Origin of the sequence: Streptomyces sp. NBC_01450 (assembly GCF_036227505.1) — a bacterium.
Lineage (GTDB): Bacteria > Actinomycetota > Actinomycetes > Streptomycetales > Streptomycetaceae > Streptomyces.
Window position 1 is genome coordinate 5,360,770 of record NZ_CP109480.1, and the last position, 913,457, is coordinate 6,274,226.

General features: G+C 69.7%; 792 protein-coding genes, 21 tRNA genes, 6 rRNA genes, 1 other RNA gene, 30 pseudogenes and 1 riboswitch (2 of these 851 only partly in view). Of the genes and pseudogenes, 397 read left to right on the forward strand and 453 right to left on the reverse strand.

Features of this window, described 5'->3' with window-relative positions; translation table 11 throughout:
• From topA to bldG, 8 genes and pseudogenes are all read right to left on the reverse strand, one after another.
• Nucleotides 1-154, reverse strand: partial view of a type I DNA topoisomerase gene (gene topA / locus OG568_RS23795; protein ID WP_266627117.1) — the 5' end (the start) only. Its footprint begins 2,660 nt before the window's first position; the window shows 154 of its 2,814 coding nt (coding positions 1-154); it begins with the start codon at nt 152-154; its stop codon lies off the left edge, out of view.
• 237 nt (nt 155-391) lie between these two features.
• Nucleotides 392-589 carry a hypothetical protein gene (locus tag OG568_RS23800; protein WP_266627115.1) on the reverse strand — a complete coding sequence of 66 codons (198 nt, stop codon included), beginning with the start codon at nt 587-589 and terminating at the stop codon, nt 392-394.
• A 461-nt stretch (nt 590-1,050) separates the two neighbouring features.
• Nucleotides 1,051-1,578 (reverse strand): annotated as a pseudogene (locus OG568_RS23810) (serine/threonine-protein kinase); the annotation flags it as partial.
• An 81-nt stretch (nt 1,579-1,659) separates the two neighbouring features.
• Entirely contained in the window at nt 1,660-3,189 is a 1,530-nt protein-coding gene (locus tag OG568_RS23815) for a DUF7059 domain-containing protein (RefSeq protein ID WP_443077737.1), read from the reverse strand.
• A gap of 274 nt (nt 3,190-3,463) precedes the next feature.
• The gene (locus OG568_RS23820; RefSeq protein WP_329533028.1) at nt 3,464-4,048 is read right to left on the reverse strand and encodes a small secreted protein; all 585 of its coding nucleotides are present in this window, start codon (nt 4,046-4,048) and stop codon (nt 3,464-3,466) included.
• 211 nt (nt 4,049-4,259) lie between these two features.
• Nucleotides 4,260-6,665, reverse strand: a complete 2,406-nt coding sequence (locus OG568_RS23825) for a sodium-translocating pyrophosphatase (RefSeq protein ID WP_329533029.1) — start codon at nt 6,663-6,665, stop codon at nt 4,260-4,262.
• 299 nt (nt 6,666-6,964) lie between these two features.
• Nucleotides 6,965-7,399 carry an ATP-binding protein gene (locus tag OG568_RS23830; protein WP_266438019.1) on the reverse strand — a complete coding sequence of 145 codons (435 nt, stop codon included), beginning with the start codon at nt 7,397-7,399 and terminating at the stop codon, nt 6,965-6,967.
• A 115-nt stretch (nt 7,400-7,514) separates the two neighbouring features.
• A complete protein-coding gene (bldG, locus tag OG568_RS23835) occupies nt 7,515-7,856 on the reverse strand; it encodes an anti-sigma factor antagonist BldG (RefSeq protein ID WP_010986038.1) in 342 nt (113 codons plus the stop codon).
• Between the two features lie 80 nt (nt 7,857-7,936).
• Here bldG and OG568_RS23840 point away from each other — a divergent pair, with 80 nt between their 5' ends.
• Entirely contained in the window at nt 7,937-10,390 is a 2,454-nt protein-coding gene (locus tag OG568_RS23840; protein WP_329533030.1) for a DEAD/DEAH box helicase, read from the forward strand.
• On the opposite strand, the gene OG568_RS23845 is transcribed toward OG568_RS23840, so the two are convergent.
• The 7 genes from OG568_RS23845 to ssd form a co-directional block, all read right to left on the reverse strand.
• Nucleotides 10,356-10,778, reverse strand: coding sequence for an Rv3654c family TadE-like protein (locus OG568_RS23845; RefSeq protein ID WP_443077880.1), 423 nt, complete (start codon nt 10,776-10,778; stop codon nt 10,356-10,358). The genes OG568_RS23840 and OG568_RS23845 overlap by 35 nt on opposite strands.
• A 62-nt stretch (nt 10,779-10,840) precedes the next feature.
• A complete protein-coding gene (locus tag OG568_RS23850; protein WP_329533031.1) occupies nt 10,841-11,278 on the reverse strand; it encodes a TadE family type IV pilus minor pilin in 438 nt (145 codons plus the stop codon).
• Nucleotides 11,265-11,471 carry a DUF4244 domain-containing protein gene (locus OG568_RS23855; protein WP_266438038.1) on the reverse strand — a complete coding sequence of 69 codons (207 nt, stop codon included), beginning with the start codon at nt 11,469-11,471 and terminating at the stop codon, nt 11,265-11,267. Before OG568_RS23855 ends, OG568_RS23850 begins: the two co-directional genes overlap by 14 nt.
• Nucleotides 11,472-11,532: 61 nt before the next feature.
• A complete protein-coding gene (locus tag OG568_RS23860; protein WP_329533032.1) occupies nt 11,533-12,315 on the reverse strand; it encodes a type II secretion system F family protein in 783 nt (260 codons plus the stop codon).
• Nucleotides 12,312-13,181 carry a type II secretion system F family protein gene (locus tag OG568_RS23865; protein WP_329533033.1) on the reverse strand — a complete coding sequence of 290 codons (870 nt, stop codon included), beginning with the start codon at nt 13,179-13,181 and terminating at the stop codon, nt 12,312-12,314. Before OG568_RS23865 ends, OG568_RS23860 begins: the two co-directional genes overlap by 4 nt.
• A complete protein-coding gene (locus OG568_RS23870; RefSeq protein WP_266627098.1) occupies nt 13,181-14,374 on the reverse strand; it encodes a TadA family conjugal transfer-associated ATPase in 1,194 nt (397 codons plus the stop codon). The genes OG568_RS23865 and OG568_RS23870 overlap by 1 nt, the downstream gene beginning before the upstream one ends.
• The gene (gene ssd / locus OG568_RS23875; RefSeq protein ID WP_329533034.1) at nt 14,371-15,465 is read right to left on the reverse strand and encodes a septum site-determining protein Ssd; all 1,095 of its coding nucleotides are present in this window, start codon (nt 15,463-15,465) and stop codon (nt 14,371-14,373) included. The genes OG568_RS23870 and ssd overlap by 4 nt, the downstream gene beginning before the upstream one ends.
• Nucleotides 15,466-16,061: 596 nt before the next feature.
• Here ssd and OG568_RS23880 point away from each other — a divergent pair.
• Nucleotides 16,062-16,895 carry an HAD family hydrolase gene (locus tag OG568_RS23880; RefSeq protein ID WP_266584432.1) on the forward strand — a complete coding sequence of 278 codons (834 nt, stop codon included), beginning with the start codon at nt 16,062-16,064 and terminating at the stop codon, nt 16,893-16,895.
• A 389-nt stretch (nt 16,896-17,284) separates the two neighbouring features.
• Here OG568_RS23880 and OG568_RS23885 read toward each other — a convergent pair whose 3' ends face one another.
• On the reverse strand, nt 17,285-18,109 hold the full coding sequence (locus OG568_RS23885) for an oxidoreductase (RefSeq protein WP_329533035.1): 825 nt from the start codon (nt 18,107-18,109) through the stop codon (nt 17,285-17,287).
• Between the two features lie 101 nt (nt 18,110-18,210).
• On the opposite strand from OG568_RS23885, the gene OG568_RS23890 reads away from it, so the two are divergent.
• On the forward strand, nt 18,211-19,191 hold the full coding sequence (locus tag OG568_RS23890) for an ATP-binding protein (protein WP_329533036.1): 981 nt from the start codon (nt 18,211-18,213) through the stop codon (nt 19,189-19,191).
• Here the strand turns inward: OG568_RS23890 and OG568_RS23895 are convergent.
• Nucleotides 19,181-20,443: a hypothetical protein gene (locus OG568_RS23895; protein WP_329533037.1), complete on the reverse strand. Its 1,263-nt coding sequence runs from the start codon at nt 20,441-20,443 to the stop codon at nt 19,181-19,183. The two genes, OG568_RS23890 and OG568_RS23895, sit on opposite strands and share 11 nt — an antisense overlap.
• Nucleotides 20,444-20,777: 334 nt before the next feature.
• Between OG568_RS23895 and OG568_RS23900 the strand changes: the two genes are divergently transcribed.
• The 6 genes from OG568_RS23900 to OG568_RS23925 all read left to right on the forward strand — a co-directional run bounded on the left by OG568_RS23900 (nt 20,778) and on the right by OG568_RS23925 (nt 29,156).
• Nucleotides 20,778-23,201 (forward strand): bifunctional SulP family inorganic anion transporter/carbonic anhydrase, encoded by a 2,424-nt coding sequence (locus OG568_RS23900; RefSeq protein ID WP_329533038.1) that lies wholly within the window; start codon nt 20,778-20,780, stop codon nt 23,199-23,201.
• Between the two features lie 342 nt (nt 23,202-23,543).
• Entirely contained in the window at nt 23,544-25,544 is a 2,001-nt protein-coding gene (acs, locus tag OG568_RS23905; protein ID WP_329533039.1) for an acetate--CoA ligase, read from the forward strand.
• A 315-nt stretch (nt 25,545-25,859) separates the two neighbouring features.
• Complete coding sequence (gene nhaA / locus OG568_RS23910) at nt 25,860-27,257, forward strand: Na+/H+ antiporter NhaA (protein WP_329533040.1); 1,398 nt, start codon at nt 25,860-25,862, stop codon at nt 27,255-27,257.
• A 145-nt stretch (nt 27,258-27,402) separates the two neighbouring features.
• Nucleotides 27,403-27,879 (forward strand): phage holin family protein, encoded by a 477-nt coding sequence (locus tag OG568_RS23915; RefSeq protein ID WP_266431966.1) that lies wholly within the window; start codon nt 27,403-27,405, stop codon nt 27,877-27,879.
• On the forward strand, nt 27,876-28,826 hold the full coding sequence (locus OG568_RS23920; protein WP_329533041.1) for an alpha/beta fold hydrolase: 951 nt from the start codon (nt 27,876-27,878) through the stop codon (nt 28,824-28,826). Before OG568_RS23915 ends, OG568_RS23920 begins: the two co-directional genes overlap by 4 nt.
• 150 nt (nt 28,827-28,976) lie before the next feature.
• Nucleotides 28,977-29,156 (forward strand): hypothetical protein, encoded by a 180-nt coding sequence (locus OG568_RS23925; protein WP_075033566.1) that lies wholly within the window; start codon nt 28,977-28,979, stop codon nt 29,154-29,156.
• Between the two features lie 27 nt (nt 29,157-29,183).
• Here the strand turns inward: OG568_RS23925 and OG568_RS23930 are convergent, their stop codons facing one another.
• From OG568_RS23930 to nth, 3 genes are all read right to left on the reverse strand, one after another.
• Nucleotides 29,184-30,383, reverse strand: a complete 1,200-nt coding sequence (locus OG568_RS23930; protein WP_266584417.1) for a MarP family serine protease — start codon at nt 30,381-30,383, stop codon at nt 29,184-29,186.
• A 13-nt stretch (nt 30,384-30,396) separates the two neighbouring features.
• Nucleotides 30,397-31,056 carry an NUDIX hydrolase gene (locus OG568_RS23935; protein ID WP_443077881.1) on the reverse strand — a complete coding sequence of 220 codons (660 nt, stop codon included), beginning with the start codon at nt 31,054-31,056 and terminating at the stop codon, nt 30,397-30,399.
• A 253-nt stretch (nt 31,057-31,309) separates the two neighbouring features.
• Nucleotides 31,310-32,362: an endonuclease III gene (gene nth, locus OG568_RS23940; protein WP_329536426.1), complete on the reverse strand. Its 1,053-nt coding sequence runs from the start codon at nt 32,360-32,362 to the stop codon at nt 31,310-31,312.
• A 369-nt stretch (nt 32,363-32,731) separates the two neighbouring features.
• On the opposite strand from nth, the gene OG568_RS23945 reads away from it, so the two are divergent.
• Nucleotides 32,732-33,406: a Crp/Fnr family transcriptional regulator gene (locus OG568_RS23945; RefSeq protein WP_006382668.1), complete on the forward strand. Its 675-nt coding sequence runs from the start codon at nt 32,732-32,734 to the stop codon at nt 33,404-33,406.
• Between the two features lie 135 nt (nt 33,407-33,541).
• Here the strand turns inward: OG568_RS23945 and OG568_RS23950 are convergent, their stop codons facing one another.
• From OG568_RS23950 to OG568_RS23965, 4 genes are all read right to left on the reverse strand, one after another.
• Entirely contained in the window at nt 33,542-34,372 is an 831-nt protein-coding gene (locus OG568_RS23950) for an MBL fold metallo-hydrolase (protein ID WP_329533043.1), read from the reverse strand.
• A complete protein-coding gene (locus tag OG568_RS23955; protein WP_266431974.1) occupies nt 34,369-35,238 on the reverse strand; it encodes an NUDIX hydrolase in 870 nt (289 codons plus the stop codon). The genes OG568_RS23950 and OG568_RS23955 overlap by 4 nt, the downstream gene beginning before the upstream one ends.
• Before the next feature lie 110 nt (nt 35,239-35,348).
• Nucleotides 35,349-35,819, reverse strand: a complete 471-nt coding sequence (locus tag OG568_RS23960; RefSeq protein WP_266584411.1) for a RidA family protein — start codon at nt 35,817-35,819, stop codon at nt 35,349-35,351.
• Complete coding sequence (locus OG568_RS23965) at nt 35,816-35,977, reverse strand: DUF4177 domain-containing protein (protein ID WP_075033571.1); 162 nt, start codon at nt 35,975-35,977, stop codon at nt 35,816-35,818. The genes OG568_RS23960 and OG568_RS23965 overlap by 4 nt, the downstream gene beginning before the upstream one ends.
• Nucleotides 35,978-36,072: 95 nt before the next feature.
• Here OG568_RS23965 and OG568_RS23970 point away from each other — a divergent pair, with 95 nt between their 5' ends.
• Together OG568_RS23970 and OG568_RS23975 are read left to right on the forward strand one after the other, a co-directional pair.
• Entirely contained in the window at nt 36,073-37,050 is a 978-nt protein-coding gene (locus OG568_RS23970) for an ArsA family ATPase (protein ID WP_329365863.1), read from the forward strand.
• Nucleotides 37,047-38,456 carry an ArsA family ATPase gene (locus OG568_RS23975; RefSeq protein WP_329533044.1) on the forward strand — a complete coding sequence of 470 codons (1,410 nt, stop codon included), beginning with the start codon at nt 37,047-37,049 and terminating at the stop codon, nt 38,454-38,456. The genes OG568_RS23970 and OG568_RS23975 overlap by 4 nt, the downstream gene beginning before the upstream one ends.
• Nucleotides 38,457-38,673: 217 nt before the next feature.
• Here OG568_RS23975 and wblA read toward each other — a convergent pair whose 3' ends face one another.
• Nucleotides 38,674-39,012, reverse strand: coding sequence for a transcriptional regulator WblA (wblA, locus tag OG568_RS23980; protein ID WP_028799159.1), 339 nt, complete (start codon nt 39,010-39,012; stop codon nt 38,674-38,676).
• Between the two features lie 408 nt (nt 39,013-39,420).
• Here wblA and OG568_RS23985 point away from each other — a divergent pair, with 408 nt between their 5' ends.
• Complete coding sequence (locus OG568_RS23985; protein WP_329533045.1) at nt 39,421-41,718, forward strand: transglycosylase domain-containing protein; 2,298 nt, start codon at nt 39,421-39,423, stop codon at nt 41,716-41,718.
• Nucleotides 41,719-41,913: 195 nt separating this feature from the next.
• Here OG568_RS23985 and OG568_RS23990 read toward each other — a convergent pair whose 3' ends face one another.
• Nucleotides 41,914-42,378, reverse strand: a complete 465-nt coding sequence (locus OG568_RS23990; protein ID WP_266627063.1) for a GatB/YqeY domain-containing protein — start codon at nt 42,376-42,378, stop codon at nt 41,914-41,916.
• Nucleotides 42,379-42,531: 153 nt separating this feature from the next.
• Between OG568_RS23990 and OG568_RS23995 the strand changes: the two genes are divergently transcribed.
• From OG568_RS23995 to OG568_RS24015, 5 genes are all read left to right on the forward strand, one after another.
• On the forward strand, nt 42,532-43,458 hold the full coding sequence (locus OG568_RS23995) for a metallophosphoesterase (protein ID WP_329533046.1): 927 nt from the start codon (nt 42,532-42,534) through the stop codon (nt 43,456-43,458).
• Between the two features lie 270 nt (nt 43,459-43,728).
• Nucleotides 43,729-44,529, forward strand: coding sequence for a Pr6Pr family membrane protein (locus OG568_RS24000; protein ID WP_329533047.1), 801 nt, complete (start codon nt 43,729-43,731; stop codon nt 44,527-44,529).
• 28 nt (nt 44,530-44,557) lie between these two features.
• A tRNA-Pro gene (locus OG568_RS24005) sits at nt 44,558-44,631 on the forward strand.
• A 584-nt stretch (nt 44,632-45,215) separates the two neighbouring features.
• Complete coding sequence (locus OG568_RS24010) at nt 45,216-46,013, forward strand: pentapeptide repeat-containing protein (protein WP_266627059.1); 798 nt, start codon at nt 45,216-45,218, stop codon at nt 46,011-46,013.
• Between the two features lie 758 nt (nt 46,014-46,771).
• Nucleotides 46,772-47,749, forward strand: a complete 978-nt coding sequence (locus tag OG568_RS24015) for an XRE family transcriptional regulator (RefSeq protein WP_266627057.1) — start codon at nt 46,772-46,774, stop codon at nt 47,747-47,749.
• A gap of 78 nt (nt 47,750-47,827) precedes the next feature.
• On the opposite strand, the gene OG568_RS24020 is transcribed toward OG568_RS24015, so the two are convergent.
• The 6 genes from OG568_RS24020 to OG568_RS24045 all read right to left on the reverse strand — a co-directional run bounded on the left by OG568_RS24020 (nt 47,828) and on the right by OG568_RS24045 (nt 54,053).
• Entirely contained in the window at nt 47,828-48,451 is a 624-nt protein-coding gene (locus OG568_RS24020) for a hypothetical protein (RefSeq protein WP_266627055.1), read from the reverse strand.
• A 40-nt stretch (nt 48,452-48,491) separates the two neighbouring features.
• Nucleotides 48,492-48,911 carry a hypothetical protein gene (locus OG568_RS24025; protein WP_266627053.1) on the reverse strand — a complete coding sequence of 140 codons (420 nt, stop codon included), beginning with the start codon at nt 48,909-48,911 and terminating at the stop codon, nt 48,492-48,494.
• A gap of 105 nt (nt 48,912-49,016) precedes the next feature.
• A complete protein-coding gene (locus OG568_RS24030) occupies nt 49,017-49,418 on the reverse strand; it encodes a hypothetical protein (protein ID WP_266627051.1) in 402 nt (133 codons plus the stop codon).
• On the reverse strand, nt 49,418-51,049 hold the full coding sequence (locus OG568_RS24035; RefSeq protein WP_329533048.1) for a hypothetical protein: 1,632 nt from the start codon (nt 51,047-51,049) through the stop codon (nt 49,418-49,420). Before OG568_RS24035 ends, OG568_RS24030 begins: the two co-directional genes overlap by 1 nt.
• Nucleotides 51,050-51,452: 403 nt before the next feature.
• Nucleotides 51,453-52,970 carry a LacI family DNA-binding transcriptional regulator gene (locus OG568_RS24040; protein ID WP_329533049.1) on the reverse strand — a complete coding sequence of 506 codons (1,518 nt, stop codon included), beginning with the start codon at nt 52,968-52,970 and terminating at the stop codon, nt 51,453-51,455.
• A 528-nt stretch (nt 52,971-53,498) separates the two neighbouring features.
• Nucleotides 53,499-54,053, reverse strand: a complete 555-nt coding sequence (locus OG568_RS24045) for a helix-turn-helix domain-containing protein (protein ID WP_329533050.1) — start codon at nt 54,051-54,053, stop codon at nt 53,499-53,501.
• Between the two features lie 256 nt (nt 54,054-54,309).
• On the opposite strand from OG568_RS24045, the gene OG568_RS24050 reads away from it, so the two are divergent.
• The 4 genes from OG568_RS24050 (at nt 54,310) to OG568_RS24065 (ending at nt 59,393) form a co-directional block, all read left to right on the forward strand.
• A complete protein-coding gene (locus OG568_RS24050; protein ID WP_443077739.1) occupies nt 54,310-55,842 on the forward strand; it encodes a DnaB-like helicase N-terminal domain-containing protein in 1,533 nt (510 codons plus the stop codon).
• Between the two features lie 253 nt (nt 55,843-56,095).
• Complete coding sequence (locus OG568_RS24055) at nt 56,096-56,935, forward strand: DUF2637 domain-containing protein (RefSeq protein WP_443077740.1); 840 nt, start codon at nt 56,096-56,098, stop codon at nt 56,933-56,935.
• A gap of 308 nt (nt 56,936-57,243) precedes the next feature.
• Entirely contained in the window at nt 57,244-57,684 is a 441-nt protein-coding gene (locus OG568_RS24060; RefSeq protein ID WP_329533052.1) for a plasmid mobilization protein, read from the forward strand.
• Nucleotides 57,685-57,689: 5 nt separating this feature from the next.
• Nucleotides 57,690-59,393 (forward strand): relaxase/mobilization nuclease domain-containing protein, encoded by a 1,704-nt coding sequence (locus OG568_RS24065; RefSeq protein ID WP_329533053.1) that lies wholly within the window; start codon nt 57,690-57,692, stop codon nt 59,391-59,393.
• Here OG568_RS24065 and OG568_RS24070 read toward each other — a convergent pair whose 3' ends face one another.
• Both OG568_RS24070 and OG568_RS24075 read right to left on the reverse strand, forming a co-directional pair.
• On the reverse strand, nt 59,394-59,948 hold the full coding sequence (locus OG568_RS24070; protein WP_329533054.1) for a flavoprotein: 555 nt from the start codon (nt 59,946-59,948) through the stop codon (nt 59,394-59,396).
• A complete protein-coding gene (locus OG568_RS24075) occupies nt 59,945-61,216 on the reverse strand; it encodes a helix-turn-helix domain-containing protein (protein ID WP_329533055.1) in 1,272 nt (423 codons plus the stop codon). The genes OG568_RS24070 and OG568_RS24075 overlap by 4 nt, the downstream gene beginning before the upstream one ends.
• 175 nt (nt 61,217-61,391) lie before the next feature.
• Here OG568_RS24075 and OG568_RS24080 point away from each other — a divergent pair, with 175 nt between their 5' ends.
• From OG568_RS24080 to OG568_RS24120, 9 genes are all read left to right on the forward strand, one after another.
• Entirely contained in the window at nt 61,392-61,829 is a 438-nt protein-coding gene (locus OG568_RS24080; RefSeq protein WP_329533056.1) for an ATP-binding protein, read from the forward strand.
• Nucleotides 61,830-61,831: 2 nt separating this feature from the next.
• Nucleotides 61,832-63,154 (forward strand): UDP-N-acetylglucosamine 1-carboxyvinyltransferase, encoded by a 1,323-nt coding sequence (locus OG568_RS24085; protein WP_443077741.1) that lies wholly within the window; start codon nt 61,832-61,834, stop codon nt 63,152-63,154.
• Nucleotides 63,151-64,392 (forward strand): metallophosphoesterase, encoded by a 1,242-nt coding sequence (locus OG568_RS24090; protein WP_329533057.1) that lies wholly within the window; start codon nt 63,151-63,153, stop codon nt 64,390-64,392. Before OG568_RS24085 ends, OG568_RS24090 begins: the two co-directional genes overlap by 4 nt.
• Nucleotides 64,389-64,928 (forward strand): dCTP deaminase, encoded by a 540-nt coding sequence (gene dcd / locus OG568_RS24095; RefSeq protein WP_329533058.1) that lies wholly within the window; start codon nt 64,389-64,391, stop codon nt 64,926-64,928. The genes OG568_RS24090 and dcd (OG568_RS24095) overlap by 4 nt, the downstream gene beginning before the upstream one ends.
• Complete coding sequence (locus OG568_RS24100) at nt 64,925-65,461, forward strand: dCTP deaminase (RefSeq protein WP_329533059.1); 537 nt, start codon at nt 64,925-64,927, stop codon at nt 65,459-65,461. The genes dcd (OG568_RS24095) and OG568_RS24100 overlap by 4 nt, the downstream gene beginning before the upstream one ends.
• Nucleotides 65,458-66,576: a glycosyltransferase family 4 protein gene (locus OG568_RS24105; RefSeq protein WP_329533060.1), complete on the forward strand. Its 1,119-nt coding sequence runs from the start codon at nt 65,458-65,460 to the stop codon at nt 66,574-66,576. The genes OG568_RS24100 and OG568_RS24105 overlap by 4 nt, the downstream gene beginning before the upstream one ends.
• Before the next feature lie 95 nt (nt 66,577-66,671).
• Nucleotides 66,672-67,715 carry a serine hydrolase domain-containing protein gene (locus OG568_RS24110; protein WP_329536429.1) on the forward strand — a complete coding sequence of 348 codons (1,044 nt, stop codon included), beginning with the start codon at nt 66,672-66,674 and terminating at the stop codon, nt 67,713-67,715.
• Between the two features lie 110 nt (nt 67,716-67,825).
• Nucleotides 67,826-68,719: a phosphorothioated DNA-binding restriction endonuclease gene (locus tag OG568_RS24115; RefSeq protein WP_329533061.1), complete on the forward strand. Its 894-nt coding sequence runs from the start codon at nt 67,826-67,828 to the stop codon at nt 68,717-68,719.
• 241 nt (nt 68,720-68,960) lie between these two features.
• Nucleotides 68,961-72,866: a P-loop NTPase fold protein gene (locus OG568_RS24120; protein WP_329533062.1), complete on the forward strand. Its 3,906-nt coding sequence runs from the start codon at nt 68,961-68,963 to the stop codon at nt 72,864-72,866.
• Between the two features lie 305 nt (nt 72,867-73,171).
• On the opposite strand, the gene OG568_RS24125 is transcribed toward OG568_RS24120, so the two are convergent.
• The 4 genes and pseudogenes from OG568_RS24125 to OG568_RS24140 form a co-directional block, all read right to left on the reverse strand.
• Complete coding sequence (locus OG568_RS24125; RefSeq protein ID WP_329533063.1) at nt 73,172-73,324, reverse strand: hypothetical protein; 153 nt, start codon at nt 73,322-73,324, stop codon at nt 73,172-73,174.
• Complete coding sequence (locus OG568_RS24130; protein WP_329533064.1) at nt 73,325-74,467, reverse strand: hypothetical protein; 1,143 nt, start codon at nt 74,465-74,467, stop codon at nt 73,325-73,327.
• Nucleotides 74,468-75,051: 584 nt separating this feature from the next.
• A complete protein-coding gene (locus OG568_RS24135; protein WP_329533065.1) occupies nt 75,052-75,261 on the reverse strand; it encodes a hypothetical protein in 210 nt (69 codons plus the stop codon).
• A gap of 187 nt (nt 75,262-75,448) precedes the next feature.
• A pseudogene (locus OG568_RS24140) lies at nt 75,449-76,054 on the reverse strand (LacI family DNA-binding transcriptional regulator); the annotation flags it as partial.
• A 287-nt stretch (nt 76,055-76,341) separates the two neighbouring features.
• Between OG568_RS24140 and OG568_RS24145 the strand changes: the two are divergent.
• Nucleotides 76,342-77,235: an IS982 family transposase gene (locus tag OG568_RS24145; protein WP_329532835.1), complete on the forward strand. Its 894-nt coding sequence runs from the start codon at nt 76,342-76,344 to the stop codon at nt 77,233-77,235.
• Nucleotides 77,236-77,611: 376 nt separating this feature from the next.
• Here OG568_RS24145 and OG568_RS24150 read toward each other — a convergent pair whose 3' ends face one another.
• Entirely contained in the window at nt 77,612-79,144 is a 1,533-nt protein-coding gene (locus OG568_RS24150; protein WP_329533066.1) for a beta-propeller fold lactonase family protein, read from the reverse strand.
• 721 nt (nt 79,145-79,865) lie between these two features.
• Between OG568_RS24150 and OG568_RS24155 the strand changes: the two genes are divergently transcribed.
• The 3 genes from OG568_RS24155 (at nt 79,866) to OG568_RS24165 (ending at nt 83,496) form a co-directional block, all read left to right on the forward strand.
• On the forward strand, nt 79,866-80,282 hold the full coding sequence (locus OG568_RS24155) for a hypothetical protein (protein ID WP_329533067.1): 417 nt from the start codon (nt 79,866-79,868) through the stop codon (nt 80,280-80,282).
• A 741-nt stretch (nt 80,283-81,023) separates the two neighbouring features.
• Nucleotides 81,024-82,571, forward strand: coding sequence for a DUF4041 domain-containing protein (locus OG568_RS24160; protein WP_329533068.1), 1,548 nt, complete (start codon nt 81,024-81,026; stop codon nt 82,569-82,571).
• Nucleotides 82,572-82,602: 31 nt separating this feature from the next.
• Nucleotides 82,603-83,496, forward strand: a complete 894-nt coding sequence (locus tag OG568_RS24165; RefSeq protein ID WP_329533069.1) for a phosphorothioated DNA-binding restriction endonuclease — start codon at nt 82,603-82,605, stop codon at nt 83,494-83,496.
• A gap of 182 nt (nt 83,497-83,678) precedes the next feature.
• Here the strand turns inward: OG568_RS24165 and OG568_RS24170 are convergent, their stop codons facing one another.
• Nucleotides 83,679-83,984, reverse strand: a complete 306-nt coding sequence (locus OG568_RS24170; RefSeq protein ID WP_329533070.1) for a hypothetical protein — start codon at nt 83,982-83,984, stop codon at nt 83,679-83,681.
• Nucleotides 83,985-84,425: 441 nt separating this feature from the next.
• Here OG568_RS24170 and OG568_RS24175 point away from each other — a divergent pair.
• Nucleotides 84,426-84,577 (forward strand): annotated as a pseudogene (locus tag OG568_RS24175) (IS3-like element ISRhosp5 family transposase); the annotation flags it as partial.
• A 105-nt stretch (nt 84,578-84,682) separates the two neighbouring features.
• On the opposite strand, the gene OG568_RS24180 reads toward OG568_RS24175, so the two are convergent.
• The 5 genes from OG568_RS24180 to OG568_RS24200 all read right to left on the reverse strand — a co-directional run bounded on the left by OG568_RS24180 (nt 84,683) and on the right by OG568_RS24200 (nt 90,187).
• Entirely contained in the window at nt 84,683-85,288 is a 606-nt protein-coding gene (locus OG568_RS24180; RefSeq protein ID WP_329533071.1) for a hypothetical protein, read from the reverse strand.
• Entirely contained in the window at nt 85,285-85,860 is a 576-nt protein-coding gene (locus OG568_RS24185) for an RNA polymerase sigma factor (protein WP_329536430.1), read from the reverse strand. Before OG568_RS24185 ends, OG568_RS24180 begins: the two co-directional genes overlap by 4 nt.
• 374 nt (nt 85,861-86,234) lie before the next feature.
• Nucleotides 86,235-88,229: an Ig-like domain repeat protein gene (locus OG568_RS24190; RefSeq protein WP_329533072.1), complete on the reverse strand. Its 1,995-nt coding sequence runs from the start codon at nt 88,227-88,229 to the stop codon at nt 86,235-86,237.
• 354 nt (nt 88,230-88,583) lie between these two features.
• Entirely contained in the window at nt 88,584-89,615 is a 1,032-nt protein-coding gene (locus OG568_RS24195) for a hypothetical protein (RefSeq protein ID WP_329533073.1), read from the reverse strand.
• 44 nt (nt 89,616-89,659) lie between these two features.
• Complete coding sequence (locus OG568_RS24200) at nt 89,660-90,187, reverse strand: hypothetical protein (RefSeq protein WP_329533074.1); 528 nt, start codon at nt 90,185-90,187, stop codon at nt 89,660-89,662.
• Nucleotides 90,188-90,715: 528 nt separating this feature from the next.
• On the opposite strand from OG568_RS24200, the gene OG568_RS24205 reads away from it, so the two are divergent.
• The 3 genes from OG568_RS24205 (at nt 90,716) to OG568_RS24215 (ending at nt 94,507) form a co-directional block, all read left to right on the forward strand.
• Complete coding sequence (locus OG568_RS24205; protein ID WP_329533075.1) at nt 90,716-90,850, forward strand: hypothetical protein; 135 nt, start codon at nt 90,716-90,718, stop codon at nt 90,848-90,850.
• Between the two features lie 111 nt (nt 90,851-90,961).
• Entirely contained in the window at nt 90,962-92,917 is a 1,956-nt protein-coding gene (locus OG568_RS24210) for an NAD-binding protein (protein WP_329536431.1), read from the forward strand.
• A 378-nt stretch (nt 92,918-93,295) separates the two neighbouring features.
• Nucleotides 93,296-94,507 carry an IS110 family transposase gene (locus tag OG568_RS24215; protein WP_329533076.1) on the forward strand — a complete coding sequence of 404 codons (1,212 nt, stop codon included), beginning with the start codon at nt 93,296-93,298 and terminating at the stop codon, nt 94,505-94,507.
• 27 nt (nt 94,508-94,534) lie between these two features.
• Here the strand turns inward: OG568_RS24215 and OG568_RS24220 are convergent, their stop codons facing one another.
• Together OG568_RS24220 and OG568_RS24225 are read right to left on the reverse strand one after the other, a co-directional pair.
• On the reverse strand, nt 94,535-94,942 hold the full coding sequence (locus tag OG568_RS24220; RefSeq protein WP_329536432.1) for a hypothetical protein: 408 nt from the start codon (nt 94,940-94,942) through the stop codon (nt 94,535-94,537).
• A gap of 158 nt (nt 94,943-95,100) precedes the next feature.
• Nucleotides 95,101-96,948, reverse strand: coding sequence for a S9 family peptidase (locus tag OG568_RS24225; RefSeq protein WP_329533077.1), 1,848 nt, complete (start codon nt 96,946-96,948; stop codon nt 95,101-95,103).
• A gap of 132 nt (nt 96,949-97,080) precedes the next feature.
• Here OG568_RS24225 and OG568_RS24230 point away from each other — a divergent pair, with 132 nt between their 5' ends.
• Nucleotides 97,081-97,923: an SURF1 family protein gene (locus OG568_RS24230; RefSeq protein WP_329533078.1), complete on the forward strand. Its 843-nt coding sequence runs from the start codon at nt 97,081-97,083 to the stop codon at nt 97,921-97,923.
• A 6-nt stretch (nt 97,924-97,929) separates the two neighbouring features.
• On the opposite strand, the gene OG568_RS24235 is transcribed toward OG568_RS24230, so the two are convergent.
• The 4 genes from OG568_RS24235 to OG568_RS24250 all read right to left on the reverse strand — a co-directional run bounded on the left by OG568_RS24235 (nt 97,930) and on the right by OG568_RS24250 (nt 102,757).
• Complete coding sequence (locus OG568_RS24235) at nt 97,930-99,009, reverse strand: hypothetical protein (protein ID WP_329533079.1); 1,080 nt, start codon at nt 99,007-99,009, stop codon at nt 97,930-97,932.
• 116 nt (nt 99,010-99,125) lie between these two features.
• The gene (locus tag OG568_RS24240; protein ID WP_266432016.1) at nt 99,126-99,794 is read right to left on the reverse strand and encodes a SigE family RNA polymerase sigma factor; all 669 of its coding nucleotides are present in this window, start codon (nt 99,792-99,794) and stop codon (nt 99,126-99,128) included.
• Between the two features lie 595 nt (nt 99,795-100,389).
• The gene (locus tag OG568_RS24245; RefSeq protein ID WP_266584339.1) at nt 100,390-101,445 is read right to left on the reverse strand and encodes an aspartate-semialdehyde dehydrogenase; all 1,056 of its coding nucleotides are present in this window, start codon (nt 101,443-101,445) and stop codon (nt 100,390-100,392) included.
• 34 nt (nt 101,446-101,479) lie between these two features.
• Nucleotides 101,480-102,757 carry an aspartate kinase gene (locus OG568_RS24250; RefSeq protein ID WP_101399547.1) on the reverse strand — a complete coding sequence of 426 codons (1,278 nt, stop codon included), beginning with the start codon at nt 102,755-102,757 and terminating at the stop codon, nt 101,480-101,482.
• Nucleotides 102,758-103,148: 391 nt separating this feature from the next.
• Between OG568_RS24250 and OG568_RS24255 the strand changes: the two genes are divergently transcribed.
• Complete coding sequence (locus tag OG568_RS24255) at nt 103,149-103,856, forward strand: sulfite exporter TauE/SafE family protein (protein WP_329536434.1); 708 nt, start codon at nt 103,149-103,151, stop codon at nt 103,854-103,856.
• A 417-nt stretch (nt 103,857-104,273) separates the two neighbouring features.
• On the opposite strand, the gene OG568_RS24260 is transcribed toward OG568_RS24255, so the two are convergent.
• From OG568_RS24260 to OG568_RS24270, 3 genes are read right to left on the reverse strand one after another with little or no spacing between them, the layout of a single operon-like run.
• Complete coding sequence (locus OG568_RS24260; RefSeq protein ID WP_266432021.1) at nt 104,274-104,933, reverse strand: DUF5063 domain-containing protein; 660 nt, start codon at nt 104,931-104,933, stop codon at nt 104,274-104,276.
• The gene (recR, locus tag OG568_RS24265; protein ID WP_329533080.1) at nt 104,926-105,525 is read right to left on the reverse strand and encodes a recombination mediator RecR; all 600 of its coding nucleotides are present in this window, start codon (nt 105,523-105,525) and stop codon (nt 104,926-104,928) included. Before recR ends, OG568_RS24260 begins: the two co-directional genes overlap by 8 nt.
• Before the next feature lie 57 nt (nt 105,526-105,582).
• Entirely contained in the window at nt 105,583-105,924 is a 342-nt protein-coding gene (locus OG568_RS24270; RefSeq protein ID WP_266432024.1) for a YbaB/EbfC family nucleoid-associated protein, read from the reverse strand.
• A gap of 309 nt (nt 105,925-106,233) precedes the next feature.
• On the opposite strand from OG568_RS24270, the gene OG568_RS24275 reads away from it, so the two are divergent.
• Nucleotides 106,234-106,974, forward strand: a complete 741-nt coding sequence (locus OG568_RS24275) for an SLATT domain-containing protein (protein ID WP_266432025.1) — start codon at nt 106,234-106,236, stop codon at nt 106,972-106,974.
• A gap of 183 nt (nt 106,975-107,157) precedes the next feature.
• On the opposite strand, the gene OG568_RS24280 is transcribed toward OG568_RS24275, so the two are convergent.
• Both OG568_RS24280 and OG568_RS24285 read right to left on the reverse strand, forming a co-directional pair.
• Complete coding sequence (locus OG568_RS24280) at nt 107,158-108,690, reverse strand: substrate-binding domain-containing protein (RefSeq protein ID WP_266584333.1); 1,533 nt, start codon at nt 108,688-108,690, stop codon at nt 107,158-107,160.
• Between the two features lie 110 nt (nt 108,691-108,800).
• Nucleotides 108,801-110,765 carry a serine/threonine-protein kinase gene (locus OG568_RS24285; protein WP_329533081.1) on the reverse strand — a complete coding sequence of 655 codons (1,965 nt, stop codon included), beginning with the start codon at nt 110,763-110,765 and terminating at the stop codon, nt 108,801-108,803.
• A gap of 258 nt (nt 110,766-111,023) precedes the next feature.
• On the opposite strand from OG568_RS24285, the gene OG568_RS24290 reads away from it, so the two are divergent.
• The 3 genes from OG568_RS24290 to OG568_RS24300 all read left to right on the forward strand — a co-directional run bounded on the left by OG568_RS24290 (nt 111,024) and on the right by OG568_RS24300 (nt 114,192).
• A complete protein-coding gene (locus tag OG568_RS24290) occupies nt 111,024-112,379 on the forward strand; it encodes an aspartate aminotransferase family protein (RefSeq protein ID WP_329533082.1) in 1,356 nt (451 codons plus the stop codon).
• 307 nt (nt 112,380-112,686) lie between these two features.
• Entirely contained in the window at nt 112,687-113,382 is a 696-nt protein-coding gene (locus tag OG568_RS24295; RefSeq protein ID WP_266591294.1) for a GntR family transcriptional regulator, read from the forward strand.
• A gap of 159 nt (nt 113,383-113,541) precedes the next feature.
• A complete protein-coding gene (locus OG568_RS24300; RefSeq protein ID WP_266584327.1) occupies nt 113,542-114,192 on the forward strand; it encodes a hypothetical protein in 651 nt (216 codons plus the stop codon).
• 93 nt (nt 114,193-114,285) lie between these two features.
• On the opposite strand, the gene OG568_RS24305 is transcribed toward OG568_RS24300, so the two are convergent.
• Both OG568_RS24305 and OG568_RS24310 read right to left on the reverse strand, forming a co-directional pair.
• Entirely contained in the window at nt 114,286-116,109 is a 1,824-nt protein-coding gene (locus tag OG568_RS24305) for a bifunctional metallophosphatase/5'-nucleotidase (RefSeq protein ID WP_329533083.1), read from the reverse strand.
• A 208-nt stretch (nt 116,110-116,317) separates the two neighbouring features.
• Nucleotides 116,318-117,601 (reverse strand): adenylosuccinate synthase, encoded by a 1,284-nt coding sequence (locus OG568_RS24310; RefSeq protein ID WP_266432034.1) that lies wholly within the window; start codon nt 117,599-117,601, stop codon nt 116,318-116,320.
• Between the two features lie 191 nt (nt 117,602-117,792).
• Here OG568_RS24310 and OG568_RS24315 point away from each other — a divergent pair, with 191 nt between their 5' ends.
• On the forward strand, nt 117,793-118,707 hold the full coding sequence (locus OG568_RS24315; RefSeq protein WP_329533084.1) for a diacylglycerol kinase: 915 nt from the start codon (nt 117,793-117,795) through the stop codon (nt 118,705-118,707).
• 138 nt (nt 118,708-118,845) lie between these two features.
• Here OG568_RS24315 and eutC read toward each other — a convergent pair whose 3' ends face one another.
• Both eutC and eutB read right to left on the reverse strand, forming a co-directional pair.
• Nucleotides 118,846-119,610 carry an ethanolamine ammonia-lyase subunit EutC gene (gene eutC, locus OG568_RS24320; protein WP_329533085.1) on the reverse strand — a complete coding sequence of 255 codons (765 nt, stop codon included), beginning with the start codon at nt 119,608-119,610 and terminating at the stop codon, nt 118,846-118,848.
• Complete coding sequence (gene eutB / locus OG568_RS24325) at nt 119,607-121,001, reverse strand: ethanolamine ammonia-lyase subunit EutB (protein ID WP_266432037.1); 1,395 nt, start codon at nt 120,999-121,001, stop codon at nt 119,607-119,609. Before eutB ends, eutC begins: the two co-directional genes overlap by 4 nt.
• Nucleotides 121,002-121,217: 216 nt before the next feature.
• Between eutB and OG568_RS24330 the strand changes: the two genes are divergently transcribed.
• Nucleotides 121,218-122,738 carry an APC family permease gene (locus tag OG568_RS24330; protein WP_329533086.1) on the forward strand — a complete coding sequence of 507 codons (1,521 nt, stop codon included), beginning with the start codon at nt 121,218-121,220 and terminating at the stop codon, nt 122,736-122,738.
• Between the two features lie 32 nt (nt 122,739-122,770).
• Here OG568_RS24330 and OG568_RS24335 read toward each other — a convergent pair whose 3' ends face one another.
• Nucleotides 122,771-123,277 (reverse strand): GbsR/MarR family transcriptional regulator, encoded by a 507-nt coding sequence (locus tag OG568_RS24335; protein ID WP_266432039.1) that lies wholly within the window; start codon nt 123,275-123,277, stop codon nt 122,771-122,773.
• A 74-nt stretch (nt 123,278-123,351) separates the two neighbouring features.
• Here OG568_RS24335 and OG568_RS24340 point away from each other — a divergent pair, with 74 nt between their 5' ends.
• The 3 genes from OG568_RS24340 to OG568_RS24350 all read left to right on the forward strand — a co-directional run bounded on the left by OG568_RS24340 (nt 123,352) and on the right by OG568_RS24350 (nt 126,213).
• Entirely contained in the window at nt 123,352-124,305 is a 954-nt protein-coding gene (locus OG568_RS24340) for an ABC transporter ATP-binding protein (RefSeq protein WP_329533087.1), read from the forward strand.
• Nucleotides 124,302-125,918 (forward strand): ABC transporter permease, encoded by a 1,617-nt coding sequence (locus tag OG568_RS24345; protein WP_329533088.1) that lies wholly within the window; start codon nt 124,302-124,304, stop codon nt 125,916-125,918. Before OG568_RS24340 ends, OG568_RS24345 begins: the two co-directional genes overlap by 4 nt.
• Nucleotides 125,919-125,988: 70 nt before the next feature.
• The gene (locus OG568_RS24350) at nt 125,989-126,213 is read left to right on the forward strand and encodes a hypothetical protein (RefSeq protein WP_329533089.1); all 225 of its coding nucleotides are present in this window, start codon (nt 125,989-125,991) and stop codon (nt 126,211-126,213) included.
• On the opposite strand, the gene OG568_RS24355 is transcribed toward OG568_RS24350, so the two are convergent.
• From OG568_RS24355 to OG568_RS24445, 19 genes are all read right to left on the reverse strand, one after another.
• Nucleotides 126,197-127,453 carry a cytochrome P450 gene (locus OG568_RS24355; RefSeq protein ID WP_329533090.1) on the reverse strand — a complete coding sequence of 419 codons (1,257 nt, stop codon included), beginning with the start codon at nt 127,451-127,453 and terminating at the stop codon, nt 126,197-126,199. The two genes, OG568_RS24350 and OG568_RS24355, sit on opposite strands and share 17 nt — an antisense overlap.
• Before the next feature lie 105 nt (nt 127,454-127,558).
• Nucleotides 127,559-128,233: a response regulator gene (locus OG568_RS24360; protein WP_266584297.1), complete on the reverse strand. Its 675-nt coding sequence runs from the start codon at nt 128,231-128,233 to the stop codon at nt 127,559-127,561.
• Complete coding sequence (locus OG568_RS24365) at nt 128,230-129,579, reverse strand: sensor histidine kinase (protein ID WP_329533091.1); 1,350 nt, start codon at nt 129,577-129,579, stop codon at nt 128,230-128,232. The genes OG568_RS24360 and OG568_RS24365 overlap by 4 nt, the downstream gene beginning before the upstream one ends.
• A 112-nt stretch (nt 129,580-129,691) precedes the next feature.
• A complete protein-coding gene (locus tag OG568_RS24370; protein WP_054231356.1) occupies nt 129,692-130,366 on the reverse strand; it encodes a response regulator in 675 nt (224 codons plus the stop codon).
• Nucleotides 130,363-131,769 carry a sensor histidine kinase gene (locus tag OG568_RS24375; protein ID WP_443077746.1) on the reverse strand — a complete coding sequence of 469 codons (1,407 nt, stop codon included), beginning with the start codon at nt 131,767-131,769 and terminating at the stop codon, nt 130,363-130,365. Before OG568_RS24375 ends, OG568_RS24370 begins: the two co-directional genes overlap by 4 nt.
• Nucleotides 131,770-131,779: 10 nt before the next feature.
• The gene (locus tag OG568_RS24380; protein WP_329533092.1) at nt 131,780-132,985 is read right to left on the reverse strand and encodes an acyltransferase family protein; all 1,206 of its coding nucleotides are present in this window, start codon (nt 132,983-132,985) and stop codon (nt 131,780-131,782) included.
• Nucleotides 132,986-133,130: 145 nt separating this feature from the next.
• Nucleotides 133,131-134,198, reverse strand: coding sequence for an alpha/beta hydrolase (locus tag OG568_RS24385; RefSeq protein ID WP_329533093.1), 1,068 nt, complete (start codon nt 134,196-134,198; stop codon nt 133,131-133,133).
• A gap of 197 nt (nt 134,199-134,395) precedes the next feature.
• On the reverse strand, nt 134,396-135,274 hold the full coding sequence (locus OG568_RS24390) for an alpha/beta hydrolase (protein WP_329533094.1): 879 nt from the start codon (nt 135,272-135,274) through the stop codon (nt 134,396-134,398).
• 279 nt (nt 135,275-135,553) lie between these two features.
• Entirely contained in the window at nt 135,554-136,792 is a 1,239-nt protein-coding gene (gene kynU / locus OG568_RS24395; protein ID WP_329533095.1) for a kynureninase, read from the reverse strand.
• Nucleotides 136,785-137,633, reverse strand: a complete 849-nt coding sequence (locus OG568_RS24400; protein WP_266584287.1) for a tryptophan 2,3-dioxygenase family protein — start codon at nt 137,631-137,633, stop codon at nt 136,785-136,787. Before OG568_RS24400 ends, kynU begins: the two co-directional genes overlap by 8 nt.
• Before the next feature lie 185 nt (nt 137,634-137,818).
• The gene (locus OG568_RS24405; protein WP_095853459.1) at nt 137,819-138,232 is read right to left on the reverse strand and encodes a DUF3151 domain-containing protein; all 414 of its coding nucleotides are present in this window, start codon (nt 138,230-138,232) and stop codon (nt 137,819-137,821) included.
• A gap of 101 nt (nt 138,233-138,333) precedes the next feature.
• Nucleotides 138,334-139,737 carry an MFS transporter gene (locus OG568_RS24410; protein ID WP_443077748.1) on the reverse strand — a complete coding sequence of 468 codons (1,404 nt, stop codon included), beginning with the start codon at nt 139,735-139,737 and terminating at the stop codon, nt 138,334-138,336.
• 260 nt (nt 139,738-139,997) lie between these two features.
• Nucleotides 139,998-141,020 (reverse strand): class II fructose-bisphosphate aldolase, encoded by a 1,023-nt coding sequence (fbaA, locus tag OG568_RS24415; protein WP_266432050.1) that lies wholly within the window; start codon nt 141,018-141,020, stop codon nt 139,998-140,000.
• 184 nt (nt 141,021-141,204) lie between these two features.
• Entirely contained in the window at nt 141,205-141,753 is a 549-nt protein-coding gene (pyrE, locus tag OG568_RS24420) for an orotate phosphoribosyltransferase (RefSeq protein WP_329533097.1), read from the reverse strand.
• Between the two features lie 10 nt (nt 141,754-141,763).
• Nucleotides 141,764-142,552 carry an aldose epimerase family protein gene (locus OG568_RS24425; protein ID WP_329533098.1) on the reverse strand — a complete coding sequence of 263 codons (789 nt, stop codon included), beginning with the start codon at nt 142,550-142,552 and terminating at the stop codon, nt 141,764-141,766.
• A gap of 50 nt (nt 142,553-142,602) precedes the next feature.
• Entirely contained in the window at nt 142,603-143,436 is an 834-nt protein-coding gene (locus OG568_RS24430) for an SRPBCC family protein (protein ID WP_329533099.1), read from the reverse strand.
• A gap of 68 nt (nt 143,437-143,504) precedes the next feature.
• Nucleotides 143,505-145,148 (reverse strand): polyamine aminopropyltransferase, encoded by a 1,644-nt coding sequence (locus tag OG568_RS24435; RefSeq protein WP_329533100.1) that lies wholly within the window; start codon nt 145,146-145,148, stop codon nt 143,505-143,507.
• Between the two features lie 94 nt (nt 145,149-145,242).
• Nucleotides 145,243-145,764, reverse strand: a complete 522-nt coding sequence (locus OG568_RS24440; protein WP_266584274.1) for a DUF2617 family protein — start codon at nt 145,762-145,764, stop codon at nt 145,243-145,245.
• Nucleotides 145,765-146,174: 410 nt separating this feature from the next.
• Nucleotides 146,175-146,495 (reverse strand): hypothetical protein, encoded by a 321-nt coding sequence (locus tag OG568_RS24445; RefSeq protein WP_266432056.1) that lies wholly within the window; start codon nt 146,493-146,495, stop codon nt 146,175-146,177.
• A 128-nt stretch (nt 146,496-146,623) separates the two neighbouring features.
• On the opposite strand from OG568_RS24445, the gene OG568_RS24450 reads away from it, so the two are divergent.
• Together OG568_RS24450 and OG568_RS24455 are read left to right on the forward strand one after the other, a co-directional pair.
• The gene (locus OG568_RS24450; RefSeq protein WP_329533101.1) at nt 146,624-147,838 is read left to right on the forward strand and encodes a pyridoxal phosphate-dependent aminotransferase; all 1,215 of its coding nucleotides are present in this window, start codon (nt 146,624-146,626) and stop codon (nt 147,836-147,838) included.
• Between the two features lie 105 nt (nt 147,839-147,943).
• Nucleotides 147,944-149,143 carry a hypothetical protein gene (locus OG568_RS24455; protein WP_443077749.1) on the forward strand — a complete coding sequence of 400 codons (1,200 nt, stop codon included), beginning with the start codon at nt 147,944-147,946 and terminating at the stop codon, nt 149,141-149,143.
• 15 nt (nt 149,144-149,158) lie between these two features.
• On the opposite strand, the gene OG568_RS24460 is transcribed toward OG568_RS24455, so the two are convergent.
• Both OG568_RS24460 and clpB read right to left on the reverse strand, forming a co-directional pair.
• Complete coding sequence (locus tag OG568_RS24460) at nt 149,159-149,695, reverse strand: YbjN domain-containing protein (RefSeq protein WP_067374173.1); 537 nt, start codon at nt 149,693-149,695, stop codon at nt 149,159-149,161.
• A gap of 173 nt (nt 149,696-149,868) precedes the next feature.
• On the reverse strand, nt 149,869-152,454 hold the full coding sequence (gene clpB, locus OG568_RS24465) for an ATP-dependent chaperone ClpB (protein WP_329533102.1): 2,586 nt from the start codon (nt 152,452-152,454) through the stop codon (nt 149,869-149,871).
• A 132-nt stretch (nt 152,455-152,586) separates the two neighbouring features.
• Between clpB and OG568_RS24470 the strand changes: the two genes are divergently transcribed.
• On the forward strand, nt 152,587-153,000 hold the full coding sequence (locus tag OG568_RS24470) for a pyridoxamine 5'-phosphate oxidase family protein (protein WP_329533103.1): 414 nt from the start codon (nt 152,587-152,589) through the stop codon (nt 152,998-153,000).
• A 199-nt stretch (nt 153,001-153,199) separates the two neighbouring features.
• Here OG568_RS24470 and OG568_RS24475 read toward each other — a convergent pair whose 3' ends face one another.
• Nucleotides 153,200-153,496 carry a (2Fe-2S)-binding protein gene (locus tag OG568_RS24475; protein WP_266433989.1) on the reverse strand — a complete coding sequence of 99 codons (297 nt, stop codon included), beginning with the start codon at nt 153,494-153,496 and terminating at the stop codon, nt 153,200-153,202.
• A gap of 405 nt (nt 153,497-153,901) precedes the next feature.
• Between OG568_RS24475 and OG568_RS24485 the strand changes: the two genes are divergently transcribed.
• On the forward strand, nt 153,902-154,855 hold the full coding sequence (locus OG568_RS24485; protein WP_443077751.1) for a helix-turn-helix transcriptional regulator: 954 nt from the start codon (nt 153,902-153,904) through the stop codon (nt 154,853-154,855).
• Entirely contained in the window at nt 154,852-155,841 is a 990-nt protein-coding gene (locus OG568_RS24490; RefSeq protein ID WP_329533105.1) for a helix-turn-helix transcriptional regulator, read from the forward strand. The genes OG568_RS24485 and OG568_RS24490 overlap by 4 nt, the downstream gene beginning before the upstream one ends.
• On the opposite strand, the gene OG568_RS24495 is transcribed toward OG568_RS24490, so the two are convergent.
• Both OG568_RS24495 and OG568_RS24500 read right to left on the reverse strand, forming a co-directional pair.
• A complete protein-coding gene (locus OG568_RS24495) occupies nt 155,804-156,838 on the reverse strand; it encodes a helix-turn-helix transcriptional regulator (RefSeq protein WP_329533106.1) in 1,035 nt (344 codons plus the stop codon). The genes OG568_RS24490 and OG568_RS24495 overlap by 38 nt on opposite strands.
• Nucleotides 156,839-157,121: 283 nt before the next feature.
• Nucleotides 157,122-157,652 (reverse strand): hypothetical protein, encoded by a 531-nt coding sequence (locus tag OG568_RS24500; RefSeq protein WP_266584256.1) that lies wholly within the window; start codon nt 157,650-157,652, stop codon nt 157,122-157,124.
• 107 nt (nt 157,653-157,759) lie between these two features.
• Here OG568_RS24500 and OG568_RS24505 point away from each other — a divergent pair, with 107 nt between their 5' ends.
• Nucleotides 157,760-158,611: a hypothetical protein gene (locus OG568_RS24505; protein WP_329533107.1), complete on the forward strand. Its 852-nt coding sequence runs from the start codon at nt 157,760-157,762 to the stop codon at nt 158,609-158,611.
• A 28-nt stretch (nt 158,612-158,639) separates the two neighbouring features.
• Here OG568_RS24505 and OG568_RS24510 read toward each other — a convergent pair whose 3' ends face one another.
• Together OG568_RS24510 and OG568_RS24515 are read right to left on the reverse strand one after the other, a co-directional pair.
• Nucleotides 158,640-159,116: a hypothetical protein gene (locus OG568_RS24510; RefSeq protein ID WP_329533108.1), complete on the reverse strand. Its 477-nt coding sequence runs from the start codon at nt 159,114-159,116 to the stop codon at nt 158,640-158,642.
• Between the two features lie 187 nt (nt 159,117-159,303).
• The gene (locus tag OG568_RS24515) at nt 159,304-159,672 is read right to left on the reverse strand and encodes a helix-turn-helix domain-containing protein (protein ID WP_266433990.1); all 369 of its coding nucleotides are present in this window, start codon (nt 159,670-159,672) and stop codon (nt 159,304-159,306) included.
• A 413-nt stretch (nt 159,673-160,085) separates the two neighbouring features.
• On the opposite strand from OG568_RS24515, the gene OG568_RS24520 reads away from it, so the two are divergent.
• The 17 genes from OG568_RS24520 to OG568_RS24600 all read left to right on the forward strand — a co-directional run bounded on the left by OG568_RS24520 (nt 160,086) and on the right by OG568_RS24600 (nt 171,063).
• Nucleotides 160,086-160,397, forward strand: a complete 312-nt coding sequence (locus OG568_RS24520) for a hypothetical protein (RefSeq protein ID WP_329533109.1) — start codon at nt 160,086-160,088, stop codon at nt 160,395-160,397.
• Entirely contained in the window at nt 160,394-160,936 is a 543-nt protein-coding gene (locus tag OG568_RS24525; protein ID WP_329533110.1) for a hypothetical protein, read from the forward strand. Before OG568_RS24520 ends, OG568_RS24525 begins: the two co-directional genes overlap by 4 nt.
• Entirely contained in the window at nt 160,933-161,124 is a 192-nt protein-coding gene (locus OG568_RS24530; protein ID WP_443077752.1) for a helix-turn-helix domain-containing protein, read from the forward strand. The genes OG568_RS24525 and OG568_RS24530 overlap by 4 nt, the downstream gene beginning before the upstream one ends.
• A gap of 248 nt (nt 161,125-161,372) precedes the next feature.
• Entirely contained in the window at nt 161,373-161,774 is a 402-nt protein-coding gene (locus OG568_RS24535; protein ID WP_329533111.1) for a hypothetical protein, read from the forward strand.
• Nucleotides 161,775-161,812: 38 nt separating this feature from the next.
• Nucleotides 161,813-162,406, forward strand: coding sequence for a phage tail tube protein (locus OG568_RS24540; protein WP_266626866.1), 594 nt, complete (start codon nt 161,813-161,815; stop codon nt 162,404-162,406).
• Between the two features lie 95 nt (nt 162,407-162,501).
• Nucleotides 162,502-162,792, forward strand: a complete 291-nt coding sequence (locus OG568_RS24545) for a hypothetical protein (protein WP_266432072.1) — start codon at nt 162,502-162,504, stop codon at nt 162,790-162,792.
• Between the two features lie 65 nt (nt 162,793-162,857).
• On the forward strand, nt 162,858-163,178 hold the full coding sequence (locus OG568_RS24550) for a hypothetical protein (protein WP_329536439.1): 321 nt from the start codon (nt 162,858-162,860) through the stop codon (nt 163,176-163,178).
• Between the two features lie 249 nt (nt 163,179-163,427).
• On the forward strand, nt 163,428-163,850 hold the full coding sequence (locus OG568_RS24555) for a DUF3592 domain-containing protein (RefSeq protein ID WP_329533112.1): 423 nt from the start codon (nt 163,428-163,430) through the stop codon (nt 163,848-163,850).
• A 106-nt stretch (nt 163,851-163,956) separates the two neighbouring features.
• Nucleotides 163,957-164,571 (forward strand): hypothetical protein, encoded by a 615-nt coding sequence (locus OG568_RS24560; RefSeq protein WP_329533113.1) that lies wholly within the window; start codon nt 163,957-163,959, stop codon nt 164,569-164,571.
• A 41-nt stretch (nt 164,572-164,612) separates the two neighbouring features.
• Nucleotides 164,613-165,632: a hypothetical protein gene (locus tag OG568_RS24565; RefSeq protein WP_329533114.1), complete on the forward strand. Its 1,020-nt coding sequence runs from the start codon at nt 164,613-164,615 to the stop codon at nt 165,630-165,632.
• A gap of 9 nt (nt 165,633-165,641) precedes the next feature.
• A complete protein-coding gene (locus OG568_RS24570) occupies nt 165,642-166,484 on the forward strand; it encodes a hypothetical protein (RefSeq protein ID WP_329533115.1) in 843 nt (280 codons plus the stop codon).
• Complete coding sequence (locus OG568_RS24575) at nt 166,471-168,852, forward strand: hypothetical protein (RefSeq protein ID WP_329533116.1); 2,382 nt, start codon at nt 166,471-166,473, stop codon at nt 168,850-168,852. Before OG568_RS24570 ends, OG568_RS24575 begins: the two co-directional genes overlap by 14 nt.
• A complete protein-coding gene (locus tag OG568_RS24580) occupies nt 168,849-168,992 on the forward strand; it encodes a hypothetical protein (protein WP_266432078.1) in 144 nt (47 codons plus the stop codon). Before OG568_RS24575 ends, OG568_RS24580 begins: the two co-directional genes overlap by 4 nt.
• Nucleotides 168,993-169,040: 48 nt before the next feature.
• Nucleotides 169,041-169,685, forward strand: coding sequence for a hypothetical protein (locus tag OG568_RS24585; RefSeq protein WP_329533117.1), 645 nt, complete (start codon nt 169,041-169,043; stop codon nt 169,683-169,685).
• A 10-nt stretch (nt 169,686-169,695) separates the two neighbouring features.
• Nucleotides 169,696-170,535 (forward strand): peptidoglycan-binding protein, encoded by an 840-nt coding sequence (locus OG568_RS24590; protein ID WP_329533118.1) that lies wholly within the window; start codon nt 169,696-169,698, stop codon nt 170,533-170,535.
• A gap of 50 nt (nt 170,536-170,585) precedes the next feature.
• On the forward strand, nt 170,586-170,822 hold the full coding sequence (locus OG568_RS24595; RefSeq protein ID WP_097225262.1) for a hypothetical protein: 237 nt from the start codon (nt 170,586-170,588) through the stop codon (nt 170,820-170,822).
• Nucleotides 170,809-171,063, forward strand: a complete 255-nt coding sequence (locus OG568_RS24600) for a hypothetical protein (protein ID WP_095853492.1) — start codon at nt 170,809-170,811, stop codon at nt 171,061-171,063. Before OG568_RS24595 ends, OG568_RS24600 begins: the two co-directional genes overlap by 14 nt.
• Before the next feature lie 136 nt (nt 171,064-171,199).
• Here the strand turns inward: OG568_RS24600 and OG568_RS24605 are convergent, their stop codons facing one another.
• Nucleotides 171,200-172,327: a sugar ABC transporter substrate-binding protein gene (locus OG568_RS24605; protein ID WP_329533119.1), complete on the reverse strand. Its 1,128-nt coding sequence runs from the start codon at nt 172,325-172,327 to the stop codon at nt 171,200-171,202.
• Nucleotides 172,328-172,602: 275 nt separating this feature from the next.
• Here OG568_RS24605 and OG568_RS24610 point away from each other — a divergent pair, with 275 nt between their 5' ends.
• The 3 genes from OG568_RS24610 to OG568_RS24620 all read left to right on the forward strand — a co-directional run bounded on the left by OG568_RS24610 (nt 172,603) and on the right by OG568_RS24620 (nt 178,422).
• Nucleotides 172,603-174,552, forward strand: a complete 1,950-nt coding sequence (locus tag OG568_RS24610; RefSeq protein ID WP_329533120.1) for a fibronectin type III domain-containing protein — start codon at nt 172,603-172,605, stop codon at nt 174,550-174,552.
• A gap of 119 nt (nt 174,553-174,671) precedes the next feature.
• On the forward strand, nt 174,672-176,699 hold the full coding sequence (locus OG568_RS24615) for a PA14 domain-containing protein (RefSeq protein ID WP_329533121.1): 2,028 nt from the start codon (nt 174,672-174,674) through the stop codon (nt 176,697-176,699).
• A 7-nt stretch (nt 176,700-176,706) separates the two neighbouring features.
• Complete coding sequence (locus OG568_RS24620; RefSeq protein WP_329533122.1) at nt 176,707-178,422, forward strand: fibronectin type III domain-containing protein; 1,716 nt, start codon at nt 176,707-176,709, stop codon at nt 178,420-178,422.
• A gap of 64 nt (nt 178,423-178,486) precedes the next feature.
• Here the strand turns inward: OG568_RS24620 and OG568_RS24625 are convergent, their stop codons facing one another.
• The 5 genes from OG568_RS24625 to OG568_RS24645 form a co-directional block, all read right to left on the reverse strand.
• Complete coding sequence (locus tag OG568_RS24625) at nt 178,487-178,933, reverse strand: heat shock protein transcriptional repressor HspR (protein ID WP_266432085.1); 447 nt, start codon at nt 178,931-178,933, stop codon at nt 178,487-178,489.
• 4 nt (nt 178,934-178,937) lie between these two features.
• The gene (gene dnaJ / locus OG568_RS24630) at nt 178,938-180,122 is read right to left on the reverse strand and encodes a molecular chaperone DnaJ (RefSeq protein WP_329533123.1); all 1,185 of its coding nucleotides are present in this window, start codon (nt 180,120-180,122) and stop codon (nt 178,938-178,940) included.
• 33 nt (nt 180,123-180,155) lie between these two features.
• A complete protein-coding gene (gene grpE / locus OG568_RS24635; RefSeq protein WP_266432087.1) occupies nt 180,156-180,818 on the reverse strand; it encodes a nucleotide exchange factor GrpE in 663 nt (220 codons plus the stop codon).
• Complete coding sequence (gene dnaK / locus OG568_RS24640; protein WP_266432088.1) at nt 180,815-182,665, reverse strand: molecular chaperone DnaK; 1,851 nt, start codon at nt 182,663-182,665, stop codon at nt 180,815-180,817. The genes grpE and dnaK overlap by 4 nt, the downstream gene beginning before the upstream one ends.
• A 95-nt stretch (nt 182,666-182,760) precedes the next feature.
• Nucleotides 182,761-183,828 carry an MraY family glycosyltransferase gene (locus tag OG568_RS24645; RefSeq protein ID WP_329533124.1) on the reverse strand — a complete coding sequence of 356 codons (1,068 nt, stop codon included), beginning with the start codon at nt 183,826-183,828 and terminating at the stop codon, nt 182,761-182,763.
• A 280-nt stretch (nt 183,829-184,108) separates the two neighbouring features.
• Between OG568_RS24645 and OG568_RS24650 the strand changes: the two genes are divergently transcribed.
• Nucleotides 184,109-186,391 carry a (Fe-S)-binding protein gene (locus OG568_RS24650; protein WP_329533125.1) on the forward strand — a complete coding sequence of 761 codons (2,283 nt, stop codon included), beginning with the start codon at nt 184,109-184,111 and terminating at the stop codon, nt 186,389-186,391.
• Nucleotides 186,392-187,482: 1,091 nt separating this feature from the next.
• On the opposite strand, the gene OG568_RS24655 is transcribed toward OG568_RS24650, so the two are convergent.
• Nucleotides 187,483-189,102 carry a subtype B tannase gene (locus OG568_RS24655; protein WP_329536440.1) on the reverse strand — a complete coding sequence of 540 codons (1,620 nt, stop codon included), beginning with the start codon at nt 189,100-189,102 and terminating at the stop codon, nt 187,483-187,485.
• A 458-nt stretch (nt 189,103-189,560) separates the two neighbouring features.
• Here OG568_RS24655 and OG568_RS61480 point away from each other — a divergent pair, with 458 nt between their 5' ends.
• The 7 genes from OG568_RS61480 (at nt 189,561) to OG568_RS24685 (ending at nt 196,885) form a co-directional block, all read left to right on the forward strand.
• Complete coding sequence (locus OG568_RS61480; RefSeq protein WP_443077754.1) at nt 189,561-189,785, forward strand: hypothetical protein; 225 nt, start codon at nt 189,561-189,563, stop codon at nt 189,783-189,785.
• On the forward strand, nt 189,786-190,778 hold the full coding sequence (locus tag OG568_RS24660) for an FG-GAP repeat domain-containing protein (protein WP_443077755.1): 993 nt from the start codon (nt 189,786-189,788) through the stop codon (nt 190,776-190,778). It abuts the gene before it with no gap.
• A gap of 236 nt (nt 190,779-191,014) precedes the next feature.
• Nucleotides 191,015-192,517 carry an FG-GAP and VCBS repeat-containing protein gene (locus tag OG568_RS24665; RefSeq protein ID WP_329533126.1) on the forward strand — a complete coding sequence of 501 codons (1,503 nt, stop codon included), beginning with the start codon at nt 191,015-191,017 and terminating at the stop codon, nt 192,515-192,517.
• Between the two features lie 189 nt (nt 192,518-192,706).
• A complete protein-coding gene (locus tag OG568_RS24670) occupies nt 192,707-193,615 on the forward strand; it encodes a Yip1 family protein (RefSeq protein ID WP_329533127.1) in 909 nt (302 codons plus the stop codon).
• A gap of 65 nt (nt 193,616-193,680) precedes the next feature.
• Nucleotides 193,681-194,946: an IS701 family transposase gene (locus tag OG568_RS24675; RefSeq protein ID WP_329533128.1), complete on the forward strand. Its 1,266-nt coding sequence runs from the start codon at nt 193,681-193,683 to the stop codon at nt 194,944-194,946.
• A 1,165-nt stretch (nt 194,947-196,111) separates the two neighbouring features.
• The gene (locus OG568_RS24680) at nt 196,112-196,327 is read left to right on the forward strand and encodes a hypothetical protein (RefSeq protein WP_329533129.1); all 216 of its coding nucleotides are present in this window, start codon (nt 196,112-196,114) and stop codon (nt 196,325-196,327) included.
• Nucleotides 196,328-196,399: 72 nt separating this feature from the next.
• Nucleotides 196,400-196,885: a hypothetical protein gene (locus OG568_RS24685; RefSeq protein WP_329533130.1), complete on the forward strand. Its 486-nt coding sequence runs from the start codon at nt 196,400-196,402 to the stop codon at nt 196,883-196,885.
• A 217-nt stretch (nt 196,886-197,102) separates the two neighbouring features.
• Here OG568_RS24685 and OG568_RS24690 read toward each other — a convergent pair whose 3' ends face one another.
• On the reverse strand, nt 197,103-197,618 hold the full coding sequence (locus tag OG568_RS24690) for a phosphoribosyltransferase (RefSeq protein ID WP_329533131.1): 516 nt from the start codon (nt 197,616-197,618) through the stop codon (nt 197,103-197,105).
• A 47-nt stretch (nt 197,619-197,665) separates the two neighbouring features.
• Nucleotides 197,666-198,241 carry a dCTP deaminase gene (dcd, locus tag OG568_RS24695; protein ID WP_266432096.1) on the reverse strand — a complete coding sequence of 192 codons (576 nt, stop codon included), beginning with the start codon at nt 198,239-198,241 and terminating at the stop codon, nt 197,666-197,668.
• A gap of 514 nt (nt 198,242-198,755) precedes the next feature.
• On the opposite strand from dcd (OG568_RS24695), the gene OG568_RS24700 reads away from it, so the two are divergent.
• A tRNA-Gly gene (locus OG568_RS24700) sits at nt 198,756-198,829 on the forward strand.
• Nucleotides 198,830-199,219: 390 nt separating this feature from the next.
• On the opposite strand, the gene OG568_RS24705 is transcribed toward OG568_RS24700, so the two are convergent.
• From OG568_RS24705 to OG568_RS24725, 5 genes are all read right to left on the reverse strand, one after another.
• Nucleotides 199,220-199,660 (reverse strand): DUF5615 family PIN-like protein, encoded by a 441-nt coding sequence (locus OG568_RS24705; RefSeq protein ID WP_329533132.1) that lies wholly within the window; start codon nt 199,658-199,660, stop codon nt 199,220-199,222.
• A complete protein-coding gene (locus OG568_RS24710; RefSeq protein WP_329533133.1) occupies nt 199,660-200,301 on the reverse strand; it encodes a DUF433 domain-containing protein in 642 nt (213 codons plus the stop codon). Before OG568_RS24710 ends, OG568_RS24705 begins: the two co-directional genes overlap by 1 nt.
• A gap of 333 nt (nt 200,302-200,634) precedes the next feature.
• Complete coding sequence (locus OG568_RS24715) at nt 200,635-201,789, reverse strand: tyrosine-type recombinase/integrase (protein WP_329533134.1); 1,155 nt, start codon at nt 201,787-201,789, stop codon at nt 200,635-200,637.
• Nucleotides 201,789-202,001, reverse strand: coding sequence for a helix-turn-helix domain-containing protein (locus tag OG568_RS24720; RefSeq protein ID WP_329533135.1), 213 nt, complete (start codon nt 201,999-202,001; stop codon nt 201,789-201,791). Before OG568_RS24720 ends, OG568_RS24715 begins: the two co-directional genes overlap by 1 nt.
• 130 nt (nt 202,002-202,131) lie before the next feature.
• Nucleotides 202,132-202,389: a helix-turn-helix domain-containing protein gene (locus OG568_RS24725; protein WP_329533136.1), complete on the reverse strand. Its 258-nt coding sequence runs from the start codon at nt 202,387-202,389 to the stop codon at nt 202,132-202,134.
• Between the two features lie 473 nt (nt 202,390-202,862).
• Between OG568_RS24725 and OG568_RS24730 the strand changes: the two genes are divergently transcribed.
• The 7 genes and pseudogenes from OG568_RS24730 to OG568_RS24760 all read left to right on the forward strand — a co-directional run.
• A complete protein-coding gene (locus tag OG568_RS24730; RefSeq protein WP_329533137.1) occupies nt 202,863-203,696 on the forward strand; it encodes a helix-turn-helix domain-containing protein in 834 nt (277 codons plus the stop codon).
• A 23-nt stretch (nt 203,697-203,719) separates the two neighbouring features.
• A pseudogene (locus OG568_RS24735) lies at nt 203,720-204,404 on the forward strand (zinc finger domain-containing protein).
• Between the two features lie 316 nt (nt 204,405-204,720).
• Nucleotides 204,721-205,653 (forward strand): DUF2637 domain-containing protein, encoded by a 933-nt coding sequence (locus OG568_RS24740; RefSeq protein WP_329533138.1) that lies wholly within the window; start codon nt 204,721-204,723, stop codon nt 205,651-205,653.
• A gap of 398 nt (nt 205,654-206,051) precedes the next feature.
• Nucleotides 206,052-206,393, forward strand: a complete 342-nt coding sequence (locus OG568_RS24745) for a plasmid mobilization relaxosome protein MobC (RefSeq protein WP_329533139.1) — start codon at nt 206,052-206,054, stop codon at nt 206,391-206,393.
• The gene (locus OG568_RS24750) at nt 206,390-208,117 is read left to right on the forward strand and encodes a relaxase/mobilization nuclease domain-containing protein (RefSeq protein ID WP_329533140.1); all 1,728 of its coding nucleotides are present in this window, start codon (nt 206,390-206,392) and stop codon (nt 208,115-208,117) included. Before OG568_RS24745 ends, OG568_RS24750 begins: the two co-directional genes overlap by 4 nt.
• Nucleotides 208,118-208,351: 234 nt before the next feature.
• Nucleotides 208,352-208,636, forward strand: a complete 285-nt coding sequence (locus OG568_RS24755; RefSeq protein ID WP_329533141.1) for a hypothetical protein — start codon at nt 208,352-208,354, stop codon at nt 208,634-208,636.
• Between the two features lie 661 nt (nt 208,637-209,297).
• Nucleotides 209,298-209,546 (forward strand): annotated as a pseudogene (locus OG568_RS24760) (SDR family oxidoreductase); the annotation flags it as partial.
• A 51-nt stretch (nt 209,547-209,597) separates the two neighbouring features.
• Here OG568_RS24760 and OG568_RS24765 read toward each other — a convergent pair.
• The 7 genes from OG568_RS24765 to OG568_RS24795 form a co-directional block, all read right to left on the reverse strand.
• Complete coding sequence (locus OG568_RS24765) at nt 209,598-210,089, reverse strand: MaoC family dehydratase (RefSeq protein ID WP_329533142.1); 492 nt, start codon at nt 210,087-210,089, stop codon at nt 209,598-209,600.
• A 151-nt stretch (nt 210,090-210,240) separates the two neighbouring features.
• Nucleotides 210,241-211,002 (reverse strand): class I SAM-dependent methyltransferase, encoded by a 762-nt coding sequence (locus OG568_RS24770; RefSeq protein WP_329533143.1) that lies wholly within the window; start codon nt 211,000-211,002, stop codon nt 210,241-210,243.
• Between the two features lie 165 nt (nt 211,003-211,167).
• A complete protein-coding gene (locus OG568_RS24775; protein WP_329533144.1) occupies nt 211,168-211,479 on the reverse strand; it encodes an ArsR/SmtB family transcription factor in 312 nt (103 codons plus the stop codon).
• 549 nt (nt 211,480-212,028) lie between these two features.
• Nucleotides 212,029-212,211 (reverse strand): DUF397 domain-containing protein, encoded by a 183-nt coding sequence (locus OG568_RS24780; protein ID WP_329533145.1) that lies wholly within the window; start codon nt 212,209-212,211, stop codon nt 212,029-212,031.
• A gap of 9 nt (nt 212,212-212,220) precedes the next feature.
• Nucleotides 212,221-213,075 (reverse strand): helix-turn-helix domain-containing protein, encoded by an 855-nt coding sequence (locus OG568_RS24785; RefSeq protein WP_329533146.1) that lies wholly within the window; start codon nt 213,073-213,075, stop codon nt 212,221-212,223.
• A gap of 7 nt (nt 213,076-213,082) precedes the next feature.
• Entirely contained in the window at nt 213,083-213,607 is a 525-nt protein-coding gene (locus OG568_RS24790; protein WP_329533147.1) for a DUF6879 family protein, read from the reverse strand.
• Entirely contained in the window at nt 213,579-213,986 is a 408-nt protein-coding gene (locus OG568_RS24795) for a hypothetical protein (RefSeq protein ID WP_329533148.1), read from the reverse strand. Before OG568_RS24795 ends, OG568_RS24790 begins: the two co-directional genes overlap by 29 nt.
• Nucleotides 213,987-214,349: 363 nt before the next feature.
• Between OG568_RS24795 and OG568_RS24800 the strand changes: the two genes are divergently transcribed.
• Complete coding sequence (locus tag OG568_RS24800; RefSeq protein WP_329533149.1) at nt 214,350-215,075, forward strand: ATP-binding protein; 726 nt, start codon at nt 214,350-214,352, stop codon at nt 215,073-215,075.
• Nucleotides 215,066-215,209: a hypothetical protein gene (locus OG568_RS24805; RefSeq protein ID WP_329533150.1), complete on the forward strand. Its 144-nt coding sequence runs from the start codon at nt 215,066-215,068 to the stop codon at nt 215,207-215,209. Before OG568_RS24800 ends, OG568_RS24805 begins: the two co-directional genes overlap by 10 nt.
• Nucleotides 215,210-215,340: 131 nt before the next feature.
• On the opposite strand, the gene OG568_RS24810 is transcribed toward OG568_RS24805, so the two are convergent.
• Nucleotides 215,341-216,168 carry a hypothetical protein gene (locus tag OG568_RS24810; RefSeq protein WP_329533152.1) on the reverse strand — a complete coding sequence of 276 codons (828 nt, stop codon included), beginning with the start codon at nt 216,166-216,168 and terminating at the stop codon, nt 215,341-215,343.
• Between the two features lie 301 nt (nt 216,169-216,469).
• On the opposite strand from OG568_RS24810, the gene OG568_RS24815 reads away from it, so the two are divergent.
• Entirely contained in the window at nt 216,470-216,862 is a 393-nt protein-coding gene (locus OG568_RS24815; protein WP_329533153.1) for a hypothetical protein, read from the forward strand.
• A 372-nt stretch (nt 216,863-217,234) separates the two neighbouring features.
• Here OG568_RS24815 and OG568_RS24820 read toward each other — a convergent pair whose 3' ends face one another.
• Nucleotides 217,235-218,521 (reverse strand): FAD-dependent monooxygenase, encoded by a 1,287-nt coding sequence (locus OG568_RS24820; RefSeq protein WP_329533154.1) that lies wholly within the window; start codon nt 218,519-218,521, stop codon nt 217,235-217,237.
• A gap of 342 nt (nt 218,522-218,863) precedes the next feature.
• Between OG568_RS24820 and OG568_RS24825 the strand changes: the two genes are divergently transcribed.
• The 3 genes from OG568_RS24825 (at nt 218,864) to OG568_RS24835 (ending at nt 222,220) form a co-directional block, all read left to right on the forward strand.
• Entirely contained in the window at nt 218,864-220,264 is a 1,401-nt protein-coding gene (locus tag OG568_RS24825) for an amino acid permease (RefSeq protein ID WP_329533155.1), read from the forward strand.
• Nucleotides 220,265-220,600: 336 nt separating this feature from the next.
• A complete protein-coding gene (locus tag OG568_RS24830; RefSeq protein WP_329533156.1) occupies nt 220,601-221,365 on the forward strand; it encodes a DUF4142 domain-containing protein in 765 nt (254 codons plus the stop codon).
• A gap of 114 nt (nt 221,366-221,479) precedes the next feature.
• A complete protein-coding gene (locus OG568_RS24835; RefSeq protein WP_329533157.1) occupies nt 221,480-222,220 on the forward strand; it encodes a DUF4142 domain-containing protein in 741 nt (246 codons plus the stop codon).
• 35 nt (nt 222,221-222,255) lie between these two features.
• Here OG568_RS24835 and OG568_RS24840 read toward each other — a convergent pair whose 3' ends face one another.
• Complete coding sequence (locus OG568_RS24840) at nt 222,256-222,510, reverse strand: hypothetical protein (protein WP_329533158.1); 255 nt, start codon at nt 222,508-222,510, stop codon at nt 222,256-222,258.
• 321 nt (nt 222,511-222,831) lie between these two features.
• The gene (locus tag OG568_RS24845; protein WP_329533159.1) at nt 222,832-223,371 is read right to left on the reverse strand and encodes a MarR family winged helix-turn-helix transcriptional regulator; all 540 of its coding nucleotides are present in this window, start codon (nt 223,369-223,371) and stop codon (nt 222,832-222,834) included.
• A 240-nt stretch (nt 223,372-223,611) separates the two neighbouring features.
• Here OG568_RS24845 and OG568_RS24850 point away from each other — a divergent pair, with 240 nt between their 5' ends.
• Nucleotides 223,612-223,767 (forward strand): hypothetical protein, encoded by a 156-nt coding sequence (locus OG568_RS24850; RefSeq protein WP_329533160.1) that lies wholly within the window; start codon nt 223,612-223,614, stop codon nt 223,765-223,767.
• Nucleotides 223,768-223,974: 207 nt separating this feature from the next.
• On the opposite strand, the gene OG568_RS24855 is transcribed toward OG568_RS24850, so the two are convergent.
• The 3 genes from OG568_RS24855 to OG568_RS24865 all read right to left on the reverse strand — a co-directional run bounded on the left by OG568_RS24855 (nt 223,975) and on the right by OG568_RS24865 (nt 225,835).
• Nucleotides 223,975-224,589 carry a TerD family protein gene (locus OG568_RS24855; protein WP_329536441.1) on the reverse strand — a complete coding sequence of 205 codons (615 nt, stop codon included), beginning with the start codon at nt 224,587-224,589 and terminating at the stop codon, nt 223,975-223,977.
• 62 nt (nt 224,590-224,651) lie between these two features.
• Complete coding sequence (locus OG568_RS24860) at nt 224,652-225,146, reverse strand: AMP-binding protein (RefSeq protein WP_329536442.1); 495 nt, start codon at nt 225,144-225,146, stop codon at nt 224,652-224,654.
• Nucleotides 225,050-225,835 carry an AMP-binding protein gene (locus OG568_RS24865; protein ID WP_329533161.1) on the reverse strand — a complete coding sequence of 262 codons (786 nt, stop codon included), beginning with the start codon at nt 225,833-225,835 and terminating at the stop codon, nt 225,050-225,052. The genes OG568_RS24860 and OG568_RS24865 overlap by 97 nt, the downstream gene beginning before the upstream one ends.
• 391 nt (nt 225,836-226,226) lie before the next feature.
• On the opposite strand from OG568_RS24865, the pseudogene OG568_RS24870 reads away from it, so the two are divergent.
• A pseudogene (locus OG568_RS24870) lies at nt 226,227-226,523 on the forward strand (NAD-dependent epimerase/dehydratase family protein); the annotation flags it as partial.
• 148 nt (nt 226,524-226,671) lie between these two features.
• On the opposite strand, the gene OG568_RS24875 reads toward OG568_RS24870, so the two are convergent.
• A complete protein-coding gene (locus OG568_RS24875) occupies nt 226,672-227,970 on the reverse strand; it encodes an ArsB/NhaD family transporter (protein ID WP_329533162.1) in 1,299 nt (432 codons plus the stop codon).
• Entirely contained in the window at nt 227,967-229,217 is a 1,251-nt protein-coding gene (locus OG568_RS24880) for a cation:proton antiporter (RefSeq protein ID WP_329533163.1), read from the reverse strand. Before OG568_RS24880 ends, OG568_RS24875 begins: the two co-directional genes overlap by 4 nt.
• Nucleotides 229,218-229,511: 294 nt before the next feature.
• Between OG568_RS24880 and OG568_RS24885 the strand changes: the two genes are divergently transcribed.
• Complete coding sequence (locus OG568_RS24885) at nt 229,512-229,925, forward strand: STAS domain-containing protein (RefSeq protein ID WP_329533164.1); 414 nt, start codon at nt 229,512-229,514, stop codon at nt 229,923-229,925.
• 9 nt (nt 229,926-229,934) lie between these two features.
• On the opposite strand, the gene OG568_RS24890 is transcribed toward OG568_RS24885, so the two are convergent.
• The 4 genes and pseudogenes from OG568_RS24890 to OG568_RS24905 form a co-directional block, all read right to left on the reverse strand.
• A complete protein-coding gene (locus OG568_RS24890; protein ID WP_329533165.1) occupies nt 229,935-230,399 on the reverse strand; it encodes a CBS domain-containing protein in 465 nt (154 codons plus the stop codon).
• Between the two features lie 153 nt (nt 230,400-230,552).
• A pseudogene (locus OG568_RS24895) lies at nt 230,553-231,035 on the reverse strand (AAA family ATPase); the annotation flags it as partial.
• A 665-nt stretch (nt 231,036-231,700) separates the two neighbouring features.
• Nucleotides 231,701-232,137: pseudogene (locus tag OG568_RS24900) on the reverse strand (AAA family ATPase); the annotation flags it as partial.
• A gap of 792 nt (nt 232,138-232,929) precedes the next feature.
• Nucleotides 232,930-235,296 (reverse strand): N-6 DNA methylase, encoded by a 2,367-nt coding sequence (locus OG568_RS24905; RefSeq protein ID WP_329533166.1) that lies wholly within the window; start codon nt 235,294-235,296, stop codon nt 232,930-232,932.
• A 302-nt stretch (nt 235,297-235,598) separates the two neighbouring features.
• Between OG568_RS24905 and OG568_RS24910 the strand changes: the two genes are divergently transcribed.
• The 4 genes and pseudogenes from OG568_RS24910 to OG568_RS24925 all read left to right on the forward strand — a co-directional run.
• The gene (locus tag OG568_RS24910; RefSeq protein ID WP_329533167.1) at nt 235,599-235,946 is read left to right on the forward strand and encodes a transcriptional regulator; all 348 of its coding nucleotides are present in this window, start codon (nt 235,599-235,601) and stop codon (nt 235,944-235,946) included.
• Between the two features lie 399 nt (nt 235,947-236,345).
• Nucleotides 236,346-238,490, forward strand: coding sequence for a protein kinase domain-containing protein (locus tag OG568_RS24915; RefSeq protein ID WP_266584190.1), 2,145 nt, complete (start codon nt 236,346-236,348; stop codon nt 238,488-238,490).
• Between the two features lie 649 nt (nt 238,491-239,139).
• Complete coding sequence (locus OG568_RS24920) at nt 239,140-239,913, forward strand: polysaccharide deacetylase family protein (protein ID WP_329536443.1); 774 nt, start codon at nt 239,140-239,142, stop codon at nt 239,911-239,913.
• A pseudogene (locus OG568_RS24925) lies at nt 239,910-240,173 on the forward strand (RNA polymerase sigma factor); the annotation flags it as partial. The gene OG568_RS24920 and the pseudogene OG568_RS24925, both read left to right, overlap by 4 nt.
• Nucleotides 240,174-240,257: 84 nt before the next feature.
• Here the strand turns inward: OG568_RS24925 and OG568_RS24930 are convergent.
• Nucleotides 240,258-242,780 (reverse strand): hypothetical protein, encoded by a 2,523-nt coding sequence (locus tag OG568_RS24930; protein ID WP_329533168.1) that lies wholly within the window; start codon nt 242,778-242,780, stop codon nt 240,258-240,260.
• 213 nt (nt 242,781-242,993) lie between these two features.
• Here OG568_RS24930 and OG568_RS24935 point away from each other — a divergent pair.
• The 3 genes and pseudogenes from OG568_RS24935 to OG568_RS24945 all read left to right on the forward strand — a co-directional run.
• Nucleotides 242,994-243,255 (forward strand): annotated as a pseudogene (locus OG568_RS24935) (PIN domain nuclease); the annotation flags it as partial.
• 793 nt (nt 243,256-244,048) lie between these two features.
• On the forward strand, nt 244,049-247,993 hold the full coding sequence (locus tag OG568_RS24940) for a CHAT domain-containing protein (RefSeq protein ID WP_329533169.1): 3,945 nt from the start codon (nt 244,049-244,051) through the stop codon (nt 247,991-247,993).
• 9 nt (nt 247,994-248,002) lie between these two features.
• Nucleotides 248,003-248,992 (forward strand): hypothetical protein, encoded by a 990-nt coding sequence (locus OG568_RS24945; protein ID WP_329533170.1) that lies wholly within the window; start codon nt 248,003-248,005, stop codon nt 248,990-248,992.
• Nucleotides 248,993-249,102: 110 nt separating this feature from the next.
• On the opposite strand, the gene OG568_RS24950 is transcribed toward OG568_RS24945, so the two are convergent.
• From OG568_RS24950 to OG568_RS24965, 4 genes are all read right to left on the reverse strand, one after another.
• Nucleotides 249,103-249,513, reverse strand: coding sequence for a PIN domain-containing protein (locus tag OG568_RS24950; protein ID WP_329533171.1), 411 nt, complete (start codon nt 249,511-249,513; stop codon nt 249,103-249,105).
• Entirely contained in the window at nt 249,510-249,731 is a 222-nt protein-coding gene (locus OG568_RS24955) for a type II toxin-antitoxin system VapB family antitoxin (protein ID WP_329533172.1), read from the reverse strand. Before OG568_RS24955 ends, OG568_RS24950 begins: the two co-directional genes overlap by 4 nt.
• Before the next feature lie 675 nt (nt 249,732-250,406).
• Entirely contained in the window at nt 250,407-250,970 is a 564-nt protein-coding gene (locus OG568_RS24960) for a TetR/AcrR family transcriptional regulator (protein ID WP_329533173.1), read from the reverse strand.
• Nucleotides 250,963-251,799: an alpha/beta fold hydrolase gene (locus OG568_RS24965; RefSeq protein ID WP_329533174.1), complete on the reverse strand. Its 837-nt coding sequence runs from the start codon at nt 251,797-251,799 to the stop codon at nt 250,963-250,965. The genes OG568_RS24960 and OG568_RS24965 overlap by 8 nt, the downstream gene beginning before the upstream one ends.
• Here OG568_RS24965 and OG568_RS24970 point away from each other — a divergent pair.
• Nucleotides 251,798-252,064: a hypothetical protein gene (locus tag OG568_RS24970; RefSeq protein ID WP_329533175.1), complete on the forward strand. Its 267-nt coding sequence runs from the start codon at nt 251,798-251,800 to the stop codon at nt 252,062-252,064. The two genes, OG568_RS24965 and OG568_RS24970, sit on opposite strands and share 2 nt — an antisense overlap.
• A 387-nt stretch (nt 252,065-252,451) precedes the next feature.
• Here the strand turns inward: OG568_RS24970 and OG568_RS24975 are convergent, their stop codons facing one another.
• Nucleotides 252,452-253,090 (reverse strand): TetR family transcriptional regulator, encoded by a 639-nt coding sequence (locus OG568_RS24975; RefSeq protein WP_329533176.1) that lies wholly within the window; start codon nt 253,088-253,090, stop codon nt 252,452-252,454.
• A gap of 323 nt (nt 253,091-253,413) precedes the next feature.
• On the opposite strand from OG568_RS24975, the gene OG568_RS24980 reads away from it, so the two are divergent.
• The 3 genes from OG568_RS24980 (at nt 253,414) to OG568_RS24990 (ending at nt 258,629) form a co-directional block, all read left to right on the forward strand.
• Nucleotides 253,414-254,067 (forward strand): nuclear transport factor 2 family protein, encoded by a 654-nt coding sequence (locus OG568_RS24980; RefSeq protein ID WP_329533177.1) that lies wholly within the window; start codon nt 253,414-253,416, stop codon nt 254,065-254,067.
• Between the two features lie 288 nt (nt 254,068-254,355).
• On the forward strand, nt 254,356-255,288 hold the full coding sequence (locus OG568_RS24985; RefSeq protein ID WP_329533178.1) for an LLM class F420-dependent oxidoreductase: 933 nt from the start codon (nt 254,356-254,358) through the stop codon (nt 255,286-255,288).
• Between the two features lie 287 nt (nt 255,289-255,575).
• Nucleotides 255,576-258,629 (forward strand): FG-GAP-like repeat-containing protein, encoded by a 3,054-nt coding sequence (locus OG568_RS24990; RefSeq protein ID WP_329533179.1) that lies wholly within the window; start codon nt 255,576-255,578, stop codon nt 258,627-258,629.
• Nucleotides 258,630-258,739: 110 nt separating this feature from the next.
• Here the strand turns inward: OG568_RS24990 and OG568_RS24995 are convergent, their stop codons facing one another.
• Nucleotides 258,740-260,113 carry a phosphatase PAP2 family protein gene (locus OG568_RS24995; protein ID WP_329533180.1) on the reverse strand — a complete coding sequence of 458 codons (1,374 nt, stop codon included), beginning with the start codon at nt 260,111-260,113 and terminating at the stop codon, nt 258,740-258,742.
• Nucleotides 260,114-260,644: 531 nt separating this feature from the next.
• On the opposite strand from OG568_RS24995, the gene OG568_RS25000 reads away from it, so the two are divergent.
• The gene (locus OG568_RS25000) at nt 260,645-263,662 is read left to right on the forward strand and encodes an FG-GAP-like repeat-containing protein (protein WP_329533181.1); all 3,018 of its coding nucleotides are present in this window, start codon (nt 260,645-260,647) and stop codon (nt 263,660-263,662) included.
• 345 nt (nt 263,663-264,007) lie between these two features.
• On the opposite strand, the gene OG568_RS25005 is transcribed toward OG568_RS25000, so the two are convergent.
• Nucleotides 264,008-264,586 (reverse strand): TetR/AcrR family transcriptional regulator, encoded by a 579-nt coding sequence (locus OG568_RS25005; RefSeq protein WP_329533182.1) that lies wholly within the window; start codon nt 264,584-264,586, stop codon nt 264,008-264,010.
• A 226-nt stretch (nt 264,587-264,812) separates the two neighbouring features.
• Between OG568_RS25005 and OG568_RS25010 the strand changes: the two genes are divergently transcribed.
• From OG568_RS25010 to OG568_RS25030, 5 genes are all read left to right on the forward strand, one after another.
• Nucleotides 264,813-266,330, forward strand: a complete 1,518-nt coding sequence (locus OG568_RS25010; RefSeq protein WP_329533183.1) for an MFS transporter — start codon at nt 264,813-264,815, stop codon at nt 266,328-266,330.
• A gap of 111 nt (nt 266,331-266,441) precedes the next feature.
• The gene (locus OG568_RS25015; RefSeq protein WP_266584170.1) at nt 266,442-267,020 is read left to right on the forward strand and encodes a carboxymuconolactone decarboxylase family protein; all 579 of its coding nucleotides are present in this window, start codon (nt 266,442-266,444) and stop codon (nt 267,018-267,020) included.
• A gap of 324 nt (nt 267,021-267,344) precedes the next feature.
• Nucleotides 267,345-269,543: an MMPL family transporter gene (locus tag OG568_RS25020; protein WP_329533184.1), complete on the forward strand. Its 2,199-nt coding sequence runs from the start codon at nt 267,345-267,347 to the stop codon at nt 269,541-269,543.
• A gap of 5 nt (nt 269,544-269,548) precedes the next feature.
• Nucleotides 269,549-270,748: a sensor histidine kinase gene (locus tag OG568_RS25025; protein WP_329533185.1), complete on the forward strand. Its 1,200-nt coding sequence runs from the start codon at nt 269,549-269,551 to the stop codon at nt 270,746-270,748.
• Entirely contained in the window at nt 270,745-271,380 is a 636-nt protein-coding gene (locus tag OG568_RS25030; RefSeq protein ID WP_329533186.1) for a response regulator transcription factor, read from the forward strand. The genes OG568_RS25025 and OG568_RS25030 overlap by 4 nt, the downstream gene beginning before the upstream one ends.
• A 192-nt stretch (nt 271,381-271,572) precedes the next feature.
• On the opposite strand, the gene OG568_RS25035 is transcribed toward OG568_RS25030, so the two are convergent.
• From OG568_RS25035 to OG568_RS25065, 6 genes and pseudogenes are all read right to left on the reverse strand, one after another.
• Nucleotides 271,573-272,916 carry an N-acetylmuramoyl-L-alanine amidase gene (locus OG568_RS25035; RefSeq protein ID WP_443077760.1) on the reverse strand — a complete coding sequence of 448 codons (1,344 nt, stop codon included), beginning with the start codon at nt 272,914-272,916 and terminating at the stop codon, nt 271,573-271,575.
• A gap of 78 nt (nt 272,917-272,994) precedes the next feature.
• On the reverse strand, nt 272,995-274,332 hold the full coding sequence (locus tag OG568_RS25040; protein ID WP_329532552.1) for an IS110 family transposase: 1,338 nt from the start codon (nt 274,330-274,332) through the stop codon (nt 272,995-272,997).
• A 323-nt stretch (nt 274,333-274,655) separates the two neighbouring features.
• Complete coding sequence (locus OG568_RS25045) at nt 274,656-275,993, reverse strand: IS110 family transposase (RefSeq protein ID WP_329532552.1); 1,338 nt, start codon at nt 275,991-275,993, stop codon at nt 274,656-274,658.
• Nucleotides 275,994-276,223: 230 nt separating this feature from the next.
• Nucleotides 276,224-277,213: pseudogene (locus tag OG568_RS25050) on the reverse strand (N-acetylmuramoyl-L-alanine amidase); the annotation flags it as partial.
• A 217-nt stretch (nt 277,214-277,430) separates the two neighbouring features.
• Nucleotides 277,431-279,743 (reverse strand): transglycosylase domain-containing protein, encoded by a 2,313-nt coding sequence (locus tag OG568_RS25055; protein WP_329533188.1) that lies wholly within the window; start codon nt 279,741-279,743, stop codon nt 277,431-277,433.
• Nucleotides 279,744-279,995: 252 nt separating this feature from the next.
• Complete coding sequence (locus OG568_RS25065; protein ID WP_329533189.1) at nt 279,996-280,580, reverse strand: DUF1877 family protein; 585 nt, start codon at nt 280,578-280,580, stop codon at nt 279,996-279,998.
• A 169-nt stretch (nt 280,581-280,749) separates the two neighbouring features.
• Between OG568_RS25065 and OG568_RS25070 the strand changes: the two genes are divergently transcribed.
• From OG568_RS25070 to OG568_RS25080, 3 genes are all read left to right on the forward strand, one after another.
• Complete coding sequence (locus OG568_RS25070) at nt 280,750-281,163, forward strand: hypothetical protein (protein WP_329533190.1); 414 nt, start codon at nt 280,750-280,752, stop codon at nt 281,161-281,163.
• Nucleotides 281,164-281,368: 205 nt separating this feature from the next.
• Nucleotides 281,369-282,001 (forward strand): RNA polymerase sigma factor, encoded by a 633-nt coding sequence (locus OG568_RS25075; RefSeq protein WP_266432176.1) that lies wholly within the window; start codon nt 281,369-281,371, stop codon nt 281,999-282,001.
• A gap of 87 nt (nt 282,002-282,088) precedes the next feature.
• Complete coding sequence (locus OG568_RS25080) at nt 282,089-282,862, forward strand: hypothetical protein (protein WP_329533191.1); 774 nt, start codon at nt 282,089-282,091, stop codon at nt 282,860-282,862.
• A 193-nt stretch (nt 282,863-283,055) separates the two neighbouring features.
• Here the strand turns inward: OG568_RS25080 and rrf (OG568_RS25085) are convergent.
• From rrf (OG568_RS25085) to OG568_RS25105, 5 genes and pseudogenes are all read right to left on the reverse strand, one after another.
• Nucleotides 283,056-283,172, reverse strand: a 5S ribosomal RNA gene (gene rrf / locus OG568_RS25085).
• A 95-nt stretch (nt 283,173-283,267) separates the two neighbouring features.
• Nucleotides 283,268-286,390: ribosomal RNA gene (locus OG568_RS25090) — 23S ribosomal RNA — on the reverse strand.
• A 318-nt stretch (nt 286,391-286,708) separates the two neighbouring features.
• A 16S ribosomal RNA gene (locus OG568_RS25095) occupies nt 286,709-288,234 on the reverse strand.
• A gap of 601 nt (nt 288,235-288,835) precedes the next feature.
• Nucleotides 288,836-289,036: pseudogene (locus tag OG568_RS25100) on the reverse strand (DNA-binding response regulator); the annotation flags it as partial.
• Between the two features lie 295 nt (nt 289,037-289,331).
• A complete protein-coding gene (locus OG568_RS25105; RefSeq protein WP_329533192.1) occupies nt 289,332-290,744 on the reverse strand; it encodes a helix-turn-helix domain-containing protein in 1,413 nt (470 codons plus the stop codon).
• A 336-nt stretch (nt 290,745-291,080) separates the two neighbouring features.
• On the opposite strand from OG568_RS25105, the gene OG568_RS25110 reads away from it, so the two are divergent.
• The 3 genes from OG568_RS25110 to OG568_RS25120 all read left to right on the forward strand — a co-directional run bounded on the left by OG568_RS25110 (nt 291,081) and on the right by OG568_RS25120 (nt 293,965).
• On the forward strand, nt 291,081-291,626 hold the full coding sequence (locus OG568_RS25110; RefSeq protein ID WP_329533193.1) for a DUF4232 domain-containing protein: 546 nt from the start codon (nt 291,081-291,083) through the stop codon (nt 291,624-291,626).
• 188 nt (nt 291,627-291,814) lie between these two features.
• Entirely contained in the window at nt 291,815-292,912 is a 1,098-nt protein-coding gene (locus OG568_RS25115) for a LacI family DNA-binding transcriptional regulator (RefSeq protein ID WP_329533194.1), read from the forward strand.
• 195 nt (nt 292,913-293,107) lie between these two features.
• Nucleotides 293,108-293,965, forward strand: coding sequence for a hypothetical protein (locus OG568_RS25120; protein ID WP_329533195.1), 858 nt, complete (start codon nt 293,108-293,110; stop codon nt 293,963-293,965).
• 73 nt (nt 293,966-294,038) lie between these two features.
• On the opposite strand, the gene OG568_RS25125 is transcribed toward OG568_RS25120, so the two are convergent.
• The 5 genes from OG568_RS25125 to sigJ form a co-directional block, all read right to left on the reverse strand.
• Entirely contained in the window at nt 294,039-295,808 is a 1,770-nt protein-coding gene (locus OG568_RS25125; RefSeq protein WP_329533196.1) for a trypsin-like serine protease, read from the reverse strand.
• A 296-nt stretch (nt 295,809-296,104) separates the two neighbouring features.
• Nucleotides 296,105-297,799, reverse strand: a complete 1,695-nt coding sequence (locus OG568_RS25130; RefSeq protein ID WP_329533197.1) for a hypothetical protein — start codon at nt 297,797-297,799, stop codon at nt 296,105-296,107.
• A gap of 104 nt (nt 297,800-297,903) precedes the next feature.
• Complete coding sequence (locus OG568_RS25135) at nt 297,904-298,944, reverse strand: MASE1 domain-containing protein (RefSeq protein WP_329533198.1); 1,041 nt, start codon at nt 298,942-298,944, stop codon at nt 297,904-297,906.
• The gene (locus OG568_RS25140) at nt 298,941-299,810 is read right to left on the reverse strand and encodes a PP2C family protein-serine/threonine phosphatase (RefSeq protein ID WP_329533199.1); all 870 of its coding nucleotides are present in this window, start codon (nt 299,808-299,810) and stop codon (nt 298,941-298,943) included. Before OG568_RS25140 ends, OG568_RS25135 begins: the two co-directional genes overlap by 4 nt.
• Nucleotides 299,811-299,912: 102 nt before the next feature.
• On the reverse strand, nt 299,913-300,866 hold the full coding sequence (gene sigJ / locus OG568_RS25145) for an RNA polymerase sigma factor SigJ (RefSeq protein ID WP_329533200.1): 954 nt from the start codon (nt 300,864-300,866) through the stop codon (nt 299,913-299,915).
• A gap of 150 nt (nt 300,867-301,016) precedes the next feature.
• Between sigJ and OG568_RS25150 the strand changes: the two genes are divergently transcribed.
• Nucleotides 301,017-302,117 carry a nuclear transport factor 2 family protein gene (locus OG568_RS25150; RefSeq protein ID WP_329533201.1) on the forward strand — a complete coding sequence of 367 codons (1,101 nt, stop codon included), beginning with the start codon at nt 301,017-301,019 and terminating at the stop codon, nt 302,115-302,117.
• A 127-nt stretch (nt 302,118-302,244) separates the two neighbouring features.
• Here OG568_RS25150 and OG568_RS25155 read toward each other — a convergent pair whose 3' ends face one another.
• Both OG568_RS25155 and OG568_RS25160 read right to left on the reverse strand, forming a co-directional pair.
• The gene (locus OG568_RS25155) at nt 302,245-302,484 is read right to left on the reverse strand and encodes a hypothetical protein (protein ID WP_329533202.1); all 240 of its coding nucleotides are present in this window, start codon (nt 302,482-302,484) and stop codon (nt 302,245-302,247) included.
• Nucleotides 302,485-302,777: 293 nt separating this feature from the next.
• Nucleotides 302,778-304,289, reverse strand: coding sequence for an FAD-dependent monooxygenase (locus OG568_RS25160; protein ID WP_329533203.1), 1,512 nt, complete (start codon nt 304,287-304,289; stop codon nt 302,778-302,780).
• A 107-nt stretch (nt 304,290-304,396) separates the two neighbouring features.
• Between OG568_RS25160 and OG568_RS25165 the strand changes: the two genes are divergently transcribed.
• Nucleotides 304,397-305,029, forward strand: a complete 633-nt coding sequence (locus OG568_RS25165; protein WP_329533204.1) for a TetR/AcrR family transcriptional regulator — start codon at nt 304,397-304,399, stop codon at nt 305,027-305,029.
• Nucleotides 305,030-305,038: 9 nt separating this feature from the next.
• On the forward strand, nt 305,039-308,257 hold the full coding sequence (locus tag OG568_RS25170; RefSeq protein WP_329533205.1) for an ATP-binding protein: 3,219 nt from the start codon (nt 305,039-305,041) through the stop codon (nt 308,255-308,257).
• Here OG568_RS25170 and OG568_RS25175 read toward each other — a convergent pair.
• From OG568_RS25175 to OG568_RS25205, 7 genes are all read right to left on the reverse strand, one after another.
• On the reverse strand, nt 308,235-309,029 hold the full coding sequence (locus OG568_RS25175) for an ABC transporter permease (protein WP_266584148.1): 795 nt from the start codon (nt 309,027-309,029) through the stop codon (nt 308,235-308,237). The two genes, OG568_RS25170 and OG568_RS25175, sit on opposite strands and share 23 nt — an antisense overlap.
• On the reverse strand, nt 309,026-309,994 hold the full coding sequence (locus tag OG568_RS25180; protein WP_329533206.1) for an ATP-binding cassette domain-containing protein: 969 nt from the start codon (nt 309,992-309,994) through the stop codon (nt 309,026-309,028). Before OG568_RS25180 ends, OG568_RS25175 begins: the two co-directional genes overlap by 4 nt.
• 90 nt (nt 309,995-310,084) lie before the next feature.
• Nucleotides 310,085-310,723 carry a GTP-binding protein gene (locus tag OG568_RS25185; RefSeq protein WP_329533207.1) on the reverse strand — a complete coding sequence of 213 codons (639 nt, stop codon included), beginning with the start codon at nt 310,721-310,723 and terminating at the stop codon, nt 310,085-310,087.
• The gene (locus tag OG568_RS25190) at nt 310,704-311,096 is read right to left on the reverse strand and encodes a DUF742 domain-containing protein (protein ID WP_329533208.1); all 393 of its coding nucleotides are present in this window, start codon (nt 311,094-311,096) and stop codon (nt 310,704-310,706) included. Before OG568_RS25190 ends, OG568_RS25185 begins: the two co-directional genes overlap by 20 nt.
• Nucleotides 311,093-311,563, reverse strand: coding sequence for a roadblock/LC7 domain-containing protein (locus OG568_RS25195; RefSeq protein WP_329533209.1), 471 nt, complete (start codon nt 311,561-311,563; stop codon nt 311,093-311,095). Before OG568_RS25195 ends, OG568_RS25190 begins: the two co-directional genes overlap by 4 nt.
• Entirely contained in the window at nt 311,560-313,932 is a 2,373-nt protein-coding gene (locus OG568_RS25200; protein ID WP_329533210.1) for a sensor histidine kinase, read from the reverse strand. Before OG568_RS25200 ends, OG568_RS25195 begins: the two co-directional genes overlap by 4 nt.
• A 315-nt stretch (nt 313,933-314,247) precedes the next feature.
• Nucleotides 314,248-315,453 (reverse strand): L,D-transpeptidase, encoded by a 1,206-nt coding sequence (locus tag OG568_RS25205; protein ID WP_329533211.1) that lies wholly within the window; start codon nt 315,451-315,453, stop codon nt 314,248-314,250.
• Between the two features lie 403 nt (nt 315,454-315,856).
• Here OG568_RS25205 and OG568_RS25210 point away from each other — a divergent pair, with 403 nt between their 5' ends.
• Both OG568_RS25210 and OG568_RS25215 read left to right on the forward strand, forming a co-directional pair.
• Nucleotides 315,857-317,245 carry a hypothetical protein gene (locus OG568_RS25210; protein WP_329533212.1) on the forward strand — a complete coding sequence of 463 codons (1,389 nt, stop codon included), beginning with the start codon at nt 315,857-315,859 and terminating at the stop codon, nt 317,243-317,245.
• Between the two features lie 47 nt (nt 317,246-317,292).
• A complete protein-coding gene (locus OG568_RS25215) occupies nt 317,293-317,511 on the forward strand; it encodes an ABC transporter permease (protein WP_329533213.1) in 219 nt (72 codons plus the stop codon).
• Nucleotides 317,512-317,571: 60 nt separating this feature from the next.
• Here the strand turns inward: OG568_RS25215 and OG568_RS25220 are convergent, their stop codons facing one another.
• The 3 genes from OG568_RS25220 to OG568_RS25230 form a co-directional block, all read right to left on the reverse strand.
• Nucleotides 317,572-318,327 (reverse strand): SDR family oxidoreductase, encoded by a 756-nt coding sequence (locus OG568_RS25220; protein ID WP_329533214.1) that lies wholly within the window; start codon nt 318,325-318,327, stop codon nt 317,572-317,574.
• 48 nt (nt 318,328-318,375) lie between these two features.
• Complete coding sequence (locus OG568_RS25225) at nt 318,376-318,849, reverse strand: VOC family protein (protein WP_329533215.1); 474 nt, start codon at nt 318,847-318,849, stop codon at nt 318,376-318,378.
• Nucleotides 318,850-319,029: 180 nt separating this feature from the next.
• On the reverse strand, nt 319,030-319,626 hold the full coding sequence (locus OG568_RS25230) for a TetR/AcrR family transcriptional regulator (RefSeq protein ID WP_329533216.1): 597 nt from the start codon (nt 319,624-319,626) through the stop codon (nt 319,030-319,032).
• Between the two features lie 221 nt (nt 319,627-319,847).
• Between OG568_RS25230 and OG568_RS25235 the strand changes: the two genes are divergently transcribed.
• The 3 genes from OG568_RS25235 to OG568_RS25245 all read left to right on the forward strand — a co-directional run bounded on the left by OG568_RS25235 (nt 319,848) and on the right by OG568_RS25245 (nt 321,597).
• Nucleotides 319,848-320,441, forward strand: a complete 594-nt coding sequence (locus tag OG568_RS25235; protein ID WP_329533217.1) for an ATP-binding protein — start codon at nt 319,848-319,850, stop codon at nt 320,439-320,441.
• 89 nt (nt 320,442-320,530) lie between these two features.
• Complete coding sequence (locus OG568_RS25240) at nt 320,531-321,076, forward strand: hypothetical protein (RefSeq protein ID WP_266432231.1); 546 nt, start codon at nt 320,531-320,533, stop codon at nt 321,074-321,076.
• A 53-nt stretch (nt 321,077-321,129) separates the two neighbouring features.
• Nucleotides 321,130-321,597 carry a DUF5990 family protein gene (locus tag OG568_RS25245; RefSeq protein ID WP_329533218.1) on the forward strand — a complete coding sequence of 156 codons (468 nt, stop codon included), beginning with the start codon at nt 321,130-321,132 and terminating at the stop codon, nt 321,595-321,597.
• Between the two features lie 51 nt (nt 321,598-321,648).
• Here OG568_RS25245 and OG568_RS25250 read toward each other — a convergent pair whose 3' ends face one another.
• The 5 genes from OG568_RS25250 to OG568_RS25270 form a co-directional block, all read right to left on the reverse strand.
• Nucleotides 321,649-321,870 carry a hypothetical protein gene (locus OG568_RS25250; protein ID WP_329533219.1) on the reverse strand — a complete coding sequence of 74 codons (222 nt, stop codon included), beginning with the start codon at nt 321,868-321,870 and terminating at the stop codon, nt 321,649-321,651.
• 72 nt (nt 321,871-321,942) lie between these two features.
• Complete coding sequence (gene mgtA, locus OG568_RS25255) at nt 321,943-324,687, reverse strand: magnesium-translocating P-type ATPase (RefSeq protein ID WP_329533220.1); 2,745 nt, start codon at nt 324,685-324,687, stop codon at nt 321,943-321,945.
• Nucleotides 324,680-325,042: an ArsR/SmtB family transcription factor gene (locus OG568_RS25260; protein ID WP_329366149.1), complete on the reverse strand. Its 363-nt coding sequence runs from the start codon at nt 325,040-325,042 to the stop codon at nt 324,680-324,682. Before OG568_RS25260 ends, mgtA begins: the two co-directional genes overlap by 8 nt.
• A gap of 155 nt (nt 325,043-325,197) precedes the next feature.
• Nucleotides 325,198-325,743 carry a hypothetical protein gene (locus OG568_RS25265; RefSeq protein WP_329533221.1) on the reverse strand — a complete coding sequence of 182 codons (546 nt, stop codon included), beginning with the start codon at nt 325,741-325,743 and terminating at the stop codon, nt 325,198-325,200.
• A gap of 154 nt (nt 325,744-325,897) precedes the next feature.
• Nucleotides 325,898-327,637: an LCP family protein gene (locus OG568_RS25270; RefSeq protein ID WP_329533222.1), complete on the reverse strand. Its 1,740-nt coding sequence runs from the start codon at nt 327,635-327,637 to the stop codon at nt 325,898-325,900.
• A gap of 281 nt (nt 327,638-327,918) precedes the next feature.
• Here OG568_RS25270 and OG568_RS25275 point away from each other — a divergent pair, with 281 nt between their 5' ends.
• Both OG568_RS25275 and OG568_RS25280 read left to right on the forward strand, forming a co-directional pair.
• The gene (locus OG568_RS25275) at nt 327,919-328,986 is read left to right on the forward strand and encodes a permease (RefSeq protein WP_329533223.1); all 1,068 of its coding nucleotides are present in this window, start codon (nt 327,919-327,921) and stop codon (nt 328,984-328,986) included.
• Nucleotides 328,983-329,726 carry a TIGR03943 family putative permease subunit gene (locus OG568_RS25280; protein WP_329533224.1) on the forward strand — a complete coding sequence of 248 codons (744 nt, stop codon included), beginning with the start codon at nt 328,983-328,985 and terminating at the stop codon, nt 329,724-329,726. The genes OG568_RS25275 and OG568_RS25280 overlap by 4 nt, the downstream gene beginning before the upstream one ends.
• 30 nt (nt 329,727-329,756) lie before the next feature.
• Here the strand turns inward: OG568_RS25280 and OG568_RS25285 are convergent.
• A pseudogene (locus tag OG568_RS25285) lies at nt 329,757-330,358 on the reverse strand (response regulator).
• A gap of 16 nt (nt 330,359-330,374) precedes the next feature.
• Nucleotides 330,375-331,613 (reverse strand): RNA-guided endonuclease InsQ/TnpB family protein, encoded by a 1,239-nt coding sequence (locus OG568_RS25290; RefSeq protein ID WP_329533225.1) that lies wholly within the window; start codon nt 331,611-331,613, stop codon nt 330,375-330,377.
• A 422-nt stretch (nt 331,614-332,035) separates the two neighbouring features.
• Between OG568_RS25290 and OG568_RS25295 the strand changes: the two genes are divergently transcribed.
• Nucleotides 332,036-333,031: an NAD-dependent epimerase/dehydratase family protein gene (locus tag OG568_RS25295; protein WP_329533226.1), complete on the forward strand. Its 996-nt coding sequence runs from the start codon at nt 332,036-332,038 to the stop codon at nt 333,029-333,031.
• 18 nt (nt 333,032-333,049) lie between these two features.
• On the opposite strand, the gene OG568_RS25300 is transcribed toward OG568_RS25295, so the two are convergent.
• Complete coding sequence (locus OG568_RS25300) at nt 333,050-334,162, reverse strand: sensor histidine kinase (protein WP_329536444.1); 1,113 nt, start codon at nt 334,160-334,162, stop codon at nt 333,050-333,052.
• Nucleotides 334,163-334,227: 65 nt separating this feature from the next.
• Entirely contained in the window at nt 334,228-334,998 is a 771-nt protein-coding gene (locus tag OG568_RS25305) for a response regulator transcription factor (protein WP_329533227.1), read from the reverse strand.
• A gap of 235 nt (nt 334,999-335,233) precedes the next feature.
• On the opposite strand from OG568_RS25305, the gene OG568_RS25310 reads away from it, so the two are divergent.
• From OG568_RS25310 to OG568_RS25320, 3 genes are read left to right on the forward strand one after another with little or no spacing between them, the layout of a single operon-like run.
• A complete protein-coding gene (locus OG568_RS25310; protein ID WP_329536445.1) occupies nt 335,234-335,959 on the forward strand; it encodes a glycosyltransferase family 2 protein in 726 nt (241 codons plus the stop codon).
• Nucleotides 335,956-336,576 carry a TIGR04282 family arsenosugar biosynthesis glycosyltransferase gene (locus tag OG568_RS25315; protein WP_329533228.1) on the forward strand — a complete coding sequence of 207 codons (621 nt, stop codon included), beginning with the start codon at nt 335,956-335,958 and terminating at the stop codon, nt 336,574-336,576. Before OG568_RS25310 ends, OG568_RS25315 begins: the two co-directional genes overlap by 4 nt.
• Nucleotides 336,573-337,397: a class I SAM-dependent methyltransferase gene (locus tag OG568_RS25320; protein ID WP_329533229.1), complete on the forward strand. Its 825-nt coding sequence runs from the start codon at nt 336,573-336,575 to the stop codon at nt 337,395-337,397. The genes OG568_RS25315 and OG568_RS25320 overlap by 4 nt, the downstream gene beginning before the upstream one ends.
• Nucleotides 337,398-337,797: 400 nt before the next feature.
• Here the strand turns inward: OG568_RS25320 and OG568_RS25325 are convergent.
• Nucleotides 337,798-339,037, reverse strand: a pseudogene (locus OG568_RS25325) (molybdopterin-dependent oxidoreductase).
• A gap of 112 nt (nt 339,038-339,149) precedes the next feature.
• Here OG568_RS25325 and OG568_RS25330 point away from each other — a divergent pair.
• The gene (locus OG568_RS25330) at nt 339,150-340,598 is read left to right on the forward strand and encodes a hypothetical protein (protein WP_443077764.1); all 1,449 of its coding nucleotides are present in this window, start codon (nt 339,150-339,152) and stop codon (nt 340,596-340,598) included.
• 234 nt (nt 340,599-340,832) lie between these two features.
• Nucleotides 340,833-341,333 (forward strand): hypothetical protein, encoded by a 501-nt coding sequence (locus OG568_RS25335; RefSeq protein ID WP_329533230.1) that lies wholly within the window; start codon nt 340,833-340,835, stop codon nt 341,331-341,333.
• 25 nt (nt 341,334-341,358) lie between these two features.
• Here the strand turns inward: OG568_RS25335 and OG568_RS25340 are convergent, their stop codons facing one another.
• A complete protein-coding gene (locus OG568_RS25340; RefSeq protein WP_329533231.1) occupies nt 341,359-342,168 on the reverse strand; it encodes a L,D-transpeptidase family protein in 810 nt (269 codons plus the stop codon).
• A gap of 331 nt (nt 342,169-342,499) precedes the next feature.
• Here OG568_RS25340 and OG568_RS25345 point away from each other — a divergent pair, with 331 nt between their 5' ends.
• The 4 genes from OG568_RS25345 (at nt 342,500) to OG568_RS25360 (ending at nt 345,390) form a co-directional block, all read left to right on the forward strand.
• The gene (locus OG568_RS25345; RefSeq protein ID WP_329533232.1) at nt 342,500-343,396 is read left to right on the forward strand and encodes a Cof-type HAD-IIB family hydrolase; all 897 of its coding nucleotides are present in this window, start codon (nt 342,500-342,502) and stop codon (nt 343,394-343,396) included.
• A gap of 138 nt (nt 343,397-343,534) precedes the next feature.
• Nucleotides 343,535-344,107 (forward strand): SigE family RNA polymerase sigma factor, encoded by a 573-nt coding sequence (locus OG568_RS25350; RefSeq protein WP_443077765.1) that lies wholly within the window; start codon nt 343,535-343,537, stop codon nt 344,105-344,107.
• A gap of 68 nt (nt 344,108-344,175) precedes the next feature.
• The gene (locus tag OG568_RS25355; protein WP_329533233.1) at nt 344,176-344,610 is read left to right on the forward strand and encodes a hypothetical protein; all 435 of its coding nucleotides are present in this window, start codon (nt 344,176-344,178) and stop codon (nt 344,608-344,610) included.
• Between the two features lie 243 nt (nt 344,611-344,853).
• A complete protein-coding gene (locus OG568_RS25360) occupies nt 344,854-345,390 on the forward strand; it encodes a universal stress protein (RefSeq protein WP_266432283.1) in 537 nt (178 codons plus the stop codon).
• A gap of 35 nt (nt 345,391-345,425) precedes the next feature.
• Here OG568_RS25360 and OG568_RS25365 read toward each other — a convergent pair whose 3' ends face one another.
• Both OG568_RS25365 and OG568_RS25370 read right to left on the reverse strand, forming a co-directional pair.
• Nucleotides 345,426-346,973 carry a serine/threonine-protein kinase gene (locus OG568_RS25365; RefSeq protein ID WP_329533234.1) on the reverse strand — a complete coding sequence of 516 codons (1,548 nt, stop codon included), beginning with the start codon at nt 346,971-346,973 and terminating at the stop codon, nt 345,426-345,428.
• A 108-nt stretch (nt 346,974-347,081) separates the two neighbouring features.
• Nucleotides 347,082-348,572, reverse strand: a complete 1,491-nt coding sequence (locus OG568_RS25370; RefSeq protein WP_443077766.1) for a lipase/acyltransferase domain-containing protein — start codon at nt 348,570-348,572, stop codon at nt 347,082-347,084.
• Nucleotides 348,573-348,678: 106 nt separating this feature from the next.
• On the opposite strand from OG568_RS25370, the gene OG568_RS25375 reads away from it, so the two are divergent.
• The 5 genes from OG568_RS25375 to OG568_RS25395 all read left to right on the forward strand — a co-directional run bounded on the left by OG568_RS25375 (nt 348,679) and on the right by OG568_RS25395 (nt 355,349).
• Complete coding sequence (locus OG568_RS25375; RefSeq protein ID WP_329533235.1) at nt 348,679-350,754, forward strand: ATP-binding protein; 2,076 nt, start codon at nt 348,679-348,681, stop codon at nt 350,752-350,754.
• Nucleotides 350,751-353,144 (forward strand): WD40 repeat domain-containing protein, encoded by a 2,394-nt coding sequence (locus tag OG568_RS25380; RefSeq protein WP_329533236.1) that lies wholly within the window; start codon nt 350,751-350,753, stop codon nt 353,142-353,144. The genes OG568_RS25375 and OG568_RS25380 overlap by 4 nt, the downstream gene beginning before the upstream one ends.
• Nucleotides 353,145-353,402: 258 nt before the next feature.
• The gene (locus tag OG568_RS25385) at nt 353,403-354,122 is read left to right on the forward strand and encodes an RES domain-containing protein (protein WP_329536449.1); all 720 of its coding nucleotides are present in this window, start codon (nt 353,403-353,405) and stop codon (nt 354,120-354,122) included.
• A 356-nt stretch (nt 354,123-354,478) separates the two neighbouring features.
• Nucleotides 354,479-354,898, forward strand: coding sequence for an XRE family transcriptional regulator (locus OG568_RS25390; protein WP_266432294.1), 420 nt, complete (start codon nt 354,479-354,481; stop codon nt 354,896-354,898).
• A 55-nt stretch (nt 354,899-354,953) separates the two neighbouring features.
• A complete protein-coding gene (locus tag OG568_RS25395; RefSeq protein WP_266584086.1) occupies nt 354,954-355,349 on the forward strand; it encodes a TOBE domain-containing protein in 396 nt (131 codons plus the stop codon).
• A 67-nt stretch (nt 355,350-355,416) separates the two neighbouring features.
• Here OG568_RS25395 and OG568_RS25400 read toward each other — a convergent pair whose 3' ends face one another.
• From OG568_RS25400 to OG568_RS25410, 3 genes are all read right to left on the reverse strand, one after another.
• Entirely contained in the window at nt 355,417-356,577 is a 1,161-nt protein-coding gene (locus tag OG568_RS25400) for an NAD-dependent formate dehydrogenase (protein WP_329533237.1), read from the reverse strand.
• 135 nt (nt 356,578-356,712) lie between these two features.
• Nucleotides 356,713-357,645: a LysR family transcriptional regulator gene (locus tag OG568_RS25405; protein WP_329533238.1), complete on the reverse strand. Its 933-nt coding sequence runs from the start codon at nt 357,643-357,645 to the stop codon at nt 356,713-356,715.
• Nucleotides 357,646-357,708: 63 nt separating this feature from the next.
• The gene (locus OG568_RS25410; protein WP_329533239.1) at nt 357,709-358,185 is read right to left on the reverse strand and encodes a molybdopterin-dependent oxidoreductase; all 477 of its coding nucleotides are present in this window, start codon (nt 358,183-358,185) and stop codon (nt 357,709-357,711) included.
• Nucleotides 358,186-358,360: 175 nt separating this feature from the next.
• On the opposite strand from OG568_RS25410, the gene modA reads away from it, so the two are divergent.
• The 3 genes from modA to OG568_RS25425 are packed head-to-tail and all read left to right on the forward strand — an operon-like array spanning nt 358,361 to nt 361,142.
• Nucleotides 358,361-359,197, forward strand: a complete 837-nt coding sequence (gene modA, locus OG568_RS25415; protein ID WP_329533240.1) for a molybdate ABC transporter substrate-binding protein — start codon at nt 358,361-358,363, stop codon at nt 359,195-359,197.
• Complete coding sequence (gene modB / locus OG568_RS25420; RefSeq protein WP_329533241.1) at nt 359,194-360,060, forward strand: molybdate ABC transporter permease subunit; 867 nt, start codon at nt 359,194-359,196, stop codon at nt 360,058-360,060. The genes modA and modB overlap by 4 nt, the downstream gene beginning before the upstream one ends.
• Nucleotides 360,057-361,142, forward strand: a complete 1,086-nt coding sequence (locus tag OG568_RS25425) for an ABC transporter ATP-binding protein (protein WP_329533242.1) — start codon at nt 360,057-360,059, stop codon at nt 361,140-361,142. Before modB ends, OG568_RS25425 begins: the two co-directional genes overlap by 4 nt.
• Before the next feature lie 33 nt (nt 361,143-361,175).
• On the opposite strand, the gene OG568_RS25430 is transcribed toward OG568_RS25425, so the two are convergent.
• Nucleotides 361,176-362,186: an FkbM family methyltransferase gene (locus OG568_RS25430; protein WP_266584074.1), complete on the reverse strand. Its 1,011-nt coding sequence runs from the start codon at nt 362,184-362,186 to the stop codon at nt 361,176-361,178.
• A gap of 69 nt (nt 362,187-362,255) precedes the next feature.
• On the opposite strand from OG568_RS25430, the gene OG568_RS25435 reads away from it, so the two are divergent.
• From OG568_RS25435 to OG568_RS25445, 3 genes are all read left to right on the forward strand, one after another.
• Nucleotides 362,256-362,717, forward strand: coding sequence for a cupin domain-containing protein (locus OG568_RS25435; RefSeq protein WP_266584072.1), 462 nt, complete (start codon nt 362,256-362,258; stop codon nt 362,715-362,717).
• A gap of 196 nt (nt 362,718-362,913) precedes the next feature.
• Complete coding sequence (locus tag OG568_RS25440) at nt 362,914-363,336, forward strand: ATP-binding protein (RefSeq protein ID WP_266432316.1); 423 nt, start codon at nt 362,914-362,916, stop codon at nt 363,334-363,336.
• 85 nt (nt 363,337-363,421) lie between these two features.
• Nucleotides 363,422-364,273, forward strand: coding sequence for a hypothetical protein (locus tag OG568_RS25445; RefSeq protein WP_329533243.1), 852 nt, complete (start codon nt 363,422-363,424; stop codon nt 364,271-364,273).
• A gap of 62 nt (nt 364,274-364,335) precedes the next feature.
• Here OG568_RS25445 and OG568_RS25450 read toward each other — a convergent pair whose 3' ends face one another.
• Together OG568_RS25450 and OG568_RS25455 are read right to left on the reverse strand one after the other, a co-directional pair.
• Nucleotides 364,336-364,614, reverse strand: a complete 279-nt coding sequence (locus tag OG568_RS25450) for an SCO5918 family protein (protein WP_329533244.1) — start codon at nt 364,612-364,614, stop codon at nt 364,336-364,338.
• A 244-nt stretch (nt 364,615-364,858) separates the two neighbouring features.
• A complete protein-coding gene (locus OG568_RS25455; protein WP_010986199.1) occupies nt 364,859-365,062 on the reverse strand; it encodes a cold-shock protein in 204 nt (67 codons plus the stop codon).
• A gap of 391 nt (nt 365,063-365,453) precedes the next feature.
• On the opposite strand from OG568_RS25455, the gene OG568_RS25460 reads away from it, so the two are divergent.
• Nucleotides 365,454-366,752, forward strand: coding sequence for a hypothetical protein (locus OG568_RS25460; protein WP_329533245.1), 1,299 nt, complete (start codon nt 365,454-365,456; stop codon nt 366,750-366,752).
• A gap of 40 nt (nt 366,753-366,792) precedes the next feature.
• Here the strand turns inward: OG568_RS25460 and OG568_RS25465 are convergent, their stop codons facing one another.
• Nucleotides 366,793-367,266, reverse strand: coding sequence for a MarR family winged helix-turn-helix transcriptional regulator (locus OG568_RS25465; protein WP_329533246.1), 474 nt, complete (start codon nt 367,264-367,266; stop codon nt 366,793-366,795).
• 63 nt (nt 367,267-367,329) lie between these two features.
• Between OG568_RS25465 and OG568_RS25470 the strand changes: the two genes are divergently transcribed.
• Nucleotides 367,330-368,196 (forward strand): alpha/beta fold hydrolase, encoded by an 867-nt coding sequence (locus tag OG568_RS25470; RefSeq protein ID WP_329533247.1) that lies wholly within the window; start codon nt 367,330-367,332, stop codon nt 368,194-368,196.
• On the opposite strand, the gene OG568_RS25475 is transcribed toward OG568_RS25470, so the two are convergent.
• On the reverse strand, nt 368,127-368,915 hold the full coding sequence (locus tag OG568_RS25475) for a L,D-transpeptidase (RefSeq protein WP_329533248.1): 789 nt from the start codon (nt 368,913-368,915) through the stop codon (nt 368,127-368,129). The two genes, OG568_RS25470 and OG568_RS25475, sit on opposite strands and share 70 nt — an antisense overlap.
• 115 nt (nt 368,916-369,030) lie before the next feature.
• Nucleotides 369,031-369,525 (reverse strand): annotated as a pseudogene (locus tag OG568_RS25480) (SigE family RNA polymerase sigma factor); the annotation flags it as partial.
• A 134-nt stretch (nt 369,526-369,659) separates the two neighbouring features.
• Between OG568_RS25480 and OG568_RS25485 the strand changes: the two are divergent.
• The 7 genes from OG568_RS25485 to OG568_RS25515 all read left to right on the forward strand — a co-directional run bounded on the left by OG568_RS25485 (nt 369,660) and on the right by OG568_RS25515 (nt 376,542).
• Nucleotides 369,660-370,598, forward strand: a complete 939-nt coding sequence (locus OG568_RS25485) for a L,D-transpeptidase (RefSeq protein WP_329533249.1) — start codon at nt 369,660-369,662, stop codon at nt 370,596-370,598.
• Nucleotides 370,599-370,612: 14 nt separating this feature from the next.
• Nucleotides 370,613-371,176: a SigE family RNA polymerase sigma factor gene (locus tag OG568_RS25490; RefSeq protein WP_329533250.1), complete on the forward strand. Its 564-nt coding sequence runs from the start codon at nt 370,613-370,615 to the stop codon at nt 371,174-371,176.
• A complete protein-coding gene (locus tag OG568_RS25495; protein WP_329533251.1) occupies nt 371,173-371,883 on the forward strand; it encodes a hypothetical protein in 711 nt (236 codons plus the stop codon). Before OG568_RS25490 ends, OG568_RS25495 begins: the two co-directional genes overlap by 4 nt.
• The gene (locus OG568_RS25500; RefSeq protein WP_329533252.1) at nt 371,880-373,727 is read left to right on the forward strand and encodes a transglycosylase domain-containing protein; all 1,848 of its coding nucleotides are present in this window, start codon (nt 371,880-371,882) and stop codon (nt 373,725-373,727) included. Before OG568_RS25495 ends, OG568_RS25500 begins: the two co-directional genes overlap by 4 nt.
• Nucleotides 373,724-373,945 carry a hypothetical protein gene (locus OG568_RS25505; protein WP_168493761.1) on the forward strand — a complete coding sequence of 74 codons (222 nt, stop codon included), beginning with the start codon at nt 373,724-373,726 and terminating at the stop codon, nt 373,943-373,945. The genes OG568_RS25500 and OG568_RS25505 overlap by 4 nt, the downstream gene beginning before the upstream one ends.
• 91 nt (nt 373,946-374,036) lie before the next feature.
• Complete coding sequence (locus OG568_RS25510) at nt 374,037-375,875, forward strand: alkyl/aryl-sulfatase (protein WP_329533253.1); 1,839 nt, start codon at nt 374,037-374,039, stop codon at nt 375,873-375,875.
• A gap of 46 nt (nt 375,876-375,921) precedes the next feature.
• Nucleotides 375,922-376,542, forward strand: coding sequence for a GNAT family N-acetyltransferase (locus OG568_RS25515; protein ID WP_329533254.1), 621 nt, complete (start codon nt 375,922-375,924; stop codon nt 376,540-376,542).
• Between the two features lie 121 nt (nt 376,543-376,663).
• On the opposite strand, the gene OG568_RS25520 is transcribed toward OG568_RS25515, so the two are convergent.
• Nucleotides 376,664-378,007, reverse strand: coding sequence for a helix-turn-helix domain-containing protein (locus OG568_RS25520; RefSeq protein ID WP_266584048.1), 1,344 nt, complete (start codon nt 378,005-378,007; stop codon nt 376,664-376,666).
• A 152-nt stretch (nt 378,008-378,159) separates the two neighbouring features.
• Here OG568_RS25520 and OG568_RS25525 point away from each other — a divergent pair, with 152 nt between their 5' ends.
• Both OG568_RS25525 and OG568_RS25530 read left to right on the forward strand, forming a co-directional pair.
• Nucleotides 378,160-378,321 carry a hypothetical protein gene (locus OG568_RS25525; protein WP_266432355.1) on the forward strand — a complete coding sequence of 54 codons (162 nt, stop codon included), beginning with the start codon at nt 378,160-378,162 and terminating at the stop codon, nt 378,319-378,321.
• A 54-nt stretch (nt 378,322-378,375) separates the two neighbouring features.
• Nucleotides 378,376-379,629 (forward strand): amidohydrolase, encoded by a 1,254-nt coding sequence (locus tag OG568_RS25530; protein WP_329533255.1) that lies wholly within the window; start codon nt 378,376-378,378, stop codon nt 379,627-379,629.
• Here OG568_RS25530 and OG568_RS25535 read toward each other — a convergent pair.
• Genes OG568_RS25535 through OG568_RS25545 form a run of 3 tightly spaced genes read right to left on the reverse strand, consistent with a single transcriptional unit; the run spans nt 379,607 to nt 384,226 of the window.
• A complete protein-coding gene (locus OG568_RS25535) occupies nt 379,607-381,037 on the reverse strand; it encodes an extracellular solute-binding protein (protein ID WP_329533256.1) in 1,431 nt (476 codons plus the stop codon). The two genes, OG568_RS25530 and OG568_RS25535, sit on opposite strands and share 23 nt — an antisense overlap.
• Nucleotides 381,037-383,856, reverse strand: a complete 2,820-nt coding sequence (locus OG568_RS25540) for a caspase family protein (protein WP_329533257.1) — start codon at nt 383,854-383,856, stop codon at nt 381,037-381,039. Before OG568_RS25540 ends, OG568_RS25535 begins: the two co-directional genes overlap by 1 nt.
• A gap of 4 nt (nt 383,857-383,860) precedes the next feature.
• A complete protein-coding gene (locus OG568_RS25545; protein ID WP_266432364.1) occupies nt 383,861-384,226 on the reverse strand; it encodes a hypothetical protein in 366 nt (121 codons plus the stop codon).
• Between the two features lie 245 nt (nt 384,227-384,471).
• Between OG568_RS25545 and OG568_RS25550 the strand changes: the two genes are divergently transcribed.
• A complete protein-coding gene (locus tag OG568_RS25550) occupies nt 384,472-386,430 on the forward strand; it encodes an Ig-like domain repeat protein (RefSeq protein WP_443077767.1) in 1,959 nt (652 codons plus the stop codon).
• 121 nt (nt 386,431-386,551) lie between these two features.
• Here OG568_RS25550 and OG568_RS25555 read toward each other — a convergent pair whose 3' ends face one another.
• From OG568_RS25555 to OG568_RS25565, 3 genes are all read right to left on the reverse strand, one after another.
• Complete coding sequence (locus tag OG568_RS25555; RefSeq protein WP_329533259.1) at nt 386,552-387,619, reverse strand: hypothetical protein; 1,068 nt, start codon at nt 387,617-387,619, stop codon at nt 386,552-386,554.
• A gap of 87 nt (nt 387,620-387,706) precedes the next feature.
• Nucleotides 387,707-388,942: a PP2C family protein-serine/threonine phosphatase gene (locus tag OG568_RS25560; protein ID WP_443077882.1), complete on the reverse strand. Its 1,236-nt coding sequence runs from the start codon at nt 388,940-388,942 to the stop codon at nt 387,707-387,709.
• Nucleotides 388,943-388,974: 32 nt separating this feature from the next.
• Nucleotides 388,975-389,610, reverse strand: coding sequence for an NAD(P)-dependent oxidoreductase (locus tag OG568_RS25565; RefSeq protein WP_329533260.1), 636 nt, complete (start codon nt 389,608-389,610; stop codon nt 388,975-388,977).
• A 154-nt stretch (nt 389,611-389,764) separates the two neighbouring features.
• Between OG568_RS25565 and OG568_RS25570 the strand changes: the two genes are divergently transcribed.
• Nucleotides 389,765-390,223 carry a hypothetical protein gene (locus OG568_RS25570; protein WP_329533261.1) on the forward strand — a complete coding sequence of 153 codons (459 nt, stop codon included), beginning with the start codon at nt 389,765-389,767 and terminating at the stop codon, nt 390,221-390,223.
• Nucleotides 390,224-390,464: 241 nt separating this feature from the next.
• The gene (locus OG568_RS25575) at nt 390,465-391,364 is read left to right on the forward strand and encodes a hypothetical protein (protein ID WP_329533262.1); all 900 of its coding nucleotides are present in this window, start codon (nt 390,465-390,467) and stop codon (nt 391,362-391,364) included.
• On the opposite strand, the gene OG568_RS25580 is transcribed toward OG568_RS25575, so the two are convergent.
• A complete protein-coding gene (locus OG568_RS25580) occupies nt 391,279-392,619 on the reverse strand; it encodes an aminotransferase-like domain-containing protein (RefSeq protein WP_329536451.1) in 1,341 nt (446 codons plus the stop codon). The two genes, OG568_RS25575 and OG568_RS25580, sit on opposite strands and share 86 nt — an antisense overlap.
• 114 nt (nt 392,620-392,733) lie before the next feature.
• Here OG568_RS25580 and OG568_RS25585 point away from each other — a divergent pair, with 114 nt between their 5' ends.
• From OG568_RS25585 to OG568_RS25595, 3 genes are all read left to right on the forward strand, one after another.
• Entirely contained in the window at nt 392,734-393,519 is a 786-nt protein-coding gene (locus tag OG568_RS25585) for an alpha/beta fold hydrolase (protein WP_329533263.1), read from the forward strand.
• 71 nt (nt 393,520-393,590) lie between these two features.
• Nucleotides 393,591-394,598: an endonuclease/exonuclease/phosphatase family protein gene (locus tag OG568_RS25590; RefSeq protein ID WP_443077768.1), complete on the forward strand. Its 1,008-nt coding sequence runs from the start codon at nt 393,591-393,593 to the stop codon at nt 394,596-394,598.
• Nucleotides 394,599-394,636: 38 nt separating this feature from the next.
• Nucleotides 394,637-396,580: an FUSC family protein gene (locus OG568_RS25595; protein ID WP_329533264.1), complete on the forward strand. Its 1,944-nt coding sequence runs from the start codon at nt 394,637-394,639 to the stop codon at nt 396,578-396,580.
• A gap of 123 nt (nt 396,581-396,703) precedes the next feature.
• Here OG568_RS25595 and snpA read toward each other — a convergent pair whose 3' ends face one another.
• A complete protein-coding gene (gene snpA, locus OG568_RS25600; protein WP_266432380.1) occupies nt 396,704-397,378 on the reverse strand; it encodes a snapalysin in 675 nt (224 codons plus the stop codon).
• A gap of 200 nt (nt 397,379-397,578) precedes the next feature.
• On the opposite strand from snpA, the gene OG568_RS25605 reads away from it, so the two are divergent.
• Nucleotides 397,579-398,520, forward strand: coding sequence for a LysR family transcriptional regulator (locus tag OG568_RS25605; protein ID WP_329533265.1), 942 nt, complete (start codon nt 397,579-397,581; stop codon nt 398,518-398,520).
• A gap of 13 nt (nt 398,521-398,533) precedes the next feature.
• On the opposite strand, the gene OG568_RS25610 is transcribed toward OG568_RS25605, so the two are convergent.
• Nucleotides 398,534-400,609, reverse strand: coding sequence for a PhoX family protein (locus OG568_RS25610; protein ID WP_329533266.1), 2,076 nt, complete (start codon nt 400,607-400,609; stop codon nt 398,534-398,536).
• 242 nt (nt 400,610-400,851) lie between these two features.
• On the opposite strand from OG568_RS25610, the gene OG568_RS25615 reads away from it, so the two are divergent.
• The 3 genes from OG568_RS25615 (at nt 400,852) to OG568_RS25625 (ending at nt 405,097) form a co-directional block, all read left to right on the forward strand.
• Entirely contained in the window at nt 400,852-402,603 is a 1,752-nt protein-coding gene (locus OG568_RS25615; protein WP_329533267.1) for a VWA domain-containing protein, read from the forward strand.
• Between the two features lie 162 nt (nt 402,604-402,765).
• Nucleotides 402,766-404,490 (forward strand): methionine--tRNA ligase, encoded by a 1,725-nt coding sequence (metG, locus tag OG568_RS25620; protein WP_329533268.1) that lies wholly within the window; start codon nt 402,766-402,768, stop codon nt 404,488-404,490.
• Between the two features lie 130 nt (nt 404,491-404,620).
• Nucleotides 404,621-405,097, forward strand: a complete 477-nt coding sequence (locus OG568_RS25625; RefSeq protein ID WP_266626612.1) for a hypothetical protein — start codon at nt 404,621-404,623, stop codon at nt 405,095-405,097.
• 71 nt (nt 405,098-405,168) lie between these two features.
• On the opposite strand, the gene OG568_RS25630 is transcribed toward OG568_RS25625, so the two are convergent.
• The gene (locus tag OG568_RS25630; protein WP_329533269.1) at nt 405,169-406,515 is read right to left on the reverse strand and encodes a pectate lyase family protein; all 1,347 of its coding nucleotides are present in this window, start codon (nt 406,513-406,515) and stop codon (nt 405,169-405,171) included.
• Between the two features lie 153 nt (nt 406,516-406,668).
• On the opposite strand from OG568_RS25630, the gene OG568_RS25635 reads away from it, so the two are divergent.
• Nucleotides 406,669-407,232: a cysteine hydrolase family protein gene (locus OG568_RS25635; RefSeq protein WP_329533270.1), complete on the forward strand. Its 564-nt coding sequence runs from the start codon at nt 406,669-406,671 to the stop codon at nt 407,230-407,232.
• Nucleotides 407,233-407,281: 49 nt separating this feature from the next.
• Nucleotides 407,282-407,464 (forward strand): hypothetical protein, encoded by a 183-nt coding sequence (locus OG568_RS25640; protein ID WP_329533271.1) that lies wholly within the window; start codon nt 407,282-407,284, stop codon nt 407,462-407,464.
• A gap of 3 nt (nt 407,465-407,467) precedes the next feature.
• On the opposite strand, the gene OG568_RS25645 is transcribed toward OG568_RS25640, so the two are convergent.
• The 3 genes from OG568_RS25645 to aspS all read right to left on the reverse strand — a co-directional run bounded on the left by OG568_RS25645 (nt 407,468) and on the right by aspS (nt 411,167).
• The gene (locus OG568_RS25645) at nt 407,468-408,121 is read right to left on the reverse strand and encodes a hypothetical protein (protein ID WP_329533272.1); all 654 of its coding nucleotides are present in this window, start codon (nt 408,119-408,121) and stop codon (nt 407,468-407,470) included.
• Between the two features lie 207 nt (nt 408,122-408,328).
• Nucleotides 408,329-409,273: an intradiol ring-cleavage dioxygenase gene (locus OG568_RS25650; protein ID WP_329533273.1), complete on the reverse strand. Its 945-nt coding sequence runs from the start codon at nt 409,271-409,273 to the stop codon at nt 408,329-408,331.
• Between the two features lie 130 nt (nt 409,274-409,403).
• Nucleotides 409,404-411,167, reverse strand: a complete 1,764-nt coding sequence (aspS, locus tag OG568_RS25655) for an aspartate--tRNA ligase (protein WP_266432407.1) — start codon at nt 411,165-411,167, stop codon at nt 409,404-409,406.
• A 173-nt stretch (nt 411,168-411,340) separates the two neighbouring features.
• Between aspS and OG568_RS25660 the strand changes: the two genes are divergently transcribed.
• Nucleotides 411,341-413,617: a SpoIIE family protein phosphatase gene (locus tag OG568_RS25660; protein ID WP_329533274.1), complete on the forward strand. Its 2,277-nt coding sequence runs from the start codon at nt 411,341-411,343 to the stop codon at nt 413,615-413,617.
• Here the strand turns inward: OG568_RS25660 and OG568_RS25665 are convergent.
• From OG568_RS25665 to OG568_RS25675, 3 genes are all read right to left on the reverse strand, one after another.
• The gene (locus OG568_RS25665) at nt 413,566-414,633 is read right to left on the reverse strand and encodes an AI-2E family transporter (RefSeq protein ID WP_329533275.1); all 1,068 of its coding nucleotides are present in this window, start codon (nt 414,631-414,633) and stop codon (nt 413,566-413,568) included. The genes OG568_RS25660 and OG568_RS25665 overlap by 52 nt on opposite strands.
• Nucleotides 414,634-414,770: 137 nt before the next feature.
• The gene (locus tag OG568_RS25670) at nt 414,771-415,742 is read right to left on the reverse strand and encodes a pirin family protein (protein ID WP_266432414.1); all 972 of its coding nucleotides are present in this window, start codon (nt 415,740-415,742) and stop codon (nt 414,771-414,773) included.
• A gap of 123 nt (nt 415,743-415,865) precedes the next feature.
• Complete coding sequence (locus OG568_RS25675) at nt 415,866-416,327, reverse strand: SseB family protein (protein ID WP_266432416.1); 462 nt, start codon at nt 416,325-416,327, stop codon at nt 415,866-415,868.
• A gap of 143 nt (nt 416,328-416,470) precedes the next feature.
• Between OG568_RS25675 and OG568_RS25680 the strand changes: the two genes are divergently transcribed.
• Both OG568_RS25680 and OG568_RS25685 read left to right on the forward strand, forming a co-directional pair.
• Nucleotides 416,471-418,297, forward strand: coding sequence for an acyl-CoA dehydrogenase (locus OG568_RS25680; RefSeq protein ID WP_329533276.1), 1,827 nt, complete (start codon nt 416,471-416,473; stop codon nt 418,295-418,297).
• A 209-nt stretch (nt 418,298-418,506) separates the two neighbouring features.
• On the forward strand, nt 418,507-419,871 hold the full coding sequence (locus tag OG568_RS25685; RefSeq protein ID WP_329533277.1) for a M18 family aminopeptidase: 1,365 nt from the start codon (nt 418,507-418,509) through the stop codon (nt 419,869-419,871).
• Between the two features lie 109 nt (nt 419,872-419,980).
• Here OG568_RS25685 and OG568_RS25690 read toward each other — a convergent pair whose 3' ends face one another.
• From OG568_RS25690 to OG568_RS25705, 4 genes and pseudogenes are all read right to left on the reverse strand, one after another.
• On the reverse strand, nt 419,981-421,786 hold the full coding sequence (locus tag OG568_RS25690; RefSeq protein WP_329533278.1) for an NHL domain-containing thioredoxin family protein: 1,806 nt from the start codon (nt 421,784-421,786) through the stop codon (nt 419,981-419,983).
• Nucleotides 421,750-423,093 (reverse strand): recombinase family protein, encoded by a 1,344-nt coding sequence (locus OG568_RS25695; RefSeq protein WP_329536453.1) that lies wholly within the window; start codon nt 423,091-423,093, stop codon nt 421,750-421,752. Before OG568_RS25695 ends, OG568_RS25690 begins: the two co-directional genes overlap by 37 nt.
• A gap of 111 nt (nt 423,094-423,204) precedes the next feature.
• Nucleotides 423,205-423,348, reverse strand: a pseudogene (locus OG568_RS25700) (cupin domain-containing protein); the annotation flags it as partial.
• Between the two features lie 120 nt (nt 423,349-423,468).
• A complete protein-coding gene (locus tag OG568_RS25705; protein WP_329533280.1) occupies nt 423,469-423,942 on the reverse strand; it encodes a hypothetical protein in 474 nt (157 codons plus the stop codon).
• Nucleotides 423,943-424,008: 66 nt separating this feature from the next.
• On the opposite strand from OG568_RS25705, the gene OG568_RS25710 reads away from it, so the two are divergent.
• Nucleotides 424,009-424,503 (forward strand): LURP-one-related/scramblase family protein, encoded by a 495-nt coding sequence (locus tag OG568_RS25710; RefSeq protein WP_329533281.1) that lies wholly within the window; start codon nt 424,009-424,011, stop codon nt 424,501-424,503.
• A gap of 1 nt (nt 424,504) precedes the next feature.
• On the opposite strand, the gene OG568_RS25715 is transcribed toward OG568_RS25710, so the two are convergent.
• Nucleotides 424,505-425,299: a carbon-nitrogen family hydrolase gene (locus tag OG568_RS25715; protein ID WP_329533282.1), complete on the reverse strand. Its 795-nt coding sequence runs from the start codon at nt 425,297-425,299 to the stop codon at nt 424,505-424,507.
• A gap of 154 nt (nt 425,300-425,453) precedes the next feature.
• On the opposite strand from OG568_RS25715, the gene OG568_RS25720 reads away from it, so the two are divergent.
• Complete coding sequence (locus OG568_RS25720) at nt 425,454-426,278, forward strand: maleylpyruvate isomerase family mycothiol-dependent enzyme (RefSeq protein WP_329366296.1); 825 nt, start codon at nt 425,454-425,456, stop codon at nt 426,276-426,278.
• A 175-nt stretch (nt 426,279-426,453) separates the two neighbouring features.
• Here the strand turns inward: OG568_RS25720 and OG568_RS25725 are convergent, their stop codons facing one another.
• Both OG568_RS25725 and OG568_RS25730 read right to left on the reverse strand, forming a co-directional pair.
• On the reverse strand, nt 426,454-427,758 hold the full coding sequence (locus OG568_RS25725; RefSeq protein ID WP_266432434.1) for an MFS transporter: 1,305 nt from the start codon (nt 427,756-427,758) through the stop codon (nt 426,454-426,456).
• The gene (locus tag OG568_RS25730) at nt 427,755-428,429 is read right to left on the reverse strand and encodes a GntR family transcriptional regulator (protein ID WP_266583987.1); all 675 of its coding nucleotides are present in this window, start codon (nt 428,427-428,429) and stop codon (nt 427,755-427,757) included. The genes OG568_RS25725 and OG568_RS25730 overlap by 4 nt, the downstream gene beginning before the upstream one ends.
• 220 nt (nt 428,430-428,649) lie before the next feature.
• Here OG568_RS25730 and OG568_RS25735 point away from each other — a divergent pair, with 220 nt between their 5' ends.
• The gene (locus tag OG568_RS25735) at nt 428,650-429,549 is read left to right on the forward strand and encodes a D-alanyl-D-alanine carboxypeptidase family protein (RefSeq protein WP_329533283.1); all 900 of its coding nucleotides are present in this window, start codon (nt 428,650-428,652) and stop codon (nt 429,547-429,549) included.
• Between the two features lie 84 nt (nt 429,550-429,633).
• Here the strand turns inward: OG568_RS25735 and OG568_RS25740 are convergent, their stop codons facing one another.
• The 3 genes from OG568_RS25740 to pdhA (OG568_RS25750) are packed head-to-tail and all read right to left on the reverse strand — an operon-like array spanning nt 429,634 to nt 433,314.
• Entirely contained in the window at nt 429,634-431,067 is a 1,434-nt protein-coding gene (locus OG568_RS25740) for a dihydrolipoamide acetyltransferase family protein (protein ID WP_329533284.1), read from the reverse strand.
• A gap of 10 nt (nt 431,068-431,077) precedes the next feature.
• Entirely contained in the window at nt 431,078-432,058 is a 981-nt protein-coding gene (locus OG568_RS25745; RefSeq protein ID WP_266432444.1) for an alpha-ketoacid dehydrogenase subunit beta, read from the reverse strand.
• Between the two features lie 2 nt (nt 432,059-432,060).
• The gene (pdhA, locus tag OG568_RS25750) at nt 432,061-433,314 is read right to left on the reverse strand and encodes a pyruvate dehydrogenase (acetyl-transferring) E1 component subunit alpha (RefSeq protein WP_266432446.1); all 1,254 of its coding nucleotides are present in this window, start codon (nt 433,312-433,314) and stop codon (nt 432,061-432,063) included.
• 380 nt (nt 433,315-433,694) lie between these two features.
• Between pdhA (OG568_RS25750) and OG568_RS25755 the strand changes: the two genes are divergently transcribed.
• The 3 genes from OG568_RS25755 to OG568_RS25765 all read left to right on the forward strand — a co-directional run bounded on the left by OG568_RS25755 (nt 433,695) and on the right by OG568_RS25765 (nt 436,078).
• The gene (locus OG568_RS25755; protein WP_329533285.1) at nt 433,695-434,360 is read left to right on the forward strand and encodes a response regulator transcription factor; all 666 of its coding nucleotides are present in this window, start codon (nt 433,695-433,697) and stop codon (nt 434,358-434,360) included.
• A 79-nt stretch (nt 434,361-434,439) separates the two neighbouring features.
• Nucleotides 434,440-434,862, forward strand: a complete 423-nt coding sequence (locus tag OG568_RS25760) for a pyridoxamine 5'-phosphate oxidase family protein (RefSeq protein ID WP_329533286.1) — start codon at nt 434,440-434,442, stop codon at nt 434,860-434,862.
• Between the two features lie 76 nt (nt 434,863-434,938).
• Nucleotides 434,939-436,078, forward strand: coding sequence for a phosphotransferase (locus OG568_RS25765; RefSeq protein WP_329533287.1), 1,140 nt, complete (start codon nt 434,939-434,941; stop codon nt 436,076-436,078).
• 110 nt (nt 436,079-436,188) lie between these two features.
• Here the strand turns inward: OG568_RS25765 and OG568_RS25770 are convergent, their stop codons facing one another.
• Nucleotides 436,189-437,760, reverse strand: a complete 1,572-nt coding sequence (locus tag OG568_RS25770) for a protein kinase domain-containing protein (RefSeq protein WP_329533288.1) — start codon at nt 437,758-437,760, stop codon at nt 436,189-436,191.
• Nucleotides 437,761-438,183: 423 nt separating this feature from the next.
• Between OG568_RS25770 and OG568_RS25775 the strand changes: the two genes are divergently transcribed.
• Nucleotides 438,184-439,812 carry a protein kinase domain-containing protein gene (locus OG568_RS25775; protein WP_329533289.1) on the forward strand — a complete coding sequence of 543 codons (1,629 nt, stop codon included), beginning with the start codon at nt 438,184-438,186 and terminating at the stop codon, nt 439,810-439,812.
• A gap of 89 nt (nt 439,813-439,901) precedes the next feature.
• Here OG568_RS25775 and OG568_RS25780 read toward each other — a convergent pair whose 3' ends face one another.
• Nucleotides 439,902-440,444, reverse strand: coding sequence for a bacterial proteasome activator family protein (locus OG568_RS25780; RefSeq protein WP_266432459.1), 543 nt, complete (start codon nt 440,442-440,444; stop codon nt 439,902-439,904).
• A 156-nt stretch (nt 440,445-440,600) separates the two neighbouring features.
• On the opposite strand from OG568_RS25780, the gene OG568_RS25785 reads away from it, so the two are divergent.
• On the forward strand, nt 440,601-441,056 hold the full coding sequence (locus tag OG568_RS25785; protein WP_329533290.1) for a hypothetical protein: 456 nt from the start codon (nt 440,601-440,603) through the stop codon (nt 441,054-441,056).
• Nucleotides 441,057-441,102: 46 nt separating this feature from the next.
• Here OG568_RS25785 and OG568_RS25790 read toward each other — a convergent pair whose 3' ends face one another.
• The 8 genes from OG568_RS25790 to pdhA (OG568_RS25825) all read right to left on the reverse strand — a co-directional run bounded on the left by OG568_RS25790 (nt 441,103) and on the right by pdhA (OG568_RS25825) (nt 450,540).
• Nucleotides 441,103-442,092, reverse strand: coding sequence for an NAD(P)H-quinone oxidoreductase (locus tag OG568_RS25790; RefSeq protein ID WP_329533291.1), 990 nt, complete (start codon nt 442,090-442,092; stop codon nt 441,103-441,105).
• Between the two features lie 19 nt (nt 442,093-442,111).
• The gene (locus OG568_RS25795) at nt 442,112-443,335 is read right to left on the reverse strand and encodes an MFS transporter (RefSeq protein ID WP_329533292.1); all 1,224 of its coding nucleotides are present in this window, start codon (nt 443,333-443,335) and stop codon (nt 442,112-442,114) included.
• 193 nt (nt 443,336-443,528) lie between these two features.
• Nucleotides 443,529-444,626, reverse strand: coding sequence for a potassium channel family protein (locus tag OG568_RS25800; protein WP_329533293.1), 1,098 nt, complete (start codon nt 444,624-444,626; stop codon nt 443,529-443,531).
• 51 nt (nt 444,627-444,677) lie between these two features.
• Nucleotides 444,678-446,066, reverse strand: a complete 1,389-nt coding sequence (locus OG568_RS25805; protein WP_329533294.1) for a molybdopterin molybdotransferase MoeA — start codon at nt 446,064-446,066, stop codon at nt 444,678-444,680.
• Complete coding sequence (locus tag OG568_RS25810; RefSeq protein WP_329533295.1) at nt 446,063-446,980, reverse strand: NTP transferase domain-containing protein; 918 nt, start codon at nt 446,978-446,980, stop codon at nt 446,063-446,065. Before OG568_RS25810 ends, OG568_RS25805 begins: the two co-directional genes overlap by 4 nt.
• 25 nt (nt 446,981-447,005) lie before the next feature.
• On the reverse strand, nt 447,006-448,397 hold the full coding sequence (locus OG568_RS25815; protein ID WP_329533296.1) for a dihydrolipoamide acetyltransferase family protein: 1,392 nt from the start codon (nt 448,395-448,397) through the stop codon (nt 447,006-447,008).
• A complete protein-coding gene (locus tag OG568_RS25820; protein ID WP_329533297.1) occupies nt 448,397-449,401 on the reverse strand; it encodes an alpha-ketoacid dehydrogenase subunit beta in 1,005 nt (334 codons plus the stop codon). Before OG568_RS25820 ends, OG568_RS25815 begins: the two co-directional genes overlap by 1 nt.
• Entirely contained in the window at nt 449,398-450,540 is a 1,143-nt protein-coding gene (gene pdhA / locus OG568_RS25825) for a pyruvate dehydrogenase (acetyl-transferring) E1 component subunit alpha (RefSeq protein ID WP_266583959.1), read from the reverse strand. Before pdhA (OG568_RS25825) ends, OG568_RS25820 begins: the two co-directional genes overlap by 4 nt.
• A gap of 174 nt (nt 450,541-450,714) precedes the next feature.
• Here pdhA (OG568_RS25825) and OG568_RS25830 point away from each other — a divergent pair, with 174 nt between their 5' ends.
• The gene (locus OG568_RS25830) at nt 450,715-451,215 is read left to right on the forward strand and encodes an Lrp/AsnC family transcriptional regulator (protein WP_373306538.1); all 501 of its coding nucleotides are present in this window, start codon (nt 450,715-450,717) and stop codon (nt 451,213-451,215) included.
• A 33-nt stretch (nt 451,216-451,248) separates the two neighbouring features.
• On the opposite strand, the gene OG568_RS25835 is transcribed toward OG568_RS25830, so the two are convergent.
• Together OG568_RS25835 and OG568_RS25840 are read right to left on the reverse strand one after the other, a co-directional pair.
• A complete protein-coding gene (locus tag OG568_RS25835; protein ID WP_266432479.1) occupies nt 451,249-451,839 on the reverse strand; it encodes a TetR/AcrR family transcriptional regulator in 591 nt (196 codons plus the stop codon).
• Nucleotides 451,836-453,350, reverse strand: coding sequence for a 3-hydroxyacyl-CoA dehydrogenase (locus tag OG568_RS25840; RefSeq protein ID WP_329533298.1), 1,515 nt, complete (start codon nt 453,348-453,350; stop codon nt 451,836-451,838). The genes OG568_RS25835 and OG568_RS25840 overlap by 4 nt, the downstream gene beginning before the upstream one ends.
• A gap of 148 nt (nt 453,351-453,498) precedes the next feature.
• Between OG568_RS25840 and paaN the strand changes: the two genes are divergently transcribed.
• The gene (gene paaN / locus OG568_RS25845; RefSeq protein ID WP_329533299.1) at nt 453,499-455,199 is read left to right on the forward strand and encodes a phenylacetic acid degradation protein PaaN; all 1,701 of its coding nucleotides are present in this window, start codon (nt 453,499-453,501) and stop codon (nt 455,197-455,199) included.
• Nucleotides 455,200-455,280: 81 nt separating this feature from the next.
• On the opposite strand, the gene OG568_RS25850 is transcribed toward paaN, so the two are convergent.
• From OG568_RS25850 to OG568_RS25860, 3 genes are read right to left on the reverse strand one after another with little or no spacing between them, the layout of a single operon-like run.
• Nucleotides 455,281-456,024 (reverse strand): TrmH family RNA methyltransferase, encoded by a 744-nt coding sequence (locus OG568_RS25850; RefSeq protein WP_266626537.1) that lies wholly within the window; start codon nt 456,022-456,024, stop codon nt 455,281-455,283.
• Complete coding sequence (locus tag OG568_RS25855; protein WP_329533300.1) at nt 456,021-457,250, reverse strand: HTTM domain-containing protein; 1,230 nt, start codon at nt 457,248-457,250, stop codon at nt 456,021-456,023. Before OG568_RS25855 ends, OG568_RS25850 begins: the two co-directional genes overlap by 4 nt.
• A complete protein-coding gene (locus OG568_RS25860; protein ID WP_329533301.1) occupies nt 457,247-458,062 on the reverse strand; it encodes a DUF5819 family protein in 816 nt (271 codons plus the stop codon). Before OG568_RS25860 ends, OG568_RS25855 begins: the two co-directional genes overlap by 4 nt.
• 364 nt (nt 458,063-458,426) lie before the next feature.
• Here OG568_RS25860 and OG568_RS25865 point away from each other — a divergent pair, with 364 nt between their 5' ends.
• A complete protein-coding gene (locus OG568_RS25865; protein ID WP_329533302.1) occupies nt 458,427-459,560 on the forward strand; it encodes an acyl-CoA dehydrogenase family protein in 1,134 nt (377 codons plus the stop codon).
• 80 nt (nt 459,561-459,640) lie between these two features.
• On the opposite strand, the gene OG568_RS25870 is transcribed toward OG568_RS25865, so the two are convergent.
• From OG568_RS25870 to OG568_RS25885, 4 genes are all read right to left on the reverse strand, one after another.
• Nucleotides 459,641-459,970, reverse strand: a complete 330-nt coding sequence (locus OG568_RS25870) for a rhodanese-like domain-containing protein (protein WP_266434028.1) — start codon at nt 459,968-459,970, stop codon at nt 459,641-459,643.
• Nucleotides 459,971-460,026: 56 nt separating this feature from the next.
• Nucleotides 460,027-460,938 (reverse strand): hypothetical protein, encoded by a 912-nt coding sequence (locus OG568_RS25875; protein WP_329533303.1) that lies wholly within the window; start codon nt 460,936-460,938, stop codon nt 460,027-460,029.
• 94 nt (nt 460,939-461,032) lie between these two features.
• Nucleotides 461,033-462,427, reverse strand: coding sequence for a DUF2252 domain-containing protein (locus tag OG568_RS25880; protein WP_329536454.1), 1,395 nt, complete (start codon nt 462,425-462,427; stop codon nt 461,033-461,035).
• 250 nt (nt 462,428-462,677) lie between these two features.
• On the reverse strand, nt 462,678-463,055 hold the full coding sequence (locus OG568_RS25885) for a winged helix-turn-helix transcriptional regulator (protein WP_329533304.1): 378 nt from the start codon (nt 463,053-463,055) through the stop codon (nt 462,678-462,680).
• A 104-nt stretch (nt 463,056-463,159) separates the two neighbouring features.
• On the opposite strand from OG568_RS25885, the gene OG568_RS25890 reads away from it, so the two are divergent.
• On the forward strand, nt 463,160-463,813 hold the full coding sequence (locus OG568_RS25890) for an FMN-dependent NADH-azoreductase (protein WP_329533305.1): 654 nt from the start codon (nt 463,160-463,162) through the stop codon (nt 463,811-463,813).
• 195 nt (nt 463,814-464,008) lie between these two features.
• Here OG568_RS25890 and OG568_RS25895 read toward each other — a convergent pair whose 3' ends face one another.
• Together OG568_RS25895 and OG568_RS25900 are read right to left on the reverse strand one after the other, a co-directional pair.
• The gene (locus OG568_RS25895; RefSeq protein ID WP_329533306.1) at nt 464,009-464,851 is read right to left on the reverse strand and encodes an NAD(P)H-binding protein; all 843 of its coding nucleotides are present in this window, start codon (nt 464,849-464,851) and stop codon (nt 464,009-464,011) included.
• A gap of 110 nt (nt 464,852-464,961) precedes the next feature.
• Nucleotides 464,962-465,996 (reverse strand): helix-turn-helix transcriptional regulator, encoded by a 1,035-nt coding sequence (locus OG568_RS25900; RefSeq protein ID WP_329533307.1) that lies wholly within the window; start codon nt 465,994-465,996, stop codon nt 464,962-464,964.
• Between the two features lie 121 nt (nt 465,997-466,117).
• Here OG568_RS25900 and OG568_RS25905 point away from each other — a divergent pair, with 121 nt between their 5' ends.
• A complete protein-coding gene (locus tag OG568_RS25905; protein WP_329366350.1) occupies nt 466,118-466,732 on the forward strand; it encodes a TIGR03086 family metal-binding protein in 615 nt (204 codons plus the stop codon).
• Between the two features lie 84 nt (nt 466,733-466,816).
• Here OG568_RS25905 and OG568_RS25910 read toward each other — a convergent pair whose 3' ends face one another.
• The 5 genes from OG568_RS25910 to OG568_RS25930 form a co-directional block, all read right to left on the reverse strand.
• Nucleotides 466,817-468,328: an FAD-binding oxidoreductase gene (locus tag OG568_RS25910; RefSeq protein ID WP_329533308.1), complete on the reverse strand. Its 1,512-nt coding sequence runs from the start codon at nt 468,326-468,328 to the stop codon at nt 466,817-466,819.
• A 239-nt stretch (nt 468,329-468,567) separates the two neighbouring features.
• On the reverse strand, nt 468,568-470,268 hold the full coding sequence (locus tag OG568_RS25915) for an NAD(P)/FAD-dependent oxidoreductase (protein WP_060900219.1): 1,701 nt from the start codon (nt 470,266-470,268) through the stop codon (nt 468,568-468,570).
• A gap of 85 nt (nt 470,269-470,353) precedes the next feature.
• Complete coding sequence (locus OG568_RS25920) at nt 470,354-471,829, reverse strand: FAD-dependent monooxygenase (protein ID WP_329533309.1); 1,476 nt, start codon at nt 471,827-471,829, stop codon at nt 470,354-470,356.
• Between the two features lie 252 nt (nt 471,830-472,081).
• Nucleotides 472,082-472,477, reverse strand: coding sequence for a pyridoxamine 5'-phosphate oxidase family protein (locus tag OG568_RS25925; RefSeq protein WP_054237224.1), 396 nt, complete (start codon nt 472,475-472,477; stop codon nt 472,082-472,084).
• Nucleotides 472,478-472,525: 48 nt separating this feature from the next.
• Nucleotides 472,526-474,019 carry an MFS transporter gene (locus OG568_RS25930; protein ID WP_329533310.1) on the reverse strand — a complete coding sequence of 498 codons (1,494 nt, stop codon included), beginning with the start codon at nt 474,017-474,019 and terminating at the stop codon, nt 472,526-472,528.
• 137 nt (nt 474,020-474,156) lie between these two features.
• On the opposite strand from OG568_RS25930, the gene OG568_RS25935 reads away from it, so the two are divergent.
• Entirely contained in the window at nt 474,157-474,627 is a 471-nt protein-coding gene (locus OG568_RS25935) for a winged helix-turn-helix transcriptional regulator (protein ID WP_329533311.1), read from the forward strand.
• Between the two features lie 14 nt (nt 474,628-474,641).
• Here OG568_RS25935 and OG568_RS25940 read toward each other — a convergent pair whose 3' ends face one another.
• The 3 genes from OG568_RS25940 to OG568_RS25950 form a co-directional block, all read right to left on the reverse strand.
• Complete coding sequence (locus tag OG568_RS25940; protein WP_266432518.1) at nt 474,642-475,166, reverse strand: flavin reductase family protein; 525 nt, start codon at nt 475,164-475,166, stop codon at nt 474,642-474,644.
• 113 nt (nt 475,167-475,279) lie between these two features.
• Nucleotides 475,280-476,590: a cation:proton antiporter gene (locus tag OG568_RS25945; protein ID WP_329533312.1), complete on the reverse strand. Its 1,311-nt coding sequence runs from the start codon at nt 476,588-476,590 to the stop codon at nt 475,280-475,282.
• Complete coding sequence (locus OG568_RS25950) at nt 476,587-477,033, reverse strand: nuclear transport factor 2 family protein (protein WP_329533313.1); 447 nt, start codon at nt 477,031-477,033, stop codon at nt 476,587-476,589. Before OG568_RS25950 ends, OG568_RS25945 begins: the two co-directional genes overlap by 4 nt.
• A gap of 236 nt (nt 477,034-477,269) precedes the next feature.
• Here OG568_RS25950 and OG568_RS25955 point away from each other — a divergent pair, with 236 nt between their 5' ends.
• The 3 genes from OG568_RS25955 (at nt 477,270) to OG568_RS25965 (ending at nt 480,005) form a co-directional block, all read left to right on the forward strand.
• A complete protein-coding gene (locus OG568_RS25955) occupies nt 477,270-477,965 on the forward strand; it encodes an antibiotic biosynthesis monooxygenase family protein (RefSeq protein ID WP_266583926.1) in 696 nt (231 codons plus the stop codon).
• Between the two features lie 283 nt (nt 477,966-478,248).
• Nucleotides 478,249-479,202, forward strand: coding sequence for an aromatase/cyclase (locus OG568_RS25960; RefSeq protein ID WP_329533314.1), 954 nt, complete (start codon nt 478,249-478,251; stop codon nt 479,200-479,202).
• Entirely contained in the window at nt 479,199-480,005 is an 807-nt protein-coding gene (locus tag OG568_RS25965; protein ID WP_329533315.1) for a 4'-phosphopantetheinyl transferase family protein, read from the forward strand. The genes OG568_RS25960 and OG568_RS25965 overlap by 4 nt, the downstream gene beginning before the upstream one ends.
• A gap of 171 nt (nt 480,006-480,176) precedes the next feature.
• Here OG568_RS25965 and OG568_RS25970 read toward each other — a convergent pair whose 3' ends face one another.
• The 16 genes from OG568_RS25970 to OG568_RS26045 form a co-directional block, all read right to left on the reverse strand.
• Nucleotides 480,177-480,449, reverse strand: a complete 273-nt coding sequence (locus OG568_RS25970) for an acyl-CoA carboxylase subunit epsilon (RefSeq protein ID WP_329533316.1) — start codon at nt 480,447-480,449, stop codon at nt 480,177-480,179.
• Between the two features lie 14 nt (nt 480,450-480,463).
• Entirely contained in the window at nt 480,464-482,032 is a 1,569-nt protein-coding gene (locus OG568_RS25975; RefSeq protein ID WP_443075239.1) for an acyl-CoA carboxylase subunit beta, read from the reverse strand.
• Between the two features lie 55 nt (nt 482,033-482,087).
• Nucleotides 482,088-482,402 carry an acyl carrier protein gene (locus OG568_RS25980; protein ID WP_329533317.1) on the reverse strand — a complete coding sequence of 105 codons (315 nt, stop codon included), beginning with the start codon at nt 482,400-482,402 and terminating at the stop codon, nt 482,088-482,090.
• Nucleotides 482,386-483,678, reverse strand: a complete 1,293-nt coding sequence (locus tag OG568_RS25985; protein ID WP_329533318.1) for an MFS transporter — start codon at nt 483,676-483,678, stop codon at nt 482,386-482,388. The genes OG568_RS25980 and OG568_RS25985 overlap by 17 nt, the downstream gene beginning before the upstream one ends.
• 103 nt (nt 483,679-483,781) lie before the next feature.
• The gene (locus tag OG568_RS25990) at nt 483,782-484,678 is read right to left on the reverse strand and encodes an alpha/beta hydrolase (protein ID WP_266434034.1); all 897 of its coding nucleotides are present in this window, start codon (nt 484,676-484,678) and stop codon (nt 483,782-483,784) included.
• Nucleotides 484,679-484,814: 136 nt separating this feature from the next.
• Complete coding sequence (locus OG568_RS25995; protein ID WP_443077883.1) at nt 484,815-486,278, reverse strand: FAD-dependent monooxygenase; 1,464 nt, start codon at nt 486,276-486,278, stop codon at nt 484,815-484,817.
• A 135-nt stretch (nt 486,279-486,413) separates the two neighbouring features.
• Nucleotides 486,414-487,940, reverse strand: a complete 1,527-nt coding sequence (locus OG568_RS26000) for an FAD-dependent monooxygenase (RefSeq protein WP_329533320.1) — start codon at nt 487,938-487,940, stop codon at nt 486,414-486,416.
• A 2-nt stretch (nt 487,941-487,942) separates the two neighbouring features.
• Entirely contained in the window at nt 487,943-488,878 is a 936-nt protein-coding gene (locus tag OG568_RS26005) for an aromatase/cyclase (RefSeq protein ID WP_329533321.1), read from the reverse strand.
• A gap of 50 nt (nt 488,879-488,928) precedes the next feature.
• On the reverse strand, nt 488,929-489,714 hold the full coding sequence (gene fabG, locus OG568_RS26010; protein WP_266583910.1) for a 3-oxoacyl-ACP reductase FabG: 786 nt from the start codon (nt 489,712-489,714) through the stop codon (nt 488,929-488,931).
• Between the two features lie 125 nt (nt 489,715-489,839).
• Nucleotides 489,840-490,115: an acyl carrier protein gene (locus tag OG568_RS26015; RefSeq protein WP_054237212.1), complete on the reverse strand. Its 276-nt coding sequence runs from the start codon at nt 490,113-490,115 to the stop codon at nt 489,840-489,842.
• A gap of 75 nt (nt 490,116-490,190) precedes the next feature.
• Nucleotides 490,191-491,405, reverse strand: coding sequence for a ketosynthase chain-length factor (locus OG568_RS26020; RefSeq protein ID WP_329533322.1), 1,215 nt, complete (start codon nt 491,403-491,405; stop codon nt 490,191-490,193).
• Entirely contained in the window at nt 491,402-492,673 is a 1,272-nt protein-coding gene (locus tag OG568_RS26025) for a beta-ketoacyl-[acyl-carrier-protein] synthase family protein (protein WP_101399151.1), read from the reverse strand. The genes OG568_RS26020 and OG568_RS26025 overlap by 4 nt, the downstream gene beginning before the upstream one ends.
• The gene (locus OG568_RS26030; RefSeq protein WP_266432549.1) at nt 492,670-492,999 is read right to left on the reverse strand and encodes a TcmI family type II polyketide cyclase; all 330 of its coding nucleotides are present in this window, start codon (nt 492,997-492,999) and stop codon (nt 492,670-492,672) included. The genes OG568_RS26025 and OG568_RS26030 overlap by 4 nt, the downstream gene beginning before the upstream one ends.
• Nucleotides 493,000-493,184: 185 nt before the next feature.
• On the reverse strand, nt 493,185-494,960 hold the full coding sequence (locus tag OG568_RS26035; protein ID WP_329533323.1) for an acetyl/propionyl/methylcrotonyl-CoA carboxylase subunit alpha: 1,776 nt from the start codon (nt 494,958-494,960) through the stop codon (nt 493,185-493,187).
• A gap of 475 nt (nt 494,961-495,435) precedes the next feature.
• A complete protein-coding gene (locus OG568_RS26040; RefSeq protein WP_329533324.1) occupies nt 495,436-496,395 on the reverse strand; it encodes an NAD-dependent epimerase/dehydratase family protein in 960 nt (319 codons plus the stop codon).
• Between the two features lie 103 nt (nt 496,396-496,498).
• Nucleotides 496,499-497,554: a ScbA/BarX family gamma-butyrolactone biosynthesis protein gene (locus OG568_RS26045; protein WP_329533325.1), complete on the reverse strand. Its 1,056-nt coding sequence runs from the start codon at nt 497,552-497,554 to the stop codon at nt 496,499-496,501.
• 474 nt (nt 497,555-498,028) lie between these two features.
• Between OG568_RS26045 and OG568_RS26050 the strand changes: the two genes are divergently transcribed.
• Together OG568_RS26050 and OG568_RS26055 are read left to right on the forward strand one after the other, a co-directional pair.
• A complete protein-coding gene (locus OG568_RS26050; protein WP_266432557.1) occupies nt 498,029-498,823 on the forward strand; it encodes a response regulator transcription factor in 795 nt (264 codons plus the stop codon).
• Nucleotides 498,824-499,034: 211 nt separating this feature from the next.
• Nucleotides 499,035-499,655 carry a ScbR family autoregulator-binding transcription factor gene (locus tag OG568_RS26055; protein ID WP_266432559.1) on the forward strand — a complete coding sequence of 207 codons (621 nt, stop codon included), beginning with the start codon at nt 499,035-499,037 and terminating at the stop codon, nt 499,653-499,655.
• A 305-nt stretch (nt 499,656-499,960) separates the two neighbouring features.
• On the opposite strand, the gene OG568_RS26060 is transcribed toward OG568_RS26055, so the two are convergent.
• Nucleotides 499,961-500,557 carry a TetR/AcrR family transcriptional regulator gene (locus tag OG568_RS26060; RefSeq protein WP_329533326.1) on the reverse strand — a complete coding sequence of 199 codons (597 nt, stop codon included), beginning with the start codon at nt 500,555-500,557 and terminating at the stop codon, nt 499,961-499,963.
• 312 nt (nt 500,558-500,869) lie between these two features.
• On the opposite strand from OG568_RS26060, the gene OG568_RS26065 reads away from it, so the two are divergent.
• Entirely contained in the window at nt 500,870-502,171 is a 1,302-nt protein-coding gene (locus OG568_RS26065; RefSeq protein WP_329533327.1) for a sensor histidine kinase, read from the forward strand.
• Between the two features lie 63 nt (nt 502,172-502,234).
• Here the strand turns inward: OG568_RS26065 and OG568_RS26070 are convergent, their stop codons facing one another.
• Together OG568_RS26070 and OG568_RS26075 are read right to left on the reverse strand one after the other, a co-directional pair.
• Nucleotides 502,235-502,492: a hypothetical protein gene (locus OG568_RS26070; protein WP_266583898.1), complete on the reverse strand. Its 258-nt coding sequence runs from the start codon at nt 502,490-502,492 to the stop codon at nt 502,235-502,237.
• Nucleotides 502,489-502,803 (reverse strand): hypothetical protein, encoded by a 315-nt coding sequence (locus OG568_RS26075; protein ID WP_266583897.1) that lies wholly within the window; start codon nt 502,801-502,803, stop codon nt 502,489-502,491. The genes OG568_RS26070 and OG568_RS26075 overlap by 4 nt, the downstream gene beginning before the upstream one ends.
• Before the next feature lie 158 nt (nt 502,804-502,961).
• Here OG568_RS26075 and OG568_RS26080 point away from each other — a divergent pair, with 158 nt between their 5' ends.
• Nucleotides 502,962-503,234 (forward strand): GntR family transcriptional regulator, encoded by a 273-nt coding sequence (locus OG568_RS26080; RefSeq protein ID WP_266583895.1) that lies wholly within the window; start codon nt 502,962-502,964, stop codon nt 503,232-503,234.
• Nucleotides 503,235-503,421: 187 nt separating this feature from the next.
• On the opposite strand, the gene OG568_RS26085 is transcribed toward OG568_RS26080, so the two are convergent.
• A tRNA-Leu gene (locus OG568_RS26085) sits at nt 503,422-503,508 on the reverse strand.
• A gap of 368 nt (nt 503,509-503,876) precedes the next feature.
• On the opposite strand from OG568_RS26085, the gene OG568_RS26090 reads away from it, so the two are divergent.
• From OG568_RS26090 to OG568_RS26125, 8 genes are all read left to right on the forward strand, one after another.
• Nucleotides 503,877-504,020, forward strand: coding sequence for a hypothetical protein (locus OG568_RS26090; protein WP_329533328.1), 144 nt, complete (start codon nt 503,877-503,879; stop codon nt 504,018-504,020).
• The gene (locus tag OG568_RS26095) at nt 504,008-504,865 is read left to right on the forward strand and encodes an FhaA domain-containing protein (RefSeq protein WP_266583893.1); all 858 of its coding nucleotides are present in this window, start codon (nt 504,008-504,010) and stop codon (nt 504,863-504,865) included. The genes OG568_RS26090 and OG568_RS26095 overlap by 13 nt, the downstream gene beginning before the upstream one ends.
• A gap of 10 nt (nt 504,866-504,875) precedes the next feature.
• Nucleotides 504,876-505,403: an FHA domain-containing protein FhaB/FipA gene (locus OG568_RS26100; RefSeq protein WP_266432575.1), complete on the forward strand. Its 528-nt coding sequence runs from the start codon at nt 504,876-504,878 to the stop codon at nt 505,401-505,403.
• A gap of 128 nt (nt 505,404-505,531) precedes the next feature.
• Nucleotides 505,532-507,082, forward strand: coding sequence for a Stp1/IreP family PP2C-type Ser/Thr phosphatase (locus OG568_RS26105; protein WP_266583891.1), 1,551 nt, complete (start codon nt 505,532-505,534; stop codon nt 507,080-507,082).
• A gap of 26 nt (nt 507,083-507,108) precedes the next feature.
• Nucleotides 507,109-508,557, forward strand: coding sequence for an FtsW/RodA/SpoVE family cell cycle protein (locus OG568_RS26110; RefSeq protein WP_266689096.1), 1,449 nt, complete (start codon nt 507,109-507,111; stop codon nt 508,555-508,557).
• Entirely contained in the window at nt 508,554-510,038 is a 1,485-nt protein-coding gene (locus OG568_RS26115; protein ID WP_329533329.1) for a peptidoglycan D,D-transpeptidase FtsI family protein, read from the forward strand. The genes OG568_RS26110 and OG568_RS26115 overlap by 4 nt, the downstream gene beginning before the upstream one ends.
• A 170-nt stretch (nt 510,039-510,208) precedes the next feature.
• Nucleotides 510,209-512,224: a Stk1 family PASTA domain-containing Ser/Thr kinase gene (gene pknB / locus OG568_RS26120; RefSeq protein WP_329533330.1), complete on the forward strand. Its 2,016-nt coding sequence runs from the start codon at nt 510,209-510,211 to the stop codon at nt 512,222-512,224.
• A 227-nt stretch (nt 512,225-512,451) separates the two neighbouring features.
• A complete protein-coding gene (locus OG568_RS26125) occupies nt 512,452-513,501 on the forward strand; it encodes a restriction endonuclease (RefSeq protein ID WP_266432586.1) in 1,050 nt (349 codons plus the stop codon).
• Nucleotides 513,502-513,669: 168 nt separating this feature from the next.
• Here OG568_RS26125 and OG568_RS26130 read toward each other — a convergent pair whose 3' ends face one another.
• The 6 genes from OG568_RS26130 to OG568_RS26155 form a co-directional block, all read right to left on the reverse strand.
• On the reverse strand, nt 513,670-514,419 hold the full coding sequence (locus OG568_RS26130) for a class E sortase (protein WP_266432588.1): 750 nt from the start codon (nt 514,417-514,419) through the stop codon (nt 513,670-513,672).
• A 62-nt stretch (nt 514,420-514,481) separates the two neighbouring features.
• The gene (locus OG568_RS26135; protein ID WP_329533331.1) at nt 514,482-515,963 is read right to left on the reverse strand and encodes a class E sortase; all 1,482 of its coding nucleotides are present in this window, start codon (nt 515,961-515,963) and stop codon (nt 514,482-514,484) included.
• On the reverse strand, nt 515,960-516,598 hold the full coding sequence (locus tag OG568_RS26140) for an aminodeoxychorismate/anthranilate synthase component II (RefSeq protein WP_266432593.1): 639 nt from the start codon (nt 516,596-516,598) through the stop codon (nt 515,960-515,962). Before OG568_RS26140 ends, OG568_RS26135 begins: the two co-directional genes overlap by 4 nt.
• Entirely contained in the window at nt 516,595-516,756 is a 162-nt protein-coding gene (locus tag OG568_RS26145; protein WP_266432595.1) for a hypothetical protein, read from the reverse strand. Before OG568_RS26145 ends, OG568_RS26140 begins: the two co-directional genes overlap by 4 nt.
• 73 nt (nt 516,757-516,829) lie before the next feature.
• Nucleotides 516,830-517,576, reverse strand: a complete 747-nt coding sequence (locus tag OG568_RS26150) for a class E sortase (RefSeq protein ID WP_329536455.1) — start codon at nt 517,574-517,576, stop codon at nt 516,830-516,832.
• A gap of 36 nt (nt 517,577-517,612) precedes the next feature.
• A complete protein-coding gene (locus OG568_RS26155; protein ID WP_266583877.1) occupies nt 517,613-518,392 on the reverse strand; it encodes a DUF881 domain-containing protein in 780 nt (259 codons plus the stop codon).
• 142 nt (nt 518,393-518,534) lie between these two features.
• On the opposite strand from OG568_RS26155, the gene crgA reads away from it, so the two are divergent.
• The gene (crgA, locus tag OG568_RS26160) at nt 518,535-518,789 is read left to right on the forward strand and encodes a cell division protein CrgA (RefSeq protein WP_266432598.1); all 255 of its coding nucleotides are present in this window, start codon (nt 518,535-518,537) and stop codon (nt 518,787-518,789) included.
• Nucleotides 518,790-519,054: 265 nt separating this feature from the next.
• Here the strand turns inward: crgA and OG568_RS26165 are convergent, their stop codons facing one another.
• Both OG568_RS26165 and OG568_RS26170 read right to left on the reverse strand, forming a co-directional pair.
• Complete coding sequence (locus tag OG568_RS26165; protein ID WP_329533332.1) at nt 519,055-519,969, reverse strand: rhomboid family intramembrane serine protease; 915 nt, start codon at nt 519,967-519,969, stop codon at nt 519,055-519,057.
• Between the two features lie 144 nt (nt 519,970-520,113).
• The gene (locus tag OG568_RS26170; RefSeq protein ID WP_329366423.1) at nt 520,114-520,647 is read right to left on the reverse strand and encodes a peptidylprolyl isomerase; all 534 of its coding nucleotides are present in this window, start codon (nt 520,645-520,647) and stop codon (nt 520,114-520,116) included.
• A 311-nt stretch (nt 520,648-520,958) separates the two neighbouring features.
• Between OG568_RS26170 and OG568_RS26175 the strand changes: the two genes are divergently transcribed.
• Nucleotides 520,959-521,660: a DUF5324 family protein gene (locus OG568_RS26175; protein WP_329533333.1), complete on the forward strand. Its 702-nt coding sequence runs from the start codon at nt 520,959-520,961 to the stop codon at nt 521,658-521,660.
• Nucleotides 521,661-522,135: 475 nt separating this feature from the next.
• Here the strand turns inward: OG568_RS26175 and OG568_RS26180 are convergent.
• A tRNA-Ala gene (locus tag OG568_RS26180) sits at nt 522,136-522,208 on the reverse strand.
• Between the two features lie 181 nt (nt 522,209-522,389).
• On the opposite strand from OG568_RS26180, the gene OG568_RS26185 reads away from it, so the two are divergent.
• Both OG568_RS26185 and OG568_RS26190 read left to right on the forward strand, forming a co-directional pair.
• Nucleotides 522,390-522,938, forward strand: a complete 549-nt coding sequence (locus OG568_RS26185; protein WP_067376635.1) for a DNA-binding protein — start codon at nt 522,390-522,392, stop codon at nt 522,936-522,938.
• A 127-nt stretch (nt 522,939-523,065) separates the two neighbouring features.
• On the forward strand, nt 523,066-524,673 hold the full coding sequence (locus tag OG568_RS26190) for a serine/threonine-protein kinase (RefSeq protein ID WP_329533334.1): 1,608 nt from the start codon (nt 523,066-523,068) through the stop codon (nt 524,671-524,673).
• A 120-nt stretch (nt 524,674-524,793) separates the two neighbouring features.
• Here OG568_RS26190 and OG568_RS26195 read toward each other — a convergent pair whose 3' ends face one another.
• Entirely contained in the window at nt 524,794-526,137 is a 1,344-nt protein-coding gene (locus tag OG568_RS26195) for a hypothetical protein (protein ID WP_443077884.1), read from the reverse strand.
• 260 nt (nt 526,138-526,397) lie between these two features.
• Nucleotides 526,398-526,526, reverse strand: a complete 129-nt coding sequence (locus OG568_RS26200; RefSeq protein WP_003999697.1) for a DLW-39 family protein — start codon at nt 526,524-526,526, stop codon at nt 526,398-526,400.
• Between the two features lie 349 nt (nt 526,527-526,875).
• Here OG568_RS26200 and OG568_RS26205 point away from each other — a divergent pair, with 349 nt between their 5' ends.
• On the forward strand, nt 526,876-527,220 hold the full coding sequence (locus tag OG568_RS26205; protein WP_329533336.1) for a DUF6344 domain-containing protein: 345 nt from the start codon (nt 526,876-526,878) through the stop codon (nt 527,218-527,220).
• 185 nt (nt 527,221-527,405) lie between these two features.
• On the opposite strand, the pseudogene OG568_RS26210 reads toward OG568_RS26205, so the two are convergent.
• The 10 genes and pseudogenes from OG568_RS26210 to dnaA form a co-directional block, all read right to left on the reverse strand.
• Nucleotides 527,406-527,639, reverse strand: a pseudogene (locus OG568_RS26210) (VOC family protein); the annotation flags it as partial.
• Nucleotides 527,640-527,731: 92 nt separating this feature from the next.
• Nucleotides 527,732-527,808: transfer RNA gene (locus OG568_RS26215), tRNA-Ile, on the reverse strand.
• 112 nt (nt 527,809-527,920) lie between these two features.
• A complete protein-coding gene (locus OG568_RS26220; RefSeq protein WP_329533337.1) occupies nt 527,921-528,730 on the reverse strand; it encodes a DUF3566 domain-containing protein in 810 nt (269 codons plus the stop codon).
• Nucleotides 528,731-528,749: 19 nt separating this feature from the next.
• Entirely contained in the window at nt 528,750-531,344 is a 2,595-nt protein-coding gene (gene gyrA, locus OG568_RS26225) for a DNA gyrase subunit A (RefSeq protein ID WP_329533338.1), read from the reverse strand.
• A 42-nt stretch (nt 531,345-531,386) separates the two neighbouring features.
• The gene (gyrB, locus tag OG568_RS26230) at nt 531,387-533,471 is read right to left on the reverse strand and encodes a DNA topoisomerase (ATP-hydrolyzing) subunit B (RefSeq protein ID WP_329533339.1); all 2,085 of its coding nucleotides are present in this window, start codon (nt 533,469-533,471) and stop codon (nt 531,387-531,389) included.
• A gap of 341 nt (nt 533,472-533,812) precedes the next feature.
• A complete protein-coding gene (locus OG568_RS26235) occupies nt 533,813-534,418 on the reverse strand; it encodes a DUF721 domain-containing protein (RefSeq protein WP_266583869.1) in 606 nt (201 codons plus the stop codon).
• Nucleotides 534,415-535,536 (reverse strand): DNA replication/repair protein RecF, encoded by a 1,122-nt coding sequence (gene recF / locus OG568_RS26240; RefSeq protein ID WP_266432618.1) that lies wholly within the window; start codon nt 535,534-535,536, stop codon nt 534,415-534,417. Before recF ends, OG568_RS26235 begins: the two co-directional genes overlap by 4 nt.
• A gap of 63 nt (nt 535,537-535,599) precedes the next feature.
• Nucleotides 535,600-536,475: a phosphogluconate dehydrogenase (NAD(+)-dependent, decarboxylating) gene (gene gnd, locus OG568_RS26245; protein ID WP_266432620.1), complete on the reverse strand. Its 876-nt coding sequence runs from the start codon at nt 536,473-536,475 to the stop codon at nt 535,600-535,602.
• Between the two features lie 179 nt (nt 536,476-536,654).
• Nucleotides 536,655-537,785, reverse strand: coding sequence for a DNA polymerase III subunit beta (gene dnaN / locus OG568_RS26250; protein ID WP_266432623.1), 1,131 nt, complete (start codon nt 537,783-537,785; stop codon nt 536,655-536,657).
• Nucleotides 537,786-538,817: 1,032 nt separating this feature from the next.
• Nucleotides 538,818-540,944, reverse strand: coding sequence for a chromosomal replication initiator protein DnaA (gene dnaA / locus OG568_RS26255; protein ID WP_329533340.1), 2,127 nt, complete (start codon nt 540,942-540,944; stop codon nt 538,818-538,820).
• 398 nt (nt 540,945-541,342) lie between these two features.
• Between dnaA and rpmH the strand changes: the two genes are divergently transcribed.
• From rpmH to OG568_RS26300, 9 genes are all read left to right on the forward strand, one after another.
• Nucleotides 541,343-541,480, forward strand: coding sequence for a 50S ribosomal protein L34 (gene rpmH, locus OG568_RS26260; RefSeq protein WP_006381191.1), 138 nt, complete (start codon nt 541,343-541,345; stop codon nt 541,478-541,480).
• A 21-nt stretch (nt 541,481-541,501) separates the two neighbouring features.
• On the forward strand, nt 541,502-541,873 hold the full coding sequence (gene rnpA, locus OG568_RS26265) for a ribonuclease P protein component (protein WP_266432637.1): 372 nt from the start codon (nt 541,502-541,504) through the stop codon (nt 541,871-541,873).
• Entirely contained in the window at nt 541,870-542,235 is a 366-nt protein-coding gene (yidD, locus tag OG568_RS26270; protein WP_054236429.1) for a membrane protein insertion efficiency factor YidD, read from the forward strand. Before rnpA ends, yidD begins: the two co-directional genes overlap by 4 nt.
• Nucleotides 542,236-542,238: 3 nt before the next feature.
• Nucleotides 542,239-543,549, forward strand: coding sequence for a membrane protein insertase YidC (gene yidC / locus OG568_RS26275; RefSeq protein WP_329533341.1), 1,311 nt, complete (start codon nt 542,239-542,241; stop codon nt 543,547-543,549).
• A 15-nt stretch (nt 543,550-543,564) separates the two neighbouring features.
• A complete protein-coding gene (locus tag OG568_RS26280; RefSeq protein ID WP_329533342.1) occupies nt 543,565-544,077 on the forward strand; it encodes a Jag family protein in 513 nt (170 codons plus the stop codon).
• Between the two features lie 137 nt (nt 544,078-544,214).
• On the forward strand, nt 544,215-544,931 hold the full coding sequence (gene rsmG, locus OG568_RS26285) for a 16S rRNA (guanine(527)-N(7))-methyltransferase RsmG (protein ID WP_329533343.1): 717 nt from the start codon (nt 544,215-544,217) through the stop codon (nt 544,929-544,931).
• Between the two features lie 339 nt (nt 544,932-545,270).
• Nucleotides 545,271-546,344: a ParA family protein gene (locus OG568_RS26290; protein ID WP_329536457.1), complete on the forward strand. Its 1,074-nt coding sequence runs from the start codon at nt 545,271-545,273 to the stop codon at nt 546,342-546,344.
• The gene (locus tag OG568_RS26295; protein WP_329533344.1) at nt 546,341-547,432 is read left to right on the forward strand and encodes a ParB/RepB/Spo0J family partition protein; all 1,092 of its coding nucleotides are present in this window, start codon (nt 546,341-546,343) and stop codon (nt 547,430-547,432) included. The genes OG568_RS26290 and OG568_RS26295 overlap by 4 nt, the downstream gene beginning before the upstream one ends.
• 326 nt (nt 547,433-547,758) lie before the next feature.
• Nucleotides 547,759-548,376, forward strand: a complete 618-nt coding sequence (locus OG568_RS26300; RefSeq protein ID WP_266583863.1) for a GNAT family N-acetyltransferase — start codon at nt 547,759-547,761, stop codon at nt 548,374-548,376.
• A gap of 120 nt (nt 548,377-548,496) precedes the next feature.
• On the opposite strand, the gene trxA is transcribed toward OG568_RS26300, so the two are convergent.
• The 7 genes from trxA to OG568_RS26335 all read right to left on the reverse strand — a co-directional run bounded on the left by trxA (nt 548,497) and on the right by OG568_RS26335 (nt 558,342).
• On the reverse strand, nt 548,497-548,847 hold the full coding sequence (gene trxA, locus OG568_RS26305; protein WP_329533345.1) for a thioredoxin: 351 nt from the start codon (nt 548,845-548,847) through the stop codon (nt 548,497-548,499).
• Between the two features lie 42 nt (nt 548,848-548,889).
• The gene (gene trxB / locus OG568_RS26310) at nt 548,890-549,852 is read right to left on the reverse strand and encodes a thioredoxin-disulfide reductase (protein ID WP_329533346.1); all 963 of its coding nucleotides are present in this window, start codon (nt 549,850-549,852) and stop codon (nt 548,890-548,892) included.
• Between the two features lie 184 nt (nt 549,853-550,036).
• The gene (locus tag OG568_RS26315) at nt 550,037-550,981 is read right to left on the reverse strand and encodes a hypothetical protein (RefSeq protein WP_329533347.1); all 945 of its coding nucleotides are present in this window, start codon (nt 550,979-550,981) and stop codon (nt 550,037-550,039) included.
• Nucleotides 550,978-551,709 (reverse strand): RNA polymerase sigma factor SigM, encoded by a 732-nt coding sequence (gene sigM / locus OG568_RS26320; protein WP_266626421.1) that lies wholly within the window; start codon nt 551,707-551,709, stop codon nt 550,978-550,980. Before sigM ends, OG568_RS26315 begins: the two co-directional genes overlap by 4 nt.
• A gap of 28 nt (nt 551,710-551,737) precedes the next feature.
• Entirely contained in the window at nt 551,738-553,456 is a 1,719-nt protein-coding gene (locus OG568_RS26325) for a protein kinase family protein (RefSeq protein WP_329533348.1), read from the reverse strand.
• Nucleotides 553,457-553,574: 118 nt separating this feature from the next.
• Nucleotides 553,575-555,857, reverse strand: coding sequence for a murein biosynthesis integral membrane protein MurJ (gene murJ, locus OG568_RS26330; RefSeq protein WP_329533349.1), 2,283 nt, complete (start codon nt 555,855-555,857; stop codon nt 553,575-553,577).
• Between the two features lie 46 nt (nt 555,858-555,903).
• Entirely contained in the window at nt 555,904-558,342 is a 2,439-nt protein-coding gene (locus OG568_RS26335; protein WP_329533350.1) for a DUF6049 family protein, read from the reverse strand.
• 222 nt (nt 558,343-558,564) lie between these two features.
• Here OG568_RS26335 and OG568_RS26340 point away from each other — a divergent pair, with 222 nt between their 5' ends.
• Nucleotides 558,565-560,031 carry a CCA tRNA nucleotidyltransferase gene (locus tag OG568_RS26340; RefSeq protein WP_266432666.1) on the forward strand — a complete coding sequence of 489 codons (1,467 nt, stop codon included), beginning with the start codon at nt 558,565-558,567 and terminating at the stop codon, nt 560,029-560,031.
• A gap of 125 nt (nt 560,032-560,156) precedes the next feature.
• On the opposite strand, the gene OG568_RS26345 is transcribed toward OG568_RS26340, so the two are convergent.
• The 4 genes from OG568_RS26345 to OG568_RS26360 all read right to left on the reverse strand — a co-directional run bounded on the left by OG568_RS26345 (nt 560,157) and on the right by OG568_RS26360 (nt 564,009).
• Entirely contained in the window at nt 560,157-560,651 is a 495-nt protein-coding gene (locus OG568_RS26345; RefSeq protein WP_329533351.1) for an LppU/SCO3897 family protein, read from the reverse strand.
• A 112-nt stretch (nt 560,652-560,763) separates the two neighbouring features.
• Nucleotides 560,764-562,026 carry an MFS transporter gene (locus OG568_RS26350; RefSeq protein WP_329533352.1) on the reverse strand — a complete coding sequence of 421 codons (1,263 nt, stop codon included), beginning with the start codon at nt 562,024-562,026 and terminating at the stop codon, nt 560,764-560,766.
• Between the two features lie 124 nt (nt 562,027-562,150).
• Nucleotides 562,151-563,233 (reverse strand): inositol-3-phosphate synthase, encoded by a 1,083-nt coding sequence (locus tag OG568_RS26355; protein ID WP_266583851.1) that lies wholly within the window; start codon nt 563,231-563,233, stop codon nt 562,151-562,153.
• A gap of 44 nt (nt 563,234-563,277) precedes the next feature.
• On the reverse strand, nt 563,278-564,009 hold the full coding sequence (locus tag OG568_RS26360; RefSeq protein WP_266432674.1) for a PadR family transcriptional regulator: 732 nt from the start codon (nt 564,007-564,009) through the stop codon (nt 563,278-563,280).
• Nucleotides 564,010-564,384: 375 nt separating this feature from the next.
• Here OG568_RS26360 and OG568_RS26365 point away from each other — a divergent pair, with 375 nt between their 5' ends.
• Nucleotides 564,385-567,012, forward strand: coding sequence for a transglycosylase domain-containing protein (locus OG568_RS26365; RefSeq protein ID WP_329533353.1), 2,628 nt, complete (start codon nt 564,385-564,387; stop codon nt 567,010-567,012).
• 71 nt (nt 567,013-567,083) lie between these two features.
• Here OG568_RS26365 and OG568_RS26370 read toward each other — a convergent pair whose 3' ends face one another.
• Nucleotides 567,084-567,524, reverse strand: coding sequence for a DUF2690 domain-containing protein (locus OG568_RS26370; RefSeq protein ID WP_266583846.1), 441 nt, complete (start codon nt 567,522-567,524; stop codon nt 567,084-567,086).
• 590 nt (nt 567,525-568,114) lie between these two features.
• Between OG568_RS26370 and OG568_RS26375 the strand changes: the two genes are divergently transcribed.
• Nucleotides 568,115-569,623, forward strand: a complete 1,509-nt coding sequence (locus OG568_RS26375; protein ID WP_329533354.1) for a glycosyltransferase family 87 protein — start codon at nt 568,115-568,117, stop codon at nt 569,621-569,623.
• A gap of 108 nt (nt 569,624-569,731) precedes the next feature.
• Here the strand turns inward: OG568_RS26375 and OG568_RS26380 are convergent, their stop codons facing one another.
• The 3 genes from OG568_RS26380 to OG568_RS26390 form a co-directional block, all read right to left on the reverse strand.
• Nucleotides 569,732-570,763 carry an alanine racemase gene (locus OG568_RS26380; protein WP_266626388.1) on the reverse strand — a complete coding sequence of 344 codons (1,032 nt, stop codon included), beginning with the start codon at nt 570,761-570,763 and terminating at the stop codon, nt 569,732-569,734.
• A gap of 124 nt (nt 570,764-570,887) precedes the next feature.
• Nucleotides 570,888-572,009: a peptidoglycan bridge formation glycyltransferase FemX gene (gene femX / locus OG568_RS26385; RefSeq protein WP_060901662.1), complete on the reverse strand. Its 1,122-nt coding sequence runs from the start codon at nt 572,007-572,009 to the stop codon at nt 570,888-570,890.
• Between the two features lie 237 nt (nt 572,010-572,246).
• Nucleotides 572,247-572,558, reverse strand: coding sequence for a hypothetical protein (locus tag OG568_RS26390; RefSeq protein ID WP_329533355.1), 312 nt, complete (start codon nt 572,556-572,558; stop codon nt 572,247-572,249).
• Between the two features lie 301 nt (nt 572,559-572,859).
• Here OG568_RS26390 and rpsF point away from each other — a divergent pair, with 301 nt between their 5' ends.
• From rpsF to rplI, 4 genes are all read left to right on the forward strand, one after another.
• Complete coding sequence (rpsF, locus tag OG568_RS26395) at nt 572,860-573,150, forward strand: 30S ribosomal protein S6 (protein ID WP_004950685.1); 291 nt, start codon at nt 572,860-572,862, stop codon at nt 573,148-573,150.
• Nucleotides 573,151-573,227: 77 nt separating this feature from the next.
• Entirely contained in the window at nt 573,228-573,836 is a 609-nt protein-coding gene (locus tag OG568_RS26400; protein ID WP_329533356.1) for a single-stranded DNA-binding protein, read from the forward strand.
• A 57-nt stretch (nt 573,837-573,893) separates the two neighbouring features.
• Entirely contained in the window at nt 573,894-574,130 is a 237-nt protein-coding gene (gene rpsR, locus OG568_RS26405; protein WP_003949403.1) for a 30S ribosomal protein S18, read from the forward strand.
• An 18-nt stretch (nt 574,131-574,148) separates the two neighbouring features.
• Nucleotides 574,149-574,595 carry a 50S ribosomal protein L9 gene (gene rplI, locus OG568_RS26410; RefSeq protein WP_054236454.1) on the forward strand — a complete coding sequence of 149 codons (447 nt, stop codon included), beginning with the start codon at nt 574,149-574,151 and terminating at the stop codon, nt 574,593-574,595.
• A 133-nt stretch (nt 574,596-574,728) separates the two neighbouring features.
• Here rplI and OG568_RS26415 read toward each other — a convergent pair whose 3' ends face one another.
• Complete coding sequence (locus tag OG568_RS26415) at nt 574,729-576,066, reverse strand: MATE family efflux transporter (protein ID WP_329533357.1); 1,338 nt, start codon at nt 576,064-576,066, stop codon at nt 574,729-574,731.
• Nucleotides 576,067-576,525: 459 nt separating this feature from the next.
• Here OG568_RS26415 and dnaB point away from each other — a divergent pair, with 459 nt between their 5' ends.
• Nucleotides 576,526-578,001 (forward strand): replicative DNA helicase, encoded by a 1,476-nt coding sequence (dnaB, locus tag OG568_RS26420; RefSeq protein ID WP_266432692.1) that lies wholly within the window; start codon nt 576,526-576,528, stop codon nt 577,999-578,001.
• Nucleotides 578,002-578,311: 310 nt separating this feature from the next.
• A complete protein-coding gene (locus OG568_RS26425) occupies nt 578,312-579,697 on the forward strand; it encodes a serine hydrolase domain-containing protein (RefSeq protein WP_329533358.1) in 1,386 nt (461 codons plus the stop codon).
• Between the two features lie 61 nt (nt 579,698-579,758).
• On the opposite strand, the gene OG568_RS26430 is transcribed toward OG568_RS26425, so the two are convergent.
• Complete coding sequence (locus OG568_RS26430) at nt 579,759-580,211, reverse strand: GNAT family N-acetyltransferase (protein ID WP_266583834.1); 453 nt, start codon at nt 580,209-580,211, stop codon at nt 579,759-579,761.
• A gap of 57 nt (nt 580,212-580,268) precedes the next feature.
• The gene (locus OG568_RS26435) at nt 580,269-580,727 is read right to left on the reverse strand and encodes a MarR family winged helix-turn-helix transcriptional regulator (protein ID WP_266626377.1); all 459 of its coding nucleotides are present in this window, start codon (nt 580,725-580,727) and stop codon (nt 580,269-580,271) included.
• 141 nt (nt 580,728-580,868) lie between these two features.
• Here OG568_RS26435 and OG568_RS26440 point away from each other — a divergent pair, with 141 nt between their 5' ends.
• Together OG568_RS26440 and OG568_RS26445 are read left to right on the forward strand one after the other, a co-directional pair.
• Nucleotides 580,869-582,071, forward strand: coding sequence for an MFS transporter (locus OG568_RS26440; protein ID WP_329533359.1), 1,203 nt, complete (start codon nt 580,869-580,871; stop codon nt 582,069-582,071).
• Between the two features lie 93 nt (nt 582,072-582,164).
• The gene (locus tag OG568_RS26445) at nt 582,165-582,584 is read left to right on the forward strand and encodes a GlcG/HbpS family heme-binding protein (protein WP_329533360.1); all 420 of its coding nucleotides are present in this window, start codon (nt 582,165-582,167) and stop codon (nt 582,582-582,584) included.
• A 110-nt stretch (nt 582,585-582,694) separates the two neighbouring features.
• Here the strand turns inward: OG568_RS26445 and OG568_RS26450 are convergent, their stop codons facing one another.
• Entirely contained in the window at nt 582,695-583,561 is an 867-nt protein-coding gene (locus OG568_RS26450; protein ID WP_329533361.1) for a GNAT family N-acetyltransferase, read from the reverse strand.
• Nucleotides 583,562-583,746: 185 nt separating this feature from the next.
• On the opposite strand from OG568_RS26450, the gene OG568_RS26455 reads away from it, so the two are divergent.
• Nucleotides 583,747-584,379 (forward strand): HAD family hydrolase, encoded by a 633-nt coding sequence (locus tag OG568_RS26455; protein WP_266432706.1) that lies wholly within the window; start codon nt 583,747-583,749, stop codon nt 584,377-584,379.
• Nucleotides 584,380-584,775: 396 nt separating this feature from the next.
• Nucleotides 584,776-586,362, forward strand: a complete 1,587-nt coding sequence (locus tag OG568_RS26460) for a globin domain-containing protein (RefSeq protein ID WP_266583822.1) — start codon at nt 584,776-584,778, stop codon at nt 586,360-586,362.
• 46 nt (nt 586,363-586,408) lie between these two features.
• Here OG568_RS26460 and OG568_RS26465 read toward each other — a convergent pair whose 3' ends face one another.
• From OG568_RS26465 to OG568_RS26485, 5 genes are all read right to left on the reverse strand, one after another.
• Nucleotides 586,409-586,891, reverse strand: a complete 483-nt coding sequence (locus OG568_RS26465) for an NUDIX domain-containing protein (RefSeq protein WP_266432712.1) — start codon at nt 586,889-586,891, stop codon at nt 586,409-586,411.
• A gap of 145 nt (nt 586,892-587,036) precedes the next feature.
• On the reverse strand, nt 587,037-587,942 hold the full coding sequence (locus tag OG568_RS26470) for a LysR family transcriptional regulator (protein ID WP_266583820.1): 906 nt from the start codon (nt 587,940-587,942) through the stop codon (nt 587,037-587,039).
• Nucleotides 587,943-588,191: 249 nt separating this feature from the next.
• Nucleotides 588,192-589,337, reverse strand: coding sequence for a cystathionine gamma-lyase (locus OG568_RS26475; RefSeq protein WP_329533362.1), 1,146 nt, complete (start codon nt 589,335-589,337; stop codon nt 588,192-588,194).
• Nucleotides 589,334-589,825: a low molecular weight protein-tyrosine-phosphatase gene (locus OG568_RS26480; RefSeq protein WP_329533363.1), complete on the reverse strand. Its 492-nt coding sequence runs from the start codon at nt 589,823-589,825 to the stop codon at nt 589,334-589,336. The genes OG568_RS26475 and OG568_RS26480 overlap by 4 nt, the downstream gene beginning before the upstream one ends.
• Before the next feature lie 9 nt (nt 589,826-589,834).
• Nucleotides 589,835-590,215: a phage holin family protein gene (locus OG568_RS26485; RefSeq protein WP_266432723.1), complete on the reverse strand. Its 381-nt coding sequence runs from the start codon at nt 590,213-590,215 to the stop codon at nt 589,835-589,837.
• Between the two features lie 81 nt (nt 590,216-590,296).
• Between OG568_RS26485 and OG568_RS26490 the strand changes: the two genes are divergently transcribed.
• The 4 genes from OG568_RS26490 to OG568_RS26505 all read left to right on the forward strand — a co-directional run bounded on the left by OG568_RS26490 (nt 590,297) and on the right by OG568_RS26505 (nt 592,668).
• Nucleotides 590,297-590,614 (forward strand): cupin domain-containing protein, encoded by a 318-nt coding sequence (locus tag OG568_RS26490; protein WP_095853716.1) that lies wholly within the window; start codon nt 590,297-590,299, stop codon nt 590,612-590,614.
• 165 nt (nt 590,615-590,779) lie between these two features.
• Entirely contained in the window at nt 590,780-590,992 is a 213-nt protein-coding gene (locus OG568_RS26495) for a DUF5326 family protein (protein ID WP_054236469.1), read from the forward strand.
• 374 nt (nt 590,993-591,366) lie between these two features.
• On the forward strand, nt 591,367-592,131 hold the full coding sequence (locus OG568_RS26500) for an IclR family transcriptional regulator (RefSeq protein ID WP_329533364.1): 765 nt from the start codon (nt 591,367-591,369) through the stop codon (nt 592,129-592,131).
• Nucleotides 592,132-592,230: 99 nt separating this feature from the next.
• The gene (locus tag OG568_RS26505; protein WP_266432731.1) at nt 592,231-592,668 is read left to right on the forward strand and encodes an SsgA family sporulation/cell division regulator; all 438 of its coding nucleotides are present in this window, start codon (nt 592,231-592,233) and stop codon (nt 592,666-592,668) included.
• Between the two features lie 63 nt (nt 592,669-592,731).
• Here OG568_RS26505 and OG568_RS26510 read toward each other — a convergent pair whose 3' ends face one another.
• A complete protein-coding gene (locus OG568_RS26510) occupies nt 592,732-594,306 on the reverse strand; it encodes a YibE/F family protein (RefSeq protein WP_329533365.1) in 1,575 nt (524 codons plus the stop codon).
• Between the two features lie 241 nt (nt 594,307-594,547).
• Here OG568_RS26510 and thiC point away from each other — a divergent pair, with 241 nt between their 5' ends.
• Nucleotides 594,548-596,377 carry a phosphomethylpyrimidine synthase ThiC gene (gene thiC / locus OG568_RS26515; RefSeq protein ID WP_329533366.1) on the forward strand — a complete coding sequence of 610 codons (1,830 nt, stop codon included), beginning with the start codon at nt 594,548-594,550 and terminating at the stop codon, nt 596,375-596,377.
• Nucleotides 596,378-596,419: 42 nt separating this feature from the next.
• Here the strand turns inward: thiC and OG568_RS26520 are convergent, their stop codons facing one another.
• Nucleotides 596,420-596,596, reverse strand: coding sequence for a hypothetical protein (locus tag OG568_RS26520; RefSeq protein WP_329533367.1), 177 nt, complete (start codon nt 596,594-596,596; stop codon nt 596,420-596,422).
• A 461-nt stretch (nt 596,597-597,057) separates the two neighbouring features.
• On the opposite strand from OG568_RS26520, the gene OG568_RS26525 reads away from it, so the two are divergent.
• A complete protein-coding gene (locus OG568_RS26525) occupies nt 597,058-597,579 on the forward strand; it encodes an ATP-binding protein (protein ID WP_329533368.1) in 522 nt (173 codons plus the stop codon).
• Nucleotides 597,580-597,683: 104 nt separating this feature from the next.
• Here OG568_RS26525 and OG568_RS26530 read toward each other — a convergent pair whose 3' ends face one another.
• Complete coding sequence (locus tag OG568_RS26530; RefSeq protein ID WP_329533369.1) at nt 597,684-599,036, reverse strand: tetratricopeptide repeat protein; 1,353 nt, start codon at nt 599,034-599,036, stop codon at nt 597,684-597,686.
• Between the two features lie 174 nt (nt 599,037-599,210).
• Here OG568_RS26530 and OG568_RS26535 point away from each other — a divergent pair, with 174 nt between their 5' ends.
• Both OG568_RS26535 and OG568_RS26540 read left to right on the forward strand, forming a co-directional pair.
• Nucleotides 599,211-599,777: an ATP-binding protein gene (locus OG568_RS26535; RefSeq protein WP_329536458.1), complete on the forward strand. Its 567-nt coding sequence runs from the start codon at nt 599,211-599,213 to the stop codon at nt 599,775-599,777.
• A gap of 324 nt (nt 599,778-600,101) precedes the next feature.
• The gene (locus OG568_RS26540) at nt 600,102-600,398 is read left to right on the forward strand and encodes a hypothetical protein (RefSeq protein ID WP_329533370.1); all 297 of its coding nucleotides are present in this window, start codon (nt 600,102-600,104) and stop codon (nt 600,396-600,398) included.
• A 407-nt stretch (nt 600,399-600,805) separates the two neighbouring features.
• Here OG568_RS26540 and OG568_RS26545 read toward each other — a convergent pair whose 3' ends face one another.
• Nucleotides 600,806-601,582: a GntR family transcriptional regulator gene (locus tag OG568_RS26545; RefSeq protein WP_329533371.1), complete on the reverse strand. Its 777-nt coding sequence runs from the start codon at nt 601,580-601,582 to the stop codon at nt 600,806-600,808.
• A gap of 163 nt (nt 601,583-601,745) precedes the next feature.
• Here OG568_RS26545 and OG568_RS26550 point away from each other — a divergent pair, with 163 nt between their 5' ends.
• From OG568_RS26550 to OG568_RS26565, 4 genes are all read left to right on the forward strand, one after another.
• The gene (locus OG568_RS26550; RefSeq protein WP_329533372.1) at nt 601,746-602,093 is read left to right on the forward strand and encodes an SCO3933 family regulatory protein; all 348 of its coding nucleotides are present in this window, start codon (nt 601,746-601,748) and stop codon (nt 602,091-602,093) included.
• Entirely contained in the window at nt 602,093-603,394 is a 1,302-nt protein-coding gene (locus tag OG568_RS26555; RefSeq protein ID WP_329533373.1) for an FtsK/SpoIIIE domain-containing protein, read from the forward strand. The genes OG568_RS26550 and OG568_RS26555 overlap by 1 nt, the downstream gene beginning before the upstream one ends.
• Nucleotides 603,391-603,588 (forward strand): hypothetical protein, encoded by a 198-nt coding sequence (locus tag OG568_RS26560; protein WP_329533374.1) that lies wholly within the window; start codon nt 603,391-603,393, stop codon nt 603,586-603,588. Before OG568_RS26555 ends, OG568_RS26560 begins: the two co-directional genes overlap by 4 nt.
• Nucleotides 603,589-603,887: 299 nt before the next feature.
• Entirely contained in the window at nt 603,888-605,249 is a 1,362-nt protein-coding gene (locus OG568_RS26565) for a replication initiator (RefSeq protein ID WP_329536459.1), read from the forward strand.
• 138 nt (nt 605,250-605,387) lie between these two features.
• Here the strand turns inward: OG568_RS26565 and OG568_RS26570 are convergent, their stop codons facing one another.
• Nucleotides 605,388-606,773, reverse strand: coding sequence for a recombinase family protein (locus tag OG568_RS26570; RefSeq protein WP_443077769.1), 1,386 nt, complete (start codon nt 606,771-606,773; stop codon nt 605,388-605,390).
• A 257-nt stretch (nt 606,774-607,030) separates the two neighbouring features.
• Between OG568_RS26570 and OG568_RS26575 the strand changes: the two are divergent.
• Nucleotides 607,031-607,162 (forward strand): annotated as a pseudogene (locus OG568_RS26575) (thiamine biosynthesis protein ThiC); the annotation flags it as partial.
• A gap of 96 nt (nt 607,163-607,258) precedes the next feature.
• A complete protein-coding gene (locus OG568_RS26580; RefSeq protein WP_329533375.1) occupies nt 607,259-608,719 on the forward strand; it encodes a VWA domain-containing protein in 1,461 nt (486 codons plus the stop codon).
• A 149-nt stretch (nt 608,720-608,868) separates the two neighbouring features.
• Here the strand turns inward: OG568_RS26580 and OG568_RS26585 are convergent, their stop codons facing one another.
• From OG568_RS26585 to OG568_RS26595, 3 genes are all read right to left on the reverse strand, one after another.
• Complete coding sequence (locus tag OG568_RS26585) at nt 608,869-609,738, reverse strand: hypothetical protein (protein WP_266583805.1); 870 nt, start codon at nt 609,736-609,738, stop codon at nt 608,869-608,871.
• Nucleotides 609,739-609,920: 182 nt separating this feature from the next.
• A complete protein-coding gene (locus OG568_RS26590; RefSeq protein WP_323186842.1) occupies nt 609,921-610,991 on the reverse strand; it encodes a metallophosphoesterase in 1,071 nt (356 codons plus the stop codon).
• Nucleotides 610,992-611,250: 259 nt separating this feature from the next.
• Complete coding sequence (locus tag OG568_RS26595; RefSeq protein WP_266626344.1) at nt 611,251-612,363, reverse strand: LacI family DNA-binding transcriptional regulator; 1,113 nt, start codon at nt 612,361-612,363, stop codon at nt 611,251-611,253.
• 489 nt (nt 612,364-612,852) lie between these two features.
• Between OG568_RS26595 and hisC the strand changes: the two genes are divergently transcribed.
• The 5 genes from hisC (at nt 612,853) to OG568_RS26620 (ending at nt 622,164) form a co-directional block, all read left to right on the forward strand.
• Nucleotides 612,853-613,929, forward strand: coding sequence for a histidinol-phosphate transaminase (gene hisC / locus OG568_RS26600; protein WP_329533376.1), 1,077 nt, complete (start codon nt 612,853-612,855; stop codon nt 613,927-613,929).
• Nucleotides 613,930-614,240: 311 nt separating this feature from the next.
• Nucleotides 614,241-615,758: a cytochrome ubiquinol oxidase subunit I gene (locus tag OG568_RS26605; protein ID WP_266583802.1), complete on the forward strand. Its 1,518-nt coding sequence runs from the start codon at nt 614,241-614,243 to the stop codon at nt 615,756-615,758.
• A gap of 20 nt (nt 615,759-615,778) precedes the next feature.
• Nucleotides 615,779-616,786, forward strand: a complete 1,008-nt coding sequence (cydB, locus tag OG568_RS26610) for a cytochrome d ubiquinol oxidase subunit II (protein WP_329533377.1) — start codon at nt 615,779-615,781, stop codon at nt 616,784-616,786.
• Nucleotides 616,787-616,884: 98 nt separating this feature from the next.
• On the forward strand, nt 616,885-620,391 hold the full coding sequence (cydD, locus tag OG568_RS26615) for a thiol reductant ABC exporter subunit CydD (RefSeq protein ID WP_329533378.1): 3,507 nt from the start codon (nt 616,885-616,887) through the stop codon (nt 620,389-620,391).
• Between the two features lie 90 nt (nt 620,392-620,481).
• Complete coding sequence (locus tag OG568_RS26620) at nt 620,482-622,164, forward strand: GAF domain-containing sensor histidine kinase (protein ID WP_329533379.1); 1,683 nt, start codon at nt 620,482-620,484, stop codon at nt 622,162-622,164.
• Nucleotides 622,165-622,189: 25 nt separating this feature from the next.
• Here the strand turns inward: OG568_RS26620 and OG568_RS26625 are convergent, their stop codons facing one another.
• From OG568_RS26625 to OG568_RS26650, 6 genes and pseudogenes are all read right to left on the reverse strand, one after another.
• A complete protein-coding gene (locus OG568_RS26625; RefSeq protein ID WP_266432758.1) occupies nt 622,190-623,077 on the reverse strand; it encodes a Cof-type HAD-IIB family hydrolase in 888 nt (295 codons plus the stop codon).
• A gap of 99 nt (nt 623,078-623,176) precedes the next feature.
• Entirely contained in the window at nt 623,177-624,088 is a 912-nt protein-coding gene (locus tag OG568_RS26630; protein ID WP_329533380.1) for an LLM class flavin-dependent oxidoreductase, read from the reverse strand.
• Between the two features lie 77 nt (nt 624,089-624,165).
• Nucleotides 624,166-624,714 carry an RNA 2'-phosphotransferase gene (locus OG568_RS26635; protein ID WP_329533381.1) on the reverse strand — a complete coding sequence of 183 codons (549 nt, stop codon included), beginning with the start codon at nt 624,712-624,714 and terminating at the stop codon, nt 624,166-624,168.
• 134 nt (nt 624,715-624,848) lie between these two features.
• Nucleotides 624,849-625,793: a MerR family transcriptional regulator gene (locus tag OG568_RS26640; RefSeq protein ID WP_329533382.1), complete on the reverse strand. Its 945-nt coding sequence runs from the start codon at nt 625,791-625,793 to the stop codon at nt 624,849-624,851.
• Nucleotides 625,794-625,820: 27 nt separating this feature from the next.
• Nucleotides 625,821-625,943, reverse strand: a pseudogene (locus OG568_RS26645) (metal-dependent hydrolase); the annotation flags it as partial.
• Nucleotides 625,944-625,960: 17 nt separating this feature from the next.
• Nucleotides 625,961-627,721 carry an SDR family oxidoreductase gene (locus OG568_RS26650; protein WP_329533383.1) on the reverse strand — a complete coding sequence of 587 codons (1,761 nt, stop codon included), beginning with the start codon at nt 627,719-627,721 and terminating at the stop codon, nt 625,961-625,963.
• A 258-nt stretch (nt 627,722-627,979) separates the two neighbouring features.
• Between OG568_RS26650 and OG568_RS26655 the strand changes: the two genes are divergently transcribed.
• The 6 genes from OG568_RS26655 to OG568_RS26680 all read left to right on the forward strand — a co-directional run bounded on the left by OG568_RS26655 (nt 627,980) and on the right by OG568_RS26680 (nt 632,293).
• Nucleotides 627,980-628,972 (forward strand): ABC transporter ATP-binding protein, encoded by a 993-nt coding sequence (locus tag OG568_RS26655; RefSeq protein WP_329536461.1) that lies wholly within the window; start codon nt 627,980-627,982, stop codon nt 628,970-628,972.
• Entirely contained in the window at nt 628,962-629,867 is a 906-nt protein-coding gene (locus tag OG568_RS26660; RefSeq protein WP_266432768.1) for an ABC transporter permease, read from the forward strand. Before OG568_RS26655 ends, OG568_RS26660 begins: the two co-directional genes overlap by 11 nt.
• The gene (locus tag OG568_RS26665; RefSeq protein ID WP_266583785.1) at nt 629,864-630,775 is read left to right on the forward strand and encodes an ABC transporter ATP-binding protein; all 912 of its coding nucleotides are present in this window, start codon (nt 629,864-629,866) and stop codon (nt 630,773-630,775) included. Before OG568_RS26660 ends, OG568_RS26665 begins: the two co-directional genes overlap by 4 nt.
• Nucleotides 630,776-630,785: 10 nt before the next feature.
• Nucleotides 630,786-631,505: an ABC transporter permease gene (locus tag OG568_RS26670; RefSeq protein WP_266626304.1), complete on the forward strand. Its 720-nt coding sequence runs from the start codon at nt 630,786-630,788 to the stop codon at nt 631,503-631,505.
• A 208-nt stretch (nt 631,506-631,713) separates the two neighbouring features.
• Nucleotides 631,714-631,947, forward strand: coding sequence for an SGM_3592 family protein (locus tag OG568_RS26675; RefSeq protein ID WP_095853733.1), 234 nt, complete (start codon nt 631,714-631,716; stop codon nt 631,945-631,947).
• 261 nt (nt 631,948-632,208) lie between these two features.
• Nucleotides 632,209-632,293: transfer RNA gene (locus OG568_RS26680), tRNA-Ser, on the forward strand.
• A 78-nt stretch (nt 632,294-632,371) separates the two neighbouring features.
• Here the strand turns inward: OG568_RS26680 and OG568_RS26685 are convergent.
• From OG568_RS26685 to OG568_RS26725, 9 genes are all read right to left on the reverse strand, one after another.
• Nucleotides 632,372-633,196 carry an HAD family hydrolase gene (locus OG568_RS26685; RefSeq protein ID WP_329533384.1) on the reverse strand — a complete coding sequence of 275 codons (825 nt, stop codon included), beginning with the start codon at nt 633,194-633,196 and terminating at the stop codon, nt 632,372-632,374.
• Nucleotides 633,193-634,470, reverse strand: coding sequence for a serine--tRNA ligase (gene serS / locus OG568_RS26690; RefSeq protein WP_329533385.1), 1,278 nt, complete (start codon nt 634,468-634,470; stop codon nt 633,193-633,195). Before serS ends, OG568_RS26685 begins: the two co-directional genes overlap by 4 nt.
• A 619-nt stretch (nt 634,471-635,089) precedes the next feature.
• Nucleotides 635,090-636,025, reverse strand: a complete 936-nt coding sequence (gene pheA / locus OG568_RS26695; RefSeq protein ID WP_266432783.1) for a prephenate dehydratase — start codon at nt 636,023-636,025, stop codon at nt 635,090-635,092.
• A gap of 35 nt (nt 636,026-636,060) precedes the next feature.
• Complete coding sequence (gene efeB, locus OG568_RS26700) at nt 636,061-637,380, reverse strand: iron uptake transporter deferrochelatase/peroxidase subunit (RefSeq protein WP_329533386.1); 1,320 nt, start codon at nt 637,378-637,380, stop codon at nt 636,061-636,063.
• An 8-nt stretch (nt 637,381-637,388) separates the two neighbouring features.
• A complete protein-coding gene (locus tag OG568_RS26705) occupies nt 637,389-639,509 on the reverse strand; it encodes a copper resistance CopC/CopD family protein (protein ID WP_329533387.1) in 2,121 nt (706 codons plus the stop codon).
• 13 nt (nt 639,510-639,522) lie between these two features.
• A complete protein-coding gene (locus tag OG568_RS26710) occupies nt 639,523-640,008 on the reverse strand; it encodes a copper chaperone PCu(A)C (protein ID WP_329533388.1) in 486 nt (161 codons plus the stop codon).
• Entirely contained in the window at nt 640,005-640,658 is a 654-nt protein-coding gene (locus OG568_RS26715; RefSeq protein ID WP_329533389.1) for an SCO family protein, read from the reverse strand. The genes OG568_RS26710 and OG568_RS26715 overlap by 4 nt, the downstream gene beginning before the upstream one ends.
• A 107-nt stretch (nt 640,659-640,765) precedes the next feature.
• The gene (locus tag OG568_RS26720) at nt 640,766-641,503 is read right to left on the reverse strand and encodes a YcnI family copper-binding membrane protein (RefSeq protein WP_329533390.1); all 738 of its coding nucleotides are present in this window, start codon (nt 641,501-641,503) and stop codon (nt 640,766-640,768) included.
• A 148-nt stretch (nt 641,504-641,651) separates the two neighbouring features.
• Nucleotides 641,652-642,470 (reverse strand): hypothetical protein, encoded by an 819-nt coding sequence (locus OG568_RS26725; protein ID WP_329533391.1) that lies wholly within the window; start codon nt 642,468-642,470, stop codon nt 641,652-641,654.
• Between the two features lie 234 nt (nt 642,471-642,704).
• Between OG568_RS26725 and OG568_RS26730 the strand changes: the two genes are divergently transcribed.
• Complete coding sequence (locus OG568_RS26730; RefSeq protein WP_266432798.1) at nt 642,705-643,160, forward strand: ATP-binding protein; 456 nt, start codon at nt 642,705-642,707, stop codon at nt 643,158-643,160.
• A 41-nt stretch (nt 643,161-643,201) separates the two neighbouring features.
• Here OG568_RS26730 and OG568_RS26735 read toward each other — a convergent pair whose 3' ends face one another.
• On the reverse strand, nt 643,202-645,412 hold the full coding sequence (locus OG568_RS26735) for an MMPL family transporter (protein ID WP_329533392.1): 2,211 nt from the start codon (nt 645,410-645,412) through the stop codon (nt 643,202-643,204).
• 74 nt (nt 645,413-645,486) lie between these two features.
• Nucleotides 645,487-645,636: a hypothetical protein gene (locus OG568_RS26740; protein WP_329533393.1), complete on the reverse strand. Its 150-nt coding sequence runs from the start codon at nt 645,634-645,636 to the stop codon at nt 645,487-645,489.
• 178 nt (nt 645,637-645,814) lie between these two features.
• Here OG568_RS26740 and OG568_RS26745 point away from each other — a divergent pair, with 178 nt between their 5' ends.
• From OG568_RS26745 to OG568_RS26755, 3 genes are all read left to right on the forward strand, one after another.
• Nucleotides 645,815-647,008, forward strand: coding sequence for a sensor histidine kinase (locus OG568_RS26745; protein WP_329533394.1), 1,194 nt, complete (start codon nt 645,815-645,817; stop codon nt 647,006-647,008).
• 147 nt (nt 647,009-647,155) lie between these two features.
• Complete coding sequence (locus OG568_RS26750) at nt 647,156-648,118, forward strand: intradiol ring-cleavage dioxygenase (RefSeq protein ID WP_329533395.1); 963 nt, start codon at nt 647,156-647,158, stop codon at nt 648,116-648,118.
• 9 nt (nt 648,119-648,127) lie between these two features.
• On the forward strand, nt 648,128-648,970 hold the full coding sequence (locus OG568_RS26755; RefSeq protein WP_329533396.1) for a triphosphoribosyl-dephospho-CoA synthase: 843 nt from the start codon (nt 648,128-648,130) through the stop codon (nt 648,968-648,970).
• Here OG568_RS26755 and OG568_RS26760 read toward each other — a convergent pair.
• The 4 genes from OG568_RS26760 to OG568_RS26775 all read right to left on the reverse strand — a co-directional run bounded on the left by OG568_RS26760 (nt 648,942) and on the right by OG568_RS26775 (nt 655,114).
• Nucleotides 648,942-650,324 (reverse strand): MFS transporter, encoded by a 1,383-nt coding sequence (locus OG568_RS26760; protein WP_329533397.1) that lies wholly within the window; start codon nt 650,322-650,324, stop codon nt 648,942-648,944. The two genes, OG568_RS26755 and OG568_RS26760, sit on opposite strands and share 29 nt — an antisense overlap.
• 91 nt (nt 650,325-650,415) lie before the next feature.
• Complete coding sequence (gene pdxR, locus OG568_RS26765; RefSeq protein WP_329536462.1) at nt 650,416-651,810, reverse strand: MocR-like pyridoxine biosynthesis transcription factor PdxR; 1,395 nt, start codon at nt 651,808-651,810, stop codon at nt 650,416-650,418.
• 141 nt (nt 651,811-651,951) lie between these two features.
• Nucleotides 651,952-653,439 carry an aminopeptidase P family protein gene (locus OG568_RS26770; RefSeq protein WP_443077770.1) on the reverse strand — a complete coding sequence of 496 codons (1,488 nt, stop codon included), beginning with the start codon at nt 653,437-653,439 and terminating at the stop codon, nt 651,952-651,954.
• Between the two features lie 151 nt (nt 653,440-653,590).
• Nucleotides 653,591-655,114 carry a PP2C family protein-serine/threonine phosphatase gene (locus OG568_RS26775; protein ID WP_329536464.1) on the reverse strand — a complete coding sequence of 508 codons (1,524 nt, stop codon included), beginning with the start codon at nt 655,112-655,114 and terminating at the stop codon, nt 653,591-653,593.
• Nucleotides 655,115-655,595: 481 nt separating this feature from the next.
• Here OG568_RS26775 and OG568_RS26780 point away from each other — a divergent pair, with 481 nt between their 5' ends.
• Together OG568_RS26780 and OG568_RS26785 are read left to right on the forward strand one after the other, a co-directional pair.
• Nucleotides 655,596-656,261, forward strand: a complete 666-nt coding sequence (locus tag OG568_RS26780) for a bifunctional DNA primase/polymerase (RefSeq protein ID WP_266432812.1) — start codon at nt 655,596-655,598, stop codon at nt 656,259-656,261.
• Nucleotides 656,262-656,317: 56 nt separating this feature from the next.
• Nucleotides 656,318-657,007, forward strand: coding sequence for a hypothetical protein (locus tag OG568_RS26785; RefSeq protein ID WP_329533398.1), 690 nt, complete (start codon nt 656,318-656,320; stop codon nt 657,005-657,007).
• A gap of 232 nt (nt 657,008-657,239) precedes the next feature.
• On the opposite strand, the gene OG568_RS26790 is transcribed toward OG568_RS26785, so the two are convergent.
• Entirely contained in the window at nt 657,240-658,205 is a 966-nt protein-coding gene (locus OG568_RS26790) for a DUF5926 family protein (protein ID WP_329366569.1), read from the reverse strand.
• A gap of 259 nt (nt 658,206-658,464) precedes the next feature.
• Nucleotides 658,465-659,016 carry an ATP-binding protein gene (locus tag OG568_RS26795; RefSeq protein WP_329533399.1) on the reverse strand — a complete coding sequence of 184 codons (552 nt, stop codon included), beginning with the start codon at nt 659,014-659,016 and terminating at the stop codon, nt 658,465-658,467.
• Here OG568_RS26795 and OG568_RS26800 point away from each other — a divergent pair.
• Nucleotides 658,973-659,098 (forward strand): hypothetical protein, encoded by a 126-nt coding sequence (locus OG568_RS26800; protein WP_329536664.1) that lies wholly within the window; start codon nt 658,973-658,975, stop codon nt 659,096-659,098. The genes OG568_RS26795 and OG568_RS26800 overlap by 44 nt on opposite strands.
• 142 nt (nt 659,099-659,240) lie before the next feature.
• On the opposite strand, the gene OG568_RS26805 is transcribed toward OG568_RS26800, so the two are convergent.
• Nucleotides 659,241-660,050 carry a glycerophosphodiester phosphodiesterase gene (locus OG568_RS26805; protein WP_329533400.1) on the reverse strand — a complete coding sequence of 270 codons (810 nt, stop codon included), beginning with the start codon at nt 660,048-660,050 and terminating at the stop codon, nt 659,241-659,243.
• 267 nt (nt 660,051-660,317) lie between these two features.
• Between OG568_RS26805 and OG568_RS26810 the strand changes: the two genes are divergently transcribed.
• The 4 genes from OG568_RS26810 to OG568_RS26825 all read left to right on the forward strand — a co-directional run bounded on the left by OG568_RS26810 (nt 660,318) and on the right by OG568_RS26825 (nt 663,126).
• The gene (locus tag OG568_RS26810) at nt 660,318-661,805 is read left to right on the forward strand and encodes a S1C family serine protease (protein ID WP_329533401.1); all 1,488 of its coding nucleotides are present in this window, start codon (nt 660,318-660,320) and stop codon (nt 661,803-661,805) included.
• A gap of 43 nt (nt 661,806-661,848) precedes the next feature.
• Nucleotides 661,849-661,939 (forward strand) — tRNA-Ser (locus tag OG568_RS26815).
• 219 nt (nt 661,940-662,158) lie between these two features.
• Nucleotides 662,159-662,665 (forward strand): DUF6584 family protein, encoded by a 507-nt coding sequence (locus OG568_RS26820; protein ID WP_329533402.1) that lies wholly within the window; start codon nt 662,159-662,161, stop codon nt 662,663-662,665.
• Nucleotides 662,666-663,039: 374 nt separating this feature from the next.
• Nucleotides 663,040-663,126 (forward strand) — tRNA-Ser (locus OG568_RS26825).
• 135 nt (nt 663,127-663,261) lie between these two features.
• Here the strand turns inward: OG568_RS26825 and OG568_RS26830 are convergent.
• Both OG568_RS26830 and OG568_RS26835 read right to left on the reverse strand, forming a co-directional pair.
• On the reverse strand, nt 663,262-663,582 hold the full coding sequence (locus tag OG568_RS26830) for a hypothetical protein (RefSeq protein ID WP_329533403.1): 321 nt from the start codon (nt 663,580-663,582) through the stop codon (nt 663,262-663,264).
• A gap of 262 nt (nt 663,583-663,844) precedes the next feature.
• Nucleotides 663,845-664,729, reverse strand: a complete 885-nt coding sequence (locus OG568_RS26835) for a bifunctional DNA primase/polymerase (RefSeq protein WP_329533404.1) — start codon at nt 664,727-664,729, stop codon at nt 663,845-663,847.
• Between the two features lie 371 nt (nt 664,730-665,100).
• Here OG568_RS26835 and OG568_RS26840 point away from each other — a divergent pair, with 371 nt between their 5' ends.
• From OG568_RS26840 to OG568_RS26875, 8 genes are all read left to right on the forward strand, one after another.
• Entirely contained in the window at nt 665,101-665,406 is a 306-nt protein-coding gene (locus OG568_RS26840) for a hypothetical protein (protein WP_266432837.1), read from the forward strand.
• A gap of 255 nt (nt 665,407-665,661) precedes the next feature.
• A complete protein-coding gene (locus OG568_RS26845) occupies nt 665,662-666,825 on the forward strand; it encodes an acyl-CoA dehydrogenase family protein (protein WP_329533405.1) in 1,164 nt (387 codons plus the stop codon).
• Between the two features lie 68 nt (nt 666,826-666,893).
• On the forward strand, nt 666,894-667,730 hold the full coding sequence (locus OG568_RS26850) for a bifunctional MaoC family dehydratase N-terminal/OB-fold nucleic acid binding domain-containing protein (protein ID WP_329536465.1): 837 nt from the start codon (nt 666,894-666,896) through the stop codon (nt 667,728-667,730).
• A 1-nt stretch (nt 667,731) separates the two neighbouring features.
• Nucleotides 667,732-668,763, forward strand: a complete 1,032-nt coding sequence (locus OG568_RS26855; RefSeq protein ID WP_329533406.1) for an acyl-CoA dehydrogenase family protein — start codon at nt 667,732-667,734, stop codon at nt 668,761-668,763.
• A gap of 20 nt (nt 668,764-668,783) precedes the next feature.
• Nucleotides 668,784-669,179 carry a MaoC family dehydratase gene (locus OG568_RS26860; RefSeq protein ID WP_329536466.1) on the forward strand — a complete coding sequence of 132 codons (396 nt, stop codon included), beginning with the start codon at nt 668,784-668,786 and terminating at the stop codon, nt 669,177-669,179.
• The gene (locus tag OG568_RS26865; RefSeq protein WP_329533407.1) at nt 669,176-670,345 is read left to right on the forward strand and encodes a lipid-transfer protein; all 1,170 of its coding nucleotides are present in this window, start codon (nt 669,176-669,178) and stop codon (nt 670,343-670,345) included. Before OG568_RS26860 ends, OG568_RS26865 begins: the two co-directional genes overlap by 4 nt.
• A gap of 255 nt (nt 670,346-670,600) precedes the next feature.
• Nucleotides 670,601-671,146: a SigE family RNA polymerase sigma factor gene (locus OG568_RS26870; RefSeq protein WP_329533408.1), complete on the forward strand. Its 546-nt coding sequence runs from the start codon at nt 670,601-670,603 to the stop codon at nt 671,144-671,146.
• Nucleotides 671,147-671,294: 148 nt separating this feature from the next.
• A complete protein-coding gene (locus tag OG568_RS26875; RefSeq protein WP_329533409.1) occupies nt 671,295-672,971 on the forward strand; it encodes a long-chain fatty acid--CoA ligase in 1,677 nt (558 codons plus the stop codon).
• Between the two features lie 101 nt (nt 672,972-673,072).
• Here OG568_RS26875 and OG568_RS26880 read toward each other — a convergent pair whose 3' ends face one another.
• Both OG568_RS26880 and OG568_RS26885 read right to left on the reverse strand, forming a co-directional pair.
• Nucleotides 673,073-677,215, reverse strand: a complete 4,143-nt coding sequence (locus OG568_RS26880) for a hybrid sensor histidine kinase/response regulator (RefSeq protein ID WP_329533410.1) — start codon at nt 677,213-677,215, stop codon at nt 673,073-673,075.
• A 202-nt stretch (nt 677,216-677,417) separates the two neighbouring features.
• Entirely contained in the window at nt 677,418-677,915 is a 498-nt protein-coding gene (locus OG568_RS26885) for an SSI family serine proteinase inhibitor (protein WP_329533411.1), read from the reverse strand.
• A gap of 300 nt (nt 677,916-678,215) precedes the next feature.
• Here OG568_RS26885 and OG568_RS26890 point away from each other — a divergent pair.
• Together OG568_RS26890 and OG568_RS26895 are read left to right on the forward strand one after the other, a co-directional pair.
• A tRNA-Ser gene (locus tag OG568_RS26890) sits at nt 678,216-678,306 on the forward strand.
• 194 nt (nt 678,307-678,500) lie between these two features.
• Nucleotides 678,501-678,573, forward strand: a tRNA-Arg gene (locus OG568_RS26895).
• A 95-nt stretch (nt 678,574-678,668) separates the two neighbouring features.
• On the opposite strand, the gene OG568_RS26900 is transcribed toward OG568_RS26895, so the two are convergent.
• From OG568_RS26900 to OG568_RS26935, 8 genes are all read right to left on the reverse strand, one after another.
• Nucleotides 678,669-678,863, reverse strand: coding sequence for a DUF1918 domain-containing protein (locus OG568_RS26900; RefSeq protein ID WP_329533412.1), 195 nt, complete (start codon nt 678,861-678,863; stop codon nt 678,669-678,671).
• 123 nt (nt 678,864-678,986) lie between these two features.
• On the reverse strand, nt 678,987-680,270 hold the full coding sequence (locus OG568_RS26905) for a site-specific integrase (protein WP_329533413.1): 1,284 nt from the start codon (nt 680,268-680,270) through the stop codon (nt 678,987-678,989).
• Nucleotides 680,270-680,452 carry a helix-turn-helix domain-containing protein gene (locus OG568_RS26910; protein ID WP_261688582.1) on the reverse strand — a complete coding sequence of 61 codons (183 nt, stop codon included), beginning with the start codon at nt 680,450-680,452 and terminating at the stop codon, nt 680,270-680,272. The genes OG568_RS26905 and OG568_RS26910 overlap by 1 nt, the downstream gene beginning before the upstream one ends.
• Entirely contained in the window at nt 680,449-681,912 is a 1,464-nt protein-coding gene (locus OG568_RS26915; protein ID WP_329533414.1) for a replication initiator, read from the reverse strand. The genes OG568_RS26910 and OG568_RS26915 overlap by 4 nt, the downstream gene beginning before the upstream one ends.
• 152 nt (nt 681,913-682,064) lie before the next feature.
• Entirely contained in the window at nt 682,065-682,763 is a 699-nt protein-coding gene (locus OG568_RS26920; protein WP_329533415.1) for a DUF2637 domain-containing protein, read from the reverse strand.
• A gap of 53 nt (nt 682,764-682,816) precedes the next feature.
• On the reverse strand, nt 682,817-684,232 hold the full coding sequence (locus tag OG568_RS26925) for a cell division protein FtsK (protein WP_329533416.1): 1,416 nt from the start codon (nt 684,230-684,232) through the stop codon (nt 682,817-682,819).
• Nucleotides 684,229-684,354, reverse strand: coding sequence for a hypothetical protein (locus tag OG568_RS26930; RefSeq protein WP_329533417.1), 126 nt, complete (start codon nt 684,352-684,354; stop codon nt 684,229-684,231). Before OG568_RS26930 ends, OG568_RS26925 begins: the two co-directional genes overlap by 4 nt.
• Nucleotides 684,355-684,437: 83 nt before the next feature.
• Nucleotides 684,438-684,788, reverse strand: coding sequence for an SCO3933 family regulatory protein (locus OG568_RS26935; RefSeq protein ID WP_329533418.1), 351 nt, complete (start codon nt 684,786-684,788; stop codon nt 684,438-684,440).
• Nucleotides 684,789-684,958: 170 nt separating this feature from the next.
• Here OG568_RS26935 and OG568_RS26940 point away from each other — a divergent pair, with 170 nt between their 5' ends.
• On the forward strand, nt 684,959-685,441 hold the full coding sequence (locus OG568_RS26940; RefSeq protein WP_261688587.1) for a winged helix-turn-helix domain-containing protein: 483 nt from the start codon (nt 684,959-684,961) through the stop codon (nt 685,439-685,441).
• A 933-nt stretch (nt 685,442-686,374) separates the two neighbouring features.
• On the opposite strand, the gene OG568_RS26945 is transcribed toward OG568_RS26940, so the two are convergent.
• The 3 genes from OG568_RS26945 to OG568_RS26955 all read right to left on the reverse strand — a co-directional run bounded on the left by OG568_RS26945 (nt 686,375) and on the right by OG568_RS26955 (nt 688,207).
• Complete coding sequence (locus OG568_RS26945) at nt 686,375-687,163, reverse strand: protein kinase domain-containing protein (protein ID WP_443077885.1); 789 nt, start codon at nt 687,161-687,163, stop codon at nt 686,375-686,377.
• A gap of 118 nt (nt 687,164-687,281) precedes the next feature.
• Nucleotides 687,282-687,725 (reverse strand): glycine-rich domain-containing protein, encoded by a 444-nt coding sequence (locus tag OG568_RS26950; RefSeq protein ID WP_329533420.1) that lies wholly within the window; start codon nt 687,723-687,725, stop codon nt 687,282-687,284.
• A gap of 251 nt (nt 687,726-687,976) precedes the next feature.
• Entirely contained in the window at nt 687,977-688,207 is a 231-nt protein-coding gene (locus tag OG568_RS26955) for a hypothetical protein (RefSeq protein ID WP_266432862.1), read from the reverse strand.
• Between the two features lie 126 nt (nt 688,208-688,333).
• Between OG568_RS26955 and OG568_RS26960 the strand changes: the two are divergent.
• Nucleotides 688,334-689,272 (forward strand): annotated as a pseudogene (locus OG568_RS26960) (helix-turn-helix domain-containing protein); the annotation flags it as partial.
• 71 nt (nt 689,273-689,343) lie between these two features.
• Here the strand turns inward: OG568_RS26960 and istB are convergent.
• Nucleotides 689,344-690,162: an IS21-like element helper ATPase IstB gene (gene istB / locus OG568_RS26965; protein ID WP_329533421.1), complete on the reverse strand. Its 819-nt coding sequence runs from the start codon at nt 690,160-690,162 to the stop codon at nt 689,344-689,346.
• Entirely contained in the window at nt 690,162-691,442 is a 1,281-nt protein-coding gene (istA, locus tag OG568_RS26970; RefSeq protein ID WP_329533422.1) for an IS21 family transposase, read from the reverse strand. The genes istB and istA overlap by 1 nt, the downstream gene beginning before the upstream one ends.
• Nucleotides 691,443-691,545: 103 nt before the next feature.
• Between istA and OG568_RS26975 the strand changes: the two are divergent.
• Nucleotides 691,546-691,953: pseudogene (locus OG568_RS26975) on the forward strand (hypothetical protein); the annotation flags it as partial.
• On the opposite strand, the gene OG568_RS26980 reads toward OG568_RS26975, so the two are convergent.
• The gene (locus OG568_RS26980) at nt 691,931-692,464 is read right to left on the reverse strand and encodes an NUDIX hydrolase (RefSeq protein WP_329533423.1); all 534 of its coding nucleotides are present in this window, start codon (nt 692,462-692,464) and stop codon (nt 691,931-691,933) included. The pseudogene OG568_RS26975 and the gene OG568_RS26980 sit on opposite strands and share 23 nt — an antisense overlap.
• Before the next feature lie 819 nt (nt 692,465-693,283).
• Here OG568_RS26980 and OG568_RS26985 point away from each other — a divergent pair.
• On the forward strand, nt 693,284-694,300 hold the full coding sequence (locus tag OG568_RS26985) for an ice-binding family protein (protein ID WP_329536467.1): 1,017 nt from the start codon (nt 693,284-693,286) through the stop codon (nt 694,298-694,300).
• Nucleotides 694,301-694,337: 37 nt separating this feature from the next.
• Here the strand turns inward: OG568_RS26985 and OG568_RS26990 are convergent.
• Nucleotides 694,338-694,569: pseudogene (locus OG568_RS26990) on the reverse strand (transposase); the annotation flags it as partial.
• Between the two features lie 130 nt (nt 694,570-694,699).
• Between OG568_RS26990 and OG568_RS26995 the strand changes: the two are divergent.
• Entirely contained in the window at nt 694,700-694,900 is a 201-nt protein-coding gene (locus OG568_RS26995) for a hypothetical protein (protein ID WP_329533424.1), read from the forward strand.
• Nucleotides 694,901-695,206: 306 nt separating this feature from the next.
• Here OG568_RS26995 and OG568_RS27000 read toward each other — a convergent pair.
• The 3 genes and pseudogenes from OG568_RS27000 to OG568_RS27015 form a co-directional block, all read right to left on the reverse strand.
• Nucleotides 695,207-695,370 (reverse strand): annotated as a pseudogene (locus tag OG568_RS27000) (site-specific integrase); the annotation flags it as partial.
• A gap of 196 nt (nt 695,371-695,566) precedes the next feature.
• Nucleotides 695,567-696,226 (reverse strand): hypothetical protein, encoded by a 660-nt coding sequence (locus OG568_RS27010; protein WP_329533425.1) that lies wholly within the window; start codon nt 696,224-696,226, stop codon nt 695,567-695,569.
• Between the two features lie 395 nt (nt 696,227-696,621).
• A complete protein-coding gene (locus OG568_RS27015; RefSeq protein WP_329533426.1) occupies nt 696,622-697,101 on the reverse strand; it encodes a MarR family winged helix-turn-helix transcriptional regulator in 480 nt (159 codons plus the stop codon).
• A 111-nt stretch (nt 697,102-697,212) separates the two neighbouring features.
• Between OG568_RS27015 and OG568_RS27020 the strand changes: the two genes are divergently transcribed.
• The 5 genes and pseudogenes from OG568_RS27020 to OG568_RS27040 all read left to right on the forward strand — a co-directional run.
• On the forward strand, nt 697,213-697,581 hold the full coding sequence (locus OG568_RS27020; RefSeq protein ID WP_329533427.1) for an HGxxPAAW family protein: 369 nt from the start codon (nt 697,213-697,215) through the stop codon (nt 697,579-697,581).
• A 78-nt stretch (nt 697,582-697,659) separates the two neighbouring features.
• Entirely contained in the window at nt 697,660-698,529 is an 870-nt protein-coding gene (locus OG568_RS27025) for a DUF2797 domain-containing protein (protein ID WP_329533428.1), read from the forward strand.
• Nucleotides 698,530-698,636: 107 nt separating this feature from the next.
• On the forward strand, nt 698,637-699,029 hold the full coding sequence (locus tag OG568_RS27030) for an antibiotic biosynthesis monooxygenase family protein (protein ID WP_266432889.1): 393 nt from the start codon (nt 698,637-698,639) through the stop codon (nt 699,027-699,029).
• Between the two features lie 48 nt (nt 699,030-699,077).
• Nucleotides 699,078-699,241 (forward strand): annotated as a pseudogene (locus OG568_RS27035) (amidohydrolase family protein); the annotation flags it as partial.
• 245 nt (nt 699,242-699,486) lie between these two features.
• Nucleotides 699,487-700,416 (forward strand): annotated as a pseudogene (locus OG568_RS27040) (RNA-guided endonuclease InsQ/TnpB family protein); the annotation flags it as partial.
• Between the two features lie 45 nt (nt 700,417-700,461).
• Here the strand turns inward: OG568_RS27040 and OG568_RS27045 are convergent.
• On the reverse strand, nt 700,462-700,929 hold the full coding sequence (locus OG568_RS27045; RefSeq protein WP_329533429.1) for an NUDIX hydrolase: 468 nt from the start codon (nt 700,927-700,929) through the stop codon (nt 700,462-700,464).
• The gene (locus OG568_RS27050) at nt 700,922-701,638 is read right to left on the reverse strand and encodes a DUF5919 domain-containing protein (RefSeq protein ID WP_329533430.1); all 717 of its coding nucleotides are present in this window, start codon (nt 701,636-701,638) and stop codon (nt 700,922-700,924) included. Before OG568_RS27050 ends, OG568_RS27045 begins: the two co-directional genes overlap by 8 nt.
• A gap of 318 nt (nt 701,639-701,956) precedes the next feature.
• On the opposite strand from OG568_RS27050, the gene OG568_RS27055 reads away from it, so the two are divergent.
• Nucleotides 701,957-702,319, forward strand: a complete 363-nt coding sequence (locus tag OG568_RS27055) for a hypothetical protein (RefSeq protein WP_329533431.1) — start codon at nt 701,957-701,959, stop codon at nt 702,317-702,319.
• On the forward strand, nt 702,316-702,543 hold the full coding sequence (locus tag OG568_RS27060) for a DUF7848 domain-containing protein (RefSeq protein WP_329533432.1): 228 nt from the start codon (nt 702,316-702,318) through the stop codon (nt 702,541-702,543). Before OG568_RS27055 ends, OG568_RS27060 begins: the two co-directional genes overlap by 4 nt.
• Nucleotides 702,544-703,404: 861 nt before the next feature.
• On the opposite strand, the gene OG568_RS27065 is transcribed toward OG568_RS27060, so the two are convergent.
• A complete protein-coding gene (locus OG568_RS27065) occupies nt 703,405-704,841 on the reverse strand; it encodes a recombinase family protein (RefSeq protein WP_329533433.1) in 1,437 nt (478 codons plus the stop codon).
• A gap of 28 nt (nt 704,842-704,869) precedes the next feature.
• Here OG568_RS27065 and OG568_RS27070 point away from each other — a divergent pair.
• From OG568_RS27070 to OG568_RS27100, 7 genes and pseudogenes are all read left to right on the forward strand, one after another.
• Nucleotides 704,870-705,184, forward strand: a pseudogene (locus OG568_RS27070) (zinc ribbon domain-containing protein); the annotation flags it as partial.
• Nucleotides 705,185-705,426: 242 nt separating this feature from the next.
• Complete coding sequence (locus OG568_RS27075) at nt 705,427-706,167, forward strand: response regulator transcription factor (RefSeq protein WP_054235077.1); 741 nt, start codon at nt 705,427-705,429, stop codon at nt 706,165-706,167.
• A complete protein-coding gene (locus tag OG568_RS27080; protein ID WP_329533435.1) occupies nt 706,164-707,807 on the forward strand; it encodes a sensor histidine kinase in 1,644 nt (547 codons plus the stop codon). The genes OG568_RS27075 and OG568_RS27080 overlap by 4 nt, the downstream gene beginning before the upstream one ends.
• 14 nt (nt 707,808-707,821) lie before the next feature.
• The gene (locus OG568_RS27085; RefSeq protein ID WP_266689264.1) at nt 707,822-709,360 is read left to right on the forward strand and encodes a bifunctional glycosyltransferase family 2/GtrA family protein; all 1,539 of its coding nucleotides are present in this window, start codon (nt 707,822-707,824) and stop codon (nt 709,358-709,360) included.
• On the forward strand, nt 709,357-711,618 hold the full coding sequence (locus OG568_RS27090; protein WP_329533436.1) for an ArnT family glycosyltransferase: 2,262 nt from the start codon (nt 709,357-709,359) through the stop codon (nt 711,616-711,618). The genes OG568_RS27085 and OG568_RS27090 overlap by 4 nt, the downstream gene beginning before the upstream one ends.
• A gap of 119 nt (nt 711,619-711,737) precedes the next feature.
• A pseudogene (locus tag OG568_RS27095) lies at nt 711,738-713,274 on the forward strand (MFS transporter).
• Nucleotides 713,275-713,412: 138 nt separating this feature from the next.
• Nucleotides 713,413-714,186, forward strand: a complete 774-nt coding sequence (locus OG568_RS27100) for a TetR/AcrR family transcriptional regulator (RefSeq protein WP_266432895.1) — start codon at nt 713,413-713,415, stop codon at nt 714,184-714,186.
• Nucleotides 714,187-714,213: 27 nt separating this feature from the next.
• Here OG568_RS27100 and OG568_RS27105 read toward each other — a convergent pair whose 3' ends face one another.
• The 3 genes from OG568_RS27105 to OG568_RS27115 form a co-directional block, all read right to left on the reverse strand.
• Entirely contained in the window at nt 714,214-715,035 is an 822-nt protein-coding gene (locus OG568_RS27105) for a YceI family protein (RefSeq protein ID WP_329533437.1), read from the reverse strand.
• A gap of 106 nt (nt 715,036-715,141) precedes the next feature.
• Entirely contained in the window at nt 715,142-717,679 is a 2,538-nt protein-coding gene (locus OG568_RS27110; RefSeq protein WP_329533438.1) for an MFS transporter, read from the reverse strand.
• Nucleotides 717,680-717,697: 18 nt separating this feature from the next.
• On the reverse strand, nt 717,698-718,189 hold the full coding sequence (locus tag OG568_RS27115; protein WP_266432904.1) for a MarR family winged helix-turn-helix transcriptional regulator: 492 nt from the start codon (nt 718,187-718,189) through the stop codon (nt 717,698-717,700).
• 255 nt (nt 718,190-718,444) lie between these two features.
• On the opposite strand from OG568_RS27115, the gene OG568_RS27120 reads away from it, so the two are divergent.
• Complete coding sequence (locus tag OG568_RS27120) at nt 718,445-718,642, forward strand: hypothetical protein (protein ID WP_054235117.1); 198 nt, start codon at nt 718,445-718,447, stop codon at nt 718,640-718,642.
• 42 nt (nt 718,643-718,684) lie between these two features.
• Here OG568_RS27120 and OG568_RS27125 read toward each other — a convergent pair whose 3' ends face one another.
• The 8 genes from OG568_RS27125 to OG568_RS27160 form a co-directional block, all read right to left on the reverse strand.
• A complete protein-coding gene (locus OG568_RS27125) occupies nt 718,685-718,975 on the reverse strand; it encodes a hypothetical protein (RefSeq protein ID WP_329533439.1) in 291 nt (96 codons plus the stop codon).
• Nucleotides 718,976-719,476: 501 nt separating this feature from the next.
• Entirely contained in the window at nt 719,477-720,385 is a 909-nt protein-coding gene (locus OG568_RS27130; protein ID WP_266432909.1) for an RNA polymerase sigma factor SigF, read from the reverse strand.
• A 244-nt stretch (nt 720,386-720,629) separates the two neighbouring features.
• Nucleotides 720,630-721,523, reverse strand: a complete 894-nt coding sequence (locus tag OG568_RS27135) for an RNA polymerase sigma factor SigF (RefSeq protein WP_443077771.1) — start codon at nt 721,521-721,523, stop codon at nt 720,630-720,632.
• A gap of 201 nt (nt 721,524-721,724) precedes the next feature.
• Nucleotides 721,725-722,018: a Dabb family protein gene (locus tag OG568_RS27140; RefSeq protein WP_329533441.1), complete on the reverse strand. Its 294-nt coding sequence runs from the start codon at nt 722,016-722,018 to the stop codon at nt 721,725-721,727.
• Nucleotides 722,019-722,058: 40 nt separating this feature from the next.
• The gene (locus tag OG568_RS27145; protein WP_067377012.1) at nt 722,059-722,238 is read right to left on the reverse strand and encodes a hypothetical protein; all 180 of its coding nucleotides are present in this window, start codon (nt 722,236-722,238) and stop codon (nt 722,059-722,061) included.
• A 179-nt stretch (nt 722,239-722,417) separates the two neighbouring features.
• Nucleotides 722,418-722,502: transfer RNA gene (locus OG568_RS27150), tRNA-Ser, on the reverse strand.
• 100 nt (nt 722,503-722,602) lie between these two features.
• The gene (tadA, locus tag OG568_RS27155) at nt 722,603-723,034 is read right to left on the reverse strand and encodes a tRNA adenosine(34) deaminase TadA (RefSeq protein WP_266434060.1); all 432 of its coding nucleotides are present in this window, start codon (nt 723,032-723,034) and stop codon (nt 722,603-722,605) included.
• Nucleotides 723,035-723,209: 175 nt separating this feature from the next.
• Nucleotides 723,210-723,752 (reverse strand): tRNA adenosine deaminase-associated protein, encoded by a 543-nt coding sequence (locus tag OG568_RS27160; RefSeq protein ID WP_329536468.1) that lies wholly within the window; start codon nt 723,750-723,752, stop codon nt 723,210-723,212.
• Nucleotides 723,753-724,084: 332 nt separating this feature from the next.
• Between OG568_RS27160 and OG568_RS27165 the strand changes: the two genes are divergently transcribed.
• Both OG568_RS27165 and upp read left to right on the forward strand, forming a co-directional pair.
• Nucleotides 724,085-724,414 (forward strand): hypothetical protein, encoded by a 330-nt coding sequence (locus tag OG568_RS27165; protein ID WP_329536665.1) that lies wholly within the window; start codon nt 724,085-724,087, stop codon nt 724,412-724,414.
• Nucleotides 724,415-724,468: 54 nt separating this feature from the next.
• Nucleotides 724,469-725,104, forward strand: coding sequence for a uracil phosphoribosyltransferase (upp, locus tag OG568_RS27170; RefSeq protein ID WP_054235115.1), 636 nt, complete (start codon nt 724,469-724,471; stop codon nt 725,102-725,104).
• Nucleotides 725,105-725,312: 208 nt separating this feature from the next.
• On the opposite strand, the gene OG568_RS27175 is transcribed toward upp, so the two are convergent.
• The gene (locus OG568_RS27175; protein WP_329536469.1) at nt 725,313-725,957 is read right to left on the reverse strand and encodes a LytR C-terminal domain-containing protein; all 645 of its coding nucleotides are present in this window, start codon (nt 725,955-725,957) and stop codon (nt 725,313-725,315) included.
• A 156-nt stretch (nt 725,958-726,113) separates the two neighbouring features.
• Entirely contained in the window at nt 726,114-726,410 is a 297-nt protein-coding gene (locus OG568_RS27180) for a type II toxin-antitoxin system VapB family antitoxin (protein WP_003999914.1), read from the reverse strand.
• 105 nt (nt 726,411-726,515) lie between these two features.
• Here OG568_RS27180 and OG568_RS27185 point away from each other — a divergent pair, with 105 nt between their 5' ends.
• Nucleotides 726,516-728,120 (forward strand): helicase HerA-like domain-containing protein, encoded by a 1,605-nt coding sequence (locus tag OG568_RS27185; RefSeq protein ID WP_329533442.1) that lies wholly within the window; start codon nt 726,516-726,518, stop codon nt 728,118-728,120.
• Nucleotides 728,121-728,269: 149 nt separating this feature from the next.
• On the opposite strand, the gene OG568_RS27190 is transcribed toward OG568_RS27185, so the two are convergent.
• From OG568_RS27190 to OG568_RS27210, 5 genes are all read right to left on the reverse strand, one after another.
• The gene (locus OG568_RS27190) at nt 728,270-728,416 is read right to left on the reverse strand and encodes a hypothetical protein (protein WP_266432917.1); all 147 of its coding nucleotides are present in this window, start codon (nt 728,414-728,416) and stop codon (nt 728,270-728,272) included.
• Nucleotides 728,417-728,485: 69 nt separating this feature from the next.
• On the reverse strand, nt 728,486-728,776 hold the full coding sequence (locus OG568_RS27195; RefSeq protein ID WP_329533443.1) for a hypothetical protein: 291 nt from the start codon (nt 728,774-728,776) through the stop codon (nt 728,486-728,488).
• 194 nt (nt 728,777-728,970) lie between these two features.
• A complete protein-coding gene (locus OG568_RS27200) occupies nt 728,971-729,615 on the reverse strand; it encodes an HdeD family acid-resistance protein (protein WP_266583687.1) in 645 nt (214 codons plus the stop codon).
• A 219-nt stretch (nt 729,616-729,834) separates the two neighbouring features.
• Nucleotides 729,835-730,419 carry an HhH-GPD-type base excision DNA repair protein gene (locus OG568_RS27205; RefSeq protein WP_329533444.1) on the reverse strand — a complete coding sequence of 195 codons (585 nt, stop codon included), beginning with the start codon at nt 730,417-730,419 and terminating at the stop codon, nt 729,835-729,837.
• A 36-nt stretch (nt 730,420-730,455) separates the two neighbouring features.
• Complete coding sequence (locus OG568_RS27210) at nt 730,456-731,010, reverse strand: siderophore-interacting protein (protein ID WP_329533445.1); 555 nt, start codon at nt 731,008-731,010, stop codon at nt 730,456-730,458.
• A gap of 78 nt (nt 731,011-731,088) precedes the next feature.
• On the opposite strand from OG568_RS27210, the gene OG568_RS27215 reads away from it, so the two are divergent.
• The 3 genes from OG568_RS27215 to OG568_RS27225 all read left to right on the forward strand — a co-directional run bounded on the left by OG568_RS27215 (nt 731,089) and on the right by OG568_RS27225 (nt 735,960).
• Entirely contained in the window at nt 731,089-733,191 is a 2,103-nt protein-coding gene (locus tag OG568_RS27215; RefSeq protein WP_329533446.1) for a penicillin acylase family protein, read from the forward strand.
• Nucleotides 733,181-733,873 (forward strand): GNAT family N-acetyltransferase, encoded by a 693-nt coding sequence (locus OG568_RS27220; protein WP_329533447.1) that lies wholly within the window; start codon nt 733,181-733,183, stop codon nt 733,871-733,873. Before OG568_RS27215 ends, OG568_RS27220 begins: the two co-directional genes overlap by 11 nt.
• A 95-nt stretch (nt 733,874-733,968) precedes the next feature.
• Nucleotides 733,969-735,960: a copper resistance CopC/CopD family protein gene (locus tag OG568_RS27225; protein WP_329533448.1), complete on the forward strand. Its 1,992-nt coding sequence runs from the start codon at nt 733,969-733,971 to the stop codon at nt 735,958-735,960.
• Between the two features lie 61 nt (nt 735,961-736,021).
• Here the strand turns inward: OG568_RS27225 and OG568_RS27230 are convergent, their stop codons facing one another.
• Both OG568_RS27230 and OG568_RS27235 read right to left on the reverse strand, forming a co-directional pair.
• A complete protein-coding gene (locus OG568_RS27230; protein ID WP_329533449.1) occupies nt 736,022-737,137 on the reverse strand; it encodes a CU044_5270 family protein in 1,116 nt (371 codons plus the stop codon).
• Nucleotides 737,134-737,790, reverse strand: a complete 657-nt coding sequence (locus tag OG568_RS27235) for an RNA polymerase sigma factor (RefSeq protein WP_329533450.1) — start codon at nt 737,788-737,790, stop codon at nt 737,134-737,136. The genes OG568_RS27230 and OG568_RS27235 overlap by 4 nt, the downstream gene beginning before the upstream one ends.
• Before the next feature lie 239 nt (nt 737,791-738,029).
• Here OG568_RS27235 and OG568_RS27240 point away from each other — a divergent pair, with 239 nt between their 5' ends.
• Nucleotides 738,030-739,013 (forward strand): SMP-30/gluconolactonase/LRE family protein, encoded by a 984-nt coding sequence (locus OG568_RS27240; protein WP_329533451.1) that lies wholly within the window; start codon nt 738,030-738,032, stop codon nt 739,011-739,013.
• Nucleotides 739,014-739,043: 30 nt separating this feature from the next.
• Here OG568_RS27240 and OG568_RS27245 read toward each other — a convergent pair whose 3' ends face one another.
• Both OG568_RS27245 and OG568_RS27250 read right to left on the reverse strand, forming a co-directional pair.
• Nucleotides 739,044-739,469, reverse strand: coding sequence for a GtrA family protein (locus OG568_RS27245; protein ID WP_329536470.1), 426 nt, complete (start codon nt 739,467-739,469; stop codon nt 739,044-739,046).
• A 472-nt stretch (nt 739,470-739,941) separates the two neighbouring features.
• Complete coding sequence (locus OG568_RS27250) at nt 739,942-741,339, reverse strand: alpha/beta hydrolase-fold protein (protein WP_329533452.1); 1,398 nt, start codon at nt 741,337-741,339, stop codon at nt 739,942-739,944.
• A gap of 448 nt (nt 741,340-741,787) precedes the next feature.
• Here OG568_RS27250 and OG568_RS27255 point away from each other — a divergent pair, with 448 nt between their 5' ends.
• Nucleotides 741,788-743,170 carry a hypothetical protein gene (locus OG568_RS27255; RefSeq protein ID WP_329533453.1) on the forward strand — a complete coding sequence of 461 codons (1,383 nt, stop codon included), beginning with the start codon at nt 741,788-741,790 and terminating at the stop codon, nt 743,168-743,170.
• A gap of 32 nt (nt 743,171-743,202) precedes the next feature.
• On the opposite strand, the gene OG568_RS27260 is transcribed toward OG568_RS27255, so the two are convergent.
• The 3 genes from OG568_RS27260 to OG568_RS27270 all read right to left on the reverse strand — a co-directional run bounded on the left by OG568_RS27260 (nt 743,203) and on the right by OG568_RS27270 (nt 747,494).
• On the reverse strand, nt 743,203-744,624 hold the full coding sequence (locus OG568_RS27260) for an ATP-binding protein (protein WP_329533454.1): 1,422 nt from the start codon (nt 744,622-744,624) through the stop codon (nt 743,203-743,205).
• Nucleotides 744,625-744,701: 77 nt separating this feature from the next.
• The gene (locus OG568_RS27265; protein ID WP_329533455.1) at nt 744,702-747,155 is read right to left on the reverse strand and encodes a helicase C-terminal domain-containing protein; all 2,454 of its coding nucleotides are present in this window, start codon (nt 747,153-747,155) and stop codon (nt 744,702-744,704) included.
• A 251-nt stretch (nt 747,156-747,406) separates the two neighbouring features.
• A tRNA-Ser gene (locus OG568_RS27270) sits at nt 747,407-747,494 on the reverse strand.
• A gap of 71 nt (nt 747,495-747,565) precedes the next feature.
• On the opposite strand from OG568_RS27270, the gene ffs reads away from it, so the two are divergent.
• The 6 genes from ffs to OG568_RS27300 all read left to right on the forward strand — a co-directional run bounded on the left by ffs (nt 747,566) and on the right by OG568_RS27300 (nt 756,412).
• Nucleotides 747,566-747,664: signal recognition particle sRNA small type (gene ffs, locus OG568_RS27275), an RNA gene on the forward strand.
• A gap of 96 nt (nt 747,665-747,760) precedes the next feature.
• Nucleotides 747,761-750,058 (forward strand): DNA polymerase III subunit gamma and tau, encoded by a 2,298-nt coding sequence (locus OG568_RS27280; RefSeq protein WP_329533456.1) that lies wholly within the window; start codon nt 747,761-747,763, stop codon nt 750,056-750,058.
• Nucleotides 750,059-750,225: 167 nt separating this feature from the next.
• Entirely contained in the window at nt 750,226-751,503 is a 1,278-nt protein-coding gene (gene purD / locus OG568_RS27285) for a phosphoribosylamine--glycine ligase (protein ID WP_329533457.1), read from the forward strand.
• A 331-nt stretch (nt 751,504-751,834) separates the two neighbouring features.
• Nucleotides 751,835-753,682 carry a hypothetical protein gene (locus tag OG568_RS27290; RefSeq protein ID WP_329536471.1) on the forward strand — a complete coding sequence of 616 codons (1,848 nt, stop codon included), beginning with the start codon at nt 751,835-751,837 and terminating at the stop codon, nt 753,680-753,682.
• A gap of 185 nt (nt 753,683-753,867) precedes the next feature.
• On the forward strand, nt 753,868-755,403 hold the full coding sequence (locus tag OG568_RS27295) for a N,N-dimethylformamidase beta subunit family domain-containing protein (protein ID WP_329533458.1): 1,536 nt from the start codon (nt 753,868-753,870) through the stop codon (nt 755,401-755,403).
• 109 nt (nt 755,404-755,512) lie between these two features.
• The gene (locus OG568_RS27300; protein ID WP_266432955.1) at nt 755,513-756,412 is read left to right on the forward strand and encodes a phosphoribosylaminoimidazolesuccinocarboxamide synthase; all 900 of its coding nucleotides are present in this window, start codon (nt 755,513-755,515) and stop codon (nt 756,410-756,412) included.
• Nucleotides 756,413-756,473: 61 nt separating this feature from the next.
• Here the strand turns inward: OG568_RS27300 and OG568_RS27305 are convergent.
• The 8 genes from OG568_RS27305 to OG568_RS27340 all read right to left on the reverse strand — a co-directional run bounded on the left by OG568_RS27305 (nt 756,474) and on the right by OG568_RS27340 (nt 761,312).
• Nucleotides 756,474-756,546 (reverse strand) — tRNA-Gly (locus tag OG568_RS27305).
• A gap of 22 nt (nt 756,547-756,568) precedes the next feature.
• Nucleotides 756,569-757,225 carry a response regulator transcription factor gene (locus OG568_RS27310; protein WP_329533459.1) on the reverse strand — a complete coding sequence of 219 codons (657 nt, stop codon included), beginning with the start codon at nt 757,223-757,225 and terminating at the stop codon, nt 756,569-756,571.
• The gene (locus OG568_RS27315) at nt 757,222-758,544 is read right to left on the reverse strand and encodes a histidine kinase (protein ID WP_329533460.1); all 1,323 of its coding nucleotides are present in this window, start codon (nt 758,542-758,544) and stop codon (nt 757,222-757,224) included. Before OG568_RS27315 ends, OG568_RS27310 begins: the two co-directional genes overlap by 4 nt.
• 20 nt (nt 758,545-758,564) lie before the next feature.
• Nucleotides 758,565-759,395, reverse strand: coding sequence for an ABC transporter permease (locus tag OG568_RS27320; RefSeq protein ID WP_329533461.1), 831 nt, complete (start codon nt 759,393-759,395; stop codon nt 758,565-758,567).
• Entirely contained in the window at nt 759,392-760,423 is a 1,032-nt protein-coding gene (locus tag OG568_RS27325) for an ABC transporter ATP-binding protein (RefSeq protein WP_329533462.1), read from the reverse strand. Before OG568_RS27325 ends, OG568_RS27320 begins: the two co-directional genes overlap by 4 nt.
• 130 nt (nt 760,424-760,553) lie before the next feature.
• Nucleotides 760,554-760,629 (reverse strand) — tRNA-Gly (locus OG568_RS27330).
• A 79-nt stretch (nt 760,630-760,708) separates the two neighbouring features.
• A tRNA-Gly gene (locus tag OG568_RS27335) sits at nt 760,709-760,780 on the reverse strand.
• A 214-nt stretch (nt 760,781-760,994) separates the two neighbouring features.
• Nucleotides 760,995-761,312: a histone-like nucleoid-structuring protein Lsr2 gene (locus OG568_RS27340; RefSeq protein ID WP_266583655.1), complete on the reverse strand. Its 318-nt coding sequence runs from the start codon at nt 761,310-761,312 to the stop codon at nt 760,995-760,997.
• Between the two features lie 361 nt (nt 761,313-761,673).
• Between OG568_RS27340 and purS the strand changes: the two genes are divergently transcribed.
• Genes purS through purL form a run of 3 tightly spaced genes read left to right on the forward strand, consistent with a single transcriptional unit; the run spans nt 761,674 to nt 764,869 of the window.
• On the forward strand, nt 761,674-761,937 hold the full coding sequence (gene purS / locus OG568_RS27345) for a phosphoribosylformylglycinamidine synthase subunit PurS (protein ID WP_005482678.1): 264 nt from the start codon (nt 761,674-761,676) through the stop codon (nt 761,935-761,937).
• Entirely contained in the window at nt 761,934-762,614 is a 681-nt protein-coding gene (gene purQ, locus OG568_RS27350; RefSeq protein ID WP_329533463.1) for a phosphoribosylformylglycinamidine synthase subunit PurQ, read from the forward strand. The genes purS and purQ overlap by 4 nt, the downstream gene beginning before the upstream one ends.
• Nucleotides 762,611-764,869: a phosphoribosylformylglycinamidine synthase subunit PurL gene (purL, locus tag OG568_RS27355; protein ID WP_329533464.1), complete on the forward strand. Its 2,259-nt coding sequence runs from the start codon at nt 762,611-762,613 to the stop codon at nt 764,867-764,869. The genes purQ and purL overlap by 4 nt, the downstream gene beginning before the upstream one ends.
• Nucleotides 764,870-764,920: 51 nt before the next feature.
• Here the strand turns inward: purL and OG568_RS27360 are convergent, their stop codons facing one another.
• Nucleotides 764,921-765,982, reverse strand: coding sequence for an MFS transporter (locus tag OG568_RS27360; protein ID WP_329536472.1), 1,062 nt, complete (start codon nt 765,980-765,982; stop codon nt 764,921-764,923).
• Between the two features lie 44 nt (nt 765,983-766,026).
• Between OG568_RS27360 and OG568_RS27365 the strand changes: the two genes are divergently transcribed.
• From OG568_RS27365 to purM, 5 genes are all read left to right on the forward strand, one after another.
• The gene (locus OG568_RS27365; protein ID WP_329533465.1) at nt 766,027-766,485 is read left to right on the forward strand and encodes a TetR family transcriptional regulator; all 459 of its coding nucleotides are present in this window, start codon (nt 766,027-766,029) and stop codon (nt 766,483-766,485) included.
• Nucleotides 766,486-766,546: 61 nt separating this feature from the next.
• Nucleotides 766,547-767,341 carry a maleylpyruvate isomerase family mycothiol-dependent enzyme gene (locus OG568_RS27370; RefSeq protein WP_329533466.1) on the forward strand — a complete coding sequence of 265 codons (795 nt, stop codon included), beginning with the start codon at nt 766,547-766,549 and terminating at the stop codon, nt 767,339-767,341.
• Between the two features lie 82 nt (nt 767,342-767,423).
• Nucleotides 767,424-768,215 (forward strand): META domain-containing protein, encoded by a 792-nt coding sequence (locus OG568_RS27375; RefSeq protein ID WP_329533467.1) that lies wholly within the window; start codon nt 767,424-767,426, stop codon nt 768,213-768,215.
• A gap of 61 nt (nt 768,216-768,276) precedes the next feature.
• On the forward strand, nt 768,277-769,803 hold the full coding sequence (purF, locus tag OG568_RS27380) for an amidophosphoribosyltransferase (RefSeq protein ID WP_101404199.1): 1,527 nt from the start codon (nt 768,277-768,279) through the stop codon (nt 769,801-769,803).
• A 43-nt stretch (nt 769,804-769,846) separates the two neighbouring features.
• On the forward strand, nt 769,847-770,944 hold the full coding sequence (purM, locus tag OG568_RS27385; protein ID WP_329533468.1) for a phosphoribosylformylglycinamidine cyclo-ligase: 1,098 nt from the start codon (nt 769,847-769,849) through the stop codon (nt 770,942-770,944).
• A 144-nt stretch (nt 770,945-771,088) separates the two neighbouring features.
• On the opposite strand, the gene OG568_RS27390 is transcribed toward purM, so the two are convergent.
• On the reverse strand, nt 771,089-771,343 hold the full coding sequence (locus OG568_RS27390) for a DUF3073 domain-containing protein (RefSeq protein WP_037615441.1): 255 nt from the start codon (nt 771,341-771,343) through the stop codon (nt 771,089-771,091).
• Nucleotides 771,344-771,664: 321 nt separating this feature from the next.
• The gene (locus tag OG568_RS27395; protein WP_329533469.1) at nt 771,665-772,753 is read right to left on the reverse strand and encodes a Leu/Phe/Val dehydrogenase; all 1,089 of its coding nucleotides are present in this window, start codon (nt 772,751-772,753) and stop codon (nt 771,665-771,667) included.
• Between the two features lie 245 nt (nt 772,754-772,998).
• Between OG568_RS27395 and OG568_RS27400 the strand changes: the two genes are divergently transcribed.
• Together OG568_RS27400 and bldC are read left to right on the forward strand one after the other, a co-directional pair.
• Nucleotides 772,999-773,847, forward strand: coding sequence for a hypothetical protein (locus OG568_RS27400; RefSeq protein ID WP_266583637.1), 849 nt, complete (start codon nt 772,999-773,001; stop codon nt 773,845-773,847).
• Nucleotides 773,848-774,443: 596 nt separating this feature from the next.
• On the forward strand, nt 774,444-774,650 hold the full coding sequence (gene bldC, locus OG568_RS27405) for a developmental transcriptional regulator BldC (RefSeq protein WP_003949541.1): 207 nt from the start codon (nt 774,444-774,446) through the stop codon (nt 774,648-774,650).
• A 412-nt stretch (nt 774,651-775,062) separates the two neighbouring features.
• On the opposite strand, the gene OG568_RS27410 is transcribed toward bldC, so the two are convergent.
• From OG568_RS27410 to OG568_RS27450, 9 genes are all read right to left on the reverse strand, one after another.
• A complete protein-coding gene (locus OG568_RS27410) occupies nt 775,063-775,269 on the reverse strand; it encodes a DUF6274 family protein (protein ID WP_329533470.1) in 207 nt (68 codons plus the stop codon).
• Nucleotides 775,270-775,641: 372 nt separating this feature from the next.
• Nucleotides 775,642-775,716, reverse strand: a tRNA-Asp gene (locus tag OG568_RS27415).
• A 93-nt stretch (nt 775,717-775,809) separates the two neighbouring features.
• Complete coding sequence (gene hrpA, locus OG568_RS27420; protein WP_329533471.1) at nt 775,810-779,787, reverse strand: ATP-dependent RNA helicase HrpA; 3,978 nt, start codon at nt 779,785-779,787, stop codon at nt 775,810-775,812.
• Nucleotides 779,788-780,056: 269 nt separating this feature from the next.
• Nucleotides 780,057-780,401, reverse strand: a complete 345-nt coding sequence (locus tag OG568_RS27425; RefSeq protein ID WP_329533472.1) for a hypothetical protein — start codon at nt 780,399-780,401, stop codon at nt 780,057-780,059.
• A 160-nt stretch (nt 780,402-780,561) separates the two neighbouring features.
• On the reverse strand, nt 780,562-782,166 hold the full coding sequence (locus tag OG568_RS27430; protein ID WP_329533473.1) for a hypothetical protein: 1,605 nt from the start codon (nt 782,164-782,166) through the stop codon (nt 780,562-780,564).
• Between the two features lie 92 nt (nt 782,167-782,258).
• Nucleotides 782,259-782,332, reverse strand: a tRNA-Phe gene (locus tag OG568_RS27435).
• Nucleotides 782,333-782,356: 24 nt separating this feature from the next.
• Nucleotides 782,357-782,431 (reverse strand) — tRNA-Asp (locus OG568_RS27440).
• Between the two features lie 47 nt (nt 782,432-782,478).
• Nucleotides 782,479-782,551 (reverse strand) — tRNA-Glu (locus OG568_RS27445).
• Nucleotides 782,552-782,631: 80 nt separating this feature from the next.
• Nucleotides 782,632-784,224: a metallophosphoesterase gene (locus tag OG568_RS27450; protein WP_329533474.1), complete on the reverse strand. Its 1,593-nt coding sequence runs from the start codon at nt 784,222-784,224 to the stop codon at nt 782,632-782,634.
• Nucleotides 784,225-784,319: 95 nt separating this feature from the next.
• Here OG568_RS27450 and OG568_RS27455 point away from each other — a divergent pair, with 95 nt between their 5' ends.
• The 8 genes from OG568_RS27455 (at nt 784,320) to OG568_RS27490 (ending at nt 794,597) form a co-directional block, all read left to right on the forward strand.
• Complete coding sequence (locus OG568_RS27455; protein ID WP_067377126.1) at nt 784,320-784,670, forward strand: metallopeptidase family protein; 351 nt, start codon at nt 784,320-784,322, stop codon at nt 784,668-784,670.
• Between the two features lie 182 nt (nt 784,671-784,852).
• Nucleotides 784,853-785,374: a hypothetical protein gene (locus OG568_RS27460; RefSeq protein ID WP_329533475.1), complete on the forward strand. Its 522-nt coding sequence runs from the start codon at nt 784,853-784,855 to the stop codon at nt 785,372-785,374.
• 324 nt (nt 785,375-785,698) lie between these two features.
• Entirely contained in the window at nt 785,699-787,981 is a 2,283-nt protein-coding gene (locus OG568_RS27465) for a DEAD/DEAH box helicase (protein WP_329533476.1), read from the forward strand.
• A 299-nt stretch (nt 787,982-788,280) separates the two neighbouring features.
• A complete protein-coding gene (locus OG568_RS27470; RefSeq protein WP_329533477.1) occupies nt 788,281-790,419 on the forward strand; it encodes an FG-GAP-like repeat-containing protein in 2,139 nt (712 codons plus the stop codon).
• A gap of 58 nt (nt 790,420-790,477) precedes the next feature.
• Nucleotides 790,478-792,013, forward strand: a complete 1,536-nt coding sequence (locus OG568_RS27475) for an amino acid permease (protein WP_329533478.1) — start codon at nt 790,478-790,480, stop codon at nt 792,011-792,013.
• Nucleotides 792,014-792,122: 109 nt separating this feature from the next.
• Nucleotides 792,123-792,195: transfer RNA gene (locus OG568_RS27480), tRNA-Lys, on the forward strand.
• Nucleotides 792,196-792,873: 678 nt separating this feature from the next.
• Nucleotides 792,874-793,518 carry an RNA polymerase sigma factor gene (locus OG568_RS27485; RefSeq protein WP_443077772.1) on the forward strand — a complete coding sequence of 215 codons (645 nt, stop codon included), beginning with the start codon at nt 792,874-792,876 and terminating at the stop codon, nt 793,516-793,518.
• Nucleotides 793,515-794,597, forward strand: coding sequence for a CU044_5270 family protein (locus tag OG568_RS27490; protein ID WP_329533480.1), 1,083 nt, complete (start codon nt 793,515-793,517; stop codon nt 794,595-794,597). The genes OG568_RS27485 and OG568_RS27490 overlap by 4 nt, the downstream gene beginning before the upstream one ends.
• Here OG568_RS27490 and OG568_RS27495 read toward each other — a convergent pair.
• From OG568_RS27495 to OG568_RS27505, 3 genes are all read right to left on the reverse strand, one after another.
• Nucleotides 794,518-795,000, reverse strand: a complete 483-nt coding sequence (locus OG568_RS27495) for a hypothetical protein (RefSeq protein WP_329533481.1) — start codon at nt 794,998-795,000, stop codon at nt 794,518-794,520. The two genes, OG568_RS27490 and OG568_RS27495, sit on opposite strands and share 80 nt — an antisense overlap.
• Nucleotides 795,001-795,483: 483 nt before the next feature.
• Nucleotides 795,484-796,110, reverse strand: a complete 627-nt coding sequence (locus tag OG568_RS27500; RefSeq protein WP_266433017.1) for a GTP cyclohydrolase II — start codon at nt 796,108-796,110, stop codon at nt 795,484-795,486.
• A gap of 183 nt (nt 796,111-796,293) precedes the next feature.
• Complete coding sequence (locus OG568_RS27505) at nt 796,294-796,797, reverse strand: MarR family winged helix-turn-helix transcriptional regulator (protein ID WP_266626112.1); 504 nt, start codon at nt 796,795-796,797, stop codon at nt 796,294-796,296.
• Nucleotides 796,798-796,869: 72 nt separating this feature from the next.
• Between OG568_RS27505 and OG568_RS27510 the strand changes: the two genes are divergently transcribed.
• The 6 genes from OG568_RS27510 (at nt 796,870) to OG568_RS27535 (ending at nt 802,310) form a co-directional block, all read left to right on the forward strand.
• On the forward strand, nt 796,870-798,012 hold the full coding sequence (locus OG568_RS27510; protein WP_329533482.1) for a dihydrofolate reductase family protein: 1,143 nt from the start codon (nt 796,870-796,872) through the stop codon (nt 798,010-798,012).
• A 97-nt stretch (nt 798,013-798,109) separates the two neighbouring features.
• Nucleotides 798,110-798,183 (forward strand) — tRNA-Met (locus OG568_RS27515).
• A gap of 135 nt (nt 798,184-798,318) precedes the next feature.
• Nucleotides 798,319-798,510: a hypothetical protein gene (locus tag OG568_RS27520; protein ID WP_266433023.1), complete on the forward strand. Its 192-nt coding sequence runs from the start codon at nt 798,319-798,321 to the stop codon at nt 798,508-798,510.
• Nucleotides 798,511-798,676: 166 nt separating this feature from the next.
• A complete protein-coding gene (locus OG568_RS27525) occupies nt 798,677-799,837 on the forward strand; it encodes a PP2C family protein-serine/threonine phosphatase (protein ID WP_329533483.1) in 1,161 nt (386 codons plus the stop codon).
• 254 nt (nt 799,838-800,091) lie between these two features.
• Nucleotides 800,092-800,249, forward strand: a riboswitch (cyclic di-AMP (ydaO/yuaA leader).
• Between the two features lie 11 nt (nt 800,250-800,260).
• Entirely contained in the window at nt 800,261-801,298 is a 1,038-nt protein-coding gene (locus tag OG568_RS27530; RefSeq protein ID WP_329533485.1) for a M23 family metallopeptidase, read from the forward strand.
• Between the two features lie 67 nt (nt 801,299-801,365).
• Nucleotides 801,366-802,310, forward strand: a complete 945-nt coding sequence (locus tag OG568_RS27535) for an aldo/keto reductase (RefSeq protein ID WP_266433030.1) — start codon at nt 801,366-801,368, stop codon at nt 802,308-802,310.
• Nucleotides 802,311-802,545: 235 nt separating this feature from the next.
• Here OG568_RS27535 and OG568_RS27540 read toward each other — a convergent pair whose 3' ends face one another.
• From OG568_RS27540 to OG568_RS27560, 5 genes are all read right to left on the reverse strand, one after another.
• Nucleotides 802,546-803,439, reverse strand: coding sequence for an IS982 family transposase (locus OG568_RS27540; protein ID WP_329532835.1), 894 nt, complete (start codon nt 803,437-803,439; stop codon nt 802,546-802,548).
• Between the two features lie 64 nt (nt 803,440-803,503).
• Nucleotides 803,504-804,919, reverse strand: a complete 1,416-nt coding sequence (locus OG568_RS27545) for a PrsW family intramembrane metalloprotease (RefSeq protein ID WP_329533486.1) — start codon at nt 804,917-804,919, stop codon at nt 803,504-803,506.
• A gap of 67 nt (nt 804,920-804,986) precedes the next feature.
• The gene (gene trmB, locus OG568_RS27550; protein WP_329533487.1) at nt 804,987-805,826 is read right to left on the reverse strand and encodes a tRNA (guanosine(46)-N7)-methyltransferase TrmB; all 840 of its coding nucleotides are present in this window, start codon (nt 805,824-805,826) and stop codon (nt 804,987-804,989) included.
• 102 nt (nt 805,827-805,928) lie between these two features.
• Nucleotides 805,929-807,134, reverse strand: coding sequence for an L-2-hydroxyglutarate oxidase (lhgO, locus tag OG568_RS27555; protein WP_443077773.1), 1,206 nt, complete (start codon nt 807,132-807,134; stop codon nt 805,929-805,931).
• 149 nt (nt 807,135-807,283) lie between these two features.
• Nucleotides 807,284-808,708 carry an MFS transporter gene (locus OG568_RS27560; protein WP_099921857.1) on the reverse strand — a complete coding sequence of 475 codons (1,425 nt, stop codon included), beginning with the start codon at nt 808,706-808,708 and terminating at the stop codon, nt 807,284-807,286.
• A gap of 748 nt (nt 808,709-809,456) precedes the next feature.
• Between OG568_RS27560 and OG568_RS27565 the strand changes: the two genes are divergently transcribed.
• Both OG568_RS27565 and OG568_RS27570 read left to right on the forward strand, forming a co-directional pair.
• A complete protein-coding gene (locus OG568_RS27565) occupies nt 809,457-811,556 on the forward strand; it encodes an asparagine synthase-related protein (RefSeq protein WP_266433040.1) in 2,100 nt (699 codons plus the stop codon).
• A 609-nt stretch (nt 811,557-812,165) separates the two neighbouring features.
• Entirely contained in the window at nt 812,166-815,672 is a 3,507-nt protein-coding gene (locus OG568_RS27570) for an AfsR/SARP family transcriptional regulator (protein ID WP_329533489.1), read from the forward strand.
• Nucleotides 815,673-815,706: 34 nt separating this feature from the next.
• Here the strand turns inward: OG568_RS27570 and OG568_RS27575 are convergent, their stop codons facing one another.
• Together OG568_RS27575 and OG568_RS27580 are read right to left on the reverse strand one after the other, a co-directional pair.
• The gene (locus tag OG568_RS27575; RefSeq protein WP_329533490.1) at nt 815,707-817,677 is read right to left on the reverse strand and encodes a sigma-70 family RNA polymerase sigma factor; all 1,971 of its coding nucleotides are present in this window, start codon (nt 817,675-817,677) and stop codon (nt 815,707-815,709) included.
• A 291-nt stretch (nt 817,678-817,968) separates the two neighbouring features.
• Nucleotides 817,969-818,748, reverse strand: coding sequence for a TetR/AcrR family transcriptional regulator (locus OG568_RS27580; RefSeq protein ID WP_266583595.1), 780 nt, complete (start codon nt 818,746-818,748; stop codon nt 817,969-817,971).
• Nucleotides 818,749-819,122: 374 nt separating this feature from the next.
• Here OG568_RS27580 and OG568_RS27585 point away from each other — a divergent pair, with 374 nt between their 5' ends.
• A complete protein-coding gene (locus OG568_RS27585; protein ID WP_329533491.1) occupies nt 819,123-820,502 on the forward strand; it encodes an NAD(P)/FAD-dependent oxidoreductase in 1,380 nt (459 codons plus the stop codon).
• A 240-nt stretch (nt 820,503-820,742) separates the two neighbouring features.
• Nucleotides 820,743-822,398 carry an ATP-binding SpoIIE family protein phosphatase gene (locus OG568_RS27590; RefSeq protein WP_266433046.1) on the forward strand — a complete coding sequence of 552 codons (1,656 nt, stop codon included), beginning with the start codon at nt 820,743-820,745 and terminating at the stop codon, nt 822,396-822,398.
• 86 nt (nt 822,399-822,484) lie between these two features.
• Here OG568_RS27590 and OG568_RS27595 read toward each other — a convergent pair whose 3' ends face one another.
• The gene (locus OG568_RS27595) at nt 822,485-823,762 is read right to left on the reverse strand and encodes an MFS transporter (protein ID WP_329533492.1); all 1,278 of its coding nucleotides are present in this window, start codon (nt 823,760-823,762) and stop codon (nt 822,485-822,487) included.
• 144 nt (nt 823,763-823,906) lie between these two features.
• Between OG568_RS27595 and OG568_RS27600 the strand changes: the two genes are divergently transcribed.
• The 4 genes from OG568_RS27600 to rrf (OG568_RS27615) all read left to right on the forward strand — a co-directional run bounded on the left by OG568_RS27600 (nt 823,907) and on the right by rrf (OG568_RS27615) (nt 830,299).
• A complete protein-coding gene (locus OG568_RS27600; protein ID WP_266433050.1) occupies nt 823,907-824,467 on the forward strand; it encodes a MarR family winged helix-turn-helix transcriptional regulator in 561 nt (186 codons plus the stop codon).
• 655 nt (nt 824,468-825,122) lie between these two features.
• Nucleotides 825,123-826,648: ribosomal RNA gene (locus tag OG568_RS27605) — 16S ribosomal RNA — on the forward strand.
• A gap of 317 nt (nt 826,649-826,965) precedes the next feature.
• Nucleotides 826,966-830,087 (forward strand): 23S ribosomal RNA (locus tag OG568_RS27610).
• Nucleotides 830,088-830,182: 95 nt separating this feature from the next.
• A 5S ribosomal RNA gene (rrf, locus tag OG568_RS27615) occupies nt 830,183-830,299 on the forward strand.
• Nucleotides 830,300-830,496: 197 nt separating this feature from the next.
• Here rrf (OG568_RS27615) and OG568_RS27620 read toward each other — a convergent pair.
• Entirely contained in the window at nt 830,497-831,258 is a 762-nt protein-coding gene (locus OG568_RS27620; RefSeq protein ID WP_329533493.1) for a CDP-alcohol phosphatidyltransferase family protein, read from the reverse strand.
• Between the two features lie 123 nt (nt 831,259-831,381).
• Here OG568_RS27620 and OG568_RS27625 point away from each other — a divergent pair, with 123 nt between their 5' ends.
• Nucleotides 831,382-831,924 carry a GNAT family N-acetyltransferase gene (locus OG568_RS27625; protein ID WP_329533494.1) on the forward strand — a complete coding sequence of 181 codons (543 nt, stop codon included), beginning with the start codon at nt 831,382-831,384 and terminating at the stop codon, nt 831,922-831,924.
• Between the two features lie 40 nt (nt 831,925-831,964).
• Here OG568_RS27625 and OG568_RS27630 read toward each other — a convergent pair whose 3' ends face one another.
• From OG568_RS27630 to OG568_RS27670, 9 genes are all read right to left on the reverse strand, one after another.
• The gene (locus tag OG568_RS27630) at nt 831,965-833,473 is read right to left on the reverse strand and encodes a type IV secretory system conjugative DNA transfer family protein (protein ID WP_329533495.1); all 1,509 of its coding nucleotides are present in this window, start codon (nt 833,471-833,473) and stop codon (nt 831,965-831,967) included.
• A gap of 1 nt (nt 833,474) precedes the next feature.
• Nucleotides 833,475-834,899 (reverse strand): ATP-binding protein, encoded by a 1,425-nt coding sequence (locus OG568_RS27635; protein ID WP_266583584.1) that lies wholly within the window; start codon nt 834,897-834,899, stop codon nt 833,475-833,477.
• Between the two features lie 14 nt (nt 834,900-834,913).
• Nucleotides 834,914-836,455 carry an SCO6880 family protein gene (locus OG568_RS27640; protein WP_266591225.1) on the reverse strand — a complete coding sequence of 514 codons (1,542 nt, stop codon included), beginning with the start codon at nt 836,453-836,455 and terminating at the stop codon, nt 834,914-834,916.
• A gap of 14 nt (nt 836,456-836,469) precedes the next feature.
• On the reverse strand, nt 836,470-837,798 hold the full coding sequence (locus OG568_RS27645) for a hypothetical protein (RefSeq protein WP_329533496.1): 1,329 nt from the start codon (nt 837,796-837,798) through the stop codon (nt 836,470-836,472).
• Nucleotides 837,788-838,648, reverse strand: a complete 861-nt coding sequence (locus OG568_RS27650) for a hypothetical protein (protein WP_329533497.1) — start codon at nt 838,646-838,648, stop codon at nt 837,788-837,790. Before OG568_RS27650 ends, OG568_RS27645 begins: the two co-directional genes overlap by 11 nt.
• A gap of 187 nt (nt 838,649-838,835) precedes the next feature.
• Entirely contained in the window at nt 838,836-839,144 is a 309-nt protein-coding gene (locus OG568_RS27655) for a hypothetical protein (RefSeq protein ID WP_054232206.1), read from the reverse strand.
• A gap of 572 nt (nt 839,145-839,716) precedes the next feature.
• Entirely contained in the window at nt 839,717-841,063 is a 1,347-nt protein-coding gene (locus OG568_RS27660) for a S53 family peptidase (RefSeq protein ID WP_329533498.1), read from the reverse strand.
• Between the two features lie 377 nt (nt 841,064-841,440).
• Nucleotides 841,441-842,817, reverse strand: coding sequence for a S53 family peptidase (locus OG568_RS27665; protein WP_443077774.1), 1,377 nt, complete (start codon nt 842,815-842,817; stop codon nt 841,441-841,443).
• Nucleotides 842,818-843,144: 327 nt separating this feature from the next.
• A complete protein-coding gene (locus OG568_RS27670; RefSeq protein ID WP_329533499.1) occupies nt 843,145-843,444 on the reverse strand; it encodes a DUF397 domain-containing protein in 300 nt (99 codons plus the stop codon).
• Between the two features lie 255 nt (nt 843,445-843,699).
• On the opposite strand from OG568_RS27670, the gene OG568_RS27675 reads away from it, so the two are divergent.
• The 3 genes from OG568_RS27675 (at nt 843,700) to OG568_RS27685 (ending at nt 846,481) form a co-directional block, all read left to right on the forward strand.
• Nucleotides 843,700-844,458 (forward strand): trypsin-like serine peptidase, encoded by a 759-nt coding sequence (locus tag OG568_RS27675; RefSeq protein WP_329533500.1) that lies wholly within the window; start codon nt 843,700-843,702, stop codon nt 844,456-844,458.
• Nucleotides 844,459-844,587: 129 nt separating this feature from the next.
• Entirely contained in the window at nt 844,588-845,589 is a 1,002-nt protein-coding gene (locus tag OG568_RS27680) for a C40 family peptidase (protein WP_329533501.1), read from the forward strand.
• 190 nt (nt 845,590-845,779) lie between these two features.
• Nucleotides 845,780-846,481 (forward strand): phosphatase PAP2 family protein, encoded by a 702-nt coding sequence (locus OG568_RS27685; RefSeq protein WP_329533502.1) that lies wholly within the window; start codon nt 845,780-845,782, stop codon nt 846,479-846,481.
• Nucleotides 846,482-846,529: 48 nt separating this feature from the next.
• On the opposite strand, the gene OG568_RS27690 is transcribed toward OG568_RS27685, so the two are convergent.
• Entirely contained in the window at nt 846,530-848,119 is a 1,590-nt protein-coding gene (locus tag OG568_RS27690) for an FAD-dependent oxidoreductase (RefSeq protein WP_266583574.1), read from the reverse strand.
• A 233-nt stretch (nt 848,120-848,352) separates the two neighbouring features.
• Nucleotides 848,353-848,526, reverse strand: coding sequence for a hypothetical protein (locus tag OG568_RS27695; protein ID WP_329533503.1), 174 nt, complete (start codon nt 848,524-848,526; stop codon nt 848,353-848,355).
• Nucleotides 848,527-848,673: 147 nt separating this feature from the next.
• Here OG568_RS27695 and OG568_RS27700 point away from each other — a divergent pair, with 147 nt between their 5' ends.
• Nucleotides 848,674-849,489, forward strand: coding sequence for a hypothetical protein (locus OG568_RS27700; RefSeq protein ID WP_443077775.1), 816 nt, complete (start codon nt 848,674-848,676; stop codon nt 849,487-849,489).
• Nucleotides 849,490-849,621: 132 nt separating this feature from the next.
• Nucleotides 849,622-849,807 (forward strand): hypothetical protein, encoded by a 186-nt coding sequence (locus tag OG568_RS27705; protein WP_329533505.1) that lies wholly within the window; start codon nt 849,622-849,624, stop codon nt 849,805-849,807.
• Between the two features lie 28 nt (nt 849,808-849,835).
• On the opposite strand, the gene OG568_RS27710 is transcribed toward OG568_RS27705, so the two are convergent.
• Nucleotides 849,836-850,258 (reverse strand): metal-sensitive transcriptional regulator, encoded by a 423-nt coding sequence (locus OG568_RS27710; protein ID WP_329533506.1) that lies wholly within the window; start codon nt 850,256-850,258, stop codon nt 849,836-849,838.
• 209 nt (nt 850,259-850,467) lie between these two features.
• Between OG568_RS27710 and OG568_RS27715 the strand changes: the two genes are divergently transcribed.
• Entirely contained in the window at nt 850,468-851,088 is a 621-nt protein-coding gene (locus tag OG568_RS27715) for a DUF47 domain-containing protein (protein ID WP_054232360.1), read from the forward strand.
• Between the two features lie 5 nt (nt 851,089-851,093).
• Nucleotides 851,094-852,092, forward strand: coding sequence for an inorganic phosphate transporter (locus OG568_RS27720; RefSeq protein WP_266433082.1), 999 nt, complete (start codon nt 851,094-851,096; stop codon nt 852,090-852,092).
• 545 nt (nt 852,093-852,637) lie between these two features.
• Here the strand turns inward: OG568_RS27720 and pstB are convergent.
• The 11 genes from pstB to OG568_RS27775 all read right to left on the reverse strand — a co-directional run bounded on the left by pstB (nt 852,638) and on the right by OG568_RS27775 (nt 864,470).
• Entirely contained in the window at nt 852,638-853,414 is a 777-nt protein-coding gene (pstB, locus tag OG568_RS27725) for a phosphate ABC transporter ATP-binding protein PstB (protein ID WP_101404245.1), read from the reverse strand.
• A 54-nt stretch (nt 853,415-853,468) separates the two neighbouring features.
• Nucleotides 853,469-854,533: a phosphate ABC transporter permease PstA gene (gene pstA, locus OG568_RS27730; protein ID WP_329533507.1), complete on the reverse strand. Its 1,065-nt coding sequence runs from the start codon at nt 854,531-854,533 to the stop codon at nt 853,469-853,471.
• Nucleotides 854,530-855,540: a phosphate ABC transporter permease subunit PstC gene (pstC, locus tag OG568_RS27735; RefSeq protein WP_329533508.1), complete on the reverse strand. Its 1,011-nt coding sequence runs from the start codon at nt 855,538-855,540 to the stop codon at nt 854,530-854,532. Before pstC ends, pstA begins: the two co-directional genes overlap by 4 nt.
• Before the next feature lie 103 nt (nt 855,541-855,643).
• Nucleotides 855,644-856,780, reverse strand: coding sequence for a phosphate ABC transporter substrate-binding protein PstS (gene pstS / locus OG568_RS27740; RefSeq protein ID WP_266433089.1), 1,137 nt, complete (start codon nt 856,778-856,780; stop codon nt 855,644-855,646).
• Between the two features lie 324 nt (nt 856,781-857,104).
• On the reverse strand, nt 857,105-857,527 hold the full coding sequence (locus OG568_RS27745) for an NUDIX hydrolase (RefSeq protein ID WP_266433091.1): 423 nt from the start codon (nt 857,525-857,527) through the stop codon (nt 857,105-857,107).
• A gap of 10 nt (nt 857,528-857,537) precedes the next feature.
• Nucleotides 857,538-858,692: a CHAD domain-containing protein gene (locus OG568_RS27750; protein ID WP_329533509.1), complete on the reverse strand. Its 1,155-nt coding sequence runs from the start codon at nt 858,690-858,692 to the stop codon at nt 857,538-857,540.
• Nucleotides 858,673-860,904 carry an RNA degradosome polyphosphate kinase gene (locus OG568_RS27755; RefSeq protein ID WP_266433095.1) on the reverse strand — a complete coding sequence of 744 codons (2,232 nt, stop codon included), beginning with the start codon at nt 860,902-860,904 and terminating at the stop codon, nt 858,673-858,675. The genes OG568_RS27750 and OG568_RS27755 overlap by 20 nt, the downstream gene beginning before the upstream one ends.
• A gap of 320 nt (nt 860,905-861,224) precedes the next feature.
• The gene (locus OG568_RS27760; protein WP_329533510.1) at nt 861,225-862,163 is read right to left on the reverse strand and encodes a hypothetical protein; all 939 of its coding nucleotides are present in this window, start codon (nt 862,161-862,163) and stop codon (nt 861,225-861,227) included.
• Nucleotides 862,160-863,185: an ABC transporter permease gene (locus OG568_RS27765; protein ID WP_329533511.1), complete on the reverse strand. Its 1,026-nt coding sequence runs from the start codon at nt 863,183-863,185 to the stop codon at nt 862,160-862,162. The genes OG568_RS27760 and OG568_RS27765 overlap by 4 nt, the downstream gene beginning before the upstream one ends.
• Complete coding sequence (locus OG568_RS27770; protein ID WP_329533512.1) at nt 863,182-864,087, reverse strand: ABC transporter ATP-binding protein; 906 nt, start codon at nt 864,085-864,087, stop codon at nt 863,182-863,184. Before OG568_RS27770 ends, OG568_RS27765 begins: the two co-directional genes overlap by 4 nt.
• A complete protein-coding gene (locus OG568_RS27775) occupies nt 864,084-864,470 on the reverse strand; it encodes a GntR family transcriptional regulator (RefSeq protein WP_266434080.1) in 387 nt (128 codons plus the stop codon). The genes OG568_RS27770 and OG568_RS27775 overlap by 4 nt, the downstream gene beginning before the upstream one ends.
• Nucleotides 864,471-864,658: 188 nt before the next feature.
• Here OG568_RS27775 and OG568_RS27780 point away from each other — a divergent pair, with 188 nt between their 5' ends.
• From OG568_RS27780 to OG568_RS27800, 5 genes are read left to right on the forward strand one after another with little or no spacing between them, the layout of a single operon-like run.
• Nucleotides 864,659-865,201, forward strand: a complete 543-nt coding sequence (locus OG568_RS27780; RefSeq protein WP_266433103.1) for an RNA polymerase sigma factor — start codon at nt 864,659-864,661, stop codon at nt 865,199-865,201.
• Nucleotides 865,198-866,211, forward strand: a complete 1,014-nt coding sequence (locus tag OG568_RS27785; RefSeq protein WP_329533513.1) for a zf-HC2 domain-containing protein — start codon at nt 865,198-865,200, stop codon at nt 866,209-866,211. Before OG568_RS27780 ends, OG568_RS27785 begins: the two co-directional genes overlap by 4 nt.
• Entirely contained in the window at nt 866,208-867,068 is an 861-nt protein-coding gene (locus OG568_RS27790; RefSeq protein WP_266433107.1) for an ABC transporter ATP-binding protein, read from the forward strand. Before OG568_RS27785 ends, OG568_RS27790 begins: the two co-directional genes overlap by 4 nt.
• Nucleotides 867,065-868,639 carry an ABC transporter permease gene (locus OG568_RS27795; RefSeq protein WP_329533514.1) on the forward strand — a complete coding sequence of 525 codons (1,575 nt, stop codon included), beginning with the start codon at nt 867,065-867,067 and terminating at the stop codon, nt 868,637-868,639. The genes OG568_RS27790 and OG568_RS27795 overlap by 4 nt, the downstream gene beginning before the upstream one ends.
• A gap of 2 nt (nt 868,640-868,641) precedes the next feature.
• On the forward strand, nt 868,642-869,412 hold the full coding sequence (locus OG568_RS27800; RefSeq protein ID WP_329533515.1) for an ABC transporter: 771 nt from the start codon (nt 868,642-868,644) through the stop codon (nt 869,410-869,412).
• Between the two features lie 27 nt (nt 869,413-869,439).
• Here the strand turns inward: OG568_RS27800 and mshD are convergent, their stop codons facing one another.
• On the reverse strand, nt 869,440-870,366 hold the full coding sequence (gene mshD, locus OG568_RS27805) for a mycothiol synthase (RefSeq protein ID WP_329533516.1): 927 nt from the start codon (nt 870,364-870,366) through the stop codon (nt 869,440-869,442).
• A gap of 261 nt (nt 870,367-870,627) precedes the next feature.
• Here mshD and OG568_RS27810 point away from each other — a divergent pair, with 261 nt between their 5' ends.
• From OG568_RS27810 to OG568_RS27825, 4 genes are all read left to right on the forward strand, one after another.
• Nucleotides 870,628-872,427: a bifunctional metallophosphatase/5'-nucleotidase gene (locus OG568_RS27810; protein WP_329533517.1), complete on the forward strand. Its 1,800-nt coding sequence runs from the start codon at nt 870,628-870,630 to the stop codon at nt 872,425-872,427.
• Nucleotides 872,428-872,713: 286 nt separating this feature from the next.
• Nucleotides 872,714-872,851, forward strand: coding sequence for a hypothetical protein (locus tag OG568_RS27815; protein WP_266583541.1), 138 nt, complete (start codon nt 872,714-872,716; stop codon nt 872,849-872,851).
• 71 nt (nt 872,852-872,922) lie between these two features.
• Nucleotides 872,923-873,066, forward strand: coding sequence for a hypothetical protein (locus OG568_RS27820; protein ID WP_266433119.1), 144 nt, complete (start codon nt 872,923-872,925; stop codon nt 873,064-873,066).
• Between the two features lie 92 nt (nt 873,067-873,158).
• The gene (locus OG568_RS27825; RefSeq protein ID WP_329533518.1) at nt 873,159-874,913 is read left to right on the forward strand and encodes an ABC transporter ATP-binding protein; all 1,755 of its coding nucleotides are present in this window, start codon (nt 873,159-873,161) and stop codon (nt 874,911-874,913) included.
• Nucleotides 874,914-874,967: 54 nt separating this feature from the next.
• On the opposite strand, the gene OG568_RS27830 is transcribed toward OG568_RS27825, so the two are convergent.
• Both OG568_RS27830 and OG568_RS27835 read right to left on the reverse strand, forming a co-directional pair.
• Nucleotides 874,968-875,672, reverse strand: coding sequence for a response regulator transcription factor (locus OG568_RS27830; RefSeq protein WP_329533519.1), 705 nt, complete (start codon nt 875,670-875,672; stop codon nt 874,968-874,970).
• 236 nt (nt 875,673-875,908) lie between these two features.
• Nucleotides 875,909-876,214, reverse strand: a complete 306-nt coding sequence (locus tag OG568_RS27835) for a hypothetical protein (RefSeq protein ID WP_329533520.1) — start codon at nt 876,212-876,214, stop codon at nt 875,909-875,911.
• 505 nt (nt 876,215-876,719) lie between these two features.
• Between OG568_RS27835 and OG568_RS27840 the strand changes: the two genes are divergently transcribed.
• From OG568_RS27840 to OG568_RS27855, 4 genes are read left to right on the forward strand one after another with little or no spacing between them, the layout of a single operon-like run.
• The gene (locus OG568_RS27840; protein WP_329533521.1) at nt 876,720-877,544 is read left to right on the forward strand and encodes a helix-turn-helix domain-containing protein; all 825 of its coding nucleotides are present in this window, start codon (nt 876,720-876,722) and stop codon (nt 877,542-877,544) included.
• A complete protein-coding gene (locus OG568_RS27845; RefSeq protein WP_329533522.1) occupies nt 877,541-877,768 on the forward strand; it encodes a DUF397 domain-containing protein in 228 nt (75 codons plus the stop codon). The genes OG568_RS27840 and OG568_RS27845 overlap by 4 nt, the downstream gene beginning before the upstream one ends.
• A gap of 41 nt (nt 877,769-877,809) precedes the next feature.
• A complete protein-coding gene (locus OG568_RS27850) occupies nt 877,810-878,097 on the forward strand; it encodes a hypothetical protein (protein ID WP_329533523.1) in 288 nt (95 codons plus the stop codon).
• Nucleotides 878,094-878,492: a hypothetical protein gene (locus OG568_RS27855; protein WP_067371489.1), complete on the forward strand. Its 399-nt coding sequence runs from the start codon at nt 878,094-878,096 to the stop codon at nt 878,490-878,492. The genes OG568_RS27850 and OG568_RS27855 overlap by 4 nt, the downstream gene beginning before the upstream one ends.
• On the opposite strand, the pseudogene OG568_RS27860 reads toward OG568_RS27855, so the two are convergent.
• Nucleotides 878,491-878,819: pseudogene (locus OG568_RS27860) on the reverse strand (IS110 family transposase); the annotation flags it as partial. The gene OG568_RS27855 and the pseudogene OG568_RS27860 overlap by 2 nt on opposite strands.
• A gap of 360 nt (nt 878,820-879,179) precedes the next feature.
• Here OG568_RS27860 and OG568_RS27865 point away from each other — a divergent pair.
• Complete coding sequence (locus tag OG568_RS27865; RefSeq protein WP_329533524.1) at nt 879,180-879,623, forward strand: hypothetical protein; 444 nt, start codon at nt 879,180-879,182, stop codon at nt 879,621-879,623.
• A gap of 569 nt (nt 879,624-880,192) precedes the next feature.
• Nucleotides 880,193-880,610 (forward strand): annotated as a pseudogene (locus OG568_RS27870) (transposase family protein); the annotation flags it as partial.
• A 61-nt stretch (nt 880,611-880,671) separates the two neighbouring features.
• Here the strand turns inward: OG568_RS27870 and OG568_RS27875 are convergent.
• The 4 genes from OG568_RS27875 to OG568_RS27890 form a co-directional block, all read right to left on the reverse strand.
• Nucleotides 880,672-882,156: a sensor histidine kinase gene (locus OG568_RS27875; protein WP_443077776.1), complete on the reverse strand. Its 1,485-nt coding sequence runs from the start codon at nt 882,154-882,156 to the stop codon at nt 880,672-880,674.
• A complete protein-coding gene (locus OG568_RS27880; RefSeq protein WP_266433129.1) occupies nt 882,156-882,887 on the reverse strand; it encodes a response regulator transcription factor in 732 nt (243 codons plus the stop codon). The genes OG568_RS27875 and OG568_RS27880 overlap by 1 nt, the downstream gene beginning before the upstream one ends.
• 110 nt (nt 882,888-882,997) lie before the next feature.
• Nucleotides 882,998-883,225 carry a hypothetical protein gene (locus OG568_RS27885; protein ID WP_329533526.1) on the reverse strand — a complete coding sequence of 76 codons (228 nt, stop codon included), beginning with the start codon at nt 883,223-883,225 and terminating at the stop codon, nt 882,998-883,000.
• A gap of 47 nt (nt 883,226-883,272) precedes the next feature.
• Nucleotides 883,273-884,493 carry a S1C family serine protease gene (locus OG568_RS27890; RefSeq protein WP_329533527.1) on the reverse strand — a complete coding sequence of 407 codons (1,221 nt, stop codon included), beginning with the start codon at nt 884,491-884,493 and terminating at the stop codon, nt 883,273-883,275.
• A 404-nt stretch (nt 884,494-884,897) separates the two neighbouring features.
• Between OG568_RS27890 and OG568_RS27895 the strand changes: the two genes are divergently transcribed.
• A complete protein-coding gene (locus tag OG568_RS27895) occupies nt 884,898-886,697 on the forward strand; it encodes a trypsin-like serine protease (protein ID WP_329533528.1) in 1,800 nt (599 codons plus the stop codon).
• Between the two features lie 125 nt (nt 886,698-886,822).
• Here the strand turns inward: OG568_RS27895 and OG568_RS27900 are convergent, their stop codons facing one another.
• Both OG568_RS27900 and OG568_RS27905 read right to left on the reverse strand, forming a co-directional pair.
• Nucleotides 886,823-887,845: a LacI family DNA-binding transcriptional regulator gene (locus tag OG568_RS27900; RefSeq protein ID WP_266433138.1), complete on the reverse strand. Its 1,023-nt coding sequence runs from the start codon at nt 887,843-887,845 to the stop codon at nt 886,823-886,825.
• A 71-nt stretch (nt 887,846-887,916) separates the two neighbouring features.
• Nucleotides 887,917-888,708, reverse strand: coding sequence for a winged helix-turn-helix transcriptional regulator (locus OG568_RS27905; RefSeq protein ID WP_329533529.1), 792 nt, complete (start codon nt 888,706-888,708; stop codon nt 887,917-887,919).
• A 285-nt stretch (nt 888,709-888,993) separates the two neighbouring features.
• Here OG568_RS27905 and OG568_RS27910 point away from each other — a divergent pair, with 285 nt between their 5' ends.
• The 8 genes from OG568_RS27910 to OG568_RS27940 all read left to right on the forward strand — a co-directional run bounded on the left by OG568_RS27910 (nt 888,994) and on the right by OG568_RS27940 (nt 894,247).
• Nucleotides 888,994-889,890 carry an alpha/beta hydrolase gene (locus OG568_RS27910; protein WP_329533530.1) on the forward strand — a complete coding sequence of 299 codons (897 nt, stop codon included), beginning with the start codon at nt 888,994-888,996 and terminating at the stop codon, nt 889,888-889,890.
• Between the two features lie 69 nt (nt 889,891-889,959).
• The gene (locus OG568_RS27915; RefSeq protein ID WP_266433145.1) at nt 889,960-890,214 is read left to right on the forward strand and encodes a MoaD/ThiS family protein; all 255 of its coding nucleotides are present in this window, start codon (nt 889,960-889,962) and stop codon (nt 890,212-890,214) included.
• 8 nt (nt 890,215-890,222) lie between these two features.
• Nucleotides 890,223-891,392 carry a hypothetical protein gene (locus tag OG568_RS27920; protein ID WP_329533531.1) on the forward strand — a complete coding sequence of 390 codons (1,170 nt, stop codon included), beginning with the start codon at nt 890,223-890,225 and terminating at the stop codon, nt 891,390-891,392.
• 132 nt (nt 891,393-891,524) lie between these two features.
• The gene (locus OG568_RS27925) at nt 891,525-892,268 is read left to right on the forward strand and encodes an LmeA family phospholipid-binding protein (protein WP_329533532.1); all 744 of its coding nucleotides are present in this window, start codon (nt 891,525-891,527) and stop codon (nt 892,266-892,268) included.
• Nucleotides 892,269-892,520: 252 nt separating this feature from the next.
• Nucleotides 892,521-892,601 (forward strand): putative leader peptide, encoded by an 81-nt coding sequence (locus OG568_RS61485; protein ID WP_350310325.1) that lies wholly within the window; start codon nt 892,521-892,523, stop codon nt 892,599-892,601.
• Between the two features lie 139 nt (nt 892,602-892,740).
• The gene (locus OG568_RS27930) at nt 892,741-893,580 is read left to right on the forward strand and encodes a sulfurtransferase (RefSeq protein ID WP_329533533.1); all 840 of its coding nucleotides are present in this window, start codon (nt 892,741-892,743) and stop codon (nt 893,578-893,580) included.
• 30 nt (nt 893,581-893,610) lie between these two features.
• Nucleotides 893,611-893,898 (forward strand): DUF1416 domain-containing protein, encoded by a 288-nt coding sequence (locus OG568_RS27935; protein WP_054232391.1) that lies wholly within the window; start codon nt 893,611-893,613, stop codon nt 893,896-893,898.
• A gap of 88 nt (nt 893,899-893,986) precedes the next feature.
• Nucleotides 893,987-894,247 carry a DUF3099 domain-containing protein gene (locus OG568_RS27940; protein WP_266583517.1) on the forward strand — a complete coding sequence of 87 codons (261 nt, stop codon included), beginning with the start codon at nt 893,987-893,989 and terminating at the stop codon, nt 894,245-894,247.
• 37 nt (nt 894,248-894,284) lie between these two features.
• Here OG568_RS27940 and OG568_RS27945 read toward each other — a convergent pair whose 3' ends face one another.
• Nucleotides 894,285-894,647 carry a DsrE family protein gene (locus tag OG568_RS27945; protein WP_266433156.1) on the reverse strand — a complete coding sequence of 121 codons (363 nt, stop codon included), beginning with the start codon at nt 894,645-894,647 and terminating at the stop codon, nt 894,285-894,287.
• A 198-nt stretch (nt 894,648-894,845) separates the two neighbouring features.
• Here OG568_RS27945 and OG568_RS27950 point away from each other — a divergent pair, with 198 nt between their 5' ends.
• The 6 genes from OG568_RS27950 to ygfZ all read left to right on the forward strand — a co-directional run bounded on the left by OG568_RS27950 (nt 894,846) and on the right by ygfZ (nt 899,813).
• Nucleotides 894,846-895,583, forward strand: a complete 738-nt coding sequence (locus OG568_RS27950) for a hypothetical protein (RefSeq protein ID WP_329533534.1) — start codon at nt 894,846-894,848, stop codon at nt 895,581-895,583.
• The gene (locus OG568_RS27955) at nt 895,580-896,491 is read left to right on the forward strand and encodes a hypothetical protein (RefSeq protein ID WP_329533535.1); all 912 of its coding nucleotides are present in this window, start codon (nt 895,580-895,582) and stop codon (nt 896,489-896,491) included. Before OG568_RS27950 ends, OG568_RS27955 begins: the two co-directional genes overlap by 4 nt.
• The gene (locus tag OG568_RS27960) at nt 896,488-897,483 is read left to right on the forward strand and encodes a hypothetical protein (RefSeq protein WP_329533536.1); all 996 of its coding nucleotides are present in this window, start codon (nt 896,488-896,490) and stop codon (nt 897,481-897,483) included. The genes OG568_RS27955 and OG568_RS27960 overlap by 4 nt, the downstream gene beginning before the upstream one ends.
• Nucleotides 897,484-897,704: 221 nt before the next feature.
• A complete protein-coding gene (locus tag OG568_RS27965) occupies nt 897,705-898,280 on the forward strand; it encodes an FABP family protein (protein ID WP_266433163.1) in 576 nt (191 codons plus the stop codon).
• Between the two features lie 120 nt (nt 898,281-898,400).
• Complete coding sequence (locus OG568_RS27970; protein ID WP_099921901.1) at nt 898,401-898,838, forward strand: Fur family transcriptional regulator; 438 nt, start codon at nt 898,401-898,403, stop codon at nt 898,836-898,838.
• A gap of 9 nt (nt 898,839-898,847) precedes the next feature.
• Entirely contained in the window at nt 898,848-899,813 is a 966-nt protein-coding gene (gene ygfZ / locus OG568_RS27975) for a CAF17-like 4Fe-4S cluster assembly/insertion protein YgfZ (protein ID WP_266625951.1), read from the forward strand.
• A 27-nt stretch (nt 899,814-899,840) separates the two neighbouring features.
• Here ygfZ and dtd read toward each other — a convergent pair whose 3' ends face one another.
• A complete protein-coding gene (dtd, locus tag OG568_RS27980; protein WP_329533537.1) occupies nt 899,841-900,278 on the reverse strand; it encodes a D-aminoacyl-tRNA deacylase in 438 nt (145 codons plus the stop codon).
• A 236-nt stretch (nt 900,279-900,514) separates the two neighbouring features.
• Here dtd and OG568_RS27985 point away from each other — a divergent pair, with 236 nt between their 5' ends.
• The 3 genes from OG568_RS27985 to OG568_RS27995 all read left to right on the forward strand — a co-directional run bounded on the left by OG568_RS27985 (nt 900,515) and on the right by OG568_RS27995 (nt 903,936).
• On the forward strand, nt 900,515-901,228 hold the full coding sequence (locus tag OG568_RS27985) for an RsiG family protein (protein WP_266625947.1): 714 nt from the start codon (nt 900,515-900,517) through the stop codon (nt 901,226-901,228).
• A 236-nt stretch (nt 901,229-901,464) separates the two neighbouring features.
• The gene (locus OG568_RS27990; RefSeq protein WP_266433172.1) at nt 901,465-902,442 is read left to right on the forward strand and encodes an asparaginase; all 978 of its coding nucleotides are present in this window, start codon (nt 901,465-901,467) and stop codon (nt 902,440-902,442) included.
• A gap of 201 nt (nt 902,443-902,643) precedes the next feature.
• Entirely contained in the window at nt 902,644-903,936 is a 1,293-nt protein-coding gene (locus OG568_RS27995) for a GNAT family N-acetyltransferase (protein ID WP_329533538.1), read from the forward strand.
• A 217-nt stretch (nt 903,937-904,153) separates the two neighbouring features.
• Here OG568_RS27995 and OG568_RS28000 read toward each other — a convergent pair whose 3' ends face one another.
• Nucleotides 904,154-904,339 (reverse strand): hypothetical protein, encoded by a 186-nt coding sequence (locus OG568_RS28000; RefSeq protein ID WP_266433176.1) that lies wholly within the window; start codon nt 904,337-904,339, stop codon nt 904,154-904,156.
• Nucleotides 904,340-904,509: 170 nt separating this feature from the next.
• Between OG568_RS28000 and OG568_RS28005 the strand changes: the two genes are divergently transcribed.
• Complete coding sequence (locus OG568_RS28005) at nt 904,510-905,418, forward strand: FadR/GntR family transcriptional regulator (protein ID WP_266433178.1); 909 nt, start codon at nt 904,510-904,512, stop codon at nt 905,416-905,418.
• Nucleotides 905,419-905,436: 18 nt separating this feature from the next.
• On the opposite strand, the gene OG568_RS28010 is transcribed toward OG568_RS28005, so the two are convergent.
• A complete protein-coding gene (locus OG568_RS28010) occupies nt 905,437-905,625 on the reverse strand; it encodes a hypothetical protein (protein WP_266433181.1) in 189 nt (62 codons plus the stop codon).
• Between the two features lie 215 nt (nt 905,626-905,840).
• Here OG568_RS28010 and OG568_RS28015 point away from each other — a divergent pair, with 215 nt between their 5' ends.
• The 4 genes from OG568_RS28015 (at nt 905,841) to OG568_RS28030 (ending at nt 911,099) form a co-directional block, all read left to right on the forward strand.
• Entirely contained in the window at nt 905,841-906,719 is an 879-nt protein-coding gene (locus OG568_RS28015; RefSeq protein WP_329533539.1) for a GntR family transcriptional regulator, read from the forward strand.
• The gene (locus OG568_RS28020; protein WP_329533540.1) at nt 906,668-907,450 is read left to right on the forward strand and encodes an HAD family hydrolase; all 783 of its coding nucleotides are present in this window, start codon (nt 906,668-906,670) and stop codon (nt 907,448-907,450) included. Before OG568_RS28015 ends, OG568_RS28020 begins: the two co-directional genes overlap by 52 nt.
• A 308-nt stretch (nt 907,451-907,758) precedes the next feature.
• The gene (locus tag OG568_RS28025; RefSeq protein WP_329533541.1) at nt 907,759-908,727 is read left to right on the forward strand and encodes a GntR family transcriptional regulator; all 969 of its coding nucleotides are present in this window, start codon (nt 907,759-907,761) and stop codon (nt 908,725-908,727) included.
• Nucleotides 908,728-908,954: 227 nt separating this feature from the next.
• On the forward strand, nt 908,955-911,099 hold the full coding sequence (locus tag OG568_RS28030; protein ID WP_266434084.1) for a phosphotransferase: 2,145 nt from the start codon (nt 908,955-908,957) through the stop codon (nt 911,097-911,099).
• 79 nt (nt 911,100-911,178) lie between these two features.
• Here the strand turns inward: OG568_RS28030 and OG568_RS28035 are convergent, their stop codons facing one another.
• Nucleotides 911,179-912,150 carry a zinc-binding dehydrogenase gene (locus OG568_RS28035; protein ID WP_329533542.1) on the reverse strand — a complete coding sequence of 324 codons (972 nt, stop codon included), beginning with the start codon at nt 912,148-912,150 and terminating at the stop codon, nt 911,179-911,181.
• A 107-nt stretch (nt 912,151-912,257) separates the two neighbouring features.
• Here OG568_RS28035 and OG568_RS28040 point away from each other — a divergent pair, with 107 nt between their 5' ends.
• Together OG568_RS28040 and OG568_RS28045 are read left to right on the forward strand one after the other, a co-directional pair.
• Entirely contained in the window at nt 912,258-912,863 is a 606-nt protein-coding gene (locus OG568_RS28040) for a TetR family transcriptional regulator (protein WP_329533543.1), read from the forward strand.
• 52 nt (nt 912,864-912,915) lie between these two features.
• Nucleotides 912,916-913,311, forward strand: a pseudogene (locus tag OG568_RS28045) (ATP-binding domain-containing protein); the annotation flags it as partial.
• 64 nt (nt 913,312-913,375) lie between these two features.
• Here OG568_RS28045 and OG568_RS28050 read toward each other — a convergent pair.
• Nucleotides 913,376-913,457, reverse strand: the 3' portion of a protein-coding gene (locus OG568_RS28050; RefSeq protein ID WP_329533544.1) for a nitroreductase/quinone reductase family protein. It continues 767 nt past the right edge of the window; only the last 82 of its 849 coding nucleotides appear in the window; its start codon lies beyond the right edge, outside the window — the gene reads right to left on this strand; its stop codon occupies nt 913,376-913,378.

A 913,457-nucleotide genomic window follows, 5' to 3' on the forward strand; every position in this document is an offset into this window, starting at 1 on the left:
CCGCGGCGCCGTTGGGGAGGTCGCGGATGTGCCCGACGCTCGCTTCGACGACATAGCCGGGGCCGAGATAGCCCTTGATCGTCTTCGCCTTGGCAGGCGACTCGACGATGACGAGTCGGCGGCCGCCGTGTGCGGTGTCGCTGGTCGGGGACAACTTCGCTCTTCTCTCCGGTCGACGCAGGGGGTCTCCCCCAGGCCTTGGTCCCGGGGGTCGGGTCATGCTGACGCTGCGGAGTGTGACGGTACATCCCGCCCCCGTGTCAAACGGGAAAAGCCCGCAACGGCCACTCGAACGGTAACCCGACTACCGCCATTCCTGCCGCCCGGAGTGTCCAGCATCCCTTTCGGGCCCATCCGGAGCGTGACCTCTCAGTTACTGGAGGCCCGGCTCTCACGCGCGCGTCAAACACCACATCCCAAGCGCCAGCGCACCCACTCCGGCGACGCTCGCGAGCGTCGCCGATGCGACGCGGTTCACACCGACGGCGACGGGCTCGCCGTGTCGCAGCCGCACCGCGGTCCAGATCAGCAGTCCGCCTCCGAACAGCGCGAACACCGTCCCCACAAAGATCGCAGGTCCACTTTCCACCGATATGCCCTTCCTCCCCGGGTCCCCAGGGTGGGGAGGCTGGCACCCTCCGGAAGCGGGCCGGAAGCGCGCGTGCGAACCTGCGGTGAACGCCGAGCAGACGGCACCCCCACGGACCGCTCGGACCGCTCGGACCGTAGTGGGGCCGGGTATCCGGCCGCTCGCCCGCGTAATGGTTCACGATCTTGTAGTTAATGTTCCGCGCCCTCCGTGCCTCCTTGCGGCGCCGCTTGGTGGCGATGTTCACGATGCCCAGGTCGATCCCGAGAAAGTCCACGGGTTCGACGTTCAGCTCGGCTTGATCCGCCCCGGAACCGTCCAGATCGAGACCCGGCGTTCGGCGGTCCGCCAGGACCGCATCCGGTCGTCGTAGGGCTGCGCGCCCCGCGGCCGAAAGACGATGGGCTTCTCGCTGGCTTTCCGGTAGCGCTTCGAGCCCGGCCCGGGTTCCTCACAAGAACAGGCTGAAGCGCGATCCCGTAGTCGGTGAGCAGCACGCGTGCGTAGGGGTCACCCGAAGAGTCGGGCGCCAGAAGGATGTTGGCCGGTTTCACATCCCTGTGGAGGATCCCGATCCGGTGTCCGGCGGAGAGCGCGTCGAGAACGGCGAGCCCGATCCGGGCGGTCCGAGCGGGCGACAGCGGCCCCGACTGCCGCACGACCGCCTGTAGATCGACCGCGTCCGGCACGTACCCCACGACGATCCACGGCAGTCCTTCGTGCACCACCACGTCGTGCGCGGTGGCCACATGGGGATGCCCGCGCAGCCGGGCAGCGTGCTGGGCCTCGCCGCGCGCCCGGGCGACGCGCTGCGCGGGCTGCGTCGCGTCCATCGGCACGTCCGGCAGCGCGATCTCCTTCACGGAGATCGCGCAGGCCAACTCCGCGTCGTACGCGAGCCACACCCTCCCCATGCCGCCTCCCCCGAGACAGCGCGCCTCCCCCGAGGACGCATGCAGCTTGTCTCTTGAAGGCAGCTTCGCACGCACCACCGACAGGAGCCCTTTTACCGACCAATCCTGATCAATGTCGGCCAATCCCGTCAGAACAGGCACATGCGACTCAGCCCTTCACTCCGCGGGCTCGAGGAACCCTTGCTCCACCAGCAGCCGGATCTGCGCGGGCGTCCGGTCGCGCAGCAACACCGGGTCCTCACCGACCAATTGAGCGATGGCGTCCAGGATCCGCCCGGCGCTCAGCGTGCCGTCGCACACACCCGCGAAGCCCGCGCCGACCGTGTCCACCTTGGTGGCCCGGCGCATCCCGCGGTGCTGGCGCAGCACCACGTGTTCCGGGTCCTCCGCGCCGGGCAGCCCGACCTGCTCCTGAACGACCTCGGCCACGAGCCTGAAGTGCCCGGCGAGCAGGGCCGCGTCGTCGCTCGCCCGCAGGTAGTCGACGCGGTCGAAGTGTGCGCGCACGGTCTCACCGAGCGGCTGTTCGACGGAGTGCGGCCATTCCTCGACCGTGATCGAGGGCTCGGCGGTCGCCGTTCTGCGCAGCGTGATCCATCCGAAGCCGACGGCCTTGACCTTGCGGGCCTCGAACTCGTCCAGCCAGGCGTCGTACCGCGCCTGGTACTCGGCGGGGTCGTCGCGGTGGTCGCCCGCGTCGCGCAGCCACAACTCCGCGTACTGCGTGACGTCCTGCACCTCGCGCTGCACGATCCAGGCGTCACACCCGCGCGGCACCCAGGAGCGCAGCCGGTCCTGCCACTCCTCGCCCTCCACGTGCTGCCAGTTGGCCAGGAACTGCGCGTACCCCCCGTCGCTGAGCCGGTCTCCCGCCTGCTGAACGATCGTGCGGCACAGATCGTCCCCGCCCATCCCGCCGTCGCGATAGGTGAGCCGGGCACCGGGCGAGATCACGAAGGGCGGGTTCGAGACGATCAGGTCGTACGTCTCGTCGTCCGCGATCGGTTCGAAGAGGGAGCCCTGGCGCAGATCGGCCGCCGGGGCTCCGGAGAGCGCGAGGGTGAGCGCGGTGATGTGCAGGGCGCGCGGGTTGAGGTCGGTCGCGGTCACGCGCGTGGCGTGCTGCGCGGCGTGCAGGGCCTGGATCCCGGAGCCGGTGCCGAGGTCGAGCGCGGAGGAGACGGGCGTCCGGACGGTGATGCCGGCCAGCGTCGTGGACGCTCCGCCCACGCCCAGGACGACGCCCTCCTCACGGCTGCCGATGCCGCCCGCGCCGCCGACGGCGCACCCCAGGTCGGACACGATGAACCAGTCCTCGCCACCAGGCCCGCCGTACGGCCGGATGTCCACGGTCGCCGCGACCTCGTCCGCGCCCGCGCGGGTCAGCCAGCCGCTCTCCAGGCAGTCCTCCACCGGCAGCACGTCCCTCACGCGCGCGTGCGGCACGGGCTGCTGCAGCAGGAACAGCCGTACGAGCGTCTCCAACGGCGTGTCGCCGCGGGTCGCCCGGAGCGCGGGCACGGTCTCGCTGCGTGCCAGCGCCGCGTACGCGGGGGCGCCGAGCAGGTCGAGCAGACCGTCGGCGGTGAAGGAGGCGCCGAGCAGGGCATCCCGCAGCCGAGCGGCGACGTCGACGCGGTCGGACGAGGGCAACGGTGACAGGCTGGTGTGACTCACGTCCCCCATTGTGTCCGCTCCGGCCGAAAGGGACGTACACCTGTGGACAGAGCCCGCGCCGGTGTGGACAAGCCCGCACGAGGAGCCGTGGGGACTCGCGCGGGAGCCGTGGGCCATGCGGCGCCGTCGGGAGCCGTGGGCTTGCGCCGCGGGAGCCGTAGGGCAAGCACCACGGGCCCGGTACGCGCGCGTACCGGGCTCTTGGCGGATGGACGGGACGGATCCTGCTCTGCGGTCGCTCTCCAGGCGTTCTCCGGCCGTTCGCCGGTCGCTCTCCGGGGGGTCAGCCCTGGGTGGTCGCCGGCGAGGCGGACGCGGAGGCGGACTTGCAGCTCGCCTGCTTGGCCATCGCCTTGCCGACGTCGCCCGCTTCGAGCTCCTTCAGGGCGTCGGTCCCGGTCTTGCTGAGCTTCTCCAGCTGCTTGGCGACGCCGTCGAGACCGTCCGCGAACTTCGCCTGGTCCTTCGTGTTGAGCACGTCGGACTGCTTCCCCAGATCGGCGTAGGAGGCGGAGAGGGCGTTGAGCTCCTTGACCGCGTTCTCCTGCTTGATCTTGCCGCTGTCCACGTCCGGCGGGCCGGCCTTCTCGATGGCGGCCGCCATCGCCTTGTAGGCGTCGGAGATGTCCTGGAAGCCCTTGGAGTCGGCCTTCTGCACGTCCGCCGGAGCGCTCTGGTCCGTGGTCTCCTTCTGGATCGCGGTGTTGGCGGCCGCGATCTTCTGGACCTGGGGCTGCACCGCGTCACAGACCTGCTTGGCCCAGGGGTCCAGTTTGTCGTCCTTGGCACTACTACCGCTGCTGCATGCCGACAGCGCCAGCACCAGTACCGCACCGCCGGACAGCGCGGCCGCGAGCTTCTTGTTCACCGGATTGGTCCCTTCCGTGGCTCTCGGCCCCGGAACTTACACGCCACACGGGCGCCACCCCCATAGCGAATTTCCGATTTAGTGACTATTGAAGCCATTTGCTCCATGCGAGAGAAGGCTCACGACACGGGCGGGCGGCACACAAACGACGGGCGGGCGGCACGTCGCTGCGTGCCGCCCGCCCGTCGGGACCTGCCCAAAGGACCTAGCGCTACGAAACCACCGCGGCGTCGGCCGACTTCGACACCCGTTCCGCGTTGCCTTCGTCACCCACGGCGATCCCGCGCCGCTTGGAGATGTACACCGCGCCCACGATCACGAGGATCGAGAGCACCGCGATCAGGATGCGCAGACCGAGGTTCTTGTCGTCGCCGTACGAGAACTTCACGACCGCGGGTGCGATCAGCAGCGCCACCAGGTTCATCACCTTGAGGAGCGGGTTGATCGCGGGGCCCGCGGTGTCCTTGAAGGGGTCACCTACGGTGTCGCCGATCACCGTGGCGGCATGGGCCTCACTGCCCTTGCCCCCGTGGTGGCCGTCCTCGACCAGTTTCTTCGCGTTGTCCCAGGCGCCGCCGGAGTTGGCGAGGAAGACCGCCATCAGCGTGCCGGTGCCGATCGCGCCCGCCAGATACGAGCCGAGCGCGCCGACGCCGAGCGTGAAGCCGATGGCGATGGGCGCCAGGACGGCGAGCAGACCCGGAGTGGCCAGCTCCCGCAGGGCGTCCTTGGTGCAGATGTCGACGACCCGCCCGTACTCCGGCTTCTCCGTGTAGTCCATGATCCCGGGGTGCTCGCGGAACTGCCGCCGCACCTCGTAGACCACGGCCCCCGCGGACCGGGACACCGCGTTGATCGCGAGGCCCGAGAACAGGAAGACGACCGCCGCGCCCGCGATCAGGCCCACCAGGTTGTTGGGCTGCGAGATGTCCATCATCAGGTTCAGCGGCGCGCCCTGCCCGGAGACCTTCTCGCCCACGTCGTTCGCGGCCGTGAGGATCGCGTCCCGGTACGAGCCGAAGAGCGCCGAGGCCGCGAGGACGGCCGTGGCGATGGCGATGCCCTTGGTGATGGCCTTCGTGGTGTTGCCCACCGCGTCCAGGTCGGTGAGCACCTGCGCGCCCGCGCCCGTGACGTCGCCGGACATCTCGGCGATGCCCTGCGCGTTGTCGGAGACCGGGCCGAAGGTGTCCATGGCGACGATGACGCCGACCGTGGTGAGCAGGCCGGTTCCGGCGAGCGCCACCGCGAACAGCGCCAGGAGGATCGACGTACCTCCGAGCAGGAAGGCCCCGTAGACGCTGAGGCCGATCAGCAGGGCGGTGTAGACGGCCGATTCCAGACCGATGGAGATACCGGCCAGGACGACGGTGGCCGCACCGGTGAGCGAGCTCTTGCCGATGTCCCGTACGGGACGACGGGTGGTCTCGGTGAAGTAGCCGGTCAGTTGCTGGATGAGGGCGGCGAGCACGATGCCGATGGCCACCGCGACGACCGCGAGGATCCGCGGATCGCCCTCCTTGGCCCTGATCGCCGCGTCCGTGACGCCGTCGAGGTCGGCGTACTTCCCCGGCAGGTAGATGAAGACGGCCGCGGCCACCAGCACCAACGAGATCACCGCGGAGATGAAGAAGCCACGGTTGATCGCGGACATGCCACTGCGGTCGGAGCGCCGTGGTGCCACCGCGAAGATGCCGACCATCGCGGTGAGGACGCCGATCGCGGGCACGATCAGCGGGAAGGCGAGCCCGGCGTCGCCGAACGCCGCCTTGCCGAGGATCAGCGCGGCGACGAGCGTGACGGCGTACGACTCGAAGAGGTCCGCGGCCATGCCGGCGCAGTCGCCGACGTTGTCGCCCACGTTGTCGGCGATGGTCGCGGCATTGCGCGGGTCGTCCTCCGGAATGCCCTGCTCGACCTTGCCGACCAGGTCGGCGCCGACGTCGGCGGCCTTGGTGAAGATGCCGCCGCCGACACGCATGAACATGGCGATCAGCGCCGCGCCGAGACCGAAGCCCTCCAGGACCTTCGGCGCGTCGGCCGCGTACACCAGCACCACACAGGAGGCGCCCAGTAGACCGAGCCCCACCGTGAACATGCCGACGACGCCGCCGGTACGGAAAGCGATCTTCATGGCTTTGTGTGAGACGGCAGTGAGATCCTTTTCGGGTTCACCCTCGGCCGGGGTCGCTTCCCTTGCCGCGGCGGCCACGCGGACGTTGCTTCGTACGGCGAGCCACATACCGATATAACCGGTGGTCGCCGAGAACACCGCGCCGATCAGGAAGAAGATCGATCGTCCGGCGCGCTGATTCCAGTCGTCCGCGGGCAGCAGCATGAGCAGGAAGAACACCACGACGGCGAATACGCCGAGCGTGCGCATCTGGCGACCCAGGTAGGCGTTCGCGCCTTCCTGCACCGCCGCCGCGATCTTCTTCATGCTGTCGGTGCCCTCGCCGGCCGCGAGCACTTGCCGTACCAGGACACCGGCTACCGCCAGGGCCGCCAGGGCCACGGCGCCGATGACCATCACGATCAAGCGATTGTCATTGGTCAGTACTGCGGCTGCGAAGGTTGTGGGATGGTCAAACTGATGAGGGGTAGAAAGCCCCGCCATTCGTCCTCCTTGACGCCTGTGCTGAGCTCAAGATGTGGACGGATTGTAGGTACCGGAACCTGATCAAAACAGTGCCCGGTAAACGGAATTCGCCTTCACATGCCGATCAGCAAATGATCGACGGGCATCCATGGGACCCAAAAGAAGTAATGCCCCAAAAGCGTTGACGCTTGATCAAATAATCGCGTGATTGATCGTGAATCAATTCACGAAAAGGCCGGGGTCGAACCCGGCCGGGCGCGGGCATACAAAAAGGGCCCTGCTGAGCAGGGCCCTTCGAGTGTGTTGCGGGGGTGCGATCAGGGGACGAGCGCGGCCGGCGGCGTGGTCGGCCAGCTCATCTTGATCAGTCCACCGTGCTCACCGGAAGTGACCTCGACATCGTCGACGAGGCCGCTGATGACCGCGAGGCCCATCTCGTCCTCCTCGGCATCCATGTCCGGATCACCCGAGGCACCGGATGCCGTCTCACCGGGCGCCGAACGCGGCGCCTCGTCGCCGACCTCGATGGAGAACTGTTTCTCCTCCTCGATCAGCTTCACCTGCACCGGCGCCGAGATGCCGTTGCTCTGGTGCAGTCCGACGGCACGAGTACAGGCCTCGCCGACGGCGAGTCTGACCTCGTCGAGGACGGCCTCGTCCACTCCGGCCCTGCGCGCCACCGCCGCCGCCACCAGTCGGGCGGTCCTGACGTGCTCGGGCAGCGCGCTGAAGCGGAGTTCAACGGTGGCCATGCATCCCCCTCAACTACGGGCGTGCTGTCAGGGGGCCGGGCCGCCGAGGCCCGGTCCCCCGTCCATTGCTTCTACCGTCTCGGACACCACATCACTCGTGAGGCCCGGGACGGGGTCAGTCGGTGGCCGCTACCGCTTCCTCGACCGAGGTGTGGATGGGGAACACCTTGGTGAGGCCGGTGATGCGGAAGATCTTCAGAATGCGCTCCTGGTTGCAGACCAGTCGCAGCGAGCCCTCATGGGCACGCACACGCTTCAGGCCGCCCACCAGCACGCCGAGCCCGGTGGAGTCGAGGAAGTCCACGCCCTCCATGTCGACGACAAGGTGGAAATTGCCGTCGTTCACCAGCTCGACCAGCTGCTCGCGCAGCTTGGGCGCGGTATATACATCGATTTCGCCACCGACCTCGACGACCGTACGATCGCCGACGGTACGGGTCGACAGGGACAGGTCCACGGATCCTCCAGCACCTTGCTATCGAGCGGTCATCCCAAGGGACACCTCGGCAGAGCCCCCGGGACGGTTCGCCAGCCGCGATGGCATTCAATCACTTACCGGCAGGCGTGCACGACGCCTTGGGCCCATTGTCCGTCACGCCAGTGACACACTCGATGCCGATGGCCAAGAATCACCGATCCGATCGACCCTCGACGGACACCGCTTCCCGCCCCGATCCGGGCACGGTCCTGGACCGGCTCGCCTCGGGGCCGAGTCGGGCTTCGCGCATCACTCATACGGAGCACTTGCCCCCACGGGCGGGTCGCCATGCCGTATGGCCCGATCGGATCCGTTCGGAGGTCATCGCGGCGGTGCAGGCCGCGGGCATCGAGCACCCCTGGGCCCACCAGGCACTGGCCGCCGAGCACGCCCTGGACGGCGACTCCGTGATCGTCGCCACGGGCACCGCCTCGGGAAAGTCCCTGGCATACCTCACGCCGGTCCTGACAGCCCTCCTGGACGGCTCCGAGGCCCCGAACGGCCGTGGGGCCACCGCGCTGTACCTGGCCCCCACAAAGGCCCTTGCAGCCGATCAGCGCCGATCGGTGAAGGAACTTTCACAACCTTTGGGCAATGCCGTTCGCTCAGCCGTGTACGACGGCGATACTCCGTTCGAGGAACGCGAGTGGGTACGGCAGTACGCCAACTACGTCCTGACCAACCCCGACATGCTGCACCGCGGGATATTGCCCTCCCATCCCCGCTGGTCCTCCTTCCTCCGCGCCCTGAAGTACGTCGTCATCGACGAGGTGCACACCTACCGCGGCGTCTTCGGCTGCCACGTGGCCCAGGTACTGCGCCGACTGCGCCGAGTGTGCGCCCGCTACGGCGCCTCACCCGTCTTCCTGCTGGCCTCCGCGACCGCCGCGGAACCCTCGGTCGCCGCCCGCCGGCTGACCGGCCTCCCGGTCGTCGAGGTCGCCGACGACGCCTCGCCCCGCGGCGAACTCGTGTTCGCCCTCTGGGAGCCCCCGCTCACCGAACTGCACGGCGAGAAAGGAGCACCCGTTCGGCGTACCGCCACCGCCGAGACCGCCGACCTCCTCACCGACCTGACCCTCCAGGGCGTACGCTCCGTCGCCTTCGTACGGTCCCGCCGCGGTGCCGAGCTGATCGCGGTGATCGCCCAGGAGCGCCTCGCCGAGATCGACCGCTCACTGGCCCGGCGCGTGGCCGCCTACCGCGGCGGCTACCTCCCCGAGGAACGCCGCGCCCTGGAGCGCGCCCTGCACTCCGGCGAACTCCTCGGCCTCGCCGCCACCACCGCCCTCGAACTCGGCATCGACGTCTCCGGCCTGGACGCCGTCGTCATCGCGGGCTACCCGGGCACCCGGGCCTCCCTGTGGCAGCAGGCGGGCCGCGCCGGCCGCTCGGGGCAGGGCGCACTCGCCGTCCTCGTCGCCCGCGACGATCCACTGGACACGTTCCTCGTGCATCACCCCGAAGCCCTGTTCGACCAGCCGGTGGAGTCCACCGTCCTCGACCCCGACAATCCGTACGTCCTCGCCCCGCACCTGTGCGCCGCCGCCTCCGAAATCCCCCTCACGGAAGAGGATCTGGAGCTCTTCGGACCGGCCGCCCCCGGTCTGCTGCCACAGCTGGAGGCCGCGAAACTGCTGCGCCGGAGAACGACGGCGTGGCACTGGACGCGTCGGGAGCGGGCCGCCGACCTGACCGACATCCGGGGCGAGGGCGGCAGTCCGGTGCAGATCGTCGAGGCCGGGACCGGGCGGCTGCTCGGCACGGTCGACGCGGGCTCCGCGCACACCACGGTCCACGAGGGCGCGGTCCACCTCCACCAGGGCCGTACGTACCTGGTGAAGCACCTGGACCTGGAGGACTCCGTCGCCCTGGTCGAGGAGGCCAACCCGCCGTATTCGACGGTCGCCCGCGACACGACCTCCATCTCCGTCCTGGAAACGGACACCGCCGTCCCTTGGGGCGAGGGCCGGTTGTGCTACGGGTCCGTCGAAGTCACCAACCAGGTCGTCTCCTTCCTGCGTCGTCGTGTCATCACCGGTGAAGTACTGGGCGAGTCGAAACTCGACCTCCCTCCTCGTACGCTCCGCACGCGCGCCGTGTGGTGGACGGTCACCGAGGACCAACTGGACGCGGCCCGGATCAACCCGGAGATCCTCGGCGGCGCCCTGCACGCCGCCGAGCACGCGTCGATCGGCATGCTCCCGCTGTTCGCCACCTGCGACCGCTGGGACATCGGCGGCGTGTCCATCCCGCTGCACCCGGACACGCTCCTGCCCACGGTCTTCGTGTACGACGGCCACCCGGGCGGCGCGGGATTCGCGGAGCGTGCCTTCCACACCGCCCGCGCCTGGCTCACCGCCACCCGGCAGGCCATCGCGTCCTGCGAGTGCGAGGCCGGCTGCCCGTCCTGCATCCAGTCCCCCAAGTGCGGCAACGGGAACGAGCCGTTGCACAAACGGGGCGCTGTGCGGCTGCTCACGGAACTTCTGCGGGGGGCGCCGGAGGGCTAGGCTCCTGCGGTGTCGCGGGTCCGGCTCTTGACCTGACCTCCGCGTCGAAGGGCCTGGAGCCCGACACGGCCGTGACGTCCGAGACCTCGCCCTCCACGGCGCACCGCACCAGCCGGGCGTGCTGGGCCCGTGCCACCCGGTCCGCCTGGGCACAGGCCGCCGTGCCGCCGTCCGCCCAGTGGTCCGCCGCGGCGAGCGCGGCCAGGTCGGCCGCCCCCGCCGCACGGTGCCGGACCGCGACCGCCTGCCCCATGGCCAGAACGGCACCGAACACGACACACAGCACGGCGATCGCCCCGACGGTCCAGACGGTGGCCGACCCCCGGTCCGAGCAAAGAGTCCCGTCGGTGTCCGACGGAAGACGGCGGCCGATGTCCCGGCCGCGGATCCGGCGGGTGCGCCATCTGTTCCAAGCGGCCGTCCACCCTGCGCGACCAGGGCTCCAGACCCTCATCCCCTCACCACCCCCACCGTCTCCTCCGCCAACGCCACGGCCTCGTCGCTCAGCTCCAACGACAGCGCGTCCGGTCCCGGCGCACTCGCCTTGACCATGACCCGGACGAGGTCGCCCTCCCGGGTCACCGTGACCCTGGCGCCCCGCGGGGCCGCACGGCGGGTCGTCGCCAGCACCGTGTCCGGCGGGTCCTGGCGGGCAGCCGCGCGGGCGCCCGCCCTGGCCGCGTCCACGCACTGGATCTGCGCGGACGCGGCGAGCAGGGCCCAGACCAGCGCCATTCCGACGAGCACCAGCGAGGGCAGCACCACGGCGGCCTCGGCGGTCACAAATCCCTGGTCCCGGGGCCGGCCCCGGGACCGGCTCTGGCTCGGATTTCGGCCCCAGGCCCGATCCCGGCCCCGACCAGCCGTCCCGCGTTCACATCGGCGCATTGAGCGCCCGCCCCACGATGTCCTGCAACTCCGCGCCGACCTGGCCGCTCGTCACCACCTTGTAGAGCACCGCCGCGAAGGCCACCGCCGCGAGGACACCCACCGCGTACTCGGAGGTGACCATTCCCGCGTCCCTCCGTGCCGCCAGAGCCCGCAGCCACGCCCGCATCCGTACGCCTACCGTCTTGCACATCTCAACCCCCGTAAGGTCCAAACCCGTTGATCGTCCGTCGTTCACCGCACGTTGTCGCTCGTCATCCGCCACCCCCTCCCAGCACCCCGTCCGCCAGCCCGATCACCACGGGTAGGACGCCCATCGCGAGGAACGCGGGAAGAAAGCACAGCCCCAGGGGCGCGGTGACCATGACGGCCGCCCGGCGCGCCCGCGCCGTCGCGGTGCGGCCCCGCTCGGCGCGGGCCTCCATGGCGAGCCGCCCGACCGGCACGGCCGCCGGTACGCCCGACTCGCCGGCCCGTTCCAGCAGCCGCGCCAGTGCCCTCGCGCCCGGGAGCGACGCCAGCCTCCGCCATGCCTCGGCCGGTTCGCCTCCGAGCCGTACCTCCGCCGCGCCCCGCGCGAGCCGCTCCCCCACCGGTCCGCCCAGGGCCTCGCCCACCGCCTGGGCTGCCACCACCGGGTCCGCCCCCGCCGCGATACAGGCCGCGACCAGGTCGGCCGCGAGGGGAAGTTGCCGGGCAACCAGCGCCGCGTCGTGCTCCTCCACCGGCCCCGGTCTGCGCCGCTGCCGCCACCGCCAGGCCCCGAACCCGGCCAGCAGTCCCACCACGACCCCGGCAAGACCGCCGACCAGCACCCAGCCGGCGCACACCGCGCCCGCCACCGGCAGCCACCGCCGCCCGATGTCCCGGACCGCGAAGTGCCGCTTCTCGGGCGCCCGCTCCAGGGCCAGCAGCTCGGCCAACCTTCTGCGTGCCCGTCGCTCACGCCGCGCCGCGCCAAGCGCTCGCGGCAGCCACCCCAGCGCCAGCGCTCCGCACACGAGCGCCCCCAGCCTGTGGACGACTTCCGTGCTCATGTCGCCTCCGCTCCCCTCACGATGCGCAGCGCCCACCACAGCCCCACGGCCTCCAGCACCCCGCCGACCAGCAGACAGCCCAGGCCCGGCCCGCTGTGCAGCAGCACGTGCAGTGGATCGGCTCCCAGCGCGGTGCCCAGCAGAAGCCCCAGAACGGGCAGCCCCGCGAGCATCACCGCCGTGGATCTCGATCCGGCCACTTGAGCGCGCAGATCGGCCCGTTGGTCCCGCTCCGCGCACAGGGCCCCTTCCAGGCGGTCGAGTCCCGCCGCCAGGCCGGCGCCCCGGTCCACCGCCACCCGCCAGCACGCGGCGAGCCCCACCAGCCCGTCGGCTCCCGGCTGACGTGCCGCGTCGGTGAGCGCGCCCGGCACATCACCGCCGAACCGCGCCGCAGCCAGCACCACCGCCTGTGCCTCGCCGAGCCCGCCCGAGTCGCGCGCCGCTCTCCGCAGTGCCTCGCCCGGCTGACGCCCAGCCCGCACCTCGCCGGCCAGCGCCCCGCACAGCGCGATCACCGCCTCGCCCCGACGCTCCCGGTCCCGACGCGCCTCGCCGGCCCGCCGTACCCGGCGGAGCAACGGCATCCCGGCCGCCCCCAGGAACAGCGGCACCACGGACGTGCCCAGTACCGCGATCACCAACCCGGCCACCAGCGACCACCCTTCGGGTCGCAGTCGTCCGCGCAGTCGCCGCCACTCGGCCCGTGCCCGCTCCCACGCCGGCGGACCGGTGGCCACCACCCCGCCGCCCGCGCACAGCAGCCGAGCCCTGCGTGCCCCCGCGTCCCATCCGCCCATCAACCAGGCCGCCGCCCCGGCACACGCCATGGCCACCCCCACCGAGATGTCAACGACTCCCGTCATCACAGACCACTCCTCTCGGTCCCGTCCCGGAGCAGCCCCCGCAGCCGCTCCCACCCCCGCTCGTACGCGAACGCCTCCGCGCCCCACCGCAGCGCGGGCACCGTCACCACCAGCCCCGTCGCATCGCGCTCCAGGACATGCACCTCGGCGATCCGCCGCCGCCCGGCCCGGTCGCGTACGAGATGCAGGACCACGGACAGCGCCGCCGCCAACTGGCTGTGCAGCGCGGCTCTGTCGAGCCCTGCCGCCGTGCCCAGGGCCTCCAGGCGGGCCGGTACCTGTGCCGCCGCATTCGCGTGCACCGTTCCGCAGCCGCCCTCGTGGCCGGTGTTGAGCGCCGCCAGGAGCGACACGACCTCCGGTCCGCGCACCTCGCCGACGACCAGCCGGTCCGGTCGCATGCGCAGGGCCTGACGGACCAGGTCCTGCAGCGCCACGAGTCCGGCGCCCTCCTGATTGGCGGGCCGTCCCTCCAGGCGCACCACATGGGGATGGTCTGGCCGCAGCTCCGCCGAGTCCTCGGCGAGCACGATCCGCTCCCCGGGTCCGACCAGCCCCAGCAGCGCGCTCAGCAGGGTCGTCTTGCCGCTCCCGGTGCCACCGCTGATCAGGAACGACAGCCGGGCGTCCAACAGGGCTCTGAGCACCCGGTCCCCGCCGTGCGGGATCGTCCCCGCCGCCACCAACTCGTCGAGAGTGAACGCCCGGGGCCGTACGACCCGCAGCGACAGGCAGGTGGAGCCGACGGCGACCGGGGGCAGCACCGCGTGCAGACGGGTGCCGTCCGGAAGCCGGGCGTCGACCCAGGGGCGGGCGTCGTCGAGCCTTCGCCCGGCCACGGCCGCGAGGCGCTGCGCGAGGCGTCGTACGGCGGCCGTGTCCGGAAAGGTGACGGCCGTCAGTTCCAGGCCACCGCCCCGGTCGACCCACACCCGGTCCGGCGCGGACACCAGGACGTCGGTCACCGACGGGTCGGCGAGCAGCGGCTCCAGCGGACCACTGCCGACCAGTTCGGAGCGCAACCGCTCGGCGGTGCCGAGGACCTCGGCGTCTCCGAGCACTCGCCCCTGCTCGCGCAGGGCCTGTGCCACGCGCGCGGGGGTCGGTTCCGACCCGCTCTCGGCCAGCCACTGCCGTACGCCGTCCAGCAGTCCTGTGCCGGTACCGACGCCCGTGCCCGCTTCCCGGCTCATACGCCCCCGCCTTCCACCGGAACCCGCTCCCAGAACGCGGCGCAGAACCGGGCGAGCGGCCCTCGCACGGCTCCCCCGGGTGGCACTCCGGTGTCCAGCCGCGTGGATTCCGCGGGCACTTCGCCGACCAGCGGCAGTCCGAGCAGACGGGCCACTTCGCGGTCGTCGAGGCCCGGTGTGTAAGGGCCGCGGACTGCGACGCGCAGGTCGCGCAGGACCATGCCGACCACGGACGCCACCCGTTTGGCCGCCGCGATGGCGCGCAGATCGGCGGGGACCACCAGAAGTCCGAGGTCGAGCTGGGCGAGGGCTTCCGCGACGCCTTCGTCGACGCGCCGGGGCAGGTCGACCACCACCGCGCCACCACGCCGTCTGGCGGCGGCCAGGACGGCGCGCACGGCCTGCGCCGGAATGGTCACGGAATCGCCGCGATCCCAGCTCAGGACGCGCAGCGCGTGCAATTCGGGAAGGGACTCCTCCAGGGCGCCGCCGCCGACCCTGCCACGGGAGGCCGCGAACGCCGGCCAGCGCAGGCCTTCGGCCGTCTCTCCGCCCAGGAGTACGTCGAGTCCGCCACCCAGGGGATCCGCGTCCACGAGCAGGGTGCGGCGTCCCTCACGCGCCGAGGTGACGGCGAGCGCGCAGGCCAGCGTGGAGGCTCCGGCCCCGCCGCGGCCGCCGATCACGCCGACGGTGAGCGCGGGGCGGCCGACTCCCTCGGCCACGTCGGCGATGCGGTCGACGAGCCACTGTTCGCCGTCCGGAAGCATCAGGACATGGTCGGCTCCGATCTCGACAGCCCGTTTCCAGACGCCGGAGTCGTCCTGGTCCCGGCCGACCAGCACCACTCCGCGTCGCCGCACGGCCCCGCGCACACGCCGCGCCGCGTCGTCGCCGACCAGGACGAGTGGCGCCGCCTCCCAGCTGCCGCGGCCCTCCGGCACCCCGTGGTGGACCTCCGGCCTCGCGCCCGCCGCGGCGCACAGGCGCAGCAGGTCGTCGAGAAGTTCGGCGTCCTCCGTGACGATCAGTGGTCCGCCCTGCCGCCCGTCGGCGGCGGGCGGCAGGTCGTGTGTGATGGCTCCCGCCATGATCTCCAGCCCCCTTCGCTGCTTCTTGCGCGGAGCCCGCAGGGTCCTCTGTGGACCCGCGATTCCCGCTCGTGTGAAGAACCGGCAAGCGGCCTCCATATGAACGGCCGATACGAACCGGCCAAACGCGTCCGACAAACGGAACCGGCCATGAACTTGCCGCGAGGAACTCGCCGCGAGCGGGACGCGCTGGAATCACGGTGCAGCGATCCCGAAAATCGTGTGGATCTTGGTCGATAACTGTGGACAACTCAGTGGCTGTGAATATCGCCATCACCCATACCGGTGAGCCGCGTGCGACTTCCACAGAGCAGCCTCACGGCTACGCAGAGTGACAGATCGCGGGCGCGCGAAAGGGGCGGCCGCAACGGTGACAACGGGGTCCCGGGGCCGCGCGAAAGAGGGGAAAAACCCATCCGGACATGCGACGACCCCCGCCGGGGGGGAGAGCGGGGGTCGTCCCCACGGCCGACTCGGGGGGGGAGGAGTCGGACCGGGTTAGCACGGTCGCGAACGATCCGTGACTTCCATGGTGTACCCGAGAGCCCTCTCAGGCAAACCCACGCGCCCCACACTAGCCCGAATGGTGGGCGCATATGCTCGGGCTCGTGGAAAACCACTCCTTGCCTCGCACGGCAGCCTTCTTTGACCTGGACAAGACGGTCATTGCGAAGTCGAGCACGCTCACGTTCAGCAAGTCGTTCTACCAAGGCGGGCTGATCAACCGAAGGGCCGTGTTGCGTACCGCATACGCCCAGTTCGTGTTCATGGCGGGCGGCGCGGACCACGATCAGATGGAGCGGATGCGCGCTTACCTCTCCGCGCTGTGTCGCGGCTGGAACGTGCGGCAGGTCAAGGAGATCGTCGCCGAGACGCTGCACGACCTGATCGACCCGATCATTTACGACGAGGCCGCCTCCCTCATCGAGGAGCACCACACCGCCGGGCGTGACGTCGTGATCGTCTCCACGTCCGGGGCGGAGGTGGTCGAGCCGATCGGAGAGCTCCTCGGCGCGGACCGGGTGGTGGCCACACGCATGGTCGTGGGCGAGGACGGCTGCTTCACCGGAGAGGTGGAGTACTACGCGTACGGGCCGACGAAGGCCGAGGCCGTCAAGGAGCTGGCCGCGTCCGAGGGGTACGACCTCTCGCGTTGCTACGCCTACAGCGACTCCGTGACCGACGTTCCGATGCTGGAGGCCGTCGGCCACCCCCATGCGGTGAATCCGGACCGCGCGCTGCGACGCGAGGCAATTGCCCGTTCATGGCCGATTCTGGACTTCCACCGACCGGTCCGACTCAAGCAGCGGCTGCCCGCACTGTCGGTGCCGCCGCGTCCCGCGCTCGTCGCGGCGGCCGCGATAGGCGCGGCAGCGGCCACGGCGGGGCTCGTCTGGTACGCGAGCAAGCGGCGCACCACGGTGGCGTGAGCGTGTCACGCATGCGGATGCCGCACATTTATGCCTGATTAACACCCGTTTGAACCTAAAAGTAAAGAAGTGCAGTCAGGGGTTCCGCTTCCCCTGGACCAGGAGTACAAAGGGGTTAACGGCCCGCGAGACCAAGGACATCCGAAAGGATCACCTTCAAACGCAACCGAGGCCCCACGGACCGAGCATGGACATCGAGCACCCACGCGACGTCGACCCGTCGATTACGGGCCAGCCGCACCAGGTGACGGGCAGGAGTTCCCGACCTGATGGGCAACATATCGAGGACGCTTGGTAACCCGGTGAGCATGCCAGCGGCGGTACGAAAACTCGTACCGCCGCAACCCTTTTTGGGGGCCCGGTTCGCACACGGACCCACGCCGTAGGACTTATGCCGCGCCGCGCTGAAGCGCCTCGCAGACGGCTGTCGACTCCCTGGCTCCCAGTTCAATCGCCTTGCCGCAGTGGGCGATCCAGGCCGCCATGCCCTCCGGGGTGCCGGAGACATAACCGTCCAGGGCCGCCAGATAGGCCGCGCGGCCCAGCTCGGCGTGACCGACCTCCGCCGGGCAGACGGATTTGGGGTCGAGGCCGCTGCCGACCAGGACGATGCGCTCGGCCGCGCGCGCGACGAGGCCGTTGTGCGTGCCGAAGGGGCGCAGCGCGAGCAGTTCGCCGTGCACGACGGCCGCCGTCACCAGGGCCGGGGCCGAACCACCCGCGATGATCAGCTGCGAGAGCCCTTCGAGCCGGCCTGCCACCTCGCTCGCCTCCGGCAGGGGCAGTTCGACGAGCGGCTCGTCGACCGGTTCGCCGTCCTGGCGGGGCCGACCGACCGCGCCTTCCCTGTCCGCGGCCGCCACGAGGTGCAGCCGGGCCAGCACACGGAGCGGCGACTGTCGCCAGATGGACAGGAGTTGACCCGCCTCGGCGGTCAGCCGCAGGGCCGCGCCGACCGTGCGGCCCTCACCGTCACCGCTGAAGTCGGTGCGGCGGCGCACCTCTTCGAGAGCCCAGTCGGAACCGGACAGCGCCGCGGAGCCGCGGGCGCCCCGCAGCGCGGCCTCGGAAGTGATCTCGTTGCTGCGGCGCCGCATGATCCGGTGTCCGTAGACCCGGTCCACCGCCTTGCGGACGGACTCCACGGATTCGGCCACGCCGGGCAGCGAGCCCAGGGCCGCGAGCGGATCGGCGGTCGCGCCTGTCGTACTCATGAGTACGACCCTACGCACCCCGGCGGCCCGCCCCACGAAGGAGTGGTCTTCTTCACGTCACCAGGACACTGTGAGCAATCGTCCGACTACCCTTGGTGAACATGAAAATTGCTTTCGTAGGGAAGGGCGGCAGCGGCAAGACCACCCTGTCCTCCCTCTTCATCCGCCACCTCGCGGCCTCGGGGTCGCCGGTCGTCGCGGTGGACGCCGACATCAACCAGCATCTGGGAGCCGCGCTCGGCCTCGACGAGGCGGTGGCCGCCGGGCTGCCGGCCATGGGCCCGCGGCTGAAGCTGATCAAGGACTACCTGCGCGGAGCCAATCCGCGGATCACGTCCGCCGAGACGATGATCAAGACGACACCGCCCGGCGAGGGGTCCCGTCTGCTGCGGGTGTGCGAGAACAATCCGGTGTACGACGCCTGTGCGCGGCCGGTGGAACTCGACGGCGGCGCCGTCCGTTTGATGGTCACCGGCCCGTTCAGCGAGGCCGATCTGGGAGTGGCCTGCTACCACTCCAAGACCGGTGCGGTGGAGCTCTGCCTGAACCATCTCGTCGACGGCCAGAGCGAGTACGTCGTCGTCGATATGACGGCGGGCTCCGACTCCTTCGCGTCCGGCATGTTCACCCGCTTCGACATCACGTTCCTCGTCGCCGAGCCGACCCGGAAGGGAGTCTCCGTCTATCGGCAATACAAGGAGTACGCCCGCGACTTCGGGGTCATCCTGAAGGTCGTCGGCAACAAGGTGCAGGGCCAGGACGACATCGACTTCCTCCGCGCCGAGGTCGGTGACGACCTCCTGGTCACGGTCGGGCACTCGGACTGGGTGCGCGCCATGGAGAAGGGCCGCCCACCCCGGTTCGAGCTCCTGGAGGAGGCCAACCGGCGCTCCCTGCGCATCTTGCAGAGCGCCACCGACGCCACGTACGAGTTGCGGGACTGGGAGCGCTACACGCGCCAGATGGTGCACTTCCACCTGAAGAACGCGGGCAGCTGGGGCAACGAGAGGACCGGGGCCGACCTGGCGGCGCAGGTCGACCCCGGTTTCGTACTCGGCGAGGGACTGGTGGCTACGGCTTGACGGCCGGCGCCCCGGGGATGCCCTTCGGGGCCGGGGCCGGGCGGCCCGACAGGAGGGACGCCCAGCCCTGCTTCGGGGCCTCTCCGACGTTGAGGCCGCGCAGCTTGTCGAGCGTGGTCGGGTCCTGGGCGTCGAGCCAGTCGGCGAGCTGCCGGAAGGAGACGCAGCGGACGTCGGGCTTGTTGCAGACGTTCTCCACGACCTGGTCGATGGCACGCATGTAGGTGCCGCCGTTCCAGGACTCGAAGTGGTTGCCGATGATCAGCGGCGCGCGGTTGCCGTCGTAGGCGCGGTCGAAGCCCTTGAGCAGGCCGTCACGCATCTGATTGCCCCAGTACTCCTGCTTGCCGGGGTCGCCCTGGGTCTGCGTGCCCGACTGGTTGACCATGAAGTTGTAGTCCATGGTGAGCTGCTCGAAGGTGTGCCCGGGGAAAGGGACCAGCTGCATCGACAGATCCCACAGGCCGTTCTTCTTCTTGGGCCAGACCTGGTCGTTGACACCGCTGGTGTCATAGCGGAAGCCCAGCTGCCGGGCCGCCTTCATGAAGTTCTTCTGGCCCTCCAGGCAGGGCGTGCGGGCGCCGATGAGCTCCTTGTCGTAGTCGAAGGGCAGCGGAGCCGCGTTCTTCATGCCCGCGTTGGTCTTCCAGGACTTCACGAACACCTTCGCCTGGGCGATCTCGCTCTTCCACTCCGCGACCGACCACTCGCCGACACCGCCTTCCGGGCCGCAGAAGTGGCCGTTGAAGTGCGTACCGATCTCGTTGCCCTCCAGCCACGCACCGCGTAGCTGCTCGACGGTGTTCTTGATGCCCTGCTCGTCGTTGAAGCCGATCTCCGAGCTGCCTGGCGAGTGCTCCGGTGGCTTGTACAACTCGCGCTTGTCCTCCGGCAGCATGTACACGCCGCTCAGGAAGTACGTCATCGTCGCCCGGTTGGCCTTGGCCACCTCGCGGAAGTGCGAGAAGAGCTTCTGGCTGTCCTCACCGGCGCCGTCCCAGGAGAAGACCACGAACTGCGGGGGCTTCTGACCGGGCTTCAGCCGCTCGGGTTGGGGCAGATTCGGCTGCGCTCCCGTATACGCGGTGGAGCCGTCGCCGATCAGGCGGACCACGCTCCGGGGCGCCGGGGCCCCTGCGGCCTCGTTCGCGCCGTGCGCGCCTTGCTGGGTACCGGTGGCGCAACCGGCGAGCGCCGTGGCGCAGGCCGCGGCGATTGCTACGCCCGCGGCGATCCTCTGGGTGGCGGCCATCTCCGCCCACCTTCTTCCTTCGGTCAGAGCAACGCCACTTCGGGCGTTCTAGGGTGATGTGCGGCTAAATGCCGACAGTGCGGTCAAGGTCGCACGCGACCGAGAACGAATAAATACGACAAGCCGATAAAAAGCCCGGTTCACCCACGTGAGTGATTTGCTGCCCCATTTGCCGCTAAAGTCCGCACAAGAGCTTTACTCTGGATTACGATTCGTTTACCGATCGTTGAAAGTCCCGCCGCTGCACGCCGTGACCCACGGCCGCGATCCGCCCCCGTCCTCCCTGGGCGGGGACCACCTGTTCCGCGACCGCGCTGCCCCGGAGGAGACGGGAATGTCTGCCTGCGTCCCCACCCGCGCCGCCGACTCATCTCGGCCCAAGCGCATCCACAAACCCCACAGCCCCCCGCCCACCCCGCCCCGCCGATTCCGTATCGCGGGCGCCGATCTGTCCGCCTCGATCGCGGTCTTCCTGATCGCCCTGCCGTTGTCTCTCGGTATCGCCCTCGCCACCGGCGCGCCGCTCCAGTCGGGCCTTGTCGCGGCCGCCGTGGGCGGAATCGTCGCCGGGCGGCTCGGCGGCTCACCGCTCCAGGTGAGCGGGCCCGCCGCCGGCCTCACGGTCGTCACCGCCGATCTCATCCATCGCTACGGATGGCGTACGACCTGCGCCATCACCGTCCTCGCCGGGGTCGCCCAGGTAGGCCTCGGATGCCTGCGCGTGGCCCGTACGGCGCTCGCCGTCAGCCCCGCGATCGTGCACGGCATGCTCGCCGGTATCGGTGTGACCATCGCCGTCGCCCAGCTGCACATCGTGCTGGGCGGCACCCCGCAGAGCTCCGTGCTCGAGAACCTGAGCGCGCTCCCCGCCCAGTTGGCCAACGTTCACCCCGGGGCGGTCTCGATGAGCGCGCTCACCCTGACGCTCCTCTTCGCCTGGCCCCGGATTCCCGGACGGGTCGGGCACGTCCTGCGCACCGTGCCCACCGCGCTCGTCGCCGTCGCCGGAGCCACCGTGACCGCCTCGCTCACGGGACTGGTCCTGCCCAAGGTCGACCTGCCGTCCTGGAGCAGCCACGCGCTGGCCGGGCTGCCCGAGGGGCCGGTGCTCGGAATCGCCGCCGCCGTCCTCACCATCACGCTGGTGTGCAGTGTGCAGTCGCTGCTCGGCGCCGTGGCTGTGGACAAGATGGTGGCGGGGCGGCCCGCGCAGCAAACCCGGGTGGGCCGCTCCGACCTGGACCGGGAGCTGCTCGGGCAGGGCGCCGGCAACGTCGTCTCCGGCGCGCTCGGCGGACTGCCCCTCGCCGGGGTCGCCGTGCGCAGTTCGGCGAATGTGCAAGCCGGTGCCGTGAGCCGGAACTCCACGATGCTGCACGGCGTTTTCGTAGTAGTTGCCGCGCTGCTGATGGTCCCGATCCTGGAGCTGATCCCCCTCGCATCGCTCGCCGCCCTGGTGATGGCCGTCGGCATCCAGATGGTGTCCCTGCACCACATCCGCACGGTCACCCGCCACCGCGAAGTGCTGGTGTACGTCGTCACCACGCTCGGCGTCGTATGCCTCGGCGTCCTCGAGGGCGTGGCGTTGGGGGTCGCCGTCGCCGTCGCCGTAGCCCTGCACCGCCTCGCCCGCACACGCATCACGCACGAAGAGAGAGGAGCAGTCCATCACGTACAAGTCCGAGGGCAGTTGACGTTCCTCGCGGTGCCTCGGCTCAGCCGCGCCCTGCACCTGGTGCCTCAAGGCGCTGACGTGGTTCTCGAGTTGGACGGCTCGTTCATGGACCACGCGGCGTACGAGTCCCTGCAGGACTGGCAGAACTCGCATGTCGCGCGAGGCGGCACGGTCGAGCTGACCGGCCGGTCCGGCCGGACCGGCACCAGGATCGCCGAGCCCGAGGGCCCCTCCCACTGCCGCTGCCGCCCCTGGACGCCCTGGCGCAACCACCACTGCGAACCCTCCGCCGGTCCGCAGCCCGCACCCCCCGGCGAGCGGTCGGGTGGGGAGGGCCCGGCAGACGCGTCGGAGGGACCCGACGGAGCGGCCGGTTCCGCCGGGCGCGACGGCCGCAGCGGGCAGAGCGCGCATCAACTGGCACGCGGAATCAGCGCGTTCCAGCGCAACACCGCGCCCCTGGTGCGAGGTGAGCTGGCGCGGCTGGCGCGGGAAGGGCAGCGGCCCTCTCAGCTGTTCCTGACCTGTGCCGACTCACGGCTCGTCACGTCGATGATCACCTCCAGTGGTCCGGGTGACCTCTTCGTCGTACGCAACGTGGGCAACCTCGTGCCGAGGCCCGGGGAGGAGAGCGGGGACGACTCGGTGGCCGCGGCGATCGAGTACGCGGTGGACGTGCTGCATGTGCGGTCCATCACGGTGTGCGGGCACTCCGGGTGCGGTGCCATGCAGGCCCTGATGAACTCGGAGCCCGGCGGGGCACAGACCCCACTCAAGCGGTGGTTGCGGCATGGGCTTCCGAGTCTGGAGCGGATGACCGTGAAGAACCGCCCCTGGGCCCGGCTCGCCGGGCGGGCGCCGGCCGACGCGGTGGAGCAGCTGTGTCTGACCAACGTGGTCCAGCAGTTGGAGCATCTGCGGGCACACGAGTCCGTGGCGCGGGCCCTGCGGGAGGGTGCGCTCGAACTGCACGGGATGTATTTCCACGTCGGGGAGGCGCAGGCGTATCTGCTGGTCGAACGTGACGGCGGCGAGCTGTTCGATCACGTGGGAGCCGCCGAGGATCTACGGCACCCCGCCTGACCTCGCCACCCGTGTGACCTCGGCGTGGTGCGCGGCCCCGGTCGGCGGGGGCGCGCACCACGCCGTGCGTAGGGATACGGCAGGTACGGGGTGACGGTTCCCTCGCGCGGGCCTGGGGCGGGGGGCCGCGACACGCCCGGGCGCCGCATCTGTCACGGCGTCCGTGTGGGGGTCGGTCGCGGGAGACATCGCCGGGTGAACCCGCGCACCCGTCCGTACGTGGCTCGGAGTGCGTACCTCACGCGTGCCTGGTGCGTGCTTCTGAAGAGACCTCAGCCCCCCTATAGGTCTAAACCAATTTGAGATCGGCCCTTGTCATCGAGGCCCCCGGTCTGATGAGCTGTGGCCTGGGACACAACGGACACCCTGGGAAAGGGAGATGTCGTGAGCAACGAAAGCCTGGCCAACCTGCTGAAGGAAGAGCGCAGGTTCGCGCCGCCCGCCGACCTGGCGGCGAACGCCAATGTCACCGCGGAGGCGTATGAGCAGGCCAAGGCTGACAGGCTCGGCTTCTGGGCCGAGCAGGCCCGCCGGCTGACCTGGGCCACCGAGCCGACCGAGACCCTGGACTGGTCCAACCCGCCGTTCGCGAAGTGGTTCGCCGACGGGAAGCTGAACGTCGCGTACAACTGCGTCGACCGGCATGTAGAGGCCGGGAACGGCGACCGGGTCGCCATCCACTTCGAGGGCGAGCCGGGTGACAGCCGGGCGATCACGTACGCCGAGCTCAAGGACGAGGTGAGCAAGGCCGCCAACGCACTGATCGAGCTGGGCGTCGGGAAGGGCGACCGGGTCGCCGTCTATCTGCCGATGATCCCCGAGGCCGTCGTCGCGATGCTGGCGTGCGCACGGATCGGCGCCGCGCACTCGGTCGTGTTCGGCGGGTTCTCCGCGGACGCGATCGCCACGCGCATCCAGGACGCCGACGCCAAGCTGGTCATCACCTCCGACGGCGGCTACCGACGCGGTAAGCCGTCCGCGCTCAAGCCGGCGGTCGACGACGCGGTGAACCGGGTCGACGGGGTCGACAAGGTGCTGGTGGTCCGCCGTACCGGCCAGGAGGTCGACTGGACCGAGGGCCGCGACGTGTGGTGGCACGAGATCGTCGAGCGGCAGTCCGCCGAGCACACTCCGGAGGCGTTCGACGCCGAGCAGCCGCTGTTCATCCTCTACACCTCCGGGACCACGGGGAAGCCGAAGGGCATCCTGCACACCTCGGGCGGGTACCTCACGCAGGCCTCGTACACCCACCACGCCGTCTTCGACCTCAAGCCGGAGACCGACGTGTACTGGTGCACGGCCGACATCGGCTGGGTCACCGGGCACTCGTACATCACGTACGGGCCGCTTTCGAACGGTGCGACGCAGGTGATGTACGAGGGGACGCCGGACACTCCTCACCAGGGGCGTTTCTGGGAGATCGTGCAGAAGTACGGGGTGACGATTCTCTACACGGCGCCCACCGCGATCCGTACGTTCATGAAGTGGGGGGACGACATCCCCGCGAAGTTCGATCTCAGCAGCCTGCGGGTGCTGGGGTCCGTGGGCGAGCCGATCAACCCCGAGGCGTGGATCTGGTACCGCAAGCACATCGGCGGCGACCGGACGCCCATCGTGGACACGTGGTGGCAGACGGAGACCGGCGCGATGATGATCTCGCCGCTGCCAGGGGTCACCGAGACCAAGCCGGGGTCGGCGCAGCGGCCGTTGCCGGGGATCTCGGCGACCGTGGTCGACGACGAGGCCCAGGAGGTTCCCAACGGGGGTGGCGGGTACCTCGTGCTGACCGAGCCGTGGCCGTCGATGCTGCGCACGATCTGGGGCGATGACCAGCGGTTCCTCGACACGTACTGGTCGCGGTTCGAGGGGAAGTACTTCGCCGGGGACGGCGCCAAGAAGGACGAGGACGGGGACATCTGGCTCCTCGGGCGGGTCGACGACGTGATGCTCGTGTCCGGGCACAACATCTCGACGACCGAGGTGGAGTCGGCGCTCGTCTCGCATCCTTCGGTCGCCGAGGCGGCGGTGGTCGGTGCGGCGGACGAGACGACGGGGCAGGCGATCGTCGCGTTCGTGATTCTGCGGGGGACCGCTTCCGCGGAGGATGCCGGGCTGGTGGCGGATCTGCGGAATCACGTGGGGGCCACGCTGGGGCCGATCGCCAAGCCGAAGCGGGTGTTGCCGGTGGCCGAGCTTCCCAAGACCCGGTCCGGGAAGATCATGCGGCGGTTGCTGCGTGACGTGGCGGAGAACCGGGAGCTGGGGGATGTCACGACGTTGACGGACTCCACGGTCATGGAGCTCATCCAGGAGAAGCTGCCGGCGGCGCCGAGCGAGGACTGAGGGTTTCCCTCACCCACCCGCCCCTTTCGGGTGTGGGGGTACTTCGTGCCCCCACACCCGCCAACCTTGCGGGGCTCCGCGGCCCTGTTCCGGTCGGCCGCGAGGCGGGCGGTGCCGCCATGGCCTTGCGACACCGGGAGGCCTTCTCCTGGGGCTCGACCCATGTCCCATATGTTCGTAACGCGAAGTATCTCGCCGTAATGGCAAGGTAAAGTAGTGACCTCAGGGTGTGCCGGGAAGTCTGGTCGGCGGTGTCGTCAGCGATCCCGTGTGGCGGCCGTCAGCAAGCAGCCGTAACGACCCGGAGGTCCCGCCGTGGCCGCGCCCAGCGCCAACAACCGCAAGCTTCTAGGACGGCTGTCGCTGCCCGAGCGGAACTTCGTCGCGGAGGCGTTGCGGACCGAGACCGTCGGTGGGGTGTTGTTGCTCGTCGCGGCGGTTGCCGCGCTGGTGTGGGCCAACACGCCGCTGCGGGACAGTTACGCCACCGTCAGTCACCTCCATTTCGGGCCCTCGGCTCTCGGGCTGAACCTGTCCGTTCAGCACTGGGCGGCGGACGGGCTGCTGGCCGTGTTCTTCTTCGTCGCCGGGATCGAACTCAAGCGCGAGCTCGTGGCGGGGGATCTGCGGGATCCGAAGGCCGCGATACTGCCCGTCGTCGCGGCCGTGTGCGGAATGGCCGTGCCCGCGCTCGTCTACGCGCTCACCAATGCGGTCGGGGGCGGGTCCCTGGGCGGGTGGGCCGTGCCCACCGCCACCGACATCGCCTTCGCGCTCGCCGTGCTCGCCGTGATCGGCACCTCCTTGCCGTCCGCCCTGCGCGCCTTCCTGCTCACCCTCGCCGTGGTCGACGACCTGGTCGCGATCCTGATCATCGCGATCTTCTTCACCGGCCACATCGACTTCGGCGCGCTCGGCGGGGCCGTCGTCGGGCTCGGCGTGTTCTGGGTACTCCTGCGCAAGGGCGTACGCGGGTGGTACGTGTATGTGCCGCTCGCGCTCGTCATCTGGGGGCTGATGTACAACAGCGGCGTCCACGCCACCATCTCCGGCGTCGCGATGGGGCTGATGCTGCGCTGCCACCGGCGGGAGGGCGAGGAGCACTCACCCGGGGAGCACATCGAGCATCTTGTGCGGCCCCTTTCCGCCGGGCTCGCCGTGCCGCTGTTCGCGCTCTTCAGTGCCGGGGTCGTCGTCTCCAGCGGGGCGGTCGGTGATGTGTTCACGCGGCCCGAGACGCTCGGTGTCGTGCTGGGGCTCGTCGTCGGGAAGGCCGTGGGCATTTTCGGGGGGACCTGGCTGGCGGCACGTTTCACCAGCGCCTCGCTCAGTGAGGATCTCGTGTGGCCCGACGTCTTCGCCGTCGCCTCCCTCGCCGGAATCGGCTTCACCGTCTCCCTTCTCATCGGCGAGCTCGCCTTCACGGACGACCCGGTACTCACCGACGAGGTCAAGGCGGCCGTACTGATCGGCTCGCTCATAGCCGCCGTACTCGCCACGACGCTGCTGAAGATACGCAACGCCAAGTACCGTGCGCTGTGCGAGGCCGAGGAGCTCGACGAGGACAGCGACGGCATCCCCGACATCTACGAGCAGGACAACCCGGCGTACCACCTGCGGATGGCCGAGATCCACGAACGGAAGGCCGCCGAGCACCGAAGGCTTGCCGAAGTGGCGGGCGGGGCAAGCGAGGAGAACGACGGTCCGGCATGATCTGAGCAGAACCGGATGGTCAGAACCGGATGGTCAGAACCGGATGGTCAGAACCGGATGGTCAGAACCGGATGGTCGGAACCTGATGGTCAAGACCGAACGGTCGGCAGTAGACAGTTCGCACATACAGAAGAGGGAGTCCGCGATGAGCGCACCCGACGGCAGCCCGGTCGGCGCCGAACGCAGCATCGGCCAGCTGTTCGCCTCGGCGACGACCGAGATGTCCGCGCTGGTGCACGACGAGATCGCGCTGGCGAAGGCGCAGCTCAAGCGCGATGTCAAGCGTGGTGCGGTCAGCGGCGGCGCGTTCTCCGCGGCCGGAGCGGTGCTGATCTTCTCCCTGCCGATGCTGAACTTCGCCCTGGCGTACGGCATCCGGACCTGGAGCCACTGGAATCTCGCGATCTGCTTCGTCCTGTCGTTCGCCGCGAACGTGCTGGTCGCCGCCCTCCTCGCGCTGATCGGTCTGGTCTTCGCGAAGAAGGCGAAGAAGGGCAAGGGCCCGCAGAAGGTGGCCGCCTCGGTCAAGGAGACGGCGGGCGTGCTCCAGAACGCCAAACCGCATCCCCGGACCGCCCCTGTGAGTGACGCGGTCGAGGTTGTGGCACGCTCGACGTCATGACGGACCCCGCCACCCCTTCGGCGCAACCCACCTCGGTCGTGCGGCTCGACGTCCCCGGCGGAAGAGAAGTGACCCACCGGAACGTCGCCGCCAACGGCGCGCGCTTCCACATCGCCGAGATGGGCGACGGACCGCTCGTCCTGTTGCTGCACGGCTTCCCGCAGTTCTGGTGGACCTGGCGCCGGCAGATGGTGGCGCTCGCGGACGCGGGCTTCCGGGCCGTGGCCATGGATCTGCGCGGCGTCGGCGGCAGCGACCGCACGCCCCGCGGCTACGACCCCGCCAACCTGGCGCTCGACATCACCGGGGTCGTACGGTCCCTCGGCGAGCCCGACGCCGCACTCGTCGGACACGACCTGGGCGGCTATCTGGCGTGGACGGCGGCCGTGATGCGCCCCAAGCTCGTCCGCCGGCTCGCCGTGTCGTCCATGCCGCATCCGCGGCGCTGGCGCTCGGCCATGCTCTCCGACGTCAAGCAGTCGGCCGCGGGTTCCTACATCTGGGGGTTCCAGCGGCCCTGGATCCCCGAACGCCAACTCGTCGCTGACGAAGGCGCCCTGGTGGGCCGTCTGGTACGGGACTGGTCGGGGCCGCGGCAGCCGGACGACGAGGCCGTGGAGACGTATCGCCGCGCCATGTGCATCCCGTCGACGGCGCATTGCGCGATCGAGCCCTATCGGTGGATGGTCCGTTCGATGGCGCGTCCGGACGGGATCCAGTTCAACCGGCGTATGAAGCGCCCGGTTCGGGTGCCCACGCTGCATCTGCACGGATCGCTCGATCCTGTGATGCGGACACGGAGCGCGGCCGGATCCGGGGAGTACGTCGAAGCGCCGTACCGCTGGCGGCTGTTCGACGGTCTCGGACACTTCCCCCATGAAGAGGACCCGGTGGCGTTTTCGACCGAATTGGTCAACTGGCTGAAGGATCCCGAGCCCGACCGATGATCCGTCGGTGACTGTCCGGTTGCGGCCCGTGGCGCGCCCGGTATGCGGATGGGAACACCTGTCCTACGAACAGCCAAATGCCTGGCGCATAGGCCAATTGGGGGGCTCGGGCGCGGTTATCGACCTTGGGGCAGGGGCACACGTCGGGGTATGGGCTGGACGCACGACTACAGTGACGCACCACGCAACCGCCGCTCGGCGACGGGTCTGAGCTCCCATCAGAGGGGCACCCCGCAGTTGCCGGGCGCGGACCCCCAAGTGGGGATCCCGCGCATTTTGCGCCGCCGGGCCCGCTGGGTTTCGGTGCGGCTGCGTCACCCACGAGGCTGAGCCCTCGCACCACGCCATCCGTCACCCTCAGAGCGCGCAGCTGTCGCTGTCCACCTGCTGATTGGCCGTACGGCCCTTGGTGACGTCCGGCTGGACCTCGTCCGCGGTGAGGGCGTACCCGGTGTTCGCGTCGTCGAGGGACTTCGCGAAGACCACTCCGTACACCTTGCCGTCGGGCGTGAGCAGTGGGCCGCCGGAGTTGCCCTGGCGCACGGTCGCGTAGAGCGAGTAGACGTCGCGACGCACGGTTCCGCGGTGGTAGATGTCCGGGCCGTTGGCCGTGATGCGGCCGCGTACGCGCGCGGGCTGGACGTTGTACGCGCCGTTCTGCGGAAAGCCGGCGACGATCGCGTTGTTGCCGCTGGCCGCGTCCTTCGCGGTGAACTGGAGGGCGGGCGCGTCCAGGTTCGGTACGTCGAGTACGGCGATGTCGCGCTCCCAGTCGTACAGGACGACCTTGGCGTCGTACTTCCTGCCCTCGCCGCCGATCTGGACGGTGGGCTCGTCGACCCCGCCGACCACGTGCGCGTTGGTCATCACGCGGCGGTCGCCGAAGACGAAGCCGCTGCCCTCGAGGACCTTGCCGCAGCTCTGCGCGGTGCCCATCACCTTGACGATGGACTTCTCGGCGCGAGTGGTGACGGGACTGTTCGCGAGCGCCGGATCGGGGGGCTGGACATCGGTGATGGGTTCGTTGGCGAACGGGCTGAACACCTGCGGGAAGCCGTTCTGCGCGAGGACCGAGGAGAAGTCGGCGAACCAGGTGTCGGCCTGGGAGGGCAGAGCGTCGGAGACGCCGTGGAGCACCTTGGAACCACGGACCTCCTTGCCGAGCGTCGGCAACGTCGTGCCCGCGAGGGCGGAGCCGATCAGCCAGGCGACCAGGAGCATCGCGACGACGTTGACGAGGGCGCCGCCGGTCGCGTCCAGGGCGCGGGCCGGGGACCAGGTGATGTAGCGGCGCAATTTGTTGCCGAGGTGTGTGGTGAGGGCCTGGCCGACGGAGGCACAGACGATCACGACGATCACCGCGACGACGGCGGCGGTCGTACTCACCTTGGTGTCGTCGGTCACGGCACCCCAGATGACGGGGAGCAGATAGACGGCGACGAGGCCGCCGCCCAGGAAGCCGATCACCGACAGGATGCCGACGACGAAGCCCTGGCGGTAGCCCACGATCGCGAACCACACGGCGGCGACCAGCAACAGAATGTCCAGCACGTTCACGGGGGCCACCCTGTCATGCGCGCCAGTCGAGCGGGACCTGCTTCTCGCGGTCCCAGGGCAGCTCCCAGCCCGCGTAGTGCAGCAGGCGGTCGATGATCCCCGCGGTGAAGCCCCAGACCAGGGCCGATTCGACCAGGAATGCCGGGCCTCGGTGACCACTGGGGTGCACGGTCGTCGCGCGGTGGGCGGGGTCCGTGAGATCCGCCACGGGAACCGTGAAGACCCGGGCCGTCTCGGCCGGATCGACCACGCCGACCGGGGTCGGCTCGCGCCACCAGCCCAGGACCGGGGTCACCACGAAGCTGCTCACCGGGATGTAGAGCTTCGGCAGCACCCCGAAGAGCTGGACCCCGCCCGGGTCGAGCCCGGTCTCCTCCTCGGCCTCCCGCAGCGCGGCCCGCAGCGGCCCGTCGGCCATCGGGTCGCCGTCCTCCGGGTCGAGGGCGCCGCCGGGGAAGGAGGGCTGCCCGGCGTGCGAGCGCAGGGAGCTGGCACGCTCCATCAGCAGCAGCTCGGGACCGCGGGCACCCTCGCCGAAGAGGATGAGAACGGCCGACTGCCGCCCCGCGCCGTCCGCCGGCGGCAGGAAGCGGCTCAGCTGGAGCGGCTCCACGGTCTCGACGGCGTGCACCACCGGGTCCAGCCAGGGGGGCAGGCCGTCCTTGGTCACCAGGACCCGGCCGTTGTGCGAGTCGGCGTCTTCGTGTGTGCGGTGGTGCGCGCCGGGGCCGTCGTACGTGTGGTGCGTACCCGACTCGTTCCGCGTGCGGTGTGTGCCGGGCTCGTTCTGCGTGCGGTGCGTGCCCGTCTCGTTCTGCGCGTGGTGCGTCTCCGGCTCGTCGTGCCTGTTGTGCGTGTTGCTCGCGTGCGTCATCGCCACCCCCGTTCTGCTCTGCCCAACGCCGGGCGGCGCCGTGTTCGTTCCGTCATCCGGCGCCCAGTGGGGGTGCCGGAATGCCGCCCGCGTCCAGGTAGGACTGCGGCGGGTTGAGACGCTGGCCGGGGAAACCGCCCTTCTCGTACTTCAGGAGCTTGCGCGCCTTCTCCGGGTCCGTCTCGCCCTCTCCGTACGCGGGGCAGAGCGGGGCGATGGGGCAGGCGCCGCAAGCGGGCTTGCGGGCGTGGCAGATACGGCGCCCGTGGAAGATCACGTGGTGCGAGAGCATCGTCCACTCGCTCTTCGGGAAGAGCGCGCCGACGGCGGCCTCGACCTTGTCCGGGTCGGTCTCGTCGGTCCACTGCCAACGGCGCACGAGCCGGCCGAAGTGGGTGTCCACGGTGATGCCGGGGCGCCCGAAGGCGTTGCCCAGGACCACGAAGGCGGTCTTGCGGCCTACGCCGGGGAGCTTGACGAGGTCTTCGAGGCGGCCGGGGACCTCGCCCCCGAAGTCCTCCACCAGGGCCTTGGAGAGCCCTATCACCGACTTCGTCTTGGCCCGGAAGAAACCGGTGGGGCGGAGGATCTCCTCGACCTCCTCCGGGTTCGCCACGGCGAGGTCCTCGGGAGTGGGGTACTTGGCGAAGAGCCCCGGAGTCGTCTGGTTCACCCGCAGGTCGGTCGTCTGAGCCGACAGGACCGTGGCGATCACCAGCTGGAAGGGGTTCTCGAAGTCCAGCTCCGGGTGGGCGTACGGGTACACCTCGGCGAGCTCACGGTTGATACGGCGGGCGCGGCGCACGAGAGCGGCGTGGGACTCTGCGGTCGCCTTCTTGGGGGCGGTCCGGGTGGAGGCCGCCTGCTTGGCCGGCGCCGTCTTCTTCGCGACGGTCTTGGCGGGGACCGCCTTCTTGGCGACTTTCTTGGCAACGGTCTTGGCAGGCGTCGCCTTCTTGGCGGCAGCCGTCTTCTTCTCGGACGTGGCTGTCGCCTTCGTGGACGTGGTCGCCGTGGACGTGGTCGCCGCCTTCTTGATCGTGGCCGTCGCCTTCTTGGTCACGCCTGTCTTCTTGTCGGTCGTGGCTGTCGCCTTTTCGGCCATCTTCTTCGCGGCCTTCTTCGTGACCGGCTTCACCGGCGCCGATTTTGCCGCTTTTGTCGTTTTCATACTTCCGGCGGGGCTCTGTTCGCCCACAGCGGAATCGCGACGTACAACCACCCGCCCAGCCCCCTTGGCCTGTGCTCTCACCGGCGATTTGGACACTCGGCCAGCCTAAAGCCCACCACCGACATCCGCCCCGGACCCAGAAGATCAGCCCCCAATTGGCCCCCTGCCGCACTGCCCGGCACGCCAGTGCGGCAGACTTGTGACTGATCACACTGTTTGGACCGTCCAGCAAGATGGGGAACACGGTCCCCTGGTATCACGGGGGAGCAAGATCCCCTGAGCAGGTCGACAAGGAGAGAACTCGTGGACGACGTTCTGCGGCGCGCCCCGCTCTTCGCGGCGCTCGATGACGAGCAGGCCGCGGAGCTCCGCGCCTCCATGAGTGAGGTGACCCTCGCACGCGGCGACGCTCTCTTCCACGAGGGCGACCCCGGTGACCGCCTCTACGTGGTCACCGAGGGCAAGGTGAAGCTCCACCGCACCTCACCCGACGGCCGCGAGAACATGCTGGCCGTCCTGGGCCCCGGTGAGCTCATCGGCGAACTGTCGCTGTTCGACCCGGGCCCGCGCACGGCGACCGCCACCGCGCTGACCGAGGTCAAGCTGCTCGGTCTCGGCCACGGCGACCTCCAGCCCTGGCTGAACGCCCGGCCCGAGGTGGCCGCCGCGCTGCTGCGCGCCGTCGCCCGGCGCCTGCGCAAGACCAACGACCAGATGTCCGACCTGGTCTTCTCGGACGTGCCCGGCCGCGTGGCCCGCGCGCTCCTGGACCTCTCCCGCCGCTTCGGCGTGCAGTCGGAGGAGGGCATCCACGTCGTGCACGACCTGACGCAGGAGGAGCTGGCCCAGCTGGTCGGCGCGTCCCGCGAGACGGTCAACAAGGCGCTCGCCGACTTCGCGGGCCGCGGCTGGCTCCGCCTGGAGGCCCGCGCGGTCATCCTGCTGGACGTGGAGCGCCTCGCGAAGCGCTCGCGCTGACCACACGGCGCGCCGAGACCACACGGCGCGCCGACTTTCGACGCACCTGAAGGGCCCTGCCGTACAGCGGGGCCCTTCTCGTGTCCCCGGCGGTCGCCGGTACCACCTGTGCGGCCGCCCGGCGCCGGACAGGCCCTAGATGAGGCCGTGTTCCCGGAGGTAGTCCATCTGCGCCCGGACCGACAGCTCCGCCGCCGGCCACAACGAACGGTCCACGTCCGCGTACACGTGCGCGACGACCTGGGCCGGCGACCGGTAGCCGTTCTCGACCGCCGTCTCGACCTGGGCGAGACGGTGGGCGCGGTGGGCGAGATAGAACTCCACGGCGCCCTGGGCGTCTTCCAGGACGGGCCCGTGCCCCGGCAGCACGGTGTGCACGCCGTCGTCCACGGTGAGGGACCTGAGCCGCCGCAGCGAGTCGAGATAGTCGCCCAGGCGGCCGTCGGGGTGGGCCACGACGGTCGTACCGCGACCGAGGATGGTGTCACCCGTCAGGACGGCCCGATCGGCCGGGAGATGGAAGCACAGCGAGTCGGCGGTGTGGCCGGGGGTCGGCACGACACGCAGTTCGAGCCCGCCGACGGTGATGACGTCCCCGTGCGCGAGCCCCTCGTCCCCGAGCCGCAGCGCCGGATCCAGTGCCCGCACCTTCGTGTCCGTCAGTTCGGCGAACCGCGCGGCGCCCTCGGCGTGATCGGGGTGCCCGTGCGTCAGCAGGGTCAGCGCCACCCGCTTCCCCGCCTTCTCGGCGGTGTCCACGACATTGCGCAGATGTACGTCGTCCAGGGGCCCGGGGTCGATCACGACCGCCAGGTCGGAGTCCGGCTCGGAGACGATCCAGGTGTTGGTGCCGTCCAGGGTCATCGCGGACGCGTTGGGCGCGAGCACGTTGACGGCGCGCGAGGTGGCGGAGCCGGAGAGGACCCCGCCTCGCGGCTGGCCGGGGAGGGCGGCGGCGTCGGTCATGCGGGGGCTCCACCGGTCGGGATGTGCTTGGTGAACTCGTCGTGGCCGGGCCAGGCGAGGACGACTTCGCCGTTCTCCAGGCGGGCCTTGGCCAGGACGGGGGTCAGATCGCGGGCGGGAGCGGCGGCGAGGACGTCGGCGGCGCTGCCGTACGGGATGAGCTGGCGCAGGGTCGCGACGGTGGGCGGCATCATCAGGAGCTCGCCCTTGTCGTATCCGTCCGCCGCGTCCGCGGGACGGATCCAGACCGTACGGTCGGCCTCCGTGGAGGCGTTGCGGGTGCGCTGGCCCTCCGGGAGGGCGGCCACGAAGAACCAGGTGTCGTAGCGGCGGGTTTCGAACTCCGGGGTGATCCAGCGGGTCCAGACGCCCAGGAGGTCGGACCTGAGCACGAGTCCCCGGCGGTCGAGGAACTCGGCGAAGGAGAGGTCGCGGGCGACCAGGGCCGCGCGGTCCGCCTCCCAGTCCTCGCCGGTGGTGTCGCCGACCACGGTGTCCGGGGTGGGCCCGGCCAGCAGAACGCCGGCCTCCTCGTACGTCTCGCGGACCGCCGCGCAGACGACGGCCTGGGCGGACGTCTCGTCGGTACCGAGCCTTTTCGCCCACCACGCGCGCGTGGGGCCCGCCCAGCGGATCTGGTGCTCGTCGTCGCGTGGGTCCACGCCGCCACCCGGGTACGCGTACGCGCCTCCGGCGAAGGCCATGGAGGCGCGTCTGCGCAGCATGTGCACCACAGGCGTGGTGGGGGTGTCCTTGAGCAGCATGACGGTGGCCGCACGCTTGGGGGGCACCGGGGTCAGCGTGCCCTCCGCGAGCGCGCGGATCCGCTCGGGCCACTCCGGTGGATACCACTGCCCATTCGCCATGGCCGGAGGCTATCCCGAGCCGGGCGAATGTTCGAGGGGCTCATGGGGATCTCCGGGCCGGGGTGGGGGCCCGAGCCGCGTGCTCCCGCGCGGGACGCGGCCCCGACCGGCTACACCGCCGTCAGCTCCACCTGGATCTCGACCTCGACCGGGGCATCCAGCGGGAGGACGGCCACGCCGACCGCGCTGCGGGCGTGGACGCCCTTGTCGCCCAGGGCCGCGCCCAGAAGCTCGCTCGCGCCGTTCAGGACACCCGGCTGGCCGGTGAAGTCCGAGGCCGAGGCCACGAAGCCGACGACCTTCACGACGCGCGCGATGCGGTCGAGGTCGCCCGCGACGGACTTGACCGCGGCCAGCGCGTTCAGCGCGCAGATGCGGGCCAGGTCCTTGGCCTCCTCGGCGGTGACCTCCGCACCCACCTTGCCGGTGAGCGGAAGCTTGCCGTCCACCATCGGCAGCTGCCCCGCCGTGAAGACGTACACACCGGACTGCACGGCGGGCTGGTAGGCGGCCAGCGGCGGAACGACGTCCGGCAGTGTCAGGCCGAGCTCCGCGAGCTTCGCCTCGACGGCGCCGCTCATGCCGACTTCTCGCGCTTCAGGTAGGCCACCAGCTGCTCGGGGTTGTTCGGCCCGGGCACGACCTGGACGAGCTCCCAGCCGTCCTCGCCCCAGGTGTCCAGAATCTGCTTCGTGGCATGGACGAGCAGCGGCACGGTTGCGTATTCCCACTTGGTCATGTCGCCGACTGTAGCCGTTGCCGCCGGGGGCCTCGCGCACACGTTGTCCACAGCCTCCTGCGTACTACGGCGACGGACTGGTTAGGCTCGAAGACGTGAGCAGGCTCCAGGTCGTCAGCGGCAAGGGCGGTACCGGCAAGACCACGGTAGCCGCAGCCCTCGCGCTCGCCCTCGCAACCGAGGGCAAGCGCACCCTCCTCGTCGAGGTCGAGGGCAGGCAGGGCATCGCGCAGCTCTTCGAGACAGAAGCGCTGCCCTACGAGGAGCGGAAGATCGCCGTCGCTCCGGGGGGCGGGGAGGTGTACGCCCTCGCCATCGACCCCGAACTGGCGCTTCTGGACTACCTCCAGATGTTCTACAAACTGGGCAGCGCCGGCCGGGCCCTGAAGAAGCTCGGCGCCATCGACTTCGCGACCACCATCGCCCCCGGTGTCAGGGACGTGCTCCTCACGGGCAAGGCGTGTGAGGCCGTACGCAGGAAGGACAAGAGCGGGCAGTTCGCGTACGACTACGTCGTCATGGACGCGCCACCCACGGGGCGGATCACGCGCTTCCTGAACGTCAACAAGGAGGTCGCGGGCCTCGCCAAGATCGGCCCGATACACAATCAGGCGCAGGCCGTGATGCGCGTCCTGAAGTCGCCGGAGACGGCCGTGCACTTGGTGACGCTGCTGGAGGAGATGCCCGTCCAGGAGACCGCGGACGGCATCGCCGAGCTGCGGGCGGCGAAGCTCCCGGTGGGGCGGATCATCGTGAACATGGTGCGGCCCGCGCTCCTGGACGAGGTCGACCTCGATCTCACCGGCGCCGTCGCACGCAGCGCCATCGCCAAGTCGCTCTCGGCGGCCGGACTCGGCGGCGCCCGTCGCGGCGGGAACGCCGAGCGGCTCGTCGGCCCCCTCCTGGAACAGGCCGAGGAGTACGCCGAGCGGCACACCCTGGAGCGCGAGCAGCGCGCCGTCCTGACCGAGCAGGACCTGCCGCTGCACGAACTCCCCCTGCTCGTTGAGGGAATGGACCTGGCGGGCCTGTACGAGCTCGCAACGGAACTGCGCACTCAAGGGATCTCATGAGTCTCGACCCGGCCCGCGTACTCGACGTCGACCCGCTGCTCGACGACCCCAGGACCCGCATCGTGGTGTGCTGCGGCTCGGGCGGCGTCGGCAAGACGACCACGGCGGCGGCCCTGGGGCTGCGCGCCGCCGAGCGGGGCCGCAAGGTGGTCGTGCTCACCATCGACCCGGCGCGCAGGCTCGCGCAGTCGATGGGCATCGACTCCCTCGACAACGTCCCACGCCGTGTGAAGGGCGTCGACGACTCCGCGGGCGGCGAGCTGCACGCCATGATGCTCGACATGAAGCGCACCTTCGACGAGATCGTCGAGGCGCACGCGGACGGCGAGCGGGCGGCCGTGATCCTGAACAACCCCTTCTACCAGTCGCTTTCGGCGGGCTTCGCGGGCACGCAGGAGTACATGGCGATGGAGAAGCTGGGCCAGCTCCGGGCGCGGGACGAGTGGGACCTGATCGTCGTCGACACGCCGCCGTCGCGCTCGGCGCTCGACTTCCTGGACGCGCCGAAGCGGCTCGGGTCCTTCCTCGACGGACGGCTGATCCGGCTCCTCACGGCCCCGGCGAAGCTGGGCGGGCGTGCGGGGATGAAGTTCCTGAACGTCGGGATGTCGATGATGACCGGCACCCTGGGGAAGCTGCTGGGGGGACAGCTCCTCAAGGACGTGCAGACGTTCGTGGCGGCGATGGACACGACGTTCGGGGGCTTTCGTACGCGCGCGGACGCCACGTACAAGCTGCTCCAGGCGCCCGGGACGGCATTCCTGGTGGTGGCGGCCCCGGAGCGGGACGCGCTGCGCGAGGCCGCGTACTTCGTGGAACGGCTGGCGGCCGAGGACATGCCGTTCGCCGGCCTCGTGCTCAACCGGGTGCACGGCAGTAGTGCCGCCCAGCTGTCCGCCGAGCGGGCGCTCGCGGCGGCGGAGAATCTCGATGCCGAGGCCGCGGAAAATCTTGACGACGCCCGCATTGTGGATCAGGAGGGCGGGAAAGCTGGACTTCGTAACTCTCCCGACACGTACGGCAGTTCAGAATCTCCCGCTTCCGAGACATCAGCTCCCGATGGCTCCGAAGGTCCAGCCGGCTCCGACGGTTCCGATGAAGGCTCCCCCGCCGCCACGGACAGCACAGACGCCACGGACAGGACCGACGCGCCGACCGACACGCCGCCGCACGGACACCGGACCGTCGAACAACTCACCGCAGGCCTGCTGAGGCTGCACGCCGAGCGCATGCAGCTGCTCTCCCGCGAGCAGCGCACGCGTGACCGCTTCGCCGCGCTCCACCCGGAGGTGGCGGTTGCCGAAGTTGCCGCGCTGCCCGGCGACGTACACGATCTCGCAGGACTGCGGAACATCGGAGACCGGCTCGCGGCCAACCGGCCGGAGCTGCCTGAAGCCGGCGCCTGAGCGGCGCCGTCCACGGGCCCGGGCCGGACCTGAGTCATGGGCTCGTGACCGGACCTGAGTCATGAAACTCGCGGCCAGGCCTGAGTCATGGCCTCATGGCCTCATGGCTGAGCCTGAGTCGGCTGGGCCTGAGATGGCCTGAGGCGGGTGGGTCCGAGGCGACGGGTGGGTCCGACGCGGGCCGAGGTGGCCCCGCGGGACGCCCTCCGTGGCACTGTCACCCCACCGCCGCGTAGCGCTCGTACACCTCTTCCTCGTCGAGGGGCAGCAGGCCCGCGCCGCGCTCGTACTCCGTACGCGCGGTCTCCAGCAGGCGACGCCACGAGGTGACGGTGGGACGCCTGCGCAGCAGTGCGCGACGCTCCCGCTCCGTCATGCCACCCCACACGCCGAATTCGACGCGATTGTCGAGCGCATCGGCGAGGCACTCCGTGCGTACCGGACATCCGGTGCACACTGCCTTCGCCCTGTTCTGCGCTGCTCCTTGAACGAACAGTTCATCCGGATCGGTAGTGCGGCAGGCCGCCTGCGCACTCCAGTCGGTTACCCAGCCCATACCGGCGCCGTCCTCTCCCGAATCGAGGCTCCCCCACGGCGGCAGCGGCATATTCACCGCCGCCAGTTGAGGACGTTACGGAAGGCAGGCACAGCGCAACACCCCCTGCGGGCCCAATCTTGAATGGCCCGAACGGACTATGCGTAAGCGGCAGATCACCCGGGGGAGTGAGCGGCGGACATACGTGAGTATCCCGGCAAACCGGGACAGTTCAGTTGAGTCACAACGGACACCTGGTGACGCATGAGGCTGATTCGGACACGACCTCCCCAAAAAAGTTGGGGAACCTCCGGAACGATTCGGGGTCGCCGGACGTATTGATACGTGGCCATACTGCTGTGACAGTTGAGAGCAGCTTAGGCCAAGGCATATACGCGTGTCCGGCGAATGAGAACGTAGGCTGCCCCCATGCCAAAGAAGCGCTCGGGCGGTGGTCTGTCGCCAACGCAACAGGCCGCCAAGTTCCTCGGTGTCAGCGTGCTCGCTGGAGCAGTCATGGCCGGAATCGCGCTGCCCGCAGCGGGCGCGCTCGGTCTCGCGGCCAAGGGTTCCGTCCAGGGGTTCGACGAGATCCCCGACAACCTGAAGAGTCCCGCGCTGAGTCAGCGCACCACCATCCTGGACAGCAAGGGCGGTCAGATCGCGACGGTGTACTCGCGCGACCGTACGGTGGTCGACCTCAAGGACATCTCGCCGTACATGCAGAAGGCGATCGTCGCGATCGAGGACTCCCGCTTCTACCAGCACGGCGCGATCGACCTGAAGGGCGTCCTGCGCGCCGTGAACCAGAACGCGCAGAACGGCGGGGTCGCCCAGGGCGCCTCCACGCTCACCCAGCAGCTGGTGAAGAACTACTTCGTGGAGGAGGCCGGCGACGACCCGACGAAGGTCGCCCAGGCCACCCAGCAGACCCTCGGCCGCAAGGTCCGCGAGCTCAAGTACGCGATCCAGCTGGAAGAGAAGCTCGGCAAGAAGAAGATCCTCGAGAACTACCTGAACATCACGTTCTTCGGCGAGCAGGCCTACGGCGTCGAGGCCGCCGCCCAGCGTTACTTCTCCAAGCCCGCCAAGGACCTGAACCTCCAGGAGTCGGCGATGCTCGCGGGCATCGTCCAGTCACCCAGCCGGTACGACCCGGTGAACGACGAGGCGGAGGCCACCAAGCGGCGCAACACCGTGCTGCAGCGCATGGCCGAGGTTCACGACATCTCCCAGCAGGATGCCGACAAGGCCAAGGAAGCGAAGCTGGACCTGAAGGTCAGCCGGCCGAAGAACGGCTGCATCACGGCGGTCAAGGGCGCGAGCTTCTTCTGCAAGTACGTGGAGAACGTGTTCCTGACCGACCCGGTCTTCGGCAAGACCAAGGAGGCCCGGGCGAAGGTCTGGAACCAGGGCGGCCTGACCATCCGTACGACGCTCGACCCGCAGGCGCAGGAGTCGGTGCAGTCCTCGATCAAGTCCCACGTCAAGAAGTCGGACTCGGTCGCCACGGCGGCCACCCTGGTCGAGCCCGGCACCGGGAAGATCGTCGGCATGGGCCAGTCGAGGCCGTACGGCTACGGGAAGAACGAGACCGAGTACAACTACTCGGTCGACCGTGACATGGGCGGTTCGAACTTCGGCTTCCCGACCGGTTCGACCTTCAAGCCGTTCGTGGCCGCGGCCGCGCTGGAGGAGGGGCGGCCGGCGACCCAGCACTACTCGTCGCCGTACGAGATGCTCTACCCCAGCCCCGTACAGACGTGCAGCAGCAAGCCCTGGACCAACCTGACCAACGAGAAGCTGTCGAACGAGAGCACCGAGGAGAAGGGCCCGTACGCGCTGAAGACGGCGATGGCCAAGTCGGTCAACACCTACTTCGTGCAGATGATCTCCGACATCGGCATCTGCCCCGTGGTGAAGATGACCGACAAGCTGCACGTCGTGCAGGGCAACGGCGACAAGCTGCCCGAGGTGCCCGCCATCACCCTCGGCTCCAAGGGCATCTCCCCGCTGACCATGGCGAGCGCGTACGCCACCTTCGCCTCCCGGGGCATGTACTGCACCCCGATCGCCATCGAGTCGATCACCCAGAAGGCCGACGGCAAGGAGAAGTCGCTCGAGGTCCCGAAGTCGACCTGCTCCCGGGCCATGTCCGAGAAGACCGCGGACACCGTCAACACACTGCTCCAGGGCGTGATCGACTCCGGTACGGGTCAGCAGGCCGGTCTCTCCGACCGCGACAACGCCGGTAAGACGGGTACGACGGACGAGCGCAAGAACGCCTGGTTCGTCGGGTACACGCCGAACCTGTCGGGCGCGGTCTGGGTCGGCAGCCCCAAGCAGAACGTCAAGATGACGAACATCAACATCGGCGGCGTCTACCGCGCCCTCGTCTACGGCGGTGAGGTGCCCGGCCCGATCTGGAAGGACGCCATGACCGGCGCCCTCTCGGGCAAGAACTCCCCGTCCTTCAACCTCGTCGACATTCCGGACGACAAGCCCAAGGACGACGGCCAGGACCCGACCGACGGCGACAACAACGGCGACCACAGGGGCAACGCGAACGGCGGGAACACCACCAACGGCAACACGATCAACGGGAACACGATCAGTGGCGCCAACGGTGACACGAACGGTGGCGGCTTCCCGACGCCTTCGTTCTCGATCCCCTCGGGCTTCATCCAGGGACAGAACGGCAACGGCAACGGGGGTCGTAACGGGTAACCCCGTGACGACCGCCGGCCGAGAACGGCCCAGCACAGTCGTCGGCCTCGGCGCTTCCCCAGTCGGGGGAGCGCCGAGGCCGACGGCGTTCGGTGAGCAAGCGGGTACGGGTAGAGGTACCGGGGTACGGCTACGGAGTTCTACTACTGCTTCTGCTGCTGCTCTTACTGGCGCTGGGTCTGGTCCCTCTCGGGCTCAGCCCGCGAGCAGCTTCTTGACCACGGCGGCGACCCGGCCGCCCTCGGCAAGCCCCGCGACCTTCGGGTTCACGATCTTCATGACCTGACCCATGGCACGCGGCCCCTCGGCACCCGCCGCCCTGGCCTCCTCGACGGCCTGCGCGACGATCTGCTGGAGCTCGTCGTCGGACAGCTGCTTGGGCAGGTACGTGGCGAGGATCTCCCCCTCCGCCTTCTCCCGCTCGGCCGACTCGGGACGCCCGCCCTGCGCGAAGGCGTCCGCGGCCTCGCGGCGCTTCTTCGCCTCGCGGGTGATCACCTTCTGTACTTCGTCGTCGGAGAGCTCGCGCTTCGTCTTGCCGGCGACCTCTTCCTTGGTGATCGCGGCGAGGGTCAGCCGGAGCGTCGAGGAGCGGAGCTCGTCGCGCTCCTTGATGGCGGAGTTGAGGTCTTCCTGCAGCTTCGACTTGAGCGTGGTCATGCCGTCGATTGTCGCAGGTGTGGTGCGGCGGTCGCCTGCTGATTTCAGCGCCGTGCCCTGGGACGCGCCGTCGATGGGCGCGAGGCTGTCCACAGGTTCGAGGCTGTCCACAGGGTGGAACGCGGGGCTGCCGGGGTCTGACACGATGGACGTATGCGCGCGCAATACGGAGTACCCCTGGGAATCGCGGCGGTGGGCGCCGCCGGACTGTTGTACGCGGCGGGTTTCGAGGCCCGCTCGTTCCGCCTCCGACGGGTGACGGTCCCGGTCCTGCCACCAGGCATGCGGCCGCTGCGCGTCCTCCAGGTCTCCGACATCCACATGGTGAGCGGTCAGCGCAAGAAGCAGCGCTGGCTGCGCTCCCTGGCCGGGCTGCGCCCCGACTTCGTCATCAACACCGGGGACAACCTCTCCGACCCGGAGGGCATCCCCGAAGTCCTGGACGCCCTCGGCCCGTTGATGGAGTTCCCGGGTGCGTACGTCTTCGGTTCGAACGACTACTACGGCCCCAAACTCCGCAACCCCGCCTTGTACCTGCTGGAGAAGTCCAAGGGCCGCCACGGTCTGAACGGCAACAGGCCGGCCGTGGGCGTCATCCACAACCCGTGGGAGGACCTGCGCGACGGCTTCGACACGGCGGGCTGGCTGAACCTGACGAACACCCGGGGGACGCTCAAGATAGAAGGCGCCGAGATCGAGCTGACCGGCCTCGACGACCCGCACATCAAGCGGGACCGCTACGCGCGCGTGGCCGGCGGCCCGTCGGAGTCGGCCGACTTCTCGATGGGCGTGGTCCACGCCCCGTACCTGCGTTCGCTCGACGCGTTCACGGCGGACGGCTATCCCCTGATCCTGGCCGGCCACACTCACGGCGGCCAGCTGTGCCTCCCCTTCTACGGCGCCTTCGTCACCAACTGCGACCTGGACACGGACCGCGTGAAGGGCCTGTCCACGCATACGGCGGAGGGGCGAACGTCGTACATGCACGTCTCTGCGGGCTGCGGCACGAACCGCTACACGCCGGTACGGTTCGCGTGCCCGCCGGAGGCGTCACTGCTGACGCTGGTCGCTCGGCAGTAGGCCGGACGACGACGGCAGGGCGGACGGAAACGAGTCGGCCGGAGTGGGGCCGTCGATCGTGAGGGCCGTCGAGCGTGAGGGGCGGTCGGCGGCGGCGCCGGGCGGAGCGATCAAGGCGTCGAAGCCGAAGTCGATGTCGAAGTTGACGTGAAAGTTGATGTCGATGTTGATGTTGATGCCGATGTTGATGGGGCGCAGGTCAGCGCCCCGCCGTCACCCACCCGGGTGACCCATATAGCCCGATTCGCCCCCCGTGCTTAGCGTGGGGACATGATCGCCCCGCTCCCCAGGGACATACCCGACCTGCCCGCGATACCGGGCATCCCCCCGCCGATCCCCTCTGTCGTCCCGGCGACGGCGGTGACGACCCCCGTGCGCCGCCCCCTGGCGGCCACCTTCCGCCTCCTGATCGCCCTCGTCGCGGCCGCGGGCGTGGCCGTCGAGATGCGCCTGGGCAGTCCGCTCCACGTGCTCAGCTACTTCACCATCCAGGCCAACCTGCTGGTGGCGCTGGTCTTCGCCGCCTCGGCCCGGCGGGCGTGGACGGCACGTCGCCCACTGCCCGCGGTCCTCACCGGCGGCACGCTGCTCTACATCTCGATCACGGGCCTGGTCTACCACCTGATCCTGACGGACCCGTCCAGCGGCTTCTCCATGACCGGGGGCGTCGCCCCGCTCGCTTCCTGGCAGACGGTGTCGAACCAGATCCTGAACACGGCGATCCCCATCGCCGCGGTGATCGACTGGCTCCTGCTGACCCGCCCGGCGCCGTTCGCCCTGCGGCATGCGACCACGTGGCTTCTCTACCCCCTCGCCTACCTGGCCTTTTCCCTCACCCGCGGAGCGATGCTGTCGCCGGGTACGCCGGCGCGCTACCTCTACCCCTTCGTGGACGTCGACCGGCACGGCTACGTGGGCATCCTCGGCAACACCGCGATCCTCGGCGTCGCCTTCTATGCCCTCGCCCTCGTCGTCATCGTCCTGGACCACGTCCGCCCCGACCCGTTCCGCCACCGCAGCCGACGCCCCGAAAACCGGATTTCGTCTCCGGCCACCAGTGGGCTAAAGTAAACGACGTCGCCGCGAGAGCAGCGACAATCGGGGTGTAGCGCAGCTTGGCAGCGCGCTTCGTTCGGGACGAAGAGGTCGTGGGTTCAAATCCCGCCACCCCGACAGCCATAACACCAGGTCAGGCCCGGTGCTGAGAGATCAGCGCCGGGCCTGATTTGTTGTGCGAGCCCGTCTTGGGAGCCGTTTGGGAGCCGACTTCGAGATACGGCTCCCGAACGGCTCCCAAGGGCGCCAGCATGGACTAGGTCGGCCAGCAGTGCGCAAACTCCAGGGTGCGACCTCCACCGCCGCGGCGACGGCCCCGTTCTGGCGGTACTGGCGCCGCATCGCCGTGGCGGCATCGGCGTGGTCCGGATCGGTCAGCGTCTGGTGACGGGCCCAGCAGCGTGTCCCGCCCCAGGTGCTGTGGCTATTCGGTGAAGAGCCTGCGATCACGGTGCTTGATCGGTTCGAATGGGATCATGACCAGGGGGATAGCTCGTGCGAGCGCTCGTAGCGCTCAGCTCCGAAGGATCGCCAATCGCGGATCCCTAAGGGCAGGACGGCGAGGGCGGCGTTGGTGGTCTCCCTTGGGGCCGCGCCGCCCTGGACAGCGGCGACGAGCACCGCAACGCGCCAGGGCAGTCGATACACCGTCAGCCGGGGATTCCGCAGGTGAGACCGTCAATTGGGCACGACGGGTCGAAGTGGCGGTGGCGCTGGTAACGAGCATTGCGGCTATTGGCGCTCTGGTTTTCACGAGCCGCTCGGTTACTCAGGCACAGGAAGGGCTCGGGCTATCCCAAGAAGGGCAGATCACCGACAGGTACAACGCCGCAGTGGAGAACTTGGGTGACGAGGCCATGGATGTGCGACTCGGTGGAATCTACAGTCTCCAACGGATCATGCAGGACTCGCGGCGAGATCACCCGACTGTCGTGAATGTCCTATCTACCTACGTCCGCACTCACTCGGCCAAGATCCATATGCCCGCGGAGGGGAAGGCGTTTCTTCCCGGCGAAGACGAGCTGCCGGCTGACATCCAGGCTGCGATCACAGTTCTTGCAAGCAGAAATGTCAAATATGACGGAAAAATGAAAGTAAACCTGCAATACAGTCACCTGTTCTTGGCGGATCTCGAGGAAGCCGAGCTTGCCGGGGCCGATCTGGAATGGGTTGATCTGAGTGTGGCAAGGCTAGATGGAGCGAACCTGCGAGGTGCAAACCTGGAATCTGCATCGCTTAGCGATGCAGACCTCCCGGGGGCAAACCTGCGAGGCGCAAGCCTGCGGGGGGCAAGTTTGGAAGATGTGGACCTGAAAGGCGCAGACCTAAGGGATGCGGACCTGAGGGATGCAGATCTGGGAACCGTTCGAGGGGTGACCGTCGCACAGATCCTCTCAACGAGACTTAGCTCGCAAACTAAACTCCCGCCCGAAATAGCCAAGAACCCTAAGGTCATCGAGGCCATTCCGAAATCAACCGACGTTTTCGCTGACGGGTGAAGCATGTGTAACGGGGCATGGCAGGCAGCTTCATGGCGCCGTGAATGAAGTACTGCTTGCATCGATTTAGGTGGCCTTGGTTGGTCGGTCTCAGTTCTGATCTCGATAGTGGGTTGTTCCGTGGTCGTACACGAGTATCCGAAGTCATCCGGTGAGGTGCCTGAACAGCATTCTGGCGCACTAAGAGGACACTGATGGATTCCTGTGAGCCAATATCCGACAACTCGTAATGCGTAGTTCCGACCTGGGGCGGGGTCCGCAGGTCGAGGCGTCCGGCACCCCAGGGGGCCAAACAGGGGCCAACCGGCGTGAATGACGGGCGACGGTTGTGGACGTCTACGGATGGCGATCACAACCAACTCACCAGCCAGCACGATGGTTGGACATGTCTGGGTAGGCAGATATCGCGTTCGGGACGAAGAGGTCGTGGGTTCAAATCCCGCCACCTCGACAGCGAAGTACCAGGTCAGGGGCCTAATCCGCTTAGCGGGTCGGGTCCCTGAGTGGTTTCTGGGGTCGTTTTGGGAGCCGTTTGGGAGCCAAGTTCGTGATTCGGCTCCCGGGGGAACCGAATCGAACCATCAGGCAGGAGCACCCTCTCGAGCTTCACGGGCGGCCGCTCGACGAGCTGAGCGCTTCCACGTCGCCGAGGACCTTCAGAAGATCATCTGACAGCTGCTGAGAGAGTGGCCATCGAGCCGGAGGGCTCAGCATCCAGCCCGAGGCATACGACCCGAGGCTGGACGTCGACTTCACCGTTGGCCGGACTGAGCCAGGCGCAGCTGGCCCGCGAGGCTGGGCTCACACCTGCCGCGATCAGTCAATTCGAGAGCGGTGCGGCGCGCCCGAGCCCGGATACGGTCGGCGCCTTGGCCGAGATCCTCGCGGTGCCCCCCGCGTTCTTCCACGAGGCGATGGCCGAGAGCCATGAAGGCTTCTTCCGGTCACTGCGCCGGACGTCGGTGGTCGACCGCCGACGCGCCCGAGCAGTCGCTCACGTCGCCCACGACCTCGCCATCCACGCGTCGGCCGCACAGCGGTTCTGCGCAAGTGACGTGCCGATGATCCCTGTGAGCGGACTGGAGGCCCCTGCGTCCGAGATCGAGCAGACTGCGGCCCGAGTCCGGTCCCTATGGAAGGTTCCCCCGGGCCCGGCCCCAAACGTCGTCGAACTTCTAGAGGCGCACGGGGTCGCCGTGATTCGTCTCCCACTCGACAGCGCGGACGTTGACGCCTTCTCCCTGCCCTTCCCCGACAACCCTGTCGTCGTCCTAGGTACCGACAAGAACGACCGCGCACGGTCACGGTTCGACGCCGCGCATGAACTCGCCCATCTTGTGCTGCACGGTGAGCAGATCTGGGGTGTCAAAGAGGTCGAGACGCAGGCCCATCAGTTCGCGGCGGCGTTCCTTATGCCTGCCGAGGACATTTACGACCAGTTGCCGACCACGATCGACTGGTCAACCTTGTTCGAACTCAAGCGGTTCTGGCAGGTGTCTCTCGCCGCCCTGCTCATGCGCGCTCGGACCCTGGGCCGCATTAGTGACAGCACGTACTTGACGGCCATCAAGACGGCATCCGCCAGGGGGTGGCGCCGCGTCGAACCGGTTCCCCTAGGCCGACCGGAGCAACCGGCAAGGCTGTTGAGCTACCTCGCCTCGCCCGAGAGTGGCCCTGCCCGAGCTGTTCTGCCTCCGCGAATCGTGGAGAGCATCGGAACAGCGTCGGCGGCGTGACTGCAAGCGCCCCCTCGACTTGCCTCCCCTTGGGAGTCTGGGAGCCGAACTTAGAAACCCGCTCCCACGAAAGCCAGATCATCCCCCGTCGAGGTTCTCCCCCAGCGCGGAGCGTGTCTTGACGATCTCGGACTCGGCGAGTTCGCGAGCGCCGTGGGCCCGGTCTGCAGCCTTCTTCCCGATGGCCAGAAATCCGAAGAGCCCTGTGATGAACCCAACCAGGACTGCGCTGACGCTCGCGACACGGGCAGCTGAGACCGCGTACCGAAGATTCAAACGGGCTGCGGCTCGCTGCCCCTGCGCCCATCGTTTCCTCGCGGAGTCGGCAGCATTGGCCGTGCCTGCGGCGCAGACCTCCGTGAGAGCCGTGAACACGAAGGCCAACGGGACCAATCCACCAAGGGCGAACAGCACGGCGCCAAAGACGGCTCCGACGTAACCCCCAGCCGTTTGTGGGGCCGTGAAAGCTGCAACGACGCAGTAGACGGACGACGCGAGTAGCCAGACGGTGAGCAAGGTCCAGCCGAGCAACGTCCCGCCGGGCCCCGCCTCGTCCGCTTCTTCCGGTTGATGCCCGGCCGGAGATTCCTTCTCGTTGCGCTGGTGCTCCTGGGACGCCTGGGGCTCGTCATCTCGCCCGTGGTTCGGACGTGACGTCTGGTGGTTATTGACGTCTCCGTACACATTGCCCGCGATGAACACGCCAGGCCCGCGGTTGTGCTGCCCGCTCTGGCTCTGAGGGTCAGTTGTGTCTGCCATGCCCCGTGCCGTGGTTGATAGTGAGGCCGCCTTCAACGTTCCCGTTGATGAAGGTGCCCGTTCCGTGGTTGTGCTGGTTGACCACGGAGGTCGGATGGTCCTGTCGGGCCAGAGCCAACAGCTCGGCATACGCGACCGGTTCCGACTCCGCGAGTCGTACGAGCACGGGAGCCCACGCGACCGCGGCGGCCCGTACGACAGCCTCACGGTCACCCGCCTGGGCTTGGGCGACAGCACTCCGATCTCGGTCCAGACGCTCAAGCTGAGCCGCTGCCTCGTCCTCTCGACCGCTGCGTCGGATCAGACGGCCAATGGCCTCACGGACCCTCTGGTACCCCTCCTGGGTCGCCTGGGTGAGGAAGGCCGCCGCCATGGTGGTCGCTGCGAACGTCACTTCGTCCACTTCGTATTCCCCCCAACTGGTCGCAGCACTGTATCCACGCGCGCCGCAGGCGGCGGCCGGAACGGCTCATCCCGCATCCCAGGCCGGCTCAAGGGGCAAGCCGACTCAACTCAACAGCCCGCCAATGGCGTTGGCGAGGGCTTCGCCTCCTTGCTGGACTGCGGTGCCCACAACAAGCGCGGGCAACGCCTGCGCGATCCCGCGCAGTGTGCCGACCTGCGGCGGCGCATCGGGGGTCGCGAGCGAGGTGTCGACGGTGTCCGCCATAGCGCGCAGGACCGTCGCGTTCTGCAAGTCCGCCGCGTTGCGGTCGACATCCGCGCGGAACGCGGCGAGGAGGCCGCGCACAGCGTCGATGTCGACCGCGCCCTGAACCGAGGCAGACTGATGGATGCTGGAGATGTTCTGTCCCACCACGTTCTGCAACGGTGCGTTGTTGTTACCCCCGATGCTGATGCCCGAGCCATGGCCCGGGTCCGGCTCGGGGCGACGCCGTCCCACAACCATTACTTGCCTCCCTGATTCTTGTTGTCCTGGCCGACGCCACTGATGCCACTGCCGGCGACGTTCTGGATGGGAGCGTTGTTGTCCCCATAGACGAGGATGTTGTTGGTCACGGTGGCGACCTGCCGTTCGTACGCAGCCAAGTCGATCCCCTGCTCGTCGAGATACTCGGCGACAGTCCGGAAGACACAGGACTGCATCAGAACGACGTGACGCTTGGCATCGTCACTCTGGTGCATGTCGGTGACTTCCTCGGTGGAGTAACGGTCGCGCAGGCTAACCGGGTCTTCTTCCTCCGCATGGCCCTCGACCTTCTCACCGAGGCGCGCGACCAGTCGCCACACGGCCAGGGGGCCCATGGCCGTGTCCAGGAGCGACTGCGCAGCAAGCCACCTGAGCAGACGTGCTCCGCGTGTCCGGGCCGGTGCGGCGGTCACCCGCAACTCGTTGTAGAGCGGTGTCATCACGTGTGGACGAATGGTCAGCCGCAGCTCTCCGGCCTCCAGCGCGGCATGCACGAACACGCTGACCACGATCTGTCCGTCCCAGCTGATGCACTGGGCCCGCAGATACAGCCGGTCCGGCACACCGGAAGGGGACCTGCGTCCCAGACCGCTCAGGTCGGGCAGCTCCACCTTCGTCTCGCGGGTGCGCTGCAGCCATCGGGCCGCCGGCAGGCCGAGTATGCGCTCCATCGAGAACCCAGGGAGTGGATCTGTGATCTCCCGAGCGCCGCGACCCAGTTCATTCAGGGCGGTGCCCACGCGTCGGAGAAGTTCCGCCTCCCCGAACGGCCTGACCGACTCCTCGGCATCCTTGGCCTTCAGGGGGATGCTGATGCGAGCAGGTCCCCAGACATCACGCCCGGCACCGACGAACTGCTCCGAGGCGTCGTAGGGCAACGCCAGCTGCGATTGATCCTTGTTGATGTCCGACATCCTGCGTTTGGCCTTCGCAGCGGCCCACGGCAGGTCATCAGACGACACGCCCTCCCGCGTCAGGGCACCCAGCGCAGACCGTGCCACAAGCCGATCGGCCGCATACGCCAGTGCGACGACAGCCGCCAGCCCGAAGGGGAGTAGGGCCAGTTCCAGTCGCAACTCGAACACGTCGCCGCCAACGGGTCCGTACGGCAGGAGTGCAAGCAGCCACGGCATGAGCAGCACGGCATACGCCAGGCGCCGCGAAGGCGCCCACCGCGTCGGGCCGACTCTGCGGATGGCACGGAAGGCAGCCCACCGTAGGGACAAAGCGACGATTACGGCCGCAGCCCAGATCGCGAAAGCCCACGGCACCGCGTAGGCGACCAGCCCACACAGGACCAGGATGCATACGCGCCGTGCCCAACGGCGGCGCCGCGCACGAAGGCTGTGCGCCGTCACCGGAACAAGGTCGAAGCCGTACGACGGCACAGGCAGCGGCGGACCGTGCAGCACATGGTCGACGACCCACTTCGCAGTCGGTTCGCCCAGGGGTGGACAGTCGTCGCTGCCCTCCAGATAGATCGGCCGCCTGGTACTGCGCCGAGGCTTCTTGGCCTTCCCCGCTTTGCCCCGGATCCTGCGCCACCACGCCTTCACGGCCTTCACCCGATCAGGACGCGCATAGACCGCCTGACACAGCAGCAGCGTCACTTCGGACGATGTGGGGTCCACCTCCGCGGGGCGGTTGGCCCCAGAGGCAACAGGATTCGTCTGAACCGGGACAGCAGGCCACTCCGCCTCCTCCGCCCGTGCCCTCCCCCGAGCACGCACGCCCCACCCAACCGCCATCCCGCTCCCCCGTTCATCGACAGGCGGGCATCTTCACGGTGGACAGCAGGAACCGCCAGACCGCAAACGCGACAATGCGCGCAACCTCACTGGATAGCTAAGGATTGGCCGAAACTGCCTCCAGTTTGCCTGGCATGTAGGCCGGGCCCCTGGTGCCGCGTGAGTCTTCAGGGCTGAGTCTCTCGGCACGCTCCAGTGCCTCATGAAGACGTGGCACCTTCCGTCCTTCGGGAGCCGATCGCGCGAATCGGCTCCCGAACATCGGCTACTGACGTGAACCCAGACGCGCTCGCAGCAGCGCATCCAGCGAGCTCACCGGTGAGCCGAGGCTCAGCACCAAGCGGGCGTCGAGAGACGCTTCCCACTGCTCGGTCAACCCGCCCATGAGGCGCCTGCGCATGCCGGGGGTGACGTGCGCGTAGCGCGCCGAGACCGAGCCGTCGATGTGGCCCATGCGTTCGTCCATGAGGACCTTCTCCGTGCCGAGGTCCTCCATCACCGTCCGGTGAGTGTGGCGCAAGCCATGGGGAGTGAGCCCCTTGGCGATCGGTGTCCAGCAGGAGTCGGCCCGCTCGCCCGCGTTACGTCCTCGTACCGGGACACCCGGCCTCGGCTCGCCGAGCAGCGGGACGGGGCGGGCCTCCTGCGGCGCCTTCTTCGGGTACCAGCCGGAGACCGCCGGGGTGAACAGCCACGTCGCGAAGCCGTTTCGGCGCCAGTGGGCTGCGTGCTCCGACACCACGCCGCCCCGCACGAACCCCAGGTCCGCGATGGCCTGCTCCACCCTCATCCGCTTGGCTTCGGTGACGCGGTCGGGGTGGTTGAGGACGTTGGACACCGTGCCCGTGGAGACTTCGGCACGGCGTGCGACGTCGACGAGCTTCGCGCCCTGGTGGCCGCCAGTGCGGGCCGCGCCCTGGCCACGGAAGACGTAGGTCTTGCCGTGACACGGGCAGGGTGTCGGCTTCGTACGGGCGACGTGGTTGGCGACCAGGGCCGACAGCCAGTCCATCGCGTAGATGGTGCGGTAGCTGTCGTCTTTTGGCGGGCAGCGCACGAGCTCGCCGGTGTCGAGTTCATACAGCTGCCACTCGACGCGGATGGAGCCTGGGCGGGCGAACTCCGTCTCCAGGCCGACGATTTCGCCCCAGCGCATGCCGGTGTACCCCTTGAGGACGACGGCGACGAACTCGTCGTCGCGGCCGGAGAGCAGGGCGGCCCGTTCGGCAGTCAGTAGAATGCCGAACGGATCTGTGACGACCTTCTCCGGGCCGCGGTCTCGGGAACGGCCGGCGCGCTTGCCGCGCCCGCGCCGTCGGGCGGCCGGGTTGGATGTAATCAACCCCTCGTCGATCGCGTCCTCGAAGATCAGGTGGAGCGTCGAGCGCCAGGTCTTGACGCTGGAGGCCGCGTAGTCGGCCTTCTCCTTCTTCTCCCACAGGTCGACGTCCGTGCGCAGGATGCCGGCGAGCGCCTTGTCCTCGAAGTCGGGGAGCAGGTGCTCCTCGATGTGGCGCTTGTAGTTCTGCATAGTCGAGGCGGCCAGGTCCTGGGCCTCGTACCAGCGGTTCGCGTACTCGCCGAAGGTCTCCTGGCCGAGTGCCGGGTCGCGCCAGTCGCCGCGCCGGTACTTGTTCTCGGCCTCGCTCGCGGCGCGCTGCGCCTCGCCCTTGGTGGCGAACCGGATCGCCTTGCCATGCTCGTCGACGACCGTGAGGTGCTTGCCGGGCGCGGTCTTGTACCGGCCGCGCCAGTAGTTTGCGCGCTTCTCCGCGAAACCCATGTGTGCTTCCCCTTCCCCGTCGTCGTCCTAAGCGGCGGTCCCGAACTGGCTCTCGCGTGCGCGACGTGGGGACCGCGCACGCAGTCGAGTCGTGGGCACGGCAGCCGGCGGGGAGGGTTGGGTAGTGGGCGGCTTGGGAGCGTGAGCTGCCGCCGGGTACTGCTGAGGGAAGGCAGGTCGGGCCTCGTGCATGCGGATGATCTCCGCGAGGTGCCCGCCAGTGAAGCGGTAAGCGCGGCCAACGCGCGTGAAGGGGATAAGCCGTCGGCGGGCACGGTCCTTGACCCACCAGGCGGAGCAGCCGAGGACGGCGGCAACCTCCTCGGGAACGTACAGGCGCGGGAAGGCGGAGTCGGCGCGCGGGGTCGATGTGGAGACAGGGGGTATCGCGGGTTGGCGCAAGGGGTGGGTCCTCTTCTGGCGGGCATGAGTGCGGCAACACCGGCCCGCCGGTCGATCGCTGGGGATGGGTGGAGGCGCCCGTCCTGGGGGTTTGCGGGCCCAAGACGGGAGTGGAGAGAGTGGAGGCTATGCCTCGTCGGAGGTGTCGGCCTCGTCGTGGTGCTCGGCGGTCGGCGGTCCGTACGTCTCCAGCAGATGCTTGGCGGACGCCTCGGCCATGGCGTTGGAGACCATCACGTCCGCTTCCTCGCGGATGTCGGGGTGCTCGGCGAGGTACGCGTCCAGGGCGTCGCGGGCCTGGGTGTAGGCGGCGTTGGCCCGCCGAGTCTCACGGAACGCGTCCACGACAGCGTCGATGAGTTCCATGGCGCGGGCCTGGGCGGCGAGCTGCGGGGGGCCGACGAGGTTGCGCAGGTCGATGCCGAAGACGTCGGCGAAGCCGATGGCCTCGTCAAGGTTGATGCGGCGCTTGCCGTTCTCGATACGCCAGACCGCCGACGGGTTCATCTCGAAGCCGGCCTCGTTCAGGCGGTCGGACAGGGCGTTGGTGCTCCAGCCGCGTGCCTCGCGCTCAAGCTTGATGCGCACGGCGACGTTCGCCTCGCCGCTGAGCAGCACGCCCTGTGGGGCGTCGTCGTCTGCCACGTCCACCTCCTTCCGTTCGTAGCAGGTCACTGCCATTTGCAGCGATGCCTAAACAGTAGCATGCACTCTGCGATACGCAGAGCGCTTCTGCTATCGGCAATTCGTGTGGCATGCTGGTAGCTCACCCCCATCAGCCCGAGGAGTCCCCCGCGACCCACCCCGCGTAGCACCGCATGCAAAAAGCCCCCGGCTGTCACCGGGGGCCAAGCGCAAACCTCTCAACCGCCATCCCTAGCGATCGACCCGCGTGGCCGGGATTGCCGTCCCGTATGGCCCGCGAGCAGAGGAGCTGATGCCCAGTATGACCGATGCCCAACCGAATACGCCATCCCGCTCCGTGGACATCCACGCGTCAGCGCCGGAGGGGCCCACGCAGCCTTTCAACGTGGAAGCCGAGCGCGCGGTGCTCGGCGCCTGCATGCACGACAGCGACGTCATCGACACGGTCCGGCCCATCCTGGGCGAGGACGCCTTCTACCGGCCTGCCCACGAGACGGTCTGGCGCGCGCTGCTCACCCAGCATCGCGAGGGCAGGCCGACCGACCCGATCGTCCTGACCGAACTGCTCCAGGAGCAGGGCGATCTGCAGCGTGTCGGCGGCCCCGTCTACCTGCACCAGCTCGCCGACGCGCTCTACGGCACCGGCAACGCGGAGCACCACGCGGAGATCATCCGCAAGAAGGCCGACCTCCGCCGCCTGCTCGCCTCCGCCGTACGCACCGTCCAGCGCGCCCAGGAGTCGGGCGCCGATCCCGACGAGATACGCAGCGAGATCGAAGCGGCGGTACGCGCCGAGCGCGAGCGCGCACTCGCCTCGGGCCAAGGCCGCCTGTCCCGCTTCGCCACCGATGGGTGGGCCTTCGTCAAAGAGACCGGCGCAAGCGCCGAACCCCTCTGGGGAACCCGCGACAAGACCGTCTGGGCACCGGGCGAAAGCCTGATGATCGTCGGCGCTCCGGGCGTCGGCAAGACCACCCTTGCCCACCAGGTGGTCTTCGCCCGCCTCGGCCTGCAGGAGACGGTCCTGGAGATGCCGGTCGCCCCCAGCAGGCGGGTGCTCTACCTGGCCATGGACCGCCCCAAGCAGATCGCCAAGGCCATGGACCGCCGCGTCTTCAACACCGACGAGAAGATCCTGCGCGACCGGCTCGTCGTCTGGCAGGGCCCGCTGCCCGCCACCCTCGACAAGGAGCCCGACCTCCTCGCCGACCTCGCCGCCGCCCACCGGGCCGACACCATAGTGATCGACAGCCTCAAGGACGCCGTCAGCACGATGGTCGACGACAGCCTCGCCGTCGCCTTCCACAACGCCCGCATGCGCGCCCTGCGCAACGGCGTGGAGATCATGGAACTGCACCACCAGCGCAAGGCCACCGCAGACGCCCCACGCGGCCAGCGCCCCAGCCTGGACCAGGTCTACGGCTCCACCTGGATCACCGCCGGCGCGGGCAGCGTCCTGTTCATCACCGGCCGGGCAGGCGACCCCGCCGTCACCCTCCACCACCTGAAGACCCCCACCGGGGAAATCGGCCCGCTCGACGTCACCCACGACCACGTGCGCGGCACCACCACGGTCGACCCCAGCAAGGACCCCGCCGTCCTGCTCCGCAACGCCCCGAACGGGCTGACCGCCCGAGACCTGGCAGCCGTCCTGATCGGCGGGGGCGACCCCGACCGCGCCGATGTGGAGAAGGCACGACGCCATCTGGCCCGCCTCGTCGACAGCGGCCTGGCCACCAAGGCCGACGGGATCGCCGGAGGAGCCGGAGGCGGACAGCAGACCCGCTACTACGCCTCCGCACGCCACCTCACTGCCGTCGGCTGAGCTCCCGCCGGCCCGCGCAAAGCGATCACGCGACCGTACACGCGGCCCTCACGCGAACACCCCGCCGTGAACCGCTCACAGCGAGCACGCTCATCCCAAACCCGCAGGTCAAGCGATCACGCGAGCGTCCACGCCGTACACGCACCCAAGCGATCACGCGCGGGGCCCCCTTTTAGAAGGGGGCCCGCGTGTACGCCCCCTCCGTGAACGCCCCTCACTTCCACACCACAAGCCCCACCGCACCACCCCTGGAGTGCCTGTCTTGCCCTCCCCCGCCCCGATAGCCCCGGCCGCCATGCGCGGCAGCCGCAGCATCCGCGTCGGCATCGTCCTGCTCGCCGCCGTCGCCTTCGCCCTCTCCTACGACGCACTGCGTCAGATGGCCGTCGCCAGCCACGTGCGCGGGCTGCTCACCTACCTCTTCCCCCTCGTGATCGACGGCTTCATCGCCATCGGCATCGTCGCCCTGCTCCTCCTGCGCACCGCCCCGGTGCGCTCCCGCCTGTACGTGTGGACGCTCGTCGGCGTAGCCACCGGCACCAGCATCTCGGCCAACGTCGTACACGCCGTCGGCCTCAACGAGGGGACCCGCCTCCACCTCAACAACGCCACCGCCGGCGCCCTGTCCGCCATCGCCCCGCTCGCCCTCGCCGGCGCCGTCCACCTCTACCTCGTCATCAACCGCCACCTCGCCGCCAACAGCGAGGCAGCGGCGTCCCCCGCCACGCCGCCCGCCGAATCCGCCACGCCAAGGGAGGACCGCCAAGTCCGCCAGGAGCAGGCGGACGACGCCACCACCGCTCCCTCTGACAAGGCGAGCAGCACGCCCACGCCCGAGGCGAAACCCGCCGCCACCATGACGTCGGCTGCCAAGAAAGCGCCCAGGGCGGGCCAGCGCAAACGCACCGTCCCCGAAGAAAAGCTGCTGGCCATCGCCCGCGCCATCGGCACCGAGACCGGCCAAGTCCCCCGCACCGCCTTGGAGAAGGCGGTCAGGGCGAAGGGCTACACCATCAGCAAAGACGACGCCCAGAAGGTCGCCGCCACCGTCACGGCGGAACTGACCGCCGCCAAGAACGCCATCGCCGCATGAGCGTCACGGCAGAACGCCGGGCGTTGGCAGATCGCGTTCCGCCAACGCCCGGCACGGCCACCTGAGCGGCGCCGCCAGCCCGCTCCTCGCGGGCTTCGCAGAGCCAACTCCGACTCGGCCACCCGGCTCGACACCGCGAGTACAACCCCATCCCGCACTACTCCACGGAGACGAACCGAATGCACGACAATCACCATGAGCACCACGCTCCCCGTAATGCCGCATCCGACACGCCAGCCACCAGCGGAGCAAGCTGTAGCGATGGACCGTCCAAGGGCCGGTCCATCGCGCTTGCCCCCGCCCCAGGGGTGACGGAGGAGGTCCCGCACCGGGGGGCTCGGCACCAGGAAGCCCCGGCCGAGGGCGGCCGGGCGCAGAAGGGGAAGCGGCCGGCCCGACGCCGTTCCCGCCAGGACAAGCAGCGGGGCAAGCGGCAGACCTTCCGCGCCAGCGAGAGTGAAGCCGCTGAGATCGACGCCGCCGCCGAGGCCAAGGGCATCTCCAAGGCCCGCTTCATCGCCCAGGCCGTCCACGCCGAACTCCACGGCCGCCCCCGGCTCGACCAGGACGACGCCCTCGACCGCCTCGACGCCGCCCGCGTCCAGCTCGCCCGCATCGGCAACAACCTCAACCAGATCGCCAAGATGCTGAACTCCGGCGGCGACGCCATCCACCTCCAGCGCACCCTCGACGACGTCCGCCAAGCCGCCACGACCGTCAAGGCCACCGCCCAGAAGCTAGTGAGCTGAAACCCTTGGTCCCCGACGTCTCCCGCGGCAGCCGCACCATCGGACTGCTGCACTACCTCTACCGAACCAGCGACATCGAAGCCCACGTCGACCCGCACATCGTCGCCGCCTACGACCCCTTCGTCCCCGACCCCGGCCGCCACCCCGACGCCACTTTCTCCGACCTCGCCGCCGACCTCGACCAATGGGTCAACGCCCTCGGCGACAAGGCCCCCACCAAGCACGTGTGGCACTGCCCCGTTCGCACCGCGCCCGGCGACCGCCACCTCAGCGACGACGAGTGGGCCACCGTCGCCCGCCGCGTCCTCAACGCCACCGGCATCGCGCCCGAAGGCGACGACCAAGCCTGCCACTGGATCGCCGTCCGCCACGCCCCCGACCACATCCACATCGTCGCCACCCTCGTCCGTGCCGACCGCACCCGCCCCCGCCACCACAAGGACGGCACCCGCGCTCAGGCCGAATGCCGCAAGATCGAGAAGGACTTCGGCCTCCGCCGCCTCAATGAAGGCGACGGCACCGCCGCCAAACGCCCCACCAGCGCCGAACGCCACAAGGCCGAACGCCTCGGCCAGGAAGATGCCTCCCGCGAGCTGCTGCGCGAACACGTCCACCGCGCCCTGGCCGGGGCAGCCGACGAGGCCGAGTTCTTCGACCGGCTCGCCGCCGAAGGCGTACGCATCAACAAGCGCATCGCCCCGTCCGGCGATGCCCTGGGCTACAAGGTCGCAATAGTCGGTGACCGCAACGGCGACCAGGAACCCATCTGGTTCGCCGGGTCCACACTCGCACCGGACCTGTCCCTGCCCAAGATCCGCAAACGGTTCACGCACACCACCGCCGAGGCCGAACATCCCACCCCCGGATCGCCCTTCGGACGGTCTGCGCCCGTCCGGGCTCGCCTGTTCGCCACCGAGGCCACCGAGGATGTCCTGGTGGCGATAGCCTCCGCCGACGACGGAACGGTCGCCGCCCACATGAAGGGCATCGGCGAGGTCCTCGACGCGCTCGCCCAGACCTCCCACGGGCACACCGGCACCGAACTGCGAGACGCCGCACGGTATTTCGAGCGCGCCACCCGCTCCCACATCCAGGCCCGCGACACGCAGATGCAGGCCCTGCGCCGCGCGGCCCGCCAGATCATCCACTCCGGCCCCACCCTCGGCCGCGGCCCGGACGGGACCGCCACCGCCATGGTCCTAGACGTCCTGCTCCTGGCCGCCATCGCCGCCGCACGCTGGTACGCCGCACGCGGCCACGCCCAGCAGGCCGAAGCATCCCAACGCACCGCCGAACACCTCCGCGCCGCCTACAGCGCGGCGGCCCAGGCGCCCATGGCAGTGATGCACGCGAACGGACAGCGCCTACCCGCTCCGCTACAACGCAGGCACGCGCGGACCGTCCTGGCCGTGCTGCCGCCGGATGTGGCTCGGCGGCTCCAGGACGAGCCGGGCTGGCCCGCCCTGGCCGCGAGCCTTCAAGAGGCGAAACGGGCCGGTCACGACGCCGCTGTGCTCCTGCAACAGGCTGCGGACTCGCGGGAACTGTCTACAGCGGAGTCCGTCAGCGATGTCCTTGTCTGGCGGCTCAGGCGGCTTGCGGACCTTCCCGCTCCGGTCGCCGCGCCTCATCGGCCTGCCCAGGGCCTTGCCCCTTCTGCCGCGCCGACAGTTCCGCAACCGAGTCAGGCATCAACGCGTCGGCGGTAATCACTCCGCGGCAGCAAGCACAGGGGCGAGCAACTCCAGCGCTTCCTCCCATCGGAAGCGGTCAGCCCCGCCTCCGACCTTGGGTTTGTGGGGCTCGTAGCTGCCGATCAGGACGCCCATCCCACGTAGCCGTTCCACGCTCTGCTGGTACGCAGGGTGGGCGGCCTGGGCCGCATTCAGATAGGGGAGGACGGTGGTGGGAATGCCCATCCCGTATGCCTCGCACAGGATGCCCAGGGCCAGGGTGTCGGAGGTGCCGGCGGCCCACTTGTTGATCGTGTTGAAGGTGGCCGGGACGACGGCGATCGCGTCCGCAGGCGGCAGTGGGCGGGCTTCGCCGGGCGTGCGCCAGGCGGAGCGGATCGGGTATCCGGTCTGCGCCTCGATCGCATCGGTGTCGAGAAATCCCAAACCCGATGGCGTGGCGATCACGCCGACGTCCCAGTGCCGTTCCTGCGCGGCGGTGATCAGCTTGCCGATGTCGCCGGCGATGCCGCACGCGCACACGACGACGTACAGGAAGGGCTGCTTGTCCGGGGCGTTCTGCTCGGTCACGCGGGGACTCCCAGTCGGCGGCTGAAGTGATGTAGTTCCGGCAGCGTACGACGGCGGTCGCGGGCAGCCATGTCGGCGACCAGGTCGCGAACAGCCGGGCGGCGGACATCCTGGGTGGCGCAGGTCTCGGCGATGCGCAGGGCCTGGTAGCCGTCCGAGAGGCGGCCCTGCTGGCTGTAGGCGCGGGCAGCTTCCACCCAAAGAGCAGCCCGGCGCTCCGGGACGGGGATGTGCCGGCGCATAAGTGGGCGAGCCGCTTGGAGGGCGAGGCCCGCATCGCCGAAGGCCACCAAGGCGCTGAGCTCGTGCAACGCGACGTTCGTGGGGCTGAAGTTCGCCCAGGCGTCGGGGCGGTCGAGGGACACGTACCGGGCCACTTCCTTGGCTTCGGCGAGAAACTCCTCCGTGGCAGCACGGTCGCCACCACCGCTGGCCGCCGTCACGCCGCGCAGCAGCAACAGCCCCACGGCCGCGAGGTACGTCGGGGAGCGTCGATCGTAGGAGCCGGTGAGCTGATCGGCCGTGTGCCGGACGAGGGTGACGGCCTGGGTGGTGTGCTTCTCCCGGGCCAGGACGTGGGCCTGGACGCGGACGCTGGAGGCGAGGACCACCGGGTCGCCGGAGCGTTCGGCCTCGGCCATCGCCCGGCCGACCGCGAGCCAGGCGTTGCCTTGGTCGTGCTGTTTGAGCAGCAGGCTGGTCGAGGTCTGGTACGCGGTGGCCAAAAGCGCGGACAGCGTGTCGCTGTCCGTCGCGCCATTGGAGGCGAGCCGCAGGTCGGCGATCAGGCTGGGCAGGGTGCGTTCCAGTTCCGTGTAGTCGCAGGTATAGAAGAGCCTGCGGGCCGTGCCGACCCGCTCGCGGAGAACTGCCGTATCCAAGGGGGCGTCGGTGCTCGCCGGGCTCAGGCCGGGCAGGAGGGCTTGTACGAGTTCGTTGTGGGCGGCGGCTGCGCCGGCCGGGGTCGCGAGCGCAGCAATGCTCGCGGCGAGGAAGGTACGGCGGTGCATGTCCTCTGCTTCGAGATCGGCGGCGGAGGCATCGGGCGCAGCGGCGAGGCCCAACTGCTGGGGCGGAATCCTGAGTTCCTGCGCGACGGCGCGTAGGACGCGGATGTCCTCCGTCCCACGGCCGCTCTCCAGGCGGCTCACCTTGGACTGGTGGTAGCCGAGCGCGGTGGCGACATCCTTCTGCGAGCGCCGCTGTAACACCCGCGTCTGACGGATCGCTTCGCCGATCCGTCTCGCTTCGCTGTGTGCTTCGGCCATCTGCCACGGCCCCTTCCGCCGTCGCCGATCCTGCCTGCTCAACCGAGCGTAGATCAGCCGTACTTCGCCGTGATGCAGCTCCTGCATAACCGATGCAGCGCAGGCACCTGGGCTAACCACCCACCGCGACGAGCTGGTTGCGTGAAGTGGCCGCACCTACACCGGGAGGCCGCTCATGCAAGCGCACCAGCTCACTCTCTCCGTACCCGCCACACCAACCGCAGTCACCGCCGCCCGGCACCAGGCCGTGGACGCGATAGCGGGCTGGAAGGCGGAGCTGGACGGCGAGGTGGTGCACACCGCCGAGCTGGTGATCAGCGAGCTGGTGACCAATGCGGTCCGCCACGCCGGTACCGGCCACGTCTCGATGACCGTGCAACTCATCGCGACCGTCCTGCGCATCGAGGTCTGCGACTCCAGCCCCGTGCTGCCCCAGCTCGGCCTGCCGGACGAGTGCAGCGAGAACGGCCGCGGCCTGTTTCTCGTTGCCGCGCTGGCCGACCAGTACGGCGCCGAGCCGACATCCATGGGCAAGCGGTGCTGGGCCGAGATCGCCCTGCCCACCAGCCCGGACCAGAAGAGGGCCGTCTCCCTTCCCCTGCAGAGGAGTTGACCGTGAAAACCACCGCCTCCACCTCGACCCGGGCCGCCGAGGTGATCGCCGTACGCCCCGGACCGCCGCTCGCCGGCACAGTCGCCGTCGACGGATCCAAGAACGCCACTCTCCCCCTGCTGGCCGCCGCAGCTGCCCTCGGCCGCCCTGTAAGGCTGAGCAACATCCCGGCCAACACGGACGTACAGATCATGCTCGCGCTACTGCAGCAGGCGGGCTGGCACGTCGCGCAGCCCGTCGGGGAGCCGACCACTGCGGTGATCCTGCCGACCGAGAGCCGACGCACGCACCCCGAGCTGCCCCAAGCCGCCCACATCCGTGCCTCGTACTACTTGGTGCCCGCCCTGCTCGCCCGGCACGGGGAGGCACGACTGCCCTGGCCGGGAGGCTGCCGGATCGGCGCGCGCGGGATGGAGGTGCACTTCAAGGTGTACGAGGCGTTCGGCGATCGGAGCGCGGCGGACGACTCCGGCTACCGCGTCGAGGCCGTCATGCCGCGCACCAGCACCGTCTCCCTGGTGCTGCCGTTCCGCTCCCGCGGAGCGACCGTGGCCGCCATGCTGCGCGCCGTCACGACGGGACGCCCGCTACGGCTGGGCGAACCCAACCTCTCGCCGGAAGTGCTGTGCTTGCTGGATGCCCTGCACGCGGTGGGCTGGGAGACCCAGGCCGGCGAGCGCCTTCTCGCCCTTTCGCCGCCGTTCTCGGCCCCGAGTGACACCGTCGTCTGGGCGGTGCCCGGGGACAAGGTCGAAGCGGGGACGCTGGCCTGCGCGGTCGCGGCGACCGGCGGCAACGCACGCATCGAAGGCGTGCGAGGCAAGGACATGGGACTGCTCTTCGCTGCCCTACGGCGGCTGGGGGTCACCATCAGCAGCGAGGTCGACGCCCTGGTCATCCGCGCCCAGGACGCACGTGCGACCGGGCGGCCTCTGCGGGCCATCGCCTCCCTCAGCCCCGGCGGCCTGGACGCCGACTTCGAACCGCCGCTCATGGCACTCGCCCTCGGTCTTCCCGGCACCCATCTGTTCGCCGACGCGATCAACCCCGGACGCCACAGCAACCTGCTCCCCCAGCTGACCCGCCTCGGAGCCGACATCGAGGAGATCTCCCCTACCGAGTGCCGCCTGGCCGGACCCCAGCGGCTGATCGGGACAGGCGTGGAGGCCACCGACATCCGCACCGGCTCCGCCCTCATGGTCGCCGGCCTCACCGCCCAAGGCATCACCACCCTCGGCGGCCTCGACCAGCTCCGCCGCGGCCACGCCGACCTGCCCGGCAAGCTGCGCACCCTGGGCGCCGACATCTGCGAGGTCACCCCATGACTGCCGATCGCGCGCTACGGAGGATCGTCGCCACCACCGACGTGCACTCCGCCTTCGACAACGCCGAAGCGCTCCTCGCTCATCTCCACGGTCTCCGCCCGACCTCACTCATCACGGACTGCGGCGACTTCTTCGAGGGCGGCGGCTACTACCGGCTCGCCCACGGCGCCATCGAGCGCGAGATCCTCCTGGGGCTCTACGACGTGCTGGCGCCCGGCAACCACGGCTGGCCCCACCACTTCGAACCCGAACTCCATCGCCTCACCGTCTGTTCCAATGCCGTCGACGCGGTCACCGGTGATGCGCTCTTCCGCCGTCTGCATACCGCGCGCGTCGGCGGCCGACGCGTCGCGATCACAGCGGTGATCGGGCAGCAGGCGTTCAACGCCATCCCTGCCGAGCAGCGAGCCGGTCACGGCGTCACCGACCCCGTCCAGGCCCTGCGCGAGATCATGCTCGCCCACCACCACGAGGTGGACGACTGGATCCTGCTCAGCCACTCCGGCTTCGACGAGGACCTCAAGCTGGCAGCTGCCTGCCCCTTCCTCGACGTGGTCTTCGCCGGCCACTGCCACAGCGACCAGTACGGCCCCGTCCACGTCGGAGACACCCTCGTCCTCAAAGGCCGAGAACTCGCCGCCGGGTACGCCTACGCCGAGCCGGTCGGCACCGGCTGGGCGGCGGGCACGGCCGACTTCCCGAAGAACCACCCGGGCCCCGGGCCGGATGAATTCGTCGGCGCGACACAGCAGATCGGCCATGCGCGCAGAGAGCTGGAGGAGCCCATCGGCGCCATCAGCGAGGCGTACCGCCACCAAGTGCCCGACCGGAGCCACTTGCTGGCCGCCGTCGCCACACGGCTGCACACCGGACTGGGTGCCGACGCAGTCATCCTCAACGAGACCGCGCTCCGCCCCGTCCCCCTCGGGGGCACTCTCACACGAGGCGACCTGCTCGCCATCGAGCCCTTCGGCAACCAGCTGGTCCACGCCCAGATCCCGGACAGGTACCGCGCAGCCCCGCAGGATCTGCTCGCCCGGCTCGCCGAGCAGGCCGGCCCACTCGTCACCGTGCCGGATCCCCTGCCGGACGGCATCACCACGGTGCTGACCACCGACTATCTCGCCGACAACTACCTCGGACAGCGCACCCACGAGGCGGGCCTGTGCCTGGACCAGGCCGTCCAGCACGTCCTCACAGCCCCGTCCTCCGACACCGCCCCTGGAGACACGCGATGATCCTCACCGGCCCCGAGATCACCGCAGCCGCCCACGACGGCCGCCTCCGCATCGCCCCCTTCTCCGCAGAGCAGGTCAACCCCAATAGCTACAACGTGCGCCTCGGACCGACTCTTGTCCTGTACACCGCTGACGTACTGGACACCCACCGCCCCAACCCCACCCGTGAGATCACGATCACCCCGGAGGGAGAGGTCCTCCAGCCCGGCGAGCTGTACCTCGGCCACACCCTCGAAGAGGTCGGCTCCGACACCTTCGTCCCGCTGCTGTTCGGCCGCTCCTCCGTCGGACGGCTCGGTCTGTTCGTCGAGATCACCGCCCCGATCGGCGACATCGGCTTCCACGGCCAGTGGACGCTGATGCTCACCCCGATCCGTCCACTGCGGGTGTACGCCGGCATGAGGATCGGGCAAATCATGTTCTTCGTCTCCACCGGCGCCATCGACCTCTACCGCGGCAAGTACCAGGCTGCCGCAGGCCCGCAGTCCTCCGCCTACTGGCGGGACGTCGCCCGGCTCCGGGCGGTGGCCTCGTGATCCTCACCGGCCCCGCCATCGCCGCCGCCATCCAGGCCGGCGAGATCACCATCGACCCGTACGACCCCGCCCGCCTCTCCCCGAACGCCTACGACTGGCGACTCGGCGACACGCTCCGCGTCTGCGACGGCGACCTCGACGCCGCCGCCCCCACCGCCTTCACCGAGCAGTCCCTTCCCGCCGCCGGCCTGGTGTTGGAGCCTGGGGTGCTCTACCTCGGCGTCACTCTGGAGAGGACCGGCTCGGAGACGTACGCACAGATGCTCAACGGCGACCGCACCATCGGCTGCCTGGGCATATGGGTCCACGTCTCGGCCCCGCTCGGCCACCAGGGCCATGCCATCCGCTGGACCCTGGAGATCCGCGCCGCCCGACCCGTACGCGTCTATCCGGAGATGACCTTCGGCAAGCTCGTCTTCCTCACCGCGCACGGCACCCCGGCCAGCTACCGACAGCAGCCCGCCAAGTACGCGACGACGGACGGCATCGACATCTCCCGCCTCTACGAAGAGATCCCTGGAGGATTCCTGTGAGCCCCCATCCGACCACCGGGCCGCTGGCCGCCACCCTCCTGGACCTGCCCGCCGGAAGTCCAGGCGGCAGCGTCGAGCTCTTCCTCGACCTCTATACCGGCGACTGCCCCCTCATCCCCGCACGCGCGTTCATGCTGGGTCCGTCCAGCCCCGGACACCGCGTCCCTGCCGGGCTCGACCTGCTGCCCGTGGCCGGGAAGTGCCTGGAAGGCCCGGCCTTCAGCCGCTACGTCGCGGCCCTGCGCAAGGCTCTCGCAGTAGCGATCGACCCAGCCCAGATCGGCGTCCTGCACCTCCAGCACCTCGCCTTCGGTGCCACCCCCGCGCTGATCCGGGCCCTGCCCATGCATCCCCGCATCGCCCTGGTCCACGGCACGGACCTGATCTTCGCCGAGGCCCACCGCGACCAGCTCCAAGTCCTGCGCGAGACCGCTCGGGCCGCCGACGCCATCGTGGTGCCGACCGGGGCAATGGCCGACCACCTTCTCAAGCTCGCCCCACAGGTCGACCGCCGGAAGATCACCCACATCCCCTGGGGCATCCCCGACCGCCTGCTCACCGACCCGCCGCCCCGACCAACCCCCACATTCTCCAACCACCTACGACTGCTGTACGCAGGACGGCTGACCGCCGAGAAAGGCGTCGAGGCCCTGATCAAGAGCCTGGCCCCCGTGCCAGGTGTTGAACTGAGCATCGCCGCACCCCGGGCCCAGTTCCATGGCCTGGCCCCGCTGCTGCAACGGGCAGCAGGCGTACGGGCCCGTTACCTCGGCTGGCTCCGCCGTCCACAGCTGTGGAAGGCGTTTACCGGGCACGACGTGCTGGTCATGCCGTCCACCACACTGGAGGCCATGGGCCTTGTCGCGCTGGAGGCCCAAGCCTGTGGACTGCCCGTCCTGTACCAACCCGTACCCGGCCTCAGTGAAGCCCTCGCCGCCTCCGGCGTGGCCACCGACTTCACCCACTCCGCCGCCCTCGGCCGCGATCTTGATCGGCTGAGAACCTCTCCCGGCCTGCTGACTGCCGTGCGGCAGTCGGGCTATGCAAACGCGGCGCGCTATCCGCTCTCGGCGACCGCACGGTCCCTGACCAACCTCGGCCGCCAACTCGCCTGAACTGCCTTCCAGGCGGTTCGACACGCCGCTGCCTGGACCACTCCATGAACGTCACTACGCTGACCGGCGGGATACCCCCGGCGAAGAGGGAGACCATGACGTATAACAGCGACCGCATCGAAGCCCTGTTGGACGAGGGCGTGCGCGACAAGGTGTATCCCGGCGCCGTGTGGGCCGTCGGCGACGCCGCTGGTATCCGCGCCCAAGGCACCACCGGCGCCCTCGACCCCGACGAGCCAAACGTGCCGATGCGCGCCGACACCGTCTTCGACGCCGCCAGCCTCACCAAGATCCTCGCCGTGTGGTCGTCCATCGGCGCCCTGTGGGAGGACGGCGCCCTCGACCTCGACCAGCCGCTCGGCAGCTTCTGGCCAGAGGTCACCGGCCATCCCTTGGGGAGCGTTACCGTCCTGCAGCTGCTGACGCACACAGCTGGCGTCCCCCTGCGGGCCCAGCTGAAGAACCTCTACGGCACGGACCGGAACGACGTTCGCCGCGGCGTACTGCACGAGCAACTCCATCGGACACCCGGTGAAGCCGTCGAGTACACCGACCGGGCCGCCCTCATTCTCGGCTACCTCGCCGAACACTTCTCTGGTCAGCCCTTGGACCAGCTGGCTGCCGTCCGCACCTGGCATCCCCTGGGCATGAATTCCACCCGTTTCGGCCCTCTGCCGGATGAGATCGCGGCCCGTTGCGCCCCGACCGAACTCGACCAGGACACCGACACCCATCTCAAGGGCGCCGCGCACGACTTTTCCGCGCGACTCCTGGGCGGTGTCTGCGGCATCGCCGGCGTTTTCACCGTCCTCGACGACCTCGTCACCTTCCTGCGTTACATGCTCAACGCCTCCACGTCGCGCACCAGTGCCAGTTTCGGGACCGAGTGGACCGCGTGCTCCCTCACCGTCCAGACCGGCGAGTTCCAACCGGCCCGTGGGCTGTTCTGGCACCCCGCCCCTGATACGTCCGCCGCAGACGACGTGTGGATCCACTACGGCTTCACCGGCACAGGAATGTGGATCTCGCCCACCAAGGGTCGGTGGGCGGTGCTTCTGACCAACAAGCTCTACTACACAAGGGACCGTCAGCCTTTGACCGAGGTTCGCAACGCCTTCCGCCAGCTCGCCTTCGGCTGAACTTGGCGACATCAGACCGGCTTTGGCCAGTGTCGCCGCGGTATGGCGGGGCCAGTCAATTGCGTTGCGGCCTGCTCCATAACGGTAGATCCTCACTACGATCACCGACCATGGACTGGCTCGAGCGCACTGCGAAGCTCAGACAGTGGACCAGAGGCGGGACACGCGCCCCGCACAAGCCGCTGTTACTCCTGTACGCCCTCGGCCGGTTCCAGCGAGACGCGGACAGCGAGCTGCTCTACAGCGCGGTGGAGGAAGACCTGCAGCGGCTATTGACCGAGTACGGGCCGCCCAATAGGACGACGCCCGCCTACCCGTTCCACCATCTGGTCAGCGACGGCGTGTGGGAAGTGCGTACCGACCGCGGGCACGGTAGTCCTGGTAGCGGTGTACGAGATCTCCGGGAAACGGGTGCCGCCGGGCGACTCTCACCGGAACTGAGAACTGCTCTGCGACGCGAACCGGAATTGCTCAGGCGGATGGCGCAGTTGCTGCTCGATCGTCACTTTCCGCCCTCGCTCCACGGTGAGCTGTGCGAAGCCGCCGACTTGGAACTGGAGCCCGCGAAGACCGAGCAGCTCTCAACCGTACGGAGGCAACGGGACCGACGAATGCGCGAGCTGGTGCTGATCGCTTACGAGTACCAGTGCGCCTTCTGCGGCTACGACGGCAGGATCGGCGCGATGCCAGTCGGGCTGGAAGCTGCACATGTGCGCTGGTGGGCGTTCGGAGGTCCGGACGACGTCGACAACGGGCTGTGCCTGTGCACACTGCACCACAAACTCTTCGATAAGGGCGTCCTCGGGGTCGACAACGGCCACCGCATACTGGTCTCCCAGCGCTTCGTCGGCCACAGCCCAGCTGCCCGCGAGCACGTAATAGCGCTCGCTGGTCGGCCGCTCGTCGGACCACAGCCGGGCGCACGCCCTGTCGCGGCCGACCACCTCGCCTGGCACATCGGCCAGGTCTTCCACGGCACTCCACGCCCTGCCACCGCGGCCTGACACACCTACCGCCTGCTGGAGGAACACGGACTCCGCCTCTGGATCTCCGAAGCGTGCGTGCCCACATTCTCCGGCAAGCCTGCCTGCCGGAGCAGCCTCCGCAGCACGCAGTCGGCGCCCCCCGCCAACAGGCCAGAACGCCACTCGGAATCGCAGCCCAGTACCGATCCATATCCGATGTCAGTACGAGGCCCTACGATCACTGCGGCTGGTGTGAAGAAACTGTGCAAGGGGTGGGCACGTGGGCCGGAGCGACAAGTGGATCATTGAGGACGTATCGATCGCCTCAGAGAGCGAAGACCGCTTCGATCACACCTCGGTTGCGCGCGAAATAGGAGATATCGCCCGTAAGTCCACGCACTCGCTGGCGATCGGCCTCCTGGGCCGCTACGGAACCGGCAAGTCATCGGTCGTGCGGCTGCTCCACCAGGAACTCAATGGCAGGAAGTGGGCCGTCCTCCAGGTCAGCGCGGAGCGACACACGGGTGTGGCTCGGGGGCGGGGATTGCTGTACGGGCTCATCGATGAGGCCCACCGCCAGGGTGACGACGTGCTCAGCGCCGAAGAACACAAGGCGCTGCGAGCCAGCCTGGAAGGCGGCCAGCAGCGAACCACGACCCTGAACGTGACAGGGGACGGCAAGAGCAAGGCCAGCTGGGAGAAGTATGCACACGCGGCCGGGAACGGTCTCGCCTGGATCGTCGGGCTGATGCTGGCCGTGTGGGTGATCGGTGCTGTGATCACCGTGCTGGTCCACCTCTTGCACGCCTGGCCCCACGTGAAGAGCTGGACCTGGTTCACCGCGAGTGGAGCGACAGCACCGACCGCGTTCTTGCTCAGCGGCGCGGTGGCAGCCACCGTGATTGTGGCAGCGAAGGAAGGCGCACAGCACGTCCTGCGCGCCTACGACATCACTCTCACCACTCCGCGAGCGGATACCGCCGACGAGCTTGAGCAGGCGTTCCTCCGCCTGGTCTGCCAGGTCAAACGCCGGGTCGTGGTGGCCATCGACGACATCGACCGGCTCGCCGCGGACGATGTCCTCGATGCCCTGTCGACGGTGCGCAGCCTGCTCCTGGTGGGTGCTCACCTGGAGCGGCCCCCTGTGTTCCTACTGTCATGTGATGAGGAGATCGTTCGGGAGGCCATCATCGGAGTGAGCCCCGGCCTGGCTCATCGCCCGATCCACACCCTCGGCGACGACGCGCAGGGCGAGCACCGCGCAGCGGCCCAAGCGGCAGACGAGTACCTCAACAAGCTGTTTACGGTGCGGATCGCGCTGCCGGACCACCACGGCCTCGACATGCGCGAGTACGCCGGACAACTCCTCAAAGAACATCCGATCACCACCATGGTGAGCGCGAGCAACCTTGAAACGATCCTGGATGTGCTCATCCACGACCGCGTCGTCGATCCCAGGCATGTCATCCGTCTGCTCAATGGCTTCCTGGCGCACTACCGCCTCGGGCAGCGACGCGAAGCAGCCGCCAACGGCTCACCCGCGCGCATCGCCGAGGGAGAAGTCACCGACTACCCAGTAGAGCTGGCGCGCTTGACCGCGTTGCAGTACGACTTCCGTCACCTTTATGAGGCCGTGGCGCGGGAGCATGAACTCCTCCATCTCCTGGACGACACGATCCTGGCCGACGCCCCCGTGGAGAACGCCGACCCGCTGCTCAACCCGTACCTCAGGACCAAAAGCCCCGCCGAGAGCGCCGCTGTCCCGCTGGACTACGCAGCACATCCCGGCCTGGCTTACCTGCGTACCGTTGCGCCCACAGTACGCCCGCACCGTGCCCCGGCGATCGGACCGCTCCTGACGCTGGGCTCAGAACCCGACAGTCGCCAACTGGGCGGAGAGACTGCCCGCGCTATCCGCGCGGAACTCCAGGGACGGGACACTCACGGCTTTGCGACACGGCTGGTGGAGCCGGACGGCCGCGGGCGCGTACTCCAGGCAGCCGAGCTTGTTCTCGCCAACGCTCGCCATGGACTCGCCCTTGATAATGCCCTGACCACGGCAGCCAGCGCGCTCGGGCAGACGCAGAATGCTCTGAGCGGTGGCGAGGCCCGCAGGCTCGCCGACACCATTGTCCGTCGCCGCAGTGCGATGACCATTCCCTTGGAAGCCGAAGACCTTGCCGTACTTCTCGCGCTCAGCTCGGAGGCCCTCCACCCCGCCCTCATCGCCACCTTGCAGCAGGCGCCCGAGGACGCTGACCGGTGCAGGCGGTGGGCGACCACGCTGCTGAACCTCAGCCAGACACCTCATGGCGCCCACTTCGCAGCGATGCTGGACGAGTACTTCCTCAACGCCGCGTCCGACGCGGAAAGCAACAATGAAGATCTCGACTACTGGCTGGACGCTTGGGAGCGGAACCCAGACCAGGCGCTCGCCACCTGGCCCACCAGCGCCTACGCATTCGCGCTCTCCAGCGCAGCGCGTCATCAGGCCCGACCAGGCTTCAGCGAAATCGTCCTGACCGGCGCCTCACGCCATCGTTGGGGCCGCCCTGTCGTGCTTGGCCTGCTGGACTGTCTCGGGGACGAGTCGCAGATGCGGCAGGTGACGCTGGAGCTGCTCGGTCACGTGGAGATTCCCACGGACGAGTGGGGAAGAGACGAGGGGGAAGACCAGGATCTCCCTCCATCTTCAACTGTTGCTGTCCGCTTGGCCGAGCGGGTTTCTTCGACCCTGCGAGAAGAGCAGGACGACGCCGAGGCTGGGAAGGCCGCCGCTTTGCTGCGCGCCTGGTTGCCACACTGGTTGGCCACCTCCAATCGCACTGCCATAGACCTGACGATCGACGCGCTCGTCGAGACCGCCGATACGAGCCTGGCGCTCGCCGAGACCTCGGCCGACCTTGTGCCTCTGCTTCCCGAAAACGACGTCGCCCGGTATGCGGCGGCTTTGGCTGCCAGACTCACCCCTCAGCGCGACGCCAACCCCGGCATCGACGCAGCGCTGCGCACAACCCTGATCAACTTCCTCCACGCAACGAAGGACAGCAACGCAGCGGCTACGGCCCAGGCCACCGCGCAGGTGATCGAGAGCCTCACCGCTGGCCTGGAGGCGGAAGCCCCCGCCGGGGACTTCGCCCACAAGAGCCTCCCCTATCTACTGACCACCCAGCAGGGCTCAGCTCACGCACCGGCCCTCGCCATGCGGGTCATCAACGCCATCCCGAACCAGGCCACCGCGCACGCGCTCCTACTGACCTCGCTGCTGCACCAGCTCTTCGCCATCCCGGCCGCCCGGGAGCAACACCTGCCCCAGGCGCTTGGACGAGTACAGCAGTGGATCAACGCGGCCCAAGCCGGGCCGGCCATGGTCTTCGCCGCCCACTACTCGGACCAGCCCGCGGTCACTGACCAGTGGCTGGCCTGGATCGGGCAACACTGGGCCGCCCTTGCCCCGGCCGAGCGCAACCTCGTTCTTCGCGCCGCCGGTCGAACCGAACTGCTGCCGCCTCACGCAGCAGCGCAATACCTAACGCCGTTGCTGCTGGACCACCTGCTCGACTCTTCGGCCGACGCTCCATGGCACTCCGCCCCGAGGCTCTGGGATGCCTTGAACGAGGATCAGCGCGCCCAACTGCTAGCTGCTGAGCGAGGACGCTGCCGAGAGCTGGCCGTGCAGGCAGCCGAAAGTCCCGTGCCCGTGCTGCTGGGTACCTTGCAGCGGGCCGGTGAAGATCTTGAGAGTGTGCTGCAGTTGCTACGCGACGCCCCCGGGGCATCAGCCGCTCTCAATCACTTCATCGATGAGCTTCTGCAGGCTCCCGTCTGGCAGCCCGATTCCGCCGATAAAGCCATAGCTGGCATCGCCGATCCAACTGCCGTGTGGTCCACAGCACTCAGCGCAGCCGCCGAGGGCCGGGACAGCCTGCATCGGGCAGCCCATGTAATCCGGGCGCTCGCGGAACAGCACCCCGATAGTGTTCCAGAGACTTTCGTGCAGGACTTCGCGCCTCTCGTCCATGACTGCACTGACGTGGACACCGCCGCCGTACTGGGCCGCGCGGTGCAGCCGATGCGCGAACAAGCGAGGGCGGTCTCCAGAACGCTCACGGGAGAGCACAACACGACCAAGGAACAAAAGGACAGAACGTCGGCGTTCCGGAAGGCCGCCGGCATCCGCCGCTGAGCGCAATAGGGTCAGCGCCAGCCGCCCCGTTCCCGCCAGCTGCTTGGGAGCCATCTGGGAGCCGACCCGCTCCCGGAGCCTCTTCAAGACCAGCCGAAACCATCCCAGCCCAACCATCTGACCAGGTAAAACGGCGGATGAGCCGGTCGGCGATCCACCCGAACCTCATTCGGGACGTAGAGGTCGTGGGTTCAAATCCCGCCACCCCGACAGCTGAAATACCAGGACAGGGGCCTGACCCGCATCGCGGGTCGGGCCCCTGTCGGCTTTACGCCGGCCTCCAAGCGGGCTTCAGCCGACCGCTGTCAGTCAGGACCTGCCCCGTACAGCGTCAGCATCAGTGCCACAACGGCAACGCCGACCAAGAGCGCAGCGCCTAGCCGTTCGTCGCGCCGAGATTCGCGCACGACGAAGCAGCCGACCATGGCGATCAGGGCGAGAGTCAATGTGTCAGGCATTCACGCCTCCCGCGCTTCCGCTGCGCGGTCATCGGCTCGACCGACAGCAGGCGACTGGGCCGCTCGGAAACGGGACGTCTCCTCGCCATCACGACTGTGACGCGCACGGCGACCGAGCCGCTTGAGCTTGCGGCGTACTCGCTCACCCAGAGCCTCGGCGCCACCCTGCACGTACGCCTGCGAGGTGAGGGCCAACACCATGGCGGCCGCCTCGGTCCAACTCGACGTACCCGAACGGGACCAGGCGAGCGCGACGGCCCTCTCGATCGGGAACATCTGCTCCAGCACGGCGAGCACACGCGGATCATCAGGCAGCATCCCCGTAAGGATGTCGGCCGGGTCGGGCCCTCCTGCGACGAGGTCGGCGAGAGTCAGCCCATTCTCCAGAACGGGGACATCGAGGCTGAGCAGCCGCTCTCCAGCGCAGCGCCGACGCCACAGTGGCGTGAGCTGTCGGTGGATCTCCCTCACCTCACGCATCAGCCGGGAGAGAGCCCCCCGGCGGATGGTGCCGTGCGTGTACAGGGTGCTCGCCCAGTCGCCAAGGAGAGCCGTGGTCACCGGTTCCTGCCAGCGGGCTCCCCGCCACAGGCCGAGGTCGACGGCCATGAACTTCTCGATGAGCTCGGTGTTGCCGAGCGCCGCCTCGTTCCGTGCTTCCACGGCGCGTGCCGCGAGCCTGGCCTCACGGGCCTCTGCACGAGCCTCCGGGGAGCTGGGCTTCGCGGCGATGGCCGCTCCACCCCATGGGCCGTCGACCTCCCCCTCTGTCCAGGTCTGCGCGATTTGCCAAGGTTCGAGTCGAGGGCTGTCCAGGAACAAGCGTCCTGCCAGCAGTCGTCCACCGTCCCTTTCGTTGCCGAAATAGAAGTAGGAGCTGTCGCGGACTCCCCCATCGCCCCCGTACGCGATGAGGTCGCCCTCACCCAATACAGGGAGGCCGCGAGTGGACTGTGGATCAATGGGTACGGGCTTCGGCTCAGGAAGTACCCGCCACCGCCTGACCAGGCCGTACCGCGCGTAAAGGGCGTCGAGGTCCTCGGCTTCTTCCGTCTCCGACACGTCGGTCTCGCGGGGCGGGACGGTCACAGGCGGTGCCGCCGCTTCCAGTGCCTGCGGTTCTTCGAGAGCTTCGGGCGTCATGGGTGGTGCCTCCGGCAGATGATGGGCGAGCCTGTCCCCTCTCGGGCGCCGCAACGCCCCAAACCGGCAATCCCCACCCCGGAATCTTGAGTGATCTGCATCACAAAGCCGGAGGTCGTGCTGAGGTCTCCGGCCCGCCGACATCTGGCTCCCCACTCCCGTGCCCCTCCCCCTGCGAGCCTTGAGAGCAGGACGTATCACCTGGGAGCCATTGGGGAGCCGATTCGTTCCTCGAACCCCCGCGAGACCACCCCATACCTATCCGCACCAACGCCCTGACCAGGGGAAACACCATCAAGGCTGATGGTGATCTTCGCCGAACCTCATTCGGGACGAAGAGGTCGTGGGTTCAAATCCCGCCACCCCGACAGCTGAATAGCAGGTCAGGTCCGGTGCTGAGAGATCAGCACCGGGCCTTCCTCGTTCTCCAGAGGCTCTCTGGAGAAATCCTGGAGAGGATCTTGGAATCTGCCTCCGGATCAGCGCGCTGCTAGGGCGTGTCCGACGGGTCGGCACAGTCCCTGCGACTCTCCCGGCTACGCTCGCGCGGGAGCGCCCCGCGGCTGCGGGGCGCCTTGTGGGGTTCAGTCGACCTCCTGGCCGTCGTATCTACCGCCCACGCAGGGGTTGCCCGGCAAGTCGATCCGGGGCTCTCCGCCGCCCTCCCTGCACTGAGAAGGGGTGACGTACGACGGGGCACCCTGTGCGGTGGCGGCGGTGGCGGCGCCCGTGAGGCCTAGTCCGGCGAGGGCTGCCGTGGCGATGACGGCGGCGAGGATTCGTCGAACGGACATTTGGTTCCCCTTTCACGGATTGCCTCGATTGCGGCACTAGCCATCTTGATCTTCACCCATCCGGGTGGCACATCATGTTGCGCCATTCGGGTGACATGGCTGTCGGGAGCGGGGCCGCTGACCCGGCCCGCCCAAGACCTTCGCGGCCGACTGGGAAAGCGGGACGGACGACGGAGCGATGGCAGCTCTAGCGAGCTTTCAGCAACGCATCCAGAGCAGCCACGGGCGAGCCGAGACTCATCGTCCGGCGCGCGTCCAACGCTTCCTCCCACATCCCGGTGAGCGCGGTCATCAGCGCCTGCCGCATCCCTGGCGTGATGTGGTCATAGCGCGACTGGACGGAGCCGTCCTCATGACCCATGCGTTCGTCCATGAGCTTCGGCGGGGTCCCCACCTCCCTCATCAGGGTCTTGTGAGTGTGGCGCAACCCGTGCGGGGTGAGCCCCGGGGCGATCGGCACCCAGCACACCTCAGCCCGCTTGGAGGCTCCTCGCCCGCGCGCCGGGATGCCAGGCCACGGCTCAACAACGACGGGCACCGCCCGCTCTTCCTGACTGCCCCGCCCGGGGTACCGCCCTGTCGCGGCCGGTCGAAAGAGCCACGTGGCGAAACCGGAGCCCCGCCAGTGAGCAGCTAACTCCCCCGATGCGGCGTTGCGGATGTACCCGAGATCACTGACCGCTTCCAGCACCTTCAGGCGAGTCGGCTCCGCCACAGCGTCTGGGCGGTTGAGGACGTTGGAGACGGTGCCGGTCGATACGCCGGAGCGGCGCGCCACGTCGACTAGTGCCGCGGCAGGCAACGTTTGCCCGTCAAGGAGCGGCGTCCGGTGCGTGCTCTCGGCGTGCCGGCCGGAAGGCCCCGTCGACGGACCGGACGTACTTGGGCTTTCGGCCGGTGCGGCGAGAGGGCGTGCCGGGCGTCGCGACGGGGCGAACGTTGCCTGCCGCGGCACTAGCTTCGCCCCGGAGCGACTTACGGACCCGTTGGCGGCTCCATGGCCGCGGAAGACCTAGACGAGTCATTCCGAATGCTGACGGTGTGTCTGGGAACGCAGACAGGGCGTCCAAGATTCGTTGTGTGACGAACAACCTAGACGCCCTGCTGACCGCACTGTACGTGAAGATCGACGACGAGATCGGAGGTAGCCGATGGCTTGGCCGACCGCCGCAGCTGACGGATTCTGAGCTGGTCACCCTTGCCGTCGCCCAGGCGCTGCTGGGCTACACCTCGGAGTCGCGCTGGCTGCGGTTCGTGGACTCCCGACTGGGAGCGATGTTCCCGTACGTGCCCAGGCAGCCGGGCTGGAACAAGCGGCTGCGGGCAGCGTTGCCACTGGTCAAGAGGGCAATACGACTGCTGGCCGTCGATACGGACTTCTGGTTCGACAACCACTGGATCATCGACTCCACACCGGTGGAGTGCGGCCGCTCGCGTCCGACGGTGAAGCGGTCGGACATGGCCGGCTGGGCCGGATACGGGTACTGCGCCTCGCACTCCCGGTTCTTCTGGGGCCTGCGCCTGTTCCTGGTATGCACCCCGACCGGGATGCCCATCCTGTGGGCACTGGCGAACCCGAAACTGGATGAGCGGGAGGTGCTGTCGGCGATGCTGGACCGCGAACCGCACCTGTCCACGGACCGGCCGAGCCTGCTGGTGATCGCAGACAAAGGCTTCGCCTCCAAGGAGTTCGAGGCCGATCTGGCCTTCCGGGGCGCGGAGTTGCTGCGTCCTTCTTTCAAGCGCGAGAAGAAGCGCAGGGGCGAGAGCCTCCTGAAGTCGGTGCGACAGCTGATCGAGTCGGTCAACGACACCCTCAAAGGCCAGCTCGACCTGGAACGGCACGGTGGACGGACCTTCGAAGGTGTCGCCGTCCGCGTCGCCCAACGCATCCTCGCGATGGCCGCCGCGATCTGGCACAACCACAAGACCGGCCAGCCCGTCATACGATCCTTGATCGCTTATGACCACTGACCACATCGGAATGACTCGTCTAGGCCAGTCCGTGGCACTCGCAAGGCTTCGATCTCGTCCGGGCGATGTGGCTGGCAAGGAGCGAGGCGAGGAAATCGCGAGTACAAACGATGCCTCCGGCGGGGGCGCTCCTGCGTCCGGGATGGCGCGAGGTCGGCGCGCGGGTGCCGGTCGAGTGGGGTTGGGGTAGGTGGCTGCAAGGGAGCATCGTGGTCTCCGCGGTCACTGGGCTATGGCTGAACAACCCTGAGCCAAGGGCCTGGAGCGTACGGCTGTGAGGACTTGTACGTGGCTGGGGGCCGCGCCATGCGGAGATGGCGCGGCCCCCTTTCTGCCGCCTGGTGTTCCTGTCGTGCGTGCTGTCCGTGGCGGGTCGTCAGTCGCAGTGTGGCTGCTGCTTGCTGGGTGCGCCGTGTCTGGCGTCGTGCTTGCCGGGCCTGTGCTTCTTGTGGTGTCTGCCGTTGTGGTGGTGCTTTTCGCAGTGTCTGCCGCGTTTGATGGTGGTGGGGTCGGTCGCGGTGTCGGGGGTGCTGCCGCCTCCGGTGACCGTGGCGGTGTTGGTGACCTGCTTCGGCGCGCTGTAGGACGCTTTGACCGTGAGCTTGATGGTCGGGTAGCTGCGGCCGGGGTCGAGGGTGTCGCTGCGGGTGCAGGTCAGTGTGGCGCGGGTGCAGGCCCATCCGGTGCCGCGGAGCGAAACGGGGGTCAGCCCCGTGGGCAGGGTGTCGGCCACGGTGACGGTGGTGGCGTCGGTCGGGCCGGTGCCGTGGTTGGTGACCGTGATCCTGTAGGTGTTCCTCTTGCCCTGAACGAACGCGCCGCGGTGCGTCTTGGTGACGGTCAGGGAGGGGAACGGCGGCGTGCCGATGGCCACACCGATGGGGCCGTTGCTGACGGGGATGGTGGTGGTGACCGTGTTCGTGGCCGTGTCGATCACCGACACCGTGTCCGAGTTCCGATTGGCGACGTAGGCGTGGGTGCCATCCGGGGTGAAGGCCACACCGACCGGGGTGGTGCCGACGGGGATAGTGGCGGTGACCGTGTTCGTGGCCGTGTCGATCACCGACACCGTGTTCGAGTTCTGATTGGTGACGTAGGCGTGGGTGCCGTCCGGGGTGATGGCCACACCGACCGCGTTGTTGCCGACGGGGATGGTGGCGGTGACCGTGTTCGTCGCGGTGTCGATCACCGACACGTTGTTGGAGTTCTCATTGGCGACGTAGGCGTGGGTGCCGTCCGGGGTGATGGCCACAAAGGCCGGGGTGCTGCCGACGGGGATGGTGGCGGTGACCGTGTTCGTGGCCGTGTCGATCACCGACACCGTGTTCGCGTTCTCATTGGTGACGTAGGCGTGGGTGCCGTCGGGGGTGAGGGCCACACCGACCGGGCCGGCGCCGACGGGGATGGTGGCGATGACCGTGTTCGTCGCGGTGTCGATCACCGACACCGTGTTGGACCCGAAATTGGCGACGTAGGCGTGGGCGCCGTCGGGGGTGATGGCCACACCGACCGGGCTGGTGCCAACGGTGATGGTGGCGGTGACCGTGTTCGTGGCCGTGTCGATCACCGACACCGTCGTCGAACCGAAATTGGTGACGTAGGCGTGGGCGCCGTCGGGGGTGATGGCCACAGTGAACGGGGCAGCGCCGACGGTGATGGTGGTGGTGACCGTGTTCGTGGCCGTGTCGATCACCGACACCGTGGTCGAATTGAAATTGGTGACGTAGGCGTTCGGCGTGGGGGCGGCCGCCTGCGCCGGGGCCGCAGCCAGGACCGGCAGGGACAGTCCCGCCAGCATGGCCAGGGCCCCGATGACCAGCCGCAAGATGCCCAGGCGTGGCCCGGGCCTGCCCCGGTCCGGTACCGGGCCGCCCTGCGGCGCGGGCTCCTTGCCCGCATGTGGGATCACGAATGCCTCGCTTCGTCAGGAAGGGCGGCCGCGAGCGGACATACCGTGGGAGCCGACAGCGCACCGCAGGCACACACAACATGTGACTGCTCGTCACCCTATGTAGCGCATTGTGGAGAGGGTGAGCGGCACTCCGCAACCAAAGTGCGAGGACGAGCCGTTGGACGCACACTGAATATGATCCGATCGACTGACCGTCAGACCGGCTGCGAGAACGGCCTGACATCACCAGCTGACATCAACGTCACCAGACGACAACGCATCCCGGCGGCTGGAGCTGGACTACGGACCACCCGGCGAGCACGAGTCCGAGTCCGTCGCACGGATGGGGGATCGAACTTGCAAGGCGGTGGTCAGCCGCTTCAGCCGCGAGCTGGGCCGTCTCCGGGCCATACGAGGGTGACCAACGACAACCGCTGACGGCCAACAACGACCAAGAGGGCGCGGCAAACTACCGCTGCCTCTTGGTGTGTCTGTGCGGCTAGACCCAGGTGTCCAGCCACATCCGCGACCGCCACTGGTCTATGGGGATCGCCGTGCCCGTGTACAGGGGCCAGAAGTAGATGGTCTCCCAGCTTGGTGCGGTCACACTGTGTCTCCGACTCCAGGACTGCGGGAGGAACGATGGGCGAGAACCCAGAGCTCTCAGTTCAGGTCATCGACGGCCCGTACAGGCGGCGTGGGGTCGGTTGCGATGGCGGGAGTTCGCCTGATTAACGGTGTGAGCGCCTGCGACGATGTCAGCGTGCCGACGCCTGGAACGCCTCTCCCCGCTGCACTCATCCCCGACTGCACCAAACAGGAAGCTCACCACGCGGCCTACAGAAGTGCCAAGACCAACGACGCGATCTTTGTGTGCATCGCTCGCCAGGGATCGCGCTGGAAGGTGGAGCTTGACGCTCCGGCCAGCAGTGGGCCCACCATCCCGGACCAGGCAGTGGCAGTCCTGCAGTCCGCGGTTGAAGTATTGGTATCTGATGGCACGGTGACGCGGGCCAACATTGCACCTGACTACATCTCCATATGGGCGATCGAGAGCGAGCAGAAGGCACGCGAAATCGCGGCTGCGTTCCATGCCGCCACGCAAGGACTCCGGCAGCTATACATCGCCGTTCCAGTCCCGCGTAGAAAGGTCTAGCCTCCGAGGCTCGCGGTGCCTCACGCCGAGGCGGGCGGTGCGGCCGGCGGACCACGGATCTGCGGACCACACGCCGGCTCCTGCATCGCGCGCAGTGAGCGTGAGCGAGGCTTGGAGAATTCCTGGAGATGATCTTGCGCCGGGATCCCTGACGCACCAACGGAGACCAACGCTTCCCAGAGCGTGCCGTGCGCCGCGTGTGCCCCGGGAGAGTCGTCCCCACGGCTTGGTGCCAAGGAGCCCGCGGACGGTACGACGATCGCCATGCACCCTTGGACTCCGTTGAACGACCGGCAGCTCGCACTCCTCACCCGCATCGGGGACGGAACCGACCCCGACGCGGGTGCACGCGAGCGACGTTCGAGGGTTCCCGAGCCAGAGGCACGACCGACCCCTCCACTACAGGAGCAAGCCACGGCCGCGCCCAAGACGGAGTCGGCGCCGCAGCGCGCCGCGAAGCCCCCACGGCCGTCGCCAGCGGAAGTCGGCTCCGGAGAGGCCCTCACACATGGTCACAGGAGGGTCAAGAGGTGGGACATACGGGTGATCGGGTGGCTGATCACCAAGAGAATGTCACTCTACGTTTGCCGGGAATATCCGGCGCCCTGTGTGCTGGGGAGCCTCAGGGGCGAGGGGTGGGGAATGAGTACTTACCGTTTCAATCCGCCGCCGGGTTGGCCTGTGCCACCTGCGGGATGGATGCCGCCGCCGGACTGGCGGCCCGACCCCTCGTGGCCCCCGATGCCGGAGGGATGGCAGTTGTGGGTCCCGGAGGCCGGATCCACCTCCGACACCCTCGCCGTCGGCCCTGCCGCAGGAGCCTCCGCGGCGCCGGACGCAGCCGCTCCCGGGAGCACGACCGCGGTGCCGGCGCCTCGGAAGGGCGGGCTGTTCGGGCGGCGTCGTGCGGATGCCGTGTCCGAGGCCGAAGAACTGCGGGCATGGATCGCAAGGACACAGGGGCTGGATGCCGCGCGGGTCGCGGGCCTCGTACGGCAGGTCGAGGCGGAGGCCGCCGCGCTGCGTGAGAAGGCGTCCGCCGAAGCCGCCGAGGAGGCCGAGGGGATCCTCAAGGACGCACGCGAGACGGCGAAGGAGATCCTCGCCGACGCGCGCCGGACGGCGAAGGAGACCGAGCGGGTCCGCAAGGAGGCCGACCGGCACCGCAAGGACGTCTTCGATGCCGAGCGGCGGCTTGCCGAGCTGCAGGGCCGGATCGTCAACGCCGACGAGACCGCCATGCTGCAGGAGGCCGGGATCTATGCCTACCGGCATGCGCTGCATGACGCGATCGCCTACCGCAGCCGGCTCGACACGTTGCAGAACGAGATCAAGGCGCTCGCCCGTGCGGGCCGCGCCGTACAGGCGGCCACGGACTGGACGGTCAACGGCTCCAAGCGCGAGGGCCAGAAGATGGTCCGCGACTTCTCCAAGCTCATGCTGCGCGCCTACAACGCCGAAGCCGACTACGCCGTGCGGTCCATGCGGCCGCACCGGCTGGACTCCCTCGTGGACCGGCTCTTCAAGAGCCGCGAGACGATCGCCAGGCTGGGCGCCACCATGCACATCCGGATCACCGACGACTACCACAACGCGCGCGTACGGGAGTTGGAACTCACCGCCGACTTCCTGCAGAAGAAGGAAGAGGAGAAGGAGGCCCAGCGCGAGGTGCGCGCCCGGGAGCGTGAGGAGGCGGCGGTCCAGCGGGAACTCGACCGGCAGCGCGAGAAGCTGAACAAGGAACTCGGTCACTATCAGTCAGCACTTGACCGCCTGCGCGAGCGCGGTGACGAGGCGGGTGCGGCGGAGATGCAGGCCAAACTGGCCGAGATCGAGAACGCTCTGCAGGACGTCGAGTCCCGCGCGGCGAACGTCCGCGCCGGCTATGTGTACGTCATCTCGAACATCGGCGCCTTCGGCGATCGTATGGTGAAGATCGGAATGACGCGTCGACTCGAACCTTTGGAGCGTGTCTACGAGTTGAGTGGCGCGGCCGTGCCCTTCCGCTTCGACGTGCACGCGCTGATCTTCAGCAAGGACGCGGTCGGCCTGGAGACGGAACTCCACCGGCAGTTCGCCTCGCAGCGGGTCAACCAGGTCAACAGCCGGAAGGAGTTCTTCTATGCCACCCCGTCGGAGGTGCGCGATGCGCTGCAACGGTTCGCCGGACAGCATCTGATCGAGTTCACCGAGGAACCCCAGGCGCTGGAATGGCGGGCCGGCAAGCGGATGAGCGAAGCCGGTGCACCCGTCGCAGGCGCAGGAGGAGTTGCAGCCCGGACAGCATGATGTACGGCGAAGCATCACTACGATCACCGTCATGGATTGGCTGGAGCGTGCCGCGAAGCTGAGGCAGTGGAGCCGGGACGGGGTGCGGGCGCCGCACAAGCCGTTGCTGTTGCTGTACGCGCTGGGCCGTTTTCAGGCGGATGCCGCGGAAGAGTTGCCGTACAGCGCGGTGGAGGCGGATCTGAAGCAACTGCTGGTGGAGTACGGTCCGTCGCGTGGGACCACGCCCGCCTATCCCTTCCACCACCTGGTCAGCGACGGGGTGTGGGAAGTGCGGACCGAGCACGGCGTCGGCAGCCCAGGCACCGGGGTGCGGGAACTACGGGCAAGCCGGGCCACCGGGCGGCTGGCACCGGACCTTCAGCTGGCGCTCCGGCGGGAACTGTCGCTGCTGGGCCGCACGGCAAGGGTGCTGCTGGATCTGCACTTCCCGGCGTCGCTGCACCAGGACCTGTGCGACGCTGTGGGCCTGGAACTGGAAATGGCGGAGACCGACGCTCTGGCGGCGCCTGAGAGGCGCCGGCGGGACCGGCGGATGCGGGAGATGGTGCTGACCGCGTACGAGTACCAGTGCGCCTTCTGCGGCTACGACGGCATGATCGGCACCGCGCCCGTCGGGCTGGAGGCCGCGCACGTACGCTGGTGGGCGTACGACGGCCCGGACGACGTCGACAACGGACTGTGCCTGTGCTCTCTGCACCACAAGCTCTTCGACAAGGGCGTCCTCGGCATAGGCGACGGCCATCGGATCCTGGTCTCGCAGCAATTCATCGGCCGCAGCCAGGCTGCCCGCGAGCATGTCACAGCACTCGCGGGCCGTCCGCTCATAGGCCCTCGACCCGGCACCCGGCCCATCGCGGAGGCCCACCGCTCCTGGCACACCAGCCAGGTCTTCCACGGCAGCCCACGCCCCACCGCCGCCTGACCCGGTGTTCAATGCGGGATTTCAAGGGGCTGGGCGCACCAGGCGCACCAGGCATCCCTGATCGCTCCTCATGCTGCTCTCAACGCGTGCGTGTGTGTGTGACCCGGTTCGTCGTAGCGCGTCGAGGACACGGCGACGAACTCGTCGTTGCGGCTGGACAGCAGGGCGGCCCTCTCGGCGGTTCAGCAGGATGCCGAGCGGGTCGGTGACGACCTTCTCAAGGTCGCGTACGGCAGCGTCCCCCCGCCGAGTCGGCTCCGCCGGTTCTGGCCGCCTTCACCGTCGATGTCGCCGAGGGCTCCCCCGCGGCGTACGCGCAGCGGGTACGTCACGTCCTCTCGGCCGCGCTCCATCTGGCCCGTACGGCGGAGTTCGACGACGCGGATCTGCCGGCCGACGAATTCCCGGACTGGTTCACGGCGATCAGTGCCCGGGACGGTGAGGCACACGAGGAATTCGCCCGGGACGGCCGCACCGCGTACACGCACCGGAGCGGTGGAAATCCCTGGTCCCTGCAGAACTGGATCTACCGGTTCGACCCGGACGAGGATTCTCGGGGCTGGGAGTTCTGGGACGTCGTCCCGCTCGGCCCGTCGCAGGTCCACGTCTGGGTCGACAGTTGGGGCGAATCCTTCTTCGGATCCCTCGACCTGCTGTGGCTGCTGTACACGGCCGGTACCGCACACGCCGAGGGGCCGGAGATCCGCGAGGCGAGCACGTGGGCGTCCGAGGCGCGCGGTCGGTGACGGACGCGGAGCACGGTCGCGTCGTACGAGCCGCCCACACCGATTCAACGATCTCTCCGTATCAGGCGTATCCGCAGGAGGTCGCCGAACCGGCGCTGCGCGCCCGACGTGAGTCATCAAGCCGTCAGTGGCCCACTCCACACCTCCCGCCACGCTGTGCGAGTCCGCGGGTGGCACGCCGCTGTGGCCTCCGACGATGTGCTGAAAGAGGAGAACAAGCAGATCAGGGCCCGGATCAGGGAGCTGGAGACGGAGCGGGAGATCCTGCGGAGGGTCGCGAAGTACTTCGTCGGCGAGACCAACTGGTGGGCCGTTTCCCGTTCGTTGAGGATCATCGCGGCGCGAACACGGTCATCACAACAGAAGCGCTGCCTTCCCGAACCGGCCCGAGCCCACCGCGGCCGTCGGTGGGCTCGGATCGTCCGTGCAGCTGGTTTCCGTTACTTCCCGAATGCCTGGCGGAACTCGTCGACGATCTCGTCCGAGGCCCCGTTCGCGCCGCACACGGGGACGACGCCGTTCTCGGCGGCCACGATGTAGCGCTCACCTTCCGAGAACGTCAGCGCCTCCGGCCGGCTCGCGTCGCTGTCGAGCACGACCGTCTCCGTGTCGCCGCCCTTCAACCAGTAGTCGACGCGGAAGGTGACCGTGGAACCCTTGATGGAGGTGACCGTTCCCACGAAGAGGGTCGGGTACCCACGCAGGGTGTCGGGACTGGGTGTCACACACTTCTGGCTGCCGAAGCCGCTGTGGGTGGTGAGTGTCAGTGGGCCGGTCGAGGCCGAGTGCCCGTTGTCATTGTTCGCCATCACGCCTCCGGCGATGCCGCCGCCGAGCAGAAGCAGACCGGCAGCCGCCGCGAGTCCGAGGAGCTGACGGCGGCTCCGTCGCGCAGCGGTCTTCACGGGGACCGTATTGCCGGTCTGGAGCGCGGTGTCGGTGGTCAAGATGTCCTCCACAAGTCGGTCGATGTCGGGCAGCGGAGCATGTGGGGTCAGCGCCGGGTCCGCGGACTTCAGCCGGGCCAGCAACTCGTCGTCATTCACTGACCGCTCCTTCCTTCATCTCTCTTGTGTCCGGACGGTTCGTCATGCTTTCGCCTCAACTGTTCGGCGAGTTTCCTTTTCGCCCGGTGCAGCCGGATGCTCACGGCGTTGGACGTCAGCCCGGTCGCCTCCGCGATCTGCCGGGGCGCCAGCCCCTCCCACGCCCACAGCCGCACCACCTCACGGTCCAGCGCCCCGAGGGCGGCGAGCGCGGCGTGCAGATCGCTGTGGTCGGCGACCCCGGCCGGCTGCTGCTCCTGCGTCCGGATCAACCGCTCCACCAGCCGGAGCCGGCGCCCGTCGGCACGGCGGGCATTCGCCAGGCAGCCCCGCGCCACCCCGTAGCACCACGGCAGCACGTCATCGGGGTCGGGCAGGGAACCTGGCGCCGACCCCAAGCCGGGGACGTCGTCAATACGGCGCCACAGCACCAGCATCGCTTCCGCCAGGATGTCGTCGACCATGTCGGCGCTCGTCCGTCGCAGCAGATACCGGTGCAACGGTTCCACCACCACGTGCGCCAGTCTTTCGAAGCGCGCCCGCTGCCTCTGGCGCGACTCCTCTTCCGTCATGGATTCCACAACCCGTCCTGTTCGGCACCGGCCGGATCCTTTCAGGCGAGGGCTTACGGACACTGATGGTCGTTTCCCGCGATGGTCACGGCCTCTTCGACGCCGTCACGGGAGAGAAGATCGCCCGGGACCGCGACCCCGATCCGGACGAGGACACTCCCGACGCACAGATCCTGTCCGGCGTGCCCGCGCTGGACCGGCTCACCGATCTCCAAGTCTTGGACGACGACGCGTTTGAAACCCTCGGGGGCCCGACCGTCGCCCGGTGCCGGCGGTCCTGTGCTTCCTCGGCGTGGCGAATGCGGAAGGCGCGGGTCTGCTTCAGCAGCAGACCCGCGCCCGTCACGTCAGTCTTCGGTAAGGAGTACCGGACGTCAGCTGGTGAAGATGAGGTACTTCCAGGTCCCGTACGTCGTCGAGTTCACGTTGTCGCCCGACTTCGTGTCGACGTACGACGACCGGATCCGGAAGCGGACGCCCGTCGGCGGGGTGCCCGTGAGCTCGAGCGTGTCCTTGCCGCCCGAGCCGAGTACGAGGTACTCGGAGTGCGTGGTGCGCCAGGCACCCTGGTAGTAGCCCTGCATCTCCACCTTGTACTTGCGGCCCGGGTACGCCGTCATCGTCGTGTCGTAGACCGGGTCCTTGGACTTGTGGAAGTAGCGGTACGTCTGGCTCCACGCCGTCTTGCTCGTGTAGTAGCCGCTGAGCGCGGTCGACACCTTGACCTGCGCGCCGACCGTGGTGGTGGCCGTCGCGGGCGCGTACCGGGTGTCGCCGGTGAACTTGGCGGTGAGCTTGGTGTCGCGGGTCACGGAGAGAGTGACGGACACGTTGCCGGAGGAGTCCACCGTGCCGGACTTGACCAGCTTCTCGGGCTTGTCGGCACCGTAGGGGTTGGCGTAGATCGCGACGGTGCGGTTCTTGTACGTCGTCCCCAGGTGCGCCGTGAACTTCACCGCGCTGTTGTACGCGTACACCTTGCCGTTGTTGTTGAGCGTCACCGTGGTCGCCGTGCGGGTGACGTTCACCGCGCTCGTGGCGGTGGCACCCGCGTGGTACTCGTCGCCCGCGTAGGTGACCGTGTACGTGACCTTGCCGCCGGCCGGCGGGGTGTCGGCGAAGGTGTACGAGCCGTCGGCACCGACCGTCGCCTTGCCGAGCGCCTTGCCGGCCGGGGACTCGTCGTCGGTGCGGGTGACGGAGACCGTGGTGCCGGACGGGAGCACGGTGTCCGACGTCAGTTTGCCCGTGACGGTGAGGGACTTGGCGCGCGTGGCGGTGGCCGGGGCCGTCGCCACGAGGGTGGTGCCCGCCTTGGTCGGGTCGTCGAGAACCCGCAGCGAGTACACATTCGAGTCGTTGTACGACACCGCGAACAGCTTGCTGGCGTCCGGCGCCCAGGCGAGACCCGAGGCCGCGAGGGTGTCGGAGCCGCTGCTGCCGCCGGTGTTCGGGAAGTCGTACTGCCGTACCGGCTCGGAGACGCCCGGCTCGAAGATGTGGACGTCGGGGTCGTACCAGGAGAAGGTGCCCGCGGCGACGGCGCCGTTCGGGGCGATGTCGACCGCGTTCGGGTAGGGGTTGGTGGCGTAGCTCCCGTCCTCCGACAGGTCCGAGAGCTTGAACACCTCCTGCTTGTAGGGGGCGCCGCTGGCCGTGACGACGTCCTTGCCGTCCGGAGTGACGGCGAGGTCGGTGAGGTTGCTGCTGCTGCCCGGATCCCAGGCGTACGCGGTGCGGTTCGCCGAGCCCGACGACACGTCGAACACGGCGAGTTCGACCGGGCTCTGCCCAGGGGCACCCGCCACGATGGTGCCCGGGGCGCCGGCCGAGGAGCCGAGGATCGGGGCGTCGTTCCAGGTACGGGTGGTGTCCTGGTGGAGGGCCACGACCGGGTCGCTGCCGCTCAGGTCGAGCGAGCCGATGTTGCCGCTGCCGGCGCCGCGGTAGCCGAACCAGAGCTTGCCGCCGGCGAGGGCCGGATACTCGGGCTGGGTGCCGTCGCCCGTCGGGTAGCGATGGGCCTCGGTGGCGGTCGCCGTGTCGATGGCGACGATCGCGTCGGCGTCCTCGACGGCCGCGTACAGGGTGCCGGAGTCGGCGGACAGTTCCAGGCCGCGGACGCCGGGCAGCGAGTCGACGGTGCCGACGACCGTGCCGCTGTAGTCGGTTGCGACGACCTTTCCGCTGGTCGGGTCGCTGATGAAGACCCGCTGGTGGACGCCGTCCACGACGACGTCGCCGGTCGACTTGACCGGCAGGGTGGTGCTGGAGTCGGCCAGCGCGGGCGCGGCCGAGGTGACCGCGAGCGCGGCCGAGCTGAAGAGGACCGCGAGCGCCGTCGCGGCTGGGAGAGTGCGTATGCGCACGGTGGTTTCGAACCCCCCGGAACGAAAAGAGCCCCTGTTGTTGAACTGGGGAAGTAACCGGAGCCTAGGTCACGCCAGTGACAGCAGAGGCAAACGGGGGTCAACGGTGATCAAAGAAGTGGGCGAGATTCGGCCATTCCGCTTACGTATCCGCTGAGACCGCTTCACGTATCCGCTGGGACCGCTTCACGTATCCGCTGGGACAGGCCACGCCCAACGCCGTCGTCAGCGCCTCATACGCCGGAGGGCGCCTGGGAGCAGGCCGGGAGCCGACCCGCTCCCCGCGGGGCCCCGTCTGTCCCCGGGGCGCGGATCAAAGGTCGACGACGTTGCGCCCGCAGGGTCCGTTCCGCATCAGGGCTCGTTGCCTCCGGCTCCTCGCCGATGAGAACGGATCATCGCGAGCGTCCCCAAAATCAGGAGGATCAGACCCGCCGCTGCTGAGATGAGACTCCAGTTCAGCGGGCTTTGCCGATCACGACCTGAAAGGACTGCCTCGGTCATGCCTGGCCCCTTCGGGAAGGTGATGCGAGCGCCTTGCGTCACCTCCAACAGCCCGCTTTTCAGCTTGAGGGAGACGTCCCATGGGCCGTCCGTGACCTGATCGGTCACGATGACGTTCACCGACGCGGATTGGCCGGGCGCCAAGCTCTTTCCGGAGTCGACCAGGTAGGGCCCGGCATGGATGCTTCCGGATACCTGGGACATCTTCATCGTGCCGGTGAGATCCAGAGCGCGGCCACCGGTGTTGTGGACCTTGGCGTGTACGACGGCGCGCCCACTGGCATCACGTTCAGCCGTCATGTTGTCCACCGTGAATCGGGCACGCGGCGGATTGTCGCCGCCCACTGCGAGGTAGAGCCGGATTCCGGTGCGGCTGACCAAGGTGATGCCGCTGCCCAGGTCGCGACCGCTGACCTGCGCCCACACCACGCCGTATCGCTCGCCGGGGGCGGCATCCTCCGGAATGGCGATGGTCACGGTGTCACGGACTCTGGAGTGAGCGGGGATGTCCAGGCTCAGCTGACTGGGCTTGACCCAGGAGGTGAGCTCGTTACCGGTGCTTCCGGCAGCGCCGACGAAGGAACCCCGGCGGATGTCGGCGGCGCCGGGGTAGACCGCGACATGCAAGGAGTCGTCCGACTTGTTCGACACCTCGATACGCCGCTTCACGGTGACACCGGGTCTCAGGCTGTCGACGATGTACTGCCTGGCCCGTGGGTCTTTGACGAGGTCGGCGGGGACATCGACGAGCCGAATGCCCACCGCGTCCGGGGGGTTCGGTCGCTGTACCGGATCCGATACGAGGGATGTGGCCGAAGCGGTGCTGGTGGCCAAGGCAAACGCCGTGGCCACCAGCACCGCGAGGGAAGAGAACCTGGGCACAGGGCTTTACGGTTTCCTTTTTTGCGGTACGGACGTACGAGGTCTCAGGCGACGGAGTGGGTGATCGTCGAGCTGTACGTGCCCGCCAGCGCGTTCCCGGGGATGGTGAGATGGATCGTCGGGTTCCAGGTGGCCGAGTTGATACCGCTCACGCCGGTGGCCACCTGGACGGGGCCGGGGGGATAGAGCGGGGTCAAGTCGCTCGAAGTGACGTTCGCGGTGCCGCTGACCGAGGCCGCCGGTGTGATGTAACTGCTGGTGCCCTGGGCGGATACGGAGATGTTCTGGGGGCCGGTGAAGTCCACTGCGCTGGCCGTGGCGGTCCAGCCCGCGGTGCCGCCTCGACCGTCTGTCACCGTGACGTTGCCCAGCTGGCTGGAGACCTGTTGCGGACTGCCGCTGACGGCGACGGTGCCGAGGTTCACGGGCCCCGACGGGACGCTGATGTCGAGCGTGCCTGACGAGACCTGGACGGTCACCGGCGTATCCGCCGCCGAAGCCGGCATCGGGGCTGCCAGTACTGCCACCGCCGCTCCGGCAATCAAGGGGCTGATGACGCTACGAATTCTCATGGGTGCGACCTCACTTGGCGACCGGGGGAGGTTGGGGCGGCACGGCAGGGGCCGATGCGCAATTGCACGCTAAGGGAGCATGATCAAGAAGTGTCCGGAACTCCATTGCGTGGAGGCTCAATCCACTCGTACGGCCGCGCTGGGGCCACCGACGCGGTCATGGCGACGATCACCACCGAGGGCGGTCCCGGCATCCGTCGCTGACGTCGACGCCGCCGGACAGAGACGTACACGAGCATCCCTTGACCAGGGTCAACACCGGTTCGCCGCAGTCGTCTCGGCCTCGAGGTCGGCGTGGTCAGGGGTGGCACTCCGCACTGGCATTCCGCGATGGCCTGCCGGACCGTCAACCATCCTCTGGAACGATAGGCATATGCTCGACAGGGAGGGTCGATCCGCTGGACCGAGCCTCGGCCTACGGGACTCGTACGACGCTGATCGGTGCCGCCGCGTCGCGGCCCTGCACGCTGGTCGTCTGCCCTGGGTGCGCGGCGCCGGGGTGCGCGGGCGACCTGGATCGGGTTCGCGATGGGGGACGACTGCACCGAGGAGCCGGTGAGTTGGGCGTCCGCCGACGGGCCGGGGATCGCCGAACCGCCGGTCGCGCCGGAGTTGCGGTTCGTCCGGCCGCCGCGTGAGGCACGGGCCCGTACGCGTCGCTGAGGCGGTGGCGGCGTACCACCGCCCTCTGGAACCACACATCCCGGTGCGGCACTCTTCTCCCTCGTGGCGACCCTTCCGTATCAAAGCCCGTCGACCGACACGACCGCGCACATGGTGGTGGCCGGGGACGACGCCCTGGCGCACCGGCTGGCCGCCGAACTGCGTGGTGTGTACGGCGAGCGGGTGACCCTCGTCGTACCGCCCACCCAGCGCAGTGTTCGGCCGCCGGTGGTCGGGCGGGCGCGGGCCTCGACACTGTTCGACCGAATGTCCGCGGCGGTGAACCGGGCGGCGGGCAACGGGGAGGGGCCACAGGGGCCGCCCAACCGGACGGCCGAACCCGCCGGTGCCGAGCGGGTGTTGGAAGCCACCGAACTCACCGAGGCCGTACTCGCCGAGGCCGGTGTGGAACGGGCCGCCGCCCTCGCGCTCGTCCATGACGACGACGAGACCAACATCCGGGCCGCGCTCACCGCGCGCCGCCTCAATCCGCGGCTGCGGCTCGTCATACGGCTCTACAACCGGCGCCTCGGGCAGCACATCGAGGAACTCCTCGATCAGGCCTCGGCGTTGGCCATGGCGGTGACCGATGGCGAGGGAACCGGTGGCGGGGGGAGCGGGGGGCCTGGCTTCGATGCGTCCACCACCGTGTTGTCCGATGCCGACACCGCCGCTCCCGCGCTCGCCGCGACCGCCGTCGCCGGAACCAGCAAGGTCGTCCAGACCGACGGGTTGATGCTGCGGGCGGTGGAGCGGCCGCCGCCGGGGCCCGGCGAGGTCGCCGATCCCGGGCTGTGCACGCTCGCGCTGCTGTCCGCCACCACCAACGATCCCGCCGGCGCGGACGGTTCCGAGAGCAGCGGGCCGCAAGGGCCTCGACTGCTGCCCGACGAGCGGGCCGTGGCCGCGGCCACCGGGCGCGGGACCGTCGCCCTGGAGACGGTGTCGTACGCCGCGTCCGCGCCGTCCGCCGGGCGCAGCGTCGTGCCCTTCGGCTCGCTGCTGTCGCGGCGGTTGCGCTGGTCGTTCGCCGGGCTGGTGGGGTGTGTGGTCGGGCTGGCGGTCGCTTCGATGGTCGTCACCGGGGAGCCACCGCTGCGGGCGACCTATCTGACCTTGCTCGATCTCTTCGCCATCAACAACCCCGCGATCGGGCAGCCCCTCGGGCGGCAGATCCTTCAGCTCTTCTCCGGGCTCGTCGGGTTGTTGCTGCTGCCTGTGCTGCTCGCGGCGGTGCTGGAGGCGCTCGGTACGTTCCGGAGCGGGTCCGCGTTGCGCAAGCCGCCGCGGGGGCTGTCCGGGCATGTGGTGCTGCTCGGGGTCGGGAAGATCGGGACGCGCGTGCTGGCGCGCCTGCGTGAGCTGCAGATTCCGGTGGTGTGCGTCGAGGCCGATCCGGAGGCGCGGGGGCTGGCGCTGGCGCGGCGGTTGCGGGTGCCGGTGGTGTTGGGCGATGTGACGCAGGAAGGTGTGCTGGAGGCCGCGAAGATTCATCGGGCGCATGCGTTGCTCGCGCTGACCAGCGCGGACACGACGAACCTGGAAGCCGCGCTGTACGCCCGCACCGTGCGGCCCGATCTGCGGGTCGTGCTGCGGTTGTACGACGACGACTTCGCCACCGCCGTGTACCGGACCCTGCGGGCCGCGCATCCGCAGGCGCTGACCCGGAGTCGTAGCGTGTCGCATCTCGCCGCGCCCGCGTTCGCCGGGGCGATGATGGGGCGGCAGATCCTCGGGGCGATTCCGGTGGAGCGGCGGGTGTTGCTGTTCGCGGCGATCGTGGTGGGTGGGCATCCGCAGTTGGAGGGGCGGACTGTGGGGGAGGCGTTTCGGGCGGGGGCGTGGCGGGTGCTCGCGCTGGATACGGCTGCGTCGGGGGGACGGCGGGGTGGTGACGCGGTGTCCGCCGTGGGGGGCGGTGGGAGTGAGCGGGGTGGGTCCGGGCTGGTCTGGGATCTTCCCTCGACGTATGTGCTTCGGGCGGAGGATCGGGTGGTGTTGGCTGCGACTCGGAGGGGGCTGGCGGAGTTGTTGGGGAGGCGGCGACGGGAGTCGGCGGGCACGTAGGTTTTTGGTCTCGGGGGCGGTTCGGGTTCGGGGAGTGGCGCGGGGAGTGGGGTGGGGGGATTTTCTTCGCCCCCGCCGCCCCTACCCGTCCCATCCCTCTGGGGCTCCGCCCCAGCCCCGTTATGTTTTTCGCGGTCCTGCAAGAGGGCCGCTGGCCTCCGGGCCCGGTATGACTTTTGCCCCCTGTCGAAGGCATGACCTGGGGGGTGGTGTCGCCGGGCCTGGGAGGTGCCGTCGGAGACGCTGATGAGAGGTCCGGCCACCGCCCGGTCCGGCGCAATGCCGGACAGCTCGCGGGCGGCAGGTCTGCATAACGTGGATGCGCGCGTACGACACCACCGCCGAGGCCGGCACGTTCAACACCCTGGGAAGGGCGCGATGTTCGACCCCGAAGACGTGGGCGTGTTCCTCGGCCTGGACGTCGGCAAGAGTGCTCATCACGGCCACGGGCTCACCCCGGCCGGGAAGAAGGTCCTCGACAAGCAGCTGCCCAACAGCGAGCCGAAGCTGCGGGCCGTCTTCGACAAGCTCAAGGCCAAGTTCGGCACCGTCCTGGTGATCGTGGACCAGCCCGCCTCCATCGGCGCCCTCCCGCTCACCGTGGCCCGGGACGCGGGCTGCAAGGTCGCCTACCTGCCCGGACTGGCCATGCGCCGGATCGCCGACCTCTACCCGGGCGAGGCCAAGACCGACGCGAAGGATGCCGCGGTCATCGCGGACGCCGCCCGCACCCTGCCGCACACCCTGCGCTCGCTGGAACTCACCGACGAGATCACCGCCGAACTGACCGTGCTCGTGGGCTTCGACCAGGACCTTGCCGCCGAGGCCACCCGCACTTCCAACCGGATACGCGGCCTGCTCACCCAGTTCCACCCGTCGCTGGAACGCGTCCTGGGCCCGCGTCTGGACCACCAGGCCGTCACCTGGCTGCTGGAGCGCTACGGCTCCCCGACCGCCCTGCGCAAAGCCGGCCGCCGCAGGCTCGTCGAGCTCATCCGGCCCAAGGCCCCGCGCATGGCCGCCCGGCTGATCGACGACGTCTTCGACGCGTTGGACGAACAGACCGTCGTGGTCCCGGGGACCGGCACCCTCGACATCGTCGTGCCCTCCCTGGCCCGCTCGCTCGCCGCGGTCCACGAACAACGCCGGGCCCTGGAAGCCCAGATCAACGCCCTGCTGGAGGCACACCCTCTTTCCCCGGTCCTGACATCGATGCCCGGCGTCGGCGTCAGGACCGCCGCCGTCCTGCTGGTCACCGTCGGCGACGGCACCAGCTTCCCCACCGCAGCCCACCTCGCCTCCTACGCCGGACTTGCCCCGACCACGAAGTCGTCGGGCACCTCGATCCACGGCGAACACGCACCACGAGGCGGAAACCGGCAGCTCAAACGCGCCATGTTCCTCTCCGCCTTCGCCTGCATGAACGCCGATCCCGCCTCCCGCACCTACTACGACCGATGCCGGGCCCGCGGAAAGACCCACACCCAAGCCCTCCTCCGCCTCGCCCGCCAACGCATCAGCGTCCTGTTCGCCATGCTCCGCGACGGCACCTTCTACGAACCCCGCGTCCCCCAGGCGACGGCTGCATGAACCAGTCCACAGGAAGGCTGACGCAGATCAACACCATGGGTCGTCTGCCCATGCCGAGATATCTGCGGCCCCCCGACGGACAGCTTCTTCCGGGTCCCGGGCGAGCTTCCCGCAGGCCGCTGCGACGTCCGGCACACCGCCCGGTCCCACGAGCGCGTCATGCACCCCGGTCTGCAGCCACTCGGCCTGGTTGTCGTCAGCCTCGGCAACCGCGAGAGCGATAAGCCTTATGGCGGCCACCGTCCCCACCCGGGTCAAAGCCTCTGCCGTCTGCCGGGTCACCGCCGTGTCCTCGACGTCCAGCAGCAGCCCCACCAACGCTTCCGCAGCCTCAGAAACATCAGCGAAGGAAGCAAGGTCACGCCCGGCACGAACACGCTGGGTCCACGAAGGAGACGACGCCTCAGCCAAGGCTGCCTCCAACCCACTCGTCATCTCTGGCACGACCAGACAGTCTCACGCCCCACAGAGAAGATCGAACCCCGGGCAGAGGCTGCCCAGACGCTTGACGAAGAACATAGAGGCACCCCCCCGCCAAGGGGCTCCGCAGGGCTGCGCCGCTGCGCGCAGCCGAAAGTCGCTCTCCGTCCCGCCTACTGGGGCAGGTGTCTGTTTGCGAAGTCGAGTTCCAGTTTTACCTGTTTGATGCGTTCGTCCACGACCAGGGAGCCGTGGCCCGCGTCGTAGCGGTAGACCTCGTGGATGGCGCTGCGGGCGGTGAGGCGGTCCACGTAGTTGTCGATCTGGCGGATGGGGCAGCGGGGGTCGTTGACGCCGGCCGAGATGTAGACGGGGGCCTTGACCGCGTCGACGTAGGTGAGGGGGGAGGACGCCTCGAAGCGTTCGGGGACCTCCTCGGGGGTGCCGCCGAGGAGGGTGCGGTCCATCGCCTTCAGGGCTTCCATCTCGTCGTGGTACGCCGTCACGTAGTCGGCGACCGGGACGGCGGCGATGCCGAGGGTCCACGCCTCCGGTTGCGTGCCGAGGCCGAGGAGGGTGAGGTAGCCGCCCCAGGAGCCGCCGGTGAGGATCAGGCGGGTGGGGTCGGCGAGGCCGGACGTCACCGCCCATTCCCGGACCGCCGCGATGTCCTCCAGCTCGATCAGGCCGACTCGGTGTTTGAGGGCGTCCGTCCACTCACGGCCGTAGCCCGTGGAGCCTCGGTAGTTGATCCGGACCACCGCGTACCCGTGGTCCACCCAGGCCGCCGGGCCCGCCGCGAAGGAGTCGCTGTCGTGCCAGGTCGGGCCGCCGTGGATGTCGAAGACCGTGGGCAGGGGGCCCGTCGTGCCCGCCGGCTTCTGGATGAGGGCGTGGATGCGGCCGCCGGGGCCCTCCACCCACACGTCCTCCACCGGGACCGAGCCCGGGGACTTCAGGCCGGGGGGATCGAGGACGATCTCGCCCGTCGTCGAGCGGACCACGGACGGCTCGGCCGCCGAGGACCACAGGTACTCCACGGTTCCGTCGGGGCGGGCCGTCGCCCCGGAGACCGTGCCCTGCGGGGTCGGCACCTGGACCAGCTCGCGGGTCGCCAGGTCGTAGCGCCACAGGTCGCTTCGGGCCTCGAAGCTGTGGGCGATGAGAAGGGCCGAACCGTCGGGATACCACTCGGCCGCCACGTCGCCGGGGAGGTCCAGGGCGAGGTCCGTCTCCTCCCCCGTCACCACGTCCCACACCAGGGGCTCCCAACGGCCGCGCCTCTGATGGCCGATGAGGAGGCGGGTGTCGCCGTCGACGGGGGCGAAGCCGAGCACTTCCAGGCCCAGCTCGACCGTGCCGTCCTTGGTGTCGTCGAGCTCGGCGACCGTCGAGCCGTCCGGGCGCAGCACCCGCAGCGCCGAGTGCATCGCGTCGCCGTGCTCGGTGTGCTCGACGGCGATCAGCGAGCCGTCGTGCGAGAGGTCGCCGACGCCCGCCGACTCCCGGTGGCGGTAGATCTCCACCGGCTCCTCACCGGAGCGAGCCACGTGGATCGTCGAGCCGTCCTCGTCCGTGGAGCGGCCCACGACCGCGGTACGGCCGTCCCTGCCGATGGCCAGGCCGCCGGGGTAGGAAGGCTCCAGACCCGGAGCGGCGGGTTCGTCGGCACGGTCGACGGAGTCCACCGTGTCCGTGGCCTCGGGGGCGGTGAAGCGCCGGCGGCGCCAGATGCCGAACTCGTCCCCGTCCTTGTCGTCGAACCACCAGATCCACTCGCCGTCCGGGGAGAGCACCCCGTCCGTCGTACCGTTCACCCGGTTCGTGACCTGGCGCTGCTCCCCCGTCGCGCGGTCCCACGCGTACAGCTCGTACGTCCCCGTCGCGTTGGAGACGAACAGCGCGCGGTGCGGGGCGTCCTCCGCCCAGTCGGGCAGCGACACCCGCGGCGCCCTGAAGCGCTTCTCCCAGTCGGGCATGGCTGCCTGCTGCTGCTCGATGGACCCGTTGCTCTCAGTCATGGCCCCATAGTGCCTGGCCCGACCGGCCCCGCGTCGGCGAGGCCCCCAGCCTGTGGATAACTTCCCCGACCCGCGCCCCCGGAAAGGGCCCCGAAGCCGAGTCCGGTGCGGCGGCACCGTACCTTTGAAGTCGTGTACCGGTTCCTGCTGACGCCCCGCTGGTGGGGGATCAACGTCTTCGTGCTGTTGGCCATCCCCTTCTGCATCTTCATGGGGTCGTGGCAGTTGAGCCGGTTCGAGGCGCGGGTGCAGGACCACCGCGCGGCCGGTGAGCAGATCACCGCGGCCAGGACGGAGGCGGCCCGTCCGCTCGACCGGCTGCTGCCCGTGAGCACGGAGACGTCCGGAAAGCAGGCCACCGCGACCGGCCGGTACGGCAAGCAGCTCCTCGTACCGGGCCGCGAGCTCGACGGCAGGCACGGGTTCTACGTACTGACACTGCTGCGCGTCGACGGCGTCGGCGGCAAGGCACTGCCCGTCGTGCGGGGCTGGCTGCCCGGAGACGCCGACCCGGCGAAGGCGCCGCCCGCCCCGACCGGTGAGGTCACCGTCACGGGCGCGCTCCAGGCGTCCGAGAGTCCGGGGTCGGACGGCGTCACCGCCGCCGGAGGTCTGCCCGCCGGACAGACCGGCGCGATCAGCTCGGCGTCACTGGTGAACCTGGTGCCGTACAAGGTGTACGACGCCTGGATCACCCTCACGAAGGCCGACGGCGGGATGCGCGCGGTGCCCGCGAGCGCGCCGCAGGGCACCGGCCTGGACCTGAAGGCGTTCCAGAACCTCGGTTACACCGGTGAGTGGTTCGTCTTCGCGGGCTTCGTGGTCTTCATGTGGTTCCGGCTGCTGCGCCGCGAGGCGGAGTTCGCGCGGGACGCGGAGCTGGGTCTCGTCCCGGATCATGACGAAGAAGAAGCCACGGTCGCCGAAGCCGCCGCCGACGCCCCTCAGGACGTCGACAGCGTTCCCGTCCGGTAGGACGCCTCAGGACGCCGACAGCATCCCCGTCCGGTAGACCGTCCCGGCGCACGCGTTGGGCACGGTCGTCGAGGCCGTGGCCGAGCCCGTCCCCGCCGTGTAGGACACGGAGACGCTGCCGTCGGCCACGCCACCGTCCTCCGTCATGAGCTGGGTCGAGGTACCCGTGCCACCGGCGTCCCCGACGGTGCCGCCGGGGGTGGCACTCTCCGTGGCGGTCGGGGTCGGGGTCGGCTGTCCGCCGATGGTCGGACAGGTCTCCGAGGGCACCCAGGCGAACTTGACGACGTACGAGGTACTCGGCTTCAGCACCACCGAGGCGACCTCCGTGGAGGGGTCGGGCAGCCCGGTGGCCGCGTCGCCCGCCACATGCGTCGCCACGCTGATCTTGGCCGAGTCCGCGGCGCCCTGCGCGAGGAAGCCGACCGTGCCCGCGCCGCTGACGGTGCAGCTGGTGGCGGAGATGTTCGAGAGAGTGAAGGAGCCGTAGACCGCGCCGGTGGCGTCCGGGGAGCCGACGGTGCTGGTGGCCCCGCCGAGCTGGGCCGGCCCACACGGGGGCGCGATCACGGCCGAGGCCGATGGATCGGGGCCGCCGGTGGCCGAGCCGGTGCTCGTCCCCTTGCCCTTGTCGGGCTTGCCGGGCTTGCCGCCCTTGTCCGTGCCCTTGGAGGTGCCGGAGGTGCCACCCGCGGAGCTCTCGCCGCCGTCGGGGTCCTTGCCCTGGCTGGTGCCGCCCTGGGCCTGGGAGCTGTTGCCCGCTATGGACGGGTCGGCGTTCGCCCCGGAGGCGTTCGAGACGTGCACGAGGGCGGGGACGGCGGTGCCGATGAAGAGCGCGGCGGCGGCCATACCGACGATGGCCTGACGCTTGCGGGCCCGTCGTGCGGGGACCGCGCGACGAAGGTGCTCCAGCGTGCCGTCGGTGGGTTCGATCTCCTCGACGGCCTGGTGCAGCAGCCGCCGCAGTGCCAGCTCGTCCGAGCCGAATGCGTCGGCGCCCAGTGCGTCGGGGCCCAGCGCGTCCGGGCCCAGCGCGTCCGGGCCCTGGGGGTGGGGGCCGTTTGCGTCGGGTCCGTGGTTCACAGTTCCGTTCCCAGCTTGCTGCTCGTGCTCTTGCTCGTCTTCAGCGGGCGTGGCCCGGTCTGTCGGCTCATGCCATTCATAGGGCTCGTGTCGGTCGTGGTTGTCGCGTCGCTGGCTCATGCCGGGGCCTCCATGGCGACACGGAGCGCGGCGATGCCGCGCGAGCCGTACGCCTTGACCGACCCGAGCGATATCCCGAGGGTCTCGGCGACCTGGGCCTCGGTCATGTCCGCGAAGTAGCGCAGGACGAGGACCTCGCGCTGACGGCGCTGGAGGCCCTTCATCGCCTTGATCAGGGCGTCGCGCTCCAGCTGGTCGTACGCGCCCTCCTCCGCGCTCGCCATGTCGGGCATCGGCTTCGAGAGGAGCTTGAGGCCGAGGATGCGCCGGCGCAGGGCGGAACGCGAGAGGTTGACGACGGTCTGACGCAGATACGCGAGCGTCTTCTCGGGGTCACGGACGCGTTTGCGCGCCGAGTGCACCCGGATGAAGGCCTCCTGGACGACGTCCTCGCAGGAGGCGGTGTCGTCGAGCAGGAGTGCCGCGAGGCCCAGCAGCGACCGGTAATGGGCGCGGTAGGTCTCGGTGAGATGGTCCACCGTGGTGCCGGCGGCCATGCTGTCCTCAGCGCCGTCGCGCTGACTCGGTATGCGGGCGGGCCGCGCTGCAGGCATGGGCGCGATCACCGGCATGCCGCCGGGCACGCCGGGGCTGCGGAGTCGGCGGGGTGGACGCAGGGGCGCGCCCCTGGTCTGTACCGCGGTGAATTCGAGAACCTCTGCCACGCCAGTTGGACACGCTTCCCCCCGTGAGGGTTGTACGCGACAGGCATCACATTCGCTTCAGGATTCACACCGACCGGACCGCCCGCTCCCACACGCCCCACAACGCCCGCTCCCCCGCACCGCACAACGCCTGCCCCCACGCGTCCCACAACGCCCGTCCCCACGCGCTCCACAAGACCCGCCCTCACGCACCCCGCAACGCCCGCGGGACCATGTGCCGCAACGCCTGCCGACGCGACCGGTGGCGCGTCCGGCGGTGCATTGAATGCCCTCATGCGTACTAGCTCATCCCCTATGCCCCGTTATGCCGTGCTGCCGCCCCCGGACACCCGTCAGGGCGACCGCAAAGACGCTCCCCGCCCTCCGCGCGGTTGCGGAGAACGGGGAGGGAAATCTTCGAACGCCAAGCGGGTCCCGTACAAGTGGTCCGGACCATTATTCCGGCCACACAGCTGACACAGATCCTACAAACGAATCCCGGGATGGCCAGGGAGATTTTGCTCCCTGGCCACCCTGAGCAGGGAAACTTACCGGCCAGGCAAGTCGGCGCTCGGGGGCCGCCGCGCCCGTCCCTCCCCGGCGAGCCGCCCGACGCTCAGAGGTGCGCCGCCACCAGCTCCGCGATCTGGGCCGTGTTGAGGGCGGCGCCCTTGCGGAGGTTGTCGCCGCAGACGAAGAGTTCGAGGGCGGTCGGGTCGTCGAGGGCCCGGCGTACGCGGCCCACCCAGGTCGGGTCGGTGCCGACGACGTCCGCGGGGGTGGGGAACTCCCCGGCGGCCGGGTTGTCGAACAGGACGACCCCGGGTGCGGTGGCCAGGATCTCACGGGCCTTGGTCACGGTGACCTTGCCCTCGAAGCGGGCGTGCACGGTGAGGGAGTGCGTGGTCACGACCGGGACGCGGACGCAGGTCACGGCCACGGGCAGGTCCGGCAGCCCGAGGATCTTGCGGGTCTCGTCCCGTACCTTCATCTCCTCCGAGGACCAGCCGTCCTCGCGCAGCGACCCGGCCCACGGGACGACGTTCAGCGCCACCGGCTCCGGGAAGGGGCCCGTGTTGTCACCCACGGCCCGGCGTACGTCACCGGGGCTGGTCCCCAGTTCCGTACCGGCGACGAGGGACAGCTGCTGGCGCAGGGTTTCGACGCCGGCGCGCCCGGCGCCGCTCACCGCCTGGTACGAGGAGACGACCAGCTCGCGCAGGCCGAACTCGGCGTGCAGCGCGCCGAGCGCCACGATCATGGAGAGGGTGGTGCAGTTCGGGTTGGAGATGATCCCGCGCGGGCGCACGCGCACCGCGTGCGGATTCACCTCGGGGACGACCAGGGGCACGTCCGCGTCCATCCGGAACGCACCCGAGTTGTCGACCACGACGACACCCTTGGCCGCGGCGATCGGCGCCCACTGCGCGGCCACCTCGTCGGGGACGTCGAACATCGCCACGTCGACCCCGTCGAAGGCGGCTTCGCTGAGCGCCAGCACCTCGACCTCCTCGCCGCGCACGGCCAGCTTGCGGCCGGCCGAGCGCGGGGAGGCGAGCAGACGGATCTCGCCCCAGATGTCCGCGTGCTGGGACAGGATCTGGAGCATGACCGTGCCGACGGCCCCGGTCGCGCCGACGACCGCCAGCGTCGGTCCTGCGGTCCCGGCCATCAGCGGCGGCCAGTGCCGCCGCAGGAAAGGACGGTCATCGTCCGGTGCCTCCGTAGACGACGGCCTCGTCGCTGTCGGAGTCGAGTCCGAAGGCGGTGTGCACCGCGCGGACGGCCTCGGGGACGTCGTCGGCACGCGTGACCACCGAGATACGGATCTCGGAGGTGGAGATCAGCTCGATGTTCACCCCCGCGTCGGACAGCGCCTCGAAGAAGCCGGCCGTGACACCCGGGTTCGTCTTCATGCCCGCGCCGACGAGCGAGATCTTGCCGATCTGGTCGTCGTAGCGCAGCGAGTCGAAGCCGATCACGTTCTTCGCCTTCTCCAGGGCGTCGATGGCCTTGCGGCCCTCGGTCTTGGGGAGGGTGAAGGAGATGTCCGTCAGGCCGGTGGAGGCGGCGGACACGTTCTGCACGACCATGTCGATGTTGATCTCGGCATCGGCGATGGCGCGGAAGATCGAGGCGGCCTCGCCCGGCTTGTCCGGGACACCGACGACCGTGACCTTGGCCTCGGAGGTGTCGTGAGCGACACCGGAAATGATGGCCTGCTCCACCTTCTGGTCCCCTTGCTTGATCGGTGCGCTGCTGACCCAGGTGCCCTGCAGTCCGCTGAAGGACGAGCGCACGTGGATCGGGATGTTGTAGCGGCGGGCGTACTCCACACAGCGGTGGAGCAGCACCTTGGAGCCGGAGGCGGCGAGCTCCAGCATGTCCTCGAAGGCGATCCAGTCGATCTTCTTCGCCTTCTTCACCACCCGCGGGTCGGCGGTGAACACGCCGTCCACGTCGGTGTAGATCTCGCAGACCTCGGCGTCAAGCGCCGCGGCGAGCGCGACGGCCGTGGTGTCGGACCCGCCGCGCCCGAGCGTGGTGATGTCCTTCTTGTCCTGCGAGACGCCCTGGAAGCCGGCGACGATGGCGATGTTGCCCTCGTCGAGCGCCGTCCGGATACGGCCCGGCGTGACATCGATGATCCGCGCTTTGTTGTGGACCGAGTCGGTGATGACGCCTGCCTGGCTGCCGGTGAAGCTCTGGGCGCTGTGGCCCAGGTTTTTGATCGCCATCGCCAGCAGGGCCATGGAGATCCGCTCTCCGGCGGTCAGCAGCATGTCGAACTCTCGTCCGCTGGGCATCGGAGATACCTGCTCGGCGAGATCGATCAGCTCGTCCGTCGTGTCGCCCATCGCGGAAACGACCACGACCACCTGGTGGCCGTTCTTCTTCGCTTCCACGATTCGCTTGGCGACGCGCTTGATGCCCTCGGCATCGGCTACGGAGGAGCCTCCGTACTTCTGCACGACAAGGCCCACGTGCGCTCCTCGCTCAATCCGTCTCTGCACCGCACAACTGCGGTCGGCTCAGTCTAACGAGCGGCCGGATTTCCCTTCCGGAGTCTCGCATCGTGAGATGTCCCGCTCACGACGTGATCACTCCGGACCGTCAGGGTCCATCGGAAGTCCACCGGAGTCGTCAGATCCACCGGTTTCGGCAGGGTTCCTCCGGCCGCTCCGAGCGGCACCTGCCCGCCCACACGCCCCGCCACTCCGGAAAGTGCCCCGTGTCACACGAGACGCCGTAAGAAAGGTGGCCGCGAGGTGTGTCCCACGAGGCCGCCGCGCCTTGACTCTCGGGCACGATGACGGGCGTGCGGGGGTGCCGGGTGAGGTAGTGGGGTAGGGGGCGTGGGTGACGGGCGAGTTGATGCTGGGCGGGATCGTGCTGTTGGGGTCCTGTGTGCAATGGCTGACCGGGATGGGCTTCGCGCTCGTCGCCGTGCCGGCGCTGGTGCTGCTGCTCGGGCCGACCCAGGGTGTCGTCCTCGCGAACTGCGCCGCCGGGGCCATCTGCGTCGTGGGGCTGGCCGGTGGCTGGCGGCGGGTGCGACCGCGCGCCATGGTGCCGTTGTGCGTGGCGGCGGCGCTGACCGTCCCGGTGGGCAGCTGGGTGGCCCGGCGGTTGCCGCCGGCCGCGCTGCTCGCGTTCATGGGCGCACTGGTGACCGTGGCCGTGGTCGTGGTCATGCGGGGCACCCGGCTGCCCGCGCTGCGCGGCACGCGGGGTGCGGTGGCCGCGGGGGCGGCGGGCGGGTTCATGAACTCCGCCGCCGGGGTGGGGGGTCCGCCGGTCTCGCTGTACGCCCTCAACGCGGGATGGACGGTACGGGAGTTCGTGCCGAACGCGCTGTTCTACGGGGTGGTGGTGAACGCCTTCTCGGTGGCCGCGAACGGCGTTCCGCGTCTTGGGGCGTCGCGCTGGGGGGTCGTGCTGGCGGGGATGGTGGTGGGGGCCTCGGTCGGGAAGGTGCTGGCCGAACGGGTGCCGGAGCAGCGGGCCCGGATGCTGGTTCTGTTGCTGGCGTTGACCGGGGGGCTCACCACGCTGGGGAAGGGGTTGTGGGGGCTGGGGTGACTGCGTGCGAGGCGCCGGGTGCGGTTTGGGTGCGGTGGTGGGGTGCCGGGTGCGCCGGGGCGGGTGCCGGGTGCGCCGGGTGGGGTGCCGGGTGCGCCAGGTGGGGTGCCGGGTGCGCCAGGTGTCGGGGGTGGGGCGGGGCCGTGCCGGTACGTCGAGCCCGTCGCCGCTGGATCAGACGTGGGCCGGGCAAGGGAGCCGCTGCTCGATCCGGACGTAAGCGACGGGCTTGCGACGCACCGGCACGGCCCCTCGCGTCGCACGGCGGCCGCGGGTCGTCGGTGGCTGCGGGACCTCCCGGCCCTGTGGGTGGTGGTGACGTCGACGCCGCGACATCGGGGTGAACTCGGCGGCGTGGCCGTCGAGTTATGGGTCCGGCCCCAAGTACCCCACGTCTGACCCGACCCCGGACCGGGGCTATTTGGACGACCTGATGCCGAGCTGCTCGCCGATCTCCTCGGCCATGACCCGGCCCGCCTCCTCCGCGAGGACCTCCTCGCCGAGGTCCTGGTCGGTGTCGAGGCCGTTGAGGTCGTCCAGGGGCTGGTTCAGGCGGACGTGGGCCACCAGGGACTGGAGGGCTCGCAGGGCCGCCGAGGCCGTGGACCCCCAGTTGGAGAAGTAGGAGAACTGCCACCACCACAGGGCCTCGGTGGTGCGGCCCGCGCGGTAGTGGGCCATGCCGTGACGCAGATCGGTGATGACGTCCGCGAGGTCGTCCGAGATGCGGCAGGCCACCGGGGCCTTGCGCGGTTCGTACGGGTCGAAGACCTCGGAGTAGACGTCGATCGGGTCCAGCATGACCGCGAGGCGCTCGCGCAGGTCGTCGACGTCCGGCTCCGGACCGAGGTCCGGCTCGTAGCGCTCGTCGGGGACGATGTCCTCGTGCGCGCCGAGACGGCCGCCCGCCAGCAGCAGCTGGGAGACCTCCAGGAGGAGGAAGGGCACGGCCGAGTCCGGCTCGTCGCCCTTCGCCACTTCGGTGACAGCGACGATGAAGCTCTCGACCTGGTCCGCGATCTGGACCACGAAGTCGTCGGGGTCCTGACTGGTCGCGTGCAGCGTGGCGTCAGACATCTAGGAGTCGTCTCCCCTCGAAGGCGCGGCCGAGTGTGACCTCGTCCGCGTATTCCAGGTCGCCACCCACCGGGAGGCCGCTGGCCAGGCGGGTGACCCTGAGGCCCATGGGCTTGATCATGCGGGCGAGGTACGTGGCCGTCGCCTCGCCCTCCAGGTTCGGGTCCGTGGCGAGGATGAGCTCCGTGACCGCGCCGTCGGCGAGACGGGCGAGGAGTTCCCTTATCCGGAGGTCGTCGGGGCCGACGCCCTCGATCGGGCTGATCGCGCCGCCCAGCACGTGGTACTTGCCCCGGAACTCACGCGTCCGCTCGACCGCGACGACGTCCTTGGGCTCCTCGACCACACAGATGACGGTCAGATCCCGGCGCGGGTCGCGGCAGATGTTGCACAGTTCCTCCTGCGCCACATTGCCGCAGGTCGCGCAGAACCGGACCTTCGCCTTGACCTCCATGAGGCACTGCGCGAGCCGGCGGACGTCCGTCGGCTCGGCCTGCAGGATGTGGAAGGCGATCCGCTGCGCGCTCTTGGGACCGACGCCGGGCAGCCGCCCCAACTCGTCGATGAGGTCCTGGACCACGCCTTCGTACACGGACTGCCGCCCTTCCTGGAATCTTTCAGTACGTACGGTAGTTGGCCGCCGCCGGTCTTAGAAGGGCAGGCCGGGGATGCCGCTGCCGCCGAGGCCCTGGGCAAGGGGGCCGAGCTTCTGCTGCTGGAGCGCCTGGGCGTTCTCGTTGGCCGCCTGGACCGCCGCGACGACCAGGTCGGCGAGGGTCTCGGTGTCCTCGGGGTCCACGGCCTTCGGGTCGATGACCAGGGCACGCAGCTCGCCCGAGCCCGTCACCGTCGCCCTCACCAGGCCGCCGCCCGCCTGTCCTTCGACCTCGGTGCGCGCGAGTTCCTCCTGCGCGTTGGCGAGGTCCTGCTGCATCTTCTGGGCCTGCTGGAGCAGCTGCTGCATGTTGGGCTGGCCACCACCGGGAATCACGATCAGCTCCTGCTTCGTACGGCTGTCTGGACGGGCTTTTCCCGTTCAGCACGAGCCTACGTGGTTGGCGGGGCCGTCGCCCAAGCACTCTTTCGAGTGAGACGACCCCGAAGCCCATACCTGATCAAGACCCTCTTCCGGGCGGAAAAGCGGCGAAACTCGGGCCATCGCCACCCATTGGGCGGTAGGAAGGGGGCGGCGCTTCGGCACCACGCGTCACTTGACATCACACAACGTCACCAGACACAACGTCACCAGCGACATCAACAGCTTCGTCCTTCGTCGTCCTTCTCCAGTAGGGAGTGCCGGGTGAGCCAGCCGGAGATGCAGCCCGAGGGGCCGCCCCAGGACGGGCGGGACGACGGGGCCGCGGGGACCCGGCCGGGTGATCTGACCGGCCGGACGTTTCCGCTCGGGGACTGGGGGGAGCCGGCCGAGCGGCTCCATGAGTTGTACCGGTGGGTGGAGCGGGGGGCGCTCGACACGGCGTCCTGGTATCTCGCGGACCGGGTGTGGAAGCGGCGGGGGGCGCGTGCGCTGCGGGGCGGGGCGGCGACGGGGGCGGTGGCCGGGGCCGCGCTTCCTCTGCTGGACCTCACGGGAGTGGTCGGCGGGGTCGCCCCCTGGGGGTATCTCGCGCTGCTGCTCGGGGTCGCGTGCGTCGCCGGGGACCGGTTCTTCGGGGTGACCTCCGGGTGGATAAGGGACGTGGCGACCGCGCAGGCCGTACAGCGGCGGTTGCAGGCGTTGCAGTTCGACTGGGCATCGGAGAGCGTGCGGGAGGTCCTGGGGCCGACGGAGGGGACCGCCAGTGAGGCGGCGGATCGGTGCCTGGGGGTGTTGCGCAGGTTTTCGGAGGATGTGACCGAGTTGGTGCGCGTGGAGACGGCGGACTGGATGGTGGAGTTCCGGACGGGGCCCGCGCCGCTGGGTATCCAGTCGTCCCTGGCCGGGGCGCCTCGGTCGGAGGGCGCACCGGCCGGGCGGCTGCCGCTGCCGCCGGGTACGCGCCCGAACATGCCTCGCCAGCGCCCCCCTGAGCCGCGCTAGCGTTTTCCCGCACCCGCACCCCACCGGGGGCAGCCGCCCCCGGACCCCCGCATCGCCCGAAGGGCTCGTCCTCGAACGCCGGGCGGGCTGAAGGTGCGGGGCGAAGCCCCGCTTTCAGGGGCGCGGGGAACTGCGCGACCAGCCCCCACCGGCCCGCAGCCGGTGAGGCGATCGTCCGTGGGATCAGTTCGTACCGCAGATCTTCAGGCCCACCGGGGTACCGCACGGCAGGTGGCCGTGGGTGCGGATGACGTCCTGGCCGTTGCCGCGGCTGATGTAGGTGAGGAAGCTGGAGGCGAGGGAGTCGGCGGGCGGCTGGCCGTAGGTGTAGGCGTACTCGATCTCGCGGTACGGGTAGGAGGACGTGCCGTGTTCCAGATCCTCCACGGACGCGGTGTGACCGTCGAGGGTGAGCTGGTGCAGGCCCTTGTAGCCGGTGGCGAGGTTCAGTTCGCTGTAGCCGATCGCCCCGGGCAACCCGGCCACCGTGCTCAGCACCTGCTCCGTGGAGTCGAGTTCGCACCGCACGACCGGCGCCGTCGCGTCGTCCTTGTGGACGCAGTCCAGGGAGGAGTTGGCGATCTCCCCGCGGCCCAGGACCCGGCGCTGGAAGACCTGGCGGGTGCCGGAGTTGGCGTCCCGGCTGACGAGGAACACCTGGCGGTCGGGGCCGCCCAGCTGCTTCCAGTTCTTGATCTCGCCGCGGTAGAGGCGGCGTACGTCGGCGAGCGACAGGTTCCGGACGGGCAGGTCGTCGTTCACGACCAGGGCGAAGACCGAGACCGCGACCCGGTTCTCGCGCAGTTGCGGGAACCCGCTCGGCTTGGGCCCGTCGGAGAGGGCGACGACGGGCGGCGCGCCCTTCGCCGACTTGGCGCCGGCTTCGCCGAGTTCACGCACGCCCGCCGTGCTCCCGTGCGCGTCGACCACGATGTCGGCGCCCTCGCAGTCCTGCTCGTACTTCTTCGCCAGCTCGCTCATCACGGGCGCGAAGGCGGTCGATCCGGTGACGGTGAGCGTGCCCTTCTCGCAGCCGATCGGCGGCCGGGAGTCGTCCCGCAGCACGACGATCAGCGCGAGCGTGACGACACACGCGGTCAGCAGCACGGTGATCAGCCGGGCCGCACGGCTGAAGAGGGGCGGCTGGTCGTCCGGTGTCGTACTGCGGTTGGGGCTGACCTCGCCGTCCCGCAGCCCGCCGATGAGCCGTATCTCGCGCCCCACGTCCCCGCCCGACAGCAGTACGAGGAGCTTGAAGTGCTCGCCCCGGTTGAGCGGGACACGCGGGATGCGCAGGACGCCGTTCTCGTAACTGAGGCCCGCGGCGGGGGTGAAGTGGTCCATGAGGTGGTCGGTGCCGGGCGGCTGGGTGACCGACACACCGCGGATGGTGCGGTCGGTGAACACCGCCGTCAGGCCGTGGCGTTCACGGCTCGTGTAGTCGTCGCCGGCGATGCTCTGCGAACCGTCGTTCTCGATCCGCAGCAGCACGAGGGTGGCGTCCATCATGCCCGGCGTCTCGTCGAACAGCCCGAGCCGTACGTTGGCGCGCCCCGAACGCACGTCGTCGCCGATCGGGTTGTCCATCTGCACCCGGTAGCCGATGCGCTTGCGCCGCGGCACCCGACGTTCGTACCAGACCATCACCGCGGAGGCGACGACACCGATCACGGCGGTCCCCACGGCCACAATGTTCTCCGCGCTCAGCCACTCCATCGCGAGCCACTCCCCCGAGCCCAAGGTGCGGTCACCGTACGGCTCGGGGCGGGAACACCCGGCATACACCGGGTGAAGTTCAGCGGCCGTTCAGCCTAACTGACGACTCGTCAGCCGCTCTTCGTGTACGTCAACGACTCGCCCGAGCCCGTGTTCACCCGGCGCAACCGGCCGTCCGACAGGAGAGTGATCTCGGAGGCGGCACCCGGAGAGCAGGAGGAGATCGGTGCGCCGCCGGTGACTTCGGAAGGGCCGATCACCAGGGGGCCGCCGCCACCGGGAGCCGCCGTCAGTCTGGCGCGGAAGACGCAGTGGTAGGTGCTGCTGCCGGACGGCCCGTCCGCGACGAGCGAGAGGACCGTGTCACCCACCCCGCCCTGCTGGATGGTGAGTTGGCGGGTGTTGTGGCCCGTCGCGTTGTCGATGGAGGCGTCCCAGGTGCCGAGGAACCCCTCCGGGATCGTGCCGCCCTGGGATGTCCGGGGCGAGGCGGAATCGGAGGGGGAGGAGGGGGAGGAGGAAGAAGAGGGAGGGGAAGAAGGGGAGTTGGGGGCGTTCGGGGTCGTGGACGCGGGCGAGGACGCCTTCGCGTCGTCGGTGCCCTTGGCCGTGCCGCCCTGCATCAGCGCGTAGACGGAACCGCCCGCGCCGAGCGCGACGACCAGCGCCACGGCGATCAGGGCGGCGGTGGAGCGGCCGCTTCTGCGCGGCGGCTCGGGCTCGGGGACGCCCGTGGGGCCGTACGGCGTCGTGGGCATGCCCGGTCCGTACGGCGGCGTCGGGCCGTACGAGCCGGGAGTGCCCCAGCCGCCCTGCGGATAGCCGTACGCGGGCGGGCCCGTGGGGTTCGGGTGCTGCTGGGGATGGCCGTACGCGGGGTGCCCGGCGGGCGGCGCGGCCGGTGGGGGCGCCTGGCCGACGCCCGCGATCAGCGTCGGGAAGTGGTCCTCCGTCGAGGCCGGTCCTCCGGGCGGGGGCGGGGTGGCGGCGTGCTCCGGAGCGACCTCGGGGGCGGGAGCGGGGGTGGGTGCGGGGGTGGGTGCGGCCGGGGGCTCGGACAGGTCCAGGGCCGCCGGGGCGGATCCCTGGGCCGGTTCCGGGGCGGGGACGGCGGCCTGGTGCGCGGGCGGCGCCGGGGCCGGTGCGGGGCGCTCGTCCGGGTTCTCCGTGTCCAGCAGCCGCACGGCATGCCGCCCGAGTTGGGCCACGAGCGCGCTCGGCAGCCACGGGTCGCGGGACCGCCCGTCCACGACGGTGTCCTGCGCTCCGATGCGCTCCAGGATCTCGTCGAGGCCGGGGCGGGCGGCGGGGTCCTTGCGCAGACAGTGCCGTACGAGGTCGGCGAGGCCCTCCGGTACGCCGTCCAGGTCGGGATCCTCCTGCGCGATGCGGAACATCATCGCGTGCACTCCGCTGCCCGCCGCCCCGAAGGGCAGGGCGCCGGTGGCGGCGTAGGAGAGGACCGAGCCCAGGCAGAAGATGTCGCACGCGGGCGTGACACGGTCGCCGCGGACCTGCTCGGGCGCCATGAACCCGGGCGAGCCGACGAGGGCGCCGGTGCGGGTGAGGCCGCCGTCGGTGACGGTCTCCAGGGCGCGCGCGATCCCGAAGTCGATGACGCGCGGGCCGTCGATGGTCACGAGGACGTTGGAGGGCTTGAGGTCGCGGTGGATGAGCCCGGCGGCGTGGATGTCCTTGAGGGCGTGGGCGAGTCCGGCCGCGAGGATGCGGACGGAACGTTCCGGTAGCGCTCCGTGGTCGTGGCCCACGACGGTCTGGAGGGACGGTCCTGCGACATATCCGGTCGCCACCCACGGGACGGCGGCCTCGGTGTCCGCGTCGAGGACGGGCGCGGTCCAGTGACCGCCGACCCGGCGCGCGGCCTGCACCTCCTGGCGGAAGCGGGCCCGGAACTCCTCCTGCGCGGCGAGCTCCTCGCGCACCAGCTTCACGGCGACGGTGCGGCCCCGGTCGGAGCGGGCCAGATAGACGCGCCCCATGCCGCCGGCACCGAGCCGCGCGAGCAGTCGGTACGCCCCGATCTGCTGCGGCTCCCCCGCCCCCAGTTTCTCCATCGTCGTGTCGCCCTCCCCCGTGCCTGTGCAACCGCCCGAGCCCGAGGATAGTGCGGCCCTACGGGGCGGTGGGTGGGGCGCTGTCTACGGTTCAGTAACAGCACCCGGCGTTTTCGTGACGTCCGTCGCGGCCCCGTCGATCTCGTCTCGCCCAGCGCCCTGCCGGCGCCCAGGCCCGACAGACTGTCGTGGAAAGCCCCCGGTGACAGACAGGACGTCGATATCGCGCCCCCTCCGTGGACATTTACGCTTCGGCGCATGACTCCTCAGCCCAACCCCCAGGTCGGCGCCGCTGTGAAGGCCGCGGACCGCGCGCACGTGTTCCACTCCTGGTCCGCGCAGGAGCTCATCGACCCGCTCGCCGTGGCCGGCGCGGAGGGGTCGTATTTCTGGGACTACGAAGGCAAGCGGTATCTGGACTTCACCAGCGGGCTCGTCTTCACCAACATCGGCTACCAGCACCCGAAGGTCGTCGCCGCGATCCAGGAACAGGCGGCGACCCTGTCCACGTTCGCGCCCGCCTTCGCCGTGGAGGCCCGTTCGGAGGCGGCCCGGCTGATCGCCGAGCGGACCCCGGGCGACCTGGACAAGATCTTCTTCACCAACGGTGGCGCGGAGGCCGTCGAGAACGCCACGCGCATGGCCCGGCTGCACACCGGCCGTCCGAAGGTGCTCTCCGCGTACCGCTCGTACCACGGGGCCACCTCCACCGCGATCAACCTCACCGGTGACCCGCGGCGCTGGCCGAACGACAGCGGCGCGGCGGGGGTCGTCCACTTCTGGGCGCCGTTCCTCTACCGCTCCCCCTTCCACTCCGACAGTGAGCGGCAGGAGTGCGAGCGGGCGCTGCAGCACCTGGAGGACACCATCGTCTTCGAGGGGCCGGGGACCGTCGCGGCCATCATCCTCGAGACGATTCCGGGGACGGCGGGCATCATGACGCCGCCGCCGGGCTATCTCGTGGGGGTGCGCGCGCTCTGCGACCAGTACGGGATCGTCTTCATCCTGGACGAGGTCATGGCGGGGTTCGGGCGTACCGGGAAGTGGTTCGCGGCGGACCACTACGAGGTGACGCCGGACCTCATGACCTTCGCGAAGGGCGTGAACTCGGGCTACGTCCCGCTGGGCGGCGTCGCGATCTCCTCGGCGATCGCGGAGACCTTCGCCCGGCGGCCCTACCCCGGCGGGCTCACGTACTCCGGGCATCCGCTGGCCTGTGCCGCCGCCGTCGCCACCATCAACGTGATGGAGGAGGAGGGCATCGTCGAGCAGGCCGCGCGGATCGGGGAGACGGTGCTCGGGCCCGGGCTGCGGGAGCTGGCCGCCCGGCATCCCAGTGTGGGTGAGGTGCGCGGTACGGGGGTGTTCTGGGCGCTGGAGCTGGTCAAGGACCGGGAGACGCGGGAGCCGCTGGTGCCCTACAACGCCGCCGGGGAGGCCAATGGGCCGATGGTCGCGTTCGGGGCGGCGGCGAAGGCGCGGGGGCTGTGGCCGTTCATCAACATGAACCGGACTCATGTCGTGCCGCCGTGCAATGTCTCCGAGGGGGAGGCGAAGGAGGGGCTCGCGGTGCTGGACGAGGCGTTGTCGGTGGCGGACGAGTACACCGTGTGACCGTGCGGGGGCTTCTCGCCCCCGCCGCCCCTACCCGTCCCATCCGTACCTGGGGGCTCCGCCCCCAGACCCCCGGGGTGGTTCCTTCGGCTGCGGGCGGGTGGGGGTTGGTCGCGCAGTTCCCCGCGCCCCCAGGGTGGGGGTTCGCCCCACATCCCCCGCTCGCCGAAGTTCTTCGGCTGACGGCCGGTGGGGGTTGGTCGCGCAGTTCCCCGCGCCCCCAGGAAGCTCGGGTCCGCGTAAGGTGGCGTGCTCATAGAGGGAGTGCGCGTAGGTGCGCCCGTACGTGATGAGGGAGCGAGAGACCATGCCCGGCATCGGCGGCAACGGCGCCGTGACCCGTAGCACCCTGCGGCAGCAGATCGCTGACGCGCTTCGCGACGAGGTGCTGGCAGGCCGGCTCCGGCCCGGGCAGGCGTTCACGGTGAAGGAGATCGCCGAGCAGTACGGCGTCTCCGCGACCCCCGTCCGCGAGGCTCTCGTCGATCTGTCGGCCCAGGGCCTCCTGGAGGCGGACCAGCACCGTGGCTTCCGCGTGCACGAGTACTCGCTGGCCGACTACCGCGGCATGATCGAGGCCCGGAGTCTGGTCACCGACGGGATGTTCCAGAGTCTCCTCCGCGGAGGCATGGCGCAGGCCGACGATCCGCGCGCCGTCGCGGCCCTCGTCGGCGTCCGCCGCCGCGGCGAGGAGGCCCAGCGCGCCGCGACGGCCGGCGACCTGAACATCCTCATCGGCTACGACCTGCGCTTCTGGCGCGAACTGAGCGCCCTCTTCGGCAACCCCTACCTCGCCGACTTCCTGTACCGCCTGCGCGTCCAGTCCTGGGTGTGCACGGTGCAGCACCTGCGTCGGGTGGAGGATCTGAAGGGCCACCTGTGGGCGGGCCACACGGAGCTCGTGGACGCGCTGGCCCGCCGCGATCCGGACGGGGCGCACGCGATCATCGCCGCGTACAACGAGCACTCCCTCGCGCTCCTCGAACGTCTGGCCGCCGGATGAGCGCGACGTACGGTCGTGGCGGGAGACGTGTGCGCCGGTGCGACAGGTGGGCACACGAGGTGTGGGGAAGGGATCCGCACGAGGGGGGACTGAGGACGGGTCCCACCCATTACGCTTCCCTGACCACCGTGCTTCCCAAGGAGCTAGAGGAGCCGTCTGTTGGCCTGTGACCTGTGGCTGGTCCCGCTCGTCGACGTGTTGTGCCACACCCCTGACAACCCCTTCGCCGAGGAACTGGCGCTCTACGACAAGGCGCTGGGCGAGGCCGGACTTCCGCCGGTCCCGGTGTACGCGTACATGCCGGGGCTGTCCGGCGACGTGGCCCCGGTCGCCGGTTTCGACTACGACGCGCTGCACTTCCTGCGCCGGGCGTATCTGCTCCAGATGTGCGGCCTCGCGGTGACCCCGGTGGACGAACTGGGGGGCGACTACGAGCAGTTGCTGGAGATGTTCGAGACGAACGCTCAGCAGTCGCACCTCGTGTGGCACTACGACCACGCGGGCGCGTACGTCCCGGTCGACTTCCCGCACCCGCTCGCCAACGACGAACTCCTCGCCGGAGGCGGACCCCTGGGCTCCTCCCAGACGCTGCTGCGCGAGCTGGAGTTCGTGGCCCCGTCGATCGGCATCGACCCGGCGAACCCGCCGGCCGCCCCGCAGCCGCCCATGGCTCCCACCGATCTGGAGGAGCCGGCCGCGCCCGCCCCGTACGACGCGAGCCCGTTCGCGCGCGAGCGGCATGTGTGGCTCGGCCTGCACGCGGCGGCGACCCGCAGCCTCGCCCAAGGGTCGATGATCATCTTCAGCTGAGGCGCACTCCGGCCGGACGGGGCCTGGGGGTGGGGGCCGTCGGCCGGGTGATCCGGTCGGCGGCCCCGGCCTGAGGAGAAAGGGGGTTGCGGCTCAGAACACCGGCGTCCCGTCCTGTGTCAGCTTCCAGTTGGTGACCGCGAAGTCCGCCGGGTCGAGGCTGCCCTTGGACGTGACGTAGTCGATCATCAGCTGGCGGATCTCGTTGGTGGAGCTGTAGGCGATGTCGGCGGCCGCGATGTGCGGATAGCCGCTGCCGCCGTTGGCGCGGTAGTTGTTGACGGCGACGACGAAGACCTGGTCGTCGGCGACGGCCGCGCCCTTGTAGGTGAGGTTCTTGATGCGCGAACCTTCGGCCTGCGCGATGTCGATGTCGTACTCGACCCCGGCGGCGGTGTCGTACATGTAGTCCCAGAAGCTGTTGGCGTTGGTGAGGGTGGCGGTGTCCACCTTCGTGCCGGACGGGACCCGGTAGTAGTACTTCGCCGCGTACTCCAGGTAGTCCTTGAGCTGGGCGCCCGTGAGCTTCTTGCCGTACAGGGTGTTGTCGTAGATGTAGAGCCCCGCCACGTCGCGGATGGTCACGTTGCCCGCCGGGATGTCGGCGGTACGGCTGAAGGGCGCCGCGACGGAGATCAGGGGGAGGGCGGCGTCGGCGGTGGACAGGCCGGAGGCGACCGTCGCCATCTGGACCTGGTGGATGAAGTCCATCACGGGGACGTCCTTCCAGCAGGCCTCGGCCGCGGAGAGGTCCGCGGTGCAGGTGCCCACCGGCGTGTTCACGTACTTCACGACCAGGTCGTGGTCGGCCTTGAGGAGCCTGGTGATCTCCGGGTCCTCCTCGACCGTGTTGCTGTTGAGGGTCTGCGCCTTGGTGCTCGTCACCTTCCACTGTCCGTGGTGGAGTTCGAGCTCGAAGTCGAAGACGGTCAGGCGCATGCCCCAGCAGTACGGCTCGGAGAGGACGACGTCCTTGCCGGTCTGCTCGTTCTTCACCGTGTACGACGAGACCTCGACGTGCGTGTGACCGACGAGGATCGCGTCGATGCCGGGGACCTGCTGGGCGACGAGGTTCGAGGCGTTCTCGATGTACGGCAGCTCGTCGCCGTACGACGAACTGCCGTCCAGGCCCGAGTGGTCGGTGAGGAACACGACGTCGCAGCCGAGGGCGCGCATCCGCGGTACGTACTTCTTCGCCTGCTCGACGAGCCCGGTGAACGCCATCTTCCCGGAGACGTTGTCCTTGTCCCACAGGGCGATGCCCGGGTTGGTGAGGCCGAGGATGCCGACCTTGATGTCCGGGGCGCCGGGGACGCGGACGCGCTTCACGGTGTACGGCTGGAAGGCCGGGCGCAGGGTCTTGGCGTCCAGCGCGTTGGCGCCGAGCAGCGGGAAGTGACACTGCTTCTCGAACTTGCGCAGGGTCTCGATGCCGTAGTTGAACTCGTGGTTGCCGAGCGCGGCGGCGTCGTAGCGCATGGCGTTCATGGCGACGGCCATCGGGTGCTTGGGTCCGTGCTTGCCGGTGGCGGGGACGATCGGGTCCACGCGCGCGTAGTAGTACGCCAGCGAGGTGCCCTGGATGATGTCGCCGGCGTCGACGAGCAGGACGCGCTCCTCGCCCTTGGCGGCACGCTGCTGCTTGATGAGGGTGGCGACGCGGGCGACGCCCACGGAGTTGCCCTTGCTGTCCTTGTACGCCGCGTCCGTGTAGTAGTCCCAGTCGAAGACGTGGCTGTGCAGGTCGGTGGTGCCCAGGATGGAGAACGACCAGGTACGGGGCGCCTTTTCGGGCTTGTGGTTCGGGGCCTGAGCCTGGGCCGGGGTCGCGGCGACGGCCCCCGCGACCGTGACGGCCGCCCCGGTGACGGCCGACTTCTTCACGAACTCCCGGCGGTTCATGGGATTGACGGGCATTCAGGTCTCCTGGGTGGCTGCGGTGACGCGAGCAGATGCGTGTGCCATGCGGGGGGCTACACGCGTAGATGCTGCTCGCGCCGCTACCCGCCGAGAACCAGGAACAGTCCATGACCGGGTCAAGGAAGGGCAACTGTGCGCACAAAAAGGGCGATTGGCGGATCCGGGTCACGGATCCGCCAATCGCCTGGCACCAGAAGGGTTACCGCTAGATGAACGAGTTGATCTCGATCGTCTCGGTCCGGCCCGGGCCGACGCCGATCGCGGAGATCGGGGCGCCCGACATGTCCTCCAGCGCCTTGACGTACGCCTGGGCGTTCTTCGGGAGGTCGGAGAAGGACTTCGCCTTGGTGATGTCCTCGGACCAGCCCGGGAGGTTCTCGTAGACCGGCTTCGCGTGGTGGAAGTCGGTCTGCGAGTACGGGAGTTCCTCGACGCGCTTGCCGTCGATCTCGTACGCCACGCAGACCGGGATCTCCTCCCAGCCGGTCAGGACGTCCAGCTTGGTGAGGAAGAAGTCGGTCAGACCGTTCACACGGGTCGCGTAACGGGCGATGACCGCGTCGAACCAGCCGCAGCGCCGGTCACGACCGGTGGTGACACCGCGCTCGCCACCGATACGGCGCAGCGCGTCGCCGTCCTCGTCGAAGAGCTCGGTCGGGAACGGGCCCGAGCCGACACGGGTCGTGTACGCCTTGAGGATGCCGATGACCCGGCTGATCTTCGTCGGGCCGACACCCGCACCGGTGCAGGCACCGCCGGCGGTCGGATTCGACGACGTCACGAAGGGGTACGTGCCGTGGTCGATGTCGAGGAGCGTGCCCTGGCCGCCCTCGAAGAGCACGACCTTGTCCTGCTCCAGCGCCTGGTTCAGGATCAGGACGGTGTCCGCGACGTACGGCTTGAGCCGGTCCGCGTAGCCCAGCAGTTCCTCGACGACCTGGCCCGCCTCGATGGCACGGCGGTTGTAGAGCTTGGTCAGCAGCTGGTTCTTGACCTCGAGCGCCGCCTCGACCTTCTGGGTCAGGATCGACTCGTCGTAGAGGTCCTGGATACGGATGCCGACGCGGTTGATCTTGTCCGCGTAGGTGGGCCCGATGCCACGCCCGGTCGTACCGATCTTCCGCTTCCCGAGGAAGCGTTCCGTCACCTTGTCGACGGTGACGTTGTACGGCGTGATGATGTGAGCGTTTCCGCTGATCAGAAGCTTGGAGGTGTCGACGCCGCGCTCGTTCAGTCCGTTCAGCTCGGAGAACAGGACCGACGGGTCGACGACGACTCCGTTTCCGATCACCGGAGTGCACTCCGGTGTGAGGATTCCGGAAGGGAGGAGGTGGAGGGCGTACTTCTGATCGCCCACGACTACCGTGTGGCCGGCGTTGTTGCCGCCCTGGTAGCGCACCACATAATCCACGGATCCACCGAGCAGGTCGGTGGCCTTTCCCTTGCCTTCGTCACCCCACTGAGCACCGAGCAGCACAAGTGCGGGCACAGGCGTACACCCCTTCCGGGCGGGGCATGTCCAAGGTCGGGGACGTACGCGGCTGGTTTTCGATACGGCTGCGTACGCCGGCGACCTCCTTTGGCCGCGACCGTCGGACCGGATGCCCCGGAATAGACGAAGCCCCTGGCGCAATAGCGCAAGGGGCTCTTGCACCAAGATGCTACCCGAGGAAGCGAGGCATGACCGAGGTGGCGGCTTCCGACCAGCTCCTGGTGGTCATCGACCCGGTCGCCCGCCGGACGGACGGCGAGTCAGTACGGATCGCAAAAGACGTGCTCAGCGCGGGTGCGACGACGAAAGTGTGCCTGCCGGAAGGCCCCGAGGAATTTGCCCGGGCGCTGGCCCGCAGAGGGTCCCGGCGGCCGGTCGTGGTCGGTGACGACCGGGCCCTCCTGCGTGCTGTGTCCCTTTTGCACCGACAGCGGGACCTGGCCGGATGTGGGGTGTCGTTGGTGCCGGTCGGGGGTGTGTTGTCGCTCGCGCGGGCGTTGGGGGTGCCGACGGGGGCCGTCGCGGCGGCCCGGGCCGTGCTCGACGGGGTCGAGCGGCGGCTCGATCTGCTGGTCGACGAGAGTGACGGGGTGGTGTTGGGGGCGTTGCGGATTCCGCCGGTGGGGGCGGGCGGGGCGACGGGGGGCGCCGACGAGGCCGACATGGAGGGTGTCGGCGGTATCGGTGGAGTCGGTGGAGTCGGTGGTTTCGGAGGCGGGGTTTCCGGGCTCGGGGGGCATGCGTGGCTGCGGACCTGTCAGTCGCTGGTCCGTACGCTCGCGGCGCGGCCCACGCGCGTGACGTCCGTGCCGGGGCCCGGGCCTTCGCGGCTGCGGGTCGAGGTCGACGGGGTCACGCTGGTCGATCTGGACCAGCCGGTGGAGGCGGTGTCCGTGACGCCCGGCGTTTCCGGGGGTGCGGAGGTGGAGGTTCGGCCGGTCTCCGTGGGGGCGGAGGCTTCGCCGCTGCGGGTGGTGGGGCGGCGGGTGACCGTGTCCGGGGCGGACTTTCGGTATCGGGCGGATTCCGTGGTGTCCGGGCCTGTGCGGACGCGGACGTGGACGGTTCGGGAAGGGGGGTGGGGGCTTACGCTGCCGAGCTGAGCTCCCGGGGGGTTCTCGCCCCCGCCGCCCCTACCCGCCCCGTCCCAGGGGCTCCGCCCCCTGGGACCCCGGGTGTGTGGGTCGACTGACGGCCGGTGGGGGCTGGGCGCGCAGTTCCCCGCGCCCCTGACAGCGGGGCTATGGCCGGGGCAGGACCGGGGTGGACTCGTCCTTCAGGGATACGCCGGTGCGGCCGAGGTCGCGGGCCCTTCGCATCAGTGTCGCCAGCTTCGTGGCCGCCGCGGTGTGGGACAGGCCGAGGGGTGGGCGGATGTTGGAGAGGCAGTTGCGGTCGGCGTCGGTGGTGTGGCCGGGGCGCGGGTCGTGGGTGAGGTACGCGCCGAGCGAATCCGCGGCGGACATCCCGGGCCGCTCCCCGATGAGGACGACCGCCATCCCGGCCCCCAACGTGTACGCGATGTCGTCGCCGAGAGCCACCCGCGCCTGCTCGGCGAGCACGACGGGAGCGACACGCCAGTCGGAGGGCAGCCGCTGCGTCGTCGCGCGCAGCACGGCCGCCGCATGTTCGTGCACCGCCCGGCTGGACAGCCCGTCGGCGACGACGAACACCACGTCCCAGCCGTCGCGGGGCAGGTGCGCCCGGTCCACGTCGTGGAGCCTGCGTCCGAGGTCGGGGCGCTGGAGATAGGTGAGCCGGTCGGGGGCGGCACTGCGCACCCGTATCGTCGCCACGCCCGTCAGCGCGGACGCCACCACGTCCGGGTCGAACGGCGAGTGCACCGCGTCCCGAGCGGCGGCGTGCGCGGCCTGCAGTTCGAGCCGGTGCCGCGTGGGCAACGCCGAGCCCGCCCGCCCGAGCCCGATCCGGGCCTGGGTGTGCCGGCGCAGGGAGTTCCAGAGGGCGGTGTCCGACTCCGGTGCGATCACTCGACGTTCCGTCATGCCGCCAGCCCCCGTCCGATCGCCGTCAGCGGATGGCCCGTACCCGCCACGTCCCGTATCCCGCCACCGTCGTCGAGCAGACCGATCCGCTCCAGCCACGCCTCGAACTCCGGCGCCGGGCGCAGCCCGAGCACCTCGCGCAGGTACAACGCGTCGTGGTACGAGGCCGACTGGTAGTTGAGCATGATGTCGTCGCCTCCGGGGGTGCAGATCACGAAGGAGGCGCCGGCGACGCCGAGCATGGTGAGCATCGTGGCGATGTCGTCGTCATCGGCGTCGGCGTGGTTGGTGTAGCAGATGTCGAGGCCCATGGGCAGGCCGAGCAGCTTGCCGCAGAAGTGGTCCTCCAGGGCCGCGCGGAGGATCTGGCGGCCGTCGTAGAGGTACTCCGGGCCGATGAAGCCGACCACCGTGTTCACGAGCAGCGGTTCGTAGCGGCGGGCGACCGCGTACGCCCGTGCCTCCACCGTCTGCTGGTCCACGCCGTGGTGGGCGTCGGCGGAGAGCGCGCTGCCCTGCCCCGTCTCGAAGTACAGGGCGTTGGAGCCGACCGTGCCCCTGTCCAGCGAGCGGGCCGCCTCGTGCGCCTCGTCCAGGAGCCCCAGCGTGACCCCGAACGAGGCGTTCGCGGCCTGGGTACCGGCGATGGACTGGAAGACGAGGTCCACCGGGGCGCCGCGTTCCATCAGGTCGATGCTGGTGGTGACGTGGCACAGGACGCAGGACTGGGTGGGGATGGAGTAACGGCCGATCACCCCGTCCAGGAGGTCCAGCAGGTCCCGTACCGCCTGGGGGCTGTCCGTCGCCGGGTTGATGCCGATCACCGCGTCGCCGGAGCCGAGGAGCAGGCCGTCCAGCAGGGCCGCCGCCACGCCCGCGGGGTCGTCGGTGGGGTGGTTGGGCTGGAGGCGGGTGGCCAGGCGGCCCGGGAGGCCGATCGTGGAGCGGAAGGCGGTGACGACCCGGACCTTGCGGGCGACCGCCACCAGATCCGCGTTGCCCATCAGTTTCGACACCGCGGCGACCATCTCCGGGGTCAGTCCGGGGGCGAGTGCGGCGAGCGCCGGCGCGTCCGCCGCGTCCGACAGCAGCCATTCGCGGAACTCCCCCACGGTGAGTCCGCGGACGGGGGCGAAGGCCGCCGCGTCATGGCTGTCCATGATGAGGCGGGTCACGTCGTCGGTCTCGTACGGGATCACCGGCTCGGCGAGGAACCGTGCGAGCGGGACCTCGGCCAGCGCCCACCGCGCGGCGACGCGCGTCTGCGCGGAGTCGGCGGCGAGCCCGGCGAGGCGGTCGCCGGAACGCTCGGGGCTCGCGGCGGCGAGCAGCCGCGCGAGACCGGCGAAGGAGTGCGTCCGGCCGCCGAGGGTGGCGGAGTAGGTGCTCATGCCAGGGACCGTACGGAGGGGTGTCGGGCGCGGTCCACGGTCCGGCGGAGAGTTAACAAGGACGTTCGCTCCACCCGGACTCCTAAAGGTCTGGTTGACATATATTTAACGCCCCGACCCGTGACAGGACTCATTTCTCATGCAGCATTCCGGTTCGTAATCCACTCCGCCGCACCCAGGGTGCGGCCGGCGAGCGACATGGGAAGGGGCCACTCGATGGCAGTGCAAGAGGGCGTCGCCCCTGAGGCGGCGGGCACACCGGAGGCCCCCAGCGGCACAGTTCACCGGCTCAAGCCGAACGCGATCGGGCTGCTGGGCGTGGTCTTCATGGCCGTCGCGACCGCCGCCCCGATCACCGCCATGACGGGCAACGTGCCCTTCATGGTCTCCGCGGGCAACGGCATCGGCGCCCCTGCGAGCTATCTCGTCGCAATGGTCGTCCTGGCAATCTTTGCGGTCGGCTTCACCTCGATGGCGAAGCACATCACCTCCACCGGCGCCTTCTACGGCTTCATCTCCTACGGCCTCGGCCGCACCGCGGGACTCGCCTCGGGACTCCTCGCGACCTTCGCGTACGTCGTCTTCGAGCCGGCTCTGATCGGCATCTTCTCGACCTTCGCCACCGGAACCCTCAAGGACCAGACGGGACTTGACGTGCCCTGGTGGGCGTTCGCGATCCTGATGCTCGCCGTCAACGCGACGGGCACGTGGTTCGGGGTGTCCGTCGCCGAGAAACTGCTCGTCGTCCTGCTGGCCACCGAGGTGACGGTCCTGGCCGCCATGGCCGTCTCCGTCGCCCTGCACGGCGGCGGCCCGCACGGTTTCACCTTCGGCCCGGTCAACCCGGTCAACGCCTTCAAGGGGACCTCGGCGGGCCTCGGCCTCTTCTTCGCCTTCTGGTCGTGGGTCGGCTTCGAGTCGACGGCGATGTACGGCGAGGAGTCCCGCGACCCGAAGAAGATCATCCCCAAGGCGACGATGATCTCCGTCTTGGGCGTCGGCGTCTTCTACGTCTTCGTCTCCTGGATGGCCATCATCGGCAACGGCGAGAGCGAGGCCGTCACGGCCGCCTCCTCCTCGAACCCGCTCGCCCTGTTCTTCAACCCCACCGAGCACTACGTCGGTCACTGGGCCGTCGACGTCATGCAGTGGCTGATGATCACCGGCTCGCTGGCCTGCGGCATGGCCTTCCACAACTGCGCCGCCCGTTACATGTACGCGCTGGGCCGTGAGGGCGTCCTCCCCTCGCTCCAGCGCACGATCGGCCGCACCCACCCCCAGCACGGCTCCCCGCACATCGCGGGCCTCGTCCAGACGGTCGTCAGCGCCGTCCTCATCGCCGCGTTCTGGATCGCCGGGAAGGACCCGTACACCGGCACGTACGTCCTGCTCGCCATCCTCGGCACGATGGCCATCCTGGTGGTGCAGGCGGTCTGCTCCTTCGCGGTGCTGGCGTACTTCCGCAGGAACCACCCCGAGAGCAGGCACTGGTTCAGGACCTTCACCGCCCCGCTCGTCGGCGGCCTCGCGATGCTCGGCGTGGTCGTCCTGCTGGTGTCCAACATGGGCGCCGCGGCCGGCACCGAGTCCGGCTCCCTCGTCCTCAAGGCGACCCCCTGGATCGTCGCCCTGATCGCGGTGGGCGGCGTGGCCTACGCGACGTACCTCAAGCGCCGGGCACCACAGCGGTACGCCCTGCTCGGGCGGACGGTCCTGGAGGAGACCAAGGAGAGGTAGGAAAACGCCGCTTCTCTCTTCGGCGAGGGCTCTCAGCCCTCGCCGAAGTGCTGCTCCCGGTGGATCCGCCAGCGGTCCATCATCGACTCCAGCTCGCCCTCCATGAACTCGAAGAAGGCAAGGGTCTCCGCGAGCCGACCGCCCGCCGGGGTGTCCGCGCCCAGGCTGGCGACGCCTTCGCGCAGTGCGTCCTCCCAGCGCTTGATGATCGCCTCACGATTGGTGAGCGCCTCGTACCACTGGTCGCTGTGCACGCGGTACCGCTCCCGGCGCGAACCGGGTTCCCGCTCGCGCGACACCATGTGCACCTGCGCCAGATAGCGCACCGCACCGGAGACCGCCGCGGGGCTGATCCGCAGTTGCTCGCCCAGTTCGACCGAGGTCAGAGCGCCGGTGTCCGAGGCCAGCAGCGCCCCGAAGACCCGGGACGGCATCCGGGGCATCCCGGCCTCCACGAGTTGCGCGGCGAAGTGCTCGACGAACCGCGAGACCGCCTCCGCGTCCCGACCCACCGCTCCCACCGCCTCCGGCTCTGCCATCCCTCAATTGTATCCGAGCGTTTATACAATTCGTTAACTTCACAAATTTCTGAAAGAAGCGTACGTTCTGAAGCATGACGAAGGGCAGGGCCAAGGGAATGACGAAGGCCACGACGAAGGCGATCACCGTCTCCGGGCTGCGCAAGTCGTTCGGCGGGACGCACGCGCTGGACGGTCTCGACCTGGACGTCGAGGCCGGTGAGGTGCACGGCTTCCTCGGTCCGAACGGCTCCGGGAAGTCCACCACCATCCGGGTCCTGCTGGGCCTGCTGCGCGGCGACTCGGGCGCGGCGCAGGTGCTGGGCCGGGACCCCTGGGCGGACGCGGTGGAACTGCACCGCCGGGTCGCCTACGTACCCGGTGACGTCACCCTGTGGCGCAACCTCTCCGGCGGCGAGGTCATCGACCTGTACGGGCGCCTGCGCGGGGGGCTCGACCGGGCGCGGCGGACGGAACTGATCGAGCGCTTCGAACTCGACCCCACCAAGAAGGGCCGTACCTACTCCAAGGGCAACCGGCAGAAGGTCGCCCTTGTCGCCGCCTTCGCCTCGGACGTCGACCTGCTGATCCTCGACGAGCCCACGTCCGGTCTCGACCCGCTGATGGAGGGGGTCTTCCAGCGGTGCGTCGAGGAGGAGCGCGACCGGGGCCGGACCGTCCTGCTCTCCTCGCACATCCTCAGCGAGGTGGAGGAGCTGTGCGACCGCGTCAGCATCATCCGCAAGGGCCGCACCGTCGAGAGCGGCACCCTCGCGGACCTGCGCCATCTGACCCGTACCAGCGTCACCGCCGAACTCGCGGGCCCGCCCGACGGGCTGGCTCACCTGCCCGGCGTGCACGGCCTCGACGTCCAGGGCCACCGGGTCAGGCTCCAGGTCGAGACCGACAAGCTCGACGCCGTACTGCGCTCGCTCACCGAGTCGGGCGTACGGTCGCTGACCTCGACGCCGCCGACCCTGGAGGAGCTGTTCCTGCGGCACTACCAGGACGACGTCCGGGTGAACGGCGAAGGGGCGATGGCACGATGACGGCCGCGACCACTGCCGTACGGGGCGGAGTACGAGCCCGTGGTTCCCGCCAACTCGCCGGGACCGGAACGCTGTTGAGGTTCTCCCTGCGCCGCGACCGGCTGATGATGCCGCTGTGGGTCGGCGTGATCGGTCTGCTGGTGCTGTCCATGCCGAACTCCCTGAAGTCCGTCTACGCCACCCCCGCCGAACGCGCCGACCTCGCCCGCCAGATGCTCACCAACAGCTCCCTGCGCGCCACGTACGGGCCGGTGTTCGACGACTCGCTCGGCGGACTCACCGCCTGGCGCATCGGCGGCTACGCCGGGCTGTTCGCCGGGATCATGAGCCTGCTGGTCGTCGTACGGCACACCCGCGAGGAGGAGGAGAGCGGGCGGCAGGAACTCCTCTCGTCGGCGATGGTGGGGCGCCGGGCTCCCCTGACGGCGGCGCTGCTGGCCGCCCTCGTCGCCAACGGCGTGCTCGCGCTGCTCATCGCGGGCGGGCTGGCCGGGCAGGGCGGTTCCGGGGCGCTGGCTCTCGGGCTCGGCGTCGGGGGTGTCGGCATGGTCTTCGCCACCATGGCGGCGATCGTCGCCCAGCTCACCGAGAGCGCGCGGCTCGCCAAGGGGCTGACGGGCGGGCTGCTCGGCGCCGCGTTCGTGCTGCGGGCGGCGGGCGACTCGTCGACGAACGACGATTCCTCCGTGCTGACCTGGGTGTCGCCGCTGGGGTGGCTGGAGAACGAACGCCCCTTCGCTCAGGAGCGGTGGTGGGTGCTGCCGCTGTTCGTCGTGGCCGTGGTGATCCAGGGCGCGGTCGCCTACGAGCTCGCCGGGCGGCGCGATGTCGGGATGAGCTTCCTGCCGACCCGGCCGGGGCCCGCGCAGGGGCGGCTCGGGTCGGCCGGGGCGCTGGCCTGGCGGCTGCAGCGGGGCGCCGTGCTCGGGTGGAGCCTGGGGTTCCTCGCCGCGGGGGCCGCGTTCGGCGGGATGACGAAGGGGGCCGCCGATCTCGTCGGGAGCAACGACAAGACCCGGCAGATCATCGAGCGGATGGGCGGGCAGTCCGGGCTCACGGACGCGTTCCTCGCGGCGATGGTCGGCATGCTCGGGATGGTGGCCGCGCTCTACGTCGTCTCGTCGGTACTGCGTTTGCACGGTGAGGAGACCTCGCAGCGGGCGGAACCGGTGCTGGCGAACGCGGTGGGGCGGCTGCGGTGGGCCTGCGGCCACCTGGTCGTCGCCTTCGGCGGCGCGGCGCTCATCATGGCGCTGGGCGGGCTCGGCCTCGGACTCGGATACGGCCATGAGCTCGGGCCCGTGCTCGGCGCCTGCCTCGTCCAGGTCGCGGCGGTCTGGACACTGGGCGGGCTGGCGGTCCTTCTGTACGGGCTCTCGCCGCGGCTGGCCCCGGGGGCCTGGGGCGCGGCCGGGGTGGCCCTGCTGCTGGGCTGGATCGGCCCCGCTCTGAACGTCCCCCAGGCCGCCATGGACCTCTCCCCCTTCGGCCACCTCCCCAAGCTCCCGGGCGGGGAGATGACGTGGACGCCGGTACTGACCCTGACGGCGATCGCCGTGGCCCTGACCGCCACGGGGCTGGCGGCGTTGCGACGCCGGGACATGAGCACCTGACGGCGGGCGCACGCGTGCCAGGTGCGGGGACCCGGGAACCCCGGGCCCCCGCACCACGTCCATGAGGGGCATGGGGCAAAAGACGCAGGCCGCGGGCGGGTGTCTGATCGCTGCCGCCGGCGCGGGAACGGGGCTGGCGGTCTGGGCCGTCAACAGCCGCCACCGGTTCCAGCGGTTCGAGCAGGGGCCCGACTGGAGTGTGCTCTATGCCGAGCTGCCCCTCATGGTCCTCGGCGGGGTGGCCGCCGCACTGGGACTGTGGGCCCTCGGCCAACGGGTCAGAGCACGACACTGAGCCCCTCGAGCCCCCGGATCACGAAGTTCGGCTTGCGCTCCGGCTCCGCGGCGAGGGCGAGCGTCGGCGCCTTCTCCAACAAAGCGCCCATGGACGCCGTCAGCTCGAGACGGGCCAGCGGGGCGCCGATGCAGTAGTGGATACCGGCGCTGAAGGAGATGTGGGGGTTGTCCGAGCGGGAGAGGTCCAGCCTCTCCGGGGACGCGAAGACCTTCGGGTCGTGGTTGGCGGAACCGAAGAGCAGGGCGATCTCCGCGCCCCGGGGAACGGTCGTGCCGTCGATCTCGATGTCGTCCAGAACCCACCGCTCGAAGAGCTGGAGCGGGGTGTCGTAGCGCATCAGCTCCTCCACCGCCGTGGGGATCAGCGAACGGTCACCGCGCAGGGCCGCCAGCTGGCCGGGGTTGCGGAACAACGCCCACCACCCGTTCACCGTGGCGTTCACCGTCGCCTCGTGCCCCGCGTTCAGCAGCAGGACGCAGGTGGAGATCATCTCCTGCTCCGTCAGGCGGTCACCCTCGTCGTGCGCGGCGATGAGCCCCGAGATCAGGTCGTCGCCCGGCTCCTCGCGGCGCGTCGCGATCAGCTCCCGGAGGTACTCCGTGAACTCCACCGACGCCCGGACCGCCTTCGTCGCCGTCTCCTCGGAAGGGTTCAGCTCGTACATCCCGCAGATGTCCGCCGACCACGGCCTGAGCGGCGCCCGGTCGGACTCCGGGATGCCCAGCATCTCGGCGATCACGGCCACCGGTAGCGGCTCGGCGACATCGGTGAGCAGATCACCGCCGCCGGCCGCCACCAGCTCGGCGACCAGCTCGTTCGCCAGCCGGTCCACATACGGCCTGAGCTGTTCGACCGTGCGCGGCGTGAACGCCTTGGAGACCAGCCGTCGGATCCGCGTGTGGTCCGGCGGCTCCAGGTCCAGCATTCCGTGGTCGTTGAGGACATGGAACGGCTCGTGCTCGGGCGGAGGCGCCGTCCGCCCGAAGTCCTCGTGAGTGAAACGGTGCTGGTAGGTCCGTCCCAGGCGCCGGTCCCGCAGCAGCGCCGACACGTCCGCGTGGTGCGGGACCAGCCACTGGTCGGTGGGCTCGTAGTAGTGCACCCGGCCGCGCTCGCGCAGCTCCGCGTACGCGGGGTACGGGTTCGCCACGAACTCCGGGTTCCAGGGATCGAAGGCCGACGGTGTCTGCGGGGACTGCGACGACTGCGGGGACTGCGGGGTGTGCGAGGCTGCCATGGGCGGACGCTAACCCGACTCCGCCCCGCTGAACAGGGGTGTCCCGGCGAGCGGGCCGACGGCGGGGACCCCCGTACCCCGCCGTCGGCATGTGAGTCACCCGGGTCACCTGGGTGTGATCAGCCGCGCCTCGTACGCGAACACCGCGGCCTGGGTGCGGTCCCGCAGACCCAGCTTCACCAGGATCCGGCTCACATGGGTCTTGATCGTGGACTCGGCCACGAACAGCCGCGAGGCGATCTCCGCGTTCGACAGTCCCTGGGCGATCAGGACCAGCACCTCCGTCTCCCGCTCGGTCAGGTCGCCGTAGGCCGCCTGCGCCGTGGCCGAGAGCCGTGGAGCGTCCGCGAGCTTGGAGAACTCGGTGATCAGCCGCTTGGTGACCGAGGGTGCGAGCAACGCCTCCCCGGCCGCCACCACCCGCACTCCGTCGGCGAGTTGGCGCGCCGAGGCGTCCTTGAGCAGAAAGCCGGAGGCTCCCGCGCGCAGCGCCTGGTACACGTACTCGTCGAGGTCGAAGGTGGTCAGCACCAGCACCTTCGCGGCGCTGTCCGCGGCGACGATCTCCCGGGTCGCCTCGATGCCGTTCATCTCCGGCATGCGGATGTCCATCAGCACGACGTCCGGAGCGAGCTCACGGACCCGTTCGACCGCGTCCCGGCCGTTGACCGCCTCGCCGACCACCTCGATGTCCGGCATCGCGCCGAGCAGCACCGAGAAGCCCTCGCGGACCATCACCTGGTCGTCCGCTATCAGGACGCGGATGGTGCCGTTCGTCATCCGGATTCCTCCGCAGCCCTCAGGGGCACCGGCAGGAACACCGTCACCTCGTATCCCCCGTCGTCCGTCTCTCCCGTCGTCATCTCACCGTCCAGCATCGTGACCCGCTCTCGCATCCCGGTGATGCCGTGCCCCGCGCCGTGGGTGGACTTCACCAGGGTGGTGGTCCGCGCGGGGCCGTTGACTATCCGCAGGCCGAGACCGCCGAGAACGTAGCCGATCTCGACACGGGCCGTCGCGCCGGGCGCGTGCCTCAGGGTGTTGCTCAGCGCCTCCTGAACGATGCGGTACGCCGACAGCTCCACGCCCTGCGGGAGTTCACGCACCGCGCCCGTGACCGTCTTCTCCACGCTCAGGCCCGCCTCCCGCACATTGGCGAGGAGCGCGCCCAGGTCGGCGAGGGTGGGCTGCGGGGCGTCCGGAGCCTCGTAGTCCGCGGCCCTCACGACGCCGAGGACGCGGCGCAGCTCGGTGAGCGCCGCCACCGCGTTCTCCCGGATGGTGACGAAGGCCTGCTCCAACTCGGGCGGCGGGTTCTCCACCCGGTAGGGGGCGGCCTCCGCCTGGATGGCGACCACCGACATGTGGTGGGCGACCACGTCGTGCAGCTCGCGGGCGATCGTGGTGCGCTCCTCCAGAAGGGTGCGCTTGGAGCGCTCCTGCGCCGTCTCCGACTGGTGGGCGGTCACCTCCTGCTCCGCCGCGCGGCGTATGTGCAGGACGGTGACGACCAGCAGGGCGAGAGCCGCGAGGAACAGCAGGGGCATCGAGTCGGTCTCGTAGTACCCGGAGCCGAAGACGGTCTCGGTCGCCATCGCGTACAACGCGGTCAGCACCCACATCCAGGCCGCGGTGCGCGGTCGGGTCCGCAGCGCCACGACCGTCAGCACCAGCAGGTGGGTGATGAAGGCGCCCGGCGGCCAGGGCCAGTCGCCCCAACTGTCGCTGAACGCGGCCGCGAACGGCGTCGCCGCCATGGAGAACCAGAAGGCTCCGACCGGCCGGACGAGCGTCAGCAGGACCGGGAGCACCGCGAGGAGGCTGGGCACCAGACTCCTGATGCCGGGACCGCCCTGGTTCGCGGTGCTCGCGACGGACATCGCGAGCAGTCCGCACGCCGCGACCACGGCGTGCGGAGTCCAGGCCGCGTACTCCCTGACGCGCTCGGGCAGGCGCCGGGTGAGCGGGCCGTCCACTCGCATCCGCGGCAGCGGACGGTAGGCGAAGGCATCGTGGAACAGGTCCTGCCGCAGCCCGCGCAGGGCGTCCGCGGCCAGCCGGAACTCCGGGCTGCGTGGGTTGGCTCCGCCTGGCGGCGTCATCTGCGTCTGGGTCGTCTCGGTCACGTTCAAAACGGTAGGCCGCCTGCCGGGTCGCGGTCGTCACCAGTGAGAAGGGTCCTGCGGAATCCGTCTCAAGTACTACGGGTATCCCCCGGGAGGGAACGGGGTGGCGGGCTCAGTAGCCGGACGGGCGTACCAGACCCGACTCGTAGGCGAAGACCGCCGCCTGGGTGCGGTCGCGCAGGCCCAACTTCACCAGGATCCGGCCCACGTGGGTCTTCACGGTCTGCTCGGCGACGACCAGGCGCTCGGCGATCTCCGCGTTCGACAGACCCTGCGCGATGAGTGCCAGTACCTCCGTCTCACGCTCGGTCAGCTCGCCCACTCGCTGCTTGAGCGGGGCGCGGGGTGTGGAGTCCAGGCGGGAGAACTCGGCGATGAGACGGCGGGTGATCCCGGGGGCGAGCAGCGCGTCGCCCGCCGCCACCACCCGTACCGCCTCGGCCAACTGGTCGGCGGACGCGTCCTTGAGCAGGAACCCGGAGGCGCCGGCACGCAGCGCCTCGTACACGTACTCGTCGAGGTCGAAGGTGGTGAGCACCAGCACCTTGATGTGGGGGGTCTCGCCGGTGATGCGTCTGGTCGCGTCGATGCCACCGAGCTCGGGCATGCGGATGTCCATCAGCACGACGTCCGGGGCGAGTTCGGCGACCTTGGCGATCGCGTCCAGGCCGTCGACCGCCTGCCCGACCACCTCGATGTCGGGCTGGGTGTTGAGCAGCACGGTGAAACCCTGGCGGACCATCTGCTGGTCGTCGGCGATCAGTACGCGGATGGTGCTGCTCGTCATGGGCTCTCGTCTCCTGTGCGACCTGTGCGATCGACGTCGGTGGATGGGGCGGTGGAAGGGGCGTCGCCGGTGGCCGCGCCGTCGCGGGGCAGGAAGGCCGCCACCACGAAGCCGCCGTGCGAGGTCTCGGAGGTCACGAGGGTGCCACCCAGCATCGCGGCGCGCTCCCGCATGCCGAGCAGCCCGTGCCCCGCGCCCGGGGACGGCGGGGCCGGACGCTCGGGTCTGGAGTTGATCACCCGCACCTGAAGCCCGCGCGGGAAGTGCCACAGCTCGACGCGGACCGCCGAACCGGGCGCGTGCCGCAGGGCGTTGCTCAGCGCCTCCTGGACGATCCGGTACGCCGACAGCTCCACGCCCGGCGGCAACGGGAGCTGCTCGCCGGTGATCTCCGTGGTCACCCGGAGACCGGCGGCGCGGGTGTTCTCCACGAGGGCGTCGAGACGGTCGAGCGTGGGCTGCGGGGAGTTGGGGGCTGCGCCCGTACCGGCACCGAGGCCGTACGGGTCATCGGGGTTCTCGGAGCGCAGCACGCCGAGGACGCGGCGCAGCTCGGTCAGCGCCTCCAGGGCGTTCTGCCGGATGCCTTCGAGGTTCTCCTTCAGTTCGTCGGAGGGGTTCTCGACCAGGTGCGGGGCGACCTGGGCCTGGATGGAGATCACCGACATGTGGTGGGCGACCACGTCATGCAGCTCGCGCGCGATCCGGCTGCGCTCCTCGAGGAGGGTGCGGCGGGCACGCTCCTCCTCGGTCTGCGAGGCCTGTTCGACGAGCTGGGTGCGGGCCTCGCGGCGGCCGCGCAGGGCGATGCCGAGGAGGACCACCGCGGCGAAGACGACGACCGCGAGCAACCCTGTCGAGTGGTACAGCTGTCCGCCGATCAGACCCTGCATGACGTACGTCAGCAGGGCGGTCACGGACAGCGCGCCGATGGCCGCCCGTGCGGGCAGCCGCAGGGCGAGGAGGAAGAGCACAAAGGCGTGCGCGATCAGCGCGGACATGGTCCACGGCCAGTCGGGGCCCGGGGAGGGGAAGTCCACAGGGATGTCCACCACCATGTGCTGCCTGGCCGCGGCCGCGGCCACTACCGCGGCGCCGAGCGAGAGCCACCAGGCCGGCACCGGCCGCCACAGAGCCAGGACGACCGCCACCCCCTGCGCGGCACCCGTCACCACACCCAGCGGGAAGCCGAGTCGGTAGGTGTCGTTCATCTGAGCCACCCCGGCGAGCCCGAGGGCGAGGGCGATCCAGCACAGCACGACGTGTGGCAGCCGGCGCAGCCAGCGGGGCCGGGACAGCGTCGGCAGCCGGGCGGCCGACGGTGAGGTGAGGTCGGTGAGGACCTCACGCAGGAGGCCGCGTGTGCGGTCGGTGTACGAGTCCCCGGACTCGGCGCTGGTCACCCGGTCAACCCTAGGCACGGCGGGCCGTTCGCGACCCTGCCGGGCCGCCACGACGGTGGACGCGGACGACCCGGGAGGAACGGCCGGAGCGGCAGCGCGGGCCCTGTTCGTAGGAGCGAAAGGCAGCCCAGCAGACGCCGAGCGCGACGGCGAAGACCGGGAGCCAGGCGAGGCGCGCCGCCACCCAGCCCAGTCCGTCGGGAACCATGTGCAGGCCGGGCAGCCTTCCCACCAGCAGGCCCACGGCGGTGACGGCCATCATGGACGTCTGGTGCCAGAGGAATATCGTCATCGCCGACAGATTGACCAGGGCCACCGCGGCCCACGCCAAAGGCCGCCGCATCCATCGGCGCAACGGCTCGCGCAGCAGAAGAGCGAGGCCGCACTGGGCCAGGCCGAAGGTGACCGCGGCCAGCGTCGGCGGGTTCAGGTTCGAGACCGCCGCGCCCGGGACGCCGACCATCGACGCGGGGTAACCGGCCCACGCCACCAGCCCCGCGGTCGCCGCCGCGCCGCAGAGGAGCAGCACCCAGCCCGCACGCCGCCGGTCCAACTCGCCGCGCGTCCAGGCCGCGCCCAGTGTGTACGGGACCAGCCAGCCCGCCGCCACATTCACCCAGCCGAGCCAGGACGGGCCGCCGAGTCCGAACCGCATCAGATCCACGTGGAGAACGACGGCCAGCGGCCACAGCGGGTTGAGCCGGGTGAGCAGGGGGGTCGCGGCCGTCAGTCCCGCGAAGACCAGGAGGAACCACAGCGGGGAGAGGGCGAGTTTGACGAGGGTGTGGACCGTGGCGACTCCCGTGCCCGACGCGAGCAGGCCGACCGTGGCCACCGTCCAGAGGGTCAGTACGGCGGCCACGGGTTTGAAGAGCCGCGTGAGACGGGTGCGCAACCACGGTCCGTACGTCGTACCGCGCGCCCGCGCCGAGGCGTAGCCCTTCGTCGCCACATGGCCGCCCACCAGGAAGAACACCGCGAGCGTCTGGAACACCCAGGAGATGGGGGCGAGCCACGGCATGTGCTGCAACGGGCTCGCCGTGTGCAGCGCGCCGCCGTCCGCGACCAGGGCGGTCACCAGCCAGTGGCCCAGGACCACGCCGAGGATCGCGAAGGCGCGCAGGGCGTCGACGGCGCGGTCCCGCTCCGCGGGGGTGGCTGCGTCGATACGGCGAGCGCCGTCTCCTATGGCGTGGGTGGCGGTGCGCAGGCTCATCGCGTGGGGAGCGGTACGCGGAGTGGCCGTGCGCGTCAGGGCGGAGGGGCTTGTGCGTTGCCTCGGTGCGGTTGGCATGGCCGGTGCGGTTGGTGTGGTTGGTGCGTTCGTTCGGTGGGCGGCTGCCTTTTCGTGAACCGTCGACTCACGCACGGGTTACCTCCGAGGTGTCTCCGAGGACGATCCGGGCGAGGTTGTCCAAGGACACAGAGCCCGGTTTGAAGTAGTCGCTGTGGCCGCCGGTGCCCGCCGCGAAGACGCGGGCGCCGAAGGCCGGGGACACCGGGTCGGCGCCGAAGCCGACGGTGGTGCCGAAGAGGTCGGCGTGGACATGCGGCACGTTCACGATCCAGTCGTCGGCGCCTCGGGCCGCCCAGATCCGGGCGGAGGTGCGCAGGGCCGGCACGGAGTCCGCGCCGGTGCCCGGGCTGCCGATGAGGGCGATGTCGTCCACGTCGAGCCCGCGTGCCGCGCGGCCGCAGACGACCGTGCCGTACGAGTGACACAGCAGGGAGACGTGCGCCTTCTCGCCGACGACGCCCCGCAGTTCACGTATGAACCCCTTCAGACGCGGGGCCGCGTCCTCGGCGCGGCCGGTCGTCAGGACCGTGGTGCTGACCGTGCCCGGGGTCTCGTAGCCGAGCCAGGCGATGACCGACGTACGGGGGGCGGATCCATGGCGGCGGTCGGAGCTGTCGAGGCGGTCTTGCAGGGCCCCGGCTCCCGCTCGGAAGCGGCCGTAGGTCTCCAGGGTCGTGTCGGAACCCGGGACCAGGACCGCGACGCGGTCGGCGTGGGCGAGGTCGCCGAGGACCTCGACGGCCAGGCCCTGGCCGCGTCCGTCGAAGGAGAGGAAGTGGCGGGTGGGTGCGGCCATGGCGCGGTCCGCGGCGGCGCGGGTGCGGTCGCCGTGGCCGGCGGCCATACGGGACGCCTCCTCGGCGTTCGCCCGGTTCGCCGCGTAGGCCTTGTCCAGCGTCGCTGTCGTCGGCGGGGCCAGTGCGGCCGGGGCCGGGGCCGGGATCCGGGGGCGGGCCGCGGCGGAGACGGGGACGACCACCGCGGCCGTGATCAGCGCGGCGAGCAGGGTGCGGCACAGGCGCCGCAGGAATCGGACGGATGGGCTGGACGGCTCAAGGTCCGGATCAGGCGGTGGCGCCTGTGCGACTGATGTCGTCCTCCCCGCCGCGTTCGGCTTCCCCCGCAGCTCCATGGCGTCCTTCCCGTCCAGTCCGCCCGCTCATCGGGCGCCTCTGGATGGGAAGTTACGGATCGTCATATGTCGCTCGCGTCCCGCCAGGGAGCTCACCTGCGAGGTAGCTCTCAGGTATTACGGGTATGACCGGGAAACCCTGAGCGGAACACTCGGGGCCTGAGCAAGGATCGCCGAATCCCCCACAACTCCGCCTGTTACCAGGCGAGTTGGGCGATCTCCTCGGCCACCACCGCGCACGCGTCCGCCGCCGGGTCGATCAGCGGGAAGTGACCCACATCCTCCAGAAGGGTCAGACCGACCACCTCGCCCGCCCTGGCCGCCGCCTCCGCGTACGACTCGGCGACCGCCTCCGGGACGACGACGTCGGTGCGGCCCTGCACGAGGGTCGTGGCGATGCCGGTGGGCAGCAGGAACGCCGGGTCGGCATACGGCTGACGCTCTACGAACCTCGCCTCGCCGCCCAGGAGCTGGCGGGAGGCTCCGGAGCAGACGTTCAGTTTCTCGGCGACCGTGAAGTCCGCGATCGGGGCGAGCGCGACGACGCCGCGCAGTGGGGCGGGGCGGTCGGCGCGCCAGGGGGAGTCGGCGGGCAGGACGTGGCGGGCGGCGGCCCACAGCGCGAGGTGGCCGCCGGCCGAGTGGCCGGTGATCACCGTACGGCGGAGGTCCGCCTGCGGCAGGTGCTCACCGGCGAGCGCCGGCAACGCGTCGAGAGCGGCCGCGATGTCGTCGAAGGTGTCCGGCCAGCGGCCCGCGACCGGGCCCTCGCCACCCTGCGCGGGGATCGCGGCACCCCGGCGGTACTCCACGTTGGCCACGGCGAAGCCCCGACGGGCCAGGAAGTCCGCGAACGGGGTGATGTGGCGACGGTCGTACGGGGCGCGCCAGGCGCCGCCGTGCAGAACGACCACCAGCGGGGCGGGGACCTCGGGGTCGGGTTCGCGCGGGGTGTAGAAGTCGATCACCTGGTCGGGATGGTCGCCGTACGTGGCGGTGCCGTCGGGGTCGACCGGCGGGTGGGAGAAGGCCGAGGCCTCCTCGGCGGCGTCCCGTGCTGCGGCGTCGTCCGGCATGCTCCAACCTCTCAGCGGTGAAACGGATTTGGCGGACCAGGAGTGTTTTCGGCCGTTGGCGGGGACGGTATCAGGCCCGTGACGTGCGTCTACACCCGGATGTCACACACGGTGAGGGGGAAAGGGTTCCGGTGTTTCGTCAGGATGGGCGCGGCACCGGGCGGGGAGGGTGGGAGCCGTCCTCGGACAGCGGGCGGGCCGGGGTTTTCAGGGCCGCGGGGAACCGCGCCGCCAACCCCCACCCGCCCGCGGCCGAAGAACACACCCGGGCTGAGCCCGCTATCCCACCGTCTCCCCCAGCACCCGCGCCGCCCGCTCCACGTCACCGAAGCCCACATACAGGGGGGTGAAGCCGAAGCGGAGGACGTCGGGGTGGCGGAAGTCGCCCACGACGTCTTGTTCGATCAGCCGCTTCATGACCTCGCCCGCGTCCGCGCAGCGCAGGGCGACCTGGCTGCCTCGTTCGGCGTGGGCGGAGGGGGTGAGGGACTCCACTCGGCCCTGGGGGACGTACGCCGTGACGCATTCCAGGAAGAAGTCGGTCAGGGCGAGGGACTTGGTGCGGACGGAGTCGATCGAGACGCCTTCCCACACCTCCAGCGCGGCCTCCAGGGCCAGCATGGAGAGGATGTCCGGGGTGCCGACGCGGCCCCGCAGGGCACCCGGGGCCGGTTCGTAGACCGGGCTCATGCCGAAGGGATCGGCGTGGGAGTTCCAGCCGGGGAGCGGGGAGTCGAAGCGGGGCTGGAGGTCGGCGCGGACGTAGAGGTACGCCGGGGAGCCCGGGCCTCCGTTCAGGTACTTGTATGTGCAGCCGACCGCGAGGTCGACCCCGTGGCGGTCGAGGTCCACCGGCAGGGCCCCGGCGCTGTGGCACAGGTCCCAGACCGCCAGGGCGCCCGCGTCGTGGATCGCGGACGTGAGGGCCGGAAGGTCGTACAGGCGGCCGGTGCGGTAGTCGACGTGGTTCAGCAACACCGCCGCCGTGCGGGGGCCGAGTGCGGAGGGGACCTCCGACGGGTCCACGGGGCGCAGTTCGCAGCCCGTCATGCGGGCCGCCGACGCCGCGATGTAACCGTCCGTCGGGAACGTCGTCGCGTCGACGATGATCTCGTCACGCCCGGCGGAGGACGGAGCGGCCAGGCGGACCGCTCCCACCAGGGCCTTGAAGACGTTCACGCTGGTGGAGTCGCCCACCACGATCTGGCCCGGGGCCGCTCCGACCAGCGGCGCGATCCGGTCGCCGATCCGTTCCGGGGCCGTCCACCAGCCGCTCTCCTCCCAAGAGCGGATGCGCAGTTCGCCCCACTGGCGGCGTACGACGTCGTCGACCCGGCCGGGGACCGCCGCGGGGAGCGCGCCGAGCGAGTTCCCGTCCAGGTACACCACGTCGTCCAGGACGAACTGCGCGCGCAGTTTGGCGAGTTCGTCGGAGGCGTCCAGCTCGGCGGCCCTGACACCCAGGTCGGACCGCTCAGACCGTTCGAACCGCTCGGACCGTTCAAACCGCTCAGACATGGGACCTCGCCGTCCACAGCTCGGGGAACACGTTCTTCTGCGCCCGCTTCTCCAGCCAGGCCACCCCGGCGGAACCGCCCGTGCCCGTCTTCGCGCCCATCGCACGGCGCGTCGCGACGAGATGGTCGTTGCGCCATCGCCACACCAGTTCGGCGACGTCCGTCAGCACCTCTCCGAGGCGGGCGAGTTCATCGTGCTCGTCGCCCGCGTACAGGGTCGTCCACACCGCCTCCACCTCCGGCGAGGACTCGTAGCGCCGGGACACGTCCCGGTCCAGTACGGACGCCGGGACCGCGTGGCCGCGGCGCGCGAGCAGCCTCAGGACCTCGTCGTACAGGCTCGGTTCGTGCAGTGCCTTCTCCAGCTCGGCGTGCACGCGCGGCGCGCCCCGGTGCGGGACCAGCATGGACGCGGACTTCTCGCCGAGCAGGAACTCCATCCGGCGGTACATCGCGGACTGGAAGCCGGAGCCCTCGCCGAGGGCCGAGCGGTAGGAGTTGAACTGGGCGGGGGTGAGCTGGGCGAGGGGCCGCCAGGAGGCGTTCAGCGCCTCCAGCTCCCGTAGGGACCGCTTCAGCGCGGCCACCGCGACCGGCACCCGGTCCTCCCGGAGCGCGTCCGCGGCGGTCTCCCACTCGTGGACGATGACCGTGAACCACAGCTCCATGACCTGGGTGGTGACCAGGAAGACCATCTCTCCGGGGTCGTCGGAGAGGGTGTGCTGGAGGTGGGTCAGAACGTCCGCCTGGACATAGTCCTCGTACGGAGTCGTTCCTTGGAAGTCGAGATGCGGGGTCTCGGGCTCCTGAGCCTCGACGGGCTGAGCCTGCTGGGACGACATCGCTGTCTCCTGATGCGTACTTTGGGTAGCGGTCCGCCCCTGCCGTTACCGACACGGGGGCCCCGGTCCCCACCGGGCATCCTCCACAATCGTCACCCGAAACCGCAAGGTCCGCCCGGTCACATCGACCAGGCGGACCCGTACGACCTGCGAGTACACCCTGACGGGTACACCCTGGGGAGGACTCAGCCCAGCGTCTGCGCCGCCGTCGGCGAGGAGTCCTTCAGGAACTGGCTGCAGCGCTCGTACTCCTCCTGCTCGCCGATCGCCTGCGCGGCGCGGGCGAGGCCGTGCAGGGCACGCAGGAAGCCGCGGTTCGGCTCGTGCTCCCAGGGCACCGGGCCGTGGCCCTTCCAGCCGTTGCGGCGCAGGGAGTCCAGCCCGCGGTGGTAGCCCGTACGGGCGTACGCGTACGACTCGACGACACTGCCCCGCTCGAACGCGTCGTCGGCCAGCTGGGCCCAGGCGAGCGAGGAGGTGGGGTACTTGGCGGCGACATCGGCGGGCGCCGTGCCGTTCGCGAGGAGCTCACGCGGCTCCGGGTCGTCGGGGAGGTGAGTCGGGGGCGGGCCCCCGAGGAGGTTCTCGTGAATCGTCATACCTTCCAGTCTGCGGCACCCTCCGGGGGTCGTGCCGTACGGGGTACCCGGCGCCCGGGCAGCCGCCCCGGAGCCACGCCGGGCGGCCCCGCCTTCCGGTCTCACCGGGGCTGGGGCGGGCGCGACCTCGAAGGTTCCAGTGGCGGGGCCGTCACACAGCCGTGCGTACGGCACTGGGGGCGCCGACAGTCGGGAGCCGGGCGGCGCACGGTGGCGAAGGCCAGTACCGCCCCGACGACCAGCACCCCGGCGCACAGCGGCATCGCGCGCCGGAAGGCGGCGTTGAAGGCGTCCGCCGAGCGGTACGCCTCCGGGCCCATCCCGGTCAGCAGCGGCAGCGCGGCCACCGCGATCAGTCCGGCCGCCCGGGCCGCCGCGTTGTTGATCCCGCTGGCCAGGCCCGCCCGCCCGGCGTCCACGGAGGCGAGGACGGTCGCGGTCAGGGGCGCGACCAGGGTCACCATGCCCGCGCCCATCACCAGCAACGCGGGGAGCACATCGCTGACGTACGAGGCGTGCGGGCCCACCCGCAGCATGAGCAGCATGCCCGTCGCGCACAGCAGGGGGCCGACGGTGAGCGGGATGCGCGGGCCGATGCGCTGGGCGAGCTCGCCGGAGCGGGCGGAGAAGAGCAGCATCAGGACGGTCGTCGGCAGCAGCGCCGTACCGGCGCCCAGGGCCGAGTAGCCCGCCACGACCTGGAGCTGGAGCGCGGTCAGGAAGAAGAAGCCGCCGAAGGCCGCGTACACGCACAGCGTGACGAGGTTGACGGCCGTGAACTGGCGCGACGCGAAGATGTCCGGCGGCATCATCGGATCGGGGCGGCCCCGCTCGACGTACACGAACGCCACGCCGGCCGCCACGCCCCCGGCCGCCGACACCCACACCAGTACGGAACCGCTCGTGGCCTCGATCAGGGCGTATGTCACCAGCGCGAGCGCCAGGGCGCCGAGGGCGGCGCCGAGCACGTCGAAGCCCCGGCGGTGCGTGCGGCCGTCCCCCGACTCGGGGACGTGGCGCAGGGCGACGGGAACGCAGATCAGCGCCACCGGCAGGTTGATCAGGAAGACCCAGCGCCAGCCGGGGCCGTCCACCAGCCAGCCGCCCAGGAACGGGCCGACCGCCGCGCCGACGCCGCCGAAGCCCGACCACAGGCCGACGGCCCTGGCCCGGTCGTCGGGGTGGAAGGAGGCCTGGATGAGCGCGAGCGATCCGGGGGTCAGGAGCGCCCCGCCGATCCCCTGCAGGGCACGGGCCGCGATCAGCACGCCCCCGGTCGGCGCGAGGCCGCACAGCAGCGAGGCGGAGGCGAACCACACCACACCGAGGACGAAGATCTTGCGCCGCCCGAAGCGGTCGCCGAGTGACCCGCCGAGCAGGATCAGGCCCGCGAGGGTCAGCATGTACGCGTTCACGGTCCACTGGAGGGCGGCGAGGCCCGTGCCCAGGTCACGGCCGATCGTGGGCAGCGCGACGTTGACGACCGTCGAGTCCAGCATGGCCATGCTGGAGCCGAGGACGGTGGTCAGCAGGACCCACTTGCCGGTGGGGCTGGCGATCCGTACACCGGGCCCCGTTCCCGGACCTGATCCCGGATCCGTTCCTGGACCCGATCCTGGACCTGTTCCCGGCCCCGGACCCGTTCCCGGACCCTCGCCTGGATTCTCCTGCGGAAGCGCGGCCATACCTCGGAGCATACGGAAAGGCTCGGCACCACGGGGGGTGCCGAGCCCTTACTCGTACGGTCCGGGCAGAACCCGGGTGACTACTTGAGCTTGTTGCCCGCGGAGCGCAGCATCTCGCACGCCTCGGCGACACGCCCCGCCATGCCCGCCTCGGCGAGCTTGCCCCAGGTGCGCGGGTCGTAGGTCTTCTTGGAACCGACCTCGCCGTCGACCTTCAGGACACCGTCGTAGTTCTTGAACATGTGGTCCGCGACGGGGCGCGTGAACGCGTACTGGGTGTCGGTGTCGAGGTTCATCTTCACGACGCCGTTCTCCAGCGCGGTGGCGATCTCCTCGGCCGTGGAGCCGGAGCCGCCGTGGAAGACGAAGTCGAACGGAGACGGCTTGCCGTACTTGGCGGCGACGCCCTCGCTCAGCTCCTTCAGGAGGTCGGGGCGCAGCACGACGTTGCCCGGCTTGTAGACGCCGTGCACGTTGCCGAAGGACGCGGCGAGCAGGTAGCGGCCCTTCTCGCCCAGGCCGAGGGCCTCGGCGGTGCGCAGCGCGTCGTCGACGGTGGTGTAGAGGGAGTCGTTGATCTCGTGGCTGACGCCGTCCTCCTCACCGCCGGTCGGGGTGATCTCGACCTCGAGGATGATCTTCGCGGCGGCGGCCTTGGCGAGCAGCTCCTGGGCGATGGCCAGGTTGTCGGCGAGGGTCTCGGCGGAGCCGTCCCACATGTGCGACTGGAACAGCGGGTTCTCGCCCTTGGCGACGCGCTCGGCGGAGATGTCGAGCAGCGGACGCACGTACGTGTCCAGCTTGTCCTTGGGGCAGTGGTCCGTGTGCAGCGCGACGGTGATGTCGTACTTGGCGGCGACGATGTGCGCGAACTCGGCGAGCGCGACGGCGCCGATCACCATGTCCTTCTTGTGCTGGCCGCCGAGGAACTCCGCACCACCGGTGGACATCTGGATGATGCCGTCGCTCTCCGCCTCCGCGAAGCCGCGCAGTGCAGCGTGCAGGGTCTGGGAGGAGGTCACGTTGATGGCCGGGTAGGCGAACTTGCCTGCCTTCGCCCGGTCGAGCATCTCGTTGTAGACCTCGGGGGTTGCGATGGGCATCTGTCCGCTCCTTGTATGTGCGGGTCTGCGTACCGCTGATGCGGTACGACGGGACTGGTGCTTTCGGCCCTGACCTGGGGGGGCGACGTCATCGTCGTCCCCATCTTTCCAGACTTGACCGGATGCTCCAGACACCCTGTCCGGCATACGGGACCCCGATTTCCGCGGGGTCCCGTGCCGGCGTCTAGTCCAGGCCGAGATCCGTCTTGGAGTAGGCGAAGAAGTACGGCACTCCGGCCTTCTCGGCGACGGCCTCGGCGGCACCGGTGTCCCGGTCCACGATCGTGGCCACGGCGACGACCTCGGCACCGGCCTCGCGCAGCGCCTCCACCGCGGTCAGCACCGAGCCACCGGTGGTGGAGGTGTCCTCGACCGCCAGAACACGGCGTCCCTCGACCTCGGCACCCTCGATGCGACGCTGGAGGCCGTGGGCCTTGCCGGCCTTGCGCACGACAAAGGCGTCCAGCGCCTTCCCGCGCGCGGCGGAGGCATGCAGCATCGAGGTCGCGACCGGGTCCGCTCCGAGGGTCAGACCGCCGACGGCCTCGTAGTCGAGTTCGGCGGTCAGGTCGAGCATGACCTGACCGACCAGCGGAGCGGCCACACCGTCGAGCGTGATCCGGCGAAGGTCGATGTAGTAGTCGGCTTCCTTGCCCGACGAAAGGGTCACCTTGCCGTGCACCACGGCCTTGTCCTTGATCTGCTGCAGCAGCGCGCCGCGTACGTCACTCATGTCCGCCAGCTTAGAGGCGCCGCCAGCTCCAGGTCATGGTCGCCTCCAGGGGCTCGATGGGGGTGACCAGGCGCGGGTGGGTGTTCAGCCCGTTGGGCGGGCCGGTCTGCGGTTCGACGCACACGGCGGCCTCCTGCTCGTCGTACACCACCGCCCACTCCTCCCTGCTGGCGACCTTCAACTCCAGCTGCCCCGGCCAGGTGAGCGTGACGTCGACGCCGCCGGGCATGCCGAAGCAGTCGTCCCAGGGGCTGGGCTTCGGTTCGATGCGGCGGCCGGTGGGCAGGTGGTCCTCGCCGCGCTCCTCCTGCCAGGCCGGGGTGAAGTCGACCCGGACGTCCTCCTGGCCCAGGTTCCTGTTGAACCACGGGTGCCAGCCGAGCTGGCCGGGGAACGAGTCCTCGTACGTCTCCACGGACATGGTGACCGAGAAGGCGTCCTCGGTCAGGGTGAAGGCCTGGGTGACGCGACCGGGGTGGGGCCAGGGGTCCACGAGGTCGTACGTGATCACGGCCTCGGACTTGCTGGTGCGGGCGGTGCGCCAGGCGCCGTCCCGGGCGGTGCCGTGGATGGCGTTCGGTGGGGCGTTGAGCGGCATCTGCCGGACCGTGCTGCCGTCCAGGAAGCGGCCGTCGCGGATCCTTCCGCACCAAGGGACCATCGGGAAGCAGCCGAACTTCTGGCCCTGCCGCAGTAGTTCGGCGCCGCCGATTCGTAGACTGCCGATCCGTCCGCCGTTGCCGGGTGTGACGGTCACTTCCGCGTCGCCCGCGGTCAGCGTGATGTCTTCGTTACTCACGGAGTTGACCCTACTGGGCCTGATTCTTCGTCCGCCCCTTACGGGTGCGGTCAGCGGCGTTTGCGCAGGGCTCGGGTGACGGCGATGGCCGAGGCCAGGGCGACGGCCGCGGCGGGGGCCGCCCAGCGGAGCGTGGCGCGGGCGGTGGCGGTCTCCGGCGCCGGGACGGGGGCGTAGCGGCCACGCGGCGGGGCGTGGTCCACCTCCTCCGCGCTGCGGCCGATCATCGTCCGCCGCGCGTGCGCCGCCTCGGCCACGGCATCCTCTCTGTTCACACGACTCGGGGTGGTCGGGGCCGGTTCCTCCTCCTCGAAGAGGGGGGAGGGCTCGGGCTCCGGGGCGGGCTCGATCTCGGCTTCCGGCTCCCGCTCGACCTCCGGCTCCGGCTCCGGCTCCGGCTCCGGCTCGATCTCCGGCTCAGGCTCCCGTTCCAGCTCTCGCCCGGCGCCGACCGGTGGCGTCTGCGTCAGCCCCGCCAAGTTCTCGACGAACCGGTTCAGCAGGCGGCCCGTGGCCGCGGACACCGCGTCCGGGGAGAGTTCCGCCACGCGGCCGTCCGCGGTGGTGGTTCCGGTGATGGTGACGGTCGTGCCGCCGTCGGAGGGGGAGAAGGTGAGGGTGAGGGCGAGTTTCACGGTGCCGGGGCCGCGCGCCTCGGTGGCGTCGCCCTCGACGGCGTACGAGCCGTCGTCCCGGGCGGTGACCCGGACCGTCCCCCGGTAGGTGATGGTGTGGCCGCCGACGCGGACTCTCAGGCGCCCGGAGACGGGCGGCGTCCCGGCGTCCTGCTGGAGTCCGGGGACCGCCCGGGCCACCCGTACGGGATCGGCCAGCGCCTCCCTCAGCCGCTCGGCCTGAACCGGAACGAACACCTCATGCTCCATGTCGGCCGAGCCTACCCAGGACGGCCCGCACCGCACCCTCGTATCCGGGGATTCGTCCGTCCGCCGTCTCAGTCGGCGTAGCGCGGATGGACCAGTGTGGAGGGCGCCAGGCCGGGGACGCGGGTACGCCACGCGGCGTGCGCGTCGGCGGTGAGGGACGACTGTGTGAGCGTGCGCAGGTGCGGGCCGTGCGGGTCGAGCCGCAGGGGCGTGCCCGTGACGGAGGCCAGGACGAAGCCCCAGTCTCGGGGGGCACGCGACGCGCCCGCCGTGCGGTCGGGGCCGGCCGCGAAGCCGACGTCCCGGCCGCCGACGAGGTAGGGGGTGGTGCGCAGGCCCGCCGCCCGGAGCGTGGACACGACCGTCCAGAAGACGCGGGGACGGGAGGAGACGGGGCCCGCGTGGACGGCCAGCCGGCCGCCGGGGGCGAGGACGCGGCGCGCCAGGCCGTAGAACTCCTGCGAGTACAGCTTGGTGCTCGCCGTGATCCCGGGGTCGGGCAGGTCCGAGACGACCACGTCGTACGTCGACTCGGCCCCGCGCAGCCAGCCGAAGGCGTCGGCGGTGAACACGTGCACGCGCCGGTCGCCGAACGCGTGAGCGTTGAGCGCCGACAGGGCCGGGTCGGTGCGCGCCAACCGCACCACCCCTGGGTCGAGTTCGACGACGTCGACGCTGCGTACGCCCGGATCGCGCAGCACCTCGCGGGTGGCGAGTCCGTCGCCGCCGCCGAGGACGAGCACGCGCGCGTGGGGACCGTTCATCGCGGGGTGGACCAGTGCCTCGTGGTAGCGGTGCTCGTCGCGGCCGCTGACCCGCAGGCGTCCGTCGAGGAAGAGGCCGAGCGGGCGGCCGTGCGTGCCGCCGGTGAGCACGACCTCCTGGACGCCGGTCCGCAGGGCGACCCGTACGTCCTTGCCGTACACGGCGCGCCGGGCCGCACGTTCGAAGTCGTCGACGTGGGCGGCGGCCGTGGCGAGCAGACCGAGGACCAGGAGGTTGGCGATCAGCAGGAACCAGCGTCCGCGTCGGCTCAAGTCCCGGCGGAACAGGCCCAGTACGAGGGCGCCGCCGGCCAGCGCGTTCACGGTTCCGGTGAGCAGCGCGCCTTCCAGTTGCCCGAGGAGGGGGAGCAGGAGGAAGGGGAAGGCGAGTCCGCCGACGAGGGCGCCGACGTAGTCCGCCGCGAAGAGGTCCGCCACCGCCCCGCCGGGGTCCTGGCGGCGGATGCGCTGTATCAGCTCCATGAGGAGGGGGACTTCGGCGCCGATGAGAAGGCCGATGGCGAGGGAGAAGGCCGCCAGGAGGTAGCGCGAGCCGCTCGACCAGACCCCGCCCCAGTCGCCGGTCCACGCGAACGCCGCGTACAGGGCCATCGCGCTGCAGCCGCCGACCAGGGCGAGCGCCGCCTCGACGGCGCCGAAGCCCGCCGCGGCGCGGGGGCGCAAACGTTTCGCGGCGAGAGAGCCGACGCCCATGGCGAAGACCATCACGGAGAGGATCACGGAGGCCTGGGTGACCGAGTCGCCGATCAGGTACGAGGCGAGGGCGACGAGTTCGAGTTCGTACACGAGTCCGCAGGCGGCACAGACGAACACGCCCGCGAGGACCAGGAACCGCCCGGTGCCCGGGCGGACGGGCAGCCGCGCCTGGCCCTGGACGCCCCAGGGCGGCGGCGCGCCGGGGGGAGCAGGCGCGTGCGGTTCGATCACGCTGGGAACGCTACGTCACGCCACCACGACGCTTCGTCACCCACACGTGTGGAAATGCCGTCCCGATGGGTGGCGTCCGCGGCCGAAGCGCCCCTCAACGCGCCCTCGCCGTCACCCGTACCCCCACCCTCGTGCGCGTCGCCACCAGTTGGCCCTCCTGCGGGTAGGCATGCCACGTACGCCAGTGGACCTGCCCTTCGTGGCGCTGGGCGAGCAGCGCGGTGAAGGCGTGCGGGCTGCCGGGGAAGACGCCGGCCAGTCCGTTGGGGTGGTCGGAGACCAGGGCCAGTAACTCCTGTGCCCGCCCCGCGAAGGACCCGCAGGAGAGCGTCTCGACGCGCGCCGCGAACTCGTACTCCCAGTCACCGACCCGCTTGGCCACCCCGAGCGGAAGCGGCATGCTGCTGCCGGCGATGCACGCGACGGTTTCCGAACAGATGCCCCGCTCCTCCTCCAGGAGGACCTGGTGGGACGCGCCGAGGAGCCGCAACTGCAGTCTCGCCCCGTCGAGTTCGAGGTCGAGGGTGGCGAGCGCGGGGAGCGGTTCGCGCCCCAGGGCCCAGGCGAGATCGGCCGCGCGCGTGTCGGTGTACGAGGTGTTCAGGGTCGTGAGCATGGGTCGGCTCCGCTAGCACGCAAAAAGGGAGGTGGGGGGTCCGGCGCACCCGGTCGGTATCTCGGTACCGGGGGATCGGACCGGTCAGCCCGGTCTGCCCTGTGAGGAAGGGACGATCCGAGGGCTGCTTTGGTGAATTAGAGGGAATCATGAACTGTGGCGCCACCACAGCGTTTTTACCCAACTTCGTAGGGTTTCCATCCCCCCGAGGGCTCCACAGTTCAACTGTTCAACCACGGCGTGCGCCGGGCGCGCGCCACAAGGGGCGCGGGGCAGTGACATCTGCGGCTCGGCCGCGCGGGCGTAACCAGCCCCCACCGGCCCGCGGCCGAGGGCCCTCCCTCGACCCCCGCACCCCCACGCCCCCGCACCCCCACGCCCCCACGCCCCCGGCGAAGTTCAGCTGTGGGTCAGCTGCCTCCGCCGCACCCCCCGCCGCCCCCGCAGGACGACCCGCCTCCGCAGGACGAGCCACCCCCGCACGACGAGTGCCCGCCGCACGAGTGCCCCCCGTGGTGCCCGCCGGACGAACCGCCGCCGCAGGACGACGCTCCCCCGGCCCCGCCGGCCCACCAGCTGCCGGAGCTGTCCGACCCGCCCCGCGAGCGGCGGCGGGCGGCCGAACCCGACGAGCTCTTCGAGAGCCCGACCTTCTTGCGGCCGCGGACGGCGGCACGCAGCGACACGACGAACAGGATGAAGACGACCGCCAGGATGAAGCCGATGAACATGGCGTCACCCTCCTTTCGTTCCCCCGAAGCGACCCCCCGTGGGCGCCTCGCTTCTTGCGTGCCAGGGGGATGCCCTCGCGTCTCACCAGGCAAAGCCGAGTTGAGGAAGTCCAGAGCTTCGGCGCAGGATGACCGGCATGAACTCCAACGGCCGCCGCCCCTTCCTCAACCGTCGACTCGCCGAGTTCGGCACGACGATCTTCGCCGAGATGTCGGCCCTGGCCCTGAGCACCGGATCGATCAACCTCGGTCAGGGCTTCCCGGACACGGACGGGCCCGAGGAGATCCGGGAGGCCGCCGTACGGGCGCTGCGCGACGGGCGCGGTAACCAGTACCCGCCGGGCCCGGGCGTGCCCGAGCTGCGTACGGCGATCGCCGCGCACCAGAAGCACCGGTACGGACTGTCGTACGACCCGGACCGTGAGGTGCTGGTCACGGCCGGTGCGACGGAGGCCATCGCGGCGGCGCTGCTCGCGCTGGTCGAGCCCGGTGACGAGGTCATCGCCCTGGAGCCGTACTACGACTCCTACGCGGCCAGCATCGCGATGGCGGGCGGGACCAGGATCCCGGTCACCCTGCGCCCGCACGAGGAGACCCTCGACGGAGTCACCCACCGGCGCTTCAGGCTCGACCTCGACGAGCTGCGCGACGCGGTCACCGACAACACGCGGCTGCTGCTCGTCAACACCCCGCACAACCCGACCGGCACCGTCCTGACCCGCGAGGAGCTCGGGGAGATCGCGGAGCTCGCCGTCGAGCGGGATCTCCTCGTCATCACGGACGAGGTGTACGAGCACCTGGTCTTCGACGACGCCGAGCACGTGCCGCTGGCCTCCTTCCCGGGGATGCGGGAGCGGACGGTCACCATCGGCAGCGCGGGGAAGACCTTCTCCTTCACGGGGTGGAAGGTGGGCTGGGTGACGGGCACGCCGGACCTCGTCACCGCCGTACGGTCGGCCAAGCAGTTCCTGACGTACGTGGCGTCCGGGCCGTTCCAGTACGCCGTGGCCGAGGCGCTGGCGCTGCCGGACACGTACTTCGAGGCGTTCCGCGCGGACATGCTGGCCAAGCGGGACGTACTGGCGGCCGGGCTCACGGAGGCGGGGTTCAAGGTCTTCCGGCCGGCGGGCACGTACTTCATCACCACCGACATCCGGCCGCTCGGCGAGTCCGACGGCTTCGCCTTCTGCCGCGCGCTTCCCGAGCGCGCCGGGGTCGTCGCCATCCCGAACGCGGTCTTCTACGACCACCGGGAGGCGGGCGCGCCCTTCGTGCGGTTCGCGTTCTGCAAGCGGACCGACGTGCTGGAGGAGGCGGCGAAGCGGCTCAAGGCGGCCTGGTAGCGCGGGGCCCCGGACGGCGGGCAGGGCGCGCCGAAGTGGGGGAAAGCGCGCTCACCCAGGCGTGTAAAGCTCGCAAATGCCCCGTAAGGGACGCACAGTTCGGGTGTGACCCACGCCAGTACCCTTCCGGCCCCCGCCGCCCCGAAGCCCGGTGACGAGGGGCACGGCCGCCCCGCGCGCCCCGCGCACGGCCTGTCCCCTGTCGCGCAGGCACTGGCGCTGTTCGCGGCGGCGCGCATCGTCGGCGTTCTCGTGCTCGCCGGAACCGCCTGGGCGGGCGGCAAACGGCCCCTCGCCCTGCTCGGACGGTCCTGGGACTCGCTCTGGTACCTGGGGATCGCGGCACACGGCTACGCACGCACCCTGTACTTCAGGCCCACCGTCGTCCACAGCGACCTGGCCTTCTTCCCGCTCTACCCGGGGCTGATCCGCGCCGTCACCACACTGACCCCGCTGAGCGGCGGCGCGGCGGGCCTGTTGATCGCCTGGACCGCCGCCGCGGTCGCCGCCTGCGGGATCTACGCGATCGGGGCCCGGCTGCACGGCCGCGCCGTCGCCACCGCCCTGGTCCTGCTCTGGGGCCTGCTCCCGCACTCGATCGTGCTGTCCCTGGCGTACACCGAGCCCGTCCTCACCGCCTTCGCCGCCTGGTCGCTGTACGCCGTGCTCACCGAGCGCTGGCTGTGGGCGGGCGCGCTGGCCGCGCTCGCGGGCGTGTCGCGGCCGAACGGGCTCGCGGTGGCCGCGGCGGTGCTGGCCGCGGCGGCGTGCGAGATCTGGCGGCGGCGCGGGCGGGTTACCCACAGGCTGTGGACGGGCGCCGCGCTCGCGCCGGTCGGCTGGGGCGGCTATGTGCTGTGGGTGGGCCGGCGCGAGGGCGATCCGTTCGGCGGCTATTTCGAGGTGCAGCGGCTGTGGGGCTCACGCTTCGACTTCGGCGTCGGCTCGCTGCGCTTCGTCCGGCATCTGCTGACGCACGGGGACCGTTTCGTGTTCCCGATGACGATGGTGGTCGTGGCGGCGGCCGTGCTGCTGTACGGGCTGCTGATCGCGGACCGTGCCCCGCTGCCGCTGCTCGTGCACAGCGGCGTACTGCTGCTGATCGCGCTCGGCGGGTCCGGGTTCTTCGAGTGCAAGCCGCGCTTCCTGCTGCCCGCGTTCCCGCTGCTGCTGCCGCTCGCGCGGGCGCTGGTCCGCACGGCAAGAGCCCGGCCCTGGCACGCCGCCCTGGTGGTCGGCGCCCTGGCCGGGCTCTCGTTCGCCTACGGCGCGTATCTGGTCGTCATCGCTCACACGCCGTTGTAAAACCTGGTGGGAGGACTACTCCTCGTCGTCGTCCTCGGGCTTCTCCTCCGCCTCGTTGACTTCCTGCTCGAGGCCGAGCTGCTCGACGAGCCACTTGTCGAACTCGATGGCCGCCCGCACCCAGCTGACCGTCGACGACACGAAGTGCTCGAGGGCGACGCCGGTGCCGATCAGCATCTGCGCCTCGCCGATCAGGCGGACGGTGCCGTCGTCATGCGTGTGGCTGTAGACCTTGGGCCACAGCGTGCGGCGGTTCCAGTCGTCGATGGACTCCAGCAGAGTCGGCTTCTCGTCGATCTGGTGCGGCCGGTCGTAGAACGTCCGCACCGAGAAGACCTGCTGGTCCCCTTCGCCGCGGAACATGAAGTACGTACGGAACTCCTCCCACGGCGCCGCGAGGTCACCCTCGTCGTCGACGACGTACTTCAGCTCCATCTGGTCCAGGAGCTGCTTCACGAGGTCCTGATCCGGGACGACGGGGCCCGCCGGTCCGCCGGGCTGCGGCTCGGGCTGGCCCCCGAAATTCGGAATCGAGGACGGGTCGATGCTCACCGTGTATTTCCCTTCGTACGGATGCTGCCATCCTCCCCCATCACGGGCGGTCAGTGGCAACCCCACAGGCAAAGGCACGGACACCGCCACCGGGAGTGTGTATCCGATGCGGCCAGTGACGACGGCGCCGGAGGGACCGGCGCCGTCGAACGCGGGGGATCGGACCGCCCGGACTACTGCGCGGCTCCCACGATCAGGCTGTCCCCGAAGGCGTCCACCCGGACCGTGTCGCCGTCCTTGACCTCGCCCGCCAGGATCTCCTTGGCGAGCCGGTCGCCGATCGCGGTCTGCACGAGGCGGCGCAGCGGCCGGGCCCCGTACGCCGGATCGTTGCCCTCGTCCGCGAGCCAGGCCAGGGCCGCGTCGGTGACCTCCAGGGTGAGCCTGCGCTCGGCCAGCCGCTTGGCGAGGCGGCCGATCTGAAGCCCGGCGATGCGCTCCAGTTCCTCCTTGTTCAGCGCCGAGAAGACCACGAGGTCGTCGAGCCGGTTGAGGAACTCCGGCTTGAAGGAGGCCCGTACGACTTCCAGGACCTGCTGCTTCTTCTCCTCCTCGGAGGTCAGCGGCTCCACCAGGAACTGACTGCCCAGGTTGGAGGTCAGGATGAGGATGGTGTTGCGGAAGTCGACCGTGCGGCCCTGTCCGTCGGTGAGCCGTCCGTCGTCCAGCACCTGGAGCAGGATGTCGAAGACCTCCGGGTGCGCCTTCTCGACCTCGTCGAGCAGGACGACGCTGTACGGGCGCCGGCGCACGGCCTCCGTGAGCTGGCCGCCCTCCTCGTAGCCGATGTACCCGGGCGGGGCGCCGACCAGCCGGGCGACGCTGTGCTTCTCGCCGTACTCGCTCATGTCGATGCGGATCATGGCCCGCTCGTCGTCGAAGAGGAAGTCCGCGAGGGCCTTGGCGAGTTCGGTCTTGCCGACGCCGGTCGGGCCGAGGAAGAGGAAGGATCCGGTGGGGCGGTCCGGGTCGGCGATGCCGGCGCGGGTGCGCCGTACGGCGTCGGACACGGCCTGGACGGCCTCGCTCTGGCCGATGAGGCGGCGGCCCAGCTCCTCCTCCATGCGCAGGAGCTTCTGGGTCTCGCCCTCCAGGAGGCGCCCGGCCGGGATGCCCGTCCAGGAGCCGACCACGTCCGCGATGTCGTCGGGGCCGACCTCCTCCTTGACCATGGTGTCCCTGGCCGCTTCCTCCTCCGCCTCGGAGGCCTCCTCCAGGTCCCGCTCCAGGGTGGGGATCTCGCCGTAGAGCAGCTTGGAGGCGGTGTCGAAGTCGCCGTCGCGCTGGGCGCGTTCGGCCTGACCGCGCAGCCCGTCGAGCTTCTCCTTCAGCTCACCGACACGGTTGAGGGACTGCTTCTCCTTCTCCCAGCGGGCGGTCAGGCCCCGCAGCTCCTCCTCCTTGTCGGCGAGGTCGCGGCGCAGCTTCTCCAGACGCTGCCGGGAGGCGGGATCGGTCTCCTTGTCGAGGGCCAGCTCCTCCATGCGCAGCCGGTCCACCGCGCGCTGGAGCTCGTCGATCTCGACGGGGGACGAGTCGATCTCCATGCGCAGCCGGGAGGCGGCCTCGTCGACGAGGTCGATGGCCTTGTCGGGCAGGAAGCGGGAGGTGATGTACCGGTCGGAGAGGGTGGCCGCGGCGACCAGCGCGCTGTCCGCGATCACGACCTTGTGGTGGGCCTCGTAGCGGCCCTTGAGTCCGCGCAGGATCGCGATGGTGTCCTCGACGGACGGCTCGGCGACCAGGACCTGCTGGAAGCGGCGCTCCAGGGCGGGGTCCTTCTCGATCCGCTCGCGGTACTCGTCGAGGGTGGTGGCGCCGACCATGCGCAGCTCACCGCGGGCGAGCATCGGCTTGAGCATGTTGCCTGCGTCCATGGCGGAGTCGCCGCCCGCGCCCGCGCCGACGACCGTGTGCAGCTCGTCGATGAAGGTGATGATCTGCCCGTCGGAGTCCTTGATCTCGGCGAGGACGGTCTTCAGCCGCTCCTCGAACTCGCCCCGGTACTTCGCCCCGGCGACCATGGCGCCGAGGTCGAGCGAGACGAGCCGCTTGTTCTTGAGCGACTCGGGCACGTCGCCCTTCACGATCCGCTGGGCGAGCCCCTCCACGACGGCGGTCTTGCCGACGCCGGGCTCACCGATGAGGACGGGGTTGTTCTTGGTGCGCCGGGACAGCACCTGCACGACCCGGCGGATCTCCTGGTCCCGGCCGATGACCGGGTCGAGCTTGCCGTCGCGCGCGGCGGCGGTGAAGTCCGTACCGAACTTCTCGAGTGCCTTGTACTGGCCCTCGGGATCCGGAGTCGTCACCCGGCGCCCTCCCCTGGTCTTCTGGAACGCCTCCAGCAGCTTCTTCGCACCGGCGCCCTGCTGGGAGAGTACGTCGCCGCTCTGGCCGCCCTTCGCGGCGATCCCCATGAGGAGGTGCTCGGTGGAGAGGTACTCGTCCCCGAGCTCCTTGGCCTTGTCGGCCGCCTCGGCGAGGACGGCGAGCAGTTCGCGGTTGGGCTGCGGGGGCGCGACGGTGGATCCGGTCACGCTGGGCAGGCCGGCGAGGACGCGCTCGGCCCCGGCCCGTACGGCGGCCTGGTCGGCGTCGACCGCGGACAGCAGGTCGGTGATGTTCTCGTTGTCCTGACCCCCGAGCAGCGCGAGCAGCAGGTGGGCAGGGGTGAGGTCGGGGTGCCCCTCGGACACGGCCCGGCTGGTGGCCGCGTTGATCGCGTCCCGGCTCCTGTTGGTCAGCTCGGCGTCCACGTTCGCGTTCTCCTCCTCAATACGACCCTGATGTACGGACTGACTCGCCTAACGTACACAAAGTTGAGTCTATTCCACTCAAGGAAGGCCGGGGAAGCCATGGCGCTCCCGGGTGGGGATACATTTCCGACCATGAGCGCATACCCGGTGGACCCACACGATCCCGACCCCGCGTACCTCACCTTCTGGTGGGAACGCCATCTGTGCACCCTCACCACCCTCCGGGCGGACGGCAGCCCGCACGTCGTGCCCGTCGGGGTTACATACGACCCCGAGGCGGGTCTGGCTCGGGTGATCACCAACAAGTCCAGCGCGAAGGTGGGCCATGTGCTGGCCGCGGGGGCGCAGGGGGCGCGTGTCTCGGTCTGCCAGGTGGACGGGCGCCGGTGGGCGACGCTGGAGGGGCGCGCGAGGATCTCCGCGGACCCCGCGCGTGTCGCGGAGGCGGAGCGGCGCTACGCGGAGCGGTACGGGAGGACGCCCTCCCCGAACCCCGACCGGGTGGCGATCGAGATCACGCTGACCTCGGCGATGGGGCGCGGCTGACCGGTCACGGGCGTGGGGTCCGGCCGACCGGCCCCGGCCATGCGGCACGGCTGATTTCAGCCGTTGTGGAGATGGCATGAAGATGGGCGGATACCTGGATCTTTCGCCCAAAACTGCAGCGGCGTCACCGTGTTCAGGTCACGGTGACGCCGCTGCGGGGGGAAGTACCTGCGCGATCTACTACGACGGGGGAATCGCGTCAGGCACTGCGGGGGGTGGCTGAGACAGTCCTTACATCCGGGGCTTCCGGCTCGGCCAGCTGGTGGTCACGCTGGTCGAGGTTCACAAAGATCATTCCGTACCGAATGGCACATCGCACGGGCTGCGGCGCGCCGCGCGGGCGCCGCAGACACCGGTACGCCCGGACGTCCTCGTCATCGTCCCGGGTGACCACGACCGGCTCTCCGAACACCGTCACCATCAACGAGTCGCCACTGTGGGGAATGGCGGTCGCCAGGTCGATGAAGTGCCATCCGGAGCGGTAGGCGGTGGCCATTTCTCGGCGGAAGGATCGGTCGTCCGGGGGTGTCGTCACGTCAGCTCCCGATGCTGTTGTCCGTGCCGACCGACATGGCACCGCCACTGACAGGTGCATCCGACACAGCCACCGCCGGCCACCTGGTGTCCGCTCGTGCGTCACCCTTCGCATCGGAGAGGCCACCCAGCGCACCGAAGGCCACAACGGCGGAGAAGGCGGCGACAAGCACCGAGCGAAGCATTTTGTTACGCATAATCGGCTTCGTCCTCACTTGAAGGTCCCCTCTTCCCCCGTCGGATACGACGATGGCTCATTCGGGCACGTCATGGCCACATAATCGATGCATCATGTTCCTGCACGTTCAGGACCCTGGGGGGTGGAGATTTGACAACGAATCGAACAAAAGCCACACATCCCCATGCGATGACCGAGCTGTGCGACGAGGGCGGCCGTCTTTACGCGAACGCTCTCCGCGCAGGACGCATCGCACGCGAGGACGTGGAATCCGCTCCCTGCTTGATGGAGTTCACTCTCCTTCACCCTGATCCTGATGACGCGAACTGGCTGCGCCCCGTGGCCCCGTCGATCGCCCTGGCTCAGCGACTCAACCCCATAGAACGCGAGATCACCGAGCGCAGACGGCTGTCGATCGAACTGTCCGACGCATTCGAGCCGTTCATGGACCTCAGCACTCAGACGACGGCGACCACGCACTCGATCTCGGTACTGGAGGGTGGCGACCGCATCAACGCGGCACTCGATCTGGCCACGGCCCAGTGCCAGACCGAAGTGCTTACGGTCCAGCCGAGCAACCGGTTCTCCGACCGGAGCATCATTCAGGGCCTGGAGCGCGACAGGCCGCTAATCGAACGTGGTGTGCGGATCCGGACCCTTTACCAGCACACGGCCCGGTACAGCCCCGAGAAGCTCGCCTACGTGGACCAGTTCTCCAACGGCAAGGTGGAGTACCGCACCATCGACGAACTGGTGGAGCGCCTCATCGTCTGCGACGAGACGGTCGCCTTCATCCCCACCCGCGACGACCAGCAGGTCGCCCTGGAGCTTCGCCATCCGGGCCTCGTCCGCTACCTGACCAAGGTCTTCGAGTTCATGTGGGGCCGAGCCGTCCCGCTGAGCGCCGGCGCTCCCTACGAAACCGACCCGGCCGGCATCACGGACATCCAGCACTCCATCGCCAAACTCCTGGTGGAGGGCCACGTCGACGAGGCCATCGCCCGCCGTCTCGGCATGAACGTCCGCACCTGCCGCTCCCACATAGCCAAGCTGGCCACCGCTCTCGGCAGCGGCAGCCGCGCCCAACTCGGCTATCTCATAGCGGAATCGGGAATCCTCAAGCAGGAGGAAACGGCGGGGTGACCAACGTGCCGCACCCGGCCCACGGCGTGGAAGAACTGTGCGCGGCGGGATCGAAGCTGTACGAACGGGCCCTGTGCGAAGGGCGCGTACGCAGCACGGACGCCGCCGAAGCTCCCTGCCTCGTCGACTTCGGACTGGTACACCCGGCCGTCGAGGATCTGAACTGGTTGGAGCCCGTCGCCCCGGCTGTCGCCCTCCACCGGTTATTACGGACCTCCGAGGAACGCGTCGCGGAAGAACGACGGCGCGAGGCCAGACTGACCGCGGTGTTCGAGCCACTGATGCGGATCGACGGTCGGCGCACGGCAGCCACGGACACCCCGACCATCCGCGTCCTCAGCGGTACGGAGCGGATCAACGGGGCCATCACCGAGGCCATGGCCGCCGCATCCTGGGAACTCCTCACCATCCAGCCCCACGCCGGCCACATCGGCCAGCGCTACGCGGCGGCCGAGGCCACCGCCCTGAGCCGCGACCAGGCCCTGCTCGACCGAGGCGCCCGCATCCGCACCCTCTACCAGCACACGCTCCGCCACTCACCCATGACTCTCGCCCGCTACGAACAGCTGAACGGCGACGTCGAGGCTCGGAGCCTGGACGAGATCACCGACCGGCTCATCGCCGTCGACCGCACCGTCGCCTTCATCCCCGCCGACAAAGACGGCTTCCTCGCCCTGGAAGTCCGCCACCCGGCACTGGTCTCCTACTTCGTGACCACCTTCGACCGGCTCTGGCGCCTGGCCACCCCCATGTACCCCGAAGCCGTCCAGCGCCCGTCCCACAACGGCGTCACCCCCCGCCAACGCGCCATAGCCGCCCTGCTCGTCGAAGGTCACACGGACGCCGTGATCGCCGACCGCCTCGGCATGAACGTCCGCACGGCCCGCGTCCACATCGCCAAACTCGCCGTCACCCTCGGCAGCGAGAGCCGGGCCCAGCTCGGCTACCTCATCGGGCGGTCGGGGATTCTCGACCAGGATCACTGAGCGGCAGCAGTTCCGCGGCGCGCGGCGGGCCGTCCAGCCCCGCCTGTGCGATCCGCACCCCCAGCTGGGTGCGGCTCGCGGCGCCCAGGGTCTCCGAGAGGCGCGCGATGTGCGCCCGGCAGGTACGGACGCTGATCCCCAGCCGCTCCGCGACCACCGCGTCCTGGTGTCCCTCGGCGAGCAGTGCCGCGATGGACCGCTCGCGGTGGGTGATGCCGTCGATGCCGGTGTCCGGGAGCGGGGCGGCGAGCGGGATCGCGAGGCGCCACAGCCGCTCGAAGACCGTGACGAGGTAGTCGACGAGGGCGGGGTGGCGCAGTTCCAGGGCGATCGTGCGGTCCGCGTTCGCCGGGATGAACGCCACCTTGCGGTCGAAGAGGATGAGGCGCTCGACGACCTCGTCGAGGGTGCGGGCCTCCGCCGCGTCGCCCATCAACTCCATGTAGTTGTGCAGGCCCTGACCGTGCCGGGCCACGTGCGTGTACAGGTCCCGCATCCGCACGCCCCGTCGGCGCATCTCCAGCGCCCGGTGCAGTCCCTCGGAGAGTTCGTCCTCGCGGCGGATGCCGCCGGGCTGCACCGTGAGCACCTCGGTCGTGCACGCCTCGGTCGCCGCGTCCATCGCGGCCCGGATCCGCGGCAGTCCGTCGAGCACACGGATCGCCACGCCCTCCGTGGACGCCTGGACGCGCCCGCCGAGCCCGGCGTACCACTCGAACGCCGCCACCGCGTCGCCCACGCGCGCCTGGCTGGAGCTGATCTCCTTGTACACGCCCCGCAGCAGCCGTGTCATGACCTCCTGCGGCGAAGTCGGCACCAGCCACCCCATGTCGTCGGGGTCCGGATGCAGCAGCGCCAACTCGACCAGACAGGGCACCGTTTCGGCGTCCTCGCGCGGCACGCGCCCGCGCCGCACGGCCCGGGAGTACACCCGGTCCCCGGCCTCGCACAGTCGGTCAGCGCCGTGCGGATGCCTGTCCCTCCTGTGCCCGGCCATCTTCCACCCCTGGCTCCAGCATCCTCGCGATGCGACGCCTCCGCGCCGTCCGCAGCGCAACTATGCGCGGCCCCGACCGCCATCGCAACACGGCTGCGTCCTTCGCGCGCCCCCTATCACCCCTGTACGTACGGAAATATCCCCACCTCCGCACGGCACTCTGCAACAAGATGACGGTGGTGGGGGTGCGCGACCCGCTGCCATCGTGGACCCGCTCCACCGGGGCGACACGGCGCCCTGACCCGCCCTGGCCGGACACTCCTCGTCCGGCCGGGGCAACCCCTCAGGCCGCGGCCCAACTCGTGAGCAGAGCCTCCCGCGCGGCCCGCCAGGGCGTCACGCCGTCGCCCTCGGCGCGTCCCCACTCCAGCAGCCGCGCCACGTCCGCCCTGCCGTCCACGAACCGGTCCAGCAGCTCCACCGACAGCTCGTACTCGGACTGCACGTAACCCCCGACGGCCGCGGTGTACACCGTCAGCTCGGCCTTCTCCTCGTCCGTCCGTACGTGGAGTTCGAACGCGGGCGGTGCCTCCCCGCCGCCCGTCGCCATGTCGAGGACCGTGTCCATCACGTTGTTCACCAGCCACCGGGTGCTGGAACGCACCTGGACGTCGTGGACGGTGACCTCACGGACGTCCGCCCAGGACCAGAACCCCTGCTGGCCCGTGCCCACGGCCTGGAGCCCCTCGGGGGTGAGCCGCACCCCGCGCCCGTGCCCCTCGGGCTCGGCGCCCACGTACACACTCTCCTTGGTGATCCAGAACAGGCCGATCATGGCCACGGACGCCTCCAGCGCAACGAGCGCATCAAACACAACAAGCACGGTCCCCCTCTGAGACACCGACGGGCCCGGATTGGTTCAGCCGGGATGTGAGCGTCAGGACTGCCGAACACACGTACAGGTGCCTTATGTTGCTCCTCGTGACGGAACTGGTGTTGCGCGCCCGCCGTACCACGGCCCTCTTCGAGCGGGACGCCGTGCTGTTGGACCGGGGAGGGATGCGACTGCGTATCCCCCTCACCGCGATCGAGACCGTCCGTACGGGCGGAGGATCGAGGCGGCGCGTCATCGAGATCGTCCTGACCTCCGCCGACGCCACCCCCGTCGTCCACACGCTGAGCCCACCGAACGCCACCGCCGCGACCGCGTTCGCCGACGCGGTCAACGCCGCGCTGCCCGTCCGCGACGCCGTCGAACCGCGCGCGGACGGGGCGCCGTCGGTGACCACCGTGCCCGTGCCGCCGCGGACGGAACAAAAGGACCGCTGGACGACATCCCGCGAGCGGAGGGTGCCATGGGCGTTCGGCGCGCTGTTCGCGCTGGGGACGGCCCTCGCCGCGGCAACCGGGGGGTGGGTGTTCATCGTCCTCTGGGCCGCCTCTTACACACCGTTCCTCGTCGGGTGCGCGCTCACGCACATCGTGTACCGGGTCACGGTGGACTGGTGGCTGCTGCGCCGCCGCGGCATCACCGTCCTCGCCGTCTACAAAGACAGCGACTACGTCGGCGAAGTGCTCGCCAAGACGTACTCGTTCACCGACGCGGCAGGCGAGGAGCGGACGTTCCGCGGAAGCGGCCGGCTCGTGGCGACTGATCCGGAGCGGATCGAGGTGACCTACGACCCTTGCGCCCCGAAGCGGATGACCACGCGCAAGGGGCCCGCCGTACGCATGCTCTCCGTCCTGGCGTATGTGCTCCTGGGCCTGCCCGTCACAGCGGCGACCGCCGCGTACCCACCCGTCTCCCTCATCATCCTGCTGTCCGCGCTCTAGGCCCTGTCCTCGCTGTCGCCGACCCGCTTCACTGCGAGTCTCCGTCCGGCGGCGTGTCCCGGTCGCCCTCGTCCTCGCCCTCCCGTAACCGCCTCAAGCGCGGCCGGTGCGGCATCAGGTCGCGTGTGCGGGACTCGCCCGCGCCCACCACGGGCAGCCGTAACTCATCGGTCTTGTGGTGTTCCTGAGGGCCTTCGGCGTAGCGGGAGCGCCGCTCGTCCTGGTGGTCGTGATCCGCCGGTTGCGGCTCGGGGAAGCGGAGCAGCCGTGCCGGCGACACGGGGAACCCCTCGCTGTCCGGGTGCTGGCCGGGGCCGCCCGAGGGCTCGGGGCCGTCGGGCCGGTCGGGGGACGTCGCTCGGGCATGCTCGGTCCAGCCCGCGCGGAACCAGGCCAACTGGTCGCGCTGCACCTCCTCGTCGGTGAGGATGCGCACGCCCTCCGTACCGGCCCGCCGGATCTTCTCCCCCAGCTCGATCAGCAGGCCGCCCACGGTGTACGCCACGGCGTCCGGATCCGGCGCGGTGGCCGGCCCGTCCGCTTCCTCCTCCGGTGGACGTGGATCACGTGCGTGCGAGTCGTGTGAGTCGTACGGACCACGCGCACGCCGGTCGCACGCATGCGGGTCTCCCCCCTCGTGCCCCACCTGCACACCCCTCTTCACCGCTGCTCCGAATCCCCCTGCCGAAGCGTCACTCTCGTCTGCGTTCCTCCGGCAGGAACTGGCCAACCACCTTCACGAAAAGTTCTTGCAGCTCCGACGGCACCCCGAGCAGCCGCGCCGCCTCCGCCGGGCTGAGTGACGCAGCCGGGCCCCCGGCGGTTTCGCCGATCCGCGTGTCGAGCGGAAGATCGTCCTCCGACAGCCGGCCGGACCGGATCAGCATGTCCCGCAAGGGAACGGCCAGAACCGTCGCCAACCGGCGCATCGTCTCCAGATCCGGCATGCTTTGCCGCTGCAACAGCCGGCTGACCGCGGCTCGGTGGACCCCCGCGTCGTCGGCGAGCTTGGACTTGCCACCGCCCCGCGGGCTGTCGATGTCGTAGCCGCGCGTGCGCATCAGTCCTTCTATCCAGACCGCGAACTCCTCCAGCCCGTCGGCCCTGGCCGTTCGGCCACTGTCGGCGCGATGGCCCTGGTCGTTGTAGGCGTTGGCCCACGAGCTTGCACCCATGTGGTGGCTCTCCCCTCGTCGCGAGGGAAGAGTACCGAGCGCGCGCGCACCTCTGGGAGTGCGCGCTCGCACGCATTCGTAAAGTTCCGACCTGCGCGAGCACTCTCGTCGCGGCATATGCGGCTGGTACAGGCGCTGTCGACACCTCCCGAGCGGACCTCGGCCCCGACTCCGACCCTGATTCCGATCGAGCGTGACTCCGGAGCGTAGTAACTTGCGCACGCGCTCGCACCATGCGACCCTGATCGCGCGTTCGCAACTGTCGAACACATGTTCCCACATCTGGGGAGGGGTTGCACGTGCTCAACCAGCCGACCGCATCCGCCACTGCCACGACCTGGCGTTTTCCCTCTGCACGCGAAGAACTGGACTGGCGCCGCGCCGCAGCCTGCGCCGATCTTCCCGAACACTCCGTGTTCACCCGCATCCTCTCCGAGGCCGAGCCGGTATTGCGCGCCTGCAATCAGTGCCCGATCCGTCACGAATGCGAGGCCGTCGTCGACCCCTCGCACACGTGGTTCGACGGAGTGAGCGGGGGACGACTGTGGCGCAACGGGCGCGAGGTGTCTCGTGGGATGCCGCAGGACACCCCGGAGGGAGCCGCACGATGAGCCGCGAACTGCCCGGCGCCGTCTGGATCGCCTCACTCGTCCGCCGCTTCCCCGACCTCGTCGACGAGTTGGCGCCCGCTGCCCACGGGGGGCTGCGGGAGCGCCGCGGGGGCGGGCCTGTCGCGGGGACGACGCTGCCCGTACGGCTGCACGTCTCGGACGCCGTACGGGACATCACCGACGGGGTCGTCGAACTGGAGGAGGCCGTACGCGAACGGCTCGAGCTGCGGGCCGTGCCGCCCGCCCCCGTCCCGGTGCGGCTGCGCCGGATCGCCGGGCTGCTGGAGCGGATCGCCGCCGACCCCGCCCTCGCCGCACACGTCGAGGACGAGACCCGGCGCATGGCCGCACGGTGCGCCCGCACGCTCGGCGAGCCCGAGCAACTGGTCCGTCTGCCCGGCCGTTGCCCGGCCTGCGACTCGGTCTCACTGCGGGCGTTTCCCGAGCGGGCCGAGGTGCGGTGTGTGAACCCCGCCTGCGGAGCCGTACGGGCGGCACCGGCGGACGTACCGGTACCCGAGGAGGACACACGATCGTGAACACCCCCTTGATCACCGCCGAGTTGGCCGCCGACGAGGCGGGCGTCACGACCGCCACCATCCGCAAGTGGGTACAGCGCGGGCACCTGCGGGCCGCGGGCGCGCAGGGGCGGAGGCAGCTGTACCGCCTGGAGGACGTGTTCGCGGCCGAGCGCGCGACGTATCGCGCCCGCGGCTGCACCCGCTGATCTCCCTGCCGCTCCCTCGTTCGTACGTCACCGGGGTCCCGCCGCGCACCATGCGGCGGGGCCCCTCTCGTGCACCCGGGGCCCCAACACCCCCTCGAACAAGGCCAGTTGCAGGATTCCCCGACCACCGTCACACTCGAAGCAGCGGCAGAGCTGCGCCCTCTTCGAAGGGCGGCGGACCTGCCGCTTTTCGCTGCCCGCAATCTCGGGCCCCTCCCGCCTCCCGTCTCCCCGAAGGGAGCGTCCATGTGGCGATCCTGAACTTCCCCGACGTCGAGCGGCTCGTCGTCGACTTCCTCAAGAACCGGACCGAACTGGCCGGGACCACGGTCGACAACAGGCCGCCCGCCGGATTCGACGGCACCCAGCAGGTCGTTCTCGTCTCCCGCGCCGGCGGCGCCTGGATCGACGACCTCCACCTCGACAGGCCGCTGATCGACCTAGAGGCGTACGGGCCGGACAAGACCACCGCACTCGGCGTCGCCCACGCGGCCCGCGCCTGTGTGCTGGAACTGACCGGCACGCGGTACGGCACTGCGCTCGTCACGGACGTCGACGAGGTGGACGGGCCGCGCTGGCTGCCGGACTACAACCGGCCGGCGGGCAACCGCTACCTGGCCACGCTCCGGCTGTCCATCAGGCCCGCGTGAGCACCACCCGTTCGCACGTCCCTCACTGAGGAGTACACATGGCAGGCTTCAAGAACACCGAGATCCGCATCGCCGGAACCGGCAACGTCTGGTGGGCCCCGGCGGGGACCACCACCAAGGACACCGCCGCGCTGGCCTCCCCGTGGGTGAACCTCGGCTTCACCTCGTCCGACGGCGTCAAGTTCAACAAGAAGGACAAGAACGACCCGGTCGACACCTGGCAGTCCATGGCCCCGGCGCGCTTCATGCTCTCGGACCGGGACCTGACCCTGAAGTTCCAGCTGCTCCAGATCAACAAGGACACGTTCCCGTTCTACCTGGGGCTTCCGTCGTCCTCGGTCGTCGCGTCCGGCTCCCAGACGGAGACCACCGCGCAGAAGATCGACATCACCGGTGCGCCGGGCGGCCAGGACCAGCGGGCCCTCGCCATCGACTTCGCGGACAACAACGGCACCAAGGACCTGCGGTACCGGCTGGTGATCCCGTACGGCGCGGTGTCCGAGGTGGAGGAGCTGTCACTGACCCGCACCGGCGCGGTCAAGCTCGGCGTCACCTTCACCGCGCTGTCCGGTGACGACGCCACCAAGCCGCTGGCCACGTGGCTGGTCAACGACCCGGCGGCGCTGGCCTAGTCCACGCCGCCTTCCCCGGCCCCGGCGCCCGCCCCCCTTCCGCGGGCGCCGGGGCCGCCCCTTCAGCACGCCTACGACCGACACAAGGAGCCCCGATGGCCGGATTCGACGTCAACGCCGCCCGGGCCCAGCGCCTCGAAGCGCTCGGCCGCGAATGGACCTTCGAGCTGGACGGCGACAGCTTCGAGCTGCCGACCGAACTCACCCGTGCCACCGCGCGCAAGCTGCGCGACCTCGACGACAACGACGTGGACGGACTGCTCCGACTCCTCCTCGGCGAGCAGCAATTCGCCCGCTTCGAGAAGCACGACGTCACCATGCAGGACATCGCCGCGATCCTGGAGGCCTACGGCAAGGAGACGGGGCTGGGCCTGGGGGAAGACTGAGCCTCGGCGAGCTCGTCGAAGAGCACGCCGAGGCCCTGGAAGCGGACCTGCTCCGCCACTACGGCATCGACCTCCTGGACTGGCACCACGGCCGGCTCTCCTCCCGCCGGCTCGCGGTGCTGGTCCGGCACCTGCCGCACGACAGCGCCCTGCTGAAGGAACTTCATGGCGAGGCCGCCGAGTGGTCGCTCACCGACCACCTCCTGGCGAACGTCGTCGACCAACTCGCCGAAGCCAACTGGATGTTCGCCACCGTCAACCGGGACGAGGACAGCGAACCTCTGGAGTACCCGGCGCCGGTGCCCCGGCCGGGCAGCGAACTGGCTACCGCCGAAAAGCAAACAGGAGTACCGGCGGCGGAAGAACTCGCCCTCTTCTTCCTCTGACGCCCGGGGCCGTCCGCTCATCGACACTTGCCTCAGCGGTCAGGCACCGAAGAAAAACAGGAAAAGTGAGAGGACGAGCAGCGCCGTGGAGCCAATGGCTCCCGCGAGTACCGCCCGCCCACCAAGAGCGGCGAGGGCAGCCCGACAGCGCAGCAGCTCATACGTTTCTTCACGTAGCGGGAACCACAACACCCTCCTGTACGTCAGGATGAAGTGCCCCAGCCGTCGGGGCGGAACCCGGGGGAGCGCATGGCGAGCCAACTCATCTTGCTGCTCATCCTCGGCGTGCCGTCCGCGGCCCTGGTCTCGGTCGCCGTCCACACCGTCCGCACCCTTCGGGCGGGCCTGCGCCTGAAGACCTCGGGGATCTCCACGAACGGGCAGTGTGTCTCGCTGGCCTGGCGTGAGGACGAGGTCTCGGTGCGCTTCTCCTATGCCCTGCCGGACGGTACGAAGCACGAGGCGGACTCGTTCTGGATGTCCCGCACGTCCATGTGCCCGGGCACGACCGTCTCGCTCGTCTACGATCCCGCATCCCCCGAGTCGGCCGAGCTGACGGAGTGCCTGGAGCCGGGGATCAGATTCCGGCGGCGCGTGCTGCTGGGGGTCGTCCCGGTGCTGGTGCTGTTCGCCGCATTCGACACGATCGTGCTCCTCGCCCTCTTCCTGTGATCCCCTCCGGGAATTCCCGGAATTCCCCCGGGTGATCCTCTCTCCCACCCCTGACCGCGCCGCGGTCAGGGGTTTTTGCCGACCTTTGTTCACACGAGGAGGTCCCATGGCAACGAACAGCATCCCCTTCGACCCGAACCAGGTGCGTACCACCGCCGCACAGCAAGCACAGAAGACGACGTGGCAGATCTTCGAGGCGCAGATCCCGAAGTTCAAGACCGAATGGATCAAGGACGTCCAAGCCACGCTCCTCAAGAGCGACTTTCAGGCTGCGACCCTCAGCGCCCAGTTCTTCAAGATGGACCACTCAGTCTTCAAGTGGGACGAAAAGGGTCTCACCTTCGCAGGAAGGCCCATCGGCCCCGGGACGAGCGCCTCACTCGACAACCTCGTCCACGGCGGACGCAACAAGAAAAAGGCCGAGGCCGCGGAGCGTGCGGCCCAGGAAGAAGCCAAAGCCGCCAAAGAGGTCAGGGAAGCGGAGGCAAAGCGGGTCAGGAAATTCGAGGACGACCTCAGAAAAAGCGTCGATCAGGCCAAAACCAGTGCTCGCCACGCAAAGGACGACGCTTCAAAGGCGCAGAACGACGCCAAGCGTGCCGACAACCTGCTGCGCAGCGCCAACAGCAACGCCCGCCTCGCCGCAGACAACGCGTCCCGGGCGAGCAAGAACCTCGCCGCGCTGGAAAAGCGGGTCGAGGATCTGGAGGCCCAGTTCTGAACCGGCGTCCATGAAGGCTCCTGACGCAAGGAGAAATCCGTATGTCCCTGATCCAGAAACTAAAGTCCGCCAATGGCGCATTCGACCGGTTCTCCACCGCGGCCGGCCAGGCGAATACATCCGTCGGCCGCACCACTGGAGGCGTGACCAAGTTCAGCAGCTCGCTGGGCAAGCTCCAGTCCTCCCTGACGAAGAACGCGAGCGACGCCGGAAAGTTCAAGAGCGCCCTCGGCCAGACAGACAGTTCCCTCGGCAAGTCCAAAGGCGCCACCGACAAGTTCAAAACCTCCCTCGACCACCTCAAGTCCTCCTCCGGGCAGGCCAAGAACGCCCTTCGTGACGTCAAGACACAGTCCGACGCCGTGGAGAAGTCCGTCGGAAAGGCGGGCAAGCAGGCGGGGCAGGGCGGGACGTCCATGGGCGGCTTCGGGAAGGGACTCAAGGGAGCGTCGCTCGCGCAGAAGGGGCTCAACACCGCCATGAAGGCGAACGCCTTCGGGCTGATCATGAGTCTGCTCGCGCCGCTCATCTCGCAGTTCATCAACATGGACAAGGTCTCCGCCGCCCTCGCCAAGGGCGTGAAGTGGGCCTGGAACGCCATCTACGGGGCCGTCAAGAACCACGCCGGACCGATCAAGTCCGTCATGAAGGGCATCATCAACGCCTTCACCGCCCTGCCCCGCGCCTACATCAGCGGCCTCAACGCGATGATCGGCGCCCTGAACCGCATCCATGTGAAGATCCCCGGCTGGGTCCCCCACTTCGGAGGCCGCGAGTTCGGCATCCACCTGCCGATGCTGCCCAACATTCCCACCCTCGCCCAGGGCGGCATCGTGCCCGCCCGCGCCGGCGGCACCCTCGCCCTCGTCGGCGAGGCGGGCGAGTCCGAGGCGGTCATCCCGCTGTCCAGGCTGGAGCGGATGCTCGGCTCGGGCGGCGGCATGCGCCGGCTGGCCGCCGCCGTCGAGGCCCTCGCCGAGCGGCCCGTCCAGATCGATGTCGACTCCCAGACCATCGCGCGCGCCGTCCTGCTCGGACAGCGCAAGCTCGCCCGGAGGTGAGACAGGACCATGGCCAGGAATCTCTGGATCGGCAAGCCCGGTCTGCTGCGGGAAATCGACCAGGCCGCCAGGAACTGGGATCGTACGGCCGAGTTGAACGTCACCGAGTTCAAGTCCCTCGAAGGGCGGGTCACCACCGTCGCCCCGGCCCGCACGATCCGTCGGCTCAAGCTCTCCTGGGAGTCGCTCGCACCCGGTGACGCCCAGCATCTCTCCCGGCTGGCCCGCCGCGTCAACGGACCTGGCGTCCAAGGGAGTTCACTGACGTCGTACGGGCCACTCGCCGTGCTCGACCCGGCCTCCGTGAATCTGCTCGACCCGTACCAGGCCGCCGCCCAGAGCAGCGAGCCCGGCGGCAGCGACCACTGGTTCACCGTCACCGGCACCATGGTCGTCAGCCCGTCCGTGAACGACACGGTCGTCGCCGACTTCCAGGACACCACCCGGATCGGCTGGCGGCACGGCGTGTGGACGGGCTGGCCGGTGACGCCCGGCATGCAGGTGTCCTGGCTGGTTCCGGCCGACTGGGATCCGGCCCTCGCCGTCGCGCAGTTGGACTGGAAGGCCGCCGACGGCTCGTATCTGAGCACGACGGCCGTGAACGGGGCGAGCATCACCGGCACCGCACCCGCCGGGGCCGCCTTCGTCACCCCGGTCGGCGGGCCCGGCGCGGCCGGTCTGCGGGGTCTCGCCGGAGCCTGCCTGACCATCGGCGAGAGCCCCGTCGCGCACGCGCTCGGCGAGGGCTGCCCGGCGATGTCCGTGACGGCGTACAGCGACGTCCCGTCCGCCCGGCTGCCCTACCGCAGCATCAGCGTCGACCTGGTGGAGGTGCACGGTGCGGAACTCTGACGAGGTACTCGCCGACGCCCTCGCCGCCCCCGAACGGGTCCCGGCCCACTCCACCCGGCTCGGCGGCCGTGAGATGGGCGGGCAGGTGCAGTCCTGGCGGGTGGAACGGGCGTACAGCACCGATGTGCCCGAGGCGCTGCGGGCGTTCTCCGGGAGCGCGGCGGCCCAGCTGGAGCTGTCGCTCGGCGGAACCGGCGAGCCCGCGCCCCGGCTGTACTCGGCCTGGGCGGGTCGCACCACCGGTGACGTCGTACGCCCCGGGCAGTCCGTGGTGCACGAGGCGGGCGCGAGCGGCCGTACGGTGCCCGCCTTCCGCGGCACCGTACGGTCCCGTACAGCCGCCTCCGGCAGCGACACCGTCACCGTCCAGGCGCTGGACGGCGCGGAGCGGCTGCGCGGGCCCGCGCAGCTGCCACGGCCGTACCACGGGCTGCTGCGCGCCCAGCCCGTGGCGACCGCGACCTGGTGCGCGGACGAACTCCTGCGCCAGGCCGGCGTCCACAGTTGCCCGCCGCCCCGCGCCCCCTCCGTCGACGCCGACGTCTCCAGGCCGTTCACCGCGCTCTATGCCTCACTGCACGGCGGCTTCAACGCCTCGTACGGGCAGCCCGAGACGCTGCCGGCCCCGTCGGCGTACTCCTGGGTCCGGGACGGGGCGCCGTTCGAGATGGCGCTGATGCCGAAGGCGGCCGGGCTCGCGGTCTCCTGGATGCCGCGGTCCCGCTTCGTCGTCGCGGGCAAGGTGTTCCAGGCCGAGGTGCACGTCAACACCGCTCTGTCCGTCGGCAACGAGCTCGAACTCAAGCTGGTCTTCGACCGCAGCGCGGGCGCGTACGGGAACTACGCCCTGAACGTGTACTTCGCCACGGGCGTCGTGAAGATCACCTCTGGAACGCTCGACGGGTCGGGCACGGTCGCGAGCTGGACGATCCCCAAGCTCGCCTCCCTGAAGGGCGTGTGGCACCTCGGGTTCACCGTCGACACCCGTTCGGGCACCGTCGGCGCGAACACCCAGGCGACCGTGTATCCGCGGCTCACCGCGCCCGACGGGGAGTACGTCGTCCCGTCGACCGGGCCCTACACCTTCACCGAGACCTCCGCACTGCAGCCGCCCTCGGAGCTGTTCCAGATCAACCTGAAGACGGACCTGGCCGTCGAGTGCCTCCAGGTCACCGACCGGTCGTGGCCCGACCTCTCCTCGTACACCGCCGACGAGTGGGAACAGAAGGGCCGTTGGGTCAAGGGCGCGGTGCTCGACGACGCGACGGTGCCGCTCTACCACGTGCCGCAGGTCTCCGGCTCCCAGTGGGACGCCCTCACCGAGATAGCCAAGGCCACCATGTCCACCGCCGAGTTCGACGAGCAGGGTGTCTTCCACTGGCGCGGTCCCGGCCGCTTCCAGTCGGTGCCCGCCCGACCCGACCTCACCGTCACCACCCGGCGCGACATCGCCGCGCTCACCGTCTCGGAGGAGATCGACGCCTGCCGCAACCACTGCGAACAGCCCTATCAGGACTGGACCGGCGTCACGAGCACGTACAGCGACACGGTCACCGACACCGTGATCCGGGAGATCAAGCCGGGCGCCCCGGTGGACGTCGCCTACGCCGTCGCCGAGGACGAGCTCGACATCGGCCCGCTTCAGATCGAGGACGACGTGGCACCCGTCGGCGGACACCGCGTCCGCTTCGGCAGCGCTGCGACGGGCGGCAGCTCGGTCAAGGGCAGCGTGACGGTCAGCTCGCGGCGCGACGGCCCGAACTACATCGTCCGGTTCACCAACTACGGCACGGCGAGCGTGTGGACGGTCACCAAGGACGGCAAACCGTCCGTGCAGATCATCCCGCAGAAGCGCGCGCGGGACCCCAGAGAGCGCTCGTTCGCCTGGTACAACACCACCAGCCAGTCCTTCTACGGCAAACAGGTCTACCAGGCGCCCGCGACCGACTGGGTGCAACAGCAGCAGGTGGCCTCGGACCTCTCGCACGCCATGCTCGACGCCGGCCGCTACCCGGTGCCGGTGCTCGGCGAGGTGGAGGTGCTGCACGACCCGCGCATCCAACTCGGTGACGTCGTACGGGTGGTGGACCGCAGCGGGGCGGGGCTCGACACGCTCGCCTGGGTCGTCGGCATCCGCACCACCTGCCAGGCGGGCACCGCGCCCCAGCAGACGCTGACGCTGCGCGGCACCTCGTACAACGGCGCCCCGGCCGACTCCGGGCTCACGCCGGACGCGCCGGTCGATCCGGAGTACGGCACCCAGCGCACGTACGCCCTGATCGACGCGCAGAGCGCGATGCTCGACGCCCTGACCACCAGCAAGATCACCTATCGCGACCTGCTCAAGGCACCGGGAGGCGCGGCATGAGCGAACTGCCCCCCGAGGACGCGGTGTCGGCCGACGACGACGGGAACGTGGCACACCCCGTGCCGATCGACAGCTCCTCGGCCCAGGAGGGCGACAGCGGCACACCCGCCGACCTGTTCCCGCCGGCGCTCGGCGGCTGACCGCGCCGTCCGTCGTCCCCCCTACGTGAGATCCGGAAGGAAGCCCTCATGGCCCTGCTCACCCCGCTCGGCAGCCTGCCCTACCCGCAGCCGGCCGACGCCGCGAACATCCCCGTACACATGCAGTCCCTCGCCGAAGCCGTCGACGGACGCACCGTGCTGCGTTTCGCCGACACCGCCACACGCGACACCAAGGTGACCGCCCCGGTAGCGGGCATGCTGTGCTGGCTCAGCACGCCGAAGCAGTACTGGTTCTACACCGGCAGCGTCTGGACACAGCTGGCGCCCGGCCCGGTCCACAAGGCCAACTCGACCGCAGGCACGACGACTTCGGCGTCGTACGTGGAGTCGCTCACGGGTTCCACCGGTGATCCGACCGCCGTGACCTTCACCGCCCCGGCCTCCGGCGCGGTGCTCGTCGCGCTGGGCGCCCGCCTGAGCAGCAGCGCCACCGGCACGTCCTGCTTCATGTCGGCGAACGTCCGGCAGGGCACCACCGTCGTGCTGGCCGCCGCCGACGCCCGTTCGGCGATCTCCACCGGAACCGACCAGTGCTCCGTGAGTACCCAGTTCCAGGTCACCGGGCTCACCCCGAACAGCGTGTACACGGCAACCGCCGCCTACAAGTCGTCGGCCGCCACCGCCACCGCGACCGGCGCCTACCGCTTCGTGACCGTCACCCCAGTCACCTGAGGACTCCACCATGGCCACACCCCTGACCGCCGACGCCCTCGCCCGCGCCCTGCGCGACGAGGGCGTCGTCCTTTCCGAGAGCGGCAACTGGCGTACCCACAACCGCAACAGCCGAGGCGCCTGGGGCCCGGTCCACGGCGTCATGCTCCACCACACAGCCGGCACCGACAGCCTCCGTCTGTGCCGCGAGGGCACCACGGACCTGCCGGGCCCGCTCTGCATCGGCCTGATCACCAAGGACGGCACCGTCCACCTGGTCGGCTACGGCCGCACCAACCACGCCGGTTCGGGCTCGACCGCGGTCCTGGAGGCCGTACGGGCCGAACAGGCCGCTCTGCCCGCCCCCGGACCGGACGCCGTGGACGGCAACGCCCGCTTCTACGGCTTCGAGATCGAGAACCTGGGCAACGGGCGGGACCCCTACCCGGCCGCCCAACTCGCCGCCGTGGAACGGCTTTCCGCCGCGATCTGCCGCGCCCACGGCTGGTCCGCGTCCAGCGTGATCGCGCACAAGGAGTGGACCCGCCGCAAGATCGACCCGTCGTTCTCGATGTCCGGGATGCGGCAACGGGTGGCGGCCCGGCTCGGCTCCCGCCCGGTCTCGTACGAACCCTTCCCCGGTGCCGCGTTCTTCGCGCTCGGCCGCCGCAGTCCGCTGATCACAGCCGTCGGCGAGCGACTGGTCGCGGAGGGGTGCGGGCGCTACTCGGCCGGCCCCGGCCCGGTGTGGACGCAGGCCGACGTCCTGTCGTACGCGGCCTGGCAGCGCGGACTCGGCTACGTCGGCAAGGACGCCGACGGCACCCCGGGCCGCACCAGCTGGGACAAGCTGCGCGTCCCGCGCGCGTAGGAGGCCGGACGTACCCGAGAAGCACTGGAGCACCCGAAAGGAGCCCGGAGATGAGCGACGCCGGCCGCAGAACCCTGCGTACGACACTCCAGACCCTGTTCGCCCTGATCACCGTCCTGCCGCTGGTCGCCGACGACCCGCTGATCCGGGACGTACCCGCGCTCACGGCCGTGGTGGGCGGCGCCGCGCTGCTCAGCCGGGTGATGGCGATGCCCGCGGTGGACCGGCTGCTGCCGGGGTGGCTGCGCGGGCCCTCCCGCGGAGAAACCGCCGATGCCGACGACTGAGGCCGAGAGCGTCGCCCTGGAACTGGAGCGGCTGCGCCGCTCGGTCGACGTCGGGTTCGCCACCACCCGCGGCGACCTCGCCCTCCTCCTGCAACGCGCGGACCAGACCGACAAGACCCTTGACGAGCACGAGTCCCGCCTCGACGCCCTGGAACGCACCCGCTGGCCCCTGCCCTCCCTCGCGGCCGCCACCTCGTGCACGGCGCTGGCGCTGACGATCTGGCAGTCGATGGGGCGCTGACCCCTGATCCGCCGAACGCGCGGGAACCCCTCGCCCAGGGCTCCCGCGCGTTCGTCAGGGAAATTCGTCAGTGCAGGACGTCGGTGCAGATCGTCAGTACAGGTCGTCGGTGCAGGTCGTCAGTGCGGGAGCACGACTACTTGAGGCCGATCGCCGCGCAGGCCGACTTGTTGGCCGCCGTGCAGATCTGCTTGACGGTGTAGATGCCGTCCTGGATCACCGTGTCCTTGATGTTGTCCTTGGTCAGGGCGACCACGGGCATCAGCTGGGAGGGGATGTTGCTGTTGGTGGGGCTGTTGACCTTGTCGCGGGTGAGCGCGTCGAACTCGATGCTGCGTCCCTGGATCTTCGCCACCGCCATCTCGGCGGCCGCGGAGGCCTCGTCGGGGTAGGACTTGTAGACGCTCATGTACTGCTCGCCCCGGACGATCCGCTGCACCGCGTCCAGCTCGGCGTCCTGACCGGTGACCGGCGGCACCTTGCTGACGCCCATGGTCTTCATGGCGTCGATGACGGCGCCCGCGAGACCGTCGTTGGCGGAGTAGACACCGGCGATGTTGCTGAGGCCGATGGCCGAGATGGCCTTCTCCATGTTGGCCTTGCCGACGACCGGGTCCCAGTCCTTGGTGTCGTACGACTTGGAGATGACGACCTTGCCGGTGAGTTCACCCATGGCGCCCGACTTGAACTGCGCCGCGTTCGGGTCGGTGGGCGAGCCGTTCATCATGACGATCTTCTTCGACGAGGCGTTGGTGCCCAGCGCCTCCAGGAGGGCCTTGCCCTGCACCTGGCCGACGAGCTCGTTGTCGAAGGAGATGTACGCGTCGATCGGGCCCTGCGCCAGGCGGTCGTAGGCGATGACGGGGATGCCCGCGTCCTTGGCCTTCTGCACGTCGCTCGCGATGGCCTTGGAGTCCACCGCGTCGACGAGGATCACGTCGACCTTGTCCTTCACCATCTGCTGGAACTGCTGACTCTGCTTGGACGCGCTCTGCTCCGCGTTGGCGGAGGTGACCTTGCCCTTGCCGTTGGTGAGCTTGGCGACCTGCTGCGCGATGATCGGGTGGTCGAACTTCTCGTAACGGGTGTTGGCCTTCTCCGGGAGGAGGAGACCGACCGTGATGTCGTCACCCTTGGTCGGGCTCGCCTTGGTGTTGCTGCCGCCGATTCCGTCCACGACCCCGCAGGCGGCGAGGGAGACGGCCGTCGCGGAGGAAGCCAGGGCTATGGCCGTACGACGAAGCCAGGTGTTACGAGTGTTCACATCAGGTGCCTTCCGGGCGAGGTAGCTGCTTTGCGACCCAGGTGGCTGAAAGCCAACGCGGCGATCACCTCAGCGTCAAGGAGTAACCACTTAACGAGATGGCAACAGCAGTCTGTGTTCCTCAAGTGAACACGATGGGAAGGGGGTGCGGTTCCACTTCCACAGAACCCCTCTGATTGACTTGCGTCACTCACTCCCCGGCGGCGTACAACCCGCCCGCGCGCCCGGGAGTCTTGAACGTGGCCATGAACATCGCAGCTCGGGGCAGGGGAAGCATGAGACCAGTTGGACGGGGTGGACCGGCACTCGCCGCGACACTGACGATCGCCACCGCCGGGGGCCTGCTCGCCGTGTCGGAGGTACCCGCCTCCGCCGCGAGCAGCTGCGCGTCACCGGTGTACAAGCGGCAGTTCTACGCGAACACCACCTTCTCCGGCACACCGAAGAAAACGGACTGCGACGCCGCGGTCAACGAGAACTGGGGCACGAAGATCCCCGCCTCCGGCCTCCCGAAGGACAACTTCGGCGTCCGCTGGACCGTGACCAGGGACTTCGGCTCCGGCGGACCCTTCGCCCTTCCCGTCGCCGCACAGGACGGCCTGCGCGTCTACCTCGACGGCACCCGCAAGATCGACCTCTGGAAGAACGTCTCCTCCACGGTCAAAAAGACCGTCAACATCACGATTCCTTCCGGCAAACACACCCTGCGCGTCGACTACGCCAACTGGACCGGCGCCGCCAACGTCACCTTCGCCTACACCCCCCGCACCACCGCCACCGTCGACAAGGTCAAACCCCTCACCCCGACGGGCACCTCCGTGGCGTACGACAAAGCCACCGGCAAGGCCAGGCCGACCTGGGCGAAGAACAACGAGATGGACCTCGCCGGCTACCGCCTCTACCGCCGCCTCAAGGGCAGCACCACCTGGACGAGAACGGCCACGACGACCGCCACCTCGTACACCGACACACCTCCGGCGACCGGCGACACGTACTACTACGAGGTCCGCGCCTACGACAAGGCGGGCAACGAGTCGACGGGTACCGCCGACCAGGCCGTGACCACCGTCGACCGGACCCCGACCGGGGCGCCCGGCGGCCTGAACGCCAAGGTGAGCACCGGCTCCGTGGCCCTCGGCTGGAGCAAGGTCCCGGGCGCGGCCGCCTACCGCGTCTACCGCGCGAGCGCCCCGCAGGGCCCCTTCCAACAGCTCGCGTCCTCCTTGTCCGACGTCTCCTACCGGGACACCTCGGCCGACATCCGCCAGCGGCTGTACTACCGGGTCACGGCCCTGGACACGGCGGGCAACGAGTCCGTCCCGTCCGCGACCGCCGACACCGGCGCCCCGGACACCCTCGCGCCCGGCCAGGTCACCGGTCTGACGGCGGAGGGCACCACGGCGGGCAACGCGCTGCGCTGGAACGCCCCTTCGGACGACGTCGAGCACTACGAGGTGTGGGCCGCGCCCGAGGGGCAGTCGGACCCGGACGGGCCGGACCTGGTCCTCGGCACGTCGTTCAACGACTTCCGGGCCGCCGCGGGCACCGCCGTCACGTACACGGTCCAGGCGGTCGACGCGTACGGGAACATCTCCCCGGCGTCCGAGGCGGTCATCGCGACCCGGCCCGCTCCCGGCGACGCGGCGGCGCCCACCGGCGTGACGGTCACCCCGCACGACAGCGGTACCGAACTCACCTGGGCCATCTCGGTCGACGGGGTGATGTACGGCACCCGGGTCTACCGCCGCACCGACGCCTCCGCCGCCTGGAACCGGGTCGGCTCGCCCCACGCGACCCTCTTTTCGGACACTGAGGCCCCGGCGGGCCGCGCGTCCTACTACGTGGTGGTGCTCGACGCGCAGGGCCGGGAGTCGGCACCCTCCGACGTCGTCTCCGTGGACCGCATCACCCCGGCGACGTCCACCGGGCCACTGCCTCCACTGCTCGCGCTCTCGACGCCGTACACCGAGTGCACCGCCAACGACTGCGCGGGGCACGGCGGACCCGGCCAGGCGGCCACCGTGACGATGACCCGCCCCGCGGGCGACGACCGCGTCATCCACGGGTACCAGTGGCGCGTCACCGGCGGCGCATACGCGCAGACCACGGACGGCAGCCTCACCTGGACACCGCCCGCGAGCGGGACCTACATCGTCGAGGTGGCCACCGTGGACGTGTACGGGCGTGTCGGCCCGTCCACCCACCTGACGTTCAAGGTCGCCTGACCTTCAAGGTCGCCCGACCTTCAAAAGGCGGCAAAGATCCGTACAACCAATCCCCTTCCTTGTCGGTCCTGATCGTCAACGGCTTTGCCCTCCGTTGACGATCAGGACCGAAGGAACGCATGAACCCAGCCAGACGCACGACGGCCGCGACCGCCACCGCCCTCGTGCTCACCACCGCAGGCGGCCTCCTCACCGCCACCTCCGCCGCCGCGGCGACCACCTGCACCTCGCCGGTCTACAAGCGGCAGTTCTACGCGAACACCACGTTCTCGGGTACGCCGAAGAAGACCGACTGCGACACGACGGTCAACGAGAACTGGGGCACGAAGGCTCCTGCCTCCGGCCTCCCGAAGGACAACTTCGGCGTCCGCTGGACCGTGACCAGGGACTTCGGCTCGGGAGGCCCCTTCGCCCTTCCCGTCGCCGCACAGGACGGCCTGCGCGTCTACCTCGACGGCACCCGCAAGATCGACCTCTGGAAGAACGTCTCCTCCACGGTCAAAAAGACCGTCAACGTCACGATTCCTTCCGGCAAACACACCCTGCGTGTCGACTACGCCAACTGGACCGGCGCCGCCAACGTCACCTTCGCCTACACCCCCCGCACCACCGCCACCGTCGACAAGGTCAAGCCCCTCACCCCGACCGGCGCCCGGTTCGACGAGTTCCCTGACGCGGAAAACCAGGCCCTCGTCCAGGTCACCTGGGCCGCGAACAAGGAGATGGACCTCGCCGGCTACCGCGTCTATCGGCGGGTGAAGGGCACTGGTACCTGGACGAAGGTGGCCACGACCACCAGCCGCAGTCACACGGACACCCCGCCGGCCACGGGCCAGTCGTACTACTACGAGGTCCGCGCCTACGACAAGGCGGGCAACGAGTCGGCCGGCGGCACCGACCAGGGGCCGGTCACCACGGACGACCACACCGCGCCCGCCGCTCCGGTCCTCACCGCCACCGCCACGGAGGCGTCCAACAACCTCTCCTGGACGGCCTCGGCGGACACGGTCACCTACCGGATCCTCCGCAAGCGGGACACCGCGACCTCGTACACCGAGCTCGCCGAGACCACGGCCACCGCGTACACCGACACCACGGCGTCGTACGGCAAGGCGTACGACTACAAGGTCAGCGCCGTCGACGCGGCCGGGAACGCCGCGGCCTCCGCCGTCGTGCGCAGCAGGCGCACCATCACTCCGCCCACGAACGTGGTGGCGACCACGCCCAGTTGGGGCGCGGTCTTCACCTGGACGGAGCCCGCGGGCGGCGACACCGCCGACTACGAGGTGTACCGCTCGGAGACCTCCCCGGTGAACATCTCGAGCGCCTACCCCGTCGACTGCCGCAGCCGTAAGACCCGCACCGACGCGGCCGGCAACACGATCCGCAGCTGCACCGACTACGACGGCGACCAGGGCCGCACGTACCACTACGTGATGATCCGGAAGAACACCGCGGGTCTGTGGTCCAGCGGTTCCGCGGAGCTGACCGTCACCCGGCCCGGCGACGAGATCCCGCCGCCGAAGGTGACCGGCCTGACCGCCGAGCCGCTGGAGTACGGCGTCAAGCTCGACTGGGACGACAGCACGGCGACCGACCTGGACCACTACGAGGTCTACGAGTACCGGTCGTGCTGCACGCCGGACTTCCTGGGCGAGGTGCCGGCCGGCACCTCGGAGTTCGTCGTCGGTCCGGCGCCGGCGGACGGCGAGGAGAAGACCTACGTCGTCATCCCGGCCGACGTCTACGGCAACTACGCCGAGTGGACGGGAGCGTACTGGGACCGTCCCGTCTCCACCGTGACCGTCACCGAACGCGACCTCAGGCCGACCACCGTCCCCGAGGACACCGCGCCCTGCTCCGTGCTCACCTATACGACCCTCGGCGACGCCGGCGGCATGTACATCGAGTGCGCCGACTCGGTGGCCACGGAGGCCGCCGGCATCAACGTGTACCGCTGGGACCGCGCGACGAGCACCTACGTCCGCGTGACGGACGTCCCCCTGGCGCCCACCGCCACCCACTACACGGACACCACCATGCCCGACGGCACGACCGTCTACTACCTGCTCTCGGTCGTCGCTCCCGACGGCTCGGAGACCTTCAGCAACGTGGACTCCAGCGTGTCCCTGCCGAGCGGAGCCTGACCTCCCGATGAAGACCACCCTGCGGGCGACGGCCGTGGTGCTGGCCACCACGTCCGGTGTCCTCACCACCGTGGCCACCCCCACCGCCTCGGCCGCCACGAGCTGCGTTTCCCCCGTCTACAAGCGGCAGTTCTACGCGAACACCACGTTCTCGGGTACGCCGAAGAAGACCGACTGCGACACGACGGTCAACGAGAACTGGGGCACGAAGATCCCCGCCTCCGGCCTCCCGAAGGACAACTTCGGCGTCCGCTGGACCGTGACCAGGGACTTCGGCTCCGGCGGACCCTTCGCCCTTCCCGTCGCCGCACAGGACGGCCTGCGCGTCTACCTCGACGGCACCCGCAAGATCGACCTCTGGAAGAACGTCTCCTCCACGGTCAAAAAGACCGTCAACGTCACGATTCCTTCCGGCAAACACACCCTGCGCGTCGACTACGCCAACTGGACCGGCGCCGCCAACGTCACCTTCGCCTACACCCCCCGCACCACCGCCACCGTCGACAAGGTCAAGCCCCTCACCCCGACCGGGACTTCCGTCTCGTACGACACCGCGGGCGGCAACACCAGGCTGAGCTGGGCGAAGAACAAGGAGATGGACCTCGCGGGCTACCGCGTCTACCGCCGGCTCAAGGGCAGCACCACCTGGACGAGACTGACCACGACGGCCGCCGTCTCGTACACCGACACACCTCCGGCGACCGGCGACACGTACTACTACGAGGTCCGCGCCTACGACAAGGCGGGCAACGAGTCGACGGGTACCGCCGACCAGGCCGTGACCACCGTCGACCGGACGGCGCTCGCCGCGCCCGCCGGGCTGATCGCCACCTCACTGTCGCGCGGGCTGCAGCTGGACTGGAACGGGGTCACGGGAGCGGTGTCCTACCGCGTCTACCGGGCGACGAGCGAGAACGGCGTGTACGGCGAGGTGGGCCGTACGGACAAGCCGTCGTACCTGGACACCTCGGCCGTCGAGAGCGTCACCTACTACTACCGGGTGACCGTTCTCGACGCGGCCGGCAACGAGTCCGCGCGTTCCACGGCCGCCGCCGGCGAGCGCGAGGACCTCACCCCGCCGCCCGCCGTCACCGGGCTGACGGTCACCCCGACCGAGTACGGCTTCGAGCTGGAGTGGGACAAGAACCCGGCCGCCGACCTCGGGAGGTACACCGTCTACCGGGGTGAACTCTGGGGCGACGAGGGCGACGAGCAGGTGTGCGCCGGAACGCTGACGGAGTACCTGCCGGCCGACACCACCTCGTACTCGTACACCACCCGACCGGACGGCGACCGCGTCTGCTTCTTCGTCGACGCCATCGACACGTCCTGGAACTCCTCGTTCAAGTGGACCCGGACGGCCGAGGCCGTGGTCGCGACCGAGCTCGACACGACGCCGAGCGTGCCGACGCCCGAGGGCTCGCCACTCCGCCTGGAGGCGTCCGGGGCGGAGGGCGACGAGGGCAACCAGCTGATCTGGTCCGGGCTCGGAGCGGGCGAGGAGGAGTCCCCCGAGCCCGCGCAGGGCTTTCGCATCTACCGGTGGAACCCCGCCACCGCCGCGTACGAGAAGATCCACGAGACCTCCGCCGGAGCGTCCGTGTACTTCGACACCGGCGCGAAGCGCGGCACCACGTCCTACTACTGGGTGACCGGTGTGAAGGCCGACGGCACCGAGACCCTGCCCGCCGGCGACTGGACGGTCACCGGACCGGCGCGGTGATCTGAGGAACGCCGAAGGGGGTGGGGAGGTCGACGACCTCCCCACCCCCTTCGGTACGCGGGAGCTAGTCCGACTGCCTCTTCGGCCGCCAGACCACCAGCGCGCTCGTCTGCTGGACCTCCTGGTACGGGACCAGGTCGCGGCGGTACGAGGCGTGCACCGCTGCCTCGCGCTGCTGCATCGCGACAGCGGCGCCGTCCAGGGCCGACTCCAGTTCCGCGACGCGGGACTGGAGGGCGGCGACCTGGTTCTCCAGCTCGATGATGCGCTTGATGCCGGCCAGGTTGATGCCCTCGTCCTGCGACAACTGCTGGACGGTGCGCAGCAGTTCGATGTCGCGGGCCGAGTAGCGCCGGCCGCGCCCGGCCGTGCGGTCGGGGGAGACCAGGCCGAGGCGGTCGTACTGGCGCAGGGTCTGCGGGTGCAGGCCGGAGAGCTGGGCCGCCACCGAGATGACGTAGACCGGGGTCTCCTCGGTCAGTTCATAGGGGTTCCGACGACGGCCGTCCATCTGCTCATGCTCCCTTCGCGGCCTGGAACAGCTCCGCCCGCGGGTCCTCGCCCGCGGTTGCCTCGCGATACGCCTCCAGGGCGTCGCGAGCCTTGCCCGACACGTCCGTGGGGACCGCGACCTCCACGGTGACGAGGAGGTCGCCGCGCGTACCGTCCTTGCGGACGGCACCCTTGCCGCGGGCCCGCATCGTACGGCCGTTGGGCGTGCCCGGGGGCAGTTTCAGGGTGACCGGGGGACCGCCCAGGGTCGGTACCCGCACCTCGCCGCCGAGTGCCGCCTCCGTGAAGGTGACGGGCACGGTGACGGTGAGGTTGTCGCCCTTGCGGCCGAAGACCGGGTGGGCGTCCACGTGGACCGTGACATACAGGTCACCCGCCGGTCCGCCCCGTTCGCCGGGTGCGCCCTTGCCCCGGAGACGGATGCGCTGGCTGTCGCTCACCCCCGCCGGGATGCGGACCTGCATCGTGCGCGAGGACTTGGCGCGGCCGCTGCCGTGGCATATCTCGCAGGGGTTCTCCGCGATCAGGCCGCGGCCCTTGCAGTCCGGGCAGGGGTCCGTGAGCGAGAAGCCGCCGCCGGAGCCGCGCGCGACCTGGCCGGTGCCGACGCACGTCGGGCACACACGCGGTGTGCCGTTCGCGTCGCCGGTGCCCGAACAGGCCTTGCAGGGCGCCTGGGACGTCATCCGCAGCGGGACCGTCGCGCCGTCCACCGCCTCGGTGAAGCTGAGCGTCACCTCGGTGTCGATGTCCTGGCCGCGCCGGGGCTGGGTCCGCGTACCGGTGCCCGCGCCGCCGCGGTTGAACAGGCCCCCGAAGACGTCTCCGATGCCGCCGCCGAAGCCGCCGGCACCGCCCGCTCCACCCTGGGCGCCGCCTCCGAAGAGGTCGCCCAGGTCGAAGTTGAAGTTGCCGCCGCCAGCGCCGGGACCCGGACGGAAGCCGCCGTTGCCGAAGAGGGCGCGTGCCTCGTCGTACTCCTTGCGCTTCTTGGGGTCACCGAGCACGTCGTTCGCCTCGGAGATCTCCTTGAAGCGCTCCTCGGCCTTGACGTTGCCCTTGTTGGCGTCCGGGTGGAACTCGCGGGCGAGCTTCCGGTACGCCTTCTTGATCTCTGCCTCGGTGGCGTCCTTGGGGACGCCGAGGACCTTGTAGAAGTCCTTCTCGATGAAGTCCTTGGTGCTCATCCTCGACGTCCCTCCTTCCTCATCGTGTCAACGTCAGCCCTCGTCCGGGCCACCGCTCTCCTTGTCGTCGGCCGCCTCGGCCTCGTCGGCCTTGACGGTCTGCGCCCCCGGCTGCGGTTCGGCGACCGCCACCCGCGCGGGGCGGATGGTGCGCTCGCCGATGCGATACCCCGGCTGCAGAATCGCCACGCACGTCGTCTCCGTGACGTCCGGCGCGTACGAGTGCATCAGGGCCTCGTGGATCATCGGGTCGAAGGGCTCGCCCTCCTTGCCGAACTGCTGCAGGCCCATCTTCGCCGCGACGGTCTCGAGCGACTCGGCCACCGACTTGAAGCCGCCGACCAGTTCGCCGTGATCCCGCGCGCGGGCGATGTTGTCGAGCACGGGCAGGAGTTCGGTCAGGAGGTTCGCGATGGCGATCTCCTTGACCGCGATCCGGTCGCGCTCGACCCGGCGGCGGTAGTTCTGGTACTCGGCCTGGAGCCGCTGGAGGTCCATCGTGCGCTCACCGAGCGCCGTACGGACCTGGTCCAGCTGTGCGGTCAGGCCGGCCAGCTGTGCTGCTGCTGATGCGTCCCCGGCCGGGGCCGCCGCCTCCTCCGTGGAGGGGGTGGCGGCCTGGGGCTCGGCGTCGTCAGGGGTGGCGCCGGAGGGGACGTCAGGCTTCTCCTCGAAGCCCGGGGTCTCCTCCGTCACGCGGCACCGTCCTTGCGGTCCTCGTCGACGATCTCGGCGTCGACGACGTCGTCATCGGCCTTGGCCTGCTCGGCACCGGGCGCACCCTCGGCGCCACCGGCCGCCTGCGCGGCCTGGGCGTCGGCGTACATGGCCTGGCCGAGCTTCTGCGAGACCGCGGCGACCTTCTCCGTGGCGGTGCGGATCTCGGCGGTGTCCTCGCCCTTGAGCTTCTCCTTCAGCTCGGCGATGGAGGCCTCGACCTCGGTCTTGACGTCACCCGGGACCTTGTCCTCGTTGTCCGCGAGGAACTTCTCGGTCTGGTAGACGAGCTGCTCGCCCTGGTTGCGGGTCTCGGCGGCCTCGCGGCGCTTGTGGTCCTCGTCCGCGTACTGCTCGGCCTCCTGGCGCATCCGGTCGACCTCGTCCTTCGGCAGCGAGGAGCCGCCGGTGACGGTCATCTTCTGCTCCTTGCCCGTGCCCAGGTCCTTCGCGGTCACGTGCATGATGCCGTTGGCGTCGATATCGAAGGCGACCTCGATCTGCGGGACACCGCGCGGGGCCGGCGGCAGACCGGTCAGCTCGAACATCCCGAGCTTCTTGTTGTACGCCGCGATCTCGCGCTCGCCCTGGTAGACCTGGATCTGGACGGACGGCTGGTTGTCCTCGGCGGTGGTGAAGATCTCGGACCGCTTGGTCGGGATCGTCGTGTTCCGCTCGATGAGCTTCGTCATGATGCCGCCCTTGGTCTCGATACCGAGGGACAGCGGGGTGACGTCGAGGAGCAGGACGTCCTTGACCTCGCCCTTGAGGACACCGGCCTGCAGGGCGGCGCCGATGGCGACGACCTCGTCCGGGTTGACGCCCTTGTTGGCGTCCTGGCCGCCGGTCAGCTCCTTGACGAGCTCGGCGACGGCGGGCATGCGGGTGGAGCCACCGACGAGAACGACGTGGTCGATCTCGGAGAGGTTGATGCCCGCGTCCTTGATGACGTTGTGGAACGGCGTCTTGCAGCGCTCCAGAAGGTCGGCGGTGAGCTGCTGGAACTGGGCGCGCGTGAGCTTCTCGTCCAGGTGCAGCGGGCCCTCGGCGGACGCCGTGATGTAGGGCAGGTTGATCGAGGTCTCGGTGGACGAGGACAGCTCGATCTTCGCCTTCTCGGCGGCTTCGCGCAGACGCTGGAGCGCCATCTTGTCCTTGGCGAGGTCCACGCCGTGACCGGAGCGGAACTGCTGCACCAGGTAGTCGACGACGCGCTGGTCCCAGTCGTCACCACCGAGGTGGTTGTCACCGTTGGTGGCCTTCACCTCGACGACGCCGTCACCGATCTCCAGGAGGGACACGTCGAAGGTGCCGCCACCGAGGTCGAAGACGAGGATCGTCTGGTCGTCCTTGTCCAGGCCGTACGCGAGGGCGGCGGCCGTGGGCTCGTTCACGATGCGCAGGACGTTCAGGCCCGCGATCTCGCCGGCCTCCTTCGTCGCCTGGCGCTCGGAGTCGTTGAAGTACGCCGGGACGGTGATGACCGCGTCCGTGACCTTCTCACCCAGGTAGGCCTCGGCGTCGCGCTTCAGCTTCTGCAGGATGAAGGCGCTCATCTGCTGCGGGTTGAAGTTCTTCCCGTCGAGCTCGATCTTCCAGTCCGTGCCCATGTGACGCTTGACGGACCGGATCGTCCGGTCCACGTTCGTGACCGCCTGGCGCTTGGCGACCTCGCCGACGAGCACCTCGCCGTTCTTGGCGAAGGCGACGACGGACGGCGTGGTCCTGGCGCCCTCTGCGTTGGTGATGACGGTGGGCTCGCCGCCTTCAAGAACGCTGACGACGGAGTTAGTCGTGCCCAGGTCGATGCCGACCGCACGTGCCATTTCAATTCCTCCAGCAATGACTTGAGTGGAACGGACTCAAGTGTGCACGACACGCACCGCTGGGTCAACAGACATGAGTCGAAGGGGCTCAAGTCTTATCTCTTGCTTACACGCAGGTGTGCTCGCACACGTGGTCCGACCTGCTGTTTCGCGGTCAACCGACTCCCGTACGCGGCGACATTCCGTCCCCCGTAGGTGGGGATCCGAAGCAGCGCCAGTACGGCGACACCGGCGCCGCCCGCCAACCACAACGCCGCCGTCGCGCTCACCCATCCCATGTCGATCAGCATCCCGACGAGTGCATCCGCGAAGCCGGTGATCCCCACGACGACCGCGGCACCCTGGGGCGTGACACCCAGGCGGCGCAACCGGTGGACGAGATGGTCGGGGGCGCCGCGCAGCAGCGGACGCCCGGCCCGCCGCCGCGACACCAGCACCAGTACGGCGTCGACGGTCGCCACCGCCGTCAGCGCGAACCCGGCACCCGCGCTCGACCCGGCCTCCCGCCCGGTGTGCACCAGCACCGCCGCCGAGGCCAGTACGAACCCGGTGAAGAGCGCGCCGCAGCGCCCCGGGACGATCCGGGCCGGCGGCCAGTTGTGCATCAGGAACCCGGTCAGCGCGGCGGCCAGCACGCTCAGCAGCGCCGCGAGCCCGTCCATGACCTCGGCGGCCGCACATCCGCTCAGCGCGAAGGCGGTCACCACCGCGACCGTCCCCATCACTCCGTCGGCGTGGTCGAGGGAGGTGAAGGCGTGGGTGACGAGGACGATCCAGCCGACGGCCACCACCCCGACCACGGGACCGAGTTCGCCGTACGGCACGGTCAGCGCGGCGGCGCCGGTCACGACGGCCGCCTGCAGCGCGAGCCGCAGGCGAGCCGACCGGGACCACAGGTCGACGGCCAGTCCGAAGGCGCCGACACCGATCCCGGCGACCAGCAGCCGCCCGCTCGCGGGCCCCAGCGGCGCCACGTCCGTCCAGTCCCCGACCCCGGCGACGAACGCCGTCACCGCCACCACCGCGACCCCGCCGAGCAGCGGCACCGCGCGCGCCCGCCGCCGCTCGACCACGCCGAAGCGCAGGGCGAGGAGCCGCAGCAGGGCGGCGAGCACGGCGGCGAGGAGCAGGGCAGAGGTGGCGGCGGCGATTCCGTACAGCACGCCGCCAATTTAGTGTTAAATGTTGCAAATACGCCGCATATAACACGATCGGGTTTACGTGTCGGTCGGTGACCTGGGCGACCGGCGGTCGGTGACTTCCGCGACCGGCGGTCCGTGAGTTCGGCGACTCAGGTGGACCTCAGCGACGCAGATCACCGCACCGCTGGCTACAGTGCGGCGGAAGATATGGGTAGTCTCAGACGGACTGCATAAGTTACCGCTTAGTAATCGGCTGAAGGTCGGCCTTCAGCTCCCCCTCGCAGGCCCGAGGAGCCCCCGAATGCAACTCGCCGCGATCATTGTGTCGCTGGTTCTGATCGTGGTCGGCGTGGCCCTGTTCACCCGCGCCCTCCTGCAGATCTACAACTTCATGCGGCTCGGCCAGGACGTGCCCGCGGGCACCCGCACCGACGAGCCCGTCCAGCGCACCGTCACCGTGGTCAGGGAGTTCCTCGGCCACACCCGGATGAACCGCTGGGGCATCGTCGGTGTCGCGCACTGGTTCGTGGCGGTGGGCTTCTTCTCGCTGCTGCTGACGATCGTCAACGCCGTCGGCCAGCTGTTCGAGGCCGACTGGATCCTGCCGGTCATCGGCGACTGGGCGCCGTACAACGTCTTCGTCGAGTTCATCGGGACGATGACCGTGCTCGGCATCCTGACGCTGATCGTGATCCGCCAGCTGAGCAGACCGGACAGGCCGGGCCGCAAGTCCCGCTTCGCCGGCTCCAACTTCGGCCAGGCGTACTTCGTCGAGGCCGTCATCCTCATCGTCGGCGTCTGCATCTTCATGCTGCACGCGCTGGAGGGCGCCCAGCACCACGTGGACGGCTACGAGTCCTCGTTCTTCATCTCGTACCCAGTGGTGTCGTGGCTGGAGGGCCTGGACGTCTCCACGCTCCAGAACCTCACCTACTTCTTCGCGGGCCTGAAGATCGCGACCTCCTTCATCTGGATGATCACGGTCGCCCTGAAGACCGACATGGGTGTCGCCTGGCACCGCTTCCTCGCCTTCCCGAACATCTGGTTCAAGCGGAACGCGAAGGGCGAGACCGCCCTCGGCGCGCTGCTGCCGATGACGAGCGGCGGCAAGGCCATCGACTTCACCGACCCCGGCGAGGACGACGTCTTCGGTGTCTCCCAGGTCGAGCAGTTCTCCTGGAAGGGCCTGCTGGACTTCTCCACCTGCACCGAGTGCGGCCGCTGCCAGTCGCAGTGCCCCGCCTGGAACACGGGCAAGCCGCTCTCCCCCAAGCTCCTCATCATGTCCCTCCGGGACCACGCCCACGCCAAGGCGCCCTACCTGCTCGCGGGCGGCGGCAAGAACATGGAGGGCGAGGAGAAGGCGTCGGCGGAGCAGCTGGCCGACGTGCCCGCCGCCGCGCTCGCCGAGGCCGAGCGCCCCCTCATCGGCACGTTCGAGGAGAACGGCGTCATCGACCCCGACGTGCTGTGGTCCTGCACCACGTGCGGCGCGTGCGTCGAGCAGTGCCCGGTCGACATCGAGCACATCGACCACATCGTCGACATGCGCCGCTACCAGGTGATGATCGAGAGCGCGTTCCCGTCCGAGGCGGGCACCATGCTCAAGAACCTGGAGAAGAAGGGCAACCCCTGGGGCCTGGCCAAGAAGCAGCGCCTCGAGTGGACGAAGGAAGTCGACTTCGAGATCCCGGTCGTCGGACGCGACATCGAGGACCTGTCCGAGGTCGAGTACCTGTACTGGGTCGGCTGCGCCGGCGCCCTCGAGGACCGCGCCAAGAAGACCACGAAGGCCTTCGCGGAGCTCCTCCACATGGCGGGCGTCAAGTTCGCCATCATGGGCGGCGACGAGAAGTGCACCGGTGACTCCGCCCGCCGCCTCGGCAACGAGCCCCTCTTCCAGGAGCTCGGCATGGAGAACGTCGCCGCGCTGAACATGGCATTCGGTGAGTCCCTCAACGAGGAAGGCGAGGTGGACGAGTCGACGAAGAAGCCGAAGTCGGCGAAGAAGATCGTCGCCACCTGCCCGCACTGCCTCAACACGATCGGCAACGAGTACCCGCAGCTCGGCGGCGACTACGAGGTCATCCACCACACCCAGCTGCTCCAGCACCTCATCGACGAGGGCAAGCTGCTCCCGGTGACCCCGGTGGACGGCCTCATCACCTACCACGACCCCTGCTACCTGGGCCGCCACAACAAGATCTACACGCCCCCGCGCGAGATCATGTCGGCCGTCCCGGGCCTGCGCCAGCAGGAAATGCACCGGCACAAGGAGCGCGGTTTCTGCTGCGGTGCCGGTGGTGCGCGGATGTGGATGGAGGAGCGGATCGGCAAGCGCATCAACAACGAGCGCGTCGACGAAGCTCTTTCCCTCAACCCGGACATCGTGTCCACGGCCTGCCCGTTCTGCCTCGTGATGTTGACCGACTCGGTCAACGGCAAGAAGAACGACGGCCAGGCCAAGGAGTCCGTCCAGGTCGTGGACGTGGCCCAGCTTCTCCTCGACTCCGTCAGGACGCCGGTTGATCCGGCGGGGACGGCGGAGACGGAGAGCGAGCCGGAGCCCGAGCCGGTCAAGTAACCGGCCGATTCCCCCGGACGCCGGTGGAGGCGAGACTCTCGCCCCCACCGGCGTCCGTGTTTCTCACCCCCGCCGCCCCTACCCGCCCCAGACCCCGAGGGCCGTGTCTTCGACTGCGGGGGCCGCTCGCGCAGTTCCCCGCGCCCCTCAAACGTCCGATGCCTGACGTCCGCCCCATGACGGCGAAGACCGCCGCCCCCCTCGCAGCACGTTGTCCGGCTGCCGGCCGGTGGGGGCCGGTCGCGCAGTTCCCCGCGCCCCTAAAGCATCCGACGCCCAAGGCTTGAAGCCGGGGGGCCGATCCCCGGCCTACCCCGCCCGCCCCGGTGCCGGGGTGCAGGGGGTCGAGGGCGCAGCCCTACGAGGGGTCCGGGTACAGAGCCCCGCGAGGGGCCTGGGGCGCAGCCCCGCGAGGGGTGTAGGGACGCAACCCTGCGGGGGGGCGGGGGTGCAGCTCTGCAGGGGGCCGGGGGTGCAGCCCCTGGTGGGGTGCAGGGGCGGAGCCCCGCGAGGGGTCCGAGGGCACAGCCCCACGGGGAGTCCGGGGGGCACAGCCCCTGGAGGGGGGTCCGGGGCGCAGCCCCGCAGGGAGTCCGAAGGCACAGCCTCATGGGGAGTCCGGGGGGCACAGCCCCTGGTGCGGTTGAAGGGGCCGAGCCCCTGGTGGAGGGGCAGGGGCTCCGCCCCGCGAGGGGCCCAAGGACACAGCCCCGCAGGGAGTCAGGGGGGCGCAGCCCCCGGAGAAGGGCAGGGCCGGAGCCCCTCGAAGGGTCCGGGGGCGCAGCCCCACGGGGGGTGCAGCCCCACGGGGGGTGCAGCCCCACGGGGGGTGCAGGGGCGCAGCCCCTCACGGGGGGCCCGGGGGCGGAGCCCCGCAGGGGGCCCGGGGGCGGAGCCCCGCAGGGGGCCCGGGGGCGGAGCCCCCGGTGGGGTTGAAGGGGCGGAGCCCCTGGGGGTGGGACGGGTAGGGGCGGCGGGGGCGCGAAACGCCGTGGGCAGCGCGACGCCGAGCCCGTTCCTGCGCGGGCCCGGCCGTCCCGGGGTGACTGATGACGAGAAGCCGCCCCAGGACACCGCGCCCGGGGGCGCGGCTACTTCGCGGAGCGGCGCCGCGCCGAGTCGCCCGTCACCTTCGCGACCCACTTGAGGAAGTCGCCCGGGTCGACGTTCGAACCGTGACCCTCGTCCCAGTAGTAGAGGTGGTTGACGTCGTCGCCCAGGTTGTCCAGCGCGGCAGCCAGGTTGGCGGAGACCGTCAGCGAGGTGTCGGAGTCCTTGGTGCCGAGGCGGATCCACCAGTGCCTCGACCGGCCGGGGTTCTCCTCCCCGATGTGGTGCATCGGGTTCATCAGGTCGAGCTTCTCTGCGATGTCGCTCGCGACCCGCTTCATGGCGAGGCCGGTGGTGTCGTTCTTCGCCCCATACGCCGTGAAGTGCCGCGCCTCGGTGGTACCGGCGCCGAACTCGTTGTTCTCGCCCGCGGACAGGTCGAAGGCGTCGAAGGCCGGGGTCGTCTTCTTCCGGGCGCCGACGTGGGTCAGGAAGTCGGCCCAGGTGAAGGTCGCCTTGCCGCCGGACCACGTGATGAACGTGTTAGCGGCCAGATAGGTCGCACGGTCGGCGTCCGACAGCGCCGCCAGGTACTTCGTGGCGGACGGCTGGAGGTAGGTCTCCACCATGTAGTCGTCGTAGTTGCGGGCCGTGAGGGGACCGAAGCCGTTCAGGCCCCGCAGTTTCAGCGAGGCCTGGTACTCCGCGAACTGGGCCCGCAGCGCCTTCGACACCGTCTGATCGACGACCTTGCCGGTGCTCGCGGTGACGTTGGTGCCCCAGTTGAACTCGTACGCGCCGTCGGCGTGCTCGAGGTCGGTGATGGGGCACCACGCGCCGGCCGCGAAGATCGCGTCGGACGCGTCGGCGGCGCCGAGCTCCTTGAGGTACTTGTCGTAGAGCGGGCTGTCGCCGGACGCGCCGAGCAGGGAGGACAGGGCGCCGCCCGCACTCGTACCGGTGGAGACGATCCGGTCGGTGTTGCCCGGGATGACGCCCTTGTTGGCGCGGAGGTAGCGGACCGCGGCCTTCAGGTCGACGATGGCGGCCGGGGCGGTGCCGTAGTACGTGCCGGCGGAGTCGGTGAGGGTCCGGCCGCGCGCGCCCGGCTCCACGACGACGTAACCCGCCGCCAGGCCCAGCTTCCCGAGGTTGACCATCCCGCCCTGGGCGTTGACCATCGCGTTGCCGCCGGACTGCACCTCGCCCGTGCCGCCGCTGCTGGAGGCCGAGGGGCTGGGGGAGGCACTGCCGCCCGTGCCGCCCGTAGGCATGCCGCCCGTCATCTCGGCGCCTCCCACGCCGGTGGCGTCCGCCACGGACGACGGCATGTAGCCGCCCACCGAGTTGGCGAGGACGATCGGAGCGTCGGTCGCGTCCACGGCCTTGCCGTCGATCTTGACGGGGACGCTGACGTTCAGGCTCTGGTACTTCTCGTCCACCGGACTGGCGACGTAGGTGATGGCCTTCCAGAAGTGGTAGACCACCGTGTGGTCGGTGCCGTCGGCGTCCGTGATGGTCGTCGTCAGCTCGGTGTAGGCGTCCTTGTCCAAGACCAGGGAACCCGACGCACCCGAGGACTTCGAGCCCGTGCCCGACGCGTTCGCGCTCAAGGCGAAGCCACCGGCTGCGGCGACTCCGACGGTCGCGCCGATACCCATGACGACGGTCCTGCGCTTCACTGCCCTGTGCTTCACGGAAAGCCTTCTCCCTGTTCGCGGCGGCCGTGAGGCGGCCGAAACGGCTGGTCAGGGGCGTGCGGATCATTCTTCGCTCCGGGCGCCACCCCCGTTTGTCCGGTCCTTGCGAACGTAAATCGAGCCGCCAAATATTGTCAACAATTCTGTAAAACTCATCGCTGACACACAGCCCTTTCCGAGGCGGCACCACCTCTCCGACACCACTCCGACACCGGCTGCGACACCGGCTGCGATACCGCTCCCGCCGAATCCGGAGCATCATGGCGAGGTTGTTGTCCGTGGGGCGGATGAGGTGAACGGTGGGCGGGCGGAAAGCCGGTAGAAAAGCCGGCATACGGGCCGGGGCAGCGATCAGCTGCGCACTGCTGCTCGGGGGATGCGCCGGCACCGGGAACACCGGTTCCGCACGCCACGAACCCGTGACCGTCGCCAAGGGCCCCGCTCAACTCCCCGTCCCCCGCGGCAAGGGCAGCAGGTCCGCCGACGACTTCAACGGCGACGGCCTTCGCGACCTGGTCCTCAACGACCTGGTCAAGAGCCCCGACGACGCCCACGGCGACGACGCGGGCATCGGGATCGTCTACGGAACCGGAGCCGGAACGGGAGCCGGAGCCACACGTGGACTCGCTCCCGGCGCACGGTAATTGCTGAACCCGGCGCACCAAGCAGCCCGTACGAAGGGCCGGTCACCCGCCGTCTTCGACGCGGAGGCGAGCTGCGACCTGGACAAGGACCGCTTCACCGATCTCGTCGTGTCGACGGACCCGCCGTACGACGGGCAGGGCCGGCCCCCCGTCCCCCTCCAGATCCTCTTCGGCTCCCCGGCCGGCCTCACCGGCAGGGCGGTCGAGCTGGTCATCCCGGCGGCGGCCCGCGCCGGCAACGACTGGCCCGACCAGCCCGTGTGCGGCGACTTCGACGGCGACGGCGCCGAGGACCTGGTCGTGCACACCTCGGACGGCCGACTCAGCTATCTGCGCGGCCCGTTCACCAGGAAGGGCGCCCCCCGCGCGGCGGGCAGCCCCCTCCCCTCACCCGGCACCGTGCCCACCGGCCCCGCCCTCGACGTGAACCGCGACGGCTACGACGACCTTCTCGTCCGTACGGCGGAAGGCCCCGCCACCTCCGCGCTCGTCCTCGGCGGCCCGGCCGGACCCACCCGCACCGGCACCACCCTGCCGACCGGCATCGACGTCGCCTTCGGCCGCTTCGGCAAGGGCCGCGCCCTCGACGCGGCGGTCGGCGCGATGGACGGAACGTATCTGCGCTACGACCTCCCCACCGCCGTACCCGGCAGCATCAGCACCCCCGGTTCGGTGCTGGACGCCGGGGACTTCGACGGGGACGGCGTGAGCGAACTCGTCTCCAGCGGAGCGGAGTTGCGGATCCTGCGGGGTCGTACGACCGGACTGTCCACGACGGGGATGGTGACCGTGCCGCCACCGGCCCGGGGCACCACCCGGGTCCTGACCGTCGCCGACTTCACGGGGGACGGGCGGGCGGACCTGGTCGTGCGGACGTACGACGGGGAGACGAAGGACACGGTCGCGGTGTACGCGGGCAGCAAGGAGGCGTTGGTGACGGCGAAGCCGACGGTCACGTTCTCCACGTCCGAGTTCCTGCGCATGAACCCCTGAACCACGAGTCACTTCACCACCAGGCACCTCACCACCAGTCACCACCAGCAGCACTCGCCTCAGGCATCACAGAAAATAATCAAACTCACGTACAACCCTCAGCCCCCTTTCAAGGTCTTCTGTTCGCGCCGACCAGCCCCCGAACCCCGGGACAACTCCCGGTGAACGACGGCGGTCCGCACCCCATTGACTGGGAATGCCCGCGAGGCATCCCCGCATGCCCAGGAGACCCCCGCATGCACAAGCAGTACCCGCAGCACCGCACACACACCTTCAGACTCGCCCTCGCGACGGCCACCGCGGTCGCGCTGACGGGCGGTCTGCTCACCTTCTCGGCCGCGACGGCGACGGCCGCGGACTCCACGAAGGTCCCGCAGGCCGACTTCAACGGCGACGGAATCGGCGACGTCGCCTTCTCCGCCTCCGACGCCTACGTGAGCGGCCAGAAGGCCGCCGGCCAGCTCGTCGTCCTCTACGGCACCCACAGCGGCGTGTCCGGCGCCAAGCGCTCCACGCTCAGCCAGAACACCGCCGGCGTCCCCGGCACCGCCGAGGCCGGGGACATCTTCGGCTCCGACACGGCGTACGCGGACTTCAACGGCGACGGTTACGACGACCTCGCCGTGTCCTCCGCGCACGAGAAGTTCGGCAACGACACCGACGCCGGTGCCCTCGCCGTCCTCTGGGGCTCCCCGAGCGGCCTCACCGGCAAGGGCGTGGCCATCGCCGACCCGGCCGGCTCCTCGCACGACTACTGGGGCAAGACCATCGCCGCGGGCGACTTCGACGGCGACGGCAAGGCCGACCTGGCCGTCGGCAACTCCTCCAGCACGATCTACGTCTATCGGGGCGGTATCACCTCCACCGGCGCGGCCGGCCTCGCCCGCACCACGATCAAGCCCCCGATCCAGTCCGGCGGCACCGCCCTCGGCCCGCTGAACCTCACCGCCGGTGACATCAACGGCGACGGCCGTACCGACCTGGTGGTCGACGGCTTCGAGACCAAGACCGACAACGGCTGGAACACGAACTACTACGTGCCCGGCACCGCGAACGGCCTGAACGTCTCCGCCGCCAAGACCCTCAAGCCCGGCATCATCACGGCCATCGGCGACATCAACAAGGACGGCTTCGGCGACATCGTCAGCGGCGCGTCCTGGGACAACAAGACCGGTGACGGCACGACCATCCCGGACTCCGCGCTCGGCGGGAAGGTGAACATCACCTACGGCTCCGCCTCCGGCCCGGCCTCCACCACCGGAATCACCCAGAACACCGGCAGCGTGCCCGGCAGTTCGGAGAAGGCCGACAACTTCGGCTACGAGCTGGACCTCGGCGACATCAACGGCGACGGCTACCAGGACCTGGTCGTCAGCGCCGCGGACGAGGACCTGAACGGTGTCGTGGACACCGGCATGGTCACCGTCCTGTACGGCTCCGCGAACGGTGTCAACACCTCCTCCGGCGCCCAGGCCTTCGCCCAGAGCACCCCGGGCGTCCCCGGCAGCGACGAGAAGTCCGACCTCTTCGGCCTGGACACGAAGCTCGACGACGTCAACGGCGACGGCAAGGCCGACCTCCTCGTGGGCTCCTACGAGAACGGTGGCGACGGCAGCGTCACCTACCTGCCCTCCAACGGCTCCAAGATCACCACGACCGGCTCCCGCGCCATCTGGCCGGCCGACGCGGGCGTCTCGACGACGGGCACTCCGGCGTTCGGCGCCAACTTCGCGGACTGATCCCACCTGCTCTCGAGCCGGGCCCGCACCCACGGGCCCGGCTTCCGCACTCTTCCCCTTCCGGAGCCCGAAAGCCCGTAAGGGAGACGCGTACTCCTCCCCTTAGGGGATGTCACAGCTCGGCCCCAAACCCCCTCGGATGGCCCGCACCCAGCACGTCACCGTGCGGGACCAGGTACGTTCGATTACGTGGCTGGATTCAGGATCGGACGCGGCCGGGACGACCGGGCCCCGCAAGCGCGACCGCAACAACACCGACCGTCGTACGGACAGCAGGCTCCGCAGGGAGGCCAGCAGCCGTACGGCTACCCGCCCGCGCCCTCGCAGCAGCAGCCGTACGGGGGGCAGCAGTACGGCGGCGGCCAGCAGGGCTGGCCCCAGGCGAACGGCGGCGGCCACGGCGAGCCGGAGTACTTCGGCGACGGTCACCCGCAGCAGGGCCCCGACCCGTACGCGGCGAACAGCCCCGGTCACACCCAGTCCTTCTCGGTCGGCGAGGACCCCTACACCCAGGGCGGCACCTACCACGCCGGCCAGGTGGCGACCCCGCCGATCGGCCCCCGACTGCACTGGAAGGACCTGCTGAGGGGCATCGTCGCGGCCCCCAACCAGACCTTCATGCAGATGCGCGACTACACGATGTGGGCCCCGGCCCTGATCGTGACGTTCCTCTACGGCCTGCTGGCCGTCTTCGGCTTCGACGGCGCCCGCCAGGACGCCATAAGCGCCACCCTCTCCAACGCCGTCCCGATCGTCCTCACGACGGCCGTGGCGATCGTCATCAGCACGTTCATCCTGGGCGTGGTCACCCACACCCTGGCCCGCCAGCTCGGCGGCGACGGCGCCTGGCAGCCCACGGTCGGCCTCTCCATGCTGATCATGTCCATCACGGACGCCCCGCGTCTGGTCGTCGCCATGTTCTTCGGCGGCGACGCGTCCTTCGTACAGCTCCTCGGCTGGGTGACCTGGGTCGCGGCGGGCGCCCTGCTGACCCTCATGGTCAGCAAGTCCCACGACCTCCCGTGGCCGAAGGCACTGGCCGCGTCGGCCATCCAGCTGATCGCGATCCTGTCGATCATCAAGCTGGGCACGTTCTAGTAGGGCTTGGTCAGGTCGTTTGTGTTGATGCGTGTCCTGTCGGCCTGGTGTGGCGTTGAGAGTGTGTGACTCCGGACGAGATTGCTGTGGTGCGTGGTGAGTTGGAGGCGTTCGCGGCGGAGGTGTTCGAGCCGTTTGCGCGTAAGGACCAGCGCCGGTGGGGGCAGGTGTATCTGCGGGGGCTGCTGACCGACGGACAGCGTAAGTCGGTCGAGCCGATGGCCGCCCGGCTCGGGGAGGACGGCAATCGTCAGGCACTGGCCAACTTCATCACCACCAGCCCCTGGGACCCGGCGCACATCCGGGCCCAGCTCGCCTGGCGGATGGAGGAGGCGATCGGGCCGGACGCCCTCATCTTCGACGACACGGGGTTCCTCAAGGACGGGACTGCCTCGGCGTGTGTGTCGCGGCAGTACACCGGTACCGCGGGCAAGGTCACCAACTGCCAGGTCGGCGTCTCACTCCACCTCGCGTCCGACCATGCCTCGGCGGCGGTCAACTGGCGGCTGTTTTTGCCCCGGACCTGGGATCCCGCCTCACCGAAGGCCGATGCGGACAAGGTCGCCCGCCGCACCGCCTGCGGCATCCCGGACGATGTCGGGCATGTGGAGAAGTGGCAGCTGGCCCTGGACATGCTCGATGAGACCCGCTCCTGGGGGATCGAGGTGCCGCTGGCCGTCGCGGACGCCGGATACGGCGACGCCGCCGCGTTCCGGCACGGACTGCAGGATCGCGGCCTGAACTACGTGGTGGGGATCTCCACCACGCTGTCGGCCCAGCCCGCCGGCGCGGTGCCGGTGGCCGAACCGTATTCCGGGACCGGACGCCCGCCGGTGGCGAAGTATCCCGACAAGCCACGGCCGGTGAAGGAGCTGGTCATCGCGGCGGGCCGGAAAGCAGCTCGGCCGGTGCAGTGGCGGGAGGGCTCCCGGCCCGGCACCGGCCGCTTTGGCCGCAAGCGGATGTACTCCCGTTTCGTGGCCTTGCGCATCCGGCCTGCCGGACGCGAGGTCCGCCAGGCCACCGACGGCCCGGAGCTGCCGGAGTGCTGGCTGCTGGCCGAATGGCCCGCCGGTGAGAGCGAGCCGGTGCAGTTCTGGCTGTCCGACCTGCCCTCCGGCATGCCTCTGACCACACTGGTCCGGCTCGCCAAACTCCGCTGGCGCATCGAGCACGACTACCGGGAGATGAAACAGGCCCTGGGACTTGCCCACTTCGAGGGCCGGACCTGGAACGGCTGGCACCACCACGTCACCCTCGTCTCTGTCGCACATGCCTTCTGCACTCTGCAACGACTGGCCCGGGCCCCAAAAGACCCAGCGCCGGCCTGAGCCTCTACCAGGTCGTCCGCGAGCTGCAGACACTCCTCGCCCTCTGGACCGGCGCCTGCCCCACCTGCCACCGCAACATACCCACACCGATACGAACCTGACCAAGCCCTACTAGTGCCGCGACAGGCAACGTTCGCCCCGTCGCGACGCCCGGCACGCCCTCTCGCCGCACCGGCCGAAAGCCCAAGTACGTCCAGTACGAGGACTTCCGGCCGGCACGCCGAGAGCACGCACCGGACGCCGCTCCTTGACGGGCAAACGTTGCCTGCCGCGGCACTAGCAAGGACGCGCGGTACGCCGCGTAACGTCGAGTACGTACGAGAGGGCCCCCGGCACTGAACCACTGCCGGGGGCCTTCTCCATCCCGTGCCTGAGCCAGGTACCCAGCCTTCCCACGCCTCACGGGCCAGCGGGACGGGCCCGACCACGGGTACACGGTCCCAGGCATGTGGGAGGGTTAGGGGCTCTTGCCCTTCGGGCATCCGACGCGCTGGCCAATCAGCTCTTCCAGCCGCCGCTACGGGATCACACCCCACCGGCCCGCACTGCGGGCCGGCGCGGGCACGGGACTCGGGGCTCCGCTCCTGCCTTCGGCCCGCGCAACCCCGGCCCCGGGCCACCTGAAGATGCCCCGAGGTGATTCCCGCTTCACGCTTTGGCCCGCCGGGGACGATGCGTCGGACCGAGCTTGCTTCTCCACCCCACCCACGCACCAGGGCCAGCCTCGAGGTACAGCCGTTGACGGCCCACCGATGGACTGCAGAAGTCAGCCGCAGTACCGAGGTGAGGACACCACGACCGAGAACCCACCGGAGCGCGCAGAAGGCCGGGGATGGGGTAGGTGGGCACGGGAGGTCAACGACATGCCTCCGGCGTGGGCGCTCAGGCTCCAGGATGGAGGGGGCGTCGTTCGCGAGTGCCGGCCCGTAGGGGCGTGCGCGGGGTGCTCCCATCCCGTCCGCCATCAACCCAGGCAGAGCCGAGCAGCCGCGGCCCAGGGCGTCAAGGTCGTTCGTACAGTGGCGCCCTGAACCACGCCCGCTCCACGGTGTGTGGGTCGACGGCAGACGGGATGGGAGCTGGGGTGAGTGGTGGGTACAGGAAGAGGAGGCCCGTGCCACACTCAGGAGGCCCGGTTCGCGGGCGTACCTGACTCGGAGTGCGTATGGATCCGCGTTTTAGGAGACTTGGCAACGGCCTGATGACCTGCATCGCCGTGACTTGGTTCGGCTACCAGGCTCTATACGGCGACGGGATGCTACGGATCGCTTCCATCTTCTTTTTGGTGGTGGGCGTGGTGACGACTGCAGGCGCGGTCCTCGATTACGTCCGCCCTCGACCGAAGCGGCGCCGGTCGCTGGAGAAGCGGGACGCTGGTTGAACTGCCCATCCCCCCTGAGCCACTTGGAGCATCGCGCTAGCATCCCGCATGCCCATTCCGTGGAGATCCAGCGTGGACGTATTCGCGCGCATTTTGAGACAGCGTGCAGTCGAGCCCGAGTCTGTACGCGACGTCGACGCCACCTGGGATGCCTTCGGCGAGTTCCTCCAGGTCGAGGTCGAAGGGATCGAGCGTCTTGAGAACGATGGTGACGGCTTCATCGTCGAATGGGGCAGGTGGGGCTGGAACGACGACCAGCCTTCGATGTCCTTTGGGCGACTGCTTGCGGTCAACGGTGCCGACGACCGTGATGCCCCCGACCGGCAGCCGGAGTACTGGAAAGTCGAGCTGCAGCTCGTCTTCGGCGAGGACCCGGCATGGGCAGCGCTCGACAGCCTCGGGCATCAGGACACCGGGTTCGACTACGACGAGATCGGCATGCCCAGGACTGTCGCGCTGGGAGAGATGCGCCGGTTCATCGAGTCTTACGCCCAGCTGGCGGCCATGTGGCGAGCCGAGCCCATTCGCAGCAACCTGACCCTGGAGCAAGCGGGCTAGCTACCGAGCCCGGTACAGCACGGAAGTACAGAAACCGCAGCAACCGTCACCGGCCAACAGACACCGCGCAGGGCCGCGCAGGAACCGCAATGACTGCCTCTGACCGATCCACTTTGAGCTACGGATCAGAAGGTCACCAGCATCCCGAACAACCGAGAGCCCCTCGATGATCTTCGAGGGGCTCTTGCGCATCTGCAATCTACGAAGAAACCGCAGTTCAGAGCGCTTCTCTAGACGGTGTGATCGGCTCGCCCGACTTACGTACTACGGGCAAAACACTCCAGGGGAAGTTGATCCAGTCGTCGGTCCGCTTCCACACGTACTCGCACTTCACCAGCGAGTGGGACTTCTCATAGATCACGGCGCTGCGGACCTCGGCGACGGTGTCGACGCAGAAGTCGTGCACGAGCTTGAGCGTCTTGCCGGTGTCGGCGACGTCGTCGGTGATCAGGACCTTCTTGTCGGAGAAGTCGATGGCGTTGGGAACGGGAGCGAGCATGACGGGCATGTCGAGCGTCGTACCCACACCGGTATAGAACTCCACATTGACCAGGTGGATGTTCTTGCAGTCGAGGGCGTACGCCAGTCCACCCGCGACGAACACACCCCCGCGGGCGATGCTGAGCACGATGTCGGGCCGGTAGCCGTCGTCGGCGATGGTCTGGGCGAGCTCACGGACCGCGGCCCCGAACCGCTCGTAGGTGAGGTTCTCCCGGGCGTCGGACAAGCTCATATCCTCACTCCCCTACTCTCCCCGCTCCTCGCTCTCCCCACTTCCGCTCACACCTGGGTCCGATGGAAGTTGAGGAAGGACCGGGAGGCGGTCGGCCCGCGCTGGCCCTGGTAGCGGGAGCCGTACCGGTCGCTGCCGTACGGGAACTCGGCCGGCGAGCTCAACCGGAACAGGCACAGCTGCCCGATCTTCATGCCCGGCCAGAGCTTGATCGGAAGCGTCGCGAGATTGGACAGCTCCAGGGTCACGTGCCCGGAGAAGCCGGGGTCGATGAACCCGGCGGTGGAGTGCGTGACGAGCCCCAGCCGCCCCAGCGAACTCTTGCCCTCCAGCCGCGAGGCGAGGTCCACGGGAAGCGAGATCACCTCGTACGTGCTCGCGAGCACGAACTCCCCGGGATGCAGGATGAACGGCTCGTCCCCCTCGGGCTCGACGAGCCGAGTCAGATCGGCCTGCTCGACGGAGGGGTCGATATGGGGGTAACGGTGATTCTCGAACACCCGGAAGTAGCGGTCGAGCCGCACGTCGACGCTCGAGGGCTGCACCATGGATTCGTCGTACGGGTCGATACGCACCCGGCCGGCGTCGATCTCGGCCCGGATGTCCTTGTCTGAGAGAAGCACGCCCCGAGGATACGCGGGGACTGTCAGCATTTCGCACAGTCCCCGCGCCCCAGGTCCTACCGCTGGTCCTACCGCTGAGTCCTACCGCTGAGTCCTACCGCTTCTCGAGCATGACCGGAACGACGCTCCGGAGCCGCGCACACCGCGGACACCGGATCAATCGACCGGGGCCGAGCCGCTCGGCCTGCTGCATCGGGAACGAAGCGGTGCTGAACACGTGCCCCTCGGCACAACGGACGACGGTGCGCTCCATCAAGTCCTCAGAGTCCCTTCCCCAAGAGCCGCGTCTAACTGACGACGAAAGCCACATTACGGGATGAAAGGGACGGCCCTCCAGGCGGCACTCCAGTCCCGCCCAGACCCTCTTCCACGCCTCCACCGTACGCCCCAACTCCGGTCCCCCGCACCCACGTCCACCCCCCGAAACGCGCACCGGTCCCATGGCGTCAGCGTCAGGGACCGGGCATGAGGTAGAGTGAGCGAGCATTCGACACCGGGTAAACCGGCGTCTTACGCGGGTGTAGTTTAGTGGTAGAACATCAGCTTCCCAAGCTGAGAGTGCGAGTTCGATTCTCGTCACCCGCTCCAAAATGAAACCCCAGGTCAGCGACCTGGGGTTTACTTGTTGTCTAGACCAATTTGATGGTCGCGTGCCCTCCACGTGCCCTAACTCCACTCCCAAGGGCCGCCCGGGAGCCCCGAAGCGCCACTTCAGCCGCAGCGATACCGAATCGTCTCGAATGGCGAGACGCATTTCATGTGACCTGCGCCACTCGCCCACGAGGTAAGGGTGAAGTCGCTTTAGCAAATAGCGAGTTCGCGTGGTCCAGCCGACTGGGCTGCGAGTGGGCTTCGCAGGGCTTCACTCTCCGAGAATCCAGCCCTGGCCGGACGGGTGCTGCATCACTCGCTCACCGGGGGTTCCAACTGCGCTGCGCCACATGCCTGCTGTCGTGGACGAGTTCCGCGCCGGTTCGACTACCGCGGCCAGTAGCGAGGCGGTTCCTTGGCAGGATCAACAAGATCGAACCGCTGCTTACTGCCGGGGTTCAGACCTTTGATGTGAACGAGCTGCTGGCCTTCCGCCTCATCGAGTTCACGGACGATCAGAGGCATGGCTGCGATCACGGCGCCCATGGCCAGCCCCAGGCCAGCCATGCCTTTGTGACCGTGACTGAACCGGATGTGGTGCATGCCGGACTTCTTGATGGCCGTGGTTTCCGACGGGTCTTCCAGCTGACGCCCGTCCTTGGTGAGGAAGGCTCCGAAGCCTCTCTTGGCGGCGTCGGGAAGGAGGGCAAGATCCTTCTTCCCTGTCCACTTGATCTCGCTGACGTGGAACACCTCATGCCCGGGGAGGAGCCGCCTGAGCATCTCAAGCATCTGGACCGGGACGTTCTCGTCGATGAGGATTCGCATCAGGCAGCGCGCGGTCCCGGGCTGTAGCTGTCCACGTAGAGAGCGAAGGACACCGCGTCACGGGCGGCCTCCGCTGTCACGCCGGGATAGTAGTCGGCGATCTCCTCAGGGGCGACGCCGTCCTCCACCAGCTCCGCGACTGCGTCGAACGGGACGCGAGTGCCAGTGATGACCGGCTGCCCTCCCTGCGTCCCCGGGTCCACACTGACGTACTGCTTCGGCCTCAGAAGATGCGGAACCACGACGCCGGCTCGGGGCGCGAACTCCTGGAGGATGTCGTCCATGGTCGCAATGACCCGCTGCCCGGGATGCTTGACGAGGTCCGTTGCGTGATCGTCGCTTCCGTCGCCCACAAGGACGATGGAGTCCCCCTCAGCAACCAGGGAGTACTTGGACAGGTGCTCGAACTCACCGAATCGCTTCAGCGTGGCCAGAGACTTGCGGATCTTCTGCAGCGATACGTCTTGCCTGAGAATCGCGAACGCGCGTAGCGCCAGGACGTCCCGGAAGGAGTACAGAGCAGGCTTGGCCGCAAGCTCAGGGCAGAGAATCGGTCCATTGCCTCGGTCCTGCCGCCATGAGCGCAGTTGCCCCATGGTGGCCCCGGAAAGAGCCGCAGCCATACGAGTCGAGTACGCCATGGTCCACTCCCTCCAGGTCTCGCGAGATCTTCTACCCCAAGCATCCCAGTTGTGCGCTTCAGGACGCTACAGGAAGTACGGAGAGGCAGGACCGAACGCGGGACGGGACTGCTGCGACACTCCTAGGGTCGCGGGCCCTCAAGAGAACGCTCACGCGAGTGCTTCGGACGTAGTCGACGTGGCCACGAATAGGGCGAGCCAGTCGTGCGGCGTCGGCAGCACCGATTAGTGCACCCGACTGCCGCCCCGCTCACAGTCGACCGACTGGCGTGCCGCGGGGCAGCTTCAAGGGGCCCCTGAAACGCCGGCCGCCTGAACGAGGGCAGGGCAGGCTTATGCCTCGTGAGCCCCTCGCTGCATGCCTGGCGGGGCTTCGCGAAGCCCCGCGCGCACCTCGGCGTCGATTCCCTGGGCCAGCTTGCGCTGGTGCTTCGCCGTCGAGTGCTGGTAGATGAGCTGGGCCCGCTCCGAGGACTGGCCGGCGCGGACCATAAGGTCCTTGAGCTTGGCGCCCGTGTCGGCGGCGAGGGTGTTGCCGGTGTGGCGGAGGTCGTAGAAGCGGAAGTTGTCCGGCATGCCGACCTTGGTGCGGGCTTTGCGCCACTTGCGGCCGAACGTCGAGCGGCGGAAGGGAGCGCCCTTCTCGCCGACAAAGAGGAGACCGTCCGGCTCCTTCTCCGCGAACCATTGCAGGTGGCGGCGTACCTCAGGCTTCAGGAACTCCGGCAGGTAGACCGTGCGCTTGCCCGCCCGGGTTTTGGGGTCGCCGGTGACGCGCTTGCCGTTGGTCAGCTCCGGAGACGCCTGCGTGATGCGCAGGGAGCACTCGTCGACATCGACACTGTGGCGGCGCAGTTCGGCCAGCTCCTCCGGGCGAAGGGAAGCGAAGGCGCCGAGCAGGACCATCAGGCGCCAGCGTGGGCCCATGGCGTCGGCGAGGTCGAAGACCTGCTCGATGGTGGCGGTGGGGCGTTCGTCGGCCTCCTCCTTGCCCGCGCCCTTGATGCGGCACGGGTTGGTGCGCAGGAGGTCGTCGTCGACGGCCGTCTGCAGGATCGCCTTCAACAGGCGGTACGACTTGGCCACCGTCGTGGCACCGGTCGCCTTCAAACGCTCGGCACGCCATGTGCGAACGGAGGGCGGGGTGATCTCGTCCAGGTCCTTGCCGCCGAAGGTCGGCAGGATGTGGAGGCGGAGGAGCCCGTCGTAGCGGTCGACGGTGGTGGGGGCCAGGGCGCGCTCCTCCATCCAACGCAGTGCGTACTTCTGGAAGTTGACCGCGCCGGCGTCCGGGTCGCGCCATACGTCGCGCTCGATGTCCGCGCGAACGAGGTTGAGCCAGTCCTGGGCGTCGGACTTGGTCTCGAACGTCTCCGGGGCGGTGTGCCGCTGCCCGTCGGGGCCGATGTAGCGGGCCTGCCATCGACCAGAAGGGAGCTTGCGGGTCGTGCCGAACTCGCGCCGCCGCTGCGGCTTGCGTCCCGCCATCAGGCTGCCTTCCCGTAGCGGGTACGGGCACGGCGGACCGGCTCGACGGTGCGCGCCTCGACGTACTCTGCGACCGCGCTCTCGGGTATGCGGACCGGGCGGCCGAGCTTCACGTAGCGGATGCGGCGTTCGGCGATCAGGCGGCGGACGAAGCGCTCGCCAGTGCCGAGCATTTCGCCGGCCTCGGCCACGGTCAGGAGGCGGTCAGCCATTCGCGATCACCTCCGTCGCGGAGGGGCGCTGGGGGCAGGCGGGAGCCAGGGGTATTGCGGGCAGGGTGCAAGGGTGGTGGGTCCTCACTCGGGTGCGGGATGGGGCGAGCCGTGGCGTGGCGGTAGTGGCTCAGACGGCAGGGCGGCCGGGCAGGAGCGCTGGTGCCGGGACGTGGAGGGCCTCGGCGATCGCGATGAGGTCGTCGACGTCACATCGGCGCTGGGCGCGCTCGATGCGGGACAGCATGGTGTTGGACATCGGGCGGCCGAGGGCTGTCACGCGGTCGGCCAACTGCCTTTGTGACAGGCCGCGTTCGGCGCGGAGGATTTCGATGGCACGGGCCGCCTGCATTCCTGCCGGCCCGATTTCCAATGAGCGTGGGGGCATGGCTCCAATTGAAAGGCTCAATCGCCGGTTTTGGTAACCGGCGATCTTCGGCTATGTTGCGCTCGCGTCGTACGCCGGGGAGAGGTTTCCGGGGTCGGGACGGGGGTTCGGACCGATGCGTCGATCGATACGCTGACGTGCGGTGTTGTGTTGTAGCTTCCCCGTCGGCGGCGCGTCAACGGCTTGCCGATGTGATGCTTCTGGCTTCGCCTGACGGTCCGTTATTTCGGCAGCGGCCGATTCGGGTTTATAATTTTGGCAATGCCTAGCTCGCAGTAAGCGTTCGCCGTCAGCTGTCTGATTTCTCGACGGAATGCTGGACTTGAGCGGCATTGATGTGGCTGTCTTGGCTATACGACGCCACCAGCCCTCCCTCGCGTCTTCGGCCGAGGCGGTGGGCCAACCCCCTCCCTGTGCACCGCCCGACAAGGGCCGACTGCACCTTCATGCCCCGACCTAGGAGCCGCCGCCCGATGAGCTACGACGCCCGCGAATGGGTGTGGGACCACAGCCGCAGCAAGGGCACCGCCCGCATGGTCCTCGCCCTGATCGCCGATCGGTGCCGCGACCGGCACTGCGTCGCTTATGCGTCCGTGCCCACCCTGATGAAGCGCGCCAACGCCTCCCGCACCGCCGTGCGCGATGCGCTCGCCAAGTTGATCGCCGACGGTGAGCTGGTGCAGCTCCCCGACCGCAAGGGACCACGGGGAGAGACGTACTACCGCCTCCCAACCGCCGCCCAATTCATCGCCGATGAGTCCCGGGAGGGGAGCCGGAATCCGGCACCCCAAGGGGGTCGGAATCCGACCCTCGGGGGGTCTGAATCCGACCCTGTCGAGCCCTTCGAGGGGGGATCGGAATCCAACCCCGGGGAACAGAATGCGACCCCCAGGGGGTACGGATTCCGACCCGAAGGGGGTGCGGATTCCGACCCCCAGAACAGAAGAGAACCGAAGGTGAACGGTAGTAAGAGCAGCAGCTCTCCCTCGCTCATCTCCGCCACCGAGTGGCAGATCGACGACAGCGCCCGCGCCTGGCTCCAGCACGACGGGCATCTCGACCGGCTCGGCGAGCACGCCCTGCACGCCGCCGACGCGAAGTGGCGCACCTACCGGAGCTCGTGGGAACCCCGCACCGCCGACGCGTGGGCCGCCGACTGGCGCGCGTGGATCGCCCGGGAACGCACCCCCACCCCCGGCCGCCCGAACCTCTACGCCCTGCCTGGTGGCACACCCACACCCCCCTCGTCCACCGGCATGACGCGCAGCGAGGCGCACATGGCCGCTCTGCTCGCCGCCCTCGACTGACCGACCGGAATGGAGTAACCACCCTGGAACGAAACGAAATCGCCGCCGCCCTGGCTACATCGGCCGCCTCGATCCCCGCACCACCCGCACTGGCACGGACGAAGCCCGTGACCAGATCGCCCAGTGGCACGAGCTGCTTCACGACGTGCCCTTCGCCACCGCCCACGGCTGGGACGTCCGCGAGGCGATACGGGCCCACGTCCTGGGCTCCCCGTACCCGATCCTTCCGGTGGACGTCGCCCGCAAGTGGCGCGCCTACCGACGCGACCGCCTGGACCGGCACACCGATCCCACTCCGGTCGCCGATCCGGACGACCCCGCCGCCTGGCGCACCGAACTGCTCGGCACACGGCACGCCGTCGCCACCGGCATGGCCGCGCCGTCCCCGCACCGACAGCTCACCGGGGGCCCGCACCGGGACCTCGATGCCCGCCTGGCCGCCGTCGGATCGTCCACCCCGCCGGCCGTCCGCGCGGCGCTCGCCCCCTACCGGCCCGCGCATGCCGCCCGCGAGGCTGTCGTCGCCGCCGGACAGCCGGACGCTCTCAGCGTCCCGTGCCGGTGGTGCCACGCCGACAAGGGTGAGCCCTGCCGTACCAGCGCCTGGGACTCGACGGTCACGCCCGGGGCAACGCACCCCGCACGAGGCCGCACCCCACCCGCGTGGACCTCGCCGTGGTGGAACTGGCCCAGCAGGACGCCGTGTGACCCGCGGCTGCCGTGCCGGCGCCTGAGCAACGGCCCCTCCACCGCACCCCAATCCCACCTTCACCGCCCGTCGGCAGCACCAATGCCATGCCCGGACGGCTTCCTCGGAGACCTCTCCCCATGCCCGCCTAGGCCCACCCTGGAGATATCTGACTTGCCCTCCCCCACCCCGATACCCCCGGCCGCCAGCCCCAACACCGACAGCCATCGCTCTCGCATCGCCCGCCTTCGAGCTCGCTACCGCCACCGCGCAGACGTACACGCCGGGGGCCACCGCGCGAACCGCGGTGCACGCTTCACCCTCGTCGTCGGCCTGATGGCTGTGGTCCTCATGGCCTTCCGGGTCTCCTGGAACGCACTGTCCGACGTGGCCCGCGCCATCGGCGCCGACTCCACGGCCGCCCTGCTGTACCCGATCGTGGTCGACGGGCTGATGGCCCTCGCGCTGACCGCCACACTCGTGCTGCCCGACGCCGACCGGAAGTTCGCACTGCGGGTCCTGGCGACCTACACGATCGCCAGCCTCCTGTTGAACTACGTACACGGCCTCACCCCGGCACTGCACACCATGCCGACCCGGTGGGGCCGACTGACCGACTGGGACCCGGCGAACTGGGCCCTCGTACTGCTGGCCACCTCGCTCCCGGTCGGGTCGATCTACTTCGGGTCGGACCTCGTCGCGAAGGTGCTGCATCACCACCCCGAGTCGGCCGACTCTGCCGAAGCGGTTGGCCAGCAGGCCGACGAGCAGGACGCACGGTCGACCTCTGACCAGCATCAATCGGCCCCCGAGCAGCCGACCGAGTCGGCCCCCGCAAAGGCTGCCAAGACTCCCGTGCCGAGGCCGGCCGAGGCCACCCAGGTGGCCCGCTCTACCCGACCGCCTCGGTCGACCGCCGCGGTTGAGTCGACCGGAGCCGCCCCGAGCCGTGCGACCGGTCGGGCCACCGCCACTGCCGAGTCGGCCTCCGACCGCCCCCGCACCGACGCTGAGGTCCTCGCCGAGGCCCGACTCCTGACCGCCGACTGGAGCGCCGACCGGCTGACCGCCCAGCGCCTGCGCAGCGAACTACGGATCAGCCAGACCCGCGCCCGCACCCTGCGCAACCAGCTGAAGGCCGAACGCACCGACCGGCCAGACCCCGTCGCCTACGACGACATCGAGGCCGAGCCTCCTCGCGACGGACCCCATGAAGCCGCCTCCGAGCACCAGAGGCATCTCGGCACAGCCGCCGTCGGCACCACCTGAGACCCGCAAGCGCACCGACCACCCCGGCCTTCCGGCTCACCCCATGCCCTGGGCAGACAAGCCTGGGGCACGGAGGTTGGGCAGCGCGAAGTACCCGGCACCAGCACCCCACGGAGAACCGCCCCATGCACGACCCGAACCACGAACTCCCCACCCCTCAACAGGAGATGACCACCGGCCTGAACAGCACAGCAAGTTGTACCGGGAGCAATGCTCCCGGAGTCCCCGCCCCTGGGGTGGCGGGAGCAGCCCGGCGCCAGGGGGCACCGGGCCGTCAGGCAGCGACCGAGGGCGGACCGCAGCCGGGAGAGAACCGACAGGCCGAGTCCCTTGCGAAGAGACGTCAGCGCGCACGCCAGCCGAAGTCGCGCAAGCGCGTGCACCAGCCCAGTTGCCGCATGAACGAAGACGAGTTCAAGCGTTTTACCGACGCCGCCGCCCACTGCGAGATGTCCAACGCCGCCTTCCTCGCCTACGCCGTCGACAAGGCCGCCCGCGACCTGACCCGCACCGCCGCCGAGATCGCCACCGAACGGGAGGTCATCGACGAGCTGTTCGCCGCCCGTCGGCACCTGGGCCGCATGCACGGTCTGTTCAACCAGGTGGCCAAGGTCCTCAACTCCGGCGCCGACGCACCCCACCTGGACGCTGCGGCCGAGGTCGTCCGAAGCGCCGCCCGCCGCATGGAGGGCGCCGCCGATGCCCTGCTCGCCCACCACGACCGCGGTGCCCCTGCGTGATCCCCAGCATCCACAAGAGCGGCAGCGAGACCATCGGGCTGATCCGCTACCTCTACGGCCCCGGTACCCAAGAGGAGCACATCGACCCACACCTGGTGGCCGCCTTCGACCCGCTCACCCCCGACCCCGGCCGCGACCCGAAGGCCACCTACGAGCAGCTTGAGCACCTGCTCGACCAGCCCGTGACCGCCCTGCCCGCCAGCAAGCGCCCCAAGGAGCACGTGTGGCACCTGTCGGTGCGGGCTGCCCCCGAGGACCCGATCCTGTCCGACGAGGACTGGGCGGCCATCGCCCGCCGCATGGTCGCCGCCACCGACATCGCCCCCGACGGCGACGAGCAAGCCTGCCGGTGGGCAGCCGTCCGCCACGCCGACGACCACATCCACATCATCGCCACCCTCGTGCGCGACGACGGCCGCCGACCCCGTCGGCACAACGAGGCCCGCCGCGCCCAGGCAGAATGCCGCCGCATCGAAGCCGACTACGGGCTGCGCCGCGTCCCGCCCGGGGACGGCACCGCCGCCAAGCGCCCTACAAGCGCCGAACTCCACAAGGCGGAACGCGAGGGCAGGGAACAATCGGCGCGCGAGGGACTGCGCGAAACCGTACGCCGCGCGGTCGCCGGGGCCACCAGTGAGGAGGAGTTCTTCGACCGGCTGGCCTCCGCCGGCCTGCTGATCCGCAAGCGCGTCGCGCCCTCCGGCGACCTGCTCGGCTACAAGGTCGCTCTCGCGGACGACCGCAACGGCAAGATGGAACCAGTGTTCTACGCTGGCTCCACCCTCTCTCCCGACCTGTCCCTGCCCCGCATCCGCAAACGCTGGTCCGGTGACCGCGACGCCGCCGGCCGAAGCGACAGGGCGCCGTCCGGCCGGGCCTCCGATCCCACGCCAAGCAATCCGGCCACCGCGCGACGCCGGGCAGCCACCTCGGTGTGGCAGGCGGTGCTGGTCATCGACAGCGGTGAGGGCGGCCAGGTGGCCGCGCACGTCGCCGCCGCCGGGGAGGTCCTGGACGCGCTCGCCAAGACCTCCGCCGCCCACACCCGCACCGAACTGCGCGAAGCAGCCCTCGCGTTCGAGCGAGCCACCCGCTCCCACATCAAGTCCGTACGCGGGCACGATCGCGGCCTGCGCCAGGCCGCACGCGACCTCGTCTACAGCGGGCCGGCGCTCGGCCGCGGGGAGGACGGGGCGACCACAGCAATGGTGATCGACATGGCGTTCTTCCTCGTCACCGCCGCCGCCCACTGGCACGCGAAGAAGGGGCACGCTCAGCAGGCAGCCGCTGCCCGAGAGGCCGCCGGACACCTGCGCGCCGCCTATCGGGCCGCTGCCGACGTCCCGCTGGGCGTGCTGCACCAGCGAGGTCGGCGCCTGTCGCAGTCTCTGCGCCAGAGGCAGACCGCCCACCTGCGTCAAGCGGTGCCGGAGCTGGCGGAGCAGGTTCTCACCGAACCGGGCTGGCACGCCCTGGCCGCCACCCTCGCCGACGCCGAGAGCTCCGGCCACGACCCGGCGGCACTGCTGGCCGAGGCCGCCGCGCGGCAAGAGCTGGGCACCGCCGGTTCGATCAGCGACGTGCTCGTATGGCGCCTGCGGTGCCTGGCCGACCTACCCGCCGACGCCACCCCCATGCCCGAACACACCACCGCTGCCCCGAAGGGCGGGAGTACTGTCCGGCCCTCGCCAAGCCGACACGACAGACCGCACAACGCACGGTAATCCGGGGCCTACGCTGGTGCCCCTCCGCCAAGGCAGAGGGGCACCAGTAAAGCAGGGTGGTCACGAGCCGGCGTTCGGTGATCTCCACCGTCCCTCCGACGCCGGCATCGAGCTGGCCACCTTTCCCGAGGCCGTCGTTGTCACCAGCCTGTTCACCTCACCACACTGGCGAGACCACTCTCAACTGCGCACCGAAACGGCAAGGCAACTCGGCATCCAACCAGACAAGTTGCCTTGCATGAAAAGATCCCGCACGTGATCGAAGCATGGTCCTTCAACAAGGGTGAGGGCGCTCTCCCGGTGAGAGCTGAGGCAGCCGTCGAAGAGCTCGGCAGGCGGATCGCCGACGGGAAACTCGAGTCGTGGCCGCACAGCTCAGCAGGGCGACATCTCGCCGTCACGACGAACACCGAACGAGCGATGGTCATGCTGCTCGACGAAGAAGGCAACCCTGGTGCACACGCGTCAGACCCAGGGGCCGAAGACTGGAGCGACGGCTTCATCCTGGAAAACGTTTGACAGCGAACCTAGTCGTGCGGGGTGAGCGCGCTGGGAGGGGGTGTTGTATGGCCGTACCGGCTGGGCGGCTGAGGCCGTGCCGTACGTCGAGGTGTCGTCCGTGGACGCCGCAGGCAAGCGTCGGCGGCGTCCCCTGCTGGACTGCGCGACGGCGAGGTTCGAGGACGTGGTTCCGGTACGGCCGTTTCGGTCGTCGCAGGGTTCGCGCCATTTCCCGGGCTGTACTGGTCGGCGACGACCGGGCAGCACGTCGGCTTGGAGTCGTGGCTGGAGCGGGATCATCTCGTGCTCATGGACTTCGATCCCGCCGTGATGCAAATCGCCTCCCAGCCGTTCTGGCTGCACTGGCACGACGGTTCGCGTGAGCGCCGGCATGCCCGGGCCTCTTCGTGCGCCGCTCGGATGGCTCGGCCGTGGTCGTCGACGTCCGCGCCGACGATTGGATCGCGCCGCGCGATGCCGAAGCGTTCGAAGTGACACGCCACGCCGGCAACGCGGCCGGGTGGCCTTCAAGCGGGTGGGGTGCCGGAGGCGGTGCTGCTGGCGAACGTGCGGTGGCTGTCGCGCTACCGTCACCCCCGCTGCCGGCAGGCTCCGGTCGCTGCCCGGCTGATGGAGGTCTTCTCGCAGCCCGGGCCGTTGGTGCCCGGGGCCGCTGCGGCTGGCGACCGGAGCCACGGACACCGAGATGTTGCATGTAGCCAATCCCCCGCAAGCCCTCCAGACTGTCGCCGGCATGACACCCCTCGGCCGACTCGGACAGCCTGCCGACGTCGCCGACGTTGCCGCCTTTCTTGTCGGCCAGGACGGCCGGTGGATCACCGGTCAAAACCTGCGGACGACCGGCGGCCTGGCCTTATCTTCAAGATGGGCGAGATCCGCGAACACCTCGCAGAGATCGGATGGTTGACAACCGATGCCGTCGCCCTGCACGCCGCTCGGCACGAGGGAAGGGTGGCCGCTACGGCCGGCGGCGCAGCATGTTCATGACGGTCATGGTAAGCACCGTCTCGCCGTGCTGGTTGAGTACCTCGACCTCGGTGTGCACGATGCCGCGGTCGGGCTTGGAACGGGAGATGCGGGCTTGGGCGATCGTAGCCCGGACCGACAGGGTGTCGCCTGGCCGCACCGGCCGCTGCCAGCGGAGTTCGTCGACGCCGGGAGATGCGAGCGAGGCGACCTTGCTGAGGTAGTGATCGGCGTACAGGCGCATCATGACGGCGGTGGTGTGCCAGCCGCTGGCGATCAGCCCCTGGAATGGTCCGGCCTGCGCCGCCACGGGATCCGTGTGGAAGCTCTGGGTGTCGAAGCGCCGGGCAAAGTCGAGGATGTCCTGCTCGGTGAGGGTGCTGCTGCCGAATACGTGCACGGCGCCCGGCACGTAGTCCTCGAAGTAGCGGTCCTCGATGGGGTGGGTGAAGTTGTCGGTGGCGGCAGGGACGGTCGTCGTCATGGACGCCCTCTCACTCGGCTCCCCGCCGAGCTCGACGAGGCGTGGTGAACGATGGGGCGTACGGTAACGGGCGGTCGCCTCTCCGACGGCGGGGATGATCCAGGATCGGCCACGGTCTGCCCGGCCCGACGGGCAAGCAGACAGCGCAAGGTCACGGACGAGCTGCTACCAACCCATCAACCACATAGATCTCTTCCACCATCTCATCAGGGAAAGCCTCGCGCAGTCGCCTGCGCTCCTCGGCGAGAAAGGCCCGGTTCGTGGCCTGATCGAGGACAAGAAACGCGGAGCGGCTGCTGATATTGGCGAGGTGCGTGTCGAGGGGGACTATCCGCTGCCAGCGGATCTGCTGGCGCACGACCCGCAGTCCGGTCAGCCCCGCGAGCCGGATGGCCTCGCTGTCGTTGGGACGCACCGCGGAACGAGCGGGAACTCCGCAGTGATGCGAGATGCGTTCGTGCTGGGCGCGGATCCATGGCACATCGAAGGCGGTGGTGTTCCACCAGATCGCGAGCGCACCGTCCGTGCGCAAGACCCGCAGAGCCTCCGGAACGGAACGGCCAGTGTCGGTCCACTGCCATGACTGCGCGTACGTGATGAGGTCGTGCGAGGCATCGGCGAGTGGCAGGGCATTGCCGTCTCCTCGCACGATCGGCACGTCCGGGAGCACCCGCCGAAACTCGACGACCATCGCGTCACCAGGCTCGACGGCGACCACATCAGCACCCCGCTCACACAGCAAGGAGGTCGCAATTCCTGTGCCCGCACCGACATCAGCGACGCGGACACCCTCCAGGGAACGGCCCAGGAATTCCTCGACGAAGTCGAACAGCGCGGGCGGATACGACGGGCGGCTCGCCTCATACTGGGCAGCAGCCGAGTTGAACGAATGAGCACGTGAGCTGGCAGTCATCTCCTCATCATCGGTCCCTGACCCGGTACAACAGAGCACCGATCACCCAACCCGGTGACCATTTCCGGTCACGGCTAGCGCCCATCGGCGCCCGGCAGACGCCGAAGCCTGCAGAGCTGAATGATTCGAGGCCGGCAACACACACTGGATCAATTTCGGACACGCCTAATCCGCCGAGATGACAGCCTCGATCAGGCCCGGAAAGCGGCGGTCCAGATCCTCTTTCCGCAGGCGCATGTACAGCCCGTTCCCGGCGTCGCGCTGATACACCAAGCCCGCCTCACGCAAGACGCGCCAGTGACGGGTGCGACTGGACTTGCCCACCGGCAGATCGAAGGAAGCACACAACCGCTCCTCCTCCGGTCCCGCGGCCAGTTCAGCCACGACCCGACGCCGGTTCGCATCGGCCAGTGCCAAAAGGATGGCCCCCACTTCCAGCTCCTCAACCCGAGGATGCGCCAACTCACCCGCCGCCATCACTCCACCCCTCGACAAGGTACGCGCGTGCGCGTACCTTACGTTAGGTACGCAGCGATGCGTACCTTACCGCTGCCGGGGGAGCCATGTCTGCACCTACATCATCACGTCGCCGCATCCTGTCGCGCATCCGCTCGTCACTGCGCAAGCTCCTACTAGCCGAGCACTCACCCTTCATGACCCTGTGACTCCCAGATAGGGCCTCGGGCCCGCCCTAGCTGTGCCGCACGTGGAGACGGCAGGAACGCGACCGCGGCTCGGGCCCTCCGACTTACCCGTGCTCAGCCCGAGACGGTCATAGTCAGAGGATCAGCGACAGCCTTTGCCATTCAACTCAGTCCGTCCAGGTCAGCGCGACAAGCACGACTAACTTCGCCGTCAAAGGACAGCTGAGCTACGCCGACTCGATTCGGTGACAACGGGCCGTTCCCCGAGGGAACGCGCCGTCTGTTCCCAGGAGGAACGCTCGTCCTGTTCCCTCAGGGAACGGCCGTGATGTGCTCGCCCTCCCAGCATGTTCACCTCATGTGAGGCGGAGGGCGCCCAGCGCTACGCCCCCTTGGCGTACTCGACGAATGCCGCCCAGCTGTCCCGCTGGACGGCCAGGATTGCCCGACCGCGCGCCTTCGTGTCCCGCACCATCACGTGCTTCAGGTCGTTGTCGGCCACCTCAACGCAGTTCTCCGTCCCTGTGTAGGAGCTGGTGCGCCAGTTCGGGGCCTCGGGCTGCATGTTGTTCTCCTAGTCGCTCGGTATCTGATCGAAGTGGTGGATCGCGGTGAGGATGAGGTCTCGGACTGCGGTCCCGTAGACCGCTGACTGCTTCAAGAGGGCGAACGCCTTGGTGTACAGCTCGATTTCTCGGGGCTGGGTGACGGAGAACTCCGCCGAGTACGTCTCGACGAGGACGAGCTTGTCGTCGAACATTGAGAAGGAGTTGCCAGGCCAGATCCCCAGGGGTGCGGACCGGGGGATGATTCCCAGGCTCAGCCGGGGGAGCCGCATCACCGCCAGCAGGCGGTCGAGCTGCCCCTTCATCACCTCCGGGCCGCCGAAGTTGGTGTAGAGCGCCTGCTCGCCGAGCACCACGTTGAAGATCCGATTGCCCTGGTACAGGTACTGCTGCCGTTCGAGCCGCTTGGCGGTGGCGGCTTCCGCGTCGTCGGGGATCTCGTAGTAGTCGACGACCTGCCGGAACGTCTCGGCCGCGTATTCCGCCGTCTGGAGCGTTCCCCACACGAGCGTCGGGTGCCAGATCCGGAAGACCTTGGTCTTGGCGTAGACCGGCAGGGCCTTGCGCTGCCGTCGCTCCGCCCCCGTCTGGAGTTGTCGGCGCCACTCAAGCCACAGCTCGTCGATGTGGCGCACCGTGGCTATCAAGTCCTCGACGTGCTCTTGCCGATCGGTCTTGATGCACCAGACGCGAATGTCGTCTTCGCTGGGGTTCTGCTTGCCGTTCTCCAGCCGGGACACCTTGGACTCGGCCCACCCCGTGGCCACGGCGAATGCCCGGCCGCTCGCGAACCCCGCATCCTTGCGGAATCCGCGCAGCCGGGCACCCAGTGCCTCGCGTGCTTCTTGAGCCTGGTTATTCACTGATGGGTCAGGGCTTGTACTCGGCGTGTGGGACGGCGGCGGACCAGAGCAGGTCACGCACGCGGACGCACTCGGCCACGGTGTCCGGGTCCTCGACGATTTCCGACCCCAGCACCCTGCCCTCCGGGTCGAAGTGGCCAACAGCGAGGATACGGTCGTCGTACAGCCACCAGTCGTTGCCGTCGAGCGGGAATGTGATGCCTTCCGGCAGCCGGTGCCGCGGAAGCCATCGGATGTCCTCGCCAGCCTCCAGGTTCAGGTGGGTCAACGAGCGCTCCCAACCGACGTACTGGGAGTGAGGTTCCGTGATGACCCGGACGCGCCTGACGGTCTTCCCTTCGCCCGACACGCGCTTCATGAGCGTCATCCAAGGGTCGAGCCACGCGTAGTCGTCAGGCTCTCCCCGCTGCCACCGCACGTAGGGCGTGTCCTCGACGGGAGACCCGTAGTCGTCCCTCAGCTCCAGGTGGAAGGCGTCGCGTTCGAAGCCGTGGAACAGCTCGTCACGCTGGGCTGGGGTGATCAGGTCCACTGCTCTCCTTCAGTAGGGCCGTGATCGAGGACTTAGGAACCTCGATGCAGGTCTCATAGTCGGGCATCCGCATCTGGCTCAGCGCCTCGGGATCGGTCATTTCCGGGCCTTGCAGGATGCACGTGTCCTGTTCCGTGACGAGCATGATCGGGGCGGTGAAGCTCTTGATCTCGCCGGTCGTGTGTCCGTCCTTCGTCAGGTGCTCGAACAGCTCCGGCGGTACCTCGATCACTGTCTGACCTTCGGGCACGTCGAGTTGCATCAGCAAGTCGTTCGCGAACACCTTCCATCCTTGGATGACGTAGCTGTCCTGATCGCTGGCGTACAGGGTGGGGCTGTCTCCGGGGGTGGAGTTCTTACCAAGGAACCGTAGCTTCACGGCCACTCTCCCGTCCGCTGCCTTGCGCCGGTTTGCGCGACACATCGATAGTCCTTTCGGCGTTAGACGACGTCAATCGAGATGCTGCAAACTCGCGCAATCTGCTTGGAAGTTGGGAGAAGGTAGTCCTACGGTCATTACAAAACCCGAGCAACCCAGGGAAGCCAGCGGAACGCGCCTCGGTGCGGCGCCGGGAGCAACCTTCCTTCCCGTGACATGCGGAGGACAGCAATGGCCCTTGCCTTGCAGAGTGCAACCGCTCCCGAGGCGACGCTCGGGAGATTTCGGAGCGCTTCCAGCGGCATAGCCGGTGCTGTTCCGCCACAGGGAAGGTTTCCGCACGTACGCGGTCCGGGGAGAGGCATGGACCAGCCCGCTCGCTTCGTCATCTCATGCACCCGCGCACCGCAGTGTGTGCGGCAACTGCGCCGCATCAGTGCCGCTCATCTCCGGCTGTGGGGGATCGGATCCTGCATCGACACAGCCAACCTGCTCATCAGTGAGCTGGTCACCAACGCCGTCCGGTACGGCGAGACGGAGGACGTCAGCTTCTCCGTCTCATACTGGCGGGGCGAGGTCCGTGTCGAGGTGGCCGACGGGACTCCGGGACGCCCTCAGGTGAAGAGACCGACCGCCGACGAGGAGAGCGGTCGCGGCATGCTGATCGTCGAAGCCCTCGCCGAGGACTGGGGCACCAGCGAGGACGGCACCCTCACGTGGTGCACGATCGCCGTACCGGAGCCAGTGGTACCCAAGTCGGGCTTCTGGTGCGAGTGGCGCCAGGAGGACGGCAAGCCGCTCGCGCTCGCGGCCCTGCCCACGCCGGACCGCGCGATCCGCTGGGCCCGCATCCAGATGCGTGTCATCGCCTCGGCCATCAACGCATCGCTGGTCGGCCTCGTCTGGGACTGGCTGTCCGACGGATGGCGTGAGCCCGCCGAGGCGCTGAAGAACGGTGAGGAGTTCACGCTCCCCCTCTCGGCTGGCCCGTACAACTTCGTCTGGCACGCCCGTCCAGTGAGTTTCGTACCCATTGTCGGCGGGAGCCCTCTGCCTCACCTCGCGGAGGAGGAGCCGGAATGGGACTGAAACCTCGCGAGCTGTGGAGCCGCTTCGACCGGCGGGAGGGGAGCCGCTTCCGGTGCGAGCCGATCGACATTCCCGTGCCAGAGATCGGCGAAATCTCGGTGGCCGGCAGTGCCTTCCGGAACCACTCGGTATGAATCCCAGCGCGGTGGCCTGCTCCCTCGGACAGGGGCAGGAGCGATCGCTGCTACCACTGGGGCCAGTGATAACGACATCGGAAGCCGGGTACGTCGGCACCGACGGCGAACGCGCACTCGCCGACGGAGGTCTACTGAAACCCTCCGGGCTGGTCCTTCGCCCACCACAGGAACGCGGCGGAGTGCTGCTGGTTGGCGAAGCCCTCGCCGACGAGGGTGTGCAGCAGGTCGTTGCTCCAGAGGATGAGCCGGCCTCGGGTCCAATTCACGGACTCGGGCGCCGGCAGTTCGATTCCGTAGACCGCCCGGGCTATCTCGCGCTTGCCACCCGCCTCCGTCGTGTACTTGAGGATCGACAGGAAGCGCTCGGGCTGCACCACGCACAGCACTCTCGTGAGGAGCGCCTCCTTGAAACCGGTCATGGCGAACGGCTTCGTTCCGGCCAGCAGATGATGGAGCCGGTCTTCGAGTGGTTCGTCGTCGGGTCCGTAGAGGAGGTACTCGATGGTCTGACGGGTCGATTCCCCGGCCGCCACGTCGCCCATGGCGTTCCAGGCGGAGTTGAACGTGGCCTGGTTGCCGGGGTGGGCTCCGACGTCGGAGTTGGCGAAGTCCTTGAGGAATCTGGGATCGCAGGTGTGCAGCCCATCGAGGGAGAAGATCTTCTGATACCTCGCCCAGTATTCCGCGACCTGGGGGTCGAAGTCGGGTTTGGTGGCCAGGTACTGCGTCTTGAGGCGGGCCGCTCGTTCCAGCCACCTGGGGTCGACGTCATCGGGTTTCGGAAAGCGGGCCTTGAGGTCGCCGAAGGAGCGGGACGGCTCCTTCGGGGCGGTGCGCTCGCCGTGCTCCCACGCGTAGCCGCACCGGTGCTTCACGACTCGTCTTCCGTCGTCGAGTACACGAACGAGTTCGATGTCTTCGTCGTCACTGCACAACGGGCACATGGCCAATCCCATGGTTCCCCCACTCCGTCGGTCTCCGCACCGCAGACCGGTGTGTTCCTCGCCCGAGGGCCGCATCTTCGCATCCAGCCGCGTCAGTCGCCGGTGAGCGGCAGACCCGGGAGACACCACCCCATATTGGCATAGTGCAAAGATGAGAGGCACAACCACGCGTGGCCACATCCTTCTCGCAGTGTCCCTGTCCGTGACACTCACTGTCCTGAACGCAGGGTGCACGAACAGTCCTTCCTCCTCCCGAGCCAGTGCCTCCGTTTCCCCGTCCGACGGCGGCCCTGCCGTCCCGTGCCGCATCCATGTGGACGTCTCCGACGTCCACATGACGATCGCGGATACCGTCGCGCGCCTCGACCGCTCGGGCGACGGTTCGCTCAGCATGACGGTGCGCAACGACGACGGCGTCACCGAACACCTCGGCATGGTCGCGACGCCGGACGGCGGACGTGGTGTCCTGGTCGGCGGGAAGTCGGCCGAGGGCAACGGTTCACTGTCCGCCGCCGGCATCCTGCTGCTGAGCGGAACCACCGTCACCGCACGGCGTCACCGCCGCGCACACGCTGCCGGTGGCCCTGCAGTTCGGCACGGCCGGAATGGTCAGGTTCCAGGCACGAGTCGCCTCATCCTGGCGCTTCTGACCGATGCCCGCGCAAGTGACCCGACGCCGCTGCGTATCCTGCCGTGGCGCCGGTGAGGGCGGCTTCCAGCGCCTGGGCACGGTCGGCGTAGCGGGTGATGCGGGTGATCAGACCGCCGTTGACATCGAAGACGTGGTATCCCACGGTCTCCGGGTCGGCCGGCGGTACCGGGCCGTGGATCCGGAGTCCGATGACGACGGCCGCCGGATAGGTAAAAGTCTCCTCGGCCCGCGCCCGCAGTCCGAGCGCGTGCAGACGGGAGCAGCGGCTCAGGACGTGGGAGCGGGCGTGGCAGCCGGTTTCACCGCCTTCGGGCGGACTCCAGTGCACGTTCGGATGCAGAAGTCCGGCGAGCAGTCGGCGGTCTCCAGGGCTTCGCGCAGGCGAGCGGTGACGACGCTCGGGCCGGGTCTGGGACTTGATGGCATCTAACTCTCCGCGTGCCGGGGCTGCTCGCCAGAACTCTCCGTCGTCCGCGCCGACTTCGTCCGACGCGAGCTCTGTCCGTTCGTGTCCGCCGTTCCCGCCCAGGCCGGTACCGCGGCGAGTTGACGCAGGTACGGTCGTTGCCTGCCAGTAAGTGCGATGCCGGCGATGCGGCCCGTTCCGGGCTGGTCGGCGAGCCGCAGGGCGAGTCGGCGCAGCCGCAGTTGCCGGGGGGAGGCGGGGACGAACCAGCGGGCGGTACGGCGCGCGGCGCGCTGTCTGCGGGTGACGACCGGCCGCCAGAGCCGTTCGTATCCGGCGAGCGCCCCCTCGATGCTGCGGGATCCGGCGAGCTGGTCGGCCAGGACGTAGGCGCCGCCGATCGCCAGCGAGGCGCCCTGAGCGGCGAGCAGGGACACGGCGTGGCACGCGTCGCCGATCAGCACGACCCGTCCCCGGCTCCAGGACGGCAGGTCGGTCTGGGCGACCTGGTCGTAGTAGAGCCCGGGGGACGACGGGCAGCCTGCCAGGGCGCGGGGCGCGAGCCAGCCCAGCGCGCCGTACTCGCGGTGCAGCGCGACCCGGGTGCCCCCGGGTAGGCGGGGATCGGCGGCACGGTGTACGGCGAACGCGGCGACCCTGCCGTCCCGCAGGGCGTACAGGCCCATCTGTCCGCCGACCGTGTCGGTGAGGCAGAACCGGTCGCCGAGTTCCGCGTGCACTTCGGGGTCGTCGAAGGTGAACGCTGCCGTGTGATAGCCCAGGTGCCGTACGTACCGCCGTTCTTCGCCGAAGGCCAGAGAGCGCACGGTGGAGTGGATGCCGTCGGCCCCGACGAGGAGGTCGGCGTGAAGGCTGCTGCCGTCGGTGAGCGTGACCCGGACGCCGTGGGCGCTCGCGTCGATGTGTTCCGGACCGACGCCGAAGCGCAGGCCGACGGCGAGGGACAGCCATTCTCGCAGGGCGAGTTCGAGGTCGGGCCGCATGATGCTCAGCAGACGCCCGTTCAGGGACCGCGCGAACCGGTCGTAGCCGAGCCGGGCGCGGCACCGGCCGTGGTCGTCGACGAACGCCGCCCCGGAGACCGGATAACTCAGTTCCTCCAGCCAGGGCAGCACTCCCATGGCTTCGGCGGCGTCGTAGCCCGGACCGAAGAAGTCGATCATGTATCCCCCGGTACGGGGCCGGGGCGCCTTCTCCAGGACCACGACCTCCCAGCCGAGGGTGTTGTGCAGTCGGCCGGCGAGCGCGAGCCCGGCGATACCGGCTCCGCAGATCACTGCTCTCATCGGTGTGCGTCGCCTCTTCCACTCCGGGAGGACCGGGGCAGGCCAACCCCATCTCTACTTTTGCACTATGCAAAGCTTGGATGTCAAGAAGGCCGGGGTCCGATCGACGGCGAACCGGATGGCGCCCCGGCGGTTTCATACCTGCCCAGCGCGACGGGCGGCGGCCGAGGGGCAGCAATACCGGCCGCACGGCCCGAACCCAAGATCTTGACGCTTCTCTGACGCCGCACTGATGACCTTTTGACGTAACGTCGAAGCCGGTGTGCCGGGAAGACGGGTCGGCGAAGTGTCCCTGGTGACTCGTTCGTGGTGCGAACCACGGACATCAAGGAAGGTCTTCGCGTGACCCTCTCGAAGTCGGCCGCCGCCGTCGCAGGCGCCCCGTCCCCCGTCCTGGACCGGCGTGGCCCCCGCCGCTCAGTCCTGTTCTTCGCGTTCGCCTTCGCGGTGATCGCCGATCCGGTCTCCTCGGTGGCGTACGCGATCGAGGCCGCCTTGCGTGCCCTGCACGGCGACCTCGCCCTGCTGCTGCCGACGATGGGCCTCGTCATCGCACTCGTCGTGCTCGTCACCGCGAACTACTGGCAGCTCGTACGGCGCTTCCCCAAGGGCGGGGGTGCCGCGGCGGCGGCCGGCCGGGCCTTCGGCGCGCGCTGGACGTTCCTGCCGATCGGTGCCCTGGTCGTCGACTTCGTGCTGACCATCGGCATCTCGATCGCGGCTGCGACGAGCGCGGTGATCGCCCTCTTCCCGGGCCTGGCCCCGCTCCGGATCCCGCTCGCGTTGTTGCTGCTCCTGGTGGTCGCCGCGCTGACCTGGTTCGGGCACGGCGGACGACTGCTGTTCGCCGTGATGACCGTGGCCTTCATCGTGATCTCCGTCGCCGTTCTCGTCCTGGGCTTCACCTCCCCCCACACCAGCGGCCACGCCGCCGCCTCGACCGACCCGGGGCGTTCCGCCGTGCTCGCCGTGGTCCTGGCCTTCCCGGTCGCCATGGCCCTGGCCACCGGTATCGAGGCACCGTCGACCGCGATCGCCCAGCTCGGCCAGCTCGACGACACCCACCGTCGGCGCTTCGGCCGGGGCACGCTCGCACTGCTGCTGATCATCGTCGGCGGACTGACTCTGGCCCTGACCGCGCTGGCCGTGCGCCTGCACATCGGCATCCCTGGCTCCGACTCCACCCAGATCGCCGACATCGCGCACGCCGCCGCCGGACCCGGCTGGCTGTACGGCGCCTTCCAGCTGACGAGCTCACTGCTGCTGCTCGCCGCGGCCAGCTCCTCTTTCCAAGCCGGACCCGGGCTGCTGAAAGCCCTGTCCGGCACGGCCGAGCGGCCCGGCGTACTGCCACCGGTACTCGGCCGGAGCAACCGGCACCACACCCCGTACTGGTCGGTCGTGGTCTATCTGGCTGCCGCCGCGCTGATCATCGTCGCGGCCGCCGGCCAGGAGCAGGAACTGGTCCTGTTCTACGCGGTCGCCGTCTTCGTCAGCTTCCTGATCGGCCTGCTGGCCATGGCCCGGTTCGCGCGCCAGGAGCGGAAGACGGCCCTGGCCTGGATCAACGGCCTGGCCGCCGTGGCCGTCGCCTTCACCCTCGCGGTGAACCTGCTGCGCGGCTGGCCGATGCTGTCCCTCGCCGCGGCCCTGCTCGTCGCCGGCGGCCTGTACGCCCGGTGGACGCGAGCCGGACGGCCCGCGGACATCGAGGACATCGAGGCCCGCGCCGAAGCGGACTGACGCCCGCGGCCCAGTCGGCGCTTGTCCGCGCGGACGACGACCACCGGGCGGCGTGACCGCACGCGTGGTTGCTCACCGCGGGCTCGGCAGCCCCGCGGTTCCCTTCGCCGCGGCGGATCTCCTCGGCCAAGGCCATCAGTCGTTTCAGCACGGGATACGTCCGGCCGACTGAAATGAGCGGATGTGGCCACGCCCACCGGTGTGGAACCGTCCAACGCGCGGCCCGAGCCGCCCCATCTAATCTGGCATCATGCAATCTTTACCTAGCGCAAAGGTCCTCTTTCCGTACCTGCCGCGTACGACCGGGCAGCCACGCCACCCACACCAGGAGGCACCATGCCCGTCTCGCGCAACACGATCGGGTCCCTCGCCGTCGGCGGGGCGCTCACCGCCACGCTGGCCGCCCTCGCCTACCCCAGCATGCTCGGCATCCAGACCACCGCCTCCGATTCGTCGCGGATCATCGCCAACACCCAGTGGGGACCGCTCACCGAGGCCGACCGCAACTTCGTCGTCTTCGTGCGCTCCGCCGGGCTCTGGGAGGGCCCCTCGGGCGAACTGGCCATGAAGAAGGGAACGACCGCGGCCGTACGGGAGGCCGGGCGCCACCTGGTCATCGGGCACGCCGCGCTCGACGCCAGCAGCCGGAAGATCGCCCCAGAGCTGAACATCACCATCCCCAACCAGCCCACACCACAGCAGCAGGGTTTCCTGGCGAATTTCCAGTCGGACACGGGCAAGCAGTTCGACTCCGACTTCGCCAACACCCTGCGCGTCACCCACGGCTCGATCTTCAACACCATCGCCAAGATCCGCTCCACCACCGAGAACACCCTCGTGCGCCAGCTCGCCGACCAGGCCAACGACGTGGTCCTGGACCACATCACACAGATGGAGAAGACCGGACTGGTCAACTTCGACCAGGTCAACTTCCAGGAGACCACCCCGCCGAAGCTCCCCGCCGCCCAGGTGACGCCACCGGTGCCGCAGCCGGGCGCGCCCGTGGTCGCTCTCAGCGTGCCCCCTGGGTTGTCGACCGAGGGGGTACCGACGGGACCGACCACGGCAGCCATGCCGACCGCGTCCCCGACCGCGGGATGACCCCGCCACCGCGATCACCGTATGGCAGCATGCAAATTTTACCTTGCGCAATGATCGGTCGGTGTGACACGTCCGTACCTCTTGGCGAACCGTCCGCTCGCGTCAGGAGCTGTCATGCCCATGGGCCGCAACACCATCGGAACCCTTGTCGTCGGCGGGGCGCTCACCGCCACGCTCGCCGCCCTCGTCTACCCCAGCATGCTCGGCATCCAGACCACCGCCTCCGATCCGTCCCGGATCGTCGCCAACACCCAGTGGGGACCGCTTACCGAGGGCGACCGCGACTTCGTCGTCAAGGTCCGCTCCGCCGGACTCTGGGAGTACCCCCTGGGCGAGCTCGCGCTGGAGAAGGGCTCGACACAGGAGATGAAGGAAGCGGGCAAGCACCTGATCGTCGGGCATGCCGGGCTGGACGACCTGTGCCGCAAGATCGCGCCCATGCTGAACATCACGCTGCCCAACCAGGCCACCCCGCAACAGCAGCAGTTCGTCGCCACCTCGGCGGCGCAGTCCGGCCGACAGTTCGACAGCACCGCCGCGAACATCATGCGCGTCACCCACGGCCAGATCTTCCCGACCATCGCCAAGATCCGCGCCAGCACCACCAACACCCTGGTGCGCCAGCTCGCCGACCTCGCCAACGACACCGTCCTGGACCACATCACGGTCCTGGAGAAGACCGGAGTGGTCAACTTCGACCAGGTCAACTTCCAGCAGACCACCCCGCCGAAACTCCCCAAGGACCAGCTCACCCCGCCCGCGCCACAGCCGGGAGCACCGATGGTCGCCCTCACACCGCGCCCCGACCTGAACATCAACACCGCCTCGCCCACGCCCACCCCGACGGCCGGGTGATCAACGGCAGACCGCGCCGTCCCACCCGGAAGACCTCAGCGCTTCGCGTCGACGGGACCGGAAAGCCGGTAGGAGCGGACGACGGCGACCAGGCAACCGGCGACGAGAGCGGCTGCCCACGGCGCCAGGTCCTGCAGCGGCTCCGGCACACCGGACCTCGCCTGCGCACCGCGTGGGGACACCAGTCCCTGAGGGTCGTACACGACCGCGAGCGCGTCTCCGGGCCGGGTCGTCCGTTCGCAGCCGCGCCAGTTGCGGACCTTGAACAGTACGCCGTCGGCGTCCCGCACCGGTGTGGGAGCCCGACGAACTCGGCGGGCCCCTACACCGTGGTACGCAGATGTGCCATCAGGTGGACGTCAGCAGGGGGCGAGGACCGGCCCGTTCGGGGCACGAGTGCCATCCCCGCGTCCTCCCTCTGTCCGTCGGCGACCCTGTTGCACGACCGCCCGGTCGCGGCGGGACAGGCTCGTGCTACGCATACGCCGGAGCGGGTTCGCGAACCCCGCGCTCACGATTCCCTTGCATTATGCAAGAACGGGGGGATGCGGAGAAGAGGTGTCCGAAGGCAGGTACCGCCCGACCACGTACACCGTTCCGATCCGCTGCGGTCACACGTCGTGGACCATCGCCTCGTCCACGACCCAGCCCAGCGGGTGCGGCTCCGAGTCGCCTGCGGCGGGAGCCGCAGGCGGCTCGCCTCCGGCCCGGTTGAAGGCACCCAGGGCCTCGATGAGCGCCAGCCGCTGCGTGGGGCCGAGTCGGGCGACGATCGCCTCGATCTCGGAGCGGCGCCGGCCGGTGACGTGCTCGACGGTGCGCCGACCCTCCTCGGTGACCTGCAGCAGGGTCTCGCGACGGTTGTCGGGGTTGGTCTGCCGGTCGGCGAGCCCGGCCGCGATGAGCCGGTCCACCATGCGCATCGCCGTCGAGGGGGCCACCTGTAGCAGGTCGGCCAGCACCACCAGCTTGGTGGCGCCCCGGGTGGCCAGCACGACCAGCATCCGGAACTGCGGAAGGGTCACCCGCTCCTCGACCTCGGCGAGGGAACGGGCGGAGACCGCCACCAACAGGCGGGAGGCGGTCAGCACCGCCCTGGTGACAGCGTCGACATCGTCCATGGCCCCCGCAAGGTTCTCGTGCTCCGGCATATCTCCTTTCTACCGTGCCGAAGTCGGTGCCCTCTCACGCGATGGGAACAGATTTTCCTTCCCCATGACCGTGGTACCTGAGCAGCAGCATCGCGGCATCGTCGTGCAGCGGCACGTCGGCATGTCTGACCATGTCTTCTCGTACGGCTTCCAGGGCACGGTCCGCATCCGGCTCCTTGCGCCGGGTGCTTCCTCACCGCCGTCGCCGCGGTCATCGTGGCCGTGGGAGCCCTCTCCCACGTGCCCACTCGATCGCCTTTCCCCGACGGCAAGCCCGACGAGGGCGCCACGCAGCAGTCCGAGAACGTCTTGCCGGACGGAGTGCCCACCGCGACCGGCGTGCCGCCCGGACCCACCTACGCGGGCACGTCCTCCGCGGCGCCCCGCAACGGATGAGACACGCGGAAAAGGGAAAGAAGGCCCGCTCCGATCCCGTCTACGACGGTTGAACAGTTTCGCCAGGTGAGCAGGGTCCGGGGCACGTCCGTACATCTTGATGGCATCCGGCTGGTCGGCAGGCGCGCGGAGGAGCGGGCGAGCTCGGCCCTGGACCAGATGGGGCTCTCCGCGCGCTCGCGGCCCAGCCCGGGAGAACTTCCGCGTTCACACCGTCCCGGTCGGACGCGTCCCCGGAGCGTGGTCAGGGCGTGGCCCAGGCACCGTACCCATCTCCATGGTGAACGCCACGGGGTCGCTGTCGGAGCCCCGGATCATCTCGTGCATCTCCCACTCGCCTGAGCCGTCTCTGACGAACTCGGCCACGGTGGTGGCGGTGGAGTCGGCGCCCCCGGCGAAGTCGTCCGCCAGCAGCTCCGTGTAGCCCTGAACGACCACCACCCCGGCGTTGGAGATGTCGCCGAAGGTCCGGCGCCCGTCGTCCTGGTGGATGACCACCCCCACCACGACCCGCCCGTAGGCGGACGACAGCCGGTCGAACTCCAGCACCATCACCTCGACGTAACCGAAGCCCTGGCCGGTCTGACTGTGCCGGGTCATGTTGATCGTGCCGTCGGGAGACCGGCTGTCATAGTGGACGATGTACGCCGGCCGGCCGTGGGGATCGTCCGCGGAGTAGGTCGCGGCGACGATGTCGAGATGCCGGGCCGGTTCCCCCAAGGGACTCGGGTCCCATTTCAGGCGTACCTCTACCTTCCCGAGCCCCTTGCCGACGCTGCTCACCTGATGTCGCCTCCCCGCGCGGAACCTCCCGGGACCTATCTGGCCCCCACTCGTCAAGTATGGCCTCTGACCAGCCGATTGATGCCTTCTTGACGCCCTTCTCACCGGACGGGGATGCCCTTGTCGCCGGACGTGCCGGAGACGGGCGGCACGGATAACCCGCGACGGCCTTCAGGTTGCACACGTTTCTGCCCGATGACCTGGCACATGGGCGGGACGCGTACGACGCGAGCAATGTCACCCGTGTGCAGCCAGTCGTCCGCGTCGACCATCGCGTCGGTGTCCTCCGGGCGCCCGAAGTAGCCCTTCATCACCTGCGGTCCGTGGATCCACACCTCGCCCGGTTCCCCCGCCGCCACGTCCTGCCCGGTGTCCGGGTCGACCAGCCGTGCCCGCGTCGACGGGAGCAGGCGGCCCACGCCCCTGACGGGCTCGTCACGGTCGCCGTCCGCGTGTAGGTGGGTGACGGGGGACAGCTCGGTCATGCCGTGCCCCTGCCCTACCTCCACGCCCAGCCGGTCGGCCACCGCCGACTGCACCCCGGCGTCGAGTGGCGCCGCCGCGCAGATGACGCGCCGCAGGTGCGATAGGTCCAGGCCGTCGACCGCGAGGTGCTTGGCCAGTGCCAGCATGACCGGTCCGGCGGAGCGACGTACGCATGCGTGATCCGGTCCCGCTCCAGACCGGTCAGAAACGCGTCGATGTCGAAACATGAGTGCACATAAACGGTCGCACCGCACCGCAGCGCGTTGTTGACCAGCGCGGTCAGACCGAAGATGTGGAAGAAGGGCAGGATCGCGATGACGCGATCGCCCTCCTCCACCCGGTGCACACCGTTCATCTGCTGGAGGTTGGTGCAGAGGTTGCGGTGGGTCAGCATCACGCCCTTGGGCACGCCCGTCGTACCGCTCGAATACGGCAGCACGGCCACGTCCACGGCCGGATCGATCGCGCACTCCGGTACGTCACCGTCACCGAGCAGCCCCAGCACCGGACGGTGGCCGTCGGCCTTGTCACAGACCAGGATCTCGATGTCCCGGCCGGTCTGCCGCCGCACCAGCTCCACAGCGGCCCGTGCGGTCTCGACCAGTGCCGACACGCTCACCATCACCCGGGCATTGGAGTCGGTCAGCTGCTTGGCGATCTCGGCCGGCCGGCCCAGCGGGGAAAGGGTGGTCGCCGTCCCGCCCACCCTGGTCGTGGCGTAGAGGACCACGGGGAACAGGATCGTGTTGGGCATGTGCAGCGCGGCCACATCGCCCTTGCCGATGCCTTCGGCGCTCACCGTAGGTGAGAGTCTGTCCACCGGCCACATCCACCATGGCCAGCCGTGTGCCACGGCGGGCGGCGTCGCCGAGCACCCATTCATGGACGGGGCGGTCGACGACGGCCACGTCCGGGTACCCGCTCTCGTAGATCATCGAATCTCCGTCTCTCCGTTCGCGGCATGGCCCGGAACCGCAGGTGGTCTCCGGCCACCGTGGGCCGCTCCGGATCGGACCGACCCGGACCGCTCGAGCATCGGGCCCACGACCACCGCATGGCTTGGCGGAACCCTGAGGCTTCGCTGAGGAGGAACTGAGGGCGGCGGTCCGCGAGACCGTCCCTTCTTACGGAGTCGTGACGTGCGGGCGTGGGCGCGTGGTCCGGCGGCGCCGCTCACCTGGCGTGAGCGTATGCGGGTACTGGTCACCGGCGGTGCCGGGTTCATCGGTTCCCATGTCGTCGAGGCGCTGACGGCGCACGGGCATGAGGCGGTCGTCTTCGACGTGCGCGCCGATCCGGGCGCGGATGTGCGCAATCCGGCGGCGGTCGGGCAGGCGCTGGCGGGCGTGGACGCCGTCTGCCATCAGGCCGCCATGGTCGGGCTGTGGGTGGGGTTCGGGGACGCGGCGGAGTACGTCTCCCCCAATGACCTCGGCACCGCCGTCCTGCTGTCCGAAATGGCCGAGGCGGGGGTACCGCCGCTGCTCAACCACCTGCTCATCACCGGGTGGTGACCGTGCTCCCAGGCAGGTGCGACGCCCGGAGCATGTGACGTATCGGACAGGCCGGTCGATTCCTGCAGGGACGTACGGCCCCTTGCCGGGACACGCGACCGTACGCCGCGTCGGCCACGGGTCAGCCGAGGGCGAAGTAGCGCAGCCACACGTAGCCGAGGGAGATGGTCACGGTGACGGCGGTGACGATCAGGCCGTACTTGGTGAACTGCCAGAAGGTGATGGGCTGGCGGTTGCGTTCGGCGATGCCGAGGACGACGACGTTCGCGGAGGCGCCGATGGCGGTGGCGTTGCCGCCCAGGTCGGCGCCGAGGGCGAGGGCCCACCACATGACGTGGTCGCTGCCGCTGCCCATGTTGTGGACCAGGTCGCTGGTGATGGGGGCCATGGTGGCGACGTACGGGATGTTGTCGACGACACCGGAGAGGACTGCGGACGCGCCCAGCAGGGTCAGCGAGCCGCCGAGTTCGTTCGTGCCGATGGCATCGGCCAGTGCCTTGGAGACCTCGTCGATCACGCCGGTGTCGATCAGGCCGCCGATCATGATGAACAGGCCGGCGAAGAAGGCGAGGGTGGGCCATTCGACCTCGGACAGGACCTCGTTCGTCTCGGCGGTGGAGACGGCGATGAGCAGTCCGGCGCCGAGCAGGGCGACGATGCTCGGTTCGTAGTGCAGCACCGGGTGCAGGACGAAACCGGCTACCACCAGGGCAAGGACGATCAGGCCCTGGACCAGCAGGCGGTGGTCCTTGATGGCCTCTCGTTCCTCCAGGTCCATGATCTCGGCGGCGCGGTCCTCGTCGTACACGAAGGACTTGCGGAACATCACCCGGCACAGCGCGACAAGAACGACCACCAGCACCGCGGCCAGCGGGGCGAGGTGGACCAGGAAGTCGTTGAAGGTCAGGCCGGCCCGGCTGGCGATGATGATGTTGGGCGGGTCGCCGACCAGGGTCGCGGTGCCGCCGATGTTGGAGGCGAACACCTCCGCGATGAGGAAGGGAGCGGCCGGCAGCGCGAGCCGCTCGCAGACCAGCAGCGTCACCGGGGCGATCAGCAGGACCGTGGTGACGTTGTCGAGGAGCGCGGAGGCGACGGCCGTGATGACGACGAGCATGGCCATCACCCGGAAGGGCTTGGCCTTCGCCTTCTTCACGGACCAGATGGCCAGGTACTCGAACATGCCGGTCTTCTTCAGCACGCCGACGATCATCATCATGCCCATTAGCAGGAAGATGACGTTCCAGTCGACGCCGGAGTCCTCGGAGTAGAACGCCGAGACGTCGTCGGTCGCCCCGATCGCCAGCATCAGGCCCGCGCCGCCCAGGGCCACGGCGACGCGGTGGATCTTCTCGCTGATGATCAGGGCGTACGCGCCGACGAACACGACGATCGCCGCCCAGCTGTGCCAGTCGTTCACGTTTCTCCGGTTCCTCCGAGCAGTTGCAGAGCTTTGCTCCCGGTGCCGTCCCCGTCGGGTCCGTCCGGGATACCCGCCAGGTCCTCCACGTCGAAGGCGCGGGCGATCGGCACGTCCGTGGAGCTGTGCGCGATGATCGAGAAGGCGATGCACACGGCGACGAGGGTGAACGCCTCCGCTGCCTGCGGGATGCCGGACTGGAGAACGAGCAGCCCGTACACCACAGAGGCGAAGCCCTTCGGACCGAACCAGGCCGCCACCAGCCTCTCCTTACGGGAGATGCGCGTGCCGAGCAGCGAGAGCAGCATCGAGGCGGGACGGATCAGGAAGATCGCCAGGACCACCGCCGCGTACCCGCCCCACGACAGGGCGCCGAAGAGCCGCGGGGTCAGCAGCGCGCCGAAGACCAGCAGCGCCGCGAACTTCGCGAGCTCCGCCAGTGCCTCGCCGAGCGGCTCGAAGGACCTCTTCGCCTCCGGTGACGTGTGTGCGAGGACGGCGCCCGCGGAGAACGCCGCCAGGTAGGGGTTGGCGTGCGTGAGGTGGCAGGTCGCGTACAGGACGGTGCCCGTCGCCAGCGGCAGCAGCGGCTGCAACTTGGGCTCTGCGCCCAGCAGCCGGAAGCGGACCAGCCCATTGACGAAGAGCGGCAGCAGGATGCCGAAGGCAAGGCCCAGCCCGAGTTCCAGGGCGATGGTGGAGCCGGAGGCGTCCGCGCTGCCCGCGGTCGGGCCAGCCGCGGCGATCAGGACGAGGACGACCGGGAGGGCGAGCCCGTCGTTGATGCCGCTCTCCACGTTCAGCAGCTGCCGCAGCTTGGCCGGGACCTCGGCGCGTCCGACGATCGCCGAGGCGAACACCGGGTCGGTGGGCGCGAGGACCGCGCCCACCAGGAACGACGTCGTCCAGTCCAGGCCCACCAGGTAGTGGGTGACCAGCGCCATGAAGACGAACGCGAGCGGCATGCCCAGGCCCAAGGCGCGCGCCGGGTTCCTCCAGTTGGCGCGCAGCTTGGGCAGCGAGACGTGCATGCCGTCGGTGAAGAGCACCGCGAACAGGGCGAGGTCGGCCGTAACGGACACGATCTCGCTGTCCGGCGTGATGTGGATCAGCCCGAGGAAACCGTCACTGACGAGCGCGCCGCCGACCAGGAAGAGAAAGGAAGTGGAGAGCACTGTGCGTGCCGCCAGACCCGACAACAGCACCGCCACCAGCAGTGCGGCCCCGAACACCACCACGAGCACCATGCTGAACGCCCCGATCGGAAGAGAGAGTGATCCCCTGCTCGCCGACCAGACTTCCCGGCACACCGCTGGGAACCTTACAGGTCCTTGACGCGTCTTTAACAGATTCTTGGCGAGCACCTTGAGGGCCGTCAGGTTGCCGGAATCCGGCAACCTGACGACAGAGCCCACCGGGGGTCGGAGTACTCGAACTACCGGGCCCCGAGCTGCGGCCACTGCGATCTTTGCCTAGGCTAAGAGTCAGGCAGGCCGGGAAGCCTGGTCGGCAGTCGGCCGCCCGCTACCACGGAGCCTCGAATGCCAGATCCGCCATCCGCTCACGACCCGCACGAGCACCACGGATTTCGCGGCGTGGGCAGCCGCATCCTCCACCCGTTCCACCGCCACACAGCGGAGGTCGTCCCGCACCCGGGCCATGTCGTCGTCAGACTCTCCGGGGAGATCACGTCCGAGAACGCCGACCAGATCGGCGAGGGCCTGCGGGAGGTCCTCCTCACCCGCCCACCGATCCTCGAAATCGACCTCGCCTGGGTGACCTACCTCAGCTGCGACGGCTGTAGGGCCGTGTTCATCGCGCTGCTCGCGGCACGGCCCCACGGCACCCGGGTGATCGTCACCCACGCCGACTCCCGGACCCGTCCCACGCTGACCCAGCTGGGCCTCACCCGCGTCCTCGACATCTACGAAGAGACCGGCCCTTACCACTCGTGACAGCGGCCGTCAGCACGCCGCGGCGGCGAGCAGCCGCTCCAGCAGGTGCGAGGCGGTGATGACTCCGAGCAGCCGCGTACCACTCTTGTCCTTATCGACCACCGCCACCAGCGGGCTGCGGGCCTGTGCCATCTGGGCCGCGACCTCCAGTGCGGTGTCGTCCGGGGCGGCGATGGCGGGCGGCGGCGTGGTCTTCGAGAGACAGTCGCGGACCTTGCGTCCCGCGAGCGCCTCGCACAGCCGGTCGGCGTGGCGCTCGTCGACGACCGCCGCGAGCGTGGGGTCCTCCACGACGTACCCCGGCACCAGGATCTTGATCATCTGGGAAGCGGGCAGGATCGCCTTCGGCGCGCCCCGCTCGTCCAGCACCAGAAGCGCGGGCAGCCGGTGTTCGGCCATCAATCGTGCGGCGTCCAGGGCGTCGCTGTCGACACCGACTGTCTCGTACTCCACCGCCAAGTCACGCGCACGCACCCTCGGCTCCTGTCTCGCTCTCGATCCACCGGCAGAAACGGCCACGAGGACGTACGACCGCGCCGACACCTCGAACGATACAACCGGCCTGCCGATACAGAGTGTGCCCGAGGACCGGCCTTGCGCCGCCCGACGGAGCCACTTCGCCTTCGGCTAGGTACTGTCCGACGCTCGCTGCCGCAGCCCGGCGGCGTGCCTGGCGGTGGGGCCGGCCATCAGGTGACGGGGGTCGGCGGCACGGTTGATCGCGGACTCCACGGCGGAGATCCGGTCGGCGAGCAGGCCGAGCGCGCCGACCGCGCGGGTCAGCGGGGCGTCCTCGGGGCCGCCGAGGGTCTGCGCGCGGACGTAAGCCGTCTTCACCTCCGCCCAGCGGAGCGCCTGTCCGGTGGTGAGGGTGCCGCGTAGTTCGGCCAGTTTCAGCAGGTTGGCTTCCGCGCTGGTCGTGAGGGTCTGTGCCTCGGCCGTGTAGCAGTCGTCGATGACGGCGGCGAGTCCGGTGTCGTTCATGACGGGCTGGATGCGTTGGGCGATCTTGTTCATGGTGCGGTAGGAGCCCTGGAGCCGGAAGGGCGGCTCCGTGCGGGTGGCGTCGGTCCGGGCGGCGGAGGCGATGTAGGCCGTGTTGACGGCAAGGGCTGGCTTTATTCACGAGTCGTGTTTTGAAGGCAGTGGGGGGCTTGCCAGGACAGCATCGAGACCGGCACCGACTCCTACCGCCTGGCCAGCACCCGGGCCCGGGCCGAAGAGCCGGCCAAGGCCGGCTGACGCCCGTCGAACCCCATCTGCCGACCCGCCCTCCGACCAGACGGCGGGTCGTGCATAGCATCAGCAGCTTCCGGATGCCGGGTCGTCCGGTTTCTCAGTGCGGTTGTGGGCACGTCGCAAGAGGTGCTTCGCAAGCAGCGTCACCCAGATGGCCAGAAGGACGGCCGCGATGCCCCTCAGCCAGGGCGGAGTGCTGCTGCTGGCTGCCGTCAGTGCATAGAACAGGATGCACACGCCCATCCACCCCGGGCTGCTGAAGAACTCGGCCCTCGGGTTTCGCGTCGTTCCCACCCTGCACCTGCCCTCTCCGGTCTCCGCACAGGCCACTCCAGCCGAACCAAGCTGCCACGGCAGAAGGATATGGCAGCAGCCGATCGCCTGCCCCTGGGCCCAGGACCGCCGCCAAGCGACGGTCCGTCAGCCGCCGCTTCAGACAATGGCGTCATTTCTGGTGAACATCCACGAGCCCCAAGATCACCAACTGCTGCCCAAACCGGTGAACAAACGCTGCTACTTGAAGTGAACGAAGCCAACACGCCCTCGACGCGCGGCATGGCGTCGCACAGCGGAATGAACCGCTGGAGCAGCTCGGGCGAGGTGTGCTGGATGTCGTCCAGGTAGAGAAGGGTGTTGTTGCCCGCCTCCAACGCGAAGTTGATCTTCTCCACCTCTTGGCGGGCGGTGGCGTTCGGAGCCTCGGCCGGGTCGAGCGAGGTGACGGCGCTGCCGAGCGAGGGCCCGTTGACCTTGACGAGGACGAGGCCGAGGCGGTCGGCGACGTACTCCATGAGGGTCGTCTTGTCGTAGCCGGGCGGGGAGATGAACAGGAGCAGGCCGCCGGTGTCGGTGCGCTTGGCATCGCCTGCGGTGCCGAGCTGTTTGGCGAGGTTGTCGCCGATGGGGGGGGGAGGTAGACCTCGTCGATGAGGCGGCCCCGGACGAACGCGGACATCACCCGGGGGCGGTACTCTGCGCACATCTGCCGGAGAAGCACGCTCACAACGCCCGGCGCTCCTACGACACCGCACCCGATGACAATCCACCGCTCGGCATCCGTGTGCAGTCGCGACGGCGCCACTCGGTTGGCTCGGGCGTCGAAGAGTGCCGAGGCCAGGGGAGGCTCCATCAACACGGCAATCGTCCCCGTGCCCCCCGTCGTGCCCATAGCGTGCCCTTCAAGGCGGAAAACCACGGTCAACAGCGGTGACACGAGGCACCCACGCCCGCAGTAGGACGTCGAATCTGCGCAGGTCAGAGGGGTGACGCCCACCTGAGCGCCGTCGCTTCCCAAGCTGAGAGTGCGAGTTCGATTCTCGTCACCCGCTCCATGAAGAAGGCTCGGGTCATCGACCCGGGCCTTCTTTGTAGTCTGGGCTGATCAGTGGACTCGTACCCTTCGTGCATCATTTGCGACGGTTGGTAGGCGGCCCGCGTACCCGATGCTACGAAAGCAGAGGGGAACGTGCACGGCTCACATCGGGCTGTACCGCGCGGCACGTCAGCTCGTTCAGAGTTGACCGGCCGCAGACAGGACAAGCAAGCAGAGGCCCATCGACGTGGCAAAAGCAGTGCCGCCGTAAAGGACTGCCTCGGCGAATCCGGCTCCGGTGCTGGCCTTCAGGATCCCAGCGACAAGGGCCACTACGAGCGAGAACAGCGCTGCGACGAGTAGCCACAGGTACCTTGTTCCGGATCGTGGCTCGCACGACGGAGCATTCACAGAAGTCTTCCTTCGCGAAAGGACTGAACGGAGAGGAGTGCATCATTCCGGGACCAGGACGCCGGTCAGCAGATGGGCGGCGAGTGTGCTGCGGTGGTGCATCGCGGCCTGAATGAGTTCGCGGTGCGCGGTGATCTGTGCGTCTACCGCTTCCAGCGCGGCGCTGATTCGCCGCTGGTGCGCAAGGGGCGGCAGCGGTACGGGCAGAAGTGCCAGTGTGGCGGCGCTGAGGGAAGGGACGGCGGTTCCGCGGGCGTACTCCTTGAGCCAATGCACTGTCTCCGGCAGAGACAAGTAGGCGAGCAGGTAGCCCGGAAGGACAAGTGGCTCCCCATCCGATTCCAGGGCACGCAGCCGCAGCAGGTTGGTACTGAACAGCCAGCCATCCTGCGCCTTCGCGACCAAAGCAGGGGGCATCTGAGCACCGGAACGCACGCACAGGATGTCTCCGGGGCTGAGACGAAACCTTGCCAGTGCGCGGGCGACGTCCACACCCACTTTCTCCATGTCGCGATCGTCGATACGTCCCTCACGCAGATGCTTGGGCATCACGACATGTAGATCGCCTGCCGCGGAGCGAACCTCGGCCGGCAGGCGTGAGTAGGACGGACCAGCCATGATGTCGACCAGATCACCCAGCGGAACCCGACGCCAGTCATGAGGTAGCCCGTCGTACGAGAACGCGACGGCTGACGGCAATGGGCCGTACGAGAGCGTATCGACCGCGCCGTCCACGGCTTCCGTTCGACGCCTCGCCGAATCGAGCGTCCGCTTCGTGGCTGCTGCCTCAGTCGCTGCATCGGCCGGTGACGCCGCAGACATCCATCTGTCCACGTAGTCGGCGGGGCTGAGCGAGTAACCGGCAGCCCGCACGGCCTCCAGCGGGGCAGCGACCGCAAGATGGCCTGCGCTCTGCCGACCTAGGCGGAATCCGGTCCCTCGCCGCCATGCCTGAACGGTTTTCGTCACGGCGCCGACGTGTTCGTCGGACAGGACCCGAGGTCCGCGAGTCGCCTTGTCACCCAGGTCCCGGGCGTCCACGAAAAGGATCTCCTCGCCAACCCCCACGGAACGCCTCAAGAACCACAAGCAGACGGACACCTGAGCCCCCGAGAAGAGCTGAGGCGGCAGCGCGACGATGCATTCGACAACACCGTCCTCCACCAGCCTGCCCCGAATCTCCTGCTCCCGGACGTCTGTGGAGGCGCCCGCACTGACCGGCATCACGACGCCTGCATGGCCCTCGTTCTTGAGAGACACCAGGACATGCTGGAGCCAGGCGAAGGCAGGATTGCCGGGGGGAGGCGGTCCGTACGGCCAGTCGATACCCTCACGGGGCTTCGGCACGGCTCCGCGCGCGTTGAAAGGCGGATTGGTCAGGATCAGGTCGGCCTGGTAGCCCTTCGGCCAGACACCTTCGTTCCATGGGGCCGTGGTTCCGGCCTCCAGTTCGACCCGGACTCCGTGCAGCGCGAGGTTCATTCCGGCGAGCCGAAGTGTGCCGCGCTGCGGGCTCTCGCCACGCAGGGTCAGAGGCACGACGCCACCGAGGCGTTCAGCGGCTCCATCAAGCATCTCGCCTGCGCGCACATACGGGTCGTAGACGCATTGCGCGGAGTCCTCGTCCCCTATGGCGGCGTCCCGCATCAGGCGCACGACAGCACGTGGGGTGAAGAATTCACCGCTGGGAAGCCCGGCTCGGGAGCCGAACTGATCCACCAGTTGCCGGAACTCGTCGATGCCCAAGCCGTCGGTCAGGCGGATCACCTCGATGACATCCGCGTACTCCCGAGGCTCCAACCTGACGATGGCTGCCCGCATGCCCGGCGGCACACCACGCAGGCGAAGTGCCTCGTCGGCTGCCTCCCCGATCTCCTGCAACAAAGCCGCCGTGGCAGCCCTGGTTCGAGCCCGCGCCGTGCGCGGAAGCGACACCGAGCGCGGGTTTCCGCTCATCTGGAGAAAGACCAGGGAGAGGAGCAGGGCAAGGTAGTCCGTTATCGATCCGCCGCCGCGCACGGCGTCTGCCATCGGTCCCAGCAGTTGGGCAAGTTGACGCGCCCGCTGTTCTTCGTCGCTCAACAGACCGCTGCCAGCTGCCTCACCGCTCAGCGCGGTCGCTCTCTGGCGGGCGTCGTCCAATGCAACGAGGTTCCGCCGCATGCGGTCCGCATAGGTGAACCCGGGCGGCTCGTCGGACGCACGTGCGCGCGACGGGATCTGACGGGAGCCAAGCCAGCCTAGGACCGCCCGTAGACTGAATAGTTCCGTTTCTCCCGTCCTGACCGGCTCCGGATAATCCTCGTACCGACGCTGCCAGTTGGTGACCGCCGGCCGCATCACCCCAGCCAGTTCTGCGAGTTCGGCCCTCGACAGCAAGCGATCGTCGCTGAGACCCGTACCGTTCACGAAACCCCCGTACACCGTCCTGATTGCTCTCGATGAGGGAACGGTAGAGAGGCGACGGCGAGAGCGTCAAACAGCGCACCGGCGGTGCGCACATCGCCCGATGGGCGAGATGCATCAGCTGCAGAGCCGGAATTCAAGGGCCAGTAGTGCTCTCAGCAGGTATTTTACCTCCCGTCGCTCTCCACGGTTGCCTAGTCGCCAGGAGACAAGAGACATAACTTGTTAACGGTATACCTGAGAGGTGCTTGCGCCGGTCTGCGGATCACAGAGCCCACCGCAGGCTCTTCCTGGATAATCGACGTATGGCAACACAGTCCGGTCGCTCTGATCTTCGCCGTGCCAAGTTCGCACGGCGTGCGCCTGCCGCACTCTCCGAGCTCGTAGGCCCTCAGCACGGCACAGTGACGCTGCCGCTGCATCTGGCGTGGTCGGGCCTGACCACGTTCGATCTCGATCAGCCGCGGCTGCGGATGAGCTACTACCGGATCGTCCTGGCCGAGGGTCTGCACGAAGATCTGGTCCGGTTCCTCAATCGCGACCTTCTGGTCAGCCTGTGGCCCATACTGCGCACACTGGTCAGCCGTGATGTCCGGGAGGTATGGGAGAGCTCCTTCGACGAGTTGGCTCACGAAGCCCAGGCCGCTGCGTGAACCTCACAGATCTCCACCGTCGCTTGCTTGCGGATGTCCTCGACGTGGGCGGTGTCTATCCCCTGGCGCAGGCTCCTTCGGCGGCCGTACGAAGATCGCCACCGGCTGGCAGGGGTACAAGGGCTTGTTCTGAGTCGCCTTCGAGATGCGACGGGAAACGGTCGAGACGCGAGGCGGCGCGTCCGCGAACCGCTGTGCGTCGCCGATCTATCAACATCGGCTCGAGTTCGACATCGGCTTGGACGGCCAGGAGTTGAGCCCTCGTCTGGACGGATGACCCATCGCACGGCTCAGGGGCACAGGGACACCGGTGCGTGATAGGCGCGGCTCCGTTTCCGGAGCGGCAGGCCCTACTCTGATCCCCGTGAGGCAGGCAGGCGCTGGGAAGGATGATCGGCGATGACGCCCCTGAGCACCGGGGACCCGGAGTCCATAGGCGGGTACACCCTTCTCGGTCGGCTCGGGGCGGGCGGCATGGGAGCCGTCTATCTGGGAGTCTCCGCCTCGGGACGGCAGGTGGCGGTCAAGCTCGTGCACGGTCCGTATGCCCAGGAGGAGGAGTTCCGGACGCGCTTCCGGCAGGAGATCGCGGCAGCGCGCAGAGTGAGTGGCGCCTTCACCGCGCCTGTCGTGGACGCCGACCCGGACGCCGACCGGCCGTGGATGGCGACGCTCTACGTGCCGGGGCTCAACCTTGCCGAAGTCGTGGAGAAGGACGGCCCGTTGAGCCAGCGGGAACTGCGCGCGTTGGGGCTGGGGCTCACCGAGGCGCTGCGCGACATCCACCGGGCGGGCCTGGTGCACCGGGACCTCAAACCGCGCAACGTCCTGATGACCGAGGACGGGCCGCGCGTCATCGACTTCGGCATATCGCGCGCTTCCGACAACCAGCACCTCACCACGACCGGGCGGATGATCGGCACTCCGCCCTTCATGTCGCCGGAACAACTGGCCGCTCCCCGAGACGTCACCTCGGCCTCGGACGTGTTCGCGCTGGGGTCACTGCTGGTGTTCGCGGCCGTCGGCACGGGACCGTTCGATGCCGACAGCCCGTATATAACCGGCTATCAGGTGGTGCACGGGACCCCCGACCTCGGCGGGGTGCCCGAAGCGCTCCTGGGTATTGTCGAGCGCTGCCTGGACAAGGATCCGGCCGCACGGCCGGAACTGACGGACATACACCGCATGCTCCAGGCGCTGCCGGAATCCGACGCCACCGGGTCCCCTAAGACCGGGCAGGCCGCGAAACCCCGGCGCCGTCCCGCTTCACGGAGCGCGGCCACCGCCTCCCCAGGCGCCGCGACCGGCACCGGCAAGCGACGCCGAGCCCGGATGCTGCTCACCGGCCTCGGCGCGGTGCTGGCCGTCACGGGGCTGTCCATCGGGGTGGGTGTCTTCGCGTCCGATCCGGACACCCCCACCGCCACCGCCAGCGCCACGGCCACCGCCCGTGCCGCGTCACTGCCCGACGGCTGGCGGCCGTGGCAGACGGCGCTGCGGTACGACGTGAAGGGTGTCCCTCTCGACTACGACAGCCCTGGATGCGTGGCGGAGGGAAGCGCCCTGTTCTGTGGTGGTACGGGCTTCACAGCCGCCAGGATCGACGCGGCCTCCGGCCGCACCCTGTGGCGGACCGGCACCCGCCCTCAGGGGGCGCAGCCGATCGGCGTCCGCGACGGGCTGGTCTACATGTACGAGGAACCGGACGACAAGACCAGGCGCGTAGTGGCCCTCGACACCGGCACCGGGCACCGGCGGTGGCAACGCGGCATCAACCCGTCCGAGGATGCGGTCCTGTACGACGGCGGACTGCTGACCATGTCTCCCGACTACTCGTCGTTCGTGGCCTACGGGCCTACCGGCAAGGAACTGTGGCGGGCGCCCTCGCAGGACGAGTACTGCACTCCGTCGGCGCTGGGAGGCGTCCCCTACGCCCTGTGCTCGAAGGGCACCGAGCCCGGCCAGGCCCCGGTCGAGCTGATGAAGCTCGGACCCGGCAGCCTGACCGAAACCGCCACACTGCCCAAGAAGGCGGAAGCGCTCGGCGCTGTCGGCGGGCAACCCCTGTTCCTCGCCCCCCAGACCGCGAAGGACGTGTACGAAACCGGGTACGAACGGCCGTACAACGCGCTGCTGCGGGTGGCGTCGGAAACCGGGCAGGTCAGACGGATACCGCTGGCACATCCGCTGACCGGCGCGGCCACCCTTGTGGACGGCGTCGTCTACTTCGTCCGGTCCGACGGGTCGGTCACCGCGGTGTCGGCGGACAGCGGCAAGCAACTCTGGCAGAAGGTGACGGACGTGGAAAGTCTGTCCGCGCCCGCGGTGTCAGCGACGTACAAGCGGGTCTATTTCTCCAACCGCTTCGGCCGTCTGCTGGCACTGGACAGCCGCACCGGAGCGGAAGTTTGGCGCACCTCCGCACTGGACAGCCCCGGGGACAAAGTGCAGAGCTACCCGCCGCGAGTGCTGCTCGTCAAGGACGCGATCGTGGCGATGGCCGGCGACACGGCCTTCTCCCGGAGCCCTGACGGGCCCACCTGACCGACCGAGGCCGATGTGTCGGGGGCATCCCGCACCCGCAGGTGTCCCACCGCAGCGGAGCCGTCCGGCCCCCGCGCGGCGTCCCCATGTGGGTGCGTGCCCAAAGCGTGCCCACAGGACCGGACAACCACGGTAGACAGCGGCGCGAAACCAACCCTTCAAACTGCCTCCCCGGGCGGCGTACCCGCAGGTCAGAAGCTACGCCGCCGTCCAAGCGCCGTCGCTTCCCAAGCTGAGAGTGCGAGTTCGATTCTCGTCACCCGCTCCAGATGAAGCCCCAGGTCAGCGGCCTGGGGCTTGTATTTTGCTCAGCTCGCCCTTCCCTCAGCAAGCCTGAACAAACCATCTGGAACACCCCGGCGAGCGGTGCCCAGCTCGCCGGCCTCACCGACGCGAGCGGCACTCCACTCGGCTGAGTGACGTCGGCTGCGGCGGGCCACCGCGGTGGGGGCGCGCCAGTGTCGAGGGACAGGCGGGATCGGGCCGAGCGGCTCGGTTTCGCCCGCTGCTCGCTGGGTTGTCCGGGAACCACCCCGGGATTGTCCTTGATCGGTAACGGACGCATCCCGTGGCCGCCGTTCCTCGTCCTGCCAAATGGTCGCGAGGTGACCAAGGAATCGGCGAGGAACTGCGGGAAAGCGGGGCGGACATGGCGCGGCACGGCGGCGGGCAGGGCTGGTACGGCAAGGTGCTCGGCGCGGCGATCGGGGTGGCGTTGCTCGCCGCCGGTGCATCGATATGGACCGCGCAGGCTGAGGCCGTGGGCGGTTCGTCGCCGAAGGCGACCACGTCGGCCGCGCCGGACAGTGGCGTCAAGGCGGTCGCGGTGACCATCGCGCATGCCTCGGACAAGGGGGCGCACGGCGTCAACATCACCATCGACGACGGCCCCGACCCCGTATGGACCCCTCAAGTGCTCGACGTACTGCGGGAGTACGGGGTGAAGGCCACGTTCTGCATGGTGGGGACGCAGGCACAGGCCCACCCGGACCTCGTGAAGAAGGTGGTCGCTGCCGGGCACCGGCTGTGCGACCACTCGGTGTCGCACGACACCACCATGGACAAGAAGTCCCAGGCCTACCAGTCGCAGCAGATCCTCGACGCCGAACGCATGATCACCAAGGCGTCCGGGGGCGTGCGACCGATGTACTACCGGGCGCCCGGCGGGGCCTTCACCCCGTACAGCCGCACGCTCGCCGCCTCCCGTGGCATGCGCCCGCTGGGCTGGAACGTGGACACCAAGGACTTCGAGCGGCCGGGTACGGACGCCATCGTCGCCACCGTCGAGCGGGAGTTGCCGGACGGGCCGACGCTCCTCTTCCACGACGCGGGAGGCGATCGCGCCCAGACCGTCGAGGCCCTGCGCCGCATCCTCCCCCGGCTCAAGGAGCAGGGCTACTCCTTCGGCTTCCCGGTGCGCTGAGCTGGTCGATACCGGCGTTCGAGGAGTTGTACCGGCGTACGTCGCCGTGGATGGCGTTGCGGCTGCGCCGCCGGTGTGTGGACGAGCAGATCGTCGCCGAGGTGATGCAGGAGACGTATCCGGCGGTGTGGCGTGCGGCGGGTGCGTTCACGGGGGCCTCGGTGGGCGGGACGGCCACGGGTTGGCTGTGGACGATCGCGGCACGCCGCCTCGCCGACGCCTTCCGGCGCAGAGCCCACCACGCAGAACCGCCGCCGGCACCGCGGCCTACGCCTGCGCGGGACCGAGGTGGTAGGCGGTCCGGGCCCCCGGATCGATCCGGGGGCCCGGCAGGGTGAGCGAGATCAGCGGACGTCGGCGAAGTCGCCGGTGGAGGTGGCGGCCGCGGTGGTGGACGTGGCGGTGAACGCGTACCGCCAGTAGCCGTCCGTCGATGCCTTCACCGTGGTCTTCAGGCCTCCCGTGCTGCTGGTGGAGACCGTCTTCACCGTCGTGTACCCGGACGTCCCCTTCTTCCTGAACTGGAGCTTCATCTTCTGTCCGGCGTATCCGTGATACCCGCCGAGCGTCTCCCAGTCCGCACGGGAGAGCTTGCCCGTGATGGTGAGCGTCTTGCCCTTGGTCACCGGCTCGGGAGACGCGTCGGCCGTCACCGTCGCATCGCGCACCACGGACGGCGAGGTGGCGGCGTGCAGATCGACGTGTCCCTTGCCATCGGCGGCCTCGGCCCAGGCGGCGGCTTTCCAGACGCCGGCGAGGGAGTTGCGGCCGAGGTCCCAGCGTGGCTGGATGTAGGCGAACTGCGCCTCACAGGTGGACGTGGTCGCGTTCACCTTGGTGCAGGTCGCCGGCCACGTGCCGTAGAGGACGGCGTCAGGGGTGGCGTACGACCCCCGGTAGAGGTACATGTCGCCGCTCGCGATCCCCGACGGGTCGGTCGCGGTGAACTTCGCCTTGAACTCCTGCAGCGGCTGGTCGGTCAGCTCCACCGGCTTTCCGCCGTTCACCACGACGTTCGAGATACGGGTCGCGCCCACCGTCTCGTCGCTCTGCGGGGCCGGGCCCCCGAACGCCCGCACGATGGTGCGGCGGAGGCTGCCGCCCTGGTCGTCGGCGGCGGTGACGCGCAGGGTGATGTAGGAGGCGGTGGCGGGTACGTCCAGGGTGGCGGAGCCGTCGGCCGCGACGGGCAGGTCGGTCCAGCTCGTGCCGTCGTCCGTGGAGTACGCGAGGCCCGTGACCCTGGTGTTCGCCTCCTCCGCCGCCGTGTTGCGGGTGCTCGCGCTCGCGTCGATCCGGACCGTCCCGGCGGCCGCACGGCCCAGGCCGTCGAGCCCCGAGACCTTCAACCGAGCGTCGATCAGGGGGAGTTCCCTGCCTTCCGCATAACCCGAGTGGAACGTCCACTCGTTGTGCACATCCGTGGACAACCGGGCGTACGGGACGCGGCGGTGCACGGTCTGGTCGAGGGCGTACGTCTTCTCGAGCGACGGCAGGCTCGACGACATCAGACCGTGAGAGCTGTCCAGTCCCGAGGCCTGGGCGTAGGTGACGCCGTCGGACGTCAGCTTGTAGGCATAGGTCGCGCGGAAGTCGAGGCCCGTGTGGCCCGCGGTGTCGCCGAAGGCGCTCCCCTCGTTCAGCGAGATCTTCCCGAAGTACCGCTGTGAGCCGATCGACTGGCCGCGCACCGGCTGGAGCGGGGCCGCGCCCAGGACCTCGCCCACACCGGTCCCGGCGGGCAGGGTGCGGTCGGGGAGGTTCAGGTTCAGCTCACCGGTGCCGTAGTTCAGGAGGCGGCTGTAGGTGACGCCCGGGGTGGCGTACTCGGTGACCGAACCGGTGGCCGACACCGAGGCGCCGATGAACACGCCCGTCCACTCGCCGAAGGAAGGGGAGCTCTGCAGGTACGCGGTGGTGCGGGTGCCCGGGGCGTTGACCTTCGTGACGGTCTTCGCCAGGGCGGAGGTACGAACCGTAGTGACGGGCGAGGTGGGCACCGTGGTGGTGTAGCTGTGCGTGAGGTCGTAGCGGTACGGGCTCGGGACGCTCGCGGAGGCGCCCTTCTTGCCGAGCACTTCGTGCACTCGCAGCGAGACACCGGGCACTGAGAACGGAGTGACGTACACCTTGTCGGGCCCCCCGCCGGCGAAGCCCGCCAGTTCGCCGCCCGGGACGCTGATCCACACGGCCGAGGAGTCCCGGGTGGCGGTGGTGTCGTCGGTACGGATCGCGGTCTCCTTGGCCGCGCGCTGGTCGAAGGTGACCGTGGTGGCGGCCGAACCTACGGTGAAGGTACGAGTGAGCAGGTAGCTCGGCTCCAGCCAGTCGTTGTGCAACGCCACCGAGAAGTAGTCGCCCGGCGGCAGCTTCACGCTCGCCGTGCCGCCCGCGGTGTCGCTGTTGACGGCGTACGACGTCCAGGTCTTGCGGTTCCAGACGTAGAAGAGCTTGGATCTGACGTCGGCGTGCGTGATGCTCAGTTTCACCGTGTACATCGACGCGGTGGCGCTCGCCGTCCTGAGACCGCTGCGCACGGTGCCCGTGCCTGTCGCCGTCAGCGGAAGCTTCGCAGCCGTACGGTCTGCCGCGGACTTCCCTGTCGGCCGTACGGAAAGCGTGCCATTCATGGCGGCGACCGTGTAGCGGGCCGGGTGGCCCCCGGAGCCTCCCGGGTCCGCCGTGACGCGGACGTTCCGTCCGTCGACGAGTTCGACGCGGCCACCGTCCCCCAACTCGGCGCTCGGCGCGCCGCGGTGTGCCGAGTCCTGTACCGCGGAGACCAGGCCTACCGTGGCGGGTTCACCCTCCGTGGCACTCGCCATGGGCGCGAGCAGCACCGAGGCCGTCACCAACGCCCCGCTCACTCCCACCGCAGCGGGTCTTCGGAGCCGCCCACCCCAAAATCCGGACATCAATTGCCCCCTGTCCCTTCCCCTTGAGAACCAACTCCCGGCTCATCCAGCACAGGAGTCGATCAGCTCACTCTAAGGTGAAGTGCTAAAGCTTGCGTTCGATCACCGCCACCCACTCGCTTGCGGGACAGGGGTTCAAGCCCCACCGGTTTCGGACCGTCGCCGGCAGCCGCCGGACTCATCGCCACCTGCCCCGTCACCGAGCTGGAGTTCTTCTACAGCGCGCGCTCTGCCGCCGACCGGGCGCAGGGCATCGAGGACCTACGCCTGGTCTTCGGCTGGCTGCCGGTCGGCGACCGGCCTCGTAGTGGCCGCCACGGCCGAGCTGCAGGGGCTGACCCTCCTGCACCGCAACCGGGACTTCAAGTGGATCGCCGCCGTCATCGGCCAGGCACTGCAGTGGTACGGCCCCGAAGCCGGCAAGTGAACTGGGTCGAGAGCTGCTCCGAGGAAACACGAGAATCCGTCCCGTAGCAGGAGCGCACATCACCGGAAGGCATGTGCACGCGCGAAGGAACCCTCGAGTGGGACGTCCGCACCAGCCGAGCCGAGCGCAGAGCCCCTTCGCGCACAGGCTCTGCCGACCGTTCTTCGAAGCCGTGCCCACAGCGTGCCCATAAGAGCGGACAACCACGGTCAACAGCGGTGCGAACGGTTCGGCGCAACACCGCCGACATCACAGATCAACGCAGGTCAGAAGCCACGCAGCCCCGCAAGCGCCGTCGCTTCCCAAGCTGAGAGTGCGAGTTCGATTCTCGTCACCCGCTCCATGGAGAAGGCCCAGGTCGTCGACCCGGGCCTTTTGCTTTGCTGGTTGATCAGTTATCGGGTGCCAGAAAGCTGATCGCCGAGGTTGACGCCCGCTTCATCTGGCCATGTCCGCTTTTCTGCTGTCGCTTGTCGTCGCAACACGACAGACCAGCACGGCCTCCTCGGAGGACTGCCGGCGCGAACCACCGTTTCCTTGAGGGTGGCGCCTGAGCGGGTCGACACGTACGCGGTGCGGGTGCTCGCCTCAGATTTGGTATCGCCAGGAGCTCGGCGATCGTCAGTCTGCTCGGGCTCGGCGGTCGGCTCTGATCGGTCTCTTGGCACCAGTACGTTCGAACCGCTCCTGTCGCGGTTGCGCAGCCGCCCCGGCCGGAGACGAAAGCCTCATGCAGCGGTCGGCGCAAGGGTAATGTGCCCGCGTTGCCAGGCTTGGACGGGGAGGGGCAGCGATGACCGAAGTTCGTCGTGAACAGTTCCGCGCGCTTGTGGAGCACCTGACAGAGCGTTGGCTCACGAGCACTGAACGGGATCTACCCGCCGGGGCCCGGGCAAATCTGATCGGCGAGCGTGCCCTCGACGCTTATGAGAACACCGAGGACGAGGAGGCCTTAATCGCCGCGGCTGCGGCGCTCAGTGCGGCCGACGCCCTCGGGTCAACTGCTCCTGTGCTGCGCTCACGGCTCAAGCGTCTCCAGCACGTGTCGGGACAGGAGGCAGCCTTCCCGTTATCCATGGAAGACATCTCCGGCCTGGACGGGCTCGACGACTTGGCCGGTCTGCTGGAGTCGTGGGAGGAGGCGAGCCGGACGCCCTTCCAGGTGACTCCGCCCGCCGCTCTGGAAGCATCCGGCGGCTATGAGGGCGAGGTGTCCACGACCCTTCTGTTGCCCTGCACGGTCGTGATCCGTGATGCGCTCGACGCGTCGCTTCCCCTTGCCGACGACCCTGATCTCGCGATGTATGCGCGGCTCGCCTCCCGGAGGCGTTCTTGGCTCTCCCATGCCTCCCGTTCTCGCACCGCCAGCGATCTGGACCAGACCGTCGAGACGCTCAGCGACACGATCGAGTCCTTCGCGGACACAGCGCCCCCTTGGCGATGGAGTCTCGTACTCGGCGATCTAGCCCAGGCGTTGCTGCTGCGTCACGACATCAACGGGCCGTCGGAAGACCTTGCTCGTGGGGTCGACCACGCCATGACGGCGGTGCGGATGTCTCGTGCGGCCGAGGAAGCGGAACAGCTGGTGACATGGCTGAGCCTGCTCGGCACGGTGCTTTGGGCACGGTATGACGCCTATGGTGACTCGGCCGACCTCGGGGCCGCGGCCGACGCCCTGTGGGAGGCGGCAGACCCGGACAGGGTGACGGCGGCACCGTTGATCGGTCGCTCGACCCGGCTGGAGTGGTTGCGCCTGGTCGGCGCGGTGCAGCGGCAGCAATATGCGGCCTCGCGCCACTCCAGCTACCTGGACCGGGCCCTCCGACTGCACCGTTTCATCGACGAAGAGCCACAGCTCCCGGAGCGTTCGGCCACTCCGCCGAGCACGTACGCCAGCCTCGGCTACACCTGGCTGAGTGTGCACGGCAGCTCCGGAGAGCCATCCGCTCTCGACAGCGCGGTATGGGCCCTGGAGCAGGCTGTGACAGAAGGCCGGGAGAGCAACCCTGCCGAAATGGGGGAGTGGACCGGCACCCTCCTTGCCGCGCTCAGGGCGCGCTTCGCACAGCGCGGCGACCAGGACAGCCTGGAGAGTTTGATGAGGGCCTGCGTACGGGCCCTCGCCGTCCTGCCCGAAGGAACCTCCGAGTATGTCTCGTTGCTCGGTTCTCTGGGGGAGGCGCTGCTGTGGAGATACGTCCTCGTCGGGGCAGACGGCGACCTGCGGACGGCCCGCACCCTCCTGGAACAGAGCGAGGACCGGTCCGCTCTGGCCGCCGTGCTCCACGCGGACTATCTACGCGGCAGCGACCTGTGCGCCTTGGACACAGCGGTGCGTATCGCGGCCGAAGAGGTTCGCGCCGCAGCAGGGCCGGATGGCGCACATCTACCCGTCGCCTTCGACCTCGCCCAGTACCTGCTTTCCCGTGCCGAGGTGCTGAGTGCGCCGGGCGATGCAGAATCCGCCTCACGGTTCCTCGACCACTGTCTGAAGTGGCCGGGGCAGTCCGGTGAGCACCTCACCTTTCTGAGACTCGAGTACGGCCGGGCACGGCTGATCCTGTCCGAGGTACACGCGATGACGTCGGCGGCCGTCGAGACGAACGATCACGGGGACGATCCGCTGGAGGACGCCGCAGCGACTCTGCTGGACGTCATGGATAGTTCCGGCTCCGACGAGCCTCTCAGGGCCGAGGCGAGCGATCTGCTGGCGCGTGCGGTGACAGCAGCGCGCGTCGAGGCCCATGGCTCTGGACAACTCGATGCCGACATGGGTCCGTTCCACCTGGACCGACCCGTCTGGCGACGTGCTCTGGCTCTGCTCGGCGAGCAGGCCGCCGAGAGTGTCCGTCATCGTCGGCTGCGCACCCTCGACGACTTCCGTCAAGGCCCTCAGGCGGTCCGCGACGAGCTGTGTCAGCGCGTGGTCGACGTCGTGACACGGCATCCTGGTGTCGGCAATGTTCAGCTGGCTCGACATATCACGCGGGAAGCCGGAGCGCTGGCTCGCTGGTGTCTGGAGGCGGGCGAGCCCCGCATGGCGTTCGAGGTCGCCGAATCGGGTCGTGCCGTGATCACGAACGCGGCCACCGGAGCAGACCCGATCGCCGACCGGCTCACAAGGCGAGCGCTCCCCCTGGAAAACGCCCACAGGCTGCGCTCCCTGGGAGCAGCCAGGGCTCCTTTCGGAGGCCATCGCCCATCGTTGCCCCGGTTCGCTCCGGCAGACCGCGTCTCCGCTCTGCCGCAAGGCCTGAGCGACACCGTGCAAGACGCATTGGACGAACTCGTTGACGTACTCACTCCCGAGGCGACAGCCGCACTGTGTCGGGACCTGTGTATCGACGCCGTGGTGCATCTTCTTGCGGGACGGAACCACGGGTGGGCGCTCGTGGTGCACCGGGACGGACACCTCGTTTCGATCAGGCTGCCGCTCCTGCGCACCCACCACCCCGATCTGTTCGCTTTCGCGTCAGAACACGACAAGCTGTTGCGCTCTCCTGCCGTCGACCCGTCCCGAACTTGGCGGGTCGCGCTGCGCAAGGTCTGCGACTGGGCCTGGCGGGCTGTTTTCGAAGAACTCTCCGAGCGTCTCGCGTCTCTGGGAGTCGGCGGCACACCTCGTATCGTGCTCATCCCGTCCGGAACGCTCGCGCTGGTCCCGTGGCACGCGGCCCGGCGGCGAGTGAAGGAGCCCGGCGGCTGGATGCACCGCTTCGCCATCGAGTCGATGGCGATCAGCTACGCGCCGTCGGCGCGTGCGTTGCTCTGGTTCACCGATCGATCTCTCGCGCCGCTCGCCGGCAACGGCCTGGTGGTCGTGGACCCCACTCGGGATCTGCCTCACGCACGCCAGGAGGGTGAGGACATTCATCGCTGGCACTACCCGAAAGGGCAGCGGCTCGGCTCATCCGGTGAGCAGGGAGCGATACCCGCCACACCCCGTGCCGTGCTGTCGGCACTCAGCGGAACAGGGGCCGGGCCTGCCTGCCCAGTGGCCCATTTCGCCTGCCACGCAGTGAGCAGGACGCCCGCAACGGATTCGTATCTGCAGCTGGCCAACGGGCAGCGACTGAGCGTCGCACGGCTCCTTGCGCAAGCTGAGCAGGAGCTTGCGCAGGCTGAGCAGGAGGAAGGCGGGCCGAGGTCCCGCCCCCTCGTCGTCCTGTCCGCCTGCGCCACAGCGGTCCCCGGTGCTCACTACGACGGTGCTCTGAGCCTGGCCACGGCGTTCGCCGCAGCGGGGGCGGCAGCGGTGGTGGGCTCACTGTGGACAGTCGACGACGCGGCGACCGCCGCGCTGATGCGGGACTTCCATTTGCTGCTCAACCTGGACGGCATGCCTCCTGCGGAGGCACTGCGCGTCGCGCAACTCCGGGCACTCCGGGAAGCGCGTGCCAGGGCCGTGGGACGGGGGCCCAAGGCCAGAAGCGGGGCCGGAGACCCTTCGTCGTGGGCAGCCTTCGTCCATCAGGGTCTGGGGCATCCAGCGGCGCTGTCCAGAATCCCCATCGGATCCGCGATCGTTGACCTGCCTGATGCCACGGACGATGCTTCTACCCGAGTTTCGCAGTTCCGGATGCCGATCTTCCCGAGCCTCCCAGGCCCGGGACCGTCCGCGTTCAAGTGGATGTGCCCGGTTCCCGGCTGTTCCCAGGAAGCACCCGGCGACACGGACTCCCCGTTCGATGCTGACTGCTGCCCAACCCATCCCGACGACGCGTTCGTCCTTACATAGGCGGCGGCTTTGGGTGATCTGGTTAAGGGGCTCATCGAACCGATCGCGAAGCGATGGAGCGCGACGATGGGCGGTCCTCTGCTGATGTTCTGGCTCGCGGGCGCGCTGATCGTGCTCTGGCCCAAGGGCTCCGGTGCACCTCCGTGCCATGCATCGATGTTTTCGGCGGACAAGCTCTGCACCATCGCCGGGCAGGGCGTCGTCGGCCCGATCGCCCTCTCCTCGACAGTGACCGCGCTCGTCGTGATCTCTGCATGGGCCCTGTCCGCGTCGGCAACTTTCGTACTCGAAATCCTCGCGGGCAATTGGGGCACCTCTCGACTCGCATTGGCACACACGCGGCGTCGGACGGCCCGCCACCGCTCCAGTCGCACCGCTCTCGCCTCGGTCTGTCCGACACCTCCGGGGCTCAGCGGCGATCGCCTCGATGCTTGGCAAGTGCAGAGCGGCTGGCGCGCGGCCAGAAGGCGCGCAGCGTCGGCACGCTATCCGCGTCCGCGCGACCCTGAACCGCTGCTGCCTACGGCCCTCGGAAACGCGCTCATCTCGCTGCCCGCGGAGATACGGCGCAGGTACGGGCTCGAACTGGTGGTCTGCTGGGATCTATTCGTCAAGACGCTGGAGACGCCCGCGCGCGACGAGTTGGCGGCCGCCGCGACCCGTGTGCTGGCCCGCGTGCAGGGAGTGGTCTGTGCAGCAGCAGCCTGTGTGTGGGGCTTGCTTCTGCCAGGATTCTGGCCGCGCCTGATCTGGGTAGCGGGATGTTCGATGCTCGTCTGGGGAGCGCATCGGGCGCTGAGAGCGGGAGTCGACGCGTACAGTCGTCATGTAAGCGATCTGTTCGCTCTTCACCGGATCCGGCTCTACCGCGCGCTGGGGTTCGCTCCGCCCGCGACGACGGCGGACGAGGTGCAGTGCGGGGACACCCTTAGTGCGTTCCTGTCCCGCGCTCGTCCTCCTGGCACTGCACCTATGCCGTACAACTGGCCTGCTACGTGATCCGTTGCGGGTTTGCGGCAAGGTACCCATCCCATGGGGGCGACACCGTCTGCGGTAGGCGTGCGAGTCGCCCTCCCCGTCATCCGCTCTCTGGCGAGCGGCCAGGCGCCTCAGACGACGTTGTGGATGTTGTGCTCGGTCAAGTCGGATGCGTGCCGGGCGACAGCGCGGTAGTCGGCATCGTCGTGCAGAACGGCCAGGCCATGGTGAGCCGCGGTGGCGGCGATGACAAGGTCTACCGCAGAGGCACTGCGATGCTCCCCGGCCCGAGCCATCCGGTGTTGCACCGCGCTGATCCAGCGTCCCGCGTTCTTCGGTACTGACACGTCGGGGTAGAGATCACTGAACATCTCCGTGATCTCTTCGTACTCGCGTCCGCTCCGGGCGCTGTGGAGAAATTCGGCGCGCTGCACATAGCAGGATGCGATGGCCCCGGCATCGATCGCGTCGTACCAGGCCGATTGCAGTTTCGGGTCACGCAGCAGCCGGACCAGGCCGGAGGTGTCGAGCAGGTAGATCACCGGCTGTGCTTCTCCGCTCGGTGCAGGCGCTCGGCGTCCTCGACGGCACCCCAGTCACGCGCACGCTCGAAGTGACGGCTGATACGTGCCGCCCGCTCCTGCTGCTCGGCGTAAAAGTTCAGAGCGAGATTGACCGCCTCCTTCTTGGTCCTCACCTTGGCCAGAGCCATGGCGCGTTCCAGGGCGTCGTCGTCGATATCGATCTGGGTCACAGACATGCCGCGCCTCCCAGGCAATGTTGGCTATGTACATAGAAGAATACGTCATCAACATCGGCAGTTCCACGTCTGGGCACAGGCTCCCAGCATGTGCGGTCGCGACGGATACTCTGGATCAGTCCATGAAGCGATGTGTCCGTACGGACGTCCCGCGGCCCCCCTCTCGGCTGCTGGGAAGCCCGTGCCCATAGCGTGCCCGTGAGGGCGGACAGTCACGGTCAACAGCGGTGCGACCGCGCTTCCTCGGGCACCGCACCGGAACGCATATGACCAGGTCGGAAGCCATCCAGCCCGCCAAGCGCCGTCGCTTCCCAAGCTGAGAGTGCGAGTTCGCTTCTCGTCACCCGCTCCATATTGAAGCCCCAGGTCAGTGGCCTGGGGTTTGTTTGTTGTCTAGTCCAATTCAGGGGTGTCCGGGCGTCATTCCGGCAGTCCCTGCCCCGAGTTGTCCCCGATGGGGAAGACGGGGCAAGTGTCGCCGCACCCCGTGGTGATCACCCCGTCCGACGCTCGAGCGGCTCGGGTGGTCGCTCTATGCCGCCGGGCTCGGAAGCCGCGTCACCGCGGCCGCTGCCGAACTCCAGGAAGCGGGCCGGAAGCTGGACCTGCTGATCGAGCTCTCCGCCGATCCGGATGCGGCACACCGCCCGCGCTCGACGATGGCGGCAGCATCTCTCACATGGCGCGCAGGCCCCGGTCGGCGAAGGCGATCAGCCACTCGAAGCTCTCGTCGATGTCGGCGCTCCACTGGAAGCCGTTGTCCGCCTGCAAGGTCGCGAAGCCGTGGCAGAGGCTGCGGAGCATGCGCAGGGCGTGGTCCACGTCGGACTCCGGGATCTCGTAGCCGCGCAGGACCGCCATGAACGCGCCGAGCAGCCGCTGACCCGCGGTGGCCAGCGGATCGTCCGGGCCGGACGGTTCCATGCCGATCGTCGCGGCGTACCGGCCGGGGTGCTCCAGGACGAAGGCGCGGAAGGCGCGCGCGGCGGCCGCCAGGGCGTCGCGGCCCGCGTGCCCCTGGATCGCTCCGCCGACGGCGTCGGCGGCCTCGTTCAACGCCAGGGCCGCGATGCGCCGGTTGAGGTCCTCCTGGTTGCCCACGTGCTTGTACAGGGACGGGGTGCGCACCCCCACCCGCTCGGCCAGCAAGCCCATCGTCAGGTTGGCGAAGCCCACCCCGTCGGCGAGGGCGGCACCGGCCGCGACGACGGCCGCCGGGTCCAGGCCGGCCCTAGGCACGAGCGGCGTCCGTTCGGAGGAAGGCGAGCATGAGCGAAACCATCCGGTCGGAAAACTGGTCGTGCGGGTAGTGCCCGGCACCCTCGATCATCTCAAGGCGTCCGAGGCCGGACGGCAGGGCGTCGATGATCGCCGCCCCCTCGGCGTGCGGGTCGGCCCAGTCGGGGTCGAGCGTGCCCATCACGACCAGAACCGGGCAGCGGACGTTACCGAGCTGCGAGCCGGCGTCGGTCGGGGCGCTGCGGCCCATGCCCTGCAGGGCCTTCATCCGGCCCGGCTCGCGCAGCAGGGAGTCGATGCGACCGAGCCGCTCGGCCCAGTCGGCCGGCTTCACGCCGGGGTAGGCGACGTCGAGGTACGCACGCCAGAGCGGCACGCTGCCGAACGCGCCCGCGCCGAGCAGCCGCAGCATGCCCCGCCGGAAGCGCTTGACCCGCAGGTCGCCGAGGCGGATCGACTGCTTGCGGGTGAACGGCGCCAACTCGACGACGGCGGTGATCAGCGAGGGCTCCTGTGCCGCGGCGATGGTGGCGGCGCCGCCGGAGATCGAGTGGCCGACGAGCACGGCCGGGCCGCCCAGGTGGCGGATCACGGCGAGCAGGTCGTCGGCGATGGCGGTGCGGCTCCAGGCCGGCCAGTCGGCGCCGGACTCGCCGCAGCCGCGCAGATCGACCGCGGCGACCTGGTAGCCCGCCGCCACCAGTTGCGGGATCACGGCACGGTACGCGGCGCGACTGTCGCCCATGCCGTGCGCGAGAACGATCAGCGGGCCGGACCCCGCCACCTCGTAAGCGATCGTGCCGCCGTCGACGGCGAGGTACTCGGTCATGACATCCTCCAGCGTGGCTAATCCCGTTAGCTACAAGCTAATCTCGTTAGCCAAACCTGTCAACGACGAAGCCGTCGGCACCGTCAAGGACAGCGCCGGGCGCACCGGGCTCGAGCCGGCCTTCCACAAGGGCGTCGGCACCGCCGAGGTGATCATCGACCCGAAGAGCAGCACGCTCCTGGGGCTCCGCGAGCCGTGGCGGAGCGAGAAGAATCAGCGACAGGCGACGTACCTGTCCGTCGGCCTGACCGACACGATCGGCTGACGGACGACGCGCAACGGTGCACGGCCCCGTCCGGGACCGTACGCCGTGACCGCGGCGCCCGCCTGCACCGCAGCCGGCGCGCCCACGCCGGTGACCTTCACTTGCCAGGTCGGGCACAAGTCGCTGATGGCGCGGGGTCGGACCTGGTCACGGTGACTGATCACGACGGCGAAGTTCTACGACCGGTCCCACAGCCACGGTCGGCTGGAGACCCGGGTGGTGCAGGTCCTGACCGGCAAACGCACACACGAGACGGTCTACGCACTGACCGACCTCACCAGCCGCCAGGGCGCTCGCAGTGGACCATCGAGAACCGGCTCCACTTCGCCCACGTCGCCTGCGACACCACCTTGGCCGAGGCGCCTCGAAAGTGACCCCTTGGCCGGGTCAGCGGCCGGCGGGGGCGTCCCCGCGGAACGCCCCGGCCACCACGGGGACCAACTGCCGCTCGATCTGCTCGGCGGACAGCGCGGCCAGCTCGGTGCCGATGGGTGCCAGCGCGAGCCAGTTCAGCAGGCCGGCCGCGCATCGCGTACGGAAGATCAGTTCCTCCTCGTCGACTCCGGGAAGGTTCGGGGCCAGCACCCGGACGACGCCCCGGCGACTCCGGTCGAACTTGCTGTCCAGCCGATGCCACCCCTGGGGCGGATCGATGCCGACGCGCGCCACCGTCCGCATCACGTCCAGGTCTTGCCCTCCGGCCGCCAGTGCGCGCACCATCGGCCGGGCGAACGCCGCCGCCACTTCATGGAGTGTCGCGGTGGAGGCGAGGGAGTCGAGTTCCAGGATCTTGTCGTCCAGATACCGTTCCAACGCGTGCTCGATCGCCGTGTCGCACAGCTTCTTCAGCGACCCGAAGTGGTAACTCACCGCGGCGACGTTGGCTCCGGCGCGATCTGTGATCTCGCGGAGGGTCACGCCCTCCTGGCCCCGCTGCGCGAGCAACTCCAGGGCGGCCGTCTGGAGGCCGTCCCGTGTGCGCTGACCGGCCTCCCGGCGTAGGTCCGTCTTTTCCGCCCGTATCATGCAATGTACTCAAGCATATGCTTGAGTACATTGTCAACAGTCGCCTCGCGGATCGAGGTCGAGCGTCGAGCGTCGAGCGTCGGTCGCCGAACGCCACACCGGCCCGGATCGCTGCCACAGACCCGGCACAGATCCGGCCTGACCTGCCGCGACGCGGGTGGACACGCATAACCCCGTGGCTGCGCGACCACAGAATTCAAACAATGGCTTGACAGTCCACACTGCCCTTCATAACGTTAAGCGAGCGTTTGAATTACTAAGAGCGCGACGGAGACCGTTGCGACGGATCCCGAATCCTGAGTACCAACCTGGAGGAACACGACATGAAGCTGCTCAGCCGGAAGTCGATCACCGCCGCGGCCGCGGTAGCTGTCCTGGGTGGTCTTTCCATCGCCGCTGTGCCGTCACAGGCCGCGAGCCCCGCCCACAGCGGGGCAGCGGTCCACAGCGACACGGCCGCCCCTACCCTGACCGCACGCCAGCTGGCGAAGCTGCCGCTCACCGACCGCCACCTGACCAAGCACGAGAAGGCCAACCTCGCGATCGTCCTGCGCGATTACTACGTGGCGGAGGGCAGCCACATCGACGTCCCGACGTTCGTCAACAGCTTCACCAAGGACGGCGTCTTCAACGACATGGTCGCCGGCCAGGCCTATCGGGGGGAGGCGCTCGGCAGCGTGCTGCCCTACATGAAGGGCCTCTTCTCCAATGTTCACCGTGACCTCAAGCGCATCACCGTGAACGGCGACGTGGTCAGCATCGAGCTGTCGATCCAGGGCACGTTCGATGGGCAACTCGCGTCGCCGACGGGCGGCGTCGTCAAGGGGAACGGCCACAAGGTCGACGCGCCGACTGCCGACTTCTGGTACCTGAAGAACGGCAAGGTCAAGACGTTCAACTGCTTCGTCGGGTACTCGAAGATGTACCACGACATGGGCGTGGACTTCGACTGGGCCTCGGCGGTCAACAAGCACTGAGTCGTTTCCCGGCGGGTGATGCGCGGCGCTACCGGCCGCGCATCACCCGCCAGGGATCGGCTGCCGGCACGCCGGTGCAACCCGGTCATCCTCGGTTCCGGCGAGCTACCGGACGAGATCCTCGTCAACGCGGTCGAACCGGAGCGATTCGCCGAGGCCCGCGGTGAGTACGCCGACAGGCTGCGCATGCTGGCCAACCGCCGGCACCTGCGAACCGGCCGATCCGGCGGACGAGTTCGACCGCGTGGGCGACCTGATTGCGCAACCAACTATTAAGGAGCGCGTGCCATGACGACCCGGCTCGGCATCGGTCTTCCGCAGAATCGGCAGTACGACCTCGGCAAGGACGTGCCCGACGTGGCACGGGCCGCCGAAGCCATCGGATACGACAGCCTCTGGGTGTATGAACGGGCCCTGTTCCCGGAACCCCAGACCCAGCCGCTGTACGGCGTCCAGGGCCTGCCCTGGCCCGACTCCTACCGGGGCGTGGCCGAACCGCTGGTCACGCTGACCCTCGCGGCGGCGGCCACCGAGCGGGCCGAGCTGGGCACCGCGGTGCTGGTGGCCCCGCTGCACGTCCCCTTCCAACTGGCCAAATCCCTGGCCACGCTGGACGCGGCGAGCGGCGGCCGGGTGGTCGCGGGCCTCGGCACCGGCTGGTCCCTCGACGAGTACGCGGCGGCCGGGGTACGCCCGTTCGAGGAGCGCGGCAAGGTCATGGATGAGGTGTTCGAGGTGTGCCGGGCGGTCTGGGGCCCCGACCCGGTGGTCTACGAGGACGGCCGGATCACGAAGATCGCTTCGGCGGTGGTCGGGCCGAAGCCGGCCCGGCCGATCCCGATCCTGGTGCCTGCCAACACCCCGCGGGCGATGCGCCGGCTCGTGGACCACGCCGACGGCTGGCTGCCGTACGCCGACGGCCCCGATCAGGTGGCCGCGAGCTGGCGCCGGTTGCGGGACCTCGCCGCCGAGCGGGGCCGCACCCGGCCGCTGCGGACGGTGGTACGCGTGAACCCCGACTACACCGCCGAACGGTTCGAGGGGCCGGACCGCCGGCCCTTCCAGGGCGATGTCGAGCAGATCGTCGCCGATCTGATGGAGTACGCCGAGGTCGGTCTCGACGAGTTCCTGGTCGACCTCTCGTGGGCCGCGCGGGACGCTCAGGAGCTGAAGGACGTGTCCGCCGAGGTGTACTCGGCGGCCCGGGCGGCCGGTTTCTGACCAGTCCGCCCGGTCCTCGGGCAGTTCCACCGGCGCGATCTCGTCGTAGACGTCGCCGGGACCGGGGTTGGCCTCGGCGGGCCGGTGAGCGTTCGGCTCGTCTGTACAAGCCTGCCCCCTGCGCAAGCCACTCCCCGCCCCGAAGGTCATGCACAGGCAAAATGCTAGGATCCGGCCACTTGCCTGGGGGGCGGGACGTCATCTGTGCCGCGGGTCCGTGACCTGCGGCTCAACGGCGCGCGCAAGTCTCTCCAAGCCTTCGCCTACCGTCCTTGGAGAGGTTCTGAATGGGCAGACGTGCGCTCGTACGAGGCGCCACCGCCGCAGCCGTTTCCTTCACACTGGCTCTCGGCCTCGACTCGCTGACGGTCGGCAGCGCGCACGGTGACACGGTCACCGGAGAGGTGGTCGTGCCGGCCGCCACGGCCATGGTTCCCCGGACGGGCCTGCTGAGCGCGGGGCCCTCGGGGTTCCTCCGGTACGAGGAGGGGCGGGGCCAGCTGTGGACGACGTACGACGGTGTCGACACGGTCGTCGACGCATCGGGCACGGACGTGTACGGCGTCACGAGTACCGGCGCGGGCTCGGACGTCGTCGCCCGCTATGACAGCTCCGCCAGGACCGTGACGCTGCGGAACATGACGTCCGGCCAGGTCAGCACGGTTGCGCTGCCCGACGGACACGCGTACTTCAGCACGCTCGGGTCGACGGTCGTCACGACCGCGGGAACCCCTGGCACCGACTCCGTGTGGCATCTGCTGGACGCCCGGGCCGACGGCTCCGTCTCCGACCGCACGGTGGAAGGGGTCCCCTCCGGCGTCTACCTGTGGACCGCCGCGGGGCTGGGCGACGCGCGCGGGCAGGTCGTGCGGTATCGCAAGGGCGACGACACGGTCACCGGGTGGCTCGACGTCGAGCAGGGGCGCTTCACCGCCCTGCCGTACGACGTGCTGCCGTGGTACGACCAGGTCGCCCTCAGCCCGACTCATCTGGTGTGGTGCTACGACGGCGTCCTGCACATCGCCTCCCGCCAGAACCCGGCCGCCGCCGTGCGGACCGTACCGGTCGGCGACATCTTGCAGGTGCTGGGCCTGGTCGGCGACAACGTCATCGTGTCCCGGTACGACTCCTCCCTGGGCAGCCGCGACACCAGCCGCGCGGTCTCCCGGGTCGAGGCCGTCCCCCTCGACGGCTCTACGCCGCGGACGCTGCTGGCCAGGACGTCACGGCAGGCCATGCCGACTCCGGACGGCGGGCTCCTGGTCGCGGGCGGCGCCGACACGGACCACTGGGGTGTCTCCCTCGTCGAGGCCACCGAGGGCGGCGGGGTCACCGTGCGCAGGATCGCGGACGCGTACCCCCGGCAGACCGTCCACACGGTCTCGCAACTGACCCTCTCTCAGGGGAGGTTGACCACCGTCGAGCAGGACCCCGTGGGTGACTGGTCGTATCTCCACACCCGGGAGACCGGCGTGGCCGACTCCCCCGCGGCGGGGGCACGCACCACCCGCGGCCGTATCGTGCCGGAGGACTTCTCGGGCAGCCGCCCGCGTCTCCTCGACGCCGGTGACGGCCGGACGGTCATCTCCGGCTACGGCACGAGCGCCGCCCAGCAGCCCCAGCTCCTCGGGGCCGACCGGTCGCTGCCCGGCACCCGGATCGACGGCTCGCGCAGCTATCAGACCGCGACCGCCGCGAACGGCCGTTTCGCCGCCCTGACCAGGCCGTACAACAGCGCTGGAGCGGCCGAGACCCGGGTCGTCGACCTCGACTCCGGGCGCACGGTGTACACGACGACGGACACCGTGCAGGCGATCTGGGGCACCACCCTCTGGGTGAGGTCCGGCAACGACAGCGTGGCCCCCGTCGACCTGCTGACCGGGCAACAGGGCGAGCCGGTGTGGTTCGGGCGCGGCTGCCTGCTGAACGACTTCCAGGCGGTCGGCCGTTGGCTGCTGTGGAACTGCGTGCTCAACTCGGAGGGGCAGGGCGTCTACGACACCGTCACCAAGCGGAACCTGACGCTCGCGGGCTCCGACTGGGAACAGGCGCAGCTCGGTGACGGCTTCGTCGCGACGGTCGAGGCCGGGCAGCTCAAGGTGATCGACGTCCGCAGCGGGACGCCCGTCTCGCACACCGCCGGGAAGTTCGAGGGCAACGCCTGGGACGTCGACCCGTACACCGGCGTGATCGCCCAGCTCCGCTCCGACAACACCATCCGTCTGACCTCCAGTGACGTCCCCGTCTCCGCCCTCGTCCAGCGCGACGCCACCGTCGCCACCTCGGTGGACGTCAAGGGTGGCGCCACGCAGTGGAGCCCGAAGTGGTGGCTGAACAAGCCCGCGGCCTCCTGGAAGCTCGTGATCGGCGACAAGGCCACCGGTGCGGCCGTGCGCACGCTCTCCGGTGGTCCGGCGCGCGGTGTGGTGACCCCGGCGTGGAACGGCAAGGACGGCTCCGGCCGGCTGGTCCCCAACGGCGCCTACACCTGGACGCTGACCGTCACCCCCGCGGACGGGCAGGGCACGGCGCTGACGAAGACGGGCACGGTCAAGGTCACCGGAGCCGCCGCGGTCCGCCGCGACTTCGTCGGGTCGGACGGCTTCGGCGAGCTGGTGACGCTGAACGGCTCGGGCGGGCTGACGTACCAGTACGGGGCGGGGAAGGGAACGTTCACCGGGAAGCGGACGGGCTCCGGGTGGCCGACGACGGTGAAGGCGGTGCCCTTCGGCGACCTGAGCGGTGACCGGTGCAACGACGTGCTCGTCCGGTTCAGCAGCGGCGCGTTGCGCGCCTACCGGCCCGCGTGCGGGGCGGCGGTGACGCCTTCCACCGCGTACACCTCGCTGGGCACGGGCTGGAACCAGTACGACGTGCTGACCTCGCCCGGGGACATCAGCGGTGACGGTCGGGCCGACCTGATCGCCCGCCAGTCCTCGACCGGCGACGTCTACCTCTACAAGGCGACGAGCACCGGCAAGCTCTCCGCCAAGGTGAAGATCGCGTCCAAGTGGACGGGCTACAAGAAGATCGTGGGCGCCGGCGACCTCAACGGCGACGGCCACGGCGACCTGCTGGCGCAGGACAAGTCGAACGAGCTGTGGCGCTACGACGGCACCGCGACCGGCAAGTTCAAGAGCCGCGTGAAGGTCTTCAACGACTGGGGCGCGTCGTACAACGTGATCGTGGGGGTGGGCGACATCACCGGCGACGGCAGGGCTGACCTCGTCTCCCGCGACACCTCCGGCACCGTCTGGCGCAACAACGGCAACGGCAAGGGCTCCTTCGGCGGCCGTACGAGGATCGCCACTGGCTGGCAGGGGTACAAGGGCCTGTTCTGAGCCGGCCTTCGCCACTGCCCCGCGGGCCCGGACGACGTGGTTCGTCCGGGCCCGTTCCATGCCGCACGCCCAAGACACCCCGGCCACCGGATGCCATGGGGCAACATGATTCAAATCAGTTCGGGTTGTGGTTCCGGTTGCGGCGCTGGTGCGGGCTTCGGTTCCCACAGTTTGGTGGTCCGTACGTAGCCGTAGACCACTGAGGTCATCGCCAATATGAGAAAAGGTCCGGACACCCGCGGATGCTCTGCCATCTCCAACGGCAGATAGCGATAGGACACCAAGAGCGCGGCGAAGACCGTTGCACCGTAAGCGACCAGCCGGATCCCTGATCGATCCCAGCCACGGTCGAACGAGCGCAGAGCTGCCTCGATCGTGAGCGTGAACACCACGCCGGCGATGAGATCCGCGCCGTAGTGGTAGCCGAAGCCCAGCGTTGCGCCGAGCGTGGCAATCAGCCACAACGTGCCTGCGATTCGCAGAATCCGTGGGCCCTTCCGGGAGTGAATGAAAATCGCTGTTGCCCACGCCGTGTGCAGGCTGGGCATGCAGTTCCGCGGGGTGATCTCGTCGAATGGCATGTGGTGCGGGGTATTGATCGGCGGCGGCGTCTCCGGCCACAGGTCGGCCACCGCCCAGTGCTCGCTGGGCGGCGCTTGCGACCACAGGCTGGCCGTCGTCCAGTGCTCGACGCCGGTCCCGTAGGCGAAGACCGGTCCGACCACCGGAAAGATCATGTAGAAGGCCGGCCCGAGGAGGCCGATCACCAGAAAGGTGCGCAACAGATGGTGGCCCGGGAAGCGACGCTCGACCGCCACGTTACGCAGTTGGTACAGCGCGACGACGACCGCGGCCAACGCGAGTTGACCGTAAACGACGTGGAGCATGTTGAAGCCGATCGGGCCGGTGGCCGTGACGATCCGGCCTACCAGCCACGACGGGTTGCCCAGCGCGTGATCGGCGGTTGCCACGTACTGGTCGAGCACCGCTGGGCGGGTCTTGGCGGTGACGAACAGCCAGGTATCGCCGATCGTGCGGCCGACCACCAGCAGCAGGCCCAGCCCGACGCCCTTCAGCAGCAGGGCACGTTCCCGGCCGGTGCGACGCGTGACAGCGATGACCGCACAGCCCAGAAGCACCCACAACGCGCCGGTGCCGACGGGATCGCAGTCGGTCGTCCTGGCGCCGACCGCCCACCGGACCACCAAGAAGGCGACGTCGATACCGATCGCGGCACCAGCCGCGATGAACCGTTGCCGCCAGGTGAGCACCACCATCATCAACGCCATACCGGCATACAACAAGAAGCCTGATTTGGGGGCGAATACCGCATCTCGCACCTCGTTGGTGATCGGCCCGGGCAGGCCGTAGCGACGTGCGACGATCTCCAGCGCAATGTGGAATCCGAGGGTCGCGACACCCGCTACGGCCCAGAGTCTCGCCCGCGGTCGACGCCACACGGAGAACGCGATTCTGCAGTTCATTCGCGAAGAAGACTGCGTTGGTATATGTCTCAATTCTTGGCCTATTTGATAAATTTTAGTCAAAGGTCAGGATGGGTTTCGCTCGTCACCTTCCGGTCGGGGCCATTTTCTACCTCACGAAGAACAGCCCGCCCGACGGGGGAAGACGGAAAGTTCACAGTCCGGGTTCCGGCCTCGTACTTGACGGCAGGCCTGTCGTCGCCCCGCGCATCAACGGACACGCGTATCCGTGTGCGGTCGCGACGGACCCACTCGGCCGACCTGCGAGTCGGGGCCGCCCCAGGCTCTGCCGGAACCGCCCCAGGTCATCGGCCTGGAGGGACTCTGAGCGGGGGTATCTTCCGCGGCTTGTACGCGCGGGCGGCCGCTCCGTCCGCACACGGGCCGGCCAAGCGGCTCGACAAGGTCATCCGTCGTGAACAAATGCTAGTATCCGCCCGCTTGTTCGGGGGGATGGGGCCCTCCGTCGGGGAGGGGAACCAAGTGACTCGTCATACCTTCAGGCGTGGCTCTCTTGCCACGATCATCGGGTTGGCGCTCTCTGTGTCAGCCGTGCCGCTGGTGGCGCCTGCGCACGCGGACACCGCAACGGAAATCACCGTTCCGGCCACCATGGGCACGACTCCGCGCACGGCGTATCCGCAGAGCGCGGGGGCCTCCGGCTTCCTCGAGTACCGCTCCACCGCCGAGGGTTACGGCCTCTGGTGGACCGGCTACGACGGCAGCCGAAAGCCGGTGGAAGGCGGCGAGCGACTCGGGCCGCGCACTCCGGGTGCGTACGGCACCGGTTCGGACGTCGTCGCCCTCCGCACGTCCCAGGGCAGTGGTGGGCAAGTCCTGCTCCGGGACATGGGAACCGGTACGACGGGGACCGTGGTCATCCCGGCGGACCAGAGCTACATGCAGACGTACGGGCGCACAGTCCTGACCGGCACGTCGACAGGTGGGGAACGGACTCGGCTGTTCCTGCTGCACAACGAGAACGGCAGCACGGTGCAGAAGCCCGTGACCGGACTCCCGGACGGGACGGTCTTCCCCTTCTTCCCCAAGGGTTCCACCTCCGGCCTCCTCGTCAACTACAACGGCCCGGACCAGGTCCTCCACTACGCCTGGGTGGATGCGGAGACCGGTGCCGCCACGATCTTGCCTTCACCGGTGGCGAACATCGACACCGTGGTGGGATCCGACTACCTGGTCAGCTACAGCGGGTCCCGGGCGCGGGTGTACGCCCAGGGTGCCTACGACGCTCCCTCGCACGAGGTCGCGTTCCCCCACAACTCCGGGGACAAGATCCTTGGCGTCGTCGGTGACGCGCTCGTCGTCGCGCGGCGCAGCGACTCCTCCGTCTGGAGTGTGTCAGCGCTGCCCTTCGACGGCTCCGCGGAACTGCCCCTGTTCAAGCGGGCGGATCCCGCTGCCTTCGTGACCCCCGACGGCGGTCTGGTCCTCGCCGGCGGGGAGTCCTCTCTGGACTACGGCATCGCCAAGGTCGAAGCGGGAGCCGACGGTCTGCCCCGGGCCCGCCGGATCGTGGGCCTTCCGGCGGTGCCCATCGGGATCGAGTCGCTCGATCTGAGCGGCGGTGAGCTGATGACCTACGAGTCCGGCGACGGGGCGACGCACCTGTACAGCCGCTCGCTGGTCACGGCGGGGGCTCTGACGGCGGGCACGCGCACGGACCGGGGAGCGACCCAGAGGTGCGGGGTCATGGCCGGGGACCGCGGGAGCTGTCCCGACCTGATGGGTACGGGTGACGGCCGGGCGGTCATCCGGAACACGGCCGGGGAGGTCTCCGTCCTGGACCGGGGTCAGTCCCTTCCCAGCACCGTGTTGGCCTCGGGCCTCCAGGACAACCACGGCCTCGTGGACGTCGAGGGCCGGTATGCGGCCTGGCGTGGGCCCTCGCCCGCGGGAGACGGCCTGATGGTGGCGGATCTGGACACACGGAAGGTAGTGCGCACCCGCACGGGCGCGGCCGGTGCGGTCCCCTCCGCCCTGTGGGGGGAAACGCTGTGGGCGGCGGCCGGGGACGGCAGTGTCACGGCCACGGAGGTGCGTTCGGGCAACACGATCACGTCGTTCAGGGTGGTCGGCAGTGGCAGCAGCTGCGGTCTGGGCGACTTCCAGGCGGTGGGACGCTGGGTGTACTGGTCCGGCTGGTGCGATCTTCCCCAGGGCAGCGTGCAGAAGACCTTCGTGTACGACACCCGCAGGAAGACGCTCATCGCCGTGCCCACCGGCAGAGAGGCGCGCCTGGGCGACGGCTTCCTGGTCACGCGTGACTCCACATCCGGAGCGCTGAACCTCACGGACGTCACGAGCGGCTCCGCGGTGAGTCGGACCCTCGCGGCCAAGGCCGGAAAGTGGGACGTCGATCCGTACACCGGCCTGGTCGGTTACGTGGACCCGGCCTCCCAGGACATCCACGTCCTACGGAGCGGCATCCCCGCCACGGACATCGCGGTCCTGGGGGCGAGGACGCAGCCTTCGGTCGCCCTGGTGAACTCGTCGTCCTCGTGGGACGGCACGTGGTGGCTGTCGAAGCCGGCCGCGTCGTGGACGCTGGCGCTCAGGAGCAAGGCGACCGGGGCCACCGTGCGCACTCTGTCCGGTGGCGCCGCACACGACGCGGTCCACACGTCCTGGAACGGCACGACGTCGACGGGCGCGTATGTGCCGAACGGCACGTACAGCTGGACACTGACGGTGGCCCCGGCCGACGGGCTCGGTGCGTCGGCGACGGCGTCCGGCTCGCTGAAACTGACCGGTGGCGCCGCGGTGAGACGCGACCATGTCGGGTCCGACGGCATCGGTGACCTGCTCACGCTCACCCCCCAGGGTGCGCTCTCCTTCCACCGGGGCGACGGCGCCGGGAAGTTCTCGACGAAGACGTCGGCTTCGGGCTGGCCGGCCTCGATCACGGTGGTGCCGTTCGGAGACCTGAACGGTGACCGCTGCAACGACGTGCTCGTGCGGCTCACCAGCGGTGCGCTGCGGGCGTACCGCCCGGGGTGCGGCAAAGCCCTGACGACATCCACGCCGTACACCACGCTGGGAACGTCGGGCTGGAACCAGTACAACGTGCTGACCTCACCGGGCGACATCACCGGTGACGGCCGGGGGGACCTGATCGCCCGCCAGGCGTCCACCGGTGACATCTACCTGTACAAGGCCACAAGCAGCGGAAAGCTCTCGGCACGGGTGAAGATCTTCTCCAAGTGGTCCGGTTACAAGAAGATCATCGGCGTCGGCGACCTCAACGGTGACGGGTACGGAGACCTGCTGGCGCAGGACACGTCGAACAAGTTGTGGCGGTACGCGGGCACGGCGACCGGCGGCTTCAGGGCACGGGTCAAGGTGGCCGACAACTGGGGTGCCTCCTACAACGTCGTGGTGGGCGCCGGCGACATCACCGGGGACGGGAGGGCGGACATCGTCTCCCGCGACACCTCCGGCAAGCTGTGGCGCAACAACGGCGACGGCAAGGGCTCCTTCGGTCCCCGCACCGAGATCGCCGCCGGCTGGCAGGGCTACAAGGCCCTGTACTGACCGGCCGCGACAGGTCGCGTCCGAGGGAGTGCCCAGCCCCTGACCGAAGCCATCCGGCTCGGGAAGTACCGTCGCTTCCCGAGCCGAAAGCGCGAGTTCGATTCTCGTCACCCGCTCCAGAAGAAGCCCCCAGGTCATGGACCCGGGGGTTCTTCGCCGCCCGAAGCAGTGGTTCGCACGTTGCTTGGGTGCCGTCCCGTCGAGTCCTGCGGGCACTTCACGCTGCCGCCCTCGCCACCGCCTCAATACCGGGACCGAATCGTCCAGCACCCCGCCGGAAGCCGTCCAAAAGGATGCAGGACTGCTGCGGTTGATCACGCCGGCGCCCACACCGTCGGTGAGGTGTCAGGGTGTTGAACCGGCCCACTGCGGGTCGAGGAGGCCGCAGGCGATGTCCAGGGCCGCGTCCATGACGTCCCGGCCACCGCTCTCGGCTTCCTCGCCCGCCAGGTGCAGTGCGGAGATGGCCAGCTTGACCCTGAGTGCCGCGACAGGGCCGTCCGCCCCCGTGAGTACGCCCGGACCCGCCAGCAGGTCGAACAGAGCGATGACCTGGGCCTGAACCTCTGCGGCGAGCGGCTGTTCACGCAGCGCGGGCTCGTTCACCTGGATGAGGCGTGCCGCGGCCGTGACTCCGTCGACGGTCAACTCGCCGTATCTGCGGAGCAGTTCACGCTGGGTTTCGGGCCCCGAGGGCTGCTGCTCGCCCCACTCGATCAAGTCGGCGACCGCGCCGGAGAAGTCCGACAGGACGGCCGCGAGGATCTCCTCCTTGGACTTGTAGTGGTAGTAGAGGGCGGCCTTGGTGATGTTCAGCCCCTCCGCGATCATCCGCAACGAGGTGCCCTCGTAGCCGTACTCGGCGAAGAGTCGCAACGCCACGCGCTGGGCGCGCTGACGGGTGTCGGTACGGCGTCCGGCCATGGATGTCCTCTTTCCCTGCGTGGCCTTCAACCCTACGGCCGGTCCCGTCGCGTCCGGCCGATCCGGCCCCACCCTCCATCACTTGCCGACCGACAGGCAATGGGGCTATGGTGTGCACATCCCCATTGTTTTACCTGTCGGCAAGTAAAGCAATGGAGTGACGCAGTCCGCCATGGCGTGCTCGACCCACGATCCCGACTCCCCGTGCGAGAGGTGTCTCACCGCGATGACGACCACGGACAACGAACCGGGCGGCGCTGCGGCACCGGGCGCGGCCCCGTTACCGGAACGCCGCTGGTGGGGGCTGGCAACCATCGCCCTCGCCCAGCTGATGATCACCCTGGACACGACCATCGTGACGATCGCGCTACCCACGGCCCAGAGCGATCTCGACCTGTCCGACGCCAACCGCCAGTGGGTGGTGACGGCCTACACCCTGGCCTTCGGCGGCCTGCTGCTTCTCGGCGGCCGTGTCGCCGACCGCCTGGGCCGCAAACACACCCTGCTGATGGGCGTCCTGGGCTTCGCCGTCGTCTCCGGAATCGGCGGCATGGCGCAGTCCGGCTGGATGCTGATCGCGGCCCGGGCCGGCCAGGGACTCTTCGCCGCCCTACTGGCCCCCTCCACCCTGGCACTGCTCGTGACGATGTTCCCCGAGCAGGCCGAACGAGGTAAGGCCATCGGCATCTACACAGCGGTACTCACCGCGGGCGGCGGCCTCGGACTCGTCGTCGGCGGCCTCCTCACCAGCACTCTGGACTGGCGCTGGTGCATGTACGTCAACATTCCGATCGCCCTGACCGCCACCGTGGGCGCCGTCCTCACCCTGCCCGATCCGCCCGGCCGGGCGGAGGCGCGCATGGACGTCTTCGGCACGATCACCGGCTGCGGTGGCATCGCCGCCCTGGTCTACGGCTTCTCCGAGGCCGGTGCGCGCGGCTGGCACGCCGACCGGGTCTTCGGGTCGCTGGCACTGGCGGGCGTTCTGCTGATCGTCTTCGTGATCCTGCAGGCCAGGCGGAGCACCCCGCTGCTGCCCCTGCGCATCCTGACGGACCGCAACCGGGGCACGGCCCTCGCCACCGTCGCGCTGGCCACGCTCGGGCTGTTCGGCGTCTTCCTCTTCCTCACCTACCAACTCCAGACCGTCATGGGCTACTCCGCGGTCAAGACGGGCGTCGCCCTGCTGCCGCTGGTCGCGATGAACGTCCTCGGAGCCACCCAACTCGCCGGCCGTCTGCTGCCCAAGGTCCCGCCCCGGACTCTCATCGTGCCCGGCCTCCTGGCCGCGGCGGCTTCGCTGGCCCTCCTCACCCGGCTCACTCCGGACAGCTCCTACCTCAAGGTGATCGTCCCTGCCGAGATGCTGCTCGGACTGGGCATCGGCACCCTGTTCGGGCCCACCGTGTCGGTCGCCACCAGCGGCGTCGACCAGCGCGACGCGGGCGTGGCCTCCGCGACGGTCAACACCGCCCAGCAGGTCGGCGCCTCGATCGGCACCGCGCTGCTGAACACCATCGCCGCGGGCGCCGGCGGCACCTACCTCGACGAACACCGGAACGGCACCGACCTGATACGCGAGGCCACCGTGCACGGTTACGCCGTGGCCGCCTCCTGGGCGCTCGGCATCATGCTGGCCACCGCGGCGCTCGTGACCGTAGTGATCAACGCCGACCCGCGCAGGACCACCCCGCAGAGCCGGCCGCGCAACGAGAAGGCGGCTGCCGGCACTCGTATCGGCTAGCCCGCGAACCCGGCCGTCACATGCGCGAGCCCGACGGCCCCTTCATGCCGCACAACCAGCACACGGACGTACACACCTACGTGCATACGCACACACAGGAAGGACGACATCATGGCGCTTCGCATCCCGAAGGCCGAGCTCCCCAGCGAGCTCAAGGAAAACATGGTCAAACAGCTCGGTGCCGTACCCGAGAACGTCGAGGTGCTGTGGCACAGCCCCGAAGTCACCCAGGACAACCTGGAGTTCGGCGGCAAGGTGGGCGCGTGGAGCGCGGCCGACGCGAGCCTCAAGTCGTTCGCGCACATGGCCGTCGCGTCGCAGGTCGGCTGCAGCTGGTGCCTCGACATCGGCTACTTCCAGGCGCAGAACGAGAACCTGGACCTGACCAAGGCAAGCCAGGTACCGCGCTGGCGGAGGTCGGAGGTGTTCTCGCCGCTTGAGCGGGATGTGATGGAGTACGCCGAGGCCATGACGAACACACCGCCGACCGTCACCGACGAGCTGTACGCGAGCCTGCTCGACCGGCTCGGTCCCACGGCGATGATCGAGCTCACCGCGTACATCGCCTACGTCAACCTGGCGACCAGGGCCAACGTGGCGAACGGCGTCACCTCACAAGGCTTCTCCGACGCCTGCGAGATCCCGCTGGCCACACGCCCCGAGACGTCCGATGCGGCCTCGACAGCATGACCGAGGCGCAAAGTCTGTTCACCGGGTGAACGGCCAGGAAGTTCACTCGGTGAACGCCCCGGGCCACTCAGTCAGACGGCATCAGGACATGTCGCCTCGGGCCCCATCGCACTCTCTGTCCGCCACCGACGTTCTCGCGATACGGCGCCAGCCCCAAAGCGTGCCCATAAGACCGGTAGACCACTCGTCACCCGCTCTTCTGCAAAGCCCCTTGGGACCTGGCTCGCGGGAGCCTCTCCCGGTTCGCGTCCACCGATCGGTGGACGCGAAGTTCAACCGGGTACCTCTGCCCGCCAACTGCACTGGCCAGCAAGGCTTTTGGGCATGAAATCATTCACTGTGCGCATGGCCCGTTGGAGCGCTCGGCACCCCTGGCGGGCCATCGTCGGCTGGCTCGTGTTCGTGGTGCTGTGCCTGGGGATCGGCAGTGCCGTCGGCACACACAGCGCGACGACGGCCGACTACCGGGTCGGCGAGGCCGGCCGGGCGGAGGCGATGGCCGCCCAGGGCCATCTGGAACGCAGGTCCACCGAGCAGGTGCTGATCTCCTCCAGGTCGGGCCCCCTCGACCGGGCCGCGGCCGAGGCCGCCGCGAAGGACCTGACCGCCCGGATGAACCGGCTGCCCGAGGTGGCGGGCGTGGCCGACCCGCTGCTGTCCGGGGATCGCCGGATCCTCATGGTCGAGGTGGCCCTCAAGGGCGAGGAACGGGACGCGAAGGACAAGGTCGACGCGCTGCTCGCCCAGACCGAGGCCGTGGGGAAGGCGCGTCCCGGGCTGCTGCTGGAGGAAACCGGGAGTCCCTCCATCAGCAAGGGAGTCGACCAGCAGCGCGGCGACGACCTGGCGCTGTCGGAGGAGATCACGCTGCCCATCACCCTGGTCACCCTGTTGATCGTCTTCGGGTCCGTGACCATGGCGGGGGTGCCGCTGCTGCTGGCTCTGTCGTCGATCGCGGCGGCCGTCGGGCTGTCGATGGTGGCCTCGCACCTTTCCCCCGACGCCGGGGTCGGCACGAACGTCATCCTGATGATCGGCCTCGCCGTCGGCGTCGACTACACGCTCTTCTACCTCAAGCGGGAGCGCGAGGAGCGCGTCCGCTCGGGTGGCCGGCTGAGCGCCGAGGCGCTGGTGGAGCTGGCCGCGGCGACCTCGGGGCGGGCGGTCGTGATCTCCGGGCTCGCGGTCGTGGCCTCCACCGCGACGCTGTATCTCGCCTCCGACGTCATCTTCTCCTCGCTGGCCACCGGCACCATCGTGGTCGTCCTGGTCGCGGTGGCCAGTTCCCTGACGGCGCTGCCGGCGCTGCTGGTCAAGCTCGGACAGCGGGCCGAGCGCGGGGCGCGGCGCCGTGCCGGGCGCGGAAAGCCGGCGCGCCGGACACGGGGCGACGGCGGCGGCCGCGTGTGGGCCGCGCTGCTGCGGCCGGCGAGCAGGCACCCCCTGGCCACCCTGTGCGTCTCGGTCCTTGCCCTGCTGGCGCTCGTCACCCCGTTGGCCGGGTTGAAGATCACGGAGATGAGCCGGGACACGCACTCCCGGGACATCCCCGCCATGCGGGTGTACGACCGGCTCAACGAAGCCTTCCCGGATCAGCGGGTCACGCACCAGGTCGTCGTACGTGCCGACGCCGCGCGCTCCGGCGAGGTCACCCGGGCACTGCGCGAACTGGCCCGACGCGCCGACGCCGACCCGCTGTTCGCCGGCGCCTCGGGGATCCGGACATCCGCCGACCACCGGATCAGCGTGCTCGAGCTGAAGGTGCCGTACCTGGGCAACTCCGACCAGGCGTACGACTCCCTCGACCACCTGCGGGACGACTACCTGCCCGCGACCGTCGGCCGGATCGACGGGGCCGAGTTCGGAGTGAGCGGGGACGTCGCCCGGTACGCCGACTATCCCGCTCACCAGAACGGCAAACTCCCGCTGGTCCTCGGTGCGTTGTTGCTCGTGACCTTCGCGATGACCACATACGCGTTCCGCTCGGTGGCGCTGGGCCTGATCGGTGTCGTACTGAATCTGCTGTCCGCGGCAGCGGCGCTCGGACTGCTCGTCCTGGTCTTCCAGGGAACCTGGGCCGAAGGGCTGTTGGACTTCCACTCCACGGGTTCGATCGGCTCGCGCGTACCGCTGTTCCTCTTCGTGATCCTCTTCGGGCTCTCGATGGACTACCAGGTGTTCGTGGTGAGCCGGATCAGGGAGGCCGTGCTCACGGGCGCGTCCACGAGGCAGGCCGTGCTCGATGGAATCCACAGGTCGGCGAGCGTGGTGACGAGTGCCGCGGTGGTGATGACGACCGTGTTCGTGAGTTTCGTCTTCCTGCACATCATCGAGATGAAGCAGATCGGCTTCGTCCTCGCGGTGGCCGTGCTGCTCGATGCCTTCGTCGTCCGGATCATGGTCCTGCCGTCGGCGATGCTGCTGCTCGGTGAGGCGAGCTGGTGGCCCTCACGGCAAGCCGGGCGAAGGGCCGCGGCCTCAGCCCGAACGGCCGACGGGCGACCGGTGGTCGACGTACGTTGATCGGCATGACCGCTCTCGCCGACCCCTTGGCCGACGCCTTCTGGGCCACTTCACTGCGCCGGTGGAACGCGGTGTGCTGGGCGCTGTTCGGTGCGATGGCCGTCGGGCTGGTGACGGCGGCCCCGCCCGGCGGAAGCAAGTACAAGGCACTCGCGCTGCTGGGCTGCGTGGTGCTGTGCTACGCGGTTCTCGACCGCTTCCCGGGCAATCCAGTTGTACGTCCGCAGGTCTACCTCTCGGTGCTCGTGCTCGTACTCGGCGGGCTGGCGTATCTGGGCAGCAGTTACGCGGCGCTGTTCATGGTGACGCTGCCGCACTACTGGATGTTCGGGCGTACTCCGAGGGCTTCGATGGGGTTCCTCGGAGCGGCCACCGGTGCCACGCTGACCGGGGCCCTGGTCAGGCAGGGCTGGTCGGCGGAGTTCTTCGGCGAGACGCTGGTGTCCACCCTGATCGTGGTCGCGGTGGGTGTGCTGATCGGCCTGTGGGCACACTCGGTCGTCGCGCAGAGCAGCGAACGGGCGCGACTGATCAAGGAGTTGGAACGGGCACAGGAGGAACTGTCCGAGGCGCACCAACGGCAGGGCGCGGCGGACGAGCGGGAACGCATGGCACGGGACATCCACGACACGCTCGCGCAGGGCTTCGCATCGATCATCGTGCTCGCGGAGGCGGCACGGGCGGGGATGTCCGACGATCCGGCGCGCAGTGACCAGCAGTTGCGGTCGATCGAGTCCACCGCTCGGGAAAACCTCACCGAGGCCCGGGAGTTGGTCGGCTCGGCGACGCAGCCGGGTCCGGGCCGGGTGGCGGCCGGTTCGGTGGCGCAGACTCTGCGCCGCACGCTGGACCGCTTCGCGGAGGACACCGGGCTCGCCGTGGACGCCGACCTGGCGGACCTCGAGTGCGACCAGCAGACCCGGATCGCGCTGCTGCGCTGCACCCAGGAGTCCCTGGCCAACGTGCGCAAACACGCGCGCGCGTCCACGGTCGGCGTGGTGCTGGTCCGGCGGCCGTACGGAGTGGAGCTGGAGATCACCGACGACGGAACAGGGTTCGTGGTGAAGGAGTCGACGGGCTTCGGGCTCGACGGCATGCGCAAACGGCTGGCGGAGCTGGGCGGGAGGCTCACGGTGACGAGTTCGGTGGGCGACGGGACGCGGATCCTGGCGATGATCCCCATGGCGAGCGAGGTGGAGGCATGAGCGAGGGAAGTCTGCGCATCGTCGTGGTGGACGATCACACGGTGATGCGGGCCGGAGTGGTCGCTCTGCTCGCCGCCGAGGACAGTATCGAGATCGTCGGCGAGGCGGGCGACGGACGCGCGGCGCTCGAACTCGTCGAGCGGTACGACCCCGACGTGGCCCTGGTCGATCTGCGGATGCCCGTCCTGGACGGGGTGGCGACGACGGCCGAGATCGTCGTCCGGTTTCCGCGTACCCGGGTGCTGATCCTGACGACGTACGACACGGACATCGAACGCGGAGTGGAGGCCGGTGCCATCGGCTACCTGCTCAAGGACACCACGCGCGAGCAGCTCGTCGACGCCATCCACTCGGCGGCACGCGGCGAGACGGTGCTGGCTCCTCGGGTCGCCGAGAAGCTGGTCGCGCGGATGCGCAGACCGGCCCAGGACCCGCTGACCGACCGCGAGACCGACGTCCTCAACGCGGTGGCCGACGGACTCACCAATGCCGAGATCGGCAGACGCCTCGTCATCGCCGAAGCCACGGTGAAGACACATCTGCTGCGCCTGTTCGCCAAGCTCGATGTCAACGACCGGACGAGAGCGGTGGTGGTGGCCATGGAGCGGGGGCTCCTGCGACGGCCTTACTGATCGCTTGACCTCGTCCGTCCCGCGGCGCATGGCAGCCTTTTCGATGAACGCCAGGTCCAAGGACAGCGCCCCCGGCCTTCACGACCGCGTACGGCGGATCGTGAAGGCCGACTTCGTGCTGGGGGACCGCATGCGCCGGTCGGTGTGGCGCGCTGCGTTTTCGTGGGGCTTGGGTTACTTGATGTACCAGGGTTACTTGATGTAGACGAGGCTGTCGGTGGTGACGGTGGGACGGCCGCTGGTGCCGACCACGACGATCTTGATGGTGTGCTTGGCGCTGCTGGACCAGGTCTTGGTCCAGATCGCCTGCCGGTACAGGGTGGTCGAGGACTTCAGGTCGACGGTGGAGATCTTGGTGCCGTCGACGTAGATGTACGCCTGGCCGGAGCTGGCGGCGCGGGAGACCACCCAGGCGACGGAGCGGCCGGTGAAGGTCCAGGTGAGGCCGGCGCCCTTGGAACCGCTGGAGTAGGACTGCCCGCCGAGGTAGCTGGTGGAGGAGCGGGTGGTCCAGCTGCCGGACTTCGTGGCGGCGGTCTCCTGCAGGATCACCGGGGTGTACGAGGGGGACGACGTGCGGTAGTTACCGGCGTAGTCGTAGGCCCGCATCGACCAGGTGGTGGCGGCGCCGGACTTGACGGTGCGGTTGGACGTGGTGGTGGTCGGGCCGAAGGTGGCGGTGGTGGGGGACAGCAGCTTCACCTCGCGCAGGGCCTTGTCGTCGGTGGCCTTCCAGCCGAGAGCGACCGGGACGGCGCTGGTGCTGACGGTGCCGGAGCGCAGGGAGAGCTTCGGGTTGGTGGTGAAGGTCGGTGCGGTCGTCTCCGCGACGACACTCAGCGCGGCACTGGTCGCGGTCTTGCCGGACTGGTGCACGGCCCGCACGGCGACGGTGTGGCTGCCCAGTGGCAGGGTGGCGCCGACGGAGGTGGCGGTTCCGGAGGCGGTGGCGACGCTCTTGCCGTCGACCAGCAGCTCGAACTTCGAGATCAACGACGCCGGTGTGGTGGCCGTCCAGCGGACGGTGATGCCGCCCTTGGTGTAGTACGTCGAGCCCGAAAGGGCCGCGCCGTCGACCGAGCTGACCTTCAGGCCCTGCACCGGGCCGGACGCCCAGGTGCGGATGGTCGGCAGTTGGTCGTAGAGCAGGCCGCCGGGGCACTGTGTGTTGAAGCCGTCCCGGTGGCCGGAGATCCGCTGGAAGGTGTATTTGCTGCCCGCGGTGAAGTCGGTGCTGAAGTAGTTGTGCTGGCTCGCGCCCGCGGTCAGCTGGGTGGTTCCGGCGGGATCGGCGCCGTACTGGCCGAGCTTCCAGGCCGCCAGGCGGGCGACCGATGCCAGCGTGGCGTTGGTGGCGCTGGTGGTGGTGTAGTCACCGAGCACCGCGACGCCTGCGGCCTCCCGGTTCCAGCCGTAGGTGTGTGCGCCGAACACCGGAAGGTCGACGCCGCCCTTGCGGCCCTCGAAGATGGTGCCGCATTTGTCGACGAGGAAGTTGTAGCCGATGTCCTTCCAGCCGCTGACCGGAAAACTCAACGGTCAGGTGGGGATGGCGAGATAGCCCCTCGGTGGTGACGGTCGGGGGCTGGTGTGGGGTGGTGGGGTTGTGGGATGTCAGGTGGCTGCCGGGGTGAGGGTGACGTCGTGGCCGAGGGCCTTGAGCTGGCGGACGAGGTCGCGGCTCTTGCGGCCCGGGTCGAGGTTGCGGGTGTGGAAGTCGGGGCCGAGGTCTCGGTAACGGGCGGTCGGGTCGTTCATGAGGTGCCAGACGGCGACCAGGATGGAGCGGGCGACGGCGACCAGGGCTTTCATATGGCCGCGGCGTTTGACGATCCTGCGGTAGCGGGCGCCGAGGAAGGTGTCGGTCCGTGCGGCGGAGATCGCTGCTTCGCCGAGGGCGCCGCGGAGCCAGGGATTGCCCTTGCCGGTGGGTCCGGAGGTGTTCTTGTTTCCGGACTGGAGGGTGCGTGGGGAGAGTTTCGCCCAGGACACGAGATGGCCGGCGGTGGGGAAGACGGTCATGTCCAGGCCGGTCTCGGCGAGGATGACCTGCGCGGTGCTGGGGCCGACGCCGGGGATCTCGTCGAGGCGCTCGGTGTCGGTGATCGGCATCAGGGTGCCCTGTCCGGGTCCTTCGTCGTCCTCGGTGGTGGACAGCTCGGCCAGACGCAGGGTGATGCGGGCGGTGAGCCTGTCGATCTGCACGGTGAGGTAGTCGATGGTGTCCAGCAGCATCCGGCACATGAAGGCGTGATGTTCTTCGAACCGGCCGGTCAGCGATTCGGCGAGGGTGGCGTGGCTGGCCTTGATGGTGCCGTGGGCCAGGTCCGCCAACGCCTTGGGGCTGCGTTCGCCCGCGATCAGTGCCTCCAGCATCGACCGGCCGGAGACGCCGAAGATGTCGGCGATCACGGTGGACAGCTTGATCTGGGCGTCCTCGAGGAGTTTCTCGGTGCGCTGCTTGTGGCGGGTGCGCTCATGGGTCATGACGGCCCGGGCCCGGGTCAGATCGCGCAGTTCACGGACCGGCTTCGGGGGTACGAACGAGGGCCGGAGCATGCCGCGTTCGGTGAGCTTGGCCAGCCAGACCGCGTCCAGGCGGTCGGTCTTGGGCCGGCCCGGGACGTTCTTGACGTCACGGGCGTTGACCAGCCAGCACTCCAGACCACGCGACTCCAGCAGAAAGAAGTACGGCTTCCAGTAGGTCGACGTCGCCTCCATCACCACCCGGGTGACGCCCTGGCAGATCAGGTGATCGGCCAGGTCCAGAATCGCGCCGCTGGTCGCGACGGTGTTGAAGACCCGCTGCACGCGCTTGCCGGGCTTGTCCTCATGCGGAACCCGCACACAGACCATGCCCGACGCCTTTGCGATATCGATCGCCGCGACACGGGCCACGAGCTCCTCGGCCTGCTCGATCTCCTCGACGCCACCGTCGTCGGTGTCCGCCATGCACAACTCCCTGGTATCGATCCGTACGGGCCGACGCCTGCTCAGGGGGCCGCGGGGGAAGCGAAAATCTGACCGGCGTGCTCGATGGCAACAGTGCGTGGCCCCTCTGCGGCCCCGGCACCAGACTGACCTACGGGCTCAACGTCCCAACGAGCTACCGGCGTCGGCGGGCAGGCGCCGCAGCCATGTTTTCACGCCGGCAAGGCGCACCCGAAGGGAACAGGGGGACTGACCGGAAAACTCAACGGTCAGGTGGGGATGGCGAGATAGCCCCTCGGTGGTGACGGTCGGGGGCTGGTGTGGGGTGGTGGGGTTGTGGGATGTCAGGTGGCTGCCGGGGTGAGGGTGACGTCGTGGCCGAGGGCCTTGAGCTGGCGGACGAGGTCGCGGCTCTTGCGGCCCGGGTCGAGGTTGCGGGTGTGGAAGTCGGGGCCGAGGTCTCGGTAACGGGCGGTCGGGTCGTTCATGAGGTGCCAGACGGCGACCAGGATGGAGCGGGCGACGGCGACCAGGGCTTTCATATGGCCGCGGCGTTTGACGATCCTGCGGTAGCGGGCGCCGAGGAAGGTGTCGGTCCGTGCGGCGGAGATCGCTGCTTCGCCGAGGGCGCCGCGGAGCCAGGGATTGCCCTTGCCGGTGGGTCCGGAGGTGTTCTTGTTTCCGGACTGGAGGGTGCGTGGGGAGAGTTTCGCCCAGGACACGAGATGGCCGGCGGTGGGGAAGACGGTCATGTCCAGGCCGGTCTCGGCGAGGATGACCTGCGCGGTGCTGGGGCCGACGCCGGGGATCTCGTCGAGGCGCTCGGTGTCGGTGATCGGCATCAGGGTGCCCTGTCCGGGTCCTTCGTCGTCCTCGGTGGTGGACAGCTCGGCCAGACGCAGGGTGATGCGGGCGGTGAGCCTGTCGATCTGCACGGTGAGGTAGTCGATGGTGTCCAGCAGCATCCGGCACATGAAGGCGTGATGTTCTTCGAACCGGCCGGTCAGCGATTCGGCGAGGGTGGCGTGGCTGGCCTTGATGGTGCCGTGGGCCAGGTCCGCCAACGCCTTGGGGCTGCGTTCGCCCGCGATCAGTGCCTCCAGCATCGACCGGCCGGAGACGCCGAAGATGTCGGCGATCACGGTGGACAGCTTGATCTGGGCGTCCTCGAGGAGTTTCTCGGTGCGCTGCTTGTGGCGGGTGCGCTCATGGGTCATGACGGCCCGGGCCCGGGTCAGATCGCGCAGTTCACGGACCGGCTTCGGGGGTACGAACGAGGGCCGGAGCATGCCGCGTTCGGTGAGCTTGGCCAGCCAGACCGCGTCCAGGCGGTCGGTCTTGGGCCGGCCCGGGACGTTCTTGACGTCACGGGCGTTGACCAGCCAGCACTCCAGACCACGCGACTCCAGCAGAAAGAAGTACGGCTTCCAGTAGGTCGACGTCGCCTCCATCACCACCCGGGTGACGCCCTGGCAGATCAGGTGATCGGCCAGGTCCAGAATCGCGCCGCTGGTCGCGACGGTGTTGAAGACCCGCTGCACGCGCTTGCCGGGCTTGTCCTCATGCGGAACCCGCACACAGACCATGCCCGACGCCTTTGCGATATCGATCGCCGCGACACGGGCCACGAGCTCCTCGGCCTGCTCGATCTCCTCGACGCCACCGTCGTCGGTGTCCGCCATGCACAACTCCCTGGTATCGATCCGTACGGGCCGACGCCTGCTCAGGGGGCCGCGGGGGAAGCGAAAATCTGACCGGCGTGCTCGATGGCAACAGTGCGTGGCCCCTCTGCGGCCCCGGCACCAGACTGACCTACGGGCTCAACGTCCCAACGAGCTACCGGCGTCGGCGGGCAGGCGCCGCAGCCATGTTTTCACGCCGGCAAGGCGCACCCGAAGGGAACAGGGGGACTGACCTGGACGTGGTACGCGTAGATGCTCCGGATGATCGACGGCGAGTCGGCGCAGGAGTAGTCGTTGGCCCCGTCGGTGTGGTGGACGAAGATCGCCTTCACGTCATCGGTGTACTCCGGCGCCTCGGGGCTGATCGACTCGTCGGCACCCCAGTCGGCGCGCGAGACGATCGGCGGTTCGGGCACGGTGGACGGCGGCGCCGAGGGCGGCGCGCTGGAGGACGTGCTCGGCGACGGCGACGCGGAATCCGTGGAGGACGCCGAGGTGGAGGGCGAGACGGAGTCCGTGGGGGACGCCGACTCGGAGGGCGGGACGGAGTCGGTGGCCGCGGGCGTGGTGTCCGTCGCAGCCGGGGACGTGGTGGTCTGCTCGTCCGTCGGCGTGGCGCTGGTGCCGTCGGTGGGCGCGGCGGAGTCGGTGGGCGCGGATTCCGTGGCGCCGGGAGTCTCATCGGTGACGAACGCGGCCCGCTCGGCCGCGGTGCCGCCGGCCTTGGTCTCGGCGTCGGTCATCACCCCGGGGTCGACCAGGTTGACCTCAAGGCCCTTGGGCAGAGCGGAGCTGCCGGCGCCGTTCTTGCGGATGACCTGCGCCTGCATGCCGTCGGAGGGGCCGACCCACAGCGGCTCGGATGCTCCGCGTACTCCGACGCCGGGGTTCTCCAGCGGGTCTACGTTCAGTTCGAGGTCCTGCCAGGCGCTCCACCGCCCGGTCTCGAGACTGCGGGTGCGTACCTGAGCCGTACCGTCGAGCCGCTTGGCCGCCCCCGTCCAGGAGACGCCGAGCATCGAGAACCGCTCGGTGTCCGTGCGCGGCAGCTCACGCTTGTCGCCCGTACCGCCTTTCAGCGCGAGGTCGTACACCTTCGACGGCCGCTTGGCCCGGCCGGCCGCGCCGGGATCGGAGGACGGGCCGGCGACGGCGTAGGTCACCACGCCCCCGCCTCCCAGGACCACCGCGCCGAGCGTCAGCCACACCCGTCGTTTCATGCTCAGCGGTCTGTACACACGCGCCGTACGACGACCCACGACGTATCCACCCCCAGGAGGCCCGGAAAGGCCACAGAAAAAATCACATGAGGCACACCCGCCACACAGGTAGCCGCCCTCTACAGCGCACCGCGCCCGACGAACATCACGGGGCAACCGACCGCGGTGACGCAGATCACCTCAACGGCGATATCTCCCAGGGCCGCCGCTGTTGTGGTCAACCGCACTTGTGGTGGCGGCACTTGGGGCGTCTTGTCGGGGCGTCCGGTGTGGGGACGGCTGTGGCGGCCGCCCTCTTGCCGGTCTTGCCGCTCCGCTTGGCGGGGGCCGCGGACGGGGAGGGCGTGGGAGCACCGGGCTCGTCGGTCCCGCGGCCGAGGGAGGCGGGCACGGGGAAGGAGGCGTCGGGCAGGCCGGCGAGGGCGTCGCGCATGTACTGGGTCCAGATTTCGGTGGGGATGTCGCCGCCGAACACCTTCTGGAGACCACCGACGCCTGCCAGGGACTGCAGCTGTGGGTGGTTCGAGTCCTCTCGGAAGAGGACGACAGAGGTGGCGAGTTGGGGGGTGTAGCCGATGAACCAGGCCGACCGGTAGTCGTCGGTGGTTCCGGTCTTGCCCGCCGCGGTCCTGCCGAGAGCCTGGGCCTTGGTGCCGGTGCCCCGGGCGATGACGCCCCGGAGCACGTCGGTCACGTTGCCGGCGACCGCCGCCGGCAGAGCCCGCACGGTGGCGGGGGCGGTGAACCCGGACAGCACGGAGCCGTTGTGGATCACCTTGGTCACCGAGTACGGGGATGTCTGCATCCCCTCGGCGGCGAGGGTCGCGTAGACACCCGCCATCCGAATGGCGCTCGGTGTCGAGGTGCCGATGTAGAAGCCGGCGCTGGGGGCGGCGAGGCTGCCCGGGCGCAGGCCGAGGGTTTCGGCCGTCCTCGCCACGTTCCCGTAGCCGACGTCCTCTCCCAGTTGCACGTACGGCGTGTTGACCGACTGCTCCATCGCCTTGCGCAGAGGGATGTACCCCCAACGCTGAGGGGTGTCGTTGTGCTGGTGGAGGAGCCCGGTGGGGTCCTTGGGGTCGGCGACGCGGTTGCCCTGCCGGTCCTTGATCTCGATGCCGTCGTCACCGTTGAACTTACTGGCCGGGGTGATCGGCTCCGGGGACTCACCGGGCCGCAGTACGGCTCCGTACTGGAGCGCGGCGGCGAGGACAATGGGTTTGAAGGTCGATCCCACCGGGACGCCGGAGGTGTCGGCGTTGTCCGAGTAATGGGCGTGGTCGAAGCCGGGACCGCCGTAGACGGCAAGGATCCTGCCGGTCGAGGGTTCCACCGATGCGGCTCCGACCTGAACGTCCCGGTCGACCGACCGGCGGGCGGGGTCGAGGCGTTGCCCCCGCACCTTGGCGACGGCCCTGGCCAGTGCCGCGGTCCTCCTCCTGTCGAAGGTGGTGTGGATCTGGTAGCCACCCCTGCTCAGGCTGCTGTCGGTGATGGTCCGGTCGTGTGCCTCGGCATAGGACCTGGCGAGTTGGACCAGGTAGCCGGTCTCACCCGTGAGTCCTGAACCGGGCGTCCACTTCCTGGGTGCGGGGAATCCGGCGGCCTCGTACCGTGCCCGCTGCCCAGGCGTCAGCTTGCCGGTCCTCACCATCCGGTCGAGCACCCAGGACCAGCGTGCTTCCGCCTGTGCTCTGGCCGCAGGGTCGGAGTCCGCGTGCTGGAAGAGACTCGGCTCGTTGACCGCCGCGGCGAGGAAGGCCCCCTGGCTCACGTCGAGCCTTTCCACCGGGAGGTTGTAGTACATGCGGGCCGCGGCCTGGATGCCGTTGGCCTGACGGCCGAAGAAGCAGGTGTTCAGATACCCCTGGAGGATCTGCTTCTTGGTCATGGCGGCGCCGATCTTGGTGGAGATCAGCAGTTCCTTGAACTTTCGTGAGACCGTCTGCGCCTGATCCAGGTAGGTGTTCTTGACGAACTGCTGGGTGATCGTCGATCCGGACTGCACCGAGCCCCCCTCGGCCATGTGGACGACGGCGCGGGCAATTCCTTGCGGGTCGATGCCCGGGTCGGTGTAGAAGGAGGCGTTCTCCGCGGCGATGAAGTCCCACTGCACGTCGGCGGGTATCTGCGAGAGCGACACGTTCTGCCGGTTGACGCTGCCGTCGGTCGCCAGGACCGTGCCGTCCGACCAGTAGTAGACGTTGTTCTGCAGCAGTGCCGTGGGATTGGGGTCGGGGATGGTGACCGTGGCGTAGGCGTAGCCGACGGCTGCTGCCGTGCCGCCGATGAAGAGCAGTGAGAGCGCCAGTAGTTGGCGCACCGACGGCAGCCAGCGGCGCGGGCCCGTCCTGCCTCGGCGCGGGTAGTCGATCCGACGTTTCCCCTGTGGCGCCCTTCTCCTGGCAAGGTCCGACAGGTCCTGTGGTGCCTGGTCACGATGTGCGGCCCGGCGACCGGTGGCGCGGTCGCCCCCGGCACTCGTGCCGCCGACGGAGCGCTGGCGCGGTCGGCGCCGGTGTCCACTCATGGGCTCTGCTCACTGTCCTCTCAGGACGACTGCCGTGTCTCGTACGGTCCGGGCTGCCGGAAGCCCGGGGGTAGTGGGTGGCTCTACGGAAGGCCGTTGCGCGACACCTGCCGCGGAAAGCCGTCGTACGGCGCCGACCGGACTGGATCACCACCAGGTACATCAACTGCCGGTGGACGAACTGCTGCAGCGGCGTGCTCCACAACGGGCCGGGCCGTTCTTTGCCCAGGCGGAACGCGTACAGGCCGGCCATCAGTCGCGGCAGCGGGAAACGGTCGTCGGCGAGGCGGACACGCGGTGTCTCCGCCGGCCGCGGACTCCTGACCCGCGCCCTTCGCTCGCCTCAGGCCGCAGCCACTTCACCACCGCGTCCCCGCACTCGGCCGTCTGCGCGTAGAACGCCCTCAACTCCTGGTGCGCCGCCGCGAACGCGTGCCACGTCTCGGGCTCCGCGTTCGCGCCGCCGTAGCGTGGCAGCAGTTCGGCGCGGGCGAAATCCCACAGCGCGTCGAAGTCGGCCATCGTCAGGAATCCGGCCACCTGTCGGGCCTGGGCCGCCGTCAGCACCAGGAACGGCGGCTTGTGCCGGTCGGCGCGGAACACCGGCCGACCACCCAGCACCACCTGGTTCCGGGGCCGGTCTTCGCCGCGATGCGGGGCAGCGCCGGCGTAGATGCGTTCCTGGTCCAGATAATGCTCGTCCAGCGCCTCTTCACGGTGCCGGACGCCCCGGTGCCGGACACTCTCCGAGTCGTCCTCGAAGAGTCGTTCAAACCAGGTCGTGCTGTTGCGCAGTGCGGGAGGCGGCACCGCGCGCAGACGGAGGTACGTACTCATGCCAGAGGGAGCGCACGGGAGCGCCGAAGCATTACGCGGCCCGACGGACCCGGATCGGGGGAAGACACCTCGACCGTCGCGCGCGCGAGGGTGGGGCGGTATCGCGCCGGTTGCCGGGAATCCCCGGAACCGCGTAACGGATCGACCGCCCACCTCGCTCTCTTCGTATGTGACGACAGAGCAGGACACGAGACCCCATGCGGCGGCCAGGCCCGTGCGGTGGGCGGCGGACGTGGTGGCGACGATGCGGGAGGGGGCACGGGTGCGCCTCGACTACTCGGCATCCAGCCTGTGGCGCGTCGACCGGATCATCGACGACCTGCGGCGCGAGGACACACCCTACGCCGCCGTGGAGAGCGTGCTGCGCGGCTTCGGGGCGTATGCGGGTGAGGTGATCGTCCGCCAGGCGGGCGCCGAGTGGTGGGAGGCGGACGGCCACCACTGGATCCGCACGGCCGAGGGACGGCTGTGGGATCCCATCGACGAGGGCCGCCGCTGCTTCACCGGACACGGCTCGCTGCGGCTGCTGTGCCGCGACGCGACGGCGGACGCACCCGAACCCCGGGATCGGCGGCCGCGGTGAGGTCCGGGGGGTGTGGCCGCTCTCCTCCACCGTGATCGGCCGGACGGGTCCTGGGTGGCAAGCGCAGGCGACGACGTGAAGGGGCGCCCGAGGCGTTGTGACACTTCTGTGGGGACAGACGCTGGTCACCATGGGGCCGTCGATGCGACCGGAGCACGGCGGACGGCATGCACTCGCCATGAACCCGGTATGAACGAGGACGGTCTTGGGCCAGGTACGGCAACCCCGGCGTGTACAGGCGTACGACGGGGAATTGGGCGCGGCGGTCGCGCGGGCCCAGGACGGCGACGAGACGGCTTTCGCGGTCGCCTACCGGATCGTGCAGCCGGGCCTGCTCGGCTATCTGCGCGGCCTGGTCGGCGACGACGCGGAGGACGTGGCCTCCGACGCCTGGCTGGAGATCGCCCGTGACCTCGGCCGTTTCAAAGGGGACGGGGCCGGGTTCCGCGGCTGGACCTCGACCATCGCCCGGCACCGGGCGCTGGACCATCTGCGCCGCCAGCGCGTACGGCCCCGGGCGGGAGGGACCGAACAGGACGTACTGGACCTCCCCAGCCGGCACAGCACCCAAGAAGAGGCCCTGGAGTCCCTGTCCACCGAGCGGGCGCTGGAACTGGTCCGCGGGCTACCGCGGGACCAGGCCGAGGCCGTGCTCCTGCGGGTCGTCATCGGCCTGGACGGTCCCGCCACCGCACGCGTCCTCGGCAAGCGCCCTGGAGCGGTGCGCACTGCCGCCCACCGGGGCCTGAAACGCCTCGCTCGCCAACTGGGCGTCGCCGCCGAAGCGGACAAGGGTGTGACGAATGAGGCCTCCCCAACGCTGGGGAAGTCGAAATGAACAACGTCGGCAACAGTGACCGACTGACAGGCATCAAGCCCGGAACGCCGAACGAATCGAACCGGTCGAACAGGAACGGAAGCGGACATGGGTGAACGGCTGGGCGGCGACGGAGTTCCGGGCCGGGTTCCGGACCGTCGACGTGTGCAGCCCGGCGGCGCCGCGTCCGACCCGTGGGAGGCGCGTGACGCCGCCACGCTGGAAACGGAGCTGGGCACCCTCCTACGCGAAGGCCGTCTCGCCCCCGAGGCCGAGCAGCGGGCCCTGACCGCCTTCCGGGCCGCCCACGACGCGGGCGCGCACCGGGCGCGTACCCGGCGCCGGGACGACTGGCGGCCGCTCGCGGAGCGGCGTGCCAGGCGTCCTGTGAAGATGACGCTCGGCGTGGTGTTCGCCAGCCTCACGCTGGGAGGAGTCGCGGTCGCGGCCATCGGTTCGGTCGGCTCGTCCACGGACGGTGACGGTGCCGGGCGGGGGACCGCGCACCCGTCGACGGTCGCCCCTGACCAGCCGGGCGGCGAAGCCTCGTCGGCGCCCTCCGGCGGCCCCGGACCGACGGACCGCCCGGCCACCGCCCAGGACACCGAAGCCCACTGCCGCGCCTACGAGCAGGTCAAGGATCGCGGCAAAGCGCTCGAAGCGCGGGCCTGGCAGCGGCTCATCACGGCCGCCGGCGGGAAGGACAAGGTCGCCGCGTACTGCTCCGAGCAGCTGGCGCGGGCGACCGCCGCGCCGAGCAAGTCCGCCAGCAACGGCAAAGCGGGGGGCGCCGGCGCCTCCGACAAGAACCCCGGCGGCACGAGCAACGCGGGCGGAAACGGCCAGGCAAGCGGCGAGAAGGGCAGCGGGAAGCACAAGTAGCCCCCGCCGTGCCCCACCCCGGGCCCGTAAGGGCGGACAACCATGGTCAACAGCGGGTCTTTTCCTGCCCCACTGCCACCCCTGCCGCCCGTGCCGCCCATGCCACCGCGCTGGTCTTCAAGGTGCCGCGAGGAAGCCGTCGTGAAATACAAAAAGGCCCACACCGAAACGGTGTGGGCCTTTTTCAAAATTTGTTCGGCGGCGTCCTACTCTCCCACAGGGTCCCCCCTGCAGTACCATCGGCGCTGTGAGGCTTAGCTTCCGGGTTCGGAATGTAACCGGGCGTTTCCCTCACGCTATGACCACCGAAACACTATGAAACTTTTCAAACTACCGCACCATTGCCGTGGCCCGACAACGGGGTTGTTCGTGGTTTCAGAACCAACACAGTGGACGCGAGCAACTGAGGACAAGCCCTCGGCCTATTAGTACCGGTCACCTCCAGCGGTTACCCGCCTTCCAGATCCGGCCTATCAACCCAGTCGTCTACTGGGAGCCTTAACCCCTCAAGGGGGTGGGAATACTCATCTCGAAGCAGGCTTCCCGCTTAGATGCTTTCAGCGGTTATCCCTCCCGAACGTAGCCAACCAGCCATGCCCTTGGCAGGACAACTGGCACACCAGAGGTTCGTCCGTCCCGGTCCTCTCGTACTAGGGACAGCCCTTCTCAATATTCCTACGCGCACAGCGGATAGGGACCGAACTGTCTCACGACGTTCTAAACCCAGCTCGCGTACCGCTTTAATGGGCGAACAGCCCAACCCTTGGGACCGACTCCAGCCCCAGGATGCGACGAGCCGACATCGAGGTGCCAAACCATCCCGTCGATATGGACTCTTGGGGAAGATCAGCCTGTTATCCCCGGGGTACCTTTTATCCGTTGAGCGACGGCGCTTCCACAAGCCACCGCCGGATCACTAGTCCCGACTTTCGTCCCTGCTCGACCCGTCGGTCTCACAGTCAAGCTCCCTTGTGCACTTACACTCAACACCTGATTACCAACCAGGCTGAGGGAACCTTTGGGCGCCTCCGTTACTCTTTAGGAGGCAACCGCCCCAGTTAAACTACCCATCAGACACTGTCCCTGATCCGGATCACGGACCCAGGTTAGACATCCAGCACGACCAGAGTGGTATTTCAACGACGACTCCACACGGGCTGGCGCCCGCACTTCACAGTCTCCCACCTATCCTACACAAGCCGAACCGAACACCAATATCAAACTGTAGTAAAGGTCCCGGGGTCTTTCCGTCCTGCTGCGCGAAACGAGCATCTTTACTCGTAGTGCAATTTCACCGGGCCTATGGTTGAGACAGTCGAGAAGTCGTTACGCCATTCGTGCAGGTCGGAACTTACCCGACAAGGAATTTCGCTACCTTAGGATGGTTATAGTTACCACCGCCGTTTACTGGCGCTTAAGTTCTCAGCTTCGCCACCCCGAAGAGTGACTAACCGGTCCCCTTAACGTTCCAGCACCGGGCAGGCGTCAGTCCGTATACATCGCCTTACGGCTTCGCACGGACCTGTGTTTTTAGTAAACAGTCGCTTCTCGCTGGTCTCTGCGGCCACCCCCAGCTCAGAGTGCAAGACTCATCACCGGTGATGGCCCCCCTTCTCCCGAAGTTACGGGGGCATTTTGCCGAGTTCCTTAACCATAGTTCACCCGAACGCCTCGGTATTCTCTACCTGACCACCTGAGTCGGTTTAGGGTACGGGCCGCCATGAAACTCGCTAGAGGCTTTTCTCGACAGCATAGGATCATCCACTTCACCACAATCGGCTCGGCATCAGGTCTCAGCCTTAATGTGTGACGGATTTACCTATCACACGGCCTACACCCTTACCCCGGGACAACCACCGCCCGGGATGGACTACCTTCCTGCGTCACCCCATCACTCACCTACTACAGGTCTGGTCCGTCGGCTCCACCACTCCCCTTTGCCCGAAGGCTCCGGGGCGGCTTCACGGACTTAGCATCGCCTGGTTCGATGTTTGACGCTTCACAGCGGGTACCGGAATATCAACCGGTTATCCATCGACTACGCCTGTCGGCCTCGCCTTAGGTCCCGACTTACCCTGGGCAGATCAGCTTGACCCAGGAACCCTTAGTCAATCGGCGCACACGTTTCTCACGTGTGTATCGCTACTCATGCCTGCATTCTCACTCGTGAACCGTCCACCACTGCCTTCCGGCGCGGCTTCACCCGGCACACGACGCTCCCCTACCCATCACAGCCTCCGTTGGGAGTATTGCTGCAATGACACGACTTCGGCGGTACGCTTGAGCCCCGCTACATTGTCGGCGCGGAATCACTAGACCAGTGAGCTATTACGCACTCTTTCAAGGGTGGCTGCTTCTAAGCCAACCTCCTGGTTGTCTCTGCGACTCCACATCCTTTCCCACTTAGCGTACGCTTAGGGGCCTTAGTCGATGCTCTGGGCTGTTTCCCTCTCGACCATGGAGCTTATCCCCCACAGTCTCACTGCCGCGCTCTCACTTACCGGCATTCGGAGTTTGGCTAAGGTCAGTAACCCGGTAGGGCCCATCGCCTATCCAGTGCTCTACCTCCGGCAAGAAACACACGACGCTGCACCTAAATGCATTTCGGGGAGAACCAGCTATCACGGAGTTTGATTGGCCTTTCACCCCTAACCACAGGTCATCCCCCAGGTTTTCAACCCTGGTGGGTTCGGTCCTCCACGACCTCTTACAGCCGCTTCAACCTGCCCATGGCTAGATCACTCCGCTTCGGGTCTTGAGCGCGCTACTAAACCGCCCTATTCGGACTCGCTTTCGCTACGGCTTCCCCACACGGGTTAACCTCGCAACACACCGCAAACTCGCAGGCTCATTCTTCAAAAGGCACGCAGTCACGACGCACTGAGTAAACTCAATGCGCGACGCTCCCACGGCTTGTAGGCACACGGTTTCAGGTACTATTTCACTCCGCTCCCGCGGTACTTTTCACCATTCCCTCACGGTACTATCCGCTATCGGTCACCAGGGAATATTTAGGCTTAGCGGGTGGTCCCGCCAGATTCACACGGGATTTCTCGGGCCCCGTGCTACTTGGGTGTTTCTCAAACGAGCCGTTGACGTTTCGACTACGGGGGTCTTACCCTCTACGCCGGACCTTTCGCATGTCCTTCGCCTACATCAACGGTTTCTGACTCGTCTCACGGCCGGCAGACCGTGAAAGAGAAATCCCACAACCCCACATACGCAACCCCTGCCGGGTCTCACACGCATATGGTTTGGCCTCATCCAGTTTCGCTCGCCACTACTCCCGGAATCACGGTTGTTTTCTCTTCCTGCGGGTACTGAGATGTTTCACTTCCCCGCGTTCCCTCCACTTGCCCTATGTGTTCAGGCAAGGGTGACAGCCCATGACGACTGCCGGGTTTCCCCATTCGGAAACCCCCGGATCAAAGCCTGGTTGACGACTCCCCGGGGACTATCGTGGCCTCCCACGTCCTTCATCGGTTCCTGGTGCCAAGGCATCCACCGTGCGCCCTTAAAAACTTGGCCACAGATGCTCGCGTCCACTGTGCAGTTCTCAAACAACGACCAACCACCCATCACCCCGAACCTTCCGGTTCGAGTGCACTGGGGCCGGCACTGAAGGCAGCCAACAATCGGCCGTACCTTCAGACACCCAACAGCGTGCCCGGCATCCCCGCCACCCATGATCAGCTTTCCACGCCCCGAAGAGCAGTACTCACAGCCTGAGATGACTGAAGATGCCGAATAATCAACGTTCCACCCATGAGCAACCAGCATCAGACATTCGCTGATGTACTGGCCTCTGACCTCACCCCGAAGGGATCGGTAAGAAGTGCTCCTTAGAAAGGAGGTGATCCAGCCGCACCTTCCGGTACGGCTACCTTGTTACGACTTCGTCCCAATCGCCAGTCCCACCTTCGACAGCTCCCTCCCACAAGGGGTTGGGCCACCGGCTTCGGGTGTTACCGACTTTCGTGACGTGACGGGCGGTGTGTACAAGGCCCGGGAACGTATTCACCGCAGCAATGCTGATCTGCGATTACTAGCAACTCCGACTTCATGGGGTCGAGTTGCAGACCCCAATCCGAACTGAGACAGGCTTTTTGAGATTCGCTCCGCCTCACGGCTTCGCAGCTCATTGTACCTGCCATTGTAGCACGTGTGCAGCCCAAGACATAAGGGGCATGATGACTTGACGTCGTCCCCACCTTCCTCCGAGTTGACCCCGGCAGTCTCCTGTGAGTCCCCATCACCCCGAAGGGCATGCTGGCAACACAGAACAAGGGTTGCGCTCGTTGCGGGACTTAACCCAACATCTCACGACACGAGCTGACGACAGCCATGCACCACCTGTACACCGACCACAAGGGGGCGACCATCTCTGGCCGTTTCCGGTGTATGTCAAGCCTTGGTAAGGTTCTTCGCGTTGCGTCGAATTAAGCCACATGCTCCGCTGCTTGTGCGGGCCCCCGTCAATTCCTTTGAGTTTTAGCCTTGCGGCCGTACTCCCCAGGCGGGGAACTTAATGCGTTAGCTGCGGCACCGACGACGTGGAATGTCGCCAACACCTAGTTCCCACCGTTTACGGCGTGGACTACCAGGGTATCTAATCCTGTTCGCTCCCCACGCTTTCGCTCCTCAGCGTCAGTAATGGCCCAGAGATCCGCCTTCGCCACCGGTGTTCCTCCTGATATCTGCGCATTTCACCGCTACACCAGGAATTCCGATCTCCCCTACCACACTCTAGCTAGCCCGTATCGAATGCAGACCCGGGGTTAAGCCCCGGGCTTTCACACCCGACGTGACAAGCCGCCTACGAGCTCTTTACGCCCAATAATTCCGGACAACGCTTGCGCCCTACGTATTACCGCGGCTGCTGGCACGTAGTTAGCCGGCGCTTCTTCTGCAGGTACCGTCACTCTCGCTTCTTCCCTGCTGAAAGAGGTTTACAACCCGAAGGCCGTCATCCCTCACGCGGCGTCGCTGCATCAGGCTTTCGCCCATTGTGCAATATTCCCCACTGCTGCCTCCCGTAGGAGTCTGGGCCGTGTCTCAGTCCCAGTGTGGCCGGTCGCCCTCTCAGGCCGGCTACCCGTCGTCGCCTTGGTGAGCCACTACCTCACCAACAAGCTGATAGGCCGCGGGCTCATCCTTCACCGCCGGAGCTTTTAACCCACCCAGATGCCCAGGCAGGTGTTATCCGGTATTAGACCCCGTTTCCAGGGCTTGTCCCAGAGTGAAGGGCAGATTGCCCACGTGTTACTCACCCGTTCGCCACTAATCCACCCCGAAGGGCTTCATCGTTCGACTTGCATGTGTTAAGCACGCCGCCAGCGTTCGTCCTGAGCCAGGATCAAACTCTCCGTGAATGTTTTCCCGTAATCGGGACGACACCACGAGAGCGGAACCAGGAAGAGGAATAATCCTCCCGGTTCACAGCGTCCTCGCTGTGCGCCTACCAGGCAGTGCCCGGCAGGACTTTTTCAAAGGAACCTCGCCCCAGCCGATCGGCCGGAGACGGGGTATCAACATATCTGGCGTTGATTTTTGGCACGCTGTTGAGTTCTCAAGGAACGGACGCTTCCTTTGTACTCACCCTCTCGGGCTTTCCTCCGGGCGCTTCCCTTCGGTCTTGCGTTTCCGACTCTATCAGACTCTTTCGATGTCTGACTTTCCTGTCGGAAGGGGTGCCTTCCCGGTCGTTGGGCCGGTCTGGCGTCTCAAACTCTAGCGGATTCTCCCGGCCGCTCATAATCGAGGCGGATGGAGCTGAATTCACGCATGCAGGCATGCCTGAATTCAGTCCCGCTTGGGAGACCGTGCCAGTGGTTTGTTCTGTCACCTGAGTGGCGGTGAGTTCCGCTACAGAATCGTCACGGCCCGAGGCAACTTGTTCATGTTACAGATCTCCCTGGCGAGCGTCAAGCTTCTCTCCGGGCCGTGGAGCGCGCAGGTCACGCCAGGGTCTCCGCGTTCTCGCGGGGTGAGCCGGTCCAGCGGATCGCTGTGGCGACGCGCCAGCGGCTGCGAGACCACCTGCGGGTCCGGCGCGGTGCCGCCCGCGGCCACCCGCCGCAGGCAGTCGGCGTACTCCTCGACATCTGCGACCCGTTGCTTGAGCAGGTGGCCGATCCCCGAGCTGTTCGCGGACGGCGGGTCCGCCGCGTACCGCCAACCCGGTCGGCCCAGATCAGCGGGCCGCACACGACTGGCTTCGCCGTCGAAGGACAACTGGTGTCCGCCGTCATCCCTGGTGGTCTGGTTCACCGCGAGCGGTGGTGTCCCTCCTTGGTGGGCGGGTGGGGTGAGCCGCTGAGCGGCGGTGTCGGCTACAGCGGGTCTTGCTGTTCGGCCTGTTCGGGTACTGGCTGGACCTGCGCTCCTATGACCCGGTTGCCACCATGCCGACGCCACTCGGCCCCCCAGGCCGTGAGCACCGGCTCGCGGGCGCCCCCGTAGGCCGAGCTCAGTTCTCCGCCACGCTGAACCACTCGGTGCCGCCGACCAGGTACTCGTAGACGGGACGGCCCCGACTGCCGCTGGTGCGGAACGGTTTTCCGTGGTCGTCGATCCGTATCATTCCCTGACGGCCGCCGCTGGACCACTGCACCTCCACGTACCAGTTCACATCGTGGGCACTGGCGTGGGCGGTGATGTACAGCACCTCGGGATCGGACTGGCTGACCTTGTAGGGGAGACCTCGCTGGCCGGCCTTCGGCACGATGGTGGGGTGACCGGCGTCGAGGTCCGTGTCGAACGACCTCGTCTCCACTCCTCCGCCGCAGCCCGACGACCCCAGGTATGCGTTCCAGGCCGGGGGCTCGCTCGAGTTGACCACACGGACGTGCATGGACTCGATGACGACGGTTTCGTCCCCGGTGCCCTGGACGGTCAGTGCCACCCGCTGCCCGTCAGCGGCGATGGCGCCGTGCGCCTTCACCCAGCCCGGTACGTCCTGCCCCATGACCGGTGGCGAGACTTCGCCGGGAGGCCGGTTGATCAGATACTTCCCCTCGCACTGCGGGTCGTCCCAGGCATAGGTGCGGGTGGCCACCGTCAGCGGGACCTCATCGCTGTCCTGAGGGCGGCCCGTGTCAGTGCTGTGTGCCGTCGGCTTGGCGTCGGGCGTTCCGGGGGCCGGAGAACGGCTCGGTGGCACGGAGGGGGACATGGACGCCGATGGGTGCGGCGTGGAGGCGGCGGAGGCCGGCTGTCCGGAGGAGGTCATGGTGTCGGTCGGACGGCCGTTCTCCGACAGGTCCGCCTCCGTCCCCCCGCCTTTCAGGCCGACCGTGAGCCCGGTGGACACGGCGACGACGACGGCGGTGCTCGCCGCGATCAGGGCCCACCGCCTGCGGGCGGTCCGGATGAGTGTCGGCGTGCGGCGGGCGAGGACAACCGCCTCCGACGACGGTTCGGCGACGGACCCGGGAGGGTCCCCGGGCTCGGTCCTGGATGTGGGCGCGGGTGCGGGTGCGGGCAGGGGCGGGGTGTCCGACACGGCCTCCGGCCGGGGTTGGTCTGTGCGTGCCTGCGCGGAGCGTGGTTCCGGGCCTGAGTCGGACGTGGACGCTCCGGCGCGGTCCGCGGAGTCCGGTCTCCTGTCCGCCGCGGCCCGCCGGGCGCGTTCCCGTGCTGCGTCAGCCAGGACCCAGCGCCGGTGTAACTCGACCAGTTCCTCGGGAGTCGCTTTGCACACCCGGGCGAAGCTGGAGACGGTCGCGTAGTCGGTCGGCACTCCTTCCCCCTTGCAGTACCGGTGCAGCGTCGAGGTGCTCATGTGCGCCCGCTTCGCCAGAACCTCGTAACTCAGCCCGGATCGCTGCTTCAACTCGCGCAGCAGCGCCGCGAATTCAGCGATCTCCTCAGCCGCCCCCACCAGTCCCCCATTCCGTTCGACATCCCAGGAAAGTCACGATTCCCCAGGTCAGATCCGGTTCGCGCATCCCGGCGTCCCGAAATTCCCGATGGAATGGCAGATGGGACGCCGCGTGGCGCAGGCTTGGGCCATCCAAGCACGGCACCTCGCCGGACACGGTGCTCGGCCCCGTTCAACTCCGCTTTCATGGCCCGCACTTCTGGCGTGCCCACCCGCACCCCACACAGCAGGACCAAGACAAGCCCGACCGGCACACATCACAACCGGAAGATCATCTTCCTGGTGTCCGGATCCCTGATGTCCAGATCCCTGATGTTCAGAGAAAGCAGTCCGTTCATGCGTATCGCCACCCGTTTCGTCTCCCGCACGGCCGCCTCCTCCATGGTCGTCGCCGCCCTCGCACTCGCCGGAATCCAGGCCGCCGGGCAGACCGCCTCCGCCGCCCCCCAGAAGGCCTCCTCGGTCGTCACCTGCACCACGGCGAACACCAAGGTGACCGTCGCCGAGGTGTCCCGCCCGATCAACCACCTGCTGCTCAAGGCCACCAACACCGGCACCAAGCCCTGCTACGCCTACAGCGCCCCCTTCCTGAGGGCCGGCGCCGACGCTCAGGCCCCGCTGCCGTGGGCTGACGAGACCACTCCGCAGGCCGTGCTGGTGCTCGAGCCCGGCCAGTCGGCGTACGCGGGCATCACGACGTACTCCCCCGACGGCGAAGGCGGCGGCAAGGAGAAGACCCTGGGCGTGATCTTCGCCAACAGGCAGGGCAATGCGACCAACACGGAGAAGACCCTGAAGCTGCCGAACGGCGGTGTCTTCTTCAACAGCGCCGCCACCGTCACCTACTGGCAGGACAACGCGGCGGACGCTCTCTCCTGGTAACCGCCCAGGCGCCCCACGACACAGCCGCCGTCCGGCCGCACCGGGCTTCCCGCCTTCACCGGGGGCGCGGTGCCGTCGGCGGCGGCGACACCGCGGTGCGTCCGCCCCGGGCCTTGACCCGCTGGGCGGGGAGGTACAGTCTCCGATAATGCGCATTACCTAATACGCATTACCAGGGGGAAGTCACTGTGGAACCCAGGAAGCGGCCCGGGCGGACGCCCGCTCCGGCCGGGCGTACGTCACGGCCCCGGCAGGCCGAGGTGGCCCGGCTCGCGGGAGTGTCCCAGGCGACCGTGTCCCTGGTGCTCTCCCCGAAGCCCGACGGCAAGGCACGCATCATCTCCGAAGAGACCCGCCGACGGGTCCTGGAAGCGGCCCGCAGCCTCGGCTACGTGCCCGACCCGGCCGCCCGCCGCCTGGCCGCCGCCCGCAACAACCTCCTCGGCGTCTTCAGCTTCACCGCCACCTTCCCCACCGACGTCCAGCACTCCTACTACCCCTTCCTGGTCGGCGTGGAGCACGAGGCGGCGGCACTCGGCTACGACCTGGTCCTGTTCACCGGATCGAGCACCGGCGGGGCCGGGGCCACGGTCCCCGACGCCCTGAGCCGGGTCCGGCTCGCCGACGGCTGTCTCTTCCTCGGCCGGCACACCCCCCGCGCCGAGCTCAAACGGCTCGTCGAGGACGGCTTCCCGGTCGTACACCTGGGCCGCCGCGAGGAACTGGACGGCGTGGCCTGGGTGGGCGCGGACTACGTCGAAGCCACCCGTGACGTCGTGGGCCACCTGACCGGGTCGGGGCACCGGCGGATCATCCTCGTCCGCGAGGACGACGACGCGCCCGCCTCCGCGGACCGCCAGCGCGGCTTCCTGGAAGGACTGGAAGCAGCGGGCCTGCCGGCCGGGCCCGCGACCGTCTTCCGGTCCGCCGATCCACTGCGCGACCTCACGCCCGAACGGCTGCGCGCCTGGGCCGACGAAGGAGTGACGGCCTTCGTCGCGGAGGAGACCGACACCGGAGCGGCCTGGCGGGGCCTGCTCTCCGCCGTACGCGAGGCGGGCCTCCACTGCCCCACCGAGGTGTCCCTCGCCCTGCTCGGCAGCCCACCCTCCGACCTGGCCAGCGAACCCCTGCCGACCGGATTCGACATCCCCCGACCCCAGTTGGGCGCCGCCGCCGTACGACTGCTCACCGCACTCATCGCGGGCGAAGACGCGCGAGAACCACTCATCGGCTGTGTCTTCCGTCCGGGCCCGACGACCGGACCGCCGCCTGTCCGTCCCTGAGAACGGTCCGTAGGGACCTGCTCTCCCTCCCCTGATGTGTTGCGGCGTCACGGCTGTGCCACGGCGGTGTCCTGAAGGACGGACGGCCGTGACCTCGGGGCTCTGCGGCTCCTCATGGCCACTGCAAGACGGGAAGCCGGCGGAATCGCCGCCGGCGCCCCTGCTACCCGCACCCCTCGGAAGGAACCTCCCCTGATGAACCGCCACCTGCGCAAGGCCGTTGTCGCCACTGCCGCGATCACCGCCGGGCTGCTGATGACGGCGTGCCAGAACGGCACCGATGCGAGCTCGTCCGGCAAGAGCGGAACGGGCGCGACGGCGGACGCGGAGAAGGCGTCGGACTCGAAGGGCGTCAGCGGTACGTTCAAGGACGGCAAGGTCACCTATCTCGCCCCGGGCAAGTACATCGTGTCCGCGGCGGGCAAGGACGACCAGCAGTTCCTGGTGGCCGACGCCACCCAGGTCTACGGCGTCGGCACGATATGCGGCGTGTCGGGGTCCAAGGTGGACGCGCCCTGCACGCTGGACCAGTTGGAGGCGGCCACCAAGAAGGGCGCCGTGAACGCCGACGTGGAGATGAAGAAGGGGATAGCGACCCTGGTGACCGAGCGGCGTGCCGGCCAGCAGGGCACCGGCTCCGGGTCGTCGTCCGGGTCATCCGGGTCATCCGGGTCGGGTTCGGGCTCCGGCTCGTCGTCCAGCTCCGGCTCCGGCTCCGGCTCCGGCTCCGGCTCCGGCTCCGGTGAGACCGTCGTCGAGGGCGTCAACAAGGGCAAGGGCGTCAACGGAACCTGGTTCGGCAACGTCTCCTACCTGGCGCCGGGCAAGTACACGGTCTCCGACACGAAGGGCACCGAGCAGGAGTTCCTCGTCGCCGAGGACACCAAGATCTTGGGCTACGACGACATCTGCGATGCCGTGAACACGGGTACGGGCGGTGAGGGCGGCATCGAGTGCACCGAGGCCCAACTGGAGAAGGCCGCCAAGAAGGGCTTCAGCGCGGAGGTCGTGATCAGCAACGGCATCGCGACCACCATCCGCGACGACCACTGAGCCTCACCCGCTCCGGACACGGCCCCCAGGTCAGCGACCTGGGGGCCGTGTGTTGTCCGGCGGCGGTCGGCCGTCAGCCGAAGAGGTTGTACTGCTGCCAGCCGGTGCCGATCGTCACAGGGGTGCCGAAGATGTCGGACGTGGCCTTGCCCGTGCCCGGGTACAGATAGAGCGTGCCGGCCGGGGTGCGGGCGACGAGGTCGGCCCTGCCGTCCCCGGTGATGTCGCCGACGGCGTCGAACGCGTTGAACTGGCCCCACGTACGGACCTGGATCCGGGCGCCGAACGCCGCCGAACCAGTCTTGCCGGTGCCCGGGTAGAGGTAGACGTAGGAGTTGCTGCTGCTGCGGGCGATCAGGTCGGCCTTGCCGTCGCCGGTGAAGTCGCCGTGGCCGAGCAGCTGGTTGTACTGGTTCCAGCCGCTGCCGACCGCGACCGGCGAGCCGAAGGTGCCGTTGCCGAGGCCCGGGTAGACGTACAGGATTCCGCTCGCCGTCACCGAGAGCAGGTCGGGCAGGGCGTCGCCGGTGACATCGCCCGGTGCGACGATCTTCGTACGGGTTGACCAGTCGCCGAAGACCAGGGTCGTGGTCCAGCTGTCGCTCGCCGGGATGTAGTGCCGCCAGTAGACGGCGCCGGTGGAGGCGCGGCGGATGATCTGGTCCTGGTAGCCGTCCCGGTTGAGGTCGGTCTGCAGGACGACGTTCTTGTCGGTGTAGGAGCCCCAGGAGATCCGCGTGGCGAAGGACGTGCCCTTGGAGTCGTACTCGAAGCCGGTGTTGTCGGACGCGCGGCGCACGAACAGGTCAGCCATGGCGTCGCCGCTCAGGTCGGTGTCGTCGAGGCGCGGGGAGGTCGCGCCGACGTACGTGCTGACCTTCGTGAAGACGCTGTACGAGCCGGATGCCACGCAGTCCTCGACACCCCAGGAGACCACGCCGACGATCTTGCCGTCGACGATCAGCGGGCCGCCCGAGTCACCGTTGCAGGCGGCGACGGTGCCGCTGTCCGAGCCGGTGGCCGGGGTGCCCGCGCAGACCATGTGGCCGGCGACGAAGTCGGTGGTGTAGGTGCTGGAGCAGGTGGCGTCCGCGACCATGGGCAGGGTCGCGGTGCGCAGCGTCTGCGCGATGTCGCCGCTGGTGGAGCTGGTGCGGCCCCAGCCGTACAGGGTGGCGTTGGTGCCCGCCGTGTAGGAGGAGGTGTCGTTCGACGTGGTGATGTTGATGGGCTTGGCGCTGACCGGGTTCGGCAGCGTCAGGACCGCGATGTCGTTGTCGACCGTGGTCGTGTTGAACGACGGGTGGTTCCACTGTCGCCATGCGCCGGAGACGGTGCCTCCGTGCAGGTCGACCGAACCGTCGCTGTTGTCGGTCGGCAGCTGGGCGGTGCCGGTGACGATGGTGCCGTTGGCGTTCCAGTCGTAGCCCTTGACGCAGTGCGCGGCGGTGAGAATCTTCGTCGGCGACACGACCGAGCCGCCGCAGAAGAAGCCGGTGTCGTCCGAGGTGTCGCTGGTGCCCTTGTCGTCGTAGTACCAGAGCTGCGCCATCCACGGAGCCTTGGCGATCGTGGTCTCCGTACCGCCGATGACCTTCGGGTCGACGGTGGACGTCGTGGAGGCGGAGGCGGAGGGTGTGGCGGTCGGCGTCGCGGTGGTCGCGGACGGCTTGGACCGCGTCTGCGAGGCCTGGTCGGTCCGCAGTGCGCCCTTCACACGGGCCGTCAGCTGGGCCTGTGAGGGGACTGCCGCCCGTGCCGGCGAGGGAGCGGCGGCGGGGGCGGGGGAAGCGTGGGCGGACGCCAAGGTGAGGGCGCCGGCGAGGGCGGCGGCAAGCGCCACGGCGGCGGGAACGACTCTCCGCGCCCGTCGCCTGCGTCTTGCGCCCCCGTTGGCCCTGTGGGCAGAGAACACTCAGGTCTCCCGTCAGTGAAAGGGGTTTTCTCGCACGCGGACAGGGAGAAAGCCGCCGGCCGACGGCAGCTCGCGGATACCGCCAACTGGTTCGGGACCGACACGTTCCCGAAAGTTTGTTCCCCGCCCGGCGGCCGCCCGATCTTATGACCGATCAGGAATGGGCCCCGGGGCCAGCCGGGAAACGAACGCGGAACAACCGCACATGAATTCGCAAAGATCGGTCAGCTCACGGTGATCTTCACCGAGGGGCTGTGCGCGGCGGCGAAGCCGGTCGTCGCCACGGTGAGCAGCCGGTAGGTGAAGGTGCCCTTGGTCTTCTCGCTGACGCTGAAGGTGACTTGGCCCGTGCTGGACTGGGGCTTGGAGGCGATGGTCGTCCAGGCACCGCTGCGGTACACCTGCAGCTTCACCGTGGCACCGGTCTCCTTCGAGGCGACGGCGCCGCTGAACTTGACCGTGGCGCCGCGCCTGACGGTGGTGGCGGACGCCTTCAGCGTCACCTGCGGCGACACCGACACCTTGAGGGCGGCCGAAACAGGTTTGGTCCCGGCGGCGGCGACCAGGCGCAGGCTCTCGTTCCGGGCGGGCTTGGTGGTCAGCGCGATGGTGCCGTTGCCGTTCGTCGTGCCGGTGGCCACCGTCTTCCAGACGGTGCTGCCCGCCGGCCGGGCCTGAAGCGAGACCGTACGGTACGCCAGCGGGTTCCCGGTGCCCGCAGTGAGCAGGCCGGACACCGTCACGCTCTTGCCGAGCACCACGCTGCCCGGAGCGGTCGCGGTCAGCTTGTCGGCGGTCACGACCGCCTTCACCGACGCCGTACCGACCGCACCCGTGCTGTCGGTCACCGTCACCGTGACGGTGTGGGTGCCGACCGACCAGGCCGCGGTGTCCAGGCCGTCGCCCCAGCTGGTGTCGATGTGGTGGACGCCGCCGTTCTGCACCTGGAGCGGGGAGAACGGGGTGTCACCGTCGGCGTAGGACCGCACGGTCGTCCCGTCGACCGCGACCTCCTCCTTGGTCAGCCACACCTCGTAGTGCTTGGGGTCGGAGACCGTCCTGTTCCAGCCGTACGGCACGGCGGCCGTCCACGCGATGTCCATCGAGTCCGCACCGCCGTACGCGAGTCGCGGCGCACTCGTGGTGGCCGTGACGGTCGGGCCGGGGGTGGCCGTGAGCTGCAGCGAGACCGGGGCCGAGCGGTAGCCGTCCTTGTCGACGGTGACGGCCTGGACGACCGGGTGGTAGGCCATGGCCGAGTACGTACTGGTGTAGGTGTACGGAGCGGTGTCGTCCGTCGCGCGGGGCTTGTTGCTCTTGGTGAACAGGGCCGTCTCGTAGAAGTCGACGTGGTCGATCGCGGAGCCGTCGGTCGCCGGCTGGGCGTCCACGGTGTACGTGGTGGCCCCCCACACGAGCGTGTGCGCCTGCGGGGAGGTGAACACCGCCGACGGGTTGGTGACCGTGAGGCTGACGGTGCCGCTGATGGTCTGGGCGGTGGCCCCCGAGCCGGTGTCGTCCGGGGTTTCGGTGACCGTGACGTCCAGGGTGTTCTGACCGTCCGGCAGCTTCCGTGTGTCCAGCCTGAAGTAGCCCGTGCCGACGGAGCTGACCGTCACGGAGCTGTAGTCGTCCGATCCGGCGCGCGTGGAGTACGTCGCCTTGCCCGTGCCGGCCTCGAAGTGGAAGCCCGTGTCGGCCACCGGCGTGAAGCGGACGAGGACATCGCCCCGGTAGGCGCCCGAGGCGTCCTGGGTCTCCTGAGCGCCGGTGACCGAGTCCGTCTGCTCGACGACACTCACGTCACCGACCGCACCGGCACTGGAGGGGCCGTCGTCAGCCAGGGCGGGCCCGGCCGCGGAGGCGGAGAAGAGGAGGACCACACCCAAGGCTGTGGTCGCGCGCAGGGAAGACCGCACCGTGGCGACTCCGAAGAAGAGGGAGCGGTTTCAGCCACTCCGGGTCACTGAGAGAGCCACACCGTACAAACGTTCCCTGGCCCCGGGGACACCGGGGCCCGAAGTCAAGAGCGGTGCCCCTTCTGGTGATCCGGTCTTCCCCGGCGGGAGGACGGCCAGTGATCGAACGTCTCGTCCGGCGCGAGCCGATACAGCGCTTCCGTCAGGCGCTCGCAGGCCTCTTCGATCTCCCGGAGGGTGCGGTTCTGCTCGGTGATGACCGCCGAGAGCAGAAGGGCCGTCAGTGACACTGTGCCGTTGAAGGCCTGCAGGACGACCATCTTGGCGAGGAGATCGTGACCGGAGAACGGACCCGCCCCGTCGGCACCCGCGTCGATCGCGATCACGGAAGCGATCAGCACGCAGGGCGCGGCGCCGACCAGCTGGAAGCGGAAGGCAGCCCAGATCAGGAAGGGGACGACAAGGAAGAGAAGCTCGACCGAGCTGTGCGTGGCCACCACGGCGACCGCGGCCGTGCCGCCCAGCAGGGCCACCGCCTCGGCCCAGCGGAGCACAGGTGTGCCGCGTGGCCAGCGGGCGGTGCGCGCGGCCAGCAGCAAGGGCGCGATGACCAGGACCCCCATCGCGTCGCCCGTCCACCACACCGACCAGGTCGGCCAGAAATCCCGGGCCGCCAGCGCGCTGGAGGCCACCAGGACTGCGGTGCCGAGCGTCGCGCTGATCAGCATCCCGCCCAGGGCCCCGAGGAAGACCAGCGCCAGAGCGTCCCGCAGCCGGTCGAGTGCGGTACGGAATCCCACGCGCCGCAGGAGGACGTAGGCGCAGATCGGGGCGAGCGTGTTGCCGGCCGCGATGGCGAGCACGGGGAGGATCGACGGCCCGAGCATCACGTTCACCACGAAGGCCCCGAGAGCGATGCCTGGCCACATGCGAAGGCCCCACAGCAGCAGGACGACGAGAGCGATGCCGGTCGGCGGCCAGAGCGGCGTGACCTGCCCTCGCACCAGTTGCTGCTGCAGCCCGATCTTGGCACTGACGTAGTAAGCGGCCGTGACGGCAGCCACCTGCAAGGCCCCGGCGGTGTACCGCCGGAGCCGCTCACCGCGCGCCGCACCGGGGTCGTACATGCCGCGGATGTCGCTCATTTCTCGCCCTGCCGCTGCTCTTGGAACCCTCCGTGACGCCGCTCGTCCCCGAGCCCTCCGTAACGAAGGACAAGGACCGCGGCGTCGTCGCTGTGGCCGGTGAGATCCGCCACCTTGATCACCTGCGCGGCCAGTTCATCGGGGTCGGTGCGACAGGCGCCGACGACCAGTTCGGCCACCCGCTCGAGGCCTTCCTCGATCGGGTACTTGGGGCCTTCCACCACGCCGTCGGTGAGCAGCACGAACGCGCCCACGCCGGTGAGCAGCCGGCGGGTCGACCGGTAGCTCTCGCCCGCATGGATGCCCAGCGGCAGACCGCCGTCGCTCAGGACCGTGTAGCAGCAGCCGTCCGCCGTGGCCCAGACGGCGGGGACATGCCCGGCGCGGGCGTCGGAAAGCTCGCTCGTGACCGGGTCGAAGCGCAGGAACGAACAGGTCACGAACAGCCCGCAGTCCAAGGCGACGAGCAGGTCGTTGGTGCGCCGGAGCACCTCCGCCGGGTCCGTGGTGGCGGTGGCGACGGCGCGCAGACAGGTGCGCACCTGCCCCATGAGAGCCGCGGCCTCGACATCGTGGCCCTGTACGTCTCCGATCACGAATCCCACCGAGCCGTCCGGCATGAGGAAGCCGTCGTACCAGTCGCCCCCTATGTCCAGCCCGGCCCGTGCGGGCGCGTACCGTCCCGCCACGTGCAGGCGGGGCAGGGCCGGCAGCTCGGCGGCGAGGACCTGGCGCTGCAGCGCGGCAGCCAGTTCCACGCGCGCCTGCTGGACCTTGATCCGATCCAGTATCCGGCCGGTGAGATCACCAAGCGTGTCCAGCAGCTCTGCGGTCCCACTGGGCGAACCGGTGCGGCGGCGAGGCATGGCATCACACTTCGTGTTTTTTCGGATTTGCGACGTGGGTCACAGATTCACGGTACCCCTGTTACAGGCAGCTCATCCTGCTGGCACACGGCACTGCCGCCGCTACGACCAGCGAAAACAGCCGATCCGCCAGGGACGGAGCTTCTCGGGGTTTCGCACCGCCCAGATATGCCTGATCCGGTCGCCCGCGATCTCGAACGCGAACACGGTCGCGATGTCGCCGTCCTGCTGCGCCACCAAGCCGGGCAGGCCGTTGACCGTGCATTCCAGGAATGTCGTGCGGTCGCCCGACACCCGGGCGATCTCGGCGTAGGCACGTGCGATCCGCTCACCGCCCACGAGCGGGTGCTGATGGGTGACGGCCAGCCCGCCACCGTCGGCGATCGCGGTGGCGTCGGGGTCGAGCAGGCTGATCAGGGCGTCGATGTCCTTGACCTCCCACGCCGTTTTGAACTGCCTGACGAGGTCGGCCTGCCCTGCACTCGGGACCGCCGGGGTCTGCGCGGTGCGGATGCGACGGCGGGCGGACGTGGCCAGTTGGCGGCACGCCGCCGGAGTGCGGCCGACGATCTCGGCGACCTCGCCGAAGGGGTAGCGGAAGACGTCGTGCAGGACGAACGCGACGCGCTCGGCCGGGGTCATCGAATCGAGGACGACCAGGAAGGCCATCGTCACCGACTCGTCGAGGGTGACCCGATCGGCCGGGTCGATCCCGCCGACGCCGGAGCGCCCGGTGATCCATTCCGTGGGCTCGGGCAGCGGCTCCGGGATCCAGTCGCCCACGTACGTCTCCCGCCTGGCCCGCGCCGAGCCGAGCAGATTCAGGCAGATGCGGCTGGCGACCGTCATCAGCCAGGCGCCGGGCGACTCGACGGCCCGCTGCTCCCGTGCGGACATGGCGTACCAGCGGGCGTAGGTCTCCTGCACGACGTCCTCGGCGTCGGCAAGGGACCCGAGGAGCCGATAGCCGAGGTTGATCAGCCGGCGCCGCTCGCTCATGATCGCGCTGAGGCCCGGATCGTTCTGATCGTCGCCGGGCTCGGCTCTGGTGGTCATGGTGTGGCCGTCTCCCTCGCTCGCCTCTGTGCCTCTACCCAGTACGACAAGACAGCGCATCGGAATGTGAGGCCGACGCGCCGCCTCACATTCCGAAGGGCCGCGTTGTCGTACCGGTGAGGACGACAACGAGACGGAGAGGTGACTTCGATGAACGACTTCCAGGCCATCGCGGACCGCGTCGAGATCGAGGCACTGCGCGGCGAGTTCACCGACGCGGCGATGATGCGCGACCGACCCCGCCTGGCGTCGCTGTTCACACCGGACGGTGCCCTGCGCATGCCCGACATTCCCGCCGAGCAGGTCGGCCGCGAGGAGATCCGTGCCGGGGGCGAGCGGCTGCAGAGCCAGTGGGACTTCTTCGTACAGACCACACACCCCGGCACGATCCTGCTCGACGGCGACACCGCGACCGGCCGCGCCTACATCCAAGAACTCGCGCGCACCCTCGACGGACGCCAGGGTCTGAACTACGCCGTCTACCACGACCGCTACCAGCGCACCGCGGACGGCTGGAAGTTCGCCGAGCGGGTGTACGAGGTCAGGTATCTCGACACCTCCCCGCTGGCGGGCACGGCGCCCCACACGGCGCGGGGTTCCGGGACCAACCCGGAAGACGCCACGGCCACCCCGGCTCCGGCCGCGTCCTTCGCCGACCCGGCATCGGCCGAACGACTGGAGCGGGTGGCCGCCGCGCTGCGGGCGGGCGGCTTCGCCGCCGAGATCCTCGACGACGCCGCGGCCGCGCGCGCCCGCGTCAAGGACCTGGTCCCCGAGGGCGCCAGCGTGCTCACCGGAGCCAGCGAGACCCTCCGGCTGTCCGGCATCGACGAGGACATCAACACCGGCGGCCGGTACGACGCCATCAGGCCGCGCGTCCTGGCCATCGACCGTGCCACCGGCGCCGACGAGATCCGAAGGCTGGTCGCCGGCCCCGAATTCGTCGTCAACAGCGTCGCCGCGGTCACCGAGACCGGCTCGCTCGTCCTTGCCTCGGGCAGCGGCAGCCAACTCCCTGCCAACGCGGGCGGAGCCGCCCACGCGGTCTGGATCGTCGGCGCGCAGAAGGTGGTGCCTGACCTGAGCACAGCGCTGCGCCGCGTCGAGGAGCACGCCCTCCCGCTGGAGAACGCCCGCGCCCAGGCGGCGTACGGGATGCCCAGCGCCGTCAACCGCCTGCTCATCCTCAACGCGGAACCCCGTCCAGGGCGCGGCACTGTGCTGCTTCTGCGAGAGGCCATCGGATACTGACCCGGCCCCCGCGGCCGTCCCATGCTGTTGGCGAATCGTCCGGCGGGGAAACTCTCCTCGGAAACCGTGAACACTTAAGCGCTTAAGTGTTCACGGTTTCCGGCACACATAGGGTCGGACCGACGCCTCAGGCCCTGACCGTGAAGTAGAGCCAGCCGCCCCACGTGCTCAGGTTGGTGTCGTCCTTCGTGCTGCGCTCGTACTCGGAGCGGACCCGGAACTTCTGGTTGAGCGCGTTGGTAAGACTCAGCTGGGTCTTCGCGGTGCTGTCCGCGAAGGCGGCCGGGCCGGTGAGGCCGACGGTGGCGGTGGTCAGCCCAGTGACGACTGAGAGAGCCGCGGTGAGCGAGACCTGCTTGAGGCGCATGGGGCTCCTGTGAAAAGAACGAGCAAGCAGGCAGGACAATGACTTCCGACGGTGACAGGCCTCACGCCCAACACCGCTCGGGACGTGCGGCTGAGCATGAGTCCTGGCGACAGGACTCACTCCCGCTCAGTTTTTAGGAACGGTACAAGTCCGTCGTATGAGCCACCTCGCTCTGTGGCGCCGCCGCCCCGCCGGTATGCGTCACAGGGCGTCTGCCGCCGGTCGCACCATGCCGGTCCGGCCTTAGGCCGGCAGGTCCTAGGCGCAGGGCAGCCCGGTCGGCCCCGGCACGGTCAGAAGACCGCGGGCAGCCTGTCGAGCGCCTTGCTCACCTCGGCCGCGCACCCCGCCTCGGACCAGGGGTGTTCGGTCGCCCACCAGACGCGCCCGTCGGGGCGGATCAGTGCCGCCGTGACGCCGGACCACGCGGGTCCGCCGGTCTCGGCGAGCCGGCTCGAATGTACACAGATGCCGGCCGCCGCCGCCCGCTCGGCCACGTCGCTGTCCATCGGTTCGCCGCCCATGGTCAGAAGCACCGCGCGGCCGGCGTGCAGCAACGGAAACACACCCTCGCCCTCGGGGTCGTGGGCGCGGTCGCCGGTCAGGGGGTGCGCGTCCGGGTCGGCGGGCCGGTAGACGGTGTCGAGCCCGGAGAGCTTTCCGGCCAGCATCCGCGCGAACGCGGGCTCGGAGGCGATGGCCTCGTTCAGCAGGCCGCGCAGTGCGGTGACGTCCGGAGTCAGCCCGCTGATCAGGGCACCCTGGGCCCTGGTGTGCTCGGCCAGCTCGGCGCCGACAGGGTGGCGTTCGGCGTGGTACGTGTCCAGCAGCTCCGCTTCGGCCCGCCCCTGGACCACGGCGGCCAGCTTCCAGCCGAGGTTCATGGCGTCCTGGATCCCGACGTTCAGCCCGACCCCGCCGGCCGGCCAGTGGATGTGGGCCGCGTCCCCGGCCAGCAGCACCGAGCCGTTCCGGTAGGCGGCGGCCAGCCGGGTCGCGTTGCCGAACCGGGACAGCCAGGAGGGGTCGCGCATGCCGAAATCGGTGCCCGCGATCCGCAGCGAGGCGTCGCGCAGTTCGTCCAGCGTCATGGGGACGTCGCGCCGCTGGTTGGCCGGGTCGTATCCGGTGACACGGAACCTGCCGCCCGGCACCGGGACGACCAGGAGGCGGCCCGCCTCGGACAGGGCGGCGAAGCCCGGGGTCCGCGGCGGGTTGTCGAGAACCACCTCGCCGAGGAATCCGTAGGCCGAGGTGTCGGAACCGGGAAAGTCGATGCCGGCTTCCCGGCGCACGGTGCTGCGGGCGCCGTCCGCACCGACGACGTACGGTGCGCGCACCTCGTAGGCGCCATCGGGACCGCTCACCTCGACGGTGACCGACGAGCCGTCCTGGACCAGTGACGTGACCTCGTGTCCGCGCCGGACGACCGCACCCAGTTCGGTGGCGTAGCGCTCCAGCAGTTCCTCGGTGACCGTCTGCGGCTGGGCCAGCAGGAAGGGGAAGGGGGTCGGCAGCGAGCTGAAGTCCACCCGGGACTCCAGCATGCCGAAGTGCCAGTTCGGGATGGGCCGGCCGGCGGCGAGGGTCTCGTGGTGCCGGTCGCGCATGGCCAGCACTTCGATGGTGCGCGGCTGGATGCCCAGGGCTCTGGAGTGCGGACCGCGGTGCTCTTCCCTCTCCAGCACGAGGACGCGGACGCCCGCGAGCGCGAGTTCGTGGGCCAGCCAGAGACCGACCGGGCCGGCTCCCGCGATCACGACCTGGTGGTCCGAGGACCTCTCGGATGGTGCCTGACGCGACATGACGGTTCAACTCCTGGTGCAGAGGTTCACTGGGATTCCCACAGCCACTAATGACCAACGGTCATTATCCCTCATCATCCCTCTTCGGATCCGGCTAAGGTCGACGCATGCCCACCGCCGACACTCCTTCCGACCGGCCGCGCCGCGTCCGCGATCCGGAGCTTCACCGTCGGGCCATCCTCGACGCGGCGGCCCGTGCCTTCGCCGAGCGCGGCTACAGCCGGGCCACCCTGCGGGACATCGCCCGCCGTGCCGGAGTGACACACGGGCTGGTGCTGCGCCACTTCGGCAGCAAGGAGAACCTGTTCCTCGCCGCGGTTCCCGGCACCCGGTCCGTCGACGAGCTCGCCGAGGACTCCCCCGAGCCCCTTTCCGCGCGCATCGCCCGGGAGTTCGTGCGCCGCCTGGAGGAGCCCGACGGCACCGACACGTTCGTCGCGCTCGTACGCAGTGCCGGGCAGGACGAACGCGCCGCCGGAGAGCTGTACGTGGCCATGCAGGAACGGACCAAGGCGACGTACCGCCGCCTCCTGGGCGAGCACGCGCTGGAGCACCGGGTGCCGTTCCTCGCCGCGCTGCTCGTCGGAGTCACCTTCAGCCGGTACGTCGTCCGAGCCGGCGACCTGGCGGAGATGAGCGCGGAACGCCTCACCGTGGACCTCACCGCCTCCATCCACGCGCTGCTCCACGAAGGCGGTGAGGTCCACGCCGACGGGTCCGCCCGGCATTCCGCTGGTTAATCTTCAGGTATGACCACCGAGTTGGCTCTACTGTCCCGTGTCGCCTATCGCGGACAGGAGGTCACCGCGCCCCGGCTGCGCGGACTGCTGGCGTTGCTCGCCGGGGACCTGCGCGGCGGGTGCAGCGCCGGCCGGCTGGTGGAGGGGCTGTGGGCGGACGAGCTGCCGGAGCGGCCGGGCAAGGCGGTGCAGGTCCTGGTGTCGCGGCTCAGGGCGCAGTTGGGGGCCGAGCTGGTCGTCAGTACGCCGACGGGGTACCGGCTGGCGCTGGACGAGGCACGGGTCGACAGTTCCGCGCTGCCGCTGTACGAGGCGGCGAGCGCCGAGCGGGCACGGGCCGGGGATCACATGGGCGCCTTGACGCAGGCCGAGGCGGGCCTGGCTCTGTGGGACGGGAGCGTGGGCGCCGGTGCGGGAGAGGACCTGCACGATCCGGTGGTGGCGCTGCGCCTCGACCGGGTCCCGGCACACCGTTCCCTCGTGCGGTCGCGGGCGCTCGCGCTCGCCCGGGTCGGACGGCGGGAGGAGGCGGCGGCACCGCTGGCCGAGCTGGCCCGGGAGCTGCCGCGCGACGAGGAGGTGCTGGCGGAGCTGCTGCGGTGTGAGGCCGCGACCGCGGGCCGGGCCGCGGCGCTGACCCGGTACGACGCCTATCGCCATCGGCTGCGGGACGAACTGGGGACCGACCCGGGGCCCCGGCTCAGGTCCGTGTACCAGGAGTTGGTGCGGGCGGACGTGCCGCATGTCCGGCACGGTGTACCGCACGAACCCAATCCCCTGCTGGGGCGGGACGCCGATGTCGCCGCCGTGGCCGGGTTGTTGCGCGAGGTCCGGGTGGTCACGCTCGTCGGTCCCGGCGGGCTGGGCAAGACCCGTCTCTCCTACGCGGTGAGCCGGGCGGCCGAGCAGCCGGTGGTGCATTTCGTCACCCTGGCCGGTGTCCTCGCCGACGACGACGTCGCCGCCGAAGTGGCCTCGGCCGTCGGTGCCGGGGAGGGCGGGCGGTTCAGCGGGGGCGGGGACATGGTGAGCGGCATCGTCGCCGCGCTGGGCGCCGGGCCCGCGCTGCTGGTGCTGGACAACTGCGAGCAGGTGATCCCCGGCGCGGCGGATCTCGTACAGGCGCTGGTGTCGCGGTCGAAGGAGCTGCGGGTGCTGGCCACCAGCCGCGCTCCGCTGGGGCTGACCTCGGAGTCCGTGTACGCCCTGCCGGAGCTTTCGCTGGCCACGTCGGTCGAGCTCTTCGAGCAGCGGGCGCGGGCCGCCAGGCCCGGTGTGGAACTGCCCGCCGACAAGGTGGCGCAGATCTGCCGCCACCTGGACGGGCTCCCGCTGGCCGTCGAACTCGCCGCGGCCCGGGTGCGGGTGCTGTCCGTGGCGGACATCTCGCGCCGGCTCCGGGACCGCTTCGCGCTGCTGCGCGGCGGCGCCCGCGACGCGCCCGAGCGGCATCGCACGCTGCAGGCCGTGGTCGAGTGGAGCTGGAATCTGCTGGAGCCGGATGGGCGGGCCGCGCTGCGCGCGCTGTCGGTGTTCCCCGGGGGCTTCACCGAGGACGCGGCCCAGCGCGTGCTCGGCGAGAGTGAGGACGCGCTGACGCTGCTGGAGCAGTTGGCCGGTCAGTCCCTGGTCAAGGTGGGGGACAGTCCTGCCGGGGTGCGCTTCCACATGCTGGAGACCCTGCGGGAGTTCAGTGCCGCCCGGCGCGCCGAGGCCGGCGAGGAGGAGACGGTGACCGACCGGTTCCTGCTCTGGGCCCGGGACTTCGGGCGGGCGCACCACGACGCGCTGTTCCGCGCCGACCCGGTGCCCGCGTGGTTCCGTATGCGGGCCGAGCAGGACAACCTCGTCCTGGCCCTGCGGTACGCGCTCGCCCGCGCCGACGGTCCCACCACCGCGGCGCTCACCGCCGTGCTGGCCTCCCTGTGGGTCACCGACTCCAGCTACGCCCGGCTCGTCGCCCTGTGTGCCGAGACCGGCGGGCCGCTGTCCCGTTTCCGGCCCGGCCCCGAGAACCCCGAGGACATCGAGGCGGCCCGCAGCGCGGCGGCGGTGTGCACGGGCGGCCTCTTCGTGGGTCTCGGCCCGCACGCCGCACGGCAACTGGTCACCCTGCGCCGGCTGCCGCCCGCCCCGCCGGACACGGTCGTGCGGGCGATGGCCGAGGTGCTGTGTGCCATCCCTGACATGCGCCCGCCGCAGTACACGCGACTGCGGGAGCTCTCCTCATCCGACGCGCCCCTGCTGGCCGGCACGGCGTGGGCCGTCCTCAGTTACGTGTGGGAGGCCGAGCACGAGCCGGAGCGGGCGCTGGAGTGCGCCCGCCGGATGCCCGACACCTTGGGGTCACTGGGCAATCCGGCCATGCGGCTGCTCAGTCACGGGCGGATCAGCGAACTGTGCATCCAGTCCGGGCGGGGCACGGAGGCGTACGACCATCTGCGGGCCGCGCTGCGCACGCTCGAGGAGTTCGACGGCTGGCCGGACTCGATCGGCGTCCGCTGGGGGCTGGTGTTCGCCAGTCTGCAGCGCGGGGAGGTCGACGAGGCGGAGTACTGGCTGGGACTCGCGACCCTGGACCAGCAGCCGGAGTCCGCCCGGATCTACGCTCCCGATCTGGAGGCCCGGGCGGAGATCGCGCTGGCCCGGGGGCTGACCGAGGTCGGGCTCGGGCTGTGGCGCCGTGCGGTGGAGCGGATCCGGCAGGACAGCGTGCTGCTCGCCGGCGATCCGTTCGTGGATCCCTGGGCGCTGCAGGTGCAGTCGGCCGCGCTGGCGGCGCACGCGCAGCACGGCCGGCTCGAACCGGTGGCCGCGCTGGCCGGGCAGCTGCGGGAGCGGCTCCTCGGGATGCTGTCCGGCTCCTCCGGTTCTGCCGGCCCCTCCGGCTCCTCCGGTTCTGCGAGTTCTTCGGGTTCTTCGGGTTCTTCGGGTTCTTCGGGTGACAGGTCTCCGGTGGAACTGCCGGTGTACGGCGCGGCGTTGCTGGCTCTCGGCTTCGCCGGGCTGGCCGGGGGCGACCCGGCGGGCGTACGGCTGGTGGCGCTGGCGGAGCGGATGCCGACGGTGCAGGAGTTCCCCACCCTGTCCTGGGCCCGGTCCCGGCAGGCCGCCGAGAACGCCGACAGGGCGGCCTACGACGACGCGAGGTCGACGTACGCCGCCCTGGGGCGGGAGGAACTGCGGGCCGCGGCCCGGCAGGAACTCAACTCCGCGGTTCCCGGTTGAACTTCGCCTTGGACCACAGGTAGCCCAGCACCGTCAGCCCCAGGCCCCAGGCGACGGCCAGCACCGCGTTCCTGACGCCGATCTCGCTGCCCAGCAGCAGCCCGCGCAGGGTCTCGATGAAGGGCGAGAACGGCTGGTACTCGGCGAACCAGCGGAACCAGCCCGGCATGGCGTCCACCGGAACGAACGCGCTGGACAGGAACGGCAGCATCACCAGCGGCGTTCCGATGTTGCTGGCCCCCTCGGGGTTGGGGCTGATCAGACCGATGCCGACCGCGAGCCAGGTCAGGGCGAGGCTGACCAGAGCCATCAGCCCGGCCGCCGCGATCCACTCCACCGGCGACGCGTCGGGCCTGAAGCCGATGGCCAGTCCGATGCCCAGGACCAGCACCAGGGCCATCATCGTCTGGATCACGCTGCCGATCACGTGGCCGATCAGCACGGAGGCGCGGGAGATCGCCATGGTGCGGAACCGGGCCATGATGCCCTCGGTCATGTCGGTGCACACGGCCACCGCGGTGCCCAGCGAGGTCATGGCCACGGTCAGGGCGAGGATGCCGGGGACGATGTAGGCGACGTAGTCGGCACGGTTCGCGGGACCGCCGGTGATGCCGGCGCTCATCACGTTGCCGAAGACGTAGACGAACAGCAGCAGCAGGATGACCGGGGTGAGCAGGAGGTTCAGGGTGAGGGAGGGGTAGCGGCGGGCGTGCAGGAGGTTGCGCCGCAGCATGGTGAGGTTGTCGCGGAACGCGTAGGTCGCGGTGCTCATCGGACGGTCTCCTTGTCGGCGGGCTGCGAAGGTACGGGGCTGGCGGTCAGAGCGAAGAACACGTCGTCCAGGTCCGGGCTGTGCACGGACAGCTCGTCGGCCTCGATGCCGGCGGTGTCCAGCCAGTCGAGGATGGCGCGCAGCTCGCGCTGGCTGCCGTCGCTGGGGATCTGCAGCGCCAATGCCTCGTCGTCCCGGGTGACCTCGCGCAGCGCGGTCGCCGCCTGCTCGTACGCCAGCGGGTCGGAGAACCGCAGCCGTACGTGGCCGCCGGGGACGAGCCGCTTGAGTTCCTCGGCGCTGCCCTCGGCGACGAGCCTGCCGCCGTTGAGCACGGCGATGCGGTCGGCGAGTTCGTCGGCCTCGTCCAGGTACTGGGTGGTGAGGAAGACGGTCGTGCCGCCGGAGACCAGCTCGCGGATGATCCCCCACATGGTGTGCCGGGAGCGCGGGTCGAGGCCGGTGGTCGGCTCGTCGAGGAAGATGATCCGCGGGCTGCCGACCAGCGTCATGGCGATGTCCAGGCGGCGCTTCATGCCGCCGGAGTAGGTGGAGGCGGGCTTCTTGGCGGCCTCGACCAGGTCGAAGCGCTCCAGCAGTTCGGCGGTCACCCGCCGTCCCTCGGCGCGGGGGAGGTGGTGCAGGTCGGCCATCAGGAGCATGTTCTCCTCGCCGGTGATCAGCCCGTCCACGGCGGAGAACTGGCCGGTGACACCGATCGCGCCCCGAACGGCCTGGGCTTCGGCGGTGACGTCGTGCCCGGCGATCCGCGCCTGCCCGCCGTCGGCGGAGATCAGCGTCGACAGGATGTTGACCACCGTGGTCTTGCCGGCGCCGTTCGGCCCGAGGAGCGAGAAGATCGTGCCGGCGGGCACCTGGATGTCGATGCCGTCGAGGACTGTCTTGTCCCCGTAGGACTTCCGCAGCCCGGTGGCCGCGATCGCGGGTTCTTGGTTCGTCGTCATGCCGCAGAGCTTGCGGGCTGGGCGCTTCAGAACGGCTTCAACCCGGTTTCAGTCCCCGGAGAGGAGCTCCAGGGCGTTGAAACCCGCAGTTCAGGCCAGCCGGTCGTCCGCGACGTCGTGGCCCTGCGCCTGGCCGGACATCAGAAGCTCGATCAGGGTCAGCAACAGGTCGCGGCTCGCCCGGCGCTGCCGGAGGTCGCCCATGACGATGGGGGTGTGCGGGTCGAGGTCGAGTGCCTCCCGGACCTCGGACTCGGTGCGGTCCCGGCGTCCGTCGAAGCAGTTGACGCCGACGACGAACGGGATGCCGCGGCTCTCGAAGAAGTCGATCGACGCGAAACTGCTCTTCAGCCGCCGGGTGTCCACGAGGACGACGGCGCCGAGCGCCCCGTGCACCAGGTCGTTCCACATGAACCAGAAGCGTTCCTGGCCGGGTGTGCCGAAGAGGTACAGCACGAGTTGGGAGTTCACGGTGATCCGGCCGAAGTCCAGGGCCACCGTCGTGGTGGCCTTCTGGTCCACCCCGTCGATGTCGTCCACGCCGATGCCCGCGGCCGTCAGATGCTCCTCGGTGTTCAGGGGCACGACCTCGCTCACGGCACCGACCATCGTGGTCTTGCCCACGCCGAATCCGCCCGCGATGAGTATCTTCACCGCCGCCGGAGCCTGGGCCGCGGTGGAGTGGGCCGGGTCTGTCCCGACCCGGTCGTCAGAGTCTGAGTAGGCCATCTTTCACCGCCTGAAGAAGTGTCATGTCCAGTCCCTGGCCCACCGCGACCGCCAGCGGTGGCCGGGCCGTCACCCTGCCGAGCGTGATCAGGTCGGAGACAAGGATCTTCGTCACCGCCACGGGCAGGTTCAGCTCGGCGGCGACCTCGGCGAGAGCCACCGGGGTGCGGCACAGCTGGAGGATCAGTCTGTGTTCGGGTTGCAGGCCACGGGTCGAGAGCTGCTCACCGGGCGCGACGACCGTCGCGATCACGGTGATGAGGGTGAGGTCGTCCCGAGCCGAGGTCGTGCGCCCCTGGGTGATCGTGTACGGCCTGATGAAGCTCTCTTCCGCGTACTCCTCGTCCGGTGCCGCGTCCGCCCAGTGGCTCACCCACGTCCTCCCCCACCCTCGCCGTCGCTGGAGCGGCGGGACCCCGTTCCCTCGGCGTCGTCCCGCGCCACACGGGCCTCGGTGCCCAGGCGTTGCCCGACCTGCTGGACGAGGGTGTGCATCGCCACGGACATCACCTCGGCGTCCACCTCCTGGTCCGCCACGACCGCCAGGTGCGTGCCCCGGCCGGCGGAGCTGACGAAGAGCCAGAGTTCACGGAGCTCGATGATGACCTGGTGGACCGGCCCGCCGCCGAAGACGTCACCGACTCCGCGGGCCAGGCTCTGCTGGCCGGTGGCGATGGCGGCCAGGCGTTCCGCGTCGACCCGTTCGATGCTGCTGGACTGGCTGACCACCAGGCCGTCGTCGGACAGCACGATGGCGTTCCTGGTGCCCGGAACCTGGTCGACCAAGCGGTCGAGCAGCCAGTCGAGGTCGGAGTTGGTGGCAGTGGTGCGCAGAGTCATCGTCTGTCTTCCTTGCGGGCCCCGTCGTGGCCCGGTGAGGGGTGAGTGGGCTGTTGATCGGAGTCGGGCCCGAGCCGGGCTATCCGGGACTGGCGCTGGAAGGCGCCGATGGTGGCGCCGGAGCGGCGCGGCGCGCTCCGGCGCGGCAACGGCTCCGTCTCCGTCTCTGTTTCCGTCTTCGTTTCCGATGCCTCGACGTGCGGCGCCTCGGCGTACACACGGGGAGGATCGCGAAGTTCGGCGGCCAGACTGGCCTGTCGTACCCGGCGGGGCAGCGGTTCCGAACTCGTCGTGGGGGGCTCGGCGGTGGTGCGGGCCGGCGGTCTGGCCAAGGATCCGATGAGTTGGCGCGTGAGCGCCTCCTGGTCACCGGAGTGCGGCTGGGGCTCCGGCCGCGGACCCCGGGGATCGTCGTCCTGTCCGGAGCGGGATGCGCCGATGACCGAGAGCTGGGCCGGGGCAGCGCCGTCCGGTGACTCCGAGGCCGGTCGCCCGTCGGAGATCAGCTCCGCCGGCACCAGGACGACCACCCGGGTGCCGCCGAAGGAGGAGGGCCGCAGCTCGACGTTCAGCCCCAGGTTGGCGGACAGCCGCGCCACGACGTACAGGCCGAGGCGGGCGTCGTCGGCGCGGGACATCACGTCCATGCGGGGCGGATCGGCCATCAGGCGGTTGGCCTCGGCGTACTGCTCGGGGTCCATGCCCATGCCCCGGTCCTCGATCTCGACCGCGACGCCACGGCCCACCCGGGACGCGGACACCTCCACCGGAGTCGGCGGTTTGGAGAACGACACCGCGTTCTCCATCAGTTCGGCCAGTACGTGCACCATGGCGCCGACCGCCCGCTCGGACAGCCAGGTCTCGCCCTCGGCGTCGATCCGGATGCGCCGGTAGTCCTGCACCTCGCCCTGCGCGGCGCGCATCACGTCCAGCAGCGGCACGGGATTGCGCCAGCGCCGCTGGGGCGTACCGCCACCGAGGATGACCAGGTTCTCCTCGTAGCGCCGCAGCCGGGCGGCCAGGTGGTCGACGTCGAAGAGTCCTTCCAGGACCTCGGGGTCCTCGTGCTGCCGCTGCATCTCGCCGAGACGTTTCATCTGCATGCCGATCAGCAACTGGGTGCGTCGGGCGATGCGTTGCAGCAGACGCTCGAAGCCGCGGTACTGCTCGACCTGCCGCACGGCCGTCTCCAGGGCGCTGCCGCGGGCCTCGTTGAGAGCCTGGCCGAGCATGCCCAGTTCGTCGTTGCCGTAGCGGATCTCGGGCAGTTCGGCGTCCGTGTCCACCGTCTCGCCCTGCCGCAGCCGCTCCACCATGTCGGGCAGCCGGGTCTGCAGCTCCAGCGCCGCGGAGCGGAGCCCGAAGATGCGGCGGCGCAGGACTCCGGTGAGCCGCAGCGAGACCAGGAACACCAGCAGTACGGCCGCGCCGCCCACGGCGCTGTTGACGATCAGGTCCGTCATCATGCCGCCGAGCTGGTCCTCGGTGGCGCTCACGAGGTACTCGGCGTAGGAGCCGCTTGCCTGTGTCAGCTGGGGTGTTATCGCCCCGTAGCTCTGCTGCCACTCCTTGCCCAGCTGTGCCGATACCGGGGTCCGGCCGTCCTGCCCGGGGTTCTCGGCGGTCAGGACCGTCTGCTCGATCCGGGTCTTCTGCTTCCAGGCCGCGCCGGACAGGATGCCCTGGTACGTCTTGGCGGGCCCGCTCGGCAGCCGCGGTACGACCTTGTTGTCGTAGATGTGCTGCTGACCGCCGATCGCCTGGGCGAGTTGGGAGCGCTGCGCACTGGTGAAGTAGCCGCTCACCGTTGCGGCGGTGAAGATCGTGTTCTCGCGCGAGAGCATCTCCACGCCCCACTGCGAGTCGATCAGCGGCTTGGTGAGGACGGTGACCTCGCCGAAGCCCACGTTGGTGAAGTCCTCGAACAGTTGCATGTCCGAGGCGATGACATCGGTGTAGTGGTCGAACGTCTGCTCCTGGGTGGCGTCCCGCTCGTCCACCGCCTGACGGTACGCGGGCAGTCGGTCCAGGCCCCGGCCGACCTGCTGGTAACCCTTGGCGAGAGCGGCCGGCATGGCGTCGGAGAGCGCTTCGAGCCCCTGGACGGACCGGTCGGTGAGCGCACGCTGCTTCGCCAGTTTCGACTGGTAGGCCTTGGGGTCGGCGAGCGCCGCGGCGCTCAGTTGCCGCTCCGCCTGCAACTGGTACAGGACGACGGCGATCGGCTGCCCGACCTGCTTGCCCGCTTCGTTGCGGTCGTGGACGGTCTTCCAGTTGCCGTAGAGCTGGGCCGAGTTCATCGCCCACAGGGCGACCAGCGCGATGGTGGGAACCAGGGCCAGGATGAGCAGGGTCGTACGCAGCGACAACCCGCGCTTCGAAACCGTCTCCTGGCCGCCTTGCCGCGGTTCCGCTTCGTGGCTTGTCTGCTGTTCTGCCGCTCGCGCGTGAAGTGCCACGAAAGTTCCCGCCATGCTAGCGATGGCGGACTGGTCCGATATGAGGTCCGCGCGATGTCAGGGGAAGCCTACTCATCACACAAATGATCTCAATAGTTTGATCGTTCAAATTGACCACAACACTTTGAGTAACAATGTGTGCACGCACCGCACCGAAGGCGTTCAGAAGCGGCCGTTCCGCCGCCTCGATTCAGCCAAGTCGCCCATGAGAACGGTCAGTTCGCCTCAGCGTGCGGAGCCCGCCTTCCACTGATCCCACGGCATGTTCCAGCCGTTGAGGCCGTTGTCGGGGGCGATCGTCCGGTCGTCGGAGTTGCGCACCACGACCACGTCACCGATGAGGGAGTTGTCGTAGAACCAGGCGGCGTCCTGCTGGGAGTCGTTGCCGCCCTTGGCGTCGTTGAGGCCCACACAGCCGTGGCTGAGGTTGGAGTGCCCGAACGCCGAGTCGGGGGCCCAGTAGTTGCCGTGGACGAACGTGCCCGAGGTGGACAGGCGCATGGCGTGCGGGACGTCGGGGATGTCGTACTGACCGGCGTAGCCCACCGTGGCTCCGTTCATCCGGGTGCTGATCAGCTTCTCGGAAATCACCATCTGGCCGTTCCAGGTGGTCGAGTCGGGGGCGCCCGCCGTGATGGGCAGCGTCTTCAGGGTCTTGCCGTCGCGGACGACCGCCATCCGGTGCGTGGAGGCGTCCACGGTGGAGACCTGACCGCGACCGACGGTGAAGCGGACGGTCCTGTCCTGTTCGCCATAGGCGCCCTTGGCGCCCTTCACCCCGTCGAGACGGATCTTGACGGTGATGGTGGAGCGGGCCTTCCAGTACTGCCGCGGACGGAAGTCGAGGCGCTGCGCGCCGAACCAGTGGCCGACGACGGCCTGTCCGCTGCTGGAGCTGACCTCGATGGCCGACTCGACCGACTTCTTGTCGGTGATCGCCTTGTCGAAGGTGAACGAGACCGGCATCCCCACACCGACCGTGGATCCGTTGTCCGGGGTGAACGCGCCGGTGAAGCGGTCGGTCTCGGCGACGGTCGTGAAGGCGATCTTCTTCGTCTCCTTGCGTCCCTCGGCGCCCGCGGCCACCACGGTCAGCCGGTAGGCGGTGCCGTGGTCGAGGACGGCATCCGGTGCCCAGGTCCTGCCGTCCGAGGACACGGCGCCGGGTACGACCCCGCCGTTCGCCGTGGCCAGGGACACTTTGGTGATCTTCCCGGCCTCGACCGTGACACGGCCACCGCGCCGGACGGAGACGTGCTGCTGTCCGTCGGTCGCGTTCAGTCGTATATGCGGTGCGCTCGCCGCTCGGGCCGCGGCGGTGGACGCCTTCGTACGGTCGCTCTCGTCGCCTGGCCCGGTGCTGCAGCCGGCCAGAAGGCAGGCCGCGACGGACAGGGCGACAAGGGCGACGGCCGGGCGGGTGCGGTGCATGGGATCTCCGTCGTTCGCGTCGGGTGGTGTCTGCCACCGAGTCAGGTGGTGTCTGCCACCGAGTCGCGGGAAGTCGGCCCCGGGGAGAAGCGGCGCGGTGTCGACGCGGCCCGGCGTGACGCCGGCGCCGAAGCGCCCAGGGGCATGGACCCAGCCTGGATCGCGGATATCAGGAAGTTGTCAGAGTGCGGATCCCGGCGGCAGCGGACGAGGTCTGTCCGACAGCAGCGGACGGGGCCTGTCCGGCGTGCCCGCTCGGCAAGGCCCGCACTGTTCCCTCAACTGCCCCTTAAATTCTCATGCGTTCGGCCTGCGCCACCCCATACGATCCTCCCGCCGCCCGTACACCAGTGCGTATCCAGGTGCCGTGTGCGGGCATCCAAACGGGAGGGATCACTTGACCATGTCCTTCGGCGCGCGCTCGCGCGTCGTCCTCGCTTCTCTGGGAACCCTCGGCCTGTCACTGGCCGCCGCCGTGTCGCCCGCGAGCGCGGCCGACGCAACGCCCACCACACCCACCCAGCTCTTCAACGGCTACCGGAACTGCTCGACCGACGCGGACCGGCCCACCTACCTCTGGGCCCGCAACGGCCTCGACGTCGAGGGCATCCCCGGGACCACCGACACCACCGGCAACTCCCCGGTCAGCGTGCGGTATCAGGTGTGGCCGGTCACCGACCCGACGCAGACCACGACGGTCACCCGTACCTACGCCACCCCCGGGTTCGAGGCCGTCGCGAACCTGCCCGCCGACGCGCTCACCGACGGGCAGAGCTACGCGTGGCGGGCGCAGACGGTGGCCGGGACCGCGGCCTCGGACTGGTCCGCCCCCTGCTACGTCACGATCGACAACACCCGTCCGGCGAGCACGCCCACCATCTCCTCGCCGAACTACCCGCCGGACGTGTGGAACCAGGGCGGCGAGCCGGTCACGTTCACGCTGAACGCCAACGGCGCCGACGATGTCACCGGGTTCGAGTACTCCTGGCAGCAGGACCTCCCGGTCATCGGCACCAACATCGGCGACCACGGCATCCCGCAGCCCGAAGACCCCTACTCGGACCCCAGATACTTCACGCGCGCCGACGCCCTCGGCGGTTCGGCCACGCTCAGCCTGGTCCCGCCGAGCGGCGCAGGTCCGATGACCCTGTGGGTCCGAAGCCTGGACCGCGCCTTCAACGGGTCCGCGATCACCAGCTACTCGTTCCGCGTCGGCTCCACGGCGCCCACCGTCACCCCGGCCGTCGCGTCGCCCGAGTACGGCAAGCCGACCACGTTCACGCTCCGGCCCGACGCCGCGCTCCAGTCGAAGAGCCCGGTCGTCAGTTACTCCGTGCAGACCATCGGCGGTCAGGGCGGCGACAAGACCATCGACGTCGCGGCGGCGGCCGACGGCACGGCGAAGATCAAGCTCGCGCTGGACGGCATCTACGGCGAGCATCTCCGGGTGACCAGCAAGAGCGCGAACGGCTGGGTCACCGACGCGGCATCGTGGGGCATCAGCTACGACACCACTCCCACCGTCGCTTCGGACGTCTACCCCGAGAACGGTTCCGGCGGCGGTGTGGGCGTCCCGGGCACCTTCACGTTCACGCCGAAGGTGAAGGGCGTCGCGAGCTACACGTACTCCTTCGACGGGGACCCGGAGGTCACGGTCCCCGCGGGCGCCCACCACACCGCGAGCGTCGACTGGACCCCGGCCTCGGACGGCTACCACTACCTCACGGTGTACGCCACGACCCGCTCCGGCATCCAACTGGCTGCCTACGACTACTACTTCACGGTGGACTGAACCCTGGACCCAGCCGGGCGGACACGACCCCGAGAGCGCGGCGTCACGTGCCCTCGGGGTCGTCGCCGGTCGGAGGCGGCCGACCGCCCGCCGCCGTCGTCGCCGTCGCCGTCGCCGTCGTCAAGCAGTGGACGCCGGTGCTCGACCTGCGGCTCGCGCTCGGGGCCCCGCTCGCCGGAGCCCTCGTCGGACTGCTCGCGGGCCTCTACCCCTCACTGCGCGCCGCCCGCATGGAACCGGTCGACGCGCTGCGCGCACCGTCGTAGCGGTACGCGCCGAGACACCGACCGCCTCGGCGGCGGTGGACGTGGACCGTGAAGCCCGTGTCAGCGGGGGAGGAGTTGCTGGCCGCCGTCGATGTCGTACGTCGCGCCGGTCAGCGCGCCGTTGCACATGATGTGTACGGCGAGAGCGGCGACGTCGGCCGGGCCGACCACCCGTCGGATGGGAAGCGTGGTCCGCAGTTCCTCGCGCCGGGCGTCGATCTCGTCCCCCAGCAGCGAGGCCGACAGGGGGGTGTCGACGAATCCGGCGGCGATGAGATTCACCCGGACCGGCGCCATTTCGAGCGCCAGGTTGGCGACGAGGGCGGGCAGAGCCGCGGTGGCGGCCGATGCGATGACCAGGCCGACACCGGGGCGTCGGCCGCCGGTGCCGCCGATGAACAGCAGGGTGCCGCCGGCCCTGATCCTGTCACGGCTGTAGAGGGCGACCCCGAGGGTCATGCCGATGCGCTCGTCGAAGGCGCGGCGGGCGGCGGCGAGGTCCATGCTCTCCAACGGCATGTAGTAGGGGCCGCCGGCGGTGACCAGCACATGGTCGACCGGGCCGGGCAGATCCTGGAAGAACTCCTGGAGGCGGTCGGTGTCGGTGGCGTCGAACGCGGCCGTGCCCACGGGGTCCAGCTCCAGCGCGGCCTGCCGCAGCCGTTCGGGGTTGCGGCCGACCAGGACCACCCCGCCGCCCTCCGCACGTACCTGGCGGGCGGTCTCGAGTCCGATTCCCGTGCTGGCGCCGATGACCACGACCGTCCGGCCGGCCAGGTCATGGCCGTGGCCGTGGTCGGGTTCGCTGCCCGTCATCTCCGCCTCCGGGTATCAGCCCTGTTCTCCCGTCATGGGCACGTGCTGTCAGCGGCCGGGGGCCCGCTTCCTCACTTCCTGGAGCACCCAGCCGTTGCCGTCCGGGTCGCTGAAGGTGGCGTAGGAGCCGTAGTCGGCGCGGTCGGGGTGCGGGCCGGGCACCCGTTCCGTCTCGCCGCCCTGGTGGGTGACCCCCTGGGCGTCGTGGCCGTGCTGGAAGATCCCTCCGGCGTCGTGGAACACCTCGCTCATCTCGACGCCTCGGCCGCTGAGCTCCGCGTGGGCCTTCTCGATGTCCGGGACGATGAGGTACAGGCCCCGGACCGAGCCGGGCTCGGCGGAGGTCACTCCCTTGCCGAAGATGATGGCGCATTCGGAGCCGGGCGGCGTGAACTGCACCACCCTGTAGTCGTCATCGGCGGCGTGGTCGGCGTCCATCCGGAATCCCGCCGCCTCGTAGAAGCTCCTGGCCCGGTCGACGTCGGAGACGGGCAACACGATGACTTCGAGTTTCAGGTCCATGCGGATGTCTTTCTTCTCGACGTCGACGCATCGCCCACTCCGATGTGCGGAAGCGATGATCCCGCGCACGGTGGGTCTCCCGCAGGGGGCGGACATATGCCCTTCATTCACAACCTACCGGCTCGTACGACCCCTCGCGCGGCGTCGCTCACGGCGTCACGAAAGGCAGGACGACGTTCGCTACGCGACTCGCCAGCCGGGTTCGAGGCGGTCGAGGAGGGCATGGAAGGCCGCGTCGGCCTCGTCCCAGTCGCCGCCGGCCAGGGGTGCGACGAGCAGGCCGAAGGCCGAGTCGACCAGAAGGACGGCCTCCGTGCGGGCTCGCGCCTCCGGCAGGCCCATGTCCCGGAAGACGGAGGTGAGCCGGTCCGTCCACTCGGTGAGTACGTCGCGCATGACGGGCCCGTACCGGTCGGGGTGAAACAGGCTCGCGGTCAGGATCTCGACGTAGAGGGGAAACGCGGCGCGCAGGTAGGGGTCGCCGAACTGCTGCCAGACGTCCTCCAAGAAGCCGCGGAGCCACTCCGGGCCCCTGGAGCCGTCGACGGCGTCGAGCAGGCTCCGGGCACGCAGGAGCGGTCGTCGCTCGTCCAGGGCGAGTGCCTCGGCGACCATGCGTTCCTTGGTGCCGAAGTAGTACAGGAGCATGCGGTCGCTGGTGCCCAGGGCCCGGGCCAGCGGGCGGAGGGACAGGTCCGCGAGGCCGTTGCGGATCATGTACTCGCGGACCTGGTCCAGCAGGTCGCGCCGTTTGGCCGGGTCGGGCGGGCGCGGCATGGGGGCTCCCAAGTGTGGTCGGGGTTGCCGGTCGGGACCGGCATGTCCATTTCGTTTGCCTTCGCTGGGGTATTTACTGTAGCGCCCGCTACACGTATATTTGAATGTAGCGAGTGCTACGTGAATGAATGCGGGACCTGGCACGCACGGCCCGGTCACCGGCGGACCTCCGCCGCCGCGGCAACCATGGCCGCCGACGGTCCAGAAGGGACTGATTCTCCATGGCCTTCCAGGCCATCGGCCTCACCGTGACCTCCCGCGGGGGATTCGTTGCCCGGCTGTACCGCCGCCGACAGGAAGAGCCGGGGCACAAGGCCGCACCCAGCTCGTGGATCACCCGGCACCAGGCTCTCTGGTCGCGTGTACTGGCCCCAGTACGGCCCCTTGACGCCCCGCGCGGCCGCGCCACCGACCGGGACGCGTCCTGGCCCCTGCCGCGCGACCTGACCTCGGCCCGCCGGGCCCGACGTCTGGTGACCGCACAGCTCGACGACTGGGGTCTGCGGGACCTGACCGACACGGCCGAGCTCCTGGTCAGCGAACTGGTCACCAACGCCCTGTGCCACACGCGCGGCCCGCTGCGGCTCAACCTGCAGGCGCGCGACTCCCGGCTGCGGTGCGAGGTCGAGGACACCGACCCCACCGGGCCCGTCCGGCGCGTCGTCGACGCCGACGCGGAGGGCGGACGTGGCATCGACCTGCTCGATCTGCTCGCCGAGGCCTGGGGCAGCACCCTTACGGCGACCGGCAAGACCATGTGGTTCCAACTGCCGGCGAAGGCATCCTCGCCGGAGGCGTCACCCGCCTTCGACTGAGCCGGTGCGGGCACTGGGCACTGGTCTCCGGGACCGATGGGATTCGGCTTGATCCGTTACGCTGACCGCCGCTGACCTCAGGGGGAGACATGTTCGGCAAGCGACTGATAGTGGCCGCGGCGACCGCGGTTCTCATAGCGGGGCTGGGCGCCTGCGGCGGTGGGGGCGGTACAGGCGGCGAGGACCCGGGAGCCGTGACCGACGTCGGCCGAAGCGATACGGGCACCGTCCGGCAGGCCGCGCCGAGCCCTGACACCGTCTCCGGGCTCAGGGACTCGGTCCGCCACCTCGCCAAGAAGACCACCAGGGCCACCCGCCCGCACCTGGTCAAGAAGTGCACGTCCGCCACCAGGCGGGTCAGGCACACGGAACGCACGGGCACGGGCACCCGCAGGACGACCCGCACCTGGTACACGACGGAGCGGTACCGGACCTGCAAGAAGGTCCGCAGCGGCACCGAGACGTACACACGAACCGTCCGGTCGCAACGGTGGTGCGTGAGCCTGGACAACGTCGACGGCGACACCGCCAAGGACGACGTCTGGTACCAGGTCGCCCGGGCCACCTACGACGAAGCCCGCGGCGCGGACGAGCACACCCGCATGGAGTTCACCCCGACCGCCACCGGTTGCTGAACGGAGGTCGACTCCATCAACAACACCGACGGGAGGGCGGGATGATGGTCGGCATGCGCATCCGTATCGACGCCGTGGACCTGCCCGGCCGCACCTGTCCGGCCCCCGCCGACCGCGGCGTGCCGACGTACGGCAACATCCACGTCGCCGTACAACGCCGGGACCGTCCGGCCGAGCTCCTCGAACCGCAGCCCGGTGACGCCGCGTCCGCGACCTGGACCCTGGAGTGCACCGCGGTCACCTCGTCGGCCGGCACGGAGGTCAAAGGGCCTTACGTGCAGGACCGTCTGGGCCGCCGGTTCGTCTACCTGTCGTGGGGCACGGTCGACGAGTCGGGCGTCTTCAGCATGTTCCGCCGCGCCAAGCTCATGCTCGACGTCATCCCCGCCGAGGTCCTCGCCGCCGCCGCGCACACGGGCCTTCTGGTCGGACGCCTCGGTCTGACCGACGCGTACGGCAACCCCCTGTGCGCGCGGGTCGAACCCCCGCACATCACCTGGACCGCCGAACCCGCCTCGTAGACGGCCGGGATGCGGGCCTCGGCCTCGTTCTCACCCACGCTCCGACCTGTCCTACGGATAGACCACATCTGCCGGAGTCCGGGTGGTCCCGGGCGAAGTGGTCCCGGACGGCGCGTTCCCGGACGGCGTGGTGGCGAGCGAAGGAGTGGCGTGCGGAGGGGGGACGTGCGAAGGAGTGGCCTGCGGGGTGTTGGCCGCCCGCACGATGACGTAGAGGGCCAGGGCGAAAACCAGCAGAGTGAGCCACCGCCACCGCGTCCAGGATGCGGCCATGTCCCGCCTTCTCTCTTCCGCCCGTTCACCGGTGCGCCGAGGCGAATCGATGGAGGGAAGAGTAAGCCAGCGTCACCCTCCGTCGTGGTTGCGCTCGCCGCGCCGACCCCGATCACTGTGCGTGAACTCATGCTCGAACCCGTACCCGCGGTCGTCCTCGGCCTCGTCCTCGGCGCGGCGGCGTTCGTAACGTGACCGCGTGACCACCAGTCCGGCCGCGTACAGGCCGAGGACGGCGGCGAGCAGCGGGTAGTAGAAGGCGGGCAGCGCGGTCATGCCCAGCGGCGGGCCCAGCGGGGAGAGCGGCAGCGCGAGGCCGACGGCGGTGAGGGCGGCCGCGCCCCAGCCGACGGGGCCCGGTTCGCGACGCCCCTCGGCGCCCCGGCGGCCGATCCGCAGCAGAAGCATCACGAGGGCCTGGGTGAGCAGGTTCTCGGTGAACCAGCCTGAGTGGAACACGGACTCGTCGTTCGCCGCCCCGGGCCCGTGCACGGCGAGCGCGAGGACGCCGAAGGTCGCGAGGTCGGCGACGGCGTTCAGCAGGCCGAAGCCGGTGATGAAGCCCAGCAGGTCGCGCGAGCGCAGCACGGTGGGGCGCTTCAGGGCGCCCGGGGCGGGGCGGTCGTGGGCGAAGGCGAGCTGCGCCGCGTCGAAGCACATGTTCTGCACGAGGACCTGCGTCGGCAGCATCGGCAGGAAGGGCAGCAGGATGCCGGCCGCGAGCATCGCGATCACGTTGCCAAGGTTGGAGGAGAGGGTGACCCGCAGATAGGCGGCGATGTTGGCGCTGGAGTAGCGGCCCGCGGTGATCGCGTGGGAGATCGCGGTGAGGTCCTTGTCGGCGAGGACCACGTCGGCGCTCTCCCGGGCCAGGTCCGTGGCGTCGCGCGGGCAGATCCCGACGTCCGCGGCGTGCAGCGCGGGCAGGTCGTTGATCCCGTCGCCGAGGTGGCCGGTGACATGTCCGCGGCTGCGCAGTGCGAGGGTGATGCGCGCCTTGTGCTCGGGCGTCAGGCGGGCGAAGACGGTGGTGCGGTCGGCGAGTTCGCCGAGCTGGGTGTCCGTGAGACCGTCGAGGTCGGCGGCGGTGCGTACCTCCCCGGGGTCGAGGCCCAGGTCACGGCAGGCGCGGGCGGCCGTGCCGGGGTGGTCCCCGGTCAGTACGCGTACGGCGACGCCCCGGTCGGCGAGCACGCGCAGCGCGTCCGCGGCGCTCGGCACCAGCGCGTCGCGCAGCGTGACGAACCCCTCGAAGGTCAGCCCGCGTTCGTCGGCCGGGGTGTAGTCGCGGTGGCGGGCGGGGCGGACGGCGGTGGCGACCGCCAGGACGCGCAGCCCGTCGGCCGCCGACTCGTGGGCGCGGGCGAGCAGCCGGGCGCGCTCCCGCGGTTGCAGCGCGCAGCGCTCCAGTACGGCTTCGACGGCGCCCTTGACCAGGAGGGTGTGGGAGCCGAGGGCGCCGGGGGTGCGTACGACGGCGGTGGCGAGTCGGCGTACGGGATCGAAGGGCAGTGCGGCGACCCCGTCGTACGCCAGCAGGTCGTCCTCGTCGGCGGCGTCCAGGAGCGCCTCGTCGAGGGCGTCGGGTGCGGGCAGGTCGGCGAGTTGCAGCGTCCACCAGGCGGCCGCGGCCGCCCGCCGCAGCACCTCGGGCGCGTCCTTCCCGTTCGCGTCCAGCGCGCGGTCGACGACCGGCCGGTCCTGGGTGAGGGTGCCGGTCTTGTCCACGCAGAGCACGTCGACGGCACCGAGGTCGTGCAGCGCGGGCAGCCGCTTCACGATCACTCCGTGCCTGCGGGCCAGCAGCGACGCCCCGCGGGCCAGGCAGGTCGTGGTGATGACCGGCAGCATCTCCGGGGTCATCCCGACCGCCACCGCGACGGCGAACGGCAGCGTCTCCAGGCCACGCCCGCGCAGGGCCGCGCCCGCCATGAGGACCAGCGGCGGGGTGAGCAGCGTGAACCGGACGAGGATCCAGGAGATGCCGTGCACGGACCGGTCGAAGGCGCTCGCCGCCCGCCGCCCCAGGTCCCGGTGGCTCGCCGCGAACCGTGTGCGCGCGCCGGTCGCCACGACCAGGGCGGTGCCGCTGCCGGAGGCGACACCGCTGCCCTGGAAGCACAGTTGTGGCTGTTCGAACTGCTGACCCGCGCCGGCGCCCGGCGCGTCGACGGGGTACTTGGCGACCGCCGCCGACTCGCCGGTGAGCGCGGCCTGGTAGACGGTCAGCCCACTGGCCCGCAGCAGTCGTACGTCGGCGGGGACCAGGTCGCCCGGACCGAGCCGGATCACATCCCCCGGCACCAGTTGGTCGACCGGGAGGTCCCGGTCCGTGGGCATCGCGTCCGCGTCGGTCCTGCGCAGCACGGTGGCGGTGCCGGCGACCAGTTCGCGCAGCGCCGTGATCGAACGGTCCGCCCGGTGCTCACCGGACGACCGCAGCACACAACTGACCACCACCAGTACGGTGATCACGCTCGCGGTGCCCCAGGAGGCCACGAGCGCCGAGACCAGGCCCAGGCAGAGCAGTACGGCGGTGAACGGATCCCGCAGACTGCGCAGGAACCGCCACGCCCAGGGCACGGGCCGCCGGGCGGGCAGGGTGTTCTCCCCGAACCGGGCGAGGCGTTCCTCGGCCTGCGTCTCCGTCAGCCCCCGCGGACCGCTGTCCAGCCGCCGGAGCAGCTGGAGCGCGGTCGGGTCGCCGAGTCCCCCGCCCGAAGCGGGTGGGACGACCCGGGGTTTCCCCGCCGCCGGGCCGTCCGCGGAAGCGGGGCACTCGGTGCCCCCTCCCGCGGTCGTGGACGTCTCAGCCACCGATCCCGCGCAGCGTGCGTACCGGTGCCGATGCCTCCTCGGCCCGGGCGGCCAGCTGTCCGACCATCACGCGCACCACGGTCACGACGTCGGCATCGTCGACGTAGTAGACCTGCCGGCGGCCCTCGCGGCGGGAGCGGACGAGGCCCGCGAGCTTCAGCTTCGACAGGTGCTGGCTGACGGCGGGCAGGGCCCCGCCCACGCGCTCCGCGAGGTGGGTCACGTCGCTCTCCCCCTGTGCGAGGGCCCACATGATGTGCAGTCGGGGCGAGGAGGCCAGCAGTCCGAACGCGGCGGCCGCGTCCGCCAGCACCTCGGCGGGCGGATCCTCGAAGCCACCGACGTCTGCCGTCACAGTCTTTCTCCCGTCCCGCCCCGGGCATCCGTGCCCACGTTCGCGCCGACCCAGTTTAGGCGTGGGTCACCAGGGCGCCGCCGTCGAATCCGCCGCTCCCGTCGTCGAACCTGCCGCTCTCGCCGTCGAACCGGCTGCTCCCGTCGTCCGGCCGGCTACTCGGGCAGGTGGCTTCGCAGGTAGGGCAGCAGACCCCGCTCCAGCAGAGCCTGCCGCCATCTCTCCCGGGCCCGGTCCACATCGGTTCCACCAGCGGACTTCCGACCGTCGGACGTGCTCTCGCGTCGGCGCAGGGCCGTGCGCAACAGGGCCCACAGACCGATGCTCACGGTCACCGCCGCGGTGAGTGCGAGCACCCAGCCCGCCGTGATCACCGACGCGGCGAAACGGGGAGCCGCCTCGATGAGACGCAGTCCGTACCCCATCAGCAGGAGCACCGCCGACGCGGCGGCCGCCACCAGGGGGGTGAGCACGGCGAGAACGGGCCACAGCTCACCGTCGGCGGCCTCACGGGCGTCCCGGGTCTCGAGGGCGGCGAGGTAGTCGCGGTACTCGTCACCGACGGCGGTCGCGATCTCCTCCGTGGCTTCCAGCGCCAGGTCCCGCAGCCGTCTCGCGGCCCTTCCGGTGGGGTCGCGGAGCAGTGCGGAACGGATGTCGGTGACGTCGAGCGCGCACTGCAGCACTCGTTCGAATTCCACTCGATCCTCCTGCCGGAGGCCGGGCGCGTAGGTCACACCGTCTCCTTACAAGGCTCGAGCCAGTGATCGGTCGAGGGACCGGAACACGGGGTGGCCGGCGTGCCAGTGTGGTGATTCCCGGATTGCGCGGCCTCCAAAGGTTGTGAGCACCGGCTCAGGGTGCCGAGTCCTTGGTGCCGGTGGCCGCTCGGTAGGCCTGGCTGGGGGTCATGGCGACGCCGTTGAGTTCGACGGTCCTGTAGGGGCTGACCTTGGCGCAGGTCTTGGACTCGTCGGCGGTCTCGGCATGGGCGTCGGCGGTGGCGGCCTTGGTGTCGGCCGGGGCGGTGGCGGGGTAGGCGGTGCCGCTCGTCCAGTCGGTCCCGATGACCAGGGTCAGGCCGGTGCCGGCGGCGCCGCTCTGGTCGAGATGGGAGGAGGGCAGCCCCAGGGCTTTGGCGGCGGTCTGGGCCTCGGCCTTGTGCCCGCTGCCGTAGGTGAGGGTGGTCCTGGACGTGGTGCCGGCGGCGTTGCCCGTGGTCGTGCCGGAGCTGAAGCCCTTGTCGATCAGGGCGGTGGCGACGGCGGAGGCCCGGCCGGCGACGGTGGTGCCGTTCTCCACGGTCAGCACGATCCGCGCGGCGGGGATCGCCGAGGCGGTGGCCGTGGGCGTGGCTTTGGCCGTCGCGGAGGCCGCGGTCGTCTTCTCGCCGGACGCGCTGGTCAGGGACCGGTCGTCCGCGATGGTGGCGAACAGGCTCTGGGCGGTGGCGGCGGGCACGAGCCGGTTGCTGTCGCCCGGGTCCGGCGCCGTCTGCATGGTGGTGAAGGTGATGCGCTTCGCCGGGACCTTGTCCACGTCGGCGGCGAGCCCGATCAGCTTCCTGACGCTGCCCAGGCCGGTGTCGACGGTGAGGGCCTTGGTGGCGGCGTCGGCCAGGTGGTACACGGCGGTGGGGTCGGTGAGGGTCCCGGCGCTCTTGAACTTGCGGATCATCGAGCTGAGGAAGATGTGCTGGGAGTAGGTGCGTCCCAGGTCGCTGCCGTCGCCGAAGCCGTGCCGGGAGCGGACGAACTCCAGGGCGGCGACCCCCTTGAGGGTGTGCGTGCCCTCGGCGAGCTTCAGGTGCGAGTAGGTGTCGTAGACGTCCTTGTCGACACAGGCGGACACCCCGCCCACCGCGTCGGACATCTTCACCACGCCGGAGAAGTCGAGCTTGACGAAGTGGTCGATGGGGATGCCGGTGAGCCGGTGGACGGTGGCCACCTGGCAGGCGGGCCCGTACTCCAGGGCGCTGTTGACCATGCCGGTGTAGCCCTTGGTGGACATGCCGGTCTCGGTGTCCTTGCAGGCGGGGACGGTGGTCATGGTGTCGCGGGGGATGCTCATCACGGTGGCGTTGGAGCGGTCGGCGGATATGTGCATCACCATCTCCACGTCCGCGTTGGACCCGGACTGCACACCGGTCTTCGAACAGCCGCCGCCGAGCTTGCAGTCGCTCGCGTCGGTACGGCCGTCACTGCCCATCACCAGCAGGTTGATCGGGGTCCTGCCGAAGGCGTCGGGCTTCTCCTTGCCGGCGCTGTCGCTGCCCGTGCCGTCGGTCAACGGGACGCTGTGGAGGTTGCCGTTCAGATGCTCGTAGAACCACCACCCCACGCCCGAGGTGGCCAGCACCAGCACCGACAGCGATATCGCGGCCGTCCGCAGTATCCGCCCGCCCCGGCGTGCGGGCCGGGCCCGGCGCCCGCCGGCACCGGCCTTGGGCCGCGCACGAGACCCCGTCCGGGAGGGCGCGGAACGGGCGGCCCCGGAACCGGAGGTCACGGAACCGGAGGTGTGGCGCTGCCGGGGCACCCCGCGTGCGTGGATGCGTGTGGCGTTTCCGGCGGGGCCGTCCCCAGGGTCAGTCATGTTCGCACTCCCACGAAACGGTCGGGCCGTTCAGGCATACGTCAGGCGTTGCGGGGACGCCTCACTTGCATGGTTGCGCAATATAACAACCCGGCCCGAGACCCGGCGCGGCTCCCGCCCACCACCTCTTGAGAGGGCTCCGGACGCGCGGGCGTTCCGACATCCTGAGTCGCCGTTCGCCGCAGTGGTCCCACTCATGACCCAGAAGTGGTGAAGTCGTGGTGAGCCGTGGGGCCGAGGCCCGCTATGTTCGGTGCGATCATCCGAGATTCGGAGCGGGCGTGCAGAAGACAGATGAACGGGCCGTGGGGGCGGACGTACCGTCCACGGAAGCGGAAGCGGAGGCGGCTGTCGCGGTCCCCGCGGCAAAGACGAGTGCCACCGGCACCCGGCGCGACTGGCCCCGCCACTGGCCCCTTCTGCTCGGAGCGTGCGCCCTGTCCGGGCCGGTGCTCTACGTCCTCAGCCGGTGGATGGACCAGCCGGCCATGCAGGCCTGGCGGACCGTCTGCCTCGCCGTCACCGTGCAGGCGCTGCCGTTCCTGCTGCTCGGCACGGCGCTGTCCGGCGCGATCAACGCGTTCGTACCGGCCCGGGTGTTCACCCGGGTGCTGCCCCGGCGGCCCGTGCTCGCCGTCCCGGTCGCCGGAGTCGCCGGAGTCGTCCTGCCCGGCTGCGAATGCGCGTCGGTACCGGTGGCGAGCAGCCTGATCGGCCGGGGTGTCACCCCGGCCGCCGCGTTCGCGTTCCTGCTCTCGGCGCCCGCCATCAACCCGGTCGTGCTGACCGCCACCGCCATCGCCTTCCCCGGCCACCCCGAGATGGTGCTGGCCCGGCTCCTCGCCTCGCTCGCCACCGCCGCGGTGATGGGCTGGCTGTGGCTCTTCCTGGGCCGCGAGAAGTGGCTCAAGCCTGCCGTACGGCACACCGGACACCAGCCCGAGCAGAGCCGCCTGCGGGAGTTCCGGCGCGGTTTCCAGCACGACTTCCTGCACGCGGGCGGCTTCCTGGTCCTCGGGGCCATGGCGGCGGCCACGTTCAACGTGGCGGTCCCGCGCACCGTGCTCGACGCGTTCTCCGGCTCGCCCTGGCTGTCGGTGCTGTTCCTGGCGGCACTCGCCGTCCTGCTCGCGGTGTGCTCCGAGGCCGACGCGTTCGTCGCGGCCTCGCTCACCGGCTTCTCGCCCGTCGCCCGGCTGACGTTCATGGTCGTCGGGCCGATGGTCGACCTGAAACTGATCGCCCTTCAGGCAGGCACCTTCGGCCGGGCCTTCGCGGTCCGTTTCTCCACGGCCACGACGGTCGTCGCGATCCTGTGCAGCGCGCTCATCGGAGGAGTCCTGCTGTGAGACGCCCCTTCCAGGTGACCCTGCTCGTCCTCAGCGGCCTCGGCCTGCTGCACGCCTCGCTCTTCACCGACCTGAGCCTCAGGTTCGTCAAGGAGGGGATGCGTCCGATGCTGGTCGCGTCGGGGGTGCTGCTGCTCGTGCTGGGCGTGGCGGAGGCGTGGTCGAACCAGCAGCCGGACAGCGGCGAAGCCGCCGACGGCCACGGTCACGGAGACGGTCACGGACACGACCACTCCACCGTGCCGCGCATCGCATGGCTGCTGTTCCTCCCCGCGGTGAGTCTGCTCTTCTACGCCCCGCCGGCCCTCGGCGCGTACACCGCCGCGCGCGAGGCGCCCAAGGCCGTCACCGAGCAGCGGTACTTCGAGCCGCTGCCCGCGACCTCGCCCGTCCCGCTGACGCTCACCCAGTTCACCAGCCGGGTGCAGCAGGACCACAAGCGGGACCTCAGGGACCGCAGCATCCGGATGACCGGTTTCGTCACACCTGACAAGGGGGGCGACGGCTGGTACCTGACCCGGATCATCTTCACCTGCTGTGCGGCGGACGCCCAGTCCGTCAAGGTACGGATCCACGGGGCGGCGGCCCTGCCCGCCGACACCTGGGTGACCGTCACGGGAACGTGGCACCCCGGCGGGACGCTGGGCACGAGTTCCGCCCCGGCCGCGCTCGACGCCCGTACCGTCAAGAAGGTCGCCAAGCCGGTGAACGCCTACACGGACGCCCTTCCGTTGTTCTAGGCCGACCGTCGTTCCAGGCAGGCCGTCGTTCTAGGCAGGCCGTACCAGACCCACGTCATAGGCGAAGATCACCGCCTGGACCCGGTCCCGTACGCCGATCTTGGCGAGGACGCGGCTGACGTGGACTTGACGGTGGACTCGGCGAGGGAGAGACGGTCGGCGATCTCGGCGTTGCTCCAGCCGGAGGCCATGGCGGTGAGGACCTCGCGTTCGCGGTCGGTGAGGGCGTCGAGCCCGCGCTCCTGCTCGGGGGTGTGCCCCGGTCGCCGTTGGGTGTAGGCGTCGATGAGTTTGCGCGTCAGACCGGGGGCGATGACCGCGTCCCCGGCGGCCACCGCGCGGATACCGGCGACCAGTTCGTCGGGCAGCGCGTCCTTGAGGAGGAAGCCGCTGGCCCCGGCGCGCAGCGCGGCGTAGGCGTACTCGTCGAGGTCGAACGTGGTCAGGACCAGGACGCGGGAGCGGCCGCCGGACGCCACGATGCGGCGGGTGGCCTCGATGCCGTCCATGCCGGGCATCCGGACGTCCATCAGGACGACGTCGGGGCGCAGTTCGGCGGTCGAACGGACCGCCTCGGCGCCGTGGGTGGCCTCGCCGACCACGGTCAGGTCGGAGTGCTGTTCCAGGAGCATGGTCAACTACCCGTCGCTAAAGCGACGGGCTTGCACAACGGGCGTCACTGGGTGTGATGCTGCGTTTGCGTCCAGCCCCACTCCGAGGTGTTCGGGGTGAGGCAGGGGCCGTTGACTGGGCCCCGCGTCGCCACAACTCTCGTGCTCTGGCACGGATGTTGCGGGAGCTGTTCCGGTCCGCGTGATCAACGAATCCGCAGTTCCGGCACGCGAACCAGGCCTGTGAGACCCGGTTCGCTTTGTCTACGTGGCCGCACTCGGCGCAGGTGCGTGAGGTGTACGCCGGATCGACGTGCACCACCGGCACGCCTGCCCGGCGGGCCTTGTATGCGATGAACGCTCCCAGCTGGGCGAAGGCCCAGGAGGAGTGGGTGGCCCGTTGGGGCTTGCGAAGCCGTACCCGTTCGCGGATCCCTGTCAGGTCTTCCAGGGCGATCCCGCGACCGGTGCGTTCAGCCTCGGCCACCACATGCTTCGCGATCTTGTGGTTGATGTCCCTCGCCCGCCGCGCCTCCTTGCGCCGCCGTTTCTTCAGGCGCCGCTTGGCGGACGGGGTGTTCTTCCTCTGCAGCCTGGCCCGCAGCCCGCGCTCCCGGACCCGGATGCGGTTCAGCTCGCGTCCGACCATGATCTCGCCGTCCGAGGTGGTGGCGATGTTCACGATCCCCAGGTCGACGCCGAGGAAGTCCACCGGATCGGTGTTGAGCGGCGCTTCAGGGACCTCACAGGTGGCGTTCAAAAACCACATGCCGTCCCGCTCCAGCAGGTCCGACTCACCCTTGCGGCACAGGGCCAGCGTGGCCAGCTGCTCGGGTGAGGCGGTGAACGCCACGTCCTTGACCCGGCCGCTGGTGGTCCAGATGGACACCGTCCGGTCCGGGATCTGCCAGGACAGCATGCGGTCGTCATAGGGCTGCGCGCCCCGGGGACGGAAGGCGATCGGCTTCTCGGAGGCTATGCGGTAACGGCGTGAGCCGGGCCTGCCGAGGTTCCCGGCCCTCAGGTTCGCCTTCAGCGTGGTGTAGGCGTCGCACACTTTCTTGATCGAATGCTGCGCGGCCTGCGCACCGAGATTCCAGCGGGATTTGACAGCATCGTAGGTGTGCTTGCGCAAGGCGAAGTTCTTGAACTCCCCACGCTCGAAAGCGATCCCACTCACCCAGGTGGCGGCCTCGTTACAGGCGTGAAGGGTCGCCTCGAGTGCCGCCGCCTGTTGCGGTGTCGGCTCCAGCTTGACCTGCACGACCAGCTTCACGATCACCGATCGTAGGCACCCGTACGAAACACCACCACACGTTCAAGTCCGTTCATCACATTGAGCGAACCGACCGGCCATGCGTTCACACCACCCCGGCTCCGCCGGAGAAGGCATCCGGCCGCTCCGCGGCCGAACAGACACAGTGATAGTGATACTGCGGCGCTCCGCGCCGCAGCCACGGGGATGCGATTCCTCCCGGGCGTAAACGCCCGGGGTTCCTCGCAAGAATTCGCTGAAAGCCGACGGGAGACGGCCGCAGGTCACGCCCGTACGGGACGGAACCGCCGCCCTGTTTCTCAGGAAGTTCCCAGAACCCCGGGTCCGCCGGGGTCCTCTCGGGTCCGGCGGGTCTTACGGACCCGTGACGTGACGGGCGCGGTGCTGCCCCGCGGTGCGGTCGTGGTCCTAGCGTTCGGCGTATGCGAGTACTGGTCACCGGCGGTGCCGGGTTCATCGGGTCCCATGTCGTCGAGGCGCTGACCGCGCGGGGACACGAGGCGGTCGTGTTCGACCTGCGCGACGGCCTGGACGTACGGGACGCCACAGCGGTCGGCGGCGCGCTGGCGGGCGTGGACGCCGTGTGCCATCAGGCGGCGATGGTGGGGCTGGGGAAGGGGTTCGGCGACGCGGTCGAGTACGTGTCGCGCAACGACCTCGGTACGGCGGTGCTGCTCGCCGAGATGGCCGACGCGGGGGTGCGCCACCTCGTGCTCGCCGGGTCGATGGTCGTGTACGGCGAGGGCGCGTACGCGTGTGAGTGGCACGGGGCGGTACGCCCCGGGCCCCGGGCCGTCGCCGACCTCGACGCGGGTCGCTTCGAGCCCCGGTGCCCGCGGTGCGGCGAGGAACTGACACCCGGTCTGGTGCGCGAGGACGCCCCGGCCGACCCCCGGAACGTGTACGCGACGACCAAGCTCGCCCAGGAGCATCTGGCGGCGGCCTGGGCCCGGTCGACGGACGGTTCGGCGGTGTCACTGCGCTACCACAACGTGTACGGGCCCGGGATGCCCCGCGACACCCCGTACGCGGGGGTCGCCTCGTTCTTCCGGTCCGCGCTGGCCCGTGGCGAGGCGCCGCGTGTCTTCGAGGACGGCGGGCAGCGACGGGACTTCGTCCACGTACGGGATGTGGCCGCGGCCAACGTCGCCGCCCTCGAGGCGGGTTCACGCGGCGGGGTCCTCACCGCCTACAACACCGGAAGCGGCGAGCCGCACACCGTCGGCGAGATGGCCCGGGCCCTGGCCACCGCCCACGGCGGCCCCGAACCCGTGGTGACCGGGGAGTACCGGCTGGGCGACGTACGCCACATCACGGCCGACTCCGCGCGGCTGCGCGCCGAGCTGGGCTGGAAGCCCGAGACCGGCTTCACCGAGGGGATGCGGGAGTTCGCGGCGGCCGGGCTGCGCGGGGCGTAGCGAGCCGGGGCCCGCGCCTCACGCCCCCGCCGTGGGCAGCGTGACCTCGAAGCGGCAGCCGCCGGGGACGTTGTGGACGGCGGCCTGCCCCTGGTGGGCCTCGACGATGCCCCGGACGATGGCGAGGCCCAGGCCCGCTCCGGCGGGGGGCGTACGGGCGTGGGTGCCGCGCCAGCCGGTGTCGAAGACGCGCGGGAGGTCCTCCTCCGGGATGCCCCCGCAGCCGTCGGTGACGGACAGGACGACCCCCTCGTCCGACCGCTCGGCGGCGACCGCGACGGTGCCGTCGGCAGGTGTCCGGCGGATCGCGTTGACGAGGAGATTGCCCAGCACGCGGCTCATCTCCTTGCCGTCCACCTCGACCGGCACCGGCTCGACGCGGCCCCCGACCAGGCGTACGCCGTACTCGCGGGCGAGCGGGTCCGCGCCCGCGAGCGCGTCGCCGACGAGGTCGTAGAGGGAGATGCGGGAGGGGGACAGGGCGAGGGTCCCGGCGTGTATGCGGGAGAGTTCGAAGAGGTCGCCGACCATGTCGTTGAGGCGTTCCACCTCGGCCCGGATCTGCCGGAGGTAGCGGTCCGGGTCGGCGGCCACCCCGTCCTCCAGCGCCTCCGACATCGCCCGCAGTCCGGCGAGCGGGGTGCGCAGGTCGTGCGAGATCCAGGCGACGAGTTCGCGGCGGGAGGCCTCCAGCGCGCGTTCACGGTCGCGGGACTCGGCGAGCTTCGCGCTGGTCGCCTGCAACTCCCGGCTCAGCGCGGCGAGTTCGGCGGTCGCCGGGCCGTCGGGGGCCGCGAAGTCACCGCCGTCGCCGAAGGAACGCGCGGCGAGCGTGAGGGCTTTGCTGCGCGCCACCACCCAACGGCCCAGCAACAGGGCCGTCGCCAGGGACACCACGGCCGCCATGGCCACGACGGTCGTGACGACGCTCAGGTCGTGCGCGGACAGGAACATCGCCCAGGCGACGGCCAGCGTTCCCGCGAGCATCGCGGTGACCGCCACGGCGGCGACGACGGCGAGGGACACGGTCAGCGACCGCCGCCGGATCAGCCGCAGCGCCACGGCGCCGAGCAGCCCGGCCGCGGCGGCGCCGAGGAAGGAGTACAGGGCGATGAGCAGCGTGTCGCGCATGGAGTGCACGGTCTGCATGGCGTTGACGGTGTGCGCGGCGTACGCGAGGGGCATGGCTCGCATGGTCAGACCGCCTCCTCGCGGAGAGTGGGGGCCTCGCGGGGCGCGGGCTCCTCGAAGCGGTAACCGACCCCCCACACCGTCTGGATCAGCCGCGGTCTGCCCGGATCCTCCTCGACCTTGCCCCGCAGCCGGCGCACGTGGACCGTGACCGTCGACAGGTCGCCGAAGTCCCAGCCCCACACCTCGCGCATCAGGTCCTCGCGGCTGTACGCCCGGCCGGGGTTGCGCAGGAAGAAGGCGAGCAGGTCGAACTCGCGGATGGTGAGGGCGAGCTCCTCGCCGTTCCTGGTGGCGCGGCGGGCCTCGGGGTCCACCGCGAGACCGGCCAGCCGGAGGGGGCGGGCGCCTGCGGCGGGGCGGGTGCGGCGCAGTACCGACTCCACCCTGAGGACCAGTTCGCGGGGGCTGAAGGGCTTGGTGACGTAGTCGTCGGCGCCCACCTCCAGGCCGAGGATCCGGTCGTCCTCGTCACCGCGCGCGGTGAGCATGATGACCGGCACGGGCCCGTGCCCGCGCATCCTGCGGCACACCTCCAGGCCGTCCATCCCGGGCAGCATCAGGTCCAGCACCACCAGGTCCGGCCAGTGTGCTGCGGCACGGGCGAGCGCGGCGGGTCCGTCCCCGGCACGGTCCACGACATACCCGGCGCGGTCGAGGTAGCCGGAGACCACCTCGGCGACGGTGGGATCGTCGTCGACGACGAGGACGCGGGCCCTCTGTCCGGGCCCGCCCGGGGCAGGTCCGGCACCTGCGGATTCGTACGGCTGCTGCATGAATCCAGCGTCCCACCGGCCGCACCCGTGTGCCGCGATCCCGCCGCGACGTCCGTGTTTCGTAAGGACCTGAAGTCCGATATCTCCCTTTCGCGTTCGTAGGGTGAAAGCCGTGACGACCTCTCCCGCACCGGAACCGGACAAGGCCCCGGACCCAGCACCGCACAAGGCCCCGGCCGCGGCCCGGAACACGGCCGCGGCCGCCGCCCCGGACACGGACCCGGCGCCCGTCGACGTGGTCCTGCCCTGTCTGAACGAGGCCGAGGCCCTCCCCTGGGTCCTCGCCCGCATCCCCGCCGGCTGGCGCGCGCTCGTCGTGGACAACGGCTCCACGGACGGCTCGGCGGAACTGGCCCGCGGCCTCGGCGCGACCGTCGTGCGCGAGACACGCCGCGGGTTCGGCGCCGCCTGCCACGCCGGTCTGCGGGCCGCCACCGCGGACATCGTGTGCTTCTGCGACTGCGACGCCTCGCTGGACCCGGCCCGGCTGCTGCCCTTCGTCGACGAGGTGCGAGGCGGCGAGGCCGACCTCGTGCTCGGGCGGCGCCGCCCGCAGGGCCGGGGCGCCTGGCCCGCGCACGCCCGGGCGGGCAACCTCGCCCTCGCCCGGATGCTCCACCGCCGCACCGGCCTGCGCCTGCACGACCTCGGCCCCCTGCGGGCCGCCCGCCGCGAACCGCTGCTCGCCCTCGGCCTCACCGACCGCCGCAGCGGCTACCCGCTCCAGATGGTCGTGCGCGCCGCCGACGCCGGCTGGCGCGTCACCGAGCACGACGTGCCGTATCTGCCGCGCACCGGAGCCTCCAAGGTCACCGGCACCTGGCGCGGCACCTGGCAGGCGGTACGGGACATGCGCCGCGTCCTCGCCGAACCGCCCGTGCCCTCGCACCACGCCCACGTCGCCCTCACCGCTTCCCGCATCTCCACGGATTCCCGTTCCCAGGGAGGAACCACCCAGTGACGACGCTCCTCGTCATCGCCAAGGAACCGCGCCCCGGACGGGTCAAGACCCGCCTCACCCCGCCGTTCACGCCCCGGGAGGCGGCGCTGCTCGCCGAGGCGTCCCTCGCCGACACCCTGCGCGCGGTGGCGGCGACCCCGGCACGGCGCCGGGTGCTGGTGCTCGACGGAGCGGCGGGCGACTGGCTGCCGCCCGGCTTCGACGTCGTACCGCAGTGCGCGGGCGGCCTCGACGAACGGCTGGCCGCCGCCTTCGCGGGCTGCGCCGGACCCGCGCTGCTCATCGGCATGGACACACCGCAGGTGACACCCGCGCTGCTCACCGTGGAATTCGACGGCTGCGACGCGTACTTCGGACCGGCCGAGGACGGCGGCTTCTGGGCCCTCGGGCTCGCCGCCCCCGATCCGGAGCTGCTGCGGGGCGTGCCGATGTCGACGCCCACGACGGGCGCGGTGCAGCGGGAGCGGCTCGTCGCCGCCGGGCTGCGCGTGCGGGATCTGCCCCGCCTCCGGGACGTCGACACGGCCGCCGACGCGGAGGCGGTCGCCGCCGTCGCGCCGTCCGGCAGCCGCTTCGCCGCCGAGCTCGGACGTCTGCGGACGGCCACCGGACGATGAGCACCGCGCACGACACGACGACACCGCCAGGGGTGCCCGGTCCGCGCCCCTGGTCCACCGACCCCTACGCGGACGCCCTGGTCACCGGCCGGGGCCCGCTCTTCCTCCGGCGCACCGACGGCTGGCTGCTGCCCCTGGAGGTGGAGCGCTGGTGCGCACGGGCCGACGCGGTGGACCTGACCGTGCTCGCGCGCTGCGAGGGGACCGTGCTCGACGTGGGCTGCGGGCCCGGGCGGCTCGTCGCCGAACTCGCCGCCCGGGGCCGGCCCGCGCTGGGCATCGACGTCAGCGAGGCCGCCGTCGAGCACACCGCCCGACTCGGCGGCCAGGCCCTGCGGCGCTCCGTCTTCGAGCCGCTCCCCGGTGAGGGCCGCTGGGACACCGCCCTCCTCCTGGACGGCAATGTCGGCATCGGCGGCGATCCGGCCGCCCTGCTCCGCCGGGTGTCCCAACTCCTCGCTCCCGGCGGGCTGTTGATCGTCGAGACCCTCGCGGACGTGGACGTCGACGAGCGGGTCAGCGTCGACATCGTCCGGGTCACCGACCCCCGGGGCACGGCCGGGCCGGTCTTCCCGTGGGCCCGCCTCGGCACCCCGGCGCTGCTCCGGCACGCGGCACACGCGGGCTGGTGCCGGGAGGGTCAGTGGTCGGCCGGGGGCCGCTCGTTCGTCGCCCTGCGCAACCGCGACGACCGCGACGACCGCGACGACCGGGACAGCCGCAGGACGAGCAGCGCCGCCGAGCCCCCGAACAGCACCGCCGTGATCAGCAGCCAGCGGGCCAGGAAGCCGTCGCCCGGGAGCCCGGTGGCCAACCGGTAGTGCTCCGCCATCTGCTCACTGATCAGCGGAAACCACATCAGCAGCAGAAGCGCCGAGAACGCCGCCGGGACACGGACGTACACCGTCCACTCCCGGTGGCCGACCGCGCCCAGCGCCCTCGCCGCGGCCCGGTCCGCCCCCGCGTACAGCGGGACGAGCACCAGGTCGTGGAGGACCGCCGCGCCCACGAACCACAGCACCACTCCGAACCAGTCCCCGGCGAGCAGCCGCACTCCGGCGTACCCGGCGAGCGCGAGCGAACAGGCCAGCAGCAGGATCTGGAGCGGACTGCCCAGAACGGGCTTCCCGAACGGCCGACGCGTCACGGGTCGTCGTCGCGTCACAGGTCGTCGCGTCACGGGTCGTCGCGTCACGGGTCGTCGCGTCACGGGTCGTCGCATCACAGGTCTCCGAACGTCATCCGGGCCACCCACTTGGTGTTGAGCACGCCGGGCGCCGCGGGGACGATGATCCGCGCGGGGTAACCGTGGTCGGGGGTCAGATCCTCGCCGTTGACGAACAGGGCCAGCAGCGAGCGCGGGTCGCGGACCTGGTTGTAGCGCAGGGCCGCGTGCCGGAACGCCCCGTGCCGCTGCAACGACTCCACCAGTACGTCGGGCGCCGCGCCCTCCTCGTATCCGACGAGCCGCGCCAGGTCCCGCAGCGGTACGCCCCGCCACCACTGGTCGGAGGTCGACCAGCCCTCCACGCAGGCGATGGGCAACGCGGCACTGCGGAGCGGGAGTTCCAGCAACTCGTCCCGGCTCAGCCGGACCGTGCGCCCGCGCCCCTCGATGACCAGCCGCCATGCCTCCTCGCTCGTCTCCCGCATGTCGATGCCGACCGCCGCGGCCGTCTTGTTGATCTGGAAGCCACCGGGGCCGGAGCCCGGTTCGGGGCCGCCGTGGGGCGCGAGAACGGCCGTCTCCCGCAGCGGCGCGTCGAAGCTGCGGCCCGCCGTGGTGGCGAGCAGCAACAGCGATCCGCCGCCGACGACACCGAGTGCGCCGCGCCGCGAGACGGTGGGCGGGGTGGGGTCCGGCGAGACCAACTCCCCTTCCTCCGGGGTGTTTTCGTCCCGGAGGTGGCGCAGATTGCGGATCGCCGCCGGTACCCGCAGCACGGCGTGCGCCACGAACGCGGTGAAGAACACCCAGGCCCCGTAGAAGTGCAGTGGATAGAAGGAGCCCGGGAAGAGGTAGTCGAGCTGGACGTTCAGCACACCTGTCGTGAACTCGAACAGCGCGCCCCCGACCAGCAGGAGCAGCGAGACCCGCTCCAGCGCGTGCGTGAGCGACCGGGCGGGCGGCAGCGTGAACAGCTTCGGCACGACCGACCACAGCTTCGCCAGCAGTACGGGGATCAGCGCGATCCCGAGGGTGACGTGGACGCCCTGGGTGAGGCGGTACAGCCAGGACGGATGCGTCGGCCAGGAGAAGAGGTAGATGCCGAGCAGACCCTTGTCCGGGGTCATGTCGTTCACCGGTGACAGGTTCGGGTTGTAGGCGGCGTACGACACGAGACCCGTTACGAACAGCACGGTGATCCCGCCGAGCAGGACGACGCCGAGCACCGAGGGTGAACCAGGGGCCGCGCAGGGGGCTGCGCCAGAACGCGGGGGAGGAGGGGGACCATGGCATGCCCCGACCGTAGGACCGGAACACCCCCGAACGGGTCCGCGAACCATGACGAAACTCTGACGTCCGCCCCTGCGGCGGCTCCGGAGACCGGTCCGCGGCCTAGCGTGCCGATGTGAACCGCGATCTTCCCCCGGACCGTCCCCCGGGCCTTCCCCAGGACGGTCCCCGCGATCTCCCCGACCCTCCCCACGACCCTCCCCTCGACCGGATCCACGACCGGCGCCACGCTCCGCTTCTCGACCTGTCCGCCGTCCTGGCGGCCGCCCTGCTCGTCACGGCGGCCGCGCTGGTCGGCACGTCGATCGAACGCCGCCACCACACGCTCTTCGTCCGGTGGCCTCCCCTGTTCGCCCAGTGGGAGCCGCACCTCGGCCCCGGCACCCCGGCCGCGCTCGCCGTGGCCGTCGCCGTCGTCGCGTACGGGCCGCCCCTCGCCACGCGTCTGCCGTGGCGGGCGCTGCTGTGGACGTCCTGGGGCACCGCCACCGCCTGGACGTTCTCCCTCGCGCTGGTCGACGGGTGGCAGCGGGGGATCGCCGGGCGGCTGACGGCCACGAACGAGTACCTCCAGGTCATCGACCGCTTCCACGACATCCCCGCCGCCCTGCGGGACTTCACCCACCACATCGTGAGTCACTCCCCCGCCCCCTGGCCCGCGCACATCGCCGGCCACCCGCCCGGGGCCACCGTCACCTTCGTGCTCCTCGACCGGGTCGGGCTGGGGGGCGGCGGCTGGGCGGGCGTGTGGTGCATCGTGGTCGGGGCGGCGGCACCGGCCGCGGTCCTGCTCGCCGTACGGACGCTCGCCGCGGAGGAACTGGCGCGCCGCGCCGCCCCCTTCCTGGTCCTCGCCCCGGCCGCCGTGTGGGTGGGCGCCTCCGCGGACGGTTACTTCGCCGCGGTCGCCGCCTGGGCCGTCGCTTTCCTCGCCCTCGCGGTGACCGGACCCCGGCCCCGGGCGACGGGCCTCGCCGCCGGGCTCCTCCTCGGCCTCACCGCGTACCTCTCCTACGGCCTGACGCTGTTCGTCGTGATCGTCGCCGCCGTCCTGCCGCTCGGCTCCCGCCGACTCCGCCCCCTCCCGTACGTCCTCGCCGGGCTGGCCGTCTTCCCCCTTCTGTTCACGCTGCTCGGCTTCAACTGGTGGGAGGCGTACGGCCTGTTGGTCACGCGCTACTACGAAGGGGTCGGCGGCGTACGGCCGTACGGCTACTGGATCTGGGCGAACCTCGCCTGTACGGCGCTGATCGTCGGCCCGGCGACGGTGGCGGGCCTGCGCCGGACGGCCGCGACGGCCGCGCGCGTGACGCCCCGCGCCCTCCGCCGCCCCCGCACCCTCTCCCCCGAGTCCCGCCTCGCCCTCCTCGCCCTCGCCGCCCTGCTCGCCCTCCTGGCCGCCGATCTCTCGGGGATGAGCAAGGCGGAGACGGAACGGATCTGGCTGCCGTTCGCGATGTGGCTGCTGTCGGCCTGCGCGTTCCTGCCCCGTCCCCGAGCCTGGCTCACCGCCCAGGCCACCCTGGCCCTGCTCCTCAACCACCTCCTGCTGACGGGCTGGTGACGCCAGGGGTACGGGTCAGGAGTACGGACTCAGAAGCACGGACTCCTCACGGACTCCCCTGACAGCCGAACGGCGGCGGGCCGGGGCGGTGACCGCGCAGCGGGAGAAAGGCGCTGTTCAGCGTTGTGCCGGGGAGGGATCGGGGCGCGCGGCGCGGGCGTGGGGCGGGTTGCGGTGGGGATGGGTGGATCTCACGGTGGGCCCAGGAAGAAGCACCCGTCGAAAGGACCGCGCATGCCCGCCCTCATATCCAGCTCTCGCCCACTCCTCCTGCCTCCCCCGGCCGGCACCGCGCCGGTCCGCGGTCCGGTCGGCACCGCCGCGGCGGCCGTGGACGTACGCCAGGAGGCCTCCTGCGAGCGGGACGCCGTACTCCGCCTCCTGCTGGACGTGCTGTCCGCCGTCGCCGCACGGGGCGGCCGTCTCGACGCGGCCGAGGCGGCCGGGTACGCGCGCACTCTGAAGACGGCGAACGCGTCCCTCGAACGGAGACGGAAGGAGCGGGCCGAGGCCGGGGTCCCGGTCGCGGTCTCGGTCGCCGATCCGGTCCCGGATCTCCTGGCCCAGCTCCAGTGGACGGTCGACGGGCTGGTCAAGGCCCTGACCGGGGCGCTCGGCACGGTGACCGGCCTGCTGTCGCCGGTGGTCGGAGTGGTCACGGGGCTCCTCGGCGGCAGACTGTCCACGCTTCCGGCCCTGCCCACCGCCGGAAGTCCGGCGACACCCCCGCGCTGACAAGCACCCTGGGGTCGCGGAGACGTCAGCGGGCGAGGGACTTGGCGTCGCCCATGACGATCACCGGGTGCTGGGCGGGGTCCAGCGCGCGCAGCAGTTCCTTCATGTGCTCCTGGGGCAGGCTCACGCAGCCGTGCGTGGGGCCCCCGTGGTCGACGTGCAGCCAGATGCCGCCGCCCTTGCCCGCGCCGAGCGGGCGGGTCCAGTCCAGGGGTGAAGTGCCGGGCTGGTGGTTGTAGTTGATCGCGACGACGTAGTCGAAGGAGCCGGCCAGCGGCTCCCCCTCGAAGCCCGTGCCGACGATGGTGAACCCGCGCGACCGGTCGTACGGCAGCTTGGTGCCGGGGTCGGGCCTGAGCCCGCCCGCGTCGGTGAGGGTGAACACACCGATGGGCGAGTGGAGATCACCGGCGTGATGGTCGTCCGTCCAGCCCTTGAGGGCGTTGTGGGCCGGCCAGGTCGCTCCCGGCTCCCAGCCCGCGCTCGTACGCCGGTACAGCACCACCTGTGACACCGGGGAGTCCTTGCCCCGGCCGGTGACCAGGACGACCTGCCGCGCGTTCCGGGGTATCCCGGCCAGCGTCGCGGGCCCGACGCCCGCCAGCCGCGCCGGCGCGACCGGCGTGGCGGACTCCGTGGGGTCCGGTGCGGGCTGCCCGGGCCTGGCCTGCGTCGTATCAGTCGTATCACTCCTATCAGGAGCGTCGGCGAGCCGTTCGGCGCCGGTGCCCCCGCATCCGGCGAGTGCGAAGGACAGGACCAGGGCCCCGGCGGCGATCGACGGCGTACGCGGACGCCGGCGGGAAGAGGCCGGGCGACGGGTGAAGAAAGCCATGATCGTCAGCCTGGGGGTGACTTGTGAGGAACTGGTCAGCTCCGCCCCACGGACCGTTCCCGCTTCAGAGACCGAACTCCGGGCGAGCCCGAAGCGAGCGCAAATAATCCCTAAATGCCCCTTTCGGTGGGGCAAAAGCCCTCACTCAGGCCCCAGGTAGGGTGGCGGAAATGGACATCCGCCAAGCGACGGCCGGCGCCGCCCTGCCCTGCACGACGCCGTTCCGCAAGCCGTGAACACGCCGGTCCCACTGCCGCCGCTCGAGGCCGGGGCGCTGGGCGACGCCGCACCACTGCCCGTCGCCCCCGCAACCCCCGCCACAGGAAAGAACATGCCCCTTCCTCACCCCGCGACCGCCACCGCCGCGTCCACCCCCCTGACCGTCTCCGCGCCCCACCCCTCGGAGGAAGCCGCCGCCGACATCAGGCTCATCGTCACCGACATGGACGGCACGCTCCTCGACGACGCCAAGCGCATACCCGAGGGTCTGTGGTCGCTCCTGACCGAGCTGCGCCGCCGGGACGTGCTCTTCTGCCCGGCGAGCGGCCGCCAGTACGCGACCCTGGCCAAGGAGTTCGCCGACGCGGGGCAGGGCATGGTGTTCATCGCCGAGAACGGCACATACGTCGTACGGGACGGCGTGGAGCTCAGCTCCGACCCGCTGGACCCGTCCGTCGCCGCGCGGATCGTCACCACGACACGGGGACTGCGGGCCGAGGGCGTGGACGTCGGCGCGGTGGTCTGCGGCAAGCGGTCCGCGTACGTCGAACGGACCGACGAGGCGTTTCTGGCCGAGGTCCGGAAGTACTACACCCGGCTCCAGCCCGTCCCCGACGCGACCGCGGTCGACGACGACGAGATCCTCAAGGTCGCGCTCTTCGACTTCGGACCGGTGGAGCGGACCACCGCCCCGGCCCTGCACCCCTTCACCTCGACCCACCAGGTCGTCGTCTCCGGCGAACACTGGGTCGACATCATGAACGTCACCGCCGACAAGGGCACGGCCGTACGCCGTCTCCAGCACGACCTGGGCATCACACCCGCCCAGACGATGGTGTTCGGCGACTACCTCAACGACCTCGAAATGCTCGACACCGCCGAGTGGTCCTTCGCCATGGCCAACGCCCACCCCGCCATCATCGACCGGGCCCGCCACATCGCCCCGTCCAACAACGACAACGGCGTCCTCCGCACGATCACCCGCGTCCTCGACCTGCCGCCCATGTGATCCCACCCGCCCGACCACCCTCCACCGTCAAGCCCGCCCGCTCCCTCTCTGTGTCCCTGTGACCCAGCTCTCATCCCCGCCGTGCAGCAGATGGAGGGCCTTCCCCGTCGAGGAGGGGTGACAGGAAGGGAGGAGCGTGTGGATCTGGCAACCGAGTGGAAGCTGGGCGCCGAGCGCGGCGGGACCGAGTCGCTGGACATGGACTTTCCCGCTTTCGTCGCCGCCCGGTCGGCCGCCCTGTTCCGTGGCGCCCTCGTCTTGACGGGAAACCGCGAAGCCGCCGAGGACCTGCTCCAGGAAACCCTGGAACGGACCTGCCGCAAGTGGCGCACGATCGCCGCCAAGGACGCCCCCGACGCCTATGTGCGGCGGATCATGGTGAACCTGGCGAACGACCGCTGGCGAAGATTCCGCCGCACGACCCCGCACCCCGACAGCGGCGGCGACCGGGCCGCTCCGGGGGACGAGTACGGGCAGATAGACAGCAGGGACCAGCTCGTTCGCGCTCTTCAGGAGTTACCGATGCGTATGCGCACGGTCGTGGTCCTGCGGTACTTCCACGATCTGTCGGACGCGGAGATAGCGGCGGATCTGAAGATCTCGGCGAGTACCGTACGGTCCCAGCTCGCTCGTGGGATCGAGAAGCTGAGAAGCCAGTTCCCCGCGCTCTCCGGCCCTTCACCGCAGCGGCCCACGGAAGGAAACCGATGACTTCACACGATGCACGGCCTTCCAGCCGCACCGGTTACACATCCTTCGAAGAGGAACTGGTGAACGCCATGAACGAATTCGCGAACTCCGCCGACGCGCCGTCCGTCGACACCGTCGGCATCCTGCGCAAGACCCGCCGCAAGCGCGTCACGGCCATCGCGGGTCTCGCCGCCGCCCTGATCGTGGCCGGCGGCGGCACCGCCCTGGCCACCGCCGTCACCAACGGTTCCCACGCCGCGAAGCCCGCCGCCGCGACCACCGCGACCGGCAACGACGCCACCAACGTGCTGCTGAAGGGCAGCAAGTTCCCGCTGGAGTTCGCGGGCCTCGACCTGGACTTCGCCAAGCAGCTGCTGCTGAAGGGCCGGCTCGAGCTCGGCACGGTCAGCAAGGTGGACTGCGGCAAGAACGGCAAGCCGGGCTCGGTCCACTCGGTCGACCCGCACAGCCCGAAGACCGTGTCCATCGGCGACACGATCAACCTGACCCTCTGCGCCGGCTGATCCGAGCCGCCCCTGCCGTTCCCGCCCCGGTCGTGGGGGATCTCCGGAGATCCCCCACGACCGGGGCGGGCTTCGTTCTCGAGCGACTGCTCGAAAGCCGCCAAGGACAGAGGAGTGTGCCGAAGTGTCATGAACGGTCGGGACCGCGTCAGGTCGACGCCAACCCCCTGGCCCGCCGCCCTCCCCCCGCGTTCGATGGAACGCGGATACCCGTGTCGACGTACGCCGAGGGGTGAGCGAGCGATGGGCGAGGCAGAGCGGCGGCGGGTCGTCGTGGGGGTGAGCGGTTCGCCGGGGAGTCTGGCGGCGCTGCACCGGGGCGCGTTCGAGGCGCGCCGCACCGGCGCCGTGCTACTGGCCGTGGGGGCGTGGGAACCGCCGCGCGGCGCGCTCGCCCACCCGAGTTCGATGCTCGCGCCGCCGATGGCCGAGTTGCGGCAGATGGCGGACGACCGGCTGCTCACCGCGCTCGACACGGCCTTCGGCGACGGCGGACCCGGGGTGCCGTGCCGGGTGGTGGTCGTGTGGGACCGGCCGGGGCGTGCCCTGGTGCGGACCGCCGACCGGATCGGCGACCTCCTGGTGATCGGCGGCGGGCGGCGCGGCCGGATGCGCCGGGTGCTGTTCCCGTCCGTCGCGCGCTACTGCCTCGCGCACGCCGCCTGCCCGGTGCTGGCCGTACCGCGCTCACCCCTGCACCGCGAACTCGCCTCCGTACGCCGCCGGGTCGGCCTGCGCCTGCCGCTCGACGCCAGCGAACTGACGGACGGCAGGCCCTGACCTGCCGCTGCGCCGTCCCAGCCCGCCGTGCGGTCTCAGCCGACCCGGAAGCCCGCCGAGACCGTGTCGAAGACCGGGCGGAAGGTGTCCCACTTGAGGTCCGGGGCCGAGAGGTAGATGTCGTACTCCCTGCCGCCCTCCTGCCCGAAGCCCAGGTCGATGGCGCGGAACGCCCGGACCCGGCCCTTGAAGGTGAACTCCCACACGGCGGCGGGCTTCTCCTGGAACGTGGTGCGCAGCATGCGCAGTTTCCGGTACGAGTCGGGGTAGTTGATCTTGGTGTTCGCCTCGATGTTCGTGAAGTGCGACTCGGGGTTCGCGCCCGCCGGCTCGACCATGCCGATCGTGAGGCCCGCGAGACCGGTCTCGTCGGCGTAGGTGACCTGTTCGGAGCTCGCCTTGCCGCGCTTCCAGCCGTCCGGGACCGGGAAGGAGACGCCCAGCTCCTTCTCCGTGACCAGGTGGTAGTCCGCGGGGACGGCCGGGGGCACGGAAGCTGAAGCGGCGGCTTTGTGGTGGGTGCCGCCACTCTTGTCTCCCCGGGTCAGGGACCACCCGCCCGCCACCGTCGCGGCCGCCACCACCACGGCCAGCGCGCCCCAGACGGCCACGCGCCGCCGCCCACGGGCCCGGGGCGGTGCCGCTTCCCGCGCCGGTGCCACCGTCGTCGCGGTCAGCGGAGACTGCGCCGGTGTCGGTGCCGGTCCTGGCACCGATGCCGGTATCGGCGCCGGTACGGGGCGCGTGGGCGTCAGCTGCGTCGGTACCCCCGACACCACGTCCCTCAGGACCCGCTCCACCTCCTCCGCCGACGGCCGCTCCTCCGGCTCCTTCGCGAGCAGCGCCTCGATGAGGGGTTCCAGCGGCCCGGCCTGCTTCATGGGGTCGACCGGGTCGACGGCGATGGCGTACGCCGTCTCCACGGCCGTGGCCTTGCGGAACGGCGGCCGCCCCTCGACGGACTGGTAGAGGGTCGCCCCGAGCGCCCACAGGTCCGCGGCGGGCCCGGGCTTCTTGCCCCGCATCCGCTCGGGCGCGATGTAGTCGATCGAGCCGATGATCTCGCCGGTCTTGGTCAGCGTCGAGGTACCGGTCGCCATGGCGATGCCGAAGTCGGTGAGGACGACGCGGCCGTCGGCGCCCAGCAGGACGTTGCCCGGCTTGACGTCACGGTGCAGCACCCCGGCGGCGTGCGCGGCCCGCAGGGCGGCGACCATGCCGAGGCCGATCCGGGCGGCCTCGGTGGGCCACACCGCGCCGCCGTCCGCGAGCAGTCCGGCGAGGGTGGTGGAGGGCACGTACTCCATGACGATGCAGGGCAGCCCCTCGTCGTCCACCACGTCGTGCACGACGACCACATGGGGATGGGCGATCCGGGCGGCGCTGCGCGCCTCGCGGCGGGTGCGTTCGTGAAGGGTGGCGAGCTCGTCGTCGGTCAGGTGCCGCTGGATGTGCAGCCGTTTGACCGCGACCTCGCGGCTGAGGACCTCGTCCTCGGCACGCCACACCGTGCCCATGCCGCCCCGGCCGATCTGTTCGATCAGCCGATAACGCCCGGCGACCAGCCGCCCCTCGTCCGCCACCGCGTGCCCCTTGCCGTTCTTTCCGGACCGCCCGCTCCGGACCGGGTTCGAACCCTTGCGCGTTCGATTCGTGTCGACACCATAGTCGGCGCAGGTTGCGGAGGAATCTCAGCCGTCGTCGCGCTCGTCCGGGGCCGCGAGGACGAGTTGGGTCAGCGGGGTCGGGTCGCCCGTGTCCAAGGTGACCCGGTAGAGGCCGGGCGCGGGCACGGTGACACGGGCCGCGAGGTGGTCGTCGTCGCCGTACAGCCGGGCGGGTCCGGTGACGGCCCCGCCCACCTCCTCGACGGCGAGGTCAAGTCCCGCGGGGCTGTCGACGCCACGCACCCGGACCGTCCAGGGCGTGCCGGGGGCGACGAGGTCCGGGACCTCCAGGCCGACCCGTGCCCCGGCCTGCGCGGGCCCGAGGTGCTCGTCCTCCTCCAGGAACGAGGTCACCGCCTCCAACGCGGCCTCCCCCTTGGCCAGCGCACCGTGCTGCAGCGCGAGGGGCACGGTGGCGCGGACCGGGGACGCGGACTCCTTGTGTACGGTGCCGTCGCCGCCCACGTCGAAGCGGCGCGGGGCGCCGGTCTCGTCGCGCATCAGCTCGCCGTCGCTGTGTTCGCGGTAGCAGTGCTCGGAGGCGGTCACAACACCCTGACGGAGGGTCAGGGACTGGAGGGTCGGCTGGCTGATGCCCACCAGCGCCCGGTGCCCGGGCAGTGCCCGCCCGCGCAGGGTGTCGTGCAGGGTCTGGGAGTCGACGGCCAGATCCTTGTCGCCGCCCAGGTCGGCGATGTCCGGGGGGCTGAGCCGGCGGATGTTCAGGCCCTCGTCGAGACAGGGGAACGTCGGGAGCAGGTCGTGCAGGCCCGGCATGGTGTACGCGAGCCTCCTCAGCCTGCCGTGCGGCAGCGGAACCGGCGTGCCCTGCCCGGTGTTGAGGATCGCGGCGGCGGCCACCGCCCCCTGGAAGGGCGTACCGAGGGTGAGCACCCCACGGGTGTCCGCCGCGAGGTCGCCGTCGGGGCCGTCGGTGAGAGCGGCGAGGGTGAGCAGTCCGCCCATGGAGTGCGCGACGAAGACGAGCCGCCCCTCCCGTTCGTCGACCCGGTGCCCCCGGGCGAGCGCGTGCGCAGGGTGGAGCCGCCACCGCTCCAGGTGTTCGCGCGCCGCCTCGGCGAGGAACCGGGCGTTCGTGGCGACGGACAGCCGCCAGTCGTAGGCGAAGGGCAGCACGGCCGCCGGGTCGGCCACGCTCCGGGTGACCGTCGCGACCAGGTCGTTGTAGGGCTCGATGCCGCGCAGGAAGGGGCTCCAGGCGGGGGTGCGCAGCAGGCGCCGGGCCCGGATGCGGCCGAGGCGGCCCTCGCGTTCGTCGGGCGTGAGGTGCAGGGCGCGTAAGCCGCGGGGCGCCGTCCACGCCTTCAGCAGCCATCCGGCGCTCGCGAGGCCCCAGACGACGTCGCCGGACTCTGTGTCGTACAACTCGCTCCCCATGATGCCGGGAACGACGACGACGGCGTCCTGCGTCGTGTTCGGGGAGAGGCCGGGGAGGCGGTAGGGCCGCTCGGCCAGGCGGCGGCCTGCGGTATCGGGCTGCGACGGCTCGGTCATGGCGGGAAGAATAGAGAGCATGCGAGGGCGGGCGGGCGGGCTTGTCAGGATCGGGGAGCCGGGGGACGCCGGTGATACGGGGCGGGCCACGGCGGACCGTGCGCCGGTGAACGCCGTGGACGAGGACGCCGAGCGGCGCACGCTGTTGACCCTCGCCGTCCGCGACTACGACGACGGGGACGCGGAGTTCACCGCCGGCATCGACGAACAGCTCTCCGTCGTGTCCGACTGGTGGTGCGCCCCGGGAGCACCGGAGCCCTTCACGCACCTCCCCGCGCCGGAGCTGCGCGAGCGCTACGACGTCGAGCGCTTCCTGCACGAGAGCGAGGTGCGCGAGACGCGCGGCCGCGCCCTGGTCGTCTTCATCACGGGCCACGGCCAACTGGGCGCCTCCCGCACCCACTTCCTCCAGCTGCCGAGGACCGAACCCCGGCGCCAGCTGGCCACGGCCGTCCGCACCAGCGAGATCGTCGCCGCGGCCCTCGACTCCCGCGTCGAGCACGTCCTGGTCGTCATCAACACCTGCTACGCGGCCGGGATCGCCGAGGAGCTGGAGAAGCTGCACCAGGAGATCCTGCCGAGCCGGCGCACCGGCGGCAGCCTGGACGTCGTCGCCACCTGCGCCCACGACCAGCTGGTCCAGGTGCGGCGGTTCCCCTCGGTGATGCGCCGCGTGCTGGAGCGGCTGCGCACCACCGCGCAGATCACCACGCCCTGGCTGAGCGTCGCGCATCTGATGACGGAGTTCGAGAGCGAGCTCGGCACCGACACCGAGCGGCGCAAGCACCGGCTCAAGCGGGTCCTGGACGGCGGCGGCCAGACCGCCCTGACGCCCTGTCTGCCGAACCCCGGCTACCGGCCGGTGCGGGAACTGGTGGGGCCCGCGCGCCGCCAGGTCGCCACCCCGGCCGACGAGGTCGACCACTGGCTCGACCGCGCCAGCGGCCGACCCCAGGAGACCGACCCCGGCTGGTACTTCAGCGGTCGCGAAGGGCTGGGCCGCGCGGTCACCGCGTTCCTCGGGCGTCCCCGCGGTGTCCTGCTGCTGACCGGAACCGCCGGCAGCGGCAAGTCGGCCGTGCTGGCGCGGGCCGTGACGCTCAGCGACCCGCTGTTCCGCGACGACCCGCGCTACGGCCCCGCGCTGCGCTCGGCCGCACCCGAGACCGTCCCGCCCGAGGGCTCCGTCACCGCCGCCGTGCTGGCCCGCCACCGCACCGCCTCCGACGTGCTCGGCGACCTGCTGCGCGCCCTGGAACTGCGACCGCGCCCGGCCGGGCCGAGCAACGACCCGGTGGAACTGCGCCGCGCCCAGCTGCTGGCCTACCTGGACGAGCCGGGCGACCCGGTCACGCTCGTCCTCGACGGCCTGGACGAGTCCGTCGAACCCTTCCGCGTGGTCAGGGACGTCCTCGCCCCGCTGACCGCCCACTGCGGCATCACCCCCGCCCTGCCCGGCCCCCGCAGGGCGGAGCGGCAGCGGTCCCTGCGGCTGCTGATCGGCGTACGCAGCAGCCGTCCCCACACGGACCGCGCCGCCCCCGCCGGGGCGGCGGGGCCGGAGGCGGGGCTGCTCGGCGCGCTCCGGGAGGTCTTCCCCGCGGCGTCCGTGCTGCGCACCGACGAGACGGACAGCGAGAGCGACATCGCGGACTACGTCCAGGCGCTGGTCGGCGCCGAGACGTCCGGCGGCGACAGCACCCGGCAGGCGGCCGAGACCGTCGCCAAGCGGGTCTGGCCCTCGTTCCTGGACGCCCGGCTGGCCGGCGAGCAGCTGCACCACGCGTCCGACCCGGGCGCGCTCGCGGACAACCCCGACTGGCTCGACCTGTTGCAGGCGGGCACCATCGGTCTGCTCCGGCGCGATCTGGCGCTCGTCGAGGACGAGGGGCTGCCCGCGGAGGTCGCCCTCGCACTGCTGCGGGCCGCCGCGTTCGCACTGGGCGCGGGCATCCCCTGGTCGGACGTGTGGCCGGCGGTCGCCGGGGCGCTGCTCGGCCGGCCCCTCGAGGAGCCGGACCGGATGATCGAGAGCCTGCTGAAGAGCAGACTCGCCGGATATCTGGCCCACGACGACGAGGACGACCGGCTGGTGTACCGGCCGGCCCACGAAGCCCTGGCCGAGCTCCTGCGCGATCCCCGGCAGGACCTGCTGGCCGGCGTCGGGGGCGACGCCGTATGAGCGACGTGGACAACCCGTACCGCGCGCCCCGTCCGGGCCGCTCCGGCACGAGCGACGCGAAGGCGTGGGCCGACACGAAGGACGCGCACCGACTCATCGCCGAGGCGCTGGCCCGGCTCGTCGCCACCGACCCGACGATCCCGCCCCATCCGTATCTCAGCCGCCATCTGGCCCACCACGCGGCCCGGGGCGACGTCCTCGACGACGCCCATGTGCCGCTCGCCGTGCTGCCCTGGGAGTCCAGCGCGAACGTGCGCACGCTGCTGCGGCAGAGCGGCGCCGCGAGCGCCGCGCGGCGCCAGGAGTGGCTGGAGGCGTGGGCCCGCATCGAGCCGTTCATCGGCGGCGCCGGTCCGGACTCCCGGCTGACGAGCCTGCACCTGGCCCATCACGCGGCGACCCGCCCCCGCGCTCCGCTCGACACGTCCGCCGCGCGCGTGTCCGGTTCACGCGTCACCCCGCTGTGGAGCGACTGGACTGCGCAGGACAACGTACTGGCCGTCTCCGAGACCCGCCTCGAATCGCTGACCCGCGCCACGACCGCCGACGGCCGCTGCCTGCTGGTCACCGGCGACAGCCACGGCACGATCCGCACCTGGGAGCCGCACGGCGTACCGGCGATGGCCCCGCTGCACACGTACGGCGGCGCGGTCCAGCATCTGCTGCCGCTCCCGGGCGACCTGCTGCTCTCCGCGGGCACCGACGGTTCGGTGCGCGTCTGGCACCTCACCCGGGGCCAGCTGCTCGCCGAACCCGTCCACCGCCCCGGCACCTGGGTCAGCGCCCTCACGCTCTTCGCGGCGAAGGACGCCCCGGAGGTCGTCCTCGTCGCCCACAGCGACGGCCGTCTCGCCGCGCTGGATCCCGCCACCTTCCGGCCCGTCGACATCCCGCTGCCCTCCCTCGATCCCGCGCCGGCCCTGCTGAGCGGGGTCGGTCTGGGCGGGACGGAGGGGATGGCGCTGGCCGTGGCCCAGGGCAGGCGGGTGCGCGTCTGGGATCCGCGGCAGGGCGGCGGGTACGCGCACGAGCACGAGCACGAGGGGGCGGTGCGGGCCCTGGTGGACCTCGCGGCGCCGGGGCGGTACGCGCTCTGCGACGACTCGGGGTACGTCGGTTTCCGGGACGCCTCGACGGGCCGGGAGACGGCCGTCGCACCGGCTCCGCCCGCGGGGCCCGCCATCGCCCTCACCGCCCTGACCGTGGCGGGCCGGGCGGCGGTGGCGTCCGGCGGCAGCGACCACACCCTGCGGGTCTGGGACGCGCGGACGGGCGCGGCGATCGGCGGCGCCCTGGAGGGACACACCGCTGCTCCGGTGGCCCTGACCACGATGCCGGGCACCCCGCAGCCGCTCCTCGTCTCGGCCGGCGCGGACCACACGCTGCGGCGCTGGAAGCCTGGTGGCCGGGGCGCCGGCGCCGTACGGGCGGTCCGGCGGCCCGTCACCGCGGCCGCGCTCTGCGGTCCGGGATCCTCCGCCGGGGCTCCGCTGATCGCGGTGGCCGACGAGTCCGGTACGGCGCTGTGGGACACCGGGACCGGCCGCTCGGCCGTCCTCCCGGCGGGCCACGCCACCGTGACCGCCTTCGCCTCGGCGCTCGTCCGGGGCGAGCCCCTGCTGGTGACCGCGCACAGCGACGCCGGGGTTCAGCTGTGGTCCCTCGACCGGGGCGCCCACGCCGCCCCCGCACGGCTGGCCGGGCTCCTCGGCCACAGCCTGCCGGTGCGGTCGATGGCCTCCTTCCCGCACGACGGGCGGACCCTGCTGGTCACCGGGGGCGAGGACGGCACCGTACGCCTCTGGGACCTCGACCGGACGCGCGCGCTGGCCCGCCGGGAGGACCATCTGCTCAGCGTCCGGGACGTCGCCGTGCTCGACACGGTACGAGGTCCGCGGATCGTCTCCGCGGGCACCGACGGGACCGTACGGCTCTGGGATCCGGCCACGCTGCGACCCGCGGGGCCCCCGATCCACTGCGGGCAGCGGGTCGTCAACGCCGTCGCCGCCGTGCCCGTCGACGAGCCCGACCGTGCCGTGCTCGTCGCGTCCGGCGGGGAGGACGGCACGATCCGGCTCTGGGATCCCGACACCGGACAGCCGGTCGGACGGCGGCTGGACATCGGCGACGGGCCGGTGGCCGCGCTGGCGTTCTTCCGGACCGCGGCCGGCCGCCCGTGCCTCGCGGCCACGGGCCCCGGCGGAACCATCCACCTGTGGGACATCGACACCGGCTCGCACCTGCTGCGGATCGTGACCGGCAGCCCGCTCGGCACCCTCGACGCGATCGGCGCCCGGCAGCCGGGCGGCCCGCACCCGCGGCACCCCGTCCTCCTCGCGGCCGGGGTCGCCGGCGTATGCGTGTTTGACGTTCGAATGGAGGGCCGCTGATCCGGCGCCCGCCAGGCCGCCGAACGCGCGCGTGCGCCTCCCGTGTGCCCCAGCGCCCCCTCGCGCGCCCCCGCCACGGCGTGGAAGCGGACATCCCCGGGCGCCCGCTACGGGAGAATGATCGCCCGCATGTTCCGGCGGAACATACGGGCACGGGGCACGTACGGGCTCGGGAACCTGCGGGACACAGGGATCGCGCGCCTCGTGCGGACCGCGCGGCAGCGGCCGCGAACCATCGGCTCAGCAGCGAGGAACATGATGAACAACAGCCCTTCGGCGGTGGCCACAGCCCACTTACCGTCCCTCGTCCCCGCTCCGGAACGCGGAGTGTGGCGGCTGGGCAAGAGGGATCACCCCAAGGAGTACAACCGGCTCGACCCCGAGACCAGCCAAGGCTCCAGCCAGAGCTCCAGCGCGGGCCGCTTCAGCCTCGCCACCTACGGAATGCTGTACTGCGCCAGCGATCCGGCCGGCTGTTACGCCGAGGCGCTCGCGCCCTTCCGCGTCCATCCCAAGCTGCGCGGGCTCATCGGCGACGAGTGGGACGAGCGGCCCAGCCACATGAGGCTCGGCCACCTGGCCTCGGGCTGGCGCGATGACCACATCCTGGTCCGGCTCGAACCCGCCAAGGACGCCCAGTTCCTCGACGTCGACGCCGAGTCCACCCGGGCCGTCCTCGCCCGCGAGCTCCAGGGCGAGCTGGCCGCGTGGGACATCGAACCCCCGCTCACCGACCCGCACATCCACGGACGCGACCGCAGGCTCGCCCGGCAGATCGCGGCCTGGACGGTCGCCCAGCGCAACCACGCCGGCCACCGGCTGGCCCAGGGCATCGCCTACCGCTCCGGATACGGCGGGCGCACCTGCTGGGCCATCTTCCACGACGTCGATCTCGTCGAGGCCGAGCGGCGCCCCATCCAGCCGGAGTCCCCCGAACTGCGCGCGGTCGCGGCGGAGTACGGCCTACGTGTCTTCTGAACGAGACCCACGGATCTCCTGAACGAGGCCCGCGGATCTCCTGGAGGGGGCCTTCGGGTCCGCCGAACGGCGCCCGCCCCCGGGCGTTCGGCCGCACCCGCGTCGCCCGATCGAGCGGTGCTCCCTCCCGCACCCACCGGCGGCACCAGAGAAAACCCCTGGTCAGGTCCCCCACACCACTTTCGAGGTGGGATTTCGCAGGGGATTCAAGGGGGGAAAACGGTGGAGTGAGAGACCCTCCGACGGGTAGACTTCCCTCAACACAACTGAGGAGACGCCATGTTGACACCTTGTATGTCACCCCTCGCGCCATCCCGCGTCTTACCCGTTTCATGACCGCCAGGAAGCAAGGAATCATGCAGCCACTGCGAGAGCCCGCGACCAATACGGTCACCAGGAGCGCCGTCGACGCGGTCACCGAGACCACCGCGCACGCCAACACGGTCCAGAAGTCGATCGCCGACATAGCGCGCTTCCTCCAGGACAACTTCGGGCAGAAACTCACCGCGTTCATCGCCGGTATCGAGGACCCGAAGCAGGTCGGCAAGTGGTCCAGCGCCCAGAACAGCCCGAGAATCGACTCCGAGCTGCGCCTGCGGGCGGCCTACCAGGTGTTCCAGATCATCGAGCTCCAGGAGAACTGCCACACGGCACGCGCCTGGATGATCGGCATGAATCCGCAGCTGGAGGACGACTCACCGCTGCAGGCCATCGCCGAGGACCGGCACAAGGACGTCATGGCGGCGGCCCGCTCGTACGTCAAGGGCGATCTCTGACGCGCCCCACGAGCTTGCTTGCATATGCAAGGATTTCGCGCCTATCTTGGCGCGTATGCAGTCCTACACCATCGGTCAGGCGGCCCGGCTGCTCGGCGTGAGCCCGGACACCGCACGGCGGTGGGCGGACGCCGGGCGGGTGGCGACGCACCGGGACGAGGGCGGGCGGCGGCTGATCGACGGGCGGGATCTGGCCGCGTTCTCCGTCGAGCTCGCCAAGAGCGGCAGCGGTGAGGAGGACGCCTCCTACACCTCCGTACGCAACGCGTTCCCGGGCATCGTCACCGCCGTCAAGCTCGGCGACGTGGCGGCCCAGGTGGAGATCCAGGCCGGACCACACCGGCTGGTCTCCCTGCTGACCCGGGAGGCCGTCGAGGAACTCGGCCTCGAGGTCGGCATGGAGGCCACCGCCCGCGTGAAGTCAACGAACGTGCACATCGACCGGGTATAGGGCCTGCCTTTCGGATCAGGCCCGATGCCCGTCGGGCGGCGGCCTCGACGACCGTGCGATTACCTGCTCATCCGGTGACGGAGTACGAGTGCGCCCCCGTCCCCGCCAGCGCACCCCCGTCGACGATCAGGTACTCGTCCCGGATCGGGGTCCCGTCGAGCCACGACTCCAGGATCTCCCGGGTGCCCGCCGCGTAACGGGCCTGCGCGGACAGCGACGAACCCGAGATGTGCGGGGTCATCCCGTGGTGCGGCATGCTGCGCCAGGGGTGGTCGGCCGGGGCGGGCTGCGGATACCAGACGTCACCCGCGTACCCCGCCAACCGCCCACCGCGCAGCGCCCGTTCGACCGCGTCGCGGTCCACGATCCGGGCCCGCGCCGTGTTGATGAGATAGGCGCCGCGCTTCATCGTGGCGAGCAGCTCGTCGCCGAACAGGCCCTCCGTCTGCGGGTGCAGCGGCGCGTTGACGGTGACGACGTCGCAGTGCGGAACCATCTCGGCGGCCGTGGCGTGGAAGGTCAGACCGAGCTCCCGCTCCACCTCCGCCGGCAGCCGGTGCCGGTCCGTGTAGTGCAGCTTCACGTCGAAGGGCGCGAGGCGGCGCAGCACCGCGAGGCCGATGCGTCCGGCGGCGACCGTACCGACGTGCATGCCCTCCAGGTCGTACGAACGGGCCACGCAGTCCGCGATGTTCCAGCCGCCGTCCAGGACGACCTGGTGGGAGGGGAGGTAGTTACGGACGAGGGAGAGCGTCATCATCACCACGTGTTCGGCGACGCTGATGCTGTTGCAGTACGTCACCTCGGCGACGGTGACGCCGCGCGCGATGGCCGCGTCCAGGTCGACGTGGTCGGAGCCGATGCCCGCCGTGATCGCCAGCTTGAGGTTCTTCGCGGCGGCGATCCGCTCGGGGGTCAGATAGGCGGGCCAGAACGGCTGCGAGATGACGACGTCGGCGTCCGGCAGCTCCCGGTCGAAGACGGAACCGTCACCGTCCTTGTCGGAGGTGACGACCAGGGTGTGCCCGCGCTCCTCCAGGAAGCGGCGCAGACCGAGTTCGCCGCTCACACTGCCGAGGAGGTGGCCGGGGGTGAAGTCGGTCGCCTTCGGGGTGGGCGCGGTCTGGCCGCCGGGGTAGTGGTCGATGACGGGGAGGTCGTCCCGGGCGTACGTCGTGGGGTTTCCGTCGGTCGGGTCGTCGTACAGCACGCAGAGCACCTTGGCCATGACGCGGCTCTCCTCAACTCCGTTGATCGTGGGCTCCGTTGAACGGACGGTGTTATCACGATCCCCGGGGCCGATCGCGCTGGTCAAAGCGAACCTCGCTATGCCCGCATAGACGGCGGCTATCAACTCCCGCCGTCAGCCGCGCCCGCCCAGATAGGTGCGGAGCAGAGTGTCCAGCGCGTCCCTCACCCCCGCCTCCCGCGCCACCGTCAGCAGCGCCTCCGCGAGCACGGACGGGGGATCGTCGCGCGCCACGACCAGGCCCACCCTCGGCCCGTGCGCGGGCCCCTCCAGCGGCACCACCCGCATCCCCCGCGGCACCCCGAACATATGCAGCCAGGCATGGGAGATCACGCTGGACCAGCGGCCGCCGGGCAGATGCGCGTACAGCCCGGCGACACTGTCCGACTCGATCGCCGGGGCCGCCTTCGCACCGTCCGCCGCGAAGCACTCGTCGATGATCCGCCGGTTGCGCATCCGGGGGCTCAGCAGGCACAGGGGCAGGGCGGCCACGTGCGCCCAGCGGGCGGTCGTGGCCGCGCCGAGCGGGCCGGTCACCGGGGTGAGGAGCACATATCGCTCCTCGTAGAGCGGGAAGCGGCGTACGTGACGGAGCTCTTCGTCGTCGAGATACGTCATCGCCGCGTCGAGCTCGAACTCGGCGAGCCCTTGCGTGATCTCGGCCGACGACAGGGACTCCAGGCCGACGCGGGCCCCCGGGTGACGCTCGCAGAACGGGGTGGTGAGGAGGGAGGCGGCGGGCAGCGCGGTGGGGACGATGCCCAGGCGCAGGGTGCCGGTCAGACCGCCGCGCAGCGCCGACAGCTCCTGGTGCAGGGCGTCGCGCTCGGCGAGGATGCGGTGCGCCCAGGCGAGCACCACCTCCCCCTCCGGGGTCAGCCCCTCGTACCGTCTGCCCCGGCGCACGATCGGCACGTCCAGTTCGTGTTCGAGACGGCGGATCGCGGCGGACAGCGAGGGCTGCGAGACGAAGCAGGCGGCCGCCGCACGGGCGAAGTGCCGCTCCCTGGCCAGCGCGACCAGGTACTCCAGCTGACGCAGCAGCATCCGCGACCTCCCCGGCGGGTCAGGCTCGCAGATGCCCCTGCGTCACGTCCATGCCCTCGGTGACTACGTCCATGACGGGTAACGCCCGTCCACCCGGATCGTGTTGATGCCGCTGATGTGCCGGGCGCCGCAGCGGTCCTGGGGCAGTACGAGCTGGGGGCCCGCCCGGTCCAGCGGGGTGTCGTCGATGCCGACCGCGAGAAGGACCGGGGCGTGCGCGAAGTCCGGGTCGATCTCGGCCCAGGTGAGGAGCGCGTGATGGCCGTCCGCCCCGGTCACCGCGATGAGGAAGCGCAGCCGGTCCTTGCGGCGGGCGGGGTCGAAGCCCGGTCCGGCGTCGTACAGGACGTCGTGCAGCAGGGGCCCCTCGAAGCGGTGGTGCTGTACGCCGCTGGTGGCGCACTCGAAGCTCACCCGGGTCCGGTGCTGGGGCCAGGCCAGCAGGTCGGGCACGGTCAGCCGGACCGGGCGGGCGAGGTCTCCGGTCAGGGTGACCGACGCGAGCGAGTGAGCGGGCGGCTGAGTCAGGGACTGCCCCACTGGGCACCACCTCCCGCATGTCCGTACCCAGGAGGCGGTCCCGTACAAACGCACATGCGTATATACAGGCAACGATTGTGCAGCTCATGCGATGTGACAGGAGACTTCCGGCTCGCATCTGCGGAAGTATGATCGGCGTAAGCATGCCTGAGGCTTCCGAGGGAGTAGACCCGTGATGACCCGATCCGCGCGCCGGACCCGCACCCGCACTCTGCGCGTGGCGGGCGTGGGTGCCGCCGCGCTGCTGGCCCTGAGTGCCTGCTCGTCCTCCGACTCCGACTCCTCCTCCGACTCCTCCCCGAAGTCGGACACTTCGGCCTCCTCCTCGCCGAAGCTCTCCGGCACGGTGACCGTCTTCGCCGCCGCCTCGCTCAAGGAGAGCTTCACGACCCTGGGCAAGGAGTTCGAGAAGGCCAACCCGGGTACGAAGGTCACCTTCAACTTCGCCGGCAGCGACGCGCTCGCCGCCAGCATCACCGGGGGCGCCCCGGCCGACGTGTTCGCCGCGGCCAGCCCCAAGACGATGGCGATCGTGACGGACAAGAAGGACGCCGCGACCACGCCCGCGACCTTCGTGCGCAACCAGTTGGAGATCGCGACCCTGCCGGGCAACCCCGACAAGGTCGCCTCCCTGAAGGACCTCACCAAGTCCGGCCTCAAGGTCGTGCTCTGCGACAAGACGGTGCCGTGCGGTGCCGCCGCGCAGAAGGCGCTGGACGCGAGCAAGCTGAAGCTGACCCCGGTCTCCTACGAGCAGGACGTCAAGAGCGCCCTGACGAAGGTGGAGCTGAAGGAGGCCGACGCCGCCGTCGTCTACAAGACCGATGTGAAGGCGGCGGGTGACAAGGTGGAGGGCGTGGAGTTCCCCGAGTCGGCCAAGGCCATCAACGACTACCCGATCGCCCTGCTCAAGGACGCGCCCAACGCGGAGGCGGCGAAGGCGTTCATCGCGCTCGTGCAGTCCGCCGAGGGCCAGAAGGTGCTCACCGTCGCGGGGTTCCTGCAGCCGTGACCGAGCTGGACGCCTCCGACGCCGCGACCGACACCCTCACCGGTGGGCCGCGGCGCCGGCGCGTCCGGACGGGCGGCCGGCCGACCGGGGTCCCGCTCCCCCTCCTCCTCCCCGCCCTGGTCGGCCTGGCCTTCCTCCTCCTCCCGCTGATCGCCCTGCTCGTACGGGCCCCCTGGGGGGACCTCCCGAACCAGCTGACCAGTACGGAGGTCTGGCAGGCGCTCCAGCTGTCCCTGGTCTGCGCCACGGCGGCGACCGGGGTGAGCCTGGTGCTGGGCGTGCCGCTGGCCTGGCTCCTCGCCCGTACGGACTTCCCCGGCCGGGGCTTCGTACGGGCCCTGGTGACGCTGCCCCTCGTGCTGCCCCCCGTGGTGGGCGGTGTGGCACTGCTGCTGGCGCTCGGGCGCAACGGCGTCGTCGGGCAGTGGCTGGACTCGTGGTTCGGGATCACGCTGCCGTTCACCACGGCGGGCGTCGTGGTCGCGGAGGCGTTCGTGGCGATGCCGTTCCTGGTCATCAGCGTGGAGGGCACGCTCCGGGCGGCCGATCCGCGCTACGAGGAGGCCGCCGCGACGCTCGGCGCCTCCCGGTTCACCGCGTTCCGGCGGGTCACCCTGCCGTTGATCGCGCCCGGGATCGCCGCGGGTGCCGTACTGGCGTGGGCGCGGGCGCTGGGCGAGTTCGGGGCGACGATCACCTTCGCGGGCAACTTCCCCGGCCGCACCCAGACCATGCCGCTCGCCGTCTACCTGGCCCTCCAGAACGACCCGGCCGCCGCGATCGCCCTGAGCCTGGTCCTGCTGGCGGTGTCGATCGCGGTCCTGGCGGGCCTCAGGGACCGCTGGACGGCGGCGCCGTCATGACGGACCCGACGCTCCCCCCGGGCAAGCCGCCCGCCTCCGACAAAGGCCTCGACGCCCACCTGGTCGTCCACCGCGACGCCTTCCGTCTCCACATCGCCCTGGCCGCCGCGCCCGGTGACGTCGTCGCGCTGCTCGGGCCGAACGGGGCGGGCAAGAGCACCGCGCTGCGGGCGCTGGCGGGGCTCACACCGTTGTCCGACGGCGGGCGGATCCGACTGGACGGCGCCGACCTGGGGCGCACGCCGCCCGAGGCACGCCCGGTCGGCGTCGTCTTCCAGGACTATCTGCTCTTCCCGCACCTGTCCGCCCTGGACAACGTGGCGTTCGGACCGCGCTGCCAGGGCGTGCCGAAGGCGGCGGCGCGGGAGCAGGCGGCGCGGTGGCTGGAGCGGATGGGGCTGGCCGAGCACGCGGCCGCCAAACCGCGCCGGCTGTCCGGCGGACAGGCCCAGCGCGTCGCACTCGCCCGCGCGCTGGCCACCCACCCCCGGCTGCTCCTGCTGGACGAGCCGCTCGCCGCGCTGGACGCCCGCACCCGCCTCGACGTGCGCTCCCAACTCCGGCGCCATCTCAGCGACTTCGAGGCCGTCGCCGTCCTCGTGACGCACGATCCGCTGGACGCGATGGTGCTCGCCGACCGGCTGGTCGTCGTCGAGCACGGCCGGGTGGTCCAGGAGGGCACGCCGTCGGACATCGCCCGCCACCCGCGCACGGACTACATCGCCCAGCTCGTCGGCCTCAACCTCTACCGGGGCGCGGCCGAGGGCCACACCGTACGACTGGACGAGGGTCCGGCGATCACCACGACCGAGGACCTGGCCGGTCCCGTCTTCGTGGCGTTCCCGCCCGGCGCCGTCACGCTGTACCGCGAGCGCCCGACCCGCTCCAGCGCGCGCAACCTGTGGCAATGCGAGGTCGCGGGCCTGGAGACGCACGGCGACCAGATCCGCGCGGACCTCACCGGTGAGCTCGCGCTCGCCGCGGACCTGACGACGGTCGCCGCGGCCGAGCTCGACCTGCACACCGGGGCGCCGGTCTGGGCGACGGTGAAGGCCGCCCAGACGCACGCGTATCCGGCCTGACGAGGAGTGACCAGAAGGGGTCACTCCTCCCGGTCACTCCGCCTTGGGTACGGCCTCCGCGCGGACCATCACGCAGTCGAACTCGACGACCCGGCCGGTGCTCTCCTCACGCGTCACCGGGTACATGCCCGAGATCTCGAACCCGCTGCCCTCGTACGTGGCGATCGACTCGCTCATCCTGGGGCTGCCCTCGTAGAGCCGCAGGGCCGCGACCTCCGACTGCATGCCCACGAAGTCCGCGATCCGCTCCCCGGCCCCCGCGAACACCTCCAGGTCGTAGCCCTGGGTGTCCATCTTCAGATACGGCCGGGGGTCGTCGATGCCGTCGAGCGCCTTCTCCAGCATCCCGTCGAGGCGCCGGATCTCGATCTCCTCGGTGTTGGTCTTCGCGAACCTGAGGTAGCGGTCCTTGCCGTAGTCGCTGGGCGGGAGCAGGGAGTTCATGGTGTTCCAGCCCACGTGGATGGACTGCGCGGAGTCCTCACGGCCGAGCCCGACGTTGTACACCCACCAGTCGTCGTCCTTCTTGGCGGCGCGCTCCAGCTTCTCGAAGGCGTCCTTGGTGGGCTCGAAGGAGACGATCCGGCCGGTGTAGCCGAGCTTGCGCAGCCGCCGCCCGTACTGGCCGGAGTTGGCGCCCACATCGAACACGCAGTTGACCTGGTACTTCTCCAACAGGGCAGTAACGTGCTGGGTACACAGATACTCGGCGGTGGCAAGCTGGAAACGGCGTTCGTCGGCCGCCGAGGCCGTCTCGTCGACCAGCAGCCGTCCACCGGACTCACCGAAGGAGACGCTGCCCCAGACGTCACCGGGCGACGAAGGCTCCCGGGCGACCACCCACATGTCCGCCTTCGCCTCCGCGCCCACCGGCGTAACCACGTACTCTCCACTGCCGCGAGCGATCAGATCGGCGGCGCGCCCCACGGGGACACGGGTGCGTTTGCCGCGCCGGTAGACCACCGCCGCACCCGAACCGAGATCAAGAACCCGCACCCCGATCCGGGGCAGCAGACCGAGCATTCTTCTGTAAAGGGTCGGCATCCCCACACCCTTTCAGACTCCTGTGAGACACGGGAGTGGTCGGAGAACTTTCGAGCGGAAGGACGGCAAGTGAACACGAGCACCGATCCGGAGAAGCCGGCGACGGCCGCCGCACTGGGTATGCGAAGGCATCCCGAGGGCGGCTGGTTCGTGGAGACGTGGCGGGCGGCGCGGGACTTCCACCCCGACGGCTACCCGGGTCCCCGGGCCGCCGCCACCGCCATCTACTTCCTCCTGTCCCCCGGGGAGACCAGCGCCTGGCACACGGTCCGCTCCGACGAACTGTGGCTGTGGCACCGCGGCGGCCCCCTCGACCTCCTCCTCGGCGGCGACGGCGAAGCCCCGGACGGGGAGCCGACGGTCCTGCGTCTGGGCCCCGCGCTGGAAAGCGGCGAACGCCCGCAGGGCCTGGTCCCCGGCCACGTCTGGCAGTCCGCCCGCCCGGCCGGCGATCAAGAGGTCCTGGTCAGCTGCGTGGTGGCCCCCGGCTTCGACTACGCGGACTTCCGCCTCCTCGGCAACGGGCCGTGAACCGACGGCAACCCTGCCGTGAACCACCACCAACTCTGTACATCCTTGGCGGCTTTGTGACCTCCGCCGCTGGTTGCCGATCGCCGGGGGCGGGCATCACCCGGGGGCAGGGCCGCGCACCGTTTCGCGCGGGGCCCGGTCGGCGGGGGTCCGGCCGCCGGGTACCGGTTGTCCTGGGAGGGGAAGTGAGGTTGTCATGCGTGCGCAGCAGCGCGCCGCCCGACTGACCGCCCGCGTGGAGTACACGCTGCCGCGCGCGGCCGTTTCAGCAGGCAGGGCCCGTCGGTTGACCTCGGCGTTCCTGACCCGTCCGCGTCCGCGGACGGCGGCGCCGACCGCCGACCAGGTCGACGACGCCACGCTCATCGCGTCGGAGCTCGTCGCCAACGCCGTCCGGCACGGCCGCACCGGCTGTCGGCTGCGGCTGCAGTTGGGACACGGCGGCGAGGTGACCGTCGAGGTTCACGACGACAGCCCCGGCCGCCCCCGGGTGGGCCTGGTGGACTCCGACGCCGAAAGCGGCCGCGGCCTCGCGATGGTCCAGCACCTCGCCCACCGTCTGGAAGTCGTCGACACGGGCATCGGCGGCAAGACGGTCCGAGCGATCCTGGCGGTGTGACCCCGCCTCACCCGGGAGGGTGACACGGGGCGGGCTGTCCAGCGGAGTCGACCGGTGGAGGGCCCGCTCGCAGGTAGAGACAAGCATGCGCTTCTCTCCTCACAAGCCTCATCTGCCGCACAAGCCGCACAAGAAGATCTGGGTGCCGGCGGTCGCGGCCACGACGGCGCTGGCGGGCACCCTGACCGCCCTCCTGCTCCTGCTCTCCGGCAGCGGAGAGGCACCCCCGCACCCGGTCTCGGCGGACGAGGCCCAGCGCATGGCACTGGCCCGCTTGCGCGCGTACGAGGCGAGTCCCTCGGAGGTGACGGTGCGGCTGCCCGCGGCGGAGACGGGGGACGGGACGATCACGGTGCGCGGGGTGGTCGACCACCATGTGCACCGGGCGGTGGGCGCGTACGAGATCGCCGACGGCACCCGGACCTTGCAGGGCCTGCTCGCCTGGGATTCGGAGGGCATCGCCGTGGCCCGCCCCCCGGCTGCCGCGCCCGGCGCGGAGCCCGGCCGAGCGACTGCCAGGCCGCCCGCCCCGGACATCGTGACGACGGCCGCGCAGGCCGTCCGCAGGGCCGCCACCCTCAAGCGCGGGGAGTGGACCCGCCGCCCCTACTCCACGGCGCCCTTGGACCGAGCCCTGCGTCTGGTGCTGTCGGTGGCCGCCGACCGCCCCGCGGACGCGCAACTCCTCGCCCGTTCGGGGCCGTTGTGGCTGCGTGACGAACGCCTGGACGGCCACGGTTACGGCGTTTTCGCCGGCCCCCGCCCGAGCGCCTCCGCGACCCCCGCCGACACCTCCGCCCTCACCTACTGGATCGACACCGACGGCAACCTCCGCCGCGTCACCGACCGGATGTCCCCGGGCCGCTACGCGACGGTGGACTTCGTGGCGGCGAGGGTACGGACGGGTGTCCCCGGCGCCCCGTGGATGAAAGGCTGAGGGGACTTTCCTCGACTGCGCGGGCCGGAGAAAAAGGCGTGAATGCTGGGCCGAACGGGGTGTTACGCGGTCTCGGCCCAGCTGGGAACGGCGGCGCGGGCCGGGGTGGCGGCCGGGCGGCAGACGAAGCCCAGACGGGTGAGGGCGCGAGCCACCTCGACCTCGGTGAAGTCACGACGGTCCTGCTTGGTGATGACCTCCCCGACCTGCTTCACGGGGTAGGTGTGCGGGCCGATGACCACGGACGCGCTGGTGACGGGTTCGGGCTCGACGTCCGCCATCGAGTGCTCGACCTCGCTCTTGATGAGGTCGAAGGGGAAACGGGCGATCACACAACGCATGGTGTCTCCGCGGGTGAAGTTTCACGGCGCCGGAAGGTGGGCACAGCAGACCGGAAAGTGGGCACGACGGCCAGAAAATTCGCCGGAAATTCAATCCGGAACAACCAGGAACGACCGGGGCTGAACCGGGGCCGAACCGGAAGGAAGAAAAAAGCAGGTGGCCGGGGCCCGCACCTCGTGGTGCAGGTCCCGGCCACCTGTAAGCGTCGGCCGACTCAGAAGTCAGGCGTCAGCGGGTCCCGGACTAGGCGGGGACGATGTTCTCCGCCTGCGGGCCCTTCTGGCCCTGCGTGACGTCGAAGGTCACCTTCTGGCCTTCCTGGAGCTCACGGAAGCCCTGGGTGGCGATGTTCGAGTAGTGGGCGAAGACGTCGGCGCCGCCGCCGTCCTGCTCGATGAAGCCGAAGCCCTTTTCCGCGTTGAACCACTTCACGGTGCCAGTAGCCATGTCAAATCTCCTTCGGGGCAAAGCTCGAGGACCCACACTGTGCGGGTCCGCGTCGCCGCAATGATTGCCCCATCCGGAAAAACTCCCGGATAATTCAGAAGCGACCGACCGGTACGGACCGGAAAGTGCGCTCCAAGACTTTGGGAACCACAACTGCAACTGATATCGACACTAGCACGTGCGGCTCCCGGAGGGCGGCGCACTATCTCACCCCACCCCAGGGAATAAAAAAACCGCCCGGACGGCGGCCCATTTTCTATCCCGGCCATGACAGATATTTCCCTCGGGGCCCGGCCGCTCACCCGGACGGCCCGGTGCGCTGGTGGGCCGCCCGCCCCGGTGGTGGCGTGAGAGCGACACCCGCGCGTCCGCCCCCCAGGAGGCCTCCGCCATGAAGGTTCCGAACGGCCCGAACGGCCCGAACGGCCCGTACCGTCTCCTCGTCCGCGCCCTGACCGCGGGCGTCCTCATATCGGCGTCCGCGTGCTCGTGGCACGGCATCAAGAGGCAGGCGGACGCTCCGTCCGTCATACCCCCCGCCTCCTCCGTCGCCCCGTCCCTCACCGCCGCCCAGGCCTCGGCCGCGCTGATCACCCAGGGCGAGCTGGGCGGTCGCTGGTCCGCCACGCAGGGCGGGGCGACCTGGCGCGACGGGCTCCTCAAGGGCAGGACGGACGCACCGGACTGTCAGCGACTGCTCGACGGCCTGTACGCCGAGGACCTGTTGGGCGAGCCGAAGGGACCCCGGGCCGTCGTGGGCCTCGACGCGATCGACAACGCGGCCCAACTGCGGTACCAGGTCGCCGCGTACGCCGCCCCTTCGGAAGTGGACGCCAAGCTGGCCTGGTTGCGGACGCTGCCCGCGAAGTGCGCGCAGTTCACGTCCACGGACGTGCGGGGCGGGCGGCTCAACGTGACGGTCGTGCCCGCGGTGTTGCCCGGGGTGGGTGACGCGCGGGAGGGTCTTCGACTGACGATGAGCGGTCAGCCGTCGGCCGACAGCCGTGACGCTCCCGGCGGGGGGTCGATGCTGACGCTGGACTTCGCCGCCGTGCGGGTCGGTGACCGGGCGGTCTCCCTCACCAACGGCGGGCTCGGTGGGGCGGCGCAGGACTCCACCCTGCAGGCCGTCCAACTCGGCACGCAACGCCTCCAGAACGTCCTGGCGGGCCGGCCCCCGACCACCGTGCCGGCCGACATTCCCACCGACACGCCCGCCCAGACCCCTACCGACACGCCGGTCCAGACGCCCACCGACACGCCCGTCCAGACCCCTACCGACACGCCCGTCCAGACCCCTACCGACCCGCCGGCCTACAGGCCCGTCCAGACCCCAGCCGACCCACCGACCTACAGGACCGCCCGGCCCCGTACCGCCCCGCCGACCTACAGGCCCGCCCAGCCCCGTACCGCCCCGCCGACCTACAGGCCCGCCCGGCCCCGTACCGCCCCGCCGACCTACAGGCCCGCCCAGCCCCGTACCGCCCCGCCGACCTACAGGCCCGCCCAACCCCCTACCGACACTCCGACCTACAGGCCCGCCAAGCCTCCTACCGACCCGCCGACCTACACGCCCGCCCAACCCCCTACCGACACTCCGGCCGAAACCCTCACCGACAGAACCGACAGAACCGACACCGCCGGCCTCACCGACACCGCCGACACCGCCGACACCGCCCAAGAGGACTGAACCCGGGGACGGGCACCGGACTCGGTCCGTCGGACAGTCCCTAGGAAAGCGCGTCTCCGCGGACTCCCATCCGGCGCAACAAGGCCAGCAGTGTGGCCCGTTCCTCCTCGTCCAGCGGGGCGAAGGACGCGCCGAGCACCTCGCGCGCGACCTCACCGCCCGCCTCCAGGATCCGTTCGCCCGCCTCGGTGAGGTGGTGCTCGATCCGGCGTCCGCGGCCGGGCCGGCGTTCGACGAGGTGCTGGGCGGCGAGCCGGCTCGCGAGCGTGCCGAAGGACTGGTCGCCCTGGAAGGTCGCCAGCGCCAGTTCGTGCGCGGAGGCGCCGGGCGACCGCGCGATGGCGCGCAGCGCGTCCCACTGGGCGAGGGTCGTACCGACTTTCGCGAGCCGGGTGTCGAGCGCCCGGTGGTGCCGGTACTGCGCCTCCTTCACCGCCCGCCCCAGCACTTCGAGGTCGACCGGACCCTCGCGGTCCACGCGCTCCCGCTCCACGTTCCCCTGTTCCACCGTCATGCCTCGATTCTAATCCCGTATCTACGCTTGCGTATATACGTATGCGTAGATACAGTCTGGCGCATGGCCGACACCGAAGCACGCACCGTGACACGCACCGCCCACATCCGCCCCGACCTCCCCCTCGCCCTCACCGAGAGCGGCCCGGCCGACGGCCGGATCGCGCTCGTTCTGCACGGGGGTGGCGGGCCTGCCACCGTGCGGTCCATCGCCGCGCACCTCTCCGAGCGGATGCGGGTCGTCCTGCCGACACACCCGGGCTGGAACGGGGCCGAGCGGCCCGACTGGTTCACCGGCGTGGACGACCTCGCCCTCGCCTATCTGCAGTGGCTCAAGGACGAGGGCCACCGCGACGTCCTCGTCGTCGGCTCCTCGCTCGGCGGCTGGACCGCCGCCGAGATGGCCGTCCGCGACGACGGCGACCGCATCACCGGCCTCGTGCTCGTCAACTCCGCCGGGGTGGACGTGCCCGGCGAGCCGGTCCGCGACGTCTTCGCCCTCGGCCCGGGGGAGATCAGCACGTACTCCTTCCACGACCCGGCCCGCTTCGGCGTGAACCCCGCGACCCTCACCGAGGACCAGATCACGGCCCAGAAGGCCAACATGGTGACCATGCGGACGCTGTGCGGGGACCCGTACATGCACGACCCGAAGCTGCTGAACCGCCTCGGGCGCGTCCAGGTCCCGGCCCTCGTGCTGTGGGGGGAGAGCGACCGCATCGTGACGCCCGCGTACGGGCGGGCCTTCGCGGCGGCGTTCGCCGACGCGCGGTTCGTCACCGTGCCCGAGGCCGGTCATCTGCCCCACATCGAGCAGCCCGCCAGGACCTTCGCCGCGTTCGACGCCTACCTCGACGACACCTACCCGGCCGGTACGGCCGCCACGGACGGCGCTACGGACACCGACGGCTCGGGCGTGCCGACGGTCTGACCGGGCGAGGCCTCCGTGCCACCGACGCCGCCCGGCAGGACCGAGCCGTCGCTCTCCGACGGATCCAGGCCCGTCGCGGTCGGGGTGGCCGACGCGCCCTCGATCTCGATCGCCGCACCCGGCGCCAACTGCTCGTACAGCCACTGCGCGTCCTCGCGACGCAGGCCGATCCAGCCGCTCGTGACGTCGTAGTTCCCGGGGGCCTTCTCGTCGCTCGTGAGGGCTCCGATGACGTTCGTCGTGCCGTCGGCGGCGCGCAGACCGATCGCCCAGGCCACCTTCTCCACGTACTTGCCCGAGAACATGGGCTCCGCCTTCATCTCCTCCTTCGTGACGACCGTCATCCGTCCCGTCGCCGTGGGGTAGCGGACGGAACCGGAGGAGATCGGCAGTTCGCGGCCCGCGACCGTCAGCACGCGCCGCGCGAGGTCGACGGTGGCGACGGGCCCGGCGGGGGTGCGGGTCGGGGCGGGCGTGCTGGGCGGGGCGGTGGGGCTCGCGGCCGGGGAGGGGCGGTCCTCGCGGTCGCCGCCGGTGAGGTTCAGGGCCACGACCAGGGCCAGGCTCGCGGCGGCGCAGGCACCGGCGACGGTCACGGCGGTCCGTCGAAAACGCCTGCGGCGTACGGCCCGCAGCCGGATCTCGGCGCCGGACAGCGACGGGGGTGTCTCGGCGTCCTGGGCCAACTCGCGTAGGCCGGAGGCGAGTTCATCGGACACGGTCGTCCTCCCTCTTCCCCTCGTCCGTCGGGTTCAGCGAGTGCGCGGAGCCCGGCGAATCCGGCGAGTCCGAGGAACCCGCGGACGGTTTCCCCCTGTCCGCGATCTTCTTCCCCCCGTCGGCGGTCTCCCACTCGTCCGCCGTCGCCAGCGTCTGCGCCAGCGCCGCCCGGCCGCGGGACAGCCGGGCCTTGACCGTGCCCACGGGGGCACCGGTTTCGGAGGCTACCTGCTCGACACTGAGGTCGCACAGATGGTGCAGGACCACTGCCATCCGCTGCGCCTCGGGCAGCGTGCGCAACGCGGCGACCAGCGCGGTGCGTTCGGGGTCGGGGCCCGGCGTGTGCTCGGGCGGCGGGGTGCGGCGGACGAGTTCGAGCCAGCGGCGCGCACGGCGCCAGCGGCTCACCGCGAGCCGCATCGCCACGGTCCGTATCCACGCCTCGGGTGCCCCTTCGGCGAGGAACTCCCGGCGCCGGTCCCAGGCGCGGACGAACGCCTCCTGGACGACGTCCTGCGCCTCGCCGTGGTCCCCGGTGAACGCGTAGAGCTGCCCGGTCAGCCGGGGGAACGCGGCGGCGTAGAACGCGTCGAACTCTTCCTCGGTCATGCCCCCCGTATCTTCCTCGGTCGTGCCCTCGCCGGAGACTTCGGAATTTCCGCCGCCCCGTGCAACCCGGCGGTCCGTGCCGTGCGTACAGGTCCCGTACGCCGCACATCGAAACACACCGCAGGGGGATCAGGATGACCAGCAGAGCCAGAAGCCGTCGCCTCGCGGCGAGTTGGACGGCGGCCTCCGTGTGCGCGCTCGCGCTCGCCGGCTGCTCGAAGGGGGCGGTGACGGGGAGCGCGGGCACCGAGGTGGACGCGGCGGCGAAGCCGAAGGCGATGGTCGATCAGAAGCGGACCGAGGCGCCCGTCGAGGCCAAGCCCCTCGCGAAACTGACCGACGCGCACATCAACATCGCCGACGGGCAGACCGTGGGCGTCGGCATGCCGATATCCGTCACCTTCGACCACGCGATACCGGCCGGTGAACGGGCCCAGGTGGAACGGCAGTTGAAGGTCGACGTCGATGTCGAGGGCTCCTGGAGCTGGGTGAAGGACCGCGATCTGCTGGAAGGGCAGCGGGTGGACTTCCGGCCGCGCGCGTACTGGAGCCCGGGCACCGAGGTCACCGTCCGGGCGGGCTCGGGCATCACCCGGCACTTCACCGTGGGCCGCTCGCTCGTCGCCGTCGTGAACGTGCGCACGCACCGGATGAAGGTCGTCAAGGACGGGCAGACGCGGATCGTCCCGATCACCGCGGGCGCCCCGGGCATGGACACCTGGAACGGCACGATGGTCGTCTCCGACAAGGCGGCCAAGGTCTTCATGAACTCGCGGACCGTCGGCTACGGCGACGCCTACGCGGGCTATTACTACTACGCCGTCCACCTCACCACCTCCGGGACCTACCTCCACCAGAACCCGAAGGCCAATACGTACGCCGGGCACCAGAACGTCACCCACGGATGCGTCGGACTCGCGACGGACGGCACCGCCAAGAAGTTCTACGACGAGGTCATCCCCGGCGACGTCGTCACCGTCGTCGGCTCCAAGGACACGGTGGCCGTGGGCAACGGCTACGGCGACTGGAACGCGGACTGGGCCCGGTGGCGGGCCGGCAGCGCGCTGAGGTGAGGCAGCGCGCTGAAGTGAGGAACGGCGAGTTCGTCCCGTACGCCACCACGGCCTGGCCCCGCCTGGTCCGCGCCGCGCACCTGCTCACCGGGGACCTCGACGAGGCCGAGGATCTCGTCAGGACCGCGCTGGCCCGGGTCCGTGCCCGCTGGCGGCGCATCCCGCGCGACGACATCGACTTCTACGTACGGCGTTCGCTGGTCAGAACCCACCTCGGCCGGGCGCGCAGGAGACGCGCCGCGCGTCTGCTGACACCGTTGCTGCCCGCGCGGGCGCGCCGGGCCGTTCCTGTCGCCGCGCGGGCCGCCGACCGGCGGGACGCGCTCGGCAGGGCGCTGGCCGCGCTGCCCGCGCGGCGGCGGGCCGTGATCGTGCTGCGCCACGGGGAGGGCCTGAGCGAGGCCGAGATCGCGCAGCTGCTCGGCTGTTCGCCCGGCACGGTCAAGGCGCACGCCCGGCGCGGTCTGGCGGCCCTGCGCGTCCATCCCTCTCTCGCCGCCCGCCTCGCCGCCTCCCCCGCCCCCTCCGTCGCCCCGTCCCCCGCTCGCCGACACCCCGTCTCCGGAGCCCGCTCATGAAACGTCACCGCAAGTTCCCGCGCCCGTCGGCCGAGGCCGAGCGGCTGCGCGAGGTGTTCACCGAAGCCGCCTACGACGTCACTCCCTCGGCCGTACCGCTGGCCGCCATCGAGCGCGCGGGCCTGCGGCGCAGGCGGCGCCGTACGGCCGCGGTGGCGGGGTCCGCGTGCGCCCTGCTGGTGGTCCCGCTGGCCGTGGTCGCACTGCGCGAGGCCGTGTCCTCGGGGGCGGGCGACGAGCAGGCGACGTCGCCCTCCGGTCTGCCCATGACCATGGTGCGGGTCGTGACCGCCGGCGAACGGGTCGAGGTCGCGCACGGCATCAAGATCTGGCTCACCGAGGACGGGGAGCACTGGTCCTCGCCGGCCGGCTCCGGACCGCGGTTCACCAGCGTGAAAGCCGGTGCCACCGACCCGGGCGAGCCCGGCGTCACCGTCCGGCAGGAGGGTGCGGGCGACCTGGGGTACTTCCTCTCCGGCCTCTACCGCGGCGAGAACGAGGCGGCGCGGGTCGAGGTCGGGACCACCTCGGGCCAGGTCGCGGGCACGGCCCTCACCCTCGCGGGCGACCCCCACTGGGGAGTCTGGTACGCGATGGTGAGCACGACGAAGTCGATCGCCCCCGGCACGCCCGTCGATGTGACCAGGAGAGTCACGGTGTACGACTCGGCGGGCGGGGTGATCGCGAGCACGGGGGCCGCCCGGTGAACGGCACGAACATGGACATGCACACGAACGGCGGCAACGGGCGGCACGGTGCCGGTGGGCGTGGCCGGGTCGTGGCGGGCCTGCGCCGCAGGCTCGTCAGGCGGCGGATCCGCATCCGTCGCACCCGCGGGCGCCGGCTGCGCCGCGCGATCGTCGTGCTGCTCACCGTCCTCGCGCACCTCGTCGGCGCGGCCGTGGTGGCGTACCACCTGACGAAGATCCCCGAGCCGCACCCGGAGACGGCGATGCAGAGCACGGTCTTCGTCGACGACCACGGCGACTACCTGGGCCGGCGCGGCCCCGTGGACCGGCAGGAGATCCCGCTCTCGCAGGTCCCCCGGTATGTGCGGGAGGCGGTGATCGCGGCGGAGAACCGGTCCTTCCGCACGGACACCGGGATATCCCCGAAGGCGATCGGCCGGGCGGCCTGGTCGACGGTGAGCGGGGGCGGCCGGCAGGGCGGCTCCACGATCACCCAGCAGTACGTCAAGAACGCCCTGCTCAGCCCGGAGCAGTCGCTGTCCCGCAAGGCGCGCGAGGCCCTGATCGCGATCAAGCTGGACCGCACCCGTTCGAAGGACGAGATCCTGCGGGGCTACCTCAACACCGTGTACTTCGGCCGGGGCGCGGCCGGCATCCAGTCCGCCGCGCGGAACTACTTCGGCGTCGACGCCGAGGACCTCACGGTGAGCCAGGGCGCCGCGCTCGCGTCCGTCATCAACATTCCCTCGTACTACGAGAAGGCGGGCTCCGATCCGAAGGTGACGGCCAAGCTCGTGGACCGCTGGGAGTGGGTGCTGGACGCGATGGCGCACAGTGGCGCGATCACGTCCGCACAGCGTGCCGCGGCCCGTTTCCCGGCCTTCCGTTTCTATCCGCCGGGCGACACGGACGGCCAGCGCCAGTACCTCATCGACGCGGCCGCCTCGGAGGCCGCCGACCGGCTCGGCATCACCGAGGACCAGCTCGCCCGCGGCGGCTACACGGTCCGTACGACCTTCGATCTCACGGCGCAGGACGCGACGGCGGAGCTGGCGGCCGACGGCGCCGGGAAGAAGACCGGTGAGCAGACGGCCGGGGCGAAGACAGCCGGGAAGAGGGCAGCCGGGGAAAAAGCGGCCGAGGAGAAGGCGAGCGAGGTGACGAGGCCCGGGGCCGGACCGGCCGGGGACGTCCGGGTCCACACGGCCGTGGTCGCGCTGGTCCCCGGGGACGGCGCGGTCCGGGTGCTGTACGGCGGCGCGGACTACGCCACTCAGCCCTTCAACGACGCGCGGGACGGAGCGGTGGAGGCGGGCACGGCGCTCCAGCCGTTCTCCGGCGTGAAGCTGCTCGCTCCCCTCACGGGCCTTGCCCGTACCGCGGCCCCGACCCCGCTCCGGCTGGCCTCCGCGTACGCCACGGCGGCGGCGCACGGCGTCTACGCCACGCCGTACACGGTCGCGAAGATCACCCGTGCGGGCCGCACCCTCTACGAGGCCCACCCCCGCACCCGTACGGCCATGACACCCGACGGCGCGGGGCTGATCACCAAGCTCCTGTACGGCCGGTCGGGCGCTCCTGTGGCCACCCACACCGGCGCCGCGGGCCTGCGCACACTCTGGCAGACGGCCTACGACGAACACCTCACGCTCACCGTCGCTCTCTTCGCGGAACACCCGGCCAAGGGCAAGAAGGCGGCCCTGCCCGCACCCCTCCCGTACACGGCGCAGAGCCGTTCACTGTTCGTGTCCGAGGGCGTCTGGTCCAAGATCGTCGGCACCGCCGAAGGCCACGATCCGGCTGCGGAACCAAATCCGGGGCTTCCAACCGGCCAAACAAAGCCCATACTGGCTACACGATGACGAAACCCTCCGCGCCCCGGCGCCACCTGCCCACCAGCCCCTTCGCCGCCCCGGTCGTCCCCGTGGCCAAGGAATTCAGCCTCGGAGACCGGGTCACCCACGACCAGTTCGGCCTGGGCACGATCATCGGTGTCGAAGAGGGCATCGCCATGCTCGTCGACTTCGGCTCCCGCCAGGCCCGCATCCTCAGCCCCTACAGCCGGATGGACCGGCTCTGACGCACGTCACGAGCACGCACCTCGCGACCGCGCACGTCACGAACGGCCCACTCCACTAGCCGCTCACCGCTCGTCGGCAGAGGCTGGACGTATGACCGTCCCGGCGCGTGATGACCTTCCCTTCGACGATCTCACGGACTTCGAGAACGCCGATCGGGGGTTCATCGCGTCGTTGGAGCCGCCCGTGATCATCGACGGCGAGGGACGGATCGTGTACGACGGGAACGCGTACGCGTTCCTGGACGAGGACTGCCCCGACACCGCGCATCCCAGCCTGTGGCGGCAGTCACGGCTGTGCGCGCGCCACGGCCTGTACGAGGTCACCGAGGGCGTGTACCAGGTACGCGGCCTCGACCTCTCGAACATGACCCTCGTCGAGGGCAGGCGCGGCGTGATCGTGATCGACCCGCTGATCTCGGCGGAGTGCGCCGCGGCCGCCCTCGGGCTCTACCACGAGCACCGGGGTCCACGCCCCGTGACCGGGCTCGTCTACACCCATTCCCACGTCGACCACTTCGGCGGCGCCCGCGGGGTGGTGCCGCGCCGCAGCGAGAGCGGGCTGCCCGTGCTCGCGCCCGCGGGGTTCCTGGAGCACGCGGTCAGCGAGAGCGTCTTCGCGGGCAACGCGATGCTGCGACGGTCCGCTTTCATGTACGGCTCCCGGCTGCCCAGGGCGCCGCGCGGCCAGATCGGTACCGGGCTCGGCACCATCACCTCCACCGGCACCGTCACGCTCATCGCCCCCAACGTGGACATCACCCGGACGGGGCAGGAGGAGACCCTCGACGGTGTGCGGTTCGTCTTCCAGCTCACGCCCGGCACCGAGGCGCCCGCCGAGATGAACTTCCTGCTCCCCGAGCAGCGCGCCCTGTGCGTGGCCGAGAACGCCAGCCACACCCTGCACAACGTGCTCACCCTGCGCGGGGCCCCGGTCCGCGACGCGCACGTGTGGGCCCGCTATCTCGACGAGACGATCGACGTGTTCGGTGACACCTACGACGTGGCGTTCGCCTCCCACCACTGGCCGATCTGGGGCCGGGCGAACGTCGTGAGGTTCCTCGGCGAACAGCGGGACCTGTACGCCTACTTGCACGACCAGACCCTGCGCATGCTCAACCGGGGCCTGACCGGCACCGAGATCGCCGAGGAGCTGCTGCTGCCGCCCGCCCTGGAGAAGGCCTGGCACGCCCGCGGCTACTACGGCTCGGTCAGCCACAACGTCAAGGCCGTCTACCAGCGGTACATGGGCTGGTACGACGGCAACCCCGCCCACCTCTGGGAGCATCCGCCGGTCGAACTCGGGCGGCGGTACGTGGAGTTGGCGGGCGGCCAGACGGAGACCCTGATCAAGGCGCGGGCGTACATCGACTCCGGTGACCTGCGGTTCGCCGCCACCCTCCTCAACCACCTGGTGTTCGCCGACCCGTCGAACAACGCCGCCAAGGACACGCTCGCGGGCGTCTACGAACGGCTCGGGTACGGCGCGGAGAACGGGACCTGGCGCAACGCCTACCTCACGGCCGCCCTGGAACTGCGTGCGGGCACCGCCGACATCCCCGTCGACACCACGAGCCCCGAACTGACGTCCGCGCTCACCGTGAGCATGCTGCTCGACTCGCTCGCCGTCCGTATCGAGGGCCCCCGCGCCTGGCACGAACACCTCACCCTCGACCTCGTCGTCATCGACGAACAGCGCCGCCACCGCGTCAACCTCCACAACGGCGCCCTCACCCATCGCGCCATGCCGGTCCACCACACCCCGAAGCCGCACGCGGACCTGACCCTGACCCTCACCCGCCCGGAACTGCTCGGGGTCGTGTCGGGGCAGGGCCTCGCGGGCATCGAGTCGGACGGCGACACCACCGTGCTGGCCCGGCTGCTCTCGTACGTCTCGGAGCCCGACAAGGCCTTCTCGATCGTGACGCCGTAGGAAAACCGTTCGACACGTCCGGCTCCGCCCGATGAGGATCCGCGCTGTGACAGACAACGCCGCAGAACCCAACGCCGGACGCCCCGCCCCGGTCCTCCCCGCCGACCCGAAGGCGGTGCGCTTCGTCGAACTGTCGAGCACGGCCATGACCGCCCTGCTGGACTCCGACCTCGACCGGGCCAGTGTCGAGGCGGGGGCCGACCTCACGGAGTACTTCCTCACCGACAGCGCGCGGTTCGTCTGGGGTCACCGCGTCGCACAGCTGGCCGCGGACCCCGCCTGCGCGGGGTGGATCACGCAGGCCGTGATCTCCGAACCGGAGGGCGCGGTCGTCGGCTACGCCGGGTTCCACGGACCGCCGGACGAGGCGGGCATGGTGGAGATCGGCTACGCCGTGGACCCCGGCCACCGCCGGCAGGGCTACGCCCGGGCGATCCTGGCCGCGTTGATGCGGCGGGCCGCCGTCGAGGCGCGGGTGCGGACCGTGCGGGTGTCGATCAGCCCGGAGAACGCCGCGTCCCTGGCCACGATCGGCGGGTTCGGCTTCGTGGAGGTCGGCGAACAGTGGGACGAGGACGACGGCCTCGAAACCATCTTCGAGATCCCCGCCTCCGAGATAGCCGTCCCGTCCCAGGGGGCTGCGCCCTCACACCCCCCGTCGGCCTGAACGGCCTCGTCCTCAACGCCGGACGGGCTGAATAGAGCGGGCCGGGGTGGGGCTTTCAGGGGCGCGGGGCTGTGACATATGCGGCTCCGCCGCGTGGGCGCGACCGGCCGCCACCGGCCCGTTACAGCGGGGGCTGGGCCGGGGCCGGGCCGAGGGTGGTGGTGCCGGGGGCCGTGCGGTGGCCGAGGCCCGTGCGGTAGGCGTCGAGGGCCGCTTCCACCCGCCCCGTCCGCCGCAACAGGTCCCCGAGGAGCCGGCACAGGTCGGCGAGATCCCCCGCCGCCCCCGCCCGCTCGAGAAGACTCAGCGCCCGCACGTAGTGCTCCTCGGCGGACTCCGTGTCCCGGGCGTCCTCGGCGATGATGCCGAGCAGCCGGTGCGCGCCGGCCGAGTGCACGGCGCCGCGCTCGGGGCTGAGGTCACCGAGCACCTCGTGGAGGAGGATGGCGGCCTCGGCCGACTTCCCGCGCCGGTGCAGTACGTCCGCGAGCTCCACGTTGACCTGGCTGGTGTAGAGCGCGGCGCGCTTCGCGGAGAGCATGACCTGCGCCTCCCGCAACTCGCTCTCCGCCCGCTCCAGTTCACCGTTCTGGGCGTACAAGTAGCCGCGCATCCAGTGACAGTTGGCGAGCTCGGTACGGATCTGGAGCTGACGGTAGAGCTCGGAGGCCTTGGCGAGGGAGGCGTCGGCCTCGGCGATCCGGCCCTCGGCGATCATCGTGCGGGCGACGGAACGGTGCATCCGGGCGACCAGGGCCGGATCGCCCACCTGGGGCGCGAGGGCGAGCGCGAACTCCGCCGCCTGTGCGGCCCGCGCGTGCGCGCCCATGTCCATGTACGGGGCGATGACTCCCGTGTAGAGGAGCAGCAGCGCGTCCGGGTCGTGCATCCCGGTGCGGTTGAGCTCGTCGAGGGTGGACTCGAACAGGTAGCAGGCGTAACGGAGTTCACCGGCGAGGTAGTGGGACACCGCCCGGCCGCGCAGGGCGGGTACCCGGTTCGGGAGGGGCGCGTCGCCGAGGCGCTGTTCCGAGGCCTCGAAACGCTCCCGCGCGGTCTGCAGGTCCCCGGTCTCCAGGGCGCACTCGCCGAGCCCGAGCAGCGCCGCGGCCTGCTCGGCGACGAGCCCGTGCGTGTCCGCCTCCGCGAGCAGCGCGTCGTACTGTTCCGCCGCGACCTCGGCCTCGCCGGTGGCGAGTGTGCGCTGGGCGTCGGTGAGCCGCAGCCGCAGGCCGGTGGCGAGGTGGGCGGGGCGCCCGGTCGCTATCTCCTCGTACGCCACGCCGAGCCGCTCGGCGATGTGCCGCAGCGCGGGCTCGGAGGCCCGCACCCGCCCGGCCTCCAGGGTGGAGATGTACGCGGGCGTGTACGCCGGTTCCGCCAACTGCTTCTGCGTCAAACCGCGTTCCGTACGCAACTGCTGAACCCTGCGCCCGATGACCTCCGGGCCGTCACGCTCCGCCATGGGTTAAGCATGCCATTAACCCGACTTACACTCGGCCAACTTTTGACTATTGTCCAACTCCCCTTGCGCCCCTTGCTCTTTGATGCTTCGAGCCCCTACGTTAAGCGGCGGATTAAGCCTGCTTAATACGCCGCTGTTGTTGCGAGGTCGCCATGCTCCGACGTATTTCCGCGCGCTACTTCAGAGGGTTCGGTGCTGCCGTCGTCGCGGTCGCCGCCCTGGTCCTGGCAGCGAACGCCGGTCCCGCCCGGGCGGCCGAACCCACCGCCGCGCTGCTCCAGCACCACACCGGCCACCCGGGGATCCCGCGGTAGACCGGCCGCCGACGGGAACTCCCCCGTCCCGTCGGCGGCCCTTACCCTTGGCCCGTGATCTCGCCTGCCGCACACACCGCGTTGGACCTCACCGCCGACCTCCCGGTTGCCGACCTGGAGGACTTCTACCGGGACCTGCACCGGCACCCGGAGCTGTCGATGCGCGAACACCGGACGGCCGCCGCGCTCGCCGACCGGCTGCGCACGTCCGGGTTCGACACGGTCACCGGAGTCGGTGGCACCGGAGTCGTCGGGGTCCTGCACAACGGGCCCGGGCCGACCGTGCTGCTGCGCGCCGACATGGACGCACTGCCGGTGCAGGAGGAGACGGGGCTGCCGTACGCCTCCCAGGCACCCGGTGTGATGCACGCCTGCGGGCACGATCTGCACGTCACCTGGCTGGCGGGCGCGGCCCGGGCGCTCGCCGCCGGACGCGACACTTGGTCGGGCACCCTCCTCGTGCTCGGACAGCCCGCCGAGGAGACCGGCGAGGGCGCGGCGGCGATGGTCGCGGACGGGCTCTACGAGAGGTTCCCGCGGCCGGACGTCCTGCTCGCCCAGCACGCGGCCCCCGGACCCACCGGGCTCTACGCCCACTCGCCCGGCCTGATCATGTCCGCCTCCACCGACGTCGACATCGTCGTGCACGGGCGGGGCGGGCACGGTTCGCGGCCGGAGTCCACCGTCGATCCGGTCGTCACCGCCGCGTACCTGGTGACCCGGCTGCAGACCGTCGTCAGCCGGGAGATCGCGGCGCGTGAGTCGGCCGTACTGACCGTGGGGCGGATCGAGGCGGGCACCCGGCACAACATCATCCCCTCCGAGGCCCGGATCGCCCTCAACATCCGTACGCAGTCGGACGAGGTCCGTGAGCGGATGATCGCGGCGATCCGGCGGATCGCGGCGGGCGAGTGCCTGGCCGCCGGCTGCCCGCGCGAGCCCGAGGTCGTCGTCGGCAACAGCTTCCCGGTCACCGTCAACGACCCGGAGACCGACCGCAGGGTCGCGGCCGTGCACGGCGAGGTCTTCGGCGCCGGGACCATACTCGACCCGGGCCCCGCGATGGGCAGCGAGGACTTCCCCCGGCTCGCGGACGGGAAGATCCCGTACTCCTACTGGTTCGTGACCAGCACCCCGGCCGAGGTGTGGAACGCGGCCCCGGGCGACGACCTCATGGAGAAGTTCGCGGCCGTGCCCAGCAACCACAGCCCGCACTTCGCGCCCGACCTCGCGACGCTCGTGCCGGGGGTGCGGACCCTGGTGTCGGGGGCGCTCGCCCATCTCGTCAGCCCGGAAGAGCCTTCCTGAGCTCCTTGTCCAGGTCGGCGGCCAGCTCCGCGTCGCCCGGCGGGTCGTCGGTGAACAGCCTGCCCAGCTCGGTGGCGAACGTCTGGGTGAACGCGCCGTACAAGGGGGTGCGGGGGCGCTGGACGGCGCGCCGGAGCGCGGGAAGCAGGATCGTACGGGCGTACGCGGGACGTCCGTGGTCGTCACGCGGCATGCGGTCGGCGCTCTCGCCGGAGGGCGAGGCCGAGGGGGAGGCGGCTCCGGGTGTCCTCGCCACGCCGCAGGTCACGTCGTCGGCCGTGTACGCGGACTCCCTGGTGGCCGCGAACCCCGCGTCGAGCAGACAGCGTTCGCTCTCCTTGTTGGTGAGGAAACGTATCAACTCCCTTGCCTTGTCGGCTCGTTGGGACGAACCGGCCAGTGCGAGGTTCTGGCCGCCGAGCACCGCCCGGCCGGGCAGCGGTGCGACGCCGAGCTGCGCCTCGCTCAGGGACTGGTGCAGGGTGCGGTAGGCGTACGGCCAGTGGCGCACGAACGCCGTACGGCCGTCCGCGAAGTCGGTGAGCGAGGCGCCCTCGTCGGAGCGGACCGCGTCCCCGAGCGTGTACGGGCCCTGGGTGCGGGCGCGCAGCTCCGCGAGGCCGTCCGCCAGCTGCTGGACGGTGGCGGTGTAACGGCCGTCCTCGTCGGTGAGGCCGACGCCGTCCATGGCGGACAGGAACGCCTCGACCCCGTTGACCGTGCGGCCCTCGTAGGGGCCGAGCTGGGTGGTCCAGCCCTTCTCGTACCCCTTCGGCCGCGGCAGGCCCGGCGCCTCGACGGCGTCGATGAGGTCCCGCAGCTGCCGCCAGGTGATCCCCTTGCTCAGGTCGGTGTCCTGGACGTGCGCCTGCTTGAGGTAGTCCCGCCGGTAGTAGAGCAGGCCGACGTCGCTGTTGAAGGGGACGGCGTAGAGCTTGCCGCCCCACCGGGCCGTGCTCGCGACCGACTCGATGACGTCCGCGTCGACCAGGGAGTCCGGCAGCGGGCTGATGAGGTGCGCGGCGGCGAACTCCGGCACCCAGGTGACGTCCAGGTTGACGACGTCGTACTCCGCGCTGCCGGACTGGAGCGCGCCGAGCAACTGGCTGCGCTGCTGGTCGGCGGAGCCCGGGAGTTCGACCAGGCGGGCGTGGACGTCGCTGTGTTCCCGGTCCTGCTGGGCGTTCCACGCGTCGATGAGCTGCTGGCGGATGCCGCCCTTGCCGGTCACGTCCCGCCCGCTGGCCACCACGATGTCCCCGGGAGCGCCGGGGGAGACCGTGGCGCCGGGTCCGGCCGGGCCACCGCCGGTGCAGGCGGTCAGCAGGAGGGCGAGAGCCAGCCCGTACCCGGACACCCTCCCGTACGCCCCCCGGTACGCCCGCCCGTACGTACGCCGTCGCCGCATCACTCGTCCCCCGTTCCGGTGCGCGCGACCTCGTCCCGCAGCCCCGCCACGAGGTCGCCCTTGGTGTCCAGGCAACGCCCGCCGCTCACGTCGGAGATCCGCTGGTCGGGCCTGCCCTTGGCGCAGCCGCCGCTGTCGAGGGCCGCCATGACCACCGGCACGCCCCGGATACGGGGCGAGGCGAGCAGCTCGTCCAGGTGGCCCTTCGCCGTGAGGTGGTTGTTGTCCTCGTCGTCGGTGAGGAAGACGATCAGCTCGGGGCGGTCGTCGTCCCTGCCCTTCCGGCCCATGGTGTCCAGCGCCGCCTTCAGCGCGGCGTACGGGTCGGCCTCCGCGTCCTTGACCGCGGCCCCGTCGAGGGCCCGCTCGGCGTCCTGGCGCTTGTGGGGGCCGAAGGACAGCAGTTCGGTGTACAGGCTGTGCCCCGGGGAGGCCACGGACCAGACGCCGTACTCGTCCTGTGTACCGAGTCCGCCGAGGGACTGCTTGAGGATGCCGGGGGCGCCGCCCGGCCCCTGCCACAGGCCGGCCATCGAGCCGGAGCTGTCCAGCAGGAAGAGCACCCGGCCGGGGCCGTTGGCGTTGCGGTACTGGTTCAGGGCCGTGTCCATCGCCTCGGCGCGCGCGGCCACGGCGGGCGGGCCGGGGTCGGTGATCAGGCCGTCGGCCGAGTCGTGGGCGGCGAGGAAGGCGTGGGTGCCGGAAGGGGCGCGGAAGCCGTCCTGCCCGAACACCGCGAGACCGTTGTCGGCCTCCTTGCCGCTCTCCTTGCCCCTCTCGTTGCCGTTCTCGTTGCCGTTCTTCCCGCCCGTGTCGCCGGTGCCCGTGAGCCAGTCGTGGAACCGCTGTACCGCGTCGTCCCGGGCCGCCTCGTCGTTGTCGCCGTCCTTCCAGCGGACCCGGACGAAGGTGGGGTCGAGGCCCGGCACGTCGTCGGGGTACTCGGCCCTCCGCGGGGTGCGCGTCGTCCGGTCGCAGCCGATCCCGCTCACCATCAGGAACTCCGGTACGAGTGCCCCGGTGCTCCGGTCGGTGTCCGCGTTGTCGGGCAGGGTGCACAGCAGGTCACCGGCGGCGGGCGCGGGCGGTCCGGCCGGGGCCACGCTCTCCTCCGCCCGGCCGACGTCGGCCTTGCCCGCGCCGTAGAGGCCGACCGTGGCCAGCAGCGCGGAGTCGGTGTACTCCGGGTCCGGACGTCGTACGGAGGCGGTCTTGTCCCGTCGGGCCAGCTTCGCCCGCAGGCCCGCGAGCGAGTCGCCGGTCCGGTCGTCCGCCGAGTCCTCGGCGATGTCCTGCGGCAGCGACAGCACCATCGGGGAGTACGCGAACGGCGCGGCGTCCGGCTCCAGCGTCACGTAGGTCCGCGCCACCCCGGAGGGGCGCGCCCTGGTCGCGGTCGCGAGCGTGGCCGGGATCCAGATGTCCGGCTGGGGCCCGATGTCGCGCTGTGGGTCGGTGTCGTCGCTCACCGGCCGTTGCCAGGGGTCCGACTGGTCGCGCAGGCCCGCCACCACGGCCGCCGACCCCGCGCCGTACACCGTGATCCCACTGCGCCGGCAGCCGCCGCCCGTGGTGTTCGCCGCCGACGTCAGATAGGTGTCGGCCGCCTTGCGCACGGTGGATTCGAGGTCGGGGTCCGTGAGCAGCCGCAGCTCCACGGGTGGGGCGCAGGTGGACCGGTCGGAGGCCGCGTTGCCGACGACGAAGTAGCCGACGAGGCCGAGGGCGGCGGCGAGGACGAGGAGGACGACGGCGAGGCGGCGGGACGGGAGGCCGCCGGGGGGACGGCCGGAGGGACGGGTCGGGTCGGGAGTCGTGGGCCGGAGCGCGCTCGGGCTCACGGACCCGGGCCGTAACCGGGCCGCCGCCGCGCGCACCCGGGCCACGGACGCCTTCGCCTTCGCCTTCGTGAGGAAGCTCCGGGACCTCAGGGCCCCGAGCGCGCGCTGCCGGCGGCGACCGGACGTGGGGCGGCTCACCACTCCCGTTCCGACGGTTCCCGGCGCGGGCTGCCGCAGGGCCGTTCCGGGGCCGACGGGTCTCCCGGCTCCCGCCCGGATGCCCAGCACCACGTCCACCGGCGGGTTCTCCGTGCGGCTCTGCGGTTCCCAGCATTCTCCGCGTTCGGTCCGGTGGTGGGCGGACATGTGGGCCCTGAGCGCCTCCGCGAGGTCCAGGAAGTGAACCTCGTCGCCCTGCCCCTCGATGCCCGACGTCAGCAGTTCCACCAGCCGGGCGGTGAACGGCGTGGGGGTGTCGGCGTCGCCCGCGTCGATGCGGTTGTTGGCCTGCACGCTCATCAGCACCGAGACGCGCCGTCGGACGTCGGGGCGCTCCACGGCCTCCCACACCCGGGCGGCGTTTCCCGCGTTGCAGCAGTCGAGGACGACCACGATCCGCTCGGCGTGGCTGTTGGCGAGGATGCGCAGCACGTTGGTGAACCGGGCCGCGCCCTCGAACCCCGCCGTCTCGCCCCGGACGACCTCCGCGTCGCGCATCTGCAGCCACAGTTCGTCGCCCGCGCTGGGTACGGCGCCGTGTCCGGCGAAGTAGAGCAGGAGCAGCCCCTCGGCGGCGTCGGCGGCCGCGCGCAGGGAGTGGCGGAAGTCGGCCAGCCGCGGTGAGCGCGCGACGGTGATCTCCAGGGGCCGGACGACTCCGCCCCGCTCCAGGGCACGTACGAGCAGGGCGAGGTTGTGGGCGACGGCGGGCAGCTGGCCCGGGACGCCGTCGCGGTGCTTCGGCCGGGTGAACTCGTACTCGGACACGCCGACGAGCAGCGCCCGGTTCACCTTTCCCCGCGGGTCGAAGCGGTCCACCCGACTACCTCTCGTCGGAGCCCAGGGGATCGACACGGGCCTCGGGCGGATCCCCGTTCTCCACGGAGCCGCGGTTGTCGCTCCAGGCCCGCACCGCGCTCTTGACCTGTGCGAGCAGCTCCTTGAAGAGCGTCTCCGCGCCCGCCCCGATCAGCACCAGCACGATGTCCATGCCGACGCCCATGGGCGTGCCCTGCTCATCGGTCCCGGCGCGCTCCTCGATCCTGAGGTCGCCCCGCTGGACCAGCCGCTCCAGCGGCCTCTCCCGCTCCAGCCACTTCTTCAGGGCGCCGACATCGCTGTCGCTCGCCGTCCCGTCCAGACGCACGCGGATGGCCCGGGTCGCCACACCCTCCCCCTCAGCAGTCATGACTCACCATCATGGCACCGGAGTTGACGCCGGGGGAGGCTCTCGACAGGGGCGGAGCGGCACACCCACGCATTCCTGTGACCCCTGCGCCTCATGTTGTCAGTGCCATGACTTAACCTTTGCCCACTCGCCACACATGACTCACAGGTCATACACGGCTCGCGGGTCATGCACGGCCGGGACATCACTCGACCCGTGTCAGTGGCACCCACACTTCGTACCGGGGGGTTCGAATCAGCGTGCGTATGCGCACTCTTCCCGCCGCCACAGCGCTGGCGGTCCTCTTCAGTTCCGCGGTGCTCGTCGCCGCGCCTGCGGCGTCTGCCGACACCACCAGGCCCATCGCGGTCTCGGACGCGGACGACACGGTCGTCGATGGCGTCCACCAGCGGCTCTACTTCAGCGACCGCTACCAAAACCGGATCGTCGTCACCGACAACACCGGCAAGGTCGTCACCTCGCTCACCGGGCTGCCCCAGGTCCGGGACCTCGAACTGAGCCCGGACTCCGGCACGTTGTACGCGGCGGTCCAGGGAGCCGACAAGATCGTCGCCTTCGACACGGCGACACTCACCCAGACCGCCGAGTACCCCACCGGCGAGAAGACCATCCCCTCCCGGCTCGCCTACGCCGACGGCAAGCTGTGGTTCGGCTACGGCGACCAGTGGGAGTCCGGGCTCGGTGAGGTCGACCTGACCGCCGAGACGCCCACGGTGACCCTCGACCTGGCGGCCGGCCACGACTTCTCCAGCCCGCCCGAGCTCTACGCCGACCCCGACAACCCGGGCACGCTGCTCGCGCTCGACGCGCACATCAGCTCCGCCCCGATCGTCGTCTACGACATCTCCTCCGGTACCCCGGTGATCCGCGTCTCCGCTGAGAAGGGCGGCTTCTACCGCGACGCGGCCCTCACCCCGGACGGCCAGAACGTCGTCGTGGCCGGGCCCGGGAACCGGGCACTCACCGAGTACCGGCTCTCCGACCTGGAGCAGGTGCGCACCTACCCCGTGCGCGACGAACCGGAGACGGTCAGCGTCGCTCCGGACGGCACGGTCGCGGCGACCGTCCTCGACACCGACAACCTCGGCGACACGTATGTCTTCAGCGGCGGCTCCGACAAGCCCGCCAGCGTCCGCAACCTGTCGTCCAGCTGGATGCCGTGGTTCGGGCACTCGATGAACTGGTCGGCCGACGGCGGGAAGCTGTTCGTGCTGACCGGGTCCAACGAGTCCACCGAGTTCCACGCCGTCGACGAGCCCCGCAAATACGCCGCCACCCTGACGGTCGACGCACCCGCCACCGCCACCCGGGCCAAGTCCCTCACCGTCAGCGGCAAGCTCACCTCCGGTCTGGCGCTGCCCGCCGGGACCCCGCTCACCGTCACCCGCACCGACATGGAGTCGCCGAACGGGAAGTCGCTGGGCACCAAGACCCTCGGCGCCGGTGGCAAGTTCTCCTTCAAGGACACCCCGCCGGCCGGCGGCAAGGTGAAGTACACCGTGAAGTACGCGGGTGACGCCACGCACACCCCGGCGTCCGCCTCGGACACGGTGGAGGTCTCGCGCGCCACCCCGACGCTGACCCTGAACAACAATCGCAAGGTGTACGCGTACGGCACCGACGTGAAGTTCACGGCGCATCTGGGGTCGACGTACAAGAACCGCACGGTCGAGATCTGGGCCGACCCGTTCGGCTCCGACAAGCCCAACAAGCTGGTGAAGTCCGGCAAGGTGAACTCCTCGGGCAATCTCACCGTCACGCTCGACCTCAAGCGCGACGCGAAGGTCACCGCGAAGTTCGCGGGCGACTCGCGCTACAAGTCGAAGTCCGTGAGCAGCACCGTCGGCGCCAAGGTGAAGGTGTCCACGGCGATCAGCGGCCAGTACAAGAAGAAGTCGGTGTACGGCCACACGTACTACTACTTCCACAAGTCCAAGGACCCGCTGTTCACCACGACGATGACGGCGTACCCGCACCGTCAGCAGCGGCTGGAGATGGAGCTCTACTACCAGGGCACCTGGTACGACGCGGGCACCCAGTACTTCAAGCTGAGCTCCACGGGCGTGTCCAAGGTGCAGCTCGGCGGCACCCACGAGACGGGCTACCGGATGCGTGTGCGTTCCTCGTACTACAACGGCACGTCGGGCGACAACGTGAACTCGACGACGCACGGCGACTGGAAGTACTTCATCTTCACCGGCTGATCAATCGGTTGACTCGTCGGCTGACTCATCGGCTGATGCGTCAGCGCCGTGACCCGGAAGCCCGCCTTCCCCGGGGAAGGCGGGCTTCCGCATGTCTTGGACCGTTGTTCCCGACCTGCCCTCACACCCGCGCCTGGAGTCTGCTGAGGTGCCGCTGGACGTGGTCCAGCGCGCCCCGTCGGCGCCCCGGCACGCGCATCCTCAACTCGGTGAGCATGGCGCCGAGTTCGACCGCCCGCGCGAAGTCGGCTATCTGACCCCACTGGTGGTGGGCCCGGTCCACGGCCGACTCCACGGCCGGGGCGTCGGCGGGCTGGCCCCCGGCCAGCCGGTGCCCGGCGATCGCCAGCCAGGTGCGGCAGCTGCCGACCGGATCGCCCGCGAGCATCGCCAGGTCCGCGCGGACCTCCGCCCAGTGCAGGGCCTGTTCGGAGGCGACGCCCCAGGCGCGGACCGCCTCCTGTTCCCAGCGCGCCGCGAGCGCCGCGGCCTCGTCGTGCCGGCCCGCCTGCGCGGCGGCGGTGATCGCGGCATGCGGGTCCGGGACCACGGGTGGCCGCGCGGGCGCCGCCAGCACGATCCCAGGCGACCCGCTCTCGGCCTCCACCCGGGCCAGCGACTGCTGGTGCAGCAGTGTGAGTTCGGGCCGCCGGCCGCTGCGCAGGATCGTGGCGAGCGCCTTCATGTACGCCGGTGACGCCACCGAGCGCCGGGGCGGCGGCGGGGCGACGCGGCCGTACAGGCCCACCCCCGTGCCCGCGGTGAGGGGGCTCGTCGCGAGGTGCTCCCAGGTCTCCGCGTCCACGTGCAGGTCGACCAGGAGGTCGGTGGTGCCCGGCGCGCGCAGCCGGAGCTCCTCCTTGATCCAGTGCCAGGGGAAGGCCGTGTAGCGGACGGTCGACGGCGTGGTGCGGGCCAGCGCGAGGTGCGGCAGGCGCTGGCGGCGGTCCAGTTGGAGCTGGCCCGTCACGAACATCGTCAGCGGGCCGGGGGTCGCGCCGGCCGCGCGCAGCCGGGTCAGCACGGCCTGCGGCTCCAAGGGGTCGGCCAGTTCCACCACGTTCGCGGTCTCCGTGCCGGACAGCACCGCGGGGGACACCGCCGCGAGCACGGGGAGCACGGACGCCGCGTCCACCAGACGCCCTTTGCCCACCGGTGAGGCCGCGAGGAGCAGCACGGTTCCGGGCATGGTTCCCTCCCTCCCCATCGATCACGTACGCCAGCACCGTAACCGCTGCGCCTGCAAAGAGGGGACGCCAGTCGGGCAAACGCCCGCCTATGGCTGGGTTGTGCCCCTGTCCTCGCCCTCCGGGGCCACGTTCGGCGAGACCACCTGGTTCGGGCCCTCACATCGTCGTACCGCGAAGATCGTGGTGTCGTCGGCCAGGTGCCCGCCGCAGTGCCGCAGTGTGCCGTCGCGGACGAGTTCGACGAGGTGCTGCGGCTCGAGGGTGCGCGGATCCTCGGTGCGTGCGCGGGTCACCCGGTCGAGCAGCGGGAAGAACACGCCGTCGGCGTCGCGGGCCTCGGTCACCCCGTCCGTGACCAGGAGCAGGGTCTCGCCGGGGACCAGAACGGCGGTCAGGACGAGCGGCTGGTCGGGGGACAGCTCGGAGAGGCCCAGCGGGAGTCCGTGGCCCGGCGGCAGGGCACGTACGCCGTCGGGCGCGACCACGAGTGGCGGCTCGTGACCGAAGTTGACGAACTCGACGGTGTCCCGGCCGTCGTCGGGGAAACCCACCAGGACGGCGGTGGCGAAGCGGTCGTGGTCGTCGTGTCCGACCGCCTTGCGGTAGCCGATGTGCCGACGCATCCGTACCTCCAGGCGTTCGGCGACGGTACGCAGGACGGGTTCGTGGTAGGCCGCCTCGCGGAACGTGCTTAGCAGCGCGGCCGCCGCCTCCACCGCGCCGAGCCCCTTGCCCTGCACGTCGCCCAGGAGCAGCCGGGTGCCGCAGGGGCCCGGCTGGATGTCGAAGAAGTCCCCGCCGACCCGGGCCTCGCTGTCGGCGGCGAGGTACACGGCCGCGTGGTCGAGGCCGCCCCAGCCCGGCGGCATCGGGCGCAGCACGGTGCGCCGGGTCGTCTCGGCGACGTCCCTCATGTGCAGCATGCGCCGCTCGCTGCGGACCCGGACCGCACAGGCCAGGACCGCGAGGGCGCCGCCCACGCTGACGAGGATGAAGTCGGGAAGGCCGGTCTGGTACTGGTGCTGCCAGGACGCGTCCACCTCGACGTAGGTGACGACCGACAGGCAGGCGAAGACCGCCGTGGTCCACACCCCGCAGATCGCCGCCGCGATGCCGGGGACGAGGATGATCCAGGAGATGATCCGGAACTGGTCGGAGGTGTTCCAGTCGGCCAGCCCGATGCCGATGAGCAGGAGCAGCGGCGGCACCCAGGCGACGCTGTGGCCGCGCAGCCGCAGCACCTTCTGCCGCTGGACGGAGTCGTCGCGCTCCTCCGGGGGCGGCGGGCCGAGCAGCGGTGACAGGTCTCGGATGCGTCGCAGGGCGCCCACATCGCCGTACCGCCCCTTCCTTGTCAGTACGCCACCGACATCCGGGCGCGCGGGTGGGCGGGCGTCTCCAGCTCGTCGACGAAGGCGATGGCGTAGTCCTCGGCGCTGATCCGGCTGTTGCCGTGCTCGTCGGTGAGCAGCCGGTCGCCGCCGAGGCGGAAGTGGCCGGTGCGGGGGCCCGGGGCGATGTCGGCGGCGGGCGAGACATAGGTCCAGTCGAGGTCGTCGAGCGTGCGGTAGAAGTCGAGGGCGTCGCGGTGGGCGAGCGCCTCCGCCAGCACGGTCTCCGGGAAGCCGGGCTGGTCCAGGACCGTCTGCCCGGGCGCGACCTCCAGGCTGCCCGCCCCGCCCACGACGACCAGCCGCCGCACCCCGACGGCCCGGACGCCCTCCACCAGCGCCCTGTTCAGCGCCAGGAACGGTTCCCGGGGTTCCGTGCCGTCCCTGGGTGGCACACAGGCCGACGCCACCACGTCCGCGCCCGCCACCAGCTCGGTCACCTTCACGGGGTCCGAGGCGTCCGCGGCGGTCGCCGTGACCCCGGGGACCGGGGACTGCCCTGACCTGCTCACCGCCAGGACCTGGTGCCCGCGCGCCGACGCCTCCGTGGCGATACGACTGCCGATCATGCCGGTGGCGCCGAAGAGTACGACCTTCATGGAATTCAGCGAAACACGTGGCCAAAGCCCCCGCATCCCGACTTGCCAGCGACCCGGGCGGGGTGTGACCTGGAACCCGGGGCGAGGAGAGAGGAGTGCTCCCATGATTCACGCGCCAGCTGCCTCATCGGCGTCAGGGACACGACACACAGCGGTGACAGGACGTACAGCGGGAACGGCCGGAATCGCGGGTTCGACATGGGCGGCGCGAACGCACCGCGCACCCGACGTCTTCGACGCGCGCACCCACGCCGTCGCGAAGTGGGCGGTGCCCGTCCTCGGCGGGCTGCTCTACGGGTACTGGGCGGCGGCCAACCTGCGCGACGCCGGACCGATCACGGGCTGGAACGTCCTGTTCGGATTCGTGTGCGCGATCGTGTTCGCGGCCGCCTACATCGGCGTCCGCATGCTGGCGCCGGTGCTCAGGCGTGAACTGCACGCGCTGGTGTGGACCGCGTTCGCGGGCATCGCGTTGGGGTTCCTCTTCAGCCTGACCGGCGAGTCCGTGCTGCGCTCCACGTTCGTGGCGCTGGGGGTCTCGGTGCTCGTGCTCGCGGGGAGTTTCTACCACTACTACACGCACGAGGACGCGGCCGGCCATCCGGTGAACTGACGGAACGGCGCGTCGCTGACGCGGCGGCCCATGGTGCACGAGGCCCCGGCAGCCTGCCGGGGCCTCGTGCACCTCCCTCACTCACCTACCCCCTGGGACCAGGTCCCAGGAGCCCTGGGAAGTGCCGCTACAACCAGGTAACACCCGTTCGGGTGAGCTCTCCACCGGAGCGGCTTGTCGTCTGCGTCCATATGCAGTCACACCGCTCGCGCCCGCCGCCCCCGCGGCCTTGCCTGATGGGGTGTCCCCTCGTGTGCGCAGCACCCTGTCGGCCGTCCTGATCGCCCTCGCCTGTCTGTTGGCGCCCCTCGGCGCGCTGTCGACCTGGGCGGCGTACGGGATCGGCGACGACGAGCGCTACGAGGCCGCGATGGAGCCGCTCGCCGCCGACACGGACGTACGGGAGGCCATCGCCGCGGCCGTCACGACCGGGATCCTGCACGAAGTCCACGTGCGGGCACCGCTCCAGGCACCGGTGAACCACTTCGTACGGGACGCGGTGCGCTCGTTCACCCTGTCACCGGCGTTCCACACGGCGTGGCAGGCCGCGAACCGGGCCGCGCACGAGGCCGTGATGCGGGCGCTGCGCAGCGACCGCGAGGAGGCCGTGACGATCGACCTCGGGCCGGTCGTCGAACAGGTCAGGAATCAACTCGCCGACGCGCACGTGCCGTTGGCGAACCGCATCCCCGTCGCGCACACCGAGATCACGGTGTTGCCCTCGGAGAATCTGGCCGAGCTCCGGAAAGGGTTCCACGTGCTTGAAGTCGCCGGATTCTGGCTGCCCGTCGCAGCGGCCGTCCTCGCCGTGACGGGCATCCTCGTCGCGGTGTGCCGCAGACAGGCGGTGCTGGCCACCGGGCTCGGCACGGCGCTGGGCGCCGCGCTGCTCGGCGTCGCGGTGGCCGTCGGCCGCCGGCTCACCCTCGCCGACCTGCCGCCCGACGTGTCCCCCACGGCGGTGGGCGCGGTCTACGACGCCCTCACCGACACCCTGCGCCTGGTCTCCTGGGCGCTGCTCGCGCTCGGCCTCACGGTGGCGGGGACCGCCCTGCTCACGGCCGCGTACGCGCGACGTCGGCGAGCGTCCCGAGCGCCCGGGCCAGCTCCGACGGAGCCACCGACCCGAGTCCGAGCCTGACGGCGTCCGAAGCGCCCGCCGAGGCGGCCGGGGCGGCGGCGAAGGCCGAGCCCGGGGTCACCGCGATCCCGCGCGCCGCTGCCGCCGCCGTGAACGTGTCCGCCCGCCAGGGCGCGGGCAGCTCCCACCAGACGTGGTAAGCCCGCGGATCGGCCCGCACACGGAACCCGGCGAGATGCTCGGCGACCAGCCCCTGCCGCAGCGCCGCGTCCGCCCGCTTGGCGGTGACCAGCCGGGTGACCGTGCCGTCCCCCAGCCAGCGCACCGCGGCCTCCAGCGCGAACCGTCCCGCCGTCCAGGCACCGGAGCGCAGCGCCGCCGCCACGTCCTCGACCCGGCCCTCGGGCACGACGAGAAAGCCCACGGTGAGGCCGGGCGCGACCCGCTTGGAGAGGCTGTCGACGAGGTAGGTGCGCTCGGGGGCGTGGGCGGCGAGGGGGTCGGGGCCGGTGTGCAGGAAGGACCAGATGCGGTCCTCGACGAGCGGGAGGTCCAGGTCGCGTGCGGTGTCGGCCAGTTGCCGTCGACGCGCGTCCCCCATCGTCGCGGACGTCGGATTGTGCACGGTGGGCTGGACGTACACCGCGGACAGGGGTGCCGAGCGGTGGGCCGCGGTGACCGCCTCGGGCCGCAGCCCCTCGTCGTCCATGGCCAGCGGCACCAGAGTGACGCCGAGCCGCGTGGCGATCTCCTTGACCAGCGGGTACGTCAGCGCCTCGACGCCGACACGGCCGCCCGGCCGGACGAGGGAGGCGAACGCGGCGGCGATGGCCTGGCGGGCGTTGCCCGCGAAGGCCAGCCGGGACGGGGCCGGGCGCCAGCCCGGGGTGGCGAGGAGGGCGGCGGCGGCCTCGCGGGCGGCGGGCGTACCGGTGGCGGAAGCCGTGCGCAGGGACTCGGTGAGGACGTCGGGGCGCAGCAGCGGGGCGAGTGCGGGGGTGAGCAGCTCCGACTGGCCCGGTACGGACGGGTAGTTGAGCTCCAGGTTGACGAGCGGGGCCGGGGAGTCGGGGGACGGCTCGGCGAGGGCGCGTCCCGAGGGCAGGGGGGCGGCCCGGACGAAGGTGCCGCGCCCGACCTCGCCCACCACCAGTCCGCGCCGCACCAGTTCGGCGTAGACGCGTCCGGCCGTCGATCCGGCGATCCCGCGCCGTCGGGCGAACGCCCGTTGCGGGGGCAGCCGTTCGCCCGGCCTGAGCCGCCCGGCGGCTATGTCGTCGGCGAGCCGGTCGGCGATACGCCGGTAGTCGTCCACCACGTGAACGTTCCCCCTTGTCTCGGATCGCTCGTGCCGCGGCGCCCGTTCGGATTGCACCGAGGGCAAAGATCTTATTGCACCGGGCGGTTGGCCCGACCTAGGGTCGTGACCATGGCACCCTTCCTCGCGTACGAGGACAAAGGGGGCGCCGCCGATGCCGCGGCGCTCCCTCTCGTCCTGATCCACGGCCACCCCTTCGACCACACGATGTGGACCCCCCAGATCGCCGCGTTCTCCTCGCGGCGGCGGGTGATCGCCCCGGACCTGCGCGGCTACGGCGCCTCTGCGGTGGTCCCCGGCGTCACCCCCCTCGCCACCTTCGCCGAGGACATCGCCGCACTGCTGGACGACCTCGGGGTGGACCGGTTCGTCCTCGCCGGACTCTCCATGGGCGGCCAGATCGCGATGGAGTGCTACCGGCTGTTCCCGGAGCGGATCCGCGGGCTGGTACTGGCCGACACGTTCCCGTCCGCCGAGACCCCGGAGGGCAGAAAGGCGCGGGCCGCGATGGCGGACCGGCTGCTGCGCGAGGGCATGACCGGCTACGCCGACGAGGTGCTGTACAAGATGGTCGCGCCGTACGCGGACCCCGAGGTCGCGGCGCACGTGCGCCGCATGATGACCGCCACGCCGCCCGAGGGCGCGGCGGCGGCCCTGCGGGGACGGGCGGAGCGCCCGGACTACCGCGACCTGCTGACCCGCGTCACCGTTCCGGCCCTCGTCGTCGTGGGCGCCGACGACGAGTACACCCCCGTCCGCGACGCGGAGGCGATGCACGCGGCGCTCCCGCACTCGACGCTCAGGGTGATCGCCTCGGCGGCCCACCTGCCGAACCTGGAGCGGCCCGAGGAGTTCAACGGGGCGCTGGCGGACTTCCTGGACACACTCGACGCCTGAGCAGACGTCCCACCCGCCTTTGAGGGAGGATTCGGGCACGCCACGCAGACGAGCGGAAGGCAGGCCCGGACTTGGAGACTGCGGTGACCGCCCCGGCGGGGTCCAAGGAGCGGGTGGAGCGGCCCGGGGGCCGGCGGATCGGGGCCTGGGCGGGCGGGCTGCTGCTGGCCGGGGTGAGTGTGGTGGTCGGGTGCCGGGGCGCCGACAGCGACGGCATCACCCCCGTGCCCCAACTGCTCGCCTTTCTGCCGTGGCTCCTCGCGCCGACCGCCCTCGGACTCCTGCTCGCCCTGTTCGCCCGCTCGCGAATCACGATGGTGTGGGGTGTGCTGCTGCTGGGCGCGCTCGCCTGGTACATCGAGCCCTACGGCAAGACCGCCGAGCCGACCGGGAGTCCGGTCGCCGAGCTGCGGGTGATGACGTCGAACGTGCAGTTCGGACAGGGCGCCCGCGCGCTCGTCGCCGCCGTCGAACGGCACCGGCCCGACATCGTGTTCGTGGAGGAGTGCGAGTACACGTGCTCCGCCACGCTCAAGAAGGCCCTCCAGGGCCCGTCGGGCGCCTATCCGTACCGGGAGTCCGTCGAGGGCCCCGGATCCGACGGATCCGTGATCATCAGCCGGTACCCGCTCACGGCGGCGGACGGCGTACGCGGGACGATGGGAATGCCGGGGGCCGTGGCCGACGTACAGGGGCATGCCGTACGGCTTCAGCTCGCGCATCCCATGCCGCCGCTGCCGGGGCAGGTCGGGCTGTGGCGGCGCGAACTGGGCGAGCTGCGCGACTACGCCGCCGGGGGCAAGGACCGCTCCACCATCCTCGCCGGGGACTTCAACGCCTCCCAGGACCACGCCGCGTTCCGCCACGTCCTCGACACCGGGCTGCGCGACAGCGCCCGCCTCGCCGGCTCCCCGCGCGCCCCCAGCTGGCCCGCCCGCACCACCCCCACCCTCGGCGCCCAGATCGACCACGTCCTCGTCTCCCGGGACTTCTCCGCGAACGCGGCCACCTTCCTCGACATCACCGGCAGCGACCACCGCGCACTCGTCGTCGATATCACCCTTCACCAGCACAAATGAGCCCAGGGCCGGTGGTGTGATGCGGTCATAATGGGGCCATGCCCCGCCAGTTGCCCAGTGTTCTCACCCCTCCCGACTGGCTGGTCAGGAACCTCCGGCCGCAGCGGGCCCCCATCCCCTGGGCCGCCACCGGGCGCGCGGCGATCGCGCTGGCCCTGCCGCTGGCGATCGGCCTCGCGACGGGCGAACCCGCGTACGGCGCCCTCGCCTCCATGGGCGCCCTGTCCGGCGTCATCGGCGACACCGCGGACGCCTACCGCATGCGCATCCTCAACATCGCGGTCCCCCAGCTCTTCGGCGCGATCGGCGTCACCATCGGCTCGCTCGTCTTCGGCCACGGCTGGGTCGCCGTCGGCGCGGTCACCGGCGTCGCGCTGGTCTCCGGGATGATCTCGACGATCGGCGCCGTGGCCTCCGTGTCCAGCCTGCTGCTCCTGCTCAACTGCGCCATCGGAGCCGGACTTCCGCTGCCGGGGTCCTGGTGGCTCGCGCCCGTGCTGATGTCCGGCGGCGGCCTCCTCGTGCTGGCCCTCGCTCTGCTCGCCTGGCCGCTGCGCTCGGGCATCCCCGAACGGGCCGCCGTCGCCCACACCTACCGGACCGTCGCCGACCTGCTCGCCGCATCCGGCACCGACCGGTACGTCGACGTCCGTCTCGCCGTCACCCAGTCCCTCAACGAGTCCTACGACCTCGCCCTCGCCCGGCGCGCCTTCCACCACGGCCGCAGCCCCGAGCTCGCCCGGCTGCTCGCCGAGCTCAACGCCATCACGCCCGTCATCGAAGCCGCCCCGGCCGCCCACCAGTTCAACGAGCCGCTGGCCCCCGAGGTCCCGGACGCCCTGCGCCACCTCGCCGACGCCGTCGAGACCGGCTACACCGGCCCCATAGGACTCAATCTCCCGGTCCCCACCAACGAGACCGCGCGCGCCGTCGACCACGCACTGCGGCACGCCGCCGACGTCGTCAGCGACCGGTCCGCCGGTCAGGGGTCCCTGCGAAACGTCGACGACCGCCTCGGCAGGCCCGCCGCCCTGCGCGTCCGCGCCGCCCGCGCCTCCCGCAGCGTCCTGCTGTCCGCCGCCTCCTGGCGCTACGGCCTGCGCCTCGCCCTCTGCATCGGCCTCGCCCAGGCCCTGGTCTCCCTCGTCCCGGTGCCACGCTCGTACTGGGTCGCCCTCACCATCACCTTCGTCATGAAGCCCGACTTCGGATCGGTCTTCTCCCGGGCGCTGCTGCGCGCGCTCGGCACGGTCGCCGGCCTCGTCGTCGCGGCCGTGGTACTCGCCGCGGTGCCCCTCGGCTGGTGGGACGTGCCGGTCATATGCGTCCTCGGCCCGCTCATCCCGGCCCTCAGCCCACGCGGCTACGGCTACCAGACCGCCGCCGTCACCCCGGTGATCCTCCTGCTCTCCGACGTCCTCAACCGCCTGGGCACCGCCCTCCTCGTGCCACGCCTCGTCGACTCCCTCATCGGGTGCGCGATCGCCCTCGTCGCCGGATATCTGCTGTGGCCGGAGAGCTGGCACACCCGGGTCGGCGACCGCCTCGCGGACGCGGTCGCGGACACCGCCCGCTATGTGGAGTACGCCTTCGGAACGGCCGTCGACCCCGCCGCCCGCGCCCGGATGCGGCGCCGCCTCTACCGCGACCTGTCCGCCATCCGTACGGAGTTCCAGCGCGCCCTGAGCGAACCGCCGCCGAGCGGCCGGCGCGCCGCCGCCTGGCTGCCGCTCGTCGTGGCGGCCGAGCGGATCGTGGACGCGACCACGGGCGCCGGGGTACGGATCCGGCAGGGAGCCCAGCGCCCCTCCCCGGCCGAGATCTCCCATGTCGCGCTGCAACTGCGGGAGTTGTCGGACGGGCTGCGCGAGACCGACACCCTCGTCGCGGTCCGTACGGATCTCACGGGGCCGGGCGGCAGTGTGCTGGAGCCGCTGCGGCAGGAGGTCGCGGCAGCCCGCGCCATCGCCTCGCCACGCTGACCGGCCCGGGAACAGGAGGTGCGGGCCGCCCGTGCAGGGGACGGCCCGCACCTGTGGGGGGTGGGGAATGGTGAGGGGATGTGTACGGGTTCAGCGCCGCTCGGCGGCCCGGGCCCTGTCGGACTAGCGGGCGTCGGCCTTGGTGAGCGCCTTGTCCAGTGCCTGCGCGAGACCGTTGGCCCAGAGCTGGTTGACGCGCGAGCGCTCGGTCGTGTTGGGGATCGCGTTGGTGCAGGACGGGCCGGGGCCACCGCCTGACATCAGCTCGCTGCAGGGACCGGTGTAGTGGTCGGGCAGACCCAGCACATGGCCGGTCTCGTGCGCGGTGATGCGGATCGGGTCGTACTGCTCGCTCTGCGCGTAGTCGAGGAAGACGTACCCGCTGCCGTGACCGTCCGTGGAGGCGTAGGAGCCACGCGAGTCGTTGCCCTCGCGGTAGGTGAAGTCGGCGCTCGACGCCGAACCCGACTGGAGCTTGACGTTCGAGACCGCGCTGTTCCATATCTGGGTGCTGCGGGCTATCTCCGCGCTGAAGGACGGCGCGCGGGAGGCGTTGTAGACGACCGTGACGGCGGCGGCGCTGCTCGGGTTCGCGGCGCGCTTCTCGGCGACGGACCTGATGACCGCCTGGAAGAACGCCTGGTTCGCCTTGGCCTCCGCGGCCGATCCGGAGTAGCCGGCGTACGCGGCGGGTGCGGAGGCGGGGGCGGGAGCCGCTGTGGCCGGGACCGCGCCGAACGTGGCGGCCGTGAGGCCCAATCCGACCACGGCCGAGAGCATGGGCAGGGAGAGTCGCACGATGACTCCTTGTGTGGGGGGGGGAAGTCGTCATCGGTGAGTGTCGATGCCTGTGTGCCCGCTGTGATGATGGCAATCGGCGATAGGACAGCCCTATCGGGAGGACCTGTCCACACCGTCCCGGAGCGCCCAACTCGCCTGCGTTGCAAGGGATTTGTGCATCTGGTGCAACCCCCGCTTCCGACTTAGGCTCCGACGGCATGGAGCTTGAGGTCCGGCATCTCCGCGCGCTGTGCGCCATCGCCGACACCGGCAGCCTGCACCGCGCCGCGCGCCACCTCGGCGTCGCCCAGCCCTCGTTGAGCACCCAGCTACGGCGGATCGAACAGGAGCTGGGCGGGGAGCTGTTCACCCGCGAACGTACCGGGTGCCGGCCAACGCCGCTCGGCCGGGTCGTACTCGGCCGGGCCCGCCCTCTGGTGGCCGAGATGCGGTCCCTGGTCGCGGAGGCCCGGGCCGCCGCCGCGGACGAACCCCAGCTGCGCATCGGCTCCACCGCGAGCCGTGCCCTCGCGGGCTGGCTGCGCCGGCTGCGCGAACGCCACCAGGAACCGCTCCTCCAGATGGACGTGTCCGCCAACGCCCTGCTCAACCTGGTCGCCGAGGGCCGCCTCGACGTCGCCTTCGTGCACGAGGTCGAAGGCTGCCCGCTGCGCATCCCCGGCGGGCTGCGGCTGCGCGTCCTGGTCGAGCGCGAGCCCCAGTTCGTGTCCCTGCCGAACAACCACCCGGCCGCCGCGCGCTCCGTCGTCCGTCTCTCCGACCTGGCCGAGGACCGCTGGATGATCGACCCGACGGTCGATGGCGAGTGGGACGCGGTGCACCGGATGCTGCGCTCGGCCGGGCTCAACCCCCGCGTCCTGCACGGCGATTACCACACGACGGCGTCCCTGGTGGCGACCGGTGAGGTCGTCACGGTCTGCCAGCCGACCCGCCAGTCCGGCCCCGAGACGGTGGTCCGCAGACTGTACGGCGACCCCCTCGGCGTACGTCTGCTGCTCGCGGCCCGTACCGAGGCCGAGCTGGACGACGTCTATCCGGACCTGGCGGAGGCGTACCGCGAGACGGCACAGCAGGCCCCCGCGTACCGGGAGTGGCTGGAACGCAGCGGTGTGGACAACCCCGTCCCAGCCCTCCCCTAAGACCCGTACAACCTCAGACCCCGATGTCGCACCCGTCCGTACGCCACACCGAGACGACCGCCGGGCGCACGATCTTCCCGGGTCCGTCGGGCCAGTTGCTCGCGGGTTTCTCCACCGACGCGCCGTCGATCTCGCCCGGGTGCTGGACGGCGACGAGTACCCGCCGGTCCTGGATGATCGGACCGCAGGTCTCCGCCCCGGTCGGCACGGTCAGGAACTGCTTCAGCTCACCGCGCCGCTCGCCCTTCGTCGCCACGCCCAGCAGGCCGTCGTGCGAGCCGAGCTGGTTGCCGTCCGTGGAGATCCACAGGTTGCCGTGCGGGTCGAAGGCCACGTTGTCCGGGCAGGAGATCGGGCTGACCTTGTCCTTCGGGAAGCCCGCGAAGTAGGTCGCGGGGTCGGCCGGGTCGCCCGCGACGAGGAACAGCGACCAGCCGAAGGTGGTCGCCTCGGCGCGGCCTCGGCGCTCGGTGAGCTCCAGGATGTGCCCGTGCTTGTTCGCGTTGCGCGGATTGGCCTCGTCGGCGCCCGCGGACCCGGCCTTGCCACGGTTGGTGTTGTTGGTCAGAACGACATAGACCTTGCCGGTGTGCGGGGAGGGCTGGATGTCCTCGGGCCGGTCCATCTTGGTGGCGCCGACCTTGTCACCGGCGAGCCGCGTGAAGACGAGGACCTCCTCGACCGTCATCCCGTCCACGTGCGAGACGGCGCCATGGGCGGTCGCGGTGACCAGCGGAATCCACTCACCACTGCCGTCGAACTCCCCGTCCGACGGAAGCTTCCCGCTCCCGTCGATGTCGGCCGCCGGGGAGTCGCCGGTCAGCCGGGCCACGTAGAGCGTCCCCTCGTCGAGGAGGGAGAGGTTGTGCTCCCGGACGGAGCGCGAGGAACCGTGCCGCATCCGCTTGCTGCCGACGAACTTGTAGAAGTAGTCGAAGCGCTCGTCGTCGCCGGTGTAGACGACGGGCCGCCCGTCGTCCGTCAGCCGCACGGTCGCGGCCTCGTGCTTGAAGCGGCCCAGCGCGGTGTGCTTGCGGGGCGTGGAGGCCGGGTCGTACGGGTCGAACTCGACGACGTATCCGAAGCGGTGCGACTCGTTGGGCTCCTGCGCCACGTCGAACCGCTTGTCGAACCGCTCCCACTTGCGCTCGGTGGCACCCGTACCGAGCCCGTACCGCTTGTCGGTGTCACGGCTCCCGTTGGCGAAGTACTGGTTGAAGTTCTCCTCGCCGTGCAGCGTGGTGCCCCAGGGAGTGGTGCCGCCGGAGCAGTTGTTGAGCGTGCCGAGCACCTTGCGCCCGGTCGGGTCCGCGGAGGTCTTCAGCAGTTCCGATCCGGCGGCGGGGCCGGTGAGCCGGAACTCGGTGGTGGCGGTGACGCGGCGGTTGAGGGCGTGCCGGGTGACGGCGGTGAGCCTGCCGGTCCCGCGGTCCTCCTCGACCACGACGGCGGACAGACCGTGTGCGGCCCACGCCACCTCGACCTGCTCGCGGGTGGGGTTCGCGGGGTCGTACCCGCGGAACATCAGCACCTCGTCGGTGTACTCGTGGTTCGCCACGAGCAGCTGCCGCCCGCGCTCACCGGGCAGCGGGAGAAGAGCGAGGAAGTCGTTGTTGTAACCGAACTGGCCGGCCTGGGCCTTGGCGGTCTGGTGCTCCGGGTCAAAGGCGGGGGCGCCGCGCAGGATGGGCTCACCCCAACGGATGACGACATTCTGGCCATATCCGCCGGGGACGGTGACGGCGTCGGCGGTGTTCGGGGCGACGGGCGTGAACCGGAGCCCGCGCGCGGCCTTGCCGGCCGCGTGTCCGGCACGGGCCGCCGCACCCCCTTCTGCCGCCTGGGCCGCCTGGGCGCCGGTACCGACGACCGCCGCACCCGTCGCCGTGGCGACCGTGACGACGGCCGCGGCCCGCATCATCGAACGGCGGCCGATCGCACCGGCGATGACATCACCGACGTACGCGTTGTCGCTGGTGTTGGGCACCTCGTGGAAGCAGGCGTCACCACAGCGGAACCGACAGGTCAGGGCGGATCGCCCACCGGGATGCGAACCGGGCGTTCCGATCAACGGCAGCAGTCTGCGCACTTTACTCTCCCCTTACGAACCCTTGGTGTGAGCGTGACGCTAGGGGGATGTGGGTGCAAGCACCCTGCGGCCGGATGAACAGAACGTGAACCTCCCACTCCCGCACAGGTCTTGATAACGCTCTTGACACCACTACCTGCCGGTACCCGACCCTGCCCAAGATCGCCTGAGACGGCCGCTAACCTTACGTGTCCGTCCTGGCCAGGGATTGACGGCTTCAACTCATGCGAAGGGTTGCGCACATGGGCATTCTCACTCTCCTGCGGAACGCGTTCGGCCGCTCACGCCAGGGGCGTGACGCCGACGCGGAGACCTCGCCGACGGAGGCTACGGCCCCCACGGTCCCGGCCCCGGCCACCGAGCCGGAGCCCACGCCGGCTCCCGCCCAGGAGGCCGAGCCGAAGATCCCCGCACCTTCGTCGGAGCCGAAGCCGGAGCCCAAGCCGTCCGTGGTGGACGAGCTGGTGTCGGCGGCCTTCGACAACGTCACGGTCCCCAAGCAGGCGGAGCCGGTGCGGGAGGAGCGGGAGGAGAAGGCGCCCGAGGAGGACCCGACTCCGGCCACCGCTTCCCCTTCCGCTTCCCCTTCCCTTTCCGCATCGATTCCGTCACCGGCTCCGGACCCCGAGCCGGTGACCGAGACCGAGACCGAGCCTGAGCCGGTGGCCGAGGTCAAGGTTGAGGCTGAGGTCGCACCCGAGGCCGAGCCCGAGGTTCCGGTCGAGGTCGAAGACGTGACCGAAGCCGAGCCCGAGCCCGAGGCAGTGGTGGAGGCGCCCGAGCCGGAGCCGGAACCCGAGCCCGAGGTCGCATCCGAGCCGGTCGCCGAGACCCCCGAGACCACGGCCGAAGAGGCTCCCGACCCGGTGGCCGAGGAGACCCCGCAGCCGGTCGCCGAGGAGGCCACCGAGCCCACGCCGGAACCCGCCACCGAAGAAGCCCCCGCACCCGCCGCCGAAGAGGCCCCGGAGCCGGTCGCCGAGGAGGCCACCGAGCCCGTGGCCGAAGAGGTTCCGGCGCCTGCCGTCGAGGAGCCCTCGGAGCCGGTCGCCGAGGAAACCCCCGCCCCGGTCGCGGCCGAGGTCACCACCGAGGTCACCCCCACCGAACCGGTCGCGGAACCGGTCGCCGAACCGGTCGCGGCCGCGGCGGACGAGCCGGTGGACGAGCTGACGGACGAGTCCGCGAGCGAGCCCGCGAACGAGCCCGCGGCCGCCGACGACGAGCAGCCCCCGGCGGGGCCACCCGCAGCCGACGACGAAAGCGTCACGGATGGTGCGGGTGGGGAAGAAGACCCGGCCGAAGGCGAAGCGGAGGCCGGGACGACCGGCACCCCCGCCACCCCCCTCGCCCAGGTCAAGACCCACGCCCCCGACCTCGCCACCGCCTACGAACAAGCGGGAACGGCCCTCGCGAAGAGGGACCTCACCGGTACCCGGGCCAAGGTCTACCTCGTCCTCGACCGCTCCGCGTCCATGCGCCCGTACTACAAGGACGGCTCCGCCCAGGCCCTCGGCGAGCAGGCCCTCGCCCTCGCCGCCCACCTCGACCCCGAGGCCAAGGTCCAGGTCGTCTTCTTCTCCACCGAACTGGACGGCACCGGCGAGCTCACCCTCCCCGAGCACGAGAACAAGATCGACGACCTCCACGCCGGCCTCGGCCGCATGGGCCGTACGAGCTACCACATCGCGGTCGAGGAAGTCGTCACGCACCACCAGAAGTCCGGCACCACGGACCCGGCCCTGGTGATCTTCCAGACGGACGGCGCCCCGGACGCCAAGACCCCCGCCACCCAGTCCCTCACGGACGCGGCGAAGGACCACCCCACGGTGTTCTTCTCGTTCGTCGCGTTCGGTGAGCACGACAACAAGGCCTTCGACTACCTCCGCAAGCTGAAGACCGACAACACGGCCTTCTTCCACGCGGGCCCGACCCCGCGCGAGCTGACCGACGCGGAGGTCTACGAGGGCGTACTGGAGAACTGGCGCCGGTAAGCCCCGCAAGATCCGCCGGAGGCCGCCCGTTTCCCACCCCTTGAAAAGGGGAAGCGGGCGGCCCACCCATGTCGGCTACGATTTCAAGGTTCGTAAGACGACCGACGGTACGACCTGAACCGCCGCTCGTCACCCCACGTAGCGACTTGGGAGCAGCCCGCGATGGCTCGACACCTCATCACCAGCGCCCTTCCGTACATCAACGGGATCAAGCACCTGGGCAACATGGTGGGGTCCATGCTCCCGGCGGACGTGTACTCCCGGTACCTCCGCCAGCGCGGCCACGACGTCCTCTTCATCTGCGCGACGGACGAGCACGGCACCCCGGCCGAGCTGGCGGCGAAGGAGCAGGGCCTGCCGGTCGACGAGTTCTGCGCACAGGCGCACGACGCGCAGAAGGCGGTGTACGACGGCTTCGAGCTGGCCTTCGACTACTTCGGCCGCAGCTCCAGCCCGCAGAACCGCGAGATCACCCAGCACTTCGCGCGCCGTCTGAACGAGAACGGCTTCATCGAGGAGCGCGCGATCCGCCAGGTGTACTCCCCGGCGGACGGCCGCTTCCTCCCGGACCGTTACGTGGAGGGCACCTGCCCCCACTGCGGCTACGACAAGGCCCGCGGCGACCAGTGCGAGAACTGCACCCGCGTCCTGGACCCGACCGACCTGATCAACCCGCGCAGCGCGATCTCCGGCTCGACGGACCTGGAGGTCCGCGAGACGAAGCACCTCTTCCTCCTCCAGTCGAAGCTGCAGAGCGAGGTCTCGGAGTGGGTGGCGCGCCACGAGCACGAGTGGCCGCAGCTCGCCTCCTCCATCGCCCGCAAGTGGCTGACCGAGGGCCTGCACGACCGGGCGATCACCCGTGACCTGGACTGGGGCGTCCCGGTCCCGGCCGACACCTGGCCGGAGCTGGCGGCGGACGGCAAGGTCTTCTACGTCTGGTTCGACGCGCCGATCGAGTACATCGGCGCGACGAAGGAGTGGTCGGACCAGGACCCGGAGAACCGCGACTGGAAGTCCTGGTGGTACGAGGCGGACTCGGGCGAGAACCCCGTCCGCTACACCGAGTTCATGGCCAAGGACAACGTCCCCTTCCACACCGTCATGTTCCCGGCCACCGAGCTGGGCGTGCGCGAGCCGTGGAAGAAGGTCGACTACGTCAAGGCCTTCAACTGGCTGACGTACTACGGCGGGAAGTTCTCCACGTCCCAGAAGCGCGGTGTCTTCACCGACCACGCGCTGGACATCCTGCCCGCGGACTACTGGCGCTACTTCCTGATCGCCAACGCCCCCGAGTCGGACGACTCGTCCTTCACCTGGGAGCACTTCACCGCCACGGTGAACAAGGACCTGGCCGACACCCTCGGCAACTTCGTCAACCGCGTCCTGTCCTTCTCCAAGAAGCGCTTCGGCGAGGAGGTCCCGGCGGGCTCCGCGGCGGGTGAGGCGGAGGCGAAGCTCGGCGAGGAGATCGCGGGCCTGCTGGCCGAGTACGAGACCCAGATGGAGGCCCTCCAGTTCCGCAAGGCCGCGGCTGCGCTGCGCGCCCTGTGGTCGGCGGGCAACTCCTACCTGGAGGAGAAGGCCCCCTGGCTGGAGATCAAGACCGACCCGGACGGCGCGGCCCTGACCCTGCGCACGGCGATGAACCTGATCCACCTCTACTCGGTGGTCTCGGAGCCCTTCATCCCCGCGTCCTCCCGCGCGATGCGCTCGGCGTTCGCGCTGGCGGACGACACGGCGGTGTGGGTATCGGCGGACGAGGCGAGGTCCCTCTCGGCCGTCCCTGCGGGCACCCCCTTCACGGTTCCCCCGGTCCTCTTCGCCAAGATCACGGACGAGGACCTGGAGTCGTACAAGGAGCGCTTCGGCGGCGCGCCGGAGTAGTGACGTCATAGGGAGGGGCCCGGCACCGAAGCGGTGCCGGGCCCCTCTCTTTTCCCGCCGTCCGTCTCACCCTTCGGCCGGAAACCGACCCCGCTGGTGACATGCTCTTGACCACCCGTATGGTTTCGCCATGGCAGTCCCTCCGGTCATTCCGATCGCCTACGAGCCGAAGTCCCGCACCGAGAGCATCGGTCGCTACGCGGACGGCCAGTTCCTGGCGTCGATCACCTATGCCTTCCCCGAGGGTTACCGTCCCGACGATGGCTGGGAGCAGCACAAACGTCTCTACACGGTGCTGCACACCTTCGACGCCCAGGGCCGCTACCGCGACTCGGAGATCTGGTGCGCGGGCACCTGGGCCGAACAGCAGCTGGCGCCGGACGGACCGGACTCGGTCCTCTCCCGGGCCAGGGCCCACCTGGCGAAACTCCTGCGGAGCCTGCCCCGCCGCTCGTATACGAACATCGCGATCCGTCCCTTCCAACGCACCGTCGACGGCGTGCTGTTCGGCCTGGTGATCAGGGAGGACGAGGAAGAGACCTGGGCCGAGCTCTACCCGGACCGCCTCGCGTTCGCCGAGCCGTGGAACGGCCGGTACGACACCTGAGACGCGCGAGCGCATCCGAGGATGGGGCGCCCGGGGCTTCGCCGCCCCGGGCGCCCTTTCCGTATCCGGACCTACTTGGTCAGGACCGCACCGGTGGTGGTGGCCAGCTCGGTGGGCAGGTTCTTCGCCGAGCTCTGGATTCCGGCGTTGAGGGTCGGTGTCCAGTTGACGGTCGTCTTCAGCTTCTTCGAGTTCGCGGCGTTGTACGCGGCGACGAGGTCGGTCGAGGTGCCGTTGACGAGGTTGCCGCCGCCGGCGACCGAGCCGGTGCCGTCGCCGCTGAGCAGCTTGGAGATCTTCCCGCCCGTCGGGACCTTCCAGTAGTTGTCCTCGGCGACGACCTGGGCCTTGGCGCGGGAGTTGATGCTGTAGAGGGGCGCGTAGCCGTTGACGGTCGTGGTGTCGAAGTAGTTGTTGTAGATGTGCACCTGCCCGATACGGGTCAGGGGAGCCCTCTGCACGATCCCCTTCCACACGTTGTGGTGGAGGGAGACGCGCAGCTTGCCGACGCTGTCGGTGTCGCTGCTGCCGATGAGCATCGTCTTGTCGTGGTTGGTGAACTGGTTGCGCTCGACGGTCACCAGGTCGGATCCGTTGGTGATGTCGAGGTCGCCGTCGTGGATCTGGTACTCGCGGCCGTAGTACTTCGGGTTGGCGCTGTCGAAGTGCGACGCGTCGGTGAAGGTGTTGTGGTCGGCCCACACGTGCGTCGCGCCGCGCAGGGTGACGGCGTCGTACGCGGAGTTCCAGTTGCCGCTGTCGCCGTCGGTCGGGTCCCACTGCGGGAAGCAGTCCTCGGTGGCGGAGAAGGTCAGGTTGCGGATGATGACGTTGTCGACGCTCTGCACCTGGAGGCTGCCGCCGGTGATCCCGGCCTTGGTGCCCGGCACACCCACGATGGTGGTGTTGGCGGGCACCTTGAAGACGATGTTCTTCGCCTGCTTCTGCTTGGCCGCGTCACGGGCCTTCTCCTGCGTACCGGAGGGCAGCTTGGAGGTGCCGTACGTGGCCGGGTCGTACGCCTTCAGATAGGCGGCGAGCGAGTACCCCGTACCGGCGGAGTAGTCGGCGCAGGTCAGCTTCTTGCCCGAGTCGTCGGTGTTGGCGTCGATGACGCCCTTGACCTGAATGATCTTCGGCGTGGAGTTGTCGGCCTTGCCCAGCGCCTTCACAAGCTGAGCGCGGGTGCTGACGGTGTAGACGTGCGAGGAGTCGGCCTGCGAGCCGCCGGTCGTCCCGGCCCCGGATGCCGCCCAGCCGTCCTTGGCGGGCAGCACCTGGTGCGCGAGGTCGACCGTACCCGCGTTCGCGTTCATCACGAACGTGACGGCGCCGAGGCCCGCGGCCGTGACGGCGGCGGCGGAGACGATGACGGCGCGACGCTTACGGAGGGACCTGCGGTGCGAGGGGGATGCCACGGATGAGTCCTTACGTGGTGGTGGAGCACGTGTCGTGGTGCGCGAAGCTCCGCTGAACGGTGCTTCTGACTCATCAGTGACCGCGACGACCGAAAAGGTTGCCGCCCTGAGAAACCTCCACCGCGGCTCGGCCGATCCCCCAGACTTGCCCTTATGGCGAACAGCGCACTCCTCGTGATGGACGTCCAACGGGACATCGTGGCCATCGCCGACGACGGCTCGGGATATCTGCCGCGCCTGCGCAGGGCGATCGACGGTGCCCACGCGGCGGGCATCCCCGTGATCTACGTGGTCATCGCGTTACGGCCGGACGACCCGGAAGTCAGCCCCCGCAACAGGGTGATCACGAACGCCGTGCGGGCCGGCCTGTTCGCCGAGGGCGCCCCCGGCACCGAGATCCATCACGACATCGAGCCCCGGCAGGGCGACGTCGTGGTCGCCAAGAGGCGAGGGAGCGCGTTCTCGGGCAGCGACTTCGACCTGGTCCTCAGGGCTCGTGACATCGACAGCCTCGTTGTCACCGGTATCGCGACCAGCGGCGTGGTGCTGTCCACCCTGTGCCACGCCATCGACCTGGACTTCGGCCTCACCGTCCTGACGGACGCCTGCCTCGACACCGACCCCGAGGTACACCGACTCCTCACCGAGAAGCTGTTCCCGCAATGGGCGGACGTCGTCACCGTCGAGGACTGGCTCACATCCCTCACACCGCGATAGCAGCGACACTGATGGCGAGGCCAAGGACCGCGCCACGCTGATCCTTCGCGTGCTGGAGAAACATGCCGTCGACGTCCCCGAGGACATCCGGGAACGCGTCACCTCATGCACCGACCTCGACACCCTCATGCTCTGGTTCGACCGGTCCCTGACCGCCACCACGGCCGAGGAACTGTTCGCCGAGAACGAAGACGGGCAGAGTGAAGGCAACCAGAACCAGGCCTCCGCCTGACCATCAGAAGCGCCCGCCGAATCCCCCGGGTCCGCCCATCGGGCCACCCCCGTGCGGGTGGCGGAGGCCGTCGAGGAGGGCGTCGGCCAGGATCACCCCGCCGGCTCCGGCCGCGCCGGCGACGAGGGCCGTCTTCCACCAGGGGGAGCTGTACCAACCGCCCGGCATCCGCCGGCCGTCCACGACCCCGCCGGGGTAGTAGTACGGCGTCGCGTCACCGGGGCGGGGCGAGGCCGCGTAGGTCCGGCCGTCGATCGTGACGTGGCCGTCCCGGGCGGTGACCGAGCCCGTGCCCAGGTCGGGGAGGGCGGGGCCGGGGTCGAGGCCCAGCGACGTACGGGCGGCGCGGACGTAGTGGAGGCCCTCCAGGGCCGTCTGTGAAGCCATCGCGTACTGCGCGCCGGAGCGAGCCGTGGCCAACTGACCCTGCGCGGCCCGGTGGCACTCGGCGGCGTCGGTCAGCGCCTGCGCCGCCGTCGCGTCGCCCCCCGCGTCGAGCGTCGACAGGCCTCCGCCGAGCCGCTCCACCCAGCGGTGGGCCTCCGCCTCCGCGTCCAGGTCGGACACCGCGCCGTACGGCTGCGACAGCCGTCGCTGGTAGGCGACCGCGGCCACCGCTCCGACGATCAGCAACAGTGCGACCAGTACGACTCCCATGGCTTCCTCCGGCGCTTGCGATGTCCCGGTACGGCGCGAGGTGACCTCGCCCGCCTCCTCACATCACACGCCCCGCCACTGTGCACCCCCGCCGAACCGCCTGTGCGTCCACGGTGAACCTCCCCGGACGCCGGATCCCGGCGCCCGTACCGCCCGAAGGGCCCGGAACCAGTGGAGTTCCGGGCCCTGGTCGAGCGAGCTGGTGGGTCAGCTCGCCGAGGACGACGCCGACGCGCTCGGCTGCGTGTCCGAGCTGTCGTGCGTCTCGTCCGGGGCCACGCCCATCGTCAGGTGGGCGTGGACTCCCTTCGCGATGTGCCTCTTGTCGTACCTGAGGTACAGGAGGCCGCCCGTGTGGCCGTTCTGGGGGTAGATCGTGTCCTCGGTGAGCGTGGTGCGCGTGGAGGTGTTGGTGGAGTACGGGGCGACCTCCGCCGACGCCAGCACCGATTTCTCGTCGAAGAAGAACTGGCCCGTGTGGCAGGTGTGCCCGCCCTCGTAGCCCGCGTCGGTCCAGGCGCCGTCGACGTGCACCTTCGTGTGGATATGGACGGCGCGGCCCTGGTACCAGCCCGGGAAGACCGTCTTGAAGGTGACATAACCGTGTCTGTCGGTCTTCCAGGTGCCGCGCAGATAACGCTTGTCGTCGGTGGGCTCGGCGTGACCGCCGCCGCCGCCCGGACCGCCCGGACCGCCGGACGGAGGCTCGCCGGTAGGCGTACCGGAGGGCGGGTCGGACGGCGGGGTACCACCGCCACCGCCGCTGCCCATCGCCTCGTAGCCGGAGTAGACACCCAGCGCGCTGCAGTGCCAGATGTCGACCGCCGCGTTCTTCACGGGCCTGCAGGTATCGGCGTCGATCACCTTGAGCTTGAGGGTCAGCGGGATGCCCGGCAGATCCTCGGTGATGTCCTGGCGGATCTTGTCCGCGTCAATGTAGTACGGGCCCTCGGTGGTCTCCGAGGTCAGCGTGTAACACGCCTCCGTTGCCGTGCCGGAAGAGGACGGGGTGCCGGCGCCCCCGTCGTCCGCGAACGCGTCCACGGCAAGACCGCCGCCCACTCCCACGGCCACGACGGCCGCTCCACCTGCGACGACGACCTTGCGCCTCGTCATGTCCCGGCTATCGGCCGGTCCTTGTTTCTCAGTCATGGGCGGGCACGCTAGGAACGCCACCTGTGAACCACGTGGGTAAGGACTGTGTTTTGCATGACCATGCAAAAGTGGCTCGGAACCGACGACGGTTCCGAGCCACTCCGGCGAACAGGACTTGCTTCGAGGCTTACTTCGGCTGCGGCTTGCGCACCGAGAGGTGCAGCTCCCGCAGACGGGTCTCGTCGAGCTCCGTCGGCGCGCCCATCATCAGGTCCTGCGCGTTGCCGTTGAGCGGGAACGCGATCGTCTCGCGGATGTTCGGCTCGTCCGCGAGGAGCATGACGATGCGGTCGACGCCCGGGGCGATACCCCCGTGCGGCGGGGCGCCGAAGCGGAAGGCACGCAGCATGCCGGCGAACTGCTCCTCGACGGTGTCACGGTCGTAGCCCGCGATCTCGAACGCCTTGAGCATGATCTCGGGCTCGTGGTTGCGGATCGCGCCGGAGGACAGCTCGACGCCGTTGCACACGATGTCGTACTGCCAGCCCAGGATGTCCAGCGGGTCCTGGGTCTCCAGGGCCTCCAGGCCGCCCTGGGGCATCGAGAACGGGTTGTGCGAGAAGTCGATCTTCCCGGTGTCCTCGTCCTTCTCGTACATCGGGAAGTCGACGATCCAGCAGAACCGGAAGACGTTCTCCTCGAAGTTGCCCGAGCGCTTCGCGGCCTCGACCCGCACCGCGCCCATGATCTTCGAGACCTCGTCGAACTCGCCCGCGCCGAAGAACACCGCGTGGCCGGGGGCCAGGGAGAGGCGCTTGGTCAGCTCGGCGACGTTGTCCTCGGTGAGGAACTTGGCGATCGGGCCCGTCAGCGAGCCGTCCTCACCCACCCGCACCCAGGCCAGGCCCTTCGCGCCCTGCTCGACCGCGTAGTCACCGAGACCGTCGAAGAACTTCCGCGTCTGACCGGACACGTCCGGCACCGGCAGGGCGCGTACGTGCTTGCCGGCGAAGGCCTTGAACTCGGAGCCCTCGAAGATGTCGGTGATGTCGACGAGCTCCAGCTGGGCGCGCAGGTCCGGCTTGTCGGAGCCGTACTTCAGCATCGCCTCGCGGAACGGGATGCGCGGGAAGGGGGAGGTGACGTGACGGCCACCGCCGAACTCCTCGAACAGCTCCGTCATCAGCTTCTCGATCGGCTGGAAGACGTCCTCCTGCTCGACGAAGGACATCTCCACGTCGAGCTGGTAGAACTCGCCCGGCGAACGGTCGGCGCGCGCGTCCTCGTCGCGGAAGCAGGGCGCGATCTGGAAGTAGCGGTCGAAGCCGGAGATCATCAGCAGCTGCTTGAACTGCTGCGGGGCCTGCGGCAGGGCGTAGAACTTGCCCGGGTTCAGACGGGAGGGGACCACGAAGTCGCGCGCGCCCTCGGGGGAGGTGGCGCTGAGGATCGGGGTCGCCATCTCGTTGAAGCCCAGCGCCGTCATCTTGTGACGGATCGCGGAGATCACGGCCGTACGCAGCAGGATGTTGCGGTGCATGCGCTCGCGGCGCAGGTCGAGGAAGCGGTACTCCAGGCGCCGCTCCTCGTTGACGCCGTCCTCGGCGTTGATCGTGAACGGCAGCGGGGCGGCGGCGCCGAGCAGCTCGACCTCGCTCACCTCGACCTCGACCTCGCCGGTGGGCAGATCCGGGTTGACGTTCTCCGCGCCGCGCGAGACGACCTTGCCGTCGACGCGGACCGTCGACTCCTTGGTGACCTTGTCGAGAGCCTCGTAGGCGGGCGTGCCGGGGCGGGCGACGAGCTGCGTGATGCCGTAGTGATCGCGCAGATCGATGAAGAGGATGCCGCCCAGGTCTCGGCGATTGTGCAGCCAGCCGCTCAGCCGGACGTCGCTGCCGACGTCAGAGGCGCGGAGCTCGCCGCAGGTGTGGGACCTGTACCGATGCATCGTCGTTCATCCAGTCTTCGCGGATCGGGGTCTGTCTCACATGAGCTTGGGGCTGTTTCACGTGAAACTTCCGGGCCGACGCCCGGATCCCCCAAGGGTACCGGCCACCCAAAGATCACCACTCCGAATACCCTCGGTGGCACCTTCCGATCACCTCTCCATACAGTGGGTCAATGCGCACTGGTGAGCCCCTGCCAGCCGTGGGGGACGTACTGGCCGCCCTTGCGACCGGCGTGTGGCGCTTGGACAACACACACGGGCAGGTCACCATCGACGCCGAGGCCGCCCGGCTCCTCGGGCTGCCCCCGGAAGCGGCGACCGTCACCGAAGTGGCCATGCGGTCCCGGTTCCACCCGGCCGACTGGAACGAGGTCGTCGGCGTCGTACAGCTCGCCGTCGCCGAGAACACGCTCGCCGAGGTCCGGCTGCGGGTCATGGACGAGCACGGGCGGGTGATCCGTACCGTGCGCAGCCGCTCCAAGCCGACCATCGACCCCGAGACCGGGGAGTTCCTGCTGTTCGGCACCCTTCAGGAGGTCACCGAGCCCTCGGGGGCCACCGCCGCGCGCACCCCGCTCACCGGCGACTGGCGCCGCTCCCGCGAGGCGTTCCTGCTGGACGCCGGGCGGGCGCTGGCCGAGGCGCGGTCCACGGCGGAGGTACTGCGGGTCGCGGCGGGCCTGTCGATGCCGGGGTTCACACCGGACGGCCTGGCCGTCTTCGGCGTGGACGGGGACCGGCTCACCGTCATCGGCCACCACGGGCAGAAGCCGGGGGACGAGGGCCCTTTTACCCATATGTCCTTGGCCACCGACTACCCGGCCGCAGAGGTCGTCCGCACCGGCCGCGCCGTCTACCTCTCCTCCCCGGAGGACTACAAGGAGCGCTATCCCGTCTCCTGGCCGCTCGCCCAGCACTTCGGACGGGAATCCTGGGCCTTTCTGCCGCTGACCGTCGCCGGGCGCACCATGGGCGCGTGGATGGCGGCCTTCACCTACCCCGTCAGCTTCACGCCCGACGAGCGCTCGGTGCTGACGACCGTGGCCCGGATGCTGGCTCAGGCCCTCTCCCGGGCCGTGGCCACCGAGACGGAACGGGAGCTCACCGACGGGCTGCAGCGCTCGATGATGCCCACGCTCGGCCCCCAGATGCCGGGCATGGAGGTCGCCGCGCGCTATGTCCCCACCGGCGGCGGCCTCCAGGTCGGCGGTGACTGGTACGACGTGATCCCGCTGCCGACCGGCCGCTTCGCCCTGGTCATCGGCGACGTCCAGGGCCACGACGTGCGCGCCGCGGGACTGATGGGCCAGCTCCGTATCGCCCTGCGCGCATACGCCTCCGAGGGCCACCGGCCGGACGCGGTCCTCTCCCGGGCCTCGCGGTTCCTGTCCGGGGTCACGGACTCGGTGACGTACGGCTCCACGGGCCGCACCGGCGGCAACACCTCGGACCCGCGCTTCGCGACCTGCCTGTACGTCGAGGTGGACCCGGCGACCGGCATGCTCGACTTCGCCCGTGCCGGCCACCCGGACCCCGCGATACGCATGGCGGACGGGACGGTGCTGATACGCCCCACGGCGGGCGGACTGCCACTCGGCATCGACCCGGACGCCGACTACCCCACGACCCGGCTCGCCCTGGAACCCGGCGAGACCATGCTGATCTGCACCGACGGGCTGATCGAGACCGGCGGCCACGACCTCGACACCGGGTGGCGCCGTATCCGCCGCATCCTGGAGTCCCACGACGGCGACATGGAGGAGCTCGCCGACGCGCTGGTCCAGGGCGTGCACGGGCCCTCCTCGCACCACACCCCCGGGCCGCTGGCCGACCGGCGCGAGGACGACATAGCCGTCCTGCTGCTGAGCCGGCAGGGCGAGCGGCGCGGCGACACGGTCGAGGCCCCGGCCTCCCCCTCGGTGCGCCGCACCGCGCTGACCGTGGCGCAGGCCGAGCCCGAGCGGATCGCGGAGGCCCGCCAGCAGCTGCGCGAGATGCTGCACGACTGGGCCTCCGACGACCAGCGCGACTCGGCGGTCCTCCTCGTCTCCGAGATGCTGACCAACGTCCTCGTCCACACCGACGCCGACGCGCTGCTCGTCGCCGAGGTGACCGGCGGTCCGGACGACCGCCGGATACGGATCGAGGTCACCGACGCCAGCGACGACCTGCCGCATCGCCGCCACCCCGGCGAACTGGCGTCCTCCGGACGTGGACTGGTGCTCATGGAATTCCTCGCCGACTCCTGGGGCGTCGACCCGCGGGGCGAGGGCAAGAGCATCTGGTTCGAGTCCTACGAGGCCGACGGCGAACAGGACGACGAGCGGTTCTGGCGGTCGGACGACCGGGCGCCGGAAGGGGCCGGGGGAGCCGGGGGAGCCGGGGAGCGTCCGGCGGGTCACACAGGCGGGTCCGTGGCTTCCGACGGGGCCGGGGAGGCCGACGCGTAGCGGGTGCGCAGCTCCGAGAGGACCCCGAACCCGGCGGCTGTCAGCGGTACGGCGAGCAGCATGCCCAGGATGCCCGCGACGGACGCGCCCGCCGTGATCGTCAGCATCACCACCGCCGGGTGCATCTGCACGGTCCGGCTCTGGATCATCGGCTGCAGCACATGCCCTTCGAGGACCTGCACGGCGAGAACGACCCCGAGCGCCCACAGCGCGATCACGAACCCCCGGTCGGCGAGCGCGACCAGCACGGCCACCGCGCCGGACAGGAACGCGCCGAGATACGGGATGAACGCCCCCACGAAGACCAGCGCCCCGAGCCCGACCGCGCCCGGGACACGCAGGATCAGCAGCCCGATCGCGATGCACAGGGCGTCGATGAGGGCGATCACCGTGGTCCCGCGCATGAAGCCCTGGACGGCCTCGAAGGCGCGCCGGGCCATGGCCTCCACCGTGTCCGCGGTGCCGCGCGGCGCCAGCGAGCGCAGCAGCCCGGCGGTGCGGTGGGAGTCGCGCAGGAAGAAGAAGACGAGCAGCAGGGCCAGTACGGCCATGGCGATGGACTCCCCCACCACGCTCACGCCGCTGATGACGTTGGACGCGGCCGTGCCCCCGAACTTGGCCAGCAGGTCCTTGGCGTTGGAGGCGAGGTCGTCGAGGGAGGTGCCCGCCGCGCCGAAGTGCTGGGTGACGGACCGCGCGGCGTGCTTGAGGGAGGCGACGATCTCGTCCCCGGTGTCGATGAGCGCGGCGACCACGATGTAGACGGCGCCGCCGACGACCACGACCACCGCGACACAGGTGAGCGCGGCGGCCAGCGACCGGTTGACGCCGACGTCCACCAGCCGCCGGTACATCGGCCCGAGCAGCGCGGTGCCGAGCAGCGCGAGCAGCACGGGCACGATCGCCGTGCGGAACTCCCCGCACAGCCGGATCCCGACCCACGCCACACCGGCGACGAGCAGGATCACGGCGCACCAGGCGGCCAGCCGCCGCGCACCTTCGGGGAGTAGCTGCACGCTTCCACCCGACCACGCGAGGACCGTGCCGTCCCGCCGGGACGGCCCGCCCGGGTGACACGGCGTCAGCGCGAAAGGCCCCGTCCGGCGTGCGGACGGGGCCTTTTCCGCCGAGGCGGAAGAGGGTCGGAAGGGGATTACATCCCGCCCTCGGACATTCCGTGCACCGCCGGGATGGTGCCCAGGCGGCCCTTCTGGAAGTCCTCGAAGGCCTGCTGCAGTTCCTCGCGGGTGTTCATCACGAAGGGGCCGTAGTGGGCCATGGGCTCGCGGATCGGCTGTCCGCCGAGGAGGACGACCTCGAGGTCCGGCGTGTTCGCGTCCTGCTTCTCGTCCGCGCGGACGGTCAGCGAGCCGCCCGCGCCGAAGACGGCGGTCTGGCCGGTGTGGACCGGGCGACGGCCCGTACCGACGCTGCCGCGTCCGGCGAGGACGTACGCGAGACCGTTGAAGTCCTCACGCCAGGGGAGCGTCATCTCGGCGCCGGGAGCCAGGGTCGCGTGGACCATGGTGATCGGCGTGTGCGTGATGCCGGGGCCCTCGTGGCCGTCGAGCTCACCGGCGATGACGCGCAGCAGCGCGCCGCCGTCGGGGGTGCTCAGCAGCTGGACCGAGCCGCCGCGGATGTCCTGGTACCGGGGCGCCATCATCTTGTCCTTGGCCGGGAGGTTCACCCACAGCTGGAGGCCGTGGAAGAGGCCGCCGGACATGACGAGCGACTCCGGCGGGGCCTCGATGTGCAGGAGGCCGGCGCCCGCGGTCATCCACTGGGTGTCACCGTTGGTGATGGTGCCGCCACCACCGTTGGAGTCCTGGTGGTCGAAGATGCCGTCGATGATGTAGGTCACGGTCTCGAAGCCGCGGTGGGGGTGCCAGGGGGTGCCCTTGGGCTCGCCCGGCGCGTACTCCACCTCGCCCATCTGGTCCATCATGATGAACGGGTCGAGGTGGCGGTAGTTGATCCCGGCGAACGCGCGGCGCACCGGGAAGCCCTCGCCCTCGAAGCCGCTGGGCGCGGTCGTCACGGTGAGCACGGGGCGGTCCACGGCGTCGGCCGGCGCGACCACACGGGGAAGGGTCAGCGGGTTCTCGACGGTCACTGCAGGCATGTCGGTACCTCCTTGTGCTTCGAGTTTAGTTGATTGTTGAACTTTCTGCCACCCACAACGACGGACGCCCGGAGGGCATTCCCTCCGGGCGTCCGGACTGTCGTAGGAGTAGGGGAGCGGGCGCTAGCCGTACATGCGGCGCATGGCGAAGTCCACCATCTGCTCCACGGCCTTCGCGTCGAAGACCATACGGTGCTCCCCCTCCATGTCGACGACGAAGCCGTAACCGGTGGGGAGCAGGTCGATCACCTCGGCGCCGGTGATCACGAAGTACTTGGACTCCTTGCCGGCGTACCGGCGCAGCTCCTTGAGCGAGGTGAACATCGGGATGACCGGCTGCTGGGTGTTGTGCAGCGCCAGGAACCCGGGGTTGTCGCCACGTGGGCAGTAGACCTTCGACGTCGCGAAGACCTGCTGGAAGTCCTCCGCGGACATCGATCCCGTGGTGAACGCGCGCACCGCGTCCGCCAGCGAGGGCGGGGACGGCTCGGGATAGAGCGGCGGCTGCTGGCCGTAGCCGCCGGGCATCTGCTGCGGCGGGGCGTACTGCTGCTGGGCGCCCGCATTCTGGTCGTAGCCGTACATGGGTCAAAGAGTAGTCGGCCACATATGAGCCATCAGGGGTTGATTCTTATTACCGACGGGTAGCATCATCGTAGCTACTTGCCGGTACGTGTAACGAGGCTGCGAGTACCTCCGCCTCCCCGATCCCTTACGGAGCCGTCGCCATGGGGCACTACAAGTCGAATCTCCGCGACATCGAGTTCAACCTCTTCGAGGTGCTCGGGCGCGACAAGGTGTATGGCACCGGACCGTTCGCGGAGATGGACGTCGACACCGCCAAGAGCGTCCTCGAGGAGCTGACCCGCCTCTCGGAGAACGAGCTGGCGGAGTCGTTCGCGGACGCCGACCGCAACCCGCCGGTCTTCGACCCGGAGACCAACACGGCTCCCGTACCGGCATCCTTCAAGAAGTCGTACCGGGCCTTCATGGACTCCGAGTACTGGCGTCTGGGCCTGCCCGAGGAGCTCGGCGGGACCACCTCGCCCCGCTCCCTGATCTGGGCGTACGCGGAGCTGATCCTCGGCGCGAACCCGGCGGTCTGGATGTACTCCTCCGGCCCCGCCTTCGCGGGCATCCTCTTCGAGGAGGGCACCGAGGTCCAGAAGCACATAGCGAAGATCGCCGTCGAGAAGCAGTGGGGCTCCACCATGGTGCTCACCGAGCCGGACGCCGGCTCGGACGTCGGCGCGGGCCGCACCAAGGCCGTCCAGCAGGAGGACGGCTCCTGGCACATCGAGGGCGTGAAGCGCTTCATCACCTCGGGTGAGCACGACATGGAGGAGAACATCCTCCACTACGTCCTCGCCCGCCCCGAGGGCGCCGGCCCCGGCACCAAGGGCCTGTCCCTCTTCCTCGTCCCGAAGTACGAGTTCGACTTCGAGACCGGCGAGCTGGGCGAGCGCAACGGCGCGTACGCGACGAACGTCGAGCACAAGATGGGCCTCAAGGCGTCCAACACGTGCGAGATGACCTTCGGCGACCGCCACCCCGCCAAGGGCTGGCTGATCGGCGACAAGCACGACGGCATCCGCCAGATGTTCCGGATCATCGAGTTCGCCCGCATGATGGTCGGCACGAAGGCGATCTCGACCCTGTCCACGGGCTACCTGAACGCCCTGGAGTACGCCAAGGAGCGTGTCCAGGGTCCCGACCTCGCTAACTTCATGGACAAGGCCGCGCCCAAGGTCACCATCACGCACCACCCCGACGTGCGCCGCTCGCTGATGACGCAGAAGGCGTACGCGGAGGGCATGCGCGCCTTGGTGCTGCACACCGCCGCGATCCAGGACGAGATCCAGGTCAAGGAGGCGGCCGGCGAGGACACCGCCGCCCTGGAGGCCCTCAACGACCTGCTCCTGCCGATCGTGAAGGGCTACGGCTCCGAGAAGGGCTACGAGCAGCTCGCCCAGTCGCTGCAGACCTTCGGCGGCTCCGGCTTCCTGCAGGAGTACCCGATCGAGCAGTACATCCGCGACGCCAAGATCGACACCCTGTACGAGGGCACGACCGCGATCCAGGGCCAGGACTTCTTCTTCCGGAAGATCGTCCGCAACCAGGGCGCGGCGCTGAACTCCCTCGCCGAGGACATCAAGAAGTTCCTGGCGCTCGGCACGGGCGGCGAGGACCTGTCCGCGGCCCGCGAGCAGCTCGCCAAGGCGGCCGTCGAACTGGAGGCCATCGTCGGCCTCATGCTCACGGACCTCGCGGCCACCGAGCAGGACGTCAAGAACATCTACAAGGTCGGCCTGAACACCACCCGCCTGCTGCTGGCCTCCGGCGACGTCGTCGTCGGCTACCTGCTGCTGCGCGGTGCCGCGGTGGCCGCCGAGAAGCTGGAGACGGCCTCGGCGAAGGACAAGCCCTTCTACACCGGCAAGATCGCCGCGGCGAAGTTCTTCGCCGCCAACGTCCTGCCCGGCGTCACCGGCGCCCGCAAGCTCGCCCAGGGCGTGGACCTGGACCTGATGGAGCTGGACGAGGCGGCGTTCTGATCCTCCCGCCCCTCGCGGTCTGAGGGCATCGCATCGCCGTCGGCGGCCCGTTCCCGGAGCGAATCTCCGGGGGCGGGCCGCCGTCGCATGCGGCCCCAGAGGGCTCGCGGCAGCCCGCTCCTCGCCAGATGTCCGTCCTTCACATCCCTCTTACGAAGGGCTGTCCCCACCGCCGGGAGCGGGACCTCGGGCGTCGTTAAGGTGAACCCATGAGCACAAGCGCCCGCTTCGACCGCGGCCACACCGACGACCTCATGACCTTTCTGGCGGCGAGCCCGACGCCGTACCACGCCGTGGCGAACGCCGCCGAGCGGCTGGAGAAGGCCGGATTCCGTCAGGTCGCCGAGACCGATGCGTGGGAGGGGACGAGCGGCGGCAAGTACGTGCTGCGCGGCGGCGCGATCGTCGCCTGGTACCTGCCCGAGGGCGCCGAGCCGCACACCCCGTTCCGGATCGTGGGCGCACACACCGACTCCCCCAATCTGCGGGTGAAGCCCCAGCCGGACAGCGGGGCGCACGGCTGGCGCCAGGTGGCCGTGGAGATCTACGGCGGCCCGCTGCTGAACTCCTGGCTGGACCGGGACCTGGGCCTGGCGGGACGGCTGACGCTCAAGGACGGTTCCTCGCGACTGGTGAACATCGACCGCCCCCTGCTGCGCGTGCCCCAGCTCGCCGTCCACCTCGACCGTTCCGTCTCCACCGACGGCCTCAAGCTCGACAAGCAGCGTCATCTGCAGCCCGTCTGGGGCCTCGGCGACCCCGGCGAGGGCGATCTGATCGCCTTCCTGGAGGAGGAGTCGGGTCTGTCGGCGGGCGAGGTCACCGGCTGGGACCTGATGACCCACTCCGTCGAGCGGCCCTCGTACCTGGGCCGTGACAAGGAGCTGCTGGCCGGACCGCGCATGGACAACCTGCTGTCCCTGCACGCGGGGACGGCGGCTCTGATCGCGGCGGTGACGGGCGACGGCTCCCCTTCCGGCTCCGGTTCAGGTTCGGGTTCGGGTTCCGGCTCCGGTTCCGGTTCCCGTGCCGGTTCGGGGCTTACGTACATCCCCGTCCTCGCGGCCTTCGACCACGAGGAGAACGGCTCGCAGAGCGACACCGGCGCCGACGGTCCGCTGCTCGGCGGCGTGCTCGAACGCTCGGTGTTCGCGCGCGGTGGCTCGTACGAGGACCGGGCGCGCGCCTTCGCGGGCACGATCTGCCTCTCCTCCGACACCGGCCACGCCGTCCACCCCAACTACGCCGAGCGGCACGACCCGACGCACCACCCGCGCGCGGGCGGCGGCCCCATCCTCAAGGTGAACGTCAACAACCGCTACGCGACGGACGGTTCGGGCCGTGCGGTCTTCGCCGCCGCCTGCGCGAAGGCCGGCGTGCCCTTCCAGTCCTTCGTCTCCAACAACTCGATGCCCTGCGGCACCACCATCGGCCCGATCACCGCGGCCCGTCACGGCATCAAGACCGTGGACATCGGCGTGGCCATCCTCTCGATGCACAGTGCCCGTGAACTCTGCGGCGCGGACGACCCGTTCCTGCTGGCCAACGCGCTGGTGGCGTTCCTGGAGGGATAGCACCCCGGTGATCGAGGAACAGCGGCATCACCGGGGCGGGGCTACGGCGTGCAGGTGACCGTCGTGCAGGTAGCGGCCGTGCGGGTGATGGTGCGGGAGTGGGGGACGGTCAGTCGTCCATCCCCGCGAGCACCAGCGGCAGCCGGTCCGCGCCGCCCTCGGTGAGGCGGACCGGCACGCCCCAGTCCTGCTGGTGGACATGGCAGGCCGGGTACTCGTTCTCCGGGTCGTCGTCGCAGGACGCGGCCATCGCGGAGACGTGCAGGACGCCCTCCGTGACGGCCGGGTTCAGCTCCAGGGCGCGGGAGAGGTCAGTACCCGCGCCCTCACCGCCCAGCAGCAGCTCGGGCGGGGTCGAGGAGACCAGGAGTCTGGTGGACGGGCCGTAGCGGACGTCGAGCTTCTGGCCGGCCGGCGCCTGGAAGATCACGTCCAGCTTGAGGGCGCCGGGAGTGACTTCGGTGGCGGCGCGCTGGGTGCGGTGGGCGACCGACTCCACCCGTACGGCCTCCTCGGGGAGCCGCAGCCGGGTCAGCCGGTGGCGCGCCGACTCCACGACCACGATGTCGTCCCCGACGAGCACCGCGTCGCTGGGCTCCCTCAAGTCGGTCGCCAGCGTGGTCACTTCGCCGGTCGCGGGGTCGTAGCGACGCAGCGCGTGGTTGTACGTGTCGCTGACCGCGACCGAGCCGTCGGGAAGCGCCGTGACACCCAACGGGTGCTGGAACAGGGCCTGTTCCGCGGCCCCGTCCCGGTGCCCGAAGTCGAACAGACCGGTGCCGACGGCGGTGTGGACGGCCCCGTCGAGATCCACCCAGCGCAGGGCGCTCGTCTCGGAGTCGGCGAGCCAGAGCCGGTCGGCGGTGGCGGCGAGCCCGGACGGCTGCGCGAACCAGGCCTCGGCCCCCGGCCCGTCCACGAGCCCCTCGTTCGTCGTACCGGCGGCGACCCCGACGGTGCCGCCCTCCGGGTCGTACGCCCACAGCTGGTGCACCCCGGCCATGGCGATCCAGACCTTCCCGCCGAACAGCGCCACGTCCCACGGCGAGGACAGGTCCACCTCGCGCGCCGGGCCGGACGTCGGCGAGCCCTGCCACCACTGGCGTCCCGTACCCGCGAGGGTGCTGACCTCGCCGGTCGCGAGGTCGAGGCGGCGCAGCGCGTGGTTCACGGTGTCCGCGACGACGACCGAGCCGTCGTCGAGCAGTGCCAGCCCCTGCGGCTCGCTGAACCCGGCCTCCTCGGCCGACCCGTCCACGAACCCCCGCATCCCGGAGCCGATCCGCCGTACGACGCTCTCCCCGTCGCTCTCCAGCTCGACGAGCTGGTGCCGGGTCGTGTCGCTGACCAGGAGGTTCCCGCTCGGCAGGGCGAGCGCCTTGCCGGGGAAGCGGAGCGCCGTGGGCTCGGGCTCGGGCGCCACGTAGGGCCCGTCGCCGCGCCGCAACGTCCCCTTCTCGGCGTGCTCGGCCTCCAGCTCCTCCACCAGCCGGGCGATCGCGTGCGCGTGCCCCTCACCGGCGTGCTGCGCGACCACGTACCCCTCGGGGTCGATCACGACGAGCGTGGGCCAGGCCCGTACGGCGTACTGCTTCCAGGTCGCGAGCTCGGGATCGTCGAGCACCGGGTGCTCGACCCCGTACCGCTCCACCGCGTCCACGACCGCCTGGTGCTCGGCCTCGTGCACGAACTTCGGCGAGTGCACGCCGATGATCACCACCGTGTCCCGGTGCTTCTCCTCCAGCTCGCGGAGCTCGTCGAGGACATGCAGACAGTTCACGCAACAAAATGTCCAAAAATCAACAATTACGATGCGGCCTCGGAGTTCAGTGAGGCCGAGCTGTCCACCGACTGTATTGATCCAGCCACCCTTACCTGTCAGTTCGGGGGCCCGGACACGTGCTCGCTTTGCCATGGATCAAGCCAACCACACCCCGCTGAACCCTGTTCCGCACGGCCTTCCCCGGCCCAGACGATCCGCAGTCGTCTTTCGGGATCAAACCGTCGCCCCCGCCCCTCGGCACGCGTGACCCAGACACGCTCGATGGCCTCGGACAGGAGTCCCCGCTTACTCCCCACCTCACTTCGCTCCCACAGAGCCGTCAGGCCTGCACGGTCGAACGGAACATTCCGGTCGGCCATCGCCTTACGCGTCGGATGCCCTGCGGGGAGGGACGGGACCCTGGCGATGAGGGATTCCACCACCGCCCTCTCGACAGGCGCCGCCAGCGCCCGCGCACCCGGACAGGTGTGCCCCAGTCGCACGCCCTGGCAGACATACGACTTGCCGCTCAGGCTCATGCGGGTTCCACATCCGTCGATTCCGCAGTACAGAAGTCCTGTCAGCAGGTGCACCGACGCTCGAACCGGGTGCTTCACACCATCGCCCCTGAGTCGGGTCCTGGACTCCAGAGTGGCCATGATCCGCTTCTGCTCCTCAACGGTGACGATTCCCTCACCCACGACGACCGGGCCTCCGGTCGCCGGGTCCCGGTAGGGCTTGACCACCCCGGTGTACTTGCGCCGGCCACGCTCCTCGTCCCAGACGGTCTCGGTCTCAGGAAGCAGTCCCGCGAATGCCGGCGCCTTGAGCAGCTGGGACAGCGAGCCCACTTGCCAGAGCCCACCCCGGGGCGAGGGAATCCCGTTTTCGTTGAGCAGCCTCGCGATCCTTACAAGCGGACTGCCAGAGAGCGCCTCGTCCGCGATCAGACGCGCGTACACGGAAGTCTCCGCGTCCGGGAACAACCGCCCTGAATCAGGGTCGACGCACAGCCCGTAGGGGGGCTGACCTCCGATCCACCTTCCCCGGTTGCGCAAGTACTGCTTGGCATGACGGATGCGCTCACCCTGGGTCTCCGACTCGACACGGGCCCACTCCGACAGCGACGCGATGGCGAGCCTCGCCCCAGGGGAACCTGAATCCAACTTGTCCATGACGGAAACCAAACGGCCCCCGACCTGATCGAACTCGTCCAGCAGAGGACCGACCTCAGCGATTCCCTTGCGGCTGAGCCTGTCCAGCTTCCACACGATCAGCGTGCGGACCGCACCCGACGTGACAGCCGCTCTCGCATTGTCGAAGCCTTCCCTGCTCACATCTTTGTAGCCGGACCGACCTCGGTCGACGTGCACTCTGCGAACAACCAAACCATGTAAGCCTGCCCAGGCCCGACAATCGGTCTCTTGGCGCTCAATGGCCGTTTTGCCATCCCGATCCAGCGAGAGTCATAGATAGAGATCGGCATATTCGACGCAAGCATCGTGGTGCTGCAAGTCCCCTCCCAGAGTTGATCACTCTGTGAACGAACAGCAGAGTCAAAGGTAATGAACTCACCTCAGCACGTGCCCCGTAGTGGCGTCCACGTGGTCCGGGACCTCGTCGTGACGGTCGCCGACCGTGAAGGTTCCGGTGGGCTCGAAGAGCAGGATCGCGGCGCCGGTCGGGGCGCTCGGCTTGTGTACCTGCGGGCGCGGCTGCGGCGCGAGACGGGGCTGAGCCCGTCGGCGTACCGGCGGCGCTTCGGGCCGGGTCCGGGGGAAGGGGGGACGTCCGGTCCCTTCGCGAAGGAGGAGCCGGGCGCGGGTTTTCCGGGATCAGGGGGACGGGGACGGATCGGGCCGTGACGTGGACGTGGCCCGGGATCTGACCTGCTCGCCCCAGGCCTCCGACACCGCCCTCGGGATCTTCGCCGTAAGACCCCCCTCCTTGGTGAAGGCGAGCCCTCGGCTGTAGTCGCCACCACCACAGCCGTCGGACTGGAAGGTGAGCTGCACGCCGGCGGACGCGTCGATCACGGGGCGGGTGGCGCCCTTGCGGGTGACCCGGAAGCGGATCGGGCCGGCGCCGGGGTCCATGTCGTGCGGCAACGGGAGCTGCACGTCCGTGATGCCCTCCAGCCGCAGCTCACCCTTCGTGAACGTGCCCCGCGCGCACAGCTCGAAAAAGGCGCCCCCGAGGTCGCCGTACCCCTGGTGGACGAACAGCACGCCGACACCGGAGACGGTGCCCACGCCGGCGCAGTCCCGCGCGTGGGAGCAGCCGGTCGCGGCCGCGAGCAGGACGGCCACGCCGACGAGGGCGCACCTTCCCGCGAACGCGTGATGGTCTCGTGGATCCCGGGAAGCGGTACCGGTATGAGATTCCTCGTACGCGACCGGCTCCTCGGCTTCGGTGACGACTACTGGATCGAGGACGACCACGGCACCAAGGTGTTCCTCGTCGACGGCAAGGCCATGCGGCTGCGGGACACCTTCGAGCTGAAGGACACCCGCGGGCGTGTCCTCGTCGACATCCACCAGAAGATGTTCGCCCTGCGGGACACGATGGTGATCGAGCGGGACGGCGAACCGCTGGCGACGATCCGGCGCAAGCGGCTGTCCCTGCTCCGCAACCACTACCGGGTGTCCCTGGTGGACGGTACGGAACTCGACGTCAGCGGGAAGATCCTCGACCGCGAGTTCGTGGTCGAGTACGACGGTGAGCTGCTGGCGGTGATCTCGCGCCGGTGGCTGCACGTACGGGAGACGTACGGCGTGGACGTCGTCCGCGAGGACGCGGACCCCGCGCTGCTGATCGCGGTGGCGGTGTGCGTGATCCACCTGGCGGAGAAGGAGCGGGACGAGGACTGACTCAGCGGCGTGGTGCCGTGAGTCCCAGCATCCGGTCCTTCAACACCGGGAACTGCTCCCGCGTGGTCGCGACCTTGCCGGGGTCGAAGTCCACCGTGAGCACCTGCTCCCCGGCCCCGGCCTCCGCCAGGACCTCACCCCACGGATCGACCACGATCGAGTGACCGGCCTGGGGAACGTCCGCGTGCGTGCCGGCCGTTCCACAGGCGAGAACGAACGCCTGGTTCTCGATCGCGCGGGCCTGGGCGAGCAGCGTCCAGTGGGAGCGGCGCCGCTCGGGCCAGCCGGCCGAGACGACGAGGGTCTCGGCGCCCGCGTCGACGAGCCCGCGGAAGAGCTCGGGGAAGCGGAGGTCGTAGCAGGTGGCGATGCCGACCGTGGTTTCCGGCAGCCGGACCGTCACCAGTTCGCCGCCCGCGCCCATCAGCACGGCCTCGCCCTTGTCGAAGCCGAAGCGGTGGATCTTGCGGTAGGCGGCGGTCAGGTCGCCGGAGGGGGAGAAGACGAGGGAGGTGTTGTAGAGGGTGCCGTCGGCGTCCCGCTCGGGGATCGAACCGGCGTGCAGCCAGACGCCCGCGTCGCTCGCCGCCTTCGCCATGGCCTCGAACGTCGGCCCCTCGAAGGCCTCCGCCTCCGCACCGAACGACTCGTAGGCGAACGCCCCCGTGGTCCACAGCTCCGGCAGCACGACCAGATCGACTCCGGCTTGTTCTCGTACCAGAGCCGCCACACGACGCCGACGCGAATCGACCGATTCGCCGTCGTTTACGTCGATCTGGAGGAGAGAGGCGCGCACACTACCACCGTCCTGGCATTCGAGCCGTCCATACAGGCCTACGATCGTCACACCAAAGCACTGCCGGGGTGCCTCACAGCAGCGTAACTTAGCGTCCCAAGACACCCGCTGCCTGTGCACTGCCCGCGTCCAACCGCCCGAGGGGTCCCGTTCCGTGAGTCTGCATCCCAGCCTTCAGTCCTACGCCGACGCCTGGACCCACTCCGTCGATGCGATATCCGAGTTGGTGTCGCCGCTGGTGGAAGGTGAGTGGAACCGGCGGACGCCCTGCCCCGGCTGGTCGGTGCGGGATCTCGTCTCGCATGTCATCGGGCTCGACTGCGAGATGCTGGGCGATCCTCGGCCGATCCACACGCTTCCCCGCGACCTGTTCCACGTGACCAACGAGCACCAGCGGTACATGGAGATGCAGGTCGACGTGCGCCGCCACCACACGGCGCCGGAGATGACCTCCGAGCTGGAGTACACGATCATCCGCCGCAACCGTCAGCTGCGCAACGAGTCGCGGCAGCCGGACGCCAAGGTGCGCGGGCCGCTGGGGACCGAGATCACCCTCGAGCAGGCGATGCGTAAGCGGGCGTTCGATGTGTGGGTGCACGAACAGGATCTCCGGACCTCGCTCCGCGCGCCCGGCAACCTCGACTCGCCCGGCGCGCACATCGTCCGTGACGAGCTGCTCGGAGCCCTGCCGAAGGTCGTCGCCAAGGACGCGGGGGCGCCCGCGAACTCGGCGGTCGTCTTCGACATCCACGGGCCGCTGGAGTTCCTGCGGACGGTGCGGGTCGATGCGGACGGGCGCGGCTCGATAGACGGTGCCCCCTCTCTCGGCCCGGCCGCCACCCTCACCCTCGACTGGGAGACGTACTTCCGCCTCGCCTGCGGCCGTGTCACGGCTGACGCCGTCTCCGATCGCATCAAGACAGAGGGCGACCCGGAACTGACCTCGGCCATCCTGAGGAACTTCGCGGTCACGCCGTAGCGCGGGGTTCTTCGACTGCGGGTGACCGGGGGCCTGTGGGTGGTCGGGAGCCTGCCGGTGGTCGGGAGCCTGCCGGTGGCCGGGACTCTGCCGGTGGCCGGGAGCCTGTGGGTGGATGGAAGGCTGCCGGTCGGTGGGGGCTGGTCGCGCGGTTCCCCGCGCCCCTGAAGGGGCGCTACGCGGGGACGTGCACCGTCTCCACCCGGCTCGCCACCAACCGCTCCCGCTCCCTGCGCGCCGCCTGCTTCCGCAACCGGAAGATCTGACTCAGCCCCACCGCCTGAAGAACGAACACGGCGGAGAACGCGACGCGATAGTCGTCCCCGGTCGCGTCCAGCAACACGCCGATCGCGAACAACGTCGTCATGGAGGCGACGAAACCACCCATGTTGGTGATCCCGGACGCGGTCCCCTGCCGCTCCGGCGGATTCGCGGGCCGCGCGAAGTCGAACCCGATCATGGAGGCCGGCCCACACGCCCCCAGCACCGTGCACAGCACGACCAGCAGCCACATCGGATCCCGGTCACCGGGATACGCCAGCGCGCTCGCCCAGACCACCGCCGTCGCCGTCACCGTCCCGAGCGCCAGCGGAAGCCGCGCCGCGTGATGCCGGGCGACGATCTGCCCGTAGACGAGTCCCACGAACATGTTGGACAGCACCACGAGGGTGAGCAGTTCACCGGCCGTCGCCCGCGACAGCCCCTGCGCCTGGACCAGGAACGGCATGCCCCACAGGAGCAGGAACACCATCGCGGGGAACTGTGTCGTGAAGTGCACCCACATCCCCAGCCGTGTACCGGGCTCCCGCCACGACGCCGCGATCTGCCGGCGCACATACGCGGCCCCCTGGTGCGGGAACGGTTCCGGCTCGTGCCCCTCGGGGTGGTCCTTCAGGAAGAGGAGAAGGAGTACGAGGACGACGACCCCGGCGAACGCGCTGCCCGCGAACGCCGTCGTCCACCCCACCCCGTGCAGCAGCCGCGCGATGACGAGGGTGGAGACCAGGTTGCCCGCCATGCCCACCAGCCCGGCGAGCTGCGCGACCAACGGCCCCCGCCGCGCCGGGAACCAGCGCGTACCCAGGCGCAGCACGCTGATGAACGTCATCGCGTCCCCGCAGCCCAGCAGCGCGCGCGAGGCCAGGGCCATCCCGTACGAGGAGGAGAACGCGAAGCTCAACTGGCCGGCGGTGAAGAGCAGTACGCCGATGGTCAGTACCTTCTTGGTGCCGAGCACGTCGACCAGCAGGCCCACGGGTATCTGCATGCCCGCGTAGACGAGGAGTTGCAGGATCGAGAAGGTGGAGAGGGCGGAGGCGTTCACATGGAAGCGGTCCGCGGCGTCGAGCCCGGCCACTCCCAGCGACGTGCGGAAGATGACGGCGACGAAGTAGACGGAGACGCCGATGCCCCAGACGCCGATCGCGCGGCGCCCGCCGGGCGGGTCTCCGGGGAGCGAGACGGCCGAGTGGGAGCTCATCGGACCTCTCCCCGCGCCAGGTTCGAGAACCAGCTGACGTGACGGTGGACGATATTGACCGCCGCCTCCGCGTCGCCGGACCGCAGTGCTTCGAGGATCGCCTCGTGCTCGGTGAGCGTCTTGGTGATCCGGTCGGGGTGCGCGTGCATGACGGCGACGCCCATCCGCAACTGCCGGTCGCGCAACTGGTCGTAGAGGCGGGAGAGGATCTCGTTGCCGCCGCTGCGGACGATCTCGGCATGGAAACAGCGGTCGGTGACGGCGGCGCCGGCCAGGTCTCCCGCGGCGGCCTGTTCCTTCTGCTGTGCGAGGAGTTCCTCCAGGCGCGCGATGAGGTGCGGCGACGCGGGTACGGCCTTGCGCGCCGCGTGCTCCTCGACGAGTTGCCGTGTCTCGACCACGTCCGCGATCTCCTGCGCGGAGACGGGCAGGACGAGTGCGCCCTTCTTCGGGTAGAGCTTGATCAGGCCCTCGACCTCGAGCCGGAGCAACGCCTCGCGCACCGGCGTGCGCGAGACCCCCACGGCCTCGGCGAGCTCGCCCTCGGTGAGGAGCGTTCCGCCCTCGTAACGACGTTCCAGGACGCCCCGCTTGACGTGGGCGTAGACGCGGTCGGCGGCGGGGGCTTGCTTGGTGACGGGCGGAGCGGACACGGACGGCGCGGCAGGCATGCGCACATCATAGATACAACACGTACGCATGGTGGCGCGCCGTCCAGGATGCGGACCGGTACCCCCTCACGCGTCAACACCAGTCCCCGGCGTAACCCACGTCACACAATTCAACCCCCTCTTTCGTGCATCCCTTTGGGTCCGTCGCGAGTCCGTACGTAAGACGGCACTACCATGTGCCGTTCTCCCAGGGGCATTTCGCGCATTCGGAGCGTACATTTTGATTACCGGCATTAAGGGCACGCGTTTCCGCCGAGCCGCCGCTGTCACCGTCACCACCGGCGCCGTGCTGGCGGCCGGAGCTTTCGGGGCCGCCCCCGCAGGGGCTGTCACGACGCCCACGATCGCCGCCGCCGGCGGCTACGTGATGAACAACGGCACGGCCAAGACCCTGTACACCAAGGCCGCGGACACCAAGCGTTCCACCGGTTCCACCACCAAGATCATGACCGCCAAGGTCGTGCTCGCGCAGCCGAACCTCAACCTCGACGCCAAGGTCACGATCCAGAAGGCGTACAGCGACTACATCGTCGCCAACAACTACGCCTCCTCGGCCAAGCTGATCGTCGGTGACAAGGTCACCGTCCGTCAGCTCCTCTACGGTCTGATGCTGCCGTCCGGCTGCGACGCCGCGTACGCGCTCGCCGACAAGTTCGGCTCGGGCACGACGCGTGCCGCCCGTGTGAAGTCGTTCATCGGCAAGATGAACACCACCGCGAGGAACCTCGGCCTGACGAACACGCACTTCGACTCGTTCGACGGCATCGGCCACGGCGCCAACTACTCGACGCCGCGCGACCTGACGAAGCTCGCCAGCAGCGCGCTGAAGAACTCCACGTTCAAGACGGTCGTGAAGACCAAGTCGTACACGGCGAAGACCGTCACGAAGACCGGCAGCACCCGCACCATGGGGGCATGGACCAACACGAACACGCTGCTCAGCAGCTACAGCGGCACCATCGGCGTGAAGACCGGCTCCGGCCCCGAGGCCAAGTTCTGCCTCGTCTTCGCCGCCACCCGCAACGGCAAGACCATCATCGGCACCGTCCTCGCCTCCACCTCGGTGGCCCAGCGCGGCACGGACGCGACGAAGCTCCTGAACTACGGCTTCGCCAAGTAGTTCTCGCACACCAGACGAAGGGGGCCCGCCGCTCACCGCGACGGGCCCCCTTCGTCGTGTCCGGCGCCGACTACGCGCCGACGCTCACGCCCAGGTGATCAGCCGCTTCGGCTGCTCCAGGATCGCCGCCACGTCGGCCAGCACCTTGGAACCCAGTTCCCCGTCGACCAGGCGGTGGTCGAAGCTCAGGGCCAGCGTGGTGACCTGGCGGGGCTTGACCTTGCCCTTGTGGACCCACGGCTGGAGCTTGATCGCGCCGATCGCGAGGATCGCCGACTCGCCGGAGTTGAGGATCGGCGTGCCGGTGTCGACGCCGAAGACGCCGACGTTCGTGATCGTGACCGTGCCGCCCTGCATCGCGGCGGGCGAGGTCTTGCCCTCGCGGGCCGTGGCCACCAGCTCGCCCAGCGACTCGGCGAGCTGGGGGAGGGTCTTGGTGTGCGCGTCCTTGATGTTCGGGACGATCAGACCGCGGGGGGTCGCGGCGGCGATGCCCAGGTTCACGTAGTGCTTGAGGACGATCTCCTGGTTGGCCTCGTCCCAGGACGCGTTGACGTCCGGGTTGCGCTTGATGGCGACCAGCAGGGCCTTGGCGATGAGCAGCAGCGGATTGACCCGCAGACCCTGCATCCCATATTTGTCGGGGTCCCGCTTGAGCTCCTCGACGAGCTTCATCGTGCGCGTCACGTCGACCGTCACGAACTCGGTGACATGCGGCGCCGTGAACGCCGAGCCGACCATCGCGGCGGCCGTGGCCTTGCGGACCCCCTTGACCGGGATACGGGTCTCACGCGCCGTGTCGTACGTGACGACCGGAGCGGGAGCCGGTGCCTGGGCGGGAACCGGGGGCGCCGTCACCGCGGGCTGCACCGGAGCCGGAGCGACCGCCGCGTGCACGTCCTCGCGCGTGATGATGCCGTCCGGGCCCGAAGGGGTGACCGTCGCCAGGTCGACGCCGAGGTCCTTGGCGAGCTTGCGGACGGGGGGCTTGGCGAGGGGGCGCTGCCCGACCGCCACGGACCCGTGGCCGTGGCCGTTGAGCTCGCTCTGGATCGCGGTGGCCGCCAGGAACGGCTCGGGCTGCTGGGCCGGGACCTCGGTGCCCTTGCGGGGGCGGCGCTTCGTGGAGGACTCGGCCACCCCGTACCCGACGAGGACCGGCGTGCGGCCCTCGGGCTTGGGTTCCTCGGCGGCGGGTGCCGGGGCGGCAGCCGGTGCCTGGGCGGCGGGGGCCTCCTCGGCGGGGGCCCCGCCGGCCACGGCCACCGCGATGATCACCTGGCCCACGTCCACCGTCGTCCCCTCGGGGAAGCGGAGTTCGCGCACCACGCCGTCGTACGGAATGGGCAGTTCCACGGCGGCCTTCGCGGTCTCGACCTCGCAGACGACCTGGCCGTCGGTGACGGAGTCACCGGGCTGGACGTACCACTTGAGGATCTCCGCCTCGGTGAGCCCTTCGCCCACGTCGGGCATCTTGAACTCGCGGAGCCCCGACGCGTTCTCAGTCATCGTCGTCACGACCCTCTCCTCAGTACGCCAGCGAGCGGTCGACGGCGTCGAGCACCCGGTCCAGGCCAGGAAGGTACTCCTCCTCCAGCCGCGCCGGCGGATAGGGGGCGTGATAGCCGCCCACCCGCAGGACGGGTGCCTCCAGGTGGTAGAAGCACCGCTCCGTGATGCGGGCGGCGATCTCCGCGCCCGTACCCAGGAACACCGGGGCCTCGTGCACCACGACCAGGCGGCGGGTCTTCTCCACCGACGTCTGGACGGAGTCGAAGTCGATCGGGGACATCGAGCGCAGGTCCAGGACCTCGATCGACTTGCCCTCCTCCTGGGCGGCCGCGGCCGCCTCCAGGCAGACCTTCACCATCGGGCCGTAGGCGGCGAGCGTCAGATCGCTGCCCTCGCGGGCCACGACCGCCTTGTGCAGCGGTCCGGGAATCGCGTCGGTGGTGACCTCGCCCTTGTCCCAGTAGCGCCGCTTCGGCTCGAAGAAGATCACCGGGTCGTCGCTCTGGATGGCCTGCTGCATCATCCAGTAGGCGTCCGACGCGTTCGACGGAGAGACCACCTTCAGGCCCGCCACGTGCGCGAACAGCGCCTCGGGGGACTCGGAGTGGTGCTCGACCGCGCCGATGCCACCGCCGTACGGAATCCGGATGACGACGGGGAGCTTGATCTTGCCGAGCGCCCGCGCGTGCATCTTCGCGAGCTGCGTGACGATCTGGTCGTACGCCGGGAAGACGAAACCGTCGAACTGGATCTCCACCACCGGCCGGTACCCGCGCAGTGCGAGACCGATCGCCGTACCGACGATGCCCGACTCGGCGAGCGGGGTGTCGATGACCCGGTCCTCGCCGAAGTCCTTCTGGAGCCCGTCGGTGACCCGGAAGACACCACCGAGCTTGCCGACGTCCTCGCCCATGATCAGGACCTTGGGGTCGGCGTCGAGGGCCGTGCGCAGCGACTCGTTGATCGCCTTGGCCAGCGCCATCTTTTCCGCAGCCATCGCTACTTGCCCTCCCCTTCATCCGCGAACGACGCCTGGTAGGCGGCGAACTGGGCCCGCTCCTCGTCGACGAGCGCGTGCCCGTCCGCGTACACGTTCTCGAAGATGGCGAAGTGGTCCGGGTCCGGCATGGCGCGGACGACTTCGCGTACTCGTTTGCCCAACGCCTCGCTCTCGGCCTCAAGTTCCGCGAAGAATCCCTCGTCCGCGTGGTTTGAAGCCTCCAGGTACGTGCGCAGGCGCAGGATCGGGTCCTTCGCCTCCCACGATTCGCGCTCCTCGTCGGCCCGGTACTTGGTCGGGTCGTCGGAGGTGGTGTGCGCGCCCATGCGGTAGGTGTACGCCTCGACGAGGGTGGGACCCTCGCCGCGGCGGGCCCGCTCCAGCGCCCACTTGGTGACCGCCAGGCAGGCGAGGACGTCGTTGCCGTCGACCCGGACGCCCGGGAAGCCGTAGCCCTGCGCGCGCTGGTAGAGCGGGACGCGGGTCTGCTTCTCGGTGGGCTCGGAGATCGCCCACTGGTTGTTCTGGCAGAAGAACACGACCGGGGCGTTGTAGACCGCGGAGAAGGTGAACGATTCAGCGACGTCGCCCTGGCTGGAGGCGCCGTCCCCGAAATACGCGATCACGGCCGAGTCCGCGCCGTCCTTGGCGACGCCCATGGCGTAGCCGGTGGCGTGCAGTGTCTGCGAGCCGATGACGATCGTGTACAGGTGGAAGTTGTTGCTGTTCGGGTCCCAGCCGCCGTTGTTCACACCCCGGAACATGCCGAGCAGGTTGGTCGGGTCGACCCCGCGGCACCAGGCGACGCCGTGCTCACGGTAGGTCGGGAAGACGTAGTCGTCCTCACGGGTGGCCCGGCCGGAGCCGATCTGGGCCGCCTCCTGGCCGAGCAGCGAGGCCCACAGGCCCAGCTCGCCCTGGCGCTGCAGGGAGGTGGCCTCGGCGTCGAAGCGGCGGGTCAGCACCATGTCCCGGTACAGACCGCGCAGCTCTTCGGGGGTGATGTCGGCCACGTACGGGTCGTACGTGGCGTCCTTGACCCGCTTGCCCTCCGGCGTCAGCAGCTGGACGAGCTCGGGACCGGGGCCCGATGCGCCAGGTGCGCCGGGTACGCCCGGTGTCTTCTTGCCTGCGGCCGCGCTGGTGCGCTTGCTCGCGGCGTTCTTCGTACCGGTCGTACTGGCGCCGCTCTTCGCAGCGGTCGTACCGGCGCTGCGTCGCGGCTTGCGCGCGGCAGTGCTCTCCACGGTCACGTGTGCTCCTCCGTCGGTCCGGCCCCCGGGGTTGCCGGGTGGCCAGTGCGGCTCGCCTGCTCCAAGTACCCGTGCACGGGGTGGGTGCACTCGGCCGGGAACAGGCGTGACAGGTGCCCCGGCGAGCGCCCTGCAACGGCCACGTTACCCAGTGCTCCACATTTCTGTGAAACCCCTCCTGACCTGCGTTTTTGCTTGGACTTCCCACTACTTTTTAGTCGGATTTCCAAGTAATGCACGCAGGCCGGGAACAGTCGCTGGTCACAGCACTGGTCACAGCCTTGCAGGGGGCCGGAACACGGGCACGTTATCCCGGTCACCCCAGGCACGGGAAGAGTTCACCCCGGGCAGGGCCAAGGGTGGCGTGTGACACTGACTTTGTGCCCGGAAACGGAAAAATTACCGTATTTCTCCTCGACGATCACGAGGTGGTACGCCGCGGTGTCCATGAGTTGCTTTCGGGCGAGGACGACATCGAGGTCGTCGGCGAGGCCGGCACGACGGCCGACGCGCTGGTGCGGATCCCGGCCACGGCCCCGGACGTCGCGATCCTGGACGTACGGCTCCCGGACGGCAGCGGGGTGGAGGTCTGCCGCGAGATCCGGTCCCAGAACGAGGCCATCAAGTGCCTGATGCTGACCTCCTTCGCCGACGACGAGGCCCTTTTCGACGCGATCATGGCGGGCGCGTCGGGCTATGTGCTGAAGGCGATCCGCGGCGCCGAACTGCTCTCGGCCGTACGCGATGTCGCCGCCGGGAAGTCGCTGCTCGACCCGGTGGCCACCGCCCAGGTCCTGGAGCGGCTGCGGCACGGCGGCAGCGCCAAGAACGACGACGGGCTCGGGCACCTCACCGAGCAGGAGCGCAAGATCCTCGACCTGATCGGCGAGGGACTCACCAACCGCACGATCGGCGAGCGGCTGCATCTCGCCGAAAAGACGATCAAGAACTACGTGTCGAGCCTGCTGTCCAAACTGGGCATGGAACGACGCTCCCAGGCCGCCGCCTATGTGGCGCGCATCCAGGCGGAGAGGCAGCACCGCTGAGCCATTCGGGACCTTTGGCCCCTCTTCAAGGGGCGGGCGCCTCTTTTTCGGGTCCTTCAGGGTGCCGGAAATTGGGGGTATGCCCAACGACGACGACCTCGCCGTGGAACTTCTCGGCCGCACCGACCACGGCCAGGTGGCCGCCAGCCTGCGCGCCATGCCCTTTCTCGCCCTCGCCCGCCACGTCGTGGTCGACGGCCGCGTCCTGTTGCGCCTGCACCGCGGCTGCGGGTACCACCCGGCCTGTCTCGGGAGCGTCGTCGCCTACGGCACCGACAACCTGGATTCCGCAGAGCCGGGCGAGAGCGTGTGGTCCGTACAGATCGTGGGCCGGTGCGAGGCCGTGGAGCCGACCGCGGCCCACCGGGAGCTCTTCGGGCCCGCGCCGCGGTTCGTGGACGGCGAGCCCTACGACCCGGTCTATCTGGGCATCGAGCCCCAGTTCTCCACCGTCCACTCCATGGACAATGGCCTGGAACGCCAGTTCCGGCGCACCCTGTGACTGTCCCCTGATCGAAGACGACTGTCTGTGACAAACCCGAGGTCAGAGGCCCGGCTCGTGCCCTAGCATCTGGCGCGTGCCGCGCTCATCCGTACCACCCCCGGTGTCTCACGCGCCCCCTCTGGGCGCCCTCCTCCGCCAGTACGCCGCCGGGTCCGCGCTGACCTGCGACCCCGTCGAACAGGGACTGCTCAACCACGGCTACCGGCTTCGCACCACCCGCGGCCGCTACTTCCTCAAACACCATTTCGACCCCGAGACCGCCGACCCCGTCGCGATCGCCCGCCAGCACCGGGCGACCCAGCGCCTCGCGGACCTCGGCGTTCCCGTCGCCCCACCGCTGACCGGCACCGACGGGCGCACGGTCGCCGTCATCGGGGGCCACGCGTACGCGCTGCACCCCTGGATCGACGGCCGGCACCGGCACGGCGGCCAGCTCTCCACGGAGCAGTGCGCACGACTGGGGGCGCTCCTGGGCGTCGTCCACGCGAGCCTGGAGCGGGTGATGCCGACGGACGGCCGTGCCCCGGCGACACCTGCCGACACCACCCGGGCGAGGCGAGGGACGGCGGAAGCGGAGAGGCCGGCGGGAGGGGGCGGCTCAACGGGGGTGGAAGGCTCAGCGGCGGCCGAAGGGGTCGATCCGGCCCGGGGAGCCGACCCCGCGGACACCTTCGCGCTCATCGACCGCCTGCTCGCCCGGGTGCGACGCCACCGCCCGTACGACGCCTTCGACGCACTGGCCCGGCACCGGCTCCTCGAGCGGCGCGCCCTCCTGGAGCGGCATGCCGACCGACGGCCCCCGCAGGGCGGCTCGGTCGGCTGGGTGCACGGCGACTTCCACCCCTTCAACCTGCTCTACCGCGACGGTGAACCGGCCGCGATCGTCGACTGGGACCGGCTGGGCGTCCATCCCCGCGCCGAGGAGGCCGTACGCGCCGCGGTGATCTTCTTCGTACGTCCCGTCGGCGCGCTCGACCTGGCGAAGGTGCGGGCCTACGCGCGCGCGTACCGGCGGACGGCGGGCGCGGGACCCGCCGAACTGGCGGCCGCCGTGCACCGGGTGTGGTGGGAGCGCCTCAACGACTTCTGGATGCTGCGCTGGCACTACGAGCGCGGCGACACCCGCGCCGATCCGCAGTTCCCGGCGGCCTCGGCGCTGGCGGTGTGGTGGACGCGGGAGTACGACGCGGTGCGCGAGGCGTTCGCCGACTGATCGCCGTCACCGGTCGGGTCGCCGTCACCGGGCAGGGCAGAAACACCACGCGCGCGTGGCGCCCGTTTCGGGCTTCACGCGCGCGTGGTGGACGTCTGCGTCGGTGTCCTTCAAGGGCCCTGCGAGCTGCCCTGGTTGTCGCCGACGCCGCCGTCGCCGTCCGTCGGATCGACCGGCGTCGACGGTTCCTCGCTCGGGCTCGCCGGGTCCGAAGGTGTCGTGTCCGTCGGCGTCGTGTTCGTGGCCGGGTCCGACGGCTGGCTCGAGGGCCGACTGCTGTAGCTCGGGGACGGCGTGTACGACGGCGTGTAGCCCGAACCGCCGCCCGAGCTGGTGTCGTCGTCCGTGGAATCGTCCGTCGGGGTGTCCGTGGCCGTGTCACTGGGCGTCGCACTGGACTCGTCGTCCTTCTTCGACTGCGAGGCCGTCGGCGACTGCGTCGTACTGGTCCCGCTGCCACCGGTGTCAGCGGTGCGGTGGAGCGCGAGCGCGACGCCCGCCGCGATCGCGATCACCGCGAGGACCGCGAGGATCCACAGCTTGCCGCGGCCGCTGCCGTGGTTGCCGTGTCCCTCGAAGCCGCCGTCGTCCCCGCCGCTGCCGTACGGCGGGATCATCGGCGCCGGGATCTGCGTGGTGCCGGAGTCACCGGGGTGCGGCAGCGCGGTCGTGCCGGCGAAGCCGGACGCCGGGGTGTGCAGCCCCTCGTGCACGGCGACCGGGCCGGTGTTCCAGGTGCCGGTGTGCCCGCCCTGGTCGTACAGCATCTGCAGCCCGTACTGGACCAGGCCCCGCATCTCCTCGGCGGTCTGGAACCGGTCGTCCGGCTCCTTCGCGAGGGAGCGCATGACGAGCCCGTCGAGCTCCGGCGGTGCCCCGGCCGCGACCTCGGAGGGAGGCACCGGGATGTCCTGGACGTGCTGGTAGACCACCGACAGCGGCGTCTCGCCGGTGAACGGGGGCCGCAGCGCGAGGAGTTCGTACAGCAGGCAACCGGTCGCGTACAGGTCGGAGCGGTGGTCGACGGCCTTGCCGAGGGCCTGCTCCGGGGAGAGGTACTGCGGTGTGCCCATGACCATGCCGGTCTGGGTCATCGTCGACTGCGCGCCGTGCAGGGCGCGCGCGATGCCGAAGTCCATCACCTTCACCGCACCGGTGTTCGTGATGATCACGTTCGCCGGCTTGATGTCGCGGTGCACGATGCCGTGTTGGTGCGAGTAGGCGAGCGCCTCCAGGACACCGGACACGATGATCAGCGCCTGCTCGGGCCCGGGGGCCTCGGCGTTGATCAGCAGATCGCGGATCGTGCGGCCCTCGACGAGCTCCATCACGATGTACGGGACGACTCCGTGGCCGACCACGTCCTCGCCCGAGTCGTACACGGCGACGACGGCGTGGTGGTTGAGTCCGGCCACCGACTGCGCCTCACGCGTGAAGCGGGCCTTGGACACCGGGTCCTCGGCCAGGTCGGAGCGGAGCAGCTTGACCGCGACGGTGCGCCCGAGGCGCACGTCCTCGGCCGCAAACACCTCGGCCATGCCGCCCCGGCCTAGTCTGTGGGTCAGCCGGTATCGGCCGTCCCCCACAAGTCCGCCGTTACCCCACATCTCCGGCGCATCTGACATACCGCCGCCAGTCGCCTCGGGGTCGGACGGGCCCTGAGCGCGCTGCTGCTGTGCCATCAGTCCTCGCCGTCGTTTCTGCCCGCGGTCTGCGCGGTGGTTGTTACGGTCTCCGTCGGGCCACGCTACAGGCTTCGCGCAAGGCTCCGGCCCGAGATGGAAGTGAGATGGACCGGCCATGAAACCTGTCCTGGGTACCCGCGTGCAAATTCCGTGTACCGCCCGCACGGCAGCTGTAACGCTTCCGCGACGCTTCTTTCGCAGACGGTCACGGAACGGGCACCGCGCTTGACGTGTCAGTGCCCTACGGCAGACTTGGCCGGGAATCAGCCAATCGATCACCGCAACACAGATCGATCACAGCTCGGACTCGCTACGGATCAACGCGCAGATCACCGCGCGGATCATCGCACGATCGCGCGGAGCGCGCGGCACAGCTGGCAGCACGGGCAGAACAATCCGCGCCAATGGGGGACGCAGAACATGAGCCAGGACGGCGCACAGGGCCGGTACGCGGGGCGCGCGGTCGCCGGCGGCCGCTACCAGCTGCGTGATCTGCTCGGCGAAGGCGGCATGGCCTCGGTGCACCTCGCCTACGACTCGGTGCTCGACCGCCAGGTCGCGATCAAGACACTGCACACCGAGCTCGGCCGCGAGCAGGCCTTCCGCGAGCGCTTCCGCCGCGAGGCCCAGGCGGTGGCGAAACTCACGCACACGAACATCGTCTCGGTCTTCGACACCGGCGAGGACGAACTGGGCGGCATGACGACGCCGTACATCGTCATGGAGTACGTCGAGGGCCGCCCGCTCGGCTCCGTGCTCGACCAGGACATCGCGCAGTACGGGGCCATGCCCGCCGACAAGGCCCTGAAGATCACCGCGGACGTGCTGGCGGCCCTGGAGATCAGCCACGAGATGGGCCTGGTCCACCGGGACATCAAGCCGGGCAACGTGATGATGACGAAGCGCGGCGTCGTCAAGGTGATGGACTTCGGCATCGCCCGCGCCATGCAGTCCGGCGTCACCTCGATGACGCAGACCGGAATGGTCGTCGGCACCCCGCAGTACCTCTCCCCGGAGCAGGCGCTCGGCCGGGGTGTGGACGCCCGGTCCGACCTGTACTCCGTCGGCATCATGCTGTTCCAACTGGTCACCGGGCGGCTGCCGTTCGAGGCCGACTCAGCGCTGGCCATCGCGTACGCGCACGTCCAGGAGGAGCCGGTCACGCCCTCCTCGATCAACCGCTCGCTGCCCCCGGCGGTGGACGCGCTGGTCGCCCGCGCACTGAAGAAGAACCCGAACGAGCGTTTCCCGAGCGCCGAGACCATGCGCGACGAGTGTCTGCGGGTGGCCCAGTCGCTGCACGCCACCGCGCCGAGCATCGTGCCGGGGGCCAGGACGTCGAGCGGCGCGGGCGTCGGCTCGGCCGTCTTCCCGCCCGTCGACCGGGCGATGCCCACCCCGGGTCCCGTACAGACGCCCTACCAGCCCGGTCCCTACGGTGCGCCGGTCCCGACGCCCACGCCGTCCCAGGCGTACGGGTATCCGCAGCAGGGGGGCTACCCGACGCCGGGGGTCCCGGCGTACGCCCCCCAGCAGGGCGTGTCGACCCCGCCGCCGTACCACCTCGCGCCCCAGCCCCAGACCTCCGTCCCGGGTGACCCGGGTGGCCGCAAGGGCAACAAGGCGGTCGTCGTCGGCTCGATCGTGGTCGCGCTCGTCGCGATCGGCGGACTGGTCGCCGCCCTCGCGCTGCGCAACGGGCACAGCGACGCCCAGGGAGGCGGCGGCAGCAGCCCCTCGCCGTCGGTGGTGGCGGGCCACAAGGGTCCGGACACGTCGAAGACGATCGACGAGGAGAAGTGCACGTCTCCACAGGAGACGTACAACGACCCGAACAAGATCCAGATCCCGGACTTCCACTACAAGAACCTGACGTCGGTGAAGTCCTGCTTCCAGGCCGCGGGCTGGCACATGAAGATCAAGCACGTCAACGAGACCACCTACGGCCAGGACACGATCATGGATCAGTTCCCGTCCGCGGGTGACGACGTCGATCCCAAGGACATGCCGGACATCGTGCTGAGCGTCTCGACGGGCAACCCGGCCTGAACCGCCGGACGTAGGGACGGGCCCGGCACTTCACGTGCCAGGCCCGTCTCGTGAGAAGGGGTCGCCTCGGAAGAAGGGGTCGCCGGGGACTACAGGTACGGTCCGCCGGAGCGGCCGCCCGCACGCGGGTCCTCGTCGCCGTCCAGGCCGCCGACGCCCGGCGGGAGCGCGCGGCGCATCTGCTCCAGCTGGGCCCTGGCCGCCATCTGCTGGGCGAACAGGGTCGTCTGGATGCCGTGGAAGAGGCCCTCCAGCCAGCCCACCAGCTGGGCCTGCGCGATCCGCAGCTCGGCGTCGGTGGGGATCACGTCGTCCGTGAAGGGCAGCGAGAGCCGCTCCAGCTCCTCGACCAGCTCGGGCGCCAGGCCGTCCTCCAGCTCCTTCACGGAACTGGAGTGGATCTCCTTGAGCCGGACCCGGCTCGCCTCGTCCAGAGGTGCGGCGCGCACCTCTTCGAGAAGCTGCTTGATCATGCTCCCGATACGCATGACCTTGGCGGGCTGTTCGACCATCTCCGTCACCGGGACCTCGCGGGAGTCCTCGTCACCGGTGCCACCGAGAGCCATTCCGTCCTGGCCCACGACCAGGATCTGGGGGTTCTCCGGCGACCTTTCGTTCCTCGGCATCTCCATGCGGCCATTCTCTCGCACCCCTCCACCTCATCAGGGTGGTGCCCCCCGTGCAGCGTGATCCACCCTCCAGGCGATCGTCGAGATGCCGGGAAAGGGAGGTCATGTGAGGCTTGCTCCATTGATCATGGGACTCCTCACCGGGAGGGGGTCACCCACATGACTCCACGGCTCACCGCGTTCCGTGTGGCCGGACTGCTGCTCGTCCTGACGACCGGCACGATATGCCCTTCGTACGCCGTCTCCTACGCCGCCGATCCCACTCCGAGCACCGGCGTCTCCCGCGCCGGGAGCAGCGAGGGAGAGGGCCGTACGCGACCGGGGCGCGCGGAGCCCACGGCGGGGGACGTGGACGAGAACGGAAACCACGAGGACACCGTGCCGACGTACACGGACCGCGACCCCGCCGGGGAGGACGCCGCGTCGGACCACCCGGTGGCCACCGACGCCCCCGAGCCGTCGCGACCCGCGGCCGTGCCCGTCCAGCACCAGGTGGTCGGTCCGGCGTCCGCCCCCGAACCGGTCCTCGAGATCCTGCCTCTCGGCAGCGGGCTGATCTTCATCGGCCTGGGCCTGGGCCTGGCCTTCCTCGCCCTGCGCCTGCGCCGCGACTGAGCGGACCGCCCGGGCACCCGAACCGGGTCGTCGGGGCTTCGGTGTCCTAGTCCTTGCCGGGGACGACGAGGAGGACCTTGCCGATGTGGCCGCTCTCCTCCAGGATCTGGTGCCCCGTAGCCGCGTCGCTCATCGGCAGCTCACGGTCGACGACAGGACGTACGTGGCCGGAGGCGATCAGCGGCCACACGTGCTCGCGTACGGCCGCGACGATCGCCGCCTTCTCGCCGAGCGGGCGGGCGCGCAGCGAGGTGGCGCTGATCGCGGCACGCTTGGTGAGGAGCGCGCCGATGTTCAGCTCGCCCTTGCCGCCGCCCTGCAGGCCGATGATCGCGAGCCGTCCGTTGACCGCGAGGGTCCGCACATTGCGGTCGAGGTACTTGGCGCCCATGTTGTCGAGGATGACGTCGGCGCCCGAGCCGTCCGTGGCGCGGTCGATCTCCTCGACGAAGTCCTGCTCGCGGTAGTTGATGAGGATGTCCGCGCCGAGCTCGGCGCAGAAGTCGAGCTTCTCCTTGGTGCCGGCCGTGACGGCGACCTTCGCGCCGACGGCCTTCGCCAGCTGGATCGCCATGGTGCCGATGCCGCTGGAGCCGCCGTGCACGAGCAGGGTCTCGCCCGGGCGCAGGTGGGAGATCATGAAGACGTTGGACCAGACGGTGCAGGTCACCTCGGGCAGTGCGGCCGCCTGCTTGAGGTCCAGACCCTCGGGAACGGGCAGCAGCTGCCCGGCCGGGACGGCGACCTTCTCGCCGTATCCGCCGCCCGCGAGCAGCGCGCAGACCTCGTCGCCGACGGCCCATCCGGAGACTCCGGGGCCGGTCTCGACGATCCGGCCCGAGCACTCGAGTCCGGGGTACGGGGAGGCGCCGGGCGGCGGGTTGTAGAAGCCCTGCCGTTGCATCAGGTCGGCGCGGTTGACGGCGCTGGCCACTACTTCGACGAGAACTTCCCCGTCACCGGGAACGGGATCCGGCACATCCGTCCACGTGAGCACTTCGGGGCCGCCGGGCTGGGTGATCGTCACTGCCTTCATAGGGCCGACGCTACCCCCGTCACACGGTGAGAAGCGCGCGGGCACCGTTCTCGGCGAGCTGTCGGCGCTCGGCCCGGCGGACGACGAGCGGTGCGGCCAGGCCCGTCAGCGCGAACAGTGCTCCGACGACGTACCACCCGGGTCGGCCCCAGGTGATGCAGAGCGCGATGAGCAGGCCGGGGCCGAGGGCTTCGGCCAGGCCGGCGCCCAGGCCGAACACGCCCAGGTACTGGCCGGTGGCGTGTCGTGGGGCGAGGGCGAAGGACACCTCGAAACCCGCGGCGGAGTGCCACAGTTCGCCGACCGTGTGGATCACCACCGCGGTCATGAGCAGCGCCACGGCGGCCCACGCCGGCATCCCCGCCGAGAACGAGATCAGGGCGCAGGAGAGGAGGAAGGCCAGGCCCGACCGGCGGTAGGCGCTGCCGCCCGCGGCCGGGGAAACGACGGCCCGGCCGGCGCGCACCTGAAGCACGACGACGAGGACGGTGTTGGTGAGCATGGTGCCGGAGATGAGCCAGCGCGGGGCGGTGGTGGCCTCGACCAGCCAGAGCGGAACGGCCACGGTGAGCACCTTGAACTGGACGGCCATGATGCCGTCGAGCGCGGTGAGCAGGAGGTAGGGCCAGTCCCGCAGGGCGAGCCGGCGAGGGCCGCCGACGGCGGGCGCGGGCTCGACCGGCGGGAGCAGGAGCACGATGGCCGCGGCGGCCGCGAAGGCGATCGCGTTGCCGACGACCAGGAGCTGATAGGCGCTGAGGGTGCCGACCTGGACGGCCCAGCCCGCCAGCAGGGCGCCGAGGGAGATGCCGACGTTGGTCACGGCACGGAGATAGGCACGGAACTCCTGTGGCCGGTCCCCTCCGTAGTGCCTGATGAGCGGGGAGCGCGCGGCCAGCCCGGCCGCCTTCGCCCCGGTGGCCGCGCACACCGCGAGAACGAACGGCCAGAAGCTGTCGGCCAGTACGAAGGCCGCCGTTGCCAGTGCCTGGACGACGAGGGTGCTCGCGTAGACCCCGCGTGCTCCGTGGGTGTCCGCGAGATGGCCGACGGCGATGCCCACGGCCAGTGAGACGAAGCCGCCGATGCCGAGGCCGAGGCCGACCTGGCCCGCCGGGAGGTGAACCGCCTGGGTGAAGTACAGCACCCCGGCGGTCAGATAGAGGCCGCTGCCGACGGTGTGGACGAAGTTCGAGGCGGCGATGACGCGTTGGGGTCCGGCATCCGGCATGAGCTGAGGCATGGCGTGGCTCCGCGGTCACGATGACGGTAAGGACCGGATCAGCTTGTTGCACATTACTTGCAAGAGCAAGATGAGTGCATCTACTTTGGGCATGGCTTTACCCCCCGACTGCGTGGAGTTGGTTCAGTCCTGCGAAGTCGGCCTGGGGCTTGCAGTCCCGCGGATTCAGTCCTGGAGATTCGGTCCTGCGGATTCAGTCCTGGGGCAGCGGTCGGCTGTGCGGTGCCACCCGCGTGGCGGACGTGACCCGCACGATGGTGATGAGCCGATCGGTCAACTGGAGCTTCCCGACGGCCGGATCGTCGTAGCCGAGCACGCGATGCCCCCGTACGACGCTGACCACCAGGTCGTCCGTCTCGCGCACGCCCTTGCCCACCTCGGCCTTCACGACCGGCCGTTCCACGATGTCGAGCCCACTGCCCTGCTGGATCAGGTCTTCCATGACCATCCCGGCGCTGGGGCTGAGCACGGAGAGCCCGAGGAGCCGTCCGGCCGCGCTGGCGCTGGTGATGACGGCGTCGGCGCCCGACTGCTTGAGCAGCGGCGCGTTCTCCTCCTCACGCACCGCGACGACGATCTTCGCCTGTCGGTTGAGCTGCCGTGCGGTCAGCGTGACCAGCACGGCCGTGTCGTCGCGCTGCGTCGCGATGATGATCTGCCGTGCCTTGTGGATCTCGGCCCGCAACAGCACATCGCTGCGCGTCGCGTCCCCGACGACGCCGACATATCCCTCCGCCGTCGCCGCGTCGACCGCTTGGGAACTGGGGTCGACGACCACGACCTGCTCCTTCTTCAGCCCGCTCGCACAGACGGTCTGCACCGCCGACCGCCCCTTGGTCCCGAACCCGACAACGACGGTGTGGTCGCGCAAAGCCGCCCTCCAGCGGTTGAGTCGCCACTCCTCGCGGGTGCGTTCCGTGAGGACCTCGAGCGTGGTGCCGACCAGGATGATCAGGAACAGCACACGCAGCGGCGTGATGACGAAGATGTTGGTGAGCCGGGCGGCGTCACTGACCGGGGTGATGTCGCCGTATCCGGTGGTCGAGAGGGTGACGGTCGCGTAGTAGAGGGAGTCGAGGAAGTCGACTCCGTCACCCGCGTTGTCGTTGTAGCCGTCGCGGTCGACCCAGACGATGAAGGCCGTCACGGCGAGCACGAACAGGGCCATCGCCAGACGTTTGGCGACCTGACGGATGGGGCGTTCCACCACTTTTCTGGGCAGTATCACCCGATGGGTCACGAGATGCTCGTCCGCTTGGCGCGCGATCGCATCATGGCCCGGCAGTTTCACGTGAAACACTCCCCGATCCGGCTCACCGTCCGGTTCACGCCCCCACTCATGTCAGGCATTCCCCATACCGGCCAACGCCCAGGGCAGATCGAGGAGTTCCAGCTCCTGCCCCGGACGGGCACCGCCGGGCGGTACGACCGCGAGGGCGTCGGACGCCGCGATGCCCCGCAGCATGGCCGGACCGTTGTAGTGCAGGGGAACGGCCTGGTCGGCACGGACCGCGACGGGGACGAGTCGAGTGTCGTACGGGTGCCCGTGGACCGCGTCCCTGAGGGGCACCGTGTACGGCTCCGGGGTCGCGCGACCTGCCAGGATGCGCAGGAGGGGCTCGGCGAGCGTCAGCAGGCCGGAGACGGCCGCCAAGGGGTTGCCGGGCAGGCCGACGAGGTGCTGGTTCTCCTTCGTGCGGGCCAGGAGCATGGGGTGGCCCGGGCGGACCTTGACGCCGTCCACGAGGAGTTGGGCGCCGATGCGGCTCAGCGTGGGGTGGACATGGTCGACGGGGCCGGAGGCGGTGCCCCCGGTCGTGACGATCAGGTCGGCGTCCGAGCGGGTGATCGCCTTGTGCAGGGCCTTGGCGTCGTCGCCCAGCCTGCGCACCGCGAGGACTTCGGCGCCGAGCGCGCGCAGCCAGGGCGGCAGCATCGGGCCGAGCGCGTCCCGGATCAGGCCCTCCTGGGGAAGCCCCTCGGTGAGCAATTCGTCGCCGAGGACGAAGACTTCGACACGGGGGCGGGGGATCACGGCGAGGGTGTCGTATCCGGCGGCCGCGGCGAGGCCCAGCACGGCGGGGGTGGCCAGGGCGCCGACCGGCAGGAGCTGGTCGCCGCTGCGGCACTCCTGGCCACGCGGCCGGATGTCCTGCCCGTGCACGGCCTCCCGGGTGGCGTGCAGCCGCCCCTGACCGTCGAGGCGGCCGTGCTCACTGCGCAGTACGGCCGTGGCGTCCCGCGGGATGCGCGCGCCGGTGGCGATACGCACCGCCTCGCCGTCGATGAGTGGCTCCGGCCTCGCGTGGCCGGCGAGTACGTGTTCCTCGCGGAGGTCCCAGGGGCCGGGTCCGGCGACCGCCCAGCCGTCCATCGCGGAGGTGTCGAAGGAGGGAAGGTCGGTGAGCGCGGAGAGCGGGGCGGCGAGGACCAGGCCGAGGGCCGCGTCCAGGGACATGGAGACGGGGGCGCGCCGCGGGACGGAGCGGGCGGCCCGCTCGGCGTTCGTACGGGCCTGCGACCAGGGGCTTGCCTTGTGTCCGTCGCCCTCGGCGCTGTCGGGGGCGTGGGTGCGGCTCTCGCCCTCCGAGGTGGGCGCGGGGACGGCGGGGGTACCGTGGCCGCGCCCGGGATCGGCCGCGCCTCGGGGGTCCTTGACCAAGGCCAGGGCCTCCTCCATGTCGAGGTCGTCGGCGTCCTGGCCGAGGGGTCGGGCACGGGGCGCGTTCATCCGGCGTCGGGGGTCGGCTCGGCGTCGGGGGTGTCCTCGTCCGCCCAGCGGAGCGCGAGCGCCGCGGCCTTGCGGGACGCCTCCGCGACGGCCTCGGGGCCTCCCCCGGCCCGCGCGGCGGCGTACCCCACGAGGAAGGTGGTCAGCGGCGCCGCGGGCCGGGCCACCCCGTGCGCGGCATCACGGGCCAGGTCGAGCAGGACGCCGGTGTCGACGTCCAGGTCGATGCCCAGCTCGTCCTTGACTGCGGAAATCCATTCATCCAACACGTTCCCATGCTCCCTGATACGGGCCCGGGCGGCGGCGATGTCGTCCCAGGTGTCGCAGTCGAAGGACGCGACGGGGTCGAAGATGCGGGTGAGGTCGAGCGCGGCGGTGAGCCGCCGCAGCGGCAGCCCGGTGACTTCGCCGTGCGCGGCGGCGAGCGCGGCCAGCTCCCGGCGCAGGGCGTCCGCACGGTAGGCGGCGACGAGCGGCTGGTCACGGCCGTCGGGGTCGGTGAGCAGCACGCCGTCGGGTTTCGCCGGGCCCTCGGGGGCGTTGCCCGTCCGCAGGGCGTCCAGCAGACGCCGTACCGTCGCCTCGTCCAGGAACGGCAGGTCGGCGGAGAGCACCACGACGTGTTCCGCCGAGGTGTGCCGCAGACCGGCGTCGAGTGCGGCGAGCGGTCCCCCGCCGGGCGGGTCCTCGCGCGCCCACCGCACGGGGCGCGCGGTCCCTCTGGGCTCGGCGACGACGACCGTGGTGGTGGCAGTGGCGCAGGCGGTGAGCACCCGGTCGAGCAGCGGGCGCCCACCCACGCGCAGACCGGGCTTGTCCGCGCCGCCGAGCCTGCGGGCGGCGCCGCCCGCGAGGACGACGGCGTCGTACGGGGCGGCGGGGCCGGGGGTGCCCGGTGGCTCGTACGCGGTCATCCCCCGAGTATGCGTGCCGCCGCGATCACAGGGAACGCAGGAGCACCGCCGGCTGTTCGACGCAGTCCGCCACATGACGCAGGAAGCCGCCCGCCGTGCCGCCGTCGCACACCCGGTGGTCGAAGGTGAGCGAGAGCTGGACGACCTGGCGCACGGCCAGTTCGCCCTCGTACACCCAGGGCTTGGGGATGATCCGGCCGACGCCGAGCATGGCGGCCTCGGGGTGGTTGATGATCGGCGTGGAGCCGTCGACGCCGAACACTCCGTAGTTGTTCAACGTGAAGGTGCCGCCAGTGAGTTCCGCGGGCGTCAGCGTGCCGGTGCGCGCGGCCTCGGTCAGCCGGGCGAACTCCGCGCTCAGCGATTCCGCGTCGCGTGTGTGGGCGTCCCGGACGACGGGGACGACGAGGCCGCGCTCGGTCTGTGCCGCGAAGCCCAGGTGGACCTGGTCGAGGCGGACGATCTCGCGGGCTTCCGTGTCGACCGTGGAGTTGAGCTCCGGGTAGCGGGCCAGTGCGGCGGTGCAGATACGGGCCAGCAGCGCGAGCAGGGAGATCTTGGGGCCGCCGGTGGCGTTCATCGCCCTGCGCGCGTGCAGGAGTTCCGTCGCGTCGGCGTCCACCCAGCAGGTCGCGTCGGGGATCTCGCGACGGCTGCGGGAGAGTTTGTCGGCGACCGTGCCGCGGATGCCGCGGAGGGGGATACGGGTGCCGGCCGTGGCGTGTGCGGGGGCTACGGGGGTGTGCGGGGTGAGTGGGGTCTCCGGTGCCCTGACCGGGGTGTGGGCCGAGCGCAACGCGTGTTCCACGTCCGACCGCAGGATCAGCCCTTGGGGGCCGGAGCCCACCAGGGTCCGCAGGTCCAGGCCGTTTTCCCGGGCGAGCCTGCGCACGAGCGGGGAGATCACCGGTACGGGTCCGTCGGCGCGTACCACCGTCGCGTTGTGGTCGGCGGCCGGCGTGTGCTCCCGCGCCGAGGAGCCCGGGGGGTTCCCGGCGGCGGGGTGGTGTGCGGGCCGGGTCCGCGTGTGGGCCCCGGGCGAAGGGGGCGCCCCGGGCAGAGTGGTCGCCCCGGCGGGCGGCCGTACCCTCCTGCGTCGCGCCGGTGGCGCCCCGGTGCCGTACCCCACCAGCACGTTGCCGGAGCCCTCGGTCTCGTCGACGGAGGATGACGGGCCGACCGCGACGGTCAACAGGGGGGAGCCCACGGGCAGTTCCGTGCCCTCCTCGCCGAAGCGGGCGGTGACCACTCCTCCGTAGGGGCAGGGGACCTCGACCATCGCCTTGGCCGTCTCGACCTCGACGACGGGCTGGTCGACGGCGACGACGTCGCCGACCTCCACCAGCCAGCGGACGATCTCCGCCTCGGTGAGGCCCTCACCGAGGTCGGGGAGCTTGAACTCGAGCACCTGGGCCATCAGCTGTCCGCCTCCCATTGCAGGCGCCCCACGGCGTCCAGGATCCGGTCGACGCCGGGCAGGTGGTGCCGCTCCAGCATCGGCGGCGGATACGGGATGTCGAACCCGGCGACGCGCAGCACCGGCGCCTCCAGATGGTGGAAGCAGCGCTCGGTGACACGGGCCGCGATCTCGCCGCCCGGGCCGCCGTAACCGCCGGCCTCGTGCACGACGACCGCGCGTCCGGTCCGTCGCACCGAGGCGGCGACGGTCTCGTCGTCGAAGGGCACGAGCGAGCGCAGGTCGACGACTTCGAGGTCCCAGCCCTCGGCGCGCGCCGCCTCGGCCGCCTCCAGGCAGACCGGCACGGACGGCCCGTACGTGATGAGCGTGGCGCTGCGGCCCGGGCGCCGCACCACCGCGCGGCCTATCGGCTCGACGGCCGACGGCTCGTCGGGGTTCCAGGAGTCCTTCGCCCAGTACAGGCGCTTGGGCTCCAGGAAGACGACCGGGTCGTCGGAGGCGATGGCGGCGCGCAGCAGCCCGTAGGCGTCGGCGACGGTCGCGGGCGTGACGACATGGAGCCCGGGGGTCGCCATGTAGTACGCCTCGGAGGAGTCGCTGTGGTGCTCGACGCCGCCGATGCCGCCGCCGTACGGGACACGGATGGTGATCGGGAGCGGCATGGCGCCGCGGGTGCGGTTGCGCATCCGTGCCACGTGCGAGATCAGCTGTTCGAACGCGGGGTAGGCGAACGCGTCGAACTGCATCTCCACGACCGGCCTGAGCCCGTACATGGCCATGCCGACGGCCGTCCCCAGGATGCCCGCCTCGGCGAGCGGGGTGTCCGTGCAGCGGTCCTCGCCGAACTCCTTGGCGAGTCCGTCGGTGACACGGAAGACGCCGCCCAGGGTGCCGACGTCCTCGCCCATGACGTGGACGGTCGGGTCGGCGGCCATGGCGTCGCGGAGCCCGCGCGTGAGGGCCTGCGCCATGGTGGCGGGTTTGAGTGCGACAGTGGTCATCCGGCCATCCCCTCCGACTCGGCCGCGGCCGCGAGTTCGGCGCGCAACTGCGCCTCCTGCTCGCGCAGTTGTGGTGTGGGCTCGGCGTACACATGGGCGAAGAGGTCCATGGGGTCGAGCACCGGGTCCTGGTTCATGCGGGCGCGCAGGTCGGCGGCCATGGTCTCGGCGGCCTCGCGGGCCTCCCGTATGCCGTCGTCGTCGAGCAGGCCGCGCTCGGTCAACTCGTGCTCCAGGAGGGCGATCGGGTCGTGCGCCCGCCAGGTCTCGACCTCGGAGTCGCCGCGGTAGCGGGTGGCGTCGTCGGCGTTCGTGTGGGCTTCCATGCGGTACGTCACGGCCTCGACCAGCGTCGGGCCGCCTCCCGCGCGCGCGTGGCGCACGGCGTCGCTCAGGACCTCGTGCACGGCCGCCGCGTCGTTGCCGTCGACCAGCCGGCCGGGCATGCCGTAGCCGACGGCCTTGTGGGCCAGGGAGGGGGCGGCGGTCTGCTTGGCGAGCGGGACGGAGATGGCGAAGCCGTTGTTCTGGACGAGGAAGACGACCGGGGCCTGCCAGACCGCCGCGAAGTTCAGCGCCTCGTGGAAGTCGCCCTCGCTGGTGCCGCCGTCGCCGACCAGGGCGAGCGCGACCACGTCGTCGCCCTTGAGGCGGGCGGCGTGCGCGAGGCCCACGGCGTGCGGGAGCTGGGTGGCGAGGGGCGTGCACAGGGGGGCAATGCGGTGCTCGTGGGGGTCGTAGCCGGTGTGCCAGTCGCCGCGCAGGAGGGTGAGGGCCTGGACGGGGTCGAGGCCGCGGGCGACGGCGGCGAGGGTGTCGCGGTAGCTCGGGAAGAGCCAGTCGCGCTCCTCCAGGACGAGTGCGGCGGCGACCTCGCAGGCCTCCTGGCCGGTGCTGGAGGGGTAGACGGCGAGGCGGCCCTGCTTGGTGAGGGCGGTGGCCTGCGCGTTGTAGCGACGGCCGCGCACCAGCTCCGCGTACAGGCGGCGCAGCAGGGCGGGGTCGACCTGCGCGGCGGCTTCGGTGCCGAGGACGCGGTGGGGCAGCGCGTCGGGCAGCAGCGGCGCGGGGTCGGTGCGGGGCTGCCAAGCGGGCGGCGGCGTGGGCCGGTAAGCGCCTCGCTGCTCCATGACCGTCATGACGGCACCTCCTCGTGGGAGCGGCTTCGGGCGCTGCACGGGTGTGAGGCGCCTCACCTACCGATTGTTCGGTCGTCGGCACATTTTGGCTACAGGCACCGTCAGGCTGTGGACAAACGGTTCTCCACAGCCTGAGATGGACGCAGTACGTCCATGGTAGGGAGGCGGGGGGACATGGCACCTGAACAAATGGCCGAGCCGTCGGAGGCCGGCCCCGTCCCGCCGCCCGCCCGTCCGCTCGACGCCATCGATCAGGACATCCTGCAGATGCTCCAGGCGGACGGCCGCGCGTCGATACGCTCCGTGGCCGAACGGGTCCATGTGTCCCGCGCCAACGCCTACGCGCGGATCAACCGGCTCATCGAGGACGGCGTGATCCGCGGCTTCGGGGCGCGCGTCGACCACGAACGCGCCGGGCAGGGCACCTCCGCGTACATCACCCTCAAGATCGTGCAGAACTCCTGGCGCACGGTCCGTGAGCAGCTCAGGGTGCTGCCCGGCGCCTCCCACATCGCCCTGGTGGGCGGCGACTTCGACGTCCTGCTCCTGGTGCACACCCCCGACAACAGAGCCCTCCGCGAACTGGTCCTCACCCGCCTCCAGGCCATTCCGGAGGTCCTCAGCACCCGAACACTCCTGGTCTTCGAGGAGGAGGACCTGGAGCCGGAGGGGTGACCTCCGTGCCGAGGGCGGGTCCTGCCCTGGGCGTCACGCCTCGTTCCGGAGGCCTCCGAAGACCAACTGCGCCACCGCGTCGGCGACCTCGCGTTCGCCCATGCCGCGGCTGTCGGGGCGGTACCACTCGACGATCGAGTTGATCATCCCGAAGACCAGGCGGGTCGCGAGACGGACCTCCACGTCGCCGCGGACGTCCCCGTCGGCGGCCGCGGCCTTCAGGAGCTCGGCCACCTGGTGGTCGAACTCGCGGCGCCGTTCCAGGGCCCAGCGCTCGGTGTGCGTGTTGCCGCGCACGCGCAGCAGCAGGGTCACGTACGGCAGTTCCGAGGTGAGCACCTCGACCATGCGCCGTACGACGTACTCCAGGCGCTCCACGGCACGCCCCACGCGCGCGTGCTCCTCGTCGAGGATGCCGAAGAGGCCGTCCAGCGCCCGGCTGACGGCGCGGCGCAGCAGCTCCTCCTTGCCCGTGACGTGGTGGTATATCGACGACTTGGAGATGCCGGCCGCCTTGGAGAGGTGCTCCATGGAGGTGCCGTCGTAGCCGCGTTCGTTGAAGACCTGGACGGCGACGGAGAGCAGGCTCTCGGGGGTGTACGTGTCGCGCTTGGCGGTGGTCATGAGGTTCCCTCGCGCTTCTCGGTGGCGTACGCGTGGCGGTAGAGCGCGAGAGAGGGCGCGTAGCGCCCGGAGGGATCGCGCTGGTGCAGGTCGTCCAGGAGGGAGCAGGCCCAGCTCCGGCCCAGCCTGCGGCTCCATTCGAAGGGGCCCAGGGGGTAGTTGACCCCGAGCCGCATCGCGGTGTCGATGTCCTCCTCGGTGGCGACACCCTTGGCGACGGCGTCGTGCGCCAGGTCGACGATCCGGGCCACGGTCCGGGCGACGATCATGCCGGGAGCGTCGCCGATGACGCTGACGGCCTTGCCCAGCGCCTGGAAGAGGCCGACGGCCTCGGAGAGCGTCTGGGGAGCGGTGTCCTGGGAGGCCGACAGCGCGATCCGGGTGGCCCTGCGATAGTCGAGCGCCAGGTCGAAGTAGACGACGTCGCGGAACTCGACCGAGGTCTGGCCGTCGGCGAGGACCAGCTGCCCGCCGCTGGGCAGCACCAGGCGGGTCCCGTGGTCCTCCTCGTCCTCACGGACCTGGATGCCCGCCTCACGGATCAGCGTGAGCAGTTCGGAGGCCGGACCCAGATCGCCCTCGGCGACGACGTACGCGGGCGGCTGCGCCTGCTCCGCGGTGTGCGGCTCGGGGCGCTCGGCGTCGGCCCCGTGGTCGTACCAGCCGTGCCCCGTCTTGCGGCCGAGCCGGCCGGACTCGACGAGCCGCCGCTGGGCGAGCGAGGGCGTGAAGCGCACGTCCTGGAAGAAGGACTGCCACACGGAGTGGGTCACGGACTCGTTGACGTCCTGGCCGATCAGGTCGGTCAGCTCGAAGGCCCCCATCCGGAAACCGCCGGACTCGCGCAGGACGGCGTCGATCGTCGCGGGGTCGGCGGCCTGCGCCTCGTACACCGCGAAGGCCTCTGCGTAGAAGGGCCGGGCGATGCGGTTGACGATGAATCCGGGGGTGTCGGCGCAGGCGACCGGCGTCTTTCCCCAGGCGCGTGCCGTCTCGTACGCGCGCGTGGCCGACGAGAAGTCGCTCGCGTACCCGGAGACGACCTCCACGAGCGGCAGCAGCGGCGCGGGGTTGAAGAAGTGCAGTCCGACCAGGCGGCCGGGGTTGCGCAGGGCGCCGCCGATGGCCGTGACGGACAGGGACGAGGTGTTGGTGGCGAGCAGACAGTCGTGCTCGACGATGTCCTCGAGCTCGCGGAACAGCTGCTGTTTCACCTCGAGTCGTTCGAGCACCGCCTCGATGACGAGCGCGCAGTCCGCCAGCTCGGCGAGGTCGTGCGCGGGGTGCAGCCGGGCGCGTGCCGCGTCCCGGTCGGCGGCGGCGAGCCGGTCCTTCTCGACGAGCCGGTCGAGACGCGCGCCGATCGCTTCGGCCGCCGCGTCGGCACGCCCGGGAACCGTGTCGTAGAGCCGCACGGGGTGGCCCGCGACCAGCGCGACCTGGGCGATGCCCTGGCCCATGGTGCCGGTGCCGACGACGGCCACGGGGCTGTTGAGGTCGAGTGCTGTCATGTGCGCGATCCTCCCGCACGGGGTTTTCCACAGATGCGGCGGTCCCCCTTGTCCCGACCGATCGTTCGGTTACTCTAACTCTGTCCGGCTATTTCTGCCCAGGTCATGAGCTCAGCGAAGAGTTCTTGAGACGAGGAGATGGTCCCGCATGGCCGCCGAACTGACCGCGCACGAGCTGACCGCCCAGCACCGGCCCACCCTCGACCAGGCGCTGGAAGCGATCCGCACGCGCGCGTACTGGTCCCCGCACCCCGAGCACCCGAAGGCCTACGGGGAGAACGGCAGCCTGAGCATGGCCGAGGGCAAGGCCGCCTTCGACGCCCTCCTCGGCGGCCGTCTCGACCTCGGCCAGCCCGGCACCGACGACTGGGTGGGCGGCGAGGTCTCCCCGTACGGCATCGAGCTGGGCGTCACCTACCCGCACGCGGACGTCGACGTGCTGCTGCCCGCCATGCGGGCCGGACAGCGGGCCTGGCGCGACGCGGGCGCGGAGACGCGCGCGATGGTCTGTCTGGAGATCCTCAAGCGGATCGCCGACCGCACGCACGAGTTCGCGCACGCGGTCATGCACACCAGCGGCCAGGCCTTCATGATGGCGTTCCAGGCGGGCGGCCCGCACGCCCAGGACCGCGGCCTGGAGGCGGTGGCGTACGCGTACGCGGAGCAGGTCCGCACCCCTGACACGGCGGAGTGGACCAAGCCCCAGGGCAAGCGCGACCCGCTCACGATGACCAAGCGGTTCACGCCGGTGCCGCGCGGCATCGCGCTGGTGATCGGCTGCAACACCTTCCCGACGTGGAACGGCTACCCGGGCCTGTTCGCCTCCCTGGCCACCGGCAACGCCGTGCTCGTCAAGCCCCACCCGCGCGCGGTGCTGCCGCTCGCGCTCACCGTCCAGGTCGCGCGCGAGGTGCTCGCCGAGGCGGGCTTCGACCCGAACCTGGTGGCGCTGGCCGCCGAGCGGTCCGGGGAGGGCATCGCCAAGACCCTGGCCGTGCGCCCCGAGATCCGGATCATCGACTACACCGGGTCGACGGCGTTCGGCGACTGGCTGGAGACCCACGCCCGCCAGGCGCAGGTCTACACGGAGAAGGCCGGCGTCAACACGGTGATCGTGGAGTCGACCGACGACTACAAGGGGATGCTGTCCAACCTGGCCTTCTCCTTGTCCCTGTACAGCGGCCAGATGTGCACGACCCCGCAGAACCTCCTCATCCCCCGCGACGGCATCCGCACGGAGGAGGGCACCAAGTCGTACGACGAGGTGGTGGCCGACCTCGCCCGGTCGGTCGACGGGCTCCTCGGGGACGACGCGCGTGCAGGCGGGCTGTTGGGCGCGATCGTGAACCCGGACGTCAAGGCGCGTCTGGAGGCCGCGGCAGGGCTCGGCGAGGTCGCCCTCGCCTCGCGTGAGGTCGGCAACCCGGAGTTCCCGGACGCGGTCGTCCGCACCCCGGTGATCGTCAAGCTCGACGGTGCGCGGAAGTACTGGGAGGGGGCCGACGACGAGGCCGCCTACATGAACGAGTGCTTCGGACCGGTGTCCTTCGCGGTCGCGGTCGACTCGGCGGGGGACGCGGTGGAGCTGCTGCGGCGGACCGTCCGGGAGAAGGGCGCGATGACCGTCGGGGCTTACACCACCGACGAGGTCGTCGAGGAGGCCGTGCGGGAGGCCTGTCTGGAGGAGTGCGCCCAGCTGTCCCTGAACCTGACGGGCGGGGTGTACGTCAACCAGACGGCGGCGTTCTCCGACTTCCACGGGTCGGGCGGCAACCCCGCGGCGAACGCCGCGCTGTGCGACGGAGGGTTCGTGGCCAACCGGTTCCGAGTGGTGGAAGTCCGGCGTTAGTTCCCCGGCGGGGCGCTGGTTCCCTTACGGGGCGCTGGTTCCCTTACGGGGCGCTGGTTCCCTTACGGGGCGCTGGTTCCCTTACGGGGCGCTCCAGTGGAACAGGGTCATGGCCACGCTCGTCGCCAGGTTGTAGCTGGAGACCTGGGGGCGCATCGGGAGCGACACCAGGTGGTCGGCACGCGCGCGCAGGTCGGCGGAAAGGCCACTGCGCTCGGAGCCGAAGGCGAGCACGGCGTCGTCCGGGAGCTTCAGTCCCCGGATGTCCTCGCCGTCCGGGTCGAGGGCGAACACCGGCCCGGACGGCAGCTCGGCCACCGTCAGCCGCTCCACGGCGGTCGCGAAGTGCAGGCCCGCCCCGCCCCGCACCACCGTGGGGTGCCAGGGGTCGAGGGTGCCCGTGGTGACGACGCCGGTCGCGCCGAAGCCGGCCGCGAGGCGGATCACGGCGCCCGCGTTCCCGAGGTTGCGCGGATGGTCGAGGACGACCACGGGGGCGGTGCGGGGTGTGCGGGCCAGCGCCCGCAGATTGGCCTCGCGGGAGGGACGTACCGCCAACGCGGCCACCGCGGTGGGGTGTGGACGCGGGACCAGGGAGCGGTACGTGGCCTCCGGGACCTCCACCAGGAGCGCGTCCAGGCTGTCCCGTACGTCCGGGGCCAGCTCGTCGGTGAGGGCGAGCGCCGCCTGCCGGTCACCGGTCACCGCCACCAGGACCTCGGCCCGGAACCGCACGGCGTGCTTGAGGGCGTGGAAGCCGTCGAGCAGGACGGAGGTGTCGGCGAGGCGGTGCCAGGCGCTCACGGCGCTTGCGGGGTCCTTCATGCGGTGAAGCCTACGTGCGGGTCCTCGGCGGGCTCCGGGACGCGCGGCTCCTGAGCACGCTGGCCCGGCAGCTTACGGGCGCCGGACGGAAACAGCCGTCCACGCGCGCGTGCCGTCCATCCGCCGAGGCGTCGCAGGAACGACGTGGGCAGGAACACCGCGTCGGCGGCGATCATCGCGAGCGAGAAGAACGGCAGCCCGAGGACCACGGCGATCACGGCGTGCTCGGTCATCATGGCGGCCAGCAGGACGTTCTTGACCCGCCGGTTGATCAGGGTGAAGGGGAAGGCGACCTGGACGGCGACCGTCCCGTAGGTCACCAGCATCACCATCGTGCCGTGTGAGGCCAGCAGGTCGGACAGGGCGGGCCAGGGGGAGAAGTAGTCCAGGTGGAGCGGGTAGTAGACGGCGGTGCCGTCCTGCCAGCGCGAACCCTGGATCTTGTACCAGCCGGCGGTCGCGTAGATCAGACAGGCCTCGGCCATGATCACGAGCAGGGCCGCGTTGTGCACGGCGTTCGCGACGACGTCGAGCAGGATCCGAGGCTCCGCCGTGCGCGTCAGGCGCCCTACGGCCCACCACAGCGCCTGAAGGGCCCACAGCCCCCAGAAGACCACCAGCCAGCCGGGACTGAGCCACCCCGCGCCCGTCGCCGCGGCCAGCACCAGGCCGAGCGCCGCCCACAGGACGAGACCGGCCCGGTCCTGGACCCCGGCCCTCGGAAGGTCCCCACGCGCGCGTGCCTCCCGAGCGCGCCGCGCCCGCCGGACATCGAGCGACCACACCTGTCCGCAGCGCGTGAACACCAGATAGATCGCCATCAGGTGGATGACGTTGTCGCCGCCGTCCCCCATGAAGATGCTGCGGTTCTGCAGCGAGAGCACGCCGACCATGAAGAGCACGGACATCGTGCGGGTCCGCCAGCCCACCAGCAGCAGGAGGGCGGAGAGGACGGCGAGGGCGTAGACGGTCTCGAACCACACCTGGCTGTCGGACCACATCAGGATCGTGAAGGCGTGATTGTCCGCGATGAGCCGCTGGGCGAGGTCCCACTTCCACGGTCCGTCGGGCCCGTACATCTCCTGGCGGTGCGGGAACTCGCGCAGCAGGAACGGCAGCCAGGTGGCGGCGAAGCCGATGCGGATCACGGCCGTCTGGTACGGGCCGAGAGCGGCGTCGGTGACCCGGGCGATACCGCGCGAAATCGACACTGCGATGCGGTTCATCGGGCGCTCGCCTCCGTCCGCGCGTCCGTCACGTCCTCCTCGGGAACGGTCCACCAGGGCAGCTCGTGCACGACGGGCGTCTCGGACACCTGTTCCTCGCTCCATTTGGGGGGCGGCACGTTGGTGGTACGGGACCGGACCTGGACGCGTTCGACGACGGCGCCCTTGCCGCCGGCCCCCTCACGATCCAGACGCACCACGACGACGCGGCGCAGATAGCGCTGGGAGAGATCGCCGCGCAGGCCCGTCGGGCGGTTCGCGTTGTCGTGCGTGCCGATGTAGAAGTCCCAGGCCCGGCGCAGTTCGTTCTGCTGGGTGTGGCTCGGCAGCAGATTGCCGTCGATCGCCGCGCCGTCCAGTGCGGACAGGTCGTACCAGCCGGTCTCGGTGATGCCACCGTCCGTGGTGCGGACCTGGGCACGGACCTGGACGTCGATGTTCTGCTGCAGCGGGTTGGGGGCGAAGAGCTTCCAGTTCTGCTCGAACTCCGGGTAGATCCAGTCGTCGATCGCCCGGCCGTGCTGCTTGGTGACCGTGTTCGAGGGTGCGACGTGCAGGAACACCATGCCGAGGTGCACACAGGCGACGACCGCGACGGCCGCGAGGGCGAGGGCGGCGACGATCTGCGAGCGGAGGGGAAGGCCGGCTATGCCGGTGGGAGCGGGGACGGAGGCGGAGGCGGGGACGGGGACGGGGACGGGGACGGGGGGATCGGCGGGGGTGGAACCGGCCGTGGCAGGGGCCTCGGGCAGGGAGCTGTCAGGGCCGTCCGGCAGGTGCCGGGCCTTCGAGCCCTCGTCGTACGCGTCCATTCCGCCCCGCTTCCCGATCCCGGTCCGATTCCCGCCGCCGGGCCGCGCGGCGCCGTGGCACCGGCGCGCACCACACCGCGGTGTGCGCACGGGAACGGTACTCAGGCCGGACCGCCCAGCACAGCCCCGATCGGCACAGTGGGCACAACAGCGACACAACAGCGACCCCGAGGTTATCCACAGCGGTGGACACCCTACGGCCGCCCGCCCCCACACGTGACGTGACCAACCGAACGATCGGTCTGCCAGAGTGGTGAAGCTTCCACGCCGAGCCGTTCCCTTCTTGTAGAACCTGTTCTATCTTGACGCTCCGTCAGATCCGGTGTCCGCCGGGTCGGTGGTCGGTGCGTGGGAGGACGGGACCGTGGACTTCACCTTCACCGAGGAGCAGCAGGCGGCGGTCGAGGCGGCGAAGGCGGTGTTCGGCGGGGTCGCGCCGGACGCGGTGCCCAGCCCCGCGGTCACCGCGGGCGCCGTCGCCGACGACTTCGACCGGGCGCTGTGGGCGAGGCTCGCCGACGCGGACCTGTTGAGCCTGTCGCTCGCCGCGGAGTACGGCGGGGCGGGCCTGGACGCGATCGCGCTGTGTCTGGTGCTGCGCGAGGCGGCGAAGGTGCTGGCGCGGGTGCCGCTGCTGGAGAGCAGTGCCGCGGCGGTGGCCGTACAGGCGTACGGCGGCGAGGAGTTGAAGGCGGAGCTGCTCGCGCGGGCGGGCCGCGGCGAGGTCGTGCTGACCGTCGCGGCGAACGGGCGGACCGGGCACGACCCGGCCGAACTCGCTGTGACCGCACGGCGGGACGGTGACGCGTGGGTGCTGGACGGGGTGCAGACGGCGGTTCCATGGGCGGAGAGCGCCGACTTCACCGTCGTACCCGCGCACACGGGCGGCGGCCGGACCGTCCTCGCGCTGGTACCCCGGATCCACGAGGGGGTCGTCCTCGGTGAGCAGGTCTCCACGTCCGGGGAACGGCTCGGCGAGCTGCGTCTGGAGTCCGCGCGGATCGCCGCCCGGGATGTCATCGACGCGGACGGGGCCTGGCAGTGGCTGCGCGAGCTGCTGGCCACCGGGACGTGCGCGCTGGCGCTCGGCCTCGGTGAGCGGGTGCTCGGGATGACGAGCGCGTACACGGGCAAGCGGGAGCAGTTCGGGTTCCCGGTCGCCACGTTCCAGGCCGTCGCCGTGCAGGCCGCCGACCGCTATATCGACCTGCGGGCGATGGAGGCGACGCTGTGGCAGGCGGCGTGGCGGATCAGTACGGGGGCGGGGGGCGCGCTTCCGGCGTCCGGGGACGTGGCCGTCGCCAAGATCTGGGCGTCGGAAGGGGTACGGCGGGTCGTACAGACCGCGCAGCATCTGCACGGAGGGTTCGGCGCCGACGTCGACTATCCGCTGCACCGGTACCACGCCTGGGCCAAACAGCTCGAACTGTCGCTCGGACCGGCGGCGGCGCACGAGGAGGCACTGGGGGATCTGCTCGCGGCCCATCCCCTGGGCTGAACGCCCACGCTCACGACACGTCTTCCTGGGCTGGGTGCAGTGCCCAGCACGCCGAAGCTCCCGCGAACCCGTGCCGGTGGCTACAGCACGAAGCCGGGGGCGCCCTTGTCGTCCACCACCGGGCGACCGGCGGCGGCCCAGACCTGCATACCGCCGTCGACGTTCACGGCGTCGACGCCCTGCTGGACCAGGTACATCGCGACCTGCGCCGAACGGCCCCCGGAGCGGCAGATCACATGGACCCTGCCGTCCTGCGGCGCCGCCTCGGTCAGCTCGCCGTAGCGTGCGACGAACTCACTGATGGGGATGTGCAGCGCCCCCGCGGCATGGCCCGCCTGCCACTCGTCGTCCTCCCGGACGTCCAGCAGGAAGTCTCCGTCCGCGAGATCCCCGACCTCGACCGTGGGCACACCAGATCCAAAACTCATACCCCCGACGCTACCTGACCGAGCAGGCGCCCCGACCCCTAGGACCTGTCCTGGCCGACCAGCCGGGCCAGTTCCTTCTCACGTTCTTCGACCTGGGCCAGCAGCTGCTCGGCGACCTCCTCGAGGAGCTGGTCCGGGTCCTCCGGGGCCATCTTGAGCATGGCGCCGATGGCGCTCTCCTCCAGCTCGTGGGCGACCAGGGTGAGCAGTTCCTTGCGCTGGGCGAGCCACTCGAGGCGGGCGTAGAGCTCCTCGCTGCGACTCGGCTTCCACTCCTTGGGCACCGGGCCCGCCGCCCACTCGTCGGAGAGCTCCCGCAGCAGGGCCTCGTCGCCCCGGCTGTACGCGACATTGACCCGGGAGATGAACTCGTCACGCCGCCTGCGCTCGTCCTCGTCCTGGGCCAGGTCGGGGTGGGCCTTGCGGGCCAGCTCGCGGTAGAGCCTGCGGGCCTCGTCGCTGGGGCGCACGCGCTGCGGCGGGCGTACGGGCTGGTCCGTCAGCATCGCCACGGCCTCGGGGAACAGCCCCTCGGAGTCCATCCAGCCGTGGAAGAGCTCCTCGACCCCGGGCATCGGCATGACCCGCGCCCGCGCCTCGTCCGCCTTGCGTATGTCCTCCAGGTCCCCGGTGCGTGCGGCGACCGCCTCGGCGATCTGCGCGTCCAGTTCGTCGAGCCGCGAGTACATCGGGCCGAGCCTCTGGTGGTGCAGACGCGAGAAGTTCTCGACCTCGATGCGGAAGGTCTCCACGGCGATCTCGAACTCGATCAGGGCCTGCTCGGCCGCCCGCACGGCCCGCTCCAACCGCTCCTCGGGCCGCGCCTGCGCTTCGGGCGCCGCCGCCTCGGCGGGGTCGTCCTGGGCATGCGCATCCCCGGCGCCCTGGGGCCGGGGATCCTCGGCCTGGGTACGGTCGGACTGGCTGTGCTCGGCTTCCGGGGTCGTCACCCGACCAGACTAGGCCCTGTCGTCAAACTCCCGTCGTCCGCCCGGAGGGCGGGCCTCGCGCGGCCCAGTGTCCGCCACTGCCCCGGCTCCCCGCTCACACCCCGAGTTCCGCCGCCACCCGCCCCTCCCTGATCGCCGCGACCAGGTCCGCGTGGTCCGCCTCCGTGCGGTCGGCGTAGGCCAGCGCGAACGACGCGATGGACTCGTCGAGTTCCTCGCTCTTGCCGCCGTACCCGGCGATGAGACGGGGGTCGGCGGTGTGGGTGTGGGCGCGGGCGAGAAGGGCGCCGGTCATACGGGCGTAGTCGTCGACCTGGTCGGCGGCGAGGGCGGCGGGGTCGACGCTGCCCTTGCGGTTGCGGAACTGTCGTACCTGGAAAGGCCGGCCTTCGACGGTGGTCCAGCCGAGCAGGATGTCGCTGACGACCTGCATGCGCTTCTGGCCCAGGACGACCCGGCGGCCCTCGTGCGGCACCTCCGGTATGGCGTGCCCGGCCGTCGCCAGGTGCGGGAGCAGCGCCGAGGCGCGGGCCTCCTTCACCTGGAGGACGAGGGCTTCGCCGCGGTGGTCGAGGAGCAGCACGACGTAGGAGCGGGTGCCGACGCTGCCGGTGCCGACGACGCGGAAGGCGACATCGTGCACCGCGTACCGGGCGAGGAGGGGGAGGCGGTCCTCCGAGACGGTGGTCAGGTAGTGCTCCAGCGAGTCCGCGACCGCCGCGGCCTCCGCGTCGGGTACGCGACGCAGCACCGGAGGAGCGTCCACGAAGCGGTGGCCGCCGTCCTCCACCGGCCGGGTCGACTTGGCCGCGAACCGTCCACTGGTGTTGGCCCGCGCCTTCTCCATGACCCGCTCCAGGGTGCCGAGCAGGTCGTGGGCGTCGGCGTGGGAGACGAGTTCCTCGTCCGCGATGGCGTTCCACGCGTCCAGCACCGGGAGCTTCGCGAGCAGGCGCAGGGTGCGTCGGTAGGCACCGACCGCGTCGTGGGCGGCCTTGCGACAGGTGTCCTCGTCCGCGCCCGCTTCCCGGCCCGCGAGCACGAGCGAGGTGGCGAGGCGCTTGAGGTCCCACTCCCAGGGGCCGTGTGCCGTCTCGTCGAAGTCGTTCAGATCGATGACCAGGCCGCCGCGCGCGTCTCCGTACAGGCCGAAGTTCGCCGCGTGGGCGTCACCGCAGATCTGGGCCGCGATGCCGGTCATGGGGGTGCGCGCGAGGTCGTACGCCATGAGCCCGGCCGAACCGCGCAGGAAGGCGAAGGGGGTTGCGGCCATCCTGCCGACCCGGATCGGCGTGAGCTCCGGGATCCGGCCGAGGTTGGACTCCTCGACGGCGGTCACCGCGTCCGGCCGGCCGGCGTCGAAGGACAGCTCCGCGTGCGCGCCGCGGGGCACCCGTCGGCGCAGCGCCTTGCCCTCTTCCTTGGGTGAGCCCTGCGCGGGCCGGCCCGCGAATCCCCGCACTCCGAAGACCCCGGAGATCCGGGACATCTGCCGCCCCTGTTCGCTCTGCCCGTCCTGCTCGCCCGGTCGGCTCCGCTGATCCTGCTGCACCTGAACCGCAGCGCCAAGGTCCGTCATACCGACTGCCTCCCCCGTCACGCACGAACATCAACTCGTGATGACCGTACCGCCGGTGGCTGAAACGCGTCAGACCCTGTGGACAACTCCCGGCCTGGGGAAAACCCCGCCCCTCGCAATCAGCTCACGATCGGCCCCGGTGCTCACGATCGGCCCCGGTTCAGGGGCACTTGCGGAGTTCACCCGGGCACGGCGGGCTCTCCGGCAGGTATGTCTCCGCCCAGGTGCCGAGTTCCATGAGCGCGGGCTGCAGTGCGGCGCCCGCCTCGGTCAGGCCGTACACGACCCGCAGCGGAGGGCCCTCGTCGACCTCGCGGACGACCAGTCCCGCCCCGCCGAGTTCCGTGAGGCGGTCGGAGAGCATCCGCTCGCTGATGCCGGGGATCGCTCTGCGCAGGTCGGCGAAGTGCGCGGGGTGCTGCAGCAGCACGGACACGACCAGGCCGGTCCAGCGCTTCCCGAGCAGCTGGAAGACGCGGGTCATGTGGTCGTCGACCCTCTGGCACGGCCCTGCGTCGTGAGTCACCGGCTCTGGCATGGGTCCAGAGTACTGTGTTTCGCGTGAGGGGATGAAAAAAAGTAAGTAGCTGTGTTATCTCTAGTCCTGTACGAAAAGTTTGCCCCCTCCCCTTGGAGATTCCCATGGCCACCCTCCTGCACATCGACTCGTCCGTGTTCCCGGGCGCAGCCTCCGCCTCCCGCACGGTCACGGACTCGTTCCGCAAGGCCTGGGAGGAGCAGCACCCGCAGGGCACCGTGATCTACCGCGACCTCGCCGTGAACCCGGTCCCGCACATCACGGCCGACGCCCACACCGCCGGTTTCGCCCCCGCGGACGCGCACACCCCCGAGCAGGCCGCCGCCTTCGCCGAGCGTCTGCAGTTCATCGAGGAGCTGGAGCAGGCGGACGCGATCCTGATCGGCGCGCCCATGTACAACTTCACGATCCCCTCGACCCTCAAGGCGTGGCTGGACCAGGTGATCCTCATCGGCCGCACCGCCATGACCGAGGACTCGAAGGTCAAGGGCACGCCGGTCACGGTCGTCGCCAGCCGCGGCGGCTCCTACGCGCCGGGCACCCCGCGCGAGGGCTTCGAGTACGTCCAGAACTACCTGGAGGCGATCCTTCGCGACACCCTCGCCCTGGACGTCCACATCATCGTCCCGGAGCTCACGATGGCGCCGCAGAACCCCGCGATGGCCGACCTGATCCCCCTGTACGAGGCCTCCCGCGCCAAGGCCGCCGACGAGGCGGTCACCAAGGCCAAGGAGTTCGCCGAGCGCGTCGCCGCGTAGCGCCTCCGGGGGAAGGCCGAGCAATCCCCGCCGCGCCCCTACGGCGTGATGGCCCCGCAGGTCACGGACCTGCGGGGCCAATCACTGCGCATGGGCCGCCGAATGCCCACTGCCGCGGGGGATGGATCGCAGCGGGCATCCGGCGGCGGTACCGGGGGGACGAGCGGGCTCAGCGGACCGAGCGGACCGAGCCGTCTACTTGAACGCCGGGAGGCTGCGGCTCACCCAGCTGGAGAAGGGGGTGGCCGGGCGCCCCAGGACCTTCTCCACATCGGGGCTGACCCGCTGTTCGGCGGGGAGCGGGGCGCCGAGGATGTCCAGGGTGCCGGGGATGACGTCCTCGGGCATGAACTGGGCCATGTGGGCGTGGGCGGCCTCTCGGGTCAGTTCCACGAAGGTCACTTCCTCACCGATCACCTCGGCGATCACCCCGGCCTGCGCACGCGGGCTGACCGCCTCGGGGCCGGTCACCTCGTACGTACGACCGGCGTGGCCGTCCTCACGCAGGACGACCGCGGCGACCGCGGCGATGTCCGCGGGGTCGACGACCGGCAGCGCGACGTCACCGAACGGGGCGAAGACCGTACGGTCGGCTCGGACCGACTCGGCCCAGGCGAAGGCGTTGGAGGCGAATCCGCCCGCGCGCAGGATCGTGAAGTCCAGGCCCGAGCCGCGTACGGCCTCCTCGAACTCACGCAGCCTGCCGTGCGAGGCGGAGTCGGGGCGAGTGGCGTTGATCTGCGAGGAGAGCAGGACGACCCGCTTGACCCCGGCGTCCTTGGCGGCGGCCAGCAGGTCGGTCGCGGCCTCGCCGTGACCGAGCAGTTCGCCGGCGAGCAGGATGAAGAAGGCGTCGGCGCCTTCGAGGACCGGCCGCATGTCTTCGGCGCTGCCGAGGTCGGCCTGGGCGTGGCGGACACCGTCCGTCGGGGAGGGCAGCGGGCGGCGCGAGACCGCCACGACCTGCTCCCCCGCCTCGGCGAGCGCCTCGATCAGCGGACGCCCGACATTTCCGGTGGCTCCAGTGACAACGATCATCAGTAACAACTCCCTAGTGCGTTAATCCGAACCAGTAATCAGCAGTCATCGGCTTCATCGGTGGGGGCACTTCATCGGTGGAGGGGGGAACGGTGTGGGAAATCCGCCGGTCACCCGTGGTGAGCGGCCATGACAGGGACGCTAACATCCTCCGTATAGTAGGTACCTAGAGGAAAGTGGCTATCCAAGTGGGCGAATTCCTCGCGCCCGCCGTACACCGCGGTGAGCGAGCGGCCCAGCCGTACGAGCGACTCCCGCGCCTCCGGGGGATCGAGCACCTCGACGCGGCCGCCGAGACCGGCCAGCTGCGCGGCGAGCACCTCCACCGACGGGCCGTCGGCCGTGAACTCGACCCGGCCGTCGATCTGGACCTCGCCGGTCCGCAGCCGCCCGCCCAGCAGTTGCCGCAGCACCGGCAGGGCGTCGTGGTCGGCCCGGGCCCGTACGGTCGCCGCGGTCAGCCGTTGTTCCACCTCGGCGGCGAGCTCCCGCCATGCGGCGGCGAGGTCGAAACCCTCCGGGCGCCGCACCGGTTCACCGGTCCTTGTCGCGGAGGTGACCCGGCTGAGCCGGAAGGTGCGCAGCCCCTCCTCCGTCCCGGCGACGAGATACCAGCGGCCGGCCTTCGAGACCAGGCCGAGCGGGTGCACCGTGCGCTCGCCGGGCGCCTGGTCGGGGTGGGCGTAGCCGAGCCGGACCTGTTCGCCGTCGAGCACCGCCCGCTCCAGGGCGTGCTGGTGGGGACCGCTGCCGCCCGCCGTGCGCGACCAGTCGACACCGTCGATGAGGATGGCCTTGGCGGCCGCTTCCGCGTGCGGCCGCATGGGCGCGGGCACCGCCCGCATCAACTTCCGTAACGCCGCGCGCAGTTCGGGTGAGGCCGACAACGGGCCCGCGGCCAGGAACAGCGCTCCGATCTCCCGCGAGGTGAATCCGGTCAGATCGGTGCGGGCACCGCCGACCAGGCTCCAGCCGCCGCCCCGGCCGCGCTGCGAGTAGACGGGGACGCCCGCGGTGGTGAGGGCCTCCAGATCGCGGCGTGCGGTGCGTTCGGACACCTCCAGCTCCTGGGCCACCTCACGCACGGTCACCCGCCCGCGCGCCTGGAGCAGCAGCAGGGTCGCCACCAGACGGTCAGCCTTCACAACAACCGCCCCCCTCCGGGTTTTTGAGATGTTTTGAGCCAATACATCTATTTTCAGCTAGATCTGATGAGCCTTCAGTAATAGGCCACAAGATGACCTGTTTGACGCCGACGATGAGGACATGACTCACGACATGGCTGACAGCGCGAATTCCCCCGCCAACCCGCCCGCCGACCCCCGTGGCGGCCTGTTCAAGGCCGTCGAACTCACCGGACGTACGCTCGCCGCGCTGCGCCCCGAGCAGTACGACACCGTCACCCCGTGTCCCGACTACGCGGTCCGCGACATGGCCAACCACGTGGTGTCCGTGCTGCGCCGGGTCGCCGTCATGGGCGCGGGCGGCTCCTTCATGAGCGTTCCGCACTTCGCCGAGGACGTCGCGGACGGCGACTGGGCCAAGGCCTGGGCTGAGGCGACGAAGGAGTTCGACGCCGTGTGGTCGGACCCGGCCGTGCTGGGCCGCCAGATCGGCCTGCCCTGGGGTCCGGTTCCCGGGGTGGTCGCCTCGGTGATCTACACCAACGAGTTCGTGCTGCACGCCTGGGACCTGGCGAAGGCGACCGGTCAGAGCCCCGAGTGGGACCCGGAGATGCTCGCCGCTCCGCTGGCCAACATGCGCCGTGCCGTGCCCGCGGAACCCCGCGGCGGCCAGGTGCCGTTCGGACCGGTGGTGGAGGTGCACGAGGACGCTCCCGACATCGACAAGCTGGTGGGCTGGTACGGGCGTCGTCCCTGACGGGGCGACGCGGCAGACGAGCGAGCGGGCGGGCCGCCGGACATCGATCCGGCGGCCCTTCCACAGGTCCGGGTTCACGAAGCGTCAGGCTCCGATGCCCTGGGCGAACTTGAAGTAGCGGTACGGGTCGTACTTCGCCTTCACGACCTTCAGCCGGGCGTAGTTCTCGGCGTAGTACGACTGCCGCCAGTCCGGCAGCTCCGCGTCCATCCAGTTCTGGTACGTCTCGCCGTTGGACAGCGGGTCGACGGTGTCGAACCCGTGGTCCACCCAACTCGTGGCGACGGCCTGGGCCTCGGCGGTGACCTGGGCCGGGTCGTTGATCAGGACCCGGTAGTTGACGGAGAAGAGCGAGTCGCGGTGCACGTACGCCGTGTCGGTGCGGGCCGGGTCGTTGGCCGCGCCCCCGAAGAAGTGGAAGTCGAGGTAGCGGGACTGCCCGGCCCTGCGGTCGGCGTCGAAGGCCGTCACCACATCCGCCCAGCCGCTCTGCGCATAGGGCGCGCTGCCCAGCCGGGTCCGTTCCAGACCGAAGGCCGGCCGGGTGAGCACCCCGCTCGGGGACTTCCCGGCACGCTGGCACTGGTCCTGGGTCAGGGTGCCGCAGCCGAAGATCATCATCATGACCTGCTGGTACGTCATGACCGCGTCCTGGCGGGCCGTCACCGCGCCGGTCAGCGCCAGCAACCGGGCGGACTCGGCGGCCAGTTCGGCCGGGGTGCCGCGGGAGGCGAGGAAGACGTTGAACGCCGGTACGGTGCCGGGCGCCGCGTCGGCCTGGACGAGGTAGGCGCCGCCGCCGATGGTGCGGGGGGCGTCCACCAGCCACTGGCCCACGCCGTGCAGCACGTGGGCCGCGCGGTCGTACGGGAAGATCAGGTTGCTGATCGCCATCTGGTCGCCCTCGTGCGGGGTGACCGTGAAACGGGTGACGACGCCGAAGTTGCCGCCACCGCCGCCGCGGATCGCCCAGAAGAGGTCGGGGTGGCTGGTCGGGGAGGCGGTCACCACGCAGCCGTCGGCGAGGACCACCTCGGCCGAGGTGATCGCGTCGCAGGCCATGCCCGTCGGGCGGGTCAGGAAGCCGAATCCGCCGCCCTGGAGGAAGCCACCGGCCGACACGGTGGGGCAGCCGCCCTCGCTGACCACCAGGTTGTGCGGGGCGAGCGCGTTGAGTATCTCGACGTTCTTGGCGCCGGGACCGATGTCGACGGTGCCGCTGCCGACGGTGATCGCGTTGAGCCGCGACACGTCGATGATCAGGCCGGGCGTGGTCGAGTAGCCGGCGAAGCTGTGGCCGCCGCTGCGGACGGCGGACGGCAGTCCGTTGTCCTGGGCGAAGCGCAGCGCGACGGAGACGTCGGAGGAGCTGACGCAGTAGGCGACGGCCCGCGGGTTGACCGAGTCGAACTGGCCGAGTTCCAGCTGCTTGGCCACGCCGTAAGCGGAGTCGGTGGGCAGCACCAGCTGTCCCTGGAGCTTGCCCGCGAGGGTGCTCCAGGGGGCGGAGGAGCCCGCGGAGACGGGGCTGTTGGGCAGGACGGCCAGGCCGACGGCGGCGGTTCCCGCACCGATCAGTGCTCTACGAGTGATCACGGATGTCCCAAGGTTCTAGGAAACGGTGGATGTAGGTGGAAGTCAGTGGGGGCGACGCAAAGAAGAAAGGAAAGGAGAGGAACAAGGGGGCCGGCGCCGGGCCCACGGGGGGAGGGTGGGCCCGGCGCCGGATCCGGGGGGGAAGTGGCTCTGTGAAGGCGGGCCCGGGAGGCGGGGCCTTCGAGGAGAGGACTACGAGGTGAGGATTACGAGGTGAGGACTTCGAGACAGGGCCGAGGTCAGGACACCTTGCGGCCGCGCACCCCCTGCTTGACGACGCCGGCCAGCATCGAGCGGCCGAGGTCGCGCATCTCCTTGGGGCCGGAGGTGCTGGCCCACCACATGAACTTCATCATCGTGGGGGTGGTGGCCCGGAAGAACCGGAGGTCCTCGGGGCCCTTCCAGCCGAAGGGCGTGTTGACGGACTCGCAGTCGCGGATCGCCTCGAAGACGATGTCCGCGGCCTTGTCGCCGTCGATCTCGCCTGCCTCGTACCGCTCACAGGTCTCGGCGGTGGTGTCGAAGAGGACCTTGAAGGCGTGGCTGTCCGGCCACCACAGGCCGGTGTAGGGCGCCTTCTCCATCTCCTTGAAGTGCCGGTCGTCGCCGTCGAGCTGGAAGTTCTGGCGGGCCATGATCTGGCGCATGGTGGCCGGGGTGGTGAAGCAGGCCCACACCCGGAACACCGCGTTCCACAGCCGGAAGTGGCTGAAGGCGATGTACGAGCTGTTGACGATCTTGTCGTTGTACTCCAGGAGCCCCTGCTCCAGGCGCTCCACGTACTCGAAGCGCTCCTCGGTGAAGTCGTTCTCGCGCAGGGCGTCCAGGATCCGGTAGGCGAGGGCGTCGACGACCTCGAAGGTGTTGGACAGACCGCGCGAGTACAGCGGGTCGATGAAACCGGCCGCGTGCGACATCAGGCACCAACGGGCGCCGATGGTGCGCTTGGAGGAGTACTGGAGGCGGTCGGTGGAGACCCACTCGCGGATCCGCTTGGCGCCCTCGAACTGCCGCTTCACGGCCGGGTACATGTCGAGGTAGTGGTTGAACTCCTGGTCCGGCGTCATGTCCTTCGGCTTGGGGTACAGCCGCTCGTCGAAGGTCAGGCCGACACTGCAGGCCGGGTTCTTGGAGTCCTTGTAGTTGTCGAACGGGATGATCCAGAACCAGCCCCGCTCGATGAGGTGGTGCAGGGTGCCGCCGTGGAAGGGCGACTCGGCGGGCGGGCGCAGCGCCTCGGGGTAGTTGCACACGTCGTCGTAGGGCTTGATGCCAACGTAGTGCGTGAACAGGGAGCGCGCGTGGTGCTTGTGCCGGGGCGGGTTCTCGCGCAGGTCGAACTTCTGCGCGAGCGGGGAGCGGAAACCGCTGGCGTCGATCAGGTACTTGGCCCGGAAGACCTCGCCGTTCCTGCCGGTGATGGTGACGCCGTCGTCGTCGACGTCGAGGTCGGTGGCGAACCAGTTCTGGCGCAGCGTGCAGCCATACTTGGCGGCGACGTTCAGATAGTGCGAGTCCGTGTCCTGGCGGAAGAGGTGCACCGCCTCGGTGAGCATCTTCGGGATGACGAACATCGTCGCCTCGTGCGGGTCCGGCTCGCGGTTCGGCCGGTGCGTGACGAAGCCGAAGCTCTGCTTGCGGCCGTGCGTCGGACCGATGTGCTCGGTCACCGCCTTCACGTCCAGCATGTGCTTGATCTCGGGCACGTCGTAGCGCACGGCCAGAATGTGCAGCCACTCGACGAGCTGGGGGTTCTGGGACTCGCCGACGGCGAACCGGGGGTGCTGACCGGCGTCGATGAGCACCACGTTCGCGCCCTGGCGGGCCAGGATCGCTCCCATGATCGAGCCCGCGAGGCCCGACCCCAGGATGGCTACGTCGCATTCGGTCCACTCGGCGGCCTTGTCGGCCTTCTTCGCTTCCTCAGCCTTGGTGGGCAAGACCGCACTCCTCTTTCTCGTTTCACGGACGGGTCGGATGGGTGGCGCGCGTCCTACTGGGGGGATCGGGATCGACGAGAGGAACTCAGGCGGCGGTGCCGGGCTCGCCGAACCACTGGGCGAGCGCGTCGGTCAGGCCGTCCGTGGAACCGTCGGCGCCGACCCAGGCGATGTAGCCGTCGGGGCGTACGAGGAGGTCGGCGGCCGGGGCGGCGGCGTCGGGCCGGGTGGCGGCGACGACGTCGACGCGGTCGGACCAGGCGGCCGCGGCCTCGCGCAGCGCCGCGTTGTCGTGCAGGTCGAGGAGGACCGGGCGGCCCTGGTGCAGCAGCTCGTACGTGCTCGTCTTCTCGTCGCCGACCAGCAGTTCCTGGTCGGGCAGCCGGCGGCCGAGCAGCGGGTGGCCGCCCTCGACGGCGCCGTAGGTGATGTCCAGGCCGGTGACCAGGCCGACGAGGTGACGTCGTACGTCCTCGATCTGGACCAGCTCGGCGAACAGGTCGCGCAGCGGCTGGGCCTCGGGGCCGCCGAGGTAGAGGGTGCGCTGGACCAGGGTGTTGTAGACGATGCGGGCGCCGACCGGGTGGCGCTCGGAGTGGTAGGTGTCGAGCAGGCCCTCGGGGGCGTGCCCCTTGACCGCGGCGGCGAGCTTCCAGCCGAGGTTGACCACGTCGCCGACGCCCGCGCTGATGCCCTGGGCGCCGATCGGCAGGTGGATGTGGGCGGCGTCGCCCGCGAGGAAGACCCGGCCCTTGCGGTACTCGGCGGCGTGCCGGCTGGCGTCGGTGAAGTAGCTGGTCCACAGCTGCTTGGCACCGCTGATGTCCTCGCCGGTCACCCGCTGGAAGGCGGCGGCCACCTCCTCGAAGGTGGGCGGCTCCTGGGTGGGGCGGACACCGGCGCCGCGCTCGAAGACCACCACGCGAGTGGCGCCCGGGCCGAGCGGCAGGACCACGACCATGCCGGCCTCGCCGACCTCACCGGTGGGGCGCAGCCGCAGCTGGACTCCGGCGACGTCCGCCATCTTCATCTCGATGGTGGCGCTGACGCCGGGGAAGTCGATCCCCGCCAGGTGGCGGACGGTGGAGCGGGCGCCGTCACAGCCGACGACGTACGCGGCGCGCAGCGTCTCGACGCCCTCCGGGCCCGCGACCTCGACCTGGACCCCGTTCTCGTCCTGTGTCAGGCCGATGACCTCGTGGCCCCGGCGGACGTCGGCGCCCAGACCCACGGCCCACTTGTTGATGATGGCCTCGGTGCGCGACTGCGGAACACCGCGGACACCGAAATTACCGCCCTCGACAATGCGGTAGTCGATGGGGAGTCCACCGAAATGGCCGCCGGGTATGGTCTCCAGCGGACCGAAATCCTCGAGAAGGCCGCGCTGGCCGAATTCCTCGATCGTACGGGCGGAGAATCCCAGCGCGCGGGACTGCTGCATCGGCTGTTCCAGCCGGTCGAGCACGATGACCGAGAGACCCGACAGGCGCAGTTCTCCCGCGAGCATGAGGCCCGAGGGTCCCGCTCCGGCAACGATCACATCGGCATTGAAGGCGTCCATATTCCCTCTCCCGCTGGCGTTTTCTCCAGTATTCCGAGGGCTCCCGGGAAGCTGAATGGCCGCCGATACAGGACTCTGACAAGTTCGTCAGAGGCCTTGCAGCTACTGGGTGGTACGGGGTGCCAAGCGGCCTCGGGGGCGTGCCTGCACCCCCCGAGGCCGCTTAACAGGCGGAGCATGCGAGAGGGTGCCGGAAGAGTCTTCCGGCACCCTCTCGCCCCGTATGTGCTCCGGGAGTTCGGTACGGGCCGTTCAGTACAGGCCCATCACGCGGTCGACCGCGATCTCGATGACCGCGAGGCCCGGGGGCTGCGGCGGCTGGGACCAGTACCGCTTGGCGTAGCGGCGCATCCCCTCCACCACCCGGGGCGGGTCGGTGGAGACGGTGGCCGGGCCCTCCAGGGTGATCCAGCGGGGTCCGACCAGCTGGCACACGGCGGCCCGGCCACCGGCCCTGGCTAACAGGTTGCGCGACTTGCGGCGGTGCACCGTGGTCATCACCCGGGCCAGGCCCGCCTCACCGTCCCAGGTGAACCGTACGGGCGCGACGTGCGGCGTGCCGTCCGGGCGAAGGGTGGTGAGGGTGCACAGGGCGTTCTCGGCGAGGAACTCCTCCGCCGCGGCGGACAGGGGCAGGGGCTTGGACATGGCCGGGTCCGTTCTTCCGTCGTCCGACTTCGGTCTTCTGGTCTGCCGTCAGGCGTGCGCGGGGACGGCCGCGGACTGCTCGGAGGACCTGGTGAACGGGAGCAGCACCAGGGTCACCACGAAGGCGGCCGCGGCGAAGCAGGCACCCACGAGGAAGGCGTCGTGGAAGACGGTCGTACGGGCCTCCTGGACCAGGGCGGGAACACCGTGGGCCTTGGCCGTCAGCTCGTCGACCCGGCGGAAGGCGTAGGTCGCAGCGACCGCGAGACCGAGCGCGCCGCCGACTTCCTGGGCGGTGTTGATGAGACCGGCGGCCAGACCCGACTCGCGCTCCTCGATCCCCGCGAACGCGGAGACCTGCAGCGGGACGAAGGACATTCCGAGGCCGAGGCCCATCAGGACGAAGGCCGGCAGCACGTCCGTCAGGTAGGAGGCGTCGGACGGGGCACGCCACAGCAGCATCATGCCGGTCGCGGCGAGCGCGAGGCCGACCAGCAGGACGGGCTTGGCGGCGACCTTGGTGACGATCTGGGAGGCGACGCCGGCGCCGACGGCGGTGAGCACCGCGAGCGGCACGTACGCGAAGCCGGTCTTGACGGCCGAGTAGTCCAGGACCTGCTGCATGAAGAGGCTGGCGAAGAAGAACAGGGTGACGCAGGTGCCGAGCAGCAGGATGGCGATGCCGTTGGCGGCGCGCAGCGAGGGGCGGCGGAAGATGCCGAGCGGCATCAGCGGCTCCTTGGCGCGGCGCTCGATGACGATGAAGGAGGCGAGCAGGATCGCGGAGAGGACGAACCCGCCGATGACCCGGCCGGTCGGGACATCGGAGTCGGAGACGGTCTGACCGAGGGTGAAGATCAGCAGGACCAGGCCGGCGGTGAGGGTGACCGCACCGGCGACGTCGAAGGACTTGCTGCGCTGGGCGGAGCGGCTCTCGCCGACGACCATCGGGGCGACCAGGGCGCCGATGACGCCGATCGGGACGTTGATGAAGAAGATCCAGCGCCAGCCGGGCCCATCGGTGAGCAGACCGCCGAGGGTGACACCGGCGACGGCGGCGAGACCGCTGAGCGCGCCCCAGGCACCGAGCGCCTTGTTGCGGGCCGCGCCCTCTTCGAAGTTGTTGGTCAGCAGGCTCAGCGCGGCGGTGGCGATGAACGCGGCCCCCAGACCCTGGGCGCCGCGGGCGCCGATCAGCATCGCGGCGTTCTGCGAGACCCCGGCGAGCAGCGAGGAACCGGCGAACAGGAGCAGACCGGTCTGCAGCATCCGGCGGCGGCCGAGGGTGTCGGCGAGCCGGCCGGTCAGCAGCAGGAAGCCGCCGAGGAGCATGCCGTAGGTGGTGACGACGTACTGGAGAGCGGTGGTGGAGATGTTGAGCTCGTCCTCGATGGTCGGCAGGGCGACGTTCACGATCGACACGTCGAGGAAGGTCATGAAGCCGGCCAGGCAGAGGAAGGCCAGGATGAGGCCGGGGCGGCGGACCGGCCCTGCCTCGCCCGCCGCCTTGGCGGCGCTGTGGGTGGACTCTTGGATGGACATGTCACTCCCTAGGAGCATGAGGATTCTCGGACGGGGACGTGCAGGGAGGTACTGGCTTTGCTGGCTTCTCGGAAGCTAGCATCCTGAGTAAAGTAGGTACCTAGAGGAAAGTGACTTCCCGAAAGGTGACGGTCGGAATGAAGGACACAGCCACGCAGGGCCGTACGGCCGCGAGCGGCGCCGCCGACGCGCCCGGCACGCCGGTCGTGACCAGCCCCGAAGCCGCGCACGCGGCCGCCATCGGCCCGCAGAGGTGCCCGATCGCCCCGGTCCTCGACATCGTGTTCAGCCGCTGGACCACGCCGATCCTGTGGACGCTGAACGCCTTCGGCACCCAGCGCTTCGTGGAACTGCACCGCAACATCGGCACCATCACGCCGAAGGTGCTGACGCAGCGGCTGCGCCAGCTGGAGCGGGACGGGCTGGTGATCCGCACGTACTACCCGGAGGTGCCGCCCCGGGTGGAGTACGAGATCAGCGATCTGGGACGGACCCTGGCCCCCCTGTTCGCCTCGCTCTTCGACTGGTCGACCGGCCACCTGCCGCTGGTGGAGCAGGCGCGGCAGGCGTTCGACGAGGCGGAGGAGCAGGCAGCGGCCCGCCACTGAACCTGGTAGGTCCCTCAGCTCCATGCCGGTGTCCGCATGGAGCCCTGGAAGAAGATCAGCGGGTCCTCCTGTTCGGCTTCGGAGGGCGCGCGCAGACCGACGACCTCGCCCAGCAGGATGGTGTGGTCGCCGCCGTCGTACTCGGTGACCAGCCGGCACTCCAGATGCGCGAGCGCCTCGCTGAGCACCGGCAGGTCCAGGACGGACCTGTGGTGCGGGACCTCCTCGATCCGGGCGGTCCGCCGACCGGCGAACGCCCAGGCCACGGGCTCCTGCCGTTGTGTCAGGAAGTTCACGACGAAACCGCCGGACTCCTGGACCACGGGCAGCAGCCGGGAGTCGTCGTGCAGGCAGATGAGCACCAGCGCCGGCTCAAGGGAGACCGAGGTGAAGGAGTTCACCGTGGCGCCCGTGGCGTTGTCGCCGCTGCCCGAGGTGATGACCGTGACACCGGTGGCGAAGTGCCCGCACACGGTGCGCAGCGCGCGGCCGTCGACCGGACCGAGCTGCTCGGGGATGGCTTGCGAAACGGGGATCACGACAGCCCTCTCGTTCTCGGATACGGGGTTACGGAGTTACGCGGTTACGGAGTTCGGGGTTACCGGAGTTGCGGGGGTTGCCTGAGTTACGGGGGTGCCGGGGGCGTTCCTGATCAGGCGGCGCGCGTAGCCGGGGCCTCGGACGGCTCGGACGGCTCGGGCACGACGGCCGGCACCGGACGGCGCCTGGACAGCAGCGGACCCGCCATCGCCGTCGTGACGAGGGCCATGATCACGAGCATGGTGAACATGCGGGTGTCGAGCACGCCCAGGCTGACGGCCGCGTTGAGGATGATGAGTTCGGTCAGACCCCGGGTGTTCATCAGCAGCCCCAGGTCCTTCGACTCGCGCCAGGAGAACCCGGCCAGCCGCGCCGGAAGGATGGCGCCGACCAGCTTGCCGGTGCAGGCCACGACGATGATCGCGGCGAGCGCGACGTAGTCACCGCCGGTGAGCGAACCGAGGTCCACGCCGAGCCCGGTGACGATGAAGAAGACCGGGAGCAGCACGACGCTGACGTGGTCCATGGGCTTGCGCAGATGCTCCGCGAGGACCATGGCAGGCTCACGGGGCATCACGAACCCGAACAGGAAGGCCCCGAAGATGGCGTGGATGCCGATCCAGGTGGTCAGCCAGGCCGAGGTCAGGGCACCCGCGCACAGCACCGCGAGCAGCGCCGACCAGCGCTCGGTGGCCGCCCAGCGCCACACCAGCCGGGCCACCAGCGGCCGTACGACCAGCAGCATCCCGGCCACGTAGAGCGCGCTGTAGAGGCCGATGCGGCCGAGGTCGGAGTAGTTCCCGTTCGCCGTGACCAGAGCCGAGACATAGGCCAGCAGGCACCAGGCGAGCAGGTCGTCGATGGCGGCGCTGGCCAGCGAGAGCGAACCGGCCCGGGTGTCCAGGAGCTTGTTCTCGGTGAGGATCCGCGCCAGTACGGGGAAGGCGGTCACCGACATCGCGGTGCCGATGAAGGTGGCGAACGCGACGAAGGAGATGTGGTGTCCGGCCACCGTGGAGTGCTCGTCGTACAGGAACGGGGCCAGCGCCACACCCAGGCCGAAGGCCATCGCGATCGACGAGAGCGAGACGCCAGCGGCGAGCCGGGCGTGCGGCCTGATCAGGCGCTTCTCGAACTCCCAGCCGACCACGAACATGAACAGGATCAGACCGACCTGGGAGACCGCGGACAGCAACGGCCGCACGTCGGCGGGGAAGAGGCGCTCGGTGAGGTTCCCCGGCAACAGGCCGAGGACGCTCGGGCCGAGCAGGATGCCCGCGGTGATCTCGCCGACCACCATCGGCTGACGCAGCTTCTGCGCGAGCCTGCCGAGTGCGGCGCCGGCCACGAGCACCAGACCGATGTCGGCGAGCATGATCGCGAGTTTCATGTCCTGGGGACTGGCCGCCGCCAGAGTCGTCATTGGGGCTCCCGGGGTCGGGGCGGGGTGCCGCGGGTCCACAGCACGCGGAAGGTCAGGGAGGAGAGCCGCCATCCCTCGGCGACGCGGCGGGCTTCGCCGGTCGCGAGGGTGCCGACCTGGAACAAGGGCTCGTCCGCCGCGTCGGGGTGATGCACATGCGTCGAGACGAGGTTGGCGCGCAGCACGGCCCGCTCACCGGCGTCGTCGAGGTCGACGACCGCGGGCGAACCGAGGTGCTGGGTGGCGGCGAAGGCCGCCAGCGCGTCACGGTGGTAGCCGGCGAGTCCATCGAGGCCTTCGTGCCGGCTCATGGGGAACTCGACCAGGGCGTCCTTCGTGAAGAGCCCCCGCGCCCACGCGTCGTCGAGTTCGTCGTCGTCGAGACCGATGAGGTACCGGTCAAGGAGAGTGGATATCTCTAATATTTCCGGGCCTGGCTGCATTACCTGAGCATGGCGCCCGCGCCAATCGGCAACCAAGGCCGCTTTTCACAGCCCTGACGAAGTTGAGAAAGATCTGACACGGCCCTCAAACAATTGACAAATGAGCCGTTAATCCTGAACTGCCGAGCCTTTCACATGGGCAGATCTCCTTGCCATGCTGCATTCGTAGCTCCACTCGCACCTCCATTCGCACCTTCATTCGTACTCCCATTTCCTCGAACGGAAGAGACGAGAGAATGCCGAAGATCGCAGCCGATGGTCAGCACCTGACCGTTCTCAACCTGTTCTCGACCGACGCCGCCGAGAAGCAGGTCAAGCTGCTCGCCGCGATGCGCCAGATCGTCGACACGGCGGCCTACGAGGGCTGGATATCCAGCACGGTCCACGCCGGACAGGACAAGCCGGGAACGGCCAACTTCATCCAGTGGCGCAGCACCGAGGACCTGGAGAGCCGTTACGCCGGTGAGGAGTTCAAGCACCGCACCCTCCCGCTCTTCGGCGAGATCACCACCTCGATCCGTCTGCTCCAGAACGAGATCGTCTTCACGCAGCAGAAGCCGGAGCTGGGCGGCGTCACCGAGATCTCCCCGTCCCGCGACGACTACACGGCCATCGAGCTGTTCGGCGTACTGCCGGAGAACCAGGAGGACCTGATCGACGCCCTGGGCGAGTCCCAGACGTGGCTGGTCGACGTCCCGGGCTACCGCACCCACACGGTGCTGCGCGGCCTGCGTGCCCGCGGCATCGAGGGCAAGTTCGTCGTCGTCTACTCCCAGTGGGACAGCAAGGAGGCGTACGACGCCTTCCGCTCCGTGCCCCAGGGCGAGCGCTCCCCGGAGCGCCAGAAGGTCGACGCCCGCGTCGCCGCGCTCCAGACCTGGCAGGACGAGAACACCTACCAGGTCGTCCACACCCGCGCCGCGGGCGAGTGAGCCACCCGGTGGCGGGACGACCGGTCGGGCGGCGGCCGTCCCGCCACCGGGTCCGCACGTTGTTTCACGTGAAACACCCGCAGCAGAGGCACGCCCAACAGAAGTACGCATGGCAGAAGCACGTATGACAGATCGCGCACGGACGCGGACGCACGGGCGCGTTCCCATCCCCACTGGCTGGCCGCTGCCGGGAATCCCCCACCCGGCAGCGGCTTTTCTGTCCGTCACGTTCCCGTTCCCGTCCCGCCCCCGCGCGCCACACCAGGACGAGGAGACAGCACGCATGGAACACCCGGGCATGCGCCAAGTCGCGCACGAGATCACCATCGCGGTCCCGGTGGACACCGTCCACCGGCTGATCGCCGAGGTGGGGAACTGGCCGCGGATCTTCCCCTCGGTCATCCACGTCGAGTACGAGGAGGCTCCCGAGGGCGAGGAGCGGCTGACGATCTGGGAGACCGCACCGACCGCGGCGGGCGAACCGCGCTGCCGTCCGCTGCGCCGGATCGTCGAACCCGCCAAGCTGCGGGTGAACTTCCAGCACCTGGTCACCGCGGCCCCCGTGGCCGGCCTCGGCGGTGCCTGGCTCGTCGAAGAGCTCGGGGAGAACGCGTCCCGAGTACGGCTGCTGCACGAGTTCCGGGCCGTCGACGACGACCCCGGGGCCCTGGACCGGATCGGCGCCGAGATCGACCGGAGCGCCGTCGCGGAACTCGCGGCACTGAAGGAGAACGCGGAACGCGAACACGCCGACGCCGAGTTGACGTTCTCGTTCGAGGACACCGTCTACGTCGACGGTTCCGCGAAGGACGTGTACGCCTTCATCAACGAGGCGAACCTGTGGTCGGAGCGCCTGCCGCACGTCGCCACGGTCCGTCTGGAAGAGGACACCGTGGGGCTCCAGACCCTGGAGATGGACACCCGGGCCAAGGACGGCTCCGTCCACACCACCAAGTCCTACCGGGTGACCTTCCCCCACCAGCACATCGCCTACAAGCAGGTCACCCTGCCCGCCCTGATGACCCTGCACACCGGCCACTGGACCTTCACCGACACCGACCAGGGCGTCGCGGCCACCTCCCAGCACACCGTCACCCTCAACACCGACAACATCACCCGCATCCTCGGTGACACCGCCACCGTCGCCGACGCCCGCGCCTACATCCACACCGCCCTGTCCACCAACAGCCGCGCCACCCTCACCCACGCCAAGGCTCACGCGGAGGGCCGCCGTTGACCTCGACGGTGCGCCGGCTCGCCGTAGCGCGAGGGGAGTTGGACGTGTGGCTGCTGCCGCCGCCCGACTCGCCGCGTGACGTCCCGTACGACGAGCTCGACGCGTACGAGAGAGGTCGGGCCGACTCCTACCGTCGCCCCGACGACCGCCAGATGTATGCCGCGGCGCACGTGGGACTGCGCCGGGTCCTCGCCGGTTACACCGGCATCGAACCGAGCCGGCTCAACCTCGCCGGCGAGCGGTACAACGGCAACGGTGAACGCCACGGCCGGCCCGTGGTGCTCGGTGTGCCCGGCGGCGCCCCCCAGTTCTCGCTCTCGCACAGCCACGGCCTGGCGATCGTGGTGGTGGCGGAGTCCCGGGTGGGCGCCGACGTCCAGCGGCTGCCGTCGCCCCAGACCGCCGAGGCGTGTCTGCCGGCGCTGCATCCGGCCGAGCAGGAGGAGCTCGGGAAGATTCCCGAGCACGAACGGACCATGGCCTTCGGCCGCCTGTGGACACGGAAGGAGGCGTATCTGAAGGGGCTGGGCACCGGGCTGACCCGGGGGGCCGACCTCGACTACCTCGGTGAGGCGGGGCTTGCCGAGCGGCCGACGGGTTGGGTGGTGGGCAACCTGCCTCTGTGCTCCACCCACATCGCGGCGGTGGCGCTGGCCGGGGCGGGCGATCGGCCCGTCGCTCTTCGCGCCGTGCCCACCGCCTATCTGTACGCCCCGGACGCGGTCGAGCGGCTTGTGGAGATGGAACCGGGGCTGCGGTCGATGCTCCGGGATCCTGCCCAGCATGGGGATCTCGAACGCTGAGGTCGGACCCACCAGGGGCGCGGGGTTGTGACATTGTGCGGCTCCGCCGCGTGGGCGCGACCAGCCACAACCGGTCCGCAGATTCCCCGACGCCCTACAAGCCCAAGGGGCCGGAGAGTTCCTGTGAACTCTCCGGCCCCTTCGCCCTGTTTCTCCCCCGGAGGGCCCGGCTCAGGCCGCCGCTCGCCAGGTGCGGGGGCCGTCGAAGCCCGTGACGCGTTCGGGGCGGCGCCACAGGGCGACGACCTGGTGCTTGCGGGCCGTGTCGTCGGGCACGACGCCGGGACCCGCGGTGACGGCCATCAGGACCGCGGTCAGCGCGGCCAGCTCCTCCGGAGAGGGGCAGCCGCGCTCGATCCGGAAAAGCGGACCGGCCACGGGTTCGGGGGCGGGATCGGGATCGGGATCGGCGACGGGGACGGGGACGGGGCGCTGGACGCTCATGGTTTCCTCCCTGCTCACTGGGGCGGGTTGCCGTGCTTGCGGCGCGGCAGCTCGGCGTGCTTGGCGGCGAGCATGGCGAGCGAACGGGCCAGGACCGCCCGGGTCTCGCGCGGGTCGATGACGTCGTCGACCAGCCCACGTTCGGCGGCGTAGTAAGGGTGGACCAGCTCCTCCTTGTACTGGTCGATCTTCTCCTGACGCATCGCGTCGGGGTCGTCCGCGGCCGCGATCTCCCGCCGGAAGACCACGTTGGCGGCCCCCTCGGCGCCCATGACCGCGATCTCGTTGGTCGGCCAGGCCAGCGCGATGTCGGCACCGATGGAGCGGGAGTCCATCACGATGTACGCGCCGCCGTACGCCTTGCGCAGCACCACCGAGACCCGCGGCACGGTCGCGTTGCAGTACGCGTAGAGCAGCTTGGCTCCGCGCCGGATGATGCCGTCGTGCTCCTGGTCCACGCCCGGCAGGAAGCCGGGCACGTCGACCAGCGTGACCAGCGGGATGTTGAAGGAGTCGCAGAACTGCACGAACCGCGCGGCCTTCTCGCTCGCCTTGATGTCCAGGACACCCGCCATGGCGGCCGGCTGGTTGGCGACGATGCCGACGGTGTGGCCGTCGATCCGGGCCAGGGCGCAGACGATGTTCGGCGCCCAGCCCGCGTGCACCTCCACGTAGTCGCCGTCGTCGACGAGTTCCTCGACGACGCCCCGCATGTCGTACGAGCGGTTGCCGTCGTGCGGCACCAGGTCGAGCAGCACGTCCCCGGACCGGTCGCCCGGGTCGCCGCTGACGTGGCGCGGCGGCAGCTCGCGGTTGTTGGACGGCAGCAGCGACAGCAGATAGCGCACCTCGGCGAGGCAGCTCTCCTCGTCGTCGTGGACGAAGTGCGCCACTCCGGAGACAGCGCCGTGGACGTCGGCGCCGCCGAGCCCGTTCTGGCTGATCTCCTCGCCGGTGACCGCGCGGACCACGTCGGGCCCGGTGATGAACATCTGTGAGATGTCCCGGACGGCGAAGATGAAGTCGGTCAGGGCGGGCGAGTACGCCGCGCCGCCCGCGCACGGGCCGAGCATCACGCTGATCTGCGGGATGACACCGGAGGCCCGGGTGTTGCGCTGGAAGATGCCGCCGTACCCGGCGAGCGCGGAGACACCCTCCTGGATGCGGGCGCCCGCACCGTCGTTGAGGGACACCAGCGGCGCCCCGGCGGCGATGGCCATGTCCATGATTTTGTGGATCTTGCAGGCGTGGGCCTCGCCCAGGGCGCCGCCGAAGACCCGGAAGTCATGGGCGTAGACGAAGACCGTACGGCCCTCGACCGTGCCCCAGCCGGTGATCACACCGTCGCCGTAGGGCTTCTTCGCCTCCAGCCCGAAGCCGGTCGCCCGGTGCCGGCGCAGCGGTTCGACCTCCTGGAAACTGCCCTTGTCCAGCAGCAGTTCGATGCGCTCGTGCGCGGTCAGCTTGCCCTTGGCGTGCTGCCGTTCGGTCGCCTTCGGGTCCTGCCCGGCACGGGCGATGTCCTTGCGTTCGGCCAGCTCCATCAGCCGGCCGCCCAGTTCGATGGGTATCGCGGGCTCCATGTACGGATCTCCCATTCAAGTGGATCAAAGTGGATCAGGAGGAAAGACGGTTCGGTCAGCGGGCGAGCAACGCGGTCAGTTCGCCGACGGTGCTCTCCCGCAGCACCTCGGCGGGCACCTCGGCGTCGAGGGCGCGCCGGATCCGGCGCCCCAGGTGCAGGGCGTCGAGCGTGTCCAGGCCCTGGCCGCGCAGCGGCAGACCGGGCGAGAGCCGGTGCCCCGGCGGGACCGCGAGCAGGTACTGCAGTTCGAGGCGCAGGCAGTGGCCGATGGTGCGGGCCCGTGCGTCGGGGGTCATGGCGCGCAGCTGGACCGGGTCCGGGAGCCGGTCGAGCCAACTGCACGGTGTGTTGTCACTCAGGGGACTCATGGGGCTGCCTTTCAGGGAAAGGGCCGGGCCCGAGAGGTGCCGGTTCCGGCCGGTGGCTGGGGAGGAATCGACGTGTCCGCCCCGCGAGCAGCACCGCGAGCGCCGCCGCCGCCGAGGCGAGCCCTCCCACGTACAGGCCGGAGCGCGCACCGTGACGGACGGTGAGCCAGCCCACGAGGAGGGCGCCGAGTGGGGTGAGTCCTTGCAGGATGAGCGTGTAGAGCGCCATCACCCGGCCGCGGTAGGCGTCGTCGCTGCCCAACTGGATGCGGTGGTTGGCGGCCTGGGCGAAGTAGAGGGTGGCGAAGCCGGTCAGGAACAGCAGCACGGCCGCCCACGCGTAGGTGGGCGACCAGCCGGCCACCGTCTCGAGGATCCCGAAGGCGAGCGCCGAGGCGGTGACGGTCAGGGCGGCCGGGCGGGCGCTGCGCACGGTGGAGGCGAACGCTCCGAGCAGCGAACCGGCGGCGAACGCCGTGGTCAGCAGCCCGAACGCGGTCGCGCCCGAGTGGAAGACGGTCTTGGCGAGCAGCGGCAGGGTGAGCTGGAAGTTGAACCCGAACAGGCCGACCACGGCGACCAGCGCCAGCGGCACGAACAGGTCGGGGCGGCCGCGCACGTACCGCAGCCCGTCGACCACCTTGACCCCGCGCTCCGGCGTCGCCGTGCGCAGGAGTTCCCCCGGGCGCATCAGCCGCAGCCCGGTCACGGTGGCGAGATAGCTGGCCGCGTTGAGCAGCATGGCCGTCCCCGCGCCGACCGCGCTGATCAGCAGTCCGGCGAGGGCGGGACCCACCACGCGGGCGGTGTTGAAGTAGGCGGCGCTGAGCGCCGAGGCGTTGGGCAGCAGTTCGGGGCCGACCATCTCTCTGACGAACGCCATCCGGGTGGGCACCTCGACCGCGTTGACGGTGCCGAGGCCCAGCGCGAACAGATACAGCTGCCACAGCTGGGCGGAGCCCGCCAGGACGAGCACGGCGAGCGCCAGCGCGAGGGCGCCGGAGACCAGGTTGGCGAGGGTGAGCAGCAGCCGCTTGTCGTATCGGTCGGCGAGCCGGCCGCCGTACAGCGTGAACAGCAGCAGTGGGGTGAACTGGAGCGCGGTCACGGTGCCCAGGGCCGTGCCGGAGTCCCCCGTCAGGGAGAGCACCAGCCAGTCCTGGGCGGTGACCATCATCCAGGTGCCCGTGACCGAGACGACCTGGCCGGCCGCGAAGAGCCGGAAGTTGCGCACGGCCAGGGACCGGAAGGGCGTACGCCGGGCGCCGTCGCCCACGACCCGACTGCTCCTCGTGCCCGTCCTGCTGCTCCTTCCCGTCCTTCCCCTCCTCGCCCTCTTCGCCGTGTCCCTGGCGTCGGGCCGTGTGGTCGTCATGGCATCAGGGCGTCCTGGACGCGCCCGCGGACCGGCGCGCGAGGCATTCCTCGAAGAACGCGAACGCGCGCAGGTGGTAGGTGCGGGCGGCCCAGCCGAGGCTGATGTTGTGCCCGGCGCCGGGCTGGCGGTCGACGGCGGCGGACGGCGCCGAGGCGAAGTGCGCGGCGAGGTCGGCGACGGTGTCCTCGTCGTGGTGCCACCACAGTTCCTGCTCGGCGAACGTCAGCCGCACCGGGACCTGCACGGCCGCCGCGGCGACCGGGAACCGCCGCGGCCACTGGAGTGCCTCGGCCTGCTCGCGCGGGGGCATCGGGGCGACCAGGGTCTCCGCCTCACGGAAGGTGTTCGGCGGGTAGAAGCGCAGGGCGCCCCAGTTCCGCTTCCAGTGCCGGTGCTGGTGCGGGTCGGGGCCATGGCCCGGGTCGACCGCGTAGTCCCGGCCGAGCCCGGAGATGTCGAGCCCGAGCAGCGGCGGTACGGACGGATCCGGATCGCCGGCCTGGCAGGCGGCGTACGTCAGGGCGAGCTTGCCGCCGAAGGAGTGCGCGAGCAGGAACACCCCGGCGCCCGTCTCGGCGCGGCCGGCCAGGTGCCGCAGCGCCGCGTGCAGCGCGGCGGACTGCTCGGCCAGGGTCTGACCGCTCGGGGCGTCCGCGGCGGACAGCCCGTAGCCGGGCCGGTCGACGGCGACCATGGTGTAGCCGAGCCGGGCGCCGAGGGCCAGCAGGGAGACGTCGGGGTGGGCCTGCCCGTCGAAGTACCCGGCGCTCATCCCTCCCCCGTGCACCGCGACGACCGTGGCCCGCGGCGGCCCGGACGGCTGGGCGATCAGCGCGGAGAGCGTGACGTCACCGGCCGCCAGGGCGACGGGGCGCACACCCGGGGACATCGGGGGCATGGCCGGACCGGGTACGGACGAGGGGATGGTCTCGACCGTGGGAGCGCTCACTGGGGTACTTCCTCTCGTATGCGGGCTCTCGTATGCGTGCTCGCGCGTTCGTGCTCGCGTGCGGATCGGATGCCGGTGGTGGTGCTCAGCGGGGCTCGGGTGAGCCGAACCAGCGGTGCAGCGTCGCGCACAGCTCCGCCGAGCCGGTGTCCGCCCAGGCCACATAGCCGTCGGGACGGACCAGCACCGCGGCGGCGCCGCCGAAGGCGGCCGGGTCCTGCGGGGTGCCGGTGACGACGGTGACGCGGTCCTTCCAGCGGGCGGCCGCCTCGCGCAGCACGGAGTCGTCGGTGAGGTCGAGAAGGACGCCCTGGGCGGCGTGGAGGAGTTCGGGCGTACGGACCTCGCCGACGGCGGTGTTCAGCGCCCGCGGCGGCAACCGGCGCCCGACCAGCGAGTTCCCGAAGTCCCCGAGGTCGTAGCGGACGTCGAGATGGCTGACCACCCCGGCGAGGTGCCGCTTGACCGCGTCGAGGCCGATGAGCTCGGCGAACAGATCGCGCAGCGGCTGGGACTCGGGGCCGCCGAGGAAGACCGTGCCCTGTGCCTTGGTGTTCATCAGCAGCCGCGCGCCGACCGCGTGACGCTCGTCGTGGTAGGTGTCGAGCAGCCCCTCGGGCGCCCGTCCCTGGACGGTCGCCGCCAGCTTCCAGCCGAGGTTGACCGCGTCCTGGACACCGGTGCTCAGGCCCTGCCCGCCGGCCGGCAGGTGGATGTGCGCGGCGTCGCCGACGAGGAGCACCCGCCCGCGCCGGTACTCGGTGACCTGGCGGGTGGCGTCCGTGAAGGAGCTGACCCAGTCCGCGCCGCCGCCGGAGATGTCCTCACCCGTCAACCGCTCCCAGGCCGCGGCCACTTCGGCGAACTCCGGGGTCTCACTGCGGTCCGCCGGCGGGGTGCCGTGCTCGCACACGATGATCCGGTCCACGCCCTCCTTCAGCGGCGCGGCCATCACCATGCCGCCGGGCAGCCGCTCGCCCAGGAAGCGCGGCGGGATCTCGCAGCCGACGACATCCGCGAGGTACATGCCACGGGTGGCGGGCGTACCGGGGAAGTCGAAGCCCGCGGCCCTGCGCACCGGGCTGTGCCCGCCGTCGGCGCCCACCAGGTACGCGGCGCGCAGCGTGCGTTCGCCGTCGGGCGCGGCCACGGTGACGGTGACCCCGCTCCCGTCCTGCTCCAGCGCCAGGAACTCCCAGCCCCGCCGGATGTCGGCGCCGAGCTCACGCGCCCACTCCTCCAGTACCGCCTCCGTCTGGGACTGGGGGACGCCACGGGCCCCGAAGTGGGCGTCCTCCAGCACGGTGTAGTCGAACTGCACCCCACCGAAGTGGCCCATCGGGCTCTTCTCCAGCCCGCCGAAGCGCGGGACAAGACCGCGCTGGTCGAAGGACTCCATGGCACGGGCGGTGAACCCGAGCCCGCGCGACTGTCCGGTGGGCCGCGCCAGCCGCTCGGCGACGATGACACTCACCCCGCCCAGCCGCAGTTCCCCGGCCAGCATCAGCCCGGCCGGGCCGGCGCCGACGACGATGACGTCCGCGTCCATCTGCGCGTCCATGGGTGTCCTCTCCTCGCGCGCCCGGGCGCGCGTCGCATCGGTGGGTGACGTGCGGTGCCTCAGCTGTGCGTGTGCCTGTCCGTGCGGTGTCCATGCCTGTCGGTGCGGGCCGTGCGGTGGTACTCAGTCGTCGGCGCGCGGGGTGCCGAACCAGCGGGTCAGTGCGTCCACCAGACCGGCCGGGCCGAAGCCGGCCCAGGCCACATAGCCGTCGGGGCGGACCAGCAGGGCCTGTCCGGCCGGCAGCGGGCCGTCGGCCGCGGGGCGGTCGGCGACGAAGGCGACGCGGTCCGACCAGGGGGCCGCACTCGCGCGCAGCGCCGGGGCGCCGTCCCCGTCCAGGGACAGCAGCAACCCGCGACCGGTGCGCAACAGTTCGGTCGTCCGGCGCCGCGCGCCATGCTCCGCGGACTCCAGCCACGCGTCCGGCAACCGCCGCCCCAGCAGCGGGGGTTCGTCGGAGTGGAGCTCGGGGCCGACGCCCTCGACGTCGTACCGGATGCCGAGGCCGCTGATCATCCCGGCGAGGTGCTGCCGTACGCCGTCCAGGGCGACGAGTTCGGTGAGCAGCGCGCGGGCGGGTTCGACCTCCGGACCGCCGAGCAGCAGCTCGACCTGGGCCCGGATGTTGGCGAGGACCTGGCGGCCCACGGTGTGGCGCTCGGAGTGGTAGGTGTCCAGGAGGTCCTCGCCCGCGCTGCCGCGGACGACAGCGGCGAGCTTCCAGCCGAGGTTGAAGGCGTCCTGGACGCCCAGGTTGAGGGCCTGCCCGCCGCTCGGCATCTGGCGGTGCGCCGCGTCCCCGGCGAACAGGACGCGACCGTGCCGGTAGCGCGCGAGCTGCCGGTTGGCGTCGCCGAAGGCGTTGACCCACAGGGGGGTGCCCTGGCTGATGTCCTCGCCGGTGACGCGCTTCCAGACGTCGGTGACCTCCGCGAAGTCCGGTTCGGCGCCGCCGCGTTCGGCCGCGGGGCGCCCGAACTCGTGGACCATCACCCGGGTCACCCCCTCGCGGGTGGCGGCGATGGCGAGCCCGTGCTCCAGGCGCTGGAAGCGCCGGTCGGCGACCGCGACACCGCAGACGTCGGCGCGCAGCAGTTCGCGTGCGGCGTCCCGGCCCGGGAAAGGGGCCCGGACCAGGCGCCGTACGGTGCTGTCCTCGCCGTCGCAGCCGACCAGATAGCGGGCCCGGATGCGGACGGGACCGTAGGGACCGATGGCCTCGGCCTCCACCCCGTCCTCCGCCGTGAGGGACAGCAGCTGGTGGCGGCGCCGCAGATCGGCGCCCAGCGCGGCGGCCCGCCGCTGCAACAGCTCCTCGGTGCGGGTCTGCGCGACCTTCCACTGCCCGGGGTGCGAGCTGGGCAGCGTCAGGTCCAGCGGTACGCCGCCGAAGTGACCACGCGGCTCGCACGGCGGCGTACCGAGCTCGTCCAGCAGCCCGCGGGAGTCGAGGATCTCCATCGTGCGGGCGTGCAGGGTGGAGGCCCGGGATTCGGTGGTCGGGCCGGGGCGCTGGTCGACGACGACCACCTCGGCGCCGCCCAGCCTCAGCTCGGTGGCGAGCATCAGCCCGGCGGGGCCCGCTCCGACCACGAGGACGTCGGTGTCCAGGATGGTCGTGTCGGTGTCCTGATGGTCCGTCGTCATCGTCAACGCCTGTTCTCTGCGAAGGCCTTGGCGTGGGTGAGGGTGGCGCGGCTGTTGGTGGACAGGGCGGTGTGGATGTAGGCGCGGGCGTCGGCGACGGTGGCGGTGTCACCGAGGATGCGGGTGATGTTGTCGGTGTTGAGGGTGACGGTGTGCTGGGAGGTGGCCGCGACGCCCTGGTCGGTGTCGGTGAAGGTCCAGTGGCCGGTGTGCAGGGTCATCAGGGCGGGCAGGGTGACCTGCTTGTAGGCGATGTGCTGGTGGGGGAAGGTCACCCGGTAGGACTTGGTGGTGTGGACGGAGCCGTCCTTGGCCCGGGTGTCCATCTCCAGGGTCTGGAGCCCCACGGTGTCCTCTTCCAGACGGACCGTGGCGACGTGCGGCAGGCGCTCCGACCACAGGTTCGCCTCGTTGATGAAGGCGTACACGTCCTTCGCGGAACCGTCGACGTAGACGGTGTCCTCGAACGAGAACGTCACCTCCTCCGCCGCGTGCGCGAACTCGACGTTCTCCTTCAGCGCGGCCAGCTCGGAGCGGCTGTTCCTGTCGACGGCCTGGTCGATCCAGAGGAGGTCGTGCGGATCGTCGTCGACGGCGCGGTAGTCGTGCAGCAGCCGTACCCGGGACTCGTTCTCGCCGAGCGGCTCGATGATCCAGGTGCCGCCCATCGCGGCGACCGGCGGGGCGGTCACCTCCTGGCGGAAGGTGATGCGCAGGGCCTCGGGGTCCAGTTCGCGGCGCGAGGTCCAGTTCTTGGCCTCACCGTTGGCGGTGGCCCAGATGCGTATCCGCTCCTGGGAGCCGTCGTGCTCCACGCGGTCCACGTGGATGGTGGGCGGGAAGATCCGGGGCCAGTTGGTGACCTCCGCCAGCAGCCGGTACACGGCCGGTGCGGGCGCGGCGATCGTGATCTCGTGCTCTACCTCACGGGTCGTCATGACGCTTTCTTCTCCATGGCTGGGTACGGGCTGCCGGTCGGTGGGGGTGCTCAGAAGTTGCCGAGTCCGCCGCAGACGTTGATGGCCTGCGCGGTGACCGAGGCGGCCGTGTCGGAGGCGAGGTAGGCGACCATGCCGGCGACCTCCTCGGGGGTGGAGTAGCGGCCGAGCGGGATCTTGGCCTGGAACTTCTCGAGGATGGCGTCCTCGGAGGTGTCGTAGGCGGCCGCGTATCCGGCGCGCACGCGCTGGGCCATCGGCGTCTCGACATAGCCGGGGCAGACGGCGTTCACGGTGATGCCGGTGGGAGCCAGCTCATTGCCGAGGGCCTTGGTGAAACCGACCACGCCGTGCTTCGAGGCGGAGTAGGGGGCGCCCAGGACCACGCCCTGCTTGCCGGCCGTGGAGGCGATGTTGATGATGCGGCCACGGCTCTTGTGGCGCATGCCGCCCGTGTTGAGCACCTCCCGCGTCAGCCGGAACACGCTGTTGAGGTTGGTGTCGATGACATCGGTCCACAGCTCGTCCTCGATGTCGGCGGTGACGCCGCCACCGGACCGGCCGGCGTTGTTGACCAGGACGTCGACGGTGCCGAAGCGGTCGACCGCGGCCTGTACGAAGGCGCCGACCGAGGCGGGGTCGCGGACGTCGAGGACCGCGCCGTCGGCGTCGACGCCCTCCTCCTGGAGGGTCTTGACGGTCTCGGCGACGTTGTCCGCGCTGCGGGCGCCGATGAACACGCGGTGGCCGCCCGCGGCCAGCGCCCGCGCGGACGCGAGGCCGATGCCGCTGGTGGCCCCCGATATGAGAGCGACCCGCTTTTCCAGCGTTGACATGTGCTTCCTCTCCCTCTTGTTCTGCGGGATGGCGCTTGCTTCTGCGGGGCTGCGGCGGAGCCGGACCGGACGAGGTCACGAGGTCAGGTGAAAGGTTTCGCCCGGTCCGGGAACGCCGTCGGGCCTCAGGCGGCGGCGGGCTCGTCGGCGCCGAACTGCTGGTTCACGGCCTCGATGAGGGCGCGCGGGGTGTCGGCGTCGGTCAGCAGGTCCTCGTCGAGGACGATCCCGTACTCGCGCTCGATACGGCTGCCGGTCTCCAGGAGCGCCAGCGACTCGTAGCCGAGGACTTCGAACGGCTCGTCGAGGATGTCGCCGTCGAGGTCGACGCCCTCGTCGACACCGGCGCCCTCCTGGAGGATGCGGCGCAGGTCGTCCAGGGTGAATTCCGAAGTGGACACGTGGGTTCCTTCCCAGGTCGAAATGGATCGTTCAGTCGGGGGTCTCAGGGGCGTTGGAGGCAGGGGGAGTGCCGGTCAGCCGACGGCGCGGACCACGACGGCCGAGTTGAAGCCGCCGTAACCGCGGGCCAGGACCAGGGCGGTGCGCACCTGGGCGGTGCGCGACTGGTTGACGACCAGGTCGAGGCCGTACTCCTCGTCGGGGCTGATGTGGACCGTCGGCGGGATGAGGCCCTCCTCGATGGCCAGCAGCGCGGTGGCGACGTCGAGCGGGGCCGCGCCGGAGTACAGCCGGCCCGTCATCGTCTTGGGCGCGGTGACCGGGACGCCCCGGACACCGAAGACCGCGGAGATCGCGTCGGCCTCGATACGGTCCAGCTCCGGCACGCCCGCCGCGTCCGCGAAGACCACGTCGACGTCCTCGGGAGCGGTGCCCGCGTCGGCGAGCGCGAGTTCGATCGCCTTGCGCAGGGCGGGCTCGCGGTCGCTGCCGGGCCGCGGGTCGAACGTCGAGCCGTAGCCCGCGATCTCGCCGTAGATCTTGGCGCCGCGCTCGCACGCCGACTCGGCCGACTCCATGATCAGGATGGCGCCGCCCTCGCCCGGCACATAGCCGGCCGCGTCGGCGTCGAAGGGCAGATAGGCGCGGGTCGGCTCGTCACTGGTGCTCAGCCGGTCGCCGGCCATCTGCGCCACCCAGCCCCAGGGGCAGATCGACGCGTCGACGCCCCCGGAGACGATCATCGGGGTGCCCTTGCGGATGAGCCGCCGGCCGTGCGCCACCGCGTCGAGACCGCCGGCCTCGTCACTGACGATGACGCCACTGGGGCCCTTGAGCCCGTTGCGGATGGATATCTGACCGCTGTTGACGGCGTAGAACCAGGCGAAGGACTGGTACGCGGACACGTACTGGCTGCCCTGGCTCCACAGCTTCTCCAGCTCGCCCTGCCCGAACTCGAAGCCGCCCGAGGAACTGGCCGTGACGACGCCCATGTCGTACTCGGGCAGTTCCTTGGGGTCGATGCCCGCGTCCGCGAGCGCCCACTCGGCGGCGACCAGCGCCATCCGGGTCATGTGGTCGGTCTGCGGCAGCAGCCGGCTCGGCAGCACGTCCGCGGCGACGAAACCGGGCACCTCGCCCGCCAGGGTCGACGGGTAGGAGGACGGGTCGAAGCGGGTGACCCGCCCGATGCCGTTCTTGCCGGTCCGGGTGGCGGCCCAGTAGTCCTGTGTGCCCAGTCCGTTGGGGGCGGCGATGCCCAGACCGGTCACTACCACCGTGGTGGTCATGCCACGCTCCTCTCGGGACGCGCCAGCACCATGGCGCTCTGGAATCCCCCGAAACCGCTGCCGACCGTGAGCACCGCGTCGGTGAGCTGCTCACGGGCGACCAGCGGCACGTAGTCGAGGTCGCACTTGGGGTCGGGGGTGGTGAGGTTGGCCGTGGGCGGCACGACGTGGTTCTCCATCGCCAGCGCGGACGCGGCGATCTCGATGGAGCCGATCGCGCCGAGCGAGTGCCCGACCATCGACTTGATCGAGCTGACCGGGGTCCGGTAGGCGTGGTCGCCCAGGCTCCGCTTGAACGCCTCGGTCTCATGGCGGTCGTTCTGCTTGGTGCCCGAACCGTGCGCGTTGATGTAGTCGATCTCGGTCGGGTTCATCCTGGCCTCGTCGAGCGCGACCGTGATGGCCTCGGCCATCTCCGCCCCGTCCGGACGCAGACCCGTCATGTGGTACGCGTTCGAACGCGTCGCATAGCCCGCGATCTCGGCGTAGATGTGCGCGCCGCGCCGCTTGGCGCTCTCCAGTTCCTCCAGGACGAACACGGCGGCACCCTCCCCGAGGACGAACCCGTTGCGGGTCCCGTCGAAGGGGCGCGAGGCACGCTCGGGTACGTCGTCCCGGGGCGTCGTCGCCTTGATCGCGTCGAAGCACGCCATCGTGATCGGCGAGATCGGGGCGTCGGACGAACCCGTGATCATGACGTCCGCGGAGCCCTCGCGGAGCAGCTCCACCGCATGCCCGACCGAGTCGATGCCGGACGTGCAGCCGGTGGAGACCACCGTGTTGGGGCCCTGCGCGCCCACGGCCCACGCGACCTCGGCCGCGAAGGAGCTGGGGACCAGGTAGTTGTACAGGTGCGGGGCCGTGTAGGCGTGGTCGACCAGGTGGAGCCGGCCGCCGTCGCTGACGACGTTGTACTCCTCGTCCAGACCCATGGTCGCGCCGACCGCGCTGCCGATGGTGACGCCGACGCGGTACGGGTCGTAGGCATCGATGTCGATACCGCTGTCGGCGACCGCGCCACGGGCCGCGACCACCGCGAACTGCGCGGCGCGGTCCATCCGGCGTATCTCCTGCGGGCGCAGCCCGTGCTCCGCGGGATCGAAGTCGATCTCGGCGGCGACCCGGGAACGGAACGGGCTGGGGTCGAAGAACGTGATGCGGCGGGTGGCCGTACGGCCCTCGCTCAGCAGGTTCCAGAAGTTCTTCGCCCCGACACCACCGGGGGCGAGCACCTCGATACCGGTGATGACAACTCGTCGGCCGGTCACGCGGACGCCTCCCAGTTGTAGAAGCGTGTCGCCATCGCATCGGCCGGGGAGCGCCAGGTGGCCGGGTCGTACGCCTCGATGAACGGCTTCAGGTCCTCGCTGATCTGTATGAAGCGCGGGTCGTGCCGGGCGTGCTGGATCAGCTCACCGCCGTTGTCCGCGTCGAAGTCCTGGAGGTGGAAGTACAGACCCCGGTACTGGAAGAGCTGGCGCCGACGCGTGCCCATGCGGTGCGGCATTTCCGTGCCGTCGAAATCACCGAAAATCTTCGCGACGTCGACGCTCGACCCGGGATCCATCCGAGCCACAATCAGCGTGCTGTACATACGTTTCCCTCTCCTCGGGGCCCACCACACAACAGTTGACGAAAGCTCATATTCAGTATCTTGGGCGGTACGAGCGGTTTCAATATTCCCCGTGTCAGGGAATTGTCAGACCGGTTCAGAATTGCGCTGGAGAATGCTGGAGAACGGTGGAGAACGCTGGGAAATGCCAGGCAATTCCGGGTGATTCAGCCGGTGATTTCGCACATGGCGGCGCCCGAGGCGACGGACGCGCCCACTTCCGCGGTGAGGCTCCTGACGGTCCCCGAGCGGTGGGCGTTGAGGGGCTGTTCCATCTTCATGGCCTCCAGGACGACGACGAGGTCGCCCTCCTTGACCTCCTGGCCCTCCTCGACCGCGACCTTGACGATCGTGCCCTGCATGGGCGAGGCGAGGGTGTCGCCGGAGGCCACCGGGCCCGACCTCCTGGCCGCGCGGCGCTTCGGCTTGGCGCCGGCGGCGAGGCCGGTGCGGGCCAGGGACATGCCCAGCGAGGACGGCAGCGAGACCTCCAGGCGCCTGCCGCCCACCTCGACGACGACGGACTCGCGGCCCGGCTCGTCCTCCGCCTCCGCCACCTCGGCGGGGGTCGTGAAGGCGGGGATCTCGTTGACGAACTCGGTCTCGATCCAGCGGGTGTGGACCGTGAACGGGTCGGTGGATCCGGTCAGTTCGGGGCCGAAGGCCGGGTCCTGGACCACCGCGCGGTGGAAGGGCAGCGCGGTGGCCATCCCGCCGATCTCGAACTCCTCCAGGGCGCGGGCGGCGCGCTGGAGCGCCTGCTCGCGGGTGGCGCCGGTGACGATCAGCTTGGCGAGCAGGGAGTCCCAGGCCGGACCGATCACACTGCCGCACTGCACACCCGCGTCGAGGCGGACGCCGGGGCCGGAGGGCGGCGCGAAGGTGGAGACCGTGCCCGGGGCCGGGAGGAAACCCCGGCCGGGGTCTTCGCCGTTGATGCGGAACTCGAAGGAGTGGCCGCGCAGGACGGGGTCGCCGTAGCCGAGTTCCTCGCCGTCGGCGATGCGGAACATCTCGCGGACGAGGTCGATGCCGGCGACTTCCTCGGTGACCGGGTGTTCGACCTGGAGGCGGGTGTTGACCTCGAGGAAGGAGATCGTGCCGTCCATGCCGACGAGGAACTCCACCGTGCCGGCGCCGACGTATCCGGCTTCCTTGAGGATCGCCTTGGAGGAGGAGTACAGCTCCGCCACCTGGGCGTCGGACAGGAACGGCGCGGGGGCCTCTTCCACCAGTTTCTGGTGGCGGCGCTGGAGCGAGCAGTCACGCGTGGAGACGACGACGACGTTGCCGTGGGTGTCGGCCAGGCACTGGGTCTCGACGTGGCGGGGCTTGTCGAGGTAGCGCTCGACGAAGCACTCGCCGCGGCCGAACGCGGCCACCGCCTCACGGACGGCGGAGTCGTAGAGCTCGGGGACCTCTTCGAGGGTGCGGGCGACCTTCAGGCCGCGTCCGCCGCCGCCGAAGGCGGCCTTGATCGCGATCGGCAGCCCGTGCTCTTCGGCGAAGGCGACGACCTCGTCGGCGCCGCTGACCGGGTCGGGGGTGCCCGCGACGAGGGGGGCGCCGGCGCGCTGGGCGATGTGGCGGGCGGCGACCTTGTCGCCGAGGTCGCGGATGGCCTGCGGGGGCGGGCCGATCCAGGTCAGGCCCGCGTCCAGGACCGCCTGGGCGAACTCGGCGTTCTCCGACAGGAAGCCGTAGCCCGGGTGGATGGCGTCCGCGCCGGAGTCCTTGGCGGCCTGGAGGACCTTGGCGATGTCCAGGTAGCTGGTGGCGGGGGTGTCACCGCCCAAAGCGAACGCCTCGTCCGCCGCCCGGACATGCAGAGCATCCCGGTCTGGTTCCGCATACACGGCAACGCTCGCGATCCCGGCATCCCGGCACGCCCGGGCCACGCGGACAGCGATTTCGCCACGGTTGGCGATGAGCACCTTGCGCACGATGAACCTCCCCAGACTCCGCTCGGAGCCACAAGACTGTTCGAGTGCGCACTTCCCCTTCAATACGGTCCGTTGCAGAACTGGGTCAGAATCCGCAGACCCGGGGCAGCACTTACCGGAAGAGGAAAGAAGAAGGTCAGACCTCCGTCAAATCACCGGACCCGGTGGATGGATCCACCGGGTCCGGAAAGAAAAGGAACGCGCCATTCCGTGCAGAATCTTGGAGGCCGATTGAGAGGCCGATTGAGAGGCCGACGGGAGGCTGACGGGAAGGTGCTTCGGGAGGCACTTTCAGCAGTCTCGTGGATCACGCGGATCATGGGGGGCACCCGGATCACGGGGGTCATGGGGGGCACGCGGGTCTCACGGGTCTCACGGGTCTCATGAGACGCGGATCTCGCGGGTCCCACCGGTCTCACCGATCTCGCAGGCCCGTCGTCCACTCGGTTTGTCGAGCTCGCGGGCCCGTACTCGGTCAACCGGCCTGCAGGGCCTTGCGGTACCAGGGCGCGGCAAGGGGGAAATCGGTGTCGAAACCGGCGCCGGGAGCCCGGCGCAGATCGGCCCAGAGCCGGGCACTGTCGAAGACATGGTCGGTGGTGAACATGTCGAGTCCGGACGGAGGTACGCCCTTCTCCACCAGGACCGCCCGGGCTTGGCCGGCGGTCAGCTCCCGGTCCGGCCAGTCGATCCCGGTGCACTCCGCGACCGCGCGCAGGAGGGTGCCCACGGGGACCGGCTCCGGGTGGGTGGCGTGGTAGACGGAGGCGGTCAGGTCGGCGGCGGGGGCGAGCGCGGCGGCCACCAGCAGCGCGGCCAGCTCGGATACGGCGATCACGGAGGTCCGGGCCGACCAGCCCTCCACCGTGCCGGGCAGCGTGCGCAGTATCCGGGTCAGGCCGGGCACCACCCACCTGTCGCCCTCCCCGTACACCAGGTGGGGCCGCAGGACGACACCGCCGGCCGCGAGGACGGCGTCCTCGGCCGTGGCCCGGGTGAGGGACGTGGGCGAGCGTGGATTGCGGGTCAGTTCTTCGGGCCGGTCGCCGCGGAAGGTGCCACGGCCGTAGACGGACGCGGTGCTCAGCTGGACGATGCGCGTGACCCCCGCGCGACGCGCTTCCTCGATGAGCGCCGCCGTACCACGGGCGTTGACGGCCTCGTTGGCCTCGGCATCGCCGCCGATCTGCGAGGCGCAGTGGATCAGGACGTCGACGCCGTCGCACACTCCGCGCAAGGACGCGGGGTCGGTCAGATCGGCCCGTACGACGCGAGCACCGTCCCGGGCCGGGGAGCCCTGGTGGGACGGGGGAGCGGAGTCGGGCAGGGGACTGCGGTGCGACATGAGCCTCAAGTCGCCCCGGTGCCGGGCGGCTTCGCGGGCGACGTGCCCGCCGACGAAGCCGGCGGCGCCGGTGATCAGGATGGTGGGCACGGGTCTCTCCTCGGGATGGGGACGCTCTCCCAGACGTACGGAGGATGCGGGCTCAACGGCCGTGCGGGCTCAATGGCCGTGCGGACTCAACGGCCGTGCGGACTCAACGGCGGCGCGGGCCCAGGACGAGCTCGGCGGTGAAGACGGTCTCGGCGTGTTGCGTACCGCGCACCCGCACCAGTACGCCGCCCTCCGTACCGTGCGGTTCGACCTGCGGTTCGATCCAGCAGGCCGCGTCGAACTCGGCGTAGCGCGCGAAGTTGCTCTTGAGGCCCAGCAGGAGTGCGTCCGGCATCCCGGTCGAGACGAGGGCGGCCTGCCGGGCGGCTTCCAGCAGGACCATGCCCGGTATGTGATCGACGGGGTGGTCGAAAAAGGTGGGGTGGGCGGTGTCGACGCGCAGTTCCCAGCGGTCGCCGATGCCGGAGGTGGATCCGGGCTCGGGCTCGGCGAGCAGCACGTGCCGGTCGTCGGAGTGGCCCACCGCGGCCGGGTCGATCGCGGGCGGCACGACGCGGTCGGTGGTGGTGGGCCGGCCGGCGCGCAGCCTGCGGTGGACGGCCGGGCTGGTGCAGCTGAACGCGGCGCCCGCGGTGGCCATCGCCTTTCCGTCGCGCAGCACGGTGACGTCGTAGCGCATACCGCCGAGCACCCGGCCTTTGCGGACGATGTCGCGGCAGACCGTGCGCAGTTCGACCTCCGTGGGGACGGCGTCCGCGACGAGGAGTTCGGGGCAGGTGTTGAAGAACATGTCCCACATCAGGAACTGGTGCCCGAAGGGGACGCCGAACTCGGCGTGCGCGAGCAGGGAACCGATCTGACGGACGGACTCGATCAGGAGCATCGGGTCCTGGTAGCCGCCGGACTGGGTGAAGAAGGAGTGACTGCGGGGCCATTGGGCGCTGACCGCGAATTCGTCCGGCTGATCGGCTTCCGCGGGTTCGGCGGCGGCCTCCCAACCGGTCAGCAGGACCTCGGAGACGGCGGCGCGATGGACGTACTCGCGCGGAACCGTCGTGGTCAGCCGCGGCGTCAGGGTTCGCGCCGCGGTCTGGACGGCGGGTTGAACAGCGTTTCGAGCAGCGGTTCGTGAGGCGCTGGTGCCCACCGTTGCGACGTCGTCATCGACGGACACACGGGTGGAGGTGGTGTACGACATGTACGGCACTCCTGTCTGTTTCCGAGCAGGGGGCAGCAATCCGTACCGCCGGCAGCCACCCCCCGTGGCCGACGTTCTCTCGCCCCCACAAGATACAGACATGTCTGTTCGTTTTATCAAGTAAAGCTTTAGCATCCTTCGAGTGACGAGCCGCCGTTACCGGGCGGTACGGCACGATTGCGCCACTCCGGACGCCCGATCTCGCAAACCGTGCAGACCTGCATGGTTAGCGCCAAGGACACCCCTAGGGCGAGGGAGTCCACCCCGACCGCAACCTGCCGGAAACATGACCTTGAAACGTCGGCGCGCCTCACATATACGCAGGTCATCATGGGTGGATTGGAAAAGGTACGGACCGACGCGCGGGGGATTTCGAACGCGTTGACAATCAGACAAGTCTGTTTGCTATCGTCCTCATTGCGAGAGTTCAGCAGTCCGTTCCGTGATGACGAGACTGTGCCTCAGGAGGAGCAGATGAATCGGCAAGCCGTGGATCTACTCGACGCCCGATCGCAGCGCAATCTTCCGCACCGCCCCACGATTCCCCAGCCCGGGCGGGCCGTTGCCCCACAGGCGGCCGCCGACCATCCCGGCCCCCCGGCCGGCGCACTGCGCGTCCTGGTCGTGGAGAACGATCTCAGGGCCGCCGACTCCCTCGTCCAGGGCCTGCTGCGGCAGGGGTACGCCGCGCAGAGCGTGGCCACCGGCACCAAGGCGCTCCAGGCGCACCGCGACGCCGATCTCCTACTGCTCGACCTGGACCTGCCCGACCTGGACGGGCTCGAGGTGTGCCGGGGAATCCGGGCGGTCTGCGACACCCCGGTCATCGCCGTCACCGCGCGTGGCTCCGAGCTCGACCGGGTGCTCGGACTGCAGGCCGGCTCCGACGACTACCTGGTCAAGCCGTACGGCTTCCGTGAGTTACTGGCCCGGATGGAGGCGGTGATGCGCCGGGTGCGCCAACAGCCCGCCGCCGCCCAGATCATCACCCACGGCCCGCTGCGCATCGACGTCGGCACCCGGGTGGCCACATTGGACGGGAAGCCGGTGGACCTGACCCGCAAGGAGTTCGACCTGCTGCGTCTACTGGCCTCGCAGCCCGGCACCGTCATGCCGCGACGCCAGCTCATGGCGCAGGTCTGGGACGACACCTGGTCCCACCGCGGGCGCACCATCGACACCCACGTCAGCAGCCTGCGCGGCAAGCTCGGTTCGAGCAGTTGGATCATCACCGTCCGCGGTGTCGGTTTTCGGCTCGGCCACCCGTAAGCGGCACCCGCAGGCCGTCCGAGGACCAGCTCACGACCCACAGGAGGAGCGCCCGATGAGCGCTCGAGGACCGACACGGGCCCGACCGGGAACCGACCGAAAATCGAGCCAAAACGGAAGCAAATACTCCCGCCTACTGGCGGCGTGCCGCCTTGCCGATACAATACAGACCAGTCGGTAAATTTCCAGCGGGCGAGAGCAAGGACCTGGTATGGCCACACAAGAGCGCGGGACGAGGTCGAGGCACTCGATCCTGGAGTCCGCGGCCCGGGTGTTCGACGAGCGCGGCTACGACGCGGCGAGCACCAACGACATCCTGGCCCGGACGGGTCTCACTCGAGGCGCGCTGTACCACCACTTCCCGTCCAAGGAAGCGATCGCCGTGGCGCTCGTGACCGCGCACAGCGAGGCCCTGGTGGTGCCGGACCAGGCGGTGAAGCTCCAGGCCGTCATCGACCTCACCCTGGAGTTCGCCCAGCGTCTGCAGCACGATCCGGTGCTACGGGCCAGTGTGCGGCTCGCGGTCGAGCAGACGTCGTTCTCCCGGCCGCCGCAGACGGCGTACGAGCAGTCCGGCGCCGCCATACTCGCCCTGCTGCGGCAGGCCGAGGAGCAGGGCGAGATCCTGCCCGGCGTGGACATCCAGGAAGCCACGTCGACGGTCGTCGGCGCCTTCACCGGCCTGCAGTTGATGTCCCAGGTCTACAGCAACCGCGAGGATCTGCCGGAACGCATCGGTGCGTTCTGGCGCTTCATGCTGCCCGGTCTGGCTACCCCCGGCTTGCTCGGCCGCCTCCGCACCACCCCGCCGCCGGCCCGCGAGACCGCCTGACCCTCCCTCCACACCCGCCAGGCAGCCACCCGCACCCCCTGGACCCGGCAACCTCACAACCGAGGCCCACGCCCCGGCAACACCCGCCGAACAGAACACGGCGACCCGAACACGCACTCCGGGCAGAGCCGCCTCGCCCGTGACGAACCCAGCCCGACATCTCGTCCCGGGCCCCCACCACGGGTCCCCTTCTCGTGCCGTCCCGTTCACAGGCATCGATTCCGGGCACCGGTCCTCGGAACGACCCCCCGCCCGGCCACCCGACGCGGGCAGCTCCTCCGCGGGCGAACTCACGCCGCGAGCCGTCAGACCCGCTCCCCACCCGTCCGTTCCGTCTCCGTCCGCTCCTCCCCGGCCAACGAGAACAACGGACGCAACAACACCCACAGCCGCTTGGACGTCTTGGGGTCCCACCACTCCGCGTCCGTGTGCCCCAGCGACTCCAACCCCGCGGCCACCACCACCGCCAGGTCGGCCAGATCCTCCGGCGCCGCCACGACGTCCCGGTGCGCGTCGACCACCCGCCTGCGCACCAACGCCAGTACGTCGTCACGCAGTCGCGGCGGCCCCTCCGACCCGTCCACCGCCAGCTGTATGCCGGCCCGGACGAGTTCCTCCGTGCGCAACGCCTCGCACAGGGCGACCAGGAGACGCTCCGGGGCATCCTCCACGGACCCCTCGAAGGCCTCGTCCATCAGCGCGACGACCCGCTCGTGCGCCTGCTCGTACACCGCGGCCGTCAACTCCGCGGTGGAGGAGAAGTGGTGGTAGAGAGCCCCCCGGCTCACCCCGGCCCGGCGGCAGATGTTGACCAGTCCCGCATCGGAGAGCCGGCCGTTCGCTATCAGATCCGCCGCGGCACGGACGAGAGCCTGACGGGTCTGTTCGGACCGGGTCTGCATCAGGCTGCACCTGCCTATTCCTGCTCTTGGCATGAAGGAGCGCGCGGGTGCCTCGTAGGCGCCAGCAACAACCGGAATCATACAACCATGCCTGTTTTAGTTGACAGCCCTGTGAACCCAGACCTCCATCCAACCCCCATAAATCCTGCAGCTCTTGCCCATAGCAAGACTCTTGACCGCCGGGCGATCCCGTGAGCACACCTCACCCCGAACGCCGGTCCACCCTTGACAATCAGACAAGTCTGTTTGTTACGTTGGCGATGGCCACGTTGCCCCCGGCACCCGAGCGTCATCCGAGCGTTGAGGAGTCCGATGAGCAGCACGACCGCCCCCACCGCCGCGACCGCACCCACCGGCCCGATCGCATCCACCCGCGCGATCGCTCCCGCCGGGCCGATCGCTCCCGCCGGCCCACCCCTCCCCGTCACCCCGACCATCCCCCTCGTCGGCAGCGGATTCGGCGAAGCCCTGCACGAAGGCCTGGTCCGCGCGGCGGCCCGGATGTCGCCCCGCCCGGGTCACGCTTCCGCCCTGTCGCCCACCACCGCCCTGGGCTCCTGGGAGACCGGCGCCGTCCTGGACCGCTTCACCGCACGTCTGCCCACCGCGCTCGCCCCCGCCGAGGCGGAGGTGCCCGCCCTGCGCACCACGCTGACGGAGTTCGCCCGCACCGCCCTGTCCCGGGCCGCGGACACCGCCCCTGCTCCCACCCCCACTCCCATCGCCCCGCCCGCCGCCTCCCCGCACCAGGTGGCCGCCGCGGTCGCCCTGCTCCTCGAATGCGCCCTGCTGCACGTCCTGGAGAGCGGCATCACGCACCGCGAGAGCGCGCTGCCCCGCGCGGTCGCGGTCGTCCGGCGTCTCGGCGAGGTAGTCCGGGGGGCCGGGGAGGGGATGTGGTCCGGCGACGACGGCCGCGGCGAGCGCCGCCGGCTGGCCCGGCAGCTGCACGACGAACTGGGCGGCGCCCTGTCCCTCGCCCGCCTCAGCCTCGACGCCGCCTCGACCTGCGCCCCCGCCAGTACCAGTACCAGCACCAGTAGCAGTAGCAGTACAAGGACCGGTCCCACTCCCAGCCCCACTCCCCGTACCCCTGACGCTTCCGGCGCCGTCGCGGCTCATCTCGCCACCGCCCAAAGGGCACTGGCCGAGGCGGCCCGGGAGAACCAGGCGCTCATCGACGGCATCCGCCACCGCGCCGACCTGCCGCCCCTGCGCGAGGCCCTGGAGGCCTTCCTCGCGGGCCCCCGCCCGCGCGCCGGCCGCCGTGTCCAGACCTCCGTCGAGGTCATCGGTGACGAGTGGACCCTCTCCGAGCGGCACCGGGAGGAGACCTTCCTCGCCCTGCGTGAAGCGCTGCGCGACCGCCTGGCCCGCTCGGGCGCGCACCGCGTGGACACCGTCGTGCGCATCACCCGGCGTTGGCTGTACGCGAAGGTGACCGACGACGGCCAGGGCCCCGCGGCAGGTTCCGTCGGCTCCGCCGACCGCGCGCGGGCCCTGCGCTCCCTCACCGGCCGCGTCGAGGATCTCGGCGGCCGGACCGGCATCACATCCGGCACCCCCACCGGCACCCTGCTGGAGATCCACGTGCCCCTGCGCCGACGCCCCTGAGGCCCACCCAGGAAAAGCTCCCACGGCACCACCCCATGCCTCCGGCGGGATGCCTCTGCGTCATCACTCTCTGTCGGCCGCCATGATGCCGACGCATTCTTCGAGCGCCGCGTGCAACGACGGTACGAAGGCGGCGAGTTCGGCGTCCGACGACTTGCCTCCCTCCAGCACGGCACCGACGACCGTCACCAGGACGGCGGCGGCCTTCAGCGCGTGTGCGTCGGCCAGTTCCTCAAGGAAACCGCCGGGACGCGCAACCACGAGCGCCTCCTTGCCGGTTGCCGGGTCGAAGCCGACGCTACGGAAACGCCTCGCGCTCATGCGGCAACCTCCATCGGGATGTAGTCCTGGCCGAGGGTCGCTAGGACCGCCGCCCGGCGCCGCTCCCGCTGAAGCCGCCTGCGGTCGAGTTCGTCACGCTCGCGTTCCCATACGGCGAGGTAGGGCCGGACCAGGCGCAGTCCGTCGGCGGGGATGACGTCCGCCGGGTGCAGCCCCGGCCGACGCGCGGGGGCGGGTTGGTGGGCTGGAACGGGCGGACAGACGGTGAGGGACGGTGGCGTACCGGGGCCGCGGTGCGCTCCGCGAGGAGGCAGGAAGAGGCTCAGGATCGCGGCCAGTAGGCTGCGCATGGGTCGACTCCTGTTCAGTCGGCTGAGCCCCGGCACGGAAGCTCTCATCCTTCCCGCCGGGGCGTTTTTTTGGGCTCTCATGGTATCGCCTTGTATCGATACGAAGCGATACATATCTCAAAGAGCATCTATCATCCCGCTTGCTTAGCGTCGACTTCATGAATCCTGACGCTGAGATCGATCACGGTGCGCCGCTGACCCCGTACCGGCAACTGGCCGGGATCTTGCGCGCGCAGATTCAGCGCGGCGACTGGCAGCCTGGGCGCATGCTGCCGAGTGAAGCCCAGCTCGTGCAGCGGTACGGGATCGCACGGACGACCGTACGGCGGGGGCTTGGCCTACTGGCCGAGGAAGGCTGGGTGTACGCCGTTCCCCAGCGGGGGTGGTTTGTCTCGGACCCTCTGCCACCCTCCCCCGAAAACCCCGCCTGACCGAAGCCGCACTCCCCCTCAGCCGCCCGAAGTGCCCCTGGAAAACCACCGCGGCCCCGACCGTGAGATACCTCACCGCCGGGGCCCTGTCGCGTCACCGTCCGGGCCGCAGCCCACCACAACAACGAGAAACGGGCCCTCACCATGACTTCCGTCACTGGTGAAGACCCGTTCCATCGGTTCTTCATGGTGCGCGAGGGGGGAGTTGAACCCCCACGCCCTTGCGGGCACTGGAACCTGAATCCAGCGCGTCTGCCTATTCCGCCACCCGCGCATTGGGTGTGTCTTTGGTCTCTCACCGAGTGGTGCGAGCCCCTGTCGACATGCAGAAGATTAGCACGCTGTCCGGGGTGGAATCACATCCCTTTCCCACGGCCACGGGCCCCGCCGGCACCGCACGTCTCAGGCGTAACCGGTTCACGTATCAACCTCGTACCGGTCCAGGCCATCTCTCCATGAGCAGGACAGGGTGCACAGTCAGGTGCGGGACACTGGTCTCGGAGCGCCTCTACGATCCTTGGCAGGAGTAGTGCCGGGAAGTGTTCGAAGAGGAGCCCCTGCGGGAACTTCGGGAGGGGACTTCGGAAGGCGTCGACACCCGTCGACCGGGCCGACAGGGGGAACCAGCCGATTTCCCGACGCGTGGATACGATCAGTAAGCAGTACCAGCAGGACCAGGACGACTACGGCAGGCCGTACGACACGGCGGGCCGTACGCAGTACGACGTGGACAGCACGCAGAACCAGGACGGTTACGAAGGAGGAGGTGCCCCATGGGAGTCCTGAAGAAGTTCGAGCAGCGCCTCGAAGGTCTGGTCAACGGCACCTTCGCCAAGGTGTTCAAGTCCGAGGTCCAGCCCGTGGAGATCGCCGGAGCGCTGCAGCGCGAGTGCGACAACAACGCCACGATCTGGAACCGCGACCGGACCGTCGTACCCAACGACTTCATCGTGGAGCTGAGCGCGCCGGACTTCGAGCGCCTCAGCCCCTACTCCGGCCAGCTCGGCGACGAGCTCGCCGGCATGGTGCGCGACTACGCCAAGCAGCAGCGCTACACCTTCATGGGCCCCATCAAGGTCCACCTGGAGAAGGCGGACGACCTCGACACCGGTCTCTACCGGGTGCGCAGCCGTACGCTCGCCTCCTCCACCGACCAGCAGGCCCCCGAGCGCGCCCCCGCGGGCCCGCCCCCCGGCCGGCCCGGTGGCTACGGCTATCCGTCGGCCGCCCCCGGTCCGGGCCCCACGGGCGCACCCCCGATGCCATCCGCACCGCCGCCCGGCGTGCGCCCCGGCCCCTCACCGATGGGCGCCCGGCCAGGCGGGGCTCCGGGCCCGGCGGCAGGCGGCCGTATGCGGCACTGGGTCGAGATCAACGGCACCCGCCATCAGATCTCCCGCCCGACGCTGGTGATGGGCCGCAGCACCGAAGCCGACGTGCGGATCGACGACCCCGGCGTATCCCGCCGGCACTGTGAGATCCGGACCGGAACGCCCTCGACGATCCAGGATCTCGGATCCACCAACGGCATCGTGGTGGACGGGCAGCACACCACCCGCGCTACGCTCCGCGACGGCTCGCGGATCGTCGTGGGCAGCACCACCATCATTTACCGGCAAGCCGAAGGGTGAAGCGGGGGCAATGTCAGAGCTGACCCTCACGGTCATGCGGCTGGGTTTCCTGGCCGTACTGTGGCTGTTCGTGATCGTGGCCGTGCAGGTCATCCGTAGCGACCTGTTCGGAACGCGCGTCACACAGCGCGGCTCGCGCAGGGACGCCTCCAGGCCGCAGCAGGCCGCGCGCCAGGCCACACCACCACCGCAGCGCCAGCAGGCGCCGCCGAGCGGGGGCAGCGGTGGCCGACAGCGCCGCGGCGCCCCCACCAAGCTGGTCGTCTCCGAAGGAACCCTCACGGGCACGACCGTCGCGCTGCAGGGGCAGACCATCACCCTGGGCCGCGCGCACGACAGCACCATCGTGCTGGACGACGACTACGCGTCCAGCCGCCATGCCAGGATCTACCCGGACCGAGACGGCCAGTGGATCGTCGAGGACCTCGGCTCCACCAATGGCACCTATCTCGACCGGAGCCGACTGACGACTCCCACGCCCGTTCCGCTGGGCGCGCCGATCCGCATCGGCAAGACCGTCATCGAGCTGCGGAAGTAGTGCTACATCATGAATGAGCGCGAGCGGAGCGAGCACGCAGTGGTGGTCCACACGACGGACCCCGGCGCGCTCCCGACCGGAGGGTGGGCACCGTGCGGATGTACCCGGAGCCGACGGGCGAGGTGCGCATGAGTCTGTCATTGCGCTTCGCCGCCGGATCGCACAAAGGCATGATCCGCGAGGGCAACGAGGACTCCGGTTACGCCGGTCCCCGCCTGCTCGCGATCGCCGACGGGATGGGCGGCCAGGCCGCCGGTGAGGTCGCCTCCTCCGAGGTGATCTCCACCATCGTCGCCCTGGACGACGACGTACCCGGCTCCGACATCCTCACCTCGCTGGGCACCGCCGTGCAGCGCGCCAACGACCAGCTGCGGATGATGGTCGAGGAGGACCCCCAGCTGGAGGGCATGGGGACCACCCTCACCGCGCTCCTGTGGACCGGTCAGCGCCTCGGCCTCGTCCACGTCGGCGACTCCCGCGCGTATCTCCTGCGTGACGGCGTGCTCACCCAGATCACCCAGGACCACACCTGGGTGCAGCGCCTGGTCGATGAGGGCCGCATCACCGAGGAAGAGGCCACGACCCACCCCCAGCGCTCCCTCCTCATGCGCGCGCTGGGCAGCGGCGACCACGTCGAGCCGGACCTCTCCATCCGGGAAGTCCGCGCCGGCGACCGCTACTTGATCTGCTCCGACGGCCTGTCCGGCGTCGTCTCCCATCAGACGATGGAAGACACCCTCGCCAGCTACCAGGGCCCGCAGGAGACCGTCCAGAACCTCATCGAGCTCGCGTTGCGCGGCGGCGGCCCCGACAACATCACGGTGATCATCGCCGACGTCCTCGACATCGACTCCGGCGACACCCTCGCCGTACAGCTCTCCGACACCCCGGTCGTGGTCGGCGCGGTCGCCGAGAACCAGCACCAGCTGCACGACAACGGCGCCATGCAGACCCCCGCGGGCCGCGCCTCCAGCCTCGGCCGTCCGGTACCCGGACAGGGCGGTGGCGGCGAGTTCGGCCCGCCCGGCAGCGGCGACACCACCGGCTACGACCCCGCGGGCGGCTTCGGCGACTACTCCGACGAGGACTTCGTCAAGCCGCGCCCCGGACGCAGGTGGCTGAAGAGATCCTTCTACAGCGTGCTGGCGCTCGCCGTCATCGGCGGCGGTCTGTACGGCGGCTACCGTTGGACACAGACGCAGTACTACGTCGGCACCCAGGACGAGCACATCGCGCTGTACCGCGGAATCAGCCAGGACCTGGCCTGGGTCTCGCTCTCGAAGGTGGAGAAGGACCACCCCGAGATCGAACTCAAGTACCTGCCGCCGTACCAGCAGAAGCAGGTCAAGGCGACGATCGCGGAGGGCGGCCTCAAGAACGCCCAGCAGAAGATCGGCGAGCTCGCCACGCAGGCCTCGGCGTGCAAGAAGGACGCCGAGCGTCGCGCCGCCGACACCCAGAGCGGTGCGAAGACCGGCACGGGCCAGGCAGGTGGAACCACGGGAACCACAACCACCTCTCTGACGTCCAAGGCCACGTCCAGCCCGTCCCCGACGCCGAACGCATCCAGCTCGGCACCGTCTTCGAAACCGTCCACCTCCACCGCACCCACTCCCACACCAGGCCCCAGCCTCTCCGACGAAGAGCAGAAGCTGGTCTCGCTGTGCGGTAAGCAGTAAGAAGCCGTGAGGGGCCCTGTCACACCATGAGCAGTAGTACGAACACGCCGACGCACCACACGTCGACCATCGGCTCGATCGGCGCACCGAGCCGCCGCAACACCGAGTTGGCGCTGCTGGTGTTCGCCGTCGTCATCCCGGTCTTCGCGTACGCCAACGTCGGCCTGGCCATCAACGACAAAGTGCCCGCCGGGCTGCTGGGCTACGGCCTCGGCCTCGGCCTGCTCGCAGGCGTCGGCCACCTCGGCGTACGGAAGTTCGCACCGTACGCCGACCCGCTGCTGCTGCCACTGGCGACGCTGCTCAACGGCCTCGGCCTGGTGATGATCTGGCGTCTCGACCAGTCCAAGCTGCTCCAGTCGCTGCCCAACTTCACCCAGGCAGCGCCCCGCCAGCTGATGTACACCGCGCTGGGCATCGGTCTGTTCGTCGCCGTACTGATCTTCCTCAAGGACCACCGCGTCCTGCAGCGCTACACCTACATCTCCATGTTCGGCGCCATCGTCCTGCTCCTGCTGCCGCTGGTCCCCGGCCTCGGCGCCAACATCTACGGCGCCAAGATCTGGATCTCGATCCCCGGCCTGGGCACCCTCCAGCCCGGCGAGTTCGCGAAGATCATCCTCGCGGTCTTCTTCGCCGGCTACCTCATGGTCAAGCGCGACGCGCTGGCCCTCGCCAGCCGCCGCTTCATGGGCCTCTACCTGCCGCGCGGCCGCGACCTCGGCCCGATCCTGGTGGTCTGGTTCGTCTCCATCCTGATCCTGGTCTTCGAGACCGACCTCGGTACCTCGCTGCTGTTCTTCGGCATGTTCGTGATCATGCTGTACGTCGCCACCGAGCGGACCAGCTGGATCGTCTTCGGTCTGCTGATGTCGGCGGTCGGCGCCGTCGGCGTGGCGAGCTTCGAACCGCACATCCAGACGCGTGTCCAGGCCTGGCTCAACCCGTTGCACGAGTACAAGCTCAGCCGGACCGTGACCCACGACGGCATCCTCCACTCCGAGCAGGCCATGCAGGCCCTGTGGGCCTTCGGCTCCGGCGGCACGCTCGGCACCGGATGGGGACAGGGCCACTCGGAACTCATCCGGTTCGCCGCCAACTCCGACTTCATCCTCGCCAGCTTCGGCGAGGAACTGGGCCTGGCGGGGATCATGGCGATCCTGGTCATCTACGGCCTGATCGTGGAGCGCGGCATCCGAACGGCGCTCGCGGCCCGCGACCCGTTCGGCAAGCTCCTCGCCGTCGGCCTCTCCGGCGGCTTCGCGCTCCAGGTCTTCGTCGTCGCGGGCGGCGTCATGGGCCTGATCCCGCTCACCGGTATGACGATGCCGTTCGTGGCCTACGGAGGCTCCTCCGTCATCGCCAACTGGGCGCTCCTGGGCATCCTGATCAGAATCAGCGACACCGCCCGCCGCCCGGCACCCGCACCCGCCCCCAGCCCCGACGCCGAGATGACCCAGGTGGTCCGCCCGTGAACAAGCCCCTGCGCCGGATCGCTATCTTCTGCGGACTCCTCGTCCTCGCCCTGCTCATCCGTGACAACTGGCTCCAGTACGTCCAGGCGGACACCCTGAAGTCCGACACGCTGAACCGCCGCGTCGCCATCGAGCGATATGCCACACCGCGCGGCGACATCATCGTCGACGGCAAGTCGATCACCGGGTCCGCGAAGGGCACCGGCAGCGGCTACAACGACTTCGAATACAAGCGCACCTACAAGGACGGCGCGATGTGGGCGCCCGTCACCGGGTACGCCTCCCAGGCCTTCGGCGCCACCCAGTTGGAGAGCATCGAGGACGGCATCCTCACCGGCAACGACGACCGGCTCTTCTTCCGCAACACCCTGGGCATGATCACGGGCAAGAAGAAGCAGGGCGGCAACGTCGTCACCACCCTCAACGCCGCCGCGCAGAAGGCCGCGTACCAGGGCCTGCTGAGCCGGGGCAAGGGCGCCGTCGCCGCGATCGACCCGCAGACCGGCGCGATCCTGGCACTGGCCTCCACCCCGTCGTACGACCCGTCGACCTTCGCCGGGAACTCGACGAGCGTCGACGGCAAGGCATGGACGAAGCTGGAGAAGAAGAACAACCCCGACGATCCCACGCTCAACCGGGCGCTGCGCGAGACCTACCCGCCGGGCTCCACCTTCAAGGTGGTCACCGCGGCGGCGGCGCTGGAGAACGGCCTGTACAAGTCCGCGGACGAGAACACGGACTCACCGCTGCCGTACACCCTGCCGAACACCAGCACCGAGCTGAAGAACGAGGGGAACATCCCCTGCAAGAACGCCACCATGCGTGAGGCGCTCCGTGTCTCCTGCAACACGGTCTTCGGCAAGATCGGCGCCGACCTCGGCAAGGACAAGATGCAGGCGGAGGCCGAGAAGTTCGGCTTCAACTCCGAGCAGTTCACGCCGGTACGGTCCAACGCCTCGAACTTCCCCAAGAAGATGGACAAGCCGCAGACCGCGCTCAGCTCCATCGGCCAGTTCGAGACCGCCGCGACCCCGCTGCAGATGGCCATGGTGGCCTCGGCCGTCGCCAACAACGGCACACTCATGAAGCCGTACATGGTCGACGAGCTGCAGGCTGCGAGCGTGGACCCCATCGAGCAGACCGAACCGAAGCAGCTGAGCCAGCCGCTCTCCAAGGAGAACGCCCAGATCCTGCAGTCGATGATGGAGACGGTCGTCAAGGAGGGCACCGGCCAGAAGGCTCAGATCTCCGGCGTCACCGTGGGCGGCAAGACCGGTACCGCCCAGCACGGTGTCGCCAACAGCGAGAAGCCGTACGCGTGGTTCATCTCATACGCCAAGCTCCCCGACGGCAGCTCGCCCGTCGCCGTGGCCGTGGTGGTCGAGGACGGCGCCGCGAACCGTGGAGACATCACGGGTGGCGGTCTCGCCGCCCCCATTGCGAAGAGCGTGATGGAGGCGGTCATCAACAGCAAGAAGTGACCCCTGTCACGTCCCCTTCACATCGGTGCACGTTGCGATACCGGTCCTGTATCGGGTGACGGGCTTGGCCAGGTCACAGAAGCCGAGCCGGGTACGGTATGCCCGGACGGCACACCGCCGGACCACACAAGCGTGCGGTCGGGACCGACGGAGAGGGCTGGTAGGTAGCTATGGAAGAGCCGCGTCGCCTCGGCGGCCGGTACGAGCTGGGCCAGGTGCTCGGCCGTGGTGGCATGGCGGAGGTACATCTCGCCCATGACACACGGCTCGGCCGCACCGTGGCGGTGAAGACGCTGCGAGCCGACCTCGCACGCGATCCGTCGTTCCAGGCCCGGTTCCGCCGGGAGGCCCAGTCGGCCGCCTCGCTCAACCATCCCGCGATCGTCGCCGTGTACGACACGGGTGAGGACTACATCGAGGGCATCTCCATCCCGTACATCGTGATGGAGTACGTCGACGGGTCCACGCTGCGAGAGCTGCTGCACTCGGGCCGCAGACTGCTCCCCGAGCGCACCCTGGAGATGACCATCGGCATCCTCCAGGCCCTCGAGTACTCCCACCGCGCCGGAATCGTCCACCGTGACATCAAGCCGGCCAACGTCATGCTGACGCGCAACGGCCAGGTCAAGGTCATGGACTTCGGCATCGCCCGCGCCATGGGCGACGCCGGCATGACGATGACCCAGACCGCCGCGGTCATCGGCACCGCCCAGTACCTCTCCCCGGAGCAGGCCAAGGGCGAGCAGGTCGACGCCCGCTCCGACCTCTACTCGACCGGCTGCCTCCTCTACGAGCTGCTGACCGTGCGCCCGCCCTTCGTGGGCGACTCCCCGGTCGCGGTCGCGTACCAGCACGTACGCGAGGAGCCGCAGCCGCCGTCGGTCTTCGACCCCGAGATCACGCCCGAGATGGACGCGATCGTCCTGAAGGCACTGGTCAAGGACCCGGACTACCGCTATCAGTCCGCCGACGAGATGCGCCAGGACATCGAGGCCTGCCTCGACGGCCAGCCGGTCGCCGCAACGGCCGCCATGGGCTCCGTGGGCTACGGCGGCTACCCGGACGACCAGGCCACCACGGCGCTGCGCTCCGCGGACGCCCAGGCCACGTCCATGCTGCCCCCGATGAACCCGGACGACGGCGGCTACGGCTACAACAACAACTACGACGACCGCCCGGCCCGCCGCCGCCAGCAGAAGAAGTCGAACACCTCGACGATATTGCTGGTCGTGGCGGGTGCGCTGGTTCTGATCGGCGCGATCCTCATCGGGAAGTGGATCTCCAGCGGCGGCGGGGTGAGCAATGACACCGTCGTCGTTCCCAACCTCGTCAGCCAGACGCAGAAGGACGCCACCCAGCTGGCCGAGAACGCCGAACTGAAGGTTTCGATCACCAAGAAACCCTGTGAGAACCAGAAAACCGGCAACGTCTGCGACCAGGACCCGAAGCCGGGCGTGAAGGCCACCAAGGGCGACACGATCACTCTGACCGTGTCCACAGGGGCGCCGAAGGTCGTCGTGCCCGGCGTCATCGGCCAGAGCTTCGAAGACGCCAAGGCGAAGCTCGAGGGCGACGGCTACAACTTCACGGTCAAGAAGCAGACCCAGGTCTCCACGGAGGACCCGAACACCGTCCTGGACCAGGACCCGAAGCTCGGCGCGGAGGTGCAGAAGGGATCCACGATCACCCTCACCATCGCCAAGGCCGTCGCGAAGTCCACGGTCCCGGACGTGGCCGGCAAGTCCTGTGAAGAGGCCAAGGCCCTGATGACGGCCAACAACCTGGTCGGCGACTGCACCGATATCGACGTGACCGACCCGAACCAGGCCGGCAAGGTCGTCTCGACCATTCCGGCAATCGGCAACTCTGCCGACAAGGGTTCCAGGGTGAACATCCAGGTCGGCAAGCAGACACAGACCCAGACGCAGGTCCCGAACGTCGTCACCCAGACGGTCAAGCAGGCCAGGCAGACCCTGCAGCAGAACGGTTTCAACAACATCCAGTTCGCCGACGGCAGCGATCAGAGCGACAACGCGATCGTGATCAGCCAGAACCCCCAGCAGGGAACGCAGGCAGACCCGAACTCCACGGCGATCATCCTGACCACCCAGAACTTCGGCAACAACAACAATGGCGGTAACAACAACGGCGGCACCAACTTCTTCGGTGGCCCCAACGGGGGCTGACGCGGCGGTTGAACCAGCGGTCGAATGAACTGTGCCCCGCCCGGGATCCCGGGCGGGGCACAGTTTTCGTTGACTGGACCGCACCGTCGTGCCACGTACACAGTGGCCGACCTCTTGTACGAAATTCGACCACATCTTCACACTTGCCCGACTCGTTGTAGCCGGTGGGGTGGGGATTCGAAGCTCTGCCCCGGCCACGGCCACAACACAAGCAGAAGGGGCAGAACGTGATCAACGAAGCGGCTCTACTGGAATCGAAGACCCTGCGGGACAGCGTGCTGGAGCGCACGGAAGTGCTCGACCGAGTCAAGGCACTGTCACTGCTGCCGGACGGCATGCATGTGACGACGGCGATGGTGGCCACGTACTTCAGCGTCACCGTCGAGGCCGTCCGACAGCTCGTAAAACGCCACCGCGAAGAACTGGAGGTCAACGGACTGATCGTGTTGCGTGGCGCTGACCTGCGGAAATTCGAGAGTGACAACATGTCACTCTCGCTGGGGAGTTATCCACAGGCCCGCCGGAGTCTCACCATCTACTCCCGACGGGCCGTGCTCAACATCGCCATGCTCCTCCGCGACAGCGATGTCGCCCGCCAGGTCCGCACCTACCTCCTCGACGTGGAGTACCTGGCGCGTACTCGCCCAGTCGACACCACGGCCTCCGGCACGCCCCACGCTCTCGATGCCCGCATCGACCAGCGCATCACCCACATCCTCGGCAAGACCGTCGTCCCCATGTTCAACGCCCTGATCGAAGCTTCAGGCGAACACCGTCAGGAACTCATCTCCCTCCGTGAGGATGTCCAGCAGATCGAGCAGCGGCTGTGCGACCACGACACCCGCATCACCGATCTCGAACGCACTCGTGGTCCGCGCCCGTACACCGGAATCATGGCCTCCATCGACGCCATGAACTGGCGGGAGTTCGAGCACCACGTCGCCGTCCTGCTGCGCCGCGACGGCTGCACGGACGTCATCGTGCACGGCGGCCCGGGTGACCGGGGAGTGGATGTCACGGCGCACACCGCCGACGGCCGCTCGGTCGTCGCGCAATGCAAGAGCTTCGCGCCATACCGCCCGGTGTGGAGCGGCGAACTGCAGAAGTTCCTCGGCGCCTCACACGTCCAGCACACCGCCGACGTAGCGCTCTTCGTCGCCACGACATCATTCACGCCCGACGCGCGTGCCATCGCGGAGACCTACGGCGTCACGCTCGTGGACCGTGCCCACCTGGAGAAGTGGAGCGCGGGAGTTCCGCTGTCCGCCCTTCAGTAGACGTCACCAGACGCAACCGAAAGAGCCCGAAGCCGCAAGAGAAAGTTGCGGCTTCGGGCTTGGCGCATGCTAGCCGACAACCCCCCTCGCAGGGGGGCTGTCGGCTAGCCGCAGCTCGACCAGGGCTTCCCATCGAATCACTGAGGTCCTTGCAGGACCTCAGTCACCTCAGCGCAGCTCTGCCGGCGGCGTGCGCGCGCTGTCCACCTTCTCCACCCGCTCCAGCTCGCCCCACACGATGTACCGGTACTCCGACGTGTACACCGGCGTGCAGGTCGTCAGGGTGATGTAGTGGCCCGGCTTCGTCTTGCCGGACTGCTTGGGGACCGTCTGGAGGACCTTGACGTTGTACTTCGAGGTCTCGGGGAGGATCGAGAAGACCTTGTAGACGTACCAGTCGTCCTTGGTCTCGAAGACGATCGGGTCGCCCTTCTTGACCTTGTCGATGTTGTGGAACTTGGCGCCGTGGCCGTCGCGGTGGGCGGCGAGCGTGAAGTTGCCGGTCTTGTCGGTCATCGGCAGCGTCGCCTTGACGGGGTCCGTGTAATAGCCGGCGACACCGTCGTTGAGGACCTTCGTGGAGGTGCCCTTCTCGACCAGCACCTCGCCGTTCTTCATGGACGGAACATGCAGGAAGCCGATGCCCCCGTTGGTGTCCAGGGCGCCGGGACCGCTCTTGTCCTGGGCCCAGTTGTCGCGGACCTTGTCGCCCTGCTTGTCGGCCGCGCGGTCCGCGACGACGTTCGTCCACCAGAGGGAGTAGACGACGAACAGGCCGAGCACCAGGCCCGCGGTGATGAGGAGTTCACCCAGGATGCTGACCGCCATCGCGATCCGGCTGACTCCACGACGCTTCGGAGTGGCCGCTTCGGCGCCGGCCGCCTCGGCGCGCTCGTCGTGGTCGGTCCTCGCTGCCACTGTGCATCTGCCCCGTCTGGTCTGTCTCAGGTTGTCTCACGTGCTCGTGCCCGACGGGGCTCCTACCCGAGGAGCGCGTCCGGCTTGCCCTTGCTGCGCGGGCGTTCCTCGACCATCTTGCCCCACACGATCATGCGGTACTTGCTGGTGAATTCCGGCGTGCAGGTGGTCAGTGTGATGTAGCGGCCCTGCGCGGTGAAACCGGACCCCTGAGGGATCGGGTCCAGCACCTTCGTGTTCGACGGGGGCGTCGACGGCAGGATCGACGTCATCTTGTAGACGAAGTAGTCGTCCTGGGTCTCGACCACGATGGAGTCGCCGGGCTTGAGGCGGTTGATGTACCGGAACGGTTCTCCGTGCGTGTTGCGGTGCCCCGCGAGCCCGAAGTTGCCCGTCTTGGCGTCCGGCATCGCCGTCTTCAGGGCCCCCTCGCCGTAGTGGCCCACCATCCCGCGGTCGAGCACCTTCGTCTTGCTGGTGCCCTCGGCGATCGGAGCGACCACGTCCAGCTTCGGGATGTGCAGGATGGCGAACCCCTGCCCCGGCTCGAACGTCCCCGGACTCCGCTTACCGCTCGCCCAGTCCTCCTGGAGGTGATGCGCGGCACTGCCGGCCTGCTGGTGCGCCCGCACGTTCGACCACCACAACTGGTAGGTCACGAACAGCAGCATCAGGACGCCGGTGGTGATGAACACCTCGCCGATCACCCGGCTGACGAGGACGCCCGCACCGGGCTTCTGCGCGCGCGCCGCCTGCCGGGCCTCCATGCGGCTCCGCGGGCCCTCAGCGGCCTTCTCCGCCGACTGCACCGACTCCTGGGCACCCTGGGGCTCTTGGGGCTCCTGAGCCCCTCCGTGGCGCCCGTGGCCATTGCGACGGGCCGCCTTGCGCCGCGCCGCGCGACCCCCGGGCGCCGGTATCCCCTCGTTCGCGGCCCCGCCCGCCAACTCCTCGGCCCGGCGCCGCGCCTCGGAGACCTCCGACGCCCGCAACGCCACGGTCTCGTCGTCCCGCTTCGGAGCCACGCCGACCGGATCGGCGTACATGGGCATGGGTCTGGTGAGCGGTTGGCCGTACGCGGGGGCGGGGGCGGGGGCGGGGGCGGGAATCGGAGCAGGGGCGGGAATCGGCCCGGGAACCGGGGCCGCCGGGTCCACGAACGGCTGTCGTACGTCCGCGTAGGCGCCTGGTGCGCCCTGCGCGGCCTGAACACCCCCGGGCGCCCCCTGCCAGTCCCGCGCATACCCCTCGGGCCCGTCCACGGCGTACTGGTGCTGCCCGGACCAGTCCGGCCCGCCCCCGAGGCCGCTCTCCGACATGGCGGCGGGCGGCACGTCCACGGGCGGCGGGGCGGCGTGTCGCCCCGCGGACCCCCGGGCCTGCGAGGGCCCCGGCAGCGGATCGGTGAGCGGATCCGCGAGCTGCTCGACCGCGGCCTCGAACGCGCCGGGCACCCCGTACGGCTGCTGCCCGTACGAGGACCCGTCGTCTCCGGTATCGCCGTAGGCGGCGCCGGACTCGCGCTCGGGGCGCAGCGCGGTCACGCCGTGGCCCTGCCCACCACCGGGGCGAGCCCCGCCGACCTCGCCACGGCACCCTGGTCGCCACACTCCACCAGCCAGTTGGCGAGCATCCGGTGACCGTGCTCGGTCAGCACCGACTCGGGATGGAACTGCACACCCTCGACCGGGAGTTCACGGTGGCGCAGCCCCATGATGATCCCGTCGTGGGTACGGGCGGTGACCTCCAGCTCGGCCGGCACGGTCTCCGGCTCGGCGGCGAGAGAGTGGTACCGGGTCGCGGTGAAGGGAGACGGCAGCCCGGCGAAGACGCCCCTGCCCTCGTGCTCCACCAACGACGTCTTGCCGTGCAGCAGCTCGGGCGCCCGGTCCACGACACCGCCGTACGCCACCTGCATCGACTGCATGCCGAGGCAGACGCCGAAGACCGGGACCCCGGTGTCCGCGCAGTGCCGGACCATCTCGACGCAGACGCCGGCCTGCTCGGGAGCGCCCGGGCCGGGTGACAGCAGCACGCCGTCGAAGCCGTCCTGGGCGTGCGCGGTCGAGACCTCGTCGTTGCGCAGCACCTCGCACTCGGCACCGAGCTGATACAGGTACTGGACCAGGTTGAAGACGAAGCTGTCGTAGTTGTCGACGACGAGAATCCGCGCGCTCACTGGTTGTTCACCGTCACATCGTTGAAGGGGAGCAGCGGTTCGGCCCACGGGAAGACGTACTGGAAGAGCACGTAGACCACCCCGAGAACGAGCACGAGTGAGATCAGCGCCTTCACCCATGCGTTACCCGGCAAATGCCGCCAGATGAAGCCGTACATGCTGTCCCTTCCGTCGCATCACGGCACCAGAGCCACGCCCTACACCATCGGACCCACGCCGTACGGGACCAGACTAACGGCGTAGCGCCTGAGGTTTCCCGGCCTCCACAGGCTGTGTGGAGTCAAGATGTGCCCAGACGATCAGCCGATGACTGTGCCCCCACTCCGGATCGCACGTGGTCAGCGTGAGATAGCGGCCCGGAGCCGTGTACCCGGACTTACGTGGCACAGGATCGATCACCTCAACGTCCGTGGGCACTGTTTTGTAGGGGCCTTTGTCGATCCGATACGTGAACCAGGTCGTCCCGTCGGTGAGCACCACCGCGTCACCCCGGCGTAGCTGGGGAAAGTCCTTGAACGGGTCGCCGTACGTACGCCGGTGCCCCGCGACGGCGAAGTTCCCCACCTGCCCGAGCTGGGCCGTCCCCCGGTAATGCCCGAGCCCCTTCTTCAGGACGCCCGTGCCGGTGCCTTCGAGCACGGGCTTGTTCCACGTGAAACCAAGACGCGGGATGTACATCACCGCGAAGGGCTTGCCGTAGGCGTAGGGACCGGGGGGCTTCGGGGTCCCGGTGGTCGTCGGGCTCTTGGCGGGCGTCGGCGTCTTCGGGTTCCCGCCCACCGGGGCGGCCGTGGGAGCCTCCGACTGCTGCTGCGCGACCGACCCCTTCGACCACTGCTTCTGGAGCTGGTCGATCTGGTGGTTCATCTCGCTGTCGGCCTTCACACCCGTCCAGAACAGGACGTAGACCACGAAGAGCACGATCAGCGCGCCGATGGTGATGCACAGTTCGCTCACTGTCCGGACGAGCACTCGCACCGACACGGGACCCCCCAGTGGCAGCTGCCTCGGCCACTACTCCACAGGTTTTGCGTAGTGGAGATCCACTGTGCCCGAGTAGCCGGGAAGAGTCACCGTCCCGTTCTCCTCGACTTTCCAGCCGAGCCCGTAGACGTTGACGTACACCATGTAGTTCTGGATCGCCGGAGAGTCGGCAAGGGCCTTCTGGAGCTTCTGCGGGTCACCGATCGCGGTGATCTTGTACGGGGGCGAGTAGACCCGGCCCTGGAGGATCAGGGTGTTGCCGACACAGCGGACCGCGCTGGTGGAGATCAGCCGCTGGTCCATCACCTTGATGCCCTGGGCGCCGCCCAGCCACAGGGCGTTCACCACGGCCTGCAGGTCCTGCTGGTGGATGACCAGGTAATCGGGCTGCGGCTCGGGGTAGCCGGGCAGCTTGGCCGTGGCGTTCGGCGGGGCGTCGTTGAGGGTGACCGTGACAGCCTTGCCCTTCAGCTTCTGGGTGCCGGTGTTCTTCTCCAGCGCGGCGAGCTTGGCGGTGTCGGCCTTGCTGCCGCCGTTCTCCCGTCCGGCGAGCGTGTCGACCTCGTCGCGCAGGGTGCCGTTGGACTCGTCCAGCGACGCGTTCTTGTGGCTGCGCTCCTGAATGAGGTCGGAGAGCTTCAGCAAGGACGCGTCCGTGCGGATGTTGGTGCCCTTGGCCGTGTTGAAGCTGGTGAAGAAAATCAGCCCGGCGAGCGCGAAGACGGCCACGGTGAGTACACGTACGGGCCGGAATCGGCGCGTAACGGCAGGACTCGAACCCGTCCCGGGGGAGTCGGCAGAATTGCTCAACGTACCCTTATCTCCTTCGGCGCCGCGGAAGCACTACGCTAACGGACGCCCGGGGGAGCGCTCAGTGTCCCCTTGTACGCTGCCCCGGAGCCCGCCCCAGTTCCCTGCGCGGCCACGCAGCGCATCGACAGGAGAGACCCTCGTGCCGAAGTCACGTATCCGCAAGAAGGCCGACTACACGCCGCCCCCGGCGAAGCAGGCAACCAACATCAAGCTGACCAGCCGCGGCTGGGTAGCACCGGTCATGCTGGCCATGTTCCTCATCGGCCTTGCCTGGATCGTCGTCTTCTATGTGACGGACGGCTCGCTGCCCATCGACGCTCTCGGCAACTGGAACATCGTGGTCGGCTTCGGCTTCATCGCGGCGGGATTCGGCGTCTCCACACAGTGGAAGTAGCTCTGCCCACGGTTATCCACTGAGTTATCCACAAGAGTTTTCCACAGGTGGAAAAGAAACGACGATCTGTGGATAACCCATCCAGGGTTGACGCCGGTGTGACTGACCTACCGGGATCCGCAAACCAGTTCGCCCCCTGTCCGACCTGCGAAAACTCGGGTCAGTGACAGGGGGCACAGCTGTTCCCACACAGCGTGCACAAGATCCGCCACGATCTGTGGACAACACCGCTTCCCAGGGCTTCTCAGGTGAGCCGAGCGGTACCTCAGGTGAGCTGAGCCGTCCTGACCAGCGTCGCGACGACCACCAGGGCCAGGACCACGGCACACACCCCGTACTGGATCAGGGCCCGCCGCTCGCGCGGCGCGTGGACCATCGCGTAGCCGACGACGACACCGGCGACGAGTCCGCCGATGTGGGCCTGCCAGGCGATGTTGAACGCCGGATTGAAGGTGAAGATCAGGTTGATCACCAGCAGGGCGACGACCGGGCGCATGTCGTACTTGAGCCGGCGCAGGAGGACGGCGGTCGCACCGAAGAGGCCGAAGATCGCGCCGGAGGCGCCGAGTGAGGGCTGATTCGGGGCGGCGAGCAGGTAGCTGAGCGCGCTGCCCGCGAGGCCCGACACGAAGTACAGGGCGAGATAGCGGGCACGGCCGAGGGCCGCTTCCAGGGGGCCGCCGATCCACCACAGGCTGAGCATGTTGAACAGGATGTGGACGTAGCTGCCGTGCAGGAACATCGCCGTCAGCATCCGGTACCACTGGCCGTCCGCGACGCCCGCGACCGAGCCGAGCAGCGGGACGTACGCGCGGCCGATGAGGTCGAAGCGGTCGGTGAAGCGGTCGCCCACCGCCTGCTGGACCAGGAAGAAGGCGAGGTTGAGGCCGATCAGGACCTTGGTGAGGAGCCGGGGGTCCGCGGTGACGGTCCCGCCCGCGAGGGTGCGGGGCTGCGAGGCCGACGGCGCGTGGCCCGTACCGGAGCCGGTGCGGACGCACTCGGGGCACTGGAAGCCCACGGAGGCACTGATCATGCACTCGGGGCAGATGGGGCGCTCGCAGCGGGTGCAACGCACGCCGGTTTCACGATCCGGATGCCGGTAGCAGGTGGGCAGGGCCTGGGCGTCCTGATGTCCCTGGTCCTGCGGGCCCTGCGGGCTGCCTGGCGCCTGGTCCATGGGGTCCCCTCAATCCGGTCGTACGCAATGCACCGCCCCGCCCATCCTTACGGATGAGCGGGGCGTTTGGTTCCCTGCGGAAGTCTTCGGGACCTTCGGGACCTCAGGCCCTTCGGGACCTTGGTCCGTTCGGGTCTTCGGGTCTCAGCCCTTGCGGGTCTCGACAACGACCGACTCGATGACGACGTCGTTGACCGGGCGATCGGTGCGCGGGTTCGTCTGAGTGCTCGCGATGGCGTCCACGACCTTCTGACTGGCCGCGTCGGTGACCTCGCCGAAGATGGTGTGCTTACGGGTCAGCCAGGCCGTCGGGGAGACGGTGATGAAGAACTGCGAGCCGTTGGTGCCGGGGCCGGCGTTGGCCATGGCCAGCAGGTACGGCTTGTCGAAGGCGAGCTCCGGGTGGAACTCGTCCTCGAACTGGTAACCAGGACCGCCGGTGCCGTTGCCCAGCGGGTCACCACCCTGGATCATGAATCCGCTGATCACCCGGTGGAAGACCGTGCCGTCGTAGAGCTTGTCGGTGGACTTCTCACCCGTCTCCGGGTTGATCCACTCACGCTCGCCGGTGGCGAGCTCGACGAAGTTCCGGACCGTCTTGGGCGCGTGGTTCGGCAGGAGCCGGACGTCGATGTCGCCTTGGTTGGTCTTCAGGGTGGCGTAGAGCTGCTCAGCCACGATCTGCCTTCCGTTGCCTTCTTTGACTCCCCGATCCTTGCACGGACCGCGACGCACGTCGCCCGGCCACCACCACCGAGCGAATATCCGGGGAGCGCCCTTGCAGAAATCCCGTCGAGTCCTTGCGTGGACAGGGCGCGAAGCGGCGATCCGTGGCATTGTCGGCGACAAGCTCCTGTTGCCCCGTATGCCCTATCTCGCATGCCTCGCGGCCCCTCGGGGGGCATGATCTCGAACAGGGCGGAAAGGTGAACAGTGCCCTTTTGGGGTACTCGAACGCCCACGTACGCCACCGAGGAGGAGGAAAACCCGTGACCCGCATTGACAGCGTGCGCGCCGCGACCGGCTCGGCGAAGGACAGCGTGCTGCACGCCGCGGAAGTGGTGGCGCCTTACGCCGACACGGCCAAGGACCGGGCCTCGTACTACGCGAACGAGGCACGCGTACGGCTCGCGCCCAAGGTGTCGCTGGCCGCCGAACAGGCCCGCGTCCAGTACAGCGCCCATCTCGCGCCGCGCCTTGAGCAGGCCCGTACGCATGTGCCGCCGAAAGTCGACCAGGCCGCCCACACGGCCGCCGTCCGTACCCGCCAGGCGGCCGTGCAGGCCGCCGACTACACCAAGCCGAGGATCGAGCAGGCGGTGGCCGCGTCCCAGCCTGTTCGTGAGGAGGCCGCGTCACGCGGTGCGGCGGCCATCGCCGCGCTGCGCGGACAGGTCTCGCCCAAGGAGATCCAGAAACTGGTCCGCAGGCAGCAGCGGCGGGCGAAGGCCGGCCGTATCGCCAAGGGGCTGGCCGTTGTGGGAATCCTCGCGGGGGGCGCCTTCGCCGCCTGGAAGTGGTGGGACAAGCAGGCCAACCCCGACTGGCTGGTCGAGCCGCCCGCCGCGACGGAGGTGCCCGAGACGGGTCGTCTGTCCTCCGTCGACGGCACCGACCGATCCGAGCTGGACCCCGAGGTCCAGGCCAAGCAGGCCGAGGACGAGGCGGCGGACCGCGACGACCTCCGCTGACCCCCGACCGGACAAACGAGCCCTGAGCAAGGGCAACAACATCGCCGTGGGGCAGAAGACTTGAGGGTCTTCTGCCCCACGGCGATGTTTCACGTGGAACCGGCGGGACCGGCCCACCCGAGCGCCCGGAGCGCCCGAAGCGCGGCCGCGCGGCACGGAACCGAGCCGATTTACGCCTTCCGCCACGATGACGTTTGCAACGACCGATGCTCACAACATCCGCACAGACCCTCTTCACCGTGCGCATTGCCCTGATTACCCATATCTGCTTGCAGCAGCTCACACACGGCTCCGACGTCGACGCGCGCCACCCCCGCGCCATGTCGGGCGCCGACGGGGCACCGACGGCGCCCCCGCGCAGCCCGGACGTTTGCGCAAACAAATGCAACGACTGCGAAGTCCGGTGCGTGACTCAGGTCACCGAAAAACAAGAACCGGCCAGCCGCCCTGAAGGGCGTCTGACCGGTCCGGGATGTGGAGCCTAGGGGAGTCGAACCCCTGACATCTGCCATGCAAAGACAGCGCTCTACCAACTGAGCTAAGGCCCCGAAGACAAGCGTCCGGCCGATGGAATCGGATACTGGCGGGCGCCGCAGACCAGAGTACCGGGTCACCCCCGGGATCTCGCAAAAAGATTAGGGCTCCCCGTGGACGACCACTCTCCGTAAGATGCTCGAAGTGGTTCGCTAGAGCGAACCGCGGTATTTGGGGAAGCGATGGGGAGACGCAATGGACGCCGCACAGCAGGAAGCAACCGCAAGAGCTCAAGAGCTGCAGCGGAACTGGTACGGGGAGCCGCTGGGGGCGCTCTTCCGTAGGCTCATCGAGGATCTGGGCCTCAACCAGGCGCGTCTTGCCGGGGTGCTGGGACTTTCCGCGCCCATGCTGTCGCAGTTGATGAGCGGTCAGCGTGCCAAGATCGGCAATCCCGCGGTGGTCCAGCGAGTACAGCTGCTGCAGGACCTGGCGGGGCAGGTCGCGGACGGCAGCGTCAGCGCCGCCGAGGCGACCGAACGCATGGACGAGATCAAGAAGTCGCAAGGGGGCTCGGTGCTCAGCAACACCACGCAGTCGACGAGCAGTTCGGGTGCGCCCACGGTCAAGCGGGTCGTCCGCGAGATCCAGTCGCTGCTGCGCTCGGTGGCAGCGGCGGGGGACATCATCGACGCGGCCGACACCCTCGCCCCGACCCACCCGGAGCTGGCAGAGTTCCTCCGGGTGTACGGCGCCGGCCGCACCTCCGACGCGGTCGCGCACTACCAGTCGCACCAGAGCTGAGCCGGCGGCCGGGCCGCCGCACGCCGGCGCTGGGGGCTCAGAATGCCGTCGGCGCCGTACCTCGGGTTGCCGGGCGTCTCAACGGGGGGCCTCCGGACCGACCGCCGAAGGGGAGCGACGCACGACCATGGGTGAGGTCTTCGCCGGACGCTACGAACTGGTCGACCCGATCGGCCGCGGGGGAGTCGGTGCGGTCTGGCGCGCCTGGGACCAGCGGCGGCGCCGTTACGTGGCCGCCAAGGTGCTCCAGCAGAGCGACGCGCACGCGCTGCTGCGCTTCGTGCGGGAGCAGGCGCTGCGGATCGATCACCCCCATGTGCTCGCGCCCGCCAGCTGGGCCGCCGACGACGACAAGGTCCTGTTCACCATGGATCTGGTGGCCGGGGGCTCCCTGGTCCATCTGGTCAACGACTACGGCCCGCTGCCACCCCCGTTCGTCTGCACCCTGCTCGACCAGCTCCTCGCGGGAGCCGCCGCGGTGCACGCGGAGGGGGTCGTGCACCGTGACATCAAGCCCGCCAACATCCTGCTCGAAGCGACCGGTACGGCCCGGCCGCGACTGCGCCTGTCCGACTTCGGCATCGCGATGCGACTGGGTGAGCCGAGGCTGACCGAGACCAACTACGTGGTCGGAACACCCGGTTACTTCGCTCCCGAGCAGATGATGGGCGCCGAGCCGGACTTCCCCGCCGATCTGTTCGCCGTCGGGCTGGTCGCCCTCTATCTCCTCGAAGGGGCCAGACCCGATGCCAAGGCCCTGATCGAGTACTTCGCGGAGAACGGCACACCTCCCGCCCCCCAGAGCATCCCCGAGCCGCTGTGGCAGGTCGTGGCCACGCTGCTGCAGCCGGACCCGCGGGCCCGGTTCCGCACCGCGACCGGGGCACGCAAGGCGCTGGCCGCGGCCGCCGAGCTGCTGCCCGAGCCCGGCCCCGACGACGAGCTGGTCGAGGTCTTCGACCAACTCGGTCCGCTTCCCCCGGGGTTCGGCCCGGAAGGACCGCTCAGGGCGACCACGGCACGCGCCGCGGAGCACACGGCTTCGTCGTACGGTTCCGCCTCCGGCACCGGTACCCCTTCCGGCACGGGTTCTGGCACCGGTTCCGGCACTGCTTCTGGTTCTGGCCCGCACAACTCGGGATCGTGGCGTCACGAGTCCGGGGCACTGTCCCGGGAGCCCGTCTCCGGGGCCGCGTGGACGGATCCGTCCTCCGAGGGCTCATGGCCGGCGTCGGGCTCGGGTGCCGCAGGGCCGGCGTCCGACTCGGGGGGCGTATGGCCTGCGTCGGACTCGGGGGGCGTACGACCGGAGCCCGTCCCCGGCGACGTACGACACGAACCCGCTCCCCCCGCCGTCCGGCACGAGTCCGCTCCCCACTCCGTACCACCGCATCTCCCGCCCGACGCCACACCCCCGCAGCCGTCCACGATGTCGGACACCGGCAGCTTCCACCTGCCGCCGCCGCTGCCACGGCCCCAGGCCCCGTGGCAGCCCGACCAGCCCCCCACTCCCCCCACCTCGGTCATGCTGCCGGCGCCGAGCCCGGCCTACGCCCCGCCGTTCGGCGACACATCCACGCAGCCGCCCTCGCCCGTGCGGTCCACGGATTCGACCGTCGCGACGCATCAGCACGCGCGGCCCCGCACCGGACCGCCCGCGAAGGTGGCCGTCCCCGTGCTGCTCCTCGCGCTGGCCTGTTTCGCGGTGGGCTTCTGGGCGCTGACCCAGATCTGAAGTCCCGCGCCCTGAGGCCCTGTCCCCTCAGCCCCGTCCCCTACGCCCTGCCCCTCTTCCGCGCCCTGCCCCTCTTCCGCGCCCTGCCCCTCTTCCGCGCCCTGTCCCTCTTCCGCGGGCCTACCACCCGCGCGGCGTCGTCCGCCGTCGTGCGGCCACCGTCCACACCCCGAGCGCCAGCACCAGGACGCTCCCGGTGCCGATGCCGCCCACGGCGACCAGCTTCATGGTGGTGCCGTCGTCGCTCCCACCGCTTCCGGCAGGCACCAGCCCACCGGTAGCCGGCACGTCGTCACCGGTCGCGGTGTCGAACACGCCCCGCGGTACGGCCCGCCCCACGTACGCCGGGCCCTTCTGCGCGGCGCCGTCCACCCGTACGCGCAGGGTCAGTCCGAACGGCCCGTCCGCGAACTTGTCGGCGACCTGCGCCGCGAGATGGACGACGAGGTAGTACGAACCGGCGAACCGCATGCCGCTGGTCCGGTTGCTGAAGGCGTAGCGGTTGTCGTACTCGACGGGCGGCAGCGGATCCAGTGCGGCGGACCGCTGGCTGCCGTCGTATCCGGCGCCCACGTCGGTGACGAGTCCCCGCGCCGGGTTGTAGAGGGACATGACGAGAGCCGTGCCCACGAATCCGTCGCCGCCGGTCGAACTGCCGAGTTCGGCGGTCGCGTGGAGCTGCTGTCCCCAGTCCACCGGCACCTTGTAGAAGAGCGTCTGCCCAGGGCTGATCCCGTCCTTCCAGACTCCCTGTTCGAGGGCGCCGGCCGTGGTGAACCCCGCGCCGCCCCGGCGTGGCCGCGCGTCCCCCTGGAGTGCCTCGGGCGAGGCGGAGTCCCAGGTCTCTGGAGCACTGGTCGCACCCGCCTTCTTCAGGCGGGGTTCCGACACATAGCTCAGTTCGAGGTCCCAGTCGTCGGGGGAGGAGGACGGGGAGGCCGAGGAGACGGACGCCGCGGTGCGCTCGACGACCACGTAGTACGTTCCGGCCGCCTGGCAGGCGTACTTGCCGGGGCCGATCTCGCGCGACGCCGAGGCGGCGATGGGGTGGGGGCTCTGGGAGGCGCCGAAGTGGGCGGTCGTGGCGGAGGAACAGGCTCCGCCGTTGCCGTCCTGTACGGAGACTTTGACGCCGTCGGAGTAGGCGACCGTGGTGCCGGCCCTGGGGACGGCGGTGGCCGCGACGTACGCGTTGGAGGTGGCGTCGAGCTCCAGGCGGTAGTAGAGCTTGCCGTCCTTGCCGAGGGAACTCCGGTACGTCCGGCCGGGCTCCAGCCGTACGGCGTCCGTGGTGCCCGTGGCGCCCTGGACCTTCGTGGCGTCCGGCGCGAAGGCGTACGGCGTCGGTGCGCCGGCCTCGGCTGCCGAGGCGGGCCGCCCGGGCAGCACCGCCGTCGCGCACAAGACCGTTGCCACGACCGCGAGCGGCCGACCACCGTGCCACCATGCCGTGCGCCGCCCCATCACGCGCCACCCCTCGTCGTAGCCCCGGACCGTGGCCCATCCTGCCCCGCCGGTCACGGAGCCATCCCTGCTATCCGTACAAGCGGCCGAAAGAACCCGTTCACAGGACAGGCGGCTTCACTATCGCAATCAATTCGTTTGCTTAAGTGAACCCGGGGTGGGCAAAGGGCGAATACAGGACAACCTTGTCGCGATTCCGGGCAATACAAAACCCCGACCGCGAGGGCGGCCGGGGTCTGATCTGAGACTGGTGTCGATTCTCACGAACCCGTGGGCACGGAGTCAGTCGCCTCCGTCCACAGATCCTGCTCGGCGCGATCCGCCTGGATCTGGCGGTACACGAGGAGCCCGCCGATGGCGGCCAGTGCGACCAGGAGAAGCTTCTTCACCGCGCGACCTCGTCTTTCGTTGACGTAGGGGACCTCTGGCGCCCGACTATACACACCGACCGATATCGATCGGTGACCTGCGTCGACCCCCAACTCCCGCCCAGCGGGAAGCAGTAGGAACGGACCGGGCCGCCCCGATCGCGGTCGTATCGCAGGGTGATCACACCTCGCACACGGTGACTTTTCGGCGCCCTCACGCACCTTTCAGGCGCTTTCCGGACCTCTTGGGCCCATCCGAGTGGTGTTGATCTGAACATCGACGCGCCACGGGCGTCGGTCCACCACTTCGCGGCCCACATACACATCATGAGGAAAGTACGCAAATCGCCTGACCCGAAAGTGAGGGGCCATGACCCAGAACAAGGTCATGAGGCTGTGGACCGCCATCGTCACCGCCTTCGTCGCGCTGTGCACGGCGCTCGGATTCATCACGACCACCGCGGCCGCGGCCGTACCGCAGGCCGAAACGACGCGCAACAGCACGGTCTCCACGACAGTGCCGATGATCTCTCCCTGGGACGGCCCCTTCGGCCGGGCCCTGCCCCCCACGATGAAACAGCGCATCCACGCCGAGGCCCACGGCTCCTCACCGAGCTGCCGCCACCGCCCGCAGACCGAGGCCGACACGGCCGACCTGACGTCGCTCTACTCCCCTGAGGCCCACGCCGAGCCCGAGATCCGCCTCCAGCGCTGACAGCCGCGACCGGTCCCCATCCCCTGTCCCCTCTCCTCTGACGTAGCGGCGAACTTGCGTACACCGCCACCCACAGATCCGAAGGCCCGGCACCTCGAAAAGAGTTGCCGGGCCCTCGCCATGGCCGCACACCCCACCCACGGCGACCGAACCGCCCTTGTCCGCCTCAGGGGGCTCAGAGGTTCTTACTGACGCCGTCGGCCGAGGACACAGAACTCATCGCCTTCGGGATCTGCCATGACAACCCACGATCGGTCACCCTGGCCGATGTCGACACGCTTCGCGCCATGAGCCTCAAGGCGAGCCACCTCGGCGTCCTGGTCATCAGGCCTGAAGCCGAGATGCGGCCGGCTCCTGGCCTTCTTGCTCTCATCGAGCCGGACGAATTCCAACCCCGGCAGACGATCCGGCTCCGCACGGGACCCTGGGCCTACCGAGGCTTCGAAACGGGTGCTTGAAGCGCTTGGGATGACAAAGACCCCCGATCCATCCGGACCGGGGGTCTTTGTACTGGTGGGGCTAACAGGATTTGAACCTGTGGCCTCATCCTTATCAGGGATGCGCTCTAACCAACTGAGCTATAGCCCCGCCGCGCTTTGCGGTGTGTGTCCCGCGCGCTGACCTCTGAAGATTAGCGCACGACGCGGCCAGTCCCAAAATCGGTATCCCAGGCCTCCCGGCCAGGCCCGACGAGCTGCTGTTACTCGTCCTCGGCGAGCGTCAGCTCGACACCGCCGACGAAGCCCGCGGAGATGTTGTAGATGAACGAGCCGAGCGTCGCGAGCGCCGTGGCGAGCACGACGTCGATGACCGCGATGATCGACGTGAACATCAGGACGTGCGGCAGGGAGAGGAACGACTGCAGGTCGAAACCGTTCGACTCGTTCGAACCCGTCGCCTCGGAAATCGTGCCGCCGACCGTCGAGAAGACGCCCATCGCGTCCAGGACCATCCACAGCACCGCCGCCGCCACGATCGTGCAGATGCCGAGCGCGATGGAGAGCAGGAAGCTGACCTTCATCACCGACCACGGGTCGGTCTTGGCCACCCGCAGCCGCGCCTTGCGGGTGCGCGGCGCGGTGCGCGCGCCGGTCCGCGGCCGACGCACGGCGCCCGACGGCGTCTGAGCCGGGTACGCCTGCGGCGGGTGGTAGGGCTGCGCGGGCTGCTGCGGCTGCCGTTCCCCCGGCAGCGCGGAGCCGGCCGCTGCACCGGCCGCAGCACCGGCACCGGCCGGGGCAGCGGCGCCGGCGGGGGCCGCCGGAGCAGCCGTACCGGCCGGAGGAGCCCCCGGCGGGGGCGTCGAAGCGGGCGCAGGCTTGGTCTTGGCTGGACCGGCCGCCGCCGGGCCCGCTCCGGCCGCGTACTGCTGGGCCTGCGGGCCTCGGGTGTCCGTCACAGTTCCCCCCTGGGATCCATGAGAGTCATGGGAGTCAGTCGTCTCCGCGGCGGAGCCACGGCCGCCGTCCGTATCCGTACCGGTCGATCCGGCGCCCGTGGCTCCGCTCACGATGACTTCACTCCTCGCGCTACTCGGGCGAGGACTGCTCGCCCTCGTCCGTACCGACGGCCTCGACGCCCTCGGCGGTCTCGTCCTCGGCGATTTCGCCGTCGACTTCCTCCGCCTCGCGACCGGCCTCGGCGTTACGAGCGATGCCGACGACGGCATCGCGCTTGCCCAGGTTGATCAGTTGGACGCCCATGGTGTCACGGCCCGTCTCCCTGACCTCGTTGACTCGCGTACGAATCACACCGCCGGACAGGGTGATGGCGAGGATCTCGTCCGTCTCCTCGACCACCAGCGCGCCGACGAGGGAACCGCGGTCCTCGACGATCTTGGCAGCCTTGATACCGAGGCCACCACGACCCTGAACGCGGTACTCGTCAACGGCGGTCCGCTTCGCGTACCCACCGTCCGTAGCAGTGAACACGAACGTACCGGGTCGAACAACATTCATCGAGAGCAGCTCGTCGCCCTCGCGGAAACTCATTCCCTTGACGCCCGAGGTCGCACGGCCCATGGGCCGCAGCGCGTCGTCCGTCGCAGTGAACCTGATCGACTGCGCCTTCTTGCTGATCAGCAGCAGATCGTCCTCGGCCGAGACGAGTTCGGCTCCGATCAGTTCGTCGTCGGAACCGTCCTCCGTCTCACGAAGGTTGATCGCGATGACACCGCCCGAGCGCGGGGAATCGTAATCCTTCAGAGGCGTCTTCTTCACGAGGCCGCCCTTGGTGGCCAGGACCAGATAAGGCGCCGCCTCGTAGTCACGGATCGCGAGGATCTCGGCGATCGCCTCGTCCGGCTGGAAGGCCAGCAGGTTCGCGACGTGCTGGCCTCGCGCGTCACGCCCGGCGTCCGGGAGCTCGTACGCCTTCGCGCGGTAGACGCGGCCCTTGTTGGTGAAGAACAGCAGCCAGTGGTGTGTCGTCGACACGAAGAAGTGGTCGACGATGTCGTCCTGCTTCAGCTTCGCGCCGCGTACGCCCTTGCCGCCCCGCTTCTGCGAGCGGTAGTCCTCGGTCTTGGTCCGCTTGATGTAGCCACCGCGCGTGATGGTGACGACGATGTCCTCTTCGGCGATCAGGTCCTCGATGGACATGTCACCGTCGAAGGGCACCAGCTTGGAGCGACGGTCCTCGCCGAACTTGTCGACGATCGCCGCGAGTTCCTCGCTGATGATGGAGCGCTGGCGCTCCGGCGAGGCGAGGATCGCGTTGTACTCGGTGATCTTCGCCTGGAGTTCGTCGTGCTCCTGGATGATCTTCTGACGCTCCAGGGCGGCCAGTCGGCGCAGCTGCATCTCGAGGATGGCGTTGGCCTGGATCTCGTCGATCTCCAGGAGGCCCATCAGGCCCTCGCGCGCGATCTCGACGGTGTCGCTGCGCCGGATCAGCGCGATGACCTCGTCGATGGCGTCCAGGGCCTTCAGGAGGCCACGCAGGATGTGCGCGCGCTCCTCGGCCTTGCGCAGCCTGAAGCGCGTACGGCGGACGATGACCTCGATCTGGTGCGTCACCCAGTGGCGGATGAACGCGTCGAGCGACAGCGTGCGCGGGACGCCGTCCACCAGCGCCAGCATGTTGGCGCCGAAGTTCGACTGCAGGTCGGTGTGCTTGTAGAGGTTGTTCAGGACGACCTTGGCGACCGCGTCCCTCTTGAGCACGATCACGAGCCGCTGGCCGGTACGGGACGACGTCTCGTCGCGGACGTCCGCGATGCCGCCGACCTTGCCGTCCTTGACCAGGTCGGCGATCTTCTGCGCGAGGTTGTCGGGGTTGGTCTGGTAGGGGAGCTCGGTGACCACCAGGCACTGGCGGTTCTGGATCTCCTCGACCTCGACGACCGCGCGCATCGTGATGGAGCCACGGCCCGTGCGGTACGCCTCCTCGATGCCCTTCCGGCCCACTACGAGGGCGCCGGTCGGGAAATCGGGGCCCTTGATGCGCTCGATCAGGGCGTCGAGCAGCTCCTCGTGGCTGGCCTCGGGGTTCTCGAGGTACCACTGGGCGCCGGCCGCGACCTCACGGAGGTTGTGCGGCGGGATGTTGGTGGCCATGCCGACCGCGATGCCCGCCGAACCGTTGATCAGCAGGTTCGGGAACCGGGCCGGCAGAACCGTCGGCTCCTGGTTGCGGCCGTCGTAGTTGTCCGTGAAGTCGACGGTGTCCTCGTCGATGTCACGGACCATCTCCATGGACAGCGGCGCCATCTTGCACTCGGTGTAGCGCATGGCGGCCGCGGGGTCGTTGCCCGGGGAGCCGAAGTTGCCGTTGGAGTCCACCAGCGGCATCCGCATCGACCACGGCTGCGCGAGGCGGACCAGCGCGTCGTAGATCGAGGAGTCGCCGTGCGGGTGGTAGGTGCCCATGACGTCGCCGACGACACGGGCGCACTTGTAGAAGCCCTTCTCGGGCCGGTAGCCGCCGTCGTACATGGCGTACAGGACGCGGCGGTGGACGGGCTTGAGGCCGTCCCGGACGTCGGGCAGCGCGCGCGACACGATGACGGACATCGCGTAGTCGAGATACGAGCGCTGCATCTCCGTCTCGAGCCCGACGGGCTCGACGCGCAGGGTGATCTCGCCGCCTTCTTCAGGCGTGCTCGGAGTGTTCTCGTCGGCCATTGCTGGTGAAGATCCTTTCTGCTGCGGTCAGCTGGGACCGACTCAGATGTCGAGGAAGCGGACGTCCTTGGCATTGCGCTGGATGAACGCGCGGCGGGCCTCGACGTCCTCGCCCATGAGGACCGAGAACAGGTCGTCGGCCTGGGCTGCGTCGTCGAGCGTGACCTGGCCGAGGACCCGGTGCTCCTGGTCCATGGTCGTGATGCGCAGCTCCTCGGCGTTCATCTCGCCGAGGCCCTTGAAGCGCTGGACCGAGTCGTCGCGGATGCGCTTGCCGGCCTGCTTGCCCAGCTCGATCAGCGCGTCGCGCTCACGGTCCGAGTACGCGTACTCGAAGTCGTCCCGGCCCCACTTGATCTTGTACAGCGGGGGGCGCGACAGGAACACGTGCCCGGCCTCGACCAGCGGCCGCATGAAGCGGAAGAGGAAGGTCAGCAGCAGGGTGTTGATGTGCTGGCCGTCGACGTCGGCGTCCGCCATCAGGATGATCTTGTGATACCGGAGCTTCTCGATGTCGAAGTCCTCGTGGACTCCGGTACCGAAGGCCGAGATCAGCGCCTGGATCTCCTGGTTCTGCAGGATCTTGTCGATCCGCGCCTTCTCGACGTTGAGGATCTTGCCTCGGATCGGGAGGATCGCCTGGTACTGCGGGTTGCGGCCGGACTTGGCCGAGCCGCCGGCGGAGTCACCCTCGACGATGAAGATCTCGCACTTGATGGGGTCGTTCGACTGGCAGTCGGACAGCTTGCCCGGCAGGGACGCCGTCTCCAGGAGGCCCTTGCGGCGGGTGAGGTCGCGGGCCTTGCGGGCCGCCACGCGCGCGGTGGCCGCCTGGATGGACTTGCGGACGATGTCCGCGGCCTCGTTCGGGTTGCGGTCCAGCCAGTCGTTGAGGTGCTCGTAGACGGCCTTCTGGACGAAGGTCTTCGCCTCCGTGTTGCCGAGCTTGGTCTTGGTCTGGCCCTCGAACTGGGGCTCGCTCAGCTTGACCGAGATGATCGCGGTCAGACCCTCGCGGATGTCGTCACCCGTGAGGTTGTCGTCCTTCTCGCGCAGCAGCTTCTTGTCACGCGCGTACTTGTTGATCAGCGAGGTCAGCGCCGCACGGAAGCCCTCCTCGTGCGTACCGCCCTCGTGGGTGTGGATGATGTTGGCGAAGGAGTACACGCCCTCGCTGTAGCCGCTGTTCCACTGCATCGCGACCTCGAGGGACAGGCTCTTGTCCTTGTCCTCGGCCTCGAGATCGATGACGGTGGGGTGCACCACGTCTCCCTTGCGGGAGTTGAGGTACTTCACGAAGTCGACGATGCCGCCCTCGTAGTGGTACGTGACGGTCTTGACCTCGGCCTTCTCGTCCGCACCCGCCTCGTCCGCACCGGCCGTGGCCTTCGCCGACTCGCGCTCATCAGTGAGTTTGATCGTCAAACCCTTGTTGAGGAACGCCATCTCCTGGAAGCGCCGCGAAAGCGTCTCGAAGGAGTACTCGGTCGTCTCGAAGATGTCGCCGTCGGCCCAGAACGTGACCGAGGTCCCGGTCTCGTCGATGGCCTCGTGCTCGGCGAGAGGGGCGGTCGGGACGCCCATCTTGTAGTCCTGCGTCCAGCGGCGTCCGTCGGTCTTGACCTCGACGGAGACCTTGCTCGACAGGGCGTTCACGACGGAGACGCCGACGCCGTGCAGACCACCGGAGACCGCGTAGCCGCCGCCGCCGAACTTACCGCCCGCGTGCAGGACCGTCAGCACGACCTCGAGGGCCGGCTTCCCCTCGGAGGGGACGATGCCCACGGGGATGCCACGGCCGTTGTCCACGACACGCACGCCGCCGTCGGCCAGGATCGTGATGTCGATCGTGTCCGCGTGGCCGGCCAGCGCCTCGTCGACGGAGTTGTCGACGACCTCGTACACGAGGTGGTGCAGTCCGCGCTCGCCGGTCGAGCCGATGTACATACCGGGTCGCTTGCGAACCGCGTCCAGACCCTCGAGGACGGTGATGGCGCTGGCGTCGTACGAGGCTGTGACCTCGCCGTTCGAGGTCGTGGCCTCGGCGTTGTCGCCGGCGTCGGTGGACGGGATGTTCTCGTTGGGGTTGCCGGAATCGGCCACGAAGCGCCCTTTCTGGCACAGCACAAGCCAAGCTCGTCGGCAGGTTGCCGGAGCGGCTGCGGCACGTTGCGTTGGTAAGCCTTGATCAGCGTTGCTCAGCTTTTCCCGGACGGTCCCCGCAAGCGGGGCGGGATTAGCTTCCAGTCTACCGGTAGCGCCGACAGTGATGGGGGTTTGCCGGTACCTGAGTCCGCATGTGCCGCCCTGAACCGGTCTCTCCCGACTCCCCATATGTGGACCCGGGCTCAAAGAGGCTCACAGCGGCACTCAGCGCTTCCGGGTGTCAACCCTTGGCTACCGGGGAGTCAGGTCGGTGTTCGCAACCGCGTGCACTCCCGCGCAGGGGCCCCTCGATGTGGCCTCCGTCACCCGTAGGTGTCGCCGGGACCCGTGCTTCCAGGGGCACGCAAGGGGCCGAAACGACGTGCGGGACCACTGGGGCCCTGCACCTTGATCAGCCGCACCGTGCCGTGCCCGAGGTCCTGGTTCAGCCGCGCCACCACCTGCGGGGCGAGCAGCCGCAACTGGGTCGCCCAGGCCGTCGAGTCGCACTGCACGGTCAGCACCCGCTCGGCCGGATCGTCGTCGTACTTCAGCGGAACGCAGTGCTTGGCCAGGTCCTCGCCGACGATCTGCGGCCAGCGGCCCATCACACCGCCCACCGCGGCCGGGGTCTCCCAGCCGCGCTCGGTGAGCAGCCTGTTGATCGCGGCGCCGAGCGCCATCGGGTCACGCCCGTCGGCGCGCGCGCCGGAGCGGAGGCCGCCGCCGCGCCGCGCCTGCTTCTTCTGCTGCGCCGCGTCCCCGCGCGCGCGTGCCTGCTCCTTCGCCGCGCGCAACGCCACGCGCGCGAGGTCGACGCCGGAGGGCTCGGGGGTCTTCTTGGAGGCCGTTTCCGGTGCTTTGTTCTCCGGTGCCTTCTTGGGAGCTTTCCCGGAGGCCCACGATGCGTCGGGTGTGTTCTCCGTCATACCCGCTCCACCATGCCCTCGGAGACGGTGTACCGCGTCCCCGTCAGTACGTCCGGTACGTCGTCGTCGACGGCGGCCGTCACAAGGACCTGCTCACCAGGGGCGACGAGTTCCGCGAGACGCTCTCTTCTGCGGCTGTCCAACTCGGCGAAGACGTCGTCGAGGACGAGCACCGGTTCGTTCCCCTCGGCCCTCAGCAGGTCGTACGAGGCAAGGCGCAGCGCCAGCGCGTACGACCAGGACTCGCCGTGGGAGGCGTATCCCTTGGCGGGCAGCTGACCGAGTTTGAGAACCAGATCGTCCCGATGGGGCCCTACGAGGGTCACGCCCCGCTCGACCTCCTGCTTGCGGACCTCGGCGAGCGCCGCCATCAGCTGCTCGTACAGGTCCTCGCGGGTGTGCGCCTCGCCGGGCGCGGACGGCTTGTACTCCAGGGCGACGGGTCCGCCGCCGGGGGCCAACTGCTCGTACGCCTTGTCGGCCAGCGGCTGGATCGCGGCGACCAGGTCGAGCCGCTGGGCGAGCAGTTCGGCGCCCACGCGCGCGAGGTGCTGGTCCCACACGTCGAGCGTGGAGAGGTCCATGGTGCGGCCGCCGTGGCGGCGGGCCAGCGCGGCCGACTTCAGGAGGGTGTTGCGCTGCTTGAGAACCCGCTCGTAGTCGGAGCGGACGCCCGCCATCCGCGGGGAGCGGGCGGTGACCAGCTCGTCAAGGAAGCGGCGCCGCTCACCGGGGTCGCCCTTGATCAGTGCGAGATCCTCGGGCGCGAACAGCACGGTCCGCACGATGCCGAGCACGTCACGGGGTCTGACCTGCGAGGACCTGTTGATTCGGGCGCGGTTGGCCTTGCCGGGGTTCAGCTCCAGCTCGACGAGCTGCTGACGCTCGCCCTGGCGGACACTGGCCCGGATGATCGCCCGGTCGGCGCCCATGCGCACCAGCGGCGCGTCGGAGGAGACGCGGTGGCTGCCGAGGGTCGCGAGATAGCCGACCGCCTCGACCAGATTCGTCTTGCCCTGTCCGTTGGGACCCACGAACGCGGTGACGCCCGGGTCGAGCGGGACCTCGACCCGGGCGTACGAGCGGAAGTCGGCCAGCGACAGATGCGTGACGTGCATGGTCGTTCGCCGACCTCCCCCAGGGTTGTGGATCCACCGCCTGACGGCCTGTGGATCTGTGGATTACTTCGTCTCGACGGCGTGGCCGCCGAACTGGTTGCGCAGCGCGGCGACCATCTTCATCTGCGGCGAGTCCTCCTGCCGCGAGGCGAACCGCGCGAACAGCGACGCGGTGATCGCGGGCAGCGGTACCGCGTGGTCGATGGCGGCTTCCACCGTCCACCGGCCCTCGCCGGAGTCCTGTGCGTAGCCGCGCAACTTCTCCAGGTGCTCGTCCTCGTCCAGGGCGTTCACCGCCAGGTCCAGCAGCCAGGAGCGGATGACGGTGCCTTCCTGCCAGGAGCGGAAGACCTCGCGTACGTCGGTGACGGAGTGGACCTTCTCCAGGAGCTCCCAGCCCTCGGCGTAGGCCTGCATCATGGCGTACTCGATGCCGTTGTGGACCATCTTGGAGAAGTGGCCCGCGCCGACCTTGCCGGCGTGCACCGCGCCGAAGTCGCCTTCCGGCTTGAGGGCGTCGAAGATCGGCTGCACCTTCGCGATGTTCTCGACGTCGCCGCCGTACATCAGCGCGTAGCCGTTCTCCAGGCCCCAGACGCCGCCGGAGACGCCGCAGTCGACGAAGCCGATGCCCTTGGCCGCCAGCTCCTCCGCGTGCTTCTCGTCGTCCGTCCAGCGCGAGTTGCCGCCGTCCACGACGACGTCACCGGGCTCCAGGAGCTCGCCGAGCTGGTCGACGGTGGACTGCGTGGCCGCACCCGCCGGGACCATCACCCACACCACGCGCGGGCCCTTGAGCTTGCCCACAAGTTCTTCCAGGCTGTGGACATCGGCGAGGTCCGGATTGCGGTCGTATCCGATGACGGTGTGGCCTGCGCGGCGGATCCGCTCGCGCATGTTGCCGCCCATCTTGCCGAGGCCGACGAGACCGAGCTCCATCAGTTGTTCCTTAGGTTTGCGACGTGGCGTGAAGGCACTTTCGTACCTGTGTCTGAGCCTAAACCCGCACGCTCACGCACACCTGTGGGCATAGCCGCTCAGACGTACACCCCACCTGTGGACACGCCCGCCGGACCGGACGGGACGATCAGACCGGCCGTCCAGCGAGCTCACAGCACTCAGCCACTCAGACGCACAGGCATGATCAGGTACTTGTAGGCCTCGTCCGCCTCGGCGTCCACGGCGGGCTTGCCGCTGAGCAGCGCGGGCTTCGTGGACGTCGTGAAGGAGAGCTGCGCGACCGGCGAGTCGATGGCGCTCAGGCCGTCGAGCAGGAACGTCGGGTTGAAGGCGATCGAGATGTCGTCGCCCTCCAGCTGGGAGTCGACCCTTTCCACAGCCTGTGCGTCGTCGCTGGAGCCGGCCTCCAGGATCAGCACGCCCTGCTCGAAGCTGAGACGCACCGGGGTGTTGCGCTCGGCGACCAGGGCCACGCGCTTGACGGCCTCCACGAAGGGGGCGGTCTCGATCACGGCGACGGAGTTGAACTCCGTCGGGAAGAGCGTGCGGTACTTCGGGAGGTCGCCCTCCAGCAGGCGGGTGGTCGTCCGCCGGCCCGCACCCTCGAAGCCGATGAGCCCCTCGCCGGCGCCCGAGCCGGACAGCGCCAGGATCACGCTGTCGCCGCTCGTGAGGGCCTTGGCGGTGTCCAGGAGCGTCTTGGCGGGCACCAGGGCCACAGCGGACGCCTCGGGGTTCTCCGGCTTCCACAGGAACTCGCGGACCGCGAAGCGGTAGCGGTCGGTGGAGGCCAGCGTGACGGTGTCGCCCTCGATCTCGATGCGCACGCCGGTGAGCACGGGCAGCGTGTCGTCACGGCCCGCCGCGATGGCCACCTGGGCGGCCGCCGAGGCGAAGACCTCACCCGGGACGGTGCCGGTCGCCGACGGCATCTGCGGCAGCGCCGGGTACTCCTCCACAGGCAGGGTGTGGAGTGTGAATCGCGAGGAGCCGCAGACCACGGTCGCCCGTACACCGTCTGTGGAAATCTCCACCGGCCGGTTGGGGAGGGCGCGGCAGATGTCCGCGAGCAGGCGGCCGGAGACGAGGACCGTGCCCTCCTCGTCGACCTCCGCGTCCACCGAGACGCGTGCCGAGACCTCGTAGTCGAAGCTGGAGAGGCTCAGTGCGCCCTCCTCGGCCTTCAGAAGGAGGCCGGCGAGCACAGGCGCCGGCGGACGGGCCGGGAGGCTGCGTGCCGCCCAGGCCACTGCCTCCGCGAGTACGTCGCGTTCCACCCGGATCTTCACCGTTGCCGCCTCCGTCTGTTGCCGGCGCTCTCGCCCTGCTGGCCTTCGTCGTCTGACTCGGTGTCGTTCAGCCCTGTGGCGGGAAGGACACCGGGGACCAGTCTGACGCACCGCGCTGACAGTCGGTGCCCCTCGGGGTCAAGTCGTGCCGAGCGGCACCGGAGCCTCCGAGAGCGAGTTGTGCACAGCCCCGTCTTCGAATCGATTCCCAGGCTCTCTCTAGTTGGTCTTAGTAGTAGGGCCTGTGGAAACGGTGGATAACCGCGTTTTCGCAGGTCAGCATGGCTTTTTTGTCCACTGACCCTGTGGGCGGAGGCGGTGGACAACCGGGGGTCTCTGTGGACGACGAAAAGTTCTGCACACTCGATGCACAGCCTCGGGCCACTTCTCCCCAGATCCGTCCCCAGCTTTACCCGCGTTCCCCACAGGCCAATCCGGCACCTTGGTGTGACGCCTTTCACTCGACACGGTGAGCGGGCGCGTCTCGTTGCCGAACAGTGGACAGGGGTGTGGAGAAGCTGGGGATGACTGGGGACAACCGGCTCCAGCCTGTGGGCCGTCGGTGGACAACTTCGTGCACACCCTGTGGATCTTTTCTTCGTCCACAGTCTGTGGAGAGTGTTCGTCCACGAATCCACAGGGGGCTGACCTGGCCCGATGGACTTTCGACAGCACACCCTGTGGACACGATCGGGACAACTTCGCGGTCCCCAGGGTGTGGACGCCAGAAAGTCACCAAATCTGTGGAGAGTGGCCGTAACCAGGCTCGTATTCGAACAACTGATGTCGTTCCGGTAGCGGTGAAAAGAGGGACGACGGCCTCGGGACAGGTCCCAGAAGCCCTCGGAGCACTCCCGGCACCCGCTCCGGGAGTGCTCCGAGGGCTTCTGGGACGGCCGCCGAAACCCGGCACAGACGTGACACGCGCTCGAGAGCCGCGGGCCGGAACAGCGAGAACCGCGGGCCGGAACAGCGAAAGGCGCCCTCGGGAAGGTGTCCCGGGGCGCCCTTGGCGGCGTACCGCCTCGCCTGTCAGCCGTTCTTGATGCGGTTGGTCAGTTCGGTGACCTGGTTGTAGATGGAGCGGCGCTCGGCCATCAGCGCGCGGATCTTGCGATCGGCGTGCATGACGGTCGTGTGGTCGCGGCCGCCGAACTGCGCGCCGATCTTCGGCAGGGACAGATCGGTGAGCTCGCGGCAGAGGTACATCGCGATCTGCCGTGCCGTCACCAGGACGCGACTGCGCGAGGAGCCGCACAGGTCGTCCACCGTGAGGCCGAAGTAGTCCGCGGTGGCCGCCATGATGGCGGTCGCGGTGATCTCCGGGGCGGAGTCCTCACCGCCCGGGATCAGGTCCTTCAGGACGATCTCCGTCAGACCGAGATCCACCGGCTGCCGGTTGAGCGACGCGAACGCCGTCACCCGGATCAGCGCGCCCTCCAGCTCGCGGATGTTGCGCGAGATCCGGGACGCGATGAACTCGAGCACCTCCGGCGGAGCGTTGAGCTGCTCCTGCACCGCCTTCTTACGAAGGATCGCGATACGCGTCTCCAGCTCGGGCGGCTGGACGTCGGTGATCAGACCCCACTCGAAACGGTTCCGCAACCGGTCCTCCAGGGTCACCAGCTGCTTGGGCGGCCGGTCACTGGAGAGCACGATCTGCTTGTTCGCGTTGTGGAGCGTGTTGAAGGTGTGGAAGAACTCCTCCTGCGTCGACTCCTTGTCCGCCAGGAACTGGATGTCGTCGACGAGCAGGATGTCCATCTCGCGGTACCGCTTGCGGAAGCTGTCGCCCTTGCCGTCGCGGATGGAGTTGATGAACTCGTTGGTGAACTCCTCGGAGCTCACGTACCGCACCCGCGTGCCCGGGTAGAGGCTGCGCGCGTAGTGCCCGATCGCGTGCAGCAGGTGCGTCTTGCCGAGACCCGACTCCCCATAGATGAAGAGGGGGTTGTACGCCTTCGCCGGCGCCTCCGCGACGGCGACCGCGGCCGCGTGTGCGAAGCGGTTCGAGGCGCCGATGACGAAGGTGTCGAAGAGGTACTTCGGGTTGAGGCGCGCGGTGGGCTCGCCCGGACCGGACGCCGGCGCGGGCTTCGCACCCAGCGGGCCGGGCGTGCCGCTGGAGGACGGCAGCGAGGGGCCGCCGCGATGCAGCGGCGCACCGCCCGAGGACGGCTCCTGGAGGTCGCGGCGGTCGGGGCGCTCGTATTCGGAGCGCGGCTGGTCGTAGTCCTGGCGCTGCTGCTCGTAGGGCGGGCGGTCCATCGACTGCGGTCGGTAGTCCTGCGAGGGGGAGGCGTACGGGTCGCGCTCCGGGAAGCCGAGGCGCTGCTGCTGCCAGCCGTAGTCGTCCTGGGCGTGCCTCGGCCAGGCACCGGGCTCGGGGCGCTGGTAGTCCGGGTAGGCGGGGCGGGCGGTCGGCAGGTGGTCCGCGCGGGAGGAGGACGGCTGGTCGGGGCGGCCGGGCGGCAGCTGGTCGCCGGGGGCGCCCGGGAGCTGGTCGGAGCGACCGCCTCGGTGGTCACTCCGGTGGTCGTCGGCGCGGTGGCGGCCGTACCCCTCGTATCCGTCGCGGCGCTGTGTGTCATAGGGGTTGCGCTCGTCACGGCCCGGGGCGTCGTAGCCGCCGCGGTCCTCGCGGCCCTGGGAGTCGTAACCGTGGCGCTCGTCACGGCCCTGGCCGCCGTAGCTGTTGCGGTCCTCGCCGCTCTGGCCGCCGCCGTAAGGGCTCCGGTCCTCGCCGTTCTGGCCGCCGTAGGGATTTCGCTCGTTGCCGCCCGGGCCGTCGTACGCGTCACGGCCCGGGCCGGTGCCGGAGGGGAGCTCGGGCTCCTCGTACCGGGGCTGGGGGGCGGGCGGGGTCGGAGGCTGCGGTTCCCCGGCCGAGTCGTCGACGGTGATCGCGATGCGGATCGGGCGGCCGCACTCGCGGCTCAGCGTGTCGCTGACGATCGGCGCGAGGCGCCCTTCGAGGACGCCCTTCGCGAATTCGTTCGGAACCGCGAGCAGCGCGGTGTCCGCGACCAGCGCCAGGGGCTGGCAGCGCTTGATCCAGTGCTCGTCCTTGGCCTCCACACCCTGACCGCGGCCCTCACCGAGGAGCTGTTCCAGTACTCGTGGCCACACTGCGGCAAGATCGGCAGGTACGTCAGCCACAGGGCACGCTCTCTCACGGGTCCCACGAACGTGTGGTTCTGGGAACAGGTTGGGATGTCAGTCGGGTGGGGCGGTGGGCACAAATCCGCTGGGGCGGTGAGAAGGGAACGAATCGGAGTTCAGCCACGGTAGTCAGGGCGACCGCTGCGGTTCAAGTTGTTGTCCCCAGCCTGTGGATAGTGTCTCCCGCCAGGAGCTGGTTTGACCGGATGGCGCAGCCGCGCGTACCGTAACCAGGTCGAGTTGTCGATGGCTGCTGCCGCCTGCCTCCGATGGGCACAGATCGCGAAGAGTGATCGGGAAGCGGTGCACTCGGGCGTAATACGAGCTACCTCGTGGGCGCACGGTGACAGCCAGGGCGGCACCCCGCCACCACCGATTCTTTCTGGAGCCCCCGAGTGAGCAAGCGCACCTTCCAGCCGAACAACCGTCGTCGCGCCAAGACCCACGGCTTCCGCCTGCGGATGCGCACCCGTGCCGGCCGCGCGATTCTCGCGAACCGCCGTGGCAAGGGTCGCGCGAGCCTGTCCGCCTGATTACTTACAGGTCATGATGTCGTGCTGCCTACCGAGCATCGGCTGAGGCGGCGCGAGGACTTCGCGGCCGCAGTACGCCGAGGACGCCGGGCCGGACGCCCGCTTCTCGTCGTTCATCTACGTAGCGGTGCAACGGACCCGCACGCGCCTGGGGAGAGCGCTCCCCCGACGCGTGCGGGTTTCGTCGTGAGCAAGGCCGTGGGTGGAGCCGTCATACGCAACAAGGTGAAGCGCAGACTTCGCCATCTGATGCGTGACCGGGTCGCCCTGCTGCCCCCCGGTAGCCTGGTAGTCGTACGAGCGCTGCCCGGTGCGGGCGACGCCGACCATGAACAGCTGGCCCGAGACCTGGATGCCGCCCTTCAGCGGCTACTGGGAGGGGGCGCGCGATGAAGTACCCGCTGCTGGCTCTTATCAAGCTGTACCAGTGGACCATCAGCCCGCTGCTCGGGCCGGTGTGCAAGTACTACCCGTCGTGCTCCCACTACGGCTACCAGGCCATCGACCGGCACGGTGCGATCAAGGGAACGGCACTCACCGCCTGGCGCATCCTCCGGTGCAATCCGTGGTCGCTGGGCGGCGTGGACCATGTTCCGCCGCGCAAGCGTCCGCGGTGGCACGAAATGCTGCGTAACGCCTGGCGCGCACGCAAGGGCGGGAACTCCGCCGCCGAACCGGCCATTGAGGGGCATGGAATGTCCGACCATCCCTCGAGCCCGGCCGCCGAGACCCCGTCCCATGCTCAAGGAGCCTGATTAGTGGACACGATTGCCAGTCTGTTCAGCTTCATCACGACACCCGTTTCCTGGGTCATCGTTCAGTTCCACTCCGTATACGGGGCGATCTTCGGCCCCGACACGGGCTGGGCCTGGGGCCTGTCCATCGTGTCCCTGGTGATCCTGATCCGTATCTGCCTCATTCCGCTCTTCGTGAAGCAGATCAAGTCGACTCGGGCGATGCAGACGCTGCAGCCCGAGATGAAGAAGATCCAGGAGCGCTACAAGAACGACAAGCAGCGCCAGTCCGAAGAGATGATGAAGCTGTACAAGGAGACGGGTACCAACCCGCTCTCCTCGTGCCTTCCCATCCTGGCGCAGTCGCCGTTCTTCTTCGCCCTGTACCACGTGCTCAACGGCATCGCGACCGGCAAGACGATCGGTGTGATCAACCAGAGCCTGCTGGAGAGTGCGCAGAAGGCGCACATCTTCGGCGCACCGCTCGCGGCGAAGTTCACCGACAGCGCCGACAAGGTCGCCCAGCTCGGTGCCACGCTGACCGATGTCCGGGTCGTCACCGCGATCATGATCGTGCTGATGTCGAGCTCGCAGTTCTACACCCAGCGTCAGCTGATGACGAAGAACGTCGACACCACGGTGAAGACGCCCTTCATGCAGCAGCAGAAGATGCTGATGTACGTCTTCCCGGTCATGTTCGCCGTCTTCGGCATCAACTTCCCGGTCGGTGTCCTCGTCTACTGGCTGACCACGAACGTGTGGACCATGGGCCAGCAGATGTACGTCATCCGCAACAACCCGACCCCCGGCTCCAAGGCTCAGGCCGCGTACCTGGAGCGCCTGCAGAAGCACGTCACGCAGCACGAGAAGACGCGCGGTCGTGGTGAGAAGGCCATCGTCAAGGCGATCGTGGCCAAGGGCCGTGACCGTAACGAGTTCGAGCGCAAGTTCATCAACAGCCTGACCAAGGTGGGCCTGGTGGCCCAGGCTGACGGCAACGTGGTGAAGGGTGAGGCCGCGACGGTCGTCGAGACCGAGGACGGCACCACGACCACCACCGGCGGCGGCGCTCCCAAGCGTCAGCAGCCGAAGCGCCAGTCCAAGTCCCAGCGCCAGTCGGGCACGGCGGCCGGTGGGGCGAAGGCGGCGGGCGAGTCCGAGCCGAAGACCTCGCTGACCAAGTCCGACGAGCCGGAGGACGCCCAGCCGGAGGACGCCAAGCCTGCCCCCAAGCCGGCAGGTGGCGGCAACAAGCCGGGCACCGGTACCCGCAGCAAAGCCCAGTCCGGACAGCGCAAGGGTCCGCAGCGGCCCAAGTCCCCGTCCAAGAAGTAAGAAGGAGTCCATCCCGTGACGGAAGGCACCACCACCTCCGCCGCCGCTGAGGGCGACACTCTGACCCGCCTTGAGCAGGAAGGCGAGATCGCGGCGGACTACCTCGAGGGTCTGCTGGATATCGCCGATCTCGACGGCGACATCGACATGGACGTCGAGGCCGATCGCGCCGCTGTCTCGATCATCAGCGACGCCGGCGGCCGCGACCTGCAGAAGCTGGTCGGTCGCGACGGCGAGGTGCTCGAGGCCCTTCAGGAGCTCACGCGCCTGGCCGTTCACCGGGAGACCGGGGACCGCAGCCGACTGATGCTGGACATCGCGGGCTACCGCGCCAAGAAGCGCGAGGAGCTCTCCGAGCTGGGCGCCAAGGCCGCGGCCGAGGTGAAGAGCTCCGGCGAGCCGGTGAAGATGAAGCCGATGACGCCCTTCGAGCGCAAGGTCGTCCACGACGCGGTCAAGGCCGCGGGTCTGCGCAGTGAGTCCGAGGGCGAGGAGCCGCAGCGCTTCGTCGTCGTGCTTCCCGCCTGATCGGTACGAAGGTTCCTCCGGCCCCGTCTGTTCAGCAGGCGGGGCCGAACTTTGTCAGCCTGGTAGTCCCCGGTAGTCCCTGATAGTTCTGGTGGTCAGCGCTCAGCGCGCTTATGCGGTACGGAAGGACGGTCCCCGTGACGGAGGCAGCAGAGCTTCCCCCTGCGCCCGAGCAGGCGCGCGAGGTATTCGGCGATCGCTTCGAGGACGCGGTCCGGTACGCGGAGCTGTTGGCCGAGGCGGGAGTGAAGCGAGGGCTGATCGGCCCCCGTGAAGTGCCCCGGCTGTGGGAGCGGCACCTGCTGAACTGCGCGGTGCTCTCCGAGGTCGTGCCCGAGGGTGTGACCGTGTGCGACGTCGGCTCCGGCGCGGGGCTGCCCGGCATTCCGCTGGCCCTGGTCCGTGATGACATCAAGATCACTCTGCTGGAACCGTTGCTGCGACGGACCAACTTCCTCACCGAGGTCGTCGAGCTCCTCGGCCTCGACCATGTGACCGTCTTGCGTGGTCGTGCCGAGGAGGTCATGGGGACGCTGCCAGCGGTCCACGTGGTGACCGCGCGGGCCGTCGCTCCACTGGACCGGCTGGCGACGTGGGGCATCCCGCTTCTCCGCCCGTACGGCGAGATGCTGGCTCTCAAGGGCGATACCGCGGAGGAAGAGCTGAAGAGCGCTGCGACGGCCCTCAGCAAGCTCGGCGCCGTGGAGACGTCCATCCTGCACGTCGGCGAGGGCATTGTGGACCCGCTGTCGACCGTGGTGCGGGTCGAGGTCGGGGAGAGCCCGGGTGGTGTGCGCTTCGCCGCGAAAAGGGCGAAGGCGGCCCGGACAGGGCGGACACGCCGACGGCGTTGATCCTGGACGTGAGATGGATCGTGGACTCCCGGTTCCGCAGGGCGGAGCCGGGAGTTCTTCGTCACTCCACCTGATGCGTCCTGACGACGAGCCGTACTCCACACAAGCTGCCAAACCTACGCATCTCGGAGTGTCGCGCCGTCGTGGCCGTGGCCGCTATGCATCGTGTTTCACGTGAAACGTCGCTCACTGCTGCACGGCATCATCAGTCGCGGACGCGCTGCGGCCGAACCCCGCGATCGGAAGCCTCTCGGTTCACTCGCGGAGGGTGCGGAGTTGTCCACAGAGGTGGATTTCTCCACAGAAGAACGGGCCTCGCTGGTTCATGACCCCGAAGGCATGGGAGGCTCTGTTCATTGCGAGCCTGAAGTCGAGGAGAGTGAATCCTTGCGGTCCGACGCCAACATCGCGGGACCGATGACCGATCCGGTCCCCGGTCCCCGTACCGAGTCAATGGGGGAGGAAGTTTCACGTGAAACACCGCCCCCAATGGACGACACTCCTATTGGTCGTGCTGCCCAACTGGCGGTGGAGGCGCTGGGTCGCGCCGGTGAGGGCCTGCCACGGCCCGAGCAGACACGCGTCATGGTGGTCGCCAACCAGAAGGGTGGGGTGGGTAAGACCACGACCACGGTCAATCTTGCTGCGTCGCTGGCCCTGCATGGCGGCCGCGTCCTGGTGATCGACCTCGACCCTCAGGGCAATGCCTCCACCGCGCTGGGCATCGACCATCACGCCGAAGTGCCTTCCATCTACGACGTGCTGATCGACAGCAAGCCGCTCTCCGAAGTCGTCCAGCCGGTCCCCGATGTCGAGGGCCTCTTCTGTGCGCCTGCCACGATCGATCTCGCCGGTGCGGAGATCGAGCTGGTGTCCCTGGTGGCACGGGAGAGCCGACTGGAGCGGGCGATCCAGGCGTACGAGCAGCCGCTGGACTACATCCTCATCGACTGCCCGCCCTCGCTCGGCCTCCTCACGGTCAACGCGCTGGTCGCCGGTGCGGAGGTCCTCATTCCTATCCAGTGCGAGTACTACGCGCTGGAAGGCCTGGGCCAGCTCCTGCGGAACGTCGACCTGGTACGGGGGCATCTCAACCCCAACCTCCATGTCTCGACGATCCTGCTCACCATGTACGACGGCCGGACACGCCTCGCGTCCCAGGTCGCGGACGAGGTGCGCAGCCACTTCGGTGAAGAGGTGCTGCGGACGAGCATTCCTCGTTCGGTCCGTATCTCCGAGGCCCCGAGCTATGGCCAGACGGTGCTGACCTACGATCCAGGTTCGAGCGGTGCCCTCTCGTATCTTGAGGCCGCACGAGAAATTGCCCTCCGCGGAGTCGGAGTGGCGTATGACGCGCAGAACGCCCATGTGGGTGCACAGAACAGTCAGAACATGGTGGAGGGGATCCAGTGAGTGAGCGACGACGAGGGCTGGGGCGGGGCCTCGGCGCACTGATCCCCGCGGCTCCGACGGAGAAGACGGTTCCCTCACCGGCAGGTGGAGGCTCCTCGTCGGCGGCCGTACCCGTGCTCACGGCAGAGCGCGGGGTGGCTGCGGCGAAGGTGACCACACTGCCGCCTGTTTCACATGAAACAGAGGAGTCGTCGACGATCGGAAGCCCGGAGGTGCCCTCCGCGCCCGTCGGCGCTCACTTCGCTGAACTGCCCCTCGACCACATCACCCCCAACCCGCGTCAGCCCCGCGAGGTGTTCGACGAGGACGCGCTTGCGGAGCTCGTCACCTCCATCAAGGAGGTAGGGCTTCTCCAGCCCGTCGTCGTGCGGCAGGTGGGTCAGGCACGCTACGAGCTCATCATGGGTGAGCGGCGCTTCCGTGCCTGCCGTGAGGCGGGCCTTGAGGCCATTCCTGCGATCGTGCGGGCCACGGACGACGAGAAGCTGCTCCTGGACGCGCTGCTGGAGAACCTGCACCGCGCCCAGCTGAACCCGCTGGAAGAGGCGGCCGCCTACGACCAGCTGCTGCAGGACTTCAACTGCACGCACGACCAGCTGGCGGACCGTATCGGACGCTCACGTCCGCAGGTCTCCAACACCCTGCGCCTGCTGAAGCTCTCGCCGGCGGTTCAGCGTCGTGTCGCCGCCGGAGTGCTCTCCGCGGGCCATGCCCGCGCCCTGCTCTCCGTCGCGGACTCGGAGGAGCAGGACAGGCTGGCCCACCGCATCGTGGCCGAGGGGCTGTCGGTGCGGGCCGTCGAGGAGATCGTCACCCTCATGGGATCGCGTCCTCAGACCGCTGCGCGTTCCAAGGGACCACGGGCAGGCACCCGGCTCTCTCCGGCGCTGAGTGACCTCGCCACGCGTCTCTCGGACCGCTTCGAGACTCGGGTGAAGGTCGACCTGGGGCAGAAGAAGGGGAAGATCACGGTCGAGTTCGCTTCGATGGACGACCTCGAGCGGATCCTGAGCTCGCTCGCCCCGGGTGAGGGAGGGGTTCTGCAGAGGAGCCTCCTGGACGACGACTCCGAGGACATGGAGGCCTGAGTCGCCCGGTGACGGGATGGTCCCCGTCGGCCGACCATAAGAGCGGGCCGTGTCCGGTGTGTACCGGAACACGGCCTGCTCTTTGCTTTCAGGCAGTATCGATGGAATCGCTTCGTGGATACGATGCGATCGGGTATGGCGCATCCACCTGGCGGCACCTTCATTGGGGAGGCGGGGGCCATGCAAACCGTGAGCCGTACCGGATTGGTGACCGCAGGCCTGGGACTGGGGGCGGTCGGTGGGTTCATCGGCAGCCTGCTCAGGGAGCGAAGCGCTCTGACAGCCGCCCGCGAGGCTGCGGGCGAAGGAAGCGAGGAACATCCTTCATGGGGCGCAGGCTCGTACCGCTCACGCTGGACAACCTTCCGGACCTTCCCAAGCGCTGTCGCGCGTGTGTCTTCTGGGAACTGGATCCCGTCAGTGGTGAAGCCGCGGTAAAGGCGGGAAGGCCCGAACTCGAGAAGGAGGCGTGGATCTCCGCCGTCCTGCTGGAGTGGGGATCCTGCGGCCGCGTCGTCTACGTGGACGACGTACCGGTCGGCTTCGTGCTGTACGCACCCCCCGCTTATGTCCCCCGCTCCACGGCGTTCCCCACGAGCCCGGTCTCACCGGACGCCGTCCAGCTGATGACCGCCTTCATCATGCCGGGCTATCAGGGACAGGGACTCGGCCGGGTGATGGTCCAGACGGTCGCCAAGGATCTGCTGCGTCGGGGCTTCAAGGCGATCGAGGCCTTCGGAGACGCGCGGTGGAAGGAACCGGCCTGTGTGCTTCCCGCCGACCATCTCCTCGCCGTCGGCTTCAAGACGGTACGCCCCCACCCCACATACCCCCGCCTGAGGCTGGAGCTGCGTACGACGCTCTCCTGGAAGGAAGACGTGGAGTTGGCTCTGGACCGCCTCCTGGGGGCGGTACAGAAGGAACCGGCGCTTCGTCCTCTGTAGTGGCTGTGGTGCCGCCCGCCGTCCCAAGCCCTCCGCCACGCAAATGGGCCAGCCCTTCCGGGCTGGCCCATTCGTGTTTCACGTGAAACATCGCCGCCGCTTGCAGGGCGGCGTTGCCGGTCAGACGGTCTTCTCGGCGCCCTCGGTGATGAAGTCCTCCAGGTCGCGGACGATCGCGGCCTTCGGCTTCGCACCCACGATGGTCTTGGCGACCTCGCCACCCTGGTAGACGTTCAGGGTCGGGATGGACATGACGCCGTACTTGGCGGCCGTACCCGGGTTCTCGTCGATGTTGAGCTTGACGACCTCGATCTGGTCGCCGTACTCCGCGGCGATCGCCTCGAGGGACGGCGCGATCTGGCGGCACGGACCGCACCAGGCGGCCCAGAAGTCCACCAGGACGGGCTTGTCGTTCTTGAGGACGTCCTGCTCGAAGGAGTCGTCGGTCACATTCTTCAGGGTGCCGGCCACGGCGGGCTCCTTAACTGGTTGGTGCGGTGGGGCGGACGGGGGTCAGACGGTGGCAGCCGCGGCGGTCTCGCTGTCCGCGAGGGCAGCGAGGTAGCGCTCGGCGTCGAGGGCGGCGGAGCAGCCGGTGCCGGCCGCGGTGATCGCCTGGCGGTACGTGTGGTCGACGACATCACCGGCGCCGAAGACACCGGTCAGGTTCGTCCGGGTCGAAGGCGCCTCGACCTTGAGGTAGCCCTCCTCGTCCAGGTCGAGCTGGCCCTTGAAGAGCTCGGTGCGCGGGTCGTGGCCGATCGCGATGAACAGGCCGGTCACCGGCAGGTCGGAGATCTCATCGGTCTTGAGATTGCGCAGCTTCAGGCCGGCGAGCTTGGGGTCGCCCTCGATCGAGGCGATCTCGCTGTCCCAGACGAAATTGATCTTCGGGTCGGCGAAGGCACGCTCCTGCATCGCCTTGGAGGCGCGCAGGGTGTCACGGCGGTGCACGATCGTCACGGACTTGGCGAAGCGGGAGAGGAAGGTCGCCTCCTCCATCGCGGTGTCGCCACCGCCGATCACGGCGATGTCCTGGCCCTTGAAGAAGAAGCCGTCACAGGTCGCGCACCACGAGACACCGCGTCCGGAGAGCGCGTCCTCGTTGGGCAGACCCAGCTTGCGGTGCTGCGAGCCCGTCGTGACGATGACGGCCTTGGCGCGGTGCACCGTGCCCGCGGTGTCCGTGACGGTCTTGATCTCGCCCGTCAGATCGACGGCGACGACGTCGTCCGGGATCAGCTCGGCACCGAAGCGCTCGGCCTGGGCGCGCATGTTGTCCATGAGCTCGGGGCCCATGATGCCGTCCTGGAAGCCGGGGAAGTTCTCCACCTCGGTGGTGTTCATCAGCGCACCACCGGCGGTGACGGCGCCTTCGAAGACCAGCGGCTTCAGCGACGCGCGTGCGGTGTACAGCGCTGCCGTGTAGCCGGCAGGCCCGGATCCGATGATGATCACGTTACGGACGTCGCTCACGGCTTCATTCCTCGTTTCTGGAGACTGCTGCGTACTGCCGGTGGGAGCCTCTCTCAGAACTCTCACCCCACCCAACGGATCCTAAGGGGCTTGCATTCCCGGTGTGTCCGGGCACACGAAGACGAGACACCGCACACAGATGCCATGGGGTTACCGGGGAGGAGGCGGGTCGACGCGGACGTACTCAGGAGCGGGCGTACGAGTGTGTCAGCAGGAGCTTCCCAGGAGACGCCGAGGCCTGCTTCACACACGCGGCGTCGACGATGTACGCCGTGACCTTCGTGCTGTCGGAGGCGTCGGGCACGACGACGAGGTACACGCTCGTCCCCTTATATGTGCCCTGCTGTGCCGCGAGGACCGTCGCGGTGCTTCCGGTGCCCTTCTGAATACAGTCGGGGACCTGCACGGTGGGCGTGATCAGGGTGTCGATCCCGGCGGACCCGTTGCCCGCGCCATCGGACGCGGCTCCCCAGGGACGCTTCGGGCTGGCGGACCGGGTGTTCGCGCTCTTGTTCTTCGCGAGGAGATCCGCGACCTGAGTCTTCAGCTTTTCCTCGGAGAAAGTGTCCTTCGCCCCCTGCTGCGTCACCGTCTGCGGGCTCTTGTCGGAGCCGTCCCCCAGTGACTGCACGAGGATCGCGCCCAGCCCCAGAGCGGCGGCTGTGAACACCGTGCCGAGAACGACCACCCTGCGACGTCCCCGGCGGCCCCGACGCGAGCGGCCGGGGCCGGTGGCGGCGTGGGAATGTCCCGAGGGCCGGTCCGTGGTGGAAGCAAGGCTCGGTTCACCCGACGTGTGTGAAACCCCGGCGACCGATGTTTCACGTGAAACACTCGCGCGGTTGTCCTCGGCCGCTTCACGGTCGGCAGCCGTGGCACTCAGCAGAGCTTCCGCGGCGAGGGCGGCATCGATGCGGCCGGCCACATCGTCAGGCATGCGCGTGGGGCCCGGCAGGGTCCCGAGCAGCCCTCGGATCTCCTCCAGGGAGTCGTACACGTCGGCACAGAGCACGCACTCGTCGAGGTGTCGCCGTACGTCCGCGGTGCGAGAGGGCGCGAGCAGCCCTTCGGAGAGGTCGGAGATCTCCGCGACATCCGGGTGCCCGGCCGTATCCGTCGTGGACGTCACGCTCGCCCACCTCCGCCCTTCACAGCCGCTGAATCACTCGGTCCTGCATCACGTGGCCCTGCATCGTGCGGTCCCGCTGCCGGTGGGACGGATGTCCCCTGGGTCCGGTTCCTTCCCCCGCCCGACTTGTTGCCGCCCTCGCCTCTTCCGTTCTCCGCGCGGAGATGGGTGAGCAGCGGGAGAAGTCTGGCTCTGCCCCGTGCGCAACGGCTCTTCACCGTGCCGACGGGCACATCGAGGACGCGGGCCGCCTCCGCCACGGGGTAGCCCTGCATGTCGACCAGGACGAGAGCGGCGCGCTGGTCGGCCGGGAGCGTGCCCAGGGCCGTCAGCAGCTCCCGGTGCAGATCGTTGCGCTCGGCCGGGGCGGCGGCGGACTCGTGCGGTTCGAGGAGTTGTTCCAGCCGTTCGGTGTCATCGACGGGAGACGTCTTCCTGGAGGCGGCCTTGCGGGCGCGGTCCAGACAGGCGTTCACCGTGATGCGGTGCAGCCAGGTCGTGACGGCCGACTGGCCGCGGAAGGTGTGAGCGGCCCGGTAGGCGGATACCAGCGCGTCCTGAACGGCGTCAGCGGCCTCCTCGCGGTCTCCCAGCGTCCGCAGGGCCACCGCCCAGAGCCGGTCACGATGACGCCGCACGATCTCACCGAAGGCCTCGGGGTCGCCCTCCACATGACGGGCGAGGAGGTCCTGATCGCTTGCGTCGCCATATCCGGTTTCATCGGCCATCGGACCCCCTCCCCCTCGTCGACGAACGTCAGCCGGTGAATTTCACGTCCGTGATGGCTTGCTTGTAGCCGGCGTTGCTGTACTGGTCACCGGACGCGTAGGGCATTGCCGTGATCCACAACAGTACGTACTGAGTCTTCGCCTTCTTATCGACCGTGATCTTCGCGCTGGCGCCGCTCGTCGTGATGGTCCCGATCTTCGTCATCGAGTCCACTGACGTCGAAGAGCTCATCGAGTCCGTCGCGTAGAGGGTGATCGTGGTGTGATCACCGGGGTACCGGAGCCCTATCGAAGCCGCCGTGACAGTCTGCTGCGAACCCAGGTCGTAGACGATGCCGACGCCGGGCTTGAAGGCCGGCTTCATCTCCGGACCGTCCACGAAGCTCTTGCTTCGCCAATAGGTCGAGCTGTCGCCGTCGTACGTCTTGCCCACGTCCTCGGGCGCCTGGGCATCACCCTTCGCGACGTACTCCTGCGCAGCCTTGATGGTGATCGGCTTGACCGGCTTGGTCTTGTCGGTGCTCTTGTCGTTGCCGTCCGTGGTCTTGGTCGGCTTTGTGTCGTCGGACTTGGCGTGATCCATCAGGGCGTCCGCCAGCTGCCAGCTGCCGAGGCCCAGGGCGGCGATCAGGAGGGCCGAAACGGCCCACTTGAGGGCCGTGCCGGTGCGGCTCTGCAATGGGGGCGGCGGGGCCGGTACGGGCTGTGTGGCGCCCATGTGGGGCGCGGGGCGACCGTAGCTGCCCTGCTGGTACGAGGTGCGCTGGTACTCCGGCGGGGCCGTGAACGCGGGCTCCGGCGGGCGGATGCGGGGCATCTCCGCGATCGCCTTCACCAGCTCCTCCGGCGTGGTGCACGGAGTCTCGTGGCGGGAGGCGGTCGCGCCGTCGTTGGCGAGCGCGCGCATGGCGAGCTCCGACAGGCCGCGGTGGACGCCGGCGCGCACCTGGTCGGGGGCGATGAGGCCGACCCCCTTGGGCAGCCCGGACAGACCGTAGGCGTTGCTGTCGTAGGGCCAGCGCTGGGTGAGCGCGGCGTACAGCAGCGCTCCGATCGCCTCCGTGTCGGTGCGCTGCGGGGTGTCCGAGCTGATGCCGCGCAGTGCGGCGTTCACAGCGAGCCCACGGATGCGCCACTGGCCCGTCGAGGTGCGCAGCACGGCGCTCGGCGTCAGCTGCAGATGCGCGAGACCCTCACGGTGCGCGGCGGCCATGGCCTGGGAGACCTGGCTGACCATCTGGTAGGCCTCGTGCACCTCCAGCGGGCCCGAGGCCAGCAGCGCGGTCAGCTCGGTGGCGTCCGGCAGCCACTCGTGCACCACGTAGACGAGGTCGTTCTCCTCGACCGCGTCCAGGACCTGGACGAACCGGGGATCGCCCAGGAGGGCCGAGGAACGGGCCGCCGCCAGTACGGAGCGGGCCCGTGGATGGTCGGCGGGCAGGAGATGCACGCCGACGGCGCGGCGGAGTTTCTCGTCCACCGCACGCCAACTGCTGAAGCCGTCCAGACGGGTGACGCACTCCTCGAGGCGATAGCGCCTGGCGAGTTTGTGACCACTGTGCAGTTCGGGCGGTGAGGCCTTTCCGGGACTCTCGGTCCCGCCGCTCCCCTGTGCCTCTTCGCTGTCCGTCTCCCGCTCCCGGTTCTGGGCCACCCCGTCGGACGTGGACTGGTCCGCCTTCGCGGTCAGCGGCTCGTCGCCGCTGTTGTCTGCCACGTCGACGGCAGCCGTGCTCCGTTCCGCCACCGTCGTTCCCGCCTCCCCATTCGTTGCGCGCTGTCCGACGCAGAAACCAATTGTGCCCACAGTCCGGCGCTATGCACGACACACGGCGACGGACGATGGTTGTGCGCCTACCCCCGCTTCAGCGCCCCAGGCGCCCGCGGACCATTCCGACCATTGAGTTGAGTTCTTCGATGCGCATCTTCCGCGCGGCGACGTAGAAGACGCCGAGCAGGGCGATGCCACCCGCGAGGAGGGCTGCCAGGGAGCCCCCGACGCCTTGACCGAGAGTGTGGCCGATGCCGTAGCAGGCCGCCCCACTCAGGAGGGCCGCGGGCACCGAGGCAATACCGAGACGGGCGTACGTCCGCAGGACGCGGGTGCCGTCCAGATCACCGCCGAGCCGCTTGCGCAGCCGACTCCAGGCGACACCGACGCCGATCGCGTAGGCGATGCCGTATGAGGCCGCCATGCCTGCCACGGCCCAGCGGGGTGGCAGAGCGAAGTAGCAGAGTGCCGAGGCACCGGCGTTGACGGCGGCCACGATGACCGTGTTGTAGAAGGGCGTGCGGGTGTCCTCGTACGCGTAGAAGGCACGCAGGACGACGTACTGCACGGAGTAGGGGATCAGGCCGAGGCCGAAGGCCATCAGCATGTAGCCCATGTTCGTGGCTTCGCTGGTGCCCGAGGAGCCGAAGATCAGGGTGCACATCGGGATGCCGAGGGAGACGAAGCCGAAGGAGACGGGCACGATCGCCACGGCCGTGGTGCGCAGGCCCTGGGAGATGTCGTCGCGAACGGCTCCGGCGTCGCCCTCTTGGGCCGAGCGTGCGAGGCGCGGCAGCAGGGCGGCCATCAAGGACACGGTGATGATGGCCTGCGGCAGGCCCCAGATGAGCTGGGCGTTGGCGTAGGCCGCGAAGCCGGTGCCATCGACGGGTGAGTCCTTGCCGGCTGCGGTGGACAACTGCGAGACCACGATCGCGCCGGCCTGGTTGGCGAGGACGAAGAGCACGGTCCACTTGGCGAGCATCGCCGCCTTGCCCAGCCCGTGGCCCTTCCAGTCGAAGCGCAGTCGCAGCCGGAATCCGGTCTCCCGCAGGTACGGGATCATCGCGAGGGACTGGACGACGAGGCCGAGCAGAACACCGACACCGAGGAGCCGCTCGCCCTCCGGCGGGATGGTCGTGACCTTCATGCCGGAGCTCGCCGCGGAGCCGTACACCCAGATGAACATGCCGAGCGTCACGATGATGACGATGTTGTTGAGGACCGGGGTCCACATCATCGCGCCGAACTTGCCGCGCGCGTTGAGGATCTGGCCCATCACCACGTGGATGCCCATGAAGAAGATCGAGGGCAGGAAGTAGCGGACGAAGGTGACGGCGACCTGGTTGGCCGCCGGGTCGCTGGCGACCGGGTTCGACAGCACCCGGATCAGGAGAGGCGCGGCGAAGATGCCAAGCGCGGTCAGTGCGCCGAGGGCCACCATCACGACGGTGAGCAGCCGGTTGGCGTAGGCCTCGCCGCCGTCGTCGTCCTCCTTCATGGCGCGCACGAGCTGCGGTACGAAGACGGAGTTCAGGCCGCCGCCGACGGTCAAGATGTAGATCATCGTCGGAAGCTGGTACGCGACCTGGAAGGTGTCGCCGAGGAGGCCGACGCCCAGGGCCGAGACGATCAGCGCGGAGCGGATGAAGCCGGTGAGCCGGGACACCAGCGTGCCCGCCGCCATCACCGCGCTCGACTTCAGCAGACCCGACGCGCGTCCGCCGGACTTCTTCGCGGCGGGCGCCGCTTCGGGTGCGGGGGTCTGCGGGGCGGCCGGAGTCGGTTCCTGGGCCGGTGACGGTACGCCGGGCGGGGCGACGGAGGTACGGGTGCCGGCCTGGCCCTGGTCGCGGAAGAGGTGCGCGAAGGCATCCGGCTCGTGCTGCTGCTCGCCGGCCTGGGTCACGAGGTCGTCCACGCCGACGAACTGGGTCGTGCGGGCGTCCTCGCCGTAGGGCAGGTGCCGCGTCGGGCCCGCGGGCTCTGGCGGGGGCGTCTGGGCCCACACGCGGGGGTCGGGGGTGTACTGCGAGGTGGGCGGCTGGGCGTAGAGCGGCTGCTGCGGGTAGTAGGAGCCAGGGGGCGGCGGGGGGTGCGCCGCACGGTCGTAGAGCGCCTCGGTCACCGGATCCTGGGCGGCGAGGTCCTGCGCCCGGTAGGGGTCCTGGGTGTAGGCGTCCTGAAAGTACATGTCCTGGTACTGACCCTGCGGCTGCTCGGCCGGAGGCCCCTCCCGGTACCCCTCGGGGTAGCCGGTGTTGGCCATGCCCTGGTCCGGGTAGCCCGAGCCGCTCACGGCCTGGTCCGGGTAGTCCTCGGGGTAGCCCGAGCTGCCCGCGCCCTGGCCGCGGTCACCGTCGTACGGCGCGTTCATGGTTACCCCACCTCATCGTCCCCGGGCCCACGGGCCACGACATCGCTCAACGGTCCACTCTCTCACCCGTGCCGGACGGGTCGGTGCTTTCCGGTGCGGTGTCCGGTGTCGGGTCACTCGGGTGCTCCGGGTCGTCTGCCCCGGACTCCGTCGTGGACTCCCCGTCGGGACCGTCCTTGGAGCGCTCGGTGTCCTCAGTAGTGTCTACGGTGCCTTCGGCGTCCTTGTTCACGCCGGTCAGGCCCTCGGCCCCGCCGTCGGTGTCGGGGGTGTCCTCCTGCTCCTCCTCGGCCTGGCGGGCGGCCGCGCGCTTGCGCTGGGTGTACATCCGGAATCCGGCGAGCACGAGCAGCAGGACGCCTCCGCCGATGACCAGCATCACCGTGGGAGTGATCTCGGTGACCTTCACTTCGAACTTGACGGGAGGACCGTACGCCTGGCCGTCGTCCGTGAACAACTGCGCGAAGACCGTCACCGGGCCGTTGGCCTTGGCGGAGGTGGTGAACTTCACCGACTGGCTGTGCTCGCCCGCGACCTGGATCGGCCGCTCGTCGAAGGCGTCGTCGCCGATCTTGAGCCGGGTCGGCTGCTGCGAGGTGAGACGCAGCACCAGGTGGTGGACGCCCTGCACGAGGTTGTTCTGCACCGTCACGGGGATCGTGGCGCTGCGCCCCGAGAGCTTCGCGTCGGATTTGTCGATCAGCTTGACGAGACCGGTGAGGTCCTCGAGGTACGACTCCACGCCGTCGCGGAAGGTGTCCCCCTGGGCGCCACGGCCGCGCCAGGACGTCGACATCCCCCGGTCTATGGCCCGACCGAAGGGAGTGACCACGCGGGACTTGTCGGTGAGGATGACCTTGAAGTTGTCGAGCGTGTTCTGCGTGGTCTGGATCTGCTCGAAGGCCGACCGCGGCAGCTCCTGCTTGCGCAGCGAGGAGGGGTACGAGGACGCCGACGGCACCTTGGTCGTGGCGCTCGGGTCCGGCTTGGCCTTGGCGGCCGCGGAGAGGTTCTGGGACTCCGACCAGTTTCCGTCCTGGAGGGCCCTCACCGCCGTCGCCATGGTCTGCGCCTGGCTCACGGAGGGCATGCGCTGCGGGGCGACGACGATGCTCCGCTGCTTGCTCGGCTCCTGCAGATCGACCATCAGGCTCTGGGCCAGGAATTCCTGCACGGCGAGCGTCGAGTTGTCGGCCTTCGCCATGTCGCCCTCGAACGCGGTCGACAACCGGGAGTCGGCGACCACCGCCGTCGTGCCGCCCCCGATGGGGCGGGCGGCGGTGGGCGTGTAGGTCAGGCCGCCGGTCTCGCGCAGGCTGTCGCTGCGGGCGATCACCTTGTCGGCGCCGGCGGAGGTGGCGACCTTGACGATCGACGGATCGACGGCGCCCTCGGCGGGCCAGGCGAAGTCGGTGTTCGGCTTCACATGGAGAATCGTCTGCACCGTGGTGGAGGCCACATCGGTGGCGTCCTTGAGGTGGCTCAGGGAACCGGTGACGTCCTTGCCGTTGTGCGCCAGCGACGCGAGATCCGGGTCGGCGAAGGGGAGAGCGACGACTTCCTTGTCCACGACGGTCTTCTCGAGCCTGTCGAGCCACGCCTTGGCGACGGCCTGGTTCTTGCCCGCCGTCGTGGTGTCACCGTTCTTGATCTGGTAGCTGCGTGTCATGGCGTCAACGGAGGCCAGCAGGTCCGGGTCGAGGACCCAGGTGACGTCGAGGTCGCTGCCCATGGACAGGAGCTGGTCGAGGCGACCGCCGGGGGAGATCTCCTTGGCCAGGTCGTCGTTCTGGAAGACAGGCGTCTGCTGGGCGTCCGAGCCGGTCTCCGCCCGCAGGTGGACCGTCGAGACCAGCGGCCAGAGATACGTCGTCTTCGTCTTCGTGTCGGCGGCGCCGGGCTGCCAGGGCAGGAACGTCCGCTCGATGCCGAGCACCTGGTCCCAGGGCTGTGCGGCGGTCCGGCCGGTGAGCGAGACGCCGAGCTGGTACACCCCGTCGGAGTCGAGGTTCAGCTCTTTGACGGGCACCGAGATGCTGAAGTGCTGCGAGACGCCCGCGGCGAGCTTGGAGAACTTCTCGACGTACTTGCCGCCGACTTCCAGGGGGTCCGGACCCAGTTCGAACCCGGTGCGCTTCTCCGCGTCGTCGATGGCGACCCGGCCCTGGAGGGACGGCCCTACGCGCAGGCCCACATGCGCGCCCGTGACCGTCTGCTTGCCCTTGTTGGTGACCGAACCGGAGACGGTGATCGTGTCGTCGTCCGTGGGCGCGCTGGGGGTCAGCGAGTCGAGGGAGATGTCCACCCCGCCCGACCCGGTGGCATCGGCCACAGCGGCCGGCTGAGCGGCGTGTGCGGCCGGTGAAGCGGGCAGCTGGAGCACGCCGGCCAGCAGAGGCGCACCGGCCAGCAGTGTGCCGGTGCGCCGCAGCCACCGACGGGCAGGTGAGGGACTCATCCCCTGGAAGTCTGCCGCCTCGGCCACGCGCTCGCCCGTCCCTCGTCATCGTCAGTGGTCGTCGGAATGTGCGTCCACGCATGGTAACGATGCGCGCTGAGGGTAAGTGCCGCGGACCGCTCCACAAGATCGGGAGACAGGGGCGAGTGTCCTGTATGCGTACGTATTGATCCCCCTATGGGGAGCAGACGGCTGTGCACGTTTTATGGAGGCGCCCGCGAGTGCCTCGGCCACGTACCCTTTTCTGTTGTGCCGAACGCCAACGAAGACAATCCCAGTGCCCTGAGCCAGGTGCAGCGCCGCGCGGTGAGTGAACTGCTGCGGGTGTCCCCTGTCGCCGACGACCTCGCCCGCCGTTTTCAGGAGGCGGGGTTCTCACTCGCCCTGGTCGGCGGCTCGGTCCGGGACGCGCTCCTTGGCCGGCTCGGCAACGATCTGGACTTCACGACCGACGCCCGCCCCGATGACGTACTGAAGATCGTGCGGCCCTGGGCGGACGCCGTCTGGGAGGTCGGGATCGCCTTCGGCACCGTCGGCGCGCAGAAGGACGCCCGCGTGGACGACGTACAGCAGTCCTTCCAGATCGAGATCACGACGTATCGATCCGAGGCGTACGACCGGACCTCGCGCAAGCCCGAGGTGTCCTACGGCGACTCGATCGAGGAAGACCTCGTGCGCCGGGACTTCACCGTGAACGCGATGGCCGTGGCGCTGCCGGAGAAGGAGTTCATCGATCCGTACGGCGGTCTGGACGACCTGTCCGCACGGGCCCTGCGGACCCCGGGCACGCCCGAGGAGTCCTTCTCCGACGATCCGCTGCGGATGATGCGGGCGGCGCGGTTCGCCGCGCAGCTCGACTTCGAGGTGGCTCCCGAGGTCGTCGCGGCGATGACGGACATGGCCGAGCGCATCGAGATCGTCTCGGCGGAGCGCGTGCGGGACGAGCTGAACAAGCTGATCCTCTCCGCGTACCCGCGGAAGGGCCTGACGCTGCTCGTGGACACCGGCCTCGCCGACCATGTGCTGCCGGAGCTCCCCGCGCTGCGACTGGAGCGTGACGAGCACCACCGGCACAAGGACGTCTACGACCACACGCTGATCGTCCTGGAGCAGGCCATGGAGCTCGAGGAGGATGGTCCGGACCTGACGCTGCGGCTCGCCGCGCTGCTGCACGACATCGGCAAGCCGAGGACGCGGCGTTTCGAGAAGGACGGGCGGGTCTCCTTCCATCACCACGAGGTGGTGGGCGCGAAGATGACCAAGAAGCGGATGACGGCGCTCAAGTACTCCAACGACCTTGTGAAGGACGTCTCACGCCTGGTCGAGCTTCATCTGCGTTTTCATGGATACGGCACCGGCGAGTGGACGGACTCCGCGGTCCGTCGCTATGTGCGTGACGCGGGTCCACTCCTCGATCGTCTCCACAAGCTGACCCGTTCCGACTGCACTACGCGCAACAAGCGCAAGGCGACGACGCTCTCTCGTGCCTATGACGGCCTGGAAGAGCGCATCGGCGAGCTCCAGGAGCAGGAGCAGCTGGACGCGATCCGCCCCGACCTCGACGGCAACCAGATCATGGAGATCCTGGGCATCGGCCCGGGCCCGGCGATCGGCCAGGCGTACAAGTTCCTGCTGGAGCTGAGGCTGGAGAACGGCCCGATGGAGCACGACGCGGCGGTGACGGCGCTCAAGGAGTGGTGGGCCGAGCAGGGCTGAGGCTCACAGAGCGGGCCGAGTGGGGTCATGTTTCACGTGAAACATGACCTCGGGGTCTGTGCCGGAGAGTGCCAAGGGGCGGTGTTTCACGTGAAACACCGCCCCTTCGAGCGTGGGTGAAGCACTTACTTGGCGGAGTACTCCGACAGGCAGAGGGTGAAGTCGTCCTTGCCGGTCTCGGTGTACTCGGCGTACTTGGTGCGGTCGCAGCCGGAGTTGTCGCTCTTCTTCTCCGCGACCTTGTATTTGGCCTTGGAGCTGGTGCAGTCCACGACCTTGAGTCCGGGATCCGTGGAGCTGTCCGGGTTGCTGATGCTCATGCAGTCGCCGACCTTGGCGGTGTCGGGATCGTGGCGGCTCGATATGTAGCCGACGAGGGCAGCTATGAGCGCTCCGGCCACGACGACGATGCGCAGGTACCACTTGAAGCCGCGCTTCGGGCGCTGCGGTGCGACCGGAGCGTAGGGAACCGTCCCCTGCTGCGGGAAGCCGGGCTGGCCGGGCTGCTGCGGATAACCCTGCGGCGGCGGTCCGTACGGAGCCTGGTCCTGGGACGGCTGTCCGTAGGGCTGCTGGCCCTGAGCGAACGGGTTCTGGCCCTGGGGCGGCGGAGTGGTCACTTAGGGGTCCCCCTAGAACGTGAGCGCGTGGCGCGAATAAGACGCACGTAAGTTATCGAGACCCACTGACAATGCAGTAGCCCAGAGAGGCTCTGTGGCACTGATGTGACACTTACTGCAGACCAAAGCGGTCCATAGCAACAGCAATTGCTGCGTAGACCGTGGCCAACGTGACGACGAGGGCAGCTGAGCGGCCGTCAGGAGGCAGCATCAGGGCGGCTACCGCGGCCGCACCGACGAACGCGACGTTGAACAGGACGTCGTAAACGGAGAAGATCCGGCCGCGGTACCCGTCGTCGACCGAGGACTGCACGATCGTGTCGGTGGCGATCTTCGCGCCCTGTGTGGTCAGGCCGAGAACGAAGGCGGCGGCCAGCATGGGCGCCGCGTCGAAGGGAAGGCCGAGTGCGGGTTCCAGGACCGCCGCCGCGGCCGCGCACGCGACGATCCAGCCGCCGGGGCCCAGTCGTCCCACCGCCCAGGGCGTCACCACGGCCGCGACGAAGAAGCCCGCCCCGGAGATGCCCACGGCCAGGCCCAGCAGGGCGAGCCCGCCGTCGGAGCCGGACGACCAGGCGTACCGGCACAGCATCAGCACCATGACGGTCAGGGCGCCATAGCAGAAGCGCATCAGGGTCATCGACAGGAGCGCCCAGGCTGCCTCCCGCCGTGCGGGTTCGGCGAGATGGCGCACGCCGGCCACGAGACCGCGCGCGGTGCCGGTGAGCGCCGTACGCAAGCTCGGCTGCACCAACTCCGAGTTGGGGCCTAGCAGTTCCGGTGCCATACGCAGGGAGGCGAGCGCCGCGCACAGGTAGAGGGCCGCGCCGAGGAGGACGACCGCCGCGTCGGAGTCCGAGGCGACCAGCCGTACGACGAACGCGAGACCGCCGCCCGCGGTCGCGGCGAGTGTTCCGGCGGTGGGCGACAGGGCGTTGGCCATGACCAGCCGGTCGGGGTCGACGACGCGGGGCAGAGCGGCGGAGAGGCCCGCCAGGACGAACCGGTTGACCGCGGTGACACACAGCGCGGAGGCGTAGAAGAGCCAGTCGGGGACGTGGCTCAGCATCAGTACGGCCGTCACGCAGGCCAGCGCGGTCCGCAGCAGATTGCCGTACAGGAGGACCTGGCGGCGCCGCCAGCGGTCGAGCAGGACACCGGCGAAGGGGCCGACGAGGGAGTACGGGAGGAGCAGTACCGCCATCGCGGAGGCGATCGAGGCCGCGGAGGTCTGCTTCTCCGGTGAGAAGACGACGTACGTGGCGAGCGCGACCTGGTAGACGCCGTCGGCGCCCTGCGACAGCAACCGGACACCGAGCAGGCGTCTGAAGCCCTGGAAGCGCAGGAGGACGCGCAGGTCACGCACGACAGCCATGGAGCACAGCCTCACATACGAGGAGGGTCCCCGGGCCAAAGACCCAGGGACCCTCGACGGGCAGGAGCGAAAGGCTCCTCGGCGCTCCGCGCCGTGTCTCGCCGGCGCTCGGAGGCCTGTCTTGCTAGCGCTCGACCTCGCCCTTGATGAACTTCTCGACGTTGGCGAAGGCCTCGTCGTCGAAGTACTGGACCGGCGGGGACTTCATGAAGTACGAGGACGCCGACAGGATCGGACCACCGATGCCGCGGTCCTTGGCGATCTTCGCGGCGCGCAGGGCGTCGATGATGACACCCGCGGAGTTCGGGGAGTCCCAGACCTCGAGCTTGTACTCCAGGTTCAGCGGGACGTCACCGAAGGCGCGGCCCTCGAGGCGGACGTACGCCCACTTGCGGTCGTCGAGCCACTGCACGTAGTCCGAGGGACCGATGTGGACGTTCTTCTCGCCCAGGTCGCGGTCGGGGATCTGCGAGGTGACGGCCTGCGTCTTCGAGATCTTCTTGGACTCGAGGCGGTCGCGCTCCAGCATGTTCTTGAAGTCCATGTTGCCGCCCACGTTGAGCTGCATGGTGCGCTCGAGACGGACACCGCGGTCTTCGAACAGCTTCGCCATCACACGGTGCGTGATGGTGGCGCCGACCTGCGACTTGATGTCGTCGCCGACGATCGGGACGCCCGCCTCGGTGAACTTGTCCGCCCACTCCTTGGTGCCGGCGATGAAGACCGGAAGAGCGTTGACGAAGGCGACCTTGGCGTCGATGGCGCACTGGGCGTAGAACTTCGCCGCGTCCTCGGAACCGACGGGCAGGTAGCAGATGAGGACGTCGACCTGCTTGTCCTTGAGGACCTGGACCACGTCGACCGGGGTCTCGGCGGACTCCTCGATCGTCATGCGGTAGTACTTGCCCAGACCGTCGAGCGTGTGGCCACGCTGGACCGTGACGCCCTTGTTCGGGACGTCGCAGATCTTGATGGTGTTGTTCTCGCTGGCACCGATGGCGTCGGAGAGGTCGAGGCCGACCTTCTTCGCGTCGACGTCGAAGGCGGCGACGAACTCGACGTCACCGACGTGGTAGTCGCCGAACTGGACGTGCATCAGACCCGGGACCTTGGACGCCGGGTCGGCGTCCTTGTAGTACTCGACGCCCTGCACCAGCGAGGCGGCGCAGTTGCCCACGCCGACGATGGCTACGCGAACCGAACCCATTCCGGTTGCTCCCTGTGTGTACGAGGTGAAGCCCCGACTGGACCTCACGTGGTGGTGTCGTCGGACGGATCCGGCCGGGACTGGTCCCGGTGCCGGGGCAGGCCGCCCGTCTCTCCAGATGTGCTGTTCTGCTGAGCGGAGCCTTCGGAGGCGCCCAGGGAGCTGCCTTCGGAGACGCCTTGGGGGGCGCCTTCGGAGGCGGAACCCTTGACGTCCCGTCCCACCCGCTCGCTCTCGATGAGCTCGTTCAGCCAGCGCACTTCGCGCTCCACGGACTCCATTCCGTGGCGCTGGAGCTCAAGGGTGTAGTCGTCGAGGCGCTCCCTGGTGCGTGCCAGAGAGGCACGCATCTTCTCCAGGCGCTCCTCGAGACGACTGCGGCGGCCCTCCAGTACGCGCATGCGCACGTCGCGTGACGTCTGCCCGAAGAACGCGAAACGAGCCGCGAAGTGCTCGTCCTCGTACGCGTCGGGTCCCGTCTGTGAGAGCAGCTCCTCGAAGTGTTCTTTACCTTCCGCCGTCAATCGATAGACGATCTTGGCGCGACGCCCCGCGAGTGGCGCGGCGAGGGCGTCCTCGGTGGTGTTCCCCGATTCCTCGATCAACCAGCCGCTCGCGACCAGCGTCTTGAGGCAGGGGTAGAGCGTCCCGTAGCTGAACGCACGGAACACACCCAGTGACGTATTGAGTCGTTTGCGCAGCTCATAGCCGTGCATCGGGGACTCGCGGAGCAGACCGAGGACGGCGAACTCGAGGATCCCGGAACGCCGGCTCATGTCGCCTCCTCACTGCCGCGGTCTCCTCGGCACGTCCTTTATGCCGAGCTGATGTATCGACTCGATACATCAGCACGATAGATCGGCCGTCCGTCTGCGACAAGAGGGGCCATGGTGAACGGCGTCACATCACTGATTGATACGAAGCAACTTGCCTGATTTGGGGTGAACTTCAGAGATAGGGGTGTTTTGACGGTGCGTAGTCTGTGCGCCATGCAAAACGACCGGGAACCGAGTGACGCCTGAGGACGTCCTCGTCCCTGGTGCAGTACGGGTGAATGCGCAATCGACCGCATCCGTACTTCGGGGGGACCGGAAACCAGCTGCCGTTTCCAGGCGCGCCAGGGGTGCGCCTGCCCGAGGAGTAATCGTTCGATGAGCGAGCACCGTCGCAAACCGTCGCAGCCAGAGGGCGGCGGACGTGCCGCGGCCCGGCGCGGCCAGACCGGCCCGTCCTCCGGCCGCCGTGCGGCACCGCGAGGCGCCACCGGGTCCCCTTCCGACTCCTATGAGTCGGGGGGTGAAGAGGAGCGCCCGTACAGCGGCCGCGCCGAGGCCCGGCGCGCAGCCCAGAAAAGCAGCAGTGGAGGCGGTCGGCGCAGAGGTGCCGACGCCACGGGGCCCGGCGGCCGCCGCGGCGGCCCCGGGGGTCCTGACGGGCCCGGGCGTGGGAGGCCCTCTGGCCCTGTAAAGAAGCGTTTCATCGACTACCCGCGTGCGGGTAAGTCGGGGGCCGGGCGGTGGATGCCCTCCTGGAAGCTGGTGACGGGTACGTTCCTCACCTTCTGCGGGGGGCTGCTGGTCGCGGCAGGCGTCGGGTACACCATGGTGGGCGTCCCGAACCCGAACGACACCGCCCTGGCCGAGAACAACGTCTTCTACTGGTCCGACGGGACGCAGATGGCAGCCACCGGCGGCCAGACGAACCGGCAGATCGTGGGGCCGGAGGAGATCCCGAAGGCCATGAAGAACGCGGTGGTCTCCGCGGAGAACGCGACCTTCTACAAGGACCGCGGCGTCGATCCGAAGGGCATCGCGCGCGCCTTCGTCAACATGGCCCGGGGCGGCGAGACGCAGGGTGGCTCGACCATCACTCAGCAGTACGTGAAGAACACGTACCTGAGCCAGGACCAGACGGTCTCCCGCAAGTTCAAAGAGCTCTTCATCTCCATCAAGGTGAACTCGAAGCTGAGCAAGGACCAGATCCTCGCGGGCTACCTGAACACCGCGTTCTACGGGCGCAACGCCTACGGGATCCAGGCGGCGGCCCAGGCCTACTTCGGTGTGGACGCCAGCAAGCTCAGCACCGAGCAGTGCGTCTTCCTCGCGTCCGTCCTCAAGGGCCCGAACCTGTACAACCCCGACGGAGGCGTCGGGGCGCTGGCCTCACAGCAGGAGAACACCAAGCGGGTCAAAGACCGGTGGAAGTGGATCCTGGACCGTGAGGTCACGGTCGGGAACATGACCCAGGCCGACCGGAAAAAGATCACCACATTCCCCAAGCTCAAGACGGTGGCCTCGACCTTGTCCGGCCAGACCGGCTACCTCGTCGACATCGCCAAGGAGTACGTCGCGAAGAAGGCCGGCGTCACGCCGGAGCAGTTGGAGAAGGGCGGCTACCGGATCTATACGACCTTCGACAAGAAGAGGGTCAGCGAGCTGGAGAAGGCCGTCAAGGCGACGAAGAAGAGCTTCCTCGACACCAAGGCGCGGCCCAAGACCGACAAGGACGTGCAGTTCGGCGCGGCGTCGGTCGACCCGAAGAGCGGCGCGATCGTGGCGCTCTACGGGGGTGACGGCTTCGACAAGGGCCACTACTCCAACAACGCCAACACGACGGGTGTGCCGGTCGGATCGACCTGGAAGCCCATCGTGCTGGCCTCCGCGATGGAGTACGGGACGGCCGCAAGTGGCGGGAAGCCCATCTCGCCGATGACCCGCTACAACGGCAACGACCTTCTGGTGATCAAGGACCAGAACGGCGACCCGATCATGGGTAACGACGGGCAGCCGTTCCGGCAGAAGAACGAGGGCACCAAGGCGTGGGGGATGGTGACCCTCAAGAAGGCCATGGAGCAGTCCATCAACTCCCCGTTCGCGCAGTTGGGCGTCGACGTCGGCCTTTCCAAGACTCGGACGGTCGCTGAGTCCATGGGCATCCTGCCGGACTCCTTCGACAAGGGGAATCTCCGCAACGTCTCCTTCTCGCTCGGTACCTCGACCCCGAGCGCCATTCGCATGGCCGACGCGTACGGCACCTTCGCCGCGTCGGGCACGCACTATGAGCCGTACTCGGTCACCAAGGTGCTCAAGGACAGCAAGCCGCTCTCGCAGTTCACACCGCCCGCCAAGCTGGACGCGATGTCCCCGGAAGTGGCCGACAACGTCACCGACGTCCTGCAGAACGTGGTCCAGAACGGTACCGGCACGAAGGTCGCCAACATGGGCTTCCCGGTGGCCGGTAAGACGGGTACGACCGACAAGAACAAGTCGGCGTGGTTCGTCGGCTACACCAGGGAGCTGTCCACGGCCGTCACCCTGTTCAGGTCGGACCCGAAGACGAGCAAGCTGGAGTCGATGAACGGCACCGGCGGTGTGGCGTCGGTCCACGGTGGTGACATCCCGGCCCAGGTCTGGAGGGACTACATGGCCGTGGCCCTGAAGGACTCCAAGCACGAGCCCTTCCCGAAGGCCGGGAAGATCGGTGAGGTCCTCAACCCCAGCCCGAGCCCGACCCCGACCCCGTCGACCTCGCCGTCGCTGTCGGCGAGCCCGACGCCGAGCAACTCGCCCAGCCCCTCCATCAGCAGCTCTCCCACGCCCTCGCCGACCGACACCTGCGGCAAATTCACCTGGAACTGTGGGAACAATGGTGGGACGGACGCGGGGAGCACCGGCGATCCGACCGGAACCACCTCACCCACACCGACGGTGACCAGTACCAATGGGAACACCAGAGGTAATAGCAACGGCGGCAACATCTTCGGTGGGCAGAATGGCTGAGATATAGACGCACAGCCCGAAGAGCAGGGGCCGTCAGCTGTGGCTGACGGCCCCTGCTCTGTGCGTACGGGTCAGAATTTGGTGCTGCACTTCAGGGGGTACTCGTCCCCCTGGAAACTGACACAGACGCGGTAGTAGTACGAAGCGCCGCCCAGCATGTTGGACCAGTCACTGCCCGAGCTGGGGAACGACACCGAGAGGGACTTGAGGAGCGTTCCGGACGAGTTGTACTTCTCGATGTATCCGGTCGCGTTGTAGATGGGGTTGCTGGACTGCTGGACCACTCGTACCCAGGCGGCGCTGCAGCCTGCGGACCATCTGAGCTGGGCCACTCGGCCGTTGTTGTCTATTTCGCGAGGTGTGGTGACGCCCTCCGAGTCGCAGCCGGTTGCCACGGGCCCCTTGTTGTCACACCCCGCGCCGGAACAACTCGCCGCGTAGGAGGTGCCCGCGAGAGGGATCAGGGTGAGGGCCAGTGCCGCCGCTGATACCGCTGCACCTTTCGTGACCATCTTCTTCACAATTGCTCCATCCGACTTGACCACCCGTAATCGGTGTTCCGATCGCGGGGTATGTGCCGAGGGCATTCTCTCAATTGGACTCACCGTATTCCAGCGGATTTCGATGGAAAGAGGAATCCTGGCCCCGCCTCTGTGACGGCGCATCGCCGGTTTACTTGCTTGGACCGAGACGGCATGTGGCGTCGGCGATCGTCGACGCGGCAAAGGCCGCGGCCTGGGATTTCTTTCCAGTCAATTTGGCTGGATTGCGTGCCCACTATGGCGTACTTATGTAGATTATTGATCTTACGTATGCCGTTCATGGCAATCTAAGATTTGCGTCAAGTGTGGAGGTTCGACCCGCTGGTGAGCGCCTTTGAGGTGTGCCTCGGTGCGAGCAGCACGACCGGCACCGCCGACGCCGCGGCCGTCTCTGTCGTGCCTGTCTGTTGCGCACCCGCTTTGTGCCGAAGCTGTGCGGCCCCCCGTAGCCCTTCCAGGCCTCCCACGAGGCCGTGACAGCCGCGTTGCCGGCGCACGAGCCCCCGATTCACACCTCGCCCCGGCACCCGTTCTCAGACGCGTACGGCAGGATGTGCGCCATGCCCAGTGCAGAGACGACGCGAACGAGCGTGCGCGAGCCGGAGCCGGTGCGGCCGACCAAAGAGGACGAGGTCGCCGCGGCCGGAAGTGAGCTGATCGGCGGCCCCATCGGACGGAGAGCGCTGCTGGGGGCGTCCTGGTGGACCCCGGTACGGGTGATCGCGCTCGTCGCGATCGGCATGTTCGCCCTCGGCATGGTGCAGAAACTGCCCTGCTACGACAGCGGCTGGTTCTTCGGGGCCAGCACGCAGTACACGCACGCGTGCTACTCGGACATCCCGCACCTCTACCAGGGACGCGGTTTCGCCGACGGGCTCGTGCCGTACTTCGACAAGCTCCCCGGCGACATGGACTACCTCGAGTACCCGGTCCTGACCGGTCTGTTCATGGAGGTCGCGGCCTGGCTCACCCCGGGTGGCGGCAGCATCCAGCACCAGGAGCAGATCTACTGGATGGTCAACGCCGGGATGCTCATGGTGTGCGCGGCGGTCATCGCCGTATGCACCGCGCGCACCCACCGCCGGCGCCCCTGGGACGGCCTCCTGGTCGCCCTCGCGCCCGCTTTCGCGCTCACGGCCACCATCAACTGGGACCTCCTCGCGGTGGCCCTGCTGGCCGCCGCGATGCTCATGTGGTCGCGAGGCCGCTCCCTCGCCTTCGGCATCCTGCTCGGGCTCGCCACGGCCGCCAAGTTCTACCCGTTCCTGCTCATGGGACCGCTGCTCGTGCTGTGCTGGCGGGCGGGCAAGTGGCGGGAGTTCGGGAACGCGCTGATGGGCGCGGTCGGAGCCTGGCTCGTGGTGAACCTTCCGGTGATGTACCTCGCGCCGGAAGGCTGGGCGAAGTTCTACAGCTTCAGCCAGACCAGGGGGATCGACTTCGGTTCGGTCTTCCTGTTCGTCTCCACGTGGTGGAAGATCCCGATCAGCTATCAGACGGCGAACGCGTGGGCGCTGGTCATGATGGTGCTCGTCTGCGTGGCCATGGCCACGCTCGCGCTCACCGTCCCGCGCCGCCCCCGCTTCGCCCAGCTGGCCTTCCTGATCGTCGCGGCGTTCATCCTCACCAACAAGGTCTACTCGCCCCAGTACGTGCTGTGGCTGATCCCCCTGGCCGCGCTGGCCCGGCCGAAGTGGCGGGACTTCCTGATCTGGCAGGCGTGCGAGGTCGCGTACTTCCTGGGGATCTGGTTGTACCTCGCGTACACGACCAGCGGGGACGCCCACAAGGGCCTCTCCTCCCACGGGTACCAGTTCGCGATCGCCGCCCACCTCCTGGGCACGCTGTACCTGTGCGCCGTGGTCGTACGCGACATCCTCATGCCGGAGCGGGACGTCGTGCGCAGGGCGGGCGAGGACGATCCCTCGGGAGGCGTCCTGGACGGCGCCGAGGACGTCTTCGTACTCGGCGCGGCGGCCCATCCACCGCGGCACGCGGCGCACTTCGACGGGCCTCAGGTGGAATGGGGCAACGGCGGCGGGCCGGCCCCGGAAGACAGTTCGCTCTGAGCGAACAGGGCTCGGACCTGTCTCCGAGAGGCAACGCGAAAGGCCGTACACGGTATCTGTGTACGGCCTTTCGGCTGTGCCCCGAGGGGCAGTGATCGTGTTCCGGGATCAGCGCTCCACGATGCGGTCGAACTGTGTGGTGGTGTGCCGCAGATGGGCCACCAGCTCGTCGCCGACCTTCGGCTCCGCGGCGTCCGACGGCACGAAGAGGATCGACACCTGCATGTGCGGCGGCTCGGCGAACCAGCGCTGCTTGCCCGCCCAGACGAACGGAGAAAGGTTCCGGTTGACCGTCGCCAGGCCGGCCCGGGCGACGCCCTTGGCGCGCGGCATGACGCCGTGCAGCGCCTTCGGGGCCTCCAAGCCCACCCCGTGCGACGTACCGCCCGCCACGACGACCAGCCAGCCGTCGGAGGCCGTCTTCTGCTGGCGGTAGCCGAAGCGGTCCCCCTTGGACACGCGGGTCACGTCCAGGACGGCTCCGCGGTACTCGGTCGCGTCGTGGTCCCCCAGCCACAGCCGGGTGCCGATGCGGGCACGGAAGCGGGTCTGCGGGAACTGCTGCTGCAGCCGCGCGAGTTCCTGGGCCTTGAGGTGGCTGACGAACATCGTGTGCAACGGCAGACGGGCCGCGCGCAGACGGTCCATCCAGCCGATGACCTCCTCGACGGCGTCCGAGCCGTCGGTGCGGTCCAGCGGCAGGTGGATGGCGAAGCCCTCCAGCCGGACGTTCTCGATGGCTTGGTGCAGATGCGGCAGATCCTGCTCGCTGACACCGTGCCGCTTCATCGAGGACATCACCTCGATGACGACACGGGCGCCCACGAGGCCGTACACGCCGTCGATGGACGACACCGAGCGGATGACACGGTCGGGCAGCGGTACGGGCTCCTCGCCCCGCCTGAACGGCGTCAGGACCAGTAGATCGCCGCCGAACCAGTCCTTGATCCGGGCGGCTTCATACGTGGTGCCGACGGCCAGGATGTCCGAGCCGAGGCGCGTGGCCTCGTCGGCGAGCCGCTCGTGGCCGAAGCCGTAGCCGTTGCCCTTGCAGACGGGGACGAGCCCCGGAAACTGCTCGGACACCTGCTTGTGGTGTGCCCGCCAGCGCGCGGTGTCGACGTAGAGCGTGAGCGCCATGGCCGGTCCCGGAACCTTTCTCGTGGCTGCGGTGAATCAGAGGTAGGGAAATTGTGGCGGATCCGCCGGACCGACAGGGCGACGCCGGGCCGGATGGGCGGCTCGGCATGCGCTCCGGGCTGGCTCAGCGGCGCGACATGTAGATGTCGAGCGCCTTGTGGAGCAGCTTGTTGAGCGGGAAGTCCCACTCGCCGAGGTACTCGGCGGCCTGGCCTCCCGTGCCCACCTTGAACTGGATCAGACCGAAGAGGTGGTCCGTCTCGTCCAGCGAGTCGGAGATGCCGCGCAGGTCGTAGACGGTCGCACCCAGCGCGTACGAGTCGCGCAGCATCCGCCACTGCATCGCGTTCGAGGGCCGGAACTCACGCCCGATGTTGTCCGATGCGCCGTACGAGTACCAGACGTGCCCGCCGACGACCAGCATCGTCGCCGCGGACAGGTTCACGCCGCCGCGCCGGGCGAAGTAGAGCCGCATCCGGTTGGGGTCCTCGGTGTTGAGGGCCGACCACATGCGCTGGAAGTACGACAGCGGGCGCGGCCGGAAGTGGTCGCGGATCGCCGTGATCTCGTACAGCCGCTGCCACTCCTCGAGGTCGTGGTAGCCGCCCTGGACGACCTCGACGCCCTCCTTCTCGGCCTTCTTGATGTTGCGCCGCCACAGCTGGTTGAAGTTCTTGTGGACCTCTTCCAGGGAGCGGTTGGCCAGCGGCACCTGGAAGACGTAGCGGGGCTGTACGTCGCCGAAGCCGGCCCCTCCGTCCTCACCCTGCTGCCAGCCCATGCGGCGCAGCTTGTCGGCGACCTCGAAGGCGCGCGGCTCGATGAAGTCCGCCTCGATGTCACGCAGGCGCTTCACGTCCGGGTTCTGGATGCCGCCCTTGATGGACGTGGCCTCCCAGCGCCGGATGATCACCGGCGGGCCCATCTTCACGGAGAAGGCGCCCTGCTGCTTGAGGTGCGCGAGCATCGGCTGCAGCCACTCGTCGAGGTTGGGCGCGTACCAGTTGATGACCGGGCCCTCGGGGAGGTACGCCAGATAGCGCTTGATCTTGGGCAGCTGGCGGTACAGCACCAGCCCGGCGCCCACCATCTCGCCGGTCCGCTCGTCGAACCAGCCGAGGCTCTCGGAGCGCCACTCCGCCTTGACATCAGCCCATGCCGGGACCTGCATGTGGCTCGCCGCGGGCAGGCTCTGGATGTAGGCCAGATGCTGCTCTCGGCTGATGGTCCTCAGGGTCAGGCTCATTCGGGGCGCTCCTCGGGCTGGTGTGTCCCCATGGGTACAGGGGCTCCGGCTCTCGCGCCGAAGCCTACTGCGCCCTGGGAGCGCCCCGACTGGCCGGACGGAACCCGCGTCCCGACCGGAGCGTGGTCGGGACGTTCTGAGGTGATGTGTCCGGCTGCGGCGGCAGGAGGTGATGTCTCCTGCCGCCCGGACCGGATGGTGTCCGGCTGCCCGGCCCGCGGAACGGGCTCGGCTGTCTCAGCCGATGATTCCGCCGAAGAGGCCGCCGTGCGCCATGCCGAGGAAGAAGCCGATGGCCGAGGCGCCGAGACCCAGGACCAGTCCGAAGCGCTCCCGGGTCGTCTCCGAGATGAACTGCCCGGAGGCGCCGGTGACGATCCCGATCAGGCCTGCCCACGAGCTGACGAGATGCAGGCTGTTGAAGGCCGCGGTGACGAGGGCCGTGACTCCGAGCACCAGAGTCACCGCGAGCAGCGTGTCTTGGAGGGGGTGGGGTTTGTTGTCCGTCGCGAGCAGAGAGCCGGCAACGGTGGGTCGCGTCTGTGCCATAAGGCACCTCCTGCGGAAGGCGGCGCATGGTAGCGCCATACACACCCGATGTGTACAGATTGACGGTGACCCCGGCCGGATTTCAACCGGAAGCGGGTGTGCGGGTACTCTTTACCCTCTGCACCGGTGTCTGCCCAGGCCTAGGCCAGGTCACGACAGGTATTCCCCTTCGGTTCACCGATCACTCGGTACATCGAACGGATCCCCCTTGTCAGTGGCGGCGGATACCGTTGCGAACGCATCACAACCCTCCTGCCACGGAACCGCCGTGGCCGTTGAGTCCAAAGGAGGTGGGTTTCACATGCGTCACTACGAGGTGATGGTCATCCTCGACCCCGATCTCGAGGAGCGAGCTGTCTCCCCGCTGATCGAGAACTTCCTCTCCGTCGTCCGTGAGGGCAACGGAAAGGTCGAGAAGGTCGACACCTGGGGCCGTCGTCGTCTCGCGTACGAGATCAAGAAGAAGCCCGAGGGCATCTACTCGGTCATCGACCTGCAGGCCGAGCCTGCGGTCGTCAAGGAGCTCGACCGCCAGATGAACCTGAACGAGTCGGTCCTCCGGACCAAGGTCCTCCGTCCCGAGACCCACTGAGCTCTGCAGCTCAGCTGATCTCGGGCATCGAGTAGCAGCACTAGCAGCCAGCAGCAAACCCGCCGAGAGGTTCCCCCATGGCAGGCGAGACCGTCATCACGGTCGTCGGCAATCTTGTCGACGACCCCGAGCTGCGCTTCACCCCTTCCGGTGCGGCGGTCGCGAAGTTCCGTGTCGCGTCCACCCCCCGCACCTTCGACCGTCAGACCAATGAGTGGAAGGACGGCGAGAGCCTGTTCCTGACCTGCTCGGTCTGGCGTCAGGCGGCGGAGAACGTCGCCGAGTCGCTCCAGCGAGGCATGCGCGTCATCGTGCAGGGCCGGCTGAAGCAGCGGTCCTACGAGGACCGTGAGGGCGTCAAGCGCACGGTCTACGAGCTGGACGTCGAGGAAGTCGGCGCCAGCCTGAAGAACGCCACGGCCAAGGTCACCAAGACCACCGGTCGAGGCGGCCAGGGCGGTTACGGCGGCGGTGGCGGCGGCGGCCAGCAGGGCGGCGGCTGGGGCGGAGGCTCCGGCGGCGGCCAGCAGGGCGGCGGCGGAGCTCCCGCGGACGACCCCTGGGCGACCAGCGCACCTGCCGGTGGCAACCAGGGCGGCGGCGGTGGCGGCTGGGGTGGAAACTCCGGCGGCTCCGGCGGCTCTGGCGGCTCTGGCGGCGGCTACTCGGACGAGCCCCCCTTCTAGGCCCCCGGGCCGAGGGTGGGCCGTACCCCCACTTCTTGATCACACAGGAGATACACCATGGCGAAGCCGCCTGTGCGCAAGCCGAAGAAGAAGGTCTGCGCTTTCTGCAAGGACAAGGTCACGTACGTGGACTACAAGGACACGAACATGCTGCGGAAGTTCATTTCCGACCGCGGCAAGATCCGTGCCCGCCGCGTGACCGGCAACTGCACGCAGCACCAGCGTGACGTCGCCACGGCCGTGAAGAACAGCCGTGAGATGGCGCTGCTGCCCTACACCTCCACCGCGCGATAAGGGAAGGGTGACCGACTAATGAAGATCATCCTCACCCACGAGGTCTCCGGCCTCGGTGCCGCGGGCGACGTCGTCGACGTCAAGGACGGTTACGCTCGCAACTACCTGATCCCGCGGAACTTTGCGATCCGCTGGACCAAGGGTGGCGAGAAGGACGTCGAGCAGATCCGTCGTGCTCGCAAGATCCACGAGATCGCGACCATCGAGCAGGCCAACGAGATCAAGGCCCGCCTCGAGGGCGTGAAGGTCCGTCTGGCCGTTCGCTCCGGCGACGCCGGTCGTCTCTTCGGTTCCGTCACCCCGGCCGACATCGCTTCGGCGATCAAGGCTTCCGGTGGCCCCGAGGTCGACAAGCGCCGCATCGAGCTGGGTTCGCCGATCAAGACCCTGGGCGCCCACGAGACGTCCGTGCGTCTGCACCCCGAGGTTGCCGCCAAGGTCAACATCGAGGTCGTCGCGGCCTGACCGCTGCGCTCGGCATAGCTGAGAGAAGGGCCGTACCCGTTGGGGTGCGGCCCTTCTTCGTTCGGTAGGGAGTGAGTGGCTCTTCGTTTCACGTGAAACAGGGGGTTTCACGTGAAATGGCCGGAGTGCTGGTTCAGCGTGTTGCGCCCGTGACGATCCAGCGTCCCGAGCGGGAGCGCAGCCACAGGGTCAGCATCCTCACTGTCATCATCAGCGTCATCGCTCCCCAGAGTGCGGTGAGCCCGCCCCCGAGGGTGGGGACCAGCAGCGCGACGGGAGTGAAGACCGCCAGGGTGAGCAGCATGGCCCACGCCAGGTAGCGACCGTCTCCTGCGCCCATCAGGACTCCGTCCAGGACGAAGACGACGCCGCTGATCGGTTGTGAGACGGCCACCAGAACCAGGGCGGGAAGCGCCGTGTTCTGGACGGCCGAGTCGCTGGTGAACAGGGGAAGGAAGATCGGGCGGGCGGCGAGTACCACCAGGCCGAGGACGAAGCCGGAAGCGATGCCCCACTGGATCATGCGGCGGCAGGCCTCGCGGGCAGCTTGAGCGTCGTTCGCGCCGAGATAGCGTCCGATGATGGCCTGTCCGGCGATGGCGATCGCGTCGAGCGCGAAGGCGAGCAGACTCCACAGCGACAGGATGATCTGGTGTGCGGCCATGTCGGCGTCCCCGAGTCGTGCGGCGACGGCCGTGGCGATCATGAGGATCGCCCTCAGCGACAACGTACGCACGAGCAGGGGCGCACCGGCCTGAGCGCAGGCTCGTATCCCGGCGGCGTCCGGTCGTAGCGAGGCCCCGTGCTTCCGGGCTCCGCGGACGACGACGAAGAGATACACCGCGGCCATACCGAACTGGGCGATGACGGTGCCCCAGGCGGAGCCGGCGATACCCAGTCCGGCGCCGTACACAAGGCCCACGTTGAGCGCGGCGTTGGCGACGAAGCCTCCGACGGCGACATAGAGGGGGGTCTTCGTGTCCTGCAGTCCACGCAGGACACCGGTGGACGCGAGCACGATGAGCATCGCGGGGATGCCGAGCGAGGAGATACGCAGATAGGTCGTCGCGTACGGGGCCGCGGTGTGCGAGGCGCCGAAAAGTTCCACCAGGGCGGGCGCCGCGGGCAGGACGGCGGCTATGACGGCCGCGCCGAGCAGCAGCGCGAGCCAGATGCCGTCCATGCCCTGCCGTATCGCGGCCCGTAGATCACCGGCGCCGACCCGACGGGCGACGGCCGCGGTGGTGGCGTAGGCGAGGAAGACGAAGACGCTGACGGCGGTCGTGAGAAGGGCGGAAGCGACACCGAGGCCGGCCAGTTGCGCGGTGCCGAGGTGTCCGACGATGGCGCTGTCGGCCATCACGAAGAGGGGCTCCGCGACGAGTGCGCCGAAGGCCGGAACGGCCAGCGCGACGATCTCTCGGTCGTGCCGGCGTCGGGCGGCCTCGGGTGTCGGGGGAGCCTGTGTCATGGGCACCAATCTAATCTTCCACAGGTAAGAGATGCAAAGTGATAGTGACCATTACCCAGGCTCCCGTCGGGCGTGTCGTCACGCACTGTTTGCAGCGATCTTGGTCCCGCTGGGAAAGTTTTTCTTCTGCACAGCCAGTGGATGGTAAACGAGCAGGTCAGAGCGGTCTCCGTTGAGTGGTTGAGGGCTTGTTCACAGGCCTGTCCACCGGGTCGTGCACAGGTTTTGTGGAGTTCTCCACAGCATCCGGGCCGTCGTCCACATGGCCTGTGGATAACCAGATTGGCTGACGGTGCCCGCGGGCCTAACGTGGTGCGTCGCCCGCTCTCTCTTCTGCCCTCGGAAACCTCGCAAAACCGACGCGGCTGAACCGGAGTTGGGCCTCTTATTTGTCAGTGCCGTGCCGTAGAAATGAGGGGCACGGTTAGGTCCGCTCGGCGGACGGGAGGAGGTGGCTCGGTGAGTATTTCCGAGCCCTTGGACGACCCGTGGGCCGACAGCGGTCCCAGTGATCGTCTGCCCGCTTCCCGCCGAGGCCGCGAGGGTGGCCGGGGCCGCGACGAACAGCATGACCGCGACCGGGAAAGCGGGGCGTGGGAGGGCGGAGGTTCGTCCTTCGAGCGGGTACCTCCCCAGGACCTCGACGCCGAGCAGTCGGTGCTCGGTGGCATGCTCCTGTCCAAGGACGCCATCGCGGACGTCGTCGAGGTCATCAAGGGCCACGACTTCTACCGGCCCGCGCACGAGACGATCTACACCGCGATCCTCGATCTGTACGCGAAGGGCGAGCCGGCCGACCCGATCACGGTCGCCGCCGAGCTGACCAAGCGGGGTGAGATCACCAAGGTCGGTGGTGCCTCGTATCTGCACACCCTCGTTCAGACGGTCCCCACGGCGGCGAACGCCGAGTACTACGCGGAGATCGTCCATGAGCGCGCGGTCCTGCGCCGCCTGGTCGAGGCCGGCACACGCATCACACAGATGGGATACGCGGCCGACGGCGACGTCGACGAGATCGTCAACACCGCCCAGGCCGAGATCTACGCGGTCACCGAGCAGCGCACCACCGAGGACTACCTGCCGCTCGGCGACATCATGGAGGGCGCACTCGACGAGATCGAGGCGATCGGTTCACGGTCGGGGGAGATGACCGGCGTGCCGACCGGCTTCACCGACCTCGACTCGCTCACGAACGGTCTGCACCCGGGCCAGATGATCATCATCGCGGCTCGACCCGCCATGGGTAAGTCGACGCTGGCGCTGGACTTCGCGCGGGCCTGTTCGATCAAGCACAACATGCCGAGCGTGATCTTCTCGCTCGAAATGGGGCGCAACGAGATCGCGATGCGCCTGCTGTCCGCCGAAGCGCGCGTGGCTCTGCACCACATGCGATCCGGCACGATGACCGACGAGGACTGGACGCGTCTCGCCCGCCGGATGCCGGACGTCTCGGCCGCGCCGCTCTACATCGACGACTCCCCGAACCTGTCCATGATGGAGATCCGTGCCAAGTGCAGGCGCCTCAAGCAGCGCGCCGATCTGAAGCTCGTCGTCATCGACTATCTCCAGCTGATGCAGTCGGGCGGCAAGCGGTCCGAGAGCCGACAGCAGGAGGTCTCCGACATGTCGCGAAACCTGAAGCTGCTGGCCAAGGAGCTGGAGCTGCCGGTGATCGCGCTGTCGCAGCTCAACCGTGGTCCCGAACAGCGCACGGACAAGAAGCCCATGGTCTCCGACCTGCGTGAATCCGGATCGATCGAGCAGGACGCGGACATGGTGATCCTGCTGCACCGTGAGGACGCCTACGAGAAGGAGTCACCGCGCGCGGGCGAGGCGGACATCATCGTCGGCAAGCACCGTAACGGCCCGACGGCCACGATCACGGTGGCCTTCCAGGGCCACTACTCGCGCTTCGTGGACATGGCACAGACCTGATCCATCGCTTGTAGCGGGCCGCTTTCTGACGGACGGGGACCGGCGCGGGCACCCTGGCTGTGACTGTCAAGACGGCTGTCCATTCGCGATCTGAACGTGGCTCGGCAGCTCCGGATCCGTCCAGTTGCCCGTCGGCGACGTCGCCCGCGGAGTATCCGCCTCACTAGACGCCGGCACCGCCTACGGCGACAAGCTCGTGCTCGACGGAGTCGACCTGGCCCTTCCCAGCTCGGCGTCCGGCAGCCGACATGCGCCCGGTCCCCGGGGAAATGCACTCGACGTGCGGTGCCGGGCCGGGTGGACTGTGGGCATGACGACACCCCAGGAAAAGCTCCTTCCCGGCACGCGCCGGGCCCTGTTGCACCGCATCGCCACCGCTCAGGCCGAAGGGCGGACGCCGTCGCTGGTCGCGGCGGTCGTTCGGGGCGGGGAGCCGGTGTGGCACGGTTCGCGCACCTCGGTGGACGGACACGGACCGGACGAGAACGTGCAGTACCGGATCGGTTCGATCACCAAGACCTTCACGGCCGTGCTGGTGCTGCGGCTGCGCGACGAGGGACTGCTCGACCTGGGCGACCCGCTCGAGAAGCATCTGCCGGACACAGGCGCGGGGGAGGCCACCATCGCCCAACTCCTCGCGCACACCGCCGGGCTGGCGGCCGAGACGCCCGGCCTCTGGTGGGAACGCACACCCGGTTCGCTGCGCCCCGAGCTCTCCGATGTGCTCGGTGAGCAGCCCTTCCTGCATCCGGCCGGGCGGCAGTACCACTACTCGAACCCCGGCTACACCCTGCTGGGTGCACTGATCGAGGAACTGCGGGGAGTCCCCTGGGAAGAGGCCCTACGACGCGAGGTGCTCGAACCGCTGGGCCTGCGCCGTACGAGCGGGCAGCCGCAGGCACCCCACGCGGGCGGCTGGGCCGTGCATCCCTGGGCGGACGTCATGATGCCGGAGCCCGCCGAGGACCTCGGCCGCATGGCTCCGGCCGGTCAATTGTGGTCCACCACGGGAGACTTGGCGCGCTTCGCCGTCTTCCTGGCCAAGGGGGACGCGGCGGTACTCAGCGCGGAGTCCCTGGGGGAGATGCGTACGCCCGCGTCCCCCTTGGAAGCCGAACGGCTCGCTTCGGGAGACTCTTACGGGCTGGGACTGCAGGTGATGTACCGATCGGGCCGGATCCTGGTGGGGCACTCGGGCTCCCTGCCCGGCTTCATCGCGGGCCTCGCGATCGGCGTGGAGGACGATGTGGCGGCGGTGGTGCTGTCCAACTGCACCTCCGGTCCACCGACGCTGACCGTGGCCACCGATCTCGTACGGATCGTCGCCGAGGCTGAGCCACGGATTCCCGAGCCTTGGCGTCCGGCCTCCGAGGCCGACCAGTCCGTCCTGGAGCTGGTCGGCCCTTGGTACTGGGGTACCCAGGCGTGCGCGCTTCGTCTGAGGGCCGACGGCATGGTCGAGTTGGGCCCGCTGGCGGGCGGTGGCCGCGGGTCGCGCTTCCGGGCGAACAGCGACGGGACCTGGACAGGACTCGACGGCTACTACAGGGGGGAGCCGCTACGGGCCGTACGGCGCCCGGACGGGTCCCTGAGCCACCTCGACCTCGGCTCGTTCGTCTTCACGCGTCAGCCGTACGACGAGGGCGCTCCCGTGCCGGGTGGAGTGGATCCCGAGGGCTGGCGAGGGATTCGGTAGCCCCAGTTATGCAGCGGGGGTCTGTTTCACGTGAAACAGACCCCCGACGTACACGCGTGACTCAGAGCGCCAGCTTGAAACCCACGTGTGAGGCCGTGAAGCCGAGCCGCTCGTAGAAGCGGTGGGCGTCGGTACGGGTGGCGTCGGAGGTCAGCTCGACCAACTGGCATCCCTGGCGCCGGGATTCCTCGATCGCCCACTCGATGAACAGGGTGCCGAGGCCGCTGCCGCGTTCGTCGGAGTGGATGCGTACGCCCTCGATGAGGGAGCGGGTGGAACCCTTGCGGGACAGTCCGGGAATGACCGTGAGCTGCAGGGTGCCGACGACGCGTCCCTCGCGCACCGCGACCACCAGGTGCTGATTCGGGTCGGCGCTCAACCGCTCGAGCGCGGTCAGGTAGGGAGTCAGGTCGTCGGGTGACTCCCGCTGAGCGCCGAGCGGATCATCGGCGAGCATCGCGACGATGGCGGGGACGTCACCCGAGGTGGCCGGTCGAAACTCAAGATCTCCCATGACCACAGCGTATCCAGACACCTGTACGGGCTGTGTGGGTGTCCGGTGGGGGTACGGCTAGACAGGAACGCTCGCCGACTCCACGACGCGGACCAGCGGGGCCAGTTCGGGGACCTTGGCCGCTTCGTCGAGTGCCTCGCGCAGGGCGGTGTCATTGGTGGGCCGGGCCTCTTCGAGGAGCTTGAGGCCGGCCTCGCTGACGTTCGTGTAGATGCCGCGGCGGTCGGTCGGGCACAGATAGCGGGAGAGCAGTCCGCGGTCCTCGAGCCGGGTGACGAGCCGTGTGGTGGCGCTCTGGCTGAGTACGACCGCGTCCGCGACCTGCTTCATCTGCAGGTGGCCACCCTCGCCGTCGTGCTGTCGGCTGAGCACGTCGAGCAGGGAGTACTCCCGCACGCTGAGGTCGTGCTTGGCCTGCAGGGCGCGCTCGATGTGGGCCTCGATCCTCCCGTGCAGCAGAGAGAGGGCGCACCATCCCTGGGCAAGGGCGGTGAGTGCGGGGTCCGTGGCTGTCATGGCGTGTTCCTCCGTCCCGGAGCGGCTGACACCAGGGTAGAGCACGAACGCAATAGTCCGCTGTTGCGCATAGCCCGCGTGTGCAACTATTGTGAACGCACGCAAAGCGCTCCTGCAATCGTTTGGGAAGGTGTCCCCACCATGCCTCTCGCGCTTCTGGCCCTCGCGATCGGGGCCTTTGGGATCGGAACCACCGAGTTCGTGATCATGGGTGTACTGCCCGAGGTCGCCGGTGACTTCGGTGTCTCCATCCCCACGGCCGGACTGCTGGTGACCGGCTATGCCCTCGGAGTGGTGATCGGCGCCCCGATCATGACCGCGCTCGGCACGAAGGTGTCCCGCAAGCGGATGCTGATGCTGCTGATGGGGCTGTTCGTCGTCGGCAACCTGCTCTCCGCCGTCGCCCCGGCCTTCGGGCTGATGCTGGTGGGCCGCATCGTCGCCTCGCTCGCCCACGGCGCCTTCTTCGGTATCGGATCGGTCGTGGCCGCCGAGCTTGTCGCGCCGGAGAAGAAGGCCGGTGCGATCGCCATGATGTTCAGCGGACTCACCATCGCCAATGTGATCGGCGTCCCCCTGGGCACGTTGATCGGGCAGTCCGCGGGGTGGCGGGTCACCTTCGCCGGAGTCGCGGCGCTCGGAGTGATCGGTCTGCTCGGCATCGTCAAGCTGGTCCCCGAGATGCCGAAGCCCGAGGGCGTACATCTCCGTCACGAGCTTGCCGCCTTCAAGAACGTCCAGGTCCTACTCGCCATGGCGATGACCGTGCTCGGCTTCGGAGGTGTCTTCGCGGCCATCACCTACATCGCGCCGATGATGACGCATGTCACCGGCTTCGCCGACACCTCCGTCACCTGGCTGCTGGTCCTCTTCGGCCTCGGCATGGTCGGCGGGAACCTCATCGGCGGCAGGTTCGCCGACCGCGCGCTGATGCCGATGTTGTACGTGTCCCTGGGCGGTCTCGCTGTCGTGCTCGCCCTGTTCACCCTGACCGCGCACAACAAGATCCTGGCGGCCCTCACGATCGCGCTGATCGGGGCTCTCGGGTTCGCGACCGTGCCGCCGCTGCAGAAGCGCGTCCTCGACCAGGCGCACGGTGCCCCGACCCTTGCCTCGGCCGTGAACATCGGTGCCTTCAACCTCGGCAACGCCCTCTCGGCCTGGCTCGGTGGTCTCGTCATCGCAGCCGGCCTGGGCTACACCGCCCCCAACTGGGTCGGCGCGGTCCTTTCCGCGGGAGCTCTGGTCCTCGCCGTCATCTCGGCAGCTCTGGAGCGCCGAGCCGGTGCCACCGTCGCCGCCGTGAGCGCGCCCGTCGAGCAACGGACCACCGTCCACCACTGAGCCACTGAGCCACTGAGCAGCAGCCACTCCTATGGCTGAGGCCAGCACCCAGATCGGCCACGGCCGAACAGCACATCAAGGAGAAAGTCCCTCATGACCACCACCGCCGTTGCCCCGCTGACCATCCAGGACGCCGAGGTTCTCGTCTCCGCGGCCCGCCGTGCCGCCGAGGCCGCCGGAGTCACGGTCAGCGTCACCGTCCTCGACGCGGGCGGCCATCTGCTCGCCTTCCGGCGCGACGACCGCGCCGTCCTGATTTCCGGCGAGACCAGCACACGCAAGGCCTACACGGCCCTTCAGCTGGACTCCGCCACCAGGGAACTGGTCGACGCCGTCCAGCCCGGCGGCCTCTTCCACACCCTGCCCACCGCGCTGGACCGTCCGCTCCTGTTCATCGCGGGCGGTGTTCCGGTCCGCCGCGACGGCCGTCTGATCGGTGCGATCGGGGTCGGCGGCGGAGCGCCCGACCAGGACCACGGCTTCGCCGTCGCGGCGGTGGAGACGCTCGTCTGACCGCACCCCCGTAGAACAAGCGCCGGTCTCCCACAAACATGGGGGGCCGGCGCTTCTGTACGTGGTGAACGAGTTTCTGCATGATGGATGCGACTGCACCCTGGCGGCTCTCAGCCCGCTGCCACCGTGAGCGGAGCGAAGCGTCGCGTCCAGTCCCCGGGCAACTCCGAGATCCCGTGTGTCATCACTGCGTTGAAGCTCACGGACTCGAGGCCGTGCTCCTTCGCCCAGAACAGCAGCTCTTCGTGTCGTACGTCGATGTCGGTGCGCAGCGGTCGGTCGGTGTGGGCGGCGAGCGAGGTGATGAGCGCTTTCGCTGTCTCCGTGTCACGGGCGATCAGGGGACCCACCACATGGGTGTGCATGTTGGGCCAGGCCGCCGCGTAGCCGATGATCCGGCCGTTCTCCACGGCGACGTGCAGCTGGTCGGAGAAGGCGGGCAACCGCGTGATCACATGAGTGCGGTCGGAGCCGAAGACCTCCGCGTCGAGCCGAAGGATCGTGGGGAGGTCCTCGGCGCCGGCAGGGCGTGTGGCCGCCTTCGGTTCCGGCCCACCAGGGACGAAGTGTCCACGGACCATCTCCGCACGGCCTGTGACCTTGAAGCCCAGCTCCTCGTAGAGCGGTCGGCCATAGGGAGTCGCGTGCAGGGTCAGCGGAGTGGTGCCCATCTCCGCCACGACGTGCCGCATCAGGCGTCGGCCGACACCCTGGCGGGCATGGCGCTCGGCGACCAGCATCATGCCGATCGCGCCCAGTTCGAGTCTCTGCGGCGTTCCGTACTCGGTCACGACGCAGGCGGTGACGAGACCGCCGTCGGGGTCGTCGATGCCGTAGCCCGTCCCGGCCGTGAGGAGCAGACCCCACTTGTGTTCCTCGCGGGGCCACCCCCGGTCCTCTGACAAATCGGCGCAGGCAGTGAGATCGCGAAGCGTCAGCCTGCGGATGGGCAGAACAGCAGGGGAAGGTGTCGACACGCAGGTCAGGCTGTCTGACACACCCCCCTGACGTCCACTTGTTTACCCAGGGACCTATGTGCTTTTGGCCATGTCACGCCATAGGCGCAGCGTGCGGACAGCGTCGTTTCCCACAGCGTGTGGACAGATGTTTCACGTGAAACGGCGGAGAGCGCCTGGCCCGACAGGGCTTAGCCTCGGCTTCCATGCCACGACTTCACCTCTTCGACCTTGACGGAACACTGTTGTTCGGGAGTTCGGCGCCCTTGGAGATCTCACGGCAGATCGGTCTGGAGGCCGAGACCGTTGCGCTTGAGCAAGCGATCTCGGCAGGGCGGATCGGCCCGCCGGAGTACGCCACACAGGTGCACGCCTTGTGGGCGGATCTCAGGGAGGAACATGTGGCGGCGGCCTTTGAGGGTGCGCCGTGGCTGTCCGGTATCGAGGACGTCTGGGCGGAGATCAGGGGCAACGGGGACTACTGTGCCGTCGTCTCGCTCTCGCCCTCGTTCTTCGTCGAGCGACTGACGGCATGGGGTGCGCATGCGGCATACGGTTCCCGCTTTCCCGCTCTGCCCTTCAGTGAGCCCGTTGATCTCGCGGGCATTCTCAGCGCCGCGGCAAAGGTGCAGATCACGGACCGGCTCTGTGAAGAGTTCGGGGTGATGCGGGCCGATTGTGTCGCCTATGGCGACTCGCTGTCCGACAAGGATCTGTTCGAGACGGTGCCGGTATCCGTCGCGGTCAATGCGGATCGCCATCTGGCGGGCCTTGCCACGCACTCCTACGTGGGGCGGGACCTGTGGGATGCCTATGAATTGGTCCGACGCGACCTCTAATTAGGGCAGTTGAGAGTGGGGTGCCGCATCTTCGGGCGGAAGGAAGGGGGTACTTGTGCGTGGGGCAGCTGCCGGTATGGTCGACTCCGGTTCGCGTCCGCCGTGATGTACGCACATCCGGTGGGGTGCGAACGCAGGCCAATGCAGCGTAACGGGACGGGGAGATCGAAGAACCGCATTTTCCGTTATGCGGTCGGGTGTTGACTCGGAGTGGGATGCTGCGGTGAGAGCAGTGCGGCCAATGTCACATTCTCACCTTACTTGTCCGTAGAGAGCGGGAATCCGGGTTGAATGTGGCCGCATCGGCCGGTGGGGACTGAACGGGGCAGGAAAGCAAGTCGTCTACGGGGAAAGCAGGCATCTTCCGACCGCGGAAGTGCGTAGACCGACCGAAAGATGTTCGAGGCGAGGCACACCATGGACGCTCCGACCACCACGTCGGCCGACAACGGCACTTCCGGAGGCAATGGCGGAGGCGGCTGGTTCACGCCCCGCAAGGAACCACTGCCGTCGGGTGGGGAGCGGGAGCCGGCCGACGGCCGCCGTCTGGCGGCGATGCGCCCGGTCGGCCGACCCGTCGCGGGTCGGGGAACGACGGAGCAGGAACGAATATCCTCCGCCGTGGAGGCAGAGCCGACCTCTCACCGGGCCGCACCCACTGAGGCTCCACGTCCCGAGCCGGAGCCCGCACACGATTCCGCTCGGCCGTTGTCGGGTCCGGCCTGGCCCGACCACGGCTCCGCGCAGTCCGACACCGGCCCGGAGCAGTCCGTGTTCGAGCGAGAGCGGACGGACCCTGGACGTGAGCAGTCCAACCCCGGCCCGGAGCCGAGGTTGTCCGCCCAGAGGCCCGCCCCCACTCCGCAGCCGTCTCCGGACGCCGTGCTCATCCGCCGGACCATGGCCGAAGTCGGCCCCGTCGCCGACAAGGTCACCTCCTACTTCTACGCGCTGCTCTTCGTGCGCCACCCGGATCTGAGGCCGCTGTTCCCCGCGGCGATGGACACCCAGCGGGACCGACTGCTCAAGGCGCTGCTGACCGCCGCCGAACACATCGACAACACCCCGGTTCTCGTCGACTACTTGCAGAACCTCGGCCGTGGACACCGCAAGTACGGCACCCGCCCCGAGCACTACCCGGCCGTCGGTGAGTGCCTCATCGGCTCACTCAGCCGGTTTGCCTCGGCGATCTGGGACGCCGAGACCGAGGCGGCCTGGGTTCGTGCGTACACGACGATCTCCCAGGTGATGATCGACGCGGCGGCCTCGGACGAGCTGCGCGCCCCGGCCTGGTGGTACGCCGAGGTCGTCGCGCACGATCTCAGGACGCCGGACATCGCCGTCATCACCGTCCGCCCCGACCAGCCGTACCCGTTCCTCGCCGGGCAGTACACGAGCTTGGAAACACCGTGGTGGCCGCGGATTTGGCGGCACTACTCCTTCGCCTCGGCGCCCCGGTCCGACGGACTGCTGTCGTTCCACGTGAAGGCGGTTCCGGCGGGCTGGGTTTCCAACGCGCTGGTGCACCGCGCCCGTCCCGGCGACATCATCCGGCTCGGCCCGCCGGCCGGATCGATGACCGTCGACCACACCACCGCCAACGGACTGCTCTGCCTCGGCGGCGGCACGGGTATCGCGCCCATCAAGGCGTTGGTCGAGGATGTCGCAGAGCACGGGGAGAGGCGCCCGGTCGAGGTCTTCTACGGTGCCCGCACCGATCACGACCTGTACGACATCGACACGATGCTGCGGCTGCAGCAGACCCACCCATGGCTTGCCGTGCGCCCGGTCGTCGACCAGCAGGCGCATCTGCAGTTGCCCGACGCCGTACGCGAGTACGGGCCGTGGAACGAGTACGACGCCTACCTCTCGGGGCCGCCCGGCATGATCCGCAGCGGGGTGGACGCCCTGAGGGACGCGGGCATCCCGTCGGACCGCATACGCCACGACTCGGTCGAGGAACTCGTCGCGGCCGGGGACTGACCGGGCCCACCCGGCCGAGGGGGCCGTGACCCCCGCCCGAAGTCCCTCAGCCCAGGTCCGGTGCGTGCATCGCCCGTACGCCCTCGATGTTCCCGTCGAGATAGTGCCGCAGGGAGAGCGGCACGAGGTGGACGGAAGCGATCCCGACCCGGGTGAACGGGACCCGCACGATCTCGTACTCGCCGCACGGCTCGTCCATCTCGGGGCCGTGCCGCTGGTCCGGATCCATGGACTCCAGACGGCAGACGAAGAAGTGCTGCACCTTCACGCCGGTCGCGCCGCCGTCATCACCGATGTGCTCGACGGTGTCGACGAAGCAGGGCACCACATCGATGATCTTGGCGCCGAGTTCCTCGTGCACCTCACGATGGAGTGCGTCGACGACAGTCGTGTCTTCCGGTTCGACCCCGCCACCCGGTGTGAGCCAGTAGGGATCGACGCCGGGTTTGGTGCGCTTGATCAAGATCAGGTCGTTGCCATCGAGCAGGATGGCGCGGGCGGTGCGCTTGACCACGGGTCGGACGGTCATGGGAGAAATGTGGCCCGGCTGGTTCCACGTGAAACATCGCGGAGCCCCCAGGACCTCAGGAAGGGCTCAGAAGGCCCCCTAGGAGGCTCAGGAAGGCCTCAGAGCGCGCCCTGAGAGGCTCAGGGCGTTCGGGAGGCGGGGAGCCTCAGGACCAGTCGGCCGCGGCGTGCAGCAGCCAGTCGTGCGCCCGTGCGATGTGCGGCATGGCCAGCGTGCCGGTGCGGACCACCAGGAAGTAGGTACGCAGCGGAGGCACCGCCGGGTCGAGCAGCGCGACCACGTCACCCCGCTCCAGAGCTTCGGCACACAGATACCGGGGCAGCACCGCGAGGCCCGCACCCGTGGCGGCGCAGGCGAGCACGGCACGCAGATCGGGGACGACGACGGTGCCCGAGGCGGCGGGGTGGGAGTCGAAGACGGACGCCCAGTAGCGGGCGACGAGCGGCAGCGACTCGTGCACCTCGACCACGGGGAAGTTCTCCAGTGCCGGCGAGCCCTTGCGGCGGAGCTTCCCGGCACCTATGCGGGCGGCCCAGCGCGGGGCGGCGACCAGTACATGCTCCTCGTCGCAGAGCGGAGTCGCGGTGAGCAGGGTGCCGCGGGGCCGGGCCGTGGTGATGGCCAGATCATGATGTCCGGCGGCGAGTCCTTCCAGCGTTTCCTCGGCGTTCCCGAAGGAGGCACGCAGCGCGAAGCCCATGCCGTCCTCGCCCGTCAGCTCCGTCAGTGCGGGCAGTGCCCGCTCGGCGGTGAACTCCGGTGGCCCGGCCAGATGCAGGGTGCGCAGCGACGAGTCCTCGTCGAGTCCGGTCTCGGCGATCTCCACCAGAGCGTCGAGATGCGGCGCGGCCTTGTGGGCGAGCTCGTCACCGATCGTCGTGGGCGTCACTCCGCGGGCCTGGCGCAGAAAGAGCGGTCGCCCCAACTGCCGCTCCAGCGTGCGGATCTGTGAGGTGACGGCAGGCTGCGAGAGGCCGAGCAGCGCGGCGGCGCGAGTGAAGGAACCGGCCCGGTGCACGGTCACAAATGTGCGCAGCAGGGCCAAATCCATGGTGCCCCTCCCCTCCCAGCACCTCCGGCCGAGCCCAAACTATAAATAAGTCGATAGGTCGCTGTCGCTACTGTGATTGGACACTGACACAGAGTCAACTAGCCTTGTTCGCGCGGTTCTTCGCGCACAGAACCGGGACGGTCCGAGCCACGAGGGGGGAGGCTCGGACCGTCCGTTGTACGTAGCGAGGTACTAAGCCGACAGCCTGGATGCACGGCGCAGCATACTCACCGGTCGTTCAGGAGCGGCTCACTCCGCGGATTCGTCGAGCGCGCGCAGTACGTCCGCCACCAGGTCCTCGGGATCCTCGGCGCCGGCAGAGAAGCGGATGAAGCCCTCCGGCACCGCGTCGCCGCCCCACCGGCCGCGCCGCTCGGCGGTGGACCGCACCCCGCCGAAGCTCGTCGCGTCGTCCACCAGACGCAGCGTGTCGAGGAAACGGTCGGCACGCACGCGTGTGGGCAGCGTGAAGGAAACCACGCACCCGAAGCGCCGCATCTGCTGCGAGGCGATCTTGTGCGAGGGGTCGTCGGGCAGTCCCGGATAGCGCAGCCCGGTCACCTCGGGCCGGCCGCGCAGCGCCTCGGCGATCGCCAGGGCGTTCGCGTTCTGCCGGTCGGCGCGCAGCTGGAGCGTGGCGAGGGAGCGGTGCGCCAGCCAGGCCTCCATGGGCCCGGGGATCGCTCCGACGATCTTCCGCCAGCGCCGGACGGGCGCCATCAGGTCGGCGTCGAGGGCGGTGACGTATCCGAGGAGGATGTCGCCGTGCCCGGTGAGCATCTTGGTGCCGCTGGCGACCGAGAAGTCGGCGCCCAGCTCCAGCGGGCGTTGCCCGAGCGGGGTCGCCAGGGTGTTGTCGACGGCGACGAGGGTGCCCTGGGCGTGGGCCGCGGCGACGAGCCGTCGTACGTCACAGACGTCGAGCCCCGGGTTCGACGGGGTCTCGATCCACAGCAGCTTCGCGCCGTCGAGCACGTCGAGCTGGGCGTCGCCGCCGGTCGGGGCGGTGCGTACCTCGATGCCGTACGCGGTGAGCTGCTCGCGCACCAGTGGCAGCACCTGGTAGCCGTCGGCGGGCAGGACGACCACGTCGCCTGCCTTCAGCTGGGAGAAGAGCACCGCCGAGATGGCGGCCATCCCGGAGGGGAAGGCGAGCGTCGTGACACCGTCCCGCCCGGGCGCCTCCAGCTCGCCGATGGCGCGCTCCAGGAGCGTCCAGGTCGGGTTCTCGTCACGACCGTAGGTGTACGGGCCGGTCGGATCGCCCGGCAGATGGAAGTGCGCGGCGAAGACCGGGCCCGGAAGCGTCGGCTCGTACTTGACGGGGTCGGGCAGCCCCGCCCGTACCGCTCGCGTGCCGTCGCCGCTTCCCGTGACGAAATCCCCTGACGTCATGTCGCCCGTCCCTCCAGTTCTTGCTGTACTGCGGCGAGCAGTCCGTGGCTCGCCGTCTCCACCATCTCAAGACACTCCTCGAAGCCGTCCATGAGTCCGTAATACGGATCGGGAACGTCCAGGTCGTCGCCCGCGGCGGGGTCGTACGACCGCAGCAGCCGGACCTTCGCCGCGTTCTCGGGAGTGGGTGCGAGCCGGCGCAGGGCCTTGAGGTGGCCGGAGTCGAGGGCGATGACGAGGTCGAGGCGGGAGAACCACGAGGCGTGGAACTGTCGGGCGGTATGGCCGCTCTCGTAGCCCGCCGCCTCCAGGACGGCGACGGTGCGCGAGTCCGCACCGTCGCCCTCGTGCCAGCCGCCCGTGCCCGCGCTGTCGATCTCTACCAGGCCGTCGAGTCCGGCCTCTTCTATGCGGGCACGGAAGACGGACTCGGCCATCGGCGAGCGGCAGATGTTGCCGGTACAGACAAAACAGACGCGATAGGACATCGGAGACCCTCAGTCCTCGCCGTCGGGCAGCACGACATTGAGCGCCCAGGACACGACCGAGATGATCAGGCCGCCCACCACGGCGGTCCAGAAGCCCTCCACATGGAAACTGAGGTCGAGCTTGTCGGCCAGCCAAGAGGTGAGCAGCAGCATCAGGGCGTTGACCACGAGGGTGATCAGGCCGAGTGTCAGAATGAAGAGGGGGAAGGTCAGCACCTTCACCACCGGCTTGACCAGGAAGTTCACCAGACCGAAGACCAGGGCGACCAGCAGCAGCGTGCCGACCTTCTTGCCGGTGCTGGTCCCTGTCAGGGTGATCTTGTCGAGCAGCCACACCGCGACGGCCAGGGCCCCCGCGTTGGCGATCGTCTTGACTACGAAATTCTTCATGTGTCTGATCGTGGCAGAAGAGATCGACGGGCGAGCAAGGCTGTGGACACAGCTTTCGGAGCACAGGAGCGGACGAGGGCGATGAAGGCATTCCGGCTGGACGAACTGGAGGCGGAACGCGCCGCCAACGACGGTGCCTACCTGCAGTTTCTGCGCGAACGGAACATGTCGGTCGGCCTGTACGCGCTCGACGCGGGCGCGCCCGACCCGCAGAAGCCGCACCAGCAGGACGAGGTGTACTTCGTCGTGAGCGGCCGCGCTTCGATCACGGTCGGCCTGGAGACCACCCAGGTCGCACGGGGCAGCGTCGTGTACGTGCCCGCGGGGGTCGCCCACAAGTTCCACCACATCACCGAGGACCTGCGGGTTCTGGTGGTGTTCTCTCCGCCCGAGAGCTGACGGGGGCCTCAGGGTTCCCTAGGGGAACGGTCAGGGGAGGACAAGGGGTGCAGGGTCCCCGTCGGCCGCCTCACGGCCCTAGCATCGGATGCAGGACGTCACAGAACCCGGAATCAGAGTCCCGGACTTGGGGCCACGGGCGTAGAGAGGCTAAGGACAAGGGCGATGCGAGAGATCTTCGGCGGGATGCCGTGGTGGGTGAAGTGGATCGCGGTGCCGGTCATCGCTCTGGTCGTGTTCGGCACGGTGATAGTCAGCGTGCTCAGTGTGTTGATCGGCCTGCTTTTCAAGGTCCTGATCTTCGTCGCCCTCGTCGGCGGATTGATCTACGTAGTACGGAAGTTCATGTCGAGTTCGTCGTCGCGCAGCGACTGGTGAGACACCACCGGGTGAGCAACGGGTAACGGGCAGGCAGGGAAAGGGAACTCAAGGTTCCCTCGGCCGAGGGAAGTTTTCCGGCGAGGCCGTCTGCATGCGGTGATGGGCGGTTACAGTCCGGAATTCGACGCGGGGCCGACTCCCCGCGGGCAGCGCACAGCCCCCTCCCGTGTTTCCCCGCACGGGCGGTTCCCCTCGTGCTTCGGGAGTGCCCCTTGGCCACGGTTGACACCGCACCCGCACAATCACCCGCCCCACCCCTGCAGCGGTCCAGCGCTTCGGCGGGGACACGTCTCCCGCCAGCCCAACCGCGCACCTCACCTGTCGAGGCACGCACCCCCCTGCTCGATGCGCGCACTCCTCCTCTGGAAGCCGTGTCGGCGGAGCCGCATCCCACGACGCTGATCGGCTCCGTGCAGCGGGCGATGCGTCTCCTGGAGGCCGTTGCCGCGCGCCAGCACGGCGCCCCGGCGAAGCAGCTCGCCCGGGAGGCAGGTCTCGCGCTGCCGACGGCGTACCACCTGCTGCGGACCCTGGTCCACGAGGGCTATCTGTGCCGTGACAAGGGGCTGTTCTTCCTCGGTGAGGCCGCCGAGCGGTTGGGCAGCAGCGGAGCGCAGCAGAAACGTCGCAGCACGGTGAGCGAGGCGCTCGCCCAGTGGCGCGATTCGATCGGTGTGCCCGTGTACTACGCGGTCTACCGTGACGGCGAGATCGAGGTCATGTGCGTCGCCGACACCCCGGGGAATCCGGCGGTGGAGGAGTGGGCGGACTTCCGGGAGACCGGCCACGCCCATGCGGTCGGCCAGTGCCTGCTGTCCCAGCTCGATGAGAAGGCCCGTCGGGATCATCTCGACCGCTACCCTGTGCAGTCGATCACTCCGTACACGGTACGTGACAACGCCGGCCTGCTGCGGCGTCTGGAGCGGACGGGGCGGATGGAGCCCGTCATCGAGCGCCAGGAGTACGCGCTGGGCACGGTCTGCGCGGCCCTTCCCCTCACGGTCGGCGCAACTGCCGCCACAATGGCTATTTCTCTTCCTATTCACCAGGCCGATCGACTGCTACCTGCGGCACGACAATTGCAATGTGAGATCGACAGACTTCTGGGGACACTCGCGATCTCTATCAGCATCTGAAAACTCACTCCTTGTGATCTCGTGTGCACGTTGAGCAATATTTCACCAGAGTCAGGGGGATGATTCCTGGCCAGTCGACGGCAAACGACGGGGTAGGCGATGCGCGAGTCGGTACAGGCAGAGGTCATGATGAGCTTCCTCGTCTCGGAGGAGCTCTCTTTCCGCATTCCGGTGGAGCTTCGGTACGAGACCCGTGATCCCTACGCCGTGCGGCTGACCTTCCACTTGCCCGGCGACGCGCCTGTGACCTGGGCGTTCGGGCGGGAGTTGCTGATCGACGGCGTGGGCCGGCCGTGCGGTGACGGGGATGTGCACATCGCCCCCGCCGATCCGGAGGCGTTCGGCGAGGTGCTGATCCGGCTTCAGGTGGGTGGCGACCACGCGCTGTTCCGGTCCGGTGCCGCGCCGCTCGTGGCGTTCCTCGACCGCACGGACAAGCTGGTGCCGCTGGGGCAGGAGCGTTCCCTCGCCGACTTCGACGCCCACCTCGACGAGGCACTGGATCGCATCCTCGCCGAGGAACAGAGCGCAGGCTGACACTCCTGCACCCCCATAAGTGGCGTAACGCTTCCTCGCCGGTGACGTAAGCGCGGGGAGGCGTCAGTGCTTGCGGCGACGGCCCTTCCCGCCGCGTGCCGGCGCCCTGCTCTCGACAGGCTCCGCAGCGGCGGCCGGGGCCGCCGGGCGGTCCGCTGAGACCACCAGGGCGGCCAGCAGCGTGGTCACCGGCACCGAGGCGACCAGACCGATCGAGCCGACCAGGGTGCGCACGATCTCCTCGGCGACCAGTTCGCTGTTGGCGACCGTGCCCACACTGCTCTGCGCGATCGAGAAGAGCAGCAGCAGGGGCAACGCGGCACCCGCGTACGCCAGGACCAGCGTGTTGACGACCGACGCGATGTGGTCACGGCCGATCCGGATGCCCGCGCGGTACAGGTCGCGCCAGCCCATCGTCGGGCTGGCCTCGTGCAGCTCCCAGACCGCCGACGTCTGTGTCACGGTCACATCGTCGAGGACACCGAGCGAACCGATGATGACGCCCGCGAGCAGCAGACCGCTCATGTCGATGGACGGGTACAGGCCATGGATCAGACCGGTGTTGTCGTCCGTGTTGCCGGTCAGCGCCGCCCACCCGATGAACTCCGAGCCGAGGATGCCGATCAGCACCAGGGAGAGCAGGGTGCCGAGCACCGCCACCGACGTACGGGCGGAGAGGCCGTGGCACATGTAGAGCGCGATCAGCATGATGGCGCTCGCCCCGACCACGGCCACGACCAGCGGGTTCGAGCCTTGCAGGATCGCCGGCAGGATGAAGAAGGTCAGGATCAGGAAGCTGATGGCCAGTGCGATCAGTGCCATGACACCGCGCATCCGGCCCACGACGACGACGGCCAGCGCGAAGATCCCGGCGAGCAGCGCCATCGGGAACTTCCGGTTCACATCGGTGACCGAGTACTGCAGATCCCTGGGCGCGGAGGGCTCGTACGCGGCCACGACCTTCTCGCCCTCGTGCAGTTGCCGTGACTGGTCCGGCTGGATGATCTCCGTGAACGTGCGGCCCTTGTCCTTGCCGGTGTCGATCCGGATCGTCGCCTTCTTGCAGTCGCCCGTCGCCTGTTGCTGCGCGGAGGAGCCTTCGGCGGTGGACGTGTCGCCGGTCGGGGTCTCCCCCGACGCGTTCACGGACTTGCAGCTGACCTTGTCGACCTTGGTGACCGTGGCCTGCTGCGTCTGCCGGTCGAAGCCGACGCCGGTGCGCTCGTGGGACGGGGCGCCACCCGGCCAGAGTACCACGAGACCCACAACGACCGCGGCGGCGAAGGGGATCAGAATGGCCGCGATGACCTTGCGCAGATGCTTGGAGACGGGCGCGGCGGGTCCATGGCTGTGACTGTGCGAGTGCCCCGCCCCGTGCCCGTCCCCAGGCCCGTGTCCATTCCCGGGCCCGTCCCCGGACCCATGCCCGGGCCCGTCCCCGGACCCATGCCCGGGTCCGTCCCCGGCGCCGTGCCCGCGTCCTTCACCCGGTCCGTGCCCATGCCCGCCTCCGGGGCCGTGGCCATCGCCCGGCCCGTGTCCGTGTCCGGCTCCGGAGCGATGTCCAGGGCCGTCTCCGGGACCGCGTCGGCGCGGCGGCTCGGACGGCGGGAACGGGGACTGATGCGTTGTGGTCACCGACCGATCATCGCAAGAACGGCGAAGGCCCTCTGTTCACCGCGCCAGATATGACGCTAGCGTGGAGGCACCTTTGCACACGCGGGAGCTCGGAGCACCGGGCTGAGAGGGCGCTGACCTCCGTCTTAGCGATGTTTCACGTGGAACGAGTGACGTTTCACAACAGACGTCGGCAGACGGAATCCGCTGCGTCGACCGCCGAACCTGTTACCGGGTAATGCCGGCGTAGGGAGTAGGTCTCATGACCAACAAGGACGTACGCACGCCTGCCTCCAGCCAGATGGATGGGGCGCCTGCCGCGCCCGAGGGCGAACAGCCGCGGGAGGCCGGGAAGTCGATCGGCTGGCACAAGGGATACGTCGAGGGTTCGCGCCCCGACCTGCGGGTGCCGGTCCGTCAAGTGCACCTCACCAACGGGCAGTCCGTCACGCTGTACGACACCTCCGGCCCGTACACCGATCCGAGCCTCGACACCGATGTACGCAGGGGTCTCGCGCCGCTGCGCGAGAACTGGATCATCGCCCGTGGCGACACCGAGGAGTACGCGGGCCGTCCCGTCCGTCCCGAGGACGACGGAATCAAGCACACGTCGCCGCGCGGAGGCCTGCGCAACCTCGACGCGGTCTTCCCGGGGCGGCCACGTCAGCCACGTCGGGGCCGTCCCGGAGAGGCGGTCACGCAGCTCGCGTACGCCCGGCGGGGCGACATCACGCCCGAGATGGAGTTCGTGGCGGTCCGCGAGAACGTCGACCCCGAGGTCGTACGCGAGGAGATCGCCGCCGGCCGCGCGGTGCTGCCGGCGAACGTCAACCACCCGGAGATCGAGCCGATGATCATCGGCAAGCGGTTCCTGGTGAAGGTCAACGCCAACATCGGCAACTCCGCCGTCACCTCCTCCATCGAGGAGGAGGTCGAGAAGATGACCTGGGCGACCCGCTGGGGCGCGGACACGGTCATGGACCTGTCCACCGGCCGCAATATCCACACCACGCGGGAATGGGTCCTGCGCAACTCCCCCGTCCCCATCGGCACGGTGCCGCTCTACCAGGCTCTGGAAAAGGTGGACGGCCGCGCCGAGGAGCTGACCTGGGAGATCTACAGGGACACGGTCGTCGAGCAGGCCGAGCAGGGCGTGGACTACATGACGGTCCACGCGGGCGTGCGGCTGCCGTACGTGCCGCTCACCGCGAACCGCAAGACCGGCATCGTCTCGCGCGGCGGCTCGATCATGGCGGCCTGGTGCCTCGCGCACCACAAGGAATCGTTCCTGTACGAGAACTTCGAGGAACTCTGCGAGATCCTCGCGGCGTACGACGTCACGTACTCGCTCGGCGACGGGCTGCGGCCCGGGTCGATCGCGGACGCCAACGACGCTGCTCAGTTCGCGGAGTTGAGGACGCTCGGGGAACTCAACACGATCGCGAAGCGTTTTCATGTACAGACGATGATCGAGGGCCCGGGACACGTCCCGATGCACAAGATCAAGGAGAACATCGACCTTCAGCAGGAGATCTGTGATGAAGCTCCGTTCTATACGCTCGGCCCGCTGACGACGGACGTCGCGCCGGCGTACGACCACATCACCTCCGGCATCGGTGCCGCGATGATCGCCTGGTGGGGCACGGCCATGCTCTGCTACGTCACGCCCAAGGAGCACTTGGGCCTGCCCAATCGTGACGACGTCAAGACCGGCGTCATCACCTACAAGATCGCCGCCCACGCAGCCGACCTCGCCAAGGGGCACCCAGGTGCGCAGGAATGGGACGACGCGCTGTCCGACGCCCGCTTCGAGTTCCGGTGGGAGGACCAGTTCAACCTGGCCCTCGACCCGGACACGGCACGGGAGTTCCACGACGAGACCCTCCCGGCCGAGCCCGCCAAGACGGCCCACTTCTGCTCCATGTGCGGCCCGAAGTTCTGTTCGATGAAGATTAGCCAAAGCATCACAGAGCAGTTCGGCGGTACGGCGGCTGCGGGGGCGACGGCTGAGCAGGTCGCGGAGGGCATGCTCCAGAAGTCGAAGGAGTTCGCGGCCAGCGGGAACCGGGTGTACCTGCCCTTGGCCGACTGAACGTGACGAGGGGGCAGACCGTCGGGCCTGCCCCCTCGCTACCTACTTGCCCTTGGGCTTGTGCTTGGTCTTGTCGACCAGCTTCCACCCCTGACCGGCCTTGGGGGTCGGAGGCAGGGGCTTGCCCTGTACGGCGGTCACCTCGCTACCGCCCCCAACCGGACGGTACTGCCCGGAATCGGGGGCCGGGGTGCCAGGGTTGATCTTCTTTACGGCCATGATGATCACCCACCCTTCAAGCTGGACACGAGCCTGAAGAGCCGTGAGGCTTCATGAAGAAGCCGACTCCATGTAGGGTCAACAGGCGCCTCGAAACGCATATAGACCCCAGCTCAGGCAGGTGCCGACCCCAACTCGGCACATCCGGGCTGGGGTTTTTCGCGCTGCGGGTGATCGTACCGTGTCTGTCGTCAAAAAACCTGCATCAACCACAACTTGTGGGTTTGTCAGCTCCACGCGCCACTACATGTTGTGTCTGTCGGCTGTTGCGGGTCAAAATCACCAGTTTATCGGCACCCACTGACAGCGAACCCGTCAAGCGACGCGAGGCGGGGGCGGGGTGCGGTCGGGTAGGTGACACCTGATCTTGGTGGTTGGCGCCACCCTGAGAAACGCCGAAGCCGTACCGGATTTCTGCTGTGCCCGTTCCCGCGGCCCGCACGGCGCTAGCGTGGGGTTCCATGATCGTATGGCTCAACGGCACCCACGGCGCAGGCAAGACGACGACCAGTGCACTCGTGCAGCAGTTGATCCCGGATTCACGGGTGTTCGACGCCGAGAAGGTCGGCGAGACGCTCATGGACATCACGCCGGGGCTGCCCTGGACGGGCAACTTCCAGCACTGGCCGCCGTGGCGGCCGCTCGTCGTCGAGACCGCCCGCCGCGTACTCGACTACACCGGCGGCACCCTGGTGATGCCCATGACCGTCCTGGTTGAGCAGTACTGGCGCGAGATCAGCACGGGCCTCGCCCAACATGCCATTCCAGTACGGCACTTCGTCCTCCACGCTGACCAAGACACCCTCCGTGGACGCATCGAGGGGGACACTGTTCTTGGCCCCTCCCCATTCCGTCTCGAATACCTTGAGCCCTACGCCGAGGCGGCTCGAACGTGGCTACATGGCGAGGCCGAGGTCGTCGACACCACGCACCTCACGCCTGCCCAGGCCGCCCTGCAGATCGCAGAGGCCGTCAAGAGTTGAGGTACCCCCGTCAGGGCCCAGCTCAGCCCAGCACCGCGGTCTACTACCCCGAAGTCGCACGGGGTAGTAGACCGGCCTGCGCAGCGAGATGGTCAATGCTTGTCCTAGAACGGGAGCTCAGGCTGAGTGGTGCCTCGCTTGATGGTCATGATCCGTTCGTGGAAGTCGCGTGAGGCGGCCTCCCGGGGGTACCGGGAGCGGAGTTCCTTGTCCAACTCGTCGGCGACTAAAAGCAGGGAGGGGAGCGACTTGCGGTCGGCGGCAAGGGCCGTGGTGCCCATGCCTACGGCCTCTTCTATGTCCCCGGTACGGGCGGCCGCGACTCCGAGCGTGAGGCGGGCCTCTGCGGCGCGCATGGGAGATATCTCGGTCCCGCCGGGCCCCGTGCTGATGCGGATCACGGATCGGGCGTGGGCTGCGGCGCGTTCGTCGTCTCCGAGTAGGCGGTATGCGTCCATCTCGTAGAAGTCCCACTTGTCCGGGTCGATGATGAAGTGGTGCTCGGGGTGGTCCGGGCGGGGCAGTCGGTCGAGCCTTGCGCGGCCGGCGTCCAGGGAATCGCGGACCAGGCGGGCGTCTCCCATGCGGGCGGCGGCGCGTGCCTTGTGTGCGTAGAGCTGCACGCCGACGGAGTGTGTCTGGTCGGCGGAGTGTCCGGCTTCGACGGCGCGGAGCATGTCGTCCCAACGGCTTTGGGTGAGGGCGAACCATGCTTCGATCTCCCAGGCCCATGCCTTGATCTCGCCGTGTCCGGTTTCATCGCCGATCCGGAGCGCTGCGGCTTTGCTGAGGTTGGCGGCCTCCCGCTGCCCTCGGTCGTACTGGACGCACGCGTTCAGCAGGAACAGCCAACCGGTGTCAACGAGAAGCTCTCGATGCTGGCGCAAGGTCATGCGGCCTTCGAGCTGCTTGGTGACGTATTGCAAGCCGTTCCGGGTGCGCTGGTGGAGATAGTCGGCGTCGGCGTAGGGATAGGCGCGAGCCAACTGGTCGATGCCCTGCTCGATCGACTCCAGGGCCGCGCTGTTGATGCTGGACATCTCGGTCCGCCGGAGCAATTCGGCGACGTCCCAAAGTCCTGCACCACCCTGGGCAAGCAGGGCGCTTGGGTCTTCGGGCACCGAAATGGTCGCCCCTCGCTCCAGTTCCCACGGACGTGGAGCCAGTCCCGCAAGGTGGCCCGGAATCCGTAGCCCATCCACCACTTCAAGAATCTTGCGGTGCTGCGTGATCCGGGGGCGAACGCCCATGCCGTCGGTCTCCGGCCGCGCCATCTTGCCGATGTGCTCGCGCTTGTAACCGATTGCCTCGGCGATCTTGGCGTAGCTGACCTTGCCGTGGAGCCGGGCGAGTCTGAAGACCTCGCCAAAGTCGTGGTTGGCGATTGCTGAGCGCACGTCCGCGCGTTCCAGCACGTGCGGCGGCAACGCGGCCGGTGTCGGAGCAGCTTCGGTCATTTCACTTCCCCATTGTGACTGACCTGACCTGATGTTCCTTCTGTGTCCGTCTGGCGAGTGTACCCACGAGGGGGGTCCCCAAGAGGGGGGAGCGACGGCCGGTACAAGGGGGGCACTCTCTGTCCACCCTGCCGGAACGCCCCGGCAGACGTGACCAGAGACGGGCGGCTGTGCATGGATGCGAGAAGAGCAGAGCAGCACAAGCACGTGGTGAGCGAACTGGATGCGTTCGCCCACTGGTACGTGGCACCCGATCCCTCCTCGGCCGGGCACTTCGTGACGCTCACGCTCTTCGCCGAGTTCCCCGACACGCTTCGCGTTGCGCGCAACATGACGGCCACGTTCCTTCGGGGTACGGGTGCGGATGCGGCCGTGGACGATGCCCGGCTGATCGTCTCGGAACTCGTCGGCAACGTGGTGAACCATGCGGTGCCGGACCGCTGCTTGGCTCATCCCGGTGGAACTCGGCGCATCGATGTGACCTTCAAGCTGTGGCCGAAGTGGCTGTTCGTCGGGGTCACCGACGAGGACTCGACACCTCCTCTGCTTCCGATGGGAGACACGTTCTCCCCGGGCCTGCTGGGGGAGCTGGCGGAAGCGGTCTTACCCGACAGCGGCCGGGGACTGCTGATCGTTCAGCGCTTGGCAGCGGCGGTCTGGTGGACGCCGGAGGAGCCGGGCGGCAAAACCGTGTGGTGTCGGTTCGACCTCGACGGCGAAACCGGAGACAGGCAGCTTTGACAATCTCCGGGCCGTCGCCCCCTCGTTACTCCCTGTCGATCGGGAGTGGGCGGCGGCTCGGGGCCGGAGCCATCACTCCGGCCAACGGGGCGCGGTCTCCTGGGCTTGATCGGCCGGGTTCCCCACCTGGTCCCTAGGGGGCCGCGCTTCACAACCGAAAACCGAGACCGGACCACCCCCTCGCCTGGCAGCTACCGGGGTGGTCCGGGAGGGGACGCAGCGGTCCCCGGTGCCTGATGGTACCGGGGCCGCTGCGCTGCGCATCTGCCCTGAAGCAAAGAGAGTTGACGATCCGTTATCTAGATCAGGGCAGAGGTGGGCAAGGTGGCTGGCTCGGGTGAGGATTGGCTGAGTGACGGTCTCGACGTTGCGGGCGCGGACTGCGGTCTGTGGGTGTCCGGGGTCGACTACGTGGCGGGCTGGCGCGGTGCTCGGGAGGCGGCGGATCAGCTGAACCGGGCGTTGCTCGGTGCTGGGTTCGAACTGTCGCAGTTGCGGGCGGTGGCCTCGACGGACGAGGGCGGGCGCGGGGTCGTGCGCGTGGCGGGCTGGCCGGATGCGGCGGAGCGGCTTGCTGTGCTCCTGGAGGCGGTCACGCCGGGCAGCGGCGGTGCGGCATGAAGGGTGATTTTGCTGGGGAGTGGCGCGCGTGGGCACGTCGCCGGCCGCAGAGACTTTGGACGGTAGCTGCCATGGGGCGAGTGAACAGGGGGCCTTACGCTCGCCAGCGGATCGGGCAGTCCTTGGACCTGCCCGCAATAGCCCGATCGGCCCCCTGTTCTTCGAGGCTCGCCCCATGGGAGCTGTCTAAAGTCTCGGAGGCCGGCGACCTCCAGCCCCGTGGGCCCCGGCCCATGCCGTCCGGTCGACGCCTCGACTCTTTGGGCGTGCTGCGGTCGGGGGCGTCCGGCGACTGGACGGGACCGGCGGCCACGCCGCACGCCCGGCCGGGGCGGCCGGGCGGCCCGGCGCGCCGCAGGCGCGCCCTTGAGGAAGTGAAGGCTGTTTCGACCGATGCTGGTTGCCGGTCAGCCCTGGGCGCGCCGCGCGGGCTCTTTGTCGGCGGTGATCCGGTAGGCGAGTTCGGCACGGTCCGCCCCGACGCGGAGCTCCTCCAGGATCAATGGGCGGCCACTGGTGCCGTGCGTGACGCGGCTCAGGTGCAGGATCGGCGTTGCGTCCGGGAGCTTGAGGGCGGTCCGCTCGTCGGGCAATGGCATGCGCGCGCGGACTGTCTCCGACCACCACAGCTTGTGCCCGGCCTGCGTGAGGACCTCGTACACCGCTGCTGGGTTGGCCTCCGGAGCCTTGGCCAACGGGGTTCCCTCGGCCGTCTCGAACGGGATCAGCGTGCGGTGCATCGCCCGTGTGCCGCTGGTTGGGTCGGTGAGCAGTCGGTCGCAGCCGAAGAGGGCTTCTTCCGCTCCGAGTTCGAGGAGCTGTCCGGTAGCCGTGGTGGTGTGTGTGCGGTACGGGGTGGGTTCCTCGGCCTCGTCCCAGACGGCGCCGTTGGGCATCACGAAACGCCCCTCCGCCGTGCGGCTGATCCGGCGTTCGAGGGTGACGGAGGGCGGGCCGTCGGAGCGTACGAAGCTGCCCTTGCCGTGCCGCACCTCGATCAGGCCCTCCGCTCGCAGGGCTGCGACGGCGTTGCGGACGGTGGGGCGGGAGACCTTGTAGCGCTCGATGAGCTGGGCCTCGGAGGGAAGCGGGGCGCCGGGCGTGAACTCGCCCTTCAGGATGGCTTCCCGGATCGCGGCGGCGACCTGCTGGTAGAGGGCTCCGGGGCGTTGGATCTCCGTCATCTCGGCACCTTCGGGTTGAAGTCGTAGGCACGTCGCACGCGCGACATCACTCGTCAGCATAAGTAGTTGACCCCTCGCCGTATAGAGCCGCATAGTCATCACTCGTAAGGACAAGTGACGTCTGAATATGTCAGGCGTCCCGTCTGGCCAAGGAGGCCACGCAATGCAGTCCATTCCCGTGGACACGGCACGACTGGGCGTACTGCGGTGCGCCATCGCGCCCGAAGCAAAGATCAGCAACTTCGAGACACAGGAGGTGAAGAAGGACCGGGACGGAAACACGATCTACTCCGTGGCCGTCACGGTGCGCCAGGACGGACGGCGCATCTCCGTCATCGAGATCGCCGTCGCCGGTGAGCCGAAGGGCATCGAGGAAGGACAGATCCTCAAGGTCACCGGACTGACCGCGTTCGCCTGGGCCATGGGCGACCGGCACGGAATCAGCTTCCGCGCCGACGCCATCACCCCCGTACACGGTGCTCCCGCGCACGCCAAGGGCGGTGACGCGTGATGGGACCGATCATGCTCGCCTTCGGACTCGCCGCGTTCGCGTGGGTGCTTGTCTTCGGTGACCTGCTGCGGCGGCACCGTCCGGCCTGGCACTGGTACCTCGCCGGATACCCGGCCACCGCGTGCCGGGTGGTGTTCACCTGGCGCAAGGTCGCGATGCTCAACGACCTCTCCGTATCGCGGCGTCCGCCCCGCGGGCTCCTCGGGGACCTGGTCGTCAAGGGCGATCCGCTGCGGCCGGTTGTTCCCCGGCTGTCGTTCCCGCGGGCTACCCGCCTGGGGCTGACGGCGACCGTGCGCCTGCATGCGGGCCAGACCCCCGCGACCTACATGAAAGCGGCGGACGCCTTGGTGCACGCCTGGAAGGTGCACGCGGTACGGGTCACCTCGCCGGAACGAGGCCTCGTACTGCTGACCGCAACCGCCAGTGATCCGCTGGCTCGGCCCGGCTTAGCCTCCGCGCCTGCCGCGCTCCTGTCCGCACTCATCGGCGTACTGGAGAGCGGCCGAGCGTGGGTCGTGGACCTGCGGCTCGTGCCGCACTGGCTCATCGCCGGCGCCACACGCTCCGGCAAGTCCACTCTCCTCGCCCGGCTGATCACCCAACTCGCCCCGCAGCCCGTCGCCCTGGTCGGCATCGACTGCAAGGGCGGCATGGAACTCGGCCTCTTCGCCGACCGGCTCAGCGCACTGACCACCTGCCGCCGTGAAGCGGTCGCAGTACTCGCCGCGCTCGTCGACGACATGCAAGAGCGCATGCGCGCCTGCCGCGCGGCTGGGGTCCGCTCCATCTGGGAACTGCCCGAGAAGCTGCGGCCGATACCGGTCGTCGTGATCGTCGACGAGATCGCGGAGCTCTACCTCTCCGACGGCCGACGCGAAAGCAAGACAGAAGCCGAACAGTGCTCCACCCTCCTGCTCCGCCTGGCGCAACTCGGTGCCGCACTCGGCATGCACCTGGTCGTCGCCGGCCAACGCGTCGGCTCCGACCTCGGCCCCGGCGTCACCGCACTTCGGGCCCAGCTCGGCGGCCGGATCTGCCACCGGGTCAACGACCCCGGCACGGCAGAGATGACCCTCGGCGACCTCAACAAGGACGCCGTCGTCGTCGCCCAGTCGATCACCCCGGATGAGAAGGGCGTCGCCGTCTGCACCGGGCCCGAAGGCGGCTGGAGCCGCGCCCGCTCCCACCTCACCTCGACCGAAGAGGCCTCGGCAACGGCCCGCAAGCACGCGGCCCTCACCCCCGCACTGCCCGCCATAGACCGTGCCCTCGCAGCGCTCGAAGGAGACGACAAGTGATCAGCACAGGTACCGCCGTGTCCCTCGTGGTGGTCTTCGGGATCATCACCTTCCTTCTCATCCGGTCCCGGGACGTCCGCGCCTGGGAAGCGGTCTGCATCGCCCTCTTCGGCATGTACCTCGGCCAGACCCCCGTCAGCCTCACGATCAACGGCCTTCTGACCTGGGTGCTGAGCGGCTTCTCCCACTTCTAGACCGGCAGGAAGGACCAACGCCATGCCCATGCCCCGCGTGAGGTGCCCCCACTGCAAGGGCGACGGAGCCCGCAGGACCTGGACCGGGCGGCTTCGCCGCTGCCGCGTCTGCCGGGGCTCCGGAACCATCCGCTGACCTCGTAAGCACCCCCGACCACGCAAGGAGTGATCCCCATGGACGACTGCGCGCCACCAACCATTACCCGTGCCGCTTCGGCGGCTCACCCCGGAAGGTCACCACCATCACACCCGGATTCACCCCGGCTGACAGGCGCGCCGCTCTCGACCGCGCGGCGCGCCTGCGTCAGCTCCCCGAAACAGACCGCGACGCGATCCGCATCGCCCAAGATCCCCAGTTCACCCGCTGGCTGGAGCAGATCACCGCAATCGGCGGCTGCTCCCACCCCGTCCACCTCTCCGGTTCGACCACCACCCTGGACGGCACAACGGGCGAGATCCTCCAGCACTACGACACCCGAACCGAACCGGGCGAACGGCTCCTCGTCCGCTGCCGCAACAGACGCGCGACCGTCTGCGCCCCCTGCTCGCGCCTCCACGCCGGGGATACCTTCCACCTCGTCCGCGCGGGCCTCCTGGGCGGCAAGAACGTCCCGGCAACGGTCCGCCATCGGCCCCGGCTCTTCGTCACCCTGACCGCCCCGTCCTTCGGACCCGTGCACCGCGCCGGGGAGCGCTGTCACCCCCGTCGCGAGGGGGCCGAGTGCGACCACGGGCGCCCTCTCGGCTGCGGGGCCGTCCACGACATGACTGATCCCCTGGTCGGTCAACCGCTGTGCGTCGACTGCTACAACTACTCGGGCCACGTGCTGTGGCACGCACACGCTTCCAAGCTGTGGGACCGGTTCGTCATCGACGTCCGGCGGCGTCTGGCCTCCTCGGTCGGCATCGTGCAGTCCCGATTCGCCCAGCACGCCCGGCTGTCCTTCGCCCGCGTCGCCGAGTACCAGAAACGGGCGGCCGTCCACGTGCACGCCGTCGTCCGCCTCGACGGCCCGAACGGATCCGACGACGAACCCCCGACGTGGGGGACCGCGGAACTGCTCATCGAGGCCGTGCGCGCCTCCGCCCGGCGCGTCCTGGTCCGCACGCCGCACAGCCCGGCCGTGGGTGAGCTGGCTCTCCACTGGGGCGCCCAGGTCGACGCCCGGCCACTGCACACCGATGGCGACGGCCCCGACGACGACGCGGTGGCCGCGTACGTGGCCAAGTACGTCACGAAGGGCGCGAGCGAGACCGGCGCCGGCACAGACCACCCGCTCGCCACCTGGGGCGACATCGAGTCGGCACCCGTGAGCGAACACGTCCGCACCCTCATGCGCACCTGCTGGCGTCTCGGCGACGTCCCCGAGTACGAGCCCCTCCGCCTCCGGGCTTGGGCTCACACGCTCGGCTACCGCGGCCACATCCTCACCAAATCCCGGACGTACTCGACGACGTACGCGGCACTTCGCGCCGAACGGGCTCACCACATGGGCCATGCCCACATGCCCGACGCGGTCACCGAACGGAACTGGCGCTACGTCGGCTCCGGCCACACCCCCGGCGCTGCACTGATCGCGGCTGGGATCGCCGAAGACCTTGTTCAGAGTCGCGAGTTCGCCCGTGAAGAGACTCGGCCCCTGGGCGGTGACGCCGTCTGAATGTCCCGAGAGCGGAGCTCACCCAGGCAGAGCGCGAGGAAGCCGCTGTAGACGCGTGGATCGAGCGACAGATACGCGAATCTCCCCCACTCTCCGATGATCAGTTGCGGAGTGTGGGGGAGATCCTCGGACTTCAGCTCATCCGCCGGAAGTCCGCCACACAGGCTTGAGGAGTTCCGGATCAAAGGTCTTGTTGCCCTTGCCTCCCGGCAACGCGACCACCGCACTCATGACCTTCTTGATCGCATCGCGCTTCTGCGTGAGTGTCTTCGACTTCCATGCCTTGTCGATGTCTTCTTCCGCCTCTTCCGCCTCGGCCTTCAAGGCTTCGTGCTTGGCCTCGTCCGCACGCAGCTCTTTGATCCGCCGTTCCAACACCGGGAGGTTGCGGAAGAACATCTCGTCGTCGACGTCCGTGTCCTCGTCGTCGTGCCAACGACGCTCCAGTTCCTTACGGCTCTTGATCGCTCGCTCCAGAGCCTCGGCCTTGTCCCAGTCGGGGACATCCTGGGCCTTGCTCGCAGCGTCCTTCGTCAGCTTCCTGATCACCAGCCTCTCGACGGTGTCGTCCGTCTTGTCGCCGCGCTTGTACGTCCTGTTGCAACCGCCGTCCACGGTCTTCTTGCACATGTAGGCGTGCTGGTACTTGAGCCAGTCGTTTGCCTTGATCCCGATCATCTTGTTGTTGCAGACGGTGCCGTCTTCCAGCACGTGACCGCACCGGAGAATGCCTGTCAGCAGGTACTTGTGGACCAAGCCACCGCGCGGCATGCCGGTTCCGCCTCCGCGCTCCCTGATCTTGGCCGTGACGGCAAACCACTGCTTGGGAGTGATGATCGACTTCCACTCGCCCACAATTGGCTGATCATCGCCGTCGCGGACAAGCTCACCCTTGATCTCGCGGTACCCGCACAGTCGCGCGTTCATCAGTACCTGCTTGACCGTCTGGTACTGGAAGGGGTTGCCGCGACTCGTGATGAACTCGGCCTCCTTCCACTGCCGTGTGATCTCCGAGATTGAGGCTCCGGCGATCACGTCGTGCACGGCCTTCCGGATCGCGTCCGCTTCCTTCGGGCGCAAGGTGACCTTGTCGTCCTCCCATCCGAAGGGGCGCCACGCTGCGACGGCTTGCCCGCGAATCGCTCGGCTGCGGTGGCTGTTTCGGCTCCGCCGCTGCTTCTTCCTCGTCTCGCTGAGGGACATGGCGACACCCACAAGCCCCTTGATCTCGAACCCTTCCGCGTACAGATCCTGCACGCCGTTCGAGTCGTGGTAGACGCGGTCTTCCTGCGCGGTGAACGCCTTCAGGTAGCGCTCCCAGTCGCTTGGGCGCCGGTACAGACGGTCGTCGTTGGCGGCCATGACGCCGTGGATCGGGTACCCCTCGGGGGTCGTCCCGACGGCTAGATCGTCGAGCAGCTGCTCGAAGTCGTCGCGGACGACGCTCTCCTTGCTGGCGCTCTTGTCGTTGTCCGTATAGCGGTAGACGATCAGCCACCCGAACCTCGCGGCGGCGTTGGCCATGTCGCGGTGCTGGTCCTCGATGCCGTGGGCGTCCTTCACCCGGCCGTCGAACGAGATCCGCGCGTAGCAGACGACGCACTTGAGATTGGGATCGGCGGCCACCATGCGGCGGACTTCCTCGACGGACGACAGTCCCTCGGGCACGCCTCGTAACTTGCTGATGACCTCTTCGCGCTTGCTCACGGGGTCCCCCTCGGTCCGCTGAACGGGCTGGTGGAACGACCGTAGCGCATGTGTGGCTTTAAGTAATGCTCAGTTCGATGAAGATCTCGCAGGACATCCGCCGTGAGCACGGAGGCACGAAGGCAGAGATCGAGGAGGGCATGGCGCAGAAGTCCAGGGAGTTCGCGGCCACGGGCAACCGGGTCTATCTGCCGCTCGCCGACTGAGCCGAACGCACGCGGAGCCGCGCCCGGAGCCGTTCGCCGCGTACATCAGGCGTATCGAACGGGTCCCGGGCCGGCTTCTCTCGGCAGACTGGGCGCATGGCATCGACTTCCATGAGCAAGGGCGCCAACCTTCCCGTCGCCGCCGGGGCGGTGCGGGCCGTGCTCGGCTGGAGAGGAGGGGCCGGTGCGCCGGACGCGGATGCCTCGGCGCTTCTGCTCGGCCGGGGCGGACGTGTGCGGGACGACGGGGACTTCGTCTTCTACAACCAGCCGCAGCACGCCTCCGGCGCCGTACGGCATCTCGGGAAGCAGTTGGACGGCGGTGGCACGACGGACACCGTCGAGGTGGACCTGCGCGCCCTGGAACCGGGGATCGAGCGTGTCGTCCTGTGCGCCTCGGCCGACGGAGGCACCTTCGGCGAGCTGTCGGGACTGACGCTGCGGCTGCTCGATGCCGGGACCCGGCAGGAGTTCGCGCGCTTCGAGATGGAGGCCACGACGGAGACGGCATTCATCGGGGGCGAGCTGTATCTGCGGGGTGGTCAGTGGAAGTTCCGGGCGGTCGGACAGGGGTATGCGTCCGGGTTGGCTGGTCTCGCCACCGACTTCGGCATCAGCGTGGAGTCCGACGGGGCCGGTGTGTCCGGGCCGGAGCCGGCGGTTTCGCCCAGGGGCACGGCGACGGTGTCGCCCGCGCTGCCGGCGTCGGGCTCGCGGACGGCTGCCTCCACCGCTGCGGGCGCCCCGCCGGTATCCCCGGCGCCCTCGGTGTCCCCGGCCTCCTCCCCGCGTCTCAGCAAGGGCGAGGAGCGGTTGCCCGTGGACATGCGCAAGCGGCTCTCGTTGCGCAAGGAGCAGGTGGCGGTCAGCCTGCGGAAGCACGGGGCGGAGGGGGTCACGACGCGCGTCGTGTTGATCCTCGACGCCTCCGGCTCCATGTCCTTCCTGTACTCGAAGGGCGTCGTGGCCGACGTGGTGGAGCGGATGGCCGCGGTGGCGGCGCAGCTGGACGACGACGGGGTGATGCAGGCGTGGACGTTCGCCTCCCACGCGGCCCGGCTGCCGGACCTGACTCTGGGCGAGTTGCCCGAGTGGCTGAGCCTCCATGTCCGGGTCGGCGAGCTGAGCCTGTTCCGGCGGAGCAAGAAGCCGCGGAAGGGCCTGCTGCCGGGACAGGTGGACATGCGGTCGGTCGGTATCCAGAACGAGGAGCAGAAGGCGATCGCCGCGGTACGTACGTATGTGCGAGAACATCCGGCTGTCGATCCCACGCTGGTGCTGTTCTTCTCCGACGGAGGTGTCTATCGGAACAAGGAGATCGAGCAGGAGCTGAGAGACGCGGTGGAGGAGCCGATCTTCTGGCAGTTCGTGGGCCTGGGGCGGTCGAACTACGGCGTGCTGGAGCGGTTCGACACACTGCCCGGCCGACGCGTCGACAACGTCGGGTTCTTCGCGGTGGACGACATCGGCGGCGTACCGGACCCGGAGTTGTACGACCGGCTGCTCTCCCAGTTCCCGGCCTGGATGACGGCGGCCCGGGGGCTGGGCATCATCTGACGGGGCGCGCCGGGACCGTACGAGCGGGACCGTACGAGAGGGACGAGCGGAGTGGGCGCCGGTGAGCGGGCGGGCGGCGGCAAAAGGGCCCACGCCGTATCGGCGCAGGCCCCCCGTTTCCCGTCACCCCGGTGTCGGCCCACCGGGTGTCACTCCGGCTGGTGCTCGGGCCCCCCGAAGTCCGGGCTCGTGAAGTCCGGGCTGGTGAAGCTCGGGCGCGGGCCCGCCGCGGGCCCGCCGTCCGGGCTGCTGAACCCCGGCCGGTTGTAGCCGAGGTGCGGCATACGACCGGTGGTCGGCGTCGGTGACGGACGGCTCAGTGCCGCCGCGCCCGGATCGGCGAGGGCCTCCCGGAGGAACGGCATGATGCCGCGCTCCAGCAGGGCCTCGTGCCAGGCTTCCCTGGCCCGGGCCACCTCCTCGTTCAGCTCGTCGGGCGCTCCGGCCTGGAGCGAGGACGAGCCGTTGCGCAGAGCGGTCAGCAGCAGCCCGACCGCGGCGACCAGGATCGCGGCCGCCGTGACCGCGCCGAAGACCCACCCGGTGGTCAGGAGGGTCTGGGCGAACGCCAGCTCGGGGGTGAGGGCCTTCAGGAGGAATCCCACGAGCAGGAAGATGACCGCTGCTGTTCCGGCGAGGACGGGGGCGAGCACCGCGACGACCGCGATGGCGCCGGCTCCGGCGGTCTCGGTGACCTCCCCCATGGTGGCGGCGAGCCCCACCGCGGTCGTGCCGGGCTCCGCGGAGCCGACTCCTTCGTTCACGGTTGGGGTGGACGGCGCCGGGCGGCGCAGTTCCTCGCGGACCTTCACGTAATGCGCGTACTCGGTCGCCGCGGCCACCGTGACGAGTGCGGTGGCGTTGAGCGCCATGGTGCGCAGCTGTTCGGCGTTGAGCCGCTGGCCGACAGCGGCGAGTTCCGGGCGGTGTGGGGCGGAGCGCAGCGCCTCATCGAGGATCCGCTCGTAATCCTGGCGGTCCTCGCTCAGCAGGTGCTGCGGAACGCTGTTCATGTGCATCCCCCGATGCTCCGTAGGGCTGGTGGCTCGCACGCTGACGAGCCGTCGGGCAGAAACGGAGGGGAGCCTGCTACGGATAAGCCGATGGTAGAGCGGTGAAGGCACGCCGTGACAGGGGGTTTCCAGAAATTGCCCCCTGGCCAGCGCTGTCCTCCGTCGGGGGATGCCTGCCCGAAGAACCCTCAGCTATCCAGGGGCAGTTGCTGGACCAGCAGTTTTCCGGCCATGGTCACGCCACCGTCCATCGCGATGGCCAGTCCGTCGGCGTAAAGATGTGGTCCCTCGACCACGGGGCCCGCGGCGTCCTCGCCCTCCTCCGAGCCGACCTCGCCCAGGAGGTACGGGATGGGGCTGTGGCCATGGACGACGCGGGTGCCGCCGTAGGTGTCCAGCAGGGAGAGCGCGGCCTCGGCGCCCCCGTCGTCGCGGAAGGCGAAGCGTCTGGTGAATTTCCGGAAGAGGTCCCAGCACTCGTCCGCGTCGTTGCGCGTGAGGGTTTCGCGGATGGTGTCGTTGACCGCTTCGATCGAGTCGCCGTAGTCGAGGTAGGCGGTGGTGTCGGAGTGCACCAGGAGGTGCCCGTCGACCTGCTCCATGGCGTCCAGGCGTGCCATCCACTGCAGGTGGTGGTCCTGGAGGCGGTCCATGTCGGTCTTCTGGCCGCCGTTGAGCAGCCAGGCGGCCTGGAAGGTGGCGGTGCCCGCGCCGGAGTGGACGGGGGTGTCGCCGAACCGCTTGGCGCCGAGCAGCAACAGCTCGTGGTTGCCCATGAGCGCCTTGCAGTAGCCGCCGACCGCGGCCGCCTCGGCGGACAGCCGCATCACGAGGTCGATCACCCCGATGCCGTCGGGGCCGCGGTCGGTGAAGTCGCCGAGGAACCACAGGCGCGCGGTGCCGGCGGACCAGTTGCCCGCGGCGTCGACGAGGCCCTGCTCCTGGAGCGCGGCGATCAGCTGGTCGAGATAGCCGTGCACGTCGCCGACGACGAACAGCGGGCCCGGCCCGTCGGCGGGCTGCGGGGCCGCCACGGCGGCGGGGTCCACGACGACCTGCACCGTGTCGCCCCGGTTGATGATGGGCAGGTCGCGCCGGGTGGGCGTGTAGCCCTCGGGCTCCTCGTCGACACCGACCGCCTCGCCGGGAGGTGTGCTCGGCGCGTACGAACCGGTCTCGTGGATGTACGCGGGCACCCGGAAGTCGCGCAACGTCTCCGTCCGCACCACCTCGGGTCCCTGACCGGCCCCCTGAGTCATCGACCCCTCCACCACCATCGCGCCGCATCTGCACCGGATCGGACTGCCTGGTCGCAGCGGCCCGCGGTGTCGTGGGCCCATCATAGGAATGCGGATCGCGCCATGTGATGACCCAGGGGTGGTGAATCGGAGCAGGAACCCTGTTCGCCACGGTTTTCGCCCGAATTGGGCGGAGCTTTCCCTGGTGGATGCCCCGCCGCACATCTGACGTACGTCAACCTCAGCGTACGCCGAGCCACTCCTGCCCGGATGACCCGGGCTACCCCTTCTCGGGTGACCGGGGCGGGCTGACCGTCGTACGGGGCGGACGCCGCTCGGAGGAGGTCCGCACGATCAACTCCGTCGGTATGACCTGTTCGACGGGTTGTTCGGTTTCGGCTCCCTCGATGGCGTCGATGAGGAGCTGGACGACGGCGGTACCGATACGGCGTGGTTTGAGCGAGAGGGTGGTGATGGGCGGCTCGGTGCTGGCGTAGACGGTGGACTCGCTGCAGCAGACCAGCAGCAGGTCGTCCGGGACGCGCAGGCCGTAGCGCCGGGCCGCGGCCAGCAGATCGGTGCCGTTGGGGTCGAAGAGGCCGTAGACCGCGTCGGGGCGGTCGGGCCGGGCCAGCAGTCGGTCCGCGGCGACCGCGCCCGCACACGGGTCGTGGGCCGGGTAGGCCTCGTACACCGGATCCTGTCCGACCCGCTCGCACCAGTGCAGATACGCGGTGGTGGAGAGGTGGGTGTAGGTGTCGGTGGAGGTGCCGGTGAGGAGGCCGATGCGGCGGGCGCCGGCATCCGCGAGGTGGTCGAGGATGTCCAGGACGGCGGCTTCGTGGTCGTTGTCGACCCAGGCGGTGACGGGGAGGGTGCCGGCGGGGCGGCCGTCGGAGACGACGGGTAAGCCCTGGCGGACGAGCTCGCTGACGACGGGGTCCTGGTCGGAGGGGTCGATGACGACGGTTCCGTCGAGGGCGACGTTGGACCAGACGTCGTGGCGTGAGGTGGCGGGGAGGATGACCAGGGCGTAGCCGCGGGCGAGCGCGGCGGAGGTGGCGGCTCTGGCCATCTCGGCGAAGTAGGCGAATTCGGTGAAGGTGAAAGGTTCATCCCCGTAGGTGGTCACGGTCAGGCCGATGAGGCCGGACTTGCCGGTACGGAGGGTTCGGGCGGCGGCCGACGGGCGGTAGCCCAGCCGGTCGGCGACTTCGCGGACGTGGCGTCGGGTGGCGTCCGGGAGCCGGCCCTTGCCGTTGAGGGCGTCGGAGACGGTTGTGATGGAGACGCCTGCGGCCGCGGCGACGTCTCTGATTCCCGCCCGGCCCGGTCGACCGCCTCGGCGGGTAGTCTCCGCCCGGCTCACCTGGTGCTTCCCTGCTGCTGTCATGGCGAGCCGATAGTAGGGCTCATGCGGTGGGGTAGTGCGGACGCATATGCACGCGTTGACAGGCACGTTTCTGCATGATCAAAAAGGTCCTTCTGCCTTTGAAACCAAGTCAGTTAAACGATCCAATGGCAGTACGTGACGCGTCGGCGCGCATGGGCCTGCCAAGTGGGTCATGTTTCGAAGAGGTCTCAACTCACCTTCACGGGTGATGCGCGCTACGGCGTGAGCCACCAGCGCACGGTCTTGACGGCGACGCGCCCCCCCATTTCGTACGCCTTCGTACGAGGATGACCACGGGGTCCGTGCGGCGACGACCGTCGGCGAGTATGACGATGATCACCAGGGCGCACGAGGCCGATCCTCGGCCCGCGGCAGGGCGTCGCGTGGTTGCCCCCAGCCCATTCGCAGCGGCGCCGAATCCTCATAAGGTGAGAAGTATTGGTAGCCGATGGTGGACATGAGCCAGCGGTGGTCGCGAGGAGGACTGCGGTGAGCGAGACGAGCCCCAAGCTGCGTGCCGAGCTGGAGGGTATCCCCACCTACAAGCCGGGCAAGCCCGCCGCGGCCGGCGCGGTGGCGTACAAGCTGTCTTCCAACGAGAACCCCTACCCACCGCTGCCGGGGGTGATGGAGAGTGTGATCGCGGCGACCGGCACGTTCAACCGCTACCCGGACATGGCGTGCACGGGGCTGATGAGCGAGTTGTCGGACCGCTTCGGGGTTCCCCTCTCGCACCTGGCGACCGGCACCGGTTCGGTCGGGGTGGCCCAGCAGCTGCTGCAGGCGACCAGCGGACCCGGCGACGAGGTCATCTACGCCTGGCGGTCCTTCGAGGCGTACCCGATCATCACGCAGATCAGCGGGGCGACCTCGGTACGGGTGCCGCTGACCTCGGACGAGGTGCACGACCTGGACGCGATGGCCGACGCGATCACCGACAGGACGCGGCTGATTTTCGTCTGCAACCCGAACAACCCGACCGGCACCGTGGTGCGCCGGGCCGAGCTGGAACGATTCCTCGACCGGGTGCCCAGCGATGTCCTGGTGGTTCTGGACGAGGCGTACCGCGAGTTCATCCGGGACATCGAGGTGCCGGACGGCGTTTCGATCTACCGTGACCGGCCCAATGTCTGTGTGCTGCGCACCTTCTCCAAGGCGTACGGGCTCGCGGGCCTGAGGGTCGGCTTCGCGATCGCGCACGAGCCGGTGGCGGCGGCGCTGCGTAAGACGGCGGTGCCCTTCGGTGTGAGCCAGCTCGCGCAGGACGCGGCGGTCGCCTCGCTGCGCGCCGAGGACGAGCTGCTCGGCCGGGTCGGTTCCCTGGTGTGTGAGCGCAACCGCGTGGTCGAGGCGTTGCGCGGTCAGGGCTGGACGGTGCCCGAGACGCAGGCCAATTTCGTGTGGCTCAGGCTGGGGGAGCGCACGCTCGACTTCGCCGCCCACTGCGAGCAGGCCGGGGTCGTCGTGCGGCCCTTCGCCGGGGAAGGGGTGCGCGTGACCATCGGCGAGACCGAGGCGAACGACATCTTCCTGAAGGCGGCCGACGGGTTCCGCAAGGAGCTCTGACGTCACACCCCAGGGGCTTCGGTACCGCACGCTCCTGGGGCTCCGGTGTCTCACGGCCCCGGTGCCGCGGTGTCTCAGGACGCCGGAGCACCGGGGCTTTCGTCGTCGGCCCGGAGGACACCTTGGTGTGTTCGAGACCTTCCTAGGGGTTGACGCAAAAGGGGACCCCCCTTCGAAGGTCGAAAGCTGGTGCGTCATAATTGCTTGTGAATGTGAACGCGTTCACAAGCGTGTCCCGATTGTCCCGTGATGTATGTAGCAAAAGGGGCAAACTGCCGCTGTAACCACGGCGGCGTAAGGAGACTGACGACGTGGAACTGGCTTTGGCACCGGAGACTCTGGCTCGGTGGCAGTTCGGCATCACCACCGTCTACCACTTCCTCTTCGTCCCTCTGACGATCTCGCTCGCCGCTCTCACGGCGATTCTGGAGACCGCCTGGGTGCGGACGGGCAAGGAGCACTACCTCAGGGCCACCAAGTTCTGGGGAAAGCTGTTCCTGATCAACATCGCCATGGGTGTCGTGACCGGCATCGTGCAGGAGTTCCAGTTCGGCATGAACTGGTCCGACTACTCGCGCTTCGTCGGTGACGTGTTCGGTGCCCCGCTGGCCTTCGAGGCCCTGATTGCCTTCTTCTTCGAGTCGACCTTCATCGGGCTGTGGATCTTCGGCTGGGACAAGCTGCCGAAGAAGGTCCACCTCGCCTGTATCTGGGTGGTCTCCATCGGCACGATCCTGTCGGCGTACTTCATCATGGCGGCCAACTCCTTCATGCAGCACCCGGTCGGCTACCGACTGGTGAAGAAGGCGGACGGCACGATGCGTGCCGAGCTGGTCGACTTCCCCAAGGTGCTCTTCCAGGAGACGGCGCTCGTCAACTTCTGGCATGTGATCAGCGCGTCCATCCTGGTCGGCGGCGCCTTCATGACCGGTATCGCCGTCTTTCACCTGCGTAAGAAGCGGCACGTCCGCACCATGCGGATGTCGCTGCGGCTGGGACTGATCACCGCACTGGTCGGCACGATCCTCACCGTCGTCAGCGCCGACACCCTCGGCAAGGTGATGTACGAACAGCAGCCGATGAAGATGTCGGCCGCCGAGGCCCTGTGGGACTCGCAGCAGCCCGCGCCCTTCTCGCTCTTCGCGTACGGCGATGTCGCCAAGGGCCACAACACCGTCGCCATCGAGATCCCCGGGATACTCTCCTTCCTCGCCAAGAACGACTTCAACGCCAAGATCCCCGGCATCAACGACATCAACAAGTCCGAGCAGGAGAAGTTCGGGCCAGGTGACTACCGGCCCAACATCCCCACCGCCTACTGGGCGTACCGCTGGATGATCGGCTTCGGCGGGGTCTCGATGGCCCTGTGCACCGCCGGCCTCTGGCTGACCAGGCGGAAGCTGTGGCTGGCACCGGAACACCGCACCGGGGACGAGGACGTCCCGAAGCTCATGCTCACCAAGAACATCGAGCTGACGCCGAAGCTCGGCGTCTGGTGGTGGCGGCTGTCCCAGTGGACGTTGATCTTCCCGCTCATCGGTATCTCCTGGGGCTGGATCTTCACCGAGACAGGGCGTCAGCCCTGGGTGGTGTACGGCCTGTTGAGGACCCGGGACGCGGTCTCGCCCGGGGTCTCCCAGGCGGAGGTGCTGACCTCGTTGATCGTGTTCACCCTCATCTACGCGATCCTCGCCGTCATCGAGGTGAAGCTGATGCTCAAGTACGTGAAGCAGGGTCCGCCGGAGCTCACCGAGGCCGACCTCAACCCGCCCACCAAGATCGGCGGCGACCCCCATGACGCCGACAAGCCGATGGCCTTCTCCTACTAGGCCCAGGGAGCTGCTGAGTCATGGAACTCCACGACGTCTGGTTCGTCATCATCGCGGTCCTGTGGACCGGCTACTTCTTCCTTGAGGGCTTCGACTTCGGGGTCGGCGTCCTCACTAAACTGCTGGCCCGCGACCGCGCCGAGAAGCGGGTCCTCATCAACACCATCGGACCCGTCTGGGACGGCAACGAGGTGTGGCTGCTCTCGGCGGGCGGAGCGACCTTCGCCGCCTTCCCGGAGTGGTACGCCACGCTCTTCTCCGGGTTCTATCTGCCGCTGCTGCTCATCCTGGTCTGCTTGATCGTGCGCGGGGTCGCCTTCGAGTACCGCGTGAAGCGGCCCGAGGAGAACTGGCAGCGCAACTGGGAGGCGGCAATCTTCTGGACCTCGCTCGTCCCCGCGTTCATGTGGGGCGTGGCCTTCGGCAACATCGTGCACGGAGTGAAGATCGACAAGAACTTGGAGTACGTGGGCAGCTTCGGTGACCTGCTCAACCCGTACGCGCTCCTGGGCGGCCTGGTCACGCTGACGCTGTTCACCTTCCACGGGACCGTGTTCGTGGGGCTCAAGACCGTCGGGGACATACGGGAGCGGGCGCGCAAGCTGTCGCTCGGGGTCGGGCTGGTGACCGCCGTGCTGGCGCTCGTCTTCCTGATCTGGACCCAGGCCGACAACGGCGACGCGAAGTCCCTGGTCGCGTTGGTCGTGGCCGTGGCCGCCCTCGTCGCCGCCATCGCGGTGGCCCAGACGGGGCGCGAGGGCTGGGCGTTCGCACTGTCGGGGCTCACCATCGTGGCGGCCGTCGCGATGCTCTTCCTCACGCTCTTCCCGAACGTCATGCCGTCCTCGCTCAACGCGGACTGGAGCCTGACGGTCACCAACGCCTCGTCGTCTCCGTACACCCTGAGGATCATGACCTGGTGCGCGGGCATCGCCACACCGATGGTCCTGCTCTACCAGTCGTGGACGTACTGGGTGTTCCGCAAGCGGATCGGTACGCATCACATCGCCGCCGATGTCGCTCACTGAGTCCGGTCGTATGGGCTGAATCCGGCCTCATGGACCAAGTCCGATCCAAGGGCATGTTTCACGTGAAACATGCCGGATGAGCCAAGGGTGTGTTTCACGTGAAACCAATCGATCCGCGTCTGCTGCGGTACGCCCGTGCCACTCGCTTCTTCCTCATGGCGGTCGTGGGGCTGGGCGCGGCCGGAGCGGCGCTGGTCATCGCCCAAGCGATGCTCATCGCCGAAGTCGTCGTCGGCGCCTTCCAGCACGGTCACCCGGCCTCCGAACTCCGGACCTCGCTGGTCCTGTTGGTCGCGGTCGCGATCGGGCGGGCGATGGTCGCCTGGCTCACCGAGCTCGCCGCGCACCGGGCGAGCGCGGCGGTCAAGTCTGAGCTGCGGGGGCGGTTGCTGGAGCGGGCCGCCGCGCTCGGTCCCGGGTGGCTGAGCGGGCAGCGGACCGGGTCGCTGGTCGCCCTCACCACGCGGGGAGTGGATGCGCTCGACGACTACTTCTCGCGCTACCTCCCCCAGTTGGGGCTCGCGGTCGTGGTGCCCGTGGCGGTGCTCGCGCGGATCGTCACCGAGGACTGGGTGTCGGCGGCGATCATCGTCGTCACCCTGCCGCTCATCCCCGTCTTCATGGCGCTGATCGGCTGGGCGACCCGGTCCCAGATGGACCGTCAGTGGCGGCTGCTGTCCCGGCTTTCGGGGCACTTCCTGGACGTGGTCGCCGGGTTGCCCACGCTCAAGGTCTTCGGGCGGGCGAAGGCGCAGGCCGAGTCGGTCCGGCGGATCACCGGCGAGTACCGCCAGGCGACCATGCGGACGCTGCGGATCGCCTTCCTGTCGTCCTTCGCGCTGGAACTGCTCGCCACGATCTCGGTCGCCCTGGTCGCGGTGACCATCGGGATGCGGCTCGTCCACGGCGACATGGATCTGTACGTCGGGCTCGGCATCCTCGTCCTCGCCCCCGAGGCGTATCTGCCGCTGCGGCAGGTGGGGGCGCAGTACCACGCCGCCGCCGAGGGGCTCGCGGCGGCGGAGGAGATCTTCTCGGTGCTGGAGACCCCGGTGCCGGCTGCCGGCTCGCTCGTCGCGCCGGAGGGGGAGATCCACTTCGAGGGAGTGACGGTCCGGTATCCGGGGCGCTCCGGGGACGCGGTCTCCGATGTCTCCTTCACGGTCGAGCCCGGTGAGACGGTGGCCCTCGTCGGACCGAGCGGCGTGGGCAAGTCGACGCTGCTGAACGTACTGCTGGGGTTCGTGGCGCCCGCCGCCGGACGAGTGCGCATCGGCGGAGTCGATCTCGCCGAGGCCGATGTGGAGGAATGGCGGTCCCGGGTGGCCTGGGTGCCCCAGCGGCCGCACCTCTACGCCGGCTCGATCGCCCAGAACGTACGGCTCGCCCGGCCCGACGCCGACGACACGGCGGTGCGGCGGGCGCTGCGCGACGCGGGGGCGCTGGAGTTCGTGGACGCGCTGCCCGAGGGGGTCCTGACGGTCCTCGGCGAGGATGGCAGCGGCCTGTCCGCCGGGCAGCGCCAACGTCTCGCGCTGGCCCGGGCCTTTCTCGCGGACCGGCCCGTGCTGCTCCTCGACGAGCCGACGGCATCGCTGGACGGGGCGACGGAGGCGGAGGTCGTGGCGGCGGTGCGCAGGCTCGCCGTCGGCCGGACGGTGCTGCTGGTGGTGCACCGGCCCGCGCTGTTGGAGGTGGCGGACCGGGTGGTGCGGCTCGAGGCCGGGGCGCCGGTCGTCGCGGCCGGTTCCGTCCACCGCGAGGGTACGAAGGAGCTCCGGCCGGTCGCCGAGCCGCAGGGCGTGCCCGCCCCCGCTGTGGAAGAGGCCTCCGCGCCCCCTCAGCGGCGCGGAGGCGTGCTCGCCCGGGTCCGCGCGATGGCCGGCCCCCGGAGCGGCCGTTTCGCGCTCGCCCTCCTTCTCGGGGGTCTCGCCCTCGGAAGTGCCGTCGGGCTGATGGCCACCTCGGGGTGGCTGATCTCGCGGGCGTCGCAGCAGCCGCCGGTGATGTATCTGATGCTGGCCGTGACGGCCACGCGGGCATTCGGGATCGGCCGGGCCGTCTTCCGGTACGCGGAGCGGCTCGTGTCGCACGACGCGGTGCTGCGGATGCTGGCCGACACCCGGGTCGCCGTCTACCGGCGCCTTGAGCGCCTGGCCCCCGCCGGACTGCGGACGACCCGGCGGGGCGATCTGCTGTCGCGGCTCGTGGCCGACGTGGACGCCCTCCAGGACTACTGGCTGCGGTGGCTGCTGCCGGCCGGTGCGGCACTCCTCGTGTCCGCAGCCTCCGTCGGCTTCACCGCCTGGCTGCTCCCTGAGGCCGGGGCCGCCCTCGCCGCCGGATTGCTGACGGCCGGGGTCGGCGTCCCGCTCCTGACCGGCGCCGTGGCGCGCCGGGCGGAGCACCGGCTGTCCCCCGCCCGCGGCGCCCTGGCGACCCAGGTGGCCGACCTCCTCACCGGGACGGCCGAGCTGACGGTCGCGGGCGCGCTGCCCGCCCGTACGGCCGAGGCGCGGCGGGCCGACACCGTGCTGACCCGCATCGCTTCCCGGGCCGCCACCGCGACCGCGCTCGGCGACGGGCTCACCGCGCTGACAACCGGACTGACCGTCGCGGCGACCGCCCTCGTGGGCGCCCAGGCGGTCGCCGGCGGACGACTGAGCGGCGTGGCGATGGCCGTGGTCGTTCTCACCCCGCTGGCCGCCTTCGAGGCCGTCCTGGCGCTGCCGCTCGCCGCCCAGTACCGGCAGCGGGTGCGCAGGAGCGCGGAGCGTGTGTACGAGGTGCTGGACGCCCCCGATCCCGTACGCGAACCGGAGGTGCCGCAGTCGGCGCCCGCGTCGCCGTTCCCGCTGCGTGTGCAGGGGCTCAGGGCACGCCATGCCGGACAGGACCGGGACGCGCTCGCCGGCCTCGACCTGACCCTCGAACAGGGCCGCAGGATCGCCGTCGTCGGCCCCTCCGGCTCCGGCAAGACCACGCTCGCACAGGTGCTGCTCCGGTTCCTGGACGCGGAGGCGGGGACGTACACGCTGGGCGGCACGGACGCGTACGGGATGGACGGCGACGACGTGCGCCGACTGGTCGGGCTCTGCGCCCAGGACGCGCACCTCTTCGACAGCACGGTGCGCGAGAACCTGCTGCTGGCCCGGAGGAACGCCACCGAGGCCGAACTGCGCGACGCGCTTGCGCGAGCCCGGCTCCTGGAGTGGGCGGACGGACTGCCCGACGGGCTCGACACGCTGATCGGTGAGCACGGGGCGCGGCTGTCCGGTGGCCAGCGCCAGCGGCTGGCGCTCGCCCGCGCGCTGCTGGCCGACTTCCCCGTGCTCGTTCTCGACGAGCCCGCGGAACACCTCGACCTGCCGACGGCGGACGCGCTCACCGCGGACCTGCTGGCGGCGACCGAGGGCCGTACGACGCTGCTGATCACGCACCGGCTGGCCGGTCTCGCGGCGGTGGACGAGGTGATCGTGCTGGCGGCGGGCCGGGTGGCGCAGCAGGGCGCGTACGCCGAGTTGTCCGTGGTGGAGGGGCCGCTGCGGGAGATGCTGGAGCGGGAGGCTGCGGGGGATCTGCTGGTCGGGGCGGCGGCGCGCTAGGACTCCCCAGGGGACGCTCCGCGGGGGACGCGCCGACTCTCCAGGTCAATCCGACTTTTCAGGGCAAAGAGGGCTGACTACTCTCGACGCATGTCGGTGGTTCCCGCCTCCCCCTGCCCGGACGGCGGCCCGGACGTGCCGCGGCTGCTGGAGGCGGTGCGGTCTATCGGGTCGGGGCTGGAGCTGCACTCGACGCTGGACCGGATCTGCGAGAAGGCGGCCGAGCTGGCGGACGCGCGCTACGCCGCCATCGGGGTCGCGGCGGAAGACGGAGAGGGACTCGCGGACTTCGTCTTCCACGGCGTCGACGAGGAGACCGCCCGGCGGATCGGGCAGCTGCCCGACGGACACAAGGGGCTGCTCGGGGCGCTCATCCACGACCCGACGCCGGTACGGCTCGCGCAGCTGGACGAGGACGCGCGCTCGTGCGGATTCCCCGAGCACCATCCGGCGATGCGCAGCTTCCTGGGGGTCCCGATCCGGGTGCGGGGGGAGATCTTCGGGAATCTGTACCTGGCGGAGAAACGGGGCGGCGGCCCGTTCGGCGACGACGACCTCGACGTGGTCCGTGTGCTGGCCGCGGAGGCGGGTATCGCGATCGGCAACGCCCGGCTGTACGAGGCCGCCCAGCAGCGTGAGCGTTGGATCGACGGGTCGGTGGCCGTGACTCGGGCACTCCTGTCGGCCGACGATGCCGAGGACGCGCTCCAGGTCGTCGCCGAACAGGCCCGGGGGCTCTCCGGCTCGGCCGCCGGGATCGTGCTGCTGCCCGCCGCGGAGGGCGGCCTGGAGATCAGCGCGGTCGCCAAGGACCGCCCGTCCAAGGTGCTCGGAGCCGTCGTCCCGCCGGAGAGCGAACTGGTCGCCGAACTCCTCGCCGGAGAGGCCGTGTTCCTCGACGACGCGGCCACCGATCCGCGTATGCCCACCGACTTCGCCCGCGAGTACGGGCCGACCATGATGCTCCCCCTGCAGAGCGGCGGCCGTCTCCTGGGAGCCCTCGTCACCCCACGGGAACGGGGCGGGCGTCCTTTTACCGAGGCCGAGCGCACCCTCGCCGCGCACTTCGCCTCGCAGGCCGCGCTCGCGCTGATGATGGCCGAGGCGCAGCGCGACCGGGAGCGGCTCGCGGTCTATGAGGACCGTGACCGCATCGCCCGTGACCTGCACGACCTGGTCATCCAGAGGCTGTTCGCCACCGGGATGATGTTGGAGAGCGCGCAGCGCAACTCCCCCGTGCCCGAGGTGCGGGAGGGTGTCGAAAAGGCGGTCGCCGAGCTCGACGTCACCATCCAGGAGATCCGCACCGCCGTCTTCGCGCTCCAACGGGGCCCTGCCGAAGTGCCGTCCGGGCTGCGCACCCGGGTGCTGCGCGAGATCAACATGGCCGCCGTGCCGCTCGGGTTCAAGCCCACGCACCGCTTTGTCGGGCCCGTCGACGCGGCGGTCGGCGAACCCACGGGCAAGAACCTCATCGCGGCCCTGCGGGAGGCCCTCTCCAACGCCTTCCGGCATGCCGGTGCCTCCCGCATCGACGTCGTCGTCGACACGACCGTCGTCCTGCCGGACGGGCGGCAGGGCGTCCGGCTGACCGTCGCGGACGACGGCGTCGGCATCCCCGAGGGCGGCCGGCGCAGCGGTCTGCGGAACCTCAGACGGCGCGCCGAGTCGCTGGGCGGCGACAGTTGGTACGGGCCGGGGCTCGGAGGGGACGGTGCCGGTACGACGGTGGTGTGGCAGGCGCCGTACGCTCCGCGGGCGGGGCCGCTCTAGTCGGTCCTCCCCGACCGACGCGCTCCTACAGCCGCTCGGCGAGGATCTTCTCGATGACGACGGCCACCCCGTCCTCGTTGTTGGCGACCGTGCGGCCGGAGGCCGCGGCGATCACGGCGGGGTGCGCGTTGCCCATCGCGTACGAGGTGCCCGCCCAGGTCAGCATCTCGACGTCGTTCGGCATGTCTCCGAAGGCGACGACCTCCTCGGGGGAGATACCGCGCTCCGCGCAGCACAGTTCGAGCGTGCTGGCCTTGGAGACGCCGGGGCCGCTGATCTCCAGCAGGGCGCTGGGGCTGGAACGGGTGATGGTCGCGCGGTCGCCGACGGCGTCGCGGGCCACGGTGAGGAAGGCGTCCGGGTCGAGCTCGTGGTGGAAGGCGAGGATCTTGAGCACCGGTTCGCCGGCACCGGGGGCGTCCGGGGCCAGGAGCTTCTCGGCGGACGCGAGGGTGTCGGGGATCTCCATGTGCAGCTTGGGGTACGCGGGCTCCTGGTAGAAGCCGTACGTCTGCTCGACGGCGAACACGGTGCCGGGCGCCGCCTCACGCACCAGCCGTACGGCGTCGAGCGCGTTCTCCCGCGCCAGCTCCCGGACCTTGACGAACCGGTGGGCGCCGGGGCCGCCGTGCAGGTCGACCACGGCGGCGCCGTTGCCGCAGATCGCCAGGCCATGGCCGTGGACGTGGTCGCTGACGACGTCCATCCAGCGCGCCGGGCGGCCGGTCACGAAGAAGACCTCGATGCCGGCCTCCTCAGCGGCGGCGAGGGCGGCGACCGTGCGCTCGGATACGGACTTGTCGTCGCGCAGGAGGGTGCCGTCGAGGTCCGTGGCGATCAGCCGCGGTGGAAGGGTGGCGGCCGGGGTCTCGGGCTGTCGGGTCGCTGAGGTCACCGGGCCATTCTCGCGCATATGCCCGCACGGCCGTGCGGGAGCCCGCACATGTGAGTGGTTACCGCTCTCACCAGTACCGTTGCACCTCGCTGTCGCCGGCCGCGACGGCACCGGCCGTCAGGCCAGCTGCGCCGGCGCCTCCATGGCGATGCGCTCGAAGACCTTCTCGTCGGCGGCGAAGTCCGAGTCGGGGATGGGCCAGTGGATCACGATGTCGGTGAAGCCCAGCTCCGCGTGCCGGCCGGCGAAGTCGACGAACGCGTCGAGGGACTCCAGCGGACGGCCACGGTCCGGGGTGAAGCCGGTGAGAAGGATCTTGTCGAGCTCGGACGCGTCGCGGCCGACCGCGGCGCAGGCGGCGGCCAGCTTCTCGGCCTGCCCGCGAATGGCCTGAACCGACTGTTCAGGGCTACCCGTTTCGTACAGCTTGGGGTCGCCGGTCGTCACCCAGGCCTGTCCGTACCGGGCGGCGAGCTTCATCCCGCGCGGGCCGGTGGCGGCCACCGCGAAGGGCAGTCGGGGCCGCTGGACACAGCCCGGGATGTTGCGCGCCTCCTGCGCCGAATAGAAGTCGCCGTCGTGGGAGACCGAGTCCTCGGTGAGGAGGCGGTCGAGCAGCGGTACGAACTCGCCGAAGCGGTCGGCGCGCTCGCGGGGGGTCCAGGGCTCCTGGTCGCTCTTCAGAAGCGTCGTGGCGTCGAATCCGTTGCCGCCCGCGCCGATGCCCAGGGTGATCCGGCCGTTCGATATGTCATCGAGAGAGATCAGTTCCTTGGCGAGGGTCACCGGGTGGCGGAAGTTCGGCGAGGTCACGAGGGTGCCCAGGCGGAGCTGGTCGGTGGCGGCGGCCGCGGCGGTGAGTGTGGGCACGGCACCGAACCAGGGGCCGTCCCGGAAGGTCCGCCACGACAGGTGGTCGTACGTGAACGCGGTGTGGAAGCCGAGCTGCTCGGCACGCTGCCAGGCGGCACGCCCGCCCTCGTGCCAGCGGAGGTACGGCAGGATCACAGTGCTCAGACGCAGACTCATGCATCGAGCGTAAGCGGAGTCGCGGGGTGGTCATGGCCGGCGCATGATCGCTCCATGACCGGACGGGCGGCGGACGATCAGTGCGGGCCGGGGAAGCGCAGGTACCCCGGTGGTACGGCCTCGGTGAGCCACACCCCGTTCGCGCTCACCCGGAATACATGGCCGTCGCGGTGCATGGCGGCGGAGTCCACACCGAGCACGACGGGGCGGCCGCGGCGGGCGCCGACGCGGGTCGCGGTCTCGCGGTCGGGCGAGAGATGTACGTCGTGCCGGTTCATGGGCCGCAGGCCCTCGGCCCGGATCGCGTCCAGGTTGCGGGCCACGGTCCCGTGGTAGAGATACGCCGGCGGAGTCGCCGGGGGCAGCCCGAGGTCGACCTCGACGGAATGGCCCTGGCTGGCGCGGATGCGGGTGCCCGCCACGGCGAAGCGCCGCTTGTCGTTCGTGGCCACCACATGGTCGAGCTCCTCGCGGGTGATGCGGAAGCCGTGCGCCGCCGCTGCCGCGATCAACGCGTCGATCTCGACCCAGCCTCCCTCGCCGAGCGTGAGCCCGATCCGCTCGGGCTGATGCCGCAGATGCTTCGAGAGGTACTTCGACACCTTCACGGTGCGTCTTTCATCCATCGGTTCGTTCATCCTGCCAGCGTGCCTGGCGAGAGGCGGATCACGCATTTGATTTTGCTTCGGAGGTTTGATCCACAAGCAAGTCCGGTTATCCACAGGTGAATTGACGAATCTGTGGACAACTCACAGGGGATTTACGGCGTTTCGTCAACAATATTGTGATTGTTGTGATTTGAGGCGAGGTGGTCCAAGGTCCTTGCCTGGACCTCCCGTTCCGCAGCCGCCGTGACGAAGGCCGCCACCTGCCCGGCGCCAACCAAGGCCTCCACAGCCCGCGTTGTGGCGACGGGCAGCTCCACGGAACGTGTCCCGTCAGTAAGGCCGTGGGGTTGCCGAGTCCCCAGCTGATCACGCAGGTACCGGTTCGCGAACAGACGCATGGCACGCGCCAGTTCCGCGTCCACCGTCTGCCGGGTGAGCGGCCGCAGACGGCGTACGAGGGAGGCCGCCTCGGTCGCTTCCGCGTCGCTCGGCGGATGCTCACCGAGACAGCGCGCGAAGACATGCTCGGTCGTGAACTCCAGGAAACGCGAGGCGATGTGCTCGACCTTGTCCCTCAACTCCCGCAGATGGCCCGAGATCGCGGACAACGGAACGCCCGCCGCGTACAACTCCGCCGCAACGGCGAGCTCTTGGGGACTCGGGACCAGATACACCTCGCCGTCGCCGGGGACACGCTCCAGCACACCGAGCTCCACCGCCACCGCCACCGCCGCGTCGTCCGGGCTGCCACCGAACCGCTCGTCCAGCTCGGCCCGCGACATCCGCACGGCCTCCTCTTCGGTCCACGGTCCGTCGACCTCCGCGACCAGACCGAGGATCCCGCCCAGACCCCGGCCCGCGTCCCAGGCCTCCAGGAGCTCCTTGATGGACGCCAGTGTGTAGCCGCGGTCCAGGAGGTCGGCGATCTGCCGCAGCCGGGCCAGATGCGCGTCCGCGTACACGTTGGCGCGACCGCGCCGCTCGGGACGGGGAAGCAGCCCGCGGTCCTGATAGGCGCGGATCGTCCGTACCGTGGCGCCGCTGTGATGCGCCAGATCCTCGATGCGGTACGCGACCCCGACCGGCTCGTCGTTCACGCTGCCTGCCTCCCGACCCCCTGGGTACTACGCGACGGTCCCGCGCGGCGAGCCCTCCTGCGAGGGATGGTACGACCGCCGCGGACAGCGGGACATGGCCGTGCCGAGCTCCGCCCGGAGGGGCAACAGGCCCTTGCGTACGGCCCTGTTGAGGGCGGCGGTGAAGCTCACAGCGGTGGCTCCATCCGTGCGATCGCGCGCAGCGCCCTGGGTGCCAGGCGGGACATCAGGCGGGCGCCGCGCGCCTCAGGGGTGACGGGCACGACCGCCTGGTTGCGGACCACCGCGCGCAGGATCGCGTCGGCCACCTTCTCCGGCGGGTAGTTGCGCAGCCCGTACAGCCGCGCCGACTTCTTCTGGCGGCGCTTCTCCTCGGTCGCGTCGACCCCGACGAAGTGCGCCGTCGAGGTGATGTTCGTGTTGACGAAGCCCGGGCAGATCGCCGAGACGCCGATGCCCTGCCCGGCCAGCTCCGCGCGCAGGCACTCGCTGAGCATCAGCACGGCCGCCTTGGAGGTGCTGTAGGCGGGCAGCGCCTTCGAGGGCTGGTACGCCGCCGCCGACGCGGTGTTGACGATGTGGCCGCCCTGGCCGCGCTCGGCCATCTGCCTGCCGAAGAGCCGGCAGCCGTGGATCACGCCCCACAGGTTGACGTCGAGGACCTTCTTCCAGTCCTCCGGAGTCGTGTCGAAGAAGGATCCGGACAGCCCGATCCCGGCGTTGTTCACCAGCACGTCCACCACGCCGTACTCGGCGGCGACCTTCTCGGCGAGCTTCTCCATGGCCTGCTCGTCGGAGACGTCGACCGTCTCGGCCCACGCTTCGGGGGAGCCGATCAGCCGGGACATCTCCGCCGTACGGGCCGCGCCCCGCGCGTCCCGGTCGACGGCCACCACGCGCGCGCCGGCCTCGGCGAACGCGAAGGCGGTGGCCCGCCCGATGCCGCTGCCGGCGCCGGTGACCAGCACGAGCTGTCCGCCGAACCGGTCGGCGTACTTGCCCGTCGCCAGGGTGTCCCGCACCGGCACACCGTCCTCGTTGGCGTGCACGAAGTCCGTGATCCAGGACGCCAGTTGGTCCGGCCGGGTACGCGGGATCCAGTGCTTGTCCGGGAGGGTGCGACGCACGAGCCGCGGGGCCCACTCCTCCAGGCCGTCGTAGAGCCGCTCGGAGAGGAACGCGTCCCCCAGGGGCGTGATGAGCTGCACGGGCGCGTGCGCGTAGGCGTCAGGGCGTGGCCTCTTCAGCCGGGCCCGTACGTTGTCGCGGTACAGCCAGGCGCCGTGCGCCGCGTCCGTCGGCAGCGAAGCGGTCGGATAGTCGCCCGCGGGTACCTTCTCGACCCGCCGCAGGATCTTCGGCCACTGCTTGCCGAGGGGGCCGCGCCAGGCGAGCTCGGGCAGCACGGGCGTGTGCAGCAGGTACACGTACCAGGACTTGGCGCCCTGACCGAGGAGCTGGCCGACCCTGCGCGGGGTGGGCCGCCGTACCCGCCGCTTGATCCAGTGGCCGAAGTGGTCGAGGGACGGCCCGGACATGGAGGTGAAGGAGGCGATCCGGCCCTGGGTGCGCGCGACCGTGACGAACTCCCAGGACTGCACCGAACCCCAGTCGTGCCCCACCAGGTGCACCGGCCGGTCGGGGCTCACCGCGTCCACGACGGCCAGGAAGTCGTCCGTCAGCTTCTCCAGGGTGAACCCGCCCCGCAGCGGCCGCGGGGCCGTCGACCCGCCGTGGCCACGGACGTCGTAGAGCACCACGTGGAAACGCTCGGCCAGGCGGGTCGCGACCTCGGACCACACCTCCTTGGAGTCCGGATAGCCGTGCACGAGCACCACCGTGGGCCTCGCCGGATCGCCCAGCTCGGCGACACACAGCTCGATTCCACCCGTCCGCACCCGGCGCTCGCGCGCGCCTTCGAGAGTCACGTGAGTCACTTCTCCTTCGCCCAGCGCCGCACGGTACGTGTCCGTAACGTGACACTGGCGAATGTGACAGTTGTTAGAGGCTGCGTCAATAGACCTGCTCCGCGCCTGTGGACAACCGGCTCGATGTGGATAGACCCTCGCCGGTTGTTCGACTTCAGGGGGACCCCTACGGGCCCGTACGACTGGAGGCTGACGCGGATCCAGCTCCGTGGGTTGACGACCGCTGTGGCGTGCGCCACTACCTTCGACAACGTGACTGTGATCGCGACCGAAAGCCTGAGCAAGCGGTACCCCCGGGTGACCGCTCTTGACCGGCTCTCCGTGGACGTCGGGCCCGGTGTGACCGGACTCGTCGGAGCCAACGGAGCCGGCAAGTCCACACTGATCAAGATCCTGCTGGGTCTCTCCCCCGCCACCGAGGGCCGCGCCCAAGTGCTCGGACTCGATGTCGCCACCCAAGGCGGCGCCATCCGCGAGCGGGTCGGGTACATGCCCGAGCACGACTGCCTGCCCCCCGACGTCTCGGCCACCGAGTTCGTCGTCCACATGGCACGCATGTCCGGGCTCCCGCCGACCGCGGCCCGCGAGCGCACCGCGGACACCCTGCGCCACGTCGGACTGTACGAGGAGCGCTACCGCCCCATCGGTGGCTACTCGACCGGCATGAAGCAGCGCGTCAAGCTCGCGCAGGCCCTCGTCCACGACCCCCAGCTGGTCTTCCTCGACGAGCCGACCAACGGCCTCGACCCGGTCGGCCGCGACGAGATGCTCGGCCTCATCCGCCGTATCCACACCGAGTTCGGGATCTCCGTCCTGGTGACCTCGCACCTGCTGGGCGAGCTGGAGCGCACCTGCGACCACGTCGTGGTCGTCGACGGCGGCAAGCTGCTGCGGTCCAGCTCCACCACGGACTTCACCCAGACCACGACGACCCTCGCCATCGAGGTCACCGACACCGACGAGCACCCGGACGGCACCAGGGCGGCCCGCGAGGCGCTCCACGCGCGCGGGGTCGAGACCCACGACGGCAGCGGACTGCCGGGCGCCGGACACATCCTGCTGCTGACCGCCGAGGGCGAGGAGACCTACGACCTCGTCCGCGACGTCGTCGCCGACCTCGGCCTCGGCCTGATCCGGATGGAACAGCGCAGGCACCACATCGCGGAGGTCTTCCGCGAAGAACAGACGAACGCGACGGACGCGACGGACGCGCAGGGCGTACGGAAGGAGGCAGTGGGCCATGGCAGTTGAGCAGTCCCTCACCCCACGCGGTGAGCAGACCCGGATCCACGACATCGGCTACCGCCACTACGACGGCCCGCGCCTGGGCCGCGGCTACGCCCGCCGCTCGCTGTACTCGCAGTCCCTGCGCGGCTCCTACGGCCTGGGCCGCTCGGTCAAGTCCAAGGTGCTGCCGATGCTGCTCTTCGTGGTGATGTGCGTCCCCGCGCTCATCATGGTGGCCGTCGCGGTCGCCACCAAGGCGAAGGCCCTGCCGGTCGACTACACGCGCTACGCGGTCATCATGCAGGCCGTCATCGGCCTGTACGTCGCCTCCCAGGGACCCCAGTCCGTCTCGCGCGACCTGCGCTTCAAGACCGTACCGCTGTACTTCTCACGCCCCATCGAGATCGTCGACTACGTACGCGCCAAGTACGCGGCGCTGGCCTCGGCGCTGTTCATCCTGACGGCCGCGCCGTTGATCGTGCTCTACGTAGGGGCACTTCTGGCGAAGCTCGACTTCTCCGACCAGACGAAGGGCTTCGGACAGGGGCTGGTCTCCGTGGCACTGCTGTCCCTGCTCTTCGCCGGGATCGGCCTGGTCATCTCGTCGATCACCCCACGCCGCGGCTTCGGCATCGCGGCCGTCATCGCGGCGCTGACCATCTCCTACGGAGCCGTGTCGACCGTCCAGGCCATCGCCTACGAGCAGTCCAGCTCCTCGGCCGTCCCCTGGCTCGGCCTCTTCTCTCCCATCACGCTCATCGACGGGGTGCAGACCGCCTTCCTCGGCGCCACCTCCGCCTTCCCCGGCGGGGAGGGCCCCTCGTCCGGGCAGGGAGTCGTCTTCCTCCTCGCCGTCCTGGGGCTCATCGCGGGCTCCTACGGTCTCCTGCTGCGCCGCTACCGAAAGGTCGGGCTGTGACCACGCTCAACATCGACCATGTCTCGCGCTGGTTCGGCAACGTGGTGGCGGTCAACGACATCACGATGACGATCGGCCCCGGCGTCACCGGCCTGCTCGGCCCGAACGGCGCCGGGAAGTCCACCCTCATCAACATGATGGGCGGCTTCCTCGCCCCCTCCACCGGCACCGTCACCCTCGACGGCCGGCAGGTCTGGCGCAACGAACAGATCTACAAGCACATCGGCATCGTCCCGGAGCGCGAGGCGATGTACGACTTCCTCACGGGCCAGGAATTCGTCGTCGCCAACGCCGAGTTGCACGGCCTGGGAGCGAAGGCCGCCCAGCGGGCGCTCGCCACGGTCGAGATGGAGTACGCGCAGGACCGCAAGATCTCCACGTACTCCAAGGGCATGCGGCAGCGCGTGAAGATGGCCTCCGCCCTCGTCCACGACCCGTCCCTGCTGCTGCTCGACGAGCCCTTCAACGGTATGGACCCGCGCCAGCGCATGCAGCTCATGGACCTGCTGCGCCGCATGGGCGACGAGGGCCGCACGGTGCTGTTCTCGTCCCACATCCTCGAAGAGGTCGAACAACTCGCCGCCCACATCGAGGTGATCGTCGCCGGACGCCACGCGGCCAGCGGGGACTTCCGCCGCATCCGCCGCCTGATGACCGACCGTCCGCACCGCTACCTGGTGCGCTCCAGCGACGACCGGGCACTGGCCGCCGCGCTGATCGCCGATCCGTCGACGTCCGGCATCGAAGTGGACCTGGCCGAGGGCGCGTTGCGCATCCAGGCGGTCGACTTCGGCCGGTTCACGGCGCTGCTGCCGCGCGTCGCGCGCGAGCACGGCATCCGGCTGCTCACGGTCTCGCCGTCCGACGAGTCCCTCGAGTCCGTCTTCTCGTATCTCGTCGCGGCGTAGGAGGCCGAAGATGTACGACCCCACAGTCGCCCGGCTCACATATCGAGCCCTGCTCGGCCGCCGCCGGGCCCTCATCCTCTGCGCACTGCCCGTCCTGCTCATCGTGATCTCCGCGGCCGTACGCGGCTTCGCCGGAGCCGACGACCAGGTGGCCTCGGACCTGCTCGGCGGGTTCGCGCTCGCCACGATGGTGCCGATCATCGGCGTCATCGCCGGCACCGGCGCGATCGGCCCCGAGATCGACGACGGCTCGGTGGTGTATCTGCTGGCCAAGCCCCTGAAGCGGCCGACGATCATCTTCACCAAGCTGATCGTCGCGATCGCCGTCACCATGGCGTTCTCCGCCCTGCCGACGTTCATCGCGGGCATGATCCTGAACGGCAACGGCCAGCAGGTCGCCGTCGCCTACACCGTGGCGGCGCTGGTCGCCTCGATCGCGTATGCCGCGCTGTTCCTGCTGCTGGGGACGGTCACCCGGCACGCGGTGGTCTTCGGGCTCGTCTACGCGCTGGTCTGGGAGGCCCTGTTCGGGTCGCTGGTGTCCGGCGCGCGCACGCTCAGCGTCCAGCAGTGGGCGCTCGCCGTGGGCCACAAGGTCACCGGCGGCGACCTCGTCACCTCGGACGTGGGCCTGCCCACCGCGACGGTGTTCCTGGTCGTGGTCACCGTGCTCGCCACCTGGTACGCCGGGCAGCGACTGCGGTCGCTGACGCTGGCCGGCGAGGAGTGAGCCGGGGGCTCCACGCGCGTGTACTGGTCGTCGCCACGTACGCGCGCGTGGCGCCCCCTTTTCTTTGCGAGCTCTTCTTTGCGAGCTTTTCTTCGAGAGCGGCTTTTGAGAGTGGCTTCACCTTTTTTCTTGACAGTGGCTTCACCTCTGTCCCGGCACACTGGGCCGAGGGGACGCGCGGCCAGAACAGGTCCTAGGAGGAACGGGGATGGCGGAACCGCAAGGCGAAGGGCAGAGGGAGACCGAGGACGTCTGGGACGACCTCGTACTGGACGAGAGCTTCATACGCTCGGCGGAGACGACCGAACCGTCCGCCCGCGCCCGTATGCTCGCCGCCCGCTGGCGCGAGGGGGGACCCGATCCGCAGCCCTGGCGCTCCGACGAGCCGCCCGCGGGATGGTTCTTCAGCAAGGCCCGTCGGCGCAGGTGGCGTCGCCGGTAACCCCCTTGGGGAGCGGCTTTATTCAGTGGCGCCCAAGTCGGCGTACGGGCACAGTAGTTATGTCCACGTCGCCGCATCGAGCCGGCGCCACGTTCTGGGAGAGGAGCGCGACGATGCCCATCAGTAGCAGTCCGTCGAGCTCCCTACAGGGCAGCCCGCGGCAGGCTCCGGAGTAGCTACCTCTCCGTGGAGCCCGCCCGCACGGGGGGCTGCCCGGGGCGGCCGCTTCGAGCGCGCGTATGCCGCGCGGGCCGCCCACCCGGAGGATTGGCCGAGAGGTAAGGCACCGGCTTGCTAAGCCGTGGTCGGGGTCAACCCCGCGCGCGTTCGATCCGCGCATCCTCCGCGAGACGTTGTCACGAGGACTTGGCAGAGTCGGGGTGTTCTACGGGGCACCGGGCGCCGCAGGCTGTGCCCTCACCCGCTAACTCAGCAACCGCTCCAGCACCACCGCGATGCCGTCCTCCTCGTTCGAGGACGTCACCTCGTCCGCGACCGCCTTGAGATCGTCGTGGGCGTTCGCCATGGCCACGCCGTGGGCCGCCCACGCGAACATCGGGATGTCGTTGGGCATGTCACCGAAGGCGATCGTGTCCGCGGCCTTCACACCGAGGCGGCGGGCGGCGAGAGACAGCCCCGTGGCCTTGGAGAGGCCGAGGGGGAGGAGTTCCACTATCCCCGCGCCCGCCATGGTGACGCCGACGAGACCGCCCGCGACCTCCGCCGCCACCGCGGCCAGCTCGTCGTCGGAGAGCGTCGGGTGCTGCACGTACAGCTTGTTCAGAGGGGCCGACCAGAGGTCCGCCGCGTCCCTGATCGGGACGACCGGCAGTGGTCCCTCCAGCCGCCGGTAGCCGGGGCCGACCAGCACCTCGCCGTCGAGGCCGTCGCGGCTCGCGGCCAGCAGCAGTGGGCCGACCTCCGCCTCTATCTTGGCGAGCGCGAGCCCGGCGAGCTGCCGGTCCAGCGTCACCGAGGTGAGCAACCGGTGTTCCCCCGCGTCGTAGACCTGCGCGCCCTGGCCGCACACCGCGAGACCCTCGTAGCCGAGGTCGTCGAGGATGTGCCGGGTCCAGGGCACCGCGCGCCCGGTGACGACGATGTGCGCGGCGCCCGCCGCGCCCGCCGCGGCGAGTGCCTCACGCGTGCGCTCCGAGACCGTCTCGTCGGAACGCAGCAGCGTGCCGTCGAGATCGGTCGCGACGAGCTTGTAGGGGAACGAACCGGTCGACCCGGCGGCGGCGGTCACTTGGAGATCGGCTCCAGGACCTCACGACCGCCCAGGTACGGACGCAGCACCTCGGGCACCCGCACGGAGCCGTCGGCCAGCTGGTGGTTCTCCAGGATCGCCACGATCGTGCGCGGGACGGCGCACAGCGTGCCGTTCAGCGTCGCCAGCGGCTGGACCTTCTTGCCGTCGCGCATGCGCACGGACAGGCGGCGGGCCTGGAAGCCGTCACAGTTCGAGGCCGAGGTCAGCTCGCGGTACTTGCCCTGGGTCGGGATCCACGCCTCGCAGTCGAACTTGCGGGACGCGGAGGAACCGAGGTCGCCCGAGGCCACGTCGATGACCTGGAAGGGCAGCTCGAGGCTGGTCAGCCACTGCTTCTCCCAGTCCAGGAGCCGCTTGTGCTCGTTCTCCGCGTCCTCGGGGTCGACGTACGAGAACATCTCGACCTTGTCGAACTGGTGCACACGGAAGATGCCGCGGGTGTCCTTGCCGTAGGTACCGGCCTCGCGGCGGAAGCACGGCGAGAAGCCGGCGTAACGCATGGGCAGCTGGTCGGCGTCCAGGATCTCGTCCATGTGGTACGCCGCGAGGGGGACCTCGGAGGTGCCGACCAGGTAGTAGTCGTCCTTCTCCAGGTGGTACACGTTCTCCGCGGCCTGGCCGAGGAAGCCGGTGCCCTCCATGGCGCGCGGGCGGACCAGGGCCGGGGTCAGCATCGGGGTGAAGCCGGCCTCGGTGGCCTGCGCGATCGCGGCGTTGACGAGGGCGAGTTCCAGGAGCGCGCCGACACCCGTCAGGTAGTAGAAGCGCGAGCCGGAGACCTTGGCGCCCCGCTCGACGTCGATGGCGCCGAGCGCCTCGCCGAGCTCCAGGTGGTCCTTGGGCTCGAAGCCCTCGGCGCCGAAGTCGCGGATCGTGCCGTGCGTCTCCAGGACGACAAAGTCCTCCTCGCCGCCGACCGGGACGTCCGGGTGGATCAGGTTGCCGAGCTGGAGCAGGAGCCGCTTGGCCGCCTCGTCCGCCTCGTGCTGTTCGGCGTCGGCGGCCTTGACGGCGGCCGCGAGCTCCCCGGCCTTCTTCAGCAGCTCGGCCTTCTCGTCGCCGGAGGCCTTGGGGATCAGCTTGCCGAGCGCCTTCTGCTCGGATCGGAGCTCGTCGAAGCGGACGCCGGACGACCTGCGCCGCTCGTCGGCAGAGAGGAGGGAGTCGACGAGGGCGACGTCCTCTCCACGGGCGCGCTGGGAGGCGCGAACACGGTCGGGGTCCTCACGGAGCAGGCGAAGGTCAATCACCCCTCAAGGCTACCGGTGCGCGCTTCCGGCCATCGACTCGATATTCCGCTCCGTCGCTTCTGTGACGTTATGAGTGAAATGCCGGACCGAATTTTTCTTGATCGCCGACACTCGTCAATGATCGCCCATCAGGGTCGGTCCGCGTCAATAAAAGGGACGGTACTCCCTGAAACGGGGCAGACGGTAACCAGGGGGTTGACTGGATTCCCTTGTGAAGAGCGGTACTTGAGAAGAGGTTGTCCACAGGGTTCACGCCTCCGCAGAGTTATCCACAGGCTGTGCGGAAGATCTGTGGACTTCGGAAGTGATCGTTCCGAAAGCCGCATGCGGGACGAAGAATTCCCGGGTCAAACCATCCGTACACCCACGTTCGAGTGGAAATGCTTCGCTCCAAAGGATTGATCAAGGGAAAAGAGTGGACGAGGGGTGACGTGCGGGGCTGTGGACGAACTTGGGCCCTGTAGGCCGATTTGTCGACGATGTAGTGCTTCGTTGTCGACTTGTCCCCAGGTCGAGAAGCACACCTGTGGATAACATCTGTGGATGAGGAAAATCTGCAGGTAGGACCAGTGCAATGGGGCCTGGAACAGGCCCGGAGCCACAGAAAGCCTGGAACGGCCTAGAACCGTCCGTCCTGGCAGCGCGCCAGCCAGTCCGATGCCGCCGAGAAATCGCCGTCCGATGTTCCGGGCCGCAGCGGCCGTACGTCCTTCAGGGCGACCCCGGCCCTCGGATAGGACCCGAGAAAGCGCACCTGGGGGCTGATGCGCTTGAGGCCCATCAGTGCCTCGCCCACGCGGCGGTCGGTGATGTGGCCCTCCGCGTCCATGGAGAAGCAGTAGTTGCCGATGCCCTGGCCGGTGGGCCGCGATTCGATCCGCATCAGATTGACGCCCCGCACGGCGAACTCCTGGAGGAGTTCGAGCAGTGCACCCGGGTGGTCGTCGCCGAGCCAGATGACCACGGACGTCTTGTCGGCGCCGGTCGGGGCCGCGGGCCGGGCCGGACGGCCGACCAGCACGAAGCGGGTCTCGGCGTTCGCCGCGTCGTGGATCTCGGTCACCAGTGGCTCGAGCCCGTAGGTCGCCGCCGCGAACTCGCCCGCGAAGGCCGCGTCGTACCGGCCCTCCTGGACCAGGCGGGCACCGTCCGCGTTCGAGGCCGCCGACTCCCACACGGTGTTCGGCAGGTTGGCGCCGAGCCAGTTGCGTACCTGCGGCTGGGCGACCGGATGGCCGGTGACCGTCTTGATGTCCTTCAGGGCGGTGCCGGGCCTGACCAGCAGGGCGAAGGCGATCGGCAGGACGACCTCGCGGTAGATCATCAGCGGCTCGCCCTTGGCGAGCTCGTCGAGGGTGGCGGTGACACCGCCCTCGACCGAGTTCTCGATCGGGACGAGCGCCCCCGCGGCCTCGCTCCCGCGCACCGCGTCGAGCGCGGCCGGCACGGACACCATGGGCACCAGCTCCCGTGTCGCGGCCTCCGGGAGCGTGCGGAGGGCGGCCTCGGTGAACGTTCCCTCGGGGCCGAGATAGGTGTAGCGCGTCGCCGACATACTCGTCACCCTAATAGGGTCCGCTCTGCCCCGGATCACCCTTCCAGCAGCCGCTGCCCCACGTACTCCCCCTCCGCCGCCCCGCCCGGCACCGCGAACAGCCCGCTCGCCTCGTGGCGTATGAACGTCGACAGGGCGTCGCCGCGGTCGAGCTTGCGCTGCACCGGGACGAAGCCGCGCAGCGGATCCGCCTGCCAGCAGACGAAGAGCAGGCCGGCGTCGGGCACCCCGTCCGTGTCGAAGCCGTCGTGGAAGGAGAACGGGCGGCGCAGCATCGCGGCGCCGCCGTTCCGGTCCGGCCGGGTGATCCGGGCATGCGCGTTGAGAGGAACGACCAGGTTGCCGTCGGCGTCGGTCTTGTCGAGGTTCATCGCGGTCGTCTCGGTGCCGCCGGTCAGCGGTGCCCCGGTGGACTTCTTCCGCCCGATGACGTCCTCCTGGGCCTTGACCGAGAGCTTCTCCCAGTCGTCGAGAAGCATCCGGATCCGGCGTACGACGGCGTACGAGCCGTTCGCCATCCACGCCGGGTCGCCGGCGGCGGGCACGAAGATGCGCTGGTCGAAGTCGGCCTCGGACGGCTTCGGATTGCGGGTGCCGTCGATCTGGCCCATCAGGTTGCGGGCCGTCATCGGCTGGGCCGTGGCGCCGGGCGAGCGGTTGAACCCGTTCATCTGCCAGCGCACCCGGGCAGCGCTGCCCGCGTCCTTCTGGAGTGTGCGCAGGGCGTGGAAGGCGACCAGGGCGTCGTTGGCGCCGATCTGCACCCACAGGTCGCCGTTGCTGCGTGTCTTGTCGAGGTGGTCGGAGGAGAAGTCGGGCAGCGGGTCGAGGGCGACCGGGCGCTGCTTCTCCAGGCCCGTCCGCGCGAAGAAGCTGTTTCCGAAGCCGAAAGTGACCGTCAGGGACGACGGTCCGGCGTCACGGGCGACGTCCGTGTCGTCCTGCGTGGCGGCCTCGCCCGCCATCAGCCGCTGGGCGGTCGTCGACCAGCGGCGCAGCAGTGCGGCGGCCTCCTTGCGGCCCGCGCCCGCGGCCAGGTCGAAGGCGACGAGGTGGCCGCGGGCCTGGAGCGCGGTGGTGATGCCGGGCTGATGTTTCCCGTGAAACATCACCGTGTCCGCGCCGAGCGAGGTCAGGGGCGCGGCCTTGTCGGTGGACGGTGCGGCCGCGTATCCGGCGGCACCTCCGGCCGCGCCCAGGGCGAGACCGGTGGCACCGGCGGTGCCGAGCAGTCGGCGCCGGGAAAAGACTCCTCCGGAAGAGGGCTTCTGGGAAACAGAAGAGGGTTTCTGGGAAACGGCCTCTCCTGAAAGGGCATTTTCCGAGGTGGCTTCCGGAGTGGACTGGTCAGCCATGGTGAGGTTCAGCCGATCTTCGCGTTCTTGGTGACGGTCGTCTGGTCGATGTCGGAGGTGCGTACGGTCACCGCGATCTCCCAGTCGCCCGCCATCGGGATCTGCACCCCGATCGCCGACCAGTGGCCGGTGGCGATGCGGTCGGGGGTCACGGGCAACGGGCCGATCTTCTTGGCCTCCAGGGTGAAGGCAACCTTCACCTCGGGGACGTCGAAGGCCTTGCCGTTCGGCCGTTTCACGAAGACGTGCATCTCGTTGCCGCCGACGCGGGCCGGGTCGAGGGTGACCTCCGCGGTGCCCTTGCCGTCCTGGCCTCCCGTGTCGAAGGGGAGCTTCAGCGAGAGGGACCCGGACCGCTGTGAGGAGGACGTGGTGGACTGCTGGGCCGCCTCCTCCGTACGCCCCGGCTCGGTGGACGTCAGTACGGTCGTCACGGCCAGCAGGACGACGGCGACGCCCGCCTCGGCGAGCACCGAGCGACGCAGGCCTGCCCGTGCCGGGTCGGCGTCGCGGAGGCGCTTTTGACGCGCGGTGGCCACGGCAGCCTGTTGCCGGGCCAGTTGAGCGGCGCGCCGGGAGTTCCCCGAGGTCGAGCCCCCAGAGGTCGAGCTCCCGGAGGTCGAGTCCTTGGAGCTCGAGTTTCTGGAATTCGCGGGCACCTTCGTCGGCTGCTTCGTCCGCTGTCCGGCGTAAGCCGTCGCTCCGGCGGTGGCCCCGGCCGTCGCCATGGCCTTCGCCTCGGGTGCCTCGAACAGCTGCGCCGTCCAGCGCCGCGAGGTCCACCCGATGCCGACGAGGACGGCCACCAGGCCGACCTTGACGAGCAGCAGCTGCCCGTACGACGTTCCGGTCAGGGCCGACCAGGAGCCGACCTGGCGCCAGGACTGGTAGATCCCGGTCGCGGCCAGCATGGTCACGCTGCCGAACGCGACGCGTGAGAAGCGCCGTACGGTCGCCGCCTCGATCTGTGCCTCGGCGGGCGCCCGGAACAGCGCCACCAGCAGCGTCGACAGGCCGCCCAGCCAGACGGCGACCGCCAGCAGGTGCAGCACGTCGACGGGCATCGCGAGGCCCGGCTGGATACCGGTGGAGGCGTGCTCGGCCATCGCCCAGCTCGCCGCCAGGCCCGCCGCGACGACGGTGCCGCCGATCGCGAGCCCGAACGCGAGATCCTTCCTCTCGACATCGACATCGACATCGACATCGACATCGGCATCGGCGTCGCCTTCGCCGGACACCTCGCGCTCGCCCTCGCCGGACAGCGCGCCCTTGTCGGTCGCGTCGGCCTCATCCGACGTGTGGGCCTCGCCGCGACGCGCGTACGCCCCGAAGAGCACCGCGATGAACAGCGCGCCCGCGGCGAGCAGCAGCAGCCGTGAGACCAGTGCCGCGCCCGCCTTGGTCTGCAGCACCTGTCCGAGCAGTGTCAGGTCGAAGATGTCGCCGACCTTGCCGGAGCCGACGTAGGAGCCGCGCAGGAGCAGCAGCGCGAGGGTGGCGCCGGTCAGCGCGAGCCACCCGGAGACCACGAGTCGTTGCACCGGACGGACGCCGGCGCCGCGCTTCCAGCAGGTCAGTACGAAGGCCGCGCCACCCACCAGGAGGATGAATCCGGCGTACGAGACATACCGCCCGATCCCGTAGAGCGCGCCGACGACTCCGCCGCCCACGGCCGGGTCGGAGAGCGCGACGGAGGTCTGCGAGGGTGCGCCGATGGAGAAGGTGAAGGCGCCGGAGACGGGATGGCTGTCCGCCGACACCACCTGGTAGGTGACGGTGAACGTGCCGTCGGGCAGCCCCGAGTGGAGCTTCACGCCATAGGTGGTGCCGCCCAGGTCGACCGCTTTGCCGGTGTCGACGCGCTTGCCCTTGGGGTCGAGCACGCGCACCGAGCCGTCGGACAGGGCGACCCTCTCGGAGAACGTCAGCGAGACCTGGGTGGGTGCTTGATTGACCACCGCTCCCTGCTGGGGGGTGCTGCCCGTCAGTGCGGCGTGCGCGGAGGCGGGCGTGGCGCCGGCCAGGACCGCGCCGGCCACGGCGAGGAGCAGCAAGAGCAGTGCCCGTACCCGAAAAGCGGCCCCTCCAGTGGTGGTGGCAGGCGCATGGGGAGCGATGGTCTGTGTCACGGTGATCCCTCCCTCAGTGCCCGGTCTTGGGGTTGTACGTCGCGGACTTCACCGGCATGGAGACCTTCACCGCGCCCGCCTTGGTGAAGTGGAGCGTCACCGACACCTTCTCGCCCTCCAGGGGCTTGTGGGTGAGCTTTTCGAACATGAGGTGGTTGCCGCCGCTCACGAAGTCGAGTGACCCGTCGGCGGGCACGGCGAACGACTTCTGCTCCTCCATCGCGCCCCCCTTGGTGGAGTGCAGCGTGACGTCGGAGGCCAGGCCGCTGGTGACGGAGGTCAGGGTGTCGGCGCCGCCGGAGTTGGTGACGGTGAAGAAGCCGGCCGCCATGGTGTCCATGACGGGGGCGGGCATATAGGCGCCGGTGATCTTCAGTTCGGGCTTGTCCGCGCTGTGCGAGGAGGAGTCGTCGGAGCCGCAGCCCGCCAGCGCCAGAGCCGTGGCCGTCAGCGCCGCGCATCCCGCGAGACGCCTCGAAGGGGCTCCGGATCGGCTCACGGATTCTCTCCCTTGATGAGCTTGGGGAGGTCCTTGGTGTAGTCGTCGACGGTGGCGTCCTCTCCGTAGATCACATAGCCCCCGTCGGTCTTCGGTGAGAACGCGATGACCTGGGTGCCGTGCACGGAGACGAGCTTGCCGTTCTTGTCCTTCGCCGTCGGCTCGATGGAGATGCCGAGAGTGCGGGCGCCCGCCTGGACGGTGGGGAAGTCGCCGGTGAGGCCGATGAAGGCGGGGTCGATCCCCTTGAGCCACTTGCCGAGCGCGGCGGGAGTGTCGCGCGCCGGGTCGGTGGTGACGAACACGACCTTGAACTTGTCCTGTTCGGCCTTGGGCAGCTGCTTCTTGGCGACGGCGAGGTTGCTCATCGTCGTCGGGCAGACGTCGGGGCAGTGGGTGTAGCCGAAGTAGATGAGCGTCGGGACGCCCTTGGTCTCGGCCCGGAAGTCGTACTTCTTGCCGTTCGTGTCGGTGAGGACGAGGTCGGGCTTCTCGAACGCCTTGTCGAGGACCGTGGCGGCCTTGCCCGTGCCGGCCTCGGCGGACACGTCGGCGATCGGCTTGTTGCTGTCGTCGCCGCTGCCGCAGGCGGAGAGGGTCAGTGCGGCCGCGGCGAACAGGGCGGCCGCGGCATACGTCTTCTTGCGCATAGAGAAATGTCCCAGATGTGAGGGCTCCGGTGTGCACCGGGGTCGTACGACCCCTTTGACGAGGGCGTACGACCTGCCGGTGCACAAAGGAAGGGGTGCGGTGGGCCTCAGCCCGCGGTGCGCCGCCGGCCGGCCAGAACGCCGTACGCCACGCCCGCCGCGCCGACGACGATGCCGACGACACCGAGGACGCGCGCGGTGGTGTCAGCGCCGTCCGAGGACGAGGCGGAGGTGGACGAGGCGGGGGCCGCCGTGGAGGTGTCGGAGGCGTCCTCGGCGGTGGCGGAGGACCCGTGGTGCCCGTCCGTGGACGCGGCGGAGAGCGTGAGCACCGGAGCCGGGTTCTCGGGCTCCTCCTTGCCCTCCTGCTGCGGCTCGATCCAGCGCACGACCTCCTTGTTGTCGTACGTCTGGATCGCCTTGAAGACGAGTTCGTCGGTGTCCTCCGGGAGCGTGCCGACGGAGAGCGGGAACTTCTGGAAGAAGCCCGGCTCGATGCCCTTGCCGTTGGCGGTCCAGGTGACCTTGGTGACGGCCTCGGAGATCTTCTCGCCGTGCATCGTGAGCGGCTTGGCCAGCTTGCTCTTGGTGACCTTCACGGACCAGCCGTCGAGGGGCTGCGGCATGACGGAGGCGAGCGGGTGGTCGGTCGGAAAGTTCACCTCGACCTTGTTGGTCGAGGCGTCGTCGCGCTCATTGGGGACCTTGAAGTCGACGACGGCGTAACCGCCCTTGGCGGCCTGGCCCTCCGGCTGCACGCTGACGTGCGCGAAGGCGGGGGCGGAGACGGCGAGGACGGCCGAGGCGGCGACGGCGCCGGCGGCGGCGATACGGGAAGCCTTCATGGAAGAGAGCACTCCACTTTCAGTCCGATGAGAAGGGGGTGCGCGTGCGGACGGTGCGATGCGGCCCCTGGGGGTGTCATCGCGTGCACGCGCGTGTGCCGCACGACGGCACCCCCGTCGGATCGGTCCGGTGGAGTGGCGCGTCGTGTCAGGCGGCGAGGACGAGAGCGGTGGAGTGGGGCGGTCCGCGGCGGACGACGCTGTGCTGGAGCTCGGCGGTACGGGGCTTGGGCGGCGTCAGAAGCGCGGTGCGCCGGGCGCGCGGTGCCGCGTCGGGCGTACCCGGAAGTCCGGCCCGCAGGGCGCGTACGAGCGCGAGCGCCCCGCGCAGGGACCGCATGAGCGCCCCTTCCGCGACTCCGTGCGCGGACAGTCGGATCAGGCGCAGCAGCGCCAGATCACCGTGGCGCAGCACCCATCCGGCGGCGACGGCCGCGAGGACGTGGCCGAGCAGCATCGGCAGGGACGGCAGCACGGACATCGAGGACCCCGTGGCGGTCGCCATCGCGTCCGTGGAGTGGGGCATGGGCATGGACGAGGTCATGCCCGTGTCGAGCCGTGCGTCGGCGAGGATCTTCATGGCCTGAGCCGGGCTGATCGCCGCCGCGGTCGTGCCGCACACGAGGCGTGCGGCACGTTCCACGAGTGAGGTGTCGGCCATCGGCATGGAGCCGGAGGCCGACGTTGTGGTGGTCCCGCCGAGTCCGAACAGCGTGTGCAGGACGGTCTGGCCGACCGCGAGCAGCGCGGCGATGCCCGGCAGCGAGCGCTCCCGCCCCGCCAGCGAGGCCGCGACGGCGAAGACCGCGAGGAATCCGGCGCCGAGCGTCCACAGCGGGACGGTGGCGCAGGAGGCGAGCCCATGACCGGCCGCGGCCAGCACAACACAGACCGCGGCGAACACCGCGGCCCGCAGAATCCGGAGCTCGTGTCCGGAGCGCGCCCTGCGTTGGTGGGGGGCAGTCATGGCGGGCTCATCATCGCACTGGCCCTACCCGCCACCTACGGCAGGTCCGCAAAATGTCGGTCCGCGAATCGTGGTCCGAAAGATGACGATCTGGGGCGAACCGACCGCACATACACCGATCTTTGTCGCGTGCGCATCCGCCGTATGGGCGGCATCACGTCATGCGGGCGATTGCGCACAGGTGCTTGCGGCAATACGTAACGGTATGTCGAGCCGCGGCCGGGAGGCTGGAGCATGAGCATCTGGTGGTCACTCCATTTGCGGCGTGAGGCTGCGAGCGTTCCGCTCGCGAGACGCCTGCTGCTCGGCACGATGGAGACGGCGGGTGTCGATCCGGACGTCTCGTACGACCTCTCCGTGGCCCTCAGCGAGGCCTGCGCCAACGCGGTGGAGCACGGCGGCGACGCCGCTCCCGGCACCGCGTCCGAGGCCTATCGGGTCACCGCCTATCTCGACGGCGAGAAGTGCCGCATCGAGGTCTCCGACTCCGGCCCGGGCTTCGCCCCGGGCCGAGCCCGTCCCGCGCTCCGCCCGGTCCGCGGCGACGCGGAGCACGGCCGGGGGCTGTGCCTGATCCGGGAACTCGCCGATCACGTCCAGATCGGCAACGAGCCGGGGCGGGGCGGGGCGGTGGTCAGTTTCGACAAGATCCTCAAGTGGAAGAAGGACGCACCCCTGATGGCCGTTTAGGGCCAGTGCCGAGCACGGGTGACCTTCCCGGCGCTGGACGGTCAGATGCGGGCCGACTCCCGTGCGGCCGGGTTGTTTTGTGCCGTGGCGTTCGCGGGCTGGTGGGTGAGTGCTTCGCCTTCCACATCGACCTTGGGCAGGATCTTGTCCAGTCGGTGTGGCATCCACCAGGCGGCTTTGCCGAGCAGGGCGAGGGCGGCTGGTACGAAGGCCATGCGGATGACGAACGCGTCGAACAGGACGGCGATCGCGAGTCCGAAGCCGATCATTTTGATCATGGATTCGCCGGCGCCGATGAAGCCGGAGAACACGGCCGTCATGATCAGTGCGGCGGCGGCCACGACGCGGGCGCTGTGACGGAAGCCGGTCTCGACCGCCTGGTGCGGGCTGTCGCCGTGGACGTAGGCCTCCCGCATCCGGGCGACGAGGAACACCTCGTAGTCCATCGCGAGGCCGAAGACGATGCCCACCAGGAAGATCGGCATCATGCTCATGATCGGACCGCTGGTCTCCACGCCGAGGAGTGAGGCCAGCCAGCCCCACTGGAAGACGGCGACGACGGAGCCGAGGGCGGCGAGTACCGAGAGGAGGAATCCGACGGCCGCCTTGACCGGGACCAGGAGGGAGCGGAAGACCACCGTCAGGAGCAGGATGGCCAGGCCGACGACCACGATCAGGTAGGGGATCAGCGCGTTCTGGGTTTTCTGCGCGATGTCGATGTTGAGCGCGGTGGTGCCGGTGACCTCGAACTCGGCGCCGGTCGAGGCCTCGGTGGCGGGGCGTTCGTCGCGGATGGTTTTGACGAGGTCCTGGGTCTTCTCGCTGGTGGGTGCGGTGGACGGGACGGCGGAGAAGACGGCGGTGTCGCCCGCGGGGTTGAAGCGTGCGGGGGACAGGGAGACGATCCCGTCGGTGGCCTTGATCTTCTGCTCGATGGCCTTGACCGCGGTTTTGGGGTCGGGGGCGTTCTTGGCGTCGATGACGATGGACAGGGGGCCGTTGAAGCCGGGGCCGAAGCCCTTGGCGAGGTCGTCGTAGGCGCGGCGTTCGGTGGTGGAGGTGGGCTTGGACTCGGCGCCGGGCATGCCCAGCTGGAGGTCCATGACGGGTACGGCGAGTGTGCCCAGGGCGGCGACCGAGGCGAGCAGGACGGGCACCGGGCGGCGCAGGACGAAGCGGGCCCAGCGGCTGCCGCCGTTGTTCTCACCGTTCTCCTTGACCCGTCCGTGCTTGCGGGAGTGGCGGGAGAGCACGGCGTTGGGCCAGAAGCCGAGGAGGGCGGGGACGAGCGTCAGCGCGATGAAGACGCTGACGATGACGGCTCCGGCGGCGGCGAGGCCCATCTTGGTGAGCATGGGGATGCCGACGACGGACAGGCCGGCGAGGGCGATGACGACGGTGAGGCCGGCGAAGACGACGGCGGATCCGGCGGTTCCGGTGGCGAGGCCGGCGGCTTCCCGCGGGGTGTGGCCCTTGGCGCGTTCTTCGCGGTAGCGGGAGACGATGAAGACGGCGTAGTCGATTCCGCAGGCGAGGCCGAGCATGGTGGCGAGCGTGCCGGTGGTGGAGGAGAGGCCGAACGCACTGGACAGGGCCATGATCGCGGCCATCGAGACGCCGACACCGATGATGGCGGTGAGCAGGGGCAGCCCGGCGGCGGTCAGCGAACCGAAGGTGATGATCAGGACGGCGGCGGCGATGGCGATACCGATCGCCTCGGCCGAGCCGCCCGCGGAGGGCTGGGTCGCCAGCGCGGTGCCGCCGGCCTCGACCGTCAGGCCGGACTTCTTGGCCTGCGCGATGGCGTCCTTCAGGGCGTTCTTGCTGGCGTCGGTGAGGTCGTCGGCCTTCACCTTGTACGTGACGGTGGCGTACGCCGTCGTCGCGTCCTTGCTGACCGCGTTCGCCTGGAAGGGGCTGACCGCGCTCGCGACCTGCGAGCCGTCGGCCGCGAGGTCGACGAGCTTGTCGACGGTCTTCTTGTTGTCGGCGGCGGTGATCTTCTGACCGTCGGGGGCCACGAAGACGATCCGGGCGTTCGCCCCGTCGGCGGTCGTCCCGGGGAAGCGCTGCTCCATGAGGTCGAACGCCTTCTGGGACTCGATCCCCGGCATGGAGTTCGAATCGTCGGCGGCGGCGGGTGCCTTGGCGGCACCGAAACCGACCGCGGCCAGGACGGCCACCCATAGGAGGGCGACGTACCAGCGCCTTCGGAAGGCCGTACGGCCCAGTCGATAGAGGAAAGTAGCCACGGGAGGGGTCTCCAAGGTCTGTGTTCGGGGCAGCGAGCGGCGGCGTGCTGCGAGGGGGCGGAGTCGCAGACGCGTCAGGCCGGGGTCGGCGTCCTGCGGCCCTGTGCTTCGCGGTCCCGTGCTGCGCGGGCCTGTGCTGCGCGGGCCTGCGTGCCGTGGTCCTGCGTTTCGTGGTCCTGGAACAGGAACCAGAGCACCGGACGGGAGGAGAGCAGCGACGTCATGGACCTTTTCCTTCGGCGGGGAGTCTGTAGGGGCGTGAGCTTCCGGATTCAACGATCCCGTCGGAAGCTCGCCGCCACGAGTGAGTGCTCTCCCGAACCTGTGGTGTAGCGGGCTACACCATCTGTCCGGAGCCTGCTCTCCCGCGCAGCCGCGCCGGGTCTGCCTAGCCTGGGCGGCATGGGAAAGACAGTGCGGCAGGCAGCGCGAGCCACGGCCCAACTGGGACGGGCCGCCGTACTGGCGTTCGGCTCGATCATCTTCATCACGGTGCTGCTGTTCACGGCGGTCGCCACCCTCGCGGTGGTCGGTGCCGGACTGCTGCCCGAGACGGTGCTCCTGGTGCGCCGCTTCGCCGGTGCCAAGCGGCGCCAGGTCGGTGAATGGACGGGCCGGGAGATCCCCGAGGCGTACCAGCGTGTCGAGGGCCCGCTCCGGCGGCGGCTGCGTACGGCGGTCCGTGACCCGGGCACCTTCAACGACCTGCGCTGGATGGTCGCCCACTACGCCTACGGCTTCCTGGTCGTCCTCGCACTGCCGCTGTGGCCGGCGGGTCTGCTCGTCGACGGTGTACGGCAGGGTGCGCTGGGCCGTCCGCCGCTGGTCCTCCCGCTGATCAGCCGTCTCGCGGATCTCGACGCCGCCTGGTCCACCGCTCTGCTCAAGCCCTCACCCAAGGCGCTGCTCGCCGAGCGGGTCGAGGAACTGACCGAGACCCGGGCGGGTGCGGTGGCCGCGCACGAGGCCGAACTGCGCCGCATCGAGCAGGACCTGCAGGAGGGCACGCAGGCGCGGCTGGTGTCGCTCTCCATGCGGATCGGCATCGCCAAACGGGCATACGAACGCGACCCGGACACCGCGCGCGAACTCCTCGACGACGCCCAGAACCAGGCCGAAGAGGCGCTGACCGAACTGCGTCACATCGTCCGGGGGATCCACCCGCCGATCCTCACCGACCGTGGTCTCGTCGGGGCGGCGCGGGCGCTCGCGGCGAGCAGCGGGCTCGACGTGACCATGGACGTGGACGGTCTGGAGGATGGGGCGCACAGCGGGGTCCGGGCCCCGGCGGCGATCGAGGCCGCCGCGTACTTCGTACTGGCCGAGGCGCTGACGAACGCCGGCAAGCACAGCGGCTCGGAGCGGGCGGCGGTCCGGCTCGCCCGTACGCCGACGGGGTTGAGCGTGGTCGTTCGTGACGAGGGTCGCGGTGGCGCTGGGGGCACCTCCCAGGCTTTCGGTTCTGGGGGAGAGGCGGTCGGCTCGGGACTGCTCGGCATACGACGGAGGGTCGCGGCGCTCGACGGGACCGTGCGCCTGACCAGCCCCGTCGGGGGTCCGACGGTGATCGAGGTGGACCTGCCGTACGCGTGGTGACACCTTGCGCGTCGTGGCGACACCGTCGGCGTTCTCGCGCTCCCTGGAGAGGGCGATTTTCCGTCGACTTCAGCTTTCTCAGGATTCTTACCCTCCTCACAGCCCCACCCCATGCCCCTGACTGCTGCCGTTCCTAGCTTTCCGATCATGACGAGAAGCCACAAAGACACTTCGATCACCCGGCGCCGCGCGCTCGCGGTGACCGGCGGCACGGTCGCCGCGGGCGGGCTCGCGGTCGCGGGTTACCAATCGGCGTTCGCCGACGAGACGACCACCGCCGCCGACGCCGAGGCGACCGCCTCGGCGACCTCCACCAGCAGCGGTCAGTGCGTGCTGATGTCCAGCGTCACGGAGGGGCCGTACTACCTGGACGGCGCTCTGGTGCGCAAGGACATCACCGAGGGCAAGGGCGGCGTCCCGCTGACGCTGCGCATCACGGTGCAGGACACCACCGAGTCCTGCGGCCCGGTCGCGGGCGCGGCCGTGGAGATCTGGCACTGCGACGCCTGGGGCTACTACTCCGGCTACACCACCGCCAACCCCGGCGGCTCCGCGCCCGCCGAGAGTGAGGACGGCTCGACGGCCGACGACCAGACGTATCTGCGCGGTTACCAGATCGCCAACGCCAACGGGGTCGTCAAGTTCGAGACGATCTTCCCCGGCTGGTACACGCCCCGTACCACGCACATCCACGTCAGGGTCCACACCGGCGGCGAGAAGGCGGACGGCACCTACGAGGGCGGCAAGGTCAACTTCACCGGCCAGCTCTTCTTCGACGACGACATCGCCGCCGAGGTGCAGGCCCTGGAGCCGTACTCCAAGCACACAGGCAGCTACACCAAGCTCGCCGACGACATGGTGTACGACGGCGGCGGCACCTCCAGCGGACTGCTCACCCTGAAACCGGTCCACAAGAAGGACCCGTCCAAGGGCTTCAAGGGGTCCATCACCCTGGGCATCGACCCCGACGCCGAGAGCACCGGCGCGGGCCCGGGCAGCGGGGGCGGTGGTACGCCCCCGAGCGGCGCGCCCGGCGACGCTCCGACCGGTACGCCGCCGAGCGGTGCCCCGAGCGACAGTGCCAGTCCGTCCGCCTCGGCGTCCTCGTAGGGTTCGCCCATGAGCAGCCGTGAGGACGAGACGCTGGCGCGGGCCGCCGTGGCCGCGCTCACAGGGCAACTGGAGCTCACCCCCAAGCCCGGCCTGCCCGATCCGCGCGACCTCGACGCCCGGGCCACCCGCCGGGACCTGTGTTCCCTGCGCTGGTCGGCCAAGGCGCTGACGCCCGGCCTCGCGGCCATGGCGGCGGCCGCCCGCCGCATCGGCCGACCCACGCCCGAACTCCGCACGGAACTGGGCGCGATCGGCCGCTCCACCGAGCACTCGGTGGCCCTGGCGGGCGGTGGCCACCGAGGGGCGCTGTGGGTCCTGGGCTTCCTGGTCGCGGCGGCCGTCCTGGACCCAGAGGCCAAGGGCTCCGAGGTCACCGCCACCGCCAAGCGGATCACGGCGCACCCCGACCGGCGGGCGCCCCGTCGGCCCTCCCGGGGGTCGTCCGTGTCCGCGAAGTACGGCGCGGCCGGGGCGCGGGGCGAGGCACGCGCCGGATTCCCGCACGTCCGGCGGGCGTTGGACGCGCTCGCCACCTCCCGCTCCGCCGGTGCGTCCGAGACGTGCGCCCGGCTCGACGCCCTCCTCACCGTCATGTCCACCCTCCAGGACACCGAGTTGCTGTACACGGCGGGCCCGCACGGGCTCCGGCACGTCCAGGCGGGTGCCCGGGGTGTGCTGGAGGCGGGCGGTACGGCGACGGAGGCAGGCCGCGCCGCCCTGGCCGCCTTCGACGACGACCTCCACACGCGTGCGTGGAGCCCTCGTGGCACGGGGGGACTGTTCGCGGGCGCCCTGTTCGTGGACTCGCTTCCGGTGGTGGTCAGTTCACCGGTACGGGTTGCTGCCTGACCCTGTCCTGGCCCTGGTCCTGGTTCCGATCCTGGTCTTGGCCTTGATCTTGGTCCTGGTCCTGGCCCTGGCCCTGGCCCTGGCCCTGGCCCTGGCCCTGGTCCTGGTTCCGGGCCTGGCTTCCGCGGTGGGCTGTCACCTCGCGTGTGGCGGCCCACCGCGCGGCCGGCCCCATCGCGCGGGACGCCCCCAGCATCAGGCCCCCCAGCAGCAGCCATCCCGGCGTCCCCCAGCCCACCAGCAGTGCGGTCAGGACCAGCGGTCCCGCGGTGCGGGCCACCGTGACGCCCGTGCCGAAGAAACCCTGGTACTCGCCCATGCGTTCGGCCGGGGCGAGGTCGAAACCCAACTGCCAGGAACCCGCCGACTGCTGCATCTCGGCGACGACCTGGAGCACCGCGCCCGCCACCAGAACCCCGGCCGCGCCCCAGGGCGAGGCGTCGGCCGACAGTGCGAAGACCACGCAGGACACCAGCATCACGAGCCCGGAACGGCGTATCGCGCGCGTGGCCGAGTCGAGCCCCGTGACACCGCGCGCCATCCGCACCTGGAAGACCATCACCGCACCGGTGTTGAGGACGAACAGCGCGGAGACCAGCCAGGCGGGCGCCTGGGTGCGCTCGGTGATCCACAGCGGGATGCCCAGGCTGAGCAGCGGCATCCGCAGCAGCAGCACCGTGTTGAGGAACGTGACGAGCACGTACGGGCGGTCGCGCAGGACACCGGCCCGGTGACCGCGCCGCACGGTCACGCGCGGTACGGACGGCAGCCTCAGCAGCACCCCAGCACAGAGCAGGAAACTCATCGCGTCCAGCGCGAACACCCCGAGATACGCGTCCCGTGTCCCGGCGCGCAGCGCGAGCCCGCCGAGACCCGCCCCCACCGCCAGACCGGCGTTGAGGGTCGACTGCAGCTGGGCGAGCAGCCCGGTCCGCTCCCCGGCCGGTATCAGCCCGGCGAGCAGCGCCTGCCGGGCCGCCCCGAGCCCCGACTGCGCGGAGGCGTACGCGCAGGCCGCGAGGACGAAGGACAGGAAGCCGCGGACGACCAGGAAGGACGCCACCGCCGCTCCGGTCGCGAGGGCCAGCAGCACCGCCGTGCCGCGCGGCCCGCGGCGGTCGGCGAGCCTTCCCAGCGGTACGCCCACGAGGGAGCCGATCGCCCAGGCGACGGTCAGCCCGAGCCCCACGCGCGCGGGGGCCAGTCCGACGACGTGTGTGAAGTACAGCGCGGAGGTCACGTAATAGGCGCCGTCCCCCACGGAGTTGCTCAGCTGGGCGAGGGCCAGGACGCGCCCCGGTCCCGTGGGCGGGACGAGGCGGCCCGACTTGGCGGATGCTGCCGGATTCGTCATGGATGCGACGCTACGGTCCTGGTGGACCCGTCAACAGGCCCAATACTCAGGCATTTTCATGCCCCAATTCGTGCCCGGCGCATGACGTCCGTCATCTCCCGTCCGATACTTTCCGGCTCCCGTCCAGCACCCGTCCCAACGCCTCCAGCGCTTCCGGATAGATCCGCTCCCGGGGAGTCCCGTAGCCCACGACCAAGCCCTGAGGTCGCCCCTCACCGCGTTCGTGCCAGTGCTCGCCGAGATGCCCGACCGCGAGTCCCGCCTCCTCCGCCCGCGCCAGCACCTCGGCCTCGTCCGCCACGTCCACCAGCGCGTGCAGCCCGGCCGCGATGCCGCGTACGCTCCGGCGCGCGCCCAGCCGGTCCAGGAGCTGGTCCCGGCGCCGCCGGTACCGCAGCCGGCAGGCACGCACATGGCGGTCGTACGCGTGGCTGGTGATCATCTCGGCCAGCGCCAACTGGCCGATGGACTCGGTGTGATGGTCGCTGTGCAGCTTCACGTCGGCCACCGCGTCGACCAGGTGCGGCGGCAGCACCATCCAGCCGAGCCGCAGCGCGGGCCCGAGCGTCTTGGAGGCCGTGCCCAAGTAGGCGACCTGCCCTGGTGCCATGCCCTGGAGAGCACCGACGGGTTGCCGGTCGTAGCGGAACTCACCGTCGTAGTCGTCCTCGACGATCAGTCCGCCCCGCGCGCGTGCCCAGTCGGTGAGCGCCCGCCGCCGTTCGGGATGCAGGGTCACCCCGGTCGGGTACTGATGGGCGGGCGTGACGACGACCGCGCCCGCCGGTGAGGAAGCCAACTCCCCCGCGCAGGCGCCTCGTTCGTCCACGTGCAGCGGCACCACCGTGCCCCCGCCCCGCCGCACCACGTCCCGGTGGAACGGCAGCCCGGGGTCCTCCATCGCGACCACCCCGCTGTCCAGCACACGCGTGAGGAGCGCGAGCCCCTGCACGTACCCGGAGGTGATCACGATCCGCTCGGGCGGCGCGATCACGCCCCGGGCCCGTCCCAGGTATCCCGAGAGTGCCGTCCGCAGCTCGAGCCGGCCGCGTGGGTCCCCGTAGTCGTACGCCAGGGAGGGCGCCGTCGCGATCGCGCGGCGCAGCGCCCGCAGCCACGCCGCCGCCGGGAACGTACCGACGTCCGGGCTGCCGGGCCGCAGATCGAGACGGGGCGCACGCGCGCGGGGAGCCCCGACGGCCTGCGACACGGCGTCCGCGGGAAGCTCCGCGACCTCGGTGCCCGACCCCTGCCGGGCCGTCAGATACCCCTCGGCGACCAGCTGGTCGTACGCCCCCTTGGCCGTTCCGCGCGAGACGCCGAGTTCGGCCGCGAGCCGCCGGGTCGGGGGCAACCGCGTGCCCGGGGCGAGCCGTCCGTCGCGCACCGCGTCCCGCAGCGCCCGTTCGAGCCCGGTCCTGCGTCCCGCCGCCGCGTCCGGCTCCAGATGCAGATCCACTCCGACACCGGACCAGAAGTCGTCCACCACACCGTTGTTCACGAAAAGCCGTTCCCCCTAGACAGACCACCGGACAGACCACCGGACAGACCACTGGACAGGCCAATGGCCGGGCACCTCACAGGTACCCGGCCATCAGTGTCGTATCAGCCTCCGACAGTCACTGTCTCAGCCCTTCAGCGCCGCCATCCACGCCTCGACCTCGTCGGAGCGGCGGGGCAGCCCGTCGGACAGGTTCCGGTTGCCGTCCTCGGTCACCAGGATGTCGTCCTCGATGCGCACGCCGATGCCCCGGTACTCCTCGGGGACGGTCAGGTCGTCCGCCTGGAAGTACAGGCCCGGCTCGACGGTCAGGCACATGCCCGGCTCCAGCGTGCTGTCCACGTACGTCTCGGTCCGCGCGGCGGCGCAGTCGTGGACGTCCATGCCGAGCATGTGGCCGGTGCCGTGCAGGGTCCAGCGGCGCTGCAGACCGAGCTCCAGGACACGCTCGACCGGGCCCTCGACCAGACCCCACTCGACGAGCTTCTCGGCCAGCACGCGCTGCGCGGCGTCGTGGAAGTCGCGGTACTTGGCACCGGGCTGCACGGCCGCGATACCGGCCTCCTGGGCCTCGTACACGGCGTCGTAGATCTTCTTCTGGATCTCGCTGTAGCGGCCATTGACCGGCAGCGTGCGGGTGACGTCGGCGGTGTAGAGCGTGTGCGTCTCCACGCCCGCGTCGAGCAGCAGCAGGTCTCCGGAGCGCACGGGTCCGTCGTTGCGCACCCAGTGCAGCGTGCACGCGTGCGGGCCCGCGGCGCAGATCGAGCCGTAGCCGATGTCGTTGCCCTCGACCCGGGCGCGCAGGAAGAAGGTGCCCTCGATGTAGCGCTCGCTGGTCGCCTCGGCCTTGTCCAGGACCTTCACGACGTCCTCGAAGCCGCGCGCCGTCGAGTCGACGGCCTTCTGCAGTTCACCGGCCTCGAAGTCGTCCTTGATCAGCCGCGCCTCGGAGAGGAAGACCCGCAGTTCCTCGTCGCGCTCGGCGGTGACCTTGTCGGTCAGGGCCGCCTCGATGCCGGCGTCGTAGCCGCGCACGACCCGGACCGGGCCGGTGGCCGCGCGCAGCTTGTCGGCCAGTTCGCGTACGTCGGAGGCGGGGATGCCGTACACCTGTTCGGCCTCGGTGAGGGAGTGACGGCGGCCGACCCACAGCTCGCCCTGCCCGGACAGCCAGAACTCGCCGTTCTCGCGGTCGGAGCGCGGCAGCAGGTAGATCGTCGCGTTGTGCCCCTCAACGGTGGGCTCCAGGACCAGGACGCCGTCCTCGGTCAGGTTGCCGGTGAGGTACGCGTACTCGACCGAGGCGCGGAAGGGGTAGTCCGTGTCGTTCGAGCGGGTCTTCAGGTTGCCCGCCGGGATCACCAGACGCTCGCCCGGGAAGTGCGCGGAGAGCGCGGTACGGCGGGCGGCGGTGTACTGGGCCTGCGCGATCGGCTCGAGGCCGCGCAGCTCGGTGTCGGCCCATCCGGACTTCATGTTCTCGGCGAGCTCGTCGGACACGCCCGGGTACAGGCCGTTCTTGCGCTGCTTGATCGGCTCTTCTTCGCCCGCTTCGTCAGCGGCATCGTCGAGCACGGCTTCCGGGGTCTCCGGGTTGAGCGCCTCCGACACGGTCTGCCTCCTAGATACGACTCTGGACCTTCGCCCCGGCTCTCCGCTGTGCTCGAGCAGGGGGACACTCATCATCGTACGGTCGTACAGGAGTGGGCCCAGGGCCGGAAGTCCTGTTACACGCAGAGCTCAGCGCGGCGGCGCGAGAACCTCACTCGAAGCGCGCCGCCAGGAGTACGACGTCCTCCGCGCTGTCCGCCTCGTCCAGCCCGTCCGGCAGCACGGACCGCAGAACGTGGTCGGCGAGCGCGCCGGAGTCCTCACGCAGCGCCCTGGGGACGCTCGCGGCCGCCGCGTGCAGCCGGGCGAAGGCGCGGTCCATGGGGTCACCGGTGCGGTGCAGCAGGCCGTCGGTGTAGAGCAGCACGGTCTCGCCGGGCTCGGCCGTCAGTTCGACGCTGGGCGCCTCCCAGCAGGCGAGCATGCCCAGGGGCGCGGAGAGGGAGGTCTCCACGAACTCCGTGCGCCGCGCGCCGACCACCAGCGGCGGGCTGTGGCCCGCACCGGCGAGCGTGATCTTGCGCAGTGCGGGCTCGCAGTACGCGAAGAGGGCGGTCGCGGAGCGGGCGGGCTCGGTCAGACGCAGCAGCAGTTCGAGGTCGGACAGGACGGCGACGGGGTCCTCGCCCTCCATCACGGCGTACGCCCGCAGGGAGGCCCTCAGCCGGCCCATCGCGGCGACGGCGCTGGGTCCGGACCCGGTGACGGAGCCGACCGCGAGGCCGAGCGCGGCGTCGGGCAGCGGCAGCGCGTCGTACCAGTCGCCGCCGCCGCGCGGACCCGTGCGGTGCCGGGCGGCGAGCTGGACACCGGGGACCCGGGGCAGCCGCGGCGGAAGCAGCTCCTGGGAGATCGTCTTCATGCACACGCGTGTGCGGTCCAGTTCCAGCAGCCGTGCGAGGTGTTCGGTCGCGTAGCGGACGTAGAGGCCGACGAGGTGGCGCTGGCGCTCCACCGGTTCGGCGGGTTCGTCGTAGAGCCATACGGCGGCGCCCAGCCGGCCCGCCGCCTTGGTGGACAGGGGCAGCGCGTAGCTCGCGGCGTAGCCGAGCCGGGCGGCCACCTCGCGGTGGCGGGGGTCGAGCCCGTCCTCGGAGAGGAGGTCGGGCTGGGAGATCTCACCCTCGCCGCCGGGCAGTCCGTCCAGGATCCTGCCGTACGACATGGAGCTGCGGGGGACGGTCTCGATGTGGCCCAGGTCGGCGCGGGCGAGGCCCAGGCCGATGGTGGTGTCCGGGCCGAGTCCGTCGCCCGGTTCCAGGACGACGAGACCGCGCCGGGCGCCGACGAGGGCGGCTCCGGCGCGCAGCAGCTCCTGCAGCGCGTCGTTCAGTGTCGCGGTGCGCACCAGGCGCTCGGTGAGTTCGTGGAGGGTGGTGAGGTCGGAGACCCAGCCGGCGAGCCGATCTTGGAGAACGGCTCCCGGGCCGGTGGACGAGGCGGCGGAAGAGGAACCCGTGCCGGAACCCGTACCGGAGGCCGTCGGCGCGACAGTGTGTGCGGGCGCGGGAACCGTTGAATCGATTCCGGCCACTTTCGGAACGTGAGGGGCGTTCATGGCGTCCGGCTTTCTGACCGGTGCGTATTGCTCAATAGCATCGCAAACCCCCATGTAGTTCTGCGCCGCTAGCAGTGTCTCCACATGTACACGCACTCGTGAGGGGATGTCCAGCATTGTCCTGCTGGGATTCCTGGTGTCCATGAGACCCTCGGTAACCCTTGCGGGAAAGCAAAGTTGGCTTAAAACTGACTCGGGTAACCGGTTATTGAGGTCGACTGGCCTCGTTCGACGGAGCGTCACAGCGGTCGTGATGGGTACGTACTCGGTGAAGGCCAGGGGCGGTTGGGATCCGCCCGGAACCTGGCGACGGACCCGGGCGTCTTAACCACCGACGACCGTGCCCCATCCTCCCGTGGCGGAGGCGGCAAGAAACAGCGGGACGGCAAAACGCCAGGCGCCGCCACCCCACGCCATGCCCATGCTTTAGACAGACGCAGTATGGACGCGGACGCAGCCAATGCTCGGCCCAGATGGGTTCCCCTTGCCTTGCGCAAGGGTGTGATGCGCCAGCAGGTACGCACAGTGAAGTGATCGACACATGGTGTGATGTGATCCACGGTGTTGCCAGGCGTGCAACGGAAAGGAACGAGCGCTCATGCGCGAGATCCTCGGAAGGCGACGCAGGCTCCTGTCCAGGCGAAACAACGGCAGGCCTGAGATGCTCAGCGCGGCCCTGACCTTCGCGACCGATTGGCAGTGGCCCGTACTCCCGGGTGTGGCACCGGACCCGCAGGGGCGTGCCCGCTGCGGTTGCCCGGACCCGGAGTGCACGGTGCCAGGTGCTCACCCCTTCGACCCCGGCCTTCTCGCGGCCACCACCGACGCGCGCATGGTGCGCTGGTGGTGGACCAACCGGCCGTCGGCACCCATCGTGCTGGCCACCGGAGGCAGGGCCCCCTGCGCGGTGAGCCTGCCCGCCCTCGCGGCGGCCCGCGCACTCGACGCGCTCGACCGCAAGGGCATGCGCCTCGGCCCGGTCGTCGCGGCCCCCACGCGCTGGGCGATCCTGGTCGCGCCCTACTCCATGGAGCAGCTGGGCGAGCTCCTCTACGCCAAGGACTTCGTGCCGGGGTCCCTGCGCTTCCACGGAGAGGGCGGTTACATCGCGCTGCCCCCGTCCGAGACCGGCCAGGGGCAGATCCGCTGGGAGCGCGCGCCGCTGCCCGGCTCGGCCGCTCCCTGGGTGCCCGGTGTGGAGGCCGTGGTGGACGCCGTGGTGGAGGCGCTCACTCGTACGGGTGTGAGCGCGCCCGAGTTGTAGGGTGCCCCGGCGCGCGGTGAGCCGCGCGCCCACCCGCGCTCGTTATGTTCCGCACTATGCAGCGTCATTCCGGGGGACACAGAGCCCCATCGTCGCCACGTGCCGGGACGGACCCCCAAAAAGTCCGTCTGGTGGCGCTGGCGGGCCTCGTGGTGTTCACAGTCGTCCTGCCACTGACCGTGGCCTCCGCAGGACCCGTCGGTGACGGGAGCTCCGAGGCGGTACTCGGGTCCCGGAGGATCGACGACAAGGCGACGGCCGCCCCCGCCGCGTCCCGTTCCGCTTCCGCGACCCCTCCCGCTTCCGCCCCTGCGCCCCGGCTCCTGGGCCTCGGCCGGGCCACCGCCGCCCGGTGCGGCCCCGAGCTCTCCTCCGCCGACGGCATCGAGGCGCAGACCTGTGTCATGACCCAGGGGGAGGACACCTGGGCGCGCACCTACTACCGCAACGCGACCGGTGACGAGCTGAGCTCCGCGCTGAGCCTCATGGGCCCCGGTGGCCGCACCGTGGAGATCAACTGCGTGGTGGGCGCCGGGGACGACCCGGGGGTGTGCGAGACGCCCAGAGGGCGTACGGCGGGGGGTGTGGGGGCGTACACGGCGGTCGCGGAGTTCGCGAGGAGCGCCGGGAGCGGGCCGATGCTCCTACGGTCGGGAAGCGAGGCGGAGAGCGCCTCGGGAGGCGATTCCGAGAGCGCCTCGGGCCGCGGTCCGGAGGGCGCCTCGGGGAGCAACTCGGCCCCGTAGCAAGGCGGTTGACGCCGCAGGGAAATCCGTACATGGAAAGACCCGGTTGCTGGCGACGGGGGATGCACCAGCAACCGGGCTACTCGAACGGTAACAAGAGATCGGCGGTTCGCAAATTCGATCTCGGCTATTCGGACACGGATTTACCTGTCGCCGCCGGGAGTTGTGACCGGAGTCACCTGCTCCGCACCGACCGACCAGCTGACCGGTCGGTCAGTGTCCCAGTTGTGTGTCAGCTGAGCGTGACCTGTCGGTTCGTGAGGCCGCCACGCGCCCGCCGCTCGTCCACGGTGAGCGGTGCGTCCGAGGCCAGGGCGGTCGCGAGGCGCTCGGCGAACTCGGCCGCCGGCTTCTCCACATCGTCGGCCGTGACGCCTGTGGGCAGGTCCCAGACCGGCACCGTGAGCCCGTGCGCACGGAAGGAGCCGACCAGCCGGGTGCCCTCACCGAGGCTCGAGCGACCGGCCGCGTGCAGCCGCGCGAGCGCGTCCAGAAGCTGTTCCTCGGGGTACGGCATCACCCAGCGCAGATGGTTCTTGTCGGGGGTCTCGCACCAGTACGCCGCGTCCACGCCGGAGAGCTTCACGGTCGGGATGGCCGCCGCGTTGGCCCGCTCCAGGGAGGCGGTGACCTCCGGTGTCGAGTGCTCCGCGTCCGGGACCCAGAACTCGAAGCCCGAGTGCACAACTGGCTCGAACGCGCCTTCGGGGTCGAGCAGTTCCTGCAGTCGCGGGCCCTCGGCCGGGGCGCGGCGGCCCTGGACCGGGGTGCCGGGCTGCGCCGTGAGCGCGCGCTGAAGGGTGTCGGCGAGGTCGCGGCTGATGTCGCCGGACGCCGTGTCGTTCTGCAGGCCGAGCAGGACCGAGCCGTCGTCGCGGCGCAGCGCGGGCCAGGCCATCGGCAGGACGGTGGCGAGCGTCACCGAGGGAACTCCCTCGGGCAGGCTCTCCTTGAGCTTCAGCTCGACCGTCGCGGCGGGCACCAGCTCGCGCAGCGCGACCCAGTCGCCCTCGCTGGGCAGGCCCTCGAAGGGGCGCTGGACCAGCTCGGTCACCGCGTGCGCGGCCGCCCGGCCGTGGCAGGCCTTGTAGCGGCGGCCACTGCCGCACGGGCAGGGCTCGCGAGCGCCGACTACCGGGATCTCCCCGTCCTTGAGCTGAGGCTGCTTGGCCTTCGTCTGGGGTCGCTTCTTGGCCATCGTGGGTGTCTCCCGATCACGGCTCGTCTCGTACTGGCGCGAGCCTAGCCGCTCGTACGTCGACTGACGGGACCCTGTGGACAACGCACCGAGTCGTCCCGGAACCGGGTCTTCCGTCCGGGGTTCCCTCCGGACTTCCGTCTCGGACTTTCCGACTCGGACTTCTGTCTCGGATTCGGTCCGGGCCCACCCTGGTGTGCGCGGTGGTCGGTCCGTGCGCGGTCGCCGGTCCAAGGTGTCGAAGGCGTCCGCGCGGTCGTCAGTCCAAGTCGTCGAAGGCGTCCGCGAAGTCCAGCCCGGGCAGCCCCGCTACACCCGGTGACGCGACGCGCGTAGCGAAATCGTCGCGCCGCCGCGAGGCAGCCGTGTCCGTCACGTCGTCCTGGACGACGACCCACACGGTGACCTCTCCGCGTATGTCGTCCCGTACGCCCCAGTCCTTGGCCAGTGCCGTGATGATGTTCAGCCCGCGGCCGCCGTGTGCGGTGACCGAGGGCGTGGCCGGAGCCGGGCGGGTCGGACCACCGCCGTCCGTCACCTCGACGGTGAGCCTCCCGGACGTGTCGACCCGCCACGCGGCCCGGACGTCACCGTCCCCGGCGAGGGCGTCGCCCAGGGGCCTGCCGTGCCGGCACGCATTGCTCAAAAGTTCGGAAAGGATCAGTACGGCGTCGTCGATGACCGATTCCGCCACTCCACCGGTACGCAGTTGATCCCGCATCCGATGTCTTGCTTTCCCCACGCCCGCAGGGCCATGGGGAACGGCCATGCTCGACGACGTGGGCACCTCCCGTGCCACCACCAACGCCACCCCCGAGACCTCCTTTGCCCCACGCCACGGTGTGGATGCCCCCGCGGACTGGACCGGAAACCGGCCAGTCCACGTCTGCTGACGCACTCGTAACGATCGAACACGGACCGAACGCGCCGGTGCACTCCCTGTAATCGCGTGGCTGGAATTCGGCGCTGATTGTCGATACTTCGGGGCCGGCCGCCGCGTCCTCGACGGTGGCTTTCGGACGGCCCAGCGCGAGGTCAGCGACCGAGTTGGCGCAGCACCGCGCGTGGGCGGTTGGTGATGATGGCGTCGATGCCCAGCTCAAGGCAGAGATCGACGTCCTCGGGTTCGTTCACCGTCCAGACGTGGACCTGGTGACCGGCTCTTTTCAGCCGTTCGATGTAGCCGGGGTGACTGCGTACGATCCGCATCGAGGGGCCCGCGATCCGGACACCGGCGGGCAGCCGTCCGTCGCGCAGCCGGGGCGAGATGAACTGCAGCAGATAGACCGTCGGCAGCGTCGGGGACGCGGACCGGACGCGGTGCAGGGAGCGGGCCGAGAAGCTCATGACGCGTACCGGTGAGGTGGCGGCGCTCGCCGGGGCGTCCAGCCCGAAGCGCTTGAGAAGGAGCAGCAGCCGATCCTCGACCTGGCCCGCCCAGCGCGTGGGGTGCTTGGTCTCGATGGCCAGCTCCACGCGGCGGCCCGCGTCGGCGACGAGTTCGAGCAGCCGCTCCAGGGTGAGGACGGAGGTGTCCTCGGGGTCCCCGGGGCCGTACTCCCAGTCGGGGGACTCGTCGCGGTTCTTCCAGGAGCCGAAGTCCAGGGCGGCGAGTTCGGCGAGCTCCAGGGCGGAGACGGCTCCGCGGCCGTTGGACGTACGGTTGACGCGGCGGTCGTGCACACAGACGAGGTGTCCGTCCGCGGTCAGCCGTACATCGCACTCGAGGGCGTCCGCACCGTCCTCGATCGCCTTCTTGTACGCGGCCAGGGTGTGCTCGGGAGCCTCTTCGGAGGCCCCGCGGTGGGCGACGACCTGAATCGGGTGCTGTCGTGCGTGGGTCACCGCGTCATGGTGCCACCGTCACGGGGGCGACGCGGGGGGCGAGACACCATGAATGTTTCTTTTTACTATAAAAAGCCCGGTATAAAGGATGGTCCTGGACCCACAGCCACCGCTTATGGTGCTCTGACGTCCCGTGGGAAAAGCTGACGGCGTACAAAAAGCACATGCACACCAGCACAGCTGCATCGCGCCGGACCCGTCGACAAGCGTGAGTGAGCGTGACCGAGTGCGACCGAGAACAACAGCCGTGGATCGAGGAGAAGAGCTGTGAGCACCGAGAACGAGGGCACTGCAGTACCCCCGGCCCCGTCCGCACCTCCCGTGCCGGTGGAATCTCCCGCTGCTTCCGCGCAGGGCGCTGCGCCCGAGGGGGGCGCACCGACCGCCCAGATCCCGGCGGTGCCTCCGAGCGCCCCCGGCGCACCGGAGCAGACACCGGCGTACGCGGCGCCGATGGGTGCCGGGGCTCCTGAGGCGCACGGGTACGGCTCCGGGGCTCCCGGGGCGCCGGTCTCCGCCGCCGAGGCGGGCTGGCCGCCCCCGCCGCCCGCCGTGCCCTCGTACGCGGACGGTGGCGGTTCGGGAGCGGGCGGGTGGGGTTCCTCCTACGAGCAGCCCGCGCCGAAGCGGAAGAACGGACGCGGTGGCCTGGTCGCGGCGATCCTGGTGGCCGCGCTGGTCGCGGGCGGTGTCGGCGGTGGCATCGGCTACTCGCTGGCCAAGAACAACGACAGTTCCACCGACTCGACGACGGTCTCCGCGCCGAGCAGCAGCGGTGATGTGAAGCGGGCCTCGGGCACGGTCGCGAACGTGGCCGCCAAGGCGCTGCCGAGCACCGTCACCATCGAGGCCGAGAGCAGCAGCGGCTCGGGCGGCACCGGCACCGGGTTCGTCTTCGACACCCAGGGCCACATCCTCACCAACAACCACGTCGTCGCGGAAGCGGTCGACGGCGGCAAGCTCACCGCGACGTTCCCCGACGGCAAGAAGTACGACGCCGAGGTCGTCGGCCACGCGCAGGGCTACGACGTTGCGGTCATCAAGCTCAAGAACGCGCCGTCGGACCTGAAGCCGCTCACCCTGGGTGACTCCGACAGGGTGGCGGTCGGCGACTCCACGATCGCGATCGGCGCGCCCTTCGGCCTTTCGAACACGGTGACCACGGGCATCATCAGCGCCAAGAACCGCCCCGTGGCCTCCAGTGACGGAAGCGCCAGCAGCAAGGCCTCCTACATGAGCGCCCTGCAGACGGACGCCTCGATCAACCCGGGCAACTCCGGTGGCCCTCTCCTGGACGCCCAGGGCGCGGTCATCGGCATCAACTCGGCGATCCAGTCCTCGGGCAGCGGTGGCCTGGGCGGCACCAGCCAGTCCGGCTCCATCGGCCTCGGCTTCGCGATCCCGATCAACCAGGCGAAGCACGTCGCCCAGCAGCTGATCAAGACCGGCAAGCCGGTCTACCCGGTGATCGGCGCCTCGGTCTCCCTCGAGGACGGCACCGGCGGCGCGAAGATCACCGAGCAGGGCGCGAGCGGCTCCGCCGCGGTCACCTCCGGCGGCCCCGCCGACAAGGCCGGCCTCAAGCCCGGCGACGTCATCACCAAGCTCGACGACCAGGTGATCGACAGCGGCCCGACCCTCATCGGCGAGATCTGGACCCACCAGCCCGGAGACGTCGTCAAGCTCACCTACACGCGCGACGGAAAGACCCACACCGCCGAGGTCACCCTCGGACAGCGCGAGGGCGACAGCTGACCGGTTGGTCTTGTCCCGCGCCACCGGCGCTCGTCGGTGGCGCGGGGTGGGATGCCGGAGCGGCCTGAGGGAACGGTCTTGAAAAACGTGAGGACGCGAAAGCGTCCCCGTGAGTCCCGATCTCGCTCACTCCGCAGGTCATCGACATGCTGGTCAGAAGGGGTGCCTCTCGCTGAGAGGCACCCCTTCTGCGTGGAGTCTGCCTCACCTTGATCTTGTTCTGTCACGCTGTCGATCAGTGCGTGTGGACCAGGCGTGGACCAAATGGTGCGCCGTGACGAAACCGATGAACTGCCCACCGACCAGGGCTTATACGGTGGACGGCGGCCACTTGGGTACCCGATCATGCGCTCATGCCCCTGAGAGACACCCTTGCCCGAGTCGATGCAGACCTGGCCGCCGGCCGGGTTCCCGTCGCGCGTCAGCGCCTGCGCGGGCTGGTGTCGTCCTTTCCGAACGACCTGATGCTTCGTCGCCGCCTGGCCGAGGTGTACCGACTGTACGGAGAGCCCGCGGAAGCGGGCCGCTGGATGTACCTCGAACAGGACCGGGACGCATCTGAGACCACGGCCTTCGAGGCGAGATACCGCACCGCTCCGCAACGTATGCGGGCACTTGCCTGGCATGGCCCTGAGTCGCTGGCCCCATCGGCCTTTGCCAGACAACAACTGGCAGCGGTACGAGCAGCCTGCTCCGAAGCCATGGGGCACCCCGTCGACTGGGACACGGCGTCATCCGGCCGGAAGACAGACGGCGGGGGCAGCGCCATCGCCGACTTCCTGGCAGGGGCTGGATGCCTGGTGGCGGTCCTCGCGTTCCTGGCGATCTGGGTGAACGGGCTCGTTGCCCTCTTTGATTGACTCGAGTCGCCGGGGGCTGTGGGGGCGCCGCTCAAGGTTCGATACGACCGGTCCAAGACTTCCCTGAACGGGACACCGGGCGGGGTGAAATGATCTCTGCGTGGTGCCCTCGAACTGCTTCCGCAGCCGCTCAGGGCACGGGCCGTACTCGCCTATCGGCAGGAACGGCTCGATCAACTTTTATTGCCAGGACAGGAATCCGAAGAACGATCACAACATCACACAGGCCTTAGGGCCGCGGACCGGGTGCTGATGATCGGCGCAGTGGGCATGGGGTGCGGAACAGGCCAGTGGACCCCGTGTGGACCATGCCCCCGCGAGACGCTTGGGGCCGGGTAGGCTGTACCCGCTCCGCCCCTGGTGGGCGGGGCAAGGGTGGGTTGCCCGAGCGGCCTAAGGGAACGGTCTTGAAAACCGTCGTGGCAGCGATGTCACCGTGGGTTCAAATCCCACACCCACCGCGCAGGTCAGAAGCTTTGCAGGTCAGAAGGGGTGCCCCTCTCCGGAGCGGCACCCCTTCTGCGTGACCTTGTCTCACCCTGGCTCGCCGGTTTCCCAGCTTTGACCAACGCGTGCGGCCAACCTGCGGCCAGGATTCACGACCCCTCCACTAACCCGCCCACGGTGTCGGGAAGGTCGTCGTCGTGGGTGTCGGCTATGAGCTCGGCGAGGGTGAAGTGAGCTTCCTCGTTCGACATCCGGTTTTCGACGCGCACGAAGTAGCTGCGTTCGGAGACGCGGAAGACCCGTCTCCTCTGGCGCCGGCGTCCTGCTGAGGTGAAGGCTTCTTCAAAGGTGTTGACGATGTGCAGCATCGCGGCCAGGGCTTCGGCCTCCGTCCCTTCGAGTTCACGATGGACGGTGTACCGGAAGGCTTCCGCCTGGCCCTCAGCTTGCAGGACGGCCCATCGGGGCATGGTGTTCTCCAGTCCGTGAGACGGCGTGAGCCGTCAATTCACATGCCCCGTCGCGCAGTCGGCTCAAAACTGACTTCGGGTCCGATGCCCTTGGCGCCGGGAGAGTATCGGAATCGGGACGTTCCGGGGCCCGTCTTTTGGATCTCACGACGGGGGCACGGCTGCTGGATGCCGGGTCGGGCCTTGCGGCTGAACTTCTGGGCTCTCGGATTTTGAGGGAAACGAAATGGAAGAGGGCATTCCGATCTCTAGTGTTTCTCGATCACTGTCCGGGGCGGGGTAACGCCATCCGGGACGCCGAGGCGATCGTCGCGCGGGCCTCGCGTTCGGTGAGGCCGGTGCGGAGGGCGGCCTCGACGAGTGCGGTGGTCAGTTCCGGGCCGATGCCGTTCTCGTAGGCGCGGCAGGCGGCCCAGAAGAGGCGGGTGTTGCGCTGGCCCTCATGGGCGGCCAGCACGAACTGGACCAGCCCCTGCCCGTGTTGGCCGGTTGCGGGGGGCGCGTGGTGGTGCGTGCGGGGTGGGGGCGTGAGCAGGCGCAGGAGTTCGCGGGGACAGGGCGCGGGCGCCAACAGGGTGGTGCCCGGGGCCGTTCCGTACACGCCGTGCTCGGTGCGGGAGCCGGGGCCGACCAGGTAGCCGCCGGCGCCGCGGATGTCGATACCCGGGGCCAGTCGGCTCGCCGAGTTGGGGACGACCACGTCGGGCGGTCCGGTCAGCCAGAGGTGGCGGCCGCCGCTCGGGGTCAGCACGACCACTGTCTCCGGGATCGTGAACAGGTGGCGCAGAGCCAGTTCGCGCAGGGCGGCCGAGGAGTCCGTACCGGATTTGGTGTCGAGGTCGATGCCGATGAGGTGGTGCGGGTCGAGGCCGCAGGCGATGCCGTAGCCGGTCGCCCAGGGTGCGGCGGCGAAGAGCGCGCGGATGCGGCGGGGGTCGGTGGTGGCGTCGTACACGCCGTGTCCGAAACGGCCGCATTCGCCGTGACAGGGAGGGGTCGTCGGGTCGGGATCGGGGTCGTCGCGGTGGGGGGAGCGCAGGGCCGGGAGCTTCGTGCGGGACAGCGGGATCACCGCGAGGCCGCGTTCGGCGGCGGACAGGGCATGGGCCAAGGCCAGGGTCGTGGCCTGCCGGTCGATGGTGGCCATGCATCTATGTTCGTACGAATGTTCGAAGAAGGGAAGGGTTCGCCGGGCGTAGGGGTGCCGGAAGGGGATTCGGCAGGGATTGATGAGAAAAGTGACGGAACGGTTCCTCTCTTGGGGTGTCCGGGGGTGTCCGAGGGTGAGCTGTCCGATCCGGCGTGATCTGGGGTTTCTTGTCATGAAGAGGGTTTATCGACATGTACTCACGCTTGAGGGCGAATCACGGCTTCCGGGGTGGTTCGCCGGGGATCCCGTGGGCAACTCTGGACTCGCGACGTCGTGATCAGCGCCGGGGTGGTCGGCCAACCGCCTTGGAACGAGCAGTACTTCCCGGTTCGCGCCGGTCCGTACATCCGGTTCTTGGAGGAATTCACATGGCAAGCATCCGCACCGCCCGTGTTCTCGCCGCCGTCTCGGCCCTGCCCCTCGCTGCCGCCCTCTTCACGGGTGTCGCCGCGGCGGACAACGGCGCGTTCGCGGACGACGGATCGAACGCGGGCGTGGCAACCGTCAGCGGCAGCGGGGTCGGACACGACAACAAGGGCAACTCCTCGACCACACAGCAGCAGGCGGTCGGCTTCGGGGCCTCGAACCACAGCAACACGGCTCAGGTCAAGAACTCCGCGTTCACGGCCATCGACCAGTCGCACACCGTCATCAACTTCACCAAGCTCTGGTGAACCGGGGCCGGTTCGCCCGACCTCGACGGGCTCACCGGCCTTGAAGCACCGTGTGGGGTGCTCCGTGGGGTAGTTACGCGTCTGTGCGACGGTGCTTCGGTGCCGTCGCGCAGGCGTTTTCGCGTGCCAGGCGCCCGTAGTGCAGGCGTTTTCGCGTGTCCGGCCTCGACGGGTCCGTCGTGACCTTGACAGCTCCCGATATCTGACGGACAGTCAGAAAACCTTGTTCGCACGAGGTCCGGGAGGGCCGCCGCCGTGCACCTCGCCCCCACCGAGCGCCAGCAACGGCTGCGCGCCGAACTGCGTACGTACTTCCGGGACCTGATGCCCGACGGTCCCCCGCCCGCCGACGACCCCGGCGCGCAGCGCGCGCTGCTGCGCCGCATCGGCGCCGACGGACTGCTCGGCATCGGCTGGCCCGTCGCGTACGGCGGCCAAGGGCGCGGAGCCGACGAGCAGTTCGTGTTCTTCGACGAGGCGTACCGGGCCGGTGCACCGGTGTCGATGGTCACGCTGAACACTGTCGGACCGACCCTCATGAAGTACGGGAGCGAGTCGCAGAAGGAGTACTTCCTGCCGCGCATCCTCAGGGGCGACCTCGTCTTCGCGATCGGGTACTCGGAGCCTTCGGCGGGCACGGACCTGGCCTCGCTGCGCACGCGCGCCGTGCGGGAGGGCGAGTCCTGGCTGATCGACGGGCAGAAGATCTTCACCTCCAACGCCCAGCAGGCCGACTGGATCTGGCTCGCCTGTCGCACCGACCCCGACGCGTCCAAGCACCGGGGCATCTCGATCGTCCTCGTGCCCACGGACGCGCCCGGGTTCTCCTGGACGCCGATCGAGACGGTGGGCGGGCTGACCACCACGGCCACGTACTACGACGGCATCCGCGTCCCCTCGTCGAACCTCGTCGGCGAGGAGAACGGCGGCTGGGAGCTCATCACCAACCAGCTCAACCACGAGCGGGTCGCCCTCGCCGCGATCGGCATGCAGGCCGAGGATTTCTACGCGGCCGCGCTGCAGACGGCGAGCACCCCCGATCCGGTGACGGGACGGCGTCGGGTTGACGAGCCCTGGGTGCGTTTTCGGCTGGCCGAGGTGCATGCCCGGCTGGCGGCATCACGCCTGCTCAACTGGCGTTTGGTGGGGGATGTGGGGGCCGGTCGACTGGCCCCGGGCGACGCGAGCGGCGTGAAGGTCGCGGGAACGGAATCGGCGGTCGCTTCGTACCGAATGTGTCAGGAAGTCGTGGGTGCGCAGGCGCTGGTGCGCTCCGGATCGCCGGGGGTGTTCGGGGACGGCGAGCTGGAGCGGATGAACAGGGCGGCACAGATCAACACGTTCGGGGGCGGGGTGAGCGAGGTGCAGCGGGAGATCGTGGCGACCATGCGGCTCGGGATGACGAGGGGGCGGCGGTGAGCGAGGAGGGGGTCGAGCCGGTGGCGCGGCTCAAGGCGTACGAGGGGCGCGCGGCCGCCGTCGCGGGCATGGGCAAGGACCTGGTCAACGAGGCGATGATCCGGCACTGGTGCGAGGCGATGGGCGACACCAGTCCGGCGTACGCGGGTCCGGACGCCGTGGCGCCGCCCACCATGCTCCAGGCGTGGACGATGGGCGGCCTCTTGGGGCACGCGGGCCGCTCGGACGCCTACGACGAGCTGCTCGGCCTGCTCGACGAGGCCGGTTGCACCTCCGTGGTCGCCACCGACTGCGAGCAGGAGTATCTGCGTCCGCTGCGCCCCGGCGACGAGATCACCTTCGACGCGGTCATCGAGTCGGTCTCCGAGCGCAAGACCACCAAGCTGGGCACCGGGCACTTCGTCACGACGCGGATGGACGTACGGGCGAACGGGGAGCCGGCGGGTACGCATCGGTTCCGGATCCTCAAGTACGCCCCGGCGCGCGCCAAGCCGAGGGCGGCCCGGCCGCGACCGGTCGTCAACCGGGACAACGCCGGGTTCTGGGAGGGCGTCGGCCGGCATGAGCTGCTGATCCAGCGGTGCGGAGGCTGCGGCACGCTGCGGTTTCCCTGGCTGCCGGGATGCGGTGCGTGCGGCTCCCTGGACTGGGACACGGTCGAGGCGAGCGGTGACGGGACGGTCTACTCGTACGTGGTCATGCACCATCCGCCGTTCCCGGCCTTCGACCCGCCGTACGCGGTGGGGCTGATCGAGCTGGCCGAGGGCGTCCGGATCGTCAGCAACGTCATCGGGGTGCCCTACGACAAGGTGCGGATCGGGATGCCTGTGCGGCTCCGGTTCGAGCGGTACGACGAGGAGCTGGTGCTGCCGGTCTTCCGGGCCGGTGCGGAGGGGGGAGGCTGACATGGACTTCACGCCTACCGAGGAACAGGCGGCCGCCCGCGACCTGGCCGCGCGGATCTTCGGCGACCTCTCCACCCCGGAGCGGCTCGCCGCGGCCGGCACCGGCAGCGACGCCGAGACGTGGAAGGCGCTGTGCGCGGCCGGGCTGGTGGCGGCCGTGGCGGACACGGGGCTCCTCGGCCTGGTGCTGCTCCTGGAGGAGCAGGGGCGGACCACGGCCCAGGTGCCGTTTGCGGCGAGCTGTGTGTACGGGCTGCTGGCGGTGTCGGCCCACGGTTCACCGGAGCAGCGCGATCGGCTGCTGCCCGGGATCGGGGACGGGACGGCGGTGGTGTGCGGGGCGGTCTTCGAACCGGAGGGCGTACGGGCGGACGCGGCGGGGCGGTTGAGCGGAACAGTCCCCGTGGTGCCGTGGCTGCGGGACGCCACCCATGTGCTCGTCGCGGACGACCGGCGCCGGTTGTGGCTGGTGCGGACCGCTGACGCGCGGTGTGCGCCGGTCGAGCTGACGGCGCCCTGGTCGGCGGGACGGCTGACGTTCGACGGGACGCCGGGTGAGCCGGTGGGCGGGGAAGGCGCGTACGACGACGTGCTCGCCACCGCCCGGACCGCCTTCGCGGGGCTGCAGGCCGGGGTGTGCGCCGGGTCGCTGGCACGAGCCGTGGAGCACACCAACACACGCGAGCAGTTCGGACGTCCGCTCGCCGCCAAGCAAGGTGTCCAGCTCCGGGCCGCGGACGCGTACATGGACACCGAGGCGATACGGGTGACGGCGTACGAGGCGGCGTGGCGGCGCGACGCGGGGCTCGCGTACGCGACGCACGCGCTGACCGCGGCCTGGTGGGCGTCCGAGGCGGGTCAGCGGGTCGTGCACACGGGCCAGCATCTGCACGGCGGGACGGGCGCCGACCTGGAGCATCCCGTGCATCGGCACTTCCTGTGGGGACGGCAGCTGGACGCCTACCTGGGGTGCGGCAGCGAGGTCCTCCAGGAGCTGGGGGAGCTGATCGCGAGCGGGGAGGCGGAGACGTGAGGGCCGGAGAAGGGGAGCGCGTGCGGGTCGGTGACGAGCTGCCTCCGCTGGAGATCGAGATCACGCGCACGCTGATCGTGGCCGGGGCGATCGCGTCCCGGGACTACCAGGACGTCCACCACGACGCCGAGCTGGCACGGCACAAGGGATCCCCCGACATCTTCATGAACATCCTGACCACCAACGGCCTCGTCGGGCGGTACATCACGGACCACTTCGGGCCGGAGGCCGTCCTCCGGAAGGTGACGATCCGACTCGGGGCGCCCAACTACCCCGGCGACACGATGGTGTTGACCGGCAGGGTCGAGGAGGTCGACGGCGACACCGCGACCGTGCGGGTCGTCGGGGCGAACGGCATCGGCAGACATGTGACCGGGACCGTGACGGTCACCCTGCCGCCCGGAGGTGTCTCGTGAGCGTGCGCACGAGGGACCGGCTCGGCGGCCGGGCGGCGATCGTGGGGATCGGAGCCACCGAGTTCTCCAAGGACTCCGGGCGCAGCGAGCTGACGCTTGCCGTGGAGGCGGTGCGGGCGGCGCTCGACGACGCGGGGCTGACGCCGGCCGAGGTGGACGGGATGGTCACGTTCACGATGGACACCAGCCCGGAGATCACCGTCGCCCAGGCGGCCGGGATCGGAGAGCTGTCCTTCTTCTCCCGGGTGCACTACGGAGGCGGGGCGGCCTGCGCGACCGTCCAGCAGGCGGCGCTCGCGGTGGCGGCCGGGGTGGCCGAGGTCGTGGTCTGCTACCGGGCGTTCAACGAGCGGTCGGGGCGGAGATTCGGGGCGGGGGTGCAGCAGCGGGAGCCGTCGGCCGAGGGGGTCGCGCTGGGCTGGGCCCTGCCGTTCGGACTGCTCACCCCGGCGTCCTGGGTGGCGATGGCGGCCCAGCGGTATCTGCACACGTACGGGCTGACCCCCGAGGCGTTCGGCCACGTCGCCGTGGTGGACCGCAAGTACGCGGCGACGAACCCGGCGGCGTACTTCCACGGCAGACCGATCACCCTCGCCGAGCACGCGGCCTCGCGGTGGATCGTGGAGCCGTTGCGGCTGCTGGACTGCTGCCAGGAGACGGACGGCGGCCAGGCGTTGGTCGTCACCTCCGTGGAGCGTGCCCGGGAGCTGCCGCGGCCGCCCGCGGTGATCACGGCGGCCGCCCAGGGCGCGGGCCGGGCGCAGGAACAGATGACGAGCTTCTACCGGGACGAGCTGACCGGGCTGCCGGAGATGGGGGTGGTGGCGCGACAGTTGTGGCGGACCTCGGGGCTGACTCCTACGGACATCGACGTGGGCATCCTGTACGACCACTTCACGCCGTTCGTGCTGATGCAGTTGGAGGAGTTCGGGTTCTGCAAGCCGGGGGAGGCCGCGGACTTCGTCGCCGAGGAGCGGTTGCCGCTGAACACCCACGGCGGGCAGCTGGGGGAGGCGTATCTGCACGGGATGAACGGGGTGGCCGAGGCCGTACGACAACTGCGCGGCACGTCCGTGAACCAGATACCGGGCGCCCGCAGCACCCTGGTCACCGCGGGCACCGGGGTTCCCACGTCGGGGTTGATCCTGGGGGCGGACGGGGGGTGAGCACGCTGTCGGGCTCGCCCCGTCTTCCCTCGCGGCACAGGGCCCCCGGGGCCTGTCGGGGACACCCCGGGTAGTACCGCAGTCGCCGCCGTACTACTGCCGTACGGGTCTCTCAGGGGTGAACCCTCAGGGTGCGGGCGCCGCTCGTCCACCCTCAGGAGGTGGGGTCAACCCCCCTCCTACAACCTGAGGGGGACACCTCTTCGGGACCTGCGGCCGATCCGAAAGAGTAGGGGTCACTCCTAGCGTGGAGCCATGACCACACTCGTCCGCACCAGCGGTTCGAGCGTCGGGACGCGGACCCTTCCGTACCCGTCGTTCTCGTCGTACATGAAGGCCCGCCAGCCGGTGCTGCTGCGTACCGCCCGCTCGCTGACCGCGAACCCGAGCGACGCCGAGGACCTGCTGCAGACCGCGCTGACCAAGACCTACGTCGCGTGGGAGCGGATCGAGGACCATCGCGCGCTCGACGGCTATGTACGACGTGCGCTGCTGAACACCCGGACCTCGCAGTGGCGCAAGCGCAAGGTCGACGAGTTCGTGTGCGACGAGCTGCCGGAGCCGGAGGACGTCCCCGCCGGGGACCCGGCCGAGCATCAGGCGCTGCACGACGCGATGTGGCGCGCCATCATGAAGCTGCCGGCGCGGCAGCGGGCCATGGTCGTCCTGCGGTACTACGAGGACCTGAGCGAGGTACAGACCGCGGAGGTGCTCGGCGTCTCCGTCGGCACGGTCAAGTCGGCGGTGTCGAGGGCGCTGGGCAAGCTGCGCGAGGACCCCGAGCTGGAGCCCGTGCGCTGACCTTCGGCCGATCCGGACCGAACGGCCCCCGCGGAGAAGTTTCCGTCCGAGCCGAATGACCCCTGTGACCTGATCGATCGCCCGGAGCTAGTGACATACCGCGTGGTATGTGCGCAGAATCAGCGCATCCCTTACCGCCTCGTAGGCAATGTCGCCCCGGGAGGACGCCGTGCTGAGCACGATGCAGGACGTACCGCTGCTGATCTCGAGGATCCTGACCCACGGGTCGGCCATCCACAGCACATCGCAGGTGATCACCTGGACGGGTGAGGGAGAGCCGCAGCGCCGTTCCTACGCCGAGATCGGCGACCGGGCCGCCCAGCTCGCGCACGCGCTGCGCGAGGACCTCGGCGTCGAGGACGACGACCGTGTGGCGACGCTGATGTGGAACAACGCCGAGCACGTCGAGGCGTACTTCGCGATCCCCTCCATGGGCGCGGTCCTGCACACGCTCAACCTCCGCCTCCCCGCGGAGCAGCTCGTCTTCATCGTCAACCACGCCGCCGACCGCGTGATCATCGCCAACGGCTCGCTGCTCCCGCTGCTCGCGCCGCTGCTCCCCCATCTGCCCACGGTCGAGCACGTGGTCGTCTCGGGTCCCGGTGACCGTTCACTGCTCGCGGGCGCGAGCGTCCAACTGCACGAGTACGACGAGCTGATCGCGGGCAAGCCGACCGCGTACGACTGGCCCGAGCTGGACGAGCGGGCCGCGGCGGCCATGTGCTACACCTCCGGCACCACCGGCGACCCCAAGGGCGTCATCTACTCCCACCGTTCGATCTACCTGCACTCCATGCAGGTCAACATGGCCCAGTCGATGGGGCTCACCGACCAGGACACCTCGCTCGTGGTGGTCCCCCAGTTCCACGTCAATGCCTGGGGCCTGCCGCACGCCACGTTCATGACCGGCGTCAACCTCCTCATGCCGGACCGTTTCCTCCAGCCCGCGCCGCTCGCCGAGATGATCGAGTCCGAGCGGCCGACGCACGCCGCGGCCGTTCCCACCATCTGGCAGGGCCTGCTCGGCGAACTGCACGCCAAGCCCCGCGACGTCTCCTCCCTCACCCAGGTCACCATCGGCGGCTCGGCCTGCCCGCCCTCCCTCATGGGGGCCTTCGACAAGCTGGGCATGCGCGTCTGCCACGCCTGGGGCATGACGGAGACGTCCCCGCTGGGCACGATCGCCCGGCCGCCGGCCAGTGCCATGGGCACGGACGAGGAGTTCGCGTACCGCCTCACCCAGGGCCGTTTCCCGGCCGGCGTCGAGGCCCGACTCACCGGCCCCGGCGGCGAGCGCCTCCCCTGGGACGGCGAGTCCGCGGGCGAGCTGGAGGTGCGCGGCCCCTGGATCGCGGGCGCGTACTACGGCGGCCAGGGCTCCGAACCGGTCCGCCCCGCCGACAAGTTCAGCGAGGACGGCTGGCTCAAGACCGGGGACGTCGGGACGATCAGCCACGACGGCTTCCTGACCCTCACCGACCGCGCCAAGGACGTCATCAAGTCGGGCGGTGAGTGGATCTCCTCCGTCGACCTGGAGAACGCGCTGATGTCCCACCCGGCCGTCGCCGAGGCCGCCGTCGTCGCCGTTCCCGACGACAAGTGGGGCGAGCGTCCCCTCGCCACGGTTGTCCTCAGGGAGGGCGTCACCGCCGACTTCGTGTCGCTGCGCACCTTCCTCGCCGAGGAGGGCAAGATCGCCAAATGGCAGCTCCCCGAGCGCTGGACGATCATCGAGGCGGTCCCGAAGACGAGCGTCGGCAAGTTCGACAAGAAGGTGCTGCGCAGGCAGTACGCGGAGGGCACGCTGGACGTCACCCAGCTCTGAGATCCTCGGTGGCGGAATGACGGTTGGGGTGCTGTTTCACGTGAAACAGCACCCCAACCGTCGTATGAAGGGACTCAGTTCGAGGCCCGGAGCGTGGCGGGTCAGTTCGTGCCGATGCGCGCGAGCAGATCCACGATCCGTTCCTGCACCTCGACGCTCGTCGAGCGCTCGGCGAGGAAGAGGACCGACTCACCCGCGGCGAGGCGCGGCAGTTCGGCCTGGTCGACGGCCGCGGTGTAGACGACGAGCGGGGTGCGGTTCAGCTGCCCGTTCGCCCGCAGCCAGTCGACGATCCCGGCGCGCCGACGCCGTACCTGCATCAGATCCATCACGACCAGGTTCGGCCGCATCTGCGAGGCCAGGGTGACCGCGTCCGCGTCCGTGGACGCCCGCGCCACCTGCATCCCACGACGCTCCAGGGTCGAGGTCAACGCCAGCGCGATCTCCGCGTGCTCCTCGATGAGCAGCACGCGCGGCGGGTGCTGATCGGAGTCCCGCGGCGCGAGCGCCTTCAGGAGTACGGCGGGGTCGGCACCGTACGCCGCCTCCCGTGTCGCCTGCCCCAGTCCCGCCGTCACCAGCACCGGGACCTCGGCGGCGACGGCGGCCTGGCGCAGCGACTGCAGTGCGGTGCGCGTGATCGGACCGGTCAGTGGGTCCACGAACAGCGCGGCCGGGAACGCGGCGATCTGCGCGTCCACCTCCTCGCGCGAATGCACGATGACGGGCCGGTAGCCGCGGTCGCTCAGCGCCTGCTGGGTCGTCACGTCCGGTGCGGGCCACACGAGGAGGCGGCGCGGGTTGTCCAGCGGCTCCGGAGGCAGCTCGTCGTCCACGGGCCGCGGCTGCGGCTGGTCGGCGACCTCGACCGCGCCACCGGGACCGTCCAGCGGCTCAGGACCCTCGTCGGCGTTCTTGTCCGGGGCTCCTATGGCGTACGACCGACCGGCGCCGTCGGTGGCTCCGGCCAGCCTCGAGCCAGGAGCGGTGGCGCTCTGCCCGGCCTGCGGGTGCGAGCGCGCCGTCGTCTCGGGGCGTTCCGAGGCGGGCTCGGGGGGAGTACCGAGCTTGCGGCGGCGGCCGGAGCCATTGGTCTGGTGCGGGGGAGGCGTCGCGGACTGCAGTGCCTGCGCCTGGGCCGGCACGGCCCCCGGCTGGTTCGGCGCGGTCTGGCGGCTGAACGGCACGCCCTGCCCGAGCGTCCGCACGCTGAACGCGCGCCCCTGCGTCGAGTTGGGGTCGATCGGCGCGGCGGCCTCGGCGGGCAGCGGCTGGGCGACCCGCGGCGGAGCCGACGGCTGGCTCTGGGGCTTCGGCCGCGCGGGCTGCTCCGGCGGGAGGGGAGCGCCGAGGGCGGGAGCCTGCGCCTGAGGCTGAGCCTGACGGGCGGCCGCAGCCGTGGACGCGCCCGGCGGTACGGGCGTTCCCGGCGGCACCGGGGTACCGGGTGCAACGGGAGCGCCGGGCGGCATGGGGGTGCCGACGCCGGAGGTGTCGTCGGCGCTCGGAGCCGGCCAAGGGGCCGGAGCCTGCGCGGGGACGGCCTGCGCCGGGGCGCCGGGCGCGGGGGCGGCCGGCACAGGGACGCCCTGAGGCGGAACCGCCGCCGCGTTCGGCCGAGCCGGGGCGGGCGCCGGGGCCTGACGGGTCCGCAGCCCCGACGGAGCGGCAACCGGGTGCGGCTGCGGCGGAGTGTGATCGTCGGCCGGGTCGTGCAGCATCCCGTCGTGCCGACCTTCGTCCCCCTGGTCATGACCGGCGACGGCGCCGACGGCGTCACCCGCCTGCTCCAGGAGCTGCTGCTGGGCCCGTTGGGCCTGCTGCGCCTGTTCGGCCTGGATGTACTCGGGTGAGCGGTCCGCCTCCGCGGGCGGGAGCGCGAACACGGTCCGGGAGCCCCCCTCCTGCGCCGCGGCCCGCTCGGCCGCCGCGGCCAGCGCCCGCCGACGCCGTCCGGTGGGCTGCGCACCGGCACCTTCGGCAGGAACGGCCTCCGGGGCACCCGGGGTACCGGGCGCGCTCGGGGCGCTGGGGGCCGCGGGCAACGCGGGCGGCAGCGCGTGCTGTTCGCCGTTACGCCGTGCCCGCCGCCCGGACGGCACGGGAACCCCTTGCGGAGAAGCCACCGGAACGCCTTGCGGAGGCACCGTCCCGCCCAGCCCCGTACCCACGGCGGCGGTTCCCGCCGCGTGCTCGGCCGCCGTGACGACCGCGCCCTCCGACACGCCCTCGGCGTCATCGCCGTCCGCGCCCTCGACCGGGCTCGGCCGCCCACGACGGCGCCCGGTGGCGACGGCACCGCCGTCATCGCCGGGGCCCTCGGCCTGCGCGGGCACGGACACCTCGGCGGCCTTCTGCTCCGCGGCCGTACGGCGCCTGCGCCGCCCGGTGGGAGCGCTCGCACCGCCCTCGACCGCCGCCGGCTCCGCGGTGGCGACCTCGCTCTCCAGGAAGGCGTCCACGGAGGACCGCCGGGCCCGCCGCCTGCCGCCGCTCTGGTTGCCGCCGCTCTGGTGCGAGGCCTGCTCGGGAAGGGCGATCTCGGCACCGGTCGACACCGGGGCCTGGGGCGCCATCGCGCCGGCCCCGTCGCCGATCGGCACCTCCAGGACGAACGCGCTGCCGCTCATCCCCGGCACCTCGTGTGTCTGCAGCACACCGCCGTGCGCGCGCACGATCCCGCGCACGATCGGCTCGTGCACCGGGTCTCCCCCGGTGTACGGCCCACGCACCTCGATCCGTACGACCTCGCCGCGCTGCGCCGCGGCCACGACGACGGTGTTGTCCATGTAGCCGCCCGCGGACACCGGCGCGTTGCCGGTCGCGTCGACGCCGGCCACGTCCGCGATGAGGTGCGCCAGCGCCTGCGCGAGCCGCTGCGGGTCGACCTCGGCCTCGATGGGCGGCGCGTGCACGGCGAACTGCACACGCCCGGGCCCGATCAGTTCGACGGCCCCGTCGACACCGGCCGCGACGACCGCGTCCAGCATCACGTTCGTACGGACGATCTGTTCGGCCCCCGCGTCCAGCCGCTGATAGCCGAGCACGTTGTCGACGAGGGTCGTGATCCGCGAGTAGCCCGCCGCGAGGTGGTGAAGTACCTGGTTGGCCTCGGGCCACAGCTGGCCGGCGTCGTCGGCGGCGAGCTTGGAGAGCTCACCGCGCAGCTGGTCGAGGGGCCCGCGCAGGGACTGGCCGAGCACCGAGAGGAGCTGATCGTGCCGGGCGGTCAGCGCCTCGTAGCGGTCCTTCTCGCGCTCGCCGAGCGCCGCGTACCGCTCGTCGCCCGCGGCGATTTCCTCCTCGTGCCGCTCACGCACCTCGGCGAGCTCGGCGGCGTGCCGCTCGCGCAGCTCCTCCAGCTCCGCCGCGTGCTCCTCGCCGATCCGCTCGATGTCTTCCGCGTGCCGGGTGGCCTCGGCGTCCTTCTCCTCGATGAGGGTGTCGTACGGCCGCCGGTCGGTGAAGGTCATCACGGCGCCGACGAGCTGGTCCCCGTCGCGCACCGGAGCGGTCGTCAGATCGACCGGCACCTGGTCCCCGGACTTGGACCACAACACCTGCCCGCGCACCCGGTGCTTGCGCCCGGAGCGCAGGGTGTCGGCGAGCGGGGACTCCTCGTACGCGAAGGGCTCGCCGTCCGCGCGCGAGTGGAGGATGAGGGCGTGCAGGTCCTGGCCGCCGAGATCACTGGCCCGGTATCCCAGTATCTGAGCGGCCGCCGGATTGACGAGGACGACCCGTCCCTCCGTGTCCGTGCCCACGACACCCTCGGCCGCCGCGCGCAGGATCATCTCGGTCTGTCGTTGCGAACGCGCGAGTTCGGCCTCGGTGTCGACGGTGCCCGACAGATCGCGTACGACGAGCATGAGCAGCTCGTCAGGGGTAGGCCCGTAACTGTCGTAGGCCTGCTGGCCGTTCTCCAGATTCGCACTGGTGACCTCGACCGGGAACTCACTGCCGTCGGTCCGCCGCGCGATCATCCTGGTCGGCTTGGTCCGCCCGCGCTGGTCGATCGTGTCGGGACGCCGCATGGACCCGGGGATCAGCCGCGAGTCGAACTGCGGCAGCAGATCGAGCAGCCCCCGGCCCACCAGAGCCGTACCCGGGGCCTCGAAGGCCTCCAGGGCGATGGTGTTGGCGTTGACGACCGTGCCATTGGCGTTGACCAGCACCAACGCATCAGGCAGCGCGTCCAGTATGGCTGCGAGGCGAGCAGCGCCTCGGGATGGCCTGCTGCTCACGAGACGCTTCCTCCCTGTTACCGCACCTTGCCGACCGCGAGGGCCATCTTGCCAACCTGCCCGCAGCGTGTCACGCGAGGGAGTCTACGGGCAGAGGTTGCGCTCGCGACGCCGGATGAGAGGGAGGTCGCACGCAGAAGAACGGAAGAACCTGTGACCGCGCATTTCGCCCCTTCTCTTCCTACCCCGCCGAACCATGGTGTCACCATGACCGAGCCGTGCCGCGGCTGTGGGCGGAGCCCGGGAGCAGGGGCACGAGGGCGTCCCAGCGCGCGATCTGGCAGCCGTCCGCCCGGTCGAACCGCGCGTCGACGGGCCGCCCGGCCCAGGTCCCGGTCACATGGGCGGTGGCCGGACCGCCGTACATCATCGTGCACATCGTGCCGGGCGCCACGGGGGCGAAGGGGTCCTTGCCCCAGGTGGTCCGCCGGTCCAGCGTCGCGCACGCCCTGCCCGCGTCCGGGTGACTGCCGCCACCGGGGTGACACCGCAGTTCGTACGTCCCGTCGCCGCCCTCCGTGTGGTGGACGGTCACGGTCAGCCGGTCCCCGGAATCCTCGCCGCGGGCCGGCGGAGGCATCAGGCTCAGAGAGGCCGGTTCCGCGCGGGCGGCTCCGGCCTGGGCGACGGCGGGCATGGAGGGCACGGCGGACAGCGCCGCGACGGACGCGGCGGCGGTGAGGACGAGACGACGCAACATGACCTGACTAACGCGAGGGGGCCCGAGCGGTTGCGCGCGACCGACGCCCGCGCCCTTTCGCCCCCTGCCCCCCGCACCTCCGCGGGACCCTTGCCCCCGCGCCGCCGCGGGCCCCCGGCACTCCCATCCGGCCTCTCCAGGGCTCCGGCTCCTCACCACCCCGGGGCCACGGCGCTCCGACTCCTCATGACTTTGCTCTGTGGGCCGACTGCCTAGTACCGTGGGAGCCGATTGGTGACAGCCCACCCGGCTGTGTCATCATCTGCACGCACCACTCGCGCTCGCGCGGATGGTTGTGCTGGAGGCGTCGCCTAGTCCGGTCTATGGCGCCGCACTGCTAATGCGGTTTGGGCCTTAAAGCCCATCGAGGGTTCAAATCCCTCCGCCTCCGCCGCAAGATCCGAAGCCCCGGTCCACCTGGACCGGGGCTTCGGCGTTGCGACCCTCCGGAGCGCGTTTGCCCAGCTCACAAGGGGTGCGGCAAACGGATTTCACATGGCGGCGGCAGTCATGTAATGTTCTTCCTGTCGCCGCGAGCGGGCCGAAAGCCCGGGAAGCGAGACGAAGCAGGAAACAACAGAACAAGCACTCGTAGCTTAACGGATAGAGCATCTGACTACGGATCAGAAGGTTGCAGGTTCGAATCCTGCCGAGTGCACAGCAGACCAGAGGCCCTGTGGAGTGATCCACGGGGCCTCTGGGTTTTGCCTTGACGGCGGTGTTTGACGGCAACCGCCGGGGCGGGAGAGCCGTCTACTCCTCGGACGCGAAGTGACGGACGACGGTGTCCGGGCCTGGGCTCATCAACGTCTCGTGCCCGTCCTCGAAACGGACCCGGTAGGGAGGTCCTCCACCGGTCCCGAGCACCTCGATGATCTCTGCGGTGCGATCTTGTTGCCCCACGATCCGGCCATGAACAAGAAGCCTGTCACCAACACTGGCCCACACGGTGGCACCTTTCTGTCGAGCTTTTCCTCTGCCCCTCCCCATGAATTGCTCTGTCGGAACGACAGACGCAGTCAGTTCGCCCTAACCGGTGACCAGGCTCAGGGGGCGGGGCGCGGGGGCCGATCAGACGGCTGCTGGGACACCGGCCGCGCCGTCGTCATCGTCCGGGTCATTGCCGTCACTCCTCAGAGCATCCCCGACGCGATCGAACGCGGAGCGCTGCGAGTCGAGCCGGACGAAGGTGTAGATGTCCATGGTCACGCGGATCGAGCTGTGGCCAAGGACTTCCATGATCATGCGAGCGTCGGCGCCCTGTTCGTGGAGGAGGGACGCGCAGGTATGACGCAGGTCATGGAAACGGACCTTACGGACGCCGGCCCGGATGCCCAGCGCTTCGAAGGAGCGGTTCAGGTTGCGCGGCTCGATGGGAGTCCCGTTCCGGGTGGTGAAGACGAGGCCCTGGCCCGTCCCCTTCCAGTTGTTGCCCGCCCCCTTCCGGTCGGCGGTCTGCAGGGCGCGCTGAGCCCGGAGCGCGGTCACGCATTCGGCGGGCAGGGCCACGCGACGGGCCGAGCGCTGTGTCTTCGGTGCGACGATCAGCAGCTCGCCGCCTACCCGCTGTAGAGCCTGCCGGACGGTGAGGACCCCTTCGTGAAGGTCCACGTCCGACCAGCGCAGCCCGAGCAGCTCACCGCGGCGCAGACCGATGCGGACCGCCAGCTCGTACGCGGCCCACAGCCTGTTGTCCCGGGCCGCTGCCAGGAGCCGACGCCCTTCCTTGGCCGTGAGGGGTTCGATCTCGCGCTTCGTTCCCATGCTCAGCTCCACGTTCCGGGCCACGTTGCGGGGCAGCTCGTCCTCACGTACGGCGTGCTGGAGGGCAGCGCGCAGGATCACCAGCAGAAAGCGCACGGTCCGATCAGACGGGAGCTTCTTGCAGCACTTGCCGAGGGCGCAGCAGCGCCGCTTGTGCTCCGGTCGCTTCTTGTCCTTGCCCTGTGCGCAGCACTGGCAGGTGACGGCCGTCTTCGCGAGGAAGGCGCGTATGTCGCGAGCGGTGAGCCGGATCAGCTTCTTCTTGCCGAACTCCGGGGTGACGTAGTTGCGGACGAGGGACTCGTAGTTGACGTAGGTCGTCTTGCGGACCTTGCCCTTGGCGACGTTCGCCAGCCAGTACGCCAGGTACTCGGCGATCGTCATCTTGTTGGTGGCGACCGGAAGGCCGTTGAGGGAATCGGCCTTGAGCCTGGTCAGCTTCTCGTGTGCCTCGTCCCAGGTCTTGCCGTAGACGCTGCGTCGCTTGTACGTGCCGTCCGTCGTGAGGACGTACGCACTACCCTCCCAACGGCCGTCCTTGCGCTGGTAGATGGTGCCCTCGTTGTTGGCGTTCTTCTTCGGCTGGGCCATCAGGCGGCTTCCTGTTCGGTGCGGAGGGAAACGTAGGCGTCCACGGCGGCGTCGCTGATACGGCGGCAGCGGCCGATCTTGAACGAGGCGAGTTCGCGGGAGCGGATCAGGTCGTGGACCTTCCAGCGGCTGATACCGAGACGCTCGGCGACCTGGTCCACGGTGAGCACGGCCGTTGTCATGCAGGCACCAGTCCTTCTTGCTTGAGGCGTTCGGTATGGGCTCTGTCGTGGCGGACCTGGGCGGCGAGGAGCTCTTCGCCGGGGCGGTAGCCGCTGCTGAGGTAGGTCCACGAGGAGGCGGTGACGAGGGTGGTGTTCTCGTCGTCGACGGGAAGGCCGGCGCGGATGCGGGCGGCTTCGGCCTGGGCGGTGCGCCAGGCACGGCGTACGTCGCGGAGCGCGCCGAGCGTGGTCGAGTAGACGCGCGATTTGCTGGAGAAGTGGCCGCGGAAGCCGAGCATGTGAGCCCACTTCCAGAGCTTGAGGTGGGCGAACTCGGGGAGGTGGCCGAGCGCCCAGGCGGTGCGGATCATCTGCCGGGCGTGCTGCTGTACGGGGAGGTCGGCGAGGGGTTCGGCTTGGCCGGTCCCTTCGCAGTCGGTGCACAGATCGTGGAAGCCGTCCGGGCCGCGTACATAGCCGCGTCCGGCGCAGGGGCGGCATACGAGGGCGCGGTCCACGGTGCCCGCGCCTTCGGCGTTCTTGGTTGCGTACTTGGCGATGTATCCGGCGACCTTGGCGTCCGTGAGTTCGCCGTCCCCCAAGGCGGAGATCTGATCCACCTTGAAGCGGTCGCCCCACCGGATGACGCGTTCGCCGACCGCGTCCGACTCGACGAGGAGACGGGCGCGCTCGACCGCCAGGCCGACGGCGATGCGGAGCGCATCGAAGGTGGCCCAGGCTGGGGGCGAGGCGCTGTGGCCGTCGGGACCGTCGAAGCGGACGACCGCGTGGAAGTGGACCAGGCCGCGTTGCTGGTACTCGGCGACCTTGGCGAAGGAGACGCGGAGGGCCGCGTTGAGTGCCTTCTGAGTCATGCCGAGGTGCTCGGCGAGGGCGCGGCGCAGATACGTGGTGAAGCGTGCCCATAGGACCCCGGCGTGGGCATTCCACAGCACGGCGCCGGTGTAGTCGTAGCTTGCCGGGCGCAGCGGGGTGCCGAGTTCGGGGGCGTCCTGGGGATGGCTCTCGCCGCACGCGCAGGGACGGGGCTTGCCCACGTCGGTGGTGGGGCGATTGTGGACGGGGCCGAAGGAGGGGGCGGTGAGGGTGACGAAGGCGCGGGGGTGGTCGCGGACGGTTTCGGCGACGTTCTTGCCGCCGGACAGTCCGGCCTTGATCAGGTGGTACGTGTCGGCGGCGTAGAGACGGGAGCAGGCGGGGCAGCGGGAGGCGCGGCGGTTGCCGCAGGTGGTGAGCAGGCGTCCGGAGGGTTCGTCCTCGGAGCGGTAGGAGCGGACCACTTGCTTGGTGGCCTGGTCGGTCGTGATCGTCCAGCCGTGCAGGTTGACGGGGCTAGAGCACCCGCGCAGGTTGCGGACCTGCTCGGTCACGCGGTCGAAGTCGTCGGTGTTGGCCAGTTCGACCAGGTCCCGCAGGCCGGGGCTGATCACGTGGCGCAGGTCGAGGGAGCGGCGCATGAGTGGCGAGGTGTCCCTTCTGGCGCGAGGGTGGGCCCGCGGGCAGCAGCGATTCAGTGCGCTCGGGCTGCTGCCCGCAGGCATGGCAGGTCGAGCCCAGGGGCGGGCGACGGTGGGAGGCGCCGGGGAGGTCGGCGGAAGGGGGCGCGGCCCTACAGGGCGGCGTGGAGTGCGGTGGCCATGGGCAGGCCGATGCCCAGTCGCATCTTGAGCTGGGACGCCGTGATCGGTTCGCCGTGCTCGGTGTGGTGGGACGTAGCGATGGAGCGTGCTTCGGTGAGCAGCTGCTCAGGCACCTTGACCGCAGGCGAGGCGGGAGCCGGGGCGATGTGAGGAGTGCCCGGGGCCGGGGCCGCAATGGTGAGTGGCACCGCAGGGAGGGCTGTGGCAGAGGCTGTCTCAGGCTCCGACTCGGTCTCGTTCGGCGAGGGCGCGGCTTCTGCGGGGCGCGCAACGATGTGGAAGGCGCGCAGGAGCTGAGGGCCGACCGCGCCCCAGCCGAGGAGGAGCAACGGAGCCACCGCGTCAACGGCGGCGCGGCCGTAGTGTCCGGCGACGATGGGTTCGGCGACGTTGAGGGCCAGGGTCAGCAAGCCGGAGAAGTGCATCAGGCGGGTGGCAGCCGTCATCTGTTCGGCTGGCAGGCCGCGCAGGGAGAGATAGCGCAGAGCGGCCAGGAGACCGACCACGGACAGGTCCACCATCGGAGCGATGAGCGGTGCGATCGGGCCGGGGACGCCCAGGCGCAGAGCGAGGGACCAGACGTTGCCAAAGGAGAAGACGAACGCCAGCGCGGCAATGACGATCATGACGGCGGTGATGGTGCGCTGAGTGATCCGGTCCTCTGTCATGGGTGTTCACCTCCTTCCTTTCGCTTGGCGTCGTGAACGTGTAGGGCGGTTGGTCAGGCAGCTTCGGCCTCGGCCTTGATCAGGTCCAGGTCTCCCACGGGAGAGCCGAGGACGGATTCGAGGAGGGCGTAGGGGTCGGCGGTGAGGTGTGCGGTCTGCTCGGCGACGCGGGCCGCGTCAGCGTCCGGCACGTACGGCGTGCGGATGCGGGTGAAGCCGGGTTGGGACTGGTGGTTCATGGACGCGACGCCGACATAGGTGGGGTCCTGGAGGTTGATCGGGTTGGCGTCCGGCCATTCCCGGATCTCCTCCCCGAGCGCGGCCACGGCGGCTTCGGCGGTCTTCTGAGCGAAGCTCAGGCCCACGGGGCACACGTCGCGGATGAAGGTCGGGATCGCGTCGCCGGTGGACTTCTGGGTGGTGAGGATGACGAGCAGGCCAACGGAACGGCCCTTCTTCACCAGGTCCTCGACGAGCCGGGCGTTCTCGGCAGCCAACGCGGCGAGCTTTTTGGTCTTCGGGTCGCTCCCCTTGTGGTCGCGAAAGTAGGTGTGGGCTTCGTCGACGATCAGTACGACGAGCGGCCAGCGGTCGGACGGGCCGATGTCCCACATGGACTTCACTCCGAGCACTGTGCGCACCGACGCGGACCGTGCGCGCCGCAGCTCCACCAGCCGACGGAAGAGCCTGTTGGCCTCTTCCAGGTCATCGCCCACGAAGGCGAACATGCGCTGGACCCAGTCGGCATAGTCGCCTTCGTACGCAGCCGACACCTTGCCGTCCGCGCAGGCGAACTGCACCGCACGCGAGGGCGCCCAGTCCGAGAGAAGCCGGTTGACCAGGCTGGTCTTACCGAAGCCGGGAAGGCCGGCCACGGTCACGCCGGGCACCTGTGTGAGGTTCACGGACACAGGCTGCGCGTACTCGTCCAGGCCCAGATCCCATCGGGCGGTCTCATCCGGTACTTCACCTGTGGGGTGATGCTCGGTGGGGAACTTCAGCGGATCGAGTCGCACACCTCGGATGACGACCTGCCCGGGCTTGTCCTGGGTGACTGCGACCCGTGTGCACCGCCAGGCGTCCGCCAGATGCGGGGCCGCCCTCTGGAATTGTTCGAGCCCCACGCCGGGCAGGCAGTTCGCCCGCGCGATCACTCCGTACGCGTCGTGCTTCACCCTCAAAGCGGGTATGAGGACGCGTGGCTTGATGGGCTTGCCGTTCGTGTTCGCCAGCGACGCCAGTGCCGTCGGGGTTTTGTCCGTGGCCGACAGCTTGAGCATCGGTGCGAGACGCTTCCAGCCCCACCGCACACGTACGGCCTGCCGGATCGACTGCCGGGTCATGGCGTCGGCACGCAGGTAGCGGACCACCCACCACACCGCCCATCCGACGAGCACGGCAAGCGCCAGATCGACGACGAGCGGGCCGTAACCGAGGACGCCTTCTGTCGGGGCGTTCGGATCCTTCATATGCGCTTCTCCAACGGGTTGTAGAGGAAGGCCACGAGGGCCGATTCGAGGGCCGCCTGATCCGCCGAGACGTCGAGGCGGGGGTAGCCGTAGCCGATGAGCACGGCCGCTACCGAGTTCACGAGCGATTCGGTGAACCGGGCATCCGGCCCGGCGTGAGGCAGCGGGTAGCTGCGCTCAGCGCCGGACCGGTGAGCCGTGCCGCTCACGCCGACTCAGTGGTCGGGGACACCAGGTCCAGCCGACCCGCGCGGTAGGCGATGCCGTCCGAGAGCGAGCCGTTGAAGATCCGCGCCCACGGGGTGGCGAACAGTTCGATCGGCATGACCGGGACACCCGGCCGAAGGCCGTTGGGGAGACCGGTCTCCGGAACGGTGATCTTCAGAGCCTCGGCACGGTCCTCCTCCATGAAGAAGAGGGTGATCGTGTAGAGCTTCGCGCCGGTCTCACGGTCGGTCGCGAACTGCGTCTTCTCCTGGTCCGCGTACTTCGGCACCGGCAGGGTGCCGACCATGAACGACGAGGTAGGGAGCAGGCCAACGCGGATGCGTGCCATGGGAGTTGATCCTTTCGATTGCGCTCCACCAGGGCGGCGGGGCGTGATCACCATTGAACATAGCTGACCTAGCAGTGTCAAGTGAATCGTGTGAGCTAGGTATCAGCTGACATAGGCCACCTATGTCAGTGGGGTGTGCTAGGGGTGCTAGGAATCGCTACTCTTGGGCCATGAGCCCCGCGCCAGAGAGCAAGCAGGACCGCCGGCCGCCGTATCAGCACGCTGCCGACGAGCTTCGGCGCGACATCTTGCAGGGGCGGATCAAGCCGGGCGAGCAGATGCCGTCCATCCGCGAGCTCCAGGAACGCTTTGGCGTCGCCAACATGACCGCGAGGGCCGCGCTCAACGTGCTGCGCGATGACGGCTTGATCTACACGATCCATGGCCGGGGCAGCTTCGTCGCAGACCACGATGCCGGTGGCGAGTTCTCCGCGAACTACAACGCTCCAGCCTGGTACTTGGCGAACAAGGACGGGAAGCCCCACCAGGAGCAAGACGGGGAAGGAGGACCCGACGACGCCGAAGCTGCCGGGGCCACCCTCACTGAAATGCTCACAGCGCTACGCGACGAGATCCGTGCCCTCAGCGCTGATCATCAGGAGTTGCGCCGTGAGGTCGAGGAGCTGAAGGCTGCTCAGCAGTCGAAGCCGTAGTCCTGAGCTGGGCCACTTCCTCTCGCAACTCCTTGGTCTCCCTGTTGAGGCGGCCGACCATGGCCCGCATCTCCCTGATCAGCGCGGCCATCTGATCCGTGTCCCCGACGTGAATGCTGGTCGACCCCATTTCGTTGTCCGGTATGTGCTCGGTCATCGCTCCCCGCTTGCCGCCGTGCCGTCGTTCCGTACCGCGCTTGCTCGAACCGGGGACTTGCCCACGGCATCCGCGTATCTCTCAGGTTGATCGACCACTGCCCTGTGGGCTGTTCAGAGTTTCTTTACTGGATCAAGGCGGCCCGCCTACGGCGGTCCGCGCGCGCTGGCGGCCACGGGCCGCCGCCGCTCCCTGTCTCCGCCACCGCTCCGGCGGCCCCCGGCCACTCAGCGCGCAACACCGCCAAGGCGGACAGCCAGAGCAGGAAGCAACCCGACCAGCCCGAGTACCAGGTCCCTGCCGAGACGCGCTGAGAGCGACCACACCGCCCCATCGGCCGCCGTCCTGCGACCGGAGACCCGAGGCTGCGCCAAGCGCCGTGTGTGGGTCGACAACGCGCAGGTCGGAGAGAGCGCAGCCTGTGACGCATTCGGGAAGCGTGGCTGAGGGCGGTACGGGGTTGATGGAGACACACGTGACGGGTGCTCGTTCGGCCACCCGCCGCTGTGGCTGACTTTCGATGGCTGAGGCCAGAACCGTTTTGCCGTCGGCCGTACTGCAAGGGTCGTCCTCTCCAACTCGACAACAGGAAGCCAGGGTTGTAGCCGCACCCGCATCCGAGCACGCCGACCGCCCCGGTACCATCGGCACCGGGGTCCTGATCAGGGATTCCACGACCGGACCACCCGGAATGCTGTCCAGGCTGAGGGGTGGTCCGGTCTTCTGTTGTTGGCTTTCGCCGCGTGAGCGGTGCCGGATAAACCGGGGCTTCGGGATCAGCTCAGAGCCTTGCCCACCTCGTAGATCGTCGGGCGATCCTCAGGAGCATGGCTGAGCATCGCGTCGATCAGCTCGCCCAGCTCACCGGGCGCCTTCACGGGACGACGCCGACCGTTCGCCACTGCTTCTCGCTGTACGGGGCGCGGAGCGTCGTCCGGGTACTCGACCGCCCGCCAACCGGTGGCAGAGATGAGCAGGGAGGCGCCGAGTGCGTAGATGTCGGCTTCCTGCGTCGGCTCGGCTTCACCGGTGGCGAGCACGCTGCGAGCGATCTCCGGTGCCTCGTAGTGGACGAGGCAGCCGCGGAACGGGAAGTCGTAACCCTCGGGCACTTGTCCGCCCCGGGCAAGGGCGAGGTCGATGAGGTGCGTCCGTCCCGGCCCGATGATGAAGTGCGCGGGCTGCACGTCACCGTGTGCCCAGCCCTTCGCATGGAGTTCGGCCAGCGCTTCCACGCATCCCAGCGCCGCGCTGGTGTGCGGTGCGATGGACGAGTCTCGCCCACGGCACGGCTCCCACAGCCTGTACAGGTCCGGCCCTTCATGCCACGGCTGGAAGTTCCACGTTCCGCGCTCCCATTCGCCGTACGCGATCTCATCGAAGCCGAGGCGATGCAACACGGCACCCTCCCGTGCGGGCGCGAGCGCGGTCCAGGGCTGGGCAGGCCAGTCGGCAGTGGCTTCGATCGGATAGCCGAGCTTCACGGCGTAGTGGCCCCGATGGCTCTCCACCTCCCAGACCGTGGAGCCCCGACGGTTGATGACCAGGTGCTGAGCCGTGGGCATGAGGGCGTCGAGCACCACGATCGGCAGTTCAGCGGTTGAGCCGGGCAATGTCTCTTCTCCTTCCGGGCAAACGCGGCCGACCACGAGTCGAGGCCGGCCGCATCGCTGTTGTCGTGTGCTACGCCCGACCGTACGGTCGGCCACAGTCCGAGTCGCACTGCGCGAGATTGGCGCCGTTGACGGTCCAGAGGTCGTCGAAGACGGCGAATCCGGCCGCCTTCACGGCGTGTGCCGAGGCGGCGACCTTCTCAGGGTCACGGGCCCCTCCACCCGGCATCGGGCTGTGGTGCAGGAAGCGGCCCGCGTACTGCTCGCACAGCTCGGCGTACTCCTTCGTGTGCAGGATGAGTGCGTGAAGGCCGAGGTCCACGTCGTCCGACGGGACCATGGGGACGGTGGCGGTGGCCGCCGTGACCAGGAACGCGACCGCCTGGTCCGCGATCCGCTCGGCACGCTCGGGGGCCTGCCCGTTGTGGATGATCACGAAGTGGGCGACGCTCTCGAACAGCTCCTCACCAGCCACCGCGCGACCGGTCCTCTGATCGTTCGCCGTTGCCGTCATGTGCAATCTCCTCGTGTGAGGTGGTGCATGGGCATTTACCTCCCGCCCCGATCGCCGAGCTCGGCTCATGGACGGCCGGGAAGCGGGCTTGGATGGCCGACCCCGAACGGGTTGGGGAGCCGGGGAGTTGGCGCCCGTCCGGGGTCGGCCGGTCTACGGGCTGGTACCGAGGGCCATGCCGATCACCAAGCCGCACGAACCGCTGATGCAGATGATGAGCAGGGCCCCGGCGTACCGGCCGATGGCGCGCATCACAGCCCGACCTGGCTGTTGCCGTTCTTCACGGCCAGACGTGCGCTCAGTTCCTCTCGCGCACTGAGCGCCACCACGTTGTCCGGCATGGCATCCCACTCCCTGCCACCGCGGATCGGCCTTATCTGCACACGGCCGCCGATCTCACCCATGACGACGCCGATACGTCCCCTGGCACTGTCCTTCGCCAGTTCACCGATGCCTGGTCTGGTCTGCTGATTGCTCGCCATGCACAGGAGCATCGCGACCCGGGGGCCGCCGCCAAAAGGTCAGGCTGATTACCCAACTTGGGTAATATCGCGGGAAGTAGAGAATCAGCGACGTTGCGTAGCCCTCGCAGTGTGGGAGCTTGCCCAATGCCCGAAGCCGACCGGTCGCAGGAATTGCCCGCCCGGCTGCTCACCGATCCCGAGATGATCAACGCGTGTCGGGTACGGGACTTCGCCAGAGTCTTCCGACTGGTGAAAACAAGAGCCGGCATCTACCCATCGATGATCGCCAGGCGATGCGAGCTAACGCCCAGCCGAGTCGGTGAAGTCATCGCAGGCCGCCGCCAGTTGCTCCACATGGACGTCGTCGAGCGCATCGCGGACGGCTTGCGCATTCCAGGCCACATGCTTGGGCTCGCCAGACGATCTTGGGAGACGCCTCAGGCACTCGTCGTCACCGAGCGCGAGGCACCGCAAGAGCCGGATCCGGAGAAGCAGACACCCGCTTCTCTGCCGGGGCCAGACGTGGACAGCATCCTCGCGTTGGCCACCCGGACAAGCCTCAGCACAGCCACACTGGAAGCTTTCCGGTCGTCCATCGAGGACTACTGGCGACGGGACGACCAGCACGGCGGCGAAGCCCTGAGGCCGGCGATCGTCGGCCAGCTCCGGTATGTGGTCGGGCTCTTGAAGGAGAGTCGACCGCCCTCCATCCAGAACGGCTTGTACGGAATCGCAGCAGAGTTGGCACGGCTCACCGGCTGGACCCACTTCGACGCCCGCCAGTACAACCAGGCCCGCGCGTACTTCACCGAGGCACTGCAACTGGCCAAGGAAATCCACGATCGGCAATTCATGGCCAACGTCCTTGCCTGCATGAGCTTGCAGGCGACCTACCAGGACAAGCCCGCGGACTCTCTCGCACTCGTGACCGCCGCCCAGGACCAGGCCCGTTCAGCCCTGGGCACCACCCCACGCGTCCTGTCGATGCTGTCCATGCGCGAGGCGTTCGCCCATGCCACCCTCGGCAACCGGGACTCCACTCACCGGGCGATCGGGGAAGCGCACCGCCATTTCGAGCAGATTGTCGGCGGCGGCTGAATCCTGACCCGGTGTGGGCGGTCGAGTTCTGACCCACCGGGTCTGGTTGCCGGTGTTCAGTCGGTGTCGTGTGTGGCGGTGGGGACGCGTCCGAGTTGGCGTCCTCGCATGCGGTAGGAGTCGCCTTTGAGGGAGTGGACCTCGGCGTGGTGGACGAGGCGGTCGATCATGGCGGCGGCCACGGTCTCGTCGCCGAAGACCTCGCCCCAGCGTCCGAAGGGTTTGTTGCTCGTGACGATCACACTCGCTCTCTCGTATCGGTTCGAGACCAGCTGGAAGAACAGGTTCGCGGCCTCGGCTTCGAAGGGGATGTAGCCGACCTCGTCGACCACGATCAGCGGATAGCGGGACAGTTTGGTGAGCTCGGTCTGGAGGTGTCCGGCGTGGTGGGCGGCGGCCAGGCGGTCGACCCATTCGGCGGCGGTGGCGAACGCGACCCGGTGGCCGGCCTGGCAGGCGCGGACCGCGAGTCCGATCGCCAGGTGTGTCTTCCCGGTTCCCGGCGGTCCCAGAAAAACAGCGTTGTCCTTCGCGGCGATGAAGTCCAACGTGCCCAGATGGGCGAGCTGTTGGCGCGTTATGCCGCGCAGATGGGTGATGTCGAGTTCCTCGATCGTCTTGATCGCGGGGAAGCGGGCGGTGCGGATGCGGGCCTCGCCGCCGTGGGACTCGCGGGCGGAGACCTCCCGCTGGAGGCAGGCGACGAGGAACTCGGTGTGGGTCCAGGTCTCCTTCAGGGCGCGTTCGGCCAGGCGTTCGGCGGCGTCCAGCAGGGCCGGGGCCTTCATCGCCCGGGCCAGGAAGGACAGGTCGGCGGCGGTCTGACGGCCGGTCCTGGGCCCCGCCGCCGCGGCGGCGGTCTTGGTGGTGGGCATCAGGAGACCTCCGGATCATCGGCTTGGCCGCCGCCCTCGATGAGGGTGAACATGCGGTCATAGGAGTCGAGTTGGCGTTGTTCGACCTCGACGAGATCACTGGCGGTGGCGGCGTTGTGCCGGCGGGCGGCCTGGGCCTGGGAGGCTTGGTGGTGGCGGTAGTCGCCGCGCAGAACGGCGGCGGCGCGGGCATGGACCGGGTCGGTGATGGTCTGCTGCTTGGCCCAGCACCGTGGATGGCGGGCGACTTCCGCCCCGCCGGGGGCGAGGGTCACGACGACCTCGTCGGTGTCGGTGCGGACCTGGACTTTCTTGCCGATGGCCAGGGGGTGCACGGAGTAGTCGCAGGTGTCGACGCGGATGTAGTGGTCGCGGCCGATGCGGGTGGCGAAACGCCACCAGCGCGGCGGGTCGACCGGCGGCAGCGTGAGCATCTGGGCCCGGTCGGCTTCCCACCGGTCGACGGGGCGGGCGCCCAGGGTGCGGTGCTGGCGCCGGTTGGCGATGGCCAGCCAGGCGGTCAGCTGGGTGGTGAAGTCGTCGGGCCCGGTGAAGGTGCGGCCCGGCAGGAAGCTCGTCTCCAGGTAACCGTTGGCCCGCTCCACCAGCCCTTTCGCTTCTGGATCACGGGGCCGGCAGAGGTAGATCCGGGTGGCGAGCAGGCCCGCGAATGCGGCGAAGTCGCCGGTCACCTTGCCGCGGCCGATGCCGGCCTCGTTGTCCCAGACCAGCATCCGCGGGACCGCGTTCCAGCCGGTCAGCAGCTTCCAGTGGCCGTCGATCAGGTCGCCGGTGGTGCGGGTGGGCAGCATCCGTGCGGCGATGATCCGCGAGTATCCCGAGACCATCACGAGCACTGGAGGACGGCCGGACTGCCCGTATCCGAGCGGGATGTCGACGGGTGGGAACCACAGGTCGCACTGGGCCAGCTCGCCGGGCTGATAGGTGGTGCGTGAGACCGGATCGACGGGCAGATAGGCGGGCCGCAGCTCGCGTACGCGTTCCTTGAGGACGGTCATGCCACGGTCCCAGCCGATCCGCTCGGCGATCACCGTCGCGGGCATCGTCGGAGTCTGCTTCAAAAGCTCCCGGATCTGCGGCTCGACCGTGTCGACCGCCGAACCCTTCGCCGGCCGGGAGTAGAGCGGTGGCCGGTTGGTGGCCAGGGCCCGCTTCACGGTGTTCTTCGAGATGCCCAGCTGCCGGGCGATCGCCCGGATCGGCATCTGCTCGGCCCGGTGCAGCCTGCGGATCTCTGCCCAGTCCTCCACGGAAATCACCCTCTTCTCCTGACCTTCGATCAAGATCAGGTTGGTCAGAAGACCACGAAGTGGGTCAGTTTTGATCCGCCGTCAGAGGGTCACGATTCACCCGTCGCCGACACAGATCGGGGCAAGTGACCCGGACCCGTCATGGGTGAACTACTTCGATGAGCCAAAACTCATCGTGGACACGGGCATCGCCCACGGCCGACTCGGCGAAGCAGCAACCGCCGAACCTTTGATCGCGGATGCATTGCGGCGGGAAGACCGCACCAACCAGCGCGGCCGTGCGTTTCACGCGTTCTGGCTGGCTCGTACGCAGTTGGACCAAGGCAAGCTTGATCAGGCGTGCGACACCGCCACGCAGGCTCTGGTGCCCGCGTCCGCGGTGGCGTCCGAGCGAGTGTCGGGCCATCTCAGGGAGTTCTACGACCAGTTGGCCCCGCACAGGCAAGAGCCCGTAGCCCTGGCCTTCGAGGCGCGGCTACGGGAGCTCCTCCCACCAGTCAGCGGATCGCTTCATCCATGAGCAGGTACAGCAGGCCGACGAGCGATCCACTGCTCACGATCTCGCGGCGGTCGATCATCCCCCGCACCTCGCTGAGGGGGATCCACTCAATGCGGTCGGACTCATTCTTCTCCGTAGGCGGTCCTGCGTAGGTCGCGCCATCCGCGCGGAACACGTGGTGCTGCGAGTCGGTGATCCCGTTGGCCGGCTCGGCGTAGATCAGGGGCTTGATGGGGCCAGGACGCCAGCCCGTCTCTTCCAGGACTTCGCGGGCCGCCGCCTCCTCTGGGGACTCGCCGTCTTCGACCAGGCCCATGGGCAACTCCCAGGCCCACGAGTCCGTGATGAAGCGGTGGCGCCACATCATCAAGACCTCTTGGCGATCGTTGACTACGGCGGCCACGGCCAGATGACGAAGCTTGACGACGTGGTACTCCCACCGGCGTCCGTCCGGCTGCTCCACATCGGTCAACCACAGGTTCACCCAAGGGTTCTCGTAGATCGGACGTTCCCCGTGGATCTTCCACTGCATGGCTACGGCCCCTCTCGATCGGTCTCCAGGATCGCAGACTGGTTGAGGGAGGACGCAGGTTCGGCCGATTTCGCGTCAGATTGACGAGATGGCGGCCAGGGCTCGCCTTGGTGGCCTCGGCTTGAAAGGGTGCCCGTCGTGGGCGTCGAAGGGCTCCACTGCGAGCATTGGGGCCCTTCGACATCGTGCCTGGTGAGGCGCCGTCGAGGATACGAGATTCGAACTCGTGAGGGGTTGCCCCCAACCCGCTTTCCAGGTCTGTTGGTGACGGCCCCGCGCGATGCCGGACCGTCTCCACCTGGTGCCACCATCTGATCAGTAGCTCTATCTGGATCGGTCGGTGGCGGTCATACCAGTCACTTCGCGGCCCTGGAGGGACGCTGCCGGACGGGGGTGGTGGCTGGGGTGGTACTGCGCTGCTTACCACCCCAGCCAGGGACAGGTCGACGGCGTGATTGTGCTCGGCATCCTGCTGCGTCGATGGCCCGGTTGATCCGTCGGCATCCGCCGGTAGGGCGAACTCCACGCCATCGCAACTCCTGTGGCCTCGAAGGTACTACTTCCATTGATATAGGTATTTCCTGTGGTTAAGTGACGATGTGTCACGATTCTGTGAGATCTCGTCGCGAGTACAGGGGCCTGTGGCCTGACCAGAGCTCACCTCAGCCGCCAGGAAGCCTGGTGATGAGGTCAACGGTGACAAGGAAGGACTCGTCCATGGCAGTGGATGCCATCCCCTCCGCTCCTCCGGGCAGGCGGCGAACATGGAGATTCAGAGCGACTATCGTCATGGTGCCCGCGACCGCGCTGCTACTGACGATGACTTTGATCTCGAACCTTGCGCGCGCAGCTGAGGCCCCCGTGGGATTGGGGACCGCCACGAGTTACGCGGTCCTGGCCGGTACAACGGTCACCAATGTGGTCGTCCCCCCGGTCCCCAACACGGTCGTCAACGGCGACCTGGGACTCAGCCCTGGGAACTCGGTGACGGGCTTTCCGCCCGGAGTCGTCAACGGAGTGCAGCACGTCGCCGATGCCGCCGCCGTTCAGGCCAAGTCCGACCTGGTCATCGCCTACAACGACGCGGCCAGCAGGGCAACCAACACCGTCCTCACCTCCCCGGGTGACATCGGCGGACAGACGCTGGCTCCCGGCGTCTACAGCGCTTCGTCGTCGCTGAATCTCACCGGGACTGTCACTCTCGACGCCCAGGGCGACCCGAACGCCGTCTTCATCTTCAAGATCGGATCCACTCTGATCACGGCCCCGACGAGCAACGTCTCGCTCATCAACGGAGCGCAGGCCTGCAACGTGTTCTGGCAGGTGGGGAGCTCCGCCACCATCGACACCAATTCCTTCTTCAAGGGCAACATCCTGGCCCTGCAGTCCATCACGGTGAACACCAACGCGGCGATCGAGGGCCGGGCGCTGGCACGTAATGGTGCGGTCACGTTGGACCACAACGTCATCACGAGGGCGGTTTGCATGACAGGCCCGGCCGGGCCTGCTGGTCCGACCGGACCCGCCGGGCCTTCTGGGCCTGCTGGTCCGACCGGATCCACCGGGCCTTCTGGGCCTGCTGGTCCGACCGGACCCGCCGGGCCTTCTGGGCCTGCTGGTCCGACCGGACCCGCCGGGCCCTCTGGGCCTCCCGGACCCTCTGGGCCTCCTGGACCGAAGGGAGACAAGGGTCCGAAGGGGGATAAGGGAGACAGAGGGCCGAGGGGGCATAAGGGGCCGAAGGGGGATAAGGGAGACAGGGGCCCGAAGGGGCATAAGGGAGACAAGGGATCGTGGGGTAACGGCTACAAGAGCGGCAGTCACACGGCTCGATAACATCCGCTCGTTCTCATGGCTGTATTGCAACACGTGATCATTGACGTGTGGTGGCGAGCGGTTTATGCAGACGCTCGGCTGGGGTTTCCCAGTCGAGCGTCTTGCGTGGGCTCCTGTTGAGTTCGGCTGCGACGGTGCCCAGGTGCTCGCGGTCGTGCACCGAAAGGTCGGTGCCTTAGGGAAGTACTGCCGCAGCAGTCCGTTGGTGTTTCGTTCGAGCCGCGCTGCCAGGGACTGGCCGGGTCGCAGAAGTAGACCGGTTGCTGGGTCTTCTCTGCGCTCTTATTCCACGGAGTCCGCGGGAGGGCGCGGGTTCATCTTCGTCCGGTCGTACCACGGCGAACACGCATTTCGAGAACTTCGGGGTCGTCAGCACCCATCGGATACCTGGAGTCAGCCGTGCCCCACCTCACCGTCGTTCTGTTCGCCATCTCGCTGGTGGCCCTCGTCGCGCTGCTGGTCGCGGCCGGCGCGGGGAAGCTCGCCCGTCTCGACGGTGCCACCTATCCGACCGCGTTGTTGAGGGCCGCTGCCACCTTTGCAGCAGTTCTCACTCTCGCCGCCGCTCTGACGGCCGCTCTCACGCAGGTCCTCTCCTGAGCCGTCGCACGCTGCGTCCTAACTCTCTCCAAACCGCAGTTGCGGCGGTGTCATCTGTTCGGAGTTGACGGCAGCCCTGACGGCAACGACGGCACACAGACGCACATGATCGCTATCTTGAGCGATCGCAACAGGAGGCTGTCGGCACTCCATGCGACGTGCTGCCCGATCCTACGGATCAGAAGGTTGCAGGTTCGAATCCTGCCGAGTGCACACAGGTGAAAGCCCCGTTCCGGTCACCGGAGCGGGGCTTTTTCGTGCCGTACAGCAGCGAAGTACGGCAACGGGTCATGGCGATCCGCGCGTGCGGAGTGTTCCGCGGCGGGCCCGCAGGGCGAACGTGCGGGTCAGGTTCCCTGGCTCGATCGGGTGCCGTACTTCGTGGTGAAGATCAGCCCGTGTCGGTCCTGCCGGAGATCACCGGCCGCTTTCCGGTCGGCGTTCTGCTGGGCGCGCCGCGTCACCAGGGCGGTTCGTCCTGGAGGACACGGGACCGGGCGGTCCTTACGCTCGGCCGGCCGAACTCGGGTACAGGCCGGTGCACTTCCGCGAGGGGGGTGGGTTGAGGCCCCGTGCTTCGAGCGCTGCGCCTTGGTGGGACCGGCCACGACCGGCTTGCCGCCGTTGACGACGACCTTGTCGATCGTGATGTTGCCGGCGTCGGCGTCAGCCGGCACGGGTGGGGCTGGTGTCCGGCATGTGGAGGCTCGTGAGGAGCTGCTGGTACGTCTCGCTCATGGGCTTCCCGTTCTCCTTCGGGCCGAGGGAAAGGAGCTGTATGTAGTGGGTGTCGTCGGCGATGAGGCGTGCGGAACCAACGGTGCCGTCAGGGGCGGAGAGGTGTGCGTCGAGGGCGGGCCGGCCGTCGACCGTGGTCTTGTGGACGTCGGTACTGGCGAGCTTTTCGCGGGAGGACGCGCAGTTCTCGTTGTAGCCGTCGAGGAACCCCCGAAGACTGTCATCGAGGTACGCCTGGGCGCCGGGCAGGTCGAGGACCGCGAGGCCGACGATCCCGTCATCGGTCTCCACCATGTAAAGGCGACCGTTCACGCCGTCCTTGGCCTTGGTGAGCTTCTCGACCTCGGGCTTTCCGGGAAGCCGGAATTTGATGCCGCTCGCGGTGTCGGTGGTCTCCACCCATTGCTTGGCGGAGGCCGCGCCGGCGTGCTGATGGTGAGCGTCATGACCGGCGGTGATCGTGGTGGCGGCCGTGTGCGGCGCCGACGTGGCGGCGAAGGCGCTGCTGGGCAATACCGCGCCTCCGACGGCCATGGTGGTCGAGGCGGCGAGCAGCGTGATGCGCTGGAGATGGGAACGGCGAGTCATGGAAATTCACATCCCATAAAAGTGGGGGGAGGGTGGACAATGCGTTGCCGAATGGCCCGCGACTCACGGATTTCCGGCCGTGGAGTGCGTATATCCATTAGGCCCGGCCCCTTGAATGGCGTCATGCCCCTGAATCGCGTGACGCGAGAAGTCGGGACTTGACCGATGGCGGTGGTCCGAGCACAATCCCCGGCTCGCGCGCGGTCGCGGCGGGCTTCCGGTGTGAGTGCGGAGGCTCACGTTGGCGGAGGGGGAGCACTGGTTCCCGGCGGCGGACGTGGCCAGGGATCTCGGCTGCACCGACAGGAGAGCGGCGGGCGAACGAGAAGGGCCCGAAGTCGCATCCCATACTTGCGACTTCGGGCCCTCTCCACGCTAGGCGAAGGCGCAATGGCTCAGTCGCTCTTCCGCAACTCCTCCAGGTATTCGCTCATCAACTTTCCCGTACGGGTGAACCAGTCGTACAGGACCGCGATTTCGGCGGGCGAGTAGTCGGAGAAGAGTTCGGTGACGCGGGCGTAGTGCGGTTCGTAGAGGGCCATGACGCGGGCGACCGCGTCCGGGTTCGCGGCGACGCGGACGCGGCGGCGGTCGTCGGGGTCGGGGCGACGGGTGACGTATCCGGCGCGCTCGAGACGGTTGAGGATCCCCGTGACGGCGCCCGTCGTGACATGGGCCCGCTCCGCGAGGTCGCCGGCCGTGAGCAGGGTGTCGCCCGCCTCCAGGACGAAGCCGAAGCAGGTGAGGTCGGTGACGTTCAGGTGCAGCCGCTGGGCCATCTCCTGCTGGCCGATCATGCCCGTCGCGACGAGGTGGTCCATGGCGCTCAGCGCCTGGGCCGGAGTCGCGGGTGGGCGCGGCGTGCCCTGCTGCATGCGCATTTCCCTTAGTGCGTGAGATGTTTTTGGGGTAGATTTCTTAGCCTGTGAGGGATTCTAGTCCCTCATGTCACGAAGCTCCGCTGTTCGGACAGAGGGAGGCAATACGTGAGTAAGCATGACGAGGGGCACACTCTCGCGGGCTGGGTCGGATTCGGGATCGCCACCGTGGGCGTGGCGGCCATCGGGCTGGGGGTCGGCGCCGACAACGCCCCCGGCGAGTGGGGCGGCCTGGCGGTCGTGGCCGCGAGCGTGCTGGTCACCTGGGTGCTCCATCTCGCCGGGTGGGGCAAGCCCCCGGGGCGTCGGCCCGCCTCGGAGTGGGGACTGCGGGTCAGGGACCGCGGCGCGCGGGAGGGACATCCCGGGTGTGTGGGGTGTCGGCTGGCCGGGCGTGGGAGGCCCGCGGTCCGGTCGGACGTGGTCCTCGGCCGTGAATCCGCGAGCGGTGAACCCGTGACCGAGTCCGCCTCCTGAACGGCTGCCCGACAGGTCCCCGGGCGGCAGCCTGATCGTCGACTCCGTTGTCAGTGGCAACGCCTACGCTCGTGAGTGATGGCACAGACGTGGAGATGTTCGGGCCTGCGATGGTCGGACGGCGGCCCCGTGCTGATGTGGGGCGGCGGGCGGGGCAGTGCGCTGTCCTGGGGGAAGCGGGTGGCCTTTGGGGTGGTGGACGAGGGCGTACGGACGTGTGTGGGGGCGCGGGGGAACGCGTGTCCCGTGCGGGCGGTGGTGTCGGCGCGGAGTGCGGGGGCCCGCTGTGAGGAGTGCGCGCGGCTGGACCGGGCGCACTCCGTGGCCGCCGACACGATGGCCGACGACCCGCGGCCGTACCGCGTATACCTCGCGTGGTTCGGGCCGGGCTTGGTCAAGGTCGGGATCACCGGAGTCTCGCGCGGGCCGGCGCGGCTGCTGGAGCAGGGGGCCGTCGTCTTCAGCTGGCTCGGGCAGGGGCCGTTGATGGCGGCGCGGCGGACCGAGGAGTTGCTGCGGGCCGCGCTGCGGGTGCCGGATCGGATTCCGTACGCCGAGAAGAGGATGGTGCGGGCCGCGTTGCCGGGGGCGGGTGAGCGGCTGGAGGAGATCCGGGAGTTGCACGCGCGGGTCATGGAGCTCGATGACTGGCCCGACTCCCTGGAGCGTGCGCCCTTCCAGGCCGTCGATCACACAGAGGTGTTCGGGCTCGAGGGGCTCCCGGCCGCCGTCGGTGTCGTGAGCGAGCTCGTCGCCGGTGGCGTGGTGAGCGGGGAGCTGCTCGCCGCCGCCGGGCCCGATCTCCATCTGGCGACCGGGCGTGGGGTCGTCGTCATGGATACACGACTCATGACCGGGTGGGAGCTGACCGCGGTCAGTGGTGAGCGGCTGACGGTTCCCGTGAGGGAGTGGGAGGACGGGAGCGTGCTGCAGGACGGGCTTTTCTGAGTCTCCGGGCGGATGCTGTTCGCCAAGGGTCAAGAGTTGGATCCCTTATGGATCCCGTTCGGAAAGGGCCTGGACGGGTGGGGGCGCGCGGCCCGACAGTGGCTGACATGAGCGATCACTCCATTGCACCTGTCGCAGCCCTCGAACCTCCCTACTACGCCGCCGTGTTCACCTCCGTCCGGATCGACGACGACGGAGGGTACGCAGAGACCGCCGAGCGAATGGAGGAGCTGGTGAAGGACATCCCGGGCTACCTCGGCATGGACTACGCGCGCTCGCCGGGCGGGCTGGCGATCACCGTCGGGTACTTCCGGGACGCGGACGCGATCCGGGAGTGGAGCGGGCACGCCGAGCACCGCGCGGCGCAGCGGCGCGGCCGCGCCGAATGGTACGAGCGCTACACCCTGCACATCGCCAAGGTCGAGCGGAGCCATGACTTCGAGCGGACTCCGGGGGCTGAGCAGGGCATCAGGACTGAGCAGGGTGCGGCGGCCGAGTAGGGCCCGGGGCCCGAGCGGAGCAAGGAGGTAGGGCCGAGTGGCAGGAGCGAGCGTGCCCGGCTCGCCGCCCTCGGTGACAGGGTCCTGCTGGGGACCGACTTCCCGAACACCCCCTATCCGTACGCCCACCAACTGCACGCCCTCGAACGGCTCGGCTCGGGCTGGGGGATGACTGGCTGAGGGCGATCTGCTACCGGGATTCATTCGCAGTGCATCGGCCTTCAGGTCAGTGGCGAAGCGAGTCTGTCATGGTGAAGCGGAGCGTCACGGATGCTGTTCTGTGGAGCAGGAGAGCGCGGGCGTCACCACGGCCGACGCGGAGCATCACGGGCCCGGTCCGGCGAAGCCGGGCGACGCCTGTCCCGTTCGGCCCGTTCTGCTCCCCCGGTTCAAGGGGGTATCGACCGTACACACGTTCTCTCTGGTAGTGGGTGGCGCTCGTTCGTACGATCACCGCATGCAGCTTCGGTACGCCTTCAGGCTGTACCCGGAACCTGGCCAACGCCTCGCGCTGGCAAGGGCGTTCGGGTGTGCCCGCGTCGTGTACAACGATGCCGTGCGCGCCCGCGAGGACGCCCGCAGGGCGGGCGAACCCTTTCCCACGGCGGGTGTGCTGTCGCAGAAGCTGATCACCCAGGCCAAGCAGACACCCGAGCGGTCCTGGCTGGGCGGGGTCTCCGCGGTCGTCCTCCAGCAGTCCCTGCGCGACGCGGAGGTCGCCTACAAGAACTTCTTCGCCTCCCTCAAGGGCGAGCGTAAGGGCGCGCAGAGCGGTGCGCCCCGGTTCAAGTCCCGCAAGGACAGCCGCCAGTCGATCCGCTTTACGGCCAATGCCCGCTGGTCGATCACCGGTTCCGGGAGGCTGAACCTCCCGAAGATCGGCGCGGTGAAGGTGAAGTGGTCACGCACCCTGCCCGCACAGCCCTCCTCGGTCACCGTGATCAAGGACGCGGCCGGACGGTACTTCGCCTCGTTCGTCACCGACACCGACCCGGCCGCCGACGCCGCCCGGATGCCCGACACCGACCAGAGCGTCGGCTTCGACCTGGGACTCACCCACTTCGCCGTCCTCTCCGACGGGACGAAGATCGACTCCCCGCGGTTCCTGCGCCGCGCGGAGAAGAAACTCAAACGCGCCCAGCGGGAGCTGTCCCGCAAGCAGAAGGGATCCAAGAACCGGGAGAAGGCCCGCCTGAAGGTCGCCCGTGCCCACGCAAAGGTGGCCGATGCCCGCCACGAGTTCCACCACCAGCTCTCCACTCAGCTGATCCGCGACAACCAAGCGGTCGGCGTGGAGGACCTGGCGGTCAATGGACTCGCGCGCACCAGGCTGGCCAGGAGTGTCCATGACGCCGGATGGTCGGCGTTCGTCAACGGTCGTTCATACAGTCTTGGCTTCGGGAGGGGTGTGTCGTGTCACCGCCTCTTCCGGCTACCGAGCTGCGGGCATGTTGCCGTCGCGCCAGTCGTTCACGCGCTTGCGGATGCTGGGGAGCATCGGAAGCGCGTCGACCTCTTCGGACAGGAACCAGCGAACATCCGTGGATTCCTCGGACACCGCCAGTTGCCCGGCCACGGGCCGCGCCAGGAAGCAGATGGAGAACTCCTGTCGCACCTCACCGTCGTCGTAGGCGAAGACATGACGGGGGTTGGTGTACGTGCCGACGATGCCGGTGATCTCTACGTCGTAGCCGGTCTCTTCGCGGGTCTCGCGGAGGGCGCAGTCAGGTAGCGACTCTCCGATGTTCATGGCGCCTCCGGGCAGGGCCCACATGCCGTTGTCGCTGCGGCGCTGGAGGAGGATGCGCCCGGAGTCGTCGACAACGACCGTGGAAGCGGCGGGAACCAGGCTGTTCGCGGCCGGGGCGTTGGGATCGTCCTCGTAGTCGCGCCTAGCCATTGGCTTCCCTTTCCCATACCGGAGTGCCCCGGTTCCACAGTTCGTCAACGTGCGACGCGAAGCGATCAAACATGCCGTCGTCCTGGTGACGACGCAGATGCAGCGTGGGGGCATCGTGGCCGACCCGGTGCGTCAGCAGGGGCGTGACGATCATGTCGTCATCGAAGCGGAACACGGACAGGTGGGCGTGTCCGTCGCTGTACCTCGCGTCGATGCCCGGCTGGCTTCTGATCTTCTCCAGCTCGGCGAGCGTCACGCGGATGCGGGTGGAAAGTGTGAGGGCAACGTCTTCGTCCTGCTCACGCGACCGCGTGAGATCGCTGTCGGGGTCACCGAGCAGGAACCGGACTCGGCACCCCTGGGCCGCCTTCCGCCGGAGTGCGGTGCCGAACCGGGCCTGTTCAAGCCATAGGAAGTAGTTGGTGTACCCCGCGAAGGTCAGCTCTCGTTCAGCTTTGGTGATCAGCGACCGCCACAGAGAGGCCGGGCAACCGGACCGGTAGGGATAGACGGATACGACCTCGCGGTCCGGACCGACCTTGATCGCCTTTTTCGCGGCTGCTGGCCACAACACCGCCTCGTCCTCTCCGAGTGCTTCGCAGGCGGCCCACCGGTGACGGGCACGGGGAACCCGCCCGGTCTCGGTGATCCATCGGCCGACGGTCTTGATATCGACGTCGCACTTCTCCGCCAACTGACGATCTGTCATGCGGGCTTGGAGCATCGCACGGCGCAGAGCCTCATTCACTGGTACCCCCAGGGACGTTAGGCACGCTTCACACGGTATACGTACTCCGTGCCTAACGGTCGCGGAACGCGGTAGGAACGCACCGCCAGGGGCGGAAGTGTGGTGATGGACAAGACCCCCGCGACCGCGCGAACGGCCCGGGGGCATGGACAACCTGAAAGAGCAGGTCGACATGAGTCAAGGTATCGCCCGCTTCGCCGAATCGCCGTTGCGGCCCCGGCTCCCTTCTCCGAGGTGCCACCACTCCGCGCGCCTGATCCACGGTGTGGAGGCGTCGGCGTGACCGGACACATCAACGTAATGCGGCTCCTGCCGTGGTCGGGTCCGGAAGGCAAGCCGTGCTATCTCGCCGGGGACGGCTCCGGCGGCTACCTCTCGCGCCTCGCGGACAACATGGAGGCTGTGCAACTCGGCCTGGCCGCCGACCTCGTCGAGGAAGCCAAGAGAACCCTCGACGGGCGCAAGTGGACTCCGGGTGAACTCCACTTGCTGGCCGTTCAGCTGACCGAGGCTCTCACCGACGTGCACCGCGTCGCGGAGAGCCGGGGCGCACGCCTGGCCGATCCCGCATGGGATGACCCTGACGTGATCGACGACGAGGACGAAGACGACCCCGCACGGCCCGTTGAGGCATCCGCATGAGCCGCGTCGTTCTACGCTACGTGCCCCACACGATCCGGCATGTACCGGACGGCGGAGTCACCTTCGAAGCCTTCTGCGTGGCCTCCGGGTGCGACGAGACATCCGGCCCTCACGAGGAACAGGAAACGGCTCAGGACTGGTGCCTGCGTCATACCGGCCGCACGGGCCATGACCTCTTCCGCCGCGTCGCGACCGACCACGCCTGCGTCACCCGGGACGAATGACCCCGGCCCGCTGAGCGACGGCGAGCAACAAGGCTTAGCGTGTCGGCTGCCCCGCCTGTGCGTCCTCCCCCGGTGGCGCAACGGGCGGGGCTCTCCGTTTTTCGGGGGGCTGGTCCTGACTGGGGTAATGGCGCGCTGTGGGCACGTCGCCGGCCGCAGCGACTTTGGGCGGGAGCTGCCATGGGGCGAGTGAACAGGGGGCCTTACGCTCGCCAGCGGATCGGGCAGTCTCTTGGGAGCTGCCCGCAATAGCCCGATCGGCCCCCTGTTCTTCGAGGCTCGCCCCATGGTGGCTGCCTAAAGTCTCGGAGGCCGTCGACCCCCAGCCCACCACGTCCCGGGCTGAGACGGCTGGTCAACGCTCTCTTCCTCTGGCGTGCTGCGGTGCGGGGGCGCCCGGCGACCGGACGGGACCGGCGGTCACGCCGCATGCCCGGCCGGGGCGGCGGGGCGCCCCGGCGCGCCGTAGGCGCGCCCTTGAGGAAGTAAAGGCTGTTTCGACCGATGCCGGTTGCTCACGCCGGGGCGGCGGGGTAACTACCGGGATTTCAGGCGGTGTTATTGAGGCACCTTCTGTCAGACCCCGCTGGCATCATGTAAGGACGAGTGACGACAGGCGTCGTCGAGGCACAGAGCTGACGCAAAGTCAGCAGGGACCGAAAGGAGTGCCCCATGGACTGCCGCGACCCACCTACACACCTGATCTCGGAGGCTTACCCAGGTTGCGCGCCCAGCGTTCCCATGACGATCAACGCACACGCGCCGTCAGACGACAGGCGGCGAAGTTCCCGGCACGGATAGGGCCGAAGAGTGCGGCACGGCTCGCACGGCTTCTCGGCCCTCACAACGATGACTGACGGGCTAGTCGAGCGGGTTGGGCTCGATCTCTATGCGGTCGAAGTCCAGCCCTTGGCCCCGCTTGCTGGTGGGGTGGATGATCACGGCGGCGAACAGGAAGCGGAAGACGGCGTTCATGCGGGCGTAGTCCTTCTCCTCCTCCAGCCGTCGCCAGTTCTTGCGCGCGTCCGGTCCTACGATGCCTTCGAGCACCGCTACGGGCCGCTGCACGGTGCGGCGCTGCCGTTCCTTGATCCTGTCCTCGATGACGCGGCGCATGGACCGGTATTCCGGAGTCGGGATCTCCTTGGACAGCCACATCTGATTCAGGTCCGCGAGTTGCGCGGCGTCGTCCTCGTCGGCGGCCACATCCTGTGACGGCCGGGTGGTGGTGGCGGGCTGGCGGCCGGTGATGTCGAGCTTCTCCAGCACCTCAAGCGCCACGTCCCGGGTGAAGACTTCGAGCGGCTCGGCGGTGATGGCACGTGTGCAGCGTTCCTGGCCGTAGGCGGCGGCCCGGGTGCACCGGTAGATCGGCTTGGTCCGGTTGCTGCTGCCCGACATCCGCATGCCACAGGTGCACATCACCACCCCGCGCAGCAGGTAGTAGCGGTGCTCGGCAGTGCTCCTACCGCTGTGCGCAGCCCGGTAGGAACGGAGTTGTTGTACCTCCTCCCACTGGCCCACATCGATGATCGCAGGCCACTCGCCCATGCCGATCCGCTGCCCCCGGTGCACCTGGATTCCTGCCACGTACGGCATGGACAGCAGATTGCGGACCTTGTTGGGCTGCCACTGCGCCCCCTCGGCCGTTGTGAGCTGCCGTGCATGCAGGTCCTTGGCTATGGCGCTGGCCGTCTCTCCGTCCAGGAAGCGACGGAAGACCTCCCGGATGACCTCGGCTTCCTCCTCGATCACGGTGTGGCCGACCTTGGCGTAGCCGTAGCGGCGTCCTCCGTGGGGCTTCCCGGCGCGGGCCCGGTCCTCCAGCGCGGTGCGGGTGCGGCGGGAGGTGTCATCGGAGGAGCGGCAGGCGTGCGCTACCTCGATGCGCAGAATGAACCGGTCATCCGGGTCCGACAGGTCCTTGCGGTTGGCCTGCCCGTGCAGCACCACGTGCTGATCGTCCGCGATGGTCAGCAGCTCTTCGAGGTCCTTGGGCTGCCGCATCAGCCGGTCGGGGTGGTAGACGATCACATGCCTGTACGCACCCTCGCCCATCCGCACCAGTAACGCATCCCAGCCCGGCCGCTTGCGGTTGCGCCGCCACGCGGAGCGGTTGTTGTCCACAAACACATCCGCCACCCGCGCCCCCAGCCGCTCCGCCACCTCCCGGCAGATACGTTCCTGACGGTCCACGCCTGTCTGGTCGTCGTCCCCAGCCTGCGAGATCCGGCAGTAGATCGCCGCATCCTCACCAACTGCATTGCCCTGCTTGGCCGTTGTCGCCTCTGGAGTCATATCTAGACTGTATGAACGACTACTGACATTCGTGCACATGCTGGAGTACAAGGCCGCCCGGTACGGGCGGACCCTGGTCAGGATCGGCCGGTTCGAGCCGACCTCCCAGACCTGCTCGGCCTGCGGTGTCAAAGACGGCCCCAAACCCCTGAACGTCCGGGAATGGACCTGTAGCGCCTGCGGCACCGTCCACGACCGGGACCACAATGCCGCGATCAACGTCAAAACGGCCGCCGGACTGGCGGCATCAGCCTGTGGAGCGCCGGTAAGACCAGGACTCGTCCCGGCACAGCGCGAAGAAACAGGAAGCCACGGATTCCCGCCCCAACCCTGTGCCGCGTAGCGGCACAGCAACGGACGAGAAGGCCAGAATCCTCGGGCTCCAGCCCGAGGAGCAAGTCAAGCGAACGGTGCTCGTCTCTTCGCGATCAGTTTCTGAGCGGGACGCCCCGGAACGCCCGGGAACGCCCTCTCAGGAACTTCGTGATCTTCCCAGGAGTTGCCTGAGAGGCACCTGTGTGTTTCTCAGGAAAATCACAGGTTCCCGAAAGCGTGCTCTCAGAGGACCCCGACATGGTGTCCGCTATGACCACGACCTCGCCCCAGGGGCGCACCGAACTGCTGAGGCCGGACGGGAGCCCCGTCCGAGTGCTGGTGGTGGACGACGAGCTGTCGATCACCGAGCTGCTCTCCATGGCTCTTCGCTACGAAGGCTGGCAGATCCGCAGTGCGGGTGACGGACAGGGCGCGGTGCAGACCGCGCGCGAGTTTCGGCCCGACGCCGTTGTCCTCGACATGATGCTGCCGGACATGGACGGCCTCGCGGTCCTGGGGCGCCTGCGCCGTGATCTGCCCGACGTGCCCGTCCTCTTCCTCACGGCCAAGGACGCCGTCGAGGACCGCATCGCGGGGCTGACGGCCGGCGGCGACGACTACGTCACCAAGCCCTTCAGCCTCGAAGAGGTCGTGGCCCGGCTGCGCGGACTGATCCGCCGCTCCGGTGCCGCCGACCGGCGCTCCGACTCCGTGCTCGTCGTCGGTGACCTCACCCTCGACGAGGACAGTCACGAGGTCTCGCGCGCCGGGGAGAACATCCACCTCACCGCGACGGAGTTCGAACTCCTGCGGTTCCTCATGCGTAATCCCAGGCGTGTACTCAGCAAAGCGCAGATACTCGATCGCGTGTGGTCGTACGACTTCGGCGGCCAGGCCAACGTCGTCGAGCTCTACATCTCCTACCTGCGACGCAAGATCGACGCCGGTCGTGAGCCCATGATCCACACCAGGCGTGGGGCCGGTTACCTGATCAAGCCCGCGGCGTCATGAGCGGGCGACGACGGCCGCGTAAGCAGGGGCGAGGACGACAGCCGCGCACGCTGCGGACGCGGCTTGTCGTCTCCTCGGTCATGCTGATCGCCCTGGTGTGCGCCGTGATCGGCACCGTGACGACCATCGCGCTGGGGCAGCACCTCTACAAGCAGTTGGACGGCCAGGTCAGCGATGTCGCCAGGCGGGCGGCGGGCGGTGGTCCGAAACCGGGTGAGCTGGATCCGAACGGCGGTGCCGCGGGACCCGTGAACCCGAACGGCACCTCGTCCAACACTTCGTCGGACGACCTGACGACGGACAAGAAGCTCGAGTTCGTCACCAAGGGGCCGACGCAGCCGAAGACCATCGTTGCCGCCATCGGCAACGACGGCAGGATCGACAAGGCGGTCGTTGCCAACGAGAAGAGCTACCAGGACATGACGTCCACCAAGCTCAACCCGGCGCAGACGGCCGTGCTCGCCCATGTGGCCAAGAACGATGCCCACCACACCGTGGACATCCCGGGCCTGGGTGAGTACCGGGTCACGTACATGCAGAGCCAGAACGGTCGCGGCGCGTTCTACGTCGCGCTGCCCACCAAGTCCGTCACCAACACCATCAACACCCTGATCCTCGTCGAGGTCAGCGTCACCGCCGCCGGTCTCATCGCCGCCGGCATCGCCGGCAGCGTCCTCGTCGGGCTCGCCCTGCGCCCCCTGCGCAAGGTCGCCTCCACCGCCACCCGTGTCTCCGAACTCCCCCTGCACACCGGCGAGGTCACCCTCTACGAGCGGGTTCCGGAGTCCGAGGCCGACCCGCACACCGAGGTCGGTCAGGTCGGCGCCGCGCTCAACCGCATGCTCGACCACATCCACAGCGCCCTGCACGCACGCCAGCAGAGCGAGATGCGCGTACGGCAGTTCGTCGCGGACGCGAGCCATGAGCTGCGTACACCGCTGGCGTCGATCCGTGGCTATGCCGAGCTGACCAGACGCGGACGCGAGGAGACCGGGCCCGACACCCGGCACGCCCTCGGCCGTATCGAGTCCGAGGCCGGGCGCATGACCCTGCTCGTCGAGGACCTGCTGCTGCTCGCGCGGCTGGACGCCGGACGCCCGCTCCAGTACGACCAGACCGACCTCGTACCGCTCGTCATCGACGCCGTGAGCGACGCCCGGGCAGCCGGGCGCGACCACAACTGGCGGCTCGAACTGCCGGAGGAGCCCGCGCTCGTACTGGCGGACGCCGCACGGCTGCAGCAGGTCATGGTCAATCTCTTCGCGAACGCCAGAACGCACACCCCGCCCGGTACGACCGTCACCGCACGGGTGCACCGGCATGGGCCGTGGCTGTGTGTGGACGTCCAGGACGACGGGCCCGGCATCCCGCCCGACCTGCTCCCGCGCGTCTTCGAACGCTTCGCACGCGGTGATTCCTCGCGCTCCAGGTCCTCCGGCTCGACGGGTCTGGGACTCGCCATCGTGCAGGCCGTGGCGGCCGCGCACGGGGGCGCCGTCACCGTGGACAGCATGCCCGGACGGACCGTGTTCACCCTTCATTTGCCCGCGATCGCCGTCGATCCGTTCGTGGAAACAAAGGCGCAACTGTTCTCACAGGCACAGCACAGCGCCACCACATGGGTGCAACAGGGCGTTTGACGAGAGTCGTTCGCATGCGAACCGACTCTTCTCCCGGCAACCTGCCGGCGCGGGAGCACCTCCCGGCCGGGTCCGCCGGTACGCCTGTCCTGGACGTAGTGATCCCCGTCTACAACGAGGAGAAGGACCTCCAGCCGTGTGTGGTGCGACTGCACGAGCATCTCAAACGCACCTTCCCGTACGCGTTCCGCATCACGGTCGCGGACAACGCTTCGACGGACACCACCCCTCAGGTGGCCGCACGGCTGGAGTCGGAGATACCGGAGGTCAGGTCCTTCCGGCTTGAGCAGAAGGGCCGTGGGCGCGCGCTGCGCACCGTGTGGTCGGCCTCGGACGCTCCGATCCTCGCCTATATGGACGTGGACCTGTCCACCGACCTCAACGCCCTCCTCCCGCTGGTGGCCCCGCTGATCTCGGGCCATTCGGACCTCGCGATCGGCTCCCGGCTCGCCCGCAGCTCGCGCGTGGTGCGCGGTGCCAAGCGGGAGTTCATCAGCCGGACCTACAACCTGATCCTGCGCGGTTCGCTGCAGGCCCGCTTCTCGGACGCGCAGTGCGGCTTCAAGGCGATCCGCCGCGATGTCGCCCAGGTCCTGCTGCCGCTGATCGAGGACACCGGCTGGTTCTTCGACACCGAGATGCTGGTGCTCGCCGAGCGCGCCGGACTGCGCATCCACGAGGTGCCGGTCGACTGGGTCGACGACCCGAACTCGACCGTGCACATCGTGAAGACCGCGACCGACGACCTGAAGGGCGTGTGGCGCGTGGGGCGCGCCCTCGCCACCGGTTCGCTCCCGCTCGACCGGCTCGGGCGCCCCTTCGGGGACGATCCGCGCGACCGCGACCTGACCGACGTACCCAAGAACCTGGCCCGCCAGCTCGTCGGCTTCTGCGTGGTGGGTGCCCTGTCCACCCTCTTCTACCTGCTTCTGTACAGCGCCTTCCGCTCGTTCTCGGGCTCGCAGATCGCCAACGCGCTCGCCCTGCTCGTCTCGGCCGTCGCCAACACCGCGGCCAACCGACGTCTGACCTTCGGCGTCCGCGGGCGGGGCAGCGCGGTGCGGCACCAGGCGCAGGGCCTGGTCGTCTTCGGTATCGGCCTCGCCCTCACCAGCGGCTCGCTCGCCGCCCTGAACGCGGCGACGAGCAGCCCGGCGCACTCCACCGAACTCGCGGTGCTCATCGCCGCCAACCTCGCGGCGACCGTGCTGCGGTTCCTGCTCTTCCGCGCCTGGGTCTTCCCGGACCGGCGCGACGAGACGGCGCCCTCGACCGTCGTCGCCTCGCACAACCCGGCCTCGCCCGCCTACAGCACGACAGCGGCGCACCAGCAGCACCAGCACCAGGGCCCGCAGCACTACCAGCACCAGCCGCTGCCCCAGCGCCCGGGCCCGACGGCGCCCCAAGCTCCGTACATCAACCACGACCACAACCAGACCACCGAGTTCCGCGCCGCTGAAGCCGCGGACCGCACCTGGGGGGACGCAACCATGCAGCTGCAAGCGGTGCGCCCGCACGATCACGACCCGAGGGACGCGAGGGACGCACGATGACGATTCAGCCCGACACGAGCTATCAGGGGGGCCTGAGTCCCTCCGGGAGCGCCGAGCCCTCCTGGGGACCGCCGAGCTCGACGGCTCTGCAGGAGCCCGTCGCGCCGCCCACCGCGGCCCCCCGGTCCGGTGAGCCCAAGCAGCCCTTCTTCCACCGCGTCTGGCGCGGCCGGCCCGAGGACCCGCGCTGGGTGCGCCCCGCCTTCCTCGGTCTGCTCGTCGCCACCGGCCTGCTCTACCTCTACAACCTGAGCGCCTCCGGGTACGCCAACTCCTTCTACTCCGCGGCCGTCCAGGCCGGCAGCCAGAGCTGGAAGGCCCTCTTCTTCGGCTCGCTCGACTCGGCCAACGCCATCACCGTCGACAAGCCCCCGGCCTCGCTGTGGCCGATGGCCCTGTCGGTACGGATCTTCGGCCTCAGCTCGTGGGCGATCCTCGTCCCCGAGGTGCTGATGGGCGTCGCCACGGTCGGCGTTCTGTACGGGGCCCTGCGCCGTCGCTTCAGCCCAGCGGCCGGTCTGATCGCGGGCGCGGTGCTCGCGCTCACTCCCGTCGCCGCGCTGATGTTCCGGTTCAACAACCCGGACGCGATGCTCGCGCTGCTGATGACCGTCACGATCTACTGCGTGGTCCGCGGTCTGGAGGACGGCCGGACGAAGTGGCTGGTCTGGGCGGGTGTCGCGGTCGGCTTCGCGTTCCTCGCGAAGACCCTGCAGGCCTTCCTGATCCTGCCGCCGCTCGCGGTCGTGTACGCGGTCTGCGCGCCGGTGCGGCTCAAGAAGCGGTTCGCCCAGCTGGGTCTGTCGGCGGTGGCGATGGTCGTCTCCGGCGGCTGGTGGGTGGCGATCGTGGAGCTGTGGCCCGCGTCCTCCCGCCCGTACATCGGCGGCTCGCAGAACAACTCCTTCCTCGAGCTGACCTTCGGCTACAACGGCCTCGGCCGCATCAACGGCGACGAGACCGGCAGCGTCGGTGGCGGTGGCGGCGGTGGTACCGGCCAGTGGGGCGAGACCGGCTGGAACCGGATGTTCAACTCGGAGATCGGCAGCCAGATCGCCTGGCTGCTGCCCGCCGCGCTGATCCTGTTCGTCGCGGGCATCGTGCTCACCCGCAAGGCCAGGCGGACCGACCTGACGCGCGGCTCGTTCCTCGCCTGGGGCGGCGCCCTGCTGATGACGGCGATCATCTTCAGCTACATGGCCGGCATCTTCCACCAGTACTACACGGTGGCCCTGGCCCCTTACATCGCTGCCGTCGTCGGCATGGGTGTGACGGTGCTGTGGGAGGAGCGGAGCAAGGTCTGGGTCTCGCTCACCCTCGCCGGCGCGGTCACCGCGACCGCCGCCTGGGGGTATGTGCTGCTCAACCGCACGCCCACCTACCTGCCGTGGCTGAAGTGGCTGGTCCTCATCGGCGGTCTGGCCGGCGCGCTCGGTCTGATCTTCGCGGCCAAGCTGGGCCGCCAACTGGCCCTCGCGGCGGTCGGGCTGAGCTTCGTGGCCTCGGTCGCGGGCCCGACGGCGTACACGCTGTCCACGGTGAACAGCGGGCACACCGGTTCGATCGTCACGGCCGGTCCGGCGGGCGCCAGCATGATGGGCGGCCGGGGTGGCGGCCCCGGTGGCGGCGGTGGTGGCGGCACGCGGGGCGGCTTCCCCGGTGGCGGCAACACTCAGGGTCAGAACCAGCAGGGCGGTAACGGCACCACCCAGCAGGGTGGCGGCATGGGCCAGCCCCCGACGGGTGGCACCGGCGGCACCGGTGGCTTCCCCGGCCAGAACCAGCAGGGCAACGGCAACACCCAGGGTCAGAACCAGCAGGGCGGCATGCCCGGCGGTGGCGCGATGGGTGAGGGCGGCATGGGCGGTGGCGGCGTGGGCGGTCTGCTCAACGGCGCGACCGTCGGCTCCGCGGCCAAGAAGCTGCTGGAGACGAACGCGGACGACTACACCTGGGCGGCCGCGGCCATCGGTTCCCAGAACTCCGCGAGCTACCAGCTCGCCACCGGCAAGCCGGTGATGGCGATCGGCGGCTTCAACGGCACCGACCCGTCTCCGACGCTGGCCCAGTTCAAGAAGTACGTGACGGACGGCAAGATCCACTACTTCATCTCGGGCGGCGGCATGGGCGGTGGCGGCAACTCCTCCTCCACCACCTCCACCTCCTCCCAGATCAGCTCGTGGGTCACGGCCAACTTCAAGAAGGTGACGGTCGGTTCGGCCACCTTCTACGACCTGACGCAGCCGACCAGCAGCTGACGGCAGGTCCCGTACCCAGGGCGGTGGCCCGGAGCGATCCAGCTCCGGGCCACCGCCCTTTCCGTACGCCCGGAGAATCGCGTTGTACGCCGTATGGGAACTGTTCTACGGTGTACAACATGTCCACGACTCCCCCAGGGCGCCCCGAAGACCAGGCGCAAGGTCACCCCCAGCGCTGGCTGATCCTCGGCGTCATCTGTCTCGCCCAGTTGACCGTGCTGCTCGACAACACCGTCCTGAACGTGGCGATCCCCTCCCTCACCCGGGAACTGGGTGCGGCGACCTCCGACATCCAGTGGATGATCAACGCCTACTCACTGGTGCAGTCCGGGCTGCTGCTCACGGCGGGCAGCGCGGCCGACCTCCCCCACGCCTTAAGGGCGCGGGGGGACCCCCATCGGCCGCAAGAAGATGCTGATCGCGGGGCTCGTCCTCTTCGGGATCGGCTCGGTGGTGGCCGGACTCGCCGGCTCCACCGACCAGTTGATCGCCGCGCGGGCCGGAATGGGCGTCGGCGGCGCGCTCCTGCTGACCACCACGCTGGCCGTCGCCATGCAGATCTTCACCCCCGCGGAACACCCGAAGGCCATCGGCATCTGGAGCGCCGTCAACGCTCTCGGCTTCGCGGCAGGCCCGCTCCTCGGCGGCTTCATGCTCAACCACTTCTGGTGGGGCGCGATCTTCCTGATCAACCTGCCGGTGGCGGCCCTGGGCCTCGTCTCGGTGGTGGCCCTCGTACCGGAGTCGAAAAACCCTCGGGGAGACCGCCCCGACCTGCTGGGAGCGCTGCTCTCCACGATCGGCATGACCGCACTCGTGTACGCGATCATCTCCGGCCCCGAGCACGGCTGGACGTCCGGCCGGGTGCTGGCCACGGCCGCGGTCGCCGTGCTGGTGCTGGCCGCCTTCGCGTACTGGGAGAGCCGGATCCCGTACCCCATGCTCGACCTGCACTTCTTCCGTGACCGGCGCTTCACGGGAGCCGTCGCGGGAGCCGTCCTCATCGCCTTCGGTATGGGCGGGGCCCTCTTCCTCCTCACCCAGCACCTCCAATTCGTCCTGGGGTACGGCCCCTTGGAAGCCGGACTGCGTACGGCGCCGCTCGCGCTCGCGGTCGTGGCGCTGAACTTCTCCGGCCTCTCGGCGAAGTGGACGGCGCGGCTCGGCACACCGGTGTCGATCGCGCTCGGCATGACGCTGATGTCGGCCGGGCTGGTGTCGATCGCCACGCTCGCCGCGCACGGGTACGGCGGCACACTGCTCGGCCTGCTGCTGATCGGCGCGGGCGCGGCCGTGGCCAACCCGGCCATGGCGCACGCCATCATGAGCGCGATCCCACCCGAGAAGGCGGGCGTGGGCGCGGGCGTCAACGGCACACTGGCCGAGTTCGGCAACGGCCTCGGCGTGGCGGTGCTCGGGGCGATCCTCAACTCCCGTTTCGCGGCGCTGATTCCCGCGGCGGCGGCCTCGCTCCCGGCGGCGCTGGCCTCGGCGGGCTCGGACGAGGAGCGCGGACGGATCACGGACGCGTTCTCGTCGGGCCTGGAGACCAGTCAGCTGGTGGGCGCGGTCGCCGTCCTTCTCGGCGGACTGCTGGCCGCGGCGTTGCTGCGGCGTGCGGAGAGGGCAGACTCCGCGGTGGCGGTTTCGGTGTAGCGCCCGCATAGCATCAGGGAGGGGGCGGACCCGCTGCCGCCGCTTTCGAGGACTGAGTGCTTACTGCTGAGCCCCGACTGCTGAGTTCTGACCGTTGAGTTCCAGGTTCCAAGTTCCAAGTTCCGAGGATGGTGCGCCATGGTGAGGGCAGCCGACCGTGCCGAGCGTCCGGCGCGGACCAGTGTCTGGCTGGAGGGCAAGGCTCCCCGGGGCGGTGCGGCACGCGGGGGCGGGCAGCCGTCGGGGCTCGACCGGGAACGGATCACCGAGGCCACCGTACGGCTGCTGGACGCCGAGGGCATGGCGAAGTTCTCCATGCGCCGGCTGGCCGCCGAGCTGAACGTCACCGCGATGTCCGTGTACTGGTACGTCGACACCAAGGACGATCTGCTCGAACTCGCCCTCGACGCGGTCTTCGGTGAACTGGAGCTGCCCGACGCGGAGTCCGGCGAGAACTGGCGCGACCAGCTCCGCTCCCTCGCCACCGGCTATCGCGCCCTGCTGGTCCGCCACCCCTGGGTGTCCCCGCTCATCGGGACCTTCCTGAACATCGGCCCGCACTCCATGGCCTTCTCGCTCTGTGTCCAGCAGGTGATCCGCAACACCGGTCTGCCCCCGCACGGTCAGATGGGCGCGCTCTCTGCGGTCTTCCAGTTCGTGTACGGGTTCGGCACCATCGAGGGCCACTTCGTGCAGCGCTGCGCCTCCGCGGGGATGACCCAGGACGAGTACTTCCGCCAGGCCATGAGCACGATCAGCGAACAGCCGCAGTTCTCCGCCAACTTCGAGAACGCCGCGGACCTCATCGAGGCCCGCGGCGGTGACACGGTCGAGGAGATGCGGGAGCGGGACTTCACGTTCGCGCTGGAGACGCTGATCGCGGGGATCGAGACGATGGTCGCCAGGCCCTAGGCCGCCCGCTGTGAAGGGGCACTCGCCTTACGCCTGTGGGAGGTACTCGCCCTGTACCGCCTGGATGTCCAGTTCGACCTTCAGCGTGGTGCCGATCGCCGAGATGCCCGCCTGGATGACCTGGTTGTAGTTCATGGCGAAGTCCTCGCGGTGCAGCTCGGTCGTCGCCCGGAAGGCCGCGCGGGTGCCGCCCCAGGGGTCCGCGCCCGTGCCCAGGTAGGCGAGGTCCAGGTCGACCGGGCGGGCGATGCCGCGCATGGTGAGTTCGCCGTGGACGGTCCAACGGTCGGAGCCGGCCGGGGTCAGGCCGGTCGAGCGGTAGGTGATCTGCGGGTACGTCTCGACGTCGAGGAAGTCCGGGGACTTCAGGTGGCCGTCGCGCATGCCGTTGCCGGTGTCGATGGAGGCGGCCGAGATCACCGCCTCGACGCGGGACTTGGACACGTCGTCCGGGGCGATCTCGATCAGAGCCGAGAAGTCCGTGAAATGGCCGTGCACGCTGGAGATGCCGAGGTGCTGGGCGACGGCGCCGACGGAGGAGTGCGCCGGGTCGACGGTCCAGGGGCCGGGCGGCGGCAGTTCGGTGCCGCCCTGGCGGGCGAGGGTCACGTTGCCGATCTCGGCCCGGCCGCTCGCCGTGACGATCGCGCTCGAGGCGGCGGGCGCGTAGCCGACCGCGGTCACGATCACCGTGTAGGCGCCGGGCGTGAGGGTGGTCGGGTCGTGCACGGCTCCTTCGGTGTCCGCCTCGGCGCGCAGCACCTGGGTGCCGGTCATGTCGGTCACCGTGACGACCGCGTGCGACACGGCCCATCCGTCCCGCGTGCGAATCCGTGCGGTCAGTCCCATCCCGTTTTCTCCCTGCAAAGCAGTAAAAATTGGTCGCGATGAAACCGGCCCGTGGGGGGCGCACCTCCGCTCAGAGTGCGCGCGTCCCCACGGGCCGGGGTATCAGCTACTCGCCGGGGTGGGCGAGGGTGATGTCGTGGTCGTCGACGCCACGGCCGGAGACCGTGAGGGCCGTCGCCACCGGGGGGTAACCCGTCGCGATGACGGTGTATTCGCCGCCGTCCAGGTCGGTGAAGGCGTACGCGCCGTCCGTGCCGGTCCTGGAGGTGCCGATCACGTTGCCGGCCGCGTCGACCAGCGTGACCCGGGCGTCGGCCAGGGGGCCGGCGGGGGCCCGTACGACACCCTGGAGCTGGGCTCCCGCGCTGAGCTCGACCTCGATCCGGGTGACCCCGGCGCCGCCGACCTCGACGGGGAGGGCCTGCGGGCGGTGGCCCGCCGCGTTCACCGCGATGGTCACCGGACCCGGTACCAGCTCGGTGAAGGCGAACTGGCCCTGCTCACCGGTGGTCCCGGTGGCCAGCACATCACCGCGGACGTCGGTCACGATGACCATGGCGTCCTTGACCGGGGTGCCGGTCCCGGCAGCCCGGACGAACCCGCTCAGCCCGCTCGTGCCGCTCAGCAGGATGTCGTACGCCACCGGCTCGTCGTTCACGACGATCGTCGAGGCCTGGGGCTGGAAACCGTCGGCGGAGGCGATCAGGACGTACGAGCCCGTGCCGGGCGCGTCCACCGCGTAGGAGCCGTCGGCCTGCGCGACCGACCGGCCCAGCTGCCGTCCCGCGAGTGAGATCAGCGTGACCGCGGCCTGCGGGACGGGTGCGCTCTCGGTGCCGCGGACGTGACCGCGGACCGGGATGCCGCCGGAGGCGGGCAGCGGGGCGCTCTCCCGTGTCGCGGTGGCGACGGCGGCGAGCCGCTGCGTGCCCTCGGGTCCGGCCGCGGGGCTCGTCTCGGCGACGGCCGCCGCCCAGCTCGGGATCCTCTCCTCGGCGGCGGGCGCCTCGGCGAAGGCGGGTGCCTCGGCGGCGGCCGGAGCCTCCGCCTTGGCCTCCGCGGCCTGGGCCAGCGCGCCCGAGGTCCGCAGCGGGACCTCCTTGATGAACAGGACGATGAGGAAGGCGAGCAGCGCCAGGACGGAGGCGATCATGAAGACGTCGGCGATGCCGTGACCGTAGGCGCTCTCCAGGACGGTGCGCAGCGGGGCGGGCAGCGCGTCCATGTGCGGGATGGTGCCGGAGCCGGAGGCGGACGCGGCGGCCGCGTACTTGGGGTCGAGGCCGGCCAGGCCGTCCTTGACGTAGTCGCTGATCCGGGTGGACATGATCGCGCCGAGCGCGGAGACGCCCATCGCACCGCCGAGGGAGCGGAAGAACGTCACCGTGGAGCTGGCCGAGCCGAGGTCGGACGGGGCGACCTGGTTCTGCGTGGACAGCACCAGGTTCTGCATCGTCATGCCGACGCCGAGACCGAGCAGCGCCATGAAGACCGCGACGTGCCAGTAATCCGTGTCGTAGCGGATGGTGCCCAGCAGGCCCAGGCCCGCGGTGATCAGGACGGTGCCGCTGACCAGCCAGTACTTCCACCGGCCGGTCTTGGTGATGACCTGGCCGGAGACCGTGGAGGCGATGAACAGGCCGCCGATCATCGGGATGGTCATGACGCCCGACATCGTCGGGGACTTGTCCCGGGCCAGCTGGAAGTACTGGCTGAAGAAGACGGTGCCGGTGAACATCGCGACGCCCACGAAGAGCGAGGCGAGGGAGGAGAGGGTGATGGTGCGGTTGCGGAACAGCCGCAGCGGGATGATCGGCTCGCTCGCCTTGGACTCGACGAGCACGAACAGCAGCCCGAGGACGATCGAGCCTCCCACCATCGCGTACGTCTGCCCCGATATCCAGTCGTACTTGTCACCGGCGAAGGTGACCCAGACCAGCAGCAGCGAGACCGCGGCGGAGATGAAGAACGCGCCGCCCCAGTCGACCTTCACGTCCCGCTTCACGGTGGGCAGGTGCAGGGTCTTCTGCAGCACGATCAGCGCGATGAACGCGAACGGCACGCCGACGTAGAAGCACCAGCGCCAGCCGAGCCACGAGGTGTCGGTGATGACACCGCCGAGCAGCGGGCCGCCGACCGTTGCGACAGCGAAGGTCGCGCCGAGGTAACCGGAGTAACGCCCGCGCTCACGCGGGGAGATCATCGCGGCCATGACGATCTGGGCGAGGGCGGACAGACCGCCGACGCCGACGCCCTGGATCACACGGCATGCGATGAGCATGCCGGGGTTCTGGGACAGACCGGCGGCGGCCGATCCCAACACGTAGATGACGAGGGCTATCTGTACGAGCGCCTTCTTGCTGTACAGGTCGGAGAGCTTGCCCCACAGAGGCGTGGTCGCGGTCATGGCCAGCAGCGAGGCCGTGACGACCCAGGTGTAGGCGGACTGGCCGCCGCCCAGGTCGCCGATGATCTCGGGGAGCGCGTTGGTGACGATCGTCGACGACAGGATCGCGACGAACATGCCGAGCAGCAGGCCGGAGAGCGCCTCCATGATCTGGCGGTGTGTCATCGGAGTGCCGTCGGAGGGTCCACCTCCGTGCTTGGCGTGAGCCCGCACACCGGCTGGTGTGGTCGTTGCCATGGGCTTCCTTCTCTTGTCTTACGCGGGTGTACGGGTGGTCAGTTCGGTTGCTTCCGGCACATAGGGGGGCCGGGGTACGGCACGGCAGTCACCGAAGCTCTCGCGCAGCCGGCCCATCAGATGGATGAGCAGACCGACCTCGTGGTCGGACCAGTCGCTCAGCCGGTCGGCGAACAGCTGGGAGGAACGGCGGGAGAGTTCGACGAGCCGCTCGCGTCCCGCGTCGGTGAGGCGCAGGATGCGGGAGCGTTTGTCGGCGGGGTCGGGGAGGCGTTCGATCCAGCCCCGGTCGGCGACGTGGGCGACGTGGCGGCTGGTCACCGACATGTCCACGGCGAGCAGCTCGGCGAGCTTGCTCATCCGCATGTCGCCGTGCCGGCCGAGGAGGGTCAGTACGGCGGCGGAGCCCGCGGGGCAGTCGTGCGGCAGGATCCGCCCGAGCTCCCGCTTCACCGCGCCGATGGCACTGAGCTGACGAGCCAATTCCTCGTACTGCGCCTGCTCGGCCATCACACCTCCCATGTTCGTTGCTTGGGGCAACCATAAATCCAGTTGGTTGCTGCAGGCAAACGATATCGCCGGCGCTGGGCTAAAAAGATGGCAAAGGCAAGTATTGGCGAACGTAAACTTGCAGGTGGAGGGCGTACGAGGCTTTGAACGCACTGTGGACCGACCGAGCCACGTCTGGGCTGTGCCTCTGGGCTGCGCCTCCGAGGGGAACCCTGCACTTGGGTGGGGAGCGGGTATTCGCTAGGGTCCTGGGCCATGGCAAACACCCAGGGCCCCGAGGGCAACTACGACCCCGCGGGTAGCACCCAGATGTTCCGCGCTTTCGTCGACGAAGGGCCCCAGGCCCGACAGCAGCAGGCGGCCGCCCCGGCGGGCCCCCGCATCGGCCTGATCATCGGCATCGTCGTCGCCGTGGCGGTCGTAGCCGCCGTGGCGTGGCTCGCGCTGGCGTAATGAGCTCCGACCCGCCCCGCCGGTAGGACCGGTGGAGGCGGGCTACTTCCACTGGACGGACACGTCCTGCGTCTCGATGTGCATGCCGAGCGGCACGCGCCAGTCGTCGACGCACACCGTCCAGGTCTTTGTGCTGCCCGCTCCCGCGGCGATCGGCGCGGGCAGGTCCCGCGTCGAGTCGATCGTCGCCCAGTCGATGCCGAGCGCCCCGATGATGTGCGTCCCGAGGGTCACCGTGCCCGAACGCACGGCGGTGCCACCGGTGTTGCGGAAGGAGACGGTCACCTTCTCGCACCAGCGCTCGTCGGTGGCCTCCCGGGTGGGAGCGCTCACGCTGAGAACGGCGGGGCCGGCGGAACCGGGGGGACTGGTGGTCGCCGTGGACCCCGGGGTCGGTTGAGCGGGGGGCGCGGATGCGGTGCCTGAACCGGTGCTCGTACGGGCGGAGTTGCCGTCGTCGCCCGACGACGGCGTCGGCGTAACCCGGCCGCCGGGCTCTGACGGCCCACCCGGGGAGCCGGAGTGCTGGGGTGAACTGCCCTGCCGCGGGGCTCCCTTGGCGGCTTCCGCGGGAGACGTGGTCCCGGGCAGTGGGGTTAGTGAGACGTTCCCGGTCGGGGCCACCACCGGTCCGGGACCGGCGGGCGCCCCCACCGCCACGTATCCGCCGCCGCTCCCACCGCCCCCGCAGGCGGCCAGAACGGCACCCAGACAGACAACAGCCGTAGAGGCGCCCACCAGGGCGCCTCTACGGCCACGGAGCCAGGTCGCTCGACGCATCGCGCCAGTGTGGCTGACGATCCGTCAATTATGAAGAGTTCGGGCGGGGAGGTCTCAGTCGGAGATGAGGCCTTCGCGGAGCTGGGCCAGGGTTCGGGTGAGAAGGCGCGAGACGTGCATCTGCGAGATGCCGACCTCCTCGCCGATCTGCGACTGGGTCATGTTGGCGAAGAAGCGCAGCATGATGATCCGGCGCTCGCGGGGCGGGAGTTTGGCGAGCAGCGGCTTCAGCGACTCGCGGTACTCGACGCCCTCCAGGGCGGTGTCCTCGTAGCCGAGGCGGTCCGCGAGGGAGCCCTCGCCGCCGTCGTCCTCGGGGGCCGGGGAGTCGAGGGAGGAGGCCGTGTAGGCGTTGCCGACCGCGAGGCCGTCGACGACGTCCTCCTCCGACACGCCCAGGACCGCGGCGAGTTCGGCGACGGTCGGGGAGCGGTCGAGCTTCTGGGAGAGCTCGTCGCTGGCCTTGGTGAGGGCCAGGCGCAGCTCCTGGAGGCGCCGCGGGACGCGGACGGACCACGAGGTGTCACGGAAGAACCGCTTGATCTCGCCCACGACCGTCGGCATCGCGAACGTCGGGAACTCCACGCCGCGTTCGCAGTCGAAGCGGTCGATCGCCTTGATCAGGCCGATGGTGCCGACCTGGACGATGTCCTCCATCGGCTCGTTGCGGGAGCGGAAGCGGGCCGCCGCGTACCGCACGAGCGGGAGGTTGAGCTCGATGAGGGTGTCCCGGACGTAGGCGCGCTCGGGACTGTTCTCGCCGAGTGCGGCGAGCCGCAGGAACAGGGAGCGGGACAGGGTGCGGGTGTCGATGGCCCCCGAGGTCTCGGGGGGCGCCGGGACGGCTTCGAGTGCCGGAGCGGCATCGGGGGCCGGGAGGGCCGGGACATCGTGAAGCGCGTCGGGCGCGGATTCGCTCTTCGTGAGCGTGAGCACCTTCGAGCTGCCCTGGTCTGCGGACATGCCACCCCCTTTGGGTCGCGGACGGTAGCGGCGGACGCTCCCGTCGGAGGAACGCAGCCTCCACCTGAATACCGGCGGCGGGGCTGCGCCAAACGCTCTTCCGGCAGAATGTCACATGTCGGCAACACGCTGTAGTGACATGTCGACATGGAGGGGGTGAATCGGCCCTGGAAAAGGGGGGTCTGACGGTTTTTCAGCGCTGAACTGTCGGAAAAGGAGACGTTGAGCGATTCGCTCTTGTCGGTTACGCCTCGATCCTGTTTGCGGATCGCAGCCGCGCGAAGCTGCGGGCGAGCAGCCTTGACACATGCATCTGGGAGACTCCCAGCTCGGCGCTGATCTGTGACTGCGTCAGATTGCTGTAGTAGCGCAGCAGAAGGATCCGCTGCTCGCGCTCGGGCAGTTGTACGAGGAGATGGCGGACCAGGTCGCGGTGTTCGACCCCGTCGAGGGCCGGGTCCTCGTAGCCGAGCCGGTCGAGCAGCCCGGGCAGCCCGTCACCCTCCTGGGCGGCTTCGAGGGAGGTCGCGTGGTACGAGCGTCCGGCCTCGATGCAGGACAGCACCTCCTCCTCGGTGATGCGCAGTCGTTCGGCGATCTCGGCGGTCGAGGGGGAGCGCCCGAAGGCCGTCGTCAGGTCCTCCGTCGCACTGTTCACCTGCACCCACAGCTCGTGCAGCCGGCGGGGTACGTGGACGGTGCGGACGTTGTCGCGGAAGTACCGCTTGATCTCGCCGACGACGGTCGGCATCGCGAAGGTCGGGAACTGCACGCCCCGGTCGGGGTCGAAGCGGTCGATCGCGTTGATCAGGCCGATGGTGCCGACCTGGACCACGTCCTCCATCGGCTCGTTGCGGGAGCGGAAGCGGGCGGCCGCGTACCGCACGAGCGGCAGGTTCGCCTCGATGAGCGCCCCGCGTACGCGGTCGTGCTCCGCGGTGCCCGGCTCCAGCGTCTTGAGCTGGCCGAAGAGCAGCTGGGTGAGGGCCCGGGTGTCGGCGCCACGGCGTCGCTCGGGGGTGACCTGCTCCGGGGTGACGCGTTCCGTGGCGATGTGTTCCGTGGCGATGCGTTCCGTGGGGACGCGTTCCTGGGGGATTTCCTGTGGCGGTGCTTGAGGCGCAGTACTGGCCGGCACGGTCAACTCCACCTCTGTGATCCGTCAGATCCATCAACTCATCCGTCAAAAGCGGTCATAGCATCACAAGACATGTGCACTGTGTGCAAGCACCGGATAACCACGTGTTGAACAGGATTTAGGGAGAGTTGGGGCATAAGGAGCAGAAAAACCCCCCGCCGGTTACGGCGAGGGGTCCGGAGCGGGTCGGCTCGGAACGGTTCAGAACGGATAGTCGGCGATCACCCACGTCGCGAATTCGCGCCACACCGCGACGCCCGCCTGGTGCGCGGGATGCTCCAAGTACCGCTTCAGGGCGTCGGTGTCGTCGACCGCGGAGTTGATCGCGAAGTCGTACGCGATGGGCCGGTCGGTGATGTTCCAGTCGCACTCCCAGAACCGCAGCTCGGGGATCTGATCGCCGAGCGCGCGGAAGGCGGCCACGCCTTCGGCGACGCGGGGGTCGTCACGTTCGACGCCTTCGTTGAGCTTGAAGAGGACCAGATGGCGGATCACGGGTACTCCCTGGTGGTACGGGCCGTGCGCGGGCGGCCGATCAGTTCTTGGCCCCGTCGGCGATCCACGTCATGAAGTCGCCGATGGACCGAGCGGCGGTCGAAATGCCTTCGAACCCTATCTGGACATAGTCGGCGGCCTTCGCGGGATCCGTGATGATCACGTACAGCGCGAAGACCACGAGTATGTAGACGGCGATCTTCTTCGAATTCACCGCCATCGCGGCCTCCCCTGTGACTGCTGCGCCCACTGGGCCCCGTGTGCCGGCGGCGAGTGTAACCTTCGCCCCACTTTTATGGACCAACAGCCCGCTGGTCCAGGCCTTTTGCCGGGCCTGTCGGCGGCGCGGGCGCCCTGTACGCACGAAGGGCCCCGTCTGTCGACGGGGCCCTTCTGAAGCGGTAGCGGAGGGATTTGAACCCTCGGTGACTTGCGCCACACTCGCTTTCGAGGCGAGCTCCTTCGGCCGCTCGGACACGCTACCGAGGGAGACCCTACCCCAAGGTGGGCCGTGGTTCGAAATCCGTTTCCGGCGGCGCTTGAAGGATCAACGTCCCGTGATCGGTGGTCACGGGGGAGCGGCGTCAGCGGTCGCGGAAGAAGCGCGTGAGCAGGCTCGCGCACTCGTCCTCGAGTACGCCCCCGATCACCTCGGGGCGGTGGTTGAGCCGACGGTCGCGTACGAGGTCCCAGACGGAACCGACGGCGCCCGCCTTCTCGTCGCGGGCGCCGTAGACGACCCGGTCCACCCGGGACTGGACGAGCGCGCCCGCGCACATCGTGCAGGGCTCCAGCGTGACGACGAGCGTGCAGCCGGTCAGCCGCCACTCGCCGAGCCGCTGGGCGGCCCCACGGATCGCGAGCACCTCGGCGTGCGCCGTCGGATCGCCGGTGGCCTCGCGTTCGTTGTGCCCCGTCGCGAGCACCGTCGTACCGTCCGTGGACAGCACGACGGCGCCGACGGGAACATCCCCGCCCTGGACGGCCTGGTGGGCCTCGTCCAGGGCGAGCCGCATCGCGGCCCGCCAGCGGTCGCGTACCGGATCTGCCGGATCTGCTGGAAAGGTCTCTTTTGTCGGGCTCACCCGGGAAATCTATCGGGATCGCCCGGGAAACCGCCTCACCCGGAACTACGGGAACCGGGACCTGTCTTCTGGATCAGGCCCTGGGACCTGATCCAATCGACAGGCCCTAGCGGACGGTCTCCAGGACCTCCGCCGCTCCCAAGGCTTCGGCGATCGTGCTGAGCGCGTCGCCTTCGTCCAGGGCGAGCAGTTCCTTCTCGCTCACACCGAGGTCGACGAGGATCTCGCGGTCCCCGACGGGGCTGTGCGAGACGATTTCGCCGGAGACGCTCTCTTCCTCGTCGTCCTCGGAGTCGTCTGCGTCGTCGGGTTCACCGTCCTCGGTGCCGTCCAGGTCGAGGGAGTCCAGGTCGGCGTCGTCGTCGCCGGGCTCCCGTCCTAGTAGTTCGTCCGTGAGCAGGATCTCGCCGTACGAGCTGCGGGCAGCGGCTGCGGCGTCCGAGACGTAGATGCGAGGGTCCTCCTCGCCGTCCACGCGGACGACGCCGAACCACGCGTCCTCCTGCTCGATGAGTACGAGAACCGTGTCCTCGTCCGAGGCTTCACGGGCCAGATCGATCAGATCCGACAGGGTCTCCACATCGTCGAGCTCTGTGTCGCTCGCTTCCCACCCGTCTTCGGTGCGCGCGAGCAGTGCGGCGAAGTACACCGTGACTCTCCCACTGGTCATAGGCGTGCCGGTTGGGGGTCCCCCCGGCGGAGGTCGATTTGGGCGGGGAGTGCTGCTCCGAGACCCCACCCACTCGGAATCGTGGCAGAAACAGAGCGTTCAGGGGACGTCTTCGGCCTGCTGTGTCTGCCTCTTTTGATCGCTACCAGCGGATCGTACGCGGCCCTCGGCGTCGTGTGTGCATGTCCCCGCTCTCACGGCGTGGGCGGATCACCGAGGAGCTGCCGAAGGAGCTGCCGAAGGAGCCACCGAAGGAGCCACCGAAGGAGCCACCGAAGGGGCTACCAACGGAAGGTGCGCATGCGCATGGCGTGACGGAGGCGAGCGGCCTTGGCGCGGCGGGGCTGGACGCGGTCGCGCAGCTCGCGCGCCTCGGTCAGGTCCCGGAGGAACTGGGCACGCCGCCGTCGGCGCTCGGTGTCCGGCTCCGGCTGCCCGACCCGTTCGGCCCGCCCGATCCGCTCGGCCTGTTGAGCCTGTTGAGCCTGTTGGGCCTGTTCGACGCGGTGAAGCCGCTCGGTCCTTTCGACCCGTTCGGCCCCCTCGGCTCGCCCAAGTCGCTCCAACTGCTCCGGGGACTCCTTTTCCCGGTCCGGCATAGGCCCACCACCCCAGGTCGGTCCCTCCCACTTTCCCTCTGACGGGCGGTTTGATGCCAGAGCGAGGGGCCTGGGGGCACAGCTACTGTTATGGGCATGCGTCTCCACGTCGTCGACCACCCCCTGGTCGCCCATAAGCTCACCACCCTGCGCGACCGGCGCACCGATTCCGCGACCTTCCGGCGGCTCGCCGACGAGCTGGTCACCCTGCTCGCCTACGAGGCCACCCGGGACGTGCGCACCGAGCAGGTCGACATCGTGACCCCGGTCGCCCCCACCACGGGCGTCAAGCTGTCCTACCCGCGCCCCCTGGTCGTGCCGATCCTGCGCGCGGGCCTCGGCATGCTCGACGGCATGGTGCGGCTGCTGCCGACCGCCGAGGTGGGTTTCCTGGGCATGGTGCGCGACGAGGAGACGCTCCAGGCGTCCACGTACGCGACCCGCATGCCGGACGACCTCTCCGGGCGCCAGGTGTACGTCCTCGACCCGATGCTGGCCACCGGCGGCACGCTCGTCGCGGCGATCCAGGAGCTGATCAAGCGCGGCGCCGACGATGTCACCGCCGTGGTGCTGCTCGCCGCCCCGGAGGGCGTCGAGGTCATGGAGCGCGAACTCGCGGGAACGCCGGTGACGGTCGTGACCGCGTCGGTCGACGAACGGCTCAACGAGCACGGCTACATCGTGCCGGGGCTGGGCGACGCGGGGGACCGGATGTACGGGGCGGCCGAGTAGGTTCCCGCACCTCTGCGGGCGCGCTCACGGCCCTATGGGGCCTTCAACGGTCCCTACGGGCCTCGACGGGTCAACGGCCCTTCCGGGCCTTCAACGGTCCCTACGGGCCCTTCAGTGGCCCCTACAGGGCCCTCAACGTCCGTTCCGGTCATGCAATGCTCTTACGGGCTGTCGGCGGTCCTACGGGGCCGCCGACAGCCTTCGCCGTTCAGCAGCTCTTCGGAGAGGCGGAGGCGGCCGGCTGGGGCCCGGCCAGGGTGGCCAGGGCCTTGTCGGCGTCCTCCTTCTTCGTGAGGCTCTTGAAGGCGGTGCCGATGATCAGGTCGACCCGGTCGGCCTGGGCGCGGCCGTCCGTCTTCACCTCGGCGCCGGACAGCTGGGTGCCGAGGACGGGCAGCGCGGCCCGCGCCGCCCCCTTGGCGCCGAGCAGTACCCCGGCGCCGGCGACCTTCTTGTCGTACGAGGCCGTCGCGTTGCCCACGTCGCCGATGCGGAACCCGCGCTTCTTCAGCTCGTCCGCGGTCTGCTTGGCGAGCCCGCTGCGCGCTGTGGCGTTGAGGACGTTGACGGTGATCTGCCCGGGCTTGGGCAGCGCTCCGGCGACGCCGGACGTGGTGGACGCCGTGGTCGCCTCGGCCGACGGACCGACCGCGGACGTGCAGTCCCTCTTCGGACCGGCCGCCGTGGCCTTGTCGCCCTTGCCCGTGAAGACGTCGATGAGCTGCAGGGTTCCCCACCCGACCAGCCCTAGCGCGGTGACGGAGGCGACGACCAGGAACACGAGCCTGCGACGCCCCCGGGGTCGGCGCATCCGTGGGTATTTGTCCCCCGTGATCCGGTACTGGCCGCCCATGCCAGGGGGAGTGAGCATGCTCATGGGCGCAGCGTAGTGTGCCGCGGCGGTGATTCCTACTAAATGATCATCGGTCGAGACGCAGTCCAACCCAAAAGGGTCAATGGGTGGGGGTCTTGGGTCTCGAAGAGACCCCTGCGCCCCCGGCGCCCGACCTCAGTCGAGTTCGAGCACGCGCGCGTGGAGCACCTGGCGCTGTTGCAGCGCGGCGCGTACGGCGCGGTGCAGGCCGTCCTCGAGGTACAGGTCGCCCTGCCACTTCACTACGTGCGCGAACAGGTCGCCGTAGAACGTGGAGTCCTCGGCGAGGAGGGTCTCCAGGTCCAGCTGGCCCTTGGTCGTCACGAGCTGATCGAGGCGGACCGGGCGCGGCGCGACGTCCGCCCACTGCCGGGTGCTTTCCCGGCCGTGGTCGGGGTACGGCCGTCCGTTTCCGATGCGCTTGAAGATCACACGGAAAGCCTACCGGCCCAGACCTTCCGGGCGCAGCCATGGCGACGGAGTGCGACGCTGGAAAAGACGCCGTAAATCAGTGCAAACCGGGAACAGGGGCCTGATATGAGCGACAGCGAAGCACCTCCCGCGGTGGCACCCGAAGGTGTGAGCGGCGCTCCCGGGCTCTCCCAGGAGGCCCTGGAGATCGCCTCCGGTTACGCGTTCCCCGGACCCTCGCTCGACCTGGGCGCACTGATCTGGGACGGGCGGTGTCTGCCGGACGCGCGGATCCGCATCCCGCTGTCCGTGCTCAACCGGCACGGCCTTGTCGCGGGTGCCACCGGCACCGGCAAGACCAAGACGCTGCAGCTGATCGCCGAGCAGTTGTCGGCTCAGGGCGTGCCGGTGTTCCTCGCCGACATCAAGGGTGACGTCTCCGGGATCTCGGTGCCGGGCGTGTCGAACGACAGGGTGCTGGCGCGTGCCCAAGAGGTCCATCAGGAGTGGACCCCGAGCGCCTGCCCGGCCGAGTTCTACGCGCTCGGCGGCATGGGCCACGGCATTCCCGTACGGGCGACGGTCACCAGTTTCGGCCCGGTGCTGCTGTCCAAAGTGCTCCAGCTCAACCAGACCCAGGAGCAGTCGCTCGGCCTGATCTTCCACTACGCCGACCAGAAGGGCCTGGAACTGTTCGACCTCAAGGACCTGCGGGCCGTCGTCACCTTCCTGACCTCGGACGAGGGCAAGGCCGAACTGAAGGGCATCGGTGGCCTGTCGTCCGCGACCGCGGGCGTGATCCTGCGCTCCCTGACGGCCTTCGAGGCACAGGGCATGAGCCCGTTCTTCGGGGAGCCGGAGTTCGACACGAGCGAGCTGCTGCGGACGGCGTCGGACGGCCGCGGGACGGTGTCCGTCCTCGAACTCCCCGAGGTCCAGGACAAACCGCAGCTCTTCTCGACCTTCCTGATGTGGATGCTCGCCGATCTCTTCCACGACCTCCCGGAGGTCGGCGACATCGACAAGCCCAAGCTGGTCTTCTTCTTCGACGAGGCGCATCTGCTCTTCACCGACGCGTCGAAGGCCTTCCTGGAGTCGATCACCCAGACCGTGCGGCTCATTCGTTCGAAGGGGGTCGGTGTCTTCTTCGTGACGCAGACCCCGAAGGACGTGCCGTCCGACGTCCTCGCCCAGCTCGGCAACCGTGTCCAGCACGCGTTGCGCGCCTTCACGCCGGACGACCAGAAGGCGTTGAAGGCCACGGTGAAGACCTTCCCCAACTCCGTGTACGACCTGGAGGAGGTCCTCACCGCCCTCGGCACCGGCGAGGCCGTGGTGACCGTGCTGAGCGAGAAGGGCGCCCCGACGCCGGTCGCGGCGACCCGGCTGGGGGCCCCGCGGTCCCTGATGGGCCCCGTCGAACCGGCCGCTCTGGACCGGGCCGTGCAGGCGTCACCGCTGTACGGGCGCTACGCGGAGGCGGTCGACCGCGAGTCGGCGTACGAGAAGCTCGCGGCGCGCGACGCGGCCGCCGTGCAGGCAGCCGCACAGGCGGCTCCGGGGGCCGGGCGGGCGCCCGCGAAGGGCGGCGGCCGGGCGAAGGAGGAACCCTCGGTCGTCGAACAGGTCGTCGGCAGCGGCATCTTCAAGTCCCTGGCGCGGTCGGTGGGTACGCAGATCGGCCGGGAGATCACGCGCTCCCTCTTCGGGACGGCTCGGCGCAGGCGGTAGCCAGTGGTCGGTAACCGCCAGCCGATAGCCGCCAGCCGATAGCCGCCAGTCGATAGCCGGCGGCCGGAAGTCGATGGGGGTGAGGCGACCGCCCGTCGTCGGGGCGGTCGCCTCGGGCTTCCCCCGGTTGTGCCGTTGTGCCGTTGTGCCTAGTTGTTCCCGTGTTCCTCGGGCGGAGGTGCCTGTACCTGCCGGGCGTCCGGCGCGGGCCTGAGCTCGGGCTTCGGCTTGGGCGTGTCGCGGACGGCTTCCGCGCGCAGGAGGGCGCGCAGGACCGCGTACGGGTCGTTGGGCATGGCTGTTCCTTGCGTTCGCTGGTTCGCTGACTGGCTGGTGAGGACGGTCCGGAGGCCGGGCCGGGCCTGTCAGCAGCGCAGGACCACGGAGCGCAGGGCGTGCAGCGTGCCGGAGCGCGACGGCGGTAGGTGACGGGGGTGGGGCGCCGGTTCCGGGCCGCAGGGAGCGGTCGGTGCGGGGCGCAGCGGAGTGAGGGGGCGGTGCTCCTGTCGGGTGGGCGGGCGAAGGGCCGTGTCGAGTACGTCGTGTTCGCTGCCGCAGTCGGTGTCGGCGGTGGCCACGACAGGGGTCGTGGCGAGGGCGTCGACGTGGGCGCCCGCCGCGAGGATCGTGAGGACGAGGAGCGTCAGGAATCGCATCCATGCGTGCCGGTGCGGCGGGCGCGGCCGGCGGTGCGCAGAGGGGCTCATAGGAGGTCGTGTCCCCATCCGGAGTGGGTGGTTCATCGGGTCGGCGGCGAGATCCGCTCTCATGGGCTACGAGCGAGGCGCGGGGTTGACGAACGACATGTACGACGTGGTGCCGTGTGCTGCCGTCGTGGTGCGTCGTGCGGTCAGACGACGGCCGGGATGTGCTTGACGCGGCTGCGGATCACGAACGCCGTGATGATCTCCGTGACGCCCACCGCGAGGAGCCAGCAGCCGCCGACGAGGGTGAGGACGGCGACCGAGGTGAAGGGGGACACGATCAGGACGATCCCCGCGAGGAAACTGACGATGCCGAGGAAGATCTGCCAGCCGCGGGCCGGCACGGTCGGGTCGGACGCGGCGGCGAGCGTCTGGGTGATGCCGCGGAACAGCCAGCCGATGCCGATCCACAGGGCGAGCAGGAGGATCGACTGCATCGGGCCGCGGAAGCAGAACAGGCCGAGCAGGATCGAGAGGGCGCCGCTGATGAAGGCCATGACGCGCAGCGAGGTCGCGGCGTGGGTGCCGAACGCGGAGACGAGCTGGAGTACTCCGCTGACGAGCAGGTAGAGCCCGAAGAGCACGCCTGCGGCGAGCAGGGAGGCGCCCGGCCAGACCAGCACCATCACGCCGAGGGCGAGGGCCGCGATGCCGGCGAGCAGGACGGCTTGCCAGGCGCTGCGGGTGATGAGGTGCAGGGGGCCTTCGGGGGCGACGCGTGGCTCGCGGTCGTGGACGTGGCGGTCGTCGTACTGAGGGCCCTGGTGGGGGCGGTTCGGTGCCTCGCTCATGACTCATGCTTTGGCCGGGTGGGGGTGGGCTGCCACCTCGGTGACCCATCCGACGGACCCGGGGTCCTTCACCCCGCGGGGGTGCATCCGTCGGCTGCGGCCCGGTGGGGGCTGGTCGCGCCCACGCGGCGGAGCTGCATATGTCACGGCCCCGCGCCCCTCAGAAGCGCCGGCGCGCATCTTCAGCCCGTCCGGCGTTTGAGGACGAGGGGCGTGGGGTTACTTGCCGGAGGCCTTCGCCTGGGCCTTCATCTCCTGTTTGTGGGCGCGGACCTTCGCCAGGGACTCCGGGCCGGTGATGTCGGCGACGGAGCGGAAGGAGTCCGGTTCGCCGTACGCCTCCGCGGCCTCGCGCCAGCCCTTGGGCCGCACACCGAACTGCTTGCCGAGGAGGGCCAGGAAGATCTGGGCCTTCTGGGCGCCGAAGCCGGGCAGTTCCTTGAGTCGCCGCAGAAGCTCCTCGCCGGTCTTGACGCCCTCCCAGACCTTGGCGGCGTCCCCGTCGTAGTGCTCCACGAGGTACTGGCACAGCTGCTGGATCCGCTTGGCCATGGACCCGGGATAGCGGTGCACGGCCGGCTTCGCGGAGAGCAGCGCGGCGAACTTCTCCGGGTCGTACGCGGCGATGTCGTGCGCGTCCGGCTCGTCCGTGCCCATGCGCTCGGCGATCGTGCGCGGTCCCTTGAACGCCCACTCCATCGGCACCTGCTGGTCCAGCAGCATCCCGGTCAGGGCGGCGAGGGGACTGCGGCTGAGCAGCGCGTCGGCTTCGGGATCCTGGGCGATGTGAAGGCTGACGTCCATGCCTCGATGATCCCGCGTGCGGGTCCCGAACGCCTCTCAGGACGCCGTACGCCAGTAGCCCATGGCGTTCACCCGTTGCCTCGGGACGGAGAGTTCCTTGCGGACGTACGCCGTGAGGGCCCGGGTCGTGGTGGTGTCGCAGGCGATCCAGACGTAGGGGGCGGACTGGTCCGCGAGGAGGTCCGGGAGGGAGGCCGCGTCGGCGACGGCGAAGACGTGGGACGGGGCGGGGTCCGGCTCGGTGAACGCGGTGCCGTGGACGGTGGCCTCGATGGTGTCCCCGGGCTTCGCCGCCCGCGCCCAGTCGCTCGCGCGCCCCTCGTGCAGCGCGAACTCCAGGCCGAAGGTGCCGGTCGCCGGGTCGGGGTCGACCAGGGTGTACGCCCGCTGGTGCGGCTTGCCCGCGTTGTCGAACCACAGCCGGACCCACATGGTCGGGTGCACTCCGGTCGCTGCGAGCATGCCGCCGTCGGTGAGGCGCAGGCGGCGGTAGCGCGGGGTGATGTCCTCGGCCCCGGTCACGGTGAACTCGAAGTCCTTGCCGCGTAGCAGCTTGAGTACCGCGCCTTCCCAGCCGTGCCCCTGAGCCATCGTCTGTCCGCCCCTCGCGTACGATTTCGCCACAATGGAAGTTAGGTTAGCCTAACCTGATAAAAGTGGGGATGGATTGTGACCGCCGAGCTCTACCGTGACCCGTGGGGGATACCCCACCTGCGCGCGGGCAGCGCCCTCGCCCTCGCCCGCGCCCAAGGCCGTGTCACCGCCCTCGACCGCGCCTGGCAGCTGGAGGTCGAACGGCACCGCTCGCAGGGCACCTCCGCCGCCTTCCTCGGCGCCGAGGCCGTCGACTGGGACCGGTTCGCGCGCCGGGCCCGGCTCGACGACACCGCGAGACGCTGCTTCGCGGCCCTGGAGAGACGGGACCCGGAGACCGCCGCCTGGGTCGTCGCGTACGTCGAGGGTGTCAACGAGGGGCTGGCCGAAGGCGCCGGGCACGCACCGGAGTTCGCCAGGACCGGGCTCGCCGTAGGGCGCTGGGAGCCCTGGACCCCGCTCGGCGTCTGGCTCGGCACGCACATCCTCTTCGCCGGTTTCCCCGCCAAGCTGTGGAGGGAGGAGGTCGTCCGCCGGATCGGGCCGGAGGCCGTGGACCTCTTCGCCGCCGACGGTCCCGGCACCTCCGGCAGCAACGGCTGGCTCGTCACGGGCGAGCGGACCGGCACCGGGCGGCCGGTCATCGCGGGCGACCCGCACCGTTTCATCGAGGACCCCGGCGTCTACCAGCAGATCCACCTCTCCTGCCCCGAGTTCGACGTCGTCGGCCTCGCCGTCCCCGGCGTCCCGGGCATCGCCCACTTTGCCCACACGGGCACCGTCGCCTGGGCCATCACCAACGCGATGGCCGACTACCAGGACCTGTACCGGGAGCGGCTGCGACGCGCCGGACCTCGGGGACCGGAAGGATGGGAGGCGCTCGACCCGGACGGGGAGTGGCGGGCCGTGGCCCGGCACGTGGAGACGGTCGAGGTGGCCGGCGGTGAACCCGTCGAGGTCGAGATCGTCGAGACCCCGCGCGGGCCGGTCGTCATCGGGGGAGCGGAGCGGACCGAGGACGTCGGACCCATCAGCCTCCGCTACCCGCCCCGCGTCACCGAGGACCTCGGCTTCAGCGCGCTCCTCCCCCTCCTGCGGGCCCGCGAAGTGGCCGACGTGGACCGGGCGTTCGACCACTGGGCCGAGCCCGTGAACGTCGTCCAGGCCGCCGACACCGAGGGCGGCGTACTGCACCGGGTCGCCGGCCGGGTCCCGCTCCGCGGCTCGGACAACCGCACCCGGATCGTCGCCGCCTGGGAGCCCGGGCACGAGTGGCGGGGCTGGCACGAGATGCCGTACGGGACGGTCGAGGACGGCGCCGCCGTGATGGCCAACCAGCGCGGGCCGGCCAGCCCGCTCGGCGTCGAGTTCGCCCCGCCGCACCGTGCCGTCCGGATCCGACAGCTCCTCGACGAGCGGCCGAAGTGGACGGCCCAGGAGATGGCGGACATCCACATGGACACCCATCTCGGCTCCGCCGCGCCCCTGATGGACCACCTCGCCGCGCTCGACGGACTCGGCATCGAAGCGACCGCCTTGCGGGACCGGCTGCTCGGCTGGGACCGCCGGATGACGGCCGACAGCATGGCGGCGGCCGCGTACTCCGCGGTGCGCGGCGCGGTCGTACGGCGGCTCGCCGCCCACCCCGCCTTCGCCGCGCTGGCCGACCCGCCCGCGTACCCCGAGGTCTTCCGCCCCTGGCTCGCCCTCCTCCCCCGCGTCGGCTTCGCCCTCGAACACCTGCTGAAGGCCGAGGAGTTGTACGGCATCGACCGCGCCGCCCTCGTCCGCGAGGCCGTCGAGGAGGCGGCCGCGCGACCGCTCGGCGTCTGGGGCGACACCCACCGGCTCGCGCCGTGGCGCGCGCTCACCACCACCTCGTACGACGAACCGGGGCTCTCCGGAGACCACGACTGCGTGCTGTGCACCTCGGCGGTCCCCGGCCTGACCGACCTGAGCGCGCGCGGCCCGGCGGCCCGTTACGTCTGGGACCTCGCCGACCGCGACCACAGCCTCTGGGTGGTCCCTTTCGGCGCCTCGGGCGTCCCGGGCTCGGCCCACCACCGCGACCAACTCCCCTTGTGGATCGAGGGAGGGCTGGCCCCGGTCATCACCGACTGGAGCCGGCTGACGCAGGAACAGGAGACAGAGAAGGTTGAGGACAGCCATGAGCAGTGAGTCGTACGGCGCCGACCGCGAGGCCGTGCACGAGGAGAAGCTCGACGGCTTCGGGACCGTGCGCGTCCTGCCGGTCGACCCGCACGCCGACCTGGACGTCATCCACCGCTGGGTGAGCGAGGAGCGTGCCGTGTTCTGGGGCATGAACGGGCTCACGAAGCAGCAGGTGCTGGAGACGTACGTCCACCTGGACTCCCTCGACACCCACCACGCCTTCCTCGCGGTCAAGGACGGTGAGCCCGCCGCGCTCTTCCAGACGTACGAGCCGGAGGCCGACCGGGTGAGCGAGTGCTACGCCGTCGAGCCCGGCGACATCGGCGTCCATCTGCTGATCGGTCACGCGGGGCCTGGCGGTGGCCGGCCCGGCTGGTCGTCCGCGCTGCTGACCGCGTTCACCGCGTATGTGCTGATCGGCCTCGACCGGCGGCGGGTCGTGGTGGAACCCGACGCGCGCAACGAGAAGGCGATCGCGCGTCTGGTCCGGCAGGGCTTCGTGGCCGGCCCGGAGATCGTGCTTCCGGAAATCGACCTCCCCGATGTCCACTTGCCCGAGAAGCGGGCCCGCCTGGCCTTCCTGACGCGGGAGGCGGCCCTCTCAGGGGGTTCCTGGCCGGGTTCCGCGACGGCGTCCCCGCCGGTTTCCTCGCCGGTTCCCCCGGCGGGCTCCCCGCCGGGGGAGTGAGCACGGCGCCGGATTCGTCCGTACGTATCCGTGACTCTGGTAAATACGGAGACCTGCGGAGACCGCGGGAACGACGGAGACTACGGAGACGGCGTGTGAGTGAACGTGGAGGCGGACAGCGGGAGCGACGAAGGATCGCCCAAGGACTCGCGCTGCTGGGCACGGTGCTGGTCCTGGTGCTCTTCGGCGGCGTCGGCGGCGCGTCCGCCCACGCCGCGCTGACCGGCACCGATCCACAGGACGGCAGCGTGCTGAAGACGGCACCCACCGAGGTGACCCTGACCTTCAGCGAGTCCATCGGACTCCTCGACGACTCCTTCCGCGTGCTCACCCCGGAGAACCGGCGCGTCCACACCGGTGATCCGGGGCACGCGGGCGACCGTTCCGACACCGCCCGCGTGACCCTGCCCAAGGGCCTCGGCACCGGCACCTTCACGGTGGCCTGGCGGGTCGTGTCGGCCGACAGCCACCCGATCTCCGGTGCCTTCACCTTCTCCATCGGCAAACCCTCCGCGACGGCCCCGCCCGTCCTTGTCGACCCCGACGGGAACACCGCCGCGGGCACGCTCTACGACGCCGCCCGCTACTTCGCCTACGGCGGTCTGGCCCTCCTCATCGGCGCGGCCACCTTCGTCCTGGTCTGCGGATTCCCGGGCCCGGTACGGCGACTGCTGCTCACCGGCTGGTGGATCCTGGCCGGGTCCACCGTCGCGCTGCTGCTCCTGCGCGGACCGTACGAGCGCGGCAGCGGACCGGCGGACGCCTTCGACCCGTCCGTCCTCAGCGAGACCCTGACCAGCAGGCCGGGACTGGCCCTGCTGGCGCGGCTGGTGCTGCTCGGGGCGGCGGTGTTCTATCCGGTACGGGAGCAGGCGCGAGGGCGGGTCGTTCTCGCACTCGGCGGGCTGCTCACCGTCTCCCTCGCCGTCACCTGGGCCGTCGCCGAGCACGCGTCCGCCGGGATCCAGGTCCCCGTGGCGATGGTCTCCTCCGTGCTGCACCTGCTGTCGATGGCGGTCTGGCTGGGCGGTCTCGGCGCCCTGCTCACCGCGCTGCACCGGTCGGCCGAGCCGCTCCCCGCGGCCGTCGTCAACCGCTTCTCCCGCCTCGCCCTCACCTCGGTCACCGTCCTGGTCGTCACCGGCGTCTACCAGTCCTGGCGCGGCCTCGGCTCCTGGGACGCGCTCACCTCCACCTCCTACGGCCGACTCCTCCTCGCCAAGCTGGTGGCGGTGCTCGTGCTGCTCGCGGGGGCGGGGGCCTCGCGCCGCTGGACGGGACGGCTGATGCTCGCGGCGGAGGAGGAACGGACGGCGGCGACGGTACGGGTGGAGAAGCGGGTGCCGGAGACGGTGGGGGCCCTGGCCGCCCCCACCGGCGTACGCACCGCGGACGTACGAGCCGAGGGGTCCGGCGGCGCGCCCGACGACGACGCACCGGACGACCACACACCGGACGACCACACACCGGACGACCACACGCCGGGCGAAGACGCTCCGGACGAAGACGCGCCGGATCCGGATCGCGGACCCTCCGACAAGACCACGGACAAGACCTCCGCCAAAACATCCGGCAAGGCTTCCGACGAGGCCGACCAGTACCGGCGGGCGTTGCGGCGCTCGGTGCTGGTCGAGGTCGTCGTCGGCGTCGTCGTGCTGGTGATCACCACCCTGCTCACCGGTACCCAGCCGGGCCGGGCGGCCACCGAGGCCGCGGCGGCCTCCGCCACCGAGGCCGCCGGGCAGGCCACGGCCTCGATGACGACGATCCCGTTCGACGTGGGCACGAAGGGCGGACACGGCAAGGTGCAGATCCAACTGACACCGAGCCGTGTGGGCGAGAACTCCGTGCAGGCTGTGATCTACGGCTCCGACGGCGGCTTCGCCACCGTGCCCGAACTGCGCCTCACCTTCACCCTGGAGTCCCAGCAGATCGGCCCGATCGATGCCGAGCTGACCGACAAGGGCGGCTACTGGGCCGCCGACGGCGTCACTCTCCCGGTGGCCGGCACCTGGACCATGAAGGCCACGGTCCGCACCACCGACATCGACCAGGTCACGGTGTCGAAGACCGTGAAGATCGGCTGACCCGGGTCCCTTCCCGCACCGCGTCCGGCGTACCGGTCCCGTACCGCCCGCGGGTGGTACGTCAGCCGGTCGCCGAGGGCGTCTGCTTCATACCGTCGACGACGGCCCGGGTGACGATGGCGTTGGTGAAGGTCACGGTGCCGGGCTTGATCAGAGCGTCCTCGCCGGTGCTCGCGGTCACCTTGACCGAGCGGTCGCCCAGGAAGACATGGGTCTTCTTGTCGAAGATCCACTCTTCGCGTTCGCCGCTGGTCTCGTCCAGCCGGGCCACCGCGATCCCGGGCCGGCCCACCGCGTCCACCGCGTCGTTCACCACGACGACTCCGGGGATCTTCGCGGCGGCCTTGAACAGGGCCGGGTACAGCTCCGCCGGCGGGTAGCTCTCGACGAGCAGGTCGCCGATGGTTTCGAACGCCTGCTGGTCGGGGGTGTTGCCCTGGCCCTTGGTCTCCTTGTAGATCTTGGCCAGGATCGTGTCGGGGTCGGTGGTCAGCTCGGCCAGGTAGTCGTACGTGGGGTGGTTCAGGCTGCCGACCGGGGTGTTGCCCTGTTCGTCGGGCAGGCTCAGGGTCTCGCCCTCGGAGCTGTCGTTGACGGCCGGGTCGATCAGCCAGCCCTTGGTGCCGTCGGAGGACATCCAGACCTGGCGGCGGTGCAGCGCGTGACTGGCGAGGCTGCTCTTGTCGCCGACGGTCTTCACGAACGAGTCGGCCGTCTTGGACTCGATGTAGACGTACTGGCCGGGCTTGACGGCCGGGTGGGTTCCCTTGCTCTCGGCCGCCGCCAGCGAGATCTGGTCGAGCAGCTGGGGGACGCCCTTGGTGGTCGCGGCACCGATGTGGGTGGTGAGGGCGGGTCCGGTGGCGACGCCGGCGTCCCTGACCCCGCCGCTGTCGTTCAGCACCACCCCGGCGACGACCGTCCCGGCGAGCGCGGCGGCCAGCGCGGGCAGCATGATCGCCGGACGTGGCAGCCGCAGCCGCCGGGTCCGCGCCGGGGCCACCGTCTCGGCGGCCGCCGTGCGCTCTTCCTGCTGGGTCTGGTGAATCTGGGCCATCAGGCGCTCCTTGTGGAACTGGTGACGGCCCGCCGGGAGATCGCGCGCCGTGCGGGACAGGAACTGCTTCGCGCGCTCGTGCTGCTCGGCCGGACTCTGCCGGGGCGTGTTCGTGTTCATCGGTTTCCTTCCTGTGCGGGCCGGATCACTTGGGTGCGATCGCCTGTTATCTGTCGGCCGGGGCGGCCGCCTTCCCGTCTTCCGCGAACTTTTCTCGGCGGCGGTCCGGGTTCTTCGCGCGCCGGCCCGGGGTCGGTGAGGGCGCGCAGCTTCTTGCGGGCACGGGAGAGCCGGGAGGCGACCGTGCCGACCGGAATCCCCAGCGCCTCCGCGGCGGCCTCGTAGTCGAGGCCCTCCCCCAGGCAGAGCGCGAGGACCTCGCGCTCCGGGGGGCGCAGTGCCGCGAGGGCGGTGAGGGCGGTCGCGAGGCGGCGCCGGTCGTCGACCCGCCCGGCCACGTCCTCGGCGTGGTCGGGCACCGACAGCTCGGCCGCGGCGGCGGCCTGCGCCGCCTGCCGGTAGCGCCGGTTGCTCCGGTACTGGTTGCGCGCGGTGTTGGTGGCGATGCCCAGCAGCCAGGGCCGCAGCGAGCCACCTTCGGGGTCGACCCGGTCGCGCAGCCGCCATGCCTCCAGGAAGGTCGCGGCCATCACGTCCTCGGCCGTCGACCAGTCGGCGGTCAGCCGGAAGGCATGGTTGTAGACCGCGCGTGCATAGCTGTCGAAGAGCTCCGCGAAGGCGCTCGAGTCCCCGGCCCGTACCCGGGTACGCATATCAATGCTCACCCCTATGAGCTGTCCGGCACCCGACACCGGCTTCCCGTGACCTGCGTCACATGTCCCGGCTTCGCCGCGCGCTCCAGCCGGTCCTCCACGACGGGCGATCGTACGGGTGGCTTGAAGGGAAGGGGTGGATGGGGTGCGGGGGAACTCCAGTGACTGTCAACTCGTTGCGCCCGTCGAGTTGTTGAGTCCGAAGACTTCCACCCCACTTCGCATGGAGGCCCGGAACCATGACAGCCCAGCCCCACCACCGGCCCCAGGTCCACTCCCCTGACCGCCCCTCGCGGCGCGCGCTTCTCGGCGGTGCCGCCGTGGCCGCGCTCGCGGTGGCGACCGGGACCGGCGCGGCGAGCGCCGCCTTTGCCGCCCCCCGGGCCGCTTCCTGGCCGACCGAGTTCCCGCTCCCCGACGGGTTCCTCCCCGAGGGCATCACCATCGGCGCCAAGCCGTACGCCTACATGGGCTCGCGGGCCGACGGCGCCGTCTACCGCACCGATCTGCGCACCGGCGAGGGCAGGGTCATCCACGAGGGCGGCACCGGCCTGGTGTCGGTCGGCATGAAGCTGGACCACGACGGCCTGCTCTACATAGCCGGAAGCACCGGAGTCGCACGGGTTCTCGACGCCCGCACCGGCGAGCTCGTGACCACACACCAACTGACCGACCCGACCGGCCACTTCATCAACGACGTCATCCTGCTCGGCGACCGCGCCTGGTTCACGGACTCGCGCGACGCCGTCCTGTACGGCGTACCGCGCGGCCGTCGCACGGGCGGGATCCGCGCCCTGCCGCTCGTCGGCGACTGGATCCAGACGCCCGACGTGAACAACGCCAACGGCATCGTCGGCACCCCCGACGGCCGCGGGCTGATCGTCGTCAGCAGCTCCCCCGGCCGGCTCTACAACGTGGACCTCAAGACGGGACACGCCACCGAGATCGCGCTGACCGGCGCGGACAACGTCGTGAACGGCGACGGCCTCGTCCGCATCGGGCGCACGCTGTACGTCGTACAGAACCGCCTGAATCTCATCAGCGTGTTCGAACTCGGCGCCGGGGCCACCACGGCCACCCTGCGCGGCACACTCACCGACCCCCGCTTCGACGTCCCCACCACCGCCGCCCGCTGGGGCGACCGCCTCTACCTGGTCAACGCCCGCTTCACCAGTCCCCAGACGCCGGACACGACGTTCAACGCGGTCGCGGTCACCCTCTGACCCTCCGGCGCGACGGGGCCCGGACCGGCCCTAGGCCCAGGCCAGGGCCCGCTGCGGCCGGCGCGCCGGGCTGTCCACCCGTACCGGCTCGGTGGTGCGGGTACGGGTGCGGTTGCCTCCGCCGGCGAAGACGTAGAGGCGCAGGAGGAGGAAGCGGCCGATGCCGGCGAGGCCGGAGGCGCTGAGGTAGACGGTCTGTTCGGTGAGCACGCTGGGGGAGGTCTGGAGTGTGTGGAGGATGAGGATGGCGGCGGAGGTGACGGCGTAGGCGGCCGCGGCGGAGCCTGCGGACTGCCAGTGCCGGCGCCATCCGGCGTGCTGTCCGCTTCCGAAGGTGAAGCGGGCGTGGAGTTCGGTGCAGAGGATGGTCGAGGCGACAGTGATGATCGCGTTGGCCACCGCCCAGGGCATCGGCCCGGCGAGGAGGGGGACGGCGAAGCTGGAGAGGACGCCGATGCCGCCGCCGCAGAGGACGAACCGGGCGAAGGAGACGAGCGGGCCGGGAGCCGTCGGAGGCGCGGAAGTTGTGGGGACGGTGGGGGTTGCAGAGGCCGCAGGGGTCGCAGAGGTCGCCGGTATCCGGCGGGCGTCGTAGGCGTCTGCCCCGGCCGGGTCCGCACTCCGCACCACGTACCGCGTCTTCGTCTCCGGCTCCGTCTCCGGCTCCGGCTTCGACGAGAGCAGCGCGTTCATGGGGTTTCCTTCCGGACGGGGGCTGTGAACCTCTGGGACCAACCGGGTTCAACGATGCCGTCGTCCGTGCGCCGGAACGATGAGGTGAGCTCCCGAACCGGGGGTGTAGCCAGCTGTACCTCCGGCCCGGGGGAGAGCCCTCGTCCCCGGGGAAAACCACCGGCGACCCGCCCGGCACGCGCCGCCACCCGGACAAGGGGAAGTCGGGGGGACGGCGCCGGGAGCGGGCCGGGGCTTACAGGGACTGACGCATGATCCAGTCCCGGATGCCGGGGATGGTGTAGGCGACCTGCCAGGTGGCCATGTGCGCGCTGGTGGTGGAGCCGGACGGCACGACGGTGCCGGCCTCGAAGGCGGCGAAGTTCACCGGGGTCCTCTGTGCCTTCATGCTCCGGACGTCCGCGGCGAAGTCCGCGGCCGTGGACCGGCCGTCCCACAGGGCGGTGCTGACCTGCGTGCCCTGGTCCTGGATGACCTCGGTGATGGCCTGCTCGCCGGGGTACGCCTTGGTGTCGTCCGCGGAGACGAGGATCCACAGCTTCTTCTGGGCCAGCGGCGCGGCCTGAGTCTCCGGCCACTGGCCGGCGACGATGAACGCGGCCGCGAAGAGGTCGGGGTACCTGATGTTCAGGCCCAGCGACATCATCGCGCCCATCGACTGCCCGGTCGTGTAGAGCCGGTTCCGGTCGATGCTGTACTGCCGCGTCACCGACTCGACGAGGTTGGCGGTGGCCTCGAACAGCGTCGAGGGCTCGTAGGTGTCGTCGATCACCACGGAGCCGTATTCGGGCGCCAGGACGAAGGACTCGTGCCGGGCCTGGTCTTCCGGGCTCGCCCAGCACACGGCGCCGAGGCCCTGGACCAGGGGGCCTTCCGTCGCGACGTTGACCACGCTCGCGTCGTGCATGAACAGCACCATCGGGTAGCTCTTGCGGCGGTCGTAGTTCTTCGGGACGAACAGGTTGTACTTCAGGGTCTGTCCGGTCGCGGGGTCGCTGAACGAGAACTGCCGGAAGTCGTCGACGATCAGGTTCACCACCGCGTCGGTGGACCGCGCCGTGCTGTCCGGGGCGTAGCGGGTGCCGCGGGTCGTGGTGACGGTGCCCGTCTGGGTCAGTGTGGCCTTCGCCGCGACGATGGTTCCTCCCGGTGTGGTGTCGCCGACCACCGGGCCCCCTTGCCCGGGCCCGCCACCGGTATCGCCGGACCCGTCGCCCGATCCGTCGCCGGACCCCCCGCCGGGAGGGGTGCCGGGACCCTGCTGTGTCACCCACAGGGCCGCCGCGGTGTCGTCCGGCGACAGCTCCACGATGACGTAGCGGCCGTCCTCGCCCCGCCGCGCGAGGCCGGCCGTCCGGTTCGCGTAGACCTTGGTCACGGTGCGGTCGGTGACCGCGAACGTCGACGTCGACAGCGTCGAGCCGTCGATGTCCCGGTCGTACTCGACGGCCACCGCGACGAGTTTCTGCCCGGAGCCGAAGACCTCCGTGATGGCGGTGACGCTCCGCACGTGGTCACCCCCCGAGCCCGTCGGGTCCGCCGCGTCGGCCGAGCCGGGGGTCGCGCTGCCGAACACCGCCAGGGCGCCGGCTGTCGCAGTCGCGGATCCGGCCATGAACGTACGCCTGTCCATGAAGATGAGCTCCTTCGAGAGTGATTGCCAGGGCTATTGGGTGCCACTGTTTCGCCTCATGCTGTGAAGCGGTTCAAGAAGACAGCTCTTTTTCCACAGGTTACGCAGAGGTTTCCTGGTCGCGTACGTGAATTCGCGGCGTGCAATCTTAGCTAACGCGCGGCAATTGTTGACGGCCTCGATTTCCGGTGTGACGATCCTGACGCGCCGGGAGGGCTGCCTGGTCCTGGGTGGCCCGGCGGATGTGCCCTGGTGCCGGGCGTTCTCGCGCTTTACCGATGGCCGAAATTCGCAGAACCCTGGCTGTTTACCGCGTGTCGCAACGGGCGTCTTTGGTTCAACGGACGGCTTCGATTTGACGGACGTCTTCGGTTTGTCGGGCGCCTTCGGCTTTTCGGGCGTCTTCCGCTGGTCGGGCAAGGACTTCTTGAATATGAGGGAGAAAGCTGTGGTTCCCAAGAATGAGAACGAGAGCACTCGGCTCGGCAGCGCGCTGCATCGGCGGTCGTTCCTCAACGGTTCCATCGCCGCGGCGGTGACGGCCACGTCCCTGGGGGGCGCCACGGCGGCGCAGGCGGCGGGCGCCGGAGCGGTACTGAAGGCGGGGGCCGGCCGGGCCGTGATCGACTTCCCGTCCTCACTCCTGCCGCTCGACGGTTTCACCACGGTCCACGACGACCTCTACGTACGGATCCTCCTGCTGGAGAACGGCTCGCGCCGCGTCGCTCTCGCCGTGCTGGACCTGACGTCGATCAGTGCGGAGGCGATCGCCGCGATGAGGACGACCATCGCGAAGGCGTCCGGCGTGGCGACGGCCGACATCGTGGTGACCGTGACGCACACGTTCTCCGCCCCGCACGTGCAGGCGACCAGCAGTTCGACGGCGGCGGCTCAGTATGTGCAGCAGATCACGAAGGCCACCGCGACCGCGATCGCGGCGGCGGTCAAGGGACTCAGGTCCGCGCGGGTCGGCTTCGGCACCGGCACCTGCGACGTCAACGTCAACCGGGACGTCCTCACCGCCGACGGCTGGTGGCTCGGCACCGGCGAGGCGGGCTCGTCCGACAAGAGCGTGGGCGTCACCCGCCTCGACGACCTGGACGGCAACCCCATCGCCGTCCTCATCAACTACAGCGTCCAGTCCTCGGTCATGATGGAGTCGGTCATGACAAGCGGCGACCTGCCGATCACGGCCGACCTGGCGGGCGCGGCGGTGCGGCACGTGGAGGAGCAGTACGACGGCGACGCCGTCGGGTTCTTCCTGGTCGGCTCCTGCGGGGACCAGTCACCGGCGTTCAGGTCGAAGCGGTACACCATCGACAAGGACAAGAAGTGGGCCCAGGTCGACGCCCAGGACGCCGGCTGGCTGCTTCTCACGGTGCAGGGCGAGCGGCTGGGCACCGAGGCCGTCCGGGTCAGCGAGACCATCAAGACCTCCGGCGGCGGTTCGGGCTCGACGATGCGCCTCCTCACCGACACCGTCACGGTCGACACGATGGCGATGGGACATCCGACGGGACCGGCGAAGACGTACGACTTCACCCCGACCGGCACGGCCGACGTACCGATCTGGATCCTCCAGCTCGGCAACGGCGCGTTCGTGGGGGTGGAACCGGAGCTGTCCACCGACACCGCGCTGGCCATCAAGAAGCACTCGCCGTTCCCGCACACCGCCGTCATGTCGATGCTCGAAGGCGGCTCGAAGAACATGGCCGAGGCGCAGAGCTACGCCCGGATCACCTACGAGGCGATGGACTCGTCGTACGCCCAGGGCTCGGCCGAGACGGTCGCGGCGAAGATCGGCGCCATGCTGCACTCCCTACGCGGCTGAACCTGCCCGGGGTGCGGAGGCCGAGCCCCTGCTCACGCGCCGCGCCAGGCGCTGAGCAGTTCCTCGGGACCGTATGCCGCCTGGAGTCCGGAACAGCCGACCCCACCCCGCGAGACGGCCACGAGCGGTACGGGCTCGTCGGTGATCGCCGCCCGGTGCTTCTGCAGTGCGGCCAGGTCGTGGCTGTCGAACGCGGCGTTCTCCAGCCATTTGACCGAGCCGAGGAAGAGCAACCGCTTGGCCACGGGCTCCCGGTCGGCGCCCACCAGGTCGATCTCCACGTCGTTGCTGCGGGTCCAGTACCCGCCGATCGCCGGGGCGGCGGGCAGGAGCCCGTCCGGCAGGAGACGGGCGAGGGACTCCCGGACCAGGGGCTCGATCGCGCGGCCCCGCCAGCTCGTCCACCGCTCCTTGATCCGGCTCAGAGCGAGATCTCCCCGCATCCGCTCGATCTCCGCCATGTGCGGATCCAGAAACGCGAGCCAGAACCGCAGATAAGGGTCCGCCACTCGGTAGCGGCGTTCCTTCGACGGCCGTAGTGAGAGGGGAAGTTCGGCTGCCACCACCCGTTTCTCGGTCAGTACATCCGTGGCTCGGGTGAGAGTGGTGTGGGCGATGTTGCCGGCGGCGCGCGCGATGTTGGTGAAGGTTCGCTCCCCGCTTCCGATGGCTCGCAGGACTTCCCTGCTCATCGCCTGGGGTGGGAATTCCGCGGCCAGTGAGCGCTCGGCGGAGACCAGCAGCGCCGAGATCGGGTTGTCCAGCGAGTCGCGGAGGAACTCCCGGACATCCGCTCCGGGCCGCCACTCCGCACAGATCAGCGGCAGACCGCCCGTGACCAGGGCGGCATCGAAGGCGGCGGCCGGTTCAAGCCCGAGCATCTCGCCGATGTCGGCCGGGTTCAGCGGTCCCACGACCATTTCCCGGCCCCGCTGGTGGAAGGGACGGTCGTAGCTGTCCAGCGCCTCCATCATCGACAGGTCGGAGCCGACCAGGAGGAGGAGTACGGGTTTGCGGCTGAGCAGGCGGTCCCAGGCCCGCTGGAGCATGCCCTCGAAGGCGTCGACGCGGTCCATGAGATACGGCACCTCGTCGATGACGACCACGCTCGGCCTGTCGTCGGGAAGGATCTCCGCAAGCAGCCTGAACGCCGCGTTCCACTGCGTCGGGCTCTCCTCCGAGAACAGCCTCCGCTCCGGCAGGGTGGACCTGGCGACGGCGTCGAGCAGCTCCGTCAGCTCGTCCTCCGCCGTGCCGCCCGCGGCGGTGAAGAAGAGGTGGGGCGTCTGCGTGCGCCGGAGGAACTCCTCGACGAGGCTGGACTTGCCGACCCGCCGCCTTCCACGCATGAGGACGCACTGACCCGGTTTCGCCGACCCGGCGGCGTCGTGAACCGCCTGGAAGGTGTTGCGGAGCACGTTCAGCTCACGGTCCCGCCCGACGAAACGACGCATGAGAAGACCCCCGTAGGAGACAGTATCGGGAGAGATACTATCTCCATTGTTACCATTGAGCCTCATTCGGGCATGCCTCACCCGGGCATGACGCCGTGGATGCGGGAGAGGGTGAAGACGCGCTCGGCGTCCCGCAGGTGACACCAGGCTTCGAGGTAGGGCGGGTCGAGTACGAGGCGGCTGAGGGTGCGCAGGGTCCGGTTGCCCGAGGTGGCGACGTAGTCGACGGTGATGGCCTCACCGGTGTCGATGGCGTGGGCGAGCTGGCGGACATCGCTGTACGGCAGTCGCTTCGCCCACCCCGCGACGATCTCCTCGGTGTCCGTGGCGAAGGGCCCTCCTCCGTCGAACGGCGCGGGTTCCGATGGGGGTCCCTCCGCTTGATCGAAGCCGAGAGTGAGGGAAGTCGGCGCGGCGGCCAGCAGTCGGGTCGCCAAGGCGGTCGGGTCGACGGCGGCCGGTGGCATCGCCGCGAGGCCGGCCGCGATCCGGCGCCTGTCCTTTCCGCCGGTGCCTCGTGGGGCCGGAACGGGTGTGGTGGCCCGCCGAGGCCGGGTCTTGTCGATGCGTACCGTGCCGTCGGACGTCTCGGCGACAGGGGCGTACCCCTGGGATCGGAGCGCGGCGAGGGTCGTGTCGAGGGGGCTCCGGCTGACCAGCACCGTCGGCGCCAGGTGGCGTAGTCCGAGCTTGGCGAGCCCCCGGTGGGCGGCGAGTTCGGCCAGCAGCGCGGGCTCGTCGCCGTGGATGACGCAGGCGGCGGGGGCGATGCGCACGCGCCCGTGGCCGCGCGCTGTGTCGGCGATCAGGTACGACAGAGGCTGTGGCAGGGGCCCGGTGGCGACAGCGGTCAGGTCGGCGGTGATGTCGTCGGGGACACGGCCGGTGTCCAGAGCCCGGCGGATGCCGCCGGCGCTGAACCGCCACACCGACGCCGTGCCGCTGGTCTCCCGGTCGGCGACGGAGTCCAGGAGTGCGGCGAGCCGCGCGGACGGTGTGCCCGTGACGACGGCGGTGAGGTCGGCGCCGATCCGGGCCGTCGAGATGGCCGGGGGCAGCAGCCGTCCGCACTCGATGCTCAGCCCCTCCGCGTCGCCGTCCCGCAGGTTGATACCGAGGGCGGTCAGGGCACCGTGCGCGAGTACGCCGACGAGCTCGGCCTCACGGATCACGGCGGCGAACGGCGTTCCGTCCTGGGGCGGCGAGTCGGCGAGTGGACGGTGCCAGGCGATCAGCGGCCCCAGATCCGAGGTGACCCTCGCGCCCTGCCCTGCCGGGAGCCGTGCGGCTGCGGCCAGCAGCCCGTCGCGGGCCCCCAGGCAGCCGTCGCAGGGCGGTGCGCCGGCGAGGGCGGGGAGCGCCTTGTTGTCCTCGTCGCGCGCCAGGGTGGGGGTGAGCGGCAGGTTTCGCCATGCCTGAAGCAGTACGGCGAACTGCTCCGACGGTTCCTGTTCGGCCCAGGCGTCGTAAGTGTCGGTGGACGCCATGTGATCGCCGTCCCGGCCCAGCAGCCCGGCGGCGTACGCGGCCTCGAGGGTGATGCGTACGACGGTGTCGTCGGCCTGGGCGGCCTTGCCGATCCGGGCCAGTTCACGTGCACCGATCCCGCCGGACTTCAGCCGGGCCGGCGCGGTCGCCGAGCAGGCCGACAGGACCGAGACGGCTTGGGCCACGAAGGCCGTGGCCGCGGCTGACGCTTCGCGATCCACCTCCGCCGGGGTGACGGACACCAGCCGCGCGGAAGGAGGGACGGGCTCGAACGGGGCCCGCCAGCAGGGCCCGCGCAGCGCGAGCGCCACCTCGGCAGGCATACGGGCAGGCCCGTAGCGGTGACGGTCCTGGACCAGGAGCCCACGGTCCAGTGCCCATTGCGCGCCCGGTTCCAGGCCGGCGCCGGGAACCCCGAACATGATGAACTCAGGCTGCCTCGCCGTGGCTCCCGCTCGTCGTTCGAGCAGCTTCCGGGCCGCCGCCGGGGCCTTCGCGACCACTGAGGCGATCTGCTCCGGGTCGCTGTGGTGTTCCACCAGGGTGGCCAGCCGCTGCGGCTTGGTGCCGGGCGGCGTGACGCCCAGTGTCACCAGCATGCGGCGCAGTTCGTCGGACGTCGTGCCCGTCAGCAGCTCTTCCAGCGGAGCGTCGAGTCCCAGAGGCGCGTCCCAGGCCTGCCGCAGCGGTGCGGCCATGCGGAGCTTCCCCGCGTCGTCCGGCCAGACCAGAGCATGATCGGCCAGCACCTCCAGCGCGGCGTCGAGCTCGCGAGTGGTCTCGTCGTCCGCCGCCCCCAGCAGCTTCGCCAGGGCATCGCGGGAAGCGGATGCCCCGAGCGCCGCCAGCGCCTCGGTCACCTGCAGGTGCGGGAGCGTGAGCCGCGGCAGGGCCAGCGCCACCGACCCCTGGCGTTGAAGACGGTCGGCCAACTCCCCCAGCGAGCGCGGCTCCGGAGGGGCCACGGCGTCCTTCCGTGCCATGAGCACGCGCGCCAGGCGAGCGCCGTCGAGGCTGCTCAGCCACTCCGCCAGGGAATTCATGTGGGGTGCACCTCGTCAGACCGGAGAGCGAGCGCCGGAGCCGGTCCGGCGCCGGGTCCAAGGATGGCGCATTCCCGTGATCCGCGGGTGCCGCACCAAGACAGGTCACCCCTTGGTGACACGAAGACAGGTCACCCCGCGGTGGGCGTCGGCGCTTCATCGGGCCGGCTCGGGGCGGAAACCGAGACGGACAACGTCGAAGGGCCCCACCGCGAACGGTGGGGCCCTTCGAGTCGTGCCCGGTGAGGCACTGGCGGAGGATACGAGATTCGAACTCGTGAGGGGTTGCCCCCAACACGCTTTCCAAGCGTGCGCCCTAGGCCTCTAGGCGAATCCTCCGCGGCAAACAATACAAGACGTTGAGGAGTGCTCGCGAACTCGTTCCCCCCTCCCGGATCGGGTACTCTGTGCGGAGCCCCTCACGTGGCGCTATCTGACTGAACTCCCCCAGGGCCGGAAGGCAGCAAGGGTAGGTTGGCTCTGGCGGGTGCGTGGGGGGCGCTTGCGTTTGCGGGGCGGGATGCGGCGGGGGTCCGGGGGCCAGGGGTGCCCGGGTGCTCGGTGAACGGTCCTTGTTGTCAGTGGGCGCCTATAACCTCGTATGTGTGTCGTCTCTCGCGCTGTACCGCCGTTATCGCCCGGAGTCGTTCGCCGAGGTCATCGGGCAGGAGCATGTCACCGACCCGTTGCAGCAGGCGCTGCGGAACAACCGGGTCAATCACGCGTACCTGTTCAGCGGTCCGCGCGGGTGCGGGAAGACGACCAGTGCGCGGATTCTGGCCCGGTGTCTGAACTGCGAGCAGGGGCCGACGCCGACTCCTTGCGGGGAGTGCCAGTCCTGCAGGGACCTCGCGCGCAACGGGCCGGGGTCGATCGACGTCATCGAGATCGACGCCGCCTCGCACGGTGGCGTCGACGACGCTCGTGACCTGCGGGAAAAGGCCTTCTTCGGGCCGGCGAGCAGTCGGTACAAGATCTACATCATCGATGAGGCCCACATGGTCACCCCGGCGGGCTTCAACGCCCTGCTGAAGGTGGTCGAGGAGCCGCCCGAGCACCTCAAGTTCATCTTCGCCACGACCGAGCCCGAGAAGGTCATCGGGACGATTCGGTCGCGGACCCACCACTATCCGTTCCGGCTCGTGCCGCCGGGGACCCTGCGGGGGTACCTGGGCGAGGTCTGCGGGCATGAGGGCATTCCCGTCGAGGACGGGGTGCTGCCGCTGGTCGTGCGGGCCGGCGCCGGCTCCGTGCGTGACTCCATGTCCGTCATGGATCAGCTTCTCGCGGGGGCGAGCACCGACGGTGTGACGTACGCCATGGCCACCTCCCTGCTGGGGTACACGGACGCGTCGTTGCTCGACTCCGTGGTCGAGGCGTTCGCCGCGGGCGACGGCGCCGTGGCCTTCGAGATCGTGGACCGCGTCATCGAGGGGGGCAACGATCCCCGGAGATTCGTCGCGGACCTGCTGGAGCGGCTGCGCGATCTGGTGATCCTGGCCGCCGTTCCCGACGCCGCCGAGAAAGGGCTCATCGACGCCCCGTCCGACGTCGTGGAGCGCATGCAGGGCCAGGCCGGGGTCTTCGGCGCCGCCGAGCTGAGCCGCGCCGCCGACCTCGTCAACGAGGGGCTGACGGAGATGCGCGGCGCCACCTCGCCGCGACTCCAGCTCGAGCTCATCTGCGCGCGCGTGCTCCTGCCCGCGGCGTACGGGGACGAGCGATCCGTCATGGCCCGCCTGGACCGGATCGAGCGCGGGGTGAACTTCTCCGGCGGCGGCGCGGGCGCCCCCACCATGGGGTACGTACCCGGTCCCGAGGTGCATGGAGGGGTGCAGGCCGCGGGCGCCGCGATGGTTCCGCCGGGCGGAGGTGTCGCCGCGGCCCGGGCCGCTGTGCGGTCGACGGATGGTGCGGGTGGTGTCGGTGGGGTTGCCGCGGCGCCGGGTGCGGGGGCGGCCCCTGCCCCTGCCCCTGCCCCTGCCCCTGCCCCGGCACCGGCTCCCGCGCCTGCCGCGGCCGCGCCCGCTGCTCCTCCGGCCGCCGCTTCGGCCCCGCCCGCTTCCCCGCCGGGAGCCGCGCCCGGTGCCTGGCCCACCGCGACGGCCGCGGGCAGCGGTCGGCGTCCGGGTGGCTGGCCGACCGCGACACCCGCGGGCGGGGGACAGGCCCCCGCCGCGTCCGGCGCACCCGCGGCTCCGCCGGCGACATCGGCTCCCGGCCCCGGCCCCGGTCCCGTAGCCACATCCGCCGCCGCGCCGGCCCCCGCCGCCGGCGGCGTCGACCCCCGCATGATCTGGCCGAACATCCTGGAGGCGGTGAAGAACCGCCGCCGCTTCACCTGGATCCTGCTCAGCCAGAACGCGCAGGTCACCGGCTACGACGGCACGACCCTGCAGATCGGCTTCGTCAACGCCGGCGCCCGCGACAACTTCGCGAGCAGCGGCAGCGAGGAAGTCCTGAAGCAGGCGCTGGCCGAACAGTTCAACGTGCAGTGGAAGATCGAGGCGATCGTCGACACCTCCGGTGGCTCGGCACCGCCACCGATGCCGGCCTCCGGTCCCGGGTTCGGTGGCGGCGGTGGCGGTGGTGGTTACGGCAGCGGTGGTGGTGGCGGTTACGGGGGAGCTCCGGCCGCCCCGCGTCCCGCTCCCCAGCAGCCCCCGGCCCCTGCTCCGCGCCCCGCCGCGCAGCAGGGCCCGCCCGCGGGCCAGGCTTCGTCCGCGTCCGCCTCGACGCCCGGCCCGCCACCCCCCGCCGCCTACGAGCCGCCTCCGGTGGCCCCCGAGGACGACATCCCCGAGGACGACGACCCCGACCTCGACGAGTCCGCCCTCTCTGGCCACGACCTGATCGTCCGTGAACTGGGGGCGACGGTGGTGGAGGAGTTCTCCAACGAGTGAACAAGGGAGTGCGACAAGGGAGTGCGGGAAGGGACGGGCGGCGCCCCTTCGCACCCCGCCGCCCTCGGACACACCCGGCCCCTCTCGGAGGATCGCACCAACCCCTCGCACCCCCCGCTTCGGAAGCCCCCACAAAGGGACCCGGCTCCGGCGGATAGGCTGACCCCGTGAAGGTCCTCGTCATCGGTAGTGGCGCCCGTGAACACGCCCTGTGCCGTTCCCTGTCCCTCGACCCCGACGTCACCGCCCTGCACTGCGCCCCCGGGAACGCAGGCATCGCGGGGACGGCCCAGCTGCACCCGGTCGACGCCCTCGACGGCGCCGCCGTGGCCGCGCTGGGCACGGAGCTCGGTGCCGAGCTGGTGATCGTGGGCCCGGAGGCGCCGCTTGTCGCCGGGGTCGCCGACGCCGTGCGCGCGGCGGGCATCCCCTGCTTCGGCCCCTCCGAGGAGGCCGCGCAGCTGGAAGGCTCCAAGGCCTTCGCCAAGGACGTGATGGCGGGAGCGGGCGTCCCCACAGCGCGTTCGTACGTCTGCACGACGCCCGAGGAGGTCGACGAGGCGCTCGACGCCTTCGGCGCCCCGTACGTCGTGAAGGACGACGGACTCGCGGCCGGCAAGGGCGTCGTCGTGACCGACGACCTCGAGAAGGCCCGCGCGCACGCCAACGCCTGCGACCGCGTCGTCATCGAGGAGTTCCTCGACGGTCCCGAGGTCTCCCTCTTCGCGATCACCGACGGCGAGACCGTCGTCCCGCTCCAGCCCGCCCAGGACTTCAAGCGCGCGCTGGACGGCGACGAAGGCCCGAACACCGGCGGCATGGGCGCGTACTCGCCCCTCCCGTGGGCGGACCCGAAGCTGGTCGAGGAGGTCATGGAGACCGTCCTCCAGCCGACCGTCGACGAGCTGCGCCGCCGCGGCACCCCGTTCTCCGGGCTTCTCTACGCGGGTCTGGCGATCACGAGCCGCGGTGTACGGGTGATCGAGTTCAACGCCCGGTTCGGCGACCCGGAGACCCAGGTGGTCCTGGCCCGGCTGAAGACCCCGCTCGCGGGCGTCCTGCTCGCCGCCGCGGAGGGCACCCTCGCCGATCTGCCGCCGCTGCGCTGGAGTGACGACGCGGCGGTCACCGTGGTCGTGGCTTCGTACAACTACCCGGACACCCCGCGCACCGGCGATCCGATCACCGGGCTCGACGAGGTGGCGGCGCTGGACGCCCCGCACGCGTACGTCCTGCACGCCGGGACGAAGCACGACGGCGACGCGGTCGTCAGCGCGGGCGGCCGGGTGCTCTCCGTCACGGCGACCGGCACCGACCTCACCGAGGCCCGCGCCCGCGCGTACGCGGCGGTCTCCCGCGTCCGTCTCGACGGTTCGCAGCACCGTACGGACATCGCGGCGAAGGCGGCGACGGACGCCGCGACCGAGGCCACGACCGAGGCGTAGATCCCCTGACGGAGGCGTAGCCCCCTCACCCCCGCACACACCTATGGGCCCCGGATTCTGTACGGAATCCGGGGCCTGATCGTTGCCCACGGTCATCCACCTTTCCCCAAAGCCATTCCATCGAGTGAGCGATGCCCCATCCGGCTGACGGGGGCCGAGGCCCCAACTAGGGTGCGGCGAAAGCGTTCCGGCACTTGGCCCACCGGCATTGCGATGTCGGTGGTGGGTGCCACAGTGGGGGAGTGAGCAACACCAGGGCATCCTTCGGCGCGGGCTGCGAGACAGCCCGGGCCGGGCCGACAGCAGGGGGTGACATCCGGTCGTGACCGGTATGGGTGTGGAGGTGGGCGCGCAGGCCGCGCGCTCCCGGGCGCTCGCCGTGCTGCGTATCCGCAGCAGGGCGCTGGCCGTCGCCCTGCTGCCCGCGGCCGTCGCCGTCGTGCTGCTCGTCGGCGGCTCGACCGGGCACATCACCGGCGGAGGCTGGCCCGTCACTCGCTCGATCGTGACGGTCCTCGCCGTCCTCGTGCTGCTCGCCGCCGCGGGCATCGCGCTCGTCGTCGCCCGCGCGCGGCCCGCCGTGAGCCCCACGGTCCCGATCGCGGAGGCGTCCGCGCCGGACCTCTACCGCCTGGTCCGGGACCTGGCCGACCGCCTCGACGTCCCACCGCCCTCGGCGATAGCACTGACCCCGGACTGCGACAGCTGGCTGGAGGACCGCACCCACCCGGCGCACGGCCCGCCACCCCCCGAGCACCGCGACGAAATAGCGGGCGTACGAGGGGGACGAGGCGGGGCCGGGCGCCCTCGCCGAGCCCCCGCGGCTCCCGTCCTTGTCATCGGCTCGCCCTTTCTGTGGTGGATGCGGGTCGGGGAACTGCGCGCGGTCCTCGCCCCCGTCGTCGCCGGTACGGGCCCTTCGGCGCACCCCGACATAGCCGCGGCACGCCGTTTCGTACGGGGTCTGGACGCGGCCGTGGCCGTGACCTCCGAGCCCACCCGCGGCCCCCTGGTCCGCACGGTCCTCGCCGGTGTCGGCTGGGTGACCCGCCTGCTGCTGCGCAGCTGTCGAGGCCATGCGGCCGAGATGGAACGGGGCGTGGCCGCCGCGGCCGCCGAGCGTGCACAGGCTGTGGACTACGGTCTGCGGATCGTCGCCCAGGAACAGGTCGGCCTGGCGTACGCGGGCTGGGACCGGCTGCTGACCCGGGTCGCGCTGCCCGCCTGGCGGATGGGCCGCTGGCCGTCCCGGCTGGACGCGGGTGTCGTCGCGGCCCTCACCGAGCTGTCGCGCCGTGACCGGCTGGCCGAGGGCTTCGCCTCCCGCCTCGGCGAGCGTCCCGCCTGCGACCTGCTCGAGGAGCCCGGCTCGGTGGACGAGGCGGCCTCACTGCTCGCCGCGCGCCTGTTCCACGGCGGGCCCGCGGAGCCCGGGCCCGACTGGGCGCCGGTGGACTGGCAGGAGTATCCGGACGAGGTGGTCGACCGCACCTGGCGCACCGAAGCGGCCCGTCTGCACCGGGTGCTGGACGCGCTGGGCGTCCGCCACCCCACGGATCCGACCCAGCCCGACCAGGGCGGCCCGACGCTGGCACGCGTGCTCGACCATCTGACCGCGCCCGCCACGGCCGACGCCGAGACCGACGCCGATGTCTCCGTCGATCGGCGCGGGGCGTACGAGGAGAGCGGCACGGGCGTGGTCCCGGGCGACGCGGTGGTCGAGGTCGAGGAGGAGGTCGGGGAGGATGGCGAACTCGTGCTCGGGAGTGAGCGGACCGCGGCGCTCGCCGCGGGACTCAGCGCGGAGCTGGCCCGTGAGGAGGCGGCGGCGCCGGCCGTCGTGTCCGGGCCGGGCGGGGGAACGGAGCAGCCGGGGCCCGACTGGTCGTTCTGGGACGACGGGATGCTGCCGCTCTTCCCGCTTCAGCCGCCACGCAGTGGGCGTGAGCTGTTGGCCGACCATGTCACCGCGATGGTCTGTTGTGCGGCGATGGACACCGCGGGGGCGATGCCGGGGCTCGACTGGCTCGACGGGCCCGCCCTTCTCGTAGGCGGGGCGCGGGCCGCCGATCTGGGGCCGCGGGTCCTGACGCTCGTCGAGGACGGTGACCCGGTGCCTCTGCGGGACTGGCTCCGGCACCTGGGCGTCCGTCCCGAGAAACCGGTCCGCCTGGTCTGACGCCACCACCACCGTCCCTTCTCCGGGCACCTGTATCCGCCCTCCTATCCGGAGGGAAGTGTTCCGGTCACGTCAATTCGCGACGAACGGTGACGGAGTGCGTGCGTAATGTGATGTGCTGGGACCGATCGCGCACAGGGCAGAGGCTTACAGCACCGACGGGGGCACGAGGGAGGGGAGCAGGCATGGGGTCGGAGCAGATCCGCCGCTGGGAGTCGGGCGCACTCGCGCACGCCGTGACGGACCCCTTCGGCCAGGGTCCCGTTCCCTGGCTCAGGGGCGACGAGCAGTACTTCGACGACACCGGCCACGTCGTCCCCTGGTACATCGACCACATTGATCACGCCGGCCAGGCCGGTCCCGCCGCGGGCTCCCGTGGCTCCGCCACCCTCCAGGGCTCCCGCAAGGCCCCCATCCCCCATCCCCGCGCCGGCGGCCCCCGCTCCGCCGACGACGTGCACCGCCAGATCAAGGGCTTCGCCTCCAACGGCGCGGCCGCGCCGGGCGAGGCCATCGACTTCCACGTCACCGTCGACCCGCCCCAGGAATTCAGCGTCGACATCTACCGCATCGGGCACTACGGAGGCGACGGGGCCAGCAAGATCACCACCAGTCCCCGCCTGTCCGGCATCGTCCAGCCGCCACCTCTCACCGCTGACAGAACCGTTTCTTGCCACCACTGGTGGCTCTCCTGGCGCCTGCAGATCCCGAGCTACTGGAACATCGGCGCGTACGTGGCCGTACTGACCACCGCCGACGGCTACCGCTCCCACGTCCCGTTCACCGTCCGCGACAACCACCCCGCGGACCTCCTCCTCCTGCTCCCGGACATCACCTGGCAGGCGTACAACCTCTACCCGGAGGACGGGCACACCGGCGCGAGCCTCTACCACGCCTGGGACGAGAACGGCCGGCTGCTGGGCGAGTCCGAGGCCGCGACGACGGTCTCCTTCGACCGTCCGTACGCCGGCGCGGGCCTTCCCCTCCACGTCGGCCACGCCTACGACTTCATCCGCTGGGCCGAGCGCTACGGCTACGACATCGCCTACGCCGACGCCCGCGACCTGCACGCCGGCCGCGTCGACCCCACCCGGTACCGCGGCCTGGTCTTCCCGGGCCACGACGAGTACTGGTCGATGGCCATGCGCCGCACCGTGGAACTGGCCCGCGAAAGCGGCACCTCGCTGGTCTTCCTCTCCGCCAACACCATGTACTGGCAGGTGGAGTTGGGCCCGTCCCCGTCCGGTGTCGCCGACCGCCTGCTGACCTGCCGCAAACGCAGAGGCCCGGGAAGGCCCGCGCTGTGGCGCGAGGTCGACCGTCCCGAGCAGCAGCTCATCGGGATCCAGTACGCGGGCAGGGTCCCGGAACCCCACCCTCTGGTCGTGCGCAACGCCGACCACTGGCTGTGGGAGGCGACCGGCGCACACGAGGGCGAGGAACTCGACGGCATGGTCGCGGGCGAGGCCGACCGCTACTTCCCGCGCACCCCGCTGCCCGAGCACCAGGGCCGCATCCTCCTCGCCCACTCCCCGTACCAGGACAGCGAGGGCGCCACCCGCCACCAGGAGACCTCCCTCTACCGGGCCCCCTCCGGCGCCCTGGTCTTCGCGGCCGGGACGTTCGCGTGGTCCCCGGCCCTGGACCGTCCCGGCCACGTCGACACCCGTATCCAGCGAGCCACCGCGAACCTCCTCGACCGCATCTGCAAACGCGACTGAGAGCGCGCACCCCGCACGACCACCACGGGCCCCCGCCCACCCCCTGGCCAAAGACACTTCCCGAATACGGGAGAATCGAGCCACTTGAACAAAACCACGGGGAGGAACCGTGTCCGGATTCGTCGAAAAGCCCGAGCCCCTCCAGGTCCCGGGTCTGGTGCATCTGCACACCGGCAAGGTGCGCGACCTGTACCAGAACGAGGCGGGCGACCTCGTGATGATCGCCAGTGACCGCATCTCCGCCTACGACTGGGTGCTGCCCACCGAGATCCCCGACAAGGGCCGGGTCCTCACCCAGCTCTCGCTGTGGTGGTTCGACAAGCTCGCCGACCTGGTCCCCAACCATGTGCTGAGCACCGAGCTCCCGCCGGGCGCCCCCGCCGACTGGGAGGGCCGCACGCTGATCTGCAAGTCCCTGCGGATGGTGCCGGTCGAGTGCGTCGCGCGCGGCTACCTCACCGGCTCGGGCCTCGTCGAGTACGACGAGTCCCGCACGGTCTGCGGCCTCGCCCTTCCCGAGGGCCTCGCCGACGGTTCGGAACTTCCCGCGCCGATCTTCACCCCCGCCACCAAGGCGGCGGTCGGCGAGCACGACGAGAACGTGTCGTACGAGGAGGTCGCCCGCCAGGTCGGCGCCGACACCGCGGCCCAGCTGCGCCAGGCGACCCTCGCCGTCTACGGCCGCGCCCGTGACATCGCCCGCGAGCGCGGGATCATCCTCGCGGACACCAAGTTCGAGTTCGGCTACGAGGGCGAGACGCTCGTCCTCGCCGACGAGGTGCTGACCCCGGACTCCTCCCGCTTCTGGCCCGCCGACGTATGGGAGCCGGGCCACGCCCAGCCCTCCTTCGACAAGCAGTTCGTGCGCGACTGGCTGACCTCTCCCGAGTCGGGCTGGGACCGGAAGAGCGAGCAGCCCCCGCCGCCGCTGCCGCAGCACGTCGTGGACGCGACCAGCGCCAAGTACATCGAGGCGTACGAGCGCCTGACCGGCACCAGCTGGAGCTGAGGACGCGAAGAAGCACACAAAGAAGCCCCCGACCCTGAAGGGCCGGGGGCTTCTTTCTCTGAGCGGACGACCAGGTTCGAACTGGCGACCTCAACCTTGGCAAGGTTGCGCTCTACCAACTGAGCTACGTCCGCATGCGCTGTGGTGCGAGACCAACTATACCCAACCTCGCTCCCGTGCGAGACGCACCGCCGCGTGACGGTTCTCCGCCCCGAGCTTCGAGACGGCCGACGAAAGATAGTTGCGTACCGTCCCCTGGGACAGTGCCGCCCGCACCGCGATCTCCGCGACGGGCGCCCCGTCGGCGGCGAACTCGAGCACCTCGGCCTCGCGCGCGGTCAGCGGCGAGTCCCCGGCGGAGATCGCGTCCGCGGCCAATTCCGGGTCCACATAACGGTTTCCCGCATGCACCGTACGAATGACCTCCGCGAGCCGCCGCGCGCTGACCGTCTTCGGGACGAACCCGCGCACACCTGCCGCGAGCGCTCGCTTCAGATGCCCCGGCCGCCCATGGCTCGTCACGATCAGCACCTGGCAGCCGGGCAGTTCGGCCCGCAGCGATGTGGCCACGCTCACACCGTCCGCTCCCGGCATCTGCAGATCCAGGACGGCGACATCGGGTTCGTGCGCCAGCGCCATCGCCAGTGCCTCGGGCCCGGTCGCCGCCTCGGCGACCACCACGAGGTCGTCCTCCAGCCCCAGCAGCGCGGCGAGCGCACCCCGGATGAGGTGCTCGTCGTCGGCGAGCAACAGCCGTACGGGCGGTGCGGTTGGGACGGGTGGGACGGATGAGGTGGGTGGGGTGGGCGTCATGAAGTGACCTCGCTCACAGGGTGGGGGACGGGTCGGGGCGACCCACCCGGTTCCGGGGCCGGAGCCTGTTCCGGGATCGAGTCGGGGGGCAGCGGTACCTCGGCGGTCAGGCGGAACAGGTCACCCCCGGCCGGCCCGGCCCGCAGCACCCCGTCCACCTCCCCGAGCCGCTCCCGCAGCCCGGCGAGCCCGGACCCCCGTCCCGGCTCGGCGGCACCAGGCCTGGTACCGGCACCGGTTTTGGTACCGGGACCGGGCGCTCCGTCGTTCTCGACGGTGAGGGTCACCCGGCCCTCCGCCACCCGCAGGGACACCGCGCACCTTCCGGCGTCCCCGTGCCGCAGCACGTTCGTCGTCGCCTCCCGCACGACCCAGCCGAGTGCGGACTGGATCTCCGTGGGCAGTCCGGGCACCGGGCCGCTGACCTCGCAGTCGATACCGGCGGCCGTCAACACGCCCTGCGCGCCCGCGAGTTCGGTGCGCAGATCGGCCTCGCGGTAGCCGCGTACGACCTCGCGGACCTCCCGCTGGGTCTCCCGCGCTATCCGCTGGACCTCGACCATCTGCTCCACGGCCTCCGGCCGTCCGCGCCGGGCCAGTTGCACGGCGAGCTCGCTCTTCAGCGCGACCACCGCCAGGTTGCGGCCCATCACGTCGTGCAGATCGCGCCCGAAGCGCAGCCGCTCCTCGGCGACGGCGAGCCGGGCCCGGGTCTCGCGGGCCTCGTCGAGTTCGTAGACGGCGTTGAGCAGCCAGACGGAGAAGGCGGAGGTGAAGGTGAAGAAACCCGCGGCGAGTACGACCGCACCGGCGGTGACGACGGCACTGGGCGCCGGGACACCCGCCGGGACGGCCACGGCGCAGGCGCCCAGGGCGGTGCCGAGCACCGCGTACGCCATGCGCCGTGCCTCACGCACCGCGAGCGCCAGGGTGCCGACCCCGAACGACAGGACGCCGACGAACACCGTGCCCGCCGCCGCCCCGTTGTCCGCGCCGCGCGGGCCGTGCAACGCGACCAGCAGGCTCACGACGGCGATCACCACGGTCGCGGTGCCCAGCGCCCAGAGCAGCCGTACGGGCCGGGGGCGGCGGCCACGGGTCCAGTCCAGGGTCAGCGAGGCGGTCACCGCGCCGAGCGCGGCGTGTGCGCTCACCAGCAGGAGCAGGATCCAGTTCGCCGGGGCGGGCACGTATCCGAAGGCCGGCAGCGCGAAGGTGGCGACCTCGATGAACGGGAAGGTGTGGAACGACCACCGCGTGTACGTCTCGATCTTCGCCGGCGTGCTCTTGCCGCGCCACCAGCCATCGCGCCCGCTCATGCCCACCGCCAAGTCCCTGGTCAACGCCGCGGCTCCCAGTGGAACCACTGCCGTACAGCAAACACGGCGAGTACGATCCAGGCCACCGCCGTCCCGAGGGCGCCCAGGGTGTCGTGCGCGGAGAGGTCGCCGGTCCAGCCGCCGCGTATCAGCGTGACCACCGGGGTCAGGGGCAGCAGCTCGCAGGCCGAGGCCAGCCGGTCCGGCATGAGCTGGAGGGGGAAGAAGGTGCCGGAGCCGAGCAGCGACACCAGTATCAGCGGCATGGCGGCGACCTGGGCGCCCTCCACGCTCTTGCTGAAGTTCGCGGTGATCGCCGCGAGCAGGGGCCACATCGCCAGGCCCAGGAGCAGTCCGAGGACGGCGAGATGGGGTGCCGGGGGCGCCCCGACGTCCAGCAGGGCGGCGCACGCGACCGTCAGGACCAGGCACTGCGCCAGGCCGATCGCGACCGAGGGCAGGGCCGCACCCGCGAGGATCTCCGCGTCCCGCAGCTCCCCGGTGCGCAGCCGTTTGAGTACGAGCTCCTCGCGTCGGGCCGCGTACACACTTACCAGCGAGCTGTAGACCGCGAAGAGGAGCGACAAGCCGACGGAGGAGGGCAGGACGACCGAGCCGACCGAGAGCCCGGTGCCTTTCAGGTCCATCTGGTCGACTGTCGAGCGAAGGCTGAACGGCAAGGTCAGCGGCACGAACACGGCGGCGGCGAGGGTCGCCTTCGAGCGGCCCAGCAGGGTCAGTTCGGCGCGCGCCAGGGCGGCCGATCGTCCTGCGGCGGTCGTCGTACCCGTACCCCTACCCGCACCTGTGTCCGTACCCGTTTCCCCGCTCACCGGAGTTGTCGCGCTCATGCCGCCGTCCCCCGCTCCCGCACACCCGTGCCCCGGCCCGCCGTGACCCCGTCCGCCACGTTCCGTCCCGCCACGTTCCGGTCCGCCGCGTCCCGCGCTATCCGCAGGAACGCCTCCTCCAATGAGGCCGACCGCACATCGAGCCCCCGCAGCTCGATGTGTTTCTCCTGGGCCCACACCAGCAGCGCGGTGGTGGTGCGCTGGAGCTCGTTGGTGCGCAGCCTGACGGTACGGCCCGCCGTCTCGTGATCGGTCACGCCGAGTCCGGCGAGCGGGGGCAGGTCTCCGAGGAAGTAGCCGGCGGGCAGTTCGAAGGAGATCCGGGACGGCGAGGACGCGGTCACGTCGGCGGGGGTGCCGGAGGCCGCGATATGCCCTTCGTGGAGGATCGCGAGCCGGTCGGCCAGCTCCTCCGCCTCGTGCAGATAGTGCGTGGTCAGCACCACGGTCGTACCGTCGTCGCGCAGCTCGCGCACCAATTCCCAGGTGTCCCGGCGCCCTTCGGCGTCCAGGCCGGTCGTCGGCTCGTCGAGGAAGAGGACCTCGGGGCGGCCGAGGAGCGCGAGGGCCAGGTCCAGGCGGCGCTTCTCGCCTCCGGACAGCTGTTTCACCCGTACCCCGGACCGCCGGGTGAGCCCGACCATCTCCAGGGCCTGGACGGTCGGCCGCGCTCCGCTCGTGCAGCCCGCCCACATCCGTACGGTCTCGGCGACCGTCAGCTCGGAGGGGAAGCCGCCCTCCTGCAGCATCACGCCGATCCGGGGCCGGACGGCCGCGCGCTCCTCGTACGGATCGTGTCCGAGGACCCGCACCCGGCCGCCGGCCGGAGGGGCGAGGCCCTCCAGCAGTTCGACGGTGGAGGTCTTGCCCGCGCCGTTCGTCCCCAGCAGCGCGAAGAGCTCACCGCGGCCCACGGAGAAGGTGATTCCGCGGACGGCCTCGAAATCTCCGCGGGCTCGCCGGTCTCCCCCGTACACGCGCCGCAGCTCGGTGACTTCGATCACGTCATCCTGCTCGTTCGTGTTCATGAAATCAGCGTCCCCGCGGGCGGGATCCCGCAGCAGTGCGCGGTGTCATCACTCCGCATGACAAATGTCAGAGGACGCTCGTACGCGAACACGAGAAAGACCCCGGTCGATGACCGGGGTCTTTGCTTCCTGGAGCGGACGACGAGGCTCGAACTCGCGACCTCAACCTTGGCAAGGTTGCGCTCTACCAACTGAGCTACGTCCGCATTGCCTCCGACCGGCTCTCACCGATCGGCGCGAGCACCACCCTACCTGATCCACAAGAGTGGTCGGTAAGGGATGCAGAGCGGGTGACAGGAATTGCACACTGCGCCTTCCCCCTGGAAGGGGGATGTTCTGCTACTGAACTACACCCGCGTGACTCCTCGGGATCCGGCTTTTTCGGCCTTGCCCCTCGGCGTGCTCCAGACTCTAGCTGATCAGCGGGGGGTCAGCGCAAGTCGGTTGTGCGTGGGGGCGGATGGCCGGCCGGGGCGAGGCCCCGACGGGCCGTCCGGTGGACCCTCGGATTCGGTGCGCTCCTGAGGCGCGGTCCTTCAGCGCATCCGGCGCACCCCTGCGGCGCGCCCCCTCAGTGCGCTTCGGCGAACGCCTCGTAGACCTTCTTGGGGATGCGTCCGCGCGGCGGCACGTCCAGCTTGTTGGAACGGGCCCAGGCGCGGACCGCGGCGGGGTCGGGGGTCAACGCGGTGTGCGTGTAGGCCTTCCCGGACCTCGCCTGCTTGCGGCCGGCCTCGACGAACGGCGCGAGAGCCTTACGCAGTTTCTTGGCATTGGCTGGATTGAGGTCGATCTCGTACGACTTGCCGTCGAGTCCGAAGGCGATCGTTTCCGCCGCTTCCGAGCCGTCGATGTCGTCAAAGAGAGTGACCACGACACGCTGCGCCACGAATATCGGTCCCTTCGTGCGGCACCTCTGCGATCACACCCCATGACGTGCCTGGACGCCACGGAGTTGTCGGGGAGATGCCGACTGTCCGGCTGTTATTGGGCAAAGTATCGGCTATTGCCAATTCCTTTGTACAGTGCCGGGCATTGCATTGTGAAGCCCGACTAAAACCTTCCGCGTGTCCGAAGGTAATGGGGTCCCACCGGTCTTCTGCGATTTTTCCCAGGATTTTCCGCGCCAGCCCCCGCGTCGATGCGCGATCGTGATCGGGCTCACGTAGGATTCTACGAATCTACGCGAGTAGAAATTTTGTGCGGGTAGTCTGAAGCGACCTGCTCAGCACCACACACCGGGAGTGCCAGTGGCACGCGTCGTAGTCGACGTCATGCTCAAGCCGGAGATCCTCGACCCCCAGGGCCAGGCGGTGCAGCGTGCACTGCCGCGTCTCGGTTTCGAAGGCGTCTCCGACGTACGTCAGGGAAAGCGATTCGAACTGGAAGTGGACGGACCGGTGGACGACGCCGCGCTCGCCCGCATCCATGAACTGGCGGAATCCTTCCTCGCCAACACCGTGATCGAGGACTTCACCGTCAAGGTCGAGGAAGTCGCGGAGGCAGGAAAGTGACCGCTCGTATTGGAGTCGTCACCTTTCCGGGCAGCCTCGACGACCGGGACACGCAGCGTGCGATCAAGCTCGCCGGTGCCGAACCCGTCGCCCTCTGGCACAAGGACAAGGACCTCAAGCAGGTCGACGCCGTGGTGCTGCCCGGCGGTTTCTCGTACGGCGACTATCTCCGGGCCGGTGCCATCTCGCGCTTCTCGCCCGTGATGGAGACCGTGATCGAGCAGGCGAAGTCCGGAATGCCCGTCCTCGGCATCTGCAACGGCTTCCAGGTCCTCACCGAGGCGCACCTCCTCCCCGGTGCGATGCTCGGCAACAACCACCTCCACTTCATCTGCCGCGACCAGAAGCTGCGGGTGGAGAACGCGGAGACGTCCTGGACGGCCGACTACGAGTCCGGCCAGGAGATCCACATCCCGCTGAAGAACATGGACGGGCGGTACGTCGCCGACGAGCGCACCCTGGACATGCTGGAGGCGGAGGGCCGGGTCGCGTTCCGTTACGTGGACTTCAATCCGAACGGTTCGCTGCGGGACATCGCCGGCATCACGAACGAGGCCGGGAACGTGGTCGGCCTCATGCCGCACCCCGAGCACGCCGTGGAGCCCCTGGTCGGCACCGGCCGCACCGACGGCCTCCCCTTCTTCACCTCGATCCTCAAGAAGCTGGTCAACGTATGAGCCGCACGCCTCTGGACACCGTCGAGAACGCGGCCGCGACCCCCGACGTCGAGCTGCCCTGGGCCGAACTGGGCCTGAAGAAGGACGAGTACGAGCGGGTCGTCGAGATCCTCGGCCGCCGGCCCACCGGCGCCGAGCTCGCCATGTACTCCGTCATGTGGTCCGAGCACTGCTCCTACAAGTCCTCGAAGGTCCACCTCCGCCAGTTCGGCGAGAAGGCCCCGCAGTCCGACGCGCTGCTCGTCGGCATCGGCGAGAACGCCGGTGTCGTCGACGTCGGCCAGGGCTACGCGGTCACCTTCAAGGTCGAGTCGCACAACCACCCGTCGTACGTCGAGCCCTATCAGGGCGCGGCCACCGGCGTCGGCGGCATCGTCCGCGACATCATCGCCATGGGTGCCCGCCCGGTCGCGGTCGTCGACCCGCTGCGCTTCGGCGCGGCCGACCACCCCGACACCAAGCGCGTCCTGCCGGGCGTCGTCGCGGGCATCGGCGGCTACGGCAACTGCCTGGGCCTGCCCAACATCGGCGGCGAGGTCGTCTTCGACGCCTGCTACCAGGGCAACCCGCTGGTCAACGCCGGTGCCATCGGCGTCATGCGGCACGAGGACATCCACCTCGCGAAGGCGTCCGGCACGGGCAACAAGGTCATCCTGTACGGGGCCCGCACGGGCGGCGACGGTATCGGCGGCGCGTCGATCCTCGCCTCCGAGACCTTCGACGACGCCAAGCCGTCGAAGCGTCCGGCCGTCCAGGTCGGTGACCCCTTCCAGGAGAAGCTGCTCATCGAGTGCACGCTCGAGGCCTTCGCCGAGAAACTGGTCGTCGGCATCCAGGACCTCGGCGCGGCCGGTCTGTCCTGCGCCACCAGCGAGCTCGCGTCCAACGGCTCCGGCGGTATGCGGGTCACCCTGGACGACGTACCGCTGCGCGACTCCACGCTCTCGCCCGAGGAGATCCTCATGAGCGAGTCGCAGGAACGCATGTGCGCGGTCGTCGAGCCGGAGAAGGTCGACCGCTTCCTGGAGATCTGCGACAAGTGGGACGTCATCGCCACCGTCATCGGTGAGGTCACCGACGGCGACCGGCTGGAGATCTACTGGCACGGCGGCAAGATCGTCGACGTCGACCCGCGCACGGTCGCGCACGACGGCCCGGTCTACGAGCGCCCCTACGCCCGCCCCGAGTGGCAGGACGCCCTCCAGGCCGACGACGCGAACAAGCTGCCGCGCCCGGCGACGAGCGAGGAGCTCAAGGACCAGGTCCTCAAGCTGGTGTCCTCCCCGAACCAGGCCTCCAAGTCCTGGATCACCTCCCAGTACGACCACTTCGTGCAGGGCAACACGGTGCTGGCGCAGCCCGAGGACTCGGGCATGATCCGCATCGACGAGGAGTCCGGGCTCGGCGTCGCCATCGCCACGGACGGCAACGGCCGCTACGCCAAGCTCGACCCGTACACGGGTGCGCAGCTCGCGCTCGCCGAGGCCTATCGCAATGTCGCGACGACCGGCGCCAAGCCGCTCGCCGTCTCCGACTGCCTGAACTTCGGCTCGCCCGAGGACCCGGCCGTCATGTGGCAGTTCGCCGAGGCCATCCGCGGCCTCGCCGACGCCTGCCAGCAGCTGGGCACCCCGGTGACCGGCGGCAACGTCTCGCTCTACAACCAGACGGGCGAGGTCGCCATCCACCCGACCCCGGTCGTGGCCGTGCTGGGCGTCATCGACGACGTCGCCCGCCGCACGCCGGTCGCCTTCCAGGAAGAGGGCCAGCTCCTCTACCTGCTCGGTGACACCCACGAGGAGTTCGGCGGTTCGGCCTGGTCGCAGGTCGTCCACGACCACCTCGGCGGGCTGCCCCCGAAGGTCGACCTGGAGCGCGAACGCCTCCTCGGCGAGATCCTCATCTCCGCCTCCCGCGACGGCATGATCGACTCCGCGCACGACCTGTCCGACGGCGGTCTGATCCAGGCCGTGGTCGAGTCCGCGCTGCTCGGCGGCAAGGGCGCGCGGCTGGTCGTCCCCGACGGTCTCGACGCGTTCACGTTCCTCTTCTCGGAGTCGGCGGGCCGCGCGGTCGTCGCCGTCCCGCGCTCGGAGGAGCTCCGCTTCAACGACATGTGCGGTGCGCGCGGTCTGCCCGTCACCCGTATCGGTGTCGTGGACGGGGACGCGGTCGAGGTCCAGGGCGAGTTCGCGCTCCCGCTGGACGAGCTCCGCACGGCTCACGAGGGCACGATCCCGGCGCTGCTCGCGTAAGAGTTCGTACGACGCCGATGGCCTCGCCCGTTTCGACGGGCGGGGCCATCGTCATGCCGGGACGGGTTCGGTCTCCCGGGGCGGGGTCGCGGTGCCCTTGGTGTCACCGGCCTTGGGCAGCCTCAGCGCGAGGAGTGCGGCGAGGGCCATCAGTCCGGCCCCTCCCCAGAACACGACCTGGGTCGCGTCGACGAAGGCGTGGATGCCGTCCGTCCGGGCCGCTCCGGTCAGCCGGGCGAGAGCGGTGATGTCGCCGCCGGGGCCGTGGGCGGCGTACAGGCGGGCCAGGGCGCTGCCGAAGACGGCGGTGCCCAGCGCGTTGCCCAGGGTCTGGAAGAAGCGGATGGCCGTGGTGGCCACGCCGAGCTGGTGGCGTGGGGCGGAGTCCTGGACGAGCAGGATCAGCTGGCCGACGAGCTGGCCGAACCCGGCACCGGCCAGCAGTAGCTCGCCGCGGATCAGCCACAGCGAGGTGTGCGGGCCGATCGTCGTGGCGAGGAGGGCGAAGGCGAGGGCGGCGGTGGCCGTGCCGCTGAGGGTGAACGTCCGTGCCGACCAGCCGCGTGCGGTGAGCGGGCCGGTGATCAGACCGGCCGCGCCCAGGCCGACCGCTAGCGGGACCAGGTAGAGGCCCGCGGAGGAGCTGGCGATGCCGCGCGCGACCTGCAGGTAGACCAGTACGTAGTAGATGGCGCACATCATCGCGCCGCCCAGGATGGCCTGGACGGCGAAGCCCAGGCGCAGTTCGCGGACCCTGAACAGGGAGAGCGGGAGCACCGGTTCGGGTGCCCGGACCTGCCGCCACAGGAAGAAGGCGAGCGTCGCTGCGGTGGTGAGGGCCAGGGCGAGGATCTCCGGGGACGTCCACGCGTACTTCTTGCCGCCCCAGTCGGTCATGAGGAGCAGCGCGCTGGAGAACGCGGCGGCGAGTCCGGCGCCCAGGTAGTCCAGCGGGCGGCGAACGTGGTGCTCGGGGAGGTGCAAAGCGAAGGCGGCGGTGACGAGGACCGCGAGACCGATCGGCAGGTTGACGTAGAAGATCCAGCGCCAGTTCGCGTGGTCGGCCAGCAGGCCGCCGATCCATGGTCCGATCGCCATGGCGCAGCCGGCGATGAGTCCGCCGGTGTTGGTGCCCCGGTCGGAGCCGCCTCGGGGACGTGGTCTTCCGGCCGCTCGAGGACCACTTCGGCGACACGGCCCGCGCGGTGCGCGAGCGGCGGCCCGAGGAGTCTCCCTTGGACGCCGTGCGCCGGCAGTTCATCGAGATGGTCGAGGCGCGCGACCCCGCGGTCGGTCTGAACGGCGATCCGATCGCCCGGCAGGTGCGCGAACTCGTCATGCGGACCCCGGTCCTGATGGAGCGCGCCTTCCTCGCCGCCCAGAAGGGCACGCGCGACCTGGCCGCCCTCCTCGCCGAGGAGACCGGCGACATCATGGCCGCCACGGTCGCCGCCGCCATGCTCAGCGCCGCCCGCAACGCCGTGATCGAGGAGCACCACCGCCGCATCGACGCGGGCGAGGACGTCGACACGGTCGCCGCCGACGCCCCCGAGCGCGCCGAGCGGGCCTTCGCACTGGTGGAACACGGACTCGGGGACTACGCGCGCAAAGCGTGACGTTCCGCTACGGACGTCCAGCCCTCCACACCCTCCGCCGGACAGGCCCTAGGCTCGCCCCATGCCCCCGGCCAGGAAACGCACCCGTACCTATGACCCCGCCAAGATCCGCGCGGCCGTGCTCGCGCAGTTCGGGAACGTGCGGCAGGGCGTCCACACCCTGACCGAGGAGCAGTTGGCGCGGCCCGCGCGGCTCGGGGACTGGAGTGTGCGGGAGCTGGCCGCGCACCTCACGATGGCCGTCGAGACCGTCAGTCGGAACCTCGACCGGCCCGAGCCCGCCGCGAAGGAACTCGCGCTGCTGGAGTGGCCGTTCGCGACGGCGGACCGCGCCGGGGACATCGCCGACGGCACCCGCGAACTCGCCCACGACAACCCCGACCTCGACGCGCTCTACACGCGCGTCGAACAGCGGATCACCGAGCGTCTGGCCACGGCCCCCGACGACCGGCTGCTCGCGGCGCGCACCGGCGCGATGACCCTCGCCGACTACCTCGTCACCCGCACGGTCGAACTCGTCGTGCACACCGACGACCTGAACCGTGCCGCCGGGACCGACATCCCTCTCGACCGCCAGGCCCTCGCCGCCTGCACCCGGCTGCTCGCCGACGCGCTCGCGGTGAAGGCACCCGGCGCGTCGACAGAGGTACGGATCCCGCCGTACGCCGTCGTGCAGTGCGTGGAGGGCCCCCGGCACACCCGGGGCACACCGCCGAACGTCGTGGAGACCGACCCGCTGACCTGGATCCGGCTGGCGACGGGACGCACGGAGTGGAAGACCGCGCTGGACGAGGCCAAGGTCAGCGCGAGCGGGGAGCGGGCCGACCTCGGCGGACTGCTGCCCCTGATGGGCTGAACCCACCCGCTGAACCCACCCCCACCGTCTCGGAGGCGAATCGGAGGGGAACCGGCCACCCCACCCCTCCCGTCACACCGTCATGGACAAGCAGCGACTGACCCTCAGCGTCCTGACCCTGCTTCCGCTCGCCGTGGCCTGCGGCACCGAGACGGCGGGCGGCGGTTCCGTGGGAACGGGATCGTCGCCGGTCACCGGCGTCCACTGGAGTGTCGACACCCTCACCACGCAGGGCCGGACCCGGCAGGCGCCGGACGGCGCGTATCTGCGGATCGGCGAAGACGGTCGCGTCAGCGGCAACCTCGGCTGCAACACTTTCGGCTCGACGGTCACTCTCAAGGGTGACCGCGTCGACTTCGGGACCATCGAGGCGACCGACATGGGCTGCCAGAAGGACCCCATGACCTTCGAGGAGAGCCTGAGCCGCGCCTACGCCGACGACACGTTCACCAGCGAGGTCAAGGGCGACAAGCTGACGCTCACCACCGACGACGGCGACCGCGTCAACCTCACCAAGGAGCCGGACGCGCCCCTGTACGGCACGAAGTGGACGGTCACCTCCCTCGGCGAAGGTGGCGTGGCCCAGTCGCTTCCCGAGGGAGCCGACGCCCACTTCACCCTCGACAAGGCGAAAGGCACGCTTTCCGGGCGCCTCGGCTGCAACCAGGTCTCCGCCGAGGCCACCGTCCGCGACGGACATATCACCCTCGGCACCGCCAAGACCACCCGGATGATGTGCGACGGCTCACTCATGGACACGGAGAGGACCCTGCTGGGCCTCTTCGGCAGCACGGTCGTATACGAGCTGAACCATCGAGCCATCGCGCTGACCAGCACAAACGGAAATACCGTACAAGCCGTCGCCGACGAGTGATCCATCAAAGGTCCGTATCCCCAATTCGGACCAGTGGTCGATCTCGCCTACACTCGGTGGCGTGCCACGTGGTGACGGTCGACTCAATCATGATCTGCTCCCCGGCGAGAAAGGCCCCCAGGACGCTTGCGGCGTCTTCGGAGTCTGGGCCCCGGGTGAAGAGGTCGCCAAGCTCACTTACTTCGGGCTCTACGCCCTCCAGCATCGGGGCCAGGAATCCGCGGGAATCGCGGTAAGCAACGGCTCCCAGATCCTCGTCTTCAAGGACATGGGCCTCGTGTCCCAGGTCTTCGACGAGACCTCGCTCGGTTCGCTCCAGGGTCATATCGCGGTCGGTCACGCCCGCTACTCGACCACCGGCGCCTCCGTGTGGGAGAACGCCCAGCCGACGTTCCGTGCCACCGCGCACGGCTCCATCGCGCTCGGCCACAACGGCAACCTCGTCAACACGGCGCAGCTCGCCGAGATGGTCGCCGACCTCCCCAAGCAGGACGGCCGCACCACCCGGGTGGCCGCCACCAACGACACCGACCTGCTCACCGCGCTCCTCGCGGCCCAGGTCGACGACGACGGCAAGCCGCTGACCGTCGAGGAGGCCTCCGCGAAGGTCCTCCCGCAGGTCAAGGGCGCCTTCAGCCTCGTCTTCATGAACGAGCACACCCTGTACGCGGCCCGCGACCCGCAGGGCATCCGCCCGCTGGTCCTCGGCCGCCTGGAGCGCGGCTGGGTCGTCGCCTCCGAGTCCGCCGCTCTCGACATCTGCGGCGCGGCCTACGTCCGTGAGATCGAGCCGGGCGAGTTCGTCGCCATCGACGAGAACGGTCTGCGCACGTCCCGATTCGCGGAAGCGAAGCCCAAGGGCTGTGTCTTCGAGTACGTGTACCTGGCCCGTCCGGACACGGACATCGCCGGCCGGAACGTGTACCTCTCGCGTGTCGAGATGGGCCGCAAGCTCGCCAAGGAAGCCCCTGTCGAGGCCGATCTGGTGATAGCGACCCCGGAGTCCGGGACGCCCGCCGCGATCGGTTACGCGGAGGCCAGCGGCATCCCGTTCGGCGCCGGCCTGGTCAAGAACGCGTACGTCGGCCGGACCTTCATCCAGCCCTCGCAGACCATCCGCCAGCTGGGCATCCGTCTGAAGCTCAACCCCTTGAAGGAAGTCATCAAGGGCAAGCGCCTGGTCGTCGTCGACGACTCGATCGTGCGCGGCAACACCCAGCGGGCCCTGGTGCGCATGCTCCGCGAGGCGGGTGCGGCGGAGGTCCACATCCGGATCTCCTCTCCCCCCGTGAAGTGGCCCTGCTTCTTCGGCATCGACTTCGCGACCCGCGCCGAGCTGATCGCCAACGGCATGAGCATCGAGGAGATCGGCACCTCGCTGGGCGCCGACTCCCTCTCGTACATCTCCATCGACGGCATGATCGAGGCGACCACCATCGCCAAGCCGAACCTGTGCCGCGCCTGCTTCGACGGCGAGTACCCGATGGAGCTTCCGGACCCCGAGCTGCTCGGCAAGCAGCTCCTGGAGACCGAGCTGGCCGCGGGTCCCGCAGCCACGGCCGCGGCTGACGCCATCCGTCGCCCGTAAGCGCCGCAGAGCCCCGTATCACCAACCCGAAAGATCCCAGGCAATGTCTGCTGTATCTGATCAGTCGACTGCGTCGACGGGCACTACCGGTGCTTCCTACGCGGCTGCCGGCGTCGACATCGAAGCGGGCGACCGCGCCGTAGAGCTGATGAAGGAGTGGGTGAAGAAGACGCAGCGCCCCGAGGTCCTCGGCGGCCTCGGCGGCTTCGCCGGCCTCTTCGACGCCTCCGCCCTCAAGCGCTACCAGCGTCCGCTGCTCGCCTCCGCCACGGACGGGGTGGGAACCAAGGTCGACCTCGCCCGGCAGCTCGGCGTGTACGACACCATCGGCCACGACCTGGTCGCGATGGTCATGGACGACATCGTGGTGTGCGGCGCCGAGCCGCTCTTCATGACCGACTACATCTGCGTCGGCAAGGTCCACCCGGAGCGCGTGGCGGCCATCGTGAAGGGCATCGCCGAGGGCTGTGTGCTCGCGGGCTGCGCCCTGGTGGGCGGTGAGACGGCCGAGCACCCGGGCCTGCTCGGTCCGGACGACTTCGACGTCGCGGGCGCCGGTACGGGCGTGGTCGAGGCCGACCAGCTGCTCGGCCCGGATCGTATCCGTACGGGTGACGCGGTGATCGCCATGGCGGCCTCCGGTCTTCACTCGAACGGGTACTCGCTCGTCCGGCATGTCCTCTTCGACCGGGCGAACCTGAGCCTGGACCAGCACGTCGAGGAGTTCGGCCGCACCCTCGGCGAGGAGCTCCTGGAGCCCACCAAGATCTACTCGCTGGACTGCCTGGCGCTGACGAAGATCACCGAGGTGCACGCCTTCAGCCACATCACCGGCGGCGGCCTCGCGGCCAACCTGGCCCGGGTGATCCCGGACGGGCTGCACGCGATCGTCGACCGTGAGACCTGGACCCCGGCCCCGGTCTTCGGCCTCGTCGGCAAGGCCGGCGACGTCGAGCGTCTGGAGCTGGAGAAGACGCTGAACATGGGCGTGGGCATGATCGCGATCGTCCCCGAGGAATCGGCGGACGTGGCGCTGGCCACTCTCGCGGACCGCGGTGTGGACGCCTGGATGGCCGGTGAGATCACCGAGCGCGGCGAGCACGCGACGGGCGCGGCCCTCATCGGCGACTACGCGAGCTGAGGCCCTCGGAGCAGCACGAAACCCGGTCCGGCGCTGAGGCCCCGGACCGGGTGAAGTGCGGTTGCTACGAGAAATCCGCCAACAGAGATCTGCTCACCGCTACTACCACGAGAGATCGCGGAAAGTGCGAGGGACGCTGGTGCGTCAAGCGCCGCGACGTTGAGACTGCGGACCGGACTGGTCGTCCTCGTCCTCATCGTCGTCGTTGTAGAGATCCGCGTACTGGGCGTACGGGTCGTCTTCCTCGTCGTCGTCCTCGAACGGCTCGCCATTCGGCGGCTGGCTCGAAGTCGAAGCGCCCAGCTCATTGGCCAGACGCGAGAGGTCAGTCCCGCCGCTGCTGTACTTCAGCTGGCGGGCGACCTTCGTCTGCTTGGCCTTTGCCCGGCCGCGCCCCATGGCTCGACCCCCTCGGATACGGGGCTCGATGGCCCCAGAGTCTTGACACGCGTTCATGATCTGGAACGGACTCTCCGTGGAGAGACCGGTCCGTAGGGCTTCCACGGTACCTGAGCCCGCGCCCATACGGTACGTCGCCCGCAGGACGCGCCTTGGCCCAGAACCTGCGAGGTGCCCTGTCCCCGCTGGTCAACCGCGATTTTAACCTCTTCTTGGCGGACGACCCGCCGACGGGAGTGAGAGTTCTCTCCAAGTGTCCCCTCGGCGGGTCCCTGACAAGCGTCGAGACACGCGCGGAATGCGCCGGAACGGAGGGCTCCGCTATCCGCGGCGGCGCGCCTCCGCCATCCGCTGCTCGGCGATCCGGTCGGCCGCGGCAGCCGGCGGAATCCCGTCCTCCTTCGCACGTGCGAATATGGCCAGCGTGGTGTCGAAGATCTTCGTGGCCTTCGCCTTGCACCGGTCGAAGTCGAAGCCATGCAGCTCGTCGGCGACCTGGATGACACCGCCCGCGTTCACCACGTAGTCGGGCGCGTAGAGGATCCCGCGGTCCGCGAGGTCCTTCTCGACGCCCGGGTGCGCCAGCTGGTTGTTGGCGGCGCCGCACACGATCCTCGCGGTGAGCACCGGCACGGACGTGTCGTTCAGCGCCCCGCCGAGCGCGCAGGGGGCGTAGATGTCCAGACCTTCGGTGCGGATCAGCGCCTCGGTGTCCGCGACCGCCGTGACGGCCGTCGGGTGCTTGTCCAGAATCCGCTGTACGGACTCGTCGCGCACGTCCGTGATCACGACCTCGGCGCCGTCCTCGCGCAGATGGTCCACGAGGTGGTGGCCCACCTTGCCGACGCCCGCGATGCCGACCTTGCGGCCGCGCAGCGTCGGGTCGCCCCACAGGTGCTGGGCGCTGGCCCGCATGCCCTGGAAGACGCCGTAGGCGGTCAGGACCGAGGAGTCGCCGGCGCCGCCGTTCTCGGGCGAGCGGCCCGTCGTCCAGCGGCACTCCCGCGCCACGACGTCCATGTCGGCGACATACGTGCCGACGTCGCACGCGGTGACGTAGCGCCCGCCGAGCGAGGCCACGAACCGGCCGTAGGCGAGGAGCAGGGCCTCGCTCTTGATCTGCTCGGGGTCGCCGATGATCACGGCCTTGCCGCCGCCGTGGTCGAGACCGGCCATGGCGTTCTTGTACGACATCCCGCGCGAGAGGTTCAGCGCGTCGGCGACGGCCTCCTCCTCGCTCGCGTACGGGTAGAAACGCGTCCCACCCAGGGCGGGGCCCAGAGCGGTGGAGTGGATGGCGATGACGGCTTTCAGGCCGCTGGCCCGGTCCTGGCAGAGCACGACTTGCTCATGACCCCCCTGGTCCGAATGGAACAGGGTGTGCAGGACGCCGTCGGTTACGTCGGTCACGGTGGTGACTCCCAGGTAAGTTGCGGCGGTTGTGGACGGTGCCCGTGCGGATGGCGGGCTTCCGTGGGCATGAGATTAGAGCCTGTGCCCGGTGGCCATCCGCGCAGTGTTCAGGATCACCTCCGCCCGGAGTACGTTTCCGCACGGTCGTGGGACGATTTGCAGTGATTTCCCGGTCGCCCGCGTGCCGCCCGCCCGGGATCCCGCCCGGGTTTCGGGTCCGGTCCGTTGGGGAGGGAGCAGGGGTGCCCAAGGTGTCCTCGGTGATCGTCCCGTACGCGTGCTATCTGCGCGTGTACGAACCGCTGGCCGCCTTTCCGGAGCCGGAGCGCGGCCACTGGGCGCGCTACGCACGGCGCGCCGAGCGCCCGTCCTACCAGGACGAGCTGCGCCGCTCCCTGGCCGATCTGCTGCCCACCCCGCCGATCCCCGTGCCGGTGCACGAGAGCGGGGACGCGTTCGTCCTGAGTGTCGACGGGGTGCTCTGTGTCTGTCCCTGGCGCACCCGGCTGCGCGGCTGGCAGGCGCTGGAGGAGCTGGCCGACGAACTGCCCGCGTCCGTCCTGGACGCGGTCCTGCCGCCGCTCGTACGCCGCCAGGCGGCCCTGGACTACGAGCGCTGGCTCGCCCGCAACCCCGACGCCCGCCCATGGATCCGCACCTCGACCTGGCAGGTGCCGCTGAACTGGTTCGTACTCGTCACCGACGAGGAGCGCCGGTACGAGAAGGGGGCGGGCGGCGACGTGGCCGCGCCGGTGCTCCGTTACCGGACGCCGATGGTGCAGGCGCGACGGCGGACGGCACGCGCGCTGAAGACCCTGCGGGACACCCTGGACGAGGGTCCCCTCATCGACGGCCTGGTGGACGTGGGGCGCTGGCTGGAGGAGTTCCATCCGCGCTCGCTGGTCGAGCTGGACTACGGCGGGCTCGTGCACGCCCTGCCGACCGGGCACCTCGAGGACGACCACTCGGCGGCCGATGTCGCCGAGGGCATCGAAGCGCTGCGTCAGGGGGACGGGGCGGCGGCGGGCGAGGCGTACGGGCGGCTCGTGGAGCGCTGGCGCTCGGTCCGGGACCGGCGCTCGGCGAACTGAGGGGCGTCCGAGTGCCTCGGGACGGCCGGGGTGGGCTTGCCGCACGAGAAGTGTGATGTGCTTCTCACTGGTGTTCGACGAACTGACGTATGGTCCTCGCACGCTGAAGAACCCTCACCGCGGGTGAAGAACCCGTAGGGCGGGACGTTGGTCCCGATCCGGTCTTTTGTGGCGACGGCGTGCCAAGCGTGACGGATGGCACTTACCTGGCTCTTGCATCGCTTGCCCCTCCTCGTGCCAAAATAGGACAAGGAGCCCGGGGGAGGGCTCTATCCGTCCATGTTTGGGCGGAATCTCAGCATTGCACGCTATGGGGGGTCTGATGACTCCTGATCGCCCTGTGACTGATCGTCACAGCGGCGTGACTGTCCGCTATGGCATGGTCCATCGGCTTCCGTCGCTGATGAACACCTGGGAGGGCAATTCCATCGGTTTGGCCGACGCGGCTGGACGGATGGTGTAGTTGTAGTGCCGAGGACAAGCCGTTCGTCCTATAACCGACTCGACTCGCGTCCGCCATTTCGGGCAACGCGGGTCAAGGTGCAGAATTTAGAGGAAAGAACCGAGAAGGTTCGGTTCTCCCGAGGAGGCCGCTCATGACCGCTCGCACCCCTGATGCCGAGCCGCTGCTGACCCCGGCTGAGGTCGCCACGATGTTCCGCGTCGACCCCAAGACGGTCACGCGGTGGGCGAAGGCCGGCAAGCTCACGTCCATCCGCACGCTCGGCGGGCACCGCCGCTACCGCGAGGCTGAGGTCCGCGCGCTACTCGCGGGTATCCCACAGCAGCGCAGCGAGGCCTGAAAAATCGCATAACCGGGCAATTCGGTAGGTCCCCCAACCTGTCAAGACGCCCGAACCACAGCTCCAAGCGACGCGGGTCCTGCCCCAACAGGGCTCACGCCCGACCCAGTTACACATGCGACAAGGGTGCGTCGTCGATCGCGCTGGACTCCGCCGGGTCCAGCGCGATTTTTTTTATGCCCTGCTCAGATGCCGAGAGGTCGCGGGAGCGGGCTGCGCGGTGGGTCTGTGAGCGGCCTTGTCGGAGTCTGGGGAGGGGTGTCGGATCTCCTGTGGGAGCCCTCGGAGACTGGTGCAATTGCACATATTAAATTGACTAGTTGTAGGTGGGGTGTAAGTTCCGTGGTTCTGAAAACTTATGCGGTGACACCCGTCACACACCAGACTCCTTGTTGCCTGAGACGCGTCTGCGCTAAAGGAGTTGGGGCGGGTGCGCCTCGGAGGGGGTTTCGCCCTCGGCCGCCGCCTCGTCCTCCTCGCCGTGTGCGGAGGGCTCCATGGCCAGTCTCAGGAGCTGGTGGCAGATCGGGCAGTGCCGCGTGAGATGGCGGTACCCGGAGGCGGCCGACAGATGGGCGCGGAGCAGAGCGTGCGTCTCGTGCCGTGCGGACGCCGCCATGGACCACCTCCAGGAGGTCGAGTGCCCTGGATTCCGGGGTACCCGTGGAATGTGACGGCGTCAAGATGCGGGGGCTCCGTCGGCTGGGCGGGGGCGACGTCCGGCCTGGGCGAGGGAGGGCCTTGGAGAGGCGGTCGTGCGGGCGTGGGGGCGCGTGGGGCGTGTGAGGCGCGTGAAGTGGCGCGAGGGGCGTGAAGAGGCTTTGAGGGGCGCATGAGGCCCCGGGGCCTGTGTGTCCGCGCTGAGGGCCTGGACGGGCGTGTGCCGGGATTCCGGGCGTGCGGACGGTTCCGGGAGGCCGGGTGTGCGGGGTGTCCGAGGTGCGTACGCACGAGAGCCCGGGTCCGAAGACCCGGGCTCTCGTATCTATTGCGGTCCTGACGGGATTTGAACCCGCGGCCTCCACCTTGACAGGGTGGCGAGCACTCCAAACTGCTCCACAGGACCAGGTTTCGCAGCCACTTTCTTGCGTTGCGCTGCGAGAAGAGACTGTACAGGAGGGTGGGCCCGGGGTCGAACTCACCCACCGTGCAGGCCTCGTTACGGCACCGCCGCGTCGATCGCCTTCACGATGCGCTTGTCGGAGACGGGGTACGCCGTGCCGAGCGCGTGGGCGAAATAGCTGACCCGGAGCTCCTCGATCATCCAGCGGATGTCCAGGACCTGCCGCGGGACCGGACGGCCCTGCGGCATCTGCTCCAGGAGCCACGCGTACTCGTCCTGCATCTCCTGGACCTTCTCCATGCGGGTGGTGTCCCGCTGGACGCCGGTCGGCATCTGCTGCAGGCGGCGGTCGGCGGCGACCAGATAGCGCATCAGGTCCGGGAGCCGGCGCAGCCCGGTCGCCGTGACGAAGCCGGGCTTCACCAGGGCGTTCAGCTGCGTCCGTACGTCCGTGAGGTTGGCCAGGAGGGTGGGGCTGCCGGTGGCCTTCAGACGGCGCTCACAGGCCTGCCAGGCGGCGAGGACCTGCTGCACCTGACCCACCGTCCGGACCGTCGTGTCGACGATCTCGGCGCGCACCTTGTCGTACAGCTTGCGGTACGACTCCTCGTCCCACGCCGGGCCCCCGAAGTCGCCGATCAGCTTGTCCGCCGCCGCCATCGCGCAGTCGTCGAACAGGGCCTGCACGGAGCCGTGCGGGTTGGCGGAGAGGGCGAGCTTCTGGGCGTTCGTGAGCTTGTCCGAGGCGAACTTCGCGGGGTTCACCGGGATGTTGCGCAGGATCAGCCGCCGGGTGCCCTTCCACATCGCCTGCGCCTGCTCGGCCTCCGTGTCGAAGAGGCGTACGGAGACGGTGTTCGCCGTCGGTCCGTCGTCGACCAGGGCCGGGTACGCCTTCACCGGCTGGCCGGCCCGGCGCGTCTCGAAGACGCGCGTCAGGGTGCCGATCGTCCAGTCCGTGAGGCCCGTGCGTTCCAGGGACTCGCCGCCCTCGCGCTCCGCCGTCGCCGCCGCGGCCTGCGAGATCGCCTTGCGTGCCTTCGGCTTCAGCTGGAGCTGGAGGGTCGAGAGGTCCTTGTCCTCGGCCAGCTTGCGGCGTCGCTCGTCGACGATCCGGAAGGTGATCTTCAGGTGGTCGGGGACGCGGGACCAGTCGAAGTCGTCGGCCGTGACCGGCACGCCGACCATCCGCTTGAGCTCGCGGGCGAGGGTCGTCGCCAGCGGCTCCTGAAGGGGCACGGCCTGGTCGAGGAAACGCTTCGCGAAGTTCGGGGCGGGGACGTAGTTGCGGCGGATGGGCTTGGGGAGGGAGCGGATGAGTTCGGTGACCACCTCTTCGCGCAGGCCCGGGATCTGCCAGTCGAAGCCCTCGTCCGTCACCTGGTTCAGGACCTGGAGCGGGATGTGGACCGTGACGCCGTCGGCGTCCGCGCCCGGCTCGAACTGGTAGGTCACCCGGAACTTCAGGCGGCCCTGACGCCATGAGTCGGGGTAGTCGTCCTTGCTGACGTCACCGGCTCGCTCGTTGATGAGCATCGAGCGCTCGAAGTCGAGGAGCTCCGGCTCGTCATGGCGCTTGTGCTTCCACCACGAGTCGAAGTGCGCGCCGGACACGACATGGGCCGGCACCCGCTGGTCGTAGAAGTCGAACAGCGTCTCGTCGTCGACCAGGATGTCCCGGCGGCGGGCACGGTGCTCCAGCTCCTCGACCTCGGTCAGGAGCTTGCGGTTGTCGGCGAAGAACTTGTGGTGCGTGCGCCAGTCGCCCTCCACGAGGGCGTTGCGGATGAAGAGGTCACGGCTCGTCTCGGGGTCGATACGACCGTAGTTGACCTTGCGTTGGGCGACGATCGGGACGCCGTAGAGAGTGACCTTCTCGTACGCCATCACGGCCGCCTGGTCCTTCTCCCAGTGCGGTTCGCTGTACGTGCGCTTGAGGAGGTGTTCCGCCAGGGGTTCGATCCACTCGGGTTCGATCCTGGCGTTCACCCGGGCCCAGAGCCGGGAGGTCTCCACCAGCTCGGCCGACATCACGAAACGCGGGGGCTTCTTGAAGAGGGCCGAGCCCGGGAAGATCGCGAACTTGGCGTTGCGGGCACCCAGGTACTCGTTCTTGCCCGTGCTCCTCCCGCTCTCGCCCCCGGTCTCCTTCACGTCCTTCATGCCGACGTGCGAGAGCAGGCCGGCGAGCAGGGAGACATGGACGCTCTGCTCCGCCGCGTCGTCCTCGTTGAGGTGGATCCCCATCTGCTTGGCGACCGTGCGCAGCTGGGTGTAGATGTCCTGCCACTCGCGGATGCGCAGGAAGTTCAGGTACTCCTGCTTGCACATGCGGCGGAAGGCCGACGAGCCCCGTTCCTTCTGTTGTTCGCGGACGTAACGCCAGAGGTTCAGGAAGGCGAGGAAGTCGCTCGTCTCGTCCCTGAAGCGGGCGTGCTGCTGGTCCGCCTGCGTCTGCTTGTCGGCGGGGCGCTCGCGCGGGTCCTGGATGGAGAGCGCGGCCGCGATCACCATGACCTCGCGTGCGCAGCCGTTCTTGTCGGCCTCCAGGACCATACGGGCCAGCCGGGGGTCGACGGGGAGCTGGGCGAGCTTGCGGCCGGTGTCCGTGAGGCGCTTGCGTACGTCCTTTTCGGACGGGTCGAGTGCGTTCAGTTCCTGGAGGAGCTGGACGCCGTCTCGGATGTTGCGGTGGTCCGGTGGGTCGATGAAGGGGAACTTCTCGATGTCGCCGAGGCCGGCCGCCGTCATCTGGAGTATGACGCTCGCCAGGTTCGTACGGAGGATCTCCGCGTCCGTGAACTCCGGGCGGGTGTTGAAGTCGTCCTCGGAGTACAGGCGGATGCAGATGCCGTCCGACGTACGCCCGCAGCGACCCTTGCGCTGGTTGGCGCTGGCCTGCGAGACCGGCTCGATCGGGAGGCGCTGGACCTTTGTGCGATGGCTGTATCTGGAGATACGGGCGTTGCCCGGGTCGATGACGTACTTGATGCCCGGGACGGTGAGCGAGGTCTCGGCGACGTTGGTCGCCAGAACGATCCTGCGGCCGGTGTGGGGCTGGAAGACGCGGTGCTGCTCCGCGTGGGAGAGACGGGCGTAGAGGGGGAGCACCTCGGTGAAGCGGTACTGCTTCTTGGTGAGCGCGTCCGCCGTGTCGCGGATCTCGCGTTCGCCGGAGAGGAAGACCAGGATGTCGCCCTTGCCCTCGGCCTGCAGTTCCTCGACCGCGTCCGTGATCGCGGTGATCTGGTCGCGGTCGGCGTCGTCGCCGTCTTCTTCGAGGAGCGGGCGGTAGCGGACCTCCACTGGATACGTCCGCCCGCTGACCTCGACGATCGGGGCCTCGCCGAAGTGGCGGGAGAAGCGCTCCGGGTCGATCGTGGCCGAGGTGATGACGACCTTCAGGTCCGGGCGCTTGGGGAGCAGCTGGGCGAGGTAGCCGAGCAGGAAGTCGATGTTGAGGGACCGCTCGTGGGCCTCGTCGATGATGATCGTGTCGTAGGCGCGCAGTTCGCGGTCCGTCTGGATCTCCGCGAGCAGGATGCCGTCCGTCATGAGCTTGACGAGGGTGGCGTCCGGGTTGACCTGGTCGGTGAAGCGGACCTTCCAGCCGACGGCCTCGCCGAGCGGTGTGTCCAGCTCGTCCGCGACCCGCTCCGCGACCGTACGGGCGGCGATACGACGGGGCTGGGTGTGCCCGATCATGCCGCGGACGCCACGGCCCAGCTCCATGCAGATCTTCGGGATCTGGGTGGTCTTGCCGGACCCGGTCTCACCGGCGACGATCACCACCTGATGGTCACGGATGGCTTCCGCGATCACGTCCTTCTTCTGGCTGACGGGCAGCTGCTCGGGATACGTGACGGCGGGCACGCGGGCGCGGCGCTCGGCCATGCGGGCCTCGGCCTTGGTGACCTCCGCCTCGATCTCGGCGAGTACGGCGGCCCGGGCCTCGGGCTTGCGGATCCGGCGCGCGCCCTCGAGCCTGCGGCCGAGCCGGTGCGCGTCGCGCAGGGACAGCTCGGCCAGGCGGGGGGCGAGATCGCCGAGGGCGGGGGCAGGGTGCGTAGACATACGCCGTCCAGGATCTCACCTCGCCGAAATTACTGGCGAGTGCTTTATCTCGGGGTCCGTGGGGCAGCGGGGGCGGGAGTGCCATGGACCGGTGGTGGGGCGGGGCCGTGCCGGTACGTCGGGCCCGTCGCCGCTGGATCAGACGTGCGCTGGGCAAGGGAGCCGCTGCTCGATCCGAACGTAAGCGACGGACCTGCGACGCACCGCCACGGCCCCTCGCGTCGTACGGCGACCGCGGGTGAGTGGGGCGAGCGGTCTGCGGTGGTGGGTCAGGGCGCGCGGGGGGCCGGAGGCGTGGGGGTCGGGGGCTCGGTCGGCTGTGTTGGTGTCTCGGGGGGTGTCGGGGTGCGACGGGGGGCGCCCTGGGCCATGGACTGGGCGGTGTTGGAGACGGCCTTGATGCCCAGGTAGGCGGTGGTCATGCTGCTCACCGCGGTGAACGCGGCGGTGAGCACGCCGACGATCACGGCCTTGTCCCCGTCGAGCCGCCAGACGCCGAAGATCGCGACGCCCGAGATCGCGAGAATGCTGACGACCACGGCCAACAGCCCGTACCGGGCCCGGTCCTTCTCCAGTTCGGTGTCCCGAATCACTCTGGCCACGTTCCGGCTCATGTCTTCCCCGCCCCGAAGAAACCTGCTGGACCGGGCAGAACATAGCGGCGGCCGAGCGCCGGTGCCAAGCGAGCCGCCCGTCACTCTTCGCGCCCGTCCCGGCGCGAAGAAAGGGGCGAACCCTTTCGGGTCCGCCCCTTCTCAGCTGTCTGCGCGGATGTCATCGCACGTCGACGTAGTCCTCCGTGCCGTCGCCCACGAAGTGCTTGCTGTCGGGATACAGGAAGACGGGCACCCAGGTGCCGTCCTGCTGGGCCTTGAAGCCCTTGCTGAAGGATCCGTTCGATTTCGTGGTGACGGTGGACATCAGGTACCAGGTCTTCTTGCCCTTGGGCCGGAAGAGGATCTGTACCTTCTTGGAGCCGTACGCCTTCCAGGCGGTGGTGCCGGCCTTGCGCTCCTGGAGCACGCCCTTGACGGTGATCGTCCGGCCCTTGTGGACGGGCTCGGGGGACGCGTTGGCGTCCTTGATCCGGGTGAGGGCGCGGTTCCTGCGCAGGCTGCCGCTGATGCCGCCCTTGATGTCCTTGGTGGTGGAGCCCGCGTAGTGCAGCCGCCAGTAGCCGTCGGTGTAGCCCGGCAGCTTCTCGACGATGAACTGCGAGCCGTTGGTGGTCTGCACCGTCTTCTTGGTGCTCCAGCCGGTCTTGCCGTTCGCCGAGTACTGGATGTCGACGGCGATCTTGTCGTTGGTGTCCCGTCCGACCAGGTCGACGATGCCGGTGACGTCCAGCTGCGCGTACTCGTCCAGTCGCGCCGTGAACTCGGTGAACTTCGTCGTCGCGGTGACCGCCACGGTGACGTCGGCGGACGCGGTGCGCTGGATGAAGGGGTTGTACGGGTACGGCTGGAAGGCCACCTTGAAGACGTTCTTGCTGCCGTACGCGTACTCGGAGAAGGAGAAGCGGCCGTTCGCGTCGGTGGTCGAGTCGACGGGACTGCAGGTGGTGCAGTTCTTGTAGTCCATCTGCAGCGGGATGCCGGACAGCGGCTTCCACTCGGCGCCGCTCTGGTACTGGAGCGTGCCGGTGACGGTGAACCTGTCGTTCGCGGTGACGTGGAAGCTGCTCTTGTCGAGGACGAACCGGGTCGGCGCGGCCTTCGGGCTGACAGTGATCCAGGAGCTGTCGGCGTAGCCCAGGTCGCCCCGGTACTCGGCGAAGGTCCAGCCGCCCGACTTCGTCTCGTGGGAGGCGGAGAAATGGCCCGCGTCGTCCGTGACGGCCGTCGTGTCGGTGTTCCCGTCGAACGTGAGGTTCACGGTGGCGCCGGGCAGCGGCACCGTCTCACGGGTGCTGGGGTCGCGGACGACCATGTCGCCGTTGGCCGTGACGGTCCTGTGCTCGATGTCGGGCTGCGTCGGGGTGACGGAGTAACCGGTGAACACGGGCTGCCTCTTGTAGTGCAGCGTGCCCGCGTCCTGCCGGACGGTGGTCCCGCCGGAGGAGTCCGTGGCCTCGATGTCGACCGTGTAGTCGCCCAGGGTGTCCAGATGGATGGGCTGCGAGGCCCAGGTGCCGTCCCACGAGCTGGTGAAGTACTTGTACGTGAAGTCGGTGATCGTGGCCACGGGCGCGGCCGACGGGTCGCTTCCGGCCGGGCGGAGCCTGGCCGTGATCTTGTCGATCGAGCCGCTGTAGTTCAGGCGGACGTCGAGCACCGACCAGTCGGCCTGGTCGCTGTAGGCGTCCGTGACGTTCGGCCCCGCGGCGTGGGCCGTGCCGGGTATCGCGAAGGTGCCGACCAGGACAGCACCGGCCGTCACCAGTCCTCTGGCGATATGTCTCAAGAACCCCCCTAGGTCTCGTGAGCGACGAAAACCCCCTCCGGTTGACCCGGAGGGGGTTTTCGTTCTTGTGGCTGGGGCCGGGGTCGAACCGGCGACCTATCGCTTTTCAGGCGATCGCTCGTACCAACTGAGCTACCCAGCCACGAGGTTTCCTGGGAAACCTCAGCGGTCCTGACGGGATTTGAACCCGCGGCCTCCACCTTGACAGGGTGGCGAGCACTCCAAACTGCTCCACAGGACCAAGCTGTTGCGTGCGACGCGTAAAACAGTGTCGCACACGGTGTTGCGTGCCCCCAACGGGATTCGAACCCGTGCTACCGCCTTGAAAGGGCGGCGTCCTAGGCCGCTAGACGATGAGGGCTATCGGCCCGCCTGGGCGCTTCTCAGCGCGTCGGGGACGTGAGAAGCATATGGGATGGCGGGAGGTATCGCCAAAACGGTTTACGGGGTGCTCGTGGAGGGGGTCGGGGAGGGGGTGGACGACTGGGGCGCGCCTGGTTGGTTCTCCTTCGGGAGGTGGCGGCTGACCTCGGCCGTCGTCAGGCCCAGGCCGCCCAGTCTGATCTCGTCCCAGGCCTGGAGGCGGCGGGTGTCGCGGTCGACGTAGAGGATCGAGGCCTCGATGGGGTCGGGGTACTTGCCCTCGATCGCGCGCAGCCCGCTGCCGCCCGTCGAGCCCTCGACGCGCAGGCGGGTTCCGTACTTCATGACCTCCATCTGTTCGTGGTGGAGGTGACCGGCCAGGACGAGGGGTACCTCGCCGTCCGTCCCGCGTGCCGCCGACGGCTCGTGGGCGATGGCGATGTCGACGGGGGTGCCCGCCGTGCGCTGGTCGCGGAGGGCGGAGGCGAGGCGGGCGCCGGCCAGCTCCTCCGCCGCGTCGCCGCCCGGGACGACCGAGCGGTCGGGGGTGAACTGGGGGTCGCCGATGCCGGCGAAGCGCAGGCCCGCGACCGTGATCGCGCGGCCGTCGTCCAGGACGTGCACGTTCCTCATGCGTTCCAGGTAGCGCTGGGTGACGCGGCTGTCGTGGTTGCCGCGCACCCAGACGTAGGGCGCGCCCAGGTCGGGGATGGGGTCCAGGAAGCCGTTCTCGGCCGACGTTCCGTGGTCCATGGTGTCGCCGGAGTCGACGATCACATTGATCGAGTACTGCTTCACCAGCGACGCGATGATCTTCCAGCTCGCGGGGTTGAGGTGGATGTCGGAGACGTGCAGGACCCGGATCGTGGACGGGTCCGGCTCGTACGTCGGGAGCGTGGACGTGACGTCGTACAGCTTTGTCACGTTGGTCACCAGGCGTGCCAACTCCTCCTGGTAGACGTTGAATTCGCTGACGATGTTGCGGGCGTTGCCGACGAGGGAGGGGGCGGAGGAGAGCAGTCCGGAGAACCTCGGTTCCAGGACCGAGTTCGGGTTCCAGGTGGCGAAGGCCGTCGCGCCGGAGGCGGTGAGCAGAGTGAGGGCCAGGCCACCGGCGGCCAGGGCGCGGCGTGGGCGGCGGTAGACCGCGAGGCCGAGGGCCGTGGCGCCCGACACGACCGCGACGCAGGACCGCACGGCCAGGTCGAGCGTGCCGTGCTCGACGTCGTGCGCCACCTCGTCCTGCAGTCCCGAGAGCCGCTCGGGGTGGTCGACCAGGGCCTGCGCGCGGACCGGGTCGAGCTGGTCGACGTTCACGTCGAGGCGGACCGGTGCGACGTGGCTGTTGAGCTCCAGGGTGCCGAGCGGGGAGACGTTGATCTTGGTGCCGCCGGTGGCCGAGGGGCGCAGGGTCATCGTGGTGTTCATGGGGCCTACCGGGACACGGACATTGCCCACGATCAGCAGGCCCAGCCAGGCGCCGAGGAGGACGACCGCCATCAGGCCGAGCGCCCGGGCGTACGGGTTCGGCTCCTGGACGAGTTCCTCGGTGACGGGGCGGAAGCGGGGGGTGCGGCGGAAGTGGCGGGAGGGGAGGGTGTGGCGTTTGCGGGTCAGGGTGGTGGTGACGGCGGATATGGCGGTGGTGACGGCAGCGGGGACGCGGGCCATTGGTCCCGTATGCCCAAGTGCGGCGGCGGGTATGCGGAGGCGTACGGGGTTGTCGTCGACTCTCCTGCGAGGCGGTCGTGCCGGACAATGGCCGTGTGCTGGAGATGACGCGCGAGGAGTTCGAGGAACTGGTCGCCGAGGCGCTGGACCGGATTCCGCCGGAGCTGACGCGGCTGATGGACAACGTGGCGGTGTTCGTCGAGGACGAGCCCGACCCTGCCGATCCCGAGCTGCTCGGGCTCTACGAGGGAACTCCCCTGACCGACCGCGGGGAGTGGTACGCGGGGGTGCTGCCGGATCGGATCACGATCTACCGGGGGCCGACCCTGCGGATGTGCGAGACGCGGGAGGACGTGGTCGCGGAGACCGAGGTCACCGTGGTGCACGAGATCGCTCATCACTTCGGGATCGATGACGAACGGTTGCATGCGCTCGGCTACGGGTGAACGGGTGGGGGCGGGCGGGGGAGCGGGCGGCGGGGAACGGACGCTTCTTGGCGCTCGGACGCGTGTCATGTTCCCGCGTGTCCTCTTGCGGGCGGCGGGAGTTGGGCAGGGGGACTCGCCGATCCGTCCCCAGGCTCTCGGCCCCGCCGAGCAGGGGAGACCCCATCCGGAGGTGGCTGCCCGTGCGCGCCTTGTACGTATCCGTCCGTCTGGCCGCCACGGTCATCGTCGCCGCGTCCGCCGCCGGCTGTATGAGCGTGGGTGACGACGCGGGCCGGCCCGGACCCGCGCACTCGGCGGGGCGGCACGGCGGGCGGGCTCCCGACGGGGGGTCCGCGGGCGGCAGGGGTGGCGCCGGGATCCACGGGGGGACGGGCGTGAAGGGCGGTGCCTCCGCCAAGCCCGGTGAGTCGGCCTCCGGGTCGGCGTCTTCGTCCGCGTCGGCCTCCGGGGGCGCGAAGCCGTCCGCCAAGGCGACGGGCAAGGGGGACGGCAAGGGGCAGCCGGAGCAGCCTCCGCCGTCGAACGGGGTGCCGAGTCCCACACATGCCACGTCCGAGCCGACTCCGCCGCCCCCTCCCCCGCCACCGCCCGTGACGTCGGAGCCCGATCCGACCACGGCGGAGCCCTCGTCCTCGGCGCATGAGCAGACCACGCAGCTGGTGGAGCGGGAGCCGGCGCCGCGGGCGGGCGAACCGGCGTAGAACCGGCGTAGAACGGAGTGGCCGGAAAGTCGGCGGGGACGTGGGGAATACGCTCGGCCCCCGCTGGTGTTGGACACCCTGCCACCGGACGTAAGACCTTCCCTTGTGTGCCTGACCTGCCCCTTTGGGGGTCAGTTTGCCTTCAGGGGTGGGGGGTGCGTATGGTGGTAGATCGTTTGATCCCATTTGCCCGGCGCCATTGCAGAGAGCGCCGCGTGTGGCGCGTACTCTCCCTTGCCGTGGCCGGACCGCATAGAGGCGGTCGATTGCGACTTCACGGAGTTTGGGCGCGTGCCGAAGAACTCCGGAAGGTTCGCATTTCGCATGTCTGTTTCCAGTACTGATCACGTCGTCGTGCCCGAGAACAACGAGAACGACAACAACGAGGGCATCCAGGCCGTCGTCGAGACCGTCGAGACCGTCGAGACCGTGGAGACGGTCGAGGCCGTCGAGGACGTCGACGCCGCCCCCGAGATCACCTTCGACTCCCTCGGCCTCCCCGAGGGCGTCGTCCGCAAGCTCGCCCAGAACGGTGTGACCACCCCGTTCCCGATCCAGGCCGCGACCATCCCGGACGCCCTGGCCGGCAAGGACATCCTCGGCCGTGGCCGCACCGGCTCCGGCAAGACCCTCTCCTTCGGTCTGCCGACCCTGGCGCGACTCGCCGGCGGTCACACCGAGAAGAAGAAGCCGCGCGCCGTCATCCTCACGCCGACCCGTGAGCTGGCCATGCAGGTCGCCGACGCGCTGCAGCCCTACGGTGACGTCCTCGGCCTGAAGATGAAGGTCGTCTGCGGCGGTACGTCGATGGGCAACCAGATCTACGCCCTGGAGCGCGGTGTCGACGTCCTCGTCGCCACCCCGGGCCGCCTGCGCGACATCATCAACCGCGGCGCCTGCTCGCTGGAGAACGTCCAGGTGGCCGTCCTCGACGAGGCCGACCAGATGTCCGACCTGGGCTTCCTGCCCGAGGTCACCGAGCTGTTCGACCAGATCCCGGCCGGCGGCCAGCGGATGCTGTTCTCGGCCACCATGGAGAACGAGATCTCCACGCTGGTCAAGCGCTACCTGACCAACCCGGTCACGCACGAGGTCGACAGCGCCCAGGGCAACGTCACGACGATGTCCCACCACATCCTCATCGTGAAGCCCAAGGACAAGGCGCCGGTCACCGCCGCGATCGCCTCCCGCAAGGGCCGCACGATCATCTTCGTCCGCACCCAGCTGGGCGCCGACCGTATCGCCGAGCAGCTGCGCGACGCCGGTGTGAAGGCCGACGCGCTGCACGGCGGCATGACCCAGGGCGCGCGGACCCGGACGCTGGCCGACTTCAAGGACGGTTACGTCAACGCGCTCGTCGCGACCGACGTCGCCGCCCGCGGTATCCACGTCGACGGCATCGACCTCGTCCTGAACGTCGACCCCGCCGGTGACCACAAGGACTACCTGCACCGCTCCGGCCGTACGGCCCGCGCGGGACGCTCCGGCACCGTCGTGTCGCTGTCGCTCCCGCACCAGCGCCGTCAGATCTTCCGGCTGATGGAGGACGCGGGCGTCGACGCCGCGCGTCACATCATCAACTCCGGTACGGCCTTCGAGCCCGAGGTCGCCGAGATCACCGGCGCCCGCTCGATGACCGAGGTCCAGGCCCAGTCGGCGGGCGACGCCGCGCAGCAGGCCGAGCGCGAGGTGGCGCAGCTCACCAAGGAGCTGGAGCGCGCGCAGCGTCGTGCGGTCGAGCTGCGTGGGGAGGCCGACCGTCTGGTGGCCCGTGCCGCGCGCGAGCGGGGCGAGGACCCGGAGGCGGCGGTCGTCGCGGCCGCGGAGGCTCTGGCGGAGCAGGCGGTGGCCGAGGCTCCGGCCGAGACGCCGGCCGTGTCCGAGCAGCCCGCCGCCGAGCGTTCGTCCTACGAGCCGCGTCAGCGCCGTGACGACCGGGGCAACTACGAGCGTCGCGACAACGACCGCGGTGACCGTGGTGGTTCCGGCTTCCGTCGGGACAACGACCGTCGTGACGACCGTGGTGGCCGTTCGTTCGAGCGTCGCGATGACCGTGGTGGTTCCGGCTTCCGTCGGGACAACGACCGTCGTGACGACCGTGGCGGTCGCACCTTCGAGCGTCGTGACGACCGTGGTGGTTCCGGCTTCCGTCGGGACAACGACCGTCGCGATGACCGTGGTGGCCGTTCGTTCGAGCGTCGCGATGACCGTGGTGGTTCCGGCTTCCGTCGGGACAACGACCGTCGTGACGACCGTGGCGGCTTCGACCGTGACCGTCGGGACAACGACCGTGGCGCTGCCGGTGGCCGTTCGTTCGAGCGTCGTGACGACCGCGGTGGCTCCGGCTTCCGCCGTGACAACGACCGTGGCGCTGCCGGTGGCCGTTCGTTCGAGCGTCGTGACGACCGTGGCGGTCACCGTGGCAGCGACCGTCCCTTCAACCGCGACCGTCAGGACAACCGTCCCTCCAGCGGTTTCCGCGCCGGCAGCCACGACCGCCCGTACGGCCGTCGCGACGACCACCGCGGCACCGGCACCGGCAGTGGTACCGGCACGGGTTCCTTCGGCCGCCGCGACGAGAAGCCCCGCTGGAAGCGCAACGGCTGATCGCGGCACCTGGTCGCAGCACCTGATCGCAACAGCTGATCGCAACGGCTGACGCCGATCCGCTTCTGAGGGCCCGTACGACTCCGGTCGTACGGGCCCTCCGGCGTGTTCGGAGCCGGCCCGCAGCCGTTCTCTTTTTCACTACCGGCACCCGTGTGGCCGCTGTTAGCATCCGATCACTTGCATGGAGGGGCACGGCCGAGGGGGATTCGACGCGGCTGCGCACAGGGTGCGGGGAGGATCTGCCCCCGCTGCCATGCCGTTCTCGTTTCCCTGGGGAGGGACCCTTGATCAGGCGCGTGCGCGCACGCACTTCGGCGGCCCGGCGCGGCCGGATCGCACTCACCGTGGTGGGCCTGGCGGCCTTGGGCGCCGGTTCGCTGACCGGCGCGGTTCCGGCCGCCGCGGACACCACGCCGACACCCGTCCAGACGGACGGCGTGTGGGGCATCGACTACGCGGGCGGCTTCCTGACCACCGTGGAGAACACCCCGAGCGGCTACCAGTCGGTGATCGGCCGTCAGATCTCACCTGACGGCACCGCGGTGCTGGAGCGGACCCGCCGTGGGTTCGCCGACGTCTTCGCGGACGGCAGCCATGTGCAGCGGGTGCCGTGCGACGCCGGGAGCTGCGTACCGCTGCGGTCCACCGGCAATCAGCACGTCGGCTACTTCGCGGTCGACGAGCACGGCAAGGAACGCGCCCAGATCTGGCTGACCGAGAGCACCTCGGACTCGGCCGACGAACCGGCGGTGACCGGCGGCCGGTTCGTGGACGCCACCGGCCGCTACTACGTCTACCAGGCCACCTCCACCGGCAAGCAGTACGTCGACGCCGTGAACCCGTACCGCTACGAGGACGTACGGCTCACCCGCTCCATCACCGCCGCCTCCGTGTGGGGCTCGGTGCTGTGGACACCCGGCACGGGCAACGGGACCGTGACGGCGTACGACCTGGAGCAGAAGAAGACCGTCCAGAGCGTCGCCACCGGCGCGCCCTGCACGGTCAAGGAGCTCCAGGTCGTCGGCCGCTGGATCTACTGGAACTGCGGTCCGTCCGGCGCCGCGGGTGTCTATGACCGTACGGCGAACAAGAGCCTCACGGTTCCCTCCGGTCCCGCGCTGGTCGGCGACGGCTATCTCGTCCAGCACGACCGGAGCGCCGGGAAGCTGATGCTGACGGACTACCACACCGGAACGGCTCAGGCCGCTCGCGCGGTCGCCGACCTCCCGGCCGGGAACACGGCCGACCAGCGCCGTCAGACCTGGACCGTGGACAAGTTCGGCGGCGACATCGCGTACGTCGGCCAGGACAAGGCGATCCGGATCGTGCAGAGCGGGGTGCCCACCCAGTCGCTCGCGAAGGTCGAGTCGGACGTGGACGGCGACCAGGTGGACGCCAGGGTCGGCGTGGGCGGCAGCCTCACCTGGGACAGCTTCTGGCAGCTCGACAAGCCCGCCGACTGGACCTTCACGGTGAAGGACGCCCAGGGCCGCACCGACCGTGTCATCAAGGGCAGCGGTACGTCGATCGACGTCGCCTGGGACGGGAAGACGGACTCCGGCGCGTACGCGTCCAACGGCCCCAAGACCTGGACGCTGAAAGCCACGGCCGCCGAGGGCGCCGGCACGTACACGACCAGCGGGAAGTTCGCGCTCACCGGCGGCCGGCAGGGCCATCACGACCAGGGCGGCTACAACTACGGCGAGCTGGTCACGCTCAACTCCTCGGGCGGCCTCACGCTGCACTACACCGAAGGCAAGGGCGCCCTCGACTGGAAGCGCTCCGGGTCGGGCTGGCCCGCGGGCACCGTCGCCGTCCCGTTCGGCGACATGGGCAGCGACCGGTGCGCCGAGATGCTCGTCCGTATGCCGAACGGCGAACTGCGCCGCTACGCGGGCAAATGCGGTGACCCGTACACCCCGGCGAGCAGCCACACCTCACTCGGTACGGGCTGGAACGCGTACAACGTGCTCACCGCACCCGGCGACCTCACCGGCGACGGTCGCGTCGACCTGCTGGCGCGCAAGGCCTCGACCGGTGACGTCTACCTGTTCGCCAACGACGGCGCGGGCAAGCTGAAGGCGGGCGTGAAGATCCGCTCGGCGTGGACCGGCTACACGAAGATCGTCGGAGCCGGCGACCTGAACGGCGACGGCTTCGGTGATGTGCTGGCGCGGGACAAGGCCGGGACGCTGTACCGGTACAACGGCACGGGGACGGGTCTGCTCAAGGAACGGGTGAAGGTGTTCTCGGACTGGGGAGGCTCGTACAACTCCGTCGTCGGCGTCGGGGACATCACCGGGGACGGGAAGAACGACCTGGTCGTGCGGGACACCTCCGGCAACCTCTACCGCCAGGACGGCAAGGGGAACGGGTCGTTCGGCTCACGGGTGAAGATCGGCAGCGGCTGGAAGGGCTACAAGGGTCTGTTCTAGCCAATCCCACGCCGCCGTTGGCGCATGTCGATCCCCCGGCGAGGGAATCGCTGGGGGCATGACAAATGACGCCAAGGCGAGTGGGCTGTCGGACGAAGAACGGCTTGCCCAGCTCGGCTACACGCAGGTTCTCGCCCGCCGCATGTCGGCGTTCTCCAACTACGCGGTCTCCTTCACGATCATCTCGGTCCTGTCGGGCTGCCTGACGCTGTACCTGTTCGGCATGAACACCGGCGGTCCGGCCGTGATCACCTGGGGATGGGTCGCGGTCGGACTGATGACGCTGTTCGTGGGGCTGTCGATGGCCGAGATCTGTTCGGCCTATCCGACCTCCGCGGGGCTGTACTTCTGGGCCCACCGGCTCGCCCCGACGCGGTCCGCGGCCGCCTGGGCCTGGTTCACGGGGTGGTTCAACGTCCTGGGACAGGTCGCGGTGACCGCGGGCATCGACTTCGGCGCGGCGTCCTTCCTGGGCGCGTACCTGAACCTGCAGTTCGACTTCGGCGTCACGCCGGGCCGTACGATCCTGCTCTTCGCCGGGATCCTCGTCCTGCACGGGCTGCTGAACACCTTCGGGGTCCGGATCGTCGCCCTCCTCAACGACATCAGCGTGTGGTGGCACGTGCTGGGCGTCGGGGTGATCGTGGGCGCGCTCGCCTTCGTACCGGACCACCACCAGTCCACGTCCTTCGTGTTCACGCACTTCGTCAACAACACGGGCTGGGGCAGCGGGGTGTACGTCGTCCTGATCGGCCTGCTGATGGCGCAGTACACCTTCACCGGGTACGACGCCTCCGCCCATATGACGGAGGAGACGCACGACGCGTCCACCGCGGGCCCGAAGGGCATCGTGCAATCGATCTGGACCTCGTGGATAGCCGGATTCGTGCTGCTCCTCGGCTTCACCTACGCCATCCAGTCGTACGACAAGGAGCTCGGCTCGGCGACGGGCGCGCCGCCGGCGCAGATCCTGCTCGATGCGCTCGGAGCCACGGCGGGCAAACTCCTGCTCCTGGTCGTGATCGGCGCCCAGCTCTTCTGCGGCATGGCGTCCGTGACCGCCAACAGCCGCATGATCTACGCCTTTTCGCGGGACGGCGCGCTGCCGTTCTCGCACGTCTGGCACACCGTGAGCCCGCGCACGCGCACGCCGGTCGCGGCGGTGTGGCTGGCGGCACTGGGCGCCCTGGTGCTGGGGCTGCCGTACCTGATCAACGTGACGGCGTACGCGGCCGTGACGTCGATCGCCGTGATCGGGCTCTACATCGCGTACGTCATCCCGACGCTGCTGCGGCTGCGCAAGGGGGAGGCCTTCGAACCGGGTCCGTGGCACCTGGGCCGCTGGTCGCGCGCGATCGGCGTCGTCTCGGTCGCCTGGGTCGTCGTGATCACCGTGCTGTTCATGCTGCCGCAGGTCTCGCCGGTCACCTGGGAGACCTTCAACTACGCCCCGGTCGCTGTCCTCGTCGTCCTGGGCTTCGCCGCGACCTGGTGGCTGGCCTCGGCCCGCCACTGGTTCCTCAACCCCGGCCACGTCCGTACGATCGCCCGCGTGGCGGCCCGCAAGGACGCGCCCGAACCGGTTGATCCGTAGGGCTGTTCGCTGTTGGCGTGGCCGGGTCGCCGATACCCGATCGGAGTCCCGGCCTCGTCCGGCTATGCTCGGGGATGCATCGGCACGGGATCGATCCGGGCCGACGTGTGGACCCTTAGCTCAATTGGCAGAGCAGTGGACTTTTAATCCATTGGTTGTGGGTTCGAGTCCCACAGGGTCTACGGTCCGCAGACAGGGGGGAAACCCCCTCTGAACTGCTACGCAGCGTCCGGGTCGGCTTCGGCCGGCTCGGGCGCTGTTTCGATTTCGGGACCTTGCGTGCGCGATGCGAGAGCGGATGCGCCCGTGGCCCGCGGATCAGCTTCGCCGCCTTCCCGGTGATCTCACGGTCCAGCTCGGGGAGCAGGCTCGTGCAGGTGTCCGAGGTCAGCGTGATGGGGGCAGGTCGGTCGTGGCGAGGATGCGGCGGAAGGTCTCCGAGACTGTCTCGGAGTGGAGCCAGGCACCGTCCTCCTCGCTGCATCCAAGGCGTTCGCCCGAGCCCGGCATTCCGCATCCAGCACACCGGCCGAAACCCGGCGCCCAACCGTCGTACCGAAGCCGGCCGCCGACGCTCGACCATCGCAGGCTCGCCACCCACTCCGCACAGCCGTAGCCTCCAGCTCGCAGCGGCGGCGACACCTACCGAACGGCATTACTGTCATCGTCGGTAGGCACCGCGGACTCCACGTGCCCAGCTGACACCGCCAAGCCGGATCTGCCTCCGGTGAACTGGCGAACCGAGCTGTCGCTCACCCCCACAAAGACGGCGGCCGTGATGCGCGAGCCGACCGCGGAACCCCATGTCTCCCGACCGTGTGACGCACACCACGGGAACCCGCCCTGCCGCGTGGACAAGGATGGACGTGGACTACTCATTGCACACCCGGATACGGGCAGGCGACCCCGAGGCGTTCCGCGAGCTCTTCCGTGACCACGCTCGACTGGTCCACCGGCACGCGGTGCGCGTGACCGGGGACTGGACCGTCGCCGAGGACATCGTCTCGCTGACCTTCTTGGAGGCGTGGCGGCTGCGCGTCAAACTCCGGGACGAGGGCGACAGCCCGCGCCCCTGGCTCATGGGCATCGCCGTGAACGTACTGCGCAACACCACCCGCGCCGCGCGCCGCCACAAGCGGGCCCTGGAGCGCCTGCCGGCCAAGGAAACGGTCCCGGACTTCGCCGACGAACTCGTCGGCCGCATAGCCGATGCCGACCAGCTGGCTGCCGCGCAGCGGGTGCTGAAGAAGCTGAACCGGAGCGAGCGCGAGGTCTTCACACTCTGTGTGTGGTCCGGGCTCGGCTACGCGGAGGCGGCGGCCGTGCTCGGCGTTCCGGTCGGCACCGTGCGCTCGCGCCTGTCCCGCGCCCGTAAGCGGCTGAGCAAGCTGGCCGACGAAGACCTGAGGAAACGCAGGGAACCGCCACCGCGCGACGGACAAGTACAGGGCGGCCGCACTTCCGCGGCCCGGTCACATGAGTCGTACGAGGAGAGGTCCGAATGATCCGCAAGAAGTCTCGGCGTGAGGAGTCGCTGGACCACGCGGAGCTGGCCCGGTTGCTGCCGGCGCCGGGAGACCCGCACCTGTCGCTCGACCGTCACCTGCTTCTCGAGGAGCACCTGATGAGCGAGATCCAGCGCACCGCCCCCGCCCCCGCCCCTGCCCCCGCCCCTGCGCCGGCCCGCCGCCCGGCACGCCGTGTCCTGCTGATCGGTGTCCCGGTCACCGCCACCGCCCTGGCCGGCGCATTCGCCTTCACCGCGCTGACCAATTCCGGGGGCAGCGGCACGGTCGCGGCCACCCCGCCCCCGGTCGAAGCGCCGGTCGTCCGCATCGAGCCGGGCAGCACCGCCCAGCTCGCCTCCACCGTCGAGCACATCGCCGCCGCCGCCTCGGCCAGCAAGACGCCCGAACCCGGTCCGGGCCAGTACATCTACATCAAGAGCAAGGTCTCCTACCTCTCCGTCTCGCACACCGACGCAGACGAGTCCAAGACCTTGGTCGAGCCCCTGCACATCCGTGAGGTCTGGAATTCCCCCGACGGCAAGCAGGGCTGGCTGGACGAGCCCGGCTACAAGCCCAAGGGCGGCATCACCCTCGACAGCGACGTCGAGAGCAGCTTGGGCGGCCCCTCCTACGACTACCTCAAGACGCTGCCCACCGACCCGGACGCCCTGCTGAAGAAGATCTACAAGGAGACCAAGGGCCAGGGGAACTCCCCGGACCAGCAGGCCTTCGCCACGGTCGGTGACCTGCTCGGGGAGGAGCTCGTACCGGCGAAGCTGAACGCGGCGCTGTACCGGGCCGCGGCCAAGATCCCCGGGGTCGTGGTGGTGGACCATGCCAAGGATGCCGCGGGACGCGAGGGCATCGCCCTGGCCCACGTCGACCAGAAGAGCGGCGACCGCACCGAGTGGATCTTCGACTCCAAGACGTACGCCTATCTCGGAAGCCGCGCTGTCCAGGTCAAGCAGGCCGACGGCATCAAGCCCGGCACGGTCATCAACTGGACCGCCGTGCTGGAGCGGGCCGTCGTCGACGCCCAGAAGCAGCGCCCCGGCGCGCAAGGTACCGGTGCGTGAGAACGCGATCGCCTCGCTGGGACCCCACCATTGGCCCCAGGCCCCGCCGCTCCCACCAGGTGCGGCGGGGCCTGGGGCCGGTAGTGGGGTCAGTTGGGCGGGTAGAGAGCAGGTAGTTGTTGACCTGCTCGCGGGCGGCCTCCTGGGTCGCGGTGCCGGGGTGGGCGGCGGTGAACGGCGGGATGATGGCGAGATAGACGGTGATGTTGGAGTTCTGGGTGATCGGCTGCTGGTTGACGTAGATCTGGCTGTCGTCGGTGTAGTACGAGTTCAGCTGGGTCTTGAGGAAGGCCAGCCCCTTCTCCACGTCGGCGGCGCAGGTGTTGGCGTTGCTGGTGCAGTTCAGCAGGTCGGCGGCGCCGGTGGAGACGAGGACGGTGCGCACGTTGCCTTGGACCAACACGTTGCGGTCCAGGGGGTTGAGCGCGTTGAGCAGAATGATGCTGTCGGTGATCTACGGCAGTGTCACTGGTGCGGTTGGCGGGGTCACTGACCCGGACGGGAGTCCGGGCCACGGAGTGGCCGGGCATGGCGGACACCGAGCCGTGCACCTGCAAGCTGACCAGCACGGTCGCTTGCTGTTGGACGGTCAGGGTGGCCGGGTCGCTGGTGGCGTCGCCGCCTGGGGGAATGGTGACGGAGGCGGCACCGTCGAAGGTCGGCGTCGGCAACGCCTCGCGGCGTTCCTTTCGAAGTGGCCGACGCGGCCGAACTGGAGCTGACGGAGTCGTGGAGGCTGTGACTGATCAGTGGGGCGTGACATCGCGCCCGGACGGAAGCGGGAAGACGGTGTGGTTCGAGTCCCACAGGGTCTACCGAAAAGCCCCAGGTCAGAGGGATCTGGCCCGGGGCTTCGCTGTGCTTTGGGGGTGTGGGGTCCGATGGCTCAGCCCGCGGTGAGCTCCGGCAGCGGGAGCGTGTGCTGGGTCTGCAGGACCTTGGCGCGCAGGTAACGCACGTTGTGGGCGGTGGTGAAGACGCCCGTCGGGACGCGGTGGGAGACCGTCACGCCGAGGTCGCGCAGCTGCTCGGCCTTGTCCGGGTTGTTGGACAGCAGGTCCAGGTCGTCGATGCCGAGGGCCTGGAGCATCTGGGCGGCCGCCGTGTAGTCGCGGCCGTCCTCGGGCAGGCCGAGCGCGGCGTTGGCGGCGTACGTGTCGAGGCCCTGGTCCTGGAGGGCGTACGCGTCGAGCTTGTTGTAGAGGCCGATGCCGCGCCCCTCCTGACGGAGGTACAGGAGCACCCCGCCGCGCTCCGCGATCTGTTCCACCGCCTCGCGCAACTGCGGGCCGCAGTCGCAGCGGGCCGATCCGAAGACGTCACCGGTCAGGCATTCGGAGTGCAGCCGCACCAGCGGGGTCGCGCCCGGCTTGCCGAGCACGACGGCGAGGTGTTCCTTGCCGTCGGTCAGGCCGTGGAAGGTGACCAACTCCGCGTCGACCGAGTAGCCGTCGCCGAAACGCAGGGGCACAGTGACGCGGGTGCGCACCGTGGCGGTGGGGAAATCGCGCATGTTGTCTCTCCGGTCAGCGGGTGTGGTGCGAGTTGCGCCGGTTGTGCTTCACATTTGAAGCACTGCCTCGGAGACAGACAGTACACGGTGCTTTAACGTTCAAGCAACGGCTTTGGTCGATCGCGTGTCGCACGACTCACGAGGAACGTCGCCGTGCGGCTCACGAAGAACGCCGTCGCCGACTCAAGAGGAACGCCGTCGCCACGGCAGATCTTCCCCGCAGGCCCCGGGATTCTCTCCCTGGATGCCGCGCGTGATGGCCCCGCAGATCTCCTCCAGCTGCCCGACCTGCTCCGGGGTCAGCCGGTCGAAGACCGCCGTCATGACCTGTTCCGCGTGGCCCGGCGCCGCCCGCTCCAGAACGGCCATGCCCTCGTCCGTGAGGACCGCGATCTGGGTGCGCTTGTCGCTGTGGCAGCCCTCGCGGCGTACCAGACCGTCGTTCGCCAGCCGGGTCACGCCGTACGTCAGCCGGCTGCGGGTGATCTTCAGGATCTCGGCGAGGTCGGTCATCCGCAGCCGCCGGTCCGGCGCCTCGGACAGCATGGCCAGGATGGAGTAGTGAAGGTGGGGCATGCCCGTCTCGGCCTGGAGCTGCCGGTCGATCGTGTCCTCCAGGAGCGAGGTGGCGGCGTTGTACGCGCGCCAGGCGCGCTGCTCGGCGGGGGAGAGCCAGCGGGTCGTCATGCCGCCAGTGTAGGTATTGTTTAAAACTTGAACCACTAAGAGCCCTGTGCTCGGAGCTGGAGGGTGCGTCCCATGCCCCACCCCTATGTCCTGTTGTCCGCCGCCGTCTCCCTGGACGGCTTCCTGGACGACACCGGCCCCGATCGCCTGCTGCTCTCGGGCCCGGCGGACTTCGACCGGGTCGACGAGGTGCGGGCGGCCAGCGACGCGATCCTGATCGGCGCCGGCACCATCCGGGCGGACAACCCCCGGCTGCTGGTCAACTCCGCCGAGCGGCGGGCGGCGCGGATCGCCGCGGGACGCCCGGAGTACCCGCTCAAGGTCACGGTCAGCGGCTCCGGCGACCTCGACCCGGACGCCCAGTTCTGGCACACGGGCGGCGAGAAGGTCGTCTATACGACGGACAAGGGCGCCGAGCGTGCCCGCGACGCCCTGCGCGGGCTGGACGTCGACGTGGTCCCGACCGGCGCCGAGCTGGACTGGCGCGTCGTACTCGAACACCTCCACGACGTACGCGGGGTGCGGCGGCTCATGGTCGAAGGCGGGGGGCGTGTGCACACCCAGCTGATGACGCAGGGGCTGGCGGACGAACTGCAGCTCGCCGTCGCGCCGCTCTTCGTGGGGGAGCCGGACGCGCCACGGCTGTTCGGGCCGGGTGGGTATCCGCCCGGGCGGATGCGGCTGGTGGAGACGCGGCCGGTCGGGGACGTCGTCCTCATCCGCTACGCCCCCACCGCACCCGGGGCCGGCGCTCTCGCCTCCGCCGCGGACCGGCACTGGCTGGAGGCCGCCTGCGAGCTGGCGGCGCTGTGCCCGCCCTCGGAGACCGCGTTCAGCGTGGGGGCGGTGGTGGTGGCGGCCGACGGCACCGAGCTGGCGCGCGGGCACTCACGGGAAGGCGGCGATCCCGTCGTGCACGCCGAGGAGGCGGCCCTCGCGAAGATCGGTCCCGCGGATCCACGCCTGGGGTCCGCCACCGTCTACAGCAGCCTGGAGCCGTGCGCGCGGCGGGCGTCCCGGCCCGCGCCCTGTGCGCGGCTGATTCTCGACGCAGGGGTACGGCGGGTGGTCACTGCGTGGCGCGAGCCCGACACGTTCGTGACGGGGGCGGACGGTAACGGGCTGCTCGTGGCCGCGGGGGCGGATGTGGTCGTACTGCCGGAGTTCGAGGAGCGGGCCGTGGCGCCGAACCGTCACCTTCTTGCGGCCGGGTAGGAGCGGCCTCTTCTTGCGGCCGGGCAGGAGTCTCGCGGTCGTCCGCGAAAACCCTGGTGAATCGGGCCCCGCGGATGGCGTACACTAATTTCAACGACGCGGGGTGGAGCAGCTCGGTAGCTCGCTGGGCTCATAACCCAGAGGTCGCAGGTTCAAATCCTGTCCCCGCTACTGAAGGCCAAGGGCCGGAACTCGGAAACGAGTTCCGGCCCTTGGTTTTTTCCCGTTCACCGGCCCGGTTTTCCCGTTCACCGTCCTGCCCGGGTTTTCCCTGCCGACGCGACTGTCGGTAGTCTTCTCCTCACTATGAGTTGTCTTCGGTGGCTGGAGCGGCGCGCGTCGGCGCTCGCGCTGCTGCTCGCCGTGTGCGCGCTGTTCCTCGGGGCCTGCCACGGGGGTCATGACCTCGTGCCGGACGGCGGGACCGTCGTCGCCCCGGCCGGGCACCACCACGGGCGGGGCGGAGCGGGCGGCGTCAGGTGGCCGGGCCCGGACTGACGCATCCCGGGCCGAGGCATCCCGGACCGACGCATCCCCCGGTCGGCCCTCACCGCTCGCCCCCCGCCCCCGCTCCGGGAAACCTGGACGGGTGGGGCAGCAGCAAGGAGGTGCGCAGCGGGCCGGAGAGCCATGCGACGAGCCGTACGACAGGTCCGGTGGGCGGTTGCCCGAGGACCCCGTGCCCGATCCGGGGCTGGGGGACGAGCCGCTGCCCGACCCGGCCGAGGCGGACCGGCGCCGCATCTCGTACGCGCGCAGCCTCGTCCGGGTGCTGCCCGCGCTGCTCATCCTGGTCGGCGCGTTCTACGACTACTTCACCCCGATGGCCTTCGCCGCGGGCCCCCTCTTCACCGCGGGCCCCCTCTTCACGGCCGCGCCGCTCGTGGCCGCCCCGCTGTTCTCGCTGCGCGGCACCGTGCTCACCGGCCTCGCCGCGCTCGTCTCGGTGCTCACGATCCACGTCCGGCTCGGCATCGTGTTCAAGGTGGACGCGATCACGGAGGTCGCCACCGTGGCGACCGTCGGTGTGCTGGCCGTGCTCATCAACATCCTCGTCCGCCGCACCGACGAACGGCTCGCCTCGGCCCACCAGATCGCCGAGGCGGCCCAGCGTGCCGTCCTGCCGAAGCCCGACGAGCGGATCGGCGGCCTCGAGGTCGCGGCGCGCTACGAGGCGGCGCAGGCGGGCGCGTTCATCGGCGGCGACCTGTATGCCGTGCAGGACTCCCCGCACGGTGTACGGCTGGTGGTGGGCGACGTGCGCGGGAAGGGCATGGAGGCGGTGTCCGCCGTCGCGGTGGTCATCGGGGCGTTCCGGGAGGCGGCCGAGCAGGAGGCCACGCCGGAAGCGGTCGCGCAGCGGCTGGAGCGGGCGCTGGCCCGCGAGGGCACCCGGCGCGGGGGCCTCGACGCCTTCGAGGGGTTCACCACCGCCGTCCTCGCGGAGATCTCGCGGGAGGGCGGCCTCGTACGGATCGTCAACCGCGGCCACCCGCCGCCGCTGCTCCTGCACGCGGACGGAACGCTGGTCACGCTCGCCGCCGCGAACCCCGCACTGCCGCTCGGCATGGGCGAGTTGGGCACCTGGCCGGACCGTGCGGAGGAGACGGAGTTCCCGCACGGGGCCACGCTCCTCTTCCATACGGACGGACTGTCCGAGGCCCGCGACGCGCAGGGACGTTTCTACGATCCGGCCGCCCGCCTGGCCGGACGGACCTTCCCGGGCCCCGACGCCCTGCTGGTCACGCTCGCCGAGGAGGCCCGGCGGCACACGGGCGGCGCCCTGACGGACGACATGGCGCTGCTCGCCGTGCGACGCCCGTAGCAGCTGGAGGGCCCTCTTGATCGTTGTCACGAGGGGTGACCGGCCGATGTCCCTCCGCATAACGACTGACGCACCGTCAGGTAACGGCCGAGTAGGGAGCTCTGGTCAACTCGCCCGATTTCCGCCGCTCATGGTCGGTAAGTCCTGGCCAAAAGTGGTTAACGATCAGTACGAACAGCTTGGAATCCGGTACCCGCGTCTATTAACGTTCGATAACGCAGCGCGGTCGTCCCAGCCGTCACAAGAGTCGGCTCCGTGCGCACGCGCCGAATCCCGCAAGGGAACCGGGGAACCACCAACTTGGGGTGAATCGAGCGTCTTTCACGGTGGAGACACCGTGGGTTGACGCGCGTAGGAGACCTTCCTGCTCCGAACCCGTCAGCTAACCCGGTAGGCGAGAAGGAAGGAAAGGAGCACGCCCACGTGGCGTCCAACCCGACCGCCCAGCCCACTTCGTTCGCGCCGAACGACACCCAGACTTTTGGCTACGCCAAAGGCAAGGACGAGGGCCCCTGGGAGGAGTGGAACCCCACCGAGGATTCCATCCGACCCATCCGCGGCCGGCACCGCGTCTCCAAGCAGCGTGGCGGGGGACTCGCCCGCAGCTCCACGGTCCTGGGCGTCGGTGTCATCGCCGCCGTCGGCGCGGGCGGCATGGCCACCGCGGCGCCCGGCAAGCCGCCGGTGTCCATCTCGCTGCCCGACCTCTCCTCGGTCACCCAATCCGCCAAGGCGCTGATATCCGACGGCGGTTCCAGCACGCCGAAGGGCTCCACCACCCCGCTCACCAGCGCCGGTGTGACCAGCGCCGACGCCGCGCAGGGCAACAAGGACGCGGGCGAGGCACTGCGCGCCCGCATCATCCTGCAGGCCGAGTTGCAGCAGGACCAGGTCGACAAGGCGGCCCAGGCCGCCGCCGAGTCCGCCGCGGCGAAGAAGGCGGTCGCACTGGCCGCCCAGCAGAAGGACGACGCCGAGGCCAAGGTCGCCGCCGCGAAGAAGAAGGCGGACGAGGACGCCAAGCAGAAGGCCGAGGCCGCGCGCCTGGCCGAACTCGCCAAGAGCTACTCGCTGCCCACCTCCTCGTACACCCTGACCTCCCGCTTCGGTGACGCCGGTTCCATGTGGTCCTCCGGGTACCACACCGGCCTCGACTTCGCGGCCCCCACCGGCACGCTGATCAAGGCCATCCACAGCGGCACGATCACGGAGGCGGGCTGGGCCGGCTCGTACGGCTACCGCACGATCCTCACCCTCGAGGACGGCACGGAGCTGTGGTTCTGCCACCAGTCGTCCATCAGTGTCAGCGTGGGGCAGAAGGTGGCCACCGGCGACGTCATCGGACGCGTGGGCGCGACCGGCAACGTGACCGGGCCGCATCTGCACCTGGAGGTCCACCCGGGCGGCGGCAGCGCGATCGACCCGATGGCGTGGCTGAACAGCAAGGGCCTGAATCCCTGATCATCCCCGGGGGCCGGGGGAGCTACATGCGGAATACAGCCATCCGGTACGGCTGTTGAATTAGGGCATGACTTCTCTCCGCAAGCTCGGCTCCTCCGACCTCGAGGTCTTCCCGCTCTCCCTCGGCGGCAACGTCTTCGGCTGGACCGCCGACGAGGCGCAGTCCTTCGCCGTGCTCGACGCGTACACGGCCGGCGGCGGCAACTTCGTCGACACCGCCGACGGCTACTCCGCCTGGGTCCCCGGCCACAAGGGCGGTGAGTCGGAGACGATCATCGGCAAGTGGTTCGCCGCGCGTGGCAACCGCTCCGAGGTCGTCCTGGCCACCAAGGTCAGTACCCACCCCGAGTACAAGGGCCTGTCCGCGGCGAACATCAAGGCCGCCGCCGACGCCTCGCTGCGCCGCCTCGGCACGGACTACATCGACCTCTACTACACCCACTTCGACGACCTCTCGGTTCCCGTCGAGGAGATCATCGGCGCGCTGGACGAACTGGTCCGGGCCGGCAAGGTCCGGGAGATCGCCGCCTCCAACATCTCCGCCGAGCGGCTCGCGGAGTCCGTGGAGTTCTCCGACCGCGAGGGACTCGCGCGTTACGTCGCCCTCCAGCCCCACTACAACCTCGTCTCGCGCGACACCTACGAGGGCCCGCTCCAGGAGGTCGCCTCCCGGACCGGCCTGGCCGCCGTCCCGTACTTCGCGCTCGCGTCCGGCTTCCTCACCGGCAAGTACCGCCCGGGTACGACGGTCGACTCCGCGCGGGCCGAGGGCGCGGGCAAGCACCTCGACACCGAGCGCGGCATCCGCGTCCTGACCGCCCTCGACGAGGTCGCCCAGGCCCATGACGCCGAGGTCGCCACGGTCGCCCTCGCCTGGCTCTCCGCCCGGCCGACGGTCGCGGCGCCCATCGCCTCCGCACGGACGGTCGACCAGCTGCCGGCCCTGCTGGCGGTCGCGGACCTGACCCTGACGGACGCGGAAGTGGCCAGGCTGACGGAGGCGTCGGCCTGAGGCCGCCGGACAGGCCCTAGTGCCGCGGCAGGCAACGTTCGCCCCGTCGCGACGCCCGGCACGCCCTCTCGCCGCACCGGCCGAAAGCCCAAGTACGTCCGGTCCGTCGACGGGGCCTTCCGGCCGGCACTCCCCCAGCCTCCGGCCGGGGGGACCCCCAGAGCACGCACCGGACGCCGCTCCTTGACGGGCAAACATCGCCTGCCGCGGCCCTAGACGAGTCATTCCGATGTGGTCAGTGGTCATAAGCGATCAAGGATCGTATGACGGGCTGGCCGGTCTTGTGGTTGTGCCAGATCGCGGCGGCCATCGCGAGGATGCGTTGGGCGACGCGGACGGCGACACCTTCGAAGGTCCGTCCACCGTGCCGTTCCAGGTCGAGCTGGCCTTTGAGGGTGTCGTTGACCGACTCGATCAGCTGTCGCACCGACTTCAGGAGGCTCTCGCCCCTGCGCTTCTTCTCGCGCTTGAAAGAAGGACGCAGCAACTCCGCGCCCCGGAAGGCCAGATCGGCCTCGAACTCCTTGGAGGCGAAGCCTTTGTCTGCGATCACCAGCAGGCTCGGCCGGTCCGTGGACAGGTGCGGTTCGCGGTCCAGCATCGCCGACAGCACCTCCCGCTCATCCAGTTTCGGGTTCGCCAGTGCCCACAGGATGGGCATCCCGGTCGGGGTGCATACCAGGAACAGGCGCAGGCCCCAGAAGAACCGGGAGTGCGAGGCGCAGTACCCGTATCCGGCCCAGCCGGCCATGTCCGACCGCTTCACCGTCGGACGCGAGCGGCCGCACTCCACCGGTGTGGAGTCGATGATCCAGTGGTTGTCGAACCAGAAGTCCGTATCGACGGCCAGCAGTCGTATTGCCCTCTTGACCAGTGGCAACGCTGCCCGCAGCCGCTTGTTCCAGCCCGGCTGCCTGGGCACGTACGGGAACATCGCTCCCAGTCGGGAGTCCACGAACCGCAGCCAGCGCGACTCCGAGGTGTAGCCCAGCAGCGCCTGGGCGACGGCAAGGGTGACCAGCTCAGAATCCGTCAGCTGCGGCGGTCGGCCAAGCCATCGGCTACCTCCGATCTCGTCGTCGATCTTCACGTACAGTGCGGTCAGCAGGGCGTCTAGGTTGTTCGTCACACAACGAATCTTGGACGCCCTGTCTGCGTTCCCAGACACACCGTCAGCATTCGGAATGACTCGTCTAGGACTGGTAGGGGTTGTACGTGGGATACGGCGTCGCCGGGGCGGGATAGGGCGTCGCACCGGCGGCGTACGGGGGCGCGCTCGCGGGGTTCGGGGGCGCGCCGGCCGGGTTCGGCTGACCGGGCACCGGCGCGTGGCCGTACCCGGGCCACGGCGGCGGCAGCTGCGGCGGTACGGGCACGCTCGGGGCCGCTCTGTGGGCCGCGTACGCGAGAGAGGGGCGGGCGACCTCCCGGCGGCGCCACAGCTCCTGCAGCAACTCCCGCTCCCGTACGACGAAGTCGGGATTGGCGCGCCCGCTGCGCCCCCGGTGCCGCAGAAACGCCAGCGAGGTCGCGTACGCCTCGTACTCCGCGACCGAGCGCGCCGCCGCCTTGCCGAAGTGGTGGGCGGCGTACTCGCGGGCCAGCCGCCGGGCCTTCATCGAGCCGAGTACGTACGGCTCGGGCGCGGTCAGCCACCCGGCCGCCGCGTACGCCGGAAGTTCGGTCCGTACGGTCTTCAGCTCCCGCTGCCGCGTCCAGATGACGAGGAAGGTGAGTAGACCGAACGCGGGCACCATGAACGCCCCGTACACCGCGTAGAAGCCGTACTCCCCGAAGTTCGACGAGCCGTTCCACATGGAGTGCATGCCCATCGCGAGCAGCAGTCCGGTCAGGGGGAACAGGACGCGGCGCACATGCTGGCGCTCGGCGGACAGCGCCGCGACGCCGAAACCGATGCCGGTGAGCACGGTGAACAGGGGGTGCGCGAAGGGCGACATCACGACGCGGACGAAGAAGGTCGCGGCGGTGACGGAGGCCAGACCGCGGTCGCCGCTGAGCTGGTCCGTGCCGAAGGCGGTGCCGATGTAGAGGATGTTCTCGGTGAAGGCGAAGCCGGTCGCGGTGACTCCGGCTATGACGACCCCGTCGACGATCCCCGTGAAGTCCCGGCGGCGGAACAGAAAGACCAGGAGCACGGCGGCGGCCTTCGCGGACTCCTCCACGACCGGCGCTATGAGGGTCGCGCCGAGAGTGTCGGCGCTGGACGGGTCGGCGGTGGCGGTCGCTATCCATCTGGTCGCGAAACTGTTGGCGACGATCGCTATCAGTGCCGCCGCACAGGCGCCCCAGGCGAACGCGAAGAGCAGATTCCGCCAGGGGCCGGGCTCCACCCGGTCCAGCCAGCGGAACGCGGCGACGAGCAGCGGTACGGGCAGCACGGCGAGGCCGAGGCCCACCAGGAAGCCCTCGGTGCCGGTCTGTTGGCGGACCAGGGCCAGGATGACGAGGCCGGAGAGCGCGAGCAGGGTGATCAGCGCGCCGTAGCGCACCCACTTCCGCTGCCACCAGTGTGCGTGCCGCAGCGCACCCTCGGCGGTCCCACCGGTGGGACCGCCGGGATGCGTCGGGTACGCGGGAAAGGTGGACACGGCATTGACCCTAACGAGGGAGGGGCGCTGCCCGCGACGGCGCCTGGTGGTGTTCGTCCGCGGGCCTTCAGTCGCCGGATGTGTGCTGGTCTCGGTGCTGTACGCGGCGGAACAGGAGGTCGTTCACCACATGACCCTTCTCCAGTCCCTGGCCCTCGAAACGGGTCAGCGGCCGGAAGTCCGGACGCGGCGCGTAACCGCCGTCCGGCTGGGTGTTCTCGAAGTCCGGGTGCGCGCTCAGCACTTCCAGCATCTGCTCGGCGTACGGCTCCCAGTCGGTCGCGCAGTGCACCAGGGCGCCGGGCCTGAGGCGGGTCGCGGCGAGGGTGAGGAACTCCGGCTGGATCAGCCGTCGCTTGTGGTGCCGCTTCTTGGGCCAGGGGTCGGGGAAGTACACGCGCAGCCCGGCGAGTGAGTCGGGCGTGAGCATCTCCCTGAGCAGGATGATCGCGTCACCGTTGCCGACCCGGATGTTGGTGAGCCCGTTCTGGTCCGCGAGGTTCAGCAGGTTGCCCTGGCCCGGAGTGTGCACGTCGACGGCCAGGATCCCCGTCTCCGGGTCCTCCGCCGCCATCCGCGCGGTGGCCTCGCCCATCCCGAACCCGATCTCGAGCACGACGGGCCGCTCGCCCCCGAACAACTCCGCGAGATCGATCACCCGCTGGCCGTCGATGTCGAGTCCCCACTTGGGCCACAGCCGCTGCAACGCGTCCGCCTGGCCCGTGGTGACGCGGCTGCGCCGCGGCTGGAAACTCCGGATCCGCCGCTCGAAGTGCGATCCGGCGGGGTCGGCCTTCGGGCCGTCGGGGAAGCGGGGCTCCCCCTTGGCGCGGGCACGCCGACAGGGCTCACCTCCGGCGGCGGAGCTGGACCGGGGCTCTTCGGGGGAGTCAATGGAGTCAGACACAGTGAGGACGATTTTACGGCGCCCCCGGGAGCAGCCTGGCGCCCCTACCCGTCCCAGAGCCCGGCCCGTCGCCCCGGCCCGTCGCCCCGGCCCGTCACCCCGTCACGTCCCCGCCAGCACCCCCAGCGCTCTCCGCGCGACCTCGCGCCCGATCGGGAGCGACGCCGTGGCGGCAGGCGACGGCGCGTTCAGGACGTGCACCGTCCGCGGGCCCTCCTCGATGAGGAAGTCGTCCACCAGGGTGCCGTCCCTCAGGACGGCCTGGGCCCGGACACCGGCCGAGGCCGGGATCAGGTCGTCCGGCGTCACCGCCGGCAGCAGCCGCCGCACGGCCCCGGTGAACGCCGCCTTGGACACCGACCGCCGCAGCTCCCCCGCCCCGTACCGCCAGTGCCGCCGCGCCATCCGCCAGGCCCCGGGCCACCCCAGGGCCGCGCCCACCTCACGGGGCCGGACGACCCCCCACCCGTACCCCTCCCGGGCGAGCGCGGGCACCGCGTTGGGCCCGATGTGGACGCTGCCGTCGATGCTCCGGGTGAGGTGGACACCGAGGAACGGGAACGCCGGGTCGGGGACCGGGTAGACCAGGCCGTGCACCAGCTCGGGACGCGCCAGGGAGTAGTACTCGCCGCGGAAGGGGAGGATCCGCATGCCGGGCTCGTCCCCGGCCAGGCGCGCGATCTCGTCGCACTGCAGTCCCGCGCAGTTGACCAGCACCCGTCCCCGCACGACCGCCCCGTCCTCCGTACGGACGGCGACACCGAGCGCGGGCCGGCGGTCGATGCGGTCGACCCGCGCCCCGTAGCGGATCTCCGCCCCGGAGGACTCGGCGAGCTGCCGGGCCACGGCGACGAAGTCGCACACCCCCGTCGTGCCGACGTGGATCGCGGCGAGTCCGCGCACCTCCGGCTCGTACTCCGCGATCTGGGCGGGGCCCAGTTCCCGTACCGGAATCCCGTTCTCCCGGCCGCGCTGTACGAGCCCGTGCAGACGGGGCAGCTCCGCCTTCTCCGTGGCGACGATCAGCTTTCCGGTGACGGCATGCGCGATGTCGTACTCCGCGCAGAACTTCACCATCTCGGCGGCGCCCCGCACGGCGTACCGCGCCTTCAGCGAGCCGGGCCGGTAGTAGATCCCGCTGTGGATCACCCCGCTGTTGTGCCCCGTCTGATGACGGGCGGGACCGCGCTCCTTCTCCAGCACGGTCACCCGCGTGCCGGGCGCGGCGCGCGTGATCGCATACGCCGTCGCCAGGCCGACGATCCCGCCGCCGATCACCAGCACATCGCAGTCGTGAGCGACCCGCACCTGTTCCACCTCCCGGCTTCAAGAGTGCACTGCGCCACTGACAATGCCTTCAAACCCAGGAAGCGGGCCGCGCCCCCGAAGGGGCGCGGGGAACTGTGTGCTCAGCCACACACGGCCCGCAGCCGGCCACGGCCTTCCCAGCGGGGCGACTACGCGGGAGCCATCAGCAGCGGCCGTGCCCGCTCCCTCAGCTCCACCACACGCGGTTCGTCGCCGTAGGGCTCCAGACGGTGCAGAAGGTCCTTCACGTACTCCGTCGTGCGCGCGGAGGAAATCCGCCCGGCGACCTCCACCGCCCGTACGCCCTGCTCGCATGCCGCGTCGAGATTGCCCGACTCGAGTTCGGCGACCGCCGACACCACCAGACGCAGACCGTGGGAGCGTACGAACTCCTCCGTCGGCTTCGACAGTGCCTGCTCGGTGAAGCGGCGCACCTGACGTGGCGCCTTCAGATCGCGGTAGCACTCGGCCGCGTCGGCGGCGAAACGGTCGTACGAGTAGAAGCCGAGCCAGCTCGGGTCGTGGTCGCCGTCCCGGGCCCGCTCCAGCCAGCCCTCGGCGGCCTTCAGGGCACCGCCGGCCGCCTGGGCGTCACCCGCGCGCGCATGGGCGCGTGCCTCGACGAGGCGGAAGAAGCTCATGGTGCGGGCGGTGGCGAGGCCCCGGTTGCGCTCCAGGGCGGCCTGGGCGAGGTCGACGCCCTCGTCGCCGAAGCCGCGGTAGGTCGCCTGGAGGGACATGGAGGCCAGTACGTAGCCCCCCAGGGGGACGTCGGCGGCCGCTCGGGCCAGGCGCAGGGCCTGGATGTAGTAGCGCTGGGCGGCCTCCTGCTGGCCCGTGTCGAAGGCCATCCAGCCCGCCAGGCGGGTCAGCTCGGCACTCGCCCCGAACAGAGCTCTGCCCACTTCGTCGGAGTAGGCGCCGAGCAGCAGTGGCGCCGCCTCGACCCGCAGACATTCCGGCACCATCGACGAACGCCAGTCGCCCCCTCCGTACTTGGAGTCCCAGCGCCTGGCGTCCTCTGCTGCCTCGCGGAGCTTCTGCACATCGCTGTGGCCGACTTTCAGTGGTGCCCCGGAGCCCTCGGAAGGGTTCACGTCCCGCGCCACCGAACTGTCGGCCGGGGTTATCAGCCACCGTGAAGCGGGGGTCGCGTAAGCGCTCACTGCGAAGGATCCCGCCAAAGACTGCCAGATACCGCCGCTGCCGGCCCGGCGGCCGGCGAGGTCGAGGCGGTACAGCTCGGTGGCCGAGCGCACCGCCTGCCCGACGTCACGGGGGAAGGCGAGGCCCACTTCGGGCGCGGGATCCGCGTCCGCCAGGCCGATCTCGTGGAGCGGCACCGGGCGGCCGAGCTTCTGACCGATGGCGGCCGCGATGAGATGCGGCGCCGCACCCTGCGGCACCATTCCCTTCGACACCCAGCGCGCCACCGACGTCTTGTCGTAGCGAAGAGTCAACCCGCGTTGGGCGCCAAGATCGTTGACGCGCCGCGCGAGTCCTGCGTTGCTGATTCCCGCGAGGGCGAGAACGGCGCCGAGTTTTTCGTTCGGCCCGCGTTGCTCCCTGGACATGCGCCACCCCTCGACACAGACGGCTGCCGCGCTGGCATAACCATGCGGCATTCGTAAACCCAGCGTAGTTCGCCGCATCCCAAGCGTTAAGGGGCGTTGTTCCGGATGGCGGGATTGTGGTCCGTACGGAAGTACGGACGGTTGCATCGTGCTCCCGCTGTGTGGCTGTGCGCCCGTCCGTGCGCTCTTCTCCGGCCACCTGGGGAGCGCTTCCATGGATCACGCGTGGGTCGGCCCGCTGTACTGGATCCAGTGGGCTGGGGGACACCGCCGCCTACATCCCCGCGGGCGGCGGACCGGTCCGGGAGGCGAACTCCGCCTCCCGGACTGTGCGTTGCCGGAGCGGTGCGCAGGGCCTGTACGGAGCGTGCGCACGCCTGTCCCCCCGCAGCCGATTTGGCCGAAAATCGACGGTGGCCTTTGCGGGCAAATAGCGCTCCGACCACGTCACTTGAGGGCGCATGAGGTGCTTTCGGGGAGCGTACCGGGGGCGCATTCGCGTCGCCGATCCACCCCCGCCCACTCGTCGTTCCTGGTGAGTCTCCCGTGATCGCCTTGCCTCGGGCGGGTGTTCGCATCTGCTTCGGATCGGCTTTGCAGCGGCCTCCCAACGGCGCGAACGGATTCGCGGGGGGCGCATTCCAGGGGGCGCAAGCCGTCGCAGCGGCCCTCCCATCCGCGTTCTTCGTGGCAGCATGGAGCCGAGTTCGTACGGTGCACTGGTTGTCCACAGCCTGTGGAGGCGTCGATGCGGTGGTTGGTGGGGTGGAGCAGTACCGCCGCCAGAGCGCTCGAGACCGGCTCGGCGGGCGCCACCGGAAGCGACGGCGAGACCGTGCACCCGGTGGGCTCCCAACTCCTGTGGGGCGACCCCGATCCGCTCTGGGCGGTCGGCGACTGGCGCCCCGACGAGGTCCGCGTCATCAAGGCCGACGCGCAGAACCGGATCGCGGTCCTCGGCACCTGCGGGGCGAGCGACGAGGAACTCAAGGTCGGTCTCTTCGCCGCGCGCGGCGGGGCACTGCGCCACCTCACCGCCTGGTCCGGCAGCTACACCGCCGTCGTCCAGGTCGGCCGGCGCACCACCGTCGCCGGTGACCTCGCGGGCGCACGGCCCGTCTTCTACACCCCCTGGGCGGGCGGTACGGCCTACGCGACCGCCGCCCTGCCCCTCGCCGACCTCATCGAGGCCAACCTCGACTTCGGGCACCTGGCCGCGCTGCTCGCCGCCCCCGACGTACCGGCCGCGGTCCACGACTCGACCCCGTACGACGGCGTGCGGCGCATTCCGCCGGGGCATGCGCTGATCCTGCGCGCGGGTGCCCGCGAGATCGCCGGCTACGAGCCCGTCGCCTCCCTCGCCGTCGCCGCGCCCACCGCGGACCCCGACAGGGCGGTGGACGGCGTCCGGGACGCCCTCGTGGAGGCCGTACGCGCGCGTCTCGCCGCTCCCCGGCACGTACCCGGGAGCGACATCGACCCCGGGCCCGTACCCGGGATGGGGCCCGCGGAGCGGCGCGCGGCGCGCGGGATGCCCGTACCGGGAATCGGGGCCGACCTCTCCGGAGGGCCCGCTTCCGGGACGCTGGCCCTGCTCGCGGCGGGGCTGCCGGGGGCGCCCGGCACGGTCCTGGGGCACGGCACGGGCGCCGGTGAGCGGCTCCTCGCCGTCACCTTCAACGACCTCGCCGTGCGCGGACGGGAGGCGGAGGTGGAGCGGGCCGGGACGCTCGCCGCGAACCCCCGGCTGCACCACGTGGTCGTCGCCGGGGGCGAGGAGACGCTTCCGTACGCCGACCTGGAGGGGCCGCTGACGGACGAGCCGGGGCCGTCGCTGGTGACGGCGGCCCGGCACCGCGCGCGGCTGTCCTCCGGCAGCGCGGACCACTTCACCGGATACGGGGCCCGGCAGGTGCTGGACGCGCACCCCGCCCGGCTGGCCGACCTGCTGATGGACCGCAAGAGACGCCATCTGGTGCGCCCCGTCGCCGCGCTGGCGAAGGCGGACGGGTCCGTCATGGTCCCCGCACGCGTGTACGGCGCCGCGCGCAAGCTCGCCCGTACGCCGTACCGGACCGGCGTCGACGTCCTCGCCGACCGGCTGCTGCACCGGCGCTTCGAGGAACCGGGCGGCGCGGTGGGTGCGTCGCTCGCTGCGCTCGCCTGGGCCAGGCCTGGCCCCGCGGCGCGTTGGCTGACCGGTGAGGCGTTGGCTGAAGTATCGGTTCGCCTACAAGGAGCCGCAGGTCGGACGGGGGTGGTCGGTCCCGGGCAGCGGCCCGGTGACTTCCGTGCCCGGGCGGCGCTCGCGCGCCACGCCGCCGATCTTCGCGTCCTGGAGCAGGCCGCCGAGATCCGCTTCCAGCGGCTGCACGCGCCGTTCCTGGACAACCAGGTCGTGCGCGCGTGCCGTGAGTTGCCGGAGGCGCTGCGGGTTCAGCCCGGGGCGCGTGCGGCGATCCTGCGGACCGTCCTGGAGGGCGCCGGGGTGGCCGACCTGCCGCCCGGCTGGGGCGCGCCGTCGCATGCGTCGTCGGCGGCGGCCGCGCGAACGGGGCTGCGGGTGGCCGCGGATTCCCTGATCGCCTTGTTCGACACCCCTCTGCTGGCGCAGGCGGGGCTCGTCGAGGCACGGGTCGTCCGCAAGGCCCTGCGGGCGGCCGCGGCGGGGGAGCCGCTGCCGCTGGACGGGCTCGCGGATCTGGTCTCCCTGGAACTGTGGCTGCGCCGCCTGCTGGCCCGCCGCGGCACCTGCTGGACGGGCACGCCCGCCCGGCAACGGGCCGTACCCGCGGGGATCGTGCCGCAGGGGCGGGCGTTGGGGGCGGGGGCCGGGGGGCGGGGCTAGGGCCCGGGTCGTCGTGCGGCTGTCGTGCGGCCGTCGTGCGGCCGTCGGTGGGTCGGGGCCGTGCCGGTACGTCGAGCACGTCGCCGCCGGATCAGACCTTGCCCTACAGGGAGCCGCTTCCAGACCCGAACGTAAGCGACGCGCTTACGACGCACCGGCACGGCCCCTTCCGTATGGGGGCGGCTGCGGGCCGGCGGGGGGCGGAAGGGCCGATCGCGCCGTTCCCCGCGCCCCTGGGGCGGGGCTTCGCCCTCGCATCTGCCGCCGCCCGGATTCGTTTGGCCGCCGCCGGTGGGGGCTGGTCGTGCCGTTCCCCGCGCCCCTGAAAGGGGCCACACCCCTCCCACCCCGGCTTGCATCCTTCAGTCTGTCCGGTGTTTGAGGACGGGGCGGGGGGCGATGCCCCTCCCACCCTGGCCCGCATCTTCAGCCCGTCCGGCGTTTGAGGACGAGGCCGTTCAGGCCGGTCGGGGGTTTGGGGGCGGAGCCCCCGAGTGGGGATGGGACGGGTAGGGGCGGCGGGGGCGGAGAACCTGGGCGCAGCCCCGGTGTGGAGGCCCGCCGAGGAAACCCTCGGCTCCACGCACCGGGCGAGGTGAGAATAGGCGGGTGCGGTACAGAATCCTGGGGGTCGCCCAGGCGGAGGATGATCAGGGGGCCCCGGTCACGCTGGGCGGCCCCCGTGTACGCGCTTTGCTCACGGCGCTCGCCCAACGAGCGGACCGCACGACCACCCCCCAGACCCTGATCGACGAGGTATGGGCGGACGATCCCCCGCTGGACGCCCCGGCCGCGCTGCAGGCCCTGGTCGGCCGCCTGCGCCGGGCGATCGGCAAGGACGCGGTCGTCTCGGAGACGGGCGGCTACCGGTTGCGGGTCACCAAGGACGACGTGGACCTGCGCGTCTTCGAGCGGCTGGTGAGGGAGGGCAAGGCCGCCCTGGAGCGCGGCGACGCGACCACCGCCGCACACACCCTGTGCGAAGCCCTCGCCCTGTGGCGCGGCCCGGCCCTCGCGGACCTCCCCGACCGCGACGCCGCGACCCGCCTGGACGCGCTCCGTCTGGAGGCGACACGCGCGCGTATCGACGCGGACCTGCGACTGGGGCGCGCCCCCGACGTCGTACCGGAGTTGAAGGAGCTGACGACGGCCCACCCGTACGACGAGGCCCTGCACGCCGTGCTCATCCGCGCCCTGCGCGACGCGGGCCGGGGAGCGGACGCGCTCGCCGCGTACGAGGGGGTGCGCCGCGCCCTCCAGGAGGGTCTGGGGGCGGATCCCGGTGGGGAACTGCGGAGCCTGCACGCCGAGTTGCTGGCCCCGGCGGGAGAGGGCGGGCCGGGGTCCATACCCCCGTATGCCGGTGATCGGGTACGGAGGGGAGGGGACGGTACGGAGGTGTCCGCCCGCAGCGGCGGGCGCGTCGGCCCTGGCTCCTTCGAAGAGCGGCCGATTCCGGGCCCGACGGAGGGCGGACACCTCCGCCCCGGTCCCGGCTCACACCCCCACCCACGCCCCGACCCCGAACGCACCGGCAACCTCCGCCCCCGCCTGAACTCCTTCGTCGGCCGGGAACCCGAACTCGACGCGATCCGTTCGGATGTGCGGAGGGCACGCCTGGTCACGCTGACCGGACCGGGCGGTTCGGGAAAGACCCGCCTCGCCGAGGAAGCCGCCGCCGGGCTTCCGCAGGCGTGGCTGGTCGAGCTGGCCCCGCTCGACCGGCCCGAGGCGGTCCCGGGCGCGGTGGTCAGCGCCCTCGGTCTGCGCGAGACCGTGCTGATGACCAGCGAGATGTCGATGGCCGGCCAGAGCGACCCGCTCGCTCTGCTCGTCGAGTACTGCGCCCCGCGCAGTCAGCTCCTGATCTTTGACAACTGCGAGCATGTCATCGGCGCCGCCGCCGAGCTCGCGGAGATTCTCCTCACCCGCTGCCCGGGGCTCACCATCCTCGCCACCAGCCGTGAACCCCTCGGCGTGCCCGGCGAGTTGGTGCGCCCGGTCGAGCCCCTGCCGCCCGACCCCGCGCGCCGGCTGTTCATGGAACGCGCGGCGGCCGTACGTCCCGACGCCGACGCCGCGCTCCACGACTTCGAGGCGGTGGACGAGATCTGCCGGCGGCTCGACGGCCTGCCCCTGGCCATCGAGCTGGCCGCCGCGCGGCTACGACTGCTGACGCCTCGCCAGATCGCCGACCGGCTCGACGACCGTTTCCGGCTTCTCACTTCCGGAAGCCGTACGGCGCTGCCCCGCCAGCAGACCCTGCGCGCGGTCGTCGACTGGTCCTGGGACCTGCTCGACGAGCGGGAGCGGACCGTGCTGTGCGAGGCGTCCGTCTTCGCGGGCGGCTGGGATCTCACGGCCGCCGAAGCCGTGTGCACCGGTTCCAGTACCGGTGCGGTCGCCGGAGGTGTGGCCGATCTCGTCGGGGCGCTCGTCGACAAGTCACTGATCGTCGCGACCCCGTCCGCCCCGTACGACGAGGACGGCAGTGGCGGCATGCGGTACCGCATGCTGGAGACGATCCACGAGTACGCCACCGAGCGCGCCGCCGAAGTCCCCGAGCTGCGCGCCGCGGCCGAGCGGCGCCATCGTGCGTGGGCGCTCGACCTCGTCGAGGAGGCCGAGCCGCTGCTGCGCTCCGCCGCGCAGCTGCCCTGGATCCACCGCCTGGAGACCGAGCTCGACAACATCCGGGCGGCCCTGCACCGTGCGATCGTCGCCGGTGCGGAGGAGGACGCCGGTGCGCTCGTCCTCGCCATGGGCTGGTTCTGGTGGCTGCGCAACTTCCGCCGCGAGGGCGGGGAGTGGACGGACCGCGTGCTGCGGCTGGGCGCGGCGCTCGACGCGACGGGCGCCGTGTCCGAGGCGAACGGGTCACACGGCGGCGCCGGTGGCGACCTCTTCGCCGACCTGGACCGTTTCGACCCGCTGGCGGCCTTCCTCGGCGCTCCGGACCACGAGGAGTCCCATCCGCTGCACGGCATGCGGATGCGGGTGCGCATGCTGCACCTGTTCATGCTGGTGGAGACCGATCCGTTGGACACGGGGGCGTATCCGTGGATTCCGGAGTACATCCTTCGGGTGCGGGACTTCTTCGAGAAGGGCGGTCCGGACGCGGCGACCATGCCGGGCATCGTCTGGCCGTTGACCGCCTTCTTTCTGAGCGGCTGGCGCGACGTGCGTCCGGCGATGGACGCGGCGCTGGCCAACTGCCGCGTGTACGGAGGGGAGTGGGAGGTCGGCGTCACCCTGATGTTCCGTACGCACATGGTCGTCGACGCCCCGGGCGGCATGCCGGGCGTGGACGACGACCTCGCGGAGCTGCGGGTGCTCAGCCGGCGGGTCGGCGACCGCTGGGTGCGCGCCCAGGTGTGCAGCGCCGCAGGGGAGACGGCCATGGCGCGCGGTCTCTACGAGGAGGCCAAGGGCGAGTACGAGGAGGCGCTGCGGCTCGCCTTCGAGGTCGGCGCGTACGCAGAGACGCCCTTCCTCATGGCGCGGCTGGCCGAGCTCGCCTACCGGGCGGGTGATCGCTCGCGGGCGCTGACCGCCCTGGACGAGGCGAACGCCGCGGCCGAACGGTACGGCGTGACGGACTCCCGCGCCTTCGTCCGCCTGCTCCGCGCCCAGCTGGCCCTGGACGACGGCGAGGTCGCCTTCGCGCGCGAACAGTGGCGGCAGGCGTGCGAGATGACCGCCCGCGGCACCCCGCCGCCGCAGTTCATGGCGGCGCTGAACTGGGTCGAGGCGCTCGTGACGGCCGCCGAGTCCGGCCCGGAGCCCGGCCTGCGCAAGATGGTCGACGCGTTGGCCGCGGCGGTGACGGGGCGGTGCGCCGACGTGGTGACGGCGAGTTTCGTCGAGAGCACGGCGGGCCTGCTGTCCGAGCTCGGCGACCATCCCCGAGCGGCCCGCCTGCTTGCCGCCGGCACGTCTTGGCGCGGCGGTAACCCTCGTCCCGCACCGGAGCGCACCGGCGCCGAGCGTACGGAGGCCGCCGCGCGTGCCGCCCTCGGTCCCGTCCACCATGAGTCCGAGCGGACGACGGGGGCGGGCCTCACCCAGGCCGACGCCCTGCGGGAGCTCGCGGAGGCGCTGAAGGAGTACGAGTAAGGAGCATGAGGCGGGGGCGAGGGAGCAGCTCAGCTCACTGGCACTGGAACTTCGACTCCGCCCAGTCCGCAAGGGCCACCGCGTCGAAGTTCCTGTGCGGTGCGACGACCAGCCGAACCGTTGTGCGGCCGGTGAGGCTCACATGCACGGGGATCGCGGGGTCGCCGTCCTCGACCAGTGGCGACCGCCACAGGCGGACTCCGTCGGCGTACACGGAGAAGCTCACCCGGCCGCGGCCCGGCGTCAGGTCGTCCACACCGACGAGCGCGTCGAACGCCGAGCAGTCGCGATTGAGGTCGATGGTGACGGACGACCCGCCGTGCACGGTCACGCCGTGCGTGTACTGCCGACCCGCGATCGACACCCCCCACCGCTGCCACACCCAACTGCTCTCGTCGAGCCGCATCTCGGGCTTGGTGTGGTCGCCGGTGACGCCGTACTTCAGATCGTTCCACTGGTAGACGACCGGCGCGGGAGGCGGTGGCGGGGTGGGCTCGGGCGTTGGAGTGGGCGCCGGTCTGGGGGTCGGCTTCGGCTTCACCTGCGTCGGCGTGGGAGACGACTTGGGCTTGGGCGTGGGCGTTGGCTTGGGGGGCGGGGGCGGGGGCGCAGTCGGGGTCGGGCTGGGTGTCGGCGCGGGGGCCACCACCGGGGGCTGTTGCGCGGGCTTCTTCGACGGAGCGGGCGTCGGCTGTGGCGCTTCGGCCACCGGCGAGGTCGCCGGCGGCTTGGCTTCGGGCCTCTGGGCCTCGGGCTTCTTGACCGGGCTGCCGTTGCCGACGAGGGCGAGTACCACCGCCGCCGCGGCCACCGTGACGACTCCCGCCGCGATACCTGCCTTGACCGGCGCCCCGAGCCCCTCCGAGGCGGCCGCGCCGCCCCCGGCACTCGCCCCGCCGCTCGCCGCCGCGGCGCCGGCCGCGCCCGCTCCGGCGCCACCGGCGATGAGCGCGACGGCCTTCGCGTACCCGGCGGCACCGAACCAACCGATGACCGCGACCGGTACGACCGCGGGGATCCCGCCGGCGACTTCCTTGATCTGGCCTGCGGCCAGTCGGCACTTGGCGCACTCCTCCAGGTGCTTGCGCAACCCGCGCTCGGCCCGGGTGCGCAAGCCGCCGCGGGCATAGGCGCCGAGCCGGTCGGCGTAGCGTGCGCACTCCTCGTCCATGGTGAGCCTGGCGCTGACGTGTGCCTGGAGGTACGCCTGTTTGAGGCCTTCGCGGGCGCGGCTGGCCAGGACGCGGGTGCCGTTGGCGTCGAGCCCGAAGAGCGTGGCGACCTCGCTCGGGGACTCGTCCTCGACCTCCGTGTGCCACAGCACGGCCTGCCAGCGCTCCGGCAGTGACCGGAACGCCCGCATGGCCATCGACTGCTCGGCCTCGTGCATCGCCCGTACGTCGGCGCCCAGGTCCATCGTGGCGTCGTCGGACACCTCGGAGGCACGGGAGGCGTGCGCGGCGAACACCGCGAAGTCGTCCACCAGTTGCTCGCGCTTCGCGGACTTCGTCCAGTCGGCGGCGACACGGCGGAGGGTCGTGAGCAGATACGCGCGTACGGCGTGCTCGGGGCCGTGGCCCCGGCGGACCGCCTGGAGCATGCGGGCGAAGACCTCGGCGGTGAGGTCGTCCGCGGTGTGCGCGTCCCGGCAGCAGGTACGGGCATAGCGACGGACGGCTTCCGCGTGACGGCGGTACAACTCCTCGTACGCCGTGTCGTCGCCCGCGCGCATCCGCTCGATCAGATCGGCGTCGGAGGGCGGCAGCTCGATCGGGGGCGGCAGGACCGGACCGACGTCACGCGGGTCGAGCCGGTCGCGCTGCGCCGGAACGCTGAGGTCCCTCGAAGCACTTGAAGCACCTGAAGCACCTGAAGCACCCGGCGTACCCGAGGGTTCTGGGGTGATGTCCGACGGACGGCCCTGGCTCGGTACCTGTCGCGAGGGCGGCCCACCGGCCTCCGCGCCACCGTCATCGAGTGACTCGTCCCGCCCGTCAACGCTCATCGCGGAAAGCCCCCGCCTGCACACTCGGACCCGAATACCGGGACAGAGTGCCACACGCTTCAGGGGCGGGACCCCGCCCCACGGACCAACCACTCGTCCGTGGGGCGTTGCCACACGACAGCACTAGTGGTCACTCGTTTGGGCAATAGTCAATAAACGCTCCCCGTAAGGCAGTTGCCGCTACGACCGGAATGTGCCGATATGAATCGGGTCGCCGAAGTCACCCGGCTCGCCCGGGCCACTCAGGTGACCCCGGTTCGCCTCACCCCGACCGCCGTCACGCCGGCCCCGTCACGCCGGACGCGAGCGCAGCCCCTCCAGCAGGATGTCCAGCAGCCGGGCCGAGGCCGCGGCCTGCTGGGCGGCATCCGGCAGCGAGGGCGCCGCCGTGGCGATGACCAGCAGTACGTCCGCCACGGTCACGTCCGCCCGCAGCTCGCCCGCCGCACGCGCCCGATCCACCAGCCGGCCCACCACGTCGAGCAGCGCGGCCGCACCGGCGTCGTCGGCCACCGCGGCCATGGCCTCCTGCTCGGGCGCCGACCGCTGCTCGACGAGCCGGAGCTCGGGGGCGGGCTGGGACCGCTGCTGCGGCACCCGCGCCTCGTCCGCCAGGGGCCCCTCCTCCGCGACGCCGACCCGCAGCACCTGCGGCGGCAGCAGCCGCCCGGCGCCCGAGGCCACCGACGTACGCAGGAAGCGCGAGAGGGCCGACCACGGCTCGTCCTCCTGACCGAGCGCCGCGCGCGCCTGGTCGGTCAGCCGGGAGGTCTCTTCCTCGGCTATCCGACGGACCAGGACGTCCTTGCTCGGGAAGCGCCGGTACACCGTGCCGACGCCGACCCGGGCGCGCCGCGCCACGTCCTCCATCGGCGCGCCGTACCCCAGCTCGCCGAAGACCTCGCGCGCCGCGCGCAGTACGTGTTCCAGATTGCGCTGTGCGTCCACCCGTAGCGGCGTCGTCCGCGATCCGTCCATCGGACCGCGGCCATTGCCGCTCACTGCCGCGCCGACCGTGCCACCGGATGCGATGGCAGACGCGGAAGACCAACGAGAGTCCTGAATGTGCATAAGCGTTCCCCCGGTAATGACGTCTCCCCCCGGAGACTCTCCCCGCCATTGGTAGCCGGAGCGTGCGGAACAAGCTTGATTCACGAACCCGTCGAGCGGACTCGTCGAGCGCATCCCCCTACACCCCGTCGACACACGAACATAGTTGAGTGGGGGTCAATTCAGAAGGGGCAGGTTCCGCACGGAGCGCCCCCCGATCGGAGTACGGGTCTGTTACCTCCCGATTACGCCCCCTCCGAACCCCCCGAACATCCCCGCTGACCTGCGCACTCTTCTCGCACTCCGGCAATCCGGCCAACCCCTCGGGCCCTCGACGGCCGGTCACACAAATTGTCGAGCCTGTGGACAAACTCAAGAGCGGGGTGCGTCATGGGATGGTGAAGGAACCTGTGCGCATTCTCATCGTCGGCGGCGGCTACGTCGGGATGTACACCGCCCTGCGCCTCCAACGAAAGTTGAAGCCGGAACTTAGTCGGGGCGAGGCCGAGATCACCGTCGTCTCCCCCGACCCCTATATGACGTATCAGCCGTTCCTTCCCGAGGCCGCCGCGGGCTTGATCTCGCCGCGCCATGTGGTGGTCCCGCTGCGCAGGGTCCTCGACCGGTGCCGGATCGTCGTCGGCGAGGCCCACAGCATCGACCACGCCAAGCGCACCGCGACGCTCAGCACGCTCGCCACCGCGGAAGAGGGCGCCGGCACGGAACAGATCACGTACGACGAACTCGTCCTCGCCCCCGGCTCGGTCTCACGCGCCCTCCCGATTCCCGGACTCGCCGACTACGCCATCGGCTTCAAGACCATCGAGGAGGCCATCGGGCTGCGCAACCACGTCATCGAGCAGATGGACATCGCCTCCTCCACCCGGGACCCCGCGATCCGCGACGCCGCCCTGACCTTCGTCTTCGTGGGGGGCGGTTACGCGGGTGTGGAGGCGCTCGGCGAACTCGAGGACATGGCCCGCTACGCCGCGCGCTACTACCACAACGTCAAGGCCGACGACATGAAGTGGATCCTCGTCGAGGCGTCGAACCGCATCCTCCCCGAGGTCGGCGAGGAGATGGGCAAATACACGGTCACCCAGCTGCGCCGCCGCAACATCGACGTACGTCTCGAGACCCGCCTCGACTCCTGCGCGGACCGGATCGCCGTCCTCAGCGACGGCGCCCGCTTCCCCACGCGCACGGTCGTGTGGACCGCCGGCGTGAAACCGCACCCGATCCTGGCCGCCACCGACCTCCCCCTCAACGGGCGCGGTCGCCTCAAGTGCACCCCGCAACTGACCGTCGACGGCGCCCCGCACGCGTGGGCGGCGGGAGACGCCGCCGCCGTCCCCGACGTCACCGTCGAGGAGCCCGGCAAGGAGACCGCGCCCAACGCCCAGCACGCGGTACGCCAGGCCAGGGTCCTCGGCGACAACATCGCGCACTCCCTGCGCGACGAGCCCTTGGAGACGTACTCCCACAAGTACGTCGGCTCGGTCGCGTCCCTCGGGCTGCACAAGGGGGTCGCGCACGTCTACGGCCGCAAGCTGAAGGGCTATCCTGCCTGGTTCATGCACCGCGTCTACCACCTGAGCAGGGTCCCGACCTTCAACCGCAAGGCCCGCGTACTCGCCGAATGGACCTTGGCGGGGCTCTTCAAAAGGGAGATCGTGTCCCTCGGATCGCTCGAACATCCTCGAGCGGAGTTCGAACTCGCGGCCGGTGGAAAGCATCCTCTCGACCCGAAGCTCGACCCGAAGGGGTCGTCCTGACCGGACCCAGGAACTCCACCGATCAGGCGGGCGTCTGACGGATGTCGGTCCGGTCGGCCAGACTGGTCCCGACCTTGGGCGGGCCGACGGTTCGCTCTTCGCACCCACAAGCTTCTTCCCAAGCGCCGCATCTCCCGGATTTCGATCAGGGAGGCAGCGCTCCAGTGGCTCCGGCCGCGGGCCGGACCCCCGGCCGGATCCGGAGCCGACCGGAGACGACAATCACGAGGCAAGGATTCGGTGAATTTCACCCGCTGGAGCGCCCGGCTCCCCGGAACACAGCGCCGCACCGCGGCGCGGACCGAACACACGGCCTCTCCGGACCGGCGAGGAGAGGGCTCCGTGCCCGCGGCCCGCGCCGAGCAGCTGACCGACGACGCGCCACCCGTCCCCGCCGTCGACGACCTGCCCGTGCGTGAGGTCCTCGACCGCGTTCCTGCTCTCGTCGCCCTCGTACACGGCCCCGACCACCGCCTCGCGTACGTCAACGACGCCTATGTGGCGGCCTTCGGCGCCCGACCCGTCGGCGAACCCGCGCGCGAGGCCCTGCCCGAGCTCGCCGAGATCGGCCTGCTCCCGCTCCTCGACCAGGTGCTGCGCAGCGCCAAGCCGCGCACGGTCAAGTCCCGCAAAGCGCCCGGCGGTCGCTCGTACACCTTCACCTGCACGCCCGTCGACGCCACCCCGGAGGTCCAGGACGGCGGCGTACTCGTCTTCGCCACCGACGTCACCGACCACGCCGAGGCCGCCGAGCGGCTGCGCGCCAGCGAGCGCCGCCAGCGTGAGACGGCCGTCACCCTCCAGCGCTCCCTGCTCCCCCAGGAGCTGGAAGAACCCGACGACCTGCGCGTCGCCGCCACCTACCAGCCCGGCGGCACCGAGGCCGCGGTCGGCGGCGACTGGTACGACGTGATCACCCTCGGCGGCGGCCGCACCGCGCTCGTCATCGGCGACGTGATGGGCCGCGGAGTGCGGGCCGCGGCCGTCATGGGGCAACTGCGCACCGCCGTACGCGCGTACGCCCGCCTCGACCTGCCCCCGCACGAGGTCCTGCAGCTCCTCGACGGCCTGGCCACCGAGATCGACGCCAACCAGATCGCCACCTGCGCGTACGCCGTCCATGACCCCAACGAGGGGCGGCTCGTGTACGCCTCCGCGGGCCATCTCCCGATCCTCGTCCGCGACGAGAACGGCACGGTGATCCGCGCCGACGAACCCACCGGGCCGCCGCTCGGCACCGGCGGCTGGATGCACGCCTCGGGCTCGGTCCCGCTGGGTCCCGGCTCCACGGCCGTCCTCTACACCGACGGCCTGGTCGAGCGCCGCGACGAGGACCTCGACGAGGGGATCGCGTCCCTGGAGCGCGCCCTGGCGGGGGCGACGGGCACACCCCAGGTCGTCTGCGACCGCCTCGTCCGCTCCGCCGGCGTCACCGCCGACCACGACGACGACGTGGCCGTCCTCGTCCTCCAGCACCCCGCCCGTACGGGCCCCGACGGTGAGCTCTTCCGCAACGCGGCCCTGGAGCTGCTCGGCGGGGTCGAAGCGGCTCCACGCGCGCGTGCCTTCGCCTCCGGCGTGCTGACGAGTTGGCGTTTCCCGTCCGAACTCCATGACCTCGGCGTCCTCGCCACCAGCGAACTGGTCGCCAACTCCCTTCAGCACGGCACCCCGCCGATGCGGCTCCGGCTGCGCCGTACCGACCGCCGCCTCATCATCGAGGTCACCGACGGAGACGACCACCTGCCCCGGCGGCGCCGCGCCGAGCCCGCCGACGAAGCCGGACGCGGTATCGCGATCGTCGCGACGATCGCCTCCGGTTGGGGGTCCCGCCGTACGCCAGGGGGAGGGAAGGCGGTGTGGTGCGAGTTCGCCCTGCCACGCACCGCCGGCTGACCGCTGCCGCCAGGTGTGTTCCTTGAGAAACAGAAGACGGCCGCCGCCACGCCGAAACGTGGTGGCAGCCGTCGTACGAACCTCTGTCAGGCGCTCGCCGGCACCGGCTCCGCAGGCGCCGCCCCACCCTGAGCCACCACCCGGCTCTTCGCCAGCCACGGCTGGTTCTGTACGGGGCTGAGCTGTCGCCCGAGCCGCAGCGCCAGGAACGTGATGCCGAGGGAGAAGAGCAGGAACGTCACGACGTACGGACCGTGCAGCGACGCCCCCATCGGACCGCCCACCGCCGGACCGATGGCCAGTGCCAGCTGCTTCACCAGGGCGAAGGCGGAGTTGTACTGGCCGGCCAGCCCCGTCGGCGCCAGATCCGCGACCAGCGGCGCCACCGTCGGCGACAGCATCGCCTCGCCGAGTCCGAACAGCGCGTACGTCGAGACGAACGCCGCCGTGGCCATCGTCCGGCTGCCGTGTCCGAGCCCCGCGTATCCGGCGGTCAGCCACGCCACGGCCCAGATGAGACCCACCGCCGCGATCACCCGCGTCCGCTTCCGGCGCTCGACGAACTTCAGCACCGCGAACTGCGCCACCACGATCATCGCGGTGTTCGCCGCCATCGCCGTACCGAGCGCGGACGGGGAGATCCCGGCCGCCTCGACGCCGTACGCGGACAGCCCCGACTCGAACTGCCCGTAGCAGGCGAAGAACAGCACGAAGCCCAGCACGGACAGCTGCACCATGGCCCGGTTGCCGAGCAGCTGCTTCCATCCGCCGCCCTCGGCCTGCGGCGCGTTCCCCTTGATCTGCGGCGCGTGCGGCACCCGTACGGTCGCCATGATCACGACCAGCACCAGGAACATCGCCGCCTCGATCGCGAACAGCAGCGTGAACGAGCTCGCGCGGGTCGTGTCGACGATGTGGCCGCCGATCAGACCGCCGACACCGAGCCCGAGGTTCTGCAGGAAGAACTGCGTCGCGAAGGCACGCGACCGCGTGTCCGCCGTCGAGCAGTCCACGATCATCGTCGCCAGCGCCGGCTGCATGACGGCCTGTCCCGCTCCGAGCGCCGCCGCCGACAGCAGCACGGTCGTGGCGTTGCTCGCCAGCCCCAGACTCAGCGCCCCGAAGGCGGCGGTGACCAGGGCGGTGAGCAGGACCGGCAGCGGGCCGCGCCGGACGATGGCCCGCCCGGCGAACGGCAGCACCACGAGAGCGGCCACGGCGAAGACGGCGAGCACAAGGCCCGCCGTCATGGAGCCGAGTCCCCGAACCTGCGCCACATAGACGTAGAGGAAGGGGACGGTAAAGCCGAGCCCGAACGCTCCGAGTGCGTTGCCCACGTGGATCCGGCGCATCGCTGCGCCCATCGCCCTGGTCACTTTCACCTGCCTTGGTCGTGAAGCAGCGGCATGCATGGATGCAGGCCTGAAGACTTCAAAGCTAAAGTTAGAAGTTGAACTGTACAGCTCGAAGGACTTCAATGCCAAGCGAGCTCATGCGATACTTCGGACATGGGCGACACCCCCGGCGTCACTGAGCCGACAACCGAGCCGACACTCGACGAACAGATCGCCGCCTACCAGCGCGAGTTCCGGGACCTCGACCCCCAGGTCGAGAAGATCGTGTCGGCCCTCGGCCGCCTCAATCGCCGTATGCACGTGGCCTACGGCCGCCAGACCGCCACGCTCGGCATCAGCAACGCCGAGTGGGAGGTCCTCAAGGCCCTCGTCCTGTCCGGCGCGCCCTACCGCATGGGCCCCAGCGACCTCGCCAAGCGGCTGGGCCTGACCCCGGCCGCGATGACCCACCGGATCGACCGCATGGTCGCGGAGGGTCTGGTCACCCGGGAGCGCGACGAGTCGAACCGCGTCCGGGTGATCGTGGAGCTGACGGACGAGGGGCGCGAGAAGTGGCTGGAGGCGATGCGCCTTGCCACGGTCTTCGAGGAGGACCTCCTCCAGGACCTGTCCGCCGATGAGCGCGGTGTCCTCGGTGAGGTCCTGACCCGTCTTCTACGACGGGTGGAGCACGCCCAGCCCGACGCGGGCGGCCGGCTCAGCGACCTCGATTAAAAGATCTTGACAGGGACGGTTGACACCACCCTGCTGGATCCGTAAGGTTCTTCGAGTTGCCACGGGGCCGTAACGGTTCTGCGGTAGCACCTCCGCCGCAGTAGCGGCACCCAAACCACCAGCACGATCGCCCAGTCGGGTGAATTCGGCGTGCCCGAATTCAATTCGATTGGGACGCGGCGGTCCGATTAGGAACTCGCCGAGACGATCCGCTAAAGTTTGGGACGTCGGAACGGCCGAAGGGCCGGGAAGACAAGCCCCGCTGACTGGGAATCAGGCCCGAAAGGATCTGATAGAGTCGGAACCGCCGGAAAGGGAAACGCGGAAGCGGAAACCTGGAAAGCACCGAGGAAATCGGATCGGGAAACGGTCTGATAGAGTCGGAAACGCAAGACCGAAGGGAAGCGCCCGGAGGAAAGCCCGAGAGGGTGAGTACAAAGGAAGCGTCCGTTCCTTGAGAACTCAACAGCGTGCCAAAAATCAACGCCAGATATGTTGATACCCCGTCTCCGGCCGATCGGCTGGGGCGAGGTTCCTTTGAAAAAGTCCTGCCGGGCACTGCCTGGTAGGCGCACAGCGAGGACGCTGTGAACCGGGGGGATTATTCCTCTTCCTGGTTCCGCTCTCGTGGTGTCGTCCCGATTACGGGAAAACATTCACGGAGAGTTTGATCCTGGCTCAGGACGAACGCTGGCGGCGTGCTTAACACATGCAAGTCGAACGATGAAGCCCTTCGGGGTGGATTAGTGGCGAACGGGTGAGTAACACGTGGGCAATCTGCCCTTCACTCTGGGACAAGCCCTGGAAACGGGGTCTAATACCGGATAATACCTGCCTGGGCATCTGGGTGGGTTAAAAGCTCCGGCGGTGAAGGATGAGCCCGCGGCCTATCAGCTTGTTGGTGAGGTAGTGGCTCACCAAGGCGACGACGGGTAGCCGGCCTGAGAGGGCGACCGGCCACACTGGGACTGAGACACGGCCCAGACTCCTACGGGAGGCAGCAGTGGGGAATATTGCACAATGGGCGAAAGCCTGATGCAGCGACGCCGCGTGAGGGATGACGGCCTTCGGGTTGTAAACCTCTTTCAGCAGGGAAGAAGCGAGAGTGACGGTACCTGCAGAAGAAGCGCCGGCTAACTACGTGCCAGCAGCCGCGGTAATACGTAGGGCGCAAGCGTTGTCCGGAATTATTGGGCGTAAAGAGCTCGTAGGCGGCTTGTCACGTCGGGTGTGAAAGCCCGGGGCTTAACCCCGGGTCTGCATTCGATACGGGCTAGCTAGAGTGTGGTAGGGGAGATCGGAATTCCTGGTGTAGCGGTGAAATGCGCAGATATCAGGAGGAACACCGGTGGCGAAGGCGGATCTCTGGGCCATTACTGACGCTGAGGAGCGAAAGCGTGGGGAGCGAACAGGATTAGATACCCTGGTAGTCCACGCCGTAAACGGTGGGAACTAGGTGTTGGCGACATTCCACGTCGTCGGTGCCGCAGCTAACGCATTAAGTTCCCCGCCTGGGGAGTACGGCCGCAAGGCTAAAACTCAAAGGAATTGACGGGGGCCCGCACAAGCAGCGGAGCATGTGGCTTAATTCGACGCAACGCGAAGAACCTTACCAAGGCTTGACATACACCGGAAACGGCCAGAGATGGTCGCCCCCTTGTGGTCGGTGTACAGGTGGTGCATGGCTGTCGTCAGCTCGTGTCGTGAGATGTTGGGTTAAGTCCCGCAACGAGCGCAACCCTTGTTCTGTGTTGCCAGCATGCCCTTCGGGGTGATGGGGACTCACAGGAGACTGCCGGGGTCAACTCGGAGGAAGGTGGGGACGACGTCAAGTCATCATGCCCCTTATGTCTTGGGCTGCACACGTGCTACAATGGCAGGTACAATGAGCTGCGAAGCCGTGAGGCGGAGCGAATCTCAAAAAGCCTGTCTCAGTTCGGATTGGGGTCTGCAACTCGACCCCATGAAGTCGGAGTTGCTAGTAATCGCAGATCAGCATTGCTGCGGTGAATACGTTCCCGGGCCTTGTACACACCGCCCGTCACGTCACGAAAGTCGGTAACACCCGAAGCCGGTGGCCCAACCCCTTGTGGGAGGGAGCTGTCGAAGGTGGGACTGGCGATTGGGACGAAGTCGTAACAAGGTAGCCGTACCGGAAGGTGCGGCTGGATCACCTCCTTTCTAAGGAGCATCTAGGCTGCCGGGCTTGCCCGGTGGTCCAGGGCCATTACGTCGGCAAATGTTCGACGGTGGTTGCTCATGGGTGGAACGTTGATTATTCGGCATTTTCGGTCATCTCAGGCTGTGAGTACTGCTCTTCGGGGCGTGGAAAGCTGATCATGGGTGGCGGGGATGCCGGGCACGCTGTTGGGTGTCTGAAGGTACGGCCGATTGTTGGCTGCCTTCAGTGCCGGCCCCAGTGCACTCGAACCGGAAGGTTCGGGGTGATGGGTGGTTGGTCGTTGTTTGAGAACTGCACAGTGGACGCGAGCATCTGTGGCCAAGTTTTTAAGGGCGCACGGTGGATGCCTTGGCACCAGGAACCGATGAAGGACGTGGGAGGCCACGATAGTCCCCGGGGAGTCGTCAACCAGGCTTTGATCCGGGGGTTTCCGAATGGGGAAACCCGGCAGTCGTCATGGGCTGTCACCCTTGCCTGAACACATAGGGCAAGTGGAGGGAACGCGGGGAAGTGAAACATCTCAGTACCCGCAGGAAGAGAAAACAACCGTGATTCCGGGAGTAGTGGCGAGCGAAACTGGATGAGGCCAAACCATATGCGTGTGAGACCCGGCAGGGGTTGCGTATGTGGGGTTGTGGGATTTCTCTTTCACGGTCTGCCGGCCGTGAGACGAGTCAGAAACCGTTGATGTAGGCGAAGGACATGCGAAAGGTCCGGCGTAGAGGGTAAGACCCCCGTAGTCGAAACGTCAACGGCTCGTTTGAGAAACACCCAAGTAGCACGGGGCCCGAGAAATCCCGTGTGAATCTGGCGGGACCACCCGCTAAGCCTAAATATTCCCTGGTGACCGATAGCGGATAGTACCGTGAGGGAATGGTGAAAAGTACCGCGGGAGCGGAGTGAAATAGTACCTGAAACCGTGTGCCTACAAGCCGTGGGAGCGTCGCGCATTGAGTTTACTCAGTGCGTCGTGACTGCGTGCCTTTTGAAGAATGAGCCTGCGAGTTTGCGGTGTGTTGCGAGGTTAACCCGTGTGGGGAAGCCGTAGCGAAAGCGAGTCCGAATAGGGCGATTTAGTAGCGCGCTCAAGACCCGAAGCGGAGTGATCTAGCCATGGGCAGGTTGAAGCGGCTGTAAGAGGTCGTGGAGGACCGAACCCACCAGGGTTGAAAACCTGGGGGATGACCTGTGGTTAGGGGTGAAAGGCCAATCAAACTCCGTGATAGCTGGTTCTCCCCGAAATGCATTTAGGTGCAGCGTCGTGTGTTTCTTGCCGGAGGTAGAGCACTGGATAGGCGATGGGCCCTACCGGGTTACTGACCTTAGCCAAACTCCGAATGCCGGTAAGTGAGAGCGCGGCAGTGAGACTGTGGGGGATAAGCTCCATGGTCGAGAGGGAAACAGCCCAGAGCATCGACTAAGGCCCCTAAGCGTACGCTAAGTGGGAAAGGATGTGGAGTCGCAGAGACAACCAGGAGGTTGGCTTAGAAGCAGCCACCCTTGAAAGAGTGCGTAATAGCTCACTGGTCTAGTGATTCCGCGCCGACAATGTAGCGGGGCTCAAGCGTACCGCCGAAGTCGTGTCATTGCAGCAATACTCCCAACGGAGGCTGTGATGGGTAGGGGAGCGTCGTGTGCCGGGTGAAGCCGCGCCGGAAGGCAGTGGTGGACGGTTCACGAGTGAGAATGCAGGCATGAGTAGCGATACACACGTGAGAAACGTGTGCGCCGATTGACTAAGGGTTCCTGGGTCAAGCTGATCTGCCCAGGGTAAGTCGGGACCTAAGGCGAGGCCGACAGGCGTAGTCGATGGATAACCGGTTGATATTCCGGTACCCGCTGTGAAGCGTCAAACATCGAACCAGGCGATGCTAAGTCCGTGAAGCCGCCCCGGAGCCTTCGGGCAAAGGGGAGTGGTGGAGCCGACGGACCAGACCTGTAGTAGGTGAGTGATGGGGTGACGCAGGAAGGTAGTCCATCCCGGGCGGTGGTTGTCCCGGGGTAAGGGTGTAGGCCGTGTGATAGGTAAATCCGTCACACATTAAGGCTGAGACCTGATGCCGAGCCGATTGTGGTGAAGTGGATGATCCTATGCTGTCGAGAAAAGCCTCTAGCGAGTTTCATGGCGGCCCGTACCCTAAACCGACTCAGGTGGTCAGGTAGAGAATACCGAGGCGTTCGGGTGAACTATGGTTAAGGAACTCGGCAAAATGCCCCCGTAACTTCGGGAGAAGGGGGCCATCACCGGTGATGAGTCTTGCACTCTGAGCTGGGGGTGGCCGCAGAGACCAGCGAGAAGCGACTGTTTACTAAAAACACAGGTCCGTGCGAAGCCGTAAGGCGATGTATACGGACTGACGCCTGCCCGGTGCTGGAACGTTAAGGGGACCGGTTAGTCACTCTTCGGGGTGGCGAAGCTGAGAACTTAAGCGCCAGTAAACGGCGGTGGTAACTATAACCATCCTAAGGTAGCGAAATTCCTTGTCGGGTAAGTTCCGACCTGCACGAATGGCGTAACGACTTCTCGACTGTCTCAACCATAGGCCCGGTGAAATTGCACTACGAGTAAAGATGCTCGTTTCGCGCAGCAGGACGGAAAGACCCCGGGACCTTTACTACAGTTTGATATTGGTGTTCGGTTCGGCTTGTGTAGGATAGGTGGGAGACTGTGAAGTGCGGGCGCCAGCCCGTGTGGAGTCGTCGTTGAAATACCACTCTGGTCGTGCTGGATGTCTAACCTGGGTCCGTGATCCGGATCAGGGACAGTGTCTGATGGGTAGTTTAACTGGGGCGGTTGCCTCCTAAAGAGTAACGGAGGCGCCCAAAGGTTCCCTCAGCCTGGTTGGTAATCAGGTGTTGAGTGTAAGTGCACAAGGGAGCTTGACTGTGAGACCGACGGGTCGAGCAGGGACGAAAGTCGGGACTAGTGATCCGGCGGTGGCTTGTGGAAGCGCCGTCGCTCAACGGATAAAAGGTACCCCGGGGATAACAGGCTGATCTTCCCCAAGAGTCCATATCGACGGGATGGTTTGGCACCTCGATGTCGGCTCGTCGCATCCTGGGGCTGGAGTCGGTCCCAAGGGTTGGGCTGTTCGCCCATTAAAGCGGTACGCGAGCTGGGTTTAGAACGTCGTGAGACAGTTCGGTCCCTATCCGCTGTGCGCGTAGGAATATTGAGAAGGGCTGTCCCTAGTACGAGAGGACCGGGACGGACGAACCTCTGGTGTGCCAGTTGTCCTGCCAAGGGCATGGCTGGTTGGCTACGTTCGGGAGGGATAACCGCTGAAAGCATCTAAGCGGGAAGCCTGCTTCGAGATGAGTATTCCCACCCCCTTGAGGGGTTAAGGCTCCCAGTAGACGACTGGGTTGATAGGCCGGATCTGGAAGGCGGGTAACCGCTGGAGGTGACCGGTACTAATAGGCCGAGGGCTTGTCCTCAGTTGCTCGCGTCCACTGTGTTGGTTCTGAAACCACGAACAACCCCGTTGTCGGGCCACGGCAATGGTGCGGTAGTTTGAAAAGTTTCATAGTGTTTCGGTGGTCATAGCGTGAGGGAAACGCCCGGTTACATTCCGAACCCGGAAGCTAAGCCTCACAGCGCCGATGGTACTGCAGGGGGGACCCTGTGGGAGAGTAGGACGCCGCCGAACAAATTTTATGGGGAACCCCCGTACCGGGATATCGGTACGGGGGTTTTCTGTGTTCACGGTCATTTTTTTGGGGCCTCTCGGTTCGAGAGGCCCCTTTTTTGTGCCGGTTTACAGTCGTCCCGCTGCCTTGAGGGCCAGATACGCATCCGCGAGGGGCACGCGGGGCTGTTGCTCGGCCCCGTGTGCCCCTCGTTCGGTTACTTCAGACGGGACGACGCGACGATCGAGACGATGTGCGCGGGGACCAGCAGCCAGACGATCGCCGTCACGGCCATGGTCGCGATCTTCGTCGCCGTCAGGTCACCGAGCGCCAGGTCGACGACGGCCGTCACGAGCAGCAGGATGGTGCACTCGATGCCGTTGACCAGGCGGTGGAGGCCGACGGCGGAAGCGAGGCGGCGGACCTGGGCGAGGCCGCTGGAGCGCGGGACGACGGACTGGTCGGTGGCCTTCTCCATGCCGCTGTCGGACCGGGCCACGTGGACCAGGTCGGAGGACGACTTCAGGAGCAGTACACCGATCGCCGCCGCCAGGCCGGCCACCAGGTAGAGGTTCAGGCCGAGTTCGGCGGCGCGGATGCCCATGCCGACCATGACGGCGGCATCGGCGAGGTAGGCGCCGAGGCGGTCCAGGTAGACGCCGAGCGGGCTGAACTGGCGCCGCCAGCGGGCCACTTCTCCATCCACGCAGTCCAGGAGCAGATACAACTGCATGAAGAGGACGGACAGTACGGCTCCGCCCAGGCCGGGGACGACGAGCGCGACCCCGGAGAGCACGCCCGCGAAGACCATGACCGTCGTGATCTGGTTCGGCGAGACGCGGGTGCCCAGCATCAGGCGGGTCACCCGCAGGGAGAGCGCGCGCATGTAGAGGCGGCCGGCCCAGTGCTCCGCCCTGCTCTCCAGTTTGCCCGCGGGGTGGATGACCTCGCGGAGTTCCTCTAGTTGGACCTTGGTCATGCGGCTTTCTCCCCTGGGATCAATGTGAGTACAGGGAAGAGCATGACGGGGTGCCGGACGGCGGGGATCGGCAGGGTGGAATTCAGATGAGCGACGTCGGGCGCGGAGACTACGGTGGGCTCCATGAACCAGGTAATTCGCTCTATAAGCGCCGACGAGTGGCCCGCGGTCAAGGAGTTGCGGCTTGCTGCCCTGAAGGACCCCGTGGCGCATCTCGCGTTCCTGGAGACGTACGAGCAGGCGGCGGCCCGGCCCGATTCTTTCTGGCAGGAGCGGGCGGCGGGGGCCGCGGAGGGGGACGGGGCGCGGCAGTTCGTCGCTGTCGGGCCGGACGGGGTGTGGGGCGGTTCCGTGGTCATGCTGATCGAGAAGGCCGGCGGGCGGGACTTCTTCGATGCGGTGATCGAGCAGGACCAGGGGCATCTGGTCGGTGTCTTCGTGCGGTCCGAGCACCGGGGGAGCGGTGTGACGGATGCGCTCGTCGACGCGGCTCTCGCCTGGGCCTGGGAGCGCGGGCTCCCGCGTGTACGGCTGTTCGTGCACGAGAAGAACGGGCGCGCCGAGGCCTTCTACCGCAAGGCGGGGTTCGTGCCGACCGGGGGTTCCGTGGTGTCCGAGGGGAACGCGGGGACCCGGGATCTGGAGTTCGTGATCGCCAGGGCGTAGGTGCCGTCAGGCCGTAGGTGCGGGCAGACCCTGGGTGTCGTCAGACCGGTAGTTCGTGCTGGGGCCAGCGGGCCCTGGCCTGTTCCTGGGAGCGGAGCAGGGCCAGGGTGGGCAGGCCCTGGTCGGCTCCGGTGGCGAGCAGCCCCGGGAGTTGGGGGAGCGGGGCCACCGCGGCGACGTCGTCGAGGACGAGAGTAAGTGGTGGGTCGAGGCGACCGGAGGATGACCGTTCGGCCATGCGCCGGCCGCGCTCGACCACGCTTGAGACGAGGGCCGTCAGGAGCGGCATCGCGCCGGGGTTCGCCTTGGGGTCCTCGATGGGTTCACCGACCACATAGAGCGTGCCCCCTTCGTTGACGAAGGAATCCAGCGTGAGGGCGTCACTTCGGTTGGGAGTGCAGGATTCGCGGACGTTGACCGTGAAGAGGGCGGACAGGGCGCGGGCCGTCAACTCCTGCGCTATGTCGCGGCGTTCCGGGTGCGAGGTGAGGGCGGCCTCGAGTTCGCCCGCCGCGCCGGAAGCGGCCTTGGGGTTCGTACGGAGGGCTCGTACGGCGTCCTGTACCTGGGCGCCCTGGGCCCAGCGGTGGACGTGGCGGAAGGCCTTGCCCTCCACGGCGGCGGCGTGCAGATAGCTGCGCAGGAGCGTTTCGGCGACGTCTGCCATGGCCTGGTCGACCTTGGCGGTGGGGCGTACGGGGCCGAGTAGGGCGGCGGCTCTTGATGCGGCCGTGGCCTTGTCCTCGCAGCCGGTGGCGGGGGACCAGTGGAGGCGGGCCGGGGTGTCGCAGAGGTGGGAGGGGTCGTAGAGGAGGACGGGGCCCAGTTTGGCTCTGGCGTCCTTGGTCTCCGCCCAGATGGCGGGGTTGGAGGTGACCACCAGGGCGGGGCCGTCCGCGTCTCGTACGGCCTGGGTCGCGGTGGGGTGGCGGGTTTCGGCGGGGCCGAGGATGAGCGCGGCTGCGGTGCGATTTCTTTCCCACGCACCCACCCGTTTACTGTCCGCTGCCAAGGTGGCCGACGCGGGCTGCTGTGGTTCCGCCTCTGCGGGTAGCAGCTCCGTCGGTTCCGGCGCTGGGCGCTGCACCGGAACCTCAAGCTGTGCCGGGGCCGGTTCAGGTACCGGAGCGGGGGTCGGTACCGGCGCCGGTGCCGGTCTCGCGTACGCCCCCGCCTTCCGTCTCGCCCGGACCGCCCGCCACCGTGCCCACGTCCCCATCACGAAGACGGCCATCACGACCAGCACCATCAGCTGGCCGATGAACAGGCCCCAGAAGAGCCCGTACCCCGAGAGTTGGTCCGGGGGCGAGTCCGGCCAGGCGCCCGCCACGTCGTGCGGGTGCCCGATCAGGTGCCGCAGGGCCAGCGGTGTGCGGGCGAAGGTGACCGCGTTCGGCCAGGCTCCGTGGGCGAACCAGCCGGCGAGGCCGGTGGCCGACCAGATCAGGAAGGTCATGCCGAGCAGGAAGGCGAGCACCCCGACCAGCAGGCCGTCCGGGATGCCGCCCTCGCTCTCCGCCCTGCGGCGGTCCCGCCCGTCCCGGCTCATCTCACGCCACCGTGGACTCGGACGAACCGTCGAGATCGGCGAGGTGCTGCTCCACGAAGGCCGCGGCGCGTTCCTCGGCCTCCCGTTCGGCGGCGCGCAGCGCGTCGTCGGCGAGGTGGTCGGCGGAGGACTCGGTCATGGCGCGGTCGGTGAAGACGAGGGGGCGTTCGGTTTCGGTGATGAGGTGTTTGACCACCTGGACGTTGCCGTTGACGTCCCAGACGGCGATACCGGGGGTCAGGGTCGGGATGATCTCGACGGCCCACCTGGGCAGGCCGATCACCCGGCCCGTCGCCCGTGCCTCGTCGGCCTTCTGGGCGTAGATCGTCCGGGTGGACGCCATTTTCAGGATCGCGGCCGCCTCCTTGGCCGCCGCGCCGTCCACCACGTCGGACAGGTGGTGGACCACCGCGACGAAGGACAGACCCAGGCGTCGGCCGAACTTCAGCAGGCGCTGGAAGAGCTGGGCCACGAAGGGGCTGTTGATGATGTGCCACGCCTCCTCCACCAGGAAGATGCGCTTCTTGCGGTCGGGGCGGATCCAGGTGTGTTCCAACCACACGCCGACGATCGCCATCAGGATCGGCATGGCGATGGAGTTGCGGTCGATGTGGGACAGGTCGAAGACGATGAGCGGGGCGTCGAGGTCGATGCCCACCGTCGTGGGGCCGTCGAACATGCCCCTGAGGTCACCGTCGACCAGGCGGTCGAGGACCAGGGCGACGTCCAGGCCCCACGCCCGTACGTCGTCTATGGCGACGTTCATCGCCTCGGCCGACTCCGGCTCGGGGTGCCGTAGCTGTTCGACGATGTCCATCAGTACGGGCTGGCGCTCGACGATCGTCTCGTTGACGTAGGCGTGCGCGACTTTGAGGGCGAAGCCGGACCGCTCGTCGAGGCCGTGGCCCATCGCGACCTCGATGATCGTGCGCAGCAGGGCCAGCTGGCCCGTCGTCGTGATCGCCGGGTCGAGCGGGTTGAGCCGGATCCCCATGTCCAGGGCCGCGGTCGGGTCCAGACGGATGGGGGTTATTCCCAGCTCTTCCGCGATGAGGTTCCACTCGCCGACGCCGTCCTCGCCCTGTGCGTCGAGCACGACGACCTGGCGGTCGCGGAAGCGCAGCTGCCGCAGGACGTACGTCTTCTCGAGCGCCGACTTGCCGTTGCCGGACTCGCCGAGCACCAGCCAGTGCGGCGCGGGGAGCTGCTGGCCGTACAGCTGGAAGGGGTCGTAGATGTAGCCCTTCCCGGAGTACACCTCGCGTCCGATGATGACGCCCGAGTCGCCGAGGCCGGGCGCTGCGGTCGGCAGGTAGACCGCCTGGGCCTGGCCCGTGGAGGTGCGCACGGGCAGGCGGGTCGTCTCGACCTTGCCGAAGAGGAAGCCCGTGAAGGCGTCTGTCGCGGCGGACAGCGGATCCCGCATCAGAACATCAGCTCCTACCTGCGGATTCCGGTGGCGAACGGCAGTGTGTTGACGAAGGCCCGGTGGTGCTCGCGGTCGCACCACTCCAGCTTCAGATACGACTTTCCGGCGGAGGCGCGGATGGTGCGCTTGTCGCGGGCGAGGGCCTCGGGGGAGCGGGAGCTGACCGTGATGTAGCCGACGAGGTTGACGCCTGCCGCGCCGCTCGCGAGGTCCTCGCCGCGCTGGTCCAGGCGGTTGTGGGAGGCGACGTCGCGGGGGTCGACCGTGCGGTTCATCTTGAGCTGGCGGCTGGCCTCGGCGTCGTCGTTCGTCTTCTCCGTCAGCATGCGCTCGATGGCGACCTCGGTGGGTTCGAGGTCCATCGTGACGGCGACGGTGCGGATGACGTCCGGGGTGTGGACCAGGAGCGGCGCCAGGAAGTTCACGCCGACCGGGGTCATCGGCCATTCCTTCACCCAGGCCGTGGCGTGGCACCAGGGGGCGCGGGTGGAGGACTCGCGGGTCTTCGCCTGGAGGTAGGTGGGCTCCATGGCGTCGAGCTCGGCGGGCCAGGCATTACGTTTCGTCATCGCCTGGATGTGGTCGATCGGGTGGTCGGGGTCGTACATGGAGTGCACGAGGGAGGCCAGCCGGCCCTGACCGAGCGGCTGGCGTACGCGGATGTCGGCTTCCTGGAGGCGCGAGCAGATGTCGGTCAGCTCGCGCGCCATGACGACGGCGAGCCCGGCGTCGCGGTCCAGCTTCCTGCCGCCCTGGGGACGGGCGGCGCGGGCCATGGCCTGGGCCTCGGCGGCGAGTTCACGGTTGTAGTGCATGCACGCGACGAGGTAGGCGCGGTGCTGCTCGCTGCTGGTGGAGACCATGGACTGGAGCTGGTCGTAGGACTGCTGCAGCCAGGGCGGCGCCTTCTCGTCCCCGCGTTGGGCGACGTCCTTGGCGTGGGCGTCCGGGTCGGCGGGGAGGGTGCGGGCGAGCATCTGGAGGCGGGTGACGAAGCCGTCGCCGTTCGCCACGTGCTTGAGCAGTGTGCCGAAGCGGTCGACGAGGGCTTCCTGGTCCTCGCTGTCGCGCAGGCCGACGCCCGGGCCCTCGATCTCGATGGCGGCGGTGACGGTGCGGCGGTCGGCGTGCAGGAGTACGGCGATCTCGTCGGGGCCGAAGGGGGCCGCGAGCCAGGAGATCCGGCCGATGCCGGGCGGCGGCCCGATCTCGACCTCTTTGCCGTCAAGGCGTGTGCCGGCCTCCTGGACGCTGCTGCGGTACGCGGTGCCGTGGCGCAGGTTGCGCTTGTAACTGCGGTTGATCTCGAACCACTTGTAGAACGTGCGGCGCTTGTACGGGACGTACACCGCGGCGATGGCCACCAGTGGGAAGCCCATCAGCAGCACGATCCGCAGGGAGAGGACGGGGACGAGCAAGCCGCACATCATGCCGAGGAACGCGCCCGCGATGATGAGCGCGATCTCGCCGGACTCGCGGTTCCGGCCGACGATCGCGTTCGGCCGGGCGCGGCCGATCAGATATGTACGGCGGGGCGTGACCGGATGGGACACGTGGGAATCGGTCGTCAACGCCCTTCACCTCCCGTGCGGTTGGTACTGCTGTTGCGGGTGTTGCCGGTACGCGGTGGGGGTGCGGCGGAGGGGACAGATCCGCCGCCTCCGTTCGGCGTACGGGTGCTGTGGGCGGACACGCCTCCGGAGACGGGGTTCGCGGGGCGCGGCTGGCTGTTGCCGCCACCCGCGCCGCCTCCGCCGTTGTTGTCGGCGCGGGCGCTGTGGGTCTTGATGCCCTGGGCGACCAGGGTGGCGGGGGAGCTGATCACGGCCGCGGCCTTGCTTTCGGCACCCTGCATGATGCGGTTGTTGCGGCCGTTGGCGATCTCGTCGCCGAAGCCGGGCACGAAGCGGTAGATCATCGCGCTGGCGAAGATGGCGAGCAGGATGATCGCGAGGCCGGAGACGACGGCGGAGAAGGAGTCCGGGCCGCCGTTGGTGGACAGCGCGCCGGCGAGGCCCAGCACGATCACAATGACCGGTTTGACCAGGATGACGGCGATCATGATGCCGGCCCAGCGGCGGACGTGGCCCCACAGGTTCTTGTCGACGAGCCCGGCGTAGACGACGGTGCCGAGCAGGGCGCCGACGTACAGCAGGGCGGCGCGGATGACGAGCTCCAGCCACAGGACGCCTGCCGCCAGGATCGACACCAGGGAGACGACGATCAGCATGATCGGGCCGCCGCCGATGTTCTGGCCCTTGGCTAGGGCGCCGGAGAAGGTGCCGAAGAAGGTGTCGGTCTGGTTGCCGGTGGTCTTGGCGAGGACGTCGGTGACGCCGTCGCTCGCGGAGACGACGGTGTAGAGGATCAGCGGGGTGAACGCCGACGCCAGGACCGTGAGCCAGAGGAAGCCGATCGCCTCGGAGATCGCGGTGCCGAGGGGGACGCCTCGCACCGCCCGCTTCGCCACGGCCAGCAGCCACAGGAGGAGGGTGAGGATGGTGGAGGCGGCGAAGACCACGGCGTACTGCTGGAGGAACTTCTGGTTCGTGAAGTCGACGTTCGCGGTGCCCTTGACCGCCGCGGAGAGCTTGTCGATGGTCCAGGACGCGGCCTCGGCACAGCCCTTGGCCAGCGAGGAGAGGGGGTCGAGGGTGGAGGTGGTACCGGGGTCGGTGGTACCGCCGGTGGTGCTGCCCTTTTCGCAGTACTTCTTGGCCTCGCCGACGATGAGCCTGCACGAGTCGGTCGAGGCGCTCGCGCTCGCACTGGGGCTCGAGTTCGGCGTCGGGCTCGGTGGGGCCGCGTAGGCATGGGACGCCAGCACGACGACCGCGGTCTGTACGGCTGTGACGGCGCCGGTGAGCTTGAGTACACGGCGTGGGCTACCGGGCATAAGTGAACCCTCCGTACTCCTCGATGACCTTGCTGATCTCGTCGGAGGTGGCGGCCTTGTCGTCACCGGGGACCGGGGCGGGGCCGTCCTTCTGCGAGTCGGTGACGATCTTCCAGTCCCCGCCGGACCACTGGAGCTCGAAGGTCCACGTCTTCCAGGTCGAGGTGACGGGGTCGGTCGAGTTCTGCGCGGACATTCCGATGAGGCCCAGGTACCAGACCGACACCTTGGCGGCGGTGGCGCTGTACTGCTCGACCTTGCTGCCGACGGGGATCGTGCGGGAGACGAAGGTGCTGCCCTGTGGCGCGTTGCCGGACGCGTCGAGTCCCAGCTTGTTGAGGAAGCTCGTCGAGTAGGCGTCGTCCAGCGGGCCCTGGAGACGGCCGGCCGCGTCGGAGGTGTAGAGGGTGTCGACCAGGCTGTGCCGACGGGCCTTCTGGAACATGCTCGTCGACCCCAGCGCCACCGCGTAGTTCGCCGCCGCGCTCTGCGCTCCCTGCTCGCTGTGCGCGAACCCCGTGGGGATGCCCCCGGTTTTCGTGTCCACCGGGCGTTGGCCCGAAGGGGCCGTGGGGGAGGTTTTGGAGGCGCCGTTGCTTGCGCCGCCGGTTCCGGAGGAGGAAGAGGAATCGTCTCCTCCACGGTTCGCGAAGGCGATGGCCGCGATGAGGAGCACGACGACGCCGACCACCGTCACCAGGCTCCGTGAGGAGGAGCGGCCGCGGCGGGCGCCGCCGTAGACGTCTCCGGGGCGGTCGGGGAGGCGGGTACGGGTCTGGCCCGTCCCCCCGTACCCCCCGTCGTCGCGGCGGGAGCCGTCCCCGTATCCGGGTTCGTCACCGGGACTCATGTCGCGTACGCCCCCTCAACCTCTTCCTGAACCGCGTAGTACGACGGTAGCCGTGCTGGTTCCCGCGCGGACGCGGTGTGGTGACTCGACATCAGGGAAACGCAACCTCAGCCGGTGGGCACGTCGGACGGGTGGGTCGGACAGGGAAAGGAGGAGATGAGGTGAGGAGCCGGGTGCCCGGCCGAAGCTAGACGGCCATGCCGTACACGATGGTGAAGAGCGTGCCGAGGGATCCGATGATGAAGACCCCGGTGAGGCCCGCGATGATCAGACCCTTGCCCTGTTCGGCGCTGAACGTGTCACGGAGCGCCGTTGCTCCGATACGTTGCTTCGCCGCTCCCCAGATCGCGATCCCGAGGCAGAGCAGGATGGCGACGGCCATCACGACCTGGATCATCGTCTTGGCCTCGTTGCCCAGGCTGCCGAAGGGACCCCAGTCCGGGGCGATTCCGCCGATGATTGTGGTGATGTCGCCCTTGTCGGCTGCGAAAAGCATGTAAGTCACCGCCCCTAGTGGGTAGTTCTGCACCCCCTGCCACTGTGCGCAGAGGTCGGGCCCATTCTCGCCGACAATGCCGCTGTCGTATGTCGACTTGGCGTCATTGATTGGCGGTTTTCGTACGAATCCCTTGTCACCGGCGTACGCGGGCCCCTTGTGGGAGGCGTGCGACGGTATGCGAAGAGTCGCATGGTCACTCTGTGTATCACGGCTGGTCACGCCGGGCAATGAAGTCGAACCGGAACCTGTGGTGTGGTTCCGTCGTTAACCCCTTCTACGGCGAGCGCGGGGTGGTCGCCCCACCGCTCGTCGCAGCATCCCTGCGTGCCCGCCGCGTTTCTGACGGTTCGTCGAGCCGATGTTCTCCGGGTCGTGCGTCTGCCCGATGTGGACGCACGGCCGCTGCCCGAAGGCTATCTCCGTCGCCGTGGCGCACGGAAACGGGCCGCGGCTGGTTGCCGCGGCCCGTACCCCGCACTGCCGGAGGATCCCCACGTCCTCCCCGGCAGTTCCCCCCGCTTTCCCGTGCTTCGGGTGCTTTTCCGTGCCCTTACGTTGTGTTCCGCCGGTCAGCCGGTGAAGGCCGCGACGCCCTCCGGGGTGCCCCAGCCGGTCGGGCCGTCGTAGCCCGACTTCGCGGTGCACAGGTAGCTGGAGCCGCAGCTGCCGTTGCTGCCGGAGGTCACGTCGTTGAGGGCGGAGGTGCCGGCCGACGCGTAGGGGAAGGACGCCGGGTAGGACCCGCTGGACGGGGTGCCGCCGAGGGCGTACACACCGGCGATGATCGGCGAGGACGCGCTCGTACCGCCGAAGGTGTACCAGCCGGCCGTGACCCCGTAGGAGTCGTAGACCGAGACGCCGGTGGCCGGGTCGGCGACGGCCGAGACGTCGGCGATGGTCCGCTTCGAGCAGCCCGTGTCCGTCTGCCAGGTCGGCTTCGCGTCGTACGAGGAGCAGCCGGAGCCGGTGCCCTCGGTGCTGCTGGTCTCCCAGACGCTCTCGGTCCAGCCGCGGCTGTTGGAGCTGGTGGACAGGGCGGTGCCGCCGACGGAGGTCACGTACTTGGAGGCCGCCGGGTACTCGGCGCCGTAGCCGGAGTCGCCCGCGGAGACGGTGATGGCGACGCCGGGGTGGTTGAAGTAGGAGGTGTCGTACGTGGAGTCGGAGGAGGATTCCGAGCCGCCGTAGCTGTTGGAGACGTACTTCGCGCCCAGGGTGACGGCCTCGTTCACCGCCTTGCCGAGGTTGGCCATGGTGGCGGAGGTGGCCTCGACGAGCAGGATGTTGCAGTTCGGGCAGATGGCGCTGGCCATGTCGACGTCGAGGGAGATCTCCTCGGACCAGCCGGTGTCACTGGAGGGCAGGGAGGTCGTCGAGCCGGTCTGGCTGACCTTCTTGAAGCAGCCGTTGGCCGTGGTGCAGGCCGACAGGCCGTAGTACGAGCGGTACTTGGCGAGGTCCGCCTCGGCGTTCGGGTCGTTGTACGCGTCGACGATCGCGATCGTCTCGCCCGAGCCGTTGGAGGCGGCGGCGGAGGTCAGGCCGTAGGCGCTCTGGAGGTTGCTCGGCCCGTAGCCCGACGGGGTGGCGGCGTCGGCGGCCTTCGGAGTGACGGCGTCCGCGTGGGCGCTCGCCTTCTGGAAGGCCGTCGTGCCGCCGGTGACGCGCAGCGCCTTGCAGGCCATCCGGCCCTTCGCGGGGGTGGAACAGGCCGGGCTCCACGTCACCTTGGCGGCGGTGGAGGCGGCTGCCGTGGTGCTGGCCGTCGTCGTGGTGGCGGGGGCGGCGCTCGCGTCGACGGCGGTGCCGAGACCGGCCAGGACGAGGGCCGCGGTGCCGACGGCGGCCGCACCGATGCGGCGCCATTTGCCGCGCAGGACAGGTCTGGCGGGCTCTTGGGGGATTGAGGTACGCAACGGACAGCCTCCTGAGAGTGTTTGACAGGGGCAGTGCGGGTGCGCCGCCGGTGCGATGTCCCCGGCGGAGGGCTGAGCGGCCCGCCGATGACCATCCTCTTGTTGAGTACGCGACAACAAGGCCCGTCTGGAATCCTGACTTCCGCATTACTGAACGAGGCCGCCGCGTTACCCCTCGATGGCCGCTCGATGGACTGCGGCTGAGCGCCGCTTGACTCAACGCACAGGCAGGGCAAGGGATTCATCAAGGATTCCGACCGGGTGGACACGACGGCGGACGGGCCGCGGCTGGTTGCCGCGGCCCGTCTCGGGCGCCGCCGGTGGATCCCCACACACTCCATCGCCCGGCGGCTCCGTGCCGTGCGGAGGTGATCCGGTCAGCCGGTGAAGGCCGCGACGCCCTCCGGGGTGCCCCAGCCGGTCGGGCCGTCGTAGCCCGACTTCGCGGTGCAGAAGTAGCTCGTGGAGCAGGAGCCGTTGCTGCCCGACGTCACGTCGTTGAGCGCCGAGGTGCCGGCCTTCGCGTAGGGGAAGGACGCCGGGTAGGAGCCGCTGGACGGGGTGCCGGCCAGGGCGTACACACCCGCGATGATCGGCGAGGAGGCGCTGGTGCCGCCGTAGGTGACCCAGCCGGTGCCGTCGCCGTAGGTGTCGTAGACCGAGACGCCGGTCGCCGGGTCGGCGACGGCCGAGACGTCCGCGATCATGCGCTTCGAGCAGGAGGCGTCGGTCTGCCAGGTCGGCTTCGCGTCATAGGCGGAGCAGCCGGAGCCGGTGCCCTCGGTGCTGCTGGTGTTCCACACCTTCTCGGTCCAGCCGCGGCTGTTGGAGCTGGCGGAGAGAGCGGTGCCGCCCACGGAGGTCACGTACTTGGAGGCCGCCGGGTACTCGGCGCCGTAGCCCTCGTCGCCCGCGCTGACCGTGATGGCCACGCCCGGGTGGTTGAAGTACGAGCTGTCGTAGGAGGTGTCGGAGGAGGACTCCGAGCCGCCGTAGCTGTTGGAGACGTACTTCGCGCCGAGCTTGACCGCCTCGTTCACCGCGGTGCCGAGGTTGGCCATGGAGGAGGACTTGGCCTCGACCAGCGTGATGTTGCAGTTCGGGCAGATGGCGCTGGCCATGTCGAGGTCGAGCGAGATCTCGCCGGCCCAGCCGCTGTCGGCGGAGGGGAGGGAGGTCGTCGAGCCGGTCTGGCTGACCTTCTTGAAACAGCCGTTGGCGACGGTGCAGGCCGGCAGACCGTAGTACGAGCGGTACGCGGCGAGGTCGGAGGCCGCGTTCGGGTCGTCGTACGCGTCGACGATCGCGATGGTCCTGCCCGAGCCGTTGGAGGCGGCGGCGGAGCTCAGGCCGTACGCGTCCTGGAGGTCACTGGGGCCGTAGCCCGTGGGGGAGTCGGCGGCGGCCTTGGGGGTGACGGCGTTCGCGTGGGCGCTCGCCTTCATGAAGGCGGTGACGCCGCCGGTCACGCGCAGCGCGTTGCAGGCCATCTCCCCCTTCTTCTTGGGCTCGGCGCAGGAACGGGTCCAGGTGACCTTGGTGGAACCGGTGCCGACGGCGGCGGACCTGCTCGCGACGGTCTTGGTCGCGGTCGTGCCGGTCGCCGCGCTCGCGTCGACGGCGGTGCCGAGACCGGCCGCCAGGAGGGCGGCGGTGGCGGCGGCCGCGGAGCCTATGCGGCGCCAGTTGGGGCGTGCGGCCGATCTGTTGCCGGGTGTGGCGGATGTGGGGGGAATGGGGGGTGTAGTACGCAACGTACAGCTCCTGAGAGAGGTTGACAGGGGCGGTGCGGGTGCTGTCGCCGTCGGTACGGTGTTCCCGGCGGCCGGGCCTGTGTGACCCGCGTAGACACTCGCTTGTTGAGTACGCGACAAACAAGGGGGATCTGGAATTCTGACTTCCGCCTTACCGAACCCGGGTGATCGGGTTACCCCTCAATGGCCCCTCGATGGCTGGAAGTTGACGCTGGCTTGATTCGCTTCGCCGGGTGTCTGTGTATCGGGCGGGGGAGCGGATCGCCTCGCGTGCGGGGGGGGGGGGGGGGGAGAGAGAGAGAGAGACCGGGGCGTATCGCCGCGGCCCTAAGGCCGCTCGTCCTCCAGTCCTTCCACTCCCACCAGTCCTTCCGCTCCCTCCGCTCCCACCAGTCCTTCCGTTCCCTCCACTCCCTCCACGAAGTGGTCGAACTCGCCCGCCTGTACGCCCAGGACGAAGGCGTCCCACTTCCTCTGGGTGGTGGTGACGATGTTGGTGGGGTCGCTGGTTTCGCGGATGTAGACCAGGTCATCGGCGCCGAAGGCCAGTTCGATCCAGGGGCCGGGTCCGGTCGCGTCGTCCGGGGCGGCGCGGACCCAGTCGAGGTCCGGGGGGACGTCAGCCACGGGAGTCTTCCTTCAGGGTGAGGGCGAGGGGGAGGGCACGTGAACGGGTTCACTGTCCGCCGTCACTTTATTGCTCCGGCCGGGTTCGGCGATGTTTGTCCACAGGCTGTGGGTCGAGTGTGCGTGCGGGGGCCGGAGATGGGTCGTACGGTGGACCTGCTGTTGTGCTCCCGTTGGCTCCCACCGGTGACTCATAGGAGATTCTCAGTGTGGTTCCAGGATTTTTCTTAATTCCGTGGGCCAGAGTGTGAACCGATGAAGCGCACCACTCGTCCCCCTGGTAACCGGCGGAACGCTTTGTTCGTCGTGGTCGTGATGCTGGCCGTCACGTCCGCGTCCGTGGCGTCCGCCGATGACGGCCCCGGGCCGCTCGGCGTGACCGTGCAGGCCGGCGTGAACAAGGCGAGCGCCCGTGTGGGCGCCTTGTTCGGCGCGGGCGACGGCCTGAGCGGACACTTCTGCACCGCCTCCGTCGTGCACAGCGAGGGGCGGGACCTTCTGGTGACCGCCGCACACTGTCTGGACGGGTCCGGAAAGTTGCGGTTCGTCCCGGGCTATCGGGACGGCCAGGCGCCGTACGGGATCTGGGACGTCAAGAAGACCTATGTCGGTGACGCCTGGACCGGCGGTCAGGACGAGGACAGCGACGTCGCCTTCGCCGAGGTCGCCAAGCAGCACGCGAAGGGCATCGAGGACGTCGTCGGCGCGAACGCCCTCGCCACGGGGCGGGAGACCGGGGCCACCGCCGTCACGGTCACCGGCTACCCCAGCACTCTCGACGTACCGATCATCTGTACGAACAAGCCGACCGTTCACAGCCCCACCCAGCAGCGCATCGCGTGCCCCGCCTTCGCCGGCGGCACCAGCGGCAGCCCCTGGGTGAACGGCGACGGAGAGGTCGTCGGGGTCATCGGCGGCCACGAGGCGGGCGGGGACACCGACGACATCTCGTACAGCGTCGTCCTCGGGAAAGAGGTTGCGGCGTTGTACAAGGAGGCGCGCAAAGCGAGTTAGGGGCGCGCGGGGAGGGTCGGGGGCGCACTTCGCGCCCCCGTTTCTTGTCGTGTGTGATCGTTTCCTCGCACAGGGGTCGCCTCTAGACTGACGTCCGGCGGACTCCCGGGCGGCGAGGGGCGGTTGACGGTGCGTAAGACGTGGGTCGTGGTGACCGCCGTCGCCGGGGTGGGGCTCGCCTTCATGTCGGCGCTGGTCGTCGGCGTCTACATGGTGGCCGGGAACCTCGCCAACGGGGTCGGCGGCGGATCGGTCGGGCTCGCCAAGGGCGCCGTGCCGGCCGCGTACCAGACGCTCGTACAGAAGTGGGGCAATCTGTGCAGCGCGATCAATCCGGCGCTGCTCGCCGCACAGCTGTATCAGGAGAGCGGATTCAACCCGAACGCCAAGAGTCCGGCGGCGGCGGAGGGGATAGCGCAATTCATCCCCGGCACCTGGGCCACGCACGGAATCGACGGCAATGGGGACGGCAAGCGCGACGTATGGGACCCGAATGACGCGATTCCGTCGGCGGCCTCCTACGACTGCAAGCTCGCGTCCTATGTGAAGAACGCGCCCGGGAACGTCACGGAGAACATGCTCGCCGCTTACAACGCGGGGGCCTACGCGGTCATCAAGTACGGGGGCGTGCCGCCGTACAAGGAGACCCAGAATTATGTGAAGACGATCACGACTCTGGAGAAGAGCTTCGCGCGGCCGGTGAGCCGGGTGGATCCATCGCAGCAGGCCGCCGCGGCGATCTACTACGCGCAGAAGAAGCTCGGCACGCCCTACCTGTGGGGCGGCAACGGAACCGCTGACCAGGGGGGACGCTTCGACTGCTCCGGTCTGACCAAGGCCGCGTTCGAGAGTGTCGGAGTCACCCTGCCGCGCGTCGCCAACGACCAGTACAACGCCGGACCGCACCCCGCGCGCGCGGAGCTGCTTCCGGGTGATCTGGTGTTCTTCTCCGACGACCTCACCAACTCGCGCGCCATTCGGCACGTCGGTATCTATGTGGGTGGCGGGTACATGATCGACGCACCGCGAACGGGTGCCGTCATCCGCTTCGACCCCATCGACACCCCCGACTACTTCGGCGCCACGCGGGTGACCGAAGATGGCGCGAAAGCGTTGCCGACGACGGTTTGATCCCACCTCTGAGCTGCGGCGATGTATCTCTCTTCGATAACGTCTGCGTGATCATTCGGTGGAGGGTGGAACGTACTGAAGGGGAATGTGCGTTCCTGTTGACGTAGAGCCGATCTACGACCACGGGGGTGGATCGGGCGGCGCACGAAAGGCTGCGCCCGCGGGAAGACGACGAAGGGGCCGCAGCACCATGGCTGGACTCGCCGAATCCGGTTCGAACCCCGACGTCGACCTGCTGTACGACATCAACGGCCTCGCCAAGGGCGCGCCGCACTGGTTCGACCGCGGCATGGAGTTCGTCGGCGAGTACGGACTGCTGCTCGCCATGGTCCTGCTGGTGCTGTGGTGCTGGTGGACCGTACGCAGGCACGGCGACGAGAGCGCCGCCCCGTCGGTGGCCGCGCTCGTCTGGGCGCCGCTCGCGGCCGGCATCGCGGTACTGGTGAACGTGCCGATACGGGGCTTCGTGGAGCGGCCCCGTCCCTTCGTCGACCATCAGGGGCTCGACGTCCTGGTCAGCGGCAAGACCGACTTCTCCTTCGTGAGCGACCACGCGACGCTCACCATGGCGATGGGCGTCGGGCTGTTCGTCGCGAACCGGAAGTTCGGGCTCGTCGGCATAGGGATCGCGCTGCTCGAAGGCTTCTGCCGGGTCTACATGGGCGTGCACTACCCGACGGACGTCGTCGGAGGCTTCGCCCTCGGCACCGCCGTCGCCCTGCTGCTCTCCCCGCTCGCCATGGCCCTGCTGACCCCGGTGATGAAGGCCGTGGAGGGCTCGCCGCGCGCCGGGTGGCTGATCCGGGCGCGGAGCGAGCGGCGTGCGGGGCAGGAGGCGCTGATTCCGGGGGCGCGGGCGGAGCGGCCCGAGGAGCCGGACCTCGCGGCGTAGGCGCTCCCCCTTGCAGGGTGTTCTCGGGGCGCTTGCCCTACGGGGCGCTCAGAGCGCCTGGGGGAAGGTGAAGAAACGGTTCGGGTCGTACTGCTTCTTCAGGGCCGCGAGGCGGGTCGCCGCGTCGCCGTAGTACGCCTTGCGCCAGTTGGTGAGGGTCGCGTCCGTGTAGTTCTGGTAGGCGGCACCGGAGGCGTAGGGGGCCATCGCCGAGTGGGCGGAGACCAGCCAGGACTGGACCGCGGTGCCGGAGGCGCCGGAGCCCCAGGAGGCGAAGTACTGGGCGAGCATCCGGGAACGCCGGTGCACGAAGGCCGTCGCGGTCGGCGAGACCCGGTTGACCGCACCGCCCAGCGCGGTGAGCGCGATGCTGCCCGCGCCGCCGCGGACCGAGGAGACCTGGTTCAGGAGTGTCTGGATGCCGGCCGCGGAGATGGACCGGTCGAAGAAGTCCGAGCGGGCCGCGAACGTATCGCGGCTGAGGGCACCCTGCGGGGAGCGGCCCGGCGTCGAGCCCGGCAGGTGGCACTGGGCCTCGGTGGGGAAGGAGGAGCAGCCCGCGTAGGCCTCCATCGACTCCTTGTACGTGTGCCTCTTGAGCGAGACGCTGCGCGCGGGGGCGCCGATCTTGGTGGCCAGGCGGTCCACGGCGTTCTGCAGTTCGCCGTACGTGCCGAGGGAGAAGGCGGCGATGGCGACGGTGGGGGTGCCGCCGCCGTTCTCCAGGTGGAGCGAGGACCAGATCTCGTCCGGCTGGCTGGGGCCCCACTCCTGCCAGGCCTTCACCACGGCGGCGGCCTTCGCCCAGGGCCAGGTCAGGTAGCCCGAAACGGCCTGCGGGGCGGCGTGCGTCTTGAAGCGGAGCTCGGTGACGACGCCGAAGTTGCCGTTGCCGGCGCCGCGCAGGGCCCAGAAGAGGTCCTTGTTCTCGCTCGCGTTCGCCACGACCTGCTTGCCGTCCGCCGTGATCAGCGTCGCCTGGGTGAGGCTGTCGCAGGTCAGGCCGTACGCCCGTGACACCACGCCGTGGCCGCCGCCGAGGGTCAGACCGGAGACGCCGACGGTCGGGCAGGAGCCGGCCGGGATGGTGACGCCCTTCGCGGCGAGCGCCCGGTAGACGTCGATCAGCTTGGAACCGGCGCCGATCACCGCCTCGTTCGCGGACGCCCGGATCGTGTTGAGCTTGGAGACGTCCAGGATCAGCCGGCCGTTTCCGGAGGACCAGCCCGCGTAGGAATGGCCGCCGTTGCGGATCGACAGCGGGATGTTGTGGGCGCGGGCGTAGGCCATGGTCGTACGGATGTCGTCCGCGTGGGCGACGTACGCGACGGCGGTGGGCTTCAGGGAGTCGAAGCGGGTGTTGTACAGCTGGTGGGCCGCCGTCCAGCTGCGGTCGCCGGGGCGGACCAGGGCGCCGTCGAGGTCCTTGGCGAGGGCCGTCCAGTTGGCGGCGGCATGGACGGCTGTGCCGGTGCCCGTGCTGGTGCCTGCCGTACCGCTGGTGGCCGTGTGTATGGAGGTGCCGGACGTGTCCGTGGTCGCCGCTGCCTTGCTCCCGCTGCCCTTGCCGTTGCACGCGGCCGTGGCCGCCGCCGCGAGTGCGGCCGCGCCGCCACCTATGAACGTACGCCGTTGCATGTGCGCCTCCCATTGTTTCCCGTGCGTGTGACGAGACGTGTGCCGGGTCCTGGGGGTTCCGCGGCGGGCGCGCGCGGGACAGAACCGGGACAGGGTCGTGATCCCGCGCGGATGTCACCCCATCGTGAACCCGGGCCCCACGCCCCCGGACGCCGGGGTGGCTCTTGGGCCGCGGGTGGCAGGGCGCTGGGCGCGCCCGCGCCGCGGAGTCGCGGATGTCACAGCGCCGGGCCCTACGCGAGCGGGGTGTTCTCCGTGTGACCCTCGGCGTCCGTGCGGGCCAGGCTGCGGGCGCGGCGGGCCGGGCCTCGCCAGCCGCAGCAGCAGCGCGCCAGGCAGAAGCGGCCCTGTTCGACCGTCGTCGTTCGGTGTTCCTCGACGAGATGGGTGTCCTCCGGCTGCGCCACATCAATAACGTTACCCAAGGCAAGCAAACGAATCACCGCCGCGTGACGGGCGTCCCTACCCGTCGTTAACCGGAACGACAGGAGGCCCGGGACGGACCGGCTGGGGGTCGGCAGACGATGGTGGCGCAGCAGCAGAGTCGGACGTGCATGGGCACGGGCGTCGTCGCGGTCGCGATGGCGGGGCTCATGGTCTGCGTCGGCGGATGTTCCGTCGGCCGGGCCGGTGCCGAGGACGCGCGTGAGGGCATTACCTCCGTCGAGGTACTGCACCGGGCCGCCGACGCACTCGAGCGCGCCGGCAGTGCCCAGACCCGTACGTCGATGGAGATGGCCACGGGCGGGACCCGGGTCACCATCCGCGGCCAGGGTGTCTACGACTTCAAGAAGCAGCTGGGGCAGTTGAAGGTGCTGCTGCCGCAGGATCCCGCGGGAGCCGTCGAGCACCGGCCGATCACCGAGCTCCTCGCCCCGGGCGCCCTGTTCATGAAGAACCGCGGCGCCGGGGTGCCCGCCGACAAGTGGGTGCGCGTCGACACGTCCACGCTCTCCGACGGGAACCTCGTGACCGGCGGTGCCACCGACCCGTTCGCCGCGGCCGAGTTGTTGCGGGGCGCGCGGAGGGCGACGTACGTGGGGAGGACGGAGGTGGCGGGGACGCCGGTGCGTCACTATCGCGGCATCGCCGACCTGGACATCGCCGCGCAGAGCGCCTCGCGGGGGAACCGGAAGGCACTCGCGGCGGCGGCGAAAGGCTTCGCCACCGCCGAAGTCCCGTTCGACGTCTACCTCGACGATCAGGGGCGCATCCGCAAGCTCCGGAACCGGTTCAGTTTCATCAACGGCCGGCAGGAGGGCACCGTCGCGGTCGCCTCGACGACCTTGCTGTACGGCTTCGGGGTCTCTACCCGCGTACGGCTTCCGGAACCCGCGGACATCTTCGCGGGGAAGATCGCGGAGCCGTAGACGTCCGTCCGTCGGTGTGGATGCCGGTCCAGGTGTGAGGAGGAGTTGGGGGCTGGAAATGGCCCTTCCGTGCCATGCGCGGTGTGTAGGCCGCTCCCTACTCTAGGAAGTCGGTGACGGCAGGAAGAGGTGATGCACGTGGCTCCGGTCGGCGGTACGGCAGTTCAGGACCACGTGGCCCTCGCCGAGATCGAGCTGTGCGGCGACCTGATCATCGCGGCCTCGGCCGCCCACGAGGAGCGGCTCAGCCTGGAGAGCATCGACGAGGTGCTGAAGGTGGCCGAAGAGCGCACCCGGGGGAGCGGCGTGGGGGAGTAGCCCCCTTTCACGTGCGCAGCAGGCGGCTTCACGTGCGCAGCAGGCGGCCGATCGCCTTCGTGGCCTCCTCGACCTTCGCGTCGATCTCGTCGCCGCCCTTGAGGGCCGCGTCCGCGACGCAGTGGCGCAGGTGCTCCTCGAGGAGCTGGAGGGCGAAGGACTGCAGGGCCTTGGTGGAGGCGGAGACCTGGGTGAGTATGTCGATGCAGTAGACGTCCTCGTCGACCATCCGCTGCAGACCGCGGATCTGGCCTTCGATGCGGCGCAGACGCTTGAGGTGTTCGGCCTTCTGCTGGTGGTAACCGTGGATGCCGCGGTCGTGATCGGTCACGACGCCCCCGGCGGCCTCGGTGGGAGCCTGGGTGTCCGTGGTGTTCGTTGTGTCCGGGATCTCCTGAACCGTTTTGGCCTCGCCGGAGGGCGCCGTCGCGCGGGCCTCGGTGGTCGTCATCGCGTCCTCCTGATGGTCCGGTATATATACCCCTGGTGGGTATATGGTAACGAACTTTGCTGGGTATAGGGCCCTTGCCCGATGGCGGGACCGGACCCCGTGCTGATCACTGTGCCTGATGGGCGACACTGGGGGACGGCCGGTTAGCCGTGGCCGGATGATGCGCCTAGCATCAGCCTGACCGAACAAAAGGACTTCGAGGACCTCAAGTGCGCTTTCGTCTGACCCCCAGGGAGACGAGCTTCTACGACATGTTTTCCGCCTCCGCGGACAACATCGTCACGGGCTCGAAACTCCTGATGGAACTGCTCGGGGCGGACGCCTCCGCCCGGGCCGAGATCGCAGAGCGCATGCGGGCCGCCGAACACGCCGGTGACGACGCCACTCACGCGATCTTCCACCAGCTGAACTCCTCCTTCATCACGCCGTTCGACCGCGAGGACATCTACAACCTGGCCTCGTCCCTCGACGACATCATGGACTTCATGGAGGAGGCCGTCGACCTGGTCGTGCTGTATCAGGTCGAGGAGCTCCCCAAGGGTGTCGAACAGCAGATCGAGGTGCTGGCCCGGGCCGCGGAGCTGACGGCCGAGGCGATGCCGAACCTGCGGACGATGGACAACCTCACCGAGTACTGGATCGAGGTCAACCGGCTGGAGAACCAGGCCGACCAGATACACCGCAAGCTGCTCGCCCATCTCTTCAACGGCAAGTACGACGCCATCGAGGTCCTGAAGCTCAAGCAGATCGTGGATGTGCTGGAGGAAGCGGCCGACGCGTTCGAACATGTGGCGAACACGGTGGAGACCATCGCCGTCAAGGAGTCCTGAACTTCGTGGACACCTTTGCGCTGGTCGTGACCATCCTGGTCGCGCTCGGATTCACGTACACGAACGGCTTCCACGACTCGGCGAACGCCATCGCCACGTCGGTGTCCACGCGGGCGCTGACCCCGCGGGCCGCGCTCGCCATGGCCGCGGTGATGAACCTCGCCGGCGCGTTCCTCGGGAGCGGGGTGGCGAACACCGTCAGCAAGGGACTGATCGCGACGCCCGAAGGCTCGAAGGGGATGGGCATCCTCTTCGCCGCGCTCGTCGGGGCCATCGTCTGGAACCTGGTCACCTGGTACTTCGGGCTTCCGTCGTCCTCCTCGCACGCGTTGTTCGGGGGGCTGGTGGGGGCCGCGCTCGCGGGCGGTACGAAGGTGCTGTGGTCCGGGGTCGTGGACAAGGTCATCATCCCGATGTTCCTGTCGCCGGTCGTCGGTCTGATCGGCGGCTATCTGGTCATGTGCGCGATCATGTGGCTGTTCCGGCGGGCCAATCCGCACAAGGCCAAGCGGGGGTTCCGTATCGCGCAGACGGTGTCCGCGGCGGGGATGGCGCTCGGGCACGGTCTTCAGGACGCCCAGAAGACGATGGGTGTCGTGGTGATGGCGCTCGTCATCGGCGACGTCCAGAAGTCGGACGATCCGATTCCGGTGTGGGTGAAGATCGTCTGTGCGGTGATGCTGTCGCTGGGGACGTACGCCGGTGGGTGGCGCATCATGCGGACGCTCGGGCGCAAGATCATTGAGCTTGATCCGCCGCAGGGGTTCGCCGCGGAGACGACGGGGGCGTCGATCATGTTCGCCACGGCGTTCCTCTTCAAGGCGCCGATCTCGACCACGCATGTCATCACGTCGGCGATCATGGGTGTCGGGGCGACGAAGCGGGTGAACGCGGTTCGCTGGGGTGTCGCCAAGAACATCGTCATGGGGTGGTTCATCACGATGCCGGCCGCGGCGGTCGTGGCTGCCGCCAGCTTCTGGATCGTGGACCTGGCGTTCCTGTAGGACGCCGGGCGCGGCACCGACGCTTCTCGCCCCGCCGCCCCTACCCGACCCATCCCCAGGGGCTCCGCCCCTTCGCCCCCGCCAGGGGCTCCGACCCCGGACCCCCGCATCGCCCGGAGGGCTCGTCCTCAAACGCCGGACGGGCTGAGTGATATGGGGCCGGGGCGAGGCTTTCAGGGGCGCGGGGAACTGCGCGACCAGCCCCCACCGACCGACAGCCGAAGGTCTCCGGGTGGGTCGGGGATGCGGGGCGAAGCCCTCGCCTCTGGGGGCGCGGGGAACTGCGTGCCAAGTCCCCAGCGGCCGGTCGCCGAAGAGCTTCGGGTGGGTGGGGGATGTGGGGCGAAGCCCCGCTTCTGGGGGCGCGGGGAAGTGCGCGAGCAACCCCCAGCGGCCCGCAGCCGGAAGACTCCCCGACCGGCCCTCCCTCGTCCTTGTAGCTCGTCGAAGACGAGCGGGCCCGCCCCCGGGAGCCAGGGGCGGGCCCTTCTCGTCCTCACGGTGGCACCGCCATGCAGCACCGCGAGGAGTATGGGGGGAACGGCTCAGCCGAAGCGCCCGGAGATGTAGTCCTCCGTGGCCTGCACCGACGGGTTGGAGAAGATGCGCTCCGTGTCGTCGATCTCGATGAGCCGGCCCGGCTGGCCCACCGCGGCCAGGTTGAAGAACGCGGTGCGGTCGGAGACGCGCGCGGCCTGCTGCATGTTGTGCGTCACGATGACGATCGTGAAGCGCTCCTTCAGCTCGCCGATCAGGTCCTCGATGGCGAGGGTCGAGATCGGGTCCAGGGCCGAGCAGGGCTCGTCCATGAGGAGGACCTGCGGCTCCACCGCGATCGCCCGCGCGATGCACAGACGCTGCTGCTGACCACCGGACAGACCCGAGCCGGGCTTGTTGAGGCGGTCCTTGACCTCGTTCCAGAGGTTCGCGCCCTTGAGGGACTTCTCGACGACGTCGTTCAGCTCGGACTTCTTGTACGAGCCGTTCAGACGCAGGCCCGCCGCCACGTTGTCGAAGATCGACATGGTGGGGAAGGGGTTGGGGCGCTGGAAGACCATGCCGATCGTGCGACGCACGGCGACAGGGTCGATGCCCTGGCCGTAGAGGTCCTCGTCGTCGAGGAGGACCTTGCCCTCGACCCGGCCGCCGGGGGTGACCTCGTGCATACGGTTGAGCGTGCGCAGGAACGTCGACTTGCCGCAGCCGGAGGGGCCGATGAACGCCGTCACCGAGCGCGGCTCGACCGTCATCGAGATGTCTTCGATCGCCTTGTGGGAGCCGTAGTAGGCGGTGAGACCGCTTACGTCGATTCGCTTGGCCATGTCAATCACTGCTTCTTTCGAGGGGGGATGCTGCTGGTCGCTGATATGGCCGCGTCAGCGACCTGTCTTCGGTGCCTTCCAGCGGGCGATGCCGCGGGCCACCAGGTTGAGGATCATCACGAAGGCGATCAGGGCGAGTGCCGCCGCCCAGGCGCGGTCGTACGCCGCGTTCGAACCGGCGCTGTTCGCGTACTGCTGGTAGATGTACAGCGGCAGCGAGGCCTGCGCTCCGGAGAACGGGTTGGTGTTGATGAAGTTCGTGCCCCACACCAGCAGCAGCACCGGGGCGGTCTCGCCCGTGATGCGTGCGACGGCGAGCATGACACCGGTCGTGATGCCGCCGATCGAGGTCGGCAGGACCACCTTGAGGATCGTGCGCCACTTGGGCACGCCGAGCGCCAGGGAGGCCTCGCGCAGCTCGTTCGGTACGAGCTTGAGCATCTCCTCGGTGGAGCGGACCACGACGGGCATCATCAGGATGGCCAGGGCCAGCGAACCGGCGAAGCCGAAGGGCTGCAGGTCCAGGATGAGCATCAGGCTCAGGATGAACAGACCGGCGACGATGGAGGGGATGCCCGTCATCACGTCGACGAAGAAGGTGATGGCGGTGGAGAGCTTGCCGCGCCCGTACTCCACCAGGTAGACCGCGGTGAGCACACCGATCGGCGCCGCGATCAGGGTGGCGAGGCCGACCTGCTCCAGCGTGCCGATGATGGCGTGGTAGATGCCGCCGCCGGGCTCGGAGTCCGCGACCACACCCATCGAGTGGGTCAGGAAGTAGATGTCGAAGACCTTCACACCGCGCTTGACGGTGGTCCAGATCAGGGACGCCAGCGGGATGACCGCGATGATGAAGCAGACCCAGACGAGGCTGGTCGCGACGCGGTCCTTGGCCTGGCGGCGACCCTCGACGCGGGCGGCGATGCCGTACGTACCGAGGACGAAGAGGATTCCGGCGATCAGGCCCCACTGGACCTTGTTGTCGAGACCGCCGGCCAGGCCGATGACCACGGCGACCACGACGGCGCCGGCGGCGATCGCCCACGGCGACCACTTCGGCAGGGTCGCGCCGCGCAGGGTGCTGGGGCGCTTGTCCGTGGCGGGTGCTGAGTGGCTCATGCGTTGGCCCCCGAGTACTCCGCGCGACGGGCGATGATGACCCGGGCCGCGCCGTTGACCAGCAGGGTGATGACGAAGAGGACGAGACCGGAGGCGATCAGTGCGTCGCGGCCGTCAGCGGTCGCCTCGCCGAACTTGCTGGCGATGTTCTGTGCGAAGGTGCCGCCGCCCGGGTCGAGCAGGCTGGCGTTGATGTCGAAGGTCGGCGAGAGGACCGTGGCGACGGCCATTGTCTCACCGAGTGCGCGGCCGAGACCCAGCATCGACGCGGAGATGACGCCGGAGCGGCCGAAGGGCAGCACCGACATGCGGATGACCTCCCAGCGCGTGGCGCCGAGGGCCAGCGCGGCCTCCTCGTGCATCTGCGGGACCTGGCGGAAGACCTCGCGGCTCACGTTGGTGATGATCGGCAGGATCATGATCGCGAGCAGGATGCTGACGGTGAGCATCGAGCGGGGCGCGCCGCCCTGCCACTCGAAGATGCCGGTCCAGCCGAAGTACTTGTCCAGCCAGCCGAAGAGGCCGGTCATGTGCGGCACCAGGACGAGGGCGCCCCACAGGCCGTAGACGATGGACGGCACGGCGGCGAGCAGGTCGATCACGTAGGCGACCGGACCGCTCAGCCTGCGCGGTGCGTAGTGCGTGATGAACAGCGCGATGGCGACCGCGACGGGGACCGCCAGGGCCATGGCGATGATCGAGGAGACCACCGTGCCGAAGGCCAGGACGGCGATGCCGAAGACCGGCGGGAGGGTGTTGGTGTTCCACTCGAAGGTGGTGAGGAAGTTGCCGTGGTCCCTGCTGATCGCGAGCGAGGCGCGATAGGTGAGGAAGACCGCGATGGCGGCCATGATCACCAGCAGGAAGATGCCCGACCCGCGGGAGAGACCGAGGAAGATCCGGTCACCGGGTCGGGTGGCGCCGCGGCTCGCGCTCTTCTGCACGGCCAGGGAAGGCTGAGGGGTGGGGGGAGGTGCTTCGTCTGTGTTCTGTGTCGATATGTCCATCGGGATCTCCGGTCTGCAGAGCCGTACTCGGTGTGCGGCTCCTGGCGGCGGTGCACCGGACGGTGCGGCCCGGCCCCGTTCGGGGCCGGGCCGCACACTCAGGTCAGCTCAGGCCCGCGATGGTGGTGCGGACCTTGGTGATGATGTCGGCCGGGATCGGCGCGTAGTCGATGGAGGAGAGGACCTTCTGGCCGTCCTCGCTCGCGATGTAGGTCAGGAACGCCTTCGTGGCGGCCAGGGTGTCCGACTTGTTGCCCTTGTCGCAGACGATCTCGTACGTGACCAGGGTGATCGGGTAGGCGCCCTCGGCCTTGGTGGCGCGGTTCAGCTCGAGCGAGAGGTCCTTGCCCGTGCCGACGACCTTGGCGTCCGCGATGGCCTTGGTGGCGTTGTCGACGGTGGCGTCGACCGGGGCGCTGGCGCCCGTGTCGATGCTGGCCGCCTTGATGCCGTCCTTGGCGAACGACAGCTCCATGTAACCGATGGCGCCGGAGGTCTGCTTCACCTGCTGGGCGACACCCGAGGACTGCGGAGCGGACTGGCCGCCCTTGGCCTGCCAGGCCTTGCCGCCGGAGTACTTCCAGTCGGCGGGGGCCGCGGCGATCAGGTACTTGGTGAAGTTGTCCGTGGTGCCGGACTCGTCCGAGCGGTGGAACGCCTGGATCTTGAGGTCGGGCAGCTTGACGCCCGGGTTCAGCTTCGCGATCGCCGCGTCGTTCCAGTTCTTGATCTTGTCGTTGAAGATCTTGGCGACGGTCGAGGCGTTCAGGACCAGCTTGTCGACGCCCGGGACGTTGAAGCCGACCGCGATCGGGCCGCCGACCATCGGGAGGTCGATGCCCTGGCCGCCACCGGTGCACATCTTCTTGGAGGCGGCGACCTCTTCGGGCTTCAGCGCGGAGTCCGAGCCGGCGAAGGCGACCTGGCCCTGGGTGAACGCCGTGACGCCGGCGCCGGAGCCGCCGCCCTTGTAGTTGATCTGCACGCCGGAGCAGGCGGCGCTGAACTCCTTGACCCAGGCGTCGATCGCGTTCTTCTGCGCGGACGAGCCGTCGGCCAGCAGCTGGCCCTTGGCGTCGTCGCACTTGATCGAGCTGGCGGAGCCCGTGGTCGAGCCGCCCGTCGCGCTGCTCTTGGTGCCGGTGTCGTCGGAGCCGCACGCCGTGAGGGCCAGGGCGCCGGAGACGGCGACAGCACCGAGCGAAAGGGCGCGAAGCCGGTTCTTGCGCTGAAGCTTCACTGTTGGGGTGTTCCTTCCAGGAGCCGCCGTCTGGGTGGCGGCGTGCGAAGTGTGTGTCATGCGGAGGCCACACACAGGAGGCGTTCCGCACCGGGTAAGGCCGAAATTAGGCAGATCAGGTGAAGGCGTCGACGGTCGTAAGTGAACGGGGGGTGAACCCCTGTGGGCGGTGCGGTGAGGTCACGGAACGCTTACGTCGAGGACACGGGCGGATCCCGATCGGGATAACGGTGTGTGACGAGTCATGTGCGTATCCGCACGAACGTAGTCCCCGCGCCGTGGCGGGTCACATCGGCCCGGCCGCCGCGCCGGACCGGACCGGCCCTAGGACAGATGCAGCACGCTCAGCAGGGCGTCCACCAGGTCGGCGTCCCTGGGCTGGGTCAGGCGGTCGCGGGCCGCGGCGGGGGAGAGCCACAGGACGCGGTCGACCTCGTCGTTCGGAGTGAAGCGGCCGTCCGTCGCCTCGGCCGCCCAGTAGCGGACCTCCTTGGGCCGGCCGGCGACGGGATAGTGAACGGTGGGCAGGGCGGCGCCCGGGACGGCGGTGTACCCCGTCTCCTCCTCGACCTCCCGCAGCGCCCCCGCGAGCGGCTCCTCGCCGCGCTTGAGCTTGCCCTTCGGATGTGACCAGTCGTCGTACTTCGGCCGGTGGACCAGACATATCTCCAGCTCACCGCCGAGTGGCGAGCGGCGCCACAGGACGCAGCCCGCCGCTCGTACGGCCTTGAAGGTGTCCTCGGTCATCGGGCCTCCCTCACGGGGTGCGCACGGCTTCCTTCTGCCAGTTCTGCTGGAACGCGAATCGCGCCGCCTCCACCTCGTGCCGCTGGTCGGCGTGGAGCACGCCGAGCGCGTACGCGGTGGCCGGGGCGATGCGCGGGGTGCGGGCCGCCGACGCGGCGGCCGCGGCCGCCTCCGCCGCGTCCCGGTGCCGGTTGAGGGCCTGGCCCGCGCGGAGCAGTCGTACGTCGATGGGGGCGTCCTCTCCGTACAGGACCTCGCACGCGTAGCGGTGCAGGCGCAGCAGCAGCCGGACCTGGTGCCAGGGGGCGTCCTGGGGTTGGGGTGCGGTGTCCGCGGAGAGGCCGTGCACGAGGGCCTCGGCGTTGTACGGGTGGCCCGCGGTGACCAGGGGCAGCGCGGCGACCGCGTCGGTCAGCCGGTCCGTCGCGGCGGCGGCCAGCGGGCGCAGGTCGGCCGTGGTGGCCGCCGGGGTGAGCGGCACCTCGCTGGCGAGCACGGCGACGCTGTCCGCGACGGCGTGGAAGCGGGAGGAGCCGAGCGCCTGGAGCGCGGCCGAGTGGGCCCGGGTGCGGGCCAGCGTCAGCTGGCGGTCGAGCAGCGCGCCCGCCTTCGCGGCGCCGACGGTCAGACTGCCTTTGGCCGGCGCCCCGGTGTTCCCCGCGGTCTGTGCCGGGAAGCCGGCCGCGCCCGAGAGCCGGTTCAGTGCGCCGAGCAGCCGTTCCAGGCGGGCAGCGTAGGCGTGCTCACGGGCCAGGGTGCCCGAGAGCCACGCCAGTTCGGGCCGCATGCCCTCCGACCAGTCCGTGTCGAGCATCGGTCGGAAGGTGTGCAGGGTGCCGCTGATGCGGCGGGCCGAGCGGCGCAGGGCGCGCGCCGCGTCGACGGATTCCCCCGGGCCGTAACCCCCCGAGCCGTGCTCCCCCGTTCGCGAAAGGTCTCGCGACACGTTTCTTGACACGTTTCCCGACACGTCTCGCGCGTCGGTTCGCGCCTCCGTTCTCGGCTTCGCCCGGGCGGCGGCACCCGCTTCGGGGCCGGTCTCCCGGTGCTGTCGCAGAGAGCGGAGGAACTCCGTGGCCTGGGCCCTCAGGTAGCCCGCGAGGGCGTCCCCCGACACGGGCCCGGCCGGGGAGTCGGTGGGGGGTTCAAGGTGTTGCTGTGCCACGCCGGCGCCTCCGGGCGTCTATGAGCATCTCCTGGACGTTGCGCAGGGGTTGGCCGTCCGCGTCGGTCGAGTGCCGGGTCCACTCGCCGTCCGGGCCCAGGTGCCAGGAGGCGGTGGTGTCGGACATCCCGGTCTCGAACAGCCGGTTGAGGGCTGCGCGGTGGGCCGGGTCGGTGATCCTGACCAGGGCCTCGATCCGCCGGTCCAGGTTGCGGTGCATCATGTCCGCGCTGCCGATCCAGACCTCCGGTTCTCCGCCGTTGCCGAAGCCGAAGACGCGGGAGTGTTCGAGGAAGCGGCCGAGCACGGACCGTACGCGTATGTTTTCGGACAGGCCCGTGACGCCCGGCCGGACCGCGCAGATGCCGCGCACCCACACGTCGACGGGCACTCCGGCCTGGGACGCGCGGTACAGCGAGTCGATGAGCGCCTCGTCCACCATCGAGTTGCACTTGATGCGGACGTAGGCCGGGCGTCCGGCCTTGTGGTGCTGGACTTCCTTGTTGATCCGCGCGATCAGGCCGTCGCGCAGGGACTTGGGAGCGACGAGCAGCCGGCGGTAGGTCTCGCGGCGTGAGTAGCCGGAGAGCCGGTTGAAGAGGTCGGACAGGTCCGCGCCGACCTGCGGGTCGGCGGTGAGCAGGCCGAGGTCCTCGTACAGCCGGGCGGTCTTCGGGTGGTAGTTGCCGGTGCCGACGTGGGAGTAGCGCCGGAGCGTCTCCCCCTCCTGCCGGACGACCAGCGACAGCTTGCAGTGGGTCTTCAGCCCGACCAGCCCGTACACCACATGGCAGCCCGACTCCTCCAGCTTGCGGGCCCACTTGATGTTGGCCTGTTCGTCGAAGCGCGCCTTGATCTCGACGAGGACGAGGACCTGCTTGCCGGACTCGGCGGCGTCTATCAGCGCGTCGACGATCGGCGAGTCGCCCGAGGTCCGGTACAGCGTCTGCTTGATGGCCAGCACGTCCGGGTCGGCCGCCGCCTGCTCCAGGAAGGCCTGTACGGAGGTGGAGAAGGAGTCGTACGGGTGGTGCAGCAGGACGTCGCGCTCGCGCAGGGCGGCGAAGATGTCGGGCGCGGACGCCGACTCGACCTCGGCCAGGTCGCGATGCGTTCCCGCGATGAACTTCGGGTACTTCAGTTCGGGCCGGTCGAGGGCGCCGATGCCGAAGAGGCCGGTGAGGTCCAGGGGACCCGGCAGCGGGTACACCTCCGCCTCGGAGATCTTCAGTTCCCGTACGAGGAGATCGAGGACGTACCGGTCGATCGACTCCTCGACCTCCAGACGCACCGGCGGCCCGAAGCGGCGCCGCATGAGCTCCTTCTCCAGGGCCTGGAGCAGGTTCTCGGCGTCGTCCTCCTCGACCTCCAGGTCCTCGTTCCTGGTCAGCCGGAAGGTGTGGTGCTCCAGCACCTCCATGCCCGGGAACAGCTCCTCCAGGTGCGCCGCGATCACGTCCTCGATGGGGACGTAGCGGTTCGGGGAGGCCTCCAGGAAGCGGGAGAGCAGCGGCGGGACCTTGACGCGCGCGAAGTGCCGGTGGCCGCTGACCGGGTTCCGTACGACGACCGCGAGGTTCAGGGACAGACCCGAGATGTACGGGAAGGGGTGCGCGGGGTCGACCGCCAGCGGGGTCAGCACCGGGAAGATCTGGTGCCGGAAGAGGGTGAAGAGGCGGGCCTGCTCCTTCTCCGTCAGTTCACTCCAGCGGACCAGGTGGATGCCCTCCTCCGCGAGCGCGGGGGCGACGTCCTCCTGGTAGCAGGCCGCGTGCCGGGCCATGAGCTCGCGCGAGCGGGCCCAGATCATCTCCAGGACCTCGCGGGGCTGCAGGCCGGAGGCGGACTTGGTGGCCACGCCGGTCGCGATGCGGCGCTTCAGTCCGGCCACCCGGACCATGAAGAACTCGTCCAGGTTGCTGGCGAAGATCGCCAGGAAGTTCGCCCTTTCGAGCAGGGGCGTGCTCGGGTCCTCGGCGAGCTCCAGCACCCGCTCGTTGAACGCCAGCCAGCTGCGCTCGCGGTCGAGGAACCGGCCCTGCGGCAACATGATGCCGTCCTGCACCAGGTCCTCGTAGGCGTCGAGGTCGGCGTCGATGTCGGGCTCGAGGTCGGAGACGTTCGCCGCCACGGTGTGCGGGCGGTGGGCGGCTATGGAGCCGACGGAGGGCTGCGGGTGCTGGACCGGTGCCTGGGCGCTGGGCTGGTTCATGGCCCCATTCTTCCGCGCCGGGAGCGAGACCGGCGCGTCGGAGAGCGCGAGCGGCAGCGGGGTGAGGCGGATGTTCCCGTTCCGCGACCCCGGCACCGCCTCGCTCCCCGTCGTCGGAGAGGTCTCGTGCTCCGGCGGAGGCGACGGCTCTGGCACGGCGGGCTTCATTGACTGAGCGTCGCAAGCCCGTCTGAATCGATGGTTACGGCGACATGACGTGCGGGATATCGGGGAGCGGCTCCCGGGCGACTACATGCCCGGGGGCCGTGTACGCCCCACCCCCCGTGGGGGGCGTACACGGCCGCCGGTGTGCGGGGGAGCTATGCGGTGCGGCGGCGCAGCAGCCGGAAGGCGGCGGCGGTGGCCGCGGCGGTCACGGCGAGGACGATGCCGGTCTCCATGAGGTGGAGGGGCCAGAAGTGGGAGTCGGGGTGGTAGACGGAGTAGTACCCGGTGATCCCGTGGTCGGCCAGGCACTGTTCGGCCCTCGTGCCCGTGCCGTTGCAGTGTCCGTACTCGGGGTTCGCCACGCGTTTTCCGTGGACGATCACCCCGTTGGTCAGCTGCCAGGCGGTGTCGGGCGGGTCGAACCGGGCGGTGCCGGTACGGGTGACCGAGGGCCACAGGTCCGTGCGGCACCTCTGCATGAGCTGGTTGAGCATCAGCATCACGGCGAAGGAGACGCCGAGGGCGGGCAGCGAGCGGCGCAGCACCAGTCCGGCGAGTGCGCCGACGGCCAGCGCGCACAGGCCGTACGCCACCGTCGCGGGGCCGCGGGCGACGAAGACGTTGGCGGAGGTCCAGCCGCTGCCCAGCCGGTCCGGGTTGATCCACCAGGCGTGGCGGAACACCGGCACCAGCACCGCACCGCCGACGGTGATCAGCAGCGCGGGCAGGGCGAGCTTGGTGACCAGCCAGCGTACGGGGGTCACCGACTGGGTCCAGGCGAGCTGGGCGGTGTCTGTCTCCAGCTCGCGGGCGACCAGGGCGGCGCCCGCCCAGGCCGCGACGGCGAGGAAGGAGTAGCACAGCAACGTGGCAGCCAGGCGGACGGCGCCGTCGTAGTCGAGCGTGGCCTTGATGGTGCAGGTGTCGTGGTGTGCGCAGTAGGCCAGCTCGGCGCGGGCGGCGTCCGCCTTGACCCCGGCCGTCCACAGCAGGAACCCGGTGACGGCGGCCACGAACGCGGCCCAGCCGAGCAGCGCCGCGCGGTGCAGGCGCAGGACGGTCCAGGGCAGGCCGTTGACGGCGGCGCTCACTGGCGGACCTCCTTCGAGGCGGTACCGGTCCGGTGGTTCAGCAGCCGGAAGGCGACAAAGGCCGCCAGTGCGGTGATGACGAGGGTGAGGCCGGTCGCCACGAGCTGGAGAGGCCAGTAGTGGGAGTAGGGGTGCCAGTCGCTGTAGAAGCTGACGGCGTCGAGCCTGTCGTAGAGGTGGCGGCAGGCCGTGTAGCGGCTGCTGCCGCAGTACGGGTCGGGCAGCTGGGCGCCGGTGGAGGTGAGGAGGCCGTGGTGGAGGGTGAGGCCCCCACCGACGGGGCCGTCGTTCTTGAGGCTGCTGACGGTCCGCACGGTCGGCCAGAGGTAGGGCAGCGCCACGCCGGCGGCGATCCGGACGGCACCGGTCGCCAGCGTCGCCACGACGAGCGCGCCCAACGAGCGGCGCAGCGTGAGGCCGGCGAGCGCGCCGACGGCCAGGCCGCACAGGGCGAAGGCGACGGTGGTCGGTCCGTTGGCGTGGAACGTGAAGGACTCGCTCCAGTTCTTGGCGCTGTGGATCCGGCCCTGGCTCCTGGCCCACACCTGGTGGTGCAGTGCGACCAGCACGCTTGTCCCGGCGGTGATCAGCGCGGCAGGGAGTGTCAGCTTGACCACCAGCCAGCGGGCCGGGGAGATGGACTGGGTCCAGGCGAGGTGCGCGGTGCCGTTCTCCATTTCGCGGCCCACGAGCGAGGCGCCCGACCAGGCGGCGACGAGGAGCGGCAGGAAGGTCACCGCGAAGGTGGCGTACTGGGAATACGACTTGTACCTGAGGAGCGCGTCCTGGTCGTAGGAGCAGTTGGCCGTCGTGCAGCGGTCGTACTGCCGCCAGGCCTCGGCCGCCGCGTCCATTCCCGGGCCGTACAGCCACAGCAGCAGCGCCCCGAGAGCGACGAACAGACCGGCCCAGATGTAGAGCGCCGGGCGGTGCAGCAGCAGCACCGCGCGTACCAGGCCGCGCGAGGTGGACGGGCGGCGCGGGGGCGCCGCCGTGCTGCCGGGGGCGGTGAGCGCGGTCATGCGGCGGACTCCTCGGCGGACGTGCGGGCGGGCGCGAGGATCAGCGCGGGGGCCTCGGGGTTGCGCAGATGCGCGAGGACCAGCTCCTCCAGGGAGGGCGTGGTGACGTGGGCGTCCAGTCCGCCGGAGAACGGGCCCTGCGGGCGGATCAGGGCGGTCAGCTGACGCCCCGTGGTGCGGGATTCGACCACGGTGTGCGGGGCGAGGTCGCGGACCGGCCCGGTGGTCAGGGTGTGCGCGTCCAGCAGGTCGTCCAGGTCGCCGGCCAGTCGTACCTGACCGCCGCCTATCAGCAACAGGTAGTCGCAGGAGCCTTCCAGCTCGGCGACGACGTGCGAGGACATCACGACCGTCGTGCCGTACTGGGCGGCCTCGGCCATCAGTGTGCCCATCAGCTCGTGGCGGGCGAGCGGGTCGAGGTCGGCCATCGGTTCGTCCAGGAGCAGGAGTTCGGGCCGCTTGCCGAGGGCGAGGGCGAGCGCCACGCGGGTGCGCTGGCCGCCGGAGAGCGTACGGACCTTGGCCTTCGGGTCCAGCCCGCCGTTCTCGTACGTGATCCGCTCGGCGACCGAGGCGTCCCAGCGGGCGGGGTTGAGCTCGTGCCCCAGGCGCAGTGTCTGGGCCACCGTGAGCTGCGGGTACAGCGGCTTGTCCTGGGCGATGTACGCGATGCGTTCGCGCGCGGCGGCCGGGTGACTGCCGAGCACGGTCAGGGAGCCCTCGGTGGGGGCGAGCAGTCCGGCGGCGTGGGCCAGCAGGGTCGACTTGCCCGCGCCGTTGGGTCCGACGAGGGCGCAGACGCGTCCTGCGGGGAGCCGGAAGGAGCACTCGCGCAGTGCCCAGCCCCCGCGCCGCCCGAACCGCTTGCCGAGCCCGGCCGCCTCCATGGCGGTGTCGCTCATTGATTGTCTCCCTTGCTGAACTTTTCCAGTACGGCGGTGAAGAGCGCCGCCACGTCGTCTTGGTCGAGCCCTGCCCCGCGGGCCCTGGCGGCCCAGTCGTCGAGCTCGGCGCGCAGGGGCGAGTCGGCGGGGGCGGCGCCCAGTGAGCGCTTCACGAAGGTGCCGAGGCCGCGTCTGGCCTCGACCAGGCCCTCGCGCTCCAGTTCGCGGTAGGCCTTCAGGACGGTGTTCGGATTGATCGCCGTGGCCTCGACGACCTCGCGGGCCGTGGGGAGCTTGTCGCCCGGTTCGAGCAGGCCCAGGCGCAGGGCCTGTTTGGTCTGCTGGACGATCTGGACGTAGGTGGCGACACCGCTGCGCCGGTCGATGCGGTACTCGACCACTCGGACAACCACCCTTTCACTAATTGAGTAGTGAAAGGGTGGTGCAAGGGGGTGCCCGGAGTCAAGCCCGAAGGGTGCGAGGGCAGGCCTGAGGGGTGCGAGGGCAGGCCTGAGGGGTGCGGCGGCACGCCAGAAAATTCGATGCCGGATGCGTGAACCGATCGGCGGGGCTCGTCCGATGAGGGGATGTGAGGGAAACGAGAAGCGACGGGGAGCTGCTGCGGGCCATCGCGGCGGACGCGGACCGCCGCGCCTTCGAGGAGCTGTACCGGCGGTATGCGCCGTGGCTGACCGCGCGGCTGCGCGGCCGGTGCGCCGATGCCGGGGTCGTCGACGACGTCGTGCAGGAGACCTTCCTCGCCATCTGGCGCGGCACCGCGAGTTACCGGGAGGAGGGGGACGCGGCGGGCTGGCTGTGGCGCATCGGCTCGCGACGCCTGATCGACACACTGCGCGGCGACGGCGCACGCGGCCGGTTGCGCCAGACACTGGCCCGCTTCCGCCACCGGCACGAGGCCTCCGCCGAGGAGCGCGTCCTGGCCGGGGTCGAACACGGCGACCTCGCGGGCGCGTTGATACGGCTCTCGCCCGAGCTGCGCGCGGTCCTCCAGGCCACGGTGATCGACGGACTCACGACCCGGGAAGCGGCCGTCCTGCTCGGCATTCCGCCCGGCACGGTCAAGACGCGGGCCCTGCGGGCGCGCAAGCAGTTGCGGGAGGAGCTGGCATGAGCGGCAACGACGGCGAGGGCATCGGCGGAGACCGCGAGGACAGGGGTGGAGGTGGAGAGAACGTGAGCGGGTTGGGCGAGGACACGGCCGACTTCGGCACGTCCGGCGCAGGCGCGACCGAGGCCGACGGCTTTTCGGACGGGCGGTGGCACGCGGATGCCGAGGATCTCCGGGCCTATGCGCGGGGCGGGCTGGCGGCACCCCGGCTCTGGTCCGTCGACACCCACCTCATGGCGTGCGCGCCCTGCCGGGAGGTGCTCGCCACCGTGAGCGATCCGGTCGTGCTGGACGCCGGATGGGAGCGGCTCGACGCCGAGCTGGACGCGCCCCGACCAAGGCTGTTCGAGTCGCTGCTGGTGCGGATCGGTGTCGCCGACCACACGGCACGGCTGCTGGCCGCCACGCCCGTGCTGCGTCGTTCCTGGCTGGGCGCGGTCGCCCTCGTCCTCCTCATGACGGTGGTGGCGACCGACGCCGGACGGGGCTCGGCCTCACCCACGTTCTTCCTGGCCCTCGCCCCGCTGCTCCCGCTCGCCGGGGTCGCGCTGTCGTACGGACCGGTGCTCGACCCGACGTACGAGATGGCCGTGGTGTCACCGCTGCACGGATTCCGGCTGCTGATGATCCGCACCGTGGCCGTGCTCACCACCGGCCTCGTCCTGAACGGACTCGCGAGCCTCGCACTCCCCGCGTACGGGCTGCGCGCGCTGGCCTGGCTGCTGCCCGCCCTCGCCCTCACCGGGACGGGGCTCGCCCTGACGGCCCGCTGGGGGCCGGTCCTTCCGCCCTGCCTGGTCGGCGGAGCGTGGGTCACGCTGCTGCTGGTGGCCCAGGCGAAGGCCCACGGCGGCACCCTCGCGCCGTTCACGGCACTCGGTCAGGGCGTCGCCGGCGCGGTCGCGGCACTGGCCGCCGGGCTGCTCTATCTCGTACGGGACCGGTTCGACTTCTCCCCCGCGCACGCCCCCTTCGCCGACTACACCGACTTCTCCGACAGGAGCGCCGCATGACCCCCACCGTCTCCGCCTCCGGGCTCACTCTTCGGTACGGCGGGACCGTCGCCCTCGACGACGTCTCCCTGCGCCTGAGCGAGGGCGTCACCGGACTGCTCGGGCCCAACGGCGCCGGCAAGACCACCCTGTTGCGGGTGCTCGCCACCGCCGTGCCCGCCGACCGGGGAGCCTTCACGGTGCTCGGGCACGACCCCGGCACGCCCACCGGGCGCCTGAACGTGCGGCGCGCGCTGGGCTATCTGCCGCAGACCCCGGCATTCCACCCAGACTTCTCGGCCTTCGAGTTCGTTGACTACGTGGCGATCCTGAAGGAGCTGACGGACCGCTCCGCCCGGCACCGGGAGGTGAGGCGCGTGCTGGAGACCGTCGACCTGTCCGACGTACGGGGCAAGCGCATCAAGAGGCTCTCCGGCGGTATGCGCCAGCGGGTCGGGCTGGCCGCAGCGCTGGTCGGCGACCCCGGCTTCCTCGTCCTGGACGAGCCGACCGTCGGCCTGGACCCCGAACAGCGCATGCGGTTCAGGGAAATGATCGCCGAGGCCGGTGAGGGGCGCACGGTCCTGCTCTCCACCCACCAGACCGAGGACGTCGCGATGCTCTGCCACCGCGTGATCGTCATGGTCCGCGGCGGCATCCGCTTCGAGGGCACCCCGGCCGAGCTGACCGCGCGGGCGGCGGGGCGGGTGTGGAGCAGTACGGCCCGCGACCCCGGCGCGAGAGCCGGCTGGCGTACGGGCACGGGTTCCTTCCGCAATGTCGGCGACCCGCCCAAGGGCGCCGAACTCCTCGAACCAACCCTGGAGGACGGCTACTTGCTCACTCTCGACGGCGAGCCGGCGGAGGTGGCGGCATGAGCGAGCTGGTGACCCGCACGGTCGTGGAGGAGGCGGCCCCCACGGGGGTGGAGCCGCCCACCCAGGACCCGCACCCGAACAGGGCGAGGGCCGTCATCGCCCTCGCCCGCTTCGAGGCCCGCGAACTGCTGATGCAGATCCCGGTGCTCATCTTTCTCCTCCTGTACATCGTCTACATCGTCCGGAGGATGTTCTTCGGCGGGGAGGGCATGGACGACTATCCGGTCCTCCAGGATGTCGACCGCTCCACCCAGACCGCCCCCCTGCTCCTCGCCCTCGTGCTGTTCATCAGCGTCAACCGCGCCGTGCTCCGCTCCCGCAGACACGGCACCGACCGACACTTCGACGTGCTGGTCATGGAGCCGTGGCGGCGCTCGCTGGCCCATGCCCTGTCGGCGGTGCCGTACGCGGTGTTCACCGCTCTGGTCGTGGGGTTGGAGTTCACCTGGGCGGCCCTGAAGCCCGGCGCGGTCGGCCACGGCTCGCTCGCCGAACTGCTCGTGGGCCCGCTGTCGATACTCCTCGCCGGAGTCCTCGGCGTCCTTCTCGCGCGGTCGATCCCCTTCGCGTTCGTCGTCCCGCCCTTCCTCCTCGGTGTGTACGTCCTCACCGCCCTCGTGTCCGCGAGCACACAAGGCACGCACTGGGTGCGATGGCTGGCGCCGGTGGTCACCGAGGAAGGCGCCCACCCGTTCCCCTCCGACCTGCTGGGCCGCCCGGCCGCCTGGCACGTGCTGTATCTGGTGGGGCTCATCGTGCTGCTGCTGTGCGTCGCGCTGCTCGTCAACGGCGGTCGTACGCTCAGGATCAAGGTGGTCACAGCTCTAGCCCTCGCTGCCATGGCCCTGGGCATCGCCGGGCAGGCCCCGGGTGACTCGGCCGCGCTGACCGAGGCACGCGTGAAGGCGTCGGCCACCCCGGAGAAGGTGCAGACCTGCGTCGCGCACGAAAGGTCGACGTACTGCGCCTACCCCGAGTGGGCCGGCCAGACCGCCGACTGGGCCGAGGTGGTCCAGCGTGTCCAGTCCCTCGCGGGCGGCCCGGCCGCGGCCGAGCGGCTGACCGTACGGCAGCGGGTCGACGCCAGCTACGGCCTGGAGGGCGACGCCGCGCTCGACCCGTCCAATGCGCCGGGGGTGGTGACCGTCACCACACGCTGGGGTGGCAACCGGATCCCGGAGTTCGCCGTGGGGGTGGCCTCTGTTCTGGTGACGGGGGACGAGACGTCCAGCAGCGAAGTGTGTGACGCCCGCGCGGTGATCATCATGTGGCTGGCGCTGGCCTCGGAGTCCCACCCGCTGACCGTGCTGCGCCATGTCCGTATCGACGACTCCATCAGCGGCGGAGGGGTCGCCCTCGCGCCCACGAACCCGGTCTCCATGACCGCCGCACAGACAGAGGTGATCAAGGAGTTGCTGCAGAAGCCCCGCTACAGCGTCATCCCCAGGGTGAAGGCCCACTGGGCGGAGCTCACGTCTCCCAAGACGACGACGGCCCAGGTGGCTCAGCTGCTGGGAGTGCGGGCGCCGACCGGCCCGGGCGCGCTGAACGTCAAGACATGCGAGGAGTGACCGTGCTCGACAACGCAGGTACGGCCGGCGGTGCGGAGAGCGCCGGGAGCGTGGGAACCGCGGAAAGCGGGGTGACTGTGGGAAGCGGGAGGACGGCGGGTGGCATCCCGTCCCGAGGGCGCCCCTACGACGTGGTCCGTGCCCTTCTCCGTCCCCTCTTCCGTACGCTCCCCCGGCGCACCCTGGTGGCCGGTGCCGTAGTGGGGCTGCTGTTCACCGGGATCCCGCGGTTGTTCGCCCTCCCGATCGACGTGTGGGCCGGCCTCAACCTCCTGCGGGCCGCCGCGCTCACCTTCGCTCTGGGCCTGGCCTTCCTGCTGGACGATCCGGCCCGCCACATCACCACGGCGGTGCCGACCCGGCGTCCGGTGCGGGTCGGCCTGCGGGTGGCGCTCGTCGCCCCGTCGGCCGTGCTCTGGTGGACGGCCGCGCTGTTCCTCATACCGGAGCAGGCCCGGCCGCCGGTGGGCGCCATGACCTTGGAGGCCACCGCCACGGCGGTGCTCGCGCTGGCGGTCGCGGCGGTCATGGTGCGGTTCAGCGACCGGGCCGAGCCGGGGGGCGTGGTGTGCGTCGGACTACTGGCCACGGCGGTGGTGGCGCCCCTGCTGCTCCCCGACCGGTGGACGCTCTTCCCCGTGCCGTCCGCCCCGCGCTGGGACGGCGCCCACGAGACATGGGCGGTGGTCCTGGTCGCCGCGGCGCTGGCCGGGGCGTGGTCCTGCGTGGAACCCCTACGGAGGTGGCGGCCCGCAGCCTTCGCTCACCGGTGACACGAAGACGCGGGCGCGGACCGACGGTCAGGACTCGCTTCGGTACATCAGGTCCGTCTCGTGCGTGCGGAAGCCGAGCCGCTCGTACACGGTCAGGGCCGCCTTGTTGTCGGCATCGACGTAGAGCATGGCGGTCGGAAGGCCCTGCCGGGCGAGGTGACGGAGCCCGATCGTGGTGAGGGCCTTGCCGAGGCCACCGCCCTGGGCGCCGGGGCGGACGCCGAGGACGTACACCTCACCGAGGCCCTCCTCGGCGTGGACCTTCGTCCAGTGGAAGCCGATGAGTTCGTCGCCGCGGAAGGCGAGGAAGAACCCGGCCGGGTCGAACCACGCCTCGGCCTTGCGGTCGTCCAGGTCACGCTGGGTGAGGGAGCCCTGCTCGGGGTGGTGGGCGAAGGCCTCGGCGTTCAGGGCGAGCCAGGCCGCGTCGTCCCGGTCCGGCACGAAGGTGCGGACGCTCACGCCGTCCGCGAGCTTCGGCTCGGGCAGGTCGAGGTCGGTCAACGACCGCCGCAGCTGACGCAGTTCGCGGAAGAGGGTGAGGCCCAGGACCTGGGAGAGATGACGGGCGGCGGAGTGGCCGCCGTGTGCCCACACGCGCAGCCGCTTGCCGGACTCGGCGAGCAGGGCCGAGCCCAGGGCCCGACCGTGGCCGTGGCCGCGGTACGCCGGGTGCACGACCAGCTCGGCGGCCGGGGCCTCCACCGGGTCGGTGTCCTCCAACTGCGCGTACCCGACCAGCTCGTCGCCGAGGGTCAGCAGCAGATGGCGCACGCCCTCGCGGGCGCCGCCCTTCAGCTGGAGCCGGCCCTGCTCGGAGACCGCCTGCTGCCCGTCGGCCCGGGCGGCCTCCGCGAGCAGCCGGAGCACGTCCTCGGCCTGGGCCGGGGAGAGCGCGGTGTGTGTCTCGATGGAGCGGGTGAGGGCGTGGGGCGCGGTGTCGTCGCTGGTCATGGATACGAGGGTACGGCGCGGTGTTTTGCGGACAAGGAGTTGCGCCGAGTCGATGTAGGGCGTGGCGGGGTGCGGAGGAGTTTTTGTCAGATGGTGGTGAGGCGATGGCAACCAGTCTGTAACCCCGAACCCCCTGTTGCGCTACGCGCGTTGATTCTAAAGTGCGCGTAAAACCACAGCCGTCCCACAGTTCTCGCAGCTCATGCAGCACCCACGGCTCGGACAGTTCCGACGGCTCCGACAGCTCCCAGGGGGGAACCCATGCCGCCGACGCCCCGGCACAGACGTACCCATCGCATCCTCGCCGCCGCCGCTGGACTGGCCACCGTCGGTGCCCTGGCGGCCGCGATGCCCGCGAGCGCAGGGCAGGACAGGTCGACCCCGCACCACCACCCCGGCAGCGGCCGCTACCAGGACGTACAGCTGCTGTCATTCAACGACCTGCACGGCAACCTGGAGCCGCCGACCGGGTCGTCCGGCCGGGTCTCGCAGCTCCAGGCGGACGGCACGACGAAGTCGATCGACGCGGGCGGTGTCGAGTACCTCGCCACGCATCTGCGCGAGGCCCGCAAGGGCAACAAGTACTCGATCACGGCCGCCGCCGGAGACATGGTCGGCGCCTCCCCGCTGATCTCCGGGCTCTTCCACGACGAGCCCACGATCGACGCGCTGAACAAGCTCGACCTGGATGTGACGAGCGTCGGCAACCACGAGTTCGACGAGGGCGCCAAGGAGCTGGCCCGCCTGCAGAACGGCGGCTGCCACCCCACGGACGGCTGCTACGACAAGAAGGCGAAGTTCCGGGGCGCCGACTTCCCGTACCTCGCGGCGAACGTCACCGACGAGAAGACCGGCAAGCCGATCCTCAAGCCCTACTGGGTGTGGAAGAAGAACGGCGTCAAGGTCGGCTTCATCGGAGTGACATTGGAAGGCACGCCGAACATCGTGTCGGCCGACGGCGTCAAAGGACTGAAGTTCGGCGACGAGGTCGAGACGATCAACAAGTACGCCAAGGTGCTCCAGCGCCAGGGCGTGAAGTCGATCGTCGCGCTGATCCACGAGGGCGGCGCGCCCGCGTCGACGGCGTACAACTACGACTGCGACAGCCCCGGCGCCGGTGACGGCATCTCCGGGCCGATCGTCGACATCGCCAAGAACGTCACGCCGGCCGTGGACGCCCTGGTCACCGGGCACACCCACCAGGCGTACGCGTGCACCATCCCGGACCCGGCGGGCAACCCGCGCATGGTGACGTCGGCCTCGTCCTTCGGCCGCCTCTACACGGACACGACGCTGACGTACGACCGCTGGACCGGCGACATCGCGCGTACGGCGGTGAAGTCCGCGAACCACGTGGTCACCCGTGACGTGGCGAAGGCCGCCGACATGACGTCCCTGATCAGCAAGTGGAAGACGCTCTCCGCCCCGATCGCCTCGCGCCCCATCGGCTACATCGCGGGCGAGATCGGCAACGCCGGTAACGAGTCCCCGCTCGGCGACATGATCGCCGACGCGCAGCTCGCGTACGCCAAGTCCGTCGACCCGGAGGCCGACCTCGCGGTGATGAACCCGGGCGGCATCCGCGCCGGGCTCACCTACGCCGCGAGCGGCGGTGAGGGCGACGGGGTGGTGACGTACGGGGAGGCGTACACGGTCCAGCCGTTCGCCAACACCGTCAACCTGGTGAACCTCACCGGCGCCCAGGTGATCACGGCACTCCAGCAGCAGGTCAGCGGGGCGAACGGGGCCGCGCCGAAGATCCTGCAGATCTCCAAGGGCCTGACCTACACCCTGGACCTGACGAAGACGGGCGCAGACCGGGTGGTCACCGGTACGGTCAAGCTCAATGGCACGGCGATCGACCCGACCGCCACCTACCGCGTCGCGATGAACTCCTTCCTCGCGGGCGGCGGTGACGGCTTCACCGAACTCGGCAAGGGCGGAGACGTCCTGGTCGGCGGCGACGACCTGGCGGCCTTCGAGTCCTACCTGACGGCCAACTCCTCGGCCACGGCGCCGTACCCGGTGCCGACGGCGGACCGGATCACGGTCGTGCAGTAGTTCTTCACGGACGGTAGTTCCTCAGTTCCTCAGTTCCTTGGTTCCTTACGGAACGGGTGGGGCCGGTACGCGGATGCGTACCGGCCCCACTTTTTTTCGACCTAAATTCTGTGTGAGTAGTGGATTGGTTCCAGGGTCCATCTGAAAATTTGTTTCAGGCGCAATTCATTGAGGTCTTATCCGAATTGGCGATTTCAGGGTCCGGGGTCCCGTAGTGTTTTCCATGTCGAAAGCGAACAGCGCGAACGGCAAAGGGAATTCACCCGCAGGGAACAAGGAGACACCCATGAGCTTCCACAAGATCGCCCCGGTCAAGAAGCACCACAAGCCCGCTCCGGCCCCGAAGCAGCCCGCGAAGCGCCGGCCCGCCGAGCCGGCGCCGGTGGCGAAGAAGCCCGGTCGCCGCCCTGTCGGCAACAAGTAAGCAAGATCCACCCAAAATCGCCAGATCAACCCGCACTCAGCGGACCAATCCCAGCAACGAGAGGGACACTCATGAGCTTCCACAAGATCGCCCCCGTCAAGAAGCACCACAAGGCCGCCCCGGTCGCGAAGCGCGTCGCCCAGCCCGCGCCGAAGCCCGCCGCGAAGAAGGTCGCCGCCCCGAAGAGGCGCCCGGTCGGCCGACAGGGCCAGTAGCAGCCCGCACGAGGCGGGGTCCCCGGGAATTAGAGGTTTCCGGTGGCCCCGCCTCGGCCATGTTCCGGACCGGAAAGGGAAGTTGATTTGATATGCGGGAAGTATGGGAGGCATTCGCACGCTTCTGGCCGCTGACGCGCGGCGACCGCAAATGGCTGCTTCTGATCATCGGCTGCGTGGTCGTGGCCGCGCTCGCCGAGACAGCCTCGATCCTGCTCTTCGCACAGCTCACGGACCACGCCCTGGAGGCCGGTTCGCTCTCCGCGTTCTGGGGGCCGGCCGGAGCCTGGCTGGGCGTCGCCGTGATCGGCGCGATCGTCGGCTACCTCGGCAACTCCCTCGCCGTGTGGACCGCGGAGAGATTCGTCCTGCGCCTGCGCGCGAGTGTCTTCCGGCACGTCCAGGACCTGCCGCCCGACTTCTTCCAGAAGCACCGCCAGGGCGACCTGGTCGAACGGCTCACCGGTGATGTCGAGGCCATCGAGCAGATGGTCGTGTCGGGTGTGGTCGGCACGGTCTCCGCCGCCTTCTCCGCCGTGTTCTACGCCGTGGCCGCGCTCTGGCTGCGCTGGGATCTCGCCCTCGTCACCTTCCTCCTCGCCCCTCTCTTCCTCGTCTCCGCCCGCCGGTTCGCCGGCCGCATCAAGACCGCCTCCCAGGAGGAGCGGGCCGCCGACGGCGCGATCACCTCGGTCGTCGAGGAGTCCCTCGGCAACGTGGTGCTGACCCAGGCCTACAACCGGCGCCGCGCCGAGGAGAAGCGCCTCGACCGCGAGGCGCGCGCCTGGATGCGGGCGTCGGTACGCGGGGCACGGGCGAGCGAGATGTACGAGCAGTTCGTCGAGGTCGTCGAGACGCTCTGCGTGCTCGCGGTGATCGGCCTCGGCGCCTGGGAGATCTCGCAGGAGCGCATGTCGCTGGGCCAGTTGCTCGCCTTCGCCGCGTTCCTCGGGTACCTGTACCCGCCGATCCGCAACCTGGGCCAGCTCGGCCTCACCCTCACCGCCGCGACCGCCGGTGCGGAACGCATCCAGGAGATCCTGGACACCGAACCCGCCGTCACCGACCCCGCCGAGCCCGTCCGGGACTGGCCCGTGCGCGGCTGGGTCAGCTTCCACGGCGCGTCGTTCCGCTACCCCGGCGCCGAGCGCGAGTCCCTGCACGACGTGTCCTTCACCGCGGGACCCGGCGAACTCGTCATCGTCACCGGCCCGAGCGGCGCCGGAAAGTCGACGCTCTCCAAACTCCTCACCCGCTTCTACGACCCCACGGCCGGCGTGGTCTGCCTGGACGGCGTCCCGCTGCCGGACGTGTCCCTGGAGTTCCTGCGCGAGAACGTGGCGCTGCTGCCCCAGGAGACACTGATCCTGCACGGCACGATCCGCGAGAACATCGAGTGCGGCAGGCCGGGAGCGTCCCAGGCGGACATCGAGCGGGCGGCGACGGACGCGGTCGCGCACGACTTCATCAGCGCACTGCCCGACGGGTACGACACCGAGATCGCGCCCGGCACGGCCACCCTGTCCGGCGGCCAGCTCCAGCGGATCGCGATCGCCCGCGCGATGCTGCGCGCCGCGCCCGTCCTGGTTCTCGACGAGCCGACCGCCGGGCTCGACTCGATCGCCGCGCGCCGGGTGGTGCAGCCGCTGCGGCGCTTGATGGCGGGCCGTACGACGATCATGATCACGCACGATCTGAGCCTCGCCCCCGACGCCGACCGGATCCTGGTGGTGGACGGCGGCCGGCTGGTGGAGGCGGGCACGCACGACGAGCTGATGGCGTGGGGCGGGGCGTACGCCCGACTCGCGACGCCGGAACTCGACCACCTGGCGGCGCGGAGCCTGTAGCCCGACCGGTGGCCCCCGACGGCTCGGCGTCTACTTGGAGGGGCTACTTAGCGTCTACTTGGCGGCGCGGAGCGTGTAGCCGAGCCCTCGCACGGTGTGGATGAGCCGCGGTTCGCCGCGGCTCTCCAGTTTCCGGCGCAGGTACATCACGTACACGTCCAGCGTGTTCGATGTCGGCTCGAAGTCGTAGCCCCAGACCTCCTTGAGGATCTGGGCACGGCTGAGGACCCTGGCCGGATGCCGGAGCAGAAACTCCAGCAGGGCGTACTCGGTCCTGGTCAGGTCGAGGGCCCGGTCCGCGCGGGTGACGATGCGGGTGGGCCGGTCCATGGCGAGGTCCCCGAAGGCGAGCCGGTCGTCGAGACGGGGAGCGCACTGTTTCGGCTGTGGGCTGCGGCGCAGCAGGGCCCTGACCCGGGCGAGGAGTTCCTCGGCGGCGAAGGGCTTCATGAGGTAGTCGTCGGCGCCGTTGTCGAGGGCGACGATACGGTCGCCGACCGCGCCCCGGCCGGTGATCATGAGGATGGGGACGGTGGACCCGGAGGCTCTGATCCGGCGCGTCGCCGCGAGCCCGTCGAGGCCGGGCATGGTGACGTCCATCAGCACCAGGTCGGGCCGCTCGTCCACCCCGGCCACCAGTTCGAGGGCCTCGCGGCCGTCCCCGGCGAGGACGGTCTCGTACCCCTCGAACCTGAGCAGCCGGTCGAGCCCCTCACGTACGGCCTCGTCGTCATCGGCCAGCAGGATCTTCCGCGCCATCTCCCCAACGTGTAACGGGGCGCTGTGGGAGGGCTTGGAGTGGGGTGTGGGGAGGCTGGGCGGTGTCCGCGCCCAGCCTCCCCGGCCGGGAAGACCCGGCCATCCCCTGGAGGCCCCCCGGCCTCCAGGGGAGTTCGAATGCTGTGGAGGGGGTCCGTCACAAGGCAGTCGCCACCGGGGCAGGAAAGGTTGCCGTGTTGGCGGGGTGAGGTGGGCACGGTGTGTTGTTGTTACGGTCACCGTTGGTCTCCGAGGACGCGTTCGCCTCGACTGACCGCGACACGCAGCACATCGGCGAGTGACTCCGTCGCCCTGGTGAGCGCGAAACGCACCGCGCGCTCGCCGGCTTTGGGGTCGGCGAGTACGGCCTTGGCTCCGGCCAGTACCTGTTCGCCGGAGTCCAGCTGGGTCGCTTCGATGTCGTCGGCGAGCAGGGAGAGACGACTGCCGTCGCTGTCGGTGCTCAGGTAGCAGGGCTTGCCGTCGGGTGTTGTCCACGGCAGTAGTCGCAGTCGCTCGGACGTTCCGGCGGAGCTGTTCACGCGGGCACCTCCACTCCGTGAATGCGGCGAGGTCCGACGTCGATTCCGTGCACGGCCAACCAGAGGGCACGTCGGCGCTGCCGCTGCGATCGCCGCGCGCGGCGCTCTTCCGCGGTGAGGAGATACGGGCGTACGAGGTGGGTGTCCAGCTCGAAGGGCCATACGTCGACGGGGCGGTGTACAGGGGCAGAGGGTGCCGATGGCCCGCCTGCGTCCGGCAGTTGGGCCGGAACCGCTCGGTGGCGGCCCCGGGCGGGAAGCAGTGCGTGCACGAGTGCGAGCAGTAGTAACTCGCAGAACCTCGCGATACGTTCAGCCATGTCGGCGCTCCTTTGCAACGTCGGCCACGCCCCCGGGCCGACCTGCTATCGGCTGCGGGGGTTTGTCGTGGGTGTGGTCCTGACGAGTGGTGATTACCGTTCGTGTCTCGATCGTCACAGCCGGCGCGTACGCTGCGGAAGAGGGCGGGCGTTGTCCGGGCGCCCAGGCAACGGGGAGGGGTGACGTGGGCGAACGTGTTGACGGGGATGGGGAGTCGGGGCTTGCGGGGCTGGGGCGGACGCTTCGGTATCTGAGGGAGAAGGACGGGAAGTCGCTGGGGCAGCTGGCCGACGTGACGGGGTACGACAAGAGCTATCTGAGCCGTCTGGAGTCGGGGAAGCGGCTGTCCAAGATGGTGGTCATGGAGGATCTCGACCGCTACTACGGGTCGGGTGACCTGCTGGTTCAGCTGTGGAAGGTGGCGCGATACGACGCCTTCATGGACAAGTACAAGGAGTTCATGCGGCTGGAGGCGGCGGCGCGGGTCATGCACAAGTTCACACCCGGTGTGCCCGGACTGCTGCAGACCGAGGACTTCGCCCGCGAGGTGGTGTCCGGGCCCCAGGCAACGGAGGAGCGGGACGAGGCGATCGAGGAGCAGGTGGCCGCGCGCATGGGGCGGCAGTTGCTGCTCCGCCGGGACCCGGCACCCCACGTCCGTTTCATCATCGACGAGTACGCGTTCCGCCGACCCGCGGCCACCGCGAAGACCTGGGACGACCAACTGCTTCGTATCGAGGCCGTGGCGATGTGGCCCAACGTCGTCCTCCAGGTGCTGCCCTTCGCTACCGGGGCACATCTCCACATGGACGGCTCGATGACGTTGCTGTGGCAGAAGGACGGAAGCACTGTTGCCTACAAGGAAGGCAACGCCGGTGGTGTGCTCACCGACGATCCGGACGCTGTCCTGAGCCACCGTTTGTCCTACGATCGGCTCCGGGATCTGGCGCTGTCCCCGTCGGACTCGCTGACGTTCATCAGGGACGTACTGGAGGAGCACAGATCATGAAGCACACCCCCGACATCAGCACCGCCGCCTGGCGCAAGTCGAGCTACAGCGAAGGGGGAGACAATAACTGCGTCGAGGTCGCCGACGGCTACCCCGGCCTCGTGCCCGTCCGCGACAGCAAAGCCCCGCAGGGTCCCGCGCTGGTGCTCTCCGCCGGGGCGTGGGCGCCCTTCGTGGGGGCGGTTAAAAACGTAGACGCGTTCGGCTGCGTCTCGTTCGAGTGAGACGGGCTGTCGGTCGATAATGGTGGGGCTATGGTGATTCCATGGCAGAGCACACGACCATCCAGGTGACCAAGGAAGTCCGCGACCACCTGGCTCAGGTTGCCAAGGACCGTGGTGTGACCCTCGGGCAGCTCGTCGAGCGACTCGCGGCCGAGCAGCCGACCGCTGAGCAGATCGCCGAACGCGTGGCGGCCACGCGTAAAGTCCTACGGGAGCGCATGGGCTGCACGCTTAGCGACGAGGAGTTCGACAACGGGCCGGACGTGCTGGCCAATGTGTACGCGATGGCGGCGGAGAAGGCCCACGCCCTCCGAGGGCACGCTGCGTGATCATCCTCGACACCAGCGCGGCTACGGCACTCACCCAGGGGCACGTCGCGCTGCACCGCTTGGTGGACAACGTTGCGCACACGCCTGGCGACTGGCTTCACGTCCCAGCCCTGTGCCTCATGCGAGCGGAGGAGGCTGACGAAGGAGCCGCGAGCAAGCTGCTCGCGCTGCCGGGGGTCCTCGTCGACCCGCTTGGCCAGACGGCGGCCACCTTGGTCGGAGGGATGGTTCGCGATGGATGGGGCGGTGCGGATACCTGCCATGCCATCTACGTCGCGACGCCGCATCTGGAGACCGGCGGCATGTCCATCATCCTGACGGGTCGGGAGGACGACTACCCGCCAGGATTCCTCGCCATCGACATCGACGCACCAGGAATGCTCGGCTTCTACTGATCCTCGGCCCCGTCCTGACCCAGCTCGGGCGGCGGGGCGTGGGCAGGCCCCGCAGCCGATTGGAGATCTTGGTCGCTTTGCCGGCCACGTCGTCATCGAACCCGACGATCATCTCCAGTTCGGCCACGTTTCGTCTTCGAGCTTGATCGAGCGCAGGATGTTCCGCATCGACCGGGCAGTGTCGGCGATGACGAAGGCGTCGCGGGCGTCGGTCTTGGCCGCGCCGGGATATGGATCGGCGATCCGCCGCATCGTCGGCCCTGGCAGATAGGCAACCGGGTAGCCCATGTCGCAGGCGACCGCGATCGGGAAGGCGCCGATATCGCTGGTGCCTCTCTGGTCGTGCTTGGCCAGCCGTCCAGCGGCATCGATTGTCGCCTCCACATCACGAAGAGCCTCCCTGGCGGTCTGTCGATGCCTGCGGAGCGGTGAGCCCCCCAGGCCATGCGATCGACAGGGGGGGGCCAGTCATGCCGACTTCGTAGGACGAGAGCTCTATTGCGAGACCACGAAGAAGGTAATCGGGGATCGGGCGGCACGTTTCCTTGCTGGGGGAGTACTGGAAATGACCTAAAACTGACTTGTTTTCCAGGATGTCTAAAATAAGATACCTGGGTGCCCGAGAGAAATTGAGGAGTGACGAACAGCTAACCCGCGTGTAAGCTGTTTGGAATACATATTTATTGGATGAATTTTGGAGGGGTTGCTTTGAAGTCTGCATTCATCAGAATTGCTGCTGTAGGGACTGCGGTGGTTTCGCTCTCGGCTCTTTCCTCGATAGCGCAGGCAGATAGCTTGCAGCCGCAGGCGGCCTGCCATGCGGATTATACTTTCGATATAGGATCTTATGGATATATCCAGTGGATGGTCGACCCCGGTAATTGTGGGTATCCGGGTGACTCTTTTCATGTCTGTGACGATACCGCCGACGGCTATGGCGTTGAAGCTTACGAGTATGAGACGGGGCAGATTGTTGCCACAGGTTTTGCCACCACGCGAGGGCACTCCTCCCCATACTGCTCGGCGTGGAGTTCTTATAACCTCCCGGAACTGACGATCGTTGATCTGAAGGGGTATGCCGTCAAGGGTGATACGATAAAGGGTCCCTGGACGCATACCACCAATACATGATTCTTGGGCAGGACTAGCGTTGCGGATTTCTGGTAGTCGTCAAAAGGCGCGGCTGTGACGGGCTACTCATCGAACTTGCTGATCTTGATTTTCCCTTGCTGCCGCGGCAGCCAGTGCTGTTTGTTTACGTGTGGGAAGTTCCATCGCTGAGCGCAGCACATATATATTCTGTAAGTTCCTGTCAATATAGGGCTGCGTGGAGTTCGGATTCGTCTCGGTCGGGGTGACAGTGAAGTGCCAGGTCGGGGGGCCCGAGCCGCAAAACGGTTCGGGCCCCTGACCTGTTCCGGGGTCATCTTGCGGGCTGTGTGAAATTGAACTCGAAGTGTGGCTTCGAACGTGAACGCCTCGGCAGCGCCTTGCTTGCGGGACCTGACCCGCTACCGCACCGACCTGGTGACCGCACGTACCAGCGAGAAGCAGCGCGTGGAGAAGCTGCTGGAGGACGCCCAGATCAAGCTCAGCGCGGTGGCCCAGCGACATTTTCGGCCGCTCCGGTCGGGATATGCTGGCTGCCCGCATCGCCGGCGAGGGCGGTGATGCGGATGGTGTCGCCGCAGGGGCTGTACGAGATCGGTACACGCTGGCGGCGGTTGCCTGCCGGGCGCCAGGCCTTGCTGGCACTGGCCCACCTGCGTTGCGGGCCTACCTGCGCTGCGGGGACACTTGCGCCCGCCTCGCGGCGGCGTTCGACATCGGCGTCGCGACGTCTATCGCTACATACGCGAGGCCACCGAGGTCCTGCCATTCTCGCTCCGACCCTGGCCGAGGCCATCAAGGCGGCCGGCGCCAAGGCCTTCGTGATCCTGGACGCAACCCTGCTGCCGATCGACCGGATTGCCGCCAACCGGCCGTACTACTCAGGCAAGCACAAGAAACACGGCATGAACGTGCAAGTGCTCACCGATCCGATCGGCAGGATTATCTGCCTCGCCCGCCCTGCCGGGTGCCGTCCACGACATCAAAGTCGTCTGCTCACGGCACGGGAACAGGACCATAAGCTCGGCGTGGCCACCGTCGACATTGATGTACCGGGAATACTCGGCCGCTACGGAGCCCGGTCGGCGTCCTGGCTCAGCTCAGGCGGCGGTGTTCCCGTTCCCGGCAGTCGCAGCGTCGCCACCGTTCCGCCGCCCTGCGCCGGCTGGAGGGACACCTCGCCGCCGGACTGCTGCACGGTCCTGGCCACGATGGACAGGCCCAGGCCCGAGCCCGGGAGTGCGCGGGCGGACGGGGAGCGCCAGAAGCGGTCGAAGACGTGGGGGAGTTCCTCGGTGGGGATGCCGGGGCCGTGGTCGCGGACGGTCAGTTCGCCGGCCTTGAGGATGACGTCGATGGCCTCGCCCTCGGGGCTGAACTTCACCGCGTTGTCGAGGATGTTCACGATCGCCCTCTCCAGCGCGGACGGCTCCGCCCGTACGAACCAGGGCTGGAGGTCCGCGGTGATCGTCAGCTCGGGGCCACGGAGACGTGCGCGGTGCAGGGCCGCCTCCACTGTTTCCTGGAGGTCGACCACCTGGATGCGGTCGCCCGACTGGCCCGCGTCCGAACGCGACAGTGTCTGCAGGTCGCCGATCAGCGCCGCCAGCTCCGTCATCTGCGCCTTCACCGACGCCAGCAGTGCCTTGCGGTCCGCCGGGGGGATCGGGCGGCCCGTCTCCTCGCTGCGGGTGAGGAGCTCTATGTTCGTACGCAGCGACGTGAGCGGCGTACGGAGTTCGTGGCCCGCGTCGGCGATGAGCTGCTGTTGCAGTTCGCGGGAGTTGGCGAGGGCGGACGTCATCGAGTTGAAGGAGCGGGAGAGACGGGCGACCTCGTCCTCACTGTCGTCCTCGACGGGGATGCGGATGGAGAGGTCCTCCGTGCGCGCCACGTGCTCCACGGCCTCGGTGAGCTTGTCGACCGGGCGCAGGCCCGCGCGGGCGACCGCCAGGCCGGCGGCTCCGGCGCCGACGACTCCGATGCCTGAGACGAGGAGGAGGACGAGGGCGAGGTCGTTGAGGGTGGCTTGGGTGCTCTTCAGGGGGATGGCTACGAGGAAGGACGCGCCCTGGATCAGGACCGGGCTGCTGCCCGGACCCTCGCTGGCGACGACGAGTGGCATGGTGATCACCCGTACGTCGTTGCCTTCGCTGTCGGTTCCGGTGCGGATTCCGGTGTTGTCCCGGCTCGGCTTCCTGGCCGCGTCTTTGTCGGTGCCGGTGACCTTCACCGTGCCTGCGGAGCCGTCGAACGCACAGACGGTTCCGTCTGCCTGGACCACCTGGGAGTAGTACTCGGACCGCCCGCGGGGGCCGTCGCTGCCGCTCTTCGGGTCGTTGCCGCAGTTGTTTATGGCGCGATGGAACAATCCGTAGCTGACGGGTGCCTTCTGCGCATTGAGGGTGTTGTCGATCTCGTCGTACAACTTCCCCCGCACTATGAACCAGCAGGTCACCGAGACCGCCGCCACCCCGAACGCCACCGCCGCGGCGACCAGCATGGCCAGCCGGGAGCGGATCGGCAGGGATTTGAACCGGTGCAGGACCCGCATCACTCCGCGCCGCCCGACCGCAGGACGTACCCCACGCCTCGCACCGTGTGCACGAGGCGCGGCTCGCCGCCGGCCTCGGTCTTGCGGCGCAGGTACATGACGTAGACGTCGAGGGAGTTGGAGGAGGGCTCGAAGTCGAAGCCCCAGACCGCCTTGAGGATCTGCTCGCGGGTGAGGACCTGGCGCGGGTGGGCCAGGAACATCTCCAGCAGCGTGAACTCGGTGCGGGTCAGTTCGACCGCCCGGCCCGCCCGGGTGACCTCGCGCGTCGCGAGGTCCATCCGCAGGTCGCCGAAGGTGAGCGCGTCGTCGTCCGGGGTGCCGACCGTCGCGGTCGCGTAGGAACTGCGCCGCAGCAGTGCCCGGACCCGGGCGAACAGCTCGTCCAGCTCGAACGGCTTGACCAGGTAGTCGTCCGCGCCCGCGTCGAGGCCGGTCACGCGGTCGCCCACGGTGTCGCGGGCCGTCAGCATGAGGATCGGGGTCGTCGTGCCGGCGCCGCGCATCCGGCGGGCGGCCGTCAGGCCGTCCATCCGGGGCATCTGGATGTCCAGGACGACCAGGTCGGGCTGGTACGCGGTCGCCTTCTCCAGCGCGTCCGCTCCGTCGACCGCGACCTGGGTGTCGTATCCCTCGAAGGCGAGGCTGCGCTGAAGTGCTTCGCGCACGGCCGGCTCGTCGTCGACGATCAGGATGCGCTGGGTTTCACGGTCGCCTTCGGCGGGGCTCATGGGCGTGGGTTCCTAGGGATGCGGTGGGACGAGGCCGGACGCATTCAGCCTCGCACGTTCCGGCCGGGGCAGAAAGGATCAGCGGGGACGGCGGGGGGCAATTCGCCGGCTCAGGCCGCCATCGTGCTCAGCTGGCTCAGGCGGCTCAGGCGGCTCAGCGGGACCTTGCGGCGGTGGGGGTGCTCGGCGGAGGTGCGCAGGCCCATCATCTGCGGCTGCGGCACGATCACTTCCGGAGCCCGGGGCACCGGCTTGTGCAGTTCAAGGGCGACGGAGAGGGCCAGGTCGAGGCCGGCGGGGTCGGTGCCTTCGATGCTGTGGGAGATGCGAGTGATCATTTCAACCTCCGAGGGACTGGGCCGAGAAGGACTGGGCCGAGAAGGACTCAGCTGTCGGAGCCGCCGGCCCGCAGGTCGGCGAGGTCTGACTTGACGGTGTTGATCGGGATGGCGAAACCGAGACCGACGCTGCCCGCGCTCGACGAGCTGGACGAGGAGTCGGCTGCCGAGTACATCGCGGAGTTGATGCCGACGATGTTGCCGTTCATGTCGATGAGCGCGCCGCCGGAGTTGCCGGGGTTCAAGGAGGCGTCGGTCTGGATCGCCTTGTACGTGGTCGTCGAGGAACCGGTGTCGCCGTTGAACTGCCGGCCGCCGAAGGAGAACGGCCACTGGCCGCTGCCGCCGCCCTGCTGTTGCTGCTGGCCCTGGCTCTCGTCCGTGGAGACGGTCACGTCACGGTCGAGCGCCGAGACGATGCCGCTGGTGACGGTGCCGGTCAGGCCTTCGGGGGAGCCGATCGCGACGACGTCGTCACCGACCTGGACGCCGTCGGAGTTGCCGAGCGTGGCGACCTTCAGGCCGGAGGGCGCGTCCTCGAGCTTGATGAGCGCGAGGTCCTTCTTGCTGTCGGTGCCGACCACCTGCGCGGTGTACGACTTGCCGCTGCTCAGCTGCACCTTGATCTGGGAGGCGCCCGAGACGACGTGGTTGTTGGTGATGATCTCGCCGCTGGACGAGATGATCACGCCCGAGCCGGTGGACGAACCCGCGTTCGAGGTCGCGCCGATCTCGACGATACTCGGGCTGACCGCCTGGGCGACACCGGCGACGGTGCCCTTCTTGGCGGCGGGCACCACGGTGGTGCTGGTGCTGCTCGACGCGGTGTTCTTGGCGGTCAGCTCCTGGATGCCGTACGCGGTGCCGCCTCCGATGGCGGCCGCGACTATCGCCACGGCGGCGAGCAGGGCGATCGTGCCCTTCGCACGCTTCTTCGGGGCGGGGGCCGGGGCGGCCGCGACCGGCTGCGTGTGGAGAACCGCGGTGGAGGAGACGGCGTCCGGCTCGGGGTGACCGGCGTAGGCGCCGCCTCCGCCGTAACCGCCCGCGCCGCCGTCGCCACCCTGACCGGAGCCCGGCCACACGGTGGTACCCGGCTCGACGGCGACCGGAGCGACCGGCTCGTACGCCGGCGGCGGGGGCCACTCGGGGTTGACGGGAGAGGAAGAGACAGGCTGCTGCTGGGGGTACGCCGCCCGCATGGGGTCGGTCGCCTGGTGGTCGTCGCCCTGGGGGTACTCGCCGCTGCGGCGGAAGCTCTCGGTCATGGAAAAAGCTTGTCCCCCGATCATGAGAGCTCCCTGAGTGCCCGCTGAGAAGCCCGACAGAACCTCGTATGCCCGATATAAAGACGCTCAGGAGTCACTCAGGAGCCACCCAGAACGTGCCCGGGGCCCGCTCAGGCAAGGGAGACGGCGGGTTGCGTGAGGGTGATGTCACGGAAGGCGACGGACGAATACTTGTCTGTCTGCTGTGCAGTACATGTGTTCTGGGGCGGATGAGACCTACGATCACCGCGCCGGAGGGGGGCTCCGCGGTGTACCTGAATCGATGCAGGTGGTTGTTCGGCCATGGCCAGTGACCGCTGTCGTCGGTCGGGCCGGTGCGTCGTACGCCCTTCTCGGGCCTCCTACGTCATGGACACCACACGCACCCACACCAGGAGCCCTGAGTGATACGTGCACTGCGCGACCGCTGGAGACGCCCCGCCACGGCGTTGCCCACGGCCGCTCTCGCGCTGGCGCTGACCTGCGCCGGCGCCTTCGCGGCGCAGCCCGCCACCGCGGCGGACGGACCCTCGCTGCCGGAGGTGAACCAGTCCCAGCCCGCGAAGCCGACCGTCTCCGACAAGGAACTGCGCGGCCGGGTCGCCGCGGCCGTCAAGGACGGGGCGACCCCGGACACGGCCCCCAAGAAGACACCGTTCATCATCGGCGGCAGCGAGACGACGATCTCCTCCGCACCGTGGATGGTCCAGCTCTCCTACTACGACAGCACGGCCGGTGTCGGCTACTTCTGCGGTGGCACCCTCGTCGCCCCGAACAAGGTCCTGACGGCGGCCCACTGTGTCGCGGGCCTGGACTGGGTGAAGAACGGCGCGGTGCTGGCCGGCGCCACCGGTCTGCTGGACGACACGACCGGCACGGTCGCGGGCGTCTACCGCCAGTGGAACCACCCGCGCTACAACTCCACGACCGTCCAGAACGACATCGCGGTCCTCACGCTCGACCGCCCGCTGGACCAGCAGTGGCAGCGGCTGGTGGCCGCCGGTGACAGCGCCTCCTACAAGACCGGCAAATCCGCCACCGTCTACGGCTGGGGCCTGACCTCCGGCGCAGACGGCGCCGACCTTTCGGCGACCCTGCGCACGGTGACCCTGCCGCTGGTCGCCGACTCCACCTGCAACTCCGCGATGCAGTCGGTCCTCGGCGAGGACGACTTCGTCGAGGGCTCGATGTTCTGCGCGGGCACCCCGGCGACCGGCACCGACGAGGGCACCAAGAGCCCCTGCAACGGTGACTCCGGCGGCCCCGTCATCGTCGACGGCAAGGTCGTCGGCATCGTCTCGTGGGGCGTCGCGGGTTGCACCGCGAAGGGCGCCTACCCGGTGTTCACCAAGGTGTCCTCGTACACCTGGGCGGCCCAGCCGCGCATCGACGACGCGGACATGACCTTCGACGGCAAGGCCGACCTGCTGGAGCGCACGCCGTCCGGCGGCCTCTTCCAGCAGGACGGCAAGGCCGACCTGCTGGAGCGCACGCCGTCCGGCGGCCTCTTCCAGCAGGCCAGCAAGGGCACCTCGCTCGCCACCCGCGCCTACCAGGGCAACGGCTGGCAGAACGCGAGCTGGGTCCTCCAGGCCGACCTGGACCGGGACTTCTACCAGGACCTGATCGTCCGCGACAAGGGCGACGGCAAGCTGTACCGCAGCTACCTGAACCACAGCTCCGGCGAGTTCGAGTGGATGCAGGTCAGCTCGGTGTGGGGCGGCTACAAATCGTACGCCGTCCCCGGCGACATGACGGGTGACGCCCGCCCCGACCTGGTCGCGGTGGACGCCGACGGCTCGGTCTACCTCTACCCGGGCAAGGGCAACGGCCAGTTCTACGGCAAGGTCAAGGTCGTCGACAAGGCCTGGAAGAACGTGAGGATCTTCGGCCACGGCGACCTGTCCGGCGACGGCAGGGCCGACCTGCTGGTCCGCAACAGCTCCGGCGTCCTGTACCTCTACCGGGGCACGCAGGTCGAGAAGACCCCGTTCGCGGCGCGGATCCAGGCGCGTACGGGCTTCAACTTCACCTCGTACGTCTCCAACGGCGATGTCACCGGCGACGGCATCGCCGACGTCATCACCCGGGACTCCGCCGGCAAGCTCTGGCTCTACCCCGGCACCAACAAGGCCTCCAGCAGCCTCTTCGGCTCACGGATCGCCCTGGGCAGCGGCTTCAACCAGTACAACCTGCTGTTCTAGCTCAGCACCTGGATGCGTCGGCCCCCGTGATCTCGCGGGGGCAGGCGCGCCCCTTTAGGGGCGCGGGGCTGTGACATATGCGGCTCCGCCGCGTGGGCGCGACCAGCCACAGCGCACCCGCGGTGTTACTCGCAACCGCAAGACCGCCGCACGACCAACCGCGACGGAAACACCTTCAACCGCTCGCGCCGCGACCCCGCGACCCGCAACCCGTCATCCAGGACGAGATCCACCGCGGCACGCGCCATCGCCGACCGGTCGGAGGCGATCGTCGTCATCGGCGGATCCGTCAGCGCGGCTTCCTTGACGTCGTCGAAACCGGCCACGGCCAGTTCCCCCGGAACGTCGATGCGCAGCTCACGCGCGGCGCGCAGCACGCCGATCGCCTGGTCGTCGGTCGAGCAGAAGATGGCGGGCGGGCGGTCGGGGCCGCCGAGCAGCTGGAGGCCGACCTGATACGCGTCGTAGCGGTTGTACGGCGCTTCGAAGAGGCGGCCCTCGGTGGGGATGCCGGCCTCCTGCATGGCGCGCCGCCAGCCCTCGACGTGGTCGGAGACCGGGTCGCCGACGGTCGGGGTCTCCGCGATACCGCCGAGACAGGCCACGTATTCGTAGCCGTGTTCGAGGAGGTGGCGGGTGGCGAGCTGGGCGCCGCCGATGTCGTCCGTGACGACGGCGACGTCGTCGATGGCCTCGGGGCGCTCGTGCAGCAGCACCACGCGGGCGTCCCACGCGTCGATCTCCGCGGCAGCGTTGTCATTGAGCGCGTGGCTGACCAGGATCAGGCCGGAGACCCGCATGCCGAGGAAGGCGCGCAGGTAGTGGACCTCGCGCTCGGCGATGTAGTCGGAGTTGCCGACGAGCACCATTTTCCCGCGCTCCGCGGCGGCCTGCTCCACCGCGTGCGCCATCTCCCCGAAGAAGGGCTGGCGCGCGTCCGGCACGATCAGGCCTATGAGCTCGGTCCGCCGCGACGCCATGGCCTGGGCGACCCGGTCGGGCCGGTACCCCAGTTCCTTGATCGCGGCGAGAACGCGCTCGCGCGTGGCCGGGGCAACCGGCCTCGGTCCGTTGTTGATGACATAGCTGACAACGGCGGTGGACGTACCCGCCAGTCGTGCTACATCGTCCCTCGTCACCTTGGCCACGCGCGGAGTCTACGCGGATGGACCCGCCCCTGGGCAGGGCGTACGGAGGCTTGTCGCGCCTCCGTTACCGCCTACTGCGCCTCCGCCGTCGCCTCGACCGCATCGACGGCGTCCAGGTGCGCCGTCTCGTCCGCATCCTCCGGCTTTGGCTGGGCCGCCTTGGCCTTCGCCTCGTCCGCGGCGCGGTCCACCTTCTCAGGTGTAACGAATCGATAACCGACGTTCCGGACGGTGCCGATCAGGGACTCGTGCTCGGGTCCGAGCTTCGCGCGCAGCCGTCGTACGTGGACGTCGACCGTCCGCGTGCCGCCGAAGTAGTCGTAGCCCCAGACCTCCTGGAGCAGCTGGGCGCGCGTGAAGACACGGCCCGGGTGCTGCGCGAGGTACTTGAGGAGCTCGAACTCCTTGAAGGTCAGGTCGAGGACCCGGCCCTTGAGCTTGGCGCTGTAGGTCGCCTCGTCGACCGAGAGGTCGCCGTTGCGGATCTCCATCGGGGAGTCGTCGTTGACGATCTGCTGGCGGCCCATGGCCAGCCGCAGGCGCGCCTCGACCTCCGCCGGTCCCGCGGTGTCCAGGAGTACGTCGTCGATGCCCCAGTCGGCGGTGACGGCCGCGAGGCCGCCTTCCGTCACGACGAGGATCAGCGGACAGCCGGGCCCGGTCGAGCGCAGCAGCTGGCACAGGCTGCGGACCTGTGGGAGGTCACGCCGGCCGTCGATCAGGATGACGTCGGCACCGGGGGTGTCGACGAGAGCGGGGCCTTCCGCCGGAGCCACTCGCACGTTGTGCAGGAGCAGGCCGAGAGCGGGAAGCACCTCCGTCGACGGCTGAAGGGCATTGGTCAGGAGCAGCAGAGAACTCATCGCGCCCCACCTGCCTGGGTCGTCCTACGGTCATGCAAGGTTCGCTCGCCCATAACGTCTGGTTCCTCCTCGGTCCCTGCGAGGACGTTTGCGGCACTGCTTCCTACGGTGCGGCTCCCGCGCCCCTGGGAGTCGCCGGGCGGCCCGCTGGGAGCCGCCGCGCGTTCTATGCGTTCGTGGGCCTCGTACACCTGCGGTTTCCCGTTTCGTATACAACGCTTCAGAAAGCACAAAAGGACCCGGGGGCTACGCTGCCCGAGTCCTCTGCCCAGCAGAATAGCCCACATGAGCTCAGGTCCGGCAGGTCAAGCGACGGGATCTTGCGATCGTCCACCCCTTGAGACACCCCGGCGCACCCCTTTGCGGAGGTTTCTGCGCACGGTCGACGGGGTGACGATCGATGCGGCGTACGACCCCGGACCACGGCCTTCTGGTGACTCGGCCACTGGCTCGAACGATGTGGTCATTGTCGTCGCGCACGGCTTCACGGGCGATCTGAACCGTCCGCACGTGCGCCACGCGGCGGCCGTACTCGGCCGCCACGCCGCGGTGGTCACCTTCTCCTTCCGTGGTCACGGCGCCTCCGGTGGCAGTTCCACGGTCGGTGACCGGGAGGTCCACGATCTGGCCGCCGCGGTGGCCTGGGCCCGCGAACTCGGGCACACGCGTGTGGTCACCGTCGGCTTCTCGATGGGCGGGTCGGTGGTGCTGCGGCACGCGGCGCTGCACCGTGGCCCGGCCGGGGGCGCGGACCGGGGCGCGGAGATGGAGCACGAGGGGCGCACCGAGGCGCGTACGGACGCCGTGGTTTCGGTGAGCGCACCAGCCCGTTGGTACTACCGGGGTACGGCCCCTATGCGGCGCCTGCACTGGCTGGTAACCCGGCCGGTGGGCCGCGCGGTCGGCCGCTACGGCCTGCGCACCCGGATCCACCACCGTGACTGGGACCCGGTGCCGGTCTCCCCGGTCGAGTCGGTGCCGCGCATCGCGCCCACCCCGCTGCTGATCGTCCACGGCGACCGGGACGGCTACTTCCCGGTCGACCACCCGAAGATGCTCGCCGCCGCCTCCGGCGGCCACGCCGAACTGTGGATCGAGCCCGGCATGGGCCACGCCGAGCACGCGGCGGACGACGAGCTGCTCGGCCGTATCGGGGCGTGGGCCGTCGCGGCGGCGGGCTAGCCTGACGGTGTTCACAGAAACCACTGACGACCGATCCGTGTTCACGGAGCACACCGATTGAGGAACGAGATGGCAAAGGGCACGGTGCGTTACTGGGCCGCCGCCAAGGCCGCGGCGGGTGTCGCGGAGGAGCCGTACGACGCGGGCACGCTCTCCGAGGCGCTCGACGCGGCTCGCGAGCGGCACCCCGGCGAACTCGTCCGCGTCCTGCGGCGATGCTCCTTCCTCATCGACGGTGACCCCGTGGGCACCCGCGAACATGAGACGGTACGGCTGGCCGAGGGCGGCACGGTCGAGGTGCTCCCGCCGTTCGCAGGAGGGTGAGCGAGACGATGAGCAACCAGCCGTACGAGGGTCAGTACGAGGGATACGACCCGTATGGACAACCGCAGCAGCGACCGCCGCAACGGCAGTCGCCGCAGCAACCGCCTCAGCAGCAACCGCCCGAGTGGCAGCAGCACACCCAGCAGTGGGAGGGGCAGACCTGGGAGACCCAGGCGCAGCCCTCGACGCCGGCGACGGACCCGAGGTACCTGCCGCCGCAGGGCTACCAGGCGTACCCGGAGCCGCAGACGTACGGCACGGCCGGGCAGCCGCTGCCGCAGGAGGCACCGGCGTCGGCACCGGCCCGGGAGTGGGCGCCCGCGTACCAGCCCCCCGCCCAGCAGGCCCCCGGCACCGGCGGCGCGGTCGCCCCTGAGGCCGACTCCGGCTACGGCCCCCCGACCGTCACCGGCAACGCCCGCGTCACCGACGCCCAGCGCGCCCGCGCCGAGGGCCGTTCCCCGATCATCGAACCCGGCATCCAGCCCGCCGCGCTCACCGCGGTGCTCGGGCTGCTGCTCTCCGGTACGGCGGCGATCGGGCAGTACGCCCTCGTCGTCCCCCTCGTCCTTCTGCAGGCCGTCACCGCGGCGGGCTGGTTCCGGCTGAACGGGATGTGGCCGGCCCGCCAGGGCATCGCGCTGGCGTTCCTCGGCGCGGTCACCGCGGATGTGGCGCTGCTCGCGGCCGGCCGGGAGAACGCGCCCGCCGCGATCCTCGGCACCCTCGGTGTGTGGGTCCTGCTCACCCTCGTCCTGCAACTGCGCAGCCACGCCGACCCGGACACCCGGATGTACGGCCTGATGGCGACCGTCACCTCGGCGGCGCTCGCGATCGTCGCCACCGGGCACCTCGCGGCCGAGCCGGACGCCGTCACGGTGGGCGCCGCCGCGGTCGCCGTCGCGGTCCTCGCCCGTGCCCTGCCGCTGCCCACCGCGGCCTCCGTGGTGGTGGCGCTGCTGGCCGCCGCGGGCGCCGGTATCGCGGTCGGCGGGATGACGGACCTGGGCGGCAAGGGCGCCTTCCTCGGCCTCGGCGCCGGGGTCTGCGCACTGATCGGCCACCGGGTCGCGAGCTACGACTACCCGTCCCGTTTCGTCCACTTCACCGCGGGCGTGGCGCTGCCGCTGGCCGCCGCGGCCCCGGCGGTGTACCTGTTGGGACGCGCGCTCGGCTAGAGCCTGTTCTTCGTCACAGGTGATCTACAACCACTTCGAAGGGCCCCCGTCGTGGGGCCCTTCGGCGTTAGGTTCGCCGGGGGACGGCCATGCGGGTCGCCCCGGCCCGTACGAGGTGGGGGAACACCGAGCATGCGAGCACTGCGAATAATCCTGATCGTCACCGTCATCCTGGGCGGCCTGTTCGTGATCGCGGACCGGGTGGCGGTCGGTTTCGCGGAGGACAAGGCGGCGGACCGGATCAAGAGCACCGAGGGTCTGGCCGGCACGCCGGACGTGTCCATCGAGGGCTTTCCCTTCCTCACCCAGGTCGTCGGCGGCGAACTCGACGACGTGAAGATCGGTATCAAGGACTACGAGGCGTCGACGGGCGGCACGAGCGGCACCAGCACCATTCGTATCGACGACCTGAACGCCGAGATGCACGGCGTCGCCTTCAACGGCGACTACACCTCCGCCACCGCCGACAGCGCCACCGGCTCCGCGTCCGTCGGGTACGCCGAGCTGCTCAAGACGGCCAAGTCCCAGGCCACGCAGGTCGGCCCCGGGGTCACCGCCCGGGTCGTCGGTCTCTCCGACGGCGGCGACGGCAAGATCAAGGTGGCGATCGAGGTCAGCGTCGGCGGCACCAAGGTGCCCCAGCCGGTCTCCGTGCTCAGCTCGGTCACGGTCGTCGGCGGCAACACGGTCAAGGTGCACGCCGACTCCCTCCCCAAGCTGGGCGTCGACCTCGCCGAGAACCGGGTGCGCGCGATCACCGACTTCGAGCAGAAGATCGACAAGCTGCCGGGCGGCATCCAGCTCGACACGGTCCAGGCGGCCGCGAACGGCGTGGACATCTCGGTGAAGGGTTCGAACGTCAAGCTGGTCGGGTAGAAGGGGCAGCGGCCGGGGCAGCGGCCGGGCGACGTCGGCGGCAGGCGCCGGAGGGCTGTCCGAGGGGCGAGACGAGCCCGTCCGTACCGCAGATGCGCGATCGACGCGATGCCATGCGGTGCCGGACGCCGCCGCCCGGAATCCGCGCAGGGGCGGCCGCGGCGGTCAACCCGTCTCGCATGCCGGACGATCGCATCTCAACATCCGACACACCGGTGACATGCCCGCCTGTCCGTCCCTACGATCGGACCCATGAAGCGACAGGCGGATCTCACGAAGCGGCGGGCAGTAGACCTGTGCCGCGTCGCCGCCATGCTCTGTCGCACCTTCTGAGCGGGACATTCGTCCGTCCGCCCTCCCTGGCCTCTCTTCGCCAGGATCCCCGTGCGCGCCGCGCAGCCTCGACAGGCATGACCGCGCACTCTCTGTCCAACGCACAGCCCCGCCGCAACTGCCCCGGAGGAGAAACAGCATGAGCCGCAGCGACGTCCTGGTCGACGCCGACTGGGTCCAGGACCACCTGGACGACCCGAGCGTGGCCATCGTCGAGGTCGACGAGGACACGTCCGCGTACGAGAAGAACCACATCAAGAACGCGATCCGGATCGACTGGACCAAGGACCTCCAGGACCCGGTCCGCCGTGACTTCATCAACCAGGAGGGCTTCGAGAAGCTCCTGTCGGCGAAGGGCATCGCCAACGACACGCTGGTGGTTCTCTACGGCGGCAACAACAACTGGTTCGCGTCCTACGCCTACTGGTACTTCAAGCTGTACGGCCACGAGAACGTCAAGCTCCTCGACGGTGGCCGCAAGAAGTGGGAGCTCGACTCCCGCGACCTGGTCGCCGAGGTGCCCACCCGCGCCACGACCGACTACAAGGCCAAGGCCCAGAACACCGCGATCCGCGCCTTCCGCGACGATGTCGTGGCGGCCATCGGTTCGCAGAACCTGGTCGACGTCCGCTCGCCCGACGAGTTCAGCGGCAAGCTGCTCGCCCCGGCGCACCTTCCGCAGGAGCAGTCGCAGCGTCCGGGCCACGTCCCGAGCGCCCGCAACATCCCGTGGTCGAAGAACGCCAACGACGACGGCACCTTCAAGTCGGACGACGAGCTCAAGGAGCTCTACGTCGAGGAGCAGGTCGACCTCGCCAAGGACACCATCGCGTACTGCCGCATCGGTGAGCGTTCCGCGCTCACCTGGTTCGTGCTGCACGAGCTGCTCGGCGTGGAGAACGTCAAGAACTACGACGGCTCCTGGACCGAGTACGGCAGCCTGGTCGGCGTCCCGATCGAGCTCGGCGCCAACAAGTAACCCTCAAGGCCTGAAGGACGGAATCGAAATATGTGTGGAGCGAAGGCCGGCGGCCCCGACGCCTCGACGATCAAGCCCGGTGAGACCACCATCCAGGGTCAGGTGACCCGCGACGGCGAGCCCGTCACCGGTTACGTGCGTCTGCTGGACTCGACCGGCGAGTTCACGGCGGAGGTCCCCACCTCCGCGACGGGCCAGTTCCGCTTCTACGCGGCCGAGGGCACCTGGACCGTACGCGCCCTGGTCCCCGGTGGCACCGCGGACCGCACGGTCGTCGCCCAGACGGGCGGCCTCGCCGAGGTCGCGATCGCCGTCTGACGGCACCTCTGAGTGGCCGAAGGGCCGCACCCCAGGGTTGGACGCTCGGGGTGCGGCCCTTCGGCGTGTACGGGCCTACGCTGGAGGTATGTACGCACGACGGCGACACGTCTACTTCGCCATGATGGGGACGTGCATCGGTCTTTTCGTCCTGGCCTGGGGAGTCGTACGGATCTGGTCGGTTCCCGTGGCCGTGGGGATGTGTGTGGTGGCGATGGTGATTCCGCCGTTCGCCGCGATGGTCGCCAACCGGCGGGGGCCCGAGGACCGCTGGTGGGACGACCCGTCCGGGGATCAGAAGTCCGACGAGTGGTGGGACGAGCTCGACGGCAAGAAGCCCCGCTCGTAGGAGGGCGCGCGCACTGCCTTCGGTACGCGCGGCACCTTCAGTAGACGAGCGCCTGCGTCTCGTCCGCCATCGCCTCCTGGACGAACACCTGGGCGCCCGCGATGCGTACGCCCTCGATGACGTCCTTCTCCGTGATGTCCCGGCGTGCCGCGCACTGGGTGCACAGGGTGAGCCGGCCCGCGGCCAGGACCGAGTCGATCAGATCGGGCAACGGCGCCGCGTGCGGCAGCTCGAACTCGGCGGCCCGGCCCGGCAGCGCGAACCACGCGGACTCGCCGGTCAGCCACAGGGAGACCTCGACCCCGCTGGCCACGGCCACCGCCGCGACCGTGAACGCCTGCGAGCAGCGTTCGGGGGCATCGGCCCCAGCCGTCACCTTGATCACGAGCTTCTTCGCCATGGCCGCATGGTAGTCCGGGGGAGTTCGGGGAGAGTCCGAATCGTGATCATGTCCCTTACAACCTCATGAGATTCCCATGGGTCTCCTGTGCGCGCGGATACGGAATCCGTGCGTCGCGTTCCGTGGGGGGATGTCGTGGAAGTCGAGCAAGTACCCGTGCCAGGACCCGAGGTGACGGGTGGGGAGATGCACAGGGAGATGGGCGAGGGGACAGACGAGGAGACACGCGAGGAAACGCCTCGCGTACGTCGGCGAGGTCGTACGGCCCTGTTGATCGCCACGGCCGCCGTGCTGGGGCTCGTCGGGGGCACCTGCGCCGGCTATCTGATCCAGGCCGACCGGGAGCCGACCAGACTGCCGTCGCTCTCGCAGCCCGTGGTCGCCCAGGCCAAGGGTGCCGGGCCCGAACCCCTGTCTGCCGCGCAGGACCGCCGCGTGAAGACCGACGGCGACCTGCGCAAGCTGCTGATCAAGCGGCCGAAGGGGACGCAGGAGGCCGAGTACGCGCCGGGCCACGACGGCTGGCTGACCATGGCCGAGTACGCGGACCAGCTCGAGGACCCGGACGAGGCGTTCGGGTCGCTCGTCGGCGCGGAGTTCCGGCGCTCGGCCGGCGTCGACTGGCAGGTCGGCAGCACGTACAACGTCGGGATCAGGCTCGTGCAGTACCGCCAGGAGGAGAAGCTCTCCGCCTCCGAGCAGGCCGGCAACTGGAACGTGGACGGCACCCGCAGCTGGCCCATTCCCGGTACGGGCGACGGCATGGCGTACGTGACGACCAAGCCCGACACCGAGCCCGGCTATGAGCCGGTGTACAGCGCACAGGCACACGCCTGGCGGGGTGACATCGCGATGGAGATCTGGATCTACGACACCAAGCCGATCCCCAAGGCCAAGATCATGGACCTGGCCGAGCGGCAGATGGAGCGGCTGTGACCGACGAGCGACCGATGAGCGAGCAGTCCGTTCAGGAGCCTGCGCCGGAGCGCGTGGAGGACTCCGTTCAGGAGCCCGCGCCCGAACTCTCCGCGCCCGAACCCGTCGCGCCTGAACCCGCCGCGCCCGAACCCGTCGCCCCCGCCAAGAAGCCCCGCCGCCGGGGGCGCATCGCCGCCGTCGCCGGTTCCGTTCTCCTCGTCGCGGCCGTCGTCGGCGGTGCCGGCTACACCGTCGTGACCGTCCAGGACGCCGACCGGGACCCCGGCGCGCCCTCCTGGACCTTCCCGGTTCCCGCCCCTGACGACACGAAGACGGCGAAGGCCCCCTCGGGACTCGCCGCGATGCTCGTGCCGTACGGCACCGAGGGCTGGAGCCGGGGCCCGGACATCGGCGAGTTCGGCTCCGACGCCTCGCTCAGCGGGCCCGAGGCCACCGCTCTGCGCAAGGAGGCGCTGCGCGACCTGCCGCGTTCGCAGCGGCGGGACCTGGAGAAGCGGATCGACAAGCAGCACACCAAGGGCATCGCGATGCGCAGCTACCTCAGCACCTCCAGCGGGTTCAACTCCACGCTGTACGCCAACGGCGCCTTCACCATGAGCGTCGAGTTGGCCCAGATCGAGGACAAGGCGGCGGTGAAGGGCATGTCGACGTTCCAGAACGAGTTCCTCGACGCCCTCAAGATCTTCCGCAAGGGGCCGGAGATCAAGGGTCACAAGAACGCGAAGTGCTTCCTGCCGACCAAGGACAAGGACGAGAAGCTCGACATGATGGTCTGCTCCGCCTACCAGGGTGACGTGCTGGTCAGCGCGACCGCCTACGGGGCCAAGCCGTTGGACACCAAGGGTGTCGCGATGCTGCTGCGCGAGCAGCTCGACCGCATCGCCGAGCCGGGGGAGGCGGTATGACCGAGCGGACGAGCTCCGTGGAGGACGCGGCGGCGACGCCCGTCGAGGACGGGACCGCGGCGCCGGTCGAGGAGCGGCCCACGGTCGCCGTGCCTGAGGTGCCGGCCACGGTCGCCGTACCCGAGGCGCAGGCCGCGGGTGTCGACCCGGAGGCCGTGCCCGCGGTCGTCGACCCCGAGGTGCCGTCCACGACCGTAGGGCCCGAGGTGCCGCCGGTCCCGGTGCGCAAGGACCGTCGGGTGCTGCGGGCCGTGCTGCGCTGGACCGCCGCCACGGTGGTCTTCGCGGCGGTCGGCACATCGGTCGCGTACGGCATCACCCGCATGGACCGCACCGACGTACCCGGTCTGGCGACGGCGTCGGACGGGCGCTGGGACTACCCGACGATCACCAGGCCGCCGCTGCCCTCCGGCAGCCCGCGCCCGCTCGCCGAGTCGAACAGGACCGGCACCCACTACGCCGACCTGAGGCGGCTCGTACTGCCCGCCCCGAAGGGCGCGCACATCGACCCGGCGCTGCGCGGGGCGGACGGCTGGCTGGCGACGAAGACGTTCCTGGCGGAGTACGCCACGCGGGACGACCGGGAGACGGTCGGGCAGCAGCTGACCGACAACGGTCTGCGGCACATCGCGGCGCGCGGCTGGACGACGCCGGACGGTACGCACACGCGGATCTACCTGTTGCAGTTCGACTCGGTCACCGTCGCGGACGAGGTGAACTCGCCCGGGCTGACCAGCTACAACATGCCGAACTACGCGGTGCGCGGCGCCGAGCGGATGATGGCCGACGACCGGTTCCCGGGCCGCGCCGCGGTCGACGACGTGATCCGTCACGCGTACGACGAGATCAAGCCGTACGGCGCTGAGGAGGTCCGCCAGGCGTACCTCTCGGCCGGGGACACCCTCGCCGTGATCGTGCAGTCCCGCAAGGGCACCGCGAAGGCCGTCCCGTTCCAGCAGACGGTGGTCCTGCAGAGTCAACTGCTCGGCTGACCCAGGGGGAGTACCTCGCAGCGAGTCCCGAGCCCCACCCGACTAGAGTGGGGCTCGGCTCTTGTACCGCCCACCCCGCTCATCCGAGGAGCACCCCGTGGAGATCTTCTTCGAAACCCTGCTGGTCCTGGTCTGCGTCGGCGTGCTCGCCTTCGCCGGGCTGAGCGTGAAGAAGCTGTACCAGGGCCAGCGCTGACCCCCATCGAGGAACTGCCGAGCTCATGATCGAGATCCCGTCCGACCTGCACAAGGACCTGCTCCCTCTTGCCTTCCTGCTCGGCGACTGGGCCGGTGCGGGCGTTCACGACTTCCCCGGCTCCGAGAAGTGCAACTTCGGGCAGGAGGTCACCTTCACCCACGACGGGCGTGACTTCCTGGAGTACCACTCGCACACCTGGGTGCTCGACGCCGACGGGAACAAGGTCCGGCCGCTGGAGTCCGAGTCCGGCTTCTGGCGTATCGACTCCGACCGCAAGGTCGAGGTCGTCATGACCCGCGACGACGGCGTCGTCGAGATCTGGTACGGCGACCTGGCGGCCAAGACGCCGCAGATCGACCTGGTCACCGACGCCGTGGCACGGACGGCGGCCGCGGGTCCCTACACCGGCGGCAAGCGCCTCTACGGCTATGTGAAGAGCGACCTCATGTGGGTCGGCGAGAAGCAGACCCCCGAGGTCGAGCTGCGCCCCTACATGTCCGCGCACCTGAAGAAGGTCGTCACCCCGGAGGACGTCGAGCGCTGGGCCAAGGCCCTCCCGGACGACATGCCGGACGACGGGATCGCGTTCTTCAAGTAGTCGGAAGAGCGGTCCGGCACGTAGTCGGAAAGTGATCCGGCACGTAGGTGAAAAGTGGTCCGGCCGGTTCGGCGGCTCTCCTCAGGTCGTCACATCCCCGAATGGTCCTAGACTTCCAGTGTGGTGAGCACCGACTGGAAGAGCGACCTGAGGCAGCGCGGCTACCGGCTGACGCCGCAGCGCCAGCTTGTCCTCGAAGCTGTGGACACCCTGGAGCACGCGACCCCCGACGACATCCTCATCGAGGTGAGGAAGACGGCGTCGGGGGTCAACATTTCCACCGTCTACCGGACCCTGGAGCTTCTGGAGGAGCTCGGTCTGGTCAGTCACGCGCACCTCGGGCACGGCGCGCCGACGTACCACCTGGCCGACCGGCACCATCACATCCACCTGGTCTGCCGGGACTGTACGAACGTCATCGAGGCGGATGTCTCGGTCGCCGCGGAGTTCACCGCGAAGCTGCGGGACACCTTCGGCTTCGAGACGGACATGAAGCACTTCGCGATCTTCGGCCGGTGCAAGGACTGCTCTCTCAAGAGTTCAACTACCAAGTCGTAGGCTAGGCGTATGAAGAGCCCTCTCCTGTCCCTGCCCGGCGCCGTCCCCGCCGAAGGCGTGGACGAACAGGTCGCGGCGCACTACGGCGACCTGTTCCGCGAGCAGCGCACCCTCGCCGACGGCACCGGCTTCGTGGACCTCTCGCACCGCGGTGTCGTCACCGTCACCGGGGAGGACCGGCTGAGCTGGCTGCACCTGCTGCTCACCCAGCACGTCACGGACCTCCCGGCGGGCCGCGCCACCGAGGCGCTGATCCTCTCCGCGCACGGCCACATCGAGCACGCGCTGTACCTCGTCGACGACGGCACCACGACCTGGGCCCACGTCGAACCCGGCACCCAGGACGCGCTGCTCGCGTACCTGGAGTCCATGAAGTTCTTCTACCGCGTCGAGACCGCCGACCGCACGGACGACTTCGCGGTCGTGCACCTGCCGGCCGGTTCGATCGCCGAGGTGCCCGAGGGCGTGGTCGTACGCGAGACGCCGCACGGGCGTGATCTCTTCCTGCCGCGTGCGGACCTGGAGTCGTACGCCGAGAAGGCCGGTCCGCCGGCCGGGCTGCTGGCCTACGAGGCGCTGCGCGTCGAGCACCACCGTCCGCGGCTCGGCTTCGAGACCGACCACCGCACCATCCCGCACGAGTTGGGCTGGATCGGCAGCGCGGTGCACCTGCAGAAGGGCTGCTACCGGGGCCAGGAGACCGTGGCCCGCGTACAGAACCTGGGCAAGCCCCCGCGTCGGCTGGTCTTTCTGCACCTGGACGGCAGCGAGGTCCATCTGCCGCCGCACGGCACCGAACTCCGCCTCGCGGACGACGGCCCCGACGGCCGGAAGATCGGCTTCATCACCACCTCCGTACGCCACCACGAGCTCGGCCCGATCGCGCTCGCCCTGGTGAAGCGGAACGTGCCGCTGGACGCGCGGCTGCTGGCGGACACGACGGCGGCGGCGCAGGAGGTCGTGGTCGAGCCGTAAGGGCTCAGACGGGTCGCGTCTCGGGGGTCACATCTCCAAAAGCACGGTGAACGGGCCGTCGTTCGTCAGCGAGACGCGCATCTGCGCGCCGAACCGGCCCGTCGCCACCGTGGCACCCAGCGCGCGGAGTTGGGCCACGACCTCGTCGACGAGGGGTTCGGCGACATCGCCGGGGGCGGCCGCGTTCCAGGTGGGGCGGCGACCCTTGCGGGCGTCGCCGTACAGGGTGAACTGGCTGATGACGAGCAGCGGCGCGTCGATGTCGGAGCACGACTTCTCGTCCGCCAGCATCCGGATGGACCAGAGTTTGCGGGCGAGCTGGGCCGCCTTCTCCTTGGTGTCGTCGTGCGTGACGCCGACGAGGACGCACAGCCCCTCGCCGTCGATCGCCCCGACCGTTTCCAGGCCGTGTTCGCCGTTCACGACGACGCTCGCGCCGTCCACCCTCTGCACCACCGCACGCATGGGGACCATCATGCCGTGCGCGGAGTATCCCACCCTCAGGGGGCCCAAGGCCTCCGCAGGTGATTCCCGGACCTCTATCGAGGGGTCCTTCGGGGGTTTCTTTTTGCTCCTTACCCCCCCATCTGGGGCGTATCGGGGGCACTCGGTCACATAGCGGCCACTTGGGGTGGCACGATGCGTGTGTTGCGGTGCAACCGTGGGGTGGACCGCGCCGGTCGAGGGGACGGTAGAGGCACATGAGCACACCGAGTACCGGGCAGCAGCCGCCCGGGGCTGTGTCGTTGACCCGTACGAGTCCGCGGGCAGGAGGCGGTCGTACGGGGGTTCATCGTCCTCCCGTGCAGCGCACCGACAGCCCGCTGCACCCGGACCCGCCCGCACCCGATCTGACCCTGCTGCGGCTGCCCGAACTGCGGACACTGCGGCGCGACGCACAGCGCGACGAGGCCGACCTCAGCTATGTGCGGCGGCTGCTCCAGGGGCGGATCGACATCCTGCGGGCGGAGCTGGCGCGCCGCGGGGGACTGCGGGCGCCCTCCGCGACGTCGGGATCGCCGCTGGTCTCGGGCCTGGGCACGAGTCCGGGCCTGCGTCCGGCCGGGGGGAGGGGAGCGGGTGTCGGCGCGACGTCGGTCGTCGACCGGCTCGCCGAGATCCTGACGGACGCGCCGGCCCGGCACCGCTCCTCGGCCCGCCATGTGACAGTGGGCACACCGTACGGCGAGGAGTACCGGCGGCTGGCCTCGGACATGCTCGCCGAGGTGGAGCTGTCGGACCTGGAAGCACGTACGGACGACGAGCTCGGCGCGGGGATGGGGCGGCTCGTGCGCTACGAGCGGCAGGTCTCCCGGCGGCGCCAGCACCTGCAGCGCACCGCCGACGATTGCAGCGCCGAGATCGCCCGCAGGTACCGTGATGGGGAAGCACAAGTAGACGACCTGCTCATGTGACGCGGTGGCCCCGGCGATCCCGGGGCACGTGCGACGCTGCGGCGGCGCCGGCGGCCCGGGACATCCGGGGCCGGGCCCCATGGCTCCGCCCGGTTCCGCGGTCGCGGCGGCCGCGTCCGGGGACGGCCCGGGCATGCGGTCGCGGGGCTCGGCCGGGGCCACGCCGACGGGGAACCTCCCGTACGGCGCCGCGGTTCGATCACCAGGCCGGTCCCCGTCATGGAAGGCCACCGCCGATGTCCGCCGCTGCCCCTGCCACCGCCGCAGACCCCTCCATACCCCCGGTTCTGGCCGAGGTCGTCCGTTCGGGATTCGTCGAGGGGCGTCACCGGGGCAGCCTGGTGCTGCTGGCCGCGGACGGGTCGGTCGAACTGGCGCTGGGCGAGGTGACCACGCCGGTCTTTCCGCGCTCGTCCAACAAGCCGATGCAGGCGGCGGGTGTGTTGCGGGCGGGGCTGGAGCTGGCCGGCGAACGGCTGGCTCTCGCCGCCGCCAGCCACTCCGGGGAGACCTTCCACCGCGATCTCGTCCAGAAGATGCTGGCCGAGCACGGGCTGAACGCCGGACAGTTGCAGTGCCCGCCGGATCTGCCGCTGGACCCGGCGGAGGCGGAGACGTATCTCGCCGGGGGCGCGGTCCGTGACCGGGTCACCATGAACTGCTCGGGCAAGCACGCGGCGATGCTCGCGGTGTGCGCGCTACGGGACTGGCCCCTGGACTCCTACCTGGACCCCGGCCATCCGCTCCAGCGGCTCATCCACACGGTGGTCGAGGAGGCGGCGGGGGAGTCGGTGGCGGCGGTCGGTACGGACGGGTGCGGTGCGCCGTTGATGGCGATCAGCCTCACGGGCCTCGCCCGTGCCTTCCGCTCCTTCGTCCTCGCCGTCCCCGGTTCCGCCGAACGCCGTGTCGCCGACGCCATGCGCGCCCACCCCGAGTACGTCGCCGGTACGCGCCGGCCCGACACCTGGCTCATGCGGGAGATCCCGGGCGCGCTCTCCAAAATGGGTGCGGAGGGCGTCCAGGCGGTCGCCCTCCCCGACGGCCGGGCCCTCGCCTTCAAGATCGACGACGGCGCCACCCGAGCGCTCGGTCCCGTCCTCGCCCGCGCCCTGTCCCTCCTGGGCATGCGATCCCCGGTGATCTCGAGAATCGGCCACGCTCCACTGACGGGCGGAGGCGTTGAGGTGGGCGAGATCCGGGCCGTGTTCTAAGACCGGCGGGCCATCAGCCCGAAGGATGCGCGTCGGCGCTCCTGAGGGGCGCGGGGAACTGCGCGCCCAGCCCCCCGCCGCTCGCAGCCGAAGAACGCACCCCGGGGGTCCGGGGGCGGAGCCCCAGGGGAGGGGACGGGTAGGGGCGGCGGGGGCGAAAAAGGTGCGACAGGGGCGTGGTCGTCGACCTAGCGTGAGCCCATGAGCCGTCGCGAGGAAATCGACATACGAACGATCACGGAGACCGAGATCCCGGACTGGATCCGCGCGCTGAACACGGGGTTCCTCCGCTCTCCGGCCGTGTCGGAACAGGAGATCACCAACCGCGGTGCGAACATCCTCCCGCACCGAACCCTCGGCGCATTCGACACCGGCCTCCCCCACTCCCGACTTCGCTCGAGCGGGGGGACCCCCATCGTCGCCACCTTCCGATCGTTCCCGCAGTGGCTCACCACCGTCGGCGGCACCCCCGTCCCCGCCGATGCCATCACCAACGTCAGCGTCACCGCCACCCACCGCCGCCGAGGCATCCTCACCCGCATGATGGCCACCGACCTCACGGCCGCGAAGGACCGCGGCGACGTGGTCGCCACCCTCATCGCTGCGGAGTACGCGATCTACGGGCGGTACGGCTTCGGCCAGGCCACCACCGCCACCGAGTGGACCATCGACGTCTCCAGGTCGGGCCTGGACCCCCGCTGGTCGGGCCCGCCCGACGGCGCCCGTATCGACCTGGTGGACGGCGACGACGTACGCAGGCTCGGCCCGGAGCTGCACGAGCGCCTCAGGCGCACCCAGCCGGGCGCGGTCAGCCGCGACGAGCGCTGGTGGCAGATCAACACCGGCGTACTGAGCCTGAGCGGCGACTCCTGGAAGGAGCCCTTCTACGCCGTGTACCGCGCGGCGAACGGCCAGGTCGAGGGCCTGGTCTCCTACGAGTCGGACGACAACTGGGGCGACGCCAAGCAACCGCTGAACACGGCGGAAGTGAACTGGCTGATCACGGTGACCCCGACGGCCGAACGCGCCCTGTGGCAGTACCTCTGCTCGATCGACTGGATCGCCCACGTCAAGACCGGCTGGCGCGCCCCGGACGACCTGCTGCCGGGCTTCCTCCCCGATCCGCGCGCCGCCCGTATCACCACCCAGGCGGACTGGCTGTGGGTACGGATCCTGGACGTCGTACGGGCTCTGGAGGCGCGGACGTACGCGGGGTCCGGGACCCTGGTCCTGGACGTCACCGACGGGGACGGACTGTCCGCCGGGCGCTACCGCCTGGAGGCCGGACCCGACGGGGCGACCTGCGCACCGACCACGACGACCGCCGATCTCACCCTGGACGTGGGTGAGTTGGCGGCCCTGTGGCTGGGCGACGAGTCGGCGGTGCGGCTGGCCGCGCTCGGGCGGGTGCGGGAAGAACGAGAGGGCGCCGCCGTCGTCGCCGACGCCCTGCTCCGCACGTCCAGGCGACCGTGGTGCCCGGACCTCTTCTGATTCCGATCGATTCCGATTCTGATTCTGGATGGTGTGGTCTGTACGGGTGGTGTGGTGGTGCTCGGTGTACTGCGGGCGCTCCTTCCGGTCGCGTCGGACAGTGGTGGTGCACTGCATCCGTAGCCGTGCGGTGGTGCGGTGACACGGACTGACCGAGCTCCCGGCTCCCCTCCGGAGGGGAGCCCGGTCAGCCGGACTGCCGGACGGTGGCGTCCGATCAGCCGGACTGGGCGAGCAGCATCACGAGCAGGACGGCTCCGATGCCGCTGATGGTGGTGTTCTTGGCCTTGAGGCCGACGGACAGCGCGACGAACGCGATGATGCCCAGCGGCCCGTACTTCCACTGGATGAGTTGCTCGAATCCGAGGGCGAGGGCGGCGACGGCGAGGGCGATGAGCGGCATGACGTTCCCTCCTTGGGGTCCCGGGGAGGACGACTCTGGCGGCCAACCCTCCGGAAGTGTGACCATGTTGTGTAAGTTGGCAACCAACTCACTGGTAGTTATCTCCGCGTTGGGACGACTCATAACCACCTATCCGGCAACTGCCCAAAGATGGCGCGAAGTTGTAGTGTTTGGTCGTGGAACCGGAACACGCCTCCGTCAATGGGCGGAACAGGTCACCACGGCCACAGAGGTCACACCGCGAGGTGGCCGACGAGCTGCGCAGCCGGATCAGGTCCGGCCGGCTGCGGCCGGGCGAGCGCATGCCCACACAGGCCAAGCTGGCCGACGAGTTCGGCGTCGAACGCGGGGCGGTCCGGCAGGCGCTGCGCATCCTGCAGTCGGAACGTCTGCTCGTCAATGTGTCCAAAGGAAGCCCGGCGACCGTCGCCGACACCCTGGAACGGGGCCTGACCGGCCCGGAAGCCCCGCCGCAGCCCACCACGGTGGCGCTCGGCGGCCGGATCACGGCCGCCTTCGAGGCCCCGCACGTGCAGATCGACGCGTTGTGCCTGACATCGATATCGCTCACGCTTGCCATGGGCGAACCCCTCCGGCAAATTCACGCAGGCCGAATAAAACCGGCCAGGGTGGACGTCCGTGTGCTGCTTCCCAGCAGTGACATCGACCTCGCCTTCCCCGCGCCCGTGGACGCGTCGGCGGCGGGCCGGCTCCAGCGCAACTGGCTGACCAACCGCAACGCCCAGGGCCAGGTGCTGCGCCACAACCTGCTCGCCCTGCGTGCCACGCACGGCATCGACGTCAACGTCACCTTCCGTGCGCTCCCCTTCACCCCGCCGGTGAAGTTGTACCTGCTCAACGGGGTCGAGGCGCTCTTCGCGTACTACACGCTGACCAAGCGCGAGGAGGAAGTGGACCACGAGTACCTGGAGATGTACGACGTCCAGGGCACCCAGTCCATGCTGTTCCCCTTCGCGCAGGGGGCCGGGCTGCGGGACACCACGTTCGTGGAGCAGTCCCACCTCTGGTTCGACGCGCTGTGGGAGACCATCAGCTCCAAGCTGCTGCTCTCGAGCTGACCGACTCTCCCCTGCACGTCACAGGGCGGGACCCGCGACCATCAGGGCGAGGACGACCGCGCCGATGGAACTGCAGGTGGGGCTCTTCGCCTTGATGCCGATGGTGAGGAGCAGCAGGCCGACGACGCCTGTCGTGCCGTACTGCCACTGCACGAACTGGTCGAAGCCGACGACGAAGAGGGCGGAGAGAAGGGCGATGGCGGGCATGGGCGGTTCTCCTGCTTCTACTGTGGCGTGGTGGTTCCTCTGGGGTGTGCGAGGGCGAGCCCGGGTAAGTCGGCGACGGGACTCGGGTGGGGGAGGCAAAACTTCCGCCAACTTGGCCAAGTTGGTCGCCAACTCTGATTAAGTTGTCCCCACTTGGCTGGTAGTCATAAACAACTTTCAAACAACTCCCCGTAGATGGATGCGAGTTGTAGCGTTTGGTCGTGACCCAGGAGAACGTTGCAGTGAACGGCAGCAGAAGGCTCTCGCCCCAGGAGATCGCCGACGCCCTGCGGGACCGGATCCGCGCCGGAGACCTCAAGGCGGGCGACCGCCTGCCGACTCAGGCGGAGTTGGCAGAGGAGTTCGGTGTCGAGCGAGGAACCGTCCGCCAGGCCCTGCGCGCGCTCCAGGACGACGGACTGCTCAGCAACGTCAGCAAGGGCAGCCCACCACGGATCGCGGAGCCGGCCCCGACCCGGGACGAGCCGCAGACGACGATGGTCGGACTGGCCCCCCGGCTCGCGGACGCGTTCGCCGCGCCGCACGTCCGGGTCGACGCGGCCTGCCTGACCGCCGAGACCCTGATGCTCGCGCTCGGTGAACCCGTCCGCCAGATCCACGAGGGCCGCATCCGCCCGGAGTCGATCGACGTCCGCATCCTGCTCCCGTCCCGGGACATCAACCTCGCCTTCCCGGTCCCCGTCGACGGCCGCGGTGACGACGACCCGGTCCACGAGCGCTGGCTCGCCCAGCGCAACGCCCAGGTCCACGTCCTCCAGCACAACCTGCGCGCCCTGCGTTCCTCGCACGGCATCGACGTACGGGTGGCCTTCCGGGCCCTGCCCTTCACTCCGCCCGTGAAGCTGTACCTGCTCAACGGTGTCGAGGCCTTGATCGCCTACTACATGGTTCAGCGGCGTGAGGAGGAGGTGGCCAACGGCACGTTGGACATGTACGACGCTCTCGGATCCGAGTCCCTCCTCTTCTCCTTCGACAGACGGACCGGTCAGCGGGACGCCGCGTTCGTGGATCAATCCCAGAAGTGGTTCGACGCCCTCTGGGAAACCATCACCACGGACCTGACACTCTCCTAGTGACTTCTGATACGGCGCAGACTGAACTGGTGGCAGCAGAGACCGAGAACTTGCGGGAAGTGATCGAACGCGCTCGCTTCGTGCTCTTCGACTTCGACGGGCCGATCTGTCGGCTGTTCGCGGGACATTCCGCGGAGGACGTGGCGAAGGACCTGGTGGAGTGGCTGGAGCGGCAGGGGCTGCGAGGGCTGCTGACCGAGGAGGAGCAGGTCCATCCGGACCCGATGGTCGTCCTGTACGCCGTCCACCGGCGCCATCCGCACAGCGACCTGGTGACCGAGCTGGAGGAACGGCTCACCCAGCAGGAGCTCAAGGCGGTGCCGTCCGCCTGGCCCACCGCGTACGCGGATCCGCTGATCCGGACCTGGAGCGCCGTGGGCGCGCGACTGGCGATCGCGACCAACAACTCCGCTCGCACCGCCGCCGGTTACCTGGCCGGCCGCGACCTCATCGGCTGCTTCGCCCCCAACGTCTACGGCCGCACCGAGAACCTGCACCAGCTCAAGCCGGACCCGCACTGCCTCAACCGGGCCCTGAACGCCCTGGGCGCCGCCCCCTCGACCGCCCTGATGATCGGCGACGCTCCTTCGGACTACGAAGCCGCCCGGCAGGCCGGCGTTCCGTTCCTCGGTTACGCGCGTAACGGCTACAAGGAAAAGCTGCTGCGGGAGGCGGGAGCCGAGGTCGTGGTGGGGTCGCTCGAGCCGATTCTGCGGGTGCTTCGGGGGTAGCGCCGAGGTTCGTGGCGCCGTCCTGGTCGTACGGGTCGTCCTGGTCGTACGGGTCGCCCTTGTGATCCTTGCTGTCCGTAACTCGGCGCTCGCCTCGACCCGTTGATAGATGATCATGATTCTCACCCGTCCACTTCCGTGAATCGATCAACTTGCTGTCCAATTGGACTGGTTGACTTGAGATGGGTATCCCCTGCCTGGTTGATCCCTTAACGGCCAGTCAACTTCCAGTCCTGTCAATTTCGGAATCCGCCGCCAATCCGACGGGAAACGGTTTGCCGGTGGACCGGGCGAGGTACGGTCGCGATGTGAGCGAGGAACGCGGTGACGGAGGTGGTACCGAGTTCGCGCGTGTCCTGGAGCAGTTGCGCTCCCGTATCGCCGACGGCACCTACGCACCGGACTCCCATCTGCCGCCGCAGCGTGAACTGGCGGAGGAGTTCGAGGTCTCCCGCGACACCGTGCAGCGCGTGATACGGGAGCTGAACAGCGAGGGTTGGGTCAAGTCCCGTCAGGGCAGCGGAACACGGGTCGTCACCCCGATCCATCTGAGGGCGCCGAAGAAGGAGGAGCCCCGGGTGCGCGCGGCGCTGGGCACCTTCATCGCCCGGGCCTTCGCTCAAAAGGTCGTGAGGCTGGACGTGTTCACCCTGACCTCCGAGTCCCTGAACGCCCACATCCGGTTGCAGGCCGAGCGCATCCGCCTCGGCGAGGTGCAGCCCGAGCGCATCGAGCTGCGCATGCTGCTGCCCTCGAGGTCGCTCGAGCTTCCGTATCCCCGTGCGAAGCAGCCGGACGAGGACGTCGAGCGGGAGCAGGGGCAGGAGCCGCAACCGGGGCATGAGCAGGAGCGGAAGCCGGACCCGGAGCAGCATCCAGGACAATTGGACCAGTTGCAGGAGCAGCTCCGGGAGCGGTTCCGCTCCATCACCGGCCGGCACACGATTTCGTTGCGCACGGCTCTGCGTGACCTGAAGACCGAGGGCCTGGTGCCCGAGGTGCTGGTGGACATCCGGTACGTACCGCTGGCCCCGCCGTTCAAGCTCTATCTGCGGCCGGGTGTCGAGGCGCTGTTCGGGCCCTACGAGGTCCTGGAGCGCACCATCCTCCTGGACGACGAGACGGAGGTCGATGCCATTGACGTGCTCGGCCTCGGATCCACGCTGACGCGGCACGTCAACGACGAGGGCGACCCGGACTCCACGGGCTCGGTGTTCATGGAGAGCATGCAGGCCTGGTTCGACTCGTGCTGGAACCTCCTCGCCGAGAAGTCCTGACGCCCACGAGTGGTATCTCTCTCAGGTGACCACCGATTGCCCCGGTCCGCACGGCGGCCTTCGTGTGCGGGCACTAAGGTGTGCTCACCTCTCTAGCGGCGCATGAGCATCAGCTGCGACGCACAGTTATTCAGGAGTGACCCGTGGGTGGTCCGCTAAATCTCGGTAAGCCCGCTCTGCCAAGGGCGGACGACGAGGCGTACGACAGATTCGTGCGCTATGCCCGGATGCTGGGGTCGTTCAGTCGTGGGCACCACAATCTCAACTACATGGTGCGGCCGCTCACCGAGGGCGATGCCCGTCTCGTGGCCTGCGACGACGGGCAGCCGGTCACGGTGCGGGAGCGGATTCGATCGGTGTTGCCCGTGGTCATCAGGACCTGGCAGGACGAGTCGGAGATCCTCAACGCGATCTGTGGTGTTCTTCCGCACGTCCCGCGTTGTCTGGTCAAGCGCCGGGGGACGGCCGTCCTGAGCTATGTGGACGGTGTGCCCCTCTCCAGCATCTGCCCGAACGGCAAGCCGGTGGACTCCGACCTGATCACCGCTCTCGCGGGTCTCCTCGCGGACATGACGCAGGTGCGCAGGCAGCAACTGCCGCCCCTGCCGATGTCCTGGCCCCGGTCGAGCCGGGACAGCCGGGCCTTTCTGCGGGCCTTGGCGTTCGCCGCCGAGGAACAGATCAGACAGCCCAACTGGGGGCTGTTCGGCGGGTTGTTCGCGATGCTGGGCATTCCCGAGGACGCGATGGTGCGGTTCGCGGAGCGGGTGCCGAACCTCATCAGCCGTCCCTTCGGCCTGCTCCACACGGACCTGCACCGGGACAACGTGATCGTCTCCTACCACGGTGCCCCGCCCCTGATCTGCGTCGACTGGGAGCTCGCGAGCTACGGGGACCCGCTGCACGACCTCGCCACCCATCTGGTGCGGATGCAGTACCCCGACCACCAGTGGCACGAGGTGGTCGAGGCCTGGCGTGAGGCCATGAGCGCCCGGCGCAGCAAGGCCGTCTACGGCATGGACCGGGACCTGAAGCACTACGTCGCCTTCGAGAGGGCCCAGTCGGTCTATCCCGATGTCATGCGCGCCGCGAATTCGTTGGGCGACTCCTTCGACCAGCGGGACCTGGACGCCGCGACGCGGTCGGTGCACCGGGCGCTGGTGGCGGCCGAGGAGCCGCTGCGGCTCAAGAGCGTGCCGGGGGAGCACGCCATCGAACGCATTCTCTTTCGATGGAACGAGTCCCACGGGGGCCGGCACAGCCGCGACAGGTCCGTCTCGCAGATCGTCTGGCAGCGCGACACACGGGTGGCCGAGCACCCCAGGTTCCCCGAACGGGCGGTGCGAGAAGCGCTGTTCGAGGAGGGTGCCGCCGCCGCGGACCGGGTGTTCAAGGGAACGGCTCATCTCAGTACGGCGGTTCGGGTGTCGGGGGTCCCGTTCCCGGTGATGGTGCGCCGGAAGGTGGGGTCGGTGAACCCCAGGGAACGCCGGTTCCTGAACGAACACTCGGTGCTGGGAGCGATCGAGCGGTCGGGGGTCGCGGTACGGGCGCCGAAAGTGCTGGCCCTGGGCAGCAGCGGCCTCAAGGAGCAGTTCACGATCCACTCCTACGAGGGCCCGGGCGCCGGATTCCGTCCCCCGGAGCACCCGGAGGAAGGACTTCTGCCGCACGAGGCGGACGATCTCGTGAACCAGCTCGGGGCGCTGACCCACGTCGACTGCGACGAGCTGGCCCCCGAGATGCGAGGGCACGACTACTACCTGGGGCTACGGGACGAGCTGGTCCACATGGTGACCGAACTCCCCAAGGCCACCCGGGACCTGGCGCGGGAGCTCGGGCTGCCCAGCGGCTACCGGCTGGGTGAGCTCCTCGACCGCCACACCCTGGTCCCCCGTAGGTCCGTACTCCTGCACGGCGACCTCAATCCGTGGAATCTCGTGCGCCGGGAGGACGGCGGTCTGACGCTGATCGACTGGGAGATGGCGACGGTCGGTGATCCGCTGCACGACCTGGTCCGCCATATGCATCTCACCCCGACGCGGCCCGAGATCCGTGCGCGGCTGTTCTCCCGCTGGTCCCGTCTGCTGCCGGAGGACTGCACCAAGGGCTGGCTGGAGGACTGGCGCGTCTACCGCTCCATGGAGGTCATCCGTTCGGCCTTCGTGGACCTCGACCGCCTGGTGACCGGTGACAGCCTCGATGCCCCCAACGTCCGCCGTGCGGTGGATGCCTACGCGATGACTCTGGCGGAAGCGACAGCGGCGCTGGGGCTCCCGGGCAAACTGACGGCCAACCCCTATCTCGCCCGTGCGCTGCCGCAGGGAGACCATGGCGGTCAACGGACAGCCGGAGGCTCCGCGGACGCGTGACCTGTGGAGTCTGTCCGCGCCGCCGAGCCGGCGACGGGGGCCGACGGCCTGAGCGTCCGCCCCCGGCGGGCCGCCCCCGTCACACCTTCAGCACCACCTTCCCCACCAGCCCCCGCCCCTCGACCGCCGTATGCGCATCCCCCGCCCGCTCCAGCGCGAACACCTCCCCGATCACCGGCCGCAGCCGCCCCGCCGCGGCCTCACTGTGGGCGGTGGACGTGAAGCGGCGCAGGTCGGCGGGGGCGAACTGGATGTCGCCGATGCCGAAGACCGCGATCCCCCGGCGGGCGGCCTCCTCCGTGTCGAGGGGCGAGAAGCCGCCCGACGCCGCCCCGTGGGCGGAGAACCGGCCGCCGTCGGCCGTCAACGGCAGGGCGGCGGCGCCCAGGTCGCCGCCCACACCGTCCAGCACGACGTCCGCCCCCTCGATGGTCCCGCCGAGCGCCCGGCGGGCGGCGGCCACCCAGTCGCCCCGGGTGGCGTCGACCACGGCGTCCGCCCCCAGGTCCCGCACCAGGGAGAGCTTGGCGTCTCCGCGCGCCACCGCGACCACCCGTGCCCCGCGCTCGTGGGCCAGCTGGACGAGCAGCGTGCCCATGCCACCGGAGGCGCCCAGGATCAGGACCCGGTCGGTGGGGCCCACGGAGGTCACTTCCAGCAGGCCGACGGCGGTGAGGCCGTCGTGGACCAGGGCCGCCGCGGTGAGGAGGTCCACGGAGTCGGGTACGACGGTCAGGGCGGACACCGGTGCCACCGCGCGCTCCGCGTAACCGTCCGACACGAGGGACGTGACCCGGCGGCCCAGCCACTCGGCGGGAACGCCCGCACCCAGGGCGCGGACGACACCGGACACGCCACCTCCGGGGACGTACGGCGGGGTCACCTGGAACCAGTCACGCCCCCACCCCGCCCGCACCTGCGTCTCCACGAAGATCGTGTCCACGTACGCCACGTCGATCACGACCTCGCCCGGCCCCGGAACCGGATCGGGAAGCTCCACGGAGACGAGGACCTCGGGGCCGCCGAACTCCTTCGCCTGCACTGCTCGCATCGCATGCTCCTCAAAGCCGGAGAGAGGTGTCACCGAACGCCGGACAGTCTTCGACCTGAACCTCGGTTGAGGTCAAGGTGGCGCCGGGGCGTGCGTAGGCTCGGGGCATGGGTGAGATCGGACTGCGCGAGCGCAAGAAGCAGCGGATGTACGGGGCTGTCTCCGACATCGCGATCGGACTGTTCCTCGAGAAGGGGTTCGACGCCGTGTCGGTCGCGGAGGTGGCCGCCGCCGCCGAGATCTCCAAGCCGACCCTCTTCCGGTACTTCCCGACCAAGGAGGACCTGGTCCTGCACCGGTTCGCCGATCACGAGGACGAAGCCGCGCGCGTGGCCGTACAGGGCCCGTCCCCAGTGGCGGCGCTGCGACGCCACTTCCTCGACGGGCTGGAGCGCTCCGATCCCATCACCGGCCTCAACGACGCCCCGCAGGTCCTGGCCTACCACCGCCTGCTCTACGGGACGCCCTCTCTGGCCGCCCGGCTGTCCGGATACCTGGAGCGGTCCGAGGCCGCCCTCGCCGAGGCGCTCGGCGACGACCTCGGGGCCCGGCTCGCCGCCGGTCAGATCATCGCCGTACAGCGCATCCTCGCTCTGGAGAACTGGCGGCGGATCGCCGCTGGTGAGGCCGTCGAGCAGGTGCGCCCCGATGCGGTCGCCGCGGCCGAGGAGGCGTTCACGCAGCTGGGGGCGGGTCTCCCGCGATATGCGTAACCTCATCAAGGTGAGTGACCGAGTAAATAATGTTACTCGGTAACGTCATTCGGTATCCTCGGTCCGGTCGCTGCGCCGCGACGGGGAGCTGACGGTCCGTGCGGTTCCCGGCGTACGGGACGTACTGCCCGCCACCGTCGACGCGGTGCGCGGCGCGCTCGCGCACGAGGGGTCCATCGGCGTCATCGCGGCCGACCCGGACGTCGAAGGGGTACGGGAGGCGCTCGGCGCCGCCGGGATCGAGGCCGCCGGGCCCGAGGAACTGGGCGCACGTGTCGCGGTGGTGCCCGCCACCCTCGCCAAGGGGCTCGAGTACGACCATGTGGTGGCCGTCGAACCGGCGGCCGTCGCCGAGGCGGAGGAGCGGGGCCTGCACCGGCTGTACGTGGTGCTGACCCGGGCCGTGTCGCGGCTGGACGTCGTGCACGCGCGTCCCCTGCCCTGGTGACCCGGCGGCTACCAGGGCAGGGGGTACGGGGATCCGGTCACCGGCCACGCCGCTCGGGCGAGGGTCAGGGGGCGGCCGCCGCCTCCAGGACCGGGATCAACCGCTCCTCCTCGTAGGCGAGATGGGCCTCCAGCTCCTCCGTGAGG

What these genes read in the sequence shown, in the direction of transcription:
- ssd (WP_329533034.1), bottom strand. Translation starts at nt 15,465, where the DNA reads ATGGCGGGAGCCATCACACACGACCTGCCGCCCGCCGCCGACGGGCGG.
- purM (WP_329533468.1), top strand. Translation starts at nt 769,847, where the DNA reads ATGTCTGCTGTATCTGATCAGTCGACTGCGTCGACGGGCACTACCGGT.
- OG568_RS25205 (WP_329533211.1), bottom strand. Translation starts at nt 315,453, where the DNA reads ATGCACCGCACCCGCCCGGCCGTCGCCCTTGTCGCCCTGTCCGTCGCG.
- OG568_RS24965 (WP_329533174.1), bottom strand. Translation starts at nt 251,799, where the DNA reads ATGACCGAGTACCTCGCCGTCGACGGCGGCACGATCGCTTACGAGGTG.
- OG568_RS27705 (WP_329533505.1), top strand. Translation starts at nt 849,622, where the DNA reads ATGCACGTGGCTCCGGTCGGCGGTACGGCAGTTCAGGACCACGTGGCC.
- bldC (WP_003949541.1), top strand. Translation starts at nt 774,444, where the DNA reads ATGACCGCTCGCACCCCTGATGCCGAGCCGCTGCTGACCCCGGCTGAG.
- OG568_RS23960 (WP_266584411.1), bottom strand. Translation starts at nt 35,819, where the DNA reads ATGAGCGGCGCCGTCGAGGCGAAGCTCGCGGAGCTCGGCCTGACACTG.
- OG568_RS24045 (WP_329533050.1), bottom strand. Translation starts at nt 54,053, where the DNA reads ATGGCAGTGACCTGCTACGAACGGAAGGAGGTGGACGTGGCAGACGAC.
- OG568_RS25340 (WP_329533231.1), bottom strand. Translation starts at nt 342,168, where the DNA reads ATGGCTTTCTTCACCCGTCGCCCGGCCTCTTCCCGCCGGCGTCCGCGT.
- OG568_RS27510 (WP_329533482.1), top strand. Translation starts at nt 796,870, where the DNA reads ATGCCCCACCCCTATGTCCTGTTGTCCGCCGCCGTCTCCCTGGACGGC.
- OG568_RS27645 (WP_329533496.1), bottom strand. Translation starts at nt 837,798, where the DNA reads ATGCCCGGTAGCCCACGCCGTGTACTCAAGCTCACCGGCGCCGTCACA.
- OG568_RS25015 (WP_266584170.1), top strand. Translation starts at nt 266,442, where the DNA reads ATGGCGCTTCGCATCCCGAAGGCCGAGCTCCCCAGCGAGCTCAAGGAA.
- OG568_RS25605 (WP_329533265.1), top strand. Translation starts at nt 397,579, where the DNA reads ATGGAGCTTGAGGTCCGGCATCTCCGCGCGCTGTGCGCCATCGCCGAC.
- OG568_RS25785 (WP_329533290.1), top strand. Translation starts at nt 440,601, where the DNA reads ATGACTCCACGGCTCACCGCGTTCCGTGTGGCCGGACTGCTGCTCGTC.
- OG568_RS25240 (WP_266432231.1), top strand. Translation starts at nt 320,531, where the DNA reads ATGTTCGGCAAGCGACTGATAGTGGCCGCGGCGACCGCGGTTCTCATA.
- OG568_RS24705 (WP_329533132.1), bottom strand. Translation starts at nt 199,660, where the DNA reads ATGCGAATCCTCATCGACGAGAACGTCCCGGTCCAGATGCTTGAGATG.
- OG568_RS27825 (WP_329533518.1), top strand. Translation starts at nt 873,159, where the DNA reads ATGCGGGAAGTATGGGAGGCATTCGCACGCTTCTGGCCGCTGACGCGC.
- OG568_RS24570 (WP_329533115.1), top strand. Translation starts at nt 165,642, where the DNA reads ATGGCCAGGAATCTCTGGATCGGCAAGCCCGGTCTGCTGCGGGAAATC.
- OG568_RS27050 (WP_329533430.1), bottom strand. Translation starts at nt 701,638, where the DNA reads ATGACAGATCGTCAGTTGGCGGAGAAGTGCGACGTCGATATCAAGACC.
- OG568_RS27120 (WP_054235117.1), top strand. Translation starts at nt 718,445, where the DNA reads ATGGCAAACACCCAGGGCCCCGAGGGCAACTACGACCCCGCGGGTAGC.
- OG568_RS27025 (WP_329533428.1), top strand. Translation starts at nt 697,660, where the DNA reads ATGGCACAGACGTGGAGATGTTCGGGCCTGCGATGGTCGGACGGCGGC.
- OG568_RS26745 (WP_329533394.1), top strand. Translation starts at nt 645,815, where the DNA reads ATGGGAAAGACAGTGCGGCAGGCAGCGCGAGCCACGGCCCAACTGGGA.
- OG568_RS24360 (WP_266584297.1), bottom strand. Translation starts at nt 128,233, where the DNA reads ATGACGAACGGCACCATCCGCGTCCTGATAGCGGACGACCAGGTGATG.
- OG568_RS25140 (WP_329533199.1), bottom strand. Translation starts at nt 299,810, where the DNA reads ATGCCTCGCCGCCGCACCGGTTCGCCCAGTGGGACCGCAGAGCTGCTG.
- eutC (WP_329533085.1), bottom strand. Translation starts at nt 119,610, where the DNA reads ATGACGGAACGTCGAGTGATCGCACCGGAGTCGGACACCGCCCTCTGG.
- OG568_RS27145 (WP_067377012.1), bottom strand. Translation starts at nt 722,238, where the DNA reads ATGGCGGTGAATTCGAAGAAGATCGCCGTCTACATACTCGTGGTCTTC.
- OG568_RS26000 (WP_329533320.1), bottom strand. Translation starts at nt 487,940, where the DNA reads ATGACGACGGACCATCAGGACACCGACACGACCATCCTGGACACCGAC.
- OG568_RS24690 (WP_329533131.1), bottom strand. Translation starts at nt 197,618, where the DNA reads ATGAGCTTGTCCGACGCCCGGGAGAACCTCACCTACGAGCGGTTCGGG.
- upp (WP_054235115.1), top strand. Translation starts at nt 724,469, where the DNA reads ATGCGTCTCCACGTCGTCGACCACCCCCTGGTCGCCCATAAGCTCACC.
- OG568_RS24615 (WP_329533121.1), top strand. Translation starts at nt 174,672, where the DNA reads ATGAACCCAGCCAGACGCACGACGGCCGCGACCGCCACCGCCCTCGTG.
- fabG (WP_266583910.1), bottom strand. Translation starts at nt 489,714, where the DNA reads ATGTCAACGCTGGAAAAGCGGGTCGCTCTCATATCGGGGGCCACCAGC.
- OG568_RS27130 (WP_266432909.1), bottom strand. Translation starts at nt 720,385, where the DNA reads ATGTCCGCAGACCAGGGCAGCTCGAAGGTGCTCACGCTCACGAAGAGC.
- OG568_RS24135 (WP_329533065.1), bottom strand. Translation starts at nt 75,261, where the DNA reads ATGTCCGTTCGACGAATCCTCGCCGCCGTCATCGCCACGGCAGCCCTC.
- OG568_RS26830 (WP_329533403.1), bottom strand. Translation starts at nt 663,582, where the DNA reads ATGCCCCGATGGGCCGTCCTGCAAGCTGAGGGCCAGGCGGAAGCCTTC.
- OG568_RS26660 (WP_266432768.1), top strand. Translation starts at nt 628,962, where the DNA reads ATGGCAGTTGAGCAGTCCCTCACCCCACGCGGTGAGCAGACCCGGATC.
- OG568_RS25335 (WP_329533230.1), top strand. Translation starts at nt 340,833, where the DNA reads ATGCCCGCCCTCATATCCAGCTCTCGCCCACTCCTCCTGCCTCCCCCG.
- OG568_RS27585 (WP_329533491.1), top strand. Translation starts at nt 819,123, where the DNA reads ATGGTGAAGGAACCTGTGCGCATTCTCATCGTCGGCGGCGGCTACGTC.
- OG568_RS25055 (WP_329533188.1), bottom strand. Translation starts at nt 279,743, where the DNA reads ATGAGTGGACACCGGCGCCGACCGCGCCAGCGCTCCGTCGGCGGCACG.
- OG568_RS27935 (WP_054232391.1), top strand. Translation starts at nt 893,611, where the DNA reads ATGTGTGGAGCGAAGGCCGGCGGCCCCGACGCCTCGACGATCAAGCCC.
- OG568_RS26075 (WP_266583897.1), bottom strand. Translation starts at nt 502,803, where the DNA reads ATGCGCAGCCTACTGGCCGCGATCCTGAGCCTCTTCCTGCCTCCTCGC.
- OG568_RS26920 (WP_329533415.1), bottom strand. Translation starts at nt 682,763, where the DNA reads ATGACAGAGGACCGGATCACTCAGCGCACCATCACCGCCGTCATGATC.
- OG568_RS26430 (WP_266583834.1), bottom strand. Translation starts at nt 580,211, where the DNA reads ATGGGAGATCTTGAGTTTCGACCGGCCACCTCGGGTGACGTCCCCGCC.
- OG568_RS26955 (WP_266432862.1), bottom strand. Translation starts at nt 688,207, where the DNA reads ATGGCGAGCAATCAGCAGACCAGACCAGGCATCGGTGAACTGGCGAAG.
- OG568_RS24030 (WP_266627051.1), bottom strand. Translation starts at nt 49,418, where the DNA reads ATGGTTGTGGGACGGCGTCGCCCCGAGCCGGACCCGGGCCATGGCTCG.
- OG568_RS27560 (WP_099921857.1), bottom strand. Translation starts at nt 808,708, where the DNA reads ATGTCCAGGGAGCAACGCGGGCCGAACGAAAAACTCGGCGCCGTTCTC.
- OG568_RS25880 (WP_329536454.1), bottom strand. Translation starts at nt 462,427, where the DNA reads ATGTCCCGGATCTCCGGGGTCTTCGGAGTGCGGGGATTCGCGGGCCGG.
- OG568_RS24440 (WP_266584274.1), bottom strand. Translation starts at nt 145,764, where the DNA reads ATGCTCACGACCCTGAACACCTCGTACACCGACACGCGCGCGGCCGAT.
- OG568_RS26105 (WP_266583891.1), top strand. Translation starts at nt 505,532, where the DNA reads ATGAGTCTGTCATTGCGCTTCGCCGCCGGATCGCACAAAGGCATGATC.
- OG568_RS24080 (WP_329533056.1), top strand. Translation starts at nt 61,392, where the DNA reads ATGCAAGCGCACCAGCTCACTCTCTCCGTACCCGCCACACCAACCGCA.
- OG568_RS24315 (WP_329533084.1), top strand. Translation starts at nt 117,793, where the DNA reads ATGACCGAGGTGGCGGCTTCCGACCAGCTCCTGGTGGTCATCGACCCG.
- OG568_RS26870 (WP_329533408.1), top strand. Translation starts at nt 670,601, where the DNA reads ATGACCACACTCGTCCGCACCAGCGGTTCGAGCGTCGGGACGCGGACC.
- OG568_RS26840 (WP_266432837.1), top strand. Translation starts at nt 665,101, where the DNA reads ATGGCAAGCATCCGCACCGCCCGTGTTCTCGCCGCCGTCTCGGCCCTG.
- OG568_RS25440 (WP_266432316.1), top strand. Translation starts at nt 362,914, where the DNA reads ATGCGTGCGCAGCAGCGCGCCGCCCGACTGACCGCCCGCGTGGAGTAC.
- OG568_RS24430 (WP_329533099.1), bottom strand. Translation starts at nt 143,436, where the DNA reads ATGGAGCATGAGGTGTTCGTTCCGGTTCAGGCCGAGCGGCTGAGGGAG.
- OG568_RS25445 (WP_329533243.1), top strand. Translation starts at nt 363,422, where the DNA reads ATGCGCTTCTCTCCTCACAAGCCTCATCTGCCGCACAAGCCGCACAAG.
- OG568_RS24000 (WP_329533047.1), top strand. Translation starts at nt 43,729, where the DNA reads ATGATCGCCCCGCTCCCCAGGGACATACCCGACCTGCCCGCGATACCG.
- modA (WP_329533240.1), top strand. Translation starts at nt 358,361, where the DNA reads ATGACCCGATCCGCGCGCCGGACCCGCACCCGCACTCTGCGCGTGGCG.
- OG568_RS25185 (WP_329533207.1), bottom strand. Translation starts at nt 310,723, where the DNA reads ATGGCCTACTCAGACTCTGACGACCGGGTCGGGACAGACCCGGCCCAC.
- OG568_RS24370 (WP_054231356.1), bottom strand. Translation starts at nt 130,366, where the DNA reads ATGACGAGCAGCACCATCCGCGTACTGATCGCCGACGACCAGCAGATG.
- OG568_RS24765 (WP_329533142.1), bottom strand. Translation starts at nt 210,089, where the DNA reads ATGACGACGACCGTCCCTGCCGCCACCGACAACTTCACCCACCCCATC.
- OG568_RS27370 (WP_329533466.1), top strand. Translation starts at nt 766,547, where the DNA reads ATGCCCCCGGCCAGGAAACGCACCCGTACCTATGACCCCGCCAAGATC.
- pstB (WP_101404245.1), bottom strand. Translation starts at nt 853,414, where the DNA reads ATGGCCAAGCGAATCGACGTAAGCGGTCTCACCGCCTACTACGGCTCC.
- OG568_RS25815 (WP_329533296.1), bottom strand. Translation starts at nt 448,397, where the DNA reads ATGGCCCAGGTGCTCGAGTTCAAGCTCCCCGACCTCGGTGAGGGCCTC.
- OG568_RS26590 (WP_323186842.1), bottom strand. Translation starts at nt 610,991, where the DNA reads ATGACTCAGGGGGCCGGTCAGGGACCCGAGGTGGTGCGGACGGAGACG.
- OG568_RS25020 (WP_329533184.1), top strand. Translation starts at nt 267,345, where the DNA reads ATGAAATCATTCACTGTGCGCATGGCCCGTTGGAGCGCTCGGCACCCC.
- OG568_RS26055 (WP_266432559.1), top strand. Translation starts at nt 499,035, where the DNA reads ATGGCCACACAAGAGCGCGGGACGAGGTCGAGGCACTCGATCCTGGAG.
- OG568_RS26205 (WP_329533336.1), top strand. Translation starts at nt 526,876, where the DNA reads ATGACCCAGAACAAGGTCATGAGGCTGTGGACCGCCATCGTCACCGCC.
- OG568_RS27795 (WP_329533514.1), top strand. Translation starts at nt 867,065, where the DNA reads ATGAGCGAGCTGGTGACCCGCACGGTCGTGGAGGAGGCGGCCCCCACG.
- OG568_RS23995 (WP_329533046.1), top strand. Translation starts at nt 42,532, where the DNA reads ATGCGCGCGCAATACGGAGTACCCCTGGGAATCGCGGCGGTGGGCGCC.
- OG568_RS26580 (WP_329533375.1), top strand. Translation starts at nt 607,259, where the DNA reads ATGGCATCGACTTCCATGAGCAAGGGCGCCAACCTTCCCGTCGCCGCC.
- OG568_RS23855 (WP_266438038.1), bottom strand. Translation starts at nt 11,471, where the DNA reads ATGTGCAAGACGGTAGGCGTACGGATGCGGGCGTGGCTGCGGGCTCTG.
- pstC (WP_329533508.1), bottom strand. Translation starts at nt 855,540, where the DNA reads ATGGACATATCGACACAGAACACAGACGAAGCACCTCCCCCCACCCCT.
- OG568_RS25370 (WP_443077766.1), bottom strand. Translation starts at nt 348,572, where the DNA reads ATGACCGAGCCGTCGCAGCCCGATACCGCAGGCCGCCGCCTGGCCGAG.
- OG568_RS26080 (WP_266583895.1), top strand. Translation starts at nt 502,962, where the DNA reads ATGAATCCTGACGCTGAGATCGATCACGGTGCGCCGCTGACCCCGTAC.
- OG568_RS26440 (WP_329533359.1), top strand. Translation starts at nt 580,869, where the DNA reads ATGCCTCTCGCGCTTCTGGCCCTCGCGATCGGGGCCTTTGGGATCGGA.
- OG568_RS24335 (WP_266432039.1), bottom strand. Translation starts at nt 123,277, where the DNA reads ATGGCAGAGCCGGAGGCGGTGGGAGCGGTGGGTCGGGACGCGGAGGCG.
- OG568_RS27885 (WP_329533526.1), bottom strand. Translation starts at nt 883,225, where the DNA reads ATGATCACTCGCATCTCCCACAGCATCGAAGGCACCGACCCCGCCGGC.
- OG568_RS27880 (WP_266433129.1), bottom strand. Translation starts at nt 882,887, where the DNA reads ATGAGCCCCGCCGAAGGCGACCGTGAAACCCAGCGCATCCTGATCGTC.
- OG568_RS27815 (WP_266583541.1), top strand. Translation starts at nt 872,714, where the DNA reads ATGAGCTTCCACAAGATCGCCCCGGTCAAGAAGCACCACAAGCCCGCT.
- OG568_RS25465 (WP_329533246.1), bottom strand. Translation starts at nt 367,266, where the DNA reads ATGACGGTGGAACAGGGGAACGTGGAGCGGGAGCGCGTGGACCGCGAG.
- OG568_RS27995 (WP_329533538.1), top strand. Translation starts at nt 902,644, where the DNA reads ATGAGCCGTCGCGAGGAAATCGACATACGAACGATCACGGAGACCGAG.
- OG568_RS26730 (WP_266432798.1), top strand. Translation starts at nt 642,705, where the DNA reads ATGAGCATCTGGTGGTCACTCCATTTGCGGCGTGAGGCTGCGAGCGTT.
- OG568_RS25935 (WP_329533311.1), top strand. Translation starts at nt 474,157, where the DNA reads ATGAAGGACACAGCCACGCAGGGCCGTACGGCCGCGAGCGGCGCCGCC.
- OG568_RS25030 (WP_329533186.1), top strand. Translation starts at nt 270,745, where the DNA reads ATGAGCGAGGGAAGTCTGCGCATCGTCGTGGTGGACGATCACACGGTG.
- OG568_RS26755 (WP_329533396.1), top strand. Translation starts at nt 648,128, where the DNA reads ATGAGCAGCCGTGAGGACGAGACGCTGGCGCGGGCCGCCGTGGCCGCG.
- OG568_RS23825 (WP_329533029.1), bottom strand. Translation starts at nt 6,665, where the DNA reads ATGGCGGGGCTTTCTACCCCTCATCAGTTTGACCATCCCACAACCTTC.
- OG568_RS27325 (WP_329533462.1), bottom strand. Translation starts at nt 760,423, where the DNA reads ATGAACACGAACGAGCAGGATGACGTGATCGAAGTCACCGAGCTGCGG.
- OG568_RS27710 (WP_329533506.1), bottom strand. Translation starts at nt 850,258, where the DNA reads ATGACGACCACCGAGGCCCGCGCGACGGCGCCCTCCGGCGAGGCCAAA.
- OG568_RS26595 (WP_266626344.1), bottom strand. Translation starts at nt 612,363, where the DNA reads ATGACAGCAGCAGGGAAGCACCAGGTGAGCCGGGCGGAGACTACCCGC.
- OG568_RS25840 (WP_329533298.1), bottom strand. Translation starts at nt 453,350, where the DNA reads ATGACAGCACTCGACCTCAACAGCCCCGTGGCCGTCGTCGGCACCGGC.
- OG568_RS25250 (WP_329533219.1), bottom strand. Translation starts at nt 321,870, where the DNA reads ATGGCCGCATCCTGGACGCGGTGGCGGTGGCTCACTCTGCTGGTTTTC.
- OG568_RS25425 (WP_329533242.1), top strand. Translation starts at nt 360,057, where the DNA reads ATGACGGACCCGACGCTCCCCCCGGGCAAGCCGCCCGCCTCCGACAAA.
- OG568_RS24835 (WP_329533157.1), top strand. Translation starts at nt 221,480, where the DNA reads ATGCCCATGGGCCGCAACACCATCGGAACCCTTGTCGTCGGCGGGGCG.
- OG568_RS24725 (WP_329533136.1), bottom strand. Translation starts at nt 202,389, where the DNA reads ATGCCCCCACGCTCATTGGAAATCGGGCCGGCAGGAATGCAGGCGGCC.
- OG568_RS24655 (WP_329536440.1), bottom strand. Translation starts at nt 189,102, where the DNA reads ATGGGTATCGGCGCGACCGTCGGAGTCGCCGCAGCCGGTGGCTTCGCC.
- OG568_RS23830 (WP_266438019.1), bottom strand. Translation starts at nt 7,399, where the DNA reads ATGGCCACCGTTGAACTCCGCTTCAGCGCGCTGCCCGAGCACGTCAGG.
- OG568_RS23895 (WP_329533037.1), bottom strand. Translation starts at nt 20,443, where the DNA reads ATGGCCGCCACCCAGAGGATCGCCGCGGGCGTAGCAATCGCCGCGGCC.
- OG568_RS24830 (WP_329533156.1), top strand. Translation starts at nt 220,601, where the DNA reads ATGCCCGTCTCGCGCAACACGATCGGGTCCCTCGCCGTCGGCGGGGCG.
- OG568_RS25895 (WP_329533306.1), bottom strand. Translation starts at nt 464,851, where the DNA reads ATGATCGTTGTCACTGGAGCCACCGGAAATGTCGGGCGTCCGCTGATC.
- OG568_RS24880 (WP_329533163.1), bottom strand. Translation starts at nt 229,217, where the DNA reads ATGGTGCTCGTGGTGGTGTTCGGGGCCGCACTGCTGGTGGCGGTGCTG.
- OG568_RS24385 (WP_329533093.1), bottom strand. Translation starts at nt 134,198, where the DNA reads ATGGAGCTGCGGGGGAAGCCGAACGCGGCGGGGAGGACGACATCAGTC.
- OG568_RS26360 (WP_266432674.1), bottom strand. Translation starts at nt 564,009, where the DNA reads ATGAGCCGGCGTTCCGGGATCCTCGAGTTCGCCGTCCTCGGTCTGCTC.
- OG568_RS25945 (WP_329533312.1), bottom strand. Translation starts at nt 476,590, where the DNA reads ATGACGACTCTGGCGGCGGCCAGTCCCCAGGACATGAAACTCGCGATC.
- OG568_RS24990 (WP_329533179.1), top strand. Translation starts at nt 255,576, where the DNA reads ATGGGCAGACGTGCGCTCGTACGAGGCGCCACCGCCGCAGCCGTTTCC.
- OG568_RS27565 (WP_266433040.1), top strand. Translation starts at nt 809,457, where the DNA reads ATGCGGTGGTTGGTGGGGTGGAGCAGTACCGCCGCCAGAGCGCTCGAG.
- OG568_RS25460 (WP_329533245.1), top strand. Translation starts at nt 365,454, where the DNA reads ATGAAGGTTCCGAACGGCCCGAACGGCCCGAACGGCCCGTACCGTCTC.
- OG568_RS25065 (WP_329533189.1), bottom strand. Translation starts at nt 280,580, where the DNA reads ATGAGTACGTACCTCCGTCTGCGCGCGGTGCCGCCTCCCGCACTGCGC.
- OG568_RS26520 (WP_329533367.1), bottom strand. Translation starts at nt 596,596, where the DNA reads ATGGCCGTAAAGAAGATCAACCCTGGCACCCCGGCCCCCGATTCCGGG.
- OG568_RS25120 (WP_329533195.1), top strand. Translation starts at nt 293,108, where the DNA reads ATGAACCGCCACCTGCGCAAGGCCGTTGTCGCCACTGCCGCGATCACC.
- OG568_RS25210 (WP_329533212.1), top strand. Translation starts at nt 315,857, where the DNA reads ATGTCCTTCGGCGCGCGCTCGCGCGTCGTCCTCGCTTCTCTGGGAACC.
- OG568_RS24525 (WP_329533110.1), top strand. Translation starts at nt 160,394, where the DNA reads ATGAGCCGCGAACTGCCCGGCGCCGTCTGGATCGCCTCACTCGTCCGC.
- OG568_RS24885 (WP_329533164.1), top strand. Translation starts at nt 229,512, where the DNA reads ATGCCAGATCCGCCATCCGCTCACGACCCGCACGAGCACCACGGATTT.
- OG568_RS25890 (WP_329533305.1), top strand. Translation starts at nt 463,160, where the DNA reads ATGGCCACCCTCCTGCACATCGACTCGTCCGTGTTCCCGGGCGCAGCC.
- hrpA (WP_329533471.1), bottom strand. Translation starts at nt 779,787, where the DNA reads ATGTCTACGCACCCTGCCCCCGCCCTCGGCGATCTCGCCCCCCGCCTG.
- OG568_RS26165 (WP_329533332.1), bottom strand. Translation starts at nt 519,969, where the DNA reads ATGGACCAGGCGCCAGGCAGCCCGCAGGGCCCGCAGGACCAGGGACAT.
- OG568_RS26425 (WP_329533358.1), top strand. Translation starts at nt 578,312, where the DNA reads ATGACGACACCCCAGGAAAAGCTCCTTCCCGGCACGCGCCGGGCCCTG.
- OG568_RS26415 (WP_329533357.1), bottom strand. Translation starts at nt 576,066, where the DNA reads ATGACACAGGCTCCCCCGACACCCGAGGCCGCCCGACGCCGGCACGAC.
- OG568_RS26750 (WP_329533395.1), top strand. Translation starts at nt 647,156, where the DNA reads ATGACGAGAAGCCACAAAGACACTTCGATCACCCGGCGCCGCGCGCTC.
- OG568_RS24720 (WP_329533135.1), bottom strand. Translation starts at nt 202,001, where the DNA reads ATGGCTGACCGCCTCCTGACCGTGGCCGAGGCCGGCGAAATGCTCGGC.
- OG568_RS24540 (WP_266626866.1), top strand. Translation starts at nt 161,813, where the DNA reads ATGGCAGGCTTCAAGAACACCGAGATCCGCATCGCCGGAACCGGCAAC.
- OG568_RS27100 (WP_266432895.1), top strand. Translation starts at nt 713,413, where the DNA reads ATGGTGAGGGCAGCCGACCGTGCCGAGCGTCCGGCGCGGACCAGTGTC.
- metG (WP_329533268.1), top strand. Translation starts at nt 402,766, where the DNA reads ATGGCTCGACACCTCATCACCAGCGCCCTTCCGTACATCAACGGGATC.
- OG568_RS27450 (WP_329533474.1), bottom strand. Translation starts at nt 784,224, where the DNA reads ATGGCCCGCGTCCCCGCTGCCGTCACCACCGCCATATCCGCCGTCACC.
- OG568_RS23920 (WP_329533041.1), top strand. Translation starts at nt 27,876, where the DNA reads ATGACGGACCCCGCCACCCCTTCGGCGCAACCCACCTCGGTCGTGCGG.
- OG568_RS25025 (WP_329533185.1), top strand. Translation starts at nt 269,549, where the DNA reads ATGACCGCTCTCGCCGACCCCTTGGCCGACGCCTTCTGGGCCACTTCA.
- OG568_RS24330 (WP_329533086.1), top strand. Translation starts at nt 121,218, where the DNA reads ATGGCAGTGCAAGAGGGCGTCGCCCCTGAGGCGGCGGGCACACCGGAG.
- OG568_RS24215 (WP_329533076.1), top strand. Translation starts at nt 93,296, where the DNA reads ATGTTCGACCCCGAAGACGTGGGCGTGTTCCTCGGCCTGGACGTCGGC.
- OG568_RS26915 (WP_329533414.1), bottom strand. Translation starts at nt 681,912, where the DNA reads ATGCGCCGCTCCCTCGACCTGCGCCACGTGATCAGCCCCGGCCTGCGG.
- OG568_RS24800 (WP_329533149.1), top strand. Translation starts at nt 214,350, where the DNA reads ATGGACCAGCCCGCTCGCTTCGTCATCTCATGCACCCGCGCACCGCAG.
- OG568_RS23990 (WP_266627063.1), bottom strand. Translation starts at nt 42,378, where the DNA reads ATGACCACGCTCAAGTCGAAGCTGCAGGAAGACCTCAACTCCGCCATC.
- OG568_RS26925 (WP_329533416.1), bottom strand. Translation starts at nt 684,232, where the DNA reads ATGAAGGATCCGAACGCCCCGACAGAAGGCGTCCTCGGTTACGGCCCG.
- OG568_RS27210 (WP_329533445.1), bottom strand. Translation starts at nt 731,010, where the DNA reads ATGGCTCAGGGGCACGGCTGGGAAGGCGCGGTACTCAAGCTGCTACGC.
- pheA (WP_266432783.1), bottom strand. Translation starts at nt 636,025, where the DNA reads ATGTCGGCGACGCGCTACACCTATCTCGGCCCCGAGGGAACGTTCACC.
- OG568_RS23925 (WP_075033566.1), top strand. Translation starts at nt 28,977, where the DNA reads ATGGGCTGGACGCACGACTACAGTGACGCACCACGCAACCGCCGCTCG.
- OG568_RS26020 (WP_329533322.1), bottom strand. Translation starts at nt 491,405, where the DNA reads ATGACCACCACGGTGGTAGTGACCGGTCTGGGCATCGCCGCCCCCAAC.
- OG568_RS25675 (WP_266432416.1), bottom strand. Translation starts at nt 416,327, where the DNA reads ATGTACGGCTACGACCAGAATGCGGGCGCCCAGCAGCAGTACGCCCCG.
- fbaA (WP_266432050.1), bottom strand. Translation starts at nt 141,020, where the DNA reads ATGCCCATCGCAACCCCCGAGGTCTACAACGAGATGCTCGACCGGGCG.
- OG568_RS25930 (WP_329533310.1), bottom strand. Translation starts at nt 474,019, where the DNA reads ATGTCCATCCAAGAGTCCACCCACAGCGCCGCCAAGGCGGCGGGCGAG.
- OG568_RS27875 (WP_443077776.1), bottom strand. Translation starts at nt 882,156, where the DNA reads ATGCGGGTCCTGCACCGGTTCAAATCCCTGCCGATCCGCTCCCGGCTG.
- OG568_RS24110 (WP_329536429.1), top strand. Translation starts at nt 66,672, where the DNA reads ATGACGTATAACAGCGACCGCATCGAAGCCCTGTTGGACGAGGGCGTG.
- OG568_RS24450 (WP_329533101.1), top strand. Translation starts at nt 146,624, where the DNA reads ATGACCGGCATGAACTCCAACGGCCGCCGCCCCTTCCTCAACCGTCGA.
- OG568_RS25110 (WP_329533193.1), top strand. Translation starts at nt 291,081, where the DNA reads ATGCGTATCGCCACCCGTTTCGTCTCCCGCACGGCCGCCTCCTCCATG.
- OG568_RS25650 (WP_329533273.1), bottom strand. Translation starts at nt 409,273, where the DNA reads ATGACTGAGAAACAAGGACCGGCCGATAGCCGGGACATGACGAGGCGC.
- OG568_RS25520 (WP_266584048.1), bottom strand. Translation starts at nt 378,007, where the DNA reads ATGGCGGAGCGTGACGGCCCGGAGGTCATCGGGCGCAGGGTTCAGCAG.
- OG568_RS27425 (WP_329533472.1), bottom strand. Translation starts at nt 780,401, where the DNA reads ATGAGCCGGAACGTGGCCAGAGTGATTCGGGACACCGAACTGGAGAAG.
- OG568_RS23815 (WP_443077737.1), bottom strand. Translation starts at nt 3,189, where the DNA reads ATGGGGGACGTGAGTCACACCAGCCTGTCACCGTTGCCCTCGTCCGAC.
- OG568_RS26355 (WP_266583851.1), bottom strand. Translation starts at nt 563,233, where the DNA reads ATGGGTTCGGTTCGCGTAGCCATCGTCGGCGTGGGCAACTGCGCCGCC.
- OG568_RS24355 (WP_329533090.1), bottom strand. Translation starts at nt 127,453, where the DNA reads ATGGCAGCCTCGCACACCCCGCAGTCCCCGCAGTCGTCGCAGTCCCCG.
- OG568_RS24225 (WP_329533077.1), bottom strand. Translation starts at nt 96,948, where the DNA reads ATGACTGAGAGCAACGGGTCCATCGAGCAGCAGCAGGCAGCCATGCCC.
- OG568_RS25585 (WP_329533263.1), top strand. Translation starts at nt 392,734, where the DNA reads ATGGCACCCTTCCTCGCGTACGAGGACAAAGGGGGCGCCGCCGATGCC.
- OG568_RS27830 (WP_329533519.1), bottom strand. Translation starts at nt 875,672, where the DNA reads ATGGCGCGGAAGATCCTGCTGGCCGATGACGACGAGGCCGTACGTGAG.
- OG568_RS27075 (WP_054235077.1), top strand. Translation starts at nt 705,427, where the DNA reads ATGACCACGACCTCGCCCCAGGGGCGCACCGAACTGCTGAGGCCGGAC.
- OG568_RS24565 (WP_329533114.1), top strand. Translation starts at nt 164,613, where the DNA reads ATGTCCCTGATCCAGAAACTAAAGTCCGCCAATGGCGCATTCGACCGG.
- OG568_RS24595 (WP_097225262.1), top strand. Translation starts at nt 170,586, where the DNA reads ATGAGCGACGCCGGCCGCAGAACCCTGCGTACGACACTCCAGACCCTG.
- OG568_RS24715 (WP_329533134.1), bottom strand. Translation starts at nt 201,789, where the DNA reads ATGGCGGGACGCAAGCCGCAGCGGCGGCGCGAGTTCGGCACGACCCGC.
- OG568_RS25390 (WP_266432294.1), top strand. Translation starts at nt 354,479, where the DNA reads ATGCAGCCACTGCGAGAGCCCGCGACCAATACGGTCACCAGGAGCGCC.
- OG568_RS26505 (WP_266432731.1), top strand. Translation starts at nt 592,231, where the DNA reads ATGCGCGAGTCGGTACAGGCAGAGGTCATGATGAGCTTCCTCGTCTCG.
- OG568_RS26800 (WP_329536664.1), top strand. Translation starts at nt 658,973, where the DNA reads ATGCTCGACGACGTGGGCACCTCCCGTGCCACCACCAACGCCACCCCC.
- OG568_RS25615 (WP_329533267.1), top strand. Translation starts at nt 400,852, where the DNA reads ATGGGCATTCTCACTCTCCTGCGGAACGCGTTCGGCCGCTCACGCCAG.
- OG568_RS25670 (WP_266432414.1), bottom strand. Translation starts at nt 415,742, where the DNA reads ATGCCTGCAGTGACCGTCGAGAACCCGCTGACCCTTCCCCGTGTGGTC.
- OG568_RS25150 (WP_329533201.1), top strand. Translation starts at nt 301,017, where the DNA reads ATGAACGACTTCCAGGCCATCGCGGACCGCGTCGAGATCGAGGCACTG.
- OG568_RS24165 (WP_329533069.1), top strand. Translation starts at nt 82,603, where the DNA reads ATGGATTGGCTGGAGCGTGCCGCGAAGCTGAGGCAGTGGAGCCGGGAC.
- OG568_RS24650 (WP_329533125.1), top strand. Translation starts at nt 184,109, where the DNA reads ATGCAACTCGCCGCGATCATTGTGTCGCTGGTTCTGATCGTGGTCGGC.
- OG568_RS26375 (WP_329533354.1), top strand. Translation starts at nt 568,115, where the DNA reads ATGCCCAGTGCAGAGACGACGCGAACGAGCGTGCGCGAGCCGGAGCCG.
- OG568_RS27505 (WP_266626112.1), bottom strand. Translation starts at nt 796,797, where the DNA reads ATGACGACCCGCTGGCTCTCCCCCGCCGAGCAGCGCGCCTGGCGCGCG.
- OG568_RS27205 (WP_329533444.1), bottom strand. Translation starts at nt 730,419, where the DNA reads ATGGACGTCAGCCTTCACATCGCCCAGGATCCCGAAGCCGACGCGCTG.
- OG568_RS24290 (WP_329533082.1), top strand. Translation starts at nt 111,024, where the DNA reads ATGACTCCTCAGCCCAACCCCCAGGTCGGCGCCGCTGTGAAGGCCGCG.
- OG568_RS27790 (WP_266433107.1), top strand. Translation starts at nt 866,208, where the DNA reads ATGACCCCCACCGTCTCCGCCTCCGGGCTCACTCTTCGGTACGGCGGG.
- OG568_RS25220 (WP_329533214.1), bottom strand. Translation starts at nt 318,327, where the DNA reads ATGACGGGCAGCGAACCCGACCACGGCCACGGCCATGACCTGGCCGGC.
- OG568_RS25550 (WP_443077767.1), top strand. Translation starts at nt 384,472, where the DNA reads ATGCGCACTCTTCCCGCCGCCACAGCGCTGGCGGTCCTCTTCAGTTCC.
- OG568_RS27580 (WP_266583595.1), bottom strand. Translation starts at nt 818,748, where the DNA reads ATGCACATTCAGGACTCTCGTTGGTCTTCCGCGTCTGCCATCGCATCC.
- OG568_RS24585 (WP_329533117.1), top strand. Translation starts at nt 169,041, where the DNA reads ATGGCCCTGCTCACCCCGCTCGGCAGCCTGCCCTACCCGCAGCCGGCC.
- OG568_RS24295 (WP_266591294.1), top strand. Translation starts at nt 112,687, where the DNA reads ATGCCCGGCATCGGCGGCAACGGCGCCGTGACCCGTAGCACCCTGCGG.
- OG568_RS26050 (WP_266432557.1), top strand. Translation starts at nt 498,029, where the DNA reads ATGAATCGGCAAGCCGTGGATCTACTCGACGCCCGATCGCAGCGCAAT.
- OG568_RS27195 (WP_329533443.1), bottom strand. Translation starts at nt 728,776, where the DNA reads ATGCGATTCCTGACGCTCCTCGTCCTCACGATCCTCGCGGCGGGCGCC.
- eutB (WP_266432037.1), bottom strand. Translation starts at nt 121,001, where the DNA reads ATGAGCACCTACTCCGCCACCCTCGGCGGCCGGACGCACTCCTTCGCC.
- OG568_RS27240 (WP_329533451.1), top strand. Translation starts at nt 738,030, where the DNA reads ATGACAGCCCAGCCCCACCACCGGCCCCAGGTCCACTCCCCTGACCGC.
- OG568_RS61485 (WP_350310325.1), top strand. Translation starts at nt 892,521, where the DNA reads ATGAAGCGACAGGCGGATCTCACGAAGCGGCGGGCAGTAGACCTGTGC.
- OG568_RS24340 (WP_329533087.1), top strand. Translation starts at nt 123,352, where the DNA reads ATGACGAAGGGCAGGGCCAAGGGAATGACGAAGGCCACGACGAAGGCG.
- OG568_RS26790 (WP_329366569.1), bottom strand. Translation starts at nt 658,205, where the DNA reads ATGGCCAAGAAGCGACCCCAGACGAAGGCCAAGCAGCCTCAGCTCAAG.
- OG568_RS24160 (WP_329533068.1), top strand. Translation starts at nt 81,024, where the DNA reads ATGCCGGAGGGATGGCAGTTGTGGGTCCCGGAGGCCGGATCCACCTCC.
- OG568_RS24040 (WP_329533049.1), bottom strand. Translation starts at nt 52,970, where the DNA reads ATGGGTTTCGCGGAGAAGCGCGCAAACTACTGGCGCGGCCGGTACAAG.
- OG568_RS24090 (WP_329533057.1), top strand. Translation starts at nt 63,151, where the DNA reads ATGACTGCCGATCGCGCGCTACGGAGGATCGTCGCCACCACCGACGTG.
- OG568_RS23985 (WP_329533045.1), top strand. Translation starts at nt 39,421, where the DNA reads ATGCCAAAGAAGCGCTCGGGCGGTGGTCTGTCGCCAACGCAACAGGCC.
- OG568_RS27030 (WP_266432889.1), top strand. Translation starts at nt 698,637, where the DNA reads ATGAGCGATCACTCCATTGCACCTGTCGCAGCCCTCGAACCTCCCTAC.
- OG568_RS26530 (WP_329533369.1), bottom strand. Translation starts at nt 599,036, where the DNA reads ATGACCGAAGCTGCTCCGACACCGGCCGCGTTGCCGCCGCACGTGCTG.
- OG568_RS26715 (WP_329533389.1), bottom strand. Translation starts at nt 640,658, where the DNA reads ATGCGCAAGAAGACGTATGCCGCGGCCGCCCTGTTCGCCGCGGCCGCA.
- OG568_RS27950 (WP_329533534.1), top strand. Translation starts at nt 894,846, where the DNA reads ATGGGCGAGGGGACAGACGAGGAGACACGCGAGGAAACGCCTCGCGTA.
- OG568_RS25400 (WP_329533237.1), bottom strand. Translation starts at nt 356,577, where the DNA reads ATGGCCAAGGTGCTCTGCGTGCTGTACGACGACCCGACCGACGGAAAC.
- OG568_RS27785 (WP_329533513.1), top strand. Translation starts at nt 865,198, where the DNA reads ATGAGCGGCAACGACGGCGAGGGCATCGGCGGAGACCGCGAGGACAGG.
- OG568_RS25295 (WP_329533226.1), top strand. Translation starts at nt 332,036, where the DNA reads ATGCGAGTACTGGTCACCGGCGGTGCCGGGTTCATCGGGTCCCATGTC.
- OG568_RS27655 (WP_054232206.1), bottom strand. Translation starts at nt 839,144, where the DNA reads ATGCTTTTCGCAGCCGACAAGGGCGACATCACCACAATCATCGGCGGA.
- OG568_RS27190 (WP_266432917.1), bottom strand. Translation starts at nt 728,416, where the DNA reads ATGCCCAACGACCCGTACGCGGTCCTGCGCGCCCTCCTGCGCGCGGAA.
- OG568_RS24580 (WP_266432078.1), top strand. Translation starts at nt 168,849, where the DNA reads ATGAGCGAACTGCCCCCCGAGGACGCGGTGTCGGCCGACGACGACGGG.
- murJ (WP_329533349.1), bottom strand. Translation starts at nt 555,857, where the DNA reads ATGAACGCGCCGTACGACGGTGACCGCGGCCAGGGCGCGGGCAGCTCG.
- OG568_RS24050 (WP_443077739.1), top strand. Translation starts at nt 54,310, where the DNA reads ATGCCCAGTATGACCGATGCCCAACCGAATACGCCATCCCGCTCCGTG.
- OG568_RS25830 (WP_373306538.1), top strand. Translation starts at nt 450,715, where the DNA reads ATGGCACCTGAACAAATGGCCGAGCCGTCGGAGGCCGGCCCCGTCCCG.
- OG568_RS24075 (WP_329533055.1), bottom strand. Translation starts at nt 61,216, where the DNA reads ATGGCCGAAGCACACAGCGAAGCGAGACGGATCGGCGAAGCGATCCGT.
- OG568_RS24345 (WP_329533088.1), top strand. Translation starts at nt 124,302, where the DNA reads ATGACGGCCGCGACCACTGCCGTACGGGGCGGAGTACGAGCCCGTGGT.
- OG568_RS24545 (WP_266432072.1), top strand. Translation starts at nt 162,502, where the DNA reads ATGGCCGGATTCGACGTCAACGCCGCCCGGGCCCAGCGCCTCGAAGCG.
- mshD (WP_329533516.1), bottom strand. Translation starts at nt 870,366, where the DNA reads ATGACCAGCGACGACACCGCGCCCCACGCCCTCACCCGCTCCATCGAG.
- OG568_RS26950 (WP_329533420.1), bottom strand. Translation starts at nt 687,725, where the DNA reads ATGACGGCAACGGCGAACGATCAGAGGACCGGTCGCGCGGTGGCTGGT.
- OG568_RS27600 (WP_266433050.1), top strand. Translation starts at nt 823,907, where the DNA reads ATGGGCGACACCCCCGGCGTCACTGAGCCGACAACCGAGCCGACACTC.
- sigJ (WP_329533200.1), bottom strand. Translation starts at nt 300,866, where the DNA reads ATGACCACCAGAGCCGAGCCCGGCGACGATCAGAACGATCCGGGCCTC.
- OG568_RS24210 (WP_329536431.1), top strand. Translation starts at nt 90,962, where the DNA reads ATGGTGGTGGCCGGGGACGACGCCCTGGCGCACCGGCTGGCCGCCGAA.
- OG568_RS25795 (WP_329533292.1), bottom strand. Translation starts at nt 443,335, where the DNA reads ATGCCTCAGCTCATGCCGGATGCCGGACCCCAACGCGTCATCGCCGCC.
- OG568_RS27745 (WP_266433091.1), bottom strand. Translation starts at nt 857,527, where the DNA reads ATGACCGAGGACACCTTCAAGGCCGTACGAGCGGCGGGCTGCGTCCTG.
- OG568_RS26740 (WP_329533393.1), bottom strand. Translation starts at nt 645,636, where the DNA reads ATGACGTCGCTGCTCTCCTCCCGTCCGGTGCTCTGGTTCCTGTTCCAG.
- OG568_RS27905 (WP_329533529.1), bottom strand. Translation starts at nt 888,708, where the DNA reads ATGAGTTCTCTGCTGCTCCTGACCAATGCCCTTCAGCCGTCGACGGAG.
- OG568_RS24560 (WP_329533113.1), top strand. Translation starts at nt 163,957, where the DNA reads ATGGCAACGAACAGCATCCCCTTCGACCCGAACCAGGTGCGTACCACC.
- OG568_RS25770 (WP_329533288.1), bottom strand. Translation starts at nt 437,760, where the DNA reads ATGGCACAGCAGCAGCGCGCTCAGGGCCCGTCCGACCCCGAGGCGACT.
- OG568_RS27015 (WP_329533426.1), bottom strand. Translation starts at nt 697,101, where the DNA reads ATGCAGCAGGGCACGCCGCGCCCACCCGCGACTCCGGCCCAGGCGCTG.
- OG568_RS27485 (WP_443077772.1), top strand. Translation starts at nt 792,874, where the DNA reads ATGGACGTGGACTACTCATTGCACACCCGGATACGGGCAGGCGACCCC.
- OG568_RS26875 (WP_329533409.1), top strand. Translation starts at nt 671,295, where the DNA reads ATGTCGCCCCGGGAGGACGCCGTGCTGAGCACGATGCAGGACGTACCG.
- OG568_RS27925 (WP_329533532.1), top strand. Translation starts at nt 891,525, where the DNA reads ATGCGAGCACTGCGAATAATCCTGATCGTCACCGTCATCCTGGGCGGC.
- OG568_RS27625 (WP_329533494.1), top strand. Translation starts at nt 831,382, where the DNA reads ATGAACCAGGTAATTCGCTCTATAAGCGCCGACGAGTGGCCCGCGGTC.
- OG568_RS26980 (WP_329533423.1), bottom strand. Translation starts at nt 692,464, where the DNA reads ATGCAGTGGAAGATCCACGGGGAACGTCCGATCTACGAGAACCCTTGG.
- OG568_RS23965 (WP_075033571.1), bottom strand. Translation starts at nt 35,977, where the DNA reads ATGACCAAGTGGGAATACGCAACCGTGCCGCTGCTCGTCCATGCCACG.
- OG568_RS24130 (WP_329533064.1), bottom strand. Translation starts at nt 74,467, where the DNA reads ATGACGCCCGAAGCTCTCGAAGAACCGCAGGCACTGGAAGCGGCGGCA.
- OG568_RS26760 (WP_329533397.1), bottom strand. Translation starts at nt 650,324, where the DNA reads ATGACGAATCCGGCAGCATCCGCCAAGTCGGGCCGCCTCGTCCCGCCC.
- dcd (WP_329533058.1), top strand. Translation starts at nt 64,389, where the DNA reads ATGATCCTCACCGGCCCCGAGATCACCGCAGCCGCCCACGACGGCCGC.
- OG568_RS26495 (WP_054236469.1), top strand. Translation starts at nt 590,780, where the DNA reads ATGCGAGAGATCTTCGGCGGGATGCCGTGGTGGGTGAAGTGGATCGCG.
- OG568_RS27175 (WP_329536469.1), bottom strand. Translation starts at nt 725,957, where the DNA reads ATGGGCGGCCAGTACCGGATCACGGGGGACAAATACCCACGGATGCGC.
- OG568_RS28010 (WP_266433181.1), bottom strand. Translation starts at nt 905,625, where the DNA reads ATGCCCGCCATCGCCCTTCTCTCCGCCCTCTTCGTCGTCGGCTTCGAC.
- OG568_RS27220 (WP_329533447.1), top strand. Translation starts at nt 733,181, where the DNA reads ATGAGCAGTGAGTCGTACGGCGCCGACCGCGAGGCCGTGCACGAGGAG.
- OG568_RS27915 (WP_266433145.1), top strand. Translation starts at nt 889,960, where the DNA reads ATGGCAAAGGGCACGGTGCGTTACTGGGCCGCCGCCAAGGCCGCGGCG.
- OG568_RS26835 (WP_329533404.1), bottom strand. Translation starts at nt 664,729, where the DNA reads ATGGCCACCATCGACCGGCAGGCCACGACCCTGGCCTTGGCCCATGCC.
- OG568_RS23975 (WP_329533044.1), top strand. Translation starts at nt 37,047, where the DNA reads ATGAGTCTCGACCCGGCCCGCGTACTCGACGTCGACCCGCTGCTCGAC.
- OG568_RS25505 (WP_168493761.1), top strand. Translation starts at nt 373,724, where the DNA reads ATGACGAAACCCTCCGCGCCCCGGCGCCACCTGCCCACCAGCCCCTTC.
- OG568_RS27920 (WP_329533531.1), top strand. Translation starts at nt 890,223, where the DNA reads ATGAGCAACCAGCCGTACGAGGGTCAGTACGAGGGATACGACCCGTAT.
- OG568_RS25555 (WP_329533259.1), bottom strand. Translation starts at nt 387,619, where the DNA reads ATGCCCGGAACCGTGCTGCTCCTCGCGGCCTCACCGGTGGGCAAAGGG.
- istB (WP_329533421.1), bottom strand. Translation starts at nt 690,162, where the DNA reads ATGCCCACCACCAAGACCGCCGCCGCGGCGGCGGGGCCCAGGACCGGC.
- OG568_RS25990 (WP_266434034.1), bottom strand. Translation starts at nt 484,678, where the DNA reads ATGCCCCCGATGTCCCCGGGTGTGCGCCCCGTCGCCCTGGCGGCCGGT.
- OG568_RS26475 (WP_329533362.1), bottom strand. Translation starts at nt 589,337, where the DNA reads ATGACGTCAGGGGATTTCGTCACGGGAAGCGGCGACGGCACGCGAGCG.
- OG568_RS25920 (WP_329533309.1), bottom strand. Translation starts at nt 471,829, where the DNA reads ATGGACGCCTTCAATGCCGATGTGATCGTTGCCGGAGCGGGACCCTCG.
- OG568_RS25345 (WP_329533232.1), top strand. Translation starts at nt 342,500, where the DNA reads ATGCCCCTTCCTCACCCCGCGACCGCCACCGCCGCGTCCACCCCCCTG.
- OG568_RS27930 (WP_329533533.1), top strand. Translation starts at nt 892,741, where the DNA reads ATGAGCCGCAGCGACGTCCTGGTCGACGCCGACTGGGTCCAGGACCAC.
- OG568_RS24810 (WP_329533152.1), bottom strand. Translation starts at nt 216,168, where the DNA reads ATGGGATTGGCCATGTGCCCGTTGTGCAGTGACGACGAAGACATCGAA.
- OG568_RS25995 (WP_443077883.1), bottom strand. Translation starts at nt 486,278, where the DNA reads ATGGACGCGGACGTCATCGTCGTCGGCGCCGGCCCGGCCGGGCTGATG.
- OG568_RS26775 (WP_329536464.1), bottom strand. Translation starts at nt 655,114, where the DNA reads ATGCTGGACATCCCCTCACGAGTGCGTGTACATGTGGAGACACTGCTA.
- gnd (WP_266432620.1), bottom strand. Translation starts at nt 536,475, where the DNA reads ATGGAGCTCGGTCTCGTCGGCCTCGGCAAGATGGGCGGCAACATGCGC.
- OG568_RS25385 (WP_329536449.1), top strand. Translation starts at nt 353,403, where the DNA reads ATGAACAACAGCCCTTCGGCGGTGGCCACAGCCCACTTACCGTCCCTC.
- OG568_RS24220 (WP_329536432.1), bottom strand. Translation starts at nt 94,942, where the DNA reads ATGACGAGTGGGTTGGAGGCAGCCTTGGCTGAGGCGTCGTCTCCTTCG.
- OG568_RS25245 (WP_329533218.1), top strand. Translation starts at nt 321,130, where the DNA reads ATGCGCATCCGTATCGACGCCGTGGACCTGCCCGGCCGCACCTGTCCG.
- OG568_RS25960 (WP_329533314.1), top strand. Translation starts at nt 478,249, where the DNA reads ATGGAACACCCGGGCATGCGCCAAGTCGCGCACGAGATCACCATCGCG.
- OG568_RS27635 (WP_266583584.1), bottom strand. Translation starts at nt 834,899, where the DNA reads ATGCGGGATCCGCTGTCCGCCGCGACAGACGCCTTCACGGGCTTCCTC.
- aspS (WP_266432407.1), bottom strand. Translation starts at nt 411,167, where the DNA reads ATGCATCGGTACAGGTCCCACACCTGCGGCGAGCTCCGCGCCTCTGAC.
- OG568_RS27200 (WP_266583687.1), bottom strand. Translation starts at nt 729,615, where the DNA reads ATGAGCGAGGCACCGAACCGCCCCCACCAGGGCCCTCAGTACGACGAC.
- OG568_RS24200 (WP_329533074.1), bottom strand. Translation starts at nt 90,187, where the DNA reads ATGAGAATTCGTAGCGTCATCAGCCCCTTGATTGCCGGAGCGGCGGTG.
- OG568_RS27675 (WP_329533500.1), top strand. Translation starts at nt 843,700, where the DNA reads ATGAAGCGCACCACTCGTCCCCCTGGTAACCGGCGGAACGCTTTGTTC.
- OG568_RS25625 (WP_266626612.1), top strand. Translation starts at nt 404,621, where the DNA reads ATGGCAGTCCCTCCGGTCATTCCGATCGCCTACGAGCCGAAGTCCCGC.
- OG568_RS27650 (WP_329533497.1), bottom strand. Translation starts at nt 838,648, where the DNA reads ATGAGTCCCGGTGACGAACCCGGATACGGGGACGGCTCCCGCCGCGAC.
- OG568_RS25835 (WP_266432479.1), bottom strand. Translation starts at nt 451,839, where the DNA reads ATGACCACCGCCAAGCGCGACACGTACACCCCCGAGAGCCTGCTCTCC.
- OG568_RS24985 (WP_329533178.1), top strand. Translation starts at nt 254,356, where the DNA reads ATGACGACCCGGCTCGGCATCGGTCTTCCGCAGAATCGGCAGTACGAC.
- OG568_RS23865 (WP_329533033.1), bottom strand. Translation starts at nt 13,181, where the DNA reads ATGACGGGAGTCGTTGACATCTCGGTGGGGGTGGCCATGGCGTGTGCC.
- OG568_RS24205 (WP_329533075.1), top strand. Translation starts at nt 90,716, where the DNA reads ATGGGGGACGACTGCACCGAGGAGCCGGTGAGTTGGGCGTCCGCCGAC.
- OG568_RS26935 (WP_329533418.1), bottom strand. Translation starts at nt 684,788, where the DNA reads ATGGCACGCATCCGCGTTGGCCTGCTCCCTACCTCGTCGTTCATGGTC.
- OG568_RS26060 (WP_329533326.1), bottom strand. Translation starts at nt 500,557, where the DNA reads ATGCAGACCCGGTCCGAACAGACCCGTCAGGCTCTCGTCCGTGCCGCG.
- OG568_RS27295 (WP_329533458.1), top strand. Translation starts at nt 753,868, where the DNA reads ATGGGGTCGGAGCAGATCCGCCGCTGGGAGTCGGGCGCACTCGCGCAC.
- OG568_RS24590 (WP_329533118.1), top strand. Translation starts at nt 169,696, where the DNA reads ATGGCCACACCCCTGACCGCCGACGCCCTCGCCCGCGCCCTGCGCGAC.
- OG568_RS26030 (WP_266432549.1), bottom strand. Translation starts at nt 492,999, where the DNA reads ATGTACAGCACGCTGATTGTGGCTCGGATGGATCCCGGGTCGAGCGTC.
- OG568_RS24940 (WP_329533169.1), top strand. Translation starts at nt 244,049, where the DNA reads ATGACCGAAGTTCGTCGTGAACAGTTCCGCGCGCTTGTGGAGCACCTG.
- OG568_RS24780 (WP_329533145.1), bottom strand. Translation starts at nt 212,211, where the DNA reads ATGCAGCCCGAGGCCCCGAACTGGCGCACCAGCTCCTACACAGGGACG.
- OG568_RS26625 (WP_266432758.1), bottom strand. Translation starts at nt 623,077, where the DNA reads ATGCGCGAGAATGGCCCGGTGACCTCAGCGACCCGACAGCCCGAGACC.
- rpsF (WP_004950685.1), top strand. Translation starts at nt 572,860, where the DNA reads ATGCGTCACTACGAGGTGATGGTCATCCTCGACCCCGATCTCGAGGAG.
- OG568_RS24730 (WP_329533137.1), top strand. Translation starts at nt 202,863, where the DNA reads ATGAGCTACGACGCCCGCGAATGGGTGTGGGACCACAGCCGCAGCAAG.
- OG568_RS25470 (WP_329533247.1), top strand. Translation starts at nt 367,330, where the DNA reads ATGGCCGACACCGAAGCACGCACCGTGACACGCACCGCCCACATCCGC.
- OG568_RS28035 (WP_329533542.1), bottom strand. Translation starts at nt 912,150, where the DNA reads ATGCGAGCAGTGCAGGCGAAGGAGTTCGGCGGCCCCGAGGTCCTCGTC.
- purL (WP_329533464.1), top strand. Translation starts at nt 762,611, where the DNA reads ATGAGCCGCACGCCTCTGGACACCGTCGAGAACGCGGCCGCGACCCCC.
- OG568_RS24475 (WP_266433989.1), bottom strand. Translation starts at nt 153,496, where the DNA reads ATGGCCACCGCCTACCGCTCCGGATGGCACTTCATCGACCTGGCGACC.
- OG568_RS25565 (WP_329533260.1), bottom strand. Translation starts at nt 389,610, where the DNA reads ATGAAGGTCGTACTCTTCGGCGCCACCGGCATGATCGGCAGTCGTATC.
- cydB (WP_329533377.1), top strand. Translation starts at nt 615,779, where the DNA reads ATGGAACTCCACGACGTCTGGTTCGTCATCATCGCGGTCCTGTGGACC.
- OG568_RS27845 (WP_329533522.1), top strand. Translation starts at nt 877,541, where the DNA reads ATGAAGCACACCCCCGACATCAGCACCGCCGCCTGGCGCAAGTCGAGC.
- OG568_RS25660 (WP_329533274.1), top strand. Translation starts at nt 411,341, where the DNA reads ATGCGCACTGGTGAGCCCCTGCCAGCCGTGGGGGACGTACTGGCCGCC.
- OG568_RS24280 (WP_266584333.1), bottom strand. Translation starts at nt 108,690, where the DNA reads ATGGAGTGGCTGAGCGCGGAGAACATTGTGGCCGTGGGGACCGCCGTG.
- OG568_RS25455 (WP_010986199.1), bottom strand. Translation starts at nt 365,062, where the DNA reads ATGGCTACTGGCACCGTGAAGTGGTTCAACGCGGAAAAGGGCTTCGGC.
- OG568_RS25790 (WP_329533291.1), bottom strand. Translation starts at nt 442,092, where the DNA reads ATGAAGGCAGTGACGATCACCCAGCCCGGCGGCCCCGAAGTGCTCACG.
- OG568_RS24485 (WP_443077751.1), top strand. Translation starts at nt 153,902, where the DNA reads ATGACCGAGCTGTGCGACGAGGGCGGCCGTCTTTACGCGAACGCTCTC.
- OG568_RS26065 (WP_329533327.1), top strand. Translation starts at nt 500,870, where the DNA reads ATGAGCAGCACGACCGCCCCCACCGCCGCGACCGCACCCACCGGCCCG.
- OG568_RS24995 (WP_329533180.1), bottom strand. Translation starts at nt 260,113, where the DNA reads ATGAACTGCAGAATCGCGTTCTCCGTGTGGCGTCGACCGCGGGCGAGA.
- OG568_RS27010 (WP_329533425.1), bottom strand. Translation starts at nt 696,226, where the DNA reads ATGACTCGCCGTTCCCATCTCCAGCGCATCACGCTGCTCGCCGCCTCG.
- OG568_RS27235 (WP_329533450.1), bottom strand. Translation starts at nt 737,790, where the DNA reads ATGCGTACCCGGGTACGGGCCGGGGACTCGAGCGCCTTCGCGGAGCTC.
- OG568_RS25525 (WP_266432355.1), top strand. Translation starts at nt 378,160, where the DNA reads ATGCTCCGACGTATTTCCGCGCGCTACTTCAGAGGGTTCGGTGCTGCC.
- OG568_RS26455 (WP_266432706.1), top strand. Translation starts at nt 583,747, where the DNA reads ATGCCACGACTTCACCTCTTCGACCTTGACGGAACACTGTTGTTCGGG.
- OG568_RS25635 (WP_329533270.1), top strand. Translation starts at nt 406,669, where the DNA reads ATGGCGAACAGCGCACTCCTCGTGATGGACGTCCAACGGGACATCGTG.
- OG568_RS26820 (WP_329533402.1), top strand. Translation starts at nt 662,159, where the DNA reads ATGCCCCTGAGAGACACCCTTGCCCGAGTCGATGCAGACCTGGCCGCC.
- OG568_RS26545 (WP_329533371.1), bottom strand. Translation starts at nt 601,582, where the DNA reads ATGACGGAGATCCAACGCCCCGGAGCCCTCTACCAGCAGGTCGCCGCC.
- OG568_RS25725 (WP_266432434.1), bottom strand. Translation starts at nt 427,758, where the DNA reads ATGAGCTCCCACTCGGCCGTCTCGCTCCCCGGAGACCCGCCCGGCGGG.
- OG568_RS26620 (WP_329533379.1), top strand. Translation starts at nt 620,482, where the DNA reads ATGTCGGTGGTTCCCGCCTCCCCCTGCCCGGACGGCGGCCCGGACGTG.
- OG568_RS24805 (WP_329533150.1), top strand. Translation starts at nt 215,066, where the DNA reads ATGGGACTGAAACCTCGCGAGCTGTGGAGCCGCTTCGACCGGCGGGAG.
- OG568_RS24745 (WP_329533139.1), top strand. Translation starts at nt 206,052, where the DNA reads ATGAACGAAGACGAGTTCAAGCGTTTTACCGACGCCGCCGCCCACTGC.
- OG568_RS26195 (WP_443077884.1), bottom strand. Translation starts at nt 526,137, where the DNA reads ATGGGGCGGCGCACGGCATGGTGGCACGGTGGTCGGCCGCTCGCGGTC.
- pstA (WP_329533507.1), bottom strand. Translation starts at nt 854,533, where the DNA reads ATGAGCCACTCAGCACCCGCCACGGACAAGCGCCCCAGCACCCTGCGC.
- OG568_RS25760 (WP_329533286.1), top strand. Translation starts at nt 434,440, where the DNA reads ATGCCCAACGACGACGACCTCGCCGTGGAACTTCTCGGCCGCACCGAC.
- OG568_RS25805 (WP_329533294.1), bottom strand. Translation starts at nt 446,066, where the DNA reads ATGAACGCGCCCCGTGCCCGACCCCTCGGCCAGGACGCCGACGACCTC.
- OG568_RS24350 (WP_329533089.1), top strand. Translation starts at nt 125,989, where the DNA reads ATGGGGCAAAAGACGCAGGCCGCGGGCGGGTGTCTGATCGCTGCCGCC.
- OG568_RS23890 (WP_329533036.1), top strand. Translation starts at nt 18,211, where the DNA reads ATGAAAATTGCTTTCGTAGGGAAGGGCGGCAGCGGCAAGACCACCCTG.
- OG568_RS24245 (WP_266584339.1), bottom strand. Translation starts at nt 101,445, where the DNA reads ATGGCCGGGACCGCAGGACCGACGCTGGCGGTCGTCGGCGCGACCGGG.
- OG568_RS25450 (WP_329533244.1), bottom strand. Translation starts at nt 364,614, where the DNA reads ATGCGTTGTGTGATCGCCCGTTTCCCCTTCGACCTCATCAAGAGCGAG.
- OG568_RS23950 (WP_329533043.1), bottom strand. Translation starts at nt 34,372, where the DNA reads ATGACCGACGCCGCCGCCCTCCCCGGCCAGCCGCGAGGCGGGGTCCTC.
- OG568_RS27375 (WP_329533467.1), top strand. Translation starts at nt 767,424, where the DNA reads ATGGACAAGCAGCGACTGACCCTCAGCGTCCTGACCCTGCTTCCGCTC.
- OG568_RS28000 (WP_266433176.1), bottom strand. Translation starts at nt 904,339, where the DNA reads ATGCCGCTCATCGCCCTCGCCGTCGCCGCCCTCGCCCTCGGATTCGAG.
- OG568_RS25080 (WP_329533191.1), top strand. Translation starts at nt 282,089, where the DNA reads ATGGGTGAACGGCTGGGCGGCGACGGAGTTCCGGGCCGGGTTCCGGAC.
- OG568_RS25535 (WP_329533256.1), bottom strand. Translation starts at nt 381,037, where the DNA reads ATGCGGCGACGGCGTACGTACGGGCGGGCGTACCGGGGGGCGTACGGG.
- OG568_RS26585 (WP_266583805.1), bottom strand. Translation starts at nt 609,738, where the DNA reads ATGCACATGAACAGCGTTCCGCAGCACCTGCTGAGCGAGGACCGCCAG.
- OG568_RS26390 (WP_329533355.1), bottom strand. Translation starts at nt 572,558, where the DNA reads ATGGCACAGACGCGACCCACCGTTGCCGGCTCTCTGCTCGCGACGGAC.
- OG568_RS27320 (WP_329533461.1), bottom strand. Translation starts at nt 759,395, where the DNA reads ATGAGCGCGACAACTCCGGTGAGCGGGGAAACGGGTACGGACACAGGT.
- OG568_RS25545 (WP_266432364.1), bottom strand. Translation starts at nt 384,226, where the DNA reads ATGACTGCTGAGGGGGAGGGTGTGGCGACCCGGGCCATCCGCGTGCGT.
- efeB (WP_329533386.1), bottom strand. Translation starts at nt 637,380, where the DNA reads ATGGCTGACCAGTCCACTCCGGAAGCCACCTCGGAAAATGCCCTTTCA.
- OG568_RS27820 (WP_266433119.1), top strand. Translation starts at nt 872,923, where the DNA reads ATGAGCTTCCACAAGATCGCCCCCGTCAAGAAGCACCACAAGGCCGCC.
- OG568_RS23860 (WP_329533032.1), bottom strand. Translation starts at nt 12,315, where the DNA reads ATGAGCACGGAAGTCGTCCACAGGCTGGGGGCGCTCGTGTGCGGAGCG.
- OG568_RS25180 (WP_329533206.1), bottom strand. Translation starts at nt 309,994, where the DNA reads ATGACGACGAACCAAGAACCCGCGATCGCGGCCACCGGGCTGCGGAAG.
- OG568_RS24710 (WP_329533133.1), bottom strand. Translation starts at nt 200,301, where the DNA reads ATGGCGTACTCGACTCGTATGGCTGCGGCTCTTTCCGGGGCCACCATG.
- OG568_RS25165 (WP_329533204.1), top strand. Translation starts at nt 304,397, where the DNA reads ATGCCCACCGCCGACACTCCTTCCGACCGGCCGCGCCGCGTCCGCGAT.
- OG568_RS26570 (WP_443077769.1), bottom strand. Translation starts at nt 606,773, where the DNA reads ATGGCCAACGCCGCCGCGAGGTTCGGGTGGCTGATCGTCTACCGCTAT.
- OG568_RS26780 (WP_266432812.1), top strand. Translation starts at nt 655,596, where the DNA reads ATGCGCGAGATCCTCGGAAGGCGACGCAGGCTCCTGTCCAGGCGAAAC.
- OG568_RS26555 (WP_329533373.1), top strand. Translation starts at nt 602,093, where the DNA reads ATGGGACCGATCATGCTCGCCTTCGGACTCGCCGCGTTCGCGTGGGTG.
- OG568_RS24915 (WP_266584190.1), top strand. Translation starts at nt 236,346, where the DNA reads ATGACGCCCCTGAGCACCGGGGACCCGGAGTCCATAGGCGGGTACACC.
- OG568_RS27110 (WP_329533438.1), bottom strand. Translation starts at nt 717,679, where the DNA reads ATGGCAACGACCACACCAGCCGGTGTGCGGGCTCACGCCAAGCACGGA.
- OG568_RS27045 (WP_329533429.1), bottom strand. Translation starts at nt 700,929, where the DNA reads ATGGCTAGGCGCGACTACGAGGACGATCCCAACGCCCCGGCCGCGAAC.
- OG568_RS26485 (WP_266432723.1), bottom strand. Translation starts at nt 590,215, where the DNA reads ATGAAGAATTTCGTAGTCAAGACGATCGCCAACGCGGGGGCCCTGGCC.
- OG568_RS26370 (WP_266583846.1), bottom strand. Translation starts at nt 567,524, where the DNA reads ATGGTCACGAAAGGTGCAGCGGTATCAGCGGCGGCACTGGCCCTCACC.
- OG568_RS25045 (WP_329532552.1), bottom strand. Translation starts at nt 275,993, where the DNA reads ATGGCGGACACCGACGACGGTGGCGTCGAGGAGATCGAGCAGGCCGAG.
- OG568_RS24820 (WP_329533154.1), bottom strand. Translation starts at nt 218,521, where the DNA reads ATGAGAGCAGTGATCTGCGGAGCCGGTATCGCCGGGCTCGCGCTCGCC.
- OG568_RS26185 (WP_067376635.1), top strand. Translation starts at nt 522,390, where the DNA reads ATGGACGCCGCACAGCAGGAAGCAACCGCAAGAGCTCAAGAGCTGCAG.
- OG568_RS27595 (WP_329533492.1), bottom strand. Translation starts at nt 823,762, where the DNA reads ATGGGCGCAGCGATGCGCCGGATCCACGTGGGCAACGCACTCGGAGCG.
- OG568_RS26670 (WP_266626304.1), top strand. Translation starts at nt 630,786, where the DNA reads ATGTACGACCCCACAGTCGCCCGGCTCACATATCGAGCCCTGCTCGGC.
- OG568_RS24740 (WP_329533138.1), top strand. Translation starts at nt 204,721, where the DNA reads ATGGCTGTGGTCCTCATGGCCTTCCGGGTCTCCTGGAACGCACTGTCC.
- rplI (WP_054236454.1), top strand. Translation starts at nt 574,149, where the DNA reads ATGAAGATCATCCTCACCCACGAGGTCTCCGGCCTCGGTGCCGCGGGC.
- OG568_RS25320 (WP_329533229.1), top strand. Translation starts at nt 336,573, where the DNA reads ATGAGCACCGCGCACGACACGACGACACCGCCAGGGGTGCCCGGTCCG.
- OG568_RS26100 (WP_266432575.1), top strand. Translation starts at nt 504,876, where the DNA reads ATGTCAGAGCTGACCCTCACGGTCATGCGGCTGGGTTTCCTGGCCGTA.
- OG568_RS27060 (WP_329533432.1), top strand. Translation starts at nt 702,316, where the DNA reads ATGAGCCGCGTCGTTCTACGCTACGTGCCCCACACGATCCGGCATGTA.
- OG568_RS27500 (WP_266433017.1), bottom strand. Translation starts at nt 796,110, where the DNA reads ATGCGCGATTTCCCCACCGCCACGGTGCGCACCCGCGTCACTGTGCCC.
- OG568_RS27465 (WP_329533476.1), top strand. Translation starts at nt 785,699, where the DNA reads ATGTCTGTTTCCAGTACTGATCACGTCGTCGTGCCCGAGAACAACGAG.
- pdhA (WP_266583959.1), bottom strand. Translation starts at nt 450,540, where the DNA reads ATGACGGTCATGGAGCAGCGAGGCGCTTACCGGCCCACGCCGCCGCCC.
- OG568_RS27965 (WP_266433163.1), top strand. Translation starts at nt 897,705, where the DNA reads ATGATCGAGATCCCGTCCGACCTGCACAAGGACCTGCTCCCTCTTGCC.
- OG568_RS24305 (WP_329533083.1), bottom strand. Translation starts at nt 116,109, where the DNA reads ATGCCCGTCAATCCCATGAACCGCCGGGAGTTCGTGAAGAAGTCGGCC.
- OG568_RS24975 (WP_329533176.1), bottom strand. Translation starts at nt 253,090, where the DNA reads ATGATACGGGCGGAAAAGACGGACCTACGCCGGGAGGCCGGTCAGCGC.
- OG568_RS26445 (WP_329533360.1), top strand. Translation starts at nt 582,165, where the DNA reads ATGACCACCACCGCCGTTGCCCCGCTGACCATCCAGGACGCCGAGGTT.
- OG568_RS27490 (WP_329533480.1), top strand. Translation starts at nt 793,515, where the DNA reads ATGATCCGCAAGAAGTCTCGGCGTGAGGAGTCGCTGGACCACGCGGAG.
- OG568_RS25860 (WP_329533301.1), bottom strand. Translation starts at nt 458,062, where the DNA reads ATGGACGCGTACGACGAGGGCTCGAAGGCCCGGCACCTGCCGGACGGC.
- OG568_RS26470 (WP_266583820.1), bottom strand. Translation starts at nt 587,942, where the DNA reads ATGGATTTGGCCCTGCTGCGCACATTTGTGACCGTGCACCGGGCCGGT.
- OG568_RS25970 (WP_329533316.1), bottom strand. Translation starts at nt 480,449, where the DNA reads ATGAGCGTCCAGCGCCCCGTCCCCGTCCCCGTCGCCGATCCCGATCCC.
- OG568_RS27410 (WP_329533470.1), bottom strand. Translation starts at nt 775,269, where the DNA reads ATGGCGGCGTCCGCACGGCACGAGACGCACGCTCTGCTCCGCGCCCAT.
- OG568_RS25230 (WP_329533216.1), bottom strand. Translation starts at nt 319,626, where the DNA reads ATGCCGCGCCCGCCCGACCCGGCCAAACGGCGCGACCTGCTGGACCAG.
- OG568_RS27310 (WP_329533459.1), bottom strand. Translation starts at nt 757,225, where the DNA reads ATGACGCCCACCCCACCCACCTCATCCGTCCCACCCGTCCCAACCGCA.
- OG568_RS25710 (WP_329533281.1), top strand. Translation starts at nt 424,009, where the DNA reads ATGAGATTCCTCGTACGCGACCGGCTCCTCGGCTTCGGTGACGACTAC.
- OG568_RS27250 (WP_329533452.1), bottom strand. Translation starts at nt 741,339, where the DNA reads ATGGACAGGCGTACGTTCATGGCCGGATCCGCGACTGCGACAGCCGGC.
- wblA (WP_028799159.1), bottom strand. Translation starts at nt 39,012, where the DNA reads ATGGGCTGGGTAACCGACTGGAGTGCGCAGGCGGCCTGCCGCACTACC.
- OG568_RS27990 (WP_266433172.1), top strand. Translation starts at nt 901,465, where the DNA reads ATGTCCGCCGCTGCCCCTGCCACCGCCGCAGACCCCTCCATACCCCCG.
- OG568_RS25955 (WP_266583926.1), top strand. Translation starts at nt 477,270, where the DNA reads ATGCCGAAGATCGCAGCCGATGGTCAGCACCTGACCGTTCTCAACCTG.
- OG568_RS25160 (WP_329533203.1), bottom strand. Translation starts at nt 304,289, where the DNA reads ATGTCGCGTCAGGCACCATCCGAGAGGTCCTCGGACCACCAGGTCGTG.
- OG568_RS24970 (WP_329533175.1), top strand. Translation starts at nt 251,798, where the DNA reads ATGACATCCTCCAGCGTGGCTAATCCCGTTAGCTACAAGCTAATCTCG.
- OG568_RS27890 (WP_329533527.1), bottom strand. Translation starts at nt 884,493, where the DNA reads ATGACCGAGAGCTTCCGCCGCAGCGGCGAGTACCCCCAGGGCGACGAC.
- OG568_RS26435 (WP_266626377.1), bottom strand. Translation starts at nt 580,727, where the DNA reads ATGACAGCCACGGACCCCGCACTCACCGCCCTTGCCCAGGGATGGTGC.
- OG568_RS27755 (WP_266433095.1), bottom strand. Translation starts at nt 860,904, where the DNA reads ATGAACCAGCCCAGCGCCCAGGCACCGGTCCAGCACCCGCAGCCCTCC.
- OG568_RS25850 (WP_266626537.1), bottom strand. Translation starts at nt 456,024, where the DNA reads ATGAAGGACCCCGCAAGCGCCGTGAGCGCCTGGCACCGCCTCGCCGAC.
- OG568_RS26785 (WP_329533398.1), top strand. Translation starts at nt 656,318, where the DNA reads ATGCAGCGTCATTCCGGGGGACACAGAGCCCCATCGTCGCCACGTGCC.
- OG568_RS25175 (WP_266584148.1), bottom strand. Translation starts at nt 309,029, where the DNA reads ATGAGCACCGCGACCTACGCGTTCCGCGACAACCTCACCATGCTGCGG.
- OG568_RS26720 (WP_329533390.1), bottom strand. Translation starts at nt 641,503, where the DNA reads ATGAAGGCTTCCCGTATCGCCGCCGCCGGCGCCGTCGCCGCCTCGGCC.
- OG568_RS24775 (WP_329533144.1), bottom strand. Translation starts at nt 211,479, where the DNA reads ATGGCGGCGGGTGAGTTGGCGCATCCTCGGGTTGAGGAGCTGGAAGTG.
- OG568_RS24260 (WP_266432021.1), bottom strand. Translation starts at nt 104,933, where the DNA reads ATGTCTGACGCCACGCTGCACGCGACCAGTCAGGACCCCGACGACTTC.
- OG568_RS24770 (WP_329533143.1), bottom strand. Translation starts at nt 211,002, where the DNA reads ATGACTGCCAGCTCACGTGCTCATTCGTTCAACTCGGCTGCTGCCCAG.
- OG568_RS24400 (WP_266584287.1), bottom strand. Translation starts at nt 137,633, where the DNA reads ATGTCGTCCCAGCAGGCTCAGCCCGTCGAGGCTCAGGAGCCCGAGACC.
- OG568_RS28040 (WP_329533543.1), top strand. Translation starts at nt 912,258, where the DNA reads ATGGGTGAGATCGGACTGCGCGAGCGCAAGAAGCAGCGGATGTACGGG.
- OG568_RS27700 (WP_443077775.1), top strand. Translation starts at nt 848,674, where the DNA reads ATGGGCACGGGCGTCGTCGCGGTCGCGATGGCGGGGCTCATGGTCTGC.
- OG568_RS25300 (WP_329536444.1), bottom strand. Translation starts at nt 334,162, where the DNA reads ATGCGCGACACGCTGCTCATCGCCCTGTACTCCTTCCTCGGCGCCGCC.
- OG568_RS27960 (WP_329533536.1), top strand. Translation starts at nt 896,488, where the DNA reads ATGACCGAGCGGACGAGCTCCGTGGAGGACGCGGCGGCGACGCCCGTC.
- OG568_RS25305 (WP_329533227.1), bottom strand. Translation starts at nt 334,998, where the DNA reads ATGCAGCAGCCGTACGAATCCGCAGGTGCCGGACCTGCCCCGGGCGGG.
- OG568_RS25685 (WP_329533277.1), top strand. Translation starts at nt 418,507, where the DNA reads ATGAGCACAAGCGCCCGCTTCGACCGCGGCCACACCGACGACCTCATG.
- tadA (WP_266434060.1), bottom strand. Translation starts at nt 723,034, where the DNA reads ATGCGGCTCGCCCTGGACGAGGCCCACCAGGCCGTCCAGGGCGGGGAT.
- OG568_RS24600 (WP_095853492.1), top strand. Translation starts at nt 170,809, where the DNA reads ATGCCGACGACTGAGGCCGAGAGCGTCGCCCTGGAACTGGAGCGGCTG.
- OG568_RS27575 (WP_329533490.1), bottom strand. Translation starts at nt 817,677, where the DNA reads ATGAGCGTTGACGGGCGGGACGAGTCACTCGATGACGGTGGCGCGGAG.
- OG568_RS25855 (WP_329533300.1), bottom strand. Translation starts at nt 457,250, where the DNA reads ATGAACCGCATCGCAGTGTCGATTTCGCGCGGTATCGCCCGGGTCACC.
- OG568_RS25510 (WP_329533253.1), top strand. Translation starts at nt 374,037, where the DNA reads ATGACCGTCCCGGCGCGTGATGACCTTCCCTTCGACGATCTCACGGAC.
- rpsR (WP_003949403.1), top strand. Translation starts at nt 573,894, where the DNA reads ATGGCGAAGCCGCCTGTGCGCAAGCCGAAGAAGAAGGTCTGCGCTTTC.
- OG568_RS25195 (WP_329533209.1), bottom strand. Translation starts at nt 311,563, where the DNA reads ATGACTCTGCGCACCACTGCCACCAACTCCGACCTCGACTGGCTGCTC.
- femX (WP_060901662.1), bottom strand. Translation starts at nt 572,009, where the DNA reads ATGAGCCTGACCCTGAGGACCATCAGCCGAGAGCAGCATCTGGCCTAC.
- OG568_RS25395 (WP_266584086.1), top strand. Translation starts at nt 354,954, where the DNA reads ATGCAGTCCTACACCATCGGTCAGGCGGCCCGGCTGCTCGGCGTGAGC.
- OG568_RS27810 (WP_329533517.1), top strand. Translation starts at nt 870,628, where the DNA reads ATGCCGCCGACGCCCCGGCACAGACGTACCCATCGCATCCTCGCCGCC.
- OG568_RS23885 (WP_329533035.1), bottom strand. Translation starts at nt 18,109, where the DNA reads ATGAGTACGACAGGCGCGACCGCCGATCCGCTCGCGGCCCTGGGCTCG.
- OG568_RS26725 (WP_329533391.1), bottom strand. Translation starts at nt 642,470, where the DNA reads ATGACTGCCCCCCACCAACGCAGGGCGCGCTCCGGACACGAGCTCCGG.
- OG568_RS24410 (WP_443077748.1), bottom strand. Translation starts at nt 139,737, where the DNA reads ATGGCCATGCTGGACTCGACGGTCGTCAACGTCGCGCTGCCCACGATC.
- OG568_RS25645 (WP_329533272.1), bottom strand. Translation starts at nt 408,121, where the DNA reads ATGGGAGTCGTACTGGTCGCACTGTTGCTGATCGTCGGAGCGGTGGCC.
- OG568_RS26940 (WP_261688587.1), top strand. Translation starts at nt 684,959, where the DNA reads ATGAGCCCCGCGCCAGAGAGCAAGCAGGACCGCCGGCCGCCGTATCAG.
- OG568_RS26070 (WP_266583898.1), bottom strand. Translation starts at nt 502,492, where the DNA reads ATGAGCGCGAGGCGTTTCCGTAGCGTCGGCTTCGACCCGGCAACCGGC.
- OG568_RS26675 (WP_095853733.1), top strand. Translation starts at nt 631,714, where the DNA reads ATGGCGGAACCGCAAGGCGAAGGGCAGAGGGAGACCGAGGACGTCTGG.
- OG568_RS23955 (WP_266431974.1), bottom strand. Translation starts at nt 35,238, where the DNA reads ATGGCGAATGGGCAGTGGTATCCACCGGAGTGGCCCGAGCGGATCCGC.
- OG568_RS27630 (WP_329533495.1), bottom strand. Translation starts at nt 833,473, where the DNA reads ATGAGCCGGGACGGGCGGGACCGCCGCAGGGCGGAGAGCGAGGGCGGC.
- OG568_RS25950 (WP_329533313.1), bottom strand. Translation starts at nt 477,033, where the DNA reads ATGCAGCCAGGCCCGGAAATATTAGAGATATCCACTCTCCTTGACCGG.
- OG568_RS27985 (WP_266625947.1), top strand. Translation starts at nt 900,515, where the DNA reads ATGAGCACACCGAGTACCGGGCAGCAGCCGCCCGGGGCTGTGTCGTTG.
- OG568_RS26235 (WP_266583869.1), bottom strand. Translation starts at nt 534,418, where the DNA reads ATGACGGAGAACACACCCGACGCATCGTGGGCCTCCGGGAAAGCTCCC.
- OG568_RS27940 (WP_266583517.1), top strand. Translation starts at nt 893,987, where the DNA reads ATGTACGCACGACGGCGACACGTCTACTTCGCCATGATGGGGACGTGC.
- OG568_RS23870 (WP_266627098.1), bottom strand. Translation starts at nt 14,374, where the DNA reads ATGAGCCGGGAAGCGGGCACGGGCGTCGGTACCGGCACAGGACTGCTG.
- OG568_RS27315 (WP_329533460.1), bottom strand. Translation starts at nt 758,544, where the DNA reads ATGAGCGGGCGCGATGGCTGGTGGCGCGGCAAGAGCACGCCGGCGAAG.
- OG568_RS24255 (WP_329536434.1), top strand. Translation starts at nt 103,149, where the DNA reads ATGCTGGGCGGGATCGTGCTGTTGGGGTCCTGTGTGCAATGGCTGACC.
- OG568_RS23880 (WP_266584432.1), top strand. Translation starts at nt 16,062, where the DNA reads ATGCTCGGGCTCGTGGAAAACCACTCCTTGCCTCGCACGGCAGCCTTC.
- OG568_RS26905 (WP_329533413.1), bottom strand. Translation starts at nt 680,270, where the DNA reads ATGGCCCAGCCGAAGAAGAACGCCAACAACGAGGGCACCATCTACCAG.
- OG568_RS25485 (WP_329533249.1), top strand. Translation starts at nt 369,660, where the DNA reads ATGACCAGCAGAGCCAGAAGCCGTCGCCTCGCGGCGAGTTGGACGGCG.
- OG568_RS25690 (WP_329533278.1), bottom strand. Translation starts at nt 421,786, where the DNA reads ATGGCAAAGCGAGCACGTGTCCGGGCCCCCGAACTGACAGGTAAGGGT.
- OG568_RS26945 (WP_443077885.1), bottom strand. Translation starts at nt 687,163, where the DNA reads ATGCCCACGGCTCAGCACCTGGTCATCAACCGTCGGGGCTCCACGGTC.
- OG568_RS25135 (WP_329533198.1), bottom strand. Translation starts at nt 298,944, where the DNA reads ATGAGCGACATCCGCGGCATGTACGACCCCGGTGCGGCGCGCGGTGAG.
- OG568_RS27620 (WP_329533493.1), bottom strand. Translation starts at nt 831,258, where the DNA reads ATGACCAAGGTCCAACTAGAGGAACTCCGCGAGGTCATCCACCCCGCG.
- OG568_RS26400 (WP_329533356.1), top strand. Translation starts at nt 573,228, where the DNA reads ATGGCAGGCGAGACCGTCATCACGGTCGTCGGCAATCTTGTCGACGAC.
- OG568_RS24495 (WP_329533106.1), bottom strand. Translation starts at nt 156,838, where the DNA reads ATGGCCGGGCACAGGAGGGACAGGCATCCGCACGGCGCTGACCGACTG.
- OG568_RS23850 (WP_329533031.1), bottom strand. Translation starts at nt 11,278, where the DNA reads ATGCGCCGATGTGAACGCGGGACGGCTGGTCGGGGCCGGGATCGGGCC.
- OG568_RS26465 (WP_266432712.1), bottom strand. Translation starts at nt 586,891, where the DNA reads ATGACCGTCCGACCCGTGGTCAAGCGCACCGCCCGCGCCATCCTGCTC.
- OG568_RS27085 (WP_266689264.1), top strand. Translation starts at nt 707,822, where the DNA reads ATGCGAACCGACTCTTCTCCCGGCAACCTGCCGGCGCGGGAGCACCTC.
- dnaK (WP_266432088.1), bottom strand. Translation starts at nt 182,665, where the DNA reads ATGGCACGTGCGGTCGGCATCGACCTGGGCACGACTAACTCCGTCGTC.
- OG568_RS26190 (WP_329533334.1), top strand. Translation starts at nt 523,066, where the DNA reads ATGGGTGAGGTCTTCGCCGGACGCTACGAACTGGTCGACCCGATCGGC.
- OG568_RS25495 (WP_329533251.1), top strand. Translation starts at nt 371,173, where the DNA reads ATGAAACGTCACCGCAAGTTCCCGCGCCCGTCGGCCGAGGCCGAGCGG.
- OG568_RS25595 (WP_329533264.1), top strand. Translation starts at nt 394,637, where the DNA reads ATGCCCCGCCAGTTGCCCAGTGTTCTCACCCCTCCCGACTGGCTGGTC.
- OG568_RS24380 (WP_329533092.1), bottom strand. Translation starts at nt 132,985, where the DNA reads ATGAGCCTGCGCACCGCCACCCACGCCATAGGAGACGGCGCTCGCCGT.
- OG568_RS26110 (WP_266689096.1), top strand. Translation starts at nt 507,109, where the DNA reads ATGAGCAGTAGTACGAACACGCCGACGCACCACACGTCGACCATCGGC.
- OG568_RS27945 (WP_266433156.1), bottom strand. Translation starts at nt 894,647, where the DNA reads ATGGCGAAGAAGCTCGTGATCAAGGTGACGGCTGGGGCCGATGCCCCC.
- OG568_RS25745 (WP_266432444.1), bottom strand. Translation starts at nt 432,058, where the DNA reads ATGGCTGCGGAAAAGATGGCGCTGGCCAAGGCGATCAACGAGTCGCTG.
- OG568_RS25980 (WP_329533317.1), bottom strand. Translation starts at nt 482,402, where the DNA reads ATGAGTCCCCTGAGTGACAACACACCGTGCAGTTGGCTCGACCGGCTC.
- OG568_RS24405 (WP_095853459.1), bottom strand. Translation starts at nt 138,232, where the DNA reads ATGACGATTCACGAGAACCTCCTCGGGGGCCCGCCCCCGACTCACCTC.
- paaN (WP_329533299.1), top strand. Translation starts at nt 453,499, where the DNA reads ATGGCCGCCGAACTGACCGCGCACGAGCTGACCGCCCAGCACCGGCCC.
- OG568_RS26850 (WP_329536465.1), top strand. Translation starts at nt 666,894, where the DNA reads ATGGGCAAGGACCTGGTCAACGAGGCGATGATCCGGCACTGGTGCGAG.
- OG568_RS25885 (WP_329533304.1), bottom strand. Translation starts at nt 463,055, where the DNA reads ATGCCAGAGCCGGTGACTCACGACGCAGGGCCGTGCCAGAGGGTCGAC.
- OG568_RS27765 (WP_329533511.1), bottom strand. Translation starts at nt 863,185, where the DNA reads ATGACCGCGCTCACCGCCCCCGGCAGCACGGCGGCGCCCCCGCGCCGC.
- OG568_RS24515 (WP_266433990.1), bottom strand. Translation starts at nt 159,672, where the DNA reads ATGCGCACGCGCGGCTACGACATCGACAGCCCGCGGGGCGGTGGCAAG.
- OG568_RS28030 (WP_266434084.1), top strand. Translation starts at nt 908,955, where the DNA reads ATGCTGGGGTCGTTCAGTCGTGGGCACCACAATCTCAACTACATGGTG.
- OG568_RS25380 (WP_329533236.1), top strand. Translation starts at nt 350,751, where the DNA reads ATGAGCGACGTGGACAACCCGTACCGCGCGCCCCGTCCGGGCCGCTCC.
- OG568_RS26460 (WP_266583822.1), top strand. Translation starts at nt 584,776, where the DNA reads ATGTTCGAGGCGAGGCACACCATGGACGCTCCGACCACCACGTCGGCC.
- OG568_RS27230 (WP_329533449.1), bottom strand. Translation starts at nt 737,137, where the DNA reads ATGAACACGAACACGCCCCGGCAGAGTCCGGCCGAGCAGCACGAGCGC.
- OG568_RS25820 (WP_329533297.1), bottom strand. Translation starts at nt 449,401, where the DNA reads ATGACCACTGTCGCACTCAAACCCGCCACCATGGCGCAGGCCCTCACG.
- OG568_RS27910 (WP_329533530.1), top strand. Translation starts at nt 888,994, where the DNA reads ATGAGCTCAGGTCCGGCAGGTCAAGCGACGGGATCTTGCGATCGTCCA.
- OG568_RS25170 (WP_329533205.1), top strand. Translation starts at nt 305,039, where the DNA reads ATGACCACCGAGTTGGCTCTACTGTCCCGTGTCGCCTATCGCGGACAG.
- pknB (WP_329533330.1), top strand. Translation starts at nt 510,209, where the DNA reads ATGGAAGAGCCGCGTCGCCTCGGCGGCCGGTACGAGCTGGGCCAGGTG.
- OG568_RS23840 (WP_329533030.1), top strand. Translation starts at nt 7,937, where the DNA reads ATGGCATTCAATCACTTACCGGCAGGCGTGCACGACGCCTTGGGCCCA.
- OG568_RS24625 (WP_266432085.1), bottom strand. Translation starts at nt 178,933, where the DNA reads ATGGACGGCCGTCGTCGGAACCCCTATGAACTGACCGAGGAGACCCCG.
- OG568_RS24390 (WP_329533094.1), bottom strand. Translation starts at nt 135,274, where the DNA reads ATGCCGGACGACGCCGCAGCACGGGACGCCGCCGAGGAGGCCTCGGCC.
- dnaJ (WP_329533123.1), bottom strand. Translation starts at nt 180,122, where the DNA reads ATGAGCACCAAGGACTTCATCGAGAAGGACTTCTACAAGGTCCTCGGC.
- OG568_RS25010 (WP_329533183.1), top strand. Translation starts at nt 264,813, where the DNA reads ATGACGACCACGGACAACGAACCGGGCGGCGCTGCGGCACCGGGCGCG.
- gyrA (WP_329533338.1), bottom strand. Translation starts at nt 531,344, where the DNA reads ATGGCCGACGAGAACACTCCGAGCACGCCTGAAGAAGGCGGCGAGATC.
- OG568_RS26380 (WP_266626388.1), bottom strand. Translation starts at nt 570,763, where the DNA reads ATGGCGCTCACGCTCTACGTCGACACCGCGCGCTGGCGGGCACACCAC.
- OG568_RS25810 (WP_329533295.1), bottom strand. Translation starts at nt 446,980, where the DNA reads ATGACCGCGTACGAGCCACCGGGCACCCCCGGCCCCGCCGCCCCGTAC.
- OG568_RS26885 (WP_329533411.1), bottom strand. Translation starts at nt 677,915, where the DNA reads ATGTTGCGTCGTCTCGTCCTCACCGCCGCCGCGTCCGTCGCGGCGCTG.
- OG568_RS27105 (WP_329533437.1), bottom strand. Translation starts at nt 715,035, where the DNA reads ATGGGACTGACCGCACGGATTCGCACGCGGGACGGATGGGCCGTGTCG.
- OG568_RS25905 (WP_329366350.1), top strand. Translation starts at nt 466,118, where the DNA reads ATGACTCACGACATGGCTGACAGCGCGAATTCCCCCGCCAACCCGCCC.
- OG568_RS24125 (WP_329533063.1), bottom strand. Translation starts at nt 73,324, where the DNA reads ATGCCTGACACATTGACTCTCGCCCTGATCGCCATGGTCGGCTGCTTC.
- OG568_RS25730 (WP_266583987.1), bottom strand. Translation starts at nt 428,429, where the DNA reads ATGCCTGCCGCGCCGTCCGTGTCCGCTCCGCCCGTCACCAAGCAAGCC.
- OG568_RS27265 (WP_329533455.1), bottom strand. Translation starts at nt 747,155, where the DNA reads ATGAATTCCCTGGCGGAGTGGCTGAGCAGCCTCGACGGCGCTCGCCTG.
- OG568_RS25040 (WP_329532552.1), bottom strand. Translation starts at nt 274,332, where the DNA reads ATGGCGGACACCGACGACGGTGGCGTCGAGGAGATCGAGCAGGCCGAG.
- OG568_RS26490 (WP_095853716.1), top strand. Translation starts at nt 590,297, where the DNA reads ATGAAGGCATTCCGGCTGGACGAACTGGAGGCGGAACGCGCCGCCAAC.
- ygfZ (WP_266625951.1), top strand. Translation starts at nt 898,848, where the DNA reads ATGAAGAGCCCTCTCCTGTCCCTGCCCGGCGCCGTCCCCGCCGAAGGC.
- OG568_RS27865 (WP_329533524.1), top strand. Translation starts at nt 879,180, where the DNA reads ATGAATTTTGGAGGGGTTGCTTTGAAGTCTGCATTCATCAGAATTGCT.
- OG568_RS26005 (WP_329533321.1), bottom strand. Translation starts at nt 488,878, where the DNA reads ATGACGACCCGTGAGGTAGAGCACGAGATCACGATCGCCGCGCCCGCA.
- recF (WP_266432618.1), bottom strand. Translation starts at nt 535,536, where the DNA reads ATGCACGTCACGCATCTGTCGCTGGCCGACTTCCGCTCGTACGCCCGG.
- OG568_RS23900 (WP_329533038.1), top strand. Translation starts at nt 20,778, where the DNA reads ATGTCTGCCTGCGTCCCCACCCGCGCCGCCGACTCATCTCGGCCCAAG.
- OG568_RS27080 (WP_329533435.1), top strand. Translation starts at nt 706,164, where the DNA reads ATGAGCGGGCGACGACGGCCGCGTAAGCAGGGGCGAGGACGACAGCCG.
- OG568_RS27065 (WP_329533433.1), bottom strand. Translation starts at nt 704,841, where the DNA reads ATGACTCCAGAGGCGACAACGGCCAAGCAGGGCAATGCAGTTGGTGAG.
- OG568_RS24620 (WP_329533122.1), top strand. Translation starts at nt 176,707, where the DNA reads ATGAAGACCACCCTGCGGGCGACGGCCGTGGTGCTGGCCACCACGTCC.
- OG568_RS26910 (WP_261688582.1), bottom strand. Translation starts at nt 680,452, where the DNA reads ATGACAACGGCCGTGCTCACCGTGGACCAGGTCGCCGAGCGTCTCGGT.
- OG568_RS26095 (WP_266583893.1), top strand. Translation starts at nt 504,008, where the DNA reads ATGGGAGTCCTGAAGAAGTTCGAGCAGCGCCTCGAAGGTCTGGTCAAC.
- OG568_RS27770 (WP_329533512.1), bottom strand. Translation starts at nt 864,087, where the DNA reads ATGAGCGACACCGCCATGGAGGCGGCCGGGCTCGGCAAGCGGTTCGGG.
- OG568_RS25975 (WP_443075239.1), bottom strand. Translation starts at nt 482,032, where the DNA reads ATGGAGCCCGCGATACCCATCGAACTGGGCGGCCGGCTGATGGAGCTG.
- OG568_RS24610 (WP_329533120.1), top strand. Translation starts at nt 172,603, where the DNA reads ATGAGACCAGTTGGACGGGGTGGACCGGCACTCGCCGCGACACTGACG.
- OG568_RS26290 (WP_329536457.1), top strand. Translation starts at nt 545,271, where the DNA reads ATGGGAGGCTCTGTTCATTGCGAGCCTGAAGTCGAGGAGAGTGAATCC.
- OG568_RS24910 (WP_329533167.1), top strand. Translation starts at nt 235,599, where the DNA reads ATGGCAACACAGTCCGGTCGCTCTGATCTTCGCCGTGCCAAGTTCGCA.
- OG568_RS27535 (WP_266433030.1), top strand. Translation starts at nt 801,366, where the DNA reads ATGACTTCTCTCCGCAAGCTCGGCTCCTCCGACCTCGAGGTCTTCCCG.
- OG568_RS25430 (WP_266584074.1), bottom strand. Translation starts at nt 362,186, where the DNA reads ATGCCGACCCTTTACAGAAGAATGCTCGGTCTGCTGCCCCGGATCGGG.
- OG568_RS26480 (WP_329533363.1), bottom strand. Translation starts at nt 589,825, where the DNA reads ATGTCCTATCGCGTCTGTTTTGTCTGTACCGGCAACATCTGCCGCTCG.
- thiC (WP_329533366.1), top strand. Translation starts at nt 594,548, where the DNA reads ATGACCAACAAGGACGTACGCACGCCTGCCTCCAGCCAGATGGATGGG.
- OG568_RS26350 (WP_329533352.1), bottom strand. Translation starts at nt 562,026, where the DNA reads ATGGCTGTCGTGCGTGACCTGCGCGTCCTCCTGCGCTTCCAGGGCTTC.
- OG568_RS27115 (WP_266432904.1), bottom strand. Translation starts at nt 718,189, where the DNA reads ATGGCCGAGCAGGCGCAGTACGAGGAATTGGCTCGTCAGCTCAGTGCC.
- OG568_RS27260 (WP_329533454.1), bottom strand. Translation starts at nt 744,624, where the DNA reads ATGCGTCGTTTCGTCGGGCGGGACCGTGAGCTGAACGTGCTCCGCAAC.
- OG568_RS25405 (WP_329533238.1), bottom strand. Translation starts at nt 357,645, where the DNA reads ATGCTGCTGCGTCAGCTGGAGTACCTGGTCGCGCTGGCCAGGGAGCGG.
- OG568_RS27685 (WP_329533502.1), top strand. Translation starts at nt 845,780, where the DNA reads ATGGCTGGACTCGCCGAATCCGGTTCGAACCCCGACGTCGACCTGCTG.
- OG568_RS25155 (WP_329533202.1), bottom strand. Translation starts at nt 302,484, where the DNA reads ATGCGCCTCAAGCAGGTCTCGCTCACCGCGGCTCTCTCAGTCGTCACT.
- OG568_RS25680 (WP_329533276.1), top strand. Translation starts at nt 416,471, where the DNA reads ATGGGGCACTACAAGTCGAATCTCCGCGACATCGAGTTCAACCTCTTC.
- OG568_RS25355 (WP_329533233.1), top strand. Translation starts at nt 344,176, where the DNA reads ATGAACGAATTCGCGAACTCCGCCGACGCGCCGTCCGTCGACACCGTC.
- OG568_RS26535 (WP_329536458.1), top strand. Translation starts at nt 599,211, where the DNA reads ATGGATGCGAGAAGAGCAGAGCAGCACAAGCACGTGGTGAGCGAACTG.
- OG568_RS25225 (WP_329533215.1), bottom strand. Translation starts at nt 318,849, where the DNA reads ATGGACCTGAAACTCGAAGTCATCGTGTTGCCCGTCTCCGACGTCGAC.
- OG568_RS26525 (WP_329533368.1), top strand. Translation starts at nt 597,058, where the DNA reads ATGATCGTATGGCTCAACGGCACCCACGGCGCAGGCAAGACGACGACC.
- OG568_RS26550 (WP_329533372.1), top strand. Translation starts at nt 601,746, where the DNA reads ATGCAGTCCATTCCCGTGGACACGGCACGACTGGGCGTACTGCGGTGC.
- OG568_RS23915 (WP_266431966.1), top strand. Translation starts at nt 27,403, where the DNA reads ATGAGCGCACCCGACGGCAGCCCGGTCGGCGCCGAACGCAGCATCGGC.
- OG568_RS24555 (WP_329533112.1), top strand. Translation starts at nt 163,428, where the DNA reads ATGGCGAGCCAACTCATCTTGCTGCTCATCCTCGGCGTGCCGTCCGCG.
- OG568_RS26635 (WP_329533381.1), bottom strand. Translation starts at nt 624,714, where the DNA reads ATGGATGAAAGACGCACCGTGAAGGTGTCGAAGTACCTCTCGAAGCAT.
- OG568_RS24680 (WP_329533129.1), top strand. Translation starts at nt 196,112, where the DNA reads ATGGATCCGCGTTTTAGGAGACTTGGCAACGGCCTGATGACCTGCATC.
- OG568_RS24185 (WP_329536430.1), bottom strand. Translation starts at nt 85,860, where the DNA reads ATGACGGAAGAGGAGTCGCGCCAGAGGCAGCGGGCGCGCTTCGAAAGA.
- OG568_RS26365 (WP_329533353.1), top strand. Translation starts at nt 564,385, where the DNA reads ATGAGCGAGCACCGTCGCAAACCGTCGCAGCCAGAGGGCGGCGGACGT.
- OG568_RS26300 (WP_266583863.1), top strand. Translation starts at nt 547,759, where the DNA reads ATGGGGCGCAGGCTCGTACCGCTCACGCTGGACAACCTTCCGGACCTT.
- OG568_RS27690 (WP_266583574.1), bottom strand. Translation starts at nt 848,119, where the DNA reads ATGCAACGGCGTACGTTCATAGGTGGCGGCGCGGCCGCACTCGCGGCG.
- nth (WP_329536426.1), bottom strand. Translation starts at nt 32,362, where the DNA reads ATGGCCGAAAAGGCGACAGCCACGACCGACAAGAAGACAGGCGTGACC.
- pyrE (WP_329533097.1), bottom strand. Translation starts at nt 141,753, where the DNA reads ATGAGTGACGTACGCGGCGCGCTGCTGCAGCAGATCAAGGACAAGGCC.
- dtd (WP_329533537.1), bottom strand. Translation starts at nt 900,278, where the DNA reads ATGCGTGCGGTGGTGCAGAGGGTGGACGGCGCGAGCGTCGTCGTGAAC.
- OG568_RS25005 (WP_329533182.1), bottom strand. Translation starts at nt 264,586, where the DNA reads ATGGCCGGACGCCGTACCGACACCCGTCAGCGCGCCCAGCGCGTGGCG.
- OG568_RS25235 (WP_329533217.1), top strand. Translation starts at nt 319,848, where the DNA reads ATGGCCTTCCAGGCCATCGGCCTCACCGTGACCTCCCGCGGGGGATTC.
- OG568_RS27185 (WP_329533442.1), top strand. Translation starts at nt 726,516, where the DNA reads ATGAGCGACAGCGAAGCACCTCCCGCGGTGGCACCCGAAGGTGTGAGC.
- OG568_RS27520 (WP_266433023.1), top strand. Translation starts at nt 798,319, where the DNA reads ATGAGTTGTCTTCGGTGGCTGGAGCGGCGCGCGTCGGCGCTCGCGCTG.
- OG568_RS24470 (WP_329533103.1), top strand. Translation starts at nt 152,587, where the DNA reads ATGAGCGCATACCCGGTGGACCCACACGATCCCGACCCCGCGTACCTC.
- OG568_RS27850 (WP_329533523.1), top strand. Translation starts at nt 877,810, where the DNA reads ATGGCAGAGCACACGACCATCCAGGTGACCAAGGAAGTCCGCGACCAC.
- OG568_RS24980 (WP_329533177.1), top strand. Translation starts at nt 253,414, where the DNA reads ATGAAGCTGCTCAGCCGGAAGTCGATCACCGCCGCGGCCGCGGTAGCT.
- OG568_RS26985 (WP_329536467.1), top strand. Translation starts at nt 693,284, where the DNA reads ATGACTTTGATCTCGAACCTTGCGCGCGCAGCTGAGGCCCCCGTGGGA.
- sigM (WP_266626421.1), bottom strand. Translation starts at nt 551,709, where the DNA reads ATGGCCGATGAAACCGGATATGGCGACGCAAGCGATCAGGACCTCCTC.
- OG568_RS24115 (WP_329533061.1), top strand. Translation starts at nt 67,826, where the DNA reads ATGGACTGGCTCGAGCGCACTGCGAAGCTCAGACAGTGGACCAGAGGC.
- OG568_RS26145 (WP_266432595.1), bottom strand. Translation starts at nt 516,756, where the DNA reads ATGTACGGCTTCATCTGGCGGCATTTGCCGGGTAACGCATGGGTGAAG.
- OG568_RS25925 (WP_054237224.1), bottom strand. Translation starts at nt 472,477, where the DNA reads ATGTCCAAGCCCCTGCCCCTGTCCGCCGCGGCGGAGGAGTTCCTCGCC.
- OG568_RS27390 (WP_037615441.1), bottom strand. Translation starts at nt 771,343, where the DNA reads ATGGGGCGCGGCCGGGCAAAGGCCAAGCAGACGAAGGTCGCCCGCCAG.
- OG568_RS26045 (WP_329533325.1), bottom strand. Translation starts at nt 497,554, where the DNA reads ATGTCGTACACCACCTCCACCCGTGTGTCCGTCGATGACGACGTCGCA.
- yidD (WP_054236429.1), top strand. Translation starts at nt 541,870, where the DNA reads ATGAAGTACCCGCTGCTGGCTCTTATCAAGCTGTACCAGTGGACCATC.
- OG568_RS25775 (WP_329533289.1), top strand. Translation starts at nt 438,184, where the DNA reads ATGAGCCAGGACGGCGCACAGGGCCGGTACGCGGGGCGCGCGGTCGCC.
- OG568_RS26630 (WP_329533380.1), bottom strand. Translation starts at nt 624,088, where the DNA reads ATGAGTCTGCGTCTGAGCACTGTGATCCTGCCGTACCTCCGCTGGCAC.
- OG568_RS24285 (WP_329533081.1), bottom strand. Translation starts at nt 110,765, where the DNA reads ATGGAGAAACTGGGGGCGGGGGAGCCGCAGCAGATCGGGGCGTACCGA.
- OG568_RS27475 (WP_329533478.1), top strand. Translation starts at nt 790,478, where the DNA reads ATGACAAATGACGCCAAGGCGAGTGGGCTGTCGGACGAAGAACGGCTT.
- OG568_RS24955 (WP_329533172.1), bottom strand. Translation starts at nt 249,731, where the DNA reads ATGTCTGTGACCCAGATCGATATCGACGACGACGCCCTGGAACGCGCC.
- OG568_RS24845 (WP_329533159.1), bottom strand. Translation starts at nt 223,371, where the DNA reads ATGCCGGAGCACGAGAACCTTGCGGGGGCCATGGACGATGTCGACGCT.
- OG568_RS27090 (WP_329533436.1), top strand. Translation starts at nt 709,357, where the DNA reads ATGACGATTCAGCCCGACACGAGCTATCAGGGGGGCCTGAGTCCCTCC.
- OG568_RS24445 (WP_266432056.1), bottom strand. Translation starts at nt 146,495, where the DNA reads ATGTTCATCGGCTTCATCCTGGCGGTCGTCTTCATCCTGTTCGTCGTG.
- OG568_RS24920 (WP_329536443.1), top strand. Translation starts at nt 239,140, where the DNA reads ATGGCGCGGCACGGCGGCGGGCAGGGCTGGTACGGCAAGGTGCTCGGC.
- OG568_RS24665 (WP_329533126.1), top strand. Translation starts at nt 191,015, where the DNA reads ATGCACAAGCAGTACCCGCAGCACCGCACACACACCTTCAGACTCGCC.
- kynU (WP_329533095.1), bottom strand. Translation starts at nt 136,792, where the DNA reads ATGTCTGAGCGGTTTGAACGGTCCGAGCGGTTCGAACGGTCTGAGCGG.
- OG568_RS25780 (WP_266432459.1), bottom strand. Translation starts at nt 440,444, where the DNA reads ATGGAGATGCCGAGGAACGAAAGGTCGCCGGAGAACCCCCAGATCCTG.
- OG568_RS25270 (WP_329533222.1), bottom strand. Translation starts at nt 327,637, where the DNA reads ATGACTGACCCTGGGGACGGCCCCGCCGGAAACGCCACACGCATCCAC.
- OG568_RS25360 (WP_266432283.1), top strand. Translation starts at nt 344,854, where the DNA reads ATGGGCGAGGCAGAGCGGCGGCGGGTCGTCGTGGGGGTGAGCGGTTCG.
- OG568_RS26855 (WP_329533406.1), top strand. Translation starts at nt 667,732, where the DNA reads ATGGACTTCACGCCTACCGAGGAACAGGCGGCCGCCCGCGACCTGGCC.
- OG568_RS27290 (WP_329536471.1), top strand. Translation starts at nt 751,835, where the DNA reads ATGGGTGTGGAGGTGGGCGCGCAGGCCGCGCGCTCCCGGGCGCTCGCC.